We start from the raw sequence: 922746 nt of genomic DNA, 5'->3' as shown, positions 1-922746 counted from the left end.
CTGATGCACTTATTGTTCAGGATTTTGCCGTGATAGAACTTATAAGGGAATTAGGACTAGATCTAAATTTACATTCATCAATAATGATGAATACACATAATTCTTTAATGATTGACAAATTTAAACAATATGGTATCAGCCGCGTTGTTGCCAGCCGTGAAATGAGTCTTAATGAAATACGTTTATTAAAAGAAAAAAGTGCTATTGAACTAGAGTACTTCATACATGGTGATATGTGTATTGCTGAAGGAGGACAATGCTTCCACTCTGGCGTTGTATTCGGCAACAGCAGCAATCGCGGCCGTTGTATGAAACCGTGCCGCTGGCAGTATAAATTTGCTGAAGAAAAAGATATCGATAATAATGACAAGATGGTTGCTAAAAAATTTTCCTATAAACTAGCATTAAAAGATATGTGTATGTATCGTGCCCTTCCACAATTAATTCAATCAGGTGTTTATTCTTTCAAAATAGAAGGCCGCATGCGTGATGCCGAATTTATAAGCCAAATAGTGGGAATATATCGCCGGGCAATAGATAAATATATACATGATCCTGCCGGATACAGCATTAACCAAAATGACTGGCATAATCTGGAAATAAAAAAAGTCCGTGGATATTCTACCTGTTTTGCCTTAGGTAAACCGACCTATGCTGACATTGGTTTATCAGGCAAACATGAACCGCGTTTTTTTAGTAACGCTATAAAAGAAAGCGCTTTTACTACAAAAGCCGTTTTTCCACAAACAGTTAATAACAATATACCGCTTCTTGCAGTAAGATGCGCTACACTTGACCATGTGAAGGAAGCTTGTGCCGGCAAAGCTGATATTATATATGCTGGCGGCGATGTATACCGCCCTCTTACACCATGGACTATTGAAGATATAAAAAAAGCCCGTGAACTTACGCAAAAGGCAAATTGCCAGCTAGTTATCTCTACTCCGCGCATAACTAAAACACGTGAACTAAAAGAAATGGAACAGTTATTCGCCAGTTTAACAGATATTAACCCCGATGGTATTCTCGTACATAATATGGGCACTTTGGCACTCGCCCAAACAACAAACCTACCTGTTAGGTGCGGTGTATCATTTAGCATCTTCAATAGCAAAGCAGCCTCTTTATTGCAAAAAGAAGGTGCTGTTATGGGAACTGCATCATTGGAACTTTCTTATGCTCAAGTTAATTCTCTACTAGAAAACAGTCCTCTTCCCATCGAAATAATTGTTCACGGAGCAATCGAAGCAATGATTTGCGATTTTGATTTTATTGCTGAAGAAACGGGTAAAAACCAGCTAACAGCTCCAGAAGCATTTAATAAACATTATGCTTTTATAGACACCGCCTCTGAAATTCACTCCATAAGACGTACTCAGTATGACAGAAACTATATTTTATTTGCCCATGATTTATGTTTGCTGCCATATATTGATAAATTAAATAATGCTGCCTCATTTTGTATTGAAGCACAGGATTACACACCAGAATATACTGGTCGTTTAGTCCATATATATCGTCGTGCTATAGATAATCTTACTAAATATAATAAAAAAGACCTGCTGAAGGAAATAGAAATAAATGCGCCACGTAAAATTGGCAATGGTGTTTATAGATATGATTCCACCAAATAAACTTTTTTGCGGTAAAATTTTATTATAAAGCTTATAGTATACTGTTTATATGCTCCTAAATATAGACAGTATATTTCTTTTATTATATAAAGAACACAAAATTTTTATCCAACATCCCTTATAACCAGTATGTATTTATTAATTTATATGTCCCATAGAAAGGAAATCCAATGAAAGAATATATCGGGCCACAGAATATTTTAAAGAAAAAGCAAAAATATATAATGCCTTGTCTAGGACATTTTTATAAAAATCCACCTCAATTTGTAAAGGGAACTATGCAGTATCTTTTTGATAATACAGGGAAAAAATATACCGATTTCTTTGCCGGTGTTTCCGTAATGAATTGTGGTCATTGTAATCCTGAAATAACCGCAGCTGTCTGTCAGCAGGTAAATGAGCTGCAACATGTATGCAATATATATCTTACAGAAAATTTTGTTAACCTTGCTGAAAAATTAGCCCAAGTAACCCCTGGAACACTCCAGAAATCATTTTTCTGCTCCACTGGTACAGAAGCCAATGAAGGAGCTTTATTACTGGCAGAATTATACACCAAAAACAATGAATATATTGCCTTGCGGCATGGATTGCACGGACGCACAAAACTTACGATGAGTTTGACCGGCATAAGCATGTGGCGTACCGATCCGCATCCTGTAGGCGGTATACATTTTGCGCCTAATCCCGACTGCTACCGCTGCCCTTTAAAAAAACATTATCCTGAATGTGATATCGAATGTGCTAATATGCTTGAAGATATTATTAACTACTCTACCGCAAATAAAGTTGCTGCTTTCATTGCAGAACCTATACAAGGCAATGCCGGCATAATTGTACCACCTAAAAATTATTTTAAACGAATAAAAGAAATACTCAACAGACATCATATTTTATTAATTATCGATGAGGTTCAAAGTGGCTTTGCCCGTACTGGTAAAATGTTTGCTATTGAAAACTTTGATGTCGTGCCTGATATAATGACAATGGCTAAAGCACTGGGTAATGGTGTTCCCATAAGTGCCTTTATCGCTACAGCAGAAATTGCTGATGCCTATGTCAAACCAAGTGCATCCACCTTGGGCGGTAATCCGGTATCGACAGCTGCGGGTATCGCTGTTTTAGATTATATAAAAAAACATGATCTATTAAATAATGCCCAGGAACGGGGCCGTCAACTAAAAAATGGTTTAAAAGATATTCAAAGCCGTCATCCACTAATAGGTGATGTACGCGGTATCGGCCTTATGGTCGGTGCAGAATTGGTTACTAAAGGTAAAATTCCTGCCGCTGCTAAGCTTGATATAATATCAGAAGAAATGAAGGACAGGGGCTTCGTTATTGGGAAAAATGGCATATCGAGAAATGTCCTCGCTTTTCAGCCCCCCCTTGTAATTACTGAAAAAAATATTGCTAATATGCTAGATGCTTTAGAAACTACAATAAAAAAATATGAATAACTAATTTTATCAAGACTATTATGATTGCCAATATAAACTTAGTCTTGCAACTAAACATAACTTATGATAAAATAATTAAGCAAAAGCAGTTTCTCAGGCGAGACTGCGGTGCTTGGGTCTCACGCAATGAAGATTCATGAATCCCGTCAGGTCCGGAAGGAAGCAGCGGTAAGTGATCTCCTTCATGTGCCGTGAGAGTGCCTGAGCATCGTAATCTGGACTGAGAAGCTGTTTTTTTATTTTATTAGTTAAATTATAATAGAGGGTGATTATTATATCTTATGTAGCACTATATCGCAAATGGCGTCCTCAAAATTTTGCTGATCTGGTGGGCCAGGATCATATTAGTCATACTCTGTCACAGGCAATAAAAAGCGGCAAAATAGGTCATGCTTATTTATTTTCCGGTCCACGGGGAACAGGAAAGACTAGCACAGCTAAAATTATGGCCAAGGCATTAAATTGTGAACAAGGCCCGACTGATATTCCCTGTAATAAATGTAAAAACTGCCAAAAAATAAACAATAACACTTTTATGGATGTCTATGAAATTGATGCCGCTTCTAATCGTGGAATTGATGAAATACGGGATCTCCGGGAAACAGTTAAATTTGCTCCAGTCGATGGTAAATATAAAGTTTACATAATTGATGAAGTGCATATGCTTACAGCTGAGGCTTTTAATGCCTTGCTTAAAACTCTGGAGGAACCACCTCCAAATGTTGTGTTTATTTTGGCAACTACTGAAGTTCATAAAGTGCCTGCCACAATCCAATCACGTTGTCAACGTTATGATTTTAAACGCATAACAAAAACTGACATAAAAAAGCAACTGCAGAAGATAACAGCTGCGCTTAAAATAGAAGTTGAAGATGAAGCCCTCGATATTATAGCAGTACATGCCGATGGTGGAATGCGTGACGCATTAAGTTTATTAGATCAATGTACCGCTTTATCTGATGAAATACTTACAACCAGGAAAGTATGTAACATTTTAGGAATTGTCGGTCATAAAGCTGTCTGGCAGATTACTGATGCCATTATTGCCAATAACACACAAATTATATTACAGATTATTGATGAAATACTATCTACAGGCAAAGCTATTAGTCAATTGTTGAGTGAATTAGCCCTGCATTGGCGTTCTTTAATGATTTACAAAGCAACTGGTAGTTTACTGCTCGATAGATATCACGAAAAAATTGATATTATAAAAAAACAGGCTGCCTGCTTTTCCCATGAACAACTGACAAAAATGATAGAGACCATTTATGATGCCCTTGTTCAAACCAGATGGTCTCCGCAGCCAAGAGTTACTGTAGAAATAGCTTTGATGAAATTATGCTGTTCAGCCGAAACTTCTCTGTCTAAAGAAATTTGCCAATCTTCTAGTAAAAATACTGATGTAAAAATTGCTCGTTTAGAAAAAAAAATATCACATTTAGAAAATTTGATCAACACTATGTCTTCCTCAGCTGTATTGCCAATACCTAAAATCAATATACCGGCAACTAATACAGCAGCAAATAAAACCCTTGTTATATCTCCGCCTCTTCCCAAAAAGAAACCTCAATTTACTGAAAAACCAATTACTACTAATGCTGCCCCGCCAGTTGCCAATAGTATTGACAATACACCATCTGCTGATACAGCATCTATATGGCAGATGGTAATTAATGAACTCAGAGTACAACATAAAATTCCCACATTAGCCTGCATCGAAAAGGCACAGCCGCAGAGTATAGAAAACAATCAGCTTATTTTATCATTTAAAGCTCCTTTCTTAAAAGCACGTACAGAACGTGCTGACTATAGCAGTTTAATTGAAAAAATATTATTTGCTAAAACCGGTAAAAATATCAAGCTTGTTTGTATGATGGATAGCAGCGTTATTCCATCTGTTCCCAAAACAACAGCTCCTGCTGAAAAGAAAAAAGTAATACCCTCGCCACTAAACGAAACTGGTAATACTTTAAACGCTGAAGAAAAAAAACGCCTGCAGGCTGCTGTCAATATTTTTGGCAATAATATTATTGATGAAAAAAATAAAGACTAAGCAGCTATCCACTAGAATAGCTGCTTAGTTTTTTATTAACACCCCATAATGAACTAACGTCTATCAAACACCAGCTTCATAAAAACGAAATACTGCCTATTACAAATAAAATATTCCTTTATATCCTCTATAAAATTACTTAATATAACGTACATAGCAACTATATATAAACAATAAAAGTGCTAACCCCATAAAAATGAAGCTTAAATATTTTACCTTATCAATAGCAGCATCACTGATTTTTGCGTGCCGCTGTGCATAAATTGACAATAAAGCTCCTTCAAGTAATATATATATAGCTCTATCAACAACTGCCAACTGCGGCCAACCAATAAGTAAAAAAATAAAATTAATGCATATAAGTATTATTAATACAATATCACGGCCTGGTTTTTTTACAGGGGGATCAGCAGATTTTTTAGTCCTTTCAATTTTTTCACTGATACGTTTGGAGTATCGTGACATCGGCACCATTCCTTTTTGTTCTATTTTTTTTATTATAGCATAAATAGATACTTATTTCAGGATGATTTTAAGCATCTCAATAAATATTTTATATATGCTGATATACTTTAAAATCAAACTAAATATTTTTTATTATGATAAAATTACCTTTTTTTGTAAATATAGATTGATACTTTTCATAATGCTTGATACAATATAACATATTAGTTTTAACTTTACAAAAATATAGAATTGAGGTGTACATTTGCGCTAAATATATACAGCGCAAAAATACTAATGATTAGACAAAATCGCAATAGAAATAAATTAGCGACTTATTATAATATGTTTACAGAAACAGGAATAATTGATCCTAATGTTCATCCGTGGATTGCTGAATCGTGGAAAAAAAGTCGGGAACTTAACATATCAATTAAAAAATTCAATGATTTAAAAAGCCTTGATAAAGATTCTTTAAAATTATTACAAAAACGCCATCGTGCCGCCATAGAATATATGCAGGATTTTACTGATGGTATTAAAGATTTTCTTCAGGAATATGATCTATGTTTACTGCTGCTAGATAGTGAATGTACTGTTCTAAAAAATTATTCCTCCCCTTATAATCGCTTGCTTTCAAAAAAAATTGAGGGCGTAAGTCTCAAACTTGAAAATGTAGGCACCTTCAGCGCCAATATAGCTGCCAAATACAAAAGTTTATTCTGGGCTTTTGGGCCAGAAATATGGCTAAAGGCCCATCACGACTGTGACTCAGGAGCTGCTCCTGTATCTGTCTGCGGTGAAACCGGATATATTATAACCATTTTAAGCAGGGACTATGACAAGCTGCCCCAAGATGCAACTATTTCACTTCTCATGTCAATGAAAACAGCTATGGAGATTCACTTAAAACAAAAAATGTCGCTTCAGGCACAGGAAGCTATACTTGATGCGACTCCTTTTGCTGTATATCACATCTTAAAAAATGGTGATGTTGCTTACGCCAATAAGCTTGGCATAAGTCGTCTTGCCGGTATAGGCGCTATTGATAAAGATAAAACCCTCAATCTTAATGAAGTCGTATTAAACTATAAACACACTCCTATTTACAAGGGATTCAGCGGCGCAGCCTGTACCAACCAGGAAGTTACATGGACAACACAAGTCAAGACTTATGAAGATATAACAACAGTTGTGCCAATAAAAGATGAGCTTGATAATGAAATAAACAGTGTCGTTACAGTAACAATGCCTATTGAGGATCTGCGCATGCTTGTCGCACATGCAGCCGGATATACAGCTAAATACAGTCTTGACACAATTGTCGGGATCAGTCCGGCCTGTAAACTAATGAAAGAACGTGCACTACGAGCAGCAAAAAAGAATAATCATATTTTACTACAAGGAGAACCAGGTACCGGTAAACAACGGCTAGCTCATGGAATCCATATGGCCGGAGCCAGATCTAATGGTCCTCTTATTTCCCTCAACTGTGGTGATGTTCCGCCAGAACTTTTGGAGCAAGAATTATTCGGTGCAAAAACAGGAAAAGAAGTAAGTCATCCTGGTAAACTAGAATTAGCCAGTGGTGGTACTCTGCTTATGGATGAAATAGAAAAACTGCCCATTTCAATAGCAGAAAAATTAGCAGAAGCTCTGCATGATAAAAAAATATATCGCATAGGTGAAGAAATTGAAAGAAGTATCAATGTAAGAATCATCGCTTCATCAGATGGTAATTTGCGCCGTTTATGTGAAAAAGATCTATTTGATAAAAAATTATTCGAGATCGTGTCCCGCAGTATTATCCACTTACCTCCACTCAGAAGCCGACGTGAGGATATTTCACTTCTTTCTAAAAGTATTTTAAATGAATTGACCACTCAACATAAAATATCACCAAAACAGCTGGATAATGCTGCTTTGAAAATATTATCTGAATATGATTGGCCGGGAAATATAAAACAACTGCAGGGAGTAATAGAAAATGCTGTTCTCAATACTCAGGGTAATATTATAAAGGCAGAAAATATCAATCTCATGGGCAATATAAAACCTAGCAGTAAATGGAAAGAGGATAAAGATATATTCGTAAGAGCTTGGCAATCAGCCGGGGGAAATGTCAGTCGTCTTGCCAATCTTCTCGGCGTAAGCCGTGTAACACTTTATCGCTACATAAAAAAATACGGAGTAGAAAAATAAAAGCATCCGTCATATAATATGCAGGGGTACTCAAATGAGTTGAGAAGGTTAAACCTGACCCTTTGAACCTGTTAGTTAATACTAACGCAGGGAGCTGAATAAAAAACTGCTTGCCAATGGACAGGCAGTTTTTTATTATAAACTTATGTTGGTACTAAAATAATTAATTTTCAGTATCTAACTAAAGAAATGAGGTAAATTTTATTGATTTCCCAAGAAAATATACAAAAAGAAATTATTCACGCAGTAAATACTGTAAAGAAAGAAAATCCAATGGTAGCTTCTATAACAAATACTGTCACCATAAATTTTGTAGCTAATGCCCAGCTTGCCGTTGGCGGCTCAGCAGCTATGATTTATTTACCAGATGAGGCTGAGACTTTAGCCAAAGCTGGTAATGCCATGTATATCAATTTTGGCACATTGCTACCGATTTATGAAGAATCAATTCCCCGAACTGCAAAAATCTTATACGATTCCCATAAATCATGGGTATTAGATCCTGTAGGTATAGGTGCGGGCAGCCTAAGAAAAAAACTTCTTAAACTATTAAAAGGCTATAGACCCAGCATAATCCGCGGCAATGCTTCAGAAATTATTGCCTTGGCTAACCTATGGGAACTACCAAGTGGCAGAACACATTCAGGCATACGTGGAGTAGATTCCACAGATAAAGTAATTTCTGCCAGACAATCAGCAATTTCCTTGGCAAAATGGACCAATGGTACTGTAGCTGTATCAGGTGAAACAGATTTAATAACAAATGGCCGAGAAATCATTTTTTCTTACGGCGGTTCCCATTTCTTAAAAATGATTACTGGTTCAGGCTGTTCTTTAGGCGGTGTTGCTGCTATATATGCGACCGTCACTAGTCCATTCATTGCTGCGCTTACCGCTGTATCAATATATAATTTAGCTGGAAAACGCGCTGAAAAGATCGTACATGGTCCAGGACATTTTCAGGCTCAATTTCTTGATGAATTATATAAAGCCACTGCTGAAGATATAGCTGCCAATTTATTTACTATAGAGGAGATATAAAATAATGAATACATTAATTGCTGTTGCCATAGCTCCCTGTGGTGTGGGAGATGAACTATCATCAGATGTTGCCAAAGTAGTAAAAGTCATTCGCAATTCCGGTCTTCCCAATCGTACTAACTCCATGTTTACCGAAATCGAAGGCGAATGGGATGAAGTCATGCAAGTAGTTAAAGAAGCTACATTTATATTAGCTGAAAAAGGAATACGCACCGAAGTAGTTTTAAAAGCAGATATACGCCCTGGTTTTAAAAATATGATGCAGGAAAAACCAGCAAAAGTAAATCATATCTTAGGAGCACAAAAATGAATATAAGAAAGAATTTAAATATTTCTGCTTATCTGGTAATAGGTCCCGAAAACACCAAAAATCGGCCTGTTCAAAATATCATAGCAGCTGCTGTCAGTGCCGGTTTTACTTGTATTCAAATACGTTCCAAGACAGCATCAGCCCGTGAACTTATTGCAATAACCGCCCAAGCCGCTGCTGTTATTGCTGCTGCCCATAAGCAAAATAACATTTCTCTTCTCGTAGATGATCGGCTTGATGTTGTCCTGGCCGCACGAGAAGCCGGTACCAAAGTTGATGGCATCCATGTTGGACAAACAGATATTCCTGTTTCTGTCTGCCGAAAATATCTGGGAGAAAACTCTATAATAGGCTTATCTGCTAAAACAGATGAATTATTTTCTTATGTAAAAACAGCTGATGTAAGCCAAATTGACTATTTTGGCGCAGGACCACTGCACAAAACCCCTACTAAACTAGATTGCGGTTTAGATAAACACGGACAAATAATCACAAGAAGTTTTGCTGATATTGCCAAGCTAGTCGAAATAAGTCCTATTCCCGTTGTTGTTGGCGGCGGCGTAAAAATAAATGATATTCCTCAACTTGCCCAGACAAAGGCCGCCGGATTCTTTGTCGTATCAGCAGTAACACATGCTGCAGATCCACGTCAAGCCGCTTTCAGCTTAGTTAAAACATGGCATGACAATATATAAATATGCATCAATAATATAACTGCCACGTAAATATCATTTACTTAATTTAAAATGCCTGTTTATCTATCTGTCCTTGATAGGTTTAGATAGATAAACAGGCATTTTAAATTATAAAGGAAAATATTAAACCTGCAAAATTCACAATGAAATACCATAAACCTTATATTAATTCTTGATCCAACCTAATTTTTCAAAAAAAGGAAGATAATGCAATCGTCTATAAAAAGATCGAAAAGTATTAGAAGTATGAAAGATCGGTATTCTTTCCAAAGCAAAAACATTACTCGCATCAGTAACAGTCCCGTATTTTATGGTAAAAGCAGCATGATAGCCTGCATCCTTCAGCATTTTTGCTATATAAAGATTGTATGTCCCCGTCGGATAAGCAAAATAAACTGTATTTTGTTTAAGCCTTCTGTCAAGAACTTTTTTTGATTCAACAAGTTCATTTTTTATTTGTTCACTGGTCAGCTCTGTCAAGGATTTATGATTTACCGTATGTGATTCTATATATATTCCATTTTGCTTTAATTCTTCACATTGCTGCCATGTAAGATAATTAGGATACTTACTGACAAAATCAGTTATAACAAAAATCATTGCCGTAAATCCATACTTTTTTAGAATAGGATAGGCATTTTTATAATTGTCCTCATATCCATCATCGAAAGTTATAAGTACAGGATTCATTGGTAATTTTTTACCATATTCCAAATGGTCATAAAGTTCATCCGGTGTAATCACATGATAATTATTGTTTTTTAAATAGTTCATTTGTCTGTCAAAATCTGCTGGCAGAACTGATAAAGAAATATTTTTATTATCTATTTTATGATAATTTAAAACAATAACTCCTTCCTGTCCGGTATTATTATTTAAATCATTATTTTTGGAAATGGCATGAGGACTTGATAAAACCACAGGTATTAGACATAAAAGAACAATCAAACTCATTTTTTTGATCAAAGAGTATTTCATTTATCTTTCTATTGCCCCTTTCAAATATACTATTGCAAAATTAATTATAACAAGCTTATTTTAAATTTGCCAGTGTATTTTTCTTGCGAAAACAAATATCATAGGGTATTATAATTAGGATGTTTATTTTAACAGATATTAAGACACACTATTATTGTGTTTACATAAACATTAATAAAAACAGTCGTGTTTCTCTCAATGGTGAATTTTAATATCGTCCTTAAGAGAAAAGCAGCGGCTCTTGGTATATTACACCGACTAATATTATATAAAAGAAGGGCATTTATCATATGCGTTCAGAAATTTTAACAATTTTGCATAAGGCAAAAGGGAAATATGTCTCCGGCACATATCTAGCGAATAAGCTATCTGTGTCACGTACTGCCATATGGAAACATATTTGTATTTTAAAAAATGACGGTTATAATATTGACAGTAAATCAAAAAACGGCTACCGAATCATTGATTCCCCTGATTTATTAACTCCAGGAGAAATAAATGCTGTCCTTACTACAAAGACTTTTGGTCGTACAATAAAATACTATAAAAAAATTGACTCAACAAATAATGAAGCAAAAAAAATAGCTCTTGATGAAAAAGCTCCCGAAGGCACCATAGTTATCAGTGAATCTCAAGGTGACGGCCGTGGCCGTTTATCACGCGGCTGGTATTCCCCAGCCCAAAAAGGCATATGGTTTTCCATTATTTTACGGCCGGATTTTCTCCCACAGGAAGCACCAAAATGCACTCTGATGGCTGCTGTAGCCATTGCCAAAGCTATTTATACTATAACTGGTTTAAAAGTAGGCATAAAATGGCCAAATGATATTCTTTATGATGGAAAAAAGCTTGTAGGTATTTTAACAGAAATGAATGCTGAAATGGATAGAATAAACTATATCGTTATCGGTATGGGAATAAATGTAAATATTCTTTCACAGGATATGCCTGAAGAAGTAAAAGATATTGCAACTTCACTCATGCAGATAACCGGTAAAAAAATTTCTCGCCTCGCTCTTTTACAGCAGTTATTAGTTGAATTAGAAAATTTGTATACGACAATAAAAAAACATGGTTTTTCTCCCATTATACAGGATTGGAAAAAATATTCCATAACATTAGGAAAAAATATCAAAGTAATTAGTGTCAACGAAACCTTTTATGGCAAGGCTGTAGACATTGACAATTTTGGTGCATTATTAGTTGATACAGGTGAAAAAATTGAACGAGTATTAGCTGGTGATGTTTCTATTCGACCCGCAAAATAATTAATAAGTTGGAGGATCATAAACAAATGCTGCTAGTATTTGATATTGGAAATAGTAATATCGTATTAGGAACTTATGAAGGGAAAAAACTCTTAAGACATTGGCGTATATCTACGGACAGGCAAAAAACAGGTGATGAATATGGCATGTTGATAAATGAACTGTTCCGTTTTCATGGGATCTCAATGTCTGATATTACTGATATTATAATATCTTCCGTAGTACCACCCCTTGTAGTTCCCATAATAAAAATGTGCCAGCGTTATTTCAAAGTAAAACCACTTGTCGTTGGTCCTGGTATCAAAACAGGTATAAAATTAAAATATGAAAATCCCCGCGATATTGGTGCTGATAGAATCGTAAATGTCATTGGTGCTTATGAACAATATGGCGGTCCCATAATAGTAATAGATATTGGTACAGCTACCACGCTGGATGTAGTCGCCGATAATGGTGATTTTCTGGGCGGTGCCATTGCCCCTGGAATTGGTATTTCTACTGAAGCATTATTCCAGCGTGCTGCAAAACTGCCCCGAATTGAACTTGTCACCCCTAAATCAGTAATATGTCATAATACTATAAATGGTATTCAGGCAGGCATAATTTTAGGTGCAGTAGGACAAATCGACGGCATTGTAAACCGTATGAAACAGGAAATGAACATGAATATGAAAGTCGTTGCCACCGGTGGTCTGGCCAATATGATCTCTCGTGAATCGAAAACGATAAATAAGACTGACCACTTTTTAACTCTAACCGGACTGCGAGTATTATATGAACGAAATAAATAACAATAATTTACCGCTCATAAAGGATGTGTATATTAAAAATATATGTTCATTGGAAATTTAAAAATAGATATCCCTGTATTTTTAGCCCCTATGGCCGGCGTAACTGATACAGCTTACCGTATTCTAGCGCGGCGCATGGGTTGCGGTCTTGTTTATTCTGAAATGGTCAGTGACAAAGGTATTCATTTTAGGAATAAGCACACTTTACTAATGCTTCAAACGGAAAAAAAAGAACGTCCGCTAGCAATGCAGTTATTTGGTGACACACCAGAAAGTATCTCTGAAGCAGCCAAATATATAGAAGATCTCGGCTGTGCTGATATTATTGACATAAACATGGGCTGTCCGGCGCCGAAGATTGTCAAAAATCATGCTGGAGCGGCCCTAATGCTTGACCCTGAACGTGCTTTTGCTATAATGCATGCAGTTAAAAAGGCTGTATCCCTTCCAGTTACCGTGAAAATGCGTAAAGGCTGGGACGATGCCCATGTAAATATTATTGAAATGGCCAAATTAGCTGAAACTGCGGGAATAGATGCTATTGCCATACATGGGCGAACACGTGAGCAATTCTACAGTGGGCAGGCTGACTGGGATATAATTGCTAAAGTAAAAGAAACCGTCACCATTCCCGTCATAGGCAATGGTGATATCAGAACATGTACCGACTTAAAAAATATCTTTACCCGTACACATTGTGATGCTGTAATGATCGGACGAGCTGCTCAGGGCAATCCATGGATTTTCCGTCATTTTTCCCAATTTCTAAAAACCGGACAGGAAACTCCCCCACCAACCTTAATTGAACGAAAACAAATAATTATCGAACATCTTGACATGCTTTTAAAAAAGAAAGGCAATTATATCGGGCCACGTGAAATGCGTAAACATGCTACATGGTACACTCGTGGACTAAGTGGTGGTGCTGAATTAAGACGTCTATTCAATTTGGCAGAAACAAGAGATGATTTTCTGCGGATTCTTGCTAAAATATAAGATTAAATCCATCTCACATCCCATATTTTACTTAAACACTAAAAATCCTCTGTCATTTTACTGCCTGCAAATACTAATTATAAAAAATACCGATGAATTTTATCATACTACCGCATCAATATTAATCTTATTTTTATGCAAACAAACTATAACAATTCCCACACTTACATATACGAATAGGGAAACAGCATATCATAATACAGAAAAATTGAAATGCGATAGTATTTTATTCAGATAAATATACACAATATTCTTTTTATTCAACTTTTTGTGGCGAAAATTTCCCCACTTCAAATGCCGTAGAAGGCATTAAGTGATGGGAGTATGTCACTTATTACACTTAATAATTATGGAAAATATATAAATATTAGACCATGCTAAAGATAAATCACTTAGATTTTTATTATTGACTAATTTTTCTGAAACTATTATCTTGAATTAAAGACCAAATCTGATATAAAATATAATAGTAGATATTATCTAGTGATTTTCAATTTATCCTCAATAATTCCTAACCATGCATAATACACAACCACTTTCTGGACAGACGGATAAATGCATAGTTTTATTTTTATGTCTACACATACACAGATAAATAAATGATTTATTTTAGCAGATGTATGTAATTTTGCGTAATCTATTTTTGTTACTAACGGAGAAAATTATGAAAATAACCTTTTTTTTACTTCCCAAAGATAAAGTAATTTATTTACGCTCTGATTCCACACTTCGTCAGGCTATGGAAAAAATGAAATACCACAGATATACTGCTGTTCCCTTAATAAATAAAAAAGGGAAATATGCAGGAACACTTACAGAAGGCGATATTCTATGGACTCTAACAGATAAAAAAATCAGCATTGAAGATAAAGATTTAGAACACATAAATTTAAAAACAATCCACAAACACATAAAAAATAAGGCCGTCCATATTGATGCAGAAATTGAAGATTTAATTGGTCTAACAATGAATCAGAATTTTGTTCCTGTTGTCGATGATCGTAATATATTTATCGGCATAATAAGGCGACGGGAAATTATCAGTTATTTTGCTCGCAAATATTATTCCCACAAACAACCATCTGCATTTGCTACCGGGTAATTCAGCCACCGATTACAATGATCTAGCTTACTATATTGCAAAAAAAAACAAAAGGATTATAATAAGACTTAGATGGTAAGAAATACATCATCTGGTCAATTTTCATCAGGGAGGGCTAATTAATGAATCAAGATCAATTACAAAGAATTTGTAAAGATACGGCTTTTATTGCTGCATTAGATCAAAGTGGCGGCAGTACACCAAAAGCATTAGCGGCTTACGGTGTAAAAGAAAATGAATATAATGGCAATGATGAAATGTTTGCCAAAGTCCACGAAATGAGAACGCGGATCATCAAGAGTCCTGCTTTCAACTCTAAGTATATTTTAGGTGCTATATTATTTGAAAATACAATGGATCGAACTATTGACGGAGATCTTACCGCTGATTATTTATGGAATAAAAAACGGATAGTTCCCTTTTTAAAAGTTGATAAGGGACTTGCTGAACTAGCTGATGGCGTGCAGGTCATGAAATCTATTCCCCAGTTAGATGATTTGTTAAAACGCGCTTTAAAGCGCAATATTTTCGGAACAAAAATGCGTTCTGTCATAAAGGAATTTAATCCTGTCGGCATAAAGAAAATTGTTAAACAGCAGTTCGAAATAGGCAAACAAATTGCTGCTGCAGGTCTTGTTCCTATTCTTGAACCAGAAGTGGACATCAACAGCAAAAACAGAGCTGAATCAGAAAGAGTTTTGAAAGAAGAAATACTTAAGGAATTAGCTTTGCTGCCAAAAGATACAAAAATAATGATAAAATTATCTATTCCTGAAGTAGACAATTTCTATAGTGATTTAATAAATGACCAGCCTAATGTTATTCGTGTAGTAGCTCTTTCCGGCGGATTCAGTCAGGAAGTTGCCGATGAAAAACTTGCCCGCAACAAAGGACTTATAGCTAGTTTTTCTCGTGCCCTTGCCCAAGGACTATCCGCACATCAAAGTGATAAAGAATTTAATTCCACACTTGCAGCCAGTATTAAAAAAATTTATGCGGCTTCTATTACCTGAAACTTATTAAAAAACTTATTAAAAAAAACGCTTATCATCACAATAGTGGTAAGCGTTTTTTAATTAATTATATTTAAAAATTTATTAGGTATTTTTAGCAACAATTGCTCCAATTATTGCTCCTGCTATAGCCGCAGTTGTTACTTCACCAGTAGAATGTCCCTTATCATCATTTTTTTGCGGTTCATGATGATACCTATGATGATACTCATGATTCGGCCAGTTATCATGTGGATGCGCCTCTACAAGTGTAGTCCCCATCACGCTTATGAACATGAATGCAGTTAACACAAAAGCAGTTAATTTTTTTATATGATTCTTAAACATGCGCTATCCTCTCCTTAATCTGTAAATATTTATTTACTATCTATTTGTATATTATAGCATTATCTCAAACATAATATGTGTTTTTACTATGACATTTATATGACTTTTTGACTAATAATCTAAAAAAATTCTATCAAATTTTTACTGCAGCATTGTCTGGTAAATTACCCGGAAACGGCTGTAAACCATCATGTAGGAAATTTTTTTCATCTGATTTTGAAAAACCATTTGATGAACTTTCCATTGATTTAGCTACTAATTTTTCATTTTGAAAAGAACATGTCAGATGAGTGGTTTTATTCTGCCATTCATAAGTCTTCACATCACTGTCATGTTCTTTTTTTTGTTTAGTTAATTTACCCTTACTGCCGATGATTTTAACTACATTCTGATAATTCATGCCTATTTCCAGTTTATTGAAGGAACTATAACTAAGTTTTATGTTCTTTTGTGGATTATTATCCTCTTTTTTCTGTTCAATTATATTATTTTTTACTGCCTGTAACTGTGGTTTATCACCATTTCTAAAAAATAATCCTATTGACAACAAAACAAAAACTATCAATATTGCTATAATCAGACGTTTAAATGTAAATAATTTTTCAGACGGCTCTTTAATATTTCTCTTAAAAGCAGTGCCGCTAAGCAACTGCCCGCATTTATAGCAGAATCTAGCATTATCATTATTTTTGCTGCCGCAATTTGGACAATACATAAAAAACCCATCCTTTCATTAAAACACTGTCTGCTTATATTATACTACATATTTATCCCCAAAAAATACTTTGCGGCTATACCTATTAAAAATGATAAGACAGCAACACCTAAGCTTATCACTGACATTTCTATAAATCTTGGCCAGAAAGGTGTAGACTGTACTACCGCTATATAAAAGTTAAATGAATATATTATCAGCACAACTAAAATAATCATTATTGCAAAAGCTGCCGTATAATATTGGTCCGGCAAACATAAATAAGGCAAAACCAATAATATGACAGTTATTAAATACGCCACGCCAGTATATACACTCGATTTAATTGCGTCTTCACTTCTATCAGCCCGTTGTGCCAAATAATTTGAAGCTGCCATAGATAATGTAGCTGCTCCTCCGGTAATGATTGCTGCCAGTGCCACCAACTTTGTATTCATCATAGCAAATGTGATACCAGCAATCGTTCCTGTTAATTCCACTAAAGCATCATTCAAGCCCAATACAACCGCACCTACATACTTAACTCGTTCCTCATCAATCATCGCGATTAATTTATCTTCATGCTTTTCTTCCTGCTGCATTATTGTTTCCGCAATTGGTACCTGGGCGCTAATACTTTTTAATTCCTGCTGTGTAAACTCTTCCCCCTTTTCCAAATATTTTATGATAAAAGTCTGCCCCAAAACAAAAAACAATGCTGTATATAAATAAATGGTAAACCAATCTGGCTTTGTTTCCTGCTGCGTAAACTGCCGCCATGTTTTATAATGTTCATATTCCGCTTGGGATATTTCCAGCAAAACCTGTTTATTTTTTGTATTTTTTGTCATTACGGCAACTTTTTTATACAAAATACTTGCCGTAATTTCTGCTTTTTGGAACTTTAAAATACGTTTAAAATTTTCTTTTGATAAATTCATATATTTCATGATCCTGTTATATTGCATAATTTAATACATGCACTTGTCTTTCTTATCAGAGATACAGTAAACTCTTATGCCACTGCACATTATAAAATAACATATATAACAGTTTCACTTTCCCTGCCTTTCGTAAATATCATAAGATCCTGTGCTCATGTTCGAAATACATAATCCACACTAATATATTATTATACCATGATAATAATATTACTAACAATTTTATCTGTATTTTCTTGACCACCAGTAATATTGACTTTACAAATTAAAACACATAATATAATAATATATTTTCATCGTGCCAATTAATATAATAAAATCGTTTCCTACAAAAAGAGGTTAACAAACTATGCTTTTAAATATTTTACCCCGAAGTTTATAATCTGGTCATTATTTTACTTTTACCGGACAGGAAGATCGTACCAGTAACTCTTATCATTCCAGCGAGGTGATTTATGTATCCGTCAAAAATAATTTTAATAACTTTATGTACAATGAGTTTTTTAATCCTTGCCAGTGTCTGTATAATGGCCTGGAATAAAAAAAATATCAAATTAGCCAAAAGTATTTTCTTCCTATCTTTATCAGCTGCTATATATTCCTTTGGTTATACATGTGAACTTTCCAGTAATACTTTAAATGCTATAAAATTTTGGCTGCACATTGAAAACATAGGTGCCCCTTTTATTCCAACTGCATGGGTAATTCTAGCACTCCAGCACACAAACTTAAATTTCAAATATGATAAAATGTTAAACGCCTTTCTGCTGACCATGTCTTCAATCACTTTTATATTGGGTAGCACTACCGAAATACACCACCTTTATTACAAGGCTGTATATTTAAATCCCGCTGCCCCTTTTTCTACCGCATTGATAATTCCAGGAATATGGTATCATGTCCATGATATTTTTAATAATCTGGCAATTTTAACAGGAAATATTATTTATATAATATTTTGGAGAAAATCTGCTTATCCACAAAACCAACAGGCTTTAATATTTCTTTTAGGCTCTTTATTTCCCTGGATCGTTGAAATAATTTATATTTGTGGCTATATTCCCTGGGGACTTGATCCCTCCCCCGCCACTTTTATTGTACCAGGCATATTATACGGCTGGGCTATATTTAGTCTTAATCTTTTTGAAATTGCGCCCCTTGCCCAAAAAGTAATATTCCAAACTTTATCTGATGCTATATTGGTTTTCGACGCAAAGGGTCACTTGGCCACTTTCAACTTTTCCTGTAAAAAATTATTTTTGTACCTGACAAAAAAACATATCAACGCACTGGGACTTACTATATTTTATAATAACCCACAAATTTGTCAACTGATCCAAAAAGACTCCGACAAAGTCCTTATTACTGATATAAACGATAAAACCTACCATATAAAACGCACTAACTTAATAAATTATGATAAATCAGTTGGATTTATGCTAATCCTACACGATATCACATATTTTTCTGACAAACTTAATTCACTGCAAATAAAAGCCTCTACTGACCCCCTGACAGGAATTTCCAACAGAGCAAAACTAAATGAAGATATCGCAAAATTATTGGCAAAAACCACCGAAGAAAATATCAGTATAGCACTTCTTATCATTGACATTGATCATTTTAAAACTATCAATGATACCTTTGGTCATACAGTTGGAGATACTATCTTAAAAATATTTTCCTCCACTTGTAAAAATAATTTGCGTAAAAACGACATTTTAGGCCGCTATGGCGGTGATGAATTTATAATTATTCTATCGCCCTCTGACCCTTCGGCAGCTTTTAAAACTGCAGAAAAAATCCGGTCTGTCACCGCCGCTAAAAAAATCATCATTAATTCCCATAACAATATAAAAATAACTGTGAGCATCGGTATCACAGTGACTAATATACAAGAACCATTCTCTGACATAAACACCTTGATAAAACAAGCTGATACAGCATTATATGAAGCTAAAAAACTTGGCCGTAACAACGTCAAATTATATACAGGTGAACAATCCGAACAATGACAGCTTAACTCACTATCAATCAGCAAGAAAACGCATGATTTACTTGCATCAATCATTTCTATATTATATACTTAAGAAATGTATAATAGATTATTATGCGTAAAGCAATTATGAAATTATAATAGATATATTTATATTTATTTTACAGTCATTATTACTTAATTTTTATAATGACTAATCTGCCAAAATATTTTTGAAATATCTATAGGTAATTTTAATAAAATCACAGGAGGAATAATTCTATGTTCAATCCTATGGGCGGCAACATGGCCGGTATGATGAAAAAGGTCCAAAAGCTGCAGCAGGAAATGGCCCAAATGCAGAATGAATTAAAGAAAAAAACCGTTGACGTATCAAGTGGCGGCGGTGTTGTAAAAGTTATTATGAATGGGGAAAAACAGGTTGTTTCCCTCACAATAGACCCTTCAGCAGTAGATCCTGAAGATGTTGAAATGCTGCAGGATCTTATTTCAGCGGCAATAAATGAAGCTGTAAAAAAAGTCGATGAAATGATGTCATCAGAAATGGGTAAATTAACCAACGGTCTCAATCTTCCCCCAGGGATGTTTTAATGCAGTATATTGAACCACTGGCTAAATTGATCGAGCATCTTCGTACTTTGCCGGGGATAGGGGCAAAAACAGCTACCCGTCTGGCTTACCATATAATAGATATGGAACCGTCCAAGGCTAAAGCTTTGGCTAACGCCATAATCGAAGCAAAGGAAAAGATAGGTTTTTGCAACACTTGCTTTAATATAAGCGATGTTAATCCCTGCCGGATCTGTTCTTCCCCCAACCGGGATCATTCTGTAATCTGTGTCGTAGAGCAGCCACGTGATGTTGCGGCGATGGAAAGAATGCGTGATTATAAGGGAGTCTACCATGTTCTCCATGGTGTCTTATCCCCTCTTGAAGGCATTGGACCGGAAAATATAAAAGTACGTGAGCTTTTATTACGTTTACAAACGACCAAGGTAAAAGAATTAATAATGGCAACTAATCCTAATGTTGAAGGAGAAGCCACAGCCATGTATATTGCTAAGCTTGTAAAACCTTCAGGCATAAAAGTTTCCCGTATTGCTCATGGACTTCCCATAGGCGGGGATTTAGAATATGCTGACGAAGTAACATTATCTAAAGCTCTAGAAAACCGCCATGAAATTTAGGTTGTTTATTTTTAGGAAGGTTATTAATTAATGTTAAATGCAAATTTGATAATAGCTTTTTGTATCGGACTATTAATATTATGTCTGATAACAAAAGTTTTTTCGTTGTCTATCAAGGTTTTATGGAAACTTATCTATAACAGCATTTTTGGGGCAGTTTGCCTCTGGCTGGTCAATTTCGTTTTTGGATTAGCAATTCCTATAAAATTTGTTACTGCCCTCATAGCAGGTATTCTGGGTATTCCGGGAGTATTATTGGTCATCATTTACTACCTGATACGCTAATAATAAACTGCCCCCATAAGCTGGATTTTAATCCAGCTCATGGGGGCAGTTTTTGGATAATTGATTTATTTTAGTAAATCAATTATCCCATAGCGGACACTGCTGTAACGGCCGCCACAGGTTTTATTAAATCCTAATCTTTTAAATTCGCTGCTTTTACTGTTTTCTTTCATAACCACCCGACAGCGAGCAACACGACACGCCTGACGTATACTTCCAATATCAACAGCTTCCCTATTCGCCAAACCACGCAACGGCTGTAAACTAACACTTTTTTTTAACGGATAGCGAAACATCGGATCAAAATATACAACATCTACACTTTTATCCGGCATTGCCGCCAAATATTCTTTACAATCAGTATTTATAACCTCAATATTATGCATAGCATTTTGTAAATCCTCTATATCAGATTTATAGTGTTTTAATCCATCTGCCACTACTATTGATACAGCAAGATTACTTTCCAACCCAATTACTTTTGTTCCACTGATAAACGCACTTATCACCGCATCCGAAGCAAATCCCAATGTACAGTCCAGTACTGTCATTCCCATTCTTAATCCCATAGCTTCAACCATATGATCAGGTTCATGTTTCAGCAACCTTTTTAGCCTTAATTGTGCCATACTGGGATGGAAAAACAACTCTCCGCCCGGTGTTTTTATAGTTAATCTATCTTTTTTCACCAGGAGTACCATATCACAATTCTTTTCTGCTGACAATTTATCCAAAGACTTACCCGTCCGTGAAACAAAATCTATATGTTTCTCCGCTGCTATTTCTTTTGCCTTTTTAAAACAAACTTCATCCGTCTTTCGTCCTGTCGTTATAAAAATATTCTTCATAATCCTCTTTACCACTAACAATAACCATTATTGTATTCGCTTAAACATTTTTGCCAGATCCCGATGAGTGAATTTTATAATTGTCGGCCGACCATGCGGACATGTATAAGGCAATCTAGTATTAGCCAGTTCATCCAAAATAATTTTCATTTGCTGAACTGTCAATTTATCACCGGCCTTTATTGCTGCACGACATGCTGCTGTAGCCAGACAAGAATGCCGTATTTCCTGAGGCGTAGGTGTATGCATTTCATTGAGTGAAGCCAAAATTTCCCTTATGGTATTTTCGGCATCCTTAGTTGGAATATCCGCCGGTATTTCACTCAATCGGAATTGCTGTGGCCCGGCAGCTTCTACACGGAATCCTAAATCATATAATATCTTTTGATTCTTTTCTAAAAGCTCATATTCAAATGGTGCTAGATCTAAAAGTAAATGAACCAAAAGCGGCTGTGAAACTACACGATCTTTCGCCAATCCAAACTTATCATATAATATCCGCTCATGGGCAGCATGCTGATCAATGATATACATACCATCTTCCCCTTGGGCAATTATATAGCATAAATCGATCTGTCCCATCGGCACCAGATTTCCTGCCGGAACAGCTTCATTATCCACTGCCCTTTCACTCAAAATATTTTCCTCATTCATATTCTGCGACAAAGTAGCAGCATTTTTTATAGCATAGACTTGTTCCTTCGCTATAGTAAAATCAGCTGTATTTTCTTTTACATTCATATTATTATAAGAGCTACGTATTTTGCCATAATCCATACTTTTCTTAAATTGTACGGGGACTGATGACTTTTCTCCCTGCCTGGAAAAAGAACCGTTGTTTAATGGAGTTTCTTCATAATGTGGTTTTATATAATTAGCCGGAGCAGCAAATGTATTAAGATTATTTTCTGTACCGGAAGGACGCACCGCATCAATAATAGCCTTATACACAGCCTTAAATATATGACCCTCATCAGCGAATTTTATTTCTATTTTCTGGGGATGTACATTTATATCTATACTATCAGAAGGTACTTCTAAGCACAGCACAACCAATGGATAACCCGATTTTGGCAGCAATGAATGATACGCATTATCAATAGCCTTACTTATCATCCTATTATTAATAATACGTCCATTTACTATAAAAGTCTGCCATGTACGGCTGCTTCTTATTACTGCTGGCTTCGTAATAAAACCGCTGACTTTTACACTGCTATTATCCAGGTCCAATGGTAAAAGCTGCTCCCCAACAGTTCTGCCATAAACACTGGTAATGGCATCTTTCAAAGAGCCATTTCCTGGCGTAGTCAAGGTAAACTTACTATTGTTAATAAATTTTACCGCGATCTGCGGATTAGAAAAAGCTAGTTTTATCACATAATCATTTATCCGGTTCGACTCAGTATTATTTGTCTTTAAAAATTTCTTTCTGGCCGGAGTATTAAAAAATAAATCTTCTACCTTGATGTTTGTTCCTATATTACAACCAGCATCCTCAATATTATCAAGATGACCGCCAACTATTTTTACGCTGGTGCCAAGTTCACTATGCGCCTGTCTAGTCAGTATAGAAAACCTTGATACTGCCGCAATTGAAGGCAGTGCTTCACCCCTGAACCCTAATGTGGAAATTTTTTCCAAGTCATTGACTGCTGCTATCTTACTCGTAGCGTGCCGCAGTATCGCAACCTGCACATCTTCCCTACTCATTCCGATACCATTATCACTGATACGTATGAAGCTGGTTCCGCCAGCCATAATTTCAACTTCTATTTTATCCGACTGCGCATCAATGGCATTTTCCATGAGCTCTTTTACTACAGAAGACGGCCGTTCTACCACTTCACCGGCCGCAATTTTATTTATCGTATTTTCATCAAGCACATGGATGTTACTCATAATTGTCCAGCCTCCTTCTTCGCCTGCTGTTGTAACTTATATAAAGTATTCATCGCTTCCAATGGGGTCATTGTCGTTACATCGAGCTTTAACAATTCACCACTTAATGTCGAAGCAAACAAATTGTCCATTTCAACATTATCACTCGACTTATTTTGACTATTGCTTTTTGCTTTTGTTTTACTATTAGCTTGATACATTGATAAATCATTCGTTTCCAAACCTGCTAATATTTTATCCGCCCGTTCCGTCACACTTTTCGGCAGGCCTGCAAGCTTCGCCACATGTATACCATAAGATTTATCAGCACTGCCGCTCACTATGCGCCTTAGAAATACAACCTTACTGCCCTTTTCTTTAACAGCAACACAATAATTTTTTATATGCTTATCATCTGCCAAATCAGTAAGTTCATGATAATGAGTAGCAAACAATGTTTTTGCTGCCGTTTTGTCACGTATATATTCAATTACTGCCCGAGCAATACTCATTCCATCAAACGTACTTGTTCCCCGCCCTATTTCATCAAGAATAATCAAGCTGTTTTTAGTTGCATACTTTAGAATATGTGCTACCTCGTTCATTTCAACCATAAAAGTACTCTGCCCGCTAGCCAGATCATCACTAGCCCCTATACGGGTAAATATCCTGTCAACAGGTGAAATAATCGCTTTTCGCGCAGGTATAAAACTGCCCGCTTGTGCCATCAGCGTAAGCAATGCCGTCTGCCGCATATAGGTTGATTTGCCCGCCATATTAGGCCCTGTTATTATCAATATTTCATTTTTATAATTATCAAGAAGCGTATCATTAGGCACAAAAAGATCTTTCTTCAATATTCTTTCAATCAGTGGATGCCGTCCATCATAAATTATTATCTTTCCATCACCGCTAATAGAGGGTCGTATATAATTATACTGCACGGCAGCTTCAGCAAAGGAAGTAATAACATCAAGGACAGCAATACTCTGCGCTGTTTTCTGGATACTTTCTATATGTTTTTTTACTTTTTCCCTTACTTCGATAAACAGACGATATTCTATTTGTAAAGTTTTTTCCTGTGCCCCCAATATTTTAGTTTCAAATTCTTTTAATTCAGGTGTAATATATCTTTCTGTATTTACCAGCGTCTGTTTGCGTATATAATTTTCCGGTACCTGACTAATATTGCTTTTCCTTATTTCAATAAAATACCCAAAAACTTTATTATAGCTAATTTTAAGTGATTTTATTCCTGTAGACTGCCGCTGTTCTTCTTCCATTTTCTGCAGTAAGGACCGGCTGTCAGAAGCGAGCGTGCGATATTCATCAAGCTCTTTATCAAAACCATCCTTTATTATACCGCCATCCCGCAACAAAAAACCAGGATTATCAGCTATTGCTCTTTCCAATAAATCTACCAGCGATTCATACGTATTTATATTACTATCTATTTCCTGCAGCAAAGTAGTTTTCACATTTATAAGCGATTTCTTTATTGCCGGCAGCGTATATAACGACTTTTTTAAAGCCAGCATATCACGTGCATTGGCACTGCCGACTTCTACCCTTGTCAATAAACGTTCAAAATCATAAATATCTTTTAGCAGCTCATGAATCTGCGTACGGCGCGAAAAGTCATTTACAAGTTCATCCACTGCATCCAATCTCTGTTCAATTTTATATCTGTCAAGCAGCGGATATTCCAACCATTTTGAAAGCTTGCGGCTTCCCATAGCTGTCCGCGTGAAATCAAGTACTGAAAACAGCGTTCCCTTTTTCCCTCCATCACGCAAATTATGTGTTATTTCTAAATTTCGCAGCGTATACGTATCAATAACAAGGTTTGAATCCGCATCAATATATGATAGATGATTCAAATGACTCAGATCGCTTTTTACTGTTTCATGCAGATAATCCAGTAATGTCGCTATAGCTTTTTTAGCACCTTCTTGCCGGGGACGATTATCCGCATCAAAATGCTCTATTATCCGGTCCTCTACAGTATCCGATAAATGTTTAATATCCGTAATTACACATTTAGGCATACGCAATGTCAAAAATTCCAATAATTTTTCCCGGCATGATAAACTTTCTGTCAGTAAAAGTTCTGACATCATTAAACGGTATAGTTCATCACATAATATCTGAACCCGATCTGCCCCTTTATAAATACCATAAAAACATTCACCTGTTGAAATATCAGCCCCTGCTAAAATCAATATATTATCTTCTTCATATATCAATGCAATATAGTTATTCAGCACTCCAGGCAATGCCGATTCATTCATTACCGTTCCCGGTGTAACTATTTTTATAATTTCCCGCTTAGTAAGGCCCTTTGCCTTCGGATCACCTATCTGTTCACATATAGCGACCTTATAGCCTTTATTTATTAATTTATTTATATAATTTTCCGCCGCATGATAGGGAATGCCGCACATTGGCATTTTACTGCGTGAAGTCAGTGTTAACTCTAATTCCCTCGATGCAGTCTGGGCATCATCATTAAACATTTCATAAAAATCGCCCAGACGAAAAAACAATATAGCTTCCCCCGATTGTTTTTTCATTTCATAATACTGCTGCATCATTGGTGTAGTTTCCAATGTTTTCTTGTTTTCTTCGGCTCCTTTATTGCTTGTCATATTGCGCTTCACCCTTTAATATCCATGTCTGCGGATGGGTAATTTTAACTGTCAGCAAATCACCCTGCTTTTCCTGTCCTTCTTTTTGCCACAGAACAATTTTATTGGTTGATGTCCGCCCTGTATAGACATTCGCATCAGTACGGCTGGGTCCTTCTACCATGACTTCAACACATTTACCCACAAATGTTTCATTTATGGACAGGCTAATATTATTCTGAACAGACATAAGTTTGTTCAAACGCTGCTTTTTGACATCCTCAGCCACCTGATTATCCATAGTAGCCGCCGGAGTACCTGACCGCTTGGAATATAAAAAAGTATAAGCCGCATCGTAACGAATATCCTTGATAAAATTAAGCATCTGGGAAAAATCTTCCTCTGTTTCTCCGGGGAAACCAACTATAATATCTGTAGTCAAACTGCAATCAGGTACTGCTGTCCGTACTTTTTCCACTAATTCCCGATAATACTCAATTGTATAACCACGGTTCATCGCCTTTAAAATACGGTCACTGCCATGCTGTACCGGCAGATGAAAATGAGTACAAACATGACGGCTATTTTTAATCGTATCAATTACTTTATCATTCAAATCACGCGGATGTGATGTCATATAGCGTATCCGTTCTATACCATCTATTTTATCAAGATTGTATAAAAGATCGGCAAAATCTACATTTACCAAATCTTTACCATATGAGTTTACATTTTGTCCCAACAAAGTTATTTCTTTAACACCATTTTTACTATAATTTTTGACCTCGTCAATTACAGCCTGCATCGGACGGCTGTGTTCCCTACCACGCACATAAGGTACTATGCAATATGTGCAAAAATTATTACAACCATATGTAATCGGTACCCATACAGATAGATCACCACGGTCAGGCGGCAGTACCTCTTCCGGCGTTCCTCCATCTGATGGTGCCAATTCCGTCAAATGATGCCGTGACATTTTTATTTCATTGATAACATTATTTAATTCATGTATTTTATTCGTTCCCAATACAAAATCAATATGCGGTGCTCTTTTGAACAGCTTTTCACCTTCCTTTTGTGCCATACAGCCGACAACGCCAAAAATAATCTCCGGATTATCCTGTTTTAAATGTTTTATTTCTCCTATTTTACCATAAATCTTATTTTCCGCACTTTCGCGCACACAGCATGTATTCAATAAAATTATATCCGCCTGTTCCATAGATGAACATTCTTTAAAACCAAGCTGCTCAAGCTGGGTTCCCATTCGCATAGAATCACTTTCATTCATTTGACAACCATAAGTTAAAATCTTATATTTATTATGTTTCATTAAAAATAATTACTCCTACAAAAGTTTTATTTAATTGCTATAAATTACCATATTGTGTAATAGACAAAAAACAGCTTCTAACAATCATTATAGCGTAAATATTATATTTCACGCAATGGGACTGTTCTACTAAATGTACAATTATCACAGCTATCATTTTTATTATGAAATTTTTTATTATCTGAGGAGCATAAAACACCATGAATACACATGAATTATTACTTAAAGTAAAATCTGGCGAAATATCCCTAAACGAAGCTGAACAATTCTTACGCCGCCAACCTTTTGAAGATATGGGCTATGCCAAGCTTGATACCCACAGGAAACTACGCTCCGGCTTTGCCGAAGTCATTTTCTGCAGCGGTAAATCTGATGAACATCTATTAAACATATTTACAAAATTATATGAGACTGAGGGTGAAGTGTTAGGAACAAGAGCCACGCCTCAGCAATATGAACTGATCAGCAAAAAATATTCTCAGGTAGAATATGATCCGGCAGCCCGTACTATTAAAATAGAAAAAAAAGCGAAAAAAAGATATGGCCGAATCGTTGTATGCACCGCTGGGACCGCAGATATAAGTGTAGCTGAAGAAGCCGCCCAGACTGCCGAATTTTTTAAATCATCAGTCGAACGAATCTATGATATCGGTGTATCAGGACTACATAGACTGCTGGCCCGGCTGGAAACAATCCAGTCAGCCAATTGTGTAGTTGCCGTAGCCGGTATGGAAGGAGCATTAGCTAGTGTTCTCGGTGGACTGGTTGACAAACCTGTTATAGCTGTACCGACTTCTATAGGCTATGGTGCCAATATGCACGGCCTATCTGCCTTACTTACCATGATAAACTCTTGTTCCAATGGTGTAGCTGTTGTTAATATAGATAATGGCTATGGAGCCGGTTATCTATCTGCCCAGATAAACAAATTGGCCTGTAAAACATTATAAATAAGCGAACCACACAGCATAATGAATTGATGGTACTTTTTCTTGAAAACCGCTACATGATAAAAATGCCATATTCATTTTCAGTTGCCCAATAGCGCTATGTGCCTATAGACCAATATGTGATAAACTTTTTTTCGTAATTCACCTTCCATAATCAATATCTTACATGATGCATTATATAAATTGGACGCAATAACAGCTGAATTTGAAACAAAAATATTATCATCACGTGTTGATAATATTTTTGCTAATTGTAACGTAGTCGTGCCAGATTCTAAAAAAATGTCATGAGTTTTTATATCTGTCTTTGCAATAAGAAAAATCTGAATTTATTGAAAGGAATGACAACAAGTGGTATCCTTATTTATGGGAATACCAGAAAATAAGTAAGAATAATATCAGAGAATGTTTTGGAAAAAATTATTAATTTTCCGAGAATAACCTAGGAGGGAAATCATGGATTTAAAACTGGCATTGAAAGTAAATGATAAGGATAATGTAGCTACGATTTTTGCTAATGATATCAAGGCACATATGCAGGTGGATGTACATGACAAAAAGGGGGCAGATGTGCTATTGACGGTTAATTCGGATATTCCGTATGGACATAAAATTGCCTTGCAGGATATTAATAAAGGTGAATTAATTATAAAATATGGCGAAGAAATCGGGATGGCAAGCCAAGCTATAAAAAAGGGCGATTATGTGCATGTGCATAACTTGGAAAGTATGCGCGGCCGTGGAGATTTACAGGCAGGTGAAAAATAATGCAGTTTATGGGATATTTAAGACCAGACGGTAAAGCCGGAGCAAGAAATTTTGTGGGTATAATTCCAACCGTAACTTGTGCAAATGATGTTGCACAGGCAATTTGCCGACAAGTGCAAGGGACAGTTGTTTATCTGCATCACCAAGGGTGCTGCCAAATGCCGCCGGATTTAACGCGTGTGACTGATACACTGATAAGTATTGGCAAAAGTCCTAATGTAGGTGCAGTATTATTAGTCAGTCTTGGCTGTGAAGGAACAAATCACCAGCGGATCTATGAAGAATTAAAAAAAACAGGAAAACCTATAGAGATTATTCACATACAGGAATTAGGGGGTGTCAGTAATTCTATTCAGAAAGGAACCGATATTGCGCGTAATTTGGCTATCAAAATATCTGGGCTGCAAAGGGAACCGGTAGATATAGCAAATGTTGTTATGTCAATAAAATGCGGGGCATCCGATGCGACCAGTGGAATGGCATCAAATTGTGTGATTGGCTATATAGCTGATAAGATTATTGATCTTGGGGCAACAATCGTTTTTGGCGAAACTACGGAATTTATTGGCGGAGAACATTTATTAGCTAAACGTGCGGTGAATAAGACTGTTGGTGATAAAATAATTCAAAAGGTAAACGAGATGGAAGCGAGAGCGAAAAGTATTGGTTGTGATATGCGCAAAGGACAGCCTACACCTGGAAATATTGCCGGAGGATTATCTAGTATTGAAGAAAAAAGCTTGGGGGCAATTGTAAAAAGTGGCACCCGCCCAATTCAAGGGGTTTTAGAATATCCAGAATATATTACTACACAAAAGGGCCTGTGGATAAAGGATACACCGGGACGTGAACCGGAAATACTTACAGGAATGGCTGCTACCGGAGCGCAGTTTATGCTTTTTTCTACAGGGCGTGGTGCGCCGCAGGGATTTCCTAGTATGCCGGTAATAAAAATATGTGGTAATCCTAATACTTATGAAAGAATGAAGAATGATATGGATATTAATGCCGGACGGATAATTACCGGGGCAAAAACTATTGAGCAGGTCGGGGAAGAAGTTTTTAAAAAAATGCTCCGTGTCCTTAATGGTGAATTAACTAAAAATGAGGCCGTACAGTATTTTAGCGCTATTGATATTCATTGTCTTGGTCCGGTCATATAAAACTTATATAATACAGAACTTTTTAGATAAACAGAATAAATAAAAATTAAATCAGCGCCTGCCGATTAAGGCAGACGCTGTAAATATCAGTTGTTTTTTAATTTAATTCTTTGTCTTTGTAATAATTTGTTCCCTTCACGGCTAATTCTGCGGCTAATCCTTTTGTAGTCATTTGATATACCCATACACCTGGTGACACCATTACGGCGCCATCCAGAGAATCTCCGGTTACTCCGTCACTAGCTGCGGCTGTTGCCTGAGCACCAAAAGACCAGCCTTTTTCTACAAATGAAGTCCATGCATTTTCGTTTGCAAATACAAAGACAACAGCATATTCTTTTATACCCAATCCCAATCCTGCCTGATATTCCTGCATTTTCATAAATATTTCCTGGCCGGTCCTGTTATTGACAGCCATTCCTCTACCATGTGAACCGCCGAGAATTCCTAACTTAAAACCCGTGTTATTAAATACAGCATAGCCGGCTGCATGTTCAATGGCATATTTTGCACTGGGTTGTTTTTCATAGAGCATTTTTAAGGTTGATGTTGTTTTTTGACGTAGTTCTGCTCGTTGTTTTTCTTTGCTGGCAGCTGCTGTCGTTGTAACAAAGATAAGTAATAAAATAAATGTTATCCATATTGATTTTAATACTGTTTGGCGCATGTTTATTCTCCTATAAAATCTTACAAAATAATTAAGTTTAACACAATGTCATAATAGCAAATTATTGAACTGATAGCAATAGTTTACTATGTTAATCATATGTTTTTCATAGAAGACTAATGAAGTTTATTTTGTTTTATTGGCATCAAGGAAAGCATTATAAGTATTTGTCACACTATTGGCACTTTTTATCGCCAGATTTCGCTGTATTATGATTACATTTAAGTCATTGGTAGAAGCATCAATGTACTTTTGAGCAGCATCAAGATAAGCGTTAACAGCTGCAATATATTTTTTGAAAGCAGCAATGTCACTTAGTGATTTTGGTGGGACAGGAAGTGCTGGTATGGACTGGGCAAATAATTTGTATTTCCCAGACATATTACTGGCATTAGGATCTGTCTGCGCAGGAGCAGCAGGAACAGCTGAAGCAGCGGCAAAACATACAGCTGAAGTGTTCAGAAAGATAATTGCGGTAGCAGCGACGCGCTGCAAATAATGTTTTTTGCGTATAGATATTGTCATTTATAATCACCTTATTTATATTATATAAATTCATACTAACACGAATTATTTGTATTTACAATAAATTTAATAGCTAATATAGATTAATTCATAAATGTCATGCATAAATGTAATATACCGTACATATTATATTTGTCGATTAGAAAAATTTAGTATAATATATAGATAATTAATATGAAAAGGTTGTTTGATTAGATGACATGGAAAAGCCATAAAGTTTTAACTACAGCAGCAGTATTTGCCTTGACAAATAATATTTTATTTGCCCTGATAGCAGGATTAGGAAGTATTTTTCCCGATAAAATTGAATATATAATTTTTTCCCGGGATGAATGGCAGGCTAGACACAGAACTATTTCACATTGGTTTGTGATATATGCGGCAATTGATTTTTTGCTGTATATGACATTAACTGTTTACGGATTTTTTATAAAAAATATGGCTGATTTAAAAAATATGGCTGAAATTACTTCTTTAGAAAAATTTGTAGTAATAGTTTTGGCAAATTTTATTTTTTGGTATGTTATTGGCTGTATTTTTCATATTTTGGAAGATGCTTTGTGTGGGAAAATACCTGTCTTGCTGCCTAATAAACAGATAGAATTTATGCATTTATTTTATGTAGGGTCCCGAAAAGAATATCTGATTTGTTATGGAGTGGCAATAGGCATTTTTTTGTTAAAATGGAAAGATATAATTCCGGCATTAAAAACATGGATTAAAATGTGATTAATTGTAAAAAAGTTATATAAAGCGATGATTGACAGGCTGCGTTTTTGGGCATGCATGGTTTAGAGAAAGCAGGGTTATAAGCTTAAGAGATTTTTTAATATAGACAGGCGCTATAAACGAGCTGGTATTTATATTAGAGATAAAGTTTCAGAATAATCTTTGGGTTGGAAATACAAAAATATTATTTAAAATTGTTCTATTATTGTGTTGCAAAAAAAGTTGATTTGCGTTATCCTATGGATATATTAAGTTTGCAAGATGATTATGTATAAGGGCCAATTATAAATAACTTAATAATATGTTGTTATGCAATGGTGCATGTATTTATTAATACATGCACCATTTTTTGTATAATTGGCTATTATAATGTATTTTTTATACAAAACAGGAGGACAAAATGCGAGAAGAACATGATTTTTTAGGTGAAAAAGAAGTTCCGGAAAATGTACTTTATGGAGTGCAGACTATGAGGGCCGTAGATAATTTTCATATTACAGAACAAAAATTGGACCCTGATTTTATTGTTGCTATGGCTAAAGTGAAAAAAGCTGCTGCCCTGGCCAATATGGATACTGGCAGATTACCGCAAAAAATTGGTAAAGTTCTTGTACAGGCAGCAGATGAAGTTATCGCAGGGAAATGGGTGAATGAGTTTCCTGTAGATCCAATACAGGGTGGGGCTGGAACCTCTGTAAACATGAATATGAATGAGGTTTTAGCTAATCGTGGTTTAGAAATTATGGGAGAGAAAAAAGGCACATATGATGTTATTTCTCCTAATAATCATGTGAACATGGCCCAGTCAACAAATGATGTGTTTCCTACAAGCATAAAAATATGTATTAAATTAAAAGCAAGACATCTTATGACGGCACTTGGACAGATGGCTGACGTACTGGATCGTAAAGCAGTTGAATTTAAAGATGTGCTGAAAATGGGACGGACGCATCTTCAGGATGCAGTTCCGATTACATTAGGACAGGAAATGGCAGCTTATGCGGCAGCAGTTCGCAGGGGGATCAAGCGCATCGAGAGTTCAGCCCGCAATGCATCAGTGGTTAATCTCGGGGCAACAGCTGTTGGAACAGGACTCAATGCACAGCCGCAGTATATAAGTCATGTAATAAAGCATTTAAATAAGATTACCGGTGAAGAATATTTTACAGCAGATAATCTTGTAGATGCTACAAATAATGTCGATATTTTAGTTGATGTTTCAAGTGCAATGAAGGTTACCGCACTTGTTTTGATAAAAATTGCAAATGATTTTCGGTTAATGGCTTCGGGGCCACGCTGTGGGTTTAATGAATTAAAACTGCCAGCGCGTCAGCCGGGATCGTCAATTATGCCGGGAAAAGTCAATCCAGTTATTGCAGAAGTACTCAATCAGACTTGTTATCAAGTTATAGGCAATGATTTAACGGTAAGTCTTGCTGCTGAAAATGGACAATTTGAACTTAATGTGATGGAACCGGTAATGGCATTTAATATACTTAATTCTATGCGTTATTTAACTAATGCGGTGAATGCTTTCTATGAAAAATTGTTGCTGCATGTTACAGCAAATAAAAAACAGTGTGAAGAGTGGCTGGAAAAAAGTGTAGGCATAGTTACAGCTCTTCTGCCGCATATAGGTTACGAAAACTCTTCATTGCTGGCTAAGGAAGCATATACAACAAATAGATCTGTAAAAGATATTATACTGGAAAAAGGCTGGCTCACTGAGGAAAGGATGAAGCAGATTCTATCTCCAGAACAAATGACCCACCCAGGAATAACGGGATAAAATATTGTTTGTGCTATAAGAACATTCCAGATATAATTATATTGTGCTGCTGTAATAGTGTAATAAAAGTAGAGGCATGATATAATAAAATATAAGTTAATAGTTTATTATTAGCAAAGGTGCTGAATAGATATACGTATTCAGCGCCTTTTTTTATTATTGATCATCTGAGGAGTGAGTTTTATGAATGATGTTATGGTAGAAGTAAAAAACATAAATAAAATTTATGGAAATACAAAAGTAGTAAAAGATGTATCTTTTTGTGTATATAAAGGAGAGTTCCTTACAATCCTTGGTTCTTCGGGCAGTGGTAAAACAACTACTTTGCGGATGATCGCAGGTTTTGAAAGAGCAAACAGTGGTCAAATATTCATTGAAGGAGAAAATGTAGCTGCTAAGGAGCCTTATGAAAGAGAAATAAATACTGTATTTCAAAATTATGCATTATTTCCGCATATGAATGTTTTTGATAATATAGCTTACGGATTAAAAATGAAAAAAATTCCTAAGAAACAGATAAAAGAAAAAGTAACAAATATTCTACAGCTTGTACAATTGGAAGGTTTTGGTACAAGAAAAATAGATGAACTTTCTGGTGGGCAAAAACAGCGTATAGCTATTGCAAGGGCAATCGTAAATAATCCCAAGGTTTTGCTGCTCGATGAACCACTTGGGGCTTTGGATCTCAAGCTGCGTAAACAGATGCAGTTTGAATTAAAACAACTCCAGAAGAAAATTGGCATTACATTTATTTATGTTACCCACGATCAGGAAGAAGCATTGAGCATGAGTGATCGTATAGCAATAATGCATGACGGCTGTATGGAACAGATCAGCACCCCAAAAGATATATATGAAAAACCGATATCGCGTTTTATAGCTGATTTTATAGGAGAATCTAATATTTTTGATGGAAAGGTAAAAACATGTTTAACTGATTTTACTGAGCTTGAAACCAGCTGTGGTATAGTATACGCACAGCCAGGCACTTTTTTACCGCAAGAAGCAGTATGTATTTCTATTCGTCCGGAAAAAATATATTTGAGTACTTTGCCAACGAAAAAAGCTAAAATAAAAGGAAAAATATATGAACAGGTTTATAGAGGCAGTTCAATTCGGTCTTTTATCATGGTGAAAGGTTTAGATAATGGATTAAAAGTAGATATTCCCAGTAATAAAAATGACTTTCGGGTAGGACAGGAAGTTTATGTCAATTGGGAACCATCAGATGCTTTTCTTATTTCAGAGAAGGCTGCTGATAAAAGTAAGCCTAATTTACTGGTCATGCCAAAGCCGGCTCAGGGATATAAAGATGAAAATACACCAATGATGGAGAAAGCAATATGAAAATAAGAAAAAACTTTCCGTTATTGATTTTGATAGCGCCAATAACTTTATGGGTAATACTTTTCATAGCAATCCCCATGGTGTATGTCTTTATCGTTAGTTTGATGACCAGAGGTATATATGGCGGTATAGAGTGGACATTTACCATGCATAATTATCTGCTGACAACCAAGACTGTTTATCTACAGTGTTTCAGCGTATCTTTTCTTATGTCTGCAGTTGTTACTATAATTGCCCTGATCATCAGTTATCCTTTTGCAATGTTTTTAGTAAAAAAAACCAGTATATATAAAATTATACTTATAATGCTTTTGATGATTCCATTTTTGACGAATTCTCTGCTGCGTATATACGGCTGGATATTGATTTTGCGGACAAATGGAATTTTGAATGAATTTATGGAAAAAATCGGTCTTTTTTCTTCAGCACATGGTTTTTTATATACTAATCCAGCTATTTTTATTGGTCTAGTGTATACGCTGCTGCCATTTATGATTTTACCCATTTATGCATCATTAGATAAATTTGATAATTCTTATTTAGAAGCATCGGCTGACTTAGGGGCAAAACCTTTTCAGACTTTTTGGCGTGTTTTATTTCCTATGACTATACCAGGAGTCTTCGCTGGTTCAATAATGGTATTTATTCCATCATTTGGTTTATTTTTTATAATGGATTTGCTGGGCGGCAATAAAATTATGTACCTGGGCAATCTGATTAGAAATCAATTCTTAACAGCGCGTAACTGGCCTTTTGGTGCAGCTTTATCCATGCTTTTAGTATTTTTGACACTAGTTTTAATATATCTTTATAAACGTGCCGGAGGCAAAATGAATCAGCTTGTTGATTAGGACAGGAGGGGTGTTGATTGGCTCTTAAAGACAAAAGCAGGATAGGTGAAAATATTTATTTGGTCTTGATATATTTATTTTTATTTCTGCCAATACTTGTTGTTATTACATATTCTTTTAATAGTTCAAAAATGAATATAATATTCCAGTCATTTACCGTTAAATGGTATTATTCTTTGTTACAAAACAGTGCTCTTTTGGAAGCATTGACAAACACGCTCTTGATTGCCGCGACCTCAACTCTGGTTTCAGGGGTAATAGGAACAATGGGAGCACTGGGAATGCATAAATATGATTTTTGTGGGAAAAAAATTATTGATGCACTTTTATATATACCAGTGGTAATACCAGAAATTGTTTTGGGAATTTCATTGCTCATAGTATTTTCACTGTTGAAACTAAAATTGGGATTATTTACTATCATTCTGGCACATATTACGTTTTCTATTCCTTTTGTGGTTATAACGGTAAGAGCCAGACTGGCAATATTGGATAAGTTTTTGGAGGAGGCTTCGCTGGATCTGGGAGCAACACGACTGAAAACATTTTTTAATATTACTCTGCCATTGGTGCGCCCGGGAGTATTATCCGGGTTAATGCTTGTTTTTACGTTATCACTTGATGATGTCATAATAACGTTTTTCACTGCTGGTCCAGGCAGTAATACACTGCCTTTAAAGATATTTGCTATGATGAAGATAGGGGTATCACCAGAGGTAAATGCTTTATTTACTTTGATTATGGCTGTAACTATTATCGGTTTAGGAGGGGTTACATTTTTTCAGATAAATAAGCTGAAGATGACTGTAAAATGAAGTAAAAGTCGGTGAAAAATGACAGGAGGGATACGATGAGAAAGTTAGTGGTCTTGTTAGTTTTATGTTTTTGCCTGCTGGCTGCAGGTTGTGGTGGCAGTACAAGCGGCAGTGCAGACAAAGGTGAGCTTAATTTATATGTTTGGACACAATATATTCCTGACTCAGTTATTAAACAGTTTGAAGAAAAGTATGGCATTAAAGTAAATGTAAGTAATTACACTACAAATGAAGAATGCTTAGCAAAATTAGAATCATCACCTAAAGGAACGTATGATATTGTAGTTCCCGGCGATTTTATGATTAAAATAATGAAGGAAAAACATCTTTTGCAAAAATTAGATAAAGAGAAAATTCCTAATATAAAAAATGTTTATAAAACATATCTTAATCAATATTATGATCCGGGTAATGAATATTCAGTCCCGTATCAGACAGGAACTGTTCTTCTGGCTGTTAACACGGACAAGATAAAAGAACCAATTACTTCGTATGCGGATTTAATAAAACCACAGTATAAAAATTCAATCGTTTCTATTGATGAACAGCGTGTTGTAATCGGGATAGCTTTGAAAGCACTGGGATATTCTATAAATACAATAGATGATGCCAAGCTGGCACAGGCAAAAGCTTTTTTACAAAAATTAATGCCTAATATAAAAGTATTTGACGGTGATTCACCTAAATCAGAAATGATAAGTGGAGAAACATCCATAGGCTTAATCTATAATGCTGAGGCAGCTTTGGCCCAAAAGCAGAATCCGGCTATAAAAATAATTTATCCTAAAGAAGGGATGTATCGTTTTATCGATAATTTTGCGATACCTGCAGGTGCAAAGAATAAAGCTAATGCAGAACTGTTTATTAATTTTATTCTTGAACCCAAAATAGCCGCAGAAATAACTAAAGTATATCCTTATACAAGTGTTAATGAAGCAGCTAAAACTTTATTACCTAAGGATTATACAGACAACAAGGCTTCAAATATTCCGGTAGATGTGATGGACAAAGGTGAGTTTGTCAAAGATGTAGGAGCAAATACACCTAAATTTGATCAGATATGGTCAGAGGTAAAAAGCCAGAAATAATTAAGTGGCGGGGACGCACGTAAACATTTTTCTTTGTAATTATGCTATTTCGTCTCTGTCTGCTGTTAAAAAAGCAGATAAATGCATAAAATTGAGGAATAGCAAATTGGATGATGTTGTTTGCACGACGCCCCTATCTCTTATACATGCTGTGGCAAAATATAAAGGCAGCAGAATGTGAGGATATTATGGAAGTACAACGAATGTATATAGATGGAAAATGGCTACTGTCAGATGCAGGGACAATACGTAAAATCATAAATCCTGCTACAGAAGAGTGTATAGCAAAGGTTACAGAAGGTACAGCTGATGATGTGAATAAAGCAGTGGCAGCAGCTAAGAAAAGCTTTTATGAAGACAATTGGCAGGAATCATCAGCACTGGAAAGAGCCGATTATTTATATAAAACAGCTGCACTTTTAGAGAAAAACCTGCGGGACATGGCAGTACTGGAAATGAAAAATAACGGTAAACCCATGCGAGAAACTATTTGTGATGTGGAAGATGCAATAGCATGTTTAAAATATTATGCTGGTATGACAACGAAGCCTGTTGGACAGACTTATGATGTCCCGGATACTGACATACAGTCTATAGTTGTACGTGAGCCTATAGGTGTATGCGGACAGATTGTGCCGTGGAATTATCCCTTGCTCATGGCAGTATGGAAGATAGCTCCGGCATTGGCGGCTGGAAATACTATTGTATTTAAACCGGCAGAACTGACCCCGCTTTCAGTGATCAAATTGTTTGAGTTTATTGATACCGCAGGAGTTCCTGCTGGTGTTGCTAATCTTGTGTTGGGTGCAGGAAATACTGTAGGGAAGACTCTGTCTGAACATCATGATGTCGATAAAATAGCTTTTACGGGAGGCACTGTAACCGGAAGGAAAATTATGGCGGCAGCTGCCGGCAATATAAAAAATGTGTCATTAGAACTAGGGGGAAAATCACCTAATATTATTTTTAGTGATGCTGATTTTGCTGCCGCGGTAGATTATGCATTATTTGGGATATTTTGTAATCAGGGACAAGTGTGTGCTGCAGGATCGCGGCTTTTTGTCGAAGCGGACATTTATGATAGATTTGTTACAGAACTAGTAAAAAGAGCTAAAAAAATAGTCGTTGGCAACGGCGACGATGACTCAATTGAAATGGGGCCGTTGATAAGTGAGACGCATATGAACAAGGTTCTCAATTATATATCCCTGGGAAAAAAAGAAGGAGCAGAACTTCTCTGCGGGGGTAGTCGGATTGAGCGAAAAGGCTGGTTCGTTGAACCTACTATTTTTGCTGCTACGAATAATAAACTGCGAATTTGTCAGGAAGAAATTTTTGGGCCAGTACTTGTAGTACAGAAATTCCATACGGAAAAAGAGGCAGTTGTTTTGGCCAATGATACAGTATATGGGCTAGCCGGAGGCGTATTTACACAGGATGGAGCCAAGGCTATGCGCGTAATAAAAAAGCTGCGGGCTGGAATAACGTGGATAAATTGTTATAATCCAACTTTCAATGAAGCACCATGGGGAGGATATAAGCAAAGCGGCATTGGCCGGGAGCTGGGCAGCTTTGGTTTTGATGAATATACAGAAGTAAAACAAATAAATATGAATCTAAATGTTAAACCTACAGGTTGGTTCAGTAATAAATAGCTATCACTTTCAATTACCATATTGAAATGATGAATATATTTATATGCATTACGTGAAAGGACGTAGATATTATGAAAAAATCTTTAATTAAGGAGGACTTGGACAGAGTAATATCATATATTTTAAAACCAGAATTAGAAAATAAGGACAAAAAACAGATTGTTGACGATGCTATTGTTAATTTTAATCATTACGTAAATCCGGGCTGGCTGAAGTATCGGAAATCGGTTTCTACAAACGCTGCATTTGTAGAGTGGCGCGATGAGGGAGAACATTTTTATGATGTTTATGGACAAGATTTTATTGATTGTCTGGGCGGTTTTGGCATTTTTATGTGCGGACACCGCAATCCAGAAATTTTAAAAGTAGTTAAGGCACAGCTCGAACATCAGGCTCTGCATAGTCAGGAACTTGTAGACCCATTGCGTGGATATCTGGCAAAAATATTGGCAGCGATAACACCTGGGGATCTGCAATACTGTTTTTTTACTAATGGCGGAGCTGAAGCTAATGAAATGGCTTTAAAACTGGCGCGAATTGCTTCGGGGGGACAATGGTTTATATCAACAGTAAATGGTTTTCATGGAAAGTCAATGGGAGCTATTTCAGTAGGGGGAAAGGGAACTTACCGTGTACCATATAATCCCATGGTTCAACAGGTTCAGCATGTAGAATATGGCAATGCTGATGCAATAAGGGCTGCTGTTCATAATTTACAGCAAGTCGGTGAGAAAGTAGCTGCTGTTATTTTAGAACCGATTCAGGGAGAAGCAGGAGTAATAATCCCACCTAAAGGGTATCTGCAAGAAGTACGCAGGATCTGTGATGAATATAAAGTTTTTTTAATTCTTGATGAAATTCAGACGGGTATGGGACGTACAGGCACTATGTTTCGTTGTGAAGCAGAAAACGTTGTACCTGATATAATGTCATATGGCAAGGCTTTTGGTGGTGGGATAATGCCAATTACAGGAATTATTGCCCGGCCGCATCTTTGGATTAAGCAGCTGCAGGATAATCCGTGGATACTCGGATCACCTACATTTGGGGGGAATCCTCTTTGCTGTTCAGCAGCATTGGCAACGATAAAATATATGATGGAGCATAATATTCCGCAACAAGCAAAAGAAAAAGGTGCTTATTTCAAAGATGGACTGCAAAAAGTGGCTGATGATTATCCGCAGGTTATACAAGAAATCCGGGGAATTGGACTGATGATGGGGGTAGAGTTCTTTTCCTGTGAATTAGGATATGAAACAGCCAAGGAATTGTTTGCCCGCCATGTTATGACTGCCGGTACACTGGTAAATGCCAAAACCATACGCTTTGAACCGTCTGCTACTATAAGTTATGAAGATATAGATAAGGTCATGATTAAATTCAGGGAAGCTATTGACGCTACTAATAAGTGTTTCTTTTTACGTGAAAAAATAGGATGATCTCTTGTAATATATTATAAATTTACATTAATGGTTTAATAATTAGGTTTGTTAAAAAATAAAGCCGCTGCTGTATGAAAAGTATTAACTTCATAAGATATGTGTTTTATTAATCCGTTTGTCCATTTAAGAACAAACAAGAAAATATTACATCTTTATGAATAAAAATGCTACATACAGCAGCGGCTTTTATATATCAAGGGGAAATAATACCAAACAAAAAAACCTAGTATTTATGTTCTTTATAGATATGATTGTAATCTGATGGACTTATACCGTGAAATGCTTTTTTATTAATCCAGTGTTGTAATTACAAGGCTTAGCGAGCTTCATATAGGTTTAATATTCCTAACTACAGTTAGCCTATTTTACGTTTCAATGGCCTTGTTGAGTTTTTCAAAGAATTCATCCATATTCTGCGGATACCAGCAATGTCCGGTAAATCTCGGCAATATATACCGGGCTACCCAATCGTCATCTGAATGCTGCATATATTTTTTCTTAGTGTTAGTTATTAGGTCTTTTTTACAGACAATAGAAAAACTTGACATTTCATTAGAAATTTTTGCTGTTTTATAGCCGTTTATCAATTCATCAGCCAGCACAGATGAATATTCTTTTGGTGTGGAAATTTTACCAGCTTTTTTTGCTGCCGCAGTTTTTTTTACAGCAGTATCGACAATTTCACTATAATTTGTCTTACTGATAGAAATTTTAACAGTGGCTGTATCTCCTTTTATTTTCACATCATTTATTTCTATTTTTCTTTTCTTATTCATTGCCAGTTCTGCATTTACCAATTCAGTCAGTTTTTCATCTGGCAATGTATTCTTAAATTCAATCTGAAAATAATGTTTATTTATTTTCAAGTAATTTTCCTGCCATGTACTTATAGTCGACTTATCACCCAGACCGATTTTATTAGCATTTGTAAAATTATTTTGCAGATTTATCTGAGTAAAAATTTTCAGGGAATCTGCTGCACTAGTATCTAATAATGAAAATTCTTTAGCTGAAATCAGTAATATTCCGGCTATGATAACAATACCTATTAATAAAATTGTCCTTTTGTTTTTATGCAAAATTATTCCTCATTTATATTATATTTAGCTACTATTATTATTTTATCATATTAATCCTGTCAACCAAAGTTTGTGCACTTTCTTCTCCTGCAATAGGGATACATATATCCTGGTCACCCATATATATGTATCCGTTGGACCCAACATAAGCATCAGGTATATTTTTATTATTATGGTACACTGCTGCAACTGCTCCGGCTATCAAATAAGCCCGTTCTCTGCCACTCATTATTTGGCGGGAAGCTGCCTGCATAAAAAGCTTGCCATTTATTTTTATTATGCCATTTTTTACAGTCATATGTCCATTGCTGTATTTGGTCAATTTATTTGCATAGTTATCCCGCCTGTCTATTTCACTAGGGTGATCTGATGGTGAAAATATTTCTCCAACAAAGTTAGATCGATACTGGCCCATTTTTTCAATAAATCTCTGCCAGACAGCAGCTCCCGCACCAGGATTATATCCTGCCCCGACAGCATAAGTGAAGCCCAAGTTATCTGCCTGCCACTCCTGTGGCTTAGTTACTATGCTGGCATCAGCCTGTTTGACCAGGACATCAATTCCCATGACTTCTAGAGTGCTACCTGCCTGCGATCCCCAGACACTGGCAATAATATTTATGGGCAGAGATTTTTTTATACCTTTTTTTATATGATTTTCCTGTCCATGGCCCATTTCATGTCCTACTACAAAAGCTATTTCATCTTCATTATTTTTTAGTAGGTCAAATAATCCGGAATTAACGCTTAAATTGTGTCCTAAAGAACAAAAGGCATTGAAATTTTTATCTTTATTGACGAAATAATTATATGGTTTTTCGTTTATGGATGGATCATTCTGTGCAATGGCTGCAGATAAGCGTGTTACTATGTTTTTTAATATTTCATTTTTTACCGGATCTGTATCCACTCCATATTGCTTTTTCATTTTTGCAAAATACTCGTTGCGCCCTTTATTATCACAATAATCTATTGATTTATTAAGTTCAGCATACTGTGCGGTGATTCCAATCAGCGCTCCACCTAGATTAACAAGATTAAATGCATAAGCATGAGGAAAGACAAAGGTGATATTAACTAAAAGTACTATAATAATTTTAATTAAAACAGCACTGCCTTTATATCGTAAAGTACTCATGTTTTATTACCTCCAGATGAATTTAAATATTCGTATGATTATTAACGATAAAATCTAATAATATGGTTAATCCTGGCAATATTATACAGCTCTCCATTATTATATTCAATAATAATACTTGTGTAAAATATATAGCTATAGAATATGCATTTTCATATATAATCTGATATAATATATATTATATTTCAAAGGTTTTTCTTTGACTTAAATTTTAATATACACAGGAGAATTAATAATTTGAATCTTGAAAATAATAAAATTTACCACGGCTTTAAACTTTTAAAGCAATCTCACATAAAAGAATTAAGCACTGATTCCTATCAGTTTCTTCATGAAAAAAGCGGTGCCCGCCTTTTATATTTAGATAATGATGACGATAATAAAGTTTTTTCTATAACTTTCCGTACTACACCTACAGATGACACAGGCGTGGCACATATTGTCGAACATTCCACTTTATGCGGCTCAAGAAAATTCCGCACCAAGGAACCATTTGTAGAATTACTCAAGGGGTCTTTAAATACTTTTCTCAACGCCATGACTTTTCCTGATAAGACAATGTATCCGGTTGCCAGCCAGAATGATAAAGATTTTCAAAATCTTATGGATGTATATCTTGATGCCGTTTTTTATCCGCTTATGACTTCCATGCCAGAAATTTTAATGCAGGAAGGCTGGCACTACGAAATTGATAGTCTTGATGCTCCTCTTCGCTATAGTGGTGTCGTCTTCAACGAAATGAAAGGGGCTCTTTCCTCTCCTGAGGGATTATTGGAAAGCAAGTTATTAAACAATATGTTTCCTGACAATACTTATGCTTTTGAATCCGGTGGAACTCCTGAAAGCATTCCCTCTTTGACACAGGAAAAATTTATTAATTTCCATAAGAAATATTATCATCCATCTAACAGTTATATTTATTTATACGGTAAAATGGATATAATGCAGAAATTAGAATTTATTGATAAAGAATATTTAAGCCATTTCGATAAAATAGCTGTCGTATCCCATATTGAAAAACAAAAACCCTTTACCGGGGAAAAACAAATGCACGATGTTTATCCTATTGCCTCTTCTGAAAGCAAAACCGATAAAACCTTTTTGAGTTATAATTTTTCATCAGGAACATCATTGGATGTCACAAAATGTTTTGCTCTTAACCTGCTGGACTATGTATTGTTCAAATCACAATCGGCACCATTGCGTAATGCCCTGTTAAAAGCTGACATAGGTGCTGATGTTTCTTCATCCTTTGAGTATGGACTTTTACAGCCATGGTGGAATGTCACTGTTACTGGTTCTGAACCAGAAAAAACTAATAAATTCCGTACAGTTTTTATAGATAATGTAGAAAAACTTATTGCTGATGGTATTGACAAAAAATTATTAAAAGCAGCTTTTAATATAATTGAATTTAAACTGCGCGAAGCCGATTTTGGACAGGCACCTAAGGGACTTATTTATAATATCCAATTGATGAAAAGCTGGCTGTATGATGGAGATCCAGTAATCGGGCTCCAGTACGAAGCTCTTCTTAAAGATATCAAGACAAAAATTACTACAAATTATTTTGAAAAATTACTACAGGAAATAATTATTGATAATCCACATAAGCTTTTATTCACTTTTGCTCCTGATGATAAAATTGCTGCAGCCAAGGAAAAGAAACTAGCTGCACAATTACAGCAAAAAAAAGCTGCCATGAGTGAAGCTGAACTGAAAAAAATCATTGAAACAACTAAAAAACTAAAGAAACGTCAGCAGACACCTGACACACCGGAAGCATTAGCGTCTATTCCTATGCTTGCTCTTGCTGATATTGATAAAAAAGCCAGAAATTTTATTCTGGAAGAAAAAACGATCAATAATATAAAAGTACTGGCCCATAATATAAACACAAATGGTATTGCTTATCTTGATTTATATTTCGATGCTGGAAGTATCGCACAGGAAAAACTGCCAACAGCATTTTTTCTTGTTGACATCCTGCGTAAAGTTGCTACAGAAAAATATTCTTACGAAGAACTCGCCAATGCGGTCAATCTGGATACTGGGGGCATATCTTTTGACCTATATGCCTATAGTCGGGAAAATGAACCTGATTCCCTGCTGCCAAAACTGATTGTTAAAAATAAAGTATTAATTGAAAAAATACCTAAGCTGTTCGCCCTGCTGGAACAAATAATCTGCAAAAGTGATTTTACTGACAAAGTCAGGATAAAAGAATTAGTTGTTCAGTCAAAAACCAATATGGAGCTTGATATTTTAAACTCGGCTCATCAAATAGTTGCATCACGTCTGGCATCATATTTTACTCCAGCAGGTGCTTATAATGAACAGGGCGATTTATCTTTTTATCAGTTTATAAAAGATCTTGCTGATAATTTTGATGAACGGTATGAAACCTTACAGAATGACTTAAAGAAAATAATGGCAGATGTTTTTTCTCGTAAAAATTTATTAGTAAGTATTACTTTAAAAAATGATGATTATCCTGCATTTTCCCAGGAGTTTTCTGCATTCTCCCGTAAATTAAGTGATAAAAACACTGCTAAGGCTCCATTTGCTTTTTCAATAAATAAAAAAAATGAAGGATTTCAAAGTTCCAGCCAGGTCCAATATGTAGGTTGTGGCACAAATTTCATAAGAAATGGCTATACTTATAATGGAGCATTGCTTGTATTGTCCACTATCCTGCGCTGCACATATTTCTGGAACAAGATACGTGTATTGGGTGGGGCGTATGGGGCTTTTGTTAAATTTGATACAAATGGGAATCTGTATTTGGGCTCATATCGTGACCCCAACTTAACAAAAACTTTACAGGTTTATAAAGATATGGTAAGCTTTTTGGATAGTTTTTCTATAAACGACCGTGAAATGAATAAATATATTATTGGAACAATTAGCAATCTGGATACCCCTTTGACTCCAGCAGCCAAAGGGAAAAGTGCAGCCGCTGCTTATATCAGGAACACTACTGATGCAGCTGTGCAAAAAACACGTGATGAAGTATTATCCATAAGACAAGCTGATATAAAGGCCCTGGCACCAATGATAAAAACATGTCTTGCGGATAGTGCAATTTGTGTTATCGGCAATGAAGATAAATTAGAAAAACATAAGGATATATTTAAGTCCTTACACAATATTTTTACAGTCTGAAATTAAATAACAGGAGTGTTCTCTATGAAAAAACCCATTTTTGAAGGAGCTGCTGTGGCTCTTGCCACCCCCTTTACCGCCACTGGTATTAATTATGATGAATTAGGAAAATTAATCGAATTTCAAATCCGTGAACATACTGATGCTATTCTTGTAGCCGGTACTTCAGGAGAATCATCTACCATGACCGATAAAGAACATAAGGATATTATCAAATTCACTGTAGACAAAGTTAATAAGCGCATTCCGGTAATTGCCGGAACCGGCTCAAATGATACAGCTTATGCTATACAGCTATCACAGTTTGCTGAATCAGCAGGTGCCGATGCCATTTTATCAGTAACTCCTTATTATAACAAATGTACTCAACAGGGTTTAATTCAGCATTTCACACATATAGCTGACAGTGTCAGCATTCCCGTTGTTTTATACAATGTTCCTTCACGTACTGGTGTAAATATAAAACCAGAAACATATTTTGAATTATCTAAGCATCCTCGTATCACCGCAGTAAAAGAAGCTAATGGTGATTTGACTTCCGTATTGAAGACACGAGCTTTATGCGGCGATGAACTTAATATTTACTCTGGTAATGATGACCAGGTAATCCCTATTCTGTCCTTAGGAGGCAAGGGCGTAATTTCTGTTTTATCGAATATAGCACCACAAAAGGTACATGATATGTGCTGTGCTTATTTTTCCGGAAATATTCAAGACGCTGCTGCTATACAAATAGGCTGGGAACATCTTATTGCGGCTTTATTTTCTGAAGTCAATCCGATCCCGGTAAAGGCTGCTTTAAAAATACTTGGGTACAATATGGGACAGCTGCGTATGCCGCTTACTGACTTAACATCGGAAAATTATAACACCTTAAAAATGCTTATGAAAAAACATAAATTAATTTAAAAACATGCAAATCAAAAACAGATTCTATACTATATGTGTCAGTCTTTACTGGTATATAGCACAGAATCTGTTTTTTTATTTTTTAATTATATTAGCCTAAATACAGTACCTATTTTGTTGATAATGCTAGCAAATATTCCCGCAGCAGCTTTAATGCAACTGTCGTTGACATACCGCTGAGATCACAAGGGGGACTAAGTTCCACCATGTCTGTTCCCACTATATTAAGTGCTGCTACTTTCTGCATAGCAGTACGCAGTTCATTAAAACTTACGCCGCCTGCTTCCGGTGTTCCTGTCCCCGGCAGGACAGCTGGATCCAGCACATCCAAATCAACTGTAAAGTATATCGGTTTATCGGCTAATTTGGTAATAATTTCATCTAAGCCAATAAAATCAAATTTACGGGTGTATACATGCTCGTTCCCCCAAAGCATCTCTGCCTTTTCGCCGCTCCTGATCCCAAATTGAAAAATTCTTCCATCGCCAATTATATCATGACAGCGATGTAGTACTGTAGCATGAGAAAAAGGTGTCCCTAAAAATTCATTGCGTAAATCCGCATGGGCATCAAAATGAATTATATGTACATCAGGATACTTTTCTGCAACAGCTTTAAAAGCTCCTAATGTAACCAAATGTTCACCGCCAATCATAAATGGCAGTTTATGATCAAACAACAAGTTTTTAGTGTATTCATAAATTATTCTAAGTGTTTTTTGTGTATCACCCAGGGAAAGCTCCAATTCACCTCCGTCAAAGACCGCGCTGTCTTCTGCCAAATCTTTATCAAGATATGGGCTATATGTTTCCATATTATAAGATTCACTGCGCATTGTCTTAGCAGCAAAGCGTGTCCCCGGTCGATAAGAAGCCGTTGAATCAAACGGTGCCCCAAATAAAACTATATTGGCATTATCGTATTCTTTTTCACAGCCCAAAAATGTTTCTATATTTCTATTCAACTTCACGGACGATCTCCTCCACATAACTTGGCAGGGCAAATGAACCGGCATGTAATTTAGGATTATAATACCGTGTCTTTATTTTAAGTGCCCGCCATTTTTCCCAGTTTGCATCGAGAATAGGATGGTATTTTTTTGAGGCAAAACCAAACAGCCAGTGACCAGACGGATATGTAGGAATATGAGCCTGATATATTCTGCTTATTGGAAATGAATCAAAAATTCGTTTATGCGCTCTCTGCATAGCGTAAGAATCAGCTGGATAAAATGGGCTTTCATGCTGATTAACCATTATCCCATCTTTCTTCAAAGCCTTAAAACAATTACCATAAAATTCTTTGGTAAACAAGCCTTCTCCGGGTCCAAAGGGATCTGTAGAGTCGACAATTATAAGATCATATTCATTCTCGTGATGACGTATATATTTCAACCCATCCTCAAAATGGCATATAACCCGTGGATCATCAAGACTTTTCGCTGTCTGTGGTAAATATTCCCGGCATACTTCAGCTACTAATTCATCTATATCCACTAAATCTATATTTTTTACATAATTATACCGCAATATTTCCCTGGCTGTTCCTCCATCACCACCGCCTATTATAAGGATATTTTGCGCATGCGGCATCACTGCCATAGGAACATGCGTAATCATTTCGTGATAAATAAATTCATCTTTTTCTGTCAGCATAAGATAACCGTCTAAAACCAGTATACGCCCAAATTCACACGAATCAAACACATCTATCCGTTGAAATTCACTTTTACCGGAATAAAGCTGCTTATCAACTTTTATCGAAAATTTTACATTGGGCGTATGTTTTTCTGTAAACCACAATTCCATAAATATCGCCTCGTATTATATTCATTTATTAATCCATTACATTAAGATGTGTCAAACCCATATCTTCTGGTCCTGTCATCTGGCAGCCTTTGTCTTTAGCATAATGTATATATTCTAAAATTTCTTCGGTAACCAATTCTCCCGGTGCCAAGATAGGAATTCCCGGTGGATAGCACATAACAAATTCTGTGCATACTTTATTTACGCTATCATTAAGTAATACTGATTTTTCCTTACTTGTATAAAACGCCTCCTGCGGCGGTAAAACAACTTTAGGATTTATATACTCTGCTTCCAGCATGCCAGAAGAATCTTTCTTATATATGCGGCGAATTTCTGCCATGGCACTGACAAGACGTTCTACATCGCGCGGTCTGTCGCCAACAGAAACATATGCCAGTATATTTGCTAAATCACCAAATTCAGTTTGAATATCATATTCATCCCGTAAGATATCATATACTTCAATTCCTGCCAGCCCTATAGAACGGGTATATACAGAAAGCTTGGTAATGTCGAAATCATATATAGAGTCACCATTTATTTTTTCTTTTGAATAGGCATAATAATCACCTATATTATTTATTTCACTGCGGGCATATTCTACTAAATCTATTACAGAATTGATTATCTGGTGTCCTTTCAATGCTAAATTTCGCCGCGAAATATCCAGACTGGACATTAATAAATAAGATCCGCTTGTGGTCTGGGTTAAATTTATTATCTGACGTACATAGCCCGCTGATATTTTATCATTTACAAAAAGCATTGAACTTTGGGTAAGTGACCCCCCTGATTTATGCAGGCTCACTGCTGCCATATCCGCCCCGGCATGCATTGCTGCTGTCGGCAGCCTGTCACTGAAATAAAAATGAGTTCCATGGGCTTCATCGGCTAACACAAACATATTATTATCATGAGCAGTTTTTATTATTTCCTTTATATTTGAACAAATACCATAATATGTAGGATTATTAACTAATACGGCCTTGGCATCAGGATTTGCTGCAATGGACTTTTTTACATCATTTACACTCATGCCCAAAGATATTCCCAAAGTTTTATCCATTTGCGGGTTTATATAAACAGGAACAGCTCCGCATAAAATCATAGCATTTATAACACTTCTATGGACATTACGCGGTAATATAATCTTATCGCCGCGCTTACATACTGTCAATATCATTGCCTGCACAGAAGAAGTAGTCCCTCCTACCATAAAAAATGCATGTGCAGCACCAAAAGCCTCAGCCGCAAGCTGTTCAGCATCTTTTATGACTGAAACAGGATGGCAAAGATTATCAAGCGGTTTCATAGAATTCACATCTACTGATAAACATTTTTCCCCTAAAAAATCTGTTAATACTTTATTTCCCCGGCCCCTCTTATGACCAGGGACATCAAAAGGAACAATACGCATCTGCTTTAATTTTTCCAAAGCTTCTAAAATAGGTGCATTTTCCTGTGTGAGCTGTTTCAATTTTCTGATCAGTCCCCTTTTTATCTAAAAAATATTGGCTCCACTAAATATCTCTATCATTTCCCGACGCAGACTGTTCATTATTGATAATCGTGTTTTGGGCGGTATTTCATAAATGTCTGTATTAAACAAATAATTACTTAAGTCACATTCTTTTATTAACATTTTTGTATGAAACAAATTAGCCTGATATATATTTATATCAATGGCGTCATAGTCTTCCAGTGTTTTAGGATCGATAAAATCCTGTATAGATGTAATATGGTGATCCATAAACAGCTTTTTGCCGCTGACGTCCCGGGTAAACCCACGCACGCGGTAATCCATCGTAATTATATCCGAGTCAAAATTACCAATTAAATAGTTAAGTGTATTTAGGGGTGTTATTTCTCCACAGGTCGATACATCAATATCCACACGAAAAGTTGCTATACAGTTATCTGGATGATATTCAGGATAGGTATGCACAGTGACATGGCTTTTATCCAAATGGGCAACAAAGGTATTACCCCGCACTAACTCATCTTCTGCATCTACATCACGTTCGTTTCATAAACAAGATAATTGTTCTTAAATAAGAAATGTTAGTTTATAAGTCAGCGACCTCACATAACAGTTGGCTATTCATAAGACATTTTAACAGATTAGCTTTAATGCTACATTTTTTAAGCTGCTTAGCTAAATATCTTTTATGTAGCAGTAATGCCAATTTTCTAAGGCTGTTTAAAGTTTTTTGCCCATTTTCAGATATAATAGAGCACTCATCTTCCGAAAAGGTTACATCTAACAGCCAATGCATGCTTTCAATTTTCCAATGTTCACGGCAAATATGTAAAAGCTCTTTGGCATCTGTATCCTTACTTGTTATATAATAACCAGTTTCATTACTGGTTCCACGGTTCGTTGTTGTAATACGCTTAACTGCAAATATTGAACTCAGTCCTGCCCATTCTTTATATCCATTCAGCCATTTAATATCTGAACATTTTTTGCAGATGCGTTTCTCAATTCTTCCTCCATTTTTTTCAACTGTCGTATAAGAATCTAATGTTTTGCTATCGAATTCTTCATCAAAGAAAAATTTAACATCATCGTGCAATGTCTTTTGGTTTTCCTTAAGCCCAAAAACGTAATTGCCATGCTTGGCTATAATTTTCTTGCAGGTTTCTTTTTGACAATGCATCGCATCAGCCGTTACTGTCTTGTCCTTAATGTTTAGATTATCCAATAGCTGCTGGAATACAGGAATCTCGTTCGTCTTTTCATGTATAGATTTTTGCCCTAAAACGATGCCGCTTTGTGTTAAATATACAGTTAATATTTGCAGTGCTGAATGCGGTGTACCTTTTTTAGAGGTACTACGGATTGCCTTCCCGTCTACAGCAATAACATCGCCCAAGTCACAGTATGCTGCATCATGCATTATTTCAATAATTACACTGGCTACTTTATCTGCGTCCATCATATTTAATATACGGCTGAAAGTAGCTTTAGAAGGGATTTTAGTGATATTAAATTTCTTTTTTAAAAATTTTGCATTGCTTTGTGCATAAGTTGTTATATCTGCCAGTTCATCTAATCCACACAATACGGCACACATTATTATAATAAGTATATCTGTTAAACTATGTTCTACATAGCTTGAATGTCTGTTATCTTCTATTATTGCAAATTTTTCTTTGATATAATCCATTTTTTCACCTATACTTTTTTACTTTGGATTATATCATTTATTTCCTTTTTTTGTTAATATTTATTTTCCGGTTTATGAAACGAACGTGCATCTACATAAGCCTCTCTTGACATGCTCTTATTGGCAATCAGCATCGTTACACTAGCACCTTGAGGATCATAATCCTGTTTAGCAATATGAAGTACCTTTGCCCCGATCATTTCAGTAACATGGGTCAGTATTTTCGTCAATCGTTCAGAATTATACTGCTCACCAATATATTTTACATAGTCCTTTTGTTCCCGGGGTGTCTTGGCATAACATACATCATAAATGTTAAAGCTAAGTGCCTTCGTTAAATTATTAAAGCCGTATAATTTTAATTTTTCCTTCAATACAACGACCTCTTTTCCGCAAAATAAAACTCAGATAAACTGCGTGTACTGCCGTTTACCTGAGTTTTTTCAGAATATCACCCTTGATATTCCAATTATGAGCCAGAGTCTATATAGCAGAAAATTACTTTTAATACTCTTATTGACCATTTAACAAGCAACGCGTTAATACGCAAAATTCTCTATAAACAAACCTAAATTCAAACAAAACTTACGATTGGTTTCATTTATCAATGCGCTATTGATATGCTATAATATATTTTGAGCATATCAATATAATGATATTAATATCAATAAAATTAGTAATCAATAAAGTGATAATATATCACTGTCCGTTGTGATCGACTTTAGTTTGTAAAGCCATCAACAATTCTGCTCACACTGGACTTTCTATTATATCTTTCAGACGATTGTAATTTATGATGTTATGCACTACAACTAAATTATATGCCTTAAACACTCTCATAAAATTAACAATTAATTATCTTTATTATAAGAGATATTATTAATAAAAGCAAGAATTTATATTAATGAATTTACAGCAACTTTTTCCCCTGAAAAACACTTGTCATCAGCCATAAATCAATAGTTGATTCTGCCAAATATAAATAATCACAACCTCATCAATTATCGTTTATAAACTGCGCAAACAACGGCCAGATATCCTTCGTTTCAAAGCCCTTTCGCCAGCTTGCAAAACCTGCCATATTATATTTTTTTATCAATAACAGCTTTAATTTTAGAGATGCAGCATTTTCCTGCCAAACAAAATATTGATGATTCGCCAGATCACGATAAGAAAAATAATATTGTCCAGCAGATTTATCCCATTGTGGTTGTATATTGTTCTGCTTGATAAGTTTTTCTGCATCAGGCATAGTTAATGTTTTTACCAAAAGCTCTCCGTTTTTTTCCTGCCATAAACGCATATATAAAGGTACACCCAAAATTAATTTTTCTGCAGGAACTCCTTGCTTTAAAGTATTTTTGATTCCTGTTTCCACCCATCCGATCGATGCCACAGACCCACTGACTTTTGATACTCTGCTGTGTTCATCATAAGCCATCAAGACTATATAATCAGCATAGTCTGCTAGCTTTTTTCGATCATAACATTTAGACCATACAGGGTCATCGGAAGGAACTGTAACATCTATGGATAATATTAATCCATTTTTATGCATAGCTTCTGCCAGCTGCTTGATAAAGTCAACTAGAATATCCCTGTCAGCTTCATAAATATTTTCAAAATCAATATTATATCCATCAAACTTATCTTTCTCTGCATAGAATATAAGCTGGCGAATAATATATGCACGGGCATCATCATCATGTAAAAATTCATGTGTCACATTTTTATCAAAATTATTACTTACCAAAGGCCATATCTTATATCCCCTTTTACGTACGCCCTTTATATATTTATCATTGATATCATTTTTTATAAAGCCATTCTTATTGACTATCGTAAAAAATGAAGGTGAAACTACATTTACTCCTGTTATTTTAGAATGAACCGATAAATCATTTGCTTTTTCAAAGGTAGGCTGCCAAACTAAATTTATTTTACTATTGTCATTTATGTTTTTAGCATAACCTATGGAAGTAACTGCCAAAAACATCATACATATTATTAATATTTTTTTCATTTTCATTATTGTACGGCAATATCATATATTAAATCAGGATATATACCTGTTCTCCCCACAAATATTTTATTGTCATAACTGATAATATAAATTCATTATCTCTTTCAAACGCACACTGCTTATACAAAATTTTCCATCAGCTAATAGCATTAAATAAGTATCTTTTTATATAATAAAGGAGCCTTTTTCATGGCAAACACTCTTATTGAGTTAAAATGCGGTCATAAACTACTTGTTAATTTGCCGGATGACATAAAAATAAAAGCGGCCATAATACAAAACTATAAAAATCAATTATGTCCCAAATGCCGCCGACAAAAAGAACAGGCTCTACAGGAGGCAAAAAAACTGCGGATGGATTCTATTGCTAAATTATGTCCACCATTAGTACATCAAGATAAAAAAATCATAAAACATGCTGAAAAAATACGCCATGATAAATTATCCGGTCTTGACGATATGTTCGATAAATTATCCCGAGTCCATGGGTTCAGCAGTATACAGGAAGAACATACCTTTAATCATTACCGTAACAGGACTATTGCCAGATTCTGTAAACAAGATGATGTATTATGGTGGCTAAATCATCAAACATCTCCTATAGAAAGTATGATAGATGAACTAAAAGAGAAAACTTTCGTAATCGAAGGACAGGTTTTCCACGAGAATGACAAATAAAAATATTTGCCTGCTCTTTATACTGATAATTTTAACGCCATTGTTTTATCTTTCTTTCCCATTTACGCATAGCGACAAAAAGTAAAAACAGACAGCTTACTTTTAGTTTAAATTCCCACTTTGACTGATGTGCTGGAATAGGAATTCGCGGCAGGGCAAATAAATCAGGTCGCGACAAATTAACGCCTTCAAAAATAGCAAAAGCAGCTTTATAACCGGCCTGTTTTGCCATAGAAATAACAGCTGAATTAAAGTTTCCGTAGGGATAACACAAAAAATCCATATGGGAATTTAACTTGTCTTCTAAAATTTTTTTACTATTAACTAATTCTGCAAGGAGCTGCGGTTCTGAACAATTCGTTAGAAATGGATGTTCCATGGTATGGGACGCTGATGACTGTCCATTTTTCTGCCATAAGATCAATTCATTCCATGTCATCGTCGTAGTTTCCTGCTTGCCAAAATTTTCCCATTTATTTTTTTTGCCTACCCAGTTTCCTATAGGAAAAACAACCGCGGTCATATTATATTTTTTCAGCAAAGGCAGTGCTACTGTAAATGTATCTTTATATCCATCATCAAAAGTCAGTAATATAGGTTTTCGCGGGAGTTTTATGCCTGTAGTATAAAAGTCATATAACATCTCCGGTGTTATAGTATGAAATCCATTTGCATGCAAATATTCTAACTGCCATATAAATTTATTCTCTGGCAGACTATTTCTGTCCCCAGTTACTTCAGCAATCCGGTGATACATTAATATAGGCACATATAAATGTGCCTTCTGGTAAAAAAAGATCACTAATATTATAAATAATATCAGCAAAATAATATAAATCATCCTCCATGCTCCGTTTCCCAGTCATTATTTATAATAATCATATTCTGATATTACCGCAGCATTTTAAAAATGATCCATACTACTATAATTGACAAAACAGCTATAGATAAAAAAGGCAATGCCACAAATATTATAAATGATATTATCGCCACTATCCCTATTCCCCAAATAATCCGTGATAGCATATTATTACCGGTTGACAGATTCCATGCTTGGGAAAAAAACGTTTTCCGACCACGTCTTCTGTTCCTGCCGCTATGAATCCGATTGTCGGCCCCATCAATTGTAATCCCAGTATAATTTTCTTTTTCCCGTTTTGACATTATTGAAATATTATTATCATGCCCACAATATGGACAATATCTATTATTACCAATTTCTCTATTACATTTCTGACAAATCATAATTGTCTCCTTATATAAATATTATCTATAAGTTTAATAAAATTATTCTTATATATTATATATATTAACATATTATATTCTTGTTGCGCTAGTTAATATGATTTCCCTATCGTCTTTACTCAGATAAAAAAAATGCATAGTGATTATAAATACACTTAAGAGTAAATTTCACTCAATAAAAAAGACAAGGAAGCTGAAATAATTTATTTACAAGCTTCTTTGTCTTCATAAATAATATAAGAACAGATGTTTTACAAAGATCCAACTATGATATGCTCCCACACTTAATGCCTCCTGCGGCATTTGAAGTGGGAGAATTCTGTCCACAAAAAGTTAAATTTTTTTAATTATATGTGACATCTTATCTAAATTTATAGATAAACACTATAGTTATTAATAGTATACTTTATTTTCTAGCTCTGTTTTTTCTATTTGGTCCATTCTTCGCGAAAGTTTTGGCATTTTTTTAGCAGCGTCACGTAATAAAATATTGAAAAAAATCATTGGTGTACTATAAATGTCAAAAATAGATGATACCGTCAATGGTACACATACAGCAGCTCGACTGCATTCGATTAGTGGTGAAAATTCACTATCCGTAATCCCATAAAGGTCAAATCCTTTAGATTTAAGTCTCTGACATTTTTCTACTAATATTCTGGGATAACGTGGAAACATAACTGGCATTATATTTACTGCCGTCGTATCCATAAGCTCTAGCGTATCCCATTGAGGTGAAGCTGGTGTATAATAGCAGACTTTATCCCGCATTTTGTTCAATATATAACTAACATAAGGAACAATAGTTGCGGACATTCTAGCTGATAATAGTACTATCTGTTTATCAGATGCAATCATATTAACAATTTCATGGTAAGTATTTGTTTGCATAATACCACCAAGTTTTTCCATATTTGCCAATTCATTATCAAATATAGAATGCATATATTTATCCTTAATACCATGTTTCTCACTAAATTGTAATCTTTTAGGTGCTGTCAGCTCTTTACTGACAATATTTTGCAGATTTTGTAAAAAATCATTATACCCTCTGTAACCAAGTGCCATAAAAAATCTAGATATACTTCCTTGACTTACTCCTACCTGCTCAGCTAATTCATTGGTCGTCATAAATACAATTTGTAAATAGTTATCATTTATATATATCGCAATCTTCTTATAAGTTGGAGACATATCAGCAATGTATTTAAGCATATTTGTTAATTGTTCAAAGGTTTCTATATTTTTCCCCATACCTGCTCCCTTTATTAATAATATAATTATTATATTTCTATTAATACTTATTGTATCATAAAATATTTACAAAAACTGCATTGACAAAGCAATTAAACTATAACGTTTTCTTCATATTTATAATAATATGCCAGTAGCAAAGTACAAAAAGATATTACCATAAGCAGTCTCCGTTTAGACAATCTATTATATACAAACATACTCATATTTAGACATTATGAACTTACTATCTTTTTATGACGAAATAACTATATTTAAAAATATTATAGCATATTAACTACCATAATATTTTACCAGTTTATTTTGCAAACTACCATTTTAGAATGAATATTACTGCGTATTATCTTACCAGCAGAAAAATCACCTAAATGCATAAGTTGAGATGCATCTAATGAATAATTACCATTCTTAGTTATTACTTTGTAACTGCCCTCATAAACATACAAAAAACAATCATCGGCGTCAGCGTACAAATCAAATTGACCCGCCCCATTATGGAAAAGTTCTGCTTTTGTATAAGAATTTCTTTGCAGCATCACATTAAAATCTACACAACACCCCCGGCTGATAGTTTTGTTATCACCAGCAAAATAATGCGGCTCAAATGGATTCAACATAATTTTTTTATGTTCCCCATGTTCAAGTTCTATTTTATTATCAAGTGTCATCAAAATTCTATCCATATTATTAAATTCAGTGAATTTTGAAATAGGTGTGGCTATTGTTGCTGAACTCAAACGCAGCTTAAAATTCCTCTCACCATAGTTTTCATTTTTCGGAGAAATATACATCTGTGTGGTTTTACCGCCATTCCATTCAGTTGTTATATAATCCTTCTCAGAAAATACTTTTACAGACATTATCATCCCACCTCATTTACAAATTTTCTACTATATAAATAATCCATTATAATACCTTGTTTTGTTATTCATTTTTTGCTTATGAACTATAAAAACGATTGTTGTACATGCGAAACAAAACACCTATTGTATTATTAAATGAAACTACAAGAAGCACTTACCCATACTGATAAGCGCCTCTGCTTGTAACAAGTATAAAAGCAAAGAAAAAAAATGTCAAGATTATTCCAGTAATAAAGGATATATGTTTATAGATTTTTCTGTTTTTCTTGTATTTTTTAATCTTTATTCATTTATGGACACGGTTATTATTCCTCCGCCCAAGAGAATATCATTATCATAAAATACTACTGATTGCCCCGGTGTAACAGCACGCTGCGGCTGCGTAAAAATAACCTTAGCTGTATTATTTTCCTGTGGCATAACTAATGCATCACTAACATTCTTACCATAACGGATTTGTGCCTTGGTCTTCAATGGTTCATTAAGCCTATCAAATGGTATCCAGTTTAAATTCTCTGCCATAAGTCCACGAGAAAAAATTTGGTCATTACTGCCCACTACAACTTCATTTTTTTCCTTATCCAGACGAATAACATACAACGGCTCTGGAGACGCTATTCCCAGACCTTTTCTCTGTCCAATTGTATATAGGGAAAGTCCCTTATGCCGCCCCAATTTATTTCCTTTTATATCAACTATATTACCTGGTATAAATTGCATCTGCGAATTATCTTTAAGATATGCCTTGTAATCATCATTGGGAATAAAACATATTTCCTGACTTTCTTTTTTGTTAGCAACTGGCAGCTTATAATTTGCCGCCATTTCACGAATTTGGGATTTAGTATATTTGCTCAAAGGAAAAATAATCCGTTTCAATACCTCTTGTGATAAATGATATAAAACATACGATTGGTCCTTATGCGTATCAACTGCTCTTTTTATAAGATAGCGTCCTTCACTATTTTGTTCAATAGAAACATAATGACCTGTTGCCATATAATCAGCGCCTAATTTTAAACATTCATTTAGTAACCTGCCAAATTTTATATAATGGTTACATCGCACGCATGGATTAGGAGTGTGCGCAGCCATATATTCATTTATAAAATAATCAGAAACTTCTCTTTTGAAAATATCCTTAAAATCAACCACATAATGTTTGATTTTAAGCATTTTACATACAGTATGTGCATCTTTTACTGAACTTAAATTTTCATAACTGTCTTCTTTGGAAAATCCCCGTCCTTCGTCGCTTAAAACCATAGTAATTCCAAACACTTTATATCCTTCATCCAGCAGTATTGCTGCCGTGGTAGAACTATCTACACCGCCGCTCATTGCAACGGCAACTGTCTTTTCCTGCATTATAAACCTCACCTTACAATAAAATATTTATTATATATTATCAATATAGTTATAATATAAGTCATACTGATGATATAACAGAACAACTAATATAAAAGGGTGATGAGCCGGTATAATTCCGGAATTCATTCACCCCTTGAAAATTTAGCCGTTAATATTTATTATCTTTTTGCTGCCTTTTTAGTTACAACAGCAGGTTGCCCACTGTTTTCACACAAATCAGCCAAAGTAATAGAATCAAGGACTTCACTGATACTCTGGCATACGCGTTCCCATACCCCACGTGTAACACATTTATCGGCCTTTTTGCATACTTGGCTCGTCGAATCTACTTCATTTAACAAACAATCCACTAATGCAATCGGTCCTTCCATTATAGTAATAATATCTCCAATAGTAATGTCCGCTGGATTTTTAGTAAGAACATATCCCCCTTGTGCTCCGCGTGTACTTTTTACAAGACCAGCATTCCTCAAGGCACAGATAAGCTGTTCCAAATAATTATCGGATATATCCTGCTTAGCGGCAATAGTACGCAATGACAATGGCCCTTTACCATAATTCAAGGCCAGCTCATACATGGCAGTAACGCCATAGCGCCCTCTTGTCGATAATTTCATAATTTCTCACTCCATTCATACATTAGCCAAATACTGCAGCTATTTAAAATCATATATTTTAATTTTTATTAATATGGTATTCTTACTATCACTCATTATAACAGTTAATACATTATTTTGGCAAAGAATTTTGATGTTTACATAAATATTCTTTTAAAATTTTTTCGTTTCCATTATCTGTTGGTTTATAATATTTTTTATTTAACAATTTCGCCGGCATATACTGCTGCGCAACGAAGTTACCAACATAATCATGGGGATATTTATATCCTTTGCCATGCCCCAATTTGACTGCTCCTTTATAATGGACATCACGCAGATGAACCGGTATATTACCACAGTTCATTTTCCTGACATCATCAAGAGCACTGTCGACTGCTATATATGCCGCATTGCTTTTAGGTGCTGAAGCTATATAGGTAACTGCCTGTGCTAAAGGAATTCTTGCTTCAGGAAGTCCAATAAACTGCACTGCCTGCACTGTTGCCATTGCTAACACCAATGCCATAGGATCAGCATTTCCTACATCTTCAGATGCACAAATAGCCACTCTCCTAGCAATAAATTTCACATCTTCACCTGCAGCCAGCATTCTTGCCAGATAATGTACTGCCGCATCAGGATCACTACCACGCATACTTTTAATGAATGCTGATACTGTATCATAATGTCCATCGCCATTCTTGTCATATGACTGCATTTTCTCGCCAATGATTTCCTGTAAAATTTCCCGTGTAATATTACTTTTACAACTGTGTGCCATGACTGCAGCCTGTTCTAAAATATTTAAAGCTACACGTGCATCTCCAGCCGCAGTCTGCGCTATAATTGCCATATTTTCATTATTACAGCTAAGATTATAATTGCCTAAGCCTTTTTCAGTATCAGCTAAAGCCCTTTTAATAATAGTTATCATCTGCTTATCGGTAAGAGCATGCAGCCGCACAACCCTCACACGTGACAGCAGTGCATGATTTACTTCAAAATAAGGATTTTCTGTTGTCGCACCAATAAGAATAAGTCGGCCATCTTCTACATAAGGAAGTAAAACATCCTGCTGGCTTTTATTAAAACGATGTATTTCGTCAATAAAAATTATAGTGCGTTTTTGATAATATTTTCTTTGTTCCTGTGCCTCGTCTACAATTTTTCTAATATCAGAAATACCTGCAGAAACAGCATTGAGCCGTTTAAAATCACTTTTAGTCACTGCGGCAATCATTTCTGCTAAGGTAGTTTTTCCCGTACCCGGCGGGCCAAAGAAAATCAAAGAAGGTATATTATCATTTTCTATCATAAGCCGTAAAAAACGTCCCTTACCAATATAATCCTGCTGTCCGATAAATTCATCAAAATTTCGCGGGCGCATCCTCACTGCCAAGGGTCGGCTGCTTGTTATTCCCTCATGTTTTTCCCGGTACTTTTCTGCACTGGAAAATAAATCAACGTTTTCCATTTTATGCTCCTGTAGAACCTATGCCACCCTGCCTGAGGTTACCTTTATCAATGGTATCGCCATCAATCATAAGATACTTATAAAAAATACCTTGCGCCAAACGTGTACCTTTTTTTACGAAAAAATCATGTTCGCTATGATTCATGATAGCCAGCATTATATGTCCCTCATTTTGATGGTTATTATAATAATCAGCATCTATGATTCCTTGTCCATTTATAAATGATAATGCATTTTTTATTGACATTCCAGAACGCATATGCAGTCCCAGATATTCATCATCATTCATGTATGCTTTAAGACCGGTAGATACTATAGTAACTTTGCCTGCTTTTAAAATTACATCTTCTGCTGTTGCTATATCATAACCGGCACTCTTAGCTGTTTTTCTTTCAGGCAGAGCAATATTTTTATCTTTGTATGAACTTAATATCTCAAATCCGCGCTTATGCATCTTTTCCTCCTGCTAAAATATAATATATGACGATTTTCCTATTTATTATAATTGATAATTTTAGTAATAGCAATTACCTATTTTTTGATAACATATAATAATATAACCTCTGAATATCATTTAGGTTTTTTCTTTATTTCAGCGAAACATTTATTTTAATACTTAACAACTACTATTGATTTTTTTCTTAAAGCGTTGTATAGTAAATGTATCTGTTAGCACTCAATGTAAGTGAGTGCTAACGAACTTAATCTATCAAAAGGAGTCTGAATTATGGCTAAAGAAACACATGAGTTTCAAGCAGAAACAAAACAGTTGCTCGATTTAATGATTCATTCAATTTACACAAATCGTGAAATTTTTTTACGTGAATTAATATCTAATGCTTCTGATGCTATCGACAAAATTCATTTTGAAAGCCTTACCAATAAGGATTTACTGGAAGGTGACAGTAATTATGAAATTTTTTTAATTCCTGATGAAAGCACACACACATTATCAATTTCCGATAACGGCATCGGTATGAATCGTGAAGAATTAATCGAAAATATTGGGACAATAGCTAAATCAGGTACTAAAATATTTTTACAAAAAATGATGGAAGCCAAAGAAAACAATTCAGCCGTTTCTGGAAAGGAACTCATCGGGCAATTCGGGGTAGGTTTCTATTCAGCATTTATGGTGGCAGAAAAAATAACAGTTATCACTCGCAGGGCAGGTGACAAACAAGCTTATAAGTGGGAATCCGCCGGTGATGGCTCATATACTATCGAAGAATGTGCAAAGAATAAACGCGGCACTACAATTTCATTGACACTTGCTCCTGAATTTTATGGTGACAAAGCCGAAGAAAACTTCACAGATACCAATAAATTGCAAAGTCTTGTAAAAAAATATTCGGATTACGTCAGGTATCCTATAAAAATGAACTTTGTAATAGAAGAAACACCTAAGGATAAAGATGGTAAAGAAATCAAAGATGCAGAAAAGATAAAACGTGATGAAATTCGTACTTTAAATTCTATGCAGCCATTATGGGCAAAAAATAAGTCAGAAATAAAGCCAGAAGAATATAATGAATTTTATAAAAATCTTTTCCATGAATGGGAAGATCCTATGGAAGTGCTCCATAACAAAGCAGAAGGTACTATTGAATATACATCTTTGCTTTTCTTCCCAGCGCATGCTCCGTTTAATCTCTATCATACAGATTACCAACCTGGTTTACAATTATATTCCCGCCATGTATTCATAATGGATAACTGCAAAGATTTATTACCGGAATATCTTCGTTTTGTTAAAGGTCTTGTTGATTCTCCTGATTTTTCTCTCAATATTTCACGTGAACTGCTTCAGCAAAGTCGCGAATTGAAAATAATCGGGCGTAATCTGGAAAATAGTATTTTAAAAACACTGGAAAAGACACTTAAAAACAATCGTGAAAAATATGAAAAGTTCTGGGCTGAATATGGTAAATCCTTAAAAATAGGCGTCTATGGTAATATGTATTCTGGTAATGACACCATAAATAAACTAAAAGATTTACTTTTATTTGCAACTTCTGACGAAAGCAAAGGTCTTACTTCACTCAAGGAATATATCGAACGTATGCCCGAAAATCAGAAAAAGATTTATTATGCAACAGGAAAGGACCGCAAAGCTATTGACAGTCTGCCGCAAATGGAAATTCTACGCGATAAAAACATTGAAGTATTATACCTGCTCGATAACGTAGACGAATTTGCCATTGAAGCATTGCATGAATATGACAGTAAACCATTCCATTCAATAAGCCGCGGCGATCTTGACCTTGATGATGTTGAATCACAACAGACCAAAAAGGAAACGGAAGATATCACAAAGAAAAATGAATCATTAATAAAAGATATCAAGGATACTCTTGGCGAAAAAGTTGCTGATGTAAAAATAAGTAATCGTCTGAAATCAAGTGCTGTCTGCCTTGTCGCTGATGAAAAAGGACCAAGTTTTAGCATGGAACAAGCTTTTGCCGAAGCTAATAATCCTATGTTCAAGGCAAAACGCATTTTAGAAATTAATCCGCATCATCAATTGTTTGATCGCCTGCAGTCCATTCATAATTTAGGAAAGGATAATCCTCAATTTAAAGATTATTGTGATCTCTTGTATACGCAAGCACTTTTAATTGAAGGTATACTACCAGAAAATCCAGCTGATGTGGCAAATAAAATTGCCTCTCTTATGTCGCAGACAAAATAATATTTTTTACATTCTCCCAAATGTTATATAAAATACCTCAAATTATTATTGATAAATAATTTGAGGTATTTTTTTATATTAACAGTAATAAAATAAAACGCCAAGATTTATTATCTCAGCGTCTAAGGAGCAATTATTGTTAATACCTAGTAAATCAAATGGTATGAACACGAATTGTACTTGTATTGCCTTCACCAAATTTCATACCAGAAGTAACAATTGTTTTATCACCTTGTTTTACAATACCTTTTTCAGCAGCTGCAGCTGTTGCTGTTGCTATCATTTCATCAATGTCATCCCAGTCTGTACCTTCAATCGGGATTACACCCCAGCGTAAATTTAAATGACGGGCAACTTTTTCATTGGGAGTATAAGCAACAATAGTAGCTTCAGGACGATATTTAGATACTACTTTGGCAGTATACCCACTTTCAGTAGGTGTAATAATGGCAGATGCATCAAGCTCATAAGCCATCTGTACAGTAGCGTGCGCTATAACATCAGTGACTTCATCCTGACGTTCAAAACCCTTATTAATAAATATATGTTTGTATTCAAGTGCTGTTTCAACACGTTTAGCAATAGAATCCATTACTTTAACAGCTTCAACCGGATAATCACCATTAGCAGATTCGCCACTAAGCATAATAGCATCTGTTCCGTCAAAAATAGCATTAGCAACATCGGATGCTTCAGCACGTGTAGGACGAGGATTTGTAGTCATTGTTTCCAACATCTGTGTAGCAACGATAACCGGTTTCCCTAACTTATTACATTTTCTAATGATTTCCTTCTGGATCAAAGGAACATCTTCTGCTGGTATTTCTATTCCCAAGTCACCACGTGCAACCATGATTCCGTCTGATGCTGCAATAATAGAATCAATGTTTTTTACGCCTTCAGCACATTCAATCTTAGGAATAATTTCCATATGTCCACCATTTTCTTTTATCAGTGTACGAATTGCTTCAACATCATCAGCACGCTGTATAAAAGAAGCAGCAACAAAATCCATATCATGTTTAATACCGAAAATAATATCATTTCTATCCTGCTGTGATATAGCAGGCAGCCCAAGTGATACACCCGGGGCAGCAGCACGTTTACGTGTACTCATTGGTCCATCATTAAGAATAGTGGTGATAATATCCTTGCCGGAAATCTCATCAACGCGAAGTGCTACCAGACCATCGGAAAGAAGCAGGATATTACCTGGTTTTACTTCAGTATAAAGATTTTTGTGATTAATTGACACATGTGTTGCATCACCAGGTTCATCAGAATTAGTTAAGGTAAATTTATTACCTTTTTTCAAAAATACCTTACCATCAGCAAAATTTCCTAAGCGCATTTCTGGTCCTTTTGTATCAAGGACAAAAGAAATTGTTTTATCCATTTTTTTAGCAGTCTGTTTTACAAGATTAATACGTTTTTCATGTTCTGCATAATCACCATGTGAAAAATTAAAACGGGCTACATTCATCCCATTTTTTATCATATCTTCAAGAATTTGTGGATCCTTATCAACATTAGGACCCATAGTACAAACGATTTTTGTTTTTTTCAACATAAAAACCCCACCTAAATTAAAATATTTCTTCCCATTTTTATAATGTTGCATTTATATTGTAGCATAAATCAAAATACATATAAAGTACATAAGTAATATACATAATTAAGATTTATCAGCTAATCCTGTTTACCAAAATAACAAATAGAGCAGACTCAACGCATATACAGCAAAATAAATTTAAAAGAGATGCATAGGAATTCCCATACACCTCATCTGAATCATTTCATATGTTCTTCTACAGCGACAGCAACTGCAACACTAGCACCAACCATTGGGTTATTTCCCATTCCGATCAAGCCCATCATTTCAACATGAGCTGGAACAGATGAGGAACCCGCAAATTGAGCATCAGAATGCATACGTCCCATAGTATCGGTCATACCATATGAAGCAGGACCTGCAGCCATGTTATCAGGATGCAGGGTACGTCCTGTACCACCGCCAGAAGCTACGGAGAAGTATTTCTTCCCGTTTTCCACACATTCTTTTTTGTAGCAGCCGGCAACTGGATGCTGAAATCTAGTAGGATTTGTTGAATTACCTGTGATTGATATATCAACATCTTCTTTATGCATAATAGCAACACCTTCTTGAACACTATCTGCACCGTAACATTTTATTTCACTGCGTACACCGTCAGAATAAGCAATTTCTTGAACAACCTTCAATTTACCTGATGCATAGTCATATTGTGTTTGTACATAAGTAAATCCATTAATACGGGAAATTATCTGTGCTGCATCTTTACCAAGGCCATTCAAGATAACACGCAGCGGCTGTTTCCTTACTCGATTTGCCTTACCGGCGATACCGATAGCACCTTCTGCTGCTGCAAATGATTCATGTCCAGCAAGAAAAGCAAAACACTTTGCATCTTCTGATAAAAGCATTGATGCAAGATTACCGTGGCCTAAACCTACTTTTCGATGATCGGCAACAGAACCGGGAATACAAAATGATTGTAATCCTTCACCAATAGCCTTAGCCGCATCAGCCGCCTTAGTACAGCCTTTTTTGATTGCAATAGCAGCACCCACTGTATATGCCCAGCAGGCATTGTCAAAACAAATAGGCTGTATTTCCTTTACTATCTTGGCAACATCTATACCTTTTTCATCACAGATTTTTTTAGCTTCTTCAATAGAGGAAATGTTGTATCCATTTAAGACTTTATTTATTTTATCAATACGACGTTCGTAACTTTCAAATAATGCCATACTCTTTCATTCCTTCCTGTTCTCTTGTATTATTCTTTACGTGGATCAACATATTTTACAGCTTCATCAAATCTGCCATAAGAACCTTTTGCCTTATCCATGGCTTCTTGGGCTGGTGTTCCTTTGCGGATCATTTCCATCATTTTCCCAAGATTAACAAATTCATAACCGATAATAGCATCTTTCTTATCTAATGCGATTCTTGTGACATAGCCTTCAGTCATTTCCAAATAACGGGAACCCTTTTTCAGTGTTCCATACATTGTACCAATCTGGCTTCTGAGACCTTTGCCTAAATCTTCCAGACCAGCACCAACAGGAAGTCCACCTTCAGAAAAAGCTGTTTGAGATCTGCCGTAAACAATTTGCAGGAACAGTTCACGCATAGCAGTATTTATTGCATCACACACAAGGTCAGTATTTAATGCTTCTAATATTGTTTTACCCGGTAAAATTTCTGAAGCCATAGCAGCTGAATGAGTCATACCGGAACAACCGATAGTTTCTACTAATGCTTCCTGAATAATACCATCCTTAACATTTAAAGTTAATTTGCAGGCACCTTGCTGTGGAGCACACCAACCAACGCCATGTGTAAGTCCGCTGATATCTTTTATTTCTTTAGCTTGTACCCATTTACCTTCTTCAGGAATTGGGGCCGGACCATGATGTTCAATACCTTTAGCAACACATGTCATGTTGTTGACTTCTTCTGAATAAATCATATCTGTATTCCTCTCTTTACTAAAATAATCCACTACTAATAATATATGGTATCTGCGTTATCTGTCAAGAAGAACAATGTCTGCAACAATGCTATCTTTTTAAATCAAAGCTGCAGACATTATTAGTAGTATCAACGCTACTTTACCTCTTGATTAGTCGATAAGTACTTTTCCTGTCATTTCTTTAGGAATAGGAATATCCGCCATTTTAAGTAATGTAGGTGCTATATCACATAATGCACCTTCATGTACGGACTTAACCTTATTGGAAACTACAATAAATGGCACTGGATTGGTAGTATGTGCTGTAAATGGTTCATTGGTTTTTTTGTCGAACATTTTTTCTGCATTGCCATGATCAGCAGTAATACATACACTGCCACCAACAGATTTTATTGCATCAACAAATCGTCCTACACATGTATCAACTGTTTCAACTGCCTTTACAGCAGCTGGTAATATTCCTGTATGTCCTACCATATCTCCATTTGCATAATTCAAAATAATAAAATCATATTTTTTTGAGTTAATAGCAGCAACGACTTTATCAGTAACTTCAACAGCACTCATTTCCGGCTGTAAATCATAAGTTGCAACCTTAGGAGATGGTACCAGTATACGATCTTCACCTTCTAAAGGCTGTTCAACTCCACCATTAAAGAAGAATGTAACATGCGCATATTTTTCTGTTTCTGCAATACGCAGTTGGGTAAGTCCATTTTTACAAATAACTTCGCCCAATGTATTAACTATTTTTTCTGGCGCATACGCAATATTGGCATTTATTCCCTGTTCGTACTGTGTCATTGTTGTAAATGCCAGTTTCAAGTCTTCTTCACGTGTAAATCCGCTGAAAAAAGCATCAGTAAATGCATGCGTAAGTTCACGTGCTCTGTCAGGTCGGAAATTAAAGAAAATTGCCCCATCTGAGTTGGTCATTCCTTTGTAATCACCAATAACAGTAGGAACAACAAATTCATCAGTTTTATCAGCATCATAAGAAACTTTTATTGCCTGAGCAGCACTTTTTGCATCATTGCCTTTTCCAGCAGCGATAGCCATATAAGCTTTTTCAACACGATCCCATCTCTTATCACGATCCATGGCATAATAACGCCCTGATATAGTTGCAATCTGTCCAACACCAATTTCTTTTAATTTATTTTCTAATTGGTCTAGATAGTCTACTGCACTGGAAGGAGGAACGTCACGTCCATCTAAAAAAGCATGTACATATACTTTTTTAATACCGTTTTTAGCTGCTAATTGCAGCAATGCATACAAATGTTCTTGATGGCTGTGTACACCACCATCAGATAAAAGCCCCATTAAATGCAGTGCTCCATTAGCTTGTTTTACCTGGTTGATAACAGATAAAAACGCAGGATTTTCGAAAAAAGTTTTTTCTCGAATAGCTTTTGTTATACGGGTAAGTTCCTGGTAAACAATACGGCCTGCACCTATATTTGTATGCCCGACTTCTGAATTTCCCATTTGCCCGTCAGGAAGTCCCACAGCTTCACCGGAACACTGTAGTTTAGTATACGGATACTTTTTTAAAAGCCCGTTAATTACAGGAGTTTTACCTTTCATTACGGCATTATTCTGGTCATCGGTATCACCGATTCCCCATCCGTCCATTATAATAAGAGCAACCGGATTTTTGAGTTTTGACATGTATAAATAACCTCTTAATTAATTAAAATTTGCAATACGTGCAAAGTCAGGTGCTTTTAATGATGCACCGCCCACCAATGCTCCATCAACATTTGGTTTTTTCATTAATCCATCAATAGTATTAGGTTTTACACTGCCACCATACTGAATACGAACTTTATCTGCAGTAGCCTGGTTAAACTTAGCTGCAACTGCTTCACGAATAACTGAACAAACTTCTTCAGCTTGTTCAAATGTAGCCGTTTTACCTGTTCCAATTGCCCATATAGGTTCATAGGCAATAATAACTTTTTCTACATCGGCAGTACACATTCCGTCAAGAGCTGCTTCAATTTGTCCTTTGACAAAAGTGTTGGTTGTCCCAGCTTCACGAATTTCCAAAGTTTCTCCACAACAGATAATAGGAATAAGTCCTGCGGCGAGAGCAGCTTTAGCACGTTTATTTACACCTTCATTAGTTTCACCAAAATATTCTCGGCGTTCAGAATGACCGAGAACAACATATTCTACACCAATTTCTTTAAGCATGTCAGTAGAAATTTCTCCGGTAAAAGCACCGCTTTTTTCCCAATGTACATTTTGAGCTCCAACATGAATATTAGTCCCCTTAGTAGCCTCAGCTACAGCAGATAAAGCTGTGAAAGTGGGACATACCACTATTTCAACTTTATTATTGTCTTTTACTAATGGAACTAAATCTTTTACTAATTTCGTTCCAGCAGCAATAGTATTGTTCATTTTCCAATTGCCCGCAATAACAGGTTTACGCATAATAAAAAACCACCTTTTCTTATTTTGTATACTTATTGTATATATTGACGGAATATTATTAACTACGTGATAAAAAGTAAGCCCAAACCTTCTTTAATAAAATTAAATGATAATTAAAACAACGCCAAATATAAGTCAGCCAATCTTTTATCCCAGAAAATAACAAGAATATAAGTTTATTTCATGCTGAATTAACGATTTGCGATGGCTTCAATGCCAGGCATGGTTTTTCCTTCCAGAAATTCTAATGTAGCACCGCCGCCAGTAGAAATATGGCTTATTTTATCAGAAAGACCGGTTTTCTTCAAAGCAGCTATAGAATCACCACCACCGACGATACTGATGGCATCAGAATCTGCTACTGCCTTTGCAACTGCTTCAGTTCCTTTGGCAAAAGCATCAAATTCGAATACCCCCATAGGTCCATTCCATACAATAGTCTTAGCATTTTTTAATGCTTCCGCATTGATTTTTGCTGTTTCTGGACCGCAGTCGAGTCCCATCCAGCCATCTTCGATTTTATCTGCTGCAACTACTTTATGATTAGCATCTGCTGCGAATTTATCAGCAATCATTATATCTACTGGTAATATTACTTTTACACTTTTAGCCTTAGCTTTCGCCAACAATTCTTTTGCTAAATCGAGTTTATCATCTTCACAAAGAGAAGTGCCAATATTATAGCCTTCAGATTTTAGAAAAGTATATGCCATGCCACCACCAATTATGATAGTATCAACTTTTTCAATCATATTAGAAATAACACCAATTTTATCAGATACTTTTGCCCCACCAATTATAGCTACAAATGGATGTTTAGGAGCAGCAAGAGCCTGCCCGATAAATTTAATTTCTTTTTCAACGAGAAAACCACTTACAACTTCAATATATTTTGCAATACCAACGTTAGAAGCATGTGCTCTATGAGATACACCGAAAGCATCATCTACCGCTATATCAGCCAATGAAGCCAATTCTTTAGCGAATTTAGGATCATTTTTAGTTTCTTCATTGTGATAACGAAGATTTTCTAGTAAAAGCACTTCCCCAGGTTTTAAAGCTGCTGCTGCTTTTTTTGCTGGTTCTCCTATGCAGTCTTCAGCATATTTTACATCTTTGCCTAAAAGTTCAGAAAGCCTTTTTACAATAGGTTTAACGGATAACTCAGGCACTCTTTCACCTTTTGGACGCCCTACATGACAGGCCAGAATAAGTGCTGCATTATGGTCCAAAAGATAATTCAATGTAGGCAGAGTTGCTCTGATTCTTTTGTCATTAGTAATGTTTTGGTTTTCATCCATGGGAACATTAAAGTCCACACGAATAAATACTTTTTTACCATTTACATCAATATCTCTTATTGTTTTTTTGTTCATAGTAATCCTCCGCTAATTATAAAATAGGCCCGGCCTATTAAGGCCGGACCTTATTAGGCATAAGGCCGAACAATATTACTTCAGTTCAGCAAAGTATTTTATTGTACGAACCATTTGACTGGTATAACTATTTTCATTGTCATACCATGAAACAATCTGAACTTGAGTATTGCCATTTTCCATAGCAACAACCATTGTTTGTGTTGCATCAAATAATGAACCATATCTCATGCCGATAACATCGCTGGATACGATTTCTTCTTCATTATAACCGAAGGATTCAGTTTCAGCAGCCTTCATAGCTTTATTGATTTCGTCAACAGTTACTTTGCCTTTTACTACCGCTACTAAAATAGTAGTAGAACCTGTAGGTGTAGGAACACGTTGTGCGGAACCGATTAATTTACCGTTCAATTCTGGAATTACAAGGCCAATAGCTTTTGCTGCACCTGAACTTGCAGGAACAATGTTAACAGCAGCTGCACGGGAACGACGAAGGTTACCCTTGCGCTGAGGACCATCAAGAGTCATCTGATCGCCAGTATATGCATGAACTGTTGTCATAATACCACTCTGAACAGGAGCTAATTTGTTTAATGCATCAGCCATAGGAGCTAAGCAGTTTGTTGTACAAGAAGCTGCAGAAATAACAGTATCACTCGATTTTAAAGTTTTGTGGTTTACATTATAGACGATAGTAGGAAGATCATCACCTGCCGGAGCAGAAATAACAACTTTCTTAGCACCTGCTTTGATATGAGCAGAAGCTTTTTCCTTGGATGCAAAGAAACCTGTGCATTCAAGAACTACGTCTACATCGAGTTTACCCCAAGGTAATTCTTCAGGATTTGGTTTAGCATAAATTGTGATTTTTTTACTATTTACTGTAATGGAATCTTCGCCTGCTTTTACAGAATCAGCATATTTGTATCTTCCCTGTGTGGAATCATACTTTAAAAGATGAGCAAGCATTTTAGGACTTGTCAAATCGTTGATAGCAACAACATCATATCCTTCTGCATCAAACATCTGTCTGAAAGCAAGACGACCAATACGACCAAAACCATTAATAGCAACTTTAACTGCCATTGTAAAAATACCCCCTAAAAAAATTAAAAAGTTTTCTGGAAATTTCCAGAATATGTTGACTGAATAACCCTACTGCTAAAAGGCGATCAGCAGCTTTACCCAGGCAAACGACTAATATTTATTATTGAACCTATTAAATAACCTTACAGTGATTATGATACAATAAAAACACATTATTTGTCAACGGTTTTGCTTACAAATAGAGCATTATCTCCCTATAGTGAAAATATTATAACTTTTTGATAATTACAATTTGTATTTTATTTCAAAAAGGAGTCCTTATTCAGATGAAAAAATAATTTTCTCTAAATAAAGACACCCTTTAAATAAAACTATTCTACGATTTTTATAAACTAAAAAATACAAATATTTACTGAAAATTTATATTTGGCGGGTTATCATTTATCTTCTAACGCCATGATAGACTGAACTACTATAGCAGATTCCAATCTCTTTTTTTGTAGCTCACAGCCTATTTCATATGGTTTATATATATCATTATTGAATAGATCTGCATTTGCATGGCAGCCGCCGCTGCAGAAGAATCTTGCCCAGCATTCGCGGCATTTTTCCTTATTTAGTACATGACAATTTCTAAAGTATGCAGGCAGTTTTGTGTTTTTTACTCCTTCAAAGACATTTCCCAACAGATATTTTTTTCTGCCGACAAACTGATGGCAAGGGTACATATCTCCATTGGCGGCAACAGCGTAATATTCATGTCCTGCCCCGCAGCCACTGAGCTTTTTCACAACACATGGCCCTTTATTCAAATCAATATTAAAATGGAAGAAGAAAAACCCTTTTCCCTTATGACGATAATCCAAATAGGCCTCTACTAGATGGTCATATTCCTCAAATATACGCGGCAAATCACTTTCAAGAATAGCATAGTCAGCTTCCTTGGCAATTACTGGTTCAACCGACAAAATATCAAATCCTTCATCTGCCATCGAAAGAACATCTCTCGTAAAATCGAGATTATATTTGGTATATGTGCCACGCATATAATAATTTTCATCATTTCGCGACTTAACAAATTTCTTAAAATTAGCTACTACCTTGTCATAGGTGCCATTACCACCAACATCAGGACGCATACGGTCATGTACTTCTTTTCTGCCATCCAAACTTATAACTACACTTATATTATTATCATTTAAAAATGCTATATTTTCATCATTTAAAAGCATGCCATTTGTTGTTAATGTTAAATTGAACAACTTGCCTGTTTCCTTTTCTCTTTTTCTTACATATGCTGTTACATGCTTGACAACAGGCATGTTAATTAAAGGTTCTCCACCAAAAAAGTCCATTTCACAGTGTTTTCTACTTCCACTATGTTTTATTATATACTCCACGGCTGCTTCACCGACTTCGTTGCTCATTAAACTTCTATCAACTCCGCCATATTCTCCTGAATCAGCAAAGCAGTATTTACAGCGAAAATTACAGTCATGTGCTACCAATAGACACATTGACTTAACAACCCCTTTTTCTGCAAAAACTGGTGGCACATCAATATCTGGTGCGAATAGTTCACCTGCATTTATAAGCTTATGAAGTTCTCCTAAAGCTTCTGTTAAATCACTTTTCTTATATATGTCTTTCAAGCTGTTTTCAACAGTAGTATCATTTTTTCCATCAAATATATCCATGATATCATTAACCATTTTATCTATAACATGTACTGTTCCACTGTTTACATCTAATAAAAAATATATATCTTTATATTGGAACTTATGAATATTTGCATTCATTTTATAAAAAAACCCTTTCTTCTGCATAAAAAAGAGGCTGCTAATACAGCCTCTTTAGCCTTAATAAATTATTTTCTTTTTTCACAAACCTGGTTTCCTACAGTGCAAGATGTTTTGCATGCTGATTGGCAGGAAGCTTGACATTCGCCACAGCCACCGGTTTTTAAAGTGCTTTGTAAATAAGGCTTGTTAATAGTTTTGATATGTTTCATTAAATAATCTCCTTAATATACTAATATTGACTACAATATATATTGTATAATTTTTTTGCTTTACAGGCAACACTATATCAAATATTACTTTGTCGGCATCATAATAATATTCACAGGCAAATTAGATGCCCCTGGAGGTGAGTATTCAAACAGAAGCTTACTTCTTGTGCTGTAGATACCCAAGTCAGCGTAATATTCCTGACCTATATTTTCACCAAAAAAAGCTCTTTCTGATGGTGTTGGTAAAATTTCCATGATGTTCCCATCATTTTCTCTTACCGCTACAGCTCCAGCATACACACCACCTAAAGGCTGTAAATAATAGTGCACTTTACCCATGCCAGCTAGGGGTAAATCTAAATAATATAAAACACCGTAATTGCCATAATTTTTTACTTCACTGCCATCTGTAGCATCAACGCCTGTGAGATATTTATCTATTTTATCATCACCTAGTGTAAAATAAACAGTACCATCTTTTTGCGGATTATATTCTTTTTCTCCTTGTAACAGCCTGTCCATATGATTAAAAGTTCCGCGCAATCTGTTATTGTCAGCTGGCAGAATATTTGCTGTTTGCAAGAATTTATACGGATCTGCATCTATAGGCATCATCACTACTGCTATTTTCACTGGTCCGTCTGTTTCAAAATCATATATTCCACATACTAATTCATTATACTTTATCACCATTCGATTAGTTTTGCTGTCCAAAATCTGTTCACCATTTTGGGGAATTACTATATTTTGGGGAATTTGATAGCCAAAATATTCTATTTGTGACATCTTCCCCACATATAAGTAGTCAGCACTTGGTCCTGTTTGTGAAGAACGCGATATATTAAAATGTACTTTATCATTACTCATGTTTTTCAATACAACTACAACTTTTTTCCCTTGCTGTGTTCCATTAACATGATAATAATAAAGCCGTCCTCTTCCTTTAACCGTATCTTCGTATAAAATTCCATCATTATAAACAGTTTCAGGACTATCCGAAAATAAAAGGGTACCTTCTTTATCGATCCTTTTTATCGGCCAACTTTTCATTTCAGCTACTTTTTTTTTGAATCTATTTTCTAAAAACTGTTCCTCATTATTATTTTCTTTTTTTATTTGCTGCTGAGCATCAATCAAAGTTTTATTAATAGTACTTTTGGCAACTTCATTGTGCCGCGCATAAACATGTATTTCGTAACCATCAAAACTAAATAACGTCAAAAGTAGAAAAACAAATAATATTATTCGTTTCAAAAATTCCATTTTACCTCACAAATTTTGTATTTTATCTTTTTTAGTCAGCAGTATCTTATAATAATTTATTGTCTATGCTGATTTATATTGAAACTGCTGCATAACCTGCTTTTTAAAATACGCAGCTTAAAATCAAAGATTCCCCAGCGTGATCTTGGAATATAAGTTCTCTGCAAAAGATATGGATTTGTTGAAAACGTATTAAGCCCAAAATTTCCTGTCACAGCTGCCAGATAGCCATATTTTTTAAGATCTTTTAACGCGGTGCTGTTATAAGCTCCATTAGGATAGGAAAAGAAATATATTGTTTTTAATCCCCTCCACTCCATCAATAATTTTGATAAATTTATTTCACTATTAATTTTACTTGGTGACAAAGTGGTTAATGGTATATGATTTGCTGTATGACTACCCAGTTCAAAATTGGTATTTTGCATTTCTTTTAGCTGATTCCATGTTAGGTATCCTTTTTTTCCTACATAATTGGCAATAATAAATACTGTCTCTTTCATATGATGTTTTTTTAAGATTGGCATTACATTTGTGTAATTATCTTCATATCCATCATCAAATGTCAGAATAACAGCTTTTGACGGTAATTTTTCGCCATATTTTTTGGCTCGCACAAAATCCATCAATGAGATAGTTTTATACCCATGAGCTGATAAATAATCCAGTTGTTTATCAAACATTTTCGTCGATATAGTATATTCATCATTGTCAATATCATTGACCTTATGATATTCCAATATTAAAACTCCATTAGTATTTTTTTGATAAAAATATATACCACATAAAACCAGAACCAAAACAATAACAGTTAAGATAATAAGCTTTACATATTTCACTTTTTTTCACACTCTTTCAATTGAAGTGCCATCATCTCTAACTTTCGCAGTCTATGATTTACACCTGATTTTCCTACCCCTAGAATTTGTGCTAGTTCACTAAGAGAAGCATCAGGGTAATCTATTCTTGCTTTGGCCGTTTCCTGTAATACAACTGGTAAATCACTAATATTAATATTTTTTAGCAGCAGTGTCATATTTTTGACCTGACGCAGTGCTGCATTTACTGTTTTTTGCAAATTAGCTGTTTCACAATTAACCAAACGATTGACCTGATTTCGTACTTCTTTCAGATTGCGAGTGCTTTCAAATTCTTCCAATACTTGTTCTGCACCGATCATTCGTAAAAAACTTATAATAGCTTCACTTTCCTTTAAATAAAGTACATAGTTATCTTTACGCGTTGTTGTTCCTATAGGAAAACCAAACTGATTAAGCAAATTCAGCATCTGTCGGGAAAATTCATAATTACTAGTCGAAAATTCTAAATGATACCCAGCATCAGGCCGGTTAACAGATCCTCCTCCTAAAAAAGCTCCGCGCAAATAAGCCTCTTTGCAACAGTATTTGCTTAGCAGGGCACTATCTTTACCCATATTAAAACCTGATCCATCACCATTAATAAATCCTAATTCTTCAAGTAATTTATTTGTTACCTTTGAAGGCATCACTCTTATAGTATAATGGTTATTTTTTTGTAAACGTCGTGACCGCATAACTACAAGCTCTGTTCTTATCTCTCCAATACAAAGTCCCTTTATAAAAGCCAGGACACGTCTTCCTACAGCAGCATTTTCTGTTGTAAAATTTACTCCCATGTGATGTTTAGTATTCAAAACAAATGATGCTCCCATACGCAGCAGAGCAGATAATTCCGCACGTATACAGCAAATATTTGTTTCATTAAAATGTGCTAATTCATTTTTAACTTCTGCAGAAAAAGAAGGCATTATTTTCACCTCCTAATGTCATTTTTCCGCTGCCATTTATTGTCTGTCTTTAATCCATATACCATTTGCATAATATTATGGGCAAGTTTTTCTGGGTCATGATGAATAACATTAGTTTCGTTCACAAGATCTGCTTTGACAAAGCCAACTCCCAAATCATGGATAGCTTCTTCATCTATCACAACAGGATATTGTCCTTTTTGCGCATAAAAATCTTGCAAAGAAGCGGATATGGGTTTATCATTTACCAGCACATAATCAACACTGCCTATACCCGCATGTTCCATGATTGCTCTGACATGCATAGAAACTGTATATTTATCAGTTTCTCCCGGCTGTGTCATCACATTGCATATATATATTTTTATAGCTTTACTTTTTTTTACAGTTTCAGCTACTTTATCAACTAGAAAATTAGGCATGATACTGGTATATAAACTGCCTGGTCCTAAAATTATCGCATCTGCTTTTTTTATTGCATTTATTGCTGAAGGTACTGGTTCCACCTTGCTTGGTGAAATATGAACCCGCTTTATTCTTTTATGTACCAATGGTATCTGGGATTCTCCTTCAACAACAGTTCCATCGGTCATTGTGGCTCCCAATCTTATCTTAGCAGTGCTTGCCGGAAAAACTTTCCCCCTGACTGCCAAAACTTTACTTGATTCCATTAAGGCTTTTTCAACATCTCCAGTTACCTGTGTCATTGCTGCTATAAATAAATTGCCAAAGCTGTGACCGGCTAGTTCACTATCCCCTTCAAACCGATATTGAAATAATTTTTCCATAAGCGGTTCTGTATCTGCTAGAGCTACAAGACAATTACGTAAGTCACCCGGAGGAATTATGCCAAATTCATTGCGTAGTCTGCCGGAGGATCCGCCATCATCTGCTACGGTGACCACAGCCGTTACATTATTAGTTACTTCTTTCAGCCCACGTAGCAATACAGATAAACCAGTTCCTCCGCCGATAACTGTAATAGCCGGACCTTTATCAAGCTTACGCTTTTCATATATTAAATCGACAAGCTTATCGGAATTATCCGGTAGCAATACAGTAATAATTGACCTTATAGTCATTCGCATAGCTATCAGCATTATAACTAAACCAACAAGTGAAATCAAAATACCAACAACATTTGTTATCGTATAATTATATGTTCCTGTAGTCGTATACGCAATACGAAAAATAAATTCTTCTATCCCGTCAATATATTTATAATTAAAAACAATAGTTAAACCTATGCTTATCAAAAGCACACCGATCGCAAACAAAAAAAGCCAGCGCTTAAATCGCATGCCTGGATATAACCATTTTAAAAGATGCATATATGCATTTCCCCCAAATAATACTATTGAAGATGTTCATGAACATCATTTTTCATTAAATCACGATGTTCTAAATTTGCCAGATATCCGCGATTTTTTAATAAATTAAATAAGTGTCTGGCAATAAAAACGGATCTATGCATCCCGCCAGTACAGCCAATAGCAATAACCAGCTGACTCTTTCCTTCTTTTATGTATTGTGGAATTAAAAAATTAATAAGTTCATCCAGTTTTTCTATAAACTGTTGTGTGACAGGCCATTTGGCAATATATTCTGCTACTTCCGGTACCGCACCACTTTTATGCCGCATTTTTTCTATATAAAAGGGATTAGGCAAAAATCTCACATCAAGTACCATATCTGCATCCAGCGGCATTCCAAACTTAAAACCGAAGGAAAGAATATTTATATTCATTTGATCGCCACAGATTTCACCGAATAAACGAACTATTTTTTGTTTTAGTTCACTTTTTTGCAAAGCCGATGTATCTATTATATAAGTAGCTTTATTGCGTACCCTGGCTAACCGTTCTCGTTCTTTACTGATTCCCTCACTTATACGTGAATTTGGGGCCATAGGATGACGGCGTCTTGTTTCTTTATACCTTCTTATGATAACTTCATCTGCAGCCTCCATAAATAACAGTTCAAATGGTTTATTTTCCTCATCCATTTGTTTCAGTATATGGACAAATGTATCAAAAAACTCACGGCTTCTTGTATCTACAACAAGCACGACTTTGCTCACATGTCCTGCCGAATGAATGCAAAGCTCAGCAAATTTAGGAATAAACACAGGTGGAAGATTATCTACACAAAAATATCCTAGGTCCTCCAAATTACGACAAGCCTGAGTTTTTCCACTGCCGGACATGCCGGTGACAATAACAAGACGAAATTTATCTTTTTCCTTCATTTTCCCACATCCATTTCATATTAAAATAATTTTAATAAAACCTCACATCATTATAATAGTACATATTTATATAAAGCCTCAGCTACACCATCATTATCATTTGTATCCACAACATAATCACATGCTGCTTTAATATTGGCCGCAGCATTTCCCATTGCTGCGCTTTTTCCTGCTGTCTCAAGCATAGGCAAATCATTATTACCATCACCTATAGCCATCACTTCGTCCATACCAAAACCAAAATGTTTTGCTAAAAAGCGCAGAGCGTTAGCTTTGCTAACCATCGGGCTAGTGACTTCTATAAGTCCTTTTTTCGATCTGACAAGTGTCACCTTTCCTGCAAATCTGTGTGTCATCTCACAAATCATACCATTTTCGGCTTCTAATTTTTCCCTCATATCCTTCTGTGCATAAGCATCTGTAACAAACAACATTTTAGCAACATTTGCTGTTTTTTCACTTAATCCATGCCAGCCAACTGTTTCCCCCTTTATGCCCGTACTTTTTTCGTAATCAGCTGATCTTTGTAAATATGTGGGAAAATAAAGTTTATCATTACTATTTACCTGCAGATACCATTGTTTATGTGCGCAGTAATCAACAAATGCTTTGACAACATCCTCGGAAATATATTCTTCATTATACACTTTTCCCGCCGTAGATTTAATAAGCGCACCATTATAAGTCACAAGCGGCACATCCATATTGATTTTCTCAGCATATTTAACGGCAGAACAATACATTCTGCCAGTAGCAAAAGTAACAATTATTCCCGCAGCAATAGCAGCATGCACCGCATCAGCATTTCGTTTAGAAATTTTATCATCACTATTTAATAAAGTCCCATCCAAATCAGTAGCAAACAATTTTATTCCCATAATTACTCCTTCATAACAAATATAGGGCGTGCCAAAACACCCCCTGTCAAAACTTCAATATGAATACCTATATTTTATAGTTAACACTAACAGAACTATTATGCATAGTATGCATAGTAATTACCATTCAGCTAATAAATACTAATTATGTATTTAGTCTTGATGGAAAAATTAAAAGGTATGTTCATATAATATTTGTCATCTTCCATTAAGATAAAAATAATAAAATAATTTTTCATCCAATCGTTTGTTATGTAGAAATTATAACAAACAGCTTTTTAAATTTCAACCATAGCACACCATAAAAAGATTATCAGGCAATTCATTTTGTAAAATAATTTTTACTTTTTTTCTAAAACTACTTGATTTTTTTCTCAAAGTTATTTATTATAAGAAATGTAGTTAGCACTCAGTCAATGTGAGTGCTAACAAAAATAATAACGCAATTTAATTTTATAGGGAGGAACGTACAATGATTAAGCCCTTAGGCGACAGAATTGTAATTAAAGTTTCTGAAGGAGACGCAAAAACCGCTAGCGGTATCGTACTGCCAGATACAGCTAAGGAAAAACCACAAGAAGGTGAAGTGGTAGCTGTTGGCAGCGGTAAAGTTTTCGATAACGGACAAAAAGTTGCTCCAGAAGTAAAAGTAGGAGATAAAATTATTTTCTCAAAATACGCTGGAACTGAAATAAAAGTCGATGGTATGAATTACTTAATCGTTCGCGAAAGCGACATTCTTGCAATAGCTTAACTAACGGCTGTTTCAATATAAATTCAGGAGGTTTTATTAATAATGGCTAAACAGATTTTATTTGGTGAAGAAGCCCGCCGCGCCTTAGGAAAAGGTGTTGACGCATTGGCAGATGCTGTAAAAGTAACCCTTGGACCTAAAGGAAAAAATGTTGTTCTTGATAAAAAGTTTGGTGCACCTACTATTACCAACGATGGTGTTTCTATTGCTCGCGAAATTGAATTAGAAGATCCTTTTGAAAACATGGGTGCCCAGCTTGTAAAGGAAGTTGCTACCAAAACCAATGATGTAGCTGGTGATGGTACTACAACAGCTACTTTATTAGCACAGGCAATGATTCGCGAAGGTATGCGCAATGTTGCTGCCGGCGCAAACCCAATGATTATAAAAAAAGGCATTGAAGAAGCCGTTAAAAATTTAGTTGCTGAAATAAAAGCCAAATCGCACAAAGTTGAAGGAAAAGCTGCTATTGCTCAGGTTGCTACTATTTCTTCCAGCGATAAGGAAATGGGTAATCTCATTGCAGATGCAATGGAAAAGGTCGGCAAAGACGGTGTTATCACTGTTGAAGAATCTAAGGGAATGGCCACAAATCTTTCTGTTGTAGAAGGTATGCAGTTTGATCGTGGATACATATCTCCATATATGGTAACAGATACAGATAAAATGGAAGCTGTAATGAATGATCCGTATATTCTTATCACTGACCGCAAGATATCTGCTATTGGTGATATCCTTCCTATTCTTGAAAAAGTTGTAAAGCAAGGTAAGGAACTTGTTATTCTTGCTGAAGATCTTGATGGAGAAGCTTTAGCTACTATCGTTGTAAACAAGCTGCGTGGTACTTTTAAAGCTCTTGCTGTTAAAGCGCCTGGCTTTGGTGATCGCCGTAAGGCAATGCTTGAAGATATTGCTATTCTGACCGGTGGTAATGTCATAACTGAAGAATTAGGCAGAAAACTTGACAGTGTCGAATTAGAAGATCTTGGTCATGCCCGTCAAGTTCGTTCTTCCAAAGAAGAAACAACTATAGTTGACGGCACAGGTGACAAGGCTGCTATTAATGCCCGCTGTGAACAAATCAAAAAACAAATTGCTGAAACTACTTCTGACTTCGATAAAGAAAAATTACAGGAACGTCTTGCTAAATTATCCGGTGGCGTAGCTGTTATCGAAATTGGTGCAGCAACTGAAGTTGAATTAAAAGATAAAAAACTGCGCATTGAAGATGCATTGAATGCAACCCGTGCTGCTGTTGAAGAAGGTATTGTAGCTGGTGGTGGTACAACTTTCATTGATATATTACCAGCTCTTGATAAAATCTCTGTATCCGGTGATGAAAAAACTGGTGTAGATATTGTAAGACGTGCTATTGAAGCACCTGTACGCCAAATCGCTGACAATGCAGGCCTTGAAGGTTCTGTAGTTGTAGAAAAAGTAAAAAAAGCAGGTACAGGCAAAGGCTTTAATGCTCTAACCGGTGAATACCCTGATATGGTAGATGCTGGTATCGTTGACCCAGCTAAAGTCACACGTTCTGCTTTACAGAATGCTGCAAGTATTGCTGCTATGGTTCTCACAACAGAAACCTTAGTTGCTGATAAACCTGAAAAAGATGCCCCAGCACCTGCTGGAATGCCTGGTGGCGGCATGGGTGGCGGAATGCCAGGAATGATGTAAAACTTTCCTGTTTACAATAAGTAAATACAAGATAATATTTTCATGTACAAATTTGAAAACTGCTTTGTATCGGGCTTTAACGCCTTATACAAAGCAGTTTTTTTATAATTGTTACAAAAGTAAAAGAAAAATTATTAGGTAATATAGAAAAAATGTATCTATATAAATAAAATTTGTTAGAAAAAATCATTATAGCTTGAAAGTCCAAACCTCAAAACTTTATTTATCCATAAAGTTTATTTAAGGAAATAGATAGTTTGCGGTTAAGCAATAAAACTATCTATAAATCTACTAAAGGCTTACTGTACTAATATGCTCAATATATTTACTGGCACTTTGCTCAATAACTTCGGGACTGATTTGAAAAGATGCATTAAAAATAGAAAAAATAGGTAACATAGTAGCACCAATATGATTTACAGTAGCTTTAAATGGTGTAATGATTTCATCTATAGAAAATCCCACATGACCGGTATGCATATAATTTTTTTCTTTATCACCGATAGAAATAGCCAAACCTATTTTCTTTCCTTTTAATTTATTTCCTTTTGAACCATAGGCCCAACCATGAGTAAAAACATCATCCAACCATTTTTTCAATAATGGCGGACAACTATACCAATAGATGGGGAACTGCAAAATGATGCAATTACTGTGTTCTAGTAAATATTGTTCCTTTCTTACGTTTATATTCCAATCGGGGTATTCCTTATAAAGTTCGTGAGTTATAATCTCATCAGAATATTTTTCTAATTCCTGTTTCCATCTGTTATTCACATTTGAATTATTAATATCCGGATGTGCCAAAATAATAAGTGGTTTCATAAAATTTACTAATCCTTTCCATATCATCAAAGTATCTAATTTATATTGTGAAGTAGCTACCCCCATATTATTGTCCCAAAAACATTTGTTGTAAATACACACAATAAAGTCAGTACATGCTTACTTGAAAGTATGTATTACTATAAATGCAATAATCTATTATAATAATAAGTGAAAGGGGAATTTTATGAAACAATATCATCTAGGAATTGAGGCAACTCTTGAAATTCTGGGAGGAAAATGGAAAGCCCTAATAGTGTGCCTGCTTATAACTGGTCCTAAGAGAACTAGCAGTTTGGAGCGTCTTATTCCTGACATATCACAAAAAGTTCTTATACAACAGCTGCGCGAATTAGAAAGAGATGGGCTAGTAAGACGAATAAACTATCAGCAAATGCCTCCTAAAGTTGAATACTTTATAACTGAATATGGAAAAACTGCTAATAAAATTATTGATGTAATGTGTACATGGGGAAAAGAAAATATTCAACTCAGAAAAACCCAGGGAGAAGATATCAGCTTAATAGAAGGTTTTTCTGCCAAAAAAACATAAAATAATTTTTTTAAGGTACTTATAGAAATAACTAATATAATAGAAATCCATAATAAATTGAAAATACAATCTTTTTTTATTTCTCTTTCAACATTTTAATTTATTTTGTATACAATTGCAGGATAATTAAAACAGATATCGAATGAACTATATAAATTTAATCACTAGTTAAGGAGAACGGTATATGAATAAGGATCAACTTACATTGTCAGAAGCGCTAACATTATTTTCTACAAAAATTTTTACGTTCTCAGGCCGGGCAACAAGAGCTGAATTTTGGCTCACGGCAGCATTTATAGGCATTATAATTGAAATAGCAGGCATGGTTTGCAGCTTTCAGATCAATAATCTATCAGTTACTGGTATCCAAATTATGTTATTAATAATATTACTTTGTCTTATAATAATGATTCCAATTACAACACGGCGGCTACATGATATTAATAGAAGAGGCTGGTACCAACTGCTTTATCTTGTTCCCATAGTAGGCTGGTTAATTCTCTTTTTTCTTTATATTAAAGTTTCTGATAGTGACAATAAATATGGCGAAAAAAAAGATGATGATTATCAATTAAAATTTAGTGAAGCTCGCAGGTTATGGTGGCAGAAGAAATTTACTTTTTCTGGACGTGCTACAAGAGCAGAATTCTGGCTTGGTAAGATTTGGATAAGCATATGTGTTTCATTAAGTATATTAAGTTTATATTTTACTGGTATATTTCTTACTATTATTATTGCTATTAACCAGAAATATTTACCATCTTACTTTGATTTGATTGGAGCAGTTGTAGGTGTAGGTATAATTTTAATACTTATAATCGGCTTGATAATTTTGTCTATCTCGCTTATTGTACGCCGGCTGCATGACATTGGGAAAAGTGGCTGGTGGATACTGCTTTTTATAGTTTTACCTGGTGTTTTAAATATAGTTGCTACCATTATATATGTGCTCTTTTGGCAAATAAATTTTTTTCTATCATTTTCTAAACTATATTATTTTATTATTATCTGCTGTACCGCATTAGATATTGTCCTGACCTTATGGTATATAAAACCATCTGATGATGATAACAAATATGGCAAAAAGTTTATAGTAGATAAATCTAAATAATTACACGTTAAAGCTGTCATGATCGTTTATTAAATAAATATATTATTTATCTGTAATAGCCTTGCCCATAGCAAATAAAGCTTTTACCCATAATATATATTTATAAAAAACTAGACATGATAGCTTTTTTATTTTTCTGATTCTTAGGGCATATCACACATCTATATGTTAATAATCCCTTTATTATTATCTATTTTTATCTGCGTTCCATATTCTGCTGATAGCTTTGCTATTTCCTCTAATATACGAGTACCGTCTACAACATTGGCAAATTCCGGACGTCCACGTCTGGCACGTCCATTTTTAAATCCCAATGATAAAGGTTTTAGTTCTATTTGTGAAATCTTTCCATCTTCTATAGAAAAAGACACTGCAGCTGATTCGAAAACCCTTCGATCAGCAGCAAGACCTCTCGTATCTTTAGCGCTCCTTATATCAAGACCATCAGCAACGGTGTTTTCTGCCCCAAGATCATATAAATCATAAAACTCTGTGGGTTGTTTTTCCACTAAATCGTTCTGAAATATAAAATTTCCCAAGCTATAAAAAATCGGCTTTTTATTATATATCTCAATTCCCCGCCAGATATGTGGTCCATGACCTAAGTAAGCATCAACTCCATTGTCAATACACAAATGGGCAAAATCACAGGCAAAATCGGCTGGTAATTGTTTATTTAAACCTTTTCGTTCATGTGTATGATGGCTCACTATTACATTATCAGCTTGACGTTTAGCTTCATTTATCATCCGTACTATTCTTTCTGCATCTTTTTCGTTCATTTTAGTAATAGTTCCTGGCACTGAATCAGCTTCAATGCAAATATTATTAATAAAATATCCATTTTCTGCCGACTTAGCAAATCCTTCCATTTCATTTAATCTTCTGTTAGCATTAATCTCTGTTTGCTCAATAATTGTCTTTAATTGTTTTAACTCCTCCGGTAAAACTTTATGTATAGCTTTATACCTAAGAACATTAGCACCTGGACGACCAAGAACATCAGGCCTTTGTGCACTGGCCATCCCCCATTCAGATATAGTGGATGTTACACCAATAAGTGCCAAACGACCCTGTTGTGTATCAATATAACGGGGCTGTGATGCTTCAGCTAAATTTTTTCCTACTCCAGCATTTATTAAATTAGCATCTAAATGTCTCTTGGTAGTTAAAATGCCCTCAATATTCCAATCAATATTATGATTATTAGCCCAGGCCACAACATTAATTCCCATTTTTTTTAAATCTTCTAAAACATTAGGTCTGGCACATGCCCATGTACCACCGCTAATCGGTGCCGGATACACTTCAAAATTATGCAGTAAAACTTCAAAATTAGTAAATCTGACATCATGCTGCATAAAATATTTTCTTAGATCAGTCATTTTTTCATCATCAGGTATATGTTGTGTAATAAATGAATCGCCTACGGCTAGAATTTTTATTTGTGACAAGTCTTATCTTCCTCCATATTTTTATTGAATAAATTTTACTTATTCCACTTAAATAGTTCAACAATATATAGATAAAGTAAATGCTTCCAAATATATACTGAACTATTTTTAGTATAAACAAAATTACATTAAATTACAACATTATTAATAGAATAATCGTTATAATAAAGCAGTATTATCTTTTTATTGTTTTGCTATTTGTTTAATGGAAAACAAATAATGAATATTTTGTAAAATAAAAATACCCAAAACGTAATTACAAAAACCATCATAGATTGTCAAATATTTATAAAACATTTATAAAACAAAGCATTGCAGCATTTTTTTTGTAATTGGCACGCAGCTTGCTTTATATAAAGACAGAAAGATAAATTTATTTTGAAAGGATGAATTAATTATGGGGAAAAAAGTAAAAATTCTTTGTTGTTGCGGCGCAGGTATATGCACATCAAACTATTTAAGAGAGGAGATTGAAGATCGGGTAAAAGAAGAGGGTCTCAACAAAAATGTTTCTGTCAATTTATGCCGGGTAACAGATGTTGATGAAACTTTGGCGACAGGTAACATTGATCTACTGGTTACAACTGTTGAAATGAAAAATGATTATCCTATACCGATGATCAGAGCATTAGGCATAATGCTAGATGAAAATGCTGCTAAAAAAGCACTGGATGAAATAATAGCTAATGTACGAAAAGTTATGGAGAATTAACTAGTATAAAAGAGGTGATAGTATGGATTTTATAAGTACCATTACAAAAGGTTTATCTGTTTTTTTCGGATTTGATTCAACAGTGACAATAGTCGGAATAATTCTTATTGTTTCATTACTTGTACGTGTAGAATTTAAAAAAGCGATTCTGGGTGCTTTGAAAGTTTCTATTGGATTAACAGGATTATTCCTTATCGTAAATCTAATTCAAACGGCAATGGTCAAACCTATCCTTAACATTGTTTCAATTTATGGCATAAATAAAAGTGTTGTCGACATCGGTTGGGGCTGTCTTGGCTATGCATTTGGTAATACTTATGGATACTTTGGTGTACTAGTTTTTCTAATATTAAATGTTGTACTGGTTTCAATTCGTTTTACACAAACTTTATATGTTGATGTATTCAATACATGGAGGGCAATGCTTCTTGGCGGTATTGTCGGTGTAGCCAGCGGCAGCTTCTGGATAGCCACTTTAGCAGTAATAATATTTTTGATAATTGATGTAAAAGCGGCTGATATAGCAGCCCCATATATCGAAAAAATCAATAATTTCCCTCCTGGTGGCTCGTGGCCGCACGGTACACACTTTTCTTTCCAAGCTTGTATTGCTATCCCTATTGAATGGTTGCTAAAGCGAATACCTCTTATTAAAGATGCTTCTTTTAACGCTGAAACCATACAGGAAAAATTTGGTGTACTGGGTGAAACCACTGTCATGGGAGCTGTATTAGGTATATTAATTGGCTTATTCAGCCAAGTTGGTATTATGGCATCACTTTTATTAGGCGTAAAAATGTCGGCAGCGTTTCTCTTACTTCCCCGAATGGCTTCTATATTAGTTGAAGGATGGTTTCCTATCATTAAAGCCTCACGAAAAATACTGGTCAGTAAAATGCATCGCGATGATGTTAGAATAGCTCTCGACTGTTCAACAGTCATTGGTCATTCTGCTGTTGTCCCTACTACTTTGATTATGTATCCGCTGGCATTGATTATTTCAGTGCTGCTTCCTGGTAATCAAATGATAGCATCAGTAAGTTTGATAATTGTTTTGTGGGAAAGTGCCGCTGTTAACGCTATTACCGAAGGCAATATTCTCCATAATATCATTATATTATCAATTATTATCTGCCTGTTCTGCTGGGGTGCTACATTAATGGCTGGTCCAATGACACAGCTTGCAGGTTCTCTGGGGTACGATGTTTCAAAAGGAGCATTATCGGCCTGGGATGCTACTGGCACTCCAGCATTAGTAATAGTCTATAAAGCATTTTCATGGATATTTGGATTTTAAACAAATGAAAGGATGGGGAATATGGGCGATAAAAATACATCCCAAGATATACTTTATGATGCCGTAATATTAAAAGAAGCAAAAACTAAGGAAGACGTAATAACTGAACTATCTAATCATTTGTTAAAAAAAGGCTATGTTAACAAAGACTATTGTGCTGCCACTTTAGACCGCGAAGACAATTATCCAACTGGTCTTTCAACCAAGCCAATAGGCATCGCCGTGCCGCATTCTAACCCGGACAATGTACTGACAGAAGCGGTTATAGTGGCAGTAAGCGAAAATTTAGTAAAATTTAACGAAATGGGAAACAACACATCATTAGTAGACGTAGGAATCATTTTTTTGCTGGCTTTAAAAGGAGAAAATAATCATCTAAATTATTTAAAAAACATTATCAATTATTTCAAACAGTCAAATAATGTAAATTTTTTTTACAAATTAAGGCCAGAAAAACAGATAAAAAATATTTTCCTAAAAGATGTCTTACAAATACAATAATTTACAGGCAGTAATTTAAGTATAACAGTATATTTTATAATTTACTGCCTGAATGCAAAACTACTGCAAATAAATAATGGAGGAACACATATGTCACTAGTAAATTTAACAGAAATGCTCAATAATGCCCGTAAAGACAAGTACGCTGTTGGAGCATTCGATGTAAGCAATCTTGAAATGGCGCTGGCCGTAGTAGAAGTTGCCCAAGAAAAAAATTCTCCGGTAATTTTAATGGGTCTATGTCTTGATCTCCAGGGTGATAAATTTGATTATCTGCTTTACAGTTTAAAAGGTATCGCCGAAAAATCGTCTATTCCCGTCTGTATTCATCTTGATCATGCTACTGATATCGAATTTATAAAGAAATGTATAGATGCGGGATTCTCTTCAGTCATGTTTGACGGTTCAATGCTTTCTTTAGAAGAAAACATTATGAAAACTAAATATATTGTTGACTATGCCCATAAATTTAATGTAAGTGTCGAAGCAGAACTAGGCCATGTTGGTGATGGAATAGTCGGTAACAGTGAAATAGGTGCGCCCCAAAAAGATACTTTTGACAATCCAGAAGATACTTTGACACGTCCTGATGAATTAAAATATTTTATAGATTCTACGCAGGTAGACTGCATTGCAGTAGCAGTAGGCACAGCACACGGAATATACGTTTCTAAACCTAAAATACATTTTGACCGCTTAAAAGAATTAAATGAAATATCTACTGTTCCTATGGTCATGCATGGTGGTTCAGGAACACCAGATGAATTGATAAAAAAATCTGTACAAAATGGCATATGCAAGTTGAATATTTTTTCAGAAATGCTTACCGCCTTCTATGGAACAATGAAAGATGAACTTAATACAGCAGAGCATCTGGCAATATGGCCTTATAATGCTAATGAAAAGCCCCTTGCAGCGCTTAAGGATATCGTCAGAGCAAAAATAGATTTAGTTGGTTCCTCACAAAAAGCTTAAAATATTCTCTGGATAAAAAAGATAAATTTATATACTTAGGAGAGATAAGAATGTCTAAAACAAAAATACTTTGTGTAGCAGATGGTGGTATTACCAGAGAGCTAATGGAAAAAATGCGTGAATTAGAAAAATATAATGCAGAAGTAACTATTATCGAAGACAAAGAAATGTATGCTATGGGTCCCATAACTGACCGTATGCTTTTAATAGAACATAATGGCATTGATGCTGCTCCTACCTGTCCGGAATTACTCAAAAATTGTGCTGACAAAGATATATTAGTTGTTCATGTTGCTTCTGTTAACAAGGAGATAATCGACGCTTGCCATAATTTAAAAGTAGCTGCTGTACTACGTGGTGGCTATGAAAATGCTGATATTACTGCTCTAACTGACCATAATATAAAATTAATAAATGCTCCCTGGCGCAGTGCTAATGCCGTAGCTGATTTTACTGTAGGCATGATGATTGCTGAAAATAAAAATATTGCCCGCAGCCATAAACTTATTTTTGACGGAAAATGGTGTAAAAAATATGTAAATCAGGAATATATTCATGATATGCGTATGATGACTGTTGGTTTGATAGGTTTTGGCTATATCGGACAAAGAGTTGCTGAAAGATTAAATGGCTTTGGCAGTAAAGTGCTTGTATATGATCCATTTATTGATAAGAGTAAATTCCAGGATAAAAATATAACCTTTGTTGATTTGGACGAACTGCTTCAGTTAGCTGATTTTGTAAGTGTTCATCTGCGTCTTTCAGAAAAAACACATCATTTCATCAGTAAAAATGAATTGGCAAAAATGAAAAAAACAGCTTACCTGATAAACACTGCCCGTTCTGGTCTAGTTGATACAGATGCACTCGTAGCCGCATTAAAAGGCAAGGATATTGGTGGTGCTGCCGTTGATGTATATGATGCTGAACCACTGCCAAAAGACCATCCTTATTTACAGCTTGATAACATCACACTCACTTCCCATTTAGCCGGAACTTCATGTGATACGATGAGAAACTCTGTAGAAATAGGAATAGAAGATTTAAAACGTTATTTGGCAAATAAACCCATGCTTAACTTACGCAATTAATTAAAATCAACATAAGACTATTATTGCTGAAAACCACAGTTCCCGAAATATTTAATTTATGAATTAAATATTAACTGCCACGATAAACACAGTCACAAAACTAATAATAGTCCACTCATTAGTATGCTGAGTCTAATAAAATTGTCCTACTTAAAAGACAAGGAGTATTTTCCAATTATACTGCCTTGTCTTTTCTTACAGGATAAACAGTCTATTATAAAAACTTTAATAAAATATTTATATTTACTATAGCTTAAAATGTAATTTTAAGCTATAGTAGTAATAAATACAAATTAACTAAATTCCTTGAAAAATATAGATTTATATTCTCTTAAAGTATTTTCATATTTAAACGACTATTAAAAATAATAATAGCAGATATGTTATATAATTAGAAAATTCACATTATTATAGATGAGGAGGCGCATGATGCTAGAAAACACAAAAGACAAAATAGCTAAACTCATATATGATGAAAATAAAAAAAATCCGCTTACCGATGAACAAATAGCAAAAGAATTATCTATTTTACGCGAAACTGTTACCGGAATAAGAAAAAATTTAAATATTCCTAATTCACGCACAAGAAAAAAGGAAATAATCAAAGCTACTGTAAAAAAAATAAAAACTAAAAAACCTGATATAACTATAAACACCATTATAAACTTATTAGCCAAGGATGGTATAACTACCTCACGGACATATATTGCTGCTCTTATGAAACATGAACGCAACGAAAAAAAAGAAATTCCTATTTCTGAAACTGTTAACAGTACCAATAATAATGATAATATTTTTTCTAAACTTATCGGACATAATGGCAGTCTGTTAAAAAATATAAAGCAGGGACAGGCAGCTATTTTGTATCCACCTTTCGGGCTTCCTACCCTGATCGTAGGTGAAAGCGGTACGGGAAAAACATTGTTTGCTGAATATATGTATAAATATGCTATAAAGCAAAAAGTGCTCAGGGAAGAAGCTCCGTTCATATTATTGAACTGTGCCGATTACAGCGATAACCCACAATTACTGGTATCAATACTATATGGCTATAAAAAGGGAACTTTTACCGGTGCGGATAAAGATACTGAAGGATTGATCGAACGCGCCAATAACGGTATGCTATTTCTTGACGAAATACATCGGCTTCCACCTAAAGGACAAGAAATGCTTTTTTCTATTTTAGACAAGGGAAAATTTCGGCGTATGGGCGAAGTAAACATAGAAAGAGAGGCCCATATATATTTTATCGGAGCTACTACCGAAAACATAGAATCTTCTCTTTTGCTTACATTTAGAAGAAGAATTCCTATGATTATAGAATTACCCGCCCTGGAAGAAAGATCCTTACATGAAAAAACAGATTTGATTCACAGTTTTTTTCAAGAAGAAGCTAATCGTATAAATTCTAAAATTTTAGTCAAAGCAAAGATAATGCAGGCATTTGTCTTTAAAAGGTACGCAGGAAATATTGGGCAGTTAAAAAGTGAAATACAAGTTACTTGTGCCAACGCATATGTAGATAAAATCAATAATAAACGAGAAGAAATTTATATTGGGTTCAATGAAGTATTATATCAAAAATTTTTCTATGACATAAATATTCCTCAAAACAATATACGTTTCAAAGATATATTATTTCTGCCAAGTAATGATAAACCACAAAACTCGCTAGTCATCGCCAAAAGCCAATATTCATTACCAGAGGATATTTATGAAACAATAGAAAATAAGTATTACGAATTAAAAAAGTCACATATTCCCACAGATAAAACAGAAAAAATTATTTGGAATTTTCTGTTGAGTTATTTCAATAAAATACGTCTTGATTCCAAGAGCAGGCAATCATCTCTTGACGAGTTAAAATATCTTCTGGATGAAAATATTATTGAGCTGATTAAAGAATTCATTAATTTTATAAAAAACAGCCATCCTGACTGGCAAATAAACGAAAAAGTATTAATTTATCTTGCCATACACTTAGGCGAAGCAGTAAAGAGAATTCAGTTTAAACAAAAAATAATAAACCCTAACTTGCTATATATAAAAGAAAATTTTCCCGAAGAATTTCAATTAGGAAATAAGTTAGCGCAGGTGCTGGCACAAAAAAAGTCCCTTGAAATTCCTGAAGATGAAATAGGTTTTATTGCCATATATATTCATGAATTACTGAAAGTTCAAGATAAAAAAGACCGCATAGCAATTATTACTATATCCCATGGAAAAGTGGCATCTGAACTCATAAATGTAGTAAAACAAATGTTAAATGTCGATTTTCCTATAGCAATAGATATGCCTTTAGATGTAAATCCTATAAAAATTTTTGAACAAGTGATCGAATTAGCAAAATCTTTGCCAGCGGAAAAAGGAATATTATTTTTTGTCGATATGGGCTCACTTGTAAATATAGGAGAAATTATCCATACCAGAATAGGTATCGAAACAAGAACTATTGACCGCGTAGATTTAGTATCTGTACTGGAAGCTGTCCGCAAAGCTGATGCTTCAGAAGAATCACTGAATGATATTTATTATGATATTATTAATTCCAAGCATACCTATTCACTAGTTACTGTAAAAGAATCAAATAAACCACCGGCATTTATAACAATGTGCCTGACAGGCCAAGGAGTAGCTTTAAAAATAAAAACCATATTGGCAGACTGCTATGCTGGGGTAAAAGTAATTTCAATTGGCATTATGGATGACAATGTAAAACTTAAAATAACTAACCTAAACCAACAGTATAATATACTGGCTCTTGTCGGCACCATAAACCCTAAGATTGAAGGAATGAACTTTATTCCTTATGATAAAAATTTTATTAAAGACAAAAAAGTCTTTTTAAATTATTTACTAAAAGAACTTCCCCAAAAATTAGTTCATTCATTAGTTAGAAGAGAATTTGTTCTTCTTGACATGGAGTGTTCTTCTAAAAAAGAAATTATTGAAACTATGGGGAAAATTCTTTTTAATGATGAATTAGTAAAATTTGAATATATAGATTCTGTATTAGCACGAGAAGATATGAATACTACTTTTTTTAGAAACAAAGTAGCTATCCCCCATGGACTGCCAACTTTCGTAAATAAATCAGCTATTATCTTTGCCAGACTAAAACAGCCTGTAAAATGGGACAAACAGGGAAACATGGCCAAACTCATCTGTCTGCCTGCAGTAAAAAGTGAAGATATAAACGCTGTAACTCAGCTGTTCAAGCTTATAAAACAAAAAGATAAGGTTAGTGAGTTAATAGCTGCTAAAAATCAAACCATTTTTATAAACACCATAAAAAATACCTATTAACAGCTTGTCTTGCTGGTTCTTCTATATAATAGGCAGCTATACAATGCAGCTTTTGAGATTTTATTGCATCTTATCAGAACAGGTAGAGCGTTTGAATTACAAGATTATATGTCAAATAGAAATGGTATGCAAACAATGGAAGAATCAATTACAGATTTAAAACGCAGGAATTATCTTAAACATTGACACTTTCTTTTTCATTTCTGAAAAAATAGAAAGACGTCTATCATTTTAGGTAGATGTCTTTTTTATTATGTAAATATTGAAGACTAAATATTGACAATTCACCCAATATATTAGTTAACTTGACTATTGCTGCTTTATCTGCCATTGCTAAATGCCTTAAGCGATTCCAGCAGCTTATTTTTTTCTTCATTTTGTCTATCATCTAAGACAAACTTCTTGAAAACTTCTTTTATATCACGGGGATTTTCCCCCTCACGTATCAATTTATTTGCTGTTTCTATAAATAATTCGGTTTCCGCAGCATAATAATTAATCATGTTAAATCCTTTATCTACCGAATATATTGAACGCTTAAGACATCTTCGCAGTGGATGGTTATCGTTGGTATTATAATAATATAGCAAAGTTTTATTAAATTCCGCTATGTTTTCCTGCATGATATTCAGTATACCGCATTGATTGCTTACTAAAATTTTATTTGCTGCTATTATGGAAGTACGTTTATTCCCATCCCAAAACAATTGGCTTTTCACGGCATACGAAAAATATTCTAAAGCTCTGTCTATCGGATTATTTAATGCCAGTATTCGTTTAATATTTTCTTCCGTGCTTTTTTTATCAGGAATTTCTGGTTTCCAATCTGTACCACCGACACCGACATGACCACTTCTTAGTATGCCCCATTGCAAACTTTCGTTGCGGGAAACATATTTATTAATTTTGCAAACATATTCTAGTGAGAAAGGGGTATTTATGCTGGTAATCATGAACCTGTAAGCATCGCGTAAATTTAAGACCGTTTGGATATCATCCACGGAAACATTATTTATTACCGCTCCGGCAAGAATGGTCTGCGTGTCTGGATAAGTGACATTACAACCTTCTATTTTTGCGGTATTATATATAGAAGAAACTAAGTATTTTTTTGCGAGTATAATATTTTGTTCTTTTTTTATTTTATACTTAGCTAAATCCAAATTATATATCTGCTTCACGTTTATACCTTCTTTTAACGAAAATTTTTTAAAAAAGTAATATATTACCGCCTAAATGAATTTGTCATTATTTTCCTTAACTGCTGTGCTCGAAAATCAATATTATATATTATACGCCTAATACGTTCATTATCAATAAGTGAATTTTTTTCAAAAACATCATGGGCAATTTCAGTAATATCTTTTTCAGTAATATCTTCTACAGATATGGTAGATTCTTCTATTAACTTAATTTGATTTTCGTGTAAACTTCTAAATGGTTTTGCCTCCTGGCTTTTAAGTTTCATGTTTTTAGTTATATCTTTATACCATAGGCTATTACCATGATCAAATAGAGGTGCAAAGCCTATGAATTTTAATGTTTCTGCATTTCTTATAAAACCAAAATTACCATAATGTCTATCATTATTATTAATTAAATAATCGAATGCTAACATTGTGTCAATAGATTCCCTTTTACAGGGTATTTTTAATACTTTCATACAACGAAGAAAATGTTTATAATCATTTTCATTGTTGTTTTTTTTACAAGCATTCCGAATATACAACGCCGGAACATATTCTGTGTCGTGATCTATAAATGTTTCGCAAACACTATATGCTTTATCTTTCAAAATATCTAATTTATACGTAACATGAGGAATATTTAACTCAGCTAGCAATTTCGATGCAAAAACTTCATTATAGGCTTGCTGATAATAAGGAGCTGTACTTTCTTTATATAGATAGCGCTTATTATTTTTTATGGTCCAAAATTTCCTAAGTTCTCCATTAGAACTCATATCAGGAGAATATGATGATATCATATCATCTGAAGATGAGAAACTTTGGGTATCAAATTTATTATCAAATAAATTAACTTGTTTCCAAGTTATATCAGCTTCTTTAGGTTTATACCAATATTGATCAGATAAATTTAATCCTAAGTTTTTAAGAGATAGTGCACTAGCAGTTTCTACCTTTGCAGCTTCTAATAAAATTGATAAATCTTGTCGAGAGGTTGAAATACTTCGAGACTTTATCCATGATTCTAATGCGTATTCTTTATCAGTTTGATATTTAACTGGTAAGGGTAAATATTCTTCATTATATATTTTTGTTATTTCCCTTACACGGCCAGATAAACTATTTATATTTACTTCTATTACAGGAATTTCTTTATCCATAAGTATAATTTTCATTTTATACTCCTTTTAAATATATTTTTTATAAATTTGAAGTACAGAAAATATCTTTGACTTATTTTGACACTTATGCTTTTTATCCCTGCAAAAATAGGTAATAGTTTGTAATCTCTACAGATCTTTGGTTAATCTTATTTAATCCCTACGCTCGCGCGTAAGTACGCAGCACCTTATTTGAAGGTTTATATTATAAAACATTCTAGGTTATTAAGTGCGAATAACTTTTTATACTATATATAATCACGTTCGTTTCATAAACAAGATAATTGTTCTTAAATAAGAAATGTTAGTTTATAAGTCAGCTACCTCACATAACAGTTGGCTATTCATGAGACATTTTAACAGATTAGCTTTAATGCTACATTTTTTAAGCTGCTTAGCTAAATATCTTTTATGTAGCAGTAATGCCAATTTTCTAAGGCTGTTTAAAGTTTTTTGCCCATTTTCAGATATAATAGAGCACTCATCTTCCGAAAAGGTTACATCTAACAGCCAATGCATGCTTTCAATTTTCCAATGTTCACGGCAAATATGTAAAAGCTCTTTGGCATCTGTATCCTTACTTGTTATATAATAACCAGTTTCATCACTGGTTCCACGGTTCGTTGTTGTAATACGCTTAACTGCAAATATTGAACTCAGTCCTGCCCATTCTTTATATCCATTCAGCCATTTAATATCTGAACATTTTTTGCAGATGCGTTTATCAATTCTTCCTCCATTTTTTTCAACTGTCGTATAAGAATCTAATGTTTTGCTATCGAATTCTTCATCAAAGAAAAATTTAATATTATCGTGCAATGTCTTTTGGTTTTCCTTAAGCCCAAAAACGTAATTGCCATGCTTGGCTATAATTTTCTTGCAGGTTTCTTTTTGACAATGCATCGCATCAGCCGTTACTGTCTTGTCCTTAATGTTTAGATTATCCAATAGCTGCTGGAATACAGGAATCTCGTTCGTCTTTTCATGTATAGATTTTTGCCCTAAAACGATGCCGCTTTGTGTTAAATATACAGTTAATATTTGCAGTGCTGAATGCGGTGTACCTTTTTTAGAGGTACTACGGATTGCCTTCCCGTCTACAGCAATAACATCGCCCAAGTCACAGTATGCTGCATCATGCATTATTTCAATAATTACACTGGCTACTTTATCTGCGTCCATCATATTTAATATACGGCTGAAAGTAGCTTTAGAAGGGATTTTAGTTATATTAAATTTCTTTTTTAAAAATTTTGCATTGCTTTGTGCATAAGTTGTTATATCTGCCAGTTCATCTAATCCACACAATACGGCACACATTATTATAATAAGTATATCTGTTAAACTATGTTCTACATAGCTTGAATGTCTGTTATCTTCTATTATTGCTATTGCAAATTTTTCTTTGATATAATCCATTTTTTCACCTATACTTTTTTACTTTGGATTATATCATTTATTTCCTTTTTTTGTTAATATTTATTTTCCGGTTTATGAAACGAACGTGATATATAATGCTATTCAATTGACATTAAACAATACCCTGAATTATAATAATTCCCATGGGTAACTGATGGTTCGGTTTTTCCTCTTCGGAGGGAGGTGATGTTGCTATGACTACATTTGAAGCTTTATGGATCGGCTACAATAAACTGGACAGGTTTTATAAGGTCATGTAAAAATAGAATAAAAGGAATTGGAAGGAAGATTTACATGACAAACAGACGCGAAAAAAGAGAATTTACAAATGATTTTAAAGAACAGATGGTAAAATTATTCAACAGCGGGAAACCACGTTCAGAAATTGCCAGGGAATACGATTTAACACCATCAGCGCTTAATAATTGGATTCGCAGAATTAATGCTACCGGTTCGGCAAAAGAATGTGATAATCGTACGCCGGAAGCGACAGAATTATTGCGTCTTCGAAAAGAAAATCAAAAATTGAAAATGGAAAATGATATTTTAAAGCAAGCAGCGCTGATACTCGGACAAAAGTAATTGTGATCCGGCAAAATGCTCACAAATACTCAGTATCAGCGATGTGTAAATGCTTGAATATAGCTAGAAGTACGTATTACTATGAATCAGCCGTGAAAAATGATGAGTCTGAAATTGAAAATGAAATCAAAAAAATATTTCAAGAAAATTACCATGTATATGGAACCAGAAAAATCAAAAAAGAATTACACAAATCAAATTTCCAGGTATCACGGCGCCGTATTGGACGGATCATGAAAAAACTGGGACTCATATCAAAATATACAGTTGCACAATTTAAGGTGCATAAACAAAAATGCAATGAAGATCCTGTAAAGAATGAATTGAACCGAGAATTTAACGGTCAGAAGCCTTATGCTGTAGTTGTAAGTAATTTGACATATGTTAGAGTAAATTACAAATGGAATTACGTGTGTGTGCTGGTAGATTTATTTAACCGTGAAATTATTGGTTATAGTGCTGGCGTGCATAAAAACGCTCAATTGGTATATGATGCCTTTGCAACAGTAAAAACAGATTTGCGAAAAATCCAAATGTTTCACTCAGACAGAGGCAGTGAATTTAAAAATGAACTGCTTGAAAAAGTAATCACTACATTTGAAATCAAACGATCTTTGAGTATGAAGGGGTGTCCGTATGACAATGCTGTTGCCGAGGCGACATTCAAAATATTTAAAACGGAATTTGTTTATGGACGCACTTTTGACAGTTTAAGCCAGTTGCGGTACGAATTAAAGAGTTATGTGAAATGGTTTAACAATAATAGAATTCATGGATCATTAAATTATATGACTCCGGTGGAATTTAGAAAAGCGACCTTATAAAAAGTGTCCGACAAAGTGTTGACAATCCAATATATAGAAAGAGGCCTATATGAGTATGACAGATTACTTGTATGATGAATCATATTTAACTGATAATGAATGGCATGAAAAATTACATAATATACCTGAAATAACTGAAAAAATACTAATGCAACTACAGGATAAAAAAGGCATGGAAAAAAGGATTGGGCAAGTATCTATGTCTTATGAAATTGCTCAAAGTATATATGCAAGAGAAAATATAATGGTAGAAGCTGGTGTAGGGATTGGCAAATCATTTGCTTATTTAATTCCAGCTTTGTTAGTACAACGTCGTTTATCTCGTCCAATTGTATTAGTAACAGCCTCAATAGCATTATCAGATCAATTAATGAAAGATGTAGGATATACTTGCAAAATAATATCTGAATATGTTCATGAACCATTTGAAATTATTCCAACATTGGCAAAAGGTGCAAGAAATTATATATGTCCAAAAAAGATAGCGGATTTAATGGAAAAAAAGAAAATTATAAAGGGAAAAGAGTGTAATAAAAAAAAGTTAACTTGGCAAGATAAGAAGATAAAAAATTATCCTGACTGGATTCTAAATATTAAGAATGCAATTGAACGAGATGATTTTAAAAAAAAGATTACCCCTAGCCAATGGCAACAGATTTGTGGTGATTCATGTGCTAATGAAAAAAGGCAATGTATATATAAAGATAAATGCTACTATAACAAAATGAGAAAAAACATCAATAATGGTGGTAAGGCAAAAATTATAATTATAAATATGGATATGTTTATTGTTCATTTAAAATTATTAAGGCAAAAAGGCAGAGGTTTATTAAATGAAAATGCAATTCTTTACATAATAGATGAAGCACATAATCTAGAAGAAAAGACTCGTTTAAAATTAACTATATCAAAAAATAAGGATAATCTTTTATCTTTAATGGATAAAATTCAAACAGCATTACAAAAAAAACAACATGGTATTTTACAAGGGAAAACGGAAAAAAATATTACCATTATGAAAAATAGTATAAACAAAATTTTTACTAATGAAGTTAAATATATTACAAAATATAGGAAAGAGGATGAACAGCATGAAGATGCTACAAAATTCTATTATTTTAAAGGTAAAAATACAGATAAAAATGGCATTGATGGCTGGCTAAAGTTTTTGCGTAATGTTCATAAAGAAATAGATGTATCTGATTTGCCTATTGATAAAGATGGAAAAATAATAGCGGATTTAGAAGATTTTATAGAACTAATAAATGCTTTTTTACCTGAATCGGATAATATTCTTTGGTTTCAGGAAGATGAAGATACAGATAATAAATTGGCAATATGCTCAGCACCTAAAAACATAGACAATTACCTGAAGGAAATGCTTTTCAATGATAATTTAACACCCAAAATTCTTACTTCTGCTACATTATGTCAAAATAATCTTTCAAATGAACATGCATATGATTATCAAAGAAGCACAATTGGCTATGAGGGTAATTTAGGTGAATCAAAAAAATCTCCCTTCAATTATGATGATAATTCAATTATGTATATCCCAAATGATATAGTTTCTCCAACTGATGACCACGAAAAATATCTAGATGAAATTTCCAAACGGATAAAAGAACTTGCCGATATCACAACAGGAAGGACATTATGCCTATTTACATCAAAGAAAGATATGAATTGCGTATATGAGAATTTAAACGAATTACATCTTAAATGGAAAATACTTATACAATCTTCAGAGACATCACAAAAGGAAATCATAAGAATGTATAAAAAAGATAAGGGAATATTATTATCTACTGGTTTATGGGAAGGTTTTAATATAAAAGGACCAGATATATCTTCAGTTATTATAGTAAGATTACCATTCCCTGTTCCTGATCCAATTATCGATTATAAAGTTTCAACTTATAGTAATAATCGGAACGAAGTCACAATACCAGAAATGTTAAGAAAACTACGCCAAGGCATAGGCAGACTAATTCGATCTAATGAAGATACAGGCATATTATCTATTCTTGATAGCAGAATGAAAAAATATCAAGAAAGTGTTTTAGAAGTATCTCCTATAAAGCAAGTAGTTAGAAATTTAAATGATGTAAAATCATTTTCAAAAAGAAAATTTGTATTAAAATAACTAAATTTGAATTGTGGTTTGATATTTCATTGATTCATACTATAATCAAATTGGCTAAAGAAATTGGTAATCAATGAATGCAGGCATGCCAAATAATTGGTTAAAAAACCTGCCTATATGTTATACTATAGGCAGGTTTTTAGTGAAATAAGTGGTTGACGATTTTACAGACATCGTAGCTCAATCACTTAGCTATGAAGGGAGAACCTTTTATGAGTTCAAGTGTACAGAAACATTCAATTGATCAAAGTATCAGAAAAACCATTTCAACGAGATACCAAAGAATAACAAAAGCTGTAAACCGTGCCTTTTGGGATAGCGAAAGTGAGATGGAGCACAGTATGTATACTGGTTCATATGGACGTGGAACCGCAATAAAGACAAGTGAGCCATTATAGTGCGGATTACGTTTCATAAGAATGTCTCCTTCATCTAAAATATTAGTCAATACCTAACTTAAAAACAACTGATTTTTTGTCTTAATTTATGGGTTCATTATAGTAATTCTGTACAACCCAGTATAATATTTTCGGCTCCCCGCATATTTAAATTATCTATAACATTTACTACTTTTTCTATAGGTAATAAATTATAAGCTATTATTCCCTTTTTTATATAAGAATAAATCAAATTCATAATTATATTTTGTTCTTCTTTATTTGGATATATACATTGTATATTGCCTTCATCTAAAACATTTTTATATACGCCACTTTGTATTGTGCCATCGGTAGCCAATAGGCCAACTTTTTTAATTTTTCTTTTATTTAGAATTTTAACAGTTTCCCTTGGCATATGAAGAACCGGAATATCAAAATATTTTACAATTTCATCATAAAAGAAATGTGCTGTATTACAAGGCATTATTAAAACATCTGCACCATTAGACTGAAGTTTAATTCCGCTTTTTACCATTTCGGGAATGGGGTTCTTCCCATTGTGCAAAATGGCATCTGTTCTATCTGGAATGTTAGTATTACAATCAACATAAATATGTATATGCTGCTGGTCTTTAGTTGCATCTGTCATAGAAATAATCTTTTGCATTAAATCACAAGTTGCTGCTGGTCCCATACCACCAAGTATACCTATTGATTTACCCGCCATTTTTCCTCCTTTGTTAAAAAGTATATATTAATGTTATCATTATTACAAATATATACTTATTCATCTGTAATATTCATTTCCCCCAGGCTTCCAAATATAATGTTAAGAATTAACAAAAAAGTTAAGAGCTTCATTAGAATACCTTCTATATATAAGGGATATCTTATGAAATAATGTAAAATGTTTTTTCTCTTTTTATTTTTGTAATATACATAACTTATAATATATCTACTGTAAGCCTACATTTATCCTCTTGTAATAGTCATCTCCTTTGTTGACATAATTGTATATCTTTGCTATCGTTATTACAAATACTTATTCATTTATATTTATCATAAATATTCATTTATATTATACGAAGATAATATTAACTATAATAGATGGGGGCAATATGTTTAAGAATAAAGAATATATATACGCAGTATATATAGAACAAAGTTTTTCCAAAGCAGCAAAAAGACTATACGTTTCTCAACCTTGTCTAAGTGCTATGGTAAAGAAAGTTGAAACTAAAATCGGTGTTCCTATATTCAATCGTAATACTTCACCTGTACAATTAACTAAAGTAGGAAGTGCATATATTAATTATATTGAAAAAATCATGCAGTACGAACATGAATTTGAAACATATTTAACTGATATACGTGGACTTAAAAGCGGTGAAATTTCTATTGGTGCTTGTAATATTATTTCATCCTTTATTCTTCCTAAAATAGTGACTCAGTTTTCAAAAATACATCCACTTATTAAAGTAAACTTGTACGAAGGCAATATTGATTCGTTAAATGAAAAATTACATAAGGGAACTCTTGATGTAATTCTTGATAATTATCCTATAGATGAATCGGTATATTTTACAGTTCCACTTTTTTATGAAAGCTTATATGTTGTTATATCTCAACCTCTTTGTAAAAAAATTGAAGATCAATATTTATCAAGAAGTATGACAAGCAGACAGGTTTTATCTAAAACTACAGACAAAAAATCTAACAAATCTGTTCCATTTTCAATTTTTCATAATATTCCTTTTATAATTCTTAGGAAAGGAAATGACACCCGAATTAGATATGATCAATTATGTATGGATTTTAATATTCAACCACCAATAATTCTAGAAGTAGATCAACTATCAACAGCCTATAATATCTGTAGTAACGAGCTCAGTGCTACATTGGTAGTGACACATTAATAAGGAATTCTCCATCCATCAGGCCTTTAAAATACTTTCAAATTGATTCTAAAATTACTTACAGAATGGTTTTTTTCCATTATCCAAAACAGCATTATCTACGGCTTGCTGTAAAAGTATTTCTAAAAGAAGCAGCTAAAATATATGCAACAGTGTAAAATTGAGCGCTCAAATAAAACAGTGGATAAAGTCATACCCTTAAAAAAGTTGTTTAGTTTACTATCTCATAATAAAACCTCCAAACTGATTTTATATTACATCAGCTTGAAGGTTTACACAATCTATGAAGAAGTCCCGATTTTTATAATTGTAAATTAATTATCTTATTAATATACTTTTCTGGTGATTCCTTTTTAATGTTTGTAATAGATCATTACTTAAATTTGAGCCTGTGTATAAGTGTTCAACTATACTTACATATGGATCAAGTGTTTTATCCTGAAAATAGGTCCATCTATCTATTATTTTCATAAATTCAGTTTCAGTATTAGTACACCATAATGCCGTTAATATTTGCTGTAAACTACAAAATAAAGAACCAAATGTTACTTCATTTGCTCTATGTCTTATTCCATCATATATGTCATTTACAATATTTTTTAATTCATTACCATAGCAATTCAAACGATATAATTCGCTTTGTTTATTTGCATCCGCTGTTTTAAATTCTCCAATAAGTAATATTTCTAATAAATTTTTTGAGAATGTTTTACTTGTCAAATAAGAATATTCACTAAAACAAACACTTATCTTTCTGGCAGGAAATTTATTATGATCAAAATTTATAATATAATTACCATTATTCAAACTAAGCTGTTGGTTTTCCTTCAAATACAATTCATGTGCAAATGCTTGCTTTTGCGCACGTATCATTCCCATACCCAATGAAGCAAGCAATGCTACATCATCTACATTGTTGAATTCATTCATTATAGAGCGCTTTTTTATTTCAAAAAAATATAATTCATTTTCATTAATAACTAAATCACATTGCCCCGCAGGAATATTATTCATACTTGGATATTCACCACATCCATATGCATACCCCTTTGAAGTCATTTCGTCTTTTAATATTTTTTCAACATTATCACCTTGTTCTTTATCAAGACTAGCATAATGAGATTTTATTAAATTATATATTGAAAAATAAAATCCTATTCCTGAAAAATGTTGGTCAATCATATAATATCCACGTTTTGGAAAATATATTAAAGGTTTGGAAAATAAATTAGTAGGAGCATCTACTGAAGTATAGTTTTTATTTACACTGTACACAGGTATTGATATATCTTCTAAAATTTGATTTATTTTATATTTTGCAATATGTGTTTGCTTTTTCATGTCACTTTCATTGATAAATCCATTAAATAATTTTAATGATAACACATATTCAGCAACTATTTTATAATCTCTATAACAATATTTACGATATGCATGACTAAACCACGGTTCAATTAAATAGTCTAACGATTTTAATATAAATTTCTTTGAATATTGCATAGGAATACAAATTTTATCGAAATGTAATTCACTATTTAAATAATACGTAAAATCCCTTATATCCATGCAAGCATATTCAAATGACGATTCTCCGGATACATCTTTTATATCCAATAAAGCTCTCGCAATAGAAACAATTTCTTCATTTATTAAAGTATCCAATAATTTACACTTAGGACTATCCTGTAAATGTCTCCCAGATAATTGCATTAATAAATTAATAGGCTCGTTCCTTTCTTTATTAACGGTTCTAGAAATTAAATATCTATCAATTTTTGGTATATATAATTGGCGAATAAATTTTTCAAATAAATATACATAACTATTTATACCACCAACACCAGCAACTTTCTTATCTAATAATTCAAATACTTTTTGTTCACAAAAATCTATACATCCTTTTTTTATAGAAAGTTCTATTCCTTTTTCCCTTAAATATCTTGCTGACTCCGCAATTCTTATAATGTATTTATCTTGTTCAAGATAAATATTGTTCATCTTAAACATGTTGCCATATAAAATAAGCTTTTTAATAATTTCAGGTTTATTATAAAAATAATAATTATTGCCTAAATAATTATGTAGCTTTTCTAATATAATACGAATAGACTTTTTTGACTCATCATTATCTATTAATTCTATTAATAATAAATGTTTGGCGGCTATAATAAAAAAATATGAGTTGAAAATATCTCCATCTTGTTCTTCTTTGTAAAGTGTAGTTTGATACTTTGAATGATCATTTAAAGCATCATAATATGCAAGTGAAACGCATTTCCCTTTTAACGTATCAATATTAGTTATATTAAGTGATTCAATTTGACTTATTTTCTCAATAGCATTTAAAAAAACTTCCCAAATATGAGCATTATAATATTTCATTTATTAATTTCCTTTCCAAAACGAACTATAGTATATTAATTTATCTACAAAAATTATATTACACTAAATTAAAACATATTTACATTGAAAATTTATAAAACATAATACTTTTTCTAATAGTATAAGCGTATAATAATTATAAATAATTATTATATTTGAAGGTGTTCACAAAATGAGATATCCAATTGGAATCATAAAATTTTTTGCACAAGAAGAATGGAGAAAAGATTTTTTAAATGGGAAAATTTATTTCAAAGCTAGTGGATATTTTAGGGAACTAGAAGATACATATCGTGGAGATAAATATGATGGTCAAAAACCCATAGATATAAAATTATCAAAAATATCTATAATGAAAGATAATAAAGTAGTGATTCCAAATGATAAATTGCTTAATATGACATTTGGATTTAATGGTGATGACAAAATACCTATATGTTGTGCATCTAGTGTTGACTATGATATTTTAAATATCGAAAATAATATGTACAAATTTAAAGAAGACTTCATAAATAAAATGGCGCAATTTGGAAAATATATTGCCTATGTCCCTATAATGGCTCACTTGTCAAGACAGAAATCTAACGATTTTATAATGAACCTTAAGCCGTGGCATAGTCTATCAGCATTGCTGGATAGTACAGCGTAGCTGGCACCTGATAATCAATTGCTGAATGATGCCGTTTAAAATTGTAGGTATAGATATACTTCTTAATTGCTTGACGCGCCTCTTTTAGGTTGGCATATTGGGTCAGATAAGCTTCTTCATACTTGAAACTTCGAAACCAACGTTCAATCATAATATTGTCAGCCCATCGTCTCTTCCCATCCATGCTTTGACGGATATTATTCCCCTTGAGAAATTCAATATATTCATTGCTGGTGAATTGACACCTCTGATCTGAATTTAAAATTAGTGGCTTGGCAACTCTAAAAGCTTTTCCAAGTGCATGAATGACCATTCTTGTATCCAATGTATCATCTACTTCCCAGCCAACAATACATCGGCTATACCAATCGATGACAGCAGTCAAATAAAGGAATCCTCGCTTGATGGGAATATAGGTGATGTCTATTGACCAGGCTTGATTTGGCCGAGATATTACGGCATTACGCATTAAGTAAGGACATACCTTTGCCTGCTGCATGCGCTTTGAAAGATTCATCTTCGGATATATCGCGTCAATTCCCATTTCCGTCATATATCGGCGTGCTTTCCTGCGCCCTACTAAATAACCGAGGTTTTTAAGTTGAAATGATATTTGACGTGCGCCCCAAGCGGGATTATCCGTATGAATACTGTCTATAATGGCCTTACATGCAAGCTCTTCTTCTGAAACTGGCGTTCCTTTGTAATAAATGCTAGTACGATTTACTTCAAGTAATTCAGCGCCTTTTTGAGCTGGAAGTTCCTTAGTCGTCAAAAGGTTTCGGACTAAATTTACTTTCGTAGTCAGGTCCAAGGAGTTCTGTAGATTTTTTTTCAATCAGTCCACCTGCATGGTGAGCTGGCCAACCTTTTTCGCATATTCTTCTTTCTCTTTGCGTTCCTCATCAAGCTTTTCTCTGATATTCTCCTCACGGGAATCATCGAATACAACAGAGGCTTTATCAAGAAATTCCTTTTTCCAGTTTCGCAAAAGATTTGGCTGTATGCTATTTTCGGTAGCTACCGAGTTGAGATCTTTCTCACCCTTGAGCAGTTCAAGAACAAGATCCGATTTGAATTTTGCTGTGAAATTTCTTCTTTTCCGAGACATAAATGAACCTTCTTTCGAGTGTTATCTACAGTATATCAGGTTCATTATAAACGTGTTCAGAAAATGTCTTAATTTATGAGACCATTATAGTTTGCCAGCGCAGTGACCTAATGCACCATAGTGATTTAATCCAGCATCACGTTTTTTATTGTAAAGCTGCTTAAATATATCAGTGTTTCTTACCACATTGTAAGCCGCATATATTAAGGCGAATCTGAGGTATCTTGAGCCTCTTTTAGACATTCTAGTGTGATTGGCATTGAAATTTCCAGATTGATGAACGGAAGGATCAAGTCCAGCAAAAGCAAGTAGTTTATGTGGTGTTGAAAAACGCTGAATATTACCTATTTCACCTAGAATAATTCCGGCTTCAAGATAGCTAATGCCGGGAATGGTCATGATGACAGTATCCAAGGAAAGCAGAATGTTTTTTATATTGGATACCACATCCTCAATTTGGCTATTTAGCAACTCGATCTGCTCAATGGTCTGGGTTATCTGAATAGATATAGAACTATCGCTGGAACCGATAGACTTCTGTGCTAGAACTCTTAATTCTTGAGCTTTATCTTTTTTAAAATGACCATTGGAAGCATTTTTAAGAAGATGAGCCAGATGAGTCATATGCATGGAAGCTATTTTATCCGGTGAGGGAGCCGCCTTTAGTGTGGCGTATACAGCCTTATGATGTATTCCGTTAAAAAAATACTGAAGTTCAGGAAAAGCCTGATCCAAATAAGAAGTAAGCATAATTTTATTACGTGTACGCTGCTTCATCAGTTTTTGACGGAAACGCCCTAAATTTTTCAGATACAGTAAATTAATATCGTACTGAGTGAAAAGTCTGTAAGGCTGAGTCATAAGAGTTTGGGCAATAATGAAAGTATCAACCTTGTCAGTCTTGGTTTTGCGAATTCTGTTCTTTCGCATAGAAGAAGTCTGAAGAGGATTAAGAATACTCACATGAAAATGCCTGAAAACAAGGAATTCGACAAGATTGTTGCCATAATGAGCCGTAGATTCAAGACCAATGATGAGGCAGTCTTTGTCAAAATGTTCCAGGACATCGAGCAGCCTACAGAAGCCATCATTGTCATTTGTGAATTTAAATGGTTCAATTAGGACTTTACCATCAGAAGATAAAATGGAAGCAAAGTGATTGAGCTTGGCAATATCAATGCCGACATAGATCATGGGAAACTCCCCTTTCCTTATTTTATGATGATGTGATATCCGTTAACGATTATCATCGTAGACTTGATTGAAATTAGTACTCCAAAGCTGATTTTAGCTTATGGTACATCCAACTATAAACAATTCAGATAATGAAACGGCAATACACTCCTTAAAGTAGTTGAACTACAAGAAAAAAATTAAAAGTCCACACCATCTGAATGTATTATAGTCACATACACGTATAATTAAAAGAAAGGAAAGTATGTAATTTTGCTTCTGTAATTATCATACAAGTATAAAATGCTAAACAAAAGAGAACGGGCTGAACATGATCAATTGCTTGCCAGAATTAAAGGATTACAGGAAATCAACAAAAGTTACCAAGATACTATTGAGCAACTCAAAAAAAATATCATGCATTAGAAAATCAGTATAACCTATTAATAGAAAGTGTTACAAAAATAAAAAAATAAGATAGATCATCTTTTTTCCCCTAAATATTTTCAGCTGTAATTAATACTGCAGCACTAGATCAAAAAAATCCGTCAGATTGACCTGACGGATTTTTTGATTTACAAATTAAAGGTTAATATCAAAACTGATGAACACTGCTACAATTATTGTAGCGAAATGCGATAATTATATTCGTTAAATGCTTAATCGTTGTCTGCTTCACCAAATTTAAAAGCTTTTTTGGCAGCTTTAGGCGAAGTTTGAAATTTTTGTTTTACGTAAGCGATCAATCAAATAGTGTATAGAAAAAATGCCGCTAATCCTGTATTCTACATACAAGGACTAGCGGCATTTTTATAACTTTATAATTATTGACTACAGTTATTTTTTATTTCGTCACTCCATGGCAGATAATTTTCTATCAGCGCAGGATTATGAATAATTGGCTGGTTAGGCAGCTTTTTAAATATGTATTCAAGATATTTATAAGCATCTATTTTATTTGCTTTGCAGGTTTCTATTATGCTGTATACTGCGGCGCTTGCTTTGGCTCCTTTGGGCGAACCGGAAAACAGCCAGTTTTTCCGGCCTATGGTAAATGGACGGATGCTGTTTTCTGCTAGGTTATTGGATATGTCACAATGACCATTTTCTAAGTAGGTCTGCAATTTTTGCTGGTTGTTTAGGGTATAGTTTATTGCTTTGCCTAGTTTGGATTTTGGCAATATTTTATTTTTATTTATTTTAAGGTATGACCAATAGGCCTCCAGTAGCGGTTTTTCTTGCTGGAGACGTTCTTTTTGCCTGTTTTGTATGGGTTCTTTTATTAATAGTTTTTCTATGGCAAACAGTTTATTTATTTGTTTTATGCTTTCTTGTGCTATTGTCCCGGAAAGTTCATCAGTGTCAGAAGGTATTGCTTCAACGAAGTATCTTCTGGCATGGGCCCAGCACAGACAATGTTTTATGTTTTCTACTTTTTCATAGCCAATATAGGCATCGGTGTGCAAATACCCGTTATATCCTTGGAGAAAGTTTTGGGCATAATCGCCTTTTCTTCCTGGCTGGTATTCGAATATCCGGATGTTATGTATTGGGTCATATTTACCGCTGCTATACAGCCACATATAGGATTTTGCTGTGTTTTTACGGTTTTTTTCGCCCATTACCTGTACTGGTGTTTCGTCTGCATGAATAACTTTTTCTTGTAAAAGATATTCATGCATTTTTTTTATTATGGGCAGCAGCCACTCTTGTGCTGCTAAAACTATCAATTGGCAAGCGTTGCTCTGTTTAGTTTTATGCCTAATTGCTGCCATTGTTTTTCCTGACGGTAAAGTGGTACTGCATATTCATATTTTTGCTGCATGGTATGAGCTATTGCTGACGGTGTGGCTATACTATGTGGTATTACGGATGCTGGTATTTGTGGTTTTTCTATACTGAAGTGTTCATTTTTTCGGCAAGTGCGGCATTCAAATGTCTCCCGGTAAAGGTCTATTACTTTTACTTTAGCTGGGATATATTCTAATTCGCTGCGGATAAATTCTTCACCCATGGAGACAAGGTTACTTTGGCAGCGGTTACAAATCCGTTTATCTTCAGGTAGTGTTATAATTTTCTTTTCATGTGGCAGGTTTTCCAGCAGTTCTTTTTTCTGCCCGGAATATTTTTTGCGTTTATGTTCTTTTATTATCTGTATTTCTGGTTCGGGGGCAGTTTTCTTTGTTTGCTGTTCTGCTTCGTCAAACAGGCTTAATTGCTCTTCACAAATAACAGCTGTTTTTTCTGTTTTACGGCCAAATACATGTTTGCATAGATAAGCAACCTGTTCTTTAAGTCGCAGGTTTTCTTCTTCTAATGTTGTTATGCGTTTTTTCATTGAAGCTTCCAGCTGTGTCATAAATAACCGTCCTTTAATAAAAAGATGTTTACAGTAATCGAGTAGGAGGTCACTCATTAATTGAATGACCGACCTCTCACACCACCGTACTTACTGTTCAGTATACGGCGGTTCAATAATTTAACGTGAATGAAACATCTCATATTTCTTGGCTATATTCATATAACCAAGCGACTCAAGATATTTATCTGTTAGTGTTTTGCCTAATATTGGACTGTTTGCGATGCGCCAGTACCCCAGTCTTGTATTGGCATACTCCCACGCCTTGCCTTTGTACAATCCTAATCGATTCAGATTTTTAAATCTCGCGGAAATTTTCTTCCACTGTTTCCACAGATACATTCTCAATCTACGCCTAATCCACTGGTTTAAATCTTGTATTCTGCTGCGCATATCGCTTATGGAAAAGTAATTAAGCCAGCCTATTGTATAATTTTTTAATTCAAGCAAGATGCTTTCTATTGACCGGCCGCGACTGCGGCCGGTTATTTCTTTCACCTTTTGCTTGAATTTCCAGATTACATTTTGGTGTGGCCTGATTCCTATTTTCCCTACTACTTTGTGCAGAGAAAATCCTAAAAACTTTTCCCGCAATGGGCTGCCTATTTTACTTTTCTTCCGGTTGACTTTTAGTTTCAGTTTTCCTTCAAGATAGTTTATACAGCTCTCCATTACACGTTTTGCCGCTCTTGGCGTTTTTACATAGATGTTACAGTCATCGGCGTATCTTACAAATTTATGTCCCCTGCTTTCTAGCAGTTTGTCAAATTTTGTAAGATAGATGTTAGACAGTAATGGTGACAGGTTTCCTCCCTGCGGCGTTCCTGCCATTGTCGGGCTTATTATTCCGCCTTCCATTACTCCGCTCTTTAAATATTTTCGGATGAGTGCTATTGCGCGCTCATCCTGTATTTCTTCTCGGAGCATGTTTATGAGCATGTCATGATTTACCGTGTCAAAGTACTGTGCAAGGTCAAGGTCCACTATTTTAGTGTATCCTTCTTTATAATAGGCTTCCGCCTGTTTTATGGCCAGGTGCGCACTCTTTCCCGGTCTGAATCCATAACTGTTGTCTGAGAATGTCTGTTCGAAAATTGGCTGTAGTACCTGCATTATTGCTTGTTGTATTACTCTGTCCAGTACTGTTGGTATGCCAAGCTTTCTTTTCCCTCCGTCTAGCTTAGGTATTTCTACCCGCCGTACCGGCTGTGGTTTATATTTCCCGTTCTTTAGCGATTCAAGGAATTCTTCCTTATGTTCTTTTAACCATCCGTACATTTCGTCAACTTTCATGCCATCTACTCCGGCTGCGCCTTTCTTTCGCTTTACCCTGAGATAGGCTTCATTGAGATTTGCCGGACTTAGGATTATTTCTAACAGGTTCACACGGTTCTTTGTTGCAGTTCCCAGCGATGTCATGCTCTGCGCTCCCTTGCTACTATCTGTTTCCAACATACCCTTACAAGGGCAGTCCATTTTATTGGTTTTCTGCTTTCTTTGCATGACTTCTCCTCCCTCTGCCCAAGAACGCTATTATTGTTCAGTCCTTCCTGGATTTCTTCCAGTACTATGACCTCAGCTGACTTCTCACGATAAATCTTATTTCAACCATGTTTCAATTTTATTTCTGCATGTCCGCGAGACCTCCCCGGGTAAGAACGCAGTCTTTCTCTCCATCCATCTGCCACATTTACAGGATTGGCCTCGAATAGTTTTGGGCTTTGGTTTGTCTAGCAACCTTACCCGGTTACTCCTGCCTTATATGTGATTTCTGTTCGTCAGACCAGAGATTTGCCGCTGGCTTCCTTTAGATTCCACCTCGCGATGGACACCCTTGCCTTAAGCTATGTGCTTGGCACTATTAACCTGCACTCGGGACTTTCACCCGTTAGACTGCGCCCATGCCGGGCACACTAGCAGAAAGACCGGTAAATTCATAGCAATTTATGAATTTACCGGTCATATACAATTTTTAGCGGTTATTTTCTTTACAGCTTTAGGCTGGTTTATGCATAAACCTTCCAGCAGCCAGCGTAATTGCTGCCGGCTTAAATCCAGTACTTCTTCAGGTGTATCCGGTCACTGGAATTTGCCATTTTCCAGCCGTTTATATAAAAGGACAAAACCGTCACCTTCAAATAATAATGCTTTAAGCCGGTCGTGTTTCCTGCCGCTGAATAAAAACAAACTCTTGTCAAACGGATCCATCTTGAATTTTTGCTGTACTAAACAGCAAAGACCATCTATTGACTTTCTCATATCCGTATGACCACAGGCTATATAAATATGTTCTACTGAAGATATGTCACCGAGCATACTTCTGTTCCATTTTTATAAATAACGCCAGCGTTTCTTCTAGATATTGAGAATTTATATTATCCTGTGTTTCCAAGCAAAAATTACCATAACGAATGATGATTTTTGCTGGAACAGCTGCTGATTTTAACGAGCCGGCATCCGTAATATTAACAGGAACAATAGCACCTGTTAAAGACTTAGCTGCTTCATTACGGATTAATTTCTGCCAATAATAATAACTTTTTACATTCAAACCATACTTTTCGCAAAAAGATTTTACTGTAAGATTGCTGTCGGCTCGCTCTTTCAAATACTTCCGCCATTGCTGCAAACGATATTGTCTGGTTAATTCTTTAGTACTTATGAGAAAATCCCCCTTTAGACTTTTTCGAGTTTTTCGACCTGCTCTGAAAACTCTAAAGAAATTATCTCATGTTTGAGGTATGTTTTATAGCCACTGTTTTATTTTGCGGTTACGCTATTGAAGCCGGCATTATTACCGAAACGACTAAGGAACGTCTTACACAATTAGAGCAAGACAGGCTAAACGTCGATATGGAAATAAAAAACCGGCAAGCCCAAAACAGCCTGCCGGAATTATCCGAAAAACACATCATATACATGCTAAATCATTTTTACAAACATCGTGCCGATGAAGATTTCTATGATAAAATCATTGACGGCTTTATTCATAAGGTATATGTATATGATGATTCTCTATATATAATATACAACCTCATTGACACTGGCAAGGATATCGACAAATCCGATATTGACAGCCTTTATATGAGTTCGCATATTAATTTACATGGTGACCCACCGGGGAATCGAACCCCGAACCTGCTGATTAAGAGTCAGATGCTCTGCCAATTGAGCTAGTGAGTCATTCCTTAGGTACCTGATACATTATACATGAGAATTCTTAAAAATACAAGTACTTTATCAATAAATATTTCTATTTTTTACTAAATCTATTTATCAAATCCAATGCTAATTCTGCATTACTTGATGCAGCGCGGCGCAATTCTACCAATCGCTGTTGATTTATGTCCCTAAATTTAGATCTATCTTTCCATTTAACTGTAAATTCTTTCAGGACAGTATCAGTAGTAATATCATCTAATCCTGCTACTGCATTCTCTCCTATAGAATGCAAAAATCTATCAACTTTAGGATCATAAGATATCCCCAGCATAGGTATTCCCATAACCCCTGCAAAAATTAATGCATGTAAACGAATAGATATAAGTATATCCAAATTTCCAGTAATTGATAAAAGCTCAGCAGTTGTATATTCACTATTTAATAGAACTGCCTTAGTTTTCATATATTCTGTAATTTTCTTGGCTGCTTTTACATCTTCTGGAAATTGCATAGGTACAAAAACTATCTGAACACCAAAATCACTGCTAATTTTATCAGCAACCTCAGCTAAAACTCTTTTATAATGTTTTAAATCCCGCCATTCACGTACGCATATCCCAACAATAGGTTTTGCTAGGGAAAGTTTATTATCTAAAAAAATTTTTTTTCCCATTTCTCGCGAAACAGGATGTATAGCTAATACCGGATCTGCTGTTACTTTAATCACAGGTTTGGATATATGCATTTTTTGTAGCTCACCCAGGGAACCCTCATCACGAATAGTTATCAATTTTGTATGATTGCCAAACCAACACATAAGTTTTTTAGGCAGCCAGCCAAAAACCGGACCTATTCCTTGAGCATAAAGCATAACAGGAGTTCTTACCATGATCGCTAAAAATAAAATACCCATATAATAATATAGACTACGCCCGCTAGTAACATTTTGCAGCAAACTGCCACCACCGCTTATTAACAAATCAGCTCTTCGCAAAGCCCGTATTATAGAAAAAACATCTAGCCAGTTTATTGTCTCTACACCGTGTTTTCTTGCTGTATCAGTAGGATTAGCCGATATAACAGTTATTTTTATTTTAGGATCGAGTTCTGTAAAAACTTCTAGCATAGCAGCAAGCATCGCTTCATCACCAGCATTTTTAGAACCATAATACCCAGAAATTACAATACTACTCATTCCCGGCATTTTTCCTCCTCTCTGTCGAGGAAGATATATATCTCCATAATTCCAAAAATAATAATATAACGAAACCTAATATAGATCCCCATATTATTCCATCAAATCCACGCATAACAGACATATACACAGGCGTTCTCATATGGGCAAATGTCTCAACCATTGAACCTTGTCCAATAGTTGCTCCAAATACTAATATACCAAAAATAAATACCGGCCACTTTCTAAACCACGCCATAATCATCATAAAGAAAGCCGGATGTCCAATGAAAAGTTCCTTAGAACGTGGTCTGGCAAAAAAGGCCTTTTCTAAAAATGCTCTTATTTTTAATTCAAATCCTGGAACAGGAAAACCTGCTGTATGCCCAGAGCGTTCAATAAACACAACTAAAGCTGCCAGCAAAAACAAAAATACCATTAATGTTTTTACCAATATCTTCATATTTAAAAGATGTCTTATCTGTTCACAAAGTCCCATTGGCAATAATGGATTTTCATCATCAAAAATATTATATCTCAAGCAAAGTGCAATGCCCACAAGAATTAAAGGTAAAACAAAGGTTAATTTTATCCCGCGGAAAATATCTATTTCTAAAAAATAACGGACATCTGATAATAGTCCTGAAATATATACTGCCCCTGTCAACGAAATAATACTGGCAATAATTATTCCTCCTGCGCAAAAAAGAATAACTTTACCAAAATTAATATCTCTACTACGGTTTTTTGTCTTTAATTTTTCTAGAATCCATATCATTGCCAATGCCGGAAAAATATTAGCTGAAACCAATGCTCCCAATAAACGTATTTTATTACCATGACCTATTGCTAAAGGAATTACGCAGATAATAGCTGTTACGGCAAATAATAAATATTGATATTTCATTTTAAATTCAGGAATAATCAAGGATAAATATAATACTCCTGCTGCACACACGCCCAACATCATTATTATACGCAGTAAATAGCTAGCAGTATAATCTGTGAAGCTGCTTGCCGGTCCAATCTTGAAGCCCTTTGCCTCCAATTTATTTCTCACATCAGAAAAATATCTCATATTAGTTTCCATTAATGACATTCCTGGAGCTGACTTATCATAAGGCCTTAATAAATCAATGCGAATATTTCTTTCTTCATCAGTGTTACTCCAACGCTCTACTGCATCAGCCATCTTGAGTTTTGGTTGTTCACCTTTAGGAATAGCATATAACCGTGCGGCTTTATAATTCAGTCCTTTTGCAATATCAATAAGACCTTTTTGTGGATAAAACTGCAATTGCGTTATATTTTCGATCATCCCAAGTGTTATATTGTATTTTTTCATTTTCTCAACAGTATAATCGATCAGCTTAGGTGCACCAAGTGTTTGTGGTCCAGAAAAGATAATATCAGAAACTTTTATTCCATTTAACCGGTTAAATACCTCATCTATTTTTTCTTTATTGACATTTTTATAATTACTTGGGCGGGCTATTACATAAAATCCAGCAGCATTTACAGCTTTCATTTCATCAGTAGGCATTCCTAAATTCATCTTTAAAAAATCTTCATAATTAGCTTTGACAGCCAATACTTTTTCTTCACCAACCATCAAAGGATTAATCCGTTGATCACCAAGCCGCAGATACAAATCCTGTTCAACTTCTTTAAATGATTGTTTATCATTACCAGTCACATATACATCTGTGCCAATAATTTTCCCTTCTTTGACCATTTCTCTCCATGCTGGATCAGAAAGAGCGCCATTATGATATTGCTGCAATATTTCACTACCGGCTGTTGCCGAAACTTTGCCATTAGCATTTAATTTTTTAAACGTAGTTTCATAAACAGCTAAAGATGTTATTCCTGCATTTCTTGCCTCAGCAAGTACTTCAGATGGTGGTAAACCTTCATCTTCGGCTAATTTTAGTAAATCCTCATAGTCAAGAGCCAGTTCAATTGTTTTGTTACTTTGTTCTACATGATAACGCTGAAAACTAATAAACAATCCAGCCATAAGTCCTATTACAATTAGTATCATGAACCAGCGGTTATAATTGAAAACCTTCAAAATTTTTCCCACCTTGCTTATTCTTTGTGAGCATTCGCTACTATAGCTATTTCATTTTCTTTCTGTACTACCGAATCAATTTTTGCATCAAACGGTAATTTATTTCTGTCAACAAGTAGAACATTTTCCATTTTATTTAAACTGATTTTCCCCAAAAAGTCATTTTCAACATCCAGTTCAGCTATTTTAAAATATATGTTGCCACCCTTGGTATAAAGATGACCTCTCATTTCTGCTGAAATTTTATTGCCCAATAATGGTATTGCTGCTTTAACCATCACAAATTTAGGCATTATATTTACATGGACATCCTGTACTTTGCTTATTCGCCTAGCTAGTAATTTTTCTAATGATTTATTATCAATAGTGCAAGAAATCTTTATATTTTTTGCACTATTAATTTTAAATTGCTTTTTTACTAATGATGGCATATCAAGCTGTATGTTTTCACCAACCAATGATAAATTATGAACTTCTGTATTACCTATAACTGCCGTGTCTGCTGTATAAACAATTTTATCAATATCTCCTGCGGCAATCATAAAAGACGGATGTACCTCAATTTCTCCATTAATATTATGGGCCTGCATAGTATTTTTTAAATAACTATGCAAAGTAAAAGAAATAAAATTAGGTAAAAACAAATTTGTTACTATTGTCATAACTATTATTAGCAATGAAACAATTATTAACCCCTTACGCAAATTCATCACCTACACTATCAGACTATATAATATAGTAAATTTCTGAGTTTCTAACTACTAAGGCATAATCTCAATCTAATAGATATTACACCGTAGATTCCCCTGTATGGCAAATTCTACAGGTCTTAAATTGCATTTACTCGCATGCTATATCAAAATATCACACTTATAGCTTTTTATTAGCTTTAGCCCGCAAATAACTTTCTATGAACAGGTTAATATTACCATCCATTACTGCCTGTATATCGCTTGTTTCAGTATTAGTCCGATGATCTTTTACAAGATTATACGGATGGAAAACATACGACCGAATCTGACTGCCCCACTCTATTTTCTGCTGTTCGCCTTCCAGCTTAGCCAGTTCTTCTTCTTTTTTCTGTAATTCTAATTCAAACAAACGTGCTCTCAATAATTTTAAACACTGTTCCTTATTTTGCAATTGGGAACGCTGATTTTGGCATTGTGCTACAACGCCTGTAGGTATATGCGTCATTCTGACCGCGGAATCGGTTTTATTTATATGCTGACCACCAGCGCCACTGGCTCTGTAGGTATCAACTCTTACATCTGCCATATTAATGTCCAAATCCACATTATCATCAATTTCAGGCATCACATCACAAGCTGAAAAAGAAGTATGACGACGTGCATTGGCATCAAAAGGCGATATTCTTACCAGACGGTGAACACCTTTTTCTGATTTCAAATAACCATAAGCATTCCGACCCTTTATCATCAAAGTAACTGATTTTACTCCAGCTTCGTCTCCTGGCAGCAAATCAACGGTTTCAACAGTAAACCCATTTTTCTCCGCCCATCGCCCATACATACGTAAAAGCATCTGCGTCCAATCTTGTGCTTCCGTTCCGCCGGCACCAGCATGAAGCGTCAAAATTGCATTATTGCTATCATATCGGCCTGATAACAATATTTCCAATTCCAATTGATCCAGTGCCGCTGTTATCACTTTTATTTCTTTTTCTACTTCATCACAAACACTTTCATCATTATCTTCCATACCCATTTCCCAAAGTATCTGCATGTCATCATACTTATCAATAAGTTTTTGATATCTTTCAACATTATCCTTTAATGTATTCAACTCTGTAGATACTTTTTGTGCATTTTCCGTATCATCCCAAAAAGCCGGTTCACCCATTTTATATTCAAGTTCAGCTATTTTTTCTTTCTTGTGAGCTACGTCAAAGTGAAGCCCCCATTTCTTCTATCTTTTTTTTAGTATCTGTTATCAATACACGCAAATCTTCCAGCACTGCTTCCACATCCTTACATTATTTAAAATACTATTTATTTCTACCACAACAATTCTTATATTTTTTACCACTACCACATGGACAAGGATCATTTCTTCCCACAGTTTTTTCTTTAACTATAGGTTTTTGTTTTTTTTCAGGTTCATCTGTACCGTGTGAAGTAGTAGCATTCTTAAGACGATCCTCCAGAGGTGGTTGTTCTTCTCTAACAATATTGACTCTATACATCAATTTGGCAATATCTTCCTGGATGCTGTTAATCATTGCCTGGAACATATCATAAGCTTCAATTTTATATTCGACAAGAGGATTTTTCTGCCCATAAGCCCTTAGACCTATCCCTTCACGCAGCATATCCATCTCATCTAAATGTTCCATCCATTTATTATCGACTACTTTTAGCATGACAATTTTTTCCAGTTCACGCATATTTTCTTTACCAAACATTTGTTCACGTGAAGCATATGTATCATCTGCTAATTTATAAAGTGCATCTTTAAGTTCATCACGGCTCATATTTTCCAGTTCACTTTTTACTAATTTCCCCTGGGGTGCATATACTCTTTCAGCTTCTTCAATAAGTTCTTCAATATTCCATTCTTCCGGATAAACTTTTTCATTTGCATATGTATCCATCTGATGATTAATTATTTCATAGATCATATCGAGAATATTATCTTTTAAATTATCGCCTACTAAAACTTTACGCCGTTGACTATAGATGACTTCACGCTGCTGATTCATAACATCATCATATTCGAGTACATGTTTACGAATATCGAAATTACGTGCTTCTACTTTCTTTTGTGCTTGTTCAATTGATCTAGTAACTAATTTGTGCTCTATTGGATCATCTTCACCCATACCTAGTTTATCCATAATATTAGCTATATTATCTGAACCGAATAAGCGCATTAGGTCATCTTCCAAGGATAAATAAAATCTTGAAGACCCTGGATCTCCCTGCCTTCCAGCACGACCACGCAACTGATTGTCAATACGTCTTGATTCATGGCGCTCTGTCCCCATGATATGCAATCCGCCATTTTCCTTGACTCCGTCACCTAGCGTGATATCTGTACCGCGACCAGCCATATTTGTAGCTATAGTAACTGCTCCGGTCTGTCCAGCTCCAGCAATTATCTGTGCTTCTTTTTCATGGTATTTAGCATTTAAAACATTGTGGGGAATATGGTTTTTCTTCAACAATGCACTTAATTCTTCCGACTGTACTATTGAAGTTGTCCCTACCAGGACCGGCTGCCCTTTCGTGTGATATTCCTTAATAGCCTTCACTACAGCTTTAAATTTAGCCCGTTTAGTCTTATAAATAACATCTGGATAATCCATACGCTGAATAGGTTTATTTGTAGGGACAACGATAACCGGCAATTTATAAATCTTCAGAAATTCATCTTCCTCTGTTTTTGCTGTACCAGTCATTCCTGCCAATTTACCATACATACGAAAATAATTTTGAAAAGTAATCGTAGCAAGTGTCTGTGATTCACGTTGAATTTTTACATTTTCCTTTGCTTCAATTGCCTGATGCAATCCATCTGAATATCTTCGTCCAAACATGAGCCGCCCAGTAAATTCATCAACGATAACGATCTCACCATCACGTACTACATAATCTCTATCTCGTTTCATTAAAGCTTTAGCCCGCAAAGCCTGGGTAAAGCAATGTGACATTTCAATATTAGCTGTATCATAAAGATTTTTTATATTCAAAGCTTTTTCAACTTTTGCTACAGCGCCCTCTGATGGAGAAACTGTTTTTTCTTTTTCATTAATTGTATAATCTTCTTCTTCTTTTAAAGGAGCTACAGCTTTTGCCATTATCGAATACATATTAGTCGATTTACTGCCTGGTCCTGAAATAATCAATGGTGTACGCGCTTCATCAATCAAAATACTATCGACTTCATCGACAATTGCATAGTTAAGATCTCTTTGCACCATCTGATCTTTGTAAATAACCATATTATCACGCAAATAATCAAATCCAAATTCATTGTTAGTTCCAAATGTAACATCACAATTGTAGGCAAATTTACGTTCTGCAAAATCCATATCATGCGTTATCAAACCAACAGATAACCCCAATGTACGATAAAGTTTTCCCATCCATTCACTATCACGCTTAGCCAGATAATCATTAACAGTAATCATATGAACGCCCTTTTGTGATAAGGCATTCAAATAAACAGGTGCCGTTGCCACTAATGTTTTCCCTTCACCTGTTTTCATTTCGGCAATTTTACCTTCATGCAGGCAAACGCCCCCTATAAGCTGTACATCAAAATGTCTCATTCCCAAAGTCCGACGTGATGCTTCACGCACAACAGCAAAAGTTTCCGGCAAAATAGAATCCAATGTTTCTCCATTAGCAATGCGTTCCTTAAACTTACTCGTATTGCCGCATAAAGTACCATCACTCATTTTTCTGTATTCAGGTTCCAATGCATTTATTTTTTCCACAATACCGCGCATACGTTTTATTTCTTTTTCATTATTATCACCAATCAGGCTCTTTAAAAATCCAAACAAATATGTCACCTCTTATTTATATTAAAAGCAAAGCATACTTTGCCCATTACAGATTCAAATACCAGCTTTTTCAATATTATTATAAAAATTGCATACTATAATTACTATAAATAAACTACATAGAATTCTACCAAACAATCATTCATAAGTCAAAACAATATAACGTAAATTATAAGCTTTAGCTGAATTTTTAGCAACAATAATTTATTACTTGTCCAACAAAAAATATTACTCTACTTCTTAATTTTATCACAATACTATTGACAACACACACAAAAAATCAGCAGATTTCAATTCTGCTGATTTTTCTTTCAAAACATTGTTTTCATTATGCCAATAACTTTTACTCTTTCTATGGAAAAAGCTTCCTTTATTTCAGGAATTATATCTTCTATATGCATGCGCTGTAGCTCGCTACCAGCTGTAATGAGCAGTGTGCTCTCATTACGTGTTATATTACGGATTGGCTCCACATATTTAGTAAATTCCCCTGAATCAATAAGGTTTTGCAATTTTGAAAATTCTTCCTTTAATTCAGGTTTTCTAAAAACTATAGATGTTAATTTTTCCGTCTTTAAATGTGGATTGTTCCCATTATAATCCACATGATCCGGTACATGAAACATAGCAGCTCCCTCCTATCAACCCTTACACTTATAACTATCCGCCAGTTTTTTAAAAATTGGCAGAGACTTCTTGATAGTCTCCTTTTTTATACAATATGATGCCCGGAAATGTCCTGCACAACCAAAATCAGTTCCCGGAACAAGCAGCAAGTCAAATTCTTGTGCTTTTTTGCAAAATGCGTAATCATCAGCCTCCAATGATTCAGGAAATAAATAAAATGCACCTTGTGGTTTAACACATTTAAAACCAGCATCCAGCAAACCGTCATAAAGCAACCGGCCATTTTCTTCGTAAGCGCTTATATCAGAAGGCATATCACAGCAGCGTGCTATTACTCTTTGGAAAAGTGATGGTGCATTTACATGTGTCAGCACTCTTGCGGCTCCTGCAACAGCTCCATAAATTTTTCTGGAAACAGTAACTTCGTCGGGAATAATAATATAACCTATCCGTTCTCCCGCCAGAGAAAATGATTTACTGTAAGAATAACAAATAATTGTATCCTTGTAATAATGTGTTAAATATGGTACATTTACTCCATTATAAACTATTTCTCTATATGGTTCATCGGATATCAAGAATATTGGATGTCCATATTCCTTTGATTTTTTTGCCAAAATCCGTGTTAATTTTTTTATTGTTTCCTCCGAATAAACCGTTCCACTGGGATTATTCGGTGAATTTACAATTACAGCTTTTGTATTAGCAGATAAACTTTTTTCAAATTCAGCAAAGTTTATTTGAAAATCTTTCGGCTGTGCCGGTACAATAACTAATTTTGCCCCTGTGGACTCAACAAAACATTTATATTCCGGAAAAAATGGAGCAAAGGCAATAAATTCATCATTTTTCTCACTCAGAGCTTTAAAAACTATTGTTATTGCTCCTGCCGCCCCGCCTGTTATAAAAAAATTATCTGCAGAAAATTTTGTATTAAAACGATGGTTAACACTCTTCGCCAGCTTTTCTCTTACAATTGGCAACCCCGGGGCAATAGTATAACCATGCACTGCACAGGGATCCTCTGTATTTAAAATATCAACAATTGCCTGCTTAATAAAATTCGGTGCAGGTACATTAGGATTTCCCAAACTATAATCATAAATATTATTCTCTCCTACTTCAGCGGCTCGTTTCCGCCCATATTCAAAAATTGTCCGTATTGTAGATTTTTTAGTACCAAGTTCATACATATTTTCAGAAAACATTCTATCACCTTTCATTTACTAATTTACACATCTCTGTTATTGTATCATTTTAAAATATACTGTTCAATAATTTAAAACATACTTATAAATAAGTTCTCCCTATTGCAAAACCATAAATTTTATAAGGTTTATTTTTTACAAATATTTTTCTTAAAATATACGCTTGGTTTTTATTATAAATAAAATCAAAGCCCCGGATAAACTTCCAGGGCTTTTAATATTGCTCTATTTGTAATTAAATCCTCCGTATAGCAAAATTTGAACAATAAACTATTGTGCCAGCTTATCATTTTCAAAATAACGCATACTGGTTTTTTTCCACTCCTTGATACTATAAAGCATCACCCGCTGGCTAAGACCATTCTCTACAGCCAATTGATCGGCAATGGCATCACATTTATCACGACTTGTAGCATGAATCATAGTATATATATTATAAGGCCAGTCTGGAGTAGTCGTTCTATCATAACAATGTGATACTGCCGCATGAGCTGCCATAGCGCATGCCACTTCATCCATACGGTCAACTGGGACTACCCACGCACAGAGGACATTAGCCAAAAATCCGGCTGTATAATGACCTAGCACAGCCCCCATTTTACGAATCTGTCCATTCTGCTTATAAGCCCTCAAACGTAAAAGTAACTCGTCTTCACTCATACCCACTTGCCGTGCTAACTCTTCATAAGGCTTAGGAACTAAGGGAAAATCATTTTGCATAACGCGAATAATTTTTTTATCCAATGCATCCATTTTCATTACCTACTTCAAATTAAATTTTACATTGACTTTATATTTTTTCTTGGAAATTAAACTCATGGCAGCTTCTACACCAGGCAAATTGCGAACATTATTAAGAATATCATCACGCTGTGTCTGATCCTGCGTCAATAATGTAAACCACAGATTATACTTTCCCTTCCTTTCATAGTTATGCGTAGCACCTGCATAATCATTTATGGCACTGGCTACACGTTCCATATAGCCATCTTTTACTTTTAGTGCCACTAATGTCCCTATGTATCCCAATTTATCCGAATCAAAAAATGGCCCTATACGCCTTATATAGCCAGCTGTCTTTAAATCATTAAGCCGCTTTATAACTTCCTGTTCAGACATATTCAGCATTTTTCCAAGTTCTGCAAAAGGCCGGGGAGATAGTGGAAGATTGGTTTGTATAGCATTTAAAATTTTCTTATCTGATAAGTCCAGCATATATACACCTCAAAATTTTATAATCTATATACTTGAATCAGATTCACAATTTATATCTATTTTACCAAAGCATCTCCTATAAAGTCAAGTAAATATGAACGTCCCTCATTTTTTACGGATGAATATGCCAGTACGGAAAGCTCTGTTATCCCAAAAGCTTTCCGTATTGCTGCAATATTTTTACTTACAATATTTTTACTTACTTTATCAATCTTCGTAGCTATTACAAAAACAGGAATATTATTTTTTATTAGCCATTTAAACATTTCAATATCAGAATCCATTGGTTTATGCCGTGAATCAACAAGCTGACATACACAATAAAGATTTTTTGAAGACAGGAAATACTCTTCAATAAATTTTGCCCATTTCTTTCTGTTCGCCTGTCCAGTCTTAGCATAACCATATCCAGGTAAATCCACCAGATAAAAATCCTTTATCGAACTATCTTCATAAAATTTTGCCCGCAGTTTAAAAAAATTTATCGTTTGCGTTTTCCCAGGATTGCCGCTTATCCTGGCCAAATTACGCACACGCGTCAAGGAATTTATCAACGATGATTTACCAACATTGGACCGGCCTATAAAAGCTATTTCTAGTAAATTTTCTTCTGGAAATTGCTCTTTTTTTACAGCTGAGGCAATGTACTCAGCACGGATTATATTGATTATTTCTTCTATACTATTATTCACGATTCCACCAATGCATATTTCAAAACTTCATCCATATTAGCAACTGGTATAAATTTTATTTTGTCCCTAATCGGTTTTTCAATATCATCAATATCTTTTTCATTTTCCTTAGGCAAAATAATATTATATATTTTTTCGCGATAAGCTGCCAATGTTTTTTCTTTCAACCCGCCTATAGGCAGTACTCTCCCACGCAGAGTTATTTCTCCTGTCATGGCTACATCACCTCTGACTTTTTTATCCGTCAATGCTGATATCATAGCTGTAGCCATAGTAATTCCAGCCGATGGACCATCCTTAGGAATAGCACCTTCCGGCAAATGAATATGAATATCTTTCTTTTCATAAAATTGTGGATCAAGCCCCAGTTTGTCGGTCCGGCTTCTTATATAGCTAAGTCCTGCTTTAGCAGATTCCTGCATTACATCGCCCAGCTGTCCAGTAAGTATTAAATGACCTTTTCCTTTAAGTACCGTCGCTTCTGTAGGCAATATATCCCCGCCAACTTCTGTCCACGCCATGCCAGTACAAACTCCTACCTGGGGTATTCTATCAATATGTGTACGCTCATATTTTTCCCGACCCAGAAATTCATGTAAATTTTTACTAGTGACACGTATTTTACTTTTTTCTTCTTCCACTATCCGTTTTGCTGCTTTACGGCATACGGCACCAATTTGTCTTTCTAGTTCACGAACTCCCGATTCACGTGTATAGTCAGAAATAATTTTTTGCAATGATCCCGCCATAAACTGTAATTGAGCTTTTTTTAATCCGGCCGCTGCCAGCTGTTTACTTACAAGATATTGTTTAGCTATCTGATACTTTTCTTCTTCCGTGTAACTTGGCAGTGTTATTATTTCCATTCTATCTCTAAGTGGCCGCGGAATCCTGCTCAGATTATTTGCTGTAACAATCCAGAAAACTTGTGATAAGTCAAAAGGAAGTTCAATATAGTGATCTGAAAAAGTGCTGTTTTGTTCAGGATCAAGAACTTCTAACAATGCAGATAAAGGATCTCCTCTAAAATCCGAAGCCATTTTATCAATCTCATCAAGCAAAAATACCGGATTTTTAGTTTCAGCATTTTTTATTCCGCTTATTATTTTTCCAGGAAATGCCCCTATATAAGTACGCCTGTGCCCACGTATTTCAGCTTCATCACGAATACCACCCAATGATGCTCTGACAAATTTTCTTCCTATAGCCTTAGCAATAGATGCTGCCAGAGATGTTTTACCTACACCGGGAGGCCCCACCAGACAAATAATAGGAGCTTTTGTACCTTTTGACAATTTACGTACTGCTAAATATTCCAAGATGCGTTCTTTTACTTTTTTCAAGCCATAATGGTCTTTTTCCAAAACTTGTTCTGCTGTTTTTATATTTAGCTTATCCCTGCTTACATGTTTCCACGGAAGAGCCAGCAGCCAATCAATATAAGTACGGATAACGCCTGATTCAGATGAGCCTGGCGGTGTATTCAATAGGTGTTTTATTTCATTTTCTATACACTCAATAACTGCTGTGGGTGGTTTTTTCCTTGCCATTTTAATCCTATAGCTGTCAATTTCCGTTCCTACCTGATCCTTATCCCCTAGTTCCTTATGAATGGCTTTTAACTGTTCACGCAGATAATATTCTTTCTGAATTCTATTCATCTGCTTATGAACCCGTTCACTTATTTTTTGCTCAATGCCAAGTATCTCCATTTCACGTGACAATACTTCATATAATTTCTCCAAACGTTTAGTTACATCAATAAGTGACAACAATTCCTGTTTATCTTCCAGTTTCATATTCATATGACTTGCTATCAAGTCACATAGACGCCCGCCATCTTCAATCATTACTACAGAAACAAGTGTTTCGGGGGGGATTTTTTTACTAAGTTTTACCCATTGTTCAAATTGGTTAACTACAGCACGCATTAACGCTTCCATATTTATGGAAACATCTTTTTTATCTTCCCTATATTCTGTTACCTGAGCTTCACAATATTTATCCAAAAAGTTTATTTTATTAATTTTAGCACGATACATACCTTCAACCAAAACTCGCACTGTCCCACCAGGCAATTTTAACAGTTGCCGTATTTCGGATACAGTTCCTATATCATAAATATCTTCTTCCACTGGATCATTAACAGCTGGATCTTTTTGTGCGCTCAGCAATATTTTATGATCACGAACCATTGCTTCTTCCAATGCTGCAATAGATTTTTCACGTCCAACATCAAGATTTACTATCACATAAGGAAAAACTACTATTCCTCTAAGCGGTAGTAATGGCATGATCTTTATATCTTTTTCCTTCGGCATATTTATTACACTTCCCCTCTAATATTCTGAAAAATTCATTAATTACAAAACAAACTCCATATAGAATTATAAACTGATCAAGCAAATAAAAAAAAGCCATTATATCTACCGATAATAAGCAATCTGACTACAAAAGATTCCTCTTATCAAACAGCTCAATAAAAAGCCAACCATCTATCTTTTTATTGCACATTATAGATACAACAACTCTTTTTTTCATATAGTGATTTATATCTGCCCGATGTAGGTAAAGCTACGGCTGAACATCTTTTAACTAAAACCATAAGGTTACTATTTTACAGATAGTCACGCAAAGGTCGCGTTCTACATTATCTTCATACAGGTTATCCCCGTAGTTTCTTCAGTTCTTAGCATACCGGCTGTCACCTAACTCACGACTAAAACCACAAGTGTGCGACTCCCATTCATCAAGCTGATTCTTCACTTGTTATTGATTTTTTAACAGGTTGTTTTTTCTTGTTTCCATATGTCAATAATGGATCAATTCCCTTTTCAATAACTTCTTTCGTAATACGGCAGTTCGTGACACCTTTAGCTGATGGTATCTCATACATAACATTACGCATTATTTTTTCAATTATTGATCTTAGACCACGTGCGCCTGTTTTTCTTTGCAGTGCTTCCTTTGCAATAAGATACAAGGCCTCTTTATCAAATTCAAGTGAAACCCCATCAATCTCAAGCATTTTTTTATACTGCTTAACAAGAGCATTTTTCGGCTTAACCAATATATCAATAAGAGCATTTTCATCAAGTGCTTCCAACGTAACTATAATGGGAAGTCTACCAATAAACTCAGGAATAAGCCCATTTTTTAAAAAATCTTCGGGTAAAACACTTTTGAACCACTCGCCGGCATTTTTATCCTTACGACTTTCTATGTCAGCACCAAAACCAACTTTCTTTTGCCCCAGTCGACTCTCTATTATTTTTTCTAGCCCGTCAAAGGCACCACCGCAAATAAATAAAATATTAGTAGTATCTATCTGGATCAGCTCCTGATGTGGGTGCTTTCTTCCTCCCTGTGGCGGAACATTGGCAACAGTTCCTTCTAAAATCTTTAGTAAGGCTTGCTGCACCCCTTCTCCAGAAACATCTCGTGTTATAGAAGGATTTTCTGCCTTACGGGCAATTTTATCTATTTCATCAATATAAATAATGCCCTTTTCTGCTTTTTCAATATCATAATCAGCTGACTGTATTAGCTTCAGCAGCACATTTTCAACATCCTCACCTACATAACCGGCCTCAGTCAAAGAAGTTGCATCTGCAATAGCAAATGGAACATTTAAAATACGAGCCATAGTCTGCGCCAATAAAGTCTTACCGCTTCCTGTGGGTCCAAGCATAAGAATATTGGATTTCTGCAAATCAGTGTCATCATTTTTTAATCCTGCATTTATTCTTTTATAATGATTATAAACAGCAACAGCTAATATTTTTTTTGCTTCTTCCTGCCCAATAATATACTGATCAAGAATTGCCTTTATTTCCTTAGGCTTTGGTACATCTTTCAGTTCTACTTCGACTCCATCAGTTAACTCTTCTTCTATTATTTCATTGCATAATTCTATACATTCATCGCATATATATACACCTGGGCCCGCTACCAACTTACGAACCTGACTCTGCGGTTTCCCACAAAATGAACATTTGAGCTGTCCTTTATCGTCACCGAACTTCAACATTTTACCACCTCTCCCTGGGAAATAAACCAAAACACTTATTTTTTGCTATCAGATTTCTTATTTTTATCAGCATCTTCCGGTCTGACGATAACATCATCAATAAGGCCATATTCTTTAGCTTCAACTGCTGACATAAAATTATCACGTTCTGTATCAAGAAGAATTTTTTCTTTCTTCTGTCCAGTATGGCGCATCAGAATCTCATTTAAAATTTCTCTTGCCCGCAATAATTCCTTAGCCTGGATCTGAACATCTGTAGATTGTCCTTGTGCTCCTCCTAAAGGCTGGTGAATCATTATACGTGAATAAGGCAGAGCATAGCGTTTACCCTTGGCGCCCGCAGTTAATAGCAAAGATCCCATGCTAGCTGCCTGCCCCATGCATATAGTGGAAACATCAGGCTTTATATACTGCATCGTATCATAAATAGCCAGGCCGGCAGTAACAACTCCACCCGGACTGTTTACATACAAATGTATATCCTTATCTGGATCTTCCGATTCCAAAAACAACAGCTGTGCTATAATTACATTAGCAACATTATCATCTATCTGACCGCCTAAAAAAACTATACGGTCCTTTAATAAACGTGAATAAATATCATATGCACGTTCAGACCTGCCAGATTGTTCAACGACCATAGGTACATAATTCATATAACAAACACTCCTCCCTTTTCGGAGAATTATACAACTATTTTGCCAAATTGTCTATAATAAGTTGTGCTGCTTTCTTGCGGCGTACTGTATCATAGAGGTTAGCTATATAACCATTCTTAGTTATAATTTTTTTAACATCTTTTGCTGTTGTACCATAACGTGCTGCCATTGCTGCTATTTCTGCATCAACTTCTTTAGGATCTATTGTTATGTTTTCCACATGGGCAACTTTTTCCAGCATTAAGTCTGTTTTAACGGCATCTGCTGCTGCCTCACGATATGTTTCGCGTAATTTTGCCATATCTGTTCCAGCATATTTGAGATATTGTTCCATATTCATGCCATGACTTTCCAAATTAGCAGAAAGTTCATTCAGCATACTATTTACACGATTATCTATCATAACATCAGGAATTTCCACAGTAACATTTTCAGCAGCCTGTTTCAACGCATTATTTCTCAGTTCACTTTCTGCACGCATCTGAGCTGATTTCAGCATATTTTCGCGAAGATTTTTCTTCAAATTTTCGACATTTTCATATGAAGTAGATTTTTTTACGAACTCATCATTCAGTTCAGGCAGTTCCTGAATCTTAATAGAGTTGATTTTACAATGAAAAACAGCATCTTTGCCAGCCAAGTTTTCTTGTCCGTAATCTTCTGGGAATTTTACCTTGACATCTTTTTCTTGTCCAACTTTCAATCCAATGAGCTGATCTTCAAACCCAGCAATAAAATGTCCCGAACCGATTTGTAAAGGATAGTCCTTACCCTCTCCACCTTCAAATGGTTCTCCGTCTATTTTTCCTAGAAAATCAAGTGTGATAAAATTATTTTTTTCAACTGCGCTGTCTTCTGCTGCTTCAATCATTTTTGCATGATGGCTGCGCATGTTTTTAATTTGTTCTTCCAGTTCTTCTTCTGATACTTCCGCTTTAGGCATTTCAATCTTAAGCCCTTTATAATCTCCTAAAGTCACTTCTGGTTTAGGAGTAATAGTAGCCTTAAAAACAACATTTTTGTTTTCTTCTAATGTGACTACTTCTATCTGCGGACGATCAACTGGTTCAATTTTTTGTTCAGTTAATGCATTATCGAAAGCCTTTGGTGCAAGAATTTCAAAAGCTTCATCCAGAATGGTTTTCTTTCCCAGATGCTGTACAAGAATCTGTTTAGGTGCATGTCCTTTTCTAAATCCAGGAATATTAACGCGGTTTGCTAACTGTTTGCAGGCAGTATTTTCAGCTTTATTAAGCTCATCTACCGGCATTTCTATAGTTAGAACCAATTTCTGGCTGTCTGCTTTTTCTGTACTGACTTTCATCTTGTAAAATAACCTCCTAAAATTATAATGTAAAATAATCAAAAATTGCTAATAGATTATAATACACCTAATATACTATAAGAATAATAACATAAACACCCTGTAAATACAAGGCCTGCTTATAATAAAAAACCCCGGCACAAAGCCGGGATAGCCTTCTTATGGAGCGGAAAACGAGACTCGAACTCGCGACCCCCACCTTGGCAAGGTGGTGCTCTACCACTGAGCTACTTCCGCATTTTATGGAGCGGGAAACGAGACTCGAACTCGCGACCCCCACCTTGGCAAGGTGGTGCTCTACCACTGAGCTACTCCCGCATCACTGGAGCGGAAAACGAGACTCGAACTCGCGACCCCCACCTTGGCAAGGTGGTGCTCTACCACTGAGCTACTTCCGCATTTAATATTACAATCACAGCAACGGATATAATTATACACTAAAAAAAACAATTGTCAATAGAAAAAAATAAGCTTATTTAATATTTTTTATGTTATAATAAAAATAACTTTTATGAATAAGGATGTGACTTACTCGTGGATGTTCCCGAGACTAATTTTGTTTTAATATTAACCATTTTATTATTTTTAAGTAACTGTTTTCTTATATTATTAAGGACAGCACTTATCGAAGCACACAAAAGCCAGTTGGACAAAATACTGGCGGATACGGATTATAAGTTTGAAAAAATATGCGATTTTATCGATGAACCAAATGAATTATTATCAGAATTGCTTATTTGCTCAATCTGCTGCTATTTTGCTATTGGATTGTCAACAGGTATAATACTGATCCCATCTATATATATCACTTTAGGAAAATTATCCGTCAGTATTCCCTATATCTATGAAATTTCATTTATTGCTGCAGTTATTTTACCGTTGTTTCTAACAATTCTTTTTAGTAATTGTCTGCCCAAAAAATTGGCTCAGATAAAACCTGAATATTATCTGGTAAAACACTTTGCATTTCTTCTCATTTTCCATAAAATCACTAATCCCATAATAATATTCCTGTCTCACATAACAAATATTATCCTGATGATAACTGGGACGAATCCTCCGGCTAATGATACTGTAACGGAAGACGAAGTGAAAGATCTTATTGAACGTGGTACTGAGGAAGGCACCTTTGAAAAAGCTGAACAAGACATGGTTGGCAGTATTTTCCATATGAGCGATCAGATTGCCTATTCCTTAATGACTCCGCGCACACAAATAACCTGGCTTGATATTGAAGATGACTTAAATACTAATCTTCATCTGATAAAAAACAGTCCTGACGATACATTTCTCATCGGGCGGGATAATCTTGATAACCTTTTAGGTATTATATATGCTCGTGATATCCTTAATGCCTCTCTGGATAATAACTTATGCGATTTAGCTAAATTTGTCAAAAAGCCTATCTTCGTTCCCCGTTCTATGGAAACTTTCCGTGTCCTGGAAAAATTCCGCAACAATAATGTTGAGGAAGCCGTTGTAGTTGATGAATTTGGCGGCGTTGTCGGACTGATAACTTTGAAAGATATTATTGAAGAAATTATCGGTGATATCTCAAATACAGAAGAAAAAGAATCAGTACAGATAATTCAGCGTGATGAAAGTTCTTGGTATATAGACGGTTTATATCCTATAGATGATTTTAAAGAAAAATTTGACATAACTTCACTACCTGGAGAAGAACGGGGACATTATAAAACCATAGGGGGATTTCTCACATCATATTTTGGTTATATCCCTAAAACAGCGGAATATAAAATTCTGCATAACTTACGTTTTGAAGTAGTTGATATGGATCGCACCCGCATAGATAAAATTCTTGTGACGAAGCTCAAATAAAAATCACCACTTTCATTATACCGGTTGGAGGCTTTAACATGGCACTTACGCAAGAACAAATAAATTTCTATTTATTATCCGGGCAATATTTCCATAATAAAGGAGAATATAAAAAAGCCCTAGCTGTAGTAGCAACTATCTTAAAAGAAAATAATACCCAGCTTGAAGCTCTTTATATATCGGCTTCTGCTTATCGTAACCTGGCTGATTATAAAAAAGCTATTGCTATAATTGACTATATCTGCAGTATTGATATAAATTATATTCCCGCTTATATTCAACGGGCATACATTTTAAAGAATACCGAACACTTCTTTACAGAAGTAGTTTTATTAAAAAAAATCATTTTTTTAATAAAACTACTGTGGAAAAATAAAAAATATAATTATTATAAATATTTAAGCGAAGTATACAGCATGTTAGCCTCTGCTTATACTAAAATTGGCGGCACGAGACAAGCATGCCGCTATTTTCTGTTATCTGCAAAAACAGAAGAAAATCCCCGGCAGAAAATCCAAGAATACAGCAATGCCATATTTACTACAAATTATTTTACAAATAATAACAAACTCTCTTGTCATTTATATAAAAATTTTCAAAAATTTTTCCAAAGTATTAAAACATATGATCACAATTGCCAGCATTTACAACAGCGTCTGCGAATAGGATATATATCACCCGACTTTCGCTGTCATCCTGTTATAGCATGGAGTCTGACTCTTCTAACTAAGTATTCAAACGATAAATTCGAAATACATTGTTTTTCATCCTGTAAGGAAGACAATACTACGCTAAAATTAAAAAAACTTCCCGGTCTGCATTGGCATAATATCTATGGCCTTTCTTCCCAAGAATCTGCAGCCATTATTTATGACGCAAGAATCAACATTTTATTTGATTTTTCCGGTCATACTGCTAATAATTGTCTACCTGTTTTGGCATATAAACCCGCGCCTATACAGATCTGCGGCATAGGCTATTTTAACAGCACCGGCCTTGATACTGTTGATTATTTTTTATCTGATATTTATTGCAGCCCAAATATTTTTTCTCCCTATTTTACTGAGCAACTGCTACGTCTGCCTCATAGCCATATTTGTTACTCTCCTCCTGATAATGTTCCAGATGCGACGGCCCCGCCATATCTGAAAAATGACTATATTACATTTGGCTGCTTTAATAATTTTACTAAGATCAATCATATTACTCTGTCAATGTGGCATGATATTTTACTGCAACTGCCTAATTCCAGATTAGTATTAAAAAATTTCATTTTTAATACTACAGAAAACAGAAATCATATAAAAATGCGTTTAATAAAAGCAAATCTTCCCATAGAACGAATTGAAATGAGAAATTTCACCATTAATCACCTTAAAGACTATCATGATATTGATATTGCGCTGGACACTTATCCTTATACCGGTGGTGTGACATCATGTGAAGCATTGTATATGGGAGTTCCTTTGATCACACTATCTGGTGACCGGCATGGCTCACGTTTTGGGTGCAGCATTTTAAGCAACTTGCGCTTAAAGAATTTAATTACCTATAGTCCTACGGAATATGTAAAAAAAACTATTTCACTTGCTCAAAACAAAAATTATCTTCTCCATCTGCACAATACACTTTGCACTATAATGAAAAATTCACCTCTCATGGACAATACATTATATATTAAAGATATTGAAACAGTATATAAAAAAATCTGGCAGAAATATATAGATTCCCATTTATACAATCAAAAAAACGAACAAAAAAAGAGCCGTTAAATGGCTCTTTTTTTGTTCATTTTTTTAGTTTAGCATACTGCAAAGCCGCATTAACAAAATCACGAAATAACGGATGTGGTCTATTTGGTCTTGACTTTAATTCAGGATGAAACTGTGATGCAACAAACCAAGGATGGTTTTTTAATTCAACTATTTCTACCAAGCTGTCATCTGGTAAAGTCCCGGCAACAACCATGCCATTATCAACAAGAATTTGTCTAAAATCATTATTAAGCTCATAACGATGACGATGACGTTCATTAATGAGTTTTTCTCCATAAGCAGCAAAAGCATGTGTCCCTTCTGCCAATTTACAAGGATATGATCCCAGGCGCATAGTTCCACCTTTATCTTCAATATTTACTTGTGACTGCATCAGATCTATGACTGGATATTTTGTTTCCTTATTAAATTCTGTACTATGAGCATCAGTAAGTCCACATACATCACGTGCGAATTCAACAACAGCACAATGCATTCCCAGGCAAAGTCCCAGAAAAGGAATATTATTTTCACGTGCATATTTAATAGCCGCTATTTTTCCTTCCACACCTCTATTGCCAAAACCACCCGGTACAAGAATTCCCCGGCAGCCGGAAAAAACTTCATCTAATTCCGTATTTTCTTCCTCGATCTTTTCTGCATTAACCCACACAATCTTAACTTCTGTTTCATTGGCTATTCCCGCATGATGAAGTGCTTCTGTAACTGAAATATAAGCATCCGGCAGTTCAACATATTTCCCCACTACAGCAATCTTTATTCGCTGCTTAGGATTCTTTATTTTATACACCATCCGCTGCCATTCATCCATATTGGCTGGAATATAATCCATATTTAATTTTTGCAATACAATCTTATCTAAACCCTCTTTTTGCATTATCAATGGTACTTCATATATTGTAGATGCAGTCTGATTTTCAATAACTGCATCCATGTCGACATCGCAGAACAAGGCTAATTTTTTCTTCATATCCTCAGATATAGGCTTTTCTGTCCGGCATACGAGAATATCTGGCTGTATGCCTATGCTGCGTAACTCTTTTACGCTATGCTGCGTTGGCTTGGTTTTAAGCTCTCCGGCAGCTGAAATATAAGGAACTAAGGTTACATGAATATATAATGTGTCATTTTTTCCCACTTCTTTTTTTACCTGGCGAATTGCTTCTAAGAATGGCTGACTTTCGATATCACCAACGGTCCCGCCGATTTCTGTAATTACGACATCAGCATTATCCGATGCCGCTACATCATAAACACGCTGCTTTATTTCATTTGTTATATGAGGAATAACCTGGACTGTACTGCCTAAATAATCACCACGCCGTTCCTTTGACAGCACCGACCAATAAATTTTTCCTGTCGTGACATTTGACGCCTTTGATAAATTAATATCAATAAATCTTTCATAATGACCTAAATCAAGATCTGTTTCCGCACCATCGTCCGTTACAAATACTTCCCCATGTTGATAAGGGCTCATTGTTCCCGGGTCAATATTAATATATGGATCAAATTTCTGAATTGTAACTTTTATCCCCCGGCTTTTTAATAAGCGTCCTAATGAAGCAGCTGTTATTCCCTTCCCTAAAGACGATACTACTCCGCCAGTAACAAAAATATACTTTGCCATTTTTTCCTCCAATTATAAATTTATTCAATAAAGCATGTTATCTTATAAAACAACCAGCGTACCAGCACTCACAATAATCTGATATTGAATATGCCAGCACTCTGAGGAGCTGTATATAACCTAAAATATAAATTCGCATAAAACCTTTAATAATTACTAAGCTTTTGCCTTGCCTGCTGTCTTAGGTGCAGATGTCGAGGCAGCTGCCTTAGCATCCTGTGGTATCCATTCCCTGAGTTTCCACATTCCATTGCCAACATGGCAAAAGCGGCTATCCATATTTATAAAAGTATAAACTTCTGATATAGCTGCAGGCAGTGACTGCACAGGTTTATTCTTTTTTTCAATGACTTGCATGATCAAATCTTTATAAAACATGGCATCACCCATTCTTGTCAAAATATGATAAGCTATATCCGGCTCCGTTTTGCTAGTAAAATCCATTAATATCTTCCTCTCACTTTATTCATTATCTCACATTTTTTCCGGCGAACTTATTCCCAAAATATCAAGGGCATGATGAATTGTATTTTTTACAACTCCAGCTAATGCCAACCGCGACTGTCCCAGTTTTAAATCCACTCCAATTATCCGGCATTTATTATAGAAGCTGTGAAAATCAGCTGCTAAATCATGCAAGTAATTGGCAATGCGATGCGGAGCATAATCTCTTGCTGCTAATTCTATTTCATCTGGATATGATAATATTTTTTTAATGAGGGTAATTTCGGCATCATCTGTCAATAAACTTAAATCAACTTTTTCAGATATATGTATCCCTGCTTCTTCTGCCTGCCTAAAAATACTACAAATGCGAGCATGTGCATACTGTACATAATAAACTGGATTTTCATTCGACTCCGATTTAGCCAAATCTAAATCAAAATCCAGCTGACTGTCCAAAGATCTCATTATAAAGAAATATCTGGCTGCATCCGTACCGACTTCTTCTATAAGCTCTGCAAGAGTTACGCTCTGTCCAGTTCTTTTAGACATTTTTACCAATTCGCCATTGCGATAAAGACTAACCATCTGGAGTAAAAGAACATCTAACCGATCGGGATCAAATCCCAATGCCTTAATTGAAGCCTTGACCCGGCAAACATATCCATGATGATCTGCTCCCCAAATGTCTATAAGTTTATCAAACCCACGGTCAAATTTATTTTTGTGATAAGCTATATCTGATGCTAAATAAGTTGGCACCCCGTTATCACGGATTACCACTCGATCCTTGTCATCGCCATATTGCGTAGACCGGAGCCATTTTGCCCCTTCTTTTTCATACATTGCTTTATTTTGCAAAAGTATTTCACAAGCTGAATTAACTGCATCTGGATGCAAAGTTCTTTCACTAAACCAATTATCAAAATGCACATTAAACGCATTCAAATCTTCCTTTAGTACCGCCAGCTTTTCTTGTAGTGCTAATTCTTTGAAAACACAAAGACGTTCCTTATCCGGCATATCCAGATATTTAGTCCCAGTCTTATTTATTATTCGTTTTGCCGTATCTATAATATCTTGTCCATGATAACCATTTTCCGGAAACTCTGTTTTTTTGCCCAGTAATTCCAGATATCTAGCATTAACCGATGCTGCAAGATTGTCAATCTGATTGCCGGCATCATTAATATAATATTCGCTTCTTACATAATATCCTGCTGCACGCAGCAAATTTACCAATGCACTGCCATATGCTGCTCCGCGCCCATGTCCGACATGAAGCGGCCCTGTTGGATTAGCACTGACATATTCAACCATAATTTTACCGCTGTTTTTTAAGGGAAGATTTCCAAATTTATTGTCCTTTTCCATTACATCAGCAAGTTGTTTATAAATAATTTCCGGTTTTAAATAAAAATTGATAAATCCCGGCCCAGCTATTTCTATCTTGTCCAAATAATCACTATCAATTTGTTTTACCAGTTCTTCAGCAATTTTTTTAGGTGGCATATGAAATACGCGCGCCGATTGCATAGAGAAATTAGTAGCAAAGTCACCATATTCTTTTTGGGGTGGTACTTCAAGTATCACATCCGGTATAATCGCTTGCGGAAAAACACCAGCACTCATATTTTTTTGAACTGATTTTTTTACTATATCTTTAATAAGTTCCTGTATATTCAAAAGTCGTCCTCCCTGCTAATTTAAATACTCACTTTTCCTATCTGCTGCGGTAACCTCTATATGAAGTTCATTATTGCTCTGCCATGCACCATTTATAAGCATATCATAATTTATGTAGACGCTACTGGAAATAGTCCCCTTTTCAATGGTAATTTTCTTGGTAAGTACGGCAATTTTCATACTACCATATGGCGTCTGATACTGACTGTCACTTTTAACTCCATCGGAAAAAAATTGCTGCTGCGATATATTCCCCTTGCGTATAAGATGAACTGTATTATCGGCAATTTTTAAAAGAGTTTTCGTTCCCTCCATACCGCTAGATTTTGTTTCATTATACAAAATATAGCTTATTCCGTTCTTTTGACAATATTGTCCCTCAGCTATAAACTCTATACTTGTTGTATCCCCTAGTATATCTATTTGTGAGCCTTCTACTGTTAAAATAACCTTGTCCATTTTGACTCCCTTTTCTGCAAACATATAAAGCTATTATAGCGTAATGACACTTAATTGCCAACAACAAATTATCAAAATCAGGATTTTTAACATTATTTTTTATAATAATTCCAGTATTATCCACTTTCACTAAAAATTTATCTCTGTTGTGAAACTATCCTATTATAATAAAATATCTTTATTCTTCCTAACATAACAAAAAAAGCCAATGCCAGACAGCATCAGCTTTTTATTATCTATTGCGTTTTATTATAATTAATTTTTGTCAGATTTTTATCTCAGCATTATATTTTTTTATCATTTTCACTGGACGATATGATTGTTTAGCTTTTCTAAGTCCCTCAATACCCATATCTTCTTCCCTATTTATAAATTTCATATCAGCCCACTCATTCATAATAAATGCCTGATTGATAAAGGTATATGCTCCATTGATATCAGGATCAGCTTTTTCCACATGAATAACCGCCGTATCTGTATTAAGTGCTTCGCCAAAAGTAAATGCTATTATACGATTATTATCAATAACAGCTCCCCCTTTCAATGACAACTGGCTAAAATTATTCAGCACTTCAATTATCGCTTCTCGTTCTAACGCAATGAAAGGATCATCCGGCAGATCCTGACTGCGTGTCTTATACCAGCCATTAACAGTAAGTTTACATAATGTAATAACCTCATCACTAATTGATATATATTTAGCATCAGGATAATTTTTATGAAAATTATTCAAATGATTTTTCTTGGAATGAAATTTACGTCCCTTTAAATTAATCAGATCTTCACTATTATAAACATAATCAAAATTTTCCTCATCTGCTATAATATTAAATTCTGCCCCAGAAAACTTTTCCAATTCATCAGCCATTGATTTTTCCAGACCATAAAATATCAATGGCCTGCCCTTACTTGCAAAATAAGCTTTCCATTTAGCTATTGCCTCCTGCATTTTTTCTTGCGGTCCAAAAGGCTGTAAAGCAAATTCATCTGTTTCCCACTGAGCCTTTAAAAACAATATACCATTTTCTACACACCACATCATATTATAAGGTTTACGCCACATAAACAAATTTGTAAAAGTAAAATGCGAATTTTCATAATACCTTGCCTCAAAAAAAGTATCAAATATCTCTTTATCTTCTTTTTGCAGTTTTTTAAAATTGATAATAACAACCTCCTGTAGTTATCAGTTATTCTATTATTTATTTAAACAAACATTTCTAAATTATCCTTACATATTCACGTAAAACAATGGCTAGCTTCCATTATAAACACAATATGGGCACAGAACATTATTCAATAAAATAATAAATATAATAGCAAACCTTTATAATAATTATTATCCGATAAGTATTATAACAGTTATTCTTCAAATTCGCAAATTGCATATATGATAATTACGCAACAAAAAAATGCAAAGCACGCGCTTTGCATTTATTACTAGGTTGGTGGGCCCCGCAGGACTCGAACCTGCGACCAACCGGTTATGAGCCGGTGGCTCTAACCAACTGAGCTAGAGGCCCAAAATAAAATGGCTCCTCGAGTAGGACTCGAACCTACGACCGATCGGTTAACAGCCGATTGCTCTACCAACTGAGCTATCGAGGAATATCACTGGCTCCTTGAGTAGGACTCGAACCTACGACCGATCGGTTAACAGCCGATTGCTCTACCAACTGAGCTATCAAGGAATATCATTGGCTCCTTGAGTAGGACTCGAACCTACGACCGATCGGTTAACAGCCGATTGCTCTACCACCTGAGCTATCAAGGAATATTATGTATTTAATGTTGCCAACGAAGAATATTATACTCAAATACTCATCCACTGTCAACTGTTTTTTATATATTTTTTACAAAGTAATTTTGCATTGTGTTAGTTAATATAAATTAAAATAACTATTTCGTTATTTTTCATTTTATAAAAATTATAGTTTTTGTCTATTTTTCTAAGAAACGTACAAAACCACATAATGCAAATATTTTTTATTATTTACATTACATATTACTAAATTAAAAACAAAATTTTTCCTGTATCAATAATATATTAATAATATTTTATTGATAACCTAGTTTTATAAATATTTCATTTATTGTCATAAAAATAAAGATCCGGCAAATCTAATAATGCGCCTGGAAAAACAACAATATTTTTCCAGGCGCATACAAATAGATGTTTTATACTATTCTATTATTCCATAGGTTTATCCTGCAAAGCAGAAAACCCTTCTTCACCAGTACGTATCTTAACAACATTTTCTACATCATAAACAAATATTTTTCCATCCCCGTATTTACCTGTGTAAAGAACTGCTTTCGCTGTTTTTACAATAGTATCAACAGGAACAGCCGAAACTATCAAATCAATTTTAATCTTAGGCAGCAGCTGGGATTTAATCGCTGCTCCACGATACAATTCTTTATGTCCCTTCTGTATACCAAAGCCTAAAACTTTTGTGACTGTCATACCTGTAATACCCAACTGTTCCAATGCTTCCTTTAATGTTTCAAACCGTTCCTCTGATGTAACTATAGAAATTTTTGTTAATTTATGTCCATCTGAAGTTTTCACAGCAGGCCTGTGTTCTACTTCAACATCTGTATCTGCTGATTTTATTGCCGTATTTGTAGTAGAAACACCCAAAACTGGAGAAAGAGTAGTAGAAATATGAACTGGTTCAAAGCTGGCATAAGCTGATGATAATCCATGTTCACGGATATCCAATCCTTCAATTTCTTCTTCCCTGCTTACACGAAGACCAATTACCGCATCAATAATTTTAAAAATCACATACATTACAATAGCTACATATACTGCTATTGCTGCAACACCTATTAACTGCGTGACTAAAAGTCCTGCTCCACCGCCATAAAAGAGACCCCCGTCCACAGCAAACAGTCCTGTAAGAATTGTTCCTAATGCACCACATACACCATGTACAGAAATAGCTCCGACTGGATCATCGATTTTGGCTACCTTATCAAAAAATTCTACCGAAAACACAACAACAATTCCACAAATAAGGCCTATTGCAAAAGCACCAAATGGATTAACAGCATCACACCCAGCTGTAATTCCGACCAATCCGGCCAACCCGCCATTGAGCGTCATAGATACATCTGGTTTGCCATAGCGTATCCATGTAAGAATCATGACAGTACATGATGAAACAGCAGCCGCAAGATTTGTAGTTACATAAATATTGCTGATAGAAAGCAGAGTTGCATCACCCGTAGCACTAACCGTCGAGCCTCCATTAAAGCCAAACCAGCCAAACCATAAAATGAAAACTCCTAGTGCTGCCAATGGCATGCTGTGCCCTAATATAGCATTGGGTGTCCCGTCAGAATTATATTTTCCAATACGTGGACCTAACATCCATGCTCCTATTAATGCAGCAATCCCGCCAACCATATGCACAACAGAAGAACCAGCAAAATCATGGTATGGTACAGCCAAAGTAGTCAGCCAGCCACCACCCCAAGCCCAATGACCTGATATAGGATAAACAAAAGCACTAATAACAAGACTATAAACACAGTAAGCTGCAAATTTTGTGCGTTCAGCCATAGCACCCGAAACTATTGTAGCTGCCGTCGCACAAAAAACTGTTTGAAAAATTAAATAAGTAAATGGTGGATAACCTGCACCAGAACTAACTTGATAATTGCGTACAAAAAAATCAGGTGCCCCTATAAATCCAGATATATCATGTCCAAACATCAGACCAAAACCAATAAACCAAAACACAACACTGCCAATACTGAAATCCATGAAATTTTTCATTACGATATTTGCAGCATTTTTAGCTCTTGTCAGACCCGTTTCTACCATTGCAAAACCTGGCTGCATAACAAATACTAAGAAGGCTCCTATAAGTGTCCATGTAGTATCTGCCGAAACATATTTAGCCGGCCCCTGGGATGCTGCAAAAGCGACCGGCACTGATACAATCAGGCTGCATAGGGTCATCGCAAATGTCAAACTCATCTTCTTCATCAAAATCATCCTTTCTGATACAATTTAACTGCTTTTCGCTTATTAATGCAGCTATATCAATATAAAACGGAAAAAGAAAAGCCTTGTTAAAGTAAACACTTTAACAAGGCTTCTTTGCCGTAACTATATTAATGTAGTATATAATAATACGTTTTTTTATTTTTGTCAATATTTTTATTAAAAAGTTTATATTTCTAAGTTTATATAGCAAAACATTCTTATTGATAAAACAACATATATGAGCAAAATATATGCTGTTATTTTTTTCTTGCATTAACCAGCAAAAAAATAATATAATTATTACATTATAATAACTACCAGATAATATTATAAAATCACCTATAGTATTATCTAACATTACAACTTAGGAGTTGATTGTTTGTATAATAATATTGCTATTGTTTTAGCTTTTGCCTGTTATCTTTTATTAATGATGTTTATCGGAATGTATTACTACCGGCGTACCCATAATATGTCTGATTACATTTTAGGAGGAAGAAAACTAGGCCCATGGGTTACTTCTATGAGTGCCGAAGCTTCTGATATGAGCGGATGGATGCTAATGGGATTACCTGGATTTGCCTATATAGCTGGTTTGAATGCCGCATGGATTGCCTTAGGCCTCGCCCTGGGGACATGGGCCAACTGGCGTTTTGTAGCCAAACGACTGAGGAAATATACCGAGCTTGCAAATAATTCTCTCACCCTGCCGGATTTTTTTCAAAACCGTTTTCACAGCCAAAATAATATTTTAAGAATAATCTCCGCAATTTTCATTCTGATATTTTTTATAATTTACACCTCATCAGGTTTTGTTGCCGGTGGTAAATTATTTAATACCGTATTTGGCATTCCTTATCATTATGCTTTATTCTTAGGTGCTTTTGTAATCGTATTTTATACCTTTGCCGGCGGCTTTCTAGCAGTATGCTGGACCGATTTTATACAAGGTGTTATGATGTTTATTGCTATTATCATCGTTCCTATCTCAGCAATAATAGTATTAGGCGGTTTTTCTACAAGTTTTACTGCCATGCATATCATAGATCCAAATGTATTCAATCCTTTTTATAAACCAGATCACACCCAAATGAATTTTATCGAAATAATATCCTTACTGGGATGGGGGCTGGGTTATTTTGGTCAGCCCCATATTCTCGTTCGTTTCATGGCTATAAAATTTTCTTCCGAACTAACAAGAGCTTCCAAAATAGCTATGACATGGGTCATTATATCCCTTAGTGCCTCAGTTTTAGTGGGTATGGTCGGCAAAGTATTTCTGACCACGACCTTAACAAAAAGCAATACTGAAACAGTATTTCTTGTATTAACTCACAGCCTTTTTCCTCCATTTATTGCCGGACTCATTTTGTCTGCTGTCCTAGCAGCCATCATGAGTACAGCTTCAGCACAGCTCCTAGTAGCTGCATCAGCTTTTTCACAGGATTTTTACCAAACTGTCATACATAGTTCCGATAACCAAAAAGAACTATTATGGGTTGGCCGTTTATCCGTAATAATAATTGCTGTTCTTGCTGTACTAATGGGCATAAATCCCAACAATCTTATACTAGATATGGTCTCTTATGCCTGGGCCGGTTTTGGTGCTTGTTTTGGACCAGCTCTTTTAGCCTCTTTATTTTGGCGCCGAGCTACAAGCCGCGGCATAATAGCAGGCATCATCACTGGTGGTGTAACTGTTATTATTTGGAAACATTTTGCTTTTTGGGGGTTATATGAAATAATTCCCGGTTTTATATTTTCCTTAATAGCTATTTACCTTATAAGTATCTTCGATAAAACTCCATCAAAGGAAATCACAGATATCTTTGATTCAGTCAAACAGAGCAATATTTAAAAAAAGCTGTGGACAATTATTATGGTCCACAGCTTTTTTATATGTAAAACAACTTAAAGTAAATAACGAATATATATATATATACTACTCATAATTATGGATAAAATCATCAGCGGAAAAGCTAATTTCATAAATTCCAAAAATTTAATGGGCCGGCCATGTTGTGATGCCATTCCTATAACTACAACATTAGCACTTGCCCCAACTATTGTCCCATTGCCGCCAAGACAAGCCCCCAAGGACAATGACCACCACAAAGGATCTAAATTTGTCATTCCCATGCTGCCCATATCCTTTATCAATGGTATCATAGTAGCAACAAATGGTATATTATCAACAAACGATGATGCCAATGAACTGATCCAGATTATAAGCATTGACGTCATTTTCAAATCTCCCTGCGTAAAGCTCATAACTTTTTCAGCCAGCATTTTAATTACACCCGTTTCTACTAATCCGCCTACGAGCATGAACAATCCAGCAAAAAAGAAAATTGCCAGCCATTCTAAACGACTTAAAACTTTTGCTATAATTTTTTCTCTGGCGTGCATACTTATAAGCATTAACAAGCATGCCCCACTCATCGCAATAGTGGCTGATTCAAGTCCCAATTTGGAATGAAACATAAAACCGACTACGGTAACAAACAATACAAACAAGCATTTTTTCATAAGCACAGGCCGACGTAGCTGAGTATGTTCATCTAAATTCATTACCTGTTTCTTAAGCTCAGCACAAGTATGGAATTGTTTACGATAGACCAATATCAATATTGCTATTGTCACCGCAAATATAAGCAGGCATATTGGTGCCAGATTAGTTAAAAATGACATAAAGTCAAGATGTTTTACAGCACTGCCAATCATAATATTTGGCGGATCACCTATAAGAGTAGCTGTCCCGCCAATATTTGCCGCTAATATTTGTGCTACCAGATATGGATATACCGGCAATTTTAACTGTGCTGTAATACTAAAAGTTACAGGAACTGTTAATAATACTGTTGTCACATTGTCTAAAAAAGCCGAACAAATTGCAGTAAGTGCTGATAAAACTACCAACAGCCTTATCGGGTCAGCTTTTACTTTTTTTGCTGCCCATATGGCAAGATAATTAAAAAGACCTGTTTCTGCTGTTATATTCACTATTATCATCATGCCTGTCAGCAATCCGATCGTATTAAAATCAATATGTGTAATTGCCTGTTCCTGCGTCAATATTCCCAGCACTATCATAAGCATAGCACCAAATAGGGCAATTATCGTACGCTGTACCTTTTCCGTAATAATAAGTGCATAAGTACAGATAAAAATTATTATTGCCAGTACTGCTTTGGTTCCTAACATGTTCTACACCTTCCCCATATAAAAATGCCTATTAATATATTTATCAGAATATATTGATATCTCTACACCATTAAATTTTTTTAATTTGTTTAAAGCCTATATAAAATAATCGTTATATAAGTGTTAATGGGTAATCTATCTTTTATAACAACAGATTACCCATACCTTATTTTTTCCTAGAAGTTTTCGCCCAGCTATCGCGCAGACCGACAATTCGATTAAAAATCAAATGATCTTTGCTTGAATCCTTGTCCACACAAAAATAACCCTGCCGTAAAAATTGATATTTTGTCCCGGCGCCAGCCCATGCTACTGATGGCTCTATTTTACAGCCATGCAACACTATTAATGATTCAGGATTTAATGCTGCAATAAAATCAACTGGTGCAGCATCCGTTTCATTTTTCAACAAATAATCATATAATCTTACTTCAGCATTTAGACATTCGGATACAGATATCCAGTGCAGGGTTCCCTTTACTTTCCTGCCGGCAGTTAATCCACCCCGCTTGGAGTCAGGATCATAAGTACAATGAATTTCTGTTATATTACCCGAACTATCCTTTATAACATCCGTACATTTTATTATATAAGCATATTTAAGACGAACTTCTCCGCCTGGTTTTAGACGGAAAAATTTTCTCGGTGCTTCTTCCATAAAATCCTGTTTTTCAATATATATTTCCCTGGTAAAAGGCACATATCTTGTTCCGCCACCCTGAGGTCGATTTTCAGCTGACAGATATTCACACTTATCTGCAGGATAATTTGTAATAACTACCTTAATTGGCTGTAATACAGCCATTATTCTGTCAGTTTTCTTATTCAAATCTTCACGCACACAGTGTTCCAGCATAGCAACGTCCACTAAGCTATTACTCTTTGCAACTCCAATTTGTTCGCAAAAATCACGAATAGCTTCTGCTGTATATCCCCTTCTTCTAAATCCTGATATTGTCGGCATACGTGGATCATCCCATCCAGACACGTAACCGCCCTCCACCAATTGTCTTAATTTTCGTTTACTCATGACCGTATTAGTCAAATTAAGCCGAGCAAATTCTATCTGCCGGGGCCGTGTTCTTTCATCGAATCCCAGACTTTCCAGCAGCCAATTATACAACGGCCGATGTTCTTCAAATTCCAATGTACATATCGAATGTGTAACATGTTCTATAGCATCCGACAAAGGATGGGCAAAATCATACATAGGATAAATACACCATTTATTACCAGTACGATGATGCTGGGTATGTGATATACGATAAATTATCGGATCACGCATTGTTATATTAGGTGAAGCCATATCTATTTTAGCGCGCAAAACTTTTTCGCCATCAGCAAATTCTCCTGCCTTCATCCGGCTGAACAATGCAATATTCTCATCTACAGTTCTGTCTCTATAAGGACTTTTCTTGCCTGCCTGTGTCAATGTTCCTCTATATTCCTTTATCTGTTCAGCTGTGAGATCACAGACATAGGCCCGACCTCTTTTTATCAACTCTACTGCAAAATTATACAATTTGTCAAAGTAATCTGAAGCATAAAACATACGATCATCCCATGTAAAACCAAGCCATTTTACATCTTCCTTAATTGAATCAACATATTCAACATCTTCTTTTGTAGGATTTGTATCATCAAACCGCAAATTACATAAGCCGTTATATTTCTGTGCCGTACCAAAATTTATACAAATTGATTTTGCATGTCCAATATGTAAATATCCATTAGGTTCAGGAGGAAAACGAGTATGTATACCTTCAGCATATTTTCCGTTCTTAAGATCCTCATCAATAGCATTATGAATAAAATTAGATAAAAAATTTACGTTTTCTGGCATTAAATATCCCTCATTAAAATTTATTTATATTTAAAGCAGTCCAGCAAAATGCAGTATACAGCTCCATCTAATGCCCCTTGCCTTTTACACTGGACATAGCAGGCATAACTAAGCTGAATCTTTCTGCTGTAATTTTTCCTTTATATATTTATCTAAAACAGCAAAACCTTCTTTCATATCTGGTGTCTGTGGTAAACTATCTATTACTTCTTCAACATAGCCTTTATCCATGACTTTTTTCAATGTCCATGAATAATTTATGTCATATATCCACAACAGTCTAACCAATTTTCTGTCATTCTGTGTACGTATCATACTATAATCACACTGTCCGCCATTTTTGAATTGTGCTATAAAGTTAGCACTGCATGGCTCCTTGTCATTTCTAGTTAAATATGGTCTGAGTACACGAAAAATATCCAGTTTATCAGCATCACGAATAAGCTTTGCAAACATCATCTTCCTTGGATCTTTGACAAATTCTATTTCTCTGGCATTATGATTTTTGATAGCAAACTCAATATTTTCCTGATCTTTCAATGGCAAAGAAACAAGCAAAGATTCATCAGCCAAAACTTTCAATCCCATCAATGCATGATTTTCTGACTTAGCATCATTAAATGTTTTATAAATGCTAAACTGTGAAAATCTCCCCACATCATGGAAAAGACCGATAAGCCTCGCCAAAAAATCATCATGAGTAGAAAGCCCTAAATGTGTTGCCAGAGAATGACATAAATTTACAACTTTTCTTGTATGCCTTTGTTTTATTACTATACCTTTTTGAACATCAGAGTCATCACTGTAAAATGACTCCATATACTTTTCCATCCATTGAAACATATCTTCCCAAAACTGTCCAAAATTAACTTTATCTTTCACTTGCAACACCACAAATTATTAAATTATAATACTACTGTCTATCTAAAAACATAATTTTTTCTTCTCTGCAATACTCAGCTGTTCTTACTAATAAAATTAAATAGATTAGCTATTGATAAACAGCATTTTACTAAAACTAAACTATCTGCTGCTAAAATAATAACATTATACCCTATAATATTATTATCCTTATTTTCATAAAATGCACATCGATAACATATGCATATTATAGCATATCTATATATAAATGGTAAAATAAAAAAGGCCGGCATATAACTCCGACCTGCAAAATAGCACCTTGTTTTTTATACTTCACCCTTTAAATGAGCCAATTCAGCCTGACTTTCCTCATAATACCATCGAACTGATTTTCCAATAGCACATCGGATGGCGTCAACTCTTCCCTGCAAAGCTAATTTTTTTAGCCGCATAGCATCAAAACCATTAATTGATAAGTAACTTGCCGAAATAAACCCTCCTCTTTTTAACACATTTCGATAAATCACACTATCTCTTCGGTCTACCACAACTCGCCTAATAGCCATCAAATCACCTCATTTAATGTTTAGCAGGTATAAAAGGCTCCGACATACTCCCACTACGCTAACACTTAGAAGGTGGGAGTTTCTTGTTTAATACAACTATTGTTATAAGTATAAACAAGCTAACCCCGTGTGTCTCAGGGTTTTATGTTTTATCAGCAGCGATCAGCCTACCATTTTAGGAGTAGAACAATTCTCGCCACAGTACGATAAAAGCTATTAAATCATCTCTTATATTATATAACATATATTTACTATTGTACAGATGTAAATATAATTATTTCATTATATTTACATAATTATACATCATTTCTTTATTTTGATTTATTTTGATTGACTTTGATTTACTTTGATAATATAATTTAATTAAAAAGAGGGTAAAATAATGTTAGCGGCACAGCGACACAATAAAATTATTCAAATATTAAAGAAAAATCATTCGTTAAGTGTTAGTGAATTAGTAAACTATTTAGCTGTATCTGAAGCAACCATCCGCCGTGATATAACAATTCTTGACAAAAAGGGCCTACTGATAAAAACATATGGTGGTGCCATGGCATGTGAGAATTATTTAACAACAGAGGACAATGTTAAATCGAGGCAAGCAATCAATATAGCACAAAAGCAATCAATCGCTAAATTTGCCGTAAATTTTATAAAGCCTAATGATGTTGTCTATATTGACGCAGGCACAACAACAGATTTCCTAGTAAAGAACATTCATGAAAAAAATGCGGTTTATATAACAAATGATGTTTCCCACGCTGCACAATTGATTAGCCGGGGATTCAACTCTATTATCATAGGTGGAACAATGAAACCTGTGACCTATGCTGCTGTTGGTTCAATGGCAATAGATAATATCAAAAGGTTTAATTTTACCACAGCCTTTTTAGGTACCAATGGCATCAGTCTAAAAGCTGGTTTTACCACCCCTACAACAGAGGAAGCTTTTATAAAAGAAACCGTAATTAATCATGCGCGAGAAACATATGTTTTAGCAGATAATTCTAAATTTGGCAAAATTACGCCCATTACCTTTTCCTCTCTTGATGGTGCTACAATCATTACCAACAAATGCCCTGAGCAGTCCTATTTGAAATATAAAATTATCCTTGCAACATAATTTCACACCATTATGCTGTTTTTACTTACTAAATTTATTAAGGGAGTTTAACTCAAATGATATATACAGTAACATTTAATCCATCGCTAGATTATATTGGTCGACTGGATTTATTTAAACCCGGCACAATAAATCGTCTGAAGTACGAAAAATTTCTCTGCGGTGGTAAAGGAATAAATGTATCAATCGTCTTAAAAAATCTAGGTATTGAAAATACCGCTTTAGGTTTTCTGGCCGGTTTTACCGGAAAAGAAATAGAACGGCAGATGAATGACATTTTCCATTGTTCCAGCGATTTTATTTATCTATCAGAAGGCAATACACGTATCAATATGAAAATAAAAGCTGACCTGGAAACAGAAATCAATGGGCAGGGGCCTAATATTACACCAGTAGCCATTACACTACTTTTTGATAAACTCAGCAAACTGCAAAAAAATGATTTTCTAATTCTTGCTGGCAGTATACCAAACTCTCTTCCCAATGATATATATGAAAAAATATTGGGCCAGCTTTACAAAAAAGGTATTAATTTTATCGTGGATGCTGAGGGAAATCTTCTAGTAAATGTTCTAAAATATAAACCATTTTTAATAAAACCGAATAATCACGAATTAAGCGGTATATTTAAAAAAGACCTGACAACTCCCGCCGAGCTTATTAAACATGCCAGAATACTTCAGGAAAAAGGGGCCCGCAACATTTTGATTTCCCGTGGAGGTGATGGTGCTATCCTATTAACAGAACACGGTCAATGCATTAAATGTTCTGCCCCTAAAGGAAAACTTATAAACTCAGTAGGTGCCGGAGATTCCATGGTAGCTGGTTTTACAGCCGGCTATATAACTACAAAAAACTATGAAACAGCTTTTTGTACTGGAATAGCCTCAGGTTCTGCTTCTGCTTTTTCGGAAAACCTTGCTACAAAAGAAGAAGTAACTAATTTAATGAAACAAATAAAACTTTAAGGAGATATTTTTATGCATATTACCGATTTATTAAAAAAAAGCAGCATTATGCTAAATGCACACCCTGCTGACAAAAAAGACGCTATCAATATGTTGATAGATCTAATGGATACTACTGGCAACTTATCTGACAAAGAAATATATAAACAAGCCGTTTTGAAACGGGAAGCTTCCGGCACAACCGGTCTAGGTGACGGAATAGCAACACCACACGCTAAAAGTTCAGGTGTAAAACAAGCTGGTCTTGCTGCCATGGTCGTAAAAGATGGTATAGATTTTGCTTCAATGGACAATAAACCTGCTCGCCTGTTTTTCTTGATTGCAGCTCCTGATTCAGCCAATGACGAACATATAAAAATGCTTAGTGCCTTAGCTACAATGCTTATGGACAGCGATTTCAAAGAAGCTTTAATAAATGCCGCAACAATCGATGACTTTATGAAACTTATTGATGAAAAAGAAAATGACAAATTCAAAAAGAATTCTCAAACGACCTCTTCTGCAACTGATAGTACATCGGAAAAAAACTATGAAATTTTAGCTGTAACAGCATGCCCCACAGGTATTGCCCACACCTATATGGCCGCAGAAAGTCTAGAACAACACGCTAAAAAAAGAAACATTTCTATAAAAGTGGAAACAAATGGTTCTGGCGGAACTAAAAACCAGCTCACTGATAAAGAAATTGCCGCTGCCAAATGCATTATTGTTGCGGCTGATAAAAATGTACCTATGGCACGTTTTAATGGACACCCAGTACTAATAACCAAAGTTGCTGATGGAATTAATAAAGCTGATGAACTTTTAGATACAGCTTTAAAAAGCAGTGTCCCTGTATATGAACATGATAATAGTTCAGATGGAGAGAATACCGCAACAGAAAATGAATCAGTCGGCCGTCAGATATATAAGCATCTTATGAATGGCGTTTCCCATATGCTTCCCTTTGTTGTTGGCGGTGGTATTCTAATTGCCTTAGCTTTTTTGGTAGATCCTTTTGATCCCGCACATCCGGCTAATTTTGGTTCTAATACACCATTAGCTGCTTTCTTTAAACAGGTGGGCGGTGTTTCATTTGGTTTTATGCTGCCAGTTTTATCAGGATTTATTGCCATGAGTATTGCTGACCGCCCAGGTCTTGTAGCCGGTTTTGTCGGTGGAGCAATGGCCAATACAGGTGGTTCAGGATTTCTTGGAGCGCTTATTGCTGGTTTTGCTGCCGGATATATAATCATTGGCTTAAAAAAAATATGTACCGTATTACCACAATCATTAGAAGGAATAAAAACTATTCTTATTTATCCCTTGTTCGGTGTATTAATAATGGGCATTATCATACATTTTGTTATAAATCCACCTGTAAGTGGAATTAATTCCTGGCTTATTACAACACTGAAGCACATGGATACAGGCAGCCGTATATTAATTGGTGCTATTCTTGGCGGAATGATGTCAGTTGACATGGGCGGTCCTGTAAACAAAGCCGCTTATGTAATAGGAACAGGAATGCTTGCCGATGGTGAATATGGTGTAATGGCTTCTGTAATGGCCGGTGGCATGGTACCGCCACTTGCTATAGCTTTATGCACTACTTTCTTTAAAAACCGTTTCACCGCCAGTGAACGTAAATCGGGTATTAGTAACTATGTCATGGGGCTGTCCTTTATAACAGAAGGAGCCATTCCTTTTGCTGCCAGTGATCCATTGCGTGTAATTCCTTCATGTATTGTAGGCTCTGCCATTGCCGGAGCTTTATCAATGGCTTTCAATTGCACACTGCGCGCCCCGCATGGTGGTATCTTTGTAGTGCCAACGATCGGAAATCCAATAATGTACTTACTTTCTATATTTATCGGTTCCGTAGCTGCCATGATAATTTTAGCTTTCTTAAAAAAACCTCTAAATACAGATAAATAATATTATAAAATAAACAAACGGCAAGTAATACTTGCCGTTTGTTTATTTTATAATATTATTTAATTTTTCTTTTCTAATCCATCTATTATCAATATTATCTTATAATGAATATTATCACAAAATGATATTTCCAAGCTGCTAAAAGCTGCTGCCTGAAAAATAGAATGAAACATCTCCGTAATAACTCCAGCAGGTATATCATCACGAAATTCCCCATTCTTTTGTCCATTTCTTATTATTCCATCAAAAATGTATTTAAATAATGGCGCTGCATTGTTGCCATGCTCACTACCTGCCGGCATTGCACTCTTATCAGCAGCTTTTATAAACAGCGGCAGCACAAATCTATTTTTATCAAGCAACTTAGCCGTTTCCAATACTATTTCCTGTAATATTTCTTTATATGTTGTTCTCGTTTGAGAAATAAAAGAAAACGATGCTCGTATATCTTCTGCCAGTTGATTTAATAATTCTTTCAGCAGTGCCTCTTTGGACTCAAAATAATTATAAAAAGTCCCCAATCCCAATTTAGATTCTTTCATTATGTCAGCAATAGATGTTTCCGCCACACCCTTTTCTGCAAACAGCTTTGTCGCTGACGTAACAATAGCCTGCTTTGATTGAATTTTCTTAGTTTCTCTCTTTGTTAACTTTTCCTGCACTTTTCTGCCCCTATTCTAATGTCATCCTTAATTTACTTAATTTATTCTTAGCCGTATTATATTTTTTTAAAAAATATTTATAAGAACTTATTTCCCTTTGATGCATAGCTTCTGCCTTACCATAGTATGTTTCAGCCTGTTGATAGCTGTTACTCTCAAATTCCATTAATGCTGCCATCCTAACCAACTCCACATACCTGCGTGAATCATTTAATACCGCAACAAAGCTTTGGAGCAATGCCTTATCATCACTTACAACAGCATTTATACCAGCCACGCTGTCATATATATTTTTTCTTTCCAGGGCTGCATTATCAAGTTCGCTAAAATACTCTGACCAAGTATACCCGCCTTTACGCAGATTATTCAATATATCAGGCAGACTGTCCTTTGTTATTTCATATTGTCGTATATATTTATCCATTTTCTGAAAAAATCTTGTCCTGTCACTTAAGTTCTTGGTTTTTTCTTCATATTCATATACCAAGTTATTTATCCATACTGCCAAGTTATCTGGAATAGCCGTAAAATCAGTCCCTAAAATTACTTTCTTGCCAGTAAAACTCAGCTGCGAAGCTGTTTTTTTTATGTCAGCAGTATTTTCCCTTATTTCAGCAAGATCCTGTATTCCCCTTTGCCGAAGCGGCTCCTTTATAACTTCTTCCATATGATCCAGTAAACTAATCTCATCAGTTAATATTTTTTTCATTTTATCAGTAGCCGCACTATATTGTTTTGGTGTATGTAATTTAGAAAATTCTTCATTTATGTCCATAATTTTTTTTCTAGTAGAAACAATTTTTTTATATAATACCTGTTTATCATTTTTAGTAAGATTTTTCGTAGAAAATGCATTAGCCAATGATTCATTCTGATAATTCAATTCCTTAATGCACTTAGCCGCATTAGCTGTATAAATATATGTATTTTTATAACTGGAATATATATATAAACCTATAGCACATGTCAGCAAAAAGAAAAAAATAAGTAAAATATTTCTTCTTTTTTTTATAAAAGAAAATATACTATTTTTTTCGTACATCCTGTCTATAAGCATTAATTCTTTTAATTTATGCCCACATCCCGGACAAGTCTGCATGGATGTATACAATAATTCACCACAAATAGGGCAGATAAATTTTTGGAGAACCAATGGCTGTCCACAAAATCGACAGTATTCGTCATCTTCTTCAATTAATTTTCCACAATATGGGCATCTATGCATAGAATACCCCCATTTCTAAAATAGCTTTATATAATATTATACTCAAAAATTTTATATTTCTCAAATAATATATTTACCAATAGTCAACTTCCATACTGTAATAAAAAAGAGACCACCGCATGAAACATTAACCTCATAAAACACATCCGTGCCACCAACTACAAAATAATACACAGGTAATATAGACGGGATACAGTATATTATGAATGAAAATATTACATACAGCAGTCTTTATATTCATAAAAAATATTTATAGTTACACGAGTTTGCTGACTAAATAACAACAACATTATACATTTTCCACAAAAGTCAATTTATCATATTCTTGAAGCAACACATTATATTTTTCCAGAATATCCGATGTTATTTTATTTGCTGCCATCCTAATAAAAACATTATTAAAATCTATAAAGGCATCATAAAACTTATCATATTTGACGGTTCCTTCAATAACTGAAAATAATTGAATTTGCTTTACACAGCTATGGGCCTGACACAAATATGCCAATGCCGCAGAATTACTCTTATTATCATTATTCCTGCTGGCATTTAATGCTGCCTTTGCATTACAAATACAGGCATTTACAGCCTGCTTAAACATTTTGTTCCCTGTTTTAACCTTATTTTCAGACAAACTATTTTCCTCTTTTCCCTAAAAAACATTTCCCAATAAAGCAACAGCTTTACCTAAGATACGAATGTCATTACAGTTATTTCTATTAAACTCCATAGGTTTATATTTAGGATTTTCTGCGCGCAGCTGCACCATATTTCCATACTTATAAACACGTTTTAACGTGGCACTATCATCAACTAATACCGCAGCAATTTCTCCGTCATTTACATCTGCCTGTTCATGAATAAATACGATATCGCCATCATATATTCTGGCATTTATCATACTATCACCAGAAACACGTAGACAAAAATCAGCTCTTATAGATTTCTCACAGGGAATATATTCCTCAAAATCCTGCACTGCAAGAATAGGTTTCCCAGCAGCAATATTACCAATTAGAGGAACTTTCTTTATTTCATTCTCATTTTTTTTCCCTTTTTTTTCTGGAATACTCATCCCCCAAAAATAATCTGGCGGAATATTTAACACAGCAGCTATTTTTAAGACATTTTTTTGTTTTGGCTCATAATTTCCAGATAAATATTCGCATATCGAAGATTTATTTATACCTGTCAATCTGGCCAGTTTAGTTTGATTCATTCCAGATTCTGTCATATATTCTCGTAACTTTTTAGCAAAATCAGTCATAACTTAAACCTCCAGTTTTTATTTAGTATACTTAATTCGTTCGGAAAAATCAACTAAAATCCCCATGTAAAAATTCATAAAGTTGAAAAACGACTTGCAAAATTTTATATGGTATTGTATTATTATCTTTATAAAGAAAACCGAATTTATTTTTTAAGAAAGCTAAATTTATTTTTCTGGAGGTAAATAAAATGAAACATTTAGGCTACAGTTGTATCATAAAAGCAAAGGATCTCAGAGTCTTAGCACGTTACACTGCTATTGAAGCCTGTATTAAACCGTGTTTAAAGAAAAACAAGTATATAGTCCGTCCCTGGCATAAGATAAAATCTGCCTGATACTAATGTTATTTTTATGACTTATATTTTGATTTCACCACAGGAGTTAGAATTATATTTTTACCCTCTCTGTGAACTTTTATTTTATAGTCAACGATATCTTCTTTATATAAGTCAAGTTTTAATTTCAATAATTCTTTTTCCAGCCTGTCAGCAAGTTCTTTGTTTATATAACCTTGATCTTGTTGAACATTGTTTTTATTTTCACGACTCATATGCTTATCGAATTCATTAGCTATGTCAAATAACGATCTGTTTTTCTTTTCTTCCTTATATTCTTTAAACATATCTTTATCTGATAAATTTTTGGGGATCTTGTTCATATTAAAACTTCCTTTCAGTTCTATTTTGTTGCCATAAGGCAACAATAAAACTTATTACTGCTGCCATCAGTAATAAACAAAGTGAGAAAGTTCCCATCACAAGCCAGATATCACGACCTGCCAAAATTTTCCCAGCGAACTGCCATGTTCCCTTTTCCGCCCCTGCAGAAAACCGAAAATAAATACATCCCACTATGATATTTAATAAAAAAAAGGTAAATGCTTCTATTGCTATAGACAGTTTTCTCCATTTAAGTAAAATCAGCATCCATATTACTATAGAAACAAAAACTGTTTTACTAAATATATAAGCCATGACCGGAACAAAAGACGTCTTTAACAATTCACTAGCCGCTATTTTTACTTTCTTTTTTTCTGCCGCATTATTATTCTCATTGCTCGCCATTACTGGTTCAGCCTGTTTTTTGTTATTAGCTACGTTTTTTTGTGTTGGGGAATCATGCTTAATATATTTATTATCCCGTATTTTATCATAACCGGACTTTTGCTTATCAGCTGCTGCTTTATCATTTCCATGAGTATTTTTTTCCTGCTGAACAGCATGACCCTGTATTTCCCGATCAATTTTTTCAGTATCAATTCCCTTTATTTCAGGCATTTTAGGCTGGGGTACCTGAGGAACAGCCGGTACCTCTATATTTGGCAGCTCAATCTTCGGCAATTTTACTTCAGCAGACACACTATTATTTTTATATAAAACAACTATACAAAGAATTATCATTATAATAAAGTAATGATAATTCTTTGTATTTTTATGAAAGCCGCATTTTAAAATCATCATAGTTAAAACTCTTCACTATTTTTATCGTCCCATCTTTATGCACAGCAGCTATTGCAGGAAGTGGCATTCCATTAAAGGTGTTATTTTTTACCATTGAATAAATCGCCATATCACAAAAAACTATTTTATCACCTACTGCTAATTGTCTGGTAAAGGAATATTCTCCTATGACATCACCGGCAAGACAGGTTGCCCCTCCCAATAGATAATCATATGGTTTCACCTTAGGCTCATATCCATTTATAACATCCGGTCTATATGGCATTTCTATTACATCGGGCATATGACATGCTGCCGAAGCATCTAAAATAGCAATCTTTTTTTTGTTATTGACCATTGCTAAAACAGACGCACTTAAAAACCCCGTATTCAGTGCCACTGCTTCTCCCGGTTCCAAATAAACTTCCATGTTATATTCCTGCTGTAAATGTTTTATCAGCTTTATGAGCAGAGATATATCATAGCCTTGCTTAGTAATTAAATGTCCACCGCCCAAATTAATCCATTTCATATTATATAAATATCTGCCAAATTTATCTTCAACTACCTTTAGCGTTTTTGCCAAATCTTCGGCACCTTGTTCACAAAGAGTGTGAAAATGGATACCTGTTATACCAGATAAATCCTCACCAGCAAAATGTTCCAGCGTAATTCCCAATCTTGAGTCTTCGGCACAAGGATCATATATCGAATGATCTTGCGTAGAAAATTCAGGATTAATACGTAATCCACACTCACAATTATTTGCCAAAGCTACATCTTTAAACTTTTTCCACTGTCCAAAGGAATTAAATACAATATGCTTGCATATAGATGTAATTTCATTGAAACTTCTATCGGAAAAAGCAGGCGAGAATATATGGTTTTCTCCTGTTAAATATTCATTTGCCAGTTTTGCTTCATATAGGCCACTTGCCGTTGCTCCAGATAAATATTTATCGATAAGTGGATAAAAATAAAACATGGAAAAAGCTTTTTGGGCCAATAATATCTTACAGCCAGTTTTTTTTTGAATATCTGCTAATATTTTTAAATTCTTTTCCAACAATTCCTCATATATTATATAACATGGTGAAGGCAGCTTGTCTATTACATCTAATACTTTATGCACTAATATCTCTCCTTCCCAATACATGTTTAGTAAAAATGGGGTGTCTGTCATACATCACTTATCTGATAGTAGATAAGCTCCAAACTCATTGCTGATACTATAATCGGCGCTCCATTATTTTCTTGCCTGCCACAAGTTTTCTAATCAACCAGTACAGGATCAAATTTTTCCTTCCATGGCAACCCCCATTTATTAAGTGCTTCCATAAACGGATCGGGATCAAATTCTTCCACGTTATAAACCCCCGGTTTTTGCCATCTTCCATCCATGACCAACATAGTTCCTATCATAGCCGGTACCCCGGTAGTATAAGAAACAGCCTGTGAACCAACTTCTTTATAACATTCCTGATGATCACAGATATTATATAAATAATAATGTTTTTCTCTGCCGTCTTTTTTCCCAGTAAATATGCAGCCAATATTGGTCTTCCCTTTAGTGCGTGGTCCCAAACTTGCCGGATCAGGCAATACGGCCTTCAAAAACTGCAGCGGTATTATTTTTTTCCCTGCAAAATCAATAGGTTCAATAGAAGTCATCCCCACATTCTGCAGACATTTTAAATGTGTGAGATAACTTTCTCCAAATGTCATGAAAAAGCGAATACGTTTGATCCCTTTTATATTAAGACCTAATGATTCAAGTTCTTCGTGATGGAGCAAATACATATCTTTTTTCCCCACCGCTTCAAAATCATATTCTCTTTTTATTTCCATGGGTTTAGTTATTATCCATCTACCGTCCTGCCAGTAACTTCCCTCAGCAGTTACTTCACGAATATTTATTTCTGGATTGAAATTCGTAGCAAAAGGATACCCATGATCGCCGCCATTACAATCAAGAATATCAATATAATTAATTTCATCGAACTGATGTTTTAATGCATATGCACTGAATACCCCTGTCACTCCAGGATCAAAGCCGCTTCCCAACAATGCTGTTATGCCAGCATTGTTAAACTTATCACGATAAGCCCATTGCCATTTATACTCAAATTTAGCCGTTTCTGGTGGTTCATAATTTGCTGTATCAACATAGTGTGTCTTAGTTGCAAGACACGCATCCATTATAGATAAATCCTGATAGGGAAGAGCCAGATTCAATACCACTTCAGGTTTGTATTCTTTTATTAAATTTACCAACTGTTCAGTTGAGTCAGCATCTACCTGTGCTGTACTTATTTTAGTTTTTCCACCAGCTAACTTTTGCTTCAATGCATCACATTTGCTTTTTGTCCGGCTGGCAATCATGATATCACTAAAAACTGTGCTGTTCTGACAACATTTATGTATAGCTACTCCAGCTACACCACCACAGCCAATGATCATTGCTTTTCCCATAAAAGAGCCTCCTCATGTATAATATCAATAATATAATACAGTATAGCAAAAAAAATATTATTTGTATGTAATTACACGTATAAATAATATTTTGTTTATTTTATTATCTGCATGAAAAGAAAAATCACTAAACCGATGCTGCTGCCTACAATTGATCCATTCATTCTTATCCATACTAAATCCGTTTCTATTTTTGTATAAACCATATTGTTCAGCTGAGTATCATTCATACCCTTCAAGGTACTACGGATGATATCACCAACCATGCTTTGAGCCTGTAAAGCTGAACGGCCTGCAATATCACTAATGAATTTATTTACTATGTTTTTTATAGTGCTGTTATTACGCATAATATACAGACAACGATCAAATTGTTCTACTATAAAATTCTCTATACTGTCTTTTAATTGATTATCTTTTCCTGCCAAACATTCTTGTTTTAACTCTGTACCCCAATCAAATATAAGTTTCGTTAAAATCTCCCGAGACAGAATTTCTTTTTCCAACTGGGTTACATTTTTTTCCCAGATATCCTGTTGCAGCAAATTTCCCACCGTATTATTTATAATATGCCGGATATCTTTATTAATATCACTTGTACTATCACTAATCTGTTCAATTAAACTTAATATCTTTTGCTGAATAAGCTGCGCACATTCCTCATTATTTATAACATCAAACATGTTTCCCAGCGATAGTAAAAATGATGACATGCCTGAACTCATTTTTTCCTGTTGTAGCTGTTGCAATATATTTTTTATATATTTTACCGTATCCTTATCCTTTAATTTATCACGGGCAGCCTGCATTATTTTCCCCAGAAATCTTTGTTGATATTCTTCATTTCTCAAACAATCAGTTAAACTTTTCCGCAGGACAGCACTAACTTCAGTGCCAGCATTTTTTTCCCATATTGATGCATATTGCTCCGAAAGACCTGTCAAATCAAGTTCATACAATCTTTTTTGTAATATTTTTATAAGTTGTCCAGCCATAGTTTTCTTGAGTTTATCATTATCCAGACAAGTAATAATTTTATCGATTATATTAAATGATTTTAATCGCAGGAAAATATTTTTCCTTGAAAAGAATTGCCTCTGCACTAGTCTTACAGTAGCTTCTGCAAAGGCTTCTTTTCGTCGAGGCAGTATAGCTGTATGCCAGGGGATCCCCAATGGTTTCTTAAAAAGTGCCGTAACTGCAAACCAGTCAGCAATTCCGCCAACCAATGCCGCTTCGATACAAAACAAAAAACCCTGGCAAAAAATATTATCAGCATATTTTACTTTTAAAGCCAAAGCCATGACAAACAGGCATGCGGCAATAATCAAGGTTTTATCAGCACGATTAAGTTTTTCCATCAACTGCAAATCCTTTCTACTATATATGATATAGTGTACAATACCATTCCTGCAATTCCACCGACCAAAGAACCATTAATACGTATCATCTGCAAATCTTCATCAACATGTTCTTCGACTAATTTTACAAAACTTTCCGTAGAATAACTATTTAATTTATCTTTCACTATTTCCAATAAAACCGGCATATTATTTTTCACAATAACATTCAATTTCTCTTTCAGCCAGCAGTCAAGTCTTTTTTGCCTACCCTTATCTTCTGCCAGACAGTTTATCTGCCTGTCTATGACGAGATCACTTATATCAATAAATATTTTTAAAACATTCTCAGTACTCTTATACTTATCTATATTAGTTTCTATTTTTTGCCTGATATTCACTGTTTTTATCAGCTTATAACCTATATCATTAATTATACTGTCGTATTTATCGCTGTGTTCTAAATTATTTACAACAAATAATCTGCACCAGTTTTCCAAATTTATCCGCTGCTTATTGCTACTGTTCTTTAATTGTTCTCCATTTAGCAAAAGCTTTTCCTTAACACTTTTTGCCAGCTTTTCATCGTTCAGGTCAAACATACTTATTGCCATTTCCCTGAATGTTGATCCTTCCTTATATTCTTCTCTCACATCATGAAGCACCGCTTGTATTATTAATTCAATTTTTTTATCTGCCAGTATTTTCTGCAGAAAAACATTATATAATTCTATAATCAGGTCAAACTGTGGTCCATTGATAATTTTATATAATAATTTTATAGCAATTTCTTTATATACAGCATCGTGTTTATCCTGCTCTATAACCTTTGCTATAGGAGTAGCTATTTTGTCGATATTTATCTCCTGTATTATTTTAATGATCAAAGGATGTACTGTTTCCTTTAATTTTAATTTGCCAGCGTTCTTGTCCATGTAATCTAAAAACATTTTAGCTAAATCATATTTTTCTATATCCTTCATTATATTATCTGTATTTAGCAAATCCTCACCCACAAAATGTATTATTTCATCCATTATGCGCTCACGATTTTTAGGTATAACAGCCGTACGCCATGATATTCCCAATGGCTTTCTAAAAATTGCCGTAACTGCAAACCAGTCGGCCAATCCTCCGATCATGGCGGCTAAAAAACCATTATGAATAAGATTTAGGATAAATCCTTCCTCATTTATTGTCAATATCATCCCTGCCGTCATAAATATTAATACTATTGTGGCTTGTAATTTTCTGCTCATAATAAACCCTCATACTTTTCACAAATATATAAATAATACTATAATCTTATAACAATATTTCCCCATATGCAAAATATAATAATATTTTACATATAGTAAATGTTCTCTCATTTTCCTCTTATAGACAAATATACTGTGACATGATAGAATATAAAGTAATTATATGATAGATGTAAAATTTTGTTCATTAGGAGGGTTATTATTTGAAATTAACTATTTTAATGATACTAGATGCCATTATCGCAATTGCCCTGATTGCTTCAGTTCTCATGCAGGAGGGGAAAAATGCCGGTATGGGGGGTCTTTCCGGTGAAACCGATACAGTATTCAGTTCCAAAGCCAGAGGACTTGATGCTTTTATGGCTAAGGTAACTGTACTTTTCGCAATTTTATTTGGTATTATAACCATAATAATAGCAAAAATGACCGCATAAAAAACGTTCTCTATCATTACGGTAGAGGACATTTTTTTAATTTATTTTTTAAAAACGTTTTTTTGTCCATACAGCAATATTATTACGGCTCTGCCTATTTCTTTTGCAGCAATTGAAACTGCTTTTACTACAGGTAGGGTTTTATTATAGCAGGATTTTCAGGTCCTGCGAAAACATGTCAGTTTATGCATTCAATTATGCAGCTTATAATATAATACAGTAAATATTTTCTTTTTATCACAAAGGGGGAAATATATTTCATGATATTAAATGGAGCTGAACCATTTTGGCTCAATGGTAATAAACATGGTATCCTGCTTGTACACGGTTTTACCGGCTCACCTTCTGAAATGTCATTACTAGGAAAATATCTCAATCATCTTGGTTATACCGTTATGGCTGTGCGTTTATGCGGACACGGAACAACTCCTGAGGATATAGAACGCACTACATGGAAAGACTGGTATCATTCTGTATGTGATGCCTACTATTTATTAAAGGATTCATGTGAGGATGTTTGTGTCATCGGATTATCTATGGGAGGTGCGCTTTCCTTATTATTGAGTTTGGATTTTCCTATTCAAAAAGTAGTCTCGCTAAGTACACCTGTCTTTATATCTTCAGAACGTGGCCTTGATTTACTGCCGCCGCGTAAATATTCAGCTGGCCTTTATATCCCCAAGGCACACCGCAAATTTGCTACTAATATTGGTTATAATAAAATGTCTTTGGCAGCAGTCCACGAGCTACTTGACTGTATACAATCTTTAAAAAATAATTTACATAAAATACGGCTCCCTGTACTCATAGTGCAAAGTAATAATGACCATACTGTCAATGCTGAAAGTGGTAAATACATCTATGATAATATCAAAAGTCATCATAAACAATTACTGCAATTAAAAAAATCTGGTCATTTAGTAACTCTCGATATAGAAAAAGAATTTGTTTTTGACAAAATAAAAATTTTTTTAACTACTGATTAATTTTACTAACCCCCAACAGGAGAGATTATGGAACTACAACAACGAATTTTATATTATATGAAAAACAATGCTTCTGGACCAGTAAGTGATGAAACTATAGCTGAGGCGCTAAAATTAACCAATGAAGAGTTAATTGAATTATTTTCAGCATTAGATGATTTAGAAAAACAAGGATTAATTGTCTGCAACCGCAATGATCTATACGGCTTGCCTTCACAAATGAATCTTGTTGCCGGTAAATTAAGCATGAATAGTAAGGGATATGGCTTCGTAATTCCACAGGATAATAAAGAAGCACAGCATGGTGATATTTTCATCCCCGCTGCAACGTTAAACTCTGCCATGAACAATGATATTGTCATAGCACGTGTAAGCAATTCCGATTTAGAAAAACGTTCACGTGAAGGTGAAATAATTCGCGTTCTTCATCGGGCCAACAAACAAATTGTCGGTACTTTTGAAAAAAACACTTCCTTCGGCTTTGTTACTCCCGATGACAGTAAAATAACACAGGATATTTTCATTCATAAGCGTAACTTTAATAAAGCTGCTATTGGTACAAAAGTCATAGTAGAAATAACCCGCTGGCCTAAAAAACGACAAAATCCAGAGGGAAAAATCATAAAGGTATTAGGAAAAGCCAATGATCCTGGTATTGATGTATTATCTGTAATCCATCAATATGAACTACCCATGGATTTTCCTATTGAAGTACAAAAGGCTGCCAAAAAAATTCCTATGTCCATCATGTCCAATGAATATACCGAGCGCACAGACAGACGCAATCTACCAATTGTCACTATTGATGGTGATGATGCCAAGGATTTAGATGATGGTGTTTATGCGCAGAAAGTCAATGGTCATTTTCTTTTAGGCGTTTATATTGCCGACGTAAGTCACTATGTACGCGAAAATTCAGCAATTGATTTAGAAGCACGAAAAAGAGGCACCAGTGTATATCTGGTTGATCGAGTTATACCTATGCTCCCCACCTGTCTTTCTAATGGTATATGCAGTTTAAATGCTGGTGAAGACAGACTGTCCATGGCCGCTGAGATGGAAATAAACTCTAATGGTGATGTAATATCTTACAATATATTTCCCACAATAATTCATGTTCATAAACGATTGACCTACAATACTGTGAATAAAATATTAGTCAATAAAGACCAAGAAACAATACAAAATAATCGTGATATATTAGAACTTCTGGATAATCTAAAGCAACTGCGTAAAATACTGAAAGAACGCCGTATTAAACATGGCTCCATAGATTTTAATATTCCAGAAATCAAAGTAAAACTTGACTCAAAAGGATATCCTATTGCCCTTTTAAAACGTGAAGGATCTTTAGGTGAATCCATAATTGAAGAATGTATGCTTATTGCCAATGAAACTGTTGCCCAACATATGGCAAAGAAAAAAACACCTTTTATTTACCGTGTGCATGAACAACCTGACTCAGAAAAAATAAGCACACTGAATAATTTACTAGCGACCTTTAATCTGCATATAAATAAAAATACTAAAACAAATACCATAGATCCCCTTTCTATACAAAAAGTCCTTCATTCCGTTAAAGGTCTTCCCGAGGAAAAAATAATATCTTCTGTAGCACTGCGGACAATGCAGCAAGCTCGTTACAGCGAAGAAAACCTAGGACATTTTGGTCTTGCTGCCCAGTTTTACACCCATTTCACTTCCCCAATACGTCGTTATCCTGATCTTATAGTCCATAGATTATTATCAGCTATACTGCCAACCGGAAAAATATCAATTACCCGTCAAGAACAATTGAAGAAAATATTACCAGGCATAGCACTATCTTCATCCATACGTGAACGTATTGCCGCTGACGCCGAACGTGATACGATAGATATGAAAAAAATAGAATACATGGCACAATTTATCGGCAATGAATTTGATGCCGTAATAAGCGGTGTTACATCATTTGGTATTTTTGTCGAACTTGACAACGGCGTTGAAGGATTAGTTCATGTTTCCAGTATGGCAAATGATTATTACGAATATATAGAAGAACAATATGCGCTGGTAGGACGTCATACAAATACACTCTATCAAATAGGTGGCAGCGTTACAGTTATTCTTATGCGAGCCGATATAAAAGAACGTATCCTTGACTTTGTCTTAAAGGACAATGGTGTCTACAATGATTTTGTCCATAATACACCAGTCCTATCCCATGACAAAAAGCCTGTAAAAGCTAGGATCAAAACAAACAAGCATCCTGTTCATACTAAGAAAAATAAACCATTCCCGCAAAATACCAGTCTTGTTGCCACTAAATTTAGTCATAATCCCGCTCCAAAGGAAAAACATCATAATAAAAAACGAAAAGTCAAAATGCACAAATAGTGCTTTATTGCCAAATATCTTTTTCTAATTATACTAACTAATAGAAAGGACTAATAATTATGCTAAAAAAAGGCAGTAAAATTAAAATTGTTTGTGAAAATAGAAAAGCACGGCATGATTTTTTTATTGAGGAAACATATGAAGCCGGTCTGGTACTTGTAGGCACCGAAGTAAAATCTCTGCGCGAAGGTAAAGCTAACCTAAAAGACAGTTTTGTACTAATAAAAAATGGTGAAGCTGTCCTAGAAAATGTTCATATAAGTCCATATGAACATGGTAATATATTTAACCACGATCCCCTGCGACCCCGCAAGCTTTTACTGCATAAAGCAGAAATCACCAGACTATTTAGTAAGACAAAGGAAAAGGGTCTTACTATCGTTCCCTTAAAAATTTATTTTTCCAAAGGCCGGGCCAAAATAGAAATAGCTCTTGCCACTGGTAAGAAAAATTATGACAAGCGCCAAATCATAGCCGAAAAAACCGCTAAACGCGAAATAGCACGAGCTTTAAAAGAACAACAAAAATATTAAAACAAAAAGCATCATAGCAGTTCAAACTGCTATGATGCTTTTTGTTTTAAAAAAATTACTTTATGTCCAATTCACATAAACTTCATACTTAATAGCTTTTAGCAGCTAATCGCCTGTGTTCCCATCTAGCCATTACCGACAGCGTATAATTCAATGCAAAATAAATCAGTGCCACGCATCCCATAATGATAAACAAATGGCTTGTATCACTGTAACGACCTATAAGAATCATGCTTCTGCCTGTTAATTCTTCCGTTCCTACTGCCCAAACAAAAGAAGAATCCTTTATTACCGTCGTAAACTGAGAAACCATTGCCGGAATAATATTACGATAGGCCTGCGGTAAAATTATATGATAAACTATCTGCCACTTATTAAACCCTTGAGAAAGAGCTGCTTCAAACTGCCCTTTCCCCACAGAATTAATCCCACCGCGTACAATTTCCGCCATAATAGCACCTGTGAAAACAGACATTGCCAGTATTCCTGACATTGTAGGTGGCAGCGGTGTCATAAATCTCGCTATTAATACGCACAGCAGGCAGGGAATATTACGTACAACATCAACATATAAAGCCCCTACTTGTGATACAACAGGGATCTGCAGATAACGGACTATTCCTATCAGCGTTCCCAATATAACACTAAAAATTATCGAGAAAAACCCTATTTCCAGTGTAACTTTAAAGCCACCCATTAGAAATAAAAAATTATTTATTTGAAATAAGTCTGACATAAGATTACACCCCGGCTTTCTTTTCTAATCTATTTATATATTTGCTAATCGCAAAACAAATAATCCAGTAGCAAAGTCCTGTAACAAGATAAGCTGGTCCATAATACATATTATTTCCCGACCATGAATCTGCCTGATACATCAAATCACCGCCGGCAATCATAGCCAGCACGGATGTATTTTTTACCAGATTAATTGCCTGATTAGCCATTGCGGGCAGCATTACTTTTTTAGCCTGAGGTAAAACTATATACCACATGGCCTGCCAATAATTGAATCCCTGGGAAACTGCTGCCTCTAACTGGCCCTTGGAGACTGCCATAATACCGCCTCTGACTACTTCGGCCATATATGCTCCAGTATAAAGCCCGACACCAATAATACCAATAAGAAGTACAGGCATCATTATATGAAGATGTGGCAATGCATTATAGATAAAAATTACTTGGATTACCAAAGGTGTATTTTGAAAAAATTCTACATAAACCCTGTTTATCGCACGCACAAATTTATTGGGAAATACACCGGCGATACCAAAAATTATTCCCAGCATTATTGATAATATCAACGCTCCTATAGTCACTTCCAGCGTAGTAGTCAAGCCTTCAATAAATATATCACGTGCATTAAACAAAGCCTGCCATTTGTACAGTGCAAAGGGATTATTTACATCCATTATTTATTAAGCTTCCATTTAGTTAATAATTTATCCATTTCGCCGGATTCTTTCATTTCTTTAATGGTTTCATTAATAACTTTTGCTAAAGCTTCATTTCCTTTTTTTGTAGCTGCACCATATTGCTGCGGCGCAAACTTATCAGGAAGAATCATAGTCTGATCATCAACATATCCCGCCAGGTTAGATGTATCCATCGCATATGCCGCAGCACGCCCCGCCATTAATGCAGCCTTACATTCTGGATAAGTAGGAAATTCAGCAAATTTTACTTTGATACCCGCTTTTTTAGCAGCATCAGCTACAGCTTTTCTCGTTGTTGCTCCCTGTGGTACTGCAATTGTCTTGCCATTAAGATCTTTGATAGATTTGATATTATCTGATTTTTTCACTAAAAGACCTACTGGGTCGGTATAATAGGGAATACTGAAATCATATTGTTTTTTACGCTGTTCATTTATTGTGTATGTTGCAATAACTGTATCCAGTTCACCGCTGTCAAGTAACGGTCCGCGGGTTTTAGCCACTACTGGCGTAAATTTAACTTTGGATGGATCATTAAATATTTTTTTTGCTACTGCCCTGGCTAGATCAATTTCAAACCCTTCAATTTTTCCTGTATCAGGATTTTTATAACCGAATAAAGGCACATCCACCTTACAACCTACTTTTAAATATCCCCGATCTTTAATTGTCTTCATTATATCATTAGAAGCTGCCTTCCCAGTGTCGTTGTTACTGCCACATCCGGCTGCCAGTAATGAAAAAACTGTCACTGCCGTCAATGCTAATGTCATCAATTTTTTTCTTGATAAAAACATAATAGAACCCTCCTGAATTATAAAATTACGCATCATATAAATAAGTATTATTACAAAAATAAAAAAAATGTGCTCATAAAATTTTACTTAAAAATTGCTGAGCGCGTTCATTTTGTGGACTATCAAAAAAAGCTTTTGGTGTAGCTGTTTCCAAAATCTGTCCATCAGCCATAAATATTACATGATCAGCGACCTCACGGGCAAATCCCATTTCATGTGTAACACAAACCATTGTAATTCCACTATGGGCAAGATCTACCATTACATCAAGAACTTCTTTTATCATTTCTGGATCAAGGGCTGAAGTTGGTTCATCAAACAACATTATCTTAGGATGCATATTAAGTGCTCTAGCTATGGCAACACGCTGCTGCTGACCTCCTGAAAGCTGTGAAGGATAAGCATCAGCTTTATTTTTTAAACCTACTCTATCCAAAAATTCCAGTCCAGTCTGACTGGCCTCGTCTTTCTTTTTTCCCTGCACCAGTATCGGTGCTATAGTTAAATTTTCCAAAACAGTTTTATGAGGATATAAATTAAATTGTTGAAAAACCATAGCTGCTTCCTGACGTATTTTCTTAAGTTGTGCTTTTGCTGCCATTAAGTCAACACCATCAACAATAACTTCGCCAGTATCAGGTTTTTCAAGCTGGTTAATACAGCGTATCATGGTACTTTTTCCTGATCCACTGGGTCCTATGACAACAACTTTTTCCCCTGGTTTGACATGCAAATTTATATCTTTGAGTACATGATTATCCCCAAAATATTTATTGACACCGCGTAATTGAATCATACATGTCTTACCTCCCTTCTGTAAAATTATAAAAAAAAACGCCTAGACCTCTAGTAGGCCATAGCGTCATTGCTTGTGTATGAAATATAGTATAAATCATTAAATAAATTTTGTCAATAAATTAAATCAGTGATATTTATTAATTATTTACATATAATAGTATATAAATAATGCTATTTATTAACTTTAAAATTAATATTTTATTGTTTATTCGTTTAGTTTTATAATTTGAAGAAAAAACATACTGCTAAAAAATGATATCATATTATAAAATTTATTTTTGCTAAATCTGCATAATAAAAAAGCCATCTTTTCCATAAAATAGAAAAATGACTTTTATTATACAAAAACTTCTATTCTTTTATTGGAGGCGACACCCAGATTTGAACTGGGGAATAAAGGTTTTGCAGACCTCTGCCTTACCACTTGGCTATGTCGCCGTTGGAACGTATATTATTATATACATTAAAAGAAGCCTTGTCAATATTTTTTATAAAAAATATTTATAAAACTCTTTTTATAGTAACATATTTTTATGATCATATCCTGACAAAAATACTTCTTCTATTTAAGAACATTAAATACATCCAAACATAATTGACTCTATTTCTCTTAATGGGTATACTATAAATAACATTTACTCACATATTATTTAAGGAGGTTTTCTTTTGAAACACATAATCAGAATATCATTCATTTTGGCAGCTGTGTTTATAACTATAATATCAACTGCATTTGCCGCTCCTGCTACAAAATCCGTTATAATGGATGATTCCTTCGATTTATCTTCCATTCATACTATTGCTATTGCCATGCCAAACTATATCCAAACTAATAATAGTCCTAAAATAGGTGATGTAACCGCTATTCTCGCCCAAAATGGTTTTGATTCAAGACGGCTAAAAAATATAACAATCATCCCTTATTCAGTTATTGCAAACAGTATCAAAAAAGATACAAATATCGATTTACAAAAAGTTGATCGCCATACCGCAGAAAGTGTCTTTCAAAAAAATATAAAAAAATATGCTGATGCCTATCTTGTACTGACTGTCGCCAATAACAGCCGTGTTGTCTTATTCTATGATCTTTATTCCGCTAAAACAAATGATTATCTTTATTCTTATAAAGTTATTGGTGGTGGGCAAAGTGATAATAACTTAAAAAAATACGAAGTATTTAATGATATGTTTTATGATACACTTGCCCAGACAATAAAAGATCAGCACAAATAATTTGTTAACAATAATTATTTATTCAGCTAATACATTTATTATTTTAAGGGGCCATTACATAATGAAACTTTATGCAATGGCCCTTAAAGTATATATTTTATAAGTTTTACAAAGAAACATCTTGCAATTTTATGCATAAAAGTTGTATAATTATAAAAAATAAAGGAGAGGAAATATAAAATGAATGTTAGCATAGTTGGTGCCACTGGTTATGCCGGAGTTGAATTACTACGAATATTTTATAACCATCCTAATATAAATGTTATTCATTTAACTTCTGAGAGCAATACGGGGAAAAAAATTTCTGATATATTTCCTCACTTACGTGGTATTTATGAACATAAACTTTTAAACTTAAAAAACATAGATAGAATTGCTAATGATAGTGATTTTCTGTTCATTTGTCTTCCACATGGTCATGCTATGGAAATAGGCAGACACTTAGAAAATAAATCTATAAGAGTCATAGATCTCGGTGCCGATTATCGTTTTACAGATACAACAGTCTATGAAAAATGGTACAAAGTAAAACATACCTACCAACCTGAATCGCGAGTTTATGGATTGTCAGAAATCCATCGAGCGCAAATAAAAACAGCCAAGTTTATCGGTAATGCCGGCTGTTATACCACAGCCAGTATTTTAGCACTGGCTCCTCTGGTAAAAGAACATCTTATTGATACCGAATCCATCATCATTGACGCTAAATCAGGCATATCAGGTTCTGGCAGATCGGCCAGACAATCGAATCATTTTCCTGAAGTTTATGATAATTTTCAAGCATACAGCGTCGCTTCACATCGTCATACTCCTGAAATTGAACAAGAACTATCTCTTTTAAATAATAAAATTCCAGTCACCCTGACTTTTACACCGCATCTGGTCCCTATGTCACGCGGTATTTTAAGCACCTGCTATGCTAAACTTCTACCCCATGTATCTGATGAAAATATTAATAATGCTTTTAAAAAAATGTATGACAGGGAATTTTTTATCCGTCTGCTTGGTACCACAGCCTATCCGACAACTAAAAATGTACGCGGTTCAAATTTCTGTGAACTAGGTTGGTGTATAGATCGACGAACTGGGATAATAATAATTCTATCGGCCATTGACAATCTGGTCAAAGGTGCTGCTGGACAGGCTGTGCAAAACTTTAATATAGCTTGCGGCTTTGACGAAAAAACAGGATTATTATTTTCTCCTGTATATCCCTAATATTTCTACAATATTATATAAACTAATTATTACTTAGGAGGATCTTCCCATGATAAAAGAAAATAAATCCGGCGTAACTTTTCCTAAAGGATTTAAAGCAGCTGGCGTAAAAGCTGGCATAAAAAAAAGTGGCAATCCTGACCTGGCTGTCATTATAAGTGAAACAGATGCTGTTGCTGCCGGCACTTTCACGCAAAATAAAGTTGCTGCTGCTCCTGTATATGTTTCCAAAAAAGTTATCAGCACCGGTACAGCAACTGCCATAGTGACAAATTCCGGCTGTGCTAATGCCTGCACCGGACAACAGGGTCTTAATGATGCCAATAAAACTACACAAATAGCTGCCCGGGAATTGAATATTAACCCAAATGATGTTATTGTTGCTTCGACCGGCGTTATCGGTGTCACTCTACCCATGGAAAAAATAGAATCCGGTATAAAAAATGCCGTAGCTGCTCTAAGCTCCACTGGCAGTGAAAGTGCTGCCAATGCTATTATAACAACAGATACCTATATAAAATCTCTGACTACTACGATAGAAATAAATGGTAAGGAAGTTCGCATCGGTGCCATAGCCAAAGGAGCTGGAATGATTCAGCCCAATATGGCCACTATGCTTTGTTTCATTACCACCGATGCCAATATAGACCAAGTTCGCCTGCAACTGGCTCTGTCAAGCATCGTAGAAAAATCTTTTAATATGATCTCCGTAGATGGTGATATGAGTACCAATGATATGGTCGTAATTTTAGCTAATGGACAGGCCGGCAATGACAAGATCATCAAAAATGATGAAAACTTTCAACTATTTTATAACGCTTTATCCGAATTATGTACCCAAATGGCACAAAAAGTCGCTGCTGATGGCGAGGGAGCGACAAAATTTATTACAATAAATATCCATAATGCCAAAAATTTTAAAGAAGCTAAAAAAGCCGGTATGTCTGTTGCCAATTCACCTCTAGTAAAAACAGCTTTTTTTGGTGAAGATCCAAACTGGGGCCGTGTTCTTTGTGCCGTAGGCTATTCTGGTGTAGATATTGACCCCGATAAAACAACTGTAAAATTTGGCAATATTCTTATATATGCCAATGGCACTGGAATTCAATTTGATAAAGAGAAGCTTCACAAAGTAATGTCTGAGCATGATATTACTATAGATATTGACATTAATATGGGCAAAACTAATGCTACAGTATGGTCTTGTGACCTATCTTATGAATATGTAAAAATAAATGGTGAATATCATACCTGAGGAGTTGTAACTATTGAAATTTTCCGCTGAAGTCAAGGCTTCTATTTTAGTAGATGCATTACCTTATATCCAGAATTTTTACGGAGAAACTATTATTATAAAATATGGCGGCAACGCTATGATAAATGATGATCTGAAAAACAAGGTAATGCATGACATCGTACTTATGAAATATGTTGGTATAAGACCAATAATAATTCATGGTGGCGGTCCTGATATAACAAATTATCTAAAAAAAATTGGTAAAACATCAAAGTTTATCAACGGACTGCGCGTTACCGACAGGGAAACTGCCGAAATAGCCGAAATGGTTCTTGTCGGCAAAATAAACTCCGAGATTGTCAGCCGCTTAAACAGTCTCAATCTAAAAGCCGTAGGATTAAGCGGTAAAGATGCCAATCTCATTACAGCTTCCCAAAAACACACTTCAGTAAAAAATAAAAATGGCACCATTGAAAAAATAGACATAGGTTTTGTAGGTGAAGTCAAAACCATCAATACTACTTTATTAAATGACCTGCTCGATAGGGATTATGTCCCTGTCATAGCACCAATTGGTGTAGGTGCAGACAATGCAAGCTATAACATAAATGCCGATTATGTAGCTGCCGAAGTAGCTGGAGCAATGCGGGCCAAAAAACTGCTTTTGTTAACAGATATAGAAGGCATATATCGCGATTATACTGATAAGAATACTTTTATCTCTACTTTAAATAAGAGTGAAGCCCAAAAAATGATTAACAATGGCTGTATAAACGGCGGTATGATTCCAAAAGTAGAAGCTTGTCTTCGTGCTTTGGACAAGGGTGCGCAAAAAACCAGCATCATTGATGGAAGACAGGCCCACTCACTGATTTTAGAACTATTTACTTCCCAAGGTATTGGGACAGAAGTAGTAAATGCAAATTAATTATTTAGAAAGGAAATTTTTATGATAGATGCCGATATTTTTGCCAAAGACCAAAAATACTATTTACCAGTTTTTGATCGTTACAAAATAGTATTGGATCATGGAGATGGTCCTTATGTATATGATATCAATGGGAAAAAATACCTCGATTTTCTGGCAGGAATTGCCGTTAATGTACTAGGACATAATTATCCACCCTTAGTAATGGCAATTAGAAATCAAGCTGGGAAAATGATACATTGTTCTAATCTTTATTACACTCAACCACAGGTAGAAGCTGCTAGCCGATTAAGTCATTTAAGTAAAATGAATAAAGTATTTTTTGGCAACTCTGGAGCTGAAGCCAATGAAGGTGCTATAAAATTAGCCAGGAAATACGCCCATATGACCGATAAGGACAAGTCTTTAATAATTTGCGCTAATCACAGCTTTCATGGCCGTACAATAGCTACACTTACTGCTACTGGACAGCCTAAGTATCATCAAGGCTTTGGACCTTTGCCCGATGGTTTTGTCCATGTTGATTATAATAATATTTCCCAGCTGGAAACTATTATAAATGACAAAACATGCGCCGTTATGCTGGAAGCTATTCAGGGAGAGGGAGGCATCCATGTTCCTGACAAAGACTATTTACAAAAAGTCCGTGCTTTGTGCAACAAATACAATGTTTTACTCATTTTTGACGAAATACAATGTGGGATGGGACGAACCGGAACATTCTTTGCTTTTGAACAATTTGGTATTAAAGCTGATATAGTCACTCTTGCCAAAGGTCTTGCCGGTGGAGTCCCCATCGGTGCTTTCATTACCAATGATAAAATTGCCCGAGCCTTTCATCCCGGCGACCACGGAACAACATTCGGCGGCAATCCATTAGCCTGTGCTGCTGCCAATGTAGTTCTCGATGCCATGGAGAATGGTGGATTAATGGAAAATGCTGCCAATATGGGTAAATACCTGATCGAAAGATTGCAAACATTAAAAGAAAAATATCCTTCATTAATCAAACAAGTACGGGGAAAAGGCCTAATGGTAGGTGCCGAATTAAACAAACCCGGTAAAAAAATTGTCGATGAGTGTCTGGAAAAAAATGTTATAATAAATTGTACCGCAGGCAATGTTTTACGGTTTGTTCCTCCTCTCATAATAAAAAAACAACATATTGACAGTCTTATTTTAGTACTTGATAAAGTTTTAGCTGAACATGTATAATATAAGCATTACATTGACATATTGCAGCGAATTATTTTCTCAGCTTTAAAGTGGCTCATAAAGCACCAGCATTAAGCATAAAAGTGTAAAACACATAAGATTTTGCTACATTTATAGCTTATTAATTGCATTAAATAAAAAGCGTCCACCTCTCAACATTAACATAGGATGGACTTATACTACTAACTTTACAACTTATAAAATTCATAAATCATTTATTTATACTTAGGAGGTTTTATATATGCTTTCATGTAAAGATTTATTATCGATACATGATTTGACGACCGATGAAGTGAACGAAATATTGAGTCTGGCGCAGGAATTAAAAACCATGCAAAAAGCTGGTATTGAACATCATATACTAGAAGGTAAGACCTTGGGCATGATCTTTGAAAAATCCTCCACCCGTACTCGTGTTTCTTTTGAAACTGGAATGTACCAATTAGGTGGGCAGGCTCTTTTTCTCTCCAACCGAGATCTGCAGATCGGCCGCGGCGAACCCATAAAAGATACAGCCAGAGTATTGTCACGCTATCTTGATGGAATTATGATCCGTACTTTTGCCCATGATAAAGTAGAAGAATTTGCCCATTATGCTGATATTCCTGTTATAAATGCCTTAACAGATCTACTTCATCCCTGCCAAGCCCTTACTGATTTACTTACTATAAAAGAACATAAAGGACAAAATTTAAAAGGACTAAAAATGACTTATATCGGGGATGGAAACAACATGGCCCATTCCCTGATGTATGCCTGTGCCAAAACAGGAATAAATTTTGTTGCTGCCACACCAAAAAATTATGAGCCAGATACTGATGTGCTGGTAAATGCCAAGGCAGATGCTGCCGAAACAGGTGCCACAATCACTGTTACCAACGATATAACAGCAGCTGCCAAAGATGCTGATATTTTATATACTGATGTCTGGGCAAGCATGGGGCAGGAAGCAGAACATACTGCCCGTACTAAAATTTTCCAGGGCTACCAAATAAATGATGCCATCTTAAAACTTGCTGATAAACGGGCTATGGTCCTTCATTGTCTGCCTGCCCATCGCGGTGAAGAAATAACAGATTCTGTTCTGGAAAAACATGCTGAAGAAATATTTGACGAAGCCGAAAACCGTCTTCATACTCAAAAAGCCATTATGGCTCTTTTAATGGGTGACATATATCATCATTAAGCTTTATATCAACTGATTATTAATAATTAAGGAGCTGTTTATAAATGAATAAAGTAAAAAAAGTTGTGCTTGCCTATTCAGGCGGTCTTGATACTTCCGTAATTATCCCTTGGTTAAAGGAAAATTACGATGGATGTGAGGTTATTGCGGTCTGTGCCGACATTGGCCAAGGCGATGAGCTGAATATTGTTCACGACAAAGCATTAAAATCTGGTGCGTCTAAAGTATTTATCGAACACCTTACCGAAGATTTTCTAGAAAATTATGTATGGCCTACATTAAAAGCTGGTGCAGTATATGAGGGCAAATATCTTTTAGGAACATCTTTCGCCCGTCCTTTGATAGCCAAGCGTCTTGTAGAAATAGCCAAACAAGAAAATGCTGATGCTATTGCCCACGGAGCCACTGGTAAAGGTAATGATCAGGTTCGTTTTGAACTCACCGTAAAAGCACTTGCCCCTAATATAAAAATAATTGCGCCCTGGCGCGAATGGACTATAAAATCACGCGAGGAAGCAATAGTTTATGCTAATAAGCACAACATTCCTGTTGCCACCGGCAACAAAACCTACAGTATGGATAGGAATATCTGGCATTTAAGCCATGAGGGTTCTGATCTTGAAGATCCATGGAATGCTCCTAAAAACAGCATGTACCTTATCTCTAAAGCACCCGAAGATGCTCCTGACAAACCAGAATATGTTACCGTAGATTTTGTTAAAGGAATTCCCACCGCTGTTAACGGAGAAAAACTTACTGCCGTGGCACTATTAAAAAAACTTAATGATATTGGAGCTGCTAATGGCATTGGCATCACCGATATAGTTGAAAACCGCTTAGTTGGTATGAAATCACGGGGTGTTTATGAAAATCCTGGTGGAGCCATTCTTTATTATGCCCACAGAGAACTCGAATATCTTTGTCTCGACCGTCAAACTTTTCACTACAAAGAGTCAGTCGCTATCCGTTATGGAGAACTAGTATACGATGGAATGTGGTTCAGCCAGCTGCGTGAAGCACTTGCAGCTTTTGTAGACAGCACTCAAGCATCAGTTACTGGTACCGTAAAACTTAAACTCTACAAGGGAAATATTATATCAGCAGGTACTAAATCTCCGTATTCCCTATACAGTCACGATTTTGTCACCTTTGAAGCAGACGATGTATACAATCAAGCTGATGCCAGCGGATTTATCAATCTATTCGGTCTTCCCTTAAAAGTTCGTGCTATGATGCAGGAAAAAGCAGGTAAACAATAATATGGCAGAACAATTATGGGGCGGTAGATTTACAAAATCTACTGATGAAATGATAAATGAATTTCAAGCTTCTATCCATTTTGACAAGCGAATGTATCATGAAGATATTGCTGGCAGCATTGCCCATGCAGAAATGCTTTCTCAATGCAATATCATCTCCGCTGAGGACTGCAAAAAAATAACCACCGGTTTAAAGAACATTTTACAAGAAATTGAAAATGGTACATTTTCTTTCTCTACTGATCTTGAAGATATACATATGAATATTGAAAAACGTCTTACTGAAAATATTGGTGAAGCAGGTGGCCGCTTACATACAGCCAGAAGCCGTAATGATCAGGTAGCACTTGACACCCATATGTATGTAAGACGAGAAACAACAGCAGTCGAAAAACTTATTCTAAATTTACAACAAGCTTTTGTTGAAACAGCAAAAAAATACAGCGATGTCATTATGCCTGGTTATACGCACCTACAGCGTGCTCAGCCGATTTTATTTTCCCATCATATGTTGGCTTACTTTTCTATGTTATCACGTGATTTTTCCCGTTTTAAAGGTGTATACGAACGTTGTGATATCATGCCGCTTGGTGCTGGAGCTCTTGCTGGTACCACCTTTCCAATAAACAGGAAAATTGTTGCCGACAAATTAAACTTTGCTGACATATACTCCAATAGTCTTGACGCTGTGAGCGACAGAGATTATGTAATGGAATTTTTATCTGCCGCTTCTATATTAATGGTACATTTAAGCCGTATCAGTGAAGAAATAACCTTATGGTGCTCACGTGAATTTTCCTTCATTGAACTTGATGATGCCCATTGCACAGGTTCAAGCATGATGCCTCAGAAAAAAAATCCTGATGTATCAGAACTAGTCCGTGGTAAAACCGGCCGGGTAATAGGCCATCTTATGGCAATACTTACAACAGTAAAAGGATTGCCGCTTGCCTATAATAAAGATCTGCAGGAAGATAAGGAAGGCCTGTTTGATACCATTGATACGATAAAATTCAGTCTGGCTGTATATACCCAGCTTCTTCGCGGCATGACTGTAAAAAAAGCTGTTATGCTAAAGGCTGTCCAGGAAGATTTTTCCAACGCTACAGATCTTGCTGATTATCTAGTCAAAAAAGGCATGCCTTTCCGTCAGGCTCACTCTGTTGCTGGCAAGGCAGTACATTACTGCATAAAAAACAAGAAATGGCTGGAAGACTTATCTATAGATGAATTCAAAAAGCTTTCCAAACTATTTGACACTGATATTCACGCTGCTATCAACCCTGAAAACTGCGTAAAAAACCGCAATTCATACGGTGGTACTTCCTATGAACAAGTAGAAAACCAGCTTAACATTGCCAGAGAATTAATGGATAAAGAACAACAGCTGCTTGATAGCTATAACCAGAAACAAATAATCATTTGATTTATGTCTTTTTATAATTATCATAAAAAAAATGGAGATTCACATTAATGTGATATCTCCGTTTTTTTTAGATAAAATCTCATATTATAGTAATAAATAACAAACTAGAAAAAACTACTTTAGCTCATTTTACTTTACAAAAACCACTACAAAATATTAACATACTTTTTACCTGCAACTTAGCAAAAAAAGATATTAAATATAGGCCTTTAGAAGTTTTCTAACTACCTGTGGATTAGTCTTTTTATCAACTAAGGGAATCCCATCAGACAAAACTTTATTTTTTCTATGATATACCGGTTTTTCCTGCTTATAAATTACCCCAAGCGGAATTTTATCACCAAACTGCATTGCCATATTCATAGCAGCTATTTTATCAGCTGTATCATATTCGTTACTAAGCTCATACACTCTCTTGTTGTACCAGCCGAATGTATTAACCTTATTAAAGCTTACGCATGGCTGTAAGATATCCACTAATGCATAGCCCTTATAATTTATCGCCTGCTTCATCATTTCAATAAGATGTTTTTTCCGTCCAGAAAATGACCGAGCTACAAACCCGGCTCCTGAAGCTATTGCCACAAGCACCGGATTCAAAGGTTCGTTTATATTTCCATCCACTTGAACACCTGTTATCAATCCCTGCATAGACGTAGGAGAAGCTTGCCCTTTAGTAAGTCCATAGATTTGGTTATCATGGACAAAATGGCTTATATCAACATTTCTCCTGATATTATGAATAAAATGATTTCCACCTTCACCATAGGAATCTCCGTCGCCGGTGTTCACAACCACTGTCAATTTTTCATTTGCTATTTTAGCTGCAACAGCAGCTGGCAATGACCGCCCATGTAATCCACAGAAAGCATTTGTATTTATATATTGCGGTGTTTTTGCTGCCTGTCCTATTCCAGCTGCTACCAAAACTTCAGACGGACTTTTGCCCAGCTCCTCCAATGCTGTTTTAAGGCAATCAATTATAGCAAAATTACCACATCCAGGGCACCAGGCTGTTTCATACGTACAAAATGAATCTGTCATAATTATCTACCTCCCATAACCCGCTGTACAATTTCTTCACCTGATATTTGTCTTCCATCATATTTTAAAATACTGTCGGAAAATCTTATCTGTGTTTCTTCCCGGATAAGTTTTCCCAGCTGACCTGTAGCATTTTGTTCTACATTTATAATAAATTTAGCTTTAGCTGCTTTTTCTTTTAATAATTTTTGCGGAAGAGGAAAAATATCACCAAAAACCAACGCCGCATATTTCTTCTTATTTTTTTTACTCAACGTATTTACAGCTTCCTTTAATGCTCCCCACACCGAACCCCAGCCAATTAAAAGCGTATCAAAACCCTCATCCCCGATAAAGTCTGGTTCCTGCAATTCTTCACATAAACCGGTTAGTTTTCTCATCCTTTTATTGACCATTTTTGTTCTTACATCAGCTGCTTCTGTTATATGTCCTGATTCATCATGTTCATCACTATCTACAATAACAACCTGATCTGATTTTCCTGGAATAAGACGAGGTGATATACCATTTTCTGTATATTTATACCGCAAATATTTTCCTGTATAATCACTCAACGGCCTAGCTACCTTTATCTTACTGCACTCAAAAGGAACTGCAGTAGCCAATGAATCCCCCAGATACTGATCACTTAATAATATAACCGGCAGCTGATATCTTTCAGCTATATCAAATGCCCGCATTGTTTGATAAAAAGCATCATTTATGTGACGCAGAGCTATTACCATCCTGGGAAATTCTCCTTGCGAAGCAGAACGAACAAAATCAAGATCTGACTGTTCAGTACGAGTTGGTAATCCTGTAGCTGGCCCCGGCCGCTGTACATCGATCACCACTAAAGGAATTTCTGCAATTCCTGCGAATCCCAGTGCTTCAACCATCAGAGAAAATCCCCCACCAGATGTACCAGTCATAGCACACACCCCAGCATAGGAAGCTCCTATAGCCATATTCACTGCCGCTATTTCATCTTCCGCCTGTTCAACAACTATCTGCGCTTCATCTGCTTTAGCTGCTATCGATTCCATTATTCCTGTTGAAGGTGACATTGGATAAGCTGAATAAAATTTGACTCCGGCAGCAATGGCTCCCATAGCAACAGCATTAGTTCCTGAAATAAGCATATGATCTGCATAAGTTCCTGTGATACGGGGAAATCTAGCTGAGACAAATTCATAACCATCTTCCATCGCTTCTACATTCATAGCAATATATTCTTTTTTTATAAACTGCGGTAAAATTTTTCTAGCATTATCCAACGATTCATTGAACAGTTTTAAAACAGCACCAATGGATATACTACCTGCAACTCTTGGATTACCTATTTTTTTTGCCATTTCCTTCATATCTATTTTTATGGCCCGCTCATCTGTAGTAATTAGTTTAGAATCACAAAGAATAAAGCCTTCATCTTTTAACTGTTCTTTATGCAGTTCTACTGTAGTATCATCAAGAGCAACTATTCCATCCAAAATATTACTATATGAATAAACCGCTTCAGCACCGAATCTTATCAAAGAAAAATTATGACCACCGCGCACACGTGACATAAAATCTTTTACACTAAAAACATTATATCCTGATACTTTAAATAATTTTTCTAAAATTGCCGCTGTTGTATCTATACCCTGTCCTGCTGCTCCGCCAATTAATATATTATACATAAATTTACCTCCATCCTTTCCATATAAACTAGATAACAACCACTTAAAATCATTTAACAAAGGCTTCCTGTTCGATATAACTAATGTCATAGGCAAGCCTATGTGAGCCACAGTTCTATCATTAATGATAACGATAAAATCAATGATTTTTTTGCTACAATACATTAAACGCTTTCCAAATATGAACCTAATATTATGATTTCTCTATAATATATAATTTCACCTTTAATTTTTCCTAAAAAATAAATTCCCAGATAATATCTGAGAATTTATTTTAAAGCATTAAAGTAAGTCTTATTTTATTCCAACCACATCATAACCAACATCAACTACCGCATTTTTTAAGACCTCAGCAGCTATGCCATCTTTTACGGATACTACAGCATTCTTTTCTTCCAGACTCACTTTAACATCAGTTACACCATTCACTGCTCTTAAAGCTGTTTCGACTCGTGCAGTACAATGTCCGCAACTCATGCCTTCAATCATTATAACTATTTTTTTCATATTATTATCTCCCTTTTCTTCATCTATTGTCTTACTGTGCTCTAATATAAGATCTTCCTTATCTTCAAAAGGTCTTAGCTGGAGTCTTTTCAATCTCAGGGCATTCATCACTACGCATACACTGCTCAAACTCATTGCAGCTGCTGCAAACATAGGATTAAGATGTATCCCCCAGGCTGGATAAAATACGCCTGCTGCCAATGGTATACCAATAATATTATAAAAAAAAGCCCAGAATAAATTTTCTTTTATGTTTTTGATAACTGCTTTACTAAGCCTGATAGTCCTGCCTACATCCAGCAGATCACTACGCATTAAAACTACATCCGCACTTTCAATAGCCACATCGGTTCCTGCTCCAATGGCAATTCCAACATCAGCTGCAGCTAAAGCCGGAGCATCATTTATACCATCGCCTACCATAGCTACTTTATGCCCGTCATGCCTTAGTGCAGTTACTTTAGCTTCCTTCTGCGCCGGCAGTACACCGGCTATTACTTCATCTATACCAGTTTGCGCCTTTATTGCATTAGCGGTTATTTCATTATCACCTGTGAGCATTATTACATGCATTCCGTATTTCTTTAACTGCTTAACTGCCTGCCCACTAGTCGTTTTCACCACATCTGCAACTGCAACAATACCTATAATTTTTTTATCTACAGCAAATATTAAGGGCGTCTTACCCGCTTCAGATAACTTTTTTATTATCTTTCTGCCTTTTAGTGAAATAATGATTTTTTTTTCCTGCATCAGCTGTTGATTTCCGGCATAATACATTTTATTGTCAACTATACCCTCAATGCCTTTGCCAAATAAAGCCTTAAAAGAACTCACTTTCATAAGTTCAATATTATCAGCAGCACATTTGTTTACAATTGCCCTAGCCAGCGGATGTTCACTGCCCTTTTCCAGCGACCCGACAATTTTCAGCAAATTTATTGCCGATACATCTGACAAACTTATAACATCAGTAACCTGTGGTTTTCCCTGTGTTATTGTTCCTGTTTTATCAAGCACTACCGTATCTATTTCCTGTGCCGCCTGCAAAGCCTCTCCTGATTTTATCAATATGCCATTTTGAGCTCCTTTACCTGTCCCCACCATAATTGCAACAGGTGTTGCCAACCCCAGGGCGCAAGGACAGGAAATTACCAATACTGCGATTGCCGTTGATATGGAAAATTCCATGCCTGCTCCTGACAACAACCAAAAGGCCCCCGTAATTACCGCCACAATTATCACTACTGGTACAAATACACCAGCTGCCCTATCCGCAAGTCTGGCAATAGGAGCTTTGCTCGCAGAAGCTTCCTCTACCAACTTAATTATCTGGGCAATAGTCGTATCTGTCCCCACTTTAACGGCTCGGGCATGTATAAATCCCGCTTTATTAATAGAGGCTGATACTAATTTATCTCCAATAGTTTTCCGTACAGGAACACTTTCCCCCGTAACCGTTGATTCATCAAAAAAAGATTCTCCTTCAATAACAATACCATCTACTGCTGCTGTCTCACCCGGTTTTACAATAAAAACATCACCGACAATAATGTCCTCTGCCTTGATTATCTGTTCTACTCCATTACGTAAAACAGTTGCTGTTTTAGGAGTGAGCTTCACCAGTTTTTTTATAGCTTCACTGGTTTTTCCCTTCGATTTTGCCTCTAGATATTTTCCCACTGTAATTAAAGTCAATATCATACCGGCTGATTCAAAATACAAATTAAGCCGATACTGCCTAACTATTGACATTTCGTTATAACCCAAACCATATCCTATTCGATAAATAGAAAATATGCCATATATAGCAGCTGCACCAGCCCCTATAGCAATAAGAGTATCCATATTAGGACTTCGTTTAAATAACAGTTTAAACCCATTTTCAAAATATTGGTAATTAACTAATATTATAGGTATCGTCAGCAAAAACTGAGTAAAAGAATAAACAAGTGCATTTTTATCACCCATAAAATAAACTGACATAAAGTCAGGCATATTAAGAGAAAACATTTCATATATCATATGTCCCATAGAAATATACAACAATGGGAGTAAGAATATAATTGATACCAAAAGTCTTTTACGTATACTTTTTATAATTTTCTCTCCAGTAGATTCAGCAGCTGTTTTATCTGCCGCACCATAAATGGCTGCTCCATATCCAGCATTTTTTACAGCAGCAATAATTTCAGCTCTGCTGGTTTGCTTATCATCATAATAAACCTGCATGCTGTTAGTCAGTAAGTTTACGCTTACCTTGTTTACTCCCATCACTTTGGCAACACTTTTTTCCACATGTGCTGAACAAGCTGAGCAGGACATTCCCGTAATAGCAAATTTTTCTTTCATCTGGTTACCCACCTATTTCATCTGCTTTTTTAAAAGATCACAAAGTTCATTAATGGCATTATCATTTCCCTTTCTGATATCATCCGCCACACAAGTTTTTATATGCTGTGCCAACAACTCTTTATTAAAACTATTAAGTGCTGCCTGCACTGCTGAAACCTGCATAAGTATATCCACACAATAACGATTATCCTTAACCATTGAATTCAAGCCGCGTACCTGTCCCTCTATTTTATTCAAACGGGTTATAAGTTTCTTTTTTTCCTGTTCATCTCTTTTTTTATACCTTATCTTATCACTATTTATATCTTTACATGCGCATGCCATATTATTTCCTCCATATACCCCCATAGGGTATATGTAAAATATACAACTTTATTTATTGCTTGTCAAATATATTATCAAATGAGTTATATATAAAAGAAAAAATGAGCCATCTAACTAAAATTCAATTAGATGACCCTATTATAAAATATTGAGTGAGGCTGTATTAGTGAAACTGCTGCATTAAAAAAGTATAATATATATTTACCAAAAAATTATTGGTAGTTTCTCCTACCCCCTACTTAATAACTTTCAAAACAATGATTCCATTTGATTAATTGATACACTTCCCACTTAATACCTAACAAACAGCATTTAAGGAAAATCTTTATTTAATACAACCACTGTCATAAGCATAAGCAGACTAAACCTATATTATTACTCATATACAAAAAACTTCTACCCTTTTGTTAAACTACCCTTCACTTATAAATTTATAAACACTTTCATACAGCAGTTCCAATTCTATAAGAACAGCGGTGGGGATAAAACCGCTTCCTTATAATCTATAATTAAGCAAAAATCAACTGTATTACAATATTATTTGAGATTTTCAGCCAAAATATCAGCTATATGTTTAACTTTTATTTCAGGTGCATTCTTATCCAATCCGCCGCCAATCTGCATCATACAGGCAGGACAAGCAACAGCAACTGTATCCGCACCACTTTGTTTAATATTATCTATTTTTCTATTCAATAGCTGTTTTGATAAATCTGCATATTTCATGCCAAATGATCCTGCCATTCCACAGCATTGGTCAGCGCCATGCATTTCCACAAACTTATATCCAGCAGCACTATTTAGTAATTCACGCGGCTCTTTATAAATTCCCAAGCTGCGTTTCATGTGGCAAGAATCATGATAAGTAATTTTTTTCATTCCCTGCACATCTTTTAAACGATTTTCTTTTGCATATGCCTTTTCAACAAATACAGTAAATTCTACTACTTTTTTACTCATAGCTTCAGCACGTTTCAGCCATACTGGATCAGAAGCAAACAGTTCTTTATATGTTTGTTTTAATGTTTCTGCACAAGTAGGACATGCCGCCACTATATAGTCAGCATTTGTTTCTTCCATAGCCTTAATATTTTGTTTCGCCAGCTTACGTGCTGTATCAAGATCTCCCGCGCCTACAACTGGTTTGCCACAGCAATTCTGTTTTTGTGGATATACCACTTCTGCACCAATATCCTGAAGAACTTTGACTACTGATTCCCCCGTTTCCGGAAATACAAAGTCAAGATTACAGCCGCTGAAAAATGCTACGCGCATTTTAGGATTAGTCGGGTTTTTCTTAAATAATTCTTCTGCCCTATCGCGGAATGGTTTATCAGCTATGGCTGGCAGGCTTCTTCCCTCAGTCATTTTAGCAAAAAACAGCGGCAGATTACGAATAAATTTACCTGATTTTACAGGTTTCTGCCCCAAAGAAGCAGCCCGTAATAAAGAATGGAATATTTTTCGATTAGTCATTATTCTTCTGAATATAATTTTTTCCGGTGTTGACAATCCCTTTTGCGCTACACGCCTATTTCTCAGTTCCTGTATTAAATCTGGAATATTTATTTTACCAGGACAAACTGTTGTACAACGACGACAGCCTATGCACAAATCACTGAATTGAGCGAACTCATCCATTCCGTTCAGCAGACCTGTAAGTATAGCTCCTATCCCACCTGAATATATATGACCGTATACATTTCCACCTACGGTTGACCATATCGGACAAACATTAAGACACGATGCACACCGAACACATTGATATACTTCCTTCATAACAGGATCATGTGCTGCCTTTAGTCTTCCATTGTCTAGCAAAATAGCATAAACTTTTTTATTTTCTTCAATCAATTTACCATTTTTTTCATGTATTATCGGTGTTGGTCCATCAACCAAAGTCAGATAACTTACCATTCTCTGCCCAGTACCATTGCGGGGCAATAGACGCATTATTTTAGAGGCATCGCTTACTTTAGGTATAAGTTTTTCATATCCTATGATAATTACATGAACAGGCGGCAAAGTCGTAACTATTCTGGCATTTCCCTCATTAGTAACAAGCCCAATCGCTCCATTTTCTGCAATACCAAAATTTGCCCCTGATATGCCCATATCTGCTTTTAAAAACTCTTTACGCATTACTTTTCTAGCTGTCTGCACCATAAAAGGAATATCGCTGGGAATATCTTCCTTTAATTCATCAGAAAAAAACTTAGCACACTGTTTTCTATTTAAATGTATTGCTGGCATTACCATATGAGAAGGATGCTGCCCGGCAACTGAAAGCATCCATTCGCCTAAATCAGTTTCCTTTACATGAAGTCCCTTTTCCTCCAAGTAATCATTCAAGCGAATTTCTTCTGTTGCCATCGATTTTGATTTAACGATATTATGCACATTATTTTCACGGCAGATAGCCATAAGTTGTTCTTTTAATTCATCGCCGTCTTTAGCCCGAAAAACTTTAGCTCCTCTTTTTTCCAAGGAAGCTTGAAACTCATCAGCTAATTTTTCAATATGTGCCACTGAATAACGTTTCATATCACGTAAATCATCACGCAAGTCTTCTATACTATCAACATTTGCATATGCTTTTGCTCTTGCAATAGGATACTGTTCTGAAAATCTTTCCAAATTGCTACGTAAAATTGGATCATGCAGTTTAGAATCTATTTCACTTTTTATATTACGTTGTACCATTTCATTCACTCCTATTCATCTACTGCAAATAATATCAATCTGCTTGGTCCGTGAACTCCTAATGTCAAAACTCTTTCAATATCAGATGTCCGGCTTGGTCCCGTTACAAAACCAGTATATCCTTTATCAAATACTTGTTCCAATATTTCAAAAGCTTCTGTCATTGTATCAACAATATTGTTTTTATTCATAAAAACAATATTTATTGGTGGCAGCATACTTACAAGTCTAGCTTCGTATGAATAATTATCAACACAAATACTCCCTGTTTCTCCAACACCAAACTCAGCAGTAGAAATACCAATATCAAGAATAGGGGCATTTTCAGTTATAGCAAATTTATCCGTATAAATCTGATGTTTTTTCCCCAGCTCATGGTATATGTTCATTATAGCCTTTGAATCATCCTGTCCAACTCCGGCAAGTTTCTGTGCATTCACTTCATCTATTAAAGCCTCTATTATCGGTAATGCTTCATCATAGCTTTTTATTTCTTTTAATTCCACTGAAGCAGCCTGCGCATTTTCTTTAAAACTTTCCCAATATTTTTTATCTATAAAACCTTTATCCAAATATTTCTGCCATTCATGACATATTTTTTTCACGATGCCTCACTCCTCGTTTTATAATCATTAAATTACCATCTTTTAATGCCTAATATATAGCCATCGTATACTAGTATTTTGTTTTTTTAATCTGCCATAATTATAATAAATCTCTTAACCTCACAGGTTATCATCATAGTTTCTATGGTTTTTTACACCCTAACTCACGACTAAAGTCACAAGTATACGGCTCCCATTTAAACGCTCATATCTAAGACTCATAAACATAATACCCGCACACAACCATACCATGGATAAAACTGCCATAATTTTGAACTGCGTTATACTCTCTTGTTATTACTTTTACTGTATCCGAAGACAAAAGAGTATAACTTCATTCGTTTGGATAAAATCTAATTAATAATCCTTATTGCAATTTATAATTATGTCCATTTTCATCATCATGAAGCATAAACCTTGCTAAGAAAATGACAATAAAGGATACTAATAATATTATTACTCCTGTACTCGAAACAACATTTGCTGCTGCCATAGGAGCAGCCATTTTCCCACTTTCTCCTGCCAGTAGTGAAACAAATAAGTCTTTATAAAAGAACATTATCAAACATATCATTGTAAGCAATATAATTGAATGTTTTATGCTGAATTTATAGATTTCCCCTTCTTTTCCTGTCAGTCCTGTAGTTCCCGCTGCAATAGCAATAGACTGAGGTGAAATCATTTTACCAACAGCACCACCGGCCAGATTGGCACCAATTCCCATAACAGGTAGTATACCAACCGCCTGGAATGCTGTAGTCTGCAGTTTACCAAACAGAGCATTTGCTGAAGTATCGGAACCTGTTACAAAGACTCCAAGCCAACCAACGATAGGCGCAAATAACGGGAACCATTTACCTGTTTTAGATACGACAAGCCCCATTGTTGTTGTCATACCACTATTATTTGCTACATATGCATATGCCAATACTCCGCTTATTGTTAGTAAAGCTATTTTAAGTTCATTTAATGTAGAACCAAAGATACTTATAGATTTTCCCAGGGAAACATGCAGAATAATGCATGACATAAATGCGGCCAAAACAATACCAGTTCCTGCTGCTGAAAGCCAATTAAATTTAAAAACTGCCAATATAGGAGCATTCGTAGTACCATTTATAATAGCATTATTCAAATAGGGCAAACCAAATGAAACATTTACCATATTTAATAAGCTTTCCACACTCTTCATTCCCCAATCAGCAATGAAAATTATTAAGATAATAAACGGACTCCATGCCTTTATTACTGTTTTAGTACTCAAACTTTCATGCTTTTCTTCCACTGCACTTTCATTTTCAAACCTATAGATATGCTTAGGCTGCCATATTTTCAAGAAAAGAACTAATGCAATCATTGAACAAAGCGATGCTACTATATCCGGGAGAATTGGCCCGAGAAAATATGAAGACAGACACATAGGTATGGAAAAAGACACTGACGTTACTAAAACGGCTGGCCAAACTTCCTTTATTCCTTTTAATCCAGTCATTACTATGATAAGGTAAAATGGTACAATAAAGCCAATTATAGGACAGATAAACGCCAGCAATTTAGCCAGATATGCTCCTGAAAAACCTGTTACCTGACCAGCAACTAGTACCGGTATACCTAATCCACCAAAAGCTACTGGAGCTGTATTAGCCAAAAGGCTTAGACAGGCTGCTTTTTTTGCCTTGAAACCCATTCCAATCAGCATTGCTGAAGTGATGGCTACAGGTGTTCCGAATCCAGCAGCACCTTCCAGAAAAGCCCCAAAAGAAAAGGCAATAAGTAAAACTTGCAAACGACGGTCATTCGTTATTGATATAATAGATTTTTTTATAATTTCAAATTGCCCTGTTTTTACACTTATATTGTATAGGAAAACAGCTCCTATAACTATCCAGCCAATAGGAAATAATCCATACAATGCACCATGCACTGCCGACATCACAGATAATATGATTGGCATTTTATATACCCATCCGGCGAGTATGATTGCCAAAACAGTTGTTGAAATGGCTGCCCAATGTCCCTTTACCTTAAAAACAATAAGTACAATAAAAAAATAAGCAATTGGTAAAAATGCCAGTAGCGCTGATAAAATCATATTGTTTAGCGGATCAAAATTCTGCATATACATTTTTATCTCTCCTCACATAAAATAAATATAAAAACAAAATTACGCTTCCTTTCATTATTGGACACAAAATTTACTATAGCTTAATTCTCCAGCACACGTTTTAAAATAAAGGTTCTAGTTCCCTCCTATCTTTTATTTCATGTCAACAGAAAAGAATTTAATTTATATTTTTGTATACAGCACATTATCTGATATATCAAAAAAAAGTAAATTTATTAAATATTTTTTATATTATCATTGAAATCCTAATTGATAAATATTTGTAATACATCATCCTTGGCTGTATATAGTATAATTTTTTTTATAAATAAAAGTCAATCCATTATATATTTCAACAAATTAACTTGAATAATAAATCAATTAATAATATTCTTTTTATTATTACATTTTTTCTCTATAATATAATATTGTTGAATATTTCTAACTTGTATTATTCAATAATTCACCCTATAATTATAAGTATTAACGGTATTTAAATTTTATTTTATTGATTTAAATTGAATTTTAAAGTTCAATTTAAATCAAGGGAAATTATGTGCAAACTAAGACTTAATATTATCTGTTATATATTATTCAATAATTATATAGTATAATAATTGAGTACAGTTTTATAATAAATAATTAAATAATCTTTAAAAATTTAATAGAAAGTGTATAAATATGGAAAATACTTTTGCGCAAGTCCTAAAACATTTAATAAAATTCTCCGGAATAAAGTTAAGTTCTCTTGCTGATTTTATTGGTTATGATGTTTCTTATATCAGTAAATGGTGCAATAATACGAATCAACCTTCCGTAAAATATATTACCCGCATAAATAATTGTATTTCTTCATTTATTGCTAATGAAATTATAAACCAAAATCAATTTTATCCTTTTCTCAGTGAATTTAATATTAAGCTAAAAAAACAAGTTTCCAGTGATAAAACTCAGACCGCACTAGAAAGTGAAATAAACAATATGTTAATGGACGCCTATTATCAGCATTCACAAGCTGCTAATTCACCTAAAAACAATATTGATTTTCCTTCATGTACTTATCAAACAATAATTGGCAGAACAAATGTAAAAAAGTTTTTTAATACCAAAATTGCCCTTTTATTAAGTAATATAAAAGAAAATATAGAAATATACATAACCGGTGATATAATCACACTATTAACTAAAAATTATTTTTTTGATTTTCTTAATTATTGTCATTTTTCTGCTAAAAAAATCGATATACATATTGGCTGCAGCATAGAAAAACTCTATCACTGTAATCTTGATTTTATAATAAATTTATATAATTTTTTTAATAAATTTATTTACATTGATTTTCATATACATAATAATAAAAAATTCCATAATTCCAACATTATTGTCATAAAAAATTATTTTTCCCTGCAATACTCACTGCACGATGATAATTTGATTGACATTTGCACTTATATAAACGAAAAAAGTATTGTAAATAATATTTGGGAGCGCACATATGAAAAATTTTCTTATACCACTTATCTTATTGAGCCCAAAAATGATATTGAATTAGTAAAATTTCGGTCCTTTTTCTATCTAAATAATAATTTAATTATCTTTTGTGCAAAGGGTTTTGAATTTTTCCTGCCAAAAGAAGCTTTCAATAAACTTTTAGACTCTTCCGTAAAATACAAGTATTCCTCTGATATGCGGCAAACCATCCAAAACATGCAAATAACTTGGGAAGAACAATTTGAAAAAGCCCATATTGACTTTTTTTTGCCAGAAGCAAATATTATGCATTATATAGAAAATGGTAAATTGACTTATGGAGAAATAGATTATACAACATCTGTAACTGAACGGGAACTACAATTTCAGCAATTAATAAAATCAATGAAAAATAATCCTAATATAAATATCCTTTTACTTAATGAATCCCAGCCTTTAAATGATAGTGATTATTTTAAACTATCATACTACAGTAATACCGATACGGCCTATTTAAAAAAGAATAAAGCTTTTCTAAACAGTGAAGGCAAAACTATCTATCTACTAAAAAATCCTGTCTTAATCAATAAATTCAATTCATTTTTTCTCGACAAAAAAAATCAAGCTAATTGCCATAATTTTTCCGCTGAAGAACTGGAAAAAATTTATAAAAAGAATATTTCTTTTCTCCATCGTATTTGGATAGAAAATAAAAAAATGCCATCACAAGACATTTAACAATGCTGTGATGGCATTTTTTTATTTTCTATCCAACCTCAATTATTTGGCAAAATATCCTTCATTCTTGTAATAGGTGTTGTTAAATCGAGATGTCCACTCAACGTATCTAATTGTTTACCTTCCACAAAGAATTCCACTGATTTAACTTCTGGAAAATTGGTAAGCGTATCTACAACTGAACCGACAAGCATTGTTTCTCCCGTAGAACCGCCGACAAATTTTTTTACTAAATTTTTATCAAAATTTACTATCGCAATTCCCTTGCTGTTTAGCTTAACATCTAATAACTTTGCCTGTTTCGGTATTATTGCAATACCTTCTCCTGTTTTTGGTCCTTTTACTAATTCCTGCACAGCTGCAGTATATTTATCAGTTTTCGTTAAATCTATAGTTCTTCTAGCTGCTATTAATTTTTCTCCGTTTTCATTAGGAAAATAAACCGTTATCTGCTGTGTTTTTACTTTCTTTTTAACATTATTTTTATTGGCTTGATCAACTTGTCCATTCGCTGTTATTTTATTATTCTGTTCCTGTTGAGCCGACTCCTGACTATTATTCCCACAGCCTGCAATAAAGACCATTGTCAAAACCAACAATCCAAATAATACTATTTTAAACTGCTTCAAGTTTTCTGCCTCCTATTTAATTACTTTGAAAATATTTGTTAATACCGCGACAAATAGCTTGAGCCAATATCATTTGAAAGTTATCTTCAGTTAAAAGCTGTTCTTCTTTATAATTAGAAATAAACGCCGTCTCTATCAAAATAGCCGGCACAGAAGAATGTTTTAATACATAGAAATTAGCTGGAGAAATACCCCTATTTGTCAATCCGTCAGCAGCGATCAACTCATTTTGAACAAAACCAGCCAATTTTTTTCCCCGCACAGAAGAACTATAATAATAAGTTGCTGTACCATGTGCTGACGGACTTACAAACGAGTTAGCATGAATACTGAGAAAAATATCTGTTTCTTTGGTTCTTTCAGCCACATTAACACGCGCCTGAAGTTCCTGAACATCTGTGGCATCCGGGCCATATACATCCTTATCTGTAGTACGTGTCATCACAACTATTGCCCCATTGTCGCGGAGAATTTTATCCACTTTCTTTGCGATAGCCAAAGTAACAGTCTTTTCCATTATGCCATCAGGGCCAACAGCACCTGAATCACTGCCTCCATGTCCAGGATCTATTACAATAGTGTGCCCAGCAATTGCCGCTAAACTAACTTGATGTTTAACCGCAGGTTTTTTACTGATATCAACTGCCAATATTGAACTTCCTCTGTGATACTTATTCTTATCAAGCATATAAGCTTTATAATTTGTTTCCGCTGCATTAGTTGGAAGAGAAATATATGCCTTAACATTATTCCCTTCTTCGCTGAATTTTATATCATCAGCAAATTCACCATCTAATTTTACTTTTCGTAAATTATCATTTTTCAATCTAGCATTAAAAATTGTCAAAATAAGCTGTTTTTTATTGTTAGGGTTTATCTGCAGCTCATATTTTTCCTGCTTATGGTTTACTGAAATTTCCATGTGCAGATAATTTTCCTCTGCCGAAAGTTTCAATCTACTGTAACGAAAATCTTTTACACTTGAAGCTGCCAGGCAAACTGACTGCATAAAAACCAGTGATATTAAAAATAACCCGAATATTTTCTTTATCAAACTTAATTCCTACTTTCTTTTCTTCGAGAATCATCCTTATCTAATTAAAAATTACCTTCATTAAATATATCCTTTATTAATATTCATAAACAACTTACCTTATTTATGAAAAAATCCATTTTCATTTTCTATGTATTTTTACTATACCTGTATATATATCTCGCATAACATTTGGCTATTATCAGCATACTAAATAAAAACTACAATTATCCGATAATTCATCTTCTAATTCAATACTTCATTAATACTAATTAACCTGAATTAATATTAAAAATGAACCAAACCAACGCTTATTTTTATTGCATCGTCCACGTTTTTCATTATAGCTGGATCAAGTGTAGTTATCTTATTGCGAAGTCTCTTTTTATCTATAGTGCGTACCTGCTCCAGTAAAATAACAGAATCGCGTTCTAAATTGCATTGATCAGCCCTTATTTCTACATGTGTAGGCAGCTTAGCCTTGGAAATCTGGGCAGTTATCGCTGCTACAATTGTAGTAGGACTGTATTTATTACCAATATCATTCTGCAATACCAATACCGGACGCGATCCTCCCTGTTCAGAACCAACCACCGGGCTGAGATTCGCATAGAAAATATCACCACGCCTTATCACGTGGTCATTTTTTTGATATCCCTCCATATAAACCTTCTTCCGCTAAAGTTATATTAATTAACCCCATTTCTTTATAACCTTTTTTCATTTGTTCGATATTATCCAGATGCTTACAAGTTTCAATATAACATTGAACTGCCTTGCACAATAATTCTTCATGACTAGTTTGTTCCTCCTGTGCCAATGTTTCTAATTCGCCAGCCAGCTCATTCGGCAAGTCAATAACAATACGTCTGCACGCTGACAATAAAACCCCTCCCATGCTGCGATATAACAGGATACAACTATTTATAGTATAGATAATCTAAAAACAATTGTCAATTAAGGTTAAATATTTTATGTTTACCTGCTATTTATCATCAATAGATTTACGGGCAGCCTGAATATTTTTTACTATATCTCCTGCAATAAGGCCTGCCATTCCCTGCCGAGCTGCAAAATCACCAGCTTTTCCATGCAAATATACACCCGCAATAGCAGCTTTATCTTCCCTAATTTTATCAGCTCTTAAAGCTGCTATTACACCCGCCAGAGTATCTCCGCAACCAGCAGTAGCCATTCCCCGATTGCCTACTGTAGTTAAAAATATTTTTTTATTAGGACAAGCCACAATGGTTTTTTCACTTTTCAAGACAAATATACAATTGTATTGTGCTGCCGCTTCACGAACTATTTTCCACAAATCAAGCTTTAAATCTTTTACTTTTATTTGGAGCAAGCTAGCCATTTCACCTAAATGCGGCGTTAAAATTGGCACATGTACACATTTTTTCAACTCATCCAAATGACCAGAAAAAGCAAAAACAGCATCAGCATCCAATACCAGTGTTTTTTTTACCTTTAAAGCAAGTTCCCTGATAAACTTCAAAGTATCTGCTTCCCGGCCCATTCCCGGGCCTATTAACACAGTATCATAGCTTTCCTCCCGCGGTAATATTGTTTTAACAGCCTTTTCTCCTAATAAGCCATTTTCTTCTTCCGGCAGTGGTTTTACCATAACTTCTGTTAATTTAGCTGCAAAAACATTATAGAGTCTACTACCAACAGCCAGAGTAACAAGACCTGCACCTGTTCTCAAGGCAGCTTCTGAGCAAAGCACTGCAGCACCAGTATAACCTATAGAGCCTGCTACAGCCAACACTCTGCCACATGTATTTTTATAAACATTTACCGGCCGTTGGGGAATAATTTTTTTAACTAAATCCCTTTCAATTAATTTCTGCGCTATTTTATTATCTTCCAATAAATTTCCCGGAATACCTATGCTATCCACAATTATTTTACCAACAAAACACATCCCTGGGTATAAAAACAATCCTATTTTTGCCAAACCAAGTGTAACTGTTGTCGTTGCTTTTACTGCATAGCTACCATCAACCATTCCTTTATCGGTTTCTACACCGCTTGGCATATCTACCGAAACAATTTTTCGTCCTGATTTATTAAGGCAGGTAATCATTTTTTTATAATTATTACGTAAGGGCAAATTTACTCCCGTCCCACATAAACCATCGATAACGATATCAGAAAAATCCAAAGCCGCCTTCACTTTATCCCAGTCGTGTTCTGATTCTATATAATAAAAATCAGCCTTCATTTTTTGTAAAATATCATAATTAACCTTAGCTGATTGTGTCAAATGCTCCATATTTCCTACAAAAAAAACTTTTATCTTAGCACCATAATTTAGCAAATGCCGCCCTGCTACTAAAGCATCACCGCCATTATTGCCTGTACCAGCAGCAATAAACACATTGCTGCCAACTACGACTCTATTTAGTAGGACAGTTACTGCATCAGCTACTACTTTACCCGCATTTTCCATCAACACCAGTTCTTTTATACCATATTCTTTTATCGTAGTTTCCTCTATATTTCTTATTTCCGCTGCTGTCGCTATATACATCAAAATACCTCCTTATTTATTCTTATAATTATAAAACCACATAATAAAATGCATATCAAGCTCAATATAAAAAATATCAAGTTCAATATGCATTAATTATATAATATCAATTAATATTTTGCATCTTAGGCTCTTTATAAGAACGTGCAATTAAAACTTCTACTCGCCTATTCTGTGCCCTGTGTTCCGCTGTATCATTAGGCACTATAGGATGATATTGGCTATATCCTGTAGCCTGGAATCTTGCTGGATTAAGCCGAGGATTTTTTCTTAAAACTTCTTCCATGAAATTAAGTGCCCTTTGGGTACTTAATTCCCAGTTAGACGAATATCTGCTATTAGCTATAGGAACATTATCTGTATGTCCGGAAATTATCACATTTTGTGATACCTCTCCCAACAGCTGTGCTACAATAGTCGTAACTTTATCTGAATCATTACCAAGCTGTGCACTGCCAGAAGCAAATAATGCTTTTTCCTTTATGCGTATCATTAACCCCGGTTCTACAAGCTGTGTACTTACTTCACTTTCAAGATTATTTTTCTTAATATAGCCTTGAATTTTTTGCCTTTCCTTTTCCAAACTTTCATTTTCGCTCATGTAGCTGCTTGCAGCTTTGCCATTAGACTGATCTGTCGTCAAATAAGCCGTATATCCACTTTGGTTACCCATTTTGTTAAAAAATGATATCCCACCACTGTTAAACCCACGTTTAAACGATGCTGTAACAGACTCTTCACTGGTTTTTTTCTGTGCAGCATTTATAGCAAACAATACAATGAATAAAGCCAGTAACAGCGTCAGTAAATCTGAATATGGTAATAGCCACATTTCACTAGGATGTTCTTCCTTGGGCTTTGGCCTTTTTTTTCTTGCCATACTTTATTCACCTGCTCTTTCAGTTTTAACTTTATCCCTTTCGCTTTGTGGAATAAATACCATCAATTTTGCTTCAATAGCTGTAGGTGAATCACCTGCCTGTAATGATAATATACCCTCAATTATCATTCTTTTTTGAGCAATTTCCATTTGTGATAAAACTTTCAATTTATTTGCGATAGGCAGCCATAATACATACCCTGTAAAAATACCTAACAATGTCGCTACAAAAGCTGCCGAAATGGCATGCCCGAGTTTTTCAATATCAGATAAATTCCCCAGTGCTGCAATAAGTCCAACAACCGCACCTAATACCCCAAGTGTTGGTGCATATGTACCAGCCTGAACAAATATGGACATACCTTCTGAATGTCTATGTTCCATAACCTGCAGCTCCGCTTCTAACACATCACTTACAAATTCCGGATCCATCCCATCAATAACCATAGATAACCCCGAACGGAAAAATGGATCCTGTATTTCGTTTACTCTATTTTCCAAAGCAAGTATCCCTTCGCGACGGGCAATCTGTGATAATTCCACAAACAACTGCAGCATTTCACCTTTTGGTTTATTATCAGGTGGCTGTAAAGTTTTTTTGATTAACTTAGGAAAATTTTTCATTTGCTCCAAAGTAAATCCTGTAAACAAACATGAACATGTACCTCCCAAAATAATCAGGTATGCTGCTGGAGTAACTAATACTGATGGATCTGCACCTTTCATAACATATCCTATCCCTAGAGATACAAATCCTACAACTAAACCTATAATTGTTGATTTTTCCAAGCTTGATTCCTCCCTGGATTAATAATCCTTTTTATAAATAGCATTGGCCAACTTAATATAAATTCCATATTCTTTATCAAAAATCCTATATAAATAAAACTTTTTTTTTATTTTACATAAAACCTGTTTCTCCCTTATACATCAAGCTTTGCGAACAATAATAAAAATATTTACGAGTTTTTATTATAAGTTACACTATAATAAAAACGGCGAAGACTTACCTCGCCGTTTTTATTATATTTTTTTTACAGTAAATCTTATAAAATATATTATATTTCTATATCATTTGCCATATGCAACGTTGTTCTTGCATCTGCCATAATTTTTTCAATTATTACAGTTGCTGGTTCTATCTTATTCAAAGGAATAAGGCTCTGTCCGGCCTGAACCATTCCATTATCGACATCACCGCCAACAGCAGCCAGCTTATTGGTACCAGTAGCCATTTTTATCAATTCTTCCTTCGTCGCACTACCATTATTTTCTTTTTCAACAAAATCTAGGGAAAACTTATTTTTTATTCCTCTGACAGCAGCTCCCAGTGTATATCCTGTAACGATAGTGTCAGTATCAATAGCCTTTAATAATTTTTCTTTTACATTTTGGTGCACCTTGCATTCAGCTGCGACCAAAAATCGTGTTCCCATTTGGATTCCAGCTGCTCCCATCAATAATGCAGCTGCCAACCCACGGCCGTCAGCAAATCCACCAGCCATTACTACAGGAACATCAACAGCTGGGAGGACCTGTTCCATAAGTGCCATTGTGCTTAATACACCAATATGCCCACCAGCTTCCATACCTTCGGCAACCATAGCATCGGCTCCCGCAGCAGCTACTCTTTTAGCCAGTTTTACATTAGGAATTACAGGAATAGCCTTTATCCCCGCTTCATGCAAACCCGCAAAAAATGGAACTGGATTTCCTGCTCCCAAAGTAACAAACGCAGGTTTTTCCTCACAAATAACTTCAAATATTTCATCTTTATTTGGTGCCATAAGCATCATATTAACACCAAACGGTTTATCCGTAAGACTCTTTGCCTTCCTTATTTGTTCCCTGACAAATTCTGTTGTCCGACCACCGCTTGATATAATACCAGCTCCACCGGCATTAGAAACAGCTGCAGTAAGTTCTGCCTCTGATACCCATGCCATGCCACCTTGAATTATAGGATACTTAATGTTTAATACTTCTGTTATTAATTTTTTCATAAAACAATCCTCCTACTAAATTTAACTCCATAAAATCATACAATATATTTATCATAACTGCAGCAAAGTTTTAGGGAAACTCTCACATAATTTGAGTTTTTCCATATGTTTTAACTGTTTTATTGCATATTCACGACGCATAGCTTCTATCTTCGTAGTATAAATCTCGTAATAAACCAGCTTCACAGGAAGCCTTACTCTTGTGTATCTAGCGCCCTTTCCCTTATTATGCACTGCTATACGCTTTTGTAAATTATTAGTCCAGCCGGCATAAAAACTACCATCATTGCAACATAGCAAGTATGTATAAGCATTCATTACTATTCTTGTTCTTCTATGGTCACCGTTTTTATTATCACATCCTCACATGGCTTATCCCGGAAATCTGTTTCTACTTCACCAATCTGCTGTATATTTTCCATTCCGGCAATAACTCTGCCAAATACAGAATGATGACCGTCAAGCCATGGCGTAGGAACTAATGTTATAAAAAATTGCGAGCCACCTGTATCTGGTCCTGCATTTGCCATTGACAAAACACCTTCGCTATCATGTTTCAATGCAGCATCAAATTCATCAGGTATAGTATATCCAGGCCCGCCAGTTCCATTTCCCTCAGGATCTCCTCCCTGTATCATAAAATCAGCAATCACACGATGAAATATCAGCCCGTCATAAAAACCCTTCTGTACCAAATCTATAAAATTCTTTGTTGTTATAGGAGCCTTATCCTCAAATAACTCTATTGTAAAATTTTTCATATTCGTTTCAAACACAGCAACACGATTTTTTTTCATTCTAATCCCCTTGTTTACCTAGTATTTTTGTCTCTCCTGTTTCTTGTGGAGACCAGACTGTTATTTCCTTATTCATGCTTATATTCCTTAAATCTAATTTCCACGGGTGACGTCCTGCATTATGCATAGTAACCAAATTTTGTATATATGTCTGCTCACAGAATTTTTTAACGCCCCAATCACAACATTCCTCTAAACGTGTATCTACAGGAAAAAATGCAATATCAGCTTCCAATCCTGCAATTTTCTTCATTTGTTTGAAAAAACCATTTTTGGCAAATGCATTATTTTGTTTTGTATCTCCCTTCCAATTCCACCAATTAAAATCACCGGCATGAAAAATCTTCCAGTCATCAACTTCAACCAAAAAAGATATTCCTGCATCAGTCGAGCTATATGAATGAACCGAAATATTACTGTCCTCATATGCATCATATTCATTTAAAAATACTATTTTCCCTTTAGGCAGCGATCCCGTTTTATGAATATCATAGCTTAAAAAATATTTTTCTGTTTCTGCTGAAAATTTACTTATATCACTATTCCAATGGTCAAAATGACTATGCGATACAAAAAAATATATTTTATCATAATTTGGCAGAATACTAGTAACACACTCTTTTTTGTCCAAATAATAATCAAAAATCAGTGCGCAATTACTTAATTCTACTAAAAAACCGCTATTATAAAGGTATGTTACTTTCATGTTTTTCTGCATAACGTCCTCCTTTTCTACATATATTATTGTATTAGTACTATTATCCTGCTGTCAACAATTCTTACTATTAATATTAAGAAAATTTTATTCTATACATAGAAACACTGATGCTAATATTATATATCAAATCAACATGAATTGTAAAAATAAAGTTTATTTATAAGCTGAATTGTTTTATAATTAATTTTATGACTTTATTTTATATAGTAAATTCAATCATATTATAAAAAATAAGGAAACAGCAAGGATATTATAAATAAAATCACGAATAATTAATATATATTTTGTTTAGGAGAATTATGCAATGTTAATAGAAATAAAAGGATTATTATCTACTATTGGAGTTCTTGATATAATTGACATAATAATTGTCGCAATTATTTTATACAAATTATATGAAATGCTTAACAATACCCGTGCTATAACATTAGTCAAGGGAATTATAGTATTACTAATATTAACAATGGTCAGTGACTGGCTTGGTCTGCATGTCATCTATTGGCTGCTCCAGAAAACTGTAACACTATTGTTTGTTGCTCTCCCAATTGTCTTTCAACCAGAACTGCGCCGTGCTCTTGAACATATAGGACAGGGACGTTTATTTGTTCGTTCGACACTGCTTGATGTCCAGGAAGCTCGTGGGCTAGTTAGTGAAATTGATTCTGCCATAATGCGTATGTCGCAAAAAAAAATTGGGGCGCTGCTTGTAATTGAACGAGAAATGGGACTTGATGATATATCATCAAACGGTATCTTTATCGATGGCATAGTTTCATCAGAATTATTAATGAACATTTTCATTCCCAATACTCCTCTCCATGATGGTGCCACAATAATTCGCGGCAAAAGAATAATTGCTTCTGCATGTCTTCTTCCACTTACTGATGATAGGACTTTAAGTACAGAATTAGGAACACGCCATCGCGCTGCCATTGGTCTTTCCGAGCAATGTGATGCTGTTATAGTAGTAGTAAGTGAGGAAACAGGAACCATATCTGTTGCTGAACATGGAAGGATTTACCGTCATCTTGACTCTGATCAGCTTAAACAATATTTAATACCATTGTTTTCACAAAAATCATCCGTTTTCAGAGATTTTATCAAAAACTGGAGGAACGGTAAAAAATGATAAAATTGTTTAAACATAATCTAATCTTAAAATGTATTTCTTTATTTCTCGCCTTGGGATTATGGCTTTATGTTATGAATGAGCAAAACCCTTCTATAACAAGTTCTATAACCATTGATCTCAGCGTTATAAATGCTCCCGGCGATTACCAGATACTGCACAATAACGATAAAATTAATTTAAAGGTAAAAGCTCCACGCTCGTTATTTGCCTCTATTAATAGTTCTGATTTCAAAGCATACGTAGACCTAAAAAATGCCAAAGAAGGCACCGAGGCATTACCTGTTCACATACAAATACCAAAAGGATTTGAACTTTTATCTTCAACCCCTTTAAAAGTCAGCTTCACCTTAAACAAAATAATAGAAAAAAGTATCCCTGTGGATTTGATATTATCAGGACAACCCGCAAATGGTATGGTTGTTGCAAAAGTCAAGCAATCTGCGGACACTATAGTCGTAAAAGGTCCACGGCCCGAAATAAACAACATTCGGCGTGCAGTAGGTTATATAGGTCTTGACAACAACAAAGAAGACTTCAAAGTAATCGTTCCCCTACGTGCTATCAACAGCAATAATAAGGAAGTGTCTGATGTTACATTGCTCACCCCCACAGTCAATGCTGACATTTCCCTGGCTCGTGGACTTACTCGTAAAGTAGTTACTATCAAACCTATTGCCGGCTCAGATCTACCTGATCGTTATGTATTGGATGCTCTTAAAGCCTATCCTGATAAAGTGGAAATAACCGGTGATCCCAAAGTCATCAGTACAGTTAATTTTCTTGATACAGAAAGTATCTCTTTAAAAGACATTAGTTCTTCCCAGAAAAAAGCTGTAAAAATTGCTATCCCCGAGGGAATTACAGTTTCCAATGACACAGTTACTGTTGATATAAAAATTTCCCCTAAAAAAACTGACAAAAATTGAGGTGCCTGCTAACTTGATCCGCATAAAAAATTTAAATGTCCCTTTTAATACCAAAATGTCTTTAAAAGAACTGTCTGGTAAGACCTTGAATTTATCACCCGATCTGATAGAATGTGTAACTATTATCCGTAAAGCAATTGATGCCCGTCGTTACAAAAATGCACCTATATATAATGTATATACGCTTGATATCAAAATTAAAAATAATATTTCGGAAAAAAAAATCTTAAAAAAACTTCCCAAAGATAAAAATCGGGAAATTATTTCCACCCGTCCCATTAAACATTTACCGGCAGATATTTCAGCCAGGACCGCTGTTTCCCCTGTACCTGTAGTCGTTGGTTTTGGCCCTGCCGGCATGTTTTGTGCCCTTACACTTTGCCGTTATGGTTATAAACCCATCATATTAGAACGCGGTCGTGAGATAACATCTCGTTGTAAAGACATTAAAACGTTTTGGCAGTCGGGAACCTTAAATACATCATCTAATGTTCAATTCGGTGAAGGAGGTGCCGGTGCTTTTTCCGATGGAAAATTAACTACCAGAATCCACGATCCAAAAATGCAGCAGATTCTCACTGATTTTGTTGCAGCCGGTGCTCCAGCAGAAATAAAATATCTGCACAAACCCCATATAGGTACTGACATACTTCATATAGTTGTAAAAAACATACGTGATAAAATACTTTCCCTTGGTGGGAAAATATTTTTTTCTCACCAATTGACAGATCTAACAGTCAGTAATGGTAATTTACAAAAAATTACCATTACTGATAAGGAAGTGTTGCCTTGCAACACATTATTTTTAGGTATTGGGCATAGTGCCAGAGATACCTATGAAATGTTGTTTAGACATAAAGTTGCAATGCAAGCAAAACCATTTGCCATTGGAGTGCGCATTGAACACCCTCAGGCATTTATAGATAATGCTCAATATGGACCTGACGCAGGGAATACTCTATTGCCGGTCGCTGATTATAACCTGACATTTCAGGACAAAAACCGAGGATTATCTTGTTATTCATTTTGTATGTGTCCGGGAGGAAAAGTAATTGCTGCCGCTTCAGAAAAAAATAGCATAACTACAAATGGCATGAGCTATTACTCGCGCAATTCAGGCATTGCTAATAGTGCCTTATTATCACCAATAGGCCCTCAAGAATTTGGCAATAATATTTTAGATGGCATTAAATTTCAGCGACATTATGAAAATTTAGCCTTCAAATTAGCCGGTAAAAATTATTTTGCTCCGGCACAGACTGTAGGAGATTTTCTTAATCATACGCATGGTCATGATAATTTTTTAACTGAGCCTACTTATAAACCAGGTGTGACACTACTTGACCTGCATAACTGTCTGCCGCAAAATATCGCGTTATCATTAGAAGCGGCCTTAATAAATTTTGATAAAAAGCTTCCCGGATTTGCTGCTAAAAACGCTGTAATGACCGGCCTTGAAATGAGATCTTCTGCACCATGCCGTATTCTGCGCGAAAAAGATACTTCTATGTCTTCAAATACATTTGGTTTATATCCTATAGGTGAGGGAGCCGGTTACGCCGGTGGTATAATGAGTGCTGCCATTGATGGAATGAACGCGGCCTTAAGCTACATTCGCAAAAACCAAACTATTTAATAAAACTATTTTTGAGGAGAGATTTCTTTAATGACTAGACTTTTTGGAACTGATGGTGTACGTGGTGAGGCAAATAAAGAACTGAGTACAGAACTCGCCTATAAACTAGGCCGAGCTGCTGCCTTATACTTTGGTAAAAATAATACTAATAACTGCAAAATATTAATTGGGCGAGATACAAGAATTTCTGGTGCCATGTTTGAAGCTGCATTGGCAGCAGGGATCTGTTCTGCCGGTGGTAATGTAATTATAACTGGCATCATCCCCACGCCAGCAATTGCTTATTTAACTAAAAAACATAATGGAAATGCCGGTATAGTCATTTCCGCCTCACATAATCCCTTTCATGATAATGGTATTAAATTCTTCGGTGGTGATGGCTATAAATTAGCCGATAAAGTAGAGGATGACCTAACAGAAATAGTTAATAAAATTACTGAAAACGACACCTATCCCCGTGCTGCTGGCAAAGAAATTGGCACCATAGAATACCGTCATGACTTAGTACATGAGTACATTGATTATGTATTATCAACCTGTACCACTAAACTCACAGGATTAAAGATCGTTTTAGACTGTGCTAATGGGGCTGCTTATGAGGCTATGCCAGCTGTATTACGTGAATTAGGAGCTAACCTAATCGTTTTAAATGATAGCCCTGATGGTATTAATATCAATGATAATTGTGGTTCTACCCATTTATCAGGTTTACAAAAAGAAGTTCTCATGCACAAAGCAGATATTGGCATCGCCCACGATGGTGATGCTGACCGTTGTTTGTGTGTTGATGAAAAAGGTCGTATCATTGATGGTGACCATATAATTGCCGCCTGCGCTTTAGCTATGAAAAAGCAAGGCACATTAAAAAAAGATACAGTAGTATCAACCGTAATGGCTAATATCGGCTTTCATAAAATATTAAAAGAAAATGGCTGTAAAGTAGAAGTAACAGCTGTTGGTGACAGATATGTTTTGGAAAACATGCTGCAGAATGATTACAATTTAGGCGGCGAGCAATCCGGTCATGTTATTTTCAGCGATTTTGCCACAACAGGAGATGGGCTTATTACTGCTCTGCAGGTACTATCCTATATGATAAATAATAAACTCAAGGCATCTACTATAGTTGATGCAATGATCAGTTATCCCCAACTGCTTATCAATGTCAAAGTACAGACAAAAGACGGTTGGCAGAATAACAAATCCATAAAGGCAGCTATAAAAGAAGGCGAACATGATCTTGGCAATGACGGACGCATCCTTGTTCGTCCTTCCGGCACGGAACCGTTAATACGTATAATGGCTGAAGGTCCTGACCAGTCACAACTAGAAACAATTTGTAAGGCAATAGGCAAAATCATCAAACAGGCACAGGGATAAAATGTAAATATTTTATTAAAAATCCCCATTATAGAAACTAATCTATAATGGGGATTTTTATCAACAAAATTGATACTTTACGCAACATAATAATCAGTTGCGACTTCTTGCTGGCTCTACGTTTATTTTATAACCTTTTAAAGTATTTCTATGCATTACTGATATAACACGTTCCGCTACACTATGAGGAACTTCGACAAAAGTAAATTTATCATATATATTTATAACTCCAATGATATTACCCGGAATATCAGCCTCAGTAGCTATAAAACGGACAATATCTTCCGGACGGATTTTCTGCTGCCTGCCTATGTTGATAAAAAGTCTTACCATACCAGGCGCTCCACCGCTGTTATTAAACTTTTCTTCTAAATTATCATCATCTGATTTATCTTTATTTTTTAAGCCTTCCACGGATAATTTTACTGCTGCTGCTGCAATATCAAGCGACTCATAATTATCTGCCACTAAATCAGAAACTATCATATGATAATCCGCATAATTATTAGCCTGCAAAATTTTAACAAGTTTTTCCTTAATAGACTCTTTCTGTAATTCTAATACATCTGCTGATGTTGGCAGTTGCCCGCGTATCATGCGATGCTTAATAAGTTTTTCAATAAGGCGAAGCTGACGATATTCACGTGGTTCAATAAAAGTTATTGCTATACCGCTTCTCCCCGCACGGCCAGTTCTTCCAATACGGTGAACATATGATTCATGATCCTGTGGTATATCAAAATTAATAACATGTGTTATATCATCTATATCTATTCCTCGTGCTGCCACATCAGTAGCTATGAGGATATCCAATTTACCATCACGGAATTTTTTCATTACCCGCTGTCGTTGAGCCTGATTCATATCGCCATGTAACCCACCTGCCATATAACCTCTTGCATCGAGTGAGGCAATTAAATCATCAACACCCTTTTTTGTACGACAAAAAATAATAAATTTACCCGTTCCCTCAACATCTAAAACACGGCATAATCCATCAAATTTATCACGTGTTTCATAATAAATCTGATCAATAAGCGGAACAGTTAAATGTTCCCGGCTTATCAAAACTTTTTTAGGATTTTTCATATACCCCTGTGCTAATTTTTCAATAGGAGCAGGCATAGTTGCCGAAAATAACAATGTTTGCCTGTTTTCCTTAGGTATATGAGACATAATTGATTTTATATCATCAACAAATCCCATATCAAGCATTTCATCTGCTTCATCCAAAACAAGAGTTTGAATATGATCTAGTTTTATTGTTTTTCTTTTAATATGATCTAGTAAACGTCCCGGTGTACCTACTATAATTTTTATCCCATTTTTAAGTGCCCTGATCTGACGTTCAATCATCTGACCACCATATATTGGCAGTGTTTTTATCTTTTTATATTTACCGATTTTATTTAATTCTTCCGCTACCTGAATAGCAAGTTCTCTTGTGGGCGCAATTACAAGTGCCTGTATATACTTGTTGCCTTCATCTATCTTTTCTATAGTTGGAATACCGAAAGCAGCTGTTTTACCCGTGCCTGTCTGTGCTTGTCCTAAAACGTCCCTGCCTTCCATTACTAATGGAATGGTCTGACTTTGAATAGGAGATGGTTCTTCAAATCCCATATCCCTTAATGCATTAGCAACTTTCTTGCTTAATTCAAGATTGCCAAATGCCTGCATTTCATTTTTCAAATATAAATCCTCCTGCTTTATTTACATAAAATTAATATTCATATTATTTTACATGGTAATTCTATCTGTTAGATATAATCGTACCATATTTAATGCTTTTTGGGTAGAACGATATTTAATTTCATTTCTCTTACCTGAAAACAAATTTTTAGTAACATATGTTCCTTTTTTCCCCGATACAGCAATATATACAAGCCCCACTGGTTTAGCTACACTTCCTCCATTAGGACCGGCGATCCCTGTGATACTGACACCTATATCTGTATTTAAGCTTTTAGCAACACCGTCAGCCATAAACTTTGCTGTTTCTAGGCTCACAGCACCTTTATCAGCCAAAATAGTTTCTGGCACATGCAACTGTTTCATTTTAACCTCATTGGAATAAGAAATTATGCTGCCTTTAACATACTGTGAACTTCCCACAATATCAGTAAGTCTGCTCGTCAAAAGACCTCCTGTACAAGATTCTGCACATGATATTGTTAAATTTTCCTTCTTCAATAAATGACCTACTACATCTTCCATAGGTTCATCATCTTTAGCATAAATATACTTGCCAACACGAGAATATATCTCTTTTTCCAAAGGTATTATTAACTTTTCAGTTTCGGAAAAATCATTTCCCTTAGCAGTAATTCTTATAATTACTCCACTGTTACGAACCAAAAGAGCCAGCGTCGGATTTTTCTGCCTTAGTATAAGATCACTTATTTTAGTTTCTAACAGAGATTCTCCAATATCAAAAGTATTTAACACCCTCGAATGAATTACATGTTTAAAACCTACTTTTTTTTGTAAAAACGGTTTCAGTTCATTTTCAAACATTTCTTTCATTTCCCGTGGTGGTCCAGGAAGATTTATAAGCAGTTTACCATTATATTCCTGCACTATTCCCGGCGCTATTCCATTATGATTCAAAAGAACATGAGCCCCTTCCGGAACAAGTACCTGACGTAAATTATTAGGCGTCATTTTTATGTTTCGTGCAGCAAAATGTTCATCCATATGAATATGGCTTTCTTTATGGTCAACCATTTCATGTCCGGTAATTTCGGCACTGACATATTTTGTTATATCACCCTGAGTAGGCCCCAATCCTCCAGTCGTAATCACAATATCAACTCTGGCTAAAGCATTTTCTATAACTTCTTTCATGCGGTCATGATTATCCCCCACAGTAGTCTGATATATAACGTCAAAACCAACATCATTTAATTTTGACGCCATATAGGCGCTGTTAGTATTAACGATTTGTCCCAGCAAAAGTTCACTGCCTGTAGTAATCAGCTCCACGCGCACTTTATTCACCTTTTCCCTTCAATTTTTCACCAACTAGATCATATGCAAACCCTTGCTGTATCCTTACTTTTACAATATCACCCGGTTTACTGTCCTTATCATTTTCTACATATATTTGTCCGTCCACGTCCGGTGCTTCGCGATAGCTTCTGCCATAAGCAACATCTGACTGATCCGTATCACGCCCTTCAATAAGGACATCCATTACCTTATCTTCCAATTCTTTATTTATTTCTTCTGATATCTTACTTTGAACACTCATAAGATCATGATAACGTTCCTGCATTATATTTTCCGGTATCTGATTAGGCATATCAAAAGCAGGTGTATTTTCCTCTTTAGAAAAAGTGAAAACCCCCACTTTATCAAATCTATATTTTTCAACAAAACTTCGCAGCGTATGATATTGCGAATCAGTTTCTCCCGGAAACCCTACAATAAATGTTGTACGTAATGATACTCCTGGAATACGATCCCTTATCTTGCCTATTACATCTTCTATATATTCTGTTGTATCACTGCGGCGCATACTTTTTAAAACAGCATTATGGGCATGCTGCAAGGGAATATCCGCATACTTGCAGATCTTTTCTTCCGAAGCCATAACATCTATCAGTTCATCATTAAAAGAATGCGGATATGTATATTGCACCCTGAGCCATGATAAATCTTTTATTTTAACAAGTTCACGCAGTAATTTAGCCAGACTAGCTTTTCCATATAAATCAGAACCATAGTTAGTAGTATCTTGCGCTACCAGATTCACTTCTTTTACACCATCTTTTACTAAATGGGCTACTTCTTCCTTTATATCCTCGATACTGCGGCTGCGATAGTTTCCTCTTACAAGCGGTATTGAACAAAATGCACAACGATGATTACAGCCTTCTGCTATCTTGACATATGTGCTGAACGAGGGTGTAGTTATAATACGCGGCGTATCCTGATGATATATATTTTCTGATTTTCCCGTAATAACTATTCTTTTACCAGATAATGTAGTATTAACAGCCTCAATTATCCTATCCCATGCTCCTGTTCCCACAACAGCATCGGCTTCCGGTATTTCATCAAGCAGTGTCTGTCCATAGCGTTGCCCCAGACACCCGGCTATGATCAAAGAACGACAGTTACCCTTATTCTTATATTCTGCCATATCTAAAATAGTCGTAACCGATTCTTCTCTTGCCGATTCAATGAAACTACAGGTATTCACTATTAATATATCTGCATCGGCTGGCTCAGCTGTGATCTCTATCTTATTTTCTGCTAAAATTCCCAGCATTACCTCTGTATCAACACGATTTTTAGAACATCCCAAGCTTACAAATCCTGCTTTCAGCATTTAGTTCCTCCAAAATAAAATGTACTAAAGTAAGTTAATATTTACACATTGCACTACGCGCATTACTGCAAACGTATAGTTTTTACCCATCTATCAAGTAATAAAGCTTTCTGCTCATCATCTAAAGACTGTTTATCACTAAACAAGGTAAGATTTTTTACCGCAAATGTTTTATAAGTCAACGTTGAATAATTTGTTGGTATGAAAAAAAAGCCATTTTTCTGCAGGCAGATCTGCACATCATCACCTAAAAGCCATTTTAAAAAACGCTTTGCCTCTGTCCTATTAGGTGCATTTCTCAACAAAGCTGCACCGGTAAGCTGTCTGTATGTACCATCCTCTGGATAAACTATTATCAGTGGATAATCGTTATTCAAATATTTTATTGCCTCACTCTGCACTGCAATAGATATATCTACTTCACCCATGCCTGCCATCCGTACCGGTGTGGACAAATATTTCGCATACTGAACTATATGTGGATGTAATTCACGTAAAATAAAAAAAGCTTTATCCTCACCATAATGATCAATAAGCGCATAAAACAAATTTGCTGATGTATCAGATGCCAAAAAATCAGTTATTCCTATACGGACATTTTTGCTTGCTGCCAGCTCCTGCCATGTCCGCGGAATATCAGATGTTCCTTGTAGAAAATCTCTATTTGCACAAAAAATAATGGGATCATACCATATACCCGTCCACAAATTATTTTTATCCTTAAATTCACCAGCTATTATGTCTTCCTGTTCTGAAGAAACAGCTGACAATATATTTTCCGGAACTGCTTGTTTTAAAACGTTTTCACTTGCCAGTATTATATCTGCCTGACCATTCAAAGGTTTTGCTTTGCTTTTAATTTTATCTATTAATGCTTTTCTTGACAATAAAACAAAATTTACCTTTACCCTGTTAAATTTCTCGTAATCAGCGGCAATAGCTGCTGCTATTGGTGCAGGTAATGTAGAATAAACTGTTATTTTACTTCTCGGTATAGTAGTAATCTGTTGATTGTTATTAGTTGCAGTATGATAAACCCAATAAGTATTTATCGATACCAAAATCAATAAAATACTGCATACAATAAAAATCAGCGGTACATAGCGCCGCATAAACAGCCTCCTTAGACCACATACAAACAATTATTGAATTCTGACGAAACTTACTTCATATTAAAGTATAACATCTTATAAAAAATAAGCAACCATTGCGAAAGCAACGATTGCTTTTTCCCGTTTACTATTTTTTCCTCATCCAAATGGGAATATCCGGAATGTCTCTATCCAGTTTAAAATCATCAATTTTATGTGTAACTGTATTTACATCCATTTTTTTACCGTTCATTTCTACTGTGACCGTACTATCATCAAATCCAGTTGCAATAACTGTAACCCGCACTTTATCTTCCATATTCTCGTCTATTGCTGCACCAAAGATAATATTGGCATCTTCATGTGCAGCTTCCGAAATTATCGCAGAAGCTTCATTTACTTGAAATAAGCTCAAATTAGACCCACCAGTTATATTAAGCAGTACTCCTCTTGCGCCTTGAATGGATGTTTCTAACAAAGGACTGTTTACCGCTGCACGTGCTGCATCGACTGCCGCATTCTCACCTGATGAATCCCCAATTCCCATTAAAGCTGAACCAGCATTGTTCATTACTGATTTCACATCAGCAAAATCAAGATTTATCAATCCCGGAATAGCAATTAAATCAGATATTCCTTGTACACCCTGACGCAATACATCATCGGCTATACGAAAAGCATCCATCATTGAAGTTTTTTTATCTACAACATCAAGCAGACGATCATTAGGAATAGTAATCAATGTATCAACATTAGTTTTTAAATTGACTATCCCTGCCTCGGCCTGTTTAAAACGCTTGCGTCCTTCAAATGTAAAAGGTTTAGTAACAACCCCAACTGTTAAAGCCCCTATTTCTCTAGCACATTCAGCAACTATAGGTGCTGCACCTGTTCCCGTGCCACCACCCATACCAGCTGTTACAAAAATCATATCAGCCCCGCGAAGTGCTCCTAATAACTCTTCACGACTTTCTTCTGCAGCTTTTTCACCAATTTCCGGCTTTGCCCCTGCACCCAATCCTCGTGTCAGTTTTTCTCCTATTTGAATACGGTTTTGTGCTTTGGCATTTAATAAAGCTTGTGCATCGGTATTAACCGCTATAAAATCAACACCCTTAAGTCCTGATTCAATCATGCGGTTCACGGCGTTATTACCACCGCCGCCAACGCCAATTACTTTTATCTTGGCGAATTGATCAACATCCATATCTAATTCAAACACTAGAAGCAACCTCCATATATTCCATATAAACTGCCGCTGTCGACATGTAAATAGTCAAGTTTAATATGTATATTATATAACATAAAAAGTAAATAATCCATCTTAATTTACATTATTATAGTATTATTTTTTTATCAACCAGTGGCGCAAATACGATAAATTTTTAAAAATTCTCAAACCAAAAGCCAGTAATGCCACATAATATAAATCTATTGACAAATTATCACCAACATAAACTAATAACACTGCCAGTAATGCATTTGCAAAAAAGCCTGATAAAAAATTCACATTATCAAAAGTTCTGAGTGAAATAGCTTTCAGTCCGCCAAACACGGCATCAAATCCCGCTAATAATGCCACAGAAAACAACTTACTGTATTCAACTGGTATAGTTATATTACAAAAGTACCCAACAAGTGCACCTGCAACTAGACTTATAATAGCAAAAATCATTTATCTTCGCCCTTCTTCACTGCCACAGCATATTTAAAACTACTAATTCTATTATACGCAGGTATTGTTATATACCCCTTCTTTTCCACATTGATTTTAATGCCCCATACTCCGAGAGTTTCAATAACACCGCCACGCATTTTAAGAGCATTTTCCATAGTTTCAGCATCACCTATCGCTTTTATTTCAAAAGGCGGAGCTGACCGTTCGTTATTAACAGAAATCGTTGGCCCAGCGCATCTTATTTCTGTAGTGGCAACCATTCTCTGTCCATTTATAGAAATAGCTTCTGCACCCGCCGCACGCAGTTCATTAACTATTCGCAGCATATCTTCATCATGGACTACATATAAATTTACATTTTCATCTGCAAGGGCTTTTTTATCGCTGTCCACAACTGTAACAACAACTCCTGGTCCTTTTACAGCAGAGGCTCCTGATTCAATAATTTCTGCTTTAGATAATGCAGGAGCAGCTGTTATTGCATGATCCTTAATTTGTTCTTTTAAAGCATCTCTTTCCCTTTCAGTTTCCAGCAATCGTTGTGACAGATCACTCATACGCTGATACTGTGTTGAATACTTCAAACTATTCTGCGTAGAATGAAATTGTACTGCCAGCATAAAGCCTAAAATAAAACACGCCAATATGATTGATATTTTACAATGCTTAAATGATAACATGCTATTCTCCTCAGTTTAGGATTTAAACTTAAATACAGGTGCTGCATAACTAAAATCAACATACTTAATTGGTCTTTTTATTCCCTTCAAATCCCGTAAAAAAGTCATTGTCCTAGCAGCTTTTTGTACAGGTGCAGACAAATCTCCCAGCCTTATCTGTACTCCTGTATTAGTATAGGCAACAATTTGCTTATCCATTGACAAATTAATCTCCGATATTTGTACTCTGGCAGTATCATCCATAGCCGCAAGATACGATACTGCCCTTAGTATATTTGTGTCGTTTATTTTATCACCAATGTATACATCATGCAAGATTGGTCCTGTTATCATTGGATATTTCATTGTCTTTAAGTTTTTATATGCATCAAGAATTACCCCGTCTGCACTTATATCAACGTAACCAAAGTCACAATGTAAAATTGCCCAAGGCTGTCGTTCTTCTATCTTGATCAAAAGCGTATTGGGAAAGATCCTTCTTACAGCAGCTTTTTTTATTCGCAAATCTTGTTCCAGACGATTCTGTAACAAATCAGTATGAATATTAAAAATGTTAAGTGGTTCTCCTATACCTGCTATATTGCATATCTGATCCTTATTTAAAAAAGAATTTCCCTCTACTACTATATTGCTAACAGCTAATAGAGGTGATTTTATAAAAAATATCAACCCTGATAGTAATAAAATAAGTAAAACACCCTTAATAACATATCGTCTAGAAATTCTTTTTCTCATTATCATATACAGACATCAGCCTGTCCCCCTCAACGCGGCAATAAACATAACGGTTATTCTTCAATCATATCCAACATCATTTCACATAGATCAGCAAATTTAATACCCATATGCTTTGCCGTATCTGGAACTAATGAAGTCCTTGTCAATCCTGGTACCGTATTTATTTCCAGCACATATGGTATATTATCCTCACTGAGCATAATATCAACTCTTGCTACCCCACTACATTCCGTAACATTACAAGCGTCTATCGATATTTCTTTTACTTTTTCGGCTATTTCTTTTGCCAATGGTGCAGGAATAACATGTTCAGAACATCCAGCCGTATATTTATTATGATAATCATATACACCATTATTAGTTTTTATTTCTATAATAGGCATAACTTTTTTTTCTTTATTCCCATAAACAGCTACAGTAAGTTCACGGCCATTTATAAATTCCTCAATAATTATTTCCCGACTGTATTTAAATGCTTCATTTATTCCTTTTTCGAGTTCATTATCGTTTTTTACAATTACCACACCTATGCTTGAACCCTGGTCAACTGACTTCACTACCAGCGGAAAATCAAATTCTGCCATGACCTGTTCTTTAATATCAAGATCAGTCAAATCATCTTTTTTAAAAAACAACGTTTTCGGGGTACTGATTCCCGCTGCCAGAAAAAGTCTTTTGCTAACAGCCTTATTCATCGTTACTGCACTTGCCAATACATTTGATCCTGTGCATGGCATATTGATCATCTGCATAACTGCGTAGAGAATACCATCTTCTCCATATTTACCATGTACAGCATTGAACACAGCATCACAGCCGCTGTTTTTCACATCATTTACTATTGTCTGCGGGTTCAGTTCCAAAGGAACCACTTCATGGCCTATACTTCTCAAGGCATCTATTACTTCCTTTGCCGTTTGTCGTGATATTACTGCCTCTGAAGACGGGCCGCCCATAACGACGGCAATTTTATTATATTTCATCTTATCCTCCATATTTATATCATTTCAGCAATCTGTTCACCGCAAAGGAAAATATTTCCTGCCCCCATTGTTATAATAAGATCTCCCGGTTTCATTATTCCTTTTACATAAGCTGCAATTTTATTCATATCTTCTATATATATGGCCTTTTGACCATTTTTTTCCACTTCAGACAAAATTGTCCTGCCGCTGATACCAGGCAATGGTTTTTCGCCTGCCGGATATATATCAGTACAAATCAAAATATCTGCCTTTTTAAAACAATTGCCAAATTCCCTTGCCAAAAGCTTTGTCCGGCTATAACGATGCGGCTGAAAAATACATATGAGTCTTTTAGGCATTGTCTGTTTTGCTGCTTCTAACGTTGTCCTTATTTCAGTAGGATGATGCCCATAATCATCAACGATCCAATAATTTTCATTTTTCTTTTTCGTCTGAAAACGCCGTTTTGCCCCATGAAATAACATAAAGCCAGCTGCTATCTTTGCAAAAGATACTCCCAAAAATCGGCATACAGCAATCGCAGCCAGCGCATCTAAAATATTATGCCGCCCCGGTATATTAAGTTCAATGTGTCCAATATTATCATTTTTATAAATAACATCAAATGCTGTCCTATGTTTTGACATATTTATATTAACAGCTCTATAATCAGCATCATTATCTATAGCATAGGAAATATAATTTTTTTTGGTACAATTAGCTATTGTGCGAACATTTTCATGGTCAAGACACAAAACAGCTGTGCCTCCTTCTGTAACCTGACCTACAAACTGGTCAAATGCCTTTATAATATTTTCCATAGTACCATAATGATCCATATGATCATCTTCAATATTCGTAACTACAGCTATATACGGAAAAAATTTTAAAAAAGACCCATCGCTTTCATCCGCTTCAGCAATTACATATTCACTTTTACCCAAACGAGCATTTCCGTGGAAATAATCTACTACCCCACCAATCAAAACCGTGGGATCAATCCCTGCATTATCCAAAACCACACTAAGCATAGACGATGTCGTTGTTTTTCCATGTGAGCCAGCAACAGCAATCCCCTTTGCTGAATTCAATAATGCCGCCAGTATATCAGAACGATGACATACTTTTATATTTTGTCTAATAGCTGCTGCGACTTCTGGATTATCCCGGGAAATTGCTGAAGAAATGACTACTATATCACTATCCCTTATATTTTCCTCAGCATGATTTTTATATATTTTTATACCTTTTTGAGCTAAATTTGTCACAATATCACTTGAATTTAAGTCCGAGCCTGATACTTTATAACCTTTTTCCCATAATACATCAGCAATAGCACTCATACCAACTCCACCTATGCCGACAAAATGAACTTTTTTAATATTTTCCAGCAAAAAAATTTCCTCCTGCCACAAATTAAAATAATTACTTACACAACATGGATCTTAGACCACAAACATTTATAACTTTACTGCTTATTCCCGAATCAGTCATTCATTATTTTTTATAATAGCCCCGGTCTATTTTACAATGGATAAAATCATTTTTGCTATATCTCCTGCTGCATTTGGATATCCCATTTTTTTGCTTTTACACCGCATATCAGCCATTTTTTCTTCAGATGCCAATAATTCATCCAAGACATGTATCAATTTACTACCAGTGAGATCTTTGTTCAATATCATTACCGCCGCACCAGCTTCTACTAATGCCTTGGCATTATATTCCTGATGATTTTCAGCCGCATAAGGATATGGTATCAATATAGATGGTATTCCCCTGGCAGTTATCTCTGCTAGACCAATAGCTCCCGCCCGTGAAATGATTATATCTGCAGCAGCCAGGGCTTGTGGCATATCGTATAAATATGGTTTTATAAAGATATTCTTTGCCTTTTTACTATCAATATGCCTGATCCTTAAATCTGCCATAACTCTCTCATATTCCAATTTTCCCGTTATATGTAATATCTGTATATCATCACTATCAGCAAAGTGATGATAAAGTTCCAGCATTGCCTTATTAATTTTGCGTGCTCCTCTGCTGCCTCCTGTTACTAATATAGTTTTTTTATTTGCGGCCAGTTTTAACTCATCTATAGCTTGATCACGCTTGCAGAGCATGACATTTCTTCTTATTGGATTTCCTGTTAAAAAAGTCTTTTCTTGAGGGAAATGTTTACAAGCCGATTGATAACCACACGCTATCTGTGTTACAAACTTAGACAGAATTTTATTAGTAATTCCCGGAATCGCATTCTGATCCTGGATCAATGTAGGAATTTTCATCAACGCTGCCATCAGTAATATAGGACCGCTTACATAGCCCCCTGTACCTATGACTGCGTCTGGAGAAAAATTTTTTAATATTTTATAAGCTTTTATGAGCCCTTTAAAGGCTTTTCCCAAAACTACAACATTCCGCAGGGTAAATCTACGTTCAAATCCCTCAATATCAATTGTCTTAAAAGAAAATCCTGCTTTAGGTACAATGTCCGCTTCCAGCCCTTTTTTCGTTCCTACATAAAGTATCTGTGCTTCTGGATATTTTTCTCTGATTGTTTCTATAAGCGTTATCGCCGGATAAATATGTCCACCCGTACCACCACCGGAAAAAATAAACTTCATTTAAAAACTACCTACTCACTATTTTTGTTTATTTTAAAATATTGTCCATATTAAAAGGCTATCATGTGCCTTTTAATATTCATATCAGCACTTGCACAGAAAAAACAGCCTCTGTTTGTCACTCTTGTTTTTTAATATTATAACCTATATTCAAGTTCCTGTCCTTTTAACATCTCACAAAAACTTTTTTTATTCAACTCAATAACATTATAACCAATCCTGCCAAACCAAATAAAACACTGACCAACCAGAATCTTTTCACTACTTTTTCTTCCGGCCAGCCTTTCAATTCAAAATGATGATGCAGTGGACTCATTAAAAATACTCGTTTTCCATGTCTACAACGATACGAAACCACTTGAATTATGACAGACAATGCTTCAATAACAAAAAGGCCTCCAACTACAACCAGCAGTAACTCAGTCTGTGTTAAAACAGCAGCCGCTGAAATAACGCCACCAATAGCCAATGAACCCGTATCTCCCATAAAGATTTTCGCAGGATGCTTATTAAATTTCAAAAAAGCAACCAATGCTCCCGTACATGACAAACAAAAGACAGCTAAATCAAATCTAACAAAATACATACAAATAAGAGCATATACAAACGAAGCAACGGCTGTTGCTCCCGCTGCTAAGCCATCTAATCCATCAGTTAAATTAACAGCATTAGTAGTTCCAACAAACACAAGCCAAACTAGTATATAATAAAACATTCCTATATTTATATCAATATTCACAAAAGGAATCCATAATATTGTCTTAAGCACATTACTGTGTATTCCTATATAAGTGACAAGCGATGCTATTATAAGCTGTCCAAGGAATTTCTGCCATGCTCTTAATCCCAAGTTTCTCTTCAAAACAACTTTTATATAGTCATCTATGAACCCTATCATAAAATATCCCATCATCGTAAGTAAAGCTAATATTATTTCTACATTCAAATGGGCAAACAAAAGTGTCCCTATAATGATCCCTATAGCTATCATTATTCCACCCATCGTCGGCGTTCCCGACTTTGCCTGATGGCTTTTAGGACCCTCCTGCCTTATACTCTGACCAAATTTTAGCTGATGCAATTTAGGAATTAACCTTGGCCCGCAAAAAAGTACACTAGCTGCAGAAACAACAGCTGCCAGAAGAGGGTAAACAATTATTTCCATTTATTATTTCTCCAATAAGTTTATTATTTTTTCCATATGCATACTGTGTGAACCTTTTATTAAAACAATATCTCCTTCTTCCAAAATATCATTTAATATTGACACTATTTCTTCATGTGCAGCACACATATATACATTTTTCATATTTTCTGCCCTTGCTGAAATTCCAGCATAACGTGCCAGTTCGCCCAGCGTTATCAATACATTAATATTTTTGTTAGCGCAAATAGTGCCTATTTCTCTATGCGCACTTTTCTCTATACTTCCCAATTCTTTCATATCTCCAAAAACGACTATCCTTTTTTTTGCTGTCATTACCAGCAAATTATCTATAGCCGCCTTCATTGATGCCGGGCTGGCATTATAAGCATCATTGATTAATGTGTATCCATTGACTTGCAATATTTCAAATCGCATTCCTGATGGCTTAAAAGTATCAAAGCCTCTTTGTATATCTTCTACATTAAGGTGCATTTCATAGCCAATAGCTATGGCAGCCAAGGCATCATATACATTATGAATACCAATAAGTGGTATCGTAACTTCTACCCTGCCATTAGGCATTATACATTCAAACCTTGTTTTATTATTTCCAAGCATCTGTATGTTTTCTGCCCTGATATCTGCATGACTATATATAGCAAACGTAATCACCTTGCCCTGGCTTTTCTTTATCATATAATCAACATATTTATCATCAGCATTTAAAATAACTTTTCCACCTGGCTTTATCGCTTCTACAAGTTCTCCCTTTGCCCTAGCAATATTTTCCTGCGATCCCAGAAGTTCCATATGTGTTTGCCCAATATTCAGTACAACACCTATATCCGGTTTTGCCGCTTTAGCCAGTGTCCTTATCTGCCCTAATCCACGCATGCCTATTTCGATTACAGCTGCCTGATATTGCTGCTCAAGTGATAACAGTGTCAAAGCCATGCCAATTTCCGAGTTAAAATTCTTTTGTGTTTTCAGTACATTGTATTTTACTGATAAAAGTGCTGCTGCTAAATCCTTAGTAGTAGTTTTACCATTAGAACCGGTTATAGCAATAACAGGTATTTTAAACTGATCCCGCCAGCTGCCTGCAATATTAATATATGACTGTAGAGTATCTTCTACCAGCATAATAGTAACAGAATTTTGTATAAAATTTTCTGCTTTTTCCCGCTCGGAAATAATTATTCCCGCTGCACCCTTTTCTATCGCTTTTTTTATAAAATTATGCCCGTCAAACTTTTCTCCCCTTATTGCTAAAAAAACCATTCCCTTTTTAATAGTACGGGTATCAGTACTTATAGCTGAAAATTTATTGGCTGACTGTGACAACACTTTACAATCTGTACATTTTTTTAACTGCTCCAGCGTAAAAAAAGGCAATTATTTTTCCTCCCTATTTTTTTCTTTTATAGCATCTACAGCCACTTCTTTATCATCAAAATGTATTGTTTCATCTTTCAATATCTGATAGTTTTCATGCCCTTTTCCCGTTATGATTATAATATCATCTTTTTCTGCCAGTTCAACTGCCCTATATATAGCCTTACGTCTATCAGTAATCTTTTCATGAAAATTACCATGCAATGCCGGTATAACCCCTTTTTCAACTTCTGCTAATATAAATTCCGGATCTTCCGAGCGGGGATTATCCGAAGTGGCAATAACAACATCTGACAATCTTGCGGCAATTTCTCCCATTATAGGTCGTTTAGTACGATCTCTGTCACCACCACAGCCAAAAACAGTTATAATCCGCTTCTTAGCAATCTGTTTTGCTGTTTTCAATACATTTTCTAGTCCATCTGGTGTATGGGCATAATCAACTATAACCGAAAAATCCTGTCCCGCTCTGACAAGTTCAAATCTCCCCGGAACACTATGAAAAGTTTCCAATGCTTCTTTAATTACTGCTGGTTTAATATTCTCTGCTAAAGCTGCCCCTATAGCTCCCATTACATTGTATACATTGAAAAGCCCCGTAATGCCCAAATTTAAATTGATAGTTGTATTTTCATAAGTCACTGAGAAATCTGCTCCATTAGCATGTATATTAATATTAGAAGCTTTTATACTTGCTGATGCCTTATCAACAGCATAAGTTAAAACCCTGCATTTAGTATGTTCCAGCATGAAAGGACCTGTCTTATCATCTATATTTATTATTGCCGTCTTATTATTCTTTATATTATCCTGAGCGGTGAGAGAAATAAACAATTTTGCCTTGGCTTTAGCATAATTTGCAAAAGTCTTATGAAAATCCAAATGATCTCTTGTTAAATTTGTAAATACAGCTGTATCATATTCGCAACCAGCCACACGATTTAACGCTAGAGCATGTGAAGACACTTCCATGACAACATACTGCATACCAGCCTTATCCATATCATACAACGTCTGCTGTAGCTTTATGATATCTGGTGTTGTATTATGAATTGCCATAACCTTATCCTCTATCATTATTTTTATCGTACCTATCAGCCCGACTTTATATCCTGCCTTGCGTAAAATAGCACGAATAATATACGTAATAGTTGTTTTTCCATTAGTCCCCGTAACACCTATCATACGCATTTTTTTCCCGGGATAGTCATAAAAATACGGAACTATTTTTTCTATTGCCTCATGTACATTGCTGACTATGATTTTTATTATATTATCAGGTACTACAACGTCTTTCTCCGCTATGATGGCAACAGCACCATTTTTTACTGCCTGCGGTACAAAGTCATGCCCATCAACCGTTGCTCCTTTGATACAAAAAAACAAAGCCCCTTTTTTTACTTTTCGGGAATCACATTCAATAGAATTGATTTGTTTGTCACTATAATTAAAAACTTTAGGATTAGCTAACTTCTTTAATATATTATCTATAGATTTTTCCATCTATAAAACCTCCCTTTTTTCCAAAACAAATATATTATAACAGATATTTTTCAAACTAAAAAGGAGCTGTTAAAAACAGCCCCTTTTTAGTTTGTTTAGTGATTTTTATTGGCGAAATATATTTTAGGCGGAAGCACCATTCCTAATTCATTAATAGCAATATTTCTTATGCGTTCAGGTGATTTTAACTGAGCAATATCTAAACGCAGTCGCGCATTTTGCTGCTCCAGTGACGCGACTTCCGACTTCATCTTAACTAATTGATAGCCCTGGTTTACTGCAGCACTATTGCGAAATATTATAAACATAGCCATTGCTGCCACCACAACAACTAGCAGCAGACATTGTGAACGTAGTTTAGTATTTAATTGTTTAGTTTTGTAATGTCTGATATCGCGAACAGGTTTTTTATGCCTTTTCTCCGCCGTATTTTCTGCTAAATTTCCATATGTATAATATTTTGACATTGTCCGTTCCTCCACTTATTCTGTTGGACAGTGTTACAATTTTTCCGCTATGCGCAGCTTTGCACTTCTAGCCCGCGGATTATTCTCTAATTCTTCTATAGAAGGCTTTACCGCCTTACCACAAAGTTTGATTTGTTTTTTATGCCCGCAAATACATACCGGCAATTGCGGCGGGCAAACACAGCCTCGTGCCATAAATCTTAAAGTTGTTTTTGCTATACGGTCTTCTAATGAATGAAAAGTTATTATTGCAATTCTTCCTTGTGGATTTAAATAATCCACAGCACATTCAAATGCATCTTTTAAAATGCCAAGTTCATTATTAACTTCAATCCTGATGGCCTGAAATACCCTTTTTGCCGGATGCCCCTGACTTTTTCGTCTCACTGCTGCCGGAATAGCGCAACAAACCAGCCTTACCAGTTCATCAGTGGTTTTTATTGGAGCTTCTTTTCGTTTTTCTTCTATAAATGAAGCTATGCGTTTAGCCCATCTTTCCTCACCATATGTCTTAAATATTTCCGTCAAATGTTCCCGCGAATAATTATTTACTACATCATAAGCTGTCAATACAGCATCAGTATCCATACGCATATCCAACACTGCACTATGCATATAGGAAAAACCTCTCTCAGCATTATCAATCTGCGGCGACGAAACTCCCAAATCAAACAAAACGCCATCTATCCCAGTAATACCTTCCTGTTTAAAAATAGTCGCTAAATTTTTGAAATTATCATGAACTATTCTAATATTACATTTATATTTTGCTAAACGTTCCCGTGCTGCTTTGACTGCCTCCTGATCCTGATCTATTCCTAAAAGTATTCCCCTTGCACTTAATTTTTTCGCAATGCGCGATGAATGACCAGCTCCTCCCAAAGTACAATCGACATATATACCATCAGGGTTTATCCTTAAACCATTGATAACTTCATCAGACATAACACTTATATGATGAAATTCCACTTAAGTGAACACTCCTTACTACCTCTGTCATTATCCATTATCCAGTTTTAACATTCTTATATAATTTCTATAAAATCATGAGGTTTCTATCCATCTTTCAGTTTTGCCAAGCTGATAAACTCAGATCGTCACGTATTTGCGAAATATCTGAAGCAATATAAAGATTCACCGGTGCATATAAAATGCGCATATTATCAATCTTTTTATATTGCACATCATGTGCTTCCCTCGTGAATCCCTTTTCATTAATAATATCAACTGTTCGTTTTATTATTTTATTTTGCTTTCCCAAATAATGACGTGTTTTTTCTAAAATGTCATAGCTGATTCTATAATTTTTATCTGATAATTCTTTAGGCGGCAAACTAATTCCCATTTTTTTTACTAATAAGTTAGATTCATTTTCAACTTTAACCATTTTACTGCGCATCACTGATACTGATATTTTATCTTGTTGAAAATCACTGATAATATTATTATATTGTGCCCAAATGCGATCTATTTTTTCAACATCCTGTTTGTACGCTTCATACCATGTCACAAAAAAAGGCTGCTCACTTAGAATCTGCATTTTCTGTTTCTCCGTCATACCAGTTCCCCGCTGGTAAATGTGCCAAAATCCAATAGTAGAAACTACACTAACAATTATAATTGCACAAAATATGTAAAAAACCCGTCTCTGGGGAAGATAAAAATAACCAGCATATATGAGAATTATCACAAATAAAATTATCCCCGCCAATAAAAAATCAAAGTTCATTTTCAACTCCTAAATCAGCAATTTATAATATTATGATTGCAATACACTTATTTTTTAATTATACTTTTAATTATGTTGAAATTCAAGGTATAAAGAGGATATAATATGAAAATACATAACATAAAAGAAGCATTAAATATCTTTACCGATTTATTCAAAGGATACTGGCAGTCAGAAGAAAAATGGCAGGCGCGTGGTTTGCTTTCCATAGTGATAGTATTAAATTTAACTTCTGTATATCTAATGATAAAAATAACTGACTGGTATAATGAATTTTATACCATCATGCAAAACTATTCTTATGATAAATTTTTTCATTCAATAGGAAAATTTAGTATAATAGCTTTTCTTTTGATATTTTTAGCTGTTTATTCACTTTATTTGCAACAAATGCTCCAAATAAAATGGCGTACATGGCTGACTAAAAACTATCTGTCAAAATGGATGTATAAACAAGTTTATTACAGACTACAGACCGATGAAGCTTCTCCTGATAATCCTGACCAACGTATTCAAGAAGATATAAATTTATTTGTATCACTGACTTTGAGCCTTGGTATTGGGTTATTCAAGCAAATAACAATTTTCTTATCCTTTGTTGGACTGCTCTGGCTTCTTTCCGGTACGGTTACTTTTTCTTTAAATGGTCATAACATCTCAATCTCTGGTTTCATGGTATGGGTAACACTTATTTATTCTATTATTGGAACATTTATCACTCATAAAGTAGGTCATCAGTTAATAAATTTAAATTTTAACCAGCAAAAACTGGAAGCTGATTTTCGTTTTTCATTAATTCGTGTTTTGGAAAATAGTGAATGTATTGCCTTTTATAAAGGAGAAAATTCTGAAAATAACAGTTTTATGCTACGGTTTAAAAATATAATATACAATTTCAAAAGTATTATGAATCGGCAAAAAATACTAACTGGCATGACTGTCAGTTATTCCCAATTAGCCATTATCATTCCTATGCTTATTGCAGCTCCCCGTTATTTCAATGAAACACTACCATTGGGCTGGTTTATACAAGTTCTGAGCGTGTTCGGCAGAATACAGGACTCATTATCATATCTGGTCAACTCCTATACTGACATAGCTCAATGGTTGTCTGTAATTCGTCGTCTACATTCTTTTAACCAGAAAATGGAGCAAACTGCCCAAATAAATTCAGCAGTAACTACTATTCCTGCAAATGCTTTATCAGCGAAAGAACTTTCCATATTCCTGCCTGATGGAAAACCTGTTATCAAGGATTTGAATCTAACGCTCAATGCACAGGAAAGTTTAATAATCACCGGACCTTCTGGTTCTGGTAAAAGCACTTTACTACGCACGTTGGCTCAAATATGGCCTTTTTGCAGTGGGAAATTATATATACCTAAGCAAAATGAAATTCTGTTTTTACCGCAAAAACCATATATTCCCTTGGGAACACTGCGTCAGGCATTATATTATCCGCAGATACAACCGCGGATAAATATTGACAAAGATCTATCCACTATTCTTTCTATGTGCAAATTAGATAAATTTATTGCCAAATTAGATTCATTGAATAATTGGAGTAAGATACTGTCATTAGGTGAACAACAAAAATTGGCTTTTGCCCGTATTCTCATAAAAAGACCCTACTGGGTCTTTATGGATGAGTCTACCTCAGCTCTTGATGAACATATAGAAGAATATCTATATGTAATGTTGAAAAAAAATATACCTTATATTACAATAATAAGCATAGGACATCGCTCTACACTTATGAAATTTCATAAATATAAACTTACCATAAATGACAATACTACATATGATTTATCTTTGGTTAATCAAGCATAATTTGGTATTTATATCATTCTTACCAGATAAAACTCCAAACATCATATATTTATAATGAGGGATTTTCATGATATATAAAAACTTTTCGCAGAAAGATTTCATTGAAGCAGAAAAAGCTTATGATAAATGTGGAAAACATGCTAATAGACCAATTTTATCAAAAAATACAAAACAACTCAGTAGAGGACAATTTACAGCTTTATTCATTGCCATGATTGTATTTATTTATAGCATAATATCATTTGATATTCCTGCATGCTTTTTCAGTATAGCTTTTCTTATATGGATAATGCAGTATTACACCCACAAGTTCAGCAAAAGTCATGCAGTATTTTTGCGTTCCATGCTAAAATCCTTAAGTATGACATTGTTCATCGGTTCTATAATATTAATGTTAATATGAATATATTTTTTATAATAGTCAGTCATGGCTCATCACCTTGGCTGGCTATTTCTTTGTCAACTTTGTAAACAATAAGTATCTTTTACCATTAACATGATTAAAAGATATTACTATATAAAATAATGGAGGAGCACACCTATGAAAAATAATACAGAAGTAGAAGTAAAATTTTCCTTAAATGAAACTGATATATTTCGCATCAAAAAATTCACCTCATCATTATACATGCTGGGTAAAAAACAAATACTCCACATGTCCGCATATTACTATGATACTACAGATATGTTCTTATTTAAACATAATCTCACCTATAGAGTCCGCCGAGAAAATAACAATTATATCGCAACTATAAAAGGAAAAAACAATTCAAATACTTTTCTGACTGACCGTTTGGAAATTAACCATAAAGTTTCTTCTATCACTCCTGATATAAGTCCTTTTATCAATAATTTCCCTACTATGGCAGATACTCTTCTTTTAAAAACATTCCAGCCAATAGTCACAAATAACTTTTGTCGGCAAAAATCAATTCTATTTTTTAACGGTACAAAAATAGAATTGGCCATAGATATCGGTTTTATTTATGCTGCTGATAAACAGCTACCTATATGTGAACTTGAACTAGAATTAAAAAAGGGATATAAAAAAGATCTTATTTCTCTCACTGAACTTATAAAAGCAAAACTAGGACTAAAAATTTCTAAAGAAAGTAAATTTTACCGTGGCATAAAAATAATTAGAAAATCTTTTAATTACTGATTTTATTTAAATTTATCTGCAATTCAGCAGGATTTATCGCCTTAAATACAGAAATGTGTCAATATAAAATAAAATCAAACTATATCATATAGTATCGTAGCATTCTATAATCATAAATTAATTACAGCCATTTAAAAAATAATTATTTGGAGTTAATTATAAAAATGGGGAAACCAATTTTATAATCTATTCATTATATTAGCCTTATTTATATCAATGCTCGTTTTTTCAACTATTACTTATGCCGGAATAATTTCCCCCATTCAAGATATTTTTATTAGTAAGAATGCTGCCATTCAAGTCGAAAAAGAATATAAAATTTTCCATAGCGAAAGATAATAGAGCTATTTATACTTATAAAAACAACCATCATTCACCTTTGATACCAAACACAGCAGATGGTTTAATGCACTTGAACGAGCCTATTTTCTCACCGGAAACCCTTATACTACATCGCAACAGAAAAACTACAACCCCGGTTATTATTTAATGAATACCGATGGTACTATTATTATATATTATGAAAACATTCGTATTATAAAACTGACTCCTGCTGATGCATCCACTGTTAATATAAATCTTACTGCATTAGCTAACAGTTATATTAATTTTATGAAACAAGTTTTTAACCAATAAATGTTTTCTCAATAGCATAATAATCTAGCATTTATATTATAGCAATTCACTTTTAGTGGGAAATTTAATCGTGCTGAGGAGGAATTTTTATGAAAAAGATAGAATGTTTAGCAATGATTTTAGCAGGAGGCCAAGGAAGCCGCTTAGGCTGCTTAACCAAAAAGATAGCTAAACCGGCTGTACCATTTGGCGGTAAATATCGGATAATTGATTTTCCTTTAAGTAACTGCGCAAATTCTGGTATTGAAACAGTAGGCGTACTAACCCAATATAAACCCTTAGAGCTGCATACATATCTTGGCACAGGAGAAACATGGAATTTAGATAGGAAAAATGGTGGTGTATATATATTACCGCCTTATGCCAGAGAAAAGGGAGCAGATTGGTACAAGGGTACTGCTGATGCGATTTATCAAAATATTAATTTCATTGAAACCTATGATCCTGACTATGTATTGATTCTTTCCGGTGACCATATTTATACAATGGATTATTCCTGGATGCTGGAAGAACATAAAATGAATAAAGCTGAAGCCACTATAAGTGTAATAAAAGTTCCCATAAAGGAAGCCTCTCGTTTTGGCATAATGACAACAGACAAAGACGGTAGGATAGTTGCTTTTGAAGAAAAGCCTCAACATCCCCAAAGTAATTTGGCTTCAATGGGCATATACATTTTTAACTGGAAACTTTTGAAGCACTACCTAGAAGAAGATTCCATTGACAGCGTTTCCTCCCATGATTTTGGTAAAAACATCATTCCCAAAATGCTTTCTAGCAATGTACGCTTATTTTCCTATTCATTTGATGGTTATTGGAAAGATGTAGGCACTATCGAAAGCCTATGGCAGGCAAATATGGATTTATTAAAGGACAACCCTTCATTTGACTTGGGAGGTGCGTGGCGCATATATTCTTCCAATCATGCCCTGCCACCACATTTTATAGGTAAAACTGCCAATGTAAAAAATTCATTAATAAGTTCCGGTGCTATAGTAGAAGGCAGTGTAAAAAATTCAGTAATTTTTTCCGGTGTTAAAATAGGTGCCGGTGCCAAGGTCAATAATTCTGTTGTAATGCCTTTTAGTGTGATCGGTGAAAATGCAGTTATCGAAAAGGCCATTATAGCCCAAAATTGTGAAATCACCAAAAATGCTCAGGTAATGTCAGATGATAACTCTATCGCTGTTATTCCTGAGGGAGAAATTATAACACCTGTTGATAACGGCAACAAACAAGTGGGATAAAACGACAGGGGGAATAAATATGAATCATGTTTTAGGCTTAATAAATTTGCAAGAAGATAATAGTCTTATAAGAGAAATAACCAGAGAACGTCCTATAGCTACCATTCCATTTGCCGGGCGCTATAGACTCATTGATTTTATTTTATCCAACATGGTAAATTCAGGTATTATAAATGTTGGCATTCTTCTACCAAATAAATCAAACTCCGTTCTCAATCATATACGCTCTGGCAAAGATTGGGATTTAGCACGACGCCATGAAGGCTTATTTTATCTTCCTCCCAGATATGACAAAAACAATAATTCTCAATCTGAATTAAGAACACTTTATCAAAATATTGACTTTATAGAACACAGCGGTCAGGATTATGTATTATTGTCCAGTAGCCATACCGTATTTAATATGGATTTTAATAACGTATTGCGTTTCCATCAAAACACTGGTGCAGCTATAACAATGATTTACTACACAAATAGTAATGAAACGGCTGCTCCCTGCACTGTCATACAAACCAAGGACAACGGTCTGCTGACAGATATTGCCAGCCGCCACGTAGCCTACAAGGGATCCAATATATCTATGGGAGTATGCCTCATGTCCCTCAAGACTTTTGTCGATATAATTAGATATTCCTATGAACGAGGTGGCACTGATTTTCTTGCAGATGGTATAATGCGCGTGCAAGATAAATACAATATTTACGGTTATCAATATACCGGTTACGTATCCACAGTAAATTCCATAATTGATTACTATAAAGCCAGTATGCAATTATTAGACCCTAAAATCTGGCAAAAACTTTTTTTGGAAAACTCTCCTATATATACGATGGTCAAAGATGATGTACCGGCCCAATATAAAACACAAGCCAAAGTTCATAATTCTCTTATATCAAATGGCTGTTCTATAGAAGGCAGTGTTGACAATAGTATTTTATTCCGCAATGTTAAAATTGAAAGGGGAGCCACAATAAAAAACAGCATTATCATGCCTGGCTGTGAAATAAAAGAAAATTCACTTATTGAAAATGTTATTTGTGACAAAAATGTTATTATAAATTCACAAAAATGGCTTAAAGGGGCTAAAAATTATCCATTTGTTATAGAAAAAAATACTGTAATTTAACAATAGGCTGCCTATATTGCTATATAGCAATATAGATAGCCTTCAATTTTAAATTCATATTAAAAGTGAGAGGGTGTTACCAGCATGTTGACAAACAAGGCTTTGGAAGAAAAAAACAAATTTGAACATTTGTTTTTACAAACAGCCAGTATAATGTTCGGCCGCGATATGGAAGAACTTACCAAAGAAAATTTATATCAAGCTCTGGTAAGTACTATCAGACAATATATCAGTGATAATTGGATTCAGACCAATAAATATTATAGTGAACACCAAGAAAAACAAGTTTACTATTTTTCAATAGAATTTCTTTTAGGGCGACTATTAAACTGTAATATAATGAACTTAAATATTGGGGATATATGTTATTCCGCCATGCATGACCTGGGAATCAATCTTGATGACTTATTTGAAGAAGAACCAGATGCTGGCCTTGGTAACGGTGGTTTAGGGCGTCTGGCAGCATGTTTTATTGATTCCATGGCCTCTTTAGGAATAGCCGGCCATGGCTGTAGCATTCGCTACCAATATGGTTTATTTGAGCAAAAAATAATAAATAGGAATCAGGTGGAAATACCTGATAATTGGCTAAAAAACGGCTTTGCCTGGGAATACAGAAAAACCGAAAAAGAAATCATTGTTAAATTTTCAGGAAATGCTTATATGAAATCTATGCCTGATGGTAATCTAAAACCAATTTACGAAAATTATACTACTGTATCCGCTGTTCCATATGATGTGCCTATTGTTGGTTACCATAACGGCATTGTAAATACATTACGTTTATGGAATGCCGAAGTAAGTGAAAATTTTGCCGAAAGCGGTGCTTTGACCCATGAACAGCTGCAAGAAAAACTAAAATCACAATACCAATTAAAAGCAATTACTAACTGTCTATACCCGGATGATAGCTCACAAAAAGGAAAACAACTCCGGCTTACCCAGGAATATTTTCTCGTATCTGCCGGTGTACAAAGCATCATTCGTCATTATAAAAAATCTAATTTACCCTTAGCCCAGTTTTCGGAAAAAGTTGCCATTCATATAAATGATACTCATCCAGCAATGGCTATTCCTGAATTAATGAGGATTTTTTTAGATGAAGAAGGTTTCTCATGGGAGCAAGCTTGGGATATTACAATACGGACTGTAGCTTACACTAACCATACTATCATGCCTGAAGCTCTAGAAACATGGTCAACAGATATGTTTAAATCACTATTGCCGCGCATTTATTTGATCATTCAAGAAATTAATCGCCGTTTTCTTATCAATGTACGCCAGAGATATCCCCAAAATGAAGAAATTATCCATAGCTTTTCCATCTTACAAGACGGTCTTGTTCATATGGCTCGTCTTGCTATTGTAGGAAGTCACAGTGTTAATGGTGTAGCAAAAATCCATTCAGATATTCTAAAAAATTACAGTATGAAACAATTCAGCGATTACTATCCTAATAAATTCAATAATAAAACCAATGGTATAACACACAGACGCTGGCTGATGGCTTCCAATCCTCAACTATCATCATTAATAGATGATTTAATCACAGATAAATGGCGCACCCATCCCAGTCACTTGATAAAACTTCTCCAATACAAAGAAGACCCAGCAGCCTTAGAAAAACTCAGTCAGGTCAAACAAGGTCATAAACAAAAATTAGCTGAATTAATAAAAAATAAGAACGGTATAATAATAGATCCATTATCCATATTTGATATACAGATAAAACGTATTCATTCATATAAGCGTCAAATAATGAATATTTTTCACTTAATGTATCTCTATAATAAATTATGTGAAAATCCCGAACTAGAAATGATTCCTCACACTTTTATTTTTGGGGGAAAAGCCGCTCCAAGTTACCATATCGCCAAAGAAACTATCCGTCTTATAAACACTGTTGCCGAGATAGTAAATGCCAATGAAAAAGTTAATAAAAAACTAAAAATTGTTTTTTTGGAAAATTATGGCATATCACTCGCCGAAAAATTATTTCCTGCTGCTAATGTTAGTGAACAGATATCAACAGCTGGTAAAGAGGCTTCCGGCACAAGCAATATGAAGTTTATGATGAACGGTGCCATAACTTTAGGGACTCTTGATGGAGCAAATGTAGAAATTCATGACGCCGTAGGCTCGGATAATTGTGTTATTTTCGGGCTTAATGCCAATGAAATATTATCCTATTATCAAAACGGTCATTATTCGGCTTGGGATGAATATAATAATAATCCTGATTTGCACCATGTTGTTGACCAATTATTGTCAGGTGAATTTGTGGGCAATGGTGATTTCCGCGATTTATATAATTATCTATTTGGCAGCAATGATGAATATTTTGTCTTTAAAGACTTCCCTTCTTACTGCCAAGCCCATCAGAAAATTCAACAAAAATATAACAATGCCCATGAATGGCAAATGTCCAGCCTTATAAACATAGCCCATTCGGGAATATTTTCTAGTGACAGAACCATTATGGAATATGCTAAAGAAATATGGCATATGCATACAATAAAATTATAATACACTCTCTATTATGTTCTCGTCATACCCAATCATAACAAAAATTTTATTTATATTTTATTTAATGGATGAATTATTTATGTTATAGAAAATGGAGACAGCTATGATAACTTCAAAATTGAAACCGTACGATATATATTTATATCATCAGGGTACTAACTATTATTCATATGGAATCTTTGGCGCTCATTTTACAAAAGAAAATGATGTAAGCGGTATACGTTTTACTCTCTGGGCTCCACATGCAGCAGCAGTAAGCGTTGTGGGAGATTTTAATAACTGGGATAGTACCGCAAATCCTATGAAAAAAATAAATGACGGTGAAATATGGGTTGCATTTATTCCCCATTTGCAGGAAGGTGAACTATACAAATATGCCATTCTACCGCAAAACAGTAAAAATCTCATCTATAAAGCAGATCCCTATGCCTTTTATGCAGAAAAAAAGCCTAAGACGGCATCGCGTATTTACAATATGTCCAAATATATTTGGCATGATGAAGCATGGCAGAACTTAAAAAACAAAAGAGCTTCCTATGATTATCCCATGCTAATTTATGAAGTTCATTTAGGCTCATGGCGCCGCACCTTGTCAGGAGAATACCTCTCCTACCGCGATGCTGCAGATGTATTAATCAGCTATGTAAAAAAAATGCATTATACCCATATTGAATTTCTCCCATTATATGAACATCCGTTTGATGGTTCATGGGGCTATCAGGCTACTGGTTACTATGCGGCAACCAGCCGCTATGGTACCCCTGACGATTTTCGTTATCTAATAGATACAGCCCACCAAAATAATATTGGTATCATCATGGATTGGGCTCCTGGACATTACTGCAATGATGCTCACGGATTGCGTCGTTTCGATGGTCAGACTCTATACGAGTCGGATAACGAAAAACGTCGTGAAAACAAGCAGTGGGGTACCACCAACTTCGATTACGGACGTACAGAGGTACACAGCTTTTTAATATCAAATGCTATTTTTTGGCTGAATGAATATCATATAGACGGCTTGCGTATTGATGCCGTTGCCAACATGCTGTACCTTGACTATGAACGGCAAGACGGCGATTGGGAACCAAATAAATATGGTGATAATGGCAACTTAGAAGCTATGGATTTTATAAAAAAGCTCAATCAGGCTGTTTTTAAATACTATCCTCATGCATTGATGATAGCAGAGGAATCCACGTCCTGGCCCTTGATCAGCAAACCTGTTTATATGGGAGGCATGGGTTTTAATTACAAATGGAATATGGGCTGGATGAATGATATGCTTAGATATATTAGTCTTGATCCTATTTATCGAAAATGGAATCATGATAAAATAACATTTTCATTAATGTATGCTTTCTCCGAAAACTTTGTACTCCCATTATCACATGATGAAGTAGTACACGGAAAATGTTCTCTCATAGAAAAAATGCCAGGAGATTATTGGCAAAAATTTGCTGGTCTGCGTCTATTCTTCGCTTATTGGATGGCACATCCAGGCAAAAAACTTCTATTTATGGGTGGCGAATTTGGGCAATTTATTGAATGGAAATATGATGACAGTCTTGACTGGCATCTTACAGAAAAATATCCAATGCACCATAAAATGCTTTATTATTCCCAATGTCTCAATGAATTTTATGTCAACTCACCAGCCTTATGGCAAGTAGATTTTGATTGGAACGGCTTCCTATGGCTTAGTTGTGATGACAACCAAAACAGTATTATTGCTTTTATGCGAAAAGCAACAGATACTGATGATTTCATTATAATTATCTGTAACTTCACTCCAGAAGTGCATTATGGTTACCGACTTGGTGTTCCCATCAAAGGAACTTACAAAGAAGTATTTAATAGTGATGCTACAAAATTTGGCGGCTCTGGCGTTGCTAATCCAGAAAGTATACAAACCACCTCACAACCTTGGAATAATCAACAGCAGTCATTACTATTGACAATTCCGCCATTAGCTGCCATTTATCTTCGTCTAGCTACTATAAAAACGCAATCTGCTGCCAGTAATATTACTACTTGTAAAAAACTGCATGGCAATAATAAAAGGAAAATAGCTAAGATAAAAAAACAGCTGGAAAAATATAGTAAAAATAAATAATTCATCTTGTACTATTAAATATTAATGATTTTTCATCCATTCATAAAAAGTGTCCAGAAAAATTTATATGGATTTTTTATAAACCAGTTTTTATTCTTTATTCTAACCTGCATAATGAAAAACAGACGAAATTATCTATCTTCCCAAACAGCAGTCTGTTTTCACCATTTAATTTGTATATTGATGATTATTAATATGTACCAACAAAAAATTAAGGGGGGCTTGTTCTTATGTTAAAACTTCTTTATGTGGCATCGGAAGCATCACCATTTGTAAAAACCGGTGGACTTGGTGATGTAGCTGGTTCACTTCCCAAAGAATTAAAAAAACAAAATATTGATGTGCGTGTTGTCATACCCAAATACAGTACCATAGCAGAGCAATATCGCAGTAATATGAAGAATATTTATTCTGGAAGCCTAAAAATAGCTTGGCGGGAAAAATATTTTGGCATTGAAACGCTAAAACATAATAATGTTACCTTTTATTTTATAGATAACGAAGATTATTTTAAACGTGATGGCTATTATGGCTATGATGATGATGATGAACGCTTTACATTCTTCTGTCGTGCCGTATTAAGTATGCTGCCAATTATAGATTTCTGGCCAGACATAATAAACTTAAATGACTGGCAGACAGGTCTTGTAAGTGTATTTTTAAAATTGAATTATATGCATAAAGAAAAATACCAAAATATCAAAACAGTTTATACTATCCACAACTTAAAATATCAGGGAATATTCCCTAAACGAATTTTAACAGATGTTTTAGGATTGGATAATAAATACTTTGATAACGGTGACTTAGAATTTTACAATAATATCAACTTTATGAAGGGCGGTATTATCTATTCAGATGCCCTCACTACTGTAAGTCATTCCTATGCCAGTGAAATACAAAACCCTTATTTTGGTGAACAACTGGATGGTATTCTAAAAATGCGCAGCAAAGATCTTACTGGTATTTTAAACGGCATTGACTATACTGAATACAATCCAGAAACAGATCCCCATATATTTTTTCAATATACAATAGCTAATGCCATAGAAAAAAAGATAGAAAATAAAGTAGCCTTACAACAGAAGCTGGGATTACCCATTAACAGAAAAATACCTGTCATAGCTTTTATCTCCAGATTAGTCGAAGCCAAGGGTATTGACCTTCTTATAAGAATTCTTGATGAACTTTTGCAATATGAAGATATTCAATTTGTATTACTTGGGACTGGTGACTATAAATACGAAGAATGGTTTCGCTCTTTGCAATGGCGTTTTCCTAAAAAAGTCTCTGTTAATACTTCATTCGATGAAAACTTGGCCCATCAAATTTATGCTGCTTCATCCTTATTCATAATGCCTTCAAGATATGAACCATGCGGCATAGGCCAAATGATTGCCCTGCGGTACGGAAGTGTTCCCATAGTTCATGCTGTTGGCGGCTTACGTGATACTGTATTTCCTTACGACAGCTATACAAACAGCGGTAATGGCTTCGTATTCAACAATTATAATGCCCATGAACTTTTATTTTCTATTAAAAGGGCTTTAGAAAAATCCAATGATATTATTCTTCGCCGACGCATAATCGAAAACGCTATGTCTTCTGACTACAGCTGGACCGGTTCAGCAAAGCAATATAAAATGATTTATGAGGATCTTGCTAAAAAGTACCTTGACTAATATTATAAATAAGAAGGTGTTTCCTTGTCTGATACGGATTTATTACTGCATAACTCACATAATGCTTATTATCGCCATCCCGTAGGAGCTGCTGCAACAGACAACACTGTATATTTAGGAATAGATATAAATATAAACACACCTATAGAAACCATTTCTTTACGCTTGTGGCAGGAAAACAACGGAGAAAAAATTTTTATTCTTTCCCCTGCAGAAGAAAACAAAAATCATTATTTTGTAAATATTAAAACGCCTCATAAAGGCTGCCTATTATGGTACTACTTCATCATAAAAACAAAAGAAAAAATTTTATTTTATGGTAATAATCCTGAGCATCTTGGCGGTAAAGGACGTATTTATGAGCATGTACCGCCCTCTTTTCAAATCACGGTTTACCGCTTTGATGCTGTCACTCCTACATGGTTTAAACATTCTATAATGTATCAAATATTTCCTGATCGCTTTTATCGAAAAGGAAATACAATCATTGCCAAAAAGAATGCCGTTTATCATGCTGATTGGCATGATCAGCCTTGTTATTATAAAGATGTTGACACCAAAGAAATCATTTCCTATGATTTTTTTGGTGGTAATATTGCAGGAATAATGGAAAAACTTTCTTACCTAAAAGAATTGGGTATTTCCGTTATTTATCTGAATCCGGTTTTCGAATCAGCCAGCAACCATCACTATGATACTGGCAATTACCATAAAATAGATCCTATTTTAGGCACTAACGAAGATTTTACTGCACTGTGTGCCAAAGCAAAACAAATGGGAATACACATAATCATTGATGGTGTATTTAGCCATACCGGCAGTGACAGTATTTACTTTAATCGCTATAATAATTACAACTCTATAGGCGCTTTTCAGTCAACACACTCTCCATATTACGACTGGTATACATTTCGCAATTATCCGTATGAGTACGACAGCTGGTGGGGCTTTGATACTCTACCTAATGTAAACGAAACTACAGATTCTTATATGAATTTCATCATAACTAGTGAAAATAGTGTTCTTAAGCACTGGATGAACAGTGGTATCAGCGGCTGGCGGCTTGATGTAATCGATGAACTGCCACAAAGATTCGCCCGCAAATTTTATAGCACCTTAAAAGAACTAGATGACAATGCCATAATGATCGGTGAAGTATGGGAAGATGCTTCTAATAAGGTAAGTTATGGCGTTCCCCGTGAATATCTATGCGGTTATGAAATGGATTCTGCAATGAATTATCCCTTGCGCAAAATAATAATTGATTTTCTACTAGGATATGTACCTGGAGAAAAAACAATAGAAAAACTTTCCAGTCAAAAAGAAAATTATCCGTTGGAAAATTATTATGCTATGATGAACTTAGTAAGCAGCCATGACGTAGAACGTATTATCACCAAACTAGGTGAAGCTTCCTTTTATGATGGCATGCCCGCCATTGTCCAGTCTCGTTATCAACTTGACCATATGCACTACCAGCTTGGCGCTGCCAGAAGTAAACTTGCCGCATTATGGCTGCTTACCTTTCCCGGTGTCCCCTCTATCTATTATGGCGATGAAATAGGCATGCAGGGATTCCGTGATCCCTATAACCGAGCGCCTTATGACTGGGATACACCTGACCTCGATCTAAAAAACTGGTTTATGAAACTCACCAAACTAAGAAATGAAAACATTGCCCTGCGTACTGGTGAAATACTTTTTCTCTACGCTTCCAACTCAGTAATAGCTTATGCCCGCTGCATACGCCAGGGCAAAGATGTATTTGGTCAGTCGGCAGATAATGACGCCTATATAATAATAATAAACCAAAGCAGCACCGATGCTGCAGCACTTGAAATAAATCTGCATGGTTTATTTTATGAACAACTGGAATATCCTTGGCAAGAAAAATCCCCTGTTTATTTAGAAAATAATGTGTTAAAAATAACTGTCAACAGTTTATCCGCCGTTATTTTACACCAAGTCAAAAAAAGCCATAATTATGAGCCATCCTGCGGCATACTCATGCACCCCACTTCCTTGTATTCACCTTATGGAATAGGAGATTTAGGAAATACTTCCTTTCATTTTATTGATTGGCTGGAAAAAGCCGGCCAGCATTATTGGCAGATACTCCCGCTTAATCCTGTAGGCATAGAAAACTCTCCTTACCAATCCTCATCAGTTTTTGCTGGTAACTATCTTCTTATATCCCCCGATGAACTGGTAGCTGATGATTTGTTATCAGCAAATGACATACCATCACAAGATAATTTTATAAGGAATGACTTTGCCGCTATAGGACGGCAGAAGGAAGCATTGCTGTTTAAAGCTTTTAATAATTTTTCTCCTAATGAAGAATATAAAAAGTTTTGTAATGGGCAAAAATATTGGCTGAATGACTATGCTTTATTTTGTGTATTGAAAAAAAATCACAATGGTACATCATGGATAACTTGGCCCGATAACATAAAACATTATCCCAAAGATACCTTGCAGACAATTGCAAATGAATTCAGCCAGCAAATAAACTTTGTTAAATTTGTTCAATATATATTTTTTAAACAATGGTCTAACTTAAAACTGTACGCCCATAGCAAAAATATTAAAATAATTGGCGATCTGCCCATTTTCCCTTCACATGACAGTGTTGATGTATGGGCTCATCAAAATTTATTCAACTTAAATGATGATGGCTCTCCCAGAACCATTGCCGGTGTCCCGCCTGATTATTTCAGCAGTAATGGACAGTTATGGGGTAATCCCCACTATTTATGGGATAAAATGGCCGCAGAAAACTATCACTGGTGGATCGAGAGATTCCGTACTCTGCATGAGATTGTTGACGTTATACGCCTCGATCATTTTCGTGGTTTTGCTGCTTACTGGGCTGTAGATGGAACAGCCTCGACGGCCCGTATCGGAAAATGGCTGCCCGGTCCCGGTATACAATTTTTCCAGGCAATAGAAAAACAATTAGGGAAGATTCCTATAATAGCGGAAGATCTAGGAATTATAACACCCGCTGTAGAAAAACTAAAAACAGCCTGTGGCTTTCCTGGTATGAAAGTATTGCAATTTGAACTTTATCCCAGTGAATATAAAAATATAGGTTTTGTCTGTTCCCCCAATAATATTATCTACACAGGCACCCATGACAACAATACTACTATCGGCTGGATAAAGAATGAGCTTTCTGCTGAAACCAAAGCCATTCTGGCAGAGCATTTAAAAGTTGCTGTTACTCCAGAAAAAATCTGTACAGCTCTTATTGAATACGCTTATGCCAGTAATGCCCGTATAGCAATGATTCCTATCCAGGATGTGTTTAAACTCGATTCATCGGCGAGAATGAATACTCCAGGAACTGTTGGCAGTAATTGGCTATGGCAGATGGGAAAAAATGCCCTTACTGGAGAAACGGCAAATTTTTTATTTAATTTAGCCAGTAAATATAAAAGATAATAAAATATAATTTTTTATCGTATAAAAAAACGAGACTGTCACATGTACCTATTTTTATGAAATCAATACTATTCATGTGACAGTCTTTTTTGTTTTTATAAGTTTTTTTGAGAATATTCACTGAGCATTTTTAGATGAGATTCTTCTTCCTGTTTAATACGAGAGAAAACATCGGCCTTTTCATTTTTAAATATGATTTGAATTTCATTGACATATAGTAAAGTGTCTTTTTCCAATGAAATGGAAAATTTTAAAGCTTCTTTTAAAGTCGGCCGTTTTAAATTATCAAAAGCAAAGTTTTGTTTGATTAATACATTTAAATAAGATTTATAATCATCATCAAGTGTTTCGTCTATAGACAGGCCATTTTTATATTCATTTGATAAATTAATGTAGATTTTTTCATGTTTTTTTTCTTCATTGGCCAAAAAATTAAAGAAACTGCTAATTTTTGTATCAGCTGATTCCGCAGCCATTTTTGTATAGAAATCATAGCCCGTTTTTTCCAAACGTACCATACTGTTCAATAAATCACTAACTTGAAATATTTCACTCATAAGATCGTTCCTTTCTTATTTAATAGACAAATGTTTATCTAGCGCTTTAACATGAATATTGCTGCGATATTCGGTTTCTGTCCAGTTGATATTTTCGGCGATCATAGCTTCTGGATTGAGATTAACACCGTCGAGCATAAAATTTTTGAAGCGTTGATAGCCGGCCCTATCAATCAGGTGCCCACCATGGATGTAGATCGGCTTGCCACCCAAAACCCATTTAGAGAATTTGGGCCAGTTTTTCATTATTGATAATACACTTTCTTCGGTTAACCAGTTGGCAAACATTTTACCCATACGTGGATATTGTTTACCAGTCCTGCCACCGATGATTATTTTGTAAAAATCTTTGGCTGGGCGCCGCCATGCACCCGTTGGACAAGCTGTAACACATTCACCGCAGCCAACACAGCAGCAAGGGTCTTTTTCCACTTTATTTTTATCATTAAGAGAAAGTACACGGGTAGCAGCACTTTCACATTTTCGAACGCAGGCTCCACAGCCAATACATCTGTCTATTGTGTAAATAGGTTTTGTGCAGCCAATTATACCAAAATCCTGAAAGTGCCCTTTACCACAATCATTTGGGCATCCGGAAACGGAAATTTTTATATGATAAGGATTTGGGTAAATGAGTTTTTCCAATTTTTGTGCTAATCTTTGGGTGTATACATTGCCTTTTATACAATGTACACCACCTATACAGGCCATTATATTACGTGGTGCAATATAAGGATAGCCATCTTTGGTTTGCATTTCTACGTCACACATACCACATTCTATGGCCTGTAGATACGGTTGGATATATTCATTGACAGCAGGAATGTCCTTGGCCTTTATTCTGGGAGCATTTAATGTCTGTCGCATACCTATATGGAATGTACCATCTCCCCATGTTTGGCAGACGTGTTTTATCACATCCAGCCATTTTGCCTCTATTAAAGCACCTGGTACACGCAGTTGCAGCATGAATTCGCCTGGAACTTTTGATTGACGAAAGCAATTATTTCTAAGTTTTTTAATATTGCAATCTTCTACCACAATTATTCCTCCTAATCAATTAATTTTTTGCCAACAGTATAGTTAAAAACAGGTCCATCAAGGCACACATAGGTTTCATCTATACGACAGTGGCCACATTTACCTATGCCGCAGGACATTTTTCGTTCAAAGGACATCCATATTTTCTTTTCTGGAATTTTATTCATAAGTAAATCCATTCCGACAAACTTCATCATAATCGGCGGTCCGACAATTATACACTCATATTCGTCAGCAAAAGCAGTAAAGGGAATTTTTTTAATAAAGTCAGTCACAAGACCTTTTTGGAAACCAGGATAGTCTTCATCATCCAGAGTGTATATTACATGAAAATGTGATGCTGTCTGCCATTTTTTTAATTCATCGGCAAATAAAATACTATGTGAATTTTTAAAGCCAAGGATAAGATAAATCTCCTTAGCATAATCGCTATCGTCACATAGCATATTTATAAGACTTTTTACTGGAGAAACACCTGTCCCGCCAGCAATGATCACAACGGTTTTATTTTTGAATTGTTCTATTGGCCAGCCATTACCATAACAGCCACGAATGAATATATTGTCACCTTTTCTTAGGGAAAATAAACCATCAGTTACTTTGCCGACTTTTCTTATAGTAAAATCGACATAACCATTACCAAAACCGCTGATTGAAATTGGTGCTTCACCAACTTTTGGCAAAGACAGCTGCATAAATTGACCATGCTTTATTGGCAGATTGTTTTTTACACGAAAAGTCCATTCAGTTTGAGTTTGCGGCATGATATCAAGAAGTTTACAAGCAGTTGGTTTAACGGGATTGTTAGTCATGCTGCACACCTCCTTTTATTTCTTTAATTGCTTGAGAAAGCTTATTCAGCGTAGCTGGATAACTTATTAACTCAGGGCATCTGGCAGAGCAACGACCACAGCCGACACACATTGGGCCAGTGTGAAAACGAGCGTTATAACCATAAACTTTATGCAGAATTTTATAGCGATATTTTTCTGATGTTTTTTTGCGGAAAGATTGTCCGCTGGCAACTTTATCAAAACCGTCTATCATACAGGAAGAACAAGTGCGACGGCGTTCCCCAATGTGAGCATTTTGTGTATATACTATATCAGTAGTTTCAAAGCAGGTACAGGTACTGCAGGATACGGTACAGGAACCACAGCCAATACACCGCGCATCAAATTCTTTCCACATGGGATGTTCTTTAAGTTTATTCGCTAACTCAAGATTATCAATAACAGGATAATCCACTTTCAATTCATTTTTTAATGGTGGCTGTATTTCATGATTAACTGCAGCATATTTGGCAAAATAATTGGCAAAATCACTGTCATAAACCTGAACATAAGCACTGCCATTATTATCAGAGACAGCTAATGACTGCATATCGGTTTTATTGGCTCCTACACTACAACAAAAACAACCTTCAAACTGTTCAGGGCAATCCATTAAGATGAATTTTACTTTGTCCCGTATTCTTTTATAGAAATAATCTTCAATATTACCATTTTTTAAATATATTTGGTCCTGTATTTTTATAGAATTGATATCACAGGCTCGACCAAAAATCAAAATATCTTTTTGCGGACTTTTGCTTTCTTTGAATTCATCTTCAGTAAAATAAAATAACGTTTGGGTTATTGGAGTGAGTACCTCTTTTAATGGATAAGTAGAGCGTTCATGAAATTCGATTTCCTGATAAGTATTTATCGGCTGATAAATGATGGAGTCATCCTTAGCATATCTGCCACCGCACGAGATGCGAACCGGTGCATAAATATCATACTTTTCACTGAGTTGTTCAAAAAATCCATTCATTTCATCAACATTTAGTTGATAAGTTTGTGCGTGTTTCAATCTAAGCGCTTCCTTTCTAACAAATAATTGATAGTGCATTTGAAATTTTTAAGATAAAATATGTTAATATTTTCACTTTTTATTGAAAAAAGAAAATATCAGCTAAAATTTTAATGATATAATTATAAAAAAATGATTGCAATTAATCGAAACTGAGTGATTATTATGAAAATCATATCGTTAATATTATAAAACTTGTTTATACTGATGTAAAATGCTAAACTAATTATAAGTATATAGTATTTTTTGCATATATTAGTAAAGGAATAAGTTATCTTATGACGATTAGAGATTTAGAAATTTTTATTGCAGTGGCTCAATTGGGAAAAATGGGCCTAGCTGCTAAAAAACTGTATATTTCCCAGCCAACGGTTAGTCATGTTATCTCACAAATTGAAACTGACTATCATATAAAGCTGTTCGACAGGCTTTCACGTAAATTGTATATAACTGAAACCGGCCGGGAATTTTTACAATATGCCAAGCATATAATGGCTAATTTCGAAGAAATGGAACATTACATGCGACATGCTTCCGAACAAATGACGATACATGTGGGAGCATCACTAACTGTAGGCAGCTTTTTTTTAGCTAATATGATAAATCAGTATGAACATGACAATAATAATGTAAAAATACGAGTTTATATCGATAATTCACAAAACATTATCCAGAAAATTTCCGATGGAGAACTTGATATTGCGATAATAGAAGGCAATGTTAATGCAAAAGATGTAATAAAAAAAGAAATTTATCAGGATGAAATGGTGCTGATTTGTGGTAAAAAACATCCTTTTGCACAAAAAAAATCAGTGAAATTGGCGGAATTGACTGATATGGATTGTGTAATGCGAGAAGAAGGTTCTGGTACCAGGGCTTTTTTACTTTCCTTAACTGAAAAGCGTGGTATTCATATTGTACAGAAATGGGTTTGTCATAGCTCTGATTCAATTATCAATATTGTTGCTTCAGGACAAGGTGTGTCAATTGTTTCTAAATCACTGCTGTTACATACACCAAACATAGTACAAATTCCTATCAAGGATAAAGTTTTGTCGCGGGAATTCAGAGTGATATACCATAAAGATAAATATATATCAAGAGAACTGCATAAATATATTACCGCTGTGGAAAAATATTTTAAGGTGGTCAGTTTACATAGCTGATTATGCTAATTAAGCGGTCACAAACCCACTAAAATTTCTTGTTATTTATTTTTTTATGCTGTCTGCTATTTTAATGAAAAAAAATACTTACCAAGATGTCCGGATTGTATTTATGATGAAGTTTATTAATATTATAAACTATAGCTAACTTTGCACTTTACACTAAAATAATATTATTAGTTCTCCCCAAGGAAGAAATTTATTATATATCTGCTGTAAATATTAAATGATTTTTGCTATACTTAAGAATACAGAAACTAAATATAATAGTTATAAAATATTATTCATCCATTCTTTAACAAATTATATCCGGTTGATATTTATTTTAGGAGAAACTTAATATATGTACAAAAAAATGTATTTTTTATCAACATTGGCTGCCTTAGCTACTGCTTTAAATATAAATCCATCTAAAGCAGCAGCAGACAGCACAGACGTAAATCTTTTGAATTACATACAGGACCAGAAGGACTATGAATTGCACCATACCATTAATAAAGAACTGATTGATCTGCACAATGAGGTCGATAATGAAAAATTTATCCGGCCTCTTGATTCCAGTAAACCAGCTCCCATAATTTTTGAGGGAAAAGATATTTCCTATAACAGTCTAACGGGAGCAGTATACGCTAAGGGAAACGTAAAAATAACCCATAAATATTCCCGTATGACAACGGATGCCATGAATGGCAATGCCAAAAGTGGCGAAGTCGACATAAAGGATAAAGCTCATATGCTGCAATATACTCCAGCGGTAGTTTTAGATGGCTACGATACCCGATATAACTACAATACTAAAAAAGGCAAAATGGAAAATATAAAGGGGTCTATAAACAACAAATTCATTTGGGGCAAAAAAATTGAATTTTACCCGGAGGAAATGATTATATATAATGGATCTATAACCCGCTGTCCGGCTAAAACACCTGACTATCGTATGTCAGCTGATAAAATAGAAATATGGCCTGATGATCATATGATTGCTTACAACGCAAAATTCTGGATAAAAAACCAGGTAATTTATAAAAAAAGCCGCTATATTGCTAAAATAGGTAAAAATGCTACTCACGAAGATAGTTCTATTCCTATACACCTTACCTATAATAGCGATGACGGTCTTCATGTACAATATTATTATGATAAAGATATAAACAATAAAATAAAAACATATATTGACTTTAATTATTATACCAAGCATGACCTACGCAATGTCTATGGTATAAAATGGTATAATGGAAAAGCGTCTGTCCGGCTGGAAGATGGTTATTATGAAGATAGCAATAACAATTGGATAAAAAAAGAACCTACTGTGATTTTTAATTACAATACACCTATTGCCAAAAGTCCTTTTACTCTTGGTCTTTCTACTGAATACGGCAAATGGGACGATGATATTAAATCCAGCTGGCACAGCGGTACTACCGTAAGTGTAGCCCATACTCCAATCCTGCTTAGTGATAAATTAAAATTATATCCTGATGTTGGCTATACATGGATACACGAATCATATGATAACAGCAAAACAAATAATTTTTATTACGATACCACCGTGATGGCTGATATAAGTTCCAAGTTTATTGCCTATACAGCTTATCATTATTCCCATTCTACAACGCAAAACTCTTTATTTGACTATGGCTATGATAATTATTCCAAAAAAATAACGGCCGGGTTCAGCTATGAATTAACACCTAAGGATCGTGTTGTCGTTGCCAATGAATTCAACGCTGGTGATGGAATGAAAACTATGGACCGCGATTATTATTGGTATCATAACTTTCATTGTCTGAATATGGTTCTGCAGTATCGGGAAAAAAGAAGATCCTGGCATGTAAAATTTAATCTCGTTCACTGGTGATAACAATGACAAATAATAATGACTTACTAAATATCATAAAGAATTTTCAGCAACAGCATATCTTGGTAGTAGGTGATATGGTCGCTGATATATATCTTCAAGGAATAATCGAACGCATTTCTCGGGAAGCACCTGTACTCGTTCTCCAGCAGTCCGGTGAAAAAACAGTCGCCGGCGGTGCCGCCAATGTAGTAAACAACGTGGCAACTATCGGCGGCAAAGTAACAGCTGTAGGTTTATTGGGCAATGATAATGCGGCCAACGGCTTAAAAAACATATTAAGCAAGAATAAAGTTGATATTAACGGTTTAATAACTTCAAATGATCGTACAACAATTACCAAAACACGCATTATTGCCGGAGGACGGGCTACAGTGAGCCAACAGGTTGTTCGCATTGACCATGATAATCGCACCCCTGTCAATAGTTCCGATGAAAAAAAACTCTTGACCAGTCTGGAAATTCTTCTCCCCCAATGTAGTGCTGTTGTCCTCAGTGATTATGGCAGTGGAACTATCACACCAGCAATACGCAGTCTTATCATTGATTATTCCCGCCAGACCGGCATTCCCTGTATAGTTGACTCGCGTTATTCCATCCACGACTTTAAAGGTGTTACTTATGTTAAACAGAATGACGCCGAACTGGCTGCTGCCGTCGGAATGACAATAAAAAATGACACAGATTTACATCAAGCTGGTAAACTACTGCTGAATCAAATGTCTGCAAAGGGTATTTTGGTGACCTGCGGGGAAAAAGGCATGGTTCTATTTGAAAATGACGGCAGTATCAACACTATTCCTGTTTCGGATAAAAGCGAAGTATATGATGTTTCAGGGGCAGGTGATACCTGCGTCGCTGCATTTATAACAGCCATAGCTGCCGGGGCAGAATCAACCGCTGCAGCAAGATTATCTAATTATGCCGCCGGAATAGCCGTAAGGAAAATGGGAACAGCTACTGTATCCAAACAGGAACTCATAAGTATTTTGGAAAAGTGAGATTATGATTATAAAAAACACTGACATTGCCGCATTTTGTGACATATTAAGACATTCCGGCCAGAAAATTGTTTTGACCAATGGCTGCTTTGATATAATACATGCCGGCCACATAACATACTTAAAAAAAGCTGCCTCATTTGGTGATTGCCTGATCGTAGGTCTTAATACAGATGCTTCCGTAAAAAGATGGAAAAGCAAAAATCGTCCTATAGTAGGAGAAGAGAACCGAGCTTTAGTAATAGATTCCCTGAAATTTGTTGACTATGTCGTTCTTTTCAATGAAACAACCGCCGAAGATCTGGTGGAAAAAATAAAACCGGCTGTCTATGTAAAAGGCGGTGACTATACACTGTCCACGCTCCCAGAAGCCCATATTCTGCAATCCTACGGCGGTCGTGCTGAATTTATCAATATGGTTGAAGGATGTTCAACAACCAGCATAATAAACAAAATAAAAAATATATACTGAAATGATAAAATGACAAAAAATATACTTATTATAAAATTAAGTGCTATTGGCGATGTCATTCATGCATTGCCAACGGCATCGGCCATAAAAAACACCTGGCCTGATGCCCATATAACTTGGGTAGTATCACCAGTGGCTGCAGATATCGTCAAAGATTGTCCGGCAATTGATGATATAATTTTATTTGACCGGAAAAAATTAAATTCCTTTTGGGGTTTTATAAACTATATAAAACCTTTTTCACATAAACTCCAGCAAAAACATTATGATATCTGTTTAGATTTGCAGGGATTATTAAAATCTGCTTTGATTGCCTATTTAAGTCATGCTGATATAAAGTTAGGCTATGTAAATATGCGTGAGGGCAGCGGTTTTATAAGCAAGCCCATCAAAGGAGAATACTATAACGGGCATATTGTAGAACGTTACCTTGATGTAGTCAGGTTTTTAGGCTGCAATACAGAAAATATATCATTTCCACTGGGAATAACTGACGAAAATATCACCGATGCAACGGCTTTGTTAAAAACAAATAACATCAGTATAACTGCACCTTATGTTGTTTTTATCGTTGGGGCTAACTGGCCCAATAAAAGGTGGCCGGCCCGCTATTTTTCCTGGCTGGCAGACTGGTGTAAAACACAAAATCTAACGGTACTTTTAGCTGGTGCCGGTAAAACTGACAAAAAAATCTCCGCTGAAATATTGGCCGGCACTTCCGTGAAATGCATAAATTTAGTCAATAACACAACACTAAAAGAATTAGCCTATATCATAAAAAATGCCGCAGCTGTAATTGGCGGTGACACCGGTAGTATGCATATGGCAGCAGCGCTCAACATTCCTGCCGTAATGGTCATGGGACCAACTGATGCTGTCCGTAACGGTCCTTATAATCAAAAACATAATACCATCGAAGTAAGCTATGACTGCAAACACTGCTGGAAACGAAAATGCCGGTTTCATCGTGATTGTCTTGCCGCGATAAAACCTCAACAGGTAGCAGATAAATTACGTATAATTTTTTCCTAATTATTCAACTAGTTAGAAGGTGTCTATCATTCCCCTTTACTATATTTTAAAAATATTAAGCAGATTATTTTGTCTGCTTCCAGAAAGTGCCGCCTATTTTATTGGTGATCTTATTGGATATATTACTTGGCTATTTGTTCCGCCAAAAAGGAAAAAGATGGCCATAAGCAATGCTGAGCAAGCTTTAAATATATCAGCCGGGCCGGCCTCAAGAATTGTAAAAAACAGCTGGACACGTTTCGGCCCAATGATTATAGAAGTCCTGCGTTTCCCTATTATGCGCAATAACATGGATAAATATATAAATTTTTCCGGAATAAAAAATCTTGATGCCGCATTAAGTTTAGGACGCGGTGGGATAATCGCCACAGCGCACAGCGATAACTGGGAACTTCTGGGAGGCGCCCTTTCCCAGCATGGATACAAATTAGTCGGCGTATCGCAAGAACAATCCAATCAAGGTGCTGATAAATTTATAAATGAATATCGGGCTATGGTTGGCATGTATATAATGTATAAATATAATGTTCGTGGTATGTTCAAAATGATTGCCAAGGGATATCTTATTGGTCTTATAATGGATCAGGATGCTGCTGATGATGGTATAGTAATTCCATTTTTAGGCCGTGATGCTTCCTGTGCCCACGGTGCTGCCACAATTGCCCGCCGCACTCAAGCCCCCATTATTCCTATTTTTATTTCCAAAGGTCCCGGAAGAACCCATAATATCAACATTGACAAAGCTGTATTTGTAGAAAAAACCAGCAATAAACACGCTGATATCCGAAAAACTACTATACTACTGACACAAAAAATTGAAGAACACATAAAAAAATACCCTAACGAATGGTTCTGGCTGCATGATCGCTGGAAATCAGTAGAAAATCATCGTGCTACTAAAACATATACTTAGAAAGGCAGATAAAATGCAAAAAAATAATCAGCCAATAGATTTTACAGTCTGCTGGGTAGATGGTAGTGACCCGGCCTGGTTAAGGGAAAAAGCCAAGTATGACCCCAATGTAAATGGTGACAAGCGCATAAGCCGTTATCGCGACTGGGATAACTTACAATATTGGTTTCGCGGTGTAGAAAAATTTGCCCCATGGGTCAATAAAATTCATTTCATTACCTGGGGACATTTGCCAAAATGGCTGAATACTACCCATCCCAAGTTGAATATCGTGCGTCACGAGGACTACCTCCTGCCACCATATATGCCGACTTTCAGTTCCAGTCCCCTTGAGCTCAATTTACATCGGATAAAAGGCTTAGCAGAACATTTTGTTTCTTTCAATGATGACATGTATATCATCAAACCCGTAGAAAAAGAATTATTTTTTCAAAAAGGCCTGCCGACTGATTTTTGTATTGCCACTGCTATCAGTGCCCCTGTAAAAAATGATATGATGCCCTTTATAAAATTCAACAGTATCGCCGTGCTGAATACTGATTTTGATAAAAAGGAACAGGTAGCCAAAAATTTTTGGAAATGGATGTCTCCCCGGTATGGCTGGGATGCACTGCGCAACCTTATCTTCTCCGGCGAACATCATTTTCGTGGCTTTTCTAACAATCATCTGCCTTATTCTTTTCTAAAAAATACTTATACTGATATCTGGCATAAAGAAAATATCATACTCGATGAAAGCAGCCGTAATAAATTCCGCAGCCGCAATGATGTCGACCAGTGGCTCATCCGTTACTGGCAGCTCGTAAAAGGTGATTTCACCCCTATTGGGCGTCATGCCAAAGGCCGTGTCTTTGAAATCTATGGTCAGATCAGTGACAACAATGATCTATATAAAACAATAGAAAATCAATCCATGCCTATGATCTGCATAAACGACAACGATAATATTGATTTTGCCGGTATAAAAAAACAAATAATAGCTTCTTTTAATAAAATTTTACCGGAAAAATCTAGTTTTGAGAAATAAATTTATGATAAATAATCATTCTACTGTCAATATACTGCTTCTCGTACCACGCATGAATATCGGCGGAGCTGAAAGCCATGTAGCCATGCTGGCTCCTTTATTAGTATTAAAAGGCTATAATGTCATTGTTGCTTCAGGCGGTGGAAAACTTGCCGAAACATTATCACGCCAAGGTATCAAACAAGTATTTCTGCCCTTGCGCCTCAGTACATATCTTGCCGCCCGCTGTTTAAAACACCTTATAAAAAAATACCACATAAATTTAATTCATGCCCATTCTGCTGCCGCGGGGATCAGTGCCATGAAGTGTAAAATTAAATATTATCCATCCCTGCCGGTAATTTATACAGCTCATGGCATTTTTGGCAATGCCAAAGAAAAACTGTTGTTTAAATGTGACCGGATAATTGCTGTGAGTCGTTTTGTCCGTGAGGCTGCGATACAAAAAGGGGTTGATCCTGACAAAATCATCACCATTTATAATGGCATTGACACAAAAAAATTTTCTCCTCAAAGCAACAGATCCATATTGAGAAAAAAATATGCCATACCTCAGGACGCTTTCTGCCCGGTAATAATTTCGCGCATAAAAAATCTTCACAATAAGGGACACCAGCACTTACTGGATATCCTGACGCACTATTCCGACGCCCGTGACTGGCATCTGCTCATAATCGGTACAGGAAAAGGCCGATGGCAGCTGCGTTGGCAGATATGGAAAAACAACTTATCTGCCAAAGTTCATTTTCTCGGCCATAAACAAGATGTAGAAAATTATCTGGCCGCCGCCGATATTGTTGTCCTTCCCTCGTATTTTGAAACCTTTGGCCTGGTATTAGCTGAGGGCATGGCAGCACAGCTTCCAGCCGTTGCCTACGATGTGGGCGGTATCAGTGAAATAATAAAGGATAATACTACGGGATTCTTAGTTCCCTATGGAAATATTCCACAGCTTTACAAAAAGCTCTACACTTTAGCTGCTGATAAACCACACCGGCTAAAAATGGGAATTAATGCCCGCATAGATGTTAAAAATCGCTTTTCAACATCAGTTATGGTAAAATCAATTATTAGTATATACAATGATTGTCTTTCAAATAAATTCAGTTAGCAGGAAATAATGAATATATTAATATTATTTACACAGCCCTGGCGGACAGGCGGGGCTGAAACACATGTCCAGGCTCTGCTGAAAGGTCTGTCGGCTCATAATATTTTTTTGGCCGTCAATTACGGCAGCAGCTCTGACAAATTAAATACACTGGAGCAGCTCTATCCTAACGTGCACGTTCTTACTATTCAGGCCCGCGGTATAAATATCTTTAAATGGTATAAAAGTTTCCAAGCCTTAAAAAGTTTATTAAAAATACACCATATAGATATTATTGCCTGCCAGCAGAGAACTGCGGGCATCTGGGCCAGTCTGCTTAGCAAAAACAGCAGTATAAAATATACAGTTACTATGCATGATCCCTGGCACCGGGCAAAAATAAAAAAAATATACCCACATATATTTCCCCAGATGATCGCTGTCAGCAAAAATTTAGCTGCAATTCTGGAAAAAAATTATGGGTTTCCCGCGAAACACATCCGCATAATCAATAATGGAATTGATTTTTCTATCTTTTATCCTATGGAACAGCTAAAAGCCCGGCAGCAGCTTTCACTTTCCCAAGCTAAAAAAATCATTCTTCATGTCAGCCGCATGAGCAGCATAAAGGGTGCTGTATCACTGCTTATAATCGACACCCTGCATCATCTGGCAGAAAAAGGCCAGTTTTATAACACCATCCTCATTGGCGAAGGACCGCTTCGTACCGAAATAGACCATAGGGCACAATTGTTTAATGCCCAATATGGTCAATGGATAACCGTCAGAAACTTTGTTTCTAATATCGCTGCCTGGTACAATGCTGCAGATATTCTAATTGGTGAAGGACGTGTAGCCATTGAATGCCTGGCCTGTGAAAAACCAGTTATTGCCATCCGCAACAGCCACAGTTTTATAGGCTTAATAACACAGGCAAATATCGCCTATGCCTGTGATGTTAATTTTGACGGACAGGACAAACCTGCCACTGTAGACAATATGGCTGTAGAAATCAATAAAGCCTTTGCCCTGCCACCTGATGAACCAAAGGCTGTCGCTGCATATATAAAAGAACACTTGAGCATTAATAAAATGGCTCGGGCATATATAAATACGTTCACAAATATGTAAAAAAGATAACAACTATGAGGAAGCAGTAATGCAGAAAATATTAATTATAAACCGCCTTGGTATTGGTGATGTAGTATTAACAACCCCACTGGCCCAACTTATAAAAGAAAATATCCAGGATGCCGTTGTAGGTTTTTTAACAGCCGATAAGGCTGTCGATCTTTTACAGAACCACAAATATATAGATGATGTTTTTTCTTATAAACACCGACAAGCAAAAAAAAACATTATTGCCGGGATAAAGGAAAAAGGCTATACTGATGCCATAATCGTTGACGGGCGACTTAGTTCAACACTGCTTGCCTGGAAAGCCGGCTGCCATCTATTAAACAAAGGATATTGTATATCAGTGAACAGGCATCATTTTTTTCCGCGGAAAGAAACAGCAACAAGAGCTATAGAAGATTTTTCACTATATGCCAGCTCTTTGTTAAACATCGATTTTGCTAAAGATAAGCTTACTCCCCGGATTGGTGCCTGTAGTAGTGAGCGTCAGAAACAAATAACTGCCTGGATAAAAAAAACCCGTCATATAACAAAAAAAATAGTACTTATTGTTCCGCGGACAGCAGCTGATATCAAAAACTGGAATATCAAAGAATTGGGAAAGCTCAACGAATATCTTAATACTCAAGGAATAAAGCCCCTGTATATTGGTTCACCCCATGACACAAAATATATAGAAAGTATTTGTGGTGACAAAATTAATCTGGCCGGCAAACTTTCCCTGCGTGATATCCCCGAAGTAGCCCAATACGCTTCCTGGGCTTTATCCATGTGTACCGGCCCACTGCATATTCTCAGTACAGTGGCAAAATTGCCGATCATTGCTCTTTACGGTCCTAGTGATCCACGCCGCTGGGCCCCGAAGTCGGCCTTGGTAATACAAAGCAATCTGCCCTGCGTTCCTTGTCTTAAGTGGGATAAATGTCCTAAACCAGTCGGGAACAGATGCATGGATAATATAAAATTTACGCAGGTAAAAGACCTCCTGCTGAAAAATGAGCTTTTATAATAAATCCATTATGGTCGGTAAATATATATTTAGGGGAGTATAATAATGCCAGCTAAAAAAATTTTTAATATTGTATCCGGTAATCCTTCAGGCGCCTTGAACGTAGCCATGTCCATCAGCAAATTTCTCAAAAACACCGGCTATACAGTAACGGATATTTTTCGTAAATACAATAACACTACCCTAGAAAATATCACTGTAGTCAATGATAAATTTACTTTAGATTATATCCTATCATTAAGCAGGTTAATCAGGCTGGAACACCCCGATTTAATTATTGTTCACGGTTATAGCACCCATATCTGGACAAAGTTAGCTTTAGCACATAGTAAAATGGATATAAAGCTGATCCATGTAGAACACAATACAGAAAAATATACCCCTTTGCGACGCTGGCTGACAAAAATTTTAGATAAATACACCACTAAGTATATATGTGTTTCTCACACTGTAGCTGACCATTTAATACAACAGGATATTGACAAAAACAAAGTCATGGTCATATATAACGGCATCGAAATAAATAATTTTACCCATCTCCAGACAGCAGCACATGCTGTCTTTACGCTGGGAATGGTCGCACGCTTCACACGGCAGAAAGACCAGCTTACTTTGATAAAGGCTGTGGAATATCTTATAAAAGAAAAAAATGAAGTGCTGCACTTAGTGCTTATGGGCGATGGCAAAACCAAACATAGCTGCCAATCATATGTGAAAGAACACAATCTAGCAGACAATATATTTTTTACAACGGGCCGTTTTGCCGACCTGATTCCTAAAATAGATGCTTTTGTCTTATCTACCCATTATGAAGGACAGGGATTAGTTATATGTGAAGCCATGGCTGCTAAACTACCCGTTATTTTTACCGATATTCCTGCAGCTAGAGAATTGCTCACTGACGGCTGCGATGGATTGTTATTTTCGCCAGGAGATTATAAAAAATTAGCCCACTGCATATTGCAGATAAAATATAAGCAGATAGATGTACATGCGTTAATCGCTAACGGCTATGCCACTGTATGCCAACGGTTCACTGCATCACAAATGCTAGATAACTATTTGTCTGTAATCCAGAAACTCTGCTGAATATTTAATCTATTTAAAAGGGAATTGATAACTATGAGCGAACTAACTATAGTCACAGCATTTTTTGACATCGGCCGCGCTGCCTGGTCAGACTCACAGCGAAGCAGCAATAAATATATTGATTATTTTAAATTCTGGGCCAGAATACAAAACAAAGTTATAATATATACGGAAAAATCTTTTGCCGCAGAAATTCTTAACATAAGAAAATCCTATGGCTTAGAAAAGCGTACTCAGGTAATAGTAATTGACAATTTTCTGGACTGCGATAGGGAAATCTATGATAAAATAACCCGTGCCATGCAGTCAAAGATTTTTCGCTATTTTAGAAAGGAACCAGATAATCCCGAGTCATGGAATGCCAAATACAACTACATAACCTATCTTAAATCTTATTTTACCGCAGATGCTGTAAAACGCGGCCTGGCTGGTGGTTTTATTGCCTGGCTAGATTTTGGTTTCAATAAAGGCGGCGCTGATGGTTACCCCAATGCCGAGGAATTTGATTTTCTCTGGCAGTATAACTTTGCCGAAAAAATGCACCTTTTTGTAATAGAAGATGTGGGAATTAATAAACCTATTTTTGATATTGTTAAAGATATGGATTCCATAATAACCGGCACTGGTATCATAGGCCCACAATTCTTATGGCCTGTTTATCATAACCTCTGCCGGGAAAGCATGATAAGCCTTACCGATTGTGGTTTTGCTGATGATGACCAAACCATTGCTTTAATGGCCTACAGAAAAAAACCGCCGATTTTTGCCTTGCATAAAGTCACTACCTGGGTTGGCTGGCTTAAAGAACTGGGCGGTAAACATTTAACAATAAGGCCATTTAAAATAAAAAAATACCAGCGCTATAAAAAATTATGCCAAATAGCTTTAAAAGAAAAAAACTACCAACAGTCTTTTCGCTATTATCTTAAATATTTATTCAGGAGATTCAACAAAAATGAGCATTGAGCAGCATCAGTCCTACTTAGAAAAAACAATCATTTTCTGTTTATTAGCATTTTCCCTGACTTTTTTTATTGAGGAAAAAATTGCTGATATATTTATCAGGGCAGGTTTCTTATTAATACTCATATATAAACTGAAACAGCCTTCAGTACATTTTAATTGGGAATATTATAAACCATATTTACTGCCTTTGATAATATTTTATCTAGGCTTGTTTTTTCTTAATTTTTTCAGCAGTAATTTTTCCCGCTCTATTCTGACTTATGAAGCCTGGGTCAAAATGCTTATTCCTTTTCTGGCTGTACTCTTATTTGCCACGAGGAAAAATACTATAAAGCTATTATGTATAACAGTTTTATTCAGCTTGTCCATCAATAACCTTTGTGCCATTTATCAATATTTCTTCTGCCACATACCCCGAGCCGGCGGCTTCAATAACGATGTTATCGGCTTATCAAATCTCCTATTGATCCAATTGCCAATTTTTTTCCTTCTGACCATAAAAAAATCATCTGCTATTTATTATAAAATTTTTTATATACTATTATCCTGTATTGGCATCATTACTTTATTCGTCAACGGTACCAGAATGGTTTGGTTTATAATTATCATAGATATCCTGCTTTTAAGTTTTTTTCTTATAAAAGGCTGGCGTAAAAAATTAACCGTTGTTTTGTGCTTTATTATCTTACTCACTGGTTTATATAATTTTAATACTAAAATATATACCCGTGTAAACAAACTTTTTAACACTAATGATGTATCCACCCGCGGACATTTTTTTTATATGCGGGACGGTTTTAGGCTATTTCTGCATAATTTCTATTTTGGCGTGGGACTGGACAACTTCCAGACAGCCATCCTTGACCAAAATCTAATCTCTCCTGAATCAAAAGAAAACCTTAAACATGATATGGCGGCCCATATTAACAATACTTTGGTAATTCCCCATGCCCATAATGAACTAGTGATGTTCCTGTCGCAATTCGGTATTATCGGCGGTATACTATATATTTTATTATACGGCAGTATCTTGCTTCATACTTTTAAGAACTGGCGATATAAAAACAATTTTATCGACTTGTCCATGCTCTTCATTACCATTAATTTTCTACTACACGGATTGGATGAATATAATTTTGGCAACTTAGGCGCCATGACAATATATTTTTTTATTTGGGGATTATATCTCCTATATACCCATGCTGACAACGGTACTTTCTTTGCCCGGGACATAGAAAAGAAATATATAATATATCCCTATGTTTTTATATTATTCATCGTTTTATTGCGGATAACCAGCCGTTATTTAGCAATCCATTACTGATATTATCAGGCTGGAAATTTAATTTATAAAAGACGGAGTTTTTATGCAAGCAAAAGAATTTGTCCGGCAAAAATTTATCTACAGCAATACAGCTGTCAGTAAACATGAATATGATACTTCCATCAATATTGGTTATGGTATTGACAATAATTTTGTTCGCCCGATGGGCATATCAATGACCTCAATCATTAATAATAACCCCCATGAAAAAATAACATTTCATGTTTTCATTGATTTTATTGATGAGGAGAACAAAAATAAACTTAAACTATTCGCATTAAATAATAATGTTCCTGTTATCATATATTTAATTGATCCTGCTATATTTGAACAATTTTCCTACACACAGCATTTTGCCAAAGCTACTTATAATCGGCTGCTTATGCCCAAAATTCTAGATGGACTAGTCGATGAGATCATCTATATTGATGCCGATATACAGTGTTTTAACAAATTATCAGGTTTATCTGCCGTAAACTTATCCAATAAAATTGCTGCTGTTGTAAATGATATCCCCATAGTCAGACAGCGGCAGTCGGTCTTTTTAAAATTAAAAGATCCTTCTTATTTCAATGCTGGTTTCATGTTTATTAACGTTTCTAATTGGAATAAAGGAAATATCTCAGAAAAAACTATGGCTGTGGCTTTTAAAAATCGTGACCGATTTAACTGGCAGGATCAGGATGCTTTGAATGTTGTCCTTGAAGGTAAATGCATTTATTTAGATAAAAAATATGATTATTTACTTGATTTAAAATATAAAAATGTATCCATCCCTGATAACACAATTTTTGTGCATTATGTAGGTCGTTATAAACCCTGGGATGAATGGTGCCTTAATCCATTAAAAGAAAAATTTTTTGCAATAGAAAAACTCTCTTTATGGAGGGACTCTCCCTTAAATAAAATTTCTTCTTATAAGACTATGAAACGGATGGGATATTCCCATATATTATATGGAAAATACAGGCAGGGTCTATATTGGTATCTAAAATATAGTTATACTAAGATCAAATATAAACTTTCTTTGTTGTTACACTTTTAAACTGCACTATATTTTCATTTTAACTCTATACTAATAAAGGGTAAGCAGGTTTCTGCTTACCCTTTATTAGTATAGAGCATTATTTATTTTGTTAATGAATTAAACACTTTATGCGGCGCAATGCATTTATCGGCTCTATTTATTTTACCAATGCCGATTATAATATCACCATTACGTATCAGTAAAACATCATCGCTACTGCCATTTTCCCTATAAGGTATCCTTTTCCCCTGCGAAAAATCAATAGCAGTCTGCTCATTAATCTCATAATCTGCCATACAGCCAATAAGATAGTTCATATTATTCAAGGCTTTTAACGGTGAATTTATAATTTCTTCCAGCGTATTTGCCTCAGCCAGAGTAAAATTTCCTATACCCATACGAACAAGAAAAGCCATTGTTGACGGTATATTAAGTTTTTTCCCAATATCGACACAAAGTGACCTTATATACGTTCCCTTTGAACAATGAACATCAATACAAAAGCTATTGCTGGATATTCCCACTAGGGAAATATCAAAAATATTAATTTTACGCGGTGGAATCTCCACTGCAATATTTTTTCTCGCCAGATTACAGGCTTTTTGCCCGTTAATCTTTATAGCTGAATAAGCCGGCGGTATTTGGTATATTTCCCCACAGAAAGTCTTTAAAACTTCAACTATTCTTTCTTTCGTCGGCATCTCAAAGTCACGCTGCGCTAAAACAGTTCCGGTATCATCGCCTGTATCAGTTTCTACCCCCAGCAGCACTTCCGCCCGATAAGTCTTATCCGTATCAGTTAAATATTCCAAAGCCCGTGTAGCCTGGCCTATAGCCACCACTAAAATACCCGCTGCTGCCGGATCAAGTGTACCGGCATGTCCAACTTTTTTTGTTCTATAAATCCGCCGTATATAACCTATAACATCATGTGATGTCATTCCCGGCGGCTTAAGAACATTTATAAATCCATTAATCTCCATCTGAAGCTCCCGCCATTTCATTTATCACAAAATCAACGATTTTTTTATAAGCTTCTGCAAACGGCATTTTTAAACTACAACCGGCAGCCCGTACATGACCACCACCACCTAATTTTTCAGCAATTGATGCTACATCAGTTTTTTTTGATCGCATACTTATACGCGTTAGTTCAGGTTCAGCATATTTTACCAGAATAGCAACATCTACACCTTCAACTATACGGGCAAAATCTACAAAGCCCTCCGTATTATCACATTTTTCTCTTATTTCTTTAACAACGCTTATTGCTGCAACAGTACCATTATTATACACTTCCAGTGTATCTATAATAGGAGCAAGTATTTTAACATCAGCTAATTTCTTACGTTCCAGAGCTTCCGAAACCACATTAGGTTTTACCCCGCATTCCAAAAGTTCACCTGCTATCCTCATTGTAAAACTTGTTGTATTCGAATATTTGAAAAAGCCGCAATCAGTTGCAATTGCTGTATAAAGACAAGTTGCCATATCAATATCAAATGACACTGCCATCTGCTTAATCAGCTGATACACTATCTCACCCGTTGCTGCCCGCTGTGGATTAAGATATAAATAATCGGCTGTTCTCGTATTAGAACGATGATGATCTAAATTTAATACCGGTGCTTCTACCATTGCTGTCACTCTGCCTGTCCGCTCAGGTTCTGCATCCAGAACTATAAGCAGATCAGCATTAGTTATCTTCTCTTCCGGCCTGGCAAACTTTTCCCAGCCAGGTAAAAAATGGTAGGCTTCTGGAATATCATCGTCGACAAAAATTCTTACATTACATCCTTTTTTTATCAACGCATAGTACAGTGCCAGCGTTGATCCCAATCCATCACAATCAGGATTTATATGCGGGGCAATTATAATATTTTTCTTCGTTAAAATCTTTTCAGCAGCCTCATTTAGCGTTATTTCCATCGTCAGATTTTCCTTTCTGTTCCGACTGATGTATTTTATTGATAAGAGCCTGAATATGCGCGCTGTACTGCATTGAATCATCTGGATAAAAAGCTATTTCCGGCATAAATTTGACTCTTATCCTTTTCGCCAGTTCCTGGCGAATATACGCAACAGAATGTTTCAATCCCTGCCATGTATCCTTAAATTGCTGTTCATTTCCCAGTATGCTGACATAAATATGTGCATTTCTCAAATCACTGGAAAGATCAACTTTGGTGACAGTTACAAATCCTATACGCGGATCTTTTAAACTGCGTAAAATTATCTGGCTTACTTCATGCTTTATTTGTTCTTGCATTTTTTCTACACGAACGCCCATTATGTCACAACCTTTTATGTCATAAGCTCTGTGGAGCTATTTCTTCCATAGTATATGCTTCAATTATATCTTTTTCCTTAAAGTTACGGTAATTATCCATAGTGATACCACATTCGTAGCCAGCAGCAACTTCCTTAACATCATCCTTAAAGCGGCGTAAGGATTCTATTTTCCCTTCATAAACAACTACATTATCACGAATAACACGAATCTGTGATGTATTAGTTATTTTACCTTCCAATACATATGAACCAGCAACCAAAGCCTTAGAGAATTTCATTACCTGCCGTATTTCTACTTTTCCCTGAATAACTTCCTTATACTTAGGTGCAAGCATTCCCTTCATGGCCGCTTCTATGTCATTTATTGCTTCATAAATTACCCGGTAAGTACGGATATCTATACTTTCTGTATCTGCTAATTTTCTGGCATTGGCATCAGGCCGTACATTAAATGCCAATATCAAAGCATTTGCTGCTGAAGCCAGCATGACATCTGATTCATTAACCGCACCGACTCCGGCATGAACAATACTTACACGAACTTCATCACTTTTGTTCAGCCCCAGCAGGGAGGTCTTTAATGCTTCTACTGAGCCTTGTACATCAGCTTTCAAAAGAATATTTAAATCTTTTATATTTCCTTCGTTAATCTGTTCAAAGAGATCATCCAAGGAAACTTTTTTATTATTGATAAGTTCTGTACGCTGCTTTTCCACTCGTTTTTCTGATATGGTACGTGCTAAATGTTCATCCAGCGCAGCTATTTCATCGCCTGCTGCCGGTACATCTGATAATCCTAAAACTTCAACAGGAACAGATGGTCCTGCTTTTTTTATTTTTTCACCGCGATCATTGATCATCGCTCTTACTTTACCATAAGTAGTACCTGCTATTATTGAATCACCTATATGCAGAGTACCATTTTGCACTAAAATAGTTGCTACTGGGCCACGGCCCTTATCAAGCTGTGCTTCAATTATTATACCACGGGCATCGCGATTCGGGTTAGCCTTGAGTTCCTGCATTTCTGCTACCAGCAAAATCATTTCCAGCAAATCATTAATGCCTAATTTCTTCTTAGCTGAAACCGGCACCATTATGGTATCACCGCCCCAGTCTTCGGGAATGAGTTCATGTTCTGCCAACTGCTGTTTTACATGTTCTGGATTTGCTCCCGGTTTGTCGATCTTATTAATAGCTACAACAATAGGTACTTTGGCATCTTTAGCATGATTTATTGCTTCTAATGTCTGCGGCATAACGCCATCATCAGCTGCGACTACTAAAACCGCAATATCTGTTACCTGTGCTCCGCGCGCACGCATAGCGGTGAATGCTTCATGTCCCGGTGTATCAAGGAATACAATCTTTTTATTTTTACACATTACCTGATAGGCCCCGATATGCTGTGTTATTCCCCCGGCTTCATTTGAAGTTACCGATGTTTTCCTTATGACATCAAGCAGTGATGTTTTTCCATGATCTACATGCCCCATGACTGTCACTACTGGCGGACGCGGCAGCAAATCTTTTTCTGAATCATCAATTTCCGGTATTTCCGTTAAGTCAACTTCCGGTGGTAACTCTTCTACACTTATATTAAATTCAGCCGCCACCAGGACAGCTGTATCAAAATCTATTTCCTGGTTAATCGTTGCCATAATCCCCAGCATCATAAGCTTTTTTATGACATCTGTAACAGTATATGTCATTTTGCTGGCTAATTCCTTAACCGAAATAGATTCACCTACTTTTATTACTTTAGGCCGAACTATTTCCTGCTTGGGCAGCTGCTGTCTGTTTCTGCTATTTTTCCAATTTCTTCTACTATTATGTTTGTTTCCACTAAAATTATTATTTTTTCTGTTATTAAAATTAGCTTTATTACTGCTATTATTATTACTATTAGATCTGTTAGTAGTATTATTGGTTCTACTGTCACTATTTCTATTGTTATTATTATTATTTACCTTACTACCAGTATTATTCCTGCTATTCATACCTGTTTTATTTTTGCTATTGTTATTAGTTCTGCTATTGGTATTGGCTCTATTATTGCTATTAGTCCTGCTATTAGTGTTTTTATCATTAGGTGTTTTATTGCTATCATTTCTGCTGCTGGTAGTATTATCTCTTCTCTGTCTGCTGGTATGTCCGGTATGACTTGTCTGGGCATCTCTATTGAATTTCTCATGTCCCTGTCTTGTAGTACTATTCCTATTTTTTTTACTGGCTGCTGTTGTTGCATTTGCCTGTTTTTTGGCTGTAGTTTCTATATTATCATTACCCCTATTTACTGGTTTTTTTTCATTATGCTGTTTCTGCATAACAGTTAAGCCATTCTTATATTTTTCTGAAGCTGTTTTTTCTTTATTTGTACTTACCTTATTTATACTTACTTTGTTTTTACTGGAAATATTTGCTTTATTTTTCTCTTGAGAAGAAACAGTTTTTACTTTTTGCCCTTTAGCTGCTGTTTTCTTAGCTGATATATTTTTTTCTACTATTTTTCTTTCATCATCGCCTACTGTACTGGCATGACTCTTTACACTAACATTGTTAGTTTTTAATATGTTTAAAACAGTTTTGCTGTCTGTTTTAAATTCCTTTGCTAAATCATATATTCTGTATTTTGACATCGATCCACCCCCATTATTTGATGTCACTTCAATATCTTATTTATCGTTTTCGCAAACCCCTCATCACATACAGCAAGCGCAGCTCGCTCAGTTTTACCTGCACATCTCCCTAATTCATCCTTGCCCAAAGGAATCTTTTTTACAGGTACATTATATTTTAAATTCAGTTTTTTATATTCCTGACATGTTTTTTCTGCTGTATTCTCTGCTATAAGTAAAAGTTTTATATTTTTTTTATCCACTATTTTATTTATTGCAAAATCACCTGAAATTATTTTATTGGCACATGAAGCCATGCTTAATATATTAAACAGTTTCTGCTGTATATTATTCATTTATATTAGAAAACCCTGCTCGTAATTTATCATATATGCTGCTATCTATCGCACTCTTGAAAGATTTTTCCAACTTATGACCTTTTATTGCTGTTTCCAAGCATTCCTTATTAGGACAGATATATGCTCCTCTGCCTGACTTTTTCCCTGTTGTATCAATGGAAAATTCACCATCGGGGCTTCTCACTATTCTTATAAGTTCTTTCTTGCTGCGCACTTTCTGGCATCCTACGCATACGCGTTCTGGCATTTTTTTCTTTACTGCCATAATTCTTCTCCTTATAATCAATCCACTGAAAAAGAGTCTTCACTTGTCACTGTAACAACTTCCATATCATCGCCAACACCATTTTCAGCTGCCTGGGACTCACTTTTTATATCTATTTTCCAGCCTGTAAGCTTAGCTGCCAAGCGTGCATTCTGGCCTTCTTTGCCAATAGCCAGGGATAATTGATAATCAGGGACTATTACTTTGGAAATTTTTTCCTCTTCCCTTATTGCCACAGAAACTACTTTTGCCGGACTTAATGAATTTGCTATATATTTTGCCGGATCTTCATTCCATTTCACGATATCAATTTTTTCTCCCCGCAGTTCATCAACTACAGCCTGCACACGCAGTCCTTTTTGTCCTACGCATGAACCAACGGGATCTATATTTTCATCTTTGGAATACACCGCAATTTTAGAACGCATGCCCGGTTCTCTGGCTACAGATTTAATCTCAACCATGCCATCACTTATTTCTGGAACTTCAAGTTCAAATAAACGTTTAAGCAATCCGGGATGAGTGCGTGATAAAAGTATCTGCGGTCCCTTTGTTGTTTTTTTTACTTCAACAATATACAGCTTCAATCTTTCATTAGGAGTATATTTTTCTGTGGAAATCTGTTCTGCCGGTGTCAGCAGGGCTTCTGTCTTTCCCAGATCAATTATGACATTTTTCCCTTCGATACGCTGAACAATGCCAGTTAAAATATCATTGGCCCGATTGGAAAATTCTTCATAAATGATCCCTCGTTCAGCTTCCCGTATTCTCTGTACCACCACTTGTTTTGCTGTCTGTGCAGCAATCCTACCAAAATTGGCCGGTGTTGTTTCTGTTTCAATTACATCACCTATAGCATAATCGGTATGTATTCTCTTCGCATCTTCCAGCGAAATTTCCGTAATTTTATTCTGTACCTGTTCCACGACAGTTTTTACTGCATATACATGAAATTCTCCCGTAGTCCGGTCAAGTGAAACACGTACATTCTGTGCCGAATTAAAGTTTCTTTTATATGCAGAAATTAATGCTGCTTCAATTGCATCAAAAAGGACTTCCAGTGCTATTCCCTTTTCTTTTCCCACTTCACGAAATGCTTCTAAAAAACCTTTATTTTTAGCACCGCTCTTATTTTTGGTAGCCAAATCTATATCCCCCTATTATTAAAAATCAATATGCAGACGCACTGATGATATTTGTGACCGTGATATCACAATATCTTCATCAATTGTTATCGTTTCATTTGAATACGCACTTAATTTACCCGTAAATTTCTTTTTCCCATCTACAGGCACATAAGTTACAATATCAATCTGTTTTCCTGTTTCCCGCTCAAAGTCACGGTCTTTTTTTAATTGACGATCTAATCCCGGCGATGATACTTCTAAAATATAGCTATCTTTTATTAAACTTATTTTTTCTAATTCTTCATCAATTTCACGACTTATTTTTTGGCAATCATCTAAATCAATCCCATTTTTTTTATCAACAAACACCCGTAAATACCAATTTTTTTCCTTAACATATTCGATATCAACGAGTTCATATTCTGTATTTAAAAGTAATTTTTCTACTACTTTTTCTGCCTTACTTTCTATATATCCCGCCATTGTTCCTCCTAAAAATCCCTATAATACTAAAGAGTGGGTTTGCCACCCACTCTTTAAATACATGCTTAAGTTGATGCTATTATTATAACACCAGATAATGAAAATGTAAACTGCACTGCCAAACATTTATATCAAAAATAAAATACAAAAATTTCAGTTGTTGTAAATACTGTACAACAAATTCATCCTCATTCCTGATCGTAATGTTTCTTACGCAAAATATTTAACTTGGACAATATCGTTTCATCCAGTCTATCTGCTAACTCACTTCTATGTGAAGTTGCTGTTATTTTATTTGTGTAAGATTTACGCAAATGTTTTTTGGTACTTTTTATAGTCTTTCTTAACTCCTTAACAGTAACCCGATATGCGCCTGCTCCTAGTATAGCATTTTGTTCTGCCCCGTCTGAAGTAACGACAAAGACTTCTTTTCCCTCCCGTACTAAATCATAAGCCAATTTTTCAATATAACTATCTGCTGTTTCCTTTTTTTTCGTATAAACTATTTCAAAATGTTTATTTCTTTTTTCTAAAGATTGCACAGATGATGTGTATAATGCGTCAAAAACCAATGTTATATCATACTTCTGATATGCACCATATTCTAATAAAAGCTGCACCAGTCTGTCACGGGCATATTCCAAATCACTATTAAGTTTTAAAAATTCCGGCCAGCAATTTATTACATTATACCCATCTACGATAAGATGAGTCCTCATCGTGCTTATCATTGCAATCTCCTTAATTAAATCTCCTTAATTGTTAGTACGTTGTTTCAGGACTTCATACATAAGTACCGCCGCCGCATTTGAAGCATTTAACGAATTGACTTTTCCCCGCATAGGTAATTTCACCAGAAAATCACATGATTCCTTTATCAGACGGCTTATTCCCTTTCCTTCACTGCCAATCACTAAAAGCAGCGGACCTTTCAGATCAGCATTATAATATAATCTTTCCGCAGCTGCATCTGCTCCGGCTACCCAGAATCCTTGTTTCTTCAGTTTATTGATCATCTGCACCATATTATTAATACGAATTACCGGTACATATTCTATAGCACCAGCTGAAGTTTTCGCCACTGTAGACGAAAGTGGACAGCTGCGGCGTTTTGCTATTATAACACCATGTGCCCCCACCGCATCAGCTGTCCGCAAGACAGCTCCTAAATTATGCGGATCTTCAAGTTCATCTAGTAAAATAAAAAACGGTATTTCTTTTTTTTGATAAACCTCTTCTAAAACAACATCAAAATCCGCATAATCAACTGGTGGTGTATATGCCAGAATTCCCTGATTATGCTTCTCTCCTGATAAACTATCAAGTTTATTTTGACTGACCATATGCATTATAACTTTTTTACTTCTGGCCAAAGAAATTATTTCCTGCAATGAACCCCCATGTGCGTTTTCTGCTATCAATAATTTATTTATATCTCTGTTATTCTTTAACGCTTCACGTACTGCATTACGGCCTATAAGCATATCAGCCGTATCAACAGTATTTTCTTCCTGGCTTTTCTTTATGTCGTCCAGCTTTTGTTTATTACTGCTTTTATAATTGTCAACAGATTTCTTATTTCTTTTTTTATCTGATTTCACGGTATTTTTTTTATAAAACGGCATATTTTTCTCCACTTCAATATTATTCTTCATGCATTTTTATCATTTGCTCAAATTTCCCGCACGTCATATCGCCTTCAGGACATTTTCCCTCCGCAATACAGGATGGTCCTGCATTTTTGAAAAGCAGCGGCGCCGCTTTTTTCACTTCTTTGAGCATCATATTAGCCATTGCCCTTATTTCCCACTGTGCTCGGTTGCAGCAGCGCAAAGAAAAGAAATGCAGCAGAGACCGCGTATTGAAGGTTGCTACAATTTTTGTTTCTGTGGCATTAGCCAAAACATATCTGGCATCTTCTTTAGGAATATCCATGGTTGTTAATTCATCATATGTTTTTCTTATTAAACTCATTAATTCAGTGAATTTTTTTTCTGCTGCTGCATTTTTAGTTATTGATGGGGGAATGATATATTCAAAATCATGCTCGGCCACATAACGCTGTGATTGCTGGGAATAAGAGGCTATACGGTGTCTGACCAGCTGATGTGTCAATACACGGGAAACACCTTCAATAGCAAAGGTAAAGGTCACATGTTCCAGCGTTGATGCATGCCCCATTCCAACTATCTTTTTTACAAGCTTTTCCACCTGCTCATCAGTCATTTTCTCCGATAGTTCTTCTGCACCGACAGATGAGTAGCACAAGCGTGCTGCCATTGCTACAGTACGTTCAGGTTCACTGGTATATTTTATTAGTTTTACTTTCATAAATATCCTCCATTTATTAGAAAAACAGCCATTGCTAATGCAATAGCTGTTTTCATTATATCATCAATAAACAAATAATATAATTATTATTCATGGGAAAATTTATCTTTTAAAATGACATCATGTGAACCGCCTTCAACAATGCTCGTCGAAGAAACCAGTGTAAGTTTTGCCTTTTCCTGAAATTCCTTTATCGTAAGAGCCCCGCAATTACACATTGTAGAACGCATTTTACTCAAGGTAAGCCCAACATTATCCTTCAACGCTCCGGCATAAGGCACATAGGAATCAACACCTTCCTCAAAGGACAGCTTTCTATCACCGCCCATGTCATAACGCTGCCAGTTGCGTGCCCTGTTAGATCCTTCGCCCCAATATTCCTTGAGATACGTACCATTGATCTTCACTTTATTAGTAGGACTTTCATCAAACCGGGAAAAATATCTTCCCAGCATCATAAAATCAGCTCCCATAGCCAGTGCCAATGTCATATGATAATCGTGGACTATCCCGCCATCTGAGCATATTGGTATATAAATACCCGTTTCCGCATAATATTCATCACGTGCCTTAGCAACATCAATAACTGCTGTTGCCTGCCCACGGCCTATTCCCTTTGTTTCACGTGTTATACAAATAGAACCGCCGCCAATTCCGACTTTTATAAAATCAGCTCCGGCTTCGGCTAGAAACCGAAAGCCCTCCGCATCAACAACGTTACCAGCCCCGACTTTTACATCAGAACCGAATTTTTCATGAATGTATTTGAGTGTTATACTCTGCCATTCACTGAATCCTTCTGATGAATCAATACACAAAACATCTGCTCCCGCATCCAGCAGTGCCGGAACACGTTCGGCATAATCTCTTGTATTGATACCGGCCCCTACAAGATAACGTTTCTTCATATCAATCAATTCATTTTTATTTTCTTTGTTATCAGTATAGTCTTTACGAAAAACCATGTAGCGTAAGCGTTGGTTTTTATCAACAAGCGGCAGCATATTCAGCTTATTGTCCCAGATCATGTCATTGGCCTGAGATAATGTCGTAGTATCAGCATCAGCATAAACAAGCTTGGCAAATGGTGTCATAAATTCCCGCACCTGTGTACCCATGTTCATCCGTGTTATGCGATAATCACGGCTCGTAACTATTCCTACTAATTTCCCGGTTGCCGTTCCATCTTCCGTAACAGCCATAGTAGAATGTCCCGTTTTGTCTTTTAATTCCAATATTTCGCCTAAAGTCGTCGATGGCTTAATATTGGAATCGCTGCTTACAAAGCCTGATTTATAATTTTTCACACGAGTAACCATTTCAGCCTGCTGCTTTATCGACTGCGACCCATATATAAAAGAAACGCCACCTTCCTTAGCCAGGGCAATAGCCATGGTATCATCAGATACAGCCTGCATTATTGCCGATGTCAGGGGAATATTTAACTTTAATTCTGGTTCTTCCCCTTTTTTAAATTTTACTAACGGGGTTTGAAGCGACACATTTGCTGGAATACATTTGTCAGAGGAATAACCTGGAACTAATAAATATTCGCCAAAAGTATGTGCTGGTTTTTCAAAAAAATACGCCACGTTACATTCTCCTTTTCTTTAAATTTTATTTGTATAAATGATAGTACGTTTATTCGTTATTTGTCAACATATAATAAGAAAAAACTGCCGTATAAATACCAGCAGCTTAATGATTACAATTATTTATATTTACAGTTGTACATTTTTTCAATTTATTATTTCATCATAATTTAGATAATATAGGGGATTTTTTATTATTCATTTTATATATTAGCATCATATCCATTAGTTAGTAATATATCGACCGCATAACGGATACTTGACGGAGAAAATCCTTTTCTGTAAAGATACTGCATAGATTTAGCAGTATCTGTTGTTTTTTTTAAATGTTTTTGCAAAATACACACAGCAGTATTTTTTTCATATATAGTAAAATCACTAGTTAGTGATTTATTTACCATATCAGGAGAAAATCCCTTCCTGAGCAATTTTTGTTTTATCATCATTACACTATAGCGTTTTTCCTTCAAATATATCTTACTTTGCCTGTCACACAGATCAGCATCGTCCAAATATCCTTTTTGAACTAATTTGTCTATTGCTACTTTTATTTCTTCCTGTTCATAACCACAACGACTTAATTTATCATATATTTGTTTAACCGAATAGTCCTGTACCGATAAATAATCCACAGCCTTTACTAATGCTGTTTTATTATTTTTTACCGGCATCAGCTACTGCCTTATCTTCTGAGGTAATTATCATTTCGTCTTTTCGATTACCCTTATCTGTACTTTTATCCTTATCTTTATCTGATTCCGGCGCAGGCGCAACTTTTATACGTATTTTATCCTCAATTTCCTGGCATATTTTAGGATTTTCCTTCAAAAATTTTTTGGCATTTTCTTTTCCCTGCCCCAGTCGTGTCCCATTATATGAATACCATGTACCACTCTTATCAACTATTTCATAATTTGTTCCTAAATCAATAATACCACCTTCACGGGAAATTCCTTCGCCATACATTATATCAAATTCGGCCTGTTTAAATGGTGGAGCAACCTTATTTTTTACAACCTTTATTCGTGTACGGTTCCCGACTATTTCATTGCCTTGTTTTATTGTATCAATTTTGCGAACATCAAGACGAATAGTAGCATAAAATTTTAAAGCCCGACCACCTGTCGTTGTTTCCGGACTGCCAAACATGACACCCACTTTTTCACGTATCTGGTTAATAAATATTGCCGTTGTTCTTGACCTGCTGATATATCCGGTCAATTTCCGCATTGCCTGTGACATAAGTCTTGCCTGAAGACCTACATGCGAATCCCCCATTTCACCTTCAATTTCTGCTTTAGGTACCAATGCTGCAACAGAATCAATTACCACAACATCAATAGCACCGCTCCTTACCAAAGCATCAGCAATATCCAATGCCTGTTCGCCATTATCCGGCTGCGATATCAATAAATTATCAATATCTACACCCAGTTTCTTGGCATAAACAGGGTCCAGCGCATGTTCAGCATCAATAAATGCCGCTATGCCACCAGTCTTTTGTGCTTCAGCTATGATGTGCAGCGCTACTGTCGTTTTCCCGGAAGATTCTGGTCCGTAAATTTCCACAATTCTCCCCCGCGGTACACCACCAACTCCCAATGCTATGTCAAGCGGTAGATTTCCCGTATGAATAACCTCGATATTCATATCAGCTGCAGCTTCTCCCAGCTTCATTATTGCCCCCTTACCAAAATCCCGTTCAATCTGCTTCAAGGCATTTTCTAAAGCTTTATCCTTATCCAAGGTTTGATTTTTTTCCATTTATTTTCGATACCAGCCTTTCTCTTCTATAAACTGATTATACCTGAGTTCAATTGGAAAATCAACATAGAATACGGAAAGCTGAATATCGTTATAAATAAATCTTAATAAGCTGTCAAACCACCGTCTACAGCCCATGCTGCTCCTGTGACAAAAGACGCTTTTGCCGATGCGAGGAAATATATTACCTCAGCAGCTTCATAGATTGTCCCAATACGTCCTAGAGGATAAGGATCAGCTATATGCTCCTTACCATAATCATCTTCAGCAAGCTGTTTTTGTGTTAGCGGTGTATTGATATCCCCCAGACAAACACAATTCACACGTATATTATCTTTTGCTGTTTCCAGGGCAAGTGCTTTGGTAAAAACGGTAACTGCCCCTTTTGTAGCGCAATATAATGTGCAAAAATAATTTCCATTTATTCCCGCATCCGATGATATATTTACTATGGATGCGCCAGTAGTATTTTTTCGTAAAAGAGGCATAATATATTTGCACATAAAATATGTTCCTTTGAGATTTACTCCCACCATTAGGTCAAAATCTTTTTCTTCAACATCATCGATAGGATTTTCCTGGTAAATTCCGGCAGAGTTAACCAAAACCTCAACTTGAGAAAATTTTTCTTTAATCAAAGCTGCAGCCCGGCTGCATTCCTCACAATACATAATATCAGCTTTAATAAAATGATATCTGGTTTTATAAGCAGCAAGTTTTTTTAATGCAGTTTCATATTTTTTTATTGTTTTGCCTATGGCAACAACAGTAAAACCATTTTCCAAAAATAATTTTGCTGCTGCCAAACCTATTCCTGATGTTCCACCCGTTATAACTGCTATTTTCATAATAATGCTCCTAAAAAAATATAGAGCCTGATATAAAATCAAGCTCTTTGACATACTCCTCATAGCTAAAGGCCAGAGGATTCTGTGATAATGACCCAGCCTGCTAAAACAGATCCCTGCAAGTTGTCTTCACAATGAATGATGCCCCATCCATTTATAGATTTATCCAGTTTCAATTACTTGCGCAAATTCTCAGGACACACTTTATATTCCCTGTGCTAAAGCATAAGGCTTTTTACAGTGATTACGTATGTATCCTAAATTAATTTACAGCATCTTTTAATGCTTTACCTGCTTTGAATACAGGGTTCTTTGATTCTGGAATTTCGATAGTGTCACCCGTCTGAGGATTGCGGCCCTTACGAGCAGCGCGAGCTCTGACTTCAAAAGTACCGAAGCCGATAATCTGCACTTTTTCACCTTTGACTAAAGTGTCCTGTACACTAGCAAAAATAGCATTAACTGCCTTTTCAGCGTCTTTTTTGGTCAAGCCAGCTTGTTCAGCAACACTGGCCACTAATTCGGATTTATTCACGAATATAGCCTCCTTTTGATTTTGTTACGATACTTCCAATTCGCTGTAACTTGGATTATTCCTTTTTTTATCTATAATTTTTTTATAAAATTTATAGATTTTTTATAAAAAAGAGCAGTATAAAGACTTATTTTCTAATTTTAAAAAAATATTCTACAATACTCTTTTGAATAACAACAATTATATTACTATTTTTCTGCTGCTTTAGCTGCGTCCCACATTCTATCCAGCTGTGCTAAATTAAATTGGTCCCAATCCTTATTTTGCCTCTTCAGCTCTTTTTCTATATAAGAAAAACGGCGGCAGAATTTTTTATTACTAGAACGCAGTGCTAATTCTGCATCAACTTTTAAAAAGCGTGACAAATTAACCACACTAAATAAAAGATCCCCCAGCTCTTCTTCAATATTGTCCTCATCATTGGCAGCAACTGCATTTTTAAGTTCAGCAAATTCTTCAGTCACCTTTTCCCAAACTGGTCCAACAGTTTTCCAGTCAAATCCGACTTTTGCCGCTTTATACTGCAATTTATAGGCACTCATAAGTGCCGGCAGATCTTTTGGTACTCCGTCAAGAACAGATTTTCTGTCCTTTTTTTCTTCTCTTTTTATTTTTTCCCAATTTAACAGGACTTCTCCTGCATCCTTTACCGATGTATTACCAAAAACATGCGGATGACGATGAATTAGCTTTTTGGTAACGCCATCTACTACATCCTGCATTGAAAAAACACCTGTTTCCTCAGCCACACGAGCATGAAAAACTATCTGCATAAGCAAATCGCCCAATTCTTCACATAAGAGATCGGCATCTTGTAAATCAATAGCCTCAATTACCTCATATACTTCTTCAATAAGGTTGCGCCGCAATGACTTATGTGTCTGCACTATATCCCAGGGACATCCACCAGGTGCCCTCAGAATATGTATTATATCTGATAATGGCTGTATTGTAAAGGCTGTTTGCTTTCCATCATAGCGCGGAACATAAAGACTTGTCAAATAATCGATCTCTTTATGCCTGTCCAGTTCATAAAGAGGTATATAATCTATCTTTTCATCAGCCAACCCCAAATGGTATATCAGTGCCACTTCATGGTCGTCCGGCAGCTCTCCCATTAATGTCAGCTTAACTTCGGAAGCAGTATGAACATCATATAACTGGGTAATTATTTTATTTACGGAATTATATACTGACTGATTTTCCAATTCAAGTGCATCTAAAACCAGCAGCCCATCGATAGGATCTATATTGAGTTTTATATATAATAATTCCAAAAAACTCATTCCAGCATAAATCCTGACTGGTATATTTTTTTGTTTTGCCATATCGCGAATAATTATAACCGTCTGTTCTGCTACCATAGGACTGCCGGGAACTGCATAAACGATATCTGCTCCAGTTTTAGCACGTTTTATGACATCCATACTTATCGCCTTATATACATCTTCAAATGATTCTGATTGTTCATATAAATAATCATATGTATTAAAAATAATTCCAGCTTTTTCTACATCATCTGCTGCTGGATGATATTTTGTCCTAAAATACAGTACGTCTGCTTTTTTCATCAATTCCCAAGTCTGATTGGTTATAAATCCACCATCAGCTGGACCTAACCCTACTATGCTTATACTACCCATAAAAACTCCTTTATACTACATCCTTAACTCCTGCTAGCCGCTTGACCGTACGCATAACAATATTTACCGGATTAGCCGCTGTTTTAGCTGTCAATTTTAATCTTATTATATTATTATCGCTCTGGATAAATTTTACCATTCCGCCTAAATACTGTCGCATCAATAATAAATTTTCTGCTTTTATATTATGATTTTCTATAAGCACAAAGTCAATATAATCCTTCTTTTCCACTATTGATTTAATTCCTAAATTACGCGCATAATTTTTTATACTGGCTATTTTCAGCAAATTTTTTACTGGCTCCGTTATACTGCCAAAGCGATCTTCTAATTCGCTTTTTAAACTAACTATCTGCTCATCATTACGCAAAGCAGCTATTTTTTGATATATCTCCATTTTATGCATAGCATCGCTTATATATCCTCCATCAATATATGCATCTATTTTCATTTCTATAATCGGCTCTACTGTTTCAACCACTTTTTTGCCAGTGCGCATCTGTTCTATTGCTTCTTCCAGCAAACGACAATACATTTCAAATCCAACACTGGAAATATGTCCATGCTGCTGTGAACCCAAAAGATTACCCGCACCGCGAATTTCCAAATCCCTCATGGCAATTTTAAAACCAGATCCCAATTCAGCAAAATCTTTTATCGCTTTTAATCTTTTTTCTGCTGTTTCAGTTAAAACCTTGTCCCGTTGATAAACAAAATAAGCAAATGCCATACTTTTAGACCTGCCGACACGACCTCTCATCTGATATAACTGGGATAATCCAAATTTATCAGCATCATATATTATAATAGTATTGGCATTGGCAATATCAAGTCCATTTTCTATTATACTCGTAGCCAACAGTATATCATATTTCCCTTCATAAAATTCCATCATAGCTTTTTCCAAAAGACTTTCGGGCATTTGCCCATGTGCCACTTTTATGCGCGCCTCTGGCAGCAGATCTGTCAATTTCAAATACATTCTGTCAATAGTTTCAATCCTATTATAAATAAAATATATCTGTCCGCCGCGTCTGATTTCCCGCCTTATGGCATCGCAAAGAATAGTATCATTATTTTCAATAACATATGTTTGAATAGAAAATCGTTCTTTCGGCGGTGTTTCTATTATACTCATATCCCTGGCTCCTACCAGCGACATATGCAGCGTGCGGGGAATAGGTGTAGCACTCAATGTCAAAACATCGAGGTTTTTACTCATAGCTTTTATTTTTTCTTTTTGTTTTACTCCAAACCGTTGTTCTTCATCAACAATGAGTAATCCCAAATCTTTAAACTTAACTTTTTTACTATTTAAAATAGCATGTGTTCCTATAAGAATATCAATTTCACCCATAGCAACTTTTTCCAAGGTAATCTTTTGTTCCTTCGGTGTACGGAAACGACAAATTACATCAACTGTTGGCAGGAATCCTTCAAAGCGGCTGCTAAATGTCTGAAAATGCTGTTGTGCCAGTACAGTAGTAGGCACTAACACGGCAACCTGCTTACCATCCATAGCAGCCTTAAAAGCAGCCCTTATAGCTACTTCTGTTTTACCAAACCCTACATCACCGCAGAGCAACCTGTCCATGGCTTTTTCTTTTTCCATATCAGCTTTTATATCTTTAACCGCCGCTAACTGATCTGGTGTTTCTTCATAAGGAAATGCATCTTCAAATTCTCTTTGCCACGGTGTATCAGGAGAAAAAGCATATCCCTTGCCATTTTTTCTTTCAGCATATAATTTAACCAAATCCTTAGCTATTTTTTCTACTGCCTCTTTAGCCTTAGCTTTGGCCTTATTCCATGCAATACCATCCATTTTACTTAAACGGGGAATGTCGCCTTCACTGCCGATATATTTTTGCAGTAAGTGTACCTGATCAGTCGGCACAAACAGTTTATCATCCCCACCATATTTTATATGCAGATAATCACGATGAATACCATTTACAGTAATGGTTTTTACACCAAGATATTTACCAATTCCGTGATTAACATGAACTACATAATCACCAATGTTTATGTCACGAAAATGGGTTATTTTTTCTCCTTTATTTATATGCCGCGCTGCTGAACGCTTTTTCTGGCGGCCCATTATATCCTTTTCCGTTACTACAACCAAATGGGCTCCAGGCAGTTCAAAACCATTGGAAAGTGTTCCAATGGTTATACATACAAGTCCTTGTGTCAGCTTTCCTGTACGGGAAAAATTAGCCGGAACTTTATGCTGATTAAGGATATCGTGGATATACTCTGCTTTTTGTTCATCATTCATTAATATTATTATGTCATTTTTCTGTACAAGCCAATTTTTTAACTCCTCACACAATAATTCTATTTGGCGTTGAAAAGGGGCAACCTCTTTAACCACCGCGCTAATAATTTGTGCTGGTTTAGCAATATGTATTTTTTGCAGCATCAAAGAAGAATATATAAGATTTTTTTTACCGGCTGCTGCCAGTATATCCTCCCATGAAAAAATATTGTTTTTTGCCTCAGGTATCTCTTTAACCATTGTTAATATTTCTTCCTTGATGCGCAGAGGTTCATCAATAAATATTACAGAATTTTCGGGTAAATAAGATAAAAATACTGTTTTCTGTCCCACTTCATCCGATGGTGCCAGCGGCATAACCGTTACCGTTCCCACATTTTTGACTGATCGCTGTGTTTCCAAATCAAATATTCTTATTGATTCTACACTATTATCAAAAAATTCTATACGAAATGGTTCTACTGCATTTATCGGAAATATATCGACAATGCCGCCACGCATACTGAATTGACCTATATGCTCGACTTGATCTATATTTTCATAGCCCAGACTCACCAGTCTTTCAAGCAATGTATCTATTTCCATTTTATCATCTATACTGAGTGACAGGCTGTATTTGTCAAAATCTGCTTTTGACAAATTTCCCTGAACTGCTGCTGCTGTGGTTGCTACAACAACCAAAGGCATATTTTGCGTCAGCCGTCCCAGTATTTCCATCCTTTTAGCAACCAGCTCCATACTCTTTGCTGTTGCTGAAACAGACATTATATCCAAAGCCGGCAATTCCGTTATCACTGCTTCTTCCGGCAAAAGCATATTTAAATCAGACAGCCACTGGGCAGCAGCTTCTCCATTATTGCAGATAATAACAATAGTTTTAGGATTTTGCAGATAACAGGCTGACAGCATTGCGTGTTTTTGTGAACCAGATAACCCATATATATATTCCTGTCCTTTATCATCATTATAACAGTGTATTAATTTTTTAACACTCGGATCAGAAAACATTTTCTCAAAAAGTATATTCATAGATACCTCCATTTACCAAGGCGAAAAGGGGACTATCAAAAAAATTCATTCTTCGACAGTCCCTGAGCACATGAGTTTTATTATAAGATTTTAATATACTATCGTCAAGTAATCCCTAACAATTACCAATATTTTAATACAAAAGAACTCTTTACCTTCACCCGTCTTTTTTATATAATGGTTTTTATGAATAAAATTCCTGTTTACCACATAAAGTATACTACTATAACATCTCTGAGGATGATGAAATGAAAAAATTTATGGCATTTTCCCTTATTATTCTATATTTTGTGATAATATGTATATTTTTAACAGAAAAAACTGACGCTTTGTCTTTCAAAACAACACCCTGGAATATACGAATTACAAATGATTCACTGCTTACATGGCAGAAATTGCCTTACCCTTCTCTTTATGAAGTAGATACTTTCATCAAAAATCCCAACAATCCTGCTATCAAAGAAAAATATAAACTAGTAAAAAAGCATTTTACCTTTAATAATACATATGCTATTGCTCCTATATTGCCTACTTACTATCAGATAAAAGCTTATGGTATGTTTGGCAGAATCGGCCAGTCTTCCTCTTTTAAGGGTGATACCATTTTTACCGGAAAACCTCTTATCCCCACCCCTATAACTATTTATAATAAAAATAATCCTGCTAGCTTAAGACCTTATTTAATATGGCATACCGTCCCCAATGCTGTGTATTATCAATTAGAATTATTATCTGGTCCTCCAGACGATCCCCATGGCATAAAATTATCCCAGACAAATCACTTGTATTCATCGGAAAATATCTTCACCCATGGATGCCAAGTTGATTTATCTCCTTATGAAAAGGAAAAACATATATTCTGGCGCATAAGAGCCCTTGATTTTCATGGCAATCCTATTGGCGTATTTTCCACGCTTCAGAAAATAATTATAAATCCAGCTGTCCCTGTTCCGCATAAACCATTGCTTGATAATTATGATACTATTCCTGGTCGGAAAATGCCTTTATATCCTGTCTATAACTGGATTCCCATGCTCAATACAACTCACTATGAGGTAGAATTATTAAAACAAACTCCCACATCACTTATTACCATAGAAACTTTAAAGGTAAATGATCTTTTTAGCTGTTATGATAAAAAACCACTTATGAAAAAGGGGACGTACTATTGGCGCGTACGAGGCATAGATGCTAAAGGTACTGCTTTGGGAGAGTGGTCTGATCTGCAAAAAATAAACTATACTGCTCCTACGGCCGGAGGAGTTACTATCGCTACTTTTGGTGACAGCATCACCCATGGCGGCGGCAATATATCTTATTCTCCTGCTAATATGGAATACAATTATCAGACTTATCTCGATTTTCCTACAATCAACCTTGCCAAAAGTGGTGATACTTCACGTATGGCATTGGACCGTTTCGACCATGATGTACTTCCCTTTGCTCCGCGCAACTTACTGATCCTGTGCGGAACAAACAGCCTGCGTGACGAAAATATCAGTGCAGATACTATCATAGCTGAACTACAGAAAATCCGGCAGAAATGTCTTGATAATAATATCCATCCTGTTTTCATGACACTGCTTCCCCTAAATCCTGCTAATATAAAATCCGTATTCAATACTAACACTGATCCTGATTGGAAAAATAAATTGAAAAAGGTTAATGATTATATTCTCAGCCTCCCCTGCCATATAGATATTGAACCATATTTTCTTGATGAAAATGGAAATATGGCTGAAAAATATTCCCCTGACGGTTTGCATCCCAATATAGCCGGTAAAAAAATAATGGCTGCTATAATAAACCGAAATAAAAATCTATTTATCTGGTCTGACCCTAATAATTAAAAAAAGGAGGCAAAATTAAAGAAATTTTGCCTCCTTTTTTTAATCCTGCAGGTTTTCTAATTCCTGCGCCGCTCCCATTGCTGCAATAATTCCATGTTCAAATGTCAATGCTCCCTGCATATACACACTAAATGGTTCCCGCATCGGACCATCGGCACTGAGTTCTATTGACGCTCCCTGCACAAAAGTTCCTGCTGCCATTATAATCTGGTCTGTATATCCTGGCATATCCCATGGTTCAGGAGCTGCAAAGGAATCTACCGGCGAATATTTTTGGATACCGTGACAAAAGGCTATGAGATTTTCTCTTGTTTTCAATTCTATGGCCTGAATAATATCACCGCGTTTAGCAGAAGCATTAGGCCGGGTAATATAACCCAGATCAGAAAAAAACACTGCGGCAAAGATTGCACTTTTCACTGCCTGAGCTACAACATGCGGTGCCACAAACAAGCCTTGGAATAATAGCCTGTTATTTTCCAGTGAAGCCCCCAGTTCAGCACCCATGCCAGGGGATGTCATTCTATAAGAAGCCAACTCAACCAAATCTTTTCTGCCAACAATATACCCGCCTGTAGGTGCTATCCCGCCACCTGGATTTTTTATCAGCGAGCCACCCATAATATCAGCACCAACTTCTGTAGGTTCTTTTTCTTCTATAAATTCTCCATAACAGTTATCTACAAAACATATACAATCAGGTTTAATATTTTTTATAAAAGCACAAATTTCACCTATATCGTTTACCGTCAGAGTTGGCCGTAGACTATAACCACGTGACCGCTGTATCAATACCATCTTGGTATTCTTATTTATACATCTTTTTACAGCGGCAAAATCAACATGTCCATCCTTGTCAAGCGGTGCTTCCTTGTAACTAATGCCAAATTCTTTTAAAGATCCGGGGCTGGGATTTTCATAGCCGATAACAGTACGCATAGTATCATAAGGTTTTCCCATGACAGATACCAGCTCATCACCCGGCCGTAGTATCCCAAACAAGACTGTCGATAATGTATGCGTACCCGAAACGAACTGGGTTCTTACCAAGGCACTATCTGTTTTGAATATTTCCGCATATAAATCTTCCAATTTACCGCGTCCAATATCATCATAAGCATAACCCGTCGATGTATTAAAATGTGCTTCTGATACCTTTACCTTGCGCATAGCGTTTAATATTTTCAAAGTATTTTTTTCGGCAATTTTATCTGGATTAGAAAAATATTGTTTACATTCTTTTAAGGCTCGTTCCTTAACCTTCAGTATATTTTCCGAAAACAATTCTAACATCCCCCGTTTTATAATAAAAGCTTCTATAATTATAATTTATATTAATTCAATATTGCTCGTATAGATCAGCCTAATTTATCCAAAAATAGAAAAACCCCTATCCTTCAGGATAAGGGCTTACATAATACACTAACACTGCTGTAGAAACAGAGTACCGAGCTAAAAAGCACCCATTACTCATTATATAGACAGAAAATAAATAATCATATATTTCCAAAACGAGAGCGCATATTAATTAGCACGCTGAACTTTGCTGCTGGTGCGCATGCAGCGAGTGCAAACATTGATGCGTTTTACTTCGCCATCCACAACTGCACGTACACGCTGGATATTAGGCTTCCATTTACGTTTAGTTTTTAAATGAGAATGACTGACGTTCATACCCGACATTTCGCCTTTTCCACAAATTTCACAAACATTTGCCATCTATAACACGCCTCCTTAATAATCATAAGTTAATTAACACACAATAGAAACAATATAACATATCTTTGTATAAATTGCAAGATTTATTTGTGTCTAGGATACTTACCTATCGTCAATGCATTCAAGTACGGAAAATATTTTTCTGAAAAATTTCTGCAGATTATTGCTGCCAAAACGGCCAAAAAAACTGTACCGCAATAAAACACTATGCTAATGAATCCCGTCATCATTAAATTCAACCTGCCTAAAATAGCTGCTAAAAGAGAAATAAAAACAGGGTGACATAAATAAGCAAAATATGAATGTTTTCCCAAAGGTGAAAAAATATTTTTTACTAATTTTACTCTATCTGCATGATAAAATTCACTAAAGAGAAATATTGTAGCCCCCAGCGTATAAAAAACACCTGCTGGTGATAATTGGTGAGCAGTATTTATAGCTTCCAGCAGAGTATACCCCTTCCCAAACAGACAATAATAATAATATGCCAATATACCTATAAGAGAGAGCAGGAAAAAAACCGCTATTTCAGCCCGTTTATTTTTCATAAATAGTTGAAATTCTTTAAAATGTACAGCTATATAGCCGCCAATTATAAAAATAAATATATAATGAAGTACCCAGTAATTAAGCCGGTATACTAATAAATCCCGCAGTAAGGAATTAGTTATTCCATAAGGGTTCATCACAAAACTGGAATAATAATCAAAAATTATCTGCAGTACAAACATAACGGTCAATCTACTGTAATCCATCCTTTTTACAATAAAAATCCATAGCGGCATGAGTAAATAAAACCATATTAATATGACCATAAAATACAACTGATAGCATGCCAAACCAAAAAAAAGTACAAACAATACATGAATCGGCTTAAATACTGCCATATTATCATAGTGACTCCCATATAAAAGCAAATAAAAAACTGACCAGGCCAAGTAAGGAACCACAACTGTTTTAAAACGTTTTCTGATAAATTTACCATAATTAAGTTTTTTATCCCAATCAAGATTATAGAAAAGGCCAAAAGCTGAAATAAAAAAAAATATAGGAACAGAAAAACGCGTTACTATTTCAAAAACAGCAACAAGATGCATATTTGCTACTGTATTATTTACTATGTACTGTGAGCCTACATGTATACCAACGACCCCCAGCATAGAAATGCCACGCATATATTCAATTGCGTTAACACGCGGTTTTCTTAAAGTACCGGTACTATCCATTATTTCATTTTCCCTTTTCCGCTATCTGTTCAGTCATTTCCTTCATTAAACAAATCTGCGGAATTATCGTGTCAAGCTGTAATCTTTCCTGTGGCGTATGAATATCAATATTGTTTGGTCCTATGGAGATTATTTCCAATTGCGGCATCTTATCGGAAAAATAATTACATTCCAGTCCGCCATGTATAAATTCAACCTTCATGTATTTATTATTTTGTCTTTTGAAAATATCTAGAGCCATCCGCACTAATTCACTATCAGCATTTCCATTCCACGCCGGTGAAGTAGGGGCAAATTTGACCTTAAACCCAGTCAGGCAGGCAAAAGCTTCATAGGAATTTTTTATAAATGATAGATTAGCATTTGTAGCACTTCTGGCCAACAATGATACTACAACTTTTTTATCCTTTATATATACTCTGCCAATATTAGCCGATAACTCGGGTAAATCTGCTGTAGTCTGGGACATAGCATAAACACCACTGTGTAAGGCCGACAAAAGCATAATAAGCTTGTTTACTGTTTTTTTGTCAATAACTGTGTTTGACATAGTTATTGGGGTAAAAATAAATGCTGCCTTTTCTTCTGCACTGCCATAGACTTCAGTAAATTCACATTGTACTTCATCAATAACAGCTTTTATTTTATTTTCATCAGTTTTATTGTAGACAATATCTGCCGAAGCTTTTGCCGCTATAGCATTAACAGCAGCACCACCGTTAATATCCGCAACTTCAAAACATATATTATTTTTTTCTAAGCGCTGTAAAATAATTGTTAATATTTTTATTGCATTTGCCCTGTTTTGATTTATTTCTGCGCCAGAGTGTCCGCCCAGTAAGTTTTTTATAATAATACTGGCACTGCTATCACCATTAAAACGGTTGCATACATCCACATCTGAAACAAAATTCAATCTCACACTTCCTGCGCTGCCTACTGTAACTACATCATAATCTTCTGAATCACAATTTATAACATATTTAACATTTTCTAAATATTTTTTATCGAGGCCACGTGCGCCTGTCATCCCATTTTCTTCGTCAACTGTAAATATTGCACGCAGCGGACCATGGACAAACTTTTGTGTTAACAAATATATTACACTGGCAACTCCTATTCCATCGTCAGCTCCCAGGCTGGTACCTTCTGCAAATAGGTATTTCCCATCATTTTTTACCTTTATGGCATCTTTAACCGGGTCATATTGCACACCTGGATCGGCAACACAAACCATATCCATATGGCCTTGGAATAATATCAGCGGTACATGTTCAAAACCTGGTTCCGCTTTTTTATTTGCTATTATATTATTATACTGGTCTTGCACCACCTCAAGCCCCAGTTCTTTCAATCTTGATGCAATATAATCACTTACCTTTTTTTCATGACCCGAAGGTCTTGGAATTTCGGCAAGTTTTGTAAATTCTTCTAATACATCTTCTAAAATAAGATTTTTATCCATGATACTGCCTCCTATAAATGCTATAGTTTATATTATTATGAAATAAACATGAACTAGCAGAAAATCTTATAACAACCTCACTGCATATAACCACAGCTGCTAGTTATGTTTTCCCTGCCTGTCTTTAAAGACTCGTAAAAATTTCCTTGGTAATTTAAACAATACAATATAAACTATAATGTATATCCTAACAAATTAAATATAAAAAAACAACGAATTTGTTAACAAAAAAAGGATTATCTGACAAATTTATTGAATCTTATTCATATCAGGAAAAATAATAATTATTATTTTTATTTATTTATATTGAAGGATATTTAATATAAATATAGAATCTTACTTATCTGGCTAATTATTTGTCGATTGGTAGGCTTTTATATTTTAATCCAATTTAGCATGCGGGTGAATATGATGATAGACAATGTTACTTACAGAGACTTTGTAGAAAAAGTCCATTCTTCATCCGACATTATAAAAGTAATCTCTGCATATGTTCCCTTAAAGAAACGCGGCCACAACTATTGGGGCTGCTGTCCCTTTCATAAAGAAAAAACACCTTCTTTTTCTGTGGTGCCGGATGAAGGTTTTTTTTATTGCTTTGGTTGTCATAAGGGAGGAAATGTTTTCAAATTTTTATCCTTAATTGAAAATATTTCTTATGGTGAAGCAATAAAATTACAGGCAGAACGCTTAAATATTCCTGTTCCTCAGAAAAAAAAATCCGATTATGAATTAAAAAAAGAAAAAAACATAGAAAATTTATATCGGCTTCATGAAATGGCACGGACTTTTTTTTATAATTGTCTGACAAAAACTAATTATGGAAAACCAGGATTACTTTATTTAAAAAAACGTGGTATAAATAATGAAATCATTAAGATGTTCCATTTAGGATTTGCTCCCCCCGGATGGAATAAATTATCGTCTGCATTTATAAAACGCGGTATCAATGAAGATTTATTACTGCAAGTCGGATTGATCGTTAAAAAAAAATCTGGCGGATATTATGACCGATTCCGCGAACGCGTTATTATTCCTATAGATAATGAAAAGGGAAGAACTGTAGGATTCGGTGCTCGTATACTAAATAATGATCAGCCTAAATATCTAAACTCTCCGGAAACGCCATTATTCAACAAACGCAAACTATTATTTGGGCTCAACGAAGCCAAAAAATATATAAGAGAAAAAGATTATGCTATTGTTGTTGAAGGATATATGGATGCTATTGCTCTGGCAAGCCACAACATATCAAATGTTGTAGCTTCACTGGGAACTGCATTCACAATGGAACAATGTAAAAGACTAATGCGTTACAGTACCAATATCTATTTTTGCTACGACAGCGATTCAGCCGGACAGAAAGCTACATTACGTGCTCTTTCAATAGCCCACAGTACGGGTATCACCAATGTGAAGGTCATATTAATTCCCGAGGGAAAAGATCCAGATGAATTTATCCGAAAATATGATGCTGATAAATTTGCCGGATTAATTGACAAAGCATTGAATTTTATTGATTTTCATCTGCATTATATAATGCAAAATACGAATTACACTACGCTTGAGGGCAAAATAAAAGCTGTTTCTTTTATTCTGCCGGTACTAGCAACTGTGAATAATCTCGTCGAAACTAATGGTTATATCATTAAAATTGCCCAGACACTCGGTATTGATGAAACAGATTTACGAAACGAACTGCAAAGATATCGCCGGAATAATAATCATTTTAATAATTATAATACGCTAAAAATCAATCATTCTATTACTAAACCTGTTGATAATGCGGTAATGAAAGCTGGCCGTTATATTGTAAATAAAGTTTGGCACGAACCAGATATTCTAAACTACGTTTTAGCTACCGCACATATAGAAGAATTTGACAATAAAAACCACCGGGAAATATTAAAATTTATAGCCGCACAACTAAATAACAATCAACCTATAAATGATGTCACCGCGTCAGATGAATTAAGCAGTGATGCCTATACAGAGTTATCGCGCTGTATAGTGGAAAGAGAAAACAATGCTGAAGCAAAATTACTTGATGATTATCTGAAAAAAATTCATTTGTCCTACTTAAAAAAAAGTTATGCCGAGCATAGCTTAAAAGCAGACGAACTCGAACGTAACGGTGATAATAGATTTCAGCAGGAACTTAAGGAAATTCAGCGAATAATAAAAGAAATGGATGGAGTTAATTGAGCATTGCACGAGTTATTTTGTACATTTATAAGATTGGAGAGGAGGCATGTAAATGCAACAAGTAACTAAACAAGCATCTACGACTGTCTCGCAAAGTGCCGAATTTATAAAAAAGTTACTCACAAAAGGACAAAAAAAAGGCGGCGTTCTGACATATGGTGAGGTTATGGAAGCTCTACAGAACATTGATTTGTCACCAGAAGAAATAGATGAGTTATATGAAAAATTTACCAAAAAGGGTATAAATTTCGTTGACGAAGCTGATGAAAAAAAATCACATAAAAAGGGCTCCTCTGATGATAAATCGGATGACGATATTGATCTTAGCATTCCAGAAGGAATAAATATTGATGATCCGGTTCGTATGTACCTCAAAGAAATTGGGCGAGTTCCTCTGCTTAGTGCTGATGAAGAAATCACATTAGCAAAACAGATGGAACAGGGCAGTATTGCCGCTCAAAAGAAATTGGCAGAAGCTAATCTGCGGCTAGTTGTCAGCATTGCTAAAAGATATGTTGGCCGTGGGATGCTTTTCCTTGACCTTATACAAGAAGGTAATCTCGGTTTAATAAAGGCTGTAGAAAAATTTGATTACAATAAAGGCTATAAATTCAGTACTTATGCCACATGGTGGATACGACAGGCTATAACACGTGCCATTGCCGACCAGGCAAGAACCATCCGTATTCCTGTTCACATGGTAGAAACAATAAACAAACTTATTCGTGTTTCACGTCAACTTTTACAATCCCTAGGACGTGATCCGGCACCAGAAGAAATTGCCAAGGAAATGGATGTAAGTGTTGAACGGGTTCGCGAAATTATGAAAATTGCCCAGGAACCGGTATCTTTGGAAACTCCTATAGGAGAAGAAGAAGATTCACATCTTGGTGATTTCATTGAAGACCATGATGCTCCTGCTCCCGCTGATGCAGCTTCTTTTGTCCTGCTAAAGGAACAGCTTGAAGAGGTTTTAAAAACACTTACTCCTAGAGAAGAAAAAGTATTGCGACTGCGTTTCGGCCTGGATGACGGGCGAGCCAGAACACTGGAAGAAGTCGGTCAGAGTTTTGGCGTTACACGTGAACGTATTCGCCAAATAGAAGCAAAAGCCTTGCGGAAACTGCGTCATCCCAGTCGTAGTAAAAAGTTAAAAGATTTCCTCGAATAAGGAGCATTTGTGTGAAAATTTTAGCACGTCAGCTCGCAATTGATATGTATAATTGCAAACCTGAAAAAATAGTAAATATTGATTTACTGTCTGTTGCTTTAAAAAATACTCTCCATAAAGTTGGATTAACCGTATTAGAAATGAATATAAAACGGGTAGAACAAGATCATTTTATTGTTTTCATCCCACTTATGGAGGGGCACTTTACTACTCATATCTATTCTACTCTGCGTTATGTCGCTATAGATTTATTTATCTGCAATCAGGATAGTTCTTCTGAAAAAGCTGTCCGTGCTTTAAGAAAAGTTATAAAACCAGAAAAAATAAAAATAACTTATTTATGCCGTGGTGATTTTGGAACTATTTCTGATATGAAACCACACATTAAAGTACGTACTGCCCCATTACGACGTATTCAAAATACAGGAGTAAAGGTAATCCACTTATTGCCAGGACGTAAGTTTGTAAAAAAATTACGCCGAAAAAATAAACAAAATATAGAAAACTAAATCTCTTTATTTTCCATAAAAACCAGACAGGAGCCTCTCCTGTCTGGTTTTTTATGACTAAAAAATTTTGTTTTAATAAATTTATTGTTTAATATAAACCATTATTATTCCCTGCACCATTGAAAAATTCTCACAGTAATGAGCCTGCCACAAGTTTTTATTTTAACCTATGTATCATCCTCCGGCGTTCAGTTGTTGATGCTTTACTCCTTTCCAATGAATTATTATAAGCTTTTTTATTTGCCTTCTTTGCATATCTTCCTATATTGATCAATATACCTATACTGACCATATTCAAAATAAGCGAAGTCCCTCCATAGCTTATAAAAGGCAGTGGCACACCGACAACAGGCAGTAATCCAACAACCATATACAAATTTGCCGCTGCTTGTCCTACAATCAGCAGCATTATACCACAAGCCAGCATTTTACCAAATCCATCATAGGCCCGCTTAGCTATTTTCCCGCAATAAACAGCCAATGCAGCATATAAAAAAAATACAAATAAAACTGCAATCAATCCATTTTCCTGGCTAAAAACTGCAAAGGCAAAATCTGTGTGTGCTTCTGGTAAGTAAGAGTATTTACTTATTCCCTTCCCCAGTCCCATCCCAAAAAGTCCGCCTGAACCTATTGCCGATAAAGACTGCACCGTCTGATAACCAAATCCCTGTGACTGTGACCACGGGTCATACCAACTTTTGATTCTATCTATACGATATGACTGAAATGTAATGAGCAGACCAAACAAAACCCCTACAACTAAAAGCGCATAGGATATCCATTTAGTTTTCATTCCGGCAATAAAATGCATCAATACAGGAATGCCGCCAATCAGAACAGCTGTACCCATATCAGGTTCAAATTCAACAGCCGCTGCCATCAGCAAAACTATTAGAAAAGTCCTATTAAATAAAGAAATAGTTCTATGTTTATCAATCTTCCCCCCTAAAAAAGAGGCCGTCATTATAATACAAACAATTTTAGCAATTTCTGATGGCTGAAACTGCATACTACCAAGCCCTACCCATCGTCTGGCACCATTTACACTAGTTCCCATAAATAAAACAAAAACAAGCGCTGCCAAAGTAAAAACCATTAAAACAGGAACAAATGTCCTTAGTTTATGATAATTAAAATTAGCAGCAACAATGAACAACAGCGCGCCCACACCTATACTGATCAAATGCCTAACCAGAAAAAAATATGGATTTTTGAATGTCATTTCTGCCGTTACGAAACTGGCACTGAAAACATTTACCATGCCTATGATAATAAGAATCATCATTATGACAAATATTGCTTCCATATCATTCATCCAAAAATGTTTTTTTGCCGACAGTTCATTTTTTTTAAGTTTTTTCAAGGAAATACAACCTCACAACGATTTATTTTCTCACCAAACGCACTAAATTTACGTTCATACTCAGTCATATAATCTTCCTGCAAAATATCGCCGCTATGTAAATCATAATTTATATTTTTCAAATTACAGCCCGCTTCTTTAAACTGTTCCAAGGAAAAATCAAATAGCGGTCTGTTATCCGTTTTAAAAAACAGCTCACCACCCGATACCAGCAAATCACTATATTTCTGCAAAAAACTTATATATGTCAATCTTCTTTTGGCATGCCGTTTTTTGGGCCACGGATCGCAAAAATTTATATAGAATCTCTGCACTTCATTACTATCAAGTAATTCCTCAATGTGATTTATGTCAAAAACAGCTAAACGAACATTGGTTAACTCAGCCTCATTGACTTTCTCTGCTGCATGATAAATAATATCCTGCTGTAATTCCAAACCCAGAAAATTAATCTCGGGATGGTTCTTTGCTGCCTGGCTGATAAAATCCCCCTTGCCTGTTCCCAGCTCCACATATAAGGGAGCTTCATTAGCAAAAATATTATGCCAATTTCCCTTTAAATCCACAGCATTAAAATTATCTTTAATAAAAACAAAATCTTTAAACTGAAAAATAGCGTCTTCTATCCATGGTTTCCTACGTAATCGCAAATTTTATCCTCCAGCTGAATATTATTTTTTTAATTTATATCAGGAATCTGCCAATTAATTGCCTTTTGACCATTATTTATCAAAAAATTATTTACTTTTGAAAAAGGCCTGCTGCCAAAAAAGCCATTAAACGCTGATAGCGGACTAGGATGCGCCGATTCTACAATAAAATGCCAGGGATTTGTAATCATTGCTTTTTTACGTCTGGCCGGTGCTCCCCATAAAATAAAAGCAACAGGTTTTTCCCGTTCATTTAAAAGCGAGATTACTTTATCAGTAAACCTTTCCCAACCAAGACCTTTATGCGAATTAGCCTGACGTTCGCGCACAGTCAATACTGTATTTAAGAGCAATACCCCTTGCTGTGCCCATGCTTTAAGACAGCCATTATTGGGAACCCTGCATCCCAGGTCATCATGTAATTCTTTAAATATATTAATAAGCGACGGCGGTGACTTTACTCCTGGCTTTACTGAAAAACTAAGTCCATGAGCCTGTCCCGGCCCGTGATATGGATCCTGCCCCAAAATTACCACCTTGCACTCATGGTAGCTTGTATAATGCAAAGCATTAAATATATCATACATACTCGGATATATTATTCTATTCTTATATTCCTCTTTCAAAAATTCACGTAATTTTAAATAATAGTCTTCCTTTAATTCCGCATTAAGGTACTGCGCCCAGTCATTCTTAAAAATTTCCATAAACCTAAACTATTCCTCTATTTTCAATAAACTTTGATTAAGCAGTTATATTAAGCCTGCCTTAATGAAACAATATAGTATATTATACAAAAAAATATACGCTGCCACAAGGCTGTTAATTTTCTCGGCAGATAATATTTATAGTTAATATTTTCCCCCAGTATATAGCAGTTTATTTTTAACTGTAAATATGTTATCATAGTATTATACTTATTATAAATCAAAATATAATACATTTTTATTATATGTTATTTTATCTTTGACAGTATTGACTTCACTGCTTATCATGACAATACTATACAAAATAACACAATTTCACTGTATATCAGCCAGTATATCATTAGTTTATTTATGAAATGAAAGGAAGCGTATATTATCCATGAATAGTTATAAGAAAATAAGAAAAATTGTCAATTTTACCGAAGAAGAAAAAAGAGATATGGCATTGAAACGCGTAACAACATTAAAAAAGAAAATAAAAAACTATATTGAGAAAAAAGCTTCTATAAAAACTGGTTTTGACATACAGGACGAATATTCTGCCAAAAAAAATCTTTTATTAAAATATTTTTCTGCTACTAACAAAGATTGGAATAACTGGCATTGGCAGCTTTCTCACAGAATAACAAATGTAAAAAATTTAAGGGCACTCAGCAGCTTTCCTGATACAGTGTTAAAAGAAATAGAAACAGTCCAAAGCACCTTCCGCTGGGCTGTTTCACCTCATTATCTTTCCCTCATCAATGAAAAAGACCCTATGGACCCTATAAAAATGCAAAGCATTCCTTCTATAAAAGAAACTGTCCACACCGGAGTAGCAGACCCAATGGCTGAAGAATTTACTTCTCCGGCTCCCTGTATCGTCAGGAGATACCCCGACAGACTAATAATCAATGTTACTAATCAATGCGCAATGTACTGCCGCCATTGCCAAAGGCGCAGAAATATTGGTGAAACCGATCATCAAGCTGCTAAAACAGACATCAATGCAGCACTTAATTATATCCGTGATAATAATGAAATACGTGACGTTCTTGTAACCGGTGGAGATGCCTTGCTGCTAAATGACAATATGCTCGATTGGATCTTAACTGAACTGGACAATATTCCCCATGTCGAAATTAAACGCATCGGTACACGTACACTTGTCACCCTGCCACAGCGAGTTACTGATGAATTGTGCTATATATTAAAAAAACATCCACCCGTCTATATCAACACCCAATTTAACCATCCCAGAGAAATTACCCCGGAAAGCAAAACAGCTTGTGACAAATTAGCCAGTGCCGGTGTTATTATGGGCAACCAATCCGTTTTATTAAAGGGTATAAACGATGATCCTGATATAATAAAAAAATTAAACCAGGAATTATTAAAAATCCGCATACGGCCCTATTATCTATTTCAGGCCAAGCCGGTAGAAGGCACCATGCATTTTGTGACCTCTATTGATAAAGGCCTGGAAATAATGAAAAATCTGCGTGGTTATACTTCCGGTATGGCAATTCCCTCTTACATTGTAAATGCTCCTAATGGTTACGGAAAAATTCCCCTTTTACCTGAATATATAATAGACAAACATAACAACAAACTACATCTGCGAACTTGGGAAGATCGCATCATAGAATATGAAACATAAATTTTACTGCTTTTTTAGTCCCACCCAGATACAAAAAGACCCAGACCATAATAATCATTATCATGGTCTGGGTCTTTTATAATTATATTACTTTATCATACAGCATTATATCCTAGTTCCAATGCCTTTATATTCTGGGCAACTGTATGTGCTGGCACACGCTGTTCTACTGATTTTTTAATGCTGTCAAATGAAACCAGCTCTGATAATTTTACCAATACACCTAATGCTACAATATTAGTAAACAATGTTTTCCCCACTTTTTCCGAAGCTATACGTGTTACCGGAACTTTAACTACATTAGGAAAATTCGGTACATTGGGTACTAAATCTTCATCAACTACGAGAAGCCCATTTGTCTTATCAAGATCCTTATAATACTTATCAGCCGCTTTCTGTGTAAGCGATAAAACAATATCAGGATTAATAATTTTAGGATGATATATTACTTCATCGGCAATAATAACTTCAGCCTTAGATGCCCCGCCACGTGCTTCCGGTCCATAAGACTGTGATTGTACAACCTGCCTGCCTTCATTCATCGCAGCTTCAGCAAAAATAATTGCCGCAGTAATAACTCCCTGTCCACCAGAACCTGATAACCGTAATTGTTTCATTATTTATTTCCCCCCTGCGCTGCTTTGATTACTTCATCATAAGCTTTCGTATATTCTACAAATTTATGCTTATAAAATAAACCTATAGGGAACTTATCAGTTTTCTTTTCTTCCGGCAGTTTATCCCATGCTGATTTCATCACTGCACTATCACGCATCCATTTCATCATATCAGCTGGATCGGGCAGCTTATTTTTACGACCATAAGCTGTTGGGCATTGCACAATTGCCTCAATAAAGGAAAAGCCCTCACAGCTTATTCCATCAGCTATCATGTCTGTCAAATGCTGCACATGAAACGCCGTACTGCGAGCAACATAAGCTGCTCCGGCTGCCTGAGCCAAATAACAGGCATTAAATGGACGATCTACACTACCGTAAGGTGCCGTAGTCGCTTTTTTATGCAGTGGTGTCATGGGCGAAGCTTGTCCTCCAGTCATTCCATAAATAGTATTATTGAAAAGAACAACTGTCAAATCAATATTTCTTCTTGCTCCGTGAATAAAATGATTTCCTCCAATCGCGGTACAATCACCATCACCGGTTATAACAATAACATTCAATTCCGGATTAGCCAATTTTATTCCCGTAGCAAAAGGGATTGCCCTGCCGTGCGCAGTATGCAGGGTATCAAAATCCATATAACCAGAGGCTCTTGATGAACAACCAATACCGGAAACTATAACTGTATTATCACGAGAAAGTTTTTCTTTTTCTACAGCCTGGACAATTGCCTTCATAACAATACCATTGCCGCAGCCCGGACACCATATATGGGGTAAACGATTCTGACGAAAATATTTTTCATATGTACGTTCCATCATTTCAAAATTCCCCCTTTAAACTCGTAATTGCCGTTAAAATTTCTGTCGGAGTAAAAATCTCTGTATTATATTTAGCAAGCAGTTTAATTGGGCATTTTCCCATAGCTGCTCTTTCAACTTCATATTTCAGCTGCCCATAATTCAATTCCGGAACTAATATCGCTTTTACTTTGTCAGCAGTTTTTCTGATTATTTTATCGGCAAACGGCCATATGGTCATCAGCCTTATCATACCTACTTTCAAGCCCTTTTCGCGAGCCTGCCTTACTGCTTCATAAGCTGTGCGCGCTACTCCGCCATATGATACTACAGCATATTCAGCATCATCCATAAAAAAGGCATCATAATGGGTAATTTCATCTTGTGCTATCGCAATTTTTTTATGCAGTCTGTCAATAAATTCTTCAGTAACTACAGGACTGCCCGAAGGAAATCCCGTATAATCATGGACAAGCCCTGTCACATGAATATGATACCCTGTACCAAAATCGGCTGGATTAGGCACCATATCAGCTTCAGGTTTATATGGTTCATATCCTTCAGCTCTTGTTTTAACAGGTTTACGGCGCGGATAAATATTTAGCTCAGCCGTCTCAGGCAGCTGTACATTTTCTCTTAAATGACCAATAATTTCATCCATGAGCAGAATTACCGGCGTACGAAACCGTTCTGCATAATTAACTGCCATGACAGCAGCATCAAATGTTTCTTTGACTGTCCATGGTGACAGCGCAATCATCGGATGATCACCATGTGTTCCCCAGCGCGCTTGCATGACATCCCCCTGCGACGGTGATGTTGGCTGCCCCGTTGACGGCCCCACTCTCTGCACATTGACTATTACTACTGGTATTTCTGCACATGCCGCGTAACCGATAAGTTCCTGCTTCAGCGAAAAACCGGGTCCAGAAGTTGCTGTTAAGACCTTTTTCCCTGCCAGAGAAGCTCCCAAAACTACTCCCATTCCGCCGATTTCATCTTCCATCTGAATAAAATGCCCCCCGACAGACGGCAAATCTCTTGCCATGGTTTCAGCTATTTCTGTTGACGGTGTTATCGGATAACCACCAAAAAATCTGACTCCAGCTGCTATCGCCCCTGCTGCACAGGCTTCATTGCCTTGAAGTAATCTCATTTTTTTCATGCACCCACCTTCTTATCAACAAAAATTGCATAATCAGGACAACGCAATTCGCATTGACCACAGGCAATGCATGCTTCAGGATTTACTACACTACAGTGTCCCAATGTATCGAGCTGCAATACTTTTTTAGGACAAAAAGCTACGCAAATTCCACATCCTTTACAGCGTTCTGACTTCAACAATATTTCCACATTCATAAAGTTTCCTCCCATTTGATTATCCGCTCATAAACCAGCCATTTATTTGATATATCCCTTAAATAGTATACAAAAGCCGTTTATCTTCGGATAAAACGCCTCATTTTCTAATAAAATATAAAAATTTTTTATAAATAAGGATCTAAACTATAAGTCATAATGTATATTATAGAGAATATTGTTCTTTTTGACAACACTATATAAACAAAAGTTATATTACTTTGTCATTTTTTTCGATAAATATTCATATTTTATTTATAATTATTCATGAACTATATTTTATTTTTTTTCCTATCCTCTTGCGGTTACCAGTTAATTTTGCTGTCAATCATCCTTACTATTATGCATAATATTACGTGATTGTCCACTGTCCATAGTAAATTTTACATCCGTATTTATTTCAAAAGTTCTTGGCCAAGGGAAAAATGCCTTTATTTTTATATTACGCAAATATATATTTTTTATTCCATATGCCGTTTTAAATTTTATTGGCTCACGAGAAGCCTCACAATAGGCAAATTTATCAATTTGTCTTTGCAACGATTTTTCTAACATATAATTTGCCCATAGATAGCTATTATCCATATCGAGATCGTTAACATTATTTATCCCTGCTTTGCGCAAAACTGTATTCACAGCATATAAAGTTCCTTTTAAATAAAAATAATCCTCAACAAAATGATCATACAATATTGTAAGATTATCATAAATTAATCGCAGTTTATCATTATCATTTAATGCATATTTCCCCATCATTGTATATAAACCAGCCTGTGCCACGGCTGTCCCTATTGAATTGCTGGCTGTATTCCAGCCCGAATATGCTATCAATTGATTAACCGGAACATCATTAGACAATAATATGGGAAAAACCGTCTCATCGGCTCGAAAATTTTTGCTCAAATCGACCAAAGCAACTTTTTTCCCTTCACTAAGCCATTTTTTTATACGCATAGCATCAAAATATCGTGTAGATAAATTTTTTTTTGTTCCAATATGAAGATACAATATAAAATCGGCATTTTCCGGCGAAGTGACTATAGTTCCTCCTGCCAATGATACTTTTTCCTCTACTATTTTTTTAACATCAGCCGCCATATAGGGTAATATTATATCTTCTGACTGTGGTGCATTATATGCCGCAAAAATACGCGGATGATAATTTTCTCTTCTTATTGTTTCTGCCATATTAAATAATAATGACATAGCTACTTCATCAGCACCATGTGTTATTATCACATTATTCTCTGTTCCAGTCTGTTTAATATATGTTTTCAATTTTCTTCTTTCTATATTGGGAATGCCATATTTTTCTCCATCATCCTGACCTATAACCAATTTAGTTATTATTCCCTGTTTTGCCAAATCAACCAGCCTTTTATTTAAAAGTAAATTTTTATTGTATAAGTCCACATACTGTGCCAAATATTTCTTAGAAATTTTACGTTGTAGCTTATCTAATTCATTAATGTCTTTTTTATTATGACTAAAGATTATTTTATCAGTCAAACGCGAATATTTAATAAGATTTTTTATATCATCCGCTGAATCGACACTATTTGGCGGCGTTATACGCGGTAATATGCTGAATACGTATACCGGCAGAGAAGGATTTTCCTGATGAACAGTATCGAGCGTATACCATAAAAACTGCTGATCGGTATTTTTGCCAAACGACCGCCGTGATGCCAGCAAGCCACCGTATAAAAGCTGATCTGCTGATACAATTATCCCGTTTGAAAAAGAAGCATTCTCTTTTAACCAATCACAAAGTGCTTTTGTATTGCCAGCTTTAGTATAATAATCCATAATTTGCTGCGGCGGTGTCTCTATTTTTATATCAGCCAGCCTTCCGGCATCAATGACAAATTTTCTACAAGGAGGCCGACCGTCTAACGGTATAAGTACTACATTTTTACTATATTTTTGTTCAGGTATTTTATATTTACCCTGTGTATCTGCAAAATATATATAGTGAAAAACTGCTGCAAAAGTGATTACAGCCAATACTAAAAATATACTTCGTTTATGCAATTTATTCATCCTTCTGTAATATTTTATCAGCAAATATTATGCCTATTGTTTATTCATAGTATAAAAAAGGATAAAATATGTCAAATAAGTTTCTTTTTGCCTTCGGTAAAATATAAGGTTTTAGTTTTTGTCTTTGTTTATTTTTGGTGATTTCTTGCATATTTATATATCTTTTGCTAAAATTAGCATAGATAAATCCATATTTGACAGGTGATATTCATGGAAAACAAATTAACAGTAGATATCTATGGTGAACAATATCCCATAAAAGGTGATGTTGATGTAGAATATATGAAACAGCTTGCTACTATAGTTGATACAAAAATGCGTGAATTAGTAAAAAAGAATCAATATCTTCCTATTCAGCGTATCGGCGTATTAACAGCCCTACATATTGCTGATGACTATTTTAAAATGAAAAAAGACTATGATGATCTAATAAAATTTTTAAACGATAAATAAATACAGCTTTTATCAATAGATAAGGCGGTATGGTTTTTCCATGCCGTTTATTTTTATTTCAGTAAATTCTCACAGTAGATTTATATATATTATGGAGGTTTTTTTTTGGTTGAATTACTTGCTCCGGCAGGAACATGGCAGTCTTTTAAAGCCGCTGTTGAAAGCGGTGCTGATGCCGTATATTTATCTGGCAAAAATTTTGGTGCCCGCGCTTTTGCCGATAACTTTGCTAATGATGACTTAAAACGGGCTGTTGATTATGCCCATCTACGCAACACGGCTGTACATGTAACAGTAAACATATTAATAGATAATAAAGAAATACAAAAACTTGCCGACTATTTATGTTATTTATATTCTATCGGCGTAGACGCTATAATAGTCCAGGATCTGGGTGTTGCTAAAATTGCCCAAACCGTCGTTCCTGATCTGCCAATGCACGCCAGCACACAAATGAGTGTAAATAATCTGGAAACCGTAAAAATGCTTGAGGAATTGAATTTTCGCCGGGTGGTCCTGGCTAGAGAAGTAACCTTAGCAGATATACAATTGATATGCGCCAATACAGCTATTGAAATAGAAACATTTATCCATGGTGCTATCTGTGTATGTTATTCCGGACAGTGCCTTATGAGCAGCATGATTGGTGGCAGAAGCGGCAACCGTGGTTGCTGTGCCCAGCCCTGCCGTCTTCCTTATACACTGGTAGACAAAGATGACAATGATTTATTACAATCAGCTGAAGCTGGACAATATTTATTGAGTCCACGCGACATGAGAACTATTGATATGATTCCCGACCTTATTAAAGCCGGTGTTAAATCGTTTAAAATAGAAGGCCGCATGAAAAAACCTGAATACGTAACTGTAGTGGTAAAAGCATATCGCAACAAAATAGATTCATTCTATAATAACAGCATATCCTACAACAAAGAAAAAACCGATAGGGAACTTGCCCAAATATTCAACAGAGATTTTACAACAGCTTATTTGAAAAATCGTCCAGGGAAAACTATGATAAGCGACAAAAAGCCTAATAATCGTGGTATGCTTATCGGCCGCGTTTATCAATATGACTACAGCAGCCATCTTGCCCAAATCAAGTTGTCAGATGACTTATCAATTGGTGATAAAATTGACTTATGGGTAAAAGTAGGCGGCAGAATAAACCAGAACATCACTTCTATGAAAATAGGAAAGACTGCTGTTGATACCGCACATAAAGGTGATATTGTAACCATTAAACTGCCTTCCCATGTACATGAACATGACCGTGTATTTAAAGTATTCGATATGACCCTGGCAGAAAAAACAAAACCTTTTTTCACTAGCAGTGATCCTGTCAGACGTATCCCCCTGAATATGAAACTTACTGCTCATATTGGCAGCCCTGTGAGGATAGATATTGTTGATACTGACAATATAACAGCTTCATTCACAGCAGAATTCATTGCTGAGGAAGCATTAAAACGACCGCTTAATTATGATACTATTCACAAACAAATGAGCCGACTGGGCAATACCATTTATTTTTTAGCTGAATTATCCTGCGATATTGATGACAATGTAATGGTTCCTATGAGCATATTAAATGAACTACGCCGCAATGTCATCAATAAAATAATCGAAAAACGGCAACAGCGTTTTCTCCGTCCAAAAATAACTGCACCTAACTGCAAGAAAAATTTTTTCGCCCATGAACAGCACCATACAGGCACTGTACCCCAATTATTTGTTTCAGTGGACACCATAGACAAATTGTCAGGAGCAGCCGCCCATTGCGATGGTATACTTTTGGGTGGTGACAGTTATACAGGGCGGCCGCTGACAAGTGACGATTACAGAGCTGCCAGCAGAATATGCCGCGATACTGATACTGCTTTATATCTCAACCTGCCCCGAATCCTAAGGCAGGATCAAATGGGCTATATTGATTCACTCATAACCCATATTGATATAGAAAATTTTTCTGGTATATACGTTAACACTTTAGGACAACTTAGAAAACTTCGCACTATTTTCGCTAAAATTAATAAATTTCTGCCAATCTGGACAGATTTTTCCATGAATGTTTTCAATAATGCTTCTATAGCTTTTCTTAAAGAACTAACTATCCAAGGAGTAACCTTATCCCCGGAATTAAATTTAGCACAAATAAAAAATATCTTGTCGTTTTCTACTTTACCTGCAGAAATTATTGTTCAAGGCAATATTGAATTAATGGTATCTGAATATTGTATTCCTGGCAGTTTTTTAGGCGGAGTAGACAGTGGAAGCTGCACCGCACCTTGCAAACGCAACAATTTCTATCTAAAAGACAGAAAGAATGAACATTTTCCTGTCATCAGTGATCAATTTTGCCATATGCATATTTTAAATGGCCGGGAGTTAGTTATGCTGGCTCATATACCAGATCTTTCTCATATAGGATTAAGCCGAATCCGTATTGATGGAAGATATATGAATATAAACAAATTAAAACAAACTGTAAAAATATATAAAGAAGTACTAAAAAAAGGTAAATATCACCCTATTTTTCAAAACAACTCTATAGAAACAATTGAGGGCAGCAATTTTACCCGCGGTCATTTTTTCCGCGGCATTATTCTCAATGACTGAAGGTGAACATATGGAACAAGCAACATTAAAAGTATTACAGTACAATAAAATACTTGAGCAATTATCACTCCATGCTAATACTCTGCAAGGGAAAAACCGCGTCAGTAAACTGACCCCGCTGGCTGATTTTGAAGATATATGTTCCAGTCTGCAGCAAACTCAGGAAGCATATAATATAATAACTGAATATCAAGCTCCTCCCTTTGGCGGAATTTTTGATATACAAAAAGATCTCCAGAAAGCCCATATGGGTATGATATTATCCCCCCAATCCTTAATGAATATAGCAAGTACTATGTATGGTATGCGAAACATTAAACATTTTTTTAAAGAATGTCCTGTTGCCTGTATTGACTTAAAAACCTGGGCTGTTTCCATCGAAATACTGGGACAACTCGAAAGAAATATCAATAATATTATTGATGAGCATGGCAGTATCAAGGACAACGCCAGCAATGATCTGGCCCGCATAAGAAATAATATAAAAATTTCACAGAGCCAGGTAAAATCAACAATCAATAACATTTTAAAAAATCCTGATATGCAGAAGTTTTTTCAGGAAAATATCATAACGATTCGTGATGACAGATATGTTATTCCCATTAAACAGGAATACCGCCAGTATTTTCCCGGCATAATACATGATCAATCGGCCAGCGGCTCCACTCTTTTCATTGAACCTATGACCATAGCAGCCTTAAACAATGATATAAGACGCTATAAATTGAATGAAAAAAAAGAAATTGAACGCATTTTAAAAGCTATTTCAGCAGAAATAGCAGAGAATGTCAGTACTTTACAACAAAACTGCGAGCATATTACTAATATGGATATCGCCTTTGCCAAAGCCGGATTAGGACGCAAAATGAATGCTTGCATGCCTATATTGAATGAAAGAGGCTATACTGAGCTGACAGCTGCCCGCCATCCCCTGATTGATCAAAAACAAGTTGTTCCCATTAATATAGTTTTGGGGAAAAATTACAGGACACTATTGATCACCGGCCCTAATACTGGAGGAAAAACCATCAGCTTGAAAACAATGGGACTGCTTGTCCTAATGGCTCAGTCAGGCCTTTTTATTCCTGCTGCCGATGGCTCACAACTAGGATTTTATCGGAATATATTTGCTGATATAGGTGATGAACAAAGCATTGAGCAGAGTTTAAGCACATTTTCTGCCCATATGACACATATAATAAATATTCTACAGACTGCTGATTCAGATGACTTAGTGCTGCTGGATGAACTTGGCTCGGGTACTGATCCAGAAGAAGGGGCTTCTTTAGCTATGGCTGTTTTAGAAAAACTCATGGATATCAATGTATCCGTTATCGCCACAACACATTACAACGAACTAAAAACTTTCGCATACAGCCATGATAATATAGAAAATGCCAGTGTTGAATTTGACATAAAAACACTACAGCCAACTTATCGACTTCTCATCGGTATTCCCGGTGCCAGCAACGCCTTTGCTATAAGTCGCCGGCTCGGACTAGATGATTCCATAATTTTTCGGGCAAAACAACTGATAAAAGCTGACCACAACAATTTTGAAAATATATTAAATACCCTGGAAACAGAAAAGCTGTTATATGAACAAAAAAATTCTGCCATGGCAGAAAAAGAACGCTATATAACTCATCTGGAAAGACGGTTGAATGAACAAAAACAGGAACTGGCCCATAAAAAGAATCTAGCAATAAAAAACACTAAAAAAGAATGTGCAGCAGTTATTCGTGATACCCGCCGCCAATCAGAAATGATTATCAAAGAACTAAAACTACAATTTAATGATACTGGAAAAAAGAATCGACAGAATGCTATTGATGCTGCTCGACAAAAATTACAAATGCAAGCAGACAAATTTAATGATATAACTAATAATCAGCAACTAAAGGGAACTGCCGTTGATCTTCAAACAATAGCTCCTGGAGATATCGTCTTTCTAAAAACATTACAGCAGCAGGCTACTGTCCACGAAATAAAAAACAACAAATTAGTATTATTACTTGGAGGTTTAAAAACAACCGTTGATATTTCTAAATGCAGTTTTATAAGTCATAGCAAAGAGGGCAAGTGTCCCACTGTAATTACGACAGCTAAAAAAACATTTTCCCAATTGGCTAAGACCAGCCATATAAAACGTCAAATTGATATTCGCGGCATGATGGTTTCCGATGCTGCAGAACTGCTCGATAAATACATTGATGATGCTCTTCTTGCCGGTTTAAAGCAAATTATCATTATCCATGGCAAAGGTACCGGTGCATTACGCAAGGGCATCCATGAATATTTAAAAAACCATCGCAATGTTCTGGATTTTTCTCTTGCCGACATAAATGAAGGTGGCAGCGGTGCTACAGTAGTTCAACTAAGATAATATTCTACTGATAAAACGTATAACACAAATTCTATCAACAAATGATTATAAAAACAACTTGCATATCCTTATAAATTGTTTAAAATTATTGTAAGTGGTAACATTTATCATTTTATGATATTATACTTGTGCAAATAATTTTATTATTATACATTTACTTACATTTAGGAGGATATGCATGAACCACCAAACAAAGATACCTTCTCATAATAACCAGAAAAATAATAACGGTTGGCAAAGAGCAGCTTTTATAACTACAGTTGTTCTTATAGTTATGATAGTCGGCGTTGGCTGTGGCTTTTTAACCGCAACAATAAATACGAAACCTGGTATGATTGATGATATTACCCCTTCAGCTTCTTCACAAATATATGATGTTCATGGTACATTAATAACGAATATCCACGCGGTAGAAAATCGTGTTCCCGTCCCATTAGCAAAAATTCCGCTGAATTTACAAAACGCTTTTATTGCTAACGAAGATGCACGCTTTTATGAACATTTTGGAATTGATCCACGAGGTATCCTGCGTGCTTTATGGGCCAACATTACCAATCATGAAATAGCCGAAGGTGGCAGTACTATCACTCAGCAACTAGCTAAAAATGCTTACCTGACACAGGACAGGACAATAAAACGAAAAATACAGGAAGTATTTTTAGCATTACAACTTGAACATAAGTATACCAAGCAGGAAATATTAGAAAAATATCTCAATCAGATATATTTCGGTCAAGGTGCTTATGGTGTTCAGGCAGCAGCGCAGACCTACTTTGGCAAAGATGTATCCAAACTCGATTTATCAGAATGTGCCATGCTTGCCGGTATTCCCAGAAGCCCCAATTATTATTCTCCCCTCGATAATCCCAAGGCAGCCAAACAAAGAAAAACTGTTGTTTTAGAAGAAATGCTAAAACATAATTATATTACCAACAGTCAATTCCAGCAGGCCAATAATGAAGCACTAAAGCTGCATCCTAAGAAAAGTACAGCAAATTTTAAAATTGCCTCTTATTTTGTCGATTATGTCACACAGAAACTTATTGATAAATACGGTGCTGATAAAGTATATAAAGAAGGTTTGAAAATATATACTACACTGGATTTAAATATGCAGCGTGATGCTGAAGCCGCCATGAAAAAACTGCCCAATTCCCGCAAAGATAAAAATGGACTGGAACAACCACAGGGAGCTTTAATCGCCATAGATCCTCATACTGGTTATATAAAAGCAATGGTTGGCGGTCGTGGCACAGATAAATTCAACCGGGCTACCATGGCTGTCCGTCAGCCTGGTTCGGCATTTAAACCTTTTGTATTTGCCACTGCTTTTGAAAATAACATGAGCCCAAACACGTTAGTAGATGATGCTCCCATAAAAATTGGTTCATGGCAGCCGCAAAACGATGAGCATACTTTCAGCGGACTTGTCAATATACGCCAGATAGCTACACATTCAATAAATATCCCAACAATAAAATTAGCTTATTCACTTGGCATAGACAGGGTATTAGATACTGCCCAAAAGCTCGGCATTTCTACTCTGGTATTAGATGGTGCCAGCAATGACCGTAATTTGGCAGCAGCACTAGGTGGTCTCACAAAAGGTGTAACTCCATTTGATATGGCTGCTGCTTACAGTGCTTTCGATAACGACGGAGTATATATAAAACCAACACCAATTATAAAAATCGTTGACCGTAATGGTAAAGTAATTGAACAAAATCAGCCTGAAAAACATCAGGCAATAACCCAGCGCAGTGCCCATCTTGTAACCAGCATTTTGCAGGATGTTATTACCCATGGCACAGGCCGGGGTGCCAACATAAACCGTCCCGCTGCCGGTAAAACTGGGACAACTGATGATTATAAAAATGCCTGGTTTGTCGGCTACACCCCTGAATTAGTCACCGCAGTATGGGTGGGTTGTGACGACAATACAAAAATGCCTGGAATGTATGGAGGAACAGTCCCTGCCACTATTTGGAAAACATTCATGACCAGCGCTCTAGCTGCTGTCAGACCAACTGCTTTTTCGCAACCAACATCACTCTCTTCAGGCGGCAATATTGCGCAAGTCCGTACTAGTATGGATAAAAACGAAACTATAAAAAAAGCTGATGATAACGATAAATTAAAAAAGGGCGATAACAAAATGAAAGATTCCGCTAAGATAAAAGATAATATGGATAAGGCTAAAAACAAAGATAAAAATAAAACTGACAAAGAACAAAATATGCCTTTACCAGAAAATATTGATATCCCACCTGAACCCGGTGAACAGAGCGGTAAAGGAAAAAACTAATTTATTTAGGAGGTTTTTAGTTGAATATATATGATACATTAAAAGAACGCGGTTATATCGCCCAAGCCACACATGAAGAAGAAATAAGGCATCTACTGGATACAGAAAAAATTACTTTTTACATTGGTTTTGACCCGACAGCTGACAGCCTGCATGTAGGTCACTTCCTAGCCATGATGATAATGGCTCATATGCAAAAAGCCGGCCATAGGCCTATTTGCCTCATCGGCGGTGGAACAGGCACCGTAGGTGACCCTTCAGGAAGAACTGATATGCGCCAAATGCTTACAGATAAAATGATTGAACATAATTGTAATTGTTTTAAAAAACAAATGCAACGGTTTATTGATTTTAGTAATGATAAAGCTTTGATCGTAAATAACGGCGAATGGCTGCGGAAATTAAATTATATAGAATTATTGCGGGATATAGGCCCTCATTTTTCGGTAAACAGGATGCTGACTGCTGAATGTTACAAACAGCGTATGGAAAAAGGTTTAACGTTTTTAGAATTTAATTATATGATCATGCAGGCTTATGATTTTATGGAACTTAGCCGTCGTTATAACTGTAAAATGGAAATGGGTGGCAACGATCAATGGTCGAACATTATTGCCGGTGTTGAATTACTGCGCCGCAAATATGAAAAACCTGCCTATGGACTCACTTTCACTCTGCTGACTACAAGTGAAGGGAAAAAAATGGGCAAAACAAGCAAGGGTGCGCTATGGCTTGATCCCCAGAAAACTTCTCCATATGATTTTTATCAATATTGGCGTAATGTAAATGATTCCGATGTAAAAAAATGTCTGGCATTACTAACCTTCCTGCCAATGGATGAAGTAAACCGCTTAGGCAGCCTGAAAGGCAAAGAAATCAATGAGGCCAAAAAGATCCTTGCCTATGAAGTTACTAGGATAGTACACGGGGAAAAAGAAGCCCAAAAAGCAGCAGAAGCTACCAAAGCCCTCTTCAGCGGTCAGGGTACTTTAAGCAGCGTACCAACTATACTAATCAGCTCGTCATGCCTGGGCAGTAAACTTTTAGATGTTTTAGTAAAAGAAAAAATATTTACTTCAAAAGGCGAGGGTAAAAGACTTATTCAGCAAAACGGCTTATCTATAAATGATAAAAAATTAGGTGATATTGATAAAATCTTATCTACAGATGATTTTCCCGATAATGCATGTATGATAAAAAAAGGTAAGAAAAAGTATTATCGCTTAATTTTAAAATAATATTAATAATGTTTTTATACTTGTAACCACTATCAGTATAAAAACATCAACTATACTAAAATTTATGAGGTGTAATAATGTCAGGACATTCAAAATGGGCAAACATAAAAAGAAAAAAAGGGGCCAATGATGCCATAAGGGGTAAAGTAACCACTAAAATAGGCCGTGAAATAACTATTGCTGTACGTATGGGCGGAAGTGATCCTATCGGAAACATGCGATTAAAATTGGCATTATCAAAGGCTAAGGCCAATAATATTCCCAAAGATAACATCCAGCGAGCCATCCAAAAGGGTCTTGGTGCATCAGACGGAAATAATTATGAAGAATTTGTTTACGAAGGCTACGGTCCCGGCGGCAGTGCTGTTATGATCGACATAATGACAGATAACCGCAATCGTACCGCTGCTGATATCCGTCATTTATTTGTCAAACATGGCGGAAATCTTGGTGAAACCGGATGTGTAGGTTGGATGTTCCATCAAAAAGCTGTTTTTATTATCGATAAAGAAACCTTTGACGATGAAGAAACACTTATGATGCTGGCCCTAGACGCAGGTGCTGAAGACTTCAAGGCAGAAGATGATTCCTTTGAAATCACAGCTGCACCTGATGATTTTGATAAAATTGCCGAAGCCCTGGAAAAAAATAATATTGAAACAGTTCAGGCAGAAATAACAATGCTTCCTGACACAACCGTAAATCTCACAGGAAAAGATGCCGATAAAATGCTCAAGCTAATTGATGAACTTGAAGAACATGATGATGTACAGAATGTTTATGCCAATTATGAAATAACTGAAGAAGCATAATCGATGCTGGCATTAGGTATTGATCCAGGAACAGCAATATGTGGTTATGGTTTCGTTGAAATGACCGGCAGTCGTTTAAAAGCAGTCGAGTATGGTGCCATAACCACCAGCTCTAAAGCCAGACCACAGGACAGGCTGCTGACAATCCACACACAGCTTACTCTTTTAATAAAAAAATATTCTCCTGATGTTATGGGTGTAGAACAATTATTTTTCAACCGCAATGTTACAACAGCCATTCCTGTTGGACAAGCACGCGGTATTATTTTGCTGACAGCTGCACAAAACAACATTGAGCTTGTCGAACGTACTCCCTTACAAATAAAACAGTCCGTCGTCGGCTATGGCAAAGCAACAAAAGAGCAAGTTATATATATGGTACAAAAAATACTTCATCTGCCAAAGGCTCCCCATCCTGATGATGTTGCTGACGCATTAGCGGCAGCAATCTGCACAACACATTGCATGAATAATATAATATGGCGTAACAGCTGATTAAGGAGGCTATATGATAGGTTACTTGCATGGAAAAGTCACCAGACTTTTCGCTGACTCTTGCTTTATCGATGTAAATGGTATCGGCTATAGAGTCTTGATCGCTTCATCAACGCGTTCCCAGCTTCAACTGGATCAAGAACTGACTATGTATACTTACCTTAATGTACGCGAAGACGCCTTGCAATTATATGGTTTTTCCACCCAAGCCCAGTATGATGTATTCAGCAGCCTTGTTTCTGTATCTGGAATCGGCCCCAAGGCTGCATTAAACATCTTATCTGTAATGACAACAGAAAAAATTATCTGGGCCATACAAAATAAACAGGCTTCTTTATTAACAGCAGCACCAGGCATTGGCAAAAAAACAGCCGAACGTATCACGTTAGAATTAAATGATAAACTGGGCAGTATTGTCAATGACCATACTGCTTTTGAAAATGAACCAGTTACTAATCAGACTTCCCCTGACATCTGGACAGATGCTAAACAAGCTTTAACATCTCTAGGATATACTTCACAGGAAATAACAGCTGTTTTAAAAAAAGCCCATCATTTAAAATCCACCGAAGAAATAATAAAATTTGCCTTAAAAGAATTAAGCATATAAATCTATATCATATTACAAAACATTTTATCACTCTTTTTATATTTAAATATTTTCAGACTATAATGATACTGTTGTAGTTTTGTCATCTTCCGTAAACAACCAATAACATCAGCTATTTGACTAATATTATCTATTTATATTGAAGGAGGTATTCTGTGCTTGCCATCAAAAGTTCTGAAAATATTCAAATAAAATATGCCTCATCTTTAAAACAGAAGAAATATCGTGATGCAGCAAATCTTTTTCTTATTGAAGGTACCAGATTAGTTGAAACAGCTGTGGAAAGCAATGCCGTCATAAAAAAATGTTTTTGTACTCCTGCTGCTGCCGCTAATAACAGAGCTGCTGCTATAATAGAAAATCTAGCACAGAAGAATTGTCCCATCTATGAAGTTAGTGAAAATATCTTCCACAAACTATCTGATACAAATTCACCTCAGGGAATTATAGCTGTTGGAGAAAAAACTTCTATTAATTTATCTACTATGCCTAAAACAAATAAAACTCCCATTTTTATAATTATGGATCAGTTACAAGATCCCGGAAATGTTGGTACGATAATCCGGACAGCTGATGCTACTGGTATAAATGGTATTATTTCCCTGAAAGGTACTGTAGATTTATTTTCTCCCAAAGTTGTAAGAGCCAGTATGGGTTCTATATTTCATCTGCCAATTATCGATAAAATAACTGTTGAACAGCTACAATTCTTTCTTCAAGAAAATCAACTCCAGCTATTATCAACAGTCATCTCTAAAAACGCTAAACCCTGTTTTTCCATAAACTATAAGATACCTTCAGCCATAGCTTTTGGTAATGAAGGTGCCGGTATTTCGCCTCAAATAAAAAAATTATCCGCGGAAAACATTTTTATTCCCATGTACGGACAAGCAGAATCATTAAACGCTTCTTGTGCTGCTGCAATAATAATGTACGAAATAATGCGGCAGAAACACTTTAATTGACAGGCATTTTGAACAATGTTATAATGCAAATGTAATATTATGAGTACGAAAGATAATCGCGGGTATCTATTGATATCTGAGGAAAGTCCGGGCTCCGCAGGGCAATATGCCGGATAACGTCCGGCAAGGGTAACCTTAGGGAAAGTGCTATAGAAATTTAAACCGCCTGTTTACAGGTAAGGATGGAAAGGTGCGGTAAGAGCGCACCAGCATACAGGTGACTGTATGGCTTTGGTAAACCCCATATGGAGCAAGACCGAATAGGGAAGGGATGAAGCTGCCCGCTGAGCCTTCCGGGTTGTGTCGCTGGAATTAATAGGCAACTATTAATCTAGATAAATGATTATCGCCGCTAAAAGCGGTACAGAACTCGGCTTATTGACTACTCATGATTATAAAAAAGCTGCCGTCAGGCAGTTTATTTTTTATTCTGGCTATAATTTAACCATTTCGTTTCTTATATTTTAGACTTATAACTAGTTATATTCCCATAGTATAATAGTTATGCTTTGGGAATATATTATTTTACTGGACAGCTGAACTTAAGTACAACTGTTCATCAAACGAAATTTTATTAAAGTCAATTAATATATCATAAAAAATAGAATTGCTATTATTTGATAACTGTATTATCATAAAAGGAGACATTTAACGTTGGATTATAATGATATTGCTAAAAAATTAAAAACAAATCTCAACGAAACTCGCTATCTTCATTCATTAAGCGTAAGTGATACTGCTACCACTCTGGCACAAAGATATAATATAGATCAGCATAAAGCAAAATTAGCTGGTCTTTTACACGATTGTGCTCGTGAAATTCCTACCAGTTCCCTCATAGACGCCGCTAAAGAATATCATATTCCCATTGGGCCAATCGAAACCTGCCAACCAATTTTACTACATGCTGCGCTGGGTGCTATATTGGCACAAAAAAAGTATTTGATCAATGATACAGAAATACTTGATGCTATAAAACTGCATACTACCGGTAAAGCTGATATGACTGATTTAGCCAAAATAATTTATTTAGCTGATATGGTCGAACCACATCGCCGATATGATTCTATTAACCATCTCCGTGATTTAATAAAAAACAGTACCTTAGATATAGTAATGATTGCCGCTTTTAGTGAATCACTTTCTTTTATAATAAAAAAAGGCCAGCTTATCCATCCGCAGACTGTATTAGCCCGGAATGCCCTAATAGCCAAAAATATTTGTCATGGCTAATGATAAAAATACTTCTTTCCCACAAAAAAAGCGCACAAGAATTGTTAGAAAAAGAAGACATCCTAAATTTCTGCGGATAATCCTGTTTTTAATATTATTAGGCTTTATTTTATTTGGTATCATGCGTGGTGTTCAGTATATATATAAAGTTAGTATAATCACTTATAATTATTTGGAAACATCTTATACCCAATATAAAACTGCCAAACAATTAAAAGAAAAAAATATTATGCCGGTTACTGTCCCTATTCAGTATAACGAAATAACAAATGTTTTATTTATTGGTATAGATAACTACAAAAATCTTAACAGTTCCGCTGATAGCTTAATGCTTTTTAGCATAAACCATACCACTGGGATTGTATCAGTATTAATTATTCCATCTAATACTGTAATTGCCCAAAATAATACCTCTTATATAACAGCTGCTTCTGTCCAGCAGCAAGGTACCCAGAAAACTCTGGATACGCTATCGCGCCTTTTAGACATTAGGATAAACCAATATGTCATCATGGATAAAAATACTTTTGTCCGTTTCATTGATATATTTAACAACATAAATATGTACATCGGTACCAATATGAACTATGATGATAAATCAGCTCATGTTTCCATTCATTTACAGCAAGGTTATCAGCATATTGATGGGCAAAAAGCTCTGGAATATTTCCAATATCGCAGTGACGACCTGGGAGATATTGGAAAAGCACACCGTCAGAAGGAATTCATGAAAAATTTCTTTACTGATATATTAACTTTTTCTTCTCTGCCCAAAGTTTTTTCTGTCGCCAGTATCATAAACAAATCACTTATAACCAATACTGCTTTATTAAGCTTTACAAATATATGCACTTATCTGCGGGCTGTATATAAGAATACTTTTATTATACAGACACTGCCAGGACATTTTTCTCCCGATGGAAAATATTGGCTGCCGGATAACATTTTAATAGACAGCCTTACCAAAAAAATGTTTTTATAAAAAATTTTACCATAGAAAGGAATGATTTTTATAATTAATCCCAAAACAAAAAACAAAAGAACTTCTATTGAAAAAGGCAAACTGATTAGCAAAGCCGCATATGATAAAAAAGGCCGGCAGATCTGCATAATGGATATGCATACATTAACAACTTCAACCGATTATTTTATTGTCTGCAGTGCCGGTTCAACTACACAGGCAAGGGCAATTGCTGATAATATTGATGATGAGCTCAACATCGCTGGTGAACATTTTATTCACAAAGAAGGATATAAAACAGGTGAATGGATATTACTTGATTATGGTGATTGTGTAGCTCACATTTTTACGGAAGAAAGTCGTGAATTTTATGGATTGGAAACCCTCTGGGGCGATGCGGAAATTACAAAATATGAAGACGAATAATTTTTCAGAAAAAACATTTAAAGCCAGTACTGTTGCAACATTAAAAGCTGTACGTAAAAATGAAATGGGTGTATTTTTGGATGCTCAGACAGGTAATACTTCCGATGACATTTTATTACATAAATCACAGCAAACTTCACCTGTAGATGTTAATGACACAGTAAAAGTCTTTCTCTACAAGGACCCTAAGGGACGTCTCACTGCCAGTATGCGTGTTCCTAAAATGAAGGAAGGCCAAATTGCCCGTTTAAAAGTTATTAACATCTCCAAAGATGGCGCTTTTCTTGATGTAGGAGCTGAACGCGGTATTTTTATGCCTTATGCAGGAATGCGTGGCAATCTAAAAATTGGTGACTATGTCTGGGCAAAATTATATACCGATAAATCAGGGCGTCTAGCTGTAACTATGAAAGTCGAAGATGAAATGAGACGTGCTTCTAAACCAGCAGCCGCATCCATAAAAATAGGCAGTACCATTGATGGATCGGTCTATAATATAACTGAAGAGGGAGCTTTTATCTTTACAACAGACAGAAATATTGCTTTCATTGCCGAAAAAGAAATGCCACAGCATCCTCATGTAGGAGAAGAAGTTTCTGCCCGAGTTACTTATATCCGCAGCGATGGTCGTCTTAATGCTTCACTGCGTCCTATAAAAGAAAAAGCTCTTTTTCTTGATGCAGCCTCCATATTAAAAGAAATTCAGCTCCACCAAGGAAAAATGCCTTATAGCGACAAAACACCACCTGAAATAATAAAAGAACGTTTTCATATAAGTAAATCAGCTTTTAAAAGGGCTGTAGGTCATTTATTAAAAACAAATGAAATTATAGAAAAAGATGGTTGGCTCATATTAAACAAACTACCTGAAAAATAATTATAATTATTTTTCAGAAGGATTTGTCATAAAATTACCGAATTATCAGGTAAAGAATATTTTATATCATGCGATGCATTATTGAAAACTTTCATTAATCATATGACTTATAAATCGGAGGTATGACCATGCAGAAATTAGAAGCGGATGTATTGGACAGCAACAAAAATAAAAAGGGGATTCTTTTAGAAAGCGGTACTAATGAATTTGAAATCGTTGAATTTAATATAGGAGATGTATATTACGGTATTAATGTGGCTAAGGTACGAGAAGTAATTACTCGTGTACCCGTTACTGCGATGCCATCCGCACATCCGTTTGTAGATGGTTTGTTTACACTTCGTGGACGAGCTATGCCCCTAGTGAATTTAGCCAGAGCAATAAATACTAAGGGATCTGATGACCCTAAAAATATAATTGTAACAGAAATAAATAATTATAATATTGGCTTTTTAGTGGACAGTGTATCCCGTATTCATCGTATCTCATGGAAAAATATGGAACCTTCCCCCGAAGTTGGCAATGAATCAATGATCGTTGGTGTTATAAAAATGACTGACAAAATAGTATTGCTGCTCGATTTTGAAAAAATAATCGCTGAAATCAACAGCGAAATCAATCAAAAATTAACTACTGTTGAAAAAGTTAACAGCTCTGTGGAATCAGAAAGAAGAAATAAACACATTGTTATTGCTGAAGATTCAAAAATGCTGCGTGACTTATTAGTCAATACACTGCATGAATCAGGCTACGAATTTGTACGTGACTTTGGTAATGGTAAAGCTGCCTTTGACTACCTTATGAGCTTAAAAAATGCTACTGGTTCTATAGATGATCATTTGAATATCATCATCTCTGACATTGAAATGCCTCAAATGGATGGTCATCGTTTGTTAAAACTCGTACGAGCTGATAAAGTTTTAAACAAAGTTCCTGTCATACTGTTTTCCTCACTAATAAACGATGAAATGCGTCAAAAGGGTGAACGATTGGGGGCAACTGCGCAAATTTCCAAACCGGAAATCGGACAATTGATATCATTGATGGACAACATCATTTTTAATAATAAAAAATAATTACAAATAAATTTTCCAATACTTTACTTTAATGTTATAATATTGAAGTAAAGTATTTTTTTATCCATTATGAGTGCATTTTTAGATATAAAATATAAATTTTATACTATTTATTTATATTTTATAAAAAAAAATAGTAAGATTATATCATTTCAGGACTAGAAAAAATATTCAAAACACGTTATAATATCACAGTGAGATTCCTCTCACAGAATAAAATTATCCATTGTATAAATACGGAGGACTTAAATTGAGAAAAAGAAAACAAATAATCAATAATAAAAATACCGGATTTTTCCTTGTAAAGGAAGATATTTTACCTACTGCCATAAAAAAAACAATAAAAGTCAATGAAATGCTCAAACGCGGCGATGCAACTACTATTAATGAAGCTATAGCTTCCACCGGGCTATCACGCAGCGCTTATTATAAATACAAGGACTCCGTATTCCCCTTTTATGAAGCGAGTCTTAACAAAATCGTGTCTGTATCTTTTATGCTTGATCATAAAAAAGGCATATTATCTAAAGTCTTAAACATCATCTCTTCTGATTCAGCCAATATTCTGACCATCAACCAGGGACTGCCGCTTCAGGGAATGGCCAATGTCACCTTATCCATTGAAACAGAAAATATGTCTATAGACTTAGAAGCACTTCTTGACAAACTACGTGTCGTTGAAGGTGTCCGTCGCCTTGAAATAGTGGGTCAGGCTTAATAAATAAAGCTGAAAGGATATCTTAAATGAGTAATGTTATAAAAATCGGTATTTTAGGGTGTGGTACTGTTGGCACCGGTGTCCTCAAAGTTTTAGCCAAAAATATGTCTGAAATAACCCCCAGAGTAGGCGCGCGAATTGTTGTTTCGCATATTCTCGTTCGCAACCTTGAAAAAAAACGAGATTTTATTACTGACGATATTAAGTTAACTAACAATTTAAATGATATCATCAACGATCCAGAAATAAAAATTGTAGTTGAGTTACTTGGCGGTATACATCCTGCCCGTGAATATATGCTGAAAGCAATGAAAGCCGGAAAAAATGTTGTAACTGCTAATAAAGATGTTGTCGCACAATTCGGCAAAGATATGTTTGATACAGCAGAAAAATATGATGTTGATTTTATGTTTGAAGCCAGTGTCGGTGGTGGTATACCTATTATTACTCCACTAAAACAATGTCTTACTGCTAATAAAATTTCAGAAGTTATCGGTATTGTTAATGGCACTACTAATTATATGCTTACAAAAATGAGTGAGGAAAACGCCAGCTATGAAGATGTATTAAAAGATGCCCAAAAAAAAGGCTATGCTGAAGCTGATCCTACAGCTGATGTAGGAGGTCTTGATGCCGCAAGAAAAACGGCTATATTAGCTTCAATTGCTTTTAACAGTCGTGTCAGTTTAGACCACGTGTCAGTCGAGGGAATAACTAATATAACCCTCGAAGATATAGCTTATGCCAGAGAATTAGGCTATACTATAAAACTTCTTTCTATCTGTCATGATGATGAAAAGGGTATAGATGTGCGAGTGCATCCTTCACTCTTACCTCAATCCCATCCGCTGGCCTTTGTACGCAATGAATTTAATGCCATATTCGTCCGCGGCAATGCTATCGGTGAAACCATGTTTTACGGTAAAGGTGCCGGTCAGCTGCCAACGGCCTCAGCAGTAATAGCTGATGTTATTGATGTAGCCCGTGATATAGTAAAAAACCGTTTTGGGCGTATACGCTGTACCTGTTATGAACATAAAAAATTCTGCCCCATTGAAAAAACTGTGTCATCTTATTATGTACGTTTACTAGTCGACGACCAGCCAGGAGTATTAGGTGCCATTGCAATGGCCTTTGGCCAGACAGGTGTCAGCTTACGCTCCGTAATCCAAAAGCGTAAAGTAAATCAAAATGCTGAGATTGTTGCTATTACTCATATAGTAGAAGAAGAAAAAATTCACAAAGCAGAAGCTATTTTAAATAAGCTGCCAGCTGTAGATAAAATCTGCAATGTCATCCGTGTAGAAAAAGAAGCAGCTCAGGAGGAATAATAGTTGGACAAAAGTGAACCCATACGAGTGAGAGTCCCGGCTACAACTGCTAACTGCGGTCCCGGTTTTGACACATTAGGAATAGCTTGTAATATCTATAATGAACTAGAACTAATTCTCCTAAAAGATGAAACACTAGATATAACGATTTCTGGTGAAGGAACTTCTTATCTTCCCGTAAATGAGAAAAATCTCATATGGAAAGTCATTAAAAAGCTTTTGGAATTGACGAAAGCTCCCTATAAAGGTGCTATTATCAAAATGCATAATAATATTCCTTTATCACGCGGTCTGGGAAGCAGTGCCGCTGCTATTTCAGCTGGTATACTTGCTGTCAATTATGCCCTTGGTGAACCATTCGGTAAACAAGAAATATTTGAGCTGGCGGCAGAAATAGAAGGACACCCTGATAATGTTGCTCCAGTCATTTTTGGCGGAATGACTACCAGCCTGACCTATAAAGATAAAGTCAAAACTTTTTCCTTTATCCCCAAAATTCCTTTAAAAATGGTTGTAGCCGTTCCTGAGTTCTTTTTAGCAACAAAAAAAGCCCGGGAAGTATTGCCAGTCAATATTTCAGTGAAAGATGCTGCTTTCAACATTGGCCATGTTTCCAGCCTTGTTGCTGCTATGTGCATGGGAAACACTGAAGTTTTGACATACGCCTTTGAGGACAAATTGCATCAACCTTATAGAGCTGATCTCATTCCTGGAATGTATGATGTTTTTGCTGCCGCCAAACATGCTGGCGCATTAGGTGCTGCAATAAGTGGTGCCGGTCCATCACTTATTGCTTTTACCATAGAAAATGAAACTACCATAGGACAGGCTATGGTAGATACTTTTGCTAAGCATAAAATTGATTCCCATTACTTAATACTAGACATAGATAAAAAAGGAGCCTGTCGCATTTAAACAACCTCACATCTTCCAAACCAATAATGTTTATTATTCTCCGCATATTAAGATGGTTAAATCTTTTTTAGCACAAACCTGACATTATTGAGGGGCATTATATATAATGCCCCTCAATAAAAAAGCAATGATTCTAAAGGAGATAATATTGACAGAAGATACATTTGTAAAAACAATTATAGAAAATAATGGTGAACTATATATTACAGGCGGCTGGGTCAGAGATATGATTGCCGGCAGGATTCCTCATGATAAAGACTATGTAATATGCAAAATGAACGAATCATTATTCTCCCAGCTCTTTCCCCAGGCAAAAAAAATAGGAAAATCTTTTCCTGTTTTTTTATTACATATTGATGGCAAAAACTGTGAAATAGCTTTTGCCCGTAAAGAAAAAAAAGTCGGCTCCGGTTATAAAGGTTTTATTCCTATATATAACGAAAAAATTAGCATTGAGGAAGATTTATTTCGTCGCGATACACGTTTAAACAGTATTGCCTTAAAACTTCCAGAAAAAACATTAATCGATCCTTTCAGCGGATGTACCGATATAAAAAACAAACTTATCCATGCTACTTCATATCATTTTGGCGAAGATCCAGTACGCGCCTTGCGGGCAGCACGTCAAGCTGCCCAGTTTTTATTTACTATTGATAATTATACATTGCAACAAATGGAAAAATGTGCTTTGGAATTAAAAGATGAACCGGGAGAACGCATTATAATTGAGCTGACAAAAGCTCTAAACACACCAATGCCATCTATTTTTTTCCGTTATCTGCAAAAATCTCATTTATTACATATTATTTTCCCGGAAATTTTTGCCTTGCGTGGACAAATCCAGCCTGCTTACTGTCATCCTGAAGGTGACAGCTTTGAACATACAATGCTTGTACTGGATCAAACAGCAGCAGTTACTTCCCATACTGCCGCTAGATTTGCTGCTCTTTGCCATGATTTAGGAAAAGGCCTAACACCTGCCAATCTGCTGCCACACCATTATGGACATGAAATAACAGGTTTGGCCGTTCTAAAAGCCTGGCAAAAAAGAACCACTCTGCCTAAGCAATGGATAAAAAGTGCTGCATTTGTTATAAAAGAACACATGCGGGCTGCGCGTCTGAGTAAACCAGGAAAAATTGTTGACTTAGTAAATTCCATAGAAAAAAATCCCCTGGGCATTGATGACTTCTGCCAAATAATAAAAATAGATAATAAGGAATTACCCTATTATTTAGAAAACATCCATGAACTCTTAGCTTTATTTCATTCTGTGGATATTAATAAACGTCCTGACCATATATGCGGTGCGCAGATTGCTATATGGCTCAGAAATCAGCAGATTGAAATACTAAAACGATTCATAAACTATAATTTGCAACTAAAAACTGGAGAAGATAAATGAAAATACTGGTCATAGGCGGAAAATCATATTACACACATTCTCTTATATATGCACTAAAAAAATTGCAGCATGACGTTTCTTTTTATCTGATAAATAATTTTACCGATAAGGTATCATGGATACAGCGAAAAAAATATTTTTGGGGCTGGGACAACGAAATTTTTAATCATTTTATCAAAAAAGAGAGCATAAATATTAAATCCCATTATGACCAATATAACCCTGATATAGTTATTGTATTTGACACTTATAGTATCTCAGATACAATTATTAAACATATGGGGATAACTAGCAAAGTAGTCATGTGGCTTATTTGCACTCTTAAAGAAGAAGCTTTTTATAATAAAATACATGGAAAGTTAAATTCTTTTGATGTTATATGCACCTATGAAGAGGATGATACTGTTTTTCTAAAAAATAATTTAACCACTAAAATATTGTTCTGTCCGGTAGGATTTGATGACCGGTTTTATAAAAAGGATGCTGCTCAACAACGTGACATCGACATTGTTTTTGTAGGCGTGCGAAGTAATCACAGATTAAATATCCTAGAAAAAATTGCTACATATGTTTATAAAAATAACCTGACAATGATAATATATGGTATCAGTTTTGAAGACAATGCCAGACATTTTTGGAAAAGGACCCATGAAAAACATAAATTTTTAGTAAAATATCCTTATTTAAGTAAATACATTGCCAATATTACCAATATCACTCCGGATAAGGTGGCTGAAGTATATCAAAAAAGCAAAATAGTATTAAATATCAATCGTACTGATTCTCTGGCGCTAAATCCCCGTACATTTGAAATTTTAGCAACAAATTCCTTTGAAATCATGGATAATCGCGATTCATACTGTGGATTGGTTACTCCCGGAAAAGACCTTGCAGTGTATTATGATGAAAATGATATAATCGACAAAATATCCTATTACTTAGAACATGAAACTGAAAGAAATGCAATAGCATCAAATGGCTATAATCAAGTCCATGATAATTTTACAATGGTGAATATTGTAAAAAAAATGCTGGATAAAATTTAGCTGTAAATAATAAAAACTTTATAATAAATAGGGGGGGACACCCAACGTGTTCCCCCTTATTTATTATAAAGTTTTTCCATATTCGTCTACAGCCAAAATTGCTTGTTTATATTTATTCTTATTCATTTCATAAGGGACATAATTCCATTCATTTATTTCCGGTGCCTTATCTACTATCGTATCAACTTCAGTTTTGTCTTTTATCCCAACTTCAGCCAAAGTTACCGGCAAAGCAAGCTTTTTATTGAATGCCGCTATTTTATTCCGCAAGTCTGTCTGTCCATCATAAGTAAGTAAAACCAGAACACCATATGCTACTACAGCACCGTGGCGATAATCATGTCCCTGCGGTAATACCATATATGAATTATAAAAACAATGTGCCAGCGAAGAATTATAATAATACTCTATTTTATTATTAACCGCTGAACAGGTGAGATTTGAAGCAATCCCTGTACTAATTATAATATCCAGCACTACCTGCGTAAATTCGTAGGACGGCTGTTTTTTACTTATAGCTTCAAGAGCTGCTTGACCATACTCCAGAAGTGGTCTGGTACAAGCAGTAGCTGCTTTATAGCCAATTAAAGGTGTGTGAAAGATATTTTTGTTTCTGACAGCCAGTTCCACTTCACATTCTTTAGAAAGAGCATCACCTATACCAGCCCATAGCAATTCTTTAGGTGAATCTGCAATAATTTTTGTATTTATAAACACATGGAGTGGACACTGTTTAGGAAAATAATATCGTGATAAAGAACCATCATCATTATATAAAACTGAAATAGCTGATGTAGGTGCACAGTTGGAAGCTACTGTAGGAAAAGAAAAATATGCTTTATTTAGTGTATCTGCAGCTGCTTTTGCCGTATCAATAGCCCTTCCTCCACCTACGCCAAATATAATATCAGCTTTTTTTACATGCTCATTGTCAATCATTCTCTGCACATTAGTTTCTGTAGAATTGCCGCCATACCATACAGTAGCTAAATGTATTAATCCTGCTTTCTGTATTGCTGACAGTAAATCAGGTTCAGCTTTTTGAAGTGCAGTTTTCCCTCCTATTATTGTAACTTTTCTGCCAAAATACTTCATAATTTGTCCTATTTCGTCATAGCATTCCGGACCCACACTATATTGTGGAAGGTAAACTGAATAATTTTCTCTCATAAATGGATAAACTTCTATTGAAGCCTATCTTTCATCTCCTTAACATCTATATTTATCACTTGCGTTTAGTTAATCATTATAACAGTAATGTGTAATATTGTAAAGACATATTTATTTTACAACTTAATTTATTATAAAATTATAAAAAATGTAAACTATTTAATATTTTTTAATTTTATCTATTGACTTTTAATAAAAATTATCTTATCATATGTACATCGTAACAAATGATATTAACAATCACATATGTGATTGTTAAATAATAAAGGAGAAGAATTATGTTATTAATTTTAATAATAGCAGGTATCTTAGCATGGGCATTGCAGGCAGTTTTTAATATTTACCAAATGAAAACCTTTTACCGGGAATTAAAAAAAATGCGGCGGATCAGCCGTGTTGCCATTGGCAGGAGCAAAGGAAAATTTCATGCTGGCATTTTTATACTACTGTGTATTGATGATAATTGCCGAATAATCTGCGGAAGAAAATTAGAAGGGCTGACTGTGTTTGCTCACTTCAGGGACTTTAATCTGTTGAATAATTTGATTTTGACTGACATAGATAAAAACTATTGTGCCAGATTCAACAAACAAACTTCCCATGCAGTTTTATCGGCTGTCAATGATTATAATCAATATATGACAAATGTTTCAGAAAAAGGACTCTGCACTGATACTCAGGTATAACTATTGTAGTGGTATATACTGGTTGAAGCTGTGAAATCAGCTGATATATTTTATTAATAATACAAAAGATCATTATTTCTAAATATCCTATAATTATTTATTAAAATGTATGCCTTTTCCTGTTATACAGCTGTAAATAAAACTTCATTCCCAACAAAACATCTCCAAAATCTGCTGCTTTTACCCAAATTAATTCTTCCACCTATCTATCATTGACCAAATTTATGAAAAGGAGTAATTTTATGGACACTTTAGTATGGCTGGCCCAGGGATTCATCGGTATGTTCAATAAAGGAGGGCAGACTTTTGTCAGTTTAGTTTCAGGTATCGTACCTACTTTGATCTGTTTACTAGTTGCTATGAATGCTATAATTCGCTTTGTCGGAACAGAAAAAGTAGAAAAGTTTGCTCATTTATGCGCTGGCAATGTTTTTTCACGTTATATACTTTTACCTGTTATTGGAACATTTTTCTTCTGTAATCCAATGACTCTATCACTCGGCAAATTTTTACCGGAAAAATATAAACCTTCTTACTATGCTGCAGCATCTTATTCATGTCACACTTTAAATGGATTATTTCCCCATGTAGATCCCAGTGAGTTATTCGTATTTCTCGGCATTGCACATGGTGTTACCAGCTTGGGCTTATCAACTGTCGATTTAGCACTACGCTATTTTCTTATTGGTATCCTGATCAACTTTATTCGTGGTGTAGTAACTGACCTGACAACAATCTATGTATCACGGCAGCAAAATATAAAACTCAGCTCTGAATTGAAATCATTACGTTAATTAAGGAGAATTCATTATGACTAATTATAATAACGTCCTTGTTAAAGCCGGTTCATCTGGTTTTGGCGGCCCACTCATTTTGAAACCAACATCGCAAAAAAATAAAATTGTCAATATTACCGGTGGCGTTATTTCACCTGTTTCCCGTAAAATTGCTGAAATGACTGGTTGTGAATTAATTGATGGATTTAAGACCAGTGTTCCTGATGACCAGATACTTTGCGTTGTAATCGACTGCGGTGGTACATTACGCTGTGGGATTTATCCTAAAAAAAATATCTATACGATAAATTTAAATCCTACTGGTGCCAGCGGGCCCATGGCTAAATTTATTACCGAAGATATATACGTTTCTGCCGTAACCGAAGATTGCATCTTACCCGCTGCTGACATAAACTCCGGTACAGCTGCCCCGGTTGAAAAACCGCTGCAAAACGCAGAAAAGAAATATGATACTTCAAAAAAAATATCCGAACAACAAGCTGGTTTTATGGCCAGAGTCGGCAAATTCATGGGATTTGTAACTGCCACTTTGTATCAATCAGGACGTGATACTATTGATACTATAATAAAAACTATTCTCCCTTTTATGGCCTTTGTTTCCATGCTTATAGGTGTTGTTCTTTATAGCGGCATAGGCGATATTATCGCCCATGTATTAACACCTCTGGCTGGTTCTTTAATGGGATTAATTATCCTATCTTTAATATGTTCTTTCCCTTTCTTTTCACCATTTCTCGGCCCTGGTGCCATAATCGCACAGGTAATCGGTGTATTGATCGGCGTAGAAATTGGCAAAGGAGCAATTCCACCTCAGCTCGCTCTTCCTGCTTTATTCGCCATAAATGCTCAGGCTGCATGCGACTTTATTCCTGTTGGTTTAGGCTTAGCTGAAGCTGAACCTGAAACAGTTGAAGTAGGCGTACCTTCTGTTCTTTATGGCAGATTTATCACAGGACCTTTAAGTGTCATATTAGCCTGGCTGGCCAGCTTTGGACTCTATACTCATTAAAAACATTTATATATCAAAAGGAGGTGTTTATGTTGAGAGAAATTTATTCTACTACTGTCAGCAGCTTAGGTCCTCTAGTTAAAGATTTTATAACCGAAAATTTAATTATTCTTTTCAATAAGAATGCTCCTCCGGAATTAGCCGAATTCTGTGTGTTACATGAAGGTAATAATTTAAGTGATATTATCGAATCAGGAGACATTTTAAAAATTGAAAATAATACCTACAAAATCGTCTATGTAGGCGGACAGGTTCAAAAAAATCTCCAGGATCTTGGTCATATTTCCTTGAAATTTAATAACAATGCTGACAAAGAATCCCTGGAAGGCAGTATTTATTTAGAAAACAAGCCGATTTTCTGCCCATCACCGGGTAATAAAATAAAAATTATAAAAACGGAGTGATATATAATGTCATGGTTAGATATTGAAGGAAAAACGGCTATAGTAACAGGTGGTGCATCTGGAATAGGAAAAACTATAGCACAATCATTTCTCGATAACGGTGCTAATGTTATAGTGTGTGATATGAACCCTAACGGTGTAAAGTTGAATACTGAAAATGGCGGTAGTTATTTATATGTAGTAACCGATGTAACAAAATCAGCCAGCATCAAAAATATGCTGGCAACAGCAAAAAAACAATTTCCTCATATTGATATTCTTGTAAATAACGCTGGAATCAACATTCCCCGTCTACTAGTTGATACTAAAAAGCCTTATAGTGAGTATGAATTAGATGAAGCCGTCTTCAATAAAGTTTCTGCTGTAAATTTAAAAGGAGTATTTCTATGTGCTCAGATCATTGGCCATGAATTTATAAATAACGGCAGCGGTATAATAATCAACATGTCTTCAGAAAGTGGACTGGAAGGTTCCGAAGGACAAAGCATCTACGCCGCGACTAAAAATGCTGTTAATTCTTTTACCCGATCCTGGGCCAAGGAATTAGGACGCCATAATATACGCATTGTCGGAGTAGCTCCTGGTATCATGGAAGCTACCGGTCTTAGGACACAAGCCTATGAAGAAGCACTTTCTTATACACGCGGTATAACCGTCAAACAGCTGCGAGAAGGCTATACTAACACAAAAACTATTCCACTCGGGCGCGAAGGTAAATTGAGTGAAGTTGCTGATATGGTAATGTTTCTCAGCAGTAAACGTGCTTCCTATGTGCATGGCATAACAATTAATGTTGCCGGCGGAAAAACAAGAGGATGATTTTATGACAAATATATATAATAAAAAGACCACCGCAGAACGAAGCTGCAGTGATCCCAGACTTTATACTTTTCCCGAGTAACTAAGTCTATTTCAATAATAAAATATTATATTAATTCTGTCAATAAATCTCTCAAAATATATTAAAAGGCACTCTATTACACAGAGTGCCTTTTAATATGCCAAAAGTTTTTCTGCTGTAGATTTATCCGTAATAAGTACATTGATTAATTTTCCCCGAAAAGCAGCATAAATAGCCGGAACCTTCTCACCAGCAGCCGCCACCCCGATGGAATAATTTACCTTTCGCAGTTTCTCAAAAGGAATTGCTATTGTCCTTTCTACAACTTCAGTAGGTACTTCATTACCATTTTTATCATAAAAGCGCGTACAAAGCTCCCCGGCTATACTTCCCTTGAAATTAGTTTGTATATAATCAGATTTCAAACCATCCGTCCAGATCACATTAGATGCGGAATATGGCGAACCTATTCCTACAAAAGCTATGTCCAACCTGTTCCAAAAATCCTGTATTTTCAAATAATTGACATCCCTTATTATAGCATCCTTTATATCTGCTGTGCGGGTAATCGCCGGTGCATATAAATAATGCGTGTTAGCATTAAAAGCATTAGCCACTTTATAGCATATCGTATTTACGAGCAGTTCACTATCAAGACTCTCTGACCCACCTACCAACGGGACGAAATCCGCATTTACTGCTGCAAAGCTTTCTCTGGTCGCCTCATTAGCTATTGCCCCCATGGATCTGCCCCAGTTAAAACCAATTACCATCCTATTTTTTATCAACCGTGATAATAGATGCAGTGCTGCCTTTCCCACAAGTGAAAGCGTTTCTGACTGGCTGCCTGCTGACGGCACAACATAAACTTCTTTTAAATTAAATTTTTCTTCCAGCATATTTTCTAAATCACTATACGAATCATATTCCAAGGTTATTTTAACGATTCCCTGCTCTTTGGCCCGTTTTAAATATTTACTGACGGTAGTGCGGTCGAGTCCTAATCTCTTCGCAATATCGCTCTGTTTCATATCAGCTTCATAATACATATGGGCAACTTTTCTCAAAATTCTCTTACTTACCGGTGGCATATATTGCTCCTTATTATGTTTATATTATTAATTAATATACTATATTAATATTAAATTAATTTAATGCTTTTTTCAAGAATAGAATCTCTGTTAATCTAATTTCAACATCCTATAGCCTATACCAATATGTGTCTGAATATATTCGGGAACAGCCGCATCTTTCTCTATTTTTTTCCGCAGAGTTGCCATATATACTCTTAACGACGCCACATTGTTATCCCAGGCATTTCCCCATATGGATCTTGTTATATACTTATAAGTCAATACTTTTCCCAGGTTATTGGCTAACAGACATAACAGCTTATATTCCATAGGCATCAAATGAACTTCCAAACCATCTATATAAACACAACCGGCTGCATAATCAATTTTTAATCCGCCATTTATAAACACAGCACCCTTATTTTTTTCTGACATCATATAAGTAGCCCGCCTAAGTGCTGCACGTATTCTGGCTAAAAGTTCTTCTACTGAAAAAGGCTTTGTGATATAATCATCAGCACCATTATCCAGTGCTTCTATTTTATCTTTATCATCACTGCGAGCACTGACAACTATTATCGGCATTTTAGACCATGACCTTATCTTTTTTATTATTTCTATTCCGTCTATATCCGGCAGTCCCAAATCCAGAATCATTATATCTGGTTTTTGTGACACGGCTTCAATAACAGCCTGTTGTCCAGTTTCTGCTGTATGGAATTTATAATCTTCAATTTTCAGAGTAATACTTATAAGACTGCGCACTGCCGCATCATCTTCAACTACAAGCAACAATGGTTTATTCATTTATATTTACCTCCTCCACCAGCAATGTGAATACAAATATGGTTCCCTTAGGTTTATTATCCTTTATTTCTATTGTCCCACCATGAGCTTCTATTATACTTTTGCATAAGGCTAGACCAATCCCCATACCTCTTCTGCTGTCAGCAGATTTATTATCACCTGTGTAAAACATATCAAATACTTTTTCTTTTTTGTCATCGGCAATTCCGTCACCATCGTCGGCAATAGATATAGCAATATATTTTCCCTGTTTTTTCACCTTTATTTCTATAATTGAACCATCAGGCGTATATTTCAAAGCATTGTCAATTATGTTAATAACAACCTGCATTATTAATTTTGCATCAAACTTGGAAAAATACATATTGGCTGGTTCGATAAACTTTATAACATGTCCTGCTTTCTGTGAGTCAGCTATATGGGAAACAGCTTCATTTATTACATCATTGATCAGCTCGACTTGTCGATTTATTTTCATATTGCCATTTTCTATGCGCGTGATAGATAAAATATTCTCCACAAGATTTATAAGCCATTTGGCATCATCATAAACAGCTGTATAAATTTTTTTTCGTTTATCAGCACCTATATTTTCCCCATTATTAAGTAAAAAATCAGCATTGCCAGATATACTGGTCAGAGGTGTACGCAAATCATGGGAAATGGATCGAAGAAAATTACTGCGCAGTTTTTCGTTTTGTACCTGGACCGCAGCCTGACGGCGTTTCTGATTATACAATTCTTTTTCCATAGCCAGTGAACATTCTCCTAAGATAGATAAAACAATACTGCTTTCAAAAGGATCCAATCGACTGTCTGCAAGTGCAATGCCAATAACTCCATGAACACGATCCTCTGTCCGTATTGCCATATACAGACACTTTGCACTTCCTAATGTATTGGTAGATGCCCCGGCATGCTTATTATTTTTAAAAACCCACTGGGCAACAGCTTTTTCATTAACAGATATATATGTATTAAGGTCTTTGTCTTTATCTGATGCCCTGATGACAGGTGCCAGCAATTTGTCCTCATTACACCCATAATAGATAATCGTCCTGCCGATTAATTTTAAAAGCTGGCCTGCAGTAATTTGCGCTATTTCATTTATATCTTTTGCTTTTTGCAGCAGCTGATTGGTATCAAGTAATATTTTAGTTCTATAAGCTGTTTGAACTGACTGCTCTGACTGCCTTTTTATTTTACTAGCCAGACTGGCCGTGATAAAAGCTGCGATAAACATTATCAAAAATGTCCCTGTATATTTATAGTCTGAATAAGAAAATGTATATTTGGGAGAAACAAACAAATAATCAAAGGTAAGCACATTAAAAAAAGATAACAGTATACTATAAAACCGATCTGATGTTATAACTCCTGTTATTAGTACACTTAATATATATATTGTTGCTATATCAGCCTGTCCAAGATTTATAATACTAAACAAAAATGCTATTAAGGTTGTCACCAACCACATGACAACTATTTTATATAAATCAGCTTTATTAACCCCTCTACTGAATATTGATTTCATTTTTTTCTTATAAATAGGTGTGGCTTTATCAGGAATGACATAAATATCCAGATTAGATGCCAAATTTATAAGCTTATCCAAAAATCCCTGACGAATAAAACCTATTTTTGACTTAGTTGTACTTCTGCCAATAACTATTTTCGACACTCCGGCATATTTGGCAAATTCCGCGATCTGATAGGCAATATCATCACCAGTTACCATTTCAATTCCCGCCCCCATCTGTTCTGCCAGACGAGTATTTTCCCGCAACCGCAGTTTATTAGCAGCAGAATAATTTCCAAAATCACCTGTACGAACAAAAAGAGCCGTAAACTTGCCATTAAAAGCTCGGGAAAGTCGTGCTGCCGTCCTTATTATCCTGGGATTTGAGGGTGATGATGATAAGCAGACAAGAACATGCTCGTCTGTATAATATTCACCTTTTGACTCACTACGGGCTTTTTGTGATATTTTATTCACACGATCGGCTGTACGACGCAAAGCCAGTTCCCGCAAAGCAATAAGATTTTCAACAGTAAAAAAATTTTTTAATGCTGTCTGCACTCGTACTGTCTTATATATTGCCCCTTCATTAAGACGTTTTATAAGGTCATCCGGTTCTATATCAACTAGTTCCACCTGATCTGCATTATCGAAAACAAAGTCTGGTATTCTTTCCTGAACAATTATCCCCGTTATTGATGCTACTATATCATTAAGACTTTCAATATGCTGTACATTGACTGTAGTATATACATTAATACCGGCTTTCAATAATTCTTCTATATCTTTATAGCGCTTTTTATGACGGCATTCATCCGCATTGGTGTGGGCCAATTCGTCAACAAGAATAAGCTGCGGCTTACGCATTAAAGCCCTGTCTATATCAAATTCTTTAAGTGAAATATCACCATGGATGACAATACGCGGCGGCAGCTGCTCCAGCCCGGCCAAAAGTTTTGTTGTCTGAGGTCTGGCATGTGGTTCAATGTATCCGGCAACGACATCTGTTCCTTGATCTTTTTCCCTATGAGCCGCTTTAAGCATTGCATATGTCTTGCCAACGCCTGCCGCATAACCGAAAAATATTTTCAACTGTCCATATTTTGCTTTTTTTTCTTCTTTTTCTATCAACTGCAATATTTCATCAGGTGATTTATGAGTTTCTGTCATAATTATACTCCTATAGTACTTATCACAGCGGCCACTAATTTTACCTCTGGTAATAATCTATACACATTATATATTCTTTTTTTATAATAACCAATAAAAACCGTATCAAACATTTATTTCTGCTTGATACGGTTTTGCTATATTTACTATAAAATATGCTCCAGCATCAGATTAACTTTTAAAACATTTACTGTTTCTTCCCCTAAAAACCCCCATATCTTATGACTAGTACACTTATCTATTATTCTTTGTACTTCTTCGAAACTCATATTATTATATTTTGCAATGCGCGGTATCTGATACTGTGCTGCGGCCAGAGAAATATCAGGATCCAATCCACTGCCAGAATTAGTTACTAGATCTACGGGAATCGGTTTATCTCCCTGTTGCGGATCAGCTGCTTTGATTTTTGCTACACGGCGAGCAACTATTTCTTTATATTCATTGCTAGCAGGTGATAAATTTGATGGTGCTGCATACATCAATTTCGCTCCACTCTTATCATTAACTGTAACAATGTTCAGTTTCATTATACGTCCCCACATATATTTATTGCCGGTAAATTGCTGTGCCATAAGTTCACTGCCATATTTAATACCGTTAACTTCAATAATTCTACCATTTGTTTCTTTTGCAAATAATGCCTGTGATATTCCTGTAACAACCATGGTATATACAAAACCACATAAAATCGTAAAAAATATCACTGACAAAAAAGCTTTTTTTACTATCGCCATATTCACTTCTCCTTTACGCCAAATTTAGTGCAGTAAGAATCACATCTATTATTTTTATTGCAATAAAAGGAACTATTATCCCACCTACACCATAGAGCAAAAGATTTCTTGACAATAGTTTTCCTGCTGATACTTCACGGTATTTAACGCCCTTCAGTGCCAGAGGAATAAGTGCAACTATTATAAGTGCATTATAAATAACAGCCGAAAGTATAGCGCTCTGTGGTGTATGCAACCCCATTATATTTAAAACTGACAGCCCTGGATAAATACTGACAAACAACGGCGGTATTATTGCAAAGTATTTGGCTAGATCATTGGCAATACTAAATGTAGTCAAACTCCCACGCGTCATCAACAGCTGCTTTCCTATCCGCACAATATCAATCAACTTTGTGGGCGAAGAATCAAGATCTACCATATTCCCTGCTTCTTTAGCTGCTTGTGTTCCTGTATTCATCGCCACGGCCACATCGGCCTGTGCTAAAGCTGGTGCATCATTAGTTCCATCCCCTGTCATCGCTACAAGATGCCCCTTCTTTTGAAAATCGCGGATCATTTTAAGTTTTCCTTCTGGTGTTGCCTCTGCCAAAAAATCATCTACACCAGCTTCGGCAGCTATAGCAGCAGCTGTTAAAGGATTATCCCCGGTAATCATAATAGTTTTTATTCCCATTTTACGAAGATCAGAGAATTTCTCTGCAACCCCTTGTTTTATTATGTCTTTTAAAACAATAACTCCCAGTATTTTTTCATTTCTTGCCACTACTAAAGGAGTACTTCCCTGTTCTGCCGCTTTTTTTACTGCATTGGCACATTCATCAGAATAAATTCCTCCTTGTGCAATAACATATTGTCGTATTGCATCTGCTGCTCCTTTACGTATTTTTTCCCCGTCTATATCAACACCGCTCATGCGCGTTTTTGCACTGAATGATTGAAAAACCATATTATTTCCAATATGACGTCCACGAATGGCAAACAATTTTTTTGCCAAAATAACTATACTGCGGCCTTCAGGTGTTTCATCTGCCAGCGAGGCAAGCTGCGCTGCATCTGCCAAAGCCTTTTTATCATTGCCATCGACAGCAATAAATTCACTAGCCTGCCTGTTTCCCAGGGTAATCGTTCCTGTTTTATCAAGCATCAATATATCAACATCACCCGCTGCTTCAATAGCTCTGCCGCTCATTGCCAGAACATTAGCCTGATTAAGACGACTCATACCTGCTATACCAATAGCCGATAAAAGTGCTCCGATAGTTGTCGGGGCCAAACAGACAAGCAACGCAATAAGTGTTGCTGCTGATGAAGGATTTTCCATGCCAGCTTGTCCGGCACTAAAAGCAGAATAGGCATACAGTGACATTGTTACCAAAATAAAAATTACTGACAATGCTACAAGAAATATCTGCAATGCCATTTCATTAGGTGTTTTTTTGCGTGCTGCGCCTTCGACCATTGCTATCATCTTATCAAGAAAACTTTTACCATTTTCACTTGTGACTTTAATCACCAGCCAATCAGAAATAACTGTTGTACCGCCAGTCACGGCGCTCCTGTCACCTCCGCTTTCCCTTATTACCGGAGCTGATTCTCCCGTAATAGCCGATTCGTCAACAGAAGCAGCTCCTTCAACAACTTCTCCATCAGCAGGAATTTGTTCACCTGCTTTTACAATAACAATATCATTTCTTTTTAACAATGCCGATGATATTGTGGTAAAAACATTTTTTTCTGCAATAGACTTTATTTTATGTGCATCAACATCTTTTTTCGAAGCTCGTAAGGAATCGGCCTGAGCTTTACCACGTCCTTCAGCAATAGCCTCAGCAAAATTACCAAACAATGATGTAAACCACAATATTACTGCAATAGCTATAATATAACCAGAAGAAATATTTTTGCTTTCTTTTAATGATATTAACCAAAATATACTTGTTAATATTGCCGATATATAAACTAACAGCATAACCGGATTTTTAACCTGTACTTTAGGATTGAGTTTAATAAAAGAATCTTTTATTGCTTTTATTATTATATTTTTGTCAATAATATTAACTTGATTTTTGGACATAATAAGGTTCTCCTCTTTTCAATTTTTCAGGAAACCATCTTTATATACTCTGCAATAGGCCCCAATGATAGTGCCGGAAGAAAACTTAAAGCACCGATCAATAGCACTACAAATATCAGTAAAAATACAAACATTGCATTACTTGTGGACAAAGTTCCCGCTGTAACAGCAATTTTTTTCTTTTTAATCAGATTATCCGCAATTGCTAATGCTCCAGCTATTGGTAAAAATCTTGCAAACAACATACAAATTCCTGTTGTGATATTTACAAAAGGAATATTAGCATTGAATCCGGCAAATGCTGAACCATTATTCGCTCCCGTCGAAGAATATGTATATAATATTTCCGAAAGTCCATGCGGCCCATGATTATTTAAACTATTAATTACTTCTGGCACACATGCTGCTATACCGGAAAATATCAAAATAGCTATAGGAGTGGCTAAACAAATAAATACCGCCCATTTCATTTCATATGGTTCAATTTTTTTACCTAAATATTCTGGTGTCCGTCCCACCATAAGCCCAGCAATAAACACTGTTAAGATTATAAAAGCCATCATCCCATATAATCCACTGCCAACTCCACCAAAAATGACTTCACCCAGCTGCATTTGCAGCATAGCAACTAATCCGCCAAGCGGTGTATAGCTATCCAGCATAGAATTAACTGATCCATTAGAAGCAGCCGTTGTAAATGAAGTCCATATCGTTGATCCTGCTATGCCAAACCTGGCTTCTTTACCTTCCATATTCCCACCAGCCTGAGCATTTGTTGCAGCTATATCGACTGCTCCATTTTGGGCCAGCTGCGGCGTAGCATTTTGTTCATTAACAGCAATCACGCACAAAAAAATTAAAAGCATTAACAGCATTGCCATAAACACAGACCGTCCCTGACGAACATCTTTGACAAAATAGCCCAAAGAGAAACAAAGTGCTGCCGGTATTAAAAGTATTGCTATTATTTCTAGTATGTTAGTCATGGTATTAGGATTTTCCAAAGGATGCGCTGAATTTGTTCCCATAAAGCCTCCACCATTCGTTCCTAATTGCTTTATAGCAATCTGGCTGGCCCCTGGCCCCATAGGAACAAATTCCTGTTCGATGATTTCTGCGTCATCAATAATTTTCCCATTAACATACACTAACCCAGTTTTTTCATTTATAACTGCATTTTTCAATATATTTCCATTACTATCTGCCGCAACTGGTTCAAGCAGTCTTACCGTTTCTCCAGGTCTAAAATTTTGGATGACGCCCTGAGAAGACAATATTACCGCAAATACAAAAGATAATGGTAATAAAATATATAATATACTTCTTATAATATCTACCCAAAAATTTCCTATACCGTCACTGCTTTTTTTTACAAATCCGCGAATAAATGCGAAAAGCACTGCTATCCCTGCTGCCGGCGAAACAAAATTCTGTGTAGTCAATCCCATAAACTGAACTAAATAACTAAGCTGTAGTTCACCATTATATGCCTGCCAGTTGGTGTTAGTAATAAAACTTACTGCTGTATTAAAAGACAAGTCCCAGTTCAAATTTCTCATATGCTGCGGATTAAATGGCAAATTATTTTGCAAACATCCCATGACAAAAAGTACCATGAAGCTTAGGACAGAAAACCATAATACGCTCTTAAAATATTCCTTACCTGTCATAGATTCTGTACTATTTATTCCCAATAATTTATAAAATATTTTTTCTCCCGGCAATAGCAATTTAGTAAGAAAAACTTGTTCGCCATTCATTACTTTTTTAATATATTGTCCTAAGGGAATTGCCAATACTATTAAAATAATTATAAAAAAAACATATTGCATAATGTTATTCATTGTTTATCTCCTTTTATTAAAAGATAGAAATAATATATAAGCAGACCAACACCTGTCATACCACTCAAGATAGTCATTATTTTCATATCTTCCCCCCCCCTTTTGTGAATATAATAATATATATACAATAAAAATAGTGTTAGAAATATCATCAAAGATATTAAAATTGTATAAATACAACTTAAAAATAATAATTAAAAATTTTAACTTCTAAATATTGTTACCAAAAAACTATTATTACCCAACCCACGGATTGCCATAGATAAAAATAATATATTTTATCTTGTAAATATGTAAAATTTATATCATTTTACCCAAAAAAGACAAAGAAATCTGAGAAATTATCTTCTCGCTTCTTTGTCTTTTTATTTTAATCATATTAATTTTTCTAATACAATTCATATTTTGTTAGTATATTAACACATTGATAAATATCATTTTATAAAAAATTTTTATCTTATAAACGTTATTGATGCAAAATTTGTCACCATAGATAAATACTGCGGCCAGATCCCAAATAGGATAGTTGCAACAGCACTTATAAGAACGACTGCTCTAATTGACCCGGATATAATAATCTTCTTTTCTCTCGGTTTACCCATATACATTACTTTTACTACCTTTAAATAATAATAAACCGATATCATTGACATAATAAACCCGACAAAAGCCAGCCATAAATATCCCTGTTCGACAACTGCTGTAAACAAATACAGCTTTCCGGCAAATCCTGCTGTAGGTGGTATACCTGCCATTGATAATAACGATATTGCCATGACCATTGCCAATACCGGTGCACTTTGCGACAACCCTGACAAATGCTCATAATCTGTTCCTTTATTTTGTTTATCAACTACAGATAAAACAGCAAATGCTCCCACATTAGCCAGAACATATAGAAAAGCATAAAACATAACCGCTTTCATTCCCTGATGACTGCCCGCACAGATTCCAACCATCATATAACCAGCCTGCGCAATAGAGGAATAAGCAAGCATCCGTTTTATATTTTTTTGTTTTATTGCGGCAATATTTCCTCCGATCATGCATATTGCCGAAAAAACAGCCAGAACCGGCAGAAAATAATTTGCTGCATGCAAAAATGCCACAAATAAGATACGAATAAATACAGCAATAGCCGCTGCTTTAGATCCCATTGCCAGCAAGCCGGTAACAGGTGTAGGTGCTCCCTCATAAACATCTGGTGCCCACATATGAAAAGGAATTATGGACATTTTGAAAAACAATCCAATTACTACCATTGTCATGCCAGCCATTCCCATTAAGGAAAAAGTTGAAAGCCCCAATGTTATGTCAGAAAAACTCAGACTGTGTGCAGTTCCATAAATCAAGCTTATCCCATATAATGTTACTGCTGTAGAAGAAGACCCTATTATAAGATACTTTATACCAGCTTCTGATGATTTTTTGTCATCCAACTTAAACCCTGTAAGCGCATAAAAGCATACTGTCATTAATTCCAAACCTATAAACATAGTTAAAAAATCATTGGCAGAAGCTAAAACCATCATGCCAATAAGCGCAAATAATATCATCGCATAAAATTCGCCGCTGTACCGCAGTTTTTCTGCATAATCAAGTGAAAATAATATAGTCAATATTACTGCTAGTAAAAATAACTGTTTAAAAAATATCGCATAGTTATCAAAATAAAATAAATGGTTATAAAAATATGCTGAACTTTCTATATGGTATTGATAAAACAAACTAATGAATAAACCACCTAATACCATAATCGAAATATACCCCAGGCTGCGTCTTGTTTCAGCAGCTGGCAATATCAAATCAATTATTGTAATCATCAGTGCTAACAATAAAACTGTAATTTCCGGATATATAACATATAAATTCATTACCATATTCCCCCTAACGTTACGAATAAAGAGGGGGCACTATTCAATTCATGCAATAATGGATTCAACGGTGCTATTCCACTATTTATCATTCCCATCATAAGCTGTGGGAATAAACCAAACAGAACAAGTACTGTCCCTAAAAGCAATAATGGTACCAATTCAGGCCCTTTAGCATCAGCAAATTTATCAAAACCTCTGTCTCTGGGACCAAATAACACTTTTTGCAATATACGAAGAATATAAATTGCGGTGAACACTATACCGGAAATAGCTACAATTGCTAAAATAGGATATTCCTTGAACAACCCCAGGAAAATAGTATATTCAGGAATGAAACCTATCAGTCCCGGCAATCCTACAGAAGACATCCCGGCAAGCATAAATCCTGTTGCCACACGAGGCATTTGATGAGCAATGCCATGCAGTTCGTCAACACTGCGCATATGTGTTTTTTCATATACATAACCGATCATGGCAAAAAATAAGGCACTCATAATACCATGGGCAACCATATTAGCTACCGCTCCGGTCAAACTTATTGTATTCAAAGCAGCAAACCCCAGTAACACATAGCCCATATGGGAAACCGAAGAATACCCGATTACATATTTTAAATCTTTTTGCACAATTGCTATATAAGCAGCATATATTACATTTACTAAGCCAAAAATTATTATGAGCGGTGCCCAGAACTTGGCCCCTGCCGGTAATATTAAAAGTCCCAGCCTGATCAATCCATAGCCGCCTATCTTTTTTAAGACACCAGCATGAATCATAGAAACAGCTGTTGGAGCTCCTGCATATCCGTCTGGTGACCATGTATGAAAAGGAAACATTGAGAGCAGTGTACCAAATCCCAGCAACAACAGAAAAAATACCACAATTTGGAAATTCTGACTTAGAGTTCCTAGCAAATGAGCATTTGATAATACCGCTATATTAAAAGTACGCATTCCGGCTGGAAAAGCCTGCAAATACAAGGCTACTATTCCCACTAACATAAATGCTGATCCAATCAGCAAATATATCGTCAGTTTCATCCCGGCATATTCCTTACTGACTCTTTTAGTTGATCCCCATATTATTACCATAATATAAATAGGAATAACCACAAGTTCATAGCAAAGCAAAAATATAAATAAATCACAGGCAATAAATGTTCCCATTACTCCCGCAATCAATATAAGTAGTAATATAAAAAATTCTTTGGGCCGCGTATTTATATTCCATGAACTAAAAACAGCCGCCAAGCCTATTATATTAGTTAAAAACAACATCGGCAGGGATATCCCATCAACCCCCACTGCATAGGAAACGCCCAGATCACTTATCCATGGTATGCTTTGTGTAAACTGCATGCCGCCTACTGAGCTGTCATACATAATATAGACATAAATTGTTAAAGCAAAGCTTATGAGCATAGCTACAGCTGTAATTATTTTTATTGCCTTAAATGAAGATGGTGATATGAACATTAAAAGAATGACCGCAAAAATCGGCGTAAGTAAAATCGTCGATAATAAAGGAAAATCCATAATTAGAAAGCACCTCCCCCAGCTATTGCTATTAATCCGCTTATTTTATCGAAATACACGATACTGCACATCAACAGTATGATAACACCGCAGAAGAATACAGCTGCATACCGCTGTACCTGACCGGTTTGAAATTTTGATAAAACACTACTGAAAAACAATACCAAACTGGAAGCAGCATTAACTATTCCGTCAATAATATATAAATCTATAAAATACATTATTTTTCCTATTCCATCAATAAATATTCTGCATAAAAAAGCATAAAATTCATCAATATAGTATTTATTAAAACTGATAGTATATATTATTCCCAATTTTTTCGTTATAGCATCAACTGACCATCTTTTACTGCCATATAGATTCCAAGCAAACACAAAAGCTGCCAATGATAACACAGTTGAAAGTGATGCCAGCATTATATCCATATGTTCTTTCACAGGCGGGCCAAACCTCACCCAATCACCAAAATTACATATATATCCGGCAAATCCTGCTACAGCAGCCAAAGCTGCTAAGATCACAAGCGGAACCTGCATGAAATTAGATATTGTATGTATATTTTTCTGTTTACATTCACCAAAAAATACGACAAATAATAACCTCGCCATATAAAAAGCTGTCATAAAAGCGGTTATTACCCCTATTATATACAGCGGCATACTAACTTTAGCTGTCGCTGCTAAAATAGCATCTTTAGAAAAGAATCCAGAAAATGGTGGCAATCCTGAAATTGCCAGGACACCAATAGTCATTGTCACAAATACCAATGGCATTTTTTTACGTAAGCCACCCATTTTAAAAATATCCGCTTCATCATTTATTGCATGCATAACTGCGCCTGCACACAGAAATAATAATGATTTAAAAAAGGCATGCGTCATAAGATGAAACATAGAAGCAGTGAGCGACCCTACACCCAATGCCAGCATCATATACCCCAGCTGACTTATTGTAGAATAAGCCAGTATTCGCTTTATGGCACGCTGTGAAAAAGCAATACTAGCTCCGAAGAAAGCAGTAAAACCACCCACCCACGCTATTATATTCATTAAAACAGGCAGTGAAGAAAATAAGAAATATGCTCTTGCTACTAGATAAACACCAGCAACCACCATCGTTGCTGCATGAATTAAAGCCGAAACTGGTGCTGGTCCTTCCATAGCATCAGGCAGCCAGACATGTAACGGGAACTGCCCCGATTTACCTATTGGTCCCATAAATAACAAAATACCGATAATTGTTAAAACGCCCGTTCCACTGGCTGTAATATATACGGGAATTATCTGTCTGAGCTGAATAAAATCAACTGTTCCAAATAAAGTCTGCAAAGCTAAAATTCCTATTAACAGTCCAAAATCACCAATTCGAGTAGTTATAAAAGCTTTCTTTGCCGCTTCCCTTGCCGGTATATGGTAATAATAAAAGCCTATCAACAGATATGAACACAGCCCGACTAATTCCCAAAAAACATACATTTGAATAAAATTTATTGATATATTCAATCCAAGCATTGATGCACAAAATAAGGAAATATAAGAAAAAAACCTACCATAACCCTTGTCGCCCTTCATATATCCGACAGAATAAATTTGCACTAACAGGGAAACCAATGAAACAACAAGCAACATTATTGCTGATAAGGGGTCAATTATGACCCCCATATCAAAATGCAGTCCGGCTATTTTTATCCATTCAACTCTTTGTATAAATGGCATGTCAACGCTTATTCCCAGGCTAAGCACCATATAAACTATTCCCAGAGACATTATAAAACTAAAAAAAATAGCCCCTACCGATATAATTGCTGATAATTTATGTAAGCTTCTAGTAAATAATCCTATTATCGCAAAAGCTAATGCCGGTACCAAAGGGATGAGCCAAGCATGTGTAAGTACAAACTGCCCCATATTTCTTCCCTCCCTTAACCTTTCATATTATTTATTTTATCAATATTCACTGTGTTAAAATCATGATATATTCTAAAAATAAGGGCTAATCCGATTGCCACTTCAGCAGCAGCTACAGTAATAGAAAATATCATCATAACCTGCCCTGAAAGATCCGGCATCGGTAGAAAATAATTAAATGCGGCTAAACTTATATTTACACCATTCAGCATTAACTCTATACACATAAGTATGGAAAATAAATTTCTTTTTACTAGTATACCATACAAGCCAATACAAAAAAGTGCTGCACTTAAAACAAGAAATTGTGTTAATCCTATATTCATTTATCATCAGCTCCCTTTGCAAGAACAACAGCACCAATCATCGCAGCCAAAAGCAATACTGCAGCAATTTCAAATGCTAGAACATAATGTCCTAATAACAACTGCGCCAAAGCTGCCACTGTATCCTGTACAGTATTTACTTTTGCCAATGGGACTGGAAAATTTATAAATATATAGCTTAAACATATAAATAATACTACTGAAATACATTTTACCCAGCCAGTGTATTTTCTTTCTGCCATATTACTGCGATCCATAGAAATACGCCTAGTCATCATTATGCCTAGTGCAATCAAAATAACAACTGTTCCTGCATATACCATAAGCTGTACTGCAGCTAGAAAATCAGCATTGAGCAACACATAAAGACCTGCAATTGATATAAAGCATAATGTCATAAACAATGCTGAATGGACCAGATTTTTACAATAAACTATTCCACATGCTGCAATAATGACAATTAATGCTAATACATAAAATAAAACTGTATCCATTGCATTATTCATGAGTATCATCCTTTCTATTATTTTCTACTGCATCATAAGTTAATTCATCTTTATGATAGCAAGATATCTCATAATCCCGATTCCAGCTAATAGCTTTTGTTGGGCATGCTTCTACGCAAAAATCACAATAAAGGCAGCGTCCTGATTTATGAATATATTTCTTCATATGTCTTTTTTTGTTTTCATCTATTTCCACAGTTAAATCCAATGCCTTATTAGGACAGGCCATTGAACACATTTTACAAGCGATACACTTTTTTTCATCCAAAACCAGCTTACCACCACGAAATGTTTCCGGCATTGGCAGCTTTTCTTCTGGATACTGCACAGTCTCCTTTTTACGAAAAAAATGTTTTATTGTAATTCCTAGGCCGACTAATAATCCTTTTCCCTGCATATTCAATCACCTCAGTACATCCATTTATAAATGTAAACGCCTATTCCAGTCACTACAATATTAAGAAGTGCCAGTGGCAGTAAAATCTTCCAGCTCAGCGACATCATCTGATCTATCCTGGTACGAGGATAGGTCCAACTTATCCACATAAATATGAAAATAACTATAAACACTTTTATGATAAACCAAAACACGCCAGGCAATAATGGACCATGCCAGCCGCCTAAAAACAAAGTCACAGTTAATATTGCTGCGCTTAAAAGATTGGCATATTCTGACAAAAAGAATAATGCCCAGCGCATGCCACTGTATTCAGTAAACGGACCGGCTATAATTTCAGATTCCCCTTCAACAAGGTTAAACGGAGTACGATTGGTTTCCATTATCATTGATATAATAAAAATAATGAATGCTAATGGCTGCAATACTACAAACCACGCATTCGACTGAGCTGAAACTATATCACTCATTTTCAAAGAACCAGTGATCATAACTACTGCCAATATAGAAAAAGCCATGGGAATTTCACTACTGAGCATCTGAGCCACAGCCCTCATAGACCCTATAAATGAATATTTATTTTCTGATGCAAAACCACCTAGCAAAAACATTAGAACAGACTGCGACATTACTGCCATGACAAAAAATATTCCTATATTGACATCAGCAAAAATAGCTCCGTCACCAAAAGGATATACTGCATAAACAAGTGCTGCCGGAACAAATAGCAGCATTGGCGTTATACCCCATAGTATTTTATGGGCTTTTTTCGGTATTATATCCTCTTTCGTCATTAGTTTTATCATATCAGCTACTGTTTGTAAAATTCCAAATGGGCCTACTCTGTTTGGACCCAATCTATCCTGAATAAAACCGCATACACGTCGTTCCATATAAACTAGTATAATTACGGCAACAGAAATAACCGCAAATATTGCTATAATTTCAATCAATGCCATTATAATCTGTGTACCTATACGGCTGTTTACAATTGAATTTATTCCATTAGACAACATATTTGCTATTGACATTAATAAACCATAATGCATTATCTCGCCCTCCTCTATTTTTAGCAGTCAACTTCTCCCAAAATAGGATCCATAGTAGCCATTGCAGATACCACATCACCGACAAGATATCCCTTGCACATTATATCTAGTGCCTGAAGATTAACGAAAGAAGGTCTTCTGATATGTATACGATACGGTTTAACTGACCCATCACTCACTATATGATACCCCACTTCTCCGCGCGGCCCTTCTGTAGTATCATAAACTTCACCTTTTGGCGGTCGCAGAACTTTAGGCACTTTGGCTATAAATTCACCCGTAGGAAGTCCAGCAATTGCCTGCTTTATTATCTTTGCACTTTGTGTCATTTCTTTTACTCTTACTATATAGCGATCCCAATTATCACCAATTTTTCCTAAAGGAATAGAAAAATCAAAGTCATCATAAGAACTATATGTGTTATCCTTGCGCAAATCATAATTTATACCACTGGCTCTGAGCATTGGTCCTGTTATTCCCAGGCTCAATGCCTGTTCGGCAGTCAATATTGATGTGTTTTTTAAGCGGTGCTGCAATATTTCATTGCCAGATAGGAGATCATTATATTCATCTATCATTCCCGGAAGTTTAGTCAGAAAATCACTAATCATAGAAACAATTCTTGGTGACAGATCATTTCTCACTCCACCAATCCTTATATATGTAAATGTCATTCTGGCCCCACAAATTTCATTAAATATATCAAGGATACGTTCCCGGTCACGAAAAGGATAGATCATTCCTGTAGTAGCTCCAATATCTACAGCCAAGGAACCAACAAAAATCATATGACTGGCTATACGATTAAGTTCCGCCATTATAACCCTTATATATTGGGCCCGTTTCGGCACTTCTATTTGCGCCAGTTTTTCTACGGCACTGCAATATGAAAGATTATTATTCATTCCAGAAACATAATCCAGTCTGTCAGTATATGGCAGACACTGAAAATAGGTTCGTGATTCCATCAACTTTTCAATACCGCGATGCAAATATCCCATGCAGGGAACAGCTTTCAATATTCTTTCCCCGTCAAGCGTCAGTAAAACCTGTAAAACACCATGTGTGCTTGGATGAACCGGTCCCATTGATAACTGATAGGGTTCTGTTTTTATCATATTTATCTCTCCCCTTCATTACTGACTGGCTTGAAATCTTTGCGCAACGGATAGCCAACAAAATCATCCGGCAGCAATATTCTTTTCAAATTTGGATGCCCAACGAAATATATTCCCATTAAATCGTATTGCTCCCGTTCTTGAAAATCAGCCTCTGGCCAAAGCGATACCAGTGAATCTATTCTAGGCTCATTTTTGTCCAAACGGACTTTTACCATAATTTCTTTATATTCACTTCTATTTGTGCAATCATATACCATTTCAAAAAAATCTGGATAATCAACCGCCATAACATTAGACAGCATATCAAATTTATAATCTTTTTTTAGCATTTTCATAAATGACAAAAAATTACCCTTTTTCAATATAATAGGCGGATTTTCTAATGTATTATCGTATTCTATCTCATAAGCCTGTATATTTTTAATATTTACCAAATTTTCTTTTTCTATATACTTTCTTTTCATTTTATCGCCTTTTCTGCAACCTGTGGATGACGAATTTTTTCCCTCAGCTTCAACATACCTTCTATAAGTGCTTCTGGCCGGGGAGGACATCCAGGAACATACACATCAACGGGAATTATTTTATCAACTCCTGGCACTACAGAATAAGCATCAGCAAAAGGTCCACCCGCATTCGCGCAGCTTCCCATTGCAATAACATATTTAGGTTCCGGCATTTGCTCATATAAACGTTTTAACGGCGGTGCCATTTTCCAGGTAAGAGTCCCTGCCACAATAAACAAATCAGCCTGTCGCGGCGATGTACGAAAAACTTCATAGCCAAATCTAGCCAAATCAAAGCGTGCTGCTGCTGCACACATCATTTCAATAGCGCAGCAGGCTAATCCAGAAGAAAACGGCCATAAAGAATTACTTCTTGCCCATCTAAAAAGTCCATCTATTGTCGTAATCATAACATTATTCCGCAATACTTCCGGCACTCTTTCCGCTATTTCCATGTTAAAGCCCCTTTCTTCCAGGCGTAAGCCAGCCCAACAACCAATATTCCCGCAAAAATAAACATTTCTATCAAGGCAAATAAACCCAGCTTACTAAATTCTACTGCCCACGGAAATAAGAAAACAGTTTCTACATCAAATACAACGAAAATAATTGCATACAAAAAATAACTTATACGATATCGTGGAACATTGCGTCCAACGGTATCAACCCCGCATTCATATTGGGAATTTTTCTCTGGATTAGGACGTCTCGGTTCAACCAGTAAAGGTACAATCATCGCTAACACAGGAAAAATACATGCTATGACTAAAAAAATAACCATTTTCATTAATATTGACATGTTATCGCCTCCACTTAAAAGTATAAGAATTATTATATTAACAAAAAATATTCTATAAAAAATTATTCTTTGCTGATTTTAAAAGTATCTCATTTATAATATAATTAATGATTATTGTCAAATATATGTATCTTATAATTCTACAGTATATTATTTATATTATTTATAACATTGTAACAAAGCTATAAATTGTTTTCCAATAACGTATTAGGTAAATATCAAGTAAAACCAATGTTTTAAATCAATCAGCCTCATATTATCTGCTATATTTAGACAAATGATTAAAATCAGAAACTTATTATTATGAAAATAAAAATTATATAAACTTTTTATGACAAGTAAAAACACTTGACATTATTTTTATCATTGCTTATAATATTTCCCAGAGTATCATAATTATTGAGGTGACATAAATGTCAGACAGTTTTTTTCGATTAGGCATACTTTTTGACTTTTATGGTGTTTTATTGACAAAAAAACAGCAGGAATGTTTAAAAATGCATTTATATGATGACTGGTCTTTATCCGAAATAGCTGATTTTTATGGAATATCCAGGCAATCAGCTTACGATATGATTCACCGCTGTGAAAAAACTTTAGAAAAATACGAAATGAAATTGAAACTTATTGAAAAACATAAAACAGCACAAATTCTATTAAATAATATTCTACTACAAATTAACAATTTAAAACATGATGTTCATATAAAAGAATTTAATAACATAAAAAAAGACGTGCGAAAATTATTAAATTCCCAAATTATTTGAAAGGAGATTGATCGTATTGATTTTTGAATCATTAGCCGAAAAATTGCAGGACACCTTCAAAAAGCTGCGCGGCCATGGACGTCTTTCCGAAGATGATGTAAATACAGCTATGCGCGATATAAGAATGGCTCTATTGGAAGCTGATGTCAACTTCAAGGTAGTAAAACAATTTGTTGCCAAAGTTAAAGAACGTGCTATTGGTTCTAATATCCTTGAAAGTCTTACTCCAGCCCAGGCAGTAATAAAAATAGTTAATGAGGAACTTACTGACTTAATGGGCGGCTCTATAAGCCGCATAAATATTGCCCCTAATCCACCAACAATAATAATGATGGTTGGTCTTCAGGGCGCAGGTAAAACTACTTCTGTAGGCAAACTTGGTACAATGTTCAAAAAACAAGGCAAACAACCCTTATTTGTTGCTGCCGATATTTATCGGCCCGCCGCTGTTAAACAACTGCAGGTTATTGGCCAGCAGCTGGATATTCCTGTTTTTTCGCTGCCCGAAGGTACGGACCCGGTAAAAATAGCCAAAGAGTCACTTACTCATGCCGCTTCACATGCCAATGATGTGATAATTATTGATACAGCCGGACGACTTCATATTAATGAAGAATTAATGGAAGAATTAAAACACATAAAACAAAATGTGCATCCCCATGAAATTCTGCTTGTAGTTGATGCTATGACCGGACAGGATGCCGTGAATGTTGCTGAAAGTTTCAATAAAGATCTCGGTCTTGATGGTGTCGTACTCACAAAAATGGACGGTGATGCCAGAGGTGGTGCCGCTTTATCAGTTAAAGCCGTAACGGGCTGCCCTATAAAATTTGTCGGCACAGGCGAAAAACTAGAAGCCTTAGAACCATTTTATCCTGATCGTATGGCTTCACGTATCCTTGATATGGGCGATATTTTATCTCTCATTGAAAAAGCGCAGGAATCATTTGATGCTAATGAAACAAAAAAAATGGAAAAGGCTCTGCGCAAAAATCAATTTACTCTTGACGATTTTCTAAGTCAGATGCAACAAGTAAAAAAACTAGGTTCTCTTGATAAAATTTTAGGGATGCTGCCGGGCATGGGCAGTTTAAAGAAAAAACTTGGTAATGTCGACATGGATCTCAAAAATAATAAGGACATTGCCCATATTGAAGCCATCATCCGCGCTATGACACCAGCTGAAAGGGACAACACCAATATAATAAATGGCAGTCGCCGGAAACGTATTGCTACGGGCAGTGGTACACGTGTACAGGATGTTAATAAATTATTAAAGCAATTTGCCGAAATGAAAAAAATGATGAAAAAAATGACTAAACAAAAAGGGAAAAAAGGTATGAATAATCTTTCCAAAAATTTAGGCAATATGAAATTTCCCTTTTAAGGAGGTGATATTAAATGGCAGTAAAAATTCGTTTAAACCGTATGGGTGCAAAAAAGAATCCATTTTATCGCATTGTTGTAGCTGATTCCCGTGCTCCACGTGACGGTCGTTTTATTGAAATAGTAGGAAACTACGATGCGACTAAAGATCCAGCTATCGTAAACGTAGAAGAAGATAAAGTTATCGATTGGATGAACAAAGGTGCTCAACCAACCGATACTGTAAAATCATTATTTGCTAAAAAAGGTATAATGGCTAAATTCGCTGAAACAAAAAAAGCGAAAAAGTAAGAAAGAGGCTATGATATGAAACAGCTTATTGAGCTTATAGCAAAATCTTTAGTAGATAATCCTGATATGGTTGTTGTTAACGAAAAAGATGACGGCAAAACAATTATTTACGAACTTTCCGTTGCAGATAACGATATGGGAAAAGTAATTGGTAAACAAGGCCGTATTGCTAAGGCAATGCGTACTGTCGTAAAAGCCGCGGCAGCCCGTGAATGTAAAAAAGTCATAGTTGATATCATTTAATTAACAGCGGCAGCGTTTTTTGCAAAAAGACCTTGCCGCTGTTACACTATATAAAATTATATGCTGGAGGTTCATAAATATAATGGAATCCATAACGTTACAATGTCCCATAACCATAAAAGCTAAAGTAACTGAAAAATTTAAAACTAATATGCTTCATAATTTAACACGTGAAATCGAAAAAACCGATGCCGAAGTTTCCCGCATAGAAAAGGATATGAAAAAAGTTCTTTCTGAACAAAGCACCGATGATGTACAGCGTGTTTCCATATTGCTGCAGCGCATGGAAGAAGAAAAACAAAAACGTGCGTCATATAAAGAAGATCTAAAAAGAAAAATTTCCGCAACTGAAGATTTGGAACTTGGCGCTGAAGTAATTCAAGGCACACTACAGCGTCTTGTCGAAGTAAAAGTAGGCGATACCATGCCCGAAATAATGAATACAGAATTATTGGTAGAAGATGGAAAAATTATCGAAATGCGCGACTGAAGAAAAACTTATAACTATTGGGAAAATAGGTAAACCCCATGGAGTTAAAGGAGAATTGCGGGTTTATCCTTTAACTGATTTTCCCGAAAGATTTACGAATCTTCATGAAGCATATATAGACAATACTACCATAAATATTATTTCTGCCCGTTATAGCAATGACTTCATCATTATTAAGGCAGAATCGTTTGACAACCGGGAAAAAGCAGCTGCAGTTACAGGAAAAATGTTAAAAATAGCCCGCTGTAATGTTGCACCTCTCAATCCAGGAGAATACTATGCTTTCGATATAATAGGACTTGACGTATATAACGAGAATGGTAATTTTCTAGGAATCATCACTGATATTATAAAAACTGGTAGTAATGATGTCTACATCACAGAAAATCCCGTAACTAAACAGCAAATACTTATCCCTGCCTTAAAAAAAGTCGTCACAAAAATAGATATAAAAAATAAGCGCATAGATGTTATTATGCCAGATGAAGCCTAACTAAAATGAAAATAAATATAATTTCCTTATTTCCAGAAATGTTTAACGGACCCTTTAACCACAGTATAATAAACCGTGCTATAGAAAAAAATATCCTTGAACTAAAATTTACTAATCCACGTGATTATACTTATGATAAACACCATCAGGTAGATGATGTACCATTCGGCGGCGGTGCCGGCATGGTGCTGAAACCTGAACCGTTTTTTCGTGCTGTAGCCGATGTAAAAATAAACCTGTCCGTCGAAACAACTTCACGGACAATTTTATTATCTCCCAGCGGCAAAACATTTTCACAAGAAAAAGCCAAACAATTAGCAAAATATGACTCCCTAATTTTTCTTTGCGGACACTACGAAGGTTTTGACAACCGGATTGTGGATAATCTTGCTGATGAAGTAATTTCCATTGGGGATTACGTCCTTACCGGTGGTGAACTTGCCTGTATGGTAATTATTGATGCTGTTTCCCGCATGCTGCCTGACGTATTGGGATCAAAAGAGTCAGCTGTAACTGACTCTTTTTATAATGGCATATTGGAATACCCGCAGTACACCCGGCCACGAGAATATAAAAATTTATCCGTACCGGAAATATTATTATCAGGTGACCATGGCAGAATCGATAACTGGCGCAAAAAAAAAGCTTTGGAAATAACTTATAAAAACCGTCCTGATCTGCTCAATAAAACGACTTTATCTGCCGAAGAACATGAAATGCTAAAAAAAATAGAAAATGATTGCACACAAAATTAAATTATGATAGAATTAGAAAGTATTGCAATCGGTCCGCTGGTAATATAAATTCCATGAACGATTGATGTTAAGGAGGAAAAATAATGAATATCATCCAAGTATTGGAACAGGAACAATTAAGAACAGATATTCCTCAGTTCCAACCAGGTGACACCGTACGCGTGCATGTAAAAGTTGTTGAAGGAACTCATGAACGTATTCAGATGTTTGAAGGTGTTGTAATAGCTCGCCAGGGTAGTGGTGTACGAGAAATGTTTACCGTAAGACGTATGTCATATGGTATTGGTGTTGAACGTACTTTTCTTGTTCATTCTCCGCGTTTAGCAAAAATTGATGTTATACGCAAAGGCGTTGTACGCAGAGCAAAACTTTACTACTTACGCAATCTTACTGGTAAAGCTGCCCGTATAAAAGAAAGACGCTGATAATTTGTTGTTGGGGGCTGCGCCTTTAAGGCAGTCCTCTTTTCTTTTGTTTTAAAATAATTTCCTACAAATAAAACTTATCCGCTGGAGGCTGAATATGAACAAATCATTAGGCGCAGAAATTAAAGACTGGATTATATCAATTGTTATTGCGGTAGTTCTTGCTTTATTCATACGTCATTTTATTGTTGAACTATATCTCGTTGATGGTCCTTCCATGGAACCTACATTAGAGAATCATGAACGCCTGGTAGTTAACAAATTCGTCTACCGTTTCCGTGAACCAAAAAAAGGCGAAGTTCTTATTTTTCAGTATCCAAAAGATCCCAGCCGTGATTTTATAAAAAGAGTCATTGCTCTACCAGGGGATACTATAGAAATAAAAAATGGACATGTTTTTGTCAATGGGAAATTACAAAATGAACCTTATATTCTCAGCCAGACCAAGGGTGATTATCCTTTGACCACTATTCCAGCAGGACATATATTTGTCATGGGAGATAATCGTAACAATTCCGAAGACAGTCGTTTCCCTGATGTTGGTTTTGTTCCATTTAATTTGATAAGGGGAAAAGCTGTATTAGTCTTTTGGCCATTAAATGAAATCCATTCTCTGCCTTGACTTTTTAGATGTTTCATATAAGATAATAAAAACGTCGGTTATACCGGCGTTTTTTCTAACTAAATGGAGATAAAAATGAACGAACAGAATATTAATATACCTTTAGTCCAATGGTTTCCAGGACACATGACAAAGGCCCGCCGCTTAATTGAAGAAAATTTGAAATTAGTCGACATCGTAATTGAACTTCTCGATTCACGTATTCCACTATCAAGTTCTAATCCTATAATAAAAAGCATGATTGGCAGTAAACCTCATATTATTGTTTTAAATAAAGCAGACCTTGCTGATCCAGTTATAACAGATGAATGGATTAGATTTTATAAATTAATGGGTAAAACAGCCATATCTATTGATTCTGTAAAGGGTAAAAACCTAAAAACACTTATGTCTGCTATCACAGCTTTAACGAAAAAACAAACGGAAAAATTTGCTTCCCACGGTGCTAACCCCAGAAGTGCCAGAGCTATGATTGTAGGTATTCCCAACGTAGGAAAATCCTCTCTCATAAACCGTCTGGCAAAATCATCCGCTGCTAAAACTGAAAACCGCCCAGGTGTCACTAGAACAAAACAATGGATACGTATAAATAAGAATATCGATCTTCTTGATATGCCCGGTCTTCTATGGCCAAAATTTGACGATCCTATAGTTGGCTTAAATCTTGCTTTCAGTGGTGCTGTAAAGGATGATATCTATGACAAAGAAAAGGTAGCCATGCTTTTGCTGGATTTTCTAAAAGAACATTACGGCCCAGCCTTACTATCACGATTCAACCTTACCAATCTGCCTGACACTTGTGAAGAACTGTTCCACATAATCGGTCAAAAACGCGGCTGTCTGATAAAAGGCGGCAACATTGATGCCGAAAAAGTCATAACGGTTATTTTCACTGACTTTCGCAGCGGCCGGTTGGGCCGGATTTCATTAGAATCACCTTCGCTTTAAATATTAGTTATAAGGTTAACCAAAAAATATCAATACAACAAGGAAAAAATGCATCATATACCGAATTGGTAATATGGTGTATTTTTATAGGTAAATATATGAACTTAAAGAATATGTCAACGAGAGAGATTGCCTCTATTCTTGAAAAAGATAATATCAATGATGACATTATCTCTATGCTGCATACAGATAAAAGAAAATCTGTCCAGCAGCTTCTTAAACACTATACTAACGAACAAAAAGAAAAATCCCGTCTGCATAATTTATATAAATATGAATATCAATTTAAAGAACAAGGCATAAACTATATTGCAGGAGTTGATGAAGCCGGGCGCGGTCCCCTTGCCGGACCAGTAATAGCTGCTGCCGTTATTCTACCTATAGGTTGTTTTATTCCTAAATTAAATGATTCTAAAAAACTTGCACCTGCTATGCGGGAAAAAATTTATACTTTAATAACCGAAAAAGCTTTATCTATAAGCCGTTCTATCATAGATGAAAAAACCATTGACCGCATAAATATTTATCAGGCTTCAATGAATGCCATGTATAATGCTATATACGGTCTTGGAATTACTCCTGAGCAGGTACTCATAGATGCAACACCGTTAAACTTACTGGAAATCCCCCATCTCTCCATAATAAAAGGTGATTCCAAAAGTGCATCTATAGCCGCTGCGTCTATTATAGCTAAAGTAGAACGTGACCATTTAATGAATGAATATGATAAAAAATACCCCCAGTATGGATTTTCCCGTCATAAAGGTTATGGAACCAAAAATCATATTGAGGCATTACAAAAATACGGACCGTGTCCTATACATCGCCGTTCCTTCGAACCAATAAAGTCAATGTAATAAATAAGGAGAACTGCTATGCCTATACAACCACAAATAAATGCGGCTAATCCTACACAAAAGCCTACAACATCAGAACCCGTTGATAAAAGTAATTCCACCCAAGAGACCATTGATACATCTTCTGGTTTTCGTCCACAAACAGATGTATCAATACGCAGTGCTATTACTGATCTATCAAAAATCCTGTCAGAAATAACCAGTACACAAAATAATAATATTGAGGACCTGCCGCCAGAAATCCAAAAACTAATTCAGGATATTCTGCAAAACTCTTTTTCTTTGGACAAAACTTTATCCCAGGGACTCAGCGATACCATCCAGGCCAAACGATATGCCTTTGATGAACTAGCTTTATTGGGAAAATTTCTCACCCAGCTTGGTGATCTCATAGAAAATAATAATTTCAATGGTCTGCCAGCAGATATAAAAACTTTACTAAGCAATTTTCGTTCCTTAATTAGCGAAGATCCTCAAATGCCAAATACAGTGGATTTATTAAAAACTTCTTTTAATCTACTTAACGGCAAAACTGTCAAAGACCTGCCTCCAGCCTTGAAAAATCTCTTATCTTCTACTCCATCTGACAATCAGGAGCTAAGCAGTCCACTTAATAAAAACATGCAGACATTAAAAAACTTATTGGAAACATTATTTAAACAAAATCCTCACACAACTGTTACAGCAGCTAATTCTGGCAGTGACAACAGTGCTAAACAAAATTCATCGTCTATTTCCACGGGGGCTTCTGCTGCTTCTGCCACTACCCACACAGTACTTCCGGAAAAGATTATTTCTCCTGCCATACACAATAAACAGCCTGCACTGGAAAATAACGTAAAACCTAAAACTTCTGTCTTATCAGAACTCTCTCCAGATACTACCATAAGTAAAAATCAAGCTGGCATTGAAACCACACCAACTCAAACAAATACTCGGAGTATACCTCTAAATGAAAAACAAAATATCATTTCTACCGAAAAACAAACTGATACCACCTCCACTGCTGTAAAGGGAAAAACCTCAGCAACCCCAGAGCTGCCAGCTAATAACACGGGAAAAGCTGCTGTTTCCCAGCAAAACACCAGCACTAATATCACTGGTCAAAGCAAATCTCCTCTTTTATCATATACTATAAATAATACTCCCCAGAGCCTGCACACATTACAAGAAATGGGTAACCTAGTCTTAAAGTCCAATACCCTGACACCCCAGGACACCGAATTGCTCAAACAATTTGTAAATAATACTGATTTTCCTTTAGAAAACATCAAACAGCTGCAAAAAGCTCTACAAGTTGTTGAACAAAATATCCCTGGTGTCATATCAGAAGCTGCCAATGAGCAGGAACTCCCCAATCTGCCAAAACTATGGACATTTGTTCAATTAAGTGATATAAGTACAATAAATACTACCCATGCTGAAACATTAAAGCAAACAGGAAAGGATATTGAAGATTTTTCTAAAATAATGAATCATTCCTTTTCCAGCAGTTCAACAGTTTCCTCCACACAAAAATCTCTTGACTTTATACTGCCCGTATTTCTTGACGAACATAAAAGCTATCCGACATATGTGAATGTATACAACGAAGGCCACAAAAACACTGCAAACGGAGAAACCCAGTATGAAACATGGCTTCGAGTATGCTGCCTAACAGAAAATGCCGGTGCTGTAGAAGTTATTCTCCGGCTGTATAACAAACAAAACCTGAACATTCGGCTGGCCTTTTCCAATGAAAATACCGCTTTATCATTTGAAGACTATCTGCCTGATTTACGCGCATATCTTCACAAATCAAAGCTCACCCTTACTGAATTAAAAATTGGTGCTATAGATTAAAAAAATCAGGAGTTAATCGTCATGGAAGAAAACAACAACAATACTTTTCCCCCGGATAAAAAAGCTGTTGCCTTACGCTATCAGGAAAAAAAAGGAAAAGCCCCCAGGGTAGTTGCCAAGGGCCGAGGATATACAGCAGAAAGTATCTTACAGGCAGCACAAAAGAACTCTGTTCCCATATATCAGGATAAAACTCTTGTAAGTATGCTAATGGCTCTTGAATTGGATAGAGAAATTCCTCCAGAGCTATATGCAGTAGTAGCAGAAATTCTTGCTTATGTATATCGTATTGACAAAAATAAAAAACCTAAACCGAAACTATAATATTATGGATAAAAAAAAGATAGGCAGTTTAGGAGAAAAATGCGCTGCTGATTTTCTACAAAAGCAGGGTTATAAAATATTAAATATGAACTTTTTTTCAAAATATGGTGAGATAGACATAATAGCTAAAAAAGGGTCTTTTTTAATTTTTGTAGAAGTAAAAACAAGAAAAAATACTTTTTTTGGCACTGCAGCTCAAGCTGTAGATATAAAAAAACAACGAAAAATTATCCATACAGCAGAATTTTATATTCTCCTGCACCAAAACTTACCAGTAAATTATCGTTTTGATATTATTGAAATTTATTATAAACAATTTACTTGTTATAAAGTAAATCATATAAAGGGAGCTTTTGAAATCTAACAATATGAATAAAAGAAAAAAACGAATCATCATCGGCATAACAGGAGCAAGCGGTTCTATATATGCCGTAAAATTATTAGAAGTTTTACAGGCAGTAAATATAGAAACGCATCTTGTAATAACCCATTCCGGCATTGATGTACTTCAATATGAGTGTCAGCTTACAACAAATGATATGAAAAACTATACCGATTATATATATGATGTTGACAATATTGGCGCCTCAATAGCCAGCGGCTCATTTTTATGCGATGCCATGGTCGTTCTTCCCTGCTCCATGAAAACTATTGGCTCAATTGCTGCAGGCATTACCGATAATCTTCTTATCCGAGCCGCTGATGTTACCATAAAAGAAAACAGAAAATTAATATTGGTACCAAGAGAAACGCCATTAAGTCCCTTGCACTTAGAAAATATGTTAAAATTATCACGTATTGGTGTACGAATCGTGCCAGCCTGCCCGGGATTTTACCATAAACCACAGAAATTGGATGACCTGATAAACATCATGGTAGGTAAAATATGTGACCAACTCGGTATTGAACACAATTTATTTACCCGCTGGACGGGAGAATAAAATTTTATATAAAGAAGGCCTTCTATGTTTGCTAAAACCATCGGTGCAGCTACAGCCGGAATTAACGGCATCATTATTGAAGTAGAAGCTGATATATCAAACGGCCTGCCATCATTTGATATAGTTGGTCTACCCGATCCTGCTGTAAGAGAAGCTAAAGAGCGTGTGCGTACTGCTATAAAAAACTCAGGTATAAAGCTGCCTCCCCGTAAAATCACTATAAATCTGGCACCAGCCGACTTAAAAAAAGATGGCTGTGGCCTTGATTTACCTATAGCAGTCGCACTTCTAGACGCATATGGTTTTTTACCTCCATCCCGCTGTCAGCATGCCATGTTTGCCGGAGAATTATCTCTTGAAGGTAACCTGCGTCCCATTCACGGTATACTGCCGATGGCAATCAGCTGTCACGAAAATAACATTCCCTTCTTGTTTCTCGCCAAAGGTAATGAACAAGAAGCTCTATTAGTAGACAACATCACAGTTTATCCCTTGGGCAGTCTGCTAGAACTAATAGACTTTTTTAATAACAAAACGACACTCCCTTCAGCGCAAAAAGCGACTGAATCTCCAATTGGTAGTAATATTGAGTCCATGGATGATTTTTCTGATGTCCAAGGCCAGTTTACTGCTAAAAGAGCTTTGGAAATTGCTGCTTCTGGCGGCCATAATGTCTTAATGTGCGGGGCTCCTGGCACCGGCAAAACAATGCTTGCCCGGCGGACTGCAACAATTTTACCAGCCATGTCAAAACAAGAAGCCTTGGAGGTAACTAAAATTTACAGTATCGCCGGCTTATTAAAAAAAGATTCCGGCATCATACTCCAGCGTCCATTTCGCAGCCCGCATCATACTATTTCCAATGCAGGAATGGTAGGCGGTGGCACAATCCCCAAACCGGGAGAAGTAACCCTCAGTCACAATGGTGTACTTTTTTTAGATGAATTACCTGAATTTAATAAATCTACTCTTGAAGTTTTACGCCAACCGCTGGAAGACAGAGAAATTTCCATATCACGTATTAACGCTTCATATACTTTTCCAGCCAGCTTCATGCTTATAGCAAGTATGAATCCATGTCCGTGCGGATTTTTAGGCGATAAATTACATCATTGTACCTGCACACCCAATGAAATAAAGCGCTACACCAAAAAAATATCCGGACCGCTGCTGGACCGAATAGATATTCATATTCAAGTTCCCCGCGTAGATTATACTGATATGATAAATGACAAAAAGGCTGAAAGTTCAGCAACCATACGCCAACGAGTAGAAAAAGCCCGGCAAATACAGTATGACCGTCTGGTGAAATATCATCTGCACTGCAATTCACAAATGAATCACGCTTTAATAAAAAAACTATGTCCCTTGACTACTAATGCTCAGAATATGCTAAAAATAGTCTTTGAGCAGATGGCTTTAAGTGCCCGATCCTATGACAGATTAATAAAAGTCAGCCGTACGATTGCTGATCTGGACAACTCCTCAACCATTTCTGAAAAGCACATTGCTGAGGCTATTCAATTCAAAAATAACATAAACACTAGCAAGTAATTATCCACTTTTTAAGGAGGTCATAAAAGTTGTCTGTAATTTATACAGGAAAAACCAAAAATATTGGTGTTATCGGATATCCTATACAACATTCCCTTTCACCAGTTATTCAAAATACCGTATTACAAAACATGGATCTCGATTACGCATATATTGCTATGCCCGTAAAAAAAGGCCAATTAGGAAATGCTGTTACCGGTTTGAAAGCACTTAACTTTACGGGTTTTAATGTTACCATTCCACACAAAATCAATATTATTCCCTATCTGGATTATATTGATGATGCAGCCAAACTAATTGGTGCAGTTAATACTGTTGTAATAAAAGATAACAAAATGTATGGCTATAATACTGATCATGAAGGCTTTATAAATGCTCTCAGTACCATCAACTTTTCCGTAAAAAACAAAATCGCAGCTGTTTTGGGAGCCGGGGGTGCAGCCAGAGCTGTAATTTACAGTTTACTCAAAGCAGGAGTAAAAAAATTATATATTGGTGTGCGTAACAGAGAAAAAGCACAAAAAACTATTTGTGATTTTTCTGCTTTAGGTGAAATACATGTTTATAACTGGCTGGACAATAACTTTACCAAATTTCTTTCGAAAATCGATTTATTGGTAAATACTACCCCACTGGGTATGTATCCTTACATCGAAGAAATGCCGCCTGTTGATTTTAACCAGATAGCTTCCCGCACTGTTATCTATGACATAATTTATACACCAGAAAAAACTAAATTTTTATTGGAAGCAGAAAAGAACCACAATATCATCCTAAATGGAGAATACATGCTGGCCGGACAAGGTGCCGCTGCCTTGCAGAAATGGACCGGCAGCCATAATATTGACATTGATTTAATGCGGATTGCTTTGCATAAAGCCTTGCTGGAAAAAATATAATGACTATTTCCAATACTGATTTATCGTTAAATGAGCTGGCCGACAAAACGCTTCGCTCATTTGACCAAATACAAAAATCTACCAATACCACCAGTATAAACATAAGTAGTTCTCCTATAGTCGAACTAGTCAATAAAATCATAAATGACGCAATTTTCCAAAATGCCAGTGATATTCATATAGAACCCACCACCACTTTAATTACCATAAGACTGCGAATAGATGGTGTCCTAAATAAATATGCTTCTCTCCCTATCAGCCTGCATCCCCTTATTATCTCCCGCCTAAAAATATTGGGAGAACTAAACATCGTTGAAAAACGACAGCCGCAAGATGGCAATATCACCTATACATATAAAAACAAAACAATAGATATCAGAATTTCCACTATACCGACAATTTATGGAGAAAAAATGGTAATGCGCTTGCTAAACACTTCCGGTAAACTTCTTTCCCTAGAAGAATTAGCCTTGTCCCCGCTAAATTATGCTGCATTTAATTCCCTTTTCCACAGATCAAGCGGACTTATATTAAACACCGGGCCTGTCAATTCTGGAAAAACTACTACATTATATGCCGCCCTAAAAGAATTGAACACAATAGAAAAAAATATTGTAACAATAGAAGATCCTGTTGAATATAAACTTAATGGTATCAATCAGGTTCAGGTAAACGAAAAAACAGGCCTGACCTTTGAAAAGGGACTGCGCGCCATGCTGCGACAAGATCCTGATATCCTTCTTATTGGCGAAATACGTGACAGCAAAACAGCTGAAGCCGCTGTAAGAGCAGCCTTGACAGGGCATCTTATATTGTCAACACTCCATACCAAAAATGCCGCCAGTGCTGTATTACGAATGCTTGACCTGGGTATAAAACCTTACCTGTTGGCAGCCACTTTATCAGGCTGTCTGTCACAAAGATTATTGCGGCGTATATGTCCCTATTGCCGGGAAAAATATCTGCCAGCGACTAATTCCCCTGCTTATAAATTCATGCATAAGCAAAAAATCCCGCCTGATAATCTTTTTCATGGACGCGGTTGTCCAAAATGTAATAACAGCGGTTATTTAGGACAAATTGCCGTGCAGGAAATTTTTAGTGTTGACTCGGACATTAAACAAGCCATATATGAAAATACCAATATTGACCTTTTAACACAGTTAGCCGTAAAAAATGGCATGCGTCCCTTGATAAGCGATGCCATTGACAAAGTCAAACAAAAACAAACTACTATAGAAGAAATAATAAGGATAATGAATGATTACTAACATTGCCTACGATAAATTCCAAACACTTATTTTATCCGCTGGGGAAAACTGCTCCGATCTTCATATAACAACAAACCACAATTGTTTTTACCGCATTGATGGTACCTTGTCCCCTGTACACCCCCCTGTTATCTTTAATAATGAAGAAATATGCGCATTATTAGATAAACTGTTATATAATAAAAACAAACAGCTTCTTTATCAAAAAAGAGCCGTAGATTTGTCATCTACTATAAAGAACCATCGGTTACGCATAAGTATATATAAACAAAATAACGAAACGGCTCTAGCCGTGCGCCTTATAAAGCCAAATATAAATTCACTGGAAAATGATAGTGCCTATCCCGATATTCTAAAAATACTTGTAAAAAAAACCAACGGTCTAATTCTTATCACCGGCCCCTCAGGTGCTGGCAAATCTACCACACTTGCTTCCATGATAAAATACAGGGCAGAATATTCTCCCTGCCATATAATAACACTGGAAGATCCCATAGAATATCTGTTAACTTCGCAAAAAAGCCTTATTCACCAGCGTGAATATGGACGAGATTTTTTTTCCTTTTCCCAAGCACTGAAAAATGCACTGCGGCAAGATCCTGATATACTGCTCATCGGCGAAATACGTGACAAACCAACAATGCAGGCTGCCTTGACTGCTGCCCAGACAGGGCACTTGGTTCTATCAACACTGCATACAGCAAATGTTCCTGAATCCATTACAAGAATAGAAAGCCTATTTTCTGAAAAAAAACAAAATATGATCCGACAGGAATTGTCAACAGCGCTGCAAGGCATCATATCCCAAAAACTATTACTTAGAAAAACTGGCGGCAGAATCCCTGCAATGGAAATACTACTCAGCACCGATGCTGTACGCAACCTAATAGTATCAGGTAAACCACAGCAAATATCATCAATAATACAAACTAATAAAAAAATCGGCATGCAGACAATGACCATGTCCATAGCCAGTCTTAAACAAAAAAATTTTATTGATTAACTGAGGAAATTCATCTTGAAAAAATATCTTTATCAAGCAAAAACCAGCACAGGAAAAAACTGTCAGGGCAGCATCCAAGCTGGATCTTCTAGGGAAGCCATAGAAACATTACGCTCACAAAAATATATCATCATCAATTTAACCGAAAAAAAACCTATATTAACTCACTATACAAAAATTTCTCTCTTATCTCACACTAAAATCAAACAAAATAATATTATTACTTTTTGCCGACAACTCAGCATATTATTAAAATCAGGTATTTCCCTGGATGATGCAATTTTTACAATACATGAACAATGTCCTGATAAATTTTTCAAAAATATTTTATATGATATTTCATTACAAATAAAAACAGGCAAATCATTATCAGAAAGCTTGTATATATACAAAGAATTTTTTCCTCACAACTTACTTTCACTCATTTCCATAGGAGAAGCCAGCGGTAAATTAGATAACATATTAAATGACTCAGCCTCTTACCTTGAGCGTGATTATCTGTCCAAAGAAAAATTAAAAACAGCCGCCATATATCCCCTCATACTCATCAGCACTTTTTTTATCACGGCGGCCATAATGATAACATTTGTTTTGCCAATGTTTACTACTATGCTTCATAATATTCATATTCCACTGCCATTGATCACTAAAATAATTCTCTTGTCCGGAAAATTTGTCCGTGAATATAACTCGGCAATAGTTATTGCTTTATTCATACTCTTCTTTATAATTAAACTATTATGGCATAATGAACATAATAAGTTATTATTCTTTACAACAATATTAAAAGTGCCTGTGCTAAATACCCTTCTTCTAGAAACAAAAATTTTCCAATTTAGTAATAATCTTAACATTATGCTATCAGCAGGTATAACTATAGATAAAGCGATCAATGTTATTTTATCCAGTACAACCAATGTTTATTGTAAACGAATATTGCAAACTGCCCAAAACAGCATTCAAAAAGGATTTCCTCTGTCAGCAGCATTATTGAAAGAACACATATTCCCCCCTCTATTTATGCAAATGCTCCTAACTGGAGAAAAAAGTGGTAACCTATCTTATACCATGCGACAATCAGCAAAATTTTATCAAAACGATATAGATATTCTTTATAAACGTATTACTGCCTTTGCTGAACCATTTATGATTATAGTTCTTTCCCTGCTTATAGGAACATTTGTAATAGGCATCGCTCTACCCATGTTTGATGCAGCTTCTAAGCTGCCCATGTAATATTTAACTATTATAACAAGAAAGTGAGGTGTATGCAGTAAGGTTTTTGCTAAAAATTACGCCATATTTTTCCTATTTTTTATTCTTCTGATAACCTTACCGCAGAAAATGACTAAATCTTTACTAAAAGACCAGCGGGGATTCACCTTGCTGGAAATGATGATCGTTATCGTAATACTCGGTATATTAGCTGCCCTAGCCATCCCTAAATTCAGCAACTCCATCGCCCTGGCCAATACTGCTAAAATACAATCAGACCTGCAGACGCTAAATACTGCCATAACTATGCATCTTATCCAGCATGGAAGAAATCCACAGGACTTGACCACAGACCTAGCTGAATACGTAGACGATATCAGCTCCCTAGCTCCTCCTCAGGGCAAATGCCTTTTACGCAGCGGTGAAACATTAGACATAACTACAAAATCCTATACCCTCGCGCCTGATGGCACTGCCGCCACATGCCAGGGACATTACTTAAAAGAATTCGGTCACGCTGCTAATTAAACAACAGCTGTATTAATTACCGCAATAGCTAACCGTATAAAAGGATTCTGCCATAATGAAAAAATTATTTATAAAATCATTTCTAGTTCTCATTCCCCTTTTGTATATAAACATTTGCGGGATTTCCCTACACACATTATCTATGACTTTCTTATTTAGCACCTTATTCATAATATCTTATATCGACTGCCAGACATATATAATTCCCAATTATCTCTTAGCACCACTTTTTATAAGCGGCCTTTTATATCAAAAATATATCTGCACCACTATTTCAGTTGTCGATACAGGACTAGCCTTATTATTTATCAGTATAGTCTTTCTGCCTGTATATCTATTATCATCCTCCATTGGCGGTGGTGATATAAAACTATCATATACCATAGCCGTCTGGCTGTCTTACCCAGATATAATTGGAGCTGTATTAATTACCGTATCCACCGCAATATTATTTAGCCTTTATCTGATAATATACTTAAAGAAAAATACCAGCACACTTATACCATTTGCCCCCTTTCTGTCCTTGGGAGCTTTTGCCGCCGTCTTATTTCATGACCATATAGCAAATATATTAGAGAAATGGACCCTCCTATGAAAAAAAGCCATTCTGGTTTCATAAATATCGAGCTAATCACAGCATTATTTATTTTATCACTACTATTCAGTATAGCCATGCCGCAGATATTAGTAACCAAAAAAATGCAAATAGATTTTCAGGCCCAATACTTAACCAGTAACTTACGGTTAATCCAGGAAAAAAGTTTCTCCTTGCCTGAAAGTCCTTATTTTAGACCATATATAGTAGTTAACAAACAATCATACGAAATTCATAATCAGCTATATTTACCACCCACTATCATTACTATGCCAAAGGACATTTTATTGTCAGCCAATAAGGGCGGAATAATCCGTTTCAACCGCGGCAGCAAATATACTAACACTGCCTCTACCATAAAAATAAGCGACAAAAATTACACCAGAAAAGTAATTATAAATGCTTATGGCCGCATAAGGATCGATAAATAATGGGACAAAAAGGATTTATTATGCTGCCACAAATATTAATATTAAGCTTACTTTTACTCACAGCTGGCACTGTTTTTACTGTATATCATATTTACGCTGATGCCCAAACAGCAGAAAATGCCCAGATAACAGCCTTATATCTGGCAAAAAAAGAAATCGCGATCACCGAGGGACAGTTATTATCGCACGAAAAAAACTTTACTTATAAAATAAATTCAAATCAAAAAATAAATTTAAATAATTTCATTTTTACCATAAAAACAACTGTAATCCCTGACAATAATTTAAAACATATTACAACAATTATTTATTGGAAAGAAAATTCCCATGAAAAATTATTATCACTGGAAAAAACGGTATATACAAATGATTAAAAATTTCCTGAAAAACACATCCGGCAGTATTTTATTAGAAACATTATTATCAATAAATATTTTTATTATAATAATGATAAGTTTTTCCGTAATCTTCTTATCTATGCTGCATAATTACTTAAAAAATCTTTATGCTCTTGAGCTGCGCTCCCAAATGAAATTTGCTGCTGAATGTATAATACAAGACATAAAATATGCTGATTCAATTAATATCTACACCAAAGACGGTCACGATATCATAAACATTACCACCCATGCTGCCAATGACAGCAGTCATTCTCTTACTCACATAATATATCGCCAGGATGACCTTGCCTACTATCCCCGTATATTAAAAAATGACAACCCTTTGACCGGTGATAATATATTTTGCAGTACCTATATAAGATTTACATGCAGACCTCTTTCCCCTTCATCGGAAAACTGCACTTATTTATTAGATATAAAAGGATCTGAACAGACACATGCAACAAAGTACTTTTATCTTAAAACAGCTGTTGTTATGCTGGGAAAGCGCAAATTAAACTGAGGTATTTATGGATAAAAAAGGATTTTTTACCTTAACAGGTTTATGTTTTTTATTACCAATGATTTTCCTGGCAGCCAATTTTTTTCTCATTTTTTCCAATGAACAAAAAATATCCCTTCTCAGTATCAACAATGAAAAAGCTCAGTATCTTGCTGAAAGTTCCTTGGAAAAAACCTTTGCACAGCTGTGTAATAATCCAACACTTTATGACCAAATATATAGTGCGGCCCGGGAACAGCCGGCAGTTTACAAGAAAAACCTTTTGCACGTCGACAGTTATAATAAAAATCATCATCTTGTGTGTGACGTTTATTTTCAATTTTTTAATTATACCAACTCCTTATTTTCATTGACTTCCATAAGCAAATTCGATAACGCAGCAAAATCTGTAACTGTTTATATAAAGGAAGACAAACATATATTTTCCATATTACGATGGGACTATCATAATGAATATAATCAATAAATTTGCTTTTCTTTTCGTAGAACGCAAAAGCAAAACAATTGCCCTTACAATAACTGACAGCGGTATTTACCTGGCAATAGTCACCAATTCTAAAAACATATGGTATATAAAAAACATTGAACACCATACCATAGATGGACTGAATTCAGGTAATGTCTTACCACTTGAAAAATTAAAAGCCTTTATTTTAAAAAATGGCTGTCAAAACTATCCTATAATTATAAATATATCAGACAAATTTTTATCTGCCTGGCAAAATGAATTTCCTCCTATGACTAATAATGAACTTAAAAAGGCCGTTTATTGGGAAATAAAAGGCAGCAGTCCTTTAGATAATGCAGCCCTTTATGCTTTTTCTGTAGAACATTTTCCCCAAACATTTATAGTCACTATATATGCCATAACCAAAACATATATTTCAACAATATGCCAGCTTTGCTCCCAGGCTGGTCTTAAACTATACGGTGTATTTCCCATACAGCCTTATCAATATATCTATCAGGGAACAAACACTTTTATGCTGAAAAACAACAATGACCATGCTGTCTTCAAATTTCCCTTGACCGCTGCCGAAATTCCTCCCGACTATTTATTGCAGACTGCACAGACAATATTAGCTAAAAGTGACACTAATAACCTTCTGCCAGATACACTAAAACCTCCCTTTTATAACTGGCACCGTTTATCACTGCTGTTCCTGACGATCATGCTGATTTTAACAATAACAATCATGCTGACCTGCCGATTAAAAACCATTGCCACCAATAAAAACATCAGCGAGCAGACTATTCAGCTGCATAACATGGAAACACTGTCCAGACAAAAAGACAAAACAATATTATATAGCCAGGATATAGCCAGACGTCAGGCAATCTTAATAAAACTTAATCCCCATACCTTTTCATGTTATTCCATAATGGGCAGTCTGGGATTCGTCTGCCCAAGTTCTGTATATCTTACCAGCATAAAATATGAAAGAAACACTGTTTTTATCAGCGGCCGGGCAAATGATAGTAATTCTTTAAACAAATACATATCCGCCGTAAAAGATCATTCCCTGCCCCATATTTCCTTATCATCAGTAATAAAAAAAGAAACCGCTTATCCTCTTGAATTCACCCTCAAATTAGTCCAATAAAGGTAATCCTATGCAACGAAAAGACAAACAATATCTTATTATTACCATCATTATTTTTTTTATCTGGTCCTTATCTATTTACTGCCTGATTTACATTCCTTACCGCGGTCACATGGAACAGCTAAAATCAAACTTCCTTAAAAATGAACAGCAGATAACTGCCTTACAAAACTTTGCCGCCCAGCATGACAATATGGAAGATTTTCAAGTCCGCCTACAGCAGCAAAAACAATATTGGCAGGATAAACTACCTGACACAGCTAACGACACAAAATTTATCACCGAAATCCAAACTGCTGCCACTAAAGATAACATATCCCTCCTGTCAATCGAACCACTTGACACCGTAAACAGCTCTGATCCATACAGCAGCCATCTTATAAAAATAAAAATAGCAGCAGATTATTTTAGTCTACTGCTATTTCTGCGTGATCTGAATGAGCTGCCACGTTATAACATCATAAAAAAAATGACTGTAAATAAACAAACAGCTTTATTACAAACAGATCTGCTGCTCCAAATATACTTTCTCCAAAAAGATACTCCGTCTACTGACAACAATATTCAATAAATTTTTATTTGCCCCATACCATAGACAAATACATTTTGACATAATAAAAACCATATTTATTTTTTCTAAAAACAATCATAAATTTGCTATCTTTTTAACATAAGCACGTGCCTTTTGTGCATATTCTAGCGGATTAGCAATTGCAGGGTCCTGTTCTGCTTCAACTAAAGCCCAACCATTATAATTATGTTTATTCAAAATAGAAAAAATTGGTTTAAAATCTATATCACCATCACCCGGCACCGTAAACATTCCCATTCTTACACCTTTTAGAAAACTTAAATTTTCTTCTTTTACTTTTTTTACTATCTTCGTCCTGACATCTTTCAAATGCACATGTTTAATCCGGTCAATATATTTTTCTAATATCCGCAGATGATCTTCACCTGAACATACTAAATGACCAGAATCATACAACAACGAAACATAATCAGGATCTGTAAGTTCCATAAGTTTATCAATTTCTTCCTCGGTCTGAACACCTGTACCCATATGATGATGATAAACCAAAGTCATGTCTTTTTTCTTGGCAAGCACCCCCAGTTTATTCAATCCTTCAGGTACAATTTTCCACTGTTCTTTTGTATAATGAGGTTTATTAGCAAATAACGGCGTATCAATCTGTCCTTGAATACTATTTCCCTGTTCTGCTACAACAATAACTCTTGCTCCCATTTCATAAAGAAAATCCCGATGCTCAATAAATGATTTTGCAGTTGCATCATATGGCTTACTTGTTAAAAAAGAACTGAACCAAGCACTGGCAATTACCAGCTTGCGCAAAGACAAAGCTTTTTTCAATACTTTAGTATCTCGGGGAAATTTACCTCCGACTTCACAACCAGTAAAACCAGCAAGTGCCATTTCACTTATGCATTGTTCAAACGTATTTTCCTTCCCCAAGTCCGGCATATCATCATTTGTCCAGCCGATAGGACAAATTCCCAATTGTATTTTTCCCATTTTTTCCTCCTGTAAATTATTATTATATTGTTTCACATTGTACCAACGACTACGAAATATTAAAATATTTTATTCTATAAAAACCAGCCTAAATTACATTTATCCTTAAGAATACCGAAAAAGCCCAATCCATGGTAAAATAATTTATCTTCTTATGTTTTATGCAAAAAAAGCACCCGCTGATGATAAACACAAATACCATCAACAGGTGCATACTTAATCAATAATAATTACACTTTCGTAATATATTTTCTTCTTAACCGTATCATTGCTTTTCTGTACATATATGTGAACAAACAGTATTCGGCCTTTGTTCATCATTTTCCATACCAGATACGGCCAGCATTCCCCCGATATAGCTAATGATGATACTACCGCCCATGAATATTGCAGCTACTACCAGTAAAAGCCATGATCCCGCTATTATTGAAAGTATTGTCCCACCAGCTAAGGTAATCATTGTGGTCAACACCAATAATCTTTTCACTATAAAAGCCCCCTAAATTTATTGCCATCAGTATAACACATCTATTATACCTGTCAACAAAATCCATCAAAGCTTTTATATTCAAAATTATCACAATTGATTATTTTTATTGATATCTACTATATTATTTACTGCTTATATCCACCCTTTTTCTATCATGTCTATCTTGTCAATAACCGCAATAGACTTTTCTTTACCAATACGATATACATCATCCAGGTCCATTCGATAATATTCTGGGCGGAATAACTCCAGAGAAACTATATCTTCTTTCCAGCCAATCTTTTTCAAGGCATGGAATATTTTTCCCAGCTTAATGCAGCCATCACCAGGCCATACCCTGTCTTCATCCAACAGTACTCCGGTTCGAAAATCTTCCGTATCATTCAAATGCACAATAAAGATTTTATTCCCATCAGCTTTTTCCAAATCTTCAATTCTGGAAGCCATTCCATGAAAATGGAAGCAGTCAAGAGTAATACCCAGATTTTTTTTGTCAATTTCTTTAATTATAGAATATGCCTGCCCAAAAGTATTTATTGACGCTGCCTGATGTCCGATAAATTCTACTGATAAACGCATATTGTAATTCGCAGCCAAATCCGCCATTTCACTGAGGCATTCAACCGCTGATTTACGTATCTGTGAACAAGTAACTTTTTCCAAATCGACAGTAGGTACTGTTATGACTGTATTACAGCCTATTTTATTACCTACTTCACACATATATTTCAACTCGCCAAGTATTTTTTTATAATCTTCAGGCTTGCGATTATTAAAATAACACAAAGTGTTAAACGCTAACGGCTTTACCTTATGCGTTTGGAAAAATTCAGCCAGATCATCAATACTATGATTTTTCAAATAGTCAGGCAGACAATCCATCGTGCGAATTTCAATATAATCGTAATTATATTTTTCGCAAAGTTCCAAATCTTTAACTAAAGATGATTTTTCTAAAGCAGTAGCTTCATTCATACTTAATTTCATTTTTTTATAGTTCTCCCTTCATTATCGCAGTAAATCATATATATATTTGTTTGTACTTATATTATAATATTTTCTCTTTTATAATACTTACAGTATCTTGCATACTTATATAAAACTTATACTTGGAATATTCAAAAAAGTTTACTATATCACAAACAAAAATGTAAAAATCTGGCACAGTGGTTTAGGAAGATGACAAATATCATATTCGGCAATGGTTTAAAGCATCCAATTTTCTATATTGTTCTCCACCAATCCAATAACGTCTATACTCCAAAGGTGCCATTTCTACAGTCTTCTTAAAAATCATATTAAAATAGCTGGTACTGTCGTAGCCTACTTCCGCACCAATATCAGTAATACTCACATCAGAACTTATTAAAGAACTCTGGGCCTTTCCTATTCGCCGCCGTGTTATATACTGTATCGGAGAAAAACCTGTTATTTTTTTAAATTTATGTGATAAAAAAGATTCACTTATGTGCATGATTTTACACATCCTGCTGAATGTAAGCTTTTCAAAATAATGCTTATCTATATATTCCTTTACCTGTATTATTAATTCATTTTCTCCATTGTCCTTATTAATCACTTCCAATGGAATCTGTCTGGTAATGATACACAGTAAGGCTTCAGTCAGATATTGACATACCGTTTCTGCTCCATTTTTATTCTCTGCCAGCTGAAACTTCATCTGGCGAAAAATATTTTCTATAAACCCACTATTATCTCCACACTGTAATACTGGATTTATATTATCAGCCAGCAAATGATTTTCCGGCAGTCCCTTAATTTTTATTCCCCTTACAGCACAATTAAAAAAACTCATTCCCACATCAGGACTAGCCATTTCATCATGCAGCACATTACAATTAAAAACTGATAAATTTCCTGCTTTTACACTATATAGATTATTACCTATACGATGTATTCCTTCACCATCATATACATAGACAAGTTCCAGCCTATCAGTGTGCAGATGCAGTAATGATGGATAATTTGCCTGTGTTTGGTCTGCTTCAGATACATATAATAGCTGTGTATCTTTTTCGATCCCCGGTTCAAAACCATTTTTCAAATAATGCTGTACTGTCACCCTTCTTCCTCCTTACTTAAATTATTAATTCTTTAAATATATTCATAATTTTTCTATATATTGTTTTGCTTTTTCTTCATCATTTGCCCCATAGGCTCTAAAGTCTTCTTCAATTTTTTCCAAAGAACGTCCTTTAGTTTCAGGGACCCAGAACTTTACAAAAATCAAAGCTACTACGCCGATACAAGCAAAAGTATAAAAAGTTCCTGATAATCCTACAATAGATAACAACACTGGAAATGTTAGTCCTATTGCAAAATTTGTAAGCCACATGCATAAAACTGCCACCCCCATACCCATACCACGCAAGCGCATCGGGAATATTTCTGAAAGGAGCAGCCATGTAGTTGGTGCAATTAAGCCTTGATTACACATCATAAAGGTAACTGTCATCAATAATATAAAATAAGGGAAAAATTCTCTATGAGCAAATAAAAGACTTGATGTCCCAATAATAATGTGACAGACCATTGTTGTAACAAACCCTAGCATCAAAAGTTTACGAACACCGTGGCGCTTCATAAGATAAATACCATAATATGTAGCGAGTACCGAAATGACGCCATTAGCTATATTACCAACAATTGCTGCATTTGTACTAAATCCTGCATTTTGGAGAATCTGCGTGCCATAATACATAACAGAATTAACTCCGCCAAGTTGATTACACATGGCAATACCAATTGCTATAAAAACAATCCGGCGAATCCACGGTGTTCCTAATTCTTTCAATTTAACTTGTTTTACCGAACTTTCACGTTCAATATTAGTCTTAATTTCTTCTAATTCCACAACAGCTTCTTCTTCATTACGTATCTTCTTTAAAACACCTAGTGCTTCTGTAATTAAACCTTGTCTAACAAGCCAACGCGGACTTTCCGGCATACGATACATACTTACAAACAAGCAAACTGCCGGTATTGTGGCAACAGACAACATCCAGCGCCATATATGACCAGCTTCACCAAAAAAAACTGCCAGAATAGCATTCATAACAAATGCCATCAGCTGTCCTGATACTATCATCAGTTCATTCTGGGTAACCAACCGACCGCGCCCTTCTACTGGTGACATTTCTGACAAATACGCAGGAACTGTTACCGAAGCACCGCCCACTGCAATCCCTAAGATAAAGCGAAAAACTATAATCACATCAAAACTTGGTGATAAAGCACAACCTATTGTAGCAAAAAAGAATACTACCGATAAAATAAGCAGCATTTTTCGTCGGCCTTTAATATCAGCTATGCGGCCACCAAAAAAAGCTCCCAAAGCAGCTCCCAGCAAAAGACTGCTGGCAACCATTCCTTCCATAGCCGGAGTTAGATTCAACTGATCAGGGGCAGCCATAAAAGGCAATGCTCCATTTATTACACCGGTATCATACCCAAATAATAATGCCCCAAATGTAGCAGAAAATGCTATTTTTCGCAAAAAATTTTTACCTTTAATATTTAACTGAGTAGCCATATTTTATCCTCCCATTTTTAAAACATCTACAATTATTATCCAGTTTATAGATAATCACATTTCTGAATACAGTTATTATTTTTTATAATAACTGTATTTCATATGCAGTAACCATTTAGTAATAATTTATATTGTTCTTAAGATTCTATTTAATATAGGTAAATGGAAAAATTCTGTTAATTAATAGTGGATTTACTATCTTACCATTCTGGTTACAGTAAATGACAATTTTTTCACAATCAGTATAAAAAATATTACATTAATGCATTTAAAGCAATATACCTTATTATGTTTATTAATATATTTTATAATAATAATATATTAATAAATAAATTATTATTATGAATGATGCTATAATTATTTTCTGCGAAGCTGCTACATGCATATATTTTCCCGTAAATATACTATATTTCATTTTTTCATCCGCATTAAAAGGAGATAAACTACAGAGCGGCACTCGACTGTAAATTTACAAAACCAATATTATTGATATGGCAGCTTCGTATTATTAATATTCTCTAGCTTGCTTTATTTTTTTATAGGTTTCCTCATATACCTTATTAATACGTGGATTTTTTGATACTGCAGCAACTCCTACGCGCCACCAATCTCCATATCCATGCACCATTGTTTTTGGCAGCACTTTTACATCTATAAGTGTAGAAACACTTTGCTTTTTGGCATCTGCTAAAGCATGCCTCAACTCTTCGGCTGTTGTCACTTTATAAGTTCTACAACCATAAGAAGCTGCATTCATAGCAAAATCAACAGGCACCAATCCACCATCAAGTTTGTTAGTTTTTTCATTGCGAAATCTGAATTCAGTACCAAAGCTTCCCATTCCATGTCCTATTTCAAGGTTATTAATACAGCCAAATGCCATGTTATCAAATAAAATGATATTTATTTTTTTATGTTCTTGAATAGAAGTAGGAAGCTCTGAATGCAGCATCATATACGAACCGTCACCTACAAAAGCATACACTTCTTTGTCAGGCTCTGCCATTTTTACACCCAAAGCTGCATTGACCTCATATCCCATACAGGAAAAACCATATTCAACATGATAACTGTTTTTTTCTTTCACTCTCCATACTCTTTGCAAATCTCCGGGCAATGAACCCGAAGATCCAATTACCACATATTTATCATCCAAAAACTCATTTAATATTCCTAAAGCATTTGTCTGTGTCATATATGAATTAGTAATGTTATGAAATTCCTCAAAAACTTTTTCATGGTCAAGCGCATCATTCACCTCAGGAACAAAATCTTTTCCAGTATATTTTACATGGTATACCCTGTCTACTTCTGTATCATATTTTTCTTTTGCTTCTCTTATTTCATTAACATAAGCTGACTTATACCCGCCCGCTTTGTCTAAAGCACTGTCTATTGCCTCCAATGCTGCCTTAGCATCAGCTACTACCCGCATCCCATCGAGTTTATATGCATGAAATTCCGACACATTTATATTAAGGAATTTCACTTGTGGATTTTGAAATAACCATTTGGACGAAGTAGTAAAATCCGTATAACGCGTCCCAACTCCGATTACTAAGTCAGCTTTTTTTGCTATTATATTAGCTGCCAATCCACCAGTTTCACCTATACCACCAAGATTCATTTTATCATTCCAGACTATCAATCCTCGTCCTGCCTGAGTTTCTCCAAATGGAATGTTATATTTATGGGCGAAATTTCTAAAAGTATCCCATGCTTCAGAATATTTTACTCCGCCTCCACATATAAGGAGCGGTTTTTTCTTTGCCTTTATAAGCTTTACAGCATCATTGATCATATCTGTAGTCGGCGGTCTACGATCAATTCTATGTACTTTTTTAGCAAAAAAATATTCCGGATAACCATAAGCTTCCCCTTCAACATCCTGTGGTAAGGCAATCGTTACTGCCCCAGTGTCGGCCGGATCAGTAAGCACCCGCATCGCATTAATCATAGCTGTCATAAGTTGTTCGGGTCTTGTTATTCTATCCCAATATTTACTCACCGCTTTAAATGCGTCATTAGTACTGATAGAAAGATTTGTCGGTTGTTCAATTTGCTGCAACACCGGATCAGGCTGCCGTGTAGCATAAACATCGCCTGGTAAAAACAACACCGGAATGCAATTTGCCGTTGCTGTTGCCGCTGCTGTCACCATATTAGCTGCTCCTGGTCCTACTGAGGAAGTACAGGCATAAATCTGTTTTCGCAGCTTCTGCTTGGCAAATCCCATCGCTGCATGTGCCATCCCCTGCTCATTGCGTCCCTGGTGAACTATCAGCTCTCCCGGATCTTCCTCCAATGCTTGTCCCAGACCAATTACATTGCCATGACCAAAAATGGTAAATATTCCCTTAAACATTTTATTTTTTTTGCCATCAAATTCAATATATTGATTATTTAAAAATTTCACTAGTGCCTGTGCCGTAGTAAGGCGGATCGTTTTAGCCATTTTATCCATTCCCCTCATTACTTATATAAACTATTTTTCTGGCCATATTTTTACATTTTTATCTAAAAGCCATATATGTTCCTTATCGTCAGTACGTGTTTTTACCCACGGATTACCGGGTAAATGCCTTATCATCCAGCTATACCACATAACATAGCCAGGTGCCGCGACCTGAGGATGAGTCTGCCCTCCCGGCACAGAACACCAGCTGTTATGCGATATTTTAAAAGCTTCATCACCAATAAAGCATCCACCGAACCCTTGTGGTTTATCAAATTTATAAGTATACACTTCCGGCTGCGGATGAAAATGAGGTATATAACTCGTCCAGCGTCCTGGTTTATTTATTATTTCACCATTTACCATATTGGAATACGGTGCATTTTCATAATCAAAAATCGTCCGCACAGTCCGTTCCGCACAACCGCCCCATTGTCCCTTACCAAAGACATCACATTGTACATCTTCAGGACGATAAAATTTAGCAGAAAAGTCTTTGTCATTTTCTGTCTTTTGTATCAGGACTTCAGCATCATTTAGTGCTTCAATAGTTACCGTTAGTCCCCGGCAAACATGAAGACAGTATGGGTTTTCGTCAAATAACGATATTCTTTTCATCTTTTTACTATTATTTTCCCATGCTATAGTAATCTCACCAGTTAAAATCACAAAGGCCATTTCTTTATCCGCAGCAGTAAAAGAAACTTTTTCCCCTTTATTCATTACCTGATAGCCAATATCCATCATTGCATTACTCTGTACTGTAACCATTCTATTATAGCCATGTTTTAAAATTCTGCCTAAACGCCCAAATTTCTTTTCATTCATAATATAACCTTCCAATCTACAGGAATTATAACCTGTTCATCCTTTCGTTCATTAATAAACTTATAAATGGATTTTATATCTTGCATTGCTTCCGAGCAGCTGTGACTTGCCACCACCATAGCAGCATGAGCCGTTGCACAACGCAGGCACTGTGGCAATTCCCAGTGTTCTAATAAGCCATAAATAAACGCTGATCCATATGCATCGCCTCCACCGAAAGACTTCAAAAGTTTTACCTTATATGAATCCACCTTATATGCTTTTTTGTCAGCACCATAAGCAACTGAGCCTTTTTTCCCATGTTTTATTATGACTATTTTATTTCCCAGTCTTATATATTTATCAGCAATTTCGTGATCAGCAACTTTATTATGCCCATATTGCAGATTTTCCGTTAAATCAAATTCCTCCCGTGACCCCATGATAACATCACTCATCTGCCCGGCAAGTGAATAATATATACTCACTTCAGAAAGACTATCCCAATTATAGGGTCGATAATCAATATCAAAAATTATTTTCGTGCCATGTTCCCTGGCATAGCGCATTGCCATAAAACATGCTTCCCGGGATGGCCTGGCAGCCAGAGCTGTGCCAGAAATCAATAATATTTTGCTATTGCTGATATATTCTTCTGATACATCTTCCGGGGAAATCATCAAATCAGCCGCCATATTACGGTACATTAGAATCTGGCTGTCAACAGGACTGGATATTTCAGTAAAAGTTAGTCCCAGTTTTGCCCCATTTTTTACTCTGACAATATATTTTGTATCAATATCCCTTTCCTGAAAAAAACTTTCCACAAAAGTTCCAAATTGATCATCTGATACAGCTCCTATAAATCCCACTTTCTTGCCCAATTTTGCCAATCCAACCGCAATATTAGCCGGGCTTCCTCCGAGATACATAGTAAACGTTCTGACTTTATCCAGTGTTCTGTTAAGTTCATTAGGATTAAAATCTATTGTTGCGCGCCCCATGGGTATTACATCCATAGGTTTGCCTTCATCAAAATCCAATAATGCCATTTTTATCACTGCCTTAAAGTTTATTTTTTAATCCAAAGATTTCCATATGTTTAACAATATTTTCCCTTGTTCCTTTTACTATTGCATCACTGACCGCAAAATAGCCAGCAGTTTTATCATTCTCGATTGTTTTTCTCACGCAGGCAGCAGCACTATCATAAGAAGCCGTAGCAATATTGATTTTCTTGATTCCGTTATGAATACAATTATGAAAATCCTCCTTAGTCAACCCTGTACCACCGTGTAAAACCAAAGGACATTTTACTGCTGCATTTATTTCCCTAAGCCGATCAATCCTAAGTTTTGGCTCTACCTTATAATTGCCATGTGCCGTTCCTATAGCGACTGCCATTGCCGTGACTTTTGTAGCCGCAGCAAAATGTTCTGCTTCTGCCACACTGGTAATAGCTATATCTACATCCTTATAGTCACCTTCAGCCCCACCGACTTTTCCTATTTCCCCTTCAACATCCGCACCGTACTCATCAGCAAGTTTCCTTACTTCTTTAGTAAGCCTTATATTTTCCTCTAGTGGATATTTAGACCCATCAAACATTACCGAAGTAAATCCCAGTTCCAAGGCCAGCTTTATCGTTTTTAATGAAAACCCATGATCAAGATGAACTGCTATTGGAACCTTTGACAGCTTCGCTGCAGCTATCATTACTGGTCCCAACAATTCAAGCGGTGAATACCGCAGCCTTCCTTCTGCTATCTGGATCATAATAGGTGCTTTCATATATTCAGCAGCTTCTATTGCTCCCATTGCCATTTCCATATTGGATACATTAAATGACCCTATAGCATAAGAATTATCTTTTACTGACTGCAGAAGCTCCCCCATTTTTACAAGCGCCATCTATAACTCCCCCTATATCATATTTCTCAAAACAATTTTTTATATATCGCCACGATATCATCTTTTGTAGGTTGGCGCATAGTATTTGCCGGACTACCGCTATCTATTGCATCTTCAGCCATTTTTTCCAATTGTCCCATAAATTCTTCCTTGTTAATATTTAATTGTGTTAATGTAGGCACTTCTAAAGATTGGCAAAAGCGTGACAATTCTTTAACCAAATTTTCTGCTGCCGCATCATCACTTATACTTTTATCTGCTACTTTCATAATACGAGCAATTTCAGCAAAACGCTTTGTATTTTCCTTAACTGCAAATTCCATGCAGGCAACAAGGAGAATTGCATTTGATATGCCATGTGCCACATGAAAAAGTGCCCCTATTGGCCGACTCATCCCATGAACAATAGTAACAGAAGAATTATTAAAAGCTATACCCGCCTCCGTAGCAGCCAAGGACATCTGCATTCTGGCCTTAGTATTATTACCATCGTTAAAACATATTGGCAGATTTTCATGAATGCGTTTTATTGCCGAAAGAGCAAATATATCGGAAAGAGGCTGTGCTTTTCTGGAAGTGTAAGCTTCTATCGCGTGGCATAATGCATCTATTCCCGTAGCGGCTGTAACTTTTGGCGGTGCAGTTAGCGTAAATGAAGGATCAATTATTGCCAGCTGTGGTAAAATTGACGGCCCAGCCAAAAGCATTTTTACATTATTTTTCGTGTCTGAAATAATCGTAAACTGGGTAGCTTCCGATCCCGTACCAGCAGTAGTGGGAACTGCTACCAAATATGGGACATGGGCATCTATTGACTTGTGCATATAATCACTGATATTTCCCTTGCTTACGGACATAAACCCTATTGCCTTAGCTGTATCCATAGGGCTTCCGCCTCCCAGTCCGATGAGAAAATCACAATTATCCTTTTTATATAATTCTACACCTTTTTCTACCATAATATCGGTAGGTTCCCCATTTACTCCATCATAAATAGTATATCCTATATTACATGCGTCAAGCGCATTTGTGACTTTTTTCGCATTACCAAACTTCACCATGAATTTATCAGTAACTACAAGTGCCTTACTTCCCTTGTTTTTTAAATATTTACCTATATCATTTATGGCGCCTTCACCTGATAAAATTTTATTAGGAACAAAAAATATTTTAGACATTAACGTATCTCCTTTTTGAGTATATTTTGTAATATTAAGTTATAAATTGATTATATTATGGTTATAATATAATACAAAATAACAAAAATATCAATATATTTTTATCAAAAAGTGATATAAAATAATATTTAATTTATCTTATGCCAGTCAACATAATTTCTACTAAAAAATACAAAATCAATACCTTATTTCTCAATACAGCATTGGTTATATATTATCTATAGTAATAAAAAAAATATATATTCTCAGCCTAAATATAAACATACTAAAAAACTGCTCTATCAAATAACTCTATTTACTATATATAGTCAAAAACCTATAGTACTATAACAGAAATTTTTTGATATAGCAGCCTTGCACAAATATATTTTATTTTATTAATATTTATCTTCGTCTGGGTAATATAATTTCACATTATTACTTTTAAAATAATTCAAATATTTCTGAGGTGGTCTATTATCAATAACAACATCGTTAAAATCTTTCAACTGCGCATATGTCATAAGTGACGATACATCAAGTTTCGATGAATCAATCAACAATATTTTAGGTGCAGTTTTCTCCATCATAAATTTTTTAGTTTCACATTCCAGCGGAGATGTATTTGTCACACCATTTTCCAAAGAAACTCCTGCTGATGCTAGAAATATTTTTGATATATTATAATTGTTCAGGCATTTCAAGACACTAGAACCGATAAATGCCTTAGAAGGATAATAAAAAGTTCCACCCGTACAAATAATATTAAATTGGGCATAATTAGCAGCTGCATTAATTATATACAGGCTGGTAGTCAGTATGGTAAGGTTTCTCACATTTGCCAGATAAGGAATAAGATGCATCGTTGTTGTCCCTGAATCAATAAATATGACATCATTATCTTTTACAAAACCTGCTGCGAGCTTTGCTACAATTTTCTTTTGCTCAGAATTTTTTACCTCTCTGGACGCAAAAGGTTCCGGTTCCCCCGTATTTTGCTTGAGCATTATTCCCCCGTATACTTTTTTTACTATATCCTGTTTTTCCAATTCATTAATATCACGCCGTATTGTATTTTTAGATACACCAAATTTATCACAGAGCCTATCTATGGAAATTGTATTAGTTTCCTGCAGCAGTTCTTTTATATTGTTTATTCGATCTATTTTCATAGGAAAACATTCCTCTCAAATTTAGTATGGAAAAACAATACCAATATATCATTAAAATATATTGGTATTGTTTTTGTCATTTATTGATAACATTATAATACATTATTACTATTGATACAATAGCCTTATCATATAACTCTCCTGCTTTTTTCCCGTTAATTCGGCATAACATTCTTATGGACTCTCGCGTTGTGTTAGTTAATATAAATTACAAAAAGTATTTTATCGTTTTTTTCTATTTTATAAGAAAATGATTACATAAAATATTATGTTCTTTATCTACAGTTCTGAAAAACGGACAAAAGGTCATTCATAGCAATATGTCAATATCCTGATTCTATTAAAATTTCCTAAACTATTATAAAAAAATAACTATTACAACTAAAGCCATGATAATTATATTTAAATTTTTATATTTATTATTGACAATTATAATAAATCATGCTATTTTATATTCAATAGATAATCATTAATTAATCATAACATTACCATTATTTTATAAAAATATGAAAGGAGTTATAAAATGTCAAAAACAGATCAACTAGCTTATAGCATGATCGCCTCAGCCGGTGATGCTCAGGCATTACAATTTAAGGCACTAGATTGTGCTAAAAAGAATGACTTTGCCGCATCACAAAAAAAAATGCAGGAAGCTGATACTTTATTGATTAAAGCCCATCAACTGCAAACAGACCTCATAAGAGAAGAAGCCAATGGGGTAAAAAATGAATTTTCCATATTGTTAGTTCACGCGCAAGGATATGTAAACAACGCAATTCTCAATAAAAAAATCATTGAACAAATGATTGAGATATACCAGGAATTGCGTAAATAATATTTTATATTTGTTTAACTGCAGGTAAAATAATCTAATTATATATTTGTTTTAATTTTTCATAATATTGTTAGTATAATAAATTTTATAAACAGGTGATATAAATGATAAACATTGGAATTATTGGCATTGGGCGTATTGGCCGTGTACATGGTGAAAGCATTACAAAATTTGTTAAAAACGCTAAAATTAAAGCTGTAGCTGATCCTTTTTTAAATGAAGACGGTAAAAAATGGGCTGCTTCACTAGGCATAGAAAACACCTATACAGATTATAAAAAAATCCTTGCAGACAAAGACATCTCTGCTGTTCTAATATGTGCTTCCACCGATACCCACGCTCCTATTTCCATTGAGGCAATAAATGCTGGTAAACATGTATTTTGCGAAAAACCAATTGACCATAGTGTAAAAAAAATAGAAGAAGTCATGGATATTGTAAAACGGTCCGGCTTAAAATATCAGGTTGGCTTTAATCGTCGTTTTGACCACAATTTCAAAGCAATAAAGGACGCTGTTGATGCCGGCAAAATCGGCAAACAGCAAATAATAAAAATCACTTCCCGCGATCCTGAAGCACCTCCCATTGAATACGTAAAAGTATCCGGTGGCATTTTCTTTGATATGACAATACATGATTTTGATATGGTTCGCTATCTCTCCGGCAGTGAAGTCGATGAAGTATTCGCCGTCGGTTCTGTGACCGTCGATCCTGAGATAGGCAAAGCAGGCGATATTGACACTGCTGTCATAACAATGAAACTGGCCAACGGAGCCACCGCTGTAATAGATAACTGCCGCAAAGCTGTTTACGGTTACGACCAAAGAGCAGAAGTATTTGGCACAAAAGGCTCCATTGCTATAGGAAACGACAGTAATTCATCAGCTGTATTGAGCAATGAAAGCGGCGTAACTGGTGAAAAACCAATGTATTTCTTCCTGCAGCGCTATATGATGGCTTATGCAGCTGAAATAAATTCCTTTATTGATGCTATCATCAATGATAAACCCACAGCCGTTAATGCCAATGATGGTCTACAGCCTGTTTTAATAGGGCTGGCCGCCAAAAAGTCTGTTGACGAAAATCGGCCTGTAACCATTGCTGAAATAAAAAAATCTTTCGACCTATAAACTTTACCAAATTATTTTCAATATTGCTATATACTTGCTTACACCTCCATATAAAAATAAAATAAATTTTCTAAAACTGCCGCACATTATATTTTCCAACAAATATATGTGCGGCAGTTTCTCTTTACAAGTCAATCATTTATTGATTCCAATATTTCATTTATTATATAAAAAATGAAACATATATTGCACCTGTAATTATTAAGTGTTAAAATAGCGTTATCCGAATTAAATAATTAAATACCTTATTTGGGAAAGGATTGATATAACAATGTCACAAATGGATATCGGCGTGATAGGAATGGCTGTAATGGGAAGCAATCTTGCCCTTAACATAGCTGACCACGGCTTTAAAGTTGCTGCTTATAACCGCACTGCATCAGTTACTAAAGAAGTAATTACAAAACATCCTCATAAAAATATGGACGGTTTTTATAATTTAGAGGATTTTTTAGCTTCATTAAAAAGTCCCCGCAAAATTATTCTTATGATTAAAGCAGGCAAACCTGTTGACATGATCATTGAGGAACTTCTGCCTCACTTATCTCCTGAAGATATCATCATTGACGGTGGCAATTCATTTTTTGAAGATACAATTCGTCGTTATGACTATCTGAAAGAAAAAAACATTTACTATTTCGGTGTTGGTATTTCCGGCGGAGAAAAGGGAGCCAGACTTGGTCCTTCCATAATGCCGGGTGGCTCCAAAGAAGCTTATCCCCATATCCAGCCGATTTTAGAAGCAATTTCTGCTCATGTAGGCAGCGAACCATGCTGTACTTATATTGGTGACAATGGTGCAGGCCACTATGTAAAAATGGTTCATAATGGTATCGAATACGCAGATATGCAGCTTATTACAGAAGCATATCTGCTGCTCCGCCATATTGGTGGTTTCAACAACCAGAAATTATCACAAATTTTTAATGAATGGAACCAAGGAGAACTGCACAGCTATCTGATAGGTATTACAGCAGATATTTTTGCCGAAAATGATGAAAAATCAGGCGGCCAGATTGTTGATAAAATTTTAGACAGTGCCGGCCAAAAGGGAACAGGCCGCTGGACTAGTATCCAGTCATTGAAGCAAGGCGTTGATATATCTATGATCACTGCCGCCTGCAACACCCGTGTGGTTTCCAATCTATTAGACGAACGGAAAAAAGCATCCAAAGAAATTGCCGCCCCGTCATATAATGCAGAAATAGGTGCTGATTTTATCGAAGAAGTACGTAAAAGCCTTTATGTTGCCAAAATAATTGCTTATGCCCAAGGGTTTTCCCTGTACCGTTCTGCCTGCCACGAATATAACTGGCAGCTCAATTTTGCCAAAATTGCTTCCATATTCCGTGCTGGATGCATCATTCAGGCAAAATTTCTCAACAAAATAACTGAAGCCTATAAAAAGAATGAAAACCTTTCCAACCTGATGTTTGACGAATTTTTCCTTGCTAATATCAACAAAAACCAGTCCAGCTTAAGAAAAATTGTTTCCTTAGCTGTAAATAAAGGTATCCCTATTCCAGCTTTTTCCAATGCCCTCCAATATATAGATGCACATCGCAGCACTCAGCTTGGTGCCAATCTTATTCAGGCACAGCGTGATTACTTTGGTGCACATACATTTAGACGCACAGATATAGACGGCTCTTTCCATCATGAATGGCAAGAACACTATAAAAAATAATATAAGCTTAAATTTATTTTGGGGCTGTTGCATGAGCGGCATTGACCTCATAAGAATGCAGTTACCGCCACTACTCGGCTTTTGGTTCCTAATGGTGACCAAATAAAACCTATTACTGTATATTTTTATGAAGGAAAGTGTTTCATGCAACAGCTTTTTTGTCAGCATAAATCTTGTAAAATGAGTGATATATATGAAAAAAAATCCAATTGTCCAATTGCCAATTTTACGCAGTTCCTATGAAAACCTCACCAATGCTGAACGACGAATTGCCGATTATATCATGGACAATCCCCATACATTCATAAAACAAACTGTATCTGATATCGCATCCTCTACCAAAAGCTCTGAAATAACTGTATCAAGATTTTGTAAAAAACTAGGGTTCAACGGCTTACAGAATCTTAAAATAGCCCTAGCCAGTGGAATTAAGCCATCAAACAACCTTAATTACCAAAACATTGAAACTACTGACTCTTATCAGCTAATAGCAGGAAAAATTTTTCAAAATATTACTGATGGATTAAATGACACCTTAAAATTATTAAACTTTGCTGATGTCGACCATGCTGTAACTTTGCTCAGCAAGGCCAAACGAATCGCAGCTTATGGTTTTGGCAACTCCGCCACCATCTGCAAAGATATCGAAACAAGATTTATCCGCTTTGGTATTCCTGTCCAAGCTTACTCAGATTCACACCAGCAGTTTACTTCTGCCTCTCTCTTGAACAAAAACGATGTCATCATCGCCGTATCCCATACAGGCTCCTCGACAGAATTGCTGGAATCAGTAAAAATTGCTAAACAAAACGCTGCCAAAATAATTGCCATTACAAGCTATAGCAACTCAGCTTTATCTAAACTTGCTGATATAACATTAACAGGAATGGGGCGTGAAGTCCATTACCGTTCCGAAGCAATGGCCTCAAGACTGATCCATATTGCTATTGTCGACCTTCTGTATACAGGTATGTCCATAAAAAAACATACCTCTTATGTAAAAAATATCAACAAAATGCGCAAAGTTATTGCCCAAAAAAGGAATACATAATTATTTGCTGTCCTAATAAAGAGAAAATCTCATAAAACATCATAACTAAAAATTATAAATCAGCTTGTTAAATAAGCAAAAAGATCTGCCCGCACAGGTGTAATCAATTCATAAACTATCTTAAACCCGTTGTATTGGGGCGCAGCAACAGGCCTGCCTACTGCTCTTATCTCTCCTAAAAAATAAAACTCCTTATTTTCCCTGTCATCATGCCGTTTTCTTAAAAATAAAAATATATGGTTATTTTCCTTTTCCGCCTCATATATATGCCGGGCATCATGGGAATCAAGCTTTCTATTAAGTTTTGAATAGGCCGTTATCTGTTTGTCCGATATAAACTTATTGGCATACGCAACACGTTTTTCATCCGGCCTCATATAGTTGATAAAAACCGGCATTGTATGTGTCGTTTTTTCATAAAAATATCCGGCCATGGCATTAGGATTTATTTTTTGCGGCCAGTTAAGCAGATAACACACTTCTTCATACGTATACTTTTTATACAAACATAATGAAGTATCTTTATAATTATTAACATATTCTTTTTTATACCTGGTTTCCGCTAATAACAAGATTCCCTCCAGTTCAGCCTTATAATCTTTATCCTGAATACATTCCTTAAATTCATCAGCAATTACATAACCATCATTTTTCTTTTTTATAAATACACAATGCTGGTACTTTTGCTGCTCATTGCTTATTGTAAAAACATTAGTCAGATTATTTATTATTGATTTTTTCACTTCATCTGACATCCCCAAATTATAATTCACAGCCAATGTTTCCTGCAAATGACTAAAGAATTTATCATCATATTGCAAAAGAAGCTTTAATGCTTCTATCTCGTAAACTCTTTTACCGCGGGCAAAACGCCGACAGATAAATAGCAATATTTCTTCCTGTACATTATTAAAACGGATATTATATTCCCGTTCATATTTTTGTAAAAAAGAATAATACGACCCAAACTTATCAATATATTTCATTATGTCGATTGTACCAAAATAAGCAAAATCATTAAGCTCAGGAATTCTTCCAAGCTTATTTTTCAGATCCTCATATGCTTTTTTCAACAACGCTGTATTATTCAAACGTGCCTTATCTATTGACTCATAAATACGTTTTTGCGCTATCAAATCAAAGCTCACTGTTGACGGTCCATACAACATAGTTTTACCTTCACCGATACAGCGCCGCATATCATCCTTATTACAAGAATTATCGCCAAACAATGCCATTGGTATCATAAAATTATTATCATAATTCCCTATAAAATCGAGGATAACAACATATTCCTTGCCCTTATATTTACGCAGACCTCTTCCCATTTGTTGTACAAATACAATAGGTGACTTTGTCGGGCGCAGCATAATTATCTGATTTATATTAGGGATGTCAATACCCTCGTTCATTATATCAACAGAAAATATATAGTCCAGCCCATTTTCCCGTTTCTCTTGTTCCAGCTGCAATACAGCTTTATCACGCAGTCCGGCAGGAGTGGCTGCCGATAAAGCCGTCGTATAGAAACCCCGCTTATTAAATTGCCGTGAAAGTTCCTTTGCTTCATCTATATTACGACAAAAGACAAGGCCTCTGACACGTTCTCCACTGTATCCATAAAAGCCCGCCTGTTCTATTATATGATTGATCCGCTCAGCACTTACCAAGTCATTAAAAGAAACATCATCCGTAATTTTTTGTCCGTTTATTTCTATATCTGCCAGCCCAAAATAGTGAAACGGACACAGCATATCGTCCTTCATTGCTTCCTGTAACCGTATCTCATATGCTATATTATTACCAAATATGTTATATATATCAAAATTATCTGTTCTTTCCGGTGTCGCTGTCATTCCTAATAAAAACGACGGCCGAAAATAATCAATGACTTTTTGGTAGCTTACTGCCCCAGCTCGATGTGTCTCATCAATTATGATATAATTAAAATACGTTGGAGCAAATTGATTTAATATATCATCCTTTGCAATAGTATTTATTGTAGCAAAAATAAAATCAGCAGCAAAATTTCTTTTGTCAGCCGCTAGGAATCCCGTACTAATATCATTCCCCATAACTCTTCTGTAGCTTGCCTCAGCCTGATGTAATATTTGTTCCCGATGAGCAACAAATAGCATTTTATGCGGCTTAAATTGTTTCACATCCATTGCGCTCAAAATAGTTTTGCCTGTCCCCGTAGCCGAAATCAAAAGAGCCTTATTTTTCTGCTGGAAACGCATTTCCGTTAAAGCTTGCAATACTTTTTTCTGCATCGCATTAGCGGTCAGCGGCACTACATCATTATGAAGCATATTATGCTCCTGATAGATTTTTCTTATAGATAAATAATTTATTTTATATTTTTCCAGCCATTTCCCTGTCAAAATAGATGCATTGTTCCATAACTTATTAATATCCTTCTTTATATTATTCGATAGCTGTCCATTTTTTAAACAAGTAAATTTTATATTCCATTCCTTATTTACTTTAAGAGCATTTTGTGTCATATTGGAACTGCCAATTATAAAAGTATCTGTGTCTTTTTTGCTGAAAACATAACCCTTTATATGAAAATTATCACCAGTACAGATACGCATCTCTATATTGGAAAATTTATTTAGTTCCTCTATAGCAGCAGGTTCACTAAAATACAAATAATCTGTAGTCAGTACCTTCCCTTTAATACCCTTTTTAGCCAACATCTTTAAACAATCTTTTAACATAATCAAACCACTTTTAGTTATAAATGCCGTAATAAAATAAAAACTTTCAGCTGTTTTTAAATTTTCTTCCAGACAAGCTATTACCGTTTTTCCTTGTTCTGTATCATTATAAATAAGTTCCGGCTGCAGCTCCTTTGCCGAATTAACCTTTTCATCAGCAAAACCTGTCCATACAGCTTTTAATAATTCTTTTTTTCTAAAATCCATAATTACTATTTCTTAACTCCTAAAATTTTTAGACTATGTATCTTTTCCTTATTATATTATGCTATATAAACAAGAAAATAACCATATAATATTTTCATTCATAAATACCCACGGGTTCTTCTGTCAGCTCTTCTAAGGTCAGACAAAAGGCCATAACCTTTTTCACCTTAATTAGTGAAGATCCTAGCAATTCTATAGAAAAATTTCTTGTAAATTTCTTGACATTTTGATTAAATGGTTGTATATTTTTAATTAGAAATTAGCACTCACTTACTGAGAGTGCTAATAAAGAATCAGGGCACTTCATTTAGTAAGAGGTGATGTTATTATGCTCAATAAAAGGAAGCAACGAATATTACAAGCTATCATTGATGATTATATATCAACAGCTGAACCCATAGGCTCAAGAACAATCGCCAGGAAATATAATCTTGGCATAAGTCCTGCTACAATACGTAACGAAATGGCAGATTTAGAATTTCTTGGCTATATAGAACATCTTCACACATCCTCAGGGCGCATACCATCATCAAAAGGGTATCGTCTTTACGTGGATGATCTTTTGACACCTACGATGCTCAGCGATAGTGAAATGAACTTAATAGAACAGTGGTATGACACAAAAGTGCAGCGTTTAGACGGTGTATTTCGTGAAACGGCTAAAATAATATCACACCTTACTAATAATATTTCAATGGTTATAACGCCGCAATTGGCTGAATCAGTATTTAATTATATAAAGTTTGTGCCGCTTGACGATGAACATGTAATTGCTGCTATTATGAGTGATACAGGTTATATTGAAAATAAAATAATAAAAATGCCTTTAAATACTTCATTAGCAGACTTTGAGCAAATGGCTGTCGTAATCAATGAATATTTATCCGGTAAAAAAATTCATGATATAAGTATGGGAGCACTGCATCAAATGCGCTCACAAATAGTTGATGCTGCTGCTTTTAATAAAATAATAAACATTCTTGAACAAATTCTGGCTAATGAAAAACGCAACAGGATATATACAGAAGGTACTCCACAGCTGTTGGAACAGCCGGAATTCCACGATATAAACAAAGTAAAAAATATTTTAATGATGCTTGAAGAAGAACCCGTCCTGCGCGACATTCTCTATAGTCATACATCTGACAATACCGGACTCACTGTCACAATTGGCCAGGAAAACAAATACAATACTATTAAGGACTGTAGCATTATAAGAGCTACTTATCATCTCGATGGACAGCCTCTCGGAACTATAGCTGTTCTTGGCCCTACACGTATGGAATACAGCAAAATAATGGCTCTTTTGGAATTTATGAATGAAAACATGGCACAAATTTTAAAGCGATATTTATAGAGTTAATGTTTATATTATAGAAAAGATGAGGTAATATGCCGTATATGAAAGATGAAATGAAAAAAAAAGACAGCGAAAAACTTGATGAAATGAAAGAAGAAATTAACGAAGCTGTTACTGAAGAAATGGAAAAACAATCTAAAAACGACACTGCTGCAGCTGATAACCAAGAAGAATCTGCTCCAAAACAGGCTACAGCCTCCCAACCGGAAGAAAACACTTCTAATGGTGATTCATTGGAAACACAACTTAAAAACACACAAAAAATTCTGGCTGATACCCAAGACAGTTTTAAACGCCTCCAGGCTGATTTTGTTAACTTCCGTCGTCGTAGTAATCAGGAAAAATCGGAAATCTCTGATGTTATTCTTCAAGGTTTTGTAAAAGATATGCTGCCCATTTTAGATAACTTTGAACGTGCCTTAGCTGTTGAAAACAGCGATAATAATGATGCCTTAAAAAAGGGCATAGAAATGGTTTTTAACCAGTTCCATGAAACTTTGACCAAAAATGGGCTGGAAGTAATAAAAACTGAAGGAGAAAAGTTTAATCCTAATTTTCATCAGGCTGTTATGCGTGTAGAAAACCCAGAAAAAGAAGACAACACCATTGAACAGGAATTACAAAAAGGCTATATGGTTCGCGGACGCGTAATACGTCCTTCGATGGTAAAAGTCGTTTCCAATTAAAAATACATATTCCCTGTTAAGGGTAGAAATTTTACAATAAGAATTGACTTAACCAGGGAATATTAAAAAGTAAATTAATATTTTACAGCACATAAAAATACAGGGGGAATTTTATAATGTCAAAGATAATTGGTATTGATTTAGGTACGACAAACTCCGTAGTTTCCGTTATGGAAGGCGGCGAACCTACTGTCATAACAAATCCAGAAGGAAGCCGTATTACACCTTCAGTAGTAGGTTTCACTAAAGATGGTGAACGCCTTGTTGGTCAGCTCGCTAAAAGACAGGCAGTATCAAATCCAGATAGAACAATATCTTCCATAAAACGTCATATGGGAGAAGATTATAAAGTATCAATAGACGGTAAAGATTATACTCCGCCGGAAATATCAGCTATGATATTACAAAAATTAAAAGCTGATGCTGAAGCATATTTAGGCGAAACAGTAACACAAGCAGTTATCACTGTTCCTGCTTATTTTAATGACAGCCAGCGTCAAGCCACTAAGGATGCTGGTAAAATTGCCGGTCTTGAAGTATTGCGTATTATCAATGAACCAACAGCCGCTTCATTAGCTTATGGGCTTGATAAAGATAAAGATGAAACTATTCTTGTATTTGACCTTGGCGGCGGAACATTTGATGTTTCCATCCTCGAACTTGGTGATGGTGTATTTGAAGTTAAGGCAACCAATGGCAACACTCATTTAGGCGGCGACGACTTTGATAAACGCGTTATGGATTGGATGGTAGATGAATTCAAAAAATCCAATGGCATTGACTTGTCGAAAGATAAAATGAGTGCACAGCGTCTTATCGAAGCTGCCGAAAAAGCTAAAATTGAATTATCAAACATGACTTCTACAAATATTAACCTACCGTTTATTACTGCTGATGCCAGCGGTCCTAAACATCTTGATCTCACATTGACCCGCGCAAAATTTGATGAAATAACTTCAGATTTAGTAGCAGCAACTATTGAACCTGCTAAAAAAGCTTTGGAAGACGCTGGACTTACTGTAAATGATATCCATAAAATCATCTTAGTTGGTGGTTCAACACGTATTCCTGCAGTTCAAGAAATCATAAAGAAAGAACTAGGCAAAGAAGCAAACCGCAGCGTAAATCCAGATGAATGTGTTTCTATCGGCGCAGCAATCCAGGGTGGTATTCTAGCTGGTGATGTCAAAGATGTTCTTCTTCTTGATGTTACTCCTTTATCCCTTGGTATTGAAACACTGGGTGGCGTATGCACTAAAATCATTGAAAGAAATACAACTATTCCTACATCTAAAAGCCAGGTATTCTCAACAGCTGCTGACAACCAGCCTTCCGTTGACATTCATGTATTACAAGGTGAACGTGAAATGGCTGCCGGTAATAAAACATTGGGTCGGTTTGAATTATCCGATATTCCACCAGCTCCCAGAGGAGTACCTCGTATTGAAGTTACCTTTAGTATTGATGCTAACGGTATTGTTAATGTTTCCGCCAAGGATCTTGGTACCGGTAAAGAACAAAAAATCACCATTCAGTCAGACAGCGGCATGAGCAAAGAAGATATCGACCGCATGGTAAAAGAAGCCGAAGCGCACGCATCAGAAGATAAAAAACACAAAGAAGAAATCGAAGCAAGAAATACCGCTGACAGCATGGTATACCAGGCTGAAAAAGCTATTAAAGACATGGGTGACAAAGCCGATAAAGCTACTGTTGAAAAAATCAAGGCAGCCTGTGACAAAGTAAAAGAAGCTTTAAAGGGTACTGATATAGAAGCCATTAAAAAAGCTACTGAAGAATTGCAGAAACCACTTTATGAAATGAGCAGCGCTGCTTATCAACAGGCACAACAGGCTCAGCAGGCTCAAGGTGGTCCTTCAGCTAGCGCAGCCGGCGGTAGTCAGCAGCAAACCGCACAGCAGGATAAACCAAAATCCGATGATGATGTAGTTGATGCTGATTATAAAGTAGTTGATGATGATAAAAAATAATCCACCAGTAGATTATTTTCATCACTGTTAACAAGCAACAAGTAATAAATAATGACCTGACAACCTTGAACTATCCAAAGTTGTCAGGTTAATCTATATATCAAGGTGGATAAAGTGAGCGAAAAACGAGATTATTACGAAGTTCTCGGCGTCAGCAAAAATGCGACCGAGACTGATATAAAAAAGGCATTTAGAAAATTGGCCCGCAAATACCATCCTGACCTTAACAAAGATAATCCTAAAGAAGCTGAAGAAAAATTCAAAGAAGCAAATGAAGCTTACGAAGTATTATCAAACCCACAGAAAAAAGCCCAATATGACCAGTTTGGTCATGCCGCCTTTGAAGCAGGCGGCGGCGCCGGGGGTGCTGGCGGCTTTGGTGGATTTGGTGGTTTTGGCGGCTTTAGCGGTGGTTTCGGCGATTCTTCAGGTGACTTTGGCGACATCTTTGATGCGTTTTTTGGTGGTGGCGGCAGCCGTTCCAGTAAACGCCATGGTCCACAGCGTGGTGATGATCTAAGATACAACTTGGAAATAACCTTTGAAGAAGCTGCTTTTGGTAAAGACACTGAACTTACCATTCCCCGCACTGAAGAATGCAAAACTTGTCATGGCACTGGAGCTGCTCCGGGAACCCAACCTGAACAGTGTCCTAAATGTCACGGTACAGGACAGGTACAGGAAGTCCATAATACCCCTTTCGGACGCATGGTCAACAGCCGCACCTGTGACAGATGCGGCGGCACTGGTAAAATAATAAAAACACCATGTCCTGACTGCCATGGTCAAGGCAAGGTGAGAGTACGTCGTAAAATAAAAGTCAAAATCCCTGCCGGAGTAGACAATAATTCACGCATTCGCATATCTGGCGGCGGTGAAGCCGGTCTGCGCGGTGGCTCTGCCGGTGATCTATATGTATACATTACTGTTAGACCACATAGCATATTCCAGCGTTCCGGTGATGATGTTATTTGCGAAGTTCCCATATCATTTGTGCAGGCTGCTTTGGGAGATAAAATTGAAGTACCTACACTTGACGGTAAAGTTGAAATATCTGTCCCGGCAGGTGTACAATATGGTACTGTTCTGCGCTTAAAAGGCAAGGGAATTCCTCACTTACGCGGCAGCGGACGTGGTAATCAGCATGTGAAAATAAAAATTGTCACTCCGCAGAACCTGACCGGTCGGCAAAAAGAATTATTAGCTGAATTTGCAGGTAAAAGTAGTGTTCCCCATGCTAGTGAAGCAAAAAAAAAACATTGACCGATAAGATAAAAGATTTATTTAAATAGAAAATTATATAACACACTAAATATTCTTATCCCGTAAAATACAGCCCGCCACCGCTTATAAAAAAGTAGTGACGGGCTGTATTTAATAGATACCTGTGGTATTAAATATAATCAAGTAGATTAATATTCAATTAATTAATTTCTTCTACTTGATTATATTTTATTCAGTGCCTGCCCAAAATCTGCCTGGATATCGTCAATATCTTCAAGACCTACACAAATTCTTACCAAATCATCATATATACCGGCAGCAACTTTCTGTTCATCACTATCTGCCGCATAAATTGTAGAAGCCGGATGAATTACTAAAGTCTTAGAATCACCTATATTAGCAGCATTAAACACATATTTAAGATTATTAATAAAAGAAAAAGCCTTTTCCTTAGTGCCGACTCTTATCGTCAATATTGCACCATATCTGCCGCCAAATTGTTTTTTTGCTGTTTCATAATCAGGATGATCTGTCAGTCCTGGATAATTAACATTTTGCACTTTATCACATATTTTCAAATACCTTGCCAACTTATTCGCATTATCACATATCCTGTCCATTCTAACAGCAAGAGTATCCAGCCCCGTATTTGTCAAATAAGCATTTAAAGGAGCCATACAACTGCCATAATCTTTTAGCTGTTCTGCCCGCAGTTTCGCCATATAACAAAATGATCCGAATTTAGAAAAATTTTTAAACAACGGATATTTCTCTCGTTCCCAGACAAATCTGCCACTATCTATAATGATCCCGCCTATGGAATTACCTCCACCATTAATAAACTTTGAAGTTGAATGTATTACAATATCCGCACCATAATTAATTGCCTGCATTAAGTAAGGCGTAACTGACGTACTATCTACCATCAGTGGCAGCCCATACTTGTGGGCAAACGCAGCTATTTGGACAATATCAGGAACATCCAGCTTAGGATTTCCTATTGCTTCAATAAAGATCAACCGTGTTTTATCAGTAATATATTTTTCAAAACATTCAGCCGTACTATGTCTGGGGTAAACAGTTTTTATACCATATCTATAAAGCCCGCCGAAAAAAGAATATGTTCCGCCAAAAATACCACTGCCAGAGATTATCTCATCTCCGCTTTTCACAATATTAAGCACCGCTAATGAAATAGCTGCCATTCCAGAAGAACAGGCAGCTGCGCTTTTCCCCTCTTCCAATTCTGCTAATCTGCGTTCAAATGCACTAACAGTAGGATTATTAACACGAGAATACACAAATCCAGCTTTTTCCCCCGTAAATATTGCTTCCATCTCTTCAGCAGTATCATGTTTAAATGCCGTTGTCTGACAAATAGGCAGAGTGGTACTGCCATATTCACCATAACCTGCCGTCCCTGCATGTAAAAGTTTCGTTGCAAATTTCATACCAGCGCACTCTTTTCCACCAAAACTGTATAGGTTCCATCATTATTATTACAAACTTCTACAACCTTATGCCCTTCCTCCTTAAAACTACGCGGTACATTTAGCAAGGGCTCTCCTTCATTCATTCGCACTGCTAAAACCTGACCATCAGCCATATCTTCAATACTCATTTTCGCCTTTACAAAAGTTACCGGACATACAACATCCGTTATATCCACAACAGCATCTGCTTTTTTCTTCATAATACCTGTCTTATCTCCTTTTCCAACAGATCCCAACCTACCCGATCCAGCATATTGGCAAACCGTTCCCCTTTTTTAGCATGCTGAGCAAAAAATTCTAAGGCTGTATCAATTACCTTATATAAAACAACAGAAGAAAAAATAATCGGTAGCAACCGCTTTCCCACAGTTATTCTATTTCCATATAAACCACCAAAAGAAATAATAAATCCACTTTCTCCCTGCCATGCTGCGGCAGGACATACCTTGACACATTTACCGCAATATACACATTTTTCCTCATCTATAGTAAGTTTCTGTCTGGTCTTATTAATCTTAACTGCATTAACTGGACAAACAACCTCACATAACCCGCAAAAACAGCAATCATTTTTTTCCCAACGCGGTTTCATGCCTCCCTTTATCCCTATATCATTCTCTTCTGCCTTCAGACAGTTATTGCAACAACCTGTTACCCCAAATTTAAATTTATGTGGCAGCTCCCTGCCACCATATCTATCATCAAGAACTTTCGCTACAGAAGTAGTATTTATAAGACCTGAAGGACATATGCTGTTTCCCTGGCACGCTGTAATAGTCCGCACTCTGGGACCACAAGCCCCAACAGACACGCCTCCCTTTGCCAGCTGCTTTTTTACTTCCTCTATTTTGTCTATATTTATAAAAGGGATCTCCACTCCCTGTCGTGAAGTCAAATGAACATATCCCTGTCCATATTTTTCAGCCACCTTCTGGATAACATCTAACTGAACTGCCGTTAAATGCCCACCCACTGATTTCAAACGCATTGAAAAATTATTTTTTTGTATCTGGCGCATAAATCCGCCCTTTTTTAATTCCCTATAATCTACCTCTCCCATTAACTTTCCTCCTGCAATATTTCAACTTTCTCTTCATGCACAGTTTTTTCTTTTATTCTAAAACTTTTCAATTCCGGTTTTTTCTGTGCCAATGATAAAATCAGATAACTTACATCTGGATCAAACGCAAGTCTTTTATCCTCTTGTGACGGATGAGCTGGTGATAACGGATGACTATGAAAATTTCCCAGCAGCTTCCAACCAAATTTACGCATATCCCTAACAGCACTAAACTGCTCCTCTGGCTTCATAGAAAAATGTTCACTATTGTGATCGGTATTTGTCAAAAAATATACTTTTTTAACCCAAAACTTATCACTATCAGCTATTCCTCCCAAAAGACCACAGCTTTCCTCCGGTAAATTTTTTTCGGCATATCTGACTATTTCATCGTAATCACTTTGTTTTAAAAAAATCATTTCATCACCCTTTAGCCTCACATTTTGCCTGTTCATAATCGCTGAACCTCCCACGACTAAAGTCGCGGGGTTCCTGCTTCATAGATAGTTGCGCCAAAAGCACGTCTTACATTATCTCCACAGGCTATCCCCGTAGTTCCTACGGTTCTTATATATGTTATTACGCTGTTATGTTTAATATTCTTAGTCCTTCATTGCGAATGTTTATGGCGGCATTTATATCTCTGTCATGCTGGGCTTTACAGTTAGGACATTCCCATTTTCTTATAGTAAGGTCTTTTATTTCTTTGTTCTGGTAACCACAATTATGGCACAGCTGGCTTGATGGATAGAATTTGTCTATTTGTACTATTTCTTTGCCATACCACTGAGCTTTATATTTTAGCTGGCGGGTAAATTCTGACCAGCTGGCATCTATAATACTTCGGGCAAGTTTGTGGTTTTTCAGCATGTTATTTATTTGTAAGTCTTCTAAGCAGATAACATCGTAGTTTTCTATAAGTTTATGAGATAGTTTATGCAGCATATCTTTTCGCTGATTTGCAATACGTGCCTGCAGCCTTGCTACTTTGATTCTTGCTTTGTTCCTGTTTGAGCTGTCCTTTGTTTTTCGGGACAAGCTTTTTTGCAGTTTGGCAAGTTTTCGTAGTGACTGTTTCAGGTATTTGTGATGGGGATGTTTATCACCATCGGAGGTGATTGCAAATTCTTTTAGGCCAAGGTCGATACCGACATAGTTGTCAGTACGATTAAAAACAGGTTTTTCTATTTCTGTACAGCATAGGGATACAAAGTATTTACCATCAGGGGTTTGTGATATTACTGCGTTTAAGATTCTGCCCTGCGGTACTTGCTTATCTCTTATTTTTACTTTACCTAGTTTGGGAAGTTTTATTTTTGTTCCCAGAAATTCAATGTTGCTATTGGTAAAGTTTGTTTTGTAGGATTTATGCCTGTTTTTTTTGGTCTTGAATTTAGGAAAGCCAACTTTTTTATGTTTAAAGAAGTTCTGGTAAGCTGTATCGAGGTCTTTTAACGCGTTTTGTAAGGAACATTTATCTGGTTCTTTTAACCAGGTGTTTTCTTTTTTCAACTGCGTTAAATTACTGGAACATTTGGTATAGGTAAGTGTGGTTTTATCATTATTGTATGCTTTGATTCGCATGTCGAGATAGTGATTAAAAACATATCTTACGCAGCCAAATGTTTTTTGCAGCAGTAGTTCTTGTGTTTTGTTGGGGTATATCCTAAATTTGAAGGCTTTTTCCATGATTGCTCACTTTTCTTTTTATCTTTACAAGATTATTGCCTGATTATTTTAAACTTAACATGCAGGCTTTAGAAAAGCAAGTTCTTTGCAGTAACATATATAAGAGTCGTAAGTTCTTTTTTAGTCGTATGGGGGAGGTGTCGTTCACACGGGCTCGCTGCTTCCCATGCGGTTCTCTTATGAACTCCTTTATGTTTCCATAAAGCACAGACTATATCTTGTCCTTCGGCATTATCCGTTAAGGTCTGCCCACTTCCAGCCGCTTGGCTGTACTTCCCTCAAGAGGAATAGTCGTTGGGGATTCTCCTGTTCGGAGCTTTCCTGCTGATTGTCCATTTTCTTAGTGTTTAGGGTTTAACCTTGCACCATACAGCATATTTTTTTTACTTTCGTCGCCGTCACGTTTGAGCTTGTTTCATCTTAGCGTTGTGGCTATGCTGTCTTTAGGAGTTTCCAGCATTTCAGGCAGTATTGGATTGGTCTTTGCCAATCTCTATATGCATATTTCTATACATACTGACTAGTTTGGTTGCCTAACTCTGACTGAAGTCACGAGTGTGCGGCTCCCATTTAATCAATAATTTCATTATTTATCTGCACTGTTACATATTCAGGCGTCTGCGCCTTTGTAACTTCTAATAATTCAATAACATTGACCTTTCTTTCCAAAACAAAATTTTCTCCATTTACTGTAATATTCACACGTATCATCCTCCCAGATAAATAAACAAAAAGGCCAAGACAAACAGACATCAAAATCTGCTTATCTTGACCTTTAGTTTTCTAATCAGTCAACATCAAATATAATAGCTATAGAATACCATTAGTACACCAAGCTGTCAATAAATTATTTTCTCAAAAACTTCTCCTAATATTAATATATATCATCTATTTTTAATGCCTGGCACATATAAAATTTATAAACATTTGACATCCAATAAATATATGAATATAATAGTTGATATTGCACAATCATACTTTATATGTAATATATGATTAATAAAAGGACGGAAAGATATGATTAAAACATTAGAACTGGATGCAAAAAAGATAAATATCATAACCAATTTATTAAAAGAAATATTTCACGGAGAAATAACTTTAATAATACAAAATTCCTGCTTAATGCAAATTGTCAGGAATGAAAAAATACGTTTATCTGACTTTAATAAATACGAACAGCACCATAAAAATACGAAACCTGTAAATTATACGCCTGTTTATAATAAAATCCAGGAACAACTTAAAAACCTTGAATTTGGCAATATCGTTATAGTAATAAAATCAGGACGTGTCGTACAGGTTGAAAAAACCGAAAAACACCGTTTCCAGGAATTTACTGGTATGGATGGAGAAGGCATATAAAAAACTGCCAAACACAAACATTTTCTTCACAGATTAGTATTAGAATAAAAATAGTACAAGCCAAAATAAGAAAATCCTATACATGAAACACTTCTCATTTTATTTTGTACTAAATCTTGACATAGGACCATTGTAATACAGTTTTTATAAATAACTAATCAATCAAAAATTATCCGCCGCATAGGCGGCTTAGAAAATATCTATTTTGAAGAACACCTTTCAAGCAGAAATATTTAAATGGCATCACTTTTATAAGCGATGCCATTCAAATATATTACTATTAAATTTATATTAACTTTTAGCATTTACACAAAACTTGGAGAACTCTCTAATTCATCATTATTAACTATCATATAAAATGGAACTGAACAATTATGCCCGGTTTCAAAATTTCTATATTGAATATATTATTCATAATGCGTCCACATGCGATATATTTTAACTATTTTTTTTTCTTCATCAACATCATAAACTAATCGATGCTGTACGTTAATACGCCTGGAATAAAAACCGGTTAAATCGCCTACCAGCTTTTCATACGGCGGTGGATTCTGGAAAGGATTTTCTTTTATGACTTCGATTATGTTTTTTGCCTTTTTATCTAAATTAGCATCTTTTAGCTTTTGAATATCCTTAACAGTTTTCTTATGATATAGAATCTTATACACTTACCATTCGACCTCATCTTCGCTAACAAAGTCTGAATCCGGTGCATTTTTTGCTTTTAATAAATCCTGTTTTAGTCCAGGGACTGATGATATATAGAGTGTTTCCATTAAATTATTGTAATCATCCGCACTAATCATTACAACATCGCCATCTTTAGTATTTACTGTTGCTACTTGATTATATTTTGCAACTTGTTCAAGAGTACCATATAAATTCTTCCTGAATTTTGAAGCATTAGCTGTTAGCATAATAATCACCTCTACAGATATTATAACGTACTTAATAGCGTACGTCAATACATTATATAAAGATTAAACTTTAATTATTGAATAAATTTACCATTTATTCTTTAAAATCATTTGTAAATTCTCTTTTTTCGCGTCTGCTTGTCATGTAAATCTTCCTTTCGATTTCTTGTATTCTATTTTTACATGATCTTATAAAATCTGTCCAGTTGATTGTAACGCTCCAACATAAATATACTCCGAGAAAAAGCTAAAATCTTCTTCTCGGAGTAAAAGATAAGATATAGTTGAGAAAACTCATAACTGGCATTTTGCCGGCAAGGTTCTTCGTACTCTATAATCCACTGTCTTTAGGCATAGGATTAATCTTTCCCCAAAACTTTTATAATGCAACAGTTTCAGTTGTCCTTATAGAAGTTTCAGCAATTTTAGATGCAGCAGCACCGCCTTTTACAATAACATTTTTAGCGATCATTTCATTCATTACTGCATCTACACCATCTTTTGTGATATCATCTTTAGGATCAGGCAGACTATATGTCAGTTTCTTCCCATCCGCTAAAGCAAATACCATCTGAAGCTTTTTAGTTACAGCCATATTTTCACCTCCCTGCTGCCCCGGTCACAATCACGCTTCACTTAAAGTACATTCATCCTGACGCATAATAGTGCCGAGCTGATGTGACTGTAAAGTACCTAAAGCTTTTCCTGTACTTAAAAGAACATCATCAGATACGCCTGGATTGATGGAAGCAAAATTACGCTGCCCATATTTAGCTTTACCATTAGCATCTACACCTGTCTGTACATTGACTATAAGCTTAGTACTTTGGTCTGTCTTTGTTACTGCCATGCTGCATTCCTCCTTTCACTTATATACATGCCCTAAGTAACAAAAAATACAACTTAAATTTTAAACTTTTTTTATTTTTTGTATTTATTTTTATATTCTTATATATTCTTAGCCGAAAACAATATTTGGAAACCTTCGTTGTAAAAAATGTATTCAGCAGTCTATACTATCGTACTTATCCTATAGATAGATGGCAGAATGCAACCCGCCACCGCTAAAGCGGTTCCCCTCCCTTCTAAGGGCGGACAAAAGTTAAGCGATTAACTAGTATAACAAAAATGCCGCTAAACCTATATTGCAATTACAGGTTTAGCGGCATTCATATAAGGTTAAGGCTACTGACTATAGTTATTTTTTATTTTTACTACAATACTAATTTAATAAAATTCCTAAAAAATAAAAGGTCAAAACCAATTGTAAAACATGGTCCTGACCTTTTATTTTTCTGCACTATAGAGTTTTCAATACATATTATTATCAGCCCTGTACTTTGACTTTGCCGATAATTTCCAGCAAATTACATATACCATTACTTTCCATATAAGCTTCTATTCCATCTGCTGCATGCTTCACTGCTGCCGGATCAATAAAATTATATGCTCCGACTGCCACAGCACTAGCACCTGCCAGTAAAAATTCCACTGCATCTTCTCCATTTGCTATTCCGCCCATACCGATAATAGGAATTTTTACCGCCTGTGCCACTTGCCATACCATACGCAAGGCAACAGGCTTTACTGCCGGGCCTGAAAGTCCTCCCGTAACATTTCCCAGTAAAACCGTCCTCTTATTTATATCTATTGCCATACCAGTAAGTGTATTTATGAGTGAAACAGCATCCGCTCCAGCATTTTCCACAGCCTTTGCCATTACTGCTATATCAGTCACATTAGGAGATAGTTTGACAATAACAGTTTTCTTAGTATGTCCCTTTACAGCCTTAGTAACTGCTGCCGCCGACTTAGGGTCAGTACCAAAAACGATACCGCCTTCCTTAACATTAGGGCAGGAAATATTTACTTCCAAGGCATCGACTCCGTCAATATCAAGAGCATATGCCATCTTAGCGTAATCTTCTACTGTACCGGCGGATATATTTACAATGACCGGTGTATCATAATGTTTAATCTCAGGCAGTATTTCTTTTATGAAAACATCCAGTCCCGGATTTTCCAAGCCAATACTATTCAGCATTCCCGACGGTGTTTCCGCTATGCGTACTCCGGGATTTCCCGCCCGGGGAAGCGGCGTTATTCCCTTCGTAACAATAGCACCAATCTCATTGACATCAAGAAAATCTTCATATTCCCTGCCAAAACCGAAAGTTCCCGAAGCTCCCATCACCGGATTTTTTAAATGCAGTTTTCCAATATCCACAGCCAGTGAAATCTTTTTCTTCTCCATTAAAAAACCTCCTCAGCCGGGAAAACAGGCCCTTCCGTACAAACTTTACGCCGCCGTCCACTCTGCTTCCCGGGAAAAGTACAGCCCAGACATACACCAATGCCGCAGGCCATACGTTTTTCCAGCGAAACCTGACAGGTTTTACCATATTCATAAGCAATTTTCGCAATTCCCCGCATCATAATATCAGGGCCACAGGTATAAATATCATCTACAACGTTTTTCTGTAAAAGCTGCGGCAGCAATGTTGTTGTAAAACCCTTAACTCCTGCCGAGCCATCATCAGTTGTAACATATATCCTGTCCGTAAATTTTTTCATATATTCCTGCCAGAATATTTCATCCTTATTTCTGCCGCCAATTAACACGATCGGCTTTTTATCCTTCAGCATATCTGCAAGATAAATAAGCGGTGCCATTCCCATACCGCCGCCGACTATCAGCGGCTGACCATCCTTAAGAACAAATCCATTACCAATAGGACCAACTATACTCAGTTCATCACCAGCCGCCATCCGGGAAAATTCTGTTGTTCCTTTCCCTAGTATACGATACATGATGCCAACCGTTCCCTGACTTTTATCTACATCAGCAACACCCAGAGGCCGTCGCAGGAAATTAGCCCCATCCGGTTTTTTCACATGCAGGAACTGTCCCGGCTGGGCAGCTTCTGCTATCTGAGGAGCATGGACAGCCATATGATAAATACCATTGCTTATTTGCTTATTATTTACTACCTGCCCCGTCAAAACAAATTTTTTCAAAAAATCTCTCCTCTGTTATTATATGCTATATTCACATCATATCACCTAACACAGATCTGCCTATTTCCCTACCACAATCCAGCTTTAAATAATATCCTAAATAAACACAGAATAAACACCAGTAATTTTAATCATCATAATGCCAAACACCAGGCACTGTATAAATCATCTGAGCCATTTCTTATTGAATACGATATTTTCCAGCACCGATACAGCCGACATTATCCCGTCAATAACCGGCAGCTGGTACTGCGCAAATAACTGTTTCATGGCAAAACTCATATTTACATCTCCGATGACAAAAGTATCTATTGTCCCGGCAGCCAAAGCCTTATCAGCCTGCATCTTCATATGAAAAAACATTTTATCTTCACCTTCATTAACATCTACAGGCAAAAACTTTATATTACACGAAAATTTCTTTTCATACAGACCGATAGTAGTCTTGATCACTCCCAGTTCAGCAGCATTAACAAAAAATCCTATATTACTTCCTAATGACAACGCCGTGTATATTCCTGAAAAACCTGTACCAACAATATTTCTGCTTAATTTTTCCTGCAGAAATCCCACCCCGATATCACTACTGTGTGCTACCACAATACCATCATAAACATCAGTTATCGGGCTTAACATATCCAGAAGCAGTTCCGGTATAGTTTCTAAAGAACTGCCCGCAAAATCATTTGGTCCTTCTGCTAAATTAATAACCGATATATTTGTATGATCTTCACTATTTCTTGCTGTTATCTTCGCCGAATAAATAGCCCTGTCATAAATCTTATTATCCAGAAGCTTATTACTCGTAGGATTTACCACTAATAAATTCATCATAGCAAGCGGCTAAACGCCATTTCCTCCCTCCAAAATACACTTTTTTACATTTTAACAGATAAAAATTTACCCAATGCCTGCGGCGATACCGGTTCCCCATTCTGTGCAATAAGTCTGCCGCGCAGAAAAGTCTTCTGCGGCCAGCCCGTTGTTTCAAAACCATTAAAGGGTGTAAAAGGTTCTTTACTGTGAAGCTTTTCATTTAGTATTTTCTGCTTCTTATTCATATCCAGAATAACAAAATCAGCATCACAGCCTTCTTTTATGAAACCTTTACAATAATCTATATTATAAAGCCGTGCAGCATTTTCTGCCAACACCCGCACCAAAAATGGCAGAGTCATATGTCCCTTGCTTACTTCATTAAGCATCAGCGGCAACGTTGTTTCCACACCGCACATGCCTGATGGAATATCAAACAAACCACCTTGTTTCTCTCTGACTGCATGCGGCGCATGATCAGAAGAAACATAATCTATCGTCCCATCACGCAGTCCTTCCCAAAGAGCCTTTCTGTCATATTCATGCTTTATTGGCGGATAAACTTTTATCCCTGCTCCTATCTTACCATAATCCTTATCAGATAAAAATAAATAATGTGTACAAGTTTCTGCCGTAACATTTATTTTTTCCGCTTTAGCCTTACGTATCATTTCTACTCCCATTTTAGAAGTAACATGTAAAACATGCAGATGCGCTCCTGTTGCCTGGGAAAAAGCAATAGCTGTCTGTATAGTAAGCCCTTCTGCCAGATCCGGCCGTGCTTCCAGTAAAGCTGCATAATCATTTCTGCCGCTGTCTTTTATCCGCTTGGTAAGCATACTGATAAGTTCATTATTTTCAGCATGTATTGCCAGTAGTTGATCATTTTTAGCAATTTCTTCAAAAATTTGGTAAACTTCACCATCGTCAAGCGGCGGGATCACACCTTCTTCTCCCGGTACATAATTATAAACAAGCGCATTCGTAGCTTTATTTATAGCATATCCCCAAAAAAACTTTATACCAACACCGCCAGCTTTTTTTATTTCCTTCAACTTGGCAAGATTTATATCTCCCAGTGATAATCCCCATAGTCCATAATCGACAAAAGCCTTATCCGCAAAATAATCCTTCTTATATAAAAAACTCTTTTCATCTAAAACCGCCGGATTCGTATTAGGCATGTCAAAAACCGTTGTTATACCACCAACTGCCGCTCCTGTAGTTCCATGCTTAAAATCCTCTTTATAAGTAGCCCCTGGATCACGAAAATGACAGTGTGGATCTATGCATCCGGGAATAATATATGCTCCATCAGCATCTTCAATATGCTGCGACGGCAGATCTGCCGTCGTAACCTTCGCAAACCTGCCGTCCTTAACATAAATATTAGTTTCTCTTATTTCCCTGCCGTCAACGACCTTTCCATTTTTTATCATTAAATCATACATAATATACCTTCTTTTATCTTTAAATTATTCTATATCTATTCCCTTTGTTTCCGGAATCATCAGCAGCATACATACCAAAGCAATAGGATAAATTATAAAAACGAGACTCATTGCACTCATCAGGCTGGCACCAGCCGCCAGATAACCAATAATAGCCGGGCCAAAGCCAGCCAGTCCCCTGCCTGTTCCAAAAATAAGATTTTCTGCGGTCGAGCGTGCTTCCGATGGATAATTTTCTGCAATTACCGCACCGTAACCACCCATCATGCCATTAACAGTAAAGCCTAAAAGGAAGCTCCCCCACATCAGACTGGTCTGACTTGTAAACAAGAAAAAATAAATCAAACAGTAAATCGTCCCACAAATATACCACAAAGCAAAAGTTTTCTTTCGGCCTATCTTATCTGCTAATAGTCCAAACAATGTTATACCAACAATCATTCCAGCAATAGAAATAATCATCCAACCGCTTGTCTTAGCCAGCGTATAACCATATTTCTGTGATAAAATAGTAGGCATCCAGCTAAAAATAGCATAATAACCAAAATTCTGTACCAGACACATAACCGTAAGCCCGATAGTTGTAACCGTGATTCGGGAACTTGAAAAAAGTTTTTTCAATGGCATTCCCGCAATATGAAAATATTCCTTTTCTTCAGCAGCAGAAAGTGTATTTTGTTCTTTCTTTGCTTCCAGTTCTTTTTGTCTTTGATTTCTCTTCTGCCATAAAAGTGGTTCCTTCAAATGCATACGAACATAAACGGCAATAAGTGCCGGCACCAAACCAACAAGAAATACTGCTCGCCAGCCGAATAAAGGCACAATCGTTGCCGGAACAATAGCAGCAATAAGTACGCCGCCTTGCCAGCCAAGTGCTACCCATGAAGTAGCTCTTGCCCGCATCTTTGCCGACCAAGTTTCCGTTACCATAGCCATACCTATACCAAATTCACCGCCAATACCCAATCCAATCAAAAAACGCAATGTAAGCAATACTGAATAACTATTAACAAAATATATTAATCCGGTACCTACTGCATACAAAATTATCGAAGCTGATAAAGTCTTAGTCCTGCCATATTTATCTGCCAAATAACCAAAAATATATGAACCTACCCACATACCGATCGTAGTAGCTAATGTAAGATCACCAGCCTGTGCCGTAGTAAGGCCAAAATCCTTTATAATAAAAATTAAAACAAATGATAATAAAAACACATCCAGCCCGTCAGCCGCATACCCTAGGACAGCGCCTATAAGTGTTTTTATGTGTTGTCCCCTTTCTCCCTCTCTGTGACTCATTTCTGCCTGCATAAAACTTCCTCCTTTAAAATTAACTTACGCCATATTCTCCACAAGTAATAATCCCCTATTATTTCTCTTTATTTTACTTATCTCCTCCTATTGTATTCCTCTAAGTGGAACATAATTCCATTAAATGAAAATAAAAAAAAGGCACACGAAACCTACATATATTAATTAATATGCACCATTGCATGTGTCTTTTTGTATTCAAATAATTGTTCTTAGCTATTATAATAAATAATCATCTGATATTTGTCAATAGTATTTTTACAAAATCATTATTTATCATGTCATAGCCGTCAATGTACCTGCCAAAGATATATCACGACTTGCTTCTTCCCCCACCGCTAACAGTATCTTCTTCAAATATTCTTCATTATCCATAATATAATCATTACTGCCGACAATACTCAAACTGAATACAGCCTTATGATTCGCTAAAAATACCGGCACAGCCATCGCCGATATATTTACCTCCATTTCCTGCCGACACCATGCAATATGATCCTGGCGTACTTTTTTTAACTGTTCTTTTAACACAGCAGGATCAGCTACAGTATACTTTGTATACAATTTTTCATTCTGCGGCAAAACCCTGTCAATGAACTGGGGCGGCTGATAAGCAAGTATAGCCTTAGCACAAGCAGAACAATGCCATGGCATTATCTGCCCGATACCCACAAAATAGGTATGAGCTTCCTGTAAAGGCTGGCGAGTTACTATACAATAAACCTGTTCAGCAGAAAACCGACATAAAAAAGAATACAAATTTGTCTTCTTAGCTAAAACATTACAGTATTTTCCCAGAATCTGTGCCACATTCTGTCCCTTGATAAAATTACTGCCCCATATCATCGACAGCGGCCCCAGCTCATATTTTTTCGTGTCAGATTGCTGAATAACCAAATTATGATCAATCATATCCTGCAGCATCCGATGCAGCGTACTTTTACTGATTTCCGTTTCTTCCGACAAAGCAGTAATTCCCGCGCCGCGGCAATACTGCTTCGACGATAAAACATTCATTACTTTTACAAAACGATCCATCCATTCCATAAAAATCCCTCATCATTGCATATTTATTAACTTATGGACTTATATTTTTACATATTATAACACAACTTTTAGCAAAAATGAAAACATCCATTTTAATACCTCCGCTAAACCAAACAACATTAACACCTTCCCCACAAAAATAAATAAGTATACACAGCCTAACAGCAGACTATCTATATATAAATTATAGAAAAGGCACTAAAATTAGCAATAAAATTTAAATTGACACAATATTAAAACTTTGTTATTCTAAAAAAAACTAAAGAGGATCTGATAAAATGAAAAAAATATTAATCATCGGTAGCCTAAATATGGACTTTGCTATCCATACTGCCAGAATACCAGCAGAAGGTGAAACAGTTACAGGTGAAACCCTCAGCCTTATTCCCGGCGGTAAAGGTGCAAACCAGGCATATACTGCCGGTAAATTAGGAGCAGAAGTATCAATGATTGGTTCTATAGGGAACGATATATATGGCAAAAAATTGCTGAATAATCTAAAAAAAGCAAATGTAAAAACATCTGGTATAAAAATAGATACTAAAGAGGAAACAGGAAAAGCTTTCATAGCCATAAATAATACAGGGGAAAACAGCATCATTGTAATACCCGGTGCCAATAACGCATTAACCTGTGATTGGATCGACGAAAATGAAGATAAAATCAATGACTGCGACATTGTAGTTATTCAGCTTGAAATTCCCCTAAAAACAGTCTATCACGCCATCACCACAGCCAAAGCAAAAGGAAAAATAATTATTCTAGATCCTGCCCCGGCAGTGAAAAACTTTTCTCAGGAAATAATGGCTAAAATAGATATAATAAAACCCAATGAAACTGAGCTTTCATTTCTGACAGATATGCCTGTAAATTCGGAAACAGACATAAAAAAAGCTGCCCAAAAATTATTAAATATGGGTGTAAATAGCGTTATAACCACTTTTGGCAGCCACGGTGCCTATCTCATTGAAAAAAATACTTTCCACCATTTTCCTGCCTTAAAAGTAAAAGCCATTGATTCTACAGCTGCCGGCGACAGCTTTACAGCAGCCATTGCTGTTTCATTGACTAAATCACCCAATATAATACAAGCTGTAAATTTTGCCACAAAAACAGCTGCCATAGTTGTTACCAGAAAAGGGGCACAAAGCTCCATTCCTAGTCTAAACGAAGTCATTAATTATAAAAACAATGCTTTTAGTATTAAAAAATAAATAATATTTTGTTTATATGACGAATACCATAAAATATAATATTGACAAACTGTTAATCATTTATTAAAATATTTTATTAGATAAAACGTTTTATCTTTTTTGTAAAAATATATTTAGCATGTTATTTTTTCATGATAAAACGTTTTATCATGAGATTATTATATATAATTATATATTATTATTTAAAGAGAGGTATCATTATGGGAAAATTAGGTAAATTAACAGTTTTTCTTATTCCAGTGGGAATTGCTGTTAACATTGTTGGCGGACAAATCGTTATTTTATTAAAACTGCCAATCTGGCTGGATGCCATCGGAACCATTTTAATCGGTGCTATCTGTGGCTTAATTCCGGGACTTATTGTTGCCTGTATTACACAAATAATAAATGCTATTTCATTACCGACTATTTTACCATATATGATTGTCGGTTTTGCCATGGCGTTTATTGCTTCATTCTTTGCTAAAAGACATTTTTTTGCTACATTTCCTAAAGCACTCCTTTTAGGTATAATTGTTGCCGTTGTCACCACTGCTATAGCCGTCCCCATGGATGTTATAATATTTGGCGGTTTTGTGGGAACTGGTAACAGCGTAGTTGCTGCCGGCCTTATGGCTATGGGATTTTCAACGCCAATTGCTGTTGCCATAAGTTCTTTCTGTTTTGGCCTTGTCGATAAAGTTTTAAGTGTATTAGTATGTTATTTTATCATAAAAAGCATGCCTTCCCATTTCCTCGTAAAATTACCAATGGGCGATTTTTTTGTAAAATAAATTCCCCAACACACCAAATCCTATATGAAAACAGCACACTTACAGGCAACAAAATTTTCTCAATCTAAAAAGAAGGTGAAAAAACTGGAATGGCAATTTGCCTATGACTATCTAAAACCTAAACACAAAAACAATTTTATACTTGATATGAATCCCCTGAGCAAAGCTAATATATTATTTGTAACGGCTGCATCTGCTTTTGTAATATTTAACTATTACTATGCTTTTGCTCTTTCTCTGGTATATATATTACTAGCTGCCGCTGCCCGTAAGTTTAAAGGATTCATTTCTATATACTGGAAAATTGTTGTTTTTTTTGCCAGCCTGCTGTTTCTTGTCCGGGCGGCTTTCACCAGCGGCACAAAAATCCTTTTTCAGTTTGGCGGCATCCATGTTACTAATGAAGGTATTGCTCTCGGTCTTATATCGGCAGCTCTCGTCATGGAGTTCAGCGGTGCTTTCATCTTGTTCATGAAAACCACTGATATGTCTGACCTTGTCTACATGCTGGAAAAACATGGCATGTCACACATTTTTTCTTATATAATTTTATCTGCTTTTCAAATGATAAATGATCTGGGTAAATCAGCAATTACAATCATGGATTCGCAAAAATGCCGCGGTATCGAAACCGAGGGAAATTTTCTGCAAAGAGCCAAAGCTTTTATTCCTATATTAGGCCCCCTTGTTCTCAGTGCAATTGCCGGAGCCGAAGAAAAAAGCATCGCCATGGATGCCCGGGCATTTTCTGCCCCGGGCAGGCATACAAGTCTGGTAACACTACGCCGCATTCCATTATCCGAGCACCTGCTTGTAATTTTATTTGATCTAGCTTTTATTATTATTTTAGCATGGAGGATCACTACATGGATAAAATAGAACTAAAAAACATCAGTTACTATTATCCACTTACTACCAAAAAAGCACTCGACAATATTTCCTTTACTTTTACCAAGGGAAAATTTTATGGAATAATCGGGGCAAATGGCAGCGGTAAAACAACTATTTGCAGCTTACTGCGCGGCCTCATCCCCAATTTTTATAAAGGTAAATTGTCCGGCCGCATATTATTTGACGGACAAAGCCTTGAAGATATAAATATTGATGAGCTTTCCATCACTATCGGCTATGTTTTTCAAAATCCATTCACTCAAATAAGCGGCATTAAAAAAACTGTTTTTGAAGAAGTAGCTTTAGGTCTGGAAAACCTTGGGATTCCTCCTGCACAGATAATAAATCGCGTCATAAATATATTAGAATTGCTAAAAATTACCGACCTGGCACAGAAAGATCCTTCGGCCTTATCTGGTGGGCAGCGGCAGAAAGTTGCCTTTGCCTCCATTATCGTAATGGAACCAGATGTCCTTGTTATAGACGAACCGACATCACAGCTTGATCCAGATGGAACAGCCGCTATTTTTTCCATAATAAATAAATTAAAACAACAGGGAAAGACCATTATTTTAGTTGAACATAAAATAAACATGATAGCAGAATATTCCAATGAAATATTGATAATAGATAATGGTCAGCTGGTAAAAACTGGTACAGCACAGGAAATCCTCTCCGATATCACAATTTATCAGCATGGCATAAAACCGCCCGAAGCAGCTTTACTGGGACATGATTTAAAAAAACTTGACCTGCCTTTAGAACGTATTCCCATAACAACTGCCGATTGCTGTGAACTTATAAAAAAGAGGTGGTGTATTAATGGCAATAAAATTTGAAAATGTTTCTTTCTCCTATCCCAACGGCTTTACAGCCAATAAAAATCTTAATCTTGTCATTAACAGCGGTGAACGTGTCGCTATAATAGGACAAAATGGCGCCGGCAAAACCACAGCCGCAAAACTAATGAACGGTCTTTATAAACCTTCTATAGGCAGTGTAACAATTGACGGTATCAATACAAAAGAAAAAACTACCGCACAAATAGCCAGGCTCGCAGGATATGTATTTCAAAATCCTGATGACCAGATATTCAACCAAAGTGTTATCAATGAAATAGAATATATGCCGCGTTATTTTAAAATAGAAAAAAATAAAATTAATAAATGTGTTGATGAAGTCCTAACCCTGACCGAACTAGGAGAATATAAAAATGCTAACCCTTTTGACATTCCCTACTCCATCCGCAAATTCGTAACTATTGCAGCAGTCATGGCAACAAAACCCAAATATATAATTTTAGATGAACCCACCGCCGGACAGGATTATAAACGCATCCAAATACTGAAAAATATAATCAGCCACCTTCATACAGCCGGCGTTGCCGTTATCGTCATAACCCATGATATGGATTTCGTAATTGAGACATTCCAAAGAATCATTGTCATGGCAGATAAACATATCATTGCTGATAATACACCCGAAAACATCTTCCAAAATGATGAAATAATAAAAAAAAGCTGCATAAGCCGGCCACAAATAGGCCAGATAACAAAAAAACTTAACATAAATGATTCCATTATCTTCCGCAGTGATTTAGTAAATTTTTTGCAGAAGGACTCTAAGGAGTACCATAATGAATAACATCTTGACAGCTGCTTTAGAAAAAAATAAAAAGAAATATATAAAAAACCTTATCAACCTCATAAAATGTGATACCCATGATATAGACCATGGACTTAACGGCGGACTAGAAAAAAACGGCCAGGAATACCTGGAAAAATTGTTTAATAACATGGGAGCTTCCGATATTGTCCGAGAACCGCTTACCGAAGAAGTTATCACCAAATGTCGACAGAAATACCACGAAGGAAATCCTGCCCATGATTACAAAGACCGCTATAATCTTTATGCTCAATTTAAGGGAGGCAGTGGCAAGACACTGCTTTTCAACGGGCATATTGACACCATGCCCGTAGGAAATAAAAACGCATGGCGCTATGATCCTTTTCAAGGTACCATCAATGATAACAAAATATACGGTGTAGGTGCCTGTGACATGAAAGCTGGCCTTATGGCTTCAATAATGGCCGTTGAACTAATAAAAGATGCCGGTTTCACCTTACCCGGCACAGTAAAAATCACTTCAGTCTGTGATGAAGAAGGGGGCGGCAATGGTTCTATCATCGCTGCTGCTTCTGGACAGAAAGCTGATGCCGTTATAGTCTGTGAACCGACTAATTACGAACTTATCGCCGCCCACATGGGCTGGATATTTTTCAAAGTAGAATTTGAAGGTATCGCCGTACATTCCGGTTTAAAAAACAAGGGTATAAATGCCATTGAAAAAGCCATAAAAATAATCGAGGCCGTAAACGAACTGGAACACAGCTGGCTTTTAAAATACAAACATCCTCTGCTGCCACCGCCTTCCGGGAACATAGGTATGATATCAGGCGGAGAAGCCGGTTCCACTGTACCTGATTATTGCTGTTTTCAAACTTGTGTCCATTATCAACCCGGCATGACCTATGAACAAGTCGCAGCAGAATACACCAATGCCATAATGATACGCAGCGCTGGTGATGAATGGCTGAAAGACCACAAACCAAAAATAAGTATATACCAAACCGGCAGCCCCTTTGAGATGGATTTAACCCATCCCCTTGTTGGCAGCTTTCAAAATGCCTACCAAAAAGCCATGCACCATCCTGCAAAAATAGTAGGCTCACCAGCTGGATGTGATTCACGTTCATGGCATAACATTGCCAAATGTCCTACTTTACAATACGGTCCCGGCAGACTTGAACAATGCCACTCTGTCAATGAATACGTAGAAATAAACCAATATTTGGATGCTATAAAAATTTATGCCAATTTAATTTTAGATTGGTGCAGCTAAGGGAGAGATTTGTATATGAAGAAAAAAATTCTGTTCGGCGGCGAATCATGGACAAGTTTTACCACACATGTAAAAGGTTTTGATACTTTTACAACCAGTATTTACGAAGAAGGCATCGAATATATAGCAAAATCAATAGAAAAAGCCGGCTATGAATTAGTGTACCTGCCTGGCCACAAAATAGCAGAAAAATTCCCCTATACCGTAAAAGAACTAGCCGCCTATGATTGTATTATATTGTCAGATATAGGCTCAAACACCCTGCTTTTATCAGACAAAACATTTAAACAAGGCAAAAAAACACCAAACCGTTGTCAATCTATTGCTTCTTACGTAAAAAATGGCGGTGCCTTCCTGATGATCGGTGGTTACCTGTCATTCTCTGGTATAGACCAGAAAGCCCGTTACGGACAAACCGCCTTAGCAGATATCCTGCCAGTAACATGCATCAACGGTGATGACCGCGAAGAACATCCTGAAGGTATAAAGCCGCAGATGCAGATGCTTCATCCGGCTTTAGTCGATTTACCCGAAAAATGGCCACACTTTCTCGGATACAACAAAGTCCTTCCTAAACAAGACTGTCCCGTTCCTTTTACCATAAACGATGATCCATTAATAGCCTTTGGTAAATTTGGTAAGGGCAGTACAGCCGTATTCACTTCCGACTGCGCTCCTCATTGGGGCCCAAAAGAATTTCTTTCATGGAAAGGCTATGACATCCTCTGGAAAGGAATACTTGATTATATTACCCAAAAATAAACACTTACATCCAGGATGACACAAAATGAATACTCTTAATAAAAAAAATGCCCTTGCGTTACTAAAAATGCTTATTGAAACTAATACCGTAAATCCACCGGGAAATGAAACTTTCCTGGCAGATAAAATCTGTCATTATCTGCAAAAAACACCTGTTTCTATACAAAAAATTCCCTTATCCGGAAACAGATGCAGCCTAACTGCTGTCATAAAGGGGACTGGAAGACAAAAACCTTTGATCCTGTGCGGACATATGGATACTGTTCCTTATGGGCAAAAAGAATTATGGAACTTTCCACCTGATAAACTTACCTACTTAAAAAACCGCTGCTATGGACGAGGCGCCAGTGACATGAAAAGCGGCCTGGCCGCTATATTATATGCCTTTAAACAAACTGCACAAACCACAAACAGACCTGCCGGCGACATTATACTAGCACTTACTGCCGATGAGGAAACAGATGGAGCAGGCGCCACGGCATTATCAGCAGTTCTCCCGTTAAAAACCGCTTCCGCCATGATAATCGCCGAACCCACCGGCAATGACATTGGCATTACTTCTAAAGGGACTTTATGGCTTGATTTCAATATTTACGGACAAAGCGCCCATGGAGCCTATCCCCAAAAAGGTATTAATGCTATTAAAGCTGCTTATAAAATACATCAGGAATTAGAACAATTATGCAATGAACACGAAGATCCCTTATTAAAAAAATCCACTTGTACAATAACAAAAATTTCCGGCGGCGCCAAAATAAATATGGTTGCTGATTTTTGCAACATAAAAATGGACATAAGAACGATACCCCTCATCAATAATGAGCTTTTTCTGCAAAAAATTGCTTCTGTCTGCAGCAACATGATGCAAAATATTCCAGGTCTGCATATAAAATTTTCTTTGCTTAACAATCGTCCACCCGTAAGCATAAGCCAGAATGCCCCGGCAGTTAGCCAGCTATCCAATGCCATACAATCCATCACCCATATACAGCCCAAATGCACCGGCATCAACTTTTTTTCCGATGCTTCTATTTTTGTCCAGCAAGAAAACACTCTGCCCTGCATATTATTTGGTCCCGGCAAAGAATATAATGCCCATATTACTAACGAATACGTAGAAGACAAAGATTACTTCGCCTCTATATTATGTTATAATAAATTATTATTAAATTACTTTGCCAAATAAAGGACATTTATATGACTCGAACAACAATAAAAGATATAGCTAACGCCGCTGGTGTATCTGTCACTACAGTATCGTTAGTACTCAACGGAAAATCTAATCGCATTTCTGCTAAAAACCGCCGGCTTATAAAAGACATTGCCCAAAAAATGAACTACCGCCCCAACAAACTGGCTGTAGGACTGATAAAAAAAATAACCAATACCATAGGATTAATAATACCGGATATAAGTAATGTCTTTTTTTCCGAAATAACTAAAGGCATCGAAGACTTTGCCCATAAAAAAAGCTATAACCTTATATTATGTAATTCCAATGATAACCATGCCCTCGAAATAGAATCCATAAATATGCTCATCGACCAAAGCATCGATGGATTAATAATAATAATGTCAGCAGAAAGTTACGGTACCAAGGAGCAAGCCAGCCTGTCACTTTTAAAAAAAGCCTCCCTGCCCACAGTAATAATCGACTGTTTTAATGAAACCGATAATTTCAGTACCGTTTCCATAAATAACACCAAGGCTTCTTACATGGCTGTTGAATACCTTATATCACTAAACCATAAACGCATAGCCTGTATTACAGGACCACTCGGTCCCCAAACAAATACAGACAGACTCAACGGATATATAAAAGCTTTGCAAAAACACGCCATTCCTTATCGAAAAGAACTTATCTATGAAGGAAACTTTCGCTATCAAAGCGGCTATAATGCTATTTCTGTGTTACTGCCGCAAAGGCCAACCGCTATCTTATGCCTAAATGATATGATGGCCTATGGCGCCATAAAAGCATTAAAAGAACAAGGCATAAATGTTCCCAATGACATTTCCGTCATGGGCTTTGATGATATATTTTTTTCGCAGATATTAGAAGTTCCTCTTAGCACAATCAGCCAGCCTGCTTACACTATGGGTAAAAAAGCAGCTGAATTGTTACTCGATGATCTAACAGAACATACCCCACCCAAACACATCATCTTCGAACCAGTAATAAAGATTCGTCAAAGCACAAAAAAATACCAGCCAAAATAATGCCCGCAAAAATTAACAGAACAATTCAACATAAATGATTTTTATTCATCCCATAAAAGTGCAGATAAGTTTAATATCTTTGTAGAATAGAAAATAAATAGTTTTTTGCAATTTATATTAATTAATACACACAATACTATAAAAGGGAAGTCAAATTAAAAAAATTTTGACTTCCCTTTTACAACTTTAGGCAATATTTCAACTAACTATTATAGGGGGATAAATGGGTAATTGTATCTAAACCTCCCACACACAACCAAAGGCATGAGTGTGTGGCTCCCATTTAAGCAATCAAATGCTCAATTATTTCTGTTTTGATGATGATGCATAGGAGGCATCATATCATTTCTTACAGCCGAATCACTGACACCCAGCTGCTGGGCAACATCACGCCAGCTGTTATTGATTTTTTTCATTCCAATTATTTCCCCAATAGGCTTTGATGATAATTTAGAAAGTTCAGCAGCCATCATAATATCACGATCATGGTATTTCTGATCGAACAAACCGGCAATAGAAGCCTTATCAATGCCTGTCTTTTTTGCTATGGCATTTGACGCTAAATCTTTATGTACCTGACGTAGCTGATCAAAAGTTATTCCAACCTTTTCCATAACATCTTTCCAAGAATTATCAGCCGTCTTATAGCTCATTATCTTATCCAAAGATTTACCACTGGTCTTAGCTATAAGTGCTGCATTCATTATAGCACCGTGTCTATAGCCCTTTTTAGCATAACGGTCAAAATCACTTTTGCTTAACCCCAGTTGCTGTTCATATTCAGGGAAAAATGCTCCCATTCCATCTCTTGGGCCATGATGTTTTTTATGATGTATACCCTGTGGTGGCATATTCTGTTGTATTCCCGGTAAATTATCAGGACTGGCAGCTTCTGTCAACGCGGGAAATGCCGCTCCTACAGTAAGCATAGTTCCTACGGCAAGCACGCCCCATCTTTTTTTAGACATATTAAACATATTAATTACCCTCCTTATATACTTTACAAATATCCAATTATCCAGTAATTGATCCACCTTATAAAAAGCAACCAAATTATATGAATAATGATTCTGCAATTAAGACTCTTACTCCTTTATTAAAAACAAAAATTTTACATATTTTTTGCTTCACCAATATAATATAAAATTTATTTGTCAAAACTATGACAAAAAATGTATTTATTTATGACATCGAAAAAATACCAATATAAATAACAAACTGTATAAAAAGAAATCATATCTTTTATTTAGTATATTTTTTGTCTGTACTTTATACTTAAGACAATGCTAGTATAGAAGACTGTACACATTCTTTACAATAAAGCCCCTTTTGTCCGCCCTTAGAAGGGCAGAGGATCGCTTTAGCGGTGGTGGACTGTATTCAAATGCAGCTCATTTAATGAAATGCATTAATTAGTGCATTTTTATTGACACTGCTAATAAAAAGAGCTATCATTTATTTAGGGAAGTGGTGTAGTGGCTCAGCATTATAACCAAAACTATTCACAAAAAGATATCGCAACAATTTTGGCAAAAATAAAAAGTTGCATAATTAATAATAAATATACAATTTCACTGAATAAAAACAGGCAGGAAAACATAAATTTTATCAATGAATATAATATTCACAGCAAAAAACAAAAAAATCTTTTACTTAATCTTCAAGTAAAAGATTTCTGCTACACTTTACAAAATACTAACCCCGGCTATGAATATGAAATTCTTTATGTTTTTGTACCTAAAGTATCTTTATTTAATTCTGATGGAATTAATGAAATAATTGATATTTATATGAAATTCAATATTATTGAACTACCTTACGGAACTAGAACAATAGTAATTTCTTTTCATAAAAAAAACAAGCCAATTAGCTATTTATTCAAATGATTAATGAAAAGGGAGGAAATTATTGTGGAAAAAAAAGTTTTTTGTGAAGAATGCAGAACCGATGTTAATTTTTCTGTTAAAGAAACACTAAAAAAAGGTAAAATTAAAGGTGAACTATATTCTTATAATGGTAAAACAGCATACTGTAAAAATTGTAAAAATGAAATCTATGTTCCGTCTATAAATGACTTCAATTTAAACGCGTTATACAGTGTTTATCGTAAAAAACAAAATATTATTTCCCTGGAAGATATTCGTGCTATAAACCCAAAATATAATATTGGAAAAAGGCCATTATCACTTTTACTTGGCTGGGGAGAACAGACATTTTCACGCTATTACGATGGTGATATCCCAACAAAACAGTATTCCGCCATATTACAAAAAATATATAATGATCCTGCTTTTTATATGAAACTCTTAGAAGCTAACAAAAACAACTTAAAAACAGCAGTGTCCTATGAAAAAAGTAAAAAAGCAACCAGTTTACTTATAAAAGATTTTCAAAACAATACAGAAAAAATAGATCTTGTTATAGAATATTTGTTAAATAGATGTGGTGATATTACACCATTAGCCTTGCAAAAAACTTTATATTATATTCAGGGGTTTTATTATGCCTTTCACCATACATTTCTTTTCTCAGAAGAATGTGAAGCATGGATCCATGGTCCAGTATATAGAAAAATTTATTCCAGATATAAAAATTACCAATTTGATCCAATAAAAAAACCTAATGAATTCAACACAGAAACATTTACTGCAACAGAAAAAGCCATTTTCGACAGTGTGATAAAAAACCTTTGCTGCTATAGCGGAAAAATTCTAGAACAATTCACCCATTCCGAAACGCCATGGATTTCTGCCAGAAAAAACATTTCCCCAACTGCCGCCTCAAATCAAATTATTGAAAAAAAACTAATAGGAACCTATTTCAGTAAAATCAAAACAAAGTATAACATGATTAACCCAAATGATATTGGAGATTATACCAAAGCAATGTTTTCACGAATATAGCCATCATCTTCCTAAGTCGCCCTGCCATTTCATATGGGCAACAAAAATTTTTTCTTTACTTCATATACTTATATACAAAAGCAGCCCACACAAACATGGGCTGCTTCATTTTATCTCATAAAGTAACTTCATCTATAATAAATCCTATCAAAAAATTTCTAATAATCTATTTATAATACCGTCTTACCACAACTGGCCCATTAAAAAATATTGCCCGGCTGAGCCGCTGCCATAAAGTATCATCCAAACGCTGCGTCATCATCGAGTGTATAAGCATTGCATCCTTCAAATGCTGCTTTACCGTATCAAGGCTCCACAATACTAAATACCTTGTATTATTTTCCATGACCAGATAAACCTTATTATCTACTTCCACCGCATCATTTATATGCAGATAATTAAAATACCCTAAAGTTTCATCCCCCTGAATCTTCGGTCCGCGTATCCGCATCGGAACCAATACCAGTTCCCAGCTGAATCCCAGCGGCATCCATATCTTCTGGCCTGTATATTGCCTTGCCCAGTCCCGCATTAAATGAATATCCTTGCAATATCTATTACAAATTTCCTTTAATACAGGTTTTTCCCCTTTAGAATAAAAAACTTCTTTTCCATCACAGCTTACAATAACAGTTCCATCACCACGCTCCGTATATCGTGGCAAAATAGCTAGAATCTCTCCATCATGCACAATATTCACATTATCACTAACTTTCATAAAATTTAGCTGACAATATCAATAATATACACCCTTCTGACACGCAACAAGCAAGATATCATTGCAAAACTATTACTTGATATTATCCGCTATAATTCTCATTATAGCACCATAGTATCAATTTTGTAAATGCTTTAATAAATATAAATGATATTTTGAGAATTTTCCTCCCGTTTTATTGCAAGGATAATTTCAATGCAACTATTCCCATATATTCTTTCAATGCCATTGCTGAATCATCCATATTATCTGCTTGCGGCAATAAATCCTGCATAAAGCTAAAATGCCATTCGGCATTGCGGCGGTAATGAGTAGGATAAATCACACAAGCAAGCCCTTCCCGCTTAAAAATAAGTGCCGAGCGATAAGCCTGTGCTGCCACAACTAATAGCACCGGCCTGCTCCAGCCATGTTCCCGGCAGATTTTTTGGGAAAACCTGGCATTTTCCACCGTATTCCTGCTTTTATCTTCTAAAAAAAGTTTACTGGCCGGTATCCCCATACTACGGAATTCACGCCCGGCAATATCTGCCTCCGTCCCATTATCCGCAAAAACAGTACCGCCAGAAATAAGCAATGGTAAATCCGTCATTCTTTGCAGCCGCAAAGCAAAAAGCATACTTTTAGCCATCGTCCCCGATGGCTGCCCCACTCCGTCTATATCCGGCACGCCGCCTACAGAACCATTTCCCAGCATTATAAGTACATCGCCATTCACTACTGCGGGCGGAGTGTACATATCTTCCAACGGCTTGACTAACAGATCTGCCCCCGCACGCAATGAAAAGAAATAAAACAACACAATAAATACACTAAGCCAGTATCTTCCCTTAGACTTTTTCCTATACATATAAATATTCAAAATAACCAGTGCCAGTATAATACAAGCCGGAGGTAGCAGCCATTGATAAAAAAATTTTATTATATAAAGCATTATTTTCTCCATATATTAATTTATTAAAAAAACTTATTTCTAATAAAATTTTTCCTATCTTTACTATTATATGCTACTAACCTACTACAATATTCAGTAAAGTATAGTAATTGCTCATAATTGCTATCACATAAAATAACTATTATAACAGCCCTGACTGAAAATTCCTCCATTATTTCAAAATCATCATCTCTTATTGCGCAAAATTTGATATATATAATTTATTATTTCCTAGTTTATTTCTTTTTTATAAACAATCTATTATTATTTAGATATAAATTTTTTCTTTAAACCTTCACATATCAAATAACGTTCTCTGTTATTTAAACCTATAACTCCAACGACTATGATAGTCATCATAGTCGTTGTAAAACATATTTCTATAAATCCCAGTAATGTAAATTTATTGAATACCAATGTACTAATATATCCTATTGGTATTAATATAATAGTAACAAGTAAACACTTACAAAACATTTTAATAATATCATATGATCTATAATTAGCAATCTTACAGGCTAAAATTGGTTTTATCACAATACCAAGAATTGCGTAGTATAATGTAAACAAATAACACATTACCAATGGAGAATATCCCAGCTTAAATAAAATCAATTCTACAAAAACAACAATCAATCCAATAGTTGGACTAATCAATGCATTTTCTCTAAGCTGCCCTTTCGCATATAATGCATAATACAGTGATGTATCAAATACAGCAAAAAGACTTTGTACCATACTCCATTGCAAAAATATTACAGCATAATCCGGCACATTTTTTAACCAAAGATGTAATAATGGATCAGCTAATAATATAATCGGCATAGCTAATATTAACATCAGATAATAAGAAAAATTTGCTGATTTTAATAATAATTTTTGAGAACCAGTAAAATCACCTGTAGCATATCGTTTTACAATCTGCGGATATGCTGCTGTTTGAAAATTATTCATAAATTGTTGCGCCGCAGAATTAACCTGCAATGCAATCACACGTGCAGCAACTACTGCTGGAGAAAAAAACGTATTTAACATAAGTAATGTACCTTGATTCAATAATGCTATAGTTAAATTCGCAAAAATACTCCAACCTGAAAATACCCCAACAGAACGCAATATTGAAAGATCAAATTTTTTTCGGTAAAAATGACTCTCCTCATAACAATGATAACAATACATTCGATATAAAAACATCACAGCAATCTGAACAATACACAACAACAACGCATAAAATTCTAACCGATGTGACGGTAATGCCACAATAGCAAAAGAAATCCCCAATTTAAATATTACTTCCACTAATGATATATATGCATATATTTTCAGTTGTTCATGTGCAATAATGACTGCTGTATATGGAATCTGTGTCATACTCATTATTGCTGTAATAACTGATAACTGAAATACAATAATAGCTGAAGCAATTCTTTCATCAGGTAGGTTCAAATAATGAAAAATATAAAACATCCCTACTGTTTCTGCTACAATAGCCACAATAATTGCAATAATAATATGAGCCAATAACAGCGTAGAAAATGTCTGTTTCAACTTTTCTGTAACACCACGACCAAGCTCAAAGGTAAGAAAGCGTGACGATCCCGTTCCCAATGCACCATTAATAAATGCCAAGATTCCAACAATACCACCAATTGTCTGATAAATACCATAATCATTTATACCAAGTGCACCTAATGTTATACGCACTGTATATAATGTCACTAGCATTACACACAACATGCGAAAATACAGGAACATCGTATTTTTCATAATTCGAGTTCCATTATTCAATATTCAACTTCCTCTACTATAAATTCATAAAATTGTAAAATCACAATTATCCGGGTCATACCGTACTCTTGCATTAATGTTTATATTATCAATATCAGCTATTTCAGCATCTGATAACGAAAAATCATATATATCAAAATTTTCTTTTTGATGTTGCTTATTCAAAGTACGCACAATTGGAATTATATGATTTTGCACATGCCACCGTAGAATTACCTGCAATATTGACTTATGATGCTTATTAGCAATCCTATGAAGTACAGGAAGCCTAACTAATCTATCATCAAAACGAGCAATTGGCGTATAAGCCTCTGATTGAATTCCATTTTTTTTGCAATAGTCTATAAGTTTTTTCTGAGTAAATAATGGATGTATTTCAAATTGATTGATTAATGGTCTTTCTTCTGTTAATGTAAACAATTTTTCCAAATGATGTTTATGACAATTTGCTACCCCAAGTGTTTTTACATAACCCTCTTGATAGAGTTCCACCATTGCCTGCCATGTCGTTTCATAAAAATCTGTTACAGGCCAATGAAACATCAAAATATCAATATAGTCTATTTGCATCCCTTTGAGTTGTAAAAAGAACTCTTCTTTAACAGCTTCTTTTCCTTGGAACTGTGCTCTATTACTAACACGCGTAGTAAGCGTTAACTTATCTCTACTCAATCCACTCAGCTGTATTCCACGATGAATTAAATTACCATCACCATAAGCTGCAGAATAATCAATTAGATGAAATCCCTGCTGTATTGCACTAGCTATTGCTACTATATACTGTCTCTTTTGTAACTGCCTTCTTACAAATTTATTATATGCACGCCTAGGTATAGACCATACCCCATGTCTATTACTATTATATTTTGGGGAATATCCACATTCCCCTGGGCCAAAGCCTATTGTTGGAAGCTCAACACCATTCGCAAGTTTTATATAATCCATAAATAGTTTCTCCTCTAAAATCAATAGAACAATTCTGTACCAGCCCAGCTCAATCCCACACCAAATCCCGCAATAAATACGTTGCTTCCTGATCGAATGCAATTTTCATCAATTGCATCTTTCAAAGCAATTGGTACAGTACTAGAAACAGTATTTCCTATCAATATCATCTCTGTCTATAATATATTTTGCAATATCGAAACTCAGTACCCCCGTACCTCCAATTAATAAAACTTTCAAAATTTATCACTCCATCACAATCGTTTTATAATGTTAAATTTCCTTTTTAGCATAATCCATAATAATTTTATTTCATCTTTAATAGTATATGGACAATATTTTCCTATTAATTTATCAAATCTCATTTCATCGAGATCAATAAAAAAATTTTTTCTCTCTGGATCTAATATAACACACTTTGTTAGTGCCATATTACCAGCTAAAACATCCTCTATTTTCCTATTCTCTTCTTTGATACGTGCTTTATCAAGTTTATCAAAAAAAATTCTTCCTGCCTCAGAATTTAGTATTACAGCAGATGTCCCTTTATTATCATCTAGTTCATGATTAATTCTCCAAGCCCCCCAAAAATCACCTAATGAAATATCTGCCACTCGGGGAAATCCTTTATATTTGCATTGTGTACAAACTTTCCGAACATAAAATTTATTTTTCCCTATATAACCACGCATAAAATAATCATAAAATCTATTTCTTAAATAACTCTTTCCATTTGTAAATTCGACTTTTGTACTAAATAAATTCCACCCTTGTGTTTTATTCTTAAACCAAACTTTTTTTATATCCCCATGATACTTTTCCTTTAACATATCTAAAAACTTTTTATATACTTTTACTGAGCTTGCCCCTAAGCAAATAAAATCAACAGTTAATAAATTATTATACCGTTTTTGTAAAAAACAATATAAACCAGCCACCTCACAAGGTGCTCCAACAAACATTACTTGCTTATTATTTTCCAATAATTCTTTTACTAGGAAATATATATTTTTTTTATCGCTTTGAACATATTTCGACTGCCGTAATCTAGCAATATCTTCTTTTTTATTTGTAATATAGTGCTCAACTAAAAATGAATTATTATATACAGCACCTGCTACAAAACCATTATTTTCAATAAACTTTATAGCTAATTCAGAAAAAATTCCCCCTGATGTACTATTCAATCGAATATCTTCATCTAATGACCACGCAACTTTAACTTTTGGAATACTATACCTTTCCCCAAAATCTTCTTTTTTTGATAATATAGGACATATTTTTTCACATAAATTACATTTTATACATTTATCTTTATCAATGCTCGGACATAAAAATCCATCAGTACTATATACCATATCTATAGCTTTTGTTGGACAAATATTATAACATGCAGCACATCCTGTACACTTATCTTTATCAAGTACATCAATCATTAAATTTTATATCCTCCAAGCTATATTTAATTTAAGTATTTTAGCTGGAACTCCTCCCACAAGTGAATGAGCTGGCACATCTTTTGTGACAACTGCTCCTGCTGCAATAATAGCTCCATCACCAATTGTGACACCTTTTAAAATTGTAGCTCTTGTACCAATCCAAACATTGTTTCCTATTACAATCGGCTGTGATTTTTTATACCCATTCTCTAATATTTCATGTGCATCTGAATCCATTATTGTAACATCATGGGAAATGGCAACACCACTTCCTATTTCTATCTTGTTATGACATCTTATTTTTATATTTGAATTAAAAAAACCACTACACAATTTCATCGTTGCTCCAGAAAATAATATTATATCAGCACCATAATATACAGAAAATTCTTCTTCTATATGTAATATTGCCTTGGAATCCATTCTTAATGTTGACTGACGATTCGCCCCTAATATATCATTATCTGCAAATTTCAGCACCCCATTTAAAATAATCTTAGAAGATTTTTCCAATTCAAAATGCGTTCCTTGAAACAAAACACATTTTGCTTTATCTTTTTTAATAACTTTTCTGGATAAATATGTATAATATATAGACTTTACTATTTTCATTTTCTTTAAAAAATAAATTTTTTTTATTAACGTCATTTATTCATTCTCCTAAAAAAATACTCAATTTTTAAATATTTTCATGAAAAATTCCATAACTACTTTTTTTTCTTTATCTAATATATTATTTACATTACTAAAATCAATATTATAAATGTCTTCATAATCAATATCATTACTTATATTAATGTGTCTATTTTCAAAATTAAATAAGTTTAATAATGTGTCCAACCTAGAGTTCATATTATTTAAACCGTTTTGTATTCTATCAAATACCCAAAATGGCCTGTTCATTATTATCGAAAAAACTGTTCCATGAAAAGAATCTGTTAATACTAATTCACTATTAGCAATTAAATATAAGAATTCTGCTGGTCCAACTTTAGCCCAATCATCATTAAAATCTTTCATTGGATATATTACTTTGCTTTCTTTATTTAAAGCTAACACATCGATTATTTTTTTCTTTTCACTAGTTATATCACCAAGGAAAAATGCCAATATATATTTTTGCCCATTATACCAATTTGGTCTTTTTGCAATACCCAACCATTCATTTTTACTCAATAACAACGTTGGATCAATAACAACTGGTACTTCCCGATTTATCAAGGTTTTAACTATATTTGCTCCTGCTGTTTCTCTCACTGATATATAATTCATATGCTCTAGTGCAACAGAAAAAACTTTATTCAATTTTTTTGGTACACTATATACACCAAAACTAGCTGCATATGCTATACATTTACTTTTACTTATATATTTAAAATAGTTAATATCTGGATACCAATTAGGATTCCATACTTGATCACTACCTACAATAAAATAATCATATTCCCTATTAAATTTTTTATCAATGGGTCCATCATTCTTCTTTATCAATTCTTTTGTGTAATGAATATTTTTATCAAAGTCCAACCATTTTTCTTGAACTTTTCTTTCATTTAATAAAAACTCACGAAACCCTTTATAATTTATGATAAATTTTAAAATTTCTTTCCATGTCAATGATTTTATTGAAATTTTTTCATAATAATAGCTTTTTCTTCTTATTGTTTTTACTTTACAATTAAAGTTGTTTTCTAAATAAAATTGTAAAGCATAATTCTGTAATTTTGTTCCAGGACCTCGCCCAATTATTGTAAAAATTGCTATTTTTTTCAAACTTATTCTCCCTATATTTTCATTCTATCATTATCTTACTTTACATCAACAACAATTAATTATACAATCATCACTACTAACTAAATAATATTGTTAATAATTGATTTATACTCGAAAATAGTATTGTAACACATCAGATAAATTTCTCATTTATTATTCACATGAATTTCCTGAATAAATATGATTTTTTCAAAAGGTCTAAACAATTCACACTCATAATAAATAATATTACTATTCTCCTTAAATAATTTTTAAGTATTCCAATATATGATAACCAATTTTTAAAACTTGTAGCTGCTTGGCTAATTGTGACGAAATATCGTTTTTTAACATGTTCTCCTTTGAATAGGTGAAAAAAACAATTTCATAGGAGCATTGTCGTACGGATTGCCTTTGCAACTCATACTACCGGATAATACACCGTTTTATTTTCCGCCGTCTCTAATATACGTAAGATCTGCAAGCCACACGGCATTACAATCAATCACATCGAACTTTTGGTTCAGAAAATTGGGAAACACTTATTCATTGGGATCGGCTTTAGTTGTTTGTGGCTTATATTTATTAATTTGAGCTTTGATCACCTGTTGATGCATGATACGATACGTTGTACCGGACTTGCGATCTACTGAAATTCCCTTTCCGTTTAATTATTCACATATTTTCTGACCGACATAATTATAATCATTCTCACGTTCAATTTGTTGTATATGCGCCACTAAAACAGCATCTTTTGCAAATAGCTTCGGACAACGGGATTTTACCCACTCATAATAACCGCTCTTCGAAATAGATAGTGCGCAGCATAACTCTCTAACAGCAAATTTCGAGCGATGATCATAAATGAATTAATAGATTACTTGCTATTCCTTGCGAAGTATACCGCTACTTGCTTTAAAATAGCTACCTCATTTTCTAATTCTTTGATTTTACGTTGCGCTTTCCTTAATTCATCCGCATCGGGCTTTAGATTCCCAGAATCAGGGAAGGATTGTTTTGGATCTTCTTTATACTGCTGAATCCACTTATAAATTGTATCTTCATGCAAGCCCAGTTTCTCAGCTAAACTGGGGCAGGTGCGATCTCCATATATATATCTTTCTTAAATTCTGAATCAAATCGTTTTCCTTTCATGTAAGACACCTCCTGGTTTTATTGTACCAACCATTCATGGTGTCCGCAAAAAGCAATAAGCTTTAATATATAACTCTCATCCATTTTTCATCTTTTTTATTATCTTTATTATACGATTATCCCACGTATTTTTTTTCAAAAAACCCAGTGTTTCTTCTTTACTTTTTAAAGCATTCAGTCTATTATCTATCAATTTTTTTATTATGCAAAAATATTCATCTTGCGTACTATATAAATACACATAGTCCGCAAATTGCTCTGTTTCATCATATTTAATCGAAACCACAGGCTTATCTGCCTGAATATACTCATATAATTTAACTGGATTAACAGACATAACTAATGGAGTAAGTAGGAAGGGCATAATTAGCATATCTGCTTCAGCCATAACTTCAAACACTTCATTATGGTCCAATATTCCTAGATACTTTAATCTTTCATGTTTTGGCAATTCTATATCCTTAGGCCCATACATATGATACTCAATATCATCATATATATTCAAACTATTTATAATTAAACTCATATCTAACCAACTGGATATTGTTCCAATATAAGTAATTATTTTTTTTCTATGTGGTAAATGATAAAAATCGGATTTATTTTTTTCAATTTTTATTTTTTCTTCGCATATTGCATTATTAATAATTTCTATTTTTGAACTTATATGCAAATTATTCCTCTTTTGAAGAGTTTTACTCAAATAAAAAGAGCTAACAAAAATCTGTGTACTATTTAATAATAATGATCTTTCTGCATTTAGATATTTAATCAATCTTTGTTGTGATAATTTTATAATAGGAAATTCTGCATAATCATCCATACAATCAAAAATAAGACTTTGGTTAGCACTTACATGTTTTTTTATAAGTAAATAGTCTCGTGGATCACTAATCCAAATAATATCATATTTTTTCAATTTCTTCTTTAATTGATAACCTACTATTTTATTACTAAACATTTCGATAAATTTCACTTTTTCATATGGCAATCTAAATATATCATATACACTCACTTTATTTGTAGTATTTTCTACCATTTTAGATTTTCTATATGCTTTTCTGCTATAAACATCAACTTCATAATATTTTGATAGTCCCTCAGCTAAAAATTGAGGACGTTGTTTTATCCATGACCATGAAATATTGGAAATATACATCAACTTTAACTTATTCATTTAGTACCTCTCTACTATTTAAAAACTATTATTAATAATACCATTTCTATTGTGGCACGCTTGTCAATATCAAAATATATAATTTTTATAAGGAATCACGCACTAGTTTTTCTCAAATCTAGCATTGTTACTTAATTAGATGGTTTGTTTATAGTTGTATATATTCTCGAATCTTGCACCTTTTTCGAAAAAAAAACACAAAACAAGCTAGAAAAATGAATAAATCATACCGATACTAAATTATTCACGCAGCAGAAAAAAGATATAATTTTTTTGAAATCATTAGGAAATTCCCAACCAATACCTCTGTGCAAACAAACACCATTATATCTTGATGAAGTTGTTTCAACATTTTCGATTAAATATTTACTAAGTATGAAAAGATTTCCCTATGACAATGCTATTGCCAAAGCAATATTTTAAATTTTTAAAACTGAATTTATACAAGGAAGAAACTTTGAAACTCTATGTCCATTATGCCAAGAATTGGCAAATTATGTAAAATGGTTTAATAACCAGCAAATTCATGGTTCACTCAATTATTTAACACCTGTTGAGTTTCAACGACAGACCTTATAAAGTTTGTTCGACTACATGTTGAAAATCCAGCTTTTCCATATCATAAGACCCCATTTCTATTTATTATAATACCTATTTTATTCTACAACTCGAGAAAAGGGACATTTTTAGATATTTTTCTCATTTTAAAAGTTCCAATATCCACTAAAAATTTACTTTAACACTGAATTTTCGACGTATAAAATCATATACCATAAGCAAAGCACCCATTAAGGAGATAATATTGAGCTTAAAAAAATGCATTATTACTTTCTAATACTACTACTTTTTATATTTTCTTATAAAAAACAAAATAACTGCACATATAAACCAAAAGATCATACTTATATCAACACTTTCTGTGATCTGCTCTGTTACATCATCAGTTAAAATTAACATCATCACTGACAATGCATATATAACTTTTGGTCTATTTACACCTTTATATTTTATTCCAGCCTTCATTATTAAATAAATTATATAATAATGTATAATGAATAATATTATTCCCCCCTCAACTAAGCGCTTTAAAATTCCGCTTTCGGTAACTGTTATTGCAAAAGCTGATCCCCCAGTACTTCCTATCCCAATTCCAAAAAGAAAATTAATATAATTTTTGGTAAAAATACTAATTGCATTTAGCCAATAATAAAATCTTAGCATATTAGGACTTATTGTTGTAGTACTATCATTCCATATTATTATACTAAAAATTCTATTTATAAATAAACCTATATAATAATTATCTCTAAAAAAATAAATACATGTTGCTATTATTAACAAAATCAAAACAAATGATCTTAAAATTTTTAAAATTTTTCTGAATGTAATTCTGTCCCCCAATTTATTTAAAATAGTATAAAAACTGAATGCTATAATGAACGCAACCCAAGGACCTCTTGAGTAAGATGCATATAATCCCATTATGTTAATGAAAAAAAATATTATATATTTTTTTTCATGTTTTAGAAACCACAAATAATAATTTGTTATTCCATAAATTCCACAATCAACTCCTAATGACAATGGAGATACTGAAAGAGATACTGCTCTATATACTGTTTCTCCATCTACAAACGAACCATTCCCATGATTCATATTGACTAAATCATTAAAAGCAACAAATATATATTTCCCTGTACAAAACTCATATAATGCAACTATCGATGTCAAAACACCTATAATCGTAATATAATATAAAACCTTTTTCAAATTAACTCTTGGTAGTACGTACAACGCTGCAAACATCACACATGAATAGAAAATATATTGATATATCCCATATACAAATTTTTCTATTGTATCATAAAATATTATTCCATTCAATATGATATATATATAATATATCATAAAAAAAGCATATATTTTTACCTCTAAGCAACTAATATTTTTACAGGAAAACAAGAAAAAAAGAACTGCTCCCAAAACAACACAAAAACATACAATCCCTTTTACAATATCTGGCCACAAAATAAATGTAGAAACAAAAATAACTATCATCCACAATATAATAGTAGAAAATGATATTCCATTTTTCATTTTATAATCCACCTATAAAAAGCCTATACAAATAGGAAGCAAATCTATTAATATTATATTTATAACAAATATCGCCTATTATAATTTGATAAGCCCCCTTTAGTAAATTTCGATTTAACGTTAACATAACTATAAAATTACAATTATTAGTTAAAAATTGTAATCTCTTATTTAAAAATTTATTTACTAAATCAATATTCCTTACTAAATTTTTTTCTACATTATTTTCTTCTAAAATTTTTTTGGATTTTTTTAAACTCAATATATCTTGTTTCAAAATTTTTATTCTAACATCCAAATTATCTATGCCCACAGCAATCTTTAACTTGTTTATATTTATAGTTTGATTATTCAAATGGAACCTATGAAACATTAATGACAAATCAAGATCATAAAATCCATTTATAATTCCTGCAATTCTACATAGTTCCCTATCCAATAAAACATCTGTATAATTACGATCAATATAGTTTAGTAGTTTTCTTTTAAATGCTATTGTACAGCCAGATGGAGTATTGAAGAACATTTTATTTTCTATATCTATTTTCTTTACTAAACCCGTATCATTTGATTTTTTATCTATTCTGTATTCTATTTTCTTCCCTTCACTATCAATTGATAAATATCGACTTGATAAACATAATATATTATTATTATTATTAAAGCTATTTACCATAACCTCAACTTTATTATCAAACCAAATATCATCTTGATCACAATAAAATATTATTTCACCATGAGCCAAATACATTATATCTAAAAAATTTTGCTGCCATCCTTTGTTTTTTTTATTTGTATACAATACCCAATTGTCTAATTTATTATCATATATAATTTTTTTTATAATAGAAACAGTTTTATCAGTTGAACAATCATCACATATCAAAACCTCATCAAACTGTTTTGTCTGCATTATTAATGACTCCAGCTGTTTACGTATAAATTTCTCACCATTATAAGTAGCTAAAACTAAAGATATCACTATAAACATTTCCTTTCATAAGTATGATAGCTCGTTAGGATATCATGTTATGATTTTAATACCAACATTAATAAATTATGTTAAATAAAGCTTCTATCTCAATGACCTATTAATTTTCATTTTGAAGGTTTTAAAATTGATTTCAGAATCCATTTGCTATAGTTCCATATAGCAATATTTTTAACACCCATCTGATAGAAACTAACTAATAAACATATCTAAGTAATAATAATATATTACGATTATCGAATCTTATAATCAACATGTGATATATTCTACCCCGTATATCACATTATAAGTTCTTTAGAAACATATTCTCTCCAATTTTTTCACAATACTTTGCAGTAAAAGATCCTCCATTAAGGAAAACCGTCTTCAGCCTAGCAGCTTTATACTATACAATTCAGGAGATTTGAAATTTTATTTCACAATACAAACTTTCAGAACCAACTCTAGGCAAATATGGATAAACACAAATCACCTTAAAATTTTTTTATTAATATCATTAAACGTATAAATATATTATAATACCAAAAACCACAATCTATTTCTTTTGAAATTGATAAGCATAATCTTCTCTTTATATTTTTTTTATAAGAAATTATATCACAAAAAATTTTATAATTTTTTTTATCAATAAAATCTCTCCAATATTTAAATACAGTTTCAGCTAATCTATGATCTTTACCACTATTAATCATAAAATAATTAAATCTTTTTAAGATTTTCCTTACAAATACCACTCCATCTACGGAAGCATTTGTACTATGTCTTCTAAACAAAATATACGAATTATTATCAAAAATCACTTTTCCGCCCGCACTAAGGCATAATATTGTAGCTAATCTATCATGTGAACAAACTAATTCTTGAACAGAATAGGCCTTCTGTAGTAATAAATACAATGAACTATTAAATATAAAAGTACAGCCAGCCAATCTATGCCTAGTAAATTCAGCTCCTAATGATAAATTCAATTTTTTAAATCTTTGCATACTTAAAAAATTCAAATTTTCATCTACCCTTTTCAATGCAGTTGCATATAACACAGGTTTTTTTTTATTTTTAACAGTAATATTTTCTCGTATTTTCTTTATGCCATGAGATAATTTTTCTGGTAACCAAACATCATCCTGATCACAAAATGCAAAATAATCAGCCTTTACATTTTGTGTCAACAAATGTAAAAAACTTTTAGCATAACCTTCATTATTACCGCAATAAAAATCCACACAATCATATATTTTTTTATATGATTGTAAAATAGAAAGTGTTCCATCTGTAGACCCGTCATCACGAATTAAAATTGAAACCTCCACATTACTTTGATTAATTAAACTATCTAATTGCTGACTTAAATATTTATCACCATTATATGTTGATAAAAAAACTTGAACTTTAGGAATCATTGCTTGTTGCCCCACACTTTATGAAATTTTCATATGACTTACTTTCTTCTGCTATATCAAAGCGAGTTTTTGCTACGCTTAAATCAATTTTTCGATTATCTGCCTGTAACTCTATCTTTAATATCTCACTTGCCCATAAATTACTGTCACTAATAGGCAAAAACTTTATTTTATCAGAAATTTTTATTTCGCTTGGAATATTGTCGGCCACTAAACAATGTAATCCATTTATCTGAGCTTCAACGCCAACCATTCCTAATCCCTCATAATGTGATGGAAATAAAAATATATCCATCACATTATATAATTTATTCACATCTTTGCGGACTCCTAAAAATTTCACACTATTACCAAGACCATACTTTTCTATTTTATTTTTTATTGTTTGCTTTAAAGGACCATCACCAATAAGCAATAAAATAGAATTATTGTCTTGCTCATATATTTTATTAAAAACCTCTATAAGAAAATCATGATTTTTTTGATACATAAATCGCCCAACATGCCCTATTACTAAAGTATCCTCTTTTATATCCAATTCTTTGCGTAATTGCTGCCTCAAATTTTCGTTATAAATAAACTTATCTATATTTATTGCATTATTAATTATCTTTATTTTCCCAGTTTTGACAGCTTTTTGACCAAACATCCATTTGCCTGCTACTCTTGAGCATGCTAAATATTTATTAGCAAAAATAGTATTAAAAGGACGCAGAATATATTTCAAGAGTGATCTCATTTTTTCACTTTTTACCGCCGTAGAATGATTATGTATTATACGAATTTTTGCACCTGCCAACCATGCTGCAAAAAGCGAAAATACCGATAATGTATTCATATTAGAATGAATGATTTGATAATTATTTTCTTTTATAATTCTATAAATTTGATAAATGTATTTAAAAATATTTTTGCTATATGGCTCTACTTTATAAACTTTTCCTCCTAATGACTCTATTTCATCATCAAGAAGGGATTTTTCATAACCATCAATAATAAAATCAAATTGTATTTTATTTCTATCAATATTTCGATAGTAATTCATGATGACAGCTTCTACACCGCCACCACAAACTACACCGATTATTTGCAAAACTCTTATAGGTTGTTTTTTGTTTATATTATCATCCATATTTATTTTTCCAATTTCATATACAAAAACATACTATAAGCAAATATTCCTATCATACCAATGATAAATCCTGCAATAGTAATTAATAATTTTCTTGGTGCTGATGGTTTCTTGGGCAGATTAGCAGGATCTACCACCTGGATATCCATGCTCTGCATCGCTTGCTGTATCTTGGCCTGTTCACAGCTTTTAACGAGATTGAGATATACTTCGTTCTTTATATCAGCATCTCTTTTGAGCTTTGTATACTGCAAAATATTATCTGAAAGACTGCTCATACTGCCTTCTGCTTTCTTTTCCAATTGTTTAACTGCCGCTTCGCTGGCATTGGCTACAGCAATATTAACCTGAGCCTGGGCTTTTCCCTGTGCCAATGTAGATTGCAATGGACTCAATGTTGTTGTCCCTGCCGATACTTCACTAGCAACTTCACTATTCAAACTCTGGCGCAGTTTTGCCAGCTCATTTTGGGCTGCTATAACGCTAGGATGTTTATCAGTATATTTCTGGCGCAGACCTACAAGCTCTACTTCTTTTGCTACAATACTATCGCGCAGATTCAGGACATTTTTATTATCCGATACATTATATTCCCGGGCATTGGCATTCTGCTTTTTGAGCTGCGCACTTGTACTGTCCAGCTGCGCCTGCGCACTCTGCCGCTGTACTTCCATTTCTCCGATAGTTTTATCAAATGCAGCTAATTGTTCCAACACCGCCTTAGCCTGGTCATCCGGTCCATATACTTTTGTTTGTTTACTGAAATCTTCCAATTTCTGTGCCGCATCATCAGAGTCCTTCTTGGCCTGGTCAATACGCCCGGAAAGGAACGTAACAATAAGGGACTGTGTCTGTTTATTCATCTTCGTCATAAGGAGGAGGAAATTATCCACTACTTCCTTGGATATTTGCTGTGCTTCCTGCGGTGTCCGTCCCTTTGCCATGACAGTAATAAGATCTGTTCCCTTAGTATTCTGGATATCAAGGCTTTTCTTAGCAAAATCTTTTGCTGTCAATTCCGCTTTTTTTTCTTTCGGCATATCCAGCTTGGCAATTATCGGATCAAGTACCGTGCGGCTTTTCATCATTTCTATATAACCCAAGGTCGGTGAATCCATATTACCACTTATTCCCAAAGCAGCAGCTGCTGCAGTAGCTGTACTGGAAGCAGCATTTACACCACTAGTACGAGTTTGTACTAATGTAGTTGATTCATATGTTTTCGGCAGAACAAATGCCAGTATCAGTGCCAACAGTGTACAAATAATAATGATTAATGACACCATCTTTTTTTTCTGCCATATTATATTTCCCAGTATCCGTAAGTCAATTGACTCTTCTTTTTCCATCGAGTAATCTCCCTATTTTTAATTTATAACAAAATTTTAATCTGTAAGATTTTTATATAATCCGTACATGCTGATATATGGCAGGATATCTTCACTGAATACGATCTTGTTGGAATCCGGTACATAGACAATATCCCCATCCTGTAGTGCCAAATTCTGCTTCATATCATGTTTCTTCACATAATCATGCATGTTTACTTCTTTATAATACATGGTTCCATCTATACTACGCAGTACCTGTATATGCTTTATACGGCCGCGGTTGGTAACCCCGCCGGCAGCAGAAAGCGCCGCAAATACATTAAGTGAATCTATCGGCATCTCCTTAATCCCAGGGTCTTTTACATCTCCCATTACATAGACTTTGCGCGGACCATAGCTTTTGATGATAATCGACATACTGGGAATCTTTATATATTCCCCGAGTTTCTGCGTAAGCAGTCTTGTTGCCTGCGGTATAGTAAGACCTGCCAGCTTGACTGCTCCGGCATAGGGGAGCTGCACATAGCCATCCGGACCGATGGTTATATCATTGACACCGATACCGTCAGGAAATCCTACTACCATAATGTTTATTACATCATATTTAGCAAGATGATACTGCGTTATCAAATGATCAGTATTAAGACTGGCTATTTTGAAATCACCACCGGGAATTATTTCTATGGGGGCATCATCAGCAGCTGCCGCCAGTGCTGGAGCAATAGACATGCCTGATATGTAGAATGCAACCGCAAGGGCAATAAGTATTCTCTTAACTATGGGAAACACGCTCCTTTATTTAAATAAGTTTCATTTATTGCAAAATAACATATATATAAATTCTAAAAAACAAACAGGAATCCTGCCCGATAATGAAATTATCTGCTTATATTAAATGTTTTTCATTTGTTCAACCAGTTTTTTTACTTTTTAGCTGCTGCCACGCTGTGTCACCATTATAATATTATCTTTTTCCACCATGATCAGATTGCTTACATCGACACCGGCTATAATATGTTTATCACTGAGGAATAAACTATTTTTACAGTCTATTGCTAAAAACTGCTTGGGATTATCATTGCGGGAAAGTGGGAAAAGCCTTGTGCCTCCGCCACCAGCTAAAATTATGACTTTCATATTTACACGACCTCATTATTTTTAATAGGCGCCCTTTCGTAAAAGCACCATTATTATTGTTTTATAAAGCAATACCATATCTATCCATATAGACCAATTTTGAATATACCATACATCCATCTTTAATCTGTCAGCAAAAGCTATCTCATTTCTACCGCTTACCTGCCAAAGACCTGTTATTCCCGGCATATTTTTTACTATAGTATCCAAATAATTTCCCATTTCTTTTCTTTCCCGTGGCAGATAGGGTCGTGGCCCAACAAGACTCATATCTCCTTTTATTACATTTATTATCTGTGGCAATTCATCAATACTAAACTTGCGCAGGCTCCTGCCAATTTTAGTTATTCGTGGATCATTGTATTTTATTTTCTTATAAACCTTCCACTCTTTGGCAGCCTGAGGATGCGTTTCCATATATTTTGTTAAAATTTTATCGGAATCATTAAACATAGTACGAAATTTATAACAGATAAACTCTTTATTATTTTTCCCAATTCTTTTTGCATTATAAAATATCTTTCCCTGTGAATCAATTTTAATAAAAAAACCAATTATAACTAAAAAGGGAATAAGTACGAGAAAAATCATACCACCAACTACTATATCAAAGAGTCTCTTCAAATAACGATTATATTGTCTTGACATATTGTTTTTCATTTTAAGCATCATAAGCCGAGCATTATAAAAACGCTGTATCTCAACATTACCTATGGGTGTGCCTATAAGGTCAGGTACAAAGGAAAGATTTTTTACCAATGGCTGGACTCTGTTTATCATATCAAGCAGCTTGTTTTTTCCCAGTCCGGGAGCCGCAATAATAACTGTCTTTACTTTTGTCTGCTTTATTATTTTTTCCGCATCAGCAAAACCACCAAGGACGGGATATTTTGCTGGCAGTATTGCTGATACAGGGGCATCATCAAGGAAGCCGACAACTTTTGCCCCAAAGCCTGTGTCATTACCTATTTCCCTTAATACAAGCTCTGCCGTCTTACCTGCTCCTATAATGAGAACCGGTTCCAGTAAAATATTGGCCTTAAAAAGAATCTTTTTTAATATATACCGGAAGGTACACAGGAAGATGAATGACATTATACCGAGTATTGCCACGTAAATACGGGATACACCACCAGCAATATGACCAAAATACAGCACTGTTATACATACCATAATGCTGCATATCACGGCATGAAAAACCTTTTCTATTACTTCCCAAAATGGAGCCCGATTAACATAAATTTCCTTACTATGCAGAAATACCAGAAAGACTGTCGGTATAAGGAAATAAAAATATAGCGGTGGAACATTTGGCATAACAGCATACTCGGAAAATATGCCAACATGCTGCCGCAGAAATATCGAAACTTTCTGGGCTGCAAGTATAGCCAGGTAATCCATCGCTAATAATAAAAAAGGTATAAGGTATGACGCTATATGATCCATCTTAGTAATATTTGTACTTATATCATTAGATTTCATTGTTATCTCTTTCGTGGTTTTTATTTAATATAATTGCATATACGTATATATGATAGCAAACTTTCCCATAAATTGCCACTTCAATAGACAAACTTGTATTAAAAATTTAATGCATTAAGCAAAAAAATATTTATTTTTAAAGCTGATTATTATAAAGCATAAATTTATTCACATTTAATAGTAGACACTAAGCAAAAAAGAAAATTTATGCTCTATAAATATGCCAGTAACAATATTTAATCACATTGATAAGAGATCAGCAAAATTTCATTTATTATTTTCTATTGATTCTTCATTAATTTAATTTTTCATTCATTTCAATGAATATTTCCTGAACTATATGATTCATCGAATACTTCTCTTTTACTGTATTATATCCGGCCTCAGCAATATCGTTCCTTTTTTCTTCATATCTTAAATAATAATCCAGCTTATTTACCATATCTTCAGCATCGTTGTATATTTCCATATTACTACCCGGTTCTACTATGCCGCAGTAATCTTTCCTACTATCCATTAATTCAAAGGAATTAGTTGCCATTATTTCAAAAGTACGCGGGTTTATTGCTGCGGATGCTGTTCTGTTTATATTGAGAACTATTTTACTACTCCTATAAACTTCAGCTGTTTTTTGCGGTGGAATCCTTCTGATATTTGCTAAACAGTTACTTAAATAGGGATATTTATGTAAAAACCGTCTTTTTTCAATATATTTTTTCCAAAAATGCCGGGATTCATGATCCATAGTTATTCCATAAATACACATTTTCAAACGATTTTTATAGGCAAACTCTGCTGCTTTTTCCAATATACTCAATCTTAAATCACTGCGTCCGCCGACAAAAGATATATCTATATCTTTATGTTCTGTATTGCATTTCTTATAAAAACGCTCATCATATCCTACAGGGATAAATACAGTTTTCTTCTTAAACCGTTCTTGAATTAAATGCACATCATCCTTTTCATATGTAAAAATCACATTGAACCATGCCAATTTATGATATATTGCATTGTAAAACAGTTTTTCCTTTAGACTGTCAATAAGCCAAATAGCTGTTTTACTTTCTTGTCGCATATAATCTACTGTTTTTTGGGAAACAATACAACCGCCTAAGAAAAAAACTATATTGGGCTTTGTTTTATCGTACAACGATTTTATGCTTTTTTCTTGTTTTTTAGCAAATTTTATAAAAAGTTTATCCTTCCAGCCCAAAGAATAAATTTTTCTTTGCCAAAATGACATTGATGTAAAAAAATCATTTATAGAATATATATTCAATTCACATTTAAGCTGTTTTACTGCATAAATAAATGAATCTGTGTAACTTCCTTTCTCACCAATAAGTAAAATTTTCATATAATTATTAAAACCTGCCTTGATATAATTTTACTGCGTTGACACTTATTATGTGTTTTTTCATTAATTTCTTTTCCAAATCCATTGGTTAAATTCCCCTTTTTTCTCTTATAACTAATCTTTTGTACAATATTGATCATGCTGGCAAAACATATAATTATTATATACAATTAATTATAACAAGACCATAAATATTTTAATATTATTAATAAAAAAGCAGAAAAAAGCTATAACATCGTTATTATATAGCAAGGAGCCATACATATTTTACTATTGTTAGTATCGTAATACAGCAACGGCTCCTTTGTCCGCCCTTAGAAGGGCGGGGAACCGCTTTAGCGGTGGTGGGTTGCATTCTGCCTTCTATCTTTAGCATAATCGCGATAGTACAGACTGCTGAATACATTTTTTACAACGAAGGTCTTCAAATACTATTGTTTATAAAGAATAAATAGCAATGGTTCCTTTGTCCGCCCTTAGAAGGGCGGGGAACCGCTTTAGCGGTGGTGGGTTGCATTCTGCCTTCTATCTTTAGCATAATCACGATAGTACAGACTGCTGAATACATTTTTTACAACGAAGGTCTTCAAATACTATTGTTTATAAAGAATAAATAGCAATGGTTCCTTTGTCCGCCCTTAGAAGGGCGGGGAACCGTTTTAGCGGTGGTGGGTTGCATTCTGCCTTCTATCTTTAGCATAATCGCGATAGTACAGACTGCTGAATACATTTCTTTACACCAGTAAAATTTCTCCAAATGTCATTATTGGTAAAACGAATAACCTTTATTCCCAGAGATTCAATACATTTTGTCCTTTTATTATCATATTGTATGGCACTATCTTCATAATGTTGACTCCCCTGAACCTCCCACGACTAAAGTCGCGGGGTTCCTGCTTCATAGATAGTTGCGCCAAAAGCACGTCTTACATTATCTCCACAGGCTATCCCCGTAGTTCCTACGGTTCTTATATATGTTATTACGCTGTTATGTTTAATATTCTTAGTCCTTCATTGCGAATGTTTATGGCGGCATTTATATCTCTGTCATGCTGGGCTTTACAGTTAGGACATTCCCATTTTCTTTAGGGATTGCTCACTTTTCTTTTTATCTTTACAAGATTATTGCCTGATTATTTTAAACTTAACATGCAGGCTTTAGAAAAGCAAGTTCTTTGCAGTAACATATATAAGAGTCGTAAGTTCTTTTTTAGTCGTATGGGGGAGGTGTCGTTCACACGGGCTCGCTGCTTCCCATGCGGTTCTCTTATGAACTCCTTTATGTTTCCATAAAGCACAGACTATATCTTGTCCTTCGGCATTATCCGTTAAGGTCTGCCCACTTCCAGCCGCTTGGCTGTACTTCCCTCAAGAGGAATAGTCGTTGGGGATTCTCCTGTTCGGAGCTTTCCTGCTGATTGTCCATTTTCTTAGTGTTTAGGGTTTAACCTTGCACCATACAGCATATTTTTTTTACTTTCGTCGCCGTCACGTTTGAGCTTGTTTCATCTTAGCGTTGTGGCTATGCTGTCTTTAGGAGTTTCCAGCATTTCAGGCAGTATTGGATTGGTCTTTGCCAATCTCTATATGCATATTTCTATACATACTGACTAGTTTGGTTGCCTAACTCAGACTGAAGTCACGAGTGTGCGGCTCCCATTTAATCAATTTCTATTACTAAATGTGCTTTTTCACAATAAAAATCTACAATATAGTGCATAATAATTTTTTGGCGAAGAAATTTTACTGGATAATTCCGTAAAAAATCAAACCATAGATGACACTCTTCCTTTGTCATATTACACCGTAAATTTCTTGCATTATTTGCCAATTGTCTGTTCTGCGATAAAAACAATGTAAAAAACTCCTTTAATAATCTAGTCTACAGCCAGAATTTTTTTTAATCGACAGAAAAAAAGTATTGTTCCTTTGTCCGCCCTTAGAAGGGCGTACAGAAAACCACGCTTGTTTCACATCAATAAAAATAAATATATTAGTTATTATTTGATGGTTTTTTATTGTTTTCACTCACTGGTGTAATAACAGCTACTTCAAACAAACGATGCCACGGGAATTTAACATTTAATTCATCCAAATTTTTCTGTCCGGGAAGTTTATCCAATCCATATTTTTTTACTGCCTGACGCATTAATACAGTAGCATACTGTTGTGCCTGAACTGTACGTGTTTTTGTGTCGCCATAATTTCCTTGTCCGGTAAAACTATCCATCTTATTTGCCGTTGCCTGACGGATATTAGCCTGATAAAACCAATCATCCAAATATCTTGGTACAAGCATTTTTATGATATTATCCTGGTTTGTATAGGAAGAAAGCATTCCCATGCTGATAGCATACCCACTGCTGTTTGTCGGCGTATTCCAGCCAGCATAAGCTCCCAGTTTACCAAGATAGCCACGCTGCCACATTATATTCATAAGGGCATTATCTGCACCATTGCCAAAGTCAATATCGGCAACTGCTGTGTTTTTATGCTGAGCAAGATATTTACCTACCATATCAGCAAATGCTACTGTATTTGCTCGTGGTAAAGTGGTATTATTCAGGTCATTTGCAGCATAAGTCAAACCGTTTTTATCAGTGTCCAGCAGCAATACCATATCAGCTCTTTTGTCATTGGTAATTTCCAATCCATCGGCCATACGGATATGTGTTTTTACAGAATTCTTTATTGGTTCATTGGAATAAGCGGGAATTGTATCGGCTCCTTTGCCGGGAGCATAGTGTACACTGACGAAAGGAATATCGCCCTTTATCTGGTTCACCGCCCGTGTCAGGAGTATCATACCAATTTCGTCAATGCCTGCCACTGACTGATAGTTTACCCCTTTTATGCTTTGGCCGTATTTATCCAGTTCACGGCGTTCTTTATCTGTCTGGGAGTATTTAGCATTGTCATCACATCCCAGTGCCAGATAAGTTATAGCTTTGTCTTTTGCTAAATCTATAAGATATTTGTTTACGGCAAAGTTTCCGGCACGGCGGGAAAGCCAGTCATTAATATCCGATGAGGGAATATCTTTTTTTAGTTGTACTAATTCTTTTTTTTCTTTATGTGTAAGCCCATCTTTTTCTTGTTTATCAGCAAGTGCCGTATACCGTGCTATCATCGTCCCATATATATGATAGTAAGCTGGTTCTTCAGAGGATGCAGCATTCGTCTGCGGTGTACGCATTATTGAGCTGAAAACATATATCGGCAGATATGGATATTTTTTATGCAAGGCGTAAAAAGCATATTCTGCCCTTTGATGCAGCACCAGAGCTGCTATGTTGTGCTTTCGTGAAGCAACGAGGCTGCCATAAACAAGTGAATCCGATGATAAGACAGCAAAATCTGCCTTACCGGCATTATCCATTACCCATTGGGCAAGTGCTTCGGGATGTCCCAAGTCATCACGGCTGCCAAGCAGATTTGCCGGTGGTGTAATAACTTTATAGCCCAAGGCTCTGATATTATTTGCAGTCTGCTCAAATGATATCGGCCTGTTATCATGCGGCACAAACAATATCGTCTGGTTAAACTGAGCCAATGCAGTACCATTAACAGCGGCACTGCAAAAAACGGCAATAAATACTATAAAATATTTTATAATTTTCAAATTCTACACTCCTCATTTTTACTAAATAAAATTGTTAGTTTTGTCATTAATTATATAAATCATAAATGGCAATTTTCTATATTCTTCTTTACTTGATAAAAACCCTTTTATTTAGTTAGCAGAAGTGATACTGGTTTTCAATATTATAGTTTAATTATAGGCTGCAACCACTTGTTATGCAAAAACAAATGAACACAGCTGTGTTCATTATATGTCTAGATATAACAGTGTTTATTAAATATAATAATGGCATAGGGAAAATATCATTTTATTATACAAGAGAGGCAAGATGATGCGTATACAAAATAAAAGAATTATTAAAATACTAGAAATATTAGACCAAAGCAAATATTCTATGACAGGTGAATGTATTGCTAGTTCACTTGGCATTAGTCGCAGTACAGTAAGACGGGATATAAAAGAATTAAATGTATTTCTACAGCAATTTGATGCCAGTGTAATAGCAGAAGCGGGAAGCGGTTATAAACTTAACAATTCAAATAATAGCAAATATATGCAGATGAAGGAAAAATATAGTATAAATTTATCAGGAAATTATCAAGGTGTAAATATAGTTCCTTTTGATTATAGTGATCGTATTTCCTTTATAATAGCTAGAATATTACTAAATTCTCTTCACAATAAAATTGTTAATCAGGAAGAATTAGCTGATGAACTTTTTTTAAGCCTATCAACTCTAAAAAAATACTTATCTGATATCAAAAAAAGTTTGTCAAGATTCAACTTGAAACTAGTTACTGACAGACTTAACGGCGTCAGAATAGATGGTGCTGAAGCACAAATACGTTATTGTATATCAGAATATATTTTTAATCGTGATGATTTACTTAATTTAAATAATAATGATTTTTTTAATGATATTTTCCCTCAAGAAGAGATAGAAATAGTAAAACATATTCTTATGAAAGTAATTTTGAAGTATAACATCCATCTAACAGATGTTGCTTTCAAAAATTTACTTGTTCATATTGTTATAACCATGCGACGATCTAGTAACAAAAATACTGTAGAATATACAAAACAGGAACAGCAAAAACTCCAGCAATCTGCTTATTTCAATCCTTCAACAGAAATACTTTATGCCGTAAAACAACAATTAGGCGTAGATATTGATAATGAAGTATATTATCTTACGCAACACTTTATTGCCAGCCAAAAATTTATTGAATCATCTAAGAGCCGTGATGAATCCAGAATTTTAATTAATAATATACTACAGCGCATTAAAAATAATACTGGATTCAATCTTTTTGATGACAGGGAACTCATTTCTGGTTTAATGATTCATTTAATTGCGGCTATAAACCGATTGAAATTTAATATGAATATTCGTAATGAGATTCTTATACCTATAAAGAATAATTATCCAGTAGCTTTTGAAATGGCAATTATTGCTAGTGAAGTTATTGAAGAACAAAAAAAGGTCAAAACTAATGAAAATGAAATTGGATTTTTAGCTATTCATTTTGGTGCCTCATTAGAACGTAATAAGCTTAATAAAGAAATAGGCAAAACAGCCATTATCGTTTGTGGAACTGGTTTATCAACAGCACTTTTACTTAAAAGCAAGCTGCAACGGCGCTACAGCGGAATATTACAAATTAAAAAGGTTATGAGTTGCTATGAACTTACACCAGAATTAATTAATAGCATTGATTTTATTTTTTCTACAGTGCCTATCCCCAATATAGAAACGGATAAAATCATTCGAGTTGAACCGATAATGACTAAAGATGATTTAGAAAGAATCGAAATAAAACTTTCTGGCGGGAAAAATATACAACATATTGATTATGAAAAATTTTTCAAACAAGAATTATTCTTCGCAAATTTTAAAGCTAAATCAACACACGAAGTTATTAGTAAAATATCATCTGTCATGATAGAAAAGGGATATATAGATAAAAATATCCAAAAATCAATTTTTGTTCGTGAAAATATGTCTTCTACTGAAATAGGTAATTTTGTGGCTGTACCCCATGCACTAGAAAATGATATGAAGGAAGCAGCAGTTGCTGTAAGCGTTCTGGAAGAAGCTATAAAATGGAAAAAAACATATGTTCAAATAGTTTTTTTATTATGTATTCCTAAAAAGTTATATAGCGTGTGGGAACCGGTATTTAAAAATATTTACCAAAAATTTATTCATGGTAATTACACAAATAAGTTCTTAAAAAATCCTAATTATACAGAATTAATAAATATTTTAAAAAAATAAAGGAGAAAATTATTATGCCGTTAGTAAATGGTTTTGTACTCTTAAAAAAAATTTTTGAAAAAAAAGTCGTTGCCTGTGCTTTTAATACAACGAATATAGAAACATCTTTTGGAATAACAAAGGCTATAGAAGATACCTCAATTCCCAACTATATTCAAATTGCACCCACTAATGTTAAACTATCTGGATATGATTATATTGCAGATATTATTAAAAAAATTGCTATTGATATGAAAACACCACTTGCCCTGCATTTAGACCATGGTAAGACAATGGAAGATGTTGAAGCAGCAGTAAAAGCCGGATTCACTTCAATAATGATAGATGGTTCTGCTAAATCTTTTGAGGAAAATGTAGCTATTGTAGCTGAAGCTGTAGATTATTGTTCTTGTTACAATATTCCAGTAGAAGCAGAACTTGGTGCCATTTCAGGCAAGGAAGATAATATTCAGGGTAAAAATGATAAAACCAATCCAAAACTTGTGAAAGAATTTATCAAAAAATCTAAATGCAATATGCTTGCTGTATCCGTTGGTAATGTACACGGATTAGAAAGTAAACCACATATTGATTTTGATTTGCTAGATAAAATTTATCATAATAGTTCTGTTCCTTTGGTATTACATGGAGGTTCTGGAATACCATTTGAAATTTTAAAAGAAGTTAAAAAATATGGTGTGTGCAAAATTAATATTGCCAGTGATCTAAGACGAGAAGTCGTAAGGGTCTATGGACAAGCCTATGAAAAGAACCATATGGAACATAACTTAATAAAAGTAGCTTTAAATGCAAAATCTGCCGTATATGATGAATGTAAACGAAAAATATTGGCACTAAATTGACAGGGGCATGTTACATGAAGGGTAGTTTAATTTTTATAAAAGATTTATTGAACGTAGATATTAAAGCACAGACCCAAAAAGAACTTTTTACCATATTAGCAAATCCATTATTAAATAATAACTTTGTTACTAGTGATTATTTAACAGGCGTAATTGAACGGGAAAAAAAATTTCCAACAGGATTACCTACAAAACCATATGGTGTAGCACTGCCACATACTTTACCCCAATATGTTATTAAAAATTCCATTAGCGTAGGAGTCTTAAAAGAACCTATTAAATTTAAAGTGATGGGAAGTGAAAATGATTATATTGACGCAAGGATAATATTTTTATTGGCTTTAAATGAAAATAAAAAGCAGTTATGGATGCTGCAAGCGATTATGAATATGATCCGCTCAGAAAAAGTATTAACCAAAATTGCTACAGCTAAAAAAAATGACGTATTTGAATGCATTAGCGAAAATTTATTTTAAGGAGTGAATTTATATGGCAAAAAAACATGTATTATTTGTATGTGCAACGGGAATTGCTACATCTACAGTAGTAGCAGAAAAAGTTGCCCAGTATTGTAAAGAAAAAGGGTTAGATATTGAGTACCATCAATCAAATGTAGCTAGCGTACCTAAAAACTGTAATGGTATAAATCTAATTATTTCCACTACTAATATTCCATATAAATTAGATATACCAGTAATCAGAGGATTAAATCTCTTAACAGGAATTGGTGAAGAAGATACATTAAAAAAGATTTATGATATTTTAGTCGAATAGAAAAGGGCGGTGTTTATTATGAATTTCAGTTTATTTTTACTTGACACTGTAAAATATATCTTGAGTTTTGGTCCTACAGTTATGTTGCCATTAGTATTATTTATACTTGCAATGTTTTTTAGAATTCCAATTTCTATAGCACTTAGATCATCACTAACTGTAGGAATGGGATTTGTCGGAATATATGCTATCTTTGGTATTCTAACCAATAATATTGGACCTGCTGCCCAATCTATGGTTACACACAGTGGCATAAATTTACCTATAGTCGATCTTGGATGGCCCCCTCTTGCGGCAATAACATGGGGTTCCCCCATAGCTGCTTTTGTTATTCCACTAACTATCCTTATTAATATTGCTTTATTAGCCTTTAATTTAACAAGAACTGTAGATGTTGATATGTGGAATTATTGGCATTTTGCACTGGCTGGTGCATTAGTATACTATAGTACCGATAGTTTTTTGTTAGGTCTTTTAGCTGCTGGTATAACCGCTATAGTGATATTCAAATTAGCGGATTGGTCAGCTCCCTTGGTAGAAAAGTATTTTGGTTTGGAAGGTATATCACTGCCCACCTTATCATCTGCTGTATTTTTCCCTATAGGACTATTAGGAGATAAAATCATTGATAAAATACCAGTTATAAATAAAATACACATAGATCCACAAAGCATACAAAAAAAGTTCGGTGTTTTTGGAGAACCAATGCTTATTGGTATTATTCTGGGTATCATGGTAGGAATTCTTGCCGGTTATAATTTTAAAAATACGTTGATTTTAGGAATAAACATAGGTGCTGTTATGTTTATATTACCTAGAATGGTAAAAATTCTTATGGAAGGATTATTACCATTATCAGAATCGATAAAGAAGTTTCTCAATAAAAAATACCCTAACCGCAAAGATTTATACATTGGGCTTGATATTGCTGTAGCTATAGGCAGTCCTGCAATAATTTCTACAGCATTACTGTTAACACCACTTGCTGTTATATTCGCATTTCTTATCCCAGCAAATCAAGTTCTTCCACTGGGAGATTTAGCTAATTTAGCTGTATTTGCTTCAATGATAGTTTTGGCCACTAAAGGAAATATTTTTAGAGCAATTATCATCAGTATACCTTGTATGATTGGAGATTTACTAATAGCGACTAATATAGCTCCATTTGTAACACATATGGCGAAGGATGTCCAATTCAATTTTCCTCCTAATTCAAGTGGCCTTGTTTCTAGTTTCTTAGATGGAGGAAATCCCTATCGTTTCTGGATTATGAAAATATTCCAAGGAAATATTTTATCAATAGCATTAATTCCTGTTATCGCTGTTATTATATATTTCATTTACAAATGGACCAAAGGATATGTTTATGGGAAAAATGAAAGTTGATTTTGTATTAGATATAGGTTCAACTAACACAAAGATATCATTGTATTCAATAAATAGCAAAAATTTTGTTATTCAAAAAAAATTTAATACTCCAAAAATTTTAAAAAATAATGATGAAGATTTTAATTATATAAAACTATGGGAAATAATAAAAAAACAGATTATCCTGTTTAATATTTGTGATTTATACACTATAGAAAAAATAATTATCGCAAGTGTCGGTGAAACAGGCGTATTAATAACTAAAACAGGGCATGTAATCGGGCCCATGATAGCATGGTATGATAAAAGAGGAGAAAATTATTTAGATTTATTATCACAAACTGATATTAAAGAAATATATACCATTACGGGCCTTCCTGTTCATAGTAATTACAGCGTATTTAAAATCAAATGGTTATATGATAAATTTATTGTTAATTCAAATATTAATGTAAAATGGCTTAATCTTCCCAATTATATTGCATATCTTCTCACTGAGAAAAAAACGATGGATTATACACTTGCCAGTAGAACAATGTTATTAGATATAAAAAATAAACAATGGTCTTCTTTTTTACTAAAAAAATTTTCCCTTCCATCTGATATTATGCCTAAAATAATTCCTAATAACTCTGCTGTTGGTATTGTTTCCGATGTAATGAAAAAATGTTTAAAATTTTCATCTGATTGTAAGGTGTATATAGCAGGACATGACCATATGTCCGGGTCTGTTGCAGTTGATCTAAAAAATAATGAATTACTCAATTCTACAGGAACTACTGAAGCTCTACTATCTATAAGTAATACTATAAAAATCAATGAGCATTCATTCAAAAGTAAACTTTCTAATGGAATTTATATTGATAGTAAAAAATACACTTTATTTGCATCACTGCCTTGTGCTGGAATTTGCTTCGAAAGTTTTCAAAAATTATTTAATTATAATTATGAGAATTTAATTAGTGCATTCAAAATATTAGAAATCGAATATGCAAGATCACCTATTATAAATGAGGCCAATTTATTTTTTCCTCATTTACGCGGTAATGGTTCTCCTGAAAAGAATGTTTTCGCTAAGGGATTATATTATGGTTTCACAAATAAACTATCAAGTAATCAAATTTTATTTGATATTTCTGTAGGATTATGCTTGGAATTAAAAAATTTATATAATTGTTTTGATGATCTTAATAATAATTTTAATATTATTAAAGTTATTGGGCCTGCAGTAAAAAATGAATTTTGGTTGCAATTAAAGGCTGATGTTTTAAATAAAACTATTATTGCCATTAATATTCCAGAGACAGTATCATATGGGGCAGTATGTTATTTTGAAGGTTGTAATGTCGAAACAACAAAAATGAAAAAGTATTTACCTAATAAATCTAAAGTTGCATTTTTTGAAAATTTATATAATAAATATAAAAAAATTTATGACTTTAAGGTAAATATAGAAAAACAATATATATAAATTATCGTTGTACTATTAACTGTGCATTAGCAAAACAAGATTATCAAACTTTTTGAGAAATAAATTCTGTTTTATATTGTGTAAGTGTATTTTTCAGGCTTTGCTTAGTTTTTTTATAATGTTCAGTTCTATAATTAAGCATTTTTATTATAGATAAAACGTATGCAACCAAAAGTCTTTGCTAACATAGTAAACTGATCAATATTAGGCTATACGCGGAATTTATATACCTTATTCATATTCTTACCTCCTATTAGTTTTTGTTACCTTGCAACGATATTTTACAACCGAAACGAGATGGTAATGCATCATAAAATCTGAATGTTAATTATAATATGATTCTCTTATTATAAAAGTTCTCTAATAATTTCGACTGATAATATCATAATATGAGAAAATTATATTTACAATATCAAGACCATGGCGATTCATCCTGCCACTTTAAAAGTGGGGGAATTCTCGCCACAAATTTTAAATGCATAACAATTCACATGTCCGTCATAGATAAAATGCTACATGGGCATTATGGCAAACCACGCTACCAATGGTATAGTAAAAACTGATAATACGGTAGTCATAAAACTTCCTTTCGCCAATAAAGCACTATCCCCGCCATATTGGTTGCAAAGCATAACAAGGTTACTGGCCACAGGCATTCCGGCAACGATAACACATACTCCCAGTATCACGGGATCATGGATAAAAAGGGCAAAAATAAATCTTACAGCTATGGGCAGCAGTAATAATTTCACTATGCTCATAAAGTAAAGTTTCCGCACATTGAATATTGTTTTTATAGGGGTGGAGCCCAGTGTTGAGCCAATAACTATCATGGCCAGCGGTGTAGTTGTTTGTCCTATCATACCAATGGCCGTACATACAGTTGCCGGTGGTTTTATGTGCAGGAAATAGAGGACTATTCCCAATAATGAACCGATAACTGCCGCGTTAAATGTATCTTTTATGAGGAATTTTCTCTCGGTTGCTCCCTGACTTACGAGATAAGTCCCATAAGTAAATACAAACATGTTATAAACAAATATAAATATTGATAAGTAAAATATGGCACTATTGCCATAAACAGCCTGTACAACGGGTATCCCCATAAATCCAACATTGGAAAACACCAGCATGGCTTCATATAATTTTGCCTGCGAAGTTTCTACACCGAATATCTTACAGCATATTTTGGACAAAATAGGCAGGATAAGATACAGTATTATGGCTGCAGCAAAAACAAGCAGTACAGTTGATTGTGATTCTTCATGGTGCATGTTAACAACAGAATCTATTATGATGGCAGGACACATGATGCTGATTATTAACTTGGAAAAGTATTTGTTGGCCATTTCATTCATTATTCCCGTTTTAAAACAAACGAATCCCAGTAATGTAAGCAGGGTAAGTACTATCATTTGATCTACGATATGCGGCATTTATATGAGTCCTCCTTTGTTGTATCCAGTATACAATAAAGAATACTGATAAACCCTTATGCTGTCAAGAACATTTATTTTTAAAATCAATATTTTTTTAGTAAAAATATTGTTGACAAGTGTATTTTTGCATAGTATACTTATCACAACAAAATGAACAAGGGCGTTCTGATATTTACTATCAGAGCGCCTTTTTATTTTTTATTTGTAAAAAAGAAGGGGCGGATATAAATGTTTAATCTTTTTAGTACGCAGGCAGCAGCAGTAGCAGCTCCATGTTATGACGAAGCTGATCCGATTATTGATGTAAAAAATGTTTTTAAAACTTTTAAAGAAATAAAAGTTCTTAAAGAAGTGGGGCTTTCGGTAAAAAAAGGGGAAGTCGTTACTATTATAGGTCCTTCCGGTGCCGGAAAAAGCACTTTACTGCGCTGCATCAACCAACTGGAAAGTATTGACAATGGTGATATTTTCTATAATGGACAATCTATCGTCAACGGTTCAACCAGCATTGACAAAATTCGCCAGAAAATCGGCATGGTTTTTCAGCATTTTAATTTGTTTCCCCATCTTACCGTTATGGAAAATATTACATTAGCTCCTATTAATTTACTAAAAGTATCCAAAAAGGAAGCAGAGGAAACAGGAATGGAGCTTTTGAACAAGGTTGGCCTTGCTGATAAGAAAGATGCTTATCCCAGCCAGTTATCCGGCGGACAGAAACAGCGTATCGCAATAGCACGTGCCTTGGCTATGAATCCCAATGTAATGTTGTTTGATGAACCGACTTCTGCTCTGGACCCGGAAATGGTTGGAGAAGTACTCCAGGTTATGAAAGATCTGGCTAAGTCAGGTATGACAATGCTTATCGTCAGCCATGAAATGGGATTTACCCGTGAAGTTGCTTCCGATGTTGTCTTTATGGATGCTGGCAGGATAGTGGAAAAAGGCTCACCCGACCATGTCTTTAATCATAGTGAACACGAACGAGTCCGTTCTTTCTTGAAAAAAGTGCTTTAATTTATGTACTTTAATTTTTAAGAAATGAACACTGCTGCAAAATTATACTGTCTTTATAATTTTTATATAGTATTTAACTGTACAATAGTTTAATTACATTAACTCTTCGCCTTTTTAACGGCAGATAAGGGTCATTAGTATTTTACCAGTATATGCAGAAATAAATATATTTGTTATTTTTTTTTATTTAGTTATTGTATACGGAATTTGGGATTCTGTATACAGAAATTTGTGAGGTGGAGTAATGTCAATCTTAGATGTGTTTTTAAAGTACAGTGATATGTTCTGGGCTGGTACAAAAATGACTGTGAGTATTTCCTTTTTCTCTATCATTGGCGGACTTATAATCGGAACTATTCTGGCACTAATGAAAATAAGCAAGGTAGGCGCTTTTCGCTGGATATCCAATGCTTATGTGGAACTGATCCGCGGCACCCCCGTTTTGGTCCAAATTTCAATTGCTTTTTTTGGACTACCAATGCTGGGAATAAACTTTCCTTCTATGTATATAGGTGGTGTAAGTATCGACAGGGTTGCTTCTGGGATATTAGCCCTTACAATAAATACATCCGCATATATCTGTGAAATAGTCCGCAGTGGTATCCAGTCAGTAGAAAAAGGACAGATGGAGGCTGCCCGTTCTCTGGGATTCAATAGTCCCTCTGCGATGCGGCTTGTTGTTTTACCCCAGGCAATAAAAAATATTCTGCCTGCTCTTGGCAATGAATTTGTTACTATAATAAAAACTTCTTCGCAGGTTTCTGTAATTGGAATGGCTGACCTTATGTACACAGCCAATACTATCCAAGGCATAAGTTTCCAGCCTATGCAGCCGTTGTTTATTGTTGCCGCTATCTACTTTGTGATAACTTTTACTATTTCCTGCGGTGTAAGATACATGGAAAAGTATATGGGAAAAAGTACCTGATGGTACGTTAATTATATTAAAATAAATTTGTTCTGTTAATTTGAGGAGGATATCTATGAAATTCAATTTTAAAAAATTAATCGCTGTTTTTTTATCTGTTATGGCTGCGGCAATGATGTTTGCCGGCTGTGGCAGCAGCAATCAATCGTCTGCCAAGGCTGATCTGCTAAAATCTATTAAGGCAAAGGGTGTCCTTGTTGTTGGGACTGCATCCGGCTACCCACCATATGAGTTTGTTGATACTTCCAGCAGTGATCACCATGTAACCGGTATAGATATGGCTTTAGCAAAAGCTATTGCTGACAAACTTGGTGTAAAATTAAAAATTGAAGATATGAGTTTTGATGCGCTGCTATCTTCCTTGAAGGCAGGCAAGGTAGATCTTGCTATTGCCGGAATCAATCCTACAGCTGAAAGAAAAAAGACTGTTGATTTTTCTGATGTTTATTTAACTTCACATCAAAAACTTCTTATTAGGAAAGAGGATGCTGGCAGCTTAAAAACCTTAGCTGATTTTAAGGGAAAAACCATAGGCGCCGAAAAAAATACTACCCAGGCAAAATTAGCTAAAGCAGAAATGCCTGATTCCCGCTTAGTTGCTCTGGATAAAGTTCCTAGTCTTGTCCTTGAACTTACTAATAAGAAAATAGCTGGTATTGTTGTTGAAAGTATTGTTGCCCAGCAGTACCTGACTTCTAATGATTCTCTGGCATTCAGTGATGCCGTATTTAAGGATGATAAAAAAGACACTGCTCTCGCTATTAATAAGGGGAATGAAGACCTGTTAAAAATAATTAATGAAGTTATCAAGGAAAATAAAGATAATGGTAATTTCAAAAAATGGATTAAAGAATACAGCAAGTTAGCTATCTCCAATGCACAAAAGTAGTTCCTGTGTATCATCAATAAATTAGATAGGAAGTATAAATATGTTTGTAAAAAATTCCAGTGGAGTATTAAAAAAAGTGTTAATGAGCCGTCCTACTTATCTGCAGGCGGCTCCCATAAATGAGATTGCCAAACAGTGGTCGCGTACCAAATTGAGCCGTGATATAATGGAAAAAGAGCATCTGGCAATGGTTAAGGCCTATGAAGATAATGGTGTGGAAACAATTCTGCTTGACGCTGATGAAAAACGTCCTAATTCTACTTTTTCACGTGATTTTGGCTGCTGCCTGCGTGAAGGTTATGTTTTAGGCAATTTTCGTGAACCGATCCGTTTTTTAGAGAGAGAAGCCTATCGCAACAGAATGGAAGAGCTAGGTATCCCCTTAATTGCCGAAGTAAAGGAAGGCTTATTTGAGGGTGGAGATTTCACTTTTCTCGATGATAATACTTTAGCTATTGGTATGGTAGCACGTACTAATACTAAAGGAATCGAAGAAATAAAAGCCGGTATTTCTAAATACGGCTATGAAGTGGTTCCTGTTCCTTGCGATGAATCTTATTTACATCTTGATCTGCTGTTCAATTTAGTTGATGAAAAATTAGCTTTAGTTTACCAAAAAGCTCTGCCTGCTGATTTTTTACAGCTTTTGAAAAAAAAAGGCATTGAAACCATTAATGTTCCAGATGAAAAAGTATTTCATCTGGGATGCAATGTGGAAGCTCTGGGGAATAAACGAGTCATATCATTAAAGAGCAATGAATATGTGAATACGCAGCTTGATAAACGCGGTATAAAGGTTATTGAAGTGGATATAAATGAAATCGTAAAAGCCGGCGGCGGTCCGCATTGTATGACTTTTCCTCTACTTAGAAAATAAACAATCACGGGGGAAATCTGAATGTCCAAATTGGCAACGGTAAAAAAGACCAAGAAACTTTCTGACCAGGCATATGAAATTATAAAGGGTGCTATTATAAAAAACGAGCTTAAACCGGGTGAAATTTTAGCAGAAGAAAAACTTGCTGACCAGCTTGAAATAAGCAGAACTCCTATAAAGGCTGCTCTCATTAAGCTGGTACATGAAAACATTGCCTCAGTAAACACAAATAACAGTATAGTAGTTTCCAATATAACTGCCCATGATGTACAGCAAGTCACTCAGGTACGCCGCTGTTTGGAGGAATTAGCTGTATCCCTTCTGGAAAATAATATAACAAAAAAACAAATCAATGAACTGAAAAAGCTCGACAAGAAAAGATGCGAAGCTGCTGCAGCTGATGAGTTTGAGGAATATATCGAAATGGACTTTCTCTTTCATGTAAATATTGCCAGATTTACCAATAACAGCTTTTTGGCTGAAATGGTTGAATGGGTTAATACGATCATCAAACGTTATTTAATTTTATCTGGTACTCTGTCAAAATACTGCCAGGTTGCCAGTAAAGAACATAAGTGTGTTCTTGATGCAATAGAGGCTAGTGATTTTTCCCAAGCTGTCACAGCAATGTCTAATCATCTTACCAATGTCGATCGCCGTATGCTGATTCATTGATTTTAAAAGGCAGTTGATTAATTTGAATAATCTACAATCAAAATCTGATCTATCTAAGGAAATTCTTGAATTAACAAAACAGCTGGTGGCTATTCCCAGTATTAATTCAGCCGGTGAAGGTGAAAAGAATGTTGCTTGTTTTATTGAAAAATATTTGCGCGACTTTCCTTATTTCCAAAAGCATCCTGAACAAATAATAATCCAAAAGTTAAAAAATGATAAACTGGATCGCCGCAATGTCTTTGCTCTGATACGTGGAGAAAAAGAAAAATCAGCAGATACTATATTGCTGCATGGTCATATTGATACAGTGGGTGTTGATGATTATGGCTCTTTAAAACCATATGCGTTTTCACCTGACAAGCTTATGGAAAAGCTGTCTGAAATGAATCTAAGTGATGAAGTCAGGACTGATCTTGAATCCGGTGATTATCTATTCGGGCGTGGTGCCTGTGATATGAAGTCCGGTGATGCGGTCTTTCTTGTACTGGCTCGCTTATTCTGCGAACAGGCTGCAAATTTTGGCGGCAATATTCTGCTGTCTTTCAATCCGGTGGAGGAAAACATCCATACTGGCATTATAGACGGCCTCGAAGTTTTGACAATGCTGCAGGAAAAAGAACAGCTCCATTATTTGTTTGCTATCAACAATGACTATATTTGTCCTTTATATCCTAATGATCATACCCGCTATGTATATACAGGTGCTGTCGGCAAACTCCTGCCCTGCTTTTATGTTCATGGTAAGGAAACTCACGTTGGCCAGTGCTTTGAAGGCTTTGATGCTTCCCTGACAGCAGCAGAACTTATCCGTATTATTAATTTAAATTGCGATTTCTGCGATGAGTACCGGGGTGAATTTACTCTTCCTCCATCTGTATTAAAAATGAAAGATCTGAAAAGTTCTTATAATGTCCAGACTGCTGTTTCAGCTTTTGTTTATTTTAATTATTTCATTCATAATATGCCTATCAATAAAATTATTGATAAATTAAAGTCAGCTGCCATGCAGGCTTTAGTTAATGTACAAGATCATCTAAATAACCAATACAAAACATTTTGCAAGCTTTCCCACGTTGATTATCAGCCTTTTGCCTATAACCTGCAAGTTCTCACGTATGATGAACTATATACCCTGGCTGGTAAAAATTATGCTGGAGATCTTGATAGTCTTCTTAATGAGATTGTTACTGCTTGTGGGGAAAAAGATGTGGATAAACGAGAAATACCGCTGCAGATGGCACAAAAGCTCTGTGATATTGCTAAAATAAATGATCCGGCTGTTATCCTGTTTTTCGCTGCCCCATACTGCCCACACAATACTATCCATGAAGAAGATCCACAGCAAAATGCTCTCTTTGGCAAACTCAGCGATACTATTGCCGGTTTTGCCGAAAAATCTGGTGAACATTATGAAATAAAACAGTTTTTCCAGAGTTTATCAGACAGCAGTTATCTGACTATTGATGATGATGATGCTTCTATTGATGCCCTGTTGAAAAATTTTCCTGCATTCAGTATACTGCATCCCGTGCCATTGAAAAAGATAAAAAAGCTTGGTATCCCAGCCATTAATTATGGCTGCTTTGGCAAAGATGCCCACAAATGGACTGAACGTGTATATATGCCTTATTCTTTTGGTGTATTACCTGATTTCATTAAATACACTATCAAAAGTTTCTTAAAGTTTTAATGACCTGAAGTTGTTTTACCTGTCCTGCTAATTTAAACAAAAGAGGTTTTAAATATGAGTTTATATGAAAGATGTATGAAAGTTATGCCGCCGATAGCCAAAAGAGCTACTACTATGGGGGTAATAAAAGGAGAAGGTTGCTATCTCACTGATGAAGACGGACGAAAAGTCCTTGATTTTGCAAGTGGTGTAGCTGTCTGCAATATAGGTCATAATCATCCCAAAGTTGTTAAAGCTGCAAAAGAACAGATAGATTCTCTTATCCATGGCGGACATAATGTTGTTTATTATGAAAGCTATGTCAAGTTAGCGGAAAGGCTCGTAGAGTTATCTGGCGGTGATACTATGGTCTATTTCAGCAACAGTGGCGCTGAAGCCAATGAAGGTGCTGTAAAATTGGCCAAATATGTAACACAGCGTCCAGCTGTAATTGCTTTCCGTGGTTCTTTCCACGGCCGGACTTTAGGGGCTATCTCACTAACTTCATCTAACTCGGCCTATCGTAAAAATTATGAAGGGCTGCTGCCTAGTGTTTATTTTACGGAATATCCTAATTTATACCGTACTCCGTATAAAAAGGAACCCGGCAAATGTCCACATGAATATATGGATCACTTAGAACAGCTCTTTGAAACATTAATTGACCCATATTCTGTGGCAGCAATTATAATGGAACCAATACAAGGTGAAGGCGGATATATCGTTCCTCCGGTTGATTTTGTGCAATATATCCGCAAAGTATGTGATAAATACGGTATTATGCTTATTTTTGATGAAATACAGACAGGAATGGGGCGTACCGGCAAATTATTTGCCTATGAAAATTTTGGTGTACGCCCTGATATTTTTACTCTCGCTAAAAGTATTGCTTCCGGATTCCCGCTCAGTGCTGTAGTCGGTAGAAAAAAATATATGGAAAAATGGCCGGCCGGCGCACATGGCGGCACCTTCGGCGGTAATCCGGTTGCCTGTGCAGCTGGTCTTGCCACTCTTGATGTACTGATCAACGATGGCATGCTCGATAATGCAGTCAAAGCCGGTAATTATATGAAGAAAAAACTTGGGGATCTGCAAAAAAAATATCCTTCTGTCATCGGCGATGTACGCGGTATTGGTCTTATGCTGGCGATGGAAATGATTCATGAAGATACTAGTCCTGATGCACAACTGGCAGCGAAATTAAAAGAAAAATCTTTGGAAAAGGGTCTGCTCCTGCTTTTATGCGGAACATACCATAACGTAATTCGCTTTATCGCTCCGACAATAGTTACAGAAAAAGAAATAGATTTTGCTCTAGATATACTTGATGAGTTGCTCGCTGAAGAATTGCATAAATAATATCGCGAAAGGAATACGTTATGAAAATCGTAATTGCTGATTATCCTGATGTCATAGCAAGAAATCTAGATTATGAAAAAGCGGTATTAAAACGACACCTGCCAGATGTCCAAATAGAAACTTATAGTTATACTGATAAAAATGAATTTTACCGTATAATAAAAGATGCTGATGCCCTGCTTACAGCTTTTATAAATATAGATGCTGATGTCATGGACCATGCCCCTAAATTAAAATGCGTAAGTTTTAATTCTACGGGATATAATTTTATTGATTATGACGAAGCAAGCAAACGCGGTATTGCTATAATTCCTATTGCCGAATACTGTACCAATGAAGTAGCTGACCATACAATGGCTTTAATACTATCTTTAAGCCGCGGGATTAAACATTATATTGACGATGTGGATAAAAAAGGTCTTTGGCAGTATCATTCTATATCCTTGGAAAGACTTAACAGAAAGACCTTGTGCATTTTCGGACTTGGTAAAATAGGGCAGGCCGTTGCTAAACGGGCTTCTGCTTTTGGCCTGCGAATACTGGCTTTTGACCCGTTCGCCGATGAAACTATGGCCAAAAAGCTGCATATAGAACTGGTAGATGCTGATACTGCTTGCGAACAGGCTGATATCATAACTAATCATATGCGGCAGACTAAGGAAAATTATCATTTCTTTTCCAGAAGTAAGTTTGAAAAAATGATCAAGCGACCATTGTTCATAAATACGGCCCGCGGTGAATGTGTCTGTGAAGAAGATCTTATCCGGGCGCTTGACGTAGGAATTATCCGCGGTGCAGGACTTGATGTCCTGAGTCAGGAAGATCCCGACCTCAGTGATTGCAAACTGACCAATAGAAAAAACGTTATTATAACACCCCATGCTGCTTTTTATTCCCGAGAATCATTAGAAGATTTACAGCGTATTTCCTGTGAAAATGCAGCACATTATTTAAAAAAAGAATATGAACAGGTTTTTAGAATCGTAAATTGGCCAGAAATAAAATCTGTTGTTTTAAAGGAGAAAGGAGTAAACAAAGTATGAAAGTACTGCGTTTCCATGGCAAAAATATTATAAACGGTGCTAATTCACTGGAATATTTAAAACAAGTATCCTACAAAAAAGCCATGATAATCACCGGTGGCAAATCAATGTTCCGCTCCGGTGTTATTGATAAAATAAAAACTTATATGGAAAAACCAGGCTGTGAACTGAAAATCCATTCCGGCATAAGTAAGAATCCTACTAAGGATCAAGTAATGGTGGCACTTGAAGAGGCAAGAGAATTCAAGCCAGAAACATTTATCGCTGTAGGCGGCGGCTCCCCTTTGGATGCAGCAAAGGCGGTATTACTTTTTTATGAATTTCCTGAGCTTAATTTCGATAATGTATTTGATAAATCACTGCCAACAGAACGAACCCGCACTAATTTTATTGCTATTCCCTCTACTTCTGGAACCGCCAGTGAAGTAACTCATGTATCAGTCATTACTTACCCAGAAAAAAATCTTAAATTAGCAATAAAAACAGAATGTCTGCGTCCTGATCTTGCTATAATTGATGGTAATATCACGATGAGCCTGCCCGCACATATAGCTGCACAGACTGGTATGGATGCTTTGACGCATGCATTAGAAAGCTATATAAACACCAATGGTGATGATTTCACTGATGCCCTGGCCAAAGAAGCTATCGAGGGTATATTGGAATGGCTGCCAGTTTCCTGTGAACAGGCAACACTGGAAAGTCGCCAAAAAGTACATGCATTCCAATGTATGGCCGGTATGTCATTTTCTAATGCCGGTCTGGGAATGGTGCATGGAGTATCACATGCCTTTGGTGGATTATATAATCTGGCGCACGGTCTGGGCAATGCGGTTATTCTTCCTTACTCAATGGATTACAATAAAAAGGACGCTGCTGTGGCCGCTAAATACAAAAACCTATCTAAAGCAGTTGGCAGCGATATAATAGAAAAAGTACGCGAATTAGGCCGCAGAATTGGTATTCCTGCCTGTATTAAAGATGCCGGTGTGGCAGAAAAGGATTTCCAGGCGGATTTTGCTACACTTACCGAAAATTCAATGCTCGGTTCTACTGCTGTAAATCCAATAAAAGTATCTATGGATGATATGAAAAAATTTGTCCACTGCGTATATTATGGAGAAAAAGTAGATTTCTAATTTTTTCCATATTAATATACATTCTTCCAGCTGATATAAAATTCCCTGATTTTATATCAGCTTTTTGTATTATATTCCTTTGTCTGCCCTTAAAATAGCGGACAGAATACATGCCTTTTCCGTATTAGTAGAAATAGCATATTAACCATACATAATGACTAATCTAAATTTATAATATTGTTATATCGTAATGAATCCACCAATAAAATTAATAACTATATATTGCTATATATTAATTATGCCCCTTGTCTGCTTTTTATAAGCGGGCAAAGGGCACATTCTATGCAATCAATTTATCAATTACTTTTAGTAAAGCAAAATAGACATCCCAACAATAAGCGCAATGATCATTGGCAGACTGTTCCTTTTGGCTATTTCCATTGGATTTACCCCGGCTATCCCAGCAACTATAATAGTTGCCCCAGCAATTGGTGACATTGTACGTCCCAGTGTGCCAGCGAGTGTTGCGGCAGTCCCCATTTGCAGCGGTGTCATTCCAAAATCAGCGGCATGTGGTGTTATTGCCTCATTAAAAGCAAATGTAGCTGCATCACCGGAGCCTACTAATATTGCCAGAATAAACGGTCCAACGGCTGCACACACTTTTACAATAGCAGGATTATTAAGCATCTCAGTAATAAATAATTTTACAAGGCCAATTGATGTCAATCCGGCTACAAATACTCCGGCAGAAATAATTATACCAAGAATGGAACCATATGCCTGCCCCATTCCATCAAAAAAAACTTTTCCCAATTTAGAAGGATTTGTTCGTGTAACAAGCAATGTCAGCAATGTTCCAATGATCATTGCCTGTGGTACCCCCATTTTAAAAATAGGAACTACATGTGTTGCTCCAAGAACCAATATTACTATAGGCAGTATTGGCATTATCGCATAAAAGAAATTTACTTTAAAATTATCATCCAAAGTCAAATTTTTAGAAATATACCCTCTGTCTTCTTTTAACACATAGGCTAGTACAGTCAATACTACGGTAGCTGCCAATAATGAAGCTAAATTTGCTTTATAATGGTAGCCTATGACCTCCATAACACTAACTCCGGCAATTTTAGCCACAAAGGGATTATGGGCCAGCCCCGGATTAAGCATACTGCCATAAGTACCACATTTTACTGCTGCCGCAGCCATAGCTGGATGAACTCCCCCGGCTATCAGCAATGGAATGAATATCGCACCAGCTGCCGCAGCTGTTCCCGAAGCACTGGGTAATGCTATATTTACCAGATAAGTACATACTATAACACCGGGAATCAATAGGGGCCGAAAATTTTTCAAGACAAACGCCATTGCATTTATTAAGTGCTTATCACATTCTGTAAAACGTATTACCATAGCAAACCCCATTACAGAACAAACGGCTTTTATAAGCCCTGAGTTTGTCATGCTTTTAGCAAAGGCATTAAGTGATGCCATGGGAACACCGCCAATACAGCTCATGAATATTCCTGCACCAATAAGCACGATACGTGCATCGTATCCTTTTAGAATAAAGTATATAACCGAAATAATAACAATAATACCAACAATAACCATAAATGTAGACATAGAGTAACTTTCCTTTCATATTAATCAATATAATTTGCTACTATAATAGGAACAGTTGTAATCCTAACCACGGGAAGCTAAATAAATCTGCCATTGAGATAAATTAATTTATGCTGCTATCCGCTGCTGATAAACTGCACAGGGTCTTATACAAAACATCTGTTCCCCGTAATATATCTTTCATATCTGCCCATTCTGCTGCATTGTGACTTATACCATCACGACATGGAATAAATATCATGCCTGTTGGTGCATGTTCAGCTAAATGCATCATGTCATGACCTGCACCGCTTGGCATTTTATTATAAGCAATATTATCTTCTCGGCATACATTTTCAATGCTGTTTATTACATAATCATCCAACGTTACTGGCTGTTCATCAGCCAGTGTATGAAGTGAAACCTGTATTTTCCTTTTTTGGCTGATTTTTTCTATTGCCTTCTTTACTGTGCTTACAGTGTTTGTCTTAACCTGGGCATAAATACTGCGAATATCTATTCCCAGTTCTACTTCTCCAGGAATTACATTCATGACATTAGGTGAAACATTAGCTATTCCCACGGTTCCAACTACAGGCTGCAACGATGTTAACGCAATATTTTCCACTGATAGGATTATCTCAGCTGCTGCACATAAGGCATCATTACGCATTGTCATTGGTGTAGCTCCGGAATGATCTGCCTTTCCCCGCAATTCAAGCTTTATTCTTGTGGGCGCAGCAATCCCGGTAACTATCCCTATGGGTTTATGTATGTTCTCCAATACTTTACCTTGCTCTATATGCATTTCTATGCATGCCTTCAAGTTTTTTAAATCTATTACTTTATTTCTTTTATCCGGTTCTATGCCACGGGAATGTAAAATATCATATAACGATTTATTATCAGTATCTTTATACTGTTTCATATCCCGAACAGTCAATTTACCACATGCAGCTTTACTGCCTAATGTAGCGGTTCCAAATCGGCTGGATTCTTCACACATAAATACGACTATATCTATCGGATTATAATTTTTGAAATTATTTTCATTCATTAAGTTCACGGCCTCGATAGCACCCAACACACCTAACACCCCATCAAAATTGCCGCCATGCGGGACACTGTCTATATGCGATCCGCATAATACAGCTGGGGCAGCCGGATTTTTTCCCTGCCTGCGTCCAATTATGTTGCCGAAATCATCAATGCGTATCGTCAATCCAGCCTGCTTCAGCAAACTGATAATAAATGTTCTGGCCTGCCAATCTTCATCAGAAAAAGCCAATCTGGTTATACCTTTACCATCAGCAGAAAATTCCTGCATTTTAGCAAAATTCTCTGCCATTCTTGTCTGCACTGCCATTTTATCACCTTATCATAATATTTTTCTTATACAAATAGCTCTCAAAAGTTTTCCAATAATATTGGAGCTTTATTTATATCTAAAATAAAAAAATATGCAATGATGTATTTTTCTGCATCACTGCATATCTTTTTACTATATTATGATAATTAATCTTCTTATGTTTGTCAATATGGAAACTAAAAATAATATAATTTAATCTATACTTACCGTTTTAAATGCTATTTTATCACCACGATGTTTAGATATAGAATACTCAAATGGTTTACCGTCATCCAAAAATGCTACCTGCTCTATCTGCAGTAAGGGCAACAGTCCTTCTATATTTAAATATTTTTTCTCATCGTCTGTGGGCATTACAGCACAAATTCTTCTATGGGCCGACTGAATATTAAGTTTTAAATCATTTTGTATATAATTATAAATAGATTTTTTTAAAATGCTCTTTTTTATACCAGGAATAATCTTGACAGGCATATTCATGTACTCAATAACTATTGGATCAGCAGCAGCATAACGCACGCGGACAATATCATAAACAAGGTCTTCTGTCTTCAGCAGCAGTTTCACGGCAATTTTTTCTGTAGGATGAACTATGGCAAATCTTATGATCTTAGCTGTTACTTTTTGTCCATGATAACTTTCGGTAAAACCTTCCAGCTGCCTGGACATACTCAGGGCTTTCATGTCCCTATCTTCTACTGATTTTACAAAAGTTCCTGAACCACGTCTTTTAACAATAAGACCTTGATTGACTAATTCATCTACTGCACGCTTAACGGTAATACGGCTTACTCCATAATGTTCGCACATTTCTTTTTCCAGCGATATCTGTTTACCCGGTTCATATTCTCCTGTAGCAATTTTTTTACGAAGATCATTCGCAATCTGTTGGTATTTAACCATTGTTATTCCCCTCTGTTTTAACCGTCATTTGAAAAGATCAATATAACAATAGCGTAATTTTACAATATCTTTTTTTATAACAGTAGGATAAATTTTATTTTATGCTGTCTAAAAGCACCGGTTTCAATTGGTCAGCCAAACATTGATAACCTTTTTCCGTTAAATGCAGACCATCTGTTGTAAAGTCTTTATAAATACCCTTATTATTTTCATCCCAAAAGGCTTTATAAGTGTGTACTATTTTTACATTAGTAAATTGTTTGGTCAGCTCCTGATATTCTCTGTTTAATAAACAGATGTTTCCATTGGATCGCATATATTTACCGGCAAATTTTCCTTCTCTATGTTCATCACAAGGCAGAGTTTCCATTAGCAAAAGCTTTACTCCCGGTAAATTCTTTGTAATTAGCTCAATAATTATTTTAACATTGCATGCTATCTGGCGTGGACTTCTGGCATCAGTATTGGATAAATCATTAGTTCCCATAAGCATTACTACTACGGAAGGCTTGTATTTAATAACGGCTTCATCACATATCCAGCGAAGCGATTCGGAAGTTGCTCCACAGATACCGCAGTTATATTTATTTACTATTTCCGGGTAATAGGTTTTTATAGGATTCCATTCAGTAATAGAATCGCCAAAAAAAACTACTCCATGCGGCTGGGCTGTTTTATTTCCTGCTATTATTTTCTGCATTGTATTGACCATATAATCACGCAATTGATAATAGCAGGGATTATATTTCATATCTTCTCGCATAACAATCATCTCATTTTAATAAAATATATCCATATATTTATATTATTTTATTTTTTATTTCATTATATAAATATCAGTTATTCTTCTTTATCGTATTATAAAATTAAATATATCTTTTGTCAATAAAATGACATGTCTTTTATTTATATTAATATTATTTATATTAATATTACTTATATTCATATTAATGTTTACGAAAAAAAACTACAGTACGAAGTGATGCCACTTTATGCTGTAGTTTCCTTATTTTTGACCTAATAAATACAATGTATACTTACTACTTTATACTCACTGTCTTAAAAGCAATCCTATCACCCCTGTGTCGGGAAACAGAATATTCAAACGGTCTTCCATCATCGAAAAAAGCAACCTGTGAAACTTCTAATAATGGTAAAACTTCTTTAATGTCGAGATACTTTTTTTCCAGCGGTGTAGGCATAACAGCACGAATTGTCCGATGGGCTGACTGAATCTTAAAATGAAGTTTATCTTGAATATAAGAATAAATAGACGATTCAAGATGTTCTTTTTTTAATCCCACTATTAATTGTATAGGCATCTTTGTATATTCAACAACTATTGGTTTATCATCAGAAGATCTGGCGCGTATTATATCATATACAAAGTCTTCTGTAGTAATCTGCAATTTAGCAGCAACTTCCTCTGTTGGATGTCCTATTTCAAATTTAACTATAACGGTACCAATCTTATGGCCCCGATTTGTTTCAGAAAATCCGGTAAATTGACGAGCCATACTTAATTCTTTAATATCATTTTCATCTTCAATAGATTTTACAAATGTACCTGAACCACGTCTTTTTACTACCAGTCCCAAATTTACCAATTCATCCACAGCTCGTTTAATAGTGATTCTGCTTACGCCATAATCATCACACATTTCTTTTTCCAGTGCCAGCTGTTCTCCTGGCATATATTTTCCATCTGTTATCTTTTTTCGAATATCATCAGCTATTTTTTGATATTTAACCACAATGCTCTCACCTCATCTTTACTATATTATTATAACTTAATTTATATTGATATAACAACATTATTTATTTGTCATATCTATCTTAATAAAAAATTGTACCCAATAAAATCATTGTTATGATAATGGTTTTATTGGGTACATTACATAATATTTCCCAAAAGGTATTGGATAAATAATAGGCTTTATTTTACGGCTCTTATATCGTCAAAATACATAGTGGATTCAACTGGGCTATCTCCCAACGAATTACAATAAATTGCAAAATGTTGTATATTTGTTTTGTCAAATTGTCCATTTTGTTTTCCTTTAAACTGGCTGAATGGTATTGTTACCAGCGTAGGCTTTGTCGTTTTTGTCAATGCAGAAAGACTAACTTCAAAATCTTCACCATTTGTATTTATCTGAATAATAAAATTCTGTCCTTTTCCATCAGGAGCTATCCAAAATTGGACAGCATTATAATTTGACCAATCTACTCCCTTCATATTTTTTATAATACCAGCATAACTGCCTTTAGCTATTTTATAATTAAAGGCAAGACCTGCATTACCATTTTTATGCTGCACCGCTGCATCTGCCAAAGCAGGACGTACGCTTGACCCCGGTCCACTATTTGTAGAATAAGCAGCCTGCAGTAATCCATTGTCACCATAATAACTTTCAAAGTTATCTACTAATGAAATATCTATTGGTGGTTTAGGAATATTGAATAATACTTTTACGCTGTCAACAGGTTTACTATTAACAAGCAGCTGAATACTTCCCATTGTTCTGCCTATCTTGCTGAGTTCACTTTTAGTTATATCTGCATTATAAATGCCATCAGTGGTTTTTACAGCCTGAACTGTATCAATTACCGAGCCATCAGCTTTTTTGTAAACAAAACTAACTTTATTTACATTGCCTGAAATATGCGCTTTTAATATTTCGGGTTTACAAATTCTTTCATATGAGTTTGGGGTTGTAATGTAACCATAAATACTTTGAGCCGGTTGTTCTTCTATTTTTAGCGTTCTATAATCCGGCATCTGGGATGCGAATATTGACTGTGGTTTATTATAAAAATCAACAAACTGGTTCACCATTTCATGACCGCGTTTAGGACCCACCATATAAGGCTGATCAAAATTTGTTTCGTCAAAATTCGACCATGTCATAAAATAGGCCATGCCGCTTTGGGAAATATTTTTAAGCACCTCGTCAAACCAATCTAGTCGCTTATTTCCTGTTTTTGCCATGGCACTATTGCCTACAAGTATTCCCACTTCTGAAACAGCTGGCACTTTATTATGATTCTTGGCAAATTGTCGTACTACATTCATAGTGGCATCCAGCGAATTCATCCAATTGTCTTTTTTTAGTGGGTCTTTGTGATACATATCGAATGCCGTAATATCCACAAAAGCATCGCCTGGATATCGTGTCATATAATCAGCTTCGCTCGTAATAGGTCCACCTGGCGAATAAACATATAAAAAGTTATGCAGTCCCTTTTTGTCGCGTAAATATTCTTCGGTATAACGAAACAGATTTTTATACTGACTGGGTGAACAAAATGCTGCTCCCCACCAAAACCAGCTGCCATTACATTCATGGAAAGGCCTAAACAATACAGGAATATCCGCATTTTGAAGTCTGCTTCCATATTGCGCTATCATATCAAGATAACCATTATAGACAGAATTCAGATCGCCTCCTGGCAATATTCGGGAAACCACATCACCTGTTGTCACATTAGGAGAATAACCGGAATAGTCATATTTACCATTAATTTTACCCTTTTTGGCTACTTCCGCAAAATTAGGCATATGACATGACAATGTAATAACTGCGCCCTTTTGATTAGCTTTTATACTTATAGCAACAGCCTTATCCATAAGTGTCAGGCCTGCTGCTTTCTCAGCATCAGTAAGAGAAAGTTCACTGCCGGTCAATGCCAACCCATCTATTCCAACAACTGCGGGATAATCATTGACTATATCATATGTATCCGAATCACTTGGTCCTCTGCCTGCTTTCTTATGCATATCATTCTGATGACCATATAAAACTTTATCTGAAGTAGCAATTCCTTTTAGATAAGCATATAGCTGTGCTGCCCGTTTATCTGCTCGTCCGTCAGCAAGGTTGACTTTTGCTGGAATGTCCAGCTGTGCAAACTCTACTTTACTTTGTGGTCTGACGATAGCTGTTTTATTAACATATCCGTCTTTTATTTTTTCATGCGAGAAAGAAATATTTTTTAAAAAAAGATCACCTTTATAACTCGTATTGCAGCCAACTATACTCATTTCCATATAAGTAATTTTCGCATCTGCCATTGCAAACGGGATATGAACAGTTATTTTTTTTAAGTCAGTTCCTGGTACAGATTTAGCTGCGGCCATATTAATATCTACATATTTATTTACTATTTCTTTACCCGCATCTGATTTCATATAGAGCTTTGTTTTAAAAGTTCCTTCTGTCATTGCCTGAGGATTAAAATAGAGATCATAGGAAAATACGTTATATCCATTTAATATGAACGGGGTGCTACTGCTTATATCATTAGTCTTTAGCTTTACCTCACTCCAGCTTTTACCAGACTGCTCCGAATAATCAATACTAAGTTTTGCCGATCCACCAGCGGTTTTGGCATATTCTAAAGTTGGTGTCCCATTATAATCCCATTTTCCACTATAATTCCATAAACCAATACTGTGTGAAAAATCCCATGTTTTAGGAGAAATACCAGCTGCCTGAACAATGTTTGGTTCCATAAAATCTGTTGGTAAAATACTATTTACAGCTGGCAATCCGTTCCATAGAAAACTTGTAGATAATGTCAGTGGTAAGATTTTTCTCAATAATTTTTTCTTCATATTATTTTTGACCTAATGTAATATTATCTATATATACATCGCCTTTATAATTTGTAAAACTTCCTACAATACTTATTTCAAGATCGACGGCATCTGCTGTTACTGCGCTAAAGGGAACTTTTACTTTTACTTTTTTTAAGTTTGTTCCCGGAACATCTATACCAGAAGCTGTATCAATATCAGGGCATACATTTACTACTTCCTGTCCATTTGACGATTTAATATACAGTTTAGTTTTAAAAGATCCTACGACTAATTTTGCTGGATTATAGTAGAAGTCATATGTCAGATAATTACAATTATCTAGTTTTAACGGCGTAGCTGTATTTACAGCTCCATCTGAAATTTTGACTTCACTCCAGCTTTCTTTTGATTTTTGGGAAAAGTCAACTGATACCTTTATTGCTCCCTGTCCAATAGAGGTATCATAAGTTACTGCAGGTTTTCCATCATAATTCCAAAGTCCATTAAATTTCCATGCACCCATTCCCTGTGCAAAATCCCATGTAACAGGAGTAGTATTTGCAGCTGCCGAAACAGGAACAGCCATAATCCCGCCAAGCAAAAATGCTGCTGAAAGTGTCAGCGGCACAAATTTTTTCAATATTTTTTTCTTATTCATATACACCAGTCTTTCTATATGTTTATTTTAAATATTCCTAATATTCTTTTATTATAAATAATAATTATCTCATTACAGACTAGCGGTCATACCACCATAGTATAGTGAATATTATGGTGGTCGTATTCCACTGATCTTAAACAATTTTTTAAAAGAGGAGTGAGACTGCTGCAATAAATACTTCAATAAAGTATTTATTGTAACAGCCTCGATTATAAGGATAAAACTGAAATTTATTTATTAATAATGTTTGGCTGCGGCATTTGACGATAGTTGGTTATTCCATCGGCAAATATCGAATCCTTTTCATTATAATAATCTATAAAGTCATTAATCATTTCATGGCCGCGGGTCTTGCTTACCATATATGGTTCAAAAAAATTATGTGGTTCACGTTCAAAGTTGGACCATACCATAAAATATGGCATATCCGTTTTTCCAACCATCTTAGAAATTTGACTGAACCATGTTTTATTCTTGTTATCAGCTACAGCCAGACTGCCACCATCACGAATACCTACTTCTGTCAAAGCCGGGATCTTATGATGAAGCTTTGCTACAGTGCCAACTACTTTCAATGTATCTGCAAAATCTTTGAACCATGGATCATCTTTAGTCCCCCCGGGAGGATTGTCATCATAAGTATCTACACCCATAATATCCACATATCTATCACCGGGATATCTGTCAAGATATGCTGCATTAGTGTGGAACGGTCCATTTGGCGAAATAGCATAAAGGAAATTATGCACATGCTTGACATCACGAAAATATTTAACTGTATACCGATAGAGGTTAATAAATTCATCTGCTGTACAATGTTTTGCTCCCCAATAGAACCAAAAACCATTATGTTCGTGAAGCGGACGATATATAACAGGAACACCTGCTTTTTCCAGTTTCGCAGCAAAATCAGCTATCAAATCAAGATATCCTGTATATACATCATTTAAATCGCCTCCCGGTACAATGCGTTTTACTACATTACCAGTAAAGACATTTGGTGAATAACCAATATAGTCATATTTACCATTTTTCATACCACGTTTTTTTACCAAATCAAAGTTAGGCATATGCATGGATAATGTTATTATAGCACCTTGTTTTGATGCTTTAATGGCTATATCAGCTAATTTATCAACGTAAGTAATTCCTTTAGCTTTTTCTTCTTTAGTCAGGTTTAATTCTGAACCGGTAAGGGAAAGTGCATCCATTCCTACTATTCCTGATAAAGAACCGGTAATGTCTTTTGTATCAGAATTAGTTCCACTGTCAACAAGAAACATTTTATGATGTGCATCGTTTTGATGTCCATAAATCACATAATCGGTTTTTCCCAATGCTGCAAGATATTCATAAAGACCTACTGTTTCAGATGTAGCATTCGGATCAGTCAAAATAATTGTCTTGGGTGCTTTTGCTGCAAGTTCTTTAACGGTCGGTGTTTGTGCCTTGGCTTTAGCATTATCCGGTACAGCTGTTTTATCTACATAAATTTTACTGTTAGGATCTTTCCACGCTGAATCATCAGCTTTTGCCGCAAAAGCTGCAGTTGTAGATACTGCACTAATAAGTGCGCACATCGCAGCTGTTTTCAATAACATTTTTATCTTCACGATTTGATCCCCTCTTTTTCATCATTAATTAAAATCCATTTTGCGCAGCAACCTTCTTTATCCAATAACCGGATTTTTTTATAGTCTTTATCTGTGTTGCAAGGTCTACTGCAATATATCCATATCTATTCTTATAAGCATTTGACCATGACCAGCAATCTATAGGAGTCCATGCATGAAAACCAAAGCAGTTTGAACCTTCTTCAATAGCTTTGTGAAGCCATGAAAGATGCTCTTCATAAAAGTCTATACGATATTGGTCATCAATACTGCCGTCTTCTTTTATATATTTTTCTTCGCCTTCTACTCCCATTCCATTTTCAGAAAGATACCATGAAATATTATTATAGTTATCACGAATGTTAATAGCTATATCATAAATTGCCTGAGGATATATTTCCCATCCGCGGTAAGGGTTCATACGGCAGCCCGGCAGTTTATAGTCATCAAAATATTTATCAGGCATCCAGCCTTTTGATTCATCAAAAGGCTCTTCTTTAGCTTTGGCACGACGCGGCTGATAATAATTTACTCCCAGAAAATCAACTGTATTGTCATGTATTGTTTTCAATTCTTCATCAGTTGATTCCCATAAAACATTATCTTTTTTTAATGTTTCAACTAGTGATTCAGTAAATTTGCCTTTTACTGCTGTATCTAAAAAGGAACGATTGAAGAAATCTTCTACAAAATTAGCTGCTTTAACATCTTTTTCTTCCTGCGAACGTGGATATGAAGGTGTAAGATTGAGAACAATACCTATTTCTCCGCCATTTTGGGCACACACACTTTTATGAAAAACTTCTATTACTTTAGCTGATGCTAAATTGAGGTTATATAATACTTGTACAGCTTTTTTGCCATCAACGAGTTTAGGATAATGAAATTGATAGAGGTATTCCCCTTCAACGATAACCATTGGTTCGTTAAAGGTAACCCAATGTTTCACTCTATCGCCAAAAAGTTCAAAACATTTTTTAGCAAAAAGTACAAACATATCAACAACTTTTTTCGATTCCCAGCCGCCATATTTTTTATAAAGTTCTACTGGCAAGTCAAAATGATGCAGATTCATTACTGGTAAAATACCCTGCTTTAAAAACTCATCAATTACCTTATTGTAAAAACATACTGCGTCTTCATCAACTTCTGCTGTTTCAAAATCCTTGATAAGGCGTGTCCACTGGATAGATGTGCGAACAGAATTCAATCCAATCTGTTTCATCATACTGATGTCTTCTTTATAACTGTTATAGAAATTAGAAGCTACATTCGGTCCTACGCGATTAAAAAAATCCTGTGGCTCTGTGTCATACCAATAATCAAAAACATTATCATTTTTCTTATAAAAACGTCCTTCTGACTGCGGACCTGAAGTTGCTGCTCCCCACCAAAATTTTGCCGGAAATTTATATTTCAAATTCATTTCACGTATCCTTTCTTTCCCTCTTCTTCTGTCAAATGCAACAAGCTGCAAAGCAATAAACTATCTTATTTGTTGTTCTTACACATAGTTTCATACATACTTACCATTAACTGTCCCATATCACGTACGACTAAAGCTGACATAAAATGATCTTGTGCATGTATTAACAATATTGATTTTTCTACTTCTTTACCATCACATTCGGCGGACATCAAGGCTGTCTGGATATTATGTGCTTCGCCTATTTCTTTTCCTGCATCTTCAATTTTTTTACGAGCTGCATCAACATCACCGGTTTTCAATAAATCCTTCACGGCTTCCATTACCATTGATCTGCCTGTACCTGCATGCAATATGAGCTGCATTGATTGTTCTGTTACTTTTTCATCCATTTATAAAACTCTCCTATCATTAATTTTTTTGCAATACAAGACATATTTCCTAAATAGGAGCTTTTTATTCCTACTGAATATGACTATTCATCTTTTGGTTAACGTTTTAATAGCTTAATATATTTTATATAATATTAAATAACTGAATTTTACAAAAACAATAAAAGATTGAAAATTACTTTATATTATTTTCTTTACTTTAATTTAATATATCTGGTTATTCCTCAGCCTCTTCAGCATCTTTTATCCTGTTTGAGGCAATTACAAACGGGGCATAAATACATACATCCATTGCCAGCCATACCAACTGCAATATTCCTCCGGCTATTGAACCTGTTCCTATTGTCGCGCAGAAAAACATTGGCATTGTCCATGGTACAACATATTTAAATATCGGTACCAGCCCTGATGATATGGCCAGCCAGCCTACTACGGTATTTGCCAATGGAGCCAGTATATACGGTACAAGAAGTATTGGATTCAATACTATTGGAATACCAAAAGCTAATGGTTCCTGTATATTAAACAGCATGGCCGGTGCTCCTAGTTTTGCTACGGCTCTCCAACTGTCTTTCTTGGAAAACAGAAAGATTGCTATTACTAATCCCATTACATGCATTAATCCTGCTTCAAAAAAACCATTACTGAAAATATATGATGCACTTCCTGCCTGGTTTGCTAACTGAGCCGGCATATACACAGTGTTTTGAATTGCTGCTGTTACATTATGTCCATGAATACCAAACCACCAGAAGAACCATACTATAAACTGATATAATAAAGAGAATCCTAAACCTTGCGAGAATCCCATCAGTGGTGCCTGTATTATTTTATATATAAGGTCATTCAATGGTGGAACATCATACCATGATAAAATCGCGGCAAATATTGCAAATCCACCTAATGTTATCAATACTGGTACTAATACTGCAAATGACTGAGAAACTGCCGGTGGTACTGTATCTGGCATATTTATGCGAATTTTTTTATTCTTGGATAGTTTTACAAATACCCATGATGCTACTGTTGCTACTATAAGTGCTGATAGTACACCTTTGTTGCCAAAATAATCAAGACTAAATCCGCCTGTTTTTCCTACTTGCTGTGGTGTTACTATTAGGAATGACGCTATACCAGCCAATGCTGTAGAAAATTTATCTCCGCCCCATATACCACCTAAACGATAAGAAAAAGCGGCTACTAATAATAATGAAAACACACCAAAGCCTATTGTTACAACTAAATTACATAGTCCCTGGATACTTTTTAACTTTGCCACAAAAGCAGATGCCAGATATGCATCTCCCGTCAAGCCCGTCATTTTAGCACCAAGGCCTAAACCTTTAGCCCCCATTATTGTCCCTGTAGGGTCAATTACCACCCATTCTATGATACCGAAAAACGATCCTACTATCATAAAAGGTAATATCATTGAGAATGAATCTCTCATAGCCAAAAGATATTTGTTACTTGATATCTTCGCTGCTATTGGCATCAGTATTTTTTCAAAAGCCGATACTACTGTTCCGCTCATTGTTTCCTATTCCCCCTATTATTTTTTTACAAGTTTTAATGCTTTTTCTAATACCTTTTTCCCGTTGATCATACCATAATCTCTCATATCTATTACTTCTACCGGGCATTTTCCATTTACTATTTTCTTTACATCGTCAAGCATATGGCGGATCTGAGGTCCTAATAAAACTACATCTGCCGTAGCTACTTTTTCATCTAATATTTCTACTGAAAAAGCTTCTACATGCACATCTGATAAATTTTGTTTTGCAACTTCATCCTGCATCTTCTTAACTAAAATTGATGTTGACATTCCTGCATTACAAACTAAATAAATATTCATATTATGTCCTCCTGTATATTGTTTAATTATTTCCTTCTTTCTCGTATTATAAAATTAAATATATCTTTTGTCAATAAAATGATATATCATTTTATATATTTTTTTTATTTTTTTTTAAAAAAGTAATTTATTTTAATATATAAAGTATAGTCATATTTTATATATGTTATAATACAAATAAAAGACGCCAGACTAATTTCTTAGTATGACGTCTTTTATTTGTATTATAATATTTATCTATTTAGTACAGGGTTTCAGCATAATTATAATAAACAGAAAATATGCTATTCCTTTACTTTTACATTCCAAACTAAAAGTGCTAATAAACAAGACAATACACACCATAAACATTTGCAATGAAGGACTAAGAATATTAAACATAACAGCGTAATAACATATATAAGAACCGTAGGAACTACGGGGATAGCCTGTGGAGATAATATAAGACGTGCTTTTGGCGCAACTATCTGTGAAGCAAGAACCCCGCGACTTTAGTCGTGGGAGGTTCAGTAAAACAAGTCACACTATAGGTTGTTCCAGCACTATAAGCAGCATTTCCTATATAACTTAATTTCATCATAATAAAGCACTCCTTTTAATATAAATGGTTTTATTTATAAACTTATTTTCTAAGTGAAACTATAAGGGGCTGTGAAATAAAGTCCCAATAAAAACAAATGAGGATCACTGGCTGGAAATAGCCGGTGGTCCTCATTTTGTGGTAAAATTTTACGTACCAATGAAAAACATTACCCCTAATCATTCTAAAGTAAAACAGGCAGTTTTGCCACTATTTATTTCATATTATCTGAATATCTGTGATCCCGTGCTGGTTTTTGACCGATTTATGGAGGGAATCGACTTGGAGAAGTACCTGAAAAATGTTCCGGAACACGTTACCGGACGCATCAGATACAACCCGACCAGTATGTTGAAAACAATCTTATTTGGATTTATGACAAATGGATATATCTCTCTGCGCGAACTGGAAGATTGCTGTAAAGTCAATCTTCGCTTTATGTACCTTATGGATCATGAGACACCTTCTTACCGAACTTTCGGATATTTCATCGAAAATATGCTCAATCCATCGATTGAGGAATTGTTCAGCGATATCAATAAGAAAATCTTTGCCGAAGATCATGTGGATTTGAACCATCTGTATATCGATGGTTCGAAATTTGAGGCAAATGCCAATAAATACAGCTGGGTATGGAAGAAAGCAACTGAAAAGTCCAGATACAGGCTTTTTGAAAAAATCACCGGGTTACTTGATAAAATCAACGATGATCTTGCCGGATTTAATATCAAAATTGATACGAATTCCGAATATGTTCCTGAATACCTGAATGAAGTAACAGATCGGTATGCCAAAATCTATGAAATAGATGAAACAAAATTTGTCCATGGAAAAGGCCATCGAAAAACACCCCGGCAGCGCTATTACGAACGGCTTCAGGAATATACAGCCAAACTCAAAGAATATGTTGAAAAAATAACTATTTGTGGTCCAGACCGGAACAGTTATTCCAAAACAGATCACTGTGCGACATTCATGCGGATCAAGACAGATTATATGGGCAACGACCAGCTCCTGCCAGCCTACAATGTTCAATTTGGTATTGCAGATGAATACATAGCTGTAGCTGATGTAAATCAATACCGTGCAGACATGGATTGTTTTGTTCCCTTACTGGAGAAATTTCATAATACCTACGGATTTTATCCAAAGTATCCCGTAGCTGACGCAGGCTATGGTTCATACAACAATTATATTTACTGTGAGCAGCACGGGATGGAAAAATACATGAAATTCACGATGTACAAGAAAGAAACCACAAATGCGAAGTATCGAGAGAATCAGTTTCGCCCAGTAAATTTCAAGATTGATGAAGAAGGTACTCTGCGTTGTCCCGCAGGACAGGCATTTCATCTGCAATACAGACAAAATGTAAAAGGAAATCGATACGGACGTCAGGAAGAAGTTTACCAGTGCGAAAATTGTACAGATTGTCCTTATGGTGCCGAATGTAAAAAGACGGACAAAAACAGGATGATTCGTCTTAACCAGGAACTAACCTCTATGCATCAAGAAGTTGTGAACAACTTAGAAAGCATTCAAGGAGCGCTTCTTCGTATGAATCGCTCGATTCAATCTGAAGGTACTTTTGGGATTATGAAAAATAACCGCTGGTACAAAAGAATTATTCGAAAAGGCCTGGAACAGGTACGTTTAGAGATTTTCCTGGTTTCCATTGGGCACAATCTTTATAAATACCACAATAAAAAACTACGCTTGAAGAAAGCCGCATAAACTGTAGAAAAGCAGTTTTTATGGGGAAAGGGGGATTATGCCCTTTTTTCAGTAATTACCTGCTTGTTGCCTCAAATTGTAATCGAGTAGGAGGTCACTCATTAATTGAATGACCGACCTCTCACACCACCGTACTTACTGTTCAGTATACGGCGGTTCAATAATTTAACGTGAATGAAACATCTCATATTTCTTGGCTATATTCATATAACCAAGCGACTCAAGATATTTATCTGTTAGTGTTTTGCCTAATATTGGACTGTTTGCGATGCGCCAGTACCCCAGTCTTGTATTGGCATACTCCCACGCCTTGCCTTTGTACAATCCTAATCGATTCAGATTTTTAAATCTCGCGGAAATTTTCTTCCACTGTTTCCACAGATACATTCTCAATCTACGCCTAATCCACTGGTTTAAATCTTGTATTCTGCTGCGCATATCGCTTATGGAAAAGTAATTAAGCCAGCCTATTGTATAATTTTTTAATTCAAGCAAGATGCTTTCTATTGACCGGCCGCGACTGCGGCCGGTTATTTCTTTCACCTTTTGCTTGAATTTCCGGATTACATTTTGGTGTGGCCTGATTCCTATTTTCCCTACTACTTTGTGCAGAGAAAATCCTAAAAACTTTTCCCGCAATGGGCTGCCTATTTTACTTTTCTTCCGGTTGACTTTTAGTTTCAGTTTTCCTTCAAGATAGTTTATACAGCTCTCCATTACACATTTTGCCGCTCTTGGCGTTTTTACATAGATGTTACAGTCATCGGCGTATCTTACAAATTTATGTCCCCTGCTTTCTAGCAGTTTGTCAAATTTTGTAAGATAGATGTTAGACAGTAATGGTGACAGGTTTCCTCCCTGCGGCGTTCCTGCCATTGTCGGGCTTATTATTCCGCCTTCCATTACTCCGCTCTTTAAATATTTTCGGATGAGTGCTATTGCGCGCTCATCCTGTATTTCTTCTCGGAGCATGTTTATGAGCATGTCATGATTTACCGTGTCAAAGTACTGTGCAAGGTCAAGGTCCACTATTTTAGTGTATCCTTCTTTATAATAGGCTTCCGCCTGTTTTATGGCCAGGTGCGCACTCTTTCCCGGTCTGAATCCATAACTGTTGTCTGAGAATGTCTGTTCGAAAATTGGCTGTAGTACCTGCATTATTGCTTGTTGTATTACTCTGTCCAGTACTGTTGGTATGCCAAGCTTTCTTTTCCCTCCGTCTGGCTTAGGTATTTCTACCCGCCGTACCGGCTGTGGTTTATATTTCCCGTTCTTTAGCGATTCAAGGAATTCTTCCTTATGTTCTTTTAACCATCCGTACATTTCGTCAACTTTCATGCCATCTACTCCGGCTGCGCCTTTCTTTCGCTTTACCCTGAGATAGGCTTCATTGAGATTTGCCGGACTTAGGATTATTTCTAACAGGTTCACACGGTTCTTTGTTGCAGTTCCCAGCGATGTCATGCTCTGCGCTCCCTTGCTACTATCTGTTTCCAACATACCCTTACAAGGGCAGTCCATTTTATTGGTTTTCTGCTTTCTTTGCATGACTTCTCCTCCCTCTGCCCAAGAACGCTATTATTGTTCGGTCCTTCCTGGATTTCTTCCAGTACTATGACCTCAGCTGACTTCTCACGATAAATCTTATTTCAACCATGTTTCAATTTTATTTCTGCATGTCCGCGAGACCTCCCCGGGTAAGAACGCAGTCTTTCTCTCCATCCATCTGCCACATTTACAGGATTGGCCTCGAATAGTTTTGGGCTTTGGTTTGTCTAGCAACCTTACCCGGTTACTCCTGCCTTATATGTGATTTCTGTTCGTCAGACCAGAGATTTGCCGCTGGCTTCCTTTAGATTCCACCTCGCGATGGACACCCTTGCCTTAAGCTATGTGCTTGGCACTATTAACCTGCACTCGGGACTTTCACCCGTTAGACTGCGCCCATGCCGGGCACACTAGAAAAAGAGGCTGTGGACAAAATGATTTCTCATTTTGTCACAGCCCCAATTTTTCGTATTAGACAAAAATAATCTGGATGACGATGCTTAAATTCACACTCTCCATGCGGAGGCGACAAGGACCACTGGTCACGATTAAAGTTACTATGGTTCTATATCAAAATTTAGTGCAAAATAAACTGACAAATATATCCTCGCTGGTAAAACAACCTATTTTGTTTTAAAATAACCGATGGTTAAATTTTTCGTTAGTTATATAAAATTTTACCACAAAATAAGGTATGTTATTTCACAACCCCATTTTTTTCATATATTATTTTGAAGTTTTATTTTCTTTTCTATAGAAGTTCATTTTCATTTTTTTATTTCACTAAAGTTTTCTTACAATTATCTTCCACTGACTTTTGGATGATGCAACTTCCACAGCAACAGATTTAGGTGTTGTTTTTAACGTTTTGGCAAAAAGAGCGAAAATATAGCGGCACATATTGCAACGATGGTGAGTAATTCCATGGTTGCTGTCAGTCCATAACTATCGGCGAGCCAGCCGATCAGGGGAATAAGTACGCCGCCTACGCTGAAGGAGAGCCCCATTGAATGAAATGCATATTGTATTATGGTTTTAAAAACAATGTTTCCCCATATTGAAAATAAAATGTCCGGAGCGAAAATAAATAAACAATCATTGTACGTTGTAAACCAAACAAACTTTTTATTAACATGTATCATAAACAAGAGAATATATAACATCTGTTTTTGAGAAAGAAAAACTACATTATGATGTTTTATGAGCGAGAACTGCAAAAAAATAAATCATTTATATACCAAAAATCTTGACGGACTAAAAATATAATCATATAATATTTATGAACGTATTCATTTATGAATGCGTTCATAAATGAGGAGATGATATAATGTTAAAACCGATCAATCAAAAATTAAAAGTTGCTACTCTTGTTTGTCCAGGCGTTTTTTTACCAGATGTAGTTAATGCACATACCGCTTTTAGCTTATCACCCAATATAGAAACATATCTCGTATGGAAAACCCTCGAACCTTTCAATGCATATACAGGTTGGCCTATGGCAGCAACAACTACCTTTAATGAATGCCCTGATGTTGATGTATTAATCATTGGTATGATGGCTCCAGACAGTGCGGCAGATCAAGAAATTATAAAATTTGTCCAGCAGAAAGCAAAGCATGCCAATGCAATAATCGGCATTTGTTATGGAGTTCTGGTTCTTGGAAGTGCGGGTCTTTTAGAAGGCAAGCGGGCTACCTCCAATTTTTCTGTAGGAGATTCATTAAAAGAATTTGGTGCTACTCCTGTGTTGACCAGTGAAGTTGTTATTGACGGTAATTTGTATACGGCAGGCCCGGCGCATGGATGTTTTGAAGCAGCAATTGAAGTTATTTCTACACTACGTGGAGATGATATAGCAAAAACGATTGAATTAGCTTTTGAATACGATCCACATCCTAAGTTTAAAGTAGGCAGTCCCAGCCTTGCTGGTCCCGAGCTTGCACAAAAAATATCAAACAAGCACCAAGAGATGACTAATACCTATCTGAATGCAGCGCGTACAGCTTATCAAACAACCCGCAACAAAGTTAATAATTTAGATGATTGTTAGTATAAATTTATAATTAAACCAAATTTACTATTTATTATTTTTCCCCGCTAATCCATTCAAAAATAACTCTAGTTTGTAATTAAGGTTTTCCATAAAAGAGATTTTCGAACGACTGACCGCAGTGGATTTGATCAGCCCCATAAACGTTTCAGTAACTATTTCAATTGGAATAGTTTTTTTAAAATCTCCATTTTTTTGACCTTCATCGATAATATTAACAAGAATTTCTTTAAACCGAGGCCCATGCGGTGGTTGTTTTAGGCCTAAATGATTAATACATAAGTCAAACAATTGCCGATTATCTTCATATATCCTTCCTAATGTTACTAAAATTTGTGAAATTTTTTCTTGAGAAGAGATTGTTGACTTGTTTAGTTTTTCTAGCGAATTTTCAGCTTGACTAACCTTTTTAGTCAATACATATTGAATGATATCCTCTTTAGAATGAAAATAATTATAAAAAGTACCTGTACCAAGATCTGCCGATTTTGTGATCTCAGCTATAGTCGTTTCTTCGAATCCTTTATTTACAAATAAATTTATTGCAATATCAACTAAAGTATTTAATATTTGAATTTTTTTCCTGTCTCTTCGGCTTATTGCATTTTCCATCAAGATTCCCTCCAAAAGTGAATTTTTCAATTATTCTTGTTTAATCATTACACAGCATAGTTTTAATGTAAGCTGTATATTTTTAAACGCCGATGCGATAGATTAATTAAAAGTTTTGTATTATTTTTTAATATTGTTTTACCATTTTCATTAATTATATCATTGATTCAGGATTTTAATAAATCACCAACTAATTTTGATAAATCTTATGGTATAAAAGCAATTATTTTCTATTTACGATAATTTTGACATGACAGCATGCAGGCAGGTACTGGTATTAAAACCTTTAAGCAGACTTTTTCGTCATCTTTTTCAATAATCCAATATCTCTCTTAAAAACCAATTGCAAGCAGTTTCCTGCGTATTTCAAAATAAAATGGCAGAGGCAATCCAAAGCTTTTCAAATCCAATCTTTTATCTGTTGCCTTGCATGTGTGATTACCTTGGCCGACATTGCTGCTGATATCAAACTACTCAATAAAAAGCAGCATTAATGCCGAGAAACAACGACTGTCCAGTAATTTACAACAGCAATAAATTTGAGATATTAAGCTATAATTTTTCTGCAGCTGGATTTCGTGGAGGTTTGAACTATTATTGTAATCCAGACCACAATCGGGAATTATTGACTTGCTTTGGCGAAATAAAGGACGCAATTCCTGCTTTATATGGTGGGGAAACGAGACGTAGGCCTTAGGTGACATTTTATCGATATACTACATTCTCGATTTACATTATTTGCATTTATAATACTTAATATACTAGTAAAAAATTTTTTATTTATAAATTTCCTCGACAATATCTTTCTTGTTATATAATACTAATTAGCCAAGCTAATTATAGTAAAGGATTTTATTTATGAAAAAACACATTATTACCACTTCCCCCAGTACAAGATCACAGTTAGATGAGGTGTTGTTACATATATCAGATGACGTTTTGCTATCTATCAATAATATATTAAAAAAATATTATATTACCGAAAGCAAATTTGCTTTACTCTTGCTACTGTTCAATACTAGTACAAATCAATCGTTACAACCGTCGGAAATTGCTAATATAATGGGAATTCGCCGGGCATCTGTAACCAAACAGTTAATTTGGCTGGAAAAACATCAGCTTATTATAAGAAATATATGTCCAAAAGATAAGCGAATGGTTAATGTAACAATAACTAAAAAAGGGCACCAACTTCTAAAACTTGTTCTGCCTGGTTATTGGCAGACATGTGCTGACTTTACTGAAAAACTAACTGATGCTGAAGTTGTTCGTTTGCTTCACTTATTAATAAAAATTGATTAATATTGACACGACAATTTTATTTTCTAAATTAGTTAGCCTGGCTAATCATTATTATTTAGGAGGAATCAAAATGAAAATAATAGCATTTATAGGAAGTCCAAGAAAAGATGGAAATACAGCAAAAATAGTAAATGCAATTTGTAAAAGTGCGAAGGAAAGTAATCATGACGTTAATATTTACAATTTATCAAACATGAACTACACAGACTGTATGGCATGCGATGCCTGCCAGTCTGGAAAAGTTAAATTTTGCGTTATTGATGATGAATTAACACCTCTTTTATCAGAAATAGCAAAAGCTGATTGTATTATTCTGGGAACTCCAATATATATGCTGCAAGTTAGTGGTATAACAAAAAATTTTCTTGATCGTTTACGCCCATTTTTAACTTCTGATCTTACTGCAAGATACCTACCGGGGAAAAAGTACATCACAGTGACAAGCAGCGGTGCAACCGCAGAAGAATTCAGTAATGTAACGACATACTTAGATAAGTTCTTTAGTTATTTTAGTATGGAAAGTGTCGGCAGTATTATTGCCGGTAATTTGAGGGAAAAAGACGATATCATGGAACAGCCGGAAATATTGAAAAAAGCCGAAGAAATGGGAAGAAAATTAAAATAATTATGCCATTGGCCTGAATAGTCTCTCTAATGCTCTTTTTGTACATGTAAGCATGATAATCTATTAACCCATATAGACTTAGTTAATTTAATAAAAGTCTGCATTGCAAAAGAAGTATAACCTTTTCTCCTTATAACTGCTTGAAAATGGCGTATAGCTTCAGGTTCAATAATTTTATAATAAAGCATATTATCCCGGGGGGTTTTTTTTATCATAAGATCACTTATAAAAGTTGCGCCCAGACCATTATAGGCAAGATGATAAGCAGTTTCCAACTGTTCAACATAAAATCGTACTTTAGGTATAAAACCCGCACCTGTGCAAATTGCCAATGACCGTTCATGCAAATTATTGCTTTCAGTTAAAATCAAAAAAGGAATATCAGCAAAAGCCGATAAAGGAACATATGGGCAGTCTTTAGTAAAAAGTATATCCTTTTTTACCTGATTTGCCGTTAATCCTTTATTGGCTGTTTTTTTGTCTGTTAATAATTCCTCAGGCACAGCCAAAAGCAGACGATCTTCGAATATATCGGTCCCCATAAAAGACTTTTTATCAAATGAACCACAATGAAACATTATATCGACTGAACCGTCAGCTAGTTTAGTATCAAGCAGACCAGAATTATCTTCAAATAAGGATAATTCAATTTTAGGATAATAGTACATATATTTTTTTATAACAATTGGCATGACATACGAATTAAAATATTGTGTTCCACCAAGACGTAATTTACCAACACTCAGTTTCGCAATATCCTGCAGTTCATTTTCTAAATCATTTTCCAGCAACTTTATGTCAATTATTTTCTGAATATATATTTTACCAGCTTCAGTTAATTTTAAAGGTTGCTGACTTCGATCAAAAATGGGCATGCCAATTTCCTTTTCTACTTTTTTTACAGAAATACTCAAAGCCGGTTGTGACAAATACAAATTAGCTGCTGCTTTAGAAAAACTACCCATTTTATAAACTTCATAAATATAATTCATTTCTTGCTGCATAATACTACCGTCCTTTTATATATAAAATAATTTTATATACTTATATAATATATAAAATTGATTTTATAACGTACCTACTGTAAAATCAAGATGAAAAAGTTAGAAAATTTCAGAAATATGAAAGGAAGTTTGAAATATGCATGCTATCGAAAAAATATTGGCAGTGAACGCTGGTAAAACCTCTGTACATGCTGGAGAAATTGTCAATTGTAATATTGATATTGCCGGAATCAATGATCTTTATTATCAGACCGTAAAATCTTTTTGGGAGATGGGCGGGAAAAAAGTTTTTAGTCCGGAAAAGATTGTAATTTTCTTTGACCACTATGCACCCTGTGCAACAGAAAAACAGGCAGATAATCATAAAAAATTTAGAGAATTTGCCAAATCACAAGGCATAAAGAAACTTATGGATATTAATCAGGGTGTATGTCATCAGCTTATGGCAGATTATGGATTATCATATCCTGGCGAGGTTATTACGATCACTGATTCACATACAAATACGCATGGAGCTTTTGGCGCTTTTGGTACAGGTGTCGGAGCAACGGATTTGGCAGTAGTTCTTGTAACCGGCAGGCTTTGGTTTAAAGTACCGGAAGTAATTCGCATAAATCTCGCAGGCAAATTGGCAAAAGGAGTTTATGCCAAAGATGTAATTTTGCATATCATTGGCAATTTAAAAGCTGATTACGCCGTATATAAAGCTGTTGAATTTGCTGGCCCGGTTCTTAAGGAGTTCAATATATCTGAACGCATGGTGCTTTGCAACATGACAACAGAAATGGGAGCAAAAACAAGTTATATACAGCCTGATGAAATCACGATGAAATACCTTGCTGCACATGTAAATCATAATTATAAAATTTATAATACTGACAGGGACTATAAATATGCAGCAGATATCACATATGATGTATCGGAAATCAGACCACAACTTGCAGCACCATTTAGTGTGGATAATGTAGCCAATTTAAATGAATTTGCTGGTATCCACATAGATCAAGCTTATCTTGGCTCCTGCACAGGCGGACGAACGGAAGATTTTGCAATTGCGGCTAAAATATTAAGCGGCAAAAAAATTCACACTGGTACACGTATGATTCTGGTACCGGCAACACGCTTTGTACTGCAGGAATGTTTAAAAAATGGCTATATCCAAGAACTTGTAGCTGCTGGAGCGACACTGACGGCACCAGGTTGTGCAGCCTGCCTGGGCATTCATCAAGGCCTTATTGCAGATGGCGAAACATGCATATCATCTACTAATCGCAATTTTCCGGGACGGATGGGCAATGTAAACGGACGTATTTATCTGGGCTCACCAGCATCAGTAGCAACTGCTGCACTGTATGGGAAAATAACTGATCCGGCAGAATGTTTTTAAGGAGAAAATTGACTATGAAAAAAATAGCAAAAGGTATCGTGTATCTGTTTGGTAATAATATTGATACTGATCAAATTTATCCGGGTAAATATGTTGAATTTACAGAAATGGACGATATAAAAAAATATGCCATGAGTGGCAGCAGTCAACCTGATCTTGTACAAAAATTTACAGTTGGCGATATTATTGTCGGTGGAACAAATTTTGGATGTGGTTCTTCACGTGAACATGCTGTAATGACTTTGAAAGGGATTGGTGTAGGGGCAATATTGGCAGAATCCTTTGCCCGTATATTTTATCGTAATGCAATAAATTTAGGTATTCCAGCTATTACATGTAAAGGTATACATAATATGGTCCATCAAAAAGATAAATTAAGTGTCAATTTTCTAACAGGTACAATTAAAAATATTACAACAGGGAAATCTGCACATTCAGAACCAATGAACGATTATATGATGAATATATTACAAAATGGCGGTATTATTCCCATGATTCGGAAAATGCAGGAAGAAACGATTTGCTCAATGGAAATTGATTAAATAAAAGTAATAAATCATACAGGAGGAATACATGTTAATAGAAAAATATTTTCCCAAATTTGTTAACAAGTTAATAGATGTAGGTGAAAACATAAAAATTAATACTTTAATAGGCGGACATGGTAAAGAAGCAGTTGTATTTTTACACGGGCATCCAGAAAATTATCTTACCTGGCGTTTTATAGCCCCAAAGCTTACTTCCAAATACAGTGTGATAATAACAGATCTTCGCGGCTATGGATATAGTACAAAACCACAAGGTCTTCCTGACCACTCTAATTATTCAAAAAGAGTAATGGCTGATGATGTAATTAAAGTTATGGCAAAGCTTGGATTTACAAAATTTCATTTAGTAGGTCACGATAGAGGAGCTCGTGTTTGTCATCGTTTAATTATGGATCACCCTGAAAAAGCGATCAGCTGTACATTAATGGATATTTTACCTACATATGATATGTATCATGATACGAACCAGGAGTTTGCTACTAAGTATTGGCATTGGTTTTTTTACATTCAGAATAATGGCCTCCCTGAAAAATTATTAAATGGTAACGCTGATTTTTTTATCAGATTTAATTTACAGTTGAAAATTAATCCTAAAACCAAGAACAATTTTTCTGAAGATGTACTACAGGAGTATATTAAATGCTTCTCTGATCCAATGACTATTCATGGTGTAAGTGAAGATTATCGGGCCTCAGCTACCATTGATATGAAATATGATATAGCTGACAGAACTAAAATAATAAAAACACCATTATTAGTATTATGGGGAGCGAATGGTGTAGTCGGTAATTTGTGGAATGTTTTGGCTAATTGGAAAAAACGGGCTGAAAATGTAGCCGGATTTGGTATTAAGGAATGTGGTCATCTTGTTCCTGAAGAACAACCGGAAATAGTTTTAGAAACTCTTTCAACTTTCTTGGAAAAATATAAGACAAAAAATTAATTTAGGAAAGGAGAGAGTTCTTCAAGTTTTGTGTAAACGCTAAAAAACAATATAAAATTAATAGTAATATATTTTACGTGATGCCATGAACGATAGCACTTTAGAAAAAAAATTAAGTGCTGCCCTTAACACAACCAACACTCAATCGGATGAAATGTATCAGCAAGTTGTACAACATGAAAACAGCAGACAAGAAACAATATCTAATTTAGTTGAATTAAAAGATGATGGCTTATTAAGCGAAAAACAAAAAAATAATGCTATTAATATCACTAATGCAATAGCATTAAGTGAACGTGCCCGGCTAATTGGAACAAAACTTACTGATAATGTTACAGCGCAAAATGCTGCTGCAACAATTTCACGATTAGATGCTGAAAAAGTAAAAGCTGGATCTATTTATGCGTATGATCCTTATAATCCATCAGATTATGACACTAAAAACAAAGAAACTACATCAACAAACTATGGTTTTTTAAGTTTTGGAGAATAAAAAAAGGGGCTGTGAAATAAAGTCCCAATAAAAACAAATGAGGATCACTGGCTGGAAATAGCCGGTGGTCCTCATTTTGTGGTAAAATTTTACGTACCAATGAAAAACATTACCCCTAATCATTCTAAAATAAAACAGGCAGTTTTGCCACTATTTATTTCAGATTATCTGAATATCTGTGATCCCGTGCTGGTTTTTGACCGATTTATGGAGGGAATCGACTTGGAGAAGTACCTGAAAAATGTTCCGGAACACGTTACCGGAGGCATCAGATACAACCCGACCAGTATGTTGAAAACAATCTTAAATAAAAAACTACGCTTGAAGAAAGCCGCATAAACTGTAGAAAAGCAGTTTTTACGGGGAAAGGGGGATTATGTCCTTTTTTCAGTAATTACCTGCTTGTTGCCTCAAATTGTAATCGAGTAGGAGGTCACTCATTAATTGAATGACCGACCTCTCACACCACCGTACTTACTGTTCAGTATACGGCGGTTCAATAATTTAACGTGAATGAAACATCTCATATTTCTTGGCTATATTCATATAACCAAGCGACTCAAGATATTTATCTGTTAGTGTTTTGCCTAATATTGGACTGTTTGCGATGCGCCAGTACCCCAGTCTTGTATTGGCATACTCCCACGCCTTGCCTTTGTACAATCCTAATCGATTCAGATTTTTAAATCTCGCGGAAATTTTCTTCCACTGTTTCCACAGATACATTCTCAATCTACGCCTAATCCACTGGTTTAAATCTTGTATTCTGCTGCGCATATCGCTTATGGAAAAGTAATTAAGCCAGCCTATTGTATAATTTTTTAATTCAAGCAAGATGCTTTCTATTGACCGGCCGCGACTGCGGCCGGTTATTTCTTTCACCTTTTGCTTGAATTTCCGGATTACATTTTGGTGTGGCCTGATTCCTATTTTCCCTACTACTTTGTGCAGAGAAAATCCTAAAAACTTTTCCCGCAATGGGCTGCCTATTTTACTTTTCTTCCGGTTGACTTTTAGTTTCAGTTTTCCTTCAAGATAGTTTATACAGCTCTCCATTACACGTTTTGCCGCTCTTGGCGTTTTTACATAGATGTTACAGTCATCGGCGTATCTTACAAATTTATGTCCCCTGCTTTCTAGCAGTTTGTCAAATTTTGTAAGATAGATGTTAGACAGTAATGGTGACAGGTTTCCTCCCTGCGGCGTTCCTGCCATTGTCGGGCTTATTATTCCGCCTTCCATTACTCCGCTCTTTAAATATTTTCGGATGAGTGCTATTGCGCGCTCATCCTGTATTTCTTCTCGGAGCATGTTTATGAGCATGTCATGATTTACCGTGTCAAAGTACTGTGCAAGGTCAAGGTCCACTATTTTAGTGTATCCTTCTTTATAATAGGCTTCCGCCTGTTTTATGGCCAGGTGCGCACTCTTTCCCGGTCTGAATCCATAACTGTTGTCTGAGAATGTCTGTTCGAAAATTGGCTGTAGTACCTGCATTATTGCTTGTTGTATTACTCTGTCCAGTACTGTTGGTATGCCAAGCTTTCTTTTCCCTCCGTCTGGCTTAGGTATTTCTACCCGCCGTACCGGCTGTGGTTTATATTTCCCGTTCTTTAGCGATTCAAGGAATTCTTCCTTATGTTCTTTTAACCATCCGTACATTTCGTCAACTTTCATGCCATCTACTCCGGCTGCGCCTTTCTTTCGCTTTACCCTGAGATAGGCTTCATTGAGATTTGCCGGACTTAGGATTATTTCTAACAGGTTCACACGGTTCTTTGTTGCAGTTCCCAGCGATGTCATGCTCTGCGCTCCCTTGCTACTATCTGTTTCCAACATACCCTTACAAGGGCAGTCCATTTTATTGGTTTTCTGCTTTCTTTGCATGACTTCTCCTCCCTCTGCCCAAGAACGCTATTATTGTTCGGTCCTTCCTGGATTTCTTCCAGTACTATGACCTCAGCTGACTTCTCACGATAAATCTTATTTCAACCATGTTTCAATTTTATTTCTGCATGTCCGCGAGACCTCCCCGGGTAAGAACGCAGTCTTTCTCTCCATCCATCTGCCACATTTACAGGATTGGCCTCGAATAGTTTTGGGCTTTGGTTTGTCTAGCAACCTTACCCGGTTACTCCTGCCTTATATGTGATTTCTGTTCGTCAGACCAGAGATTTGCCGCTGGCTTCCTTTAGATTCCACCTCGCGATGGACACCCTTGCCTTAAGCTATGTGCTTGGCACTATTAACCTGCACTCGGGACTTTCACCCGTTAGACTGCGCCCATGCCGGGCACACTAGAAAAAGAGGCTGTGGACAAAATGATTTCTCATTTTGTCACAGCCCCTATTATTTATAAATACAAACTAATGATCAGTTTTTCTTTGCACTGCTTCATGCTGTTTATTTTTAGGCATAAATAGCGCCATAACTGCTAAAGCTATCAATATTGTACCGACAAAATTATATGCATCATGAAATGCAATGATGCTGGCCTGCTGTATCATTTCCTGGTAGATATGTGCCATCGTCCCAGAAGAAGCTTGCGCAGGAGTTACCCCTAAATCTCTTATGGTGTGCGCGTACTGTGCTAGCGCATCACGAAAACCCATATTATCCATCGTCAGATGACGAGCCAGATTAGCCTGCTCTATTTGTTTGTAATCAGCTAGCCTGCTCATGACTACTGATATCCCGATACTGCCGCCAAGATTACGCATCAATGAAACTATCGCCGAAGCATTACTGCTGTCATCTGCGGAAATACGTGAAAAAGCCAGTGTACTTGCCGGTATAAACAGAAAAGGCATTCCTATCATCTGCATGGTACGCATAACAACAAAAGTATTATAGTCAGTCTGCGGTGTCACATAACTGGTATAAAACATCCCTGTGGCATTTAATAGCATTCCAAACGCAATAAGATATTTAGCTTCAATCTTATTGACTAACCGCCCGGCTATAGGCAGAATAAACATAATGACCAATCCCGCCGGGGAAAGTACCAAGCCGGATAATGTAGCATCATAACCAAAATTTGACTGCACCAGCATCGGCAATAATGCTGAGCTCGAGTAAATAGCAAAACCGACAAAAAATAACATTATACAAGGCATAGAAAAGCTGGGTATCTTGAATAATTTAAGTTTTATTATAGGATTTTTCTGCTGCGATATCCAATAAATTGCAAATATAATACTAATAGCAGATATAATTGCAAATGTTATTATAAAATTACTGTCAAACCAATCATTCTGCTGTCCCTTATCCAGTACCACCTGCAATGTTCCTAATCCCAGTGCAACTAATCCCAATCCTATATAGTCAATGGAATCAACCTTACTTTTTTGTGCGCTTGGTGGATCAGAAACAAGTAATTTTACTAAAATTACTGCTAACATTCCGACTGGAACGTTCATAAAAAATATCCAACGCCAACTAAATGCATCAGTTATATAACCGCCTAAGGTCGGTCCCAATATAGGTGCCAGCACTGTAGTTGCACCAGTTATAGCAAAAGCCATACCTAATTTATTAGGGGGAAAGCTGTCCTTTATTATCGCCTGCTGGCTTGGCTGCAAACCACCGCCAGCAATTCCTTGAAGAGCTCTGCATACTATTAGCATTGGCAATGATGTTGATACCCCGCATAAAAACGATGCTGTAGTAAATCCCAATATGCATGTCATAAAAAAATTTTTACGTCCCATGAGTGAAGACAACCAGCCTGATAGTGGTAATACTATGCCATTTGCCACTAAATATGATGTCAATACCCATGTACTTTCATCTGTACCTGCTCCCAGTGATCCAGCTATATGGGCCAATGCCACATTTACTATTGTAGTATCCAATACTTCCATAAACGCAGCTAAACTCACAACAGAAGATACTAAGAGCGGGCTTACCTGCCTCTGCATAATTACCGAGCTCCATTTAAATACACAGTAGGAACCACAGACATTCCCGGTCCCAATACATCAGCCTGTTTAGGCAGCAATTTATCAAATACTATTCTCACAGGAACTCTCTGCACTATCTTAACATAATTTCCCGTAGCATTTTCTGCTGGAAATAATGAAAAATAAGAACCGGTACCTGCCTGAAAACTATCTACTTTACCAGTTAATTCCATATCTGGAAATGCGTCTACTTTTATTTTTACTTTATCACCTGGTTTTATTCCATGCAGTTCATTTTCTTTAAAGTTTGCTGTTACCCATAAATTAAAACTCACCAGTGAACATATTTTGGTACCCGCCTGGACATAAGCTCCCTTATTGACACTTTTCTTGGTTATTCGTCCCGCCATCGGAGCAACTATTTTTGTATGCTGCAGATTATTTTCGGCTTGGTCAAGTTCTGCCTGCGCCTGTGCGACTTGAGCCTGAAGCTGCTTTACTTTATTTTGGGAACTTTCTATGATGTCAGGTGCAGAATTTGCCGATACCAATGAAGCTTTCATCTGAGCGAGTGAAGCTCTTGTTGACTTTTCCGCTGCCACAGCTTGATCATATTCCTGCTGTGAGCAGGCCCCGCTTTGAATGAGCATCCCCATACGATTTTTATCAGCCAGGGCTTTTTCCCACGCTGCCTGCGCAGCATTCACTTTCTGGTCAGCTTCGCTTACATTTGCCGGTGCCGTGATTGCAGTTGCCGCTGACTGATTCTGAGCAGCAGCTAAAGCAGCATTGGCTGCTGCTAATGCTGCTTTAGCATTCTCAACTTGAAGCTGATAATCTTTGGGATCTATCTGCATAATAACTTCACCGGCTTTTACAATCTGGTTGTCTTTTACATAAAGATTCTTTATATAACCTGATATTTTAGGACTTATATCCACGGTCTGACCATCAATAGCTGCATCATCAGTTGATATTTTGTCCCGCTGAATAAAATAATAAATACCTGCTCCCAAAAATACAACTAAAAAAATAACAGCTGCTTTTTTCATCTTTGAAGTAACCTTCATATAATTAACCCTCCTGCGTACATGCATCAACTATTATTTTTCATTGCTCCTGCAAATAACTTTACACATGTATTTATATAATTAGCTGTCGTAACATCAACATAGCCTTCTTTCAGTGTTACTTTGGCATGAAAAAAACCAAAGTTCATTGAAATAAAAGCTACTGCCAAAGCTTCTATTTCTTCTGCTGTATATTTTTTTATTTTCTCTTTATTTTCCATTTGCAAAAAATAACTTATCATAAATTTTTTAAAGTAATATGGCGGTAAAATTTCCCAATCTTCATTTGACATAATGGTTTTTTCTCTAAGAATAATAATATATAGTGTTTTATTTTTTTCCATAATCTCTTGGTAAGTTTTACTTATAAGTTCTAAATCAGGTTCTAATTCCCACTTTACTTTACTGTTAAATATTTTCTGCAAGGAAGGAATAAACGATAAAGTGTTAATAATGGCTTCTATAAGACCTTTTTTATTTGAAAAATGCCGAAAAACTGTCATCTCACTCACATTTGCCTTATTAGCAATATCCCTCATCGTTATATTGCTGAAATTATTTTCTTTTAACATAAAAATCGCTGCCTGTATTATTTTTTGGGTCGTAGTTATTTCTTTTTCTGACATTTCAACATCCTTTCTAAAAATTTATTAATAATTACTTACAATAACTTTTTATCCTTATTTATCCTTAATTGAATATAACAATTAAAAAACAATATATCTGATGTTAGTTAGTATAACTAACATCAGATATATTATGACACTGATAAAATATCTTGTCAATCAAATTTATTGTATAAATTACCTAAATGTAATAGAATACTTATTGCTATTATTAACACTATTTTATTGTTTTAATACTACTGATTTTACTATGTGTTGCTAAATAATTACCGATATGTTTTTTTATTCATGTTATAATAGCAAAGAAGTATTAAATGAAATGAGGGATTTTTTTGCTCGAACAAAATATAAATTCGTATATTGCTAAGCAATTACATATATCCTTAAAACAGGTTATTGCTGCTGCCAAGCTCATAGATGAAGGAAATACTATTCCTTTTATTTCCCGTTACCGCAAGGAAGCTACTGGTGAATTAAAAGAAGAGCAGCTGCGCAGCTTATCTGAAATCCTGACTTATCTGCGCAATCTGGTAAAACGGCAGGAAGAAATCCTTAAAAATGTAGATGAACAAGGCAAACTTACAGAAGAACTAAAAACAGCCATAACAGGAGTAGAAAAGCTCCAGGAACTGGAAGACATTTATCTTCCATACAAACAAAAAAAACGTACTCGGGCTATGGCTGCAAGGGAAAAAGGACTTGAACCTCTTGCTGCACTTATTTTAGGTCAAGCTGAAACTACTAGCACTATTGAAGAAATTGCTGCTCCGTTTATTGATAAGGAAAAAGACATCAATACTTTTGCAGACGCTGTTGCAGGGGCTATGGATATTATAGCTGAAAGCGAAACAGAAAAAGCCCCTGTCCGTTCAGCTCTGCGTAAAACACTGTGGAATGAAGGAATCATCGAAACATCCCGAGAGGAAGAAAATGATCCTGAGCAAGCCTTCCTCATGTACAGTGAATATTCTGAACCTATACGCACATTACCTTCCCATCGTATTTTGGCTATAAACCGCGGTGAAAAAAGGAAAGCGTTAAAAGTAAAATTTACAGCCAACCACGAAAAAAATATTCAAAAGCTATGCGATAAAGTTATCAATGGTCCATCAATTTATAGACAAATTATAATTGAGGCTTTAACTGATGGCTACAAACGTCTTTTATTTCCTGCACTTGAACGTGAAATAAGATCTTTACTTACTGAAAATGCCGAAAAACAAGCTATAAATATTTTTGGTGCCAATTTGAAACAGCTGCTGCTGCAGGCTCCTTTAGCCGGCCATGTAGTAATGGGATTAGATCCTGGATACCGCACAGGTTGCAAAATGGCAGTTGTCGATGCAACCGGTCAAATACTGGATCATGGTGTTCTTTATATAACTATGAGCGATGAAGCTAAAGCGAAATCGGCTAAAAAAGTTCTTGACCTTATAAAAAAATATAATGTAAGTCTTATATCCATAGGAAATGGCACTGCTTCTTTTGAAACAGAAGAATTTACTGCTAAGCTCATTGCTGACAATAAGCTTGATGTCCATTATTTGATTACTAGTGAAGCTGGCGCTTCTGTCTATTCTGCCTCCAAGCTGGCTGTAGAAGAATTACCTGATTATGATGTTACGATAAGAGGTGCTGTTTCAATTGCCAGACGTATTCAGGACCCGCTTGCTGAATTGGTAAAAATAGATCCTAAAGCTATCGGAGTAGGGCAATACCAGCATGATGTAAACCAAAAAGAATTAAGTTCTGCCCTGGATACAGTGATAGAATCAGCTGTAAACCATGTAGGTGTTACACTGAATACAGCTTCAGCTGCACTTTTAAAACATATTGCTGGTATAAATGCGTCAATTGCCAAAAACATTGTTAATTATCGTGATGAAAATGGTGAATTTAAAAATCGCAAAGATCTTTTAAAAGTAAAACGCCTGGGACAATCCGCTTTTACCCAATGTGCTGGCTTCCTACGCATAAATGAAGGTACTATGCCATTAGATAATACACCTGTCCATCCGGAATCCTATAAAACAGCCGAAAAGCTTCTGGACAAATTAGGCTTTTCCCTCAATGATCTTAAAGATAAAAAACAACTGTCCTTTTTACAGGCAAAGTTAAAATTAGCCACCCCGGAAGCTATTGCCAAAACACTTGATGCCGGAGTTCCCACAATTCGTGATATAATTGATGCACTAAGCAAACCGGGACGTGATCCGCGTGAAGATTTACCTGCTCCGCTTACCAGAAAAGCCGTTGTTAAACTTGACGATATAAAAGTTGGTACTATTATGCGCGGAACTGTCAGAAATATTACAGATTTTGGTGTGTTTGTCGATATTGGCATAAAAACAGCCGGACTTATCCATATTTCCGAACTGAGTTATAAACGCGTAAAACATCCACTTGATGTTGTCTCTGTGGGTGATATTCTTGATGTTATGGTAATAAATGTCGATGCTGCCAGAAATAGAATAGGTCTAAGCCTAAAGCAAGTGCCAAAGGAAAAGAATGCTTAATGAATTTATTAAATAAAACTATACAAAAAATTGACTTTGTTTCTGACAAAACTAATATACCAATAAGAAGAATAAAAGGTATCGGCGGTCTGTCTGATATTTTAATAAAATATATGGCAATAACTAAACAAACTGTCCCACAAAAATTAAAAGAAGCTGCCATCATTGCCTGTGCTGATCATGGAGTAGCACAAATGAATGTGAGTGCATATCCGCAGAAAACTACTGTTGATATGACAAGGAACTATTTGATCAGCAAGGGCGCAGTAGCTAATGCTATGACAAATTTCTCTGCTGCTGATATATTTGTAGTTGATATGGGCATTGCCGCCGATATGAAAAACCTTACAGGTTTAATAAACAAAAAAATTGCCTTAGGTACGAATAACTTCGTACATGGTCCAGCAATGTCCTACAAACAGGCTGTAAAATCTTTGGAAACGGGTATTGATATAGCAAATACTTTATCCCAAAAAGGTTATAATTGTTTTTTATTGGGTGAAATGGGAATTGCCAATACTACTTCCAGTGCTGCCATTGCCGCTTGTATATGCGAGCTCCCACCAGAAAAATCTACTGGGCGCGGCACTAATATCTCTGACAACAGATTAAAAATAAAAATGGCTGTAGTAAAAAAAGCTTTAAGCATTAATACTCCCAATCCTATTAATGGTATAGATGTACTCAGTAAAATCGGCGGTTTTGAATTTGGTTGTCTGGCTGGCATTATTCTGGGTGCTGCTGCTAATGACCGTCTTGTTATTTTAGATGGATTTAATACAGCTGCCGCTGCTCTGATAGCACAAGCTATCTGTCCGGCTAGTGCCTCTCATATAATGCCATCGCATTTAGCCGGCGAGCCTGCACATCAGGCTGCTTTAAAACATTTGAATTTATCACCTTATATAGACCTGCACCTGCAGCTCAGCGAAACTGCCGGTTCCTCTGTAATTGCCAGATTTATCAATCTGGCTGTTGATCTGTTCAATTTATCACTTCATAATAATTTGCCTGTTTTCAATAAACTTCCAGATGACCTTTCCCTGAAAAATATTCCCCTTGATAAGACTGTAATGAAATTTTGCCAGGAACGAATTGATAACCTTACTAAACCAATAAATTCTCTGGGAAAATTTGAAGAAATTGCCCTTTATTTATCAGGTGCTTTACAGAAACCTCAACCTGTTATGGCAGATATAATAAAAAACAATGTTTTACTTATGCCATATATTCTTCAAATAAGCCACTGTCTAAAGAAACCTGTAACTGATACTTATATTGCAAAAGAAGTTGGTTTTATTCTTATAGATGGAGCATTGCATATGCTTAATGATATGAAGACATTTGCTGAGGCAGCTGTATCTGTGGCTAATGACGGTCCCGGCAGTAAAAAACAAAAAATGTTCTAGATTTTTATTAAAAATTTGTCTATAAATAATAAAACTTAAAAGAAGAGACTATCATACGAACGGCATTTTTTCATAAAAGTACATCACTTATTGTGAATGAAAATGGGTTGGGAAATAGTCTCTTGTTTTTATATTTATTATATTTTCTTCATCTGGAATATGTATCGTAAAATTCAGAATCTCTCTTCAAAATATGCTCAATGATAACTTCCTGTATTAAATATTCTATAACTTTTACCACATCTTTGTTTTTGATGAGATATTCATCATATAAATTTAATATTCTAACGATAAGATCACGATGAGACTGACGATGTTTTGTAAAATCTTTATAATGCAGATTATACATTACTTTTTCTTCTTTTTTAAAATGCATTACAATATTTTTCAGCATTTGTGCCAACAGACCGCTTATAACTTCTTTTTTACTGCCGTTAACACTGTTTTTTATCAATTCATTAGACAACGCCACTAGCTTATAATGATCTTTATCTATTTCAGGATTGTTTGTGGAAAAAAATGGTCCCCACTCTATCTCTATCGGTTTTCCATTCTCAACAATATTCAGATTTTCTTCATAAACAATCTTGTTTTTACCAGTAAACTTAGCCAGATATAGTGAATTATCAAGTCGTTTCAACAGTTTTTCATAATCATCTGTATATCTCCATCTGGCTACACCAAAGCTGGCAGTAATTTTTCTTACATTAATAAATTTATGCATACTAACAGTCCGCCGCATTTTTTCTGCCATATGGATTATTTCATCAGTCGCATCAATATCAAGCAAAGCAATAAATTCTTCTCCACCCCAGCGATATAATATGCCTTTTTCTGTTAATGCTTTTTGTAAAATAATAGCAACTTCTTTTAGGACATGATCTCCCTTAAGATGACCATATTCATCATTTATATTTTTGAAATTATCAATATCTACCATTATAAGAGAAAATTTACTATCATATTTTTGAGCCGCTTCTATTTCTTTTTATAAATATCCGTAAAATATGTTCTGTTATATATTCCAGTGAGATTATCCTTTATTGCTAAATCAAAAAGTTTTCTATTTTTTATTATCAGCTCTTTTCTCATTTTATATCGACTTATGCACGAATGTATTCTCAGCATGAACAAATTATAATCAAACGGTTTTATCATAAAATCATCAGCACCTATACTCAGGCAGTGAGGTATTATTTGTCCATTATTGTAAGCCGTTATCAAGATTATTATGGCTTCATGGTCTTTTTCTCTGATATAATTAGTCAATGTTTCTCCATCATAAATCGGCATTAGTAAATCAATCAAAAAAAGATCGTATTTTTGGGTGCATTTTAAAAATTTTGCTGAATCTTGATAATAATCAACATCAAATATACCCGAACTGGAAAAGTTATTTTTGATGATATTTAACGATAATTTACTATCATCAATAACAGCTATATGGAAATTTTTCAAAAAATTAATCATTTCAATATCATATTTTACCGTCTGGAGATATTTTTCAAATCTATTTCTGTCGAAGTCTTTTTTATTAAAAAAAGCCATAATCCCAAGCTGAAAATAATACTTTTTAGTATTAAAATCATGCTGTGAAGAAATGACCACGATGGAGGGACGAATCACTCCTTTGGCATTTACTTTATTAATCAAATGTTCAACGGACAATGATGAAATACACTCATCCACAATTATAAAATTATACTTATGATCTTCAAGGACTTTGTCAAGGATTTCATCCATATCAGCACGAAACCATATACACGTATAAGAAAACCCATTTTTTTCAACTATATCCCGCACTTCTTTAGCAAAAATTTTATCGGTTTGAATATGCAATACACGCATTTTTTTATCCTTATCAATTGATTATTTATTTTCTCTGAGCCATTTTTCTGCAGCAGCATCCCCGTTAGATGCAGCTTTTTCCATCCATTGCTGTGCTTTTTTCATATTTTTATCTATTTTATCAGAAGCATATAGTATACCTAAGTTATATTGTGCTGCTATTTCTCCCTTATTAGCAGCCTTTTGATACCAGCTTTCTGCCAACTGATAATTTTTTTCTACGCCATATCCGTTTTCATACATGACACCAAGACTACACTGTCCTTTAATGTCACCTTTTTTAGCTGCTTCTTCAAAATACTGTGCCGCTTTTTGATAGTTTTTTTCTACACCTTCACCGTCAAGATACATACAGGCAATTTGATAATCGGCCTGACCGATTCCTTTTCCGGCAGATTTTTTATACCACTCTATCGCTTTTTGATAGTCTTTTTCTATACCTTCACCCTTTTGATACATTATACCAAGATTATAAGCTGCATAGGGATCAGCCTGTTTAGCTGACTGGTTAAACCATTCATAAGCTTTCTGGAAATTTTTTTCTACTCCTTCACCACTTTTATACATTGCCGCAATTTCAAATTGTGCCGGAGCATACCCTTGTCGCGCAGACTCCATATACCATTTGGCTGCTTCCTGATAGTTTTTTTCTACACCCACACCTTCATCATACATTGTTCCTAATACACATTGAGCTACAATATGATTTTTTTCCGCTGCACGATGGTACCATTTAGCTGCTTTTTTATAATCCTGCGCTATTCCTGTTCCCATATCATACATCTTGCCTAAATAAAACTCTGCCGGTACAAAGTCCTGTTTTGCTGCTAATGAATACCACTTTACAGCCTCTTCAAGGTCTTCTTCTACTGCACAACCGGCAGCGTACATTATTCCCATGTTACACTGGGCCGGGGCATGCCCCTGTTCAGCTGAGCAACGATAGTATTTCAAAGCCTTATTTTGATCCTGTTCCACGCCATAGCCATTATCATACATAAACCCTAAATTACATTGAGCTAGGGCATTACCCCTATCAACAGCTTTATTATACCACTTTACAGCTTTCTTATAATCTTGTTTTACTATGTTATTTCCTTCAAAATATATATCGCCTAAACGGCATTGTGACGCAGCATGTCCATTTTCAGCAGCTTTTTTATACCAAGCAAGTGATTCTTCTGCATTTTTAACAACACCCCAACCGTTGTTATAAAAACCAGCCATATCATATTGGGCCAAAGCATAGCCATTATCTGCCGCCATTTTACACCATTTTACTGCTTCTTTAGGATCAACTACTACCATTAGTCCTGAATAATATAAAAAGCTTAATTCATATTGCGCAAAAACATCTCCGTCTTCAGCTGCCTGTTTTATTTCATCAACTAATTTAGGCTGTCCATAATTAGGTTTTTCCAATATATAATACCATAAGGAACATAGTTTATCACCCAGTTCATGTCCACGTCTATAATACTTTTTCTGCAATACTTTATTATTATATTTTGTAGTAAGATGTCCATTATAGATTTTACCCAACAAATAAAAAGCCCTGGAATAATCCGCATCTGCCAATGGTTTTAACAGTTCAAATGCTTCTTCATAATTACAATGTTGAAATAGTTTTTCTGCTGCCTGCATTTTTTCATCATTCTGCTGCTGTATTTCATTATTATTTTTATTATTGTAATTCATATTTATAATTTCCGCCTTTCATACGGTTAACAAATATATTTCTTTAATTATAATATATCTAATAAAATTTACTGTTATTACAACATACGTCCTTTTATAAATCTAAGAAAAATAACTAATGCCGCTAGTTCACAAACTAAAATCGTTATTGCTGTAGGCAAAGCCGTATTTGGCCCTCCCACTCCCACTACAGGAGCTATCAGTCCTCCTGAAATCATAGAAAAAAAACCTAAAAGAGCTGATACACTTCCTGCTTTATCAGCTCTTCCTTTCATTGCCAGGGAAAAACTTGTAGCAGCAATATTGGGTAATGCTGTTTCAGTTAAAAGCAAAAATATGATAAGAATATATATATTCCAATTTTGTAATATTCCCAATAAGAAAATAGTACCAAATATTACCCCTTGGAGTAATCCATAAAATAACAGTTTTTCTTCTTTTATTTTTCCTGCCAGAAAATTTGTCAACTGCCCCGATATAGCCATTCCTATGCCGACCACTGCAAATACCATACTAAATTTCTGCGGTGAAAAGCCATAAATATTTTGTAATATAAATGGCATACCAGATATATAAGCAAATAAGGCAGAAAAAACAAAAAATTGAATGGCACAAATCCCTACAAAAAAATGATCGCAGCATAATCTTATAAACACTTTTGTTACTTCAACCAGACGACCTGATATCCTTTTTTCTTCCGGTAGACTTTCCTTATAAAAAAACATTCCTAATATAACAATAATAATTCCTATTATTGTTAATACTGTGAATATGCTGCGCCACGAAAAAAAAAGTAACAGTTGACCGCCTATTACCGGTGCAAAAATAGGCGCCAATCCCTGTATCACCATTATAGTAGCTAAAAATTTTGTCAGTAAACTGCCTGAATATAAGTCACTAGCTATTGCCCTGCTTACAACCAGTGCTGCTGCGCCGGCAAATCCCCCGATAAGGCGAATCACGATAAATATCTTTATGGAAGTTACTACAACGCATCCGGCCGCAGCTGCTGAAAAAACCAGCAATCCCATAATTAACGGTTTTTTTCTGCCAATGATATCACTTAATGGTCCCACAACAACTTGACCAAATGCCAGGCCTATAAGCCATGCCGTGAGTGTCAGCTGAACATATGATGCTGAAGTATTCAGCTGGGTACATACTTCCGGCAATGCCGGTAAATACATATCTGTAGCTAAAGGACCGATCGCTGCTATTGCTGCAAGTAATATGATTAACATTTTGCCTGTATTTTTTGTATTTCCTGTTTTATTTTCTCCTAATGACATATAATACTTCCTCCAAATAACAAATAATCACTGTAAGAATTATTATATTTATCCGCAATAGTAAAGTCAATGAATATTTACAATTCATAAAAAGAAGTATATAATTTAAGTTTTATAGATTACAATACAAATACAGGGTTTTATTAATAACCGCAATCGGACAATAGGAAAATCTGATTTTTAATGCAGGTATATTCCCATAAATCACAGAATACATATTGATATTGTTACAAATTTTTATAAGGATAGCAAATAGTATGGAAAAATTTTTAATGAACAATCGTAATATAATTTTAAGGCATTCTTTATTTTGCACTCACTATCAAGAGATTTTGCATGATGAAAAGGACCGTATATTTTGCCGTCACGACATAAATCATTTTCTTAGTGTAGCCCGTATTGCTATGATTTTAAATGTTACAGAAAAATACAACATTGATGAAGAAATTATTTATGCTACTGCTCTATTACACGATATTGGCCGTCATGAACAATATAAAACCGGCGTTGACCATGCTGCAGCCAGTACCAGCATAGCCAAAAATATTCTCAATGATTGTACATTTTCTTCGCAAGAGAAAAAACTTATATTGACGGCAATTTCCTGTCACAGTGACAAACGTATTGAACACAGTCGTAGTTTATACGGGCTCATTTATCGTGCTGATAAACTGAGCCGCAATTGTTTTTGCTGTGAGGTATACCAAAAATGTAAGTGGACTGATGAAAAAAAATGCCGCAATTTAATATATTAAAAAGGAGATTTTTTCGTGCTGATAGGGAACAAAAATTTTACTGAGAAAAATAAAACTTATATAATGGGGATATTAAATGTGACTCCCGATTCATTTTCCGATGGAGGAAAATTCAATTCTTATGATGCTGCTTTAATCCATGCCCAATCAATGCTTGAAGATGGTGCTGCCATTATAGATATAGGAGGCGAATCTACTCGTCCCAATCATATTCAAATCAGCAGCCAGGAAGAAATAGAACGAGTATGTCCTATTATTGAGGCAGTAAAAAACAATCTGGATATTCCCATTTCTATTGATACTTACAAAGCCCCTGTGGCAGAAGCCGCTATAAAAGCAGGTGCAGATCTGGTAAATGATATATGGGGATTAAAATATGACAAAGCTATTGCTAAAGTTATCGCTGATACTAAAACAGCCTGTTGCCTGATGCATAATAGTAATAACACTAATTACAATGATTATTTTAACGATGTGCTAAATGATTTAGCTGAAACTTTATCTATAGCAAAACAGGCGGGGATAACTTCTGATAAAATAATCCTCGATCCAGGCATAGGTTTTGGCAAAACTTATAATAACAATTTAACTTTAATAAAACATATGGATATATTACATAAATTCAATTTGCCTTTACTATTAGGTACTTCACGTAAATCTGTAATTGGTCTTACGCTGGATCTTCCCACCGACGAGCGTTTGGAAGGTACCCTGGCAACTACGGTTATGGCTGTACTGAAGAATTATATGTTCGTTCGTGTACATGATGTAAAAGAAAATTACCGCATCATAAAAATGACAGAAGCTATAAAATACAGCATGGATTCTTGACAGGAGTATTTATGGATATTATAACGATAAAAGATCTAACAGTTTATGCTTTTCATGGTGCTATCCCCGAAGAAAACAAGCTGGGACAGAATTTTATGATTTCAGCACAGCTGTTTACAGATACCAGCCGGGCGGGAATATCCGATGATCTTGACCAGACTATTAATTATGCGTCAGTTTGTAAATTCATCGCCCAATATACTGCACATCATACTGTAAAACTTTTAGAAACAGCCGCTGAACAACTTGCCCGCCGTCTTCTGATAAACTTTCCCTTAATTAAAAAAATTAATTTAACAATAAAAAAACCCCATGCCCCTATTGGCTTACCAGTAAAATATACAGCAGTAACTATTTCAAGATTTTGGCATGAATCGTTTATAGCTTTCGGTTCAAACCTGGGCAATTCTAAAATCTATATCACGAATGCTCTCAATGCTTTAAAATCTGACCAACAGATAAAGCTGTTTTCCATATCCGATTTTTATACTACTACACCTTACGGCGGAATTGAACAATCTGATTTTATCAATGGTGTTTTTAAAGTATCTACCCTGCTTACTCCACACGAATTACTGAATAAATTACATAAATTAGAAAATGACGCCGGCCGCAAACGAAATATCCACTGGGGTCCGCGTACACTTGATCTGGATATTTTATTATATGATGATGCTATAATTAATGATAGTGACCTGATAATCCCCCATACAGATATGATAAACCGTGATTTCGTGATGGCACCATTGGCACAGCTTGCCCCTTATAAAATTCATCCATTATTAAAAAAATCCATACAGGAATTGTATGAAAATATTCCTGCTGAGCAGATCCATATAATAAACAAGGAGAAAATATCTTTATGAGTAATACATTATTTTTACCAAATTATACTGCTGGCACCACTGCTTACGAACAAGTACCTGACATATGCTGCCCTTACGGTACAAAAGCTGTTGTGATCGGTGGTAAAACAGGTATGCAGAAAGCTCGGGCTATCCTGTCAGCAGCAGTTGCGGCTTCTGAGCTTGAGATAATAGATTTCATCTGGTTTGGCGGCAATGTTACCCATGATAATATCAACAAACTGTGCTCTAATAAATCCGTAAAATCGGCCGATATGATTTTTGCCGTAGGTGGCGGCAAGGCTCTTGATACAGCAAAAGCAACTGCTGATAAGCTGTCGAAACCTGTATTTACATTTCCTACTATTGCATCTAACTGTGCGCCTGTAACATCATTATGCATAATATACAATAATGATGGCAGTTTTGGTGAATTTTATTTTGGCAGACGCCCAGCACGCCATGCTTTTATAAATACAACAATTATAGCCAATGCTCCTCTTATGTATCTTCGTGCTGGAATTGGTGATGCTTTGTCTAAACAATATGAAGCCGATTTTAACTCCCGCCGTTTTAATCTTGACCATGAAAATGAACTAGGACTGCAAATAAGCCGTAATTGTTCCGCCTTGTTATTAAAATACGGCATTCAGGCTCTTACTGCTGCAATGGCCCATACAGTTTCCGCCCCATTTGAGCAAACTATATTGACTATAATTGTAAATACCGGCCTGGTATCATTACTTGTAAACAACAGCTATAACAGCAGTATGGCACATGCTGTGTATATTGCCCGCACACAGCTGCCTCGCTGTGAACGGCATATGCACGGTGAAATAGTTGCTTATGGTGTTTTATTCCTATTAACTCTTGATAATGCTATCGAACAAAGAAACAGCGTTTACGCTTTTAATAAAAAGGCCGGTTTGCCACTTTGTCTTAAGGATATAGATGTAAATGATAATGCCCTTGAAAAATTTACTGCTATTATTGCCAAGGATAAATACATTTCCTATGCCCCTTATTCTGTCAATCAGCAAAACATAAAAAAAGCGATTGATGCTCTAGAAAAATATCATCAATCGCAAAATAATAATATTATATAAATAAAATGCCTATAAACTTCAATTAATTTCAAAAGTTATATTGATCCGGGCTGAAACTTGTAAATCATGGGAATTTATCGGTGTATTAACCATATCAGTCTTCATCGCTTTTAAAGCAATATTAGACGCACGATAATTTTCTATATAAGTATTACTTTCACTTGCACTAACAACATTTATAATATTTTTCCCTAATTCCCCAGCTATGATTTTTGCTTTTGCTTTTGCATCAAGAACAGCAGATTTCATAGCTGAATTTTTATATTTCTGAGCATCTTTCAAGCCAAATGTAACAGAATTAATATTATTGGCCCCATTTTTTATTGCTGCATCAATAATGTTACCAACTTGATCTATATTATCCGTAGTGATAATTACATTATTAGTTACTTTATAGCCAATAATATTCTGACCATCATTTTTGCTATAAACAGGATAAAAATTATACGATGATGTTTTTATATTTTTTTGCTGGAATCCCATGCTATAAAGTGCATTTTGAATTTTTGTCATTATAGCAGCATTCTGGCTTGACGCTTCTTTAGCTGTTTTACCTGTTGTTTCAACACCAATTTCCACTGAAGCCTGATCAGGCGTAACATAAAAACTCGATTGACCTTCTACCGTCACTGTCCTGGCTGAAGATTCTGCATTGGCTACAGACATCGTACAAACAAATGGTAACAACAAAAATAATACCGCAGACACAAGGAAATTTTTTCTCATATTTATCATCTCCTATAAAAACATTTATACATTAAATCTAAAGTATGTAACATCGCCATCCTGCATTATATAATCTTTCCCTTCAAGACGAACCTGACCTTTTTCCTTAGCAGCGGCCGTACTACCAGCTGCTACCAAATCATCATAGGTCACAATCTCAGCCCGGATAAAACCACGTTCAATATCTGTATGAATCTTCCCGGCAGCTTGTGGTGCTTTCATTCCTTTAGTTATTGTCCACGCCCGGCATTCATCAGGTCCTGCCGTTAAAAAGGTCAATAATCCTAGCAATTTAAAAGCTGCTTTTATCAGTTTATCCAGCCCTGATTCATCCAGTCCCATTTCTTTTAGAAATTCTTTAGCTTCATCAGCATCCAATTCAGCAATTTCCGATTCTACCTTTGCCGAAATAACAACTACACCAGCTTTTTCACCTGCTGCGTATTCTTTGACTTTTTGCACATAAGCATTTTCCTGATCGGCCGTTGCAGCTTCGTCTTCTGCAACATTGGCAATAAATAAAGTCGGTTTCATTGTCAATAGATTAAGTTCCTTGAGCATGACTACTTCATCATCAGTTATTTCTGCATGGCGAGCCGGTTTACCATCGGAAAGTATTTCGTAAATTTTTTTAAGCATTTCTTCTTCTATTTTAGCTTCTTTGGCTCCACTCTTGGCAGCTCGGGTCACTTTATCAAGACGCTTTTCCACAGTTTCCATATCTGCTAAACACAGTTCAGTATTAATTATGTCAATGTCACGAATCGGATCTATTGATCCTTCTACATGTGTAATATTTTTATCCTGGAAACAACGTACTACATGTGCAACTGCATCTACCTGGCGGATATGTGATAAAAATTTATTCCCCAAGCCTTCTCCCTGAGCCGCTCCTTTTACCAGTCCAGCTATATCAACAAAACGAATTGAAGCAGGTGTAGTCTTTTTGGAATTGTACATCTCATGCAAAACTTTTAACCGTTGATCTGGCACCTCAACAACACCTACGTTAGGTTCGATTGTACAAAAAGGATAATTAGCGGCTTCTGCTCCTGCTTTCGTTATCGCATTGAACAACGTACTTTTTCCTACATTAGGGAGTCCGACAATACCAACTTCCAAATTACTCAAAATAATTTCTCCTTCATATTTATTTGACATAATATACATACCTAAAGATGTGAAATCTTAAGAAATAAAAGGACCTACCCACTGCATGTAAATCTTACAGATTCTCTTAACAATGGACAATGACCTGCCCATATTTATATCATAATTGAACAGATACAGCCATCTTTTTTCATATTGACAACAGTATATCCCATTTATGCTTTTTTGGACAGTGCTACTATAATTATTATACATTGCATTGATAAAAAATAAAAGTATCGCATTATTTAACGCTTGGCTGTTAATTTTAACGCATTTTTCCCTATAATATTTCCATATTTAGCCTTCCACCACGAAACAGCACGGATAGCATCCGCATATTCTGTAACAACAGCTTTAGTAGGAGCTTTTTTGTCTGTCAGAAATTCCTCCGGTGCAAAATTATTTGTACCGGTTTTCCCAATGTATCCGTCCGTAAGCCAAAAAGCATAATTTGCTGCTATTTTATTATCAAATGTCAAGCTTTTTCCCACTGAGTAATATTGAAATCCCTTTGGTGCTATAAGCTCAATGAGTGTGGGAACTATATCAATCTGACTACCTACCGCTTCTGCCGGGAAAAAGCTCTTTTTAATCCCAGGACCTGTTATAATAAAAGGAATAACATACCGTTTATACATTGACGGCGTTTTTTCTATATTATATCTGTCTGCATGATCGCCTACAATTATAAATAAACTGTCTGGATACTTTTCCCTCATTGTCACAATAAAGTTTTTAAGCATTCTATCGGCATACCAGAAATGTCCCAATTCTTTTATTAGTTCAGTATCATTTCTATATTGAGGCGCAAGCGCATTTTTTACCTGAGCAGAATCAAATCCGTTTGCCTTTAAATCAACTTCAAACGGCGAATGATTGGATACATTAAGAATAACATTAAATGAATCTTCTTTACCAGTGTCTGTTAACACCAGACTATATAAATCTTTATCATCCGCTCCCCATACGCTACCTTTTGATGTTTCATGGATATCACTGCGGCTGTAAAATTTATCAAATCCCTGTGCCCGTGTAAATTGTTCTATATTTTCCCATGAAGATGGTCCAGCATAATAGAATTTCGTCACATAACCCAGTTTTTTCATCTGCGGTGCAGATGCTGTAGAATATGGCTGCTTCATATCATTAACCATAGTCGTTAAATACAAATTGGCATCAGCAAGATTAGTTACTATTCCCATAAGTGCATTTACCGTGCTTGATCCATTCGGCAGAAAAGCTTTACAGTATACTGTATCTGGCTGTTTAATTATTTCTTTCATTCCATCAGCTATATGCAGTCCGGCATATTCGTCCAAAAGAGGCCAGTTAGCATAGCTTTCTGATATAATAAGAAATATATGTGCCGGTTTTTTTATTTTTGCGCCTTCAGCTGTTTTTTGCAGATAGTAATCCAAGTTATTGCTGCCACTTTTTTTATTACTTAAATATGCTGCAAAAGTCCTTACGTCAGCAGGTGTATAACTTAATCCATTACTGGCAGAATTTCTTTTTTCCAGACAATAGGCACGATATAACGCCTGTCCATCATCCAAAATAGCTTCATTTAAAAAATTATCCTTAGTTATTGCTGAGTTTTCCCAGTTTATCTGTGTTTGCCAGCTCCAGCTCCCACTGAACAAGGATACACGAATAAGCAGATATAATAAAATAAAAAACACAATCTTCCCCGGCCAGCGTAATGGATATATTCTGTGTGGAAGTTTTTTTTCTATATCCAATGCAAAAAATTTCTTCCATATATAAAACAACCCTGCCGTTAGTATCACCGCTGCAAGCATACGCACTGGCAGATTAAATTGCTCTACCATTGTCCAAAATAAAGCCCGCCAGTCTTCATGCATTCCTGTAAATATCATTCGATTGAATCCGCTATGGTATGTACGGTAAAAAGGGAATCTGGCAATATACAAAACTGCCGCTGCAAACAATTGAATGAATATAACTGTATGAAAGCAGATATTACCCCAATGTTTAGAAAAAAGGCTTCCTACCAACAAAAAACACATTGCTATAAGCGTAAGGACACCAACAGTTTGCATGCTCATCTGTGCCCCTAAAATTATAGCTTGTAAAATATCATTCGTTGTGATTTGCGCTATAATATATTTATGCATGTCAATTATAAATATTAATCTGAATACAAATAATACTATCCAGAGAAAAAAATAATATTTTATGCTTTTCAATAAAAACGAAAATATTTTATCCCAGCAATTATCAATCTTAAAAACTTTTTTTAACATAGACATACTGCCCTTCATATTAGAATTAACATGTGCCATATTACCACATCAAACATTTCTAAGCAACCTTGATAAATCACACATAATACCTTATTTATCTTTCACTATCCTCCATTTTTTTATTATACCGCAATATGCTTGTTTATGTTAAAATAAAGTGTAATGTTGATTTTTAAGAAAAACTTATAGTATAGTGAAGTTAGACTTTTGTAGAAAGGGAAGTTATCATTTATGGCCTGGCATAGATTCAAAGTAAAGGGCAAACATTATATGACAAAACGCATGCGAACACTTGATGTTATAGCGCGTTCTGATGTTACCGCCAAACAAAAAGCAATTACTAAAAAACTTTTACCTCCTTTTATATGTGAAGAAATCGCTTTTGATCCCCCCACTAATAAACTGCTTGAACAGGCCAAAAGTGCTGGCATTATTATACCCAAAAATGCCAGCTATGACGATTTACTCAGTCTTATAAACAGAAAGAATGATATTGCTCCACCTGCCGGTATAATTGCTTTTGCCGAAAGATGGGATATATACTTTTCTCAGTATATTGGCAACAAAGATCTTTACAATCTTATATTTAAAAGTTTATCACTCCAAAATAAAGCCGCTTTTTTTATATTTTCAGTTTACAAATTTTTATCAAATGACAAAAAGTCCAATCTTGACACACATCCATATAAAGATATTTTTTATAAATTTGCTGCTGCCACTACTAATGATAAACGTCTCCTGCGTTCTATCAGCCATTACAAGGGGGAACAGCTCTGTGCTTTTGGTACAGCTAAAAATTTACCTGATAATTACAAGGCAGGTGGTATTAAAACTATCGCCTATAAAGCTGCGGCCGCATTTATCGAAGAATATTTTGATGATAATTTCTTACCCCGTCCTCTTAAAGAAGGAAAAAAAGACTATATTGCAACGCCCATGCAAAATGCTACTATCGAGAAAAAAACATTAGTTAATTTATCTATATCCGACAGCAGTGCAACAAAAGGAAAAAATAGTCCATCTGTGTTCATATTATCTAAAAATGATCACTATATCCCCAGTAGAGCCATTGAATTAAAGACAAAAATAATAAAAATACCTGAGCTGGATAATAAAGCAACTGCTGACTTACCTGTTTATGCCCATGAAAATATTACAGCACTAAGCACTATGCCATACACTGCTAAAAAGCATTCCAATACCCAAAGCAGAAAATTAGGCTGTCTTACTTTAATAATAGTTTTGGTTCTCTTTATTTTGATTATATTGTTTCTATTATAACAACTAATAATTGACAACCCAAATTTAATTTTTATAGAGGTGATTACATTATGAAAAAAAATTTATTGTTTTTATTTTCTCTATTGTTTATTATTTTTACAAGTATACAAACAGTATTTGCACAAGGCATAATTCATAATGCCGCAAATAGTAATGAAACCAAGTGGATCTGGGTCTATTCAGATTCCCGTTATGGTAAGCTGTACGCTCCCAGCAGAATAACTGTAACCCAGCGGAAAAATGGCATTCCTATATGTATAGAAGCATGGATAAAAACTACTTATTCTGCGGCTGGAGCAGCCGAAACTGTTTCTGCCATGAATATGTCCAAAGAAATTCATAAAGCCAGTGATTTACGCTACAGTCTTGCCCTCGTAGAAATAGATCCCCAGAATCGGACAATCAAATATACCCGAGAGATTTTTTACGACGCCCGGGGAAATATCCTTACTTCACATGTATACGATAAACCACGTTTAAAAGAAATAAATTCTCAATCTTTTGATGAGAATTTTTATGATGCTATTGTTGATCACGTATTCAATGAAGGTGAAACACAGCGGGCAAAAGCTTCCGATCGTTGGATAACATTATGGCGTAATGTCAATGCATATACAGCTGTTTCCGCAACAGCTGATACTACCACGATAAGAAAACACGGCAATGATATTATTATCTGGATATGGCAGGAAACCCGCAATAATACAGGTGGTCAAATAAAAGAAATAAGATTCTATAAAAAAGTGTTCAATCTTTCTACTTACAGTTATAGAATAGCCGCTTATTCATTATGGACACCTAAAAATAAATGGCAGAACAAAACCAACACCCTTAAAAATGATTTTATTTCCATTGTTCCTGATAGTAGAAATGATTGGGAATTCCGCTCCTTAAAAAAATATATAGGTAATCATCCTAAATGGGTCAGTCGCTATCAGACTGAATTCGTTGCTACACCTAACGAAAAATAGTATTGCTCAAAGATCATTATTTACAGAACAAATAAAAAAGACTAATAATAACTTAACTTACAATAGGTTCAAGTTATTATTAGTCTTTTTTTGTTTCTTAATATTTTATTAACATATTGTAAAAAAAAGACACTTATCCTTTTTTTATTATACTGCATAATATAATATTTTTGTAGTTCAATGAAAATAATCGCAAAATCAGATAACAAGATATGAAAGGGGAATATTATGCTAGTAAACTATAAAAATATTCAAGTATTTTATAACAGCAGTTAACGTCTAATAGTTGATTAATTTAATCAAAAAAATAAATATTTTAAATATAAAAATGGAAGGAAGGGATCATAATGAAAAAACATATACCTATCGCCCTGATTTTATCTATCATCTCAATTGCCAATTTTAATCACGTTTCCGCCGCAATGGCTCCTAAGGACTTAAAAATAACCCTTGACGGAGTAGAAAGTTATTATAGTGACCCTGATACTTTAAATACATATGCTCCTCCATCTGTCTTTAAAGACCGCAAAACAAAAAATTATTTTGATAACTATACACGTTTAGGCATAAAATACAAAATTGATGATACTAACTATATAGTCACAAGAATACACAGTGGTTATGATGAAGAGGGAAATGCAGCTCCTAATACCAATGATAATGGAGCTTATTTTGATCAGGCATATTTAAAACACATAGATCGCAAAAACAATATGACCTATATTATCGGAAAAACTGGTGCATATCTTGGACAGGGAATGGTTTATAATTCTTCTGGTAATTTAAATGGTGGTTCCATAACATACGGAGCATATTGGAAACCAACATGTATATCTGCTTATTATGGAAATAAAAATGGCGGCCAAACTTTAAAAGCATTAAATATAGATAAAGAAGTAGCCCCTAATATTAGAGCCACTGCAACATATATAAATTATAAAATACCAATATCCAAAATAAATAATTATGTCACCGATAATATTTACGATATTGGTATTAATGCCAAATTGCATAATGTAACACTCGTCAGTGAATATGCATACAACAGTAAAACAGAACCAGTTAAAACTCCTTATATGGGGGATAAATATAAAGGATATTATGTTGAATTATACACTGGCCCAACTACAGACATGACTGGTGAAATGCCTTTACAAAAAATTGGTACACAAGTATTTTCATTACGCTATCAGAATATTGGGGACTATTCTTCCATATCACCTACTGTAGGTTTTTACCCAGGTTACAAAGGATGGCGATTTGATTTTGGACGTACTATTGCCAAAGGTATATCTGCAGATATAGCTTATTACCGCATGCAAAAGAAAGGTCCAGAATATAATACAAATTTTGTAAGTGGAAAAAATAAAAATCTTATTGTTGGTGAAATTGCCTATAAATTTTAATAAGATTCACAACAAGAAGGGAAGAAATATCAATGAAAAAACAGTCCACCATTATTTCTTTGTTATTATGTATTATTTGCGTATTCACCATTTTTTCACCCAAAGCTTATGCATGGACAGACCAAGTTCATTTAGCAATAGGATATGCTGCTGGTTTCAAAGGATTCCATAACGATTCAGCTCCCGATGTATCGCATACCGTAGCTATCTTAAATAATTTACCAAAAACAGATGCTGAAGCTCATTTTTACGATGCGACACATCCTATAACCCCAAATGATGTATATACTCAATTGAAAGAAATTGGCGCTCAACGTCAAGACGGAAATACAGGCTATCTTTTAGGCGAAATTTTGCATACCGTACGCATGGCAAAACAACGTACAAGTTCTGGCAAGTTTGATGACTATTATTATGCTGTTTTATGCCATTATGTAGGAGATTTAAGTATGCCGCTACATGTATCAGCTTATGATGCTTTTAACAAAAAATATCATTTTGCTACCGACTCAATGCTTGATTATAAAAATGTTCCATATGATATAGATGGCGCTGAACGTATTGCCAAAGAAATAAAAATAGATGACAGCGTCCGATATCATAACGAAACAGATGTTGTTAATGCTATAGTTTCATTAGCAAACAAATCATACAATTTAAGCCAAAAAATGCGTGCTGAAAACCGCATGCCTACTCACGAGGAAGCTATCGAACAGGTTTCTCGATCAGCAACGATGTTTAAAGCTCTAATGAGATACTGCGGTAAGCTTAAATAATAATGATAAACTTACAAAGTTTATCATATGAGGATATAAATTTATGAAAAATGATGATAATTTTTTCGATAAACTAATTCAGACAAAAACGACTCGTAGAAATTTTATAAAAATGGGTGGTGCATCTCTTGCTCTTTTGACAATGCCAAAATCTGTGCAAAATATATTTGCCAAAAATACAATAACGGTAGCATTATTAGGAACAGCTGACTTACATGGCCGTATACTAAACTGGGATTATCTGAAAAACAGTGTCCCTCCGGCTAGAAGTGGCTTTACCGTTGGTTTATCACGTATCAACAGCCTAATTAAGAAGGAACGACAAAAGTATCCTCACCATCTACTTGTTGATAACGGTGACATAATCCAGGGAACTGCTTTAGACAAATATTATGCTACTAAAGACAAAAATTGGCATATACACCCTATGATGTCTATCTTCAACTATATGAACTACGACGCTATAAATCTAGGTAACCATGAATTTAATTTTGGCTTAGATTTACTAAAACGTTTTCTTCTCCCATCTAAAGCCCCTTGTCTATCAGCAAATACCTACGATATTTATACCAATCACCCCTGGAAATATGTAAAACCATACACTATAAAAAAAATTGATGTTTCTAGTGTTACCAATATTCCTAATGATAGTATTCGTATAGGAATAATTGGTACTGTTACACCCGCAATCCCTAACTTTGAAACACCGCAAAATTACCAGGGTCTAAAATTTATCCCACAGGAAGACGCTATAAACACTAATATTTCACTTTTAAAAAATAATGTCGATGCTATTGTGATCTTAAGTCATTCCGGAATTCCCTCAGCATCATCACCATATCCAGAAAATGGCATTGTCGCTATTACTAAAAAATGCCCTGGCATTGATCTTATTCTATCAGGTCACACTCATGTTCGTACTGCTCAAAATATGACTAAATATATCCGCAATAATACAGATAGTAGTGTCAATCCCCCTGTTGTATATGCTGATGGCATAATAAACAATATATATACAATGGCACCATATCGTTGGGGAACTTATTTATCTGAAGGTTTGCTAGACTTTGCTAAAGTAAATGGTAAATGGAAAGTACAAAATATATCAACAAAATTATTAAGTTCAAATGATACTATTGACGATCCAATAATTGTTAATACTGCCCAAAAATGGGACAAAGCCACAAAAGCCTATTTAAGTACAAAATTAGGAACATCTCGTGACAATTATTATGGAAAAAATGGTAATAAAATGTATACCCCTATTGTTGATTTTATTAACAAAGTGCAAATGAATTATGGTAAAGCCGATGTTTCTGCAGCGGCCAGTTTTAACCCTTCCGCGCTTATTCCCAAAGGTACTATAACACTCCAGAATATTCTCAGCATATATATTTACGAAAACTATTTGTTTACTATTAAGATAACGGGAAAGCAACTTCGGCAATACTTAGAACTATCTGCAAGTTACTTTGACCAAGTACCAAAAAATACCCCGGTAGATGGAACAATCAACCTGAATTATCTCAATAACGTAACTACTACTAAATCAGACTGGCCATCATATAATTATGATATGCTGACAGGTGTAAATTATGATATAAACATCAGCAAAACACTGGGAAACAGAATACAAAATTTAACTTATACTCTAACTAATAAACCCGTTAGTGATGATGATACTATACGCTTTGCCATAAACAATTACCGATTTAATGGCGGTGGCCCATTAATTCCAAAAGCAATAAGTATACAAAGCAAAAAGTTAAGTGGTTTTATGAATGCAATGGGCATCGACTCATTAGGAAGAAATAACCTCCCCAAACCAATAGTATTATGGAGTTCACAAAAATCATTGGCTGATAATGGACAAATTTCACATTTAATAGCAGCTTATATAAAGACAAAAAAAATTATTTCCCCTAGCCATACAGCAAATTGGCATATTATCAGCAATTAATTATTAAATACTATATACGAGATATATTATGGAACAACAAATAATCAATTTTTTACGTTTAATGCCTCCTGAAACAAAACAAAAAATATTAAAAAAAACTTTTTTGCCAGGTGAGTCAATAATAGCAAAGGGAAGTAAAATAACTTATGTATATTTTCTTTCCAGTGGCGCAATAAAAGTAAGTAATGAATTTGCCAATGGTCATCGTTATAGTTTCACTCAGTTTAATTCCCCTAATTTTATCGGAGAAATTGAAGTATTAGCTCATCAGCTAACATCAGCAGTAACAGTAGAAGCAATAACAATATGTAAAACATTCTTAATAGAAAACCATATTTTTGAAAAATGGCTACGGACAGATACTTTTTTAATTAATATGACAACACAATTAATGGCCAAAAAAATTTATCCTATTTTAAATGAAAATGGTAATATAAAATATATACCTGTTGAAGAAAAACTAATAACCTATTTATTTAAACATAGAACTATGTATAACAAAGATATGTTTATTATTAAGCAAAAGCGCCAGCAAATAGCTGACGAACTGGGAACCACTGTGAGAACCATCAATCGTTATATCAATAAATTTAAGGAAACTGGCATCATAAGTATTTTGCATGGAAAAATACTTATAAAAAAACAAAATATCTATAATTAATTTTAAGAGATATACAAAGGACTAACACATAATTTTCATTCATAATTGCGTTCTTTTTCCTTATCTTTAGAAAGACAGGAATAAACTGCATCTTTATGAAGTAAATGTCATTTATGTGATAGTCTTTTTTCAGTTTAGTCCTAATGCCTTTTTGGCTAATTTATCAACCAATTCATTGCCAGCAACACCTGCGTGTCCAGTAACTTTCTTAAAAATGATGATATCCAAGTAATTTTTCATATATTCTGCATATGCCCTGGTTCCTGGTGTATTAGTTTTCCAACGGCCCATAGCCCATTCTGAAATTCCTATATAATCATGATATATTATTGCTTTTTTCAGTTTATTTTTTTTAGCCCATTCTGCTGCCTTCATTGCTGCTTCTATTTCCCCAGCTACATTGTTCATTTTTACATTTTCTAAAGATGCTCCCACCCCACTATCACTATGGATAAGCTTTCCCTGGTAATAAACAGCTATAGCCCAGCTGTATCGGCCATTAATATACGATCCATCAACGTAAATATGATGTATATCCAAATCATTTGTTTTGATATTATTTACATCCTTCAAATAATTATGTGCTTCTTCTAATGTCACAAAACCTTTATATAATGCCCCGGTAAAATGATCAATTTGTGCTTTACACTGCTGCCATGTCTTGAAAATCCCTGTCTCTCGTCCCTTTTTAACTGCATAAAAATTCTTCTTCGCTGCCAACTTATTTCTCCCTATAGTCAATTAATTAGTCATTATAAATACAAAGTATGTCAATTTAGTAAACTTTTTCCAGTCAATCTTTGTGCACTTTTATTTACTGTATAAATTACTTTTTCTTCATCAATTGTGGTCAATTTCCCTTTCTGAAGCAAAATTTTTCCATCTGCCAACACAGTATCTACCATACCGGCATTAGCAGAATATACTAGTAATGAGATTGGATCATAGCATGGTGTCCACTGTGTACCCTGCATGGAAAACAATGTAATATCAGCTTTCATGCCAGGTTTAAGTTCACCCGTATTGTTCAGTCCGGCAGCTTTTGCCCCAGCAGCTGTCCCCATATTCAGTGCCTGGGCTGCTGGTATAAGTAATGGGTCTAATGTGTTTGCTTTATGTATGAGTGCTGCTAAATTTATTTCTTCCAGCATATCAAGGTTATTATTACTTGATGTACCATCTGTTCCCAAGCCCACACAGATACCTTTTTCCAATAATTTCCCTATAGGTGCTATACCGCTTGCCAGCTTTAAATTGCTGCCAGGATTATGGGCGACCCGCACATTGTGCTTCGCAATTATATCAATATCCTCAGTTGTTAAATGCACACAATGTGCTGCTAATACCCCTTGATCAAAGAGTCCTATTGATTCCATCAGGGCAATTGGTGTTTTTCCATACTGCTTTTTACAGTCTTGCACTTCATTTTCTGTTTCTGCCAAATGAATATGAATTTCCGCATTGTATTTTTGTGCTTTTGCTATTACTTTTTGCAAAAATTCAGGCGGGCATGTATAAGGTGCATGCGGACCAAACATGACTGTTATCCTGCCATCAGCAGCCCCATTGTAATCTTCAAATAAGCTGCAGTTTTCTTCCAATGCCTGTTGTCCGTTAGGCGCTACACCAATCATACCACGTGATAATACTGCTCTTATTCCCGTTTCTTCAACCGCCTGGGCTACTTTTTCCATGTCACCGTACATATCAACAAATGTTGTTGTTCCTGTCTTTATCATTTCGGCTATTCCCAGCATTGCACCCCAGTATATATCATCCTTATTCATTTTAGCTTCTATTGGCCATATTTTATTTTCCAGCCAGTCCATCAATTTCATATCATCAGCATAACTTCTAAGCAGCGTCATTGACACATGCGTATGAGCATTGATAAATCCTGGTATAGCTAGTTTGTCTTCTCCATCTATAATATTATCAGCCTTAAATGTTTCTGGAATATCTCCTATTGCTGAAATTTTATCATTAGTAACCATAATATTTGTTTTCTTCACTGTTCCGCCGGTCAACACAGCCAATACATTTTTTATTAAATTATTCATTATTTTCTCCTATATAAATTCAGGGGCTGTCAACAATGACATCTTCATTCATAAATATGCACTATTTTATTTCTCCTATCCATTGATAGAAGGACAGGAAACCGCTAGCGGTAACAGGTTACATTTTTATGAGGTCAATGCCAGCTCATGCGACAGCCCCTTTTACAATATTTATTTATTATCTATTATGCCTGATGCAAATAATTAAATTGTTCTTTTGACAATTCATCAATGTTTATTCCCAATGATTTTAATTTTATTTCTGCCAATTTTATATTTATTTCATTAGGCATTAAATAAACTTTATTTTCCATTTTTTGGTGATTTTTCAAAATATGCAAGGCGGAGAAGAACTGTACCCCGAATGATAAATCCATAATTTCTGCTGGATGACCATCTCCTGCTGCCAGGTTAACTAAACGGCCTTCTGCTAAAAGATAAAGCTTTCTGCCATCTTTTTGCTTATATTCTTCAATATTTTTGCGGACAGGTTTTTTTGATATAGAACCTGCCATTAGATCAATTTTATTAATTTCAACATCGAAATGGCCTGAGTTTGCAAGCATTGCGCCATTTTTCATAACAGCAAAATGTTCTTTTCTTATTACATCTTTGCATCCTGTTAGTGTCAGGAATATATCGCCTATCTTTGCCGCTTCCTGCATAGGCATAACTCTAAAGCCATCAAATACAGCTTCAATGGCTTTAATGGGATTCACTTCAGTAATAATAACTTTTGCACCAAGCCCCTTGGCACGCATAGCAGCACCTTTACCACACCAGCCATAACCAGATATTACAACATTTTTACCAGCAATGACCAGATTTGTTGTACGCATTATGCCATCCCATGTTGATTGTCCTGTACCATAGCGATTGTCAAATAAATATTTGCAGTATGCATCATTAGCCGCAACCATTGGAAAATTTAATTTTCCTGCTTCAGCTAAAGCATGAAGACGAATAACGCCAGTTGTTGTTTCTTCACTGCCGCCTATAATATTAGCAGCCAGCTCTTTTCTATCACCATGCAGATGAGCTACCAGATCGCCGCCATCATCAATTATGATATCCGGTTTTATATCAAGTGCTTTATTTATGAACATATCATATTCTTTATCTGTACAGCCATGCCATGCAAAAACTTTTGCCCCTTCTTCCGCCAGGGCTGCTGCAACATCATCCTGTGTGGATAAAGGATTGCTTCCTGTAATAGCGACTTCAGCACCAGCATGCATAAATACCAATCCCAGATAGGCAGTCTTAGCTTCCAAATGCATTGTAAGAACCATCTTTTTACCTGCAAATGGTTTTGTTTTAGAATATTCTTCATCAATATGATTTAAAACAGGCATAAAATTCTTAACCCATGCAATTTTATCATGTCCTGATGGTGCTAGTTTAATATCGCGAATCATTGATTCCATATAAATAACTCCTCCTAAATTGATAATTATATGCTGCTATTTTTGCAGTTCATGCAGCAGTTTTTTATGTGTCCGACCTATTTTTAAAGGACTGATAGACACATACCCATCTTGTACAGCACATATATCACTGCCGGCAATATTACCTTCATCATTGGGTGTTCCATTCATAAAATAAAAAACATTTCCCTTAGCATCAACTTCACGGGCATATTCGTTATGATAAGCCCGCCGTCCCTGCTTTGTATAACGGAAAATATCCTTCATATTTTTAATTTTTTTAGGAAAGTTTATATTATACATATACGGTTTTTCACTTATAAGCTCCGACAATTTTCCCTTAAAAATTTCTGCTACTTCTTCAAAGCTGAGTTTTGAATTAACCACGCGAGAAACAGCTATGGAGAAAATTTTATGTAAATGACCTTCCATGGCTGCACCCACAGTCCCGGAATATAAAATATCTGTCCCCAGATTTCCCCCATCGTTTATACCTGAAATTACCACATCAGGCAAATCGTCTGCATAGATCATTTCAATTGCCAATTTGGTACAATCCGTAGGAGTACCATAAATACTATATGCCTCAGCTGCTAGTTTATAATCGTATTTTTCCACTTTTATCTTATTATGAGCTGAAATTGCCTGGGACATACCACTCTGCTGACTTGCAGGTGCTACAACGCGTAAATCGTAATCCTGAGCTAAAGCCGTCGCCATAGCTCTTAATCCTCGTGCTTCGATTCCATCATCATTGACTAACAATATTTTTTTCATACTATCACCTCTGTCCTATCATTCTATGTGTCTGTCCTATAACTCTTACATCATTTATCTTTTCCAATGCCAAACTCTGCCAGATAAGAATTTTTTCCGGCGAAGGAGCAGTATATCCGCCATATGGCGTCATTGGCTGTAATATAAGAAGAAGATTTTTATTAAAACTTTCTATTAAATCTATTGCCTTGGTAAAATCATCCAGTTTAGTTTCCTGTGCTATTACTATTTTAACATAAACATCTTTTTTTGCAGCAATCTGCAAAAATTTTTTATGCTTTTCCCACAAGTTTTCCCCAACCGCATCAGGCATTTTAATATCCATACTAATAATATCGATATTATTTATTACTTTTTGCAGTTGTTCACATAGTGTCCCATTTGTTTCCAAAAATAACGGGCAATCTATTTTCTGTCCTATTTCATTAATAAAATCAGTATGCAGCAAAGGCTCTCCACCTGTAAGACTTATTGAGTGATGCTTCTTTTTTAAACGCTTTTCCAAATATGGTAATATTTCAGCAAAATCGACTGGATTATTTATAAGTCCTTTACCTTCACAATCACAATGTGTAGTATTCAGCAGTGATTCTGTATCACAATATCTACACTTAAGATTACAGCCAACGAAACGAATAAATAATTGACGACAGCCTACATATTTTCCTTCTCCCTGTATGGAAGAAAAGATTTCACTTATAGGTGCCTGCATAATAAATCACCCCTCATAATATAATGCTGACGACTTCTCTGTTTCCCATACTTTAATGTATTTTACCCTGCATCTATTTTGTAAATAGCTATGCTCTGACAATTTATGATAAATATACGCAGAAATATTTTCTGCTGATGGATTTTCCTGCGAGAAAGCTGCCAATTCATTCAAATAATGGTGATCTAATTCACCAATTATTTCCCTTAAGGCTTTTTTCAATTTTTTAAAATCAATGAGCATTCCCAACTTGTCCAGTTCTTTTCCGTACACTACTGCTTCAACTTTCCAGTTATGTCCATGCAAATTATTACATTTTCCTGGATAGCCCACAATACGATGAGCTGCACCGAAATCCTCTTTAATTAATAATTCAAACATTTATGTCCTCCTCACATCCTCACTTATAAAATTATAACATAAAACCACTACATTTTATCATCATGTATAATATTTACTATAACTATAACCAACATAAATATTATACATAGACCTTTTACCAAATACAAACCACAAAAAAGCCAAAATAAAAAGCTATTGCAATAACTGAATATGCAATAACTTTTTATATAACACTCCACTAATGTGTAATATCTTCATAAGATACAGCCCGAGTGTGCTGTGTATGACTCCATTCGTGTTCATTACGATGTATGAATCCTAAAAATACGATGGGAATCCAGCTATATATAAACACTGGATATAATATAAGATAAAGCCACGCTTTTGGTTTTACATGAATTTTTAAAAGTATTATTATTGGTAATATATATTGTGCTAAAGTAATAACTGTTAATAAAGCTGATGGTAAAAATTGATACATATTAGTAAAAATTGGTCGACCTAATCCCATTTGCACATAGCTCATTATTACAAAAAATGTTGATATAAGTAAAAAATGCGGCTGCAGCAAATGCAGGCATCCATCTAATATGCGAATATCATGTTTTTTTATTCCTGCCTTAATCATTTTAGGAATAAAACGATGTGCTACATCAAACTGTCCCTGTGCCCAACGTTTACGTTGACGCCATGACTGCATAAAGGTCAATGGTTTTTCATCATAAACGATGGCATCATGCGCCCATGTAGTTTTGATTCCTTCAGTCAACGCCTTCATCGTAAATTCCATGTCTTCAGTAAGACAGGTAGCACCCCAACCATACTTATGCAAAACTTCCGTAGTTATACACATTCCTGTACCACCCAGTACCGATGATAAACCAATATTAGTTTTAGCTAAATGCCAAATGTGATCTATAACCCAGAATGCTATAGAAAATGTACCTGAAACCCATGTATCATAGGGATTTTTTGCATCTAAATACCCTTGTATAACTTTATCGCCCTTGCATAAACGATTATTCATTTCAAGTAAAAACCGTTTATCAACAAGATTATCCGCATCAAAGATAGCTACTGCATCATATTGACGCTTCATCTTAAATAAACGGTCAAACATCCATTCCAAGGCAAAGCCCTTACCCTGATTTTTTTTATCAGTGCGCTCATGTACAGCAGCTCCATGATTTCTTGCTATTTCAGCTGTATTATCACTACAGTTATCAGCTATAACAAAAACATCATATAATTTTTTAGGATAATCCAACTCATACAAATTATCAATTAATTGTCCTATAACCATTTTTTCATTATGGGCAGCTACAATTATCGCAAATGACTTTTGCGGTACAAGAATTTTTTTCTCTTTACGCCGCCACAAGCCACATATACCAATACAAAGATAGTATACCGTAAACAAGAAAATTATTACTTGAATCGGCAGCATAATATAATCAAGAACATATGTCATTAATATTAGTTCCCCTTTGGCTGTACATTTTCAAGTACATTAATCTGTAAACAATACCAAGTTACTCAGGCCACTTTGTTACAAATGGTATTCACGATACCAAATACAGCATATGTGGAAAAAACAGCAAACAAAATTGCAAATGGAAATGCCGATCGGCAAACGAAGATAGTCCCTATTGCAAACAGCAGTGATAAAACAAGCGCTACTATATTAATTCTTTCTCCGCTACCTTTAAAATCAGGATAATGTACATGACTCACCATTAAAAGTCCTACTATGATCACTACTACAGGAATAGCATATCCCACACCTATAGGTAGTATAAATGGCAATTTATAAGCAAGCATTGCTGCCGCTGCTACCAAGCATCCACCTGCTGGTATAGGAAGTCCCAGGAAATAACCATGTATATCATCAGTACTTATATTAAACCGTGCTAACCGCCACATACCACATACAATATAGATAATTCCTGCTGCCATACTAAAATAAATAAAATAGCGCAAATTAACAGGAGGAACCCCCATTTTCATAACCGCCTTGCTAAGAACAAACAAAGTCAACAGTACAGACATAATACCCGGTGCTACTCCGAAAGAAACCACATCGCACAATGAATCCATTTCCCGGCCTCTTTCATTTACTGTCCCCAGCCAGCGTGCTAGACGGCCATCAAGTCCATCAGCTATCAACGCCAAGAAGATACATATGGCTCCATCAATTAATGGTCCATTTTTTATTCCTCCCATAAGCATTGCAAATATTGCCAGTATACCAAATACAAGATTTAAAGAAGTACATATATTTGGTATCCATCCTTTATTCATTATTTTTTATCCTCCCAATAATTGTTTCTCCCCCGACAACTTTATCTCCCTTTTTTACAAGGATTTCTATGTTTTTGTTATCAGGAATAACGACCTCTGTACATGAACCAAATTTAATGAGGCCATATAATTCGCCCGTCGTCAATCTATCATTTAAAGTTACCCATGATATAATACGACGCGCTAAAATACCAGCAATTTGTGTAACTGTTATACGCATCTTGCCATTATCTATTCCAATTGTATGCCGTTCATTTTCAAATCCAACACTATTCTTATAAGCTGGACGAAAACGACCACATGTATATTGTTGAAATTTTATTTCGCCCTTTATAGGACTACGATTGACGTGTACATTAAAAACTGACAAAAAAATGGTTATCTTAACGCATGATTGTTTTACAAAATCATCATTACGAAGTCTAACAACCTTCATGACTTTACCATCAGCCGGTGAAACAATTACTGAATTATCATCTGGTATATTTCTTTTTGGATTGCGGAAAAAGAATGTAAAAAAAGCAGCTAAAACAGCCGGAATAACCGCCATATAAGGACTAACAAAAACATACGCGGCAACAGCCAGAGCTGCAGCAGCTCCAATGAATTTATATCCTTCCTTAACGATTCTCATTTTTATTACCTCTTACTTTATTATCTTTTTAGTTTAAAATAGCTTCATGGCTATATTAGCAGGCGGCATACCCCCACCCTCTATTTTTTCAATACTGAAGTGGGAGTTTCTTGTTCAATATGACCAATGTCGTAATTATAAGCAAGCTAATCCCGTGTGTCCACAGTTTTATAATTTATCCCACCAACACATATACTACTGCAGTGAAATAATTATCGTCCCTGTCATTAAAACAGCACGGCTGCCAACAATTATTCTATATCATATCAATTATAGTATAATACCATATTTTTGTCTACTTATTCTCCTTTTTTTTCCACGATCGTACCTTTAATACAAACTTAGGCAGAGCTAACAGCCTACCCGCTCTTCTAGGCTGCATCATCCCACGGAACATCCACTCCAGTTTTGCTCTCTGCATCCATAACGGTGCCCGCTTCATAACACCTGCCATTACATCAAAAGTCCCACCCACTCCTATAGAAAGCGGGCAATTCAGTTGACCAATATATTTATAAAGCCATTTTTCCTGCTTTGGCACTCCTAATGCCGCCAATAAAATATTAGGAGCAGTTTTTTTTATTTCTTTAACTATTGTATCATTATCTTCGTCATTAAAAAATCCATTTTGCGTTCCTACTATCTGAATTCCGGGATAATCTTTTTCTGCTTTAAGTTTTGCTTTATCTGCCACCCCTGGTGCAGACCCGAGAAAAAAAATACGCCATTTTTTCTGTGGTGCTATTTTAAATAAATTCTGTACCAAATCAAATCCTGCCACACGTTCTGTCATCGGGCAGTCAAGATAATTTGCTGCCCATACAGTTCCCGCTCCATCAGGTACTACCAAATCAGCTTTATTTAAAATCATCTTCAATTCTGCATCGTAGGTTGCACGCATTATCATTTCTGCATTAGCAGTAGCTATCATGGCATTATTTTTTTTTTCAATAAATTGTACTGCTAATTCAACAGCTTCCTTCATTGTTATGGCTGCAACATTTACTCCCAGTATATCTGCTGTTACCAACGACATATTATTTCTCCTCTTAATTTTTTTACTTTGGACACATAATTTTATTATTGAGTAAGTAAGTATTTTAACACATTGTTCATTGTGCCGCAAATAATTATACTTTTTGTCATTTATCGAAACTTTCTTTACAAACAGGGCTTTTTCTGCTATTGTTTGAGAGATATAATATTATATAGATATATTCTTTTTTCTCTGGTCTAGGGAAAAGTATTAAATAATATTATAGTATCTAAAACTTGAAAATACCATTATTCATTATGTTATTCAATATGATAAATTATTATAAAACCTTTCAATAACAACTAATACCATATTACTTCTGACTTTTATTATATCTTTTTTAATATAAAAAATATTGTATTTTATAATTAAAATACACAAAACTATTCTATACCAAAGGAGGAAGCAGTTATTTTCCCACTTATAATTTAAGAAATAAACTGCTGTATATTTAATGAAATTTATTGACAGAACAAAAATAACCGTAAAAGCGGGTGACGGTGGTCATGGAAAATCAGCTTTCCGCAGAGAAAAGTTCGTTCCTAAAGGTGGACCGAGTGGCGGTGACGGCGGTAAAGGAGCTGACATTGTTTTTATTGTAGATAATAATATAAATACTCTGCTTGATTTCCGTTATAACCGGAAATTTGCCGGAAAAAACGGCGGTAACGGTGATATAAAAAACCAATTTGGCAAAAATGCACCTGACCTAATAATACATGTTCCAGCAGGGACTATTATTAAGGACGAAGATACTGGTGATATTTTAGCTGATCTTACTAAAGAAAATGAAATGGCCACTATATGCAAAGGCGGCCGCGGTGGTCGCGGTAATGCCCGTTTTGCTACGAGTGCCAATCGTGCCCCTACTTTTGCTGAACTTGGTGAACCAGGCGAAAGCAAAAAACTAATATTAGAATTAAAAGTATTGGCAGATGTGGGACTAGTTGGATATCCGAGTGTTGGAAAATCAAGTCTTATTGCTTCTGTTTCAGCAGCACGTCCAGAAATTGCCGAATATCATTTTACCACGCTTTCACCCGTTTTAGGAGTGGTAAGCGTTGGCCCTGAACAAAATTTTGTAATGGCTGATATTCCAGGACTTATTGATGGTGCTGCTGACGGTGTCGGCCTTGGTCACGATTTTCTGCGCCATATAGAACGGACTAAGATAATAGTCCATGTAGTAGATGCTTCAGGCATAGAAGGACGAGATCCAGTTGAAGATTTTCATAAAATAAACCAGGAATTATCTCTTTATTCTCCTAAATTGACAAAACTTCCCCAGGTACTCGCGGCTAATAAAATAGATTTACCGGAGGCAAAGAATAACGTTCCTCGTCTTCAAGCTTTAGCACAAAAGGAAAATTTACCATTTTTTGCCATCTCCGCTGCCACTAAACAGGGTGTGGACGATCTAGTAAAACATGTTTATATTATGCTGCTTAATTATAATATACCAGCAGATGAAAACAAAGAAAATATAAAAATTTATAACGCCGAAAAGAATGAATCTACCGATGAAATAAAAATTTCCCGTGACATGACCGGTGATTTTGTTGTTTCAGGAAAATCAATAGAAAAACTTGTCGCTATGACCAATTTTAATAACGATGAAGCTTTGCGTCGTTTCCAATATATATGGCGTTTAAAACGCATTGATAACAAACTTAAAGAAAAGGGAATCAAGGAAGGCAATACTGTCCATATCGGTGAAATGGAATTTGAATTTAAAGAGTAATATTGGAGGATAAATTATGATAAAAAATACCTTAAACAATAAACAAAAACGATTTTTACGCTCTCTGGGTATTTCCCTGGGTCCTGTTGTCCAGATAGGTAAAGAAGCAATAACACCTGCTGTAGTTAAAACGGCAAATGAAGTCATAACTAAAAGAGAATTAATAAAAGTACGGGTTTTACAAAACTGCCCAAAAAGTACTGAATCTGTTATAAACCTTTTGGCTGAACGCACAGATGCCAATATTGTTCAAACAATTGGTCATAACAGTCTACTGTTTAGGAGAAATTTTAAAAAACCTAAAATAGAACTTCCTAAATAATAATTGGAAATGAAGGTACCGCTATGATAACTAAAAATGAAATAAAAAATGCCCAGCGGATCGTTATAAAAGTCGGTACCAGCACTTTAAATCATTCTACCGGGCACCTTAATATTCATCAAATTGACTTGCTAGTACGACAATTATCTGATCTCGCCAATCAAGGCAAAGAAATTTTATTAGTTACCTCTGGTGCTGTTGGTGCTGGACTTGATAGAATGAAAAAAAAGCAAAAACCTACTTCAATCCCTGAAAAACAAGCTTTAGCTGCAATTGGGCAGGGTATATTGATGCATATTTACGAAAAATTATTCAGCGAATATGGCCAAACGGTTGCCCAGGTACTTTTAACAAAAGAAAATTCGGTGCATTATTCGCAGTATATTAATTCTCGTAATGCCCTTTTATCTTTATTAAAAATGCATACAATCCCCATCATAAATGAAAATGACGTTGTTGCCATTGAACAATTAAAAATTGGTGACAATGATACTTTATCTGCTATTGTTGCTGGCCTTGTTGACGCTGACCTGCTAATTTTATTGACAGATATAGACGGCCTATACAATAAAAATCCTCAGACCCATGCTGATGCCGCACTGCTAAAAAAAGTAACTGAAATTACACCGCACATAGAAACTATTGCCGGTGGTGCAGGAACGAAGTTTGGTACAGGCGGTATGTTTACTAAAATACAGGCAGCAAAAATTGCCATGAGTTCTGGTGTTACTATGGTTATTGCTAATGGCAGCAGAAAAAATATTATCAATGATGTCCTTTCTGGCGAATTTTGTGGTACGGTTTTTCCTGCACGCGAGGCTCATCTCAAACAACGTAAAACATGGCTGGCATTCGGTAAAAATATCTCAGGGAGCATAACTGTGGATAATGGTTGTGAAGCTGCTTTGATAAAAAATGGTTCTAGTATTTTAGCTGCGGGCGTAATTGACTTCTCTGGCATCTTTTCAGCTGGCAATACAGTACGTGTTTTGTCAACAGACAATAGAGAAATAGCCAGGGGGATCATAAACTACGGAGCAAACGCTTTAACAAAAATTTTAGGACACAATACATGTGAATTTAGTTCATTGCTAGCAGGAAAAATCTATGATGAGGTAATTCACCGTGATAATATGGTCTTAATGATTTAATAGAGAAATATTTTGAAAAGGGGTTTTATTCGTGGAAAAGACTTCATCTTTGCTCGAACAAGCCAAGGCTGCATATAACGCTTCACAAGAACTGTCAGTTATATCAACTTTAGCCAAAAACAAGGCTTTATTGAATATGGCCGATACACTTGAGCACCGCCAAAAACTTATTTTGTCAGAAAATCTGCTTGATTTAAACGATGGACGTGATAAAAATCTCAGTGACTCATTACTGGATCGTTTAATGCTTAATGAAGAACGCATTCATCAAATTGCTAATGGACTAAGACAAATAGCCTCATTACCAGATCCTATCGGCAGCGGCATTATGCAAATGAAACGTCCCAACAATCTTGATATAAGAGCTATTCGCGTTCCCCTCGGTGTCATCGGTGTAATTTATGAAGCACGCCCCAATGTAACCGCAGATGTTATCGGTTTATGTATAAAATCCGGTAATTCTGTAATTCTGCGCGGTGGGTTAGAGGCTATTCATTCTAATAAAATTATCAGTTCCATGTTAGCTTCGGCTGCATATAAAAATGGGATTCCTGAAGGTTCTATACAATTTATTAAAAATACCAATCGTCAATCAGTCACTGACATGCTCAAATTACGCCAGTATATAGATGTTATAATTCCCCGCGGAGGAAGCGGATTAATAAACTATGTGATAAAAAACAGCACTGTCCCTGTAATTGAAACTGGAGCTGGTATTTGCCATGCTTATGTTGACAGTTCTGCTGACAAAACAATGGCTGCCAATATAATTATAAATGCCAAGACTTCACGTCCAGCTGTCTGTAATACAATAGAAACACTACTCATACACAAGGATATTGCTTCTAACTTTGTCCCTTTTATCATAGATAAACTACAAAAACAAAATGTTGAAATAAGAGGCTGCACCCGAACCAGGGCAATTTATCCTGAAATAAAAGAAGCTGTTGAAGAAGACTGGTCAACAGAATATCATGATTTAATAATTTCTATAAAAATCGTTGATAGTTTAGCTGATGCTATTACCCATATCAATAAATATAATACTAAGCATTCCGAAGTTATTATAACGCAAGACTATAGCAACGCCTGCACATTCCAAAGAAAAACAGATGCAGCTGTGGTCTATGTGAATGCTTCCACACGTTTTACTGATGGTTTTGAATTTGGCTTTGGAGCTGAAATAGGTATCAGTACACAAAAATTGCATGTTCGCGGACCGATGGGACTTAATGCATTAACAACTATGAAATATCTGATCAATGGTAATGGGCAGATACGTTAATGACTAAGTTTTTTGCCTATATACGAACTATAAAACAATATTTACAAACACCTAAGGGAAATCACGATTTTTGGGATTATCTCAAAGCAACATGTATTATACTGGCAACCATGTTTATAATATATTTTCTACTAAAATATTTTGCAGGAGAATTGCAATGAAAAAGATTGGCATAATGGGAGGTACCTTTGATCCTATACATTATGGACACTTAATGACCGCTGAAGCTGTACGCGATGAATATAAAATGGAGCGGGTTATCTTTATCCCAGCGGCAAATCCACCACATAAAGCCGGAACGATGATCACCCCGGCAGTACATAGATTCAACATGACATTACTGGCCACATGCTCCAATCCATACTTTGAGGTTTCTGATATTGAGATGCGCCGTCGTGGACCATCTTACACTATTGATACTGTACAGGAACTAATAAATACCCACAGCAGCAATACAGAATTCTATTTTATCACTGGAGCTGATGCTGTCCAGGAATTGCCCACATGGGATCGGATTGAAGAATTATTAAGTATTTGTCAATTTATCGCAGCTACGCGTCAAGGTTGTATTCCTGATGTTGATGCAATAAAAAAGCATTTTGGCACACTAGGAGAAAAACGCATTCATCGTTTGGCTACCCCGGAACTTGAAATATCTTCTACTAATATACGAAACCGTTTAAAAAAAGGATATTCTATTAAATATATTTTACCAGAATCAGTCGAACAATATATTCGCAAAGAGCATTTATATCTTACTTAATCTCATGTTTTGTTTATTTGTCAAAAAATCTTATATACGATATAATGTTAAACAAGGTATTTTTTGAAGGGAGAAAATTTTATGCTCGGTGATATTTTTCGCGAAGAACGCGAAAAAAAACATCTTTCATTAAAAGATGTAGAAACTGAAACCAATATAAGGACTTTATATTTGGAAGCTATAGAAAAAGAAGACTATACTGTTATACGAGGCGAAGTATACCTCAAGGGATTTATAAAAACATATGCAAAGTTTTTGGGACTCGATCCAGAGGAAATATTAAATAAATATTATGAGGAAAAAGGCATTTCTCCACAGCATTCCCAGGAAAACGTATCTATCCCACAGGAAACAGCCGCAGATATTGGTAATGCTGATTATAATAATCCTTCCCCCCAATCTGAAGTAAAAAAAGACAATACTTTTGAACAACGCATAGAAATAAAGAAAAGAAAAAATAAAAATTTAGGCAATATTATCTTTACCAGCATTATTTTTGTCGTGGTAGTGGGCTGCTTAGCATATTTCATAGTTCCTATGCTTACAACACATAAAACGGCTACTGCCCCTGTTAAGCAGGTACAGCAGACAGATAATACCGTCCCGGCTGCTCCAGTACCCGCTAAAGTTGATGGAGTGCATATAAGCGCGGTATTTAATAATAGCTGTTGGGTACAAGTCAAAGCCGATGATAAAACAATATTTGAAAAAACAGTGCATACAGGTGATTCTTTTAAATGGGACGGGCAGAAAAAAATAGAAATGATTCTCGGTAACGCCGGTGCCGTTAAAATATCTTTAAATGGTAAGGATGTCGGTAAACCCGGTAATAACGGGGCTGTTGTAAAGAAAAGATTTTTGCAGGATAAAGTAGAAGATATAAAGAAATAAAGCAGGTGTATTAATGAAATGTCCATTTTGTGGTACGATCGATAGTCGTGTCATTGACTCCAGAGCCGCCGATGACGGAAATTCAATCAGACGGCGCAGAGAATGTTCTGCCTGTGGTAAGCGTTTTACAACTTACGAAACAATAGAAACCACACCACTAATAGTTATAAAAAATGATGGACGCCGTATGGCTTTTGATCGTAATAAATTACTTAATGGTATTATCCGCTCGTGCTATAAACGGGATATTCCCACAGAAAGAATTATACATTTTGTTGATAATATAGAAAAAGAACTGCATAATATGATGGCACCAGAAATTCCCAGTAAGCAAATTGGCGAGCTTGTAATGAAACATTTAAAAAGTTTTGATGAAGTTGCATATATTCGATTTGCATCAGTTTATCGCAAATTTACTGATATTGACAATTTTACTAAAGAACTGGAAAAATTACGTTCAGCAAAAAATGATAAATAAGAAACTGTTGCCAAAGTTTAATGACAGCTGATATAATATGTACCTTTATAACAGTCATTAATTTGGCAGCAGTTTTTTTATGGAGGTATAAACTTTGTCATGGAAAATTAAAAATCAATTACAAAACATCTTAGCCGAAGAAGAAGGATACAGTATATTCCCAGCGGGAATAAGAACGAGGTTTGCTCTTTGCTATCCCAATCATTATAATGTTGGGATGTCCAATTTAGGACTTCATATAATTTACGAACAAATTAATGTACGTGACGACACCGCTGCCGAGCGATTTTTTATGCCAGAAAAAACTTTGGAAAAAACATATGAACAAACTAATACGCCTTTATTGAGTTTAGAATCACAAAATCCATTATATGAATTTGCCATAATTGGGTTTGCCGTATCATTTGAACTCGATTATTTTAATATACTGTCAATGCTTTCTTTAGGAAAAGTTGAACTTTTAGCTGCTAATCGTGACGAAAATGATCCTATCGTAATTGCCGGAGGTCCCTGTTCCACATTTAATCCTGAGCCTTTATCATTATTCGTCGACGCATTTATAATCGGTGAAGGAGAAGAAACTATTAATAGATTTCTTAATGTATATCTTTCGTCACGCGGGAAAAATTTCTCTCGCAGAGAAATTTTACTGCATTTGGCACAAATTCCTGGTGTATATGTTCCAATTTTTTATAAACATCATTATGACTCATCAGGAAAGCTTATATCAATAACTACTGACGGCACAGTTCCTGCCAAAGTAAACCGACAATGGGTACGTGATCTTGATAAATACCCCGCTCATACGATAATCAAAAGCAACCACACTGAGTTTAGTTTCTACCTAATAGAAACGGCCCGTGGCTGCGGTCGTCATTGCCGTTTCTGCATGGCAGGATATTGTTTTCGCAGACCACGCAATAGAAGTTTAAAGGCTATAAAAGAAATGATTGAAGCCGTTCCTCCGCAAAAAAAGATTGGGCTTATGGGCCCTGCTGTCTCGGACCATCCCCAAATCGACACAATTTGCCAATATATAAATGAACATCAGCATCCCATGTCTGTAGCATCTTTTCGCGCTGATTCAGTAACTCAGGTATTAGTAGATTCGTTAGCTGCCAGTGGACAAAAAACTTTGACCCTCGCTCCCGAAGCTGGCAGCAACAAGCTTCGACATATCATTAACAAGGGGATCGAAGATAAACATTTATATACTTCTATCCGTATGGGAATAAAGGCTGGCATAAAAAATTTCCGTCTTTACATTATGGTCGGACTGCCTGGAGAAAATGATGAAGATATCGAAGCAATTATAAAAATGACTCATAATCTACGTAAATATATGGATGATAATAAAGCCCACGGTAAATTGACATTAAGCATAAATCCTTTCGTCCCTAAACCATTCACTCCGTTCCAATGGATGCCCATGGCTGATATGAAAAAAATATCTAATGTGCTAAAATATATAAAAAATACTTTAAAAAAAGACCGTCGTATAGAAATTCTTACTGAATCACCAAAGGAATCCTATCTACAGGCCATTCTAGCTCGCGGCGACAGAAAAATTGCCCAGATATTATATGAAGCACATAAAGCAGGCGGCAGTAAAAAATTTCGCCATATAATGAAAGAACATTATTTAGATGAAAATTTTTATTTGTACCGCCAGCGTGAAACTAATGAATTAATGCCATGGGACATCCTTGATATGGGTGTGAAAAAAGAATATTTTTTACATGAATTGGCAATGGCAAAGCAACATAAAACAACTATACAATGTTTTGCTGAATGCAAACGCTGTGGTGTATGTTAAAGGAGGAACAATGCATATACATGAATTACCATTATTCACAAAATATAATAATAAATTAGTACACGGTTTTTCTTTGAAAACCGGCGGAGTGAGTCAAGGCTGTTATGCATCACTGAATATGGGCCTGCATGTAGGTGATACTGCAGCAAAAGTTATAACTAACAGACAGCTTTTTTGTAACGCCCTAAATATTAATTTTGAAAATGTTGTCTGCTGTGAACAAATTCATAAAGATAACATCTATACCGTGACTGCAGCAGACAAGGGAAAAGGAGCCCATGAGCTGTCAACCGCAATAAAAAACACCGATGGACTAATTACTAACGAGAAAAACATTCCCTTAATGCTTTTTTTTGCTGATTGTACTCCTATATTAATTTATGATACTGTAAATGAAGCCATTGGTCTTGCTCATGCTGGCTGGCGTGGTACTATAGCTGATATTGCCGGCAAAACTTTGCAGGCAATGCAGGCACAATACAACACTAAACCAGAAGAATGCATTGCTGGTATCGGTCCATGCATTGGTCAATGCTGCTATGAAATTGGTGATGACGTAAGAACACAATTCACCGCTGTCTTTTCCCAAATAAAAAAAACGACAAATGCTGTAGATAAAATTTTAACTTACAGGAATACTGCTTATCTTTCCTTATATGATGCTAATAAAATTTTGCTGATAGAGCATGGTATCCTTCCAGAAAACATATCACCAGAAAAAGAGTACTGCACATCATGCCATTGTACCGAATTTTATTCTTATCGGGCTGCTGCCGGAAAAACGGGACGACATGCTGCTCTCCTCTGCTTGAAGTAAGACAAATTGTAAAATGAAGCTAAAAAATCGCTATTTTAGTAAAATTTAATTGTAAAAATCAATTTTATTGCAGGAAAACACCGTATTTAAGAGGAAGATATTTAAGTTAGCATAAATATATCCTTAGAGGAGATATAGCAATGATCAAAGAAAATTTATTAACTGTAAAAAAAAATATTTATGAAGCTGCCAAAAAACGCCAGCCCGATATGGATGAATCTGTTAAACTTATCGCTGTAACCAAAAACCATTCGGTAGAGGAAATGCAGGAAGCCATTGATGCCGGAGCTCAATATATCGGCGAAAATCGTGTCCAGGAAGCAATGGAAAAATATGCTTTACTCAATCGCAACGTAAAATGGCATTTAATAGGACACTTGCAGACAAATAAAGTAAAACATGCTGTCAAAATATTTAATTTTATTGAATCAGTTGACAGCATAAAACTTGCTGATATTATAGATAAAGAAGCTGCTAAAATAAATAAACTGCAAAATATCCTTGTGCAGGTGAATCTTGTAAAGGAAACGAGTAAAACAGGTATTTATTTAGAGGATTTACAGCCGCTTCTGCAGGATATTGACAGGCTTAAACATTTAAAATTAGGTGGATTAATGTTCATAGCTCCTAATTTGGATGATTTAGAAAAAGTCCGTCCAATGTTTAAAAGAATGTATAAATTATTTAAGGAAGTACAACAAATGCATTTTTCTAACGCTGATATCAAATATCTTTCAATGGGAATGACACATGATTATAAAATTGCCATCGAGGAAGGTGCTAATATCGTGCGCGTAGGAACTGCAATATTCGGACCGCGCCAATATTAAGGAGGAGCGATTATGAGTCTTTTTGATAAATTCGGCAGTAAGATGGGCCTATCTGACAGCAAAAATACTGATGAGCAGCATTACAACGAAAATCAAAATGAACCTGACGGAGAATATCCCCGCGAGGATAATTTACAGGACAATGTCGTTAGTTTTCAAACAGCTGCTGGTTCTTCCGGCAGTAATTCAAACAATACATTCAATAAAAACAAACAAATGAAAGTAATAATCATCGAACCCGCGTCTTTTGATGATGCCCAACAAATAGCTGACTATATAAAAGCCCACAAACCAGTAGTTTTAAATTTTGAAAATACTGCTGATGATATTGCAAAAAGGATTATTGATTTTATAAGCGGTGCTACATATGCGCTTGCCGGTGATATTCAAAAAGTTGGACAACATATCTTTCTATGTGCACCTAATAATGTCAATGTTACTTTTTCTGATTTAACTACACATCCTGCTCCTCCACAAGGTGATAAATTACCTTGGGAATAACTCTGTTCACTTATTTTATAATATATTTGTATAAACTGTCATTGGAGTGATTTGATGAAAATAGGATTTATCGGCGGCGGTGCTATGGCTGAAGCTATAATATGCGGTATTAATGCTAAAAATCTGATGAACCCGCAAAATATTTATGTTTCTGACCACAAAGATACCCGTTGCCAATATTTAGAAAAACGATATAAAATTCATGCTTCAGTCGGTTCACAGCCTTTTCTGCATGATATAGATATGCTTATTCTGGCTATAAAGCCACAGGCAGCATCAAAAGCAATAAATGAAATAAAAAATATAAATCATTCCGTTATTATTGTATCCATAATAGCTGGAATGACTCTGTCCTCACTAGAAAAACATTTTACAGAAAATCCCGTTATCCGTGTAATGCCTAATACTCCAATGGCTGTAAGTGCCGGTATGTCAGCAATTACTCCTGGTGTTAATGCTAAACCAACAGAAATAGATATGGTAAGAAAAATTTTTTCTGCTGCCGGTGAAACAATAATCATTGAGGAAAAACTTATGGATGCTGTTTCCGGCTTATCCGGCAGTGGTCCTGCCTTTATTTTTGTTATTATTGATGCGATGTCGGATGCCGGAGTAAGTGCAGGATTAAAACGTGACATTGCTATAAAACTTGCAGCTCAGACTGTCTTAGGAGCAGCAAAAATGGTATTGGAATCAGAACTTCATCCTGCACAGCTGCGTGACCAAGTTACATCTCCAGGTGGTACAACTATAGAAGGTGTTCACGTAATGGAACAAAAAGCTGTACGTGGTGCCATGATAGATGCTGTAACAGCTGCTGTAGAAAAATCAAAATTAATGGGGAATAAATAAATATGGCTGATCGAGAAAAGATACTTCGGTTTTATAAAGGAACTGAAGGTGAAGAAACAGCAATACGCCTTGTAGATAATGCTGAAGCAGTTAACAAAACAAGAAAATTTCGTACAAGTGATTTTTTAGATCCTTACGGACAAGAAATAGCTGAAACTATAGCTGCTAATTATGATGGGATTCGTATTGATTTTGATGGTGGTTACAACGGTGCTGAACGACAATGTGCTGCATTGATCCATGATGATTTTATGGGTAAAGTAAGTTTTGACATAAAAATAATTGTGGCTGAATGGAATGAAAAATTTTATCACATTGTCCATCGTGATATTCTTGGTTCCTTAATGGGATTAGGAATTGACCGCAGAAATTTAGGTGATCTGTTAATAAACCCTGGTAGTGTAAAGATAATCTGCACAGGAAAAATTGCAGATTTTATAATGAATAATTTAGCAACCATTGGCGCAGCTTCAGTTTCATGCCAATATGGAACACTAGCTGCTATTCCTCCCAGAGAAGAACGCTGCAAAGAAATATCTGTCACAGTAGCTTCTTTACGTATAGATTCTATAGCTGCTGCTGGCTATGGAACTTCCCGCAGTAAAATGGCAGCAGAAATTGAAGCTGATAAATTAAAGCTAAACTGGCAACATATAAAAACACCTTCTCAACTCGTGAAAGAGGGAGATATTATTTCTATGAGAGGTCGAGGAAGGTTAGAAGTATCACAGGTACGAGGAAAAACAAAAAAAGGCCGTACAGGTCTTTTTTTAAAACGATATATATAGAATTTGGAGATATACTATTATGTTTATAGCATTTATTGCAGCTATAATTATTATTGATCAATTAGTAAAATATTACATACGGCTAACAATGCTTCCTGGTATGTCTTTTCCTGTAATTCCGGATATTTTCAGTATTACTTATATCCAAAATCCTGGTGCTGCATTTGGTATTTTAGAAAATCAACGATTATTTTTTATAATTGTTACTTTAATTATTTTAGTATGCAGTGCCTATTTTTATCCTAAAATAAAAAAAATGCCTTTTTTTTTACGATTTGCCTTTTCCCTACTTTTAGGTGGTGCTATAGGAAATTTAATTGATCGTATAAGATTAGGTATAGTCGTTGATTTTTTTGATTTCCATATTTGGCCCGTATTTAATATAGCTGATATGGCTATCGTCTGCGGTGTTTGTATGATAATTTACTATATTTTTACCAAAGGATTACCAGAAGATTGAATATATATAAATATATTGCAAAAGAAAATAACTGCCGTCTTGATACCTTTATTACAACACATAACAACCTATTATCACGCTCTGCCGTACAAAAATTAATTTTAAAAGGAAATGTTTTAGTAAATACTAAACCAGAAAAAGCTAACTATCGCTTAAAAACAAATGATGAAATAGTAATCAGTATTCCTGAACCCCAGCCACTTGATATAATGCCAGAAAATATTCCACTCGATATTTTATATGAGGATAATGATATCATAGTTATAAACAAGAAACGCGGCATGATTGTACATCCTGCCCCTGGTATTTATACAGGAACATTGGTAAACGCCCTTTTATACCACTGTCATGATCTATCAGGAATAAATGGTGTGATCCGTCCGGGAATTGTCCACCGTCTGGATAAAGATACTACTGGTGTTATGGTCGCTGCCAAAACTGATAAAGCCCATATAAGCCTTGCCAAACAAATCAGTACAAAAACAGCTCAACGCTGCTATCTGGCTATCGTCAATGGTAATATAAGTGAAAATGAGGGACGTATAAACGGTAATATTGGGCGCCACCCTGTTGACAGAAAAAAAATGGCTGTACTTATAGATAAAGGTAAACCCGCTTCAACTTTATTTAAGGTCCTGGAACGGTTTTCTTCTCGCTACACATATATAAAATGCCGTCTTTTAACAGGACGGACACACCAAATAAGAGTCCATATGGCTTATATTGGTCATCCGCTGCTAGGAGATAGATGCTATTCAAAATGCAAAAATATCTTAGACAACCGTATCACTGGTCAGGCTTTGCATTCTAATACGCTGACGCTTTTTCATCCGACTACAGGCAGACAAATGTCATTTACAGCTCCTTTACCATATGATATGACTACTATTTTAAACACTTTAAAAAATGAACGGAAGTGATTTTATGCTAGAATTTATTGACAAGACTATTCTAATGGACAGTAAGGGAATACATCGCGCCTTGACAAGAATTGCCCACGAGATAATAGAAAAGAATAAGGGCGTTGATGATGTTGTTTTAATAGGTATTAGGACTCGTGGAGTTCCACTCGCTGAAAGATTATCAAATGCAATAAAAAAAATCGAAAATATTGACGTACCAGTTGGTATGCTAGACATTACATTATATCGTGATGATTTATCAACTCTGGCTTATCAACCAGTTATTCGGGAAACAAAATTTCCCTGCGATATAAATAGAAAAACCATTATCCTTGTAGATGATGTTCTTTATACTGGTCGAACCATACGCGCTGCTTTAAATGCACTGACTGATTTAGGACGTCCGCATGTAATCCAGCTTGCAGTTCTCATCGACAGAGGACATAGGGAACTGCCTATACGCGCTGATTATGTAGGTAAAAATGTTCCCACTGCCGCTAAGGAAGTTATAAGTGTGCAACTTGAAACTACTGATAAGACAGAACAAGTCATCATTCGAGAACCAGTTTCAAAAAAATAATTTGTTCATTACTTGCAGAATTAAATTTTTTATCCAGAAGAATTTAATTCTGCAAATTTCATTATATATATAAATAAGTCTATTATTTTATATGAAAATTTATTAAAATAATCGTATTTTATGTGTTTTTATGAAAATTTCTTTGTTTATTTGCTTCTATATAAATTTTTTTCTGTAATTACCATCTTTATAAGCTTATTATCATAAAAACATAAGCTTTCTATTTATTTCCTGGTCATTTTAGAAAAAAAAGACAGTAATGAAAGTTTTTGCATTATTTAAAAAGTTGACAATAAATAAAAATAGGTATAAATTATAGTTATAGGTACTTGAATATAAAATTAATAGTTTACAGTAAAATCATCTAACTTATCAAGTATTCTGCCGTTAAGCAACAGATACCATATCAATATTATTTAAATTTTTTTTATAAATTAATTTGTTCCATAAATATTATTGATTATTTTTATATTATGTTGACAAAAGATTATATTCTTTCCTTTATAATTTACACATATTTTATAATCTTCTTATAATAAGATCAACATCTAAAAATATTATATGGGTTTCGGATAAAATATTTTCTCTTATAATATTAATTTTATTAAAACACTGGTATCAGCTTTCCGCTTGATATTAGTGTTTTTTGTTATGATAATATATAAAAATTATTTTACTGTAAAAAGGAGTGCATTATTACATTGAGTCATTTTGAAACACGCTTAAAAGCTGGGGATAATACTTTTAAAGAACTTTTTCACCGTTATCCTTATAATCCTATTTTAATGGCAAAGGACTGGCCCTATCCTGTGAATGTCGTATTAAATCCTGCAGCAGCAATATTTGATGGAAAAATATTACTGCTTGCCCGCGTGGAAGACCGGCGTGGTTTTTCTCATCTGACAAAAGCTGTTAGTGACGATGGGATAAGTAATTGGGTAATTGATAAAATCCCTACACTTTCTCCCAGCCCCGATCATCCTGAAGAAGCATGGGGCATAGAAGATCCCCGCATAACTTATATTGAGGAACTGCATAAATATGCTATAACTTACACAGCTTATTCAGCCTGCGGCCCGGTAGTCAGTCTGGCCCTCACTGATGATTTCACTAACTTTGAACGATTGGGACCTATTATGCCGCCTGAAGATAAAGATGCCACGCTGTTCCCCCATAAGTTTGGTAAACGCTGGCTGCTGATACATCGTCCTATAGCACATGGAGCCAATATATGGGTATCATGCTCGGAAAATTTGAGGTACTGGGGCGATCACAGGGTACTTATCAATTCCCGCGGCGGCAGCTGGTGGGATGGAAGTAAAGTTGGTATTAGCGCTCAGCCACTTGAAACACCAAAAGGCTGGCTCATTCTCTATCACGGAGTGCGTGAAACAGCTTCTGGTGCTCTTTACCGCTTAGGCTTTGCCCTGCTTGATCTTGAAAATCCATTAAAGGTACTACACAGAAGTGATGAATGGGTATTTGGTCCTCAGGAATACTATGAAAAAGAAGGCGACGTAAGGGATGTTGTATTTCCTTGCGGCTGGATCTTAAATCCCACTGACAATAAAATCAAAATGTATTATGGTGCAGCTGATACTTGTATTGCCTTGGCCTCGGCTTCACTTGACGAAATTCTCGATTACATTGAAAGCTGTCCTGCTCCTGAAGACAATTAATTAAAATGCTTGACAGACTGAAAGAAGTGATGAAATATGCAGGCATTATTTTTGGCCGGAGGAAAAGGAACAAGATTATATCCTTTGACTCGTGAAATTCCCAAACCAATGGTTCCCATAATGGGAAAACCATTACTAGAGCATAATATGAATTTATTAAAATTTCATGGTATCCGTGATATTATACTTAGCATATGCTATAAGCCAGACTATATAAAAAATTATTTTGGCAGCGGTGCCGCCTTTGGTCTTAATATAAAATATATTACGGAGGAAAGTCCCTTAGGAACAGGCGGTGCCATAAAGAATTGTGAAAATTACCTCAAAAGTACATTTTTTGTCTTTAATTCCGATATTTTAAGCAATATAAATTATTCTGAAATGCTTCGCTACCACAAACGAAAAAATGCAGCTGTTACTATAGCCGTCACACGTGTTGATAATCCATCAAACTATGGTGTAATTGAATATACAAAAAATGGATATGCCAATTCATTCTGTGAAAAACCAAAAGCAGACAAAATCACCTCCCATTTTATTAATGCTGGTGTTTATATTTTTGAACCTGATGTTCTAAAACGTATCCCTAAAAACAGGCCCGTATCAATAGAACGGGAAGTTTTTCCTCAGCTTCTGCATGACAACTATAAAATAGCAATTTTTAAAGGCTGTAACTACTGGCTGGATATTGGTACACCGGAAAAATATATCCGGGCAAATCAAGATGGTTTTAACGGAAAACTTTATTTAGCGGATATGAATTTTCATCATCAGACTATTTATAGTAATACTAATACTCAGATAAGCAGATCAGCTATCCTGCGCGGTCCTATTTATATCGGCAAAAATGTTCAAATAAGGCCAGGTGCCATTGTTGGACCACGAGTAATACTAGGTGACAATAATGTCGTTGGTGAAGGAAGCTCTATCTCCAATAGTATTTTATGGAATAAAATAGTAATACACAATGGTGTCAAGGTAGAACGTTGTATTATAACGGACAAAAGTGTCATCAAGAACACATCACGCCGAAATATAATTACTCCTTCATCTGTGAAAGCCATAAAATAATCTAACGAAAATGAAGAAGTATTCTCCATCTTTAAGATACATGAAGCTATAAAGCTGTGTAACACACAAGATTAATCTACGATTTATACTTATCATATTATAAACAAGAAACTCACACTTCAAATACTGTAAAGATTAAAGAGTGAAGTATATCTCATCTTTTTAACAGAGAAAAGGGAGCTGATTTTTATTAATAATTCTATTTTAAAAATTGCTTTTTTAAGCACTTATCCACCTCGAAAATGTGGGATTGCAACTTTTACCCAGGATCTTTTACGCGAATTAAAAAAAGATTCTTCTATTTCTCCCCATGTAATTGCTATCAGTGATGATAATTATGACTACGATGCAGACGTTTTATTTGACTTTTCTCAGGAAGATAGGCAAAGTTATATTGATACTGCTCAAAAAATAAATGACTCTGATATTCAGCTGCTTATTATCGAACATGAATATGGCATATTCGGTGGTAAAGACGGAGAGTATTTATTGGAACTTGTCAATAAAGTAAAAAAACCTATAATAACCACTTTTCACACAGTTTTACCTAATCCTAATGAAAAACAGCAGCAAATTTTACAATTTTTATGCCAAAAAAGTCAAAAAGTCACTACAATGGCAGAAAATTCTCGTATATTATTGCAAAAAATATATAATGCCCCACCTGAAAAAATAGAAAAAATTCACCATGGTGTTCCTTATTTTGATTTTCCTGACAGAGAAACGCTTAAAAAAACTTCCCATTTAGAAAAAAAGATAATAATAACAACTTTCGGCCTATTAAGTCCCAGCAAGGGTATTGATTATGGTATTAAGGCTGTAGGTGAAGCAGTCCGGAAACACCCAGATATTTTGTATATTATACTAGGACAGACTCATCCCGTTATTCGCCGCAAATATGGTGAAACTTATCGGCATTCACTAGAACAATTAGTTAAAGATCTTCATCTTGAAGACAATGTATTATTTGTCAATAAATATTTATCTAAAGAAGAAATAGCCCATTGGCTGAAACTTTCTGATATATACATGACACCATATCTGGGCCAGGAACAAGCTGTGAGCGGTACACTTGCTTATGCCGCCGGCTATGGACGAGTAATTGTCTCAACACCTTACCCATATGCCCGGGAAATGCTTTCAGACAAACGTGGTCTTTTAGCACAATTCAAAGACAGCAGCTCTTTAGCTGCCTGCATAAATTATCTTATTGAAAATCCTGAAGAAAAAAAGAACATGGAAGATAATATGTCCCATCTGGGGAAAAATATGCTGTGGCGTTGTGTTGTGGAACATTATAGTCAGTTATTTTCTCTTGTATGCCATAAAGATAAGGACAAAGAACAAATTTTTAATAAATATATTAAACGTCTGACTGATGATACCGGCATATTTCAGCATGCTGTCAATGCTGTTCCAGATCCTTCTGAAGGATATACCAGCGATGATAATGCAAGAGGACTAATAATGGCAGGTATGTTATTTGCTGCTACTAAAAATCCCCAGTATCTTGAATTGGCTGTCATATATTTAAGATTTTTATTATATGCACAAAATAAACAAAATGAAGGATGGTTTCGTAACTTTATGGATTATGACCATCATTTTGCTGAAGCTAAGGGATCAGAAGATTGTTTTGGTCGGTGTATATGGTCTCTGGGCTTTGCAGTTTCTCTGGAATGTTTCCCTGATGATATCCGTTTAACCGCTGATAAAATGCTTCAACACAGCATTAAATGTTATTCTCATCTGAATTTTTTACGTGCCTGTGCCTATTCGTTACTTGGCCTTACCCTATGGAATAACCACAAAATGTCGGATATAATACTACACTTGGCAGAAAAAATTTACACAGCTTACCAAAATCATGCTGAAAAAAACTGGCAGTGGTTCGAAAACGAACTCACCTACTGTAACGCAGTCCTGCCACATGCATTATTACAGGCATATACTTTCAGCAAAAAAACCGCCTATAAACAAGCTGGTGTTGACAGCTTAAATTTTCTGCTGAAAAAAACTTTTAGCAAGGGTATATTTATGCCTATAGGCTGTAAAGGCTGGATGAAAAAAAATGAGCCAGCAGCTGTATTTGACCAACAGCCAGTGGAAGCATGTGCAACAATCCTTGCCTGTATAACAGCCTATAAATTAACTAATGATCATATATATGCTGATTATGCAGCAAGCTGTTTTAACTGGTACACGGGGAAAAACACCCTTGGCCTGTCCCTTATAGACACTGATACAGGCGGCTGTATGGATGGTCTGATGGCAACAGGACTAAATAAGAATGAGGGTTCTGAAAGTCTTATTTCCTATGTTGTAGCCTATGCTGCATTGCAAAAAATAAAATAAATAAAAAGCACTTTTAAATATAACTATTACCAAAATATTTCAGTGATAGCTGTATTTAAAAGTGCTTTATTTATTCAAAAATCTCTACTGTCATCTGACTGGATATAATATTTGTTCCAATTTTTCTCTGTAATGCCAGAAACTTAACATTGTCAATCAATACTTGGCAGAATGGTATTGATCTAACTAAAAATGATTCAATTCTATATCCAGCAAAAAAGCCTCTCATCTCTGAGAAGCTTTATTTTCTATGGTGCGATTGGCGAGAGTCGAACTCGCTACCTGCCGCTTAGGAGGCGGCCGCTCTATCCATGTGAGCTACAACCGCATAATGTAACTTATATATTATAACAAATTTTTGCTTTTATGACAAATTAATTCTACCTTACCTAAATATATAACTCTTTCGCATTATACTAGTTAATATAAATTACAAAAATTATTTCTTTGTTTTCCATTATCCCAAAATTATGTAAAATATTATTATTTATAAAAAAATAATGATTTTAATTAGCACAACGAGAATATATTCTTTTATTCTTTATTATTAGCTACATTTTTCATAGCTAATTTTGCCGCACACCCCACAATCTTTCTCATAATGAAAGAGAATAATCCTTAAGTACAATAAAATACAATTTAGCTATGCAGAACAAAAGCATTAATTCAGTCTATTTTTCTATAATGACCTCTGCTTAAAAATTCAATATAACCTCGATCTCGCAGCACTTGCAATTGTTGACGTATTTTATCGCGGATATGTTGATTTCCCAAATGCCTGGCATGTAATTCATCTTCAAAATTGTATATATCTGACAAAGTAAATTCATTTGTCTTGATCTTATCAACACAACGAAGTACATCCATAAGCCAGCCACGCTTCGCAATATTTTTTTCTTCAAGAAAATTTGCCCGCTGCAATTTGTTAATAACCAATTGGTAATCAATTTCTTTTCCATGGCGAATAAGATATATACAACCATTACTTGGTATTTCAGTAAGCAATATATTACATCCTACCCAGCCAGCACGTCTAGCCATCGGTCCCAATGGTTTTCTCTTCTCAATAATATCCACTGTAAAAAAATACTTTGGTATTACAAAGAAATTGTCAATACAATAATTAACATGATTATATTCCATACCAAATAAATCTGGATTATTGTTGCTTGTAATACGAGTAATCATCGTGTCATAAGCACCATCAACAATTTTTTTCCTAAATAATCCCGCATGACTTTTTAATTCATATTCACTTTTACAATGAGGACAATAAAAATCAGCAACAGGCTTATTATTCTCGTATTTTTCAATTTTTTTGTTGCCACAGCGTATGCAATATATATTATCGTGCGTCCATTTCTCAGTTATTACCCGTGCTTTTTGAGTATTGCTCTTATATTTTTTAGCTAATGTAGTATCCATGTAAAGATTCAAAATTAGTACCTAACCTTATAATAACATTTTATACATATTTATATATTATCTGCTTATACTAAAATCCCTGCACACAAAATAAATATTCCCTGATTTTTCAGTATAAGCATAAGTGATCAACTAAATAGTGTATATAAAAAATACCATTTTAATATAGTCCTCAAATACCGCAATACAAAAATACAAAAAAAAATAGCAACTTAATCATGTACATAATTAGTAATATACTAAAATATTATTAAAACATAAATTATCTATATTGATTTTTATATTATGTCATGCTATACTTAATTTTATATTATATAATTTCATGTTATATGTAGTTAAATATAATGTAATATATATTATCATGAATAATTTCATATGACTGAAACAGGTGTCCGCAAGGACTTAATAGGGAATCCGGTATAAAACCGGAGCGGTCCCGCCGCTGTAAGGATGAGCAAATCGCAAAACACCATTGGGAATTAATCCTGAGAAGGTGCGATAAGTAATGAATCCGAGCCAGAAGAACTGCCTGTTTGACAATCACCGTTAGCATTTTTATAATGCTTGTACCTACGAGCGATAGGGAGGAGATTTCGCATTGGTAGTGTTTTTGTGCTGCCATAAACGAAATATGCTGTTACAAACCTCATCCGTTCATGGATGGGGCCTTTTTATTCTTTAAATTAATTATTTGATTAATATACATAATATTTTCAATATCCATATAAAACTATAAACATATACAATATTATCACCCTATCGCAAAATGTATATAAAATATCTGTTTAATTTTCATAAATTATAATTTTATGAATATATATTTTAATATGAAAATTCACTTATTAAAATAATTTTACAGAATTTTTTATATATAAACTATTGTAAAGGATGAAATATTGATGCATTGGAAAGCAAAAAAAAGGACTTATGTCAAAAAAATGGCAGCATGCGCTTTATCGCTAGGCATTATGGTACCATCAACTGCATGGGCTAATAAGACACCAGCTAAAGCAAAAATTATTACTCAGTCCAATGATGACACTGCCGCTTATGACCTAGGCAGACAAACTGTAGAAGCTAGTCGTCCCGATTGGGAAACCAAGCTTTCTCCAGGAACAGTTACAATTATCCGGCCTGATGATTACAAGGGCGAACAAAAAGAACTTCCCGATTTTCTCAAAATGGTACCAGGCGTACATGTACGTGAAGTAAACGGCAAAGGGCAGTATACAACAGTCACAGTACGTGGTTCAACAGCAGCACAGGTAGGTATATTCGTAGACGGAGTATTATGTAATCTTGGTGGTGACGCTGCGGTCGATATATCTACAATTCCCATTAAAAATGTTGAACGTATCGAAATTTATCGCGGCTATATTCCCAGTCGTTTTGGTGGCACATATATGGGGGGAGTTATTAACATTGTAACCAAAAAACCAACCACAGAACATACAAGCATTGAAATTGGCAAATCAGAATACGGTGGAAAGCAACTTTCATGGGAAATGAGTGCACCAGTCAGTAAGGGCAGTCTTATGCTTGGTATTAATTATGAATCAAACAAGGGAGACTTTCCCTATAATAATTATGCAGCTCCCCGTGAATTAGCCGAATCACTGGATTGGTATGAATTTTACAAAGACTGGGACGCAAAAGAGCCCGCTGACTGGAAAAAGAAATGGTTAGCTTATTATAAATCATGTGTGCAGGCAGAATCAGATACTCATCGCTGGCGCAAATACAATGACCGCAAAAACACAAGCATATTAACAAAATGGCAAAATGATCATTGGATGGTCAAAGCTTCTTATAATAAATTGGATCGTCATCTGCCAGATAGTTTATGGGGTGACAGTATTCTTGATGCTGTAATAAACAATCAGGTAGATTTACGGGATATATATTATGTTGATGGACGCAGACAAAAGCTGGAAGATGAAGAACTTTTATTACAACATAGGAATACCAATAAAAAGCTGGAATGGGGATGGATGATAGACTATCTTCATCAAAACAAGGAATATAAGGCAGAACATATCCTGGTAGGTGATGATGATGTTCATTTAAATAACCTGCCTTTACGCAAATGGAGTAAATATCGTTCAAACAAATATAATGGACAAATCGATGGTACATACAAAATTAATAACCGACAAATGCTGGATTTTCAGATGAATTATTCGCATGAACGCATGAATATTTATGGTTCTAACATGGATAAAGTCCTGGGAGATTCAGATATAGCCAATATTCTTGGACAAATGCGCAACCGGTACGACCAAAACATATTAAATTTCCAGGTTCAGGATACGATAGTTCTCGATAAAAATAATACCTGGTTCATCACACCAAGCTGGCGTTATAACCAATCTAAAATAACAGGCTATAGTGACGGGAAACGCTTTAAAGTTGGACAGGAACATCGTTACCACTGGCTCCATCCTAAAGATGAACAAACTGACGGACGGGGGACATGGCAGATAGCATTGAAAAAAATTTTTAACAATCATTTTACCATGCGAATGACTGGCGGAACCTATTATCGCTTACTCAACATGTATGAAATTGCCGGTGACGGAGCTGGCATTTTACCATCAACATTTAATGGTCGAAATTCTGTCTTTCCACAACCAGAGCAGGGAAAGCAATTTGACATGAGTGCCATCTGGAAAGGTAAAGCTTTAGGTGCTGACAGTAATGCAACTATAACTTATTTTTGGCGTAGTGCTGATCGCATGTTACAACTAGTACGAGCCGGCCTGGATTATTCATCATATTTTAACGATAACCGGGGTACAATTCACGGTTTTGAACTGCAAAACAGATTCAAATGGCATAAATTTGCCCTTGATTTACGCGGTACTTACACCAAAGTCGATCCTGAACGAAAAAACACATCAGTAGGATATGGTTATTCATCTATCTGGCCTACCTACCAGCCTGAATGGGAAGGAAATATGCGCCTTACCTGCACACCAACAAATCAGTTTGCTGTTTTTGGTGAAATGCATTACACCGGAAAATATTATACATATTACGGAAAAGACTATCGTGGTGGTGAATATGCTGAACTTTCTGGTAAACCAGCAAATTTACTGATAGTCGTAAACAGCGGCATCAAATGGAAACCACATAAAAACATGCTGCTAACCTTTGGCTGCAATGATATATTAGATCAGGGCCCTAAGCAAAAAATCCGCAGTAATATAGCTTATACAGTACCGGGATATGTAAATGATGAGTTTCCACTCCAGGGACGCACCTATTATGCAACACTGAAGTATGAATTTTAAGGAGGAATATTATGCTAAGATTAAGGAAGAAAACGAATTATCATCATGTCCATAGTATCATAACATGTATTTTAAGCAGCTGCCTGCTTAGCGGTACAGCTATGGCTGCCAATCTTGTTGCCGCAGTACCATCAGATTATTCCAATAGTGAAATGGGTACTATTACCGGATCACGTGTAACAACAAAAGTAGATAATAAAATTATTACAGGGCTGCAAAAGGATTTAAATGGTGATCCCGCTATTTATAATTATAATCTTTTTGGGGAAAACTACATTTTTCAACGCCAATATACATACAGCACAACAGATCTAAAACCTTGTAATGCAATTAATTCAAATTACCTGGATAAAATAATGCAGTCTGGAAAAATTACTAGTGTTCCCAATACACATGCTGTTACTGCAACAGTAAAAAACAATACCGGATATATTTATGCCACAGGATATGATCAAGGAAATATTGGTGTTATTGCATCAGCAGATACAAAATTAGTTGAAAACACAAATAAAACGGTAAATTTGAAAAATGATATTACAAAGTACATCGGAAAAATTGATGGAGATAAACCATCAGTACATGGCGAAGGAATATCAATTTATGGTAACGATTTATATGTACTGGCAACCAGTAATAAACACGGTACCTATACAGACTACAATGATGCCTACGTTTTACAATATCATGTCAATGATGATGGATCTTTAGCTTATAACAGCTACACCCGTATGGGGAAAAATGCAGATCAATCACGTATGAACTTTTACAATAACCATCTTATTGTTTCCTTTATTGGTGGTTACCAAAACTATGGCTCTGGTAATAAAGAAACCGGCATCTATGCAGCACGTATTTCAGATGACCCCAAACAGCGGCTGTCTTTAAAAAATTGCACTAAGATCAATATCCCTGATAACGTAAAAGAAACATCGGCAGATTTTCGCGATTTAAAAATTCTTCCAAACGGAACAGCTTATGTAATGGCTTATAATTTAGCACAAAGTGCCAGCACTATTAATAACGGTCATGTATATCAGACAACCGTTTCCAACCTTCTTGCCGAACATCCCCAGGCATGGAAAGAAATTACCAGTACAGATCAAGGCGAATGGAAAGGCTGGTTTGGCAAACTAAACGCAGAATATTATACAAAACGCCTATGGTTGGAAACAGGTAATACACTCAATGTTTATACAGATGGCGCAGCTGTTCCCACAGCGTCATGGGATGCAAAAGACTTTTCAACCAATCCACAATATTATCAATTTAACAGTATTGCTGCATTGACGCCTGATACTGTCTGGGGTGATAAAGCTGCCTTGGCAGTTTCAGCTCCAGAGGGACTTACATCCTCATCAATCATGACTACGCTGACGGCTAACAATAATGCCTTGTGGAAACAGGGTGATATTACGACCCCGCTAACAGCATCAACCAACTATGATACAGATAAAGTTATCAGCCTTGATGATAATGAAGCATTAGGTGATCTCACTACAAATGTGCATGCAGCAGTCTATGCAGGCTCCAATTCAGACATTACAATTGGTTCTCTAAAACACAATTTACAATTACAAGTGAAAGATTATATTGGCAGCCCTTCCGGTATTTATGCCGGAAACGGCAAAAATATAACAATTAATGCTGGAAAATTAAATATCATTACTCAAGGCTATGCCAATGGTAACACCCTTACAAATGCCATCTGGAATGACGCCGGCAAAGATACTACCAGCAAAATCACCATTAATGCCCCTGTCAATATTACAATGACAGGAGGATATGGTGGCAATGGCATTGCCATACAAAAAACAGACCGCTTTGGTGAGTCAAGTACAGAAGCATTACAACCATCTAGTATTACTATCAATGGCAATACCACTATAAACGGATTGACCAATAATGAATGGGGCATCCCACTCAATCCGGAAAATGTTTATTCACGTTTTAATAACGCTGGTATATTAACTGCAGTTAATAAAAGTCAGATAACAATTAACGGCAGTGTCGACTTTTCAATTTATGGCAATGGCATCGCAGCAAACGCAGCAAACAGCAAAATCACCGTTGGCGGCGGTAAAATTGTCGTTCCCCAAAATATGAATTACGGTTACTATGCTTTAGCCTCATATCTAGGTGATATAAACATGAATACAGGAATAGATGGTCAGACACCAGGTACACATCAAGTTCAGCTAACAGGTGATCTTTTTGCGTTAAAAACCGGTACGATCAATCTTGCCCTTACCACCAGTGATTCCTATCTCAAAGGTATCATAGACAATGGCGGAACAGCAAACCTTTATCTGCAAAACGGTGCTATATGGACAAATCAAAAAAATAACAGACGTTATAAAGAAGATAATGAAGATATTGGGGCAGGCCAAGTCAGCCATATCAGTTACTTTACAGGTGGTAAAGATGAAGCATCGCGCGGTATTATTTATCAAAATGATCCCAATGCTATCACATTAGATAAATACAGTGGACATGCCGTCGTTATCTATAAACAAAATGACACTACCATTAATGGTGGCGGAATTACTATTGCAACTGCTAATAAAACAGCAGGCCAAAATGCCATGCTTACCCTGCGTACAGGAAACAATGGCAGTAATGAAAATACCACATTGAATAATCTTGCTAATAAATTAACTTATAAAGGCTACAATGCGGAAAAAGCTTTGGATGGACGCTTAGAAATCGGTGAAGGAATTACCTCCTCTTCAGCTGCCAAAACAATTTCTTTTGCTGCCACAGATAATGGTCGGGGAAGTTACAATTTCTCAGAGCAACCGGAACCCGCCGAACAAAACCAGACCGAATTCACGAAACAAATATCAATTTATAACGTAGATGAGTATAAAACAGCTAATGTAGAAAAAACACCAGGAGTATATACTTTTACTAAAGACTCCACATTGAATTTCCAAGGATATGACGGTGCCGGAGCTATTAGAGATGGATATTCCAATCCCCTTAAAATCGATGCTACAGGGCATATATTGACAATTAATGTTAATAATAAAAACAATATGTTTATTGATGCCCTTAACGGATCATCATCGAAAAATATTGATATCTCAGCAAATCAGCTAAACCTCACTGTAAACGGGACTAAAGATATGTCCTTAACTAAAGCTTATGGCATATGGAAACAAGGTGAAAGTACATTATCCATAAACGGCCTGACCAATATAAATACAACAGCAGCAGACAAAAGTTACGGTGTATATGGTACCGGTTACGGCAGTAAAATACAGTTAGCAGGGCTTAAAGTAACCGTAAATAAAGATGCCACAGATGGTGTAAGCATAAAATCTGATGGATACCATAATAGTCAAATTGCCATTAATATCAAAAATGGGGAAATCGGCAATAATAAAGTACAGCTTAACGGAAATTTGTATACGGGAGCCGAGGGCAAATTAGAGCTGGCATTGACAACTAATGATTCCATTCTTAATGGGATAAGTCAAGTAAAATTTGAACCAGCTGAAGATGAATACAGTGATGACCATTTAGGTACTGTTAATTTATATTTACAAAATAATGCCATTTGGCATAATATAAACTACAGCAATACAAAACCTAATGAATTTGAAGGCAGCTGCATAACAAATCTTACTGGTGGCAACAACAGCGAAAATGCAGGAATAATTTTCCAGCAGGATGCAAATGACGTGACAATTGCTAATTACAGTGGCAGTACAAAGTTTCTTTATGCACATGATAACACAGCACCGACCCATTTAAACGGCGGAAATATTAAAATAAATAAAGCCGCAGAAAATAGTTTAGTTACTTTTATAACAGACAACAACGGTGTAACTGAAAAAAATATAAACGCTGTCCTTAATGCACTTGCCAATAAACTTTATTATACAGGGTACATCTCCGGCGATCGCAACCTCAACGGCAAAGCAGAAATTGCTGAGGGCCTGACAGTTTCAGCAAAATCATTGACCATTGGTGATATTTTCTTTGACGAAAAAACTGGTCAAGGTGAATATAAGCCCAGCCCAGTCATACAAAATGATCAAGATAAAACATCATTTACAACACCCATCACAGGTTCAGCGGATAAAGACAAAGAATATAGCGATGCTTATGTGCGTAAAACAGATGGCAGCTATGTATTCACTAAAGACAATACAGCAATCTCAACTGATAAAAATCTAATTGCAGGCGGAGCATGGATGCCTCAGATTAATTCAGCTGTCTCCAATACAGATACTTTGAACAAACTACATATTGATCTCAAAGGACACAACCTTGCAATAAAAACAACAGCAGATACTCATTCCACAGGTATTGCCGCCATTGGGACCGGCAGTGCTGTAGACATAGACCACGCCGGTAAAATCAATATTGATGCCGAAAGCACTAGTGGCGGCAGAACCGCAGGGATCTTCGTTAATAATGGCGGAATTATCAATATCCATAACGGTGATGGAAATCTGACCGACAAAATACTAACTGTACGGGCAAATACAACAGCTAAAGCCAACGGCGCAGTAATAAAATCCATGAACGGTGCCCCCGGACGTTCCAGCATCAACATTGATGGTCTGGTAGATGTATTAGCTGATGGAGCTATGACAGAAAACAAAGGTGCTAATGAAGCAGTAAGTGCAGTAGCATCAGATATACGTATTGGTGGTGGCTCGATTCGTGCTATTAATGGTGCCCAGCAAGCTATCCGCGCCTATGGAGAATTTGTAACCCAAAATGCCGGACGTGTTTATATAAATATGCAGGAAGATAATGAAGGCAATGGCATTGGTGCCGGTAAAAACAAGACCATTATTGAAGGTAACATTGATACAAGCGGCGGTATGGGTACTAAAGGCATTATCAACATTGGACTTTCTACCGCAGATTCTTCATGGACAGGCGACTATGTCCTGAATGGCGGATCACAATGGTATAAACCAGGGGATAACATTGGTACAGTAAATCTCTGGCTGCAAAATGGAGCCACATGGACTGGCTGTACACCAGGAGGAAAACTGTCACTGCTTAATATGCAGAACGGTGCCACATGGAACAACACTGGCGCCACATTAATCAACTCATTGAAAAGCAACAGCACAAATAATATTATTGATATGACAAGTAAGAACTCGGGTAATATTGCTATTGATTCATTCAGCGGTAAAGCTATGGCATATTATACACACGACAACCATTCTCCAGTAATTATTTATGGCGGTAATATAATAATTGATAAAGCTGCCCCTGATAGTAATTTTACTCTGCGTACAAACAATGATGGCCTGAATATTGACTCCCCTCATGCCGGAGATAAAAATCTTGTAAGTGCTACACTTAATGCTCTGGCTAATAAATTATATTACACCGCAGCAGCCAACAACGAAATAAATTTATCCGCCACAGCAGAAATAGCTGAAGGTTTAACCTCATCTATTGCTTTGCGCAAAGCCGATATTACCTTTGATAAAACAAATAAAGGGCAGGGTAGTTTCATTTATACACCTGTTGTTGACCCTCCAAACACATCACCGATTACAGCATCTTTGACATTGACAAAAGACCGTATTATTAACGCATCCGAACCAAATGCCAAAAGCGAAAATTTTGTAAGTGCTTTATATAGTGCTATAAATGCAGATAAACAACATCCCATGATAATAGATATGAATGACAATAACCTCGCATTAAATGCCAACAGCACAAATAAACAAGCAGCAGCAATTTATCTTGGTGATAATCAAACTATAAAAATTAAAAACAGTACCAATAAAAAACTACAACTCAATGTTTCTAATACTGATACACGCGCCGTACATGGTATTTATGCCGACGGAAATGCTGATTTAGTTATTGAAGGCCCTATAGAAATCAATCAGGCATCAACCAAAGGATACAGTGCCGATGGTATTGAAATGAATGGTACAATCGGTTCTACCAGCACACTCACCATTAATGGCCCGCTTACAATAAAAAATATTACAGGCAAAGAAACAGGCCTGGCTGGCGACGGACGCAACTTAGCTGGAATCAATGTTGTAGCAGATAATGACAGCGTAACAGTAAATGGGTTGGTCGATATTCGTGGTCTTAAAGGCAGTGCCTTGCAAGTTATGGGACAAGACGCCGCTATTTCAGTTAACGGCGGTATAATAACAGCTGCTGATGATACAGAACATAATAAACAATATTATGCTGCTCACGCCAGTAAAGGTACTATTAACATCAATATACAAAATAATACTCCCGGAATTACCAAAACCAACTTAACCGGTGATATGTATCTGACACGAGAATATGGACAAAAAACCATCGAATACAGCGGCGGCGAACTTATAGATTTCAATAACAAAGGCATATTAAACACAGCACTTACAACAGCAGATTCATCCTGGGATGGCGCAGCCACCTATATTATTGATAAATCAGATTATGGCAAGGGCGGCTATACTGCCCATGATGTAGGAACATTTAACCTCTGGCTGCAAAATGGAGCCACTTGGACCAATGAAGTAAAATCCAGCACAGATAACAGCTTTGCTGGCAGTCATCTTGCGACTTTACACGGCAGTAATAATTCATCACCAAATGGTATTATTTTCCAGAAAGACCCACATAATATCATTATTGACAGCTATAGTGGCAATACAACTGTACTATACAATCACGACAACGCAATACCAGCAGCTATTACCGGTGGCAGTCTGCAGATTAACAATGCCGATGCAGACAGTAAAATTACTCTGTGTACAGACAATAGCGGCATTGATCTATCTGATAAAAATACTATCAATAATATACTAGACGCATTAGCACAAAAGCTCACCTATAAAGCTTATACCACAGGCGAACGAAACCTCGCTGGTATAGTAAAAATAACTGAAGGTCTCACAGCATCTTCAGCAGCAAAAGAAACCGGTAGTATTGCTTTTAATGATACTACCGGGCAGGGACATGTAGACCAGGCAACCATCAATCCTACTCCCCCAAATTATCCAGAATCCCAGACTAAAACTAATATTACAGGTGGTATTGGTAACGATACTGATAAAGAATATTTAAAAGATGGCATTTTAAAAGATGATGGCAGCTATATATTTAACAAAAATACCACCATTACCGGTACACAAAACACAGCTTTAGGAATAGTAACCGGCATTGGAGATAAAGATAAAAAACTTGTTATTAAAGCTGACAGCGGTAATATTTTATCTTTTAAAGCAACACCGACAAATACTACTACAGCTGCCGGCATTGTTTCATCTGGACATAATGGCTTAGTAAATATTACAGCTGATACCATCAAAATTGATGTTTCAGGAAACAGTAACAATAACGCTATCCTTGCAGAAGACGCCGGACAAATTTCCATTACTGGCAGTACAGAAATTAATGCCGATAGTGCTATTGCGATTACCACAAAAAAAGATTCAACTATAAGTATCACCGGTGGCGGTTCCATTAATGGGAAAACAGTCATCCAAAATGATGGCGGGAAAATAGAATTGGGAAATCTTTCCCGGGATCTTACTCTTACCGGCACAATTAACAATAATGGCGGACAAATCAAATTAGGAAGCAATGTTCCGGGAAAAGAACTGACCATTAACGGAATAGTCAACAATATAGCAGGTGGTAAAACTGTATTGGGAACTGCTACAGAAACAGTGAACATGACTGGTGCTATTAACAACTCCAACGGAAATGTCGTCATTAATCTTACAGGAACGGGTTCACATTTAACTGGTGCTATCACTACAGGAGCATATAAGAATAAAAACCTCCTGCGCGCAAATATGCTCATGGTAAACGCTCTTAGCCAAAATCCAATTCAACCAACCACAACCATTTTGAATCTTAGCAATGGTGGTGTTTGGGAAAACAACGATAATAATATAGCTTCAGCAATTACTACAATAAATGGATCGGGTGGTATAATTCAGCAAAAATCCCAGCAAACAATCACAGCAGATATTTTGAGCGGGGACACAATAGTCAGTTATGACAGCATTTATAATCCCACAGACAACAGCCTGAACATTTCAGACACTCTTGGTAAATTTATTCTTAAAGGAGTAGATGGCAATAAGGAAAACAGCATCACCATCAAAACGGATAATACAAATATACCCTCTGCCGGATTAACAACCACAGCTTACAAAACAGCACTCACTCAATTGGCCAATAAACTTGATTATCGGGGAACCGTTATTACTAACGGTAAAGCAGACAATTTAATTGGATATGCTAAAATCAATGAATCAATGACTGCTGCATGGGCATCAGCTCCCATCCAATTTAGAAACGGACAGGATAATACCAATACTATTGGCACTATTACCAATAGCACTGCTGTTACCTATGGCGATTATGAAACCCAGCTTATGAGCGGCGTAAAATCTGCCATGACTTCATCAGCTATGGCATGGCGTGTTGAAAATAATGATCTAATGAAACGCATGGGGGAACTTCGCCTCAGTCCGGAAAATACTGGTATCTGGGTAAAAACCTACAACGGCAAATCAAGTAGTAACAAAAACCGTGCTAACTACCATATCAATTATCACACCATCCAGACAGGCTACGACCGAAGAATCAATGATAATTGGCGAATTGGTGCTGCCATTAGCCATATGCAGGGAAACTCCAGCTATAATTATGGTGGTAACGGTAAAAACCACGAAACCAATCTAGGCTTATACGGAATATGGCAGGGAAATAATAACCAATACATTGATCTCATCTTAAAGGCCGGTAAGCTCACTAATGATTACACAATATATAATGAAGATGGACATAAAGTAATGGGAAACTACGACACCTGGGGTACCTCCATGAGTGCTGAATACGGAAAGCGCTTCCATAAAACAAATGGATTTTACTATGAACCTCAAGCAGAAATAACATACAGCCACCTAAATAGTGCAGACTATACAGCCAGCAGCGACTTCACCGACAACACAGGCAATTATAGAAATATGCAGGTACAGCAAAGCAGTTTTAATAGTTTTATCGGTCGGCTGGGGCTTGGTATTGGAATAGAAAACAAGTGTAACACACTCTTTGCCAAAGTATCTTTAAACCATGAATTCTGTGGCAGCATGGATACCAGCTATAATGCAGATAATAATCTAAAGACTACCCGGCAGGACTATAACGATACATGGCTAAGTTTTCAACTTGGTGGTACCGTAAACTTAACAAACAATGTAAATTTCTATGGCGATTTTGAAAAAACAACTGGTGGTGATATCAAAACCGATTGGCGTATAGATGCAGGATTCCGCTGGAACTTCTAACTAGAAACAATAAAAATTTTCCTATCAATGATAGCATAAATCAGGGAAATTTTGTCAAACTACAGTATATAAAAGGTTAATCTGCCTGATATTCATGGCATTAATTGCACTGAATAAGAAAATTGCTTCAAATACCGTAAATGTCACGCAATAAAATAAATTACAAATACATATTACAGGGAGAGATCATTTTATGCCAACAGAAGAAAAACCAGAAAAAAAACAATCTCCAAAAAATACATCATTAAATGAAAAAGCAGAAAAATTTCAAAAATTTCTGGAAGAAAATAATATTAATGTGTTCAGTGAGGAAAATCTGGATGATAATTTAAAAACAGTTGTGTTTCGTTCCCGTATCGAAACAAAAGGACAAATTCTGCCTATGGCTATCATCATCGATACCAGTGTATTTACATTAATCCGTACACAGATCATCTCTGGTGTCACTGCCAAAAAGCAGCAAAAACTAGTAGAATTTTTAAATCAGCTCAACATGGAATACAAAATCTTCAAATATTATTTACAGCCAGATGGCATTATCTTTCTTGATGTCTGCTTACCATTTGTTGAAAAAACCTTCGACAGTAACATGATACAGCTCATGCTCAATATACTGGTACAGCACCTGAATGACACCTATGAAACTATTATGTCCGAAATCTGGAGCCACTCAAAACCAACTGACAAACAATCTACCATAAAATAGGTTAACATACCACCTAAGATTAATAAAAAATAATGTAAATAAAATGCCATTGCTCTTATAATTACAATATAAAAACAATGGCGTTTTATTATATCTGATTTTATCCTATAGTAAAATAATTACCTTACTTTTCTGACAATCCTTATTGTAAATTAATCGGAAGACTTAACATTATAGTGTAAAATTCGCTCAATTTGGCAGGAAAACTATACATAATGTGGAATAAAAATAGAATAGCTTTTAATTTTTATTTAGCAGATATTTCATTATAAGTCCTATACTCAAATTTATGCTTAAATAAAAATTTTAGGTACATAAAATTATATAAACCGGGGGGATACATAATGGGATGGATAAATGACCTTAAAGTCATGTATAAGATAATGATATTATCTGTAATATCAATAGTAATTATGATTCTTGTAGGCTATACAGGCTATGATTATCTGGGAATTGCCAATGATAACATGGGGACAATGTATAAGAATAATCTAGAAGCAGTCCGTCTACTTGGCACTGACAGATTGATTTTACGACGGATGCAGGTCAAGATACTGGAATCAGTCGCTACAAGAAAGCCTGGACGGCCAGAAAGACTACAGGAAGAGTTTCCCGGTGATATCAAAGAATATGAAAAAAGCTGGCAGGAATATGAAAAAATAGCAAAAAATGTATCTGCTACAGATGCCCAGCTGAATACAGAAAAACAAGCATGGCAGGAATATAAGACTATTTATGCAGAAATTTTAGCATTATCTGTTCAAGGGAAAAAAGATGATGCCATGGCTTTATATCAGGAAAAAGGCTATCATGCTATGCAGGTCTTGCGTGATTCAACAGATAGTCTGCAAAAAATTGCAGATACTGATGCCCACAAAATATATGTCAGCAATAATGATAATTATAGTGCTGCCAGCAAGAGTTTGGTAATAAAAGTAACAATAGCATTCTTCATTTTACTGGCAGTCAGCATTTGGATATCGAAAAAACTTACCGACCCGCTTATTAAAATGAGTGAAATATGTCAAAAACTTCATGGAGGAGATTTTCGCAAAGACGATTACAGATTGACACGAACAGATGAATTCGGACAAATTGGAAATGTTCTCATCGATATGCGCAATGAACTAAATAAATTATTTAAAGGTATTGATGATAGAACAAAAAAAATTACGGCAGCTTCTGAGCAGCTTACAGCAAATTCCACTCAATCAGCACAAGCAGCCACACAGGTAGCACAAGCAGTAACTGAAGCTGCAAACAGTACCGAAAAGCAGCAGGAATCTGTCAATAATAGTACTGAATCTATTCAAAAAGTAGTTTCTTCAATTGATAAAATGCGCCAGCAGTCAGTAAAAGTTGTTAGTAAATCTTCCGAAGCAGCAAATCAGGCTGAAATAGGCAGCAAGGAAATTGACAGCTCCGTAGAAAAGATACAGGAAGCAAGACATACTGTTAAAGATTCGGCAGCAATTGTTGATAAATTAGGGGATCGTTCACAGGAAATCGGCCAAATCGTCGATACAATCTCCGGTATAGCCGGCCAAACAAATTTATTGGCATTGAATGCTGCTATTGAAGCAGCCCGCGCCGGTGAACATGGCAAAGGATTTGCTGTTGTTGCTGAAGAAGTAAGAAAGCTTTCAGAACAATCACAGGAAGCAGCCCAGCAAATAGCAGAACTAATAACAGCTATCCAGCAGGATACCGTAAAAGCTGTAAAATCAATGAAGCTCGGACGTGACGCTGTAGGAAATGGTGCTGATTCTGTCGGCAGCCTGCGCAAAATGTTTGAACAAATCAGTGTTCTGGTAAATGAAGGCGCTCAAGAAATAAAACATATGGAAAAAGCTATTGATATTGTTGATAACGATGCTGATAAAATTGCTGATGATGTTCTAAAAATAAGTGACCACGGCAAAAAAGTATCTGGAGAAATGCAGTCAGTATCCGCAGCAACGGAACAGCAGTCTGCCTCTGCTGAAGAAATTGCCGGAGCAAGTGACTCTTTGGCAAAATTAGCCCAGAACCAGCAAGCAGCAATCAGCAAGTTCAAGTTTTAAATAAAATAGGGCTGTCGCATAAATGATGTTGATCTCATAAAGATGTATCAATTGCTATGTGCTTTTCTATCATCTTAAAGATGAATTTGGAAAATGATATTGCATATTTATGAATCAAAATTTATACATGCGACAGTCTTTTTTATAGGCAATGTACAGCAAATTTTAAAGTAAAAAATATATTTTTTGCTTTACCTTAAATAATCCAGGATAAATATACTAATTAATAAACAAGCTATTGTCCTATTTTAGTATCAAGTTTTTCACCAAGATAAATACCACAACTTCCTGTTAATATTTGTATAGCTGCTATTAGAAACTGCAGCCATATAAACTGCTCACCAAAATGGAAAAAATGCAATACTACTGCACTACTCAGATACATCGTCATGGCACGTATCACAGAAGGCAGCGAAATTCTCTTCCACATAGAAGCCTTTAAAACAATTTTATAAGTATATATATATGCGATATTAGTAAGCAATGCCGGAATTATCAATACATAAGCAATAAATGCTCCTTGCAGTAACGCTATAACAGGCAAAAATAAGCTTAACAAGCATGCTCCTTTCAAAAAAGCTATTTTAAAAGAATATATGATACATGCATTAAGCATGGCACCAATAACAAATATACTGATTATTGGTGGTAAAGGAAAAACAAGGCGAAGAGACTGGATAACCGCTGAAACAGCAATAATCAAACTAAGCTTGGTAATTAATGATGTCTTCATAATTTTATCTTGTACCCCATTTCAACCATTATCCCCGGAATAGAAAGAATATCGTCCTTGTGATTAAATATATTTTTTACAGCAACATTTATTGATTGGTTTTTCGTTAAATCCTTTTCACAGTTTATATTCCATATCATATAATTTTTTTGTGTGCTTGTATTGGCATCTGGCTGACAATAATATCCAATATATTCATCCATCCAAATAGCTATGCGCCAATTTTGTACCGGATGAAAAGTCCACTGAGAACTAATCTTATGTCTGGCTCTGTCATATAGTTTTTCATTTGTATCAGAATTAATTGCATTTAAATAAGTATAATTTATATTCCAGTCAAGATTCCTGCCTATTGGCCGATACAAACTAGATTCTATTCCTTGAATTTTTACCCGATCAATATTTTGATATTGTAATTGATTTGAGCTAATCCATACCTGATCAATCATATCTTTTACCCTGCTGGAAAAAAAAGTAACTTTTCCATTAGCATGTTTCCAATCTTTTTCCACAGAAATATCATAAAACATTGATTTTTCCGGTGTCAAATCAGCATTTCCTGCAAGATTAACTAAATTACCATTTTTAACAATATTTAAATTCAAAAATAATTGATTAGGTGACGGCACACGAAATCCTGTTCCTATATTCAATTTATACCGCAAATCCGCTCTAGGAGCATAGGTCAATCCAAGTTTAGGACTTAAATTTGCCTTAAATCTATTACTATCATCCAATCTAAAAGATGAGACCATAAACCAATCAGGAGCCATTTTCCATTCATCCTGCAAAAAAACTCCTGTATAATTAGTCCTTACTGCCGAACCCGAATAAAGTTTCCCACGAAGTATTTTACTAAATTCATTTTCACCAGTCTGTATTCCTGTTCCTTTAAATAACTCTGAACGATAATCACTTCCCCATGTAAAACGGTGCTTATTACTAATATTACGACTGGAGCGGGCTTCAATTCCTGTTAATGTAGTTCGTCCATAAATTGCATTAGTATATTGTCCTGTGCGTCGATTCAGAGTATCGTTAGTTTTATTCCAAATTGAATTATAAATATTTATATATGTATCACATAACTTTTGCTTTTTTTCATAGCTCAAACTATACTGCTGCCGATTATTTTTATTATGTAGATCCGTAAAAATTTTATAATTTTTCAGACCATTAAATATCCCATATTCATGGTTATTTTCCCGCATGTAAGATGTATATAATGAAAAAGTTTCATCCTTTGCTGAATGATAATTTATTCTTGCATTAAAATTGTTACGAGTACCAAAAGGGAAAAAACTAGTTCCATTTTCTTTTGCGAGTAAATTCTTTTTTACATGATTAGCAGAAATATAAAACTCCGTTTTACCTTTAAGCCCTGAACCATAAGATACAGAATAATCATGTGAAGAATGAGCCGTAGTATTATCTAATAATTCATTTATTTCTAATTTTAATTTTTTCTTTTTTCCTTTTTTAGTCACAAGATTAATTACACCACCCAAAGCATCTGCGCCATACATTGCAGCTGCACTGCCACGTACAATTTCTATACGCGAAATATTATCAAGTGGCAATCTTGCCAATTCATAATCAAAATCTGGTTCCGCAGGAATACGCCGACCATCGATAAGAATCATTGAATATCTAGACGAAAATCCTCTAATATTAAGCGTCTGTTTCCCATCATTTCTGCTTATGGCAATTCCTGGTAAACTATCGATAATATCCTGCAGTGTACGGGCATTACGTCTGCTTATATCCTCAGCTGTTATCACTGATACATCAGTAGGTAATATTTTTTTATTTATCGGCGTCTTAGTAGCAGTTACTATTGTTTCTTCAAGAGAAAATGCCGATAGATCTTTTTCTGAAACATCAGTATTTTTTGCCATACAATAGCCTATATTATTTACTAATAAAATTACCAGTATAGTTAATAAATATTTTTTCATATAGCTGTCTTTTTCCCTTCTTTTTGGTACCATTCACCCTGAAGTTTAGCTATTACACCTTTTTGTTCTTTACAAGCCACTGCTTTAAACCCTACTTTTTCCAAATAAGCTCTAAGTTCAGGCTTGGGAGTTAAAATATTGAATCCTGCAAAATTACTGGACAACCAATTAAGAACAGCTTCTTTAGGAGCTGTCAATTCTTTATTGACATTATGGCTTACAAGATAAAGATACGCTTCGTCATTACACGCTTGATATATTTTTTCCAAAAGATTTTGAAGCTGTACTCCCGCAAAATCGAGTACACCAGATGCTATAACTAAATCATATCCTGTTCCTAAATTATCTGTTAAAAAATCGCCCGACAATATAGAAAGCTTTCCAGTTAAGTTTTCTTTCTTTATAAAACTACCTGGTATGTCAGCAACTTCAGGCTTTTCGAAAACAACTCCTTCTGACTGCGGATATTCTTTAATGAATTCTATTGCCATCCTGCCGGAGCCACCCCCTAAATCAAGCAAACGGATTTTTTGTTTCTTGCTAAAAAAAGTTCTAGAAGAAGTCAGCAGCGACTGTACTCTTCCAGTCTTTATTTCCGTATCAGCCAAACGTGCCAGCTCATGAAAATCATAAAATGAAAAAACGGAATTTTTGGCAGCAGTTGCTCCAAACCTTACTAAATCATCTATATTATTAAGATGTGTTTTTTTATCCCAAAACAAAAAATACTCTCCTAAATATAAATGACTGTTTCTCGATAAATAAACTGCTGCTTCATTTTTATTAATATAAAAATGACCTGTTTTATCCAATATTCCCATAGATGTTAACCCCCGCAGCAAATGTCCCAGATTTTCCTTGTCGAAACCCGTTAAATCAGCCACTTTATCAACAGTTTTTGCTTCATCTAAAAAGGAAAATACATCCAAACGAATAGCCGCTAGTAATATCTGGGTTTCCTTTTGCTGTTGCAATATATTAAAAAATATTCTCGGACTGTAATCTGGCATTTTCATAAAATATCTCCTTTTATCATAAATTAGAAACTATTTTGACATAAAAAAAGACTTGACGATCAATTTTGATATGATCAACAAATCTTCATTATAACAAGGCATTGCTAATCTCCTCCCCATCGCTCGCAGGTAAAACGGTGATTTTTATCAGGCAGTTCTCCTGGCTATGGATCATTGCTGTTCATCAAACCTTCCCAGATATATATCCAGTGGTATATTTTGTGATAGCTCCTCATTACAGTGGCGGGACCGCGTTGGCATTTCACCAAACTTCTCTATTAAGCAATAAAGCACCTGATATTATTAAATTTTTTTAGCTGCATAATATTTTTTATGCTTGTATATTAACAATTTATATTGTTTTTGTCAACCAGGGTTACAAATATAGCATAAATTATTTATTAAATTTAACTTGAATCCACAATAAAATATTAATAAAATAGATATATGGATAAAAAAACACAAATTTCATCACAATTAGTAGGCCTTATCGAAACTATTGCAAATAGTAAAATGAAAAAAATGAACTTCGGCAGAGGAATTATATTATATAGGGGGGAAATCCATTTAATAAAAGTTTTAGGTGATTATCCAGGAATGTTCATTTCTGAAATTGCACGTTTTTTTTCTGTATCACGAGCAGTTATTTCCAAAAGCATTGCCAAACTAGAAAAACATGGATTTGTAGAAAAAAAGATCGATATGGACGATAAAAAGAGAATCCGTATCTTTTTAACACCTCTGGGGAAAAAAGCTTTTCTCCAGCACAAAATTTTCCATGAAGAAAAAGATAGTTATATGTTTGATTATTTAAAAACGCTTTCCCCAATGGCACTGGAAAGCATATCAAATTTTTTAGACTACGCACAAAAAATGGTTGATCATCACTTTTAATCTAATACAAAAAACTGTCGCATGAATAGCATTCTCTTATAAAAATGCATACATGTGACAGCATATTTTAGCTGGGAGTAATCTGTTTATTTCATCCAGGATACCTTAGCAGCGGAAATGACAGCATCATTTTGGGCAAATTGCTCCAGACTGCCATCTTTTGCCTGAACACAAACATACTATAAGTCTTCCTTTCCAGCTGTTAATGCTCATTCAGCATGGTACTACCCGGATCATACTTCTTTCCCTTATCGAAAATTCTTCACCATCAACAAAAAATCTGCCGCTGCCATTAGTAATAACATAAAGGTCTTCATTTTCCTTATGGCTGCGGACAAAAGAATTGCCCATACCAGCAGGAAGACAATTAACTGATACTAAACTATTTTAAACGAGGGATTAATATGGATAATAGTAAATTAAAAAACGTTGTTCTTACAGCAATGTTTGCCGCACTTATTTTTTTAGGAACATTTATCATACGGATTCCCATTCCAGCAACCAGCGGCTATATTCATTTTGGTGACGGATTTATTTATGTGGCAGCTATGGTTTTGCCTTTGCCCTTTGCAGCAGCTGCGGGAGCTATCGGGGGTTTTTTATCTGACATGCTGGCAGGATATATGTTTTATGCTCCATGGACAGCCATAATCAAAGCTCTTATGTCCGTAGTAGTTGTCCTTATCTTTCGCCACAGTTTTATAGACAAGAATTTTGTATTCAAAAAAAACATTGGCCGGGCATTGGCCGCCACTGTTTTGGCTGGTATAGTAAATGTAGGCGGCTACTTTATTGTAGAATGTTTTATGTACACACCAGCAGGAGCTTTGGCAAGCGTTCCCATGAACTGCCTGCAGTCTATTTTCGGAGTTGTAATTTTTTTCATCATTTCACCAATTTTTTCACGTATATTAAAAACGCTCTATCCCAATAAAAAATAAAATCTTTACCATTTCAGCTGCAGAAAACTCATACTACATTTCAAACTGCTAAAAACCGGTAGAATTAAAAGGCATCATCAGATAATATTAAAGATGACGTGATAGAAAATGATTCTGAATCAGAAACATCGACTCATAAAGAAATAATGTCACGTATGATTGATAGTTATAGCCATTTTAATGGCATAAAGGATGATGATAGAAAAATGGATTATGAAAAAGAATATTTTAATCGATTAAATCAAGACGTGGTTTCTATAAAAAACGATATGAATTCTATAGAAAAAAATATTAATCTACTATAAATTCCAAATTAAATGACTTTACATCAGAAATGCGTGATAGAGATAATCAACGTCATAATGAAATTATTGCCATGGAATCACGCCTAAGTGATAATATGGTAAATTCAACAAGGCAGTTATTTGCTGATATACAAAACAGAGATGTTAAGAACATAGCTGATCTTCATGGTAGGGATGACCAACGTCATAATGAAATTATCGCTATACAGAAAAGGATGGACTATAATATTGCTGGTATAAAAACGGAAATGAAAAATACTAAGCGGTGGATTATTGGTTTAGTAATTGCTACTAGTCTATCATTTTTAGGAATTGCTATTTCATTAGTTATAGGAATGACAAATATTGTAAATATTATATGGAATTTAATAAAGATAGCGAAATGATTTAATAGATTAAACCAAAAAGCCCAGCATTGGCATAAAACCAGTGTCAGGCTTTTTTTATTTTGTGTAGCTTTACTTTTTTTGTGTATTTAGCGTGATTTTGTCAGCTGGATAATAATTATTGATTGGCATACTTTTGGGCATATTTTATGATAAAAATAAAGTGAATATCAATGGAATATTTTTCACCAGAAAAGTGTAATATTTTTTAAGTAAAAATCAAAACGTAAATATTTACTTACAACAAAAAACCGGCAGAAAAAATCTACCGGTTATCATTTAATTTCTAAGTTTGTTGCCAATTTGTTGCCAAAGACCACTTGGTAAATTACTATAAAATCTTAAATACATTAATTCTATTGGTAGGGTATGGTGGTTTCGAACCACCGGCCTCTTGAATGTGAATCAAGCGCTCTCCCCCTGAGCTAATACCCCATATATCATTAAACCACAATGATATATTTAACAATATGAATATATTATATCACTAACCTTCTTAAAATTAAACTAATAATTATACGCATCTTAAAATATCTGATGTCTTATTACTTATCCGTAAATTTAAGTTTATTCTATATATAGGATATATTCTCTCTTCCCGTTATGTAAAATTAAATTTTAAATTCTGCTGTAATCCCATTGAGTTCTGTAGCCATTTTAGCCAGTGATTCTGCTCCCGAGCTGAGTTCATGAAGACTAGCACTTTGTTCCTGAGCTGATGCTGCTACTGTCTGTGTATTAGCACCTGTATCTTCTGCAACTGCACTAATATTCTGGACGCTGTTAACAACGGACTGCATACCATGAGCAGTTTCGTCTACCGCATGGCTGATCTGTTCAATTCCGCTTTTTACATCATCCAATTTGCCAATAATCGATTTGAACCCCTGCTGTGTCTTATCAGTAGCTGACTTGCCCGCTACCACTTCTTTATTAGCATCTGCAACTACATTTACTGCAAACTGGATATCTGTAGTCATGCGGCCGATAATTCCTTCAATATTGCTCGTTGCTTCAGAACTTTGTTCTGCTAATTTACGTACTTCCTCTGCTACTACGGAAAAGCCTTTACCCGCTTCTCCCGCTCTTGCTGCTTCGATGGCCGCATTAAGAGCAAGTAAATTAGTTTGCCCAGCTATATCACTAATTGTCGTAATAATCTGCTGGATGTCTTCAGATCTTTTCACCAATGATTTAGATACTTTAGTAATATCTCCCATAGTTTTTTCAATGGTAGTATTTTGGCTGACCAGTTTATCTATAAGATGCATCCCTTTATTAGCATCATCAACAGCATCATGGGTAACATTATTTACATGGCTGGTGCTGGCACTCATTTCCTCAGATCTTGCACCTATTTCTTCAATAATAGAAGAAATCTCGGTTATTTCTTTTGTATTTCTTTCCGAACCACCGGCAACATCAGTAATTGTCTTTGCAATATTTTCAGATACCTGCAGCTGTTCTCCAACTGACGATGAAAATTCTTCACTCGAGGCAGCTAAATTATCTGCCTCTCCTTTTACTGAACGAACAATCTTTTTCAATGCATCCTTCATTTCAATTATAGCATTAGCCATATCACCTATTTCATCGTCACGCGTTGCCTGTACATCCGCTGCCGAAAGATCCAGCTTGCTTAATGCCGTAATATTATTCTGCAGATTACTAATTCTACCAACAAGTTTGCGACTATACCAAATAAGAAGAACAATAATAATAATAATTCCTACAACGCAGGAAACTATTATACTAGTAAAAACAGTTACCTGTTTTTGGTTAAGCTGATAAACTAATTCTTGAAGTGTCTTATTTTGCGCCTGCATAGCCTTATCCGAAAGTTCATTTATAGTTTTTGTTTTTTGTATAGTACTTGCCAATAATGGAATATGCATAGAATCACCAGCTTGTTTCAAATTAATTATCTGTTTTATATCGTCAATATATGCTGATGTTGCAGTCTGCAGCTGTTGTCCAGCTTCCTTGCTTTCAGTTGTAGTAACTTCTTCGGTAAATTTTTTTACTTCATTATTACTTTGTTCAAACAGCTTTAATGAATTTTGTGCATACTGTACATTATTATAAGCCATATATCCGCGAAACTCACTTAACCCCTGATGAAAATCATCCTGGGCTTTCTGCAATGCTATAGTCCGCAATACTGGTCCTGATAACATATTTTCATATGCCTTACTACTATTGTTAAAATTATAGAGACTTGCCCCTAATAAAACGACCATCAATAATATTGCAATTCCCATTATTCTCCCTAGTTGGACTCCCAACGACATTCTTGTCTTCATAAATATTTCTCCTTTAATTTCCTATTCAGGCACTAAACTTCTGCCCTTTATAAATAACCGGCAGCTTAAAAATTATAAAAACTTAACTAGCCTCCGGAAAATACCATATTATTTCCATAAAAAAACCTCCATCCATAATAAGGATGAAGGTTTTCAACACTATAGTTAAATAAACTTATCCACTACAAAACTTTACCTTTTATTAAATTAAATTTATTGTCGTCTAATAATTATTCTTAAATTTATTTTGTACCATTAATTCCACTATATAAGATAGCAAATAAACAGCTGCAAATTTTTAAAATTCTTATTATATTATAATATATTATGTTCAATAGGTCTAATAACTGCCAATGTAAGAATATGATTATTTTGGAAATCCACTTCAGTGAATTTTTGCGGTATATAATCATATTCTGCCTGAAAAGCATAATCCACAGACCTATTTAGTAAATATTTCATCATATGCTTAATATGTATATAATCTTCTTCCTGGTTATATACATATTCCCTCATATAATCAGGTATAACACCATAAGCACATATTACCATATAATAACTATCTACTAGGGACACTTTTATCATACGCGGTCCTTTACCACATAAATTTCTTATATATCCCGAGATACAACTGGCAAATTTTTCTTCTTCCGGTCCACGATATGTATCAATATTTTTGAAAATAGCATCATTAAATATTTTTACACTATAAAAATATATTTTTGTTGATTCCACATACGGTCCAAAAAAGTACCAAAAACTTATTTTCTCCCCATAATATTTTTCCAACTTAGGTTTTAAATATTCCAACAACATTTCAATCATAAGATCTGTATATTGATTAATAGAATATATTCGCGTGAACCTATGTTTAAACTCTTCCCACTTTTCCAGGGACGTTTCCATAACACCTATCTGTATTTCCTTTCGACCTATAAACTGTGATAAAAAATACATCTCAGGTAAATTATAATATTTTCTCATTTCATCTACCAGATACATAGGATATGAAATTACTCTTGAATTATTATCCCCATTTTGTCTTTTCGTATTATTCTCCTGCACCATAAAAATCCACCTTTTTTTTAGATACTACCCGCCATTAAAAGCAATTTTTAAGCTCATTTATATTAAATAATAAATAACTAGTTATATTATACATTATGAAGTTACTTACGCAAGCTAATAATTTATATTAGTTTACATTAACTTATATGGTACAAATTATAAAGTTATTATAATTTATTTATATTATGTTTTTATAATATTAGTTCAAGCAAAATTCTGAAATCTATTACATTTTTTTCTTAGCATTTTATCTCATAGAACAATTTATAATATTAGCAATAAGTGTTATACTGTAACTATTAATATTAACAATTTTTTCTACAGTTATTAATCAATATGTTATTATATTAAGTTAATATAAATTACAAAACTATTTTACTATTTTTAATTCTCTATGCTCTTTATATGTCCTTCTAACAAAATAAGTAATCCTTATGTAGATGATAATTTCTTATTATCTACATAAGGATTACTTTCTGCCTATAATAAAAGCTTTACTTTTAAATTATTTTGATATATATTTATTATATATTAAGTATGTTTACAAACAAATAATAATATATTATTATAGGGAATTTACATTATGCTAATGGAAAACCTTTAAAGTTATTAGTCCAAGAAAAATTTACAGAATATTATTTAAAAAAGCTATTTATATTTTACTTAGCATAATATGTAGGAAATGATTTTTAGGAGGAAAAATGTTTTTTACCAAGGAAGAAAAACCCACTATTCTCATTGTCGATGATGCTCCTGATAATCTGACAATTGCCAGGGAAATACTAAAAAATATTTATAAGATCAAAGTTGCTACAAATGGTATAAAAGCTTTATCGATAGCCACAGCTTCTCCACCGGATCTCATATTACTAGATGTTATAATGCCTCAAATGGATGGCTATGAAGTATGCAAACTATTAAAACACCAATCAAAAACTGCTGATATTCCCATAATTTTTCTTACAGCCAAAAGTTCTATTGAAGATGAAGAAAAAGGACTTGCTTTAGGTGCTGTGGATTATATTATAAAGCCCCTCAGTCCTCCTGTATTGTTATCCCGAATCCACAACCATCTTGAGTTAAAACGAACCAGAGACCTTTTAAAAAATAAAAACCAGTACCTTGAAGCAGAAGTGGCCCGTCAAGTCAAGGAAATATCCCTGATTCAAGAAGTTTCCATTGTTGCCATGGCAGCACTAGCTGAAGCACGGGATAATGAAACCGGCTTACACATTCATCGTACTAAAGAATATGTAAAAGAACTTTCATTATATTTAAAACACAAGGGAAAATTTATCGATATATTAACTGATAAAAACATTAATTTAATTGTCAAATCTGCTCCATTACATGATATCGGAAAAGTAGGAATTCCTGATAGCATTTTACTTAAGCCCGGCCGATTAACCACAGAAGAATTCGAAATAATGAAAACACATACTACAATTGGAAAAAATGCTATAAGTCTGGCTGAATCAATGTTAAAAAGGGAATCAGAAAATTTTTTACAATTTGCCAAAGAAATTGCTTTTTGTCATCACGAAAAATGGGATGGCAGTGGCTACCCCAATGGTTTAATAGGCAAAAGCATTCCTCTTTCAGCCAGAATTATGGCTGTAGCAGATGTTTATGATGCTTTGATTAGTACCAGAGTATATAAAAAAGCTTTCCCCCATGCTATGGCTGTATCAATAATAAAAAATGATTCCGGTAAACATTTTGATCCGGTGATCATTGATGCTTTTATTGCACTGGAGAAAAATTTTCAAGCTATTTCTATTCAATAAAAAGGAAGTGTATTATAGTGGATAACATAATTTCTGATAAGTTTTCTGAAAATTTATTGCATGAACAAATTCTTGACCAAATACCGGTCATGGTAATAGCTGTCGATCTCAATATGGAAATAATCTATCTCAACTCGGCTTCCCGTGATATTTTCAACAAATCAACTGACAGTTATAAAGAGCAGCCTTTTCATAAACTCTTCAATATTGCGCCCGACCATGCCGCTTCATCAGTAATAAAGCTGGCAATAGATACCCAGGAAAATCAAACTGGCCGGTCACAATTAACCATTGGTAACAGCAAAATGCCCATAGAAATTTATGCTGTTCCCCTCAAGGACAGCGAGGGAACGATAATAGGCGGTCTTGAATATCTTCTTGATATCACCCAAAGAGTTTCTTTTGAAAAAAAGCTTCAGGAACAAAGTCATACTATTAAGGAAATTTCCACGCCTGCCCTTACATTATGGGATGGAGTACTAGTTCTGCCTGTCATTGGAATTATTGATTCATTAAGAGCCCAGCACATGATGGATACTATGCTGGAAAAAATAATGGAAACTGCGGCCAAGGTAATCATTCTTGACATACAAGGTGTACCCGCCGTTGATACTGCTGTAGCCAATCATCTTATAAAAATAACAAAGGCGACCTCATTAATGGGCTGTCAATGTATTCTATCAGGTATTTCACCCGCAGTTGCCCAAGCTATTGTTCAGCTGGGAATAGACATGGGTAATATCAAAACAAATTCTTCTTTGAAAAATTCCCTTAGCGATGCCTTTTCCATCCTAAATTTAAAAATTACTGCCAATGAAAATGAATAAGGCAGACCGCAGTATTCCACTTGCTATAAGTAAAATCGAAAATTATCTTATAGTAGCTGTTCAGGAATGCAGTGATGATAATACACTTTTACTTCACAAAAAAGCTATTTTACAACACAAATATTTAGAAAACACTAAAGGACTGATATTGGATTTCAACGCGGTTCATGTTCTTGACTCTTTTGCTTGTGATATTTTCATAAAAATCACTAAAAGCCTGCAGTTAATGCATATTCCTGTTATCTGGACCTCACTAAATCCCGGAATTGTATCGTCTTTAGTGGACATTGAAGTTGATATTAAAAATATTTATGCTGCCAGAACAATGGAAGACGCTTTAAATTTATTGAAAAAGATGTCATAATTAATGTAACTCTATATTTAAAAAGAGGTGCAGGAAAGATTCTGAAATACAAAGCAATTGCCACATTAGAAGAACATTTTTTCACCCTATCCCATTATGATGATAACCACAGAGTAGTACTTACTGCCAAACAGCTGGCCGTTACCGCTGGTTTTAATAATACTGACAGTGTTCTTATAGCTACTGCCGCCTCTGAACTATCCACCAATATTCTGCGCTACGCTACAACAGGCGAAATAATCCTGCGCATTATTTCAACCGCAGAAACAATTGGTATAGAAATAATTGCCAGTGATAAAGGACCTGGGATACCCGATATAAAAATGGCTTTAAAGGATAATTTTACTACAACAAATAAAAGTCTAGGCATGGGACTGCCAAGTGTAAAAAGAATCATGGATGACTTTATTATTGATTCACATTTAGGAAAAGGAACTTATATTTTAACAAGAAAATGGAAGTGAGTCTTAATGCTAAAAACCATTTGCTACATTTCAATACGGCCTTACATCCTAAATGGTAATTATTCCGGCGATACCGGTATCATCATAAAAACAAAAGAATATTCCTTTTTAGCATTAATTGATGTACTAGGTAAAGGGTTTACCGCTTCCGTCGTAGCTCAAAAAGTAAAAACATACCTAAGTGAGAACTATACTATGCCACTGCCTGTTCTTGCAGACAATCTGCATAAATTTCTACAAGGAACCCATGGAGCTGTTGCAGCCCTTTGCCGGATTGATTTATCCTCTGCTATTCTGTCATTGGTAAGCATAGGAAACATTACCACACAAATATGGCATGATACAAAAAAAAAGCTCCTTCCTCAGGAAGGCATCATCGGCTATCAAATAAGTACTCCTAAAGAACAAAAAATAAAATTAAACAATAACGACTTTTTTATCATTCATTCAGATGGTGTCATGGCACATATTGATTTTTCCCAAGCACAATATTTGTTAAAAAACACCCGTAATCCAGCAGCAGAACTCATTGCCCATTTTGGCAAAGACACTGATGATGCTTCATGTATCATTGCGAGGTGCATAAATGATTAAATTAGGCATATTATCAATAAATACTTTGGAAGATTTGCCTTATATACGTCAAAAAATTTACTATATAGCTAAACAACTTCATTTTTCAGAAATAAAAGCAGCAAGAATAGAAACTATTATTTCTGAAATATGCCGCAATGTCATTATCAACAGAAAACTCACAATCTTTATAAACATACAGCAGGAATCAGGCAGTACTCTTCTGCATATACGTTATGAATGGCTTTCCCAGCCATTGACAATACCCGGCATCAGTTTCTTTTTTTCCTCTATCACATATAAAAAAAATACCGCTGCTGATTTATTGTCACTTGAAACTATTAACAGGCTTCCTTATCTAGAACTATCAGACGAATTTGTATTTGACCTGCGACAGCAGCTGGCACTTCCCAGTAAAAATGAATTATTACTGACATTACAGCGAAATAATGAACAACTATCCAGTAAGACAATTGAGCTGCAGGCTGCCAAGCAATCTGCTGAGAGTGCGGTACGGGCAAAATCTGATTTTTTGGCCAATATGAGCCATGAAATACGCACGCCAATGAATGCCATTATTGGTATGGCTCATTTAGTATTAAATACTGAGTTGACAAAAAAACAACGTAATTACATAGAAAAGATCCAGCAATCAGGCCGTCATTTACTAAATATCATAAATGATATTTTAGATTTTTCCAAAATCGAGGCAGGTATGCTTAATATCGAAAACATTGATTTTAAAAGAGATACTATCCTCGATAATGTTGCCGATCTTATAAGTAATAAAGCTTTAGAAAAAAACTTAGAACTTATTTTTAATATTGACTACACTGTTCCCGCACTGTTGCAAGGTGATCCACTACGTATCAGTCAAATATTAATAAACTATATTAATAATGCCGTTAAGTTTACTAATCAAGGACAAATTATTCTTTCTGCCAAAGTTTTACAAAAAAACACAAAAAAAATATTGCTTTATTTTTCTGTCAGGGACAGCGGTATTGGTATGTCAAAAGATCAGCAAAAAAATCTATTTCAGTCGTTCCAGCAGGCAGATACTTCTACTACCAGAAAATATGGTGGTACAGGTCTGGGATTGGCAATCTCCAAACAATTAGCTGCTATGATGAATGGCAGTGTCGGTGTAAAAAGTTCTCCTGGAAAAGGCAGTACATTTTGGTTCACAGTATTATTAGACACATACAATAATGAATTTACACTTAAAAATATTTCTGACCTTTCTTCTCATAATGCTCTAATTGTAGATGACAATTATTTTACAAGAAAATATCTTGCAAAAATGCTCTATAGATTTAAACTTGCGGCTGATACTGTACCCAATGGTAAAAAAGCAATACAAATACTGTCACAAAATCATAATATCAATAAATATTATGATCTGATATTTATTGATGCAAATTTAACAGGTGACTGCGACTGCCTGCATACATGGCAAATAATATCCAATATGACTTTGATAAAATATCCTATTCCCATCATATTAACAAACCATAGTTATGATGAGCTTCCTCCTGAAAACAAAAACCCTGCTTTTAATCTATTTCTGTCCAAGCCCATAACATTATCCCGTCTGGATGATATTATAAAAACTGCTTTTAGAATTTCTTCCAGCATCACTTCACGATCTTCCGAAGAAACGACTGCTACTCAAATTAATCCACTATCAATTTCGGGAAATTCTTTATTAATCGTTGAAGATAATGAACTAAACCAGGAAGTAATCAATGGTATTTTAGAAAACAGCGGCTGCCTTATAGATATTGCTAGTAATGGTGAAAAAGCTTTGCAAATGCTACAGAAAAAAGTTTATAATCTGGTACTCATGGATATGCAAATGCCGGTAATGGATGGTATCACTGCTACTAAAAAAATCCGTGCTGACAGAAAATATGACACAATGCCCATTCTGGCGATGACCGCAAATGCTTTGGATACTGATAAAAATGCCTGTTTTGCTGCCGGTATGAATGACTACATAACCAAACCAGTTGATCCACAAGCTTTATTTGCAACATTAAAAAAATGGCTGTCTTATAACAGCCGTCTTGCATCTATAAATGCTGAACAAAAATCATCTGGCAGTATACAGTCGGTAACCACTAATATTAACATTTCCGGGCTGGATACCTCTGTCGGTCTAAAAAGAGTATTAAATAAACGGCCCGTTTACATTAATTTACTAGAAAAATTTATCCAGGGACAGGCTGATATTATATCACTTACCACCAGGCAGCTACATTCAGATGACTATATATCTGCTGAACGCTCTATACATACTTTAAAAGGGACAGCAGGTGCTATCGGGGCCCTTTCCATTCAAAAACAAGCTGGTCAACTGGAAATTGCTATAAAAAATAATGATTTGCCCCAGATCAATAAATTGATACCCAGTATTAATAATAATTTATCAACTCTTATCAAAGAAATAAATGACCACTTACCACTTTTAGCAAAATCAAGTTCCTTAGTAAAATCTTCTCCCCCTCATAAAAACAATACCGAAGATATTGTTACCAGATTAAAATATTTACTCCGTGATGACGATTCTGAAGCCATTGACTTATTTGACGAAAACATCGCATTATTGACTGACTCATTTGGTCATACCATAGATCCTCTAAAAAAAGCATTAGCTGAATATGACTTCACTGAAGCCTTAAATATTTTAACTGAGATAACAAATAAAAAATAGCTTTAATCCTTCGGGTTGGTTCTTACCGTTATAGTTGACAAAATATGCTTTTTATGATAAATTTTAATTGATAATGAATATCATTTCTCTTTACTCTCCAATATATGTATTGTATTATTCACTACGCACCACCAGTCTTTATGACTGGTGGTTTTTTTTACCCATAATGCTTTAGAACATTAATAAATTGTTTTACTATCGGAGATAATGGTATATTTTTAGCTCGAACAAAACAAGTATTAATTTCAGAAAATTGCTTTGGTACAGTAAATATTTTTAATTTACCCTGTTTTTCTCTGTTTATTACCATTTGCTTTTCTAAAAAAGAAACCCCCAGTCCAGCTTCAACCCCATCTATTATAGCATTAGGATCGTTAAATTCCATATATCGGACATTAAATATTCCCTTAAAATTTAAAAACTTTTCCAACAACACTCTTTTATAACAAAGTGTCGTATACATTAAAAAAGGCATTTTATATATTTCCTCCTGACACTTTACGTGTTCAGGTGCTATAATAACTAACTCCTGTTTCCTACTCCATTCTTTAATCAGTATATTACTATTAAATGCATATTCTACAATAAATGCCCCATCCAGTTTAAAATTAAGTATTTTATCTATCAAAACAGCTGAAGGTTCCATAAAAAAAGACAAATCTATTTGTGGATATTTTTTATGGATAACTGCAAATAACCTTGGTAAATCCAGGACAGATACTGAATTATAACCACCTATTGCCAGCCTGCCACAAAGCTCATTTTCACGATCGAAAACATACTTTGCCTCATCCAGTAATTTTGTTACCTGTTGTGCATACGGTAGTAATTTTTCTCCTGCCGGTGATAATATCATTTTATGTTTTCTAAAAAAAAGTTTTATCCCAAGTTCCCTTTCCAATACACGAATCCGGGCAGTAATATTTGATTGGACATATCCCATTTTTTCAGCGGCCCTTGTGACTGTACCTTCAACTGCAACTTCTTTAAAAATACGTAAATCATTACTTTCCATTTTTTACCTCAATATCATTTATAATGATTAATTATATTATATATAATCATTGTACATCATATTAATTTCACTGTAAACTGTAATCATAAACAGACACTACCGCAGTGTCTTACTGCAAAGGAGACTATTATATGAACAAAAAAACTTCTCACAAATGGACAATTTTGGCAGTTGTGACACTCGCTTCCTTCATCACTAATGTAGATTCTACTATAGTAATAATCGGTCTGCCAAAATTAATGCAGGATCTGCATTTATCCGTTGATACTGGTTTATGGATAATTACTTCTTATGTTATTACCAGTACAGTTTTCCTGCTTCCTGCTGGCAAATGGTCAGATATGATTGGTAAGAAACGTATATTCATAGGAGGATTTACCCTTTTTACACTTGCTACAATCTTATGTGCTATTGCTAATTCTGGATTCACTATAATAACATTTCGCTTTCTGCAAGGCGCGGGGGCTTCTATGGCTTTAGCTACAGCTACTCCCATTATTATGGAAACATTCGAAAAACGACAGCTGGGACTGGCAATAAGCATAAATGCTACTTCATGGGTATTAGGCGCTATCATTGGTCCCGTAATTGGCGGGGCATTAATAGATACCTTAGGCTGGCGTTCTATTTTTACCCTTACTATTCCTTTTGCTGCTGTAGGATTAATTATGGCATTATTTTTACTTCCTTCTGATAATAGTGAAAGCGACGCAAAAATGGATTGGAAGGGCCTATTTTATTTTACCGGATTTTTAACTACCCTTATGATAATTCTTTCCGAAGGCTACACCTGGGGATGGAGTTCAAACGCCATAATTACTCTTGCTATTCTGACTTTAATATCCTTCCTGCTATTTATTTATAATGAAAAAACAGCTATCTCACCCTTATTTAATATTAATCTTTTAAAAAACAATCAATATTCTATAGGATTACTTATAACTATTGGATATCTTACAGGATATTACTCCATTACCCTTCTTCTTACAATTTATCTGCAGGGAGCACTTCACTTGGATGCTCTGCATGCTGGTATGCTTCTTATTCCCCTTTCTCTGCCCCAGCTGATTTTAAGTCCGTTTTGCGGTTCCCTTGTCGACCGCATTGGAGCAAAATTCATATTAATTCTAGGACTTATTGGACAGACCATTGGTCTATTTATGCTTGGTATACTTCCACATACATTATCTTTCACTTTTTTATCTGTAGTACTTGCATTAATCTCCACTGCTAATAGCCTTTCCTGGCCTGCTTTGGCAAAAACAATACTTGGAACAGTTCCACTAAAGGAATCCGGGGCAGCATCTGGTATGTTTTTCACTATCAATTACGCATCGCGTGCCATTACACAGACCCTGGTTTTGCTTTTCATGGAAATAACAGTTTCCGCATCTCTAGTGACAATGGCAATGGGAAATAATAGCAGTATCAGCATTTTTGAACAATCATCCCTAATTGATTCTGTAAATATCAGTTTCCGCCTATTTGCTTTATTTACTTTGGCAGCAGCTTTACTTACATTTCTTTTCTTAAAAAAGCCATCATTCAAATAACTCAGCTTTACCTATAAAAAACAGGCTGCCACACTAACATTATTAACCCTGTAAATATGTACTCTAAAAGAAACAATATCCATATTTATAGATGAAAATAATCACATGTGGCAGCCTATTATTTTATACTATTTTTCTCCCAGCACAATTGGAACTGATTTATAACCGATTCCCACACGGTCAATTCCCATATCAATTAATTTAAAGAAATGTTCCTGGGTACGAATACACCCGCTCCCTTTTATTTTACACCTGCCACGCACCTCTTCAATTAAGATTTTTATAACATCTATTGATGCTCCCTGTAAATCATATCCTGTCAAAAAACCCGTGCTGGTCTTTACAAAATCAGTATTACCAGCAATACAACATTGACAGGCTTTTCTTATCTGTGTTTCATTTAAAGCATCTGTTTCTAGTATAACCTTGAGTTCCCGTCCATATTTATGACATGCTTTTGCACATTCCTTGATTTCTTCTGTAACTGCATCATACAGTCCACTGCGTATCCAGCCAAAATTAGCTACAATATCTACTTCTTTCACTGAATCATATCCGGCAGCAATTTTAATCTGCTGAACTTTAGATTCAGTTGAACTTGCGCCGAAAGGAAAATCACAAACCGGGCACAGCATTGTCTCACTGCCAGCGGTATATGGTTCGCATAATTCTATATATCCCGGATTTATGCATATTGTGGCGCATCCTTTTTCTACTCCATCCTGCGTCAATGACACAATATGGTCCTTAGTAAACTCTGGTTTTAATACAGAATAATCAATATATTTTGCTAATTCTTTTTTAGACATTTCTTTTGCTGGCTTACTTGGTAACATTTTATATTCCCTCCATAAAAATTATAAATCATTTAATTGCATTATTAAACCTTTACGATTCATCTTTATACTACAACATAAAAGTCACAAAATCAATATGAATATGTTATTTATTTGTGATTTTTTATACTTTTTTTGCATTTTAGTAACATAAAAGTTAGATTAAATGGTTATATTATGTTATAATAACATAAAGATAACATATTTATGTTATTTATTTAAAATACAGATAATTTTGTAAAAGGAAGTGTATTATGACATCACGTATTCGTCGTAGTCACATAATCGGCCATCTAGAAAAGTGTAATACAGTATATATCACAGAACTTGCAGAAAAATTTGCCGTCTCTTCCATGACTATCAGGCGAGACCTTGAATTCCTTGCCAAGCAAGGACTTGTCACCCTTATCAGAGGTGGTGCTACATTAAATCATGGAGCAGCTTTTCTTTACAGTCAATCTTTTCGGCAAACTAAGTTCATCAAAGAAAAACATCGTATTGCTGAATACTGTGCCAGTCTAATAAATGAAGGTTCTTCTATTTTTCTCGACTGCGGCTCTACTACTCAAAAAATTGCTGAAACAATTTTACCTATGAACAATATCACTGTAATAACCCATTCATTAGAATGCGCACAGACTTTAAGCACTGCCAAAAAATTAAAATTAATAATGGCTCCCGGAGTTTATTCAACTTCTATGGGTGGATTTCTGGGACAGTTTACCTGTGAATTTATAAAAAACTTTCATATAGATATACTTTTTCTTGGTGCCAATGGCGTAGATACAGAACACGGTCTTTCTTCACCGGATTATATTGACGCATTGACAAAAAGAGCATTGATTAACGCATCACGCAAAGTAATTATAGCCACTGATTCTTCAAAATTAAATTTGAACTTTTTTGTAACAGTTGCCAGTTTACAAGAAATTGACTCTATTGTTACTGATAAAAATGCTGCTCCTGATGTAATTGATGCTATGCGCTCAAAAGGTATAAATATAGTATTGGTATAGCATAATAATATTTTTATATTTGACAATGCATATATAATTATGATAATATTAAATTTGTTTTATAAGAAATATTTATTTCAAACTATTATTAATTTTAAAAGGTGAATTTATATTGGCTACAATTTATTACTTATCAGCTACCGGTAATTCTCTTTATGCTGCTAAAACAATAGCAAAGAAATTATCCATTATAGAATCAACAACATTATTATCAATTCCTGAGGCAAACAAATATAATTTGCTTAAACCTCATGGAACTGTTGGCTTTGTCATGCCATTACATTTTTTTTCGCTGCCATTTCTTATAGAAGAATTTTTAACTAAATTAGATCTATCTGATGCTGAATATACATTTGCCATTATTACCTGCGGTTTTCATTATATCAGCAATGCTTTCCATGATCTGAAAAAAATCATTGCCAAAAGTCATGGAACTCTTAATGGAAGTTTTTATACTGACATGATATCTATTTATCTACCATTAAATAATATTCCGTCTGAAAGTAGAAAACAAAAAAAACTCTCTGTTGCAAATAAAAAGCTGTATTATATAGCTGATAAAATAATTTCTCATAGTGATTTTCATGCATCTGAATATTTCAATCTCATCTCGAAAACTATTCATTCACTTTACAAACAACATCCTGAAAAGCTGGATGAAAAATTTACTATAAATCAACAATGTACGAATTGCGGTCTTTGTACTAGAATATGCCCGGTAAAAAACATAGTAATTACCGATGGTCATCCTGTTTGGCAGCATAACTGCACACAGTGTCTGGCCTGTCTGCATATTTGTCCATCCCAAATAATAGAACTTGGTAATAATACCAAGGGACGTAAACGATATCGCCATCCACAGATAACGATCAAGGAATTACTTCCCTATTAAAACTTATAACAATTGTTTTTCACTATTCACATTAAAGGATTGCATTTTTTATTAATAATCTTTACTTGGGAGTAATATTATGAATAATCATGAATCTAATGCAGCCGAAATTTATCTTGCAGGCGGCTGTTTTTGGGGACTGCAGGCATATATTGATAAACTTTCCGGCATAATTTGCACAACTGTCGGCTATGCCAACGGAAATACAGTCAACCCCACTTATCAAGATGTATGTTCCAATTCAACCGGACATACAGAAACAGTATATGTAAAATACGATCAATCTGTTATCCAGCTTGAGACTATACTGAAATATTTCTTTAAAGCTATTGACCCCACCGCTATTGACCACCAAGGAAACGATTTTGGTACACAATATAAAACCGGAATTTATTATAAAACTGACTGCGATAAAAAAATAATCAATAAAATAGTATCTGATGAACAGAAAAAATATACTACTCCCATTGCTACTGTGGTTGAGCCGTTAATTTGTTATTATCCTGCCGAAGAATATCACCAAAAATATCTGAAAAAAAATCCAAAGGGCTATTGTCACATAAACCTATGAATACTAGATGAATAGGTAAGGCACCAACTTGCTTTTTTTACGTCTGAATGTTACTCTCAGAGTAATTAGACAATAATCTTTTGTAAAAAAAAGGGTTAAAATATCATAAATCATTATTTAAACAAAGGGAAGTGTTTATTTGTTAGCAGAATCAGCCATAAAAAAATATCCTGCACTAAAAAAATCATTGCAGACTGGCATATTATTTTATAAAAATCCCCAAATAAAAAATATCCCGGATAAAGATGCTATATTAGTTTTAAGCTTTGGTACTACCAATAAACAAGCCCGCCAAAACGATATTGAAAATATCGTCTATAAAATCCGCCAGGCATATCCTCATACTAAAGTTGTCCTTGCTTTTACTTCACATATAATAATAAAACGCATCAAAAAAACAGAAGAACTATGTTATGATACACCGGAAAAAGCTCTGACAAAACTACATCAGGACGGTTACACACGCGTTGTCATAATAACATTAGATATTATTCCCGGCATCGAATACAATTATAAGCAGGAACTTTTTTTTCTTCATAAAAACAATTTTAAAAGCCTCGTATTATCTACACCACTTTTATATTGGATGGGGCAAAAAGGTCATCCTGATGAAATAAAAGATGTTCTCCGTGCTTTTTTAGAAGAATTTTCTCTGCCAATGAAAAACAGTGATGCCGTTCTTATATTTACCCATGGCACTCCACATCCTGCCAATGCTTATTATACAGTAATGCAGGATAGATTAAACAAACTGGGAAAAGACAATGTTTTTATTTACACTGCTGAAGGCTATCCTGAGCTATCCGATGTTATCCCTATATTGAAAAAAAATAATTATAAAAAAATCCTTTTACTGCCATTTCTTATTGTTTCTGGTGTGCATGTCAACGAAGACATGGCCGGTAAAAACAATTCCCATAAAACAATTTTAGAACAGGCTGGTTTTGAGGTCAGTACATATCTCCATGGTTTAGGCGAAAGTAATACAGCTTGCAAGTTCTTTTTAGACCATACAAAAAAAGCCTGTGAACTATTAACAAATAAGTAAAATCGGTAAAGGAAGATTATATGGAAGAAAAAATAATGCATGCTATTTTAGCAAAACCAGGCAAAGACCCAGAAATTTTACTTTTGCCAACGGAAGGTCTAAAGCATGAAGAAGCCATTCGTGATATATTAGATGGAAATTATGGGGCTGTGGAATTCTTTAAAATTGAAGATGGAATTTCCCTTTTTATTTTAATAAATGATCTCAGTATAGTCCTTGGTCTGAAACCTAACCGTCGTTTTCCGCCACCTGACAATAAACAAATCATTTTTGGCAAAGCTATTTTTATTGCTGCATATAATGGTGAAATTCCAGAAACAGAAGGCACTATTGATATGCCTGAAAATATCTGTCGCATATTTATCGAGCAAATAAAAAAGAATTTTCCCTTGTGTACAGGCAATGAAAAACCTACTAAAAGGGATAAAATATATTATGATAACAAAGGCCAGAATAATGAACGTGCTTTCATATGGAAGGAAATTAAAAGACCTGAAAATCCTGGTATTCCAGTTATTGCAGGCCGAGTTAATTTTTATGGACATGAAACACAGGAAATCATGGAAATAAATAATAGGTTTTTTAAAAAAATTATTATGAAAAAAAAATAAAATTATAAAAACAAAAACCTGATGAATAAAAATTCATCAGGTTTCTATTTTATAATTTTTAATTTCATTAAAATCCCCCATTATAATTATATTTTAGTCAAAGCAATTATATTAATTCAATGATTGAATTAATATAATTCCTGTGATCATACAAAGAAGCCCTATCACGCCGCTTTCCCTTAACTTGATGTGATAAAAAATCACATCAATAAAAGTAGTAAGCAATATTCCTGCTGCTCCCCACAAAACATAAGCAACACTCAAATCCATCGTTCTTACAGCCTGTGCTAAAAACAAAAACGCACATAAAACACAGAAAATAGCACTGCCTCCCCATAACTTAAACTTAAATCCTGCGGATTTTTTTAATAGAATATTTGAAAGAATATCCATAAAAACGGCTCCTGCCAAAAATATTAATCCACTATTCATGATTTTCACCGCCTGTAGTACCATTTTTTAAAAGTACTATTCCTAAAAAAATTGCTGAAAAACCAACAATTTTACCTAACGGAAGAGTTTCCTTAAACATAAACCAGCCAATGAGCGTTATAAATACAAGACCCAATCCTTCCCATACAGCATAAGCCGTACTTATAGGAATTCTTGTAATAGCCTTTGATAAAAGGAAATAAGAAATGCCTATAAAGATAAATATAAAACCATATCGCGTTATAGATTCATTACTCCCGAATATCTTGATCATTGTTGTACCGATTACTTCCGCAATGACAGCAAAAACTAATGCATACCATTGCTTCATAAATATCGAACTCCTTAATTACTATAAAATTATTAACCAAATCTTCTACAGCTGTATATTATATTACTCTTTTTAATCTATCCGTAAATTTACTATATATATTGTAACATATTATAAATTAACTTCCTAATGCCGTTAATCATAACTAATCCGGGCAATATGAGGCTATCCGCATTAAACTCAATTGGCTTTACACTTCCTTATATCTCCATGCATCTTCTCTGTTTTGCTCTAATACACAATAAATATTTATATTAGCTTTACATTGCCCTAATTAAAATATCATCGTTTTAAAAAATAGGCATATAGCCTATTTTTCAGCTACCTGCCTATTAGCCCATAGTCTAAAACATTTACCTCTTTTGCCAAATATCGTAAAATTGATTTAAATTGTATATTTTCTTTTATTATATTAAAATAATATTATATAATATAAAATTGTCTTACTGTCCATTTAATATTTACTAATCAAACTGCAATGGAGGTATAAATTTATATGTTTCATCATAACAAAGCTTATATGGCCGCATTGTTATATACGCTTATAATCGGTTTCTCTTTTATGTTCGTCAAAATAGCTTTAGTTAATGCCAATCCGGCAGATATTCTGGCACACAGATTTACCATTGCCTTTTTAGCATCGGTTATAGTTTTTTCTCTAAACAAAACCAAACTGCATATTACTTTTCGTGATTTTCTTAAAATATTTCCTTTAGCTATGCTATACCCTACCTTATTTTTCTGCTTTCAGGTATTTGGCCTTGCTTATACAGCATCATCACAAGCCGGTATTGTACAAGCCTGTATTCCTATCCTTACCCTGATTATGGCAACATGTTTTTTAAAAGAACATTCCACAATAAAACAAAATTTCTTTACCCTTCTATCTGTTGTCGGTGTCATTTACATTTTTATAATGAGTGGTTTCAGTGGCAAACAAAGTAATACTTTTGGCATTATTTTGATCTTTTTATCTGCATTATCCGCATCCTGCTACAATGTACTGGCACGAACTCTGACCCAAAAATATTCTACTTTTGTCCTGACCTATTTTATGACTATTTTTGGTATGGCTGCTTTTAATATGATAGCCATTATAAATCATTTAATGAACCATACCTTAGCCAGCTATTTTACACCATTGACAAATATCAGCTTTCTTTTATCTATGCTGTATCTGGGAATACTTTCTTCCCTGTGTACTGCTTTTTTATCAAATTATGCCTTATCAAAAATGGAAGCTTCCAAAATGAGCGTTTTCTCAAATTTAGCTACACTTATTACTATATTAGCAGGAGTAATTTTCTTAAAGGAACATCTGCAGTATTTTCATATAATAGGTGCCGTATTTATTCTATGTGGTGTAATCGGCACTAATTATTTTTCTGCAAAAAATAAGTCCTGATAACCATCACTTTTACCGTGAAGGTTCTCAGAACTTCATTTTGGCAGAACCATTATTTATGCATCAATAATTTTATATTTACTGTCTGATTTTTGATAAAAATCATATTCATACATTTTAGTAAAACCCATATGTGAATATAAGGCAATCGCAGTATTATTTCTGCTATGTACAATCAGATAGGCTTTCTTTGCTCCATTCTTCCGGCCAAAAGTAAAAATTGCCTGGCAGATTGATGTACCTATTCCTTTTTTCCGATAATATTCATCTACATGCAGGCCATATATCCCTACATAACCATGCTCTGTTGTACCATAACCGCAGCCAACTACTTTTTTATCACAAATAGCTTTTACAAATATACTTTTAACAGTAATATTTTTAATCTCCTGGCATTGTATGTCTATTAGCATCTGATCTGTAAGTCCGGCCAGCTGACAAGAAGCATTGAGCCAGTTTTCAGGTTTTTCTGCCATGCATAATCTGACATCAGATACATTTTTCCCCACAACCATATTCAGCAAATTCCCCTGCATTGTATATACTGTCTTTATTTTTTCATAATCCATTTCCAATAAAATTGATCCTAAATCTTTTTGTATAACATTTGTAACTTTAAAAACCGTTGGCATTTTATTTCTACCATATATTTCTTCACAATAGGCAATTTTTTTTCTTATCTTTTTTGCATCATCATTATAATACACTGGACAAACACAATTCGCCCTGTAAGTATAATTTTTATTGAATCGCAATACCCAACCATCCAGTAGTACCGTTTGCAACGATGGCATAGAATTAAGCAGTATTTCTTCTATTGTCTTTATTTCATTCACTTATTCTTCCCCATTTTCTATTTTCTATTGTACAATATGATATTTAATTTTGATAATTATAGTATGGGAGATGTTATTATGTCAATTAATATATTGCGTTTCATAAAATTTATTTTCTTTTTATGCATTTTATCATTTACGGCATTTTCCTGGATAATGTTATATTCCATTGCCGCCTCTTTGCTTTTATCTGTAACTACTGCATATGCAGATCTTATAGGCATGATAATTGCAAGTATTATAATTGTTGCCATATTTGGCACTATTGTTTATTATTACCGTAAAATATTATCTGACTAATGAGGTGAAAAATTTGCTCGAATTTATATTAGGAAAAACTGGTACCGGTAAAACAAGCCGCTGCCTCAGCGACATAACAAAACGCTTGGAACAATCAGCTGAGGGAACTCCTCTGCTATTGATCCTGCCAGAACATATGACCTTTAAAATAGAACGGCGGCTAGCTATTTTAATGAATAAACGCGGTGGATTTTCCCGCGCATATGTATTTGGCTTCCGCCGCTTATGCCGGTATATACTAAACCGTAATGGCGGTGCAGTCAATACCCACATAACAGAAATAGGCAAAAAATTACTGCTGTCACGTGTCATCCTGGAAAATAAAAAAGAGCTTACCAGCTTTGCTAAAGCCGCTAATCAGCGTAATTTCACTTCGTCCCTATGCCAAATCATAGAAGAATTAAAAACTTACGGAATTACCGTTAATGACTTGGAAAAAGCCGGAAAAGCAACCTCCGATGAAACTTTATCACAAAAATTGAATGACATTGCCCTACTATATAATGAATTCAATAAAACCACGCAGGACCGCTATAATGATAATGAAGATTTACTTTCAATAACCGCTATTAAAATTCAATCTGCATCATGGCTGGAAAAATGTGAAATTTGGGTAGATGGTTTTATATTTTTTAATCCACAAGAGCTCACTATATTAAAGGCACTTTTTCATAAAGCATCACATATCCATTTAAGTTTATGCATCGATGATGTGAAAAATCATTTCAATAATAACGAAACTGCACTATTTCACCGCCAATATCACACTTTTAAAGAAATAACTGAATTATGCAAACAACTTAATATAGGCATAAAATATACCTACCTGACTACACCATATCGTTTCTTATCACCAGCCCAAAAGGCAATTGAAAACAATATGTTCATTTTCCCTTTACAAAAAGCTAAAAAGGCTGATGGGATAATAATTGCTGAAGCCGCCAACCATCGCTTAGAAGTAGAGGCAGCAGCCATAGATATTATAAGATTATGCCGTGAAGAAGCCTATAGTTACAACGATATTGGTATAATCATCCGTGACAACTCTTATGCCAATATTCTGCAGGCTGTCTTACATGATTATCAGATACCATTTTTTAGTGATAACAAACGACTTTTTATCCATCATCCACTTGCTGAATTATTACGTTCCTGCATGGAAGCAATCAATACATGGCAGTATGAGCCATTAATGCGCTGCTTTAAAACAGATTTCTTCCCCGTAACACGTGATGAAATTGACCTACTGGAAAACTATGTACTTGAATTTGGTATAAAAGGAAAAAAGCACTGGCTGGATAAAAAGCCTTGGCAGTATTTTCATCAATCATTTTCCCAAGACTTATCTATAGATGATACAGCTTATCTTGATAAAATAAATGACATCCGTTACCGCCTTATAAAACCACTTGCCAAATTAGCAGAAGAAATAAAAAATGCTGCTGACGTCCGTGAAACTACAACAGCTCTGTATAATTTCCTAATTACACTGGCAATACCGAAAAAACTTTCTTTATGGCAGGACACAGCTGAAAAAGCTGGCAATCTGGCTTTAGCAAAAGAACAGCAGCAGATATGGCATGATACTATAGATCTATTTGACCAGATAGTAGAAACCTGCGGCATAGACAAACTATCTTTAAAGGAATACGCTAAAATATTAAATGATGGCTTGGAATCTCTGCAAATAGCCTTAATCCCTCCCGGCTTGGACTATGTCACTATCGCTTCCTTTGACCAAAACAGCCTAGAAAATAAAGATGCTATTTACATACTCGGAGCAAATGAAGGTATTATGCCCCGTCGGATAAAATCAGAAGGATTACTAACCGATTCCGACCGTTTTTATCTACAGGAATCAGGCATAAAACTATCTGGTGGCAGCAGTGATGATAATTTTTTTGAAAATTTTTTGTTATATAAAGCTTTTACCTTAAGCCGTAAATATACATGGGTATCATATTCACTATCAGATTCCGAGGGTGGTGCTTTAAATAGATCTTCTCTTATTGATCGACTGCACTATATTTTGCCATTAAAGCAAGAACAGACTATTTCCATTTTATTAGAAAATTATACCTCCGAAAACGAAAAACGGCGTGTAGTCACCCCGCGCCGTTGCATATCATATTTAACAACTGCCCTGCGGCAGTATCGTGAAAAAAACACTATAGCTCCATTTTGGTTTGACGTCTATAACTGGTTATTAGCACATGATAATTTTCAAACATCATTGCATACAGCTCTTACCGGACTATTTGCCAAAGCACCAGATACTACACTGTCACCGGCTTTAGCTGCCTGCCTGTATACTAAAGATCATTGTCTAAATGGCAGTGTTACTCGTTTTGAACAATTTCACAACTGCCCATTCAAACATTTTTCCCATTATGCTTTAAATCTTTCCGAACGTATAGAATTTAGTTTTTCTGCTCCTGATCGCGGCATTCTTCTACACGAAACAATGCACTGTTTTGGCGAAATATTATTAAAACAAAACCGCCATTGGAATGAAATATCACCAGCAGAATGCCATGACCTATGTCGCCAAATAATAGATGAACTGGCTCCAAAACTACAAAATCAAATATTATTGAGCAATAAACAGTACGAACATCTTACCACACGTATCCGCAAAACAGCGGAGCAAGCTTTAGAAAGACTTTGTTCTTTCGCCTGTCACAGTGAATTTTTCCCTATTGCTATGGAAAAACCCTTTGGCTCTAATAATGGCGGTCTACCACCGCTAATATACAATTTAAATAATGGCTATAAAATAAATATTACCGGGCAGATAGACCGCATTGATTCCGATAAAAGCGGCAAATATTTTCTCATAATTGATTATAAATCAGGTAATGCTTATATTAACCTGACAGAAGTATACTATGGCTTAAAACTTCAACTGCTTACCTATTTGCTTGCTGTTCAAAATTCAGCGACAGCACTTGAGCTTAATACTGATCCTATTCCAGCCGGAATATTATACTGTTTTCTAAAAACCTCCCTTCTGACTTTTAACAAAGAAATGAGCGATGACCAAATAAAAACTGAATTGATAAAGCAAATGCGCATGCCTGGCTGGTTATTACTAGATCCATCTGTCATAAAAAAAATAGATGACTCTGCTTCTTTTATAAAAGTCCGATTTAATAAAAATGGTTCCATAAATAAATTAAGCCGCACCTATGTAAAAAGTGAAGCTGAATTCAATGCCTTACTTCAATATATGGATGAACTTATTACAGATACCGGTAAGCGTATTCTCCAGGGAGAAGCATCTATCACGCCTTATAAATTAAAACAAAAAACAGCCTGTATGTTTTGTCCTTATATTGCCTTCTGCCGCTTTGACTTATCTATACCCGGTTATGAATATAATAAACTCATTGAAAAGGAAGATGATGTGTTTATGCAGCAGCTCATAGATAAAATACAGCCAGACAAAATGTAACATACTATAGCCAAAAGAAACTGCCGCAAATAACTATTTTCATTCATAAATATTTCTTCCCTGCCTACCAAAAAACCGTTAAGCAATGTATGGAATTACATCTTCATAATGTCAATATTATTAATGCGACAGCCTCTTTTAATTATCCAATAAATTTTTACCACTGCATTCACTAACTATATAACTGCTTCTTGACAGCGCTTTACACTCCTTTTTCACCGCAGCTGCCTTGGAAGCCAATATAGTTGATGTCAACCCCTTTTTATCTATAATTTTAAGAACTGCCAGTGATACCGTCATCAAAGGAAATTTTTCTGTTTTACCCTTGCGGTTCCTAGCAATAATAAATTTTTGTTTACGATGTTCAGCAGAATAAAAATTTTTAGTCTGCACATCAAATTCTTCTATAATCAATTCGCATATTTCTTTAATTTTATCAATGGGAATAAAGGCAATAAAATCATCTCCGCCGATATGTCCCAAAAAGAACTTACTTATTTGCTTAGACAGGACCTGATGCAGCAATTTAGCTGCCGCAATAAGCACACTGTCGCCTGCCTCAAATCCATAAATATCATTATATACTTTGAAATTATCTATATCTATATATACTACGGCAAAGGGCCGGCAACTGTTAAGATGGTGTGCCATAGTCCATTCTATAACATTATTCCCCGGCAACCCAGTAAGCGGATTAGCGTGACGAGCTCGATTAAGCTCCAGTTTAGTTGTCACTTCTAAAAGCTTTTTTATCGTCACCGTTCCATAATAAACATTATCTTTAACTATAATCAATGAATCATAGGTGTGCTTATTTTCTCTGCTAAGGGCCTGTGATGAAGCTTCTTCAATAGATGCCCGATAATCTACCAAAAGGGGCTGTTTGTGCATCAACAATTTAATTGGTCTATTGCTATAAAGAGAAATTCCATACGTAGTAGCAAGTTGTTGATAAAAAATGTTATGATTTACAATTCCCACCGGCTCGCCATTATCCACAATGATAATATCCAATGGTTCTTGCATGGAATGAAGATAATCTAAAATCACATGTCCAGGAGTATCCGACGAAAAAGTCGTTTGGCGTGAAGCAATTTCCCCTATCGTCATATTAAGCAGTGTATTCATACGGAAATTCTCTTTTTCCTTATAGGCATTACAAATACATTTTTTTATGTGTTTTTCCAGTAGTTGTAAACAAGGATGAGGTTTTCCTAAAAAAAAGCCTTGTCCAAAATCAATACCTAGATCTATCAAAACTTCCAGCTCTTCTTTTCTTTCGATACCTTCTGCTATGATCTTTATATTTGCTGCATGGGCAAAACTCGTTAAAGCTTTTACTATGGATTTTCTTATATAATTTTTATCAATATCCTTTACCAATCCTATATCTATTTTTACAAAATGGGGTGATAATTGAGCCAGCAGATTAAGTCCGCTATAGCCTGAGCCGACATCATCTATAGCAATTTTATAATTTTGACACTTATAATTATTAAGCACCGCACAAAATGCCTCATAATCGTCTATTGTTGTCTTCTCACTTATTTCAAAAACTATATTAGATGTATTAAGACTGAATCGGCGCAGAAGCTTAGCCGTTGATCCCTGATGAAATTTTTTGTCATATAAAATTTTAGCATCAACATTTAAAAATAATTTACGTTCCCCGAGTATATCCGCCACATTCTTAATTGCCATACTACGGCATAAATAGTCAAGCTGCCATGAACATTTTTCTTTTTCAGCCAAAGAAAAAAGTTTATCGGGACTGGCCAGCCGGCTTCCCCGTGGTCCCCGGCTCAAAGCTTCATAAGCAAAAATTTCTCCCGTCTTCAAATTAACAATAGGCTGATATACGGGTGTGATAAGTTTATTTTGCAAAATCAATTTCAATTCCTTATTTTCCTTCAATAATATAACGCCCCTTTATAAGCTATGTATATAATTTTAACTAATATCGGTTGTATTTTGTTATATTATTATTATGAATTTGTTATTTATGCAAAAAATTTATATTTTTATCATGCTTATAAGATCATAAACAACCCTGAAATATAGCTAATATTCCAATTATTTTCGATCAAAAAATGGTGATTTTCCTTTTACAGCCAAAGCAATTCCCACTACTTGTCTTGCTGTCCCTCCCAGAAATTTTAATGCCATAGCTGCCCGGCCCACAGAAAACATCACCCGATTATCAACTCTGCTATCAGCAGCTACGGCGCAGGCAGACCCTATCGCAATACCAAGATCCATGGGATCATATGCACAAAGAGCCCCATTGGATAGCACTTCCTGACAATTTTTAAAATTACAATAGCCGCATATCTCATTAAGGCCACGTACACTTAGCCGTGTTCCTAATAATACAACAGCTGTAGATTCGTAAATACATTTAGCATCACGCTGGAAAAACTCTAAATTATTTTCCTTGCCTAATCGTTCCATTTCAACTGCTAACTTGGTTTTTTCATCATCTGTAGCTATACATGTCAAAACATGGTCTATTCCCCTGGTTTTTGGCGCAGTACGCGCAGCTATGCACATCTTATCAGCTATGCATAACACAGCTTTTTCTTCTGCCTCATTACTTACGATAAGCATTATTATTTTTCTTCCCTTCATTATTAATAAGCATACAGCTATCGACTGTCCAAATATAACAATGACAAAATCATAATTATTTATAGTAATTATACTTTATTTTATGTAACAATGCAAAATCAATCTTTGCTCTAATCTGCCATAAAAAAATTACCCACAGAGAATTTCCCGGTGGGTAATCAACACAACATTTATTATACTTTATGCCAATAAATAAACATCACACTCAAAGTTTCTGCAGTATTTGCTTGAGCTTTTCTTCATAATCGGTCTTAGAAAAGTTAAAAAGCTCACCCGTCTTACGTACTTTTACTTCAATAATATCTTCTTTAACAGCCTTTGGTCCGATTGTAATCCGAATAGGATAACCAATAAGATCTGCATCCTTAAATTTTACACCAGCCCGTTCCTTGCGATCATCCAATAATACATCAATTTTATTTTTACGCATCACACCATATATTATTTCAGCTAATTCCATCTGAGCCGAGTCTTTTGCATTGACTGGCACAATTACCACTTCATAAGGTGCTATTGCCTTAGGCCATATTATTCCATTGTCATCATGCGACTGTTCAATAGCTGCTGCCATTGTCCGGCTTACACCTATACCATAACAACCCATGACTAAAGGTTTTTCTCTGCCATTTTCATCAAGGAACCCGGCATGGAGAGCCTGAGAATACTTTATTCCCAGCTTAAATACCTGCCCAATTTCTATACCGCGTGTTATTTTTACCGGCGCACCACAGTGAGGACAGGGATCGCCTTCCTTTATCAAACGAATATCCTTCACCAACACATCACCAAAATCGCGCTGCGGATCAGCATTAATATAATGCTGATCTACTTCATTTGCGCCGCAGCAGGTATTCTTCATTGCCATTACTGTACAATCAACAACAACGACAGCTTTTTTTCTATTTAACCCTATGGGACTCATAAAACCAGGGACTCCTCCAGCAGCCAAAATAACTTGTTCATCAGCCATTCTCAATTCTACAGCACCTACGGCATTTTGGAGTTTTACTTCATTTACCTCATGATCACCTCTGACAAAAGCACATATTAACCTATTTTTTTCATCTTCAAAAGCAACAGCTTTAATTGTTTTCTCAATCGGCAATCCAAGCTGATCAATTACAGCCTTAATTGTTTTTTTATCAGGTGTAGCAATTTTCTGTAATGGAAGTTCTGTTTCAGCAGGTGCATTAATAACTGCCAGTTCAGCTTTTTCTATATTTGCTGCATAATCACATTTAGTACATACAGCAATCTCGGATTCTCCGGTATCTGCCAAAGCTGTAAACTCATGGGTATTACTGCCACCGATTGCCCCACTATCTGCCTCTACAGGTCGAAAAGTAAGCCCACAGCGAGTAAAAATTTTTGTATAAGCATCATACATTTTTTTATAAGATACATCAAGACCTGCTTCATCCTTATCAAATGAATACAGATCCTTCATAATAAATTCCCGCCCGCGCATAAGTCCAAAGCGCGGCCTTATTTCGTCACGATATTTATTCTGGATCTGATAGAGTAGTAATGGCAGCTGTTTATATGAACGCACTTCATTCCTTACTAAATCAGTAATTATCTCTTCATGTGTAGGACCAAGACAAAACTCACGGCCATGACGGTCATTAAACTTAAACATCTCTTCACCAAAAACTTCCCAGCGGCCTGATTCCTTCCATAACTCTGACGGCTGCATTATAGGCATCGCTATTTCTTGTCCATCTGCCGCGTCCATTTCTTCACGTATTATTGCCTCAATCTTACGCAGAGTTCTCCATGCAAGCGGTAAATATGTATATACCCCGCCTGCTGCTTTCCTTATAAATCCAGCTCTGAGCATTAACTGATGACTTGGTATTTCTGCTTCCGCTGGCACTTCCCTCAAAGTAGGTGCATAAAGCTTTGATGCATACAATTAAAAAACCTCTCTTATCGCAAATTATAATAAAATATCATTATTTTATTCTGTCAATTTCCGTAAATAATGCTTCCAACAAATTATCTTCCGGTACTTTTTTTATGACCCTACCTTTACGGAAAAGCAGTCCCTCACCTTTACCACCGGCAATACCGACATCTGCATCCTTAGCTTCTCCTGGTCCATTTACCACACAACCCATAACAGCGACTGTAATAGGTTTTTTTATAGTGGTTAATTTATTTTCCACTTTCCCGGCAATTTCAGCTAAATTTATATTACACCGTCCACAGGTCGGGCATGACACTAAAGTCGGCCCATATTCCCTCAAACCCAGTGCCTTTAAAATCTCATTGGCTGTTTTTACTTCATTAACTGGATCACCTGTAAGCGATATCCTAAAGGTATCACCAATACCTTCAGCCAGTAAAGCCCCTATGCCCACAGCAGACTTTATAATTCCTGTATTTACTGTACCTGCTTCCGTTATACCCAAATGAAGCGGATAATCCACTGTATCACTCATAAGACGATATGCATCAATTGTAAGTGGTACATCATGAGCCTTTAAAGAAATCTTTATATCATGAAAATCCAACTTTTCCAAAATATGCACATGTTCCATGGCACTTTCTACCAAAGCTTCAGGCGTAACTTTACCATATTTAGATAAGATTCTCTTATTAAGTGATCCAGCATTCACCCCTATACGAATAGGAATATTCTTCTTCTTAGCAGCATAAACCACTTTTTTTACCCGATCTTCATCACCAATATTCCCCGGATTGATACGCAGTGCATCGATTCCATGTTCAATTGCTGTTAATGCCAGCCGATAATCAAAATGGATATCAGCTACCAGCGGCACTTCAATTTTTTCCTTTATATTACTTATATTCACTGCTGCTTCCATATTGGGGACAGCCACACGGACAATATCACAGTCTGCATCAAGCAGTCTTTTTATCTGTTCTACGGTAGACTTAGTATCCTCAGTTTTAGTATTCGTCATCGATTGCACTGAAACAGGAGCATCACCGCCAATTTTTATCCTGCCAATATGAATCTGACGTGTTTTTTTCCGTTTCATTATTATCACCTTTATAAAAATACTGTACAAGACATTTTTATACTATGTTTTTTCAAAATTAGTAATGCCCGCTCAGCCAAATAAACGAGAAAAATCCTGTGCTGTTGCAAAAAACATCAATATAAGCAACAAGGCAAATCCCACAAATTGTGACCTTCTCATAAGTTCAGGACTTAAAGGCCTGCCACGCAAGGCTTCGATAAATAAGGTAAAGAAATGCCCTCCATCAAGTGCCGGTATCGGCAAAAGATTGATTATCCCTAAATTTATACTCAATAAAATCATAATATTAAGTACTGACTGAATACCTATTTCAGCAGCCTGTCCAATAATTGTCGCCACCCCTATCGGTCCAGCCAAATCAGCATGTACTGTCCCCATAATCATGCCAAATATGGCAGCAATCATCGTATATGTGATATAAACAACCTGTTTTGCTGCTAATACCAAAGAACTTGCAAAACTTACTGGTGTATGAGTTGTTGCTGCCACTACCCCAGCCATAGCCTGTTTAGCAGTCTTATCATATTCGGGAATCAAATTAGTCATCGCTTTTTTTCCATCGCGCAGATATTGCACTTGCAAAACCTTTCCATCAGAAACCTTTATTTTAGCCGCAAATTGCTGCCATGTAGCAATTTTTTCTCCATTAATAGCAATTATTATATCTCCCTTTTTGAGTCCGGCCATAGCTGCTGGTTTCTGATCAATAACTCCGCCTAATGCTGCTTCTTTTACCGGTGTCTGTATACCAGAAGTAAATAAAATAGCTGCTATAAGTACATAGGCCAATAAAATATTCATTGCTGCCCCGGCAACGATAACAATCATTCTCTGCCATACAGGTTTTGCCCAATAAGCTCTATCTCCAGCACTTTTATCATCAGGTTCCATGCCTGCAATTTTGTTAAACCCACCTAAAGGAATAGCCCTGATGGAGTACAATGTTTCCCCATATTTAAAACCAGCTAGTTTAGGTCCAAAGCCTATTGCGAATTCATCTACCCGCATACCAGTGAGCTTTGCCGTGATAAAATGTCCCAGTTCATGTACTAAAACCAATATGCCAAATACAATCACAATAGCCAGTATCATTGTTATACTAAAACTCATAAATTCCCTCCGTCATTAAATATTACTTACACCCGTTATTTTCATTATAATAATTATTCATTTTTTACCATGATTATAAAATAAACAACATCCTGCCATCAAATACTATTTATTATTTTACAAGCAAAATTACGGGCACTGGCATCTACCGAAAAAAACACTTCAGGTACCATATCTTTGATAACTTTGTGAGCCTGCATTGTTTTCTCTATAATAGAATAAATATCAAGAAACTTTATTCTATTATGTAAAAAGGCTTCAACAGCAACTTCATTAGCAGCATTCATCGCACACGGCATTGTTCCACCGATCCGTCCAGCCTCATAAGCAAGATCTATTCCCTTAAAAGTCTGTGTGTCTGGTCTTTCAAAAGTCAGCTGAACCATATTCCAGAAATCAAGCCGTTTAGCTGCTGACTCCATACGATGGGGATAAGTAAGGGCATATTGAATAGGCAGGCGCATATCAGTAGAGCCCAGCTGGGCCATAACCGTACCATCAATATACTCCACCATTGAATGAACAATACTCTGCGGGTGAACTACTACCTGAATTTTATCATAAGGCATGTCATAAAGCCAGTGGGCTTCAATTATTTCTAAGCCTTTATTAACAAGTGAAGCACTGTCAATAGTTATTTTTTTCCCCATCGACCATGTGGGATGTGCCAGACACTGGTTTACCTGCACATTTTCTAAATCTATTTCTTTTTTGCCACGGAATGGTCCACCCGAAGCTGTTAATAATAATTTATTGACCCTGTTTTTGTCATTTCCCTGCAGACATTGAAAAATAGCACAATGTTCACTGTCAACAGGTAATATTGACACTTTATTCTCCTTAGCCATTGCCATTATTAATTCACCGGCTACAACTAATGTTTCCTTATTTGCCAGCGCAATATTTTTCCCTGCCTTAATTGCTGCCATGGTCGGCCGCAGTCCGGCGAATCCCATAAGTGATGTAACTACAGTATCTACATCATCAAAAACAGCCGCAGCTATAAGTCCAGCATCCTGCGATAATATTTTTGTTTTTCCCGTATAACGGGTCTGTAAACGATCTGCTGCATCTTTATTATATAAAACAGCGAGCTTAGGCTGAAATTCATTTATTTGTTTTTCCAGAAGTTCATCATTATTGTTCGCCGCAATTGCTTCCACTTTAAATAAATCTTTATGTTGTCTAACTACTGATAAAGTCTGGGTTCCGATCGATCCTGTAGAGCCCAATATAGAAATCTTTTTCATAAAATTCCTTCCAAAAGTATATTAATTATTTATAAATAAAACTACATAAACCTAATTAAATTACAATATTATTTCCCTCTAGAATATAAAATCAGTGAATAAAATAACTATGACAAAAAATATAAAAATAATAAACAAATGGTGCTGTAAATAATATACTGTCAAATCTATCCAATACACCACCATGTCCGGGAATAATCTTGCCTGAATCTTTTATTCCCGTATAACGTTTAAAGATTGACTCAACTAAATCTCCCAGTGTAGCTACTACAGCCAGCATCATTCCCAATAATGCCATAGGCCATAAAACAAAATCAAAATACCAACCGGTAATCGTCACTGTGAAAATTGTTCCTAATACTCCGCCAATAAACCCTTCTATAGTCTTTTTCGGACTTATTTGAGGACAAAGCTTGTTTTTCCCTAAAAAAGAACCACTGAAATACGCAAAAGTATCACTTGACCATGTTCCAATAAGTGCTATCCATAAAAGAGCGCATCCCAGCGATAAACCATGTGGAGCAGTCATAGTATCCGCAATTCCTAACCGCAGCTGTACTATATAATAAAATCCCATACCTATATATAAAACACCTGTTAACCCTGTATAAGCCTCTATAGGTGAAAATTTTTTATGACAAATAACCATTTTTATCATAAATACTGCTACTATAAATGTCATAACCGGCATAAAAAAACTTACCGGCTTATTATCTATTGTCACTATCCCACTAAGTGTAAGAACAGCTACACAAATCATACCCAACCATAAAGAGATATTCATCTGCTTATTTTTAAAAGCCCGCACATATTCCTGCCATCCTATCACAGCCAGCAAAACAGCAGACAGCATAAATAAAAATCCGCCGCTCATTATAATAAAAAAAGCCGCTACTATACCAATAACACCTGACACAATTCGTATTAACAAAATAAATCCCTCATATTATCATACATTCAATCCGCCAAATTTACGGTCACGCTTTTGATAGTCCATAATAGCTTGTATAAAGTCTTCCGGCATAAACTCTGGCCAATTCTTCTTAGTAAACCAAAATTCAGCATAAGCACACTGCCACAACAAAAAGTTACTAATGCGCATATCCCCGCTGGTTCTTATCAATAAATCAACTGCCGGCTGATGCGCTGTATATAAATAGTCGTCAAACATTTTTGCGTCAATATCAAGAGCATTGATTTTTTTATCAGATGCCATTTGAGCCAACTTTTTAACCGCCATGACAATTTCGTCACGACCACCATAATTAACAGCAATATTCAAGTGTAATCCATCATTATCCGCTGTTTTTTTTCTGGCTTTTTCTATTTGTTCCTGCAAACCCAAAGACAAATCTTTTATACCGCCAATAAAATCAATATGCACATTTTTTCTATACATTTCATCGATTTCTGCATCCAAATAATACGAAAATAGTTTCATAAGGAAGTTTACCTCAGTTAATGGACGTTTCCAGTTTTCTGTTGAAAAAGCATAAACCGTCAGATATTTTATATTAATATCAGATGCCGTATGCACTATAGATTTTAATGTACTTACACCCTTTTTATGTCCCATTTTACGGGGTAATCCCTTTTTACTGGCCCATCTGCCATTTCCATCCATAATTATGGCTATATGAGTAGGCAGTTTAGCGGCATTTATTGTATTAAATGCTTTCTCATTTTCATTTTTTTCATTTTTATAAAAAAAATCTTTCCACATAATGCAATAACCTCTTTGCTCTTGTAATATGAAATAAGCCCCTCTCCAAAAACAAAAAAAGAGGGGCTTATTCTCATCAGGGAGCTTCAATAGCTGACACCGGGCAGCCTGCCTGACATGCACCGCATTCTACGCAAGTTTCTGGATCAATTTCATAATGTTTATCACCTTCAGAAATTGCACCAACAGGGCAGGTAGATGCACATGCTCCGCAAGAAATACATTCATCAGTAATCTTATATGCCATAGTTCACACCTCCTTTCGCATTTTAGCCGCAGCCAAAAGCTGCAAAACACCGTTTTCAAGATACTTTTCTCTTATAACATATAAAATGTTTGAATCGACCTTAAAAAAACCTTTTTCAGGTGGAATAGTGTACTCTATGACAAATTTCGTTTTTTGTTTCTGCAATGCTATAACGGCATCCGGCAGAAGCTGTCCCACATATTTCATAGTTAAACTTCCATTATTTCTTTTTCTTTGGATGTTTTTATTTTATTAACTTCATCAACATATTTATCAATGAGTTTCTGCATATCATCCTGTGCCTTCTTTGCCTCATCTTCCGTTATGTCCTTTGATTTTTCCATCTTTTTAATATCATCATTGGCATCACGACGAATGTTTCTTAAACCTACCTTAGCTTCTTCTGCTTTTTTGTTAACCGTTTTTACTAAATCTATGCGGCGTTCTTCCGTAAGCTGCGGTATTGCCAGCCTAACAACCGAACCATCAGAATTAGGACTTAACTCTATTTCTGATTTCATAATTGCCTTTTCTATTTCGTGCAGCATAGATTTTTCCCATGGAGCAATGACCAGCATCCTTGGTTCCGGCACCGAAATATTTGCTACCTGATTAATGGGTGTAGGTGTTCCATAATAATCCACCATGACCCTGTCAAGCAGTGCCGGCGTAGCCCGACCTGCCCGCAGAATGCTATATTCTCTTTTCAAGGCTTCAATAGCTTTCTTCATGCGCTGTTCGCCTGAATTCAATACATCCTTTATCATAACTTAGTACCTCCCACAACAGTGCCTATGCATTCACCTAGTGCTGCCTTTAAAATATTGCCCGGTTCATCTATATTAAATACGATTAAAGGAATTTTATTATCCATACATAAGCTGGTAGCAGTTGCATCCATAACAGCTAAACCGCGCTGCAGTACTTCAATATATTCTAGTGTATCAAATTTATGTGCATTAGGATTACTGTTAGGATCACAGTCATATACACCATCAGTATTTTTTTTCGCCATTAAGATAACATCTGCTTCAATTTCAGCAGCCCTTAAAGCAGCTGTAGTATCTGTAGAAAAATAAGGATTACCCGTTCCAGCAGCAAAAATAACCACACGACCTTTTTCCAAATGACGAACAGCCCGTCTTCTTATATAAGGTTCAGCTATTTGACGCATTTCAATAGCTGTCTGTACCCGTGTATCCACATTTATTTTTTCTAAAGCATCCTGCATAGCCAAAGAATTCATGACAGTAGCCATCATTCCCATATAATCAGCCGTAGTTCTGTCCATTCCCTTTGCACTGCCAGCCAGACCACGCCAGATATTTCCCCCGCCTACAACAATTGCAATCTCTACACCACGCTGATAAACAGATTTTATCTGCTGGGCAATAGATTCTACTACTTTGGGATTAATACCAAATCCCTGTTCTCCTGCTAGAGCTTCACCGCTTAATTTCAATACTACACGCTTATACTGTTTTACTGTCACCAATATGTCCTCCGTCCAATATTTAATTGTGAATACAGCACTTTTAATATATCATATATCATATTTTCAAAAAAGAGAACACAAAATTTGTGTCCTCTTTAAATTTTTATTACTTATCAACCTTTAACAGCTGCCATTACTTCAGCTGCAAAATCGTCAGATTTTTTTTCAATGCCTTCACCCAGCTGATAGCGAACAAAACGGCGTATGGAAATATTTTCACCGACTTTAGCAATTTGGGTTTTTACAAAGTCAGTAATTGTCTGATCCTGGTCTTTAATATAGACTTGGTCCATAAGACAAACTTCCTTATAATACTTTTCTATACGGCCTTCAACCATTCTTTCCACTATTTTTTCTGGTTTTCCTTCTGCCAGAGCCTGTTCACGCAATACCTTGCGTTCATGTTCAAGTTCCGCCGCATCCACTTCTTCACGACGTACACATTTAGGATTAGCTGCAGCAATCTGCATCGCAATATCACGGGCAAACTCTTTAAAATCATCTGTGCCGGCAACAAAATCTGTTTCACAGTTGACTTCCACTAAAACGCCAATACGTCCATTACCATGTATATATGAAGTAATAACGCCTTCGGCTGCAACACGGCCGGCTTTCTTCGCTGCTGAAGCCAGTCCTTTTTCACGTAAAAAGTCTACAGCCTTATCTTTATCACCATCACATTCAGATAAAGCTTTTTTACAATCCATCATACCTGCTCCTGTTTTTTCACGCAGTTCCTTAACCATTGCCGCTGTAACCTTTGCCATCAATAAAATCCTCCTATTATAAAAAGAGGGGTAAAGGGATAATAGTCCCTCTACCCCCTCTGATATTTAACTTTATTTTAATTAAGCTTCTTCGTTATCTTCTGTCTGAGCTTCTTCATCTTCACTGCTCTGGCGGCCTTCCAATACAGCATCAGCCATGCAGCCTGTCAATAATTTAACAGCACGAATAGCATCGTCATTGCCAGGAATAACATAATCAATTTCATCCGGGTCACAGTTCGTATCTACTATAGCAACAATAGGTATATCCAATTTTCTTGCTTCTGCTACTGCGATACGTTCTTTGCGCGGATCAATTACAAATAATGCACCCGGTAACTTATCCATTTCTTTTATTCCGCCTAAAGCTCTTTCTAATTTGTCCTGCTCACGGCGCAGCATCTGAACTTCTTTTTTGGTAAGGACTTCAAATGTTCCGTCTTCTTCCATGCCTTCAAGTTCTTTCAAGCGATTGATGCTTTTTCTGATCGTGCCAAAATTAGTCATCATGCCGCCGAGCCATCTTTCATTAACATAATACATGCCGGCTTTTTCAGCTTGTTCTTTTACTGATTCCTGAGCCTGTTTTTTGGTACCAACAAATAATACGGATTTACCCTCTTCAGCAATAGAACGGATGAAATTATATGCTTCATCAATTTTTCTTACTGTCTTTTGTAAGTCAATGATATAAATACCATTTCTTTCGGTGAAAATGTACTTAGCCATTTTCGGATTCCAGCGTCTGGTCTGATGACCAAAGTGAACGCCTGCTTCTAATAATTGTTTCATGGAAATAACTGCCATGATGGTGCACCTCCTGTTTTTTTTATTCCTCCATGCATCTTAAATCGCTGCTAGACCTTTAAAAGGCACAGTACAGCATCAATGCATGTGCGTTTTTTACACCGTCCATCATTATAGCATAAAAATTTTTCTCTAGCAACTGTTTAAGAACAAGTATTATATTTCACATATTAACAAAAAAGACAGGCACCACAATTGTGGTGTCTGCCCGACTGCGATCCATCAAACCGCAGCTTATTATTCTTTTACATTCAAGATCAGAAGAAGAATTCAACTTGTCCAAAGAGTTTATTATAATCAGCACTCTGGTCAGTATTATCAAGACCAATATTCTTACCATCAAAGTACAGAACAGTAGCTAATACGTTTTGAGCTACAGCATAATTAGCTCCAACTTCCCAGCCTTTGGTACCACGCTGTGCACCATCATAAGTAGGATCAATTGTAGCACCCATGCCCAAATAACGATATGCAGTATACATGCCCCATGAACCAGCTTTGGAAGCATCAGCACCTTTATAAGCTAAAGTAACATCATAAGCTTTATTCTGTCCTTCTAAATATTTAGAAAGAGTACCATTATTATCGAATTTATCTACGTCACCATGAGCATAAACGCCATAAAGATTTACATTCTTGTCAAATTTATAACCCAAACCTGCACTCCAGATATTCTGGTTAGCATCTTTGCTGTCAGCCAGTGCTTCTACTCCACTTGCTGTACCTAAATCTTTACCAATGCTCTGGATCTTACGAACAGTATAAAAACCAGCTACTGCACTGAGTTTACTATCTTTAGGAGCATAGCCAACTTCAAACTGACCATATTTACCTTCATAATCACCACTAGCTTGATCATCATCATAACCGACTTTATTGTATTCAGAATCTTTAGCTAAAAGACCTGTTGTGTTTCTGTTATCATTATTGTATTTACCAAAGCCTGCATTTACTTTAACATCTTTATTAGCACCCCAGGTAAACTGAGCACCGCTCATACGGTCATCGATAACCATCCCATTGCCAATGCCAGTTGTTGAACCGGACAATACAGGAGATTTACCAAGATCTGCTGTAGCACCGAACAAAGGTCCTTCTACATAAAGACGATCTACTTCAGCAGAAGTAGCATCATTAGAATGTCTTGCATTAGCTTCATAATCTATACGAGCCTTTGCAACCCAGCCGGTATTACCGATAAAAGCTTTAGGTTCTAAACGGAATAAATAATTATTTGTATTTTGTCTATCGCCATCCTGGAATTTTTCGCCAGTATAACGATAACGGAATTCACCAGTGAATTTAACATTGTCGGATTTCTTTTCCAGATTAGATACACGAACACCGAGGTTATCAAGTTCTTCGGAGAATTCTGCAGCAAGTTTGTCAACTAAAGCTTTATCAGCTTTATCAACATCAGTCTTTGTCATTGCTTTAGCAACAATCTGAGCCATTTCATAACGAGTCATTGTTTTCTGACCCTGATATGTGCCATCAGGATAGCCGTTTACAACACCGTCAGAAGCAAGTTTTGATACAGCATCATATGCCCAGCTGCCAGCTGGAACATCACTGAAAGGATTAGCTGCAGCAAAAGTTGTGCTTGCAGCACCGATTACTAATGCACCAGTAATCATTGATACGAGAGTTTTCTTTGTCATAATAGAAAATTCCTCCTATAAATTATATTGTTTTTTCGATTAAAAACATTCAGAGGAAATTTTGTATGAGTATCCATGTTTCCTCAACATCTTCCCTTGTCTATTTCTAATCTAGAGATAGGTTATCACATTATGGCTAAAAAAGCAAGTTTTTTCAAGCCAATCTTATTTTGAATATGCTTTTTTTTATCTGATTTTGTCTATCAACAGCTATGGCTGTACGATGAACATCATTAGGAAAACAGACAAGAAAATCCCCTGGATTTACCAGAATTACTGTTGCTTGTTTTTTCCCTTCCATAATTAGCAGATCTTTTTCCTCATTATAACTTTTTTCCTGCATATCTTTAGCAAAGCCTGTATCTATTTTTTCTGTGCCTGACAATAAAATATGCATATCTATATATTTTTTATGTGCTTCCCAAAAACATTGCTGACGATAACGCGTTTCATATTCGTCGATATTTACAAAAATATTTCTGCCGTCAATTTCATACGTGCCTGTTTTTCTCTCATTCAATGCATTATTCTTATAATATTGGAAACAAGTCATAATTTTCTGCGGCAGATTCATCTCATCCAACTGCAAAACATTGCCAAAAATCATCTTATCACTCCATTTTTTAATAAATTTTTGTTGCACCAGTATATAAATTGCAAAAAAATATAAGGTTTCTATAATTATATTCATATCTTGCCCACTAGGCAACAGCAGAGAATATTATTATCATACCCGATAAACAAAAACACGTAACCTTGTGCTTACTACCTGAAAAGCAGGGGATTGCTTTAGCACAGGATTAGTTATATAATATAGTAGATAATTATTGTGCGGACATTTTCTATATTTTTAACGTATCACAGATAATTAAATTAAAATATATTTTTTTACATTTTTGGAGGTGCTATTTTTTGGCAAAGGAACTGCAAAAATTGCAGATTATTCCCTTGGGTGGGCTGGGAGAAATCGGAAAAAACATGACGGTTATCCGTTATGGTGATGAAATTCTCCTAATTGATGCTGGTCTAATGTTTCCTGATGAAGATATGCCAGGAATTGATCTCGTTATTCCTGATATTTCTTATCTAGTGGAAAACAAAGATCATATAAAAGCTATAGTTTTAACCCATGGGCATGAAGATCACATCGGGGCGCTGCCATATATTTTAAAGCAGATCAGTGCTCCTATTTACGGAACTCGTTTAACACTTGGTATATTGGAAGGACGTTTAAAAGAAAATAATGTAGACTCCAGTAATCTTCATCCTGTATCACATGGTGATATTATCTCGGCTGGATGTTTCAGTGTCGGTTTTATCCGTGTTAACCACAGTATTGCTGATGCCTGCGGGCTATCAATAAAAACTCCGCTAGGTATGATAGTTCATACGGGAGATTTCAAATTTGACTATACTCCGGTCGATGGTAAAATGACAGATTTTCGTGCATTTTCCAGTTTAGGCAATCGTGGTGTCCTCGTCATGATGGCTGACAGCACAAATGCTGAACGTGAAGGACACACACCAAGTGAAAAAACTGTCGGAGTTGCTTTTGATAAAATTTTTCGCAATGCCCGCGAACGCATTATTATCGCTACATTTTCTTCAAATGTTCATCGCATACAGCAGGTAATCGATACTGCTGTAAAATATCGCCGTCGCGTTGCCATCCTCGGACGCAGTATGATAAATGTTGTAACTATTTCTTTAAAATTAGGTTACATTCATGCCCCTGAGGGAACAATTATCGATATAGATGAAATAAATAATTATCCACAAAGTAAGGTAGTTATCATAACTACTGGCAGTCAGGGCGAACCAATGTCTGCTTTGACCCGCATGGCAATGTCTGATCACCGGAAAGTAGGGATTGTTCCCGGTGATACGATAATTTTATCGGCTACCCCGATTCCTGGCAATGAAAAACTTGTTGCTCGTACAATTGATAATCTTTTAAAACTTGGTGCTAATGTAATTTACGGCCGAGATCAGGGGATTCATGTATCTGGCCATGCCAGTCGTGAAGAACTTAAGCTCATGCATAATCTGGTACGGCCTAAATTCTTTATACCAGTACATGGTGAATACAGGCATCTTGTAAAACATGCTCAATTAGCACAGGAAATAGGCATGAATAAGAACCGCATATTTATTGCGGAAAATGGCAGCATTTTAGAATTCACCCGCGATAAAGGAGCAATAGTAGGAAAAGTCCAGGCAGGTCGTGTTCTTATTGACGGACTGGGTGTAGGTGATGTAGGCAATATTGTACTGCGTGACCGCCGCCAATTGTCGCAGGATGGTATCATCATTGTGGTAATGACCATGGATAAAGCCAAAGGCTGTGTTGCTTCTGGTCCTGATATTGTTTCCCGTGGTTTTGTCTATGTGCGTGAATCTGAGGAGCTCATGAATGAATCCAAAGAACGTGTAGCAGCGACCCTTGATAAATGCTTAGAAAATAAAATAACTGAATGGTCTGCTATAAAATCTAATGTGCGTGAAACGCTGGGACGTTTCTTATATGAACAAACCAGACGCCGTCCAATGATACTTCCTATAATCATGGAAATATGATATTCATATTATTAACATAAAAGAAATAAGTTGGTGCCTGCATTATCGGCGCCAGCTTATTTCTTTTATATACTAAATTAACAGTAAAAATAAAAAGAAGCTGCCGCACATAAAAGTGCAACAGCTCCTTTTTCTGTATCAATAAATTATTTTCCTAAAATACCTGTCCAATATCCTAATATACCGACAGCAAACAAACCAAAGATGATCCAGATAGGATTAACTTTCTTCTTCATGAGTTTAATACACAAGAAAGTCAAAAGCAGAGGAATCAAACCAGGCATTAATTGGTTGAGTATAGTCTGCACAGTCGTAACAACAGTTGTTCCATCCTGTTTGTGTATAGTCGATATGACCACAGGAATATTTACTGTAGTCCACTTATTAACTAAGGCTCCCATTACAAACAACCCTAATATTGATGCACCTTCTGTAATTTTTTGCAAGGCATTCCCCGCGACATCCGAAACAATATCGGTTCCCTTGGTATAGCCGTATTTAATACCATACCAACGAACTAAAAGACGAACAAGATTAAACAAGACAAAGAATAAAATAGGCCCAAATAAACTGCCGCCCAAAGCAAAGGAAGCTCCTAATGATGCAGTGATAGGACGCAGTGTTCCCCAGAAGATAGGATCACCGACACCAGCTAAAGGTCCCATCATCCCAACCTTTATACCATTTATAACGCCATCGCTGATATCTTTACCATTTGCCTTTTGTTCTTCCAATGCTGCTACTACACCAATGATTGGTGCTGTAACAAAAGGATGAGTATTATAAAATTCCAGATGTCTTTTCAGTGCTTCTTTTCTTTCATCACCAGTATATAACTTCTTGATTATTGGTATCATACCAAAACAGAACCCTAAAGCCTGCATACGTTCCATGTTCCACGAACCTTGCAAAAAATTAGAACGAATAAAAGTCCAAAAAAAGTCACTTTTAGTTAATTTTTTCATAATATTTCTTCCTCCTTTTATATTAGTCGTCTAGGTCGTCATCTAAATCATCATCATTACCGTTATTTGCATTTCCTGAAGGAGCTGATGCAACTGCCGGTTTGCTATATTTCGGGTTAAGCTGAATATATACAATAGCCAGAACAAGCCCTATAACACCAAATGCAACTAAGTTAAAGTTAGTAAATGCGGCAATAACGAAACCGAGGAAGAAGAACGGCATTAAATAATTTGCCTGCATCATATTAATAACCATAGCATAACCTACTACTACGATAAATCCACCGGCAACCTGAAGGCCACCAGTAACTACAGGGGGAATGGCATCCAGCATTGATTGAACAGCACCAGTACCAATATACATAGCCACTAAGATTGTAGGGATAGCCACGCGAAGTCCCTGAAGAACCAAAGCTCCTAAATGGCATATATCTATGCCCCGCAAATTTCCATCTTTGGCAAATCCATCAGCCCTATGCTGGAAAAACACTGTTATTGTACGGCACAAAATAGTCAGAACCTGACCGGCAGCAGCTAATGGCATAGCAATGGCAATCCCTGCTCCTATACTTTGATGTCCGGCAATAACCAAAATTGTTGAAATCGTCGATGCCAAGGCTGCATCAGGTGCCATTGCTGCACCAATGTTCATCCAGCCTAAAGCAATCATTTCCAATGTACCACCAATAATAATACCTGTTGTCATATCACCCAGGATAGCACCTGTAAGTGTGCAGGCAATAAGCGGACGATGTGTCTGAAGTTCATCAAGCACGCTCCCCATTCCTGCGATACCTGATACAATAAATATTGCGATAAGTTGAGCACTACTAATTTCCATTATGAATACCTCCTATATTATTTTTTTATAATGATATACATAAAAGACATATTAATCCAAATTTAATAACTATTCTCCCAATGAACGAGCAGTGCAATCTGCCATAGGACAGAAAATACTGCCGGTCATTAAAATGCAATGCTAAATAAATTACTTTTTAAGCAGATCCATGATATTAACTTTTTTATCAGTATCAACTTTTCTACATTCAAGTTCTATACCTTTTTCATTAAGCTTTTTAAAAGCTTCTTCATCTTTTTCATCAACAGATATTGCACCGCTTACCTGACGTTTTCCTTCTTTAAAACTCATCCCGCCAATATTAACGCTTTTAATATCGACACCTGCTTCAATCATACGCAATACACTTGTAGGATTGGTAAATAAAAGCAGACATTTGTCATTTTCGTATTTAGGGTTATTATACACACGAACCGCTTTATCAACACTTACAACACTAGATTTTATTCCGGGAGGAGCTACCTGTTTTAACAGTGTTGAACGAATATTATCAGCAGCCACTTCATCATCACAAACAATTATGCGCTGACATTTAGTAACCTTTGCCCAAACTGTAGCAACTTGTCCATGAATCAGTCTGTCATCAATACGGGCTAACACAATTTTCATTATAAATCGTCTCCTTCATCATCATTTTCAACCGTAATCGTACTCTTGTGAAATTTTTGTACACCTGCTGCAGCTGCTTTCTGTGCTTTTTCCATAGCATCAAGGACGTTAAGACCTTCACCAGCCATACGATAGCTTATTACTTCTACCAGCATTGGCAAACTAACACCTGTCACAATACCACATTTTTCATCTTCTGCCGCTATCCGGCATGCTGCATTGTATGGACTACCGCCAAACAAATCATTTAATATGATAACACCGTCATCTGCATCCATTTTTTCAATGGCCTTTTTGTATCTACTAATTAAATCATCAGGACCCTCTCCTGGAACTAATGTAACTGTTTCCAAATTATCGGGACGCCCACAAATCATAGCACAGGTATTAACTAATTCTTCAGCTAAATGTCCATGTGTACCAACAATAATTCCAAGCATATATTTATCCCTCCTTTACTTATCACTTAATTATATAAGCAAATATCGTGCCAATATTAGTGTGTCGCCTAGTATCCTTAATAATCCAGGGATGCTAAATTTTCTCATATTTTTTTACACACTGTTTTTAAACACACTAAGCAATAAAAGCAATATATTTCAACACACTATTTTATTATTTTACTATACTGTGTCAAAAACGGATAAAAAATAAAAATTGCCCTGACAGTTCCCATTAATATTAATAAGGAATTCCAAGGCAGTTTTTTAGCTTACAGCATTGCTGCGATATAGCAAAGCTCATCATCTTTTAAGGTAAGCTGTAATATCCGTTTAAAAATACCTGCAGCTTTTTTTACTTTAGCTAAATCTTTTTGTTCGATTTTTCCTATCAACTTACTATTATAGCTTATATCATTGTGTGTTACTTCTCTTTCCAATGCACATGCGGTATGCACTACTATTTTCAATTTTTGGGCATTAGAAAATTCTGCGGAAAAAAGCCTCTCCAGTTCATCTGTAAATGATAACAATAGATTTACCACTTTATCCGGGTTTAAATACAACAACATTTCATTTAATGCATCAATGCATAAACGACGCAAAACAACATTATTATTTTCAATATGTTTAGACGAAAAATTACGAGCTGCCGGCAAATGACATAGTAGGGCATTGTCCTTACCGCTCAATATTGTTTCCAATGGAATAAAAGGTGCATTTATCTGCGGATCAACTATTCCCACAGAGGCTATAATATTGTAATTCTCTGATAATTTTTTTATGTTATCTTGCATATCGTATAAACTTATAGGTATAACTTTAATATGCACTATACCAGCATTTACCAGAATATCCCGGATCATATGTTTAAGTTTTTCAGCCGTGCCTTCTCCAGAGTTGCATATTGTAATAATAACGTCACTTTTAGTATCGCTGGTAACAATAGTATTATCATCATAGCCACCAAAGCTTTTCAATGAATCATATACAGCAGGCAGCGTCACTCCCGCCATATCCACTTTCCGCATAGCTTCCAAAACTAAAGGTGTAGTTACCATGTTTATGGTCATTACAGGAATGCCCAGTTTTTCTTTTATCAGCGGACCAAAGTTACATAAGGAGCCCATATCTGCCATGAGCAACACACCCTGACTGCAATTAATTCCCCTAAGCTTTTCTACAATACGTTTAAGCATTTCATTGGGTCTACATTCCAGTGGCATATCAAAAGGTATTAGTTCCACTTTTGTAGCACTGAACAATTTGCGGGCAACATCACAAACTGAGCTTGCCGTATAATTACCGTGCATTGCTACAGCAATTACAATTTTATCGGTTATGTCCTCTTCCTTTAAGGACTGTAACAGCATTGCAAAATATTCCGTTTCAGATGCAGCTATATCAACGTTATAATGATCTTCAATCATTTTTTTTATTTCTTTTGCAATCTCAAATTCTGGTGTAGCTGTATTGACCATGCCAGACAATGAATTACGAAATTGCTTTTTTTCTTTTATCCTGGCAAATAATGAACTAAGGTGAAGAGCAAAAGCATATAAAAACCTCTCTTTGGAAATAAGTTTTACTTTTACTGCCACAAGATCAGCTACCTGCTGTGTAAAATCTACCATATCCGCATCAACAATCTTTAATAACCTGTCTCTGACAGATAACGTGACGTTTTGTTTTTGTTTTATATAAAAATCTTTTAAATATGCATTTACATCTGCAATGATGACCTGCTGCACTACATCATCAGCAATGCCTTCATTTTTTAAAACTTTTATTTTATCTTCCACCATCTGATACAAATTAAATTTGTCATCTTCAACTTCCTTAGGTAATTTCTTCTTGTTATCAGGTGTCACATAAAATTCATTGCCAATAGTAGCTGATATTGCTGCCATATCCATACGTTTAGTGCTCATTGAGAGTATGCCTGACTTGATCTGCTGCGGCAGCATCTGATAGTTTATATCTATATATTTACGTTTTTTTATATTAAGCAAACCCTTGGCGCACAATAAACGTATATTAGATTCTAATTGCCCAACATTTCCTGGACCAATGCTTCCGATCAATGCTTTTATAGCATCACCGCTAACTTTTATCGGTCTTTTAACACACAGCGATTCTTTTAAAAATAACAGCTTAATAATTTCCAATTTTTCTTCTATTGGACGCTCAGATAATGGTGGTATTTCAATAATATTAGGAATACGCCGCTTAAATGTACGTGTCAGGACCGAATCAGGATTTTCTGTCGTAGCACAAATTATCAATACGCGGGCCTTGCGCTCTCGCTTTGTCTCACCTAACCTGTTAAAAGTACCCGTATCCATAAAATAAAATATCATTTCCTGTCCTTCTGGTGGCAGTCTGTGTACTTCATCTAAAAATAAAACACCCTGATCAGCTGATTCAATAAGTCCTACAGCATTAGTATCAGCGCCGGTAAAAGCACCTTTTATATGACCAAAAATATGCGATATCAATAATTGCGGATTATTATAATAGTCAGCACAGTTAAATGTAATAAACGGCGCATCTGCTTTAAACCTTCCGACTTGACAACCATATTCAAACATCATATGAGCAAACAGCGTTTTACCTACCCCTGTTTCCCCTAGTATAAGGGTATGCAATCCATCAGGTGGATAAATAATTGCCGCTTTAGCCTGATCTATCTGCCCTTTCAAACTACTGCCGATAAAATTGCAAAAAGCTGTATCAAGTGGTTTTTCTGGTTCTTTCCCAACAATTCTATTATCTGCCGACTTTTCACCCACACTATTGGTATAAAGATACTTAACCGGCCGCCCAGGCAATTTTTCTATTTTTTTCTGGCGGTAAAGTTCATTAAGTTCACGGCTGACATTACTGCGTAATATATTCAGATGGTCAGCTATCTGCATAGCAGTCAATCCTTTTTCCTGTATTTCCTCATTATCAGCAGCCTCTTTTATATATTCATATATTTTATCAATACGTTTCATAAAATAACTCCACTATTTCTATTATTTTTAATTATAAAAAACAACGAACCCCATTACCAGCATTAGAAAAAACTTATCAGCTTTAACACATTCAAAACATTGACATTCAAAATTTTATGAAGTAAACTTGGCAAATAATATCTTACGAAAAATCTTTACAATTATATTATAAAATATCTTTAATAATTAAGCAAAAGTCGCATTATACCAATTGAGATTTAATATTTTATAAAATATTATGAAAAACATTACTTCTAGCCAATATAAGTATAAAAAATACTTTTTTATAACATACATCATTCAGCACATTCACGTGAATATATTATTATGCCACCTATAAAATTTATCATTCTTCCACTACTTACATACTTTTCTTTTTAATGTTGGTTGACAATCAAATGATTATCAACATAATGATTTTAATCAGTGCTGCTCCTGCCACTATAAATTCTATAGCACTCAGCCAGCTTTACAAGCTAAATGTAAATATGTCCATCAGCATTTTTCTGGTGATGACTTTAACATTTTTTATCATTGTTTTTCCTTTATTTTACTATTTTATCTATTTGTAAAAGCAATTTTAGTATATAATAGTTCCTATAACATTTCTTTATATAATATTAATATCTGGAGATTTTTATGTTACGTACAAGTAAAAAAATATTGACTACCAGTATCTTAAGTCCTTATCAAATACTGGTTTTAAGTTTTGCCTCCGTCATTTTCATCGGCACACTCTTTCTTATGCTGCCCATTTCTTCAGCAAATGGGCAAAGTTTGTCTCTTATCAATGCTCTGTTCACTTCTACTTCCGCGGTTTGTGTTACAGGTCTTTCTGTTGTTGATACTGGCCATTATTTTTCTTATTTTGGCCAGACAATTCTTATTATATTAATCCAGATAGGTGGTCTGGGCGTTACAACTATAACGATGATTATAGCTGTTATTGCCGGTCGTCAGATTCGCCTAAAAAACAGGCTGCTAATGCAGGAATCATTGAATTTATTGACTTTTGCTGGTGTTGTAAGACTATTGATAAGTATTGTAATAGAAACATTCATCATTGAATTTATTGGCGGAACAATTTTAGCTGTCTGTTTTTATAAGGATTTTGGCATAAAAGGAATTTATTTTGGCTATTGGCACTCCATATCAGCTTTTTGTAATGCAGGTTTTGACATTTTCGGTGGCTCCGGCATATACACATATATCCATTCACCGATTGTAACACTTACTCTATGTACTCTTATAATCATTGGAGGAATCGGGTTTGGCACAATAGAAGAGCTCAAGCAACGTTTCTGGTATAAAACCCGCTACCGTCTTACATTGCATACCAAGGTTGTTCTATCAACAACTGCCATTTTATTATTAGTGGGTACTGTATTTATTTTTATCTTAGAATATAACAATGGGTCCACTATTGGTGCATTGAATCCATTGAATAAAATTATGGCATCATTCTATTTAGCAGTTACGCCGCGTACTGCTGGTTTTACTCTGCTTAATATTGGTTCACTGGGAAATGCCACTTTATTTTTAATAATAATTTTAATGTTTATCGGTGGTTCACCCGGTTCAACGGCCGGTGGTATAAAAACAACTACTTTTGCTGTTATTTTTTCCTCCATCCTCAACATAATGCGTGGCCGAGAAGATCTTGTCATTTTTCAGCGCCGCCTCGAATCTGATCTTATTATGAAAGCTTTGGCTCTGTTTTTTGTATCATCTGCATTTGTTGTAACTGCCACAATGTATCTCTGTATCACTGAACATTTTGCCTTTATAAAAATACTTTTTGAAGTCGTATCTGCTTTTGCTACTGTTGGCCTCTCCACGGGAATTACACCAGAATTATCAAACAGCGGCAAGGTCGTCCTCATGGTTATCATGCTCATTGGCAGAGTTGGTGCTTCTACCTTCACCCTGTCACTAGCATTAAAAAGGAAAAAGACCCGCGTGCACCATCCTTTCGGAAAAATAAGTATCGGCTAAAAAAAGTGCTGTACAGATATAATCCATTCTGTACAGCACTTTTTTTGTTTTATTACGCGGCTTCACCCATAAATATTCTGAAGTCATAAAAATATTATCTATTTAAGTTTTTCTAATCCATTAATGTTTTCATTATCACCAACTACTACCACTACATCATTCTCATGCATTTTCTCCGTTGGCAGAGGAGAAATAATAAGTTGTTCTCCTCGTTTTATTGCCACTACATTTATATTATATTTTGCCCTTACATTAGACTCAACCAAAGTCTTATCAACAAATGCCTTTGGCACTGTCAATTCTGCAATACTAAATTCATCAGAAAGTTCTATATAATCCATTACATTAGTTGAAGCCAGATTATAAGCTACACGCTGTGCCATATCACGCTCCGGTGCCACTACTCTGTCCGCTCCTATTTTTTCCAAGACTTTTATCTGTAATGGATTCCTGGCCATAGAAACTATATATTTAACCCCTATTTCTTTTAGCTGCAGTGTAGTCATTATATTGGCTTCTACATCTTCCCCTATCGCCACTACAACCACATCAAAATTTAATATTCCCAATTCACGCAGGGCATTCTCATCTGTTGAGTCAGCCTGTACCACATGAGTAAATTCATTGCTGAAATCCTGTACCTTTTTCATATTTTTATCAATAGCTAAAACATCATAACCCATCTTATAAAGTGATACTGCCATATTAGACCCAAACCGGCCTAATCCGATAACAGCAAATTGTTTATCATCGCTTTTCAGCTTCACACTAACACCTCGTAAATATTCTTCATGACAAAACTTCTATTTATAAATGATAACTAAAAAATTAATCGATTGCAAGAAAATAATCTACCTTACTTTTCTATTATTTATAACTTTTACTATCCAATATTACTATGGTTTTATATAAGCACAACCATTTTGCTGCAAATAAATCAGCTTTGTAATACCGGCTGGTACTACTTCTATATATTCAGGCACAATTGAAGTTTCTATATCGTTTCCCCGTAAGGCATTATGACAAAAAAACATTTTAACATTTTTGCTAGATAAAATTTTTATATCATACAATATAGCACTTGCTGCTTTATCTTTTTTCGCCATAGTTATAATTCTTACCGCTTCACCGTTAGCGACCAGACTAACCTGGGATTTTTCCTGTCCAGCATCTTTAAACAAGTTTTTTATATTTCCTAAAGTCATTTCCCATTTATTCAGTTCATTAATATGAAATACTACTTTTAACATAAAATTTACTCCTTTTTTTCATATATTCATATTATCCCATATTATAAAAAAAAGTGCTATAAGTTCAGTAAACTTTATTATTTTATTTACAATTCTTAACTAAAATGATATAATTTATTTATCTTAAATTAACGCTTTTAACCAATAAGAGCATTAACATCTCATTATTATGTTTCCAGGTGACAAATATGGATATAATGAAAAAAATCAGTATTCTTGCCGATGCCGCCAAATACGATGTATCCTGCTCTTCCAGCGGTTCAAGGCGGAATAACACCCCCGGCGGTCTGGGCAACGGTGCATACAGCGGTATATGCCACAGTTGGGCAGCAGACGGACGATGTATTTCCCTGCTGAAAATACTTATGACCAACCACTGTATATATAATTGTGAATACTGTATCAATCGCCGCAGTAATGATATTGAACGAACTTTTTTATCTCCAGAAGAAATTGTTGAGATCACGATACAATTTTATCGCCGCAATTATATAGAAGGTCTTTTTCTCAGTTCTGGTATTATAAAATCACCAGATTATACTACCGAATTATTAATCAAGACAGCTAAAATACTGCGAAAACGAGAAAATTTCAATGGCTACATACATATGAAAGGCATTCCCGGCACAGATCCGGCTCTTATTTATGAATTAGGCAGTTATGTAGATCGCATGAGTGTCAATATGGAGCTTCCCTCAGAACAAGCTTTAAAATTACTGGCTCCACAAAAAACAAAAGCTGCTATCATTAAACCAATGCAATTCATCCATACTAAATTAGTCCAGCACAATGCAGAAAAACACTTAATGAAATACAAAACTTCCTTTATTCCTGCCGGACAGACCACTCAGATGATCGTTGGTGCCAGTAATGAAAATGATAGACATATATTAAAACTCAGCGAAAGCCTTTATAAAAAAGTTTCCCTAAAAAGAATATATTATTCAGCTTACGTCCCTGTTATGCAAGGGAAAAACCTGCCTACACTGGCTCAACCGCCTTTACTACGTGAAAACAGGCTTTATCAGGCAGACTGGCTGCTGCGTTATTATCATTTTTCTGCCGATGAGATCCTGACTGAACAAAATCCCAATTTTGATCTTCAGCTTGATCCCAAAACGAACTGGGCTTTGCGTAATTGGAATATTTTCCCTCTGGAAATAAACACTGTTCCTTACGAGCTTCTTTTAAGGATTCCCGGTATCGGAGTCCGCTCAGCTCTCAGAATAAGATCAGCCCGCCGCAGTTCTTCACTATCATATGAAGAATTAAAAAATATTGGCATTGTATGGAAAAGAGCTCGCCATTTTATAACCTGCCGGGGAAAATACTATGGAGCAGGTTTTCAGGACCCTATGCTTATACGGGAAATACTAATATCAAAAAAACGCCAATCATTATTTGAACAATTCAGTCTTTTTGAAGGGCAGGTATAAATTTTGCATTATCAATATGATGGCTCTTTCTTAGGTTTTTTATCGGTTATTTATCAAGCATATCACGACGGCACAAGCCATGTCGAAAAAATAGAAAACTTATCTGCCGGACCAACATTATTCGGAAATGAAAAAAATATTTCTTTAAATACCGCTCATTCAGAAAAAGTTCTTAAATCACTATACCAGCAATGCGGTGCCCGTGCTACTCATATCCTATATTATGCATTTATGGCTGAACAACCTGAGCGGGAAATGATTCTTTTTTATTACATATGCTGTGCTTTCCGCTATAAAAAAACTTTTGCCCAGCAAAAATATGATCCCTGGATACAACAAGTCGAACACTGGTCATTAAAAACCAGTAATGAACGTCATCGCATGCTGGGCCTCATCCGCTTCAATGAACTTGAAGAGGGAATGATGTATGCCAATATACATCCTGATTACAATATTGTTCCACTACTAGCAGGACATTTTACCAACAGAATGCCTAATGAAAGATGGGCAATACATGACCTGCACCGGCATATAGCAGCATACTATGATAAACAAAACGTAGTAATTGCCGATGTTACCGAACCAGAAAGAAATATAAAATACAGCCAAAACGAAGAGGAATTTCGCAGCATATGGTACCGTTATTATTGTCATATTGCAATAAAGGAAAGAACTAATCCCGCTCTCCAACGTTCGTTTATGCCTAAAAAATACTGGCCATATCTTACTGAAATGAATTATTCCAAGCAAAAAACACTCTAAAACTCACCATATTATATCGTCAATTATACCTCTGATTAAGATAAACATATACTCCGTAATTAATAAATTTTATTTTTAATGAACTATTTGTTCTATTTACAAGATTTATCTTTTTCAACTGCAGATAAATATAAAAAAAATTCACTTTTATCAGCCTCCCTAATAAAATTCTCTATTCATGGTATTAATGAAATTATAATATTTTTTTTCATATTGTCAATGTTTTTTATATTGTAAATACATTTTTCAATATTGCCTGATGGTAATTCACCATGTATATAAATTATAAAAAAATTATAAAAATATATAATTTTTTTCATTAATAATATGCAAATGGTTTATTTGCCCGTTCTTAGAAAGACGGACAGAATACCATATTCATTTTATCATATTCTAAATATAAAAAGACGATTTTTGTATACGCACAAAAATCGTCTTTTTTATATTTCTGACTTAGGAGAGTAAATTTCATTCATAAGTAAGTTTATATTGCAAATTCATATCCGTCTAAAATATAAACTTTATACTGACTATTTCTTATCCACTGCTTAATAGATATAGAAATATTACAATAGTCAGTCAATAATAATCAACAAAGGAAATGTCAGATTTTATATCCAACTGTTGATTACCATAAACAAAGGTAAAAAATTATTTTACAGTTTTCAACGGTTCTTGTTTGTAAAACTTCTTGGATACAAAGCCATAAAAAGTCCAGCCAGCAAAAGTTAAAATAGCTCCATAGGTCATAGCTGTCACTCCACAGGCATAAAGTGCATATAGACTGTAAATTGATCCAACAAGGGCAACACTATTAGTAATTTTGGCTTTTTTCCCATAAATACCGGCAGAATATTGTATAATGGCTAATGAAGCCATTGACAATAAGTAGGGAATAATATTAGTAACAACCGCTAAGTCTACAAGAATATTAAATTGTTTAGTCAATGATGGACTAATTGTCATCAAAGCCAAAAGAGTCTGTAATCCTGTAATTATAACCATCCCTACTAAAGGAACTTCTGCTGAAGTAATTTTTTTAAAAATTTTCGGAAAATATCCTTCCTCAGCCGAACTTTTAAATACCTGGGCAATAGTGAACTGCCAGCCAAGCAACGAACCAAAACAGGATATAACCATCATCCCCATTACTATTTTGCCTATGGTAGTACCAAACATTGAAGCAAACACCAGACCAAAGGGAGCTGTTGAATTTGCCAGGCTGGCATTAGGAACTATTCCGGCCATTACATTGGTAGAAACAATATAAATAACTGCCGCCCCCAATGTACCGCCAAGAACGGCAATAGGAATATTTTTTTCTGGATTTTCTACAGCATCAGTATTGGCACATGCAGATTCTAAACCTAAAAATGCCCATAACGTCATAGAAATCGACTTACCTATAGCATCAAATACTGGAAAATCATGTGGGTTCCATGAATTGATGTAAAGTGTTTTACTGAACCAGAACCAACCTAGAATACTTAGGCCCAGCACTGGAATAATAACTCCCAGAATAGTAAAGGAACTTATCTTCCCAGTAATTCTGGCACCGCCAAAATTAAGTACAGTCGCCAGCCACAAAGTAAAAATAGTCCATATGGCAATCATAAACGGGGATAACTTTACACCACAGAATTCACAGCCATAGCCTACAGCTGAAATAGCAATAGCTGTATTAGCAATGATAAGAGAAACACCATAAGTGTAATTGGCCATGAAATTGCCGGCCTTGCCAAAAGTATATTCAGCATATCCTCCCATGCCGCCGGATTTTTTGCTGAACATTCCACATTTAGCAAAGGCAAAAGCCAGCGCCATAGAACCAGTTGCTGTCACCAGCCAGGAAATAATGGAAATAGTACCTACTTCAGCAAGCTTGGTAGGGAGCATAATGATACCTGACCCCATCATATTGATAGCAGTAAGGAATGTTAACTGCAATACACTCATTTTATTTTTTTTCTCAGTCATATTATATTGTCCTTTCGCATAGCTGATAATTATCCGTTATTCCTTCAGGACATATCCATAGCCGTGTATTTTGCCAGATTCTTCTTTTAAGTAAACGCCTTGGATTTCAGGTGCAAATCCTGGGAATCTGTTGATACCTTCTTCCAATGTAAGGAAATAGCGTTGTGCAGTATCATTCCATATTTCTCCGGGAACTACACAGATAATTCCTGGAGGATAAGGCAATGCACCTTCAAGTGCAGTCTTTCCTTTTATCTGACTTAAAGGAAGCAGTTCGGCATGGTTGCGGATAAGAGCATATTGCGCATCTTGCGGACTAATATTATATTGAGGAAAACATTTTTCACGAAATAGATTTTTTTGCAAATTTTTCACATTATTTTTTTTGTAAAAATCATGCATTTCCTGACAAAGCTGCCGTATTGTATAATTCTTATAACGGTCAGCATTGCTATTATAAATTGATGGCAACACTTTTTGCAGTGGCAGATTGTTTTTTACAGCTGATTCAAAGCGCACTATCTGGGAAACGAGATTCTGCAACTTAGTGGCAGTTTCCGCTGGAGTCAAAAGAAATAAAATAGAATTCAAATCGCATTTTTCTGGTATGACACCATTTTCCCGCAAATAATTAGCAAGAATAGTAGCTGGTATCCCAAAGTTCTCATATTCTCCAGTTGCACGATCTATTCCCGGAGTTGTAAGCATCAATTTGCAGGGATCAACAAAATATTGATTTTTACCGTAGCCTTCAAATGAATGCCATTTTTCTCCAGGCAGGAAATTAAAGAATTCCAAGTTATTAGCTATTTCTTCTGTCGAATAACTTTCCCACTTTTTACCATTGACATAAGCAGGAATAAAAGGTTTCATCATAGAACAGTTTTTTAGGATAGTCTTACGTGCTTCTATACCCATTTTTACACAGTCCATCCAAAGTCTGTTTCCGGCAGCACCTTCATGGATTTTTGCATTAACATCGAGTGTGGCAAAAAGTGGATAAAACGGGCTAGTCGAAGCATGGAGCATAAAAGCATTATTAAATCTCTTATGATTACAATATCTTTTTTGCCCCTTTATATGACTATCCTTTTTGTGAATCTGGGAAGCCTGTGAAAATCCAGCTTGTTGTTTGTGTACTGACTGAGTAACAATAATACCTGGATCTTCAGCTGTTAGTTCAAGCAAAAGTGGTGAACAATCCTTCATCATAGGAATAAATTGTTCATAGCCCACCCATGCAGAGTCAAATAAAATATAATCACATAACGAACCGATTCGGTCAACGACCTGACGGGCATTATAAATAGTACCATCATAGGTCCCTAGCTGGATAATTGCTAGACGAAACGGTCTTTTTTCTTTTGCTTTTTCTGGATCGATTTTTGCTATTGATTTTCGCAAATAATCTTCTTCAAAGCAATGGTCATCAATGCCGCCGATAAATCCAAACGGATTACGTGCGGTTTCAAGATACACAGGACGTGCTCCGGCTTGGATAAGAGCCCCCTGATGTATTGATTTGTGGTTGTTACGGTCAAATAATACGAGATCGCCTGGCGATAAGAGAGCATTAGTGACCACTTTATTAGCAGTAGAAGTGCCGTTAAGAATAAAATAAGTTTTATCGGCATTAAAAACTTTAGCCGCGTGTTTCTGTGCTTTAGCGGCAGGCCCTTCATGTATTAAGAGATCACCAAGTTTTACATCTGCATTGCAGATGTCTGAGCGAAAAATATTTTCCCCAAAGAAATCATAAAGATATCTTCCGGCAGGATGTTTTCGAAAGAACTGGCCCCCCTGATGGCCCGGGCAGTCAAAAGCTGCATTGCCGCTCTCAACGTACTCCGATAATGTTTTAAAAAACGGTGGGAGAATTCCTTCTTCATATTGCTTGGCAGCAGTTTCTATCTGGCGATTGTAAAATTGCGCATCAAAATGTACCGTATCCATAACATGGTATACTTTGTCTATCATTTCTGAAGACATCGGTGCATCATCGAGCAAAATTAGAAAAATTGGAATGCCAAAACAAGTTTTATTTATTTCTTTTATATAGGAAGACTCTTGATTGGTAAGAACTACAGCGGCAACATCTGTGTAATCCGTTTGTCCGGTAAGAATAGTTTCTCTACAAGTAGAAAAATATTTTTCCGCATTTGGACTGTAAGCAATTTTTAAATGTTTCAATTTGCTTCCTCCCCATATCCTAATAATTAGCGATATGAAATTTTTAAATTACCAGGTTGTTATGCTATCGGCCGATTATTTGGTATACCTATATGCAACCTACATCAATTATTATAGACGCAATTTTAAGTCTAGTCAATACTTTTAGACTTATATTTAAGTCCTAACACCAAAGGAGTAAATGAAATGAAAATTAATTATCAAGAAATAGGAAAAAGATTGAAAACAGCTAGGAATAATATGCATATGACACAACAAGAACTAGCTGATCATATGCAAGTATCTGTATCTTATATCAAAAGTACCGAACGAGGTAGTAAACCCAGTTTAAAGTATCTTTTTACTGTAGTTGAATGCTGTGGTGTATCTTTTGACTGGCTTCTTACAGGAATAAATATTATAGAAAAAAACTTACAGAAAAAAACCACTGCAGAACTGGAAGAAGAAAAATTTTTCGCAGTATTACACAGAATAATGCATGACCCTGATCCAGAAATACGCATCTGGGCAAAAATACAAATAAAAAGAACTTTTCCCGAATATTTTACATAGTAAATAGGTTTCGTATAATAACTTCTAAAGACATATATATATAACTATATATATACTAGATCAAACAAACAAAAACTGCCACACACAGCACTAAATCCGAATAAATATGCAAAACAGTATACTTAATAAATATTTTACTATTCTCTGACACAAGAACAGCTCTAAAGTATACTGCATATTTATTTAGAAAAAGGCTGCATGCAGCAGTTTCTTATCTAAATATTTTATTGTTAAAAATACTATTTATCACATATATATCAGCTTAGTATTTTTTTTATCTCATCTTTTGATAAAACTTTTCCAGCAACTACCACCTTTTTATCTATTACCAGTGCGGGTGTAGTCATAACCCCATATTCCATTATTTTTTTTATATCTTCTATTTTAGTAATTTCAGCCTTCACTCCTGTTTCTTTTACAGCCTGCTCTGCCGCTTTGTACATCTGCTGGCATTTTGCACACCCCATACCCAAAATCTTGATTTCCATTTATAAAACATCCTTTCTTTTATAAAACTTTCCTGCAAACTATTTTATTTTAAAAATTTTAATAAACTTTGGCTGTCATTTATCTGCTTCCCCAATAATTCTTCAGCAGTATTAAGTAAATCTATAACTAAAGGATAAGTTATCCAGTATATTACCCATTGTCCATTTTTTCGTGAATCAATCAGCCCTTGTTTCTTCAACATACGCAGATGCTGTGATAAATTAGACTGCTCTATGTCTATTTTATCTATCATTTCACATACACATAATTCGCCATTTTTTAATAAGTGTAAAATTTTTATACGCACCGGATGCCCCAGTGTCTTAAATAAATCAGCTGATAATTTTACCACTATATCTTCTGCCATAGCAATACTCCTGTCTTCATAAATATAAATTTATTTTGTCTTGTACTACCTGAACATCGACAAGCTCTAAAACTCTGCAAATGATTTCCGATAAGTATGCAAGCCCATCACTGCTGTATAAATTCTTATTTTTTTATGACCATTAGAAAATAATTTACCATATTTTATACAATATCATAGAAAATCCTGTTTATGCCTGTCCTTAAATTCACATCAAAAAATTGAATAAATAACCTGTAAACATAATGCTTATAAACAATATCCCTACAAAAACAGCTAAAAGCTGTTTTTTCAATACATTACGCAATATTATCATTTCAGGAAAGCTGAGTGCTGTTACTGCCATCATAAATGCAAGTGCCGTTCCCAAGCTTAGACCTTTTTGTATCAATACACTAATAATTGGTATTATCCCTGCGGCATTAGAATATAGCGGCACGCCTATCAATACTGCTGCTGGTACCGCGAAAATACTATCTTTCCCGGCATATTTTACTAATAAATCTGCTGGAGCATATCCATGAATAAAGCCTCCCAGGGCAATTGCAATAATAACATATAACCCTATTTTTTTTATTATTTGCTTAGTGTATTCAAGAGCATAATAAATTCTTTCTTTTAAGGACTGGTCTGGTATTTCCGATTCACCAAGCTTCATTTCATACACATAATCCTGCACAAAACGTTCTAATTTCAATTTTCCAATAACAATTCCCGCTATAATAGCAATTACTAAACCAGAAATAATATAAACCATCATTATTTTCCAACCTAGTAATCCCCATAACATTATAACAGCCACTTCATTTACCATTGGCGATGCTATTAAAAATGAAAACGTTATGCCCAATGGTACTCCTGATTCTATAAAACCAATAAAAACAGGTACCGCTGAACAAGAACAAAATGGTGTAACTATCCCTAAAAGTGCCGCTGCTATATTGCCAAAAAATTGTCTTCTATGACTAAGTAACTTCTTAGTCCTTTCCGCAGGAAAATAAGAACGTAAAATAGAAACAAAAAAAATAATAATAAACAGCATTAGGAAAATTTTTATACTATCATAAACAAAAAAATTAACAGCTTGTCCCAATGTACTTTGTACTGATAAACCTAAATAATTATATACCACTGTATCAGCAATTATCTGCAACATTTCATTACCTCCTTCATATTATGTATTAGTATATTACAATATTATAATATACTAATTTAATAATTTCAACCATATAATATCTTTATTTTAACCTATCTGACCAATCAGTATTGTCATTGACTGTACAATCTTACACGTGTATACTTATATTGGATTTTGTAAATTTATTACATTTTCTCTCTCACTCTATTTCAACTGTTGTTATAAAAAGGAGTATAGGACATATGAAATATTTAATATGTACCATCATCGGTATAGCATTATTTCTATTGTTGATCTATAAATCTAAAATCTGGCAGTATTCTCCTGACAACTTTGTCATGGACATACTTTCCGTAGTAGTTGCCCTACTGCTTCAATTATATTTATTTTTAGAAACGTGGCAATAGCTGAAGTTGATTTTATTTTCACTATTAATACAGAAAAGGACTGTTAATATGAATATTACTGAAAAAATAAAAACTGGTATGACGAATACGGTGTATTCTTTAGTTTCTGATGAGAACACTGCCGAAACATTTAAGAGTGGCACTCTTCCTGTATATGCCACCCCCGCTATGGTTGCCTTAATGGAACAGGCATCTGCTGAACTAGCTGAAGTATTACTACCTGATGAATGGACTTCTGTAGGAATATCTATGAACATTGCCCATTTATCAGCATCTCCTGTAAATATAAAAATCTCAGCTACAGCTACAGTAACTGCTATCGATGATCGTAAAATAACTTATACTATTACAGCATCTGATGAATCTGGACTAATTGGCAAAGGCACTCATGAAAGATTCGTTGTAAATAAAACCAAGTTCTTACAAAAGGCGGCACATAAACTAGCGAAAAAATAATAAAAAATAATTTTGCAGTTCGTATTAATATTATAATACAAAACTAATCCGTTTCTTTATCTTGTTTACATCGACAGAATAAAGAAATGGATTAACTTTTATTAGGTAAAATTTTATTTTTTATAAACCATTCCAGTAATGCTGCTGAACCTATCTGCGCGGCTGGCAACAGGATATTTGCTACTTGAAAATAATTTTCAGTATTATTATCTTCTACCATGGATATAAATTCAGTGGCAAATTTTGCATTATTAATAAATAACTTAACTGGATCATTACAACAATTCCATGGTTTATATGTAATAGTTTTAAATTCAGGCAAATGCAACTGTACCCATTTTTCAAAATTTTTATGTCCATTAAAAAGATATCCACAGACATGATGGGGCACAGACATATCTTGCAGCAAATGCAATGCTGCTCCAAGATAAAAGAAACTTTCCTGCTGATTCCTTTGTTTTATTAATTGTTCGGCTTTAGTTAAATAAATAATAAAAAAATATGCCGCTGAAGGAAATTTCCATAGCCCTTTTTTGGTATAGGGATTAAAAAAATGATTAATGTTTTTAAAATTAAGATCCGCCCATACTACTCCGCTTTGCAAATTACTAAAATTCTGTACTAATATATCTATAATTCTTTTATCACCATGCTGTTTTATTATCGCCAAAGTCTGCAAATTGCAAAACTTATGTGTTAAACAAAGTTCCTGCGGAGCACTTTTATTATCAACAATCCTCTGCATAAATATTGATAATGTATTAGGTATAGGAACATAACTCAAATAATAACTTAAACGCATATTTTAAGCCACCTTATTCTTTTTAGCAAGATAATCTAAAATATCATCCTTTATTATTTCTGCCGCTTTACTCATTTTTAATTGAAGCATTTTCTTGTTAATTTTTTTTCTTGTTGGTAATTCCTTAATAAATTTTTGTACCATTATATATAGTTCTTTTTTATTTTTAGCCCAATATCCCAAATTATTTTTTTGCAAAAATTCAGCATTACTTTCTTCTATCCCAGGAATTGGTGAATATGCCAAAAGCGGTATGCCTACGGCCAATGCCTCGGATATTGTTATCCCGCCTGGTTTGGTTATGATCAGATCACTATTTTTCATAAATGAGGCAACCTGATCGGTAAAACCAATAATTGTAAAATTTTTATTATGTTCGGCTATATGCCTTAACATCTGTTGTCTTTTTATATCATGCCCTGTAATAAATATCACATTTATATCACAAGGCATTTTTTTCATTATGTTAATAATATCCATCATGCTGGATTCAGACTGTAAACTTGTCATTACTAAAATTTTTTTATTGACCTTTATTACCTTCATCGGAAGAAAATACCTGCCAACAGGAATTCCTGATGCTATAACATCATTTTCCCTGATATTATTTCCAAATTGGCTGCATAATGATCTATGCCCTATAAAATATTTATCTACATTCTCAATCTGCCATACAGAATGAATTACATAATCAGTGACCACTGCAAAAAGTTTAAATTGTGCTTTGTATTTTTTCCTGTATGCCGCAGCTGCTGCCAAGGGAAAAAAATGAGTGCAAATAATAACATCAGGTGAATATTTTCCCACTATTTTTCCTATACTACCGCTATTAATAGCAGCCAAAAGATATTTTATATTACCTATTTTATTATTTTCGCTAATTTGGCATATAGAGCGAAACAGTATCGGTTTATGCTGCAAGACTTGTTTATACATATTGCAAAACAACTTATTCATATTATATGATGTTTCTAAAAAGTCAACAGTAACTGCATCACACCCGCTCCCAGTAAATTTTTCTCGTAGACTTTGAGCCGCTTTATTATGCCCATTTCCCACTGAAGCCGTTAAAATTAATATATTTGTCACTGTATTTCACCTCATAATATTAATTAATTTGCTTTCACCTTAATTACAGTATATGGTTTCTATAATTATTACATGTTAAGATTTTACTAAAATTTGGTTATCTATTTTCTTCCCTACTATTTAAGTAGTGCTTTTTTCGATATTGCTTTGGTGTTTGCTTAAACAACTCCTTAAAAGCCCGGGAAAATGTAGAATAATCATGGAATCCGCAGTCAAAACATATTTTTGTCAAGGGGATATCACTTGCCAGCATATTCTGCGAACATAACAGTCTTTTGTTGACTATATACTGATGAATACTATAACCTGTCGCTTTTTTAAACCGCCGCATCATATAAAATCTGCTCATATAAAATTTTTCTGCTAAAGCATCAATTGTTAGTTCTTCAAATAAATTTTTATTTATATATTGCAATATAGGCAGAATTTTTTTATCATATACTGCTATGTGCATATCATCTATCTCATGGCTCAGCAATGCTCTGTTTAATAAAATCATAAATTCAATAAATAATATTTCCGTATAAAGCTCATTGGCAAAACCCTGCTGGTAGGCATTATTTTCTAATTTTTCCATATGATACAATATGTCATGCGTTTTGCCAGGATTTAAATGCATAACGCTTGACCGATTGCGTGCCAGCAAAAAACAGTCAGATAATTTTTCTCCTGTTCTATTATAGCAATCCAAAAAATCTAGTGAAATATAAATAACTATCCTCTCATATGCTACTCTTTCATCAGCAATCGGCCTGTGGATTTCACCCGCACTGACAAAAATTATATCTCGCGGTACCAAAGGATAAGACTTTCCTTCTATTATATAATCCACTTTACCACTTATGAACAAAATTATTTTATGAAATTCATGATAATGAAACGGTATTTTCCCTAAGTGGTCTTTCAAACGAAACACTTTAAACTGCTGAATAAGATAGCCTTTTTTTTCATAGTTTTCTGTCAGCAATTATTTTCCCTCCCAGCTATGGTAGTAAATTATTTTGTATATTTTATTTCTACTGATGACTAAATATATTATATAGCATTTTTTGCAATGTAAAAAGCATATTTACTATTTTTTTTGTATATTATGCCTGATATAATGAAATCAACAATTAACGGAGGCGATACATGATGCAGGTTGTTATGAATTTTTTATTTAAAGACATTGAATATATGGTATATGAAGTATCAGATTATATGCCTGGTCAGGCAGGTATTGAACTTTTATGCAGCCGAATGCACGGTATTGGTGCTGACCGTATATTGGTTGTTGAAAACATTCATAATGAACCTATTCTTCATGTATTTACTTCCAATGGTATCGAAGTAAATACAACAGAACATGATTATCTGGTATTTGCGTATTATCTGCGCCATGAAAATATAAATAGCAGCAACACCCATATGATTAAATTTTTAGGGGATACAGCTTTATTAAAACTAAGCAAAATAGAAAATAATATTTCTTGTATGGAAATACATCTTACATCCTATTTCTGCGATAAAATGAAATACCTGGACAAAAACAATCATATTCTTGCCAGCTGAAAATAGCATTATTTATCAATAGTTATATACGGTTTCTCAATATTATATAGTTATTACAATCCATCTGCTATATAGTATTTTCAATTTACAATATAATAATAATAATACAAAACCGCCTGCTGTTTTCAGCAGGCGGTTTTGTATTATTATATATTCAACACAGCAATCTATATTCTACATATGGCAAAAATATCCTTATATGATATAATAAAGTAGAATTTATATGTATTTTTTTATATTGTTCTATACTTACTCAAGGAGATAAAATGGGAATATTTGATATAATCGGACCTGTAATGATCGGTCCTTCCAGTTCACATACAGCAGGAGCTGCGCGTATCGGCTTGCTTGCCCATTATATTTTAAAAGAACAGGCTATAAATGCCGCTATTACTTTTTTCGGTTCTTTTGCTAAAACATACCGTGGACATGGAACGGACAAAGCTGTCATTGCTGGTATATTAGGCTATTCTGCTGATGACCCAGCAATTAGAAAGGCTTTCCATCTTGCAGAAGAAAAAAACATGAATGTGCAGATTTATACGTCAGAGGCAGAAAGTCCCCATCCTAATACTGTACAAATCAACCTGACCAGCATTAATGGTAAATTATTATCGCTGATTGGTGTATCCCTTGGCGGCGGCAGGGTTTCCATAAGACAAATAAATGGCTTCGAATGCGATGTAAGCGGGGAATCTTATACCCTGCTGTCAGTTTACGATGATCAAAGCGGCGTAGTTTCTCTCGTTTCTTCTTTTTTAGCAAAAGAATCCATAAATATTTCCCAAATGCGGGTTTTTCGCAAGGGAAAACACCAACAGGCTGTTATGATTATAGACACAGACAGCCGTGTTTCTGATACAGTAGTACAAAAAATAAGTTTACTACCGATAATGAAATCTGTAATTGCTATAGATCCCATTTAACCTGACAGGAGAAAAATATGTTTGAATATACATCCATCGCTGATCTGGTTGACTTAGCAGAAAAACTGCATTCCCCCATCAGTAAAATTGTTTTGCAGCGGGAAGCTGAAGAATATGAAGTAACAACGACTCAGGTAATCGCAAAAATGCAAAGCCGTCTTAAAGTTTTTGCTCATTCCATTAAGGATGGTTTGTATGATGACCGGCTTTCCGTAAGTGGCATGGTTGGTAAAGATGCCAAAAGAATAGAAAATATGCCACCTCTCGTACTTGGAAATATTGCCCACAGGGCATTACTATATGCTCTTGCCGTAAGTGAAGGCAATGCCAAGATGCACAAAATAGTGGCCTGTCCTACTGCCGGTTCTTGCGGTATAGTCCCTGGTGCTGTCTTTGCTGTGGGGGAAGCGAAAGGAGCCAGCAACGAAAAATATTGTGACGCCTTTTTCACTGCTGCCGGTATAGGAAATATTATTGCCAAAAATGCCTGCGTTGCTGGAGCCGTTGGCGGTTGCCAGGCTGAATGCGGGACAGCTGCAGCAATGGCAGCCGCTGCTGTAACTAATATTTTAGGCGGCTCTAATGAGCAAATTACCCACGCGGCTGCATTGGCCTTAAAAAATACTTTGGGATTAGTTTGTGACCCTGTAGCTGAACTGGTAGAAGTTCCCTGTGTAAAACGCAATGGTTTTCACGCCGTCCACGCATTAACTGCTGCTGAAATGGCTATGGCTGGAATAAAAAGCTTTATCCCTCCTGACGAAGTTATTTCCGCTATGTATAAAATAGGTCGGTTATTGCCAGTTTCTCTAAAAGAAACCTCAGAGGGTGGCCTGGCAAAAACTCCCACAGCCTGCCAACTGCAAAAAGAACTGCAGCATAAAAACAATCTTCATACCAAATTACAATAAACGGAGATATATATGATAACATCGGCAATAATAGTAATATGTGCTTTTATAATAGATACAATTATAGGAGATCCCAACAGTAAATATCATCCGGTGGCTGTTATGGGACGTCTGGTGGGAATCCTTGATTCACTACTATATAGGAAAAAAGCCAATGACCCCGTTAAATTAGTACTGGGATTAATCTTATCCATAATATGCCTTAGCACTGCCTATTGGCTCACACGCGGCATTATTTGGGGAATGGAATTATTAAAATTCAACTGGTGGATAAAAATCTTTTTAGATGCAGTAATCTTAAGTTTTATGATCTCACCTAAATCCCTTATGCAGGCAGGTCTTGGCGTTATAAATAATCTCATACATGATGATATTGAAGCAGCACGAGAAAAAGTTCATTATATTGTAGGACGTGATGTCAATAATATGGATGAAGCTGAAATGGTCAGAGCCACAATAGAAACCATCGCAGAAAATACCACGGATGGAATTATTTCTCCATTATTTTTCTTTTTTATCGGCGGTTTACCATTAGCAGTTTTATATCGTATGGCTAATACACTTGATTCAATGGTCGGTTATAAAAATGATAGATATCTTTATTTTGGCAGGGCATCAGCCCGTATAGATGATATTTTAAACCTTATTCCGGCAAGGATTGCCGGAATTTTGATTGTAATTTCCGCTGCTATATTACATTTTGATTATAAAAACGCCTGGAAAATAATGAAAAGAGATGCCAAAAAACATCCCAGCCCCAATGGAGGATTTACCGAAGCTTCTGTAGCAGGAGCATTGAACATACGGTTAGGCGGACAAAACTATTATTTTGGCAAACCGCATTTTCGTGCATATATGGGCGATCCATACCAAAAATTATGTGCCAGACACATTGTATCTGCAATACAACTCATGTATACTGCAACTGTTTTATTTATTGCCCTGGTAATCATACTTCTGCCAATTGTTCCTTTATGGTGGCATTCTGGGTTCTAACTATAAAATTTCTATAAAAATATATTAAAGGAAGATATTTATGAAAACAACTGGTCTTATTATCGTCAATACTGGAAATGGCAAAGGAAAAACTACAGCTGCGCTTGGTCTGGCTTTAAGGGCATGGGGACAAAAACTACGCATTTTAATAATACAATTTATAAAAGGTAATACAAGTTATGGTGAACTTGAAGCATTGGCTGCCTTGCCAGGCAATAGGCTGCAAATCTACCAAATGGGCGAGGGATTTACCAGGAAAAATACCGGCGTTGAACAAGCTGATCATATAAAAGCCGCCCAAAAAGCTCTTGAAAAAGCATATGCAGAAGAACTCAGTCATAGTTGGGATATGATTATTCTCGATGAAATAAACTATGCCGTAAAATTTAACTTATTAAAAACTGACGATGTATTAAAAATAATTAAAAACAAACCACCAGAACTGCATTTAGTGCTTACAGGCCGTGATGCTGCTGCGCCAGTAATTGAAAAAGCTGATTTGGTAACAGAAATGACAGAAATAAAGCATCCCTATAAAAAAGGCATAAAAGCACAAAAGGGTATTGAATTTTAACCGCAATTTTTAATATATAATATAGAATAATCTCTGAAAGAAGGAATGCGGTTGCTGCGGCTTTGCACACTTAAAAAAGTTTTTTCCTATAAAAATGCTCTAGGAAAAACTGACGACAAAATTGCTGTCGATAATTTAAATTTGCAGATAAATAATAATGAAATTTTTGGCCTGCTCGGTCCTAACGGCGCAGGAAAAACTACAACTATCCGGATGCTTACTATGCTTACTAAGCCTACTTCTGGTAAAATATATTATGATAATTTAACTACTGACGAAAACCCTAAAAATATAAAAGGACTTATTGGTGTGGTTCCCCAGCATATAAATTTCGACCAAGATTTAACCATTGGAGAAAATATGCACTTACACGGCCGACTGCACCATATGACAAAACAGGCTCGTGTCAGCCGTATAAATGAGCTGCTTTCCTATGTCGAACTTTCCGACAGAATAAATGACAGTGTTCGTTCTTTATCTGGCGGTATGCAGCGGCGACTCTTAATAGTACGGGCGCTTATGCATAAACCATCTATATTGTTTCTAGATGAACCAACAGTTGCATTAGATCCACAGGTCAGGCGACGTATATGGGATTTAATACGAAAAATGCACCAACTCGGCGTAACAATAGTCCTGACTACCCATTATATCGAAGAAGCAGAATCGCTGTGCGGTCGTGTAGCAATAATGAATAGGGGTAAATTGATCGCACTTGATTCTCCTGATAATTTAAAAGAAAAAATTGGTCAATATGTTGTTGAATGGGATAATGACAATGCCGAACGCAATTTTAAAATATTCCAGAATAAAAAAGCGGCCCAGACTTTTGCAGCACAGCTCCAGCAAAGCAATATTCTGCAGCGCCGTTCTAATCTGGAAGATGTTTTTGTCGAATTAACCGGAAAAAAGGTGAATAATTGATGTTATATGATATTTTTACTGCATTTTGGCGTGACTGGGTAGTACTAAAACATCGCATGATAAAATTTATTTTAAGCAGGATGGTAGCTCCTATCCTTTATTTAGTTGCTTTCGGCTGGGGTCTGGGGAAAAGCATCCACACTACAGGCGGTGGTTCTTATTTAGACTTTCTCGTCCCCGGAATATTGGCACTAAACTCAATGAATATATCATTCAACAGTCTAGCCCCTTTACATGGCGAGCGTGTTTACCATAAAAGTATTGAAGAATATTTCACTGCTCCTATAAAACCCATATCATTCGCCATCGGTAAAATTATGGCAGCAGTTTTACGTGGTATGATATCATCAGCTATTATTATATTACTTTCTTATGCATTTGGAGCAAATTTCCACATAACATCTTTATTCCTCCTAGTGCTTATATTAAACTGTACTATATTTGCCGAAATTGGCTTTTATGCAGCAATGACTATATCATCTTATGAGGATATGGGGCGATTTAATACATATATATTACTGCCAATGTCATTTTTATGCGGTACATTTTTTTCTACGAGCAAACTACCAACAGCACTTTATTATTTCATTCATGCATTGCCCCTGACTCATGCCAGCCTTTTACTCAGAAGTATTGGTCAAGGTCGATCGGCCAATGGTATTTCTTTAGCAATTCTTATTTTTTACACTATTATTTGTTTTTTCCTGTGCTCATATGCCCTAAAAAAAAACCAGGAATAATATTAATATCTAAATAAAAAACTATCTTTGATATAAATATTATTTTTATGTTATAATTTTATCTACTAATTAATTATAAACGGAGAAAATTTATGCCAGCTATTACCTATGAACTAATAAAACAATGTCCTGTTACCGGTGCACGCGCAGGAATATTACATACACCACATGGCAGTTTCGAAACCCCAATTTTTATGCCAGTGGGAACACAAGCTTCAGTAAAAACTTTATCACCAGAAGAACTAAAACAGCTTGGCGCAGGAATAATCCTCAGCAATACTTATCATTTATTCTTACGACCTGGTACAAATATAGTCCGTGAGGCGGGCGGACTGCATAAATTTATGAATTGGGACAGGGGTATTCTTACAGACAGTGGTGGTTTCCAAGTATTCAGTCTCGGAGATCTACGAAAAATCTCCGAAGAAGGGGTTGAATTCAGGTCACATATTGATGGTTCCAAAAAATTTCTATCCCCGGAAATAGCCACAAAAGCCCAAATGGATCTAGGTGCTGATATAATAATGGCTTTTGACGAATGTATTCCTTATCCAGCTGAATATGATTATGCCAAAAAATCTACACAAAGAACTCTGCGCTGGACTAAACGCTGTAAAGACACATTAACCAGGTCTGATCAGGGATTATTTGGTATTGTCCAGGGTGGTATGTATGAAGACCTGCGTAAATACTGTGCTGACGAATTAATTAACATGGATCTGCCTGGATATGCCATTGGCGGATTAAGTGTAGGAGAACCCAAGGAAATGATGTACAGCGTTCTCGATTATACTGCTAATTATCTTCCTACTAATAAGCCGCGCTATCTCATGGGCGTAGGTACTCCTGACTGTCTGGTGGAAGGTGTTAAGCGTGGTATTGATATGTTCGACTGTGTATTTCCGACAAGAGTCGGCAGGAATGGTACTGCCATGACTTGGAATGGCAGAATGATCATCAAAAATGCTGAATTTGAACATGATTTCGGCCCTATTGATGAAAATTGTGATTGTTATACCTGCCGTAATTATTCCCGGGCATATATCAGACATTTGGTTAAAGTAAACGAAGTTTTTGGCCTGCGGCTTTTAACTCTTCATAATCTGCATTTTCTTATTGACTTTATGAAAAAAATGCGGCAGTCAATAATAGATGACAAGTTTGTCCAGTTTTATGATAAGTTTGCATATAAATATATATCTAAGTAGAGGAGTAATTTTCTATTTTGTCGAACTAAAACAACTATAGTTATTTTAGTAATAACTAATTTTATTAAGGAGTGTTTTATTAATGAACATTGAACAGTTACAATCTTTTGCCTTTCCCGTACTGCTGGTAGTTATTTTTTATTTTCTGCTCTATCGTCCTCAAAAAAGGCAGCAAAAAAAGCGCCAGGAAATGCTTAGTGCCGTTAAGGTAGGCAGCCGTGTTGTAACTATCGGCGGTATTTATGGTGAAGTATTATCGATAAATGAAGACCGCATAAGATTAAAAATTGCAGAAAATGTAGAAATTGATCTTTCACGTTCTGCCATCAGTAGTAATATCAGCAAAGAAAAAAATGACGCAGCTAACGCAAAATAAAAAAAAATTACGTCAGAGAATGCTCTCTATAAGACATTCTCTCGCGCGAGAAAAAATTATTGAACAAAGTATCCTCATAAATAATCTTTGCCTTACTTCTAAAATTTATGAAAAAGCATCCTGCATTATGGCCTATGCTGCAATGCAGGATGAAGTACAGACAGATATTATCCTTAAAGATACTTTGGCTAGGGGAAAAACACTATGCCTGCCTTATATTACCGATTTAAAAAAGGGGTTAATGAAAGCAACCGTAGTTAATAGTCTTACGGATCTTGTTCCGGGTAAAGCTGGTATTTTATCACTGCCTGCCAATAAAATTTCTTTTATACAGCCGCAGGCAATAAATCTTATTATTGTTCCAGGTGTTGCTTTTTCTCTTACTAAAAATCGTCTTGGTATGGGTGGTGGATTCTATGATAGATTTTTACCACAAGCTAAAAATGCTATTAGTGTGGGGTTCTTTTTTTCCTGCCAAGAATCCATATCACTTCCTATTAATGGATATGATGTTCCTCTTGATACTATTTTCACAGAAAAAGGCATAATTTAATAAATATATTTCATAAAAATCACACATACTACAAATCTAAATAAAACCGTGGGACACACGGAGATAGCCCATTCATGACATTATCCAATGGGAAGGGACTTGTTGCCATGATATTATTACATAAATATCCATAGTCTGCTCCATTTTTTAAGTAAAGACAATTGCGTATATATGTATTTATGACAAATAATGTTACGTACTTAGCCTCATGTCACAAAGTTATAAGGAAGTTTTCTTTAACATGGAAATAAAAACCGCAATAGCTAAAACAACCCGCTATGCCATGGAATTTAATGGTGATACTTGTGATATTGCTGAACGCCCGCAAGGCGGCATATCACTTATTCTTGCAGATGGTCAGGGCCACGGCCTTCCGGCACACCATACCAGCGGATTAGTGGTTAACCGGGCAGTATCGCTTATCAGCGACGGAACACGTGATGGCGCTGTTGCTCGTGCTGTCCACGATTATCTCTATGCGGCCAAGGATAAAAAAGTTTCCTGCACCCTTACAGTTATAAGTGCAGATATGGATACTGAAACAGTTGTCATGAGCCGCAATTCTAACTGTCCTGTAATTGTAAAGACAGATGATTACACTTGTGTATATGATGAAAATGTTAATCCTATAGGCGTTCATCACCATACTAAACCACTTATTTATGAACTTCCCTTAAGCCCCGGCATGGTTATTGTATCCTATACTGACGGTATCTCGTCTGCCGGCAGAAAGGTTAACAGCCAAAAAGCTGATTTTAAAAAAATTATGGATATTATAAAAAATAATCCACCTGAAGATGTTTCTTTCATCGTAAATAGTATTATGGACTATGCCTTACAACTTGATAATAATAAAGCTGGCGATGACATGACGGTTATTGCTATGGGAATTTGTGAAAAAGACAGCACCCCAGTAAAAATTCATCGGGTTACGGCATCATTTCCCTTCTAGATTGTAAGGAGTTACTATGAAAATTGCAGTTGTCGGTATCTGTGCTTCCGGTAAATCTACATTGGTAAGCGGGCTCAGAACTCTTGGTTATAATGCTTATAATTTAGCACAGGAACATTCCTGCATAAAAAAATTATGGCAGAAACGTCATCCTGATATTTTAATTCTGTTAGATGCTGATCTGATAACTGTACAGCAGCGGCGCCGCAAATCATGGACGCAGCATCATATTGATCTACAGCACAAACGACTGTCAGATGCAAAAATAAATTGCGACTTATATTTAGAAACAAGTAATTTAACAATCAATGATGTCTTACTACAAACTATAAATTTCATACAAAATCACAAACATTAAGTGATTGTAAAGATATTACCATTAAAATTGACTGTATATAACATTACAGCTATAATGAATTAGAATGATTTAATATTATATATATTTTTTCAGCGGCTTGCTGCCACCGAATTTTATTTATCTTTTTCTATATATATCTATACATATCAAACTGCACTAAGTTTAGCTAAAAAATAAATTTTCCAGTATGATATTACAATATCTATAAGAAAAATGACAGGAAATAAATTTGTCTGTTCCTATAAAAAGATAAAACCGTGAAACACACGGGGATAGTTTGTTTACAATACAACATAAGTCATATCAAAAACAAGAAGCGCCCATTTCAGATATCAGATTGACCAATGGACGCATATTACAATAGCAAAACATTTTACTTTGGAGGGATATTTTTGAAGCGGGAAAGTTTTTTGAAACTCGCTGTCGTAGTCATTGCTGTAATCGCGGTTTTTATTATGTTCATAAAACCTTTAGCATTTTCGATACGACAAGGGCTTGATTTACAAGGTGGAACACACGTAGTCCTAGAGGGAGTTGATACTCCCCAGGCAAAAGTCAATGACGATGCCATGAATCGTGTAGTAAAAATAATGGAAAACAGAGTCAATGCTATGGGGCTGACTGAACCTATTATTCAGCGCGAAGGACAGCGTCGTGTAATAGTAGAACTGCCAGGAGTAAAAAATCCTGACAAGGCTATAAATATTCTAGGAAAAACAGCTATGCTGGAATTCCGGGATGAAGACGGCAATACTGTTCTTACGGGTACAGACTTAAAGGATGCTCGGGAAGAGACTGACCAACAAGGACAAAATCTTGTTTCTCTTGAATTTAGTCCTGAAGGTGCCAAAAAATTTGCCAAATTGACAGAAGAAAATGTAGGACGTACTATTTCCATTTTGCTTGATGGGAAGGTACTTACAGCGCCTCGTGTAAACGAACCGATTACAGGCGGCAAAGCTGTCATAACAGGAAATCGTTCCCTTGAAGAAGCACATAACCTTGCTTTACTACTTCGTTCAGGAGCACTTCCAGTAAAAGTAAAAATTATTGAAACACGTACAGTAGGTCCAACACTTGGACAAGATTCAAAAGATAAAAGTGAATTTGCTTTTACTATCGGTGTAGGTGCCGTTGTCTTATTTATGCTGTTTTTCTACAGAGTTTCTGGTTTTATTGCCGATATAAGTTTAATGGCTTATGTTTTAATTTTATTATTTGCCCTAAAAATGCTCAATGCCACATTAACACTACCAGGGATTGCCGGAATAATATTATCTGTTGGTATGGCGGTAGATGCCAATGTATTAATTTTTGAACATTTTAAAGAAGAAATCCGGTCTGGAAAAACACTGCGCTGGGCGATGGATTCCGGCTTTAAACGTGCATTTACCACTATTTTTGATTCTAATCTGACTACAATAATAGCTGCTGTAGTTTTATTCTTCTTCGGTACCGGTCCTATCCGCGGCTTTGCTATAACGCTTGGTCTAGGCGTTATTTTAAGTATGTTTACTGCTATAACTATGACACAATATTTGTTAAAATGGCTTATAGCTTCTAACATAATACATAATCCGCACTTATTCGGTGCTTCTTTATTTACAGAAAAGGCGGTGAAAAAATGAAACGGTTTGATATTGTAGGCCATCGGAAAATATGGTATTCTTTTTCCTCCTTGATCATTATTGCCGGTCTTATCTGCATGTTTACCAAGGGATTTAATTTAGGCATAGATTTTACTGGCGGTACATTGATAGATTTAAAATTCGAACAAGCCGTAAATATAAATGATGTCCGTAAAACAATGGATGATTATGGTTTAGGCAACAGCCAGATACAATTGTCAGGAAAAAGCAACAATTCATTAAAAGCCACCGATGTAATGATCCGTACTAAAGATTTATCGCAATCAGAACGACAAAATATAATGTCTGGCTTAAAGCAAAAACTAGGTAATTATAAAGTACTGCGAGAAGAAAAAGTTGGTGCAACAATTGGGCGAGAATTAATAATGAATGCCGTCTGGGCAACACTTTTATCATGGCTGCTAATTATTGCATATGTTTCCTATAGATTTGAATTCAAATTTGGTTTAGCCGCTATTCTGGCATTAGTCCATGATACATTGGTAGTATTGAGTATATTTTCTTTAACACAAAAGGAAATAGATTCATCCTTTATTGCTGCTATTTTAACTATTGTTGGCTTCTCTGTTAATGATACAATAGTAATTTTTGACCGTATCCGAGAAAATTTAAAACTGCATTTCCGTCGTGGCGGTGATATTGAAGAATTAGCCAATCACAGTATCTACCAAACTCTTACCCGCTCTATATATACAGTAACTACTGTTTTGGTAACAACTATATCATTGTATGTTTTTGGTGGTGATACAACTAGAGACTTTGCTTTTGCCCTAATAGTAGGTTTTGCTTTTGGTTCATATTCTTCCATATTTACAGCAACGCCGCTGTGGCTGACATTTCGTGAATACAGTGAAAAAAGACATGCTCAAAAGCGCATTAACGCTAACGCTGCAAAATAATTTATATAAAAACTCCGCAGGATAGTTAGTATCTAAGCGGAGTTTTTATATAAATATATATTTTCAAAGGCAGCCTCCTAAATTTTCTCCATATCATTTATACTATATATTTGGGTTTTCTCAGTCAGCTTAAACAAACAGGAAACCCCGTATATAATATTTTATTATTGACAAACAATATCTACCAGATAAACTTACGGAGCAAAAATGAAACAAAAAAAAATAGCACTTATCAATGATATAACCGGATTTGGCAGATGTTCAACAACCGTTGAGCTGCCTATTATTTCTGCCCTTAAAGTACAAGCCTGTCCTTTTCCCACAGCCATTTTATCTGCACATACGGGTTTTCCTGCATATTTTATGAATGATTACACACAAAACATGCGGCCATATATGAAAAACTGGCAAAAATTACATCTACATTTTGATGGTATCCTTACCGGCTTTTTGAGCTCACAAGAACAAATTAAACTCGTATTAGAGTTTATAGAAATCTTTAAAAATGAACAACCAGCAGCTCTGTCACCGCTTCTTATAGTAGATCCGGTAATGGGAGATAATGGTAAATTATATTCGTCTTATACACCACAGCTATGTAAAGAAATGAAAAAACTCCTGGCTGATGCAGACATCATAACTCCTAATCTGACAGAAGCCTGTAATTTACTAGATATGAATTATCCCGAACACGGAATAATTAGTAATAATCGACTTTTTTCCATGTGTGAACAATTAACAAGGCTTCATACTAACGATCATTCTACTATAAAAATAATTATAACTGGCATTAACCGCGGTAAAAGCATCGGCAATTTTATCTATGAAAATAATACAGGAAAAATTATGGAATTCACAAAAATCGGCAGGGAACACTCCGGCACGGGTGATGCTTTTGTTGCAATTATTGCTGCATCATTAGTAAAAAATGAATCTTTGATTTCTTCCGTAGCCAAAGCGGCCGAATTTGTAAAAAAATCTTTAATTTATACAGAATATTTAAATATTCCTTGGAATGAGGGCATTTGTTTTGAAGAATATCTTACTACTTTAAAATAAAAGTATATTGTATTACACTATTTATTAATTTATAAGGAGAATTCCTATGATTTTATACGCTGCTGAAAATGGTAAATTTATTGAATATACTGATGCTGTGGCTAAACTACCACAAAAAAAACATAATTTATATGTTAATATTACAAATCAATGCAACTGTGCCTGCACTTTTTGTTTGAGAAGTTTAAAAAAAATGCCTGAAAACCATTCTCTATGGCTAAAAAAAGAGCCTACTATAAGCGAAATCGAAGCAGCTTTTACACATATTGATAAAAACACTGTAAATGAAGTAGTCTTCTGTGGTTTTGGTGAACCTACCATGCGTTTAGAAACCCTTATTTCTGCTTTGCAATATGTTCGTAAAATTTGGCCGGAACACAATATACGTCTCAATACCAACGGGCTGTCCTCTTTGTATTATAACAAGGATACTGCAATTCTATTTAAAGACCTACTTGACACCATATCTATAAGTCTCAATGCATCCAATGCCCAAAAATATCTGGCTGTTACTCGTACATCTCTCGGCTTATCTGCCCATAAAGCTATGCTTAAATTTGCCCAAGAATGCCAAAAATATATACCACATGTTATCCTGACCATAGTCGACAGTATCGGCAGAGAGGAAATTACTGCTTGCCAAAATCTGTGCCAAAAATACAATCTATTTTTACGTATCCGTCCATATGAGGCGAACTAAAAATTTTCTGCTAAATATTGCAAATTAAATTATTTCATGGTATATTAATAGATAGAAAAATAGTTTTACTCAATAAGGGGAGTAGCTGTACAGTCGATGATCGTCAATACGAATAGAGATTCTATTCCGGTGCGGCTGGCAATTAAAATTGTAAGCAAGACCTTGTTTTATGGAATATATTATGTTCTATAAGGCAGGGTCTTTTTGTATACTTATGGAAGAAGGTTTTATTACTGGAAGGATTATTATCATGGGAATGGCTTACCGCTCTGAGCGGAATACTTCTGCTTGACCTGGTGCTCAGTGGTGACAATGCGATTTTAATAGCACTTGCCTGCAAAAATCTGCCACAAAAACATCATCTAAAGGCAATGGTTATCGGCTGTGCCGGTGCTGTTATAATTCGCATAATACTTACAGTATTTGCCACTAAACTATTATCAATGGCCGGTATTCAATTTATCGGCGGACTGGCATTATTCTATATTGCTTTAAAACTACTTGACAATAACCATCATGCTAAATCTCTTAAATCATCATATACACTCATAGGCGCAATAAAAACTATAATGCTGGCAGATTTTATAATGAGCATCGATAATGTATTATCAATGGCTGGTGTAGCTAATACAGTCCCCGCACAAAAATGGAGCCTCATAATCTGCGGTCTAGTTATAAGCCTGCCAATTGTAATAGGCGGTGCCCAATTATTTCTATTTATAATGAATAAATTTCCTGCACTAATTTACGCAGGCAGTGCTATTTTAGGTTTTACCTCGGCTAAAATGCTCCTTATGGATAATCTGATCGGTCAATATCTTCTTCCTTTTAGTATCTGGCTGGAAATATTATTCATCTCCGTAACTATACTGTGGGGTCTTTATAAAAACGGCCATTCCGTTAAATCCTGATACTCCCACTATTTATTTTGATTTATTAAAAGTATGCCATATAATATTGTGTGGAAAAGATATATGCAATATAATACCGGTATATAATATATAAAATTATTAAAGGATATTTTATTTAAGTACACATATTATTTTGGAGGAATATACTATGAATATGTTAAAAACAACTGCACTAATGGCTCTGCTGATGGCATTACTTGTAGCTGTCGGCGGATTTGTCGGCGGACAACATGGTGCTCTTATAATGTTTGTAATCGCCCTAGGTATGAATTTTTTTTCATACTGGTTTAGTGATTCTATTGTATTAAAAATGTCCGGTGCTCATGAAGTAAATGCTGAAGATGCACCTACCTTGTATAAGCTAATTGCCGAACTGACTACACGTGCTGGTCTGCCTATGCCCCGCGTATACGTTATTGAAACCGAAGCCCCAAATGCCTTTGCCACAGGCAGAAATCCCAGCCATGCAGCTGTAGCCGTCACTACTGGAATAATGAAAACACTCGAATATGATGAGTTGGCAGGCGTTCTAGGCCATGAATTAACACATGTTAAAAACCGTGATATCCTGATTAGCTCTATAGCTGCAACCTTTGCCGCAGCTATATCTATGTTGGCAAACATGGCACAATGGGCTGCTATATTTGGTTTTGGACGCAATAATGATAATGACGATAACGGTGGAATACTTGGTCTTTTAGCCACTATAATCATTGCTCCTTTAGCAGCAACTATTATTCAAATGGCAATTTCCCGTTCACGTGAATACGCTGCTGATAAAGGCGGTGGTGAAATATGCGGCAATCCGCTTGCCCTCGCTTCCGCACTGGAAAAAATAGAATATTATGCCCGCCATATGGCAACAATACCCTATGCTTCCCAATCTACAGAACATATGTATATAATAAATCCATTTTCTGGAAAAAACATGTCATTTGCAACACTTTTTTCCACTCATCCGGCAACAGCAGATCGTATAAAACGCTTAAAAGAACAAGCAACAAATAATTCACTTACAAAATAAATATTTTCCCTGTACGTTAAAAACAGGACTATCGCGCAAATAATATTTATATCATAAATATACACCCATCTCCACCCTTCTAAAAGTAAACAAGGGTAAGAACTATATATTATGATAAAAGTGTTAACCTGCAATAGTCCCGTTTTTATTTTTAGTCAACAGCTTGCTAATTACGCTGCTCATTCATTATTATTTTTGTTGCTTATAATTATTTAAGTACCATGGCAATTTCATCACAATTAGGAAATTTAGGACAGTCAATACATTCCTTCCACACTTTTTGTGGCAATTCATCTTTACTTACTTCATAAAATCCCAATGAATTAAAAAACTCCGGCTGATAAGTCAAAGTAAAAAATTTTTTTACTCCTAATTTTTTCCCATCATCAATAAGACGTTTTACTATTTTTGTTCCAATATGCTGTCGTACAGCTTTTTCTGATACTGCTAAAGTACGTACTTCAGCTATACCATCCCAAACAATGTGAAGTCCACCTGTCCCTACTATTTCTCCCTTATCATTTTCTACAACTACCATATCACGCAGTGTTTCATATAATTGATTACGGGAGCGTGCCAGCATAAGGCCTTTCTCGGCATATGAATATACTAATTCATGAATTGCCTCTACATCAGTAAAAACTGCATTACGATAAATAATAAATTCGCCCCCATTCTAATTAATTAACAAGTGATGCCGAAGGACATAAATCGTTGAGGGGACATTGCTGGCACAATGGATGCCTTGCCTTGCAAATTTTGCGCCCGTGCCATATAAGCCAATGATGCGCTTTTGACCATTTTTCTTTAGGAATTGCCTTTTGCAACCCTTTTTCCACTTCTGCCGGTGTAGTACCTTCAGCTAATTTTAAACGGTTAGACACCCTAAATACATGCGTATCAACCGCTATTGCTGGACGATTAAAAGCTATACTTGAAACGACATTAGCAGTTTTTCGCCCTACACCTGGCAATGAAAGAAGGTCTTCATAATTTTTTGGAACTTGTCCTTTATATTCATTACAAAGTTTTTCACAAGTATTAAAAATATTTTTGGCCTTATTATGAAAAAGTCCACAATCATGAATTTCCTCTTCAAGTTTTACTATTCCCATATTTAATATTTTTGCAGGAGTATCTGCTTTCTTAAATAACCGTCGCGTAGTAATATTTACCCGCACATCAGTACACTGCGCAGATAATATCACTGCCACAAGTAATTCAAATGGATTAGAAAATTCCAAAGCAGACTTCGTATCGTGATAAACACTTTCCAAACGTTCAATCATTTCTGCTTTAATTTTCTTTGTAACACGCACGAATATCACTCCAGTTTCTTTTCTTTAGAAGTTGTATTGTGATGAGGATTTTTACTAACTATTTCTATAGCCTGTGCCACTACCTGCATTATTTCCGCGTATTGATCCTTATTATAAATATCCAATCGCGTATACGTGTCACCAATATCTGTCCCCACATATTTAGGTGGTAAATGATTAAGTGCTAGTGCTGCCATATCATTAAGACATTGATCGCATTTACAGGCATTAGGATAAGATTTTATCATTTTCTCTATCATTTCTATGACAAAACTTTCCATACAGTTTTTAACATGTATATTCATAATATCACTTGATCATAAAGTTGACCAAATATTCACTCCATTCCCTTGTATAGTGATAAACAACCAATTACATTGACAAATAAATTAAAAGTATATATGATATAAATTTCCTTATTCAATCATATACATCCTAATTATTACATTATTGGACTTTATTTGCCAATTATTTGAATCTTCACACCTAAGATAATAATATTTTCATCATGCTATAAATTAAAATACACAAGTTAAATCTATTAACTCGTGTACTAATAATATATACCACTAATTAAATTAAAGCATTAAAATAGCCGATTACTGTTAGATATATTTAATGACATAAACAGTTGACCCTATTATTGCAGTTTTTACAATTATTCCCCCTGCCTGTATTGCCACTTAAAGGTGGGGGGATAATTGCCTTTTCGTTGAAATTTATACAAATGGCATCTTATTCCTGCAGTTCAAACTGATCCTTACCAACACCGCACAATGGACACACAAAATCATCAGGCAAATCTTCAAATGGTACTCCTGGTGCTAAATCGTAATCAGGATCTCCTTTTTCTTCATCATAAATCCATCCGCAGACAGAGCAAACCCATTTTTTCATAATAAAAACCTCCTATGTATATATCTTGAATCTCCCACGACTAAAGTCGCGGGGTTACTGCTTCACCGATAGCTGCACCAACAATGCATCTATTATCTCCAGGCTATCCCCGTAGTTCTACGGTTCTTTTTACAGCCTAAGCTCACGACTAAAGTCACGAATGTGCGGCTCCAATTTAAGCAATATAACTTCTTCTATTTTAGTATATTACTTAGTATTTTGCAACAGACTAATAAAATATCTGTATAACACAAAAAACTGAAATCAAATGATTTCAGCTAATAACCGGATTGGTGCGGTCGATGGGACTTGAACCCATATGACTTGTGGTCACTACCCCCTCAAAGTAGCGCGTCTGCCTATTCCGCCACGACCGCATTGTATAATGAAAAGGTATTAAATTTTATTTGGTGCGGCCGAGTGGATTTGAACCACCACAGAGTTTCCTCCACTAGCGCCTGAAGCTAGCGCGTCTGCCGTTTCGCCACGACCGCCTATAATAAAAGATGGTGCCGAGGACCGGAATCGAACCGGTACGGATATTTCTATCCGCGGGATTTTAAGTCCCGTGCGTCTGCCAGTTCCGCCACCCCGGCATTTATCTTCTTTATGGAGCGGGTGATGGGAATCGAACCCACGTGACTAGCTTGGAAGGCTAGGGCTCTACCATTGAGCTACACCCGCATATCAGCCAATAAATTGACTCATACAGCATAACCAACTAAAACTAAAAAATAATGGTGCCTCAGAGCGGAATCGAACCACTGACACGGGGATTTTCAGTCCCCTGCTCTACCGACTGAGCTACCGAGGCAATATATCAACTTCAAAACATGAAGGGGATAACAAAATGGCGACCCGAATGGGATTTGAACCCATGACCTCCGCCGTGACAGGGCGGCATTCTAACCAACTAAACTACCGGGCCGGAATATGGTGGGCGATAACAGGATCGAACTGCTGACATCTTGCTTGTAAGGCAAGCGCTCTCCCAGCTGAGCTAATCGCCCATATTATTTTGGTGACGCCTATGGGATTCGAACCCATGAACCCGCCGTGAAAGGGCGGTGTCTTAACCGCTTGACGAAGGCGCCATTATACCATGCTACACTTTACCAACTGTAATTTTCATCTTGTTAGTTCAGCATCAGCAACGGATATTATAATATCATATCCACAGTTATAATGCAATACTTTTTATAAAAAAACTTTGTTTTTATTTTTTTACTGCATATAATTTTTAGTTTAATTAAAACTATATGCAGTAAAATTTACAACTGTAACTACAAAATTTATTCGACTGGTTTATTTTTCATATGAGGAAACAGTATTACATCACGAATAGATGGGCTATCTGTTAACAACATTACCAAACGATCTACACCTATTCCTAATCCACCAGTAGGCGGCATACCATATTCAAGTGCCATAATAAAATCCTCATCCATCATATGAGCTTCATCATCACCATGTTCACGCTGCTCCTGCTGATCAATAAAGCGCTGTTTCTGATCGATAGGATCATTTAATTCAGAAAATCCATTAGCTAGTTCACGCCCATAAATAAATAATTCAAAGCGATCAACGTATTCTGGATTTTCCTTATTCCGCTTCGCAAGAGGTGATACATCTGTCGGATATTGAATCACAAAAGTCGGTTGAATAAGTGTTTCTTCAACTTTTTCATCAAATATCTGATACATGATTTCTCCAATACTATGATACTGTTCATAAGGCACTTTCAGCTCATCAGCTATACTTCTGGCCTGTTCTACAGTAGTTACCTGAGAAAAGTCTTTTCCTACAGCTTCCCTTACTGCATCTATCATTGTAATGCGGCGGACATTTCCCAAATCAATTTTTGTTTCCTGGTAGGTAATAACAGTAGTCCCTAATACATCTTTGGCAACCTGAGCTATAAGAGCTTCTGTCATATCCATTACATCATTATAATCAGCAAAGGCCTGATAAGTTTCAACTGATGTAAATTCTGGATTATGGCGATTATCTACGCCTTCATTTCTAAAAATCCGGCCAATTTCATAAACGCGTTCCAAACCACCTACTATGAGTCTTTTCAAATACAATTCCGTAGCAATACGCAAGTACATATCCATGTCTAGGGCATTGTGATGGGTGATAAAAGGACGAGCATTAGCTCCGCCTGCTATCGGATTCATAACTGGTGTTTCTACTTCAAGAAAACTTTTATTATCGAGGAAACGGCGGATAGCCTGGATAATTTTTGTTCTGTTCATAAAAGTATGTTTTACATCTGGATTTACGATAAGATCGAGATACCGTTGACGATAACGTGTTTCTACATCCTTCAAGCCATGAAATTTTTCCGGCAGCGGACGAAGTGATTTTGCGCCAATACTAAAAGTCTTTACTTTTACAGTTATTTCACCACGATGGGTTTTAAATACGCTACCTTCAAGACCTATAATATCGCCTATATCAAGTAATTTAAAATCTGCATACTGTTCTTCACCCATAACATCCAACCGGAAATATACCTGAATATTACCTGTTATATCAGCTACAACGGCAAAGCTGGCTTTTCCATGGCCGCGTATAGCCATGAGACGTCCAGCTATTCTTACATCCTTTTCTTCCAGCGCTGCAAAATTCTCCAATATATCTTTAGCATGATGAGTCACTATGTATTTTCTGCCAAACGGTTCAATACCTTTATCAATAAATTCCTGCATTTTATCACGACGTACCTGCATTAATTCATTTACATCCTGATTTTCCTGATTCTGATGCTTAGCCATTTATATCCTCCATTACTTCATTTCCATTATTTTATATTTTAATATTCCAGTCGGCACTTTTACATCAACAGTATCACCGACTTTATGTCCCAATACTGCTGCTCCTACTGGGGATTCATTAGAAATTTTTCCTTCTGTAACGTCTGCTTCTGCGGACCCTACTATTGTATATGTTTCATCTTCATTAAATTCCATATCACGAATTACCACTGTGTTTCCTAAACGGATTACTCCACTGCTATCTTTAGATGTGTCATGGATAACATCACTTTCGCGCAGGACTTTTTCTAAACGAAGAATTTCTCCTTCAATAAATGCTTGTTCATTTTTAGCGTCATCATATTCCGAGTTTTCACTAATATCGCCAAAATCGATAGCCTGTTTTATACGTTGAGCTACTTCTATACGACGAACACTTTTCAAATTTTCTAATTGTTTCTCAAGTTTTTTTAAGCCTTCCTCGGTTAAAATACTACGCTTTTCTGACATAATTATGCTCTCCCTTATAAATAGCGTTCTTATTTAGACGGAGTTAATATCCCTATGAAGCTTAAAAATCATCATCTATGAATTAATTTCTTAATCTATTATTACAAATACATAAATAATCATGTTTAGAAATTTTCATTTGATAAATGAAATTTATTTGTTTCTCGATATTAAATCCTCATAACTAAAATTATTAAATTCCTGCTTCATTGAGAATAAAAACTCAGGTTTTGTTTTATCTCTCCAAAGGCGTAACTTCCCGTAGTTCCTACGGTAGATATTAATATTTTAATAAAATCAGCGGTTTATCATCTGTTATTATGACAGATACGCTTATTTCAATAGTAAAATATATTTATTAAGCAGTGAATATTATAAGGAGTGTCAAATATGTCTTGACACTCTTTTTGATTATATGTTCTTTTTATATGTTTGTCAATTTAACTGATTTCAAATCATTTTATAATTATTACATCTTCCTCAACTAATTATTTTAAGCTTTCTCAGTGCATTATATATACCATCTGAATCATTTGAATCAGTTACCATCTTAGCAGCCCGTTTTATTTCATCTGGTGCATTTCCCATTGCTATTCCCATTCCTGCATATTCCAGCATGTCAATATCATTATAATTATCACCAAAAGCAATTATTTCTTCTTTTCTTATATTAAACTGTCCAGCAAAATACTTTATTGCTTCTGCCTTAGAAACAGTACTGTCTATTATTTCCAGCAAAGTATCACCTGACCTTATAACTGTGAGTTCTTTATATCTGCCGGACAAGTGCCTTTCCAGCTGCTGGCATTCTTTAGGTGCTGCCATACATAAAAGTTTATGCGGCAGTATTTTATCTATTACTAATTTTTCAAAGCCACACTGGCATGGCTCAACTCCGGTAATTTCTATTTCTCTTCTCACATATGGGTCATTAATATTTTGTACATACCATTTATCATCAGTATAATAATTCATCGCAACCGTATTCGAATACTGTACAATTTCTTTTATTATTTTTTTTACTACATCCGCTTTCAGATACTTACTGTAAAACTTCTTCTTATCCGACAGTAAAATCAAAGCTCCATTATAGCTTATAAGCGGAATGTTTTGCCCTAATTTATCTGCAAGGGGAATAATTGCTCCCGGCATGCGGGCTGACACTAATACAAATATAATCCCACGACTCACAATTTGCTGCACCGCAGCTACGGTACTGGGCAACAATTGATGTTTAGAATTAATAACCGTCCCGTCAATATCAGAAAAAACTGCTTTATATATCATATACTCTCCCTCGTCCATAATTTATCATTTCTGCAAAAAGTCATTTATTTTTTTTTGCACTTTATTCAGTGCATTATTGAAAGCCATTGTCCCCTGGATAATCTTTCCTATTTCATTATCAGCCATCAGCATAGCTATCGCATATTTCTTAAACTTAGGTGGAGCAGCAGCACCTCGCATAACCTCACTTACAACTGCTACATTCATTTTTTCATCACCAGGCATAGAGTTTCTGAATATTTTTCCGGCAGTATCTGATTCTACAACTTTTTTTATTACCGGAAGACCTTCTGAATCTTCTAAAACAAGTTTTTGAATTTTTTCCTCATAACAGAGTTCTTTGAGAAATTCCCAAGCAATTTTTTTATGAGTACTACGACTGCTCATTCCTATAAGCAGTGTATCTAACTGAGATATATTTTTTCCTGATGGTCCTGCTGGCAGTTTTATGCAATCCCATTCAAAAGAAGAATATTTTTTTATGCGCCAGGGATAAGGCTTATAAGTTCTATACTGGGCAAACGTAAATGGTCTAAAAGCCACTTTTCCTGTGTCAAAATCCTTGGAAGTCACCTTATACCCATGATTTATCTTTTTTAATGCAATCATAAACTTTACAACATCCTTCATTTTATCATCGGCAAAGTATGAATATCTTCCATCATCCCTAAACAGTTTTACTCCGTCAGTAACAGCTGCTTGCTGCCATGTATAATCATAACAGCCAAATTGGTCAATAACGCCATCTCCATCAGTATCTTTGGTAACTTTACGACATATATTAATAAAATCCTGCCACGTCCATTTATTTGAAGGCATAGGAATTCTTTCTCTTTTGAGCAACGTTTTATTTACAAACATCAGTGTTGGTATACTTTCAAAGGGCAGTGCATATTGCTGCTGTTTATACTTTCCATAATCAAGAGCAGATTTATAATATTCTTCACAGGAAAAGTTCTTGTCACTGTCTATAAAATGATCAAGATTTTCCAATAGTCCCATTGATGTATACAAATTGAAATCATCTGATAAAACCATAAAGACATCTGGTTCCTGTCCTTTTAACACCTGCTCAGCCAACCATTCAGCATATTCGTTTTTAGGAATTCCATTCACATAAACAATTTTTACATACGGATTCTTCGTTTCAAAATCTTTTATAGCAGCATCTATTACCTTATAAGAATCTCCTGCCGGAACGTTCCAGTTGCTGCCAGAAAAAATTCCTACACGGATAATAACCTTACCATCTTTATGTTCACGATAATACTCTATACCCCATAACAAACTAAATATCAGCAGTACACTTATTCCTATTAGTCTATATTTTTTCTTTAAAAACATTCTGCCCATCCTGAATATCATGTTCCAATTTATTACTTATCCCAGTCTGGACTGCCCATATAGCCAGCTGAGTACGATCACGCAGTTCCAATTTGCTGAGTACTGAGCTTAAATTATTGCGTACAGTTCCTTCCGATAAGTTTAAATTCATCGCAATTTCCTTATTGGAACAGCCTCTTCCCACGTAACATATTACTTTTTTTTCCGTACGTGTCAATTCAGCGATACCGTTTTCTGTTACAGTAATAGAAAAATTACTCTGCGCCATTTTAGAAAACAACTTAACTACTTTAGTTATTATGTTCACATTTATCATCGCTCCGCCATTTATGACAGTACGTACAGCATTGGAAAGTTCTGCCACAGATACTCCTTTTAACAGATATCCGCTGGCTCCATATTTTAATGCATTGTATACATATTCATCATCATCAAACGTCGTCAAAATTATAATTTTGATATTTGGATACTTTTCTTTTATTAATCTCGTACATGCCACCCCATCAATATGCGGCATTCTTACATCCATCAATATAATATCTGGTTTATTCTTTTCCAAAACCCGCATTACTTTAGAACCATTTTCTGCTACAGACACAACTTTCATATCAGGATTCATGTTTAATACGATTTTCAAACTCTCACGAATAAGTTCCTGATCGTCAGCTATCATCACTTTGATCATTATTCATCACCTCTTTTTCCTATTGGTATAAATACTTCTATAATAAAACCACTATCATTTCTATACTCCAGCCGACCTTTTAATAACTCTATTCTTTCCTGCATATGACGCAGTCCAAATCCTTTGACAATATTGTTACACCCCCTACCATCATCTTTTATCATAATATTTAGCCAATTTACCTGCTGCTGTATACTGATCAAAACATGCCGGGCTTTACCATGTCTGTTAGCATTGGTTATTCCTTCCTGAATAACTCGATAAACGATTTCTTCTTCGTCTTCACGTAAGGACTGCGGCCAGCAGTTACAGTTTAACAGTATATCAATACCCGCAGTAATAGAAAATTCTCTTGTCATCTGCAGCAGAGCTTCTTTTAAAGAAAATCTTTCCAAGTTATCCGGTCTTAACTTTTTCACTGAACGTCGAACATCATTCATGCCATGGCGTGCTATGTTATTAATCACTGGAAGCTGCTTCTTGGTAAATTCCGGCACTTCGTCTATTGTTGCAATACAGGCATCTATACCTGCTATTATACCTGTAAGCGCATGCCCCAAAGTGTCATGAATTTCTCTTGCCAGCCGATTACGCTCCCGTGTTTCTGCCATACTCTCCGCTTCAATAGCATATAATCTAAGCTTTTCATTAACTATATTCAGCTCTTCATTCAAGGACTTTATCCTTTCCTTTTCCTGATGTTGATTCTGCACTAGTATAATTATATATAAAACAAATACTATCATATTAAAAGCAGTGAATATATTACAGGCAGCTTTTAATACGCCCTGTGCCAATGGATCATAATAAGAAATATATGCTTCAAGCGGTACCATCTTCAGCTGGAATACAGCCAGATTATAACTGGCGATTAAATAAAGCCCCAGCATTGCCAGTATCAGTATTATTCGTTGATTTTTCCCCCGATAGCCACTGACCAAATCAGCTACGATGATCAAAACTACCCCATTATAGGCCATGTTTATACTTCTCATAACAATAAGGCAAGTACATATTTCCAGAAAGAGTACAATATATTTCCTTCCCATTTTATGTATAACACAGTGTTGATATATATTACTAAAAATAATTAATAATAAAAATGATCCTATTGTTAAAAACAAAATTTTATGAACTGGCCAAGGTGGTGCATCAAGCGAAGCCAAAAACGTTCTTGCCAACAAAGAATTATTTATTTTTATCTGTGTAATACACATAAACGCAGCAAAAAATAAAACGACTGCGGCATTAAAAATGTATAGAATATACTGTATGGCTACTGCCGATTTGTTGTTTTTCATTTTTAATCCCATCCATCGACATTATATTTATCTATATTTTCTTTGGTAAGAAGTATTGTTTGTAATTCCACCAATTTCCTTCTATTCGTGCCAGCTAATATTTCATATGCCTTTTCAGCAGCAATTTGTCCTAATCTGCGCGGTGACTGGGCTGCCGTAGCTGTCATATTTCCCTTGGCTATCATTTCCTTAGTTTCAGGAGCTCCATCAACTCCATATACTTTTATCTTAGACAACCGCCCGGCATTCTTCAAAGCAGCCATTACCCCCATTGCCGCTGGATCGTTCAACGCCATCACTACTTCAATATCATTATGTCTTTTCATAAGTTTTTCCATAGCCGGCATCGCCAGCTCAAGCTGTCCCTTGCATTCAGCCGAATCAATCACCTTAAAAGCCAAATGTCCTCTTATCGTATCAGTAAAACCGTTTATCCTATCAACTGCTGACTTGGCCTGTGAATGTTCTATCAATACAATATTGCCGCCTGATAAGTGAGACAGCATATGTTCTGCGCATTGTACCCCCGCCTCATAATTATCAGAAACAACTGTACAGGCAACATATTTTTCATCCTGAACATTTGTATCAATAGCAATTACCGGCACATGTGCCTTATAGGCAATTTCCAATGCTGGTTTCATCTTTTTCCAGTCTACTGCATTCAAAAATAATATCTGCACACCATCATTAATGAGTTCTTGTATTTCCCTTGTCTGCCTTTTTACGCTAAGTGCAGAATCCCTGGTCAACAACACGTCCCCATTTTTTTCCACAGTTGTACGTATTTCGTCATTAATAATTTCATAAAAAGGATTATTCAGTGTCATATATACCGCCCCGAATTTTTTACGATGCTCATATTTTCTTGCTGAATAGTCTTGTGACAATACATGCTTTATAAATACAGTAGCTATGCCGATCGCTACCGCTAATAATATAATAATAATTAAATAATATAATACTTTTTTATTGTTCATGCTTGTTTTCCCTAATAAATTTATCCTGAATCCTGTTTATATCCGCAATGTCTGCCCACTCTTACAATCCACTAAATTAATTCATAAACTATACATTATAATATATTTACTTTTCACCTAACGCAAGATAAAATCATAAGCAAAAAGACCTGCTAACATAATATGCTGGCGCAATTTTATTTTGCTATTTTTGCGGCAAAATTTATATACGAGAAAAAGAAGCTGCCCCCGTATCTTAAATTATCGGAAAACAGCCTCTTTTTCTTATTTAATATTTTGTCTGGTCAAAAATAATATCTTAGCCACATTTTTACGTCCATTGCGAATACCTTTAGCTACAACACACGCGCTGGCAATAGATATAAAGATAAACAACATCCCACTTAATTCAGCAATTATATGGATTTCATTTTTACTTATTCCCCACCAGATCAAAACCACTCCCACTGCTGATAGTGCTATAAGGAACCGAAACCACTTTACTAAATTCCCTATCATTTTCAGCTGCATTCCAGCTTCAAAATCCAGATTATTTTTTTCCAATAAATTCATTTTCAATACCTCGTACAACAACAGGACAGCATCAATATGATAATCCAGGGTTGAAAAAACCTGCTAAAACACCTACAAATGCTATAATTGCCAGCAGCAGCATAACCATTGTCGGTGAAATATTCTTTTTAGTCATGAGCCACCAGCAAAATACAACTGTTATTCCTGAAAGCATTTTAGGATAAATTCCGTCAAGTGTTTTTTGTAAGTGACCGCCGCCCGGAAGTACCAGCGATGTATGAATATTTATCCAAGAGGCCGCTACGGCCCCCATTACTATCGTCCCAATCATTATTATAGAATCACGTATGGCCTTAGCCTGTTCTCCAACCAATATTTCAACGGCTTTGCCACCTAATTCATAGCCTTTAAAATATGCAAATTTCATTCCAAACCACATCAATGCATTCCACACAACAATATAGAAAATTGCTCCCAATGGATTACCTCCGCCAGATAGTCCCAAACCAATCCCCAGCAAAATAGGGATCAAAGTACCAACAATCATTGAGTCACCAATTCCTGCTAACGGACCCATAAGTCCAGCCCGTATACCGTTTATGGCCTCTCCATCTATAGGCTGATTATTAGCCTTTGCTTCTTCTAATCCTGCTGTCATCCCTACTACCATTGTCCCAATCTGCGGTTCTGTATTGAAAAAAGCCGTGTAAGTATGCATCGCTTCCTTTTGTTTTTCCTTATCATCATACAATTCTTCTACAACTGGAAGCATCGCACATAAATAGCCAAAAGTCTGCATATGTTCTTGTGAAAAGCAGGTCAGATTACCATAAAACCATGTTAAAAAAGATTTATTCAAAGTCTTTCTTGATAGTTTTTTCATAATTATATATCCTCCTCATCATCGTCATTATTATCAGGTCCAGAGGCTGATGCTGTTTTTTTACTTTGCAGCATTATTATCTTATAATTTATCACCGCAAAAAATGAGCCTATGATAGCTGCTGCAATAAGATTGAGTCCCAGACAGGCAGCCAATGTAAAGCCAAAGAAAAATGTTACAAAATCTATCATCTTAGTTACAACCTGTTTTAATAATATGGCTATCCCAACTGCTGGCAGTAGACTGCCTACTGTAAACAAAGTTTTCATAGCTATTCCATCCATTGGCAGATAAGCTTTCATTATATCAACCATACCTGCCCCTGCCATTGTTATTATTACGGTTGGCAGAAAGGAACATATGATATGCGATATCCACGGCAGTCCCATATCAACAAGATATAATTTTTTAAAATCACCTTTTTCTACAGCTTTCCAGCCAATATGCTGCCATATAAGATTCATCGTTGCTGTCCCATAAAATAAAACTGTACCTAGTGTGCCAACAGCTGCTCCCAGTGCCGCTGCCATTGACTGGGCCTGTGCTGTATTAGGATCAAGCCCCATCCCCTTTACCGCACAGATAGCCAAAGGAATCCCAATATAACTTATCGCACGAACATCAGCAGATACTGTTCCTCCTGGTGTTACAAGTGCTATATAAATGACCTGAATAGCCGCACCGATTATTATCCCTGTTTTTACATCACCTAAAATTAATCCCACAACGAGTCCAGCTACCAGCGGGCGGCCTAATGTATAATTACCAAATGTCGTTCCTCCTAATCCAGGCATACTTGACAGACAGGCACAAATTCCTAATATAATAGCTTGGAATAAATTAATTTCCATAAAAATTCCCCTCTTTCAAAAAAATATATAAATTCTTCCAATAAGCAGCTAAAACACCTTTAAGATACAACTGTAATTCATAATTTAGTTGTATAATACTAAGCAGGACAACGAATTATTTAAAACCAAACTGCCCGCGAAACTTTTTCCAATTCCCAATTGCTTTTTCTTTTATAAGAGCAAATTCTATTTCATATCCTGCCAGCATTATATCTTCAAGTGCTTGTGCTTCTTCCTGTGTTATTGACTGATTATTACCAAGTTCCACCGCTCCAGGCCGATCATTGCATGGACCTATTACTATAGTTTTTACTCCGGGGACAAATCTTTGATCTACAAGAATTTTCTTCATGTCAAGCGGATTTTTTGTAATCAAAAAATACCGGCTGTCACTGTCTAAAACTTTTTGGCATTTTTTCTGCCATGCTTCCATAGTCCAAACAAAAGTCTTTTTACCGGAAGCACTTTTATATGCTGCTTTTAATACCGAATTAACAGCAGCAGCATCATTAACTGCTACTATACCATCACAGGGATATTCTAAAGCCCAGCGGGTACAGGTCTGACCATGTATCATCCGATCATCTACTCTGACAAATGTAATTGACATAATAAATCTCTCCTAAATATCTTCATCTGTTATTTCATCATTTTCGATTATAAATTCTTTTATCCCATTTTGGGCTTCTTTCAACAACAAAGGAATATCATCGCAAACATTTTTACCACCTAATATCACATTCAAAGCCATTGGCAGATTCATTCCACCAAATATCCGGCTATTTGGCAGCAATCTTTTTTTATTTAATATATTTACTGCCGTCGTCAATGGAGACCCACCTATAATATCTGCCAATAATATGATTTTATCTTCATATTTTATATTTTGTAGAATTTTTTCGAAATTTTCTGCATACTCATCATTTGACATTCCATCCTTTAAACTAGTCGAAAAAACATTTTCACGTTCTCCCGCAATCATTTGAACAGCTGTATGAAGCCCTGGCGCCAGTTCACCATGGCTTACCATTATTACATAAACCATCTTTTTTCTCCCTTCAAATATATTTTAATAAAATAATCTGTTATAAAATCATTTGCAATTTTTTTACAATTATAAATTTATCAAAATATCATTAAATTTATAATTGCAAAATGTAATTATTTATAAAAAAATTACATTACATTTATCACTTTTTTATATTTTAACCCATACTAACCCCTAGGGGAGCTTGTATGATAATAAATATATGGGTATAATTGATTTTATAAATATTTTTTAGCTGAAAAAGGGGTATCTATTACCCTGTAAGAATTCTATTTTAGAGGAGTGATTTTATCATGTGCAAAGAATGCGGCTGTGAATCAATGGGGAAAAATACCCGTCTGCAGTTTATTGTAAAAGGTTATACTTCAGAAACTGCCAAAAAAATGGAAGAAATACTTTTGGGAATGTCTGGTGTATTATTTGTCCATATCCATGCTAATGAAGGCGAAACAACCGTAGACTACAATCCGGCAAAAACAAAACTACTCGACATAGTCAATGCTTTTGAAACACAGGGGCTGGAGGCAGTTTTATAAAATTCACTCTCCTGCTAGTTCATCAGGTACTCTTATCCATAATGAAAATATCCCTTTACTATAAACAATTGTTTATAGTAAAGGGATATTTTCATAAATAATCTATTTTCTTATATCATTCACCACACAATTAAATAATTTTATTACCGCGTCAAGCATAATACCGACTATTGGTGTTCCTCTGCCAAAATATTCAGCAGCAATTTTTCCCCGCAACAATTTCTGCTCCTCTGGTTTTGCTTTTTTATAAAAAGGAACAACATAGCATGTTAATATTCCAAAAAAGAAATTGCTTTCTATTTCCTGACTCATTTCTTTTGTTAGATTATGTTGTATTTTTATAAATTTATCCAGACAAATAAAAAATTCGTATATATGCGAAAAATCTTCAACGGTAATACATTTATGACAAATCGAATCATAATGCTGATAATAATAATAAAGCGTTTCATCTGTACAAACATATTTTTCCGCGTAAAACATTGCTGTCAGGCAAAACAACCAGTCTTCACCATAACATGGTAATAAAAACTTTATATTATTTTTTTCCAGAAAACTCCGCCGATATAATTTATTCCATACAACAAATTCTATTTTATTGATATACTCTATTAAAGCCGGCCCACCAGCAAATACTCCTTTCTCCGGTACATATGAGCGTAAATAACCATCATCACTGACTTTTTCAAAACCACATACTGCTATTTCTGCCCCTGATTTCACAGCTATATCATATAGCGTCAAAAAAAATTTTTCTTCGATAAAATCATCGCTGTCGATAAAAGCAATATACTGTCCTCTTGCGTGTTTTAACCCAATATTACGGCATACTCCAGGGCCAGTTACCCCTTTATTATAAAACAAATGTATATTTTCTATACATCCATAATATTCATTAACAAATTCACCACTTCCATCAGTGGAATTATCATCTACAATAATAAGCTCTATTTCTTCCAATGATTGTGCTAATACACTATCAACTGCCCGACCGATATACTTTCTAGCATTTTTCATAGCAATAATCACAGATATTTTTATCATTATATTTGTATCCGGCATTATTAATTCTCCTAAAACATTATTATCCATCTTATTGACCACAAGATATTTTTTCATTATACTGAAATTATTGCATTAACAAAATTTAAACGGAGGTACTTTCATGCGTTTACGATCAATTCTAGCGATATTTATAACTTTGTCATTTGCTGTATTTACTATGGGAATGACAAGCGTTCCCACTAATACAACATTTACCTGCAATGGCTTAAAACTCCAGGATAATTATAATTCCATGCTGAAAACATTTGGCTCGCCCTGGTACAGTGATGACCGTTTTGTCTATGGAAGAGCTGTGAAATACTATATTTACCATGACAATACCCAAATAGGCATTGCCAAAAAAACAGGCAAAATTGTCGATATAATTATTTCTGACAGAAAATACCAGCTGAACAACAATATACGTCTTGGTGCTACCCCTTACAAAATGCAATCTGTCTTTGGTAAGGGCACCAAAACTATGCTTGATGGAAAAATGTATTTTATATATAATTTAAAGACAGCCCCTAAAGAACGTCTTTTGCTCCAGCTTGATTCCATGCAGGATTATCTTGTAGGTGTAAGGCTAACATCCCTGCCCCTGGATGATGAAGAAGCTGACAAGGCAATGTATAATGACACCGCTGAATTGGACGACAACATCCTAAACCACAACAATATAGACACAAGTGCCGTCATTACCAACAAAAATCCTGTTCCTGCAATAAAAATAAAAGTTGCCGCTGCAAAATCATGGTAAAATATTATCTATTCGGCTATCTCTATAATTTTTCAAATAATTCTTCGTATCTTCTATATCTTTATTCATCTGAATTATCAATTTAGCCGCAGACGAAAATTTCTCTTCGCCACGCAGTTTTTTCAAAAAACACACTTTTATGGTCTGTCCATAAATATCTTTATCAAATTCAAATATATTTACTTCGACCCGTCTAGCTTTAACATTAAATGTTGGATTATCACCTATATTGGCAGCACCTTGGTATTTTTTCCCGCCAACATATACTAATGCTGCGTATACACCATCAGGAAGCATTACATATTTATCGGATATATATATATTTGCTGTTGGTATTCCTAAAATATGACCGCGATGTTCCCCATGTACAACTTCACCTTCTATATAAAAAGGATGCCCCAACAATTCATTAGCCAGTGCCAACTTCCCATCAAGCAATGCATGCCGAACCCGGGAACTGCTTACTATTTTATTATGAAGATATGCTGCATCAGGAATTTCTGCTATAAATCCATATTCTTTTTCTTTATCCTGGAGAAACTGTGGTGTTCCTTCTCCTTTATAGCCAAACGTACAGTTAGGGCCAACCACTATATATCGCGGTGACAAATTTTCCTGAAGCATCTTAAGGAAATCGGCCGGTGATATATCAGCAAATTTTTTTGTAAAAGGAATATTCATTAGTATATCTATTCCCAATTCGCTTAATTCTTTCTCTTTACATCTATTATTGCTTATTTTTCGCGGCACTCGTTCAGGTGCTATTATTTCCAGCGGATGATTAGAAAAAGTAAATACAATACTTTTCCCATTTATTTTTTCAGCGAGCTGCGTAGCCCGTCTTATAATCTTTTGATGACCTATATGAACACCGTCAAAAGTTCCCAAAACAACAACATTATTTTTAAACTTTGCCGTTATATTAGTAATCTTTTCATAAACCAGCATATTTTATACTCCTAACAAGAAATATTCAATTAAATCTTTTCTACTGTATCATAAATTCAATAAAAGGTAAACCTTTTATAACCGGAGGCATTTATGGGTAAAATAATCTTAATAACAGGCGGCGCCCGCAGCGGCAAAAGCAAATTTGCTGAAGAATTAGTAAAAAGCCAGGGAAAACCCCAAGCCTACATTGCCACTGCCCAGATATTTGATGAAGAAATGAAGCAGCGCGTAGCCTTGCATAAAAAACGCCGTGCTGATGACTGGTATACTGTAGAAGCCCCTTTTAATGCAGAAAATGCTATTGAGCAATGCCAAGACTTTCCTGCCATTCTTTTTGATTGCATGACTGTATATACGAGCAATATTATCTGCTCATATGATATAGAAAAATTGACTCCTGCAAAAATCCAGAATAAAATTCTTACCGCTATTAAAAAACTTATCGAGGCCGCAAAAAAACACATTGGCACTACTGTTTTTGTCACCAATGAAGTTGGCTCAGGAATTGTTCCCGAAAATAAGCTGGCTAGACAGTACCGTGATATAGCTGGTCTTTGCAACCAATATACAGCCCAGGCTGCCGATAAAGTTTATTTTATCGTTTCCGGTATTCCGTTAAAAATAAAATAAACTATGCCATTGCTGACAGCATTTTTTTAGCTGCATATATACAGTACAGACAAACCAATTTTTTCAGAAGAAGGTGTTTTTATTCTTGAATTCTTTTTTTACCGGATTACTTTTTTTGACCCGGATTCCTATAAAATATAATGCCTCATGGACTGAACAGGCTTGTGGCAGCAGTGTCAAATATTTTGCTGTTATTGGGGCTATTTTAGGAATCATCAATAGTTTAGGAGCTTTTATATTACTTACAGTTTTTCCGCATATATTTAATATAAATATTCCTGTTTTGCTGGGAAGTTTTTTCCTTTTGACTTTAAATATAATATCTACTGGTGCAATACATTGTGATGGCTATACTGACACCATGGACGGCTTACTATCTGGTAGAAAAAAAGAGCGCATGCTGGAAATAATGAAAGACAGCCGTGTCGGAGCTCACGGAACCACATCACTCATAATGCTTTTATTGGGAAAATATTCTGCGATAGCAGCTCTTTATACATATACAGCTACAGATCCATTCATATTATGCAGTGCCTTATTCCTAATGCCCGTCATTGGCCGGCTGTCTATGGTAATAGGAATAACTTTATTTCCTTATGCCCGCAAAGAAGGATTAGGCAAAGCTTTTTCTCTTTATTCCAATAAGAACTCACTTTATATAGTTTTATCATCGGTAATTATATGTCTTATCATTAATTATCCATACTTTTGGCAGGGACTTTATTCCCTCATCCTTGTCAGCATTTTTGCTTTTATCTTCTGTCGGTATGTGACCGGCAAACTAGGCGGCCTTACTGGAGATGTATACGGTGCCACCACCGAAATAAGCGAGTTGTTTGTACTAATTATATATGCTGTATTTTAGCACCACAAAATATGTTATACTATTAAAAGCTTATTAAAAAGCTAATATATATATTCTTTATATTTCTATAATAACCTACTATCAATAAAACACTATTACTTACCACAGGGAGTAAAAATTCATGCTTACAAAAATTATCCTTATCCGCCATGGTCGAACTAATTGGAATATAGAAGGACGTTTTCAAGGACAATCCGACATTGCTCTTATTCCCGAAGGAATAGCTCAAGCTAAAAAACTGGCTGAAAACTTTCCCTTAACTAAACTTGATGCTGTATACTGCAGTGATTTAAAACGGACACGCTGCACAGCTGAAATAATAGCCAAAAAATTTAACCTGCCACTCACGCCAACTAAAAATTTACGTGAAATGAATTTTGGACAATGGGAAGGAATGTTATTTGAGGATATCAACAAAAAATGGCCTAATGTCATAAAAAATTTTTTTGACGACCCTTTGTCTGTAAATATTCCCGAGGGAGAAAGTTTCCCCGAAGTACAACACAGAGCTATGCAATCTTTAAAAAAAATTATTGCCGCAAATAATGGTAAGAATGTAGCTATTATCGCGCATGGCGGGGTAAACAGGGCTATTTTATCATCTACTGTCCATATTCCTCTTCAGTATATCTGGTCAATAAGCCAAAGCAACACCGCTTACAATATAATGTCTTATAATGATAAATATGACAAATTTTATATAGAAACAATAAATAACACATCACACTTATTAATATAAAATATGTGCTACATTATATTAATGAATCATTTTGAAAGAGGCACTTGATAATTTATGAGTAAATTTCGTATCATTCCGCAATCAGGTGATAAATTCCGCCATTTACTTGATTCTCTTCCCTTAAATGAACAATTTATGGCTCTATTAAAAGCCTGTACTATAAAACATGTGGAAATAGACTTAAAAAATAATACATGGGAAATTCTTTTAAACACCTACAAATATTTACCAGAAGAAATGCTGGAACAAGCTGCCAGCTTTATTGCCGGTAACTGCGGTGTGAATGAAGTTATATTTTATCAGGATATTATTGATTTTGCTGCCCAAATTGATAAGAACTGGTCAAAAATAATCACAGCTGCTTCTAATGGAAATCCCACCGTAAAGGCTCTGCTGCGTACTTCGCAGCATATTATTGATGGCAATATGCTTACTTTGGAAATAAAAGGTGACATCGCCGAAGAAATTCTTCATGCCCATAGTGTTAATAAAACATTGAAGGACACCATATACGAATTACTCGACTTAGAATGCCGTGTCACTTTTAATGCTGTTGATAATGTAGAAACAGCCAAAGAACAAAGTGAATATATAATGGTTGATTATACACCGCCACCAATTATTGACAAACCCGACGAAAAAACAGCTCCTGCTGCCAAAACTTACAAATCTTCTTATGGCAGCGGATACCGACGTCAATCCGGGCCACCACCTAACAGCACTGATCCAGGCTGGATATATGGTCGCCGTATCACAGGAAATATAATGCCTATTGACGAAATAGACGGTGAAATGAAAACTGCTGTGCTACTGGGAAAAATTAATAATATAACCAATCGTGAATTTAAGACTGGTAACAATTTACTTACATTTGAACTAGCTGACAAAACCAATGGTATAGACTGTAAAATATTTTTCAAAGACAAAACTGAATTTGAACGCGTTAATAATAATTTATCCAATGGTTTAATAGTTAAAGTTGCCGGCAGTATACGTTTTGATAGTTTCAACAATGATTTCGTCATAATGCCCAGCAGTATTTATCAGGGAGAAATGAAAACCCGCCTGGATCATGCTGCCAAAAAACGTGTTGAATTGCACGCCCATACCCATATGAGCAATATGGATGCAGTAGTTTCTGCCAAGGATCTCATTTGTACAGCTGCAAAATGGGGTTGGCCGGCAATTGCTATAACAGATCATGGAGTAGTTCAAGCCTTTCCTGAAGCTGCTAAAACTATTGCTGATAAAAAACTTAATATAAAAATCATATATGGTCTTGAAGGCTACTTAATATATGATGAACAACAAAAACGTGCTAATCATATCATCCTTTTGGCACAAAATGCCATTGGCCTACGCAACATTTACCGGCTTGTATCCTTATCTCATTTAAAATATCTGCAAAAACGCCCACGTATCCCTAAAAAAATCTTATCAGAATATCGGGAGGGAATAATCGTTGGTTCCGCCTGTGAAGCCGGTGAATTAATCCGCGCCATAGTTGCCGGTCAAAATGATGATGAACTGCTTGAAATTGCTTCTTTTTATGATTACCTTGAAATACAGCCCATTGGTAATAATGAGTTTTTAGTACGCAGTGATAATTTTCCTGAAATAAAAAATGATGATGATCTGCGAAAAATAAACTTAAAAGTAGTGGAACTGGCTCGTAAACTTAACAAAATGATCATCGCTACATGCGATGTTCATTTCTTGAATCCTGAAGACAATATTTATCGCGCAATCCTTATGTCGGGAAAAGGATTCAAGGATGCTGATCTGCAGCCACCATTATTTTTACGTACAACAGAAGAAATGCTCAAGGAGTTTGATTATCTTGGGGAAGAACTTGCCTATAATGCAGTAGTAGAAAATCCTCGCAAAATTGCTGAAATGGTCGACATTATAAAACCAATCCCTGATGATTTATATTCACCTATGATCCCTGGTGCTGATGAGCAGATTCATGATATGAGCTATGCCAAAGCTAAAATATTATACGGGGAAAATCTCCCACCAATTGTATCAGAACGACTTAAACTGGAATTAAAATCCATTATCGGTCACGGTTTTGCTGTATTATACTTAATCGCCCACAAACTTGTAAAAAAATCTCTTGATGACGGTTATCTTGTTGGCTCGCGAGGATCAGTAGGTTCATCTTTTGTAGCAACTATGACTGATATAACAGAAGTAAACCCGCTGCCACCGCATTGGCGTTGTCCAAAATGCCGCAACAGCGAATTTATTACTGATGGATCTTATGGCTGCGGATTCGACCTGCCAGACAAAAACTGCCCTTACTGCGGCACAAAAATGATAAAAGACGGCCACGACATCCCATTTGCTGTATTTATGGGCTTTGATGGCGATAAAGTTCCTGATATAGACTTAAATTTTTCCGGTGACTATCAGCCAGTTGCCCATAAATATACAGAAGAACTTTTCGGCAAAGATAATGTTTTTCGTGCCGGTACCATAGCAACCGTTGCTGATAAAACGGCATATGGGTATGTACGAGGTTATTTCAATGATAAAGGATTAAAAAAACGTGATGCATACATTAACAGTCTTGTAGCCGGCTGTACTGGTGTAAAACGAACTACTGGCCAGCATCCTGGCGGTATTATGGTTATCCCGCGCAACATGGACGTCCATCATTTCACCCCGATCCAGCATCCTGCTGATGACAAAGATACTGCAACTATAACGACACATTTCGACTATCATTCAATAAGCAGCCGTCTGGTAAAGCTTGATATTCTGGGACATGATGATCCTACTGTTATAAAAATGCTGGAAAACATTACTCATCGTGATCCTAAGACTATTCCATTCGATGATCCTGCGACTATGAGTCTTTTCTCCTCTACTGATGCATTAGGTGTTACCCCAGAAGAATTAGGCGCAACATCCGGTACTTTTGGCATTCCCGAATTTCGTACTCCTTTTACCCGCCAAATGATCGATGATACCCATCCACAGAAATTCAGTGACCTTGTGCGCATAAGCGGATTCTCCCACGGAACTGATGTATGGCTAAACAATGCCCAAGACTTAATTAAAAACAAGACCTGCACTCTTTCTGATGCTATATCAGCCCGTGATGATATTATGATGTACCTTATGCATAAGGGTATAGAGCCACTCCTGGCATTTAAAACAATGGAAAATGTCCGTAAAGGACGCGGTATAAAAGATGATGTTGTTGCCAAACTAAAAGAAGGCGGTATTCCTGACTGGTTTATTGATTCCTGCCAGAAAATAAAATACCTTTTCCCGCGGGCACATGCAACAGCTTATGTCATGATGGCATATCGTATTGCTTTCTGCAAAGTGCATTATCCTTTAGCTTTTTATACTGCATATTTCTCCATCAGGGCTGATGAATTTGATGCTCATCTTATTGCTCAGGGAAAAAATGCCATAAGAAAAAAACTTGATGAACTTGCCTCACAGGAAAAAATCAAAAAACTTTCCGTCAAAGAAAAAGGCCTTCAAGTTGTTTTGGAATTGTCTTGGGAAATGTATCTGCGTGGTTACAGCATAGAAAAAGTAAACTTATATGAATCCTCTGCTGATAAATTCATCATGCATAAAAAGTCTTTGCTGCCGCCGCTTTCATCACTTCCGGGAGTAGGAATAACAGCTGCACATAATATTGTGGAAGCAAGAAAAAAAGGTGAATTTTCTTCAATAGATGATCTGAAAAAACGTGCTGGTGTACCAACACCTTCTATAGAAATACTACGTGAACACGGCTGCCTTAACGGCATGAACGAAACTGACCAAATAGCTTTATTTGTCTAAAATACAAAATTATTTTTAATAAAAAAATACCACCCATAAAGGGTGGTATTTTATTATGCCCAAAATGCCGTATCTTCCTACATGCCTATACCTGCATATATGCAGGGCGGTACCCTAAGACTATACTTTTGCTATTCGTTCAAGACGATCCAGCAGCTATACATCAAAATCAGGTTCCTTTTTGAATAGAGTAAGGTTAGACATAATTAAAAAGCTACAAACATTACAGGCATAACAAAGCTTATAAACTCTGTGATAATAATATCACAAATAAAACTGTGGTGCAAGACTTGACAAATCACCAGAATTTATATATTGTTGTGCTATTGATTTATTTTTGGTAAAATTAAATTAGGTTATTTATAAATGATCTAAAAGCACTGTTATAAAAATCTTCATTTTCATAATATATATTAATTATTCGCATCGTACTAAATAGAAATACCACCTATGTTCCTATTCAGCTTTTTTTAAACAACAGGGACATAAAGTTGCCGTTTAAAAAATTTCATACCGCATTTTTCCGTTTGCATTTATCAGTGCAATGCGATTAACTATATATACCATTATCATAAAACAGACCTGATATTTTACCTATTTGTCAAAAATCTTGACAATAATTAATAGAAAGAGGTATTTACTTAAATGGATAAGACATTTCGCGTTGCGGTCAATTATTACTGCTTAGAAGATTACAGTGATGTTGGTTATATTGAATATTATATCAAAGAAAAAAAAGCTGATGTATTTTTAAAATCAGAACAAGCCGTAAAATCGGTAAAAGATTTTTTTTCTAAAAATCTAACTATGCAGGTTCCCCATAAAACAATGCATGACTTTACATCAATAACTATAAAACCATTAGAAAATCTAGAAAACTTCAAATTAGCTCTGACCCGTCTTTGGGAAAATACAAATGTTTATGTTGATTGGAGCCGTCCTGTTGATTATGTCATAAAGCACATGAGTAAATAATAAAATATTATTACAGTTAAAAATGTCGCTGACGTTATTACAGATCAAATTACGTCAGCGACATTTTATTATTATCACAAAATATTTTTAACAACATTGTACAACATATTACTACCATTAAATGAAGTATGCAGATACAGCACCTTTTCTCCCGTAGTAACACTATCTATGTTTATAATATCTGCCATACTGTTTCCCATTACTGTCACTTCTTTTAAAGGTGAGTGGTCAATAAACGGCTTAAAATTCACTGTTATATTATTCCCATCAACAGCTGCTACCACACCATATTGATTATCCTTCAATGGATTGCCAAACAACTTTGTCAGCATGCCTATGCTCATTCGAGAAAAAAACCACGATGTAACTGGTCTTCCCACTAATTCTTTTTTATCAATATGAACAATCATCAGCGAATTGTCCTTATTCTGCACAAACTGTGTTATAGTTCCCTGCAAGTCTACCATCCCTGAAGTTTCTGTATCTATATCTGCTTCTATTTTATTATTTGAATGAATAGCAAATTTAATACTTTTAAACTCGGGATAATTACTAATCAATGACTGCAAATAATCATTGACTGCTGATTCCGGCACTGCCACAACTCCATCCTTAAGCTGGTCCAATGTCTGAGCACTCCATGTCTGTTTTATAATATTCTGAGAACTTTCGCTAATAAATCCAAACGCAAAAACAGATTGTGAAGCAAATACTAAAATCATGAAACAAAAAATGACGACCTTTCTAAGTCGCATAGTCAAGCACCTCTTATTATAAAATAATATATTGCTCACCTATTATACATTTTTCTATTATGATATTAAAGATATTTTTACATTAAAAAAAAACTTTTTCAGCTATTATATTATAAAGTAGATATTATCCCTCTTATGCAGAAATGCAATCAGCTGAATATAGCCTATCTGGCATGATCCTGATGTGACAATAACGCCGATAATGCATGGAATCTTACCCAGAACTGGGATAATCTGACCTATTAGGGGCAATATGGTAAAAAATAATATGTGGTAATAAATCACCTTGTTTTAACTAAAAGAGACAACGGACAAACGATCTTCATTCACTAAATATCTTTGTCCGCTGCCTCTTTTATTTTTAATTTTCCCTAATATATTGTTGCTTTATTTTATTATTCAGCCTGCAAAAAACTGCCATCGATTATGTCAGATGCCTTGACATCTTTATTTATTAATCCTAGCTGTTTCCATAACTTAGCAGCCAAGCCGGTAACTTCATAAAATTCTCCTTTTTTATCAACAGTACCAAAGTATTTAAGATTACCAGCCTTATCATAAAATTTTACATCTTTTAATTCACTTTTTACACTTTCAGGTTTTTCTCCAATTTTTTTGGCAATAATCATTATAGCATCATTGGGATTTGTTTTCATGTAATTAATAGCATCATACCATCCGGCGACAATGGCTTTAGCCACTTTGGGATGTTTTTTTACATAATCCTTTTTCATAGCAAAAGTATCTACAATTACACCGGGGCTAGCATTGCTATCCATTAAAGTATGCCCAAATGGTGTTTTTTCAGCTTTTGACAGCCATGGCTGCCATGTAATGGCAGCATCCACTTTTCCAGCGACAAAAGCAGCTCCAGCATCACCAGCAGACATATTCTGCACTTTAAAATCCTTAAGTGTCATACCTTTCTTTTGTAGTAAATACTGAAACCAAAAATAATCTGCCCCACCGGTAGTATCCAAAGCAATTTTCTTCCCTTTAAGATCCTCAATAGTTTTATACTGTTTTTTGGCAACGATTCCGTCGCCACCAGCAGAAGTATCCAGAGCAAGTATCTGTACCAGATTAATACCCGCAGCAGCATTCATAACTTGCGTAGAAATATCAGTCGATACCCCTTGAATTCGATTAGCTGCCAAAGCTGTTTTGCTGTCTGTCTTACTTTCAATAGCTTGAATCTGGACATCAGCACCATGTTTCTTAAAAAACCCTTTTTCCTCTGCAATATAAAGCGGTGCAAAACCTATCCAAGAAGATTGCCCAATAATAATTTTATCTGATTCAGATTTTGCAGTGCTATTTCCACCGCAACCTGCAGCAAATACCATCATTGTAGATACCATAACTACTGCTAATAATTTTTGCCATTTAAATCTCATCTTTTATTCCTCCAATATATAATAATTACTATCTTAAAGCTTTCATACTTTCTTCACGAATTACAGCTGCCGCATGACTTTTATATTTAATAAATTCAGGTGAAGTTTTAACATGATAATCACGTGGTCGAAGAAGTCCTTGACGTATATCCAATATTTCTTTTATTTTTCCAGGACGTGCTGACATAATAGCTACTCTATCTGCTAAAAAAACCGCTTCTTCAATATCATGTGTCACCATAATAATTGTTTTAGGTGATTTCTGCCATATATCAAGCAGTAGTTCTTGCATAACACCTCTGGTCTGCATATCCAATGCACCAAAAGGCTCATCCAATAGTAATACATCTGGATCATTGGCTAAAGCGCGCGCAATAGCTACTCTTTGTCTCATCCCACCAGAAAGTGAATTAGGATATTGCCCCAAAAAATCAGCTAATCCTACAAGTGAAGCATAATGGTCTGCAATTTCCCGAGCTTTTCCTGATGGAATTTTCTTTTGTTTCAAACCAAATTGGATATTTTCAGAAACTGTCATCCACGGAAATAGACTATATGCCTGAAAAACCATGCCTCTATCAGATCCCGGACCTGTTATATTATTTCCCTGATTTATAATTTCACCAGCAGTAGTTTTTTCCAAACCGCATATTATACGCAACAGTGTAGACTTTCCACAGCCAGAAGTACCAAGCAAAGTCAGAAATTCATGGGGATGTACATGCAAGCTGACATCATCCAACGCCAAAATACTGCCTTTTTCAGTATTATAAAGTTTAGTCACATTATTAACATACAATCCCATATTTTCATTTTCTACATCTTTAGTTTGCATTTATATCTCCTTCTTTTCACACTAATCATTCCAAAAAAAGAACTTTTTATGACAGATTTTAAATAAAACATCTATAAACATTCCTATAAATCCAATGGATAAAATCCCCACGAAAATGTTAGCAGTATTCATCATGCGCTGTGATTGTATGATCATAAAACCTATACCTGATGAAGCCCCAACTAATTCAGCAACAATTACATAAGTCCATGCCCAGCCAAGGACCGTTCTAAAAGTATCCATAATGTCAGGCAATGCCTTAGGCAGAATTATTTTCCATAATACATCAGCTTTTGATGTTCCCAGTGTATAAGAAACTTCAATCATTGATCTAGGAACATTTCGCACATTAGTAGCTATCATCAAAATAAGCTGTGGTAAACTACCTAATATTATTACTGCAATTTTTTCTGGTTCATCTATGCCTATCCATAGAATAAATAATGGAATAAATGCTGAAGCGGGTAGATATCTAATAAAAGATACTACATATTCCAAAAAAGCTGCTATAGGCGCATAAGTTCCTATCATAACACCTAAAGGTAATGCTACAACTGCTGCGATAAGGAATCCAGTCATGACACGGAAAACTGTTATCCCTATATCATTCAAAAAATCCCCTCGCATAAATAAATCAGCTGCCGTTTTAACTACAGCTGTGGGAGGCGGCAGAAAAAAAGCGTCCACAGCACCAGTTAGCGTAAATGCTGACCATATTCCTAGAATTATACCAAAAGCAACAGCAGCTATTATAAAGATATATACTGGTTTTATTTTTCCTTTGGGTGTAAAAGCGTTAAGTAATGCTCCCATAATTTCCTCCTAGCATGATAAATGATTTAATTAAATAATATATATTTTTTAATGATGGATTCATTTATATAAAAATAAAAAAAATGGCACTTATCCCTTTCCTAAAAAAGATAAGCACCATTGCTTTTATGATGATAAGTATATACGGTATTTCGCATGATGTCAAGAAAATAAATGTAAAGATGTAACTTGATGGTAAAAATATATTAATGACTATATTTATTTATTAAACATCTTATCCACAAAATTATTTACTAACCCATCATCGGCAACAAATGGAATAGTTATATGCCCTTTACCAGCGTATTTTTTATTAAATTCCTTTGATACCTCTATGGCATGTGGATTACGTGCCCAATTGCGGCGGGCAACACCGCCCATTACATCCCAAAGCATAGCTGATTTTATAATATCGTCGACACGCTTACTGCCGTCAAGAACAAGACCAAAGCCGCCGTTTATGGCTTTGCCAATGCCAGTGCCGCCGCCATTATGCAGAGAAATCATACTCATGCCGCGGGCCGCATTGCCGGCATAACATTGTACAGCCATATCGGCCATGACATTGCTGCCGTCTTTTATATTGGAAGTTTCACGGAAAGGAGAGTCGGTGCCGCTGACATCATGGTGATCACGGCCCAGCATGATCGGTCCTGTTTTTCCTTCTCGTACCAGTTCATTAAATTTAAGAGCTATATTGATGCGTCCTTCAGCATCTTGATAGAGAATACGGGCCTGGGTGCCGACAACCATTTTATTCTTTTCAGCATCGCGAATCCAGTTGTAATTATCTCTGTCCTGATAGCGGCGATTGGGATCAATTGATTCCATGGCAGCTTTATCGGTGGCTATTAAATCCTCATGTCTGCCGCTCAGGCATACCCAGCGAAATGGGCCATAGCCATAATCAAATAGATGTGGTCCCATTATGTCTTCAACATAAGACGGTAAGATAAAGCCGTCTTTTTCGTCAATACCATTTTTGGATAATTCGTTAACACCGGCATCATAAATAGCTTTTAAAAATGAATTACCATAGTCAAAGAAGTAAGTGCCATTTTTGACGCAGGCCATTATCAATTCATAGTGGCGGCGCAGGCTTTTATTGACAAGTTTTTCAAATGTTTCACGATCTTCAGCCAGCATATGGGTACGTTCATCAAAGGTAATGCCCTGAGGACAATAACCACCTTCATAAACAACGTGGCAGGAGGTTTGATCACTCATCAAATCTATTTTTATATTGTTTTTAACGATATATTCGAGTAAATCAACAATATTGCCATGATAAGCAATGGAAACAGTAGTTTTAGCCTGTACATGTTTATTAGCACAGGCAAAGACTTCATCAAGATTAGAAAAACATTTACCGACCCAGCCTTGATCAAGGCGTGTCTTAATGCGTGAATAGTCTACTTCGGCAACGATACCGACACCGTTAGCGATTTCTACGGCCTTAGGCTGGGCACCACTCATGCCGCCAAGACCGGAACTGACAAAAATATGACCGCGTAAGTCACCGTCATTAGGAATGCCAAGATGCATGCGGCCGGCGTTTAATAAGGTATTATATGTACCATGGACAATGCCCTGCGGCCCAATATACATCCAGCCGCCGGCAGTCATCTGACCATAATTGGCTACACCCATTTCTTCAGCGACTTCCCAGTCTTTTTCATTGTCAAACATGCCAATCATCAAAGCATTAGTATTTATTACGCGTGGAGCATCGGGCTTGGAAGGAAATAACCCCAGCGGCATACCCGATTCAACTACAAGTGTTTGTTCATTAGTCATTACTTCGAGATATTTTTTTATAAGATGATAACCAAGCCAGTCATGACAGACACTGCCTGTTTCACCATATGTTACAAGCTCGTAGGGGTATAAGGCTACTTCAAAGTCAAGATTGTTGTCAATCATAACCTGAAAGGCTTTACCCTCAAGGCAATTACCGTTGTATTCATCGATAGGTTTACCATAGATACGACCCTGTGGACGCCATCTGTAAGCATAAATACGACCGTATGTCTTTAGTTCCTGTAGAAATTCTGGTGCAGCTTTTTCATGCAGTTCTTTGGGCAGGTAACGCAGCGCATTTTTTAACGCAACCTTTGTCTGATCTTTGCTTAAATGAAAGCCGCGGCTGGGAGCACGACGAATTCCTTCCTGAAATGCGGGCATAGCAGGAAAAACATTATCCAGTTTTATATCAGTTATAACTTCAACCATTTTTAATTACTCCTTTGTGATAAATTAACATTATTTAAAACAGTAACTGTCCAGCTTTTATAACATGTTTGATTATGTTAATACCGGTGTGATAGACTAAAAATCTGTAATCAGATTTGTCCATAATTAAAATGTCGGCCTTTTTACCAGCTTCGATACTGCCGCTTACAGCAGCTTCATCGACAGCAGCAGCGGCATTTAAAGTAATGGCCGTAAGTGCTTCATTTATAGTCATATGCATATTAATGACGGCTAAAGCTAAAATAAGGGAAGATGAATAGGAATAACAACTGCCGGGATTAAAATCACTGGCTAAGGCTATTGAACAGCCTTTATCAATCATTTTACGTGCGGGAGCAAAATCCTTACGCATGCAAAAAGCTGTGAGCGGTAAAAGAACAGCAATAGTCGTGCTGGCAGCCAGCTTATTTATATCAGAACTGGATACGGCCAGCAAATGGTCAGCGCTTGTAGCATTAATTTTAGCCGCCAAACCACCGCCACCGGTTGATACAATTTCATCAGCATGTATTTTACTTTTAAGACCCAGCTTTTGCGCCGCTAATAAAAGTTTTTCTGATTGTTCAATAGTAAAAACATTTTTTTCACAGAATATATCGCAAAAATCAGCTAATTTTTCTTTAGCGACTATAGGCAGGACTTTTTCTATCGTAAAATCAATAAAACCATCGCTATTATTTTTATATTCTGGTGGTACCGCATGGGCACCAAGAAATGTTGATTTTAATGATATGGGTAAATCAGCCTGCAATTTTTTCATGGCTTTTAGCATGTTGATCTCAGTAGTAAGATCAAGACCATAGCCGCTTTTACCTTCAATTGTCGTGAATCCTTGTTTTATCATGTTATGCAACGTGTTTTTGCCGGCTTCATAAAGTTCGGTACAACTCATATTACGCGTTTTCTGCATGGTATTTACAATACCACCGCCGCGTTTTAAAAGTTCCATATAAGGAACACCTTCGAGTCGCGATATAAATTCATCGGCACGTGTACCGCCAAAAAGAAAATGAGTATGCGGGTCGGTAAAGCCGGGAATTGCACATTTGCCGGCAGCATCGATAATATTTATATCCGAACAGCTGCCAACACTGGCTAATACCTCATGGGTAAGCCCTACTTTGCGGATAATATCATTTTCACAATAAATAGCAGCATCCTTATAGATTTTAATATTATCCATAGCACTTCCATGCAAAGCCTTATTGCCAAGCGGGGTAGCTATTTGGCTGATATTTTTAATAAGAAGACGATTCATAAGTTCACCTAGCCTTTGGACAAAACTTAATATAAATAATTAATTTACTAAATCAGCAGGTATTTCACCATGCAGCATTTTTACAGCATTACGGGCGGTACGTTCTTTGAGCTCTTTATAGGATTCTTGTGAAATATAGCAAATATGTGGTGTTACAGTAATATTTTTGGTATGAAAGATTTTTTCCTGACCGGTAGGCGGTTCAATTGTTACTACATCAAGAAAAGCACCCGCGATTTCCCCGTTTTCTACAGCAGTGATTAAATCCTGTTCATTTAATATTTTACCGCGGGCGGTATTAATTATGTAGGCAGTTTTTTTCATAAGTGAGAAATATTTACTGGTAATCAGATTGGTAGTAGCATCGGTACATATTATATGGATACTGATAAAATCAGCTTGTTTAAAGCCGTTGCATAAAGTAACAGGTGTAACATCAGCGGCCAGCATAGTATCTTGGCTGACAAATGGGTCATAGACCAATACATTCAGACCTAATTGCTGCGCTTTTTTAGCAACTTCGCGGCCAATGGTGCCAAAACCAGCTATAAATAAGGTTTTAGCTGATACGCGCTGGGCAATGTTATTTTTAACAGCCTGTGCTCCCCATAAACCCTGGGTAATAGAATCATTATAATTACTAAGTGGTTTGCAGACGCTGTATATGGCAGCGGCAACATAGTCGGCAATATCTTCAGTACAGTAACCATGCACATTAGTAACAGAAATACCCTTAGCCCGGGCAGCTTTGATATCGACGCGATCGTAGCCACCGCCATAGACTGCGATGCCCTTACAGCATTCAAGTTTGTCTATTACAGCAGCATTAAGCTTAACATAAATCTGGGCTAAAATGATATCAGCATATTTGCCGAATTCTTCTAGGTCATGCTCATAATCATAGTCTGAATAACGAATTTCACAGCCAGGTAGTTCTTGTTTTAATAGAGCTGTTTCATGTTCATAATCGGGCCATTCTTCATCAATAATCCAAATTTTAACAGGTTTCATTATTATTGCCTCAATTATAGAACGGTTAGTGTACCGTTGTCAGCATCAAGTTCAACCATAGTCCCATTGTGAAGTTCATCATAAAAATTGCTATCCATTTTATTGACCATGGGTGCATCTAAAATTATGGCACTGGCGGCTAAGGTGGTATCGGCATTAACAACGATCATGCCAGCAGGATTCATGCCGGTCATTTTTAATTGATACATACCATCAGCTTGGACAACAGAACTGCCTTTACCGTAAGGAAAAACTAATATTTTATTGGCAATGGACTGTTTATACAGGCAGTGTTCCTTTTCGATTACCTCACCGGTTTTAGGATTGATTAAATAAAAGCACAGACCATCTTGGGAAAATAACAATTCACCTTTTACTTTACCGCCGGATATTTTATGACATTTATATTGTTTTGACATATCAGTATTCTCCTTTCAATGCGGCCATTACACTGTCTTTTAATGGGGCAATAACAAATTGCATATCACGTCTTTTGGTATAATAAGCACATTTAGGTGAATCAGTGATGCCTTTTTTGCCATAAAGAAATTTCCAACAAGGCTGATCCATACATGTATCTTCGACTATTTCTCCGCCGGCAGCGTTAATTATATCCATATAGCCCATTTTTTGGGTTAGGCGGCGTGTAAGTGAGGAGGTCATTATGAAAAGCGGCACAGCAAGTTTTTTGCCATTTACAAGATCAGCAATTGTGCTTATCTGATCAATAGTTAAATGTGGGCAGCCATAAAGGGCAAAATCAATTTTGCCGCTTGTATCGGAAATTTCTTCGCGCATGGCTTTTAAATCGGCATTGGTAATAACAACTTCTTTAGCGGGCTTTTTACCTTGAAAAGCATCTTCTATGGTAAGAGCTTCTGGAGTAAAACCAAGAATATGGTATAAAGCAACATTGCCGCCGGTATTAAGCTGTGCACCAAGATTCATTAAAGCTTCCTTGCTGGGATTAGTGATTCCTTCAAACACGGGAATATCAAAGCCAATTTTTTTGGGGGCAAAGTAACCGAGCATCTGATAAGCAAAATCATCATTCATATCTGCTTCAACATGGACTAAAACCTGACCGGTTCGGTTTTCTTTTAACAAAAAACCATAATAGGGAGTTACTCCCGTAACAGCACTGCATAGAGCACTTTGAGCGGATTCGCGGTTGGAACGTGCTCCATATACGGAATTAACAAATGGGGTGGCGCTTGATTCAGAAAAAGAAATAATTTCACCAAAGCGTGGTACATTTTTTTCCAAATAAGGTGTGCAGCTATAAGTCATAATAGCACCTAATTTATTGTAAGCAGCATGGGTGCGATTAACGATTTCTTCGTCTTTTTTATCTATAGTAGTTATCTGCTGAAATTGTTTTAAATTGAAACTTGGATTTACAGTAGGTCGTACGCGACAGGTGGCATTGCCATTAACAAGTTTTTCGGCAAACCATAAATCGGCTTCCTGATTACTCAGGGCAACATGGGTACGGCTGACTGGTACCATTTTAGGTGCATCATAGGCTTCACCAATTGCGGCTAAGACCTTCATAGCCAGCTGGGTTCCTTCACCATAATCACCATTGAGCATTTTTTGTTCTTCATCTGTTAAATACATGATAAACCTCCCCGAAAGTTTTGTATAAATTAATCTTTTTCCAAATGCTGCATGGTGGAATGTACTAAATCAAGTACACGTTTGTCAGCAATGTTAGTAAGAGTATTATTAATAACAGTAGTCTGACCATTTACAGCCACTCGTTTAATGGCGGTTGGCTGCATGGAATAAATAAGGTTGGGCAAAAATTGCTGACCTTTTTCAGTTAAAGGCTGCATGGAAAAGTCAGCGGTGGAAATACCGACAAAATCGGCTTTACAGCCGGTGGCTATTTTACCAATAGGCAGATCTAAGACAGTAGCTCCATTAGTTGTTCCCATGTTAAACGAATCATTATAATTGACGCACAAAGCATCGCATGTTTTTGCTTTTTGCAGTATTGATACCATACGCATTTCTTCAAATACACTTATACGATTATTACCACAGGCCCCATCACTACCAAGAGCAATAAGTACATCATTATTCAAATAACAAGGAATGTCCGTTATGCCATCAGCCAAAAACATATTGCTCGATGGACAATATATCAAATGGGCGCTCTTATTTCCTATTGTTTTTATTTCTGAATCATCAAGCCATACCCCGTGGATTATTGACATATGTTTATCCACTACCCCCATAGTATCAAGATATGCGAGTGGTGTAGTATTATGCTCAACTTTCACTTGTTCAACCTCAAACAATTCTTCTGCAACATGAATATGATAAGGCGTATTATATTTTTGGGCTAGTTTATGGCCGGCTTTTATCATATCAGGTGAGGCCGCATGCAGACTGTGCGGGGCAGGAATGACTTTAACCATGCCGCCAGAATATTTTTTCATAAGCTTTTCGGTGCGCTCTACTGCGGTAGCAACATTTTCTACATAACCAGAAGGAGCACCATCCCAGTCATACATTGTACTAGCGATAACAAGGCGTATGCCGCAGTCCCTTGCCGCCTGAACAATAGCTTCATCGCTCTCTATTCCGAATTGATGCAGATAAAAAAAATCTGCTACAGTTGTTACTCCACATTTCATCATTTCAGTAAAAGCAAACAACGCTCCTGTATAAATATCTTGTAACCGCATACGGGATGAATATTTATATAATGAATTATCGCGCCATTCCAAAAAAGGCCTATCAGCTGCAATACCACGCAAAAGACTCTGAAAACTATGATTATGAGCGTTAACACTACCGGGAACAATTACTAAATTCCCCCAATCTTCTTGCACAGCATCTGGATATTTTTTTAACAAATTCTTACAAAACCCTATTCCCTGAATATTCCCACTATGCTCATCCAAGGCAATTGAAAAACTCTTTGTTAATTCGTTATCAATAAAAACAGCTGCAGCATTTATGATTTTCATTGACATTTATTCCAACTCCTTGTCTAAAATCAATAAAGTATCAAGATAAACCTGAGCCGCGATCACTATATCTTTAGGTGCTGTATATTCACGCGGGCAGTGGCTGTAACCATCAACACTCTGAGCAAACAACATTCCTGCTTTTGTGAGCCTAGCCATATTAGCTGCATCATGCCCAGCCATACTAACCATTTTTATAACAGGCTGTTCATTTTTTACAAATGCATCAGCCATAGCATTTATGACATTACTATCCATAGGCATTTCTAATTGATCTAGATTTATCTTTCGCTCTATTCTAACACCTCTTACCTGACTAATTTTAGTAACAATTTTTTGTAACAAAACTAATGCTTTTTCTTTTTCTGCCGGATAAACAGTACGCATATCTATCGTAAGAATAACTCTACCGGGAATAACACTAGCAGCTCCAGGCTTCACTTTTAATTTCCCAACAGTTATAGCTAAATGTGAACATTCATTCATTATATTCTCAATATCCAAACATAACTGTGCTGCCGCACAAAGTGCATCCTTTCTATTTTCCAGATGTGTCGTACCTGCATGATTAGCTTCTCCTATTACTGTTATTATTTCACGATATATACCTGTTATACACGTAACAGCTGCCACAGACTGCTGCTGATTAAACAAACAACGTCCCTGCTCGATATGAAATTCTAAAAATGCCGTCATAAGCTTTTTATCTAAACGGGCACTATCAATTTTTTGACTATTACCACCTAATAAATCAATAGTTTTACTTAATAACTGTCCGGTATTTTTATCACTCAATTTAAAAATATCATCCTTATTCAAACGACCACAAAGAACTTTACTGCCTAAAGTTGAGACCAAATAACTATTAGGCTCTTCTCCGGTAAAAGAAACTATCTCTAGTGGATGTCGCATAATGATATGATTTTCTTTTATTGTCTGAATAACTTCCATAGCGATAATCACTCCCATGGCCCCATCATATTTTCCCCCATCAGCTACACTATCATGGTGTGACCCAAAAACTATCGGTTTATTTTCAAGATGCCTGCTATAACTTCCCCATAAATTAGCAATAGGATCAATATAAATATTTAAATGCATTTCATTTTTCCAGATCCTTTTTAACCAAATACGGGCATTTTTATCTCCTATACTACCTAACTGACGATCTATCCCTCCAGTAGTATGATTCAGCCCGATCTGTGAAAGTTCTGCAAAATGTTTCATTAAACGCTTTTTATTTATTAATATTTTTGTTTTTGGCAATTTTTCTATTAACACACCATCATCTCCTGCTATAATATATGCTTAATAAATTAAGGCTGCTTAACTGCTATAATCTTAACAATAAAAAATCACATTTTTAAATAATCTCATTCATAAATTATATATAATGAATTAATCATTCATAAAATGTTATAAAAAAAGGCACTTTATTCCTTTTAAGAATAAAGCACCTTTGCTTTTATCAATATAAGTATTATAAGATTACACTTTGCAATTGTCAATAGAATTTTTTTTATCTAAAAAACATAAAATTCGTCTATTATTTTTATGATTTTGTTTTATTAGTACAACAGATAAAAAAATATAGCTGCCTAAAACAGCATAAAGAAATTGACAAATATTTATTTGTATGATACAACTATATAAAGAGGTGAGAAATATTATCAGCAAAGTAGAAAAGTATCAACGCTGTATTGACGATATAGGCATACTTTTACAAAAAACTGTCCGTACCTTTCAAATTTTAGAACGAGAGCAAATAAAAAAACATGGTCTGACCAATTCCCAATGCTATATATTACTTGAACTGCGTAAATTCAAAATACTGCCTATCAAAGAATTAAGCCAGCACCTCCATTTGGACATAAGTACCATAACCAGGGTTATGAATAATCTGGTCCGTGATAAATTCATAATAAAGAAAAGAAGCAGTTATGATCGACGAAGCATAGAAGCTTCACTCACTGCGAAAGGACTATCCACTGCAAATATCTTAAAAAAAGATATTGATGATTATTATCGTAAGGTAATTGAGCAGCTTCCGCCTGGACATGTCAGAGAAGTAATGAGTTCATTTGAATTACTAGTTGAGGCTCTGGCTGATGCCATGCACTAAAATTTTCATTATCTAACAATAACATAAACGGAGTGTGTTTCTTATGATAAAAGATTTTATCCAGGAAGCCTTTGCTGATCGCATCGGCGGTAACAAATTTGGTAAGAGTACCGTATTATATAAATTTGAAAAAATCAAGCGAGCCAAAAGAGAAGCCTGTAAAAAAAATCCTTCTATCCCTTTGATAGATCTTGGCGTAGGTGAACCAGACTGGAAAGCAGAAGATGCTGTCATTGATGTTTTATATGAACAAGCCAAACTCAGGGAAAACCGCTTTTATACCGATAATGGTATCCAGGAATTCAAAGATGCCGCTGTAAAATATATGGAAGATGTTTATCATGTATATGGACTTGATCCAGCCAACGAAGTTAATCACGGCATCGGTTCAAAATCTGTGCTGGCTCTGCTGCCCCAGGCCTTTATTAATCCCGGGGATATTACAATAATGACCGTCCCCGGCTATCCTGTCATGGGAAGTATGACTAAAACCCTCGGTGGTGAAGTAGTAGAACTGCCATTACTAACCGAAAATAATTTTTTGCCTGATCTTGACTCATTAACTCCGGAGCAATGTCAAAAAGCCAAACTTTTGTATCTCAACTATCCTAATAATCCCACTGGTGCAGTTGCCAGCAAGGACTTTTTCACTAAAGTTGTAAACTTTGCTAAAAAAAATAATATCATTGTCGTTTCTGATGCAGCCTATGGTGCGCTTACTTTTGATGGTGAAAAACCATTGAGCTTTCTTTCTGTTAATGGAGCAAAAGAAGTCGGCGTAGAAATTCACTCTTTGTCTAAAGCTTTTAATATGACAGGCTGGCGCCTGGCCTTTATCTGTGGTAATTCCAAAGTAGTGAAAGGCTTTGCCGCAGTAAAAGACAATAACGACTCTGGACAATTTGCTGCTATTCAAAAAGCCGGTATATACTGCTTTAGTCATCCTCAAATAACATTGAAAACTGCTGCTAAATATTCCCGCCGCCACGAGTTACTGGTAAAAGCTTTGAAAAATGCTGGTTTTTCTGTAAAAAAACCCCGCGCTTCTTTTTATTTATACCTGAAAATTCCCCGCGGCACTGAAAATGGCATTACTTTCACATCAGCCGAAAATTTTTCTGAATTTCTTATAAAAGAAAAACTCATTTCCACTGTTCCCTGGGATGATGCCGGACATTATGTAAGAATGTCTGTTACTTTTGAAGCTGACAATGAAAAACAGGAAATAGAAATAGTCAATGAAGTAGAACGCCGGCTTAAAGAAATAAAATTTATTTTCTAAGAAGGGATTTTATATGATTAATGAAATGCGCCGCAAGGACCGCCAGCTCACCACACAGGATACAAAGATCGTCCTGCAAGATGCTACTTACGGAACGCTGGCAACAGCAGATAATAAAGGCACTCCTTACAGTATCCCCATGAATTTTTCCTATGATGGTAATTCAGCCATATATCTTCATTGTGCCGCCAACGGACATAAAATGAATAATATTTCCTGTAATCAGGCTGTGTGTTTTTCTGCAGTATCTGAAGCTGAAATAGTTCCGGAAAAGTTCACATCACGATTTAAATCAGCTGTAGTATTCGGTACCATAAGTATTATGGCTGATGATGCCGAAAAAAAAGAAGCCCTAGCTCTTTTAATAAAAAAATACAGCCCTGACTTCTATAATAAAGGTCTTGAATATATAGAAAAAGCATATGCTAAGACGATAGTATTAAAAATAAAAATTTCTCAAATGACCGGCAAACGACATGAATAATAGCTATTAATTTCCTGTTCAATTTTTCATTCAACCAATCCCACCCTTTTGTTTCTCCCTTGTTAATATATTTCTGTAACAATCTGCATAAAAGATATTCCATTACGCTGCGGTAAAAACCTTTCAAAATTGTTACTTCAAGCCGGTTTAATGGTATTAGATGTTTTTATCGCCGGCCATTAAATATTTTTATCATAAGAAATAGGACAGGAAAAATAAAAAATTATTATTTTTCCTGTCCTATTTTACTACTCTTTATTTTATAAACTTCTTTATTACTGCCAGCAGTTTTTTATCCACAGTAATAAGCGGATCCCCATATGACTCAATATTACTTTTTATATCATCTGGCACATCTTTTAATATATGATTCATGCCTTTTATTATCACAAGCTCTGCCTGTGGTGCAGCATGGTACAAAGCTTGCGCATCAGCAACTTGTACCTGCAAATCATTTGTTCCCTGCAGCAAAAGCACTGGCATTTTTAGTTTTCCTATTTCCCTGGCCGGATCATAACGCATTTCTGATATTAGATATGGCTGCACACTAGGCCGAAATAAAGCCTGTAATGCTGGATCAACTTTAGGGACAATTTTCCCCTGAGCCAGTTCAGCCAAAATATTACGACTTTCATCATAGTATTGCGGGGCTCTCTGCTTTATTTGCCGCAAAAGCACTTTCTGCAGAGGATAACCAGCACCTTCTAAAGAAATAAATCCAGCAGCATTTTTTTTCCGGGCCACTATCGAACCAATAAGGGCTCCTTCACTATGCCCAATCACAAAAACCTTTGAAAAACGTTTATCTTTCTTCAGTACGTCAACCAATGCTGCAGCATCATTGATATAATCCTCAATAGTAAGTTCACTCTCATTTAAATTAAACTTACTTTCGCCTATTCCCCGTTTATCATAGCGTAATGTGGCTATTTTATCCTGTGCTAATCCATCAGCCAGCATCTTAAGACAGTTATTTGTTAGCCCATAATTATTATTTCCATTTCTATCAGTAGGCCCTGAACCAACAATAATTAAAGCTACAGGTACCGGTCTTTCTGATGCAGGGACTTCTAAAGTTCCGTATATATTTCCCCTTGCTAAATGAATCTGCACATTCTCCTCTGTTGATTTTTGGGCAAAACAATCACTTACGTTTAATACAAATACTACCGCAATTATTATAGCAGCACACCAATTAATCTTAACCAAAATTCTCACTCCTTTAAATATTTATTACTTAATTAAAACATGAATAAATTTTATTTATCCGAGTTTAATGTTTATTGTCTTTTTTCAGCAGGACTTATCCCCCATCTTAGGGAATATTTGATAAAGAAGAATATATTCTATTGACAGCCCTAAACAATCTGGAGGAACATTCACTTGGCACAGTTTAATAATTCTGATTACTATAATTATCACTGGAAAAATGATATCCGAAACGGTATCATCTTTGTAACAATGGTTTTTATTTTAATACTTCTGGGCGCAGTGCATGATATAATGCTTTTCTATCAAAAAAATATTACCCCAAACTTTATAAATCTTTTAGTTTATATTTTACGCGGACTGGGATTACTTTTAACCATATTTCTTTTACTATGGTTTTTTAAGCAACGAAAAAAAAGAGCCAGTGCAAAATATGCTTTCTATATCTTTATATGGGAGCTTAGTATCATCAGTATGTGTATTTTATCCGATATAACACGTCCCCACACTTATTATCTTTCCCCTATAACCGAAATGCCAGTCATCTTATCAATGTATTTAATAATGCCCCAATATAACCGACTATATCGGATAATGCCGCCAATATTATTCAGTATTTCTTCCATTTTAATATGTTTTTCTTATAAAATTCCTCCCCAGGAGCTAGGTTTTGGCAGTTTATACATGGGTATAATATTTGTAAACGTAGTAGGAATTTATTTTTCCGAAAAAAATTATTCTAATGAATACCGCCTGTTTAAATATTCAAATATAGATGCCCTTACCGGCTTATATAATCGCCGTTATTTAGATGACAATCTGAAAAAGAACTGGCACTTTTGCGCAAAACAAAAAAATACACTAACAGTATGTCTAATTGACATTGATTTTTTTAAAAACTTTAATGACTCTTACGGTCACTTATGTGGTGATAAAATATTACGGAAAATAGCCAATGTTTTAAAAGAAAAAATTACATTTTCCAATGCTTTTGTTGCACGTTACGGTGGTGAAGAAATTATTATTGTGCTGCCTTCCCTCTCCATAAAACAAGGTAGTTTACTCGCTGAAAACATAAGAAAATCCATTGAAGCTATTTACATACGTTACCAATCTAATCAAAAGTTACAGGTAACTGTAAGTATTGGCGTTTCATCTATCATCCCGCATACTGACTGTATCAATCCTGATATTCTTATAAAGCAGGCAGACACTGCACTATATCTTGCAAAAACCAAAGGACGCAATAAAGTAATTATCTGCAGTTGAGAACATATTATTTAAAAGAAACTGCTGAGGTCAATGCCGCAGCGAAACTATCTCCGCTTGATAAATGAAGTGACAGATCACTCACTACTACCTGCAGTATTCTTTGCCTGCTGTAGCTGCCATCTTCTGTTTTAGTATAACTTCCCAAAGCTTGGATAATATAAGGGATTCCATTTGTCTGTCCCAAATACAGCATTACATGTCCATTCATGTAAAGAGCATCTCCCGGCTTACAGTTATTTAATATATCCTCATATATCTCAGCTTCGCTCATTCCAGTAAAAGAAAAATGCGTTCCATATGTATTTTCCTGCTGATCAGCATTACGCGGCAAATAAATACCAACAGTTCGATAAACATTAGCAATAAAACTGGAACAATCCACACTATGTCTTAAGCCACCCCAGCCATATGGTTCATCTAAATATTGAAACGCTTCCCTGATAATATTACTGCGTGTATATGGCAGAAAGCCTTCATATAGAGCATTATCCCTCGGTACTAACATTGTTTCTTCCTGTAAATTACCGGCCGTATTACGCTGCGGCACCATAATGATATAACCGTCTGTTTTCTTTTGAACAATAGGAATACGGCTTCCCATTTGATAAAAAATATTTTCCCTGCCATTCTTTACTATATACGATTTACCGATTACCATTAAAAAACTTTTGGGCTTTACATAATCAAGCCACTTTTGCCTGTCCTTTACCACTGCTACATTACTGGTCTCAATCCAGCCGCTGTAATTATACATCTGTACATAATAAAATTTTCCATCACTGCTTGTATGTAAAATAATTACAGCCTCTCCTGGATCAACCGCAGTTTCCTGAAACATATCAAACATACTTGGATAGGGTGAAGAATAAACCGGATCTGCTGTTGGCATGGTCCTTATGTTACTATGCCGCACTATTACTCCCATATTAAGAGTCTGCATTCCCCGCATCTCTGCTAAATTCATATTCTGCGTAAAAGCATCTTTCTCGTCCTGTGTCAGAATCTGCCCTGACATATCATAAGCATTATCTGGAAACACCGCAGAAGCATTAATTGTATTTTTTACATCGTCACTTGATTTTGTTAATGGGTATGTCTGCAAGTCAACCATACATGATGACTTTTGCCTCACTAATGCATTAAACGATTTTTTACCCTCATCCGTTAAAACCAGCTTATTTTTATCCACTATCTTATTCTGCCAAAAAACCGGATCACGCAGTGGTGGATAATGCGTGATCCCAGCGGCCATAACTGCTCCTGTACCAAAAATGCATACACAAAAAACAAAGCATAATACCTTAATTATATTTTTTTGCATGATTACTCCTATTACATCATTTAATTTTTCATATACTAATAATTGGAAGGATAAATTATAAATCCTTCCAATTATTAGTATATGCTATTTATTTTTTAAAACGCTTTGCCTGTTCATTTATTAAATTTACATCAGAAAAATAATTTATGCGCATTGCCCCTTTTACAGCTGCCAGAGTTTGTGCCGCAACGGCTTCTGCCTTACGACTGCCGTCTTCCAACATTTTATAAACTGCCGGAATATCTTTTTCAAACTCTGTGCGGCGCGCTCTTATCGGTTTCAAATATTCCAGCAAAACCGCATACAGGAATTTCTTAACTTTAACATCTCCCAAACCGCCCCGCTGATAATGCTCCTTCAATTCATCAAGACTACTATAATCTGGAAGATACCGTCCAAAATGTTCCTTGCGACAAAAAGCATCCAAATATGTAAACACTGTATTTCCTTCTATTTTGCCCGGATCTGCAACACGAATATGATCAGGGTCTGTATACATATTCATTACCTTTTTTTTGATTTCATCTGCTGTTTCCGATAAATAAATACAATTATCAAGTGATTTACTCATCTTAGCCTTACCATCAATACCAGGCAATCGCTGACAAACTTCATTACTCGGCAATAATATATCCGGTTCCGTTAAAGCCTCTCCATATGTCATATTAAACTTTCTTACAATTTCCCTCGTCTGTTCTATCATCGGCATCTGATCTTCACCAACCGGCACTGTATTTGCTTGAAAAGCCGTAATATCAGCCGCTTGACTAATCGGATAAGTAAAAAATCCCACAGGAATACTTGCTTCAAAATCTCTTGCCTGAATTTCCGCTTTAACTGTAGGATTTCTCTGCAGGCGGGAAACCGTAACCAAATTCATATAATAGGCAGTTAATTCATATAACTGCGGTATCTGCGATTGTATAAAAATAACCGACTTTTCCGGGTCAAGTCCACAGGCTAAATAATCAAGGGCTACTTCAATAATATTTTGCCGCACTTTTTCTGGATTATCCGCATTATCCGTAAGTGCCTGCGCATCGGCTATCATAATAAAGACCTTATCATATTCACCTGAATTCTGTAATCTCACACGTTCCCGCAAAGAACCAACATAATGCCCTATATGTAATCTGCCGGTTGGTCTATCTCCTGTTAAAATAATCTTTGCCATCTATATTCCCCCATATTAAAAACCTATATTCAGGTCAATTTATCGTCTTTATAAAATCATGCATTTTACTAATTATCACTGTATTGACTAAAAAATAATCCAGACTGTATAACACAAATATTATTATATCAGTTTTCATTACAATTATGTAGTCTCAAATATATCATTTTCTCGTTGTACTTTTTTGAAATCATCGACTTTTAATGCTTCATTAAGTTTTTATAGAATAGGAAATATGTTTAATAGCATAAAAAATACCTCTGAATAAAACAATTTATTTTCCTAGTTTTATCCAGAGGTATATAACAGAAAAGCACCTAATAATACTATCTGACTGCATCCTGAGGCCAATAATTTCATTTATACTTATTATTTATTCTGCTGCAATATCTCATCGTACATGTTTCTTATCGCCTGAAAATCTTCCCAGGCATCTTTCTTTTTATTGACATCACGCAATAACGCTGAAGGATGGTAAGTAGCCATTATATTAAACTTTCCTCTTTGATACCATATGCCCCGGCTGCGGGTTATTTTAAAATCCTTTGCCAATATATGTTTGGCCGCAACAGCTCCCAGGCAGACAATAATATCTGGACAGATAAATTTTACCTGCCAGCGCAGATAATTGATGCACCTTTCACATTCTTCTTCCGATGGGTTCCGATTCCCCGGTGGACGGCACTTCACTATATTGGCAATATAAATTTCTTTTCTTGTCAATCCCACAGACTGCAGCATCTTGTCGAACAGCTGTCCTGACTTTCCGACAAAAGGCCGACCTTTCATATCTTCATTATAGCCAGGCCCTTCGCCAATAAACATAATATGATTTTCTTCACTTCCTTCACCAAATACAACATTATGCCGTGTTTCTGACAAAGGACATCTGGTACAGCTTTTTACTGCTGCTTCAAGATCTTTTAAACTATACACAGTTATTCACCTATCTTAAACAACTACAATATTTTATATAATACTTTTTTAACACATTTAAATTATAGGCTTTTTAAGAAAAAAATACAAATTTATAAAAAAGGACCTGTTTTTCAATTCATATATTTTTGTTCATCTTTTAATAATTTTTTCGGCACACTCCAACGTAAGATCACCAGCATAATAATTGACATAACCCCTTTAATAAAAGAAATCTGCATATAAAATATATTGTCTTCCGATAAAATCCCAATTATTAAGGCGTTTATTTCCAAACCAAAAATACTTATCACCGCAAATAGTACTGCTGCAAAGGAAATAAATATATATTTTGCATATTTGTATCCCGAAAACGATCTGTCATCTGAAGATGCCCAAAAAATCATCTCCGCGACCTTTTAATATAAACCCCATCACATAAATTTTAATACCTAGAGTTCAAAACAACCATTTTACAGTACAAAATGCCGCTGATCTCGTATTATAATTACAAGGTTTAGCAGCATTTTATACTACATCTTCATATTAAAAATTTCTGTGCCAATGTGTTTTTCTGTATCCCTGCCTTTCTCCATATATCATTGTATGTATTTTTTCCCCTTGCTTACCTTCAAAAAGCAAGTAAATACAAAAATCTCAATTATTATTCGATATTAATAGTATTAATGTATTATTTTTTAAATTATAGAATCATTAAATCAATAGTTATTTAATGATTTTACATAACCAGACAACTTTTTTTATAATTTTCAAGCATCATATTGTAAGCAGTACCTATATTTGAGTGCAAATTAAATAACCCTGATCCACCAACAATAAAACACTCTGTTCCAGCATTGGTAAGTTCTCTAAACGTATGTTCATTACATCCACCATCTACTGCAATTTTATATCTATATTTTTTACTATTTTTTAAATTACGTACTCGTCTTACTTTATCTAGAGACTCAATAATAAATTTTTGTCCTGCAAAACCTGGATCAACACTCATAATTGTAAGTAAATCAACGAAATGTAAATATGATTCAGCTATATTTATATCAGTCTCAGGATTTAATACTATCCCAAATTTTATACCTGCTTGTTTAATATGCTCAATAAGTCGAAATGCCTGCCCGTTGAGAGTTTCTACATGCAATGAAATACAATCAACACCAATATCTATGAGCTGATTAATATACTCTTCCGGATTCGTAGTCATTAAATGACAATCCAACGGTAAATTTGTAATATTTTTTAATCCCTTTATAAAATCAATTGATAAACATAAATTTTTAACAAAATGTCCATCCATTATATCAATATGATAGTAATTACAATATTTATTTAAAATAATAATTTGCTGCTGTACATTCATTAAATCCATACACATCAATGATGGGGCAAATTTAATATTCATATAGTTATACCTCCTTATTATACATTTAAACTTGCAGAATAAATTGCCTTACAAATCATAATTTTCTTGCCATAAATTTTGTCAAACAACTGTTTTAAATTATCAAGAGATACCCTATGCGTAATTAAATCATGCACTTTTAATTTACCTAAGTCCATTTGCCGAACAGTATATTTCCATTCATTAAATGGTAATTCTGCATAATATGAATTCCATATACCAATTAAATTTAATTCCTTGCGCAAAATCAAACTATGATTATTTAAATTTATTACTGTATCACGATGTGGATTACCCATTAAAACAATTTTTCCAAATACACGGCAAAGTTCTATAGCAGTATTCATTCCAGATGATGTGCCAGTTCCTTCAATAACAACATCAACACGCTCTAATTTATTTATTATTTTTTCTATATAATCCACATCATTTATATTATATACGGCCAATCCACATTCTTTAGCAAAAGATATTTTCGCATTATCAATTTCTAATAGTGCCACCTCAGAAGCACCAAAAATTTTTGCCCATCTTGCCGCCATAATACCAATAGGTCCTGCTCCAATAATAACAATTTTTTCACCTGCGGTTAGGCCAGCTTTACGTATAGCATGTTGTGCAACAGTGGCCGGCTCAACTAGTGATAAATCATCAGTTGAAACTTCTGGATCATTTGATAAAACTAAATGCCACTTGTTTGGTATTAAACAATATTCAGCAAACCCACCATCATTTCTGGAACCAAGATATTGATAATTTTCACATTCTGCGTAATTACCAGTTTGGCAACTTTTGCACTTCATACAGGGAATAATGGGGAAAACAGCTGCTTTTTTACCAATAAGCATTTTATCATCATTATTACCTACTTCACAAACCACTCCGGAAAACTCATGTCCTAGTGTCACGGGATATACTCTAGTTCCCAATTCATAAACACGTGGTATATCAGATCCACATATTCCACATGCTTCAACTCTAATTAAAATCTCATTCCCCTGTGGTTTAGGTTTTTCTACCTCATCTAATGTGAATCTATCTATTTTATGCAATCGCATTGCTTTCACAACTTCGTCCTCCATAATTACTATATTATTTATTTATTTTTTTAATACATCTACCATTTCTATTGCTGTATTTGCTGGTATAATCTGTATTTTTACTTTGATCCCTTTATTAATAAACTCTTTAAAAACACTTCGTTCTTTTTCAGAAGCAGCTATATTCTTATATAATGTCCTTCTTTTTTCATTTACTCCCATCCCCCCTACATTTATTGCTGAAATTTCAATACCAGCATCAATAATTTTTTTATAAGTTTCCGGTGTTTTAGCTAATAAAATAGTTGGAATCAATAATCCTTTTTGTAATTCTACAATTGCATCATCACATGATAACACACTTACTTTTACTCCTATAGGTGCCGCTAATTCAATAACATCAATCATAAATGTATCTTTTGCGACTTTATCATCAATAACTAAAATTTGTTTTGCCGGTTTAACTTTCATCCAAGCTGTCATAACCTGTCCATGAATCAAGCGATCATCTATTCTAGCCAGTACTAAATTATCCACTTAAAACCCCTCCTATTTTAGTAATTTATTATTTTCTTAATATTTGTATACCCTTTTGTCCTGCCTCATATGCTGTATTTACCAAATTTGTTATGTTACATCCATTGCTCCGTTCTAACGCAATATGAACGAGCATTGGCATATTCATACCTGTAATAATTTGTATATTATAATCTCTGCTTACAGAACCGACCACATTATAAGGTGTCCCACCTAAAACATCCACTAAGGCAATAATCCCATCACCAGAATCAATCATATCAACAGCTTCTCTTATACGTGTTTCATAATTTTGCAGTGATTCTCCAAACTCCAGTGTGACTGTACATGTTTGTTCTATATTTCCTGTAATCATTGCTGCTGATTTTAATATATATTTACATAAACTGCCATGACTGACTAACAATAATCCTATCACATTTTTCACGTTCCCTTCCCTAGAATTTTATTCCCCATTAATGCGTTACTGGAATTGATAAAATACCCAACAATGAACAAATCACACCAAATATAAATAATATCGCAATTACATATGTTGGACTTTTTCCCTTTGCCAGAAGTTTCCAAACTGCCAGAACCGCTAAAAGCGGCAGCATTGATGGCAATAACGAATCTAAAACTTTTTGTAAATTAATTCCCACTTCACCAACAGTAAAGGCAATAGGAGTCATAATGGTAACCCGTGTCGCTGCCATTGAACCAATAACCATTAATCCCACAATACTAAAAATTTCCGTTACTCGGTTTAATGTTCCCGCCCGTAAAAAACCTAAAATAGCAGTTTTACCTTTTTTATATCCTACCATATACATTGTATAACCACATGTTAACATAATAACTTTATAACAAACCTCAAACAATATCGGTCCTGCCAAATTACCAGCCAGAGCAAGTGAACAAGCAATACCTGCAAGAATAGGATAAACTATACCTTGTGATACTGTATCACCAATGCCAGCCATTGGTCCCATAAGTCCTGTGCGTAAAGAGTTAATATCATCTTCTGTTACTTTAACTCCATTTGCAGCTTGTTCTTCCATAGAAGCAGCAATTCCCGGTATTACGGTTCCTATAAAAGATGGTTCTGTATTGAAAAATACCATATATTTTTTTAATGCCCGTGCACGTTCTTCTTTTGTTTTATATAATCGCTTAATTACCGGTATAATAGCTTGTGTAGATCCCAACGCCTGTAATCGTTCATAATTATAGCAAGTTTCCTGGGAATATCCTCCCAGCCAATGTTTTATAAGATCACCTTTACGCAATTTTACTTGATTTTTATTATCCTCCTGTCCCATAATTACACCCCTTCATTTTTATTATCAACTGTAAAGAAATATACCAATACACCAGCAATTGCCGCAAACACTGTAATTGCCATTGTATCCAAATGTAAATAAACGGTAAGAAAATACCCTGCAAAAAAGAACGCTATTATTTTCCTTTTACCAATATACATCAACAACATTGCAATCCCAAGTGCCGGCATTAACGCTCCTACAGTAGAAAATGCATTTATAAGATACTGCGGTATAGAAGCTAATGCCCGTGTCGCATAATCCCCACCAAAACGAACTAAAATAAACGCTGGTATTCCATTTAAAACAAAACTCAATACACCTGATGGTATCCAATTCATCATGCGGATACCTGTCAAATTGCCCTCTGCCACATATTTATCAGCCTTATGCACCCAAAAACTATTTAGTGTCATATATGCCTGCCATGTTAAAATTCCTAATAAACTAAATGGTACAGCAAAAGTAGGTGCTAAAATGGGATCAGCTCCTGACAGTATAGTTAAAGCTGTACCAAACACACCCGCAACCATTAAATTCCCCGGCATAGTACCTCCAGCCGTTATCCAGCCAAGGTATGTCAGTTGAATATATGCAGCAGCTTTCATTCCTATAATGGGTTCTCCCATTGCTAATGCAACTAAAAAGCCAGACCATAATGGATATAACCATGTTCTAGTTATTGCATGACTAACCCACCATGTACTCAGTGTAGCAATAATTGCTACTAAAATTGCCGATAGCATACATATTACCTCTTTTCTCATATTATTAATATTAACTTAATGCATTTACTGTTTAATTAAATTTGGCATTATGGTAAAATCAAAATTTTTGAATAAAAATTTTTTCTGTCAGACATAAATTTTACTGCCTGCATTATTTTCTCCAAAGGAAATGTATGTGAAATCAAGGGCATTACTTTAATTTTTCCTTCTACTATAGCGTTTACGCTTTGTTTCCATGCACTATATGGGAATTTTTTTGTCTCAAAACTCCATGTTCCCTGAATACATAACTGCAAACGTAAAATTTTTTCAAAAATTTGCGGCTCTAACATTACATTACTTATAAACCGCCCCACTAATCCTAGCCTTCCAGACTGACGTAACAAACTAATTCCCTGTTTAAATGCCGTTGCCGAACCTGATGCTTCAGCCACAAAATCAACCCCTTCTGTTAATTCATTAATAACCTTTTTTATATCTGTATTTAATGAACAATAAGCATTTTGTAAACCTAATTGTTTTGCTAAAATAACCTTTTTTTCATCTATGTCAATCGCAAAAACATGTTCAGCCCCAAATGCTTTTGCCCATTGCGCAATAAACATGCCAATAGCACCTAATCCAAAAACTACAACATTTTCACCGAATTTTAACCGACAATTTTGTACAACATGCAACGCTACCGCACTCGGTTCAAGAAATACAACGGCTTTATCATCAAAAGCTTCTGGTAAAAGTACTATATTCTTAATTGGCACTTTTACATACTCTGAAAATCCACCATTACTACGTGAACCCAAAAAATCATATTGTCTACACTGCTCAAACATACCGATTTCACACATCTCGCAATGATAACATGGAATGAGTGGATTCACTGCCACTTTTTTACCAATAAGATAATTATACTTTTTACTTCCTACTGAATAAATTTTTCCACCGAATTCATGCCCAGGAATTGTAGGGAAATTATATGTTCCTGTGGTTAATATCCGTGGTAAATCCGAACCACAAATTCCACAGGCTGAAACTTTTACCAAAACATCCTCAGTACCCAAATCGGGTATGGAAACATCCTCTACCTCCAATCTTCCAACAGATTTTAATACAGCTGCTCTCATTTTTTCCACTTTTAACTATTCCTCCATTTCAAACTACCTTCTCACACTACATAATTTTTGTGTACACACTATTATTTAGAGCAAATTCCATGCCAATTTATCTGTGTTACCTGTGTTGATAAAAAAGTACTGTATTGGCAATACATTCTATAGAATTTTTCGAAAATTTATTTTTTACATTAAATAACAAAAATTATTTCATCTATCTGTGTTATAATAAATTTGTAATTTTTATTATTATGTTGTATTTATTGTAATCTGTGTTATTAAATTAACAAACTCTACACACATTATCATAGAAAGGATTATTTATGGCTAAACAAGTAACCCGCAAAAAACATATATTGTCTTTTCTCCAAAAACAAAGTGCATTACTAATTGATAAACACAATGCCATTGGCAAATTTAATGCCACTTGGATTAGCTCTCAATTAGGTTTTAGCCGTGACAATGTCAGCCGGGATCTCAATCAATTATATCGTGAAAAACAATTAATAAAAATTCATGGTAAACCTGTATTATTCCTATCATCTCAATTTTTGGAAAGCTATTCACAAATGTCATTATCAAATTATACTTTTAAAAATATTAGTGACTTTCAAACATTTTTTTCTTCTATATCTCATTTATCTAAATTGGCAAAACCAATCACACCAATCTCAAATGCTAATTCTTCCTCAAAAACTAACAAACAGTCTCCTATTAATATTAATGAATCTCCTTTTAAAAAATTAATAGGTTATAATCGCAGCCTTAAAACAGCCGTTAAACAGAGTAAAGCTGCTATTCTCTATCCGCCTCATGGGCTGCATACTTTAATTATTGGACCAACTGGTGGAGGAAAAACAACATTTGCCCGCATTATGTACTCTTATGCACAACAAATGCACTGTTTGTCACTAAATGCCCCTTATATAATCTTTAATTGTGCAGATTATGCAGGGAACCAACAACTTTTATTATCTCATCTCTTTGGCCACAAAAAAGGAGCTTTTACCGGTGCGATTAATGATCATACAGGTCTTATTGAAAAAGCTAATCATGGAATACTTTTTCTTGATGAAGTCCATCGCCTTCCTCCAGAAGGACAAGAAATGTTATTTTCACTTATCGATCGTGGTCAATATTATCGTCTTGGCGATTCAAACAATACTTGTTCAGCCCAAGTCCTCATTATTGCAGCCACTACGGAAAAACCTGGTACAGCAATACTCAAAACATTTCTGCGCCGCATTCCTAATCTTATACAAATTCCTGACCTTGAAAATCGATCACTTGAGGAACGTTATGATCTTATCAAGCTTTTTTTCCAAAAGGAATCCCAAAATATGGAACGTGAAATCTGTGTATCTGCTGAAATTTTAAAACTTCTTCTTATATATGATTGTCCTGGCAATATTGGTCAACTTGAAAATGATATAAAACTTATTTGTGCCAATGCATTCGTTAGTTTAATTACCGAAAAAAACTCCCAACTATACATTAAACTTTCCCAATTGCCCGCCCAGTATCTTAAATTATTCGATGTACTTCCCACTAAGCGTTCTAATTTGAATTCATCATTTGATCTAAATATTATTAAAGACATAATATTTTATCCTAAACAACCAGTTTATACACCTGCTACTGAAACTCCGCAAACTAATTTTTATAAAACTATGTTAAATAATTCAAAAAAATACTTTGCAGAAGGGCTTTCATTATCCACAATAAATAGCATATTTGATAATCAAATAACAGAATATTTTGATATAGATATCAATAAAACTCATTCTTTAAACACTGCTACTGAGGAAGCCGCCTTCTTAAAAATTATTTCTCCTCAAATTTACTATTTATTAAAAAAAGTATTACTTTTAATTGAACAGGAATTTGATTTACACATTTCAACACAAGTATTTCATGGCCTTGTATTACATGTCGAAACTATGCTTGAAAGAATACGAATAAACAAACCTCTACGTCTTCCTAAAAATAATATAGATATCAATAAAAATAATATTTACTATCTTATATCTACGCGTATTACAACTTCCCTTGAACAAAATTTAAATATTTCTATACCTAAACAGGAATCTGCGCTAATTTCTCTTTGTCTCCAAACTCTGGATATAAATACCAAAGATACCCATATTGCAATTTTAGTTCTTACACACGGTTACCACACTGCTACTGATTTTGCTCAGGTAGCAAATAGACTTCTTGGCACTCAACATGCTCATGGTTTTTGTATGACATTAGAAGAAAAAGTCAGTCATGCTCTAAAAAAGGTTACTAAAATTATAGAAACAATTGATGAAGGTAAAGGTGTATTAATTTTAGCTGATATGGGATCTCTAACAACTTTTGGTGAACTTATTACTAATGCAACAAATATAAAAACGTATACTCTCAAAATGGCTACAACTTCTATGGTTATCGAAGCAACCCGTAAAGCATTATCATCAACAATATCATTAGAACAACTTGCACATGAAGTATCCAGTCAAAGCTATTATATAGGTATGAATGTCACATCACCGTTACCCATATTAGCACCAATTGCTGAAAAACTTAACCTTAATTCCGAAAAAATCATCAAATTACTAAAAAATATACTTATTTTTATTGATACACAAAAAGCTATTCCCTTACTTGAAAAAATATTTGCCAATATTACAACTCAATTAAATTGCCGACAAACTTCTAGTCTTTATATAAAATTCATGTTTCATACCTCTTGTATGTTGGAACGCGCCATCCGTAACGATCAAATGGAATATCAAGATTTACAAACATTATTACCTCATCACATTAAAATTTTCAATATAATTAAAAAAGCTTTCACAATTATTGAACATACTTATGGTGTTACTATACAAGATAGTGAACTTTGTTACATTACAGAAATTTTTTCTATAAAATAAGTTATTTAAAAGTACCATTTGTATTTCTTCCAGACATATTTACCATTATTTATGATATTAACATAGTCATTTTTCATATTTACATGGAATTATTTTTAAAACCATAATATTTCTATAAAATATTTTTTCCTAATTCAGTATCAACTTTCATAATTGTATATTTATATAAAATGACCTCACTTACAGTAAGCAATTTTTTCTGAAAATATTATCAATTTATTCAGTTTCAAAAGTGACAATTCTATTTTTAATGCCCCTTATCTGAATGTACGTTAATTAATACAATTATGGAATAATTATTATATAAAAACCATTTTTACTCACATTATCAGTCATAAACTGAACATATGATCCACTGATAATTTTTTTATCCAGTAACACTTAACTGACTATAATTATACTTTAATCATACAAATACACATTATCTAAGATACTAATCTTTCTATCTAAATACCTTGCTATTATCCTACCTTTTCATCTTCATTCTAAATTAGCATGATAATTCCATAATTTTTTTAATTCTATATGTTTTTTATCTACTATCATGACTGCAATAGAATCACATAACAATAACAAACTTTGTTCAAATAGGCTTGACATTGGTTGTTTAGAAGCTATTTCATCCTCACGGTAAAGTTTTGTTTGTACCGGAATTCGCAACATTAAATTGGTAACAGGTGCTAAACTACTCTGTGAATTAGAACCAATATGAATTATTTTACCACCAAATTTTTTTGCCTTCTTAGCTATAGCTACTGGCACTATTGACTCTCCACTGCCTGAACCTACTATCAAAATATCCCTGTCCGTTATTGCCGGTTCCGTTATATCGCCTACCATATATGTTCTAAAACCCAAATGAAACAATCTTTTAGCAAAAGCTTCCAGCTCAAGTTTCACTCTGCCTACACCAATAAGAAATATTTTATCGGCTTGAAAAAGCATATTAATGAATTCTTCAACTTTATATTCATTAATTTTTGATAATGCAACATTACATTCTCCAATCACTAATTTTCGTGCCATTTCATAACTCATCATAAATTTTCTCCTATAAAATGTTCATTAACAGTTCTTCTTATCTGTTTATAATTTTGGGCATAAGTTTTACTTACTAAATACACTTTTACTACCAGTTACCAAAATTTCAACCCTATATTCTAAGAATATTTTCCAATGCATAAATCTGCATATATAATAAACGAATATATAACAATATTTCCAAATAAATTTAGCTTATAATCACAATTAATACCAATATTATTATTGTTATTAATTGATAATGCAAGAATAACATTGCACTAATTATTTGTCAACAACCTTTTTGTTGGTATTAATTGTGATTAAACATTTTTAGATTGGTTAAAAATGTTATTGTCTGTTATACTTTATAATAAAATATTAAGTTGGAGATGTAATATATGGGTAAATTAATTACTGCTGAAAGAAGAAACAAAATTGCCAAGCTAATAATCTCAAATGGCAGTATTAAAGTAGGTGAATTATCAAACAATTTTTCTGTTTCAACAGAAACCATACGCAAGGACTTAATATATTTAGATAAAATAGGAATTATAAAAAAAAGTCGCGGTGGGGCTTTATCTGCACTTGAAGTTATGGAAAGACCACTTGAAACAAGAAGTGCAGAAAATTTTGATTTAAAAAATGCTATTGCCAACAAGGCTCTTTCCTTTATAACAAATAATACTGTCTTATTTATTGATGCAGGAAGCACTACTCTTTGTCTAGCTAAAATGCTTTACCTAAAAAAAGGACTGACTATTATTACCAATTCAATCAGTGCCGCGAATATACTAGTAAACAGTAAAAATAAAGTTTATATGAGTGGTGGAGAACTCAATAACACAACAATGTCTTTAACAGGATTTGGTGCCACAGAATTTCTTGCTAGAATAAAAGTAGATATTGCATTCTTAGGATCCAGTGGCTTTAAAGAACATCGCGGTCCTGTATCAATTGATTTTTCAGATGCTGCCGTAAAAAAAACAATGATTATTAATTCCAAGCTTACCATTGTTTTAGCTGACAGCAATAAATCACACTCAACTGCATTAGTAGAATATGCATTATGGAGTGATATAAATTATTTAATAACCGATACTGGTATTAATCATAAAACTGCAAATGAATTAAAAAAATCTACTAATTTAATCTTAGTAGAAAAATAATTATCAATAATTTATAGTAGGCATTAACTTATATTGTTTTAATAATCCCCCTAGTTTATACATGTTGCCCACTTGGAAAATATAACTCGTACTGCAACAAAATAACTTTATATCATACAAACTTCACTCATTAAACTAATCTTCCTAATAATATAATAAAAATAAAAAGCCGCCGTACAAATGTCATTAACTTCATAAAGTTGCTGTTTAATACTGCTATAAGGTCACCTGCTCTTTTAAACAACATAATTATAATTTATGAATGAAAATGTCTAAGTGCGACAGCTTATATGTTATAATAGCTGAAATACAGCAGGCTTTTGTTTACAAATAAAGCAAAAAGTTAAATCAGGCCTGCCTAATGGTAAATATTAAAAATATTTGTAAATATATAATTTTATTAATCAGACAATACTGATACATTATCTATTATATTTGACAAAACAACCACATTGGATGTTTTTACTAGTCCGGGATTATTTTTGATCCTAGATAATAATGATTTCAGGGTACGTGCATCTTCTGTTATTATTTTCAGATAATAATCATATTCACCTGTTATATAATAGCATTCATTTATTTCTGATTCATCACTGGCATATTCAGCAAAGTTTTCTCCGTTGGCAGTATTATCAAACCGCAAAAACATCAATGCCGTCAAATGTTTATTTATTTTTTCGGGATCTAAAACAACAGTATATTGTTTTATCACACCTGAAGTTTCTAATTTGCGCAGCCGCTCACTAGCCGCTGGCATTGACAGGGAAATAGCTACACTCAAGTCAGAAATTGTCATACGCGCATTTTTTTGCAAATTTTTTAATATTGCTTTATCTGTCTTATCCATTTTATTCACCTTTCAACCCTCTCACTTTTCCCGCTGTTAAATGTTGATGAAGCAGCAAATACAAATTTATCCATATCACAGTTGCCGCAGCGTTCACCTATTCCATTGACTGTAGTGTCTATAAAAGCAGCACCGGCCTGTACAGCTGCTATCGAATTTGCCACTGCCATTCCTAAATCGTTATGGGCATGAAACTCTATTTCGATATTTGTTTTCTTTATTATTTGTGTTATCTGCTGATAAACTGCAATAGGTGTCATAATTCCTACTGTATCGGCATATCTGACTGTATTTACACTAAATTGCTGTACTTTTTTTATAACAGTAATAATAAAATCCATATCTGCTCTCGATGCATCTTCCAGACCAACGGTTATTGCGTTAGCCCTGTCCTCAGCAAATGACAATACTTCTTCTATTTTTTTAATTATCCATGTTTCATCTTTTTTCAGTTTATCATGGATCTGCCGCTGTGATACCGGCACGCTTATATGAATAATATCAGCATTACAGCCTGTCGAAGCAATAACATCATTTTTATTCAACCTGTTCCATGCTGATACTTTCATATTACCGCAGACACTTTTTATTTTTTTTATTATCATTTGTTCACTCTTTCCCATTGCAGGAATTCCAGCCTCTATCTGATAAACGCCTTTTTCATTCAACATTTCAGCTATAGCAATCTTTTCTCTATCACTAAACATGATAAAGGGGCTTTGGGCTCCATCCCGCAGTGTTGTATCAACAATATGGTACTGAGTATTATTTATCTCAAGCATGGTTTTTTATTCCCACCAATCCCCAGTAACTCACAAAACTCCTTATCTGTTATCGATCGGCACAAAGACCGTGATTTTCTTTTTACTTTTTCTAAGATATCAGTCATATTTACTTGATGATAATTAATTTGCAGTTCCCGCATTTTGGCTTCTACTGCACTTTTTCCTGAACTGTCACCCAGTATTATATGGCGTTTGGAATTTACTAATTCCGGTGGATATGGTTCATAAAGATGAGGATTCTTCAATATACCATCTACATGTATGCCTGACTCTACTGCAAATATTGATGCTCCAATAACAGGCTTATTTGCTGGTATAATTATATTTTCCTGTTCCATTATTGTTTTTAGTTCCGAAAAATCAAGCTTTCCTTGCAATTGTTTTATTCCCAGTAAATGGAGTGTCAGCAAAACTTCCTCTAAGGGAGCATGGGATGCAAGGCCGCAAAAAGCAGTAACGACTCCATACCCATCGTTCAATAACCAGCCTGCAGCTAATGCTGCGGCCTGGTTTAAATAATCCAGTGGCTCAAATGATACCTGCTTTTTCTTTTTCTTCCATTCAGCAAATTGTTTTTGCATGTCTGGCACTGACAAAGTGGTACAGCCTTTAATCCGTACTCCTATACACTTTCCTTGTGCTGATAATATTTTCTGTCTTATGAAAACATTATCAGCACTGTCATCTTTTTGAGCAATAACATATCTATGAAACCCTTTAAAATTATATATGTCTGTTTTGTCTTTTACGCGCAGTACATACTTACACGGCGGCAAAACCATGTCAGCAAGGTTCTGCCATACTGAAGCTGTCATTTCTATGGCATCAACAGATAGTTTTGCCAGATTTTTTAAAATACGATACTGCTGATATTTTGACGTTTTTTCCATATAACACAAAGTTGCATCTGTTATCATAAATATGCACCTCTTTAAAGAAAAACCTTATTATAATGCTGTATCCAATAATTCGCCGGTATTTTTTTTTGCCAATGCAGCTTTTTTTACAGCATTCTCAATACGATCATATGTGACAATAACATCTATTTTTTCTTGTTCAAGACGTTTTTGTGGTGAAGTCCCTATCCGCAGAGTTATAACAGCTGCACAATCTTTTATAGCTAAGATTATTTTTTCTATTTTATCCATCTTATCATCGCACAGCTCTTTGCCGACACAATATTTTTCCACATTGCGCTTTTCGATAAAGCGAACCTGGCTGCCGTTACTTTCATAGATATAAAATTCATTGGCATGACCAAAATGATTATCAACCAGCATACCGCTTTTGGTGGCAACAGCGAAACGATACATTTTATCTTTATCTGCAGCATCATTTACTGTTCCTGTACATTTACGATATTCTATGGACAGATCATTTCCCAACGTCCCTATAGCATCAGCACGACATTGTTTGCAATGGTACATCTGCTTCATGTGTTCGCCGCATTTTTTACGCATTTGCGTTATTTCTTTATTGGAAACCAGCGGCATATCCTGAAAAGCACTGCCTTTCACTGGAATCAACTGCATTATATTAGTTATTTCACACCCCAGGTCTTTTACCTTTTTTACTATATCTACTATATGTTCTTCATTAATCCCCTTGAGCATAACAATATTTATTTTGCAAATAATACCATGTCTCGTAAGATAACGAATACCATTGAGCTGATTTCCCAAAAGGATTCCAGCTGCGCTTTCTCCTGTGTACCGCATCCCCATATAATCAACATGTTTATATATTTTGGCACCTATTTTAGGATCTACTGCGTTGAGTGTAACTGTAACATGCGTGACACCCAAATCTATAATATCCTGCGCATACTGTGGCAGCATCAGTCCATTTGTCGATAGGCAAAACGTGACCTTATCATCTGCCTGTCTTATCATTTGCAATGTCTGCCTAGTCTGCTCAAAGTTAGCTAAAGCATCACCGGGGCCGGCAATCCCGACTACGGTCAGGTTTGGTACCCGCTTTTTGACGAGCATGTATTTATCAAATGCTTCCTGCGGTGATAATATTTCAGTAGTCACTCCGGGACGGCTTTCATTAGGGCAGTCATATTTGCGTACACAATAGTTGCACTGGATATTACACTTTGGTGCTATCGGCAGATGTATTCTGGCATACTGCCCGCTTCCACAGGTAAAGCAGGGATGTTTTAGAGTTTTTTCCTGTAAAACATGCCGTTTGTTTATATCAACAATTTTATTTTCCTGGATTTTTTCTGGTGTCCCATTATGAAAATACTTTGTATAGATTTCCTGTCTATAACCGGTTTCGAGTCTTGCCAAAAGGGTATTTGCTATATTATCAAGAATTTTCATAGACCCTGCATACCCCATCATCTGTACTCGTTGTCCTCCTACACGGTCATGTATCGGAAAAGTGCAGCGAATCAATGGTACTTTTGTTTTTTCTTCAATTCTGTATCCATCACCACTGCCAATCATTATATTTGCTCCGCAGCCAACTACATGATTTTCGATCATTGTAAAATCTGCATCATCTTCTATGGCAGTTTTATCTACAAATTGAAGATCTGCTGCTGTTTTTACCTGCTTTTCCAGTACATCGGTAAACGTATGGCATACTGAACCAGTAGCACACAACACCGGAATCACTCCATTTTCACAGCATAAGTTCACCATTCCTTTGACAAAATCCGGTTCTCCAAATATTGCCGCCCGACCGATGGCATTATATTTGTGTGAATCTACCATTGCATCAAGATAACGTCCACGCTGCGCCCTTAGTTTTTCCGGCACTTCCCCACCTAATTCTTTAAGTTTGCTGACCAAAGCATCTGTTGCTTTCAGACCTATTGGCAGATCAAGCCGACAATAAGGTATATCATATTTCTTATTTAAATAAACCGCCGGAGAAAATTCTTCTGTATTGAACGTCGATAATTCTATTGTATATTTTGCCCCTGCCATTTTTGCTATCTCACTTAGCGGAGTGCCTCCCTTGGGCAAGCGGTCATATTTATCTACATGTATACCGTCAAGATTATCTGACAAATCAGGTAAAAGGATATAATCAATCCCCATAATTTCCAATAAATCTTTCAGCTCTCTGGTATCAGCAGGTGATATCATACCTGTTACTATATTGATCTTATTATTTTTACTGGTATCCATATCAGCATATTGCACTACAGCTCTTAACGCCCGAAAGAATCCGTCAAAATGGGTGCCTGCATAACTGGGAGAGGATATAGGAATGATCTTGGCTTTACATTCAGGATGTTTTTCATAAAACTTTTTTATTATGGCCGGAACATCTTCGCCGATCGTTTCCGCCAGACAGGTCGTTGATACTCCAATGACTTCCGGTTCATAAAGTCTTATTAAATTTTCCAGTCCTGTTACAAGATTTTTTTCTCCACCAAAAACTGTTCCTTCTTCTGTGAGCGAAGAAGATGCAATGTCAACCGGCTCATTATAATGGGTTGCCATATGGCGCCTTATATATGTACTGCACCCTTGTGATCCGTGCAGAATGGACATACAGCGGGCGATACCGTACAATGCTGTTACAGAACCCAATGGCACGCACATTTTGCAGGGATTTATATTTAAATTAACGGCATTTTCCATGACCGCCCTTCCTTTCTCTCTATACCAAATGAATATATTATTATCTTTATTTATATAGCCGTCATATAATCCCACACAGGACTATTTATACTCAAATTAATTTCTTTAGTAAAGTTCTCTACACCTTCATAACCACCAAGCGCATGTTTTCTTTCATGGTTGTGATCGCAAAAGGCAATACCCAGTTTATATGCCAGAGGACGTTCTTTTACTCCCCCCACCAGGATATCAGCATGTTTTTGTTTCATGAAATACTCCAGTTCTGCCGGGTTGGCATCATCCAATATTACAGTATCTTCATTTACTATGCTCTGGATAATTTCATATTCGTCTTTTCTGCCCGTCTGCGTACCTACTACAACTGTCTGAATCCCCATTTCATTGAACTGCCGTATTAAGGAAATAGCTTTAAATCCACCGCCAACATAAATAGCCGCTTTTTTGCCAAGAAAATTTTTCTTGTATTTGTCCACGAATTTTCTCAGTCTGGCACTTTCCCTGCTGGTAAATTCTTCTGCCCTGGCAATTACTGTTTCATCGCCCAATATATTGGCAACCTGCATTATAGAGGCACTGGTATCTTCAATACCAAAAAAACTTACTTTTATAAAAGGAATATCGAACTCTTCTTCCATTAAGTTGGCCATATAAATCGAAGAACCAGCACACTGCACGATATTGAGTGCTGCTGCTGGTGCTTTTAGCAGCTTATCATAGGAAGCATCACCCGTAAAAGTTGATACTATATCAATACCTATATTCCTGAAATAATTCTGTATAAGCCACATTTCGCCTGCTAAGTTAAAATCTCCTAATATATTGAGTCCATGATGGGACATTTTTCCCACAAGTTTATACGGACGAATAAGTTTCATAACTGCATCACAGGCAAGCTTATAGCCCTGCCTTTTCGTCCCGGAAAAGCCGGCAGCTTTCACCGGAATAACACGTATGGCATATCTTTTTTCGGCATCTTTACATACTGCTTCCACGTCATCACCAATTACGCCTACAATACATGTGGCATAAACAAATATTAACTTAGGTGCATATTTTCCCACTATTTCATCTATTGCTGCTGTTAGTTTTTTGGCTCCGCCAAAAATTATATCTTTTTCTCTTAAATCAGTAGAAAAACTATTGCGATAAATTTCACTACCACTTGATAAGCTTCCGCGGATATCCCATGTGTAACTGGCACATCCTATAGGACCGTGGATAATATGGAATGCATCTGTTATGGGATTCAACACAACACGCGCCCCGCAATAAACACAGGCTCTTTGACTAACAGCACCAGAAACACTTGCTTTATCGCAATCTATACCGGTTCCGCTGCAGCCAAGATTTTTCACCATTATTGACTTTTTACGCACTTCTAAAATGCCTTTACTCATAATCCACACATCCTTTACTAATTATTTTTCATAAAAAACAAATATTTTTATAAAAGCTTTATTATTTCTCTTACTACAGCAACTAAATTTATTATTTTCCTAATTTTACAATCATTAATATACTAAAAAACACAAAAACCCCCTAATACAAAATTAATACTTCATTGTATTAGGGGGCTTTTATAAGTCCCGCACAGCTTCTATTTATATTTATCATTTTGTTTATTATACACAAAGTTTTACAAAAATACAATAGATAAGATTTAATAAAATAAGTATTGTCATCTAAAAACAATAACAATACTTATTTTCACTTACATAACCAATTCAAAATCTTTATCAGCTGCATCACGATCCTGCCGATCTAATAATGCATTACTTATCAGTTCTGCCATGCGCATTGCTCCCCTGTATCCTACCAAGGGCATATATGAATGAACATAGCGGTCAAGGATAGGAAATCCTGCACGTACAAATGGCACATCCTCAGCCCGGGCAATATATTTGCAATGGGTTCCACCGATTAACAGATCAACAGATTCATTTTTCATAAGCTGGTGCAGTTCAAACAAGTCAGTATTTGCTTTTGCTATGCAATCGATAACACCATATTTCAATAATTTTTCTTTTGCTTTTTGGGTAAATTTTTGATCTGGTGTCCCTGTTATCATATACTTGGGCTTCATGCCTAGTTCAAGACAAAACGAAGCCAAGCCCAAAACTGTATCAGGATCTCCAGCAATAGCTACCCGCTTATCCCCATAGTAAGCATGCGAATCCACCATTATATCCAAAAGCTGCCCGCGTTCTTCTTCAATTTCAGCTGGCACCTCTTTTTTGCTTAAATGTGATAAAGCCATGACAAAACTATCAGTGGCTTCTATCCCCATGGGCAGTGGCAGCATTGTTGAATCAACATCACATTTTCTCTTTATTTCCAGTGCAGGTGCTGCACTGGTTATTTCTCCCAGAGCCAGTACATGTCTTGCTCCTCCCAGCTGACGAATCTCATTTATAGTTGTCCCGCCTTTAGGATACATTTCATAATGACCTGTCAGCGGTGCATTCATTGTCCCGTCAGTATCAGGAAACATTATATATTTTGCGCCGATCAATTTTGCAATACGCTTTAATTCATGCATGTCTCCGGGATTGACAAACCCAGGAAATATTCCTATCTTTCCATTATCAACAGCACTTTTTTCGCTAAGATATTTAATAAAACCTGTCATCATATTGGCAAAACCATTGATATGCGACCCAACATAGCTCGGTGTATTAGTATGAATAACCAATTTTCCTTCCGGTATTTCCAGTTCCTGGATCAGTGTGTTAAGATCATCACCGATTGTTTCACTAAGACAGGTAGTATGCACGGCAATAATATCAGGATTATATATGTCAAAAATATTTTTTACTGCTTTTTTTAAGTTACTGCCACCGCCAAATACACAAGCTCCTTCAGAAAATGAACTGGTAGTAGCAATGGCCGGTTCTTTAAAATGGCGGGCCAAAAATGTTCGGTGATAAGAACAGCAGCCCTGTGAACCATGACTATGCGGCATACAGCGATGAACACCCAGTGCCGCATACATTGCCCCTACAGGCTGACATGTCTTCGCCGGATTTACCCGCAAAGCTTTTCTTTTTACTATTTCTTTAGGGGTCATATCAAGCATAGTTTTCATCTCCTATCGTACCTTCTAATGTAGATTGTGTACGCCAAGGTGGCGTCAACATTTTCCATGCTGGTGTATAAATACTAAGATATGTGTTTCTGGCAAATGTTATTGCACCTTTGAAACACGCATACGGTCCACTGTAATCGTAAGAATGCAGCTGATTGGAAGGCACACCTTTTTTCTGTATCATATATTTATCTTTAATACCTGAGTAAAAAATATCTGGTTTAAATATTTCCAGTATTTTTTCTGTTTCATAATGATTGAAATCATCGACAGTTATTGTCCCATCGCCCATATCTTTAAACATGCCTTTATAATATTCAAGCTCAATATTATTTTTTCTTAGTTCATTAAACCTTTCTTTGTCCAGTGCCACATGATATAGTTGCTCATCCGGCTGTACTGTTATAGTTTCAATATTTTTGCTATCAGCATCGAGTTTTATATCAGGAATAACTTCACGCCCTTCATAATCATCACGATGGGCAAATTCATAGCCAGCTATTACTGTTTTTACCCCGAAATCTTTCAACACATTTTGATAATGATGCGATCTTGAACCACCCACAAAAACACCAGCTGTTTTTCCTTCCAGCTTGGATTGGTAAAAAGCTCTTTCCTCAGCTATTTCATCAAGTTCTTCAGCAATTACTTCCTCAGTACGTTTTTTCAATTCCTCATCATTAAAATATTCCGCCAGCTCTCTAAGAGTACGTATTGTTTCATCTATGCCAATAAAATTTACCTTTATCCAATCAATATTGTATTTTGTCTTCATCATTTCGGCGATATAATTAATAGAACGATGGCACTGAACTAAATTCAAATTGGCTGTATGAGCATGAGTAAGTGCCTCATATGAACCATCACCAGTCAATACAGCAACTACTTCATAGCCTATTTTTTTCAATAATCTTTCCTGTTCCCATCCATCACCGCCGATATTATATTCCCCGAGGATATTGATACGGAAAGCTTTTTCCTTAACTTCATCCTTTGCCGACCCGATTACACGTTTCATCAATCCATTATTAGCAATGTGATGTCCGGCAGACTGGCTTACTCCCTTATATCCTTCACAACTGTACGCTATGCAAGTTATACCAAATTCTTTTTCCGCTTCTGATGCGACGGCATTAATATCATCACCTATTAAACCAATAGGACAGGTAGAGCATATCATAACTGCCTTGGGATGGAATATTTCCACTGCCTCTTTTATTGCCTGGTGCAATTTCTTCATACCGCCAAAAACTATATCTGTTTCCTGCATATCCGTGGAAAAACTATATTGAATAAAATTACGCCCATCTGGAGCGTCAGCTTTATTACGCCTTGTTCCCCATGTGTAATAACCGCAGCCTATCGGCCCATGTGTTATCAAAACTATATCACGCAGAGGCCCCAGTACAACACCTTTACAGCCGGCATAACAACAGCCCCTGTTAATCATCAGGCCCGGCACCGAACGGCTGTTTGCCGCTATTTGCTTGGACACTCCTGCTTCATCCAACTGCACTATATGGTCTTTTCTATTCTTAAATACACGGCCGGAATATTTATCTAAAACAGCCTCGCGTCCATCCATTTTAATCCTCTCCTAACTGCTGCATTTCTTTTTCCTGATATTGCCCAGTGCGAATATTATAGCCACTGGTAACAGGCATTACAAAAATTTTCCCATCTCCCGGCTGCCCCGTCTGATTTACTTCAATTATAGTTTTAACAGCAAGCTCTACCTGTTCATCATCAACTATAAGAGAAAAAGACCGACGCGGTACCAACCTTGTTCCTTCTGATAAATGTACTCCGATAGCATTAGCCGGGACTTCACCCTCATTTTCAACAATTACATTTATCGCTTCGGTTGCCAGCGGTTTTTTCCCTCTGCCTACAGCTTTTGATACTGTGAAGGAAGGATACCCTGCTCTTGCCAAAGCAGATTTTGTATCATTTATTTTATTCATACGTAAAAAAGCCATTATTTCTTTCATTGCAAGCCCCCCTTACAATCCGGCTTTTCCGGAACTTATCGTATAAGCTTCCTCTACTTCAGTAATAAATATACGACCATCACCAAAGTTGCCATTTTCACCTGTACGAGCATTTTTCATTATAATTCTTACAATATCTTCTTTATCTGAAGAATCAGCAATAATTATTAAAAGTTCCTTTGGCAGTTCATCATAATGAACTTCTCCCACTACGATCCCTTTTTGTCTGCCGCGGCCATAAACTTCTTCTTTTGTTACTCCGACATAACCGGCATCCAGTAACTCAGAAAGTACATCAGCCGATTTCTCTGGACGGACAACAGCACGTATCATTAATAATTCGCTCATATAAAACACTCCTATATCATGGGTATTTTTTTATCTTATTAAACAAGAAAAGGCTGTCGTACAAATATCATTGACCTCATAAAAATGCAAATCACCGTTATGTGGTTTCCTTGTTGCCAAGGGTCCAGAAAAACATTGCATATTTATAATTGAAAATGTTTACGTACTACAGTCCCTTCTTGTTCCAATGTTATTATTTTTCGTATATATTCATCAACAACAATATATCTTGCTGTCAGGCATCCATTAAACCATGTTCCATTAATAACTGTTCCAGACGATCCTGCGTTAATGGCTTTGGTATAATAAACATATCATTGCCATCTATTTTACTTGCCAGTGTACGATATTCTTCAGCCTGGTGACATGTACTATCAAATTCAATAACTGTTTGACGATTAATTTCTGCTCTTTGTACCATATTATCACGCGGCACAAAGTGAATCATCTGCGTACCAAGTTCCTTAGCTACCGATTTAACAAGATCAGCTTCCCCATCAACATTACGACTGTTGCAGATAAGCCCGCCAAGACGAACACCGCCAGTTTCAGCATATTTTTTAATTCCTTTGGAAATATTATTGGCCGCATAAAGTGCCATCATTTCCCCAGAGCAGACAATATATATTTCTTTTGCTTTTCCTTCACGAATAGGCATTGCAAATCCACCACAGACAACATCACCTAGTACATCATAAAACACATAATCAAGATCTTCCGTATATGCGCCAAGCTGTTCAAGCAGGTTTATTGACGTTATTATCCCCCGACCCGCACAACCCACACCAGGTTCAGGCCCTCCCGATTCTACACATTTAATACCACCATAGCCTTTTTTTAATACCATATCCAAATCTACATCATCGCCTTCTTCGCGTAATGTATCAAGTACAGTTTGCTGTGCTAAACCACCCAATATTAATCTGGTAGAATCTGCTTTTGGATCACAACCGACAATCATAATTCTTTTCTTCATTTCGGCTAGTCCGGCATTAAGATTCTGTGTAGTTGTAGATTTTCCGATACCGCCTTTACCGTAAATAGCAACCTGTCTCATGAAAAGCCCTCCAATTATAAACAATTTTAAATTAACCTATCGGCAGATAAAAAAATCCCACCTCGCTTTTCAGCAGGGCGGGACTACTTTGTCCTTTTTAAATTATATAGGGTATTATAGCATCCTTATATAATTATTATTTTGTTTTTTTATAGTGTTAAGTTGTTAAGTTTTGCCGATGTTGTAACTATAAAGCATTGTTTAATCCTTGTCAACAGTTGTAAATCCAACGTATCCTGCCTATGTAGATAGAATATTCTGTTTATATAGGTAAGATATCACTATATATAAAATATAATTTTCCAAAGTTAACATTTTAATACCAGTCTGCTTCATGCTTAATATTTATAAGCTCAAAAAGAAAACCTGTTTTTTTATTAAAATTTATGTTTTTTTGTGTATTTTTTATCAACAATTTTTTTATTTTTTTTTCTTAAATTTTTTCTTAATAAACCTATCCATATTCTTATAAAAGATTTCCTGGAAAAATTTAATTCAAAAACTTTATTAGGCATTGAATCAAAATACACTTTTTTTCTATTAAACCAGTCCAAAATACCGCTATTGACATTTTTATCTGTCATCAGTACATTATTATTATACTAATATCACAAGGAGTATTTACTATGAACAAAAAAATTGCTGTTACCTGTGATGAGAATAATACTTTGACAGATTTCATCGGCCTTTCTCATATAATCATCTTTGAAAACGATAATAATGACTGGTATATACGCAAGCGTTTTCCGTTTAATTTTACCAACATAAAAACAACGCAGGAAATAAGAGACTATACTCGCAACCTGATTTTAAAACTTGATGACTGCCAGATAATTGCCTCCATGTCAATTAACGGATTGATCTACAATGTATTTGATCGAATGAAATTCGCTATTTTTGAGATAGACAAGCTTGATAAAAATATGCTCAATAAAATAATTACTGATATTTATAAGAGTCTGCACCAAATAAACAGCAATGTTTCTGTACCTACAGTTCCTGTAGAAACCACTGATGGTATTTATTATCTTGATCTCATAAAGCTGCAAAAAGCTTATCCAGATATTTCTTCTAAAAAAGCCCTGCGGAAATTTATTGATACAACTCCCTTCATGCGTCTTGATCTTGTATGTTCCCATATTCCGGCATGGCTTAAAACATCAGAATACGACAGTAAACTGGAAATTTCTACCAAAAAAAGCGGCTCTTCTCTTTTAGCTTCAATAAATAAAAAATGTGCCGATTATTCCCATTCATATTGAAAAGAGGTTTTATAATGGATATTACTACTAAATATGGGATATTAAATAATTGTTATAATATCTCTTATCATTCCAACAACCATGTTGCTGACTGTATCTGTCAAAAAGAAAGTCCCCTGACAATAGATGATACCATCTATTATCCCTATTTTACTGAAAATGAGCGCCGAAAACTTTCTCCGTCAGTAAAATTTTATCCTGATGGCAGTATAAAATCACTTTACCTGGAAAAGCGTCTGCTTATTTCTACTAAAATAGGCGAGTTCCCGGCAGAATTAATCACTTTTTATCCTGACGGTACCTTACAGCGCATTTTCCCTTTAAATGGGAAAATAAGTGCTTACTGGACAGAAGAAAATGAAGCTGCACTTTTGCCAAAAATAAACTTTTCTTTTTCCTGCGGCAATATCTCTATACGTCCCATGTGCCTGCATTTCTATAAAAACGACACTTTAAAAAGTCTTACTTTCCAGCCAGCTGAAACAGCTGAAGTAACAACTAGTGCGGGAAATCTGAAAGTAAAATGCGGCCTTTCCTTTTATGATTCGGAAAAACTCCGGTCAACAGAACCTGCTTTCCCCCAAAAAGTAAGTACACCTATCGGTAGAATAACTGCTTTTGATCCTGATAGTGTCGACCTCAGTGCTGATACAAATTCATTTTGCTTTAAAGAAGATGGCTCTATAGCCGTATTAAAAACTACTGATTCCATTACTGTCACTGATAATAACGATACCCAAACGATTATAACACCTGTCAGGCAAAGTCATCCTTTAAATGAAAATGCTACACTTACTATACCGTTGACATTAAACTTTGAAGCACATGAGCTCACAATAATTAAAAGTCCTTCTGAAAAATACTGTTTTAACCTGAATGATTATAAGTCTATAGTAGCTTCACAAAACAGCGACTGATAATAAATTAACGGAAATATTTTACTACAGCCGCACAAATACAAAGATTAAAAAACATAACTGTATAATCTAAACCGGACAATTTTGTTGCAGCAACAAAGGTCCGGTTTTTTTTACGGGAAAAGCCTCTCAATTCAAGACTTATTGCCATATTTTCACTTCGGGAAATAGCCTTAAATACCATAGGTTTTATAATCATCATATAATCTATCATCCGCCTTAATGGATTTCGTGATGGATTAAAACCGCGACACGACTGGGCTTCCTGTACAGCTTTGCTTTCTTTTAGCAGGTCAGGCACAAACCGCAGGACGGCTGTTATCATAAAAGCATAATTATATGGCAGGTAACATTGCTTTACCAATGAAGCTGTTATCGACTGTGTTGGTGTAGTTGCCACTAAAATAAGCAGGGAAACCGCCATTATAAACATTTTATAAGCTGACCCTATTGATAATACGAATGGTGTAGCAAACAACAGTTGTATTCCTGCCAAAATAACGGCAAAAATAATAAGACTGCCAATACCTTTTACCAGATTTCTACCCAATCCCATAAAAAACGCCACAATTAATTCCAATACAGCTAATACCCCTAATGCATACAAATTACTTGTACAAAGAGCAGCTATTGACACAGTCAGTGCCATTACTAATTTTGTAAATGCAGCAAGTACTGCAACTTTTTTATTTTCCGCCATTTGCTTCTCTCCGTATAGCTATCTTTTTATATAATTCTGCCGGTGTCAGACAAATATCCAAGCCCAATTCATTGCTCATGCAGACTGATTCCGGTAATTCAAGTCCCAGATCAAAAGTTTTGTCTTCATTGATAAACAGCTCCCGCGGCGTACCTTTATAGGCTGCTTTTTTATTTGCCAGGACTACTACTTTATCAGCATGTTCAGCCAGGATATCCATATCATGAGTTACCAATATTATACCTATACCACTCTTATTCAATTTCTCCATAAGCCGCAGTAAAATAGTCCGTTCACGACAGTCCTGTCCAGAAGTAGGCTCGTCCAATATTAATATTTCAGGATTAGCCGCAAGTGCTGATGCAATAGACAGTCTTTGTTTATCTCCCAGCGATAGTGTCTGCGGCATCATCCCTGCTTTTTCGGCTAATCCCGTGTCTACCAGTGCCTGCTCCACACTTTTCCTTTTTTCTTTTTCAGTAATTCCCAGGCAGGTGGGAGCATATGCTACTTCCTCATATACAGTAGAGGCAAATAACTGATGATCAGGATTCTGAAAAACATAACCGATATTCTTAGCCAAGGTATATGGTGGTTTGTTACTTATGTCCTGCCCGTCAAGCTCTATAATCCCTTTATCAGGATGAATGAGTCCCATTATAAGTCTGGTCAGTGTAGTTTTTCCCGTACCATTACGTCCAGCCACTGCCGTTATGACAGTTGTATCTATATCCACATTTATATTATCAAATATTTTATTTTCTGAAGCATATCCAAAAGAAACGTTTTTAAAACTCAGCATAAATTATGCTCCATTTCCCAGCGTATTTTCCAACGAAGTGGTATTACTTCCTTATATACATTATTCTTATACATATACTGCATACATTCATCCTTTGTACCACTAATTTTTAAACCGCCGTTATCAATAACTGCTACTTCAGATACAATGTCAAGAATATATTTCAAATCATGCTCTGCCACGATTATAGTCCTGCCATCTTCCTTATTCAGCTTATACAAAAGTTTATATATTTCTCTTGCCCCTTCAGGATCTATTGCCGCAACTGGTTCATCAAGCACCAATATAGGCGTATCCATCGCCAGTACAGATGCCAGTACCAAGCGTTGTTTTTGTCCTCCAGACAACGAGGCAGTTTTTCTTGCACCCATATCTTCCAGTCCTACTTTTTTCAATACATCATAGCATTTTTCCTTGATTTGTTCCGGCGGCATACCCGCATTCTCTAAGGAAAAAGCAATTTCGTCATTAACAGTTTCAGCAACCAGCTGTGCTTCGTAATCGGCCATGACAACCCCGACATTTCGATTCAAAAAGTCACTTGCACTATGTATAACATCTATATCAGCAATATATAATTCTGAATTTTTAAACCCACCAAAATATGAAGGTTTTGCCCCGGCCATTGCCAAAAGCAGTGTAGTCTTGCCGCTGCCATTTGCTCCGGTAATAACACAAAACGCACCACTGGGAACTGACAGATTAATATTCTGCAGCATGAATGCTTCTTTTTTTGTCACCGTTTCATCATTAAAAATACGCGCTGCCGGAAAATACAAAAGCTGCCCAGCTAAAGACCCCAATGCTGCTACTAAAAGCACTGCCGGCAACATAGCATATAAATATAATGACATCGGCAAAGATAAGATCACTTTAGTCAGTGTAACAAAAATTCCTCCACTGATAAACGTGGTTATAAATATTACAATTACTGGTTCTATACTTACTTTCCCCAGTTTTATATTAAAAATACGGGAACCTGCCAGAAGTGCACAGACAAAAGCAGCAGCCGGATCACTTAACAGGTTGGCATAAGGCAGCGCCGCTTTTGATGTCATGGTCGCTATGATTCCCGAAACCATGCCAATTCCAAAGCCCTGCTTGGGTGATGGCCTGCACAGTAAAATAGCCATGACATACATCACAATGTTCCAATTAAGGGAAATTCCTCCTATATTGGGTGATATTATACGCAGGATAACTCCAATAGCCAGCAGTAACGTAGTTATTGTTATCCAGCGCAGATCACTACCTTTTTTGTATTTCTTCCCCGTCATTTAACCATTCCTTCCCATTGTGGATGCTATGTATATAATTAATTTAATTTTCAATTATTGTATAATACAAGTTAACATTTTCCTACATTCGGATAAAATATATATTATCACAATATGCTCATAAATCAAGTATTTTCATTTTTTTGAAGTTAATAATCTTCACATTATGCCCATTAATACATAAAACCATTTTATCATTTTTCATTTTGCATAATATTTTATGAAATTTATTTCAACCAGCATTACATTATAAATTATATATTATTGGCTTTTTTCTATGATTGCAGCTAATTTTCTTATTGCTGCTGCAAAATCTTTACAATTAAGATAGGAATATGATATTCGCAGAGAATTATTATGTTTAAAATCATAAACTTCCCCCGGGGCTATCAAAATATTTTCTTTTACCGCTGCAAAAAATATCTTTTCTGTCGCAATATATTTTTTGAATGTAATCCAGATATAAAAACCTCCCTGGGGAATATTCCATTTTGCCTTTCCTGCAAAAAGCATTTTAACCCATTTCAAGGCATTATCTCTTCTTATCAATAATTTCTGCTGCAAATTCACAAGATGCTTTTCATACATACCACTTTCTATAAATTCCGCTAATATCAGCTGTGAAATAGAGCTTGTCCCGTAATCCATCTGCATTTTTATATCGCCCAACCTCTGTACTATTGCTTCTGATGCTACAAGCCATCCCACTCTCAGGCCTGGTGCCAGAGTCTTAGATGCCGTTCCCAGATATATGACCAGCTCTGTTTTATCCATAGCTTTTAACGGTATTATTTTTTTACTCCCGAAACTAAGTTCCTGATATGCTGCATCTTCAATAATGGGCAGCTGATTATCATTGCAAAACTGCATTAATTCCCGGCGGCGTTTCAATGACATAGTTATTCCCGTTGGATTATGGTTTGTCGGTATTGTATAAATTATCGGAAATTTTCTCTGATGGATTTCTTTTGCTATGGAGGACATCTGCCAGAACTCTATTCCCGCTTCATCAAGACCGACTCCCCGTAGTTTCATACCTGCTGATTGAAATACTTCTAACGATTTTAAATAAGTAGGCATCTCCATATATATTGTCGCCCCTTTTTTCAACAGCCCCACTGATATCAACTGCAGCCCCTGAAGTGAACCCGATGTAATTAAAATATTATCAGCAGATATATTATGCATTCCCTGCTTTTTCAAATGCTCAGCCAATACTTCTCTTAAATGCAGCGACCCCAATGTTCTTAAATAACCAAACTTGATATGTTTTCTGCTTAAAATGCCTAAAACCTTGTCCCACATATCATAAGGAAACAAATCAGGTGCTATTTCGCCTGTACCCAGCCGCATAATATTCGGCTCAAATTCCAGTCGGTTAATTTCCTGAATAATATGATTATTGGCCTTAAACGCTCCAGCATTAATATATTTGCCCCAGTCTAATGCAGATGACATCATCACTGACCATGTATTATTTACAATTTTTGTTCCCATTCTGCCATAACTTTTTACTATTCCATATGATGCTAATTCATCCATAGCGGTGACAACTGTACTTCTATTTACACCAAAAATTTCAGCCAGTTTTCGCTGCGGTGGCAGCTTAGTACCAATGCTCCATTCTCCCTGTGCTATTTTTTTACAGACAAATTCAACTATTTGCCTATATAAAGGCTTAACGATACATTTTTTTTCTTTCCATGTTGTTAAAAATTGCCAGTTATCATTTTTACTCATTTCTATTCCTTTTCATTTTTTGGTTGGTTTTAATATTTTTTTGGTTGGATATTTATATTACAAAGTATACTATAATATTATTACAAGTAAAACTTATAACCATTTTTTTGGTTGGAAAGGATTCAAAATGCATTTTTTTATAGAAGGCTTATTTATTGGACTGGCTTATCTTGCACCTATTGGTATGCAAAACTTATATGTAATTAATACAGCAATGCATCACAATCGCAGCCGCTCTTTGGCTGCTGCATTGATCGTAATTTTTTTTGACATTACTTTATCTATATCATGTTTTTTTGGTATAGGATCAATAATAGATTATTTTCAGGCTGTAAAATTATTTTTACTCGCACTGGGAAGCATTCTGCTTATGTTTATCGGGCTCAACTTAATAAGACACCCTGATACTGCCTGCGATAATAAGTTTACAAACGACTCATTACCCCAGACCATTTACAAGTCCTGCATTGTCACATGGTGCAATCCGCAGGCAATTATCGACGGCACCATTATGCTGGGAGCTTTTCATGCTATATTCAATAACGATGAGGCTGTCTTCTTCCTCACAGGAATCGTTACAGCCTCATTCATTTGGTTTATTGGTTTGTCATTCTTTGTTTCCAGTTTCAACAATAAAATCAATAAAAATATTTTTGCAAAAATCAATTTGGTATGTGGTGCCATAATCATTGGTTATGGACTGAAACTTTTTTATGAGTTAAGCAGCAGTCTTATATAATACTCTTACTGAAAGTTAAACTTCATCTTGACAGCCGTATCAGCATAATTATCAGACCGTAAAACAGCTTTTATAGCAGCATTATTCTTGGCAGGATTAAGAACAACCGCTTTGCCCAGCGGTAGTTCAAACTTCATTGTGCTGCCGCGGGGAATGCTCACATCACGTCTGCATTCTACGGAATTCGCCAAATGCTTGGTTATAGTATTAGACGGATCTTTTATATTGGCCAGATCTATATTATATGGAATAAAAGTTAATACTGGATTTTTTATAGCACGATCTGTATTATTTTTTATGGTCAACACCAATTTAGCATTGCCAGGAAAAATTACTGAGCTGTTTTCACCAGAATCTGCGGTTCCTGATAGATCAGAGGACTTTCCCATATTTACAATAACACCATCACTGCCGCTTTCCTGCGGCCGCCCTGGAAAAGCAACGGATAATCCCAGCCTGCCTTTGGCAAGTCCGTTAACCGCATTAGTAAAATTATCTTCCGAACCATTTCCTTGTACTGATTTATCCATATCAATCTTTGCGGCCTCTGCTCTGGCACTTTCTTGTTCCTGCTCAAATTTTTGCTCTGCTTCTAACTGTTTTACTGGATTAAACCATGTATTTATGATTAAAAGAAATGCCAGAACAAAAACATATAATATAGCTGCACCAGCTATAATTTTATTTAATGGAAGCATTCCGGCATTTTGCACAGCCTTTTTTAATTTAGCTCCATTTTGATAACGTTCATCGGGATCTGATGCCAAACAGTGTTCTAATATTTTTCTATATTTTCCTTTATAGTCTGTTCCCAAAAGATTTTTCATCGTCATTCCCAAAGAATAAACATCGCTGCGAAAATCAGCTTTGCCCAGTACCGCCTGTTCAGGCGGCGCAAATCCCACTAAGCCTTTATAGCTTAGTTCGCTAGTATAAGTATTTCCTTCAATCGCATGATCAAATACAATAAATTTAACATTTTTACTTGTAAACATTATAGTCTTAGGACTGATTGCCCTGTGTGTTATATTATTTTCATGAAGTGTTTTCAAACCTGAAGCTAATTGACGAAAAATCATCTTTGCCAATTCATCGTTTATCGGCTCCAAGTCCCTTTGTTTCATCCATTCCGAAAGTGTTATCCCATTTACATATTCTTCGATAACTGTTGTTATGCCAAAGGTCTTATTTTCTCCGCAATAAATTATTCTGGGCAATGCCGGATCAATTAAATTACGCATTTTAGCATAAACCAGCCCTACAGCATTTATTCGTTTTAAAACAAAAAAACTCCCTGTAATCTTATCCGTTACAAGCAGGGTTTTTCCAAAACTGTTACTTTTTAATTCCCTAACTTTTTTGTATTTTTCCTCGATAGGGTCATTCTGAAACATTTCCTTTTTCTTTTCTTCCAATTTTATTTTGTCATTATCAAGCTGCTCCTGATCCATAAAATCAACCCTGCTCTTTTCAATTTTATTCAATAAATTATTCCATTCATTACTATTTTCTCGTATTATCATGACTGACACAAATATTAATTCCATAAAATGATATTTTCATTTATATAATAATACTATATCTAATATTTGACATGTACCTGCAAAATACCTGTAAAAATTTTTTTTATCTGCAATTATTTATTAAAGGTAAAATCTTGCAATCAATGTTATTACGTGATAAAATAATAAAATGAATATTATGTAAAGGGGTGAATTACTTGCCAAATATTAAGTCTTCCATTCGGAGTGTAAAAACTGATGCTGAACGCCGTGCGAAAAATGCAGCAGTAAAATCTACTGTAAAAACTGCTTTCCGCAAGGTTAGTGATGCAGTTAAAGCCGGCAATGCTGATGAAGCAAAAACATTTTTAGCTGTTGCTTGCAAAAAAATAGATAAAGCTGCTGCTGACCACGTATATCACAAGAATACCGCAGCTCGCCGTAAATCCCGTTTAGCCAAAAAGATCAGTGCCATTGTAAAATAATATTTTTAGAGGAACCTGCTTCTAAAATTAGGGGCAGGTTTTTTTATGGCATCAATATCATTATTGGCAGAGAATATATTTTTCTTTAAACATTGACAGTTACTATGGTTTGTGATAGAATAGTTTTCGCAGTTATGAAATGAATATGGCCCTGTAGCTCAGTTGGATTAGAGTGTTTGACTACGAATCAAAAGGTCGCAGGTTCGAATCCTGCCAGGGTCACCATTTATATGGGTAGGTGCCCGAGTGGTTAAAGGGAACAGACTGTAAATCTGTCACCGTGAGGTTACGATGGTTCGAATCCATCCCTGCCCACCATATTTTACAATTTCATATGGCCCTGTAGCTCAGTTGGATTAGAGTGTTTGACTACGAATCAAAAGGTCGCAGGTTCGAATCCTGCCAGGGTCACCATTTTACATGGGTAGGTGCCCGAGTGGTTAAAGGGAACAGACTGTAAATCTGTCACCGTGAGGTTACGATGGTTCGAATCCATCCCTGCCCACCATACTGGTGAATTTAGTAAAGTTTTGATATAAAATCAAAGCTTTATTTTTTTGCCTTATTTTATATTTAAAATACTCTAGCCTTTATTTTTTTGTCAACTATTTTTCTGTATTAGTTGACTATAACTTATATTATGCTCTATTATATTAATTGAGTTAACTAATACAAGGCTCCATATAAAAGGATGGTTTTCATGTCTTCTACCCGCAATATTGCAAAAATGGCCGTTTGTGTTGCCATAATATGTATATCGGCTTATCTGTCATTTCCTCTTCCCTTTACCACTGTGCCATTTACTTTTCTGACTTTATCCATGCTTTTGACTTCATTTATACTTCCGCCATGGCAGACTTTTATCACATTGACAGTCTATGTATTATTGGGTTCTGCAGGACTGCCTGTATTTGCCAATGGCAGTAGTGGTATTGGTGTACTATTTTCTCCTAACGGCGGTTACCTTATAGGTTTTATAATTGCTTATCCCATATGCAGTTTTTTAAAAGGAACCCCCCCAAACCTACGCCGTTATTTTGCAGCTGGTCTTATAAGTATTCCCATATCGTACATATTCGGAGTAATAGGTATATGTTTAACAGCCGGACTCTCTGTTACACAGGCTGTTTTTGCAGGCGTCCTGCCGTTTTTAATCGGAGATATCATAAAGGATTTTCTGGCAGCCTATATTGGTGTTCATCTAAAAAGACTTTTGCCTTAAAAAGGCCATAAAATCGGTACTGCTGCACAAATGTCATTAACCTCATAAAACATATGCATCCGTCCTCTGCTGTTTTATAAACAAGCAGGAAAGACATGCTTATCGTTTATGACTGAAAATGCGTACGTGCAGCAGCCCCGACCTTTGTGTTACATATTTTCTGTTAATCTACCGCAACGATTACAGAACTTGCCTTAATAACCGCGTAAGCTTCTTTTCCTAATTCCAGTCCCAATTCTTCTGCGGATTGTTTAGTAATCGTCGCACTAATGACATCCCCGCTGGCTAATTTTATTTTAACCACATCATTAACACTACCGCTGTTAATTTCACATACTGTACCTTTTAACTGATTTCTTGCACTTAATTTCATAACAATAACCTCACCTTTTTAAAATAATAATTTTTTCTGGCGGCATAGTTAAAAACAATTCTTTACCTTCTAACTGCCGCCATATTTTTTTATCCATTTCCCAACGCATTGCCCTTCCACTCGTCCCATATGGACGTACCATAACAATAAAGGAAAACGTGTCTTCTATGACCCTGTCTATGACAACTTTAAAGCAATTGATACTGCTGCCTTCAGCCTGTTTTATCCCTGGCTGGAAAAAATGGGCCCGAAAACCAATATATGACAAATCATCCGGTATTTCCTGTCTGCACGTAAGTTCCAGCTGCCAATCAACAGCATATAATTTATACCTGGACACTTTCTTAGCCGCTGACATATTTTTACAACCAGTAAGTAGTGTTGCCGTTGATGTACGCGGATCATCGAATATTGTATATTTATCGCTCACAACTTCTATCTTGCCCTTATTCATTACTGCTATCCGATTGCACAAACGATAAACTTCATCGCGATTGTGAGAAACAAACAATGTCGTTTTTTTATATTTTTCTAACAGCTCACCCACTTCTAGTTCCAGCTGCCAGCGAAGATAACTATCCAATGCGGAAAAAGGTTCATCCAACATTAACAGCTCTGATTCTGCTGCCAGTATACGGGCAAAAGCTGCTCTTTGCTGCTGTCCGCCGGATAAACTAGCCGGATATGCATCTTCTAACCCTTGTAAATGAAATCTATTGATATTTTCTTTTACTATACATACTTTATCCCTGTTGTTTCCCGCCGCAACAAAAGCAATATTTTCTTTTACCGTCATATTGGGAAATAGGGCATAGTTCTGAAAAAGGTAACCAGCACGGCGCTGCTGGGGCAATAAATTTATTTTCTTTTCACTATCAAAAAAAACTTTACCGTCAAATTCAATATATCCTGAATCAGGTGTTTCTATACCGGCAATACATTTCAATGTCATACTCTTACCGCAACCTGATGCCCCTAGAACAGCTAACGTTTCATTCTCTACTGTAAAATTAACATTAAGCTCAAACGAATTTAATTTCTTTTGTATTTTTACTTTCAGGGACATTGTCAAGCCCCATTTCCGGCAGAAATTTGTATTTTTCTACCATCACTTTTTTGTAGCCAAAAATTCATCAGCATGATAACAACAAAGGAAAACCCCATAATTACACACACCCAGAAAACGGCTACTTTATCATCACCAGCCTGTACAGCAGAATAAATTGCTGTTGACATAGTCTGGGTAATTCCCGGAATATTTCCGGCAATCATTATCGTTGCCCCGAATTCTCCCAAGGCACGTGTAAAAGCTAAAATAACACCGGCAATAATACCATGTTTTGTATTAGGAATAATTATATGCCAGAATATTCTCCATTCAGAAACTCCCAGCGTTCTCGCCGCATAAATAATATTTTTATCTATCTGTTCAAATGCACCACGCGTAGTCCTGTATACAAGTGGAAACGCCACTGCCACTGCCGCTAAAACTGTTGCTTCCCATGAAAAAACCAGAGAATACCCCAGCTGCATCAGTAGTTGTCCCATTGGACTATTTCTGCCAAAAACAAACAGTAATATAAATCCCAGAACAGTTGGGGGCAAAACCAGAGGCAGTGTTAATACAGCATCGAACAAACCTTTAAAACGCTTCATTTTAACAACAATATAAGCAGCATATATCCCAGTAAAGAAAGCTATCACTGTTGCCAGACATGATGTCCGCAGTGATATTAGCAGCGGCGAATAATCTATAATCATTTAGCAGGAGAAAAACCATATTTTTCAAATATTTTTGCTGCTTCCGGTGTCTGTAAAAAATCAACAAATTTCTTCGCCGCTTCCATATTTTTTGTTGATTTTAATATTGCCACAGGATATATTATCGGTTTATGCGTTCCAGCAGGAGCCTGAGCGATAATTTTCACTTCATCAGATATAGCAGCATCCGTTTTATAAACAAGTCCGCAATCAGCCTCTCCATTTTCTACCCATGTAAGAACAGCACGAACATCACTACCGTAAACTAATTTTGGCTTTACCGCATCAAGATATTTAAGACTCACAAAAATTTGCTGTGCATACTGTCCAGCTGGAACACTTTTAGGATCTCCCATAGCTATTTTATGCACCTTAGCAGTTGTAAGATCAGAGAATTTTTTTATTCCAGCTTTGTTATCCTTAGGGGTTATTAAAACTATTGTGTTAACTAAAAGATTTTTGCGCGTCCCATCTGCTAGCAGCTTTTTTTGTTCAAGCGCATTCATCTGTTTTTGCGCTGCCGAAATGAATATATCCGCTGGAGCTCCCTGCTCTATTTGCCGCTGCAACGATCCACTGGATGCTAAATTAAATGTAAGATCCACATTGGGATTATTTTTAACATATTCTTTTTTCAATGCTCCCATTACATCTTTTAAACTGGCTGCCGCTGAAACAACAATTTTTTCCTTGGCAGGCTGAACGGCTTTTTTTTCACTAATCTGCTGTCCGCAGCCAGCCATAGAAAACATCAGCATTCCCACTAATATAACGGTAGCTGCCATCATAAAACTTTTTCCTAATCTCATATGTACATCTCCTTACAATTTAACAGTTTTATATGAGGAAAATTTTAATTTTGCATTTCAGCAGAAGTCATACTGTCCCCAAATAAATTAAAACCATCTATTATAAACCAAAACAATAATATATATTCACATAACATTTTTTATATATTATTATCAAAGTCATAATGCTAATTATATTATAATATTACACATTTCTGTATTACGGAAAAAGTAAAATTAATATATAAATATTATATTTATTTTATATTTATGTCAAACGGTACTTTTATAATATTTAATATTATATTATTATAAAATTATTATAAAATTATACAACAAATAATAAATAAAAAATGCTTTTTCATTTATTATTATCATTTTATAAGGCAAAAAATTTTTTATCTATTTTTATTTATTTTTATTTAAATTGGATATAAAAATAGCCTGCCATGAGATTTTACTCCCTAGCAGGCCGGTAAAATATTTTATTATATTTTAAATTTCTTGGTCTGGGTCAACAGTTTATCAGCTAATTCCTGTAAATTTTGACAGGAAGCTGATATTTCTTCCATTGATGCTGATTGCTGTTCTGTCGAAGCAGAAGTATTTTCCATTTCGCCTACTACTACTTTAGTTTCATTATCAACATCCTGCATTTTTCCTAATATATTTTCGCCGTTTTTCGCAACTTCAGCCATCGTTTCCGACATTTCTCTGACCTGCATGGCAACAGACGCTGTAGTCTGCATTATGTTGGAAAAAGCTTCCCCCGATTTGTTGACTGATTCCATTCCCTGCTGGACTTCTCCTGTACCTGATGATATAGCATCAACAGCTGCCTGCGTCTCTTTTTGTATTTTCCCTATTAGTTCAGCAATCTGCTGGGCTGCTTCCTGTGACTGTTCAGCAAGTTTTCGCACTTCTTCTGCAACCACCGCAAACCCCTTGCCCTGTTCACCAGCGCGAGCTGCCTCTATAGCTGCATTCAATGCCAATAAATTTGTCTGACCGGCTATTCCTGAAATAGTATCAACTATCTGCCCAATTTCTTTGGATCTGTCACCCAATGTTGATATAACATTTGAAGAACGTTTGGTTGTTTCTTCTATAACCTTCATCTGATCGATAGTAGCAAACATTATCTGTGTTCCTTCATTTGCAGTATTAAGTGTTTTTTCTGCATCATCGGCAGCAGATTTGGCATCCGCTGATACTTTCTGCATATACTGCGTTGCGCTTTCTGTGTCCTTAGTAGATTGGTTTATCCCTTTAGCCTGTTTATCTGCTGACTGGGCAACAACAGTAACTGACTGGGCTATACTTTGAATAGCATTTGCAGACTGGTCTGCTCCATTGGCAACCTGAGAAACTGTAGAAGCAACATTATTTGCCGTTGCTTGGATAGTCTTTAATAGTTCTCGTATATTTCGTACAGTTTTGTTATAAACTTCTGCCATTTGTCCAAATTCGTCATTACCAGCAAAATTTATCTGCTGTTTCAGATCTCCTTCAGACACCTTTTGCGACACAAGTAAAAAATCTTTAATAAATTTATCCATATACCGTGTAACAATAGTTGCTATTATCATTCCTAATATCAGCACAATCAATAGTCCTATCGTCGTGACCCATTTCGTTTTGGTATATGATGCACTACCGTCTGTAACATCCCTTGCTGCCTCATCCTTAGTAACGGTAAAATACTTATTTATATCACTACTAAGCTGTTTACGCAATATATCAATCTTATCTGTCTGTGCTGCCACAGCCTCACTATGCAGTTCCTGTCCTGACTGTATCATCTGTATTCGTTTATTAGCTGCTGCCTTATAATCCTGCCATATGTTTATTGTCTTTTTAATAGATGGTTTGTATTGCGACGATGATGTTTTATATAATTTTTGAAAATCTTCATCTATTAATTGTTCATTTTTTTGCATATCAGCACTATTACTGGAATTAGAACTTAATAATATACTCTGCTGATCAGATAAATACAAACCCAAATTTTTGCTTATATCCGACATCAAAACAATTTTAGGTACTTTTTTAGTTCCTAATTCAGTAAGACGCGCATTTACTGAGGCCAAGGAATACAATGAAAAAACTCCTACAATTCCTGTTAAAATTATTACAATTGCATACGACAAATACATTCTAACCTTTAAATTCATAACAGACACATCCTTTGCTTCATGTAAGATATCCAATGTAAAATCATGATAATAATTTGTTTTATAATATAATTCATATTATAAATATATTCCTTTATAGAAAGATTCTTAACATTATAGTTCTTATATGATAGTTACTAATTTCACATTCCTCCGTTGAAAACTCATTCCAATAATAATCATAATCAGTGCTGTTGTATTATATATCTTTTTATAAAAATATTTAATACAACAGTCTCATTATCAGTTAATAATACGATTTAAGCTTATGCGGCATTTTTCATTCTAACAATTATAATGAGAAAGTATAGCATCAACTATACGAATAGATGCCTTACCATCTCCATAGGGATTAGACGTACTGGACATACGGATGTATTCATTCTTGTCATCAAGTAGTTCCTTAATTTCTTTATAAACACGATCACGCTGTGTCCCAATTAGTTTTATAGTCCCCGCCCTTACTGCTTCTGGACGCTCTGTAGTATCACGCAAAACCAATACCGGTTTTCCTAAAGATGGAGCTTCTTCCTGGATACCACCAGAATCGGTAAGTATCAGATAAGAACGATGCATCAAATTTGCAAATGGTTCATAATCCAAAGGATCTATAAGATGTACCTCTGGCAAATTTCCCAATTCTTCATTGACTACTTCACGCACTTTAGGATTTTTATGCACCGGAAAAACAATCTCAACATCTTGGTATTCTGAAACTATCTGCCGCATAGCTTTATAAACATGACGCATAGGTTCCCCTAAATTTTCTCTTCTATGTGTTGTTACCAAGATAACGCGTTTTTTCTTATAATCTATATTCTGCAGTAACTTACTACTAAACTGGTAATCATCGCAAACCGTTTTATGTAATGCGTCAATAACAGTATTTCCTGTAATAAAAATTTTATTTTTAGGAATATTTTCCCGCATAAGATTATCTGCTGCCATCTGCGTAGGGGCAAAATGCAAATCAGCTAAAGCACCTGTCAATTTTCTATTCATTTCTTCTGGAAATGGCGAATATTTATTATTAGTCCGCAGACCCGCCTCCACATGACCTACTGCTATTTCGTGATAATAAGCTGCCAAAGCACCGGCAAAAGTAGTCGTAGTATCACCATGCACAAGTACCAAATCAGGATTTTCCTGCGTAAAAACCTTATCCAATCCCTTCATTGCTTTGCTGGTTATATCAAATAAAGTCTGTCCACTAGCCATTATATTGAGGTCATAATCAGGTGTTATAGAAAACAAATGCAATACTTGGTCAAGCATATCCCTATGCTGAGCAGTAACCGTAATAACAGGTTCTATTTCTTCATGCTTTGCCAATTCTAATATAACTGGAGCCATTTTAATTGCCTCAGGTCTGGTGCCAAAAACAGTCATTACTTTTATCTTACTTTTCATTATTTTTCCTCCTGCCGGTATAAGTAAAAACCGGGGGCTGCTAAACAACCTTAAAACCTTATTCTTCTATATTATAATTTTTATACATGAAGATTATTTTTAGGATGAAATATACCGATTTTCTTTGCCCCATAAATAATAACTAGCACTATAAAAATCAATATTATACATCCAGTATATTCATTGACCTGTGTCAATGCAATAGCACTTAATCCTAAAAAACTACTGAAAACATACATGAGCAAAACCGCCTGTCGCTGTGTAAATCCAAGATCCAGCAATCGGTGGTGAAGATGCCCTTTATCCGGTTTAAAAATGGGGGTTCCACCTCTGTAACGGCGAATAATTGCAAAAGTTGTATCCAAAATAGGCAGTCCTAATGCCAATATAGGAACTATAAGAGCAATGGTAGTAGCACTTTTTACTACTCCCACAATAGAAATCCCTGCAAGCATAAATCCTAAAAACATACTTCCCGTATCTCCCATAAAAATACGAGCCGGATTAAAATTATATCGCAAAAATCCAAGTCCCGCCCCTACCAGTGAAGCAGTTAAAAAAACAACAAAAAAATCATGCTGCTGAAGAGCTACCAACAACAAAGTGATTGAAGCTATAGTAGAAACACCAGCTGCCAGACCGTCAAGTCCATCTATAAGATTTATCGTATTAGTAAGACCCACCACCCAGAAAACAGTTACAGGCAAGGATAAATATTCAAGAAAGATCCATTTGCCAAAGGGATTGGTCAAAAAATCTATACGAACATCGAATGAAACCAGTATACAGGCAGCTGCAATCTGCCCTAAAAGCTTAACTTTAGCCGGTAGATTTTTATAATCATCAATTAATCCCACTATAACAATAAAAGAGCTTCCCGCAAGCAGTCCCAGTAAATCATCTCTGTGTCCAGCAGCTATATTTGTTGTAGATACTAATATCAATATTGTTGCTACAACACCAATATATATTCCTAATCCCCCCAGACGTGGAATAGGAACACTATGTACTTTCCTTTTATCAGGTGTATCCATCGCACCAGTTTTCACAGCAAATTTTATTACCAGCGGCGTTATCAAAAGTACTATAACAAACGTAATAAAAAAGGCAAAAAAACAACCCGGCATTTACAGCGCACTTCCTTTACTATACAGTAGAAAGCAATTACTGCTTTTATCTATATGATATGATTCAGTTACTATCTTACCCCAAGCTAACCAATATATCAATCAAAAAAAATTATTTCCTGCCGTAATCCATACTTGAAATAAAATTTCTAGATGCTCAATATATTTCCTGCGGTTTTTTTTCTACAACAGACCCATCTGCTTCCAAATATACAACTTTATCAATCATAGCATTGCAAATCATGCGTCTGCACAAGAGACAGGGTTTTCCCGATGCTAAAGTTCCATCTTCATTATATCCTACTATATATATTACAGCACCATTCATTTTAACAGGGTCAGCTGCTATTATAGCATTCTGTTCAGCATGTACTGCCACACAAAGTTCATATCGCTGTCCCTTGGGAACATGCTGCCGTTCACGTTCACAGATTCCCGTGTCAATGCAATTGGCCTCACCACGTGGTGCTCCGTTATATCCAGTGCTTATTATTATTTTATCTTTAACTATTATCGCGCCGTAGCGGCGACGAAAACAAGTCGAACGGCGTCCTACTGCCTTAGCAATATCAAGAAAATATTCTGTCCAGTCAGGACGACTGTATTTATTCATAGTTATCTCCATATTATCATAAAATGTTGCACAATATCATAATGTCCCAAACAATCTATCTCCGGCATCGCCAAGCCCTGGTACAATATATCCATGTTCATTAAGTCCCTCATCCACTGAAGCTGTATAGATTTTTATATCAGGATGTATTTTATTCAATTCTCTAATCCCCTGAGGAGCAGATACCAAACAAAGATACGTAATATGTTTTGCACCTTTTTTCTTTAACAGGGATAGTGCTGCAGCTGCCGAGCCTCCAGTAGCCAGCATCGGGTCAATCACAATAAGCCTCCGTTCCGCAACATCTGTTGGCAGCTTACAATAATATTCCACTGGCTTAAGCGTCTTCGGATCACGATACATCCCCACATGCCCAATTTTAATAGTAGGTAGCAAATTTACTATACCATCGACCATACCTAGTCCAGCCCGCAATATAGGGACCAAACCAAGCTTCCTGCCATCAAGTGTTTTGGATGTGCATTTTGCAACAGGTGTCTGTATTTCTATATCTGTCAATGGCAGATCCCGTGTTATTTCATATGCCATGAGCATTGATATTTCTTCTAGAAGCTCCCGAAAATCTTTAGTTCCTGTCTTAGTCATCCGCATTAAGGTTAATTTATGCTGTACCAGCGGATGATCAATAACATTAACATCTAAATCAGCCGTCATATCATATCTCCCTGCATTATTAATATAAAGGATATTTTTGGCATAAGGCTTTCACCCTGTCAGCCGCCTGTACTTTTATTATTTCATCATTTGGATTATCCAATACCAACGCTATAATAGACGCCACTTCTTCCATATCATCTTCCTTTAAACCACGCGTCGTAAGAGCTGGAGTTCCTAATCTTATCCCACTCGTAACAAACGGGCTTAATGGTTCAAACGGTATTGTATTTTTATTGACAGTTATACCTATATCATCAAGCATTTTTTCTGCATCTTTACCCGTTAGATTTTTACTTCTTAAATCAACAAGCATCAGATGATTATCTGTCCCACCAGAAACAATACGAAATCCATTTGCTATCAAGGCCTCTGATAAAGCCCGGGCATTCTTAATTATCTGGCGCTGATATTCTTTAAAATCATCGCTCAAGGCTTCCTTAAAAGCCACTGCCTTTGCTGCAATAACATGCATCAACGGGCCTCCCTGTGTTCCGGGGAAAATAGCCTTATTAAACTGCTTACCAAATTCTGCATCACGACATAAAATTATCCCGCCGCGTGGACCTCGTAATGTTTTATGTGTTGTAGATGTAACAACATCTGCATATTCAATAGGATTAGGGTGAAGTCCTGCTGCAACTAACCCAGCAATATGGGCCATATCAACCATCAGATAAGCTCCTACTGACTTTGCAATTGCTGCCAGATGCTTAAAATCAATAATTCTGGCATAAGCACTAGCTCCCGCAACAATCATTTTAGGATGATGTTCCTCAGCTAGTTTCTGCAGAACATCATAATCTATGCGTTCAGTTTCTTTATTAACACCATATGGCACAACATTAAAATACCTGCCGGAAATATTTACTGGGCTGCCATGTGTCAAATGACCTCCATCAGTAAGATTCATGCCTAAAATAGTATCCCCCGGATTTAAAAGTGCAAAATAAACAGCTGTATTAGCCTGTGCGCCAGAATGCGGCTGTACGTTGGCATATTCTGCCCCAAATAATTTCTTTACTCTATCTATTGCCAATTGTTCAACAACATCTACACACTCACAACCGCCATAGTATCTTTTACCTGGATAACCTTCTGCATACTTATTAGTCAAAACACTGCCCTGTGCCTGCATTACCGCACGGCTAACAATATTTTCAGAAGCAATAAGTTCAAGTTTATTACGCTGGCGTTCAAGTTCAGCATTTATTGCATTATTTATCTCTAAATCGACTTTTGATAAATCATCCACTAACTTCATTCAGATCCCCCTAAAAAAGACAGTATTATTTGTCTTCTATTGACATAATTTTATTGACGCGGCGTTCATGGCGTCCGCCTAAAAATTTCTCAGTTAACCATATACGTACTATTTCATCTGCTGGGCCAAAACTAATATCACGTCCGCCCATTGCTAATACATTAGCATCATTGTGCTGACGTGACATACGTGCTGTAAATGCATTATGACATAATGCTGCTCTTATTCCTTTAACCTTGTTGCAGGCTATAGATATCCCAATTCCTGTTCCACAAAGGGCAATACCGCGTTCGGCTTGACCTGATGTTATTTTATCACAAATTTTTTCTGCAATATCGGGATAGTCAACAGAGTCCGTTGTATATGTTCCAACATCTTCTACTATAATGTCTTTAAATTCCTTTAATACCTCTTTTATATGTTCTTTTAATGTCAATGCACCCTGGTCACAACCAATAACAATTTTCATAAAACCAGCATCCATTATAAATAGATGCTCTTTACACCACCTATCATTTTTAAGATAATTCTAACATATAGTGAGCTATTATGGCAAATATATTACTCTGGTAAAAAGATTTTCTATCATACCGAAACTATTGTCTGACCACTAGCTTTTTTCAGTCTATTCATTATAGCAAGACCTATTCCGTCTTCTATTGTTCCTTCAGCCAAAATTAAGTCAATATTTTTATCATCAAAAAATCTCAAACCATTATATAAATTAGCCGCAATTTCCAATAAATTATTCTGTTGTCCATAGTCATATGCGTATTGATGTCCAAGAGCACTTACTATTTCATGACTTGCGATAACGCCAACCTTTTTATGCATTTTTTTATATTTTGCCAGTTCTCTAGTAAAAGCTCCCAGCATATCAGCCGCATTACCTTTAAAGAGAATCAATGGTGCTTTAGGAGCATAATGACGATATTTCATTCCCGGAGCCTTAGGTACTGTATCTTTTCCGACAAGTGCCGGATCAATTCTTACTTCAGTAAAAATTTCTTCCAGCATTTCCTTTGTTACTGCTCCCGGTCGTAAAATTATCGGAATATTTTCCGTACAATCGACAATTGTTGATTCTACACCAAAAGTGGATAAACCACCGTCCAGAATAAGTGGAATACGTCCTTTTAAATCTTCATAAACAGCATTTGCTGTTGTAGGGCTCGGCTTACCTGATAAGTTAGCACTGGGTGCTGCAATAGGAACTCCTGCTAGCTTAATCAATTTTCTAGCAATATCATTATCGGGCATTCTTACTCCGACAGTAGACAGTCCACCTGTAATACGGTCAGGTACATTCTTCCTTTTAGGCACAATCACCGTTATCGGGCCGGGGCAAAATGCCGCAATAATTTCCAAAGCTATGTGTGGCACTGCAGTTGTTATCTGTGACAGCATCTTTATACTATCTATATGTAATATGAGGGGATTATCAGATGGACGCCCCTTAGCTTCATATATTTTAGCGGCTGCCTGAGCATTAAGACCATTTGCCCCCAACCCATAAACTGTTTCTGTAGGAAAAGCTACTACCTGTCCTTTTTTTATAAATTCTGCTGCTTTTTTAATTTCTTCATCATTATTTTCTACAATTTTTACTATTTTTGTTTCCATATTATTATTACCCGCTCTATTTCTGCTAAATCTTTTAATATTTCACATTTTCCCCAGCCTTTTTCCAAGGCCATGAGCTTTATTCTTTTGGCTTGCCCTATACCAACTTCACAAGCCAGGAAACCACTTGATGTTAAAAAATCTCTGCTATTCTTTAATAATCGGCGGTAAAAATCAAGGCCATCATTATTATCCGTCAATGCACTTTGAGGTTCATATTTACGTACTTCTGGCTCCAGTCCTGCCATATCCGCCAAAGGAATATACGGCGGATTTGATATTATTGCCTGCAGTAGTCCTATTCCAGTCTTACTTAACGGCTCTAATAAATCTCCTTGTAAAAATGTTATCTGCTCCTGTATCTGCAATACCCGAGCATTTTCCTGCGCTACAGCAAGAGCCGCTTGTGATATATCTATTGCATAAGCTTTCATATCAGGCCGAAACTTGGCTATTGACAACGCAATAATGCCCGAGCCTGTCCCTATATCAGCAAACACTGCTTCTCTATCCTGCGGCAATCGTTCAATAACTGCCTCAACCAGCAGTTCTGTCTCAGGGCGAGGCACCAAGACATTATTATTTACTTTAAAAGTCATTCCCATAAATTCTTTTTGCCCTGTAATATAAGCAACTGGTATTCTCGCCGCTCTTTTTTTCACTAGTCCGCGAAATTGCACCAGTTCATTTTCCTGCAAGGGTTCATCAAAATGAACATATAAATAAATCCTTTCTTTTTTTAAGACATAAGAAAGCAATACTTCCGCATCAAGCCGCGGTGACTCTATATTTTTCCCTGAGAAATATTTCTGTGTCCATTTTAAAATTTCGCCAATAGTCCAAATTTTATTATTAACAGGACGGATATTTTTTTGTCCCATAATATTATTTTACCTGTTTTAACTTTTCTGCCTGATCAGCAGTAATAAGGGCATTTATTATTTCGTCCAGCTCACCGTTCAATACACTGTCAAGTTTATGCAGAGTGAGTCCTATACGATGATCGGTAACCCGTCCCTGGGGAAAATTATACGTGCGTATTCTCTGGCTCCTGTCCCCTGAGCCTACCTGGTTTTTACGTTCAGCTGCAATTTCACTGCGCTGAGCACTTTGTGCTGCATCATTTAATCTGGCCCTAAGCACTTTCATCGCTTTTTCTTTGTTTTTGAGCTGCGATTTTTCATCCTGGCACTGAACAACAATACCCGTAGGGATATAAGTTATCCTTATAGCCGAATCGGTCTTATTAACATATTGCCCGCCAGCCCCGCTTGCCCTGTATGTATCAATACGCAGATCAGACTGCTTTATGTCTATATCTACTTCCTCAACTTCGGGCAATACTGCTACTGTAACAGCTGAAGTATGGATTCTCCCACCTGACTCTGTTTCTGGAACCCGCTGTACCCGATGAGTACCGCTCTCATATTTAAATCGGCTATAAGCTCCATGTCCTTCCACGCAAAAAGAAACCTCTTTAAATCCGCCTAGTTCTGTAGGATTAGCCACCAATATTTCCAATTTCCATTTTTTGGTCTCAGCGTAGCGCGAATACATACGGAATAAATCTCCTGCAAATAAAGCTGCCTCATCACCACCTACACCACCACGTATTTCAATAATTACATTTTTATCATCATTAGGGTCTTTAGGAAGCAGCAAAACTGGCAATTCCTGTTCAAAACCAGCTTTTCTTTTTTCCAGGGATGATATTTCTGTTTCCAAAAGTTGCTTGAATTCACTGTCAACTTCTTTCTCCAGCATATCTTTATTTTCCCTTAATTCTTTTAATATTCTTTTATATTCGCGATATTTTTCTACTATTTCATTAAGCGCAGCATGTTCCTGACTATATTTCTGCCAGCGGGACATATCTGCTAAAATATCAGGATCACTTATCAATGATTCCAATTCTAAATATTTATTTTCAATTGCATCTAACTGTTCTAACACAGACTATATTCCCCTTTGATCAATTGTCATTAAGCGGTTGTGAAAAAGCCATATCCACACTATACTTTTTCTCCGTATCTTTTTCTTCCGCCTCTATCACAACAGCTTCTACAGCTTTAACTGCTACTTCTATCATAGACGCATCTGGTTCCTTTGTTGTCAATCTTTGCAGCCACAATCCTGGTAATATAGCAATATGTATCAAAGGATTTTTTGATTTGCTGGAAAATCTGATAATTTCATAAGAAACACCTGCTACTACAGGAAGTAGTATAACTCTTGATAGAATTCTGTATATAAGGGCTGGCCAGCCCAAAAAAGCAAATACTACAATACTTACAATCATTACGATAAGTAAAAACGATGTACCGCAGCGCGGATGGAATCGAGAAAATTTTTTTATATTTTCAGGTGTTAATTCTACTCCTGCCTCAAAGGCAAAGATAGTCTTATGTTCCGCACCATGATACTGGAAAACCCGATATATATCCTTCATACGGGATATCCCATATATATATATAAGAAAAATAGCTAAACGTATGACACCTTCTCCTAGGTTCATATAAAAAGGATCATTAGTCGGAAAAAATCTTGCCATTGCTGTTGGAATCACTACAAACATAATAATTGCTGCCACAATAGATATAAAAATAGTTAGTGCCATTTCCTTATCTGACATTTTATCATTTTCTTCTTCTCCTGCCATTTTAGCAGAATAAGACAACGATTTCATTCCCATTACTAATGATTCTCCTAACGATAAGACACCACGTAAAAAAGGTTTTTTCAAGATAGGATATTTATCTCCCAGAGAATTAACCAAACTTGTTTTTACGCAAATTTCACCAGAAGGATCACGCACAGCTGTAGCTATATATTTAGCGCCTCGCATCATCACACCTTCAATTACTGCCTGCCCGCCTATTGTCATTTTATTGCAGCATTTTTGTTCCACTATAATGCTCCTTTGATTTTACTATATATATAAATGAAGCAGAGCATTACTGCTCTGCCGCCCATAACAACTATTATTTTTTCCCGTAACGTTTGTTGAATTTTTCAATTCTACCACCAGCAGCAGATTCACGCTGGCGTCCCGTATAGAATGGATGACATTTAGAACATACGTCTACGCGAAGTTCTTCCTTAACCGATCCGGTTTTAAAAGTATTGCCACACCCGCAAATAACAGTGGTTTCTTTATAATCAGGATGTATCCCTTTTTTCATCTAATGCACCTCATTTCTCCTAAACTATCAGTTTTTAATTATAGCACACAGCTATCCTGCTTGCAAGCCGACTTATGAACAAAGAAATTTTAACCTTAATTATCTCCCATACGCCATATAACAATATTGTGAAGACCTAATTTATCAGCTTTTTTTATCCATCCTTCAATTGTATTTTTATCTGCGTACCAGACAGTGTATTCAATATTATTCTTTTTATAAGAAAAATATTTATCCCCGCTTTTTTCATCATATTTCACTACTGCTTTATATTGATCTGCCAAATGCACCGCTTTTTTTTCTGAAATAAATATTTTTTTACCATTACTGCTCCATAAGCAGCCACCATTAGAAAAGGCTATGCCTACAGGTGCGGGTAAATTTCTTATGCGATCTGCTGTTTTTTCTATAAAAGTAAAATCAGCTTTTGGACCCGGCCCGCTGTGAAGTCCATATAAATTATACATCATAACAATATACTGTGGTCCTTGTGGAAAATCATATGCTGAAAAATCTACACTTGGTTCTAAAATGACCCGCAGCTTCATTCCTTTAACAGACGCCTTATCATGAAGTATTTTTATAAATTTAATATATTTTTCAGCTGTTTCTTTGTTTTTAAAAACTTTTTCATAATCAAGATCTATGCCATTACAATTGTTTTCTTCTGCAAGAGCAATAATAGAATTTGCATGCAAAATTCTGGCAGCAGCTCCATCAAGAACTTTATCCACTACATCTATATCCTTAACTTTGCTTTTACCTCTTGATACTACATCATTAACTACTGTCAAATATCTGTGAGATGGTTCAATTTTTCGTTGGTGCAGAAAAATTTGCGCTTGCTGCAAATTTTCCGGTAAAAATAGTTCATTTTTATCATTAAAACAAGCCGCAAAATATGATATATTATCATATTTTTCTCGGTTGTCAGAAAACATGTCTACGCCGCTCTGCATATCCCAGTAAGTAATCCATATCCCCATCTCTTGCGGACTTGTCGGCATTGGTTTTCGTTCACACCAGCCTGTATAGGCAAATGTCACAAGTATCAGACTGCATATTATAGCTGTTATAATTTTGTATTTAAAAATTTTCATTTGATCCTCACTATTGATATTATTTATGCATTTACATACTCATAAATTCAAACCTGACTCACTTAATAGTAAGATCCGTTCAGTTTACAAATATTTTACGAACCAACCTACTAATTTTTCACCATAAATTTTAAGATCATATATCACTTTATTAAATCCGGTATATTTAGATGTAAATAATATATTTTTATTGGGCAAATTTGTTATCGTAAGTTTATTAAATACAGCGTCATAGACATCATCTGCCAAATTTCTCTGGTCAAACCCATGTCCTGACCATTGGGAGAGCAGAAATATATTCCCTTCATTATTATCGTTAACTTTTGTCGTTATGGCATCTTTACCATTTACCATTATTTTAAGAATATTCCCCTGCAAAGTCAATGATATTTTTTCGTCACCTTTTTCATTAGCATTTATCACTGGTATATAAGGCTTTGCCCCATCTTTAACTGTAGGTGCTGTTTTTTTATTTTCCGTTTTTAGCCTTTCTAAATATACTTTTCCCAAACCTGTTGATTCTGCATAGCGAGAAAAAGTTTCCAAGGCACGTTCTTTGGCATCATGCTGATCTTCTGGAATTGATATTACTGGCACTCCATTTATATTATCTAAACTCTTTTTTACTAATTCCTTTTCTGTACCCGCATGTTTTTCTTTTACTATTAATTCTCTGCCGCTTATAGTTAAAGCTATATAATTATTTCTTTGTTCATCACTACGCAGAAGAATTTCCTGGGTTCCCTTTTTATTCCCCATAAGCTCAACATCAAGCTTAAAGTTTTTATAAGCATTGCTTCTTTTTAACTTTATGATGCCCTGCCCTTGTGGTAAAGATGTCAAATATATTTTTTCATCTATAAATTCACAAGCCCCTTTTAATAAATCCCATTGGGCTGCTCTTTTTTTGTCACCTGTTTCAAATTTCATTTTCTGGTGTGTATCATATTCTATACGCATCAACAAATGGTTAGCTGGCCACCATGCTTGTGGCTGCATACGTGTCAAATCATATATACTGCTGTCCGTCTTATTGAGGCAATAGCCTTCACGATTAAAATTCATTTTGAACAATTTCTTAAGCCAATATGCATTTACCCCGCTCACTTGGGAATTATTGCCAAAGCTTCCTGTATTTGCGTGCATCAATATACTAACTGATGGTACATATCCTATATCGTTCATATATGTACTTTCCAGTTTTTCATAATCATAGCTTACCCGGTCTTTCATTCTTGCATAGCTTTCCTTAGGTACTCCATATTTATCACGAATATAATCCATTAAATAATGATTATATCTTCGTCCCAAATATTTGTGGAGCATGGCAAACATCAGCGGATTCATTTCACCCAGATAATTGTTATAACGGTCAAAAACATTTATATAATATAATCTATATCCATTTGTCCCTAATTCCCAATAGGAACTCTGCGTCAATCGTTTTAAATCATCAGGTGACAAAAATTTAGGGTCTTTAGTAGAAAACTTATTAGGATAAGTAAAAATTGTAGCTTTATAATTAAAGTCCTCTAATTCCGGTTTAGCAAAAATTGCTGTATCACGCCTGCCATCTTCAAACATTAAATAAACTGCTTTATCGGGCAGCTTTATCCCTTTAGTGTAATAATTATAAATATCTTCTGTCGTTATTGTTTCATAGCCTTGTTTTTTCAAAGCTGCAAGATGTCGACGCAGACGATCCTGAGAAATAAGCTGCTGGCTGCCGGCAGTTCTTTGAACACCAAAATAAGAAATCGCAATAAACCCTTTTTCATCCTGTGTGTGTTCTGTATAAGGTGTATAAGTTGTTGTATAAAAAACATTGTAGACAACAAATACAACTAATACACATAATATTATTATTTGCAAAATTGTCCGTATGATTTTTTTTCTGTTACGTGATTTAGAAAATTGGAGATCGCTCAACTGATCATTTTTTTCCATTGGCAATTCCCTCTTTCTGCTTTTTCCTGATGATAGCATTTATATCAGCTGAGGTCATTCTTGTTCCCCATGTTGATTTCCAAAATGTCACCCAGGCAATAGGCATCTGCCATAGCAATACAGCCTCATAATACAGGCAAAACCATATCCCATATATCCATGTCGTACTACGTCGCAGGATAAGCTGCGCCACGCTCATCAGCAGAGCCATCATTATTATCCCAATAATAAAAGTCAACGGAAATACCCGATGCGATAATGGTATATAGATCAGGTTATAAACAACAATTATCGGGGCCAGCATAGGTACCAATAATCCCATATAAAAAGATATAGCCATAAAAGGTTCTTTTTTCCACATGAAAGTCGCTGCTATAAGTGATTCTCTAAGCCAGGAGCGTTTCCAACGCATCTGCTGGCGCAGAAAGATCTTATATGTATTAGGAACAATCGTTGAACAAACTGCGCTATCCTGATAGTCAGTACGATGTGATCTCAAAATGAAATTAGTCATTGACCGGTCATCACCGAAAGTGGCTCTCTGCCCTAAAAATGTTTGTCCAAGCCAGCTCTTGCTATATTTAAGAACTAAATCCTTACGATAACAGGATAATGGTCCTGATAAACAAGTCACTGCATTAAACAGGCCCTCTGCAGCTTTCAGCATGCGAAAAGCTATATAATAACGTACTGACTGCATCTTTGTCAGCGCATTAGTATAGGTATTTGCCACATCAGTCCGCCCCGATACCCCACCGACTTTTTTATCCTGAAACGGCTGCACAATATTTCTTACTGCAAATGGGTCCAAAAAACTGTCTGAATCCACAAATACCAGTAATCCATGCTTTGCCATACCTGCACCTACCGCTAAAGCCTCACGTTTTCCGGCATTAGATTCCTGTATATGGTAGTGTATGCGGTTTTTTACGTCATAGCCCTGTTCATTGCATAATTCAGCTATAGTTTCTTTTATTTTTTCCACTGAATTATCATTTGAACAGTCATCAACCACTACCACCTCAAGTTTGTCCGTAGGATAATCCTGATTAACACAACTCAGTATTGTTCTTTTTATCCATTTTTCTTCATTAAAACAGGGAATTATAATAGTAACCCCTGGTGTAAAATGCGGATTTATCGGCGTCGGCCGATAAAAAGCACCAAATAAATATCTGGTCAATAAAAATGTTGCCGCTAGAATACTATATAAATAGAGCATCTTGTTAAAGCTAAAATATAAAACACTATCGGTGCGCAATAATATTATAAAAGAACATATTACGAACATAAAAGCAGAAGCCACTGCCAGCATATAAAATTGTCTGTTTTTATATACATACTGGGCCAATAGCTGGTCAAACTGAAAGGCACAGCAAATTTCACCACTTTTATTGGTATATGTACGCACCCACTTTGCCTTCAAGTTTTTTATTTTCATTTCATAACCTTCGGGCATTGTACCGGGCTCAATCCGGAAGGATAAGACTACTCCATCCGAATTTTCTATGCTCTGGCGGTATTTAGCAGGTATGCCGCAGGATATTCCCGAACCTGACAGGTCAATACAGTTACTTGTCAGGTTTATATCAGACTCACCATTTTTGACAATTTTTATCTTTATTTTGTAATTTACAATATAGCGCTGTCCTGTTTCTCCTTTTTCACGGCTCACTGCATAGTCTTCATTATACATATTTTCACTGATGCCGCGGCGATCCACGTTGGTTCTTTTTTTCCCCTTGTCTGGTACATTAGGCAATATTCGTCTGTCAACTGCTGGCTGCAGTAAAATATCTTCTTTAGAAGTAATGTCATTTTTTATGGCCTCCGCGATTTCCTCGCTGCCCCCTATTATATCTGCACTTTTTTCTGTATGGGATGGTGTATTTCCCTGGTCCTTCTTTTTCTCCACTTTATTCACCTTCCATACCATAACCGGAGTTTTTATATAAATACCTGCCATAATCTTTATTTTCAGCCATATTTTCATCCTGCTTCGGTCTGGACTGATCATAGCCATCTTTTAAATAATCAGATAACCGTGCAGGAAAAAATTTTGCTGGATCATTATCTTTTCTCTGTTCATTAGCAGTCAGTATCATATCAAGGGCGACAGCTGTATATTGTCCTGAATCACTCATATGCATTACAAGAACAGCACCCTTTCTAACCTGTCCATTTCGATCAAATATACCTTTCTTTATTGCATTTATCATAGATTCCAGATTAGTCTGGTCATAGTCATGGGTACTGTAAGAACCATTTACAATATATGTGTACCCGTTATCATATAAACATTCAAATCCCATTTTGCTGACGGTCAGTGTAGGCGGTCTGAAATATCTGGTCAATGCCGGATGTCTATTTACTTCAACATCACCAGTGACCATTTCTAATTTTTTGTAGCAGCTGCTTAAATCCTTCATATACTCTGCTCTGGACTGCACAGACGGTTCCAGTACATTTGTCTTCACGTCCTGTGTTGTCATAGGCTTATGCATATCACTATGAGCCCCGATATCATTTCCCTGTTCGGCAATAGTACGCAGAAGGTTGGGATTATTTAACACATTGTGTGTCAATACAAAAAAAGTTGCCTTTACATTATGTTTACGCAGTACATATAAGAGCCTGTTTATAGATGCATCCATTCCCCAGTCATCAAAAGTAAAAAACACTACCGGCCTTGTTGTGTGTATCCGACCAGTCATATCAAAATTTCTTAAGCCGGCAATAGAAAAACCCAGCGCATTACTATCCATCCCCACTGCCGGATTACCTATATACCGCTTTTTTATATAATCTTTGAACGTAACATGATTTTTTTCCAATGGATTATAAGTATCACGCCTGTTTTCAGGAATTTCATCTCTTACTGCAAAATTATAACGGAATTTTTTATTATATAGTACAGCCCCTACTGATTTGACATTATATTGGGAATCATTATTATGATTTATCTTAGGGTCATCATAAAAAGAATTATATGCCGTATTATCTATTTTATATCTTTTTACCAGATCCATTACCTTTCCCACCAAATTATCATCGTTATAATAATCCAACCGGAAATATACTATCCAACCACGTCCCAGAGAATAGACAAATTTCCCAAAAGTATTATCCATTACTTTTTGTGCAGATGTATAATTTTTCATATTTGAATTAACAACATTAATATATGGTCCTATTAAATCAAGCTGTTCAGCTGATACAGCTTCACGTGTGTCAGCCGTAATTTGTCCCCATGGCTGCATGGCAAGTCTCGGGTCTGCTCCCATTGCCCGTAATTTTGTTCTTACATAATCAATTTCAGTACAAGTAGTATAAAAATTGGCATCTTTTAATGAACGTATGCCAATTCCCACTTCATTACCGCTTTTTATAATATCCCTGATTAGTTGGGGATTTTTATCTATATCATTTTTCATGACAAAAAAAGTCCCCGATGCATGCATGTTTTGCAGTCTATCCAAGATATCATAAACAATTTTTGGTTTTGTAAGTCCCGCAAAAGCAAAACAAACCGATGGCTCTGTAGTTAATATAAGTTTTGTGGTATGCGCTTCTTTACCCGCATTTTCCTTACGCAGCAATTCATAATTTCTTGAAGCAGCATAAGCTCTTGTAAATAAAAAATGATCAGCCAGCGCAGCAATCTTGTTAAAACCTGATAAATTATAAGATAAAATTTTATTATTTTGCTGATTTGTTATTTTTAATGGGAATTCAGTTAAAGGGATGACCTTTATATTTTTTGCCTTTATAGCCTTTAATATACGTTCCAATACATCCACAATATTTTCATGTTCAATTTTTTTATCAATATCTATTTTAAGCCCTGGTTTTTTATCAAAAGCCGGTTTATCATCTGTTTTACCTGGTTCATATTTTACCTGATCAACAGGTATATCAACTGGCAGTGATATTATACTGCCCATTTTTACTTTACTGATAAAATTATCAGCATCTTCATCTGTTTTTATTTCATCAGGTTTTATATATACACTGCTTTCTACTGCTGCTTTTAATCCACTGGCAGCAGCAAGTTTCAATAAATCCAATGTGTATTTTGTTCTAGGTGCCTTAAATATTTCCGGCTTTTTCCCAGTGATAACCTGAATGACTTTTTGTGTTTTTAACAACTGCAGCAAAATTTCTTCCTGAGGCATTTTATCAAGATGTGCCAACCCTACATAGGTATAATTTTCTATGGGAAAACCGCGTTTATATATTTTTTTCACAAAATCATCATTTTTAGCCGCGGTACTTCCATCTATAAAAAAAACAGCTGTTATATTATATTTATTTAATAAATCTAGTATTCTATCTGTAGTTACCGGATCCATAGACCCATCAATAGTCAATGCTATAGCATTTCTGGCTGAAGTTCTCGTGTATATATCTGCCGGTTTTATATTTTTATTAAGCTTATTTTGGGCATCCTGCATTTCCGAATCAACAGTATATTCACCTGATAAATCAGTAACATCACTGTATTGCTTGCTATGACCCGAATAAAAATACCAGTATCCACAAATTCCTACCATAACCAAAATCAATGCAGCTACAAATGTTTTTCTTCCAAACATAAGCATTCCTCCTCGCATAATTACTATTCGTCAGAAACCATAAGTGAGCTGTCCCCACAATGTCTTTACTTTATCTCCATTCATTTTGTCTTCTAAGTTATAATACTCTACACCCAGTAAAATATCCGGCAGAACAGTATAATACCATCCCGCACTATAACCTTTGAATCCATTCATGTAATTGCCAAGACCTGACATTGTATGATTTATATAAGTTGTTCTTGCCATATTATAGTAATGCGCATCAATTTCATAAGTTCCTGGTATCCATGACCGATTATAACCATACCGGGAAGACAATACATATCCATTGGCATTTCCACTGCTATCTGATTTATCAGATCTCAGATACATTGCCCCCAATGTATAATTACCAATATAACGATCTATTCCTATACTGTATATATTAGTAAGTTCACCATAATCATCCCAATGATAAACACCTGCTGTATAGTCAGCATCTTTATTTGTTTTATATGTGGTTTCCAAATAAAGCATGTTCTGTGTATTATTGACCTTACCATATCCCATAGAGTAAAGGACCGATTTATCGGTCGTATCTGAACCAAATGTTGCTATTTTTACACCTTTAAAATCAGAATCAAGTATATTGCCTTCTGCTAAATAGGCATTCGTCTTACCAAATTCCACATCCACGGGTAATGCAAAAATATTTGTCTTGCCACTTATATAATATCTATCAAAAGTTATCTTGCCATCTTTATCTTTAGTATAGTAATTATTATCGCCTGACAAACTTTTATCACTTTCAATCATACCATGCAACAACCAATTATCATTAATTGGTTTAGTAACATACACACGCGCCCGAATACGCTTATCATTCCAATTATATTTGCTGTTATTACTACTATTTGTCATGATGTCATAACGAATTTCCCCATGCACACTTAGTGACCTGTCTACTTTATCTGTTGGTTTTGTGGTAAAAGCCGTATAACCGGCTCCATAACCTAAAGCTTTAAGTTCAACATTAAATTCTACCATTAATGATTTGATATCATTTTGAATCTGAACATCATTTCCCTTATCAGAAGATGCGCTACTATAAATATTTTGCGGTATTGTCATTATGACATTATTTTGTTTATGCAGATTATAAGCCCGCGCTGTTAGTATTGCTGCTTCGCGCCTTGTCAAATTATGTCCAGCCAAAATTTTTTGATCATCCGGTGAGATAAATCCGGCTTTATTTATTCTTTCCAGTGACTCATAGATCCACTGTGGTGCTTGTTCTTCAAATCTTTTTACTAATGGGGGAACACTTGGCCCTGCCGGCAATTTCCTTATTTTTTCCCCATTTTTTTCTGTTAAATATTTATTATTTTCGACAGGTGCTATTGTAATTTTTTCTTTGTTTACCAAGGCTACATTTTTTTCTGTTGCTAAAATCTGTGCGATTTTAGCAATTTTTTCTTTTTCACTTAAATTATTATTCTTATTATCATCTGAAGCTAAAAATTCAGCTAATTTATCACGTGTTATTGTCTTATCAGCCAATAAGCCGCTTTTTATCAATTTATCAGCTGCCTTATATGCCCATTCCGGCACAGCTGCCGCTTGAACTACCGAAAATGAAATTACTATCATGCTAAAACAAACTGCTGATATAATTTTTTTCATAAACAGCCCCCATCCCTTTTTCCAATTCATTTTTAAGCTTATAATCCCCAATAAGCAAAACCCATTTTTTCCAATTTATTTTTATTGTAAATATTTTTCACATCTATTATGACAGTTTTATTACCAGCAAAAGAATTTCTTGTCATTTTTTGCAGGATATTGCCATCAAACTTTACAAACTCTCTGTGTGCCACAGCAAAAACAAGGCAGTCCGCATCAGTTATTTCATTATAATCAATAACATCAATATTTAAATCATCCTTCATCCTGACTTTATTTACATATGGATCGACTGCTTTTATTTCCACGCCATATTCTTTCAGACGGCTTATGATATCGATAACTTTAGAATTTCTCATATCAGGGCAATTTTCCTTAAAAGTTAATCCCATTATATAAATTTTATCATTTTTTATGGCATGTTTTTCCTGAATCAATTTCTGAATAATTGCTTCAGCAATAAAATTTCCCATTTTATTATTTATTCTACGTGCTAATGTAACCATTTCTGTTCCTAAATTATTCAATTCTGATTTATAAAGAAGATAGTATGGATCAACACTTATACAATGTCCGCCTACAAGTCCCGGACGAAACTTTAAGGCATTCCATTTTGTATCCATAGCATCAATAACTGAGCTGGTTGAAATGCCCAATTTATTAAAAACAACTGCTACTTCATTAATAAATGCAATATTTATGTCTCGTTGTGTATTTTCTATAAGTTTTGCCGCTTCTGCAATTTTAATACTTTCCGCTTCATATATCTCATCAATTATCAAAGAATAAATATCTTTGATTTTTCTGCGTACATCATCGTTCATCCCCGCTACTATCTTCACAATATTATTTAAACGATGTTCTTTATCACCCGGATTTATTCTTTCAGGTGAATAACCTATATAAAAATCCTTACCACACACCAATTGAGAATATTTTTCTATTTCTGGTGCACATATTTCCTCTGTCACTCCCGGATAAACTGTTGATTCAAATACTACTATAGTTCCTTGTGAAATATTTTCTCCTATAAATTTACAGGCGTCTACTACAGGTGATAAATCAGGCGTATGGTCTTTTTTTACCGGTGTTGGAACGGCTACTATTATAAAGTTGGCTTGCTTTAATACTTGAGGATTTTTGGCATATAAAATTCTCGCCTTTTTCAATGCTACATTACCTATTTCCCTAGTAGGATCTATACCTTTTTGCAAAATTTCTATTTTATTTTCATTTGTATCAAAACCTATAACCTTAATCTTATGGGAAAAGGCTGCTGCCAACGGCAGCCCTACATATCCTAATCCTACAACCGCCACTGTAAATATTCTGTCTATCTTTACTTTTTCCAAATATGTTGCACTCTCTTTCCTATTTTACTATTAATTATTAAATAAATTTTTCTCTTATATGTAATATCGGAAATTTCTCCATATAAAAAAGCAAAAAAAAGATGCAATAAAACCGCTATAAAAATAGCAGCTTATTGCATCCCATCCACCCTCCATAATGCCCATACATTATATATTATTTTTTAGTACCAGAGAATTATATTCCAATAATAAGTAATACAGTTTGTATTATATCTTATATTTAATTAATAAGCAATATTATTATAAAAATTAAAAAAATGAACCTATTGCGCATAAATGATTTCATTCATAAAATACTGTACACCATTCCCCCTTCGACATTAGGAATAAAAAATTACTTAATATATACAATTTATATTTTATGAAATAAATGTCATTCGTACAACAGGCTCATTTTTCAAAAACTACTAACATATATCAGCAAAGCCGGCAATGCAAAATAAGGACCATAAGCAAAAAATTCACCGCTTTTTTTCTTTCTTGTTAAAATTAAAACCAAAGCACTACAGCCGCCCAATAAAAATCCTATTATAATTACAATCATTAATTTGTCTGGTCCTAATAACAATCCCAAGGAAAAAATCAATTTAATATCTCCGCCACCTATCCCTCCTTTGGTCAATACCGCCAGTAATAAGAAGATTCCACCGCCAGTAAAAGCTGCCATAAGACTATCAGCTATCATAGGTCCATGGATAAATGACGACAGCAGGGAAAACAGGCTAAAGAGAATTATCACTTCATTTAAAATAACCTGCTGCTCTATATCCGTGCAGATAATTAACAATAAAAAAAAAGCTGCTGTCAACTGCAATAAAAACAAGTCCAATGTTTCAAACAATAAAAACCTGCTAAAAAACAAAGTATAACAAAATGGTAAAAAATAACAGCGGAAAACACTCTTTCTTATTCTTCTCTCGGGAAATGTCAAACTGATTATATTTCTATTATAAAGACGACTTATCCATATCGAGCTTATTGTTGATAATAACACTGCCAACCATGTAAACAATAATATTTCCATAGATACATTAAAAACTTCCTGCATTTTATACCTCATTAAAACCTTATAGTATTCTAAAAAACCATGATATATCACAGCCTGAATGATTAATATAGAAAATTCAAATTTTTATAACATATACACTATAAATTTCATGTAATATATGCTATTATATTATGTAATAATATTTATTTTATAATATAATCTTTCTATTAGGAGTTGTTATTTAAGTATGAAACATTTCATCAATTGGCAGAAAGGCGCCGTTTTGGTATTTTTTGCCCTTATTCTTCCTGCTTTGATCGCTTTCACCGGCCTTGCTGTTGATTTTGGCAATGTTTATGTCCACAAGTCCCAGCTGCAGAATATGACTGATGCCTCTGTACTTGCTGCCGCACAGGAATATTCTCATACGCAGGATTCTAATGACGCGCAAAATACAGCTTTAGAATACATTAATGACAATAAGCACTTAAATCATGGTTCTGGTTTCAATAATCCTGTTCCGGCAACCTCCAGCTACCCTGTTATAACTGTTAACAATGGTATAACAAAATTAAAGCTGACATTAAACGACACTGTTCCTATGTATTTTTTAAGATTATTCGGCTATAATCAAATGGATATATCGGCAACAGCCAATGCCCAAGTAGTAAACCCCCTGGCAGCTTTTGCTGATTTAATAAGATTTTCCCAAATATTACATATTACGCAGGGACACCAAAACAATCAATATAAAACAACTTTTGACGGAACTATTGGTTATGTATCTCCCGCAGATGGTTATAACAGCATAGAAACCAGTAATAACAACAATAATCCACCTGACCAAATACAAAATGCCATTTATTCCTCTAGCGGAGAACAAATAACCCCTTATCAGCGTGATAATATGCCCGATTTTTCCAATACTCCTTTTTCCCTCAGTGCCTTAAAAAAATCTGCTGATAATATAAACCCTTCTTTCGGCAGCAATAAAGTTATTTCTTCTGATAAATTGACCGGTAAAATAATATATATTGATCAGGAAAGCCCTGATATAGTTATTGATAAACCGCTTCCCGGCTCAAATGATCCAGAGAAAAAAAATATTCCGCTCATTCTCGTATATGATAATCCCGGTGTGTTAAACATCCACGTAAATTCAGATACGGGACGTCCTTTAATCATCTACTATACAGGGACTGGTGAAATCCACTACAATCCGGGGCCTGGTGTTCCAACATTCACCGGCATAATATATGCCCCTAAGACTAAGATTTTGACTAATGAAAATAAGGCAGCTTTTTCAGGCAGCATCTATTGCCAATCATATTATTCACAGGTAGAAGGAAGCTACACTTATAAATCTTTTGACAGTCCTTTTTCCCAGGTTATTCTGACTGATGACTGAGGACTATATCATACTTGCAGCTTATGCTAAAGACCACCTACAGCCCTGCATCTTTCATTTATTTAAAAATAAGTAGTTTTATTATTTACGGGCAGTTTCATACCAACAACATATTTATATCTTTCTGCTGTACCTGCTGCCACTTCCAACACAGCCCTGGCTTTCCAGCAGGCGCTTATTCCCAGCCACGGACGCAGATTTTCCACTATTTTTATTATTGTATACTGCTTATCCAGATAAACGGCATCGATGGCAAACCGCATAAAACACATATGGATGCTATTGCATGGATATATGAGCAATCCATAGTCATCAGGCATATTTTTCCGTCCCATAAGTCCTATGAACCGCCTGATAAAATTATCCGCCGTTTCAATATGAAGCGGCGGCTTTGTTATGTGTCTTTCCGGCATTATAATGTCCACTTCCCTTTTCTTCACTATCTTTATGGCAGCATATTCTGTGTAAATGACAAAAGTGGCGGCAGCAGTACAATAACGAATAATGCCGGAAAAATAAACAATACTAAAGGAAATATTATTTTTATTGGTGCTTTCAGTGCTTGTGCCTTTACTGACTGCATCCGTCGTTCGCGCATATTATCAGCCTGGGCAGTAAGCGTCTTTCCCATACTCGTTCCCAGCCGTTCAGACTGGATGATGGCTGTGACAAATAAATACACTTCCTGCAAATTACAGCGTGCCGACATATTCTGCAGTGCCATCCGCCGCGTCATGCCCATTCGCACATCCCGCAGCATTTTCGCACATTCTTCCACAAATGCGCCTTTCATCCGTTCCACTATCTTTGCCAGCGATGCATCAAAAGACAATCCAGCCTGTACACTTACACAAAGCAGGTCCAGTACCTCCGGCAGCTGCCGTAGAATAGTCTGCTGACGCTGTCCAATAAGGATATTCAAAACAGAAAAAGGTATATACCCGCCAATAAATAAGCCTAACAGTAATATAATCACTTTTTGTATATATATATACTGCCCCTGCCTTGATACAAATATAAACGCTAAAACAAATCCGGCTGCCATTGAAAAAAGCCAGCAGACAGTGACTGTATTCACGTTCCACTTATGCTGTCTGCCGGCATATAATATTTTTTCTGCCAGCAGCTGCCGAATTGCCAGCGGTGTCAATTTTAAAAATGTATTTTCCAGTTTTTTATACAGTGGTTTGAGAACTCTTTCACCAAAAGGAATATCTTTCATATTGGTATTTTTCCGTGCTTCCTGGTTCCTTGCAGGATTACTTCCTGCTTGTATATCAAAAAAACGCAGGCGCTGCTGAACCTTTGTCTTGGGTAAAGTTACCGCAATAATGAGTATATATAAGATGATAAAAAGTACTATACCGCCTAATAAAGCAATCCACAAATTATCCATCTATTTTCTCTCCCTTATTATTAAAAGCATCACCTTCAAACAATTCCACGGGTATATCTATGCCTTCCATCTTAAATTTATGCAGAAAAGCAGGCTGTATACCAGTTGATTCAAAGCGCCCCACAACTTTGCCATTTTTATCCACACCTGTCTGGACATAACGGAAAATATCCTGAAGGACTATGACATCCCCTTCCATTTTCTGGACTTCCGTAATATAGGTAACTTTGCGGCTCCCATCCTGAATGCGCGACTGGTGCAGGATTAAATCAAGCGCCGAGGATATCTGTTCCCTTATGGCCCTGACCGGAAGTTCCATACCTGACATAAGCACCATTGTTTCCAAACGGCTCAATACATCACGCGGCCCATTGGCATGGGCTGTTGTAAGCGAACCGTCATGCCCTGTATTCATTGCCTGGAGCATATCAAGTGCCTCCCCGGAGCGCACTTCCCCGACAATAATCCGATCAGGACGCATACGAAGCGCATTACGCACTAAATCACGAATGGTAATGGCTCCTTTCCCTTCTATATTAGCTGGGCGTCCTTCCAGCGTCACAACATGCTTTTGCTGCAGCCGCAGTTCAGCGGCATCTTCTATAGTAACGATGCGCTCACCGTCAGGAATAAATGATGATAATACATTAAGCGTTGTCGTTTTTCCCGAACCAGTACCGCCTGACACCATGATATTCAGCCGGGCTTTTACACAGGCTCGCAAAAAAACAGCCATATCATGATCCAGCGTACCAAAACTTATCAAATTTTCTACAGAAAGAGGCGTATGCGAAAACTTTCTTATAGTGACACACGGGCCGACAAGTGACAACGGCGGTATTATAATATTTACACGTGATCCATCCGCCAGACGGGCATCGACCAACGGAGATGATTCATCCAAACGACGGCCTAACGGTGTGAGTATCCGTTCAATAATATGCATGAGATGTGCTGTATCCTGAAAACACACCTTTGTCAAATGCAGTTTTCCCATACGTTCAACAAATACAGTCTTCGGCCCATTGATCATAATTTCTGTTACCGTATCATCTTTCAGCAGCGGCTCGATCGGACCCAAACCTAATATTTCATCACGGATATCAGAAACAAGCGACAGCTGCTCTGCCCGCGGCAAAGTGAACGGATGTTCACTCAATACCCGCTGGCAGTACTGTGCTATAAATTCCTCCAGCCTGTCTTTTTCGGCTTGGTCATGCCCGGCATTTTCCAGCAGCAGCTGCTGTTCCGCATCCATTTCTTCAACAATGCGGCCATGTATCTCGATCTTTATCTGCTGATAAACATCCTCACTGTCATCTTTTCCCCGCTTGCCAAAAATCGGCTTTACTTCATCAAATTCATCATCTTTTCCTAAGCGCTGCAACAGTGACATCTTATCGCTCCCCATTTATTTTAAACAGCATTACTGCTGTGTATATTCAATATCATTGTGCTTCCCGGCGCATCTTGCAGCTGGCGGAAAGCTCTGCCGGTAAAACAAGGCTGAATACATTTTGGTTATTGTTTATTTCTGCTTTCAATGTGACTTCGACAAATTTATCTCCAGCTGCCCCTTGATCTAAGACAACTGCAAAATCAGCTCCGCTGCTGTAATCCCACTTATATAATGATGCTGGCAGTTTTCGGTCACTGTATCTGCCGCGGATCTGTGCCGCTGTTGTATCAGCAGGCATAACTGCAGCATATCTGGCACTATCACGCGCTATTTCCGAAAGTGTAAGATAATCGGCGAAAATCATCCCTAAATATGCTATACCTAAAAAAAACAATAAAAACATCGGCAATACAAACGCCAATTCAACTATAGACTGTCCCTTCTGCCATTGCTTCATTAAATCACACCACTTCTTAAACAAACTGAATAAAACTCTTGCCATTTGAAATATTTCACAGTATTGCCGCACATAATATAATAGATATGCAAAATGCCTCAGCAGCACTTATTTGTCCATGCCTATATATTATATTATGTACGGCTCTTATTTTGTCTAATATAAACCTATTTAGTTTCCAGTTCCAGTTCCAGTTAATTTATCAGCTACTGACTTAAATGTATTGGTTACAGCTGTACCTAAGCTACCGGTTGATAATGCCGCGGCTAATACAACGATTGCTGCCAAAATCAAGGCATATTCAACAATTCCCTGGCCTTTTTCCCCAAAATACTTTACTCTCAAATAATTTAACATAGCAAACATTAAAATCTCTCCTTTAAAATAAAAAATAATGAATATATGTAAAAGCTGCTGCTTAAACATCAATATCAACAATACGCTGGATTACTATATAGCCGATAATTTCTAAGACAATAGCCCCACCCACAGCCATATGTCCTACCGGTTTAGTAATGAGCGGCTGCAAATAAGCCGGGTTCATGAAGCTTAATATTGCCGCCATGGCAAATGGCAGAGCCAGCAGTATCGAGCCGGACATACGTCCTTGTGACGTAAGTGTCTTTATTTCCCGTTTCATTTTAATACGGGAAACAACTGTACTGCTGATATTATCAAGAATATATGATAAATCCCCGCCGACCTGGCGCTGGATAAGCACCGCAGCCATGATGAGATCAAAGTCACGGCTTGCCACCCGGTCTGCCATCGACTGCAGGGCCTGCTCTGTAGGAATCCCCATACGTGTTTCTGCCAGCATTTTAGCAAACTCCTCGCCAATAGGCGGCTTCATTTCCCTTGCTGCCAGCTCAATAGACTGCATAAAACTGAACCCCGACCGCATAGCATCGGCAATCATAGAAAGTGTATCTCCCAATTGGTTAGTAAAAGCCTGCCGACGTTTAGTTATTTTCAGATTAAGATATACCTGGCATATTACTGCGGCCGCTGTGGCTGCTGCCACAGCCATATACCAGTGCAGTGTCATCAGTGCTGTCACCAGTGCCGCGGCAGCACTAATGATCCCTGTTATGATAATGAACTCGGAACCGAGCAGCGGCAAGCCTGCCTGCTGCATCTTTTTATCAAGATTCTGCGTGCGGCGCAGTTTTGTAAAATATCCAGACAGAATATGGACAATATACATAAACTGTTCCTGCCATGTTTCCCTGTTCCTCGCTCTTGCAAAATCACTCTGACCATCGTTTCCAGCAATATAATTATGCATGCGCTGTGCTACCTTGCTATGGTCATAGCGCATATATGTTATTAATAAAAGCAGCAGACAGAAAAACAATATGCCGCATATTATTACGATCAATATCATACTTTTTCCCACCTTTGTTCTGACTTTTTCCGTATCATATCAGCCAAAAGGTCTATATTATAAGTCAGTTCTGAGTCCGGGTCGATATCAACTGCCATACGACCGTTATTGGCTGCCTGTGATACCAGCGTATACTCATTGGGAATTATGGCACTCACAGGATAGCTTATAAGCTCTCCCAGACGGCGTTTTGCCGCATCACTACATGGGTTCACACGGGTAAAAATAGTCTTTACTTTATGTGGGGCTTGCTCTGCCCAGCCATCATTAAATATCGCCAAAGCCCGTTTCATATGCTGCACTTCAAAACCTGTATTGCCTTTTCCCGCCCCGCTGTCCATTGCCACCAGATAAACCGTATCAGCACATTCAGCGGCTGTTATTGATACAGGAGTAAATGCTGGTGGCAGATCCACTAATATATACCGGTATAAACTACGTGCCATGTTTATGGTCGCATTGAAATTCTTCATCTCTATCTGCTCAGCAAATTCAGGCCGTTTCGTACCACATAAAACATGCACATTCTTATTGACAGCTGCAAAATATGTTCCCAGCGTTACCGGTGACAAAAACTTAATATCACGCACAGCTTCTACTATAGTGCTTTGCGGTTTAAGATTGAAAAACACTGCCATATCGCCAAACTGGACATCGGCATCAATAATTCCCACATCTTCTTTTGTCTTGCGGGCCAGGCTCAGTGCCAAATTAGCAATAAGTGTTGTCTTGCCGCTTTTCCCCTTGGGACTGAAGAATGCCAGTACATCAGAAATACTGCCGACATCACCCTTGCTGAATGTTTCTATTGCTTTTACGAGTTCCGGGCCGGTAAAGGGTTTTACAAGATAGCCGCTTGCTCCTGCTTTTACTATCTGGCTGGCCGCCTGGGCATTCCAGTTACTGCCCAGACAAATCAATGCTGCTTTAGGAAATTGTTTTCTGAAAGCTGGTATAAGTAATGCATTTTCCGGCATGTCTGTATCAAGCAATACCAGATTCAAGTTCATACCAGCTGTTTCTTCCAACGCTTCCTGTGCGTAGCCAAAACGTCCTGCCAATACAAAGTTCCTGCCATTGCGGATAACAACGGATAGCCGCTCGAGCATCATACGGCTTCTTTCTACTAAAAGAATATGGTATTTTGCCATTTACGACGCCTCCTCACTTGAATATTCTTTTCACCCAGCCGGACACACCCTTTTGCTCCGCAGCATCATTAAGCTGTGTATCAGTATATTTGGCTGCCAGCTGCTGGATACTTTGCCGCAAAAGAGTATTCTTCCCTGTTGCCAGAAGCGGAATTCCAGCATAAACAGACTGCTGGGCCTCTGCAAAATCATTGGGAATAACATGATAAAACTTTTCTCCCAAGAGTTGTTCAACATCATTCAGTTCAATATTTGTCTTTGAATTACTGCGGTTCAATACCAAGCGTATTTTTTTATTGTCACAGCCTATGGAACACATGGTATCATATCCTATTTTCATGTTTTTTATTGTTGGAATAAAATCAACAATCCCGACAAATGTTATTATCGTACTAAAATCCATTACAGCCAGATTCAGTTCACTGAATGCTGATGTAGTATCTATAACTATATAATCAAATTTGGGGATAAAGCGGCTTATGCAGCGGCTGATCTCTTCTGCTGAAATGTTATAGGACTGCTCAAGCTTGCTTGGTGCCGGCAGAACCATGAAATCAATGTTTCCCTGTACATAATGCGTAAAAATACTGCCCATATCAAAAACACTGGCATTTCTCTTATCTGCTTCCATTAAATCAAATATAGTACTTTTCCCTTGAAGTTTAAGATAATTGCCCACATCGCCAAACTGCAGATCCAAATCGACAAGACAGACTTTATAGCCCATGCCGGCAAACTCCGCCGCCATATTTATGGACAGCAATGTTTTCCCCACAGCAGATGCTGTGCTGAAAACTGTTATTACTTTTCCCCGCTGCTGTTCTTCCATATTATGATAAATCTCCTTTTATCCCTGGCAATAAAATACACAAAATCATAACTAATACATCTAATTGCTTTTTTCTTTATTGACATCTATATCTTTGCGTGAATCTTCTTGGTTCTTCGCATAATATTTTTCCATATCCGATGACATTTTTACCGGGGTATCCGCATTAACCAGAGTTGGCGTAATTAATATAATAAGTTCCCTTTTATCACGCGTCTTGGAAGTATGGCGGAAAAACTGGCCGATTATCGGCAAATTTCCTAATATAGGCATTTTAGTGATTGTTTTGCTTTCTTGTGAATTTATAAGTCCACCGATTGCCATTGTCGCCCCTGACTTCATCGTAATATCAGTCGACGCTTCACGCGAACTCAGTGCGGGAATTGAAAAACTGTTATTTTTCACTTCATGTGAATAATCCAGCGTGCTTACTTCGGCTTTCACATTGGTGGTAATGTTTTCTGCTGCATCCACCACCGGCTCAACATTAAGCTTTATCCCATAATCACGCCATTCTATTGTCACATTCCCATCTTTATTACTAACCGGAATAGGTATTTTCCCGCCAATGAGAATTGATGCCTTTTTGCCGCTTAAGGTCATTATATTAGGCCGGGACAATATTCTGGCATCCCCCTTCTTCTCCATGGCCTGCAGAGTAGCATCAAGATCAGCGTAACTGCGGTTAAAAGTCTGTCCAACTGCAAAACTGCCTGTTGTTCCCAGAGTAACAATTCCAGTTGCTGATTCAATATTTGCCGGATTTGAAAATAAAAAGCCTAGATTTTTTTCTTTGTCCATGGATATTTCTATGACCTGAGCTTCGATACGAATCTGGAACGGGTCAGACATCTGCAGCAAATCGACTACTTTGCTGCCATAAAGTCCAGCAATTTTTTCGGCTGTATCTTTTTGATACTGATTTTTGACTTTTCCCCGCAGCAGTATATTATCGCCGGATTTTTGTACCTGTACATTCGTCCCCGGCATTGCTGCCCTTATTGCTGCTTCAATATCTGTATTATCTGTGACCACATTGACAATAAACTGCTGTTCCATGCCATCCTGCGTCCACACCCACAGTGTAGTTGCCCCCGGTTTTTTTGCCACTATCAGTAAATTATCTGCCGCAGCTGCTGTAGCATCGGCAATACTTGGGTCTGCAACCGCAATACGCGAAATATTTCCCCCTGTATCCAATGAATATGATTTGTTTATCCCGATTGATAATGCTGTTGGTTCAGCAAACACTTTATTATTGCAGACAGCAGAAGCAAAAATACAAACTAACAAAAGCATTACCCATCTTATTATGTAGTCCTTTTTCATCTTCACCTAACCTCAACTTTGCTCTTCGCTGTACCGCGTATAATAGTAATACTATGTCCATTATCTACTGGCATAACCGGCTGCGCAGCTTCATAATGGGCTTGCGCCAATGCAGGTGCTTGTCCTGGTGTAATTGGATAATGTTCCCTAGGATTATTATCCGTATTTTGTTTATCATTTATTTGCCCATCGCGCGGGATAAAATAATCCGTATCAGCAATAAAGCCTTCATCTGGCTTAAATGGTCTCAGCACCAGGAACACTGTTCCTTCACTCTGCGCTACTGCCAGTTTCAGAGCGTCTTCCGGTGGTACTGCCAGTGTAGCAGTTGCCAATTTCGGTTCAGTATGATTATCATCCTTTTTTTTCGTCTTTTCCTTGTCTATAGCTGTACTATTTATCCCCAGTAAAAGTATGTTCTGCAAAATGATTTTTCCTGACCGGCCATTTCTTCCATTAGCAACAAAGGCAACATCCACATGATCACCAGGTCTGGCAAAACCTGCCACGCCAGTTACATCAGAGATTTTTACCGAAATTGCCCGACAGTTATCTGGAATTGTTCCCACAAAACCTGCCAGTTCTGAATTTATGAATAATTTTGGTATTGTTACTATATCTCCTGCCATTATAGGAATTTTGGCAATTTTCCCTACAGCATCAGCCATATTAGATACTGGCGTAGCAGGCAATGAATCAGCTGGCAGCATTACAGTTTTAAGCATATTCTCTTTTAATGTCGTATTTATGGGAATATCCTGATTTGCCATAATAACAGTCGTCATATTTCCTGTTTTAACTTTCTCAGCCGCTTTTTGCAGCGAAGAAAGATATATTCCCAATATTACAGAAAACAATACCGCAGTCACAGCTGCCATAATAATAAGCTGCTGTGAAGAGAATTTTTCCAGCTTTTTGGTTAAAAATTCCATCAATTTAAAAGAACGCAAAAAAACAGACTCCCTTCTTAATATAAATAGAAATTCCTTTTTTAATTCTGTAAATAATTTACATTTTGCTATATTTACTTAAAAAAAACCGGATAAAAGCATCTCACTTTTATCCGGCTTCAAACATCGGCAGTGTAAAATAGATGCAATAAATAAGCCCGTACACAATACAAAATGTACGATGGTTATTGCATCCCATCCACCCTCCATAATGTTTAACATTATATATTCAATTTAAATTTCTCATATTTTCTCTAATACAAAAGTATTATATACTATTGTAAATAATTAAGCAAGTCTTTTTTATTAATTAGTAAGTTCTTTATTTATTAAAGAAGATTACTAATATATTAATAAAAACATATCTTTTAAATTGTATAGTTATAATATTTAAAAGTTTTTTTATTGTCATCTTTAGCTAAAATAATATGTCCTATCACTGTTAAGTTTCTTTATTATAAATATCATAAACAGCCCTATTCAAAATTTTCATAACCGTCAACTATATCCAAAAAACTGCCATTAAATCCGGCAGATATTATCTTATCTAAATATGCATCTTTACTGCCATAAAGAATATTCTGTAAATGATATTCTATAAGTGAGCCAATTAATACAAAAACGCTAGCGAAAAAGTGAGCCACTTGGTATTATATTCTCTATAATTAGATTAAAGAAATCTAATTATAGAGGGTGATTGTAAGGTGATTATCACTATGCAAGATTATGAAATAATCCGGCGTAAGTTTTTAATTGAAAAGAAAAGTCAGCGTCAAATTGCTAAAGAAATGAATATTTCTCGTAATACTGTAGCTAAGTATTGCCAGGGTAATTGTTATCCTGGAATCCGTGCAGATTATCAACGTAATGCCAGCATCATGACACCAGATATCATCCAGTTTATTCAAAAATGTTTACATGATGATGAATTAGAACCTAATAAAAAACAACATCATACTGCAAAGCGCATTTTTAATCGATTAGTTGATGAGATAGGTTTTTGTGGTGCTCAAAGCACTGTTAGAGGATTGGTTCATAAAATGCGCGGTAATTTAGCGGAAGCTTTTGTTCCTTTGGAATTTAATCCTGGAGATGCTCTGCAGATTGATTGGGGAGAATGTTATGTGTGGCTTGCTGATAAAAGAATAAAAGTAAATATATTTTGTGCACGTCTTTGTTACAGCTGTGCGCCATTTGTTATATGTTTTCGAAAACAAAATACACAGTCTTTTATAGAAGGATTAATACAAGCCTTTGCTTTTTTTAATGGAGTTCCCCGGCGTGTTATTTTTGATAATGCTAGAGTTGCTGTTAAAAAAGGCACTGGCAAACATGCAATTTGTCAGGAAAGTTACGCGGCATTAGCGGCACATTATTGTTTTGAGACAATTTTTTGCAATGTTCGAAGTGGAAATGAGAAGGGACTTGTGGAAAACTTGGTCGGTTTGACTAGAAGAAACATGTTTGTTCCCGTCCCTCATATTGATACTTTAGAAGCATTGAATAAATTAGTAAAAATACGTTGTCAAAATTATATCAATACTCATAAGGTTATAAGTAGACAGCAGCCAGTAAAGACAATGCTATTAACTGACTGGCAGCATCTTTTAGCTTTACCAATGCGTCCTTATGATGCCAGTCAAGTTACGCAATGCAGGGTATCTTCTTACTCAACGATTCGTTTTTCTACAAATACTTATTCTGTACCAGTAAAATATACAGGACAGACAGTAGCAGTTAAAGCACATGCCGAATTTATTAATATTTATATAAACGGAGTTATGATTGCCAGTCATATTCGCAATTATGGACGAAACCAGCAAATATTACAGCTTAAGCATTATCTTCCATTGCTAGAACGTAAACCACGAAGTATTTTACATGCAAAACCAGTACATCAGTCACTTAGCTCAAAATTGATGAATCTTCTTAGAACAACTACTTTCACTGATAAAGAGCTTATAAATATATTAAACTTATGTGTAGAAAAAGGTGAACCTGCTTTTTGGCAGCGAAAAGGCGAATTTCTTAGCAGTCATACGATAAAACCTAAAATTAAAGATACTGTTTTAGTACAGCCAGTTAATTTAGTTGATTATGATCAACTATACCAAAAAGGAGCTGTAGCTCAATGCAAAATTCAGGTATAAAAGAAAGCCTAGCTTTTTATGCTAAACAGTTAAAATTACCAACCTTTAGTAACCTCACTGAACCAGTCAGCCACTTTAAAGCTGGGCAAAGCCTAGATGAATTCATCTTAGATATTATGAAAAGAGAATATGATTCCAGACAAGAAAAATTGCGTCAGCGTCGAATAAAAAGAACACATTTCCCCTTATTAAAAACAATAGAAGAATTCGATTTAAGCAAGTTACAACACGTAAAGCCAGAATATGTAAAACAATTAGCTAATTGTGACTTTATTAGTCGTCATGAAAACCTTGTGATGATTGGTAATCCCGGAACAGGAAAAACACATTTGATGAGTGCTATTGGTCTTAAAGCATGTTTATTAGGATACAAAGTATTATTCAAAAATGCTACAACACTAGCTTCAGAATTACGAGAATCTCGTGATAACTACCAGTTGCGTAAAATAGAAAAGATGCTTGCTGGAGTAGACCTTCTACTTATAGATGAACTTAGTTATGCAAGTTTTAACCAAGAAGAATCTGAACTTCTATTTAAAGTGATTGCTGAACGATCTGAACGAAGCAGCACAATAATTACAACTAATTTGGCATTTTCGCGATGGACAGAAATGTTTGCAAATGACACACTGGTAGCTGCCCTGGTAGATCGTTTAACATACCATTCAAATATATTAAACATGAATGGAGAATCTTACCGACTACAAAGCAGCCAGCAAAAATGCTAAGTATGTTGGTATTCAGGTGGCTCACTTTTTCATCATCAGCTGGCTCCATTATTCATTAGCAAAGTGGCTCAAAAATTCGTCATCAAGTGGCTCACTTTTTCATTGACATTCACAGAATATTCTGCCAATCTTTATTCCAATATTTTACAACAAAATCTCCCGCCCATTCGCTATTTTGTCTTACTATCCATTTAGGGAGATTTTTGCTCCATTCTTTTTTCCAATAATAACGATAATTTTCTGCTTCACCAATACTCATATATGAATAAACCAATCTTTTCTTACCATCATTTTTTATCTTAATATATTCCAAATCCTGTTTTGTTAGTGGAACATCATTATAATACAAATCAATAACCAATAAATCGGCCGAAGATGATTTCAATGCATCCAGATAACTTTTTTTATCAGAAAACTTTTCTGGCGTAAATTGCAATATCAAATTGAACACTTTTTTTATCCATAATTACTTTTGGTTAGAATATATTTTATCTAAATTTTCATCAAACAGCTCTTCTGGTGTTTTGTAATTTAATAATTTACGAGGCAATCCATTGAGTTTATCAGCAAAAGAAAGAATCTGTTCAAAACGAAAACTTTTAATGGAAACTCCTTTGGGCACAAATTTTCTTAGCATGCCATTATGCCGTTCGTTTTTGGCCCGCTCGTAAGAACTGTAAGGATGCGTGAAGTAAACTTTTGTACCCCACTTTTCAATCGCTGCCAACTTCTCAAATTCTGAGCCATTATCCGCTGTTATTGTTTTAAATACTTTATTAAATTTACTACCATATGTTTCTCGAAGTTTTTCCATAGCCTTATTTACTGCATTACTTGTTTTGCCACTGATTTTGAATGCAAAATAGTTATTAGTTATACGTTCGATAAGCGACAGGATAACTTCTTCATGACCTTTGCGTTTACCAACTACTGTATCTATTTCCCAATGTCCAAACTGACTATTTTCATCAACTATTTTGGGACGTTGTTCGATACTTCTTCCTTTTAGTAGTTTATTTATTCGATAGTAGTTCTTTTTGCGTCTGCGCGTCAAAACATAAGGAACGTCAAACATTGTAATTGGCAAATTGCCTTTTCTTAATTCGTTGTACATGGTTTTTGTTGACAACATTTTGGATTTACTAAATAGCTGATTAACCCGTGCATATCCGACACAGGCATCTATTGACCATTCGTTAAAGTGAAATGCATTAACAACCCATTTTACAAAGGATTTGCAAGTATCTAACTTATGTGGTTTATGGCATGCTTTACGATTGTGCTTATAGACATTATGTCCCCGTTTTGCTAAGTAAATTGGTGGTCTTCCTCTGCCGGGTTTACGCAATACAGTACCTCTGCGCAATTCATACATTACAGTACTTGGAGAACAATTTATTAATTTAGCTATTTTTCTTAGTGAGTAACCTTCACGATGCAGCTTTTCAATAGCTCCACGATCTTCTCTTTGAAGATGTTGTCCAGGCTTGCGTTCTGATTCATTTATGGTAAAATTGGAGTAGTCCATAGTGATTATTCTCCCGTGTAGATATTTTTGTGGTGATTATATTCTAACACGTGAATAGTCCCTATGGATTTTTTATTTACTGTTCAATTTGATTATACAATTAACCAAGATGAATTATATACTCCATATGATAAAATGCCGCTACGCTGTCTATCCCTTTAAGTCCTATAGATATAATAAATAAACCCATAGATAAAACAGCAGCTATGATTGACTGCCTTTTTCCATATAGTAGCCCCATAAGCATAATATATATCTGACTATAATCAATACCTGTTGTATTGATAAAACTGGTATTATAACGCATAGCTATATTTAATGCTGCTGTGATGGCAAATATCACTATATTTTCTATATAAGGCAATATTTCTTTTCTCCATACTTGTTTTTCCTGCATTTTGGGGGAGCTTTGAGGAATATACGCCGTTTTATACCATTGCCATACAGCTTCCATTCCTGTTACAAGGTTATATCTTGCTGTCCAGTGAAGTTCTCTTTGACAAAAAGTATCCTTCTCATTGCTGCTTTTTGACCGAGAAATATTATCAAACGAAGTATTGTTTTTAGTAATTATTTTTGTTTCCTTAACAATTCTAATTAAATGGTCAATTATTACATTTTCTTTGCTATAAACATCTATGTAAAAGGGCGTGCTTTTTTTTTCAATTATTAGTTTTACTGCTTCTGTTAAATCCATTATGTAAATATAGTTTTGTATATTATAATTTAAGGTATCTTCATTACAATCCAATTCTTTCTTTTTTAAAAGTTCACAACAAAATTGATTGATAACAGAAGGATATGTACTATAGGCCATATAAGGACCGTAAACGTTAGTCATTTTCACAATAGAAACAGGTATGTTATAAATATCCTGCCATCCTTTACAGTATAACTCTTCCTGTTTTTTTAAGAAAAAATAATTTTTATTTTGTTTCAAAGCAATATTATTTTCCTTATCAGAAAATAATATGAATTTTTTTATATTATGAATACGGGATAAATCTAAAATATTTACCAGTCCTGACATTTGTTCCTGTTTGGACTTATCATCATTAATATTAGAATTTACGGCATATATTATTATGTCCAAATTATATAACTCAAAAATCTTACTGCATTTATCATTATCAGCAGCATTATAGACAAAAATTACTGGCTTAAATGTAAATTTAATTTTTTCATTAATAAATTTATCAATAAGAAATATACTGTGCCCTTCTTTATGTAATTTCTCTGCTAAATTAGAACCAATGAATCCATATCCGCCTACTATTAAAATATTCATTTAAATCTCCTGGCTGTAATCATTACAGTATATATATTTTTGGCTTTTTGCTTTAAAATAATTATATATTCACCTGATGTCTTCTTTTAAAGAGCTCTGGACAACCCCATTACAACATTTCTCCAGCCTTATTATCAAGCATGCCCTGATAAATATCGCCTAATCTTTTATTTTTATAGACAACATTTATTTTTGTTCTACTGTACAGAAAAAACCTATATAAGTTTTTCAGATTTATTTGTTTGTCAATACTCAGGTTATATATTTCATTTACTTTACTAATTTTTAATGTGCTCTCAATGCCTCTCTACATCACCAAAATAAATACTATCTTGATTAATATATAAAAATACATACAAAAAGGGCAAAAAAAGATGCAATAAAATTGCTGTTCTACAGCAATCTATTGCATCCCGTCCGCCCTCCATAATGTTCATTACATTATATATTAAATTTTAGTATTTAATCTACTACTAGAGAATTATTATTCAAAAATAAGATAACAAGCTGATTATATACTATAATTAAATAAATTTCAATATTTATTAAAAAATATTCATTATTTCATAATCCTAGTTTATAACTATAATTTTATAGCTTAATTTAGTCTATAAGTACAAAAATCCCATGGAATTTTCCATGGGATTTTTGCTTAATATCATTAAAAATATTATCTATTAGCCAAGAACAACCATTGATTCGCCAGCTTTTACACTTTGACCAACTTCAACATTAATAGCTTTAACAGTTCCTGCTGATGGAGCTGTAATTTCATTCTGCATTTTCATAGCTTCTAAAATAAGTACAACATCTCCAGCATTGACACTTTGGCCAACTGAAGCTACAACTTTAGTAATTTTACCAGGCATAGGAGCTGCAATTGTAGTGCCACCTACTGGTGTTGGAGCTGGTGCTGCTTTAGGAGCTGTTGGTGCAGCTGCCTTAGGGGCTGGTGCTGGAGCTGGTGCTGCATGAGCAGCTGGAGCTGCTGCGCCTTTTACTTCTTCAATTTCAACTTCATAGGAATTGCCATTTACAGTAATATTAAATTTTTTCACGAGATATTCCCCCATAAATATATTTCTTTTTATTTTTCTCATATATCATAATTTTAATCAAACTGCTGCGCGACGACCAGCCATAGTCCATGCATCACTGCGTCTAATACGGACAGCTGCAACTTTTTTACCAATCATTGCTTCAACAGCTGCTGTAATTGCTGCAATAACCTCTTCACTAACAGCACTATTATTCTTGTTCATAAATAGACACCTCTTTATTATAATGGTACATTACCATGTTTCTTTGCCGGACGATCTTCACGTTTGCTTGCCAACATATTTAAAGCTGTAATAATGCGTGGTCTTGTTTCCGAAGGTTCAATAACCATATCAACATAACCACGTTCAGCTGCTTTATAAGGTGTAGCAAACTCTTCAATGTATTCAGCAGTCTTTTCTTTTACGTCAGGATCTCTGCGGAAAATAATATTTGCCGCACCAGCAGGTCCCATTACAGCTATTTCAGCTGTAGGCCAAGCCATTACCTGGTCTGCACCCAAATCACGTGAACACATAGCCAGATAAGACCCACCATATGCTTTACGTGTAATTACTGTAACTTTTGGAACAGATGCTTCACTATAAGCATACAGCATTTTAGCACCATGACGAATAATACCGCCATATTCCTGATCTGTTCCTGGTAAAAAGCCCGGGACATCAACAAGATTTACAATAGGAATATTAAAAGCATCACAGAAACGAATAAATCTTGCAGACTTATCAGATGCATTAATATCAAGACAGCCTGCCATTACATTAGGCTGATTTGCAATAATACCTACACTGCGTCCATCAAAACGGGCAAAGCAGGTAATAATATTTTTAGCATAATGCTGTTGCGATTCATAGAATTCCCCATTATCAACCAAGGACCGTATTACATCCTTCATGTCATATGGCATATTAGGATTATCTGGAATCACAGTATCCAATGTTTCATCCATGCGCGATGGATCATCTCCAGTATCAACTATAGGAGCATCATCCATATTATTACTTGGCAGGAAACTTAACAAATAACGAATTTGATTTATGCAATCTTCTTCATTTTCAGCAGCAAAATGAGCTACACCAGAAGTGCTGTTATGTGTCATTGCTCCGCCTAATTGTTCAGCAGTAACTTCTTCTGCTGTAACTGACTTTATAACAGCTGGGCCTGTTATAAACATCTGACTAGTATTTTTTACCATAAATATAAAATCTGTTAAAGCTGGTGAATAAACAGCACCACCAGCACAAGGCCCCATAATTACTGATATCTGTGGTATAACACCAGATGCTAATGTATTTCTAAGGAAAATCCCGCCATATCCGCTAAGAGCATCAACAGCTTCCTGAATACGTGCTCCACCTGAATCATTTATTCCAATAAAAGGTGCCCCTGTCTTAATTGCCATTTCCTGAACTTTCCAGATTTTTTTAGCATGCATTTCTCCTAGGGAACCGCCTTCAACTGTGAAGTCTTCTGCAAAAGCATAAACTAAACGTCCATCGATAGTACCATATCCAGTGATTACACCTTCTGCTGGTAAATCTTTCTTTTCTTGTCCAAAATTAGTACAACGATGTTTTACAAATTGATCTAATTCGACAAAAGTACCTTCATCAAATAATAAATCTATACGTTCACGAGCTGTTAATTTTCCTTTACTATGCTGTTTAGCAACACGCTTTGGACCGCCACCCTGCATGATGTGTTCTCTCTTAGCTTCCATGAGGTCGATTCGTTCTTTAACTGTGGCCAAAATTATACCTCCTTAATTTGTCTTCTTTGCTTTTCCGCAAACAAATTTACGGGATAAAACATCAGATAATCACCTGATATTTTCGCCAAAGACTTATCTACATACTGTATTATACGACAAATATTATTTTACAGCAATTATTATACAGTAGACATATCTTCTACTATATACAATAATTGATTACATAGAAATAAGAGTTCATTCCTACATAAGTTAGTTCTACATTTTTTCTCGACAATAACAATGTCCTATTCATATTTATGCTAACCAGTTTCAACTACTTTTATAAGTTAGAGATCTATGTCTCATATTCCTATGCCAAGCAGAAAACTTTAACTTTACAATTATTTTTTGCGTTGGCAAAGTTCTAACAATACACCACTTGCCTTAGGATGTATAAATGCTATGGAAGATCCGCCTGCACCATAACGCGGCTTTTCGTCGATCATACGAACACCCTTAGCTTTGAGATCTTCAATAGCCTGTTCAATATTATCAACACGAAGAGCTACATGCTGTATTCCTTGGCGACCACCATTTTTAGCAATGAATTTAGCAATAGGGCCATCAGGAGATGTTGATTCCAAAAGTTCAACTTCTGCTTCACCAGTAGGAATAAACGCGGTTTTTACCTTTTGTTCAGCAACTTCTTCTTCACCGGTACATTTTAAACCAAGTACATCGGTATAAAATTTTTTTGCTTCTTCTAAGTTTGGCACTGCAATACCAATATGATCTACACATTCAACCTTAAACATTATAGAACCTCCTAAAAATCTATTTTATTTTTTCAATAATTCATCCATTAATTCATGGACTACTGTATATGGATCATTCTTACGTAATTCAATATCATTCAAGTAATTATCTAATCGCCCTGTCTTTACAATATTCTTAGTAATATATCCACCAATAGAAGACCGAAGCAATTCTAATAATTCAGTTTTAGCTCTTTCATGACGTCTCTTGATCATTATTCCGTTTTCTTTTATATAAGAATAATGTTTATCAATAAGTTCCACAAGTTCATTTATACCTTCGCCCTGATTGGCAACAACTTTTTGGATAGGCGGACGCCAGTCTTTCTGCTCAGCATCGAGATCCAACATCATATTAAGCTCCATCTGTAGCTTATCCGCACCATCATGGTCAGCCTTATTAATAGCAAACACGTCACCAATTTCTAATATCCCAGCTTTTATTGCCTGGATATCGTCACCCATTCCTGGTATAAGTACAACCATAGTTGTATCAGCCGCTTTTACAATATCTACTTCTGATTGGCCTACTCCTACAGTTTCAACAAAAATAATATCTTTTCCAAAAGCATCAAGTGCCTTGACGGCATCTGCCGTTTTATGTGATAACCCACCTAAGCTGCCACGCGTTCCCATACTGCGAATAAATACGCCTTCATCTAATGTGAGGCTGTTCATTCTTATACGGTCGCCCAAGATTGCTCCACCGGAAAAAGGACTTGTTGGATCCACAGCAATTATTCCGACAGTTTTACCTATATTACGATATGCTTTTGCAAGTTGATTTGTCATAGTTGATTTTCCGGCACCAGGAGGTCCGGTGATTCCAAGGACAAAGGCGTGACCTGTATGTGGATAAAGTTTTCTCATTATGGATGATGCTTCATCATACTCATTTTCTATTGCTGTAATAGTACGTGATAAAGCTAATCGCGACCCATTTAAAAGTTTTTCCACTATATCCATGCAAACACCACCTTCATTGTAAATAAAGTTTCTATAGGGTGAAGTTTTCATTTTATATGAAAACCAATTAATTATATTCACAACCAAACCATTTATTTTTTTACAAATATATATTATAACGGATTTAGTTCTGAAATATACATCTTGCCCTCTCAACAGTAGCAAGAGGGCAAGACTCTATAATTTTATTTTACGTGTTCTTTAATAAACTTAACAATGTCACCAGTTTTAGTACCAGGTGTAAATACTTCAGCTATACCTGCCTTTTTGAGAGCAGGAATGTCACCTTCGGGGATAACGCCACCACCTATGATAAGTACATCATCCATTCCCTTTTCACGAACAAGCTCAACAACTTTTGGGAAAAGATGCGGATGTGCTCCTGATAAAATACTCATAGCTATTACATTAACATCTTCCTGTAAAGCCGCTTCAGCAATCTGTTCCGGTGTTTGGCGAAGACCGGTATATATAACTTCAAAACCTGCATCACGAAGTGCACGAGCTACAACTTTTGCTCCACGATCGTGACCATCAAGACCAGGTTTTGCAACTAATACTCTGATACGTTTTTCCATCATTAGTCCCTCCAACAATCTCTGTATTTTAAAACTCCTAAATCTTGTATAGGAATCCTATTTCAATAAAATTTATTCTCTAACGAATATTACGCTAATAATTTAGCGATTTCGCCAATATTATAAATTTGTATGAGCTTCATATTCACCAAATACTTTACGCATTACATTACAAATTTCACCAAGTGTTGCATAAGTTCTAACAGCATTAAGAATATGAGGCATAAGGTTTTCATTTTCGTTCTTGCATGCAGCTTCTAAATCAACAAGTGCCTTTTTAACCGCTTCATTATCACGTTTTGCTTTCATATCAGCAAGTTTTTGTTTTTGCTTTTCTCCAACAGAAGAGTCTACCCGCAAAAGACCTTCAACAGGTTTTTCTTCAACTTGAAATTTATTTACACCAACAATAACTTTTGCACCAGATTCTACATCCATCTGCCATTTATAAGCACTATCTTGAATTTCTTTTTGGATATAGCCTTTTTCAATTGCTGAAACAGCTCCACCCATTTCATCAATTTTGTTGATATAATCCCAAGCTTCCTGTTCAATCTTATTGGTCATTGCTTCAACATAATAAGATCCTGCAAGCGGATCAATAACATCAGCTAAACCACTTTCATATGCAACTATCTGCTGTGTACGAAGTGCCACCATAACAGATTCTTCTGTTGGCAAGGCTAATGCTTCATCACGTGAATTCGTATGCAACGATTGAGTTCCGCCCATTACTGCTGCTGCAGTCTGAAGAGCTACACGAACAATATTATTATTCGGCTGCTGCGCAGTGAGCATCGAGCCTGCAGTCTGTGTATGAAAACGAAGTTTCATGGATTTTTCTTTTTTAGCATGGAAACGTTCCTTCATAACTTTTGCCCAAATACGGCGTGATGCACGGAACTTAGCAACTTCTTCTAAAAGATTGTTATGTGCATTCCAGAAGAATGAAAGACGACCAGCAAAGGCATCTACATCAAGACCAGCTTTAATAGCAGCTTCAACATAAGCAATACCATCACTGATAGTAAACGCGATTTCCTGGGAAGCTGTAGAACCTGCTTCACGAATATGATAACCGGAGATAGAGATTGTATTCCATTTCGGTACATTCTGAGAACAATATTCGAATATATTAGTAATAAGACGCATCGAAGGACGAGGCGGGAAAATATAAGTACCACGAGCAGCATATTCTTTTAAAATATCATTTTGAATAGTACCCTTTAGTTGTTCTGGTTTTACACCTTGCTTTTCGCCAACAGCAATATACATTGCCAATAATACCGATGCTGGAGCATTTATTGTCATCGATGTAGAAACCTTGCCCAAATCAATATGATCAAACAAAATTTCCATATCTGCTAAAGAATCAATTGCAACTCCGACTTTTCCGACTTCCCCTTCAGAAATAGAATCATCAGAATCATAACCAATTTGAGTAGGTAAATCAAAAGCACAGGAAAGTCCTGATGCACCTGATTCAATCAAATAACGATAGCGCTTATTAGATTCTTCTGCCGTAGAGAAACCTGCATACATACGCATAGTCCAAAAACGGCCACGATACATAGTTGGTTGAACACCGCGTGTATAAGGGTATACTCCCGGAAAACTAATATCATCGGCATAATCTGTGTCTTGAATGTCAAGCGGAGTATAAAGGCGTTGTTCAGGAAGATTTGCCCTTTCAGGAAATCTTGCAACGGCTTTTTCTACGCTGGCATTATACGCGTCTAATTCAGCTTGAATCTTTTCTTTTTCATTGCTCATAGTTTTTTCCTCCTGGATCTTTTATATTCGGATTATTATATATCTACATCCGATTTATAAACTAATTTATTAGTTTTTATATTATATCCTACATTCAGCTATTATTATATTACTTCATTGATCCTGTATCTATAAACCTTTTATGCCACGACAACGCTTCATCAATCAAATGAGGTGTATGGGCATGCTTGGTAGCTGCATCCGCTCTTTCAAAATAATCAAGAAGTTCCGCCTTAAAATCAGGATGTGCACATTTTTCAATAATTTCTCTTGCCCGTTTACGTGGTGCTAAGCCCCGCAAATCAGCTAGTCCCTGTTCTGTAACTATAACATCAACATCATGTTCTGTGTGATCGATATGTGAACAGAATGGAACTATTGAAGATATTTTACCATCTTTTGCTGTTGAAGCTGTGCAGAAAATTGTAAGATATGCATTACGGGCAAAGTCACCAGATCCACCGATACCATTCATCATCTTTGTTCCCATAATATGTGTTGAATTTACATTGCCATATATATCGCATTCAATAGCTGTATTCATAGCAATAACACCTAAACGGCGGGCAACTTCAGGACTATTTGATATTTCTTCCGGGCGGAATATTATATGTTTTCTATATTCCTTTATATTTTTATAAAAACGTTCTAAGCCTTCCGGCGAAGGAGCTAGCGCTGTACCAGAGGCAATCGTTAATTTTCCAGCATCAATTAAGTCAAACATACCATCCTGGATTACTTCAGTATATACTGATAAATTTTCCAAATCAGATTTAACAAAACCATGTATAACTGCATTAGCAACCTTACCAACACCTGACTGCAGTGGTAGTAAGTTTTTAGGCATGCGATCAGCTTTTATTTCCTTAGCAAAGAAATCAATAATATGCTGTGACATTTTCTGTGAATTTTCATCTATCTGACCTAATGAACGAGTATGATCTTTCGTTTCACAAGGAACAATATATTTTATTTTAGCGGGATTACACGGTATATATGTAGTACCTATACGATCGCTGCAGCTTACAATAGGAATCGGAAGACGATGTGGTGGATCAAGTGGTACATAAACATCATGCATTCCTTCAAGCTCTAACGGCTGAGTTACATTAATTTCAACTATTACAACGTCAGCCTGCTGCACAAAAGAAGCTGTATTGCCAAGTGAAGTTGTTGGGATAAGATTACCTTCTTCAGTTATAGCACAAGCTTCTACCACTGCTACATCAATATCCCCACCCATATATCCATAACGGGCAAATTGGGCAGATTCACTTAAGTGCATATCCACATAATCAACATCACCGCTGTTGATACGATTTCTTAGTTCTTTATCTGTCTGGTAAGGCATACGTACATCAATACCATTTACCTTGGCTAAAACGCCATCTTCTTCCTGCCCTGTAGAAGCGCCAGTCCATAAATTAATTTTAAAAGGATCCTTTTCCATACGTTTAGCTAAAGCTGTTGTAACTGCTTTCGTATAACCTGCCGATGTGAAACCGCTAGTAGCTACATTCATTCCGGGCTTAATGTAAGCAGCAGCTTCTTCGGCACTAACGATCTTTGAGCGCAATTCCTTATTGCGTACACGATCGAGAATGTCAACCATTAATATTCTCCTCCCCATAAATCAAAAACTAAATTTTGTTTTGTGCATTAATAAACTATGTTCACAAATGCATACATAATATGATGTTTTATATGTACTAACTATAATTAAACTTAATAGTAATGATTCACTATATTTATAGTAGTTTGCACAACAAAAACAGCCATACCTCTACATCTGTTAGCATACCACCAGATAATAAACGCGTCAAGTTGTTTAATAAAAAAACAATGTTCAAATATTTGTGTTAGTGAGAATTTTATGCCATAACATTCTCGGCTTCTCTATAAATCAAAAATCAACGTGGCTTACGCGTTATATGATATGACAAACATGAAAGGCCTATTGATAAATCTTCATTTACAATGTGCATTGTATCAGGAACTTTCATCCTAATAGGAGCAAAATTCCAAATTCCCCTTATTTTTGCTTTGACCAACCTATCAGCTATTTCCTGTGCAAACTGCCCCGGAACGGTGATAATTCCAATATGAATATTGAGTTCCTTTATCTTTTCCTCCATTATGGAAATATCTTCCACTTTAACATGATTAACTGTCTGCCCCACAATAGTCGGATCCTGATCAAATAATGCTACTAAATTAAAGCCCAGGGAAATAAAACTTTGATGGTTAGCAAGCGCAGACCCTAAATGCCCAATCCCAATTATTGCCATGTTCCAGTGGTTATCTAACCCTAAAATATTACTTATACTTCTTTTTAACTCATTTACATAATAACCGACGCCTTTTTTCCCAAACTGCCCAAATGAAGCCAAATCTTTTCTTATCTGTTCTGGTGTTATTTCCAATCTGCGCCCCAGTTCTTCAGAAGACATAACATCCAGTCCTTCATCCTGTGCCATTCTCAATGCACGAAAGTACAATGGTAGCCTGTCTATAGTTGCTTTAGATATACCTTTCACTTATACTTCGCCTTCTTCCTCATTAATTTAAGGTATCTATATAATTAAAAAGCAATAAATAATTTTCATTATTTCTGCAGCTTAAATAAATATGCTGCTTAAGCCACAAAATCAAGAAAATTTATTAAAGCAGCATATTAATATATCACTATAAAACTATATATTATTTATTGCCCTTATATACTTTATTAATATTTTTCATAAGGAAAATCTGGTAGTGACGTGAGCCCCACATGCTGCATCGCGAGTTTATTTTTTATTGCCTGCATTTGTGGGCTACCCATTATCACAACTATAATTCCTATAGTAAACCAAAAAAACATGGATAAATCTGTGTTGAACAACACATAATCCGTAAGGCCATTAAAAGCCAGCGACATAAGTGCCAGTCCACACCCTAACAAACTGCCGCCTAAAAATGACGAGGCCAGATACTTGAAATTCCGCAGAGAGTACCACATTGCACTAAAAAAGCAGGTCATATAGCCTAGAAAGCCTATAATCCCTATTTCTGCCATAATATTTAAATACATATTATGCGCGTGAACGATCTTGATAAAATGTCCTTGCATATAAAAATCATATGTAGGATATACAAAATAATATGCGCCCCATCCTATTCCCAAAAAAGGATGATCCAGAATCATTGCTATAGTACTTTCCCATAATGCTATCCGCAATTCTGAAGATGTATCCATAGACATGAACACAGAAAGCAGCCGATAAAACAATGTTGTATCAATATAAAGAACAACCGCTATGAAAATAACAAATGGTAAAAGTATTTTCCTATCATAAAAAATCCCATAAACAGCTACCGCTGCCGCTATACTAAAACAAGCCCCACGAGCATATGTCATCCCCATACATATTGCCGCCATAATAAATAATACTGCTATAATCTTCCTAGCTTTTTTGTTTTTCCAAATAATAAAAACGCCAAAAAGCAATGCTAATATCATGTCCAGATACCCAGCCAATAAGTTAGGATTATGCCATGTAGAATATATACGCATTGTCACACCTGGGAAAGCCTGTTTATCTGTCCAGCCCATTCCAGCAGTATTGATTCCAACTATATATTGCATAAAACCATACAATATAACTATTAAAGCAGCCGCTGCCACCACAACAAAAATTTTTTTTATTTGTTTTTCATCATTTATACTTTGAATTGTCAAATAATATAACAAAACATATTTAGCCACTAGATGGATATAATTATAAAAACTAAACGCTTTTTGTGGGGAATTGATAATAGATAAAAAACCCATGATAACAAAAACTGCCAATGGTATGTCCATAAAAGTTTTTTTCCATCCCCACCGTCCATCAAAATGTGCCTTCAATATATAAAAAATCCAACCTGCTATTAAAGTACAAGTTGCTGCTATATTACTAAACGGCAGAAAAAATATTGTTGCCAATAAAGAATAAAACATCATCGTCTGTGAATCGCGTATATATTTTTTTCTTCTAAATATATTCATATATCCCCTAAGTAAAACAAAATATTCCAAGTTAATATGACCGCTTCAGCATATTCTGCCCATAAATTATAATTTTATCTATTCACTGTTTTAACTATTTCAATGAATAACAATATAACTATATAAATCCTATTATTAATTGTTATTCATTTTTTGATTTCATATAAAAGAACGTGCCTTAATTCCCCAATAAGATAAAGTGAACCCGTCAAGCATAAAACACTTCCACTTTGTGTCATTCCCATAGCTTTAGTCAATGCCTGCCGTCTATCTTTTTCCACCTGCACATATTTTACATCAATCATTTCTGCCCAATCCTCAGGGGCAGCACTGCGCTGTGAATCTGGTGTTGTCGCTATTACTATATCCTGCGGACGCAGTAAAGTTTTCAACATAACTTTTATATCCTTATCTTTTAATATTCCCAATACAAATATTCTTTGTTCTTCGGGAAAATATTTATCAAGATTCTGGCGCAGCATAGACATCCCTGCCGGATTATGAGCCCCGTCAATAACTATCTTTTTTTGTTTGACATCAATACATTCAAATCTTCCTGGCCACTTGACGTTTTCTAATGCTATTTTAATGCTTCCATCAGTAATACGCTGTTCATCTCCAGCCAGTAAATATGCTGTCATCACTGCCAGTGCACTGTTTCTAACTTGATGCTCACCTAATAAATCAAGTGAAAACTCTGTTGATACACCAAGAAGCTTTGAAGTAAATAAAATTTCCTGTTCATAGTTGTCATGCTGAATAAATTTTGCTTGAAAATCAACATCTTCAATAAATAAATCCGTATTCTTTTTCACAGCTTCATCATGCAATATATCCAATGTCATTCCCTTAGCATCAGTAACAACAGGAACACCATCCTTTATTATTCCTGCTTTATGGTGAGCAATTCCTTCTAATGTTCCTCCGCAAAGAGCAGCATGCTCAAAAGCCACATTTGTTATTACTGATACTTCCGGTATAATTACATTAGTAGAATCCAGCAGTCCACCTAAGCCCACTTCAATAACAGCATAGTCGACATTATTGACCGCAAAACAGAAAAATGCGGCAGCAGTTAAAACTTCAAATTGTGTTGGTGATTCCATACCTTCACTTACCATCTGATCAGCAAAAGTCTTTACAACACTAATACTATTAGCAAAAACTGCCTCTGATACAGCTACACCATTTATTTGCATACGTTCCGTATATGAATATAGATGTGGTGAAGTATATAATCCCGTCTTTATTCCTGACTGTCTGAGAATTTCACTTATCATCGCACAAACAGAACCTTTGCCATTAGTCCCTGTAACATGAATAGTTTTGTACTTGAGCTGCGGCTCATCGAGAAGTTCCAGTAATCTTTTAATTCTATTGAGCCCCATCTTAGTCCCGAATTTATTCAATTCTTCGAGATAGTCTAATGTTTCTTGATAATTCATTTTTTTTACAAATCCGCTAAATAAGATAATCGGTCATTAACAGATGTCCTTTTATCCATATAGCTTTTTTGCTTCTCCCTTTCTTTTTCTACTATTTCGGCTGGAGCTTTGGCCAAAAAGCTTTTATTTGAAAGCTTTTTAGCCAATCGTTCTATTTCCTTGTCCAATTTTGTTTTTTCTTTGTTGAGCCGTCCCATTTCTTTATCAACATTAATAAGTCCAGCCAATGGTAAATATATTTCAATTCCCTCTGCTACAGCTGTCATAGCATTTTCTGGTTTGGCACTGCCATTCTTCCATACGGTAATTGGTTGAGCGGCTGCCAGTACTGTTAAATATTCCTTATTGGCAATAAAAATCGCTTGTGTTTTTTCATCACTGAAATTGAGTATCACTTCACTTTTTTTGCCGGGGGCTGCATTAACTTCTGCCCTCATATTGCGGATTACTTTTATGGTTTCCATTACAGCTGTCATATTTTTTTCTGAACTGTCATCAATTCTATCTGCCTCATATTCTGGCCAACTGCTTTCCATTATACTCTTTCCCTCATGGGGAATATGCTGCCAGATTTCCTCTGTGATAAATGGCATAAACGGATGCAGTAACCGCAAAGTATGCTCTAATACATAGCTTAACACATATTGTGCTACTTTTCTTGACGGATTTTCCTTATCATACAGCCGTGCCTTGCTTAATTCTATATACCAGTCACAAAATTCATTCCAGATAAATTCATAAAGAGATCTTGCTGCTTCTCCCAACTCAAATTTTTCCAAATTTCCTGTTACTGATTCTGCTGTATGAGCATAACAACTTAAAATCCATTTATCAGCTAATGTATATTCAGCATCATCGGGAATAAATCCTTTATCATATTCTTCTAAATTCATCAGCATAAACCGTGATGCATTCCACAATTTATTGGCAAAATTACGAGCGCTTTCTACTCTTTCCCAATAAAAACGCATATCATTGCCCGGAGTATTACCTGTTATCAGCATAAACCGTAAAGTATCGGCTCCATATTTTTCAACTACTTCCACGGGATCTATTCCGTTACCCAGGGATTTACTCATTTTACGTCCTTGTGAATCGCGGACTAATCCATGAATAAAAACATGTTTAAAAGGAATATCACCACCGAATTTCAATCCCATCATTACCATTCTGGCAACCCAGAAGAAAATAATATCATAACCGGTAACCAAAACACTAGTTGGATAAAACTGTTTCAATTCTTCTGTCTGTTCTGGCCAGCCCATTGTTTCAAATGGCCATAAAGCAGAACTAAACCATGTGTCCAGGACATCTTCATCGCGCTTTAAATTATGGCCGCCGCATTTTGGGCAAATACTGATATCATTTTCGCGAGAAACAATAGTTTCTCCGCAATCCTGACAATACCATGCCGGGATCTGATGCCCCCACCATAATTGACGTGATATGCACCAGTCCCGAATATTTTCTAACCAGTTACAGTAAATTTTGGTAAACCGTTCCGGTACAAATTTAATTTTACCACTTTTTACTGCTTCAATTGCCGGTTTCGCCAGTGATTCCATTTTCACAAACCATTGTTTGGAAACCATTGGTTCAACTGTAGTATCACACCGTGAACAATGCCCCACTGCATGTTCATGTTCTTCAATTCCCAGCAGATATCCTTGTTCTCGTAAATCACTTATGAGTTTCTTACGGCATTCATACCGATCCATCCCCGCATATTTTCCCGTATTCTGTGCCATTGTTCCATCGCTGTTTATTACAAGGATTTGTTCCAAACTGTGCCTTTGACCCATTTCAAAGTCATTGGGATCATGCGCCGGTGTAACTTTTACTGCTCCTGTCCCAAAATCAGGGTCAACATAGCTGTCAGCAAATAATGGAATATGACGATTTACCAACGGTAGTATCAGCACGCTGCCTACTAAGTTCTTATAACGCTCATCATCAGGATGAACTGCAACCCCGGTATCACCAAACATGGTCTCAGGACGGGTCGTGGCAATTTCAATGTATTTATCCGTGCCTTCTATCTGGTAACGGATATGATACAAATGTCCCATTTCATTCTTATGTTCCACCTCTATATCACTCAAAGCCGTATTACAGTGCGGACACCAGTTCGTAATTCGTGTTCCCTGGTAAATTAGGCCCTCCTCATATAACTTAACAAAAACTTCCCGAACAGCCTTGGAACAACCTTCGTCCATCGTGAAACGTTCCCTGTCCCAGTCACATGAAGATCCCAGAGAACGCAGTTGATACATAATTCGATTGCCAAACTTTTCTTTCCATTCCCATGCTTTTTGAACAAATTTTTTCCTGCCTATTTCATGCCGGGATGTTCCTTTTTCTCTTAGTGCTGCATCCACCTTTGCCTGTGTAGCGATTCCTGCATGATCACAGCCTGGCATCCATAATGTATTATATCCCTGCATCCGGTGAAATCTAATCAGAATATCCTGGATAGTGTTATCCATGGCATGTCCCATATGCAGCTGTCCCGTTACATTTGGTGGTGGTATTACTATACTATAAGGTTTTTTATCTTTTTCTACTTCAGCATGAAATAATTTATTATCTTCCCAAAATTTGTACCATTTTTTTTCAAAGCTCTGCGGGTCGTAGACCTTTGGAATACTAACATCCTGCATCTTATACCTCCTAAATAAAAAACTCTTTCGTCCCTCATAGGACGAAAGAGTATACTTCCGTGGTACCACCTAAATTTCTTTGTATTATATACGCATACAAAGCTTAAACACTTAACGCCGTGTTAACGTCTGCAGCTACTATTTTCACTACAAAAGCTCTAAAGCTACAACAACAAACTTCTACGTAAATCTCTTTCAGCTAAGCAGTCATGGCTATAACTTAAAAATGCAAAATAATATATTATTTTGCCCCGATTAATTGTTAACATCATAATACATCCACATTTATAATCACTTAAGTCAGTGCAGTCATACTAGGAGATTTTTCTCTGTACCGTTCCGTCCGTGCCCTCTTCTTCATCGCTATTATCATCAGTATGTTTTACCGCCATTATATTATCATAAAATCAAAAAAAAAACAATATTCCCTTCAATCCTCTTATTATAACTATGCTTTTTATTTATTTTTTTCTTATTTATCCTTTGTAACTATTATGTTATAATATTAGAGAAATTTTAATATTTTGTAAAGTTTTACATTAACATACTTATACGGAGCAAAACATGGTATATAAAAGTATACATATTCCTTCTAACTTTGAATCACTTATTCGCTATGCCCTCAAAAAAAACACAGGTTTTATCATAGGTGTATTTGTCTTTAACTATCTTTCTATTGCCTGGTCTTTATGGCAGATCAAACAATATATGGTGATGCTCCTTGATGGCATTTTATTATTGGCTGGAACTTTATTACTTACACTATTGCTCGAAGCTATTCCGCTGCCCGCCATAAAAAAACTATTTTCCAATGCCTTTTTTTATATAAGCAGTTTTTTATGCCTGGGAGAAATTTTTTCTATCTATAATTATAATGCTGTAGTAGGTCCTGGTATCGTGACTGCCATGCTGGAGACCAATTCCCGCGAAGCAAATGAATTTTTCAAAATGTATGTTGGCTGGAGCTGGATAATATATATACTTCTATTCTTTATTATTGCCTTCTTATTGAAAAAGAATATATTTTACAAGAATTTCCTTATTTCTCCCCGCTCAAAGCACAACTGCACATTATGGGGAATCTTCTCCGCAGGCCTCATTTCAGGAGCAGTTATCATCTTTTCCTATCATTCTTTCATTAAGAGTAATCTGCTTGATATCCCTATTGTAAGAGTATACGCAGCAGCACAAACTGCTGTTTCCAATATGGAAACATATAAAAAACTCAATCAGGAATTTACCTTCACAAATGATATCGTACAAAATAACAGTACTATCCCCAATATTGTTTTTATCCTGGGAGAAGCAACAAATCGTAACCACATGCATCTTTACGGCTATTATCTCCCTAACACCCCTAATCTTGATGCCATGAAAAAAGAAAATAATATTGCTGTATTCACCGACTGCATAAGTCCCCATTCTACAACTGTAGCTGTTTTACGCGATTTATTCACTTTTTGCGATTATGAATCTAAAAAACCATGGTACAAATATAATAATCTCATAGATGTGATGAAAGCTGCTGGCTATAAAACATACTGGCTTTCCAATCAGGAAAGCTCCGGAGTATGGGGAAATGTGGCTTTATTGTATGCTAATCACAGTAATATACATGAATTTACTACCATGCGTGATTCTCATGAGGCAGCTACAAAGTTCGACAGTGCTTTATTTCCCTTACTGGATAAGGCGATGCTCCATTCCGCACCAAAAAATTTCTATGTGCTTCATTTAATGGGCGGCCATAGTCTATATTATAAGCGTTTCCCCTATGTATTTTCCAAATTCAATAAAAATGACATCCATAAAAATGTTTCCGATGAAAAAAAGATAGTTCTGGCCCAATATACAAATGCTCTTTATTACAATGATTATATTGTCAGCAGTATAATTGATAGATTTAAAAAACTAAATGCCATCGTAATTTATCTTCCTGATCATGGCGAAACTGTCTACGATGATGGTAGTAATTTTGCTGGTCACGTAGAGGAAAATCCTAACCATTATATGCTGGAAGTTCCTATGATAATTTGGGCATCGAACAAATTTAAACAGACTTATCCACAAAAATGGACAGCTATAGAACAATCTGTTAACCGTCCCTATATGACTGATGATATGATTCACACCGTACTTAATATTGCCGATATCAAAACAAAAGAATATGTTCCATCGAAAAGTATTATCAATCCAGCTTTTGATGCACTTCGTCTGCGTATGGTCCAAGGCCGCAACTATGATACTACTATAAGATTTGAACCAGCCCGTTAACGACTTATATACAAAATATTTTCGGAATTTATTTTATTAACTGCTTAATTTTATAAAGGATAATCTATGAAAGAAGAAATACGTAAAATATTAAAAAAAAGTCTGACCTGCTGGGATAAACTAAGCATAAGACAGCAAAACCTATTAATAGATAATTCTTCATTTGTACATTACTGTAAAAATGAATTTATCCATAACACAGATACGCAATGCATGGGCATATTTTTTGTAAAATCAGGATCAATGAGAATTTATATAAACTCATCTGAAGGACGGGAAATAACCTTATACCGTTTAAACAACGGAAGTTTATGCCTTCTCTCTGCAACTTGCGTATTAAAAAGTATTACTTTTGACATATACATGGATGCTATAACTGATTGTGATGTTATGAAAATATCACCCACAGTTTTTTCTTCTGTAATGAACAATAATGTTTATCTTGAAGCATTCGCCTATAAAGAAGCTACTGAACGCTTTTCTGATATAATGTGGACTTTGCAGCAAATATTATTTATGAGTTTTGATAAAAGACTGGCTTTATTTTTATTAAATGAAAGTAAAAATACTCCTGCTGCCTCAATAAATATGACTCATGAGCAAATTGCCAAATTACTGGGCAGTGCCCGTGAAGTTGTAAGCAGGATGCTAAAATATTTTTCAACTGAGGGACTTGTTAAATTATCACGCGGTAAAATCACGATCTTGAATAAGACCGGACTAAAAAAGCTGTTATAAATGCAAAACTGCGGAATTTTTTCTTTTCTAAAAGAAAACAATTCCGCAGTTTTTATTTACCATACTATTTTAAATAAATAAATTTACATTTGCTTCCTCTGCGTCCCCAAGATATGATGCTACCCCGCCAAATTCAATGCCATCTATTAATTCTTCTTTTGTAATTCCCATTACATCCATGGACATTGTGCAGGCAATCATCTTCACCCCGCTGGCTTTAGCCTGCGCTATCAGTTCGTCAAGTGAAGCAACATTTTTATCATGCATAATTTTTTTCATCATTTTAGTGCCTATCCCCCCCATATTCATCTTGGAAATAGTCAATTTTTCCGTTCCCCGCGGCATCATGCTGCCAAACATCTTGGCTATAAAGGATTTCTTTACTGCAGGCGGATTGCTTTTCCTTAAAATATTGAGCCCCCAAAAAGTGAAAAACATCGTAACTGGTCTTCCCATTGCTGCTGCCCCATTTGCTATTATAAAAGAAGCAAATGCCCGATCAAGATCATTGCTGAATACTATCAGGGTTTTTCCCTTAGGCTGTTCCTGCACCATTGGCATTCCCACTGCCGATACAGGTGCAGCAGCTGCTGTTCCCTTTGTAATATACGCTATATATTGGTTATCCTTTCGTTCCGTTTTCACCAGTGTATTGTTTGTCTTATCACACCATGACTTGATATCACGAACAAATCCCATATCTGTAGCTGATACTTTTACGGTTTCACCATCATTCATTTGCCGTACGATCTGATTTACTTTCATTATCGGGCCAGGGCACTGCAGCCCGTTGCAGTCAAGTGACTTTATATTTATTTCATTAATGTATGAAGTACTTTTTTCCTTTTTTTGAATTGGTTGTACTAATACTGGTTTTTCCAATGTTACATCTATAACTGGTTTTGTAAAATGCTGTGATTTATAAAAATTTGTACCACCTTCTAATACCGATACATTCTTAAAACCATTTTGCATCAGTATTCTAGCTGCATTATAGGAACGTATTCCCACTGCACAATAAACAACTATCGGTTTATTTTTATCCAATTCTGCAAGACGGCGACGCAACTGTCCCAATGGTATATGATAAGCATTGGCAATATGGTATACCATAAATTCTATATCTTCTGTAATATCCAAAACAGTGATATCATTTTTACCGTTATTCATTTTATCCAGCTCAGCCGGACTAACAAAATTGACCATGCCCGTTAATACATTTTCAGCAACAAACCCCAGCATATTAACTGGATCTTTTGCTGAAGAAAACGGCGGAGCATAGGCAAGCTCCAATTTCTGCAATGAATAAATATCACCATCCATCTGCATAACAGCGACAATGGTATCTATTCTTTTATCTACACCGCCCTGACCTACGATCTGTGCTCCTATAATTTTCCCTTCAGCTGTAAAAATCATTTTCAAAATCATGTTTGATGCATTAGGATAGTAACCTGCATGTGATTTCTGATTGATTAGAATCGTATAATAATCGCGGTCTTTACTCTTTCCCATTGCCATTAATCTTTTTTCATTTATCCCCACAGAAGCCGCATTCAAATCAAAAACTTTAGCGACTGCTGTTCCGTAAGTTCCTTCATATACTTTTGTATCACCCACGATATTATCAGCACAAATACGCCCTTGTTTATTAGCCGGTCCAGCCAAGGGAATCATCGTTCTGCCACCCAGCAAGGGATCATCTACCTCAACTACATCTCCTACGGCATAAATATCTTTATTTGTTGTCTGCATATATCCATTTACAACTATACCACCGCGCTTATTTATATCCAATCCAGCCTGTTTTGCCAAAAGGCTGTTTGGCCGCACTCCTATTGATAATATAATCAGTTCCGCATCAATTTTTCTTCCGCTGTTTAAGGTTATTATTGTTTTATCTGACTGCTCTTCAAATGATTTCACTCCATCATTCAAAAGTAATTCTACATCATTTTGCACAATATTTTCATGTAAAAGCTGTGCCATTTCCTTGTCTAAGGGAGCCATTACCTGATCCATAGCTTCAATCAAAGTAACTTTTATACCAGCTGCGTGCAAATTTTCCGCCATTTCCAGTCCGATAAAACCGCCACCGATGACTGCAGCTTTAGCCGGCTTTGAGTCTTTTACTATTTTTTTAATAGCATCTGTATCAGGAATATTCCACAGTGTATGAATGTGTTTCGCTTTAATACCGGGAATAGGTGGCTTAAGCGGTGAAGAACCTGTAGCTATAACCAATTTATCATAACTTTCCTCGTATTCTTTACCAGTTTGCAGGTTTTTTACTAAAACGCTTTTCTTATCTGCTTCTATTTGTAAAACTTCATTATTTACACGTACATCTATATTAAACTTTGCCTTCATCTTTTCTGGTGTCTGCACTAATAAGTTTTCTCTTTCCTTTATTACATCACCTATATAATAAGGAAGACCACAGTTAGCATAAGATATATATTCCCCTTTTTCCAAGATAACAATCTGCATCGATTCATCTCTTCTTCTGAGTCTTGCCGCTGTTGTGGCACCTCCGGCTACCCCACCGATAATCACAGTTTTCATAGTAATAATATCCTCCTTTACTAATCTTATGAACCAATTATATAATATATGAATCTCTTTATCTGTGAGTAAGTTACCAAACTAATAAAAATTATTCTTATTTATAAAAAAACAGGAAATAAATTTAACAACTATTAATTCATTTCCTGTTTTCATTTTATGCTTAGATATTAGTATCAGTCAATTCATTGAACAACCTATTATCCTGCAAAATTATTCTTTTCTTCTATTTGTTCAGGTTCTTCTATAATTTCAACTTTTGGCTTAGCTTTTTTTTCAATACAGTCAGCTGTAACAGTTACTTTCCTGTGTTCCTGTGATTTTGGCAATTCATACATAATATCCAGCATAGATTCTTCCAATATCCCTTTCAAACTGCGCGCTCCTGTTTTACGAGCAATTGCTTTCTGTGCCACTGCTTTAAGAGCCTCCCTTGTAAACTCAAGCTGCACATTATCAACAGCCATCAGTTTTTCATACTGTTTGACAGGTGCATTTTTTGGCTCCGTAAGTATACGCAAAAGTGCATTTTCATCAAGGGTTTCTAATGTACAAATTATAGGCAGGCGACCAATTATTTCTGGAATAATACCAAATTTCATCAAATCTTCTGGTGTTACTTTTTTTATTAGATCATCATAGCTAGTCTTTTTCTCTTTTCCCTTAATCTGTGCACCGAATCCAATTAAAGAATCATTTTTCTTTAAACGTTTTTCTATAAGTTTTTCTATACCAACAAAGGCGCCTCCCACGATAAACAATATATTTGTCGTATTAATTTTCGTAGTAGGTGCTTCCGGATGTTTTCGCTGCCCTCTGGCCGTAAATTCTACAGTACTACCTTCAAGCATTTTTAACAGTGCTTGTTGAACACCTTCATGTCCGGGATCAGCTGTTATAGAATTATTTTCTCCCGATTTTCTGGCAATTTTATCAAACTCATCCAAATAAATTATTCCATGTTCTGTTTTTTCAACATTTTTATTAGCAGCGTAATACAAATTTCTCACGGCAACTTCAACATCTGCTCCCACAAAACCAGCTTCCGTCAGACTTGATGCATCAGTCACAGCAAAAGGGATATCAAGCATTTTAGCCAAATGGGATAGCATGGCTGTTTTACCACAGCCAGAAGGACCCATCATAATAACATTTGATTTTTCTATTTCCACATTATCATTTTTATCCATGCATTTCATACGCTTATAGTGATTATACACTGCTACTGATAGAATTTTCTTAGCATGATCTTGATTTATGATGTACTCATCAAGATATTTTTTTATAATATGCGGGCGATTTTTATCCAGTACCATATCTAAGTTATCTATAAATTTTGCCCGAACCTTTTTTTCATTTTCGGCTTCATTATCAACAATAAGCTGATATATTTCCTTTATACAATCCTTGCATATAGCAAATCCTGTTTGTGGATCATAAATAGGCAGGTCATACTGACTGGTTATCTTTATATTTCTTTTGCAAAAACTGCATACATGATATAAATCATTTTTAGCATTTTTAGACATATCTATTCCTTCTTTCCTCACTGTTTGGAGCTAGTTTCACCTTAAATAATAATCATGCCCATATATTTTGGCTTATTATGATTTTTCATATTGCCTATCAGCAAAAAGCAAAACCTTAGCTATATATGAGCATATTCCTACTTGTCCCTATTATAAATCGTCCTTAAATTATATTTTCTTATGGTATATATAGTATAACAGACTAAAGCTAATAGTGTAAATAATAAATAATATCATTATTAACTATTATCTCGCTGTTAAAACATTATTCCTATGATAATTTTACTGATAAATATCAGTTGGTATGTTATAATTGACTTAATATTACAAAGGAGCTATATTTTGATGATAAAATGGATAATTTCCGATATGGATGGCACTTTATTAGATGATAATGGTAATCTTCCCAGTGACTTTGATGAAACAATTGCCGAATTAAAAAAACGTAATATAATATTTTCCCCTGCCAGCGGTCGTCAGTATTATGCTCTGGCTGCCCAGTTTGCCAAATATAAAGATGATTGGTTATTTATCGCTGAAAACGGTACCATGGTTTCCCACGGAGATAAACTGCTGTTTTCTGTAAGCCTGCCCGATGATATGGCCCATTCACTGATAAAAGTGGCTGTTTCACTTAAGGATGTATGTACTGTTGTATGTACCTGCAAGGGCAGTTATGTTATTGATAATGACCTCTCCTTCTTCAATGAAATGGAAAAATATTATACTCAGCATCAGTTAGTAGATAATTTTGCCAGTATCACCGATCCTATAATAAAAATTTCCATCTGTGATTATCGTCACAGAAATATTCATGAATCAGCATATAAATATTTATTAAAATACCAAAAGGATGTCCAAATCGTCATGGCAACCGATACATGGGTCGATATTATGCCAAAGGGAATAAACAAGGGCATTGCTATAAAAAAGATACAGAAAAAATTAAATATAAAACCAGAAGAATGCATGGCTTTCGGCGATTTTTACAATGACAGGGAAATGCTCCAAACCGTAGGTGAAAGTTATGCCATGGAAAATGCACTGCCGGAAATAAAGGAAATTGCTAAATATGTTGCTCCTGCCAATAATCAGGGTGGGGTAATAAAAGTGATCCGCCGTTATTTAGAAAAAACAAAATAATGAGGAGAATGGCACAGTTATGAAAATAGATTATCATATGCATTTTGAATATGGTTCGTACAACTTAGCATGGGTACAGGGTTTTTTTGACAGTGCCAAAAGATGCGGCATTAGTGAAATAGGTATCTCAGAACATACACATGGGTTCACCGATTTTAAAGAACTATACTATGAAGATGTCATCTGTGATGATTCTTTCATCGGCAATTTCCAAAAAAAATGGCTGCAGTCAAACAAATTCAAATGTCCGCTTGCTATATATATAAAATTTATGAACGAGCTAAAGAAAAAAGGCTATCCCGTAAAAACAGGCATAGAAGTATGTAATTTTCAAAATCAGGAAAAAGTAAAAAACATTCTTGCTAAACATCCGTTTGATTATGTAATTGGCTCCATCCATTTTCTACACGGCTGGGCATATGATTCTTCCCAGATAAAAGCCGAGTGGAACAAACATGACTTAAAAGAAATATATGAGTGGTATACACAGGAAGTAGAAAAACTCTGTGCCGCCGGATTATATGATGTATTGGGACATCCCTTCAATATCCGTTTATTTAAATTTCTGCCTGCCTTTGATGCAACACCATATCTTATACGTGTTGCAGAAGCGTTGAAAAAAGCTAATATGATTATTGATATTAATACCGGGACTCGTTACCGTTACCCTATACAGGAAATATCGCCTTATCCAGATTTTATGAAAATTGCTGCGCAGTATAAGCTGCCAATAATAACATCTTCTGATGCTCATAAGCCAGAAGACTGCGGAGCATATATAGATGATGCCATCCAATATGCTAAATCATTTGGCTATAAAACCAGAATAAGATTTAAAAACCGCCAGCGTGAAGAAGTCCCTATTGATTGAGCAACAGCATAATCACCATCATTCTAATAATGATGTAAATAATAAATTATATGTGAGGGATAAACATGGATAACTTTAAAAAATTTCTGGTGCCTATTGACGGTTCAGCGGCTTCAGAAAGGGCCGCACAAAAGGCGGCTGAATTTGCCAAGGCTACTGGAGCTCATCTGCATCTTTTATATGCTGCGGAATTAAAAAATGGCCCTATTCCCCAGCACTTTATTGAAAAAAAAGACCTGCCTGAAGATGTCATAAAGGCATTAACAGAAACTGGCAATGAAATATTACAGCGAATATACAATAAACTACCCAAGGAAATCCAGGAAAAAACCAGCTGCCAGGTTGAAGTAGACATTCCCAAAAAAATAATATTATCGGTTTCCCGGCAGCTGCCCGCTGATCTTATTATAATGGGAACACGCGGACTGAACCCAGCTCAAGCCATCATTGTCGGCAGTGTAAGCCAGACTATGATTGAACATGCCAATTGTCCTGTTATGATGGTTCGTTGACTAAAAAATAAAAACATGAACGAATGATATTTCTATTCTCATCACTCGCTCATGTTTTTTTTGTATTACCTTATCAATCAACCGATAATACCCTATTCTTTATTTTACAATTTCATATTCACGTGTCCCCATACCCAGCTTGACACAATGATCCAGACAGGATTCCCATTCTGTATCAGGGTGGTTATTATAAAAATGATCATGTTTTTGTGCTTCATCTGGATCACTTTTTATATTTTCTCCCAATATAGAGTTTGCTATAACTGGAGCTGCATTAACTAAATCAGCACATGCCTGATCCAGTGCCACAGGATCAAAAGATGCCAGCATGCCAATATTTGGAACGATAGCTGCATCATTTTCTGCATGGCAGTCACAATTAGGTGAAACATCGACAATGAGGCTTATATGAAACTGTGGCCGATCATACAAAATAGCACAGGCATATTCAGCCATCTTCAAATTTACCATTTTTCCAGCATTCCAATTAGTAGGTATAATGGCATTAGTAGGACAAACCCCTATGCATCGGCCACATCCCACGCATTTGCTTTCCTGAATGTGGCACTTTCCCTGTTCAATAACAGGGGCATCATACGCACAGGTTTTTCTGCACATAGAACAGCCAATACATTTTTCTTTTTCCACAGCAGGCTTTCCGTCACAATGCATTTCCATTTTTCCAGCTCGGGAACCGCCCCCCATACCAATATTTTTAATAGCACCACCAAATCCCGTCATTTCATGTCCTTTAAAATGTGTAAGAGTAATTATTACATCAGCGTCCATAAGCGCATGCCCTATTTTTGCCTCTTTAACATATTCGCCATTTGGCACCGGCACATAAACTTCGTCGGTTCCTTTCAATCCATCAGCTATAATATTTTGACAACCTGTAGACAATGGACTAAATCCATTAATATTAGCTGTATCTAAATGTTCCAGGGCATTTTTCCTACTTCCTACATAAAGGGTATTACAATCTGTAATAAATGGCTTTCCCTCATATCTTTTTACTACATCCGCCACTACTTTAGCATAATTAGGGCGCAGAAAAGATAAGTTTCCCAATTCGCCAAAATGCATTTTTATTGCTGCAAATTTATTTTTAAAATCAATTTCTCCGATTCCCGCTCTAATCAGTAGATTATCCAGCTTTTGCAATAAATTTGCCTTACCGGGATACACCCGCATATCTGTAAAATAAACTTTTGCTTTTTCCAAAAAATTTTCTTCCTTTCCCCATTTGTATGAACAACTCAAATAACTATGTTATCCATATATTTCCACACTTTTACCAATAGTATATGCAAAATTAATTCTGCATTATTAATTATTATACCAATAATTAATATGTATATACAAGTTTTTCAATAATAATTATCATTGGAAAACTTGTCAAACAAAAACTGCCGCCATTTTACTATATTCAGCAAATTAGCAGCAGTTTTTTCTTAATTCCAGCAGCAATAATACCATGGTAGCTGCCGTTTAATTATATTTTGATTATTCCCAGTTTTACTGGACAGAAACCTGTTGTTTTTTCCCAACGCTGATTGTCTTTGTCATTTTTCTATCATCATACTTTCTAAACAGTGTTGACAATGCCGTTCCCGCTATTGACTGCCATACACAGGCTACTGCTGTAACAACTGCTGCCTGCGGTATAGCTGCAAAATGAGCCATAGCCAGACTTGTACCCAATCCTGCATTCTGCATCCCGACTTCAATCGAAAGTGTACGTTTCTTGGCCAGAGAAAACTTAAAGCCCTTGCCTACAGCATATCCCAAGACAAATCCAATAGCATTATGCGCTGCCACAACTACAAAAATAACCAAGCTTGACGTAAAAAATCTTGCCCCTTGAACTGACACTACCCCTCCGATTATAAGGGCAAAACCGATAACAGCAATTCCCGGCATAATCCCTTGCAGTTGTTCAAATGTATCACTCTTACTAAATTTATAGTTCAGAAAAAATCCTAAAAGCACCGGTACCAATACTGCTTCCATAATAGTTATAAACATTCCCATCGTAGGAATAGCAACTCTCTGTCCTGCCAGCATTAATACAAGAAAAGGTGTCATTAACGGTGCCAGTAACGTAGATACTGTCGACATTCCTACCGAATAAGGAACATCTCCCCTGCACAGAAAAGTCATTATATTGGACGACATTCCTCCCGGGCAGCAGCCCACAAGAATTATTCCCAAAGCAATATCCGTCGGTAAATTAAATAATTCCGCAATAAAATAAGCTACAAAAGGCATAATAGTAAATTGGGCAACAGCTCCTATACATATGTCAAAAGGACGTTTCGCTAAAAGCCTGAAGTCTGCTGTGGTTATCGTAACTCCCATAGAAAACATAATAACTGCTAAAACAACAATCTGTATATTTCCCCGTACCCATGCAAATAAATAGGGAAAGAAAAAGGCAATAATGGCGATTAACACAATCAACGTAGTAGTATTTTTTGCTAAAAATGTACTTATTTTTTTTAAAAAATTCATGGCAATACCTCTCTTCAAAAAATCACATCTGTTGATTATTTCGCGCGCCAAAATAATTACAGAAAATTATATACTTAAAAGACAATTATCGGCATCATTTTTTAATAGCCATATTATTTGTCTTTTATACCCAAAATATAAATAAAAAAATCCGCCCCTTAAAACAAGGGACGGATTATATTTCCGAGTTACCACCCAAATTCCATATAATCTTACGATTACATGGCACTCATCACGTACTAACATACGCATTTCCTCTAACGGGGATCAATCGCAGACACCTAATTCTAACTTCAGTATCTTTCCTCTGGGATGATTTTCATCAATCTTTGAATACCAGCCTTTCAGCCTAGAGCCGGTTCTCTGTAATTCAACTATGATATGATTACTCTTTCCCATCATCGGATTTATATTATTTTTCCTAACAACTTTACACATCGTCATTAGTTAATAACTATAATACCACATCAACATTTTGTCAATAGTATTTTTTATTACATCTGTCCTTCGCGTCCATGATACAGACACCACGGTTCTTCTGCCATATAATCCCCGTTATGGTAATAAGCTGCTCTGGCCCGGCATCCACCACATGAACGCTTATACTTGCAAGTCCCACATTCACCTTTAAAATCAAATGTCCGCAATTTATTTAACACATCGCTATTTTTCCAAATTTCATCAAAGGGTGTCTGGCGTACATCACCAAGCTCCATATTTAAATAGGCACATGGCTGTACTTTACCACGCGGACTTATTATGCAGTATGATGTCCCGGCCAGACAACCACGGTGAAACCTTGTCTTTACCCCCATCTGATCTGCAATACGAATAAACTGCGGTGCACAAGTAGGTTTTAATTCTATTTTTACTTCTTGCTGCTTCTTCATTATCCTTGTCAACACATCTTCATATGCACGCGCCCGCAATGATTCTGCTTCAATTGTTTTTGCCCGTCCTGTTGGAACCAAAAAGAAGAAATGATGAGCCACAGCACCTTCCGACACTGCAAAGTCAGTTATATCTTCAAGCTCATGCTGGTTCCAGTCCATAACCGTAGTATGTATTTGAAACGGCAGACCTGCCTTACGGCAATTTCTCATCCCCCTTACAGCACCTTCCCATGCTCCAGCAAAATTACGAAATTTATTATGCTTCTGCTTATCCATGGAATCGAGTGATATTCCCATTCCCATAACACCAGCATTTTTTAAATTTTGTGCCATTTCTTCTGTTATTAAAGTACCATTAGTCCCAAAAACTGAACGAAGCCCTAGTTTTCCAGCATAAGCAGCAAGTTCAACAATATCTGGACGTATTAAGGGTTCTCCCCCAGAAAATATCATTATCTTAAATCCTGCTTTAGCTATCTGTTCTAAAAGTCTTTTGCCCTCGCTTGTACTAAGCTCTTCATCAGCCTTACATCCAGCATCACGATAACAATGTTCACAGTACATATTACACGCATTTGTCGTATTCCAAGAAATTATCATATTATCTCCCTCATCTACACTTGATATAGCAACGGACATTCGCTCATTCAATGCCGATTTCTTTATCAGTCAAGTAACAGGATGGATCAGTTTCCCAGAAATCTCCATTTCTTGCTTCCGCTCGTGTCCTGAAATTGCCATTACAGACCTCAATGAATTTACACTTACTGCAGCGACCTTTTAAGAGCGGTTTGCGGTCTTTCAATCCTGCCATAATTGGGTTAGATGTATCACACCAAATATCACCAAATTTTCTTTCTCTAACATTGCCAAACGTATAATATTGGGTAAACTGATCAGGATGAACATACCCCATTGGATCTACTTCCCCAAAGGCAATACCAGAACGGTTTCCCCCATTAAAAAATGCGTATTTTTTAATTTGCTCAGCTAATTCCTTATTATTTTCACTAAGTGCCTTTAAATACATATAAACACTATCACAATGATTATCTACTGTAAGAATTTCTTTTTTTAAGCCGCGCCGTTCGAAATCACGGGTTCTTTTTATGATGATATCCATGGCCTGTCGTGATTGCTGTGGCAGTACATCTTCATTCATCATCTGTGTTCCTCTCCCCGAATAAACCAAATGATAAAAGCATACTCTGTTTATATTTTCTTTTTCGATAAAATCAAATATATTTTCCAGTTCCTGCAGATTATGCTGATTTATCGTGAAGCGAAGACCTACACGCTGGTCCACGGCAACACAATTTTCTATGCCTTTCATCGCTGCTGCAAAAGCACCCTGTCTTCCTCTGAATTTATCATTGACGGTACGAAGTCCATCGAGGGATATTCCTACATATCCTACCCCTATGTCTTTAATTTTCTGGGCATACTCACGTGTAATAAGGGTACCATTGGTAGAAAGAGTAGGTCTTATCCCCCTTTCAGCCGCATATGCTGCAAGCTCAAAAAAATCAGGACGAATCAATGGTTCTCCGCCAGAAAATAATAAAACCGGGACTTTGAACTCTGCCAAATCATCTATAAAGTTCATGCCCTCAGCTGTACTCAATTCATTCTTATATTTTTTTTCATCTGAATCCATATAACAGTGCCGGCACTTCAAATTACAGGTGCGGGTACAGTTCCATACTACAACTGGACCAGCCCCTTCATGTACACCATTTTTAGCCTCCCGGGCATCTCTTGTATAGCGAAGACTATCACCATAATAATCTGTAGCAAACAATAACTTCGTAACACTAATCATAAACTTTACTCTCCCATTATATAGTTATCATTAAATATGAATATAATTCATATTTAATGATAACAGCAAAGATTATAAAAATCAATAATAAAATAAAGCCAGCCGCACATAACACTTATATAAATAAACATACCTTCCAGTCTTCTGTTTCTCGTATTTCTATCCATGGAAAAGAAGTAATATTCAGTACGCTTTATTTGCAAAACATTATCTGCGGCAAGCCTTATCATCCTAATATAAAATTGCATATTCTCATTAGATGAGAATATGCAATGCAATTATCTAATTCTCTGCATCTTTTAAGGCAAGATGCGGCATGGCATTTAAATTCATATCCGCAAAATCACCTTTCAAAGCCTGATAGTATCCTCTGCATGCTATCATAGCTGCATTATCCGTACAAAGGATCCTGCTGGGATAATAAAAATCCATGCCATTTTTACGGCATTCTTCTGACAGTTTTTGTTCCAGCAGGCTGTTCGCAGCTACTCCGCCAGCTAAAGCAATTTTCTTAATAGACATCTTTTCTGCTGCCGTAATGACCTTATAAACAAGAATATCTACAACTGTCTTTTGGAAAGAAGCAGCTACATCAGCCTTATTAATAGTTTCTGAACGTTGTTCAGCATTATGTATATAATTTATTACCGCTGACTTTAATCCACTGAAACTAAATTCATAATTATTTTTATTCATTAATGCTTTAGGAAAATCAACAGCTTCCGGATTCCCCTGTTTTGCCAGTTTATCTATCTGCGGGCCTCCCGGATATGGCAGCCCCAGCAGTCTGGCTACTTTGTCAAATGCTTCTCCTGCTGCATCATCACGTGTCTGTCCTATAAGGGAAAAAGAATTATAGTCTTTCATATGTACTAAAGCTGTATGCCCTCCAGAAACAACTAAAGCTATAAATGGCGGACACAAATTTTCATGCGTCAAAAAATTAGCGAAAATATGCCCTTCCAAATGATTTACTGCCACTAATGGCACATCCAATGAAAAAGCCAAAGCCTTCGCTGCTGACACACCCACTAATAGCGCCCCTACCAGACCCGGCCCATAAGCCACTGCCACCTGGTCAATATCCGTCAATTTTCTATCAGCTTTTTTTAACGCTTCATCAAGCACCGGCATTATATTAACAATATGCTTACGTGAAGCTATCTCGGGAACTACCCCGCCAAATTTTTGATGTATAGGAATCTGCGTCGATATAATATTAGCAAGAATCTTCCTGCCATTTTCTATCAGAGCAACAGATGTTTCATCGCAACTGGACTCTATTCCTAAAGTTAACATTTTTCCTCCTTGGCAATAATTATTCGTCTACAGGAACATATTCCTGATAGCTCCCCCGAACAGTATTTTTAGCGTGATATAAGGCCTTGTCCGCATTAGCCATTGCCTGCGTAAAATTATCAGCTGCATTAAACCATGCTATACCGCCCGAAACGCTTAGGTAGCAAATTTCATCAGCTACTTGAAAAGGAGTATTACCAATAGTATACCATAATTTTTTTATCTGCTGGCGTATTTCTGTTTTTGATACATAATCGTACAAACATATACAGAATTCATCTCCTGATCGTCGGCATAACACAGCATGCCGGCGTGGCATGTCGCGCATAAAATCGGCAACATGCTGTATATATAAATCACCTGCGTCATGGCCCTTAGTATCATTTATAGTTTTAAATTTATCAATGTCCATCATTATCAAAGCTATAAACTTATTTTTACTGCTATATAAAATATTTTCCACACAATCGTGAAAATACTGATAAGTATTCAATCCGGTAAGAGCATCGTGCCTATTTTCATAATAAATTTTTCTTTTTTCAAGCATATCCTTAGTAACATCAATGATAATACCATATACACCTTCTTTGGTTTTTCTCATAATAAGTTTTATATAACTACTGTTTGATTTATATACATCATTTTCCACATGTTTTTTCTGTAAAGATATCAAAAGTGCCACAAAAGCTTTTTCATCACTTATAATTTTTCTTTTTTCTATTTCATTAATTCCCAATATATAAAAGAACTTAGAGGTAACAATAATATCATTATTCTGACAGCGAAAAGCCGCCAAAGGAATTTCTGTTAAATTGAGCATTCTTATAAAACATTCATTAGCACTTAAAATATAATTTATAATAGAATATATTTTTTTACTAAGTTCATTTAATTCTGGATTTTCCAAAATTAAATTTTTATCTAGCCAATGCCCGTCTTTTATTCCATCCAAATCTGATACTATATTATGAATTCCATCAATTATCTTTTTCTTTACCAAATATCTAATGGATAATATTACAATAAAGCTTATCATAATGAGAAACAAAAAAATAAAACCAGTAACAATAAACTGTCTATACTGAAAAATATTTTCGGAAATTTCCGCACCTAATATTAAATTATTATACTTTTTTGTCATAATAAATTTTTCTATACCATTAATATAAGCAAAACCCCCATTTTGGTACTTTAATAAATTCCCCCTAGAATATCCCCACTCAGAAATATTCTTTCCCCGATATATCATATCTGTATTTCCTATAATGCTGCCATTAGTATTATCTATTGCAAAAAAATTCTCATTATTATCTATCAGCATATGCCCAAATATATATTTATATGTATTTTTTCTTTCAGCATTATAAAAACGTGATGCTATTATCCCTACCTGCACTATGCCTTTTTTATCAGATCTTGGAACTGCTATGTACTTCATTAATTTATGATTATATGTATTTGGCATTATGTCCTGAATAATGGATGATTTCTTATTATTTTTATCCAGCAGCACCATAAAAGCTGCCGCTTGACTGCCACTTTTAAAAGAAAATCCTATATTTTCCTTCCGTGATGAATAACGAATAATCCCTCTCCCGTCAGTTATATTAATTTCGTCTACAGCTAAAAGTTTTGCCATTTTAGCAGCTTTATCTGGTGAATATAACTGCACTGGATCATTTTCTAGCAAAAAATCCAGCATACGTACCGATGTTAAGTATCTATTTTCCATGAGTGCATTTATATTATTACGTTCTTTTTCATTTTCCTTGATTGTTTCAGCAATATGATTTAATTTCATTCTAAATTCATTTTCTTGATATATTCGAAATATTTTACCTGACAAAAAATAACTTAACACTAACAATATAATCATTGATACTATAATCATACCAATAAGATATTTTGTAAAAATTTTCTGCATAAAATTCCCTTCATATCATAACAACAAATAATTTTATAAAAACTCTGAATAAATTTATTATTGTTGTAAAACACTATTAGATATTATAATATATTTATCTAGTTTTGTATATTATAATATGATCATTATCTATCTCAAAAGAACATTTATATGTTTTAATTTTATATTATATATAAAAATACCGGGATAAGAAAATCTTTTCTATCCCAGTATTTTTACAAACTGTATTTTTTTACTTTTTTGCTATGCCTTTAGTCCATTCAGCAACTTTGTCAGGATGGCCCTTAATCCATTTACGTGCCGCATCCTCCGGTTTCATTCCTTTTGATATATCGAGCATCACCGAATTAATATCATCCACGGTCCAATGAAAATTATCAAGAACTTTATAAACATCCGGCATATCTTTTTTCAAGCCCTTGCGAACCATTGTATTTATATGTTCTTCTCCGCCAAAAACATTTTTGGGGTCTTTTAAATATTTTAATTTGTAAGTAGCAAACATCCAGTGTGGTGACCAGCCCGTTACTATAATAGCCTTTTTGTCTTTAATAGCTTTTCCCAATGCTGTAACCATTGCCCCTGAAGAAGAAGTTTCCAATTTCCAACCTTTCAAATTAGGATATTCTTTTAAAGCTTTTTCTGTTTTCATGCATACACCAGCGCCCGGTTCAATTCCCGTTATCGTCTTATCTGCTTCATTTTTTAAATCAGCAATGGAATCAGCTTTTACATAATCAGGCACTACAAGCCCTATTTTAGCTCCTTCTAAATTAGGCCCAAGGTTCACCATATCCTTACCATATTTTTTATACTGGGCACTATGTGTTGATGGCAACCATGCCGCTACCATCCCATCAGATTTTCCAGAAGCTACAGCCTGCCACATAACAGCATTATCCAACGGTGTAATTTCCACCTTATATCCAAGATCTCTAAGTACTTGGGCTATTACATTTGTTGATGCCACTTCAGTGTCCCATTCAACATAGCTGAGTTTTACTTCTTTTTTCTGTTCCGATGATGACTGTGAATTATTTCCACATCCTGTTAATAACAGTGCCATTGTACCTATACTAAGGCCTATCATTATGATCTTTTTTAATCTGGTTGTAAACAAATACATCGCCTCCTATTAATATCTTACTGCCATTTTTATCTTTTTCGAAAAGTAGTCAGTAGTTGATATACCTTATTAATTTTGTTTATCTACATGTTTATTCAGTTTTTGGGCAAACCGATCAATAATAATAGCCAGTATAACAATCCCCAGCCCAGCCACGAATCCATTGCCTACCTGAGCCCGTTGAAGTGCTGATAATACATCGCGACCTAATCCCGGGGCTCCTATCATTGAAGCAATAACGACCATTGATAGTGACAACATGATCGTTTGGTTAATTCCTGCCATTATAGTAGGATGCGCTATAGGAAGATCAAGTTTTATTAATTTCTGCCATTCTGTACTACCGTATGAATCTGCTGCTTCAGTAAGTTCCTTTGGTACCTGCCTTATTCCTAAATTAGTAAAACGTACTGTCGGTGGCAGTGCAAATATTATAGACGCAAAAATTCCCGGGACAACACCTATCCCAAAAAATGCCACCGCCGGAATCAAATACACAAATGCTGGCATAGTCTGCATAAAATCAAGGATTGGTTTTATAATGGACTGAGCAATATCACTTTTAGCCATGATAATACCCATAGGAACTCCCATAATAATCGATAGCAGACTGGATATAATTATTAAAGACAATGTGTCCATAAAAGGAACCCATAAATTCTGATTATATATAAACCATAGCCCTAAAACAATAAAAACAGACAACCCCATTTTATGCTGTTTTCTGTTTATCCAGTAAGCAAATACAGCACAGGCTACTAAAAACAATGTTGGTGGAATAGCCTGTAGAAAATGTGTTAATCCATCAGTTAAATTACTTCCAATGGCTTGAATAGCATTAAAAAAAGGACTCCATGCATTTGTCAGGGTATTTGTTATCTTTTCCACTGTACCAGCAAGATCAAAATGCGGTAATATTCCTAATAATGAATACATCAGCTAACCACCTCACTTATCTGTTCTTCTGCCACAGATGACAACAACTCTATAATATTTCGGCGGATAATGACCCCGCGAATAATATTATTATCCAGCACAACCACAGGCAAATCCTTAGAAAGCAAATAAGTATATACCTTAGGTATTGGAGTATCAAATGCAACCGTATACATATCTTTACGCACAATATCCCTATAAGAAGCTTTACTGCCATTTTGTTTTATATTTAACACTGTGTCACTATCAGTAATATAGCCTAGATATTCATGTTGGGAATTCGTCAATATAAGAAATGATAAATTATCATGTCCCATTATGTTCATTGCCATATGAAGTCCGGCCTTGTCGACATTTATAATTGCCCTTGGTCTTGACATTATATGCTCCACGCTGAGTATTTTAGTCCTATCTACGCCTTCTACAAAGCGCCGTACATAATCATCGGCAGGATTTGTCAGTATTTCTTCCCCTGTGCCTATCTGAACAATTTTACCATCTTTCATAATAGCTATACGATCACCAATCTTCAATGCTTCGTTAAGATCATGCGTAATAAATATAATCGTTTTGTGCAACTGTTCCTGTAATTCCATTAGTTCATCCTGCATATCACTGCGAATCAGTGGATCAAGAGCAGAAAAAGCTTCATCCATGAGTAAGACTTCTGGATCATTTGCCAATGCTCTTGCTAAACCGACACGCTGCTGCATACCTCCAGATAATTCATGAGGATATTGATCTTTATATGCCAAAAGTCCTGCTCTCGCTAAAGCAGCTTCAGCTGTTTTATGACGATCTTCAGGCACAACACCTCTTATTTCTAAGCCATATTCCGTATTTTCTAAAACAGTTCTATAGGGAAATAAGGCAAAACCTTGAAAGACCATACTCATTTTTGTTCTGCGTACTTGCCTTAATGATTTTTTAGATAGTTTTGAAATATTCATATTATCTAAGTATATATTACCGCTGGTTGGCTCAATCAACCTATTTAATAAGCGCACTAATGTTGACTTTCCGCTACCGGAAAGTCCCATTATAACAAATATTTCCCCTTCATTAATAGAAAAATTAACATTGTTAACTGCTACAGTGGCCTTTGTTTTACGCATAATTTCATCTTTTTCTTTATTTTGGTTTGATAAATCCAATGCCTGTTTTACATTTTTACCAAAAACTTTTGTAAGCTTTTCTGCTTTTATTTTTATGCTCATATATTCCCCCCTGAAGAGTAATTTCCTTAACTAACAACTTTTATTATATCATTAGAGTTGTTATTTTGCAAATTATCTTCCTTTAGAAAAAACTTATCGGCGTTCTTTTCAAGCACAAAAATGACTTATTATTCATCTTATAATGAATAATAAGCCATCATAAAAACGAGAATTTATTCTATTTTATTGCTACGATATCAAGAGAACCATTATGCGCATTTTCTCCCCCTAATACAGTATTATATTTAGCAAAAAATTTTGTTATATTTTTCATCTTATCAGGAGCCCCTATGATTACAAGTTTATCTGCTGCCCATAGCGGCATATCAGGATCTGGTGCAATAAAAATCTCTGTATTTCTGCGGACAGCTATGACCAGCGCACCTGTTGCTTCTCTGAAAGCTAAGCTTTTTAAAGACTGTCCCACAAAAGAAGATTTTTCATTGATAGTAATTTCAATAGGATTATATGGCTGAATATTTTTTAAACGGTCTGAATAATAGGCTATTTCGGTTGTAACCTTACGAAAGCGCGTATCTATTTCTTCCTTCTCTTTTAAAAGGAATTCCAATTCCTGCCGCAGTGAATACACTGAATCTATTCTTTTCTGCTGTGATAAAAACAAAAACGCCCGTTCCACAGACACTACTACAATTTCTTTTCCCTGGGAAACTTGAACGATATTGGCATTTTTTAACATAGCTACAGCTTTTCGGATAGTTTCCGGTGATACAGCATATTGACTGGCTAAAAGCGTCCGCCCGGAAATCTTAGTTCCTACTAAAAATTCATTGTGTGTTATTCGTGTAGCTAAATCAACAGCTATTGTTTGATATACTGGTAAGTGCATATATTACAACCCTCTCCATTATAAATTATGCCTGCATTCAGCTGTATATTTAATATGCACCATATATTATATAGCAAGAATTATAAATTTCCAGTCTTTTTTGTAAAAAACACATTTTCCTTTATTGATTTTTAGCTAAACGCTCTATTTCAGTCATGAGTTTTTTCTTGTCTGTAACTAAATTTTTATATTTGATCCGCGGACGGTCAATTACTATTACAAATAATCCTGTTTCTATAGCTGCCATTAATTTTGTATCGGCCCCACCTAGCTTACCGCTGTTTTTCATTACCACAACATCTGCATCTGTTTGCTCATACATAGCCTTATTAAGTTCTTTTGAAAAAGGTCCCTGCATTGCTATTATATGTTTAGGCATAATGCCCGCTGTTTTACAAGCTGCAAGCGATTCAGCAACTGGCAGCACTCGTGCTATAACAATTTGTGAAATATCCGTAGCCCTTGTTGTAAACTCTGTCAGATGACGACTGCCCGTCGTCAAAAAAATTCTTTTCCCCACCTGAAAAGCCTTTTCCGCAGCATCATCAAATGATACCGCCTTATACAATTGAGGATAATCCGGCAGATTAACTATCGGACGTTCATATCGTATATAATGGATATTCATTTCCCGGCATACCTTCATTGCTGTTTTAGATATATTCACTGCATAAGGATGGCTGGCGTCAAGGAATATTTTCACATGCAGGGCTGCTAATTTTTCTTTCATAAATTTTTCATCCAGCATTTGTTCTATTATTACCAGATTTTTATTTTTTTCCAGCAAAATTTTCCCATAATCACTTACTACTGATGCTGCTGTTTTATAACCCTTTTCCAATAAAAGTTCTGCAATCTGCCGCCCGTCCTGTGTTCCTGCAGCTAAAAATATCATATTTTATAGCCTCGCGGTGTTATTATGAAGTTATCTTCAACATAAGTATTGCTGTTCCCTATGATAACCAGAGAAAACATGTCAATATTTTCCTTAGTAAAATTCCCTAAATCCGAAATAGTAACACTTTCATTATTGCGTGTTGCCGCCCTTACAATTCCCACCGGTGTTAATGCATCCTTATATTGAAGCAGGATTTGGCGTATTTCCTCAATATGCTCCACCCTCTTACGACTTTTAGGATTATATAGGGCAATTACAAAATCTCCCTGAGCCGCAAATGCTGCCCGCTTTTTTATCAATTCCCATGGTGTAAGTAAATCACTCAAACTGATAACGGCGAAATCATGCATAAGTGGTGCCCCCAAAACAGCAGCAGCCGCATTAACGGCACTTATCCCGGGAATAATATCTACTTCAGGACGATCTTTTACAGACAACCGGAGCAGTAATTCCAATACTAACCCCGCCATACCATATACCCCTGAATCTCCACTTGATACTACTGCTACTTTATGTCCCTTCACCGCTTCATCAATAGCCATCTGACAGCGATCTATTTCCTGCATCATACCGGTTCCAATGATATTTTTATTTTTCAATAAAGGTTCAATTAATTTTATATAAGTATTATAGCCGGCAATCGTATCAGCCTTATTTATGGCTTCGTGTGCCCGCGGTGTCATATCAGCAATACTTCCCGGTCCAATCCCGATAACTGTTATTTTTCCCATGCTAATGCTACCGTCACTTTCTCAAATTTTGTTTTATTTAATACTAATTTACACTTTCCAGTGGCAAGTGCTGCTGCCTCGCATACATTACCTATACCTATCTGCTTTTTTACGAACTCTGATTCGATCAGGCCATGCTGCAGAATCATTTTTTTCATTATTGTATTAGGAAAAAACCTTGCATGAATACCATATTTTTCTGCCATCTGCAAAATACCTGGTTCATCTGCCTTTACTTCCGCACTGGCAATGAGGGTGACATCCTCAATGCCATAATTTATTCTTTCACAGGCTTGGCGCAGACATGTTTCAATATGTGTACTGCTTGTACCGCGCCGACAGCCTATCCCGGCAATAAGCTTATGCCTGCACAAAATCAATATGCCTTCTTTTTCAATATGTTTTCTGGTCACTAATACAAAGGGACTCTTTATATTTTTTAGCTCATCCATATCAATAAGCAGTGATTTTATTCCCATTTCCTGCAAAAGCAATTGATATTTTTCCGCTGCCGGAAAATCAACATCTATATAATAATCTATTTTCTTTTTTTTCAGCAAAGTCATGTTCAATATTTTTATATTCTGTAATGGCTTGGCAGAAAGCCCCAGCCTGCGGGCTACAGAATCAGGTGCAAGCAATGCATTAACATCAGTAGCTGTTGTTATTACAGGTATGCTGCCTAAGCATGCTGCCAATTCTGCTGTAAGGTCATTAGCTCCCCCTAAATGGCCTGATAAAAGGCTTACCGCAAAATGTCCCTGTTCATCTATTACTATCACAGCCGGGTCTTCAGCTTTATTTTTTATATATGGTGCTATCATTCGCACAGTAATCCCTGCTGCACAAAAAAATATCAGCGCATCATATTGAAAAAAAATTTTTTTTACAAGATCCCGCATTATTGTAAAATATTTTATTGAAGCTCCTGTATCTATTGAAGTTATATTTCTTTTACTGTACAGTGAAAGCGTAATATCAGCCAGATCAGCAGTCTGTATTTTTTCTGCCAGTTTCAAACCATTTTGCGTAATAACAATAGCCGCACATTTCATATTCATCACCTGCTACTTCTTTAAATCAATACCTTTACGATACATATGGGTAAACTCGGGGGCATAAAGCCGCGATAATTCGTAATTTGTATCCAGACACCGGCCTACTACAATCATAGCTGTGCGGGTTATCGACTCTGCCGCTGCCTTGACTGCTATATCCTTCAATGTTCCACGAACAATTTTCTGTTCCGGCCATGATGCTTTTTGCACAATAGCAATAGGAGTATCATCTGCATAACCGCCTTCAATAAGTTCTTTAACCACTTCATCCAGCATATGTACACTAAGAAATATACACATTGTGGCATTATGCGCAGCCAGTGCCTTAAGACTTTCTTTTTCCGGCACAGGAGTACGACCGGCATTTCTGGTTATAATAACCGTCTGTGATATTTTGGGCAGTGTATACTCTTGCTTCAAAGCTGCTGCGGAAGCAAGAAATGAACTTACTCCCGGAACAACTGAAAAATTTATATTGAGCCGTTTAAGAGCATCCATTTGTTCCTGGATGGCTCCGTAAATAGCTGGATCCCCTGTATGCAGGCGAACCACTTTTAAATTTCTCCCTACAGCATCACTTATAACCTTTATTACTTCGTCCAATGTCATTGTGGCGCTATTATATATAGTACAGTCAGCTTTTGCATAATCCAGCAGCGCCGGATTCACTAATGACCCAGCATAAATTATAACATCGGCTTCCTTAAGCAGACGCTGCCCTTTAATTGTTATAAGTTCAGGATCACCAGGTCCGGCTCCAACTATATAAACTTTTTTCATTATGTAAGAACTCCCTTCATAATCTTGAGAATAAATTTTATATAACTTTATTTAATTATAGCAAAATTGATTTGGCCGGGCAATTTACGAAAAATAAATTTTGTAAATTTATCTATAATAATCTACTATATTTTAATAGAAAACAATTTATTATAGTAAAATATAAATTAAGTTAACTTTTATACAGTTTAATCTTAAAATAGATTGGACTTTGTTAGGATTTTTCGTTACAATATACTAGAAAAATAAGCAGGAGGTTTTCAAATGACCGTTTCGGTTGAACTTGTGCCACGTGATAAAAATATTCTATGTCAAGAATTACAAGAACTCAAAGACAATAAATTACCCGTTAATTTGATTAATATACCTGAATTACTGCGCTTTAACATGCACAGCTGGGAGGGTGCCAGTATTGCAAAAAGTTATTCATTCGATGCAATGCCCCATGTCCGGGCTCTTGACATCAATTTAGAATATGAACTTCCCATGAAGGAGTATTTTATAAAAAATAAACTAAATAAAGTTCTCGTTATAACAGGCGATCCTCCACAGGATATGTCCCATAAAGTATATCCTACCATAAGTACCGATATAATCCGAAAATTTCGTGATGAACTGCCTGATATAAAAATTTTTGCCGGCATTGACCAATACAGATCCAGTATGCGTCATGAACTTTACCACATTCGCCGCAAAATCCAAGCAGGGGCATCAGGTTTTTTCACTCAGCCTTTTTTTGATCTGCGTTATATTCAAATATATGCAGAAATGCTTGAAGATATTAATGTCTACTGGGGAATTTCTCCCGTTCTATCCGAACGTTCCGTTAGTTACTGGGAAACAAAAAACAATGTCGTTTTCCCTAAGCATTTTACGCCTACCATGGAATGGAATATAAACTTTGCCCGTAAAGTAATATCCTTAGTAAAAAACTATGGCGGGAATATTTACATAATGCCTATAAAAACAGATCTTAAGAAATATATGTCAGGTATATTTTCCTAAAATTTACTACAGACATTAACTACACTCAATGAAATTTTATTTAACATAAAATATTTCATCGCCTGTCTTAATCTAAAATGTAATAATACTAATTAGTAAAGAGGTAATACAATGTTTAAAATTTTAAAAAAAGAACTTCTCTCCCCCAAAGTATGGCTTTATGACATTGAAGCACCACGCATTGCCAAAAAAGCGGAACCCGGACAATTTTTGATAATACGTACAGATGAAAAAGGAGAACGGCTGCCCCTGACTATTGCTGATTTTGACCGTGAAAAAGGATCAGTATCCATTGTTTTCCAGGAAGTTGGTGCTGGAACAAGTATTTTAGGGCAACTTAATGAAGGTGACTGCATTCTTGATCTGGTAGCACCACTTGGCAAAAAAACCCATATTGAAAAAATGGGTACGGTAGTATGCATAGGCGGTGGTATTGGAGTTGCTCCTATATATCCTATTGCCAGAGGAATGCATCAGGCCGGGAATAAAGTCATCTCTATAATGGGTGCTAAAAATAAAGATCTGCTTATTTTAGAAAAAGAAATGCACTCAGTAAGTGATGAACTCTTCATAACTACAGATGATGGTTCATGCGGTATAAAAGGTTTCGTTACAACAGCCCTGCAACAGATAATCGATCGGGGCGAAACAATTGATGAAGTCATTGCTATCGGTCCGGTCGTAATGATGCGCAGCGTAGCTGAAGCAACACGTCCTTATAAAATAAAAACTGTCGTAAGCTTAAATCCTATTATGGTCGACGGTACCGGCATGTGCGGCGGATGCCGTGTGCAGGTAGGTGGTGAAGTAAAATTTGCCTGTGTGGACGGCCCTGAATTTGATGGACACCTTGTGGACTTTAACGGCTTAATGTCACGCCAGCACATGTATACTGACAAAGAAAAAATAGAATCAAATCATGTCTGCCGACTGACAAAAATCAAGGAGGTCCTTTAAACTATGGCTTTACAAATGACTAAACATCCTATGCCGGAACAGGATCCTGAAATACGTATTCATAATTTTTCCGAAGTGGCTTTAGGCTATGATGAAAAGACTGCTATTGCTGAAGCCTGCCGCTGCTTAAACTGTCCTAATCCCCGCTGTATACAGGGATGTCCTGTACAAGTAAATATTCCCGGTTTTATTGCCAAAATAAAAACAGGCGATTTTGCTTCCTCTATTAAAATAATCAAGCAGACTAATTCTCTGCCCGCTATATGTGGACGCGTTTGTCCGCAGGAAAGTCAATGTGAAAAATACTGCGTCATGGGAATAAAGGGAGAACCAGTGGGAATCGGGCGGCTGGAAAGATTTGTTGCCGACCGTGCTCTGGCTGCTGATACCGAAACAAAACCCAGCATCTGTAATGAACATGCAGAAAAAGTTGCTGTCATCGGATCCGGCCCGGCTGGTTTATCAGCTGCCAGTGAACTTGCAAAATTTGGCTACAGAGTAACTATTTTTGAAGCATTACATAAAGCTGGCGGCGTCTTGTCCTATGGTATTCCGGAATTTCGTCTGCCAAAAGAAAAAGTCGTAAAAGTAGAAATCGAAAACTTAAAAAAACTTGGCGTAAAAATTGAACTCAATTCCGTAGTCGGTAAATTGTATACAGTAGATGAACTTATGAATGAAGAAGGTTTTGCTGCTGTATTTATTTCAACAGGAGCTGGTCTACCACGTTTTATGCACATCCCCGGTGAAAATTTAAATGGTGTGTATTCCGCAAATGAATTTCTTACCCGCTGCAATTTAATGAAAGCTTATAAATTTCCTGAATATAAAACACCTTTAAAAGTAGGAAAAACAGTCGCTGTAATAGGTGGTGGCAATGTAGCTATGGATGCAGCCCGCACTTCCCTCCGCCTAGGGGCCGAACATGTTTATATCGTATACAGGCGCAGTGAAAAAGAACTGCCGGCCCGTCTGGAAGAAGTTCACCATGCTAAAGCAGAAGGGATAGATTTCAAACTTCTCAGCAATCCCTGCGAAATAATTGGAAACGAAGACAATAGTGTATCACAATTGCGCTGTATAAAAATGGCTCTAGGAGAACCTGATGCTTCTGGCAGATGCCGTCCTGTACCAATAGAAGGTTCAGAATTTACCTTACCAGTTGATACAGTGATTATGTCCATCGGCCAGGGACCAAATCCACTTATTCAATCTACTACTCCTGACATGCAAACAAATAAACGCGGCAATATTATAGCTGATGAAAAGACTGGTTCCACTACCAAGGATGGTGTATTTGCCGGCGGAGATATTGTCACCGGTGCCGCAACCGTCATTTTGGCAATGGGTGCAGGGAAAAAAGCAGCCAAAGCTATAGACGAGTATTTACAGAATAAATAATATTTCTCCTATTGCGGAAGAATATTAACAGTACCATAAAATAATTTTCTATATAAAGAGGGGCTGCCGCTGAAGTAAAATACTCACTTCATGCGACAGCCCCTTGAAATCTTATTTTAAATAATATTATTCATAATACATCTGCGTTTCAGTATTTTCTTTTTTTGAATTATTCAAGATTTTCAATAGAAACCAAGCAAAATAATTATAAGTAATGAAACAACAATTACATATTCACCTAACTTGAACGTTTATACAAACAATGATAAACTTATTTGTATTCGAAGAATCAGATAATTATATTTACTCAATGTGAAAATGCTATAATTACACGCTTTAACTAAAACTTACACTAGATATTTATGAAAGGATCATTTTCTTATGATGAATTTTGTCGCGATAGATTTTGAAACAGCCACCAGCGAGCGTAATAGTGCCTGCAGCGTTGCAGTTGTGGAAATTCAAAATGGGCGCATGACCAATTCTTACAACACACTAATAAAACCACCCCAAAAATTTTTCGATCCAAAAAACATCGAAATAAACGGCATAACTACAGAAATGGTAAAAACAGCACCTACTTTTGCCGATATTTTCCCTAAACTGCGACAAATGCTGGAAAATAAAACTGTAATTGCCCATAATGCTGTATTTGACATGGGCGTTATGCGTTCATGCATATGGCAGTACCATCTGCCCAAAATAAAATTTAATACCTGCTGTACCGTACAAATCTCACGTAAAGTATGGCCCTCACTTACTAATCACAAATTAGATACCCTCGGTAATTTTTTTCAAATAAACTTTTCTCATCATGATGCTCTTGATGATGCTAAGGTCTGTGCTAAAATACCGCTTGCCGCAGGACGTGTTGTAAGTGCTTCTGATTTTGATACACTTATTGCCAAAATAGGCATAAAAAAACGCCCTTTTAAATGTTAATTTCTAGCTGAAAATGTAATATAAAACAGCCACTGTTAAGAAATGAACAGTGGCTGTTTTATATTACAAAAATTTAACTTACTATTATTTTAATAATAAAGGAATCTCCATATTTATAACGAAAAATCCATTATTAGTATTATAATGGATTTTCTATATTGAGCAATTCAAATTTATTCTTACTGAAATTCAGTATTGCTTCTGCATGCATCTTAGAAAGTTCTGCTGACATAGCACTGCGATTAACCGATAAAAAATCTGCCAGTTCCTGACGCGTAAAGGGAATTGTAAATTCATTACTTCCTGATAAAAGTGCCTGTTCGGAAAAATAAGAAAGCAGTTTTTCACGGGTTGTGCGTTTAGTAACATGGTTTATTTTACAAGTGAGCATATATGCTTTCTTTGCTAGAACAGACAACAAATTATGAATAAGCTGTGAATGATATATACAGTTAGAATCGCATAATGTTGTTATTCGCTGTACATTCATAAATAATATTACAGCTTCTTCTGTAGTTTTTGCACTTATATTCGTTGACAGTAGCGGTTCACATGCATACACTTCACCAAAAAGCTCACCTATCCCGATATGTGCCAGAATACTCCGATTTCCCCAATAATCTTCTCTTTCCAGTATCAACCCGCCGGATAAAACCAATCCCATATCGGTTATATTATCATTTGCCCGAAAAATACTTTCCGCCTTATCGCATTTTGCTACTATACCACCCAGACAACCAAGCATTGAATAAATTTCTCCCTCTGATGCTCCGATGAACAGCGGTGATGATTTTATTACATTGATATATTCCTGTTTCAATCGTCCGTGCGCTTTATTTTCAAATAAAAAAATTTTTTTCATTTAATTCACCTTTTGTTATATTTACAACAGATATTTTTATTATATTATAATAAAATATATTCATAAACACAAGCCCATGTTTTCATTTAAAAAGAAAGGACTATCCTTATGATAAGAAAAATAATAAAAATAAATACCGACAAATGTAACGGATGTGGTATATGTATAAACGCCTGCCATGAAGGTGCTATTGCTTTAGTTAACAATAAAGCGAAACTCATGCACGAACATTATTGTGACGGATTAGGGGATTGTCTTCCAACCTGCCCGCAAAATGCTATCTCTTTTGAAGAACGTGAAGCTCCAGCTTATGATGAGGCAGCTGTAAAAAAAGCCCAAAGGCAAAACAATACATCCTGTCCTGGTTCCACCATAAAATCTTTTACACCGCCTGCGGCAAAAGAAAAACCTGTCACCAATACCAGCCAGTTGCGACAATGGCCTGTACAGATAAAATTAGTTCCTGTAACTGCGCCGTTTTTCAACAATGCCAATCTTCTTATTGCTGCTGACTGCACAGCCTATGCTTACGCTGGTTTCCACGATAAATTTATTAAGGGCAATATCACTCTCATTGGTTGTCCTAAACTTGATGAGGGCAATTACACAGAAAAACTTACTTCAATATTAAAAAACAATAATATAAAAAACCTTACTATTGTACGCATGGAAGTTCCCTGCTGCGGTGGTCTGGAAAATGCTGCTAAAGCAGCCCTGCAGCAAAGTGGCAAATTTATTCCCTGGCAGATAAATATAATTTCAACTGATGGCAAAATCATATCAGAATGACATTCTTCCATTATCTTAAAAGTAATAGAATTATCACCATAAATGGTTAAATTTGTTTATTATTATTTATATTTTAGGAGGTTTTACTATGAATAAAATGTTTTGTTTCCAATGTGAACAAACAGCAGCCTGCAAAGCCTGTACAAACAATACAGGGGTCTGCGGCAAGCCAGCTTCCACAGCCAATTTACAAGATAAGCTTACCGGTTCACTTATTACTATGGCCCTGAATATGAAAAATTCCCATGAAATTCCTACACCAAAAATAAATAAACTGACTCTAGAATCATTATTTACCACTGTTACCAATGTAAACTTTGATAATAACAGCGTAAATACTTATATAAAAAAAATCAACCAGATTAATACCGCCTCTATGAAGAATTATACTATGAATCAGCTTTGGCAGGAACCTGATGAAGATATCCGTTCTTTAAAATCACTTATTTTATTCGGCCTGCGTGGCATGGCTGCCTATGCTTATCATGCCCTGCTTCTCAACTACACAAATGCTAAAGTAATGGATTTTTTCTATACGGGTTTAGCTGCCATCGGTTCTGAAAAAACAATGGCTGAACTTCTGCCATTAATCATGCAGCTGGGGCAAATGAATTTAAAATGCATGGAACTTTTGGATACTGCTAATACTACCACTTATGGCACTCCTGTACCCACAGAAGTTACTATGACTATTGAAAAAGGCCCTTTCATTGTTATCACTGGCCACGACTTAAAAGATCTTGAACTTTTATTGCAGCAGACCGCAGGAAAAGGCATCAATATCTATACCCACGGTGAGATGCTGCCATGCCATGCTTATCCTAAACTAAAAGCTTATAAACACCTGAAAGGTAACTTTGGTACTGCCTGGCAAAATCAACGCAATGAATTTTCTAATATACCCGCACCTGTATTATTTACAACAAACTGCCTAATGCCTCCTAAAGAATCTTACAAAGATCGTATCTTTACAACAGAAGTTGTTGAATTTCCCGATATTATCCATATAGGAGCGAATAAGGACTTTTCTCCCATTATAAATAAATCCCTGGAACTCGGCGGATATACAGAAAACCATACCATTAACGGAATAAACGGAGGCCACAAATTAATAACCGGATTTGGTCACAGCAATGTACTAGCCGCTGCTGATAAAATAATAGCTGCTGTAAAAACGGGTTCCATCAAACACTTTTTTCTTGTTGGCGGTTGTGACGGTGCAAAACCAGGCCGTAATTACTATACAGATTTTGTAAAGCAAACACCAGCAGATACTTTGATTTTGACACTAGCTTGCGGTAAATACCGGTTTAATGATCTCAACTTGGGTAAAATTGGTGATTTCCCCCGTATTATGGACATTGGACAATGCAATGACGCTTACAGTGCTGTCCAGATTGCAGCAGCTCTGGCTAAAGCTTTTGCCTGTGATATAAATGAACTGCCCTTATCTTTCGTCCTGTCCTGGTATGAACAAAAAGCTGTCTGCATCCTATTGACACTATTATCATTAGGTATAAAAAACATCTATTTAGGCCCCACACTGCCCGCTTTTATATCTCCTAACGTACTCAATTATCTCGTAGAAAACTTTAACATTCATCCAATAAGCACTCCAGAAAAAGACTTAAAAAAAATTCTCGGCTAAACAATATTATCTTTAACTACCAAAGGAAATTACTCCATGAAAAAATGGCTCATAATTTATTCCAGTAACACCGGAAACACAAAGCAAATTGCTACTGCCATGTACAATACCTTAAGCTGCGGTGAAGGGGATATATATCCCCTTCAGGAAATACCTGCTGATTTTTGTTTTTCTGATTATGATGTTATTATGGTCGGCTATTGGCTGATACGTGGCGGTCCTGATAATGCTGTCAAAAAACTTTTAAGCAAATTTACTAATAAAAATATAATATTATTTCAAACCCACGGTGCAGAAAAGTGCAGTGAACATTCCATTACTGCATTTGCTCGCGCAGCCAGCTGCCTTGGTCTTAACTGCAATATCATCGGTACATTTTCCTGCCAGGGAAAAATAAATCCAGTTCTTCTGGAAAAAAGGCGGTCTGTATCTTCCGACAATCCCCATGCAGCTAATAAATTAAATGAAAAACGTTGGAAAATGGCCTTGTTACATCCTGACTCAAACGATTTAAAAGAAGCTGCTTTATTTGTTAAAACCATGAAGAGAAAACTTTTTTTAAAAGAAAAATATTATTCTCAATAAATATTTTAAAATACTTATTGACTATTTACTAAAAAAAAAGTATAATTATTTGCGATGCGGAAGTGGCGGAATTGGCAGACGCGCTAGACTTAGGATCTAGTTCCCCGTGAGTGCAGGTTCAAGTCCTGTCTTCCGCACCAGATAATAAAAATATAATATAATTTATAATAAATAAACTGTTATACTGTCTATATTTACTTTACAAGATATAGTAATCTATTATTCTGCTTTAAGCACAGATAATAAGTTCGCTGTATTTTAAAATAAATTTTTCTGTAGGCAGTTTTTTTTATTGCGTTTGACTAATTTAATACAGTATGTTATTATGTAATTGATAATTAATATCATTTATATAAATTATCTTTCCTCTAATAAAATATCCTCCACACAGAAAATGCCGGGTAAGCAGTAATAGCTGCTTACCCGGCATTTTCATTTTACTTTACTTCAAACGCAATTTAAAACTTAAATTTATGCAGCATTTCTTGTGATTTCTGCGCCAGTTTTGCCAGAGCTTCACTAGCTGAAGCAATTTCTTCCGAAGAAGCCGACTGCTGCTGTGTTGCCGCTGACACCGACTGCATTTCTTCCGATACCTTATCGCCATGTTTATCTATAGTTTCCACTTCATTGGCAATATTCCGGGCACTATCAGTCACTTGGTCAACAGCTCCAGCCATTTTCCCCATTTGTCTGGAAACTTTATTTACCAGCTCATTAATTTGTTCAAACATATGGCGCAGTCCCTGTACAGAATCTGCCCCTTCTACTACTTCTGTCCGTCCTTGCTGCATAGCTGAAACAGCATCATCAGTATCATTTTGTATCTTTCCTATAAGTGATGCTATTTTTTCTGCTGCTTCCCGAGACTGTTCAGCAAGTTTTCTTACTTCTTCCGCTACAACAGCAAATCCTTTACCATGTTCTCCAGCCCGGGCTGCTTCAATAGCAGCATTAAGTGCCAAAAGATTTGTCTGTCCGGCAATATCGGAAATTGTATCAATTATCTGTCCTATTTCTTGTGAACTCTGTCCTAATTTTTCAACAATTTTGGCTGATGATTGTACTGTTTCCTCCACATTTTTAATTTTTGCGACAGACTTATCTATTGTCTTATTCCCTTCAGTGACATGCTGTGACACATTTGAAGCGTGCTGCGCTACCTTATCTGATTCAGTCCTGATGTTTTCAATAGACACTGTTACCTGCTCTACTGCTTCTTTTCCTCTTTTTACTGCTTCTTTATGTTTTTCCACTACAGATGAGGCATTCGTTGCCGATTTTGCCACTTCAGTAGCCGTCTGAGCTGACTGCATAGAACTAGCTGTTAATTCTTCTGAAGACGCAGCTACTTGTTCTATAGAACTATTTATTTGTTTCATGAGGGCAGCTACTTCATTGCGCATATTAAAAAGCATATCTGCCATATCACCAAACTCATCTTTTCTTTCAATTTGACGTTTTGTTTCGCTGTAATCCCCATCACGCAGTTTTCGACATATTTCTATCATCTGGCTCAATGGAGTGATGATTTGTTTTACAAACCAAAAACAAAAAACAGCCAAAATTAAAAACACAACAATAGTTTTTATAATTATATTATGTAAAGCACTCTGGACCGCTGATTCATTGCTTTGATTTATTTTTTTGGCAGCATCGTTTTCTACTTTTTGCAAATCATTCAGCTTATCCCGTATTTTTATCATAGAGGCAGCACCCTGGTGCTCATATAAATCGGCTGCTTCCGCCTTTTTCCCTTGAATAGCCAGTTCCATTATATTATTCAGAGTATTTTTATAAATTTTCCAATAATTATCAGTCTCCGCCAGCTGACTTTTTCCAGCTGGTGATGCTGTTTTCTCATATTCCTGCCATTCTTGTTCATAGTTATTACTAAATTTAACAAAATCGGCTTTACGTTGTTCCAATTTTGCCGGATCTGTTTCTATTATTGTCTGTATAGTCCGACTTTGTAATATTCGTGTATCAATTATGGTTTTATTAAGATGCTGTATTGACTGCATATTCTGAAAATATATATTATCCATAGCTTTTTGAGCCCCGCTCAGATAAGAATAACCAGTATATCCAACAGTTATCATACCTAATACACCAATAACAATCATAACTGCCGCTTTATAGACAATTTTAACATTATTTAATTTTTCCATACTACTTCCCCTTTTATTTTTTTTTATCATTTATTGCTGCCTAATAGTTTACTTCAATAAATTTTAATATTTTCCTGCCATAATTATTAGTTCTTATTATATTTTGGGATAAAAGGGGCTGTAACTCCTAAGTTACAGCCCCTTTTATCCCAAAATATTCATTTAATTTATACTACTCACATTTAGACCAACCGCAATATGTGCATGTAACACAGTTGCCTTCCGGCTTTAATGTATAATGACCACATTCTGGACATTTTTTATTTATTGAAGCATCTTCACTTTCATCAACATATTTTTCATTATTTTTCTTCTGCTGAGCTTCATTATATATTTCTGCCAAAGCTGATGCTATAGCATTACCACATGAAAGTGATATATTCTTCTTACCCCCGCGTATAAGAGCTTGGCAAGCTGAACATTTGCTGACAGCAAGCTGTTTTATTATATGTTTTACACTTATCCCTGACCTTAATGCCAGTGATGTAAGTCGAGTAATTGTGGCAATATTACTGGCACAGCCACCTGAAGCATTTGTAAATACTTCAAACACTTGTCCATCCATTGTTTTATTAATTGTAATGTACATTTTATCGACACATGAAGTATGACGCACTAAAGTACATCCATCCAAGCGTTCTATATTATCGCGTTTTATCGGCGTAATAGTATCATATTCTATTTTTGATTTCTTATTTGTCACGCCTAGTATATTACCGCGTTTGCAACCATCGCGAAATACAGTTATCCCTTTGCACCTAGCCTGCCATGCTTCGATATAAATGTTTTTTATATCCTTTGCTGTAGCATCATGCCGCAGATTTACTGTTGATGATATTGAATTATCAACATACTTTTGCATTGCTGCCTGCAGCTTGACACGATTCAAATATGGCACATCATGACTTTCGATAATCCAGGGAAAATATTTTTTTATTTCTTCATCAGAAGTATCATAGCTCAATTTATGATAATCTAACAAATCCTTTACAGAATGGGCATAGACCTTAAAAGCTTTCTTTTCTCCCTCCATTTTATGCGTTGTCCGCATATAACTTATTTTATAAAGAGGTTCACATCCGCCAGAGAATACTCCCATTAACAAGGAAATAGTACCTGTCGGGGCAATTGCTAGTAAAGTTCCGTTTCTAAGTCCATAAGTTTCTATTCTTTCGTATACATCTGGTGCTTCTTTTCTGAGCAGTGCAATTATCGGTGATTTTTTTGTTTTTTCCCAGTCATAACGACCAAAAGTGCCCTTTTCTTCGGCCATTTTGGATGATGCTTTAGCTGCCTCAATAAGCATTATCCGCATAACTGCTGCTACAAAATCATTAGCATCTTTTTCCCCATATTTTAATTTCATAGCAATAAGAGCATCGGCTACGCCAAAAAGTCCCAGTCCAATACTACGCCAATCATCTATACATTTACGATTAGCATCCAAGGGCTGTGTTTCATATCCGTAATCCAATACTTCATCCAAAGCACGAACCGCAACATTAACGGCTTTTGCAAATTCTTCTTTATCAAGCTGCGCTTTTTCAGTAAATTTATCACTAATGAAATTATAAAGATTTATACTCATAAGATTGCATGAATTATACGCATTTCCACCAAATTCACCACAAGGATTAGTTATTTCGATATTATAATCATCATAGCCGCTTAATAATGTATAATCATTTAGCCTATCAACAAATAATGCTCCCGGATCTCCCCAGTCCCACTGTGTCTGGCAATATTCTGCAAAAAATTCTGCAGCATTAATTTTTTTTCTGATCTTTTGTCCTGTTGCTTCAACATCAAATTTTAACTCATATTCTTCGTTATTTACTACAGCCTTCATAAAATCATCTTTAAATAAAATAGATATATTCATTGAAGCCAGTTTTTCATTATTTTGTTTCATATGGAGGAATTCATATATATCAGGATGATCACAGTTAAGACCTACCATCATAGCCCCCCGACGTCCATTTTGGCTTATAACTTCGCCCGTGGAATCGAAAATTTTCAAGAAGGATACTGAGCCGGTTGAAGTACGCGCTGCGTTATTAACCTGGCTTTCCTTTGGCCGCAGTTTGCTAATGTTTACGCCTATGCCCCCGCCATAAGAAAATATTCTTGCTATTTCCGCATTGACCTTGAATATTGATTCGATATTATCTTCTGGTGATGGCAATATATAACAGTTGCTCAAACTAGCCTTAAATTTGCCTTTTGCTCCAGTTGCATATAAAGTCCTGCCTGCCGGACAAACAGCCCCATCTTCCAAATATTTATGCATAGCTGCTTTTATTTCTGGCGAAAATATAGAAGTAACACGATTAATAAATTTTTGTGGATCATTTTCCCCAATATGATAATATTTTGATTGCAAAATACCTTTGCCTATATCATTTTCGTACCACTTTTCCAAAAAGCTCTCTCCTTCTAAAATTAAATATCTTATTACTAAAGTCAGAAAACATTCTTATCTGATATTGCATATCTAAGCTTATTTATTATAATTTATATTTTCTTTCCATGCAATTTTAAAATGATACCCAGTATACTATATATAGTTATTTAATGACAATAATCAATATTTATCTACCATATATTGATTATTTTAAAGATTGACATAGAGATATGCACTTAGTACCATTCAATATTTTTAATATAAAAAAACAGAGCAGCCTTTAGTACATGGTTCCTGCTCTGCAAAATAACTTCAAAACTAAAAAAGTCTTATCCATTATAAAAATTTTATCCAATCTTCAGGTTTTTTCTTATCTTTTCAAGATTTGGCCCAAATTCTTTTACAAGCATCGGCCTGAATTTACCATAAATTTCAGCAATTAAAATATCATGCGTGATAAAGCACTCCGTAACAAGCATAAACGCTTTATTTTGTGTCCAAAATCCACAGCTGTCCAATGGTTTCAATATAGCAAACAGGCATTGTGAATAATCTGACACTAATGATAACCAACGACCATTTTGGGCTGCATCATCAATCATCCCTTCCATTTCATGATAATACATTTTTCCCAGCTCACACTTAACAGGTCCGTAAACAACACAGACTATTTTTACACCTCTTTTTTGTGCTGCAAACAAATCATCATATAATTTTTCATAATCTTCTGCCCAAATATCCAGATACAAACTTTCTGTAGCTCTCTGCACCATTTCATGGAGTTTATTGAATATTTTTTCAGTACCATAAAAATGAAGGAAATAATCATATTCCCTTCCTGTATTCATGTTTTTAGCATTTTCCTTAATATACTTAATACGCGAATCCGTCTCTTTTTTATAATTTTCCAAAAGATCATCTAATGGTATAGCCACATATTTTTTAGGAGATATCTGATCTACCAAATTAAGAAAATTCTTATTAACTAATTCTTTAACTATTGAATAAATCTTAGATTGAGGCACACTTGATCTCTTACTAATTTCATAGGCCGTAATGCGCGGATTTTCTAATAGTGTAACGTAAACAGAAGCTTCATACTTAGTAAGACCTATTTTCATTAATTCATTGACAACATTACTTTGTTTGTCATTCATTTTAAACCTTCTTTCCTTAGTAATAACCCTTTCATTAATAAATCTATTTAAATTTTATGAATATATCCATAAATACAACTATAAATTATGACTTATATAGTATAATATTATATGATTTTATGAAAATAAATGCAAATAAGTATGTATAAATATCAATAAAAACAGCTTCTCATTATATATTTTTTTACAAAATAAAAAAGCAACTTGATTTTCAAAATACTTCAAGTTGCTTTTCTATTATATGAAACTAATAAATTCACGCTACAATTATTGTGCCTGATTTTCCTCTTAACGCATCCTTAGCATTCTTTAAAGATGCTACTATTGCCCTTTTCTCTGGGTTGGCACCAACAAAGTTCATTGCTGCTTGTATTTTAGGCAGCATACTTCCTGTACCAAATTGTCCCTCGTTTATATATCTTTCTGCTTCTTTGAGTGTGAGCCGTTTTAGAGCCTGCTGATCTGCTTTACCAAAGTTAATAGCAACATTATCAACAGCTGTCAATATGATAAACTGATCCGCCGATAACGCATCTGCTAATTCAGCTGCCGCAAGATCTTTGTCAATAACTGCCGTTACACCTCGTAATGATTCATCACTCTGTTTAACTACCGGGATACCTCCACCGCCTGCCGATATTACTATTTCTCCATTATCGACAAGTTTTCTTATAGTATCTATTTCTATTATTTTCTGTGGAACAGGCGATGCCACTATTCTTCTGTAACCGCGCCCTGAATCTTCCATAATTGAATATCCTTTTTCTACATGAAGTTTTTGGGCTTCAGCTTCACTGTAATACGGACCGATAGGCTTTGTAGGATGTTGAAATCCTTTATCATTTTCATCAACTATGGTCTGGGTTATGACAGTAACAACATGTTTATCTATATGACGCTTATGAAGTTCTTCTCCCAATGCTTGTTGTATATGATAGCCTATCATCCCTTGGCTCATCGCTCCACAAATATCAAATGGCATTGGCGGGGTTAAACTTTTGGCATACTCATTTTGTACTACAATCCGGCCTACCTGTGGTCCATTTCCATGTACTATAACAATTTGTATATCATTTTCAATCATATCAGCTAAATAAACTGCTGTATTTTTTATTGTTTTCAACTGACATTCGGCCGTAGCCGGTACTCCTTCGGCCTGTAGTGCATTGCCTCCCAATGCTATAATTGCCCGCATACTCCCGACTCCTTATATATTTATTTCCAAAGACACATCATCTTTACGTCAACAATCCACTATACATCAATTTCAAAGCCACAATTCCAAATATTATAAATAACACTGCCAAAGCAGCTTCATACCGTGTAAAAACTTGTTGTTTTTTTTCTTTTTTAGCTTTTACAAAGACAATCACACCAGCAGCATATAATATCGTAATAAGCAAAAGATATTGCAGCCCGGCAGCATAAATAAGCCATGCTGCATATATAGTTGATACCATTCCGCAAATCATATCCCTCATACTATTATGTGAATTAACATCATACGTTTCCCGTGTAATTACTATTTTTAGTCCGTATAAAGCACTTAATAAATATGGTACTAAAATTGCAGAACTGGCTATGGAATATAACGCTTGGTACGTACTACTGGCAAATAACGTCAATAATAATGCAATTTGTACTATGATATTTGTAGCTGTTAAAGAAATAATTGGCGCTCCATTTTTATTTTCTTTCGTAAAAATTTTTGGGAAAACTCCATCTTTTGCCGCTACAAATGGTACTTCTGCTGATAATAGTGACCACCCTAAAAGTGCTCCCAGCAATGATACAACCAGACCTGCATTAATTATAGCCGCACCAGTTGGCCCTATTACAGCTTCAAGCACATAAGCCATAGATGGTGTAGCCTGCTGTGATAACTGTTGTTGCGTCATGACACCCAATGATAACAGAGAAATCAAAACATATATGAGCAGTGTTCCTACCAATCCAATTACAGTGGCTTTACCTACATCACTTTTTTTACGTGCCCTGCCGGAAAATACAACAGCACCTTCTACACCGATAAACACCCACAATGTAACAAGCATTGTACTTTTTACTTGATCCATAACACTCCCTAAAGAAGGATTATTACTTCCCCATATATCAAATGAAAATATATCAACCTTAAAAAATATAATGCAAACAATAATAAATAAAAAAATGGGAACCAATTTAGCTATAGTCGTTATTACATTGATATATACGGCCTGCTTTACACCCCTTAAAATCAAAGCTTGTATGCCCCAAATAAGTATTGACGCGCAAATTATGGAAACCACATTATTCCCCTGACCAAAAACAGGGAAAAAATATCCCAAAGCCCCAAACAGCATGACACTGTATGATACATTTCCGAGTAAAGCACTAAACCAATATCCCCATGCCGAAACGAAACCTACATAATCACCAAAACCAGCCTTGGCATAACTATATATGCCACCACTTAATTCCGGTTTTCTTACGGAAAGTGTCTGATATACTAAGGCTAAAGCAATCATTCCTATACCTGTAATGACCCACGCTATTAAGATCGCACCAGCGCCAGCTCCTTTAGCCATATCCGTTGGTAAAGCAAAAGCACCTCCGCCAATCATAGAACCTACTACCATAGCTCCTAAAGCAAAAATACCTAATTTATTGTCTTTTTCCAAGGATAACACCTCTTTATTATTGATAATATTATTTAATTTTATAAAATGCTGTTCAGCTGCCCTTCTCTGCTGAACAGCATTTTGCCATCACTCAGCTTAAAGCAGCGACCATAACAGCCTTTATTGTATGCATTCTATTTTCCGCTTCGTCAAAAACAACTGAATGTTTTCCTTCAAATACTTCATTACTAACTTCCATTTCCTTTAAACCAAATTTTTCAAAAATCTTTTTCCCAACTTTAGTTTCAGTATTATGAAATGCCGGCAGGCAATGCTCAAAAATGACTTTATCATTTTCAGTCATTCTCAATACCTGTGAAGTTATTCTATATGGCGTCAGCAATTTTATTCTCTGTGCCCATATTTCATCTGCTTCTCCCATAGAAACCCAAACATCCGTATATAAAACATCTGCGTGTTTAACTCCTGCCGCAACATCTTCAGTAATAGTTATTCTTCCACCAGTATATCCAGCAATTGAGCGGCATTTTTCCAATAATTCATTTTCCGGCCACAACTCTTTAGGTGCTGCAATACGAAAATCCATTCCCATTTTAGCTGCACCTATCATTAAGGCATTAGCAACATTATTCCTGCCATCGCCCAAAAAAGCAAAAACCATTTTTTCATATGGTTTATTCAAATGTTCTTTTGCTGTTAAAAAATCAGCTAAAACCTGCGTAGGATGATCAGCATCAGTAAGTCCGTTCCATACTGGTACCCCTGAATATTTTGCCAATTTTTCAACAATTTTCTGATCAAAACCGCGATATTCAATTCCATCATACATGCGTCCTAATACACGAGCTGTATCGGCAATAGATTCCTTTTTCCCAATCTGACTACCTGTAGGGCCTAAATAAGTAACTCCTGCCCCTTGATCATATGCTCCAACTTCAAAAGAACATCTGGTTCTTGTAGAATCTTTTTCAAAAAGGATTACTATATTTTTCCCTCTGAGTTTCTGCTGTTCATTTCCTGTATATTTTGCTTGTTTCAAATTCTTTGCTAAATCAAGCATATAATTTATTTCCTTAGGTGAAAAATCTAACAATGTCAAAAAACTACGATTTTTTAAATTGAAACCCATATCAACAATCTCCTTTTTGTTATAAATCTTCTCGATAAAGCGGCATACTCATACACCTTGGACCACCTCGGCCACGCGATAATTCAGATGAAGGAATAATATGAAGCTTAATCCCATATTTTTCTGAAAGTATTTTGTTTGTAACATAATTGCGGGAATAAACCACAACTTCTCTTGGTGCGATTGCCAGTGTGTTAGCTCCATCATTCCATTGTTCGCGTGCTCCGGCGATTTTATCCCCGTTCCCACAACGAATAAGTGTTATTTCACAGCCTAAATGTTTTTGCAGAATATCCTCTAATTTAGCGTTCTGTTTTTCTATATTTATTTCTAAATGATTCTGATCTCCCTGTTTTGTTATTTCATAAACAGTCAATGGCCCTTCTATTCCTGAATGTATCGTAAATTTATCACGATCAACCATAGTAAAAACTGTATCTAAATGCATGAACGCTCTTGACACCGGAATATTAAAAGCAAGAACAGTTTTAAAATTCGTATTATTCAAAAATAACCTTTTACATATCTTATCAATAGAAGCAGCATCTGTCCTTTGTGATATACCAATAGCCAAAGTCGTATTGTTCAGTACCAGAATATCTCCACCTTCAATAGATGTTTTTTCATCCCGATCAAACCAAAACGGTATTTCAGCATCTTTAAAATATGGATGATTAGCAAAAATATACTTAGCAAAAATTGTTTCCCTGTTTCTTGTCTGTGTACGCATATGATTTAAGCTAATACCATTACCAACGACCGCAAAGGGATCCCTGGTAAAATACAAATTTGGCATTGGATCACAGATAAATGGATAATTATCATCTATCTGCCCACAAAGCGATTTACAATGTTTTTTGTCTATTTCTTCTTTTCGCACACCAGACATCATTTTATTGATCAAAGTTTTATTGGGAAGACTGCCAAAATATTCTATCAATGTTTTTTGCAAACTTTCACCGGAAACCGAAGCTTCATCAATGAATTGCCTGATAAATTTTTGTTTAACTTCTTCATCTGAAATTGTTTCTACCGCAAGTTCTTCCAGATATAAAACTTTTACCCCGTTCTTCCGCAAAATATCAGCAAAACAATCATGTTCTTCCTGTGCAATCTTAAGATACGGAATATCATCGAATAGTAATCTGCCTAAAAGATCCGGCGTTAAATTTTCAATTTCCTGGCCGGGCCTATGAAGCAGTACCGTTTTCAATCTACCAATTTCTGATGTGACATTTAACACTTTATTCGGATCAATTATCTTATCAGTTTTATTTATAGGTTTTCTTAATAATGTACTTTCCATAGTTTTCTCCTATGTTACAATTAATTATCAATACTATTTTCTATTGCCAGTTTATAATTTCTGCAAACACTTCTTTCTGTTTATTATCTATTAACTACCTAGGTGGTTACTATGATTGAAGTATATTAAATTATAAAGGTTTTGTCAAACACAATAATAACTATTTTTTATAATATTATATTCATTTGGAATAAAAATAAACTTTACTTTGTATTTTATTTCATTGTATATTAAGGATTTATTTAAGTAATCAGTTTTTTCTTAATTATTTTTTTATAAATATTCATTTTATTTTTTTAACCTTTAATAAGTATTACATCTATTATAAGTATGTAAATTAATTGACTAAAACACATTAAGGGATATATTATAAAAAATAATGCTGTTTATTTTTAATTTATAAAAACTAAGGAAAGAGAAGTGAATTTTATGAAAAATTTACGACTTGAGAAAATTAAACAAATTATCACAACGCACGAGGTCAATACACAAAATGAGCTTTTAACCATACTGCAAAAAGAAGGATTTAATGTTACACAAGCCACTGTTTCGCGTGATATAAATCGTTTAATGCTAATGAAAATTCCAACTGGTACGGGACGTTACCGATATGCCTGTAGAACCGATTCATCACATAGTTATTCAATCAAGGGCCATTTACGTATCTTCCAGGACTCTGTATTATCAATGGATTTTAGTGAAAATATTATTGTTATGCACACTTTGCCCGGCTCAGCTGAAGCTGTTGCTTTTTTTATTGACTATATCAAATTTCCCGAGATACTTGGAACATTGGCAGGAGATAATACTTTACTAATAATTATAAAATCAAATATAATAACCACTACTGTTCTAAAAAAATTACAAACACTGTTAAAGATGTCCATCCACAAAACCTGTCTCTAAAAAACGATCTGACAAAATTCAAATAAAAACAGGCATTATTATATAGAAAATACAATAATGCCTGTTTTTATTTGAATTTTTGGCAAAATAATATAAATTCGCCATACTTTGAACAGTATATATAGCCACAAATATAATCCAGACCAGACTGCCGGCCGCCCTATTAATACTATTTTAATGAGCAAATCTGATTTAATTTTTTCCATTGCTGTTGAATTTTATTACACTTATAAGTATAATTTAGCTAAAAGACTATCATTTTTTTATTATGTATTATTTTTATAAAATTAAACAGTACAAACTTACCATACTCAATTTCAGCTTAAACTATATGGATATCTATATAGCTTCAATTAATATAAATTTCACTGTGGTATCGTCACACAATCATTAAAACATCTAAAAGGAGTGTTAATTCTATGAAAATAGGAATAATAAGTGATACACATGGCTGTGTGGATCGTTTTTCTCTTGCATATGAAAAACTATTTAAGGATTCAGATATGATAATTCACGCCGGAGATGTTCTCTATCATGGTCCAAGGAATCCTATGCTGCCTGACTATAATCCTGCAAAACTAGCAGAAAAAATAAACAGCCTCCCTATGCCTATAATTATTGCTAAAGGCAATTGCGACAGTGAGGTAGACCAGCTCGTTTTAAATACCCCCATACAAGCACCATATACGTATGTAGTTGTGAATGGACTGAAAATTATAACAACCCACGGTCATCATGTAATGTCCGATAAAGAAAAGGATACTATGGCGGCACATCTTAAGGCCGATATCTTTATAAGCGGGCATGTCCATATTAATGTGCTGGAAAAACGTGGGAAAACAATTTTTCTAAATCCCGGATCACCATCATTAAGTAAAAGAACTGATAAAAAACAAACTGCCGCAATTCTTACAGATAAAGAAATTGAAATAATTGACATTGATTCAGGAGAAATTATTATGTCACTCAAGCGATAAACAATTCACTAATAAAATAGGAGGTCCCTCAGGACAATATGTTCAACAACAGTAGATTTTTACGCCGTATAGACCTGCCATTAATAATTGCAGTTGCTATTTTAATTCTGATTGGTATTGTTATAATCGGCAGTGCAACACACGTAAACACCCCGGGTAATGAACGGTATTGGTACGTACAGCGCCAAAGTATCTTTGCTTTAATAGGCGCTGCACTAGTATTTATAATGATGAAATTTGATTACCGTATGCTACAGCCGCTTGGAAATAAGCTATATATATTTAATGCTATTTTGCTGCTAGCAGTTGATATTGCCGGTCATTCTGCCTTAGGCGCACAACGCTGGATACAAATAGGACCAATCAGTTTTCAACCATCAGAGTTTTCTAAATTAATAATGATAATTTCTCTAGCTGCTCTACTTGAAAACAGAGTAGGCAAGTTAAATACATTTAAAGACCTGCTGCCAGTTGCTTTATACCTCATTGTTCCTTTCTGTTTAGTTGTTACTCAACCTGATTTAGGTACAGCACTTGTCTTTCTGGCTATATTTTTTGGCATGATTTTTGCTGCCGGCGTTAACATGAGATTAATTGCTATTCTTTTTGGTTTTGGTCTGTCCTTACTGCCTATTTTTTGGCATTTTTTAAAAGATTACCAGAAAATGCGTATCATGGTTTTTATTAATCCTAATATAGATCCTTTAGGTTCAGGATACCATATAATACAATCAAAAATAGCTATTGGTTCGGGTCTTCTATTTGGTAAGGGTCTATTTCAAGGAACACAAAGTCAGCTAAATTTTCTTCCAGAAAATCATACTGATTTTATCTTTGCTGTTATTGGTGAAGAAACGGGTTTTATCGGCACAGCAATAGTTCTTTTAATATTTTTATTTCTTTTATGGCGTGGTATGCGAATTGCTCGGGAAGCCAGCGATAATTTTGGAATACTACTAGCTGTCGGTGTTAATTCCATGCTGGCTTTCCATGTATTAGTAAATGTAGGCATGACAATAGGAATAATGCCTGTAACAGGCATTCCACTCCCATTTATAAGTTATGGCGTAAGCTCGCTTATTACTAATATATTATCAATGGGCCTGCTGCTTAATATTTATAATAATCGTCAACAACTTATATTTTAAATATTTTTATAAATACTTATTCTTTTTATGCATAATTCTATATGCATAAAAAGAATAAGTAAAATATTTTTCTTAATATTTTTTATTAACTAATTTTATATTACTAATAAGGAAGGTAATAATTATGATGGGATATGGATATAGTGGATACAATGGTCCTTTCAATTGGTTTGGTACAGGCTTTAGTATAATCACTCATGTAGCCTCTACTGTTCTTATCATTATGGCTGCTATCTGGTTTTACAGGACAATTTTTCATGGTAGCACCCATTCACTTCAGCATCAGGATACCGCACTTGATATATTAAAACAGCGTTATGCCCGCGGAGAAATAACCAGTGAAGAATTCCACCGTATAAAAAAAGATTTAGAATAATTTTTTTGTTTTGGCTTAATATAACTAGACTGCCGCGCACAGAAATTTTCATTCACAAATGTGTATATTTACCTTGTCTGTTCTTAACAGCACAGCGGTAATAAACTGCATTTTATGATGTCAATATCCTTATGCGGCAGCCTGTTTTTGATTAAAACTTATGCGTAAATGTCAATAAGTAATTTACCGGAGTTATAATATTATAATTTGTTGAAGATTGCATTACATTATCTCTGCGATCTAGCAGGTTATCTATTGTCAGCGCAATTTCGTTATTAGCATCAGGCTGATAAATCGTATTCCATGTAGTTAGCAGATAAGGTTTTACTTTCGTAGAATGTTCATTGTCAAGAGCTTCCACTCTATCACACAAATATGAAGCACTAATAGTAGAATTTAGTTTTCTGTATTTATAAGTAAGCCCGCTCATTAGCTGCAAACGTCCATATTTTTCATCCCAATAATCTTTATTGGTACTTTTAACGCGAGGATTTTGATAAGTGATTCCCCATTTATAAGTAAAATTGTCTGCCTTATCAGCAATATCACATGATAATTCTATCCCAGTATTTCTGAAATCTTCATTCAAATATGTATATTCGGTCTTGGCATTGTTTAATTTTGCTGTGATATTATCTTTTATGACAGTATGAAAAACAGCTGCTTTCCAATTATGTCTACCACTATTTTTCTTCCAGCCCAGCTCGTAATTTATCCCTGTCTGCGGTTTCAGCCCGGGATTAGGCACTGCCTTATCGCTTGAACCATACATCTGTGCAAATGTCGGCATAATAAAGGACTGGTTAATATTTAAATATATGTTATTTTCATTATCCATTTTATGTAAAATACTGCCTGCCATGCTGAAATTACTGTAATTCTGGTCGTTATCCGCATCAGTGGTCCATGTTTCTCTCATACCAATAGTACCTGTATTTTTCTTGTCAAATTGCTGTTCCCACTGCGTAAATACACCCCAGTTATTTCTTGACCGATTTCTTCCACTTTCCCCATGACCTGTTAATAGTGGTTCATATTTTTCTCTTTGCAAATCCAAACCGCTTATTATATTGGTTTTTTCCCCAATATGCCAGGTCCTTTGACCGTCAATTCCGTAGGATGTATTACGTTCACGCGTATTATAAAAATCATTTACCTGATTTCCCATACGGTCTATAAATGTCGGACCGCTGTATTTTATTATTCCCGTATTATAATAAAAATTGCCTTTAACATTATTATCGTGATAAGATAATTGTCCAATGCGCTGCGTAGTGACCGCTTTATGAATATTATATGTCATACCTGATGTAATGCCCTCGGTTGACTCATCAACGCTGCTCATAAAATAATCATAAATAGCTTTGGTATGATAATATCCATAAAATGCATTCCAATTATTATTTATCTTATAATTTACTGCGGCACTTTCTTTCTGCACATCTTTCACATCGGTCTGGGCAATTCCTTTAAGCTTATGTAAATTAATATATTTTTCACTGAGGTCAGATACAGTTCCCCATTTATCACGATTGTAATTGATTGTTATTTTATCAGTTCCAGCATTGATATTATAAAATTTCCTGCCATAATTTCCTATACCAGCAGTCACTGTATTTTGGGCTGTTTTTTTTGTTATGATGTTGACCACACCACCCATTGCTTCACTGCCATATAAAATTGAGCCACTTCCTTTTACTATTTCAATGCGCTCAATACTTTCAGCCGGTATTTCGTCTATATCATACTTTCCCCGCCAGGAAATAGGATTGCCATTTAATAAAACCAAAGTTCCATTACCTACACCGCGTATTATTAATTCATTATTCATAGCTCCTCGTGAAGCTCCGGCAGGTCCAAATGATTTATAAGTAAACCCATTTACTTTCGCTAAAGCTTCAGCAGCGTTTGTCGCACCGCTGTTTTTTATTTGTTCAGCAGTAATTACTTCTACAGACTCAGGCACTTCAATATTTTTTTTCTTACTACGCGTGGCTGTGACTATCGTATTGTCAATATTATACTCTGCAGACTGTCCATCCTTTCCATCAACACTGGCATTCACTGCTTGCTGGGCAGCAGTAATGTTTCCCGGGATTGTTGCTGTACAAACAGCAGTTAAAAATATTATTTTTTTCAGTCTTTTCATAAAAATCTCCTTATATAATATATTATTTATTCTATGGCGGACAACACATTTGAGCCTGCCCTTGGAATACGTTGATAAAATTTTATAATTGACACAAAAAAAGCCTTCGCCATAGACGCGAAAGCTTAGTGTACATTATAAACCCCTATCGGTGCTTAATATACAATTACAATAAATCCCATTTCCCATCGCTCGTAGGTCATAACCGTGATTTGTTAACCAGGCAGTTCTCCTGACTTCAGATCTTCGCTCTTTTACGCCTTCCCAAGATAATTACTCAGTGACATTTTGTAAAATTGCTCCCTGTTACAGTGGCGGGACCGTGCCGGCTTTTACCGGCTTCTCTATTGAGCCTTTAAGGCACCTGGTTCATTATATTCAATTTTCAGTTCATGTACAGATAATATTATAGCATAGATATTATTTATTGTTAATACTTATAAAACTTCGGAAAAATAGATTACAGTTACAGTATCTTCCAATGTTATTCTTTTTTTATAAATATTTTCAAAATCGCGTACTAGATCTTCCCGTGTGTTTATCTCCGGGTTCTGATGATCAAGATCTTCTGATGTCAATTCAGCCATCGTTTTAACCTGTACCTTATCCAAAAAAGCAATAAAAAGTTTTTTCTTAGGTTGAAATTTACCACCTGTAGTGATCCATACTAATGAACTTTCTGGAAAGTGTTTACTCACATCCCCCAAACGCACTGTACAATTTTTTTGACGAATCATCAATAATTTTTCATGTTTAGGTGCCTGAAAATTTAATGCCATCATAAGAATTACCTCTTCTCTCTCAGGATAAAACCCCAAAATATATTTTTATCTGTTGTCAACAGTAAATACTATCTCTTACGGAGAAACGGCTTCATACTGTTAGCTCCGTATCTTATAAAACGTCTTATATATACATATTATATTATATATTTAGTAATGATATGTATTTTTATTTCTAATTTTTTTCTTCCGATAATAATAAATAATGCCGCAAGCTGCCATTATTAATAAAGCAATATATTGTCCAGTATGCAGGCTTATATCTATATGGGTTGATAAATACATAAAACCAAAATAAAATCTGCATCCCGTCGCTAAAATGATTGCTGACAAAAAAATGGTACCATAAGATATTTTATTATAAATGACCTGCATATATGTCAATGCTATTGAATATAGCAAAATTATTCCTAAAGCCCCAGCCTGATATAATGCCACTGGTCTGTAATACAAATAGTTTTCAAAACCAGCTGGTCTTTGCTTAAATTGAAGATATACTGCTAAAGCATGATTGCTGCTTACACTTATGGGAAAAGGACTGCCGATTGTATTCTGCATGCAAAAATTACCGATTTGATTAACCATAAGCCCGGCAATCATTCCTGGTGTCAATACATCCAGCCAAAACCAAAAATCCCTGTCTGACACATATGTATATACTAATGTCCCCAGCAATAATCCGGCAAAAGCCCCATATACAGACATCCCACCCTTATTAAGCATGACTATATTATAAATATTATAGGAAAACTCTGGCCAGTGAAAAAACACATATATTACTCTGCTGCAAACAATCCCTGCTGGTATAGTACAAAGCAACATGTCAATTATTACTGAAAAATTTTCCTTTCTTTTTACCACATTAAGCCATGTTATAACCATTCCTACAATTATTGAAAAACTAACTGTAATTCCATACCAATATATATGAATAGTTCCTATTTCCCACATAGTAATAACCCTACAACCACCCTTCTCCAGTAATATAAACAACCATTTTATCATTTTAACTCTAATATAAAAAATTAGCAAACAATTTTCATAAATGTGCTATAATAACATTATAGTAGTTTATTACTTATTAAGGAGGTAATGAATATGACAATTACTAAAGACATGGGGATTATGGAAGTTGTTCAAAAATACCCAGAAACTGTTGACGTATTTGCGATGTCTGGTATGGGCTGCATTGGTTGTGCTGCTGCTCATTTTGAAAATATCGAACAAGGCGCTTTAGCGCATGGCATTGATATTGAAAAATTAATGGCAGACCTTAATGAAGTTGCTGAAGCGCAGCCTCAGCAATAAAATATTAGCCAGTTTATCTAATAGTAAGTCGATGAAACATTTCATCGGCTTATTATTTTTTTATATGTAAAGTTTTTCATTTTATAATAAAATCAATTGCTTTTTTTACTATTTTTTCAGCCACATTATTATCTAAATGAACTTGCCCAATTCTATCCAATAACACCCATTTAATTTTACCATCAACAGTTTTTTTATCATGGAAAAGATCTTTGTAGAGCTTTTCTTTATCACATGCATCCGCTTTCTGCGGTAAATTGCATTCAGCTAAAATTTGGCGCAGTATTTCTATGAGTGACTTATCTATAAGTCCCAGTTCCACACTTATAAAAACCGCTCCCATCATCCCAATTGCTATTGCTTCACCATGATTATATTTTTTATATTGTGTTTCCCGTTCCACTGCATGTCCTAATGTATGCCCAAAATTCAATATTGCCCGCAGACCATTCTCCCGTTCATCTTTACTTACAACAGATGCTTTAATTTCACATGACCTGGCAATAATGTTTTGCAATACTTCATTATTAAACCTAAATACCATCGAAGAATTTTTTTCTATATAAGAAAAAAATTCTTTATCATAAATAAGTCCGTATTTTATTATTTCAGCCAATCCTGCTGATATTTCCCGCGGTGGTAAAGTTTTTAACATATCAAGATCTATAAATACTGCTTTAGGCTGATAAAAAGCTCCTATCAGATTTTTCCCCATGGGATGATTTATTGCTACTTTCCCACCAACAGAAGAATCCACATGTGCTAACAGACTAGTGGGCATCTGTATAAAAGGAACTCCCCTCATATACGTTGCTGCTATAAATCCGGCTATATCCCCAACAACACCACCGCCTAATGCTATGATCGGTGAATTTCTATCCAAACCAGCCTCGATCACTTTTGTGTAAAGGAGCTGTGCTGTATCCCATGATTTTGATGGTTCACCGGCCTTTATCAGCTCAACGGATACACTATATCCCACTGCTTGCAATAATTTTATTATATCATTTTTATATAGCGGCCCGACATTGGTATCTGAAATAATAAAAACCCTGCGGGAAAAACCAGCTTCAGTAAAAAACTGCTTTATTTTCTCATCCAAATTATTTCCTATCCAAATATCATAGCTGTTTTCCTTTAAATCTACCCGTACATTTTTCAATTTTTTCTCCTTTTTAAATACAGCATTATCTCATTAACAATCTGAAGCGGGGATAAATCATCCGTGTCAATTATAAAGTCAGCTTTTTTATATACTGGCTGCCTTTTGTCTAGAAGCTGCTGAACTTTATCTTTGTCAGAATTAAGAAGCGGCCGGTTATTACGTCCTTTAGTTCGCTGAAGTATAGTATTAACACTGGCACAAAGGCAAATAATAATACTGTTTTTCTTCAACACAGCCATATTTTCTTCAAATGTTGGAACTCCTCCGCCAGTAGAAATAACAATATTAGAACATGCCGCTGCTTCTTTTACAGCTTTTTTTTCCTCACTACGAAAATATTTTTCCCCATATTGAGCAAAAATCTCTGGTATACTCATTCCACAGTTTTGTTCTACAAGAATGTCTGTATCCGCAAAAGAAAAACTTATTTTCTCTGCCAGCAGACGGCCGACACAGCTTTTGCCCGTTCCCATAAATCCTATAAAAACTACATTCTTCATCTTTCGTCCAATCTATTATTATAACTTTTAATAGCATTTTTTACATCAATCATATTGTTCCCGGCAAATTGTTCCAAAACTGCATCGGCAATTGTAAAGGCTGTCATAGCGGCTCCAACCACTGAAGCAGCCGGAACGGCACAAATATCACTTCGTTCTTTTGATGCTAACACTTCCTGCCTACTTGCAATATCAATAGAATGGAGTGGTTTCATCAATGTAGGAATTGGTTTCATTACTGCACGGACGATAATATTTTCTCCATTTGTCATGCCGCCTTCCAGTCCACCAGCATGATTACTTTTACGATAAACCTTTTTATGTTCATCATAAAACATTTCATCGTGCATTTTACTGCCAGGATAATCTGCATATTTAACACCATCACCAATTTCAACTGCCTTAATAGCCTGTATAGACATCAATGCCTGCGCTAATTTTCCATCAAGCCGCTTGTCCCACTGAATATGAGTTCCCATACCCATTGGAACCCCACTTACTATTACTTCGAATGTACCACCCAGCGTATCACCCGCCTGACTTGCTTCACGTATTTTTTCACGCATTTTTTGTTCTGCATCAGCTTCCATACAATTAAGTTCAGAAATATTTTGTCCCATATTTTTATAATCTATTTTTTTTCTATCTATCCGTACTCCGCCAATATTTACAACATGTGCTACTATTTTTATGCCCAAATCTTCCAAAAACTGCTGGCAGACAGATCCAACAGCTACTCTGGCTGCCGTTTCTCTCGCACTGGCACGTTCTAAAATATCCCGTATATCGCTTCTATTGTATTTGTTTATGCCCACCCAATCAGCATGTCCCGGCCTTGCTGCAGTTACTTTATCTCCAAAAGGCTGCCCAGTTATAGACATTTTTCGCTGCCAATTCTGCCAATCATTATTTTTTACCTGCATAGTAATAGGACTACCAATTGTTTCCCCAAATCGGATACCAGATAGAATATCTACTTTATCTGTTTCTATTTTCATTCGACCGCCACGTCCGTATCCCATTTGGCGGCGGATCATGTTTTTATTTATTTTTTCAATATCAATTTTAAGTCCGGCTGGAACTCCTTCCAATATAGATGTCAGACATTGTCCATGAGACTCGCCAGCTGTTAAAAACCGCAACATAATAACAATCAATCCTTCCTTAACACATAAATTTAATAAACCTTTAGCCATTGATTCCAAACTGGTGGTACAAATATTTCATTGAATTTAGCTACTGCATAACTGTCAGTAAGTCCAGCTATATAATCAACAACGACTTGTTGTTTTCCCCATTTCTTCTCTCTCACCCAAAATTCCCGCGGCATTTTATCGGGATTTTTCATATAATATTTAAAAAGCTGTTCAACTATAAATCCGGCCTGTTTCCTTTCCTTTTCCAATACTTTAGAATGATATATTTTCTCAAACATAAAAGTACGGAATACATTCATTACTTTAACCATATGATCTGATAATAAAATATCATGTTTATCAGAAGATGACAATATCATATCACTGACCATGCCCGTTATCATTGTTGAATAGTCACTACCCAAGCTGCCAACTACGATATCAGGTAAATCAATTTTATTAAGCAATCCAGAACGTAAACTGTCATCGTAATCATGACAAAGATATGCTATTCTGTCAGCTGTCTTTACTATTCTACCTTCCAGTGTTTTAGGTACTACCTTTCCCGTATGATTTAAAATACCGTCTTTTACTGCAATAGTCAAGTTAAGACCTTTTCCATTTTTTTCCAAATACTCGACCATTCTCAGACTTTGTTCATTATGATAAAAGTGACCTGCTAAAGCATTCATTACTTCTTCCCCAACATGACTAAACGGTGTATGTCCAACATCATGCCCCAGCGCAATAGCTTCTGTAAGATCTTCATTCAAGCGAAGGCCACGCGCTATGGTACGTGATATTTGTGCTACTTCAAGGCTATGCGTCATCCTTGTCCTGTAATGATCTCCCGCTGTTATATAAACCTGCGTCTTATGTTTAAGCCGCCGAAAAGATTTAGAATGTAATATCCTGTCGCGATCCCTTTGATAAGCTGTCCGAAACGGACACATTGTTTCATCCTTACTACGCTTTGCATCACGGCTCTTAGCCGCATCAGGTGAAAGTATTTCATATTCAAGTTCCTCTGTTTTTTCTCTAATATTCATTTTATGCCACCTAAATTATAGATAAACTTCACATTATCTCCAAGTAAATTCTACTGCTAAAAACCATGACTTTTTTATTCACAAATAAAGCCATTATTTCTAACAGAATAATAAAATTATATATAATTGTATATTACACTAAATAATCCGATAATCCTTCCCAATACATTTTATAATGTACTTAACTGTCAAGATATATATTTCATAAATTCATGGTAACAAAGTATATTTTTTCTTTCTTAAATTATGCTATAATAATAGAAGAATAAGAATTCAGAGATATACTAAGGAGGCTTTTTATGCGTGTATTAAAAATCTCTTTTCTTTTATTAGTCTTGTTGCTTGTATCTTCATACAGCAGTGTATTCGCATCGCCTAAAATCACAGCAGATAAAACAACCTTTGACATTTTGTCAGGAACATACAGATTAGATGGAAATGTTCGTGTAGAAACCAGTAAATTCACCGTGACTGCCGATCATGCCCAGGTAAATCTTACTTCATTTGAAGTATGGGCGCAAAAAAACATAAAATGTACTTATGGTCGTAAAGAAGATGGTACTTTAATCAATTTTACCGGTGATGATCTATATGGTGCCTGGCCTGATAAAACGATAACTGTTAAGGGTGGCACAACCTTTGAATACGAAAACATGACAATAACCGCAGATCAAACGTCATTTAACTGGGAAACAAAAATTGCTGATTTTTCTGGTAGTGTCATCGTAAAAAAGGATGGACAAATAGAAAAATACAACGAAATAAAATATAATGTAATAAAAAAAGAATTTATCCAATAATTGATTTGTTAATATCTTAATCTTTATAACGCAATTGGCTATCCCATTTTCATGAAACTATTTTTGCCCCGTATTTTTAGTTAAATATATTTATTTTGACTAAAATATAATTATTATCCGTTATTTAAGTAATAGCCTAAGCATTAAAAAACATTTCTAATGTTTTATTATCCGCAAAATACAGGTTATGTCCATTAATTAACTATATTAAATAAAAACTCTCTTCAATACCTACAGATATTACATGGCAGGATTGAGGAAATATGTAACTATAAAAACAGGCATTTAACAATGCCTGTTTTTATAGTTACATATTTTTTATGGGTGTAATGCCACGAGACAATGCAACAGGACCAGTACGGGCTATTTCCAAAACCTCATAACAGCCAAGCATATCAACTAGTGCCGCCAGTTTATCTTGTTCACCAGTAAGTTCAATAACTACGTTCTGATGCCCCACATCAACTATATGCGCCCGAAATATATTTGCAATATTTACAATATCTGCTCTCACTCCAGGTGAATCTGCTTTTACCTTTACTAGTATCAATTCTCTGCTTATAGACGGCAGCTCACTGATATTAACAATTTTTATAACATCGATAAGTTTCGCCATCTGGTGTATTACTTTATTCAATTCCATATTATCAGATGCATTGACCACAATATTTATTCGTGTAACATCATCTTCTTCAGTATATCCAGCATTTATTGTTTCAATATTAAATGCTCGGCGGCTTATCAAGCCCGATACATGGGTCAATACCCCTGGCTTATTTTCCACGAGAATGGCTATTTGATATTTCATTTATTAGCTGCCTCACTTTCCATTATCATCTGATCAAGCCGCTTTCCTCCTGGTACCATCGGAAGAACATCTTCAGTATCGGGTACGTTAACATCAATAAGAGCAGGACCTTGCTGCGCTAAAGTTTGTTTCAGTATTTTAATTAAATCCGTCTTTTCATCTATACGAATTCCTTTTATTCCCATGGCCTGCGCAATTTTCACGATATCAGCCTTACTATTTAAAATTGACTGTGAATATCGTTTTCCATAAAACATTCTCTGCCATTGCGTTACCATTCCCAAAACATGATTATGTATAACTATTATCTTAACATTAATATCATAATCAGCCAGCGTAGCCATTTCCTGACAGTTCATCATTATACTGCCATCACCGGTAAACAGGACCACAGCTTTATCCGGGCAACCTATTTTGGCTCCCATTGCTGCCGGAAGTCCATACCCCATCGTTCCCAATCCGCCTGAGGTAATAAAGTGACGGGGTCCATAAACCTTAAAAAATTGTGCCGCCCACATTTGATGCTGCCCTACATCTGTAACTGCAATAGTGTCATTCTCCGTCAACTCGGCAGTTTTTTCAATAATTTCCTGAGCCATTATATGATTATCACTCTTTTTATACGAAAACGGATTATTTTTATGCATTTTTATCACATAATCAATCCATTGAGCACTATTCTTTTTAATTTTTTCCGCATATATTTTGGTTTTTTTACATAACAAGGGCAATGACCATCTTAAATCGCCTATTACACTTAAATATGATACAACATTTTTGTTTACTTCAGCATAATCTATGTCGAACTGAATTATTTTTGCCTTCGGGGCAAATTCTTTCATAATTCCTGTTACACGGTCATCGAATCGAACACCTATTCCTATAAGAAGATCACACTGCATAATAGCCATATTAGCCGCATATGAACCATGCATCCCGGCCATTCCTAGATTTCCTTTCTGCTCAGGCTCAACACACCCCAGTCCCATCAATGTACTGGTAACAGGAATGCCGAGCATATTTATAAATTCACGAAAACTGATATATGTACCAGAAGAAACTACACCACCACCTACAAAAACCAATGGTTTTTCTGCCTGTTTCAACAGTTTTACTGCTTTATCCAAATCTTTTTCATTGCCAATATATTTTCCACTATAACCACGTAAATTCACTTCTGCAGGATACTCATAATCAACTTCTGCCGCAAAAACATCTTTTGCTATATCTATTACCACCGGCCCGGGACGGCCTGTACCGGCAATAAAAAAAGCTTCTTTTAAAACCCGTGACAATTCCCTGACATCTCGTACAAGATAATTATGCTTTGTTATCGGTGAAGTTATGCCGCATACATCAGCTTCCTGAAATGAATCTCTGCCAATAAATGGTGTTGCTACCTGACCGGTTATACATACCAAGGGAATCGAATCAATATTTGCTGTTGCTATTCCCGTTATTAAATTTGTTGCTCCTGGTCCCGAAGTTGCTATGCACACACCTATTTTTCCCGTGGCCCTCGCATATCCATCGGCAGCATGAACAGCCCCCTGTTCATGCTTCGTAAGGATATGAGGAAATTTTGTCTTATATATTTCATCATATAAAGTCAGTACAGCTCCGCCAGGATACCCAAATACAATCTCTACATCCTCATTTTTTAAACTTTCAATAACGGCTCTTGCTCCATTTATACGCACAATTTATCCTCCTTTATAAAAAACATTACTACAAAAATAAAAGCGGTAAAGCAGACCCCATCAGCCTGCTTTGCCGCTTCCAATTACTGCTTTTATGCTCAATCTTTCTTATCGTTATCATGCAGCCATGACATCATTTTGCGAAGCTTACCACCAACTTCTTCAATTTGATGCTGTGCATGTCTACGGCGCATTGCATAAAATTGTGCACGGCCAGCTTTATTTTCTGCAAGCCATTTTGTTGCAAATGTACCATCCTGAATATCGGTAAGAACATTTTCCATTTCTTTCTTTGTTTTATCAGTAATCAAACGCGGTCCCGCAGTATAATCACCATATTCTGCAGTATCACTGATAGAATATCGCATCTTTGCCATACCGCCTTCATACATTAAATCAACGATCAATTTCATTTCATGAAAACATTCAAAATAAGCAATTTCCGGCTGATATCCTGCTTTTACCAATGTTTCAAAACCAGCTGTAATCAAATGAGTAATCCCACCACAAAGCACAGCTTGTTCACCAAACAAGTCAGTTTCCGTTTCTTCCTGAAATGTTGTCTTAATAACACCAGCACGAGTTCCACCAATTCCCCGTGCATAAGCCAGAGCAATATCCCACGCTTTACCACTAGCATCCTGATAAACTGCAAAAATATCAGGAACACCACCACCTTCAACAAATGTACGACGAACAAGATGTCCCGGTCCTTTTGGTGCAACCATAAATACATCTACATCTTCAGGCGGCTGAATTTGCTGAAAATGAATATTAAAACCATGGGCAAAAGCCAAGGCACTACCAGATTTTAAATTAGGGGCAATTTCTGTTTTATATATACTAGCTTGTATTTCATCAGGAATTAGAATCATAGTAATATCAGCATTTTTAACCGCTTCAGCAACACTTGCTACTTTCAGCCCAGCATCTTTAGCTTTTTGTATTGATTTACTGCCGGCATAAAGGCCTACCGTCACATCAAGACCACTTTCCTTAAGATTTAAGGCATGAGCATGTCCTTGGCTTCCATAACCAATAACTGCAACTTTCTTGTCACTTATCACATTCCAATCTACATCCTGATCATAATAAACTTTTGCCATAAATAAAACATCTCCCTAAATTTAAATTGGCCATAGATTTTATAGCCAATGTTGTTTATTTACAATGTTACATGCGAACATTGTATACAGGATACACTTTAAGAATAAATTTGTCAATAGAATTCACTAAAAAATTTACACAATTACACATTTTAAAAATCAACAAATGTATTTATTCCACTGTCTGTTCTAGTCATAGGCTCAACAAATCCTTTGCTAATATTGACAATTATCACCTGTGGTTTATTTTGTTCAATGGCATTACTAAATACTTCGATAAAATCGTCCATACTATATACATTATATGCTGTAATCCCAAAACTTTTCGCATATTTAGCATAGTCCATCTTATATGCAAATTCACTGGAAAAATATTTCTCTCCATAGAACACTTTTTGCAGCTGACGAATCATCCCTAATGATTCATTATTTATAATAACAGAAATTATCGGCAGATTTAACGCCGCCATTGTATAATATTCACTACCAGTCATTTTTATACTGCCATCACCTGCAATGTGAACAACTCTTCGCTTATTTTTATAATAAAGTTGTACTCCTATGGATGCCGGAAGCCCAAACCCCATAGTTCCAAGTCCGCCGGAAGTAAACCATGTCCGCGGTTTATATCTTTTTATATGCTGGGCTGCCCACATCTGATGCTGCCCCACATCAGTAACAACAGCAAAATCTGCATTTTTTTTATTTATGGTCTGCGAAATATAGTGCATTACATTGGGAACATCATAGCTGCCATCATAATTATACATATATTTTTTCTGCCAATTTTTCAGCATTGTCCACCATGTTTTTACATTATTTACCGGTGTTCTCTGCATCAACAGCTGAAGAATCGTCTTCATGTTTCCGGCCAATCCAATGCTGCTGTGTACATTTTTATCTATCTCTGCCGGATCAATATCTATATGGATAAAACTTTTATTATGAACATATTTATCCAAATTTCCCGTTTGGCGGTCGCCAAACCTGCTGCCAGCTGCTATGATCAAATCAGCTTCTGCTACTGCATTATTAGCTGCTTTACGTCCATGCAATCCGGCAAATCCCATATATAGCGGATGATTATTAGGAAATACCCCTATCCCCATCAGAGTAGATACAACCGGCAGATCATATTTTTCTGCAAAACTTATCAGTTCTTCCTGTGCCTGTCCTAAAATCACACCACCGCCAGCAATAACTATTGGTCTTTCAGCCTGCATTATTTTATCAATTGCTTCTGCCGCATATATCAAAAAATCAGCATCCGGCCTTTTATCTATTTTTTTTTCAACTTTTTTTTCCTTATACTTTACATCTGCATAAAAAAAATCTTTGGGAATATCTATTAATACTGGCCCTTCCCGACCACTTGAAGCTATTTCAAATGCCTCTTGAACTGCTGGCAGTAAATCTTCTGCTCTATCCAGCTTAAAACTGTATTTCGTAATTGGCATAGTTATACCAAAAATATCCGTTTCCTGAAATGAATCCCGCCCCAATAATGTACTAGGTACTTGTCCTGTTATAACCACCATCGGCACCGAATCCATAAAAGCCGTAGCTATACCAGTAACAAGATTAGTCGCCCCTGGACCTGACGTTGCTATGCAGACTCCCGGCTTGCCACTGGCACGGGCATACCCGTCAGCAGCATGTGCCGCTGACTGTTCATGTGTAGTTAATACAAAATTGATATCTTTTTCTTTCCGCAGTGCCTCAAAAAGTGGTAGAATCATTCCACCGGGATAACCAAATATCGTATCTACATCATGTGCCTTCAAACATTTTACAACTGCTTCTGATCCTCTCATTTTATCTACTCCAATAACATATCAAATCACACTTTTCCCATAAAATTCTTTTTTTTCTGCATAATTATTAATAGTTTTTTCTCCCCGTTCCATTGCTATCTGCCCTGTTCTTATTATTTCCAGTATTCCATATGGGGCAAGCAACCTTGTAAATGCCTCCACTTTTTCATCCTGTCCTGTTATTTCAAAAATAAGTGTCGTTGTCTGTACATCGACAGCATGTGCCCTAAACAATTCTGCAATTTTTAATACATCTAATCTATTATCATCATCAGTTCTTACCTTTACTAATGTCATTCCTCTGTATACTGCATCTTTAGGGTTATGCAGCTGTACTGCTGTAACATCGGGAATCTTACCAATCTGCTTTATCATTTGGTCAACTATATATGCCTCACCTTTAAAAAAAATAGTAATACGTGAATATTCAGGCGGCTGTGTTACTCCCACTGACAAGCTATCAATATTAAACGAGCGGCGGGAAATCATTCCCACTACACGCAATAAAACCCCTGGTTTATTATTCACCAAAACAGAAAGGGCATGTTTCATAAATAAATCACCTCTTCATAGCTGGATTTTCCAGCAAAAAAATCTGCTTTTCCATAATATTAAAAAATTATATAATTTTTTTGCTGCCGTCTGCTCAATGAATATTCTGATTTGTATGCATATTGATATAAAGTAACACTTTCGATTTATTCATATGCAACATTTTTCATCATTAGCAGTCTGTTTAATATATGATTTTACAATAATATCAAAAAAAAATCTACATAATAATAAATTTATATGTTTTTTTGCGTTAATAAACAGGGTCCAGCAAAGAAAATTATATTACTGTACCCTGTTTGAAAAATGTTCAAGTTTTTTTACTTTTTCGCCAAAACAAACACTGTTCCAACAATTAATATACTACCACATATTTCAGGAATACCAAATGCCACATTCATAAAAACTACGGATAAAACGACCGACACCAATGGCTCTATTGATGCCATTGCCCCCACTTCAGTAGGATACAAATACTTCGTACTTTCAATATAAGTCCAAAAAGACAAAACTGTCCCGAAAATTACAACAAATAACAATGCCACTATTGAATATAAATCTAAAGTACCAGTAAAATCAAAAGGGGATTTAAACAATGATAATATTACCCCGCCAGTAAACATTCCCCAGCCCACAATCAGTGATGAATGATAGCATCTCAGCATTTTTCTTGGCTGCAATGTATAGAAGGCTGCCGCCAGTGCCGATATCAATCCCCAAATTAATGCCGGCAGAGAAATTGCCAGTGTATTAAGCTGTCCTTTTGTAACAAGCAGAAACGTTCCAGAAATCGCCATAAAAAGACAAATTCCTTCTTTTACCATAGGCCCGCGCTTTTCAGCAGCCAGCATATATACCAAGACAAATGCTGGCATAAGATACTGCAAAATAGTTGCTGTTGCTGCATTACTGTTTAAAATAGTTAAAATATAGGTAAGCTGCGTTCCAAGCATCCCCAACATACTAAAAGCGATAATATCCTTCGCACTTGAGCGATTCCATATAGATAATAATCGGCTTCTATAGCAAACTTTATCCATTACTAGCAAGATAATTCCAGCCCCTGTAAGCCTGATGCAAGTCAGCCACTGGGCGTTAAACATTTTATCATGCAGCAAGTACTGTACCACAACACCTGATGCTCCCCAAAAACTAGTTCCTGCAATAATCAGCAAAAAACCTTTTAAGCGGTTATTCATTAAATATTAATGCTCCTCAATATACAAAATAATAATAATATTAAAGCATTCTTTTATTTAATGCAATAGCCGCTGCTTATTTCTTGTTTATTGCAATTGCCATCAGTATAACTGTTTTGCTATACAACAAACTCCTTCTGCATAATTAACTATCCAACGGTTTTAAAACCGAACTCAAAAATGCCTGTGTTCTTTTATTTTCAGGTGCTGTAAAAAGTTTTTCTGGGCGGTCTTCTTCTACAATATGTCCGTCAGCCATAAAAATAACCCTATTAGCAACCTCTCTGGCAAAATTCATTTCATGTGTGACAACAACCATCGTCATTCCTGAATCAGCCAAAGATCGCATTACCTTAAGCACTTCTCCCACCATTTCAGGATCAAGTGCTATAGTAATCATATTATGCTAATGAATAAAAATGAAGATATTATATAGTTGAAATATATTCAATATCTGCATAATTCTTTAAAATTTTTGAATTGAAATTACGCAAAGGTTTGTTATTTATACAATACCAATAAATTTCACTACCAATTTGATAAATATGATTGTAATTTTAAGTTACTTTGTCTATACTTAAATTGGTTCAACATTTGCTACACTTCTTTGGGCTTAGATACTTAGAAGGATAGTCTGTTGAACCTTTTTTGTAAAGTTAATTATTACCAGCTAGCACAATGCGAAAAATAATAAAAAAATATATGAAATTTTTACTCCATGCTAAAAAAGGATAGCCCAGTATATTTTTCAACGACAGCATTATGTTTATATTATCTATTATTACAGCACAGTCATAATAATACCATGAATATTTTGACATATTTAATGAAAGGATGACACTCAATGGAACCCATAAAAAAATTATTTACTGACCTGTTTATCTTAAGTGAAGACCGTGCTGATATTCCCGAAATAACCCAGCGAATAAATAGTGGCAGCACAATAAAAGGGACTAATATGTGCATACTTATTCTAGCTATTTTTATTGCCTCTATTGGTCTCAATATGAATAGCACTGCCGTTGTGATTGGGGCTATGCTTATATCGCCCTTAATGGGCGTTATAATGGGTATAGGTTATGGCATGGCCTCGTACGACACAAACTATGTTAAGAAATCTTTTTTTAAACTTATGTTTCAGGTATCATTATCAGTCCTTGCATCTGCTATATATTTTCAGCTTTCTCCTATATCAACAGCGTCTTCCGAATTACTAGCCCGCACTGAACCTACCATATGGGATGTATTAATTGCTATATTTGGCGGTCTTGCCGGTATTATTGGAATAACCCGCAAAGAAAAAAGCAACGTGATTCCTGGTGTTGCCATTGCTACAGCTCTCATGCCTCCATTATGCACAGCCGGTTATGGATTATCTATACATTCAGCAAAATTTTTTCTGGGGGCATTATATCTTTTTTTCATCAATAGCTTTTTTATCTGCCTGGCTAGTTTTATCTTTTTAAAAATGATACGTATTCCCAGCAAAGCTTATATTTCGCGGCGAATATTTAACCGTCAGCGTACATATCTGGTAATAATAGGAATTTTAACTATAATTCCCAGTATATATATGGCCTATAAAAGTGTAAAACTTAATTTGGAAACTACTGAAATGAAAACATATATAGCAGATAATTTCATCTTTGACAACTCGCAGGTAATATCTTACAAAATGCTTCCAAATGACAAACTCCTGGAAATTATTTTAATAGGACAACCTTTACAAGAACATGAAATTGCCTCTTTAACTACATCGTTAAAAAAATATAACCAATTACGCGATTTTCGCTTAAAAATCATTCAAAACAATTATTCACGCGCTATAAGCAAAGATGATGTCCAGAGCCTTATTGAAAATAAGCTTAATGAATCAAACAACAATAACCTGCTTTCAACTAAAGAAGCTGAACTAAAAAAATATAAAACTCTCAGTGTTTCCTATTATCCCGCTTATCTTCGGCTCAATGATGATAAAAAGCTCCTTACTTCTCTAAACAAAAGTGCCAGCATCCTATTTCCCCAAGTAGAAAATATTGAAGGTGCTTCTATTTCTTCTACAGACGATAAAGGCAATATAGTATTTAAAAAATTTTTTGTTATTGTTTTCGTAAAAGAAGCAATGCAGCCAAAGGATGCCGCAAAACTGCAAAAGTGGATAACAGCCGAAGCCAATATGCCTGTAATGATGAACTTACAGCTGTCCAACGCCCCCCAAGATAATATCATTTCCGGCAATGGAATCAATTGGTAATATGATATTATTTTTTAATGATTTGACAAATTTACTTTATCGGCATAAAATAGCATATATAAAATAAATATTTTTACAAGGGAGCCTATGTTATAGGCTGAGAAAGGGCTGTAAGCACCTGACCTTTGACCTGATCGGGATAATGCCTGCGTAGGAAGTATTGGTAATAGAAGTTTACGTCTATCCTGATCAGGATAGACGTTTTTTTATTTTAAGGAGTTGATGTTTTGCAAGTAATTGTAAATGGGGAAAAAACTGTCGTTCCTGCAAAAACAACTTTGCAAGAACTAATGGAACAGAAAAATATGACTGCCGGCCATGCTGTGGCAGAGCTCAACGAGCAGATCACAAACAAACATGCTTGGCCTGATATTTTTCTTAGCGAAAATGACTCAATAGAAATAATCACTTTTGTAGGAGGCGGTTCCAAATGATAAAAAGTAATACTAATGACAATTTACAAATTAATGGTAAAATTTTAAAAAGCCGGTTTTTTATTGGTACAGGTAAATTTTCTAACAACCGAAATATGCCTGATGTCATCCATGCCGCAAATGCATCTGTAGTAACAGTAGCATTGCGGCGTGCCAATCAAGGTTCCCATGAAGAAAACATTCTCGATTATATTCCTGATGATGTAATACTTATGCCCAATACATCAGGTGCACGCACCGCCGATGAAGCTATACGTATTGCCCATTTATCTAAAGCTATGGGCTGTGGCAGCTGGATAAAAATAGAAGTAATATCCGATAACAGATATTTACTGCCTGACAATATGGAAACTTTAAAAGCTTCTGAAACTCTTGTAAAAGAAGGGTTCACTGTACTTCCCTATATCAGCCCTGACTTAATGACAGCAAAACGCCTTTGCGACACTGGAGTTGCTGCTGTAATGCCTTTTGCTGCCCCTATTGGTTCTAACAGAGGCCTGCGTACAAAAGAATTGGTTCAAATATTAATCGATGAAATTGACCTGCCTGTAGTTGTTGATGCTGGTATAGGCAAACCTTCAGAAGCTGCTGAATGTATGGAAATGGGTGCTGCAGCTGTACTTGTCAATACAGCAGTAGCCACTGCCAAAGATCCTTTGAAAATGGCTCAAGCCTTTTCTAAAGCTGTCGATGCCGGACGGACAGCTTATCTGGCTGGAATAGGCCGCGTACTGGGAACAATCAGTGCCAGTGCTTCCTCTCCACTTACCGGTTTTTTACATAAGGAGGAAGCATAATTGACCACCGCATCTTTTTTAGAAGAAAAACAAAAATATACTCAGCTTGATTTCAAAAGCTTTTTTGCGGGAATAACATCTACTGATGTATTACGTGTTTTGAATACGCCGCATTTAACTCGTATGGATTTTCTAACTTTACTGGCACCTGCTGCTCAAAAACATTTGGAAGCAATGGCTCGACGTTCACGTGAGGAAACAATAAAAAACTTTGGCTATACAATGCAACTGTTTACTCCCATGTATATAGCTGATTATTGTGATAATCTTTGTGTTTACTGCGGTTTTAACCATAATAATAACATCAACCGTCGCTGTCTAAATATGGAGGAAATAAAAAAAGAGGCCGCCGCCATATCACAAACAGGCTTAAAAAACATTCTTGTTCTCACTGGTGAATCAAAAAAATACAGCCCTGTTAATTATATTTTATCTGCTGTTAAAGTTTTGCGTGAATATTTCGATAGTGTTTCCATTGAAGTATACTCCTTTTCCCTTGAAGATTACATACGTGCTGTAAAAGCGGGTGTCGACGGAATGACTATGTTCCAGGAATGTTATAATAAGGATATTTACAAAACACTTCATCCAGGCGGTCCCAAAGCAAATTATGAATACCGGCTTGACGCACCTGAACGAGCCTGTAAAGCCGGGATGAGAAATGTGAATGTCGGTGCATTGCTTGGTCTTAATGAATGGCGGGAGGAAGCCTTTTTCACTGGCGTCCATGCTGATTATCTGCAACATAAATATAAAGAAGTCGAAATTGCCATATCTACTCCCAGAATAAGGCCCTGCTCTGCCGGCTATGCTCCTAAATCAATAGTTAATGACATTGATCTTGTTCAATATATAACTGCGCTAAGAATCTTTATGCCACGTGCCGGAATAACCTTATCAACACGGGAAAAACCAGACATGCGTAATCATTTAGTAAAAATAGGCATAACTAAAATATCCGGTGGTGTAACGGTTGCTGTCGGCGGACATACCAAGGGCGATGACGGTGGTCAATTCGAAATATCCGACCAGCGTTCAATCGGGCAAATGGCACAAATGCTCTACAACGAAGGATACCAACCTGTTTATAAAGATTGGCAGACTCTCATATAATAAATAAAAATATTTGCAGGAATATTTCACCTATGCACGAATTTGTTAAATGATATACAAAATATCATTTAATTATTGTAAATATAATCGCATAGGAGGATATTTATGAATTTACGAGCAGGTATGGACTCTTTTTTCAATACAGGCATTTATGGAATAACTGCTGAAAATATATCAAACGCACGGGATAATATTGAGGTAGTCCGTGATATGCTTGACGGCGGCATAAAATTTATCCAATACCGTGAAAAAGAAAAGGATGCTCTTTCTCGTTATGAAGAATGTCTTATTTTGCGTGATATGATAAAACAATCCGGCGGTACTTTCATTATTGATGATTTTATTGATTTGGCAATGGCTGTTGATGCCGACGGTGTACACATAGGTCAAACAGATTTACCTCCGCATATTGTAAGAAAAATCCTTGGTAACGAAAAAATAATTGGGTTATCTACTCATAGTCCTGAACAGCTGGATCGTGCCAACGAACTAAAAAAATATATTGATTACGTCGGTATAGGTCCTATTCATGCTACTGCTACGAAAAAAAATGCTCAACCAGTCGGCCTCAAATATCTCGATTATGCTGTAAAAAATGCCCAGCTGCCTTTCGTAGCAATTGGTGGTATAAACGAAAACAATATTGATGAAATTGTTCAGTCCGGTGCTAAAACAATTGCTGTAGTAAGCGATATTGTAAGTGCCGCTGATATAACAGCTAAAGTTGAAACCTTACGGGATAAGGTATTTAGCCATTAATATTTCTACGATTATTTTTTAAATAAATAAATTTATAAAAAGACTGTCCAGATGATATTTATTTGATTATATCACCTGGACAGCCCTTTTATTTTACCCTATCTTAAAAATCTTTTAACTGCGCTCTACTATTAAAAAAACTGCGATAAGCCCAATAGCTGGCAGTAAAACCAGATATTGTAACAGCACCTGTCAACATAAACGCCACCATTATTTGATACTTTATTGCTGTTTCCGGTGCAACTCCTGCCAAAATAAGACCTGTCATCATGCCTGGCAGCTGTACTATTCCCAATGTTTTCATCGAATCAATAGTAGGAACCATCGCCGTTTTTATACTGTTTCTTATTAAACTTCTGGCTGCTTCACGCGGCTTAGCTCCCATACATAATTTAACTTCTACCTCATCACGCCTGTCCGTGAAATTTGTTAAAAGATTTCTGTACAATACCCCTAATGCCACCATTGAATTTCCCACAACCATGCCGCTTATGGGAATAGCCTGGCTAGGTACATACGAGATTGCCCCAAATGCAATCAAAATTCCCAGAGTTATTACCAATGCCAGCAAAATTGAGATAAAAGAAATCATTTTTACCCGTTCAATCCCCTCACCTCTTTGTGCAGCAACTACGGTAGCATTATAAACCATGATAAGCAATATCAACCCTGTAACAAAAACATTATCCAGGCCAAATATAAATTTAAGCGCCAGCCCAATAATAATCAATTGAACCACAGCCCTTATGCTGCCGATTATTATGTCTCTTCCTAAATCTAATTTCTCCCGATAGGAAATTATCAATGCTATTGCTGGTAAAATATATGTCAGTATCAATGCCCAATTATCCATTAATTTGTTCCTCCCGGGAAAAATATTTATCAGCCGAATCACAAAATTCTACTTCCCCATTTTTTATATAAATAACCTTTTGTGACAGCCGTTTTAATTGTCCTGGATTATGAGTCACAAATATGACTGTTATGCCTAAAGTCTGATTTAAATTTTTTATAAAATTTTCTAATATCATAGTATTATTTTCATCTAAAGCAGCTGTTATTTCGTCAAGCAATACTACCTGGGGTTTTATTAAAAGTGACCTTATTAAAGCTATCCTTTGCTGTTCTCCCCCTGACATTTCACTGCGCTTTTTATTTAAAAAATCTGGTGTCAAATTTAATTTTTCCATAAATTTCAGAATCTCGGTCTTATCTGGTTTCAAATTCCGCAAATTATACGCATATACTAAATTATCCTCTACTGTTCCTGCGAAAATATATGGTTTTTGTAAAACATAGCCTACCTGGCTGCGCAATTCCATCGGATCATATTCCATAATATTCTTATCTTTATACAGAATAGTCCCCTCTGTCGGACTTTCTAATAAATTCATCAACCGCAGTAAAGATGATTTACCCGACCCAGACGGTCCTGCTATCCCTACAATAGAGCCTGGTTCAATCGCCAGTGAAATATCTCGTAAAATAACATGTTCTTTTTTTATAAGTCCTACATGCTCAAACCGCATAATTTTCATATCATTGCTCCCACTCGATTACCTGCTGCAAATATTTTCCAGTGACTATATTCAAGAAATTAATCCTTAATAAAATACAATCATTAGCATTATATCATCTATGTACCATAAGAAAAACATAAAAAAATACTTTAAAAGCCAACTATAACAATTATAACGGGAAACCAGTTTCTCACAGTAAATTTGCCAGACTAGCTTTCATCACTCATCTAAGGAATAAAAAAGTCCTCACAGATCATGTTATTTGTTATCTGCATTACATTCTGCTAAATTCAATAGAAACAAAATTTTTTCTATATGCTCAGGTTACAGAATTATAAAAAAAATCGCCATCAAAAAAATTTCTGCCTATTTTCAGTTTATCTGTATACTGCCACATATATCCCCGCAAATCATCTGTATTTCCCCACTGGGCATTCCATATGGGACACTGCAGAGACTGCCAGTCTATATAATTGCACAGCCAATAATAAGATGCATATACCCCGCAATCCACCCCCATATTCTTCACAAACACGTGACACATTTCCGTAATATGGTTTTTATTAAAAACAAAATTATGCCTGGCTTTCCAGCCATCAGCATCTTCCATATCATAAAATACTGGTAACTCCAACGACAGCCCGCTGTCTTTTATCGTTTTACAACAATTTTGAACTTCTTCCAAAGCCTGCTGCGCATCTAGCGCATAAGAATAATGATATGCCCCTACTTTTAATCCAGCAGCATGTGCCTTATCTACATTAGAGACAAATAAATCATCTTGTTCAAATCGTCCCATACTGCAGCGTACAATAGCGAATTTTATTCCCGCTGCTGCAACTGCCAGCCAGTCAATACTACCATTATTCTCACTTATCTGAACCTCCCACGACTAAAGTCGCAGGGTTCCTGCTTCACAGATAGTTGCGCAAAATTCACGTCTTACATTATCTCCACAGGCTATCCCCGTAGTTCCTACGGTTCTTATATATGTTATTACGCTGTTATCTTTAATATTCTTAGTCCTTCATTGCGAATGTTTATGGCGGCATTTATATCTCTGTCATGCTGGGCTTTACAGTTAGGACATTCCCACTGTCTTATAGTAAGGTCTTTTATTTCTTTGTTCCGGTAACCACAATTATGGCACAGCTGGCTTGATGGATAGAATTTGTCTATTTGTACTATTTCTTTGCCATACCACTGAGCTTTATATTTTAGCTGACGCGTAAATTCTGACCAGCTGGCATCTATAATACTGCGAGCTAGTTTGTGGTTTTTCAGCATGTTATTTACTTGCAAATCCTCTAAGCAGATAACATCGTAATTTTCTATAAGTCTATGAGATAGTTTATGCAGCATATCTTTTCGCTGATTTGCAATACGTGCCTGCAGCCTTGCCACTTTGATTCTTGCTTTGTTCCTGTTTGAGCTGTCCTTTGTTTTTCGGGATGAGTTTCTTTGCAGTTTTGCAAGTTTATTTAATGACTGCTCGAGGTATTTGTGATGGGGTTCTTTATCGCCATCGGAGGTAATTGCAAATTCTTTTAAGCCAAGATCGATACCAACATAGTTGTCAGTACGATTAAAAACAGGTTTTTCTATTTCTGTACAACATAGAGATACAAAGTATTTACCATCGGGTGTTTGCGATATTACAGCATTTAAGATTCTGCCCTGTGGTATTTGTTTATCTCTTATTTTTACCTTACCCAGCTTAGGCAGCTTTATCTTTGTGCCTAAAAACTCAATATTACCATTGGTAAAGTTTGTCTTGTAAGATTTATGCCTGTTCTTTTTGGACTTGAATTTAGGAAAGCCAACATTTTTACGTTTAAAGAAATTCTGATAGGCAGTATCGAGGTCTTTTAACGAATTTTGCAAAGAACATTTATCCGGCTCTTTTAGCCAGATGTTTTCTTTCTTCAATTGCGTTAAATTTCTTGAACACTTAGAATATGTAAGTGTTGTATTATCGTCCTTATATGCTTTAATTCGCATATTGAGATAATAATTATAAACATATCTTACACAACCAAATGTTTTTTGTATCAGTATTTCTTGTGTTTTGTTGGGATATATCCTAAATTTGAAGGCTTTTTCCATTAATTACTCACTTTTCTTTTTGCTTTAAAATGTATTCTCGAACTTGCTTTTCTGTATTCTCTGAAACTGTAGCTATAAAATAACTTGGATTCCAGAGATGTTCACCCCACAATTTTGGTTTTAAAAAATTCCCATGTTTTTTCATTAAAAGCCTTGCAGAAACACCTTTCAGAGCTTTTATGATATTGGGAATATAATGTTGAGGAGTACAGTTAACAAGCAAATGGATATGATCTTCATCTGTGTTTGCTTCAAGAATTTGGAAATTGTTGTCTTTTGCTATCTTATCTATAATTTCCATAAGACTTGTTTCTATTTCTTGCGTTAATACTTTTCTACGGTATTTCACACACCAAACAATATGATATTGTAACGAAAAAGCATATCCTCTACCATATGTTACTTTCATATGATCACCTCTCATATAATAATAACATATGTATTTTATTAAAGCAATTATTAATAAGTAATTAATGGCATTTTATTAATAACATATGTAAGAACCGTAAGTTCTTTTTTAGTCGTATTGGGGAGGTGTCGTTCACACGGGCTTGTTACTTCCCATGCGGTTCTCTTATGAACTCCTTTATGTTTCCATAAAGCACAGACTATATCTTGTCCTTCGGCATTATCCGTTAAGGTCTGCCCACTTCCAGCCGCTTGGCTGTACTTCCCTCAAGAGGAATAGTCGTTGGGGATTCTCCTGTTCGGAGCTTTCCTGCTGATTGTCCATTTTCTTAGTGTTTAGGGTTTAACCTTGCACCATACAGCATATTTTTTCTACTTTCGTTGCCGTCACGTTTGAGCTTATTTCATCTTAGCGTTGTGGCCATACTGTCTTTAGGAGTTTCCAGCATTTCAGGCAGTATTGTATTGGTCTTTGCCAATCTCTATATGCATATTTCTATACATACTGACTAGTTTGGTCGCCTAACTCTGACTGAAGTCACGAGTGTGCGGCTCCCATTTAATCAATTCCTTTTATCATAATCATCCCTCATAAATATAAAATTTTCATTTATATAATTAATGGAAATTTCTGAATTAATAAACCAACTTGTATTACCAACAAATTTTATGCTAAATAAAGTCTGTGCAAATAAATATCCTATTTGCAAACATTCCCATTTATTTTCATATTGCCGCCACAGATAATTTTACTACTATTATTGTACTTTAACAATAATAACTATATAAGGTTAGCATAAACTGATATGGCAAATACCACTACAATTCTAGCTACCATTATATATGTTTTTTATAGAAACTTTATAGATTTAAACAATTTAATACTATGTGGAAAAAAATACTGAAATCAGTATAAATAAAATACTAATTCCAGTATAACAAAATGCCTACTATGTTATTTTATGACATCAACGCCCATGTATTTGCGAAGTACTTTTGGCACTAACACACTACCATCAGACTGCTGATAATTTTCCAGGATAGCTGCCACTGTTCTGCCTACTGCAAGCCCTGAACCATTTAATGTATGGACATATTCAGGCTTTGCCTTATTATCACGACGGAAACGAATATTAGCACGGCGAGCCTGATAATCTTCTACATTTGAGCAAGAAGAAATTTCCCTATACATATTACAGCTCGGCAGCCATACTTCAATATCATATGTTTTAGCCGCTGTAAATCCAATATCTCCACTGCATAAAGTTACTACATGATAAGGGATTTCCAGTAATTCCAAAATATGTGATGCATCTTTTACCATTTTTTCCAGTTCATCATATGAATCTTCTGGTTTAACAAACTTTATCAATTCCACTTTATTAAACTGATGCTGTCTAATAAGCCCCCTTGTATCACGTCCAGCCGACCCTGCTTCTTCTCTAAAACAAGCCGTATACACACAATATTTTTCTGGTAAATTATCACCATTCAGAATTTCATCCCGATGATAATTGGTAGCCGGAACTTCTGCCGTAGGAACAAGATAAAGGTCAACATCTTGTATTTTAAACATATCTTCAGCAAATTTAGGCAGTTGACCAGTTCCAATCATACTATCTTTATTAACAATATATGGTGCCAGCATTTCTTTATAACCATGCTGATCTGAATGAGTGTCCATCATAAAGTTAATCACCGCACGTTCTAGTCTTGCTCCCAGCCCTTTGTAAAATGTAAATCTTGACTGAGCTACCTTTGCTGCACGTTCAGAATCAAGAATATCAAGTGCCGCACCTATATCCCAATGGGGTTTTGGCTCAAACTCAAATTTGCGCGGCTGTCCCCAGCGACGAACTTCAGGGTTATCACTATCATCATTGCCAACAGGTACCGCTGGATTCAACATATTAGGGATATGAAGCAGTATATCCTTCAACTGCGCCTGTACCTCAGTTAACTGCTTATCCAGCTGACTTATTTTTTCACTGACAGTACGCATCTGTTTTACAATTTCATCAGTATTTTCTTCTCGTTTTTTCATTTCACTTATCTGTTTGGAAACACTGTTACGACGGCTTTTTAAACTTTCAGTTTCGCCAATTATCTGCCGTCGTTCTTTTTCCAATTCTTTAAAATTGTCAAGGTTCATTGGATTGTGGCGGTTTTTCAACATTTCCAGAACCTTTTCAGTATTATCCCTAACAAATTTAATATCAAGCATTATTATTAACCTGCCTTTTTATGTAAATAGTTTTTATCTATCTAAATTTTTCTGACACTGCATTATACGAAAACTTATACTCTTCAATTAAGAACGGATAAATCTCCGGCAGTAATAAAACATGGATATCACCGTTCCAGTAAAATTATTTTTTGTATATTGCAGATAATTGATTTTATGCTACAACCATATTTTATACGGGTTTATGCTTTATTTTATCATATTTATGGTGAAAAATGTACATTAATTTTACTATTGGCCGCAACTGGTGTATTTGGCACCGGACTTTGTCCATCACAAACACCGCTTCCTGAAATACCGATATCCAGTTTTAATTCCGCTAATTCGGCAGTTACTTCTCTTATTGTTTTTCCCCGCAGATCAGGCACCATTACCATTCCAGCTGGTAATTTACCAACTGGATAAGTACTTTTATGTTGTTTTTTTACCTGCATTTGCGCCTTAACTTCATCATCGTTTTTTACTGAAACAGATGGTTCTATATGACAATACCGAAATATTTTAGAAAAAATATCCTGTGCTATCGGGGCAGCAATCTGTCCACCATAATAATTTATTCTGCTTGGATCATCAATTATAACCAAAACCACAAACTGCGGATTTTCTACCGGAGCAAAACCGCAGAAAGAAGCAACATACCGTCCAGGCAGATATCCGCCATGTACAGTATCCACTTTCTGTGCCGTCCCTGTTTTCCCTGCAATGCGATAACCAGGAACGGCTGCTTTTTTTCCACCGCCTTCAGAAACAACTTTTTCCAGTAGAGAAACCAGAACTTTATCCGTCTGCCCGCTTATAGTTTGCCGTATCTGCTGTGGTTTAGTGGCCTCATATAAACTTCCATCAGGATTATATATATCTTTTATTATATGCGGATGCATCAATATTCCACCATTGGCAATAGCTGACATAGCAGTTACTATCTGCAGCGGTGTTACAGCAATCCCCTGTCCGATTGAAGTTGTAGCAACATTTATCGCTGTCATATGCTTAGGATCGAACAATATACCACGTTCTTCTCCCGGCAGTTCAATACCCGTTTTTTTACCAAAACCAAACTTTTTTGCATATCCTATAAGCTTATCCGCGCCAAGTTTTAAACCAATATGAACAAAACCCGTATTTATAGATTCCTCTATTATTTTAGTAAAAGTAACTGTGCCAAAACTGCCACCGCTCCAGTTTTGTATCCGCCGCCCATCAATCATTAAATAACCAGGATCAACAAAAATATCATTTGGTCTTACTACATTTTCCTGCAACGCTGCTGCTGCAACAACTGCTTTAAATGTTGATCCCGGCTCATAAACAAATGATACTGCTTTATTTTTCCAGTCCAGTGAAGAATACTTTGCAAAATTATTGGGATCATAGGACGGTCTTGATGCCATCGCCAGTACTTCTCCCGTTTTAGGATTCATTACTATAGCAGTTGCCGTTGCTGGTGCGTATTTTCCCATTGCCTTATCAAGTGCCTGTTCTGTAATGAACTGTATTGTACTATCTATAGTAAGATATACATTTTTACATTCATTTCCTTGTGGCATAACATCATTTAATACTGAACCTAAAATAGGTCGTGCCAACGTATCAGTAAATATAGATTTTTTTATTATTTGTCCCCTGATAACCTGATCCATTGACTGTTCTATACCATCTAGTCCTTTATCATCAGTACCTACAAATCCCAGAACATTAGCAGCAAGCATCTTATTAGGATAATATCTTTTACTTTCATCACGAAAACCCAGACATACACCATAAGATTTCTTTTTTATCAATGTCTTTACTGCTGCAGCCATAGATGGTTCCATTTGCCTTTTCAGCCATACAAAACCACCACCCAATGATATTTTTGCTAAAATTTCCTGTTGAGACATATTCAGCAACGGTGCTAAGTCTGCTGCAAGTTGCTCCGGATCTTTGACATGCTTAGGATCGACAAATAACGACTTAGTCATATTGCTTATTGCCATTTCACGCCCGTTTCTATCATAAATAGTACCACGTGGTAAATGAATGATATAATGTTCCCTTGCCTGATATTCCACTCTTGCTAAAAGTCCTGGATGCAGAACTGTCTGAACCCATGCATAGCGTAATGCCAAAACAACAAACGCCATAACCAGAACCATTACTATTATGATAATTCTTGACTGAGTTTTCTGTGGGCCTATATCATTTTTTTCCTTATTACTTGGCACCACCAGACCTCCTTTTGTTCATATCAAATTTCTCTTAATGATTCCATTTTGTCACACGGCAATAATCCAAGTTTTATTTATCAGGCCATGTAAATACATGTTCAATCGGTACTGGATAATCTTTATTCATTGGTTTAAATTGCCAACTGTTAATCGCAGCTATTGCCGCATCATCTATTGCTTCATTACCAGAAGATTTTTCTATATCAGCTTCTACTGTTCCATCAGCTTTTATTATATATATAACTGTTACAGTTATTGAATGTCCCTGCGACTGCAAAGCTGCGGGTAAAACAAATTTTTTACCCGCAATACGCTGCGGCTTTGCTGGTATATTAGATAGATCTATTCTATCCGCCAGGTTTACCCCTTTCAATGAAGCAATATGATATCTTCTCGGCCGTTTTTTCTTGGCAGCGACCTTGTTATTTCTTTCAGTTTCTGGCACAGACATCACTTTACTACTCTTATCTGCTTTCTCTTCCTGCGAATCATGCAGAGAATTTTTAGTCGGTACAGTTACAGCATCCTTATCTACCCCATTATCAAGCGCTGCATCAGTATTTTCTTCTCCTTCATCTGTTGATAAACTGTCATCGGGCACTTCGTCAGCAATAAACACTTCTTCCGGCGGTACCGGCAGATTTATTTTTCTAGAAGGGCTCCATATACTTATCTGATACATAATAAATATTAAAATAATTACATGCATAATAATTGAAATCGCAACAGCATACCACCATCGTCTTTTATCATTCACCGCTATATACCTCCCCAGCTTACAAATGAGCTACGAACTATAGCATTCGTTTTACTATGAAGTATATACTCATGAACGATATAGTAAAAACACACCGGCACATATAAGTGCTATTCCACCGACTTTATAAAATGTCATACTTTCTCCAAAATAAAAATATCCTACAAAAGCAGCGATAACATAGCCTATGCTTAAAAATGGATATGCATAACTAACCTCCGTACGTGATAAAACCATCAGCCATACAACAAAACTCAATATATAACATAAAAGTCCTAAATAAATATATACATTCGTTGCTGCTTTGAATATCATAGCCAGTATTGAAGAAACATCAACCTGTACTACTCCAATAAGTGACATTCCTTTTTTTAAAACCAATTGCGCAATGGCATTTAATAAAACACCTATTAAAATCAATATTAAATTCATAGATAAACCTTCTATTCATTATATTTCTAAATTTATCAGCAAAATAATCTCTGCTATCATAAAAATCATTTGTTAAAATATTCACTGCCCCGATACAACAGCAGCAATACTGTCAGCATTATCGAAAAAAAATATTCTCCCCAAGAATCAACAGTAAATAATTTTATCCCTATTTTCTTTTTATAATTTATTAATGGCACTTTGCCACATAAAAAATCTTCCACTATATGCAGCAATGCCCCAGTAAAAAAGAATAGTACAATAAGCATTACCGGCCAAAAGACAGGTGTTATTATCTTTAAATGTCTTAAAAGAAGGATAACTGTTATAATCAGTAGATATGGTACGGTCCAATGTGTCCATGTCCGATGGTTCTGCCGCCATTTCCAATATGCTTTTTTATTTTTCGGTGGTCTGCCTTCTAATCTATCAGGCAGCACACTTCCGGCAACACTATAAAGAGCAAGCAGTGGATCAGCCGTTACTGCATAAACTATTGCTCCCGTAACCAACATATGATTTACCCATTTCAAAGCATATCCTCCTTCTATTTTAAAGCACTTTATAATATGTCATATTTTCATCATCTTTTTTACCACCAAAAGCTTCATAAAATCCTTGTGCCTGTTTATTCCATGTCAAGCATTTCCATTCTAACTTACAGCAATTTTCGATATGGGCTATTTTTTCAAACTCAGTTAATAAATTCTTCCCCAAACCTTTTTCTCTATTTTTTTCCCGTAAAAAAAGATCATCCATATAAGCAATTTTTTTTCCATAAAATGTTGATATCATATAAAAATATGTCAAAAGACCTGCTGGTTCACCATTTTTATCAAAAGCTATTATTGCATGCAGCAAATTTTCTTTAAAAAGCTGTTCTATATCATTTTGGGTACTTCGACAAATACTGGTAAGGTCCTCATATTCTGCTAATTCATGAATCAATATTGCTGCTATACGCCATAACTTCGGTGTTTTTGCCAATTTTAAAGCATACATTGCCATCCCCACTTTTCTCTACTTGAAATTTTATTCCATTCTTACACTAATAAACCTATTATTAATAATAAATTTCATCATCCTTACTCCAACTGTGAAATTATAATAAACTATTTAAAACAGCTCATGTGCTATAAACAATTTTCAGTCTTGCTTTATTTTACGCAAAAAAGCTCTTCTCTGCAAGTATACGAGCTAACTTAACAATATAAATAAAAACACCTGATATTAAACAATACCTTATCATTGTTCAATACCAAGTGCCTCACTTTCTATTGCTATACTTTTTTACAAGGCAGCTTATTTACTGCTGATCACTCTACGGACAAAATACAGCATTGCTAAAACACATACGACAAACCCTAAAATACGTGCTGTTGGAGCAAACCCCGGACCGACAAGTGCCAGAGGATTACCACTGCCACCAGTCGTTACAGACATAACAATGATAACCGCAACAATAACTCCCATGAGACTTTCACCAACTATTAATCCTGATGCAAACAATACCCCACGGCGTTCGTGCTGTTCAACAACTTTTTTAACATCAGCAACCTGTTTTTTTTCTGCCCTTTTCTTCAAATATTTATGAATAAAATATGCTGCTACGGCCCCTACAACCAATGGTTCATCAGCAGACGGTGGTAAATATATGCCCATACCAACAGCTAATGGTGGCAATGTTAATGCTGGATTCATTTTCTTCAGAAAAATATCTACTATAATGACTACTATTCCTACAATGACTCCTAAGCCAATAAGTGTCCAATCAACATTATGATTAAATATTCCCTGGGCTATCGTAGTCATCAAATTTGCCTGTGGTGCTGCCATAGCCTGTGAAGTATCCATACCAGCACGCGGCATAGCACCTACAAAACCATACGCCTGATATAAAAGATTTAATATTGGCGCAATAATAATCGCGCCAAATACACAACCAATTAATAATGCTACCTGCTGTTTCCATGGCGTAGCTCCAACCAGCTGGCCTGTTTTCAAATCCTGCAGGTTATCATTAGAAATCGTTGCCGTTGAAAATATTAAACTCGTAATAAAAATAGCAAATGCTATAGCAAATTTTTTCCCCATAGGATCTGCAAATATTCCTTGGGAAGTACCCACCAATAAAATCAATATTGAAGATATTATTATACCAATAAGCCCTATTCCCGAAATAGGACTTGACGATGAACCAACCAACCCGGCCATATAGCCACAGGCTGCTGCCACCAAAAAACCTATAATCAAAACTGCTACTGTACCTAAAATAGTAAAACACCATAAAGTACTTCCGGTAAAACCAGCAGCTGCAATGAATGAATATATTGTTATTATCATACCGATTATTATTAAAATTAGTAAAATACCCATTGAGCGTGGTGACATGTCTGTATCCGTACGATGCGTAGTTTTTTCTATATCATTAGTATGCAACAGTTCTTTCATGCCGGAAATAACCGGTCTCATAAGTGTGAGTAGTGTCCATAAAGCAGCAATACCGATAGTACCTGTACCAATAAAACGAACTTTAGCCGACCATACTGAAGTAGCAAAAGCTACTAAATCCATACCAGTTTTAGGTTCTAACAAAGTTGTAAAATACGGTGTAAAAACACCCCATGCAAGAAACATTCCTACCAACATAGCAATACCACCGGCAAGACCTATAAGATATCCTGCACCGAAAAGAGCCAGAGAAAGTCCCAGTGTAGCACTGAAGACTGCCTTGCCTATAGAAAAAGCCCAGCTTATTTCCCCGGAGAAAAATCTAAAACCACTAGTACATAAGCTTACCACTGCTGCTAGTATTCCGCCTATTCCTATTTCTTTAATCCCATTATCTGTGTTTTCTTCCTTAGTTGTACTATCGTGGGAAATACTGCCAGCCCGTAATATTTCTGCAGCTGCCCTACCCTCTGGATAAGTCAAATCACTATGTACCACCATTACCCGACGCAATGGTATCGTAAACAATACTCCAAGTGCTCCGCCGCATAGGCAGATCATAAACGTCTGCCATAAAGGAAATTCTGTCCAATAGCCGCTCATCAATAATCCCGGAATTATAAAAATAACTGCTGATAACGTACCTGCTACTGATACTTGTGTCTGCACCATATTATTTTCCAAAATATTTGAGTTAGCAAACATCCGCAAAATAGCCATTGAAATAACTGCCGCCGGTATTGATGACGAAAAAGTTAGTCCTACCTTCAGACCCAGATACACATTAGATGCAGTAAAAATACCCGTTAGAATCATACCTAAAAACATACCGCGAAAAGTCAGCTCGGGCAGATTCACCTCATGAGCCATAACATCAATTGATTCTTTCATAAAAATCCTCCTACTGTAATTTTATCCGACGACTAATAATATCCCTGCTCCCATAATATTTACTGCCTGAAAAATATTTAAGTTCTATAGATAATGCCGGCTAATATCCAGATAACAAAGACTGTACTAAAATCATTCTCATCGGAATGTAATAAATTAATAGTACATAATATTTGATTAAACACACATCCATTAACTTATTGACACTATAATATGATAACCTGTGTCGGGCAAAATGTAAACCAGTATAGTTAAAGTTCTTGCATATATGTCTGTTTATTCTGTTGGAGGAAGATACAAGAAAAAAGTCGTATCAACATTTTCTCTGCTCTCTGCTGCTAACCTGCCACCATTCTTTTCAGCTAAGGCTTTAGCTATTGATAACCCCAGCCCGCTCCCATCATACTTCTGTACCGTAATTGAACGATAGAACCTTTCAAATATATGGGGTAAATCTTCCGCTGAAATACCACAGCCTGTATTTACGACTGATACTACTGGTATAGTTTCTTTATCTATGCTCAATGTAATATGCCCATTTTTAGGCGTATACTTAACCGCATTATCAATAAGTATTGTCAAAATCTGTTGTAAATGACTTCTGTCAAAATAGGTTTTTATCTGATCATTTTTATTTACTATTACTATTTTTATATTCTTATCCTCAGCAATAGATAAAAATCGTACTGCTACACCATTTACAACATCATTTATGATGATTTTCTGTTTTTTTATACCTATAGCACTGCTATCACATCTTGCCAGCAGTAATAAATTTCCAATAAGCATTTTCATTTTTAATATTTCACTTTTCATATCGCCCATGATTTCTTGGGAAAACACCGTAAGTTTATTATCCGTATCATCTTTTAAAACATCCAGTCCTGATAATAAAACACTCAGCGGTGTGCGCAGTTCATGTGATGCATTAGCAGCAAAAAGTATCTGTTTTTCAAAAGATTCTATTATTGGTTGCATAGCCTTATTAGCCATATATTTAGCTGCCTTGTTAACTCCCAGTAGTGCTATTCCCCAAAGGATTATTATCCATAGCAATAATCTTCCCAAAAACATAAAGTCCTTACTTATATCAATACCCACGTATACTTTTCCTACATATATATTGTTATAATAGGCTGCCTCACGCGAAATAGTAAAAAATCGTAATTCATATTTCGGCGTAATGACAAAATGAAATTTTGTCTCACCGTTTATCAATAAATCTTCATTTATTAACCGCTCAACAAGTGTCCTGCTCCATTTTATTTTGTTATCCATTTTAACAATTTTGCCATTTTTATCATACATATAGTAAAATACTTTATCCAAGTATTTTTGGCTTTGAATGCTGTTTGTCGTAATTCCCAACAGTGGCTGCCCATTATTTATAATGTAACTGAGTTCCTCTGCTTCTTCTGTTGCCAGCAAATGCGCCTGACTAACTGCATTATTATATACTAGTGAACAAGCAAAGCCATATACCAGTACTAATAAGACAAATATTATTATTCCCGTAAGCCGTATATAACGATGAACCAGCCGCTGGCGAAACTGTGAAAATATTTTCACATTTATCCCTCTATTCTATAACCAATCCCGTGAACAGTCTTTATTATATTTTCTACCCCGGCATCTGCTAATTTTTTGCGCAGCAATTTTATCAAAGCATCAAGGGCATTAGATGTTATTCCCTTTTCACTGCTCCAGATATAATCTATAATCTGCTCACGCGGCAGTGTTGTTCCTTTGTGCTGTAAAAGGATATTAAGTAGCTGGAATTCTTTTTTTGTCAATTGCAGATCATTGTCATTAAAATATGCTGTATATGTTCCCCTATCAATAGCCAATCCCTCAGAAAAATATACAATATCATTTTCATATTTTTTATTCTGCCGGCGCATTACGGCTCTTATGCGTGCCAGTAACTCAGGAAATTCAAAAGGTTTTACTACATAATCATCTGCACCATTTTCTAATCCTGCTATTTTATCGTCAAGTGTATCTTTTGCTGTAAGCATTATAACTCCACAGTTTTTGCCCTTATTTCGTATGCTGGCACATACATCCAGCCCACTTTGCTGCGGCATCATCCAGTCCAGCAATACTATGTCATAATCAACAACATCCGCATAATTAATGGCATCTTCACCATTATCCACAGTATCAACACTATAACCTTCTTTTCGCAAAAGGAATGCCAACATCTTAGAAAGTTTATTATCGTCTTCTGCCAGTAATATTTTCATCTTATTCTCCACTATTTGCATTATCAATTTAAATCAATTTAACAACTATATTATAAATCTATATAAAATTATTTTAGGATATTTTTCTGATTTTTTTCTGAATAAAATACCACATGATATCTTAAAAATACATATAAAATATACTTTTTCATAAATATTTCATTTCTATCAGGTAAACTATTTATGAGAAATATATCGGTTATCACATATTTTAGCAAAACTTTCTTTACCTTGCGTAAAGCCGGTATAATGATATAATAATTTTAGTTGTATATGAAGAAGGGAGCATGTTCGTGCATATTTTAAATGCCCGGCAAAAACGACTTGCTGTTATCGCCGTTATTATCTCTATCATTGCTTTATATCTTGTCCATATTGGCGACTATCCGCTAATGGATCCTGATGAGGGACGCTACTCAGAAATTCCTCGGGAGATGCTTGCCACAGACAATTTTATAACACCACGGCTAAATGGTGTCGAATATTTTGAAAAACCTGCCCTACAATATTGGCTTACAGCTTTTTCTATGACTATTTTGGGGCAAAATGAGGGAGCTTCCCGCGTTGTCCCCGCACTTGCCGCCATAATTAATATTTTACTCACAGCTTATGCCGCCCGTCTTATGTTTACAAACCGTACGGCATTACTGTCCGCTATCATTCTCGCCACTTCCACGCTTCATATAGTTGTTGGATCTATAAATATTCTTGACATGCTTATAACAATGTTTATAACTTTATCACTTGTTTCATTTTATAAGGCCCGGCAGACTCAGAACAGATACTGGTACCTGCTTTTCTATGCAGCTATGGCACTTGGTCTTTTAAGCAAAGGACTTATCGGTATTATCCTCCCTTTAGGTGTTATTTTTTGGTATATGGTTTTTACCAAACAATGGTCTATTATCCGCGACATTATCTACTGGCCGGGAATTTTGTTATTTTTTATCATCAGTATCCCCTGGTTTTATCTTGTATGCCGGGATAATCATGATTTTTTTTATTTCTTTTTTATACGTGAACATTTTCTTCGCTTTGCCACGAAAATTGAACACAGATACAAACCATTTTGGTTTTTCATCCCTATGATTATACTAGGAACATTTCCGTGGATGGGTTTCATTCCCTCATTATTCAGCAAAAAAGGTGTACTATTTAAATTTGATTCCGAACAAAACAAGCATAATATTATTTTTCTCTTAGCATGGTTTTTAGTTATTTTTATATTCTATTCTTTTTCCGATTCCAAACTTGTCCCATATATCATGCCATGTTTTTCCCCTATTGCCATTTTACTGGCAGCTTCTATACGTCGCTCCGCCCAGCAGAACCGTTGGATAGGCAATGGTTTAATTTTAAATTGTATTGGATGGTTCCTTTTCACAGCTGCCCTGATCTGGTATTCTCTGCATGCTGACTATTTAAGTGCCTGGCAGATATTCCGCAAAGGCTGGCTCATTTTTGCTTCACTGTCCGTAGGATTGATTGGCATAATATTAGTTTGGAAAAGGACAAAACAGATACGCTGCACAGTTTCTGCCCTGGCTTTAGTTTCTTTTCTCTTCGCCTGTGGTCTGCAATCAATACACGGACAAGTTGCTGTTCAGCGTACTGCTAAATACGTTGCCCAGTCCATCAATACTATGCAGCAGCCAAATGATGTAATTGTTTCTTACGGAGATTATATTCAGGGATTACCCTTTTATTTGAAGAAACGCATCATAGTTGCATCTTATCTAGGTGAACTTGAATTTGGCGCAGCTCATCCTGATGGACAAGGATGGTTCATCAATGATCAGCAATTAGCCGCTTTATGGCATAGTAACAAACGTGTATTTATCGTATTTGATAAGGGCAAACAGGCTTCCATCGAAAAACTTATCAAACCGCCTTCTAAGATAATACATCCTCGCGGTGGATATTATTTTATCGTAAATAAACCATAAACATATTTTAATTAAAGGAGTTAATATTAATGAGAACAGATTTTCTGCCCTTTTCTAAACCAACTATAAGTGAAGATGCAATTGCCGATGTTTGTGATTCTATTCGTTCCGGCTGGCTCGCCATGGGACCAAAAACAGTAGATTTTGAAAAGAAATTTGCCGAATATACAGGAGCAAAATTTGCCATATCAGTTAACTCAGCTACAGCTGGCCTCCATCTGGCAGTTATGGCAGTCACACAGCCAGGGGATGAAGTAATTACTACTCCTATGACTTTTGCCAGCACCGTAAATGCCATTATTTACGCTGGAGCAGTACCTATATTGGCAGACATTGATCCTGTTACTTTAAATATAGATCCTAAAAAAATAGCAGAAAAAATAACCTCCAAAACCAAGGCTGTTATTCCTGTACATTTTGCTGGCCGTCCCTGCAACATGGATGCTATTGAAAAAATTGCCCAGGAACACAATCTTGCTATAATTGAAGACAGTGCCCATGCCCTAGGTGCCAGCTATCACGGGAAAAAAATCGGCAGTGGAAAAGGTCCTCGCCGTATTGCTGTATTCAGCTTCCATCCTACCAAAAACATCACTACTGGTGAAGGTGGTATGATAACTACCGATGATGAAAAAGCTGCTGATCAAATGTCTGTTCAGCGTCAAAATGGTATGGACAAAGGTGCTTGGAATCGTTTTGGCGCAAAAGGGAAAAGCCATTACGACATTTTTATTCCTGGACTAAAATATCAGATGATGGATATACAGGCAGCTATCGGCCGCGATCAATTAAAATATTTGGAAAAGTTTAACAAGCGGCGTACTGAAATAATAGAAAAATATAATACAGCATTTGCCGGTATAGATGGACTTACCCTGCCTGCACCAATAGAAAAAGGCTGTGTTCACTCCTGGCACATATATACCCCTCTGCTTGATAGTAAAAAGCTTGGTTTTACCCGCGATGAATTTATGGAAAAAATGAAAGAATATAATATAGGTACAGCATATCATTATCAGGCACTGCATTTATTCAGCGGTTATGCTAAAATAACCGGTCTAAAAAAAGGTGATATGCCTGTTGCCGAGGAAATTGGGGAAAAAATAGTATCCCTGCCATTATTCCCGGCAATGACAAATGAAGATATCACCGACGTAATCGAAGCTGTTACAAATATTTGCAAATAAACTTTCTGAAAGGTGAAACAATGTCTCCTGAAATTTCAATAGTAATCCCTGTATACAATGAAGAGGAATCTCTGCCACGTTTATTTGACGAATTATATCCTGTCATGGATAAACTAGATAGAAGTTACGAAATTATTTTTGTCAATGACGGCAGCCATGATAAATCATTTTCCCTTTTATATGATTTTCAAAAAAAGCATCTTGAAACAGTCCGGTTTATTGATTTTAATGGTAATTTTGGTCAGCATATGGCAATTATGGCCGCCTTTCTACATGTACGAGGCAAATATATTATCACACTAGATGCTGATCTGCAGAATCCTCCGGCAGAAATACCAAAATTAGTACAACAAATGGATGCCGGCCATGATGTTGTTGGTACCTATCGGCAGAACCGTCATGATCCTGTATTTCGTAAAGCAGCATCAAAAGTAGTAAATAAAATAACTAATAATATAACCGGTCTTCATATTAATGATTATGGCTGTATGCTGCGTGGATACAGTCGAAGGATTGTTGATATAATAGCCCATAGTAACGAATCAACAACATTTATTCCTGCTTTAGGACAGAAATATGCTGTAAATCCTATCGAGATTCCTGTCAACCATCGTGAACGCGAATTTGGTACTTCAAAATACAGTATGTTTCGTCTTATAAGGCTTAACTTTGATCTTATGACCAGCTTTTCTCTGTCACCGCTCCAGTGGGTCACTATGAGCGGTATGGGCATAAGCATATTAAGTTTTATCCTAGTTGCTTATATGCTTATCCGCCGTTTTATAATCGGTTCTGAAGCAGATGGTCTTTTTACTTTAATGGCAATTCAATTCTTTCTTACTGGTATTTCCATAATGAGTCTTGGTATTATTGGTGAATATATCGGCCGTATTTACAAACAAATACAAAAACGCCCGCGTTTTGTAATAAAAGACATCTGGGAAAAAAAGGATTCCGGTGATAAAAATGACTAACCAGCGGCCCCGTATAGCTTTATTCGCATACAGCCAGCCAGGATTTGCCTGTCTTGAAGAACTGATTAAACTCAAAGCTAATATTTCTATTGTCTTTACTCATATAGATGCTCCTGATGAAGAAATCTGGTTCGATTCCGTTTATTCCCTGGCACAAAAAAATAATATAACAGTTTATCGTTCCAATAAAATTGATGCTGCTGCTCTGGAACTTTTTAAACAGGCTTCTCCCGATATTATTTTATCAGCATATTATCGCGCCATAATCCCTGACAGTTTTCTTACTACACCGCGCCTTGGTGCTTATAACCTGCATGGTTCCCTTCTTCCTAAGTACAGAGGACGGGCTTGCATAAACTGGGCTGTCTTAAAAGGAGAAAAGCAAACTGGTGTTACTATGCACGTAATGACAAACAGAGCAGATAAAGGAGATATTATTGCCCAAGAAGCTTTTCCTATAAAATTTACCGATACAGGGCATGATATATTTCTAAAAACCAGCCAGACAGTAAAAAACATCATTAAAAATTACTTGCCGCTGATTGAAAGCAGCACTGCACCCCACTTTCCTCAGGATGAATCACAGGCTACAAAATTTGGCCGACGGCGTCCTGCTGATGGAATTATCAACTGGGACAGTGATGTTATTGATATTTATAACCTTATCCGTTCTGTAACCCATCCTTTTCCTGGTGCTTTTACTTTTTACAAGGGAAAAAAAATATTTATCTGGTGGGCTGTTCCTTTAGATGAAAAAGAATTTATTCCTCTTCCCGGTGTACAAGGAGCAAAAAATAAATTAGAATATAAATCAGGTGATATAATAAATACAAATAATAAAATAATAATAAAATGCCAGCATGGCTATTTATTATTAAAAACAGTCGCCCACCCTCATGATATTGATTGCCTGCCCACAAGCAAAGCTTTTTCGGCAATATTCAAAACAGGGAATCAATTAGGTTGAAATCAATTATAAAGGAGATATGCTTTAATGAAAATTTTCATAACCGGCATTAATGGATTTATCGGTTCTCATCTATTACGTGCCATCTTATATAAAACAGACTGGCAGGTTCAGGGATTTGATCTACATGATAATAACTTAGATGAATTTAAAGATAATCCGCGTTTTTCAATGAAAGTCGGTGATATCTTTAAAGAATCCGCCTGGCTGGAACAAGCTGTAAAGGATAATGATATAATTCTGCCATTGGCCGGTATTGCCCGTCCAGCTTATTACATAACCCATCCTTTATGGACTTTTGAACTAGATTTTGAACAAAATTTAAAACTCGTGCGGAATTGTGCCAAATACCATAAGCGCGTCATTTTCCCTTCAACCTCTGAAGTATACGGCATGCCTACAGAAAACAGCCGCATAATGATAGAAGATGAAAGCACGCTGACCCTTGGTCCAATAAAAAAATCCCGCTGGATTTACAGCTGCAGTAAACAAATGATGGATCGTGTAATTTTTGCTTTCGGTCAGGAAGAAAATATGCCATTCTCTATTTTCCGTCCGTTTAACTGGGTAGGCCCCGGACTTGATACTTTTAAAGACGCCTCCGAACATAAAGCCCGTTCTATTACCCAATTCATCTATGACATTTTATACACTGGTAAAATAAACCTTGTTGGCGGCGGCGCACAAAAACGTTCTTTTATCTGGGTTGGTGATGGAATAGACGGACTTTTAACCATAATAAAGAATGAAAATAATAAAGCTGCCGGTGAAATTTTCAATATTGGCAATCCCAATAATCACTATTCTATAAAGGAATTAGCTATTATGATCATCGACGAAATGAAAAATTATCCTCAATTTGCTGACAAAGCTGCTAAAGTAAAACTAGTGGATATTCCTGCAGCCAAATATTATGGCAAAAATTATGATGATATGCAGGATCGTGTTCCATCTATTCAAAAAATAAAAGATTTGTTGAATTGGCAGCCAAAAACATCTTTACGTGAAGCTATAAAACAAACGCTTGACTTTCATGCAGCAAATACTTTAAAGGATTTATGATTTAATGTCTAAGAAAATTGCTATAAAAATAGATGTTGATACCAAACGAGGCTATGAACAGGGTGTGCCTAACATGCTCAACATCTTCCAAAAATATAATATACACGCTTCATTTTTCTTTTCCATGGGACCTGATAATTCTGGCAAAGCCATCCGACGCATTTTCCGTAAAGGTTTTTTAAGTAAAATGCTGCGCACAAAAGCACCGGCAACTTATGGACTAAAAACAATGCTGTATGGAACACTGCTGCCTGCTCCATACATTGTTGAACCTAATCCAGCTCCACTACTGCGTGCCCTGGAAGACGGACATGACTGTGGTATCCACTGCTGGGACCACGTATACTGGCAGGATAAACTACCCCATTTAAGCGAAGATAAAATTCGTCAACATTTGACTATGGCGTGCAGCCTGTTTGAAAAAACAGCTCATCAAAAGCCCCATTTCTGTGGTGCGCCGGGGTGGCAGGTAACACCAGCCAGCTTAAAAGTTCAACAGGAATTCGGCTTTGATTTTTGTTCTGATGTACGTGGCTACTATCCTTTTTATCCAGTTATGAATGGACAAGACTTTTCGCCCATACAAATCCCCGGCACATTGCTGACTATGGATGAAGTCTTGGGAATAATGGGTGTAACTGATGAAAATATTGTTGATTACTGGCTAAAAAATTGTGATAAACTGTGGAATGTTTTTACCATCCATGCTGAAATGGAGGGACTATCAAAACTCTCCATTCTTGAAGAATTTATTGTCAAAGCTAAACAACAGAACTTTGAATTTGTTCTTCTAAAAGAAGGTAAAAAAGTTCCTAACATAAAAAAATGCCGCGTTTACACCGGTACATTACCTGGACGTGCTGGCACTGTAGCACGCCAAAGTGATCCTATAAATTAATACCGATAAAAATATATCCATTGACGCCATAAAATCTATATGTTATCATATTACTTATAATTTTGCAGAAAATCTTAATATCCACATATTTTATTACGATATGGCTGATTAGAAAACTAAAGGCCAGACAATAAATACTACTCTTATATTTATTGTCTGGCCTTTTTTTGTGTTAATTTCATACCATATTAATATTGTTTTTAATAAAAATCATTAGAGGAACCCACCATGAATAAAAATATTATCCTGCTATTGTTTTTCCTTGTTTTCCTGACTATTGCCATATATACCATTGAACAACAACACAAACATATCGAACTTATAAATGTTTCATACGATTCCACGCGAGAATTATATAAACAATACAATGAAGCTTTCAGCATATACTGGAAAAACAAAACAGGCCAGGTGATTAATATTATTCAGTCACATGGTGGTTCCAGTTCTCAGGCCCGTTCAGTCATCGAGGGTAATGACGCTGATGTAGTTACACTTGCCAGTGCCTATGATATTTCTGTCATTGCCAGTCACCAGCTGATAAATGATAACTGGGTATCCCGTCTGCCGCAGCAGAGTACCCCTTATACTTCAACAGTAATTTTTCTTGTCCGTGAGGGCAATCCCAAATCCATTCACTCCTGGCATGATCTCATAAAAAAGCACATTCACATCATAACAGCCAATCCCAAAACATCAGGTGGAGGACGCTGGAATTACCTGGCCGCATGGGCTTATGCCTATAAAACATATAATGGCAATGAATTCTTTATAGAAAATTTCATGCAGCAATTGTTTGCTAATGTTTTGACTCTCGATTCGAGTGTCCGCAGTGCTACCACTTCCTTTGTCGAAAACAACCAAGGTGATGTCCTTATAAGTTGGGAAAATGAAGCACATTTGATAACAAAAAAATATCCTGGCAAATTTGAAATAATTTCACCTGCTATCAGTATTTTGGCACAACTACCTGTAGCTTTAGTTGATAAAACCACCACTTATAAAAACATCCATACTATCGCTGAAGCTTATTTAAAATATCTCTATTCCCCCACTGGACAAAAAATAGCTGCTGAAAATTTTTACCGTCCAGCAAACAAACTGATTTTACAAAATATTCCCATATTTTTAACCTACAGATGGATCTTGTAAAAATTACTGATCCTATGTTTGGCGGCTGGGTAAATATCCAGCAAAAACATTTTTCAGATGGTGGCATTTTCGACCAGATATACAAAAAAAATTTTAAGTGAAAGGAAGCTGGCATAATGTCTGTAAATAACAACCATATTACTATTATTCCCGGCTATAACCTATCCATCGGCATTACTATTTTTTATATTAGTTTTATTATTTTATTACCGCTTATTTCTATGTCCATAACAACGTCCCATATGACCTTGACACAGTTCACTGCCGTTATTTTTGATAAACGTGTACTTGCCAGCTTTCAAATAAGTATTATCTGCTCTCTGACAGCTGCTGTCATTAATTGCTTCTTTGGGACTATCTTGGCCTGTATCCTGGTTTATTATAAATTTCCTGGCAGAACCATCATTGATAGTATGATTGAGCTTCCATTTGCCATTCCCACCGCAGTAGCCGGTATTTCCCTGGCTGCACTTTATTCCCCTAACGGCTATATTGGTAAAATAGCTGCAACATGGGGACTATATCCTGCTTATAGCAAAGCCGGCATAACAATCGCCCTTATTTTTGTGACCATCCCTTTTGTCGTACGGACTATTGAGCCTGTCCTGCAGAATATAGACCCCGCCTTCAAAGAAGCTGCATTTACTCTTGGAGCCGGACAATTTACGGTAATACGCAAAATTATTTTCCCGGAAATTTTTCCCACGCTGCTACTGAGCGGCGGTTTAGCCTTTGCCCGTGCCATGGGAGAATATGGCAATGTTATTTTTATAGCTGGCAATATGCCCTATAAAACCGAAATTGTCCCTTTATTGATAATGATAAAACTTGAACAGTTTAATTATCCACAGGCAACTTCTATTGCTATAGTAATGCTGCTATTATCCTTCATAGTCATGTTTATATTAAATTCACTGCAAATTTATTATCAGAAAATCATTACCGGAGGAAAAAATTAAAATGGCTTTTTCAAATATCCTGCCACGACAAATAAATTATGTTAAATACATTATGTTAACTTTGAGTATGGCCTTTGTTTTTATTATGTTGGTAATGCCGCTGTCCGTAATTTTGCATGAAGCCTTTAAACACGGATTATTGTCTTATATAGCCGCACTAAACAATAAATTTACCTTACACGCTTTGAAACTAACTCTGCTGACAGCTTTTACTGCGGTCTTCTGTAATACAGTTTTCGGTCTTTATGCTGCATGGGCTTTAACACGTTTCCAGCATAAATACAACAGGCTTTTATCTGCTGTGATCAATATTCCCTTTACTATATCCCCTGTAATAGCCGGCCTTATTTTTTCAATGACGTTTGGACGAAGTGGCTGGGTACACCCTCTGTTAGAAATTATACATATAAAACTCCTGTTTACCATCACTGCTGTTATTTTAGTAACCATTTTTGTAACTCTGCCTTTTATTATACAGACTGTAATGCCTGTATTGATAGCTCGCGGCATACAGGAAGAAGAAGCTGCTTCACTTATGGGCGCAGATGGTTTCACTATTTTTCGTAAAATAACTTTTCCCCATATAAAATGGCCACTGTTTTACGGCATTATACTATGCGCCGCACGGGCAATGGGTGAATTTGGTGCTGTTTCCGTAGTATCCGGCCATCTTCAAGAGAAAACAAATACACTGCCTCTGCTCATAGAAATTTTATATAATGACTTTCAAATGTCTGATGCTTTTGCTGTATCAACTATTCTGGTTTTTCTGGCTTTACTTTTATTACTTCTTAAAAGTTTTATTGCCGCAAAATAACTTCATTAAAGGAAGTACTGACAATGTATATTACTTTCAGCAACATAAATAAATCATATAATAACTGTAAAATCTCCGATAATGTGAATTTTTCTTTACCCGCAGGCTCACTATCAGCACTCTTAGGACCTTCCGGCAGCGGAAAAACAACCATACTGCGCATTTTGGCCGGCCTTGAAACTCCTGACACTGGCCGTGTTTTTATTGACGGCCGGTGCGTCAACGACATTCCGCCATCCCAAAGAGAAATAGGTTTTGTTTTCCAAAATTATGCTTTATTCCGCTATATGACAATTTCTGAAAATATAGCTTTCGGCATGGAAATAAAAAATGTTCCTTCCGTAAAAAAAATCGCACGTGTTAAAGAACTTTTAGAACTTATTGGTTTGGAAAGTTTTGCCAGCCACTATCCGGCTCAGTTATCAGGAGGACAATGCCAGCGAGTCGCTTTCGCCCGTGCCATTGCCCCTGAGCCTAAAGTACTTTTGCTCGATGAGCCATTCGCCGCCATAGATATAAAAATCCGCCAGGAATTACGCCAATGGCTAAAAAGAACTATAAAAGAACTACATATTACCAGCATCTTTATCACACATGATCAAGATGAAGCCAATGAAATTGCTGACGAAATACTTATTGTCAATAAAGGCCATATCGAACAAAGTGGTCCTCCCATAAGTATCTATAAAAATCCACAAACTCCCTTTGTTGCTCAGTTCATCGGTAACAATTCCTTAGTAAAAAATTATGGACAATTTAAAGGTTTTTATTATCAGCCGAATTTTACAGCTGCTATCATCCGTCCTGAATTTATTTCCATACTAAAAAGATATAACCATTGCCAACCTCCTTATTCTATTGAACCAGCTGTCATAAAAAATATTATTTTTCGCGGTTCTTATCTGGATGTAACCCTAAAAGTAAAAAACACTATATTGAAAACGACCTGGCCCATAGAAAATGGTCTTCTAGAAGCGGCTGGAAGTGGGCAGACCTTAACGGATAATGCCGAAGGACAAGATATAGTCTGTGCTTTATGGAAACATAAAGGAGTTCATAAGAGAACCGCATAGGAAGCAGCGAGCCCGTGTGAACGACACCTCCCCCATACGACTAAAAAAGAACTTACGATTCTTATATATGTTACTGCAAAGAACTTGCTTTTCTAAAGCCTGCATGTTAATTTTAAAATAATCAGGCAATAATCTTGTAAAGATAAAAAGAAAAGTGAGCAATCATGGAAAAAGCCTTCAAATTTAGGATATACCCCAACAAAACACAAGAACTACTGCTGCAAAAAACATTTGGCTGCGTAAGATATGTTTTTAATCACTATCTCGACATGCGAATCAAAGCATACAATAATGATAAAACCACACTTACCTATACCAAATGTTCCAGTAATTTAACGCAGTTGAAAAAAGAAAACACCTGGTTAAAAGAACCAGATAAATGTTCCTTACAAAACGCGTTAAAAGACCTCGATACAGCTTACCAGAACTTCTTTAAACATAAAAAAGTTGGCTTTCCTAAATTCAAGACCAAAAAAAACAGGCATAAATCCTACAAAACAAACTTTACCAATAGCAACATTGAATTTCTGGGAACAAAAATAAAACTTCCCAAACTAGGTAAAGTAAAAATAAGAGATAAACAAGTACCGCAGGGCAGAATCTTAAACGCAGTAATATCACAAACCCCTGATGGTAAATACTTTGTATCCCTATGCTGTACAGAAATAGAAAAACCTGTTTTTAATCGTACTGACAACTATGTCGGTATCGACCTTGGCCTAAAAGAATTTGCAATCACCTCCGATGGCGATAAACATCCCCATCACAAATACCTGAAACAGTCACTACGAAAACTTGCCAAACTGCAAAAAAGCTTGTCCCGAAAAACAAAGGACAGCTCAAACAGGAACAAAGCAAGAATCAAAGTAGCAAGGCTGCAGGCACGTATTGCAAATCAGCGAAAAGATATGCTGCATAAACTATCTCATAAACTTATAGAAAACTACGATGTTATCTGCTTAGAAGACTTACAAATAAATAACATGCTGAAAAACCACAAACTTGCCCGAAGTATTATAGATGCCAGCTGGTCAGAATTTACCCGCCAGCTAAAATATAAAGCCCAGTGGTATAGCAAAGGAATAGTACAAATAGACAAATTCTATCCATCAAGCCAGCTGTGCCATAATTGTGGTTACCAGAACAAAGAAATAAAAGACCTTACTATAAGGAAATGGGAATGTCCTAACTGTAAAGCCCAGCATGACAGAGATATAAATGCCGCCATAAACATTCGCAATGAAGGACTAAGAATATTAAACATAACAGCGTAATAACATATATAAGAACCGTAGGAACTACGGGGATAGCCTGTGGAGATAATGTAAGACGTGCTTTTGGCGCAACTATCTATGAAGCAGGAACCCCGCGACTTTAGTCGTGGGAGGTTCAGAGCCGCGGTTTTGCTATAAATATCCAAAACCAAGCTGACTACAATAAATTTTATCAGGAATTTTTAACTGATAAATTACAGGCTTCTTTTTGGAATAAATGGCTGGACTGCACTAAATGGCGTTATATAATATTCAATGATAATTATTGGATTATATAACTGCATGCCAAACTAAAATATTAATTTCATTTCCCCCTTATACGTATTGGCATAAAGTCAACTTTATGTGATAGAATTATTTATATAATATATTACGATCATTTTGCCTGTTACTGATCAGTCGATTTTATATGATACACACAAGGAGAATATTATGACAGCAAAAAAATTAGGTTTTGGTTTTATGCGCCTGCCCTTAACTAATTCCGATGAACCAACAAGTTTTGACATACCTCAAATCAACCATATGGTCGATCTATTTTTACAAAGAGGTTTCACCTATTTTGATACAGCATGGATGTATCATGCTTTTAAAAGTGAAATGGTCCTGCGTGAAGCCTTGGTAAAACGATACCCCCGTAATCAGTTCACCTTAGCAGATAAACTGCCTACAATGATGCTCAAATCAGCTGAAGAACAGGAAATTATTTTCAATGAACAACTAACAAAGTGCGGTGTTCAGTACTTCGACTATTACTTATTGCATAATCTTGGCTCCGAAAACTATAAAACTGCGCAAAAATATAATAGTTTTGCCTTTATTTCTGAAAAGAAAAAAATGGGAAAAGTAAAAAAAATAGGCTTCTCTTTCCATGACCGGGCTGACTTACTGGATGAAATTTTGACGGCCCATCCCGAAGTTGATTTTGTACAGCTGCAAATCAACTATCTTGACTGGAACAGCGAAAGTATTCAATCAGGTAAATGTTATAAAGTTGCCCAAAAACATAACAAACCTGTCATTGTAATGGAGCCGATAAAAGGCGGGATGCTGGCAAATATTCCTGATAAGGCCGCAAAAGCTCTCCTTGATTATCATTCGGATTTATCGATTCCCTCATGGGCCATCCGTTTTGCTGCCAGCCAGGAAAATGTTATGATGGTTCTTTCCGGTATGTCTGCTTTAGAACAACTAGAAGACAATACCAGTTACATGGAACATTTTGTTCCGTTAAATCAGGATGAATATGCAATAATCAACAAAATTGTTACTATCATCAATGAATCGATTGCTATTCCATGCACAGCTTGCCAATACTGTGTAAAAGGCTGTCCAAAAAATATTGCTATTCCCAATTATTTTGCCCTTTACAACACAATGCATCAGCATACTCTCATGGGTAATAAACCCGGATTTCGTATTGAAAATGTATACTATAACAATTATACTAAAACATTTGGCAAGGCTTCTGACTGCATAAACTGTAAACAATGTGAAAAAATGTGTCCTCAGCATATAGACATCACCAGCTGGCTAAAAAAAGTTACTGCTGTCTTTGAAAAAAAAGAAGCATAATCCGTATAAAAGACAGGGAAGGCATCATTTAAAATGTGCCTTCCCTGTTTTTTATACAATCGTCAATATATAGCAATTGTTGTTTTGCCCGCTTCCACCATATTTACTTGTTTAAATTTCAGTGCTGTATATTGATCAAAATTTGTTATAACCATCATCGTAATAGGATTCAATCCTGACTGCTTTATTTTTTCAATATCAAATTTGATCAGCTTATCTCCTGTTTTTACTGCCTGTTCTGCTTCTATAAGTATTTCAAAACCACTTCCATTCAGATTTATGGTATCTATTCCTATATGAATAAGTATCTCCATTCCTGTATTAAGCCGTAAACCGACAGCATGTCCTGTTTTATCCATTATCATCATTACAGTGCCATCTGCAGGTGCCGTAATAATTCCATATTGAGGAATTATTGCCAGTCCATCGCCCATTGTTTTTTCTGAAAAAGCTGCATCAGGAACATCTTCGAGCTTTACAACCTGTCCAGTGGCAAATGCTTTTAACACCGGCTCAGTAATTTTAGGCTCCGTATCACTGCCACTTTGCAAAAGATTTTCAAATCTTTCACGTACCTGTGGTACAGAAAGTCCTACAATAACCTGTATAGCATTTTTGTTATGAACAAGTCCATGCGCCCCAGCAGCAATAAAAACATTAGCATTTTTTACCATGCTGTCATCCTTGACATTTACACGTAATCTTGTTGCACAATTGGTAACATCGGCAATATTGTCCTTTCCGCCTAATGCAGATAAAAATGCAGCAGCTTTTTTATCACGTTCATCACCATTTTTCTTTGCTTTATAATCAGCCTTTGTATATAATTTGTCTTCTGAATCATCGCCACGTCCCGGGGTCTTGAAATCAAAATGAATTATCAGCCAGCGAAAAACAAAAAAGTAAATTGCTGTAAAGACAAAGCCTACTGCAAATTGTATTATATACGTAGTCGAATGATATTTAAACAATGGTATCCAGTTCTCTACAGCACATTCGATCAAGCCCCCATCAAAAGCACCTACAACACCAAAAGCATAAGCAGTCATTGCCATTAATCCAGCTAATACGGCATGAACAGCAAACAGCATCGGGGCAATAAATAAAAATGTAAATTCCAGTGGTTCTGTAACTCCACATAAGATAGCCGTTAAAACAGCAGGAATTAACAGTCCTGCAATAATCTTTTTCTTGCTTTTTTTAGCTGTCGCATAAATAGCCAATGCTATTCCAGGACAGCCAAACATTTTGGACATAGATGTAAGGTCAAATCCCCCTTGGGGAAACATTTCTTTTAAAGTATGTGCTGATGTGGAAAATTCTGGAATGTGCTGAATAAAATATTGTTTTGTTCCTCCATCCACAACTGCCGGCCCATAAATAAACGGCATATAAATAAAATGATGCAATCCTGTAGGAATTAATATACGTTCTAAAAAAGTATACAACCAAACGCCCAACAGACCACTTGCTTTCATAAACCCTTGCAATGATAAAATAGCCAGCTGTACTTTAGGCCATACGAAACACAAAAGCAGTGCTACTGGCAGCATGATAAAAAAACCAGCTGCTACTACTAATACTGAACCGCGAAATATTCCTATTATTTCCGGTAAATCTACATCGGATAGTTTATTATGCAGATAGACACTTAACCCCGCTATAAAAATAGCTCCCAGCATTCCCATATCAAGCGTTTTTATATTTGCTATCATGGCTAACCCTGAGCCAGCAGCTGCTTTTTGACTATAATCAACGCCAAAAAATGGTCCCCATAACTCTAAAAAACCTGCTATAAAATAATTAGCTGCTAGATAAATAACTAAAGTTTCCATAGCTGCCCGGCCAGAATCCTTTTTAGCCAAACCTATCGGCAACCCTACCACAAATAACAATGGCAATTGAGCAAAAACAGTCCATGCCCCTTTTTCAACTATAAACCATATATCATACCAAATAGTCCCTTTATCAGCAATATTTCCCATAATTGCTGTATTTTTAAATAATATTGATAAAGCCGCCATTATCCCAAAAAAAGTAAATAATAATACCGGGGTGAACATAGCCCCGCCAAAACGCTGCACTTTCTGCATTACTATATCCTTACTAATAATCACATTGCATTGCCCCTTTCCATAATTATTTCAACATTTTCTTATTATATATTATTATCAAATTTTTCTAAAAATATACTTTGCGCCATAATTTGTAATTGCTGTATATTTATCGAGGCTGCCACATAAATAATATCACCTTCATAGTACCACAGCATTATAAAGAAAAATTTATATGTTACAGCCCCCATTTTTATCCTTGAATCACTTTAAGATTGGCCAATAATCTTTATTAGCTTCGATCAAATCATCAAGTATCTTTTTAGCAATAGTAACGCTCGGCACTGTTTTAGATAAACTTATTGCCTGCCATAGCTTTTGATAGCTGCCGCTTATCCATGCTTCAACAACTAATTTTTCCACAGAAACCTGCTGTTCCATAAGCCCTTTTTGAAATTGTGGTATTTTTCCTACACAAGTTTTTTCATAACCATTTGCTCCTACCACACAAGGAATTTCTACCATTGCAGTTGGATCAAAATTAACAATAGAACCTTCATTTTTTACAATTAATAACATCCGGGTTTTTTTATTAAAAGTAATTGCTTCTGCCAAATCTACTATATAGCTGGCATGTTCATCACTATGAAAATCGCAATCCTTCGCCGTATTTTTATCAACGACTGCCCTTGCTGCAGTAAATACATTTTTTTCACGATGTTCCATAACCTCATTGGCACGTGTATGTTCTGGATGCTGACTATCATGCGCAAAAACATAATCCGGGAAAAAGTAATATTTAAGATACGTATTAGGCAAAGTATCTGGATCTATTGCATAAACATCCCTAGCTTTTGCAAAAGTATCATTCCAGCTGACTTCTGTTTCAACATGTTTTTCCGGATTGACAATATAGCCATGTTTAGCAACATGTTCTTTAATTTTTGGCATAAGGTCATTGCCTTGCTTATCACGAATATCTGTCCACCAGCCAAAATGATTAAGCCCGTAATAACGCACTTCCATATCCTTACGTCCGTTTGGCAGTTTTAATATTTCAGCCATGCGCTCTTCAATACCAACAGGCATATCACATATATTTATTATTTTAGAATTTGGTCTTATCCGTCTGGTAGCCTCTGCTACAATTGCTGCCGGATTAGAATAATTAAGCATCCATGCGTTGGGAGAATATCTTTCCATAAAATCAATTATTTCGATGATAGGACCGATAGAACGCATTCCGTAAGCAATTCCTCCTGGCCCGCACGTTTCCTGCCCAAATACACCATATCTCATTGGTATTTTTTCATCTTGTTCTCTCATTGCATATTTACCTACACGGATATGTGCCATTACAAAATCAATATCTGAAAATGCTTCTTTAGGATCCGTAGTATAGGAAAAATCTATTTCTGGGGCCCTTTCTCTTAAAAGTATTGCACAGGCCTCTGCTATTTTCTCCTGACGAACTGCATCATTATCATAGAATTTTATCTGTCTTATGGGAAACCTTTTTAAATGTTCCAGCAGCATCATCACTATTCCCGGCGTAAAGGTACTGCCGCCCCCTGCAATAACAACTGATGATTTCTTCATTAAAATCTTCCTTTCTGATAATTTATTTGTATTTATCATAAAGAAAAAAAGACCTGTATTCAATACCTACAGGCCTTTAAGGACTATTTCACCCTATATAGTAATATATCACTTTTCTTGTGATATATTACATGTCATCTATGCCTTGCTCCATTAAATAGCGACTGTATGTTACATACCATATTTCTACAACTAAAAAGAACATCAGCATTGATTCATAATTATCATCCACAGCTGTTGGCAATGCTATTGGTGTTATATATAAATGTTCCGCACTCAAACTTGCCAGTGTATTACTTTTTAAACGCGTCATTGAAATAAACGGGACTCCATACATATGCAGCTTTCTCGCAAATTCAACAACATGTGCTGATTCCCCGCTTAACGATATAATTATAAATAGATCTGTTTTATCTATATTTTTTAACATTCGCTCAAATTCGTCAATACCTTTTATCTCATAAATTAGTAAATTACAGCTGAGAAAAAGCCGTTTCATTTCGTTTGCAACATTTTCCTGCACATACCCTGATGAATAAACAAATATTCTTTTAGCATTATACATAAGCTTATTAGCACTGGTAAAATCCTGTCCGGCAACTTCTTCCCCTACTCTTTTACATAAATTAACTGCTGCCTTTGCTATATCAGCAGAGGAATCCTCGCCTTCTTTGCCTAACTCCATTTTTAACATCATTTTTAAATCAGAAAAACCATCCAATGAGATTTTTTTGGCGAAACGCAGCACCGTTGTGCGTGATACATTACATTCTTTTGCAATATCATATATAGAAATATGACAACATTTTTTCTTGTTTTTACAAATATACTGCCATACAATCAAATCTGTGGGATTTAATTTGTTCAAATTACTACTTACAAGATTGTCCAGTTTCATATGATTATCTCCTCGTTCATCATTTTACAAATCAGAATAATAAAAAGCTTCACGATAACACGTGAAGCTTTTTATTATTCTGATTTGTAAACCATCAACTATTTCTCAATTGCTGCCAAAAACCTTGAAATAATGTTCCAGCACCATATGGGCCGTTTCTTCTATCGCCCGGTTAGAAACATTAATAACATGACAGTTAAGCTGACGCATAACAGCCTTTGAATATTCTATTTCTTCAGAAATACATGATATTTTTGCATAGCTGGCATCTGACATAAGACCGATTGCCTTCAACCTCTCAGCACGAATTTCGTTGAGTTTAGCCGGATCAACAATCAAGCCAATAATTTTCTGCGGTTTAATATTAAACAACTCTTCCGGCGGTGTAATTCCCGGAATTAAAGGAATATTGGCAACTTTAAGTCCTTTATGTGCCAGATACATACTTAAAGGTGTTTTTGATGTTCGTGATACTCCGATAAGTATTATATCAGCCTTCAACAATCCCAGCGGATTTTTACCATCATCATATTTCACTGCAAATTCTATAGCTTCTATTCTCTTAAAATATTCCCTGTTCAGCATATGTGTCAGCCCAGGCTGGTTTTTAGGTGCAAGTCCTGAAAGATTTTCTATTGCTGACAATACTGGACCTAAAATATCAACAGCTATAACATTGCATTCTTCAGCTCTTTTATTAAAAGCCTTGCGCAGATCCGGTGATATAAGTGTATGACATACAAAAGCATGACGTTTTTTTACTTCTTCCAGAACACTTTCTATCTGCTCAATAGAATCAATATATGGTACCCTCACAATATCAAAATTTCCCGAATCAAATTGGCTGATAGCTGATCTCACAACAGTTCCAGCTGTTTCTCCCAGAGATTCAGATACAATATAAATAATAGGTAATTCGCCTATGATGAACTCCTCCCCCTGCCTTCGGCCAGATCTACTATCAATCGGGTCAAATTAGTTTTAGTTAAACGTCCCACGATTTCATAAATTCTGTCCTTTATCGACAAAATCTTGACTACTGGTAAAGCATCTATTTCATTTGCTATAATTTTTTGCGCTGCTGTGACAACAGATTCATTAGGTTCTGTAACAATAAGCTTAGTCAGCGGCGTCATTACCATCTGTACGGGTATTTTAGCTAAATTATCACCTGGTCCCAGTGATGCTTTCAACAAATCCTTACGTGAGACTACTCCCGCCAGAGTGCTTTTTTTCTCTTCAACTATAAAAACACTGCCAACATCTTCTAAAAACATTGTTACCACGGCATCATATGCATTTGCTGTCTTTGCCAGGACTACTGGTACCGACTGAATATCTTTTACTAAAACAGAATTTAACTCATCTGTAAAAAATGACAATAGACTTTTCCCTGTATAAAAATAGCCAACCTTAGGACGAGAATCGAGCAATCCGCTCATTACCAAAACCGCTAAATCAGCCCGTAAAGCTGCACGTGTGACATGCATTTTTTCTGCTAATTTTTCTCCCGTAACAGGTTCCTCATTTTTAGCTATCTCTACAATGGCCCGTTGCCTTTTTGTTAGTGAAATACCTGCTCCCCCCTTAAAATTAATTTTGATTTATTCTTATAATAACATATTTGCTCTTAATATTCGACTGCAAAGGGACTGCCATACGCACTGTATGATTGAAATAAAATACAATCTTCTGCTTATATTTGTATTTTTATTCAAAGATTCCGCGTATAACAGTCCCTTTAACATTAAACTTTTATTTTTTCACTTATACCACTTATTTATTATTTTCTGTTTTAGACAAATTCCTTAAGGAATCTAGTATCAGCCGTTGCTCAATTTGAGCCACATTTTTTTTGGTAAACCCAACCATATCAGGATTAACTGAAATCGAATCTATGCCACACCGTACCAAAAATTCAGCAAAATCCGTATATACACTCGGCGCCTGCCCACAGATGGAAACAGTTTTGCCATCTTTGTGTGCGGTCTTAATCAAATGTTTTATAGCCCTTTTCACTGCTGTATTTCTTTCATCGAAAATATGCGCTACTGTATCATTGTCGCGGTCACACCCCAAAATAAGCATTGTCAAATCATTTGAACCAATAGAATACCCATCAACAAATTCATTGAATTCATCAGCAAGAATAATATTAGCCGGAATTTCTGCCATGAGCCATACTTTAAAATCAGGCCCCCTGTATAATCCTTCCTGATTCATTATTGCCGTGACTTTTTTTATTTCAGCAACAGAACGGCAAAAAGGAATCATTACATTAAGATTTTTCAAACCATATTCTTCTCTTACCTTTTTAACTGCCCTAATTTCTAACTTAAAGGCTTCAATATATTTAGGGTCATAATAACGGGAAGCTCCCCGCCAGCCTAATAATGCGCTTGGTTCATGTGGTTCATAAGCTTCCCCGCCTTTTAAGTCCCTATATTCACTAGACTTAAAATCACTAAAGCGCAAAGTTACCGGCCGAGGGGAAACAGCCTGACAAACTTTGCCTATGCCCTCTGACAATTTTTGAACAACTTCTTCGGCTCTTTTATTGGCAATCATATATAAAGGATGTTCGTGAATATAAGTTGTCCAGATAAATTCCTCACGCATAAGACCTATTCCATCACAAGGTAATTTACTATATTTTTCGGCTAATTCTGGATCGCCAAGATTCATATAAATTTTAGTCCCAGTCACAGGGAATATCTCTGTCACTGGATTATAATTACTTCTTTTATCATTTTTTGAATTATCTCTTAGCATATTTCCTGCATAAACAATTCCATGCGAAGCATCCAAAGTGATGACAGTACCATTTTTTATAATTGTTGTGCCTGCTTTTCCACAGCTTTTTGTTCCAACTATGCAGGGAATTCCCAGTTCACGGCTTACAATTGAAGCATGGCAGGTCATTCCACCGGCATCAGTGACAATTCCTTTAGCCTTTTTCATAACCGGTACCCAATCAGGTGCCGTCATTTCTGTAATCAAAATTTCACCAGCTTTGAACTGGTCTATCATATCAGGAGAATTTATAACCCTAGCAATCCCTGAAACCATACCAGGACTTGCTGGCATTCCTTTTACTACAACTTCGCATTTATCCATATTAGTTTCTTTTCCTTTTATACTTGCATCAGTTAATTTTTCTTTATTACGGCGTGACCACACCGTTTCAGGACGCGCCTGTAATATCCACAATTTATCAGTACGTTCATCTATGCCCCATTCAATATCCATATAACAACCATAATGTTTTTCTATCTTTAGGGCATAACCGGCCAGCTGACGCAGTTGTTCCGGCGTTAAAACAGATTTATTTACTAACGCTTCCGGAACAGCTTTTTCCTCACAACCGCCCCCTGGCATTCTTACATACTTAATTCTTTTTTCATTAATTATTTGTTTATCTATTTTCAGTGTTTTTTTATCAATTAAATAACTATCCGGTGTAACAATACCCTGAACAATATATTCTCCCAAACCCCATGCTCCCTCAATCATCACATGAGTATCATCACCCGTTGCAACATTAACAGTAAACATAACTCCAGCAGCCTTGGAAAATACCATCATCTGGATAACGGCGCTCAGAGCAACATCTATATGATCAAATCCCTGTTTGGCCCGATAATAGACAGCACGATCAGTATATGTAGACGCAAAACATTCTTTTACTTTAGCGATTACTTCGTCAGCACCCTTTATGTTTAAATAAGTTTCCTGCTGTCCCGCAAAACTAGCATCCGGTAGATCTTCAGCAGTTGCACTGGAGCGGACAGCAACAAAAGGAGCTTCCGTCTGCGCTTTTTCTCCGAGTTTTTTATATGCATCACGAATAGCAGCTGCTAAATCAGCTGGCATATCAGCTTTCATTATCGTATCACGAATTGCAGCGCTTATTTTGCGTAATACTATACCATTCTCTACATCATCAATCTGCGCCAGTAACGCTGTTATTTTTTCATTTAATCCGCTTTTTTCAATAAAATACCGATATGCATATGCTGTAGTTGCAAAACCATAAGGAACTGGAACATTAGTTTTGGAAGTTAATTCTCCCAGTGATGCTGATTTTCCCCCCACAACAGGTACATCGTTCCGTTCAATTGTTTCAAACCAAAGTAATAAAGCTTTCTCCTTCTGCATAATATTATCCCTCCATAATAAAATATATACTTTATATTTTTTTCATGTATATAGTATATACTAATAATGATATTAAATAAAGTATTATTTATATATTTTTTATTCTGCCTATTTTATATAATTTAATACTACAAAAAGCCATTAATTTGTATATACTAATTAATGGCTTTTATATTTATCAATTTTTTTACATTTTTATAACACAAAACCCTTTTCTGAGTATTGATAACACATACAAACTATACTAATATTTATCATTATAGCTATATATTATAAACTATCCATGACTAAAAGCATGGAACCTTGAACATGTCCAAAGCAAAAATATCTCCCATATTTATTTATAATTTTTCAATATTTCTGCGAATTTTCATTTTTATTAGATATTGTATATTGAGTTTCAGAGTAAATTATATTCAAAAAATATTATTGTTTAATGATTGCGTATTAAAAATTAACTTGTTCAGCAAAAAAACCATATATAAATATTTATGGATTCTCTTTTATTGTTGTGGGGAATTCATAGTCTTTTTCCTCTTACAGGAATAAATATCTTCGATTGAGCAGTTTAAAATTTTAGCCAAAATTAGCAGCTTATTAACTCGTGGAATTGAAATACCAAGTTCCCATTTGCCGACAGTAGTTCTATCTACACCTATCATATTAGCCAATTGTTTTTGCGTAAGTCCCAATCTTATTCTTTTTTGTTCAATAACATTCATTGTTTTTCACTCCTTACTTTTTAGAGAATATATTCTCATAAGTATAATTATATAGAATATATTCTCTTTGTCAATGCCTTAGAGAATTTTTCCCATCGACAAGAGAAATTTTTGCTCTTATAATTTAATATAGAGGTGAATTATATGCTCGGTAAAAGATTACGCAATCTTAGAATAAAGAAAAACATAAGCCAAAAAGAACTGGCTGATTTAGTAGGTGTTAACAGAACAACTATTGGTAAATACGAACTTAAAAATGTCCGACCGGCTTATGAAATACTGGAAAAAATATGTCGTATTCTAAATACAACACCTGAATATTTAAGTGGTTTTGACAAAAAATATTCTTCCCCAGAAACAAAACCTAAAGAATTATTAAGTTTTATAAAAGAAGAAAATTATACTTTATATGGAAAAATAGTTTCAGATAAAGACAAAGAACGTCTGTCAAAATTAATTGAACTTTTGTATTGTTACAACGATGATAAAAACAAAAAGACAAAGAATCCTAAAAAAAAACATAATTTAGACAAATAACAGCAGGGGCTTTTTTCATAACAGGTTATTTACTCAATCTCTGGCAGACTATTTTAATTATATTGCACCCTTTAAAACTATGTTTTATAATTTATTTGACAGAATAATTTATTTTTATAAAGATAGGACTTACTATGACAAAAAATATGCGAAGTGGTTATACTACAGGTTCCTGTGCTGCAGCCGGCACCAAGGCAGTTCTTTTATATTTACAAAAAAACATTATCAGCAACAGCGTATCACTTAATGCTTTAAGCGGCGAAAAGCTATCTATCCCGATAAAGAGACTGACTCCCTTAGCCGGCGGAGCATGTGCCGAGGTAATAAAAGACGCCGGTGATGACCCCGACATAACTAACGGCGTTTCTATTTTCACAGAATTACATTTAAATGATACCGGAAATATTTCCTTTTTTGGTGGCAAGGGCATTGGAACAATTACCCGGGAAGGAATGTCTATCCCTGTTGGTGAACCGGCAATAAATCTCGGTCCGCGCAAAATGATAACGAATGTAATCCGTGAATTTTTGCCGGAAAATCAGGGCTGTGACATAACCATATCTATTCCTGCTGGTGTTGAACTAGCTAAACGCACCTTAAATCCTGTATTGGGAATAAAAGGCGGTATTTCCGTAATAGGCACAAGTGGTATAGTTCGTCCTATGTCAGAAGAAGGGTTTAAAAATTCGCTTACGCCACAAATAGATGTGGCATATGCCGCCGGCCTTTTCAACCAAGTCTTTGTCCCAGGGAAAATTGGTGAAAATATTGCCATAAAGCTGGGTCTTCCCAAACAGGCAATAATCCAGACCAGTAATTTTATTGGTCATATGCTTGATTACGCCGCCCAAAAAAAACTGAAAAGTGTTTTATTGGTTGGTCATCTTGGTAAACTGGTAAAAGTAGCTGCCGGTAATTTTCACACACACAGCAAAATTTCTGATGCCAGACTGGAAACACTTGCTGCTTATTCCGCTCTTTTAGGCATGGATCAGTCCGGCATAAAAAAAATCTTTTCCTGCGTAACCACTGAAGCAGTTATGCCTATAATCTCTGACTATAAATTAGATGATAAGCTTTATCCATTATTATGTCAGAGGGCCAGCTTTCGTTCTATGCAGCATGTATATAATGATTTGACAGTAGGTACAATTATGGTAACATTAAAAGGAACCATATTAGGGATGGATGAAAACGCTAAAAAGATAGGCAGGGAATTACATTGGAACACAAAATAACAGTAGTTGGCATAGGCCCTGGTAGTAAAGATTATATTTTGCCTATTGCCCTCAAAAAAATTAACGAAGCACACATATTAGTTGGTAGCAGCCGTGCGTTAGCTGACTATGCTTCTGAAAAACAAAAAACGGCCCCTATTACCGCTGATATTCAGGCAGCTATGGCTTTTATTCGGCAGGAATTATCTAACGAAAATGTTGTCGTCATGGTATCGGGTGATCCCGGCTATTACTCGTTGTTAGCGGCATTACGAACTGAATTCGAGCCTTCATGCCTGGATGTTATCCCGGGAATAAGCTCCATGCAATTGGCATTTTCCCGCATTAGCTTCCCATGGCAGAATGCGGACTTAATGAGTCTGCACGGCAGACTTCCTGATTATGCTTCTCTGGCATATGAAAAAGATCGTATTATCGGGATGCTTACAGATGCAGAACATAACTCACAGCGAGTAGCAATGTTACTACTTGACGCCGGCTGGCCGCAAAACACCAATATATATATATGTTCACGGCTTTCTTATCCCGATGAAAAAATAATTAATACCACGCTCATAAGAGCAACAGCTGAACCTGCTGTACGTCATTGTATAATGGTGGTGTTAGGATAATGATACATATACCAGGTATAAAAGATGATCTATTTATCCGTGGCAACGTCCCTATGACTAAGGAAGAGGTTCGTACTATTACTTTATGTAAGGCCCGTATAAAACCAGAAAATACCGTTTTAGATATAGGTGCTGGTACGGGATCGCTATCGGTTGAAGCCGCGCTCATGACTGAAAAAGGACATATATATGCAGTAGAAAAAAATCCTGCTGCCATCGGACTCATAAAGCAAAATGCTGCTAAATTTGCTGTGACCGACAGAATCTCCATTATTGAAGGAACAGCACCTGACGCATTAAATGACATTGATAATTATGATGTGGTTTTCATTGGCGGCAGCGGTGGTAATCTTCCCGAGATACTTGATGTTGTCAGTGCCCATATAAATGTCGGAGGTACAATTGTCGCTAATGCTATAACACTGCAAAACGTCAATATTATATTGGACTATATGAAGCAAAATGATATGTATAGTTACGATGCCGTACTAATACAAACCAGTCGGCTAAAAAAAGCCGGCCCATATGATATGATGATCGGGCTTAACCCTGTCTATATAATTACCTGCTGTGTAAAATAAATGTTTTTCAAAAATAATTTGTGCCTGTACAGATGGCTTTAACTCAAAAACAATCTTCCTTAATGGCAAATCTAACAATAAGGTAATATTTTCATCTTTAATAACTTTATATATTATTTTTTCCCGCCATGCAGCACCATTCTGCACTCAAAACAGCTTCACCAAGGAGACTTACATGGCCTTTTTGGTGAAGCATTTTTCTATGTACCCGAAGATTTTCCACCTGCATAATAACTGTATTAGGAATTGCTACCATCCTTTTTACAATGACCTTATCTATGGAAATTACTGCCATGATATTGCCATCTACCAAATCCAGCATTTTTACACCAGCACCGCCGCACTGCATAAGTGATTCAACTAATATTGTACTGGGAATAATTTTTTTTCCATCTATAGTAGAATAAAATATATTATCGCCATTATAACTTTTTTCTCCAATAATCATATTTGGCTGAGCCTTTATTATTTTGTCAACAAATAAAAATGGGGGACGTTGTGGTAATAATTTTTCTATTTCCATCATAAATTCTTTTCTTCTGCCAGCTTTTTCAAGCTTATTTTGTCTACCTTACCGCTGCTATTTAGCGGCAGTTTATTCAAAAAAACAACATTATGCGGACGATAACCCATGTTCTGCATACAATAATGGAATATATCTTTTGCCTTAACAGCAGCTGATTTACTTACTATGGCTGCTATGATCTTTTCACCACGTATTTTATCATGTACAGAAAAAACTGCTGCCTCTTCTACAAATGGATATTTTTTAAGAACTTTTTCCATCTGTTCCGGCTGTATTTTTACTCCACCAACATTTATTGTCCCATTTTTACGACCAAATAACGTAAGGTATCCTTCATCATCAATTTTCCCCAGATCTCCCGCACTTGCTCTTGGTCTCTGTGCGGGGATAATATAAGGACTTTCTACCCATACAACACCATCTATAACTTCTGCTTTTACTTGGGGAAATAATTTCCCTACACTTTCCGGTCTTTTTAATAAATCATCTAAACCAGCATAACTTACATGCCCCAATTCACTGGCTCCATAATATTCTACAATAGCTGCCATAGGAAAATATTTTTTTAGCTGTTGTACGACATCTATACTTATTTTTGCTCCGCCTGTAACCAATGACGTTACTTTCTTATTAATTTTTTTTACCATTTTCAACAGCATACTATAATGAGCCGGCACCATAAAAATAGCATTTACCTTGTATTTATCCATATCTGCCAGCCATGTCTGCGGTAATCTGTTTTTGGCAATGATCACACATCCCCCGGCAAAAAATGTGTGTATACAGGCATTTAAATTAGCACTATAGGACAAATCTCCAACTAAATATACATTATTTTCACTGTTTATGTGAAATAATTTACTCTGCCAGGGAAATGCCTCCATCCAGCTGCGATGATCTCGTAAAATAATCTTTGGAGTTCCTGTAGTAGATCCTGAACTCATTGCCCCGAGAAAAATATCATCAGCTATTATATTAGGCAGCGATTTTTTATGGTTTCCCCAAAAATCACTAAAAGCTACTTTCACTTTAATTTGATATTTATTCATTAATTCATCACAAACTTTTTCTGGCATCTCACTGTTCGCCAGCACACATATTCCACCAGCTTTGATCACTGCAAAAAAACCTAATAACAATTTGACCGGATTTTTTTCCTGTAAAAATACCATTTCTCCTTTTTTTATAAACTCTGCGGCAAAAGCCATTTCTGAACTTTTTTCTTCTAACTGCCCATAAGTTATTTTTTTATTATTATAAATCAGGCAGACTTTCTTTTTCGGCTGCTGTCTTAACAGATCTGATATCAACATATTCAAAATCCCTTCATTAATATTGCTGTACCTAATCCCCCCACTGCTCCAATAGAAGCAATGCCCATCTTTTTTTGTTTTGTTCTCAATGTTCTTAACAAATGCAGTAATATTATCGCTCCTGATGCCCCATAAGGATGCCCAAAAGCAATAGCACCACCCATTTGATTTACTAAGTCCAATGGTATATTTAAAGCTTTACAGCATACTATTATCTGTACTGCAAATGCTTCATTTATTTCTACTGCTTCTACACATTCCATCTTAAAATTGTATATATGCTGCAGTTTTTTTATGGCATTTATTGGTCCCAGCGGGAAAAAATTGGGATCACATCCCACATTTACTGCTGGATATAAAAGAGCCTGCGGTACCAGTCCATATTTTTTTACAGCTGCTTGTGACGCAACAAGCAGCAAGGCAGCACCATCATGTTTCAAACATGAATTTCCTGCCGTAATATTACCATTTTCTTTAAATGCACCACTTAACCTTGATAATAATTTCATACTCATATTTTTTTTAGGACCTTCATCCTTACTAAAACAATGTCCGTTATTCCATACGGGCACAATCAACGAGCGCAGACAACCGTCTTCTGCCACACAGGCTTTTTGATGGCTTTTCAAAGCCAACTCATCCATCTGCTCACGGGATATATTAAATTTATCCACCAGAAATTCCGCTGCCATACCTATATCAGGATTACCTACCCATTCAGGTGAAAATGGTGCCTGTTCATAAAAACCATCATTTTTCTTACGGGGATCTCTATCACTAAAATATCTCCTGGGAGCCAAAGATGTACTCTCCACACCGCCAGCAATAACTAAATCGGCCCTGCCCGACACAATCATTGCTGCCGCCATATCAACAGCTGTCAACCCAGAACTGCACTGTACATCTATAGTAAATGCCGGTATTTCATAAGGCCAGCCTGCTTCTAATACAGAAACTCTCGCTATATTTCCACCTGGTCCTATGATATTTCCCATAACAACAGCATCAATATTCTCCGGCTGCAAATTATTTTTATTTATAATTTCATTAAGAACGACTGCCGCTAATTTTTCCGGCAGGATATTTTTAAATATCCCATTTCTTTTTCCAATAGCTGTCCTGGCTCCATCTATTAAACAGGTTTCAAACATTATCTCTCCTTAATCCAGGAATATTTTTATGCAATGTTTTCGTTATAAATACGGCTAGTATTACCTTTAAAAGGTCACCAGGAATAAATGGCAGCATTCCTACTGTTATCGCCTGTTTCATATTCATTTGTGTAATAAATAGAAGCCAGGCTATTGCAACAATATATTCTATTACAATACCACCCAAAAAAATTCCCGCACCTATTCTAAATGTATTATTGCTATCACCTATTACAAAAGAAATCACTGCTACTCCCAACAGAAAACCTGCATAGTAACCTCCACGTGGTCCCAGCAATACACCCATCCCTCCGGTAAAACCAGAAAAAACAGGCAGGCCGGCAGCCCCTAAAAAAATTACCGTTAATACACTATAAAGGGCTCTCTTTACCGATAATATACTGCCCGCCAGCATCACTCCAAGACTGACACCGGAAATAGGTACCGGTCCAATAGGAATAGAAATAAATCCCAACACAATAATAAGTGCCGCAAATAATGCTGCATATATAAAATCCCTTATTTGTCCTGATCCACTGTTCAAAATACTCATCTCCCATTTATAAATAATTTTATATTGAATTTTTTAGCAGTCTTAATAACTAATATTACCTGCCAAAACAGCAACAATTTATATTATGCCGCTCACCATATTCCATCCTATATTTACTCTTTTAAGAACAAATAATAATGTACACACTTTTCTCTCCGCATAATACGAATTTATATATAATTATATAGTCAATTAGTTTACTTCTCAAGCAGGAGAGATAAAACACAAAATCAAGAACGCATTTTTTACCAATAAAAACATCCTTTTTATTTTTATATAATTTCTGTAATGAGGAAACAATGATACTCATACACGAGTAAAAGTATTTATATTTAAACAATTTCTTACAAAATATATTTCGCATTACTAAATTTAAAATAAAAAACAAAAAACCAGCCATAAAATTTTTATAGCCAGTCCTTTAATTATATTATTATATAAAAAATCGCAACTTACTCACAAATCGGATAAAAAAACACCTGTCCCTGTTTATATCATTTAATAAATTTGTCAATAGCACTCTTTAATTTTTCTATTGTTTCCATGTCATTATTTTTTACTGCATCAACTATACAATGCTCCATGTGATCCTTTAATATAAGTTTAGACACATTGGTAACGGCTGCATTAACTGCTGCTAGTTGTATCAAAACATCACTGCAGTCTCTACCACTTTCGACCATACCTCTTACAGCATTCATATGTCCTATTATCCGTGCCATGCGATTTAAAACAGCCTTTGTCTGTGTATGTGCATGTATATGACTATGTGAATGTTCATTTCCATGCTCATGTTCGTAACTGTCACATTCTAACAAACCAATATATCCCTCACTCTCTTTGTTTTTCATTATGCTCATCATCCTTATTTTTTAATAAAAAAAGTTCTTTATTAATATCATTATATTTATCCATTGACATGACTACCAAATTTTTTCCATTGCCTCTTTGTACTACTAAAAGATCTTTTTCATCAACTGTCTGTTCTGCATAAATGGTAAATTCACGTAAAAAATCAGAAGAGGAAACAACTTTCATAACTTTCTTCCTTTCAACTCAACAAGAACTTTTTCCCAAAGCAGGATGACGCGTCGGCCTCAAACTTAATTTTCTGACAAGTTCAATAGCCTTGGATAAACTAATATCATCTCGCTCGTTATTTTTTTCAAATATACATATAGGAGGATCTATGCCTATCTCTGAAGCCGGCATATATACATATTCAGCAGTAACATTATCTCCATATATGATTCCGTTTTTTAAAGCAGCCTCTATCATTGTAGGCATAAATATTTCTCCTCATTCAAAACATATTTCTTCGCCATAAAAATATTGCACAGCCGGCAGCCATAAAAACAGATATGAGTGATATATATATAAAACCCATAGGATTATCAGCAAAAGGAATAGGTACATTCATGCCAAAAAATCCGGAAATAGCCGTTGGTATTGCCAATATAATTGTTACTGCCGTTAAAAAACGCATTACTAAGTTAAGATTATTAGACATTATTGAAGAAAAGGTATCTGCCATCCTTGATAATATAGTACTATACATGTCTCCCATTTCCCGTGCCTGTTTATTTTCTATAATGACATCTTCCAACAAGTCTTCATCTTCTTCATACACTTTTATTATATTCTGGATGTTATGATTAGAGCGTATGCGCATAAGCTTATCCAACACTGCAGCATTAGATCTAAGTGATGCATTAAAATAAGTAAGCCCTTTTTGTAGTTCTAATAAACGCAATATTTCACGATTTTGAAGAGATTCACGCAGTTTTATTTCTATTTCATCGGACAACTTATCTATCTGTCTAAGATATCTAAGATAATAGGTAGCTGATTTATATAACAACTGCAGTAAAAACCGTGTTTTTTTAAATGTTCTAAAATAATTACTTGTCTGCTGATTAAATTCAGAAATTAATGGTGTTTCTTCCAGACAAACAGTAATAATATATTCTGTAGTCAGTATGATTGCCAATGGCAATGTATCATACATTTCCGGTCCGCATACTACAGGCAGATTTGTTAATACCATAATAGAATTGTCTTCAACATCTATATGGGAACGTTCTTCGTTATCAAGTGCTGAGCGAAGAAAATCCGGTTCAACTTCAGTTAAATTACTTACCACTTTTAATTCATATGGTGTAGGTGCCACTATATTTATCCATGCACCTTTTTCCAAAGTTTTTAAACTTAATTCCTTTAAAGGCCCTGATTCCAGGGATTTATATATTTTGAGCATAGTCTATGACAAATTCTCCCTTCCGTAGAAAATTTACGTCATAAACCGCAAGGATATATGGCGCAAATTCCTATTACATTTTATTGTAAAAAAACAATGTCGTGGATGGTCTGCATCCATATTTCCCGCCTCTTTCTTTTATCAGACAATCAAGCAGCTTTTTATTGATTTTTTATTAAATATCAATAAAAGTAGTTCTATTCAGACTGACACATCTGAAAATCTAATATTATTTTAACAGACAACTGCCATCTATAAACTGATCCATTAAAATATTACCCCATGGTATAATAGAAGTCAATAAGTTTAAAATTAATATACTGTAAAATTTGACAACATTTTCATTACTTGCTATAATAATTAAGCATTGTAAGGAGAGGTGTCCGAGCGGTTTAAGGAGCTGGTCTTGAAAACCAGTGATACGGCAACGTACCGTGGGTTCGAATCCCACCCTCTCCGCCATATAGTAGTAAGCTTTAAGGTCTGTCGAAAGGCAGACCTTTTTTAGTGTCCAGTGACTTCTGACAGCTTATTTTGACAGCCTGCACTTTTGCTTTGATTTTACTGTAAAAATTATTCCACTTTTTGGGTGAAAAATAAATCCTGCACATAAAAAAGCACCCCGGAGGATGCTTTGATAAATTTAGATTTTTTCAATCAACGCTTCTTTAAGCACTGACGAAAAGTTAACATGTTTTTTTTCTGCTGCGTCATTCAACCATTCAGGAATTGAAAGAGTCTTTTTTACTGCTCTATTCCTTCTTTGGTATTGCTCTGGATTTCCTTTGATATAACTGCAAAAACCATTTGTGACTTTAACTGTTTTAATATCTGACGGTTCAGGAATATCAATACCACGGTCAAGTAAGCTTGCTAAATATCCACTTAATGCTTCTGCTGCCATATCCATCGCATCCTGTAAATTTTCACCATCAGAAACACAACCTTTTAAGTCTGGAAATTCTACAGTATAAATATTATCTTCATCAATTCTGAAAATTGCTGGAAAAATATTTTTCATAATCTTTTGCCTCCTCGCATGACTTATTTCAGTCCTGCATCTTTCAATATCTTTTCCTGAGTACCTTTGCTTAAATCCCTGTTAGCATGTACTGGAACAACTATTGTCTGGCTGCTTTTTATCATAACATGATGGCTCCCAGCTATTCTATCAAGTTCCCAGCCATTCTGTTTCAGTAATTTCAGCATATCTTTTCCCGTCATTTAGTACTCATCCTTTCTCATTAATTTTATTATATACGTATTTTACGTATTAGTAAAGAGAATTTATCAAAAAATATCGAAATAAAGGCATTAAAAAACCGCTCACCTCTCGGTTTCGGCTGTGTGTTACTCTTCACTTTTCTATAGTATAGCATATAAAATACAGTAGTTATTCCTGGAATAAATTTTTAGTCATTGGATATGCTCTTTTACTGTTTTTTGCTGATTTACCAACTGAGTTATTTTCGATAGTAAAGACTCTTTTTTTTTAAATACCCATTAATGTCTCGTTTGCAGCACTTAATCCGATATATTTATAACCTTTTTTTAAAGCATATATTTCTATTTTTAAAAGAATAATATCAAATATATTATTCCCAAGAGCGTTATATTTCTCATCTAAAATTTCATTATCATTAGGATTATTTGAATTCTGTAAAAAAATATCTGAAATGAATAGTTCATCAAATAAAACATTTGCTATATTGAGTTTAAAAGAACTGATATCATTAAAACAATCTTCAAATTAAAAAATGGTACAAAAGCTACTGATTTAGATTTTGTATTCACATCAGAAATTAATTTTAAAACTATGATCACCCCTAATGGGCTTACGCATATTTTTAGACGTGCAAAAAAAGCCGCTGGCATAAAAACGGCAATAACTTTTCACTCATTTAGGCATACTCACACAACAATGCTTGTTGAATCTGGTATCCCTATTAAGGCTATTCAAATAAGATTAGGCCATTCAACACCTACTTTCACGTTAACACAATATGCGCATAACACTGAAAAAATGCAGCAAGAAATAGTAGACTTTCTTAACAAACAGCCAAAGATAATTTGACAGCCTGCCAAAAAAAATATACAAATATATGCAACGATATATAATAAAAAAATTATTAGTTTTTAACAAAATGAGAAAGGCAGGCTGTCAAAAGGACTATAAATGCCATAAAATAAGCCTGTATTAGTCTTGAAAACCAGTGATACGGCAACGTACCGTGGGTTCGAATCCCACCCTCTCCGCCATATAGCAGTAAGCTTTAAGGTCTGTCGAAAGGCAGACCTTTTTTAGTGTATATAAAAATTTTATAAACATTTTGTCATTAATGAAGGTATTTACCGTATTTTATAGAATGTTCCCTTAATTGGATAAATTTATTTTTTAATAAAAAGGAGCGAATACTTCAATGGGTAAAAAAAATGCCAGTAAAAAAACCGCTGATAAGGCTCAGACAATACTTTTAGATATTTTTAACAACATAGCAATAAAGCAGCCGGTCATGCAGCTTACTGCCAATTATAATTGGGGACCTCCAGTAGCTGGAAGATGTGACGGCGGTGATTTTCTCGATATTTATATTGCAACTAATATAAAAAATAAAAATACCAGCGTACATGTTTACGGCAAAAATTCTCATACAGAAAACTGGTCTATCATTAAAGAAGATACTATAAAGCATACTGCGGACTTCAACGGTGAATATGATTTATATGAGCTGCATTGGAACAATCAATACAATTTCCCTGAGGAATACGTAATTATGGTTGATGATGGCACTGGAAATTTATCCTATGATAATAATCAACACCACAATTTTCAACTACGCCCATATTCAGGACATGATCATATCGCATCTGTCATTGTAGCCAAAAACGTGATATACAAATTAGCCCATAATGTTAATTATCATTCTTCCATAGAATCAAGCCATTAATTTCCATTGTCGCCATTTATTCGGCAGATATAAAAAACGGATAGAATTCATTATACACAATACTGCTGCTCCTGTATCGGCAAAAACAGCACTCCACAAAGATGCGTGTCCTAAAAGCCCCATTACCATGACCGCAGATTTAATTCCCAGAGCTAAAATAACATTTTGCATCGCTATATTACGTGTTGTTTTTGCTATATCTACAGCATCTGCTATGGATTCAACCTTCGATGTCATAAAAACAATATCCGCTGCTTCTATAGCTGCATCGGAACCTGATCCCATAGCTGCACCTACATCTGCATTAGCCAATACCGGAGCATCATTTATTCCATCACCGGTAAACAGTATTTTTCCATGTTTACCACGCAATTTCTGCAGAATTTTCAATTTATCTTCAGGCAAAAGCCCGGTATAGATTTCCTTTATATTCAATGTTTCTGCCGTGATTACCGCGCTTTCTGTAGAATCTCCAGTCAGAAGTGCTGGTTTTATTGCTTGTTTCCTTAGTCTGTTTACCGCCAACAGAGCATCACCTTTCAATGTATCCCCCATTACAATACAACCAGCATATTTTTCCTCAACTGCCAGATAAATGGTTGTTCCCATCGCTTTTTCTATTATGATGTTGTTTTCATTCATAAATCTTTGATTCCCACAAATTATTTTTTTACCATTTATTACAGCTGTCATTCCCTTGCTAGGACTCTCCTCTACTTCAACGGCTTTGGGAATAGTCAGCTGTTCTTTTTCTGCTTTTTTCACTATGCTGACAGCTATAGGATGTGCAGAAGTACGTTCCAATGCAGCACATATTCGTAATATATCCGCCTGAGAAAAACCATTTTTGCTTTTTATTTGCTGTATAGCAAAAACGCCTTGCGTAAGTGTACCTGTTTTATCCAAAGCTGCTACTTTAACTTGTGCCAAGGCTTCAAGTGCGGCTCCATCTTTAAATAATATTCCCTGCCTTGATGCTGTTCCTATCCCTGAAAAAAAAGCTAAAGGCACACTTAGCACCAAAGCACAAGGACAACTTATGACTAAAAACGTTAAAGCCGCATATATATACGCATGCCACTGTCCTGTTGCCAAAGGAGGAACAATGGCAATCAATAGTGCTGCTCCTGTTACAACGGGTGTATATATCCGCGCAAACCGGTTGATAAATCGCTGTATATGTGGTTTATCAGCCGCAGCACTCTGTACAGCAGACAGTATTCTTGATACCATGGACTGTGATAATGGTTTATCCACACGTATTTTTATTACCCCTGATTTGTTTATACAACCTGATAATACTGCTCTGCCTTCCGTTACATTTACTGGCATGATTTCTCCTGTAAGTGGTGACGTGTCAAGCTGACTACTTCCCTCTACTATAATGCCATCCAGCGGTATCCTGTCTCCAGGACGTACCAGAATAACATCACCTATCCGGGCCTGTGTTGCGGGGACAGAAACAATCTCATCACCGTTTAATAACAATATACTTTCTGGACGCATATCAATAGCTTTTATTATCTGTTGACGACTTTTTCCTGTTGCTCTTTCTTCAAAAAACTCTCCTATTCTAAAAAACAGCATTACTCCCACTGCTTCAGGATATTCGGCTATTGCCATCGCTCCCAATGTAGCTATACTCATTAAAAAATTTTCATTAAATACTTGTCCTTTTAATATATTGCGAAAAGCATTATATAAAACATTCCTGCCTAATATAATATAAGCAACTGCCAAAAATAGCAATTTATATTCTGGTATAAAAACTGCAACAGCAAATAATATGGCTCCCAGCATTATTTCCCGAAAATCTCTACTCTTATACCATTTTAATACCCTGCTGTCATGATTATGCCCACCATGACAGCAACATGAACAGGCTGTCATACTTTCTTCTGTTGAAAGATACATGCCGTTTTCATTAATATCCGTATTTTTCAGCACAATCGTCACCTCTTATTTTTCCTTGTAATAATAAAATTAACCAGCAACAATTACATATTTTTTCATATAAACATATGATTATTTATTCATACGTATTATATCATTACATTACTCGAACTGCAACAATCTATTTCCCAAAATAATAATATATGTTAGAATATTCTTATAGTAAGGGGTGAACTTATGCTAAAAAAGAAATGTTTATTTGCTAATCCCATAATTATTTTTCTGTTGCTCATTATTCCCAAGTATACATCTGCCCAAAACCACGTCAGCTATAAAGCACAATACATATGTTCTTTGATGTCCATGGCTGCCTATGATGACGAATTCAGCAGTCTTGCCAAAAAAACACTATCTGTTTATGGTTGGCATTTTGAATCATTTGATAAACCAGGAAATAATCTTTCGCAAAAGTTTTTCCTGGCCTATAATAATAATTTTAAAAAGAACGAAAATTCCTATATATTAGCAATAAGAGGTACCAGTGATTATAATGATATAACAAGTGATATAAAAATATCGCTTATACCTTTTCCGCAAAATAAAAAATCAACATCAGCTGTTTTAAATAAGCAGCAAAAAGATGCTGTTATTCCTATGGTGCATAGTGGCTTTAATAAATATGTGGATGAAGCTTTTTTTACCGAAAAATTTCAAGGGAAAACGTTAGGACAATCATTAGTGCATTTGCTAAAAAAAGACCACAATGCCCATCTTTATATCACCGGGCATAGTCTTGGCGGTGCCGCTGCAATACTTACTGCTGTCAAACTCACCAATTTAGGAATAAGTCCGACCCAAATAAGTGTTATTACTTTTGGTTCCCCAGCTATCGGCAATGAAGCGTTTGCCAAAATTTACGGTTCAAAAATAAACTTATTAAGAATTGTCATGTCAGGTGATTCCGTACGAAATCTAGCCCAGATATTTAATTCACATTATAAACTTTTCGGCAGGGAAATAAAATATTTTCCCGTAGAATCATATGATAATAAACTGCACCACCGAATTCTCCTGTATGTAGATATGGCCCTGCGTAGATATTATCAAAATAAACAGAAGCCTCCCTTAAATGATTTATTATCTACAGCTAAGGTCATTTATACTGCCCCATCGTTTCATATTTCTACCGAACAATATAAAGAAAACATAGATAAGTATATATGTTTGGCTCTCGCAGACACTACCCATCACTATATCAAGGGTTCCTGCTGGACAAGTGGAAAAACGCCCCTTATCCTCCCCCTCAGCTGCAAATATATAGTCAATACAGACATTGTCATAGCCCGGCAAAAATATGTGAAAAACAGCTATTACACATCAATTTCCTATACTATATACAATACCCATACCAATCGGCTCATAACTGTTATTTCTGCGGCAACTAATACAGTATCACTTACTCCAGTCGAAGCAGTTTTATATAACAGTATAAAACTACAGCCTGATTTACAAAAAATCCTGGTATTTTAATTGTTTTAGGGAAAATATACTGCCTATTTAGTCTTCAATACCCTTTCGTCCCATAATGCCCTTGTCAAAGTAATGTTTTACTAGTTTCATTTCTGTAACCAAATCTGCTCTTTGTATAAGCCAATCCGGTGCATTTCTTCCTGTACACACTACTTCTATATTATGGGGAATACTATTCAGTAATTGTTCAACTTCTGCCTGATTTACTAAACCGAAAAATAATGCCACATTAATTTCGTCCAAAATGATAAGATTATATTTAGAAGATAAAACAGCTTTTTTTACTTCATCTATACCATTTCTGACTAATTTAATGTAATCTGCTGGTGGATTATTTTTAGGAAATACAACAATATCCTCACCCCACTCTTTTTTTATTTTTTCCTTATCCACCATTCCTTCTTCGGCTATAAAATATGGTTTTCCACTTGTTTTTAATGTTATTCCCGGTAATTTCTGCAAAATTTTCTGTTCACTATATGCAAGGCTTTTCATAAACTGGGCAAAATAAACATTCATTCCCGCACCAATTGCTCTTATTGACAATCCTATTGCTGCTGTTGTTTTTCCCTTTCCATTTCCCGTATATATTTGTAACATATCAACACTCCCTATCTAAATTATTTTATCAAGCAAAAGATTTAATTTTTTTTAAAGTAGGATTTAAAAATTATACAAAGAATATATAATATATACATTCGGATATCGAATGACTACACAAGGAGGTATATAAGTGAAAAAGATATCTATCGACCAATTACTGCCAGGGATGACTCTAGGTCAAACGATTCTTAATGATAAAATGGTAGTAATTTTATCAGGTGGAACCATGCTGACTCATGCCCATATAACCCGATTGAAATATTTAAATATTCCTTTTGCCTATGTAAGAGATGGCTTTGACCTAAGCAATAACTACCGTGCTGTAGAAATAATGTTCAACAAAGAAAATGCTTTTGTAAAAAAATACAATGATATTATTGCAGAAGCTACTGAACTTTTCAACAACATTGCTCAAGGCAAGGACAAGTCAATTGAATCGACAAGTAAAGAAGTAAAAAATTCTTTAATGCCCATAATTAAGGAAAGCGGTGTCATCGATTATCTATATACTTTAAGCAATATGAGTGATAACATTTATCATCATTCTGTCCGTGTTTCTATAATGGCCGGAGTAATTGGTAAATGGCTGCGTTTCAGTGAAAATAAAATCAACGATCTTATATTGGCAGGTTTTTTACATGATATAGGGAAAACGATGTTACCGAAAAAAATTATTAACAGACGCCCCCAGTCTTTAACCCCAGAAGAATATGAAATATATATACAGCATACAATAAATGGCCAAAAAATACTGTCTGGTAAAAGCAATATTTCAGAAGGTGTCCGGGCGGCTGCCCTGCAGCATCACGAATCAATAGATGGAACGGGTGAACCTTTCGGCATCAGCGGTAGTGAAATACATGAATATGCCCGCATTATAATGATTGCCAACTTATATGACAATATTACTACAGAACGCGAAGGCGAAGTAAAGCAAACCCCTTTTGATGCAGTTGGCATAATTGGTAATAATATGTTCTCTACCCTTGATGCTCAGGTCTGTGTCCCATTTATTTCCAATATTCAAAATTCCTTTCTAGGTTCTATGGTTGGCCTTAATGATGGCAGGCGGGGTCGCGTTGTATATTATCCAGCTGGCTATTCGTCTCTGCCCATTATCAGGATAGATGATAATACCGTATTAAATCTAAACGAAGAACATGGGAACAACAATGTCAAAATAATAGAATACAATCCCAAATAACGATTAAAATGCGTTTCCCCAGCAATGGCAAACGCATTTATCGGTTTGGTATGTTCTGTAATAATAGATATTCTATTATCTATTATCAATTTTATCCATTCCATTCAGATCATGCTGTATAAACCGCTGTTTAGCAATTTCACTATACTTGCTGTCAACCTGTCCATAATTTACATATGGATCTATTGAAATACCACCGCGTGGCAGAAATTTGCCCCATATTTCTATATATCTTGGTTGCAGCAAATCTATTAAGTCATCCATTATTATATTTATCACGTCTTCATGGAATGCACCATGATTTCTGAAACTGACTAAATAAAGTTTTAATGACTTGCTCTCTACCATAATTTTATCAGGAATATATGAAATGTAAATAGTCGCAAAATCCGGCTGTCCTGTTATAGGACAAAGGCTTGTAAATTCAGGACAATTGAATTTTACCCAGTAATCACGGTCAGGATGTTTATTGGCAAAAGTTTCCAATACTTCAGGAGTATAATTATAGCCGTATTTTACATTTTTCTTTCCTAGCAGTGTCAGAGAATTTGTTTCTTTTGTCATTTTTATAACAACTCCTATCAGATTATATCTATATTGTTCTTTATTCACTTATCTGTGTACTGCATATCCATAATATAATTATATTCAGAAGGGACTGTATGAGGCATATTACCATTATGCTTCATAATAGTCCCTTCCATTATTATAAGGTGTTTTATATTAAAATGCGATATAAAAAACACACTTGGTTCTTTTTCTTGACGATATTACTTTATTAGCGTAAAATTATGTATTGATAAATTCGTTAATTTTAACTTTTCGTTTTTTAGATGGAATTATTTGGAGGTTTTTTTAGTGGAAGCAAATCGTGTATACAATTTTAATCCAGGGCCTGCAACTATGCCCTTGGAAGTATTAAAGGAAACACAAAAAGAATTCTTAAATTTTGACAACAGCGGAATGTCCATCATTGAAATAAGTCATCGCTCCAAAGAATACGAACAAGTTCACAATCAGGCTAAAGCCGATATAAAAGAGCTTATGGGGCTAGGCGATGATTATGATGTTTTGTTCATTCAGGGTGGAGCCAGTACTGAGTTTGCTATGGTTCCTATGAATTTCGCTTTAAATGGTAAAAAGGGAAATTATGTTCTATCAGGCAGTTTTTCTACTAAAGCTTTTAAAGAAGCCGAAATACAAGGTGTTGGTGCCATAGCTGCTTCCAGTAAAGAAAATGACTTCCGTAATATTCCTAAACAGTCTGACATTAAACTAGGTGATGATGCTGCCTATCTTCATATATGTTATAATAATACCATTTATGGCACGGAATATCATTATATTCCGGAAACTAGCAGTATTCCGCTCATCGCGGATATGTCCTCTGATATGCTTTCTCGTCCTTTGGATTTCAACAAATTTTCCCTTATCTATGCCGGTGTTCAAAAAAATCTTGGTCCTGCCGGAGTCGCCTTAGTTGTAGTTAAAAAATCATTTATAGAAAACAGTCCGGAGAATATTCCTACTATGTTCCGCTATAATACTTACAGCAAAAAGAATTCCTTATATAATACTCCTCCTGCATTTGGTATTTATTTCGTAGGAAAAGTAGCTGCCTGGATAAAAAAACAAGGTGGATTATCTGTTATGGCGGAAAAGAATGCCAAAAAAGCTGCTTTATTATATGATATCATTGATAACAGTAATAATTTCTACAGAGGCCACGCCGAAAAAGACAGCCGTTCCTTCATGAATGTCACTTTCCGCTTGCCTTCAGAAGAATTAGAAGCTAAATTTATTGCCAAAGCAAAAGAAAAACAATTATGTGGTATAAAGGGACATCGGTCTGTTGGCGGCCTGCGCGCTTCTATCTATAATGCAATGCCTTATGAAGGCGTAAAATGTCTGGCAGATTTCATGGTTGAATTTCAAAAAAACAACTAAAAAATTTTTTTTATGATTCTAGACATAAATGTTATAATAATAGTAATATAAATTATTAGAATTAATTTATATTACTATTATTTTATATCGTTTATTAGTAATGAAAGGATGTTATTATTTTGAAACCTGTAAATCCACTGAAAATTGCAGACAAAATCACCCAGGCTCTCCCTCCCAGTGTATTTTTAACTACCGCATATGATGGTAAAATTAATACTATGGCTATTGGCTGGGGTTCTATAGGTGTTATGTGGTCCAAGCCTGTTTTTACTGCTATGGTAAGAAAATCACGCTACACATGGTCACTTCTAGAAAAAAGTAATGAATTTACTATAAGTATCCCTACACATGATATGAAAACCGCGCTGAGTTTGTGCGGCACAAAATCAGGCCGGGATCTTGACAAGTTCAAGGCTGCTGGATTATCTGCACAAAACGGACAAAAAATTAATACACCAGTAATTGCTGGAGCTGGCCTTCATTTAGAATGCACTGTTCTTTACAAGCAGAATATGCTGCCAGAAAAAATGGATGTGGGAGAAGCTGCCCGCTGGTATAAGGATAATGACTGGCATACTATGTATTTTGCTGAAATCAAAGCGGCTTATGAAGACTAGTTACAACTTTTAAATGCACTAAAAACGGAACTGTTACATATGACAGTTCCGTTTTTTATATCTATTCAGCGACAGGTACATCAAAATAAAATTCGCCTAGCTTAATAATCCTGCAAGTACCTGCTGCTATATCCAATACAGATTGGGTAATATTTTCATAATTTTCTGTAATAGCTAAAATAGTGAATTCTACACCATCACTATAAATTTTATTTAGTATACGTATATTATTTTTATGACAATAATTTTCCATTGCCCCTAAAAGGGAATACTTAAAATTTATCTTTATTTTTTCGAATGGTGTACGTTCAACAATAAGTGCCTTTGATAACACTAAAGAGGCACTATGTCCATATGCCCGTATCAATCCGCTTGCGCCCAGTTTAATTCCACCAAAGTAACGCGTTACCACTACAGTAATATCTGACAGATCTTTTTTTTGTAAAACATCAAGTATCGGCATACCGGCAGTACCTGAAGGCTCCCCGTCATCATAAGCCTTCTGCTTTTCCTTTTCTCCTCCAATGATATATGCTGCACAATTATGATTGGCATCCCAATATTTTTTTCTTAGTTGTTCAATATATTCTTCCGCATGTTCTTCTGTCGTAGTACGTTTTACATGTGCTATAAAACGTGATTTATTAATGTTATAATCAGCAATCATACACGAATCTATTGTTTTATACTTCAGCATATCCGTCTCCATTCATTTAAATATATGAAAAATTTCAATTAATAATATCTACGAACAATTTTCCCTGTATAAAAAATTGCCATAGTTTATAATTATAGCAAATTTTACAAAAAAATAAAGTCCCGTAATAAACATAAATTTTTATAGCAAATTTTATACTTTTGTAGTATCATCTCAATTGTACTTTATAATTATAATTCATTTGCAATTTAATTTTATATTTTTTAATCTACTCGGAAGGATCGTGTAGTAATAATGACTGAACCGACTATGCATCGTGGACTAAAAGCCAGACATTTACAGTTAATTTCTTTGGGAGGGATTATCGGCAGTGGTTATTTTCTCGGTACAGGCTACATATTGGAAAAAGCTGGTCCGGCTGCCATTTTAGCTTATTTATTGGGGGGGCTAATTGTATTCTGTGTTATGCTGTGTTTGGCCGAATTAGCTGTAGCTAAACCCATATCAGGCTCATTTGTAAATTATGCCAACGAATTCATTTCGCCTATATGGGCTTGCGGGGTAGGCTGGGCTTATTGGCTTAATTGGATTGCTTATGTCCCTTCTGAAATGATCGCAGCCGGAATTATAATGCATAACTTTATTCCTGGTGTCGGACAAGTAAGCTGGGCAATATTCTTTGGTTTAATAATTACATTTATAAACATTTTTAGTGTAGATAAATTTGGTGAAAGTGAATTCTGGCTTTCTCTCATAAAAGTTATCGCACTTATAGTATTTAGTATAACGGCTTTTACAATTTGTATTGGTACCTGGGGCAATCACTATATTGGCACGCAGATTCTACTGCATAATGGAGGATTTGCGCCCAAAGGGTACTGGGCAATTTTTATGACAATGATAATTATTCTGGTCAATTTTCAAGGTTCCGAAATCATTGGTCTGGCTGCCGGCGAATGCAAAAATCCAGAAAAAAGTATCCCTATTGCCGTTAGAAATGTCTGCTGGCGCATAATTGCCCTATATATAATCCCAGTATCTTTGCTTATTTCTATTCTTCCGTGGAACCATGCCGGTTTACAGGAAAGTCCTTTCTCTGCTGCTTTACACGAATATGGCTTTAATCATCTGGCAGCCTGTTTTGCTTTTGTTATTCTTACTGCTGCTATTTCATGTTCTAACTCAGGCCTCTATGGAAGCGGACGTGCTTTACAGGCTCTAGCCAAATTAGGTATGGCTCCTCAATGGCTGGGAAAACTCAACAAAAATGGTATGCCACAGAACTCTGTCTTCGTTTCAATAATCGGTTGCTGGCTAATCATTTTTCTATATACCTATGATACCAGTTCACTGGCTTACACATATTTATTGGCTGTATCTGGTTTTACAGGTGCTGTTGCATGGATATCAATCTGCTGGAGTCAGTATAAATTTCGCCGTAAGATGGAAAAAGAACATCTTGTGTCCTTATTAAAATACAAAACCCCTTTCTTTCCTTATCTGACTTTATTTGGCATATGGATACAAATATTATGCCTGAGTGTCATGGCATTTACCAAAGAGCTTCGCTCTGTATTTTATGTTGGAATTCCTATGATAATAATTCCTATGCTCTGGTATAAATTATATTACCGAAAAAAAAATTCACGCCAATAAATTTTTTTACTAATCAACTAGTGAAATTTAAAAATACCCTCTTATTGTATACATGATTTTATTAGTATACTACAAGAGAGTATTTTTATTTATTATATTTTATCAGCTACGTTTTTGATTAAAAGCTGCCATTCCAGGATAAACGGCACTTTCTCCCAAAGCTTCTTCAATTCTCAATAACTGATTATATTTAGCTACGCGTTCACTTCTACTCGGAGCACCGGTCTTTATCTGGCAGGTATTAAGGGCAACCGCCAAATCAGCAATAGTAGTGTCTTCCGTTTCTCCTGAGCGATGTGATGTAACAGCTGTATAACCTGCCTTATGTGCCATCTTTATGGCTTCGAGTGTTTCAGAAACAGTACCTATTTGATTGAGCTTTATCAGTATCGAATTAGCACAACCCAGCTTTATTCCTTTGGCTAAACGTTCCGTATTGGTTACAAATAAATCATCTCCGACTATTTGTATTTTATGCCCCAGCCGTTTTGTCAGTTTTTGCCAGCCTTCCCAGTCTTCTTCATCTAATCCATCTTCCAAAGAAATGATTGGATATTTTTCCACAAGTTCAGCCCAATAATCTATCAGCTGATCATTGGTAAATTTTCTTCCCGATTTCGGCAAAATATATTCACCAGTCTTAGCTCCTTTCCATTCACTAGCCGCTGGATCCATAGCAAGCATAAAGTCTTTTGGTGCTTCATAACCTGCTGCTTCAACAGCCTGTAAAATAGTCTTTAAAACTTCTTCATCACTAGAAAGATCCGGAGCAAATCCACCTTCGTCACCAACTGAAGTTGTAAGTCCCCTGTCCTTTAATATTTTCTGCAGAGAATGATACACTTCCGTACACCAGCGCAACCCTTCTTTAAAGGTTTCTGCTCCTACGGGCATAATCAAAAATTCCTGACTATCCACACTATTCGCCGCATGTACACCACCGTTAAGAATGTTCATCATTGGAACCGGCAACCTGTTTCCATTTATCCCACCAAGAAAACGATATAATGGAATCCCCAATGCAATTGCTGCTGCTTTGGCACTGGCAATTGAAACTGCAAGCATGGCATTAGCTCCCAGTTTCGACTTATCCTTTGTCCCATCAAATCTGATCATAGCATTGTCGACAGCATATATATCTGATGCATCCAGCCCTTGGACTGCTGCATTGATAACTGTATTTATATTATTAACAGCTTTTGTTACACCTTTACCCAAAAAACGAGTTTTGTCATTATCACGCAGTTCTAACGCTTCAAATTCTCCTGTAGATGCTCCACTAGGAACCGCTGCCCTACCGACACTACCACTTTGTAAAACAACTTCTGCTTCAACGGTTGGATTACCGCGTGAATCAATAATTTCTCTTCCTATTACTTTTTCAATTTTTAATTTGTCAAAAGTCATTCATTGCATCTCCCTTTGTGAATTAACTTAGCGAACCTGTTAAGAAATTATTAATAAATAACAATTTTCTTTCTGGTTCTAATATAGCATAATTGATAATAATTATCAATATGTTTTTGCAATATGCATTAAAGAACCTTATATATTTTTTAGTACTATTACCCCTATAGATTATAGCAATTATACAAATCACAGTTCGTCAATAAAATATAGTTGGACCCTTTGTTATAATAGCTTTATTTTTCAATAAAAACATCCCCTTCGCTGGAATGATCACAAAAAAGAGAATGTACACTACTAATTGTAGTGTACATTCTCTTTTTTTCATATTATGTCCTGCTTTTGGTCATAATTTTTTATAGTTTTGTACTTTGCAAATTTATCTTATTGAGGATTGACTGCCTGTTTAAATATCTGTTTTCCATCTTTAAATTCAATTATAACCGCCTGTTTAACAGGATTATGATTTTTATCAATGGTTATTTTACCTGTTACAAGCTGCAAATCCTTTATGCCTGCTATTGCTTCTTTTATTTTTTTTGGATCTGTACTCCCTGCGCGTTTCACCGCATCAATAATCATGGATGCAGCATCATAGCCTAGTACTGCCGCAGCATCTGGATCTGTCTGATATTTTTCCTTATATTCCTTAATAAATTTATCCGCTTCCGGTGTTTTGTTCTGCACAGAATAATGATTTGTAAAATAAGTATTATTGAGGGCTTGCGCTCCAGCAATTTTAACCAATTTGCTGCTGTCCCAACCATCTCCACCGCAGATAGGTACGGTAATTCCCAAATCACGTGCCTGTTTAATAATCTTGCCTACTTCTTCATAATATCCTGGTACGTATATCATATCTGGATTAGATGCAGCAATTTTAGTCAACGTAGCTTTGAAATCACTATCTTTCTGCAAATAAGCTTCTTCATCGACTATTTCCCCACCATTTTTCTTAAAACTTTCTTCAAAAAAATGTGCCAGCCCTTTAGAATAATCTGAGCTATTATCTATGTATACAGCCACCCGTTTTGCCTTTAATGTCTTTGTGGCAAAATTTCCCATTACTGTACCTTGGAAAGGATCTATAAAACATGCTCTGAATATATACGAATTTACTTTCCCATTATCACCTACAGTCACCTTAGGATTTGTTGAAAATGGACTCACCACTGGAACTTTTTGATCTTCCGCGATTCTTACCATTGCCATTGTATTTGACGAAGTACAAGCTCCCAACACTACTGATACCCCATCTGATGTTATTAATTTGGTTATTGCATTGGCCGCTTCAGCCGGATCCGACTTATTATCCGCTTTTATAAATTTAACTTTTTTCCCGTTGATCCCTCCAGCAGCATTAATATCGTCAAAAGCTATCTGGGCTCCATTCGCAGCAGATGTTCCATAAGAAGCATTATTTCCTGTTAACTCAAGATCCCCGCCTACCTTTATTGCGTTAGAATTACTACTGCCACAACCTGCCCCTAGTATAGAAAAAATTATTCCCATTGAAATTATCGCTGACTTAAAAATTTTCTTTTTCCCCATTAAATACCACTCCCCCATATTTGCACAAAAAAGCCAATTAACAATTTAACACTTATAATAGTTGTTTTGTTAATTGGCTTCATCGCACAGAAAACATATATTTTATTTTTCTAAACACAGTATATCATCATGCATAAAATTATGCAATAATATATTTATGAGGTGATTTATTTTTATAATATAAGAATAACAAATTTATACAAATAACCTTCTAAAATATCTCTGTAAAATAAAAAAAACTGCTTTACGCAGATTTAAAAATTAATTTATGTAAGATGGCGGAGAGTGAGGGATTCGAACCCTCGGTACAGTTTCCCGCACACACGCTTTCCAGGCGTGCTCCTTCAACCACTCGGACAACTCTCCAAATGCTCTCAAATGTGTTATTATACATCAGCAACGATATATAGGATATCATTTTTTTATTTATTTGTCAATGATTTATAATGCTTATATAAAAATTTGCATTATGATGATTCAGATAGATAATAAAGAATCTTTATCTTTTTTACTTGCTCAATAAATTCTTTATCACACGCGAAATAAAAATTTCCCTTATTATTTCATAAGAAAACACCGGACTGCCCTAACAGTAATTAACTCATTATATTCAGCACAGTTGCAAATATATTAATTACTAAATAAATGCATTCCCTGACAGTGGTAAAATTCTCCGCAAGACCATCATCCTAATGGATAATAATTATTCAATATAAAATTTTATCTATAAACATTGACACATTGACTTGTTTTTATTAGAATATTAACATAGTATTATTTTATTAATAATGACTATTACCTACAATTAATTTTAATATTCACGAAAGGACGCATAAATATCATGATGGACGCAAAAAAAGTGACAGCATTACTGCGTAAAAAAGGATTTAAAGTAACACCTCAGCGATTGGCTATATATAATGCCCTATGCAATACAAAATCCCACCCAAATGCTGAAATGATTTTTAATAAATTACAGCCATATTACCCTACAATGAGTTTGGCAACAATTTATAAAACAATCGATATTTTAAAGGAAATAAGACTTATCCAGGTTATAAATGTTGGTGAAGACAGTCTTCGATATGATGCTGTTGTCGAACCACATCCTCATATCCGTTGTACAGTATGCAACCGGGTAGACGATGTTCCCGACTTTGATTTTTCTCCTGCAATAAAAAAAGTTGCGGAAAAAACATCCTATGATCTATCCGGTCAACAGTTTTATTTTTATGGTATATGCCCTGAATGTCAGGCAAAAATGAATAAAAAAATAAGCTAACAGCATTATTACTTATGTATTTATTGCATAAAACATTATTTTAATGTTTTATGCTTATTTTTTTTATGGATAAATTATTTTACGACATTAAAATTAATTTTATTCCCAATACACACATAGCCAGTGACAATAGTACAACTATCATATGCGGACGTGTTTTACTCGATATTTTAGCTCCAATCTGAGCTCCGACAACAGCCCCGAGCCCGATACCAAGTGCCGGTTTCCATAATATATGCCCCAGCATATAATGAGAAATACAGCCAGTAAATGATGACACTGCCAATACAAAATGTGACGTTGCCGTCGCTACATGCGGCGGAAATGATAATATATATATCATCAACGGTACATGAATAATTCCTCCACCAATTCCCAATACGCTTGACAAAAATCCTACAAAAACACTAATGAAAATCCCTAGTCGTTTAGGATATTTAAAAGATTTTGGATCAAAAGAATTTGCTGTAGCTCTTTTTGTCGATGATTTCCAATACATTATCAAAGATAAAATAACTAATACTACACCAAATACAAAATCAAAACTACGACCTGTAAAATATTCATCAACATAACTACCAATAAATGCTCCTGGTAGTGTTGCTATAGCAAAAGGCACCGCCGCATCAAAATATACACGTTTTTGTCTTATATATGCAATTGTACCTGATAAAGTATTTAAAAACACCCCAAAAAGAGAAGTACCTATTGCCTGGTAAACTGTGTGAAATGTATTAAAAAACCCTGGGGCTTCATTTTTAGGTCCTGTCATAACCAATACAAATAAAGGTATCATTATCAATCCGCCGCCGATTCCAACAAGTGTGCCAAAAGCACCAACCCCAATTCCTATAATAAATAGAACTGCCAACTCCACTGCTTTTTATCACTCCTGTTAATTAATAATTTTACCACATTTAAGCTTGTGTCCTAATTCTTCCAGAAATAATGTCTATTTCAAAGTTCCTATTATAAAAGCAAAACCAGAAGGTACATATCAGTTTGTAATATCCACAATCTTATATAATCCACATTATAAATACTTTATTAGTATATTACTTATTTTTAACTTCTGCTTAATAATAACGTTATTTTTATGTTAAATTTTACAAGAAAACTGCCATTAGCATAAAATGCCTAAAGGCAGTTGACTTACTTCTATTGCCTAATGCAACGTCATTTACAAGAAAAAATTTTGTTAACTATAACACCTTATACTGTATCTATAATATTTTTTAGAGCCTTATATTCCAATCTAGTGGCTGCCTTGATATTTAATTTATATTTTTCCTCTTCATCAAGAATTTTTATTGGCGAAACCAAATTTCTTTGCAACTTTTTTATAGCAGGGAACTGGTATATTTACTTTTTCTGCCATTCTTACAACTTCAAAAACAAGTCCATCGATTTCTGACTTTCCACCTTTTTTCAAATCTTTCTGCATAGAGGCAGTCGTTTCCGGTGTAAGTGCATTCATTATGTCCACATTTTTTTCCCGCAGTCCATCATCGAGCTTAAGCCCCATCGCTTCACCGACTTTTATGGCTTCATCAACTAATGCACAGAATAAATCACATTCTTTTCCTCTTTCCTGCATTTTTCCAGCAGGTACATCATAATAAGCTCCAGCTGCCGCCATAGGCGAAACAAAGGTAAATTTTCTATATGTATCTTCTGCAATATTTTGAGAAACAACAGGTGCTATCCCTGCTGTCAATAAATCCGTGGCTATTTGGTCAAGCTGCGTTCGTAAACTTGATTCACCTCGTGTACCATAAACCACTCTAAAAATATTTCCCCGTTGTGTAATTTCTCCTGGAGCAGACACCCAAGCTACTATATAAATACATCCTTCCAAAACATTCTTTCCAGGCAGCTGTGCTGCCAACAGTTTCCCTGTCCCATAAATGTTTAATATAGGAATAATAATTGTATGACGATCTGATACTTTTTTTAAAAAAGGAATTACTTCCTGGAGAGAATATCCTTTAACACTTACAAAGATAACATCGGCCTTGCTTTTATACTCTTCTGTATCCATTGCTTTTATATTTTTTAAGTGAATTTCACCTTTTTTATCAGAATGTAAAATCAAGCCATTTTTTTTCAAAGCTTGCAAATGCTGCCCACGAGCAATAAGGGTAACATCCTTACCAGATGCTGCCAAAAACCCACCAATGCAGGCCCCTGTCCCACCAGCTCCTAAAATAACATAATTCATCTCAAATTACCCCCTACGAATAAAATACATATTGATTTCTAAGGTAAGGTCTTAATATAAAATATTTAATCATATTCAATAATGTTTAAAACATCATTATTAAATATTTTATACTTTCTTATTATAGCATATAAATGAAACAGAAAATAGTTTATATTATATCCTTTGCTATCTATTAAATGACTTTTATTTATAAATAATTTATATGATTTTTTATTATAATTATCAGTATTTTCCTAATAGTCATTGTATTTTTTTACATACCATCATATTAAAAATAAATATTTCAACTAATATTCATTTGATATATTGTACTATTTTCTATGACCTGATATCATAAAATGAGTTTATAAATTATATTGCTATATCAATATGTATTGTTTAGGAAGGAATTATGCCATATGCCGCATATTCAAATTGATAATAAAAATTTTGCTTATATTCATGAACAACAAAAACGTAAAACAATAACAATTTCCGTAAAAAGCTGTTGTAAAATCATAATAAAAACACCTCAAAGTGTTTCTAACAAAGAAGCTTTACAAATTCTGCATCGTTATTCTACATGGATAAGCAAAAAAAATTCAGCTTATGAGCAGTTATCAAATGACCCTCCTATTAATAACACTTACATATTGTACAGAGGAAAAAAATTACATATAAAATTAGCTTCTCGGTATGAAACCATTAGTTTTCCTATGATA

840 protein-coding genes, 26 tRNA genes, 3 other RNA genes, 8 pseudogenes, 5 riboswitches and 1 other annotated feature (2 of these 883 only partly in view) are annotated in these 922746 nt (G+C 35.5%); of the genes and pseudogenes, 352 read left to right on the top strand and 525 right to left on the bottom strand.

All coding sequences use genetic code 11. The features are described from left to right. From I6760_RS11685 to dnaX, 4 genes are all read left to right on the top strand, one after another. Positions 1–1634, top strand: partial view of a peptidase U32 family protein gene (locus I6760_RS11685; protein ID WP_196594573.1) — the 3' portion only. It extends 289 nt beyond the left edge of the window; the window shows 1634 of its 1923 coding nt (coding positions 290–1923); the start codon falls outside the window, past its left edge; it ends in the stop codon at positions 1632–1634. A gap of 170 nt (positions 1635–1804) precedes the next feature. Continuing rightward, a complete protein-coding gene (locus tag I6760_RS11680) occupies positions 1805–3094 on the top strand; it encodes an aspartate aminotransferase family protein (protein WP_196594572.1) in 1290 nt (429 codons plus the stop codon). A 110-nt stretch (positions 3095–3204) separates the two neighbouring features. Continuing rightward, positions 3205–3304, top strand: an RNA gene (gene ffs, locus I6760_RS11675) — signal recognition particle sRNA small type. Positions 3305–3359: 55 nt separating this feature from the next. Then, positions 3360–5150, top strand: a complete 1791-nt coding sequence (dnaX, locus tag I6760_RS11670; RefSeq protein WP_330997971.1) for a DNA polymerase III subunit gamma/tau — start codon at positions 3360–3362, stop codon at positions 5148–5150. A 135-nt stretch (positions 5151–5285) separates the two neighbouring features. On the opposite strand, the gene I6760_RS11665 is transcribed toward dnaX, so the two are convergent. Next, positions 5286–5615, bottom strand: coding sequence for a hypothetical protein (locus I6760_RS11665; protein WP_196594571.1), 330 nt, complete (start codon positions 5613–5615; stop codon positions 5286–5288). Between the two features lie 276 nt (positions 5616–5891). Between I6760_RS11665 and I6760_RS11660 the strand changes: the two genes are divergently transcribed. From I6760_RS11660 to I6760_RS11645, 4 genes are all read left to right on the top strand, one after another. Continuing rightward, positions 5892–7796 carry a sigma 54-interacting transcriptional regulator gene (locus I6760_RS11660; protein WP_196594570.1) on the top strand — a complete coding sequence of 635 codons (1905 nt, stop codon included), beginning with the start codon at positions 5892–5894 and terminating at the stop codon, positions 7794–7796. A gap of 12 nt (positions 7797–7808) precedes the next feature. Further along, positions 7809–7906, top strand: a riboswitch (TPP riboswitch). 94 nt (positions 7907–8000) lie between these two features. Further along, entirely contained in the window at positions 8001–8837 is an 837-nt protein-coding gene (thiM, locus tag I6760_RS11655; protein ID WP_231036264.1) for a hydroxyethylthiazole kinase, read from the top strand. Between the two features lie 4 nt (positions 8838–8841). Then, positions 8842–9147 (top strand): thiamine-binding protein, encoded by a 306-nt coding sequence (locus tag I6760_RS11650; protein WP_196594569.1) that lies wholly within the window; start codon positions 8842–8844, stop codon positions 9145–9147. Continuing rightward, a complete protein-coding gene (locus tag I6760_RS11645; RefSeq protein WP_196594568.1) occupies positions 9144–9842 on the top strand; it encodes a thiamine phosphate synthase in 699 nt (232 codons plus the stop codon). Before I6760_RS11650 ends, I6760_RS11645 begins: the two co-directional genes overlap by 4 nt. Before the next feature lie 165 nt (positions 9843–10007). Here I6760_RS11645 and I6760_RS11640 read toward each other — a convergent pair whose 3' ends face one another. Further along, a complete protein-coding gene (locus tag I6760_RS11640; protein WP_231036263.1) occupies positions 10008–10808 on the bottom strand; it encodes a polysaccharide deacetylase family protein in 801 nt (266 codons plus the stop codon). Positions 10809–11110: 302 nt separating this feature from the next. Between I6760_RS11640 and I6760_RS11635 the strand changes: the two genes are divergently transcribed. The 5 genes from I6760_RS11635 to I6760_RS11615 all read left to right on the top strand — a co-directional run bounded on the left by I6760_RS11635 (position 11111) and on the right by I6760_RS11615 (position 15990). Continuing rightward, positions 11111–12088, top strand: coding sequence for a biotin--[acetyl-CoA-carboxylase] ligase (locus I6760_RS11635; protein WP_196594566.1), 978 nt, complete (start codon positions 11111–11113; stop codon positions 12086–12088). A 26-nt stretch (positions 12089–12114) separates the two neighbouring features. Continuing rightward, entirely contained in the window at positions 12115–12879 is a 765-nt protein-coding gene (locus I6760_RS11630) for a type III pantothenate kinase (protein WP_196594565.1), read from the top strand. A 42-nt stretch (positions 12880–12921) separates the two neighbouring features. Further along, positions 12922–13875: a tRNA dihydrouridine synthase DusB gene (dusB, locus tag I6760_RS11625; RefSeq protein ID WP_196594564.1), complete on the top strand. Its 954-nt coding sequence runs from the start codon at positions 12922–12924 to the stop codon at positions 13873–13875. Between the two features lie 664 nt (positions 13876–14539). Next, a complete protein-coding gene (locus I6760_RS11620) occupies positions 14540–14977 on the top strand; it encodes a CBS domain-containing protein (RefSeq protein WP_196594563.1) in 438 nt (145 codons plus the stop codon). Positions 14978–15099: 122 nt separating this feature from the next. Further along, positions 15100–15990 (top strand): fructose bisphosphate aldolase, encoded by an 891-nt coding sequence (locus tag I6760_RS11615; protein ID WP_196594562.1) that lies wholly within the window; start codon positions 15100–15102, stop codon positions 15988–15990. Positions 15991–16074: 84 nt separating this feature from the next. Here I6760_RS11615 and I6760_RS11610 read toward each other — a convergent pair whose 3' ends face one another. The 3 genes from I6760_RS11610 to I6760_RS11600 all read right to left on the bottom strand — a co-directional run bounded on the left by I6760_RS11610 (position 16075) and on the right by I6760_RS11600 (position 17952). Further along, on the bottom strand, positions 16075–16317 hold the full coding sequence (locus I6760_RS11610; protein WP_196594561.1) for a hypothetical protein: 243 nt from the start codon (positions 16315–16317) through the stop codon (positions 16075–16077). A 133-nt stretch (positions 16318–16450) separates the two neighbouring features. Continuing rightward, complete coding sequence (locus I6760_RS11605; protein WP_196594560.1) at positions 16451–17032, bottom strand: zinc-ribbon domain-containing protein; 582 nt, start codon at positions 17030–17032, stop codon at positions 16451–16453. 44 nt (positions 17033–17076) lie between these two features. Then, positions 17077–17952 carry a VIT1/CCC1 transporter family protein gene (locus I6760_RS11600; protein WP_231036262.1) on the bottom strand — a complete coding sequence of 292 codons (876 nt, stop codon included), beginning with the start codon at positions 17950–17952 and terminating at the stop codon, positions 17077–17079. 494 nt (positions 17953–18446) lie between these two features. Between I6760_RS11600 and I6760_RS11595 the strand changes: the two genes are divergently transcribed. The 4 genes from I6760_RS11595 to I6760_RS11580 all read left to right on the top strand — a co-directional run bounded on the left by I6760_RS11595 (position 18447) and on the right by I6760_RS11580 (position 21420). Further along, on the top strand, positions 18447–19967 hold the full coding sequence (locus tag I6760_RS11595) for a histidine kinase N-terminal 7TM domain-containing diguanylate cyclase (RefSeq protein WP_196594558.1): 1521 nt from the start codon (positions 18447–18449) through the stop codon (positions 19965–19967). A gap of 242 nt (positions 19968–20209) precedes the next feature. Further along, positions 20210–20539 carry a YbaB/EbfC family nucleoid-associated protein gene (locus tag I6760_RS11590; RefSeq protein ID WP_196594557.1) on the top strand — a complete coding sequence of 110 codons (330 nt, stop codon included), beginning with the start codon at positions 20210–20212 and terminating at the stop codon, positions 20537–20539. Further along, a complete protein-coding gene (gene recR, locus I6760_RS11585) occupies positions 20539–21135 on the top strand; it encodes a recombination mediator RecR (RefSeq protein ID WP_196594556.1) in 597 nt (198 codons plus the stop codon). The genes I6760_RS11590 and recR overlap by 1 nt, the downstream gene beginning before the upstream one ends. 30 nt (positions 21136–21165) lie before the next feature. Then, the gene (locus I6760_RS11580) at positions 21166–21420 is read left to right on the top strand and encodes a pro-sigmaK processing inhibitor BofA family protein (RefSeq protein ID WP_196594555.1); all 255 of its coding nucleotides are present in this window, start codon (positions 21166–21168) and stop codon (positions 21418–21420) included. A 65-nt stretch (positions 21421–21485) separates the two neighbouring features. On the opposite strand, the gene I6760_RS11575 is transcribed toward I6760_RS11580, so the two are convergent. From I6760_RS11575 to miaB, 4 genes are read right to left on the bottom strand one after another with little or no spacing between them, the layout of a single operon-like run. Beyond that, positions 21486–22268 carry a class I SAM-dependent methyltransferase gene (locus I6760_RS11575; RefSeq protein ID WP_196594554.1) on the bottom strand — a complete coding sequence of 261 codons (783 nt, stop codon included), beginning with the start codon at positions 22266–22268 and terminating at the stop codon, positions 21486–21488. 27 nt (positions 22269–22295) lie between these two features. Continuing rightward, on the bottom strand, positions 22296–24170 hold the full coding sequence (gene mutL, locus I6760_RS11570; protein WP_196594553.1) for a DNA mismatch repair endonuclease MutL: 1875 nt from the start codon (positions 24168–24170) through the stop codon (positions 22296–22298). Continuing rightward, positions 24167–26797 carry a DNA mismatch repair protein MutS gene (gene mutS, locus I6760_RS11565; protein WP_231036261.1) on the bottom strand — a complete coding sequence of 877 codons (2631 nt, stop codon included), beginning with the start codon at positions 26795–26797 and terminating at the stop codon, positions 24167–24169. Before mutS ends, mutL begins: the two co-directional genes overlap by 4 nt. Continuing rightward, positions 26784–28112, bottom strand: a complete 1329-nt coding sequence (gene miaB, locus I6760_RS11560; protein WP_196594552.1) for a tRNA (N6-isopentenyl adenosine(37)-C2)-methylthiotransferase MiaB — start codon at positions 28110–28112, stop codon at positions 26784–26786. The genes mutS and miaB overlap by 14 nt, the downstream gene beginning before the upstream one ends. 200 nt (positions 28113–28312) lie before the next feature. Between miaB and larB the strand changes: the two genes are divergently transcribed. Beyond that, positions 28313–29062 (top strand): nickel pincer cofactor biosynthesis protein LarB, encoded by a 750-nt coding sequence (gene larB / locus I6760_RS11555; RefSeq protein WP_196594551.1) that lies wholly within the window; start codon positions 28313–28315, stop codon positions 29060–29062. 80 nt (positions 29063–29142) lie between these two features. On the opposite strand, the gene I6760_RS13105 is transcribed toward larB, so the two are convergent. Beyond that, a complete protein-coding gene (locus I6760_RS13105) occupies positions 29143–29304 on the bottom strand; it encodes a hypothetical protein (RefSeq protein ID WP_407947318.1) in 162 nt (53 codons plus the stop codon). 214 nt (positions 29305–29518) lie between these two features. On the opposite strand from I6760_RS13105, the gene I6760_RS11545 reads away from it, so the two are divergent. Both I6760_RS11545 and I6760_RS11540 read left to right on the top strand, forming a co-directional pair. Beyond that, the gene (locus I6760_RS11545) at positions 29519–29830 is read left to right on the top strand and encodes a UxaA family hydrolase (RefSeq protein ID WP_231036259.1); all 312 of its coding nucleotides are present in this window, start codon (positions 29519–29521) and stop codon (positions 29828–29830) included. 8 nt (positions 29831–29838) lie between these two features. Next, entirely contained in the window at positions 29839–30993 is a 1155-nt protein-coding gene (locus I6760_RS11540; protein ID WP_196594550.1) for a UxaA family hydrolase, read from the top strand. A 97-nt stretch (positions 30994–31090) separates the two neighbouring features. Here the strand turns inward: I6760_RS11540 and I6760_RS11535 are convergent, their stop codons facing one another. Together I6760_RS11535 and I6760_RS11530 are read right to left on the bottom strand one after the other, a co-directional pair. Continuing rightward, positions 31091–31660, bottom strand: coding sequence for a lipid-binding SYLF domain-containing protein (locus I6760_RS11535; RefSeq protein WP_196594549.1), 570 nt, complete (start codon positions 31658–31660; stop codon positions 31091–31093). 126 nt (positions 31661–31786) lie between these two features. Next, positions 31787–32185: a hypothetical protein gene (locus tag I6760_RS11530; protein ID WP_196594548.1), complete on the bottom strand. Its 399-nt coding sequence runs from the start codon at positions 32183–32185 to the stop codon at positions 31787–31789. A gap of 195 nt (positions 32186–32380) precedes the next feature. Between I6760_RS11530 and I6760_RS11525 the strand changes: the two genes are divergently transcribed. The 8 genes from I6760_RS11525 (at position 32381) to I6760_RS11490 (ending at position 41898) form a co-directional block, all read left to right on the top strand. Next, on the top strand, positions 32381–32914 hold the full coding sequence (locus tag I6760_RS11525) for a metal-dependent hydrolase (RefSeq protein WP_196594547.1): 534 nt from the start codon (positions 32381–32383) through the stop codon (positions 32912–32914). A gap of 400 nt (positions 32915–33314) precedes the next feature. Beyond that, on the top strand, positions 33315–34703 hold the full coding sequence (locus I6760_RS11520) for an aspartate ammonia-lyase (RefSeq protein ID WP_196594546.1): 1389 nt from the start codon (positions 33315–33317) through the stop codon (positions 34701–34703). 183 nt (positions 34704–34886) lie between these two features. After that, the gene (locus I6760_RS11515; protein ID WP_196594545.1) at positions 34887–36050 is read left to right on the top strand and encodes an ABC transporter ATP-binding protein; all 1164 of its coding nucleotides are present in this window, start codon (positions 34887–34889) and stop codon (positions 36048–36050) included. Next, positions 36047–36901, top strand: coding sequence for an ABC transporter permease (locus tag I6760_RS11510; RefSeq protein WP_196594544.1), 855 nt, complete (start codon positions 36047–36049; stop codon positions 36899–36901). The genes I6760_RS11515 and I6760_RS11510 overlap by 4 nt, the downstream gene beginning before the upstream one ends. A gap of 17 nt (positions 36902–36918) precedes the next feature. Then, a complete protein-coding gene (locus I6760_RS11505; RefSeq protein WP_196594543.1) occupies positions 36919–37716 on the top strand; it encodes an ABC transporter permease in 798 nt (265 codons plus the stop codon). Positions 37717–37751: 35 nt separating this feature from the next. Then, positions 37752–38804 (top strand): polyamine ABC transporter substrate-binding protein, encoded by a 1053-nt coding sequence (locus I6760_RS11500; protein WP_196594542.1) that lies wholly within the window; start codon positions 37752–37754, stop codon positions 38802–38804. Positions 38805–38992: 188 nt separating this feature from the next. Next, positions 38993–40459: an aldehyde dehydrogenase family protein gene (locus tag I6760_RS11495; protein ID WP_231036257.1), complete on the top strand. Its 1467-nt coding sequence runs from the start codon at positions 38993–38995 to the stop codon at positions 40457–40459. A 71-nt stretch (positions 40460–40530) separates the two neighbouring features. Beyond that, a complete protein-coding gene (locus I6760_RS11490) occupies positions 40531–41898 on the top strand; it encodes a putrescine aminotransferase (RefSeq protein WP_196594541.1) in 1368 nt (455 codons plus the stop codon). 368 nt (positions 41899–42266) lie between these two features. Here the strand turns inward: I6760_RS11490 and I6760_RS11485 are convergent, their stop codons facing one another. Together I6760_RS11485 and I6760_RS11480 are read right to left on the bottom strand one after the other, a co-directional pair. Further along, on the bottom strand, positions 42267–42980 hold the full coding sequence (locus I6760_RS11485) for a hypothetical protein (RefSeq protein WP_196594540.1): 714 nt from the start codon (positions 42978–42980) through the stop codon (positions 42267–42269). A 37-nt stretch (positions 42981–43017) separates the two neighbouring features. Further along, positions 43018–44118, bottom strand: a complete 1101-nt coding sequence (locus I6760_RS11480; protein WP_196594539.1) for a M48 family metallopeptidase — start codon at positions 44116–44118, stop codon at positions 43018–43020. Positions 44119–44355: 237 nt separating this feature from the next. Between I6760_RS11480 and I6760_RS11475 the strand changes: the two genes are divergently transcribed. Both I6760_RS11475 and dapA read left to right on the top strand, forming a co-directional pair. Further along, positions 44356–47283 (top strand): insulinase family protein, encoded by a 2928-nt coding sequence (locus I6760_RS11475; RefSeq protein ID WP_196594538.1) that lies wholly within the window; start codon positions 44356–44358, stop codon positions 47281–47283. 24 nt (positions 47284–47307) lie between these two features. Continuing rightward, positions 47308–48192, top strand: coding sequence for a 4-hydroxy-tetrahydrodipicolinate synthase (dapA, locus tag I6760_RS11470; protein ID WP_196594537.1), 885 nt, complete (start codon positions 47308–47310; stop codon positions 48190–48192). Between the two features lie 109 nt (positions 48193–48301). Here dapA and speB read toward each other — a convergent pair whose 3' ends face one another. From speB to I6760_RS11435, 7 genes and pseudogenes are all read right to left on the bottom strand, one after another. Next, complete coding sequence (speB, locus tag I6760_RS11465) at positions 48302–49162, bottom strand: agmatinase (RefSeq protein ID WP_330997970.1); 861 nt, start codon at positions 49160–49162, stop codon at positions 48302–48304. Next, positions 49149–50000: a polyamine aminopropyltransferase gene (speE, locus tag I6760_RS11460; RefSeq protein ID WP_196594535.1), complete on the bottom strand. Its 852-nt coding sequence runs from the start codon at positions 49998–50000 to the stop codon at positions 49149–49151. Before speE ends, speB begins: the two co-directional genes overlap by 14 nt. Positions 50001–50028: 28 nt before the next feature. After that, positions 50029–51480, bottom strand: coding sequence for an aminotransferase class I/II-fold pyridoxal phosphate-dependent enzyme (locus tag I6760_RS11455; RefSeq protein ID WP_196594534.1), 1452 nt, complete (start codon positions 51478–51480; stop codon positions 50029–50031). A 24-nt stretch (positions 51481–51504) separates the two neighbouring features. Then, positions 51505–51984 (bottom strand): annotated as a pseudogene (locus tag I6760_RS11450) (S-adenosylmethionine decarboxylase); the annotation flags it as partial. A gap of 85 nt (positions 51985–52069) precedes the next feature. Further along, positions 52070–53173, bottom strand: a complete 1104-nt coding sequence (locus I6760_RS11445; protein WP_196592972.1) for an ISAs1 family transposase — start codon at positions 53171–53173, stop codon at positions 52070–52072. 113 nt (positions 53174–53286) lie between these two features. Next, a pseudogene (locus tag I6760_RS11440) lies at positions 53287–53547 on the bottom strand (adenosylmethionine decarboxylase); the annotation flags it as partial. 623 nt (positions 53548–54170) lie between these two features. Then, positions 54171–55196, bottom strand: a complete 1026-nt coding sequence (locus I6760_RS11435) for a glycosyl hydrolase family 18 protein (RefSeq protein WP_231036256.1) — start codon at positions 55194–55196, stop codon at positions 54171–54173. Between the two features lie 189 nt (positions 55197–55385). Here I6760_RS11435 and I6760_RS11430 point away from each other — a divergent pair, with 189 nt between their 5' ends. Next, positions 55386–55874 (top strand): hypothetical protein, encoded by a 489-nt coding sequence (locus I6760_RS11430; RefSeq protein WP_196594533.1) that lies wholly within the window; start codon positions 55386–55388, stop codon positions 55872–55874. A 31-nt stretch (positions 55875–55905) separates the two neighbouring features. On the opposite strand, the gene I6760_RS11425 is transcribed toward I6760_RS11430, so the two are convergent. The 8 genes from I6760_RS11425 to I6760_RS11390 all read right to left on the bottom strand — a co-directional run bounded on the left by I6760_RS11425 (position 55906) and on the right by I6760_RS11390 (position 63134). Further along, positions 55906–56643 (bottom strand): polysaccharide deacetylase family protein, encoded by a 738-nt coding sequence (locus tag I6760_RS11425; RefSeq protein WP_330997969.1) that lies wholly within the window; start codon positions 56641–56643, stop codon positions 55906–55908. A gap of 122 nt (positions 56644–56765) precedes the next feature. Beyond that, a complete protein-coding gene (locus I6760_RS11420) occupies positions 56766–57119 on the bottom strand; it encodes a zinc ribbon domain-containing protein (protein ID WP_196594532.1) in 354 nt (117 codons plus the stop codon). 393 nt (positions 57120–57512) lie between these two features. Then, a complete protein-coding gene (locus tag I6760_RS11415) occupies positions 57513–58373 on the bottom strand; it encodes a MurR/RpiR family transcriptional regulator (RefSeq protein WP_196594531.1) in 861 nt (286 codons plus the stop codon). A gap of 290 nt (positions 58374–58663) precedes the next feature. After that, on the bottom strand, positions 58664–59233 hold the full coding sequence (locus I6760_RS11410) for a HutD family protein (RefSeq protein WP_196594530.1): 570 nt from the start codon (positions 59231–59233) through the stop codon (positions 58664–58666). 285 nt (positions 59234–59518) lie between these two features. Further along, a complete protein-coding gene (gene mnmA, locus I6760_RS11405) occupies positions 59519–60604 on the bottom strand; it encodes a tRNA 2-thiouridine(34) synthase MnmA (RefSeq protein WP_196594529.1) in 1086 nt (361 codons plus the stop codon). A gap of 161 nt (positions 60605–60765) precedes the next feature. Then, positions 60766–61224, bottom strand: coding sequence for an RrF2 family transcriptional regulator (locus I6760_RS11400; protein ID WP_196594528.1), 459 nt, complete (start codon positions 61222–61224; stop codon positions 60766–60768). Between the two features lie 112 nt (positions 61225–61336). Beyond that, positions 61337–62680, bottom strand: a complete 1344-nt coding sequence (locus I6760_RS11395) for a replication-associated recombination protein A (protein WP_196594527.1) — start codon at positions 62678–62680, stop codon at positions 61337–61339. Position 62681: 1 nt separating this feature from the next. Further along, positions 62682–63134, bottom strand: a complete 453-nt coding sequence (locus tag I6760_RS11390) for a dCTP deaminase/dUTPase family protein (protein ID WP_196594526.1) — start codon at positions 63132–63134, stop codon at positions 62682–62684. 273 nt (positions 63135–63407) lie between these two features. Between I6760_RS11390 and htpG the strand changes: the two genes are divergently transcribed. Then, positions 63408–65372, top strand: a complete 1965-nt coding sequence (gene htpG / locus I6760_RS11385; RefSeq protein ID WP_196594525.1) for a molecular chaperone HtpG — start codon at positions 63408–63410, stop codon at positions 65370–65372. 154 nt (positions 65373–65526) lie between these two features. On the opposite strand, the gene pyk is transcribed toward htpG, so the two are convergent. From pyk to I6760_RS11310, 15 genes are all read right to left on the bottom strand, one after another. Further along, positions 65527–66942: a pyruvate kinase gene (gene pyk / locus I6760_RS11380; protein WP_196594524.1), complete on the bottom strand. Its 1416-nt coding sequence runs from the start codon at positions 66940–66942 to the stop codon at positions 65527–65529. A 221-nt stretch (positions 66943–67163) separates the two neighbouring features. Continuing rightward, positions 67164–68162, bottom strand: a complete 999-nt coding sequence (locus I6760_RS11375) for a GGGtGRT protein (protein WP_196594523.1) — start codon at positions 68160–68162, stop codon at positions 67164–67166. A gap of 29 nt (positions 68163–68191) precedes the next feature. Continuing rightward, on the bottom strand, positions 68192–68887 hold the full coding sequence (locus tag I6760_RS11370; protein ID WP_196594522.1) for an iron-sulfur cluster assembly scaffold protein: 696 nt from the start codon (positions 68885–68887) through the stop codon (positions 68192–68194). A 153-nt stretch (positions 68888–69040) separates the two neighbouring features. Beyond that, entirely contained in the window at positions 69041–70564 is a 1524-nt protein-coding gene (gene gpmI / locus I6760_RS11365) for a 2,3-bisphosphoglycerate-independent phosphoglycerate mutase (protein ID WP_196594521.1), read from the bottom strand. 18 nt (positions 70565–70582) lie between these two features. Further along, positions 70583–71335 carry a triose-phosphate isomerase gene (tpiA, locus tag I6760_RS11360; RefSeq protein WP_196594520.1) on the bottom strand — a complete coding sequence of 251 codons (753 nt, stop codon included), beginning with the start codon at positions 71333–71335 and terminating at the stop codon, positions 70583–70585. Positions 71336–71526: 191 nt separating this feature from the next. Then, positions 71527–72711: a phosphoglycerate kinase gene (locus tag I6760_RS11355; protein ID WP_196594519.1), complete on the bottom strand. Its 1185-nt coding sequence runs from the start codon at positions 72709–72711 to the stop codon at positions 71527–71529. A gap of 75 nt (positions 72712–72786) precedes the next feature. Next, positions 72787–73800 carry a type I glyceraldehyde-3-phosphate dehydrogenase gene (gene gap / locus I6760_RS11350; RefSeq protein WP_196594518.1) on the bottom strand — a complete coding sequence of 338 codons (1014 nt, stop codon included), beginning with the start codon at positions 73798–73800 and terminating at the stop codon, positions 72787–72789. A 398-nt stretch (positions 73801–74198) separates the two neighbouring features. Beyond that, a complete protein-coding gene (gene scfB, locus I6760_RS11345; protein ID WP_196594517.1) occupies positions 74199–75560 on the bottom strand; it encodes a thioether cross-link-forming SCIFF peptide maturase in 1362 nt (453 codons plus the stop codon). A gap of 68 nt (positions 75561–75628) precedes the next feature. Further along, positions 75629–75772 carry a six-cysteine ranthipeptide SCIFF gene (gene scfA / locus I6760_RS11340; protein ID WP_183861812.1) on the bottom strand — a complete coding sequence of 48 codons (144 nt, stop codon included), beginning with the start codon at positions 75770–75772 and terminating at the stop codon, positions 75629–75631. A gap of 84 nt (positions 75773–75856) precedes the next feature. After that, positions 75857–77035, bottom strand: coding sequence for a copper amine oxidase (locus tag I6760_RS11335; RefSeq protein WP_196594516.1), 1179 nt, complete (start codon positions 77033–77035; stop codon positions 75857–75859). 56 nt (positions 77036–77091) lie between these two features. Further along, positions 77092–77775 carry a polysaccharide deacetylase family protein gene (locus tag I6760_RS11330; protein ID WP_231036255.1) on the bottom strand — a complete coding sequence of 228 codons (684 nt, stop codon included), beginning with the start codon at positions 77773–77775 and terminating at the stop codon, positions 77092–77094. A 95-nt stretch (positions 77776–77870) separates the two neighbouring features. After that, entirely contained in the window at positions 77871–78824 is a 954-nt protein-coding gene (whiA, locus tag I6760_RS11325) for a DNA-binding protein WhiA (RefSeq protein WP_196594515.1), read from the bottom strand. 5 nt (positions 78825–78829) lie between these two features. Then, the gene (locus I6760_RS11320) at positions 78830–80155 is read right to left on the bottom strand and encodes a gluconeogenesis factor YvcK family protein (protein WP_196594514.1); all 1326 of its coding nucleotides are present in this window, start codon (positions 80153–80155) and stop codon (positions 78830–78832) included. A gap of 23 nt (positions 80156–80178) precedes the next feature. Continuing rightward, on the bottom strand, positions 80179–81072 hold the full coding sequence (gene rapZ, locus I6760_RS11315) for an RNase adapter RapZ (protein WP_196594513.1): 894 nt from the start codon (positions 81070–81072) through the stop codon (positions 80179–80181). A gap of 50 nt (positions 81073–81122) precedes the next feature. Beyond that, positions 81123–81950 carry a Cof-type HAD-IIB family hydrolase gene (locus tag I6760_RS11310; protein ID WP_196594512.1) on the bottom strand — a complete coding sequence of 276 codons (828 nt, stop codon included), beginning with the start codon at positions 81948–81950 and terminating at the stop codon, positions 81123–81125. 472 nt (positions 81951–82422) lie between these two features. Between I6760_RS11310 and groES the strand changes: the two genes are divergently transcribed. Further along, positions 82423–82704: a co-chaperone GroES gene (gene groES, locus I6760_RS11305; protein ID WP_196594511.1), complete on the top strand. Its 282-nt coding sequence runs from the start codon at positions 82423–82425 to the stop codon at positions 82702–82704. Positions 82705–82746: 42 nt separating this feature from the next. Continuing rightward, on the top strand, positions 82747–84384 hold the full coding sequence (gene groL, locus I6760_RS11300) for a chaperonin GroEL (RefSeq protein ID WP_196594510.1): 1638 nt from the start codon (positions 82747–82749) through the stop codon (positions 84382–84384). A gap of 291 nt (positions 84385–84675) precedes the next feature. On the opposite strand, the gene I6760_RS11295 is transcribed toward groL, so the two are convergent. Further along, positions 84676–85236, bottom strand: coding sequence for an NAD(P)H-dependent oxidoreductase (locus tag I6760_RS11295; RefSeq protein WP_231036555.1), 561 nt, complete (start codon positions 85234–85236; stop codon positions 84676–84678). 160 nt (positions 85237–85396) lie between these two features. Here I6760_RS11295 and I6760_RS11290 point away from each other — a divergent pair, with 160 nt between their 5' ends. After that, positions 85397–85762 (top strand): winged helix-turn-helix transcriptional regulator, encoded by a 366-nt coding sequence (locus tag I6760_RS11290; protein WP_196594509.1) that lies wholly within the window; start codon positions 85397–85399, stop codon positions 85760–85762. A 184-nt stretch (positions 85763–85946) separates the two neighbouring features. Then, a complete protein-coding gene (locus tag I6760_RS11285; RefSeq protein ID WP_196594508.1) occupies positions 85947–86873 on the top strand; it encodes a DUF805 domain-containing protein in 927 nt (308 codons plus the stop codon). Positions 86874–87034: 161 nt separating this feature from the next. On the opposite strand, the gene I6760_RS11280 is transcribed toward I6760_RS11285, so the two are convergent. Further along, on the bottom strand, positions 87035–88327 hold the full coding sequence (locus I6760_RS11280) for a CapA family protein (protein WP_196594507.1): 1293 nt from the start codon (positions 88325–88327) through the stop codon (positions 87035–87037). 397 nt (positions 88328–88724) lie between these two features. On the opposite strand from I6760_RS11280, the gene I6760_RS11275 reads away from it, so the two are divergent. The 6 genes from I6760_RS11275 (at position 88725) to I6760_RS11250 (ending at position 96209) form a co-directional block, all read left to right on the top strand. Then, complete coding sequence (locus tag I6760_RS11275; protein ID WP_196594506.1) at positions 88725–89039, top strand: PTS sugar transporter subunit IIB; 315 nt, start codon at positions 88725–88727, stop codon at positions 89037–89039. A 22-nt stretch (positions 89040–89061) separates the two neighbouring features. Continuing rightward, the gene (locus I6760_RS11270; RefSeq protein WP_196594505.1) at positions 89062–90336 is read left to right on the top strand and encodes a PTS transporter subunit IIC; all 1275 of its coding nucleotides are present in this window, start codon (positions 89062–89064) and stop codon (positions 90334–90336) included. 21 nt (positions 90337–90357) lie between these two features. Then, on the top strand, positions 90358–90837 hold the full coding sequence (locus I6760_RS11265; protein ID WP_196594504.1) for a PTS sugar transporter subunit IIA: 480 nt from the start codon (positions 90358–90360) through the stop codon (positions 90835–90837). 90 nt (positions 90838–90927) lie between these two features. Beyond that, the gene (locus I6760_RS11260) at positions 90928–91812 is read left to right on the top strand and encodes a class II fructose-bisphosphate aldolase (protein ID WP_196594503.1); all 885 of its coding nucleotides are present in this window, start codon (positions 90928–90930) and stop codon (positions 91810–91812) included. 50 nt (positions 91813–91862) lie between these two features. Continuing rightward, entirely contained in the window at positions 91863–92903 is a 1041-nt protein-coding gene (locus I6760_RS11255; protein WP_196594502.1) for a 2-hydroxyacid dehydrogenase, read from the top strand. Positions 92904–93329: 426 nt separating this feature from the next. Then, positions 93330–96209: a sigma 54-interacting transcriptional regulator gene (locus I6760_RS11250; RefSeq protein ID WP_231036254.1), complete on the top strand. Its 2880-nt coding sequence runs from the start codon at positions 93330–93332 to the stop codon at positions 96207–96209. Positions 96210–96529: 320 nt separating this feature from the next. On the opposite strand, the gene I6760_RS11245 is transcribed toward I6760_RS11250, so the two are convergent. The 3 genes from I6760_RS11245 to I6760_RS11235 all read right to left on the bottom strand — a co-directional run bounded on the left by I6760_RS11245 (position 96530) and on the right by I6760_RS11235 (position 99975). Continuing rightward, positions 96530–97390 (bottom strand): Fic family protein, encoded by an 861-nt coding sequence (locus I6760_RS11245; protein ID WP_196594501.1) that lies wholly within the window; start codon positions 97388–97390, stop codon positions 96530–96532. Positions 97391–97434: 44 nt separating this feature from the next. After that, on the bottom strand, positions 97435–98571 hold the full coding sequence (locus I6760_RS11240; RefSeq protein WP_196594500.1) for a HipA domain-containing protein: 1137 nt from the start codon (positions 98569–98571) through the stop codon (positions 97435–97437). Between the two features lie 294 nt (positions 98572–98865). Next, positions 98866–99975: an ISAs1 family transposase gene (locus I6760_RS11235; protein WP_196594499.1), complete on the bottom strand. Its 1110-nt coding sequence runs from the start codon at positions 99973–99975 to the stop codon at positions 98866–98868. A 294-nt stretch (positions 99976–100269) separates the two neighbouring features. Here I6760_RS11235 and I6760_RS11230 point away from each other — a divergent pair. The 3 genes from I6760_RS11230 (at position 100270) to I6760_RS11220 (ending at position 103925) form a co-directional block, all read left to right on the top strand. Then, positions 100270–101381, top strand: a protein-coding gene (locus I6760_RS11230; protein WP_196594498.1) for an IS3 family transposase whose coding sequence is annotated in 2 segments (ribosomal slippage) — positions 100270–100522 and positions 100522–101381 — 1113 coding nt in all. Because the reading frame shifts where the segments join, the coding sequence is not laid out codon by codon here. Positions 101382–101430: 49 nt separating this feature from the next. Next, positions 101431–103527 (top strand): ATP-dependent DNA helicase, encoded by a 2097-nt coding sequence (locus I6760_RS11225; protein WP_196594497.1) that lies wholly within the window; start codon positions 101431–101433, stop codon positions 103525–103527. Between the two features lie 212 nt (positions 103528–103739). Beyond that, on the top strand, positions 103740–103925 hold the full coding sequence (locus I6760_RS11220; protein WP_196594496.1) for an SMODS domain-containing nucleotidyltransferase: 186 nt from the start codon (positions 103740–103742) through the stop codon (positions 103923–103925). A 97-nt stretch (positions 103926–104022) separates the two neighbouring features. Here the strand turns inward: I6760_RS11220 and cuyB are convergent, their stop codons facing one another. After that, positions 104023–104634 carry a cysteate racemase gene (gene cuyB / locus I6760_RS11215; RefSeq protein WP_196594495.1) on the bottom strand — a complete coding sequence of 204 codons (612 nt, stop codon included), beginning with the start codon at positions 104632–104634 and terminating at the stop codon, positions 104023–104025. A gap of 391 nt (positions 104635–105025) precedes the next feature. Here cuyB and I6760_RS11210 point away from each other — a divergent pair, with 391 nt between their 5' ends. Then, positions 105026–105823 (top strand): LysR family transcriptional regulator, encoded by a 798-nt coding sequence (locus tag I6760_RS11210; RefSeq protein ID WP_196594494.1) that lies wholly within the window; start codon positions 105026–105028, stop codon positions 105821–105823. 318 nt (positions 105824–106141) lie between these two features. Here I6760_RS11210 and I6760_RS11205 read toward each other — a convergent pair whose 3' ends face one another. Further along, complete coding sequence (locus tag I6760_RS11205; RefSeq protein WP_196594493.1) at positions 106142–108205, bottom strand: hypothetical protein; 2064 nt, start codon at positions 108203–108205, stop codon at positions 106142–106144. A 172-nt stretch (positions 108206–108377) separates the two neighbouring features. On the opposite strand from I6760_RS11205, the gene I6760_RS11200 reads away from it, so the two are divergent. Then, complete coding sequence (locus I6760_RS11200; RefSeq protein WP_196594492.1) at positions 108378–108854, top strand: hypothetical protein; 477 nt, start codon at positions 108378–108380, stop codon at positions 108852–108854. On the opposite strand, the gene I6760_RS11195 is transcribed toward I6760_RS11200, so the two are convergent. The 3 genes from I6760_RS11195 to I6760_RS11185 all read right to left on the bottom strand — a co-directional run bounded on the left by I6760_RS11195 (position 108808) and on the right by I6760_RS11185 (position 111159). Further along, positions 108808–109692, bottom strand: a complete 885-nt coding sequence (locus tag I6760_RS11195; RefSeq protein ID WP_196594491.1) for an IS3 family transposase — start codon at positions 109690–109692, stop codon at positions 108808–108810. The genes I6760_RS11200 and I6760_RS11195 overlap by 47 nt on opposite strands. Beyond that, on the bottom strand, positions 109693–109965 hold the full coding sequence (locus I6760_RS11190) for a transposase (RefSeq protein WP_196594490.1): 273 nt from the start codon (positions 109963–109965) through the stop codon (positions 109693–109695). It lies immediately after the preceding gene. Positions 109966–110049: 84 nt separating this feature from the next. Next, positions 110050–111159: an IS110 family RNA-guided transposase gene (locus I6760_RS11185; protein WP_196594489.1), complete on the bottom strand. Its 1110-nt coding sequence runs from the start codon at positions 111157–111159 to the stop codon at positions 110050–110052. Positions 111160–111441: 282 nt separating this feature from the next. Here I6760_RS11185 and I6760_RS12880 point away from each other — a divergent pair, with 282 nt between their 5' ends. Then, positions 111442–111564 (top strand): hypothetical protein, encoded by a 123-nt coding sequence (locus I6760_RS12880; protein ID WP_269140280.1) that lies wholly within the window; start codon positions 111442–111444, stop codon positions 111562–111564. A 398-nt stretch (positions 111565–111962) separates the two neighbouring features. Here I6760_RS12880 and tnpC read toward each other — a convergent pair. From tnpC to I6760_RS11075, 22 genes and pseudogenes are all read right to left on the bottom strand, one after another. After that, positions 111963–113554 (bottom strand): annotated as a pseudogene (gene tnpC / locus I6760_RS11180) (IS66 family transposase). A 63-nt stretch (positions 113555–113617) separates the two neighbouring features. Beyond that, complete coding sequence (ltrA, locus tag I6760_RS11175; protein WP_231036083.1) at positions 113618–115000, bottom strand: group II intron reverse transcriptase/maturase; 1383 nt, start codon at positions 114998–115000, stop codon at positions 113618–113620. A 576-nt stretch (positions 115001–115576) separates the two neighbouring features. Then, positions 115577–115813 (bottom strand): IS66 family insertion sequence element accessory protein TnpB, encoded by a 237-nt coding sequence (gene tnpB, locus I6760_RS11170; RefSeq protein WP_196594488.1) that lies wholly within the window; start codon positions 115811–115813, stop codon positions 115577–115579. Beyond that, positions 115803–116126, bottom strand: a complete 324-nt coding sequence (gene tnpA / locus I6760_RS11165) for an IS66 family insertion sequence element accessory protein TnpA (protein ID WP_407947300.1) — start codon at positions 116124–116126, stop codon at positions 115803–115805. Before tnpA (I6760_RS11165) ends, tnpB (I6760_RS11170) begins: the two co-directional genes overlap by 11 nt. A 478-nt stretch (positions 116127–116604) precedes the next feature. Then, positions 116605–116680, bottom strand: a tRNA-Lys gene (locus tag I6760_RS11160). 70 nt (positions 116681–116750) lie between these two features. Next, positions 116751–117854, bottom strand: coding sequence for a polysaccharide pyruvyl transferase CsaB (csaB, locus tag I6760_RS11155; protein ID WP_196594872.1), 1104 nt, complete (start codon positions 117852–117854; stop codon positions 116751–116753). Then, the gene (locus I6760_RS11150) at positions 117847–119907 is read right to left on the bottom strand and encodes a DUF5693 family protein (protein ID WP_196594486.1); all 2061 of its coding nucleotides are present in this window, start codon (positions 119905–119907) and stop codon (positions 117847–117849) included. Before I6760_RS11150 ends, csaB begins: the two co-directional genes overlap by 8 nt. A 17-nt stretch (positions 119908–119924) precedes the next feature. Next, positions 119925–120611 carry a hypothetical protein gene (locus I6760_RS11145; RefSeq protein ID WP_196594485.1) on the bottom strand — a complete coding sequence of 229 codons (687 nt, stop codon included), beginning with the start codon at positions 120609–120611 and terminating at the stop codon, positions 119925–119927. Positions 120612–120777: 166 nt separating this feature from the next. Then, positions 120778–121885, bottom strand: a protein-coding gene (prfB, locus tag I6760_RS11140) for a peptide chain release factor 2 (RefSeq protein ID WP_196594484.1) whose coding sequence is annotated in 2 segments (ribosomal slippage) — positions 120778–121815 and positions 121817–121885 — 1107 coding nt in all. Because the reading frame shifts where the segments join, the coding sequence is not laid out codon by codon here. Between the two features lie 30 nt (positions 121886–121915). Next, positions 121916–124438 carry a preprotein translocase subunit SecA gene (gene secA / locus I6760_RS11135; protein WP_196594483.1) on the bottom strand — a complete coding sequence of 841 codons (2523 nt, stop codon included), beginning with the start codon at positions 124436–124438 and terminating at the stop codon, positions 121916–121918. A 311-nt stretch (positions 124439–124749) separates the two neighbouring features. Continuing rightward, on the bottom strand, positions 124750–125064 hold the full coding sequence (locus I6760_RS11130; protein ID WP_196594482.1) for a hypothetical protein: 315 nt from the start codon (positions 125062–125064) through the stop codon (positions 124750–124752). A gap of 15 nt (positions 125065–125079) precedes the next feature. After that, complete coding sequence (locus tag I6760_RS11125) at positions 125080–126273, bottom strand: pyridoxal phosphate-dependent aminotransferase (protein ID WP_196594871.1); 1194 nt, start codon at positions 126271–126273, stop codon at positions 125080–125082. 270 nt (positions 126274–126543) lie between these two features. Continuing rightward, positions 126544–127026, bottom strand: coding sequence for a siroheme decarboxylase subunit beta (gene ahbB / locus I6760_RS11120; protein ID WP_196594481.1), 483 nt, complete (start codon positions 127024–127026; stop codon positions 126544–126546). A gap of 9 nt (positions 127027–127035) precedes the next feature. After that, the gene (ahbA, locus tag I6760_RS11115) at positions 127036–127488 is read right to left on the bottom strand and encodes a siroheme decarboxylase subunit alpha (RefSeq protein ID WP_196594480.1); all 453 of its coding nucleotides are present in this window, start codon (positions 127486–127488) and stop codon (positions 127036–127038) included. A 56-nt stretch (positions 127489–127544) separates the two neighbouring features. Further along, positions 127545–128183 (bottom strand): ribosome biogenesis GTP-binding protein YihA/YsxC, encoded by a 639-nt coding sequence (gene yihA, locus I6760_RS11110; protein ID WP_330997992.1) that lies wholly within the window; start codon positions 128181–128183, stop codon positions 127545–127547. Beyond that, positions 128177–130501 (bottom strand): endopeptidase La, encoded by a 2325-nt coding sequence (gene lon, locus I6760_RS11105; RefSeq protein ID WP_196594479.1) that lies wholly within the window; start codon positions 130499–130501, stop codon positions 128177–128179. Before lon ends, yihA begins: the two co-directional genes overlap by 7 nt. 428 nt (positions 130502–130929) lie before the next feature. Then, the gene (gene clpX / locus I6760_RS11100; RefSeq protein ID WP_196594478.1) at positions 130930–132210 is read right to left on the bottom strand and encodes an ATP-dependent Clp protease ATP-binding subunit ClpX; all 1281 of its coding nucleotides are present in this window, start codon (positions 132208–132210) and stop codon (positions 130930–130932) included. Positions 132211–132245: 35 nt separating this feature from the next. Next, the gene (gene clpP, locus I6760_RS11095) at positions 132246–132866 is read right to left on the bottom strand and encodes an ATP-dependent Clp endopeptidase proteolytic subunit ClpP (protein WP_196594477.1); all 621 of its coding nucleotides are present in this window, start codon (positions 132864–132866) and stop codon (positions 132246–132248) included. Positions 132867–132903: 37 nt separating this feature from the next. Then, complete coding sequence (gene tig, locus I6760_RS11090; RefSeq protein WP_196594476.1) at positions 132904–134193, bottom strand: trigger factor; 1290 nt, start codon at positions 134191–134193, stop codon at positions 132904–132906. Between the two features lie 162 nt (positions 134194–134355). Next, positions 134356–134430, bottom strand: a tRNA-Gly gene (locus I6760_RS11085). A gap of 6 nt (positions 134431–134436) precedes the next feature. Next, positions 134437–134511 (bottom strand) — tRNA-Gly (locus tag I6760_RS11080). A 5-nt stretch (positions 134512–134516) separates the two neighbouring features. Continuing rightward, a tRNA-Gly gene (locus I6760_RS11075) sits at positions 134517–134591 on the bottom strand. 136 nt (positions 134592–134727) lie between these two features. Between I6760_RS11075 and I6760_RS12975 the strand changes: the two genes are divergently transcribed. Continuing rightward, positions 134728–136032: a hemolysin family protein gene (locus I6760_RS12975; RefSeq protein WP_196594475.1), complete on the top strand. Its 1305-nt coding sequence runs from the start codon at positions 134728–134730 to the stop codon at positions 136030–136032. 38 nt (positions 136033–136070) lie between these two features. Further along, on the top strand, positions 136071–137804 hold the full coding sequence (locus I6760_RS11065; protein ID WP_196594474.1) for an O-linked N-acetylglucosamine transferase, SPINDLY family protein: 1734 nt from the start codon (positions 136071–136073) through the stop codon (positions 137802–137804). Between the two features lie 16 nt (positions 137805–137820). Here the strand turns inward: I6760_RS11065 and I6760_RS11060 are convergent, their stop codons facing one another. The 10 genes from I6760_RS11060 to I6760_RS11015 form a co-directional block, all read right to left on the bottom strand. Further along, positions 137821–139437 carry a CTP synthase gene (locus I6760_RS11060; protein ID WP_196594473.1) on the bottom strand — a complete coding sequence of 539 codons (1617 nt, stop codon included), beginning with the start codon at positions 139435–139437 and terminating at the stop codon, positions 137821–137823. Between the two features lie 156 nt (positions 139438–139593). Continuing rightward, positions 139594–139881 (bottom strand): DNA-directed RNA polymerase subunit delta, encoded by a 288-nt coding sequence (gene rpoE, locus I6760_RS11055; protein ID WP_196594472.1) that lies wholly within the window; start codon positions 139879–139881, stop codon positions 139594–139596. 30 nt (positions 139882–139911) lie between these two features. Beyond that, positions 139912–141567 carry an arginine--tRNA ligase gene (gene argS / locus I6760_RS11050; protein WP_196594471.1) on the bottom strand — a complete coding sequence of 552 codons (1656 nt, stop codon included), beginning with the start codon at positions 141565–141567 and terminating at the stop codon, positions 139912–139914. 15 nt (positions 141568–141582) lie between these two features. Continuing rightward, complete coding sequence (locus I6760_RS11045) at positions 141583–142026, bottom strand: DUF1934 domain-containing protein (protein ID WP_196594470.1); 444 nt, start codon at positions 142024–142026, stop codon at positions 141583–141585. A gap of 265 nt (positions 142027–142291) precedes the next feature. Further along, a complete protein-coding gene (locus I6760_RS11040) occupies positions 142292–143194 on the bottom strand; it encodes a DUF2156 domain-containing protein (RefSeq protein WP_330997991.1) in 903 nt (300 codons plus the stop codon). Positions 143195–143472: 278 nt separating this feature from the next. Beyond that, positions 143473–143549: transfer RNA gene (locus tag I6760_RS11035), tRNA-Ile, on the bottom strand. Positions 143550–143558: 9 nt separating this feature from the next. Next, positions 143559–143634 (bottom strand) — tRNA-Asn (locus I6760_RS11030). A gap of 7 nt (positions 143635–143641) precedes the next feature. Then, positions 143642–143717 (bottom strand) — tRNA-Asn (locus I6760_RS11025). Between the two features lie 7 nt (positions 143718–143724). Next, positions 143725–143800, bottom strand: a tRNA-Asn gene (locus I6760_RS11020). A gap of 417 nt (positions 143801–144217) precedes the next feature. Further along, a complete protein-coding gene (locus I6760_RS11015) occupies positions 144218–146026 on the bottom strand; it encodes an ammonium transporter (protein ID WP_231036249.1) in 1809 nt (602 codons plus the stop codon). A gap of 379 nt (positions 146027–146405) precedes the next feature. On the opposite strand from I6760_RS11015, the gene putP reads away from it, so the two are divergent. Beyond that, positions 146406–147884: a sodium/proline symporter PutP gene (putP, locus tag I6760_RS11010; RefSeq protein WP_196594469.1), complete on the top strand. Its 1479-nt coding sequence runs from the start codon at positions 146406–146408 to the stop codon at positions 147882–147884. Positions 147885–147937: 53 nt separating this feature from the next. Here putP and I6760_RS11005 read toward each other — a convergent pair whose 3' ends face one another. The 4 genes from I6760_RS11005 to I6760_RS10990 all read right to left on the bottom strand — a co-directional run bounded on the left by I6760_RS11005 (position 147938) and on the right by I6760_RS10990 (position 152500). Further along, positions 147938–149230, bottom strand: a complete 1293-nt coding sequence (locus I6760_RS11005; RefSeq protein ID WP_196594468.1) for an ArsB/NhaD family transporter — start codon at positions 149228–149230, stop codon at positions 147938–147940. A gap of 166 nt (positions 149231–149396) precedes the next feature. Beyond that, entirely contained in the window at positions 149397–151073 is a 1677-nt protein-coding gene (locus I6760_RS11000) for a glutamine--tRNA ligase/YqeY domain fusion protein (RefSeq protein ID WP_196594467.1), read from the bottom strand. A 108-nt stretch (positions 151074–151181) separates the two neighbouring features. Then, positions 151182–151955, bottom strand: coding sequence for an HD domain-containing protein (locus I6760_RS10995; RefSeq protein WP_330997968.1), 774 nt, complete (start codon positions 151953–151955; stop codon positions 151182–151184). Between the two features lie 305 nt (positions 151956–152260). Beyond that, complete coding sequence (locus I6760_RS10990; RefSeq protein ID WP_196594466.1) at positions 152261–152500, bottom strand: hypothetical protein; 240 nt, start codon at positions 152498–152500, stop codon at positions 152261–152263. Between the two features lie 382 nt (positions 152501–152882). Here I6760_RS10990 and I6760_RS10985 point away from each other — a divergent pair, with 382 nt between their 5' ends. Genes I6760_RS10985 through I6760_RS10975 form a run of 3 tightly spaced genes read left to right on the top strand, consistent with a single transcriptional unit; the run spans position 152883 to position 156508 of the window. Next, on the top strand, positions 152883–153623 hold the full coding sequence (locus tag I6760_RS10985) for a DeoR/GlpR family DNA-binding transcription regulator (protein ID WP_196594465.1): 741 nt from the start codon (positions 152883–152885) through the stop codon (positions 153621–153623). Positions 153624–153679: 56 nt separating this feature from the next. Beyond that, a complete protein-coding gene (gene pfkB, locus I6760_RS10980) occupies positions 153680–154591 on the top strand; it encodes a 1-phosphofructokinase (RefSeq protein WP_196594464.1) in 912 nt (303 codons plus the stop codon). 12 nt (positions 154592–154603) lie between these two features. Then, positions 154604–156508, top strand: coding sequence for a PTS fructose transporter subunit IIABC (locus tag I6760_RS10975; RefSeq protein ID WP_196594463.1), 1905 nt, complete (start codon positions 154604–154606; stop codon positions 156506–156508). A gap of 59 nt (positions 156509–156567) precedes the next feature. Here I6760_RS10975 and I6760_RS10970 read toward each other — a convergent pair whose 3' ends face one another. The 4 genes from I6760_RS10970 to lexA all read right to left on the bottom strand — a co-directional run bounded on the left by I6760_RS10970 (position 156568) and on the right by lexA (position 159662). After that, positions 156568–157170, bottom strand: coding sequence for a TetR/AcrR family transcriptional regulator (locus I6760_RS10970; RefSeq protein WP_196594462.1), 603 nt, complete (start codon positions 157168–157170; stop codon positions 156568–156570). Between the two features lie 10 nt (positions 157171–157180). Next, on the bottom strand, positions 157181–158395 hold the full coding sequence (locus I6760_RS10965; RefSeq protein WP_196594461.1) for a zinc ribbon domain-containing protein: 1215 nt from the start codon (positions 158393–158395) through the stop codon (positions 157181–157183). A 289-nt stretch (positions 158396–158684) separates the two neighbouring features. Beyond that, positions 158685–159029 (bottom strand): hypothetical protein, encoded by a 345-nt coding sequence (locus tag I6760_RS10960; RefSeq protein WP_196594460.1) that lies wholly within the window; start codon positions 159027–159029, stop codon positions 158685–158687. Between the two features lie 18 nt (positions 159030–159047). Further along, positions 159048–159662 (bottom strand): transcriptional repressor LexA, encoded by a 615-nt coding sequence (gene lexA / locus I6760_RS10955; RefSeq protein ID WP_196594459.1) that lies wholly within the window; start codon positions 159660–159662, stop codon positions 159048–159050. A 191-nt stretch (positions 159663–159853) separates the two neighbouring features. Between lexA and I6760_RS10950 the strand changes: the two genes are divergently transcribed. Beyond that, positions 159854–160000 carry a hypothetical protein gene (locus tag I6760_RS10950; protein WP_196594458.1) on the top strand — a complete coding sequence of 49 codons (147 nt, stop codon included), beginning with the start codon at positions 159854–159856 and terminating at the stop codon, positions 159998–160000. A 14-nt stretch (positions 160001–160014) separates the two neighbouring features. Here the strand turns inward: I6760_RS10950 and I6760_RS10945 are convergent, their stop codons facing one another. The 6 genes from I6760_RS10945 to I6760_RS10920 all read right to left on the bottom strand — a co-directional run bounded on the left by I6760_RS10945 (position 160015) and on the right by I6760_RS10920 (position 166175). Then, a complete protein-coding gene (locus I6760_RS10945; protein WP_196594457.1) occupies positions 160015–160323 on the bottom strand; it encodes a hypothetical protein in 309 nt (102 codons plus the stop codon). A 1-nt stretch (position 160324) separates the two neighbouring features. After that, positions 160325–161125, bottom strand: coding sequence for a hypothetical protein (locus tag I6760_RS10940; protein WP_196594456.1), 801 nt, complete (start codon positions 161123–161125; stop codon positions 160325–160327). Beyond that, positions 161097–162236 (bottom strand): carboxynorspermidine decarboxylase, encoded by a 1140-nt coding sequence (gene nspC, locus I6760_RS10935; RefSeq protein ID WP_330997967.1) that lies wholly within the window; start codon positions 162234–162236, stop codon positions 161097–161099. The genes I6760_RS10940 and nspC overlap by 29 nt, the downstream gene beginning before the upstream one ends. Before the next feature lie 140 nt (positions 162237–162376). Further along, complete coding sequence (locus I6760_RS10930) at positions 162377–163576, bottom strand: saccharopine dehydrogenase family protein (protein WP_196594455.1); 1200 nt, start codon at positions 163574–163576, stop codon at positions 162377–162379. Between the two features lie 95 nt (positions 163577–163671). Then, positions 163672–164937 (bottom strand): DUF445 domain-containing protein, encoded by a 1266-nt coding sequence (locus tag I6760_RS10925; RefSeq protein ID WP_196594454.1) that lies wholly within the window; start codon positions 164935–164937, stop codon positions 163672–163674. After that, positions 164937–166175 carry a DUF445 domain-containing protein gene (locus I6760_RS10920; protein WP_196594453.1) on the bottom strand — a complete coding sequence of 413 codons (1239 nt, stop codon included), beginning with the start codon at positions 166173–166175 and terminating at the stop codon, positions 164937–164939. Before I6760_RS10920 ends, I6760_RS10925 begins: the two co-directional genes overlap by 1 nt. A 221-nt stretch (positions 166176–166396) precedes the next feature. Between I6760_RS10920 and secG the strand changes: the two genes are divergently transcribed. From secG to smpB, 4 genes are all read left to right on the top strand, one after another. Then, positions 166397–166609 carry a preprotein translocase subunit SecG gene (gene secG, locus I6760_RS10915; protein WP_196594865.1) on the top strand — a complete coding sequence of 71 codons (213 nt, stop codon included), beginning with the start codon at positions 166397–166399 and terminating at the stop codon, positions 166607–166609. A gap of 260 nt (positions 166610–166869) precedes the next feature. Further along, positions 166870–167595 carry an alpha/beta hydrolase gene (locus I6760_RS10910; protein WP_196594452.1) on the top strand — a complete coding sequence of 242 codons (726 nt, stop codon included), beginning with the start codon at positions 166870–166872 and terminating at the stop codon, positions 167593–167595. Between the two features lie 27 nt (positions 167596–167622). Further along, positions 167623–169971, top strand: a complete 2349-nt coding sequence (gene rnr, locus I6760_RS10905) for a ribonuclease R (RefSeq protein ID WP_196594451.1) — start codon at positions 167623–167625, stop codon at positions 169969–169971. A gap of 59 nt (positions 169972–170030) precedes the next feature. Further along, positions 170031–170504, top strand: coding sequence for an SsrA-binding protein SmpB (gene smpB, locus I6760_RS10900; protein ID WP_196594450.1), 474 nt, complete (start codon positions 170031–170033; stop codon positions 170502–170504). Positions 170505–170592: 88 nt separating this feature from the next. On the opposite strand, the gene I6760_RS10895 is transcribed toward smpB, so the two are convergent. The 5 genes from I6760_RS10895 to I6760_RS10875 all read right to left on the bottom strand — a co-directional run bounded on the left by I6760_RS10895 (position 170593) and on the right by I6760_RS10875 (position 173973). Then, on the bottom strand, positions 170593–171240 hold the full coding sequence (locus tag I6760_RS10895) for an amino acid ABC transporter permease (protein WP_196594449.1): 648 nt from the start codon (positions 171238–171240) through the stop codon (positions 170593–170595). 4 nt (positions 171241–171244) lie between these two features. Further along, the gene (locus I6760_RS10890; RefSeq protein WP_196594448.1) at positions 171245–171916 is read right to left on the bottom strand and encodes an amino acid ABC transporter permease; all 672 of its coding nucleotides are present in this window, start codon (positions 171914–171916) and stop codon (positions 171245–171247) included. After that, positions 171916–172737 (bottom strand): transporter substrate-binding domain-containing protein, encoded by an 822-nt coding sequence (locus I6760_RS10885; protein ID WP_196594447.1) that lies wholly within the window; start codon positions 172735–172737, stop codon positions 171916–171918. Before I6760_RS10885 ends, I6760_RS10890 begins: the two co-directional genes overlap by 1 nt. A gap of 73 nt (positions 172738–172810) precedes the next feature. After that, on the bottom strand, positions 172811–173533 hold the full coding sequence (locus I6760_RS10880; RefSeq protein WP_196594446.1) for an amino acid ABC transporter ATP-binding protein: 723 nt from the start codon (positions 173531–173533) through the stop codon (positions 172811–172813). A 365-nt stretch (positions 173534–173898) separates the two neighbouring features. Beyond that, positions 173899–173973 (bottom strand) — tRNA-Cys (locus I6760_RS10875). Positions 173974–174201: 228 nt separating this feature from the next. On the opposite strand from I6760_RS10875, the gene I6760_RS10870 reads away from it, so the two are divergent. The 8 genes from I6760_RS10870 (at position 174202) to argH (ending at position 183237) form a co-directional block, all read left to right on the top strand. Further along, entirely contained in the window at positions 174202–174768 is a 567-nt protein-coding gene (locus I6760_RS10870; RefSeq protein WP_196594445.1) for a hypothetical protein, read from the top strand. A gap of 180 nt (positions 174769–174948) precedes the next feature. After that, positions 174949–175986, top strand: coding sequence for an N-acetyl-gamma-glutamyl-phosphate reductase (argC, locus tag I6760_RS10865; RefSeq protein ID WP_196594444.1), 1038 nt, complete (start codon positions 174949–174951; stop codon positions 175984–175986). Positions 175987–176035: 49 nt separating this feature from the next. Continuing rightward, positions 176036–177241, top strand: a complete 1206-nt coding sequence (argJ, locus tag I6760_RS10860; RefSeq protein ID WP_196594443.1) for a bifunctional glutamate N-acetyltransferase/amino-acid acetyltransferase ArgJ — start codon at positions 176036–176038, stop codon at positions 177239–177241. 13 nt (positions 177242–177254) lie between these two features. Next, positions 177255–178151 (top strand): acetylglutamate kinase, encoded by an 897-nt coding sequence (gene argB, locus I6760_RS10855; protein WP_196594442.1) that lies wholly within the window; start codon positions 177255–177257, stop codon positions 178149–178151. Between the two features lie 21 nt (positions 178152–178172). Then, positions 178173–179366, top strand: a complete 1194-nt coding sequence (locus I6760_RS10850; protein WP_196594441.1) for an aspartate aminotransferase family protein — start codon at positions 178173–178175, stop codon at positions 179364–179366. Positions 179367–179607: 241 nt separating this feature from the next. Further along, positions 179608–180552 (top strand): ornithine carbamoyltransferase, encoded by a 945-nt coding sequence (gene argF / locus I6760_RS10845; protein ID WP_196594440.1) that lies wholly within the window; start codon positions 179608–179610, stop codon positions 180550–180552. A gap of 44 nt (positions 180553–180596) precedes the next feature. Further along, entirely contained in the window at positions 180597–181811 is a 1215-nt protein-coding gene (locus I6760_RS10840; RefSeq protein WP_196594439.1) for an argininosuccinate synthase, read from the top strand. Between the two features lies 1 nt (position 181812). Further along, positions 181813–183237: an argininosuccinate lyase gene (gene argH / locus I6760_RS10835; protein WP_196594438.1), complete on the top strand. Its 1425-nt coding sequence runs from the start codon at positions 181813–181815 to the stop codon at positions 183235–183237. 195 nt (positions 183238–183432) lie between these two features. Here the strand turns inward: argH and I6760_RS10830 are convergent, their stop codons facing one another. The 7 genes from I6760_RS10830 to I6760_RS10800 form a co-directional block, all read right to left on the bottom strand. Continuing rightward, a complete protein-coding gene (locus I6760_RS10830; protein ID WP_196594437.1) occupies positions 183433–184281 on the bottom strand; it encodes a 2-oxoacid:ferredoxin oxidoreductase subunit beta in 849 nt (282 codons plus the stop codon). 2 nt (positions 184282–184283) lie between these two features. Continuing rightward, the gene (locus tag I6760_RS10825; RefSeq protein ID WP_196594436.1) at positions 184284–185942 is read right to left on the bottom strand and encodes a 2-oxoacid:acceptor oxidoreductase subunit alpha; all 1659 of its coding nucleotides are present in this window, start codon (positions 185940–185942) and stop codon (positions 184284–184286) included. A gap of 294 nt (positions 185943–186236) precedes the next feature. Beyond that, entirely contained in the window at positions 186237–188801 is a 2565-nt protein-coding gene (locus I6760_RS10820) for a heavy metal translocating P-type ATPase (protein ID WP_196594435.1), read from the bottom strand. Positions 188802–188813: 12 nt separating this feature from the next. Then, positions 188814–189128 carry a metal-sensing transcriptional repressor gene (locus I6760_RS10815; protein WP_196594434.1) on the bottom strand — a complete coding sequence of 105 codons (315 nt, stop codon included), beginning with the start codon at positions 189126–189128 and terminating at the stop codon, positions 188814–188816. Between the two features lie 537 nt (positions 189129–189665). Beyond that, a complete protein-coding gene (ldhH, locus tag I6760_RS10810; protein WP_196594433.1) occupies positions 189666–191831 on the bottom strand; it encodes an L-lactate dehydrogenase (quinone) large subunit LdhH in 2166 nt (721 codons plus the stop codon). Between the two features lie 11 nt (positions 191832–191842). Further along, positions 191843–192436: a LutC/YkgG family protein gene (locus I6760_RS10805; protein WP_196594432.1), complete on the bottom strand. Its 594-nt coding sequence runs from the start codon at positions 192434–192436 to the stop codon at positions 191843–191845. 367 nt (positions 192437–192803) lie between these two features. Then, positions 192804–194561: an L-lactate permease gene (locus I6760_RS10800; RefSeq protein WP_196594431.1), complete on the bottom strand. Its 1758-nt coding sequence runs from the start codon at positions 194559–194561 to the stop codon at positions 192804–192806. Between the two features lie 660 nt (positions 194562–195221). Between I6760_RS10800 and I6760_RS10795 the strand changes: the two genes are divergently transcribed. Further along, positions 195222–196748 carry a helix-turn-helix domain-containing protein gene (locus I6760_RS10795; protein ID WP_196594430.1) on the top strand — a complete coding sequence of 509 codons (1527 nt, stop codon included), beginning with the start codon at positions 195222–195224 and terminating at the stop codon, positions 196746–196748. Between the two features lie 38 nt (positions 196749–196786). Here the strand turns inward: I6760_RS10795 and I6760_RS10790 are convergent, their stop codons facing one another. From I6760_RS10790 to I6760_RS10740, 11 genes and pseudogenes are all read right to left on the bottom strand, one after another. Then, on the bottom strand, positions 196787–197377 hold the full coding sequence (locus I6760_RS10790; protein WP_196594429.1) for a GerMN domain-containing protein: 591 nt from the start codon (positions 197375–197377) through the stop codon (positions 196787–196789). Between the two features lie 16 nt (positions 197378–197393). Next, a complete protein-coding gene (locus I6760_RS10785; RefSeq protein ID WP_231036248.1) occupies positions 197394–198431 on the bottom strand; it encodes an N-acetylmuramoyl-L-alanine amidase family protein in 1038 nt (345 codons plus the stop codon). A gap of 267 nt (positions 198432–198698) precedes the next feature. Then, complete coding sequence (locus I6760_RS10780; RefSeq protein WP_196594428.1) at positions 198699–199073, bottom strand: type II toxin-antitoxin system PemK/MazF family toxin; 375 nt, start codon at positions 199071–199073, stop codon at positions 198699–198701. Next, positions 199051–199293: a CopG family transcriptional regulator gene (locus tag I6760_RS10775; RefSeq protein ID WP_196594427.1), complete on the bottom strand. Its 243-nt coding sequence runs from the start codon at positions 199291–199293 to the stop codon at positions 199051–199053. The genes I6760_RS10780 and I6760_RS10775 overlap by 23 nt, the downstream gene beginning before the upstream one ends. A gap of 102 nt (positions 199294–199395) precedes the next feature. Beyond that, the gene (locus I6760_RS10770; RefSeq protein WP_196594426.1) at positions 199396–200952 is read right to left on the bottom strand and encodes an NAD(P)H-hydrate dehydratase; all 1557 of its coding nucleotides are present in this window, start codon (positions 200950–200952) and stop codon (positions 199396–199398) included. A gap of 106 nt (positions 200953–201058) precedes the next feature. Then, on the bottom strand, positions 201059–201832 hold the full coding sequence (locus tag I6760_RS10765; protein ID WP_196594425.1) for a flagellar motor protein MotB: 774 nt from the start codon (positions 201830–201832) through the stop codon (positions 201059–201061). Positions 201833–201835: 3 nt separating this feature from the next. Further along, the gene (gene motA / locus I6760_RS10760; protein ID WP_196594424.1) at positions 201836–202621 is read right to left on the bottom strand and encodes a flagellar motor stator protein MotA; all 786 of its coding nucleotides are present in this window, start codon (positions 202619–202621) and stop codon (positions 201836–201838) included. Between the two features lie 269 nt (positions 202622–202890). Then, positions 202891–203835: a nitronate monooxygenase gene (locus I6760_RS10755; RefSeq protein WP_196594423.1), complete on the bottom strand. Its 945-nt coding sequence runs from the start codon at positions 203833–203835 to the stop codon at positions 202891–202893. Between the two features lie 51 nt (positions 203836–203886). Beyond that, on the bottom strand, positions 203887–204153 hold the full coding sequence (locus I6760_RS10750; RefSeq protein WP_196594422.1) for a GIY-YIG nuclease family protein: 267 nt from the start codon (positions 204151–204153) through the stop codon (positions 203887–203889). Positions 204154–204155: 2 nt separating this feature from the next. Further along, positions 204156–204623 (bottom strand): annotated as a pseudogene (locus I6760_RS10745) (peptidylprolyl isomerase); the annotation flags it as partial. Positions 204624–204633: 10 nt separating this feature from the next. Continuing rightward, positions 204634–205350 (bottom strand): MBL fold metallo-hydrolase, encoded by a 717-nt coding sequence (locus tag I6760_RS10740; RefSeq protein WP_196594420.1) that lies wholly within the window; start codon positions 205348–205350, stop codon positions 204634–204636. Positions 205351–205654: 304 nt separating this feature from the next. Between I6760_RS10740 and cdaA the strand changes: the two genes are divergently transcribed. Genes cdaA through glmM form a run of 4 tightly spaced genes read left to right on the top strand, consistent with a single transcriptional unit; the run spans position 205655 to position 210424 of the window. Further along, positions 205655–206479, top strand: a complete 825-nt coding sequence (gene cdaA, locus I6760_RS10735; protein WP_196594419.1) for a diadenylate cyclase CdaA — start codon at positions 205655–205657, stop codon at positions 206477–206479. Next, entirely contained in the window at positions 206476–207408 is a 933-nt protein-coding gene (locus I6760_RS10730) for a CdaR family protein (RefSeq protein WP_196594418.1), read from the top strand. The genes cdaA and I6760_RS10730 overlap by 4 nt, the downstream gene beginning before the upstream one ends. Before the next feature lie 13 nt (positions 207409–207421). After that, positions 207422–209044: an NAD(P)/FAD-dependent oxidoreductase gene (locus I6760_RS10725; protein ID WP_196594417.1), complete on the top strand. Its 1623-nt coding sequence runs from the start codon at positions 207422–207424 to the stop codon at positions 209042–209044. 30 nt (positions 209045–209074) lie between these two features. Next, positions 209075–210424, top strand: coding sequence for a phosphoglucosamine mutase (gene glmM, locus I6760_RS10720; RefSeq protein ID WP_196594416.1), 1350 nt, complete (start codon positions 209075–209077; stop codon positions 210422–210424). A 93-nt stretch (positions 210425–210517) separates the two neighbouring features. Here the strand turns inward: glmM and I6760_RS10715 are convergent, their stop codons facing one another. The 17 genes from I6760_RS10715 to I6760_RS10635 all read right to left on the bottom strand — a co-directional run bounded on the left by I6760_RS10715 (position 210518) and on the right by I6760_RS10635 (position 228780). Further along, complete coding sequence (locus I6760_RS10715; protein ID WP_196594863.1) at positions 210518–212104, bottom strand: DEAD/DEAH box helicase; 1587 nt, start codon at positions 212102–212104, stop codon at positions 210518–210520. A gap of 60 nt (positions 212105–212164) precedes the next feature. Further along, positions 212165–213424, bottom strand: a complete 1260-nt coding sequence (locus tag I6760_RS10710; RefSeq protein ID WP_330997966.1) for a competence/damage-inducible protein A — start codon at positions 213422–213424, stop codon at positions 212165–212167. Further along, positions 213417–214757 carry a 30S ribosomal protein S12 methylthiotransferase RimO gene (rimO, locus tag I6760_RS10705; protein WP_196594861.1) on the bottom strand — a complete coding sequence of 447 codons (1341 nt, stop codon included), beginning with the start codon at positions 214755–214757 and terminating at the stop codon, positions 213417–213419. The genes I6760_RS10710 and rimO overlap by 8 nt, the downstream gene beginning before the upstream one ends. Before the next feature lie 65 nt (positions 214758–214822). Next, entirely contained in the window at positions 214823–215872 is a 1050-nt protein-coding gene (locus tag I6760_RS10700) for an ABC transporter substrate-binding protein (protein WP_196594415.1), read from the bottom strand. A 127-nt stretch (positions 215873–215999) separates the two neighbouring features. Beyond that, the gene (gene ftsZ / locus I6760_RS10695) at positions 216000–217073 is read right to left on the bottom strand and encodes a cell division protein FtsZ (RefSeq protein WP_196594414.1); all 1074 of its coding nucleotides are present in this window, start codon (positions 217071–217073) and stop codon (positions 216000–216002) included. Between the two features lie 123 nt (positions 217074–217196). Then, the gene (locus tag I6760_RS10690) at positions 217197–217526 is read right to left on the bottom strand and encodes a small basic family protein (protein WP_196594413.1); all 330 of its coding nucleotides are present in this window, start codon (positions 217524–217526) and stop codon (positions 217197–217199) included. Further along, complete coding sequence (locus I6760_RS10685) at positions 217523–218209, bottom strand: DUF881 domain-containing protein (protein WP_196594412.1); 687 nt, start codon at positions 218207–218209, stop codon at positions 217523–217525. The genes I6760_RS10690 and I6760_RS10685 overlap by 4 nt, the downstream gene beginning before the upstream one ends. Positions 218210–218224: 15 nt before the next feature. Then, positions 218225–218944, bottom strand: a complete 720-nt coding sequence (locus tag I6760_RS10680; protein ID WP_196594411.1) for a cell division protein FtsQ/DivIB — start codon at positions 218942–218944, stop codon at positions 218225–218227. Between the two features lie 53 nt (positions 218945–218997). Further along, positions 218998–219930 (bottom strand): D-alanine--D-alanine ligase family protein, encoded by a 933-nt coding sequence (locus tag I6760_RS10675; RefSeq protein WP_196594410.1) that lies wholly within the window; start codon positions 219928–219930, stop codon positions 218998–219000. A 14-nt stretch (positions 219931–219944) separates the two neighbouring features. Beyond that, positions 219945–221306 (bottom strand): UDP-N-acetylmuramate--L-alanine ligase, encoded by a 1362-nt coding sequence (murC, locus tag I6760_RS10670; protein ID WP_196594409.1) that lies wholly within the window; start codon positions 221304–221306, stop codon positions 219945–219947. Between the two features lie 126 nt (positions 221307–221432). Beyond that, a complete protein-coding gene (murG, locus tag I6760_RS10665; RefSeq protein ID WP_196594408.1) occupies positions 221433–222539 on the bottom strand; it encodes an undecaprenyldiphospho-muramoylpentapeptide beta-N-acetylglucosaminyltransferase in 1107 nt (368 codons plus the stop codon). A 193-nt stretch (positions 222540–222732) separates the two neighbouring features. Continuing rightward, positions 222733–223704, bottom strand: a complete 972-nt coding sequence (mraY, locus tag I6760_RS10660; RefSeq protein ID WP_196594407.1) for a phospho-N-acetylmuramoyl-pentapeptide-transferase — start codon at positions 223702–223704, stop codon at positions 222733–222735. Between the two features lie 3 nt (positions 223705–223707). Next, positions 223708–225081, bottom strand: coding sequence for a UDP-N-acetylmuramoyl-tripeptide--D-alanyl-D-alanine ligase (locus I6760_RS10655; RefSeq protein WP_196594406.1), 1374 nt, complete (start codon positions 225079–225081; stop codon positions 223708–223710). After that, on the bottom strand, positions 225082–226584 hold the full coding sequence (locus I6760_RS10650; RefSeq protein WP_196594405.1) for a UDP-N-acetylmuramoyl-L-alanyl-D-glutamate--2,6-diaminopimelate ligase: 1503 nt from the start codon (positions 226582–226584) through the stop codon (positions 225082–225084). 95 nt (positions 226585–226679) lie between these two features. Next, positions 226680–227051, bottom strand: coding sequence for a cell division protein FtsL (ftsL, locus tag I6760_RS10645; protein WP_196594404.1), 372 nt, complete (start codon positions 227049–227051; stop codon positions 226680–226682). A gap of 33 nt (positions 227052–227084) precedes the next feature. After that, positions 227085–228020 carry a 16S rRNA (cytosine(1402)-N(4))-methyltransferase RsmH gene (gene rsmH / locus I6760_RS10640; protein ID WP_196594403.1) on the bottom strand — a complete coding sequence of 312 codons (936 nt, stop codon included), beginning with the start codon at positions 228018–228020 and terminating at the stop codon, positions 227085–227087. Positions 228021–228117: 97 nt separating this feature from the next. After that, complete coding sequence (locus I6760_RS10635; RefSeq protein ID WP_196594402.1) at positions 228118–228780, bottom strand: hypothetical protein; 663 nt, start codon at positions 228778–228780, stop codon at positions 228118–228120. 105 nt (positions 228781–228885) lie between these two features. Between I6760_RS10635 and I6760_RS10630 the strand changes: the two genes are divergently transcribed. From I6760_RS10630 to malQ, 10 genes are all read left to right on the top strand, one after another. Beyond that, positions 228886–230610, top strand: coding sequence for an ABC transporter ATP-binding protein/permease (locus I6760_RS10630; protein ID WP_196594401.1), 1725 nt, complete (start codon positions 228886–228888; stop codon positions 230608–230610). 67 nt (positions 230611–230677) lie between these two features. Continuing rightward, the gene (locus I6760_RS10625; protein ID WP_196594400.1) at positions 230678–231013 is read left to right on the top strand and encodes a hypothetical protein; all 336 of its coding nucleotides are present in this window, start codon (positions 230678–230680) and stop codon (positions 231011–231013) included. 138 nt (positions 231014–231151) lie between these two features. Then, entirely contained in the window at positions 231152–231772 is a 621-nt protein-coding gene (locus I6760_RS10620) for a CYTH domain-containing protein (RefSeq protein ID WP_196594399.1), read from the top strand. A gap of 489 nt (positions 231773–232261) precedes the next feature. Beyond that, positions 232262–232408 carry a hypothetical protein gene (locus I6760_RS10615; RefSeq protein ID WP_196594398.1) on the top strand — a complete coding sequence of 49 codons (147 nt, stop codon included), beginning with the start codon at positions 232262–232264 and terminating at the stop codon, positions 232406–232408. An 89-nt stretch (positions 232409–232497) separates the two neighbouring features. Continuing rightward, entirely contained in the window at positions 232498–233655 is a 1158-nt protein-coding gene (locus I6760_RS10610) for a glucose-1-phosphate adenylyltransferase (RefSeq protein ID WP_196594397.1), read from the top strand. Positions 233656–233674: 19 nt separating this feature from the next. Further along, on the top strand, positions 233675–234781 hold the full coding sequence (gene glgD, locus I6760_RS10605; protein ID WP_196594396.1) for a glucose-1-phosphate adenylyltransferase subunit GlgD: 1107 nt from the start codon (positions 233675–233677) through the stop codon (positions 234779–234781). An 84-nt stretch (positions 234782–234865) separates the two neighbouring features. After that, complete coding sequence (locus I6760_RS10600) at positions 234866–237307, top strand: glycogen/starch/alpha-glucan phosphorylase (RefSeq protein ID WP_196594395.1); 2442 nt, start codon at positions 234866–234868, stop codon at positions 237305–237307. A 103-nt stretch (positions 237308–237410) separates the two neighbouring features. Continuing rightward, on the top strand, positions 237411–239423 hold the full coding sequence (gene glgB / locus I6760_RS10595) for a 1,4-alpha-glucan branching protein GlgB (RefSeq protein ID WP_196594394.1): 2013 nt from the start codon (positions 237411–237413) through the stop codon (positions 239421–239423). A gap of 230 nt (positions 239424–239653) precedes the next feature. Beyond that, positions 239654–241105 (top strand): glycogen synthase GlgA, encoded by a 1452-nt coding sequence (glgA, locus tag I6760_RS10590; RefSeq protein ID WP_196594393.1) that lies wholly within the window; start codon positions 239654–239656, stop codon positions 241103–241105. A gap of 24 nt (positions 241106–241129) precedes the next feature. Then, positions 241130–244552, top strand: a complete 3423-nt coding sequence (malQ, locus tag I6760_RS10585) for a 4-alpha-glucanotransferase (protein WP_196594392.1) — start codon at positions 241130–241132, stop codon at positions 244550–244552. 95 nt (positions 244553–244647) lie between these two features. Here malQ and I6760_RS10580 read toward each other — a convergent pair whose 3' ends face one another. Genes I6760_RS10580 through asrA form a run of 4 tightly spaced genes read right to left on the bottom strand, consistent with a single transcriptional unit; the run spans position 244648 to position 248004 of the window. Then, positions 244648–245109 (bottom strand): ferritin-like domain-containing protein, encoded by a 462-nt coding sequence (locus I6760_RS10580; RefSeq protein WP_196594391.1) that lies wholly within the window; start codon positions 245107–245109, stop codon positions 244648–244650. A 15-nt stretch (positions 245110–245124) separates the two neighbouring features. After that, positions 245125–246150, bottom strand: coding sequence for a sulfite reductase subunit C (gene asrC / locus I6760_RS10575; RefSeq protein WP_196594390.1), 1026 nt, complete (start codon positions 246148–246150; stop codon positions 245125–245127). 11 nt (positions 246151–246161) lie between these two features. Further along, positions 246162–246962: an anaerobic sulfite reductase subunit AsrB gene (gene asrB / locus I6760_RS10570; protein WP_196594389.1), complete on the bottom strand. Its 801-nt coding sequence runs from the start codon at positions 246960–246962 to the stop codon at positions 246162–246164. Continuing rightward, positions 246955–248004 carry an anaerobic sulfite reductase subunit AsrA gene (asrA, locus tag I6760_RS10565; RefSeq protein ID WP_196594388.1) on the bottom strand — a complete coding sequence of 350 codons (1050 nt, stop codon included), beginning with the start codon at positions 248002–248004 and terminating at the stop codon, positions 246955–246957. Before asrA ends, asrB begins: the two co-directional genes overlap by 8 nt. 278 nt (positions 248005–248282) lie before the next feature. On the opposite strand from asrA, the gene I6760_RS10560 reads away from it, so the two are divergent. The 14 genes from I6760_RS10560 (at position 248283) to I6760_RS10495 (ending at position 263133) form a co-directional block, all read left to right on the top strand. Continuing rightward, positions 248283–249170, top strand: coding sequence for a LysR family transcriptional regulator (locus I6760_RS10560; RefSeq protein ID WP_196594387.1), 888 nt, complete (start codon positions 248283–248285; stop codon positions 249168–249170). 343 nt (positions 249171–249513) lie between these two features. Beyond that, the gene (locus I6760_RS10555) at positions 249514–251028 is read left to right on the top strand and encodes an LPS-assembly protein LptD (protein ID WP_196594386.1); all 1515 of its coding nucleotides are present in this window, start codon (positions 249514–249516) and stop codon (positions 251026–251028) included. A 5-nt stretch (positions 251029–251033) separates the two neighbouring features. Next, complete coding sequence (locus I6760_RS10550; protein ID WP_196594385.1) at positions 251034–252029, top strand: bifunctional heptose 7-phosphate kinase/heptose 1-phosphate adenyltransferase; 996 nt, start codon at positions 251034–251036, stop codon at positions 252027–252029. A gap of 4 nt (positions 252030–252033) precedes the next feature. After that, a complete protein-coding gene (gene rfaE2 / locus I6760_RS10545; protein WP_196594384.1) occupies positions 252034–252501 on the top strand; it encodes a D-glycero-beta-D-manno-heptose 1-phosphate adenylyltransferase in 468 nt (155 codons plus the stop codon). A 9-nt stretch (positions 252502–252510) separates the two neighbouring features. After that, positions 252511–253533 (top strand): lipopolysaccharide heptosyltransferase II, encoded by a 1023-nt coding sequence (gene waaF, locus I6760_RS10540; protein WP_196594383.1) that lies wholly within the window; start codon positions 252511–252513, stop codon positions 253531–253533. Between the two features lie 19 nt (positions 253534–253552). Beyond that, positions 253553–254446 (top strand): lysophospholipid acyltransferase family protein, encoded by an 894-nt coding sequence (locus I6760_RS10535; RefSeq protein ID WP_330997965.1) that lies wholly within the window; start codon positions 253553–253555, stop codon positions 254444–254446. A 13-nt stretch (positions 254447–254459) separates the two neighbouring features. Then, on the top strand, positions 254460–255473 hold the full coding sequence (locus tag I6760_RS10530; RefSeq protein WP_196594382.1) for a stealth family protein: 1014 nt from the start codon (positions 254460–254462) through the stop codon (positions 255471–255473). Positions 255474–255477: 4 nt separating this feature from the next. Further along, positions 255478–256584, top strand: coding sequence for a glycosyltransferase family 4 protein (locus I6760_RS10525; RefSeq protein ID WP_196594381.1), 1107 nt, complete (start codon positions 255478–255480; stop codon positions 256582–256584). Between the two features lie 9 nt (positions 256585–256593). Continuing rightward, positions 256594–257694: a glycosyltransferase gene (locus I6760_RS10520; protein WP_196594380.1), complete on the top strand. Its 1101-nt coding sequence runs from the start codon at positions 256594–256596 to the stop codon at positions 257692–257694. A gap of 28 nt (positions 257695–257722) precedes the next feature. Then, entirely contained in the window at positions 257723–258709 is a 987-nt protein-coding gene (locus tag I6760_RS10515) for a glycosyltransferase family 9 protein (protein ID WP_196594379.1), read from the top strand. Positions 258710–258754: 45 nt separating this feature from the next. Continuing rightward, positions 258755–259798 carry a glycosyltransferase family 4 protein gene (locus I6760_RS10510; protein ID WP_196594378.1) on the top strand — a complete coding sequence of 348 codons (1044 nt, stop codon included), beginning with the start codon at positions 258755–258757 and terminating at the stop codon, positions 259796–259798. A 33-nt stretch (positions 259799–259831) separates the two neighbouring features. Next, positions 259832–260764, top strand: a complete 933-nt coding sequence (locus I6760_RS10505) for a WlaTC/HtrL family glycosyltransferase (RefSeq protein ID WP_196594377.1) — start codon at positions 259832–259834, stop codon at positions 260762–260764. Further along, a complete protein-coding gene (locus I6760_RS10500) occupies positions 260754–262088 on the top strand; it encodes an O-antigen ligase family protein (RefSeq protein ID WP_196594376.1) in 1335 nt (444 codons plus the stop codon). The genes I6760_RS10505 and I6760_RS10500 overlap by 11 nt, the downstream gene beginning before the upstream one ends. Before the next feature lie 43 nt (positions 262089–262131). After that, positions 262132–263133 carry a glycosyltransferase family 8 protein gene (locus I6760_RS10495; protein ID WP_196594375.1) on the top strand — a complete coding sequence of 334 codons (1002 nt, stop codon included), beginning with the start codon at positions 262132–262134 and terminating at the stop codon, positions 263131–263133. A gap of 83 nt (positions 263134–263216) precedes the next feature. Here the strand turns inward: I6760_RS10495 and truB are convergent, their stop codons facing one another. The 18 genes from truB to mfd all read right to left on the bottom strand — a co-directional run bounded on the left by truB (position 263217) and on the right by mfd (position 282282). Next, entirely contained in the window at positions 263217–264098 is an 882-nt protein-coding gene (truB, locus tag I6760_RS10490) for a tRNA pseudouridine(55) synthase TruB (protein ID WP_196594374.1), read from the bottom strand. Next, a complete protein-coding gene (locus tag I6760_RS10485; RefSeq protein WP_196594373.1) occupies positions 264088–265044 on the bottom strand; it encodes a DHH family phosphoesterase in 957 nt (318 codons plus the stop codon). Before I6760_RS10485 ends, truB begins: the two co-directional genes overlap by 11 nt. Next, positions 265025–265405 (bottom strand): 30S ribosome-binding factor RbfA, encoded by a 381-nt coding sequence (rbfA, locus tag I6760_RS10480; protein WP_196594372.1) that lies wholly within the window; start codon positions 265403–265405, stop codon positions 265025–265027. The genes I6760_RS10485 and rbfA overlap by 20 nt, the downstream gene beginning before the upstream one ends. A gap of 19 nt (positions 265406–265424) precedes the next feature. Further along, positions 265425–268046 carry a translation initiation factor IF-2 gene (gene infB / locus I6760_RS10475; RefSeq protein ID WP_196594371.1) on the bottom strand — a complete coding sequence of 874 codons (2622 nt, stop codon included), beginning with the start codon at positions 268044–268046 and terminating at the stop codon, positions 265425–265427. A 23-nt stretch (positions 268047–268069) separates the two neighbouring features. Further along, entirely contained in the window at positions 268070–268381 is a 312-nt protein-coding gene (locus tag I6760_RS10470) for a L7Ae/L30e/S12e/Gadd45 family ribosomal protein (RefSeq protein WP_196594370.1), read from the bottom strand. Continuing rightward, positions 268374–268649, bottom strand: a complete 276-nt coding sequence (gene rnpM / locus I6760_RS10465; protein ID WP_196594369.1) for an RNase P modulator RnpM — start codon at positions 268647–268649, stop codon at positions 268374–268376. The genes I6760_RS10470 and rnpM overlap by 8 nt, the downstream gene beginning before the upstream one ends. Positions 268650–268666: 17 nt before the next feature. Further along, a complete protein-coding gene (gene nusA / locus I6760_RS10460; protein ID WP_196594368.1) occupies positions 268667–269794 on the bottom strand; it encodes a transcription termination factor NusA in 1128 nt (375 codons plus the stop codon). A gap of 18 nt (positions 269795–269812) precedes the next feature. After that, positions 269813–270259 (bottom strand): ribosome maturation factor RimP, encoded by a 447-nt coding sequence (locus tag I6760_RS10455; RefSeq protein ID WP_196594367.1) that lies wholly within the window; start codon positions 270257–270259, stop codon positions 269813–269815. 188 nt (positions 270260–270447) lie between these two features. Continuing rightward, complete coding sequence (locus tag I6760_RS10450) at positions 270448–270990, bottom strand: NYN domain-containing protein (protein WP_196594366.1); 543 nt, start codon at positions 270988–270990, stop codon at positions 270448–270450. A 24-nt stretch (positions 270991–271014) separates the two neighbouring features. Then, positions 271015–271914 (bottom strand): 23S rRNA (guanosine(2251)-2'-O)-methyltransferase RlmB, encoded by a 900-nt coding sequence (rlmB, locus tag I6760_RS10445; protein WP_196594365.1) that lies wholly within the window; start codon positions 271912–271914, stop codon positions 271015–271017. Then, on the bottom strand, positions 271904–272590 hold the full coding sequence (thyX, locus tag I6760_RS10440) for an FAD-dependent thymidylate synthase (protein WP_196594364.1): 687 nt from the start codon (positions 272588–272590) through the stop codon (positions 271904–271906). The genes rlmB and thyX overlap by 11 nt, the downstream gene beginning before the upstream one ends. An 86-nt stretch (positions 272591–272676) precedes the next feature. After that, positions 272677–274182 carry an IMP dehydrogenase gene (locus I6760_RS10435; RefSeq protein WP_196594363.1) on the bottom strand — a complete coding sequence of 502 codons (1506 nt, stop codon included), beginning with the start codon at positions 274180–274182 and terminating at the stop codon, positions 272677–272679. A gap of 203 nt (positions 274183–274385) precedes the next feature. After that, a complete protein-coding gene (locus tag I6760_RS10430; protein WP_196594362.1) occupies positions 274386–274853 on the bottom strand; it encodes a regulatory protein RecX in 468 nt (155 codons plus the stop codon). Next, positions 274837–275946, bottom strand: a complete 1110-nt coding sequence (recA, locus tag I6760_RS10425) for a recombinase RecA (RefSeq protein WP_196594361.1) — start codon at positions 275944–275946, stop codon at positions 274837–274839. Before recA ends, I6760_RS10430 begins: the two co-directional genes overlap by 17 nt. Before the next feature lie 104 nt (positions 275947–276050). Beyond that, positions 276051–276794, bottom strand: a complete 744-nt coding sequence (locus I6760_RS10420; RefSeq protein WP_231036243.1) for an SDR family NAD(P)-dependent oxidoreductase — start codon at positions 276792–276794, stop codon at positions 276051–276053. Between the two features lie 262 nt (positions 276795–277056). Beyond that, entirely contained in the window at positions 277057–277329 is a 273-nt protein-coding gene (locus tag I6760_RS10415; protein ID WP_132548939.1) for an HU family DNA-binding protein, read from the bottom strand. A gap of 188 nt (positions 277330–277517) precedes the next feature. Continuing rightward, positions 277518–278972: a bifunctional methyltransferase/pyrophosphohydrolase YabN gene (gene yabN / locus I6760_RS10410; RefSeq protein ID WP_196594360.1), complete on the bottom strand. Its 1455-nt coding sequence runs from the start codon at positions 278970–278972 to the stop codon at positions 277518–277520. Between the two features lie 10 nt (positions 278973–278982). Further along, positions 278983–282282 (bottom strand): transcription-repair coupling factor, encoded by a 3300-nt coding sequence (mfd, locus tag I6760_RS10405; protein WP_196594359.1) that lies wholly within the window; start codon positions 282280–282282, stop codon positions 278983–278985. Positions 282283–282530: 248 nt separating this feature from the next. On the opposite strand from mfd, the gene I6760_RS10400 reads away from it, so the two are divergent. Next, a complete protein-coding gene (locus I6760_RS10400; protein ID WP_196594358.1) occupies positions 282531–284132 on the top strand; it encodes a GDSL-type esterase/lipase family protein in 1602 nt (533 codons plus the stop codon). Positions 284133–284171: 39 nt separating this feature from the next. Here the strand turns inward: I6760_RS10400 and I6760_RS10395 are convergent, their stop codons facing one another. From I6760_RS10395 to pepD, 4 genes are all read right to left on the bottom strand, one after another. Next, a complete protein-coding gene (locus tag I6760_RS10395; protein WP_196594357.1) occupies positions 284172–285425 on the bottom strand; it encodes a methionine gamma-lyase family protein in 1254 nt (417 codons plus the stop codon). Between the two features lie 231 nt (positions 285426–285656). Further along, positions 285657–285851, bottom strand: a complete 195-nt coding sequence (gene rpmB, locus I6760_RS10390; protein WP_196594356.1) for a 50S ribosomal protein L28 — start codon at positions 285849–285851, stop codon at positions 285657–285659. 83 nt (positions 285852–285934) lie between these two features. Continuing rightward, the gene (locus I6760_RS10385; RefSeq protein ID WP_196594355.1) at positions 285935–287077 is read right to left on the bottom strand and encodes an acyltransferase; all 1143 of its coding nucleotides are present in this window, start codon (positions 287075–287077) and stop codon (positions 285935–285937) included. Between the two features lie 4 nt (positions 287078–287081). After that, on the bottom strand, positions 287082–288542 hold the full coding sequence (gene pepD, locus I6760_RS10380) for a beta-Ala-His dipeptidase (RefSeq protein WP_196594354.1): 1461 nt from the start codon (positions 288540–288542) through the stop codon (positions 287082–287084). A gap of 408 nt (positions 288543–288950) precedes the next feature. Between pepD and dnaG the strand changes: the two genes are divergently transcribed. Genes dnaG through I6760_RS10365 form a run of 3 tightly spaced genes read left to right on the top strand, consistent with a single transcriptional unit; the run spans position 288951 to position 292427 of the window. Further along, a complete protein-coding gene (gene dnaG / locus I6760_RS10375; RefSeq protein WP_196594353.1) occupies positions 288951–290747 on the top strand; it encodes a DNA primase in 1797 nt (598 codons plus the stop codon). A 52-nt stretch (positions 290748–290799) separates the two neighbouring features. Then, positions 290800–291918: an RNA polymerase sigma factor RpoD gene (gene rpoD, locus I6760_RS10370; protein ID WP_196594352.1), complete on the top strand. Its 1119-nt coding sequence runs from the start codon at positions 290800–290802 to the stop codon at positions 291916–291918. 11 nt (positions 291919–291929) lie between these two features. Continuing rightward, a complete protein-coding gene (locus tag I6760_RS10365) occupies positions 291930–292427 on the top strand; it encodes an S-adenosylmethionine decarboxylase family protein (RefSeq protein WP_196594351.1) in 498 nt (165 codons plus the stop codon). Between the two features lie 157 nt (positions 292428–292584). On the opposite strand, the gene I6760_RS10360 is transcribed toward I6760_RS10365, so the two are convergent. Genes I6760_RS10360 through I6760_RS10350 form a run of 3 tightly spaced genes read right to left on the bottom strand, consistent with a single transcriptional unit; the run spans position 292585 to position 295150 of the window. Continuing rightward, positions 292585–293793, bottom strand: a complete 1209-nt coding sequence (locus I6760_RS10360) for an FtsW/RodA/SpoVE family cell cycle protein (RefSeq protein WP_231036242.1) — start codon at positions 293791–293793, stop codon at positions 292585–292587. After that, positions 293790–294443 carry a tRNA (guanosine(46)-N7)-methyltransferase TrmB gene (gene trmB, locus I6760_RS10355; protein ID WP_196594350.1) on the bottom strand — a complete coding sequence of 218 codons (654 nt, stop codon included), beginning with the start codon at positions 294441–294443 and terminating at the stop codon, positions 293790–293792. The genes I6760_RS10360 and trmB overlap by 4 nt, the downstream gene beginning before the upstream one ends. A gap of 29 nt (positions 294444–294472) precedes the next feature. Then, positions 294473–295150: a uracil-DNA glycosylase gene (locus I6760_RS10350; protein ID WP_196594349.1), complete on the bottom strand. Its 678-nt coding sequence runs from the start codon at positions 295148–295150 to the stop codon at positions 294473–294475. A gap of 379 nt (positions 295151–295529) precedes the next feature. On the opposite strand from I6760_RS10350, the gene eam reads away from it, so the two are divergent. Then, a complete protein-coding gene (gene eam, locus I6760_RS10345; RefSeq protein ID WP_196594348.1) occupies positions 295530–296789 on the top strand; it encodes a glutamate 2,3-aminomutase in 1260 nt (419 codons plus the stop codon). A 95-nt stretch (positions 296790–296884) separates the two neighbouring features. On the opposite strand, the gene I6760_RS10340 is transcribed toward eam, so the two are convergent. The 5 genes from I6760_RS10340 to I6760_RS10320 form a co-directional block, all read right to left on the bottom strand. Continuing rightward, the gene (locus tag I6760_RS10340) at positions 296885–297409 is read right to left on the bottom strand and encodes a 2-oxoacid:acceptor oxidoreductase family protein (RefSeq protein WP_196594857.1); all 525 of its coding nucleotides are present in this window, start codon (positions 297407–297409) and stop codon (positions 296885–296887) included. Next, a complete protein-coding gene (locus I6760_RS10335; RefSeq protein WP_196594347.1) occupies positions 297406–298230 on the bottom strand; it encodes a thiamine pyrophosphate-dependent enzyme in 825 nt (274 codons plus the stop codon). Before I6760_RS10335 ends, I6760_RS10340 begins: the two co-directional genes overlap by 4 nt. Before the next feature lies 1 nt (position 298231). After that, a complete protein-coding gene (locus tag I6760_RS10330; RefSeq protein ID WP_196594346.1) occupies positions 298232–299374 on the bottom strand; it encodes a 2-oxoacid:acceptor oxidoreductase subunit alpha in 1143 nt (380 codons plus the stop codon). After that, the gene (locus tag I6760_RS10325; RefSeq protein WP_196594345.1) at positions 299371–299571 is read right to left on the bottom strand and encodes a 4Fe-4S binding protein; all 201 of its coding nucleotides are present in this window, start codon (positions 299569–299571) and stop codon (positions 299371–299373) included. Before I6760_RS10325 ends, I6760_RS10330 begins: the two co-directional genes overlap by 4 nt. Positions 299572–299895: 324 nt before the next feature. Further along, positions 299896–301614, bottom strand: a complete 1719-nt coding sequence (locus I6760_RS10320; RefSeq protein ID WP_231036240.1) for a DUF4127 family protein — start codon at positions 301612–301614, stop codon at positions 299896–299898. A gap of 210 nt (positions 301615–301824) precedes the next feature. On the opposite strand from I6760_RS10320, the gene I6760_RS10315 reads away from it, so the two are divergent. The 20 genes from I6760_RS10315 (at position 301825) to I6760_RS10220 (ending at position 323485) form a co-directional block, all read left to right on the top strand. Next, entirely contained in the window at positions 301825–302067 is a 243-nt protein-coding gene (locus I6760_RS10315) for a cell division protein ZapA (protein ID WP_196594343.1), read from the top strand. Between the two features lie 105 nt (positions 302068–302172). Beyond that, entirely contained in the window at positions 302173–304686 is a 2514-nt protein-coding gene (locus tag I6760_RS10310; protein WP_196594342.1) for a DUF3656 domain-containing U32 family peptidase, read from the top strand. A gap of 10 nt (positions 304687–304696) precedes the next feature. Further along, entirely contained in the window at positions 304697–307072 is a 2376-nt protein-coding gene (locus I6760_RS10305) for an endonuclease MutS2 (protein WP_196594341.1), read from the top strand. A 178-nt stretch (positions 307073–307250) separates the two neighbouring features. Then, positions 307251–309377: a transglycosylase domain-containing protein gene (locus tag I6760_RS10300; RefSeq protein WP_196594340.1), complete on the top strand. Its 2127-nt coding sequence runs from the start codon at positions 307251–307253 to the stop codon at positions 309375–309377. A gap of 20 nt (positions 309378–309397) precedes the next feature. Then, entirely contained in the window at positions 309398–310615 is a 1218-nt protein-coding gene (tyrS, locus tag I6760_RS10295) for a tyrosine--tRNA ligase (RefSeq protein ID WP_196594339.1), read from the top strand. A 77-nt stretch (positions 310616–310692) separates the two neighbouring features. Further along, positions 310693–311427 (top strand): YebC/PmpR family DNA-binding transcriptional regulator, encoded by a 735-nt coding sequence (locus I6760_RS10290; protein ID WP_196594338.1) that lies wholly within the window; start codon positions 310693–310695, stop codon positions 311425–311427. Between the two features lie 3 nt (positions 311428–311430). Beyond that, positions 311431–311922, top strand: a complete 492-nt coding sequence (gene ruvC / locus I6760_RS10285) for a crossover junction endodeoxyribonuclease RuvC (protein ID WP_196594337.1) — start codon at positions 311431–311433, stop codon at positions 311920–311922. 13 nt (positions 311923–311935) lie between these two features. Beyond that, positions 311936–312532 carry a Holliday junction branch migration protein RuvA gene (gene ruvA / locus I6760_RS10280; RefSeq protein WP_196594336.1) on the top strand — a complete coding sequence of 199 codons (597 nt, stop codon included), beginning with the start codon at positions 311936–311938 and terminating at the stop codon, positions 312530–312532. Positions 312533–312687: 155 nt separating this feature from the next. Continuing rightward, complete coding sequence (locus I6760_RS12970) at positions 312688–313497, top strand: TrmH family RNA methyltransferase (protein WP_196594335.1); 810 nt, start codon at positions 312688–312690, stop codon at positions 313495–313497. Positions 313498–313537: 40 nt separating this feature from the next. Continuing rightward, positions 313538–313890, top strand: an RNA gene (gene rnpB, locus I6760_RS10270) — RNase P RNA component class A. 261 nt (positions 313891–314151) lie between these two features. Beyond that, a complete protein-coding gene (yqeK, locus tag I6760_RS10265) occupies positions 314152–314730 on the top strand; it encodes a bis(5'-nucleosyl)-tetraphosphatase (symmetrical) YqeK (protein ID WP_196594334.1) in 579 nt (192 codons plus the stop codon). Further along, entirely contained in the window at positions 314723–315712 is a 990-nt protein-coding gene (locus I6760_RS10260; protein ID WP_196594333.1) for an LCP family protein, read from the top strand. The genes yqeK and I6760_RS10260 overlap by 8 nt, the downstream gene beginning before the upstream one ends. Positions 315713–315733: 21 nt before the next feature. After that, positions 315734–316117 (top strand): ribosome silencing factor, encoded by a 384-nt coding sequence (gene rsfS / locus I6760_RS10255; RefSeq protein ID WP_196594332.1) that lies wholly within the window; start codon positions 315734–315736, stop codon positions 316115–316117. After that, positions 316104–316994, top strand: a complete 891-nt coding sequence (locus tag I6760_RS10250) for a CvfB family protein (RefSeq protein ID WP_196594331.1) — start codon at positions 316104–316106, stop codon at positions 316992–316994. Before rsfS ends, I6760_RS10250 begins: the two co-directional genes overlap by 14 nt. 128 nt (positions 316995–317122) lie before the next feature. Then, entirely contained in the window at positions 317123–318070 is a 948-nt protein-coding gene (locus tag I6760_RS10245) for a chemotaxis protein (protein WP_196594330.1), read from the top strand. A gap of 250 nt (positions 318071–318320) precedes the next feature. Further along, positions 318321–318788 carry an ACT domain-containing protein gene (locus I6760_RS10240; RefSeq protein ID WP_231036237.1) on the top strand — a complete coding sequence of 156 codons (468 nt, stop codon included), beginning with the start codon at positions 318321–318323 and terminating at the stop codon, positions 318786–318788. 26 nt (positions 318789–318814) lie between these two features. After that, positions 318815–320119, top strand: coding sequence for a homoserine dehydrogenase (locus I6760_RS10235; protein ID WP_196594329.1), 1305 nt, complete (start codon positions 318815–318817; stop codon positions 320117–320119). Positions 320120–320122: 3 nt separating this feature from the next. Then, positions 320123–321034 carry a homoserine kinase gene (gene thrB / locus I6760_RS10230; protein WP_196594328.1) on the top strand — a complete coding sequence of 304 codons (912 nt, stop codon included), beginning with the start codon at positions 320123–320125 and terminating at the stop codon, positions 321032–321034. Positions 321035–321182: 148 nt separating this feature from the next. Beyond that, a complete protein-coding gene (locus I6760_RS10225; RefSeq protein WP_231036235.1) occupies positions 321183–322439 on the top strand; it encodes an HD domain-containing protein in 1257 nt (418 codons plus the stop codon). Further along, entirely contained in the window at positions 322436–323485 is a 1050-nt protein-coding gene (locus I6760_RS10220) for a CgeB family protein (RefSeq protein ID WP_196594327.1), read from the top strand. Before I6760_RS10225 ends, I6760_RS10220 begins: the two co-directional genes overlap by 4 nt. Before the next feature lie 63 nt (positions 323486–323548). On the opposite strand, the gene I6760_RS10215 is transcribed toward I6760_RS10220, so the two are convergent. Next, positions 323549–324655 carry an iron-containing alcohol dehydrogenase family protein gene (locus I6760_RS10215; RefSeq protein WP_196594326.1) on the bottom strand — a complete coding sequence of 369 codons (1107 nt, stop codon included), beginning with the start codon at positions 324653–324655 and terminating at the stop codon, positions 323549–323551. Between the two features lie 278 nt (positions 324656–324933). On the opposite strand from I6760_RS10215, the gene I6760_RS10210 reads away from it, so the two are divergent. The 5 genes from I6760_RS10210 (at position 324934) to I6760_RS10190 (ending at position 328370) form a co-directional block, all read left to right on the top strand. Further along, positions 324934–325341, top strand: coding sequence for a transcriptional regulator GutM (locus tag I6760_RS10210; RefSeq protein WP_196594325.1), 408 nt, complete (start codon positions 324934–324936; stop codon positions 325339–325341). A 242-nt stretch (positions 325342–325583) separates the two neighbouring features. Further along, a complete protein-coding gene (gene srlA, locus I6760_RS10205) occupies positions 325584–326135 on the top strand; it encodes a PTS glucitol/sorbitol transporter subunit IIC (RefSeq protein WP_196594324.1) in 552 nt (183 codons plus the stop codon). Positions 326136–326151: 16 nt separating this feature from the next. Beyond that, positions 326152–327147: a PTS glucitol/sorbitol transporter subunit IIB gene (gene srlE, locus I6760_RS10200; protein WP_196594323.1), complete on the top strand. Its 996-nt coding sequence runs from the start codon at positions 326152–326154 to the stop codon at positions 327145–327147. Between the two features lie 29 nt (positions 327148–327176). Beyond that, entirely contained in the window at positions 327177–327551 is a 375-nt protein-coding gene (locus tag I6760_RS10195) for a PTS glucitol/sorbitol transporter subunit IIA (RefSeq protein WP_231036234.1), read from the top strand. Positions 327552–327557: 6 nt separating this feature from the next. Further along, positions 327558–328370 (top strand): SDR family oxidoreductase, encoded by an 813-nt coding sequence (locus tag I6760_RS10190; protein ID WP_196594322.1) that lies wholly within the window; start codon positions 327558–327560, stop codon positions 328368–328370. A 174-nt stretch (positions 328371–328544) separates the two neighbouring features. On the opposite strand, the gene I6760_RS10185 is transcribed toward I6760_RS10190, so the two are convergent. From I6760_RS10185 to I6760_RS10105, 17 genes are all read right to left on the bottom strand, one after another. Next, positions 328545–329483: a sugar-binding transcriptional regulator gene (locus I6760_RS10185; RefSeq protein ID WP_196594321.1), complete on the bottom strand. Its 939-nt coding sequence runs from the start codon at positions 329481–329483 to the stop codon at positions 328545–328547. Positions 329484–329573: 90 nt separating this feature from the next. After that, the gene (locus I6760_RS10180) at positions 329574–330272 is read right to left on the bottom strand and encodes a response regulator (RefSeq protein ID WP_196594320.1); all 699 of its coding nucleotides are present in this window, start codon (positions 330270–330272) and stop codon (positions 329574–329576) included. Beyond that, the gene (locus I6760_RS10175) at positions 330265–332961 is read right to left on the bottom strand and encodes a sensor histidine kinase (RefSeq protein WP_196594319.1); all 2697 of its coding nucleotides are present in this window, start codon (positions 332959–332961) and stop codon (positions 330265–330267) included. The genes I6760_RS10180 and I6760_RS10175 overlap by 8 nt, the downstream gene beginning before the upstream one ends. A gap of 146 nt (positions 332962–333107) precedes the next feature. Beyond that, positions 333108–333698, bottom strand: a complete 591-nt coding sequence (gene kdpC / locus I6760_RS10170; protein WP_196594318.1) for a potassium-transporting ATPase subunit KdpC — start codon at positions 333696–333698, stop codon at positions 333108–333110. 13 nt (positions 333699–333711) lie between these two features. Beyond that, the gene (gene kdpB, locus I6760_RS10165; RefSeq protein ID WP_196594317.1) at positions 333712–335775 is read right to left on the bottom strand and encodes a potassium-transporting ATPase subunit KdpB; all 2064 of its coding nucleotides are present in this window, start codon (positions 335773–335775) and stop codon (positions 333712–333714) included. A 26-nt stretch (positions 335776–335801) separates the two neighbouring features. After that, positions 335802–337619: a potassium-transporting ATPase subunit KdpA gene (gene kdpA / locus I6760_RS10160; protein WP_196594316.1), complete on the bottom strand. Its 1818-nt coding sequence runs from the start codon at positions 337617–337619 to the stop codon at positions 335802–335804. Positions 337620–338071: 452 nt separating this feature from the next. Then, complete coding sequence (locus I6760_RS10155) at positions 338072–339493, bottom strand: NADH-quinone oxidoreductase subunit N (protein WP_196594315.1); 1422 nt, start codon at positions 339491–339493, stop codon at positions 338072–338074. Further along, complete coding sequence (locus I6760_RS10150) at positions 339493–341031, bottom strand: complex I subunit 4 family protein (protein ID WP_231036232.1); 1539 nt, start codon at positions 341029–341031, stop codon at positions 339493–339495. Before I6760_RS10150 ends, I6760_RS10155 begins: the two co-directional genes overlap by 1 nt. A 2-nt stretch (positions 341032–341033) precedes the next feature. Continuing rightward, the gene (gene nuoL, locus I6760_RS10145; protein WP_196594314.1) at positions 341034–342941 is read right to left on the bottom strand and encodes an NADH-quinone oxidoreductase subunit L; all 1908 of its coding nucleotides are present in this window, start codon (positions 342939–342941) and stop codon (positions 341034–341036) included. Between the two features lie 14 nt (positions 342942–342955). Further along, positions 342956–343267: an NADH-quinone oxidoreductase subunit NuoK gene (gene nuoK / locus I6760_RS10140; RefSeq protein ID WP_231036230.1), complete on the bottom strand. Its 312-nt coding sequence runs from the start codon at positions 343265–343267 to the stop codon at positions 342956–342958. Next, entirely contained in the window at positions 343264–343773 is a 510-nt protein-coding gene (locus I6760_RS10135) for an NADH-quinone oxidoreductase subunit J family protein (RefSeq protein WP_196594313.1), read from the bottom strand. Before I6760_RS10135 ends, nuoK begins: the two co-directional genes overlap by 4 nt. Then, complete coding sequence (locus tag I6760_RS10130) at positions 343766–344170, bottom strand: NuoI/complex I 23 kDa subunit family protein (RefSeq protein WP_196594312.1); 405 nt, start codon at positions 344168–344170, stop codon at positions 343766–343768. Before I6760_RS10130 ends, I6760_RS10135 begins: the two co-directional genes overlap by 8 nt. 11 nt (positions 344171–344181) lie before the next feature. Further along, the gene (gene nuoH / locus I6760_RS10125; protein WP_196594311.1) at positions 344182–345219 is read right to left on the bottom strand and encodes an NADH-quinone oxidoreductase subunit NuoH; all 1038 of its coding nucleotides are present in this window, start codon (positions 345217–345219) and stop codon (positions 344182–344184) included. Positions 345220–345239: 20 nt separating this feature from the next. Next, entirely contained in the window at positions 345240–346337 is a 1098-nt protein-coding gene (locus I6760_RS10120; RefSeq protein ID WP_196594310.1) for an NADH-quinone oxidoreductase subunit D, read from the bottom strand. Between the two features lie 2 nt (positions 346338–346339). Beyond that, positions 346340–346804 (bottom strand): NADH-quinone oxidoreductase subunit C, encoded by a 465-nt coding sequence (locus I6760_RS10115; protein WP_196594309.1) that lies wholly within the window; start codon positions 346802–346804, stop codon positions 346340–346342. Then, positions 346801–347301, bottom strand: a complete 501-nt coding sequence (locus I6760_RS10110; protein WP_196594308.1) for an NADH-quinone oxidoreductase subunit B — start codon at positions 347299–347301, stop codon at positions 346801–346803. Before I6760_RS10110 ends, I6760_RS10115 begins: the two co-directional genes overlap by 4 nt. After that, positions 347292–347645 (bottom strand): NADH-quinone oxidoreductase subunit A, encoded by a 354-nt coding sequence (locus I6760_RS10105; protein WP_196594307.1) that lies wholly within the window; start codon positions 347643–347645, stop codon positions 347292–347294. Before I6760_RS10105 ends, I6760_RS10110 begins: the two co-directional genes overlap by 10 nt. A 413-nt stretch (positions 347646–348058) precedes the next feature. On the opposite strand from I6760_RS10105, the gene ylxM reads away from it, so the two are divergent. The 28 genes from ylxM (at position 348059) to pilO (ending at position 368603) form a co-directional block, all read left to right on the top strand. Beyond that, the gene (ylxM, locus tag I6760_RS10100) at positions 348059–348412 is read left to right on the top strand and encodes a YlxM family DNA-binding protein (protein WP_196594306.1); all 354 of its coding nucleotides are present in this window, start codon (positions 348059–348061) and stop codon (positions 348410–348412) included. A gap of 16 nt (positions 348413–348428) precedes the next feature. After that, complete coding sequence (gene ffh / locus I6760_RS10095) at positions 348429–349799, top strand: signal recognition particle protein (protein WP_196594305.1); 1371 nt, start codon at positions 348429–348431, stop codon at positions 349797–349799. Positions 349800–349813: 14 nt separating this feature from the next. Next, positions 349814–350089, top strand: a complete 276-nt coding sequence (rpsP, locus tag I6760_RS10090) for a 30S ribosomal protein S16 (protein WP_196594304.1) — start codon at positions 349814–349816, stop codon at positions 350087–350089. Between the two features lie 15 nt (positions 350090–350104). Beyond that, positions 350105–350332: a KH domain-containing protein gene (locus I6760_RS10085; protein WP_196594303.1), complete on the top strand. Its 228-nt coding sequence runs from the start codon at positions 350105–350107 to the stop codon at positions 350330–350332. A gap of 82 nt (positions 350333–350414) precedes the next feature. Next, entirely contained in the window at positions 350415–350822 is a 408-nt protein-coding gene (locus I6760_RS10080) for a YlqD family protein (RefSeq protein WP_196594302.1), read from the top strand. Continuing rightward, on the top strand, positions 350794–351315 hold the full coding sequence (rimM, locus tag I6760_RS10075; protein WP_196594301.1) for a ribosome maturation factor RimM: 522 nt from the start codon (positions 350794–350796) through the stop codon (positions 351313–351315). Before I6760_RS10080 ends, rimM begins: the two co-directional genes overlap by 29 nt. Positions 351316–351320: 5 nt before the next feature. Next, entirely contained in the window at positions 351321–352070 is a 750-nt protein-coding gene (gene trmD / locus I6760_RS10070) for a tRNA (guanosine(37)-N1)-methyltransferase TrmD (protein ID WP_196594300.1), read from the top strand. Positions 352071–352153: 83 nt separating this feature from the next. Continuing rightward, a complete protein-coding gene (rplS, locus tag I6760_RS10065; protein ID WP_196594299.1) occupies positions 352154–352495 on the top strand; it encodes a 50S ribosomal protein L19 in 342 nt (113 codons plus the stop codon). Positions 352496–352592: 97 nt separating this feature from the next. Next, complete coding sequence (gene lepB, locus I6760_RS10060) at positions 352593–353117, top strand: signal peptidase I (RefSeq protein ID WP_196594298.1); 525 nt, start codon at positions 352593–352595, stop codon at positions 353115–353117. Positions 353118–353192: 75 nt separating this feature from the next. Continuing rightward, positions 353193–354065, top strand: a complete 873-nt coding sequence (ylqF, locus tag I6760_RS10055; RefSeq protein WP_196594297.1) for a ribosome biogenesis GTPase YlqF — start codon at positions 353193–353195, stop codon at positions 354063–354065. Between the two features lie 98 nt (positions 354066–354163). After that, the gene (locus I6760_RS10050) at positions 354164–354922 is read left to right on the top strand and encodes a ribonuclease HII (protein WP_196594296.1); all 759 of its coding nucleotides are present in this window, start codon (positions 354164–354166) and stop codon (positions 354920–354922) included. 18 nt (positions 354923–354940) lie between these two features. After that, positions 354941–356764 carry a hypothetical protein gene (locus tag I6760_RS10045; protein WP_196594295.1) on the top strand — a complete coding sequence of 608 codons (1824 nt, stop codon included), beginning with the start codon at positions 354941–354943 and terminating at the stop codon, positions 356762–356764. 21 nt (positions 356765–356785) lie between these two features. Then, positions 356786–357088, top strand: a complete 303-nt coding sequence (locus I6760_RS10040; protein ID WP_196594294.1) for an EscU/YscU/HrcU family type III secretion system export apparatus switch protein — start codon at positions 356786–356788, stop codon at positions 357086–357088. A 4-nt stretch (positions 357089–357092) separates the two neighbouring features. Then, positions 357093–357452, top strand: a complete 360-nt coding sequence (locus tag I6760_RS10035; protein WP_196594293.1) for a YraN family protein — start codon at positions 357093–357095, stop codon at positions 357450–357452. A 4-nt stretch (positions 357453–357456) separates the two neighbouring features. Further along, a complete protein-coding gene (locus I6760_RS10030; protein WP_196594292.1) occupies positions 357457–358029 on the top strand; it encodes a UbiX family flavin prenyltransferase in 573 nt (190 codons plus the stop codon). A gap of 24 nt (positions 358030–358053) precedes the next feature. Continuing rightward, positions 358054–359583 (top strand): YifB family Mg chelatase-like AAA ATPase, encoded by a 1530-nt coding sequence (locus I6760_RS10025; protein ID WP_196594291.1) that lies wholly within the window; start codon positions 358054–358056, stop codon positions 359581–359583. 29 nt (positions 359584–359612) lie between these two features. Then, complete coding sequence (locus I6760_RS10020; RefSeq protein ID WP_196594290.1) at positions 359613–360482, top strand: shikimate dehydrogenase; 870 nt, start codon at positions 359613–359615, stop codon at positions 360480–360482. Then, on the top strand, positions 360482–361753 hold the full coding sequence (locus tag I6760_RS10015) for a GspE/PulE family protein (protein WP_196594289.1): 1272 nt from the start codon (positions 360482–360484) through the stop codon (positions 361751–361753). Before I6760_RS10020 ends, I6760_RS10015 begins: the two co-directional genes overlap by 1 nt. Beyond that, positions 361743–362756 (top strand): type IV pilus twitching motility protein PilT, encoded by a 1014-nt coding sequence (locus I6760_RS10010; protein WP_196594288.1) that lies wholly within the window; start codon positions 361743–361745, stop codon positions 362754–362756. The genes I6760_RS10015 and I6760_RS10010 overlap by 11 nt, the downstream gene beginning before the upstream one ends. A gap of 15 nt (positions 362757–362771) precedes the next feature. Continuing rightward, the gene (locus I6760_RS10005) at positions 362772–363992 is read left to right on the top strand and encodes a type II secretion system F family protein (RefSeq protein ID WP_196594287.1); all 1221 of its coding nucleotides are present in this window, start codon (positions 362772–362774) and stop codon (positions 363990–363992) included. Between the two features lie 108 nt (positions 363993–364100). Continuing rightward, complete coding sequence (locus I6760_RS12965; RefSeq protein WP_196594286.1) at positions 364101–364499, top strand: type IV pilin protein; 399 nt, start codon at positions 364101–364103, stop codon at positions 364497–364499. Positions 364500–364554: 55 nt separating this feature from the next. Continuing rightward, positions 364555–365094, top strand: a complete 540-nt coding sequence (locus I6760_RS13100; protein ID WP_196594285.1) for a prepilin peptidase — start codon at positions 364555–364557, stop codon at positions 365092–365094. Continuing rightward, positions 365091–365525: a type II secretion system protein gene (locus I6760_RS09990; RefSeq protein ID WP_196594284.1), complete on the top strand. Its 435-nt coding sequence runs from the start codon at positions 365091–365093 to the stop codon at positions 365523–365525. Before I6760_RS13100 ends, I6760_RS09990 begins: the two co-directional genes overlap by 4 nt. Next, positions 365525–365899 carry a hypothetical protein gene (locus I6760_RS09985; RefSeq protein ID WP_196594283.1) on the top strand — a complete coding sequence of 125 codons (375 nt, stop codon included), beginning with the start codon at positions 365525–365527 and terminating at the stop codon, positions 365897–365899. The genes I6760_RS09990 and I6760_RS09985 overlap by 1 nt, the downstream gene beginning before the upstream one ends. Continuing rightward, on the top strand, positions 365892–366428 hold the full coding sequence (locus I6760_RS09980) for a hypothetical protein (RefSeq protein WP_196594282.1): 537 nt from the start codon (positions 365892–365894) through the stop codon (positions 366426–366428). Before I6760_RS09985 ends, I6760_RS09980 begins: the two co-directional genes overlap by 8 nt. A 7-nt stretch (positions 366429–366435) precedes the next feature. Next, positions 366436–366894, top strand: coding sequence for a hypothetical protein (locus I6760_RS09975; protein ID WP_196594281.1), 459 nt, complete (start codon positions 366436–366438; stop codon positions 366892–366894). After that, positions 366878–368032 carry a PilN domain-containing protein gene (locus tag I6760_RS09970; RefSeq protein ID WP_196594280.1) on the top strand — a complete coding sequence of 385 codons (1155 nt, stop codon included), beginning with the start codon at positions 366878–366880 and terminating at the stop codon, positions 368030–368032. Before I6760_RS09975 ends, I6760_RS09970 begins: the two co-directional genes overlap by 17 nt. Positions 368033–368042: 10 nt before the next feature. After that, on the top strand, positions 368043–368603 hold the full coding sequence (pilO, locus tag I6760_RS09965) for a type 4a pilus biogenesis protein PilO (protein WP_196594279.1): 561 nt from the start codon (positions 368043–368045) through the stop codon (positions 368601–368603). Positions 368604–368678: 75 nt separating this feature from the next. On the opposite strand, the gene iolE is transcribed toward pilO, so the two are convergent. From iolE to I6760_RS09910, 11 genes are all read right to left on the bottom strand, one after another. Further along, entirely contained in the window at positions 368679–369566 is an 888-nt protein-coding gene (gene iolE, locus I6760_RS09960; RefSeq protein ID WP_196594278.1) for a myo-inosose-2 dehydratase, read from the bottom strand. A gap of 265 nt (positions 369567–369831) precedes the next feature. After that, the gene (locus tag I6760_RS09955; protein ID WP_196594277.1) at positions 369832–370053 is read right to left on the bottom strand and encodes a hypothetical protein; all 222 of its coding nucleotides are present in this window, start codon (positions 370051–370053) and stop codon (positions 369832–369834) included. Between the two features lie 135 nt (positions 370054–370188). Then, positions 370189–371043, bottom strand: a complete 855-nt coding sequence (locus I6760_RS09950) for a sugar phosphate isomerase/epimerase family protein (RefSeq protein WP_196594276.1) — start codon at positions 371041–371043, stop codon at positions 370189–370191. A gap of 202 nt (positions 371044–371245) precedes the next feature. After that, the gene (locus I6760_RS09945; protein WP_196594275.1) at positions 371246–372139 is read right to left on the bottom strand and encodes an AraC family transcriptional regulator; all 894 of its coding nucleotides are present in this window, start codon (positions 372137–372139) and stop codon (positions 371246–371248) included. Between the two features lie 42 nt (positions 372140–372181). Continuing rightward, positions 372182–373609 carry a sugar porter family MFS transporter gene (locus tag I6760_RS09940; RefSeq protein ID WP_196594274.1) on the bottom strand — a complete coding sequence of 476 codons (1428 nt, stop codon included), beginning with the start codon at positions 373607–373609 and terminating at the stop codon, positions 372182–372184. A gap of 508 nt (positions 373610–374117) precedes the next feature. Continuing rightward, on the bottom strand, positions 374118–376064 hold the full coding sequence (iolD, locus tag I6760_RS09935) for a 3D-(3,5/4)-trihydroxycyclohexane-1,2-dione acylhydrolase (decyclizing) (protein ID WP_196594273.1): 1947 nt from the start codon (positions 376062–376064) through the stop codon (positions 374118–374120). 30 nt (positions 376065–376094) lie between these two features. Then, positions 376095–376892 (bottom strand): 5-deoxy-glucuronate isomerase, encoded by a 798-nt coding sequence (locus I6760_RS09930; protein WP_196594272.1) that lies wholly within the window; start codon positions 376890–376892, stop codon positions 376095–376097. Beyond that, on the bottom strand, positions 376889–377923 hold the full coding sequence (gene iolC / locus I6760_RS09925) for a 5-dehydro-2-deoxygluconokinase (protein ID WP_196594271.1): 1035 nt from the start codon (positions 377921–377923) through the stop codon (positions 376889–376891). Before iolC ends, I6760_RS09930 begins: the two co-directional genes overlap by 4 nt. Positions 377924–377936: 13 nt before the next feature. After that, entirely contained in the window at positions 377937–378782 is an 846-nt protein-coding gene (locus tag I6760_RS09920; RefSeq protein WP_196594270.1) for a class II fructose-bisphosphate aldolase, read from the bottom strand. A gap of 26 nt (positions 378783–378808) precedes the next feature. Further along, the gene (locus tag I6760_RS09915) at positions 378809–379960 is read right to left on the bottom strand and encodes an iron-containing alcohol dehydrogenase (protein ID WP_196594269.1); all 1152 of its coding nucleotides are present in this window, start codon (positions 379958–379960) and stop codon (positions 378809–378811) included. Between the two features lie 377 nt (positions 379961–380337). After that, positions 380338–381111 (bottom strand): DeoR/GlpR family DNA-binding transcription regulator, encoded by a 774-nt coding sequence (locus I6760_RS09910; protein WP_196594268.1) that lies wholly within the window; start codon positions 381109–381111, stop codon positions 380338–380340. Positions 381112–381634: 523 nt separating this feature from the next. Between I6760_RS09910 and I6760_RS09905 the strand changes: the two genes are divergently transcribed. From I6760_RS09905 to I6760_RS09890, 4 genes are all read left to right on the top strand, one after another. Next, complete coding sequence (locus I6760_RS09905) at positions 381635–381946, top strand: PTS lactose/cellobiose transporter subunit IIA (protein ID WP_196594267.1); 312 nt, start codon at positions 381635–381637, stop codon at positions 381944–381946. Between the two features lie 104 nt (positions 381947–382050). After that, on the top strand, positions 382051–383076 hold the full coding sequence (iolG, locus tag I6760_RS09900; RefSeq protein WP_196594266.1) for an inositol 2-dehydrogenase: 1026 nt from the start codon (positions 382051–382053) through the stop codon (positions 383074–383076). 271 nt (positions 383077–383347) lie between these two features. Beyond that, positions 383348–384763, top strand: a complete 1416-nt coding sequence (gene gndA / locus I6760_RS09895) for an NADP-dependent phosphogluconate dehydrogenase (RefSeq protein WP_196594265.1) — start codon at positions 383348–383350, stop codon at positions 384761–384763. Positions 384764–384956: 193 nt separating this feature from the next. Continuing rightward, entirely contained in the window at positions 384957–385814 is an 858-nt protein-coding gene (locus I6760_RS09890) for a MurR/RpiR family transcriptional regulator (RefSeq protein ID WP_196594264.1), read from the top strand. A 59-nt stretch (positions 385815–385873) separates the two neighbouring features. Here I6760_RS09890 and I6760_RS09885 read toward each other — a convergent pair whose 3' ends face one another. Beyond that, complete coding sequence (locus I6760_RS09885) at positions 385874–388744, bottom strand: DUF3427 domain-containing protein (protein WP_231036229.1); 2871 nt, start codon at positions 388742–388744, stop codon at positions 385874–385876. Between the two features lie 328 nt (positions 388745–389072). Between I6760_RS09885 and hrcA the strand changes: the two genes are divergently transcribed. From hrcA to dnaJ, 4 genes are all read left to right on the top strand, one after another. Beyond that, positions 389073–390101, top strand: a complete 1029-nt coding sequence (gene hrcA, locus I6760_RS09880) for a heat-inducible transcriptional repressor HrcA (protein WP_196594263.1) — start codon at positions 389073–389075, stop codon at positions 390099–390101. A gap of 35 nt (positions 390102–390136) precedes the next feature. Further along, complete coding sequence (gene grpE / locus I6760_RS09875; RefSeq protein WP_196594262.1) at positions 390137–390790, top strand: nucleotide exchange factor GrpE; 654 nt, start codon at positions 390137–390139, stop codon at positions 390788–390790. A gap of 116 nt (positions 390791–390906) precedes the next feature. Beyond that, on the top strand, positions 390907–392781 hold the full coding sequence (gene dnaK, locus I6760_RS09870) for a molecular chaperone DnaK (RefSeq protein ID WP_196594261.1): 1875 nt from the start codon (positions 390907–390909) through the stop codon (positions 392779–392781). A 114-nt stretch (positions 392782–392895) separates the two neighbouring features. After that, positions 392896–394044: a molecular chaperone DnaJ gene (dnaJ, locus tag I6760_RS09865; protein ID WP_196594260.1), complete on the top strand. Its 1149-nt coding sequence runs from the start codon at positions 392896–392898 to the stop codon at positions 394042–394044. A gap of 182 nt (positions 394045–394226) precedes the next feature. Here the strand turns inward: dnaJ and I6760_RS09860 are convergent, their stop codons facing one another. From I6760_RS09860 to I6760_RS12865, 6 genes are all read right to left on the bottom strand, one after another. Then, positions 394227–395456 (bottom strand): O-acetylhomoserine aminocarboxypropyltransferase/cysteine synthase family protein, encoded by a 1230-nt coding sequence (locus I6760_RS09860; RefSeq protein ID WP_196594259.1) that lies wholly within the window; start codon positions 395454–395456, stop codon positions 394227–394229. Beyond that, positions 395453–395698 carry a sulfurtransferase TusA family protein gene (locus I6760_RS09855; RefSeq protein ID WP_231036228.1) on the bottom strand — a complete coding sequence of 82 codons (246 nt, stop codon included), beginning with the start codon at positions 395696–395698 and terminating at the stop codon, positions 395453–395455. The genes I6760_RS09860 and I6760_RS09855 overlap by 4 nt, the downstream gene beginning before the upstream one ends. Further along, positions 395695–396558: a 4Fe-4S binding protein gene (locus I6760_RS09850; protein WP_196594258.1), complete on the bottom strand. Its 864-nt coding sequence runs from the start codon at positions 396556–396558 to the stop codon at positions 395695–395697. Before I6760_RS09850 ends, I6760_RS09855 begins: the two co-directional genes overlap by 4 nt. After that, entirely contained in the window at positions 396558–397013 is a 456-nt protein-coding gene (locus I6760_RS09845; protein WP_231036226.1) for a M67 family metallopeptidase, read from the bottom strand. The genes I6760_RS09850 and I6760_RS09845 overlap by 1 nt, the downstream gene beginning before the upstream one ends. 124 nt (positions 397014–397137) lie before the next feature. After that, a complete protein-coding gene (tnpB, locus tag I6760_RS09840; RefSeq protein WP_196594257.1) occupies positions 397138–398247 on the bottom strand; it encodes an IS200/IS605 family element RNA-guided endonuclease TnpB in 1110 nt (369 codons plus the stop codon). A gap of 570 nt (positions 398248–398817) precedes the next feature. Continuing rightward, a complete protein-coding gene (locus I6760_RS12865) occupies positions 398818–398949 on the bottom strand; it encodes a ubiquitin family protein (protein ID WP_269140279.1) in 132 nt (43 codons plus the stop codon). A gap of 315 nt (positions 398950–399264) precedes the next feature. Here I6760_RS12865 and I6760_RS09835 point away from each other — a divergent pair, with 315 nt between their 5' ends. Then, positions 399265–399612: a DUF2292 domain-containing protein gene (locus I6760_RS09835; RefSeq protein ID WP_196594256.1), complete on the top strand. Its 348-nt coding sequence runs from the start codon at positions 399265–399267 to the stop codon at positions 399610–399612. Between the two features lie 407 nt (positions 399613–400019). On the opposite strand, the gene I6760_RS09830 is transcribed toward I6760_RS09835, so the two are convergent. From I6760_RS09830 to I6760_RS09785, 10 genes are all read right to left on the bottom strand, one after another. Further along, positions 400020–400280, bottom strand: coding sequence for a Txe/YoeB family addiction module toxin (locus tag I6760_RS09830; protein ID WP_196594255.1), 261 nt, complete (start codon positions 400278–400280; stop codon positions 400020–400022). Next, a complete protein-coding gene (locus tag I6760_RS09825; RefSeq protein ID WP_196594254.1) occupies positions 400281–400529 on the bottom strand; it encodes a type II toxin-antitoxin system Phd/YefM family antitoxin in 249 nt (82 codons plus the stop codon). 379 nt (positions 400530–400908) lie between these two features. Further along, entirely contained in the window at positions 400909–401124 is a 216-nt protein-coding gene (locus I6760_RS09820; protein ID WP_196594253.1) for a DUF2922 domain-containing protein, read from the bottom strand. Between the two features lie 30 nt (positions 401125–401154). Then, a complete protein-coding gene (locus tag I6760_RS09815) occupies positions 401155–401379 on the bottom strand; it encodes a DUF1659 domain-containing protein (protein WP_196594252.1) in 225 nt (74 codons plus the stop codon). A gap of 477 nt (positions 401380–401856) precedes the next feature. Next, positions 401857–402783 (bottom strand): dihydroorotate dehydrogenase, encoded by a 927-nt coding sequence (locus I6760_RS09810; protein WP_196594251.1) that lies wholly within the window; start codon positions 402781–402783, stop codon positions 401857–401859. Next, a complete protein-coding gene (locus tag I6760_RS09805) occupies positions 402783–403547 on the bottom strand; it encodes a dihydroorotate dehydrogenase electron transfer subunit (protein WP_231036224.1) in 765 nt (254 codons plus the stop codon). The genes I6760_RS09810 and I6760_RS09805 overlap by 1 nt, the downstream gene beginning before the upstream one ends. 165 nt (positions 403548–403712) lie before the next feature. Beyond that, positions 403713–404381, bottom strand: coding sequence for a hypothetical protein (locus I6760_RS09800; protein WP_196594250.1), 669 nt, complete (start codon positions 404379–404381; stop codon positions 403713–403715). Positions 404382–404425: 44 nt separating this feature from the next. Beyond that, entirely contained in the window at positions 404426–405814 is a 1389-nt protein-coding gene (locus I6760_RS09795) for a dihydroorotase (RefSeq protein ID WP_196594249.1), read from the bottom strand. Positions 405815–405838: 24 nt separating this feature from the next. Further along, positions 405839–407128, bottom strand: coding sequence for an MFS transporter (locus I6760_RS09790; RefSeq protein WP_231036223.1), 1290 nt, complete (start codon positions 407126–407128; stop codon positions 405839–405841). Between the two features lie 276 nt (positions 407129–407404). Continuing rightward, positions 407405–408175 carry an IclR family transcriptional regulator gene (locus tag I6760_RS09785; RefSeq protein ID WP_196594248.1) on the bottom strand — a complete coding sequence of 257 codons (771 nt, stop codon included), beginning with the start codon at positions 408173–408175 and terminating at the stop codon, positions 407405–407407. Between the two features lie 278 nt (positions 408176–408453). On the opposite strand from I6760_RS09785, the gene rbsK reads away from it, so the two are divergent. From rbsK to I6760_RS09740, 9 genes are all read left to right on the top strand, one after another. Beyond that, positions 408454–409389 carry a ribokinase gene (rbsK, locus tag I6760_RS09780; RefSeq protein ID WP_196594247.1) on the top strand — a complete coding sequence of 312 codons (936 nt, stop codon included), beginning with the start codon at positions 408454–408456 and terminating at the stop codon, positions 409387–409389. Between the two features lie 200 nt (positions 409390–409589). After that, positions 409590–410162: a hypothetical protein gene (locus I6760_RS09775; RefSeq protein ID WP_196594246.1), complete on the top strand. Its 573-nt coding sequence runs from the start codon at positions 409590–409592 to the stop codon at positions 410160–410162. A gap of 75 nt (positions 410163–410237) precedes the next feature. Next, positions 410238–411041: an energy-coupling factor transporter transmembrane component T family protein gene (locus tag I6760_RS09770; protein ID WP_196594245.1), complete on the top strand. Its 804-nt coding sequence runs from the start codon at positions 410238–410240 to the stop codon at positions 411039–411041. Beyond that, positions 411029–411892, top strand: coding sequence for an energy-coupling factor ABC transporter ATP-binding protein (locus tag I6760_RS09765; protein WP_196594244.1), 864 nt, complete (start codon positions 411029–411031; stop codon positions 411890–411892). The genes I6760_RS09770 and I6760_RS09765 overlap by 13 nt, the downstream gene beginning before the upstream one ends. After that, positions 411876–412697, top strand: a complete 822-nt coding sequence (locus I6760_RS09760; RefSeq protein WP_196594243.1) for an energy-coupling factor ABC transporter ATP-binding protein — start codon at positions 411876–411878, stop codon at positions 412695–412697. Before I6760_RS09765 ends, I6760_RS09760 begins: the two co-directional genes overlap by 17 nt. Then, entirely contained in the window at positions 412690–413955 is a 1266-nt protein-coding gene (locus I6760_RS09755; RefSeq protein WP_196594242.1) for a M20 family metallopeptidase, read from the top strand. Before I6760_RS09760 ends, I6760_RS09755 begins: the two co-directional genes overlap by 8 nt. Before the next feature lie 15 nt (positions 413956–413970). Further along, a complete protein-coding gene (locus I6760_RS09750) occupies positions 413971–414717 on the top strand; it encodes a glutamine amidotransferase (protein ID WP_196594241.1) in 747 nt (248 codons plus the stop codon). Between the two features lie 25 nt (positions 414718–414742). Then, on the top strand, positions 414743–415903 hold the full coding sequence (locus tag I6760_RS09745; protein WP_196594240.1) for a M20 family metallopeptidase: 1161 nt from the start codon (positions 414743–414745) through the stop codon (positions 415901–415903). Between the two features lie 11 nt (positions 415904–415914). Next, the gene (locus I6760_RS09740; RefSeq protein WP_196594239.1) at positions 415915–416937 is read left to right on the top strand and encodes a LacI family DNA-binding transcriptional regulator; all 1023 of its coding nucleotides are present in this window, start codon (positions 415915–415917) and stop codon (positions 416935–416937) included. Positions 416938–417236: 299 nt separating this feature from the next. Here the strand turns inward: I6760_RS09740 and I6760_RS09735 are convergent, their stop codons facing one another. Then, positions 417237–417914: a hypothetical protein gene (locus I6760_RS09735; protein WP_196594238.1), complete on the bottom strand. Its 678-nt coding sequence runs from the start codon at positions 417912–417914 to the stop codon at positions 417237–417239. 498 nt (positions 417915–418412) lie between these two features. Between I6760_RS09735 and I6760_RS09730 the strand changes: the two genes are divergently transcribed. Both I6760_RS09730 and I6760_RS12960 read left to right on the top strand, forming a co-directional pair. Then, on the top strand, positions 418413–418823 hold the full coding sequence (locus tag I6760_RS09730; RefSeq protein ID WP_196594237.1) for a hypothetical protein: 411 nt from the start codon (positions 418413–418415) through the stop codon (positions 418821–418823). Positions 418824–418847: 24 nt separating this feature from the next. Then, a complete protein-coding gene (locus I6760_RS12960) occupies positions 418848–419840 on the top strand; it encodes a type II toxin-antitoxin system antitoxin SocA domain-containing protein (RefSeq protein WP_196594236.1) in 993 nt (330 codons plus the stop codon). Positions 419841–420006: 166 nt separating this feature from the next. Here the strand turns inward: I6760_RS12960 and I6760_RS09720 are convergent, their stop codons facing one another. From I6760_RS09720 to I6760_RS09675, 10 genes and pseudogenes are all read right to left on the bottom strand, one after another. Further along, positions 420007–420558, bottom strand: coding sequence for a hypothetical protein (locus tag I6760_RS09720; protein WP_196594235.1), 552 nt, complete (start codon positions 420556–420558; stop codon positions 420007–420009). 175 nt (positions 420559–420733) lie between these two features. Further along, a complete protein-coding gene (locus tag I6760_RS09715; protein ID WP_196594234.1) occupies positions 420734–421492 on the bottom strand; it encodes a YdcF family protein in 759 nt (252 codons plus the stop codon). 264 nt (positions 421493–421756) lie between these two features. Next, the gene (locus I6760_RS09710) at positions 421757–423280 is read right to left on the bottom strand and encodes a lipopolysaccharide biosynthesis protein (RefSeq protein WP_196594233.1); all 1524 of its coding nucleotides are present in this window, start codon (positions 423278–423280) and stop codon (positions 421757–421759) included. A gap of 24 nt (positions 423281–423304) precedes the next feature. Next, positions 423305–424225, bottom strand: coding sequence for an aldo/keto reductase (locus tag I6760_RS09705; RefSeq protein ID WP_196594232.1), 921 nt, complete (start codon positions 424223–424225; stop codon positions 423305–423307). Between the two features lie 20 nt (positions 424226–424245). Then, on the bottom strand, positions 424246–424395 hold the full coding sequence (locus I6760_RS13095) for a 3-oxoacyl-[acyl-carrier-protein] synthase III C-terminal domain-containing protein (protein ID WP_196594231.1): 150 nt from the start codon (positions 424393–424395) through the stop codon (positions 424246–424248). An 84-nt stretch (positions 424396–424479) separates the two neighbouring features. After that, positions 424480–425661 (bottom strand): Coenzyme F420 hydrogenase/dehydrogenase, beta subunit C-terminal domain, encoded by a 1182-nt coding sequence (locus I6760_RS09695; protein ID WP_196594230.1) that lies wholly within the window; start codon positions 425659–425661, stop codon positions 424480–424482. A 30-nt stretch (positions 425662–425691) separates the two neighbouring features. Further along, a pseudogene (locus I6760_RS13090) lies at positions 425692–425847 on the bottom strand (DapH/DapD/GlmU-related protein); the annotation flags it as partial. Positions 425848–426336: 489 nt separating this feature from the next. Then, positions 426337–427437: a polysaccharide pyruvyl transferase family protein gene (locus I6760_RS09685; protein ID WP_196594229.1), complete on the bottom strand. Its 1101-nt coding sequence runs from the start codon at positions 427435–427437 to the stop codon at positions 426337–426339. 856 nt (positions 427438–428293) lie between these two features. Continuing rightward, entirely contained in the window at positions 428294–428530 is a 237-nt protein-coding gene (locus I6760_RS09680) for a transposase (RefSeq protein ID WP_330997990.1), read from the bottom strand. A gap of 117 nt (positions 428531–428647) precedes the next feature. Next, positions 428648–429748 (bottom strand): glycosyltransferase family protein, encoded by a 1101-nt coding sequence (locus I6760_RS09675; protein WP_196594227.1) that lies wholly within the window; start codon positions 429746–429748, stop codon positions 428648–428650. A gap of 273 nt (positions 429749–430021) precedes the next feature. On the opposite strand from I6760_RS09675, the gene I6760_RS12755 reads away from it, so the two are divergent. Beyond that, positions 430022–430171, top strand: a complete 150-nt coding sequence (locus tag I6760_RS12755; protein WP_231036222.1) for a hypothetical protein — start codon at positions 430022–430024, stop codon at positions 430169–430171. Beyond that, positions 430172–430327 (top strand): IS3 family transposase, encoded by a 156-nt coding sequence (locus I6760_RS13085; protein ID WP_196594845.1) that lies wholly within the window; start codon positions 430172–430174, stop codon positions 430325–430327. 261 nt (positions 430328–430588) lie between these two features. Here the strand turns inward: I6760_RS13085 and I6760_RS09665 are convergent, their stop codons facing one another. The 13 genes and pseudogenes from I6760_RS09665 to I6760_RS09605 form a co-directional block, all read right to left on the bottom strand. Further along, the gene (locus I6760_RS09665) at positions 430589–431845 is read right to left on the bottom strand and encodes an oligosaccharide repeat unit polymerase (RefSeq protein WP_196594226.1); all 1257 of its coding nucleotides are present in this window, start codon (positions 431843–431845) and stop codon (positions 430589–430591) included. Between the two features lies 1 nt (position 431846). Continuing rightward, positions 431847–432836, bottom strand: a complete 990-nt coding sequence (locus I6760_RS09660; RefSeq protein WP_231036221.1) for a glycosyltransferase — start codon at positions 432834–432836, stop codon at positions 431847–431849. A gap of 473 nt (positions 432837–433309) precedes the next feature. Continuing rightward, complete coding sequence (locus I6760_RS09655) at positions 433310–434251, bottom strand: glycosyltransferase (protein ID WP_196594224.1); 942 nt, start codon at positions 434249–434251, stop codon at positions 433310–433312. After that, positions 434226–435368 carry a glycosyltransferase family 1 protein gene (locus I6760_RS09650; protein WP_196594223.1) on the bottom strand — a complete coding sequence of 381 codons (1143 nt, stop codon included), beginning with the start codon at positions 435366–435368 and terminating at the stop codon, positions 434226–434228. Before I6760_RS09650 ends, I6760_RS09655 begins: the two co-directional genes overlap by 26 nt. Positions 435369–435370: 2 nt before the next feature. Then, positions 435371–436717, bottom strand: coding sequence for a GumC family protein (locus tag I6760_RS09645; protein WP_196594222.1), 1347 nt, complete (start codon positions 436715–436717; stop codon positions 435371–435373). Between the two features lie 36 nt (positions 436718–436753). After that, complete coding sequence (locus tag I6760_RS09640) at positions 436754–437488, bottom strand: polysaccharide biosynthesis/export family protein (protein ID WP_330997962.1); 735 nt, start codon at positions 437486–437488, stop codon at positions 436754–436756. Positions 437489–437629: 141 nt separating this feature from the next. Beyond that, on the bottom strand, positions 437630–437836 hold the full coding sequence (locus tag I6760_RS12750) for a sugar phosphate nucleotidyltransferase (protein WP_330997961.1): 207 nt from the start codon (positions 437834–437836) through the stop codon (positions 437630–437632). 21 nt (positions 437837–437857) lie between these two features. Next, positions 437858–439318 carry an undecaprenyl-phosphate galactose phosphotransferase WbaP gene (gene wbaP, locus I6760_RS09630; RefSeq protein WP_196594221.1) on the bottom strand — a complete coding sequence of 487 codons (1461 nt, stop codon included), beginning with the start codon at positions 439316–439318 and terminating at the stop codon, positions 437858–437860. A 295-nt stretch (positions 439319–439613) separates the two neighbouring features. Further along, the gene (locus tag I6760_RS09625) at positions 439614–440678 is read right to left on the bottom strand and encodes a CgeB family protein (protein WP_196594220.1); all 1065 of its coding nucleotides are present in this window, start codon (positions 440676–440678) and stop codon (positions 439614–439616) included. Between the two features lie 693 nt (positions 440679–441371). Then, a pseudogene (locus tag I6760_RS13080) lies at positions 441372–441536 on the bottom strand (DUF559 domain-containing protein); the annotation flags it as partial. Positions 441537–441658: 122 nt separating this feature from the next. After that, positions 441659–441757: pseudogene (locus tag I6760_RS13075) on the bottom strand (zinc ribbon domain-containing protein); the annotation flags it as partial. Positions 441758–442338: 581 nt separating this feature from the next. Beyond that, positions 442339–442533, bottom strand: a complete 195-nt coding sequence (locus I6760_RS09610; protein ID WP_231036219.1) for an endonuclease domain-containing protein — start codon at positions 442531–442533, stop codon at positions 442339–442341. 138 nt (positions 442534–442671) lie between these two features. Then, the gene (locus I6760_RS09605; protein WP_196594219.1) at positions 442672–444300 is read right to left on the bottom strand and encodes a DUF4127 family protein; all 1629 of its coding nucleotides are present in this window, start codon (positions 444298–444300) and stop codon (positions 442672–442674) included. Positions 444301–444589: 289 nt separating this feature from the next. On the opposite strand from I6760_RS09605, the gene I6760_RS09600 reads away from it, so the two are divergent. From I6760_RS09600 to I6760_RS09575, 6 genes are read left to right on the top strand one after another with little or no spacing between them, the layout of a single operon-like run. Continuing rightward, positions 444590–446539, top strand: coding sequence for a BglG family transcription antiterminator (locus tag I6760_RS09600; protein WP_231036218.1), 1950 nt, complete (start codon positions 444590–444592; stop codon positions 446537–446539). A gap of 14 nt (positions 446540–446553) precedes the next feature. Then, the gene (locus I6760_RS09595) at positions 446554–447381 is read left to right on the top strand and encodes a class II aldolase (protein ID WP_196594218.1); all 828 of its coding nucleotides are present in this window, start codon (positions 446554–446556) and stop codon (positions 447379–447381) included. A gap of 14 nt (positions 447382–447395) precedes the next feature. After that, positions 447396–447857, top strand: a complete 462-nt coding sequence (locus tag I6760_RS09590) for a PTS sugar transporter subunit IIA (protein ID WP_196594217.1) — start codon at positions 447396–447398, stop codon at positions 447855–447857. A gap of 13 nt (positions 447858–447870) precedes the next feature. After that, positions 447871–448155 carry a PTS sugar transporter subunit IIB gene (locus I6760_RS09585; protein ID WP_196594216.1) on the top strand — a complete coding sequence of 95 codons (285 nt, stop codon included), beginning with the start codon at positions 447871–447873 and terminating at the stop codon, positions 448153–448155. A gap of 18 nt (positions 448156–448173) precedes the next feature. After that, positions 448174–449541 carry a PTS galactitol transporter subunit IIC gene (locus tag I6760_RS09580; RefSeq protein WP_196594215.1) on the top strand — a complete coding sequence of 456 codons (1368 nt, stop codon included), beginning with the start codon at positions 448174–448176 and terminating at the stop codon, positions 449539–449541. Continuing rightward, on the top strand, positions 449522–450994 hold the full coding sequence (locus I6760_RS09575) for an FGGY-family carbohydrate kinase (RefSeq protein ID WP_196594214.1): 1473 nt from the start codon (positions 449522–449524) through the stop codon (positions 450992–450994). Before I6760_RS09580 ends, I6760_RS09575 begins: the two co-directional genes overlap by 20 nt. Before the next feature lie 134 nt (positions 450995–451128). Here I6760_RS09575 and I6760_RS13070 read toward each other — a convergent pair whose 3' ends face one another. Together I6760_RS13070 and I6760_RS09565 are read right to left on the bottom strand one after the other, a co-directional pair. Next, positions 451129–451197, bottom strand: coding sequence for a helix-turn-helix domain-containing protein (locus I6760_RS13070; protein ID WP_407947316.1), 69 nt, complete (start codon positions 451195–451197; stop codon positions 451129–451131). Between the two features lie 309 nt (positions 451198–451506). After that, positions 451507–452430, bottom strand: coding sequence for an AEC family transporter (locus I6760_RS09565; RefSeq protein WP_196594213.1), 924 nt, complete (start codon positions 452428–452430; stop codon positions 451507–451509). A 297-nt stretch (positions 452431–452727) separates the two neighbouring features. Here I6760_RS09565 and I6760_RS09560 point away from each other — a divergent pair, with 297 nt between their 5' ends. From I6760_RS09560 to I6760_RS09520, 9 genes are all read left to right on the top strand, one after another. Next, entirely contained in the window at positions 452728–453450 is a 723-nt protein-coding gene (locus I6760_RS09560) for an amino acid ABC transporter ATP-binding protein (protein ID WP_330997989.1), read from the top strand. A 244-nt stretch (positions 453451–453694) separates the two neighbouring features. After that, on the top strand, positions 453695–454378 hold the full coding sequence (locus I6760_RS09555) for an amino acid ABC transporter permease (protein WP_196594211.1): 684 nt from the start codon (positions 453695–453697) through the stop codon (positions 454376–454378). Between the two features lie 55 nt (positions 454379–454433). Next, positions 454434–455267, top strand: a complete 834-nt coding sequence (locus I6760_RS09550) for a transporter substrate-binding domain-containing protein (RefSeq protein WP_196594210.1) — start codon at positions 454434–454436, stop codon at positions 455265–455267. Between the two features lie 40 nt (positions 455268–455307). Then, positions 455308–456144 (top strand): dimethylarginine dimethylaminohydrolase family protein, encoded by an 837-nt coding sequence (locus I6760_RS09545; protein ID WP_196594209.1) that lies wholly within the window; start codon positions 455308–455310, stop codon positions 456142–456144. Positions 456145–456165: 21 nt separating this feature from the next. Further along, on the top strand, positions 456166–456819 hold the full coding sequence (locus I6760_RS09540; RefSeq protein ID WP_196594208.1) for a GntR family transcriptional regulator: 654 nt from the start codon (positions 456166–456168) through the stop codon (positions 456817–456819). 22 nt (positions 456820–456841) lie between these two features. Next, positions 456842–458512, top strand: a complete 1671-nt coding sequence (locus I6760_RS09535; RefSeq protein WP_196594207.1) for a M20/M25/M40 family metallo-hydrolase — start codon at positions 456842–456844, stop codon at positions 458510–458512. Positions 458513–458566: 54 nt separating this feature from the next. Next, positions 458567–459850: an aspartate aminotransferase family protein gene (locus I6760_RS09530; RefSeq protein ID WP_196594206.1), complete on the top strand. Its 1284-nt coding sequence runs from the start codon at positions 458567–458569 to the stop codon at positions 459848–459850. A 20-nt stretch (positions 459851–459870) separates the two neighbouring features. Next, positions 459871–460893 carry an NAD(P)-dependent oxidoreductase gene (locus tag I6760_RS09525; RefSeq protein WP_196594205.1) on the top strand — a complete coding sequence of 341 codons (1023 nt, stop codon included), beginning with the start codon at positions 459871–459873 and terminating at the stop codon, positions 460891–460893. Beyond that, a complete protein-coding gene (locus I6760_RS09520) occupies positions 460890–462032 on the top strand; it encodes an iron-containing alcohol dehydrogenase (protein WP_196594204.1) in 1143 nt (380 codons plus the stop codon). The genes I6760_RS09525 and I6760_RS09520 overlap by 4 nt, the downstream gene beginning before the upstream one ends. A gap of 306 nt (positions 462033–462338) precedes the next feature. Here I6760_RS09520 and dcuC read toward each other — a convergent pair whose 3' ends face one another. The 12 genes from dcuC to I6760_RS09460 all read right to left on the bottom strand — a co-directional run bounded on the left by dcuC (position 462339) and on the right by I6760_RS09460 (position 476384). Continuing rightward, entirely contained in the window at positions 462339–463601 is a 1263-nt protein-coding gene (dcuC, locus tag I6760_RS09515; RefSeq protein WP_231036216.1) for a C4-dicarboxylate transporter DcuC, read from the bottom strand. Between the two features lie 103 nt (positions 463602–463704). Then, the gene (locus tag I6760_RS09510; RefSeq protein WP_196594203.1) at positions 463705–464946 is read right to left on the bottom strand and encodes a M20 family metallo-hydrolase; all 1242 of its coding nucleotides are present in this window, start codon (positions 464944–464946) and stop codon (positions 463705–463707) included. A 195-nt stretch (positions 464947–465141) separates the two neighbouring features. Continuing rightward, entirely contained in the window at positions 465142–465852 is a 711-nt protein-coding gene (locus tag I6760_RS09505) for a GntR family transcriptional regulator (protein ID WP_196594202.1), read from the bottom strand. Between the two features lie 94 nt (positions 465853–465946). Further along, a complete protein-coding gene (locus tag I6760_RS09500) occupies positions 465947–466615 on the bottom strand; it encodes a GDSL-type esterase/lipase family protein (protein ID WP_196594201.1) in 669 nt (222 codons plus the stop codon). Positions 466616–466892: 277 nt separating this feature from the next. Beyond that, entirely contained in the window at positions 466893–467606 is a 714-nt protein-coding gene (locus tag I6760_RS09495; protein ID WP_196594200.1) for a GntR family transcriptional regulator, read from the bottom strand. 182 nt (positions 467607–467788) lie between these two features. Further along, positions 467789–470470: a glycosyl hydrolase gene (locus I6760_RS09490; RefSeq protein ID WP_196594199.1), complete on the bottom strand. Its 2682-nt coding sequence runs from the start codon at positions 470468–470470 to the stop codon at positions 467789–467791. Between the two features lies 1 nt (position 470471). Further along, positions 470472–471074, bottom strand: coding sequence for a hypothetical protein (locus I6760_RS09485; protein WP_231036214.1), 603 nt, complete (start codon positions 471072–471074; stop codon positions 470472–470474). A gap of 251 nt (positions 471075–471325) precedes the next feature. Beyond that, positions 471326–472708 (bottom strand): glycoside hydrolase family 26 protein, encoded by a 1383-nt coding sequence (locus I6760_RS09480; RefSeq protein ID WP_330997960.1) that lies wholly within the window; start codon positions 472706–472708, stop codon positions 471326–471328. Between the two features lie 28 nt (positions 472709–472736). Further along, entirely contained in the window at positions 472737–474185 is a 1449-nt protein-coding gene (locus tag I6760_RS09475; RefSeq protein ID WP_269140278.1) for a glycoside hydrolase family 1 protein, read from the bottom strand. Between the two features lie 14 nt (positions 474186–474199). Further along, positions 474200–474526 (bottom strand): PTS lactose/cellobiose transporter subunit IIA, encoded by a 327-nt coding sequence (locus I6760_RS09470; RefSeq protein WP_196594197.1) that lies wholly within the window; start codon positions 474524–474526, stop codon positions 474200–474202. A gap of 217 nt (positions 474527–474743) precedes the next feature. Then, positions 474744–476060, bottom strand: a complete 1317-nt coding sequence (locus tag I6760_RS09465) for a PTS sugar transporter subunit IIC (protein ID WP_196594196.1) — start codon at positions 476058–476060, stop codon at positions 474744–474746. An 18-nt stretch (positions 476061–476078) separates the two neighbouring features. Next, positions 476079–476384 (bottom strand): PTS sugar transporter subunit IIB, encoded by a 306-nt coding sequence (locus I6760_RS09460; protein WP_196594195.1) that lies wholly within the window; start codon positions 476382–476384, stop codon positions 476079–476081. Between the two features lie 739 nt (positions 476385–477123). Between I6760_RS09460 and I6760_RS09455 the strand changes: the two genes are divergently transcribed. After that, positions 477124–478698, top strand: a complete 1575-nt coding sequence (locus tag I6760_RS09455; protein ID WP_231036212.1) for a transposase — start codon at positions 477124–477126, stop codon at positions 478696–478698. Positions 478699–478863: 165 nt separating this feature from the next. On the opposite strand, the gene ltrA (I6760_RS09450) is transcribed toward I6760_RS09455, so the two are convergent. After that, a complete protein-coding gene (gene ltrA, locus I6760_RS09450; protein ID WP_231036204.1) occupies positions 478864–480246 on the bottom strand; it encodes a group II intron reverse transcriptase/maturase in 1383 nt (460 codons plus the stop codon). An 860-nt stretch (positions 480247–481106) separates the two neighbouring features. Then, positions 481107–481388 (bottom strand): hypothetical protein, encoded by a 282-nt coding sequence (locus I6760_RS09445; RefSeq protein WP_196594193.1) that lies wholly within the window; start codon positions 481386–481388, stop codon positions 481107–481109. A gap of 185 nt (positions 481389–481573) precedes the next feature. On the opposite strand from I6760_RS09445, the gene I6760_RS09440 reads away from it, so the two are divergent. Further along, positions 481574–482296 carry a DJ-1/PfpI family protein gene (locus I6760_RS09440; protein WP_182187936.1) on the top strand — a complete coding sequence of 241 codons (723 nt, stop codon included), beginning with the start codon at positions 481574–481576 and terminating at the stop codon, positions 482294–482296. Positions 482297–482323: 27 nt separating this feature from the next. Here I6760_RS09440 and I6760_RS09435 read toward each other — a convergent pair whose 3' ends face one another. Beyond that, positions 482324–482908: a TetR/AcrR family transcriptional regulator gene (locus I6760_RS09435; protein ID WP_196594192.1), complete on the bottom strand. Its 585-nt coding sequence runs from the start codon at positions 482906–482908 to the stop codon at positions 482324–482326. Positions 482909–483766: 858 nt separating this feature from the next. On the opposite strand from I6760_RS09435, the gene I6760_RS09430 reads away from it, so the two are divergent. Both I6760_RS09430 and I6760_RS09425 read left to right on the top strand, forming a co-directional pair. Continuing rightward, positions 483767–484210 carry a MarR family winged helix-turn-helix transcriptional regulator gene (locus tag I6760_RS09430; RefSeq protein WP_196594191.1) on the top strand — a complete coding sequence of 148 codons (444 nt, stop codon included), beginning with the start codon at positions 483767–483769 and terminating at the stop codon, positions 484208–484210. Between the two features lie 70 nt (positions 484211–484280). Beyond that, a complete protein-coding gene (locus I6760_RS09425; protein ID WP_182187934.1) occupies positions 484281–484835 on the top strand; it encodes a flavodoxin family protein in 555 nt (184 codons plus the stop codon). Between the two features lie 26 nt (positions 484836–484861). Here I6760_RS09425 and I6760_RS09420 read toward each other — a convergent pair whose 3' ends face one another. Then, positions 484862–485839 (bottom strand): LysR family transcriptional regulator, encoded by a 978-nt coding sequence (locus I6760_RS09420; RefSeq protein ID WP_196594190.1) that lies wholly within the window; start codon positions 485837–485839, stop codon positions 484862–484864. 136 nt (positions 485840–485975) lie between these two features. On the opposite strand from I6760_RS09420, the gene I6760_RS09415 reads away from it, so the two are divergent. The 5 genes from I6760_RS09415 (at position 485976) to I6760_RS09395 (ending at position 489549) form a co-directional block, all read left to right on the top strand. Then, a complete protein-coding gene (locus I6760_RS09415; protein ID WP_182187932.1) occupies positions 485976–487226 on the top strand; it encodes a 3-isopropylmalate dehydratase large subunit in 1251 nt (416 codons plus the stop codon). A 14-nt stretch (positions 487227–487240) separates the two neighbouring features. Further along, positions 487241–487768, top strand: coding sequence for a LeuD/DmdB family oxidoreductase small subunit (locus tag I6760_RS09410; RefSeq protein WP_182187931.1), 528 nt, complete (start codon positions 487241–487243; stop codon positions 487766–487768). A 31-nt stretch (positions 487769–487799) separates the two neighbouring features. Beyond that, complete coding sequence (locus I6760_RS09405; protein ID WP_182187930.1) at positions 487800–488717, top strand: alpha/beta fold hydrolase; 918 nt, start codon at positions 487800–487802, stop codon at positions 488715–488717. An 85-nt stretch (positions 488718–488802) separates the two neighbouring features. Next, positions 488803–489210 carry a hypothetical protein gene (locus I6760_RS09400; protein WP_196594189.1) on the top strand — a complete coding sequence of 136 codons (408 nt, stop codon included), beginning with the start codon at positions 488803–488805 and terminating at the stop codon, positions 489208–489210. Between the two features lie 99 nt (positions 489211–489309). Beyond that, positions 489310–489549, top strand: a complete 240-nt coding sequence (locus tag I6760_RS09395; RefSeq protein WP_196594188.1) for a hypothetical protein — start codon at positions 489310–489312, stop codon at positions 489547–489549. A gap of 165 nt (positions 489550–489714) precedes the next feature. On the opposite strand, the gene ltrA (I6760_RS09390) is transcribed toward I6760_RS09395, so the two are convergent. The 4 genes from ltrA (I6760_RS09390) to I6760_RS09375 form a co-directional block, all read right to left on the bottom strand. Continuing rightward, a complete protein-coding gene (gene ltrA / locus I6760_RS09390; RefSeq protein ID WP_231036020.1) occupies positions 489715–491097 on the bottom strand; it encodes a group II intron reverse transcriptase/maturase in 1383 nt (460 codons plus the stop codon). A gap of 479 nt (positions 491098–491576) precedes the next feature. Next, entirely contained in the window at positions 491577–493130 is a 1554-nt protein-coding gene (locus tag I6760_RS09385) for a DHA2 family efflux MFS transporter permease subunit (protein WP_196594187.1), read from the bottom strand. A gap of 2 nt (positions 493131–493132) precedes the next feature. Further along, entirely contained in the window at positions 493133–494182 is a 1050-nt protein-coding gene (locus I6760_RS09380; RefSeq protein WP_196594186.1) for an HlyD family secretion protein, read from the bottom strand. 26 nt (positions 494183–494208) lie between these two features. Further along, on the bottom strand, positions 494209–494808 hold the full coding sequence (locus tag I6760_RS09375; RefSeq protein ID WP_196594185.1) for a TetR/AcrR family transcriptional regulator: 600 nt from the start codon (positions 494806–494808) through the stop codon (positions 494209–494211). A gap of 332 nt (positions 494809–495140) precedes the next feature. On the opposite strand from I6760_RS09375, the gene I6760_RS09370 reads away from it, so the two are divergent. Both I6760_RS09370 and I6760_RS09365 read left to right on the top strand, forming a co-directional pair. Continuing rightward, positions 495141–497324 carry a Tex family protein gene (locus I6760_RS09370; protein ID WP_196594184.1) on the top strand — a complete coding sequence of 728 codons (2184 nt, stop codon included), beginning with the start codon at positions 495141–495143 and terminating at the stop codon, positions 497322–497324. After that, positions 497324–498733: a nicotinate-nucleotide--dimethylbenzimidazole phosphoribosyltransferase gene (locus I6760_RS09365; protein WP_196594183.1), complete on the top strand. Its 1410-nt coding sequence runs from the start codon at positions 497324–497326 to the stop codon at positions 498731–498733. Before I6760_RS09370 ends, I6760_RS09365 begins: the two co-directional genes overlap by 1 nt. A 148-nt stretch (positions 498734–498881) precedes the next feature. Here the strand turns inward: I6760_RS09365 and I6760_RS09360 are convergent, their stop codons facing one another. The 4 genes from I6760_RS09360 to I6760_RS09345 all read right to left on the bottom strand — a co-directional run bounded on the left by I6760_RS09360 (position 498882) and on the right by I6760_RS09345 (position 503568). Next, a complete protein-coding gene (locus I6760_RS09360) occupies positions 498882–499673 on the bottom strand; it encodes a diguanylate cyclase domain-containing protein (RefSeq protein WP_196594182.1) in 792 nt (263 codons plus the stop codon). A gap of 38 nt (positions 499674–499711) precedes the next feature. Then, positions 499712–500581 (bottom strand): response regulator transcription factor, encoded by an 870-nt coding sequence (locus I6760_RS09355; protein ID WP_196594181.1) that lies wholly within the window; start codon positions 500579–500581, stop codon positions 499712–499714. Between the two features lie 21 nt (positions 500582–500602). After that, positions 500603–502279, bottom strand: a complete 1677-nt coding sequence (locus I6760_RS09350) for an SEL1-like repeat protein (RefSeq protein WP_196594180.1) — start codon at positions 502277–502279, stop codon at positions 500603–500605. Positions 502280–502356: 77 nt separating this feature from the next. Beyond that, positions 502357–503568: a multidrug effflux MFS transporter gene (locus I6760_RS09345; RefSeq protein ID WP_196594179.1), complete on the bottom strand. Its 1212-nt coding sequence runs from the start codon at positions 503566–503568 to the stop codon at positions 502357–502359. Between the two features lie 257 nt (positions 503569–503825). Between I6760_RS09345 and I6760_RS09340 the strand changes: the two genes are divergently transcribed. From I6760_RS09340 to I6760_RS09325, 4 genes are read left to right on the top strand one after another with little or no spacing between them, the layout of a single operon-like run. Then, positions 503826–504323, top strand: coding sequence for an HD domain-containing protein (locus I6760_RS09340; RefSeq protein ID WP_231036202.1), 498 nt, complete (start codon positions 503826–503828; stop codon positions 504321–504323). Between the two features lie 15 nt (positions 504324–504338). Next, on the top strand, positions 504339–505154 hold the full coding sequence (gene folP / locus I6760_RS09335) for a dihydropteroate synthase (protein ID WP_330997959.1): 816 nt from the start codon (positions 504339–504341) through the stop codon (positions 505152–505154). An 11-nt stretch (positions 505155–505165) separates the two neighbouring features. Next, positions 505166–506020 (top strand): 2-amino-4-hydroxy-6-hydroxymethyldihydropteridine diphosphokinase, encoded by an 855-nt coding sequence (gene folK, locus I6760_RS09330; protein ID WP_196594178.1) that lies wholly within the window; start codon positions 505166–505168, stop codon positions 506018–506020. Beyond that, complete coding sequence (locus I6760_RS09325; protein WP_196594177.1) at positions 506017–507105, top strand: iron-containing alcohol dehydrogenase family protein; 1089 nt, start codon at positions 506017–506019, stop codon at positions 507103–507105. The genes folK and I6760_RS09325 overlap by 4 nt, the downstream gene beginning before the upstream one ends. Positions 507106–507123: 18 nt before the next feature. On the opposite strand, the gene I6760_RS09320 is transcribed toward I6760_RS09325, so the two are convergent. The 3 genes from I6760_RS09320 to I6760_RS09310 form a co-directional block, all read right to left on the bottom strand. Continuing rightward, a complete protein-coding gene (locus I6760_RS09320; RefSeq protein WP_196594176.1) occupies positions 507124–507831 on the bottom strand; it encodes an SIMPL domain-containing protein in 708 nt (235 codons plus the stop codon). Between the two features lie 24 nt (positions 507832–507855). Continuing rightward, positions 507856–508962 carry a redox-regulated ATPase YchF gene (ychF, locus tag I6760_RS09315; protein ID WP_196594175.1) on the bottom strand — a complete coding sequence of 369 codons (1107 nt, stop codon included), beginning with the start codon at positions 508960–508962 and terminating at the stop codon, positions 507856–507858. 266 nt (positions 508963–509228) lie between these two features. Next, on the bottom strand, positions 509229–511121 hold the full coding sequence (locus tag I6760_RS09310) for an LTA synthase family protein (RefSeq protein ID WP_231036198.1): 1893 nt from the start codon (positions 511119–511121) through the stop codon (positions 509229–509231). 399 nt (positions 511122–511520) lie between these two features. Between I6760_RS09310 and I6760_RS09305 the strand changes: the two genes are divergently transcribed. The 6 genes from I6760_RS09305 (at position 511521) to I6760_RS09280 (ending at position 518305) form a co-directional block, all read left to right on the top strand. Then, complete coding sequence (locus I6760_RS09305; protein ID WP_196594174.1) at positions 511521–512531, top strand: hypothetical protein; 1011 nt, start codon at positions 511521–511523, stop codon at positions 512529–512531. A 50-nt stretch (positions 512532–512581) separates the two neighbouring features. Continuing rightward, positions 512582–513502, top strand: coding sequence for a hypothetical protein (locus I6760_RS09300; protein ID WP_196594173.1), 921 nt, complete (start codon positions 512582–512584; stop codon positions 513500–513502). A 347-nt stretch (positions 513503–513849) separates the two neighbouring features. Further along, positions 513850–514908: a hypothetical protein gene (locus I6760_RS09295; protein ID WP_196594172.1), complete on the top strand. Its 1059-nt coding sequence runs from the start codon at positions 513850–513852 to the stop codon at positions 514906–514908. Between the two features lie 32 nt (positions 514909–514940). Continuing rightward, positions 514941–515684, top strand: coding sequence for a phospholipase C/P1 nuclease family protein (locus tag I6760_RS09290; RefSeq protein WP_196594171.1), 744 nt, complete (start codon positions 514941–514943; stop codon positions 515682–515684). 43 nt (positions 515685–515727) lie between these two features. Next, positions 515728–517644: a bifunctional metallophosphatase/5'-nucleotidase gene (locus I6760_RS09285; protein WP_196594170.1), complete on the top strand. Its 1917-nt coding sequence runs from the start codon at positions 515728–515730 to the stop codon at positions 517642–517644. Positions 517645–517672: 28 nt separating this feature from the next. After that, positions 517673–518305 carry a Crp/Fnr family transcriptional regulator gene (locus I6760_RS09280; protein WP_196594169.1) on the top strand — a complete coding sequence of 211 codons (633 nt, stop codon included), beginning with the start codon at positions 517673–517675 and terminating at the stop codon, positions 518303–518305. A gap of 129 nt (positions 518306–518434) precedes the next feature. Here the strand turns inward: I6760_RS09280 and I6760_RS09275 are convergent, their stop codons facing one another. From I6760_RS09275 to I6760_RS09230, 10 genes are all read right to left on the bottom strand, one after another. Beyond that, positions 518435–519025 (bottom strand): ribonuclease H1 domain-containing protein, encoded by a 591-nt coding sequence (locus I6760_RS09275; protein WP_196594168.1) that lies wholly within the window; start codon positions 519023–519025, stop codon positions 518435–518437. A gap of 50 nt (positions 519026–519075) precedes the next feature. Beyond that, a complete protein-coding gene (locus I6760_RS09270) occupies positions 519076–520365 on the bottom strand; it encodes an amidohydrolase (protein WP_196594167.1) in 1290 nt (429 codons plus the stop codon). A gap of 185 nt (positions 520366–520550) precedes the next feature. After that, entirely contained in the window at positions 520551–521792 is a 1242-nt protein-coding gene (locus I6760_RS09265) for an adenosylhomocysteinase (RefSeq protein ID WP_196594166.1), read from the bottom strand. Between the two features lie 36 nt (positions 521793–521828). Further along, positions 521829–522569, bottom strand: coding sequence for a 5'/3'-nucleotidase SurE (gene surE / locus I6760_RS09260; protein WP_196594165.1), 741 nt, complete (start codon positions 522567–522569; stop codon positions 521829–521831). Between the two features lie 4 nt (positions 522570–522573). After that, positions 522574–523281, bottom strand: coding sequence for a 7-carboxy-7-deazaguanine synthase QueE (locus I6760_RS09255; protein ID WP_196594164.1), 708 nt, complete (start codon positions 523279–523281; stop codon positions 522574–522576). 6 nt (positions 523282–523287) lie between these two features. Next, the gene (queD, locus tag I6760_RS09250) at positions 523288–523662 is read right to left on the bottom strand and encodes a 6-carboxytetrahydropterin synthase QueD (RefSeq protein ID WP_196594163.1); all 375 of its coding nucleotides are present in this window, start codon (positions 523660–523662) and stop codon (positions 523288–523290) included. A gap of 199 nt (positions 523663–523861) precedes the next feature. Next, positions 523862–525094 (bottom strand): glycosyltransferase family 2 protein, encoded by a 1233-nt coding sequence (locus I6760_RS09245; protein ID WP_196594162.1) that lies wholly within the window; start codon positions 525092–525094, stop codon positions 523862–523864. 65 nt (positions 525095–525159) lie between these two features. Further along, complete coding sequence (locus tag I6760_RS09240) at positions 525160–525924, bottom strand: CDP-alcohol phosphatidyltransferase family protein (protein ID WP_196594161.1); 765 nt, start codon at positions 525922–525924, stop codon at positions 525160–525162. Next, positions 525917–526558 carry a phosphatidylserine decarboxylase family protein gene (locus I6760_RS09235; protein ID WP_196594160.1) on the bottom strand — a complete coding sequence of 214 codons (642 nt, stop codon included), beginning with the start codon at positions 526556–526558 and terminating at the stop codon, positions 525917–525919. Before I6760_RS09235 ends, I6760_RS09240 begins: the two co-directional genes overlap by 8 nt. Before the next feature lie 295 nt (positions 526559–526853). Beyond that, positions 526854–527594: a WecB/TagA/CpsF family glycosyltransferase gene (locus I6760_RS09230; RefSeq protein WP_196594159.1), complete on the bottom strand. Its 741-nt coding sequence runs from the start codon at positions 527592–527594 to the stop codon at positions 526854–526856. Between the two features lie 454 nt (positions 527595–528048). Between I6760_RS09230 and obgE the strand changes: the two genes are divergently transcribed. The 19 genes from obgE (at position 528049) to I6760_RS09135 (ending at position 546876) form a co-directional block, all read left to right on the top strand. Further along, positions 528049–529335, top strand: coding sequence for a GTPase ObgE (obgE, locus tag I6760_RS09225; RefSeq protein ID WP_196594158.1), 1287 nt, complete (start codon positions 528049–528051; stop codon positions 529333–529335). Positions 529336–529351: 16 nt separating this feature from the next. After that, positions 529352–529657 carry a YhbY family RNA-binding protein gene (locus I6760_RS09220; RefSeq protein ID WP_196594157.1) on the top strand — a complete coding sequence of 102 codons (306 nt, stop codon included), beginning with the start codon at positions 529352–529354 and terminating at the stop codon, positions 529655–529657. A 23-nt stretch (positions 529658–529680) separates the two neighbouring features. Next, on the top strand, positions 529681–530808 hold the full coding sequence (gene proB, locus I6760_RS09215; RefSeq protein WP_196594156.1) for a glutamate 5-kinase: 1128 nt from the start codon (positions 529681–529683) through the stop codon (positions 530806–530808). 31 nt (positions 530809–530839) lie between these two features. Further along, the gene (locus I6760_RS09210; RefSeq protein ID WP_196594155.1) at positions 530840–532093 is read left to right on the top strand and encodes a glutamate-5-semialdehyde dehydrogenase; all 1254 of its coding nucleotides are present in this window, start codon (positions 530840–530842) and stop codon (positions 532091–532093) included. Between the two features lie 157 nt (positions 532094–532250). After that, on the top strand, positions 532251–532856 hold the full coding sequence (nadD, locus tag I6760_RS09205) for a nicotinate-nucleotide adenylyltransferase (RefSeq protein ID WP_196594154.1): 606 nt from the start codon (positions 532251–532253) through the stop codon (positions 532854–532856). Between the two features lie 81 nt (positions 532857–532937). Next, positions 532938–533747 (top strand): helix-turn-helix domain-containing protein, encoded by an 810-nt coding sequence (locus tag I6760_RS09200; RefSeq protein WP_196594153.1) that lies wholly within the window; start codon positions 532938–532940, stop codon positions 533745–533747. 13 nt (positions 533748–533760) lie between these two features. Continuing rightward, complete coding sequence (gene nrdR / locus I6760_RS09195; protein WP_196594152.1) at positions 533761–534225, top strand: transcriptional regulator NrdR; 465 nt, start codon at positions 533761–533763, stop codon at positions 534223–534225. Positions 534226–534319: 94 nt separating this feature from the next. After that, positions 534320–536041 (top strand): TIGR03960 family B12-binding radical SAM protein, encoded by a 1722-nt coding sequence (locus I6760_RS09190; protein ID WP_196594151.1) that lies wholly within the window; start codon positions 534320–534322, stop codon positions 536039–536041. Between the two features lie 10 nt (positions 536042–536051). Continuing rightward, complete coding sequence (gene pgeF, locus I6760_RS09185; protein ID WP_196594150.1) at positions 536052–536858, top strand: peptidoglycan editing factor PgeF; 807 nt, start codon at positions 536052–536054, stop codon at positions 536856–536858. A 140-nt stretch (positions 536859–536998) separates the two neighbouring features. Beyond that, on the top strand, positions 536999–537688 hold the full coding sequence (locus I6760_RS09180; RefSeq protein WP_196594149.1) for a YggS family pyridoxal phosphate-dependent enzyme: 690 nt from the start codon (positions 536999–537001) through the stop codon (positions 537686–537688). Positions 537689–537700: 12 nt separating this feature from the next. Then, positions 537701–538189, top strand: a complete 489-nt coding sequence (locus tag I6760_RS09175) for a cell division protein SepF (RefSeq protein WP_196594148.1) — start codon at positions 537701–537703, stop codon at positions 538187–538189. A 54-nt stretch (positions 538190–538243) separates the two neighbouring features. Further along, entirely contained in the window at positions 538244–539041 is a 798-nt protein-coding gene (gene proC / locus I6760_RS09170) for a pyrroline-5-carboxylate reductase (RefSeq protein ID WP_196594147.1), read from the top strand. Continuing rightward, positions 539038–539829 carry a YlmH family RNA-binding protein gene (locus I6760_RS09165; protein WP_407947315.1) on the top strand — a complete coding sequence of 264 codons (792 nt, stop codon included), beginning with the start codon at positions 539038–539040 and terminating at the stop codon, positions 539827–539829. The genes proC and I6760_RS09165 overlap by 4 nt, the downstream gene beginning before the upstream one ends. A gap of 19 nt (positions 539830–539848) precedes the next feature. Then, positions 539849–540289, top strand: a complete 441-nt coding sequence (lspA, locus tag I6760_RS09160; RefSeq protein ID WP_196594145.1) for a signal peptidase II — start codon at positions 539849–539851, stop codon at positions 540287–540289. A 2-nt stretch (positions 540290–540291) separates the two neighbouring features. Further along, positions 540292–541209 carry an RluA family pseudouridine synthase gene (locus I6760_RS09155; protein WP_196594832.1) on the top strand — a complete coding sequence of 306 codons (918 nt, stop codon included), beginning with the start codon at positions 540292–540294 and terminating at the stop codon, positions 541207–541209. A gap of 4 nt (positions 541210–541213) precedes the next feature. Next, positions 541214–541771 carry a bifunctional pyr operon transcriptional regulator/uracil phosphoribosyltransferase PyrR gene (gene pyrR, locus I6760_RS09150; RefSeq protein ID WP_196594831.1) on the top strand — a complete coding sequence of 186 codons (558 nt, stop codon included), beginning with the start codon at positions 541214–541216 and terminating at the stop codon, positions 541769–541771. Positions 541772–542472: 701 nt separating this feature from the next. Next, positions 542473–543450 carry a glycoside hydrolase family 130 protein gene (locus I6760_RS09145; protein ID WP_231036191.1) on the top strand — a complete coding sequence of 326 codons (978 nt, stop codon included), beginning with the start codon at positions 542473–542475 and terminating at the stop codon, positions 543448–543450. A gap of 36 nt (positions 543451–543486) precedes the next feature. Beyond that, positions 543487–544521 carry a sugar phosphate nucleotidyltransferase gene (locus I6760_RS09140; RefSeq protein ID WP_196594144.1) on the top strand — a complete coding sequence of 345 codons (1035 nt, stop codon included), beginning with the start codon at positions 543487–543489 and terminating at the stop codon, positions 544519–544521. A 489-nt stretch (positions 544522–545010) separates the two neighbouring features. After that, entirely contained in the window at positions 545011–546876 is a 1866-nt protein-coding gene (locus I6760_RS09135) for a glycosyltransferase (RefSeq protein ID WP_196594143.1), read from the top strand. A 251-nt stretch (positions 546877–547127) separates the two neighbouring features. Here I6760_RS09135 and I6760_RS09130 read toward each other — a convergent pair. Continuing rightward, positions 547128–547204, bottom strand: a tRNA-Arg gene (locus I6760_RS09130). Positions 547205–547542: 338 nt separating this feature from the next. Next, positions 547543–548301, bottom strand: a complete 759-nt coding sequence (locus tag I6760_RS09125) for a DpnI domain-containing protein (protein ID WP_231036189.1) — start codon at positions 548299–548301, stop codon at positions 547543–547545. A 369-nt stretch (positions 548302–548670) separates the two neighbouring features. After that, positions 548671–548848, top strand: a riboswitch (cobalamin riboswitch). Positions 548849–549200: 352 nt separating this feature from the next. Here I6760_RS09125 and I6760_RS09120 point away from each other — a divergent pair. From I6760_RS09120 to I6760_RS09105, 4 genes are all read left to right on the top strand, one after another. After that, positions 549201–551594: a TonB-dependent receptor plug domain-containing protein gene (locus I6760_RS09120; RefSeq protein WP_196594141.1), complete on the top strand. Its 2394-nt coding sequence runs from the start codon at positions 549201–549203 to the stop codon at positions 551592–551594. Between the two features lie 11 nt (positions 551595–551605). Further along, on the top strand, positions 551606–560887 hold the full coding sequence (locus I6760_RS09115) for an autotransporter domain-containing protein (RefSeq protein ID WP_196594140.1): 9282 nt from the start codon (positions 551606–551608) through the stop codon (positions 560885–560887). A gap of 193 nt (positions 560888–561080) precedes the next feature. Beyond that, positions 561081–561593, top strand: coding sequence for a YbjN domain-containing protein (locus I6760_RS09110; protein WP_196594139.1), 513 nt, complete (start codon positions 561081–561083; stop codon positions 561591–561593). Between the two features lie 344 nt (positions 561594–561937). Continuing rightward, entirely contained in the window at positions 561938–563656 is a 1719-nt protein-coding gene (locus I6760_RS09105; protein ID WP_196594138.1) for a methyl-accepting chemotaxis protein, read from the top strand. 235 nt (positions 563657–563891) lie between these two features. On the opposite strand, the gene I6760_RS09100 is transcribed toward I6760_RS09105, so the two are convergent. From I6760_RS09100 to I6760_RS09090, 3 genes are read right to left on the bottom strand one after another with little or no spacing between them, the layout of a single operon-like run. Next, positions 563892–564389, bottom strand: a complete 498-nt coding sequence (locus tag I6760_RS09100) for a hypothetical protein (RefSeq protein ID WP_196594137.1) — start codon at positions 564387–564389, stop codon at positions 563892–563894. Next, positions 564386–566347 (bottom strand): TonB-dependent receptor plug domain-containing protein, encoded by a 1962-nt coding sequence (locus I6760_RS09095; protein ID WP_196594136.1) that lies wholly within the window; start codon positions 566345–566347, stop codon positions 564386–564388. Before I6760_RS09095 ends, I6760_RS09100 begins: the two co-directional genes overlap by 4 nt. After that, entirely contained in the window at positions 566344–567363 is a 1020-nt protein-coding gene (locus I6760_RS09090) for a methyltransferase (protein ID WP_196594135.1), read from the bottom strand. Before I6760_RS09090 ends, I6760_RS09095 begins: the two co-directional genes overlap by 4 nt. Before the next feature lie 133 nt (positions 567364–567496). Continuing rightward, a riboswitch (cobalamin riboswitch) is annotated at positions 567497–567676 on the bottom strand. A 134-nt stretch (positions 567677–567810) separates the two neighbouring features. On the opposite strand from I6760_RS09090, the gene I6760_RS09085 reads away from it, so the two are divergent. Continuing rightward, positions 567811–568257, top strand: a complete 447-nt coding sequence (locus I6760_RS09085) for a MarR family winged helix-turn-helix transcriptional regulator (RefSeq protein ID WP_196594134.1) — start codon at positions 567811–567813, stop codon at positions 568255–568257. A gap of 213 nt (positions 568258–568470) precedes the next feature. Here I6760_RS09085 and I6760_RS09080 read toward each other — a convergent pair whose 3' ends face one another. Next, positions 568471–568608 (bottom strand): cupin domain-containing protein, encoded by a 138-nt coding sequence (locus I6760_RS09080; RefSeq protein WP_196594133.1) that lies wholly within the window; start codon positions 568606–568608, stop codon positions 568471–568473. A 53-nt stretch (positions 568609–568661) separates the two neighbouring features. Between I6760_RS09080 and I6760_RS09075 the strand changes: the two genes are divergently transcribed. From I6760_RS09075 to I6760_RS09065, 3 genes are all read left to right on the top strand, one after another. Further along, a complete protein-coding gene (locus tag I6760_RS09075; protein ID WP_196594132.1) occupies positions 568662–569198 on the top strand; it encodes an ECF transporter S component in 537 nt (178 codons plus the stop codon). Between the two features lie 98 nt (positions 569199–569296). Then, entirely contained in the window at positions 569297–569503 is a 207-nt protein-coding gene (locus tag I6760_RS09070; RefSeq protein WP_196594131.1) for a hypothetical protein, read from the top strand. Between the two features lie 29 nt (positions 569504–569532). After that, positions 569533–569889, top strand: coding sequence for a hypothetical protein (locus I6760_RS09065; RefSeq protein ID WP_196594130.1), 357 nt, complete (start codon positions 569533–569535; stop codon positions 569887–569889). Positions 569890–570249: 360 nt separating this feature from the next. Here the strand turns inward: I6760_RS09065 and I6760_RS09060 are convergent. From I6760_RS09060 to I6760_RS09050, 3 genes are all read right to left on the bottom strand, one after another. Then, positions 570250–570324 (bottom strand) — tRNA-Val (locus I6760_RS09060). A 176-nt stretch (positions 570325–570500) separates the two neighbouring features. Continuing rightward, positions 570501–572192: a methyl-accepting chemotaxis protein gene (locus tag I6760_RS09055; RefSeq protein ID WP_196594129.1), complete on the bottom strand. Its 1692-nt coding sequence runs from the start codon at positions 572190–572192 to the stop codon at positions 570501–570503. A 315-nt stretch (positions 572193–572507) separates the two neighbouring features. Further along, positions 572508–573260, bottom strand: coding sequence for a hypothetical protein (locus I6760_RS09050; RefSeq protein ID WP_196594128.1), 753 nt, complete (start codon positions 573258–573260; stop codon positions 572508–572510). Between the two features lie 701 nt (positions 573261–573961). On the opposite strand from I6760_RS09050, the gene I6760_RS09045 reads away from it, so the two are divergent. The 6 genes from I6760_RS09045 (at position 573962) to I6760_RS09020 (ending at position 579991) form a co-directional block, all read left to right on the top strand. Further along, complete coding sequence (locus I6760_RS09045) at positions 573962–575047, top strand: response regulator (protein WP_196594127.1); 1086 nt, start codon at positions 573962–573964, stop codon at positions 575045–575047. 17 nt (positions 575048–575064) lie between these two features. Continuing rightward, on the top strand, positions 575065–575874 hold the full coding sequence (locus I6760_RS09040) for an STAS domain-containing protein (protein WP_196594126.1): 810 nt from the start codon (positions 575065–575067) through the stop codon (positions 575872–575874). After that, positions 575867–576238 (top strand): STAS domain-containing protein, encoded by a 372-nt coding sequence (locus I6760_RS09035; RefSeq protein WP_231036187.1) that lies wholly within the window; start codon positions 575867–575869, stop codon positions 576236–576238. The genes I6760_RS09040 and I6760_RS09035 overlap by 8 nt, the downstream gene beginning before the upstream one ends. Before the next feature lie 176 nt (positions 576239–576414). Continuing rightward, on the top strand, positions 576415–576702 hold the full coding sequence (locus I6760_RS13065) for an ATP-binding protein (protein ID WP_407947314.1): 288 nt from the start codon (positions 576415–576417) through the stop codon (positions 576700–576702). A gap of 6 nt (positions 576703–576708) precedes the next feature. Further along, on the top strand, positions 576709–577296 hold the full coding sequence (locus I6760_RS09025) for a SpoIIE family protein phosphatase (protein WP_196594124.1): 588 nt from the start codon (positions 576709–576711) through the stop codon (positions 577294–577296). Continuing rightward, positions 577289–579991, top strand: a complete 2703-nt coding sequence (locus I6760_RS09020) for a response regulator (protein ID WP_196594123.1) — start codon at positions 577289–577291, stop codon at positions 579989–579991. The genes I6760_RS09025 and I6760_RS09020 overlap by 8 nt, the downstream gene beginning before the upstream one ends. A gap of 157 nt (positions 579992–580148) precedes the next feature. Here I6760_RS09020 and I6760_RS09015 read toward each other — a convergent pair whose 3' ends face one another. Then, positions 580149–581006 (bottom strand): LysR family transcriptional regulator, encoded by an 858-nt coding sequence (locus tag I6760_RS09015; protein WP_196594122.1) that lies wholly within the window; start codon positions 581004–581006, stop codon positions 580149–580151. A 131-nt stretch (positions 581007–581137) separates the two neighbouring features. Here I6760_RS09015 and I6760_RS09010 point away from each other — a divergent pair, with 131 nt between their 5' ends. Continuing rightward, the gene (locus I6760_RS09010; RefSeq protein ID WP_196594121.1) at positions 581138–582559 is read left to right on the top strand and encodes an MFS transporter; all 1422 of its coding nucleotides are present in this window, start codon (positions 581138–581140) and stop codon (positions 582557–582559) included. A 128-nt stretch (positions 582560–582687) separates the two neighbouring features. On the opposite strand, the gene deoC is transcribed toward I6760_RS09010, so the two are convergent. After that, positions 582688–583395, bottom strand: a complete 708-nt coding sequence (gene deoC, locus I6760_RS09005) for a deoxyribose-phosphate aldolase (RefSeq protein WP_196594120.1) — start codon at positions 583393–583395, stop codon at positions 582688–582690. Between the two features lie 254 nt (positions 583396–583649). Between deoC and I6760_RS09000 the strand changes: the two genes are divergently transcribed. From I6760_RS09000 to I6760_RS08980, 5 genes are all read left to right on the top strand, one after another. Next, positions 583650–584411, top strand: a complete 762-nt coding sequence (locus tag I6760_RS09000) for a DeoR/GlpR family DNA-binding transcription regulator (protein WP_196594119.1) — start codon at positions 583650–583652, stop codon at positions 584409–584411. Between the two features lie 112 nt (positions 584412–584523). Further along, positions 584524–585303: an EFR1 family ferrodoxin gene (locus I6760_RS08995; protein ID WP_196594118.1), complete on the top strand. Its 780-nt coding sequence runs from the start codon at positions 584524–584526 to the stop codon at positions 585301–585303. Between the two features lie 79 nt (positions 585304–585382). Then, a complete protein-coding gene (gene msrA, locus I6760_RS08990; RefSeq protein ID WP_196594117.1) occupies positions 585383–585874 on the top strand; it encodes a peptide-methionine (S)-S-oxide reductase MsrA in 492 nt (163 codons plus the stop codon). A 139-nt stretch (positions 585875–586013) separates the two neighbouring features. Then, complete coding sequence (locus I6760_RS08985) at positions 586014–586922, top strand: sirohydrochlorin cobaltochelatase (protein ID WP_196594116.1); 909 nt, start codon at positions 586014–586016, stop codon at positions 586920–586922. A gap of 20 nt (positions 586923–586942) precedes the next feature. Continuing rightward, positions 586943–587533 (top strand): hypothetical protein, encoded by a 591-nt coding sequence (locus I6760_RS08980; RefSeq protein ID WP_196594115.1) that lies wholly within the window; start codon positions 586943–586945, stop codon positions 587531–587533. A gap of 111 nt (positions 587534–587644) precedes the next feature. On the opposite strand, the gene I6760_RS08975 is transcribed toward I6760_RS08980, so the two are convergent. Then, positions 587645–587965: an SMR family transporter gene (locus I6760_RS08975; RefSeq protein WP_196594114.1), complete on the bottom strand. Its 321-nt coding sequence runs from the start codon at positions 587963–587965 to the stop codon at positions 587645–587647. Continuing rightward, positions 587958–588296 carry a DMT family transporter gene (locus I6760_RS08970; protein WP_196594113.1) on the bottom strand — a complete coding sequence of 113 codons (339 nt, stop codon included), beginning with the start codon at positions 588294–588296 and terminating at the stop codon, positions 587958–587960. The genes I6760_RS08975 and I6760_RS08970 overlap by 8 nt, the downstream gene beginning before the upstream one ends. 496 nt (positions 588297–588792) lie before the next feature. Here I6760_RS08970 and I6760_RS08965 point away from each other — a divergent pair, with 496 nt between their 5' ends. Beyond that, positions 588793–589701, top strand: coding sequence for a DMT family transporter (locus I6760_RS08965; protein ID WP_196594112.1), 909 nt, complete (start codon positions 588793–588795; stop codon positions 589699–589701). A gap of 56 nt (positions 589702–589757) precedes the next feature. On the opposite strand, the gene I6760_RS12950 is transcribed toward I6760_RS08965, so the two are convergent. Both I6760_RS12950 and I6760_RS08955 read right to left on the bottom strand, forming a co-directional pair. Beyond that, a complete protein-coding gene (locus tag I6760_RS12950; RefSeq protein ID WP_196594111.1) occupies positions 589758–590537 on the bottom strand; it encodes a GNAT family N-acetyltransferase in 780 nt (259 codons plus the stop codon). A gap of 56 nt (positions 590538–590593) precedes the next feature. Continuing rightward, positions 590594–590761 (bottom strand): hypothetical protein, encoded by a 168-nt coding sequence (locus I6760_RS08955; RefSeq protein ID WP_231036185.1) that lies wholly within the window; start codon positions 590759–590761, stop codon positions 590594–590596. A gap of 89 nt (positions 590762–590850) precedes the next feature. On the opposite strand from I6760_RS08955, the gene addB reads away from it, so the two are divergent. Further along, positions 590851–594291 (top strand): helicase-exonuclease AddAB subunit AddB, encoded by a 3441-nt coding sequence (gene addB, locus I6760_RS08950; protein ID WP_196594109.1) that lies wholly within the window; start codon positions 590851–590853, stop codon positions 594289–594291. A gap of 138 nt (positions 594292–594429) precedes the next feature. On the opposite strand, the gene I6760_RS08945 is transcribed toward addB, so the two are convergent. From I6760_RS08945 to I6760_RS08870, 16 genes are all read right to left on the bottom strand, one after another. Further along, positions 594430–596205: a GGDEF domain-containing protein gene (locus I6760_RS08945; protein WP_196594108.1), complete on the bottom strand. Its 1776-nt coding sequence runs from the start codon at positions 596203–596205 to the stop codon at positions 594430–594432. 159 nt (positions 596206–596364) lie between these two features. Continuing rightward, complete coding sequence (locus I6760_RS08940) at positions 596365–596919, bottom strand: ferredoxin domain-containing protein (RefSeq protein WP_196594107.1); 555 nt, start codon at positions 596917–596919, stop codon at positions 596365–596367. A gap of 205 nt (positions 596920–597124) precedes the next feature. Continuing rightward, the gene (locus I6760_RS08935) at positions 597125–598834 is read right to left on the bottom strand and encodes a proline--tRNA ligase (RefSeq protein WP_196594106.1); all 1710 of its coding nucleotides are present in this window, start codon (positions 598832–598834) and stop codon (positions 597125–597127) included. Positions 598835–598874: 40 nt separating this feature from the next. After that, positions 598875–599927 (bottom strand): flavodoxin-dependent (E)-4-hydroxy-3-methylbut-2-enyl-diphosphate synthase, encoded by a 1053-nt coding sequence (gene ispG, locus I6760_RS08930; RefSeq protein ID WP_231036183.1) that lies wholly within the window; start codon positions 599925–599927, stop codon positions 598875–598877. Positions 599928–599999: 72 nt separating this feature from the next. Continuing rightward, positions 600000–601040: an RIP metalloprotease RseP gene (rseP, locus tag I6760_RS08925; RefSeq protein WP_231036181.1), complete on the bottom strand. Its 1041-nt coding sequence runs from the start codon at positions 601038–601040 to the stop codon at positions 600000–600002. 98 nt (positions 601041–601138) lie between these two features. Then, a complete protein-coding gene (locus I6760_RS08920) occupies positions 601139–602290 on the bottom strand; it encodes a 1-deoxy-D-xylulose-5-phosphate reductoisomerase (RefSeq protein WP_196594105.1) in 1152 nt (383 codons plus the stop codon). A 91-nt stretch (positions 602291–602381) separates the two neighbouring features. After that, a complete protein-coding gene (locus I6760_RS08915) occupies positions 602382–603221 on the bottom strand; it encodes a phosphatidate cytidylyltransferase (protein WP_196594104.1) in 840 nt (279 codons plus the stop codon). Between the two features lie 18 nt (positions 603222–603239). Beyond that, positions 603240–604013: an isoprenyl transferase gene (locus tag I6760_RS08910; protein ID WP_196594103.1), complete on the bottom strand. Its 774-nt coding sequence runs from the start codon at positions 604011–604013 to the stop codon at positions 603240–603242. A gap of 76 nt (positions 604014–604089) precedes the next feature. Beyond that, the gene (locus tag I6760_RS08905) at positions 604090–604260 is read right to left on the bottom strand and encodes a 4Fe-4S binding protein (RefSeq protein ID WP_196594102.1); all 171 of its coding nucleotides are present in this window, start codon (positions 604258–604260) and stop codon (positions 604090–604092) included. A 3-nt stretch (positions 604261–604263) separates the two neighbouring features. Further along, positions 604264–604467, bottom strand: coding sequence for a hypothetical protein (locus I6760_RS08900; RefSeq protein WP_196594101.1), 204 nt, complete (start codon positions 604465–604467; stop codon positions 604264–604266). A 2-nt stretch (positions 604468–604469) separates the two neighbouring features. Then, positions 604470–605027: a ribosome recycling factor gene (frr, locus tag I6760_RS08895; RefSeq protein WP_196594100.1), complete on the bottom strand. Its 558-nt coding sequence runs from the start codon at positions 605025–605027 to the stop codon at positions 604470–604472. Next, on the bottom strand, positions 605024–605752 hold the full coding sequence (gene pyrH / locus I6760_RS08890) for a UMP kinase (RefSeq protein ID WP_196594099.1): 729 nt from the start codon (positions 605750–605752) through the stop codon (positions 605024–605026). The genes frr and pyrH overlap by 4 nt, the downstream gene beginning before the upstream one ends. Before the next feature lie 116 nt (positions 605753–605868). Then, positions 605869–606522 carry a translation elongation factor Ts gene (gene tsf, locus I6760_RS08885; protein WP_196594098.1) on the bottom strand — a complete coding sequence of 218 codons (654 nt, stop codon included), beginning with the start codon at positions 606520–606522 and terminating at the stop codon, positions 605869–605871. 81 nt (positions 606523–606603) lie between these two features. Further along, entirely contained in the window at positions 606604–607329 is a 726-nt protein-coding gene (rpsB, locus tag I6760_RS08880) for a 30S ribosomal protein S2 (RefSeq protein ID WP_196594097.1), read from the bottom strand. Positions 607330–607586: 257 nt separating this feature from the next. Then, entirely contained in the window at positions 607587–608990 is a 1404-nt protein-coding gene (locus I6760_RS08875) for a putative porin (protein ID WP_196594096.1), read from the bottom strand. 154 nt (positions 608991–609144) lie between these two features. Then, positions 609145–609681: a YhcH/YjgK/YiaL family protein gene (locus I6760_RS08870; RefSeq protein ID WP_196594095.1), complete on the bottom strand. Its 537-nt coding sequence runs from the start codon at positions 609679–609681 to the stop codon at positions 609145–609147. Between the two features lie 221 nt (positions 609682–609902). Here I6760_RS08870 and I6760_RS08865 point away from each other — a divergent pair, with 221 nt between their 5' ends. Further along, complete coding sequence (locus I6760_RS08865) at positions 609903–611567, top strand: ribonuclease J (RefSeq protein ID WP_196594094.1); 1665 nt, start codon at positions 609903–609905, stop codon at positions 611565–611567. A 146-nt stretch (positions 611568–611713) separates the two neighbouring features. Here I6760_RS08865 and manZ read toward each other — a convergent pair whose 3' ends face one another. The 5 genes from manZ to I6760_RS08840 all read right to left on the bottom strand — a co-directional run bounded on the left by manZ (position 611714) and on the right by I6760_RS08840 (position 617442). Continuing rightward, entirely contained in the window at positions 611714–612532 is an 819-nt protein-coding gene (gene manZ, locus I6760_RS08860; RefSeq protein WP_196594093.1) for a PTS mannose transporter subunit IID, read from the bottom strand. A gap of 22 nt (positions 612533–612554) precedes the next feature. Beyond that, complete coding sequence (locus I6760_RS08855) at positions 612555–613373, bottom strand: PTS mannose/fructose/sorbose transporter subunit IIC (protein WP_196594092.1); 819 nt, start codon at positions 613371–613373, stop codon at positions 612555–612557. Between the two features lie 150 nt (positions 613374–613523). Next, a complete protein-coding gene (locus I6760_RS08850; protein WP_196594091.1) occupies positions 613524–614003 on the bottom strand; it encodes a mannose/fructose/sorbose PTS transporter subunit IIB in 480 nt (159 codons plus the stop codon). Further along, positions 614003–614443, bottom strand: coding sequence for a PTS sugar transporter subunit IIA (locus I6760_RS08845; protein ID WP_196594090.1), 441 nt, complete (start codon positions 614441–614443; stop codon positions 614003–614005). The genes I6760_RS08850 and I6760_RS08845 overlap by 1 nt, the downstream gene beginning before the upstream one ends. 272 nt (positions 614444–614715) lie before the next feature. Next, on the bottom strand, positions 614716–617442 hold the full coding sequence (locus tag I6760_RS08840; RefSeq protein WP_196594089.1) for a sigma-54-dependent transcriptional regulator: 2727 nt from the start codon (positions 617440–617442) through the stop codon (positions 614716–614718). Between the two features lie 639 nt (positions 617443–618081). On the opposite strand from I6760_RS08840, the gene I6760_RS08835 reads away from it, so the two are divergent. Continuing rightward, positions 618082–619437 carry a TrkH family potassium uptake protein gene (locus I6760_RS08835; protein ID WP_196594088.1) on the top strand — a complete coding sequence of 452 codons (1356 nt, stop codon included), beginning with the start codon at positions 618082–618084 and terminating at the stop codon, positions 619435–619437. 98 nt (positions 619438–619535) lie between these two features. On the opposite strand, the gene I6760_RS08830 is transcribed toward I6760_RS08835, so the two are convergent. Continuing rightward, positions 619536–620204: a potassium channel family protein gene (locus tag I6760_RS08830; protein WP_330997956.1), complete on the bottom strand. Its 669-nt coding sequence runs from the start codon at positions 620202–620204 to the stop codon at positions 619536–619538. 129 nt (positions 620205–620333) lie between these two features. Then, positions 620334–620687: a DsrE family protein gene (locus tag I6760_RS08825; RefSeq protein ID WP_196594087.1), complete on the bottom strand. Its 354-nt coding sequence runs from the start codon at positions 620685–620687 to the stop codon at positions 620334–620336. A gap of 188 nt (positions 620688–620875) precedes the next feature. Between I6760_RS08825 and I6760_RS08820 the strand changes: the two genes are divergently transcribed. Then, positions 620876–622123, top strand: coding sequence for a putative DNA modification/repair radical SAM protein (locus I6760_RS08820; RefSeq protein ID WP_196594086.1), 1248 nt, complete (start codon positions 620876–620878; stop codon positions 622121–622123). 3 nt (positions 622124–622126) lie between these two features. Next, entirely contained in the window at positions 622127–622885 is a 759-nt protein-coding gene (locus tag I6760_RS08815; RefSeq protein ID WP_196594085.1) for a TIGR03915 family putative DNA repair protein, read from the top strand. 651 nt (positions 622886–623536) lie between these two features. Here the strand turns inward: I6760_RS08815 and potE are convergent. Both potE and speF read right to left on the bottom strand, forming a co-directional pair. Continuing rightward, positions 623537–624862 (bottom strand): putrescine-ornithine antiporter, encoded by a 1326-nt coding sequence (gene potE, locus I6760_RS08810; RefSeq protein ID WP_196594084.1) that lies wholly within the window; start codon positions 624860–624862, stop codon positions 623537–623539. A gap of 36 nt (positions 624863–624898) precedes the next feature. After that, on the bottom strand, positions 624899–627052 hold the full coding sequence (gene speF, locus I6760_RS08805) for an ornithine decarboxylase SpeF (RefSeq protein WP_196594083.1): 2154 nt from the start codon (positions 627050–627052) through the stop codon (positions 624899–624901). Positions 627053–627238: 186 nt separating this feature from the next. On the opposite strand from speF, the gene I6760_RS08800 reads away from it, so the two are divergent. Further along, positions 627239–627604 (top strand): helix-turn-helix domain-containing protein, encoded by a 366-nt coding sequence (locus I6760_RS08800; RefSeq protein WP_196594082.1) that lies wholly within the window; start codon positions 627239–627241, stop codon positions 627602–627604. Positions 627605–627861: 257 nt separating this feature from the next. Here the strand turns inward: I6760_RS08800 and I6760_RS08795 are convergent, their stop codons facing one another. From I6760_RS08795 to I6760_RS08785, 3 genes are all read right to left on the bottom strand, one after another. Continuing rightward, on the bottom strand, positions 627862–628092 hold the full coding sequence (locus tag I6760_RS08795; protein WP_196594081.1) for a thioredoxin family protein: 231 nt from the start codon (positions 628090–628092) through the stop codon (positions 627862–627864). A 44-nt stretch (positions 628093–628136) separates the two neighbouring features. Continuing rightward, complete coding sequence (locus I6760_RS08790) at positions 628137–628460, bottom strand: ArsR/SmtB family transcription factor (RefSeq protein ID WP_196594080.1); 324 nt, start codon at positions 628458–628460, stop codon at positions 628137–628139. A 208-nt stretch (positions 628461–628668) separates the two neighbouring features. After that, positions 628669–629616: a permease gene (locus tag I6760_RS08785; RefSeq protein WP_196594079.1), complete on the bottom strand. Its 948-nt coding sequence runs from the start codon at positions 629614–629616 to the stop codon at positions 628669–628671. Positions 629617–630053: 437 nt separating this feature from the next. Between I6760_RS08785 and I6760_RS08780 the strand changes: the two genes are divergently transcribed. Continuing rightward, positions 630054–630461, top strand: coding sequence for a thioesterase family protein (locus I6760_RS08780; protein WP_196594078.1), 408 nt, complete (start codon positions 630054–630056; stop codon positions 630459–630461). 91 nt (positions 630462–630552) lie between these two features. Here the strand turns inward: I6760_RS08780 and I6760_RS08775 are convergent, their stop codons facing one another. The 3 genes from I6760_RS08775 to I6760_RS08765 form a co-directional block, all read right to left on the bottom strand. After that, the gene (locus I6760_RS08775) at positions 630553–631263 is read right to left on the bottom strand and encodes a zinc dependent phospholipase C family protein (RefSeq protein WP_196594077.1); all 711 of its coding nucleotides are present in this window, start codon (positions 631261–631263) and stop codon (positions 630553–630555) included. Between the two features lie 3 nt (positions 631264–631266). Further along, positions 631267–632352, bottom strand: coding sequence for an MGDG synthase family glycosyltransferase (locus I6760_RS12945; RefSeq protein WP_196594076.1), 1086 nt, complete (start codon positions 632350–632352; stop codon positions 631267–631269). A gap of 97 nt (positions 632353–632449) precedes the next feature. Next, positions 632450–633319 carry an AraC family transcriptional regulator gene (locus I6760_RS08765; RefSeq protein ID WP_231036178.1) on the bottom strand — a complete coding sequence of 290 codons (870 nt, stop codon included), beginning with the start codon at positions 633317–633319 and terminating at the stop codon, positions 632450–632452. A gap of 164 nt (positions 633320–633483) precedes the next feature. Here I6760_RS08765 and I6760_RS08760 point away from each other — a divergent pair, with 164 nt between their 5' ends. From I6760_RS08760 to htpX, 18 genes are all read left to right on the top strand, one after another. After that, positions 633484–633903 carry a hypothetical protein gene (locus tag I6760_RS08760; protein WP_196594075.1) on the top strand — a complete coding sequence of 140 codons (420 nt, stop codon included), beginning with the start codon at positions 633484–633486 and terminating at the stop codon, positions 633901–633903. A gap of 266 nt (positions 633904–634169) precedes the next feature. Continuing rightward, entirely contained in the window at positions 634170–634829 is a 660-nt protein-coding gene (gene sdaAB, locus I6760_RS08755) for an L-serine ammonia-lyase, iron-sulfur-dependent subunit beta (RefSeq protein WP_196594074.1), read from the top strand. 17 nt (positions 634830–634846) lie between these two features. Further along, entirely contained in the window at positions 634847–635740 is an 894-nt protein-coding gene (gene sdaAA / locus I6760_RS08750; RefSeq protein WP_196594073.1) for an L-serine ammonia-lyase, iron-sulfur-dependent, subunit alpha, read from the top strand. 12 nt (positions 635741–635752) lie between these two features. Then, a complete protein-coding gene (cbiB, locus tag I6760_RS08745) occupies positions 635753–636736 on the top strand; it encodes an adenosylcobinamide-phosphate synthase CbiB (protein WP_196594072.1) in 984 nt (327 codons plus the stop codon). Positions 636737–636776: 40 nt separating this feature from the next. After that, positions 636777–637310, top strand: coding sequence for a cob(I)yrinic acid a,c-diamide adenosyltransferase (cobO, locus tag I6760_RS08740; RefSeq protein ID WP_196594071.1), 534 nt, complete (start codon positions 636777–636779; stop codon positions 637308–637310). Between the two features lie 51 nt (positions 637311–637361). Continuing rightward, positions 637362–638234: an ABC transporter ATP-binding protein gene (locus tag I6760_RS08735; protein WP_231036176.1), complete on the top strand. Its 873-nt coding sequence runs from the start codon at positions 637362–637364 to the stop codon at positions 638232–638234. Next, on the top strand, positions 638234–638974 hold the full coding sequence (locus tag I6760_RS08730) for an ABC transporter permease (protein ID WP_196594069.1): 741 nt from the start codon (positions 638234–638236) through the stop codon (positions 638972–638974). Before I6760_RS08735 ends, I6760_RS08730 begins: the two co-directional genes overlap by 1 nt. Positions 638975–639066: 92 nt before the next feature. After that, positions 639067–640182 (top strand): tRNA guanosine(34) transglycosylase Tgt, encoded by a 1116-nt coding sequence (gene tgt / locus I6760_RS08725; RefSeq protein ID WP_196594068.1) that lies wholly within the window; start codon positions 639067–639069, stop codon positions 640180–640182. A gap of 82 nt (positions 640183–640264) precedes the next feature. Then, positions 640265–640558 carry a preprotein translocase subunit YajC gene (gene yajC / locus I6760_RS08720; RefSeq protein WP_196594067.1) on the top strand — a complete coding sequence of 98 codons (294 nt, stop codon included), beginning with the start codon at positions 640265–640267 and terminating at the stop codon, positions 640556–640558. Next, positions 640536–641111, top strand: a complete 576-nt coding sequence (locus tag I6760_RS08715) for a 5-formyltetrahydrofolate cyclo-ligase (RefSeq protein WP_196594066.1) — start codon at positions 640536–640538, stop codon at positions 641109–641111. The genes yajC and I6760_RS08715 overlap by 23 nt, the downstream gene beginning before the upstream one ends. 241 nt (positions 641112–641352) lie before the next feature. After that, positions 641353–642063 carry a PP2C family protein-serine/threonine phosphatase gene (locus I6760_RS08710; RefSeq protein WP_196594065.1) on the top strand — a complete coding sequence of 237 codons (711 nt, stop codon included), beginning with the start codon at positions 641353–641355 and terminating at the stop codon, positions 642061–642063. 16 nt (positions 642064–642079) lie between these two features. Then, positions 642080–642421, top strand: a complete 342-nt coding sequence (locus I6760_RS08705) for a hypothetical protein (protein WP_196594064.1) — start codon at positions 642080–642082, stop codon at positions 642419–642421. 392 nt (positions 642422–642813) lie between these two features. Further along, positions 642814–644049: a protein translocase subunit SecD gene (gene secD / locus I6760_RS08700; protein ID WP_196594063.1), complete on the top strand. Its 1236-nt coding sequence runs from the start codon at positions 642814–642816 to the stop codon at positions 644047–644049. Continuing rightward, a complete protein-coding gene (secF, locus tag I6760_RS08695) occupies positions 644046–644969 on the top strand; it encodes a protein translocase subunit SecF (RefSeq protein WP_196594062.1) in 924 nt (307 codons plus the stop codon). The genes secD and secF overlap by 4 nt, the downstream gene beginning before the upstream one ends. A 207-nt stretch (positions 644970–645176) precedes the next feature. Next, on the top strand, positions 645177–646028 hold the full coding sequence (locus tag I6760_RS08690; RefSeq protein WP_196594061.1) for a pyridoxamine kinase: 852 nt from the start codon (positions 645177–645179) through the stop codon (positions 646026–646028). A 46-nt stretch (positions 646029–646074) separates the two neighbouring features. Then, a complete protein-coding gene (locus tag I6760_RS08685) occupies positions 646075–646728 on the top strand; it encodes a TatD family nuclease-associated radical SAM protein (RefSeq protein ID WP_196594060.1) in 654 nt (217 codons plus the stop codon). A 176-nt stretch (positions 646729–646904) separates the two neighbouring features. Further along, a complete protein-coding gene (locus tag I6760_RS08680; protein ID WP_330997987.1) occupies positions 646905–647639 on the top strand; it encodes a YjbE family putative metal transport protein in 735 nt (244 codons plus the stop codon). Positions 647640–647787: 148 nt separating this feature from the next. Beyond that, positions 647788–648663, top strand: a complete 876-nt coding sequence (gene htpX, locus I6760_RS08675; protein ID WP_196594059.1) for a zinc metalloprotease HtpX — start codon at positions 647788–647790, stop codon at positions 648661–648663. A gap of 208 nt (positions 648664–648871) precedes the next feature. On the opposite strand, the gene I6760_RS08670 is transcribed toward htpX, so the two are convergent. The 24 genes from I6760_RS08670 to I6760_RS08555 form a co-directional block, all read right to left on the bottom strand. After that, complete coding sequence (locus I6760_RS08670; protein WP_196594823.1) at positions 648872–649324, bottom strand: N-acetyltransferase; 453 nt, start codon at positions 649322–649324, stop codon at positions 648872–648874. Between the two features lie 19 nt (positions 649325–649343). Further along, positions 649344–649982, bottom strand: a complete 639-nt coding sequence (nth, locus tag I6760_RS08665; RefSeq protein ID WP_196594058.1) for an endonuclease III — start codon at positions 649980–649982, stop codon at positions 649344–649346. A gap of 5 nt (positions 649983–649987) precedes the next feature. After that, entirely contained in the window at positions 649988–650287 is a 300-nt protein-coding gene (locus tag I6760_RS08660; RefSeq protein ID WP_196594057.1) for a late competence development ComFB family protein, read from the bottom strand. Between the two features lie 430 nt (positions 650288–650717). Continuing rightward, on the bottom strand, positions 650718–650879 hold the full coding sequence (rd, locus tag I6760_RS08655) for a rubredoxin (RefSeq protein WP_196594056.1): 162 nt from the start codon (positions 650877–650879) through the stop codon (positions 650718–650720). 291 nt (positions 650880–651170) lie between these two features. Beyond that, positions 651171–651256: transfer RNA gene (locus tag I6760_RS08650), tRNA-Leu, on the bottom strand. A gap of 31 nt (positions 651257–651287) precedes the next feature. Then, a tRNA-Leu gene (locus I6760_RS08645) sits at positions 651288–651373 on the bottom strand. A 13-nt stretch (positions 651374–651386) separates the two neighbouring features. Next, positions 651387–651475 (bottom strand) — tRNA-Leu (locus I6760_RS08640). Positions 651476–651489: 14 nt separating this feature from the next. After that, a tRNA-Gly gene (locus tag I6760_RS08635) sits at positions 651490–651563 on the bottom strand. Positions 651564–651617: 54 nt separating this feature from the next. Continuing rightward, a tRNA-Phe gene (locus I6760_RS08630) sits at positions 651618–651693 on the bottom strand. A gap of 37 nt (positions 651694–651730) precedes the next feature. After that, a tRNA-Asp gene (locus I6760_RS08625) sits at positions 651731–651807 on the bottom strand. Between the two features lie 6 nt (positions 651808–651813). After that, a tRNA-Val gene (locus I6760_RS08620) sits at positions 651814–651889 on the bottom strand. A gap of 9 nt (positions 651890–651898) precedes the next feature. Further along, positions 651899–651973: transfer RNA gene (locus I6760_RS08615), tRNA-Glu, on the bottom strand. Between the two features lie 198 nt (positions 651974–652171). Beyond that, the gene (gene lysS / locus I6760_RS08610; protein ID WP_196594055.1) at positions 652172–653659 is read right to left on the bottom strand and encodes a lysine--tRNA ligase; all 1488 of its coding nucleotides are present in this window, start codon (positions 653657–653659) and stop codon (positions 652172–652174) included. 12 nt (positions 653660–653671) lie between these two features. Next, positions 653672–654148, bottom strand: a complete 477-nt coding sequence (greA, locus tag I6760_RS08605) for a transcription elongation factor GreA (RefSeq protein ID WP_196594054.1) — start codon at positions 654146–654148, stop codon at positions 653672–653674. Between the two features lie 480 nt (positions 654149–654628). Next, positions 654629–655435 carry a Cof-type HAD-IIB family hydrolase gene (locus I6760_RS08600; protein WP_196594053.1) on the bottom strand — a complete coding sequence of 269 codons (807 nt, stop codon included), beginning with the start codon at positions 655433–655435 and terminating at the stop codon, positions 654629–654631. Between the two features lie 24 nt (positions 655436–655459). Further along, complete coding sequence (locus I6760_RS08595; protein WP_231036175.1) at positions 655460–656779, bottom strand: ABC transporter substrate-binding protein; 1320 nt, start codon at positions 656777–656779, stop codon at positions 655460–655462. Next, on the bottom strand, positions 656757–657464 hold the full coding sequence (locus tag I6760_RS08590) for a response regulator transcription factor (RefSeq protein ID WP_196594052.1): 708 nt from the start codon (positions 657462–657464) through the stop codon (positions 656757–656759). The genes I6760_RS08595 and I6760_RS08590 overlap by 23 nt, the downstream gene beginning before the upstream one ends. Continuing rightward, a complete protein-coding gene (locus I6760_RS08585) occupies positions 657464–658459 on the bottom strand; it encodes a sensor histidine kinase (RefSeq protein ID WP_231036174.1) in 996 nt (331 codons plus the stop codon). Before I6760_RS08585 ends, I6760_RS08590 begins: the two co-directional genes overlap by 1 nt. Before the next feature lie 308 nt (positions 658460–658767). Next, positions 658768–659745: a sugar ABC transporter substrate-binding protein gene (locus tag I6760_RS08580; protein WP_231036172.1), complete on the bottom strand. Its 978-nt coding sequence runs from the start codon at positions 659743–659745 to the stop codon at positions 658768–658770. Between the two features lie 264 nt (positions 659746–660009). Beyond that, on the bottom strand, positions 660010–660297 hold the full coding sequence (locus I6760_RS08575; protein WP_196594050.1) for a hypothetical protein: 288 nt from the start codon (positions 660295–660297) through the stop codon (positions 660010–660012). A gap of 31 nt (positions 660298–660328) precedes the next feature. Further along, complete coding sequence (locus I6760_RS08570) at positions 660329–661141, bottom strand: PTS system mannose/fructose/sorbose family transporter subunit IID (protein ID WP_196594049.1); 813 nt, start codon at positions 661139–661141, stop codon at positions 660329–660331. 2 nt (positions 661142–661143) lie between these two features. Next, positions 661144–661992 carry a PTS mannose/fructose/sorbose/N-acetylgalactosamine transporter subunit IIC gene (locus I6760_RS08565; RefSeq protein ID WP_196594048.1) on the bottom strand — a complete coding sequence of 283 codons (849 nt, stop codon included), beginning with the start codon at positions 661990–661992 and terminating at the stop codon, positions 661144–661146. 115 nt (positions 661993–662107) lie between these two features. After that, positions 662108–662602 (bottom strand): PTS system mannose/fructose/N-acetylgalactosamine-transporter subunit IIB, encoded by a 495-nt coding sequence (locus I6760_RS08560; RefSeq protein ID WP_196594047.1) that lies wholly within the window; start codon positions 662600–662602, stop codon positions 662108–662110. Positions 662603–662614: 12 nt separating this feature from the next. Beyond that, a complete protein-coding gene (locus tag I6760_RS08555) occupies positions 662615–663037 on the bottom strand; it encodes a PTS sugar transporter subunit IIA (protein ID WP_196594046.1) in 423 nt (140 codons plus the stop codon). Between the two features lie 296 nt (positions 663038–663333). On the opposite strand from I6760_RS08555, the gene I6760_RS08550 reads away from it, so the two are divergent. Next, the gene (locus I6760_RS08550) at positions 663334–663576 is read left to right on the top strand and encodes a heavy-metal-associated domain-containing protein (protein WP_196594045.1); all 243 of its coding nucleotides are present in this window, start codon (positions 663334–663336) and stop codon (positions 663574–663576) included. Positions 663577–663678: 102 nt separating this feature from the next. Here I6760_RS08550 and I6760_RS08545 read toward each other — a convergent pair whose 3' ends face one another. Next, the gene (locus I6760_RS08545) at positions 663679–664695 is read right to left on the bottom strand and encodes a glycosyltransferase (protein WP_196594044.1); all 1017 of its coding nucleotides are present in this window, start codon (positions 664693–664695) and stop codon (positions 663679–663681) included. A 46-nt stretch (positions 664696–664741) separates the two neighbouring features. On the opposite strand from I6760_RS08545, the gene I6760_RS08540 reads away from it, so the two are divergent. Beyond that, positions 664742–665380, top strand: a complete 639-nt coding sequence (locus I6760_RS08540; protein ID WP_196594043.1) for a hypothetical protein — start codon at positions 664742–664744, stop codon at positions 665378–665380. On the opposite strand, the gene I6760_RS08535 is transcribed toward I6760_RS08540, so the two are convergent. Further along, positions 665372–666328, bottom strand: a complete 957-nt coding sequence (locus I6760_RS08535) for a bifunctional riboflavin kinase/FAD synthetase (protein WP_196594042.1) — start codon at positions 666326–666328, stop codon at positions 665372–665374. The two genes, I6760_RS08540 and I6760_RS08535, sit on opposite strands and share 9 nt — an antisense overlap. Before the next feature lie 93 nt (positions 666329–666421). Between I6760_RS08535 and cobU the strand changes: the two genes are divergently transcribed. From cobU to I6760_RS08515, 4 genes are all read left to right on the top strand, one after another. Next, positions 666422–666961 (top strand): bifunctional adenosylcobinamide kinase/adenosylcobinamide-phosphate guanylyltransferase, encoded by a 540-nt coding sequence (gene cobU / locus I6760_RS08530; protein ID WP_196594041.1) that lies wholly within the window; start codon positions 666422–666424, stop codon positions 666959–666961. A gap of 85 nt (positions 666962–667046) precedes the next feature. Further along, on the top strand, positions 667047–667826 hold the full coding sequence (gene cobS, locus I6760_RS08525) for an adenosylcobinamide-GDP ribazoletransferase (RefSeq protein WP_196594040.1): 780 nt from the start codon (positions 667047–667049) through the stop codon (positions 667824–667826). A 121-nt stretch (positions 667827–667947) separates the two neighbouring features. Then, positions 667948–668565 (top strand): alpha-ribazole phosphatase, encoded by a 618-nt coding sequence (cobC, locus tag I6760_RS08520; RefSeq protein WP_196594039.1) that lies wholly within the window; start codon positions 667948–667950, stop codon positions 668563–668565. Positions 668566–668619: 54 nt separating this feature from the next. After that, positions 668620–672378 carry a PolC-type DNA polymerase III gene (locus I6760_RS08515; protein ID WP_196594038.1) on the top strand — a complete coding sequence of 1253 codons (3759 nt, stop codon included), beginning with the start codon at positions 668620–668622 and terminating at the stop codon, positions 672376–672378. 52 nt (positions 672379–672430) lie between these two features. Here the strand turns inward: I6760_RS08515 and ssrS are convergent. Then, a non-coding RNA gene (gene ssrS, locus I6760_RS08510) (6S RNA) lies at positions 672431–672613 on the bottom strand. A gap of 410 nt (positions 672614–673023) precedes the next feature. On the opposite strand from ssrS, the gene I6760_RS08505 reads away from it, so the two are divergent. Next, on the top strand, positions 673024–673353 hold the full coding sequence (locus tag I6760_RS08505; protein WP_196594037.1) for a hypothetical protein: 330 nt from the start codon (positions 673024–673026) through the stop codon (positions 673351–673353). Positions 673354–673427: 74 nt separating this feature from the next. Here I6760_RS08505 and I6760_RS08500 read toward each other — a convergent pair whose 3' ends face one another. From I6760_RS08500 to I6760_RS08450, 11 genes are all read right to left on the bottom strand, one after another. After that, positions 673428–674108 carry a hypothetical protein gene (locus I6760_RS08500; RefSeq protein ID WP_196594036.1) on the bottom strand — a complete coding sequence of 227 codons (681 nt, stop codon included), beginning with the start codon at positions 674106–674108 and terminating at the stop codon, positions 673428–673430. Between the two features lie 395 nt (positions 674109–674503). Further along, positions 674504–675505 carry an ABC transporter substrate-binding protein gene (locus I6760_RS08495; protein WP_196594035.1) on the bottom strand — a complete coding sequence of 334 codons (1002 nt, stop codon included), beginning with the start codon at positions 675503–675505 and terminating at the stop codon, positions 674504–674506. Positions 675506–675533: 28 nt separating this feature from the next. Continuing rightward, complete coding sequence (locus I6760_RS08490) at positions 675534–676340, bottom strand: ABC transporter ATP-binding protein (RefSeq protein ID WP_196594034.1); 807 nt, start codon at positions 676338–676340, stop codon at positions 675534–675536. A 21-nt stretch (positions 676341–676361) separates the two neighbouring features. Then, a complete protein-coding gene (locus tag I6760_RS08485; protein WP_196594033.1) occupies positions 676362–677153 on the bottom strand; it encodes an ABC transporter permease in 792 nt (263 codons plus the stop codon). 219 nt (positions 677154–677372) lie between these two features. Then, entirely contained in the window at positions 677373–679385 is a 2013-nt protein-coding gene (locus I6760_RS08480; protein ID WP_196594032.1) for a urocanate hydratase, read from the bottom strand. Positions 679386–679419: 34 nt separating this feature from the next. Next, positions 679420–680664 (bottom strand): imidazolonepropionase, encoded by a 1245-nt coding sequence (gene hutI / locus I6760_RS08475; RefSeq protein WP_196594031.1) that lies wholly within the window; start codon positions 680662–680664, stop codon positions 679420–679422. A gap of 39 nt (positions 680665–680703) precedes the next feature. Next, on the bottom strand, positions 680704–681675 hold the full coding sequence (locus tag I6760_RS08470; protein ID WP_196594030.1) for a C-terminal binding protein: 972 nt from the start codon (positions 681673–681675) through the stop codon (positions 680704–680706). A gap of 14 nt (positions 681676–681689) precedes the next feature. After that, the gene (locus I6760_RS08465; protein WP_196594029.1) at positions 681690–682094 is read right to left on the bottom strand and encodes an aconitase X swivel domain-containing protein; all 405 of its coding nucleotides are present in this window, start codon (positions 682092–682094) and stop codon (positions 681690–681692) included. Between the two features lies 1 nt (position 682095). Next, positions 682096–683295 carry an aconitase X catalytic domain-containing protein gene (locus I6760_RS08460; RefSeq protein WP_196594028.1) on the bottom strand — a complete coding sequence of 400 codons (1200 nt, stop codon included), beginning with the start codon at positions 683293–683295 and terminating at the stop codon, positions 682096–682098. Positions 683296–683324: 29 nt separating this feature from the next. Continuing rightward, the gene (locus tag I6760_RS08455) at positions 683325–684662 is read right to left on the bottom strand and encodes an amidohydrolase family protein (protein WP_196594027.1); all 1338 of its coding nucleotides are present in this window, start codon (positions 684660–684662) and stop codon (positions 683325–683327) included. Next, complete coding sequence (locus tag I6760_RS08450; RefSeq protein ID WP_196594026.1) at positions 684663–685937, bottom strand: Zn-dependent hydrolase; 1275 nt, start codon at positions 685935–685937, stop codon at positions 684663–684665. A 355-nt stretch (positions 685938–686292) separates the two neighbouring features. On the opposite strand from I6760_RS08450, the gene I6760_RS08445 reads away from it, so the two are divergent. Genes I6760_RS08445 through I6760_RS08435 form a run of 3 tightly spaced genes read left to right on the top strand, consistent with a single transcriptional unit; the run spans position 686293 to position 688544 of the window. After that, entirely contained in the window at positions 686293–686778 is a 486-nt protein-coding gene (locus I6760_RS08445) for a MarR family winged helix-turn-helix transcriptional regulator (protein ID WP_196594025.1), read from the top strand. Positions 686779–686821: 43 nt separating this feature from the next. Beyond that, a complete protein-coding gene (locus tag I6760_RS08440; RefSeq protein ID WP_196594024.1) occupies positions 686822–688060 on the top strand; it encodes an LL-diaminopimelate aminotransferase in 1239 nt (412 codons plus the stop codon). A 13-nt stretch (positions 688061–688073) separates the two neighbouring features. After that, a complete protein-coding gene (locus I6760_RS08435) occupies positions 688074–688544 on the top strand; it encodes a pyridoxamine 5'-phosphate oxidase family protein (RefSeq protein ID WP_196594023.1) in 471 nt (156 codons plus the stop codon). 255 nt (positions 688545–688799) lie between these two features. Here the strand turns inward: I6760_RS08435 and I6760_RS08430 are convergent, their stop codons facing one another. Further along, entirely contained in the window at positions 688800–689753 is a 954-nt protein-coding gene (locus tag I6760_RS08430) for an alpha/beta hydrolase (protein ID WP_196594022.1), read from the bottom strand. A 174-nt stretch (positions 689754–689927) separates the two neighbouring features. Here I6760_RS08430 and I6760_RS08425 point away from each other — a divergent pair, with 174 nt between their 5' ends. After that, positions 689928–691022 carry a GGDEF domain-containing protein gene (locus I6760_RS08425; RefSeq protein ID WP_196594021.1) on the top strand — a complete coding sequence of 365 codons (1095 nt, stop codon included), beginning with the start codon at positions 689928–689930 and terminating at the stop codon, positions 691020–691022. A 7-nt stretch (positions 691023–691029) separates the two neighbouring features. Here the strand turns inward: I6760_RS08425 and I6760_RS08420 are convergent, their stop codons facing one another. The 11 genes from I6760_RS08420 to I6760_RS08370 all read right to left on the bottom strand — a co-directional run bounded on the left by I6760_RS08420 (position 691030) and on the right by I6760_RS08370 (position 700582). Further along, positions 691030–692346 (bottom strand): C40 family peptidase, encoded by a 1317-nt coding sequence (locus tag I6760_RS08420; RefSeq protein ID WP_196594020.1) that lies wholly within the window; start codon positions 692344–692346, stop codon positions 691030–691032. A gap of 88 nt (positions 692347–692434) precedes the next feature. Continuing rightward, entirely contained in the window at positions 692435–693520 is a 1086-nt protein-coding gene (gene trpS, locus I6760_RS08415) for a tryptophan--tRNA ligase (protein WP_196594019.1), read from the bottom strand. Positions 693521–693889: 369 nt separating this feature from the next. Next, a complete protein-coding gene (locus I6760_RS08410) occupies positions 693890–694456 on the bottom strand; it encodes a uracil-DNA glycosylase (protein WP_196594018.1) in 567 nt (188 codons plus the stop codon). 113 nt (positions 694457–694569) lie between these two features. Next, the gene (locus I6760_RS08405) at positions 694570–694842 is read right to left on the bottom strand and encodes a hypothetical protein (RefSeq protein WP_196594017.1); all 273 of its coding nucleotides are present in this window, start codon (positions 694840–694842) and stop codon (positions 694570–694572) included. Between the two features lie 332 nt (positions 694843–695174). Then, positions 695175–695855 (bottom strand): D-allulose 6-phosphate 3-epimerase, encoded by a 681-nt coding sequence (gene alsE, locus I6760_RS08400; RefSeq protein ID WP_231036169.1) that lies wholly within the window; start codon positions 695853–695855, stop codon positions 695175–695177. Positions 695856–695872: 17 nt separating this feature from the next. After that, entirely contained in the window at positions 695873–696913 is a 1041-nt protein-coding gene (locus I6760_RS08395) for a galactitol-1-phosphate 5-dehydrogenase (protein WP_231036461.1), read from the bottom strand. A gap of 42 nt (positions 696914–696955) precedes the next feature. After that, positions 696956–697432, bottom strand: coding sequence for a PTS system mannose/fructose/N-acetylgalactosamine-transporter subunit IIB (locus I6760_RS08390; RefSeq protein ID WP_196594015.1), 477 nt, complete (start codon positions 697430–697432; stop codon positions 696956–696958). Positions 697433–697460: 28 nt separating this feature from the next. Continuing rightward, positions 697461–697859, bottom strand: coding sequence for a PTS sugar transporter subunit IIA (locus tag I6760_RS08385; protein WP_196594014.1), 399 nt, complete (start codon positions 697857–697859; stop codon positions 697461–697463). 28 nt (positions 697860–697887) lie between these two features. Continuing rightward, on the bottom strand, positions 697888–698733 hold the full coding sequence (locus I6760_RS08380; RefSeq protein ID WP_196594013.1) for a PTS system mannose/fructose/sorbose family transporter subunit IID: 846 nt from the start codon (positions 698731–698733) through the stop codon (positions 697888–697890). Between the two features lie 2 nt (positions 698734–698735). Further along, positions 698736–699479, bottom strand: coding sequence for a PTS mannose/fructose/sorbose/N-acetylgalactosamine transporter subunit IIC (locus I6760_RS08375; RefSeq protein WP_196594012.1), 744 nt, complete (start codon positions 699477–699479; stop codon positions 698736–698738). Positions 699480–699547: 68 nt separating this feature from the next. Beyond that, complete coding sequence (locus tag I6760_RS08370; RefSeq protein ID WP_196594819.1) at positions 699548–700582, bottom strand: galactitol-1-phosphate 5-dehydrogenase; 1035 nt, start codon at positions 700580–700582, stop codon at positions 699548–699550. A gap of 311 nt (positions 700583–700893) precedes the next feature. Between I6760_RS08370 and I6760_RS08365 the strand changes: the two genes are divergently transcribed. Further along, entirely contained in the window at positions 700894–703488 is a 2595-nt protein-coding gene (locus tag I6760_RS08365) for a sigma 54-interacting transcriptional regulator (protein WP_196594011.1), read from the top strand. 480 nt (positions 703489–703968) lie between these two features. On the opposite strand, the gene hxlB is transcribed toward I6760_RS08365, so the two are convergent. After that, positions 703969–704529, bottom strand: a complete 561-nt coding sequence (gene hxlB, locus I6760_RS08360; RefSeq protein WP_231036168.1) for a 6-phospho-3-hexuloisomerase — start codon at positions 704527–704529, stop codon at positions 703969–703971. A 380-nt stretch (positions 704530–704909) separates the two neighbouring features. On the opposite strand from hxlB, the gene I6760_RS08355 reads away from it, so the two are divergent. Continuing rightward, a complete protein-coding gene (locus I6760_RS08355; protein ID WP_196594010.1) occupies positions 704910–705677 on the top strand; it encodes a DeoR/GlpR family DNA-binding transcription regulator in 768 nt (255 codons plus the stop codon). A 400-nt stretch (positions 705678–706077) separates the two neighbouring features. Here the strand turns inward: I6760_RS08355 and I6760_RS08350 are convergent, their stop codons facing one another. From I6760_RS08350 to I6760_RS08300, 11 genes are all read right to left on the bottom strand, one after another. Further along, entirely contained in the window at positions 706078–706524 is a 447-nt protein-coding gene (locus I6760_RS08350) for an Lrp/AsnC family transcriptional regulator (protein WP_196594817.1), read from the bottom strand. A gap of 5 nt (positions 706525–706529) precedes the next feature. After that, positions 706530–707306 (bottom strand): beta/alpha barrel domain-containing protein, encoded by a 777-nt coding sequence (locus I6760_RS08345; RefSeq protein ID WP_196594009.1) that lies wholly within the window; start codon positions 707304–707306, stop codon positions 706530–706532. Next, positions 707294–708226 (bottom strand): homocitrate synthase/isopropylmalate synthase family protein, encoded by a 933-nt coding sequence (locus I6760_RS08340; RefSeq protein WP_196594008.1) that lies wholly within the window; start codon positions 708224–708226, stop codon positions 707294–707296. Before I6760_RS08340 ends, I6760_RS08345 begins: the two co-directional genes overlap by 13 nt. A gap of 30 nt (positions 708227–708256) precedes the next feature. Next, on the bottom strand, positions 708257–710914 hold the full coding sequence (gene nifB / locus I6760_RS08335; protein WP_231036166.1) for a nitrogenase cofactor biosynthesis protein NifB: 2658 nt from the start codon (positions 710912–710914) through the stop codon (positions 708257–708259). Positions 710915–710964: 50 nt separating this feature from the next. Then, positions 710965–712311 (bottom strand): nitrogenase iron-molybdenum cofactor biosynthesis protein NifE, encoded by a 1347-nt coding sequence (gene nifE, locus I6760_RS08330; RefSeq protein WP_196594007.1) that lies wholly within the window; start codon positions 712309–712311, stop codon positions 710965–710967. Positions 712312–712625: 314 nt separating this feature from the next. After that, the gene (locus tag I6760_RS08325) at positions 712626–713990 is read right to left on the bottom strand and encodes a nitrogenase component 1 (RefSeq protein ID WP_196594006.1); all 1365 of its coding nucleotides are present in this window, start codon (positions 713988–713990) and stop codon (positions 712626–712628) included. Continuing rightward, positions 713983–715584 (bottom strand): nitrogenase component I subunit alpha, encoded by a 1602-nt coding sequence (locus I6760_RS08320; RefSeq protein ID WP_196594005.1) that lies wholly within the window; start codon positions 715582–715584, stop codon positions 713983–713985. The genes I6760_RS08325 and I6760_RS08320 overlap by 8 nt, the downstream gene beginning before the upstream one ends. Position 715585: 1 nt before the next feature. Then, positions 715586–715990: a P-II family nitrogen regulator gene (locus I6760_RS08315; RefSeq protein ID WP_196594004.1), complete on the bottom strand. Its 405-nt coding sequence runs from the start codon at positions 715988–715990 to the stop codon at positions 715586–715588. A 12-nt stretch (positions 715991–716002) separates the two neighbouring features. Next, positions 716003–716338, bottom strand: coding sequence for a P-II family nitrogen regulator (locus I6760_RS08310; protein ID WP_196594003.1), 336 nt, complete (start codon positions 716336–716338; stop codon positions 716003–716005). Between the two features lie 235 nt (positions 716339–716573). Next, positions 716574–717395 carry a nitrogenase iron protein gene (nifH, locus tag I6760_RS08305; RefSeq protein WP_196594002.1) on the bottom strand — a complete coding sequence of 274 codons (822 nt, stop codon included), beginning with the start codon at positions 717393–717395 and terminating at the stop codon, positions 716574–716576. A gap of 377 nt (positions 717396–717772) precedes the next feature. Then, a complete protein-coding gene (locus I6760_RS08300) occupies positions 717773–717979 on the bottom strand; it encodes a hypothetical protein (protein WP_196594001.1) in 207 nt (68 codons plus the stop codon). Between the two features lie 42 nt (positions 717980–718021). On the opposite strand from I6760_RS08300, the gene I6760_RS08295 reads away from it, so the two are divergent. Then, positions 718022–718657 (top strand): Fe-only nitrogenase accessory AnfO family protein, encoded by a 636-nt coding sequence (locus tag I6760_RS08295; RefSeq protein WP_196594000.1) that lies wholly within the window; start codon positions 718022–718024, stop codon positions 718655–718657. Between the two features lie 14 nt (positions 718658–718671). Next, a complete protein-coding gene (locus tag I6760_RS08290) occupies positions 718672–719574 on the top strand; it encodes a hypothetical protein (protein WP_196593999.1) in 903 nt (300 codons plus the stop codon). Positions 719575–719581: 7 nt separating this feature from the next. Here I6760_RS08290 and I6760_RS08285 read toward each other — a convergent pair whose 3' ends face one another. The 4 genes from I6760_RS08285 to I6760_RS08270 all read right to left on the bottom strand — a co-directional run bounded on the left by I6760_RS08285 (position 719582) and on the right by I6760_RS08270 (position 724093). Continuing rightward, a complete protein-coding gene (locus tag I6760_RS08285) occupies positions 719582–720274 on the bottom strand; it encodes an energy-coupling factor transporter transmembrane component T family protein (protein WP_196593998.1) in 693 nt (230 codons plus the stop codon). Beyond that, entirely contained in the window at positions 720261–721076 is an 816-nt protein-coding gene (locus I6760_RS08280; protein WP_196593997.1) for an energy-coupling factor ABC transporter ATP-binding protein, read from the bottom strand. The genes I6760_RS08285 and I6760_RS08280 overlap by 14 nt, the downstream gene beginning before the upstream one ends. Continuing rightward, positions 721070–722353 carry a tryptophan transporter gene (locus I6760_RS08275; protein WP_196593996.1) on the bottom strand — a complete coding sequence of 428 codons (1284 nt, stop codon included), beginning with the start codon at positions 722351–722353 and terminating at the stop codon, positions 721070–721072. The genes I6760_RS08280 and I6760_RS08275 overlap by 7 nt, the downstream gene beginning before the upstream one ends. A 261-nt stretch (positions 722354–722614) precedes the next feature. Further along, positions 722615–724093 (bottom strand): aminotransferase-like domain-containing protein, encoded by a 1479-nt coding sequence (locus tag I6760_RS08270; RefSeq protein WP_196593995.1) that lies wholly within the window; start codon positions 724091–724093, stop codon positions 722615–722617. A gap of 127 nt (positions 724094–724220) precedes the next feature. Between I6760_RS08270 and I6760_RS08265 the strand changes: the two genes are divergently transcribed. Then, a complete protein-coding gene (locus tag I6760_RS08265) occupies positions 724221–724832 on the top strand; it encodes a LysE/ArgO family amino acid transporter (RefSeq protein WP_196593994.1) in 612 nt (203 codons plus the stop codon). Between the two features lie 5 nt (positions 724833–724837). Here the strand turns inward: I6760_RS08265 and I6760_RS08260 are convergent, their stop codons facing one another. Beyond that, on the bottom strand, positions 724838–726355 hold the full coding sequence (locus tag I6760_RS08260; RefSeq protein WP_196593993.1) for a protein kinase domain-containing protein: 1518 nt from the start codon (positions 726353–726355) through the stop codon (positions 724838–724840). A gap of 197 nt (positions 726356–726552) precedes the next feature. Between I6760_RS08260 and rpsT the strand changes: the two genes are divergently transcribed. The 6 genes from rpsT to I6760_RS08230 all read left to right on the top strand — a co-directional run bounded on the left by rpsT (position 726553) and on the right by I6760_RS08230 (position 728041). Then, positions 726553–726819, top strand: a complete 267-nt coding sequence (gene rpsT, locus I6760_RS08255; protein WP_196593992.1) for a 30S ribosomal protein S20 — start codon at positions 726553–726555, stop codon at positions 726817–726819. 147 nt (positions 726820–726966) lie between these two features. Beyond that, positions 726967–727044 (top strand) — tRNA-Arg (locus tag I6760_RS08250). 7 nt (positions 727045–727051) lie between these two features. Continuing rightward, positions 727052–727137, top strand: a tRNA-Tyr gene (locus I6760_RS08245). A gap of 18 nt (positions 727138–727155) precedes the next feature. Next, positions 727156–727233 (top strand) — tRNA-Arg (locus tag I6760_RS08240). Positions 727234–727241: 8 nt separating this feature from the next. After that, positions 727242–727327 (top strand) — tRNA-Tyr (locus tag I6760_RS08235). 192 nt (positions 727328–727519) lie between these two features. Beyond that, the gene (locus I6760_RS08230) at positions 727520–728041 is read left to right on the top strand and encodes a biotin transporter BioY (protein ID WP_196593991.1); all 522 of its coding nucleotides are present in this window, start codon (positions 727520–727522) and stop codon (positions 728039–728041) included. Between the two features lie 163 nt (positions 728042–728204). On the opposite strand, the gene I6760_RS08225 is transcribed toward I6760_RS08230, so the two are convergent. The 23 genes from I6760_RS08225 to I6760_RS08115 form a co-directional block, all read right to left on the bottom strand. Then, a complete protein-coding gene (locus I6760_RS08225; RefSeq protein ID WP_196593990.1) occupies positions 728205–728414 on the bottom strand; it encodes a TOBE domain-containing protein in 210 nt (69 codons plus the stop codon). Positions 728415–728424: 10 nt separating this feature from the next. Then, positions 728425–729480 carry a sulfate/molybdate ABC transporter ATP-binding protein gene (locus tag I6760_RS08220; RefSeq protein ID WP_196593989.1) on the bottom strand — a complete coding sequence of 352 codons (1056 nt, stop codon included), beginning with the start codon at positions 729478–729480 and terminating at the stop codon, positions 728425–728427. Positions 729481–729482: 2 nt separating this feature from the next. Further along, complete coding sequence (gene modB, locus I6760_RS08215) at positions 729483–730175, bottom strand: molybdate ABC transporter permease subunit (protein ID WP_196593988.1); 693 nt, start codon at positions 730173–730175, stop codon at positions 729483–729485. Continuing rightward, complete coding sequence (gene modA, locus I6760_RS08210; protein ID WP_196593987.1) at positions 730172–730984, bottom strand: molybdate ABC transporter substrate-binding protein; 813 nt, start codon at positions 730982–730984, stop codon at positions 730172–730174. The genes modB and modA overlap by 4 nt, the downstream gene beginning before the upstream one ends. 467 nt (positions 730985–731451) lie before the next feature. Beyond that, complete coding sequence (locus I6760_RS08205) at positions 731452–733137, bottom strand: methyl-accepting chemotaxis protein (RefSeq protein ID WP_196593986.1); 1686 nt, start codon at positions 733135–733137, stop codon at positions 731452–731454. A 285-nt stretch (positions 733138–733422) separates the two neighbouring features. Next, positions 733423–734547 carry a non-hydrolyzing UDP-N-acetylglucosamine 2-epimerase gene (gene wecB / locus I6760_RS08200; RefSeq protein ID WP_196593985.1) on the bottom strand — a complete coding sequence of 375 codons (1125 nt, stop codon included), beginning with the start codon at positions 734545–734547 and terminating at the stop codon, positions 733423–733425. An 80-nt stretch (positions 734548–734627) separates the two neighbouring features. Then, on the bottom strand, positions 734628–735674 hold the full coding sequence (locus I6760_RS08195; protein ID WP_196593984.1) for a glycosyltransferase family 4 protein: 1047 nt from the start codon (positions 735672–735674) through the stop codon (positions 734628–734630). 157 nt (positions 735675–735831) lie between these two features. Continuing rightward, the gene (locus tag I6760_RS08190; protein ID WP_196593983.1) at positions 735832–736287 is read right to left on the bottom strand and encodes a deoxycytidylate deaminase; all 456 of its coding nucleotides are present in this window, start codon (positions 736285–736287) and stop codon (positions 735832–735834) included. A gap of 36 nt (positions 736288–736323) precedes the next feature. Next, complete coding sequence (gene upp, locus I6760_RS08185) at positions 736324–736962, bottom strand: uracil phosphoribosyltransferase (protein WP_196593982.1); 639 nt, start codon at positions 736960–736962, stop codon at positions 736324–736326. Between the two features lie 19 nt (positions 736963–736981). After that, on the bottom strand, positions 736982–738226 hold the full coding sequence (gene glyA, locus I6760_RS08180; RefSeq protein WP_196593981.1) for a serine hydroxymethyltransferase: 1245 nt from the start codon (positions 738224–738226) through the stop codon (positions 736982–736984). 25 nt (positions 738227–738251) lie between these two features. Continuing rightward, positions 738252–738695, bottom strand: coding sequence for a ribose 5-phosphate isomerase B (gene rpiB / locus I6760_RS08175; RefSeq protein WP_196593980.1), 444 nt, complete (start codon positions 738693–738695; stop codon positions 738252–738254). A 116-nt stretch (positions 738696–738811) separates the two neighbouring features. Beyond that, positions 738812–739849 (bottom strand): L-threonylcarbamoyladenylate synthase, encoded by a 1038-nt coding sequence (locus I6760_RS08170; protein ID WP_196593979.1) that lies wholly within the window; start codon positions 739847–739849, stop codon positions 738812–738814. Continuing rightward, positions 739834–740730 carry a peptide chain release factor N(5)-glutamine methyltransferase gene (gene prmC / locus I6760_RS08165; RefSeq protein ID WP_196593978.1) on the bottom strand — a complete coding sequence of 299 codons (897 nt, stop codon included), beginning with the start codon at positions 740728–740730 and terminating at the stop codon, positions 739834–739836. Before prmC ends, I6760_RS08170 begins: the two co-directional genes overlap by 16 nt. Positions 740731–740734: 4 nt before the next feature. After that, a complete protein-coding gene (gene prfA / locus I6760_RS08160) occupies positions 740735–741802 on the bottom strand; it encodes a peptide chain release factor 1 (protein ID WP_196593977.1) in 1068 nt (355 codons plus the stop codon). 19 nt (positions 741803–741821) lie between these two features. Continuing rightward, complete coding sequence (locus tag I6760_RS08155) at positions 741822–742733, bottom strand: DUF1385 domain-containing protein (protein WP_196594815.1); 912 nt, start codon at positions 742731–742733, stop codon at positions 741822–741824. Positions 742734–742830: 97 nt separating this feature from the next. After that, positions 742831–743031 (bottom strand): 50S ribosomal protein L31, encoded by a 201-nt coding sequence (rpmE, locus tag I6760_RS08150; RefSeq protein WP_196593976.1) that lies wholly within the window; start codon positions 743029–743031, stop codon positions 742831–742833. Between the two features lie 95 nt (positions 743032–743126). Continuing rightward, positions 743127–744131, bottom strand: a complete 1005-nt coding sequence (locus I6760_RS08145) for a glycosyl hydrolase family 18 protein (RefSeq protein WP_196593975.1) — start codon at positions 744129–744131, stop codon at positions 743127–743129. 84 nt (positions 744132–744215) lie between these two features. Then, a complete protein-coding gene (locus I6760_RS08140) occupies positions 744216–746078 on the bottom strand; it encodes a polysaccharide deacetylase family protein (RefSeq protein WP_196593974.1) in 1863 nt (620 codons plus the stop codon). Then, positions 746065–747993, bottom strand: coding sequence for a glycosyltransferase family 2 protein (locus I6760_RS08135; protein ID WP_456320146.1), 1929 nt, complete (start codon positions 747991–747993; stop codon positions 746065–746067). The genes I6760_RS08140 and I6760_RS08135 overlap by 14 nt, the downstream gene beginning before the upstream one ends. A gap of 1 nt (position 747994) precedes the next feature. Next, complete coding sequence (locus I6760_RS08130; RefSeq protein WP_196593973.1) at positions 747995–750673, bottom strand: polysaccharide deacetylase family protein; 2679 nt, start codon at positions 750671–750673, stop codon at positions 747995–747997. Between the two features lie 30 nt (positions 750674–750703). Beyond that, a complete protein-coding gene (locus I6760_RS08125; RefSeq protein WP_196593972.1) occupies positions 750704–752317 on the bottom strand; it encodes a hypothetical protein in 1614 nt (537 codons plus the stop codon). Positions 752318–752355: 38 nt separating this feature from the next. Next, positions 752356–753669, bottom strand: coding sequence for a nucleotide sugar dehydrogenase (locus I6760_RS08120; protein ID WP_196593971.1), 1314 nt, complete (start codon positions 753667–753669; stop codon positions 752356–752358). A gap of 418 nt (positions 753670–754087) precedes the next feature. Then, on the bottom strand, positions 754088–754738 hold the full coding sequence (locus I6760_RS08115) for a prepilin peptidase (protein WP_196593970.1): 651 nt from the start codon (positions 754736–754738) through the stop codon (positions 754088–754090). A 187-nt stretch (positions 754739–754925) separates the two neighbouring features. Between I6760_RS08115 and I6760_RS08110 the strand changes: the two genes are divergently transcribed. Beyond that, positions 754926–756086 (top strand): Tad domain-containing protein, encoded by a 1161-nt coding sequence (locus I6760_RS08110; protein ID WP_196593969.1) that lies wholly within the window; start codon positions 754926–754928, stop codon positions 756084–756086. A gap of 62 nt (positions 756087–756148) precedes the next feature. Here the strand turns inward: I6760_RS08110 and I6760_RS08105 are convergent, their stop codons facing one another. The 11 genes from I6760_RS08105 to I6760_RS08055 all read right to left on the bottom strand — a co-directional run bounded on the left by I6760_RS08105 (position 756149) and on the right by I6760_RS08055 (position 765628). Next, positions 756149–756526, bottom strand: coding sequence for a DUF192 domain-containing protein (locus tag I6760_RS08105; protein ID WP_330997955.1), 378 nt, complete (start codon positions 756524–756526; stop codon positions 756149–756151). 5 nt (positions 756527–756531) lie between these two features. Continuing rightward, a complete protein-coding gene (locus I6760_RS08100; RefSeq protein WP_196593968.1) occupies positions 756532–757482 on the bottom strand; it encodes a type II secretion system F family protein in 951 nt (316 codons plus the stop codon). Further along, the gene (locus I6760_RS08095) at positions 757475–758878 is read right to left on the bottom strand and encodes a CpaF family protein (protein WP_196594812.1); all 1404 of its coding nucleotides are present in this window, start codon (positions 758876–758878) and stop codon (positions 757475–757477) included. Before I6760_RS08095 ends, I6760_RS08100 begins: the two co-directional genes overlap by 8 nt. Before the next feature lie 52 nt (positions 758879–758930). Beyond that, positions 758931–759383 carry a TadE family protein gene (locus tag I6760_RS08090; protein WP_196593967.1) on the bottom strand — a complete coding sequence of 151 codons (453 nt, stop codon included), beginning with the start codon at positions 759381–759383 and terminating at the stop codon, positions 758931–758933. A gap of 126 nt (positions 759384–759509) precedes the next feature. Next, on the bottom strand, positions 759510–759704 hold the full coding sequence (locus I6760_RS08085) for a pilin protein (protein WP_196593966.1): 195 nt from the start codon (positions 759702–759704) through the stop codon (positions 759510–759512). Between the two features lie 52 nt (positions 759705–759756). Continuing rightward, complete coding sequence (locus I6760_RS08080; protein WP_196593965.1) at positions 759757–760725, bottom strand: type II secretion system F family protein; 969 nt, start codon at positions 760723–760725, stop codon at positions 759757–759759. After that, positions 760722–761876: a response regulator gene (locus I6760_RS08075; protein WP_196593964.1), complete on the bottom strand. Its 1155-nt coding sequence runs from the start codon at positions 761874–761876 to the stop codon at positions 760722–760724. Before I6760_RS08075 ends, I6760_RS08080 begins: the two co-directional genes overlap by 4 nt. 13 nt (positions 761877–761889) lie before the next feature. Beyond that, entirely contained in the window at positions 761890–762705 is an 816-nt protein-coding gene (locus tag I6760_RS08070; RefSeq protein ID WP_196593963.1) for an AAA family ATPase, read from the bottom strand. Between the two features lie 60 nt (positions 762706–762765). After that, the gene (locus tag I6760_RS08065) at positions 762766–764034 is read right to left on the bottom strand and encodes a type II and III secretion system protein family protein (protein WP_196593962.1); all 1269 of its coding nucleotides are present in this window, start codon (positions 764032–764034) and stop codon (positions 762766–762768) included. Positions 764035–764036: 2 nt separating this feature from the next. Then, complete coding sequence (cpaB, locus tag I6760_RS08060; protein ID WP_196593961.1) at positions 764037–764984, bottom strand: Flp pilus assembly protein CpaB; 948 nt, start codon at positions 764982–764984, stop codon at positions 764037–764039. 476 nt (positions 764985–765460) lie between these two features. Next, complete coding sequence (locus I6760_RS08055; RefSeq protein ID WP_196593960.1) at positions 765461–765628, bottom strand: hypothetical protein; 168 nt, start codon at positions 765626–765628, stop codon at positions 765461–765463. 72 nt (positions 765629–765700) lie between these two features. Here I6760_RS08055 and istA point away from each other — a divergent pair, with 72 nt between their 5' ends. After that, positions 765701–767134 carry an IS21 family transposase gene (gene istA / locus I6760_RS08050; protein ID WP_231036165.1) on the top strand — a complete coding sequence of 478 codons (1434 nt, stop codon included), beginning with the start codon at positions 765701–765703 and terminating at the stop codon, positions 767132–767134. Further along, a complete protein-coding gene (istB, locus tag I6760_RS08045; RefSeq protein ID WP_196593959.1) occupies positions 767116–767862 on the top strand; it encodes an IS21-like element helper ATPase IstB in 747 nt (248 codons plus the stop codon). Before istA ends, istB begins: the two co-directional genes overlap by 19 nt. A gap of 109 nt (positions 767863–767971) precedes the next feature. Here istB and I6760_RS08040 read toward each other — a convergent pair whose 3' ends face one another. The 15 genes from I6760_RS08040 to I6760_RS07970 all read right to left on the bottom strand — a co-directional run bounded on the left by I6760_RS08040 (position 767972) and on the right by I6760_RS07970 (position 785694). Further along, entirely contained in the window at positions 767972–768304 is a 333-nt protein-coding gene (locus I6760_RS08040) for a hypothetical protein (RefSeq protein ID WP_231036163.1), read from the bottom strand. 24 nt (positions 768305–768328) lie between these two features. Further along, a complete protein-coding gene (locus I6760_RS08035) occupies positions 768329–769390 on the bottom strand; it encodes an IS30 family transposase (RefSeq protein WP_196593957.1) in 1062 nt (353 codons plus the stop codon). A 100-nt stretch (positions 769391–769490) separates the two neighbouring features. Continuing rightward, positions 769491–770678, bottom strand: coding sequence for an NAD-dependent epimerase/dehydratase family protein (locus I6760_RS08030; protein WP_196593956.1), 1188 nt, complete (start codon positions 770676–770678; stop codon positions 769491–769493). Positions 770679–771355: 677 nt separating this feature from the next. Beyond that, complete coding sequence (locus I6760_RS08025) at positions 771356–771736, bottom strand: biotin/lipoyl-containing protein (protein ID WP_196593955.1); 381 nt, start codon at positions 771734–771736, stop codon at positions 771356–771358. 57 nt (positions 771737–771793) lie between these two features. Then, on the bottom strand, positions 771794–771940 hold the full coding sequence (locus tag I6760_RS08020) for a hypothetical protein (RefSeq protein WP_196593954.1): 147 nt from the start codon (positions 771938–771940) through the stop codon (positions 771794–771796). A gap of 17 nt (positions 771941–771957) precedes the next feature. Then, entirely contained in the window at positions 771958–773487 is a 1530-nt protein-coding gene (mmdA, locus tag I6760_RS08015; RefSeq protein ID WP_196593953.1) for a methylmalonyl-CoA decarboxylase subunit alpha, read from the bottom strand. A 344-nt stretch (positions 773488–773831) separates the two neighbouring features. Further along, on the bottom strand, positions 773832–774245 hold the full coding sequence (mce, locus tag I6760_RS08010; protein ID WP_196593952.1) for a methylmalonyl-CoA epimerase: 414 nt from the start codon (positions 774243–774245) through the stop codon (positions 773832–773834). Between the two features lie 24 nt (positions 774246–774269). Beyond that, entirely contained in the window at positions 774270–775211 is a 942-nt protein-coding gene (meaB, locus tag I6760_RS08005) for a methylmalonyl Co-A mutase-associated GTPase MeaB (protein ID WP_196593951.1), read from the bottom strand. Positions 775212–775396: 185 nt separating this feature from the next. Next, positions 775397–775789 (bottom strand): cobalamin B12-binding domain-containing protein, encoded by a 393-nt coding sequence (locus tag I6760_RS08000; protein ID WP_196594810.1) that lies wholly within the window; start codon positions 775787–775789, stop codon positions 775397–775399. A gap of 120 nt (positions 775790–775909) precedes the next feature. Then, positions 775910–777562 carry an acyl-CoA mutase large subunit family protein gene (locus I6760_RS07995; protein ID WP_196593950.1) on the bottom strand — a complete coding sequence of 551 codons (1653 nt, stop codon included), beginning with the start codon at positions 777560–777562 and terminating at the stop codon, positions 775910–775912. Between the two features lie 109 nt (positions 777563–777671). Next, positions 777672–779174, bottom strand: coding sequence for an acetyl-CoA hydrolase/transferase family protein (locus tag I6760_RS07990; RefSeq protein ID WP_196593949.1), 1503 nt, complete (start codon positions 779172–779174; stop codon positions 777672–777674). 298 nt (positions 779175–779472) lie between these two features. Continuing rightward, positions 779473–780099, bottom strand: a complete 627-nt coding sequence (locus tag I6760_RS07985) for a redox-sensing transcriptional repressor Rex (RefSeq protein WP_196593948.1) — start codon at positions 780097–780099, stop codon at positions 779473–779475. Positions 780100–780287: 188 nt separating this feature from the next. Next, positions 780288–781589 (bottom strand): O-antigen ligase family protein, encoded by a 1302-nt coding sequence (locus tag I6760_RS07980; RefSeq protein ID WP_196593947.1) that lies wholly within the window; start codon positions 781587–781589, stop codon positions 780288–780290. A 146-nt stretch (positions 781590–781735) separates the two neighbouring features. Next, positions 781736–783034, bottom strand: a complete 1299-nt coding sequence (locus I6760_RS07975) for a bifunctional folylpolyglutamate synthase/dihydrofolate synthase (RefSeq protein ID WP_196593946.1) — start codon at positions 783032–783034, stop codon at positions 781736–781738. 5 nt (positions 783035–783039) lie between these two features. Continuing rightward, on the bottom strand, positions 783040–785694 hold the full coding sequence (locus tag I6760_RS07970; RefSeq protein WP_196593945.1) for a valine--tRNA ligase: 2655 nt from the start codon (positions 785692–785694) through the stop codon (positions 783040–783042). A gap of 564 nt (positions 785695–786258) precedes the next feature. On the opposite strand from I6760_RS07970, the gene I6760_RS07965 reads away from it, so the two are divergent. Together I6760_RS07965 and I6760_RS07960 are read left to right on the top strand one after the other, a co-directional pair. Continuing rightward, positions 786259–787968 carry a phosphoethanolamine transferase gene (locus I6760_RS07965; protein WP_196593944.1) on the top strand — a complete coding sequence of 570 codons (1710 nt, stop codon included), beginning with the start codon at positions 786259–786261 and terminating at the stop codon, positions 787966–787968. 66 nt (positions 787969–788034) lie between these two features. Next, entirely contained in the window at positions 788035–788706 is a 672-nt protein-coding gene (locus I6760_RS07960; protein ID WP_196593943.1) for a Crp/Fnr family transcriptional regulator, read from the top strand. Positions 788707–788775: 69 nt separating this feature from the next. Here I6760_RS07960 and I6760_RS07955 read toward each other — a convergent pair whose 3' ends face one another. Then, positions 788776–791271: an FAD-dependent oxidoreductase gene (locus I6760_RS07955; protein WP_196593942.1), complete on the bottom strand. Its 2496-nt coding sequence runs from the start codon at positions 791269–791271 to the stop codon at positions 788776–788778. 200 nt (positions 791272–791471) lie between these two features. Further along, complete coding sequence (clpX, locus tag I6760_RS07950) at positions 791472–792800, bottom strand: ATP-dependent Clp protease ATP-binding subunit ClpX (protein ID WP_196593941.1); 1329 nt, start codon at positions 792798–792800, stop codon at positions 791472–791474. A gap of 345 nt (positions 792801–793145) precedes the next feature. Here clpX (I6760_RS07950) and I6760_RS07945 point away from each other — a divergent pair, with 345 nt between their 5' ends. The 3 genes from I6760_RS07945 to I6760_RS07935 all read left to right on the top strand — a co-directional run bounded on the left by I6760_RS07945 (position 793146) and on the right by I6760_RS07935 (position 795326). Beyond that, the gene (locus I6760_RS07945) at positions 793146–793943 is read left to right on the top strand and encodes an HAD family hydrolase (protein WP_196593940.1); all 798 of its coding nucleotides are present in this window, start codon (positions 793146–793148) and stop codon (positions 793941–793943) included. A 19-nt stretch (positions 793944–793962) separates the two neighbouring features. Next, positions 793963–794814 (top strand): PHP domain-containing protein, encoded by an 852-nt coding sequence (locus I6760_RS07940; protein ID WP_196593939.1) that lies wholly within the window; start codon positions 793963–793965, stop codon positions 794812–794814. 65 nt (positions 794815–794879) lie between these two features. After that, positions 794880–795326, top strand: coding sequence for a universal stress protein (locus I6760_RS07935; RefSeq protein WP_196593938.1), 447 nt, complete (start codon positions 794880–794882; stop codon positions 795324–795326). A gap of 99 nt (positions 795327–795425) precedes the next feature. On the opposite strand, the gene I6760_RS07930 is transcribed toward I6760_RS07935, so the two are convergent. The 15 genes from I6760_RS07930 to cobM form a co-directional block, all read right to left on the bottom strand. Next, positions 795426–796550 carry a DUF362 domain-containing protein gene (locus tag I6760_RS07930; protein ID WP_196593937.1) on the bottom strand — a complete coding sequence of 375 codons (1125 nt, stop codon included), beginning with the start codon at positions 796548–796550 and terminating at the stop codon, positions 795426–795428. Positions 796551–796844: 294 nt separating this feature from the next. Continuing rightward, positions 796845–797840: a bile acid:sodium symporter family protein gene (locus I6760_RS07925; RefSeq protein WP_196593936.1), complete on the bottom strand. Its 996-nt coding sequence runs from the start codon at positions 797838–797840 to the stop codon at positions 796845–796847. Between the two features lie 163 nt (positions 797841–798003). Continuing rightward, positions 798004–798251: a binding site (T-box leader), on the bottom strand. Between the two features lie 83 nt (positions 798252–798334). Then, a complete protein-coding gene (gene nirJ2 / locus I6760_RS07920) occupies positions 798335–799372 on the bottom strand; it encodes a putative heme d1 biosynthesis radical SAM protein NirJ2 (protein WP_407947313.1) in 1038 nt (345 codons plus the stop codon). A 4-nt stretch (positions 799373–799376) separates the two neighbouring features. Beyond that, positions 799377–800555: a putative heme d1 biosynthesis radical SAM protein NirJ1 gene (gene nirJ1, locus I6760_RS07915; RefSeq protein WP_196593935.1), complete on the bottom strand. Its 1179-nt coding sequence runs from the start codon at positions 800553–800555 to the stop codon at positions 799377–799379. 53 nt (positions 800556–800608) lie between these two features. Continuing rightward, positions 800609–800758, bottom strand: coding sequence for a hypothetical protein (locus I6760_RS07910; RefSeq protein WP_231036162.1), 150 nt, complete (start codon positions 800756–800758; stop codon positions 800609–800611). A gap of 79 nt (positions 800759–800837) precedes the next feature. Next, positions 800838–801854, bottom strand: coding sequence for a tRNA (adenosine(37)-N6)-threonylcarbamoyltransferase complex transferase subunit TsaD (gene tsaD / locus I6760_RS07905; protein ID WP_196593933.1), 1017 nt, complete (start codon positions 801852–801854; stop codon positions 800838–800840). A 19-nt stretch (positions 801855–801873) separates the two neighbouring features. Further along, positions 801874–803778, bottom strand: a complete 1905-nt coding sequence (locus I6760_RS07900; protein ID WP_196593932.1) for a GGDEF domain-containing protein — start codon at positions 803776–803778, stop codon at positions 801874–801876. A gap of 232 nt (positions 803779–804010) precedes the next feature. Then, on the bottom strand, positions 804011–804898 hold the full coding sequence (locus I6760_RS07895; protein WP_196593931.1) for a glycine betaine ABC transporter substrate-binding protein: 888 nt from the start codon (positions 804896–804898) through the stop codon (positions 804011–804013). Between the two features lie 75 nt (positions 804899–804973). Then, positions 804974–805840, bottom strand: coding sequence for an ABC transporter permease (locus tag I6760_RS07890; RefSeq protein WP_196593930.1), 867 nt, complete (start codon positions 805838–805840; stop codon positions 804974–804976). Next, complete coding sequence (locus I6760_RS07885) at positions 805840–807057, bottom strand: quaternary amine ABC transporter ATP-binding protein (protein WP_196593929.1); 1218 nt, start codon at positions 807055–807057, stop codon at positions 805840–805842. The genes I6760_RS07890 and I6760_RS07885 overlap by 1 nt, the downstream gene beginning before the upstream one ends. Before the next feature lie 178 nt (positions 807058–807235). Then, on the bottom strand, positions 807236–807907 hold the full coding sequence (locus I6760_RS07880) for a TrkA C-terminal domain-containing protein (RefSeq protein ID WP_196593928.1): 672 nt from the start codon (positions 807905–807907) through the stop codon (positions 807236–807238). Positions 807908–808028: 121 nt separating this feature from the next. Next, positions 808029–808802, bottom strand: coding sequence for a precorrin-6A reductase (gene cobK / locus I6760_RS07875; protein ID WP_196593927.1), 774 nt, complete (start codon positions 808800–808802; stop codon positions 808029–808031). Further along, positions 808799–809536, bottom strand: a complete 738-nt coding sequence (gene cobJ, locus I6760_RS07870; protein ID WP_196593926.1) for a precorrin-3B C(17)-methyltransferase — start codon at positions 809534–809536, stop codon at positions 808799–808801. Before cobJ ends, cobK begins: the two co-directional genes overlap by 4 nt. Continuing rightward, positions 809524–810591: a cobalt-precorrin 5A hydrolase gene (locus tag I6760_RS07865; protein WP_196593925.1), complete on the bottom strand. Its 1068-nt coding sequence runs from the start codon at positions 810589–810591 to the stop codon at positions 809524–809526. The genes cobJ and I6760_RS07865 overlap by 13 nt, the downstream gene beginning before the upstream one ends. Before the next feature lie 12 nt (positions 810592–810603). After that, positions 810604–811374 carry a precorrin-4 C(11)-methyltransferase gene (gene cobM, locus I6760_RS07860; RefSeq protein WP_196593924.1) on the bottom strand — a complete coding sequence of 257 codons (771 nt, stop codon included), beginning with the start codon at positions 811372–811374 and terminating at the stop codon, positions 810604–810606. A gap of 264 nt (positions 811375–811638) precedes the next feature. Here cobM and I6760_RS07855 point away from each other — a divergent pair, with 264 nt between their 5' ends. The 4 genes from I6760_RS07855 (at position 811639) to I6760_RS07840 (ending at position 815679) form a co-directional block, all read left to right on the top strand. Further along, complete coding sequence (locus I6760_RS07855) at positions 811639–812379, top strand: methylenetetrahydrofolate reductase (protein WP_196593923.1); 741 nt, start codon at positions 811639–811641, stop codon at positions 812377–812379. Positions 812380–812490: 111 nt separating this feature from the next. Further along, entirely contained in the window at positions 812491–813336 is an 846-nt protein-coding gene (locus tag I6760_RS07850) for a sulfide/dihydroorotate dehydrogenase-like FAD/NAD-binding protein (protein WP_196593922.1), read from the top strand. Between the two features lie 3 nt (positions 813337–813339). Then, complete coding sequence (gene gltA, locus I6760_RS07845) at positions 813340–814737, top strand: NADPH-dependent glutamate synthase (protein WP_196593921.1); 1398 nt, start codon at positions 813340–813342, stop codon at positions 814735–814737. 381 nt (positions 814738–815118) lie between these two features. Then, positions 815119–815679: a 3'-5' exonuclease gene (locus tag I6760_RS07840; protein ID WP_231036161.1), complete on the top strand. Its 561-nt coding sequence runs from the start codon at positions 815119–815121 to the stop codon at positions 815677–815679. Positions 815680–815818: 139 nt separating this feature from the next. On the opposite strand, the gene I6760_RS07835 is transcribed toward I6760_RS07840, so the two are convergent. Beyond that, the gene (locus I6760_RS07835; protein WP_196593920.1) at positions 815819–816541 is read right to left on the bottom strand and encodes a Crp/Fnr family transcriptional regulator; all 723 of its coding nucleotides are present in this window, start codon (positions 816539–816541) and stop codon (positions 815819–815821) included. Between the two features lie 108 nt (positions 816542–816649). Here I6760_RS07835 and I6760_RS07830 point away from each other — a divergent pair, with 108 nt between their 5' ends. From I6760_RS07830 to I6760_RS07815, 4 genes are all read left to right on the top strand, one after another. After that, the gene (locus I6760_RS07830) at positions 816650–817330 is read left to right on the top strand and encodes an ATP-binding protein (RefSeq protein WP_196593919.1); all 681 of its coding nucleotides are present in this window, start codon (positions 816650–816652) and stop codon (positions 817328–817330) included. 88 nt (positions 817331–817418) lie between these two features. Continuing rightward, a complete protein-coding gene (gene hcp / locus I6760_RS07825; protein ID WP_196593918.1) occupies positions 817419–818978 on the top strand; it encodes a hydroxylamine reductase in 1560 nt (519 codons plus the stop codon). Positions 818979–819014: 36 nt separating this feature from the next. Further along, positions 819015–819563, top strand: a complete 549-nt coding sequence (locus I6760_RS07820; RefSeq protein ID WP_196593917.1) for a flavodoxin family protein — start codon at positions 819015–819017, stop codon at positions 819561–819563. A gap of 56 nt (positions 819564–819619) precedes the next feature. Beyond that, positions 819620–819703: transfer RNA gene (locus tag I6760_RS07815), tRNA-Leu, on the top strand. 318 nt (positions 819704–820021) lie between these two features. Here the strand turns inward: I6760_RS07815 and I6760_RS07810 are convergent. The 7 genes from I6760_RS07810 to arcA form a co-directional block, all read right to left on the bottom strand. Beyond that, the gene (locus tag I6760_RS07810; RefSeq protein WP_196593916.1) at positions 820022–821734 is read right to left on the bottom strand and encodes a methyl-accepting chemotaxis protein; all 1713 of its coding nucleotides are present in this window, start codon (positions 821732–821734) and stop codon (positions 820022–820024) included. A gap of 172 nt (positions 821735–821906) precedes the next feature. Then, positions 821907–824156, bottom strand: coding sequence for an adenosylcobalamin-dependent ribonucleoside-diphosphate reductase (locus tag I6760_RS07805; protein ID WP_196593915.1), 2250 nt, complete (start codon positions 824154–824156; stop codon positions 821907–821909). Positions 824157–824485: 329 nt separating this feature from the next. Beyond that, positions 824486–825295 carry a TrmB family transcriptional regulator gene (locus tag I6760_RS07800; protein ID WP_196593914.1) on the bottom strand — a complete coding sequence of 270 codons (810 nt, stop codon included), beginning with the start codon at positions 825293–825295 and terminating at the stop codon, positions 824486–824488. A gap of 256 nt (positions 825296–825551) precedes the next feature. Then, positions 825552–826490, bottom strand: coding sequence for a carbamate kinase (arcC, locus tag I6760_RS07795; RefSeq protein WP_196593913.1), 939 nt, complete (start codon positions 826488–826490; stop codon positions 825552–825554). Between the two features lie 43 nt (positions 826491–826533). Continuing rightward, positions 826534–827955, bottom strand: coding sequence for an arginine-ornithine antiporter (gene arcD, locus I6760_RS07790; RefSeq protein WP_196593912.1), 1422 nt, complete (start codon positions 827953–827955; stop codon positions 826534–826536). Positions 827956–828046: 91 nt separating this feature from the next. Next, positions 828047–829045, bottom strand: a complete 999-nt coding sequence (gene argF / locus I6760_RS07785; protein ID WP_196593911.1) for an ornithine carbamoyltransferase — start codon at positions 829043–829045, stop codon at positions 828047–828049. Positions 829046–829064: 19 nt separating this feature from the next. Beyond that, positions 829065–830351, bottom strand: a complete 1287-nt coding sequence (arcA, locus tag I6760_RS07780) for an arginine deiminase (RefSeq protein WP_196593910.1) — start codon at positions 830349–830351, stop codon at positions 829065–829067. A gap of 429 nt (positions 830352–830780) precedes the next feature. Between arcA and argR the strand changes: the two genes are divergently transcribed. From argR to I6760_RS07760, 4 genes are all read left to right on the top strand, one after another. Further along, on the top strand, positions 830781–831257 hold the full coding sequence (argR, locus tag I6760_RS07775; RefSeq protein WP_196593909.1) for an arginine repressor: 477 nt from the start codon (positions 830781–830783) through the stop codon (positions 831255–831257). A gap of 419 nt (positions 831258–831676) precedes the next feature. Continuing rightward, entirely contained in the window at positions 831677–832234 is a 558-nt protein-coding gene (yfcE, locus tag I6760_RS07770; protein ID WP_196593908.1) for a phosphodiesterase, read from the top strand. Positions 832235–832272: 38 nt separating this feature from the next. Further along, entirely contained in the window at positions 832273–833382 is a 1110-nt protein-coding gene (rodA, locus tag I6760_RS07765) for a rod shape-determining protein RodA (protein ID WP_196593907.1), read from the top strand. A 124-nt stretch (positions 833383–833506) separates the two neighbouring features. Continuing rightward, positions 833507–833758, top strand: a complete 252-nt coding sequence (locus tag I6760_RS07760; protein WP_231036160.1) for an SHOCT domain-containing protein — start codon at positions 833507–833509, stop codon at positions 833756–833758. A 151-nt stretch (positions 833759–833909) separates the two neighbouring features. Here I6760_RS07760 and I6760_RS07755 read toward each other — a convergent pair whose 3' ends face one another. The 3 genes from I6760_RS07755 to I6760_RS07745 all read right to left on the bottom strand — a co-directional run bounded on the left by I6760_RS07755 (position 833910) and on the right by I6760_RS07745 (position 837694). Beyond that, the gene (locus I6760_RS07755) at positions 833910–835907 is read right to left on the bottom strand and encodes a TonB-dependent receptor plug domain-containing protein (RefSeq protein ID WP_231036159.1); all 1998 of its coding nucleotides are present in this window, start codon (positions 835905–835907) and stop codon (positions 833910–833912) included. A gap of 205 nt (positions 835908–836112) precedes the next feature. Then, a riboswitch (cobalamin riboswitch) is annotated at positions 836113–836290 on the bottom strand. Between the two features lie 54 nt (positions 836291–836344). Beyond that, the gene (locus I6760_RS07750) at positions 836345–836689 is read right to left on the bottom strand and encodes an ASCH domain-containing protein (RefSeq protein ID WP_196593906.1); all 345 of its coding nucleotides are present in this window, start codon (positions 836687–836689) and stop codon (positions 836345–836347) included. 150 nt (positions 836690–836839) lie between these two features. Next, a complete protein-coding gene (locus I6760_RS07745) occupies positions 836840–837694 on the bottom strand; it encodes a prolipoprotein diacylglyceryl transferase (protein WP_196593905.1) in 855 nt (284 codons plus the stop codon). Between the two features lie 93 nt (positions 837695–837787). Between I6760_RS07745 and I6760_RS07740 the strand changes: the two genes are divergently transcribed. Next, positions 837788–837997: a DUF1858 domain-containing protein gene (locus I6760_RS07740; protein WP_196593904.1), complete on the top strand. Its 210-nt coding sequence runs from the start codon at positions 837788–837790 to the stop codon at positions 837995–837997. 76 nt (positions 837998–838073) lie between these two features. Here the strand turns inward: I6760_RS07740 and aroB are convergent, their stop codons facing one another. From aroB to I6760_RS07720, 4 genes are read right to left on the bottom strand one after another with little or no spacing between them, the layout of a single operon-like run. Next, on the bottom strand, positions 838074–839159 hold the full coding sequence (gene aroB / locus I6760_RS07735; RefSeq protein ID WP_196593903.1) for a 3-dehydroquinate synthase: 1086 nt from the start codon (positions 839157–839159) through the stop codon (positions 838074–838076). Then, complete coding sequence (locus I6760_RS07730) at positions 839156–839662, bottom strand: shikimate kinase (protein ID WP_196593902.1); 507 nt, start codon at positions 839660–839662, stop codon at positions 839156–839158. The genes aroB and I6760_RS07730 overlap by 4 nt, the downstream gene beginning before the upstream one ends. After that, positions 839659–840807 carry a chorismate synthase gene (gene aroC, locus I6760_RS07725; protein ID WP_330997953.1) on the bottom strand — a complete coding sequence of 383 codons (1149 nt, stop codon included), beginning with the start codon at positions 840805–840807 and terminating at the stop codon, positions 839659–839661. The genes I6760_RS07730 and aroC overlap by 4 nt, the downstream gene beginning before the upstream one ends. 32 nt (positions 840808–840839) lie before the next feature. After that, positions 840840–841847: a deoxyguanosinetriphosphate triphosphohydrolase gene (locus tag I6760_RS07720; RefSeq protein ID WP_196593901.1), complete on the bottom strand. Its 1008-nt coding sequence runs from the start codon at positions 841845–841847 to the stop codon at positions 840840–840842. 299 nt (positions 841848–842146) lie between these two features. On the opposite strand from I6760_RS07720, the gene I6760_RS07715 reads away from it, so the two are divergent. Further along, positions 842147–842647: an LptA/OstA family protein gene (locus tag I6760_RS07715; RefSeq protein WP_196593900.1), complete on the top strand. Its 501-nt coding sequence runs from the start codon at positions 842147–842149 to the stop codon at positions 842645–842647. A 307-nt stretch (positions 842648–842954) separates the two neighbouring features. Here the strand turns inward: I6760_RS07715 and ilvN (I6760_RS07710) are convergent, their stop codons facing one another. The 7 genes and pseudogenes from ilvN (I6760_RS07710) to I6760_RS07680 all read right to left on the bottom strand — a co-directional run. Beyond that, positions 842955–843455 carry an acetolactate synthase small subunit gene (ilvN, locus tag I6760_RS07710; RefSeq protein ID WP_196593899.1) on the bottom strand — a complete coding sequence of 167 codons (501 nt, stop codon included), beginning with the start codon at positions 843453–843455 and terminating at the stop codon, positions 842955–842957. Continuing rightward, on the bottom strand, positions 843452–845155 hold the full coding sequence (gene ilvB, locus I6760_RS07705) for a biosynthetic-type acetolactate synthase large subunit (protein ID WP_196593898.1): 1704 nt from the start codon (positions 845153–845155) through the stop codon (positions 843452–843454). The genes ilvN (I6760_RS07710) and ilvB (I6760_RS07705) overlap by 4 nt, the downstream gene beginning before the upstream one ends. Before the next feature lie 98 nt (positions 845156–845253). Beyond that, positions 845254–846261: a ketol-acid reductoisomerase gene (ilvC, locus tag I6760_RS07700; protein WP_196593897.1), complete on the bottom strand. Its 1008-nt coding sequence runs from the start codon at positions 846259–846261 to the stop codon at positions 845254–845256. A gap of 152 nt (positions 846262–846413) precedes the next feature. Further along, complete coding sequence (ilvB, locus tag I6760_RS07695) at positions 846414–848075, bottom strand: biosynthetic-type acetolactate synthase large subunit (RefSeq protein WP_196593896.1); 1662 nt, start codon at positions 848073–848075, stop codon at positions 846414–846416. Between the two features lie 21 nt (positions 848076–848096). Further along, positions 848097–848627: an acetolactate synthase small subunit gene (ilvN, locus tag I6760_RS07690; protein ID WP_196593895.1), complete on the bottom strand. Its 531-nt coding sequence runs from the start codon at positions 848625–848627 to the stop codon at positions 848097–848099. A gap of 320 nt (positions 848628–848947) precedes the next feature. Continuing rightward, positions 848948–849826, bottom strand: coding sequence for a DMT family transporter (locus I6760_RS07685; RefSeq protein WP_196593894.1), 879 nt, complete (start codon positions 849824–849826; stop codon positions 848948–848950). A gap of 145 nt (positions 849827–849971) precedes the next feature. Further along, positions 849972–850220 (bottom strand): annotated as a pseudogene (locus I6760_RS07680) (peptide ABC transporter ATP-binding protein); the annotation flags it as partial. A gap of 450 nt (positions 850221–850670) precedes the next feature. On the opposite strand from I6760_RS07680, the gene I6760_RS07675 reads away from it, so the two are divergent. The 5 genes from I6760_RS07675 (at position 850671) to thiE (ending at position 855183) form a co-directional block, all read left to right on the top strand. Beyond that, positions 850671–852080, top strand: coding sequence for a DUF389 domain-containing protein (locus I6760_RS07675; RefSeq protein WP_196593892.1), 1410 nt, complete (start codon positions 850671–850673; stop codon positions 852078–852080). Positions 852081–852147: 67 nt separating this feature from the next. Continuing rightward, positions 852148–852254: riboswitch (TPP riboswitch) on the top strand. Between the two features lie 53 nt (positions 852255–852307). Then, entirely contained in the window at positions 852308–852514 is a 207-nt protein-coding gene (gene thiS / locus I6760_RS07670) for a sulfur carrier protein ThiS (protein WP_196593891.1), read from the top strand. Next, positions 852511–853311, top strand: a complete 801-nt coding sequence (locus I6760_RS07665; RefSeq protein ID WP_196593890.1) for a thiazole synthase — start codon at positions 852511–852513, stop codon at positions 853309–853311. The genes thiS and I6760_RS07665 overlap by 4 nt, the downstream gene beginning before the upstream one ends. Beyond that, the gene (thiH, locus tag I6760_RS07660) at positions 853312–854424 is read left to right on the top strand and encodes a 2-iminoacetate synthase ThiH (RefSeq protein WP_196593889.1); all 1113 of its coding nucleotides are present in this window, start codon (positions 853312–853314) and stop codon (positions 854422–854424) included. Positions 854425–854529: 105 nt separating this feature from the next. After that, entirely contained in the window at positions 854530–855183 is a 654-nt protein-coding gene (gene thiE / locus I6760_RS07655) for a thiamine phosphate synthase (RefSeq protein ID WP_196593888.1), read from the top strand. Positions 855184–855286: 103 nt separating this feature from the next. On the opposite strand, the gene I6760_RS07650 is transcribed toward thiE, so the two are convergent. The 14 genes from I6760_RS07650 to I6760_RS07585 form a co-directional block, all read right to left on the bottom strand. Next, positions 855287–856036 carry an ABC transporter permease gene (locus I6760_RS07650; protein ID WP_196593887.1) on the bottom strand — a complete coding sequence of 250 codons (750 nt, stop codon included), beginning with the start codon at positions 856034–856036 and terminating at the stop codon, positions 855287–855289. Then, positions 856029–856721: an ABC transporter ATP-binding protein gene (locus I6760_RS07645; RefSeq protein ID WP_196593886.1), complete on the bottom strand. Its 693-nt coding sequence runs from the start codon at positions 856719–856721 to the stop codon at positions 856029–856031. Before I6760_RS07645 ends, I6760_RS07650 begins: the two co-directional genes overlap by 8 nt. Before the next feature lie 301 nt (positions 856722–857022). Further along, a complete protein-coding gene (locus I6760_RS07640) occupies positions 857023–857580 on the bottom strand; it encodes a GH25 family lysozyme (protein WP_196594804.1) in 558 nt (185 codons plus the stop codon). A 119-nt stretch (positions 857581–857699) separates the two neighbouring features. Further along, on the bottom strand, positions 857700–858809 hold the full coding sequence (tnpB, locus tag I6760_RS07635) for an IS200/IS605 family element RNA-guided endonuclease TnpB (protein WP_196593885.1): 1110 nt from the start codon (positions 858807–858809) through the stop codon (positions 857700–857702). A 7-nt stretch (positions 858810–858816) separates the two neighbouring features. Next, on the bottom strand, positions 858817–859218 hold the full coding sequence (gene tnpA, locus I6760_RS07630) for an IS200/IS605 family transposase (RefSeq protein ID WP_196593884.1): 402 nt from the start codon (positions 859216–859218) through the stop codon (positions 858817–858819). Between the two features lie 954 nt (positions 859219–860172). Continuing rightward, positions 860173–861441 (bottom strand): serine--tRNA ligase, encoded by a 1269-nt coding sequence (serS, locus tag I6760_RS07625; protein ID WP_196593883.1) that lies wholly within the window; start codon positions 861439–861441, stop codon positions 860173–860175. 224 nt (positions 861442–861665) lie between these two features. Further along, positions 861666–863597 (bottom strand): penicillin-binding protein, encoded by a 1932-nt coding sequence (locus tag I6760_RS07620; RefSeq protein WP_196594803.1) that lies wholly within the window; start codon positions 863595–863597, stop codon positions 861666–861668. A 142-nt stretch (positions 863598–863739) separates the two neighbouring features. After that, positions 863740–864426 carry a TonB family protein gene (locus tag I6760_RS12940; RefSeq protein WP_196593882.1) on the bottom strand — a complete coding sequence of 229 codons (687 nt, stop codon included), beginning with the start codon at positions 864424–864426 and terminating at the stop codon, positions 863740–863742. A 69-nt stretch (positions 864427–864495) separates the two neighbouring features. Beyond that, entirely contained in the window at positions 864496–864858 is a 363-nt protein-coding gene (locus I6760_RS07610) for an EamA family transporter (protein WP_196593881.1), read from the bottom strand. A gap of 65 nt (positions 864859–864923) precedes the next feature. Continuing rightward, complete coding sequence (locus I6760_RS07605) at positions 864924–865391, bottom strand: metal-dependent hydrolase (RefSeq protein WP_196593880.1); 468 nt, start codon at positions 865389–865391, stop codon at positions 864924–864926. Positions 865392–865410: 19 nt separating this feature from the next. Then, entirely contained in the window at positions 865411–865860 is a 450-nt protein-coding gene (locus tag I6760_RS07600) for a GNAT family N-acetyltransferase (protein WP_196593879.1), read from the bottom strand. Between the two features lie 300 nt (positions 865861–866160). Further along, positions 866161–868200 carry an OPT family oligopeptide transporter gene (locus I6760_RS07595; protein WP_196593878.1) on the bottom strand — a complete coding sequence of 680 codons (2040 nt, stop codon included), beginning with the start codon at positions 868198–868200 and terminating at the stop codon, positions 866161–866163. A gap of 276 nt (positions 868201–868476) precedes the next feature. Further along, positions 868477–869769, bottom strand: coding sequence for a sensor histidine kinase (locus I6760_RS12935; RefSeq protein WP_196593877.1), 1293 nt, complete (start codon positions 869767–869769; stop codon positions 868477–868479). 2 nt (positions 869770–869771) lie between these two features. After that, complete coding sequence (locus I6760_RS07585) at positions 869772–870446, bottom strand: response regulator transcription factor (RefSeq protein WP_196593876.1); 675 nt, start codon at positions 870444–870446, stop codon at positions 869772–869774. A 293-nt stretch (positions 870447–870739) separates the two neighbouring features. Here I6760_RS07585 and I6760_RS07580 point away from each other — a divergent pair, with 293 nt between their 5' ends. The 12 genes from I6760_RS07580 (at position 870740) to I6760_RS07525 (ending at position 884327) form a co-directional block, all read left to right on the top strand. Next, a complete protein-coding gene (locus I6760_RS07580; protein WP_196593875.1) occupies positions 870740–872392 on the top strand; it encodes a glycosyltransferase family 39 protein in 1653 nt (550 codons plus the stop codon). A gap of 29 nt (positions 872393–872421) precedes the next feature. After that, the gene (locus tag I6760_RS07575) at positions 872422–873579 is read left to right on the top strand and encodes a DegT/DnrJ/EryC1/StrS family aminotransferase (RefSeq protein ID WP_196593874.1); all 1158 of its coding nucleotides are present in this window, start codon (positions 872422–872424) and stop codon (positions 873577–873579) included. Between the two features lie 20 nt (positions 873580–873599). Continuing rightward, positions 873600–874553, top strand: coding sequence for a glycosyltransferase (locus tag I6760_RS07570; RefSeq protein WP_196593873.1), 954 nt, complete (start codon positions 873600–873602; stop codon positions 874551–874553). Continuing rightward, positions 874546–875520 carry a formyltransferase family protein gene (locus tag I6760_RS07565; protein ID WP_196593872.1) on the top strand — a complete coding sequence of 325 codons (975 nt, stop codon included), beginning with the start codon at positions 874546–874548 and terminating at the stop codon, positions 875518–875520. The genes I6760_RS07570 and I6760_RS07565 overlap by 8 nt, the downstream gene beginning before the upstream one ends. 27 nt (positions 875521–875547) lie before the next feature. Further along, on the top strand, positions 875548–876582 hold the full coding sequence (locus I6760_RS07560) for a bifunctional UDP-4-keto-pentose/UDP-xylose synthase (protein WP_196593871.1): 1035 nt from the start codon (positions 875548–875550) through the stop codon (positions 876580–876582). 4 nt (positions 876583–876586) lie between these two features. After that, positions 876587–877480 (top strand): 4-deoxy-4-formamido-L-arabinose-phosphoundecaprenol deformylase, encoded by an 894-nt coding sequence (locus I6760_RS07555; protein ID WP_196593870.1) that lies wholly within the window; start codon positions 876587–876589, stop codon positions 877478–877480. Between the two features lie 228 nt (positions 877481–877708). Then, on the top strand, positions 877709–878629 hold the full coding sequence (locus tag I6760_RS07550) for a sulfate ABC transporter substrate-binding protein (RefSeq protein ID WP_231036156.1): 921 nt from the start codon (positions 877709–877711) through the stop codon (positions 878627–878629). Positions 878630–878745: 116 nt separating this feature from the next. After that, positions 878746–879588, top strand: coding sequence for a sulfate ABC transporter permease subunit CysT (gene cysT, locus I6760_RS07545; protein WP_196593869.1), 843 nt, complete (start codon positions 878746–878748; stop codon positions 879586–879588). Between the two features lies 1 nt (position 879589). Continuing rightward, a complete protein-coding gene (locus tag I6760_RS07540; protein ID WP_196593868.1) occupies positions 879590–880405 on the top strand; it encodes a sulfate ABC transporter permease in 816 nt (271 codons plus the stop codon). Positions 880406–880428: 23 nt separating this feature from the next. Then, positions 880429–881478 carry a sulfate/molybdate ABC transporter ATP-binding protein gene (locus tag I6760_RS07535; RefSeq protein WP_196593867.1) on the top strand — a complete coding sequence of 350 codons (1050 nt, stop codon included), beginning with the start codon at positions 880429–880431 and terminating at the stop codon, positions 881476–881478. A 164-nt stretch (positions 881479–881642) separates the two neighbouring features. Continuing rightward, the gene (gene tnpB / locus I6760_RS07530; protein ID WP_196593866.1) at positions 881643–882752 is read left to right on the top strand and encodes an IS200/IS605 family element RNA-guided endonuclease TnpB; all 1110 of its coding nucleotides are present in this window, start codon (positions 881643–881645) and stop codon (positions 882750–882752) included. Positions 882753–883184: 432 nt separating this feature from the next. Beyond that, positions 883185–884327 carry an aldo/keto reductase gene (locus I6760_RS07525; protein ID WP_196593865.1) on the top strand — a complete coding sequence of 381 codons (1143 nt, stop codon included), beginning with the start codon at positions 883185–883187 and terminating at the stop codon, positions 884325–884327. Between the two features lie 62 nt (positions 884328–884389). Here I6760_RS07525 and I6760_RS07520 read toward each other — a convergent pair whose 3' ends face one another. From I6760_RS07520 to I6760_RS07490, 7 genes are all read right to left on the bottom strand, one after another. Then, a complete protein-coding gene (locus I6760_RS07520; protein WP_330997951.1) occupies positions 884390–886444 on the bottom strand; it encodes an alpha-glucoside-specific PTS transporter subunit IIBC in 2055 nt (684 codons plus the stop codon). Between the two features lie 201 nt (positions 886445–886645). Then, positions 886646–887980 (bottom strand): 6-phospho-alpha-glucosidase, encoded by a 1335-nt coding sequence (locus tag I6760_RS07515; RefSeq protein WP_196593864.1) that lies wholly within the window; start codon positions 887978–887980, stop codon positions 886646–886648. 127 nt (positions 887981–888107) lie between these two features. After that, positions 888108–888878, bottom strand: coding sequence for a MurR/RpiR family transcriptional regulator (locus I6760_RS07510; protein ID WP_196593863.1), 771 nt, complete (start codon positions 888876–888878; stop codon positions 888108–888110). 105 nt (positions 888879–888983) lie between these two features. Next, on the bottom strand, positions 888984–889778 hold the full coding sequence (locus tag I6760_RS07505; protein WP_330997986.1) for a pyruvate, water dikinase regulatory protein: 795 nt from the start codon (positions 889776–889778) through the stop codon (positions 888984–888986). 20 nt (positions 889779–889798) lie between these two features. Beyond that, positions 889799–890425, bottom strand: coding sequence for a helix-turn-helix transcriptional regulator (locus I6760_RS12930; RefSeq protein WP_330997985.1), 627 nt, complete (start codon positions 890423–890425; stop codon positions 889799–889801). A gap of 229 nt (positions 890426–890654) precedes the next feature. Beyond that, the gene (gene ppsA, locus I6760_RS07495; RefSeq protein WP_196593862.1) at positions 890655–893036 is read right to left on the bottom strand and encodes a phosphoenolpyruvate synthase; all 2382 of its coding nucleotides are present in this window, start codon (positions 893034–893036) and stop codon (positions 890655–890657) included. A 503-nt stretch (positions 893037–893539) separates the two neighbouring features. Next, positions 893540–893758 (bottom strand): helix-turn-helix transcriptional regulator, encoded by a 219-nt coding sequence (locus tag I6760_RS07490; protein ID WP_196593861.1) that lies wholly within the window; start codon positions 893756–893758, stop codon positions 893540–893542. Positions 893759–893902: 144 nt separating this feature from the next. On the opposite strand from I6760_RS07490, the gene I6760_RS07485 reads away from it, so the two are divergent. The 4 genes from I6760_RS07485 to cbiT all read left to right on the top strand — a co-directional run bounded on the left by I6760_RS07485 (position 893903) and on the right by cbiT (position 896725). Then, positions 893903–894295, top strand: coding sequence for a helix-turn-helix domain-containing protein (locus tag I6760_RS07485; protein ID WP_196593860.1), 393 nt, complete (start codon positions 893903–893905; stop codon positions 894293–894295). A 134-nt stretch (positions 894296–894429) separates the two neighbouring features. Continuing rightward, positions 894430–895533: a cobalt-precorrin-5B (C(1))-methyltransferase CbiD gene (cbiD, locus tag I6760_RS07480; RefSeq protein ID WP_196593859.1), complete on the top strand. Its 1104-nt coding sequence runs from the start codon at positions 894430–894432 to the stop codon at positions 895531–895533. Further along, complete coding sequence (gene cbiE, locus I6760_RS07475) at positions 895518–896144, top strand: precorrin-6y C5,15-methyltransferase (decarboxylating) subunit CbiE (protein ID WP_196593858.1); 627 nt, start codon at positions 895518–895520, stop codon at positions 896142–896144. The genes cbiD and cbiE overlap by 16 nt, the downstream gene beginning before the upstream one ends. Beyond that, entirely contained in the window at positions 896144–896725 is a 582-nt protein-coding gene (gene cbiT, locus I6760_RS07470; RefSeq protein ID WP_231036155.1) for a precorrin-6Y C5,15-methyltransferase (decarboxylating) subunit CbiT, read from the top strand. Before cbiE ends, cbiT begins: the two co-directional genes overlap by 1 nt. 106 nt (positions 896726–896831) lie before the next feature. On the opposite strand, the gene I6760_RS07465 is transcribed toward cbiT, so the two are convergent. From I6760_RS07465 to I6760_RS07430, 8 genes are all read right to left on the bottom strand, one after another. Next, a complete protein-coding gene (locus tag I6760_RS07465; RefSeq protein ID WP_196593857.1) occupies positions 896832–897251 on the bottom strand; it encodes a hotdog family protein in 420 nt (139 codons plus the stop codon). Then, positions 897248–898564, bottom strand: a complete 1317-nt coding sequence (locus tag I6760_RS07460; protein ID WP_196593856.1) for a class I adenylate-forming enzyme family protein — start codon at positions 898562–898564, stop codon at positions 897248–897250. Before I6760_RS07460 ends, I6760_RS07465 begins: the two co-directional genes overlap by 4 nt. Positions 898565–898566: 2 nt before the next feature. After that, complete coding sequence (locus I6760_RS07455) at positions 898567–899715, bottom strand: thiolase family protein (protein WP_196593855.1); 1149 nt, start codon at positions 899713–899715, stop codon at positions 898567–898569. Continuing rightward, positions 899708–900259, bottom strand: a complete 552-nt coding sequence (locus I6760_RS07450) for a biotin transporter BioY (protein ID WP_231036153.1) — start codon at positions 900257–900259, stop codon at positions 899708–899710. The genes I6760_RS07455 and I6760_RS07450 overlap by 8 nt, the downstream gene beginning before the upstream one ends. A gap of 503 nt (positions 900260–900762) precedes the next feature. Next, complete coding sequence (locus I6760_RS07445; RefSeq protein ID WP_196593853.1) at positions 900763–901119, bottom strand: metal-sensing transcriptional repressor; 357 nt, start codon at positions 901117–901119, stop codon at positions 900763–900765. Continuing rightward, complete coding sequence (locus I6760_RS07440) at positions 901100–901306, bottom strand: type II toxin-antitoxin system Phd/YefM family antitoxin (protein WP_196593852.1); 207 nt, start codon at positions 901304–901306, stop codon at positions 901100–901102. The genes I6760_RS07445 and I6760_RS07440 overlap by 20 nt, the downstream gene beginning before the upstream one ends. Positions 901307–901324: 18 nt before the next feature. Beyond that, positions 901325–901555, bottom strand: a complete 231-nt coding sequence (locus tag I6760_RS07435) for a hypothetical protein (protein WP_196593851.1) — start codon at positions 901553–901555, stop codon at positions 901325–901327. 16 nt (positions 901556–901571) lie between these two features. Further along, positions 901572–902525 (bottom strand): magnesium transporter CorA family protein, encoded by a 954-nt coding sequence (locus tag I6760_RS07430; protein WP_196593850.1) that lies wholly within the window; start codon positions 902523–902525, stop codon positions 901572–901574. A gap of 373 nt (positions 902526–902898) precedes the next feature. Between I6760_RS07430 and I6760_RS07425 the strand changes: the two genes are divergently transcribed. Beyond that, positions 902899–902987 (top strand) — tRNA-Ser (locus I6760_RS07425). Between the two features lie 181 nt (positions 902988–903168). Here I6760_RS07425 and I6760_RS07420 read toward each other — a convergent pair. Both I6760_RS07420 and I6760_RS07415 read right to left on the bottom strand, forming a co-directional pair. Continuing rightward, positions 903169–903546: a type II toxin-antitoxin system HicB family antitoxin gene (locus tag I6760_RS07420; RefSeq protein ID WP_196593849.1), complete on the bottom strand. Its 378-nt coding sequence runs from the start codon at positions 903544–903546 to the stop codon at positions 903169–903171. A 23-nt stretch (positions 903547–903569) separates the two neighbouring features. Beyond that, positions 903570–903749, bottom strand: coding sequence for a type II toxin-antitoxin system HicA family toxin (locus I6760_RS07415; RefSeq protein WP_182188169.1), 180 nt, complete (start codon positions 903747–903749; stop codon positions 903570–903572). 475 nt (positions 903750–904224) lie between these two features. Here I6760_RS07415 and I6760_RS07410 point away from each other — a divergent pair, with 475 nt between their 5' ends. Together I6760_RS07410 and I6760_RS07405 are read left to right on the top strand one after the other, a co-directional pair. Further along, a complete protein-coding gene (locus I6760_RS07410) occupies positions 904225–904599 on the top strand; it encodes a tyrosine-type recombinase/integrase (RefSeq protein ID WP_196594799.1) in 375 nt (124 codons plus the stop codon). A gap of 346 nt (positions 904600–904945) precedes the next feature. Continuing rightward, the gene (locus I6760_RS07405; protein WP_196593848.1) at positions 904946–905473 is read left to right on the top strand and encodes a hypothetical protein; all 528 of its coding nucleotides are present in this window, start codon (positions 904946–904948) and stop codon (positions 905471–905473) included. Here the strand turns inward: I6760_RS07405 and I6760_RS07400 are convergent. Beyond that, positions 905462–907420: a heavy metal translocating P-type ATPase gene (locus I6760_RS07400; RefSeq protein ID WP_196593847.1), complete on the bottom strand. Its 1959-nt coding sequence runs from the start codon at positions 907418–907420 to the stop codon at positions 905462–905464. The genes I6760_RS07405 and I6760_RS07400 overlap by 12 nt on opposite strands. Positions 907421–907603: 183 nt before the next feature. On the opposite strand from I6760_RS07400, the gene I6760_RS07395 reads away from it, so the two are divergent. After that, positions 907604–908896: a lipase family protein gene (locus I6760_RS07395; protein ID WP_196593846.1), complete on the top strand. Its 1293-nt coding sequence runs from the start codon at positions 907604–907606 to the stop codon at positions 908894–908896. Positions 908897–908923: 27 nt separating this feature from the next. On the opposite strand, the gene I6760_RS07390 is transcribed toward I6760_RS07395, so the two are convergent. After that, positions 908924–909496: a cob(I)yrinic acid a,c-diamide adenosyltransferase gene (locus tag I6760_RS07390; protein ID WP_196593845.1), complete on the bottom strand. Its 573-nt coding sequence runs from the start codon at positions 909494–909496 to the stop codon at positions 908924–908926. A gap of 133 nt (positions 909497–909629) precedes the next feature. Between I6760_RS07390 and I6760_RS07385 the strand changes: the two genes are divergently transcribed. Continuing rightward, positions 909630–910703: an HD-GYP domain-containing protein gene (locus tag I6760_RS07385; RefSeq protein WP_196593844.1), complete on the top strand. Its 1074-nt coding sequence runs from the start codon at positions 909630–909632 to the stop codon at positions 910701–910703. 75 nt (positions 910704–910778) lie between these two features. Here the strand turns inward: I6760_RS07385 and queF are convergent, their stop codons facing one another. Beyond that, on the bottom strand, positions 910779–911273 hold the full coding sequence (queF, locus tag I6760_RS07380) for a preQ(1) synthase (RefSeq protein WP_456320151.1): 495 nt from the start codon (positions 911271–911273) through the stop codon (positions 910779–910781). Positions 911274–911561: 288 nt separating this feature from the next. On the opposite strand from queF, the gene serC reads away from it, so the two are divergent. Beyond that, positions 911562–912650: a 3-phosphoserine/phosphohydroxythreonine transaminase gene (gene serC, locus I6760_RS07375; protein WP_196593842.1), complete on the top strand. Its 1089-nt coding sequence runs from the start codon at positions 911562–911564 to the stop codon at positions 912648–912650. 119 nt (positions 912651–912769) lie between these two features. Then, complete coding sequence (locus I6760_RS07370; RefSeq protein WP_231036149.1) at positions 912770–913267, top strand: flavin reductase family protein; 498 nt, start codon at positions 912770–912772, stop codon at positions 913265–913267. Positions 913268–913328: 61 nt separating this feature from the next. Here I6760_RS07370 and I6760_RS07365 read toward each other — a convergent pair whose 3' ends face one another. Next, complete coding sequence (locus I6760_RS07365; RefSeq protein ID WP_196593841.1) at positions 913329–913964, bottom strand: YigZ family protein; 636 nt, start codon at positions 913962–913964, stop codon at positions 913329–913331. Between the two features lie 255 nt (positions 913965–914219). On the opposite strand from I6760_RS07365, the gene I6760_RS07360 reads away from it, so the two are divergent. Continuing rightward, positions 914220–915581: an amino acid permease gene (locus I6760_RS07360; protein ID WP_231036147.1), complete on the top strand. Its 1362-nt coding sequence runs from the start codon at positions 914220–914222 to the stop codon at positions 915579–915581. Between the two features lie 102 nt (positions 915582–915683). On the opposite strand, the gene eno is transcribed toward I6760_RS07360, so the two are convergent. The 4 genes from eno to I6760_RS07345 form a co-directional block, all read right to left on the bottom strand. After that, the gene (eno, locus tag I6760_RS07355) at positions 915684–916988 is read right to left on the bottom strand and encodes a phosphopyruvate hydratase (RefSeq protein WP_196593840.1); all 1305 of its coding nucleotides are present in this window, start codon (positions 916986–916988) and stop codon (positions 915684–915686) included. A gap of 199 nt (positions 916989–917187) precedes the next feature. Continuing rightward, positions 917188–917316 carry a hypothetical protein gene (locus I6760_RS12860; protein WP_269140276.1) on the bottom strand — a complete coding sequence of 43 codons (129 nt, stop codon included), beginning with the start codon at positions 917314–917316 and terminating at the stop codon, positions 917188–917190. Positions 917317–917372: 56 nt separating this feature from the next. Next, positions 917373–918539, bottom strand: coding sequence for an ABC transporter substrate-binding protein (locus I6760_RS07350; RefSeq protein ID WP_196593839.1), 1167 nt, complete (start codon positions 918537–918539; stop codon positions 917373–917375). 276 nt (positions 918540–918815) lie between these two features. Next, a tRNA-Ser gene (locus I6760_RS07345) sits at positions 918816–918905 on the bottom strand. 475 nt (positions 918906–919380) lie between these two features. Between I6760_RS07345 and perR the strand changes: the two genes are divergently transcribed. Beyond that, complete coding sequence (perR, locus tag I6760_RS07340) at positions 919381–919821, top strand: transcriptional regulator PerR (protein WP_196593838.1); 441 nt, start codon at positions 919381–919383, stop codon at positions 919819–919821. A gap of 79 nt (positions 919822–919900) precedes the next feature. Here the strand turns inward: perR and I6760_RS07335 are convergent, their stop codons facing one another. Both I6760_RS07335 and I6760_RS07330 read right to left on the bottom strand, forming a co-directional pair. After that, positions 919901–920698 carry a sulfite exporter TauE/SafE family protein gene (locus I6760_RS07335; RefSeq protein ID WP_196593837.1) on the bottom strand — a complete coding sequence of 266 codons (798 nt, stop codon included), beginning with the start codon at positions 920696–920698 and terminating at the stop codon, positions 919901–919903. A 420-nt stretch (positions 920699–921118) separates the two neighbouring features. Next, on the bottom strand, positions 921119–922042 hold the full coding sequence (locus I6760_RS07330; RefSeq protein ID WP_196593836.1) for a ketopantoate reductase family protein: 924 nt from the start codon (positions 922040–922042) through the stop codon (positions 921119–921121). 401 nt (positions 922043–922443) lie between these two features. Here I6760_RS07330 and I6760_RS07325 point away from each other — a divergent pair, with 401 nt between their 5' ends. Then, positions 922444–922746, top strand: the 5' portion of a protein-coding gene (locus tag I6760_RS07325) for a M48 family metallopeptidase (protein WP_196593835.1). The gene runs 402 nt beyond the window's last position; 303 of the gene's 705 nt are visible here — the first part of the coding sequence; it begins with the start codon at positions 922444–922446; the stop codon falls past the right edge of the window.

The sequence above is a fragment of the Pectinatus sottacetonis genome (genome assembly GCF_015732155.1).
Lineage (GTDB): Bacteria > Bacillota > Negativicutes > Selenomonadales > Selenomonadaceae > Pectinatus > Pectinatus sottacetonis.
The sequence above is the reverse complement of the archived record's forward strand: the minus strand, read 5'-3'. Positions and strand labels throughout refer to the sequence as shown.

Coding starts and splice junctions, on each gene's coding strand:
- I6760_RS11680 (WP_196594572.1), top strand. CDS start 1,805: ATGAAAGAATATATCGGGCCACAGAATATTTTAAAGAAAAAGCAAAAA.
- I6760_RS11665 (WP_196594571.1), bottom strand. CDS start 5,615: ATGTCACGATACTCCAAACGTATCAGTGAAAAAATTGAAAGGACTAAA.
- I6760_RS11660 (WP_196594570.1), top strand. CDS start 5,892: ATGATTAGACAAAATCGCAATAGAAATAAATTAGCGACTTATTATAAT.
- I6760_RS11650 (WP_196594569.1), top strand. CDS start 8,842: ATGAATACATTAATTGCTGTTGCCATAGCTCCCTGTGGTGTGGGAGAT.
- I6760_RS11645 (WP_196594568.1), top strand. CDS start 9,144: ATGAATATAAGAAAGAATTTAAATATTTCTGCTTATCTGGTAATAGGT.
- I6760_RS11635 (WP_196594566.1), top strand. CDS start 11,111: ATGCGTTCAGAAATTTTAACAATTTTGCATAAGGCAAAAGGGAAATAT.
- I6760_RS11630 (WP_196594565.1), top strand. CDS start 12,115: ATGCTGCTAGTATTTGATATTGGAAATAGTAATATCGTATTAGGAACT.
- dusB (WP_196594564.1), top strand. CDS start 12,922: ATGTTCATTGGAAATTTAAAAATAGATATCCCTGTATTTTTAGCCCCT.
- I6760_RS11620 (WP_196594563.1), top strand. CDS start 14,540: ATGAAAATAACCTTTTTTTTACTTCCCAAAGATAAAGTAATTTATTTA.
- I6760_RS11615 (WP_196594562.1), top strand. CDS start 15,100: ATGAATCAAGATCAATTACAAAGAATTTGTAAAGATACGGCTTTTATT.
- I6760_RS11610 (WP_196594561.1), bottom strand. CDS start 16,317: ATGTTTAAGAATCATATAAAAAAATTAACTGCTTTTGTGTTAACTGCA.
- I6760_RS11605 (WP_196594560.1), bottom strand. CDS start 17,032: ATGTATTGTCCAAATTGCGGCAGCAAAAATAATGATAATGCTAGATTC.
- I6760_RS11600 (WP_231036262.1), bottom strand. CDS start 17,952: ATGAATTTATCAAAAGAAAATTTTAAACGTATTTTAAAGTTCCAAAAA.
- I6760_RS11595 (WP_196594558.1), top strand. CDS start 18,447: ATGAGTTTTTTAATCCTTGCCAGTGTCTGTATAATGGCCTGGAATAAA.
- I6760_RS11590 (WP_196594557.1), top strand. CDS start 20,210: ATGTTCAATCCTATGGGCGGCAACATGGCCGGTATGATGAAAAAGGTC.
- recR (WP_196594556.1), top strand. CDS start 20,539: ATGCAGTATATTGAACCACTGGCTAAATTGATCGAGCATCTTCGTACT.
- I6760_RS11580 (WP_196594555.1), top strand. CDS start 21,166: ATGTTAAATGCAAATTTGATAATAGCTTTTTGTATCGGACTATTAATA.
- I6760_RS11575 (WP_196594554.1), bottom strand. CDS start 22,268: ATGAAGAATATTTTTATAACGACAGGACGAAAGACGGATGAAGTTTGT.
- mutL (WP_196594553.1), bottom strand. CDS start 24,170: ATGAGTAACATCCATGTGCTTGATGAAAATACGATAAATAAAATTGCG.
- mutS (WP_231036261.1), bottom strand. CDS start 26,797: ATGACAAGCAATAAAGGAGCCGAAGAAAACAAGAAAACATTGGAAACT.
- miaB (WP_196594552.1), bottom strand. CDS start 28,112: ATGAAACATAATAAATATAAGATTTTAACTTATGGTTGTCAAATGAAT.
- larB (WP_196594551.1), top strand. CDS start 28,313: ATGAATACACATGAATTATTACTTAAAGTAAAATCTGGCGAAATATCC.
- I6760_RS11545 (WP_231036259.1), top strand. CDS start 29,519: ATGGATTTAAAACTGGCATTGAAAGTAAATGATAAGGATAATGTAGCT.
- I6760_RS11540 (WP_196594550.1), top strand. CDS start 29,839: ATGGGATATTTAAGACCAGACGGTAAAGCCGGAGCAAGAAATTTTGTG.
- I6760_RS11535 (WP_196594549.1), bottom strand. CDS start 31,660: ATGCGCCAAACAGTATTAAAATCAATATGGATAACATTTATTTTATTA.
- I6760_RS11530 (WP_196594548.1), bottom strand. CDS start 32,185: ATGACAATATCTATACGCAAAAAACATTATTTGCAGCGCGTCGCTGCT.
- I6760_RS11525 (WP_196594547.1), top strand. CDS start 32,381: ATGACATGGAAAAGCCATAAAGTTTTAACTACAGCAGCAGTATTTGCC.
- I6760_RS11520 (WP_196594546.1), top strand. CDS start 33,315: ATGCGAGAAGAACATGATTTTTTAGGTGAAAAAGAAGTTCCGGAAAAT.
- I6760_RS11515 (WP_196594545.1), top strand. CDS start 34,887: ATGAATGATGTTATGGTAGAAGTAAAAAACATAAATAAAATTTATGGA.
- I6760_RS11510 (WP_196594544.1), top strand. CDS start 36,047: ATGAAAATAAGAAAAAACTTTCCGTTATTGATTTTGATAGCGCCAATA.
- I6760_RS11500 (WP_196594542.1), top strand. CDS start 37,752: ATGAGAAAGTTAGTGGTCTTGTTAGTTTTATGTTTTTGCCTGCTGGCT.
- I6760_RS11495 (WP_231036257.1), top strand. CDS start 38,993: ATGGAAGTACAACGAATGTATATAGATGGAAAATGGCTACTGTCAGAT.
- I6760_RS11490 (WP_196594541.1), top strand. CDS start 40,531: ATGAAAAAATCTTTAATTAAGGAGGACTTGGACAGAGTAATATCATAT.
- I6760_RS11480 (WP_196594539.1), bottom strand. CDS start 44,118: ATGAGTACTTTACGATATAAAGGCAGTGCTGTTTTAATTAAAATTATT.
- dapA (WP_196594537.1), top strand. CDS start 47,308: ATGAAAAAACCCATTTTTGAAGGAGCTGCTGTGGCTCTTGCCACCCCC.
- speE (WP_196594535.1), bottom strand. CDS start 50,000: ATGGAATTGTGGTTTACAGAAAAACATACGCCCAATGTAAAATTTTCG.
- I6760_RS11445 (WP_196592972.1), bottom strand. CDS start 53,173: ATGGATTATATCAAAGAAAAATTTGCAATAATAGAAGATAACAGACAT.
- I6760_RS11435 (WP_231036256.1), bottom strand. CDS start 55,196: ATGAAAAAAATATTAATAATATGTATGATGTTTTTGGCAGTTACTTCC.
- I6760_RS11430 (WP_196594533.1), top strand. CDS start 55,386: ATGGCAAACACTCTTATTGAGTTAAAATGCGGTCATAAACTACTTGTT.
- I6760_RS11420 (WP_196594532.1), bottom strand. CDS start 57,119: ATGATTTGTCAGAAATGTAATAGAGAAATTGGTAATAATAGATATTGT.
- I6760_RS11415 (WP_196594531.1), bottom strand. CDS start 58,373: ATGGGGAAAAATATAGAAACCTTTGAACAATTAACAAATATGCTTAAA.
- I6760_RS11410 (WP_196594530.1), bottom strand. CDS start 59,233: ATGTCTGTAAAAGTATTTTCTGAGAAGGATTATATAACAACTGAATGG.
- mnmA (WP_196594529.1), bottom strand. CDS start 60,604: ATGCAGGAAAAGACAGTTGCCGTTGCAATGAGCGGCGGTGTAGATAGT.
- I6760_RS11400 (WP_196594528.1), bottom strand. CDS start 61,224: ATGAAATTATCGACAAGAGGGCGCTATGGCGTTACTGCCATGTATGAG.
- I6760_RS11395 (WP_196594527.1), bottom strand. CDS start 62,680: ATGGAAAACGTTGATTTATTTTCCAGTGCAGAAAAGTACCGGGAAAAA.
- I6760_RS11390 (WP_196594526.1), bottom strand. CDS start 63,134: ATGCATAAGCGCGGATTTGAGATATTAAGTTCATACAAAGATAAAAAT.
- htpG (WP_196594525.1), top strand. CDS start 63,408: ATGGCTAAAGAAACACATGAGTTTCAAGCAGAAACAAAACAGTTGCTC.
- pyk (WP_196594524.1), bottom strand. CDS start 66,942: ATGTTGAAAAAAACAAAAATCGTTTGTACTATGGGTCCTAATGTTGAT.
- I6760_RS11375 (WP_196594523.1), bottom strand. CDS start 68,162: ATGGCATTATTTGAAAGTTACGAACGTCGTATTGATAAAATAAATAAA.
- I6760_RS11370 (WP_196594522.1), bottom strand. CDS start 68,887: ATGATTTATTCAGAAGAAGTCAACAACATGACATGTGTTGCTAAAGGT.
- gpmI (WP_196594521.1), bottom strand. CDS start 70,564: ATGTCAAAACTCAAAAATCCGGTTGCTCTTATTATAATGGACGGATGG.
- tpiA (WP_196594520.1), bottom strand. CDS start 71,335: ATGCGTAAACCTGTTATTGCGGGCAATTGGAAAATGAACAATACTATT.
- I6760_RS11355 (WP_196594519.1), bottom strand. CDS start 72,711: ATGAACAAAAAAACAATAAGAGATATTGATGTAAATGGTAAAAAAGTA.
- gap (WP_196594518.1), bottom strand. CDS start 73,800: ATGGCAGTTAAAGTTGCTATTAATGGTTTTGGTCGTATTGGTCGTCTT.
- scfB (WP_196594517.1), bottom strand. CDS start 75,560: ATGAATGCAAATATTCATAAGTTCCAATATAAAGATATATATTTTTTA.
- scfA (WP_183861812.1), bottom strand. CDS start 75,772: ATGAAACATATCAAAACTATTAACAAGCCTTATTTACAAAGCACTTTA.
- I6760_RS11335 (WP_196594516.1), bottom strand. CDS start 77,035: ATGGAATTTTTGAAACGAATAATATTATTTGTTTTTCTACTTTTGACG.
- whiA (WP_196594515.1), bottom strand. CDS start 78,824: ATGCCTTCTTTTTCTGCAGAAGTTAAAAATGAATTAGCACATTTTAAT.
- I6760_RS11320 (WP_196594514.1), bottom strand. CDS start 80,155: ATGCATCTTTTAAAATGGTTATATCCAGGCATGCGATTTAAGCGCTGG.
- rapZ (WP_196594513.1), bottom strand. CDS start 81,072: ATGAAGGAAAAAGATAAATTTCGTCTTGTTATTGTCACCGGCATGTCC.
- I6760_RS11310 (WP_196594512.1), bottom strand. CDS start 81,950: ATGGGAATAAAATTGTTTGCTACTGATTTGGATGGGACTTTATTAAAT.
- groES (WP_196594511.1), top strand. CDS start 82,423: ATGATTAAGCCCTTAGGCGACAGAATTGTAATTAAAGTTTCTGAAGGA.
- groL (WP_196594510.1), top strand. CDS start 82,747: ATGGCTAAACAGATTTTATTTGGTGAAGAAGCCCGCCGCGCCTTAGGA.
- I6760_RS11295 (WP_231036555.1), bottom strand. CDS start 85,236: ATGATATGGAAAGGATTAGTAAATTTTATGAAACCACTTATTATTTTG.
- I6760_RS11290 (WP_196594509.1), top strand. CDS start 85,397: ATGAAACAATATCATCTAGGAATTGAGGCAACTCTTGAAATTCTGGGA.
- I6760_RS11285 (WP_196594508.1), top strand. CDS start 85,947: ATGAATAAGGATCAACTTACATTGTCAGAAGCGCTAACATTATTTTCT.
- I6760_RS11275 (WP_196594506.1), top strand. CDS start 88,725: ATGGGGAAAAAAGTAAAAATTCTTTGTTGTTGCGGCGCAGGTATATGC.
- I6760_RS11270 (WP_196594505.1), top strand. CDS start 89,062: ATGGATTTTATAAGTACCATTACAAAAGGTTTATCTGTTTTTTTCGGA.
- I6760_RS11265 (WP_196594504.1), top strand. CDS start 90,358: ATGGGCGATAAAAATACATCCCAAGATATACTTTATGATGCCGTAATA.
- I6760_RS11260 (WP_196594503.1), top strand. CDS start 90,928: ATGTCACTAGTAAATTTAACAGAAATGCTCAATAATGCCCGTAAAGAC.
- I6760_RS11255 (WP_196594502.1), top strand. CDS start 91,863: ATGTCTAAAACAAAAATACTTTGTGTAGCAGATGGTGGTATTACCAGA.
- I6760_RS11250 (WP_231036254.1), top strand. CDS start 93,330: ATGATGCTAGAAAACACAAAAGACAAAATAGCTAAACTCATATATGAT.
- I6760_RS11240 (WP_196594500.1), bottom strand. CDS start 98,571: ATGAAAATTATACTTATGGATAAAGAAATTCCTGTAATAGAAGTAAAT.
- I6760_RS11235 (WP_196594499.1), bottom strand. CDS start 99,975: ATGGATTATATCAAAGAAAAATTTGCAATAGCAATAATAGAAGATAAC.
- I6760_RS11225 (WP_196594497.1), top strand. CDS start 101,431: ATGAGTATGACAGATTACTTGTATGATGAATCATATTTAACTGATAAT.
- I6760_RS11220 (WP_196594496.1), top strand. CDS start 103,740: ATGAGTTCAAGTGTACAGAAACATTCAATTGATCAAAGTATCAGAAAA.
- cuyB (WP_196594495.1), bottom strand. CDS start 104,634: ATGGCGGGTAAATCAATAGGTATACTTGGTGGTATGGGACCAGCAGCA.
- I6760_RS11210 (WP_196594494.1), top strand. CDS start 105,026: ATGTTTAAGAATAAAGAATATATATACGCAGTATATATAGAACAAAGT.
- I6760_RS11205 (WP_196594493.1), bottom strand. CDS start 108,205: ATGAAATATTATAATGCTCATATTTGGGAAGTTTTTTTAAATGCTATT.
- I6760_RS11200 (WP_196594492.1), top strand. CDS start 108,378: ATGAGATATCCAATTGGAATCATAAAATTTTTTGCACAAGAAGAATGG.
- I6760_RS11190 (WP_196594490.1), bottom strand. CDS start 109,965: ATGTCTCGGAAAAGAAGAAATTTCACAGCAAAATTCAAATCGGATCTT.
- I6760_RS11185 (WP_196594489.1), bottom strand. CDS start 111,159: ATGATCTATGTCGGCATTGATATTGCCAAGCTCAATCACTTTGCTTCC.
- I6760_RS12880 (WP_269140280.1), top strand. CDS start 111,442: ATGCTAAACAAAAGAGAACGGGCTGAACATGATCAATTGCTTGCCAGA.
- ltrA (WP_231036083.1), bottom strand. CDS start 115,000: ATGCAAAGAAAGCAGAAAACCAATAAAATGGACTGCCCTTGTAAGGGT.
- tnpB (WP_196594488.1), bottom strand. CDS start 115,813: ATGCTCGGTGACATATCTTCAGTAGAACATATTTATATAGCCTGTGGT.
- csaB (WP_196594872.1), bottom strand. CDS start 117,854: ATGAGTAGTATTGTAATTTCTGGGTATTATGGTTCTAAAAATGCTGGT.
- I6760_RS11130 (WP_196594482.1), bottom strand. CDS start 125,064: ATGTTTCATGTACCGGATCATGTGGATTATAATGGGAACAATCCACAT.
- I6760_RS11125 (WP_196594871.1), bottom strand. CDS start 126,273: ATGTTTTCTGAAAATATGTATGAACTTGGTACTAAAAAATCTACAATA.
- ahbB (WP_196594481.1), bottom strand. CDS start 127,026: ATGGATGCATTGGATAAAAAAATTATTCGCGTTATGCAAAATGATTTT.
- ahbA (WP_196594480.1), bottom strand. CDS start 127,488: ATGCTGGACTTATCAGATAAGAAAATTTTAAATGCTATACAAACCAAT.
- lon (WP_196594479.1), bottom strand. CDS start 130,501: ATGCCGAAGGAAAAAGATATAAAGATCATGCCATTACTACCGCTTAGA.
- clpX (WP_196594478.1), bottom strand. CDS start 132,210: ATGTTGAAGTTCGGTGACGATAAAGGACAGCTCAAATGTTCATTTTGT.
- clpP (WP_196594477.1), bottom strand. CDS start 132,866: ATGAATTATGTACCTATGGTCGTTGAACAATCTGGCAGGTCTGAACGT.
- tig (WP_196594476.1), bottom strand. CDS start 134,193: ATGAAAGTCAGTACAGAAAAAGCAGACAGCCAGAAATTGGTTCTAACT.
- I6760_RS11065 (WP_196594474.1), top strand. CDS start 136,071: ATGGCACTTACGCAAGAACAAATAAATTTCTATTTATTATCCGGGCAA.
- I6760_RS11060 (WP_196594473.1), bottom strand. CDS start 139,437: ATGGCAAAGTATATTTTTGTTACTGGCGGAGTAGTATCGTCTTTAGGG.
- rpoE (WP_196594472.1), bottom strand. CDS start 139,881: ATGGATTTTACTAGCAAAACGGAGCCGGATATAGCTTATCATATTTTG.
- I6760_RS11045 (WP_196594470.1), bottom strand. CDS start 142,026: ATGGACAAGGTTATTTTAACAGTAGAAGGCTCACAAATAGATATACTA.
- I6760_RS11015 (WP_231036249.1), bottom strand. CDS start 146,026: ATGAAGAAGATGAGTTTGACATTTGCGATGACCCTATGCAGCCTGATT.
- I6760_RS11005 (WP_196594468.1), bottom strand. CDS start 149,230: ATGTTAGGAACCAAAGCAGTACTGGCAATAATAATTTTTATCTGTACT.
- I6760_RS11000 (WP_196594467.1), bottom strand. CDS start 151,073: ATGCCAGAAAACGTAAATTTTTTATCTAATTTTATTCATAATGCTATT.
- I6760_RS10990 (WP_196594466.1), bottom strand. CDS start 152,500: ATGGCTATTAGGCGAGTTGTGGTAGACCGAAGAGATAGTGTGATTTAT.
- I6760_RS10985 (WP_196594465.1), top strand. CDS start 152,883: ATGTTAGCGGCACAGCGACACAATAAAATTATTCAAATATTAAAGAAA.
- pfkB (WP_196594464.1), top strand. CDS start 153,680: ATGATATATACAGTAACATTTAATCCATCGCTAGATTATATTGGTCGA.
- I6760_RS10975 (WP_196594463.1), top strand. CDS start 154,604: ATGCATATTACCGATTTATTAAAAAAAAGCAGCATTATGCTAAATGCA.
- I6760_RS10965 (WP_196594461.1), bottom strand. CDS start 158,395: ATGCATAGATGCCCATATTGTGGAAAATTAATTGAAGAAGATGACGAA.
- lexA (WP_196594459.1), bottom strand. CDS start 159,662: ATGACTGATTTTGCTAAAAAGTTACGAGAATATATGACAGAATCTGGA.
- I6760_RS10950 (WP_196594458.1), top strand. CDS start 159,854: ATGAAACATTTAGGCTACAGTTGTATCATAAAAGCAAAGGATCTCAGA.
- I6760_RS10945 (WP_196594457.1), bottom strand. CDS start 160,323: ATGAACAAGATCCCCAAAAATTTATCAGATAAAGATATGTTTAAAGAA.
- I6760_RS10940 (WP_196594456.1), bottom strand. CDS start 161,125: ATGATGATTTTAAAATGCGGCTTTCATAAAAATACAAAGAATTATCAT.
- I6760_RS10930 (WP_196594455.1), bottom strand. CDS start 163,576: ATGGGAAAAGCAATGATCATTGGCTGTGGTGGTGTAGCTGGAGTAGCT.
- I6760_RS10925 (WP_196594454.1), bottom strand. CDS start 164,937: ATGGAAAAACTTAATCGTGCTGATAAAACCTTGATTATTGCCGCATGC.
- I6760_RS10920 (WP_196594453.1), bottom strand. CDS start 166,175: ATGAGCAGAAAATTACAAGCCACAATAGTATTAATATTTATGACGGCA.
- secG (WP_196594865.1), top strand. CDS start 166,397: ATGATACTAGATGCCATTATCGCAATTGCCCTGATTGCTTCAGTTCTC.
- I6760_RS10910 (WP_196594452.1), top strand. CDS start 166,870: ATGATATTAAATGGAGCTGAACCATTTTGGCTCAATGGTAATAAACAT.
- rnr (WP_196594451.1), top strand. CDS start 167,623: ATGGAACTACAACAACGAATTTTATATTATATGAAAAACAATGCTTCT.
- smpB (WP_196594450.1), top strand. CDS start 170,031: ATGCTAAAAAAAGGCAGTAAAATTAAAATTGTTTGTGAAAATAGAAAA.
- I6760_RS10895 (WP_196594449.1), bottom strand. CDS start 171,240: ATGTCAGACTTATTTCAAATAAATAATTTTTTATTTCTAATGGGTGGC.
- I6760_RS10890 (WP_196594448.1), bottom strand. CDS start 171,916: ATGGATGTAAATAATCCCTTTGCACTGTACAAATGGCAGGCTTTGTTT.
- I6760_RS10885 (WP_196594447.1), bottom strand. CDS start 172,737: ATGTTTTTATCAAGAAAAAAATTGATGACATTAGCATTGACGGCAGTG.
- I6760_RS10880 (WP_196594446.1), bottom strand. CDS start 173,533: ATGATTCAATTACGCGGTGTCAATAAATATTTTGGGGATAATCATGTA.
- argC (WP_196594444.1), top strand. CDS start 174,949: ATGAATGTTAGCATAGTTGGTGCCACTGGTTATGCCGGAGTTGAATTA.
- argJ (WP_196594443.1), top strand. CDS start 176,036: ATGATAAAAGAAAATAAATCCGGCGTAACTTTTCCTAAAGGATTTAAA.
- I6760_RS10850 (WP_196594441.1), top strand. CDS start 178,173: ATGATAGATGCCGATATTTTTGCCAAAGACCAAAAATACTATTTACCA.
- argF (WP_196594440.1), top strand. CDS start 179,608: ATGCTTTCATGTAAAGATTTATTATCGATACATGATTTGACGACCGAT.
- I6760_RS10840 (WP_196594439.1), top strand. CDS start 180,597: ATGAATAAAGTAAAAAAAGTTGTGCTTGCCTATTCAGGCGGTCTTGAT.
- argH (WP_196594438.1), top strand. CDS start 181,813: ATGGCAGAACAATTATGGGGCGGTAGATTTACAAAATCTACTGATGAA.
- I6760_RS10830 (WP_196594437.1), bottom strand. CDS start 184,281: ATGACAGATTCATTTTGTACGTATGAAACAGCCTGGTGCCCTGGATGT.
- I6760_RS10825 (WP_196594436.1), bottom strand. CDS start 185,942: ATGTATAATATATTAATTGGCGGAGCAGCAGGACAGGGTATAGATACA.
- I6760_RS10820 (WP_196594435.1), bottom strand. CDS start 188,801: ATGAAAGAAAAATTTGCTATTACGGGAATGTCCTGCTCAGCTTGTTCA.
- I6760_RS10815 (WP_196594434.1), bottom strand. CDS start 189,128: ATGGCATGCGCATGTAAAGATATAAATAGTGATAAGATAAGGTATAAA.
- ldhH (WP_196594433.1), bottom strand. CDS start 191,831: ATGGTACAACGTAATATAAAAAGTGAAATAGATTCTAAACTGCATGAT.
- I6760_RS10800 (WP_196594431.1), bottom strand. CDS start 194,561: ATGTATATGCAGAATTTTGATCCGCTAAACAATATGATTTTATCAGCG.
- I6760_RS10795 (WP_196594430.1), top strand. CDS start 195,222: ATGGAAAATACTTTTGCGCAAGTCCTAAAACATTTAATAAAATTCTCC.
- I6760_RS10780 (WP_196594428.1), bottom strand. CDS start 199,073: ATGGAGGGATATCAAAAAAATGACCACGTGATAAGGCGTGGTGATATT.
- I6760_RS10770 (WP_196594426.1), bottom strand. CDS start 200,952: ATGTATATAGCGACAGCAGCGGAAATAAGAAATATAGAGGAAACTACG.
- I6760_RS10765 (WP_196594425.1), bottom strand. CDS start 201,832: ATGGCAAGAAAAAAAAGGCCAAAGCCCAAGGAAGAACATCCTAGTGAA.
- I6760_RS10755 (WP_196594423.1), bottom strand. CDS start 203,835: ATGAAAAAATTAATAACAGAAGTATTAAACATTAAGTATCCTATAATT.
- I6760_RS10750 (WP_196594422.1), bottom strand. CDS start 204,153: ATGAATGCTTATACATACTTGCTATGTTGCAATGATGGTAGTTTTTAT.
- I6760_RS10740 (WP_196594420.1), bottom strand. CDS start 205,350: ATGCAGAAAAACATGAAAGTAACATACCTTTATAATAGCGGTTTTTTA.
- cdaA (WP_196594419.1), top strand. CDS start 205,655: ATGTTAATAGAAATAAAAGGATTATTATCTACTATTGGAGTTCTTGAT.
- I6760_RS10730 (WP_196594418.1), top strand. CDS start 206,476: ATGATAAAATTGTTTAAACATAATCTAATCTTAAAATGTATTTCTTTA.
- glmM (WP_196594416.1), top strand. CDS start 209,075: ATGACTAGACTTTTTGGAACTGATGGTGTACGTGGTGAGGCAAATAAA.
- I6760_RS10715 (WP_196594863.1), bottom strand. CDS start 212,104: ATGCAGGCATTTGGCAATCTTGAATTAAGCAAGAAAGTTGCTAATGCA.
- I6760_RS10700 (WP_196594415.1), bottom strand. CDS start 215,872: ATGCGGCGCTATGTACCGCTGATTTTTATTGTATGCAGTATTTTATTG.
- I6760_RS10690 (WP_196594413.1), bottom strand. CDS start 217,526: ATGATTTTTGCTATTATAAGTCTAGTTGCAGGTGCACTTGTTGGGTAC.
- I6760_RS10685 (WP_196594412.1), bottom strand. CDS start 218,209: ATGTTATCATTTAAGCATTGTAAAATATCAATCATATTGGCGTGTTTT.
- I6760_RS10680 (WP_196594411.1), bottom strand. CDS start 218,944: ATGAGAAAAAGAATTTCTAGACGATATGTTATTAAGGGTGTTTTACTT.
- I6760_RS10675 (WP_196594410.1), bottom strand. CDS start 219,930: ATGAAATATAATAAAATTGCCGTCGTTATGGGCGGCCCGTCTTCAGAG.
- murG (WP_196594408.1), bottom strand. CDS start 222,539: ATGAAGTTTATTTTTTCCGGTGGTGGTACGGGTGGACATATTTATCCG.
- mraY (WP_196594407.1), bottom strand. CDS start 223,704: ATGGAAATAATTGTTTACCCTCTTCTGGCAGCTGTTGTTTCTGCAGCT.
- I6760_RS10650 (WP_196594405.1), bottom strand. CDS start 226,584: ATGGAAAAATCTATAGATAATATATTAAAGAAGTTAGCTAATCCTAAA.
- ftsL (WP_196594404.1), bottom strand. CDS start 227,051: ATGTCAAAATATTATACATATGGAAATTTAGCAGAAAATACGGCGGAG.
- I6760_RS10635 (WP_196594402.1), bottom strand. CDS start 228,780: ATGAACTTTGATTTTTTATTGGCGGGGATAATTTTATTTGTGATAATT.
- I6760_RS10630 (WP_196594401.1), top strand. CDS start 228,886: ATGAAAATACATAACATAAAAGAAGCATTAAATATCTTTACCGATTTA.
- I6760_RS10625 (WP_196594400.1), top strand. CDS start 230,678: ATGATATATAAAAACTTTTCGCAGAAAGATTTCATTGAAGCAGAAAAA.
- I6760_RS10620 (WP_196594399.1), top strand. CDS start 231,152: ATGAAAAATAATACAGAAGTAGAAGTAAAATTTTCCTTAAATGAAACT.
- I6760_RS10615 (WP_196594398.1), top strand. CDS start 232,262: ATGAATACCGATGGTACTATTATTATATATTATGAAAACATTCGTATT.
- I6760_RS10610 (WP_196594397.1), top strand. CDS start 232,498: ATGAAAAAGATAGAATGTTTAGCAATGATTTTAGCAGGAGGCCAAGGA.
- glgD (WP_196594396.1), top strand. CDS start 233,675: ATGAATCATGTTTTAGGCTTAATAAATTTGCAAGAAGATAATAGTCTT.
- I6760_RS10600 (WP_196594395.1), top strand. CDS start 234,866: ATGTTGACAAACAAGGCTTTGGAAGAAAAAAACAAATTTGAACATTTG.
- glgB (WP_196594394.1), top strand. CDS start 237,411: ATGATAACTTCAAAATTGAAACCGTACGATATATATTTATATCATCAG.
- glgA (WP_196594393.1), top strand. CDS start 239,654: ATGTTAAAACTTCTTTATGTGGCATCGGAAGCATCACCATTTGTAAAA.
- I6760_RS10580 (WP_196594391.1), bottom strand. CDS start 245,109: ATGAGTGAAATATTTCAAGTTAGTGATTTATTGAACAGTATGGTACGT.
- asrB (WP_196594389.1), bottom strand. CDS start 246,962: ATGACTAACAATCCCGTTAAACCAACTGCTTGTAAACTTCTTGATATC.
- I6760_RS10560 (WP_196594387.1), top strand. CDS start 248,283: ATGACGATTAGAGATTTAGAAATTTTTATTGCAGTGGCTCAATTGGGA.
- I6760_RS10555 (WP_196594386.1), top strand. CDS start 249,514: ATGTACAAAAAAATGTATTTTTTATCAACATTGGCTGCCTTAGCTACT.
- I6760_RS10550 (WP_196594385.1), top strand. CDS start 251,034: ATGACAAATAATAATGACTTACTAAATATCATAAAGAATTTTCAGCAA.
- rfaE2 (WP_196594384.1), top strand. CDS start 252,034: ATGATTATAAAAAACACTGACATTGCCGCATTTTGTGACATATTAAGA.
- waaF (WP_196594383.1), top strand. CDS start 252,511: ATGACAAAAAATATACTTATTATAAAATTAAGTGCTATTGGCGATGTC.
- I6760_RS10530 (WP_196594382.1), top strand. CDS start 254,460: ATGCAAAAAAATAATCAGCCAATAGATTTTACAGTCTGCTGGGTAGAT.
- I6760_RS10525 (WP_196594381.1), top strand. CDS start 255,478: ATGATAAATAATCATTCTACTGTCAATATACTGCTTCTCGTACCACGC.
- I6760_RS10520 (WP_196594380.1), top strand. CDS start 256,594: ATGAATATATTAATATTATTTACACAGCCCTGGCGGACAGGCGGGGCT.
- I6760_RS10515 (WP_196594379.1), top strand. CDS start 257,723: ATGCAGAAAATATTAATTATAAACCGCCTTGGTATTGGTGATGTAGTA.
- I6760_RS10510 (WP_196594378.1), top strand. CDS start 258,755: ATGCCAGCTAAAAAAATTTTTAATATTGTATCCGGTAATCCTTCAGGC.
- I6760_RS10505 (WP_196594377.1), top strand. CDS start 259,832: ATGAGCGAACTAACTATAGTCACAGCATTTTTTGACATCGGCCGCGCT.
- I6760_RS10500 (WP_196594376.1), top strand. CDS start 260,754: ATGAGCATTGAGCAGCATCAGTCCTACTTAGAAAAAACAATCATTTTC.
- I6760_RS10495 (WP_196594375.1), top strand. CDS start 262,132: ATGCAAGCAAAAGAATTTGTCCGGCAAAAATTTATCTACAGCAATACA.
- truB (WP_196594374.1), bottom strand. CDS start 264,098: ATGGAGATTAATGGATTTATAAATGTTCTTAAGCCGCCGGGAATGACA.
- I6760_RS10485 (WP_196594373.1), bottom strand. CDS start 265,044: ATGGAAATAACGCTAAATGAGGCTGCTGAAAAGATTTTAACGAAGAAA.
- rbfA (WP_196594372.1), bottom strand. CDS start 265,405: ATGGGCGTTCGTGTAGAAAAAATGCAAGAACAAATAAAGCATGAAGTA.
- infB (WP_196594371.1), bottom strand. CDS start 268,046: ATGTCAAAATACAGAATATATGATTTAGCAAAGGAATTTAAAACAGAC.
- I6760_RS10470 (WP_196594370.1), bottom strand. CDS start 268,381: ATGAATAATATACAGCAGAAACTGTTTAATATATTAAGCATGGCTTCA.
- rnpM (WP_196594369.1), bottom strand. CDS start 268,649: ATGGCAGTAAAGAAAAAAATGCCAGAACGCGTATGCGTAGGATGCCAG.
- I6760_RS10455 (WP_196594367.1), bottom strand. CDS start 270,259: ATGGCGGGATATATAGAAAGTAAGGCAGAAAAAGTAGTAGAAAAATTA.
- I6760_RS10450 (WP_196594366.1), bottom strand. CDS start 270,990: ATGATAAGCACGATGAGGACTCATCTTATCGTAGATGGGTATAATGTA.
- rlmB (WP_196594365.1), bottom strand. CDS start 271,914: ATGAAGAATAATATTGAAGTGGAGAAAAATATGCCGTTTTATAAAAAA.
- thyX (WP_196594364.1), bottom strand. CDS start 272,590: ATGAAAGTAAAACTAATAAAATATACCAGTGAACCTGAACGTACTGTA.
- I6760_RS10430 (WP_196594362.1), bottom strand. CDS start 274,853: ATGCCGGTAAAAAATAATAAAACAGCATTAGTAAAGGCTGTGGATTAT.
- recA (WP_196594361.1), bottom strand. CDS start 275,946: ATGGAAAAAAATCAAACCTTGGATAAGGATAAAGCTTTAGAAAATGCC.
- I6760_RS10420 (WP_231036243.1), bottom strand. CDS start 276,794: ATGAAAATAGCAGTTATAACGGGTGGAACATCAGGAATAGGTTTGGCA.
- yabN (WP_196594360.1), bottom strand. CDS start 278,972: ATGGGTAGTATAAGCATAGTAGGGTTAGGTCCAGCTGATGGTGGATTT.
- mfd (WP_196594359.1), bottom strand. CDS start 282,282: ATGAATATACTTTTTGAGAAAATGTTTTCTGATCCGAGTGTTAAAAAA.
- I6760_RS10400 (WP_196594358.1), top strand. CDS start 282,531: ATGAAAAAATTTATGGCATTTTCCCTTATTATTCTATATTTTGTGATA.
- I6760_RS10395 (WP_196594357.1), bottom strand. CDS start 285,425: ATGTTAGAATTGTTTTCGGAAAATATACTGAAGGTTAAGGAACGAGCC.
- rpmB (WP_196594356.1), bottom strand. CDS start 285,851: ATGGCAAATGTTTGTGAAATTTGTGGAAAAGGCGAAATGTCGGGTATG.
- I6760_RS10385 (WP_196594355.1), bottom strand. CDS start 287,077: ATGGATAGTACCGGTACTTTAAGAAAACCGCGTGTTAACGCAATTGAA.
- pepD (WP_196594354.1), bottom strand. CDS start 288,542: ATGGATAAAAATCTTATTTTAGAAGATGTATTAGAAGAATTTACAAAA.
- dnaG (WP_196594353.1), top strand. CDS start 288,951: ATGATGATAGACAATGTTACTTACAGAGACTTTGTAGAAAAAGTCCAT.
- rpoD (WP_196594352.1), top strand. CDS start 290,800: ATGCAACAAGTAACTAAACAAGCATCTACGACTGTCTCGCAAAGTGCC.
- I6760_RS10350 (WP_196594349.1), bottom strand. CDS start 295,150: ATGGAAATTTTTAAGAATGACTGGGCGCAGTACCTTAATGCGGAATTA.
- eam (WP_196594348.1), top strand. CDS start 295,530: ATGAATAGTTATAAGAAAATAAGAAAAATTGTCAATTTTACCGAAGAA.
- I6760_RS10335 (WP_196594347.1), bottom strand. CDS start 298,230: ATGATGGAACGTACATATGAAAAATATTTTCGTCAGAATCGTTTACCC.
- I6760_RS10330 (WP_196594346.1), bottom strand. CDS start 299,374: ATGAAAAAAATGAGATTACTTCAAGGCAATGAAGCCTGTGCAGCAGGG.
- I6760_RS10325 (WP_196594345.1), bottom strand. CDS start 299,571: ATGAATGTGGAAATATTGTTGAAGTCAGAACGCTGTAAAGGATGTGGA.
- I6760_RS10320 (WP_231036240.1), bottom strand. CDS start 301,614: ATGAATAAATTGCATAAACGAAGTATATTTTTAGTATTGGCTGTAATC.
- I6760_RS10315 (WP_196594343.1), top strand. CDS start 301,825: ATGGAAAACAAATTAACAGTAGATATCTATGGTGAACAATATCCCATA.
- I6760_RS10305 (WP_196594341.1), top strand. CDS start 304,697: ATGGAACAAGCAACATTAAAAGTATTACAGTACAATAAAATACTTGAG.
- I6760_RS10300 (WP_196594340.1), top strand. CDS start 307,251: ATGAACCACCAAACAAAGATACCTTCTCATAATAACCAGAAAAATAAT.
- I6760_RS10290 (WP_196594338.1), top strand. CDS start 310,693: ATGTCAGGACATTCAAAATGGGCAAACATAAAAAGAAAAAAAGGGGCC.
- ruvC (WP_196594337.1), top strand. CDS start 311,431: ATGCTGGCATTAGGTATTGATCCAGGAACAGCAATATGTGGTTATGGT.
- ruvA (WP_196594336.1), top strand. CDS start 311,936: ATGATAGGTTACTTGCATGGAAAAGTCACCAGACTTTTCGCTGACTCT.
- I6760_RS10260 (WP_196594333.1), top strand. CDS start 314,723: ATGGCTAATGATAAAAATACTTCTTTCCCACAAAAAAAGCGCACAAGA.
- rsfS (WP_196594332.1), top strand. CDS start 315,734: ATGATTTTTATAATTAATCCCAAAACAAAAAACAAAAGAACTTCTATT.
- I6760_RS10250 (WP_196594331.1), top strand. CDS start 316,104: ATGAAGACGAATAATTTTTCAGAAAAAACATTTAAAGCCAGTACTGTT.
- I6760_RS10245 (WP_196594330.1), top strand. CDS start 317,123: ATGCAGAAATTAGAAGCGGATGTATTGGACAGCAACAAAAATAAAAAG.
- I6760_RS10235 (WP_196594329.1), top strand. CDS start 318,815: ATGAGTAATGTTATAAAAATCGGTATTTTAGGGTGTGGTACTGTTGGC.
- I6760_RS10220 (WP_196594327.1), top strand. CDS start 322,436: ATGAAAATACTGGTCATAGGCGGAAAATCATATTACACACATTCTCTT.
- I6760_RS10215 (WP_196594326.1), bottom strand. CDS start 324,655: ATGAGAGAAAATTATTCAGTTTACCTTCCACAATATAGTGTGGGTCCG.
- I6760_RS10210 (WP_196594325.1), top strand. CDS start 324,934: ATGTTATTAATTTTAATAATAGCAGGTATCTTAGCATGGGCATTGCAG.
- srlA (WP_196594324.1), top strand. CDS start 325,584: ATGGACACTTTAGTATGGCTGGCCCAGGGATTCATCGGTATGTTCAAT.
- srlE (WP_196594323.1), top strand. CDS start 326,152: ATGACTAATTATAATAACGTCCTTGTTAAAGCCGGTTCATCTGGTTTT.
- I6760_RS10195 (WP_231036234.1), top strand. CDS start 327,177: ATGTTGAGAGAAATTTATTCTACTACTGTCAGCAGCTTAGGTCCTCTA.
- I6760_RS10190 (WP_196594322.1), top strand. CDS start 327,558: ATGTCATGGTTAGATATTGAAGGAAAAACGGCTATAGTAACAGGTGGT.
- I6760_RS10185 (WP_196594321.1), bottom strand. CDS start 329,483: ATGCCACCGGTAAGTAAGAGAATTTTGAGAAAAGTTGCCCATATGTAT.
- I6760_RS10180 (WP_196594320.1), bottom strand. CDS start 330,272: ATGAATAAACCATTGTTGCTTGTAGTTGAAGATGATGCGGCAGTGCGC.
- I6760_RS10175 (WP_196594319.1), bottom strand. CDS start 332,961: ATGACAGAAACTCATAAATCACCTGATGAAATATTGCAGTTGATAGAA.
- kdpC (WP_196594318.1), bottom strand. CDS start 333,698: ATGGCGATAGTAAAAAAAGCTTTTTTGTCAGTGATATTTTTTACGATT.
- kdpB (WP_196594317.1), bottom strand. CDS start 335,775: ATGTCCAAAAATCAAGTTAATATTATTGACAAAAATATAATAATAAAA.
- kdpA (WP_196594316.1), bottom strand. CDS start 337,619: ATGAATAACATTATGCAATATGTTTTTTTTATAATTATTTTAATAGTA.
- I6760_RS10155 (WP_196594315.1), bottom strand. CDS start 339,493: ATGAATTTATATGTTATATATCCGGAAATTACAGTTTTATTGTTAGCA.
- I6760_RS10150 (WP_231036232.1), bottom strand. CDS start 341,031: ATGGATTTTCCTTTATTATCGACGATTTTACTTACGCCGATTTTTGCG.
- nuoL (WP_196594314.1), bottom strand. CDS start 342,941: ATGGGGCAGTTTGTACTTACACATGCTTGGCTCATCCCTTTGGTACCG.
- nuoK (WP_231036230.1), bottom strand. CDS start 343,267: ATGAATATAGGATTAACACAATTTCTTGTTTTAAGTGCAGCACTTTTT.
- I6760_RS10135 (WP_196594313.1), bottom strand. CDS start 343,773: ATGAATAATGCAATGGATACAGTTTTATTTTATGTATTAGCATTAATT.
- I6760_RS10130 (WP_196594312.1), bottom strand. CDS start 344,170: ATGCAGGGAAAAGGATTATTAGTCGGCCTAGGAATTACAATAAAACAT.
- nuoH (WP_196594311.1), bottom strand. CDS start 345,219: ATGCATTATGGTTTATTAATGTCAATAGCAAATATGTTGTCTAATGGA.
- I6760_RS10120 (WP_196594310.1), bottom strand. CDS start 346,337: ATGATAAAAACAGAACCCTATCAGTTATCAATGGGACCGGTTCATCCA.
- I6760_RS10115 (WP_196594309.1), bottom strand. CDS start 346,804: ATGAAAAGAAAGTATATAGAAAAAGAAAATTTGGTAAATATTAAAAAT.
- I6760_RS10110 (WP_196594308.1), bottom strand. CDS start 347,301: ATGGAAATAGCGGAAAGAGTGCCGGAAGTATTGCGGAATAATGTTATG.
- I6760_RS10105 (WP_196594307.1), bottom strand. CDS start 347,645: ATGTCAATATTAATGAAAATGGTTATTTTTTTAGTCATAGCATGTATT.
- ylxM (WP_196594306.1), top strand. CDS start 348,059: ATGTCAGACAGTTTTTTTCGATTAGGCATACTTTTTGACTTTTATGGT.
- rpsP (WP_196594304.1), top strand. CDS start 349,814: ATGGCAGTAAAAATTCGTTTAAACCGTATGGGTGCAAAAAAGAATCCA.
- I6760_RS10085 (WP_196594303.1), top strand. CDS start 350,105: ATGAAACAGCTTATTGAGCTTATAGCAAAATCTTTAGTAGATAATCCT.
- I6760_RS10080 (WP_196594302.1), top strand. CDS start 350,415: ATGGAATCCATAACGTTACAATGTCCCATAACCATAAAAGCTAAAGTA.
- rimM (WP_196594301.1), top strand. CDS start 350,794: ATGGAAAAATTATCGAAATGCGCGACTGAAGAAAAACTTATAACTATT.
- trmD (WP_196594300.1), top strand. CDS start 351,321: ATGAAAATAAATATAATTTCCTTATTTCCAGAAATGTTTAACGGACCC.
- rplS (WP_196594299.1), top strand. CDS start 352,154: ATGAATATCATCCAAGTATTGGAACAGGAACAATTAAGAACAGATATT.
- lepB (WP_196594298.1), top strand. CDS start 352,593: ATGAACAAATCATTAGGCGCAGAAATTAAAGACTGGATTATATCAATT.
- ylqF (WP_196594297.1), top strand. CDS start 353,193: ATGAACGAACAGAATATTAATATACCTTTAGTCCAATGGTTTCCAGGA.
- I6760_RS10050 (WP_196594296.1), top strand. CDS start 354,164: ATGAACTTAAAGAATATGTCAACGAGAGAGATTGCCTCTATTCTTGAA.
- I6760_RS10045 (WP_196594295.1), top strand. CDS start 354,941: ATGCCTATACAACCACAAATAAATGCGGCTAATCCTACACAAAAGCCT.
- I6760_RS10040 (WP_196594294.1), top strand. CDS start 356,786: ATGGAAGAAAACAACAACAATACTTTTCCCCCGGATAAAAAAGCTGTT.
- I6760_RS10035 (WP_196594293.1), top strand. CDS start 357,093: ATGGATAAAAAAAAGATAGGCAGTTTAGGAGAAAAATGCGCTGCTGAT.
- I6760_RS10030 (WP_196594292.1), top strand. CDS start 357,457: ATGAATAAAAGAAAAAAACGAATCATCATCGGCATAACAGGAGCAAGC.
- I6760_RS10025 (WP_196594291.1), top strand. CDS start 358,054: ATGTTTGCTAAAACCATCGGTGCAGCTACAGCCGGAATTAACGGCATC.
- I6760_RS10015 (WP_196594289.1), top strand. CDS start 360,482: ATGACTATTTCCAATACTGATTTATCGTTAAATGAGCTGGCCGACAAA.
- I6760_RS10010 (WP_196594288.1), top strand. CDS start 361,743: ATGATTACTAACATTGCCTACGATAAATTCCAAACACTTATTTTATCC.
- I6760_RS12965 (WP_196594286.1), top strand. CDS start 364,101: ATGACTAAATCTTTACTAAAAGACCAGCGGGGATTCACCTTGCTGGAA.
- I6760_RS13100 (WP_196594285.1), top strand. CDS start 364,555: ATGAAAAAATTATTTATAAAATCATTTCTAGTTCTCATTCCCCTTTTG.
- I6760_RS09990 (WP_196594284.1), top strand. CDS start 365,091: ATGAAAAAAAGCCATTCTGGTTTCATAAATATCGAGCTAATCACAGCA.
- I6760_RS09985 (WP_196594283.1), top strand. CDS start 365,525: ATGGGACAAAAAGGATTTATTATGCTGCCACAAATATTAATATTAAGC.
- I6760_RS09980 (WP_196594282.1), top strand. CDS start 365,892: ATGATTAAAAATTTCCTGAAAAACACATCCGGCAGTATTTTATTAGAA.
- I6760_RS09975 (WP_196594281.1), top strand. CDS start 366,436: ATGGATAAAAAAGGATTTTTTACCTTAACAGGTTTATGTTTTTTATTA.
- I6760_RS09970 (WP_196594280.1), top strand. CDS start 366,878: ATGAATATAATCAATAAATTTGCTTTTCTTTTCGTAGAACGCAAAAGC.
- pilO (WP_196594279.1), top strand. CDS start 368,043: ATGCAACGAAAAGACAAACAATATCTTATTATTACCATCATTATTTTT.
- iolE (WP_196594278.1), bottom strand. CDS start 369,566: ATGGGAAAAATACAATTGGGAATTTGTCCTATCGGCTGGACAAATGAT.
- I6760_RS09950 (WP_196594276.1), bottom strand. CDS start 371,043: ATGAAATTAAGTATGAATGAAGCTACTGCTTTAGAAAAATCATCTTTA.
- I6760_RS09940 (WP_196594274.1), bottom strand. CDS start 373,609: ATGGCTACTCAGTTAAATATTAAAGGTAAAAATTTTTTGCGAAAAATA.
- iolD (WP_196594273.1), bottom strand. CDS start 376,064: ATGGCTAAAACGATCCGCCTTACTACGGCACAGGCACTAGTGAAATTT.
- I6760_RS09930 (WP_196594272.1), bottom strand. CDS start 376,892: ATGAATGAAAAGAAATTTGGGCGTTTAGGCAGAATTTTAAAACATGGC.
- iolC (WP_196594271.1), bottom strand. CDS start 377,923: ATGGCATTATTGGATTTTGATGAAGGCAAACCTATGGATGTAATACCC.
- I6760_RS09920 (WP_196594270.1), bottom strand. CDS start 378,782: ATGGCGCTTGTAAAAATGGGGGAGCTTCTGCAGTCAGTAAAAGATAAT.
- I6760_RS09915 (WP_196594269.1), bottom strand. CDS start 379,960: ATGTCTAAAATATTTTTTGTTCCTAATAAAATTTTATCAGGTGAAGGC.
- I6760_RS09910 (WP_196594268.1), bottom strand. CDS start 381,111: ATGAAAATAGATCGAATAAACAATATAAAAGAACTGCTGCAGGAAACT.
- I6760_RS09905 (WP_196594267.1), top strand. CDS start 381,635: ATGTCAAAAACAGATCAACTAGCTTATAGCATGATCGCCTCAGCCGGT.
- iolG (WP_196594266.1), top strand. CDS start 382,051: ATGATAAACATTGGAATTATTGGCATTGGGCGTATTGGCCGTGTACAT.
- gndA (WP_196594265.1), top strand. CDS start 383,348: ATGTCACAAATGGATATCGGCGTGATAGGAATGGCTGTAATGGGAAGC.
- I6760_RS09890 (WP_196594264.1), top strand. CDS start 384,957: ATGAAAAAAAATCCAATTGTCCAATTGCCAATTTTACGCAGTTCCTAT.
- I6760_RS09885 (WP_231036229.1), bottom strand. CDS start 388,744: ATGGATTTTAGAAAAAAAGAATTATTAAAAGCTGTATGGACAGGTTTT.
- hrcA (WP_196594263.1), top strand. CDS start 389,073: ATGCTCAATAAAAGGAAGCAACGAATATTACAAGCTATCATTGATGAT.
- grpE (WP_196594262.1), top strand. CDS start 390,137: ATGCCGTATATGAAAGATGAAATGAAAAAAAAAGACAGCGAAAAACTT.
- dnaK (WP_196594261.1), top strand. CDS start 390,907: ATGTCAAAGATAATTGGTATTGATTTAGGTACGACAAACTCCGTAGTT.
- I6760_RS09860 (WP_196594259.1), bottom strand. CDS start 395,456: ATGAAATTTGCAACGAAACTTTTACATGCAGGGACGGCAGGTTATGGT.
- I6760_RS09855 (WP_231036228.1), bottom strand. CDS start 395,698: ATGAAGAAAAAAGCAGATGCTGTTGTGGATATAACGGATGTTGTATGT.
- I6760_RS09850 (WP_196594258.1), bottom strand. CDS start 396,558: ATGGGAGAGGTAGATTATAGGGAATTAAAAAAGGGCGGATTTATGCGC.
- I6760_RS09845 (WP_231036226.1), bottom strand. CDS start 397,013: ATGAACAGGCAAAATGTGAGGCTAAAGGGTGATGAAATGATTTTTTTA.
- tnpB (WP_196594257.1), bottom strand. CDS start 398,247: ATGGAAAAAGCCTTCAAATTTAGGATATACCCCAACAAAACACAAGAA.
- I6760_RS09835 (WP_196594256.1), top strand. CDS start 399,265: ATGATTAAAACATTAGAACTGGATGCAAAAAAGATAAATATCATAACC.
- I6760_RS09825 (WP_196594254.1), bottom strand. CDS start 400,529: ATGCTAACAGCTAATGCTTCAAAATTCAGGAAGAATTTATATGGTACT.
- I6760_RS09820 (WP_196594253.1), bottom strand. CDS start 401,124: ATGGCTGTAACTAAAAAGCTTCAGATGGTATTTGCTTTAGCGGATGGG.
- I6760_RS09815 (WP_196594252.1), bottom strand. CDS start 401,379: ATGGCAGTAACAAAGACAGACCAAAGTACTAAGCTTATAGTCAATGTA.
- I6760_RS09810 (WP_196594251.1), bottom strand. CDS start 402,783: ATGGAGAAGAAAAAGATTTCACTGGCTGTGGATATTGGAAAACTGCAT.
- I6760_RS09800 (WP_196594250.1), bottom strand. CDS start 404,381: ATGATGAATTTATTAGTGGTAAATCCTACGAGTAATAAGCTTCTGGAT.
- I6760_RS09795 (WP_196594249.1), bottom strand. CDS start 405,814: ATGTATGATTTAATGATAAAAAATGGAAAGGTCGTTGACGGCAGGGAA.
- I6760_RS09790 (WP_231036223.1), bottom strand. CDS start 407,128: ATGCAGGCAGAAATGAGTCACAGAGAGGGAGAAAGGGGACAACACATA.
- I6760_RS09785 (WP_196594248.1), bottom strand. CDS start 408,175: ATGGAATGGATGGATCGTTTTGTAAAAGTAATGAATGTTTTATCGTCG.
- rbsK (WP_196594247.1), top strand. CDS start 408,454: ATGAAAAAAATATTAATCATCGGTAGCCTAAATATGGACTTTGCTATC.
- I6760_RS09775 (WP_196594246.1), top strand. CDS start 409,590: ATGGGAAAATTAGGTAAATTAACAGTTTTTCTTATTCCAGTGGGAATT.
- I6760_RS09765 (WP_196594244.1), top strand. CDS start 411,029: ATGGATAAAATAGAACTAAAAAACATCAGTTACTATTATCCACTTACT.
- I6760_RS09760 (WP_196594243.1), top strand. CDS start 411,876: ATGGCAATAAAATTTGAAAATGTTTCTTTCTCCTATCCCAACGGCTTT.
- I6760_RS09755 (WP_196594242.1), top strand. CDS start 412,690: ATGAATAACATCTTGACAGCTGCTTTAGAAAAAAATAAAAAGAAATAT.
- I6760_RS09750 (WP_196594241.1), top strand. CDS start 413,971: ATGAAGAAAAAAATTCTGTTCGGCGGCGAATCATGGACAAGTTTTACC.
- I6760_RS09745 (WP_196594240.1), top strand. CDS start 414,743: ATGAATACTCTTAATAAAAAAAATGCCCTTGCGTTACTAAAAATGCTT.
- I6760_RS09740 (WP_196594239.1), top strand. CDS start 415,915: ATGACTCGAACAACAATAAAAGATATAGCTAACGCCGCTGGTGTATCT.
- I6760_RS09735 (WP_196594238.1), bottom strand. CDS start 417,914: ATGTTTAATATGTCTAAAAAAAGATGGGGCGTGCTTGCCGTAGGAACT.
- I6760_RS09720 (WP_196594235.1), bottom strand. CDS start 420,558: ATGAAAGTTAGTGATAATGTGAATATTGTGCATGATGGAGAGATTCTA.
- I6760_RS09715 (WP_196594234.1), bottom strand. CDS start 421,492: ATGCTTTATATAATAAAATTTTTTTATCAATGGCTGCTACCTCCGGCT.
- I6760_RS09705 (WP_196594232.1), bottom strand. CDS start 424,225: ATGGATTATATAAAACTTGCGAATGGTGTTGAGCTTCCAACAATAGGC.
- I6760_RS13095 (WP_196594231.1), bottom strand. CDS start 424,395: ATGATATTGATAGGAAATACTGTTTCTAGTACTGTACCAATTGCTTTG.
- I6760_RS09695 (WP_196594230.1), bottom strand. CDS start 425,661: ATGATTGATGTACTTGATAAAGATAAGTGTACAGGATGTGCTGCATGT.
- I6760_RS09675 (WP_196594227.1), bottom strand. CDS start 429,748: ATGAATAAGTTAAAGTTGATGTATATTTCCAATATTTCATGGTCATGG.
- I6760_RS09665 (WP_196594226.1), bottom strand. CDS start 431,845: ATGAAAAATGGAATATCATTTTCTACTATTATATTGTGGATGATAGTT.
- I6760_RS09660 (WP_231036221.1), bottom strand. CDS start 432,836: ATGTTTATAGTGATATCTTTAGTTTTAGCTACTTATAATGGTGAGAAA.
- I6760_RS09650 (WP_196594223.1), bottom strand. CDS start 435,368: ATGGATGATAATATAAACAAAAAACAACCTATAAGAGTTTTGCAAATA.
- I6760_RS09645 (WP_196594222.1), bottom strand. CDS start 436,717: ATGGAAAAAGAAGAGTCAATTGACTTACGGATACTGGGAAATATAATA.
- I6760_RS12750 (WP_330997961.1), bottom strand. CDS start 437,836: ATGAAAGTCATAATTTTAGCTGGTGGCGGAGGCACAAGGCTTTTCCCA.
- wbaP (WP_196594221.1), bottom strand. CDS start 439,318: ATGAAATCTAATGATATAAGTACAAATATTACTAAGATGGATCATATA.
- I6760_RS09625 (WP_196594220.1), bottom strand. CDS start 440,678: ATGAAAATTTTACTTATTGGTGAGAAAGGAAGTTACACAGATTCATTT.
- I6760_RS09600 (WP_231036218.1), top strand. CDS start 444,590: ATGATGCGTATACAAAATAAAAGAATTATTAAAATACTAGAAATATTA.
- I6760_RS09595 (WP_196594218.1), top strand. CDS start 446,554: ATGCCGTTAGTAAATGGTTTTGTACTCTTAAAAAAAATTTTTGAAAAA.
- I6760_RS09590 (WP_196594217.1), top strand. CDS start 447,396: ATGAAGGGTAGTTTAATTTTTATAAAAGATTTATTGAACGTAGATATT.
- I6760_RS09585 (WP_196594216.1), top strand. CDS start 447,871: ATGGCAAAAAAACATGTATTATTTGTATGTGCAACGGGAATTGCTACA.
- I6760_RS09580 (WP_196594215.1), top strand. CDS start 448,174: ATGAATTTCAGTTTATTTTTACTTGACACTGTAAAATATATCTTGAGT.
- I6760_RS09575 (WP_196594214.1), top strand. CDS start 449,522: ATGGGAAAAATGAAAGTTGATTTTGTATTAGATATAGGTTCAACTAAC.
- I6760_RS09565 (WP_196594213.1), bottom strand. CDS start 452,430: ATGCCGCATATCGTAGATCAAATGATAGTACTTACCCTGCTTACATTA.
- I6760_RS09555 (WP_196594211.1), top strand. CDS start 453,695: ATGTCAATCTTAGATGTGTTTTTAAAGTACAGTGATATGTTCTGGGCT.
- I6760_RS09550 (WP_196594210.1), top strand. CDS start 454,434: ATGAAATTCAATTTTAAAAAATTAATCGCTGTTTTTTTATCTGTTATG.
- I6760_RS09545 (WP_196594209.1), top strand. CDS start 455,308: ATGTTTGTAAAAAATTCCAGTGGAGTATTAAAAAAAGTGTTAATGAGC.
- I6760_RS09540 (WP_196594208.1), top strand. CDS start 456,166: ATGTCCAAATTGGCAACGGTAAAAAAGACCAAGAAACTTTCTGACCAG.
- I6760_RS09530 (WP_196594206.1), top strand. CDS start 458,567: ATGAGTTTATATGAAAGATGTATGAAAGTTATGCCGCCGATAGCCAAA.
- I6760_RS09525 (WP_196594205.1), top strand. CDS start 459,871: ATGAAAATCGTAATTGCTGATTATCCTGATGTCATAGCAAGAAATCTA.
- I6760_RS09520 (WP_196594204.1), top strand. CDS start 460,890: ATGAAAGTACTGCGTTTCCATGGCAAAAATATTATAAACGGTGCTAAT.
- dcuC (WP_231036216.1), bottom strand. CDS start 463,601: ATGTCTACATTTATGGTTATTGTTGGTATTATTGTTATTATTTCGGTT.
- I6760_RS09510 (WP_196594203.1), bottom strand. CDS start 464,946: ATGGCAGTGCAGACAAGAATGGCAGAGAATTTTGCTAAAATGCAGGAA.
- I6760_RS09505 (WP_196594202.1), bottom strand. CDS start 465,852: ATGGTTAAATACCAACAGATTGCGAATGATCTTCGTAAAAAAATTGCT.
- I6760_RS09500 (WP_196594201.1), bottom strand. CDS start 466,615: ATGCGAGAAGATATGAAATATAATCCCTGCTATTATCAATTGCGTGAT.
- I6760_RS09490 (WP_196594199.1), bottom strand. CDS start 470,470: ATGAAGAAAAAATTATTGAGAAAAATCTTACCACTGACATTATCTACA.
- I6760_RS09470 (WP_196594197.1), bottom strand. CDS start 474,526: ATGGATGAAAAAGTAACAGAACAATCAATGCAGCTCATATTGCATGCA.
- I6760_RS09465 (WP_196594196.1), bottom strand. CDS start 476,060: ATGAGCGGAACAGTAGTATCGGCTTTTGAAAAAATACTGATGCCAATA.
- I6760_RS09460 (WP_196594195.1), bottom strand. CDS start 476,384: ATGAATATTTATTTAGTTTGTAATGCAGGAATGTCAACATCAATTTTA.
- I6760_RS09455 (WP_231036212.1), top strand. CDS start 477,124: ATGAAAAACATTACCCCTAATCATTCTAAAGTAAAACAGGCAGTTTTG.
- ltrA (WP_231036204.1), bottom strand. CDS start 480,246: ATGCAAAGAAAGCAGAAAACCAATAAAATGGACTGCCCTTGTAAGGGT.
- I6760_RS09445 (WP_196594193.1), bottom strand. CDS start 481,388: ATGATACATGTTAATAAAAAGTTTGTTTGGTTTACAACGTACAATGAT.
- I6760_RS09440 (WP_182187936.1), top strand. CDS start 481,574: ATGTTAAAACCGATCAATCAAAAATTAAAAGTTGCTACTCTTGTTTGT.
- I6760_RS09435 (WP_196594192.1), bottom strand. CDS start 482,908: ATGGAAAATGCAATAAGCCGAAGAGACAGGAAAAAAATTCAAATATTA.
- I6760_RS09430 (WP_196594191.1), top strand. CDS start 483,767: ATGAAAAAACACATTATTACCACTTCCCCCAGTACAAGATCACAGTTA.
- I6760_RS09425 (WP_182187934.1), top strand. CDS start 484,281: ATGAAAATAATAGCATTTATAGGAAGTCCAAGAAAAGATGGAAATACA.
- I6760_RS09420 (WP_196594190.1), bottom strand. CDS start 485,839: ATGCAGCAAGAAATGAATTATATTTATGAAGTTTATAAAATGGGTAGT.
- I6760_RS09415 (WP_182187932.1), top strand. CDS start 485,976: ATGCATGCTATCGAAAAAATATTGGCAGTGAACGCTGGTAAAACCTCT.
- I6760_RS09410 (WP_182187931.1), top strand. CDS start 487,241: ATGAAAAAAATAGCAAAAGGTATCGTGTATCTGTTTGGTAATAATATT.
- I6760_RS09405 (WP_182187930.1), top strand. CDS start 487,800: ATGTTAATAGAAAAATATTTTCCCAAATTTGTTAACAAGTTAATAGAT.
- I6760_RS09400 (WP_196594189.1), top strand. CDS start 488,803: ATGAACGATAGCACTTTAGAAAAAAAATTAAGTGCTGCCCTTAACACA.
- I6760_RS09395 (WP_196594188.1), top strand. CDS start 489,310: ATGAAAAACATTACCCCTAATCATTCTAAAATAAAACAGGCAGTTTTG.
- ltrA (WP_231036020.1), bottom strand. CDS start 491,097: ATGCAAAGAAAGCAGAAAACCAATAAAATGGACTGCCCTTGTAAGGGT.
- I6760_RS09385 (WP_196594187.1), bottom strand. CDS start 493,130: ATGCAGAGGCAGGTAAGCCCGCTCTTAGTATCTTCTGTTGTGAGTTTA.
- I6760_RS09380 (WP_196594186.1), bottom strand. CDS start 494,182: ATGAAGGTTACTTCAAAGATGAAAAAAGCAGCTGTTATTTTTTTAGTT.
- I6760_RS09375 (WP_196594185.1), bottom strand. CDS start 494,808: ATGTCAGAAAAAGAAATAACTACGACCCAAAAAATAATACAGGCAGCG.
- I6760_RS09365 (WP_196594183.1), top strand. CDS start 497,324: ATGAATTTATTAAATAAAACTATACAAAAAATTGACTTTGTTTCTGAC.
- I6760_RS09360 (WP_196594182.1), bottom strand. CDS start 499,673: ATGGTAGATATTGATAATTTCAAAAATATAAATGATGAATATGGTCAT.
- I6760_RS09355 (WP_196594181.1), bottom strand. CDS start 500,581: ATGCGTGTATTGCATATTCAAACCGATAAAATTTTTGCTAAAGAAGTG.
- I6760_RS09350 (WP_196594180.1), bottom strand. CDS start 502,279: ATGAATTACAATAATAAAAATAATAATGAAATACAGCAGCAGAATGAT.
- I6760_RS09345 (WP_196594179.1), bottom strand. CDS start 503,568: ATGTCATTAGGAGAAAATAAAACAGGAAATACAAAAAATACAGGCAAA.
- I6760_RS09340 (WP_231036202.1), top strand. CDS start 503,826: ATGGAAAAATTTTTAATGAACAATCGTAATATAATTTTAAGGCATTCT.
- folK (WP_196594178.1), top strand. CDS start 505,166: ATGGATATTATAACGATAAAAGATCTAACAGTTTATGCTTTTCATGGT.
- I6760_RS09325 (WP_196594177.1), top strand. CDS start 506,017: ATGAGTAATACATTATTTTTACCAAATTATACTGCTGGCACCACTGCT.
- I6760_RS09320 (WP_196594176.1), bottom strand. CDS start 507,831: ATGAGAAAAAATTTCCTTGTGTCTGCGGTATTATTTTTGTTGTTACCA.
- I6760_RS09310 (WP_231036198.1), bottom strand. CDS start 511,121: ATGCATAAATATATTATAGCGCAAATCACAACGAATGATATTTTACAA.
- I6760_RS09305 (WP_196594174.1), top strand. CDS start 511,521: ATGACAAAACGCATGCGAACACTTGATGTTATAGCGCGTTCTGATGTT.
- I6760_RS09300 (WP_196594173.1), top strand. CDS start 512,582: ATGAAAAAAAATTTATTGTTTTTATTTTCTCTATTGTTTATTATTTTT.
- I6760_RS09295 (WP_196594172.1), top strand. CDS start 513,850: ATGAAAAAACATATACCTATCGCCCTGATTTTATCTATCATCTCAATT.
- I6760_RS09290 (WP_196594171.1), top strand. CDS start 514,941: ATGAAAAAACAGTCCACCATTATTTCTTTGTTATTATGTATTATTTGC.
- I6760_RS09285 (WP_196594170.1), top strand. CDS start 515,728: ATGAAAAATGATGATAATTTTTTCGATAAACTAATTCAGACAAAAACG.
- I6760_RS09280 (WP_196594169.1), top strand. CDS start 517,673: ATGGAACAACAAATAATCAATTTTTTACGTTTAATGCCTCCTGAAACA.
- I6760_RS09270 (WP_196594167.1), bottom strand. CDS start 520,365: ATGAATAATTTAATAAAAAATGTATTGGCTGTGTTGACCGGCGGAACA.
- I6760_RS09265 (WP_196594166.1), bottom strand. CDS start 521,792: ATGGAATCAATGATTCGCGATATTAAACTAGCACCATCAGGACATGAT.
- surE (WP_196594165.1), bottom strand. CDS start 522,569: ATGAAAAAAATATTGTTAGTCAATGATGATGGAATCGAAGCACGAGGA.
- I6760_RS09255 (WP_196594164.1), bottom strand. CDS start 523,281: ATGCAGGCACCTATAAGTGAAATCTTTTCTTCCATACAGGGAGAAGGA.
- queD (WP_196594163.1), bottom strand. CDS start 523,662: ATGTTTGAATTATTAATTAAAGAGGATTTCGGTGCAGCTCATCGTATT.
- I6760_RS09245 (WP_196594162.1), bottom strand. CDS start 525,094: ATGACATATGTTCTTGATTATATTATGCTGCCGATTCAAGTAATAATT.
- I6760_RS09240 (WP_196594161.1), bottom strand. CDS start 525,924: ATGAATAAAGGATGGATACCAAATATATGTACTTCTTTAAATCTTGTA.
- I6760_RS09235 (WP_196594160.1), bottom strand. CDS start 526,558: ATGAGAATCGTTAAGGAAGGATATAAATTCATTGGAGCTGCTGCAGCT.
- I6760_RS09230 (WP_196594159.1), bottom strand. CDS start 527,594: ATGTCGTTGGTAACAGCAGATATACTGGGAGTAAATGTTGCAGCCATA.
- obgE (WP_196594158.1), top strand. CDS start 528,049: ATGAAATTTATTGACAGAACAAAAATAACCGTAAAAGCGGGTGACGGT.
- I6760_RS09220 (WP_196594157.1), top strand. CDS start 529,352: ATGATAAAAAATACCTTAAACAATAAACAAAAACGATTTTTACGCTCT.
- proB (WP_196594156.1), top strand. CDS start 529,681: ATGATAACTAAAAATGAAATAAAAAATGCCCAGCGGATCGTTATAAAA.
- nadD (WP_196594154.1), top strand. CDS start 532,251: ATGAAAAAGATTGGCATAATGGGAGGTACCTTTGATCCTATACATTAT.
- I6760_RS09200 (WP_196594153.1), top strand. CDS start 532,938: ATGCTCGGTGATATTTTTCGCGAAGAACGCGAAAAAAAACATCTTTCA.
- nrdR (WP_196594152.1), top strand. CDS start 533,761: ATGAAATGTCCATTTTGTGGTACGATCGATAGTCGTGTCATTGACTCC.
- pgeF (WP_196594150.1), top strand. CDS start 536,052: ATGCATATACATGAATTACCATTATTCACAAAATATAATAATAAATTA.
- I6760_RS09180 (WP_196594149.1), top strand. CDS start 536,999: ATGATCAAAGAAAATTTATTAACTGTAAAAAAAAATATTTATGAAGCT.
- I6760_RS09175 (WP_196594148.1), top strand. CDS start 537,701: ATGAGTCTTTTTGATAAATTCGGCAGTAAGATGGGCCTATCTGACAGC.
- proC (WP_196594147.1), top strand. CDS start 538,244: ATGAAAATAGGATTTATCGGCGGCGGTGCTATGGCTGAAGCTATAATA.
- lspA (WP_196594145.1), top strand. CDS start 539,849: ATGTTTATAGCATTTATTGCAGCTATAATTATTATTGATCAATTAGTA.
- pyrR (WP_196594831.1), top strand. CDS start 541,214: ATGCTAGAATTTATTGACAAGACTATTCTAATGGACAGTAAGGGAATA.
- I6760_RS09140 (WP_196594144.1), top strand. CDS start 543,487: ATGCAGGCATTATTTTTGGCCGGAGGAAAAGGAACAAGATTATATCCT.
- I6760_RS09125 (WP_231036189.1), bottom strand. CDS start 548,301: ATGGATACTACATTAGCTAAAAAATATAAGAGCAATACTCAAAAAGCA.
- I6760_RS09120 (WP_196594141.1), top strand. CDS start 549,201: ATGCATTGGAAAGCAAAAAAAAGGACTTATGTCAAAAAAATGGCAGCA.
- I6760_RS09115 (WP_196594140.1), top strand. CDS start 551,606: ATGCTAAGATTAAGGAAGAAAACGAATTATCATCATGTCCATAGTATC.
- I6760_RS09110 (WP_196594139.1), top strand. CDS start 561,081: ATGCCAACAGAAGAAAAACCAGAAAAAAAACAATCTCCAAAAAATACA.
- I6760_RS09105 (WP_196594138.1), top strand. CDS start 561,938: ATGGGATGGATAAATGACCTTAAAGTCATGTATAAGATAATGATATTA.
- I6760_RS09100 (WP_196594137.1), bottom strand. CDS start 564,389: ATGAAGACATCATTAATTACCAAGCTTAGTTTGATTATTGCTGTTTCA.
- I6760_RS09095 (WP_196594136.1), bottom strand. CDS start 566,347: ATGAAAAAATATTTATTAACTATACTGGTAATTTTATTAGTAAATAAT.
- I6760_RS09090 (WP_196594135.1), bottom strand. CDS start 567,363: ATGAAAATGCCAGATTACAGTCCGAGAATATTTTTTAATATATTGCAA.
- I6760_RS09085 (WP_196594134.1), top strand. CDS start 567,811: ATGGATAAAAAAACACAAATTTCATCACAATTAGTAGGCCTTATCGAA.
- I6760_RS09080 (WP_196594133.1), bottom strand. CDS start 568,608: ATGGGCAATTCTTTTGTCCGCAGCCATAAGGAAAATGAAGACCTTTAT.
- I6760_RS09075 (WP_196594132.1), top strand. CDS start 568,662: ATGGATAATAGTAAATTAAAAAACGTTGTTCTTACAGCAATGTTTGCC.
- I6760_RS09065 (WP_196594130.1), top strand. CDS start 569,533: ATGCGTGATAGAGATAATCAACGTCATAATGAAATTATTGCCATGGAA.
- I6760_RS09055 (WP_196594129.1), bottom strand. CDS start 572,192: ATGAAGACAAGAATGTCGTTGGGAGTCCAACTAGGGAGAATAATGGGA.
- I6760_RS09050 (WP_196594128.1), bottom strand. CDS start 573,260: ATGGTGCAGGAGAATAATACGAAAAGACAAAATGGGGATAATAATTCA.
- I6760_RS09045 (WP_196594127.1), top strand. CDS start 573,962: ATGTTTTTTACCAAGGAAGAAAAACCCACTATTCTCATTGTCGATGAT.
- I6760_RS09035 (WP_231036187.1), top strand. CDS start 575,867: ATGAATAAGGCAGACCGCAGTATTCCACTTGCTATAAGTAAAATCGAA.
- I6760_RS09025 (WP_196594124.1), top strand. CDS start 576,709: ATGCTAAAAACCATTTGCTACATTTCAATACGGCCTTACATCCTAAAT.
- I6760_RS09020 (WP_196594123.1), top strand. CDS start 577,289: ATGATTAAATTAGGCATATTATCAATAAATACTTTGGAAGATTTGCCT.
- I6760_RS09015 (WP_196594122.1), bottom strand. CDS start 581,006: ATGGAAAGTAATGATTTACGTATTTTTAAAGAAGTTGCAGTTGAAGGT.
- I6760_RS09010 (WP_196594121.1), top strand. CDS start 581,138: ATGAACAAAAAAACTTCTCACAAATGGACAATTTTGGCAGTTGTGACA.
- deoC (WP_196594120.1), bottom strand. CDS start 583,395: ATGTTACCAAGTAAGCCAGCAAAAGAAATGTCTAAAAAAGAATTAGCA.
- I6760_RS09000 (WP_196594119.1), top strand. CDS start 583,650: ATGACATCACGTATTCGTCGTAGTCACATAATCGGCCATCTAGAAAAG.
- msrA (WP_196594117.1), top strand. CDS start 585,383: ATGAATAATCATGAATCTAATGCAGCCGAAATTTATCTTGCAGGCGGC.
- I6760_RS08980 (WP_196594115.1), top strand. CDS start 586,943: ATGGAAGAAAAAATAATGCATGCTATTTTAGCAAAACCAGGCAAAGAC.
- I6760_RS08975 (WP_196594114.1), bottom strand. CDS start 587,965: ATGAATAGTGGATTAATATTTTTGGCAGGAGCCGTTTTTATGGATATT.
- I6760_RS08970 (WP_196594113.1), bottom strand. CDS start 588,296: ATGAAGCAATGGTATGCATTAGTTTTTGCTGTCATTGCGGAAGTAATC.
- I6760_RS08965 (WP_196594112.1), top strand. CDS start 588,793: ATGTTTCATCATAACAAAGCTTATATGGCCGCATTGTTATATACGCTT.
- I6760_RS08955 (WP_231036185.1), bottom strand. CDS start 590,761: ATGCCTATAAGATCTGCATATGCAGTAGTTACAGATAAAAGCAAAGAG.
- I6760_RS08940 (WP_196594107.1), bottom strand. CDS start 596,919: ATGAAGGGAAGAAAAATAATAATGCTTATCGTAAGTAATGAGGCAGAA.
- ispG (WP_231036183.1), bottom strand. CDS start 599,927: ATGAAACGGAAAAAAACACGTCAGATTCATATTGGCAGGATAAAAATT.
- rseP (WP_231036181.1), bottom strand. CDS start 601,040: ATGAGTTTTAGTATAACAATGATACTGGCTATTGTGATTGTATTTGGC.
- I6760_RS08920 (WP_196594105.1), bottom strand. CDS start 602,290: ATGAAAAAGATTTCTATATTGGGCTCTACAGGATCGATCGGAACCCAG.
- I6760_RS08910 (WP_196594103.1), bottom strand. CDS start 604,013: ATGTGGAAAGATTTTTTTTATAAAAATGAAAAAAATGAAAATGAGAAA.
- I6760_RS08905 (WP_196594102.1), bottom strand. CDS start 604,260: ATGGCATATAAGATTACTGATGAATGTATTTCTTGCGGAGCATGTGCA.
- I6760_RS08900 (WP_196594101.1), bottom strand. CDS start 604,467: ATGAAATATGTGGGACAGCTTCTGCCGGATGCCGTTATAGCATTGCAG.
- frr (WP_196594100.1), bottom strand. CDS start 605,027: ATGATAAAGGATGTATTGAATTCAGGCGAACAGCGCATGAAGAAAGCT.
- tsf (WP_196594098.1), bottom strand. CDS start 606,522: ATGGCAAAGGTTACAGCGGCAATGGTTAAGGAACTGCGTGAAAAAACA.
- rpsB (WP_196594097.1), bottom strand. CDS start 607,329: ATGGCAGTTATTTCCATGAAACAATTATTAGAAGCAGGCGTTCACTTT.
- I6760_RS08875 (WP_196594096.1), bottom strand. CDS start 608,990: ATGACAAAGAAAACTCTCGTATCAATGATTACTGGTGCATTAGTAATC.
- I6760_RS08870 (WP_196594095.1), bottom strand. CDS start 609,681: ATGAATATAATTATAGAAACCTTATATTTTTTTGCAATTTATATACTG.
- manZ (WP_196594093.1), bottom strand. CDS start 612,532: ATGAAAAAATTAACTAAAAGTGACTTTTTTTGGACTTTTATTCGTTCT.
- I6760_RS08855 (WP_196594092.1), bottom strand. CDS start 613,373: ATGGAAATTAGTAGTGCTCAACTTATCGCAATATTTATTGTATCAGGT.
- I6760_RS08850 (WP_196594091.1), bottom strand. CDS start 614,003: ATGAAAATTGTGTTAGCCCGTATTGATGACAGACTGATTCATGGACAA.
- I6760_RS08845 (WP_196594090.1), bottom strand. CDS start 614,443: ATGCTTGGAATTATTGTTGGTACACATGGACATTTAGCTGAAGAATTA.
- I6760_RS08840 (WP_196594089.1), bottom strand. CDS start 617,442: ATGAAACGTATTGATAAAATATATGAATATATAAAAGAGGCTGCTGAT.
- I6760_RS08835 (WP_196594088.1), top strand. CDS start 618,082: ATGTTACGTACAAGTAAAAAAATATTGACTACCAGTATCTTAAGTCCT.
- I6760_RS08825 (WP_196594087.1), bottom strand. CDS start 620,687: ATGTTAAAAGTAGTATTTCATATTAATGAACTGAATAAATGGGAAATG.
- I6760_RS08820 (WP_196594086.1), top strand. CDS start 620,876: ATGGATATAATGAAAAAAATCAGTATTCTTGCCGATGCCGCCAAATAC.
- potE (WP_196594084.1), bottom strand. CDS start 624,862: ATGACTGAGAAAAAAAATAAAATGAGTGTATTGCAGTTAACATTCCTT.
- I6760_RS08800 (WP_196594082.1), top strand. CDS start 627,239: ATGAAAATTAATTATCAAGAAATAGGAAAAAGATTGAAAACAGCTAGG.
- I6760_RS08795 (WP_196594081.1), bottom strand. CDS start 628,092: ATGGAAATCAAGATTTTGGGTATGGGGTGTGCAAAATGCCAGCAGATG.
- I6760_RS08790 (WP_196594080.1), bottom strand. CDS start 628,460: ATGGCAGAAGATATAGTGGTAAAATTATCAGCTGATTTATTTAAGACA.
- I6760_RS08785 (WP_196594079.1), bottom strand. CDS start 629,616: ATGTTGCAGATAATTGCTGATACAGTGGTATATAATTATTTAGGTTTA.
- I6760_RS08780 (WP_196594078.1), top strand. CDS start 630,054: ATGAATATTACTGAAAAAATAAAAACTGGTATGACGAATACGGTGTAT.
- I6760_RS08775 (WP_196594077.1), bottom strand. CDS start 631,263: ATGCGTTTAAGTTATTATTTGAGTTATGTTCCTATACCTAATACATTA.
- I6760_RS08760 (WP_196594075.1), top strand. CDS start 633,484: ATGATGCAGGTTGTTATGAATTTTTTATTTAAAGACATTGAATATATG.
- sdaAB (WP_196594074.1), top strand. CDS start 634,170: ATGGGAATATTTGATATAATCGGACCTGTAATGATCGGTCCTTCCAGT.
- sdaAA (WP_196594073.1), top strand. CDS start 634,847: ATGTTTGAATATACATCCATCGCTGATCTGGTTGACTTAGCAGAAAAA.
- cbiB (WP_196594072.1), top strand. CDS start 635,753: ATGATAACATCGGCAATAATAGTAATATGTGCTTTTATAATAGATACA.
- cobO (WP_196594071.1), top strand. CDS start 636,777: ATGAAAACAACTGGTCTTATTATCGTCAATACTGGAAATGGCAAAGGA.
- I6760_RS08730 (WP_196594069.1), top strand. CDS start 638,234: ATGTTATATGATATTTTTACTGCATTTTGGCGTGACTGGGTAGTACTA.
- tgt (WP_196594068.1), top strand. CDS start 639,067: ATGCCAGCTATTACCTATGAACTAATAAAACAATGTCCTGTTACCGGT.
- yajC (WP_196594067.1), top strand. CDS start 640,265: ATGAACATTGAACAGTTACAATCTTTTGCCTTTCCCGTACTGCTGGTA.
- I6760_RS08715 (WP_196594066.1), top strand. CDS start 640,536: ATGACGCAGCTAACGCAAAATAAAAAAAAATTACGTCAGAGAATGCTC.
- I6760_RS08710 (WP_196594065.1), top strand. CDS start 641,353: ATGGAAATAAAAACCGCAATAGCTAAAACAACCCGCTATGCCATGGAA.
- I6760_RS08705 (WP_196594064.1), top strand. CDS start 642,080: ATGAAAATTGCAGTTGTCGGTATCTGTGCTTCCGGTAAATCTACATTG.
- secF (WP_196594062.1), top strand. CDS start 644,046: ATGAAACGGTTTGATATTGTAGGCCATCGGAAAATATGGTATTCTTTT.
- I6760_RS08690 (WP_196594061.1), top strand. CDS start 645,177: ATGAAACAAAAAAAAATAGCACTTATCAATGATATAACCGGATTTGGC.
- I6760_RS08685 (WP_196594060.1), top strand. CDS start 646,075: ATGATTTTATACGCTGCTGAAAATGGTAAATTTATTGAATATACTGAT.
- htpX (WP_196594059.1), top strand. CDS start 647,788: ATGAATATGTTAAAAACAACTGCACTAATGGCTCTGCTGATGGCATTA.
- I6760_RS08660 (WP_196594057.1), bottom strand. CDS start 650,287: ATGAATATACATGTTAAAAACTGTATGGAAAGTTTTGTCATAGAAATG.
- rd (WP_196594056.1), bottom strand. CDS start 650,879: ATGAAAAAATGGGTTTGCTCTGTCTGCGGATGGATTTATGATGAAGAA.
- lysS (WP_196594055.1), bottom strand. CDS start 653,659: ATGGCTAAGCATCAGAATCAGGAAAATCAGGATGTAAATGAATTAATG.
- greA (WP_196594054.1), bottom strand. CDS start 654,148: ATGTCAGAAAAGCGTAGTATTTTAACCGAGGAAGGCTTAAAAAAACTT.
- I6760_RS08600 (WP_196594053.1), bottom strand. CDS start 655,435: ATGATATATAAAGCAGTTTTTTCTGATATTGACGGGACGGTTATTAAT.
- I6760_RS08595 (WP_231036175.1), bottom strand. CDS start 656,779: ATGTTTTTAAAGAAAAAATATAGACTAATAGGAATAAGTGTACTGCTG.
- I6760_RS08590 (WP_196594052.1), bottom strand. CDS start 657,464: ATGATCAAAGTGATGATAGCTGACGATCAGGAACTTATTCGTGAGAGT.
- I6760_RS08585 (WP_231036174.1), bottom strand. CDS start 658,459: ATGAGAAGTATAAACATGGCCTATAATGGGGTAGTTTTGATCATCGTA.
- I6760_RS08580 (WP_231036172.1), bottom strand. CDS start 659,745: ATGAACAATAAAAAAGTATTATATTATTTAATTATTATTATATTATTA.
- I6760_RS08575 (WP_196594050.1), bottom strand. CDS start 660,297: ATGAATTTATTGGAAAAAAATAATCTGGATTTTGAAGCTGGAATGCAG.
- I6760_RS08570 (WP_196594049.1), bottom strand. CDS start 661,141: ATGAAAAAACTATCAAGAAAGACTTTGAATAAATCTTTTTTAACATGG.
- I6760_RS08565 (WP_196594048.1), bottom strand. CDS start 661,992: ATGGAAATTAATTTATTCCAAGCTATTATATTAGGAATTTGTGCCTGT.
- I6760_RS08560 (WP_196594047.1), bottom strand. CDS start 662,602: ATGTCAATTACATTTGTCAGAGTAGATGATCGGATGATACATGGTCAG.
- I6760_RS08555 (WP_196594046.1), bottom strand. CDS start 663,037: ATGGTTTATGTAATAATGGTAAGCCATGGTGAACTGGCGCCAGGGCTT.
- I6760_RS08550 (WP_196594045.1), top strand. CDS start 663,334: ATGTGCAAAGAATGCGGCTGTGAATCAATGGGGAAAAATACCCGTCTG.
- I6760_RS08545 (WP_196594044.1), bottom strand. CDS start 664,695: ATGAAAAAATATCTTGTGGTCAATAAGATGGATAATAATGTTTTAGGA.
- I6760_RS08540 (WP_196594043.1), top strand. CDS start 664,742: ATGCGTTTACGATCAATTCTAGCGATATTTATAACTTTGTCATTTGCT.
- I6760_RS08535 (WP_196594042.1), bottom strand. CDS start 666,328: ATGCTGGTTTATGAAAAGATTACTAATATAACGGCAAAGTTTAAAAAT.
- cobU (WP_196594041.1), top strand. CDS start 666,422: ATGGGTAAAATAATCTTAATAACAGGCGGCGCCCGCAGCGGCAAAAGC.
- cobC (WP_196594039.1), top strand. CDS start 667,948: ATGCTTACAAAAATTATCCTTATCCGCCATGGTCGAACTAATTGGAAT.
- I6760_RS08515 (WP_196594038.1), top strand. CDS start 668,620: ATGAGTAAATTTCGTATCATTCCGCAATCAGGTGATAAATTCCGCCAT.
- I6760_RS08505 (WP_196594037.1), top strand. CDS start 673,024: ATGGATAAGACATTTCGCGTTGCGGTCAATTATTACTGCTTAGAAGAT.
- I6760_RS08500 (WP_196594036.1), bottom strand. CDS start 674,108: ATGCGACTTAGAAAGGTCGTCATTTTTTGTTTCATGATTTTAGTATTT.
- I6760_RS08495 (WP_196594035.1), bottom strand. CDS start 675,505: ATGAGATTTAAATGGCAAAAATTATTAGCAGTAGTTATGGTATCTACA.
- I6760_RS08490 (WP_196594034.1), bottom strand. CDS start 676,340: ATGCAAACTAAAGATGTAGAAAATGAAAATATGGGATTGTATGTTAAT.
- I6760_RS08485 (WP_196594033.1), bottom strand. CDS start 677,153: ATGGGAGCATTACTTAACGCTTTTACACCCAAAGGAAAAATAAAACCA.
- I6760_RS08480 (WP_196594032.1), bottom strand. CDS start 679,385: ATGGTTGAAGTTATAACTGATATAAAACTGGATAATGTTTTTCCTGCT.
- hutI (WP_196594031.1), bottom strand. CDS start 680,664: ATGAATCGTCTTCTTATTAAAAATATCAGCCAAATAGCTACCCCGCTT.
- I6760_RS08470 (WP_196594030.1), bottom strand. CDS start 681,675: ATGAAACCTGTTAAAATTTGGATTATTGATGAAGAATGGCCCGATTAT.
- I6760_RS08465 (WP_196594029.1), bottom strand. CDS start 682,094: ATGTCAAAACAATATAAATGTCATAAAATATCCGGCGGTAAAGTAAAA.
- I6760_RS08460 (WP_196594028.1), bottom strand. CDS start 683,295: ATGTATTTAACAGATGAAGAACAAAAAATGCTCAATGGTGATTATGGT.
- I6760_RS08455 (WP_196594027.1), bottom strand. CDS start 684,662: ATGTCAATGAAAATCATAAATGCTGCAGCTGTTTTTATTGATAACGAA.
- I6760_RS08445 (WP_196594025.1), top strand. CDS start 686,293: ATGATACAACTATATAAAGAGGTGAGAAATATTATCAGCAAAGTAGAA.
- I6760_RS08440 (WP_196594024.1), top strand. CDS start 686,822: ATGATAAAAGATTTTATCCAGGAAGCCTTTGCTGATCGCATCGGCGGT.
- I6760_RS08435 (WP_196594023.1), top strand. CDS start 688,074: ATGATTAATGAAATGCGCCGCAAGGACCGCCAGCTCACCACACAGGAT.
- I6760_RS08420 (WP_196594020.1), bottom strand. CDS start 692,346: ATGCAAAAAAATATAATTAAGGTATTATGCTTTGTTTTTTGTGTATGC.
- trpS (WP_196594019.1), bottom strand. CDS start 693,520: ATGGCAAAGATTATTTTAACAGGAGATAGACCAACCGGCAGATTACAT.
- I6760_RS08405 (WP_196594017.1), bottom strand. CDS start 694,842: ATGATTTTTTGGGCATCTTCAGATGACAGATCGTTTTCGGGATACAAA.
- alsE (WP_231036169.1), bottom strand. CDS start 695,855: ATGAATATTAAATTTGCCCCATCATTGATGTGTATGGATTTAATGAAT.
- I6760_RS08395 (WP_231036461.1), bottom strand. CDS start 696,913: ATGCGATTGCATAAAATAGATAGATTCACATTAGATGAGGTAGAAAAA.
- I6760_RS08380 (WP_196594013.1), bottom strand. CDS start 698,733: ATGGGACAGGAGGATAATAAAAATCAAGTAAAATTGCGTAAAGGTGAT.
- I6760_RS08375 (WP_196594012.1), bottom strand. CDS start 699,479: ATGCTATCGGCAATTTTAGTAGCAATTATTGCTACACTGAGTACATGG.
- I6760_RS08370 (WP_196594819.1), bottom strand. CDS start 700,582: ATGAGAGCAGCTGTATTAAAATCTGTTGGAAGATTGGAGGTAGAGGAT.
- I6760_RS08365 (WP_196594011.1), top strand. CDS start 700,894: ATGGCTAAACAAGTAACCCGCAAAAAACATATATTGTCTTTTCTCCAA.
- hxlB (WP_231036168.1), bottom strand. CDS start 704,529: ATGATGAGTTATGAAATGGCACGAAAATTAGTGATTGGAGAATGTAAT.
- I6760_RS08355 (WP_196594010.1), top strand. CDS start 704,910: ATGGGTAAATTAATTACTGCTGAAAGAAGAAACAAAATTGCCAAGCTA.
- I6760_RS08350 (WP_196594817.1), bottom strand. CDS start 706,524: ATGGATAAGACAGATAAAGCAATATTAAAAAATTTGCAAAAAAATGCG.
- I6760_RS08345 (WP_196594009.1), bottom strand. CDS start 707,306: ATGCTTGAGATAAATAATACTCAGTACCATATTGTTGATACAACACTG.
- I6760_RS08340 (WP_196594008.1), bottom strand. CDS start 708,226: ATGATAACAGATGCAACTTTGTGTTATATGGAAAAAACGTCAAAATAT.
- nifB (WP_231036166.1), bottom strand. CDS start 710,914: ATGGAAAATGCCGTTAATTTAAATATAAATCCCTGCAAAATGTGCGTG.
- nifE (WP_196594007.1), bottom strand. CDS start 712,311: ATGAGTAAAGGCATTTTAGAAGTGCGTAAAAAGTCAATAATGGTGAAA.
- I6760_RS08325 (WP_196594006.1), bottom strand. CDS start 713,990: ATGCTTGATATGACCCCTAAAGAAATAGTAAAAAGAAAAGCTTTGCGG.
- I6760_RS08320 (WP_196594005.1), bottom strand. CDS start 715,584: ATGGATGGACGCGAGGCTGTTTTAGATAAATATTCCGGCCGTGTATTT.
- I6760_RS08315 (WP_196594004.1), bottom strand. CDS start 715,990: ATGAAAGAAATAATGGCTTTTTTACGTATGAATAAAATAAATGATACA.
- I6760_RS08310 (WP_196594003.1), bottom strand. CDS start 716,338: ATGAGCGAATTATTAATGATACGTGCTGTTGTCCGTCCAGAGAAATCG.
- nifH (WP_196594002.1), bottom strand. CDS start 717,395: ATGAGACAGGTTGCTATTTACGGTAAAGGCGGTATCGGAAAATCTACA.
- I6760_RS08300 (WP_196594001.1), bottom strand. CDS start 717,979: ATGACAGATAAAAATGTCAATAGCGGTATTTTGGACTGGTTTAATAGA.
- I6760_RS08295 (WP_196594000.1), top strand. CDS start 718,022: ATGAACAAAAAAATTGCTGTTACCTGTGATGAGAATAATACTTTGACA.
- I6760_RS08290 (WP_196593999.1), top strand. CDS start 718,672: ATGGATATTACTACTAAATATGGGATATTAAATAATTGTTATAATATC.
- I6760_RS08285 (WP_196593998.1), bottom strand. CDS start 720,274: ATGGCGGAAAATAAAAAAGTTGCAGTACTTGCTGCATTTACAAAATTA.
- I6760_RS08280 (WP_196593997.1), bottom strand. CDS start 721,076: ATGCTGAGTTTTAAAAACGTTTCTTTTGGATATGCTTCAGAAAATAAA.
- I6760_RS08275 (WP_196593996.1), bottom strand. CDS start 722,353: ATGACGGGGAAGAAATACAAAAAAGGTAGTGATCTGCGCTGGATAACA.
- I6760_RS08270 (WP_196593995.1), bottom strand. CDS start 724,093: ATGAGTAAAAATGATAACTGGCAATTTTTAACAACATGGAAAGAAAAA.
- I6760_RS08265 (WP_196593994.1), top strand. CDS start 724,221: ATGCATTTTTTTATAGAAGGCTTATTTATTGGACTGGCTTATCTTGCA.
- I6760_RS08260 (WP_196593993.1), bottom strand. CDS start 726,355: ATGATAATACGAGAAAATAGTAATGAATGGAATAATTTATTGAATAAA.
- I6760_RS08230 (WP_196593991.1), top strand. CDS start 727,520: ATGTCTTCTACCCGCAATATTGCAAAAATGGCCGTTTGTGTTGCCATA.
- I6760_RS08225 (WP_196593990.1), bottom strand. CDS start 728,414: ATGAAATTAAGTGCAAGAAATCAGTTAAAAGGTACAGTATGTGAAATT.
- I6760_RS08220 (WP_196593989.1), bottom strand. CDS start 729,480: ATGTCCCTGAAAGTAAAAATACAAAAGAAATTAAATTCGTTTGAGCTT.
- modB (WP_196593988.1), bottom strand. CDS start 730,175: ATGATTATAGATTATTCGCCGCTGCTAATATCACTGCGGACATCATGT.
- modA (WP_196593987.1), bottom strand. CDS start 730,984: ATGAGATTAGGAAAAAGTTTTATGATGGCAGCTACCGTTATATTAGTG.
- I6760_RS08205 (WP_196593986.1), bottom strand. CDS start 733,137: ATGAATTTAAAGGTTAGAATGTATTTGTCGTATGCAATTGTAATAATT.
- wecB (WP_196593985.1), bottom strand. CDS start 734,547: ATGAAAAGTAAGATAAAAGTAATGACTGTTTTTGGCACCAGACCTGAG.
- I6760_RS08195 (WP_196593984.1), bottom strand. CDS start 735,674: ATGCCGGGTTGTTTTTTTGCCTTTTTTATTACGTTTGTTATAGTACTT.
- I6760_RS08190 (WP_196593983.1), bottom strand. CDS start 736,287: ATGAATAAATACAGTCGTCCTGACTGGACAGAATATTTTCTTGATATT.
- upp (WP_196593982.1), bottom strand. CDS start 736,962: ATGACGGCTGATTTAGATGTTAATGTTATTGATCATCCGCTGGTACAG.
- glyA (WP_196593981.1), bottom strand. CDS start 738,226: ATGAAGTTAGTGGATGATTTATCAAAAGTCGATTTAGAGATAAATAAT.
- rpiB (WP_196593980.1), bottom strand. CDS start 738,695: ATGAAAATTGTTATTGGTTGTGACCAGGGTGCATTGACATTAAAAGAA.
- I6760_RS08170 (WP_196593979.1), bottom strand. CDS start 739,849: ATGGAAACAAAAATAGTAAAAATTGTAGAAAATAATGATGAAGAAATT.
- prmC (WP_196593978.1), bottom strand. CDS start 740,730: ATGGGACAAAAAAATATCCGTCCTGTTAATAATAAAATTTGGACTATT.
- I6760_RS08155 (WP_196594815.1), bottom strand. CDS start 742,733: ATGACAATAGGCGGGCAGGCAGTAATTGAAGGTGTGATGATGCGAGGC.
- rpmE (WP_196593976.1), bottom strand. CDS start 743,031: ATGAAAAAAGGGATACATCCTGATTATAAAGAAACCACTGTTATTTGC.
- I6760_RS08145 (WP_196593975.1), bottom strand. CDS start 744,131: ATGAAAATTTTTAAATACAAAATTATAACAGCTATAATATGCAGTCTG.
- I6760_RS08140 (WP_196593974.1), bottom strand. CDS start 746,078: ATGGAAAAAAATGATCAGTTGAGCGATCTCCAATTTTCTAAATCACGT.
- I6760_RS08130 (WP_196593973.1), bottom strand. CDS start 750,673: ATGTTTGGAAGAAAAACATTTGTAGCTGCATTGATTTTGGTTATGGTA.
- I6760_RS08125 (WP_196593972.1), bottom strand. CDS start 752,317: ATGAAAAAAATTATATCAGCAGTTTGTTTTAGCATGATAGTAATTTCA.
- I6760_RS08115 (WP_196593970.1), bottom strand. CDS start 754,738: ATGCAGGAAGTTTTTAATGTATCTATGGAAATATTATTGTTTACATGG.
- I6760_RS08110 (WP_196593969.1), top strand. CDS start 754,926: ATGAAACATTTCATCAATTGGCAGAAAGGCGCCGTTTTGGTATTTTTT.
- I6760_RS08100 (WP_196593968.1), bottom strand. CDS start 757,482: ATGGATAATTTGTGGATTGCTTTATTAGGCGGTATAGTACTTTTTATC.
- I6760_RS08095 (WP_196594812.1), bottom strand. CDS start 758,878: ATGTCACTGTTGCAGCGCTTAGGAAAAGATGATGAATTTGATGAAGTA.
- I6760_RS08090 (WP_196593967.1), bottom strand. CDS start 759,383: ATGGCAAGAGTTTTATTCAGTTTGTTTAAGAAGTGGTGTGATTTAATG.
- I6760_RS08085 (WP_196593966.1), bottom strand. CDS start 759,704: ATGTTTGCTATGTTAAATTATTTGAGAGTAAAGTATTTTGGGGAAAAA.
- I6760_RS08080 (WP_196593965.1), bottom strand. CDS start 760,725: ATGATATTGATCGTAATAATATGCGGCATATTGTTTTTCTGTCTGCTG.
- I6760_RS08075 (WP_196593964.1), bottom strand. CDS start 761,876: ATGGCAAAATACCATATTCTTTTAGTAGAAAGAAGCCGTATGATGCTC.
- I6760_RS08070 (WP_196593963.1), bottom strand. CDS start 762,705: ATGGAAGAACAGCAGCGGGGAAAAGTAATAACAGTTTTCAGCACAGCA.
- I6760_RS08065 (WP_196593962.1), bottom strand. CDS start 764,034: ATGAAAAAGGACTACATAATAAGATGGGTAATGCTTTTGTTAGTTTGT.
- istA (WP_231036165.1), top strand. CDS start 765,701: ATGCAAGATTATGAAATAATCCGGCGTAAGTTTTTAATTGAAAAGAAA.
- istB (WP_196593959.1), top strand. CDS start 767,116: ATGCAAAATTCAGGTATAAAAGAAAGCCTAGCTTTTTATGCTAAACAG.
- I6760_RS08035 (WP_196593957.1), bottom strand. CDS start 769,390: ATGGACTACTCCAATTTTACCATAAATGAATCAGAACGCAAGCCTGGA.
- I6760_RS08030 (WP_196593956.1), bottom strand. CDS start 770,678: ATGAATATTTTAATAGTAGGCGGATATGGATTCATTGGTTCTAATTTA.
- I6760_RS08020 (WP_196593954.1), bottom strand. CDS start 771,940: ATGAACAAGAATAATAGTGCTGTTAGTGAAGAGGTTATTGCAGCAATT.
- mce (WP_196593952.1), bottom strand. CDS start 774,245: ATGTTTAAGGTTGAATGTGTAGATCATATTGGTATTGCAGTGCCAAAC.
- meaB (WP_196593951.1), bottom strand. CDS start 775,211: ATGGATATAGTGGAAAAACTTTTAAATGGGTCGCGATTAGCTTTATCA.
- I6760_RS08000 (WP_196594810.1), bottom strand. CDS start 775,789: ATGGAAAAACGTATCAGAGTATTAGTTGCAAAACCTGGTCTTGATGGT.
- I6760_RS07995 (WP_196593950.1), bottom strand. CDS start 777,562: ATGAGCAATGAAAAAGAAAAGATTCAAGCTGAATTAGACGCGTATAAT.
- I6760_RS07990 (WP_196593949.1), bottom strand. CDS start 779,174: ATGGTTGACATTCTCGATCGTGTACGCAATAAGGAATTGCGCTCAAAG.
- I6760_RS07980 (WP_196593947.1), bottom strand. CDS start 781,589: ATGAATATATTTAGAAGAAAAAAATATATACGCGATTCACAGACGATG.
- I6760_RS07975 (WP_196593946.1), bottom strand. CDS start 783,034: ATGAATTATCAAGAAACATTAGACTATCTCGAAGAATTGAATAAATTC.
- I6760_RS07970 (WP_196593945.1), bottom strand. CDS start 785,694: ATGCAGGATGTTAGTATTCCAAAGGTCTACGACCCGCAGAGCTTTGAA.
- I6760_RS07965 (WP_196593944.1), top strand. CDS start 786,259: ATGGTATATAAAAGTATACATATTCCTTCTAACTTTGAATCACTTATT.
- I6760_RS07960 (WP_196593943.1), top strand. CDS start 788,035: ATGAAAGAAGAAATACGTAAAATATTAAAAAAAAGTCTGACCTGCTGG.
- I6760_RS07955 (WP_196593942.1), bottom strand. CDS start 791,271: ATGAAAACTGTGATTATCGGTGGGGTAGCCGGAGGTGCCACAACAGCG.
- clpX (WP_196593941.1), bottom strand. CDS start 792,800: ATGTCTAAAAATGCTAAAAATGATTTATATCATGTATGCAGTTTTTGC.
- I6760_RS07945 (WP_196593940.1), top strand. CDS start 793,146: ATGATAAAATGGATAATTTCCGATATGGATGGCACTTTATTAGATGAT.
- I6760_RS07940 (WP_196593939.1), top strand. CDS start 793,963: ATGAAAATAGATTATCATATGCATTTTGAATATGGTTCGTACAACTTA.
- I6760_RS07935 (WP_196593938.1), top strand. CDS start 794,880: ATGGATAACTTTAAAAAATTTCTGGTGCCTATTGACGGTTCAGCGGCT.
- I6760_RS07925 (WP_196593936.1), bottom strand. CDS start 797,840: ATGAATTTTTTAAAAAAAATAAGTACATTTTTAGCAAAAAATACTACT.
- nirJ2 (WP_407947313.1), bottom strand. CDS start 799,372: ATGTCCGTTGCTATATCAAGTGTAGATGAGGGAGATAATATGATAATT.
- nirJ1 (WP_196593935.1), bottom strand. CDS start 800,555: ATGATTAGTGTTACGAAGTTATTGTTTGCTACAGATTATTATGGTGAT.
- tsaD (WP_196593933.1), bottom strand. CDS start 801,854: ATGTTAACTTTAGGAATAGAGTCCAGTTGCGATGAAACATCTGTTGCT.
- I6760_RS07900 (WP_196593932.1), bottom strand. CDS start 803,778: ATGCAGAAAATTTTTACAAAATATCTTATTGGTATGATTATAGTATCA.
- I6760_RS07890 (WP_196593930.1), bottom strand. CDS start 805,840: ATGTATTCATTATTAGGAATATTACCGCATTTTGATCTTGCTGGTACA.
- I6760_RS07885 (WP_196593929.1), bottom strand. CDS start 807,057: ATGAGCATAAAAATAAAAGCAGAAAAGCTTACAAAAGTTTTTGGTAAA.
- I6760_RS07880 (WP_196593928.1), bottom strand. CDS start 807,907: ATGCACTTACCAGTATATCAAACAATAGCTGTTGATTTAGCTACACGA.
- cobK (WP_196593927.1), bottom strand. CDS start 808,802: ATGATATTTTTAGCTGCAGGAACACAGGACGGGCGGCAGATTGCAGAA.
- cobJ (WP_196593926.1), bottom strand. CDS start 809,536: ATGGGAAAAATAACAGTTATCGGGATTGGACCGGGAAGTATTGCTGAT.
- I6760_RS07865 (WP_196593925.1), bottom strand. CDS start 810,591: ATGAAATGTGCGGCTATTGTTATTACGCAAAATGGTTTGAAACTGGCA.
- cobM (WP_196593924.1), bottom strand. CDS start 811,374: ATGAAAAAAGTTTATATAGTTGGAGCCGGACCTGGTGATCCTGAACTT.
- I6760_RS07855 (WP_196593923.1), top strand. CDS start 811,639: ATGACCGTTTCGGTTGAACTTGTGCCACGTGATAAAAATATTCTATGT.
- I6760_RS07850 (WP_196593922.1), top strand. CDS start 812,491: ATGTTTAAAATTTTAAAAAAAGAACTTCTCTCCCCCAAAGTATGGCTT.
- gltA (WP_196593921.1), top strand. CDS start 813,340: ATGGCTTTACAAATGACTAAACATCCTATGCCGGAACAGGATCCTGAA.
- I6760_RS07840 (WP_231036161.1), top strand. CDS start 815,119: ATGATGAATTTTGTCGCGATAGATTTTGAAACAGCCACCAGCGAGCGT.
- I6760_RS07835 (WP_196593920.1), bottom strand. CDS start 816,541: ATGAAAAAAATTTTTTTATTTGAAAATAAAGCGCACGGACGATTGAAA.
- I6760_RS07830 (WP_196593919.1), top strand. CDS start 816,650: ATGATAAGAAAAATAATAAAAATAAATACCGACAAATGTAACGGATGT.
- hcp (WP_196593918.1), top strand. CDS start 817,419: ATGAATAAAATGTTTTGTTTCCAATGTGAACAAACAGCAGCCTGCAAA.
- I6760_RS07820 (WP_196593917.1), top strand. CDS start 819,015: ATGAAAAAATGGCTCATAATTTATTCCAGTAACACCGGAAACACAAAG.
- I6760_RS07810 (WP_196593916.1), bottom strand. CDS start 821,734: ATGGAAAAATTAAATAATGTTAAAATTGTCTATAAAGCGGCAGTTATG.
- I6760_RS07800 (WP_196593914.1), bottom strand. CDS start 825,295: ATGAATGACAAACAAAGTAATGTTGTCAATGAATTAATGAAAATAGGT.
- arcC (WP_196593913.1), bottom strand. CDS start 826,490: ATGCGGGCAATTATAGCATTGGGAGGCAATGCACTACAGGCCGAAGGA.
- argF (WP_196593911.1), bottom strand. CDS start 829,045: ATGGGTTTCAATTTAAAAAATCGTAGTTTTTTGACATTGTTAGATTTT.
- arcA (WP_196593910.1), bottom strand. CDS start 830,351: ATGGAAAGTACATTATTAAGAAAACCTATAAATAAAACTGATAAGATA.
- argR (WP_196593909.1), top strand. CDS start 830,781: ATGAAAAATTTACGACTTGAGAAAATTAAACAAATTATCACAACGCAC.
- yfcE (WP_196593908.1), top strand. CDS start 831,677: ATGAAAATAGGAATAATAAGTGATACACATGGCTGTGTGGATCGTTTT.
- rodA (WP_196593907.1), top strand. CDS start 832,273: ATGTTCAACAACAGTAGATTTTTACGCCGTATAGACCTGCCATTAATA.
- I6760_RS07760 (WP_231036160.1), top strand. CDS start 833,507: ATGATGGGATATGGATATAGTGGATACAATGGTCCTTTCAATTGGTTT.
- I6760_RS07755 (WP_231036159.1), bottom strand. CDS start 835,907: ATGAAAAGACTGAAAAAAATAATATTTTTAACTGCTGTTTGTACAGCA.
- I6760_RS07750 (WP_196593906.1), bottom strand. CDS start 836,689: ATGATGGCATTAAATTTTCAGGCACCTAAACATGAAAAATTATTGATG.
- I6760_RS07745 (WP_196593905.1), bottom strand. CDS start 837,694: ATGATAAAATGGTTGTTTATATTACTGGAGAAGGGTGGTTGTAGGGTT.
- I6760_RS07740 (WP_196593904.1), top strand. CDS start 837,788: ATGACAATTACTAAAGACATGGGGATTATGGAAGTTGTTCAAAAATAC.
- I6760_RS07730 (WP_196593902.1), bottom strand. CDS start 839,662: ATGAAGAATGTAGTTTTTATAGGATTTATGGGAACGGGCAAAAGCTGT.
- aroC (WP_330997953.1), bottom strand. CDS start 840,807: ATGTTGCGGTTTTTAACAGCTGGCGAGTCTCATGGACAATGTCTGACA.
- I6760_RS07720 (WP_196593901.1), bottom strand. CDS start 841,847: ATGAATATTAGAGAAAAAACAGAGGAACTTGAATATGAAATACTTTCA.
- I6760_RS07715 (WP_196593900.1), top strand. CDS start 842,147: ATGCGTGTATTAAAAATCTCTTTTCTTTTATTAGTCTTGTTGCTTGTA.
- ilvN (WP_196593899.1), bottom strand. CDS start 843,455: ATGAAATATCAAATAGCCATTCTCGTGGAAAATAAGCCAGGGGTATTG.
- ilvC (WP_196593897.1), bottom strand. CDS start 846,261: ATGGCAAAAGTTTATTATGATCAGGATGTAGATTGGAATGTGATAAGT.
- ilvB (WP_196593896.1), bottom strand. CDS start 848,075: ATGAGAGGATCAGAAGCAGTTGTAAAATGTTTGAAGGCACATGATGTA.
- ilvN (WP_196593895.1), bottom strand. CDS start 848,627: ATGAAACATGCCCTTTCTGTTTTGGTGAATAATAAACCAGGGGTTTTA.
- I6760_RS07685 (WP_196593894.1), bottom strand. CDS start 849,826: ATGAATAACCGCTTAAAAGGTTTTTTGCTGATTATTGCAGGAACTAGT.
- I6760_RS07675 (WP_196593892.1), top strand. CDS start 850,671: ATGGAACCCATAAAAAAATTATTTACTGACCTGTTTATCTTAAGTGAA.
- I6760_RS07665 (WP_196593890.1), top strand. CDS start 852,511: ATGATAAAAAGTAATACTAATGACAATTTACAAATTAATGGTAAAATT.
- thiE (WP_196593888.1), top strand. CDS start 854,530: ATGAATTTACGAGCAGGTATGGACTCTTTTTTCAATACAGGCATTTAT.
- I6760_RS07650 (WP_196593887.1), bottom strand. CDS start 856,036: ATGGATAATTGGGCATTGATACTGACATATATTTTACCAGCAATAGCA.
- I6760_RS07645 (WP_196593886.1), bottom strand. CDS start 856,721: ATGAAAATTATGCGGTTTGAGCATGTAGGACTTATAAAAAAAGAACAT.
- tnpB (WP_196593885.1), bottom strand. CDS start 858,809: ATGGAAAAAGCCTTCAAATTTAGGATATATCCCAACAAAACACAAGAA.
- tnpA (WP_196593884.1), bottom strand. CDS start 859,218: ATGAAAGTAACATATGGTAGAGGATATGCTTTTTCGTTACAATATCAT.
- serS (WP_196593883.1), bottom strand. CDS start 861,441: ATGCTTGATATTAAATTTGTTAGGGATAATACTGAAAAGGTTCTGGAA.
- I6760_RS07620 (WP_196594803.1), bottom strand. CDS start 863,597: ATGGTTCTGGTTATGGCGTTTGTTGTTTTGGCATTACGCTATGCATGG.
- I6760_RS07610 (WP_196593881.1), bottom strand. CDS start 864,858: ATGAATTTAATATTGATTTTAATAGGTGTTTTATTAAATGCCATTGCG.
- I6760_RS07600 (WP_196593879.1), bottom strand. CDS start 865,860: ATGTATGCTTTAAAATTGGCAAAAACACCGAAGTTATGGCGTATAGCA.
- I6760_RS07595 (WP_196593878.1), bottom strand. CDS start 868,200: ATGAAAGAATCAATTGATGTTATGGCTCATGAGGTGAATCTGCCCGAG.
- I6760_RS07585 (WP_196593876.1), bottom strand. CDS start 870,446: ATGAAAATATTACTGGCAGAAGACGATAATAAACTTTCTAAGATGTTG.
- I6760_RS07575 (WP_196593874.1), top strand. CDS start 872,422: ATGAGAACAGATTTTCTGCCCTTTTCTAAACCAACTATAAGTGAAGAT.
- I6760_RS07570 (WP_196593873.1), top strand. CDS start 873,600: ATGTCTCCTGAAATTTCAATAGTAATCCCTGTATACAATGAAGAGGAA.
- I6760_RS07565 (WP_196593872.1), top strand. CDS start 874,546: ATGACTAACCAGCGGCCCCGTATAGCTTTATTCGCATACAGCCAGCCA.
- I6760_RS07560 (WP_196593871.1), top strand. CDS start 875,548: ATGAAAATTTTCATAACCGGCATTAATGGATTTATCGGTTCTCATCTA.
- I6760_RS07555 (WP_196593870.1), top strand. CDS start 876,587: ATGTCTAAGAAAATTGCTATAAAAATAGATGTTGATACCAAACGAGGC.
- I6760_RS07550 (WP_231036156.1), top strand. CDS start 877,709: ATGAATAAAAATATTATCCTGCTATTGTTTTTCCTTGTTTTCCTGACT.
- cysT (WP_196593869.1), top strand. CDS start 878,746: ATGTCTGTAAATAACAACCATATTACTATTATTCCCGGCTATAACCTA.
- I6760_RS07540 (WP_196593868.1), top strand. CDS start 879,590: ATGGCTTTTTCAAATATCCTGCCACGACAAATAAATTATGTTAAATAC.
- I6760_RS07535 (WP_196593867.1), top strand. CDS start 880,429: ATGTATATTACTTTCAGCAACATAAATAAATCATATAATAACTGTAAA.
- tnpB (WP_196593866.1), top strand. CDS start 881,643: ATGGAAAAAGCCTTCAAATTTAGGATATACCCCAACAAAACACAAGAA.
- I6760_RS07525 (WP_196593865.1), top strand. CDS start 883,185: ATGACAGCAAAAAAATTAGGTTTTGGTTTTATGCGCCTGCCCTTAACT.
- I6760_RS07515 (WP_196593864.1), bottom strand. CDS start 887,980: ATGAAGAAATCATCAGTTGTTATTGCAGGGGGCGGCAGTACCTTTACG.
- I6760_RS07510 (WP_196593863.1), bottom strand. CDS start 888,878: ATGAAACTGGACAATCTTGTAAGTAGTAATTTGAACAAATTAAATCCC.
- ppsA (WP_196593862.1), bottom strand. CDS start 893,036: ATGCAGAAGGAGAAAGCTTTATTACTTTGGTTTGAAACAATTGAACGG.
- I6760_RS07490 (WP_196593861.1), bottom strand. CDS start 893,758: ATGAATGTTATTGAACAAAAAAGAATAAGATTGGGACTTACGCAAAAA.
- I6760_RS07485 (WP_196593860.1), top strand. CDS start 893,903: ATGCTCGGTAAAAGATTACGCAATCTTAGAATAAAGAAAAACATAAGC.
- cbiD (WP_196593859.1), top strand. CDS start 894,430: ATGACAAAAAATATGCGAAGTGGTTATACTACAGGTTCCTGTGCTGCA.
- cbiT (WP_231036155.1), top strand. CDS start 896,144: ATGATACATATACCAGGTATAAAAGATGATCTATTTATCCGTGGCAAC.
- I6760_RS07465 (WP_196593857.1), bottom strand. CDS start 897,251: ATGATGGAAATAGAAAAATTATTACCACAACGTCCCCCATTTTTATTT.
- I6760_RS07460 (WP_196593856.1), bottom strand. CDS start 898,564: ATGTTGATATCAGATCTGTTAAGACAGCAGCCGAAAAAGAAAGTCTGC.
- I6760_RS07455 (WP_196593855.1), bottom strand. CDS start 899,715: ATGTTTGAAACCTGTTTAATAGATGGAGCCAGGACAGCTATTGGAAAA.
- I6760_RS07445 (WP_196593853.1), bottom strand. CDS start 901,119: ATGAAAAACAAAGAGAGTGAGGGATATATTGGTTTGTTAGAATGTGAC.
- I6760_RS07440 (WP_196593852.1), bottom strand. CDS start 901,306: ATGAAAGTTGTTTCCTCTTCTGATTTTTTACGTGAATTTACCATTTAT.
- I6760_RS07435 (WP_196593851.1), bottom strand. CDS start 901,555: ATGCCTACAATGATAGAGGCTGCTTTAAAAAACGGAATCATATATGGA.
- I6760_RS07430 (WP_196593850.1), bottom strand. CDS start 902,525: ATGCTCAAAATATATAAATCCCTGGAATCAGGGCCTTTAAAGGAATTA.
- I6760_RS07420 (WP_196593849.1), bottom strand. CDS start 903,546: ATGAAAAATATTTTTCCAGCAATTTTCAGAATTGATGAAGATAATATT.
- I6760_RS07415 (WP_182188169.1), bottom strand. CDS start 903,749: ATGACGGGAAAAGATATGCTGAAATTACTGAAACAGAATGGCTGGGAA.
- I6760_RS07405 (WP_196593848.1), top strand. CDS start 904,946: ATGGGTAAAAAAAATGCCAGTAAAAAAACCGCTGATAAGGCTCAGACA.
- I6760_RS07395 (WP_196593846.1), top strand. CDS start 907,604: ATGCTAAAAAAGAAATGTTTATTTGCTAATCCCATAATTATTTTTCTG.
- I6760_RS07390 (WP_196593845.1), bottom strand. CDS start 909,496: ATGTTACAAATATATACGGGAAATGGAAAGGGAAAAACAACAGCAGCA.
- I6760_RS07365 (WP_196593841.1), bottom strand. CDS start 913,964: ATGCTGAAGTATAAAACAATAGATTCGTGTATGATTGCTGATTATAAC.
- I6760_RS07360 (WP_231036147.1), top strand. CDS start 914,220: ATGACTGAACCGACTATGCATCGTGGACTAAAAGCCAGACATTTACAG.
- eno (WP_196593840.1), bottom strand. CDS start 916,988: ATGACTTTTGACAAATTAAAAATTGAAAAAGTAATAGGAAGAGAAATT.
- I6760_RS12860 (WP_269140276.1), bottom strand. CDS start 917,316: ATGAAAAAAAGAGAATGTACACTACAATTAGTAGTGTACATTCTCTTT.
- I6760_RS07350 (WP_196593839.1), bottom strand. CDS start 918,539: ATGGGGAAAAAGAAAATTTTTAAGTCAGCGATAATTTCAATGGGAATA.
- perR (WP_196593838.1), top strand. CDS start 919,381: ATGATGGACGCAAAAAAAGTGACAGCATTACTGCGTAAAAAAGGATTT.
- I6760_RS07330 (WP_196593836.1), bottom strand. CDS start 922,042: ATGAATTATGTTATTTTAGGAGCTGGTGGGACAGGGGCCTGCATTGGT.